This window comes from Nodosilinea sp. E11 (assembly GCF_032813545.1).
Taxonomy (GTDB): Bacteria; Cyanobacteriota; Cyanobacteriia; order Phormidesmidales; family Phormidesmidaceae; genus Nodosilinea.
In genome coordinates this window covers 4373254-5295999 of sequence record NZ_CP136520.1, presented here as the reverse complement: position 1 = coordinate 5295999, position 922746 = coordinate 4373254, and the positions used below count along the sequence as shown (strand labels likewise).

General features: G+C 56.7%; 784 protein-coding genes, 7 tRNA genes, 4 pseudogenes, 7 riboswitches and 1 other annotated feature (2 of these 803 cut by a window edge). Of the genes and pseudogenes, 374 read left to right on the top strand and 421 right to left on the bottom strand.

From position 1 onward, the window contains the following. Positions 1–1374, top strand: partial view of a tetratricopeptide repeat protein gene (locus tag RRF56_RS25650; RefSeq protein WP_317035992.1) — the 3' portion only. It extends 957 nt beyond the left edge of the window; the window shows 1374 of its 2331 coding nt (coding positions 958–2331); its start codon lies off the left edge, out of view; its stop codon occupies positions 1372–1374. Positions 1375–1379: 5 nt separating this feature from the next. On the opposite strand, the gene RRF56_RS25645 is transcribed toward RRF56_RS25650, so the two are convergent. Further along, positions 1380–2042 carry a DUF2834 domain-containing protein gene (locus RRF56_RS25645; RefSeq protein WP_317035991.1) on the bottom strand — a complete coding sequence of 221 codons (663 nt, stop codon included), beginning with the start codon at positions 2040–2042 and terminating at the stop codon, positions 1380–1382. A 263-nt stretch (positions 2043–2305) separates the two neighbouring features. Here RRF56_RS25645 and RRF56_RS25640 point away from each other — a divergent pair, with 263 nt between their 5' ends. After that, on the top strand, positions 2306–3298 hold the full coding sequence (locus tag RRF56_RS25640; protein ID WP_317035990.1) for a pentapeptide repeat-containing protein: 993 nt from the start codon (positions 2306–2308) through the stop codon (positions 3296–3298). Further along, positions 3298–3651 carry a divalent-cation tolerance protein CutA gene (gene cutA / locus RRF56_RS25635; protein WP_317035989.1) on the top strand — a complete coding sequence of 118 codons (354 nt, stop codon included), beginning with the start codon at positions 3298–3300 and terminating at the stop codon, positions 3649–3651. Before RRF56_RS25640 ends, cutA begins: the two co-directional genes overlap by 1 nt. Positions 3652–3680: 29 nt before the next feature. Here the strand turns inward: cutA and RRF56_RS25630 are convergent, their stop codons facing one another. From RRF56_RS25630 to ptsP, 13 genes are all read right to left on the bottom strand, one after another. Continuing rightward, positions 3681–4346: a Na(+)/H(+) antiporter subunit B gene (locus tag RRF56_RS25630; protein WP_317035988.1), complete on the bottom strand. Its 666-nt coding sequence runs from the start codon at positions 4344–4346 to the stop codon at positions 3681–3683. Further along, the gene (locus RRF56_RS25625) at positions 4343–4987 is read right to left on the bottom strand and encodes a DUF4040 domain-containing protein (protein ID WP_317035987.1); all 645 of its coding nucleotides are present in this window, start codon (positions 4985–4987) and stop codon (positions 4343–4345) included. Before RRF56_RS25625 ends, RRF56_RS25630 begins: the two co-directional genes overlap by 4 nt. Beyond that, positions 4977–5258, bottom strand: coding sequence for a monovalent cation/H(+) antiporter subunit G (locus RRF56_RS25620; RefSeq protein WP_317035986.1), 282 nt, complete (start codon positions 5256–5258; stop codon positions 4977–4979). Before RRF56_RS25620 ends, RRF56_RS25625 begins: the two co-directional genes overlap by 11 nt. 3 nt (positions 5259–5261) lie before the next feature. Then, a complete protein-coding gene (locus RRF56_RS25615; RefSeq protein WP_317035985.1) occupies positions 5262–5522 on the bottom strand; it encodes a hypothetical protein in 261 nt (86 codons plus the stop codon). Beyond that, positions 5519–5908 carry a cation:proton antiporter gene (locus tag RRF56_RS25610; RefSeq protein ID WP_317035984.1) on the bottom strand — a complete coding sequence of 130 codons (390 nt, stop codon included), beginning with the start codon at positions 5906–5908 and terminating at the stop codon, positions 5519–5521. The genes RRF56_RS25615 and RRF56_RS25610 overlap by 4 nt, the downstream gene beginning before the upstream one ends. Further along, entirely contained in the window at positions 5893–7338 is a 1446-nt protein-coding gene (locus RRF56_RS25605; RefSeq protein WP_410510698.1) for a cation:proton antiporter, read from the bottom strand. Before RRF56_RS25605 ends, RRF56_RS25610 begins: the two co-directional genes overlap by 16 nt. Before the next feature lie 217 nt (positions 7339–7555). Continuing rightward, a complete protein-coding gene (locus tag RRF56_RS25600) occupies positions 7556–9013 on the bottom strand; it encodes a cation:proton antiporter (protein WP_317035982.1) in 1458 nt (485 codons plus the stop codon). Continuing rightward, on the bottom strand, positions 9010–9345 hold the full coding sequence (locus RRF56_RS25595; RefSeq protein WP_317035981.1) for a cation:proton antiporter subunit C: 336 nt from the start codon (positions 9343–9345) through the stop codon (positions 9010–9012). The genes RRF56_RS25600 and RRF56_RS25595 overlap by 4 nt, the downstream gene beginning before the upstream one ends. Before the next feature lie 389 nt (positions 9346–9734). Further along, positions 9735–11162 carry a cation:proton antiporter gene (locus RRF56_RS25590; RefSeq protein WP_317035980.1) on the bottom strand — a complete coding sequence of 476 codons (1428 nt, stop codon included), beginning with the start codon at positions 11160–11162 and terminating at the stop codon, positions 9735–9737. Positions 11163–11516: 354 nt separating this feature from the next. Continuing rightward, positions 11517–13217 carry a SulP family inorganic anion transporter gene (locus RRF56_RS25585; RefSeq protein WP_317035979.1) on the bottom strand — a complete coding sequence of 567 codons (1701 nt, stop codon included), beginning with the start codon at positions 13215–13217 and terminating at the stop codon, positions 11517–11519. A 248-nt stretch (positions 13218–13465) separates the two neighbouring features. Continuing rightward, entirely contained in the window at positions 13466–15274 is a 1809-nt protein-coding gene (locus RRF56_RS25580) for a PTS fructose-like transporter subunit IIB (protein ID WP_317035978.1), read from the bottom strand. Between the two features lie 220 nt (positions 15275–15494). After that, on the bottom strand, positions 15495–16451 hold the full coding sequence (gene pfkB, locus RRF56_RS25575; RefSeq protein ID WP_317035977.1) for a 1-phosphofructokinase: 957 nt from the start codon (positions 16449–16451) through the stop codon (positions 15495–15497). Beyond that, the gene (gene ptsP, locus RRF56_RS25570; RefSeq protein WP_317035976.1) at positions 16448–18895 is read right to left on the bottom strand and encodes a phosphoenolpyruvate--protein phosphotransferase; all 2448 of its coding nucleotides are present in this window, start codon (positions 18893–18895) and stop codon (positions 16448–16450) included. Before ptsP ends, pfkB begins: the two co-directional genes overlap by 4 nt. Before the next feature lie 591 nt (positions 18896–19486). On the opposite strand from ptsP, the gene RRF56_RS25565 reads away from it, so the two are divergent. The 3 genes from RRF56_RS25565 (at position 19487) to RRF56_RS25555 (ending at position 23341) form a co-directional block, all read left to right on the top strand. Continuing rightward, positions 19487–20662 (top strand): ABC transporter ATP-binding protein, encoded by a 1176-nt coding sequence (locus tag RRF56_RS25565; RefSeq protein ID WP_317035975.1) that lies wholly within the window; start codon positions 19487–19489, stop codon positions 20660–20662. A 111-nt stretch (positions 20663–20773) separates the two neighbouring features. Next, entirely contained in the window at positions 20774–22078 is a 1305-nt protein-coding gene (locus tag RRF56_RS25560; RefSeq protein ID WP_317035974.1) for a PotD/PotF family extracellular solute-binding protein, read from the top strand. A 408-nt stretch (positions 22079–22486) separates the two neighbouring features. After that, complete coding sequence (locus RRF56_RS25555) at positions 22487–23341, top strand: ABC transporter permease (protein ID WP_317035973.1); 855 nt, start codon at positions 22487–22489, stop codon at positions 23339–23341. A 225-nt stretch (positions 23342–23566) separates the two neighbouring features. On the opposite strand, the gene RRF56_RS25550 is transcribed toward RRF56_RS25555, so the two are convergent. Then, positions 23567–24541 (bottom strand): IS110 family transposase, encoded by a 975-nt coding sequence (locus tag RRF56_RS25550; RefSeq protein ID WP_317033747.1) that lies wholly within the window; start codon positions 24539–24541, stop codon positions 23567–23569. Positions 24542–24756: 215 nt separating this feature from the next. On the opposite strand from RRF56_RS25550, the gene RRF56_RS25545 reads away from it, so the two are divergent. Next, entirely contained in the window at positions 24757–25572 is an 816-nt protein-coding gene (locus tag RRF56_RS25545) for an ABC transporter permease (RefSeq protein WP_317035972.1), read from the top strand. A 62-nt stretch (positions 25573–25634) separates the two neighbouring features. Further along, positions 25635–26285: a bifunctional 4-hydroxy-2-oxoglutarate aldolase/2-dehydro-3-deoxy-phosphogluconate aldolase gene (locus tag RRF56_RS25540; protein ID WP_317035971.1), complete on the top strand. Its 651-nt coding sequence runs from the start codon at positions 25635–25637 to the stop codon at positions 26283–26285. On the opposite strand, the gene RRF56_RS25535 is transcribed toward RRF56_RS25540, so the two are convergent. Beyond that, the gene (locus RRF56_RS25535) at positions 26282–26635 is read right to left on the bottom strand and encodes a DUF565 domain-containing protein (RefSeq protein WP_317035970.1); all 354 of its coding nucleotides are present in this window, start codon (positions 26633–26635) and stop codon (positions 26282–26284) included. The two genes, RRF56_RS25540 and RRF56_RS25535, sit on opposite strands and share 4 nt — an antisense overlap. An 81-nt stretch (positions 26636–26716) precedes the next feature. Continuing rightward, positions 26717–28897 carry a pentapeptide repeat-containing protein gene (locus RRF56_RS25530; protein ID WP_317035969.1) on the bottom strand — a complete coding sequence of 727 codons (2181 nt, stop codon included), beginning with the start codon at positions 28895–28897 and terminating at the stop codon, positions 26717–26719. Positions 28898–29200: 303 nt separating this feature from the next. Between RRF56_RS25530 and RRF56_RS25525 the strand changes: the two genes are divergently transcribed. Next, on the top strand, positions 29201–29602 hold the full coding sequence (locus RRF56_RS25525; protein ID WP_317035968.1) for a hypothetical protein: 402 nt from the start codon (positions 29201–29203) through the stop codon (positions 29600–29602). A 178-nt stretch (positions 29603–29780) separates the two neighbouring features. Here RRF56_RS25525 and RRF56_RS25520 read toward each other — a convergent pair whose 3' ends face one another. The 5 genes from RRF56_RS25520 to RRF56_RS25500 form a co-directional block, all read right to left on the bottom strand. Beyond that, entirely contained in the window at positions 29781–31685 is a 1905-nt protein-coding gene (locus tag RRF56_RS25520) for a GUN4 domain-containing protein (protein WP_317035967.1), read from the bottom strand. After that, positions 31682–32329 carry a hypothetical protein gene (locus RRF56_RS25515; RefSeq protein WP_317035966.1) on the bottom strand — a complete coding sequence of 216 codons (648 nt, stop codon included), beginning with the start codon at positions 32327–32329 and terminating at the stop codon, positions 31682–31684. The genes RRF56_RS25520 and RRF56_RS25515 overlap by 4 nt, the downstream gene beginning before the upstream one ends. A gap of 445 nt (positions 32330–32774) precedes the next feature. Further along, a complete protein-coding gene (locus RRF56_RS25510; RefSeq protein ID WP_317035965.1) occupies positions 32775–33422 on the bottom strand; it encodes a hypothetical protein in 648 nt (215 codons plus the stop codon). After that, positions 33419–33772, bottom strand: a complete 354-nt coding sequence (locus RRF56_RS25505; RefSeq protein ID WP_317035964.1) for an STAS-like domain-containing protein — start codon at positions 33770–33772, stop codon at positions 33419–33421. Before RRF56_RS25505 ends, RRF56_RS25510 begins: the two co-directional genes overlap by 4 nt. Positions 33773–34016: 244 nt before the next feature. Further along, a tRNA-Gly gene (locus RRF56_RS25500) sits at positions 34017–34087 on the bottom strand. 309 nt (positions 34088–34396) lie between these two features. Between RRF56_RS25500 and RRF56_RS25495 the strand changes: the two genes are divergently transcribed. Both RRF56_RS25495 and cobA (RRF56_RS25490) read left to right on the top strand, forming a co-directional pair. Beyond that, positions 34397–35407, top strand: coding sequence for a sirohydrochlorin chelatase (locus tag RRF56_RS25495; protein WP_317035963.1), 1011 nt, complete (start codon positions 34397–34399; stop codon positions 35405–35407). A 125-nt stretch (positions 35408–35532) separates the two neighbouring features. Beyond that, positions 35533–36333 (top strand): uroporphyrinogen-III C-methyltransferase, encoded by an 801-nt coding sequence (gene cobA, locus RRF56_RS25490; RefSeq protein ID WP_317035962.1) that lies wholly within the window; start codon positions 35533–35535, stop codon positions 36331–36333. Positions 36334–36393: 60 nt separating this feature from the next. Here the strand turns inward: cobA (RRF56_RS25490) and RRF56_RS25485 are convergent, their stop codons facing one another. Next, on the bottom strand, positions 36394–36933 hold the full coding sequence (locus RRF56_RS25485) for a PadR family transcriptional regulator (RefSeq protein WP_317035961.1): 540 nt from the start codon (positions 36931–36933) through the stop codon (positions 36394–36396). A gap of 376 nt (positions 36934–37309) precedes the next feature. On the opposite strand from RRF56_RS25485, the gene RRF56_RS25480 reads away from it, so the two are divergent. The 5 genes from RRF56_RS25480 to RRF56_RS25460 all read left to right on the top strand — a co-directional run bounded on the left by RRF56_RS25480 (position 37310) and on the right by RRF56_RS25460 (position 45846). Further along, the gene (locus RRF56_RS25480; protein ID WP_317035960.1) at positions 37310–38677 is read left to right on the top strand and encodes an efflux RND transporter periplasmic adaptor subunit; all 1368 of its coding nucleotides are present in this window, start codon (positions 37310–37312) and stop codon (positions 38675–38677) included. Positions 38678–38713: 36 nt separating this feature from the next. Next, complete coding sequence (locus tag RRF56_RS25475; protein ID WP_317035959.1) at positions 38714–40246, top strand: peptidoglycan-binding protein; 1533 nt, start codon at positions 38714–38716, stop codon at positions 40244–40246. A gap of 51 nt (positions 40247–40297) precedes the next feature. Further along, entirely contained in the window at positions 40298–43384 is a 3087-nt protein-coding gene (locus RRF56_RS25470; protein WP_317035958.1) for an efflux RND transporter permease subunit, read from the top strand. 326 nt (positions 43385–43710) lie between these two features. Further along, positions 43711–44502, top strand: coding sequence for a bacteriorhodopsin (locus tag RRF56_RS25465; RefSeq protein ID WP_317035957.1), 792 nt, complete (start codon positions 43711–43713; stop codon positions 44500–44502). Positions 44503–44568: 66 nt separating this feature from the next. After that, positions 44569–45846 carry a lipid-A-disaccharide synthase-related protein gene (locus RRF56_RS25460; protein ID WP_317035956.1) on the top strand — a complete coding sequence of 426 codons (1278 nt, stop codon included), beginning with the start codon at positions 44569–44571 and terminating at the stop codon, positions 45844–45846. Here the strand turns inward: RRF56_RS25460 and RRF56_RS25455 are convergent. Then, positions 45816–47171, bottom strand: coding sequence for a D-alanyl-D-alanine carboxypeptidase (locus RRF56_RS25455; protein WP_317035955.1), 1356 nt, complete (start codon positions 47169–47171; stop codon positions 45816–45818). The genes RRF56_RS25460 and RRF56_RS25455 overlap by 31 nt on opposite strands. 215 nt (positions 47172–47386) lie before the next feature. Further along, on the bottom strand, positions 47387–48139 hold the full coding sequence (locus tag RRF56_RS25450; protein WP_317035954.1) for a hypothetical protein: 753 nt from the start codon (positions 48137–48139) through the stop codon (positions 47387–47389). 284 nt (positions 48140–48423) lie between these two features. Here RRF56_RS25450 and RRF56_RS25445 point away from each other — a divergent pair, with 284 nt between their 5' ends. Beyond that, on the top strand, positions 48424–49485 hold the full coding sequence (locus RRF56_RS25445; protein WP_317035953.1) for a Fe(3+) ABC transporter substrate-binding protein: 1062 nt from the start codon (positions 48424–48426) through the stop codon (positions 49483–49485). Between the two features lie 19 nt (positions 49486–49504). Here RRF56_RS25445 and RRF56_RS25440 read toward each other — a convergent pair whose 3' ends face one another. Next, positions 49505–50758 carry a transposase gene (locus tag RRF56_RS25440; RefSeq protein ID WP_317035952.1) on the bottom strand — a complete coding sequence of 418 codons (1254 nt, stop codon included), beginning with the start codon at positions 50756–50758 and terminating at the stop codon, positions 49505–49507. A gap of 394 nt (positions 50759–51152) precedes the next feature. Beyond that, on the bottom strand, positions 51153–52334 hold the full coding sequence (locus tag RRF56_RS25435; protein WP_317035951.1) for a YihY/virulence factor BrkB family protein: 1182 nt from the start codon (positions 52332–52334) through the stop codon (positions 51153–51155). Between the two features lie 719 nt (positions 52335–53053). On the opposite strand from RRF56_RS25435, the gene RRF56_RS25430 reads away from it, so the two are divergent. Next, positions 53054–53278, top strand: a complete 225-nt coding sequence (locus tag RRF56_RS25430) for a DUF4160 domain-containing protein (protein WP_275334078.1) — start codon at positions 53054–53056, stop codon at positions 53276–53278. 6 nt (positions 53279–53284) lie between these two features. Beyond that, positions 53285–53662 (top strand): hypothetical protein, encoded by a 378-nt coding sequence (locus tag RRF56_RS25425; RefSeq protein WP_317035950.1) that lies wholly within the window; start codon positions 53285–53287, stop codon positions 53660–53662. Between the two features lie 166 nt (positions 53663–53828). Here RRF56_RS25425 and RRF56_RS25420 read toward each other — a convergent pair whose 3' ends face one another. The 3 genes from RRF56_RS25420 to RRF56_RS25410 all read right to left on the bottom strand — a co-directional run bounded on the left by RRF56_RS25420 (position 53829) and on the right by RRF56_RS25410 (position 57820). Next, positions 53829–54440: a Uma2 family endonuclease gene (locus RRF56_RS25420; RefSeq protein WP_410510519.1), complete on the bottom strand. Its 612-nt coding sequence runs from the start codon at positions 54438–54440 to the stop codon at positions 53829–53831. Between the two features lie 57 nt (positions 54441–54497). After that, positions 54498–56147: an iron ABC transporter permease gene (locus tag RRF56_RS25415; protein ID WP_317035948.1), complete on the bottom strand. Its 1650-nt coding sequence runs from the start codon at positions 56145–56147 to the stop codon at positions 54498–54500. Between the two features lie 167 nt (positions 56148–56314). Beyond that, positions 56315–57820: an iron uptake porin gene (locus RRF56_RS25410; RefSeq protein WP_317035947.1), complete on the bottom strand. Its 1506-nt coding sequence runs from the start codon at positions 57818–57820 to the stop codon at positions 56315–56317. Between the two features lie 930 nt (positions 57821–58750). On the opposite strand from RRF56_RS25410, the gene RRF56_RS25405 reads away from it, so the two are divergent. The 6 genes from RRF56_RS25405 to RRF56_RS25380 all read left to right on the top strand — a co-directional run bounded on the left by RRF56_RS25405 (position 58751) and on the right by RRF56_RS25380 (position 66265). Further along, positions 58751–59875 carry a YdcF family protein gene (locus RRF56_RS25405; RefSeq protein ID WP_317035946.1) on the top strand — a complete coding sequence of 375 codons (1125 nt, stop codon included), beginning with the start codon at positions 58751–58753 and terminating at the stop codon, positions 59873–59875. An 85-nt stretch (positions 59876–59960) separates the two neighbouring features. Next, complete coding sequence (locus tag RRF56_RS25400) at positions 59961–61709, top strand: ABC transporter ATP-binding protein (RefSeq protein ID WP_317035945.1); 1749 nt, start codon at positions 59961–59963, stop codon at positions 61707–61709. A gap of 124 nt (positions 61710–61833) precedes the next feature. Continuing rightward, complete coding sequence (locus tag RRF56_RS25395) at positions 61834–62499, top strand: HAD family hydrolase (RefSeq protein WP_410510697.1); 666 nt, start codon at positions 61834–61836, stop codon at positions 62497–62499. 88 nt (positions 62500–62587) lie between these two features. Continuing rightward, positions 62588–63547: a class I SAM-dependent methyltransferase gene (locus tag RRF56_RS25390; protein ID WP_317035943.1), complete on the top strand. Its 960-nt coding sequence runs from the start codon at positions 62588–62590 to the stop codon at positions 63545–63547. A gap of 184 nt (positions 63548–63731) precedes the next feature. Continuing rightward, on the top strand, positions 63732–64181 hold the full coding sequence (locus RRF56_RS25385; RefSeq protein ID WP_317035942.1) for an SRPBCC family protein: 450 nt from the start codon (positions 63732–63734) through the stop codon (positions 64179–64181). 5 nt (positions 64182–64186) lie between these two features. Further along, positions 64187–66265, top strand: coding sequence for a DNA methyltransferase (locus RRF56_RS25380; RefSeq protein WP_317035941.1), 2079 nt, complete (start codon positions 64187–64189; stop codon positions 66263–66265). Here the strand turns inward: RRF56_RS25380 and coaE are convergent. Both coaE and cobA (RRF56_RS25370) read right to left on the bottom strand, forming a co-directional pair. Continuing rightward, positions 66224–66817 carry a dephospho-CoA kinase gene (coaE, locus tag RRF56_RS25375; protein WP_317035940.1) on the bottom strand — a complete coding sequence of 198 codons (594 nt, stop codon included), beginning with the start codon at positions 66815–66817 and terminating at the stop codon, positions 66224–66226. The genes RRF56_RS25380 and coaE overlap by 42 nt on opposite strands. Continuing rightward, positions 66793–68475 carry a uroporphyrinogen-III C-methyltransferase gene (cobA, locus tag RRF56_RS25370; RefSeq protein WP_317035939.1) on the bottom strand — a complete coding sequence of 561 codons (1683 nt, stop codon included), beginning with the start codon at positions 68473–68475 and terminating at the stop codon, positions 66793–66795. The genes coaE and cobA (RRF56_RS25370) overlap by 25 nt, the downstream gene beginning before the upstream one ends. Positions 68476–68635: 160 nt before the next feature. Here cobA (RRF56_RS25370) and RRF56_RS25365 point away from each other — a divergent pair, with 160 nt between their 5' ends. Continuing rightward, entirely contained in the window at positions 68636–69061 is a 426-nt protein-coding gene (locus tag RRF56_RS25365; RefSeq protein ID WP_317035938.1) for a hypothetical protein, read from the top strand. Positions 69062–69079: 18 nt separating this feature from the next. Further along, positions 69080–71143, top strand: coding sequence for a caspase, EACC1-associated type (locus RRF56_RS25360; RefSeq protein ID WP_317035937.1), 2064 nt, complete (start codon positions 69080–69082; stop codon positions 71141–71143). A gap of 12 nt (positions 71144–71155) precedes the next feature. On the opposite strand, the gene hisC is transcribed toward RRF56_RS25360, so the two are convergent. Beyond that, the gene (hisC, locus tag RRF56_RS25355) at positions 71156–72211 is read right to left on the bottom strand and encodes a histidinol-phosphate transaminase (RefSeq protein ID WP_317035936.1); all 1056 of its coding nucleotides are present in this window, start codon (positions 72209–72211) and stop codon (positions 71156–71158) included. Between the two features lie 85 nt (positions 72212–72296). Between hisC and RRF56_RS25350 the strand changes: the two genes are divergently transcribed. Continuing rightward, positions 72297–72959 carry a glutathione S-transferase family protein gene (locus RRF56_RS25350; protein ID WP_317035935.1) on the top strand — a complete coding sequence of 221 codons (663 nt, stop codon included), beginning with the start codon at positions 72297–72299 and terminating at the stop codon, positions 72957–72959. A gap of 10 nt (positions 72960–72969) precedes the next feature. Further along, positions 72970–74427, top strand: a complete 1458-nt coding sequence (locus RRF56_RS25345) for a phospholipid carrier-dependent glycosyltransferase (protein ID WP_317035934.1) — start codon at positions 72970–72972, stop codon at positions 74425–74427. Here the strand turns inward: RRF56_RS25345 and ribE are convergent. Next, positions 74424–75086: a riboflavin synthase gene (gene ribE / locus RRF56_RS25340; RefSeq protein WP_317035933.1), complete on the bottom strand. Its 663-nt coding sequence runs from the start codon at positions 75084–75086 to the stop codon at positions 74424–74426. The genes RRF56_RS25345 and ribE overlap by 4 nt on opposite strands. Positions 75087–75385: 299 nt before the next feature. Between ribE and RRF56_RS25335 the strand changes: the two genes are divergently transcribed. The 3 genes from RRF56_RS25335 to map (RRF56_RS25325) all read left to right on the top strand — a co-directional run bounded on the left by RRF56_RS25335 (position 75386) and on the right by map (RRF56_RS25325) (position 78220). Beyond that, complete coding sequence (locus tag RRF56_RS25335; RefSeq protein ID WP_317035932.1) at positions 75386–75910, top strand: bifunctional nuclease family protein; 525 nt, start codon at positions 75386–75388, stop codon at positions 75908–75910. Positions 75911–76046: 136 nt separating this feature from the next. Beyond that, positions 76047–77174: an aldo/keto reductase gene (locus RRF56_RS25330; protein WP_317035931.1), complete on the top strand. Its 1128-nt coding sequence runs from the start codon at positions 76047–76049 to the stop codon at positions 77172–77174. 239 nt (positions 77175–77413) lie between these two features. Next, the gene (gene map, locus RRF56_RS25325; RefSeq protein ID WP_317035930.1) at positions 77414–78220 is read left to right on the top strand and encodes a type I methionyl aminopeptidase; all 807 of its coding nucleotides are present in this window, start codon (positions 77414–77416) and stop codon (positions 78218–78220) included. 123 nt (positions 78221–78343) lie between these two features. Here the strand turns inward: map (RRF56_RS25325) and RRF56_RS25320 are convergent, their stop codons facing one another. The 3 genes from RRF56_RS25320 to RRF56_RS25310 form a co-directional block, all read right to left on the bottom strand. Continuing rightward, the gene (locus tag RRF56_RS25320) at positions 78344–79924 is read right to left on the bottom strand and encodes a B12-binding domain-containing radical SAM protein (protein ID WP_410510696.1); all 1581 of its coding nucleotides are present in this window, start codon (positions 79922–79924) and stop codon (positions 78344–78346) included. A 1320-nt stretch (positions 79925–81244) separates the two neighbouring features. Then, positions 81245–82030: a transglutaminase domain-containing protein gene (locus RRF56_RS25315; protein WP_410510518.1), complete on the bottom strand. Its 786-nt coding sequence runs from the start codon at positions 82028–82030 to the stop codon at positions 81245–81247. 69 nt (positions 82031–82099) lie between these two features. Next, the gene (locus RRF56_RS25310; protein WP_317035927.1) at positions 82100–82378 is read right to left on the bottom strand and encodes a DUF1830 domain-containing protein; all 279 of its coding nucleotides are present in this window, start codon (positions 82376–82378) and stop codon (positions 82100–82102) included. A 360-nt stretch (positions 82379–82738) separates the two neighbouring features. Here RRF56_RS25310 and RRF56_RS25305 point away from each other — a divergent pair, with 360 nt between their 5' ends. Then, positions 82739–84118, top strand: coding sequence for a DUF2254 domain-containing protein (locus RRF56_RS25305; RefSeq protein ID WP_317035926.1), 1380 nt, complete (start codon positions 82739–82741; stop codon positions 84116–84118). Here RRF56_RS25305 and RRF56_RS25300 read toward each other — a convergent pair. The 4 genes from RRF56_RS25300 to RRF56_RS25285 form a co-directional block, all read right to left on the bottom strand. Continuing rightward, positions 84115–84891 carry a sterol desaturase family protein gene (locus RRF56_RS25300; RefSeq protein ID WP_317035925.1) on the bottom strand — a complete coding sequence of 259 codons (777 nt, stop codon included), beginning with the start codon at positions 84889–84891 and terminating at the stop codon, positions 84115–84117. The two genes, RRF56_RS25305 and RRF56_RS25300, sit on opposite strands and share 4 nt — an antisense overlap. Before the next feature lie 424 nt (positions 84892–85315). After that, positions 85316–87643 (bottom strand): amylo-alpha-1,6-glucosidase, encoded by a 2328-nt coding sequence (locus RRF56_RS25295; protein WP_317035924.1) that lies wholly within the window; start codon positions 87641–87643, stop codon positions 85316–85318. Positions 87644–87861: 218 nt separating this feature from the next. Beyond that, entirely contained in the window at positions 87862–88974 is a 1113-nt protein-coding gene (locus tag RRF56_RS25290; RefSeq protein WP_317035923.1) for a glycosyltransferase family 4 protein, read from the bottom strand. Positions 88975–89496: 522 nt separating this feature from the next. Next, the gene (locus RRF56_RS25285) at positions 89497–89976 is read right to left on the bottom strand and encodes a hypothetical protein (RefSeq protein WP_317035922.1); all 480 of its coding nucleotides are present in this window, start codon (positions 89974–89976) and stop codon (positions 89497–89499) included. A 379-nt stretch (positions 89977–90355) separates the two neighbouring features. Between RRF56_RS25285 and RRF56_RS25280 the strand changes: the two genes are divergently transcribed. Together RRF56_RS25280 and RRF56_RS25275 are read left to right on the top strand one after the other, a co-directional pair. Beyond that, positions 90356–90775 carry a hypothetical protein gene (locus RRF56_RS25280; RefSeq protein ID WP_317035921.1) on the top strand — a complete coding sequence of 140 codons (420 nt, stop codon included), beginning with the start codon at positions 90356–90358 and terminating at the stop codon, positions 90773–90775. A 156-nt stretch (positions 90776–90931) separates the two neighbouring features. Then, positions 90932–91393, top strand: a complete 462-nt coding sequence (locus RRF56_RS25275; RefSeq protein ID WP_317035920.1) for a hypothetical protein — start codon at positions 90932–90934, stop codon at positions 91391–91393. Positions 91394–91470: 77 nt separating this feature from the next. Here RRF56_RS25275 and RRF56_RS25270 read toward each other — a convergent pair whose 3' ends face one another. After that, positions 91471–92562: an ABC transporter substrate-binding protein gene (locus RRF56_RS25270; RefSeq protein WP_317035919.1), complete on the bottom strand. Its 1092-nt coding sequence runs from the start codon at positions 92560–92562 to the stop codon at positions 91471–91473. A 211-nt stretch (positions 92563–92773) separates the two neighbouring features. Between RRF56_RS25270 and RRF56_RS25265 the strand changes: the two genes are divergently transcribed. Continuing rightward, positions 92774–93535 (top strand): ABC transporter permease, encoded by a 762-nt coding sequence (locus tag RRF56_RS25265; protein ID WP_317035918.1) that lies wholly within the window; start codon positions 92774–92776, stop codon positions 93533–93535. A gap of 2 nt (positions 93536–93537) precedes the next feature. Here the strand turns inward: RRF56_RS25265 and RRF56_RS25260 are convergent, their stop codons facing one another. Next, on the bottom strand, positions 93538–94356 hold the full coding sequence (locus RRF56_RS25260) for an ABC transporter ATP-binding protein (protein ID WP_317035917.1): 819 nt from the start codon (positions 94354–94356) through the stop codon (positions 93538–93540). Between the two features lie 190 nt (positions 94357–94546). Here RRF56_RS25260 and RRF56_RS25255 point away from each other — a divergent pair, with 190 nt between their 5' ends. Then, entirely contained in the window at positions 94547–95155 is a 609-nt protein-coding gene (locus RRF56_RS25255) for a metal-binding protein (RefSeq protein ID WP_317035916.1), read from the top strand. A 23-nt stretch (positions 95156–95178) separates the two neighbouring features. Here RRF56_RS25255 and nadB read toward each other — a convergent pair whose 3' ends face one another. From nadB to RRF56_RS25240, 3 genes are all read right to left on the bottom strand, one after another. Further along, on the bottom strand, positions 95179–96885 hold the full coding sequence (gene nadB / locus RRF56_RS25250) for an L-aspartate oxidase (protein ID WP_317035915.1): 1707 nt from the start codon (positions 96883–96885) through the stop codon (positions 95179–95181). A gap of 151 nt (positions 96886–97036) precedes the next feature. Then, positions 97037–97468, bottom strand: a complete 432-nt coding sequence (psbU, locus tag RRF56_RS25245; RefSeq protein ID WP_317035914.1) for a photosystem II complex extrinsic protein PsbU — start codon at positions 97466–97468, stop codon at positions 97037–97039. A gap of 178 nt (positions 97469–97646) precedes the next feature. Beyond that, the gene (locus tag RRF56_RS25240) at positions 97647–98069 is read right to left on the bottom strand and encodes a hypothetical protein (RefSeq protein ID WP_317035913.1); all 423 of its coding nucleotides are present in this window, start codon (positions 98067–98069) and stop codon (positions 97647–97649) included. A gap of 152 nt (positions 98070–98221) precedes the next feature. On the opposite strand from RRF56_RS25240, the gene folD reads away from it, so the two are divergent. The 3 genes from folD to RRF56_RS25225 are packed head-to-tail and all read left to right on the top strand — an operon-like array spanning position 98222 to position 100541. Continuing rightward, a complete protein-coding gene (folD, locus tag RRF56_RS25235; RefSeq protein ID WP_317035912.1) occupies positions 98222–99088 on the top strand; it encodes a bifunctional methylenetetrahydrofolate dehydrogenase/methenyltetrahydrofolate cyclohydrolase FolD in 867 nt (288 codons plus the stop codon). Positions 99089–99140: 52 nt separating this feature from the next. Next, on the top strand, positions 99141–100070 hold the full coding sequence (crtE, locus tag RRF56_RS25230) for a geranylgeranyl diphosphate synthase CrtE (RefSeq protein WP_410510695.1): 930 nt from the start codon (positions 99141–99143) through the stop codon (positions 100068–100070). Between the two features lie 15 nt (positions 100071–100085). After that, complete coding sequence (locus RRF56_RS25225) at positions 100086–100541, top strand: divergent PAP2 family protein (RefSeq protein WP_317035910.1); 456 nt, start codon at positions 100086–100088, stop codon at positions 100539–100541. Between the two features lie 34 nt (positions 100542–100575). Here RRF56_RS25225 and RRF56_RS25220 read toward each other — a convergent pair whose 3' ends face one another. From RRF56_RS25220 to RRF56_RS25210, 3 genes are all read right to left on the bottom strand, one after another. Continuing rightward, positions 100576–101406 carry a hypothetical protein gene (locus tag RRF56_RS25220; RefSeq protein WP_317035909.1) on the bottom strand — a complete coding sequence of 277 codons (831 nt, stop codon included), beginning with the start codon at positions 101404–101406 and terminating at the stop codon, positions 100576–100578. Positions 101407–101659: 253 nt separating this feature from the next. Further along, the gene (locus RRF56_RS25215; RefSeq protein ID WP_317035908.1) at positions 101660–101992 is read right to left on the bottom strand and encodes an MgPME-cyclase complex family protein; all 333 of its coding nucleotides are present in this window, start codon (positions 101990–101992) and stop codon (positions 101660–101662) included. 118 nt (positions 101993–102110) lie between these two features. Beyond that, positions 102111–102827 carry a pyridoxine 5'-phosphate synthase gene (locus RRF56_RS25210; RefSeq protein ID WP_317035907.1) on the bottom strand — a complete coding sequence of 239 codons (717 nt, stop codon included), beginning with the start codon at positions 102825–102827 and terminating at the stop codon, positions 102111–102113. Between the two features lie 130 nt (positions 102828–102957). On the opposite strand from RRF56_RS25210, the gene RRF56_RS25205 reads away from it, so the two are divergent. Continuing rightward, positions 102958–103104: a hypothetical protein gene (locus RRF56_RS25205; RefSeq protein ID WP_317035906.1), complete on the top strand. Its 147-nt coding sequence runs from the start codon at positions 102958–102960 to the stop codon at positions 103102–103104. A 40-nt stretch (positions 103105–103144) separates the two neighbouring features. On the opposite strand, the gene clpB (RRF56_RS25200) is transcribed toward RRF56_RS25205, so the two are convergent. From clpB (RRF56_RS25200) to uvrC, 7 genes are all read right to left on the bottom strand, one after another. Next, positions 103145–105832, bottom strand: a complete 2688-nt coding sequence (gene clpB, locus RRF56_RS25200) for an ATP-dependent chaperone ClpB (RefSeq protein WP_317035905.1) — start codon at positions 105830–105832, stop codon at positions 103145–103147. Positions 105833–106075: 243 nt separating this feature from the next. Next, positions 106076–107695 carry a diguanylate cyclase domain-containing protein gene (locus tag RRF56_RS25195; RefSeq protein WP_317035904.1) on the bottom strand — a complete coding sequence of 540 codons (1620 nt, stop codon included), beginning with the start codon at positions 107693–107695 and terminating at the stop codon, positions 106076–106078. A gap of 27 nt (positions 107696–107722) precedes the next feature. Beyond that, the gene (locus tag RRF56_RS25190; protein WP_317035903.1) at positions 107723–108535 is read right to left on the bottom strand and encodes an alpha/beta hydrolase; all 813 of its coding nucleotides are present in this window, start codon (positions 108533–108535) and stop codon (positions 107723–107725) included. Positions 108536–108851: 316 nt separating this feature from the next. Beyond that, positions 108852–109880, bottom strand: a complete 1029-nt coding sequence (locus tag RRF56_RS25185) for an ABC transporter permease (protein WP_317035902.1) — start codon at positions 109878–109880, stop codon at positions 108852–108854. 4 nt (positions 109881–109884) lie between these two features. Beyond that, positions 109885–111552, bottom strand: a complete 1668-nt coding sequence (locus RRF56_RS25180) for an ABC transporter substrate-binding protein (RefSeq protein WP_317035901.1) — start codon at positions 111550–111552, stop codon at positions 109885–109887. Positions 111553–111807: 255 nt separating this feature from the next. Then, entirely contained in the window at positions 111808–112278 is a 471-nt protein-coding gene (locus RRF56_RS25175; protein WP_317035900.1) for an ABA4-like family protein, read from the bottom strand. Between the two features lie 420 nt (positions 112279–112698). Further along, positions 112699–114597 carry an excinuclease ABC subunit UvrC gene (gene uvrC / locus RRF56_RS25170; RefSeq protein WP_410510694.1) on the bottom strand — a complete coding sequence of 633 codons (1899 nt, stop codon included), beginning with the start codon at positions 114595–114597 and terminating at the stop codon, positions 112699–112701. 303 nt (positions 114598–114900) lie between these two features. Here uvrC and RRF56_RS25165 point away from each other — a divergent pair, with 303 nt between their 5' ends. Next, the gene (locus RRF56_RS25165; protein ID WP_317035898.1) at positions 114901–115101 is read left to right on the top strand and encodes a hypothetical protein; all 201 of its coding nucleotides are present in this window, start codon (positions 114901–114903) and stop codon (positions 115099–115101) included. A gap of 240 nt (positions 115102–115341) precedes the next feature. Here RRF56_RS25165 and RRF56_RS25160 read toward each other — a convergent pair whose 3' ends face one another. The 7 genes from RRF56_RS25160 to sufR all read right to left on the bottom strand — a co-directional run bounded on the left by RRF56_RS25160 (position 115342) and on the right by sufR (position 122010). Next, positions 115342–115755, bottom strand: coding sequence for a response regulator (locus RRF56_RS25160; protein ID WP_317035897.1), 414 nt, complete (start codon positions 115753–115755; stop codon positions 115342–115344). Between the two features lie 181 nt (positions 115756–115936). Further along, on the bottom strand, positions 115937–117112 hold the full coding sequence (locus RRF56_RS25155; RefSeq protein WP_317035896.1) for an LL-diaminopimelate aminotransferase: 1176 nt from the start codon (positions 117110–117112) through the stop codon (positions 115937–115939). Between the two features lie 94 nt (positions 117113–117206). Beyond that, positions 117207–117980 (bottom strand): PspA/IM30 family protein, encoded by a 774-nt coding sequence (locus RRF56_RS25150; protein WP_317035895.1) that lies wholly within the window; start codon positions 117978–117980, stop codon positions 117207–117209. 162 nt (positions 117981–118142) lie between these two features. Further along, the gene (locus RRF56_RS25145) at positions 118143–118409 is read right to left on the bottom strand and encodes a hypothetical protein (protein ID WP_317035894.1); all 267 of its coding nucleotides are present in this window, start codon (positions 118407–118409) and stop codon (positions 118143–118145) included. A 180-nt stretch (positions 118410–118589) separates the two neighbouring features. Continuing rightward, on the bottom strand, positions 118590–120029 hold the full coding sequence (locus RRF56_RS25140) for a Na+/proline symporter (protein WP_317035893.1): 1440 nt from the start codon (positions 120027–120029) through the stop codon (positions 118590–118592). A gap of 355 nt (positions 120030–120384) precedes the next feature. After that, on the bottom strand, positions 120385–121245 hold the full coding sequence (locus tag RRF56_RS25135) for a hypothetical protein (RefSeq protein WP_317035892.1): 861 nt from the start codon (positions 121243–121245) through the stop codon (positions 120385–120387). 105 nt (positions 121246–121350) lie between these two features. Next, the gene (sufR, locus tag RRF56_RS25130) at positions 121351–122010 is read right to left on the bottom strand and encodes an iron-sulfur cluster biosynthesis transcriptional regulator SufR (protein WP_317035891.1); all 660 of its coding nucleotides are present in this window, start codon (positions 122008–122010) and stop codon (positions 121351–121353) included. 207 nt (positions 122011–122217) lie between these two features. Here sufR and RRF56_RS25125 point away from each other — a divergent pair, with 207 nt between their 5' ends. The 6 genes from RRF56_RS25125 (at position 122218) to ppk2 (ending at position 129180) form a co-directional block, all read left to right on the top strand. Then, a complete protein-coding gene (locus RRF56_RS25125) occupies positions 122218–122577 on the top strand; it encodes a ferredoxin-thioredoxin reductase catalytic domain-containing protein (protein WP_317035890.1) in 360 nt (119 codons plus the stop codon). 68 nt (positions 122578–122645) lie between these two features. Then, on the top strand, positions 122646–124085 hold the full coding sequence (gene sufB / locus RRF56_RS25120; RefSeq protein WP_317035889.1) for a Fe-S cluster assembly protein SufB: 1440 nt from the start codon (positions 122646–122648) through the stop codon (positions 124083–124085). Positions 124086–124487: 402 nt separating this feature from the next. Continuing rightward, on the top strand, positions 124488–125276 hold the full coding sequence (sufC, locus tag RRF56_RS25115) for a Fe-S cluster assembly ATPase SufC (protein ID WP_317035888.1): 789 nt from the start codon (positions 124488–124490) through the stop codon (positions 125274–125276). Next, entirely contained in the window at positions 125276–126601 is a 1326-nt protein-coding gene (gene sufD / locus RRF56_RS25110; RefSeq protein WP_317035887.1) for a Fe-S cluster assembly protein SufD, read from the top strand. Before sufC ends, sufD begins: the two co-directional genes overlap by 1 nt. Positions 126602–126737: 136 nt before the next feature. After that, positions 126738–128009, top strand: coding sequence for a SufS family cysteine desulfurase (locus tag RRF56_RS25105; RefSeq protein WP_317035886.1), 1272 nt, complete (start codon positions 126738–126740; stop codon positions 128007–128009). 217 nt (positions 128010–128226) lie between these two features. Continuing rightward, a complete protein-coding gene (gene ppk2 / locus RRF56_RS25100) occupies positions 128227–129180 on the top strand; it encodes a polyphosphate kinase 2 (protein ID WP_317035885.1) in 954 nt (317 codons plus the stop codon). A 110-nt stretch (positions 129181–129290) separates the two neighbouring features. On the opposite strand, the gene RRF56_RS25095 is transcribed toward ppk2, so the two are convergent. Further along, complete coding sequence (locus RRF56_RS25095; protein ID WP_317035884.1) at positions 129291–130175, bottom strand: tetratricopeptide repeat protein; 885 nt, start codon at positions 130173–130175, stop codon at positions 129291–129293. Positions 130176–130254: 79 nt separating this feature from the next. Next, positions 130255–131226 carry a tRNA epoxyqueuosine(34) reductase QueG gene (gene queG / locus RRF56_RS25090; RefSeq protein ID WP_317035883.1) on the bottom strand — a complete coding sequence of 324 codons (972 nt, stop codon included), beginning with the start codon at positions 131224–131226 and terminating at the stop codon, positions 130255–130257. Positions 131227–131528: 302 nt separating this feature from the next. On the opposite strand from queG, the gene RRF56_RS25085 reads away from it, so the two are divergent. Together RRF56_RS25085 and RRF56_RS25080 are read left to right on the top strand one after the other, a co-directional pair. Further along, entirely contained in the window at positions 131529–132431 is a 903-nt protein-coding gene (locus RRF56_RS25085; protein WP_317035882.1) for an ABC transporter permease, read from the top strand. 92 nt (positions 132432–132523) lie between these two features. Continuing rightward, positions 132524–132886: a response regulator transcription factor gene (locus RRF56_RS25080; protein WP_275332542.1), complete on the top strand. Its 363-nt coding sequence runs from the start codon at positions 132524–132526 to the stop codon at positions 132884–132886. A gap of 154 nt (positions 132887–133040) precedes the next feature. Here the strand turns inward: RRF56_RS25080 and RRF56_RS25075 are convergent, their stop codons facing one another. Together RRF56_RS25075 and RRF56_RS25070 are read right to left on the bottom strand one after the other, a co-directional pair. Next, the gene (locus RRF56_RS25075) at positions 133041–133673 is read right to left on the bottom strand and encodes a DUF1003 domain-containing protein (protein ID WP_317035881.1); all 633 of its coding nucleotides are present in this window, start codon (positions 133671–133673) and stop codon (positions 133041–133043) included. Then, positions 133666–133821: a hypothetical protein gene (locus RRF56_RS25070; protein ID WP_317035880.1), complete on the bottom strand. Its 156-nt coding sequence runs from the start codon at positions 133819–133821 to the stop codon at positions 133666–133668. Before RRF56_RS25070 ends, RRF56_RS25075 begins: the two co-directional genes overlap by 8 nt. A 340-nt stretch (positions 133822–134161) precedes the next feature. On the opposite strand from RRF56_RS25070, the gene RRF56_RS25065 reads away from it, so the two are divergent. Continuing rightward, positions 134162–134803: a ParA family protein gene (locus RRF56_RS25065; protein WP_317035879.1), complete on the top strand. Its 642-nt coding sequence runs from the start codon at positions 134162–134164 to the stop codon at positions 134801–134803. Continuing rightward, complete coding sequence (locus RRF56_RS25060; RefSeq protein WP_317035878.1) at positions 134800–135555, top strand: hypothetical protein; 756 nt, start codon at positions 134800–134802, stop codon at positions 135553–135555. The genes RRF56_RS25065 and RRF56_RS25060 overlap by 4 nt, the downstream gene beginning before the upstream one ends. A 138-nt stretch (positions 135556–135693) precedes the next feature. On the opposite strand, the gene RRF56_RS25055 is transcribed toward RRF56_RS25060, so the two are convergent. Both RRF56_RS25055 and RRF56_RS25050 read right to left on the bottom strand, forming a co-directional pair. Continuing rightward, positions 135694–135909, bottom strand: coding sequence for a DUF2811 domain-containing protein (locus RRF56_RS25055; RefSeq protein ID WP_317035877.1), 216 nt, complete (start codon positions 135907–135909; stop codon positions 135694–135696). 659 nt (positions 135910–136568) lie between these two features. Further along, positions 136569–137168 (bottom strand): hypothetical protein, encoded by a 600-nt coding sequence (locus RRF56_RS25050; protein ID WP_317035876.1) that lies wholly within the window; start codon positions 137166–137168, stop codon positions 136569–136571. A 171-nt stretch (positions 137169–137339) separates the two neighbouring features. Here RRF56_RS25050 and RRF56_RS25045 point away from each other — a divergent pair, with 171 nt between their 5' ends. Both RRF56_RS25045 and RRF56_RS25040 read left to right on the top strand, forming a co-directional pair. Continuing rightward, complete coding sequence (locus tag RRF56_RS25045; protein ID WP_317035875.1) at positions 137340–138023, top strand: SDR family oxidoreductase; 684 nt, start codon at positions 137340–137342, stop codon at positions 138021–138023. Positions 138024–138073: 50 nt separating this feature from the next. After that, the gene (locus RRF56_RS25040; RefSeq protein ID WP_317035874.1) at positions 138074–138631 is read left to right on the top strand and encodes a cytochrome c oxidase assembly factor Coa1 family protein; all 558 of its coding nucleotides are present in this window, start codon (positions 138074–138076) and stop codon (positions 138629–138631) included. 451 nt (positions 138632–139082) lie between these two features. Here the strand turns inward: RRF56_RS25040 and RRF56_RS25035 are convergent, their stop codons facing one another. Continuing rightward, positions 139083–142559 carry a COR domain-containing protein gene (locus RRF56_RS25035; RefSeq protein ID WP_317035873.1) on the bottom strand — a complete coding sequence of 1159 codons (3477 nt, stop codon included), beginning with the start codon at positions 142557–142559 and terminating at the stop codon, positions 139083–139085. Positions 142560–142707: 148 nt separating this feature from the next. Between RRF56_RS25035 and RRF56_RS25030 the strand changes: the two genes are divergently transcribed. Further along, positions 142708–142965, top strand: coding sequence for a hypothetical protein (locus tag RRF56_RS25030; protein WP_317035872.1), 258 nt, complete (start codon positions 142708–142710; stop codon positions 142963–142965). A gap of 41 nt (positions 142966–143006) precedes the next feature. Here RRF56_RS25030 and RRF56_RS25025 read toward each other — a convergent pair whose 3' ends face one another. Further along, a complete protein-coding gene (locus RRF56_RS25025) occupies positions 143007–143483 on the bottom strand; it encodes a molybdenum cofactor biosynthesis protein MoaE (protein ID WP_317035871.1) in 477 nt (158 codons plus the stop codon). Positions 143484–143698: 215 nt separating this feature from the next. On the opposite strand from RRF56_RS25025, the gene RRF56_RS25020 reads away from it, so the two are divergent. Beyond that, positions 143699–144493 carry a YdcF family protein gene (locus tag RRF56_RS25020; RefSeq protein WP_317035870.1) on the top strand — a complete coding sequence of 265 codons (795 nt, stop codon included), beginning with the start codon at positions 143699–143701 and terminating at the stop codon, positions 144491–144493. Here the strand turns inward: RRF56_RS25020 and RRF56_RS25015 are convergent. Both RRF56_RS25015 and RRF56_RS25010 read right to left on the bottom strand, forming a co-directional pair. Further along, entirely contained in the window at positions 144490–145452 is a 963-nt protein-coding gene (locus tag RRF56_RS25015) for an RpoD/SigA family RNA polymerase sigma factor (RefSeq protein ID WP_317035869.1), read from the bottom strand. The genes RRF56_RS25020 and RRF56_RS25015 overlap by 4 nt on opposite strands. A gap of 95 nt (positions 145453–145547) precedes the next feature. Further along, on the bottom strand, positions 145548–146384 hold the full coding sequence (locus RRF56_RS25010) for a hypothetical protein (RefSeq protein WP_317035868.1): 837 nt from the start codon (positions 146382–146384) through the stop codon (positions 145548–145550). 195 nt (positions 146385–146579) lie between these two features. Between RRF56_RS25010 and RRF56_RS25005 the strand changes: the two genes are divergently transcribed. Beyond that, positions 146580–148448, top strand: coding sequence for a metallophosphoesterase family protein (locus RRF56_RS25005; protein ID WP_317035867.1), 1869 nt, complete (start codon positions 146580–146582; stop codon positions 148446–148448). A 111-nt stretch (positions 148449–148559) separates the two neighbouring features. On the opposite strand, the gene RRF56_RS25000 is transcribed toward RRF56_RS25005, so the two are convergent. Together RRF56_RS25000 and dinB are read right to left on the bottom strand one after the other, a co-directional pair. Further along, on the bottom strand, positions 148560–149903 hold the full coding sequence (locus RRF56_RS25000; protein ID WP_410510517.1) for a bifunctional folylpolyglutamate synthase/dihydrofolate synthase: 1344 nt from the start codon (positions 149901–149903) through the stop codon (positions 148560–148562). 209 nt (positions 149904–150112) lie between these two features. Next, positions 150113–151180 carry a DNA polymerase IV gene (gene dinB / locus RRF56_RS24995; RefSeq protein ID WP_317035865.1) on the bottom strand — a complete coding sequence of 356 codons (1068 nt, stop codon included), beginning with the start codon at positions 151178–151180 and terminating at the stop codon, positions 150113–150115. 119 nt (positions 151181–151299) lie between these two features. Here dinB and RRF56_RS24990 point away from each other — a divergent pair, with 119 nt between their 5' ends. Further along, complete coding sequence (locus RRF56_RS24990; RefSeq protein WP_317035864.1) at positions 151300–151803, top strand: Hsp20/alpha crystallin family protein; 504 nt, start codon at positions 151300–151302, stop codon at positions 151801–151803. Between the two features lie 90 nt (positions 151804–151893). Further along, complete coding sequence (locus tag RRF56_RS24985; protein ID WP_317035863.1) at positions 151894–152244, top strand: antibiotic biosynthesis monooxygenase; 351 nt, start codon at positions 151894–151896, stop codon at positions 152242–152244. A 73-nt stretch (positions 152245–152317) separates the two neighbouring features. On the opposite strand, the gene RRF56_RS24980 is transcribed toward RRF56_RS24985, so the two are convergent. The 5 genes from RRF56_RS24980 to RRF56_RS24960 all read right to left on the bottom strand — a co-directional run bounded on the left by RRF56_RS24980 (position 152318) and on the right by RRF56_RS24960 (position 159308). Further along, on the bottom strand, positions 152318–154489 hold the full coding sequence (locus RRF56_RS24980; RefSeq protein ID WP_317035862.1) for a glutamine synthetase III: 2172 nt from the start codon (positions 154487–154489) through the stop codon (positions 152318–152320). 713 nt (positions 154490–155202) lie between these two features. Continuing rightward, the gene (locus tag RRF56_RS24975; protein WP_317035861.1) at positions 155203–156303 is read right to left on the bottom strand and encodes a nitronate monooxygenase family protein; all 1101 of its coding nucleotides are present in this window, start codon (positions 156301–156303) and stop codon (positions 155203–155205) included. A gap of 49 nt (positions 156304–156352) precedes the next feature. Continuing rightward, complete coding sequence (locus RRF56_RS24970) at positions 156353–156973, bottom strand: 4Fe-4S single cluster domain-containing protein (protein WP_317035860.1); 621 nt, start codon at positions 156971–156973, stop codon at positions 156353–156355. A 57-nt stretch (positions 156974–157030) separates the two neighbouring features. Further along, the gene (hemN, locus tag RRF56_RS24965) at positions 157031–158428 is read right to left on the bottom strand and encodes an oxygen-independent coproporphyrinogen III oxidase (protein WP_317035859.1); all 1398 of its coding nucleotides are present in this window, start codon (positions 158426–158428) and stop codon (positions 157031–157033) included. 127 nt (positions 158429–158555) lie between these two features. Continuing rightward, positions 158556–159308, bottom strand: coding sequence for a heme oxygenase (biliverdin-producing) (locus RRF56_RS24960; protein ID WP_317035858.1), 753 nt, complete (start codon positions 159306–159308; stop codon positions 158556–158558). 371 nt (positions 159309–159679) lie between these two features. Here RRF56_RS24960 and acsF point away from each other — a divergent pair, with 371 nt between their 5' ends. Next, positions 159680–160756: a magnesium-protoporphyrin IX monomethyl ester (oxidative) cyclase gene (gene acsF, locus RRF56_RS24955; RefSeq protein WP_317035857.1), complete on the top strand. Its 1077-nt coding sequence runs from the start codon at positions 159680–159682 to the stop codon at positions 160754–160756. Between the two features lie 148 nt (positions 160757–160904). Here the strand turns inward: acsF and RRF56_RS24950 are convergent, their stop codons facing one another. Together RRF56_RS24950 and hetL are read right to left on the bottom strand one after the other, a co-directional pair. Next, the gene (locus tag RRF56_RS24950; protein WP_317035856.1) at positions 160905–161609 is read right to left on the bottom strand and encodes an acyltransferase; all 705 of its coding nucleotides are present in this window, start codon (positions 161607–161609) and stop codon (positions 160905–160907) included. Positions 161610–162406: 797 nt separating this feature from the next. Then, positions 162407–163120, bottom strand: coding sequence for a heterocyst differentiation pentapeptide repeat protein HetL (hetL, locus tag RRF56_RS24945; protein WP_317035855.1), 714 nt, complete (start codon positions 163118–163120; stop codon positions 162407–162409). Positions 163121–163751: 631 nt separating this feature from the next. Here hetL and RRF56_RS24940 point away from each other — a divergent pair. After that, positions 163752–165647, top strand: a complete 1896-nt coding sequence (locus RRF56_RS24940; RefSeq protein WP_317035854.1) for an alpha-amylase family glycosyl hydrolase — start codon at positions 163752–163754, stop codon at positions 165645–165647. A gap of 253 nt (positions 165648–165900) precedes the next feature. Here RRF56_RS24940 and RRF56_RS24935 read toward each other — a convergent pair whose 3' ends face one another. Next, positions 165901–166356, bottom strand: a complete 456-nt coding sequence (locus RRF56_RS24935; RefSeq protein ID WP_317035853.1) for a hypothetical protein — start codon at positions 166354–166356, stop codon at positions 165901–165903. Positions 166357–166597: 241 nt separating this feature from the next. Here RRF56_RS24935 and cobS point away from each other — a divergent pair, with 241 nt between their 5' ends. Both cobS and RRF56_RS24925 read left to right on the top strand, forming a co-directional pair. Next, entirely contained in the window at positions 166598–167383 is a 786-nt protein-coding gene (cobS, locus tag RRF56_RS24930) for an adenosylcobinamide-GDP ribazoletransferase (protein WP_317035852.1), read from the top strand. 234 nt (positions 167384–167617) lie between these two features. Beyond that, complete coding sequence (locus RRF56_RS24925) at positions 167618–168592, top strand: IS110 family transposase (RefSeq protein ID WP_317033747.1); 975 nt, start codon at positions 167618–167620, stop codon at positions 168590–168592. Between the two features lie 225 nt (positions 168593–168817). Here RRF56_RS24925 and RRF56_RS24920 read toward each other — a convergent pair whose 3' ends face one another. The 4 genes from RRF56_RS24920 to RRF56_RS24905 form a co-directional block, all read right to left on the bottom strand. Continuing rightward, on the bottom strand, positions 168818–169450 hold the full coding sequence (locus RRF56_RS24920) for a hypothetical protein (protein ID WP_317035851.1): 633 nt from the start codon (positions 169448–169450) through the stop codon (positions 168818–168820). 114 nt (positions 169451–169564) lie between these two features. Further along, positions 169565–170254, bottom strand: coding sequence for a GerMN domain-containing protein (locus RRF56_RS24915; RefSeq protein WP_317035850.1), 690 nt, complete (start codon positions 170252–170254; stop codon positions 169565–169567). A 53-nt stretch (positions 170255–170307) separates the two neighbouring features. Further along, positions 170308–171144: a DUF2993 domain-containing protein gene (locus tag RRF56_RS24910; RefSeq protein ID WP_317035849.1), complete on the bottom strand. Its 837-nt coding sequence runs from the start codon at positions 171142–171144 to the stop codon at positions 170308–170310. A 27-nt stretch (positions 171145–171171) separates the two neighbouring features. Then, positions 171172–172986: a proline--tRNA ligase gene (locus RRF56_RS24905; RefSeq protein ID WP_317035848.1), complete on the bottom strand. Its 1815-nt coding sequence runs from the start codon at positions 172984–172986 to the stop codon at positions 171172–171174. Between the two features lie 342 nt (positions 172987–173328). Between RRF56_RS24905 and RRF56_RS24900 the strand changes: the two genes are divergently transcribed. Further along, positions 173329–174654 carry a PhoH family protein gene (locus RRF56_RS24900; RefSeq protein WP_317035847.1) on the top strand — a complete coding sequence of 442 codons (1326 nt, stop codon included), beginning with the start codon at positions 173329–173331 and terminating at the stop codon, positions 174652–174654. Positions 174655–174994: 340 nt separating this feature from the next. Here RRF56_RS24900 and tkt read toward each other — a convergent pair whose 3' ends face one another. From tkt to RRF56_RS24865, 7 genes are all read right to left on the bottom strand, one after another. Further along, entirely contained in the window at positions 174995–177001 is a 2007-nt protein-coding gene (gene tkt, locus RRF56_RS24895; RefSeq protein WP_317035846.1) for a transketolase, read from the bottom strand. 235 nt (positions 177002–177236) lie between these two features. Then, positions 177237–178490 carry a beta-ketoacyl-ACP synthase II gene (gene fabF / locus RRF56_RS24890; RefSeq protein ID WP_317035845.1) on the bottom strand — a complete coding sequence of 418 codons (1254 nt, stop codon included), beginning with the start codon at positions 178488–178490 and terminating at the stop codon, positions 177237–177239. Between the two features lie 178 nt (positions 178491–178668). Further along, positions 178669–178911 (bottom strand): acyl carrier protein, encoded by a 243-nt coding sequence (gene acpP, locus RRF56_RS24885; RefSeq protein WP_317035844.1) that lies wholly within the window; start codon positions 178909–178911, stop codon positions 178669–178671. Positions 178912–179058: 147 nt separating this feature from the next. Continuing rightward, positions 179059–179655, bottom strand: a complete 597-nt coding sequence (locus tag RRF56_RS24880; RefSeq protein WP_317035843.1) for a nucleoside triphosphate pyrophosphatase — start codon at positions 179653–179655, stop codon at positions 179059–179061. A 111-nt stretch (positions 179656–179766) separates the two neighbouring features. Then, a complete protein-coding gene (gene psbP, locus RRF56_RS24875) occupies positions 179767–180309 on the bottom strand; it encodes a photosystem II reaction center PsbP (RefSeq protein WP_317035842.1) in 543 nt (180 codons plus the stop codon). 58 nt (positions 180310–180367) lie between these two features. Continuing rightward, positions 180368–181150: a class I SAM-dependent methyltransferase gene (locus RRF56_RS24870; protein WP_317035841.1), complete on the bottom strand. Its 783-nt coding sequence runs from the start codon at positions 181148–181150 to the stop codon at positions 180368–180370. A gap of 69 nt (positions 181151–181219) precedes the next feature. Further along, the gene (locus tag RRF56_RS24865) at positions 181220–181810 is read right to left on the bottom strand and encodes a DUF2854 domain-containing protein (protein WP_410510693.1); all 591 of its coding nucleotides are present in this window, start codon (positions 181808–181810) and stop codon (positions 181220–181222) included. A 285-nt stretch (positions 181811–182095) separates the two neighbouring features. Between RRF56_RS24865 and RRF56_RS24860 the strand changes: the two genes are divergently transcribed. From RRF56_RS24860 to purD, 7 genes are all read left to right on the top strand, one after another. After that, positions 182096–182269 (top strand): hypothetical protein, encoded by a 174-nt coding sequence (locus RRF56_RS24860; protein WP_317035839.1) that lies wholly within the window; start codon positions 182096–182098, stop codon positions 182267–182269. A 77-nt stretch (positions 182270–182346) separates the two neighbouring features. Further along, a complete protein-coding gene (locus RRF56_RS24855; RefSeq protein ID WP_317035838.1) occupies positions 182347–182664 on the top strand; it encodes a 2Fe-2S iron-sulfur cluster-binding protein in 318 nt (105 codons plus the stop codon). A 134-nt stretch (positions 182665–182798) separates the two neighbouring features. Beyond that, complete coding sequence (locus RRF56_RS24850) at positions 182799–182999, top strand: hypothetical protein (protein WP_317035837.1); 201 nt, start codon at positions 182799–182801, stop codon at positions 182997–182999. 5 nt (positions 183000–183004) lie between these two features. Then, complete coding sequence (locus RRF56_RS24845; RefSeq protein WP_317035836.1) at positions 183005–184105, top strand: DUF3326 domain-containing protein; 1101 nt, start codon at positions 183005–183007, stop codon at positions 184103–184105. A 240-nt stretch (positions 184106–184345) separates the two neighbouring features. Further along, positions 184346–184771 carry a response regulator gene (locus RRF56_RS24840; protein WP_317035835.1) on the top strand — a complete coding sequence of 142 codons (426 nt, stop codon included), beginning with the start codon at positions 184346–184348 and terminating at the stop codon, positions 184769–184771. A 49-nt stretch (positions 184772–184820) separates the two neighbouring features. Continuing rightward, positions 184821–186062, top strand: a complete 1242-nt coding sequence (locus RRF56_RS24835) for an ATP-binding protein (protein ID WP_317035834.1) — start codon at positions 184821–184823, stop codon at positions 186060–186062. A 107-nt stretch (positions 186063–186169) separates the two neighbouring features. Further along, on the top strand, positions 186170–187447 hold the full coding sequence (purD, locus tag RRF56_RS24830; RefSeq protein ID WP_317035833.1) for a phosphoribosylamine--glycine ligase: 1278 nt from the start codon (positions 186170–186172) through the stop codon (positions 187445–187447). Positions 187448–187486: 39 nt separating this feature from the next. Here purD and RRF56_RS24825 read toward each other — a convergent pair whose 3' ends face one another. The 3 genes from RRF56_RS24825 to RRF56_RS24815 form a co-directional block, all read right to left on the bottom strand. Then, positions 187487–189616 carry a hypothetical protein gene (locus RRF56_RS24825; protein WP_317035832.1) on the bottom strand — a complete coding sequence of 710 codons (2130 nt, stop codon included), beginning with the start codon at positions 189614–189616 and terminating at the stop codon, positions 187487–187489. A gap of 581 nt (positions 189617–190197) precedes the next feature. Beyond that, the gene (locus RRF56_RS24820; protein ID WP_317035831.1) at positions 190198–191817 is read right to left on the bottom strand and encodes a 2-isopropylmalate synthase; all 1620 of its coding nucleotides are present in this window, start codon (positions 191815–191817) and stop codon (positions 190198–190200) included. 310 nt (positions 191818–192127) lie between these two features. Further along, a complete protein-coding gene (locus tag RRF56_RS24815; RefSeq protein ID WP_317035830.1) occupies positions 192128–193006 on the bottom strand; it encodes a hypothetical protein in 879 nt (292 codons plus the stop codon). A gap of 471 nt (positions 193007–193477) precedes the next feature. Between RRF56_RS24815 and RRF56_RS24810 the strand changes: the two genes are divergently transcribed. From RRF56_RS24810 to RRF56_RS24795, 4 genes are all read left to right on the top strand, one after another. After that, entirely contained in the window at positions 193478–193675 is a 198-nt protein-coding gene (locus RRF56_RS24810) for a chlorophyll a/b-binding protein (RefSeq protein ID WP_317035829.1), read from the top strand. A gap of 75 nt (positions 193676–193750) precedes the next feature. Continuing rightward, a complete protein-coding gene (locus RRF56_RS24805) occupies positions 193751–194365 on the top strand; it encodes a DUF3318 domain-containing protein (protein ID WP_317038378.1) in 615 nt (204 codons plus the stop codon). Between the two features lie 6 nt (positions 194366–194371). Then, on the top strand, positions 194372–195220 hold the full coding sequence (locus RRF56_RS24800; RefSeq protein WP_317035828.1) for an urease accessory protein UreD: 849 nt from the start codon (positions 194372–194374) through the stop codon (positions 195218–195220). Between the two features lie 244 nt (positions 195221–195464). Next, positions 195465–196109, top strand: coding sequence for a helix-turn-helix domain-containing protein (locus RRF56_RS24795; RefSeq protein ID WP_317035827.1), 645 nt, complete (start codon positions 195465–195467; stop codon positions 196107–196109). On the opposite strand, the gene arsS is transcribed toward RRF56_RS24795, so the two are convergent. From arsS to RRF56_RS24780, 3 genes are all read right to left on the bottom strand, one after another. Next, positions 196106–197113 (bottom strand): arsenosugar biosynthesis radical SAM (seleno)protein ArsS, encoded by a 1008-nt coding sequence (arsS, locus tag RRF56_RS24790; RefSeq protein WP_317035826.1) that lies wholly within the window; start codon positions 197111–197113, stop codon positions 196106–196108. The genes RRF56_RS24795 and arsS overlap by 4 nt on opposite strands. A gap of 92 nt (positions 197114–197205) precedes the next feature. Then, a complete protein-coding gene (locus RRF56_RS24785; RefSeq protein WP_317035825.1) occupies positions 197206–197394 on the bottom strand; it encodes a hypothetical protein in 189 nt (62 codons plus the stop codon). Next, positions 197391–199286, bottom strand: coding sequence for a diguanylate cyclase domain-containing protein (locus RRF56_RS24780; protein WP_317035824.1), 1896 nt, complete (start codon positions 199284–199286; stop codon positions 197391–197393). Before RRF56_RS24780 ends, RRF56_RS24785 begins: the two co-directional genes overlap by 4 nt. Before the next feature lie 401 nt (positions 199287–199687). On the opposite strand from RRF56_RS24780, the gene RRF56_RS24775 reads away from it, so the two are divergent. The 3 genes from RRF56_RS24775 (at position 199688) to RRF56_RS24765 (ending at position 203789) form a co-directional block, all read left to right on the top strand. Further along, the gene (locus RRF56_RS24775) at positions 199688–202225 is read left to right on the top strand and encodes an endonuclease MutS2 (protein WP_317035823.1); all 2538 of its coding nucleotides are present in this window, start codon (positions 199688–199690) and stop codon (positions 202223–202225) included. 172 nt (positions 202226–202397) lie between these two features. After that, a complete protein-coding gene (locus RRF56_RS24770) occupies positions 202398–202730 on the top strand; it encodes a hypothetical protein (RefSeq protein ID WP_317035822.1) in 333 nt (110 codons plus the stop codon). A gap of 81 nt (positions 202731–202811) precedes the next feature. Further along, entirely contained in the window at positions 202812–203789 is a 978-nt protein-coding gene (locus RRF56_RS24765) for an SDR family NAD(P)-dependent oxidoreductase (protein WP_317035821.1), read from the top strand. A 45-nt stretch (positions 203790–203834) separates the two neighbouring features. Here RRF56_RS24765 and RRF56_RS24760 read toward each other — a convergent pair whose 3' ends face one another. From RRF56_RS24760 to cobN, 3 genes are all read right to left on the bottom strand, one after another. Continuing rightward, positions 203835–207941: a PAS domain S-box protein gene (locus RRF56_RS24760; RefSeq protein ID WP_317035820.1), complete on the bottom strand. Its 4107-nt coding sequence runs from the start codon at positions 207939–207941 to the stop codon at positions 203835–203837. A gap of 190 nt (positions 207942–208131) precedes the next feature. After that, positions 208132–211035, bottom strand: a complete 2904-nt coding sequence (locus RRF56_RS24755; protein WP_317035819.1) for a PAS domain-containing protein — start codon at positions 211033–211035, stop codon at positions 208132–208134. A 144-nt stretch (positions 211036–211179) separates the two neighbouring features. After that, complete coding sequence (gene cobN, locus RRF56_RS24750) at positions 211180–215163, bottom strand: cobaltochelatase subunit CobN (protein WP_317035818.1); 3984 nt, start codon at positions 215161–215163, stop codon at positions 211180–211182. 177 nt (positions 215164–215340) lie between these two features. Between cobN and RRF56_RS24745 the strand changes: the two genes are divergently transcribed. After that, positions 215341–217659: an ATP-binding protein gene (locus RRF56_RS24745; RefSeq protein WP_317035817.1), complete on the top strand. Its 2319-nt coding sequence runs from the start codon at positions 215341–215343 to the stop codon at positions 217657–217659. A 52-nt stretch (positions 217660–217711) separates the two neighbouring features. On the opposite strand, the gene RRF56_RS24740 is transcribed toward RRF56_RS24745, so the two are convergent. The 3 genes from RRF56_RS24740 to RRF56_RS24730 form a co-directional block, all read right to left on the bottom strand. Continuing rightward, positions 217712–218443, bottom strand: a complete 732-nt coding sequence (locus tag RRF56_RS24740) for a TPM domain-containing protein (RefSeq protein ID WP_410510692.1) — start codon at positions 218441–218443, stop codon at positions 217712–217714. A gap of 203 nt (positions 218444–218646) precedes the next feature. Continuing rightward, positions 218647–220110, bottom strand: a complete 1464-nt coding sequence (locus RRF56_RS24735; protein ID WP_317035815.1) for an ATP-binding protein — start codon at positions 220108–220110, stop codon at positions 218647–218649. After that, on the bottom strand, positions 220107–220790 hold the full coding sequence (locus tag RRF56_RS24730; RefSeq protein ID WP_317035814.1) for a response regulator transcription factor: 684 nt from the start codon (positions 220788–220790) through the stop codon (positions 220107–220109). The genes RRF56_RS24735 and RRF56_RS24730 overlap by 4 nt, the downstream gene beginning before the upstream one ends. A gap of 134 nt (positions 220791–220924) precedes the next feature. Here RRF56_RS24730 and RRF56_RS24725 point away from each other — a divergent pair, with 134 nt between their 5' ends. Further along, positions 220925–221488, top strand: coding sequence for a hypothetical protein (locus tag RRF56_RS24725; RefSeq protein ID WP_317035813.1), 564 nt, complete (start codon positions 220925–220927; stop codon positions 221486–221488). A 124-nt stretch (positions 221489–221612) separates the two neighbouring features. Here RRF56_RS24725 and RRF56_RS24720 read toward each other — a convergent pair. After that, positions 221613–221685: transfer RNA gene (locus RRF56_RS24720), tRNA-His, on the bottom strand. Positions 221686–221896: 211 nt separating this feature from the next. Here RRF56_RS24720 and RRF56_RS24715 point away from each other — a divergent pair. Further along, complete coding sequence (locus RRF56_RS24715) at positions 221897–222640, top strand: TIGR04283 family arsenosugar biosynthesis glycosyltransferase (protein WP_317035812.1); 744 nt, start codon at positions 221897–221899, stop codon at positions 222638–222640. A 62-nt stretch (positions 222641–222702) separates the two neighbouring features. Here the strand turns inward: RRF56_RS24715 and RRF56_RS24710 are convergent, their stop codons facing one another. Next, positions 222703–223410, bottom strand: a complete 708-nt coding sequence (locus RRF56_RS24710; protein WP_317035811.1) for a DUF547 domain-containing protein — start codon at positions 223408–223410, stop codon at positions 222703–222705. Here RRF56_RS24710 and RRF56_RS24705 point away from each other — a divergent pair. Next, complete coding sequence (locus tag RRF56_RS24705) at positions 223409–223924, top strand: rhodanese-like domain-containing protein (RefSeq protein WP_317035810.1); 516 nt, start codon at positions 223409–223411, stop codon at positions 223922–223924. The two genes, RRF56_RS24710 and RRF56_RS24705, sit on opposite strands and share 2 nt — an antisense overlap. 9 nt (positions 223925–223933) lie before the next feature. On the opposite strand, the gene RRF56_RS24700 is transcribed toward RRF56_RS24705, so the two are convergent. From RRF56_RS24700 to RRF56_RS24670, 7 genes are all read right to left on the bottom strand, one after another. Further along, positions 223934–224593 carry a TIGR04282 family arsenosugar biosynthesis glycosyltransferase gene (locus RRF56_RS24700; RefSeq protein WP_317035809.1) on the bottom strand — a complete coding sequence of 220 codons (660 nt, stop codon included), beginning with the start codon at positions 224591–224593 and terminating at the stop codon, positions 223934–223936. Between the two features lie 513 nt (positions 224594–225106). After that, complete coding sequence (locus RRF56_RS24695) at positions 225107–226417, bottom strand: HhoA/HhoB/HtrA family serine endopeptidase (RefSeq protein WP_410510516.1); 1311 nt, start codon at positions 226415–226417, stop codon at positions 225107–225109. Between the two features lie 129 nt (positions 226418–226546). Beyond that, on the bottom strand, positions 226547–227452 hold the full coding sequence (gene rimK, locus RRF56_RS24690; RefSeq protein WP_317035807.1) for a 30S ribosomal protein S6--L-glutamate ligase: 906 nt from the start codon (positions 227450–227452) through the stop codon (positions 226547–226549). Between the two features lie 48 nt (positions 227453–227500). After that, positions 227501–227956 carry an ATP-dependent zinc protease gene (locus RRF56_RS24685; RefSeq protein WP_317035806.1) on the bottom strand — a complete coding sequence of 152 codons (456 nt, stop codon included), beginning with the start codon at positions 227954–227956 and terminating at the stop codon, positions 227501–227503. A gap of 53 nt (positions 227957–228009) precedes the next feature. Next, complete coding sequence (locus tag RRF56_RS24680) at positions 228010–229758, bottom strand: alpha/beta hydrolase (RefSeq protein WP_317035805.1); 1749 nt, start codon at positions 229756–229758, stop codon at positions 228010–228012. 66 nt (positions 229759–229824) lie between these two features. Next, entirely contained in the window at positions 229825–230316 is a 492-nt protein-coding gene (locus RRF56_RS24675) for a low molecular weight protein-tyrosine-phosphatase (protein ID WP_317035804.1), read from the bottom strand. An 11-nt stretch (positions 230317–230327) separates the two neighbouring features. After that, complete coding sequence (locus RRF56_RS24670) at positions 230328–230672, bottom strand: YbaB/EbfC family nucleoid-associated protein (protein WP_317035803.1); 345 nt, start codon at positions 230670–230672, stop codon at positions 230328–230330. 216 nt (positions 230673–230888) lie between these two features. Here RRF56_RS24670 and RRF56_RS24665 point away from each other — a divergent pair, with 216 nt between their 5' ends. After that, complete coding sequence (locus RRF56_RS24665; RefSeq protein ID WP_317035802.1) at positions 230889–231215, top strand: DUF1825 family protein; 327 nt, start codon at positions 230889–230891, stop codon at positions 231213–231215. A gap of 217 nt (positions 231216–231432) precedes the next feature. Next, positions 231433–232737 carry an ATP-binding protein gene (locus RRF56_RS24660; RefSeq protein WP_410510691.1) on the top strand — a complete coding sequence of 435 codons (1305 nt, stop codon included), beginning with the start codon at positions 231433–231435 and terminating at the stop codon, positions 232735–232737. A gap of 18 nt (positions 232738–232755) precedes the next feature. Here RRF56_RS24660 and RRF56_RS24655 read toward each other — a convergent pair whose 3' ends face one another. Continuing rightward, complete coding sequence (locus RRF56_RS24655; RefSeq protein WP_317035800.1) at positions 232756–233574, bottom strand: helix-turn-helix transcriptional regulator; 819 nt, start codon at positions 233572–233574, stop codon at positions 232756–232758. A gap of 81 nt (positions 233575–233655) precedes the next feature. On the opposite strand from RRF56_RS24655, the gene RRF56_RS24650 reads away from it, so the two are divergent. From RRF56_RS24650 to RRF56_RS24620, 7 genes are all read left to right on the top strand, one after another. Further along, positions 233656–234024, top strand: coding sequence for a DUF2834 domain-containing protein (locus RRF56_RS24650; protein WP_317035799.1), 369 nt, complete (start codon positions 233656–233658; stop codon positions 234022–234024). Positions 234025–234083: 59 nt separating this feature from the next. Beyond that, positions 234084–234527, top strand: a complete 444-nt coding sequence (locus tag RRF56_RS24645; protein WP_317035798.1) for an MAPEG family protein — start codon at positions 234084–234086, stop codon at positions 234525–234527. 183 nt (positions 234528–234710) lie between these two features. Next, positions 234711–235316 (top strand): hypothetical protein, encoded by a 606-nt coding sequence (locus tag RRF56_RS24640; RefSeq protein ID WP_317035797.1) that lies wholly within the window; start codon positions 234711–234713, stop codon positions 235314–235316. Positions 235317–235645: 329 nt separating this feature from the next. Beyond that, positions 235646–236998 carry a flotillin family protein gene (locus tag RRF56_RS24635; RefSeq protein ID WP_410510690.1) on the top strand — a complete coding sequence of 451 codons (1353 nt, stop codon included), beginning with the start codon at positions 235646–235648 and terminating at the stop codon, positions 236996–236998. Further along, entirely contained in the window at positions 236995–238269 is a 1275-nt protein-coding gene (locus RRF56_RS24630; protein WP_317035795.1) for a flotillin family protein, read from the top strand. Before RRF56_RS24635 ends, RRF56_RS24630 begins: the two co-directional genes overlap by 4 nt. A gap of 176 nt (positions 238270–238445) precedes the next feature. Then, a complete protein-coding gene (locus RRF56_RS24625; RefSeq protein WP_317035794.1) occupies positions 238446–239753 on the top strand; it encodes an AAA family ATPase in 1308 nt (435 codons plus the stop codon). Then, entirely contained in the window at positions 239750–242473 is a 2724-nt protein-coding gene (locus RRF56_RS24620; RefSeq protein WP_317035793.1) for a hypothetical protein, read from the top strand. Before RRF56_RS24625 ends, RRF56_RS24620 begins: the two co-directional genes overlap by 4 nt. Before the next feature lie 16 nt (positions 242474–242489). On the opposite strand, the gene cysC is transcribed toward RRF56_RS24620, so the two are convergent. The 13 genes from cysC to RRF56_RS24555 form a co-directional block, all read right to left on the bottom strand. After that, a complete protein-coding gene (gene cysC / locus RRF56_RS24615) occupies positions 242490–243041 on the bottom strand; it encodes an adenylyl-sulfate kinase (protein WP_317035792.1) in 552 nt (183 codons plus the stop codon). Positions 243042–243097: 56 nt separating this feature from the next. Continuing rightward, complete coding sequence (locus RRF56_RS24610; RefSeq protein ID WP_317035791.1) at positions 243098–244120, bottom strand: YihY/virulence factor BrkB family protein; 1023 nt, start codon at positions 244118–244120, stop codon at positions 243098–243100. Between the two features lie 296 nt (positions 244121–244416). Beyond that, positions 244417–244644 (bottom strand): hypothetical protein, encoded by a 228-nt coding sequence (locus RRF56_RS24605; RefSeq protein WP_317035790.1) that lies wholly within the window; start codon positions 244642–244644, stop codon positions 244417–244419. A gap of 590 nt (positions 244645–245234) precedes the next feature. Further along, entirely contained in the window at positions 245235–247205 is a 1971-nt protein-coding gene (locus RRF56_RS24600; protein ID WP_317035789.1) for a hypothetical protein, read from the bottom strand. Positions 247206–247330: 125 nt separating this feature from the next. Beyond that, positions 247331–248167, bottom strand: coding sequence for a CHAT domain-containing protein (locus tag RRF56_RS24595; protein ID WP_317035788.1), 837 nt, complete (start codon positions 248165–248167; stop codon positions 247331–247333). Positions 248168–248359: 192 nt separating this feature from the next. Further along, positions 248360–249172 carry a Nif3-like dinuclear metal center hexameric protein gene (locus tag RRF56_RS24590; protein WP_317035787.1) on the bottom strand — a complete coding sequence of 271 codons (813 nt, stop codon included), beginning with the start codon at positions 249170–249172 and terminating at the stop codon, positions 248360–248362. Positions 249173–249313: 141 nt separating this feature from the next. Continuing rightward, on the bottom strand, positions 249314–249664 hold the full coding sequence (locus RRF56_RS24585) for a hypothetical protein (protein ID WP_317035786.1): 351 nt from the start codon (positions 249662–249664) through the stop codon (positions 249314–249316). A gap of 314 nt (positions 249665–249978) precedes the next feature. Next, a complete protein-coding gene (gene ftsH, locus RRF56_RS24580; protein WP_410510689.1) occupies positions 249979–251877 on the bottom strand; it encodes an ATP-dependent zinc metalloprotease FtsH in 1899 nt (632 codons plus the stop codon). A gap of 359 nt (positions 251878–252236) precedes the next feature. Further along, positions 252237–252310: transfer RNA gene (locus RRF56_RS24575), tRNA-Asp, on the bottom strand. Between the two features lie 86 nt (positions 252311–252396). Next, positions 252397–252684 carry an MSMEG_0570 family nitrogen starvation response protein gene (locus RRF56_RS24570; protein ID WP_317035784.1) on the bottom strand — a complete coding sequence of 96 codons (288 nt, stop codon included), beginning with the start codon at positions 252682–252684 and terminating at the stop codon, positions 252397–252399. 130 nt (positions 252685–252814) lie between these two features. Next, positions 252815–254542, bottom strand: a complete 1728-nt coding sequence (locus RRF56_RS24565) for a peptide ABC transporter substrate-binding protein (RefSeq protein WP_317035783.1) — start codon at positions 254540–254542, stop codon at positions 252815–252817. Positions 254543–254652: 110 nt separating this feature from the next. Next, positions 254653–255132: an AAA family ATPase gene (locus RRF56_RS24560; protein WP_317035782.1), complete on the bottom strand. Its 480-nt coding sequence runs from the start codon at positions 255130–255132 to the stop codon at positions 254653–254655. Between the two features lie 34 nt (positions 255133–255166). Further along, entirely contained in the window at positions 255167–256456 is a 1290-nt protein-coding gene (locus RRF56_RS24555) for a glucose-1-phosphate adenylyltransferase (RefSeq protein WP_317035781.1), read from the bottom strand. A 285-nt stretch (positions 256457–256741) separates the two neighbouring features. Between RRF56_RS24555 and bchI the strand changes: the two genes are divergently transcribed. Both bchI and ruvC read left to right on the top strand, forming a co-directional pair. Further along, positions 256742–257899, top strand: coding sequence for a magnesium chelatase ATPase subunit I (gene bchI / locus RRF56_RS24550; RefSeq protein WP_410510515.1), 1158 nt, complete (start codon positions 256742–256744; stop codon positions 257897–257899). An 8-nt stretch (positions 257900–257907) separates the two neighbouring features. After that, positions 257908–258408: a crossover junction endodeoxyribonuclease RuvC gene (ruvC, locus tag RRF56_RS24545; RefSeq protein ID WP_317035779.1), complete on the top strand. Its 501-nt coding sequence runs from the start codon at positions 257908–257910 to the stop codon at positions 258406–258408. Here ruvC and RRF56_RS24540 read toward each other — a convergent pair. Together RRF56_RS24540 and RRF56_RS24535 are read right to left on the bottom strand one after the other, a co-directional pair. Beyond that, the gene (locus RRF56_RS24540) at positions 258405–258929 is read right to left on the bottom strand and encodes a GNAT family N-acetyltransferase (RefSeq protein WP_317035778.1); all 525 of its coding nucleotides are present in this window, start codon (positions 258927–258929) and stop codon (positions 258405–258407) included. The genes ruvC and RRF56_RS24540 overlap by 4 nt on opposite strands. Before the next feature lies 1 nt (position 258930). Further along, complete coding sequence (locus tag RRF56_RS24535) at positions 258931–259509, bottom strand: Uma2 family endonuclease (RefSeq protein WP_317035777.1); 579 nt, start codon at positions 259507–259509, stop codon at positions 258931–258933. Positions 259510–259670: 161 nt separating this feature from the next. Here RRF56_RS24535 and RRF56_RS24530 point away from each other — a divergent pair, with 161 nt between their 5' ends. The 3 genes from RRF56_RS24530 to RRF56_RS24520 all read left to right on the top strand — a co-directional run bounded on the left by RRF56_RS24530 (position 259671) and on the right by RRF56_RS24520 (position 264292). Then, positions 259671–260540, top strand: a complete 870-nt coding sequence (locus RRF56_RS24530) for a class I SAM-dependent methyltransferase (RefSeq protein ID WP_317035776.1) — start codon at positions 259671–259673, stop codon at positions 260538–260540. Positions 260541–260741: 201 nt separating this feature from the next. After that, the gene (locus RRF56_RS24525) at positions 260742–262658 is read left to right on the top strand and encodes a GTPase family protein (RefSeq protein WP_317035775.1); all 1917 of its coding nucleotides are present in this window, start codon (positions 260742–260744) and stop codon (positions 262656–262658) included. A 77-nt stretch (positions 262659–262735) separates the two neighbouring features. Next, complete coding sequence (locus RRF56_RS24520) at positions 262736–264292, top strand: GTP-binding protein (protein WP_317035774.1); 1557 nt, start codon at positions 262736–262738, stop codon at positions 264290–264292. Positions 264293–264294: 2 nt separating this feature from the next. On the opposite strand, the gene RRF56_RS24515 is transcribed toward RRF56_RS24520, so the two are convergent. Together RRF56_RS24515 and RRF56_RS24510 are read right to left on the bottom strand one after the other, a co-directional pair. Next, positions 264295–265542 carry an MFS transporter gene (locus RRF56_RS24515; RefSeq protein ID WP_317035773.1) on the bottom strand — a complete coding sequence of 416 codons (1248 nt, stop codon included), beginning with the start codon at positions 265540–265542 and terminating at the stop codon, positions 264295–264297. After that, the gene (locus tag RRF56_RS24510; protein ID WP_317035772.1) at positions 265539–265724 is read right to left on the bottom strand and encodes a hypothetical protein; all 186 of its coding nucleotides are present in this window, start codon (positions 265722–265724) and stop codon (positions 265539–265541) included. Before RRF56_RS24510 ends, RRF56_RS24515 begins: the two co-directional genes overlap by 4 nt. Positions 265725–265870: 146 nt before the next feature. Between RRF56_RS24510 and RRF56_RS24505 the strand changes: the two genes are divergently transcribed. The 5 genes from RRF56_RS24505 (at position 265871) to RRF56_RS24485 (ending at position 270330) form a co-directional block, all read left to right on the top strand. Then, entirely contained in the window at positions 265871–266719 is an 849-nt protein-coding gene (locus RRF56_RS24505) for a PfkB family carbohydrate kinase (RefSeq protein WP_317035771.1), read from the top strand. A gap of 132 nt (positions 266720–266851) precedes the next feature. Next, on the top strand, positions 266852–267808 hold the full coding sequence (locus RRF56_RS24500; RefSeq protein WP_317035770.1) for a 3'(2'),5'-bisphosphate nucleotidase: 957 nt from the start codon (positions 266852–266854) through the stop codon (positions 267806–267808). 274 nt (positions 267809–268082) lie between these two features. Next, positions 268083–268763: a GAP family protein gene (locus tag RRF56_RS24495; protein ID WP_317035769.1), complete on the top strand. Its 681-nt coding sequence runs from the start codon at positions 268083–268085 to the stop codon at positions 268761–268763. A gap of 57 nt (positions 268764–268820) precedes the next feature. Next, a complete protein-coding gene (locus tag RRF56_RS24490; RefSeq protein ID WP_317035768.1) occupies positions 268821–269603 on the top strand; it encodes an SDR family NAD(P)-dependent oxidoreductase in 783 nt (260 codons plus the stop codon). A 112-nt stretch (positions 269604–269715) separates the two neighbouring features. Next, positions 269716–270330: a DUF4126 domain-containing protein gene (locus RRF56_RS24485; protein WP_317035767.1), complete on the top strand. Its 615-nt coding sequence runs from the start codon at positions 269716–269718 to the stop codon at positions 270328–270330. A gap of 37 nt (positions 270331–270367) precedes the next feature. Here the strand turns inward: RRF56_RS24485 and RRF56_RS24480 are convergent, their stop codons facing one another. Then, positions 270368–271897 carry an alpha-amylase family protein gene (locus tag RRF56_RS24480; protein ID WP_317035766.1) on the bottom strand — a complete coding sequence of 510 codons (1530 nt, stop codon included), beginning with the start codon at positions 271895–271897 and terminating at the stop codon, positions 270368–270370. A 411-nt stretch (positions 271898–272308) separates the two neighbouring features. Here RRF56_RS24480 and RRF56_RS24475 point away from each other — a divergent pair, with 411 nt between their 5' ends. Together RRF56_RS24475 and RRF56_RS24470 are read left to right on the top strand one after the other, a co-directional pair. After that, positions 272309–272482: a hypothetical protein gene (locus RRF56_RS24475; protein ID WP_317035765.1), complete on the top strand. Its 174-nt coding sequence runs from the start codon at positions 272309–272311 to the stop codon at positions 272480–272482. A 215-nt stretch (positions 272483–272697) separates the two neighbouring features. Beyond that, complete coding sequence (locus tag RRF56_RS24470) at positions 272698–274344, top strand: transglutaminase family protein (RefSeq protein ID WP_317035764.1); 1647 nt, start codon at positions 272698–272700, stop codon at positions 274342–274344. 21 nt (positions 274345–274365) lie between these two features. On the opposite strand, the gene RRF56_RS24465 is transcribed toward RRF56_RS24470, so the two are convergent. Continuing rightward, entirely contained in the window at positions 274366–275043 is a 678-nt protein-coding gene (locus RRF56_RS24465) for a Rho termination factor N-terminal domain-containing protein (protein WP_317035763.1), read from the bottom strand. Then, positions 275043–276383 (bottom strand): AAA family ATPase, encoded by a 1341-nt coding sequence (locus RRF56_RS24460; protein WP_317035762.1) that lies wholly within the window; start codon positions 276381–276383, stop codon positions 275043–275045. The genes RRF56_RS24465 and RRF56_RS24460 overlap by 1 nt, the downstream gene beginning before the upstream one ends. A gap of 637 nt (positions 276384–277020) precedes the next feature. Here RRF56_RS24460 and RRF56_RS24455 point away from each other — a divergent pair. Then, a complete protein-coding gene (locus RRF56_RS24455) occupies positions 277021–277242 on the top strand; it encodes a hypothetical protein (RefSeq protein ID WP_317035761.1) in 222 nt (73 codons plus the stop codon). Positions 277243–277298: 56 nt separating this feature from the next. Here the strand turns inward: RRF56_RS24455 and RRF56_RS24450 are convergent, their stop codons facing one another. The 7 genes from RRF56_RS24450 to RRF56_RS24420 all read right to left on the bottom strand — a co-directional run bounded on the left by RRF56_RS24450 (position 277299) and on the right by RRF56_RS24420 (position 288764). Continuing rightward, positions 277299–278648, bottom strand: coding sequence for a leucyl aminopeptidase family protein (locus RRF56_RS24450; protein ID WP_317035760.1), 1350 nt, complete (start codon positions 278646–278648; stop codon positions 277299–277301). 260 nt (positions 278649–278908) lie between these two features. Next, positions 278909–280090, bottom strand: coding sequence for a M20 family metallopeptidase (locus RRF56_RS24445; protein ID WP_317035759.1), 1182 nt, complete (start codon positions 280088–280090; stop codon positions 278909–278911). Between the two features lie 145 nt (positions 280091–280235). Then, positions 280236–281528 (bottom strand): FecR family protein, encoded by a 1293-nt coding sequence (locus tag RRF56_RS24440; protein WP_317035758.1) that lies wholly within the window; start codon positions 281526–281528, stop codon positions 280236–280238. 107 nt (positions 281529–281635) lie between these two features. Beyond that, positions 281636–283270: a FecR family protein gene (locus tag RRF56_RS24435; RefSeq protein WP_317035757.1), complete on the bottom strand. Its 1635-nt coding sequence runs from the start codon at positions 283268–283270 to the stop codon at positions 281636–281638. 258 nt (positions 283271–283528) lie between these two features. Then, on the bottom strand, positions 283529–287230 hold the full coding sequence (locus RRF56_RS24430) for a CAAX protease (RefSeq protein WP_317035756.1): 3702 nt from the start codon (positions 287228–287230) through the stop codon (positions 283529–283531). Continuing rightward, positions 287227–288069 carry a PHP domain-containing protein gene (locus RRF56_RS24425; protein ID WP_317035755.1) on the bottom strand — a complete coding sequence of 281 codons (843 nt, stop codon included), beginning with the start codon at positions 288067–288069 and terminating at the stop codon, positions 287227–287229. Before RRF56_RS24425 ends, RRF56_RS24430 begins: the two co-directional genes overlap by 4 nt. Positions 288070–288233: 164 nt before the next feature. Further along, positions 288234–288764, bottom strand: a complete 531-nt coding sequence (locus tag RRF56_RS24420) for a hypothetical protein (protein WP_317035754.1) — start codon at positions 288762–288764, stop codon at positions 288234–288236. A 43-nt stretch (positions 288765–288807) separates the two neighbouring features. On the opposite strand from RRF56_RS24420, the gene RRF56_RS24415 reads away from it, so the two are divergent. The 4 genes and pseudogenes from RRF56_RS24415 (at position 288808) to RRF56_RS24400 (ending at position 290932) form a co-directional block, all read left to right on the top strand. Beyond that, entirely contained in the window at positions 288808–289398 is a 591-nt protein-coding gene (locus RRF56_RS24415) for a hypothetical protein (protein WP_317035753.1), read from the top strand. 269 nt (positions 289399–289667) lie between these two features. Next, on the top strand, positions 289668–290117 hold the full coding sequence (gene ndk, locus RRF56_RS24410; RefSeq protein WP_317035752.1) for a nucleoside-diphosphate kinase: 450 nt from the start codon (positions 289668–289670) through the stop codon (positions 290115–290117). 272 nt (positions 290118–290389) lie between these two features. Then, positions 290390–290542: pseudogene (locus tag RRF56_RS24405) on the top strand (DUF4258 domain-containing protein); the annotation flags it as partial. Positions 290543–290614: 72 nt separating this feature from the next. Then, entirely contained in the window at positions 290615–290932 is a 318-nt protein-coding gene (locus RRF56_RS24400; protein ID WP_317038377.1) for a DUF2283 domain-containing protein, read from the top strand. Between the two features lie 86 nt (positions 290933–291018). Here the strand turns inward: RRF56_RS24400 and RRF56_RS24395 are convergent, their stop codons facing one another. Further along, positions 291019–291729 carry a hypothetical protein gene (locus RRF56_RS24395; protein ID WP_317035751.1) on the bottom strand — a complete coding sequence of 237 codons (711 nt, stop codon included), beginning with the start codon at positions 291727–291729 and terminating at the stop codon, positions 291019–291021. A 136-nt stretch (positions 291730–291865) separates the two neighbouring features. Between RRF56_RS24395 and RRF56_RS24390 the strand changes: the two genes are divergently transcribed. Next, a complete protein-coding gene (locus RRF56_RS24390; protein ID WP_317035750.1) occupies positions 291866–293818 on the top strand; it encodes a hypothetical protein in 1953 nt (650 codons plus the stop codon). 19 nt (positions 293819–293837) lie between these two features. Here RRF56_RS24390 and RRF56_RS24385 read toward each other — a convergent pair whose 3' ends face one another. The 3 genes from RRF56_RS24385 to RRF56_RS24375 all read right to left on the bottom strand — a co-directional run bounded on the left by RRF56_RS24385 (position 293838) and on the right by RRF56_RS24375 (position 295053). Continuing rightward, on the bottom strand, positions 293838–294191 hold the full coding sequence (locus tag RRF56_RS24385) for a DUF4870 domain-containing protein (RefSeq protein WP_410510514.1): 354 nt from the start codon (positions 294189–294191) through the stop codon (positions 293838–293840). Positions 294192–294403: 212 nt separating this feature from the next. Continuing rightward, positions 294404–294580: a 50S ribosomal protein L32 gene (rpmF, locus tag RRF56_RS24380; protein WP_317035749.1), complete on the bottom strand. Its 177-nt coding sequence runs from the start codon at positions 294578–294580 to the stop codon at positions 294404–294406. Between the two features lie 86 nt (positions 294581–294666). Next, on the bottom strand, positions 294667–295053 hold the full coding sequence (locus tag RRF56_RS24375) for a hypothetical protein (protein WP_317035748.1): 387 nt from the start codon (positions 295051–295053) through the stop codon (positions 294667–294669). A 252-nt stretch (positions 295054–295305) separates the two neighbouring features. Between RRF56_RS24375 and RRF56_RS24370 the strand changes: the two genes are divergently transcribed. Next, complete coding sequence (locus tag RRF56_RS24370) at positions 295306–297294, top strand: caspase domain-containing protein (protein ID WP_317035747.1); 1989 nt, start codon at positions 295306–295308, stop codon at positions 297292–297294. An 84-nt stretch (positions 297295–297378) separates the two neighbouring features. Here the strand turns inward: RRF56_RS24370 and RRF56_RS24365 are convergent, their stop codons facing one another. After that, positions 297379–299193 carry a M3 family oligoendopeptidase gene (locus RRF56_RS24365; protein ID WP_317035746.1) on the bottom strand — a complete coding sequence of 605 codons (1815 nt, stop codon included), beginning with the start codon at positions 299191–299193 and terminating at the stop codon, positions 297379–297381. Between the two features lie 235 nt (positions 299194–299428). On the opposite strand from RRF56_RS24365, the gene RRF56_RS24360 reads away from it, so the two are divergent. Then, positions 299429–299953, top strand: a complete 525-nt coding sequence (locus RRF56_RS24360) for a DUF427 domain-containing protein (RefSeq protein WP_317035745.1) — start codon at positions 299429–299431, stop codon at positions 299951–299953. 47 nt (positions 299954–300000) lie between these two features. Here the strand turns inward: RRF56_RS24360 and RRF56_RS24355 are convergent, their stop codons facing one another. Together RRF56_RS24355 and moaA are read right to left on the bottom strand one after the other, a co-directional pair. Then, the gene (locus RRF56_RS24355; protein WP_317035744.1) at positions 300001–300813 is read right to left on the bottom strand and encodes a hypothetical protein; all 813 of its coding nucleotides are present in this window, start codon (positions 300811–300813) and stop codon (positions 300001–300003) included. Positions 300814–301028: 215 nt separating this feature from the next. Beyond that, positions 301029–302015 (bottom strand): GTP 3',8-cyclase MoaA, encoded by a 987-nt coding sequence (gene moaA / locus RRF56_RS24350; protein ID WP_317035743.1) that lies wholly within the window; start codon positions 302013–302015, stop codon positions 301029–301031. Between the two features lie 163 nt (positions 302016–302178). On the opposite strand from moaA, the gene RRF56_RS24345 reads away from it, so the two are divergent. Beyond that, on the top strand, positions 302179–303261 hold the full coding sequence (locus RRF56_RS24345; protein ID WP_317035742.1) for a class I fructose-bisphosphate aldolase: 1083 nt from the start codon (positions 302179–302181) through the stop codon (positions 303259–303261). On the opposite strand, the gene RRF56_RS24340 is transcribed toward RRF56_RS24345, so the two are convergent. The 4 genes from RRF56_RS24340 to RRF56_RS24325 all read right to left on the bottom strand — a co-directional run bounded on the left by RRF56_RS24340 (position 303222) and on the right by RRF56_RS24325 (position 307395). Then, complete coding sequence (locus tag RRF56_RS24340; RefSeq protein WP_317035741.1) at positions 303222–304211, bottom strand: methyltransferase domain-containing protein; 990 nt, start codon at positions 304209–304211, stop codon at positions 303222–303224. The two genes, RRF56_RS24345 and RRF56_RS24340, sit on opposite strands and share 40 nt — an antisense overlap. Before the next feature lie 434 nt (positions 304212–304645). Beyond that, positions 304646–305068 carry a thioesterase family protein gene (locus RRF56_RS24335; protein ID WP_317035740.1) on the bottom strand — a complete coding sequence of 141 codons (423 nt, stop codon included), beginning with the start codon at positions 305066–305068 and terminating at the stop codon, positions 304646–304648. Positions 305069–305112: 44 nt separating this feature from the next. Next, complete coding sequence (locus RRF56_RS24330) at positions 305113–306255, bottom strand: M23 family metallopeptidase (protein ID WP_317035739.1); 1143 nt, start codon at positions 306253–306255, stop codon at positions 305113–305115. Between the two features lie 312 nt (positions 306256–306567). After that, entirely contained in the window at positions 306568–307395 is an 828-nt protein-coding gene (locus tag RRF56_RS24325) for a biotin--[acetyl-CoA-carboxylase] ligase (RefSeq protein ID WP_317035738.1), read from the bottom strand. A 232-nt stretch (positions 307396–307627) separates the two neighbouring features. Here RRF56_RS24325 and pgeF point away from each other — a divergent pair, with 232 nt between their 5' ends. Continuing rightward, positions 307628–308416: a peptidoglycan editing factor PgeF gene (pgeF, locus tag RRF56_RS24320; protein WP_317035737.1), complete on the top strand. Its 789-nt coding sequence runs from the start codon at positions 307628–307630 to the stop codon at positions 308414–308416. Between the two features lie 134 nt (positions 308417–308550). On the opposite strand, the gene RRF56_RS24315 is transcribed toward pgeF, so the two are convergent. From RRF56_RS24315 to RRF56_RS24295, 5 genes are all read right to left on the bottom strand, one after another. Further along, positions 308551–310209, bottom strand: a complete 1659-nt coding sequence (locus tag RRF56_RS24315) for an Ig-like domain-containing protein (RefSeq protein ID WP_317035736.1) — start codon at positions 310207–310209, stop codon at positions 308551–308553. A 2-nt stretch (positions 310210–310211) separates the two neighbouring features. After that, complete coding sequence (locus RRF56_RS24310; protein ID WP_317035735.1) at positions 310212–311009, bottom strand: TIGR03943 family putative permease subunit; 798 nt, start codon at positions 311007–311009, stop codon at positions 310212–310214. Between the two features lie 151 nt (positions 311010–311160). Next, complete coding sequence (locus RRF56_RS24305; protein WP_317035734.1) at positions 311161–312183, bottom strand: permease; 1023 nt, start codon at positions 312181–312183, stop codon at positions 311161–311163. 366 nt (positions 312184–312549) lie between these two features. Further along, positions 312550–313416 (bottom strand): aldose epimerase, encoded by an 867-nt coding sequence (locus RRF56_RS24300; protein WP_317035733.1) that lies wholly within the window; start codon positions 313414–313416, stop codon positions 312550–312552. Between the two features lie 113 nt (positions 313417–313529). Further along, positions 313530–315929, bottom strand: a complete 2400-nt coding sequence (locus RRF56_RS24295; RefSeq protein ID WP_317035732.1) for a CapA family protein — start codon at positions 315927–315929, stop codon at positions 313530–313532. Positions 315930–316210: 281 nt separating this feature from the next. Here RRF56_RS24295 and argF point away from each other — a divergent pair, with 281 nt between their 5' ends. Next, entirely contained in the window at positions 316211–317128 is a 918-nt protein-coding gene (argF, locus tag RRF56_RS24290; RefSeq protein ID WP_410510688.1) for an ornithine carbamoyltransferase, read from the top strand. A 67-nt stretch (positions 317129–317195) separates the two neighbouring features. On the opposite strand, the gene RRF56_RS24285 is transcribed toward argF, so the two are convergent. Next, entirely contained in the window at positions 317196–317354 is a 159-nt protein-coding gene (locus RRF56_RS24285; RefSeq protein ID WP_317035730.1) for a chlorophyll a/b-binding protein, read from the bottom strand. A 73-nt stretch (positions 317355–317427) separates the two neighbouring features. On the opposite strand from RRF56_RS24285, the gene RRF56_RS24280 reads away from it, so the two are divergent. The 3 genes from RRF56_RS24280 (at position 317428) to RRF56_RS24270 (ending at position 320132) form a co-directional block, all read left to right on the top strand. Next, a complete protein-coding gene (locus tag RRF56_RS24280) occupies positions 317428–318360 on the top strand; it encodes an LD-carboxypeptidase (RefSeq protein ID WP_317035729.1) in 933 nt (310 codons plus the stop codon). A 78-nt stretch (positions 318361–318438) separates the two neighbouring features. Further along, positions 318439–319143: a rhomboid family intramembrane serine protease gene (locus RRF56_RS24275; protein ID WP_317035728.1), complete on the top strand. Its 705-nt coding sequence runs from the start codon at positions 318439–318441 to the stop codon at positions 319141–319143. A gap of 272 nt (positions 319144–319415) precedes the next feature. Beyond that, a complete protein-coding gene (locus RRF56_RS24270; protein ID WP_317035727.1) occupies positions 319416–320132 on the top strand; it encodes a response regulator transcription factor in 717 nt (238 codons plus the stop codon). A gap of 10 nt (positions 320133–320142) precedes the next feature. Here the strand turns inward: RRF56_RS24270 and RRF56_RS24265 are convergent, their stop codons facing one another. Continuing rightward, on the bottom strand, positions 320143–321378 hold the full coding sequence (locus RRF56_RS24265; protein ID WP_317035726.1) for a hypothetical protein: 1236 nt from the start codon (positions 321376–321378) through the stop codon (positions 320143–320145). 385 nt (positions 321379–321763) lie between these two features. Then, complete coding sequence (locus tag RRF56_RS24260; protein ID WP_317035725.1) at positions 321764–322414, bottom strand: L-threonylcarbamoyladenylate synthase; 651 nt, start codon at positions 322412–322414, stop codon at positions 321764–321766. A 27-nt stretch (positions 322415–322441) separates the two neighbouring features. Between RRF56_RS24260 and larC the strand changes: the two genes are divergently transcribed. Continuing rightward, on the top strand, positions 322442–323986 hold the full coding sequence (gene larC, locus RRF56_RS24255; protein ID WP_317035724.1) for a nickel pincer cofactor biosynthesis protein LarC: 1545 nt from the start codon (positions 322442–322444) through the stop codon (positions 323984–323986). Between the two features lie 8 nt (positions 323987–323994). Here larC and RRF56_RS24250 read toward each other — a convergent pair whose 3' ends face one another. After that, entirely contained in the window at positions 323995–325395 is a 1401-nt protein-coding gene (locus tag RRF56_RS24250) for a hypothetical protein (RefSeq protein WP_317035723.1), read from the bottom strand. Positions 325396–326658: 1263 nt separating this feature from the next. Between RRF56_RS24250 and psbA the strand changes: the two genes are divergently transcribed. The 4 genes from psbA (at position 326659) to RRF56_RS24230 (ending at position 330964) form a co-directional block, all read left to right on the top strand. After that, the gene (gene psbA / locus RRF56_RS24245; protein WP_194022111.1) at positions 326659–327720 is read left to right on the top strand and encodes a photosystem II q(b) protein; all 1062 of its coding nucleotides are present in this window, start codon (positions 326659–326661) and stop codon (positions 327718–327720) included. A gap of 120 nt (positions 327721–327840) precedes the next feature. Next, entirely contained in the window at positions 327841–328899 is a 1059-nt protein-coding gene (locus RRF56_RS24240; protein WP_410510687.1) for a YgfZ/GcvT domain-containing protein, read from the top strand. Between the two features lie 232 nt (positions 328900–329131). Beyond that, on the top strand, positions 329132–330211 hold the full coding sequence (gmd, locus tag RRF56_RS24235) for a GDP-mannose 4,6-dehydratase (RefSeq protein WP_317035721.1): 1080 nt from the start codon (positions 329132–329134) through the stop codon (positions 330209–330211). A gap of 168 nt (positions 330212–330379) precedes the next feature. Further along, positions 330380–330964, top strand: a complete 585-nt coding sequence (locus RRF56_RS24230; protein ID WP_317035720.1) for a DUF2996 domain-containing protein — start codon at positions 330380–330382, stop codon at positions 330962–330964. A 43-nt stretch (positions 330965–331007) separates the two neighbouring features. On the opposite strand, the gene RRF56_RS24225 is transcribed toward RRF56_RS24230, so the two are convergent. Beyond that, complete coding sequence (locus RRF56_RS24225; protein ID WP_317035719.1) at positions 331008–331907, bottom strand: alpha/beta hydrolase; 900 nt, start codon at positions 331905–331907, stop codon at positions 331008–331010. 68 nt (positions 331908–331975) lie between these two features. Here RRF56_RS24225 and RRF56_RS24220 point away from each other — a divergent pair, with 68 nt between their 5' ends. Beyond that, positions 331976–333199 carry a DUF790 family protein gene (locus tag RRF56_RS24220; protein WP_317035718.1) on the top strand — a complete coding sequence of 408 codons (1224 nt, stop codon included), beginning with the start codon at positions 331976–331978 and terminating at the stop codon, positions 333197–333199. Here RRF56_RS24220 and RRF56_RS24215 read toward each other — a convergent pair. From RRF56_RS24215 to rpsB, 7 genes are all read right to left on the bottom strand, one after another. Beyond that, positions 333188–335371, bottom strand: a complete 2184-nt coding sequence (locus tag RRF56_RS24215; protein ID WP_317035717.1) for a hypothetical protein — start codon at positions 335369–335371, stop codon at positions 333188–333190. The two genes, RRF56_RS24220 and RRF56_RS24215, sit on opposite strands and share 12 nt — an antisense overlap. Positions 335372–335625: 254 nt before the next feature. After that, positions 335626–335841 carry a DUF2839 domain-containing protein gene (locus RRF56_RS24210; protein WP_317035716.1) on the bottom strand — a complete coding sequence of 72 codons (216 nt, stop codon included), beginning with the start codon at positions 335839–335841 and terminating at the stop codon, positions 335626–335628. A 71-nt stretch (positions 335842–335912) separates the two neighbouring features. Beyond that, a complete protein-coding gene (locus RRF56_RS24205) occupies positions 335913–337445 on the bottom strand; it encodes a helicase C-terminal domain-containing protein (RefSeq protein WP_410510686.1) in 1533 nt (510 codons plus the stop codon). Between the two features lie 319 nt (positions 337446–337764). Beyond that, entirely contained in the window at positions 337765–340302 is a 2538-nt protein-coding gene (recG, locus tag RRF56_RS24200; RefSeq protein WP_317035714.1) for an ATP-dependent DNA helicase RecG, read from the bottom strand. Positions 340303–340321: 19 nt separating this feature from the next. Next, positions 340322–341569 (bottom strand): hypothetical protein, encoded by a 1248-nt coding sequence (locus RRF56_RS24195; RefSeq protein ID WP_317035713.1) that lies wholly within the window; start codon positions 341567–341569, stop codon positions 340322–340324. Positions 341570–341824: 255 nt separating this feature from the next. After that, entirely contained in the window at positions 341825–342580 is a 756-nt protein-coding gene (tsf, locus tag RRF56_RS24190; RefSeq protein WP_317035712.1) for a translation elongation factor Ts, read from the bottom strand. A gap of 195 nt (positions 342581–342775) precedes the next feature. After that, the gene (rpsB, locus tag RRF56_RS24185) at positions 342776–343552 is read right to left on the bottom strand and encodes a 30S ribosomal protein S2 (protein WP_317035711.1); all 777 of its coding nucleotides are present in this window, start codon (positions 343550–343552) and stop codon (positions 342776–342778) included. A gap of 83 nt (positions 343553–343635) precedes the next feature. On the opposite strand from rpsB, the gene RRF56_RS24180 reads away from it, so the two are divergent. Then, positions 343636–344583: a hypothetical protein gene (locus RRF56_RS24180; RefSeq protein ID WP_317035710.1), complete on the top strand. Its 948-nt coding sequence runs from the start codon at positions 343636–343638 to the stop codon at positions 344581–344583. A 20-nt stretch (positions 344584–344603) separates the two neighbouring features. Here RRF56_RS24180 and RRF56_RS24175 read toward each other — a convergent pair whose 3' ends face one another. Both RRF56_RS24175 and RRF56_RS24170 read right to left on the bottom strand, forming a co-directional pair. Next, complete coding sequence (locus tag RRF56_RS24175) at positions 344604–345599, bottom strand: NAD-dependent epimerase (protein ID WP_317035709.1); 996 nt, start codon at positions 345597–345599, stop codon at positions 344604–344606. Between the two features lie 205 nt (positions 345600–345804). Next, positions 345805–347232, bottom strand: a complete 1428-nt coding sequence (locus RRF56_RS24170; protein ID WP_317035708.1) for an NADP-dependent isocitrate dehydrogenase — start codon at positions 347230–347232, stop codon at positions 345805–345807. A 266-nt stretch (positions 347233–347498) separates the two neighbouring features. On the opposite strand from RRF56_RS24170, the gene RRF56_RS24165 reads away from it, so the two are divergent. The 5 genes from RRF56_RS24165 to RRF56_RS24145 all read left to right on the top strand — a co-directional run bounded on the left by RRF56_RS24165 (position 347499) and on the right by RRF56_RS24145 (position 350272). After that, a complete protein-coding gene (locus RRF56_RS24165) occupies positions 347499–348140 on the top strand; it encodes a response regulator transcription factor (protein ID WP_317035707.1) in 642 nt (213 codons plus the stop codon). Between the two features lie 106 nt (positions 348141–348246). After that, complete coding sequence (locus RRF56_RS24160; RefSeq protein WP_317035706.1) at positions 348247–348951, top strand: GUN4 N-terminal ARM-like repeat domain-containing protein; 705 nt, start codon at positions 348247–348249, stop codon at positions 348949–348951. A gap of 2 nt (positions 348952–348953) precedes the next feature. Then, positions 348954–349094, top strand: a complete 141-nt coding sequence (locus tag RRF56_RS24155; RefSeq protein WP_317035705.1) for a DUF2256 domain-containing protein — start codon at positions 348954–348956, stop codon at positions 349092–349094. 78 nt (positions 349095–349172) lie between these two features. After that, positions 349173–350126, top strand: coding sequence for an isoaspartyl peptidase/L-asparaginase (locus RRF56_RS24150; protein WP_317035704.1), 954 nt, complete (start codon positions 349173–349175; stop codon positions 350124–350126). A 5-nt stretch (positions 350127–350131) separates the two neighbouring features. Beyond that, a complete protein-coding gene (locus RRF56_RS24145) occupies positions 350132–350272 on the top strand; it encodes a hypothetical protein (protein ID WP_317035703.1) in 141 nt (46 codons plus the stop codon). A 230-nt stretch (positions 350273–350502) separates the two neighbouring features. On the opposite strand, the gene RRF56_RS24140 is transcribed toward RRF56_RS24145, so the two are convergent. Continuing rightward, on the bottom strand, positions 350503–351486 hold the full coding sequence (locus RRF56_RS24140; protein WP_317035702.1) for a glutathione S-transferase family protein: 984 nt from the start codon (positions 351484–351486) through the stop codon (positions 350503–350505). A 427-nt stretch (positions 351487–351913) separates the two neighbouring features. Further along, complete coding sequence (gene gndA, locus RRF56_RS24135; RefSeq protein ID WP_317035701.1) at positions 351914–353338, bottom strand: NADP-dependent phosphogluconate dehydrogenase; 1425 nt, start codon at positions 353336–353338, stop codon at positions 351914–351916. Between the two features lie 1152 nt (positions 353339–354490). Between gndA and RRF56_RS24130 the strand changes: the two genes are divergently transcribed. Then, positions 354491–354751, top strand: a complete 261-nt coding sequence (locus RRF56_RS24130; protein ID WP_317035700.1) for a hypothetical protein — start codon at positions 354491–354493, stop codon at positions 354749–354751. Positions 354752–354795: 44 nt separating this feature from the next. Here the strand turns inward: RRF56_RS24130 and RRF56_RS24125 are convergent, their stop codons facing one another. After that, positions 354796–355425 carry an RraA family protein gene (locus RRF56_RS24125; protein ID WP_317035699.1) on the bottom strand — a complete coding sequence of 210 codons (630 nt, stop codon included), beginning with the start codon at positions 355423–355425 and terminating at the stop codon, positions 354796–354798. Between the two features lie 15 nt (positions 355426–355440). Continuing rightward, positions 355441–356364 (bottom strand): PRC-barrel domain-containing protein, encoded by a 924-nt coding sequence (locus RRF56_RS24120; protein ID WP_317035698.1) that lies wholly within the window; start codon positions 356362–356364, stop codon positions 355441–355443. A gap of 357 nt (positions 356365–356721) precedes the next feature. Here RRF56_RS24120 and RRF56_RS24115 point away from each other — a divergent pair, with 357 nt between their 5' ends. Then, positions 356722–356928, top strand: a complete 207-nt coding sequence (locus tag RRF56_RS24115) for a hypothetical protein (protein ID WP_317035697.1) — start codon at positions 356722–356724, stop codon at positions 356926–356928. Between the two features lie 46 nt (positions 356929–356974). Here the strand turns inward: RRF56_RS24115 and smc are convergent, their stop codons facing one another. Continuing rightward, positions 356975–360685 (bottom strand): chromosome segregation protein SMC, encoded by a 3711-nt coding sequence (smc, locus tag RRF56_RS24110; protein ID WP_317035696.1) that lies wholly within the window; start codon positions 360683–360685, stop codon positions 356975–356977. A gap of 380 nt (positions 360686–361065) precedes the next feature. Between smc and RRF56_RS24105 the strand changes: the two genes are divergently transcribed. Further along, a complete protein-coding gene (locus RRF56_RS24105) occupies positions 361066–361419 on the top strand; it encodes a resolvase (protein ID WP_410510685.1) in 354 nt (117 codons plus the stop codon). 18 nt (positions 361420–361437) lie between these two features. Here RRF56_RS24105 and RRF56_RS24100 read toward each other — a convergent pair whose 3' ends face one another. Beyond that, complete coding sequence (locus RRF56_RS24100) at positions 361438–361599, bottom strand: hypothetical protein (protein ID WP_317035694.1); 162 nt, start codon at positions 361597–361599, stop codon at positions 361438–361440. Between the two features lie 232 nt (positions 361600–361831). On the opposite strand from RRF56_RS24100, the gene RRF56_RS24095 reads away from it, so the two are divergent. Further along, positions 361832–362059, top strand: a complete 228-nt coding sequence (locus RRF56_RS24095; RefSeq protein ID WP_317035693.1) for a helix-turn-helix transcriptional regulator — start codon at positions 361832–361834, stop codon at positions 362057–362059. A 58-nt stretch (positions 362060–362117) separates the two neighbouring features. On the opposite strand, the gene RRF56_RS24090 is transcribed toward RRF56_RS24095, so the two are convergent. Next, a complete protein-coding gene (locus RRF56_RS24090; protein WP_317035692.1) occupies positions 362118–363023 on the bottom strand; it encodes a restriction endonuclease in 906 nt (301 codons plus the stop codon). A 143-nt stretch (positions 363024–363166) separates the two neighbouring features. Then, positions 363167–363451 (bottom strand): DUF3146 family protein, encoded by a 285-nt coding sequence (locus RRF56_RS24085; protein WP_410510513.1) that lies wholly within the window; start codon positions 363449–363451, stop codon positions 363167–363169. Between the two features lie 286 nt (positions 363452–363737). On the opposite strand from RRF56_RS24085, the gene RRF56_RS24080 reads away from it, so the two are divergent. Then, the gene (locus RRF56_RS24080) at positions 363738–364655 is read left to right on the top strand and encodes an NAD(+) kinase (protein ID WP_317035690.1); all 918 of its coding nucleotides are present in this window, start codon (positions 363738–363740) and stop codon (positions 364653–364655) included. Between the two features lie 364 nt (positions 364656–365019). Continuing rightward, on the top strand, positions 365020–368997 hold the full coding sequence (locus RRF56_RS24075) for a hypothetical protein (RefSeq protein WP_317035689.1): 3978 nt from the start codon (positions 365020–365022) through the stop codon (positions 368995–368997). A gap of 5 nt (positions 368998–369002) precedes the next feature. Here the strand turns inward: RRF56_RS24075 and RRF56_RS24070 are convergent, their stop codons facing one another. The 3 genes from RRF56_RS24070 to RRF56_RS24060 all read right to left on the bottom strand — a co-directional run bounded on the left by RRF56_RS24070 (position 369003) and on the right by RRF56_RS24060 (position 371536). Further along, positions 369003–369884 carry an inositol monophosphatase family protein gene (locus RRF56_RS24070; protein WP_317035688.1) on the bottom strand — a complete coding sequence of 294 codons (882 nt, stop codon included), beginning with the start codon at positions 369882–369884 and terminating at the stop codon, positions 369003–369005. A 129-nt stretch (positions 369885–370013) separates the two neighbouring features. Then, positions 370014–371093 (bottom strand): class II fructose-bisphosphate aldolase, encoded by a 1080-nt coding sequence (gene fba, locus RRF56_RS24065; RefSeq protein WP_317035687.1) that lies wholly within the window; start codon positions 371091–371093, stop codon positions 370014–370016. Between the two features lie 371 nt (positions 371094–371464). Then, a tRNA-Lys gene (locus RRF56_RS24060) sits at positions 371465–371536 on the bottom strand. Between the two features lie 477 nt (positions 371537–372013). Here RRF56_RS24060 and hemB point away from each other — a divergent pair. From hemB to RRF56_RS24035, 5 genes are all read left to right on the top strand, one after another. Next, positions 372014–372994 (top strand): porphobilinogen synthase, encoded by a 981-nt coding sequence (gene hemB, locus RRF56_RS24055; RefSeq protein ID WP_317035686.1) that lies wholly within the window; start codon positions 372014–372016, stop codon positions 372992–372994. Positions 372995–373301: 307 nt separating this feature from the next. Continuing rightward, the gene (gene clpS / locus RRF56_RS24050; protein ID WP_317035685.1) at positions 373302–373619 is read left to right on the top strand and encodes an ATP-dependent Clp protease adapter ClpS; all 318 of its coding nucleotides are present in this window, start codon (positions 373302–373304) and stop codon (positions 373617–373619) included. A gap of 37 nt (positions 373620–373656) precedes the next feature. Further along, positions 373657–373956: a DUF2103 domain-containing protein gene (locus RRF56_RS24045; RefSeq protein WP_317035684.1), complete on the top strand. Its 300-nt coding sequence runs from the start codon at positions 373657–373659 to the stop codon at positions 373954–373956. Then, a complete protein-coding gene (locus RRF56_RS24040) occupies positions 373953–375122 on the top strand; it encodes a tRNA (guanine-N1)-methyltransferase (protein ID WP_317035683.1) in 1170 nt (389 codons plus the stop codon). The genes RRF56_RS24045 and RRF56_RS24040 overlap by 4 nt, the downstream gene beginning before the upstream one ends. A gap of 53 nt (positions 375123–375175) precedes the next feature. Continuing rightward, positions 375176–376456, top strand: coding sequence for a serpin family protein (locus RRF56_RS24035; protein ID WP_317035682.1), 1281 nt, complete (start codon positions 375176–375178; stop codon positions 376454–376456). A 130-nt stretch (positions 376457–376586) separates the two neighbouring features. Here RRF56_RS24035 and RRF56_RS24030 read toward each other — a convergent pair whose 3' ends face one another. Together RRF56_RS24030 and RRF56_RS24025 are read right to left on the bottom strand one after the other, a co-directional pair. Further along, positions 376587–377909, bottom strand: a complete 1323-nt coding sequence (locus tag RRF56_RS24030; RefSeq protein ID WP_317035681.1) for a hypothetical protein — start codon at positions 377907–377909, stop codon at positions 376587–376589. A 150-nt stretch (positions 377910–378059) separates the two neighbouring features. Continuing rightward, on the bottom strand, positions 378060–378494 hold the full coding sequence (locus tag RRF56_RS24025; protein ID WP_317035680.1) for a CAAD domain-containing protein: 435 nt from the start codon (positions 378492–378494) through the stop codon (positions 378060–378062). A 772-nt stretch (positions 378495–379266) separates the two neighbouring features. Here RRF56_RS24025 and RRF56_RS26485 point away from each other — a divergent pair. From RRF56_RS26485 to RRF56_RS24010, 3 genes are all read left to right on the top strand, one after another. Beyond that, positions 379267–379467, top strand: coding sequence for a chlorophyll a/b-binding protein (locus RRF56_RS26485; protein ID WP_410510512.1), 201 nt, complete (start codon positions 379267–379269; stop codon positions 379465–379467). 423 nt (positions 379468–379890) lie between these two features. Further along, positions 379891–381390 carry a GTPase HflX gene (gene hflX, locus RRF56_RS24015; RefSeq protein WP_410510684.1) on the top strand — a complete coding sequence of 500 codons (1500 nt, stop codon included), beginning with the start codon at positions 379891–379893 and terminating at the stop codon, positions 381388–381390. Positions 381391–381563: 173 nt separating this feature from the next. Further along, positions 381564–382508: a bestrophin family protein gene (locus tag RRF56_RS24010; RefSeq protein WP_410510683.1), complete on the top strand. Its 945-nt coding sequence runs from the start codon at positions 381564–381566 to the stop codon at positions 382506–382508. Here the strand turns inward: RRF56_RS24010 and RRF56_RS24005 are convergent. Both RRF56_RS24005 and RRF56_RS24000 read right to left on the bottom strand, forming a co-directional pair. After that, on the bottom strand, positions 382502–383125 hold the full coding sequence (locus RRF56_RS24005; protein WP_410510682.1) for a sugar transferase: 624 nt from the start codon (positions 383123–383125) through the stop codon (positions 382502–382504). The genes RRF56_RS24010 and RRF56_RS24005 overlap by 7 nt on opposite strands. A gap of 847 nt (positions 383126–383972) precedes the next feature. Further along, positions 383973–385130 carry a polysaccharide biosynthesis/export family protein gene (locus RRF56_RS24000; protein WP_317035676.1) on the bottom strand — a complete coding sequence of 386 codons (1158 nt, stop codon included), beginning with the start codon at positions 385128–385130 and terminating at the stop codon, positions 383973–383975. An 898-nt stretch (positions 385131–386028) separates the two neighbouring features. Between RRF56_RS24000 and RRF56_RS23995 the strand changes: the two genes are divergently transcribed. The 29 genes from RRF56_RS23995 (at position 386029) to RRF56_RS23855 (ending at position 424281) form a co-directional block, all read left to right on the top strand. Further along, positions 386029–387156, top strand: a complete 1128-nt coding sequence (locus tag RRF56_RS23995) for a glycosyltransferase (protein ID WP_317035675.1) — start codon at positions 386029–386031, stop codon at positions 387154–387156. 57 nt (positions 387157–387213) lie between these two features. After that, positions 387214–389418 carry a polysaccharide biosynthesis tyrosine autokinase gene (locus RRF56_RS23990; RefSeq protein WP_317035674.1) on the top strand — a complete coding sequence of 735 codons (2205 nt, stop codon included), beginning with the start codon at positions 387214–387216 and terminating at the stop codon, positions 389416–389418. A 53-nt stretch (positions 389419–389471) separates the two neighbouring features. Further along, positions 389472–390377: a heterocyst development glycosyltransferase HepC gene (hepC, locus tag RRF56_RS23985; protein ID WP_317035673.1), complete on the top strand. Its 906-nt coding sequence runs from the start codon at positions 389472–389474 to the stop codon at positions 390375–390377. A 166-nt stretch (positions 390378–390543) separates the two neighbouring features. After that, positions 390544–392373, top strand: coding sequence for a heterocyst formation ABC transporter subunit HepA (gene hepA, locus RRF56_RS23980; RefSeq protein ID WP_317035672.1), 1830 nt, complete (start codon positions 390544–390546; stop codon positions 392371–392373). A gap of 253 nt (positions 392374–392626) precedes the next feature. Further along, positions 392627–393796, top strand: coding sequence for a glycosyltransferase family 2 protein (locus RRF56_RS23975; RefSeq protein WP_317035671.1), 1170 nt, complete (start codon positions 392627–392629; stop codon positions 393794–393796). 24 nt (positions 393797–393820) lie between these two features. Beyond that, the gene (locus tag RRF56_RS23970) at positions 393821–395134 is read left to right on the top strand and encodes a glycosyltransferase (RefSeq protein WP_317035670.1); all 1314 of its coding nucleotides are present in this window, start codon (positions 393821–393823) and stop codon (positions 395132–395134) included. Continuing rightward, positions 395131–396267 (top strand): glycosyltransferase family 4 protein, encoded by a 1137-nt coding sequence (locus RRF56_RS23965; RefSeq protein ID WP_317035669.1) that lies wholly within the window; start codon positions 395131–395133, stop codon positions 396265–396267. Before RRF56_RS23970 ends, RRF56_RS23965 begins: the two co-directional genes overlap by 4 nt. Further along, positions 396264–397229, top strand: coding sequence for a glycosyltransferase family 2 protein (locus RRF56_RS23960; protein WP_317035668.1), 966 nt, complete (start codon positions 396264–396266; stop codon positions 397227–397229). Before RRF56_RS23965 ends, RRF56_RS23960 begins: the two co-directional genes overlap by 4 nt. Positions 397230–397283: 54 nt before the next feature. Next, positions 397284–398729, top strand: coding sequence for a hypothetical protein (locus RRF56_RS23955; protein ID WP_317035667.1), 1446 nt, complete (start codon positions 397284–397286; stop codon positions 398727–398729). A gap of 12 nt (positions 398730–398741) precedes the next feature. Beyond that, positions 398742–399872 (top strand): glycosyltransferase, encoded by a 1131-nt coding sequence (locus tag RRF56_RS23950; RefSeq protein ID WP_317035666.1) that lies wholly within the window; start codon positions 398742–398744, stop codon positions 399870–399872. 392 nt (positions 399873–400264) lie between these two features. Then, entirely contained in the window at positions 400265–401308 is a 1044-nt protein-coding gene (locus tag RRF56_RS23945) for a glycosyltransferase family A protein (RefSeq protein WP_317035665.1), read from the top strand. A 16-nt stretch (positions 401309–401324) separates the two neighbouring features. Further along, positions 401325–402425: a glycosyltransferase family 4 protein gene (locus RRF56_RS23940; protein WP_317035664.1), complete on the top strand. Its 1101-nt coding sequence runs from the start codon at positions 401325–401327 to the stop codon at positions 402423–402425. Between the two features lies 1 nt (position 402426). After that, positions 402427–403320, top strand: coding sequence for a cyanoexosortase C (gene crtC, locus RRF56_RS23935; RefSeq protein ID WP_317035663.1), 894 nt, complete (start codon positions 402427–402429; stop codon positions 403318–403320). A 42-nt stretch (positions 403321–403362) separates the two neighbouring features. Beyond that, positions 403363–404502: a glycosyltransferase family 4 protein gene (locus RRF56_RS23930; protein ID WP_317035662.1), complete on the top strand. Its 1140-nt coding sequence runs from the start codon at positions 403363–403365 to the stop codon at positions 404500–404502. Between the two features lie 194 nt (positions 404503–404696). Then, positions 404697–405827, top strand: a complete 1131-nt coding sequence (locus RRF56_RS23925; protein WP_317035661.1) for a glycosyltransferase — start codon at positions 404697–404699, stop codon at positions 405825–405827. 303 nt (positions 405828–406130) lie between these two features. Further along, positions 406131–407381 (top strand): hypothetical protein, encoded by a 1251-nt coding sequence (locus RRF56_RS23920; protein WP_317035660.1) that lies wholly within the window; start codon positions 406131–406133, stop codon positions 407379–407381. A gap of 261 nt (positions 407382–407642) precedes the next feature. Next, positions 407643–408299, top strand: a complete 657-nt coding sequence (locus tag RRF56_RS23915; protein ID WP_317035659.1) for a PTPA-CTERM sorting domain-containing protein — start codon at positions 407643–407645, stop codon at positions 408297–408299. A gap of 508 nt (positions 408300–408807) precedes the next feature. Continuing rightward, the gene (locus RRF56_RS23910) at positions 408808–409416 is read left to right on the top strand and encodes a hypothetical protein (RefSeq protein WP_317035658.1); all 609 of its coding nucleotides are present in this window, start codon (positions 408808–408810) and stop codon (positions 409414–409416) included. 140 nt (positions 409417–409556) lie between these two features. After that, the gene (locus RRF56_RS23905; RefSeq protein ID WP_317035657.1) at positions 409557–410573 is read left to right on the top strand and encodes a glycosyltransferase; all 1017 of its coding nucleotides are present in this window, start codon (positions 409557–409559) and stop codon (positions 410571–410573) included. Between the two features lie 101 nt (positions 410574–410674). After that, positions 410675–412162 (top strand): NAD(P)/FAD-dependent oxidoreductase, encoded by a 1488-nt coding sequence (locus RRF56_RS23900; protein ID WP_317035656.1) that lies wholly within the window; start codon positions 410675–410677, stop codon positions 412160–412162. Positions 412163–412210: 48 nt separating this feature from the next. Beyond that, the gene (locus RRF56_RS23895) at positions 412211–413374 is read left to right on the top strand and encodes a glycosyltransferase family A protein (RefSeq protein ID WP_317035655.1); all 1164 of its coding nucleotides are present in this window, start codon (positions 412211–412213) and stop codon (positions 413372–413374) included. Next, a complete protein-coding gene (locus RRF56_RS23890) occupies positions 413371–415164 on the top strand; it encodes an ABC transporter ATP-binding protein (protein WP_317035654.1) in 1794 nt (597 codons plus the stop codon). The genes RRF56_RS23895 and RRF56_RS23890 overlap by 4 nt, the downstream gene beginning before the upstream one ends. A 44-nt stretch (positions 415165–415208) precedes the next feature. Then, positions 415209–416426, top strand: coding sequence for a glycosyltransferase family 2 protein (locus tag RRF56_RS23885; protein ID WP_317035653.1), 1218 nt, complete (start codon positions 415209–415211; stop codon positions 416424–416426). 202 nt (positions 416427–416628) lie between these two features. Then, positions 416629–417732, top strand: coding sequence for a glycosyltransferase family 2 protein (locus RRF56_RS23880; protein WP_317035652.1), 1104 nt, complete (start codon positions 416629–416631; stop codon positions 417730–417732). Further along, positions 417732–419066, top strand: coding sequence for a glycosyltransferase family 2 protein (locus RRF56_RS23875; protein ID WP_317035651.1), 1335 nt, complete (start codon positions 417732–417734; stop codon positions 419064–419066). Before RRF56_RS23880 ends, RRF56_RS23875 begins: the two co-directional genes overlap by 1 nt. 15 nt (positions 419067–419081) lie before the next feature. Continuing rightward, positions 419082–419873, top strand: a complete 792-nt coding sequence (locus tag RRF56_RS23870; RefSeq protein ID WP_317035650.1) for a class I SAM-dependent methyltransferase — start codon at positions 419082–419084, stop codon at positions 419871–419873. A gap of 115 nt (positions 419874–419988) precedes the next feature. Beyond that, the gene (locus tag RRF56_RS23865; RefSeq protein WP_317035649.1) at positions 419989–421539 is read left to right on the top strand and encodes an ArnT family glycosyltransferase; all 1551 of its coding nucleotides are present in this window, start codon (positions 419989–419991) and stop codon (positions 421537–421539) included. Positions 421540–422058: 519 nt separating this feature from the next. Next, a complete protein-coding gene (locus RRF56_RS23860; protein WP_317035648.1) occupies positions 422059–422880 on the top strand; it encodes a hypothetical protein in 822 nt (273 codons plus the stop codon). A gap of 60 nt (positions 422881–422940) precedes the next feature. Next, positions 422941–424281, top strand: coding sequence for a glycosyltransferase family 4 protein (locus tag RRF56_RS23855; protein ID WP_317035647.1), 1341 nt, complete (start codon positions 422941–422943; stop codon positions 424279–424281). 150 nt (positions 424282–424431) lie between these two features. Here RRF56_RS23855 and RRF56_RS23850 read toward each other — a convergent pair whose 3' ends face one another. The 3 genes from RRF56_RS23850 to RRF56_RS23840 form a co-directional block, all read right to left on the bottom strand. Then, positions 424432–427047 (bottom strand): chloride channel protein, encoded by a 2616-nt coding sequence (locus RRF56_RS23850; RefSeq protein ID WP_410510681.1) that lies wholly within the window; start codon positions 427045–427047, stop codon positions 424432–424434. 131 nt (positions 427048–427178) lie between these two features. After that, positions 427179–427400: a hypothetical protein gene (locus RRF56_RS23845; protein ID WP_317035645.1), complete on the bottom strand. Its 222-nt coding sequence runs from the start codon at positions 427398–427400 to the stop codon at positions 427179–427181. 118 nt (positions 427401–427518) lie between these two features. After that, complete coding sequence (locus tag RRF56_RS23840; RefSeq protein ID WP_317035644.1) at positions 427519–429804, bottom strand: hypothetical protein; 2286 nt, start codon at positions 429802–429804, stop codon at positions 427519–427521. Between the two features lie 497 nt (positions 429805–430301). On the opposite strand from RRF56_RS23840, the gene RRF56_RS23835 reads away from it, so the two are divergent. Both RRF56_RS23835 and ilvA read left to right on the top strand, forming a co-directional pair. Beyond that, a complete protein-coding gene (locus tag RRF56_RS23835) occupies positions 430302–431816 on the top strand; it encodes a methyl-accepting chemotaxis protein (RefSeq protein WP_317035643.1) in 1515 nt (504 codons plus the stop codon). A 175-nt stretch (positions 431817–431991) separates the two neighbouring features. Next, positions 431992–433503 (top strand): threonine ammonia-lyase, biosynthetic, encoded by a 1512-nt coding sequence (gene ilvA, locus RRF56_RS23830; protein WP_317035642.1) that lies wholly within the window; start codon positions 431992–431994, stop codon positions 433501–433503. Positions 433504–433687: 184 nt separating this feature from the next. Here ilvA and murD read toward each other — a convergent pair whose 3' ends face one another. The 3 genes from murD to RRF56_RS23815 form a co-directional block, all read right to left on the bottom strand. Further along, positions 433688–435034 carry a UDP-N-acetylmuramoyl-L-alanine--D-glutamate ligase gene (gene murD / locus RRF56_RS23825; protein WP_317035641.1) on the bottom strand — a complete coding sequence of 449 codons (1347 nt, stop codon included), beginning with the start codon at positions 435032–435034 and terminating at the stop codon, positions 433688–433690. A 7-nt stretch (positions 435035–435041) separates the two neighbouring features. Next, entirely contained in the window at positions 435042–437177 is a 2136-nt protein-coding gene (gene glyS / locus RRF56_RS23820; RefSeq protein ID WP_317035640.1) for a glycine--tRNA ligase subunit beta, read from the bottom strand. Between the two features lie 128 nt (positions 437178–437305). After that, positions 437306–438523: an adenylate/guanylate cyclase domain-containing protein gene (locus RRF56_RS23815; RefSeq protein WP_317035639.1), complete on the bottom strand. Its 1218-nt coding sequence runs from the start codon at positions 438521–438523 to the stop codon at positions 437306–437308. 300 nt (positions 438524–438823) lie between these two features. Here RRF56_RS23815 and RRF56_RS23810 point away from each other — a divergent pair, with 300 nt between their 5' ends. Together RRF56_RS23810 and RRF56_RS23805 are read left to right on the top strand one after the other, a co-directional pair. Continuing rightward, positions 438824–439714: a type II CAAX endopeptidase family protein gene (locus tag RRF56_RS23810; RefSeq protein ID WP_317035638.1), complete on the top strand. Its 891-nt coding sequence runs from the start codon at positions 438824–438826 to the stop codon at positions 439712–439714. 600 nt (positions 439715–440314) lie between these two features. Next, positions 440315–441727, top strand: a complete 1413-nt coding sequence (locus tag RRF56_RS23805; protein ID WP_317035637.1) for a 1-acyl-sn-glycerol-3-phosphate acyltransferase — start codon at positions 440315–440317, stop codon at positions 441725–441727. A gap of 53 nt (positions 441728–441780) precedes the next feature. On the opposite strand, the gene RRF56_RS23800 is transcribed toward RRF56_RS23805, so the two are convergent. Further along, positions 441781–444510, bottom strand: coding sequence for an MGH1-like glycoside hydrolase domain-containing protein (locus tag RRF56_RS23800; protein ID WP_317035636.1), 2730 nt, complete (start codon positions 444508–444510; stop codon positions 441781–441783). 316 nt (positions 444511–444826) lie between these two features. On the opposite strand from RRF56_RS23800, the gene RRF56_RS23795 reads away from it, so the two are divergent. Both RRF56_RS23795 and RRF56_RS23790 read left to right on the top strand, forming a co-directional pair. Beyond that, positions 444827–445426 carry a DUF3611 family protein gene (locus RRF56_RS23795; RefSeq protein WP_317035635.1) on the top strand — a complete coding sequence of 200 codons (600 nt, stop codon included), beginning with the start codon at positions 444827–444829 and terminating at the stop codon, positions 445424–445426. Between the two features lie 663 nt (positions 445427–446089). Beyond that, positions 446090–449686: a PAS domain S-box protein gene (locus RRF56_RS23790; protein WP_317035634.1), complete on the top strand. Its 3597-nt coding sequence runs from the start codon at positions 446090–446092 to the stop codon at positions 449684–449686. A 370-nt stretch (positions 449687–450056) separates the two neighbouring features. On the opposite strand, the gene RRF56_RS23785 is transcribed toward RRF56_RS23790, so the two are convergent. Together RRF56_RS23785 and RRF56_RS23780 are read right to left on the bottom strand one after the other, a co-directional pair. Further along, positions 450057–450443, bottom strand: a complete 387-nt coding sequence (locus tag RRF56_RS23785; RefSeq protein WP_317035633.1) for a VOC family protein — start codon at positions 450441–450443, stop codon at positions 450057–450059. Between the two features lie 183 nt (positions 450444–450626). Continuing rightward, a complete protein-coding gene (locus RRF56_RS23780; protein ID WP_317035632.1) occupies positions 450627–451682 on the bottom strand; it encodes an NAD(P)-dependent alcohol dehydrogenase in 1056 nt (351 codons plus the stop codon). Between the two features lie 300 nt (positions 451683–451982). Here RRF56_RS23780 and RRF56_RS23775 point away from each other — a divergent pair, with 300 nt between their 5' ends. The 5 genes from RRF56_RS23775 (at position 451983) to RRF56_RS23755 (ending at position 460742) form a co-directional block, all read left to right on the top strand. Beyond that, complete coding sequence (locus RRF56_RS23775) at positions 451983–457262, top strand: PAS domain S-box protein (protein ID WP_317035631.1); 5280 nt, start codon at positions 451983–451985, stop codon at positions 457260–457262. Positions 457263–457324: 62 nt separating this feature from the next. After that, positions 457325–458311 carry a YihY/virulence factor BrkB family protein gene (locus RRF56_RS23770; RefSeq protein ID WP_317035630.1) on the top strand — a complete coding sequence of 329 codons (987 nt, stop codon included), beginning with the start codon at positions 457325–457327 and terminating at the stop codon, positions 458309–458311. A 21-nt stretch (positions 458312–458332) separates the two neighbouring features. Beyond that, positions 458333–458887: a DUF3124 domain-containing protein gene (locus RRF56_RS23765; RefSeq protein ID WP_317035629.1), complete on the top strand. Its 555-nt coding sequence runs from the start codon at positions 458333–458335 to the stop codon at positions 458885–458887. Between the two features lie 54 nt (positions 458888–458941). Then, positions 458942–460000, top strand: a complete 1059-nt coding sequence (ltaE, locus tag RRF56_RS23760) for a low-specificity L-threonine aldolase (protein WP_317035628.1) — start codon at positions 458942–458944, stop codon at positions 459998–460000. 121 nt (positions 460001–460121) lie between these two features. Continuing rightward, positions 460122–460742, top strand: a complete 621-nt coding sequence (locus RRF56_RS23755) for a precorrin-8X methylmutase (protein ID WP_317035627.1) — start codon at positions 460122–460124, stop codon at positions 460740–460742. Between the two features lie 73 nt (positions 460743–460815). Here RRF56_RS23755 and RRF56_RS23750 read toward each other — a convergent pair whose 3' ends face one another. From RRF56_RS23750 to RRF56_RS23740, 3 genes are all read right to left on the bottom strand, one after another. Continuing rightward, the gene (locus RRF56_RS23750; RefSeq protein ID WP_317035626.1) at positions 460816–461370 is read right to left on the bottom strand and encodes a pentapeptide repeat-containing protein; all 555 of its coding nucleotides are present in this window, start codon (positions 461368–461370) and stop codon (positions 460816–460818) included. Between the two features lie 71 nt (positions 461371–461441). After that, the gene (locus RRF56_RS23745) at positions 461442–462137 is read right to left on the bottom strand and encodes a hypothetical protein (RefSeq protein ID WP_317035625.1); all 696 of its coding nucleotides are present in this window, start codon (positions 462135–462137) and stop codon (positions 461442–461444) included. After that, complete coding sequence (locus tag RRF56_RS23740; protein ID WP_317035624.1) at positions 462094–462315, bottom strand: hypothetical protein; 222 nt, start codon at positions 462313–462315, stop codon at positions 462094–462096. The genes RRF56_RS23745 and RRF56_RS23740 overlap by 44 nt, the downstream gene beginning before the upstream one ends. A gap of 175 nt (positions 462316–462490) precedes the next feature. Here RRF56_RS23740 and RRF56_RS23735 point away from each other — a divergent pair, with 175 nt between their 5' ends. Together RRF56_RS23735 and RRF56_RS23730 are read left to right on the top strand one after the other, a co-directional pair. Beyond that, on the top strand, positions 462491–463231 hold the full coding sequence (locus RRF56_RS23735) for a PHP domain-containing protein (protein ID WP_317035623.1): 741 nt from the start codon (positions 462491–462493) through the stop codon (positions 463229–463231). Positions 463232–463240: 9 nt separating this feature from the next. Beyond that, positions 463241–464341, top strand: a complete 1101-nt coding sequence (locus tag RRF56_RS23730; RefSeq protein WP_317035622.1) for an alpha/beta hydrolase — start codon at positions 463241–463243, stop codon at positions 464339–464341. On the opposite strand, the gene RRF56_RS23725 is transcribed toward RRF56_RS23730, so the two are convergent. Next, positions 464342–465007 (bottom strand): PAP/fibrillin family protein, encoded by a 666-nt coding sequence (locus tag RRF56_RS23725; RefSeq protein WP_317035621.1) that lies wholly within the window; start codon positions 465005–465007, stop codon positions 464342–464344. A 66-nt stretch (positions 465008–465073) separates the two neighbouring features. Then, positions 465074–466459 (bottom strand): (Fe-S)-binding protein, encoded by a 1386-nt coding sequence (locus RRF56_RS23720; protein WP_317035620.1) that lies wholly within the window; start codon positions 466457–466459, stop codon positions 465074–465076. 217 nt (positions 466460–466676) lie between these two features. Here RRF56_RS23720 and RRF56_RS23715 point away from each other — a divergent pair, with 217 nt between their 5' ends. The 3 genes from RRF56_RS23715 (at position 466677) to RRF56_RS23705 (ending at position 470671) form a co-directional block, all read left to right on the top strand. Next, positions 466677–467684 carry a Fic family protein gene (locus RRF56_RS23715; RefSeq protein ID WP_317035619.1) on the top strand — a complete coding sequence of 336 codons (1008 nt, stop codon included), beginning with the start codon at positions 466677–466679 and terminating at the stop codon, positions 467682–467684. Positions 467685–467951: 267 nt separating this feature from the next. Next, positions 467952–468938: a succinylglutamate desuccinylase/aspartoacylase family protein gene (locus tag RRF56_RS23710; RefSeq protein ID WP_410510680.1), complete on the top strand. Its 987-nt coding sequence runs from the start codon at positions 467952–467954 to the stop codon at positions 468936–468938. A 35-nt stretch (positions 468939–468973) separates the two neighbouring features. Further along, a complete protein-coding gene (locus RRF56_RS23705; protein ID WP_410510679.1) occupies positions 468974–470671 on the top strand; it encodes an ATP-dependent DNA ligase in 1698 nt (565 codons plus the stop codon). Between the two features lie 37 nt (positions 470672–470708). Here RRF56_RS23705 and uvrA read toward each other — a convergent pair whose 3' ends face one another. From uvrA to RRF56_RS23685, 4 genes are all read right to left on the bottom strand, one after another. Then, positions 470709–473852 carry an excinuclease ABC subunit UvrA gene (uvrA, locus tag RRF56_RS23700; protein WP_317035616.1) on the bottom strand — a complete coding sequence of 1048 codons (3144 nt, stop codon included), beginning with the start codon at positions 473850–473852 and terminating at the stop codon, positions 470709–470711. A gap of 392 nt (positions 473853–474244) precedes the next feature. Next, entirely contained in the window at positions 474245–475777 is a 1533-nt protein-coding gene (locus RRF56_RS23695; protein ID WP_317035615.1) for an AAA family ATPase, read from the bottom strand. Between the two features lie 83 nt (positions 475778–475860). Then, the gene (locus RRF56_RS23690; RefSeq protein WP_317035614.1) at positions 475861–476712 is read right to left on the bottom strand and encodes a DUF1361 domain-containing protein; all 852 of its coding nucleotides are present in this window, start codon (positions 476710–476712) and stop codon (positions 475861–475863) included. A 205-nt stretch (positions 476713–476917) separates the two neighbouring features. Continuing rightward, positions 476918–477310, bottom strand: a complete 393-nt coding sequence (locus tag RRF56_RS23685) for a WGxxGxxG family protein (protein ID WP_317035613.1) — start codon at positions 477308–477310, stop codon at positions 476918–476920. Positions 477311–477742: 432 nt separating this feature from the next. Here RRF56_RS23685 and RRF56_RS23680 point away from each other — a divergent pair, with 432 nt between their 5' ends. Then, on the top strand, positions 477743–478231 hold the full coding sequence (locus RRF56_RS23680; protein WP_317035612.1) for a hypothetical protein: 489 nt from the start codon (positions 477743–477745) through the stop codon (positions 478229–478231). A 194-nt stretch (positions 478232–478425) separates the two neighbouring features. Here the strand turns inward: RRF56_RS23680 and RRF56_RS23675 are convergent, their stop codons facing one another. Continuing rightward, the gene (locus RRF56_RS23675) at positions 478426–478716 is read right to left on the bottom strand and encodes a WGxxGxxG family protein (protein WP_317035611.1); all 291 of its coding nucleotides are present in this window, start codon (positions 478714–478716) and stop codon (positions 478426–478428) included. 471 nt (positions 478717–479187) lie between these two features. Between RRF56_RS23675 and RRF56_RS23670 the strand changes: the two genes are divergently transcribed. Both RRF56_RS23670 and RRF56_RS23665 read left to right on the top strand, forming a co-directional pair. Continuing rightward, on the top strand, positions 479188–479880 hold the full coding sequence (locus tag RRF56_RS23670) for a manganese catalase family protein (RefSeq protein WP_317035610.1): 693 nt from the start codon (positions 479188–479190) through the stop codon (positions 479878–479880). A 528-nt stretch (positions 479881–480408) separates the two neighbouring features. After that, the gene (locus RRF56_RS23665; protein ID WP_317035609.1) at positions 480409–482610 is read left to right on the top strand and encodes a VWD domain-containing protein; all 2202 of its coding nucleotides are present in this window, start codon (positions 480409–480411) and stop codon (positions 482608–482610) included. 8 nt (positions 482611–482618) lie between these two features. Here RRF56_RS23665 and RRF56_RS23660 read toward each other — a convergent pair whose 3' ends face one another. Further along, complete coding sequence (locus tag RRF56_RS23660; protein ID WP_317035608.1) at positions 482619–482774, bottom strand: PCP reductase family protein; 156 nt, start codon at positions 482772–482774, stop codon at positions 482619–482621. 218 nt (positions 482775–482992) lie between these two features. Here RRF56_RS23660 and RRF56_RS23655 point away from each other — a divergent pair, with 218 nt between their 5' ends. The 3 genes from RRF56_RS23655 (at position 482993) to RRF56_RS23645 (ending at position 485327) form a co-directional block, all read left to right on the top strand. Then, on the top strand, positions 482993–483778 hold the full coding sequence (locus RRF56_RS23655) for a dienelactone hydrolase family protein (RefSeq protein ID WP_317035607.1): 786 nt from the start codon (positions 482993–482995) through the stop codon (positions 483776–483778). A 157-nt stretch (positions 483779–483935) separates the two neighbouring features. Then, a complete protein-coding gene (locus RRF56_RS23650; RefSeq protein WP_317035606.1) occupies positions 483936–484616 on the top strand; it encodes an actin-binding WH2 domain-containing protein in 681 nt (226 codons plus the stop codon). A 12-nt stretch (positions 484617–484628) separates the two neighbouring features. After that, a complete protein-coding gene (locus tag RRF56_RS23645; RefSeq protein WP_317035605.1) occupies positions 484629–485327 on the top strand; it encodes a hypothetical protein in 699 nt (232 codons plus the stop codon). A 246-nt stretch (positions 485328–485573) separates the two neighbouring features. On the opposite strand, the gene RRF56_RS23640 is transcribed toward RRF56_RS23645, so the two are convergent. From RRF56_RS23640 to RRF56_RS23625, 4 genes are all read right to left on the bottom strand, one after another. Then, positions 485574–487505, bottom strand: coding sequence for an ABC-F family ATP-binding cassette domain-containing protein (locus tag RRF56_RS23640; RefSeq protein ID WP_317035604.1), 1932 nt, complete (start codon positions 487503–487505; stop codon positions 485574–485576). 63 nt (positions 487506–487568) lie between these two features. Beyond that, positions 487569–488231, bottom strand: coding sequence for a methyltransferase family protein (locus RRF56_RS23635; protein WP_317035603.1), 663 nt, complete (start codon positions 488229–488231; stop codon positions 487569–487571). 151 nt (positions 488232–488382) lie between these two features. After that, positions 488383–488455: transfer RNA gene (locus RRF56_RS23630), tRNA-Ala, on the bottom strand. A gap of 206 nt (positions 488456–488661) precedes the next feature. Further along, positions 488662–488937 (bottom strand): Precorrin-3B methylase, encoded by a 276-nt coding sequence (locus RRF56_RS23625; RefSeq protein WP_317035602.1) that lies wholly within the window; start codon positions 488935–488937, stop codon positions 488662–488664. Between the two features lie 90 nt (positions 488938–489027). Here RRF56_RS23625 and xth point away from each other — a divergent pair, with 90 nt between their 5' ends. The 19 genes from xth to crtI all read left to right on the top strand — a co-directional run bounded on the left by xth (position 489028) and on the right by crtI (position 506268). Further along, positions 489028–489816, top strand: coding sequence for an exodeoxyribonuclease III (xth, locus tag RRF56_RS23620; protein WP_317035601.1), 789 nt, complete (start codon positions 489028–489030; stop codon positions 489814–489816). A 231-nt stretch (positions 489817–490047) separates the two neighbouring features. Continuing rightward, positions 490048–493344 (top strand): DEAD/DEAH box helicase, encoded by a 3297-nt coding sequence (locus tag RRF56_RS23615; RefSeq protein ID WP_317035600.1) that lies wholly within the window; start codon positions 490048–490050, stop codon positions 493342–493344. Positions 493345–493625: 281 nt separating this feature from the next. Then, positions 493626–494201 carry a DUF2808 domain-containing protein gene (locus tag RRF56_RS23610; RefSeq protein WP_317035599.1) on the top strand — a complete coding sequence of 192 codons (576 nt, stop codon included), beginning with the start codon at positions 493626–493628 and terminating at the stop codon, positions 494199–494201. A 66-nt stretch (positions 494202–494267) separates the two neighbouring features. Further along, a complete protein-coding gene (gene rpmH / locus RRF56_RS23605; protein ID WP_190523372.1) occupies positions 494268–494405 on the top strand; it encodes a 50S ribosomal protein L34 in 138 nt (45 codons plus the stop codon). Between the two features lie 102 nt (positions 494406–494507). Continuing rightward, positions 494508–494876 (top strand): ribonuclease P protein component, encoded by a 369-nt coding sequence (gene rnpA / locus RRF56_RS23600; protein WP_317035598.1) that lies wholly within the window; start codon positions 494508–494510, stop codon positions 494874–494876. Beyond that, the gene (locus RRF56_RS23595; RefSeq protein ID WP_317035597.1) at positions 494863–495258 is read left to right on the top strand and encodes a PH domain-containing protein; all 396 of its coding nucleotides are present in this window, start codon (positions 494863–494865) and stop codon (positions 495256–495258) included. The genes rnpA and RRF56_RS23595 overlap by 14 nt, the downstream gene beginning before the upstream one ends. A 106-nt stretch (positions 495259–495364) precedes the next feature. Continuing rightward, positions 495365–496510, top strand: a complete 1146-nt coding sequence (gene yidC, locus RRF56_RS23590; RefSeq protein ID WP_317035596.1) for a membrane protein insertase YidC — start codon at positions 495365–495367, stop codon at positions 496508–496510. 4 nt (positions 496511–496514) lie between these two features. Next, on the top strand, positions 496515–497024 hold the full coding sequence (locus RRF56_RS23585; RefSeq protein ID WP_317035595.1) for a protein jag: 510 nt from the start codon (positions 496515–496517) through the stop codon (positions 497022–497024). A gap of 57 nt (positions 497025–497081) precedes the next feature. After that, complete coding sequence (locus RRF56_RS23580) at positions 497082–497603, top strand: YceD family protein (protein ID WP_410510511.1); 522 nt, start codon at positions 497082–497084, stop codon at positions 497601–497603. Positions 497604–497606: 3 nt separating this feature from the next. Continuing rightward, entirely contained in the window at positions 497607–499127 is a 1521-nt protein-coding gene (locus RRF56_RS23575) for an AAA family ATPase (RefSeq protein ID WP_317035593.1), read from the top strand. Between the two features lie 75 nt (positions 499128–499202). Continuing rightward, positions 499203–499664 carry an SH3 domain-containing protein gene (locus tag RRF56_RS23570; protein ID WP_317035592.1) on the top strand — a complete coding sequence of 154 codons (462 nt, stop codon included), beginning with the start codon at positions 499203–499205 and terminating at the stop codon, positions 499662–499664. A 248-nt stretch (positions 499665–499912) separates the two neighbouring features. Then, positions 499913–500077: a hypothetical protein gene (locus tag RRF56_RS23565; RefSeq protein ID WP_317035591.1), complete on the top strand. Its 165-nt coding sequence runs from the start codon at positions 499913–499915 to the stop codon at positions 500075–500077. Between the two features lie 211 nt (positions 500078–500288). Further along, positions 500289–501414, top strand: a protein-coding gene (prfB, locus tag RRF56_RS23560) for a peptide chain release factor 2 (RefSeq protein WP_410510510.1) whose coding sequence is annotated in 2 segments (ribosomal slippage) — positions 500289–500363 and positions 500365–501414 — 1125 coding nt in all. Because the reading frame shifts where the segments join, the coding sequence is not laid out codon by codon here. A 72-nt stretch (positions 501415–501486) separates the two neighbouring features. Next, positions 501487–502476 (top strand): isopenicillin N synthase family dioxygenase, encoded by a 990-nt coding sequence (locus RRF56_RS23555; RefSeq protein ID WP_317035590.1) that lies wholly within the window; start codon positions 501487–501489, stop codon positions 502474–502476. A gap of 159 nt (positions 502477–502635) precedes the next feature. Further along, the gene (locus tag RRF56_RS23550; RefSeq protein WP_317035589.1) at positions 502636–502833 is read left to right on the top strand and encodes a DUF3285 domain-containing protein; all 198 of its coding nucleotides are present in this window, start codon (positions 502636–502638) and stop codon (positions 502831–502833) included. A 4-nt stretch (positions 502834–502837) separates the two neighbouring features. After that, positions 502838–503350 carry an rRNA maturation RNase YbeY gene (gene ybeY, locus RRF56_RS23545; RefSeq protein WP_317035588.1) on the top strand — a complete coding sequence of 171 codons (513 nt, stop codon included), beginning with the start codon at positions 502838–502840 and terminating at the stop codon, positions 503348–503350. Positions 503351–503427: 77 nt separating this feature from the next. Continuing rightward, the gene (locus tag RRF56_RS23540) at positions 503428–503892 is read left to right on the top strand and encodes a diacylglycerol kinase family protein (protein ID WP_317035587.1); all 465 of its coding nucleotides are present in this window, start codon (positions 503428–503430) and stop codon (positions 503890–503892) included. Between the two features lie 33 nt (positions 503893–503925). After that, positions 503926–504531 (top strand): aminodeoxychorismate/anthranilate synthase component II, encoded by a 606-nt coding sequence (locus RRF56_RS23535; RefSeq protein WP_317035586.1) that lies wholly within the window; start codon positions 503926–503928, stop codon positions 504529–504531. 87 nt (positions 504532–504618) lie between these two features. Then, entirely contained in the window at positions 504619–506268 is a 1650-nt protein-coding gene (crtI, locus tag RRF56_RS23530) for a phytoene desaturase family protein (protein WP_317035585.1), read from the top strand. A 121-nt stretch (positions 506269–506389) separates the two neighbouring features. Here crtI and RRF56_RS23525 read toward each other — a convergent pair whose 3' ends face one another. Both RRF56_RS23525 and RRF56_RS23520 read right to left on the bottom strand, forming a co-directional pair. Next, on the bottom strand, positions 506390–506662 hold the full coding sequence (locus tag RRF56_RS23525) for a hypothetical protein (RefSeq protein WP_317035584.1): 273 nt from the start codon (positions 506660–506662) through the stop codon (positions 506390–506392). A 127-nt stretch (positions 506663–506789) separates the two neighbouring features. Beyond that, the gene (locus RRF56_RS23520) at positions 506790–507101 is read right to left on the bottom strand and encodes a hypothetical protein (RefSeq protein ID WP_317035583.1); all 312 of its coding nucleotides are present in this window, start codon (positions 507099–507101) and stop codon (positions 506790–506792) included. A gap of 288 nt (positions 507102–507389) precedes the next feature. Here RRF56_RS23520 and RRF56_RS23515 point away from each other — a divergent pair, with 288 nt between their 5' ends. After that, complete coding sequence (locus tag RRF56_RS23515; RefSeq protein ID WP_317035582.1) at positions 507390–509603, top strand: AAA family ATPase; 2214 nt, start codon at positions 507390–507392, stop codon at positions 509601–509603. 81 nt (positions 509604–509684) lie between these two features. Here RRF56_RS23515 and RRF56_RS23510 read toward each other — a convergent pair whose 3' ends face one another. From RRF56_RS23510 to RRF56_RS23495, 4 genes are all read right to left on the bottom strand, one after another. Continuing rightward, positions 509685–511391, bottom strand: a complete 1707-nt coding sequence (locus RRF56_RS23510; RefSeq protein WP_317035581.1) for an alpha/beta hydrolase — start codon at positions 511389–511391, stop codon at positions 509685–509687. A gap of 75 nt (positions 511392–511466) precedes the next feature. Beyond that, positions 511467–512582 carry a hypothetical protein gene (locus tag RRF56_RS23505; protein WP_317035580.1) on the bottom strand — a complete coding sequence of 372 codons (1116 nt, stop codon included), beginning with the start codon at positions 512580–512582 and terminating at the stop codon, positions 511467–511469. Positions 512583–512898: 316 nt separating this feature from the next. Continuing rightward, complete coding sequence (locus RRF56_RS23500; protein WP_317035579.1) at positions 512899–513249, bottom strand: VOC family protein; 351 nt, start codon at positions 513247–513249, stop codon at positions 512899–512901. A gap of 229 nt (positions 513250–513478) precedes the next feature. Further along, the gene (locus RRF56_RS23495) at positions 513479–515149 is read right to left on the bottom strand and encodes a DUF6930 domain-containing protein (RefSeq protein ID WP_317035578.1); all 1671 of its coding nucleotides are present in this window, start codon (positions 515147–515149) and stop codon (positions 513479–513481) included. Positions 515150–515538: 389 nt separating this feature from the next. Here RRF56_RS23495 and RRF56_RS23490 point away from each other — a divergent pair, with 389 nt between their 5' ends. Both RRF56_RS23490 and RRF56_RS23485 read left to right on the top strand, forming a co-directional pair. Further along, positions 515539–515895, top strand: coding sequence for an iron-sulfur cluster assembly accessory protein (locus RRF56_RS23490; RefSeq protein ID WP_317035577.1), 357 nt, complete (start codon positions 515539–515541; stop codon positions 515893–515895). Positions 515896–516004: 109 nt separating this feature from the next. Beyond that, positions 516005–516421: a hypothetical protein gene (locus RRF56_RS23485; protein WP_317035576.1), complete on the top strand. Its 417-nt coding sequence runs from the start codon at positions 516005–516007 to the stop codon at positions 516419–516421. 93 nt (positions 516422–516514) lie between these two features. Here RRF56_RS23485 and RRF56_RS23480 read toward each other — a convergent pair whose 3' ends face one another. Next, the gene (locus RRF56_RS23480) at positions 516515–517174 is read right to left on the bottom strand and encodes a DUF305 domain-containing protein (protein ID WP_317035575.1); all 660 of its coding nucleotides are present in this window, start codon (positions 517172–517174) and stop codon (positions 516515–516517) included. 513 nt (positions 517175–517687) lie between these two features. Between RRF56_RS23480 and RRF56_RS23475 the strand changes: the two genes are divergently transcribed. After that, positions 517688–521686 carry a magnesium chelatase subunit H gene (locus tag RRF56_RS23475; RefSeq protein WP_317035574.1) on the top strand — a complete coding sequence of 1333 codons (3999 nt, stop codon included), beginning with the start codon at positions 517688–517690 and terminating at the stop codon, positions 521684–521686. Between the two features lie 72 nt (positions 521687–521758). Here the strand turns inward: RRF56_RS23475 and RRF56_RS23470 are convergent, their stop codons facing one another. Both RRF56_RS23470 and RRF56_RS23465 read right to left on the bottom strand, forming a co-directional pair. Next, a complete protein-coding gene (locus RRF56_RS23470) occupies positions 521759–522427 on the bottom strand; it encodes a hypothetical protein (protein WP_317035573.1) in 669 nt (222 codons plus the stop codon). 97 nt (positions 522428–522524) lie between these two features. After that, positions 522525–523139: a class I SAM-dependent methyltransferase gene (locus RRF56_RS23465; protein ID WP_317035572.1), complete on the bottom strand. Its 615-nt coding sequence runs from the start codon at positions 523137–523139 to the stop codon at positions 522525–522527. A 70-nt stretch (positions 523140–523209) separates the two neighbouring features. On the opposite strand from RRF56_RS23465, the gene RRF56_RS23460 reads away from it, so the two are divergent. Further along, the gene (locus RRF56_RS23460; protein WP_317035571.1) at positions 523210–524763 is read left to right on the top strand and encodes a metallophosphoesterase; all 1554 of its coding nucleotides are present in this window, start codon (positions 523210–523212) and stop codon (positions 524761–524763) included. Positions 524764–524868: 105 nt separating this feature from the next. Here the strand turns inward: RRF56_RS23460 and cobU are convergent, their stop codons facing one another. Then, positions 524869–525411, bottom strand: a complete 543-nt coding sequence (gene cobU / locus RRF56_RS23455) for a bifunctional adenosylcobinamide kinase/adenosylcobinamide-phosphate guanylyltransferase (RefSeq protein ID WP_317035570.1) — start codon at positions 525409–525411, stop codon at positions 524869–524871. Positions 525412–525944: 533 nt separating this feature from the next. Between cobU and mgtE the strand changes: the two genes are divergently transcribed. The 7 genes from mgtE (at position 525945) to RRF56_RS23420 (ending at position 536525) form a co-directional block, all read left to right on the top strand. After that, positions 525945–527342 carry a magnesium transporter gene (mgtE, locus tag RRF56_RS23450; RefSeq protein ID WP_317035569.1) on the top strand — a complete coding sequence of 466 codons (1398 nt, stop codon included), beginning with the start codon at positions 525945–525947 and terminating at the stop codon, positions 527340–527342. Positions 527343–527618: 276 nt separating this feature from the next. Next, positions 527619–528419 (top strand): DUF502 domain-containing protein, encoded by an 801-nt coding sequence (locus RRF56_RS23445; RefSeq protein WP_317035568.1) that lies wholly within the window; start codon positions 527619–527621, stop codon positions 528417–528419. Positions 528420–528549: 130 nt separating this feature from the next. Then, positions 528550–529212, top strand: coding sequence for a transcription antitermination factor NusB (gene nusB, locus RRF56_RS23440; protein ID WP_317035567.1), 663 nt, complete (start codon positions 528550–528552; stop codon positions 529210–529212). Positions 529213–529396: 184 nt separating this feature from the next. Further along, positions 529397–531142: a signal recognition particle-docking protein FtsY gene (gene ftsY / locus RRF56_RS23435; RefSeq protein ID WP_317035566.1), complete on the top strand. Its 1746-nt coding sequence runs from the start codon at positions 529397–529399 to the stop codon at positions 531140–531142. Positions 531143–531247: 105 nt separating this feature from the next. Next, positions 531248–532483: a cysteine desulfurase-like protein gene (locus RRF56_RS23430; RefSeq protein WP_317035565.1), complete on the top strand. Its 1236-nt coding sequence runs from the start codon at positions 531248–531250 to the stop codon at positions 532481–532483. Between the two features lie 832 nt (positions 532484–533315). Beyond that, positions 533316–534659 carry an oligosaccharide flippase family protein gene (locus RRF56_RS23425; protein WP_317035564.1) on the top strand — a complete coding sequence of 448 codons (1344 nt, stop codon included), beginning with the start codon at positions 533316–533318 and terminating at the stop codon, positions 534657–534659. Positions 534660–535100: 441 nt separating this feature from the next. Then, positions 535101–536525, top strand: a complete 1425-nt coding sequence (locus RRF56_RS23420) for a hypothetical protein (protein WP_317035563.1) — start codon at positions 535101–535103, stop codon at positions 536523–536525. 581 nt (positions 536526–537106) lie between these two features. Here RRF56_RS23420 and RRF56_RS26480 read toward each other — a convergent pair. The 12 genes and pseudogenes from RRF56_RS26480 to RRF56_RS23360 all read right to left on the bottom strand — a co-directional run. Beyond that, a pseudogene (locus tag RRF56_RS26480) lies at positions 537107–537491 on the bottom strand (transposase); the annotation flags it as partial. Positions 537492–537884: 393 nt separating this feature from the next. Further along, entirely contained in the window at positions 537885–538967 is a 1083-nt protein-coding gene (locus RRF56_RS23410) for a glycosyltransferase (protein WP_317035562.1), read from the bottom strand. A gap of 770 nt (positions 538968–539737) precedes the next feature. Continuing rightward, complete coding sequence (locus RRF56_RS23405; protein ID WP_317035561.1) at positions 539738–540811, bottom strand: glycosyltransferase family 4 protein; 1074 nt, start codon at positions 540809–540811, stop codon at positions 539738–539740. Positions 540812–541568: 757 nt separating this feature from the next. Continuing rightward, on the bottom strand, positions 541569–542879 hold the full coding sequence (locus RRF56_RS23400) for an NAD(P)-dependent oxidoreductase (RefSeq protein WP_317035560.1): 1311 nt from the start codon (positions 542877–542879) through the stop codon (positions 541569–541571). Positions 542880–543156: 277 nt separating this feature from the next. Beyond that, a complete protein-coding gene (gene rfbC / locus RRF56_RS23395) occupies positions 543157–543681 on the bottom strand; it encodes a dTDP-4-dehydrorhamnose 3,5-epimerase (RefSeq protein WP_317035559.1) in 525 nt (174 codons plus the stop codon). A 24-nt stretch (positions 543682–543705) separates the two neighbouring features. Beyond that, positions 543706–544836, bottom strand: a complete 1131-nt coding sequence (gene rfbG, locus RRF56_RS23390; RefSeq protein WP_317035558.1) for a CDP-glucose 4,6-dehydratase — start codon at positions 544834–544836, stop codon at positions 543706–543708. A 94-nt stretch (positions 544837–544930) separates the two neighbouring features. Continuing rightward, positions 544931–545704, bottom strand: a complete 774-nt coding sequence (rfbF, locus tag RRF56_RS23385; protein ID WP_317035557.1) for a glucose-1-phosphate cytidylyltransferase — start codon at positions 545702–545704, stop codon at positions 544931–544933. Between the two features lie 1363 nt (positions 545705–547067). Continuing rightward, on the bottom strand, positions 547068–547538 hold the full coding sequence (locus RRF56_RS23380; protein WP_317035556.1) for a DUF4278 domain-containing protein: 471 nt from the start codon (positions 547536–547538) through the stop codon (positions 547068–547070). A 42-nt stretch (positions 547539–547580) separates the two neighbouring features. Continuing rightward, positions 547581–547656: riboswitch (Glutamine riboswitch) on the bottom strand. Positions 547657–547754: 98 nt separating this feature from the next. After that, entirely contained in the window at positions 547755–548342 is a 588-nt protein-coding gene (locus RRF56_RS23375) for a 2'-5' RNA ligase family protein (protein ID WP_317035555.1), read from the bottom strand. Positions 548343–548412: 70 nt separating this feature from the next. Further along, complete coding sequence (locus RRF56_RS23370) at positions 548413–549021, bottom strand: DUF2808 domain-containing protein (RefSeq protein ID WP_317035554.1); 609 nt, start codon at positions 549019–549021, stop codon at positions 548413–548415. A gap of 69 nt (positions 549022–549090) precedes the next feature. Next, positions 549091–550545: a PP2C family protein-serine/threonine phosphatase gene (locus RRF56_RS23365; protein WP_317035553.1), complete on the bottom strand. Its 1455-nt coding sequence runs from the start codon at positions 550543–550545 to the stop codon at positions 549091–549093. A gap of 334 nt (positions 550546–550879) precedes the next feature. Further along, positions 550880–551683: a cobalt-precorrin-6A reductase gene (locus RRF56_RS23360; protein WP_317035552.1), complete on the bottom strand. Its 804-nt coding sequence runs from the start codon at positions 551681–551683 to the stop codon at positions 550880–550882. Between the two features lie 201 nt (positions 551684–551884). Here RRF56_RS23360 and RRF56_RS23355 point away from each other — a divergent pair, with 201 nt between their 5' ends. The 10 genes from RRF56_RS23355 to RRF56_RS23310 all read left to right on the top strand — a co-directional run bounded on the left by RRF56_RS23355 (position 551885) and on the right by RRF56_RS23310 (position 562998). Next, a complete protein-coding gene (locus tag RRF56_RS23355; protein WP_317035551.1) occupies positions 551885–553201 on the top strand; it encodes a MurT ligase domain-containing protein in 1317 nt (438 codons plus the stop codon). Positions 553202–553387: 186 nt separating this feature from the next. After that, positions 553388–554179 (top strand): hypothetical protein, encoded by a 792-nt coding sequence (locus tag RRF56_RS23350; protein ID WP_317035550.1) that lies wholly within the window; start codon positions 553388–553390, stop codon positions 554177–554179. A 9-nt stretch (positions 554180–554188) separates the two neighbouring features. Then, complete coding sequence (gene lepB / locus RRF56_RS23345) at positions 554189–555259, top strand: signal peptidase I (protein WP_317035549.1); 1071 nt, start codon at positions 554189–554191, stop codon at positions 555257–555259. Between the two features lie 229 nt (positions 555260–555488). Then, positions 555489–556172, top strand: coding sequence for a M23 family metallopeptidase (locus tag RRF56_RS23340; protein ID WP_317035548.1), 684 nt, complete (start codon positions 555489–555491; stop codon positions 556170–556172). Between the two features lie 7 nt (positions 556173–556179). Next, a complete protein-coding gene (locus RRF56_RS23335; RefSeq protein WP_317035547.1) occupies positions 556180–558348 on the top strand; it encodes a pentapeptide repeat-containing protein in 2169 nt (722 codons plus the stop codon). Positions 558349–558387: 39 nt separating this feature from the next. Continuing rightward, positions 558388–558984, top strand: a complete 597-nt coding sequence (locus RRF56_RS23330; protein ID WP_317035546.1) for a 5-formyltetrahydrofolate cyclo-ligase — start codon at positions 558388–558390, stop codon at positions 558982–558984. A 205-nt stretch (positions 558985–559189) separates the two neighbouring features. Beyond that, a complete protein-coding gene (locus RRF56_RS23325) occupies positions 559190–559762 on the top strand; it encodes a hypothetical protein (protein WP_317035545.1) in 573 nt (190 codons plus the stop codon). A 120-nt stretch (positions 559763–559882) separates the two neighbouring features. Further along, positions 559883–560374 (top strand): hypothetical protein, encoded by a 492-nt coding sequence (locus RRF56_RS23320; RefSeq protein ID WP_317035544.1) that lies wholly within the window; start codon positions 559883–559885, stop codon positions 560372–560374. Positions 560375–560477: 103 nt separating this feature from the next. Continuing rightward, positions 560478–562505, top strand: a complete 2028-nt coding sequence (gene thiO / locus RRF56_RS23315; RefSeq protein ID WP_317035543.1) for a glycine oxidase ThiO — start codon at positions 560478–560480, stop codon at positions 562503–562505. Positions 562506–562635: 130 nt separating this feature from the next. Next, positions 562636–562998 carry a Lin0512 family protein gene (locus RRF56_RS23310; RefSeq protein WP_317035542.1) on the top strand — a complete coding sequence of 121 codons (363 nt, stop codon included), beginning with the start codon at positions 562636–562638 and terminating at the stop codon, positions 562996–562998. Here the strand turns inward: RRF56_RS23310 and RRF56_RS23305 are convergent. Beyond that, complete coding sequence (locus RRF56_RS23305; RefSeq protein WP_317035541.1) at positions 562991–564055, bottom strand: potassium channel family protein; 1065 nt, start codon at positions 564053–564055, stop codon at positions 562991–562993. The genes RRF56_RS23310 and RRF56_RS23305 overlap by 8 nt on opposite strands. A gap of 280 nt (positions 564056–564335) precedes the next feature. Here RRF56_RS23305 and RRF56_RS23300 point away from each other — a divergent pair, with 280 nt between their 5' ends. From RRF56_RS23300 to RRF56_RS23290, 3 genes are all read left to right on the top strand, one after another. Further along, the gene (locus RRF56_RS23300) at positions 564336–566426 is read left to right on the top strand and encodes a M3 family metallopeptidase (protein WP_410510678.1); all 2091 of its coding nucleotides are present in this window, start codon (positions 564336–564338) and stop codon (positions 566424–566426) included. 257 nt (positions 566427–566683) lie between these two features. Then, complete coding sequence (locus RRF56_RS23295; protein ID WP_317035539.1) at positions 566684–567613, top strand: DUF2382 domain-containing protein; 930 nt, start codon at positions 566684–566686, stop codon at positions 567611–567613. A gap of 135 nt (positions 567614–567748) precedes the next feature. Then, entirely contained in the window at positions 567749–568552 is an 804-nt protein-coding gene (locus tag RRF56_RS23290; protein WP_317035538.1) for a YsnF/AvaK domain-containing protein, read from the top strand. 96 nt (positions 568553–568648) lie between these two features. Here the strand turns inward: RRF56_RS23290 and pth are convergent, their stop codons facing one another. The 3 genes from pth to psbH form a co-directional block, all read right to left on the bottom strand. After that, positions 568649–569275, bottom strand: coding sequence for an aminoacyl-tRNA hydrolase (gene pth / locus RRF56_RS23285; RefSeq protein WP_317035537.1), 627 nt, complete (start codon positions 569273–569275; stop codon positions 568649–568651). A 21-nt stretch (positions 569276–569296) separates the two neighbouring features. Further along, positions 569297–569647: a TatA/E family twin arginine-targeting protein translocase gene (locus RRF56_RS23280; protein ID WP_317035536.1), complete on the bottom strand. Its 351-nt coding sequence runs from the start codon at positions 569645–569647 to the stop codon at positions 569297–569299. Positions 569648–569820: 173 nt separating this feature from the next. Continuing rightward, positions 569821–570024 (bottom strand): photosystem II reaction center phosphoprotein PsbH, encoded by a 204-nt coding sequence (gene psbH, locus RRF56_RS23275; protein ID WP_026073000.1) that lies wholly within the window; start codon positions 570022–570024, stop codon positions 569821–569823. Positions 570025–570098: 74 nt separating this feature from the next. On the opposite strand from psbH, the gene psbN reads away from it, so the two are divergent. The 5 genes from psbN (at position 570099) to RRF56_RS23250 (ending at position 575066) form a co-directional block, all read left to right on the top strand. Next, positions 570099–570230, top strand: coding sequence for a photosystem II reaction center protein PsbN (gene psbN, locus RRF56_RS23270; RefSeq protein ID WP_317035535.1), 132 nt, complete (start codon positions 570099–570101; stop codon positions 570228–570230). Positions 570231–570473: 243 nt separating this feature from the next. Next, positions 570474–570752: a 30S ribosomal protein S16 gene (rpsP, locus tag RRF56_RS23265; RefSeq protein ID WP_317035534.1), complete on the top strand. Its 279-nt coding sequence runs from the start codon at positions 570474–570476 to the stop codon at positions 570750–570752. A 32-nt stretch (positions 570753–570784) separates the two neighbouring features. Then, a complete protein-coding gene (locus tag RRF56_RS23260) occupies positions 570785–571138 on the top strand; it encodes a KH domain-containing protein (RefSeq protein WP_317035533.1) in 354 nt (117 codons plus the stop codon). A 69-nt stretch (positions 571139–571207) separates the two neighbouring features. After that, positions 571208–572185, top strand: coding sequence for a PhoH family protein (locus RRF56_RS23255; protein WP_317035532.1), 978 nt, complete (start codon positions 571208–571210; stop codon positions 572183–572185). Between the two features lie 169 nt (positions 572186–572354). Continuing rightward, positions 572355–575066, top strand: a complete 2712-nt coding sequence (locus RRF56_RS23250) for an MGH1-like glycoside hydrolase domain-containing protein (RefSeq protein ID WP_317035531.1) — start codon at positions 572355–572357, stop codon at positions 575064–575066. Positions 575067–575207: 141 nt separating this feature from the next. On the opposite strand, the gene RRF56_RS23245 is transcribed toward RRF56_RS23250, so the two are convergent. The 5 genes from RRF56_RS23245 to RRF56_RS23225 all read right to left on the bottom strand — a co-directional run bounded on the left by RRF56_RS23245 (position 575208) and on the right by RRF56_RS23225 (position 582403). Continuing rightward, positions 575208–575846: a hypothetical protein gene (locus RRF56_RS23245; protein ID WP_317035530.1), complete on the bottom strand. Its 639-nt coding sequence runs from the start codon at positions 575844–575846 to the stop codon at positions 575208–575210. A gap of 437 nt (positions 575847–576283) precedes the next feature. Then, positions 576284–577645: a tRNA (N6-isopentenyl adenosine(37)-C2)-methylthiotransferase MiaB gene (miaB, locus tag RRF56_RS23240; RefSeq protein ID WP_317035529.1), complete on the bottom strand. Its 1362-nt coding sequence runs from the start codon at positions 577643–577645 to the stop codon at positions 576284–576286. 113 nt (positions 577646–577758) lie between these two features. Next, positions 577759–579144 (bottom strand): efflux RND transporter periplasmic adaptor subunit, encoded by a 1386-nt coding sequence (locus RRF56_RS23235; protein ID WP_317035528.1) that lies wholly within the window; start codon positions 579142–579144, stop codon positions 577759–577761. 104 nt (positions 579145–579248) lie between these two features. After that, positions 579249–581618: an FtsX-like permease family protein gene (locus tag RRF56_RS23230; RefSeq protein WP_317035527.1), complete on the bottom strand. Its 2370-nt coding sequence runs from the start codon at positions 581616–581618 to the stop codon at positions 579249–579251. A gap of 50 nt (positions 581619–581668) precedes the next feature. Then, the gene (locus RRF56_RS23225; protein WP_317035526.1) at positions 581669–582403 is read right to left on the bottom strand and encodes an ABC transporter ATP-binding protein; all 735 of its coding nucleotides are present in this window, start codon (positions 582401–582403) and stop codon (positions 581669–581671) included. 136 nt (positions 582404–582539) lie between these two features. Here RRF56_RS23225 and RRF56_RS23220 point away from each other — a divergent pair, with 136 nt between their 5' ends. Next, on the top strand, positions 582540–583172 hold the full coding sequence (locus RRF56_RS23220) for a TetR/AcrR family transcriptional regulator (RefSeq protein ID WP_317035525.1): 633 nt from the start codon (positions 582540–582542) through the stop codon (positions 583170–583172). A gap of 17 nt (positions 583173–583189) precedes the next feature. On the opposite strand, the gene RRF56_RS23215 is transcribed toward RRF56_RS23220, so the two are convergent. After that, entirely contained in the window at positions 583190–584113 is a 924-nt protein-coding gene (locus RRF56_RS23215; protein WP_410510509.1) for a DMT family transporter, read from the bottom strand. Between the two features lie 197 nt (positions 584114–584310). Next, on the bottom strand, positions 584311–584979 hold the full coding sequence (locus RRF56_RS23210) for a HupE/UreJ family protein (protein WP_317035523.1): 669 nt from the start codon (positions 584977–584979) through the stop codon (positions 584311–584313). 32 nt (positions 584980–585011) lie between these two features. Continuing rightward, a riboswitch (cobalamin riboswitch) is annotated at positions 585012–585159 on the bottom strand. A 122-nt stretch (positions 585160–585281) separates the two neighbouring features. On the opposite strand from RRF56_RS23210, the gene RRF56_RS23205 reads away from it, so the two are divergent. After that, the gene (locus tag RRF56_RS23205; RefSeq protein WP_317035522.1) at positions 585282–586928 is read left to right on the top strand and encodes an AarF/ABC1/UbiB kinase family protein; all 1647 of its coding nucleotides are present in this window, start codon (positions 585282–585284) and stop codon (positions 586926–586928) included. A gap of 7 nt (positions 586929–586935) precedes the next feature. On the opposite strand, the gene RRF56_RS23200 is transcribed toward RRF56_RS23205, so the two are convergent. Further along, positions 586936–588366: an FAD-binding domain-containing protein gene (locus RRF56_RS23200; protein ID WP_317035521.1), complete on the bottom strand. Its 1431-nt coding sequence runs from the start codon at positions 588364–588366 to the stop codon at positions 586936–586938. Between the two features lie 116 nt (positions 588367–588482). Between RRF56_RS23200 and RRF56_RS23195 the strand changes: the two genes are divergently transcribed. Then, the gene (locus RRF56_RS23195) at positions 588483–588647 is read left to right on the top strand and encodes a hypothetical protein (protein ID WP_317035520.1); all 165 of its coding nucleotides are present in this window, start codon (positions 588483–588485) and stop codon (positions 588645–588647) included. Positions 588648–589090: 443 nt separating this feature from the next. Beyond that, positions 589091–589390 carry a ferredoxin gene (locus tag RRF56_RS23190; protein ID WP_317035519.1) on the top strand — a complete coding sequence of 100 codons (300 nt, stop codon included), beginning with the start codon at positions 589091–589093 and terminating at the stop codon, positions 589388–589390. Positions 589391–589723: 333 nt separating this feature from the next. Here RRF56_RS23190 and RRF56_RS23185 read toward each other — a convergent pair whose 3' ends face one another. Next, positions 589724–590233, bottom strand: coding sequence for an inorganic diphosphatase (locus RRF56_RS23185; protein WP_317035518.1), 510 nt, complete (start codon positions 590231–590233; stop codon positions 589724–589726). A gap of 237 nt (positions 590234–590470) precedes the next feature. After that, complete coding sequence (locus RRF56_RS23180; protein WP_317035517.1) at positions 590471–590656, bottom strand: hypothetical protein; 186 nt, start codon at positions 590654–590656, stop codon at positions 590471–590473. A gap of 542 nt (positions 590657–591198) precedes the next feature. On the opposite strand from RRF56_RS23180, the gene RRF56_RS23175 reads away from it, so the two are divergent. Next, on the top strand, positions 591199–593142 hold the full coding sequence (locus tag RRF56_RS23175) for an FAD-dependent oxidoreductase (protein WP_317035516.1): 1944 nt from the start codon (positions 591199–591201) through the stop codon (positions 593140–593142). Between the two features lie 264 nt (positions 593143–593406). Here the strand turns inward: RRF56_RS23175 and RRF56_RS23170 are convergent, their stop codons facing one another. Beyond that, complete coding sequence (locus RRF56_RS23170) at positions 593407–593871, bottom strand: hypothetical protein (RefSeq protein ID WP_317035515.1); 465 nt, start codon at positions 593869–593871, stop codon at positions 593407–593409. A 118-nt stretch (positions 593872–593989) separates the two neighbouring features. Next, a complete protein-coding gene (locus RRF56_RS23165; RefSeq protein WP_317035514.1) occupies positions 593990–594565 on the bottom strand; it encodes a hypothetical protein in 576 nt (191 codons plus the stop codon). Between the two features lie 441 nt (positions 594566–595006). Between RRF56_RS23165 and RRF56_RS23160 the strand changes: the two genes are divergently transcribed. Together RRF56_RS23160 and RRF56_RS23155 are read left to right on the top strand one after the other, a co-directional pair. Continuing rightward, positions 595007–596179 carry a histidine kinase gene (locus RRF56_RS23160; RefSeq protein WP_410510677.1) on the top strand — a complete coding sequence of 391 codons (1173 nt, stop codon included), beginning with the start codon at positions 595007–595009 and terminating at the stop codon, positions 596177–596179. Between the two features lie 80 nt (positions 596180–596259). Further along, complete coding sequence (locus RRF56_RS23155; protein WP_317035512.1) at positions 596260–597174, top strand: hypothetical protein; 915 nt, start codon at positions 596260–596262, stop codon at positions 597172–597174. Positions 597175–597211: 37 nt separating this feature from the next. Here RRF56_RS23155 and RRF56_RS23150 read toward each other — a convergent pair whose 3' ends face one another. Further along, positions 597212–597400: a hypothetical protein gene (locus tag RRF56_RS23150; protein ID WP_317035511.1), complete on the bottom strand. Its 189-nt coding sequence runs from the start codon at positions 597398–597400 to the stop codon at positions 597212–597214. A gap of 324 nt (positions 597401–597724) precedes the next feature. Here RRF56_RS23150 and RRF56_RS23145 point away from each other — a divergent pair, with 324 nt between their 5' ends. Then, entirely contained in the window at positions 597725–598315 is a 591-nt protein-coding gene (locus tag RRF56_RS23145) for an SRPBCC family protein (protein WP_317035510.1), read from the top strand. On the opposite strand, the gene RRF56_RS23140 is transcribed toward RRF56_RS23145, so the two are convergent. Further along, complete coding sequence (locus RRF56_RS23140; RefSeq protein WP_317035509.1) at positions 598316–598507, bottom strand: hypothetical protein; 192 nt, start codon at positions 598505–598507, stop codon at positions 598316–598318. It lies immediately after the preceding gene. Between the two features lie 190 nt (positions 598508–598697). Between RRF56_RS23140 and RRF56_RS23135 the strand changes: the two genes are divergently transcribed. Continuing rightward, positions 598698–599363: a class I SAM-dependent methyltransferase gene (locus RRF56_RS23135; RefSeq protein ID WP_317035508.1), complete on the top strand. Its 666-nt coding sequence runs from the start codon at positions 598698–598700 to the stop codon at positions 599361–599363. 92 nt (positions 599364–599455) lie between these two features. Here RRF56_RS23135 and RRF56_RS23130 read toward each other — a convergent pair whose 3' ends face one another. From RRF56_RS23130 to mnmE, 4 genes are all read right to left on the bottom strand, one after another. Continuing rightward, the gene (locus RRF56_RS23130; protein WP_317035507.1) at positions 599456–603052 is read right to left on the bottom strand and encodes a C1 family peptidase; all 3597 of its coding nucleotides are present in this window, start codon (positions 603050–603052) and stop codon (positions 599456–599458) included. Positions 603053–603085: 33 nt separating this feature from the next. Next, complete coding sequence (locus RRF56_RS23125) at positions 603086–606814, bottom strand: AAA family ATPase (RefSeq protein ID WP_317035506.1); 3729 nt, start codon at positions 606812–606814, stop codon at positions 603086–603088. Then, a complete protein-coding gene (locus RRF56_RS23120) occupies positions 606811–607323 on the bottom strand; it encodes a hypothetical protein (protein WP_317035505.1) in 513 nt (170 codons plus the stop codon). Before RRF56_RS23120 ends, RRF56_RS23125 begins: the two co-directional genes overlap by 4 nt. Before the next feature lie 132 nt (positions 607324–607455). Further along, on the bottom strand, positions 607456–608880 hold the full coding sequence (gene mnmE, locus RRF56_RS23115; RefSeq protein WP_410510676.1) for a tRNA uridine-5-carboxymethylaminomethyl(34) synthesis GTPase MnmE: 1425 nt from the start codon (positions 608878–608880) through the stop codon (positions 607456–607458). A gap of 301 nt (positions 608881–609181) precedes the next feature. Here mnmE and RRF56_RS23110 point away from each other — a divergent pair, with 301 nt between their 5' ends. After that, positions 609182–609679, top strand: a complete 498-nt coding sequence (locus RRF56_RS23110; protein ID WP_317035503.1) for a DUF2062 domain-containing protein — start codon at positions 609182–609184, stop codon at positions 609677–609679. Positions 609680–609701: 22 nt separating this feature from the next. On the opposite strand, the gene dapB is transcribed toward RRF56_RS23110, so the two are convergent. Continuing rightward, a complete protein-coding gene (gene dapB, locus RRF56_RS23105; RefSeq protein ID WP_317035502.1) occupies positions 609702–610526 on the bottom strand; it encodes a 4-hydroxy-tetrahydrodipicolinate reductase in 825 nt (274 codons plus the stop codon). Between the two features lie 15 nt (positions 610527–610541). Then, on the bottom strand, positions 610542–611063 hold the full coding sequence (gene ilvN, locus RRF56_RS23100) for an acetolactate synthase small subunit (RefSeq protein ID WP_317038374.1): 522 nt from the start codon (positions 611061–611063) through the stop codon (positions 610542–610544). 378 nt (positions 611064–611441) lie between these two features. On the opposite strand from ilvN, the gene RRF56_RS23095 reads away from it, so the two are divergent. From RRF56_RS23095 to map (RRF56_RS23075), 5 genes are all read left to right on the top strand, one after another. Beyond that, on the top strand, positions 611442–614444 hold the full coding sequence (locus tag RRF56_RS23095; protein ID WP_317035501.1) for an MFS transporter: 3003 nt from the start codon (positions 611442–611444) through the stop codon (positions 614442–614444). Positions 614445–614502: 58 nt separating this feature from the next. Then, positions 614503–615033 (top strand): Crp/Fnr family transcriptional regulator, encoded by a 531-nt coding sequence (locus tag RRF56_RS23090; protein WP_410510508.1) that lies wholly within the window; start codon positions 614503–614505, stop codon positions 615031–615033. A 183-nt stretch (positions 615034–615216) separates the two neighbouring features. Further along, positions 615217–615453, top strand: coding sequence for a 50S ribosomal protein L28 (rpmB, locus tag RRF56_RS23085; RefSeq protein ID WP_317035499.1), 237 nt, complete (start codon positions 615217–615219; stop codon positions 615451–615453). A gap of 155 nt (positions 615454–615608) precedes the next feature. Then, positions 615609–616517, top strand: a complete 909-nt coding sequence (locus tag RRF56_RS23080) for a cation diffusion facilitator family transporter (RefSeq protein ID WP_317035498.1) — start codon at positions 615609–615611, stop codon at positions 616515–616517. A gap of 67 nt (positions 616518–616584) precedes the next feature. After that, positions 616585–617439, top strand: coding sequence for a type I methionyl aminopeptidase (gene map / locus RRF56_RS23075; RefSeq protein ID WP_317035497.1), 855 nt, complete (start codon positions 616585–616587; stop codon positions 617437–617439). Here the strand turns inward: map (RRF56_RS23075) and RRF56_RS23070 are convergent. The 3 genes from RRF56_RS23070 to RRF56_RS23060 all read right to left on the bottom strand — a co-directional run bounded on the left by RRF56_RS23070 (position 617412) and on the right by RRF56_RS23060 (position 620451). Next, positions 617412–618347, bottom strand: coding sequence for a hypothetical protein (locus RRF56_RS23070; RefSeq protein ID WP_317035496.1), 936 nt, complete (start codon positions 618345–618347; stop codon positions 617412–617414). The genes map (RRF56_RS23075) and RRF56_RS23070 overlap by 28 nt on opposite strands. Before the next feature lie 162 nt (positions 618348–618509). Beyond that, entirely contained in the window at positions 618510–619412 is a 903-nt protein-coding gene (locus tag RRF56_RS23065) for a hypothetical protein (protein ID WP_317035495.1), read from the bottom strand. A 118-nt stretch (positions 619413–619530) separates the two neighbouring features. Then, positions 619531–620451, bottom strand: a complete 921-nt coding sequence (locus RRF56_RS23060; RefSeq protein WP_317035494.1) for a PstS family phosphate ABC transporter substrate-binding protein — start codon at positions 620449–620451, stop codon at positions 619531–619533. 492 nt (positions 620452–620943) lie between these two features. On the opposite strand from RRF56_RS23060, the gene pstC reads away from it, so the two are divergent. Both pstC and pstA read left to right on the top strand, forming a co-directional pair. After that, positions 620944–622089 carry a phosphate ABC transporter permease subunit PstC gene (gene pstC / locus RRF56_RS23055; protein WP_317035493.1) on the top strand — a complete coding sequence of 382 codons (1146 nt, stop codon included), beginning with the start codon at positions 620944–620946 and terminating at the stop codon, positions 622087–622089. Then, complete coding sequence (gene pstA, locus RRF56_RS23050; protein WP_317035492.1) at positions 622089–623069, top strand: phosphate ABC transporter permease PstA; 981 nt, start codon at positions 622089–622091, stop codon at positions 623067–623069. Before pstC ends, pstA begins: the two co-directional genes overlap by 1 nt. A gap of 319 nt (positions 623070–623388) precedes the next feature. On the opposite strand, the gene RRF56_RS23045 is transcribed toward pstA, so the two are convergent. Further along, positions 623389–623814 (bottom strand): biopolymer transporter ExbD, encoded by a 426-nt coding sequence (locus RRF56_RS23045; protein WP_317035491.1) that lies wholly within the window; start codon positions 623812–623814, stop codon positions 623389–623391. 130 nt (positions 623815–623944) lie between these two features. After that, complete coding sequence (locus RRF56_RS23040; RefSeq protein WP_317035490.1) at positions 623945–624355, bottom strand: tetratricopeptide repeat protein; 411 nt, start codon at positions 624353–624355, stop codon at positions 623945–623947. Positions 624356–624491: 136 nt separating this feature from the next. Here RRF56_RS23040 and RRF56_RS23035 point away from each other — a divergent pair, with 136 nt between their 5' ends. The 4 genes from RRF56_RS23035 (at position 624492) to RRF56_RS23020 (ending at position 632589) form a co-directional block, all read left to right on the top strand. Beyond that, positions 624492–625124 carry an L-threonylcarbamoyladenylate synthase gene (locus tag RRF56_RS23035; RefSeq protein WP_317035489.1) on the top strand — a complete coding sequence of 211 codons (633 nt, stop codon included), beginning with the start codon at positions 624492–624494 and terminating at the stop codon, positions 625122–625124. Between the two features lie 54 nt (positions 625125–625178). Beyond that, positions 625179–625898, top strand: coding sequence for a sensor histidine kinase (locus tag RRF56_RS23030; protein ID WP_317035488.1), 720 nt, complete (start codon positions 625179–625181; stop codon positions 625896–625898). A 171-nt stretch (positions 625899–626069) separates the two neighbouring features. Continuing rightward, positions 626070–626249 carry a hypothetical protein gene (locus tag RRF56_RS23025; RefSeq protein WP_317035487.1) on the top strand — a complete coding sequence of 60 codons (180 nt, stop codon included), beginning with the start codon at positions 626070–626072 and terminating at the stop codon, positions 626247–626249. 460 nt (positions 626250–626709) lie between these two features. Then, positions 626710–632589 carry an EAL domain-containing protein gene (locus tag RRF56_RS23020; protein ID WP_317035486.1) on the top strand — a complete coding sequence of 1960 codons (5880 nt, stop codon included), beginning with the start codon at positions 626710–626712 and terminating at the stop codon, positions 632587–632589. Between the two features lie 43 nt (positions 632590–632632). Here the strand turns inward: RRF56_RS23020 and RRF56_RS23015 are convergent, their stop codons facing one another. Together RRF56_RS23015 and RRF56_RS23010 are read right to left on the bottom strand one after the other, a co-directional pair. Then, positions 632633–635197 carry a ligase-associated DNA damage response DEXH box helicase gene (locus tag RRF56_RS23015; RefSeq protein WP_317035485.1) on the bottom strand — a complete coding sequence of 855 codons (2565 nt, stop codon included), beginning with the start codon at positions 635195–635197 and terminating at the stop codon, positions 632633–632635. 277 nt (positions 635198–635474) lie between these two features. Continuing rightward, on the bottom strand, positions 635475–635951 hold the full coding sequence (locus RRF56_RS23010) for a DUF4383 domain-containing protein (protein WP_317035484.1): 477 nt from the start codon (positions 635949–635951) through the stop codon (positions 635475–635477). A 656-nt stretch (positions 635952–636607) separates the two neighbouring features. On the opposite strand from RRF56_RS23010, the gene RRF56_RS23005 reads away from it, so the two are divergent. Next, on the top strand, positions 636608–638299 hold the full coding sequence (locus RRF56_RS23005) for an SUMF1/EgtB/PvdO family nonheme iron enzyme (protein ID WP_317035483.1): 1692 nt from the start codon (positions 636608–636610) through the stop codon (positions 638297–638299). A 57-nt stretch (positions 638300–638356) separates the two neighbouring features. Here the strand turns inward: RRF56_RS23005 and RRF56_RS23000 are convergent, their stop codons facing one another. After that, entirely contained in the window at positions 638357–639235 is an 879-nt protein-coding gene (locus RRF56_RS23000; protein WP_317035482.1) for an S-methyl-5'-thioadenosine phosphorylase, read from the bottom strand. Positions 639236–639398: 163 nt separating this feature from the next. Between RRF56_RS23000 and RRF56_RS22995 the strand changes: the two genes are divergently transcribed. Both RRF56_RS22995 and RRF56_RS26475 read left to right on the top strand, forming a co-directional pair. Continuing rightward, on the top strand, positions 639399–641900 hold the full coding sequence (locus RRF56_RS22995) for a GH116 family glycosyl hydrolase (RefSeq protein ID WP_317035481.1): 2502 nt from the start codon (positions 639399–639401) through the stop codon (positions 641898–641900). Between the two features lie 127 nt (positions 641901–642027). Further along, positions 642028–642311: pseudogene (locus tag RRF56_RS26475) on the top strand (DUF2283 domain-containing protein). Here RRF56_RS26475 and RRF56_RS22985 read toward each other — a convergent pair. The 6 genes from RRF56_RS22985 to RRF56_RS22960 form a co-directional block, all read right to left on the bottom strand. After that, positions 642280–642501 carry a type II toxin-antitoxin system HicA family toxin gene (locus tag RRF56_RS22985; RefSeq protein ID WP_193969621.1) on the bottom strand — a complete coding sequence of 74 codons (222 nt, stop codon included), beginning with the start codon at positions 642499–642501 and terminating at the stop codon, positions 642280–642282. The pseudogene RRF56_RS26475 and the gene RRF56_RS22985 overlap by 32 nt on opposite strands. After that, positions 642501–642746 carry a type II toxin-antitoxin system HicB family antitoxin gene (locus RRF56_RS22980; protein WP_317035479.1) on the bottom strand — a complete coding sequence of 82 codons (246 nt, stop codon included), beginning with the start codon at positions 642744–642746 and terminating at the stop codon, positions 642501–642503. The genes RRF56_RS22985 and RRF56_RS22980 overlap by 1 nt, the downstream gene beginning before the upstream one ends. 247 nt (positions 642747–642993) lie before the next feature. Next, the gene (locus RRF56_RS22975; RefSeq protein ID WP_317035478.1) at positions 642994–645774 is read right to left on the bottom strand and encodes a tetratricopeptide repeat protein; all 2781 of its coding nucleotides are present in this window, start codon (positions 645772–645774) and stop codon (positions 642994–642996) included. A gap of 10 nt (positions 645775–645784) precedes the next feature. Next, complete coding sequence (locus tag RRF56_RS22970; protein WP_317035477.1) at positions 645785–646189, bottom strand: hypothetical protein; 405 nt, start codon at positions 646187–646189, stop codon at positions 645785–645787. 43 nt (positions 646190–646232) lie between these two features. Then, positions 646233–646628, bottom strand: coding sequence for a type II toxin-antitoxin system death-on-curing family toxin (locus RRF56_RS22965; RefSeq protein ID WP_317035476.1), 396 nt, complete (start codon positions 646626–646628; stop codon positions 646233–646235). Continuing rightward, the gene (locus tag RRF56_RS22960) at positions 646615–646821 is read right to left on the bottom strand and encodes a DUF2281 domain-containing protein (protein ID WP_317035475.1); all 207 of its coding nucleotides are present in this window, start codon (positions 646819–646821) and stop codon (positions 646615–646617) included. The genes RRF56_RS22965 and RRF56_RS22960 overlap by 14 nt, the downstream gene beginning before the upstream one ends. A 320-nt stretch (positions 646822–647141) precedes the next feature. Here RRF56_RS22960 and RRF56_RS22955 point away from each other — a divergent pair, with 320 nt between their 5' ends. From RRF56_RS22955 to RRF56_RS22945, 3 genes are read left to right on the top strand one after another with little or no spacing between them, the layout of a single operon-like run. Further along, a complete protein-coding gene (locus tag RRF56_RS22955; protein WP_317035474.1) occupies positions 647142–648020 on the top strand; it encodes a DUF4230 domain-containing protein in 879 nt (292 codons plus the stop codon). Positions 648021–648028: 8 nt separating this feature from the next. Then, the gene (locus RRF56_RS22950; protein ID WP_317035473.1) at positions 648029–648826 is read left to right on the top strand and encodes a glutathione S-transferase family protein; all 798 of its coding nucleotides are present in this window, start codon (positions 648029–648031) and stop codon (positions 648824–648826) included. A 3-nt stretch (positions 648827–648829) separates the two neighbouring features. Next, the gene (locus RRF56_RS22945; RefSeq protein WP_317035472.1) at positions 648830–650113 is read left to right on the top strand and encodes an FAD-binding oxidoreductase; all 1284 of its coding nucleotides are present in this window, start codon (positions 648830–648832) and stop codon (positions 650111–650113) included. Positions 650114–650241: 128 nt separating this feature from the next. Here RRF56_RS22945 and RRF56_RS22940 read toward each other — a convergent pair whose 3' ends face one another. From RRF56_RS22940 to RRF56_RS22925, 4 genes are all read right to left on the bottom strand, one after another. Further along, positions 650242–650640 carry a hypothetical protein gene (locus RRF56_RS22940; protein WP_317035471.1) on the bottom strand — a complete coding sequence of 133 codons (399 nt, stop codon included), beginning with the start codon at positions 650638–650640 and terminating at the stop codon, positions 650242–650244. A gap of 212 nt (positions 650641–650852) precedes the next feature. Then, the gene (ggt, locus tag RRF56_RS22935) at positions 650853–652421 is read right to left on the bottom strand and encodes a gamma-glutamyltransferase (protein ID WP_317035470.1); all 1569 of its coding nucleotides are present in this window, start codon (positions 652419–652421) and stop codon (positions 650853–650855) included. Positions 652422–652637: 216 nt separating this feature from the next. Then, positions 652638–653621, bottom strand: a complete 984-nt coding sequence (locus RRF56_RS22930) for a PleD family two-component system response regulator (protein WP_317035469.1) — start codon at positions 653619–653621, stop codon at positions 652638–652640. Beyond that, positions 653615–656506: a response regulator gene (locus RRF56_RS22925; RefSeq protein ID WP_317035468.1), complete on the bottom strand. Its 2892-nt coding sequence runs from the start codon at positions 656504–656506 to the stop codon at positions 653615–653617. The genes RRF56_RS22930 and RRF56_RS22925 overlap by 7 nt, the downstream gene beginning before the upstream one ends. A 541-nt stretch (positions 656507–657047) precedes the next feature. Between RRF56_RS22925 and RRF56_RS22920 the strand changes: the two genes are divergently transcribed. Both RRF56_RS22920 and RRF56_RS22915 read left to right on the top strand, forming a co-directional pair. After that, complete coding sequence (locus tag RRF56_RS22920) at positions 657048–659690, top strand: PAS domain S-box protein (protein ID WP_317035467.1); 2643 nt, start codon at positions 657048–657050, stop codon at positions 659688–659690. Positions 659691–660143: 453 nt separating this feature from the next. Beyond that, positions 660144–661367 carry an EAL domain-containing response regulator gene (locus tag RRF56_RS22915; protein ID WP_317035466.1) on the top strand — a complete coding sequence of 408 codons (1224 nt, stop codon included), beginning with the start codon at positions 660144–660146 and terminating at the stop codon, positions 661365–661367. Between the two features lie 33 nt (positions 661368–661400). Here RRF56_RS22915 and leuS read toward each other — a convergent pair whose 3' ends face one another. Both leuS and RRF56_RS22905 read right to left on the bottom strand, forming a co-directional pair. Next, positions 661401–663989 (bottom strand): leucine--tRNA ligase, encoded by a 2589-nt coding sequence (gene leuS / locus RRF56_RS22910; RefSeq protein ID WP_317035465.1) that lies wholly within the window; start codon positions 663987–663989, stop codon positions 661401–661403. A gap of 102 nt (positions 663990–664091) precedes the next feature. After that, the gene (locus tag RRF56_RS22905) at positions 664092–664682 is read right to left on the bottom strand and encodes a chromophore lyase CpcT/CpeT (protein WP_317035464.1); all 591 of its coding nucleotides are present in this window, start codon (positions 664680–664682) and stop codon (positions 664092–664094) included. A 78-nt stretch (positions 664683–664760) separates the two neighbouring features. Between RRF56_RS22905 and RRF56_RS22900 the strand changes: the two genes are divergently transcribed. Together RRF56_RS22900 and RRF56_RS22895 are read left to right on the top strand one after the other, a co-directional pair. Further along, positions 664761–665099: a hypothetical protein gene (locus RRF56_RS22900; protein ID WP_317035463.1), complete on the top strand. Its 339-nt coding sequence runs from the start codon at positions 664761–664763 to the stop codon at positions 665097–665099. A gap of 123 nt (positions 665100–665222) precedes the next feature. Further along, positions 665223–665777, top strand: coding sequence for a plasmid pRiA4b ORF-3 family protein (locus RRF56_RS22895; protein ID WP_317035462.1), 555 nt, complete (start codon positions 665223–665225; stop codon positions 665775–665777). Between the two features lie 124 nt (positions 665778–665901). Here the strand turns inward: RRF56_RS22895 and RRF56_RS22890 are convergent, their stop codons facing one another. Together RRF56_RS22890 and RRF56_RS22885 are read right to left on the bottom strand one after the other, a co-directional pair. Continuing rightward, positions 665902–666906, bottom strand: a complete 1005-nt coding sequence (locus tag RRF56_RS22890; protein ID WP_317035461.1) for an NAD(P)-dependent alcohol dehydrogenase — start codon at positions 666904–666906, stop codon at positions 665902–665904. Between the two features lie 90 nt (positions 666907–666996). Continuing rightward, positions 666997–668046, bottom strand: a complete 1050-nt coding sequence (locus RRF56_RS22885; RefSeq protein WP_317035460.1) for a low specificity L-threonine aldolase — start codon at positions 668044–668046, stop codon at positions 666997–666999. A 228-nt stretch (positions 668047–668274) separates the two neighbouring features. Between RRF56_RS22885 and RRF56_RS22880 the strand changes: the two genes are divergently transcribed. From RRF56_RS22880 to RRF56_RS22860, 5 genes are all read left to right on the top strand, one after another. Further along, positions 668275–668799, top strand: a complete 525-nt coding sequence (locus tag RRF56_RS22880) for an LptA/OstA family protein (protein ID WP_317035459.1) — start codon at positions 668275–668277, stop codon at positions 668797–668799. Between the two features lie 833 nt (positions 668800–669632). Next, on the top strand, positions 669633–670463 hold the full coding sequence (locus RRF56_RS22875; protein ID WP_317035458.1) for a hypothetical protein: 831 nt from the start codon (positions 669633–669635) through the stop codon (positions 670461–670463). Positions 670464–670609: 146 nt separating this feature from the next. Further along, a complete protein-coding gene (locus RRF56_RS22870) occupies positions 670610–671857 on the top strand; it encodes a glycosyltransferase (protein ID WP_317035457.1) in 1248 nt (415 codons plus the stop codon). Positions 671858–671998: 141 nt separating this feature from the next. Beyond that, positions 671999–672727, top strand: coding sequence for an LPS export ABC transporter ATP-binding protein (lptB, locus tag RRF56_RS22865; RefSeq protein ID WP_317035456.1), 729 nt, complete (start codon positions 671999–672001; stop codon positions 672725–672727). A gap of 126 nt (positions 672728–672853) precedes the next feature. Then, a complete protein-coding gene (locus RRF56_RS22860; protein WP_410510675.1) occupies positions 672854–673960 on the top strand; it encodes an LptF/LptG family permease in 1107 nt (368 codons plus the stop codon). A 90-nt stretch (positions 673961–674050) separates the two neighbouring features. Here RRF56_RS22860 and RRF56_RS22855 read toward each other — a convergent pair whose 3' ends face one another. Beyond that, a complete protein-coding gene (locus tag RRF56_RS22855) occupies positions 674051–674806 on the bottom strand; it encodes a HEAT repeat domain-containing protein (RefSeq protein WP_317035454.1) in 756 nt (251 codons plus the stop codon). A gap of 519 nt (positions 674807–675325) precedes the next feature. Here RRF56_RS22855 and RRF56_RS22850 point away from each other — a divergent pair. Beyond that, a complete protein-coding gene (locus RRF56_RS22850; protein WP_317035453.1) occupies positions 675326–675769 on the top strand; it encodes a hypothetical protein in 444 nt (147 codons plus the stop codon). Positions 675770–675796: 27 nt separating this feature from the next. Here RRF56_RS22850 and RRF56_RS22845 read toward each other — a convergent pair whose 3' ends face one another. Beyond that, on the bottom strand, positions 675797–676759 hold the full coding sequence (locus RRF56_RS22845; RefSeq protein WP_317035452.1) for a ribonuclease Z: 963 nt from the start codon (positions 676757–676759) through the stop codon (positions 675797–675799). A gap of 203 nt (positions 676760–676962) precedes the next feature. Here RRF56_RS22845 and RRF56_RS22840 point away from each other — a divergent pair, with 203 nt between their 5' ends. Together RRF56_RS22840 and RRF56_RS22835 are read left to right on the top strand one after the other, a co-directional pair. Further along, complete coding sequence (locus tag RRF56_RS22840) at positions 676963–677304, top strand: hypothetical protein (RefSeq protein WP_317035451.1); 342 nt, start codon at positions 676963–676965, stop codon at positions 677302–677304. A gap of 3 nt (positions 677305–677307) precedes the next feature. Continuing rightward, on the top strand, positions 677308–678618 hold the full coding sequence (locus RRF56_RS22835; RefSeq protein WP_317035450.1) for a recombinase family protein: 1311 nt from the start codon (positions 677308–677310) through the stop codon (positions 678616–678618). Between the two features lie 6 nt (positions 678619–678624). Here RRF56_RS22835 and asnS read toward each other — a convergent pair whose 3' ends face one another. Beyond that, positions 678625–680010, bottom strand: coding sequence for an asparagine--tRNA ligase (asnS, locus tag RRF56_RS22830; RefSeq protein ID WP_317035449.1), 1386 nt, complete (start codon positions 680008–680010; stop codon positions 678625–678627). A gap of 139 nt (positions 680011–680149) precedes the next feature. On the opposite strand from asnS, the gene ybaK reads away from it, so the two are divergent. Next, entirely contained in the window at positions 680150–680629 is a 480-nt protein-coding gene (gene ybaK / locus RRF56_RS22825; RefSeq protein ID WP_317035448.1) for a Cys-tRNA(Pro) deacylase, read from the top strand. 163 nt (positions 680630–680792) lie between these two features. Here ybaK and RRF56_RS22820 read toward each other — a convergent pair whose 3' ends face one another. Then, entirely contained in the window at positions 680793–681209 is a 417-nt protein-coding gene (locus tag RRF56_RS22820; RefSeq protein WP_317035447.1) for a DUF4278 domain-containing protein, read from the bottom strand. Positions 681210–681254: 45 nt separating this feature from the next. After that, a riboswitch (Glutamine riboswitch) is annotated at positions 681255–681337 on the bottom strand. A gap of 269 nt (positions 681338–681606) precedes the next feature. Here RRF56_RS22820 and RRF56_RS22815 point away from each other — a divergent pair. Then, positions 681607–682473 (top strand): 6-carboxytetrahydropterin synthase, encoded by an 867-nt coding sequence (locus RRF56_RS22815; RefSeq protein WP_317035446.1) that lies wholly within the window; start codon positions 681607–681609, stop codon positions 682471–682473. 163 nt (positions 682474–682636) lie between these two features. Here RRF56_RS22815 and RRF56_RS22810 read toward each other — a convergent pair whose 3' ends face one another. From RRF56_RS22810 to RRF56_RS22800, 3 genes are all read right to left on the bottom strand, one after another. After that, entirely contained in the window at positions 682637–683383 is a 747-nt protein-coding gene (locus RRF56_RS22810) for a phosphonate ABC transporter ATP-binding protein (RefSeq protein WP_317035445.1), read from the bottom strand. Next, positions 683380–684318 carry a putative selenate ABC transporter substrate-binding protein gene (locus tag RRF56_RS22805; protein ID WP_317035444.1) on the bottom strand — a complete coding sequence of 313 codons (939 nt, stop codon included), beginning with the start codon at positions 684316–684318 and terminating at the stop codon, positions 683380–683382. Before RRF56_RS22805 ends, RRF56_RS22810 begins: the two co-directional genes overlap by 4 nt. Positions 684319–684410: 92 nt before the next feature. After that, on the bottom strand, positions 684411–684938 hold the full coding sequence (locus RRF56_RS22800; RefSeq protein ID WP_317035443.1) for a tetratricopeptide repeat protein: 528 nt from the start codon (positions 684936–684938) through the stop codon (positions 684411–684413). 305 nt (positions 684939–685243) lie between these two features. On the opposite strand from RRF56_RS22800, the gene pruA reads away from it, so the two are divergent. From pruA to RRF56_RS22775, 5 genes are all read left to right on the top strand, one after another. Continuing rightward, positions 685244–688246 (top strand): L-glutamate gamma-semialdehyde dehydrogenase, encoded by a 3003-nt coding sequence (gene pruA / locus RRF56_RS22795; protein ID WP_317035442.1) that lies wholly within the window; start codon positions 685244–685246, stop codon positions 688244–688246. 329 nt (positions 688247–688575) lie between these two features. Beyond that, positions 688576–691935 carry a tubulin-like doman-containing protein gene (locus RRF56_RS22790; RefSeq protein ID WP_317035441.1) on the top strand — a complete coding sequence of 1120 codons (3360 nt, stop codon included), beginning with the start codon at positions 688576–688578 and terminating at the stop codon, positions 691933–691935. Between the two features lie 182 nt (positions 691936–692117). Beyond that, the gene (locus RRF56_RS22785; protein ID WP_317035440.1) at positions 692118–692702 is read left to right on the top strand and encodes a hypothetical protein; all 585 of its coding nucleotides are present in this window, start codon (positions 692118–692120) and stop codon (positions 692700–692702) included. 69 nt (positions 692703–692771) lie between these two features. Next, positions 692772–694340, top strand: a complete 1569-nt coding sequence (locus RRF56_RS22780) for an ABC transporter substrate-binding protein (protein ID WP_317035439.1) — start codon at positions 692772–692774, stop codon at positions 694338–694340. 161 nt (positions 694341–694501) lie between these two features. Next, positions 694502–695026 (top strand): peptidylprolyl isomerase, encoded by a 525-nt coding sequence (locus RRF56_RS22775; protein ID WP_317035438.1) that lies wholly within the window; start codon positions 694502–694504, stop codon positions 695024–695026. A 177-nt stretch (positions 695027–695203) separates the two neighbouring features. Here the strand turns inward: RRF56_RS22775 and RRF56_RS22770 are convergent, their stop codons facing one another. The 5 genes from RRF56_RS22770 to RRF56_RS22750 form a co-directional block, all read right to left on the bottom strand. Further along, complete coding sequence (locus RRF56_RS22770; protein WP_317035437.1) at positions 695204–695947, bottom strand: hypothetical protein; 744 nt, start codon at positions 695945–695947, stop codon at positions 695204–695206. Between the two features lie 546 nt (positions 695948–696493). Further along, entirely contained in the window at positions 696494–697096 is a 603-nt protein-coding gene (locus RRF56_RS22765) for a type IV pilin-like G/H family protein (protein ID WP_317035436.1), read from the bottom strand. 166 nt (positions 697097–697262) lie between these two features. Further along, positions 697263–697886 carry a TMEM165/GDT1 family protein gene (locus tag RRF56_RS22760; RefSeq protein WP_317035435.1) on the bottom strand — a complete coding sequence of 208 codons (624 nt, stop codon included), beginning with the start codon at positions 697884–697886 and terminating at the stop codon, positions 697263–697265. Between the two features lie 693 nt (positions 697887–698579). Further along, positions 698580–699608 carry an isochorismatase gene (locus tag RRF56_RS22755; RefSeq protein WP_317035434.1) on the bottom strand — a complete coding sequence of 343 codons (1029 nt, stop codon included), beginning with the start codon at positions 699606–699608 and terminating at the stop codon, positions 698580–698582. An 80-nt stretch (positions 699609–699688) separates the two neighbouring features. Continuing rightward, positions 699689–699946 (bottom strand): chlororespiratory reduction protein 7, encoded by a 258-nt coding sequence (locus tag RRF56_RS22750; protein ID WP_317035433.1) that lies wholly within the window; start codon positions 699944–699946, stop codon positions 699689–699691. A gap of 356 nt (positions 699947–700302) precedes the next feature. Between RRF56_RS22750 and sir the strand changes: the two genes are divergently transcribed. Further along, on the top strand, positions 700303–702240 hold the full coding sequence (gene sir / locus RRF56_RS22745; RefSeq protein WP_317035432.1) for a sulfite reductase, ferredoxin dependent: 1938 nt from the start codon (positions 700303–700305) through the stop codon (positions 702238–702240). 273 nt (positions 702241–702513) lie between these two features. Further along, positions 702514–702618: riboswitch (Glutamine riboswitch) on the bottom strand. Positions 702619–702833: 215 nt separating this feature from the next. Beyond that, positions 702834–703013, top strand: coding sequence for a hypothetical protein (locus tag RRF56_RS22740; RefSeq protein WP_317035431.1), 180 nt, complete (start codon positions 702834–702836; stop codon positions 703011–703013). A gap of 102 nt (positions 703014–703115) precedes the next feature. Here the strand turns inward: RRF56_RS22740 and RRF56_RS22735 are convergent, their stop codons facing one another. The 4 genes from RRF56_RS22735 to RRF56_RS22720 form a co-directional block, all read right to left on the bottom strand. Then, a complete protein-coding gene (locus tag RRF56_RS22735) occupies positions 703116–704027 on the bottom strand; it encodes a LysR family transcriptional regulator (RefSeq protein ID WP_317035430.1) in 912 nt (303 codons plus the stop codon). A 165-nt stretch (positions 704028–704192) separates the two neighbouring features. Then, entirely contained in the window at positions 704193–705356 is a 1164-nt protein-coding gene (locus RRF56_RS22730) for a YeeE/YedE family protein (protein WP_317035429.1), read from the bottom strand. A 134-nt stretch (positions 705357–705490) separates the two neighbouring features. Then, entirely contained in the window at positions 705491–705694 is a 204-nt protein-coding gene (locus RRF56_RS22725; protein WP_317035428.1) for a hypothetical protein, read from the bottom strand. Positions 705695–705780: 86 nt separating this feature from the next. Continuing rightward, positions 705781–706734 (bottom strand): sulfurtransferase, encoded by a 954-nt coding sequence (locus tag RRF56_RS22720; RefSeq protein ID WP_317035427.1) that lies wholly within the window; start codon positions 706732–706734, stop codon positions 705781–705783. 396 nt (positions 706735–707130) lie between these two features. Between RRF56_RS22720 and RRF56_RS22715 the strand changes: the two genes are divergently transcribed. Continuing rightward, positions 707131–707658: an orange carotenoid protein N-terminal domain-containing protein gene (locus tag RRF56_RS22715; RefSeq protein ID WP_317035426.1), complete on the top strand. Its 528-nt coding sequence runs from the start codon at positions 707131–707133 to the stop codon at positions 707656–707658. Positions 707659–707763: 105 nt separating this feature from the next. Here RRF56_RS22715 and RRF56_RS22710 read toward each other — a convergent pair whose 3' ends face one another. The 11 genes from RRF56_RS22710 to RRF56_RS22660 form a co-directional block, all read right to left on the bottom strand. Then, positions 707764–708489: a lipase family protein gene (locus RRF56_RS22710; RefSeq protein WP_317035425.1), complete on the bottom strand. Its 726-nt coding sequence runs from the start codon at positions 708487–708489 to the stop codon at positions 707764–707766. A 31-nt stretch (positions 708490–708520) separates the two neighbouring features. After that, positions 708521–710167, bottom strand: a complete 1647-nt coding sequence (locus RRF56_RS22705; protein WP_317035424.1) for a S8 family serine peptidase — start codon at positions 710165–710167, stop codon at positions 708521–708523. Positions 710168–710317: 150 nt separating this feature from the next. Further along, complete coding sequence (locus tag RRF56_RS22700) at positions 710318–712381, bottom strand: potassium channel family protein (protein WP_317035423.1); 2064 nt, start codon at positions 712379–712381, stop codon at positions 710318–710320. Positions 712382–712510: 129 nt separating this feature from the next. After that, complete coding sequence (locus RRF56_RS22695) at positions 712511–714460, bottom strand: ABC transporter ATP-binding protein (protein ID WP_317035422.1); 1950 nt, start codon at positions 714458–714460, stop codon at positions 712511–712513. Positions 714461–714558: 98 nt separating this feature from the next. Next, complete coding sequence (locus RRF56_RS22690; protein WP_317035421.1) at positions 714559–714936, bottom strand: hypothetical protein; 378 nt, start codon at positions 714934–714936, stop codon at positions 714559–714561. A 75-nt stretch (positions 714937–715011) separates the two neighbouring features. Beyond that, on the bottom strand, positions 715012–716748 hold the full coding sequence (locus RRF56_RS22685; RefSeq protein ID WP_317035420.1) for a VWA domain-containing protein: 1737 nt from the start codon (positions 716746–716748) through the stop codon (positions 715012–715014). A gap of 35 nt (positions 716749–716783) precedes the next feature. Further along, positions 716784–717425: a hypothetical protein gene (locus tag RRF56_RS22680; protein ID WP_317035419.1), complete on the bottom strand. Its 642-nt coding sequence runs from the start codon at positions 717423–717425 to the stop codon at positions 716784–716786. A 48-nt stretch (positions 717426–717473) separates the two neighbouring features. Then, entirely contained in the window at positions 717474–718073 is a 600-nt protein-coding gene (locus RRF56_RS22675) for a hypothetical protein (RefSeq protein WP_317035418.1), read from the bottom strand. Positions 718074–718182: 109 nt separating this feature from the next. Then, a complete protein-coding gene (locus RRF56_RS22670; RefSeq protein WP_317035417.1) occupies positions 718183–721356 on the bottom strand; it encodes a PAS domain S-box protein in 3174 nt (1057 codons plus the stop codon). A gap of 140 nt (positions 721357–721496) precedes the next feature. Continuing rightward, the gene (locus RRF56_RS22665) at positions 721497–722714 is read right to left on the bottom strand and encodes a M20 family metallopeptidase (protein ID WP_317035416.1); all 1218 of its coding nucleotides are present in this window, start codon (positions 722712–722714) and stop codon (positions 721497–721499) included. Between the two features lie 220 nt (positions 722715–722934). Beyond that, positions 722935–723165, bottom strand: coding sequence for a hypothetical protein (locus tag RRF56_RS22660; protein ID WP_317035415.1), 231 nt, complete (start codon positions 723163–723165; stop codon positions 722935–722937). Between the two features lie 155 nt (positions 723166–723320). Between RRF56_RS22660 and recA the strand changes: the two genes are divergently transcribed. Next, the gene (recA, locus tag RRF56_RS22655; RefSeq protein ID WP_317035414.1) at positions 723321–724400 is read left to right on the top strand and encodes a recombinase RecA; all 1080 of its coding nucleotides are present in this window, start codon (positions 723321–723323) and stop codon (positions 724398–724400) included. Positions 724401–724676: 276 nt separating this feature from the next. Here recA and RRF56_RS22650 read toward each other — a convergent pair whose 3' ends face one another. Further along, positions 724677–726410, bottom strand: a complete 1734-nt coding sequence (locus RRF56_RS22650; protein ID WP_317035413.1) for a PhnE/PtxC family ABC transporter permease — start codon at positions 726408–726410, stop codon at positions 724677–724679. Positions 726411–726430: 20 nt separating this feature from the next. Between RRF56_RS22650 and RRF56_RS22645 the strand changes: the two genes are divergently transcribed. The 3 genes from RRF56_RS22645 to RRF56_RS22635 are packed head-to-tail and all read left to right on the top strand — an operon-like array spanning position 726431 to position 729436. Further along, positions 726431–726772, top strand: a complete 342-nt coding sequence (locus RRF56_RS22645) for a hypothetical protein (RefSeq protein ID WP_317035412.1) — start codon at positions 726431–726433, stop codon at positions 726770–726772. Positions 726773–726788: 16 nt separating this feature from the next. Continuing rightward, the gene (argH, locus tag RRF56_RS22640; protein WP_317035411.1) at positions 726789–728183 is read left to right on the top strand and encodes an argininosuccinate lyase; all 1395 of its coding nucleotides are present in this window, start codon (positions 726789–726791) and stop codon (positions 728181–728183) included. Next, on the top strand, positions 728183–729436 hold the full coding sequence (locus RRF56_RS22635; protein ID WP_317035410.1) for a tetratricopeptide repeat protein: 1254 nt from the start codon (positions 728183–728185) through the stop codon (positions 729434–729436). Before argH ends, RRF56_RS22635 begins: the two co-directional genes overlap by 1 nt. 16 nt (positions 729437–729452) lie before the next feature. Here the strand turns inward: RRF56_RS22635 and RRF56_RS22630 are convergent, their stop codons facing one another. Both RRF56_RS22630 and clpB (RRF56_RS22625) read right to left on the bottom strand, forming a co-directional pair. Further along, on the bottom strand, positions 729453–730085 hold the full coding sequence (locus tag RRF56_RS22630; protein WP_317035409.1) for a late competence development ComFB family protein: 633 nt from the start codon (positions 730083–730085) through the stop codon (positions 729453–729455). A gap of 374 nt (positions 730086–730459) precedes the next feature. Beyond that, on the bottom strand, positions 730460–733075 hold the full coding sequence (gene clpB / locus RRF56_RS22625; protein WP_317035408.1) for an ATP-dependent chaperone ClpB: 2616 nt from the start codon (positions 733073–733075) through the stop codon (positions 730460–730462). Positions 733076–733570: 495 nt separating this feature from the next. Between clpB (RRF56_RS22625) and RRF56_RS22620 the strand changes: the two genes are divergently transcribed. Beyond that, positions 733571–734359: an META domain-containing protein gene (locus RRF56_RS22620; protein WP_317035407.1), complete on the top strand. Its 789-nt coding sequence runs from the start codon at positions 733571–733573 to the stop codon at positions 734357–734359. Between the two features lie 165 nt (positions 734360–734524). Here RRF56_RS22620 and RRF56_RS22615 read toward each other — a convergent pair whose 3' ends face one another. Further along, entirely contained in the window at positions 734525–735238 is a 714-nt protein-coding gene (locus tag RRF56_RS22615; protein ID WP_317035406.1) for a response regulator transcription factor, read from the bottom strand. A gap of 302 nt (positions 735239–735540) precedes the next feature. Next, a tRNA-Asn gene (locus RRF56_RS22610) sits at positions 735541–735612 on the bottom strand. A gap of 183 nt (positions 735613–735795) precedes the next feature. Between RRF56_RS22610 and rpmI the strand changes: the two genes are divergently transcribed. The 8 genes from rpmI (at position 735796) to RRF56_RS22570 (ending at position 740798) form a co-directional block, all read left to right on the top strand. Further along, positions 735796–735993, top strand: coding sequence for a 50S ribosomal protein L35 (rpmI, locus tag RRF56_RS22605; RefSeq protein ID WP_317035405.1), 198 nt, complete (start codon positions 735796–735798; stop codon positions 735991–735993). Between the two features lie 55 nt (positions 735994–736048). Next, complete coding sequence (rplT, locus tag RRF56_RS22600; RefSeq protein ID WP_317035404.1) at positions 736049–736399, top strand: 50S ribosomal protein L20; 351 nt, start codon at positions 736049–736051, stop codon at positions 736397–736399. Between the two features lie 138 nt (positions 736400–736537). Next, positions 736538–737305, top strand: coding sequence for a transporter substrate-binding domain-containing protein (locus tag RRF56_RS22595; RefSeq protein ID WP_317035403.1), 768 nt, complete (start codon positions 736538–736540; stop codon positions 737303–737305). A 43-nt stretch (positions 737306–737348) separates the two neighbouring features. After that, a complete protein-coding gene (locus RRF56_RS22590; protein WP_317035402.1) occupies positions 737349–737885 on the top strand; it encodes a tetratricopeptide repeat protein in 537 nt (178 codons plus the stop codon). Positions 737886–738046: 161 nt separating this feature from the next. After that, on the top strand, positions 738047–738208 hold the full coding sequence (locus RRF56_RS22585; RefSeq protein ID WP_317035401.1) for a hypothetical protein: 162 nt from the start codon (positions 738047–738049) through the stop codon (positions 738206–738208). 82 nt (positions 738209–738290) lie between these two features. After that, complete coding sequence (locus tag RRF56_RS22580) at positions 738291–739376, top strand: thiamine phosphate synthase (RefSeq protein WP_317035400.1); 1086 nt, start codon at positions 738291–738293, stop codon at positions 739374–739376. 122 nt (positions 739377–739498) lie between these two features. Beyond that, positions 739499–739723 (top strand): sulfur carrier protein ThiS, encoded by a 225-nt coding sequence (thiS, locus tag RRF56_RS22575; RefSeq protein WP_317035399.1) that lies wholly within the window; start codon positions 739499–739501, stop codon positions 739721–739723. Between the two features lie 133 nt (positions 739724–739856). Beyond that, positions 739857–740798 carry a DUF1517 domain-containing protein gene (locus RRF56_RS22570; RefSeq protein WP_317035398.1) on the top strand — a complete coding sequence of 314 codons (942 nt, stop codon included), beginning with the start codon at positions 739857–739859 and terminating at the stop codon, positions 740796–740798. 155 nt (positions 740799–740953) lie between these two features. On the opposite strand, the gene RRF56_RS22565 is transcribed toward RRF56_RS22570, so the two are convergent. The 5 genes from RRF56_RS22565 to RRF56_RS22545 all read right to left on the bottom strand — a co-directional run bounded on the left by RRF56_RS22565 (position 740954) and on the right by RRF56_RS22545 (position 743353). Continuing rightward, positions 740954–741508 (bottom strand): hypothetical protein, encoded by a 555-nt coding sequence (locus RRF56_RS22565; protein ID WP_317035397.1) that lies wholly within the window; start codon positions 741506–741508, stop codon positions 740954–740956. Between the two features lie 72 nt (positions 741509–741580). Then, a complete protein-coding gene (locus tag RRF56_RS22560) occupies positions 741581–742036 on the bottom strand; it encodes a YeeE/YedE family protein (RefSeq protein ID WP_317035396.1) in 456 nt (151 codons plus the stop codon). Positions 742037–742056: 20 nt separating this feature from the next. Then, complete coding sequence (locus RRF56_RS22555) at positions 742057–742479, bottom strand: YeeE/YedE family protein (protein ID WP_317035395.1); 423 nt, start codon at positions 742477–742479, stop codon at positions 742057–742059. 234 nt (positions 742480–742713) lie between these two features. Beyond that, complete coding sequence (locus RRF56_RS22550) at positions 742714–743103, bottom strand: type II toxin-antitoxin system VapC family toxin (protein WP_317035394.1); 390 nt, start codon at positions 743101–743103, stop codon at positions 742714–742716. Further along, positions 743090–743353 (bottom strand): AbrB/MazE/SpoVT family DNA-binding domain-containing protein, encoded by a 264-nt coding sequence (locus tag RRF56_RS22545; RefSeq protein WP_317035393.1) that lies wholly within the window; start codon positions 743351–743353, stop codon positions 743090–743092. Before RRF56_RS22545 ends, RRF56_RS22550 begins: the two co-directional genes overlap by 14 nt. Before the next feature lie 162 nt (positions 743354–743515). Between RRF56_RS22545 and prfC the strand changes: the two genes are divergently transcribed. The 4 genes and pseudogenes from prfC (at position 743516) to RRF56_RS22525 (ending at position 746937) form a co-directional block, all read left to right on the top strand. Continuing rightward, on the top strand, positions 743516–745162 hold the full coding sequence (gene prfC / locus RRF56_RS22540) for a peptide chain release factor 3 (protein WP_317035392.1): 1647 nt from the start codon (positions 743516–743518) through the stop codon (positions 745160–745162). Positions 745163–745657: 495 nt separating this feature from the next. After that, a pseudogene (locus tag RRF56_RS22535) lies at positions 745658–745879 on the top strand (diflavin flavoprotein A); the annotation flags it as partial. Positions 745880–746025: 146 nt separating this feature from the next. Beyond that, positions 746026–746550 (top strand): phosphate-starvation-inducible PsiE family protein, encoded by a 525-nt coding sequence (locus tag RRF56_RS22530; protein ID WP_317035390.1) that lies wholly within the window; start codon positions 746026–746028, stop codon positions 746548–746550. 129 nt (positions 746551–746679) lie between these two features. Next, positions 746680–746937 carry a Calvin cycle protein CP12 gene (locus RRF56_RS22525; protein WP_317035389.1) on the top strand — a complete coding sequence of 86 codons (258 nt, stop codon included), beginning with the start codon at positions 746680–746682 and terminating at the stop codon, positions 746935–746937. A gap of 295 nt (positions 746938–747232) precedes the next feature. On the opposite strand, the gene RRF56_RS22520 is transcribed toward RRF56_RS22525, so the two are convergent. Further along, positions 747233–747916, bottom strand: a complete 684-nt coding sequence (locus RRF56_RS22520; RefSeq protein WP_317035388.1) for a Mo-dependent nitrogenase C-terminal domain-containing protein — start codon at positions 747914–747916, stop codon at positions 747233–747235. Positions 747917–748314: 398 nt separating this feature from the next. Here RRF56_RS22520 and RRF56_RS22515 point away from each other — a divergent pair, with 398 nt between their 5' ends. The 4 genes from RRF56_RS22515 (at position 748315) to RRF56_RS22500 (ending at position 752606) form a co-directional block, all read left to right on the top strand. Then, positions 748315–748791 (top strand): hypothetical protein, encoded by a 477-nt coding sequence (locus RRF56_RS22515; protein ID WP_317035387.1) that lies wholly within the window; start codon positions 748315–748317, stop codon positions 748789–748791. Between the two features lie 205 nt (positions 748792–748996). Further along, positions 748997–749650: a hypothetical protein gene (locus RRF56_RS22510; RefSeq protein ID WP_317035386.1), complete on the top strand. Its 654-nt coding sequence runs from the start codon at positions 748997–748999 to the stop codon at positions 749648–749650. Positions 749651–749816: 166 nt separating this feature from the next. Then, positions 749817–750701, top strand: coding sequence for a hypothetical protein (locus RRF56_RS22505; protein ID WP_317035385.1), 885 nt, complete (start codon positions 749817–749819; stop codon positions 750699–750701). A 669-nt stretch (positions 750702–751370) separates the two neighbouring features. Further along, on the top strand, positions 751371–752606 hold the full coding sequence (locus RRF56_RS22500) for an S-layer homology domain-containing protein (protein ID WP_317035384.1): 1236 nt from the start codon (positions 751371–751373) through the stop codon (positions 752604–752606). A 111-nt stretch (positions 752607–752717) separates the two neighbouring features. Here RRF56_RS22500 and RRF56_RS22495 read toward each other — a convergent pair whose 3' ends face one another. From RRF56_RS22495 to RRF56_RS22470, 6 genes are all read right to left on the bottom strand, one after another. Beyond that, positions 752718–754814 carry an FAD-dependent oxidoreductase gene (locus RRF56_RS22495; RefSeq protein WP_317035383.1) on the bottom strand — a complete coding sequence of 699 codons (2097 nt, stop codon included), beginning with the start codon at positions 754812–754814 and terminating at the stop codon, positions 752718–752720. Positions 754815–754987: 173 nt separating this feature from the next. Next, positions 754988–755374 carry a hypothetical protein gene (locus RRF56_RS22490; RefSeq protein WP_317035382.1) on the bottom strand — a complete coding sequence of 129 codons (387 nt, stop codon included), beginning with the start codon at positions 755372–755374 and terminating at the stop codon, positions 754988–754990. Positions 755375–755618: 244 nt separating this feature from the next. Continuing rightward, positions 755619–756689 (bottom strand): 3-deoxy-7-phosphoheptulonate synthase, encoded by a 1071-nt coding sequence (locus tag RRF56_RS22485; protein WP_317035381.1) that lies wholly within the window; start codon positions 756687–756689, stop codon positions 755619–755621. Between the two features lie 92 nt (positions 756690–756781). Then, positions 756782–757270 carry a GNAT family N-acetyltransferase gene (locus tag RRF56_RS22480; protein ID WP_317035380.1) on the bottom strand — a complete coding sequence of 163 codons (489 nt, stop codon included), beginning with the start codon at positions 757268–757270 and terminating at the stop codon, positions 756782–756784. Between the two features lie 299 nt (positions 757271–757569). Further along, positions 757570–758166, bottom strand: a complete 597-nt coding sequence (locus RRF56_RS22475) for a CPBP family intramembrane glutamic endopeptidase (RefSeq protein WP_317035379.1) — start codon at positions 758164–758166, stop codon at positions 757570–757572. 206 nt (positions 758167–758372) lie between these two features. Beyond that, complete coding sequence (locus RRF56_RS22470; protein ID WP_317035378.1) at positions 758373–760526, bottom strand: PAS domain S-box protein; 2154 nt, start codon at positions 760524–760526, stop codon at positions 758373–758375. Positions 760527–760809: 283 nt separating this feature from the next. Here RRF56_RS22470 and RRF56_RS22465 point away from each other — a divergent pair, with 283 nt between their 5' ends. Beyond that, the gene (locus RRF56_RS22465) at positions 760810–761526 is read left to right on the top strand and encodes a response regulator transcription factor (RefSeq protein WP_317035377.1); all 717 of its coding nucleotides are present in this window, start codon (positions 760810–760812) and stop codon (positions 761524–761526) included. A 164-nt stretch (positions 761527–761690) separates the two neighbouring features. After that, a complete protein-coding gene (locus tag RRF56_RS22460) occupies positions 761691–762065 on the top strand; it encodes a DUF2294 domain-containing protein (RefSeq protein WP_317035376.1) in 375 nt (124 codons plus the stop codon). 14 nt (positions 762066–762079) lie between these two features. Here RRF56_RS22460 and RRF56_RS22455 read toward each other — a convergent pair whose 3' ends face one another. Then, complete coding sequence (locus tag RRF56_RS22455; protein ID WP_317035375.1) at positions 762080–762514, bottom strand: response regulator; 435 nt, start codon at positions 762512–762514, stop codon at positions 762080–762082. 395 nt (positions 762515–762909) lie between these two features. Between RRF56_RS22455 and RRF56_RS22450 the strand changes: the two genes are divergently transcribed. Together RRF56_RS22450 and RRF56_RS22445 are read left to right on the top strand one after the other, a co-directional pair. Then, positions 762910–764394 carry a TldD/PmbA family protein gene (locus RRF56_RS22450; RefSeq protein ID WP_410510674.1) on the top strand — a complete coding sequence of 495 codons (1485 nt, stop codon included), beginning with the start codon at positions 762910–762912 and terminating at the stop codon, positions 764392–764394. 186 nt (positions 764395–764580) lie between these two features. Further along, a complete protein-coding gene (locus tag RRF56_RS22445) occupies positions 764581–765924 on the top strand; it encodes a TldD/PmbA family protein (RefSeq protein WP_317035373.1) in 1344 nt (447 codons plus the stop codon). A 128-nt stretch (positions 765925–766052) separates the two neighbouring features. On the opposite strand, the gene RRF56_RS22440 is transcribed toward RRF56_RS22445, so the two are convergent. After that, entirely contained in the window at positions 766053–766616 is a 564-nt protein-coding gene (locus RRF56_RS22440) for a hypothetical protein (protein WP_317035372.1), read from the bottom strand. Positions 766617–766666: 50 nt separating this feature from the next. Between RRF56_RS22440 and RRF56_RS22435 the strand changes: the two genes are divergently transcribed. The 3 genes from RRF56_RS22435 to guaA all read left to right on the top strand — a co-directional run bounded on the left by RRF56_RS22435 (position 766667) and on the right by guaA (position 770678). Next, complete coding sequence (locus tag RRF56_RS22435) at positions 766667–767659, top strand: hypothetical protein (RefSeq protein WP_317035371.1); 993 nt, start codon at positions 766667–766669, stop codon at positions 767657–767659. A gap of 17 nt (positions 767660–767676) precedes the next feature. After that, positions 767677–768804: a cobalt-precorrin-5B (C(1))-methyltransferase CbiD gene (cbiD, locus tag RRF56_RS22430; protein WP_317035370.1), complete on the top strand. Its 1128-nt coding sequence runs from the start codon at positions 767677–767679 to the stop codon at positions 768802–768804. A gap of 260 nt (positions 768805–769064) precedes the next feature. Further along, positions 769065–770678, top strand: coding sequence for a glutamine-hydrolyzing GMP synthase (gene guaA / locus RRF56_RS22425; protein WP_317035369.1), 1614 nt, complete (start codon positions 769065–769067; stop codon positions 770676–770678). A gap of 42 nt (positions 770679–770720) precedes the next feature. Here the strand turns inward: guaA and RRF56_RS22420 are convergent, their stop codons facing one another. After that, positions 770721–771257, bottom strand: a complete 537-nt coding sequence (locus RRF56_RS22420; protein ID WP_317035368.1) for a hypothetical protein — start codon at positions 771255–771257, stop codon at positions 770721–770723. A 43-nt stretch (positions 771258–771300) separates the two neighbouring features. On the opposite strand from RRF56_RS22420, the gene RRF56_RS22415 reads away from it, so the two are divergent. Further along, a complete protein-coding gene (locus RRF56_RS22415) occupies positions 771301–771654 on the top strand; it encodes a hypothetical protein (RefSeq protein ID WP_317035367.1) in 354 nt (117 codons plus the stop codon). Positions 771655–771777: 123 nt separating this feature from the next. Here RRF56_RS22415 and RRF56_RS22410 read toward each other — a convergent pair whose 3' ends face one another. Beyond that, a complete protein-coding gene (locus RRF56_RS22410) occupies positions 771778–774330 on the bottom strand; it encodes a glycogen/starch/alpha-glucan phosphorylase (protein ID WP_317035366.1) in 2553 nt (850 codons plus the stop codon). Positions 774331–774822: 492 nt separating this feature from the next. Here RRF56_RS22410 and RRF56_RS22405 point away from each other — a divergent pair, with 492 nt between their 5' ends. Continuing rightward, positions 774823–775383, top strand: a complete 561-nt coding sequence (locus RRF56_RS22405; protein WP_317035365.1) for a peroxiredoxin — start codon at positions 774823–774825, stop codon at positions 775381–775383. Positions 775384–775475: 92 nt separating this feature from the next. Further along, positions 775476–777803, top strand: a complete 2328-nt coding sequence (gene katG, locus RRF56_RS22400) for a catalase/peroxidase HPI (RefSeq protein WP_410510507.1) — start codon at positions 775476–775478, stop codon at positions 777801–777803. A 463-nt stretch (positions 777804–778266) separates the two neighbouring features. On the opposite strand, the gene RRF56_RS22395 is transcribed toward katG, so the two are convergent. From RRF56_RS22395 to RRF56_RS22375, 5 genes are all read right to left on the bottom strand, one after another. Further along, positions 778267–779880: an IS5 family transposase gene (locus RRF56_RS22395; protein WP_410510506.1), complete on the bottom strand. Its 1614-nt coding sequence runs from the start codon at positions 779878–779880 to the stop codon at positions 778267–778269. A 154-nt stretch (positions 779881–780034) separates the two neighbouring features. Then, positions 780035–780637: a glutathione S-transferase family protein gene (locus RRF56_RS22390; protein WP_317035363.1), complete on the bottom strand. Its 603-nt coding sequence runs from the start codon at positions 780635–780637 to the stop codon at positions 780035–780037. Between the two features lie 77 nt (positions 780638–780714). Further along, entirely contained in the window at positions 780715–780939 is a 225-nt protein-coding gene (gene nrtS, locus RRF56_RS22385) for a nitrate/nitrite transporter NrtS (protein ID WP_317035362.1), read from the bottom strand. 294 nt (positions 780940–781233) lie between these two features. Further along, a complete protein-coding gene (locus tag RRF56_RS22380; protein ID WP_317035361.1) occupies positions 781234–782241 on the bottom strand; it encodes an NAD(P)/FAD-dependent oxidoreductase in 1008 nt (335 codons plus the stop codon). A gap of 376 nt (positions 782242–782617) precedes the next feature. Then, complete coding sequence (locus RRF56_RS22375) at positions 782618–783199, bottom strand: peroxiredoxin (RefSeq protein WP_317035360.1); 582 nt, start codon at positions 783197–783199, stop codon at positions 782618–782620. Between the two features lie 259 nt (positions 783200–783458). Between RRF56_RS22375 and RRF56_RS22370 the strand changes: the two genes are divergently transcribed. Together RRF56_RS22370 and RRF56_RS22365 are read left to right on the top strand one after the other, a co-directional pair. After that, entirely contained in the window at positions 783459–783890 is a 432-nt protein-coding gene (locus tag RRF56_RS22370) for a Fur family transcriptional regulator (RefSeq protein WP_317035359.1), read from the top strand. Next, positions 783887–784132 (top strand): DUF6737 family protein, encoded by a 246-nt coding sequence (locus RRF56_RS22365; RefSeq protein ID WP_317035358.1) that lies wholly within the window; start codon positions 783887–783889, stop codon positions 784130–784132. The genes RRF56_RS22370 and RRF56_RS22365 overlap by 4 nt, the downstream gene beginning before the upstream one ends. Before the next feature lie 2 nt (positions 784133–784134). On the opposite strand, the gene RRF56_RS22360 is transcribed toward RRF56_RS22365, so the two are convergent. Together RRF56_RS22360 and RRF56_RS22355 are read right to left on the bottom strand one after the other, a co-directional pair. After that, complete coding sequence (locus RRF56_RS22360) at positions 784135–785091, bottom strand: SDR family oxidoreductase (RefSeq protein WP_317035357.1); 957 nt, start codon at positions 785089–785091, stop codon at positions 784135–784137. A gap of 77 nt (positions 785092–785168) precedes the next feature. Then, positions 785169–785273 carry a PetM family cytochrome b6-f complex subunit 7 gene (locus RRF56_RS22355; protein WP_275335546.1) on the bottom strand — a complete coding sequence of 35 codons (105 nt, stop codon included), beginning with the start codon at positions 785271–785273 and terminating at the stop codon, positions 785169–785171. Positions 785274–785387: 114 nt separating this feature from the next. Between RRF56_RS22355 and pdxA the strand changes: the two genes are divergently transcribed. Next, entirely contained in the window at positions 785388–786458 is a 1071-nt protein-coding gene (gene pdxA, locus RRF56_RS22350) for a 4-hydroxythreonine-4-phosphate dehydrogenase PdxA (RefSeq protein WP_317035355.1), read from the top strand. Between the two features lie 182 nt (positions 786459–786640). Beyond that, entirely contained in the window at positions 786641–788344 is a 1704-nt protein-coding gene (locus RRF56_RS22345) for an ABC-ATPase domain-containing protein (RefSeq protein ID WP_317035354.1), read from the top strand. Positions 788345–788529: 185 nt separating this feature from the next. Here the strand turns inward: RRF56_RS22345 and RRF56_RS22340 are convergent, their stop codons facing one another. Beyond that, positions 788530–790680, bottom strand: a complete 2151-nt coding sequence (locus RRF56_RS22340; RefSeq protein WP_317035353.1) for a Tex family protein — start codon at positions 790678–790680, stop codon at positions 788530–788532. A 268-nt stretch (positions 790681–790948) separates the two neighbouring features. Beyond that, the gene (locus RRF56_RS22335; protein WP_317035352.1) at positions 790949–794674 is read right to left on the bottom strand and encodes an NACHT domain-containing protein; all 3726 of its coding nucleotides are present in this window, start codon (positions 794672–794674) and stop codon (positions 790949–790951) included. A gap of 369 nt (positions 794675–795043) precedes the next feature. On the opposite strand from RRF56_RS22335, the gene RRF56_RS22330 reads away from it, so the two are divergent. Both RRF56_RS22330 and RRF56_RS22325 read left to right on the top strand, forming a co-directional pair. Continuing rightward, entirely contained in the window at positions 795044–795964 is a 921-nt protein-coding gene (locus RRF56_RS22330; protein ID WP_317035351.1) for an ATP-binding cassette domain-containing protein, read from the top strand. Then, the gene (locus RRF56_RS22325; RefSeq protein ID WP_317035350.1) at positions 795961–796740 is read left to right on the top strand and encodes an ABC transporter permease; all 780 of its coding nucleotides are present in this window, start codon (positions 795961–795963) and stop codon (positions 796738–796740) included. The genes RRF56_RS22330 and RRF56_RS22325 overlap by 4 nt, the downstream gene beginning before the upstream one ends. On the opposite strand, the gene RRF56_RS22320 is transcribed toward RRF56_RS22325, so the two are convergent. The 5 genes from RRF56_RS22320 to RRF56_RS22300 form a co-directional block, all read right to left on the bottom strand. Further along, positions 796729–798525, bottom strand: a complete 1797-nt coding sequence (locus tag RRF56_RS22320; RefSeq protein ID WP_317035349.1) for an NAD+ synthase — start codon at positions 798523–798525, stop codon at positions 796729–796731. The genes RRF56_RS22325 and RRF56_RS22320 overlap by 12 nt on opposite strands. A 100-nt stretch (positions 798526–798625) precedes the next feature. Next, a complete protein-coding gene (locus RRF56_RS22315; protein WP_317035348.1) occupies positions 798626–799594 on the bottom strand; it encodes a site-specific DNA-methyltransferase in 969 nt (322 codons plus the stop codon). 114 nt (positions 799595–799708) lie between these two features. Beyond that, the gene (locus tag RRF56_RS22310; protein WP_317035347.1) at positions 799709–800455 is read right to left on the bottom strand and encodes an NUDIX hydrolase; all 747 of its coding nucleotides are present in this window, start codon (positions 800453–800455) and stop codon (positions 799709–799711) included. After that, positions 800401–801078 carry a nicotinate-nucleotide adenylyltransferase gene (locus RRF56_RS22305; protein ID WP_317035346.1) on the bottom strand — a complete coding sequence of 226 codons (678 nt, stop codon included), beginning with the start codon at positions 801076–801078 and terminating at the stop codon, positions 800401–800403. Before RRF56_RS22305 ends, RRF56_RS22310 begins: the two co-directional genes overlap by 55 nt. A gap of 13 nt (positions 801079–801091) precedes the next feature. Next, positions 801092–802453, bottom strand: a complete 1362-nt coding sequence (locus RRF56_RS22300) for a nicotinate phosphoribosyltransferase (protein ID WP_317035345.1) — start codon at positions 802451–802453, stop codon at positions 801092–801094. A gap of 423 nt (positions 802454–802876) precedes the next feature. Here RRF56_RS22300 and RRF56_RS22295 point away from each other — a divergent pair, with 423 nt between their 5' ends. The 4 genes from RRF56_RS22295 (at position 802877) to RRF56_RS22280 (ending at position 807559) form a co-directional block, all read left to right on the top strand. Beyond that, positions 802877–803116 carry an NfeD family protein gene (locus RRF56_RS22295; protein WP_317035344.1) on the top strand — a complete coding sequence of 80 codons (240 nt, stop codon included), beginning with the start codon at positions 802877–802879 and terminating at the stop codon, positions 803114–803116. A gap of 128 nt (positions 803117–803244) precedes the next feature. Then, positions 803245–804369 (top strand): peptidoglycan-binding protein, encoded by a 1125-nt coding sequence (locus RRF56_RS22290; protein WP_317035343.1) that lies wholly within the window; start codon positions 803245–803247, stop codon positions 804367–804369. Between the two features lie 515 nt (positions 804370–804884). Then, positions 804885–805271, top strand: a complete 387-nt coding sequence (locus RRF56_RS22285) for a hypothetical protein (protein WP_317035342.1) — start codon at positions 804885–804887, stop codon at positions 805269–805271. Between the two features lie 176 nt (positions 805272–805447). Next, positions 805448–807559: a TIGR00300 family protein gene (locus tag RRF56_RS22280; RefSeq protein ID WP_317035341.1), complete on the top strand. Its 2112-nt coding sequence runs from the start codon at positions 805448–805450 to the stop codon at positions 807557–807559. Here RRF56_RS22280 and RRF56_RS22275 read toward each other — a convergent pair. Together RRF56_RS22275 and glgP are read right to left on the bottom strand one after the other, a co-directional pair. Further along, entirely contained in the window at positions 807556–808404 is an 849-nt protein-coding gene (locus tag RRF56_RS22275; RefSeq protein ID WP_317035340.1) for a Tab2/Atab2 family RNA-binding protein, read from the bottom strand. The two genes, RRF56_RS22280 and RRF56_RS22275, sit on opposite strands and share 4 nt — an antisense overlap. Beyond that, the gene (gene glgP / locus RRF56_RS22270; RefSeq protein WP_317035339.1) at positions 808401–810617 is read right to left on the bottom strand and encodes an alpha-glucan family phosphorylase; all 2217 of its coding nucleotides are present in this window, start codon (positions 810615–810617) and stop codon (positions 808401–808403) included. The genes RRF56_RS22275 and glgP overlap by 4 nt, the downstream gene beginning before the upstream one ends. 275 nt (positions 810618–810892) lie before the next feature. Here glgP and RRF56_RS22265 point away from each other — a divergent pair, with 275 nt between their 5' ends. Continuing rightward, positions 810893–812212: a YcbK family protein gene (locus tag RRF56_RS22265; RefSeq protein ID WP_317035338.1), complete on the top strand. Its 1320-nt coding sequence runs from the start codon at positions 810893–810895 to the stop codon at positions 812210–812212. 7 nt (positions 812213–812219) lie between these two features. Here RRF56_RS22265 and RRF56_RS22260 read toward each other — a convergent pair whose 3' ends face one another. Then, on the bottom strand, positions 812220–812597 hold the full coding sequence (locus tag RRF56_RS22260; protein WP_317035337.1) for a hypothetical protein: 378 nt from the start codon (positions 812595–812597) through the stop codon (positions 812220–812222). Between the two features lie 149 nt (positions 812598–812746). Here RRF56_RS22260 and RRF56_RS22255 point away from each other — a divergent pair, with 149 nt between their 5' ends. Further along, the gene (locus RRF56_RS22255) at positions 812747–812992 is read left to right on the top strand and encodes a hypothetical protein (protein ID WP_317035336.1); all 246 of its coding nucleotides are present in this window, start codon (positions 812747–812749) and stop codon (positions 812990–812992) included. Between the two features lie 15 nt (positions 812993–813007). Here the strand turns inward: RRF56_RS22255 and RRF56_RS22250 are convergent, their stop codons facing one another. The 4 genes from RRF56_RS22250 to RRF56_RS22235 all read right to left on the bottom strand — a co-directional run bounded on the left by RRF56_RS22250 (position 813008) and on the right by RRF56_RS22235 (position 815965). Beyond that, complete coding sequence (locus RRF56_RS22250; RefSeq protein ID WP_317035335.1) at positions 813008–814405, bottom strand: 16S rRNA (cytosine(967)-C(5))-methyltransferase; 1398 nt, start codon at positions 814403–814405, stop codon at positions 813008–813010. A 21-nt stretch (positions 814406–814426) separates the two neighbouring features. Further along, the gene (locus tag RRF56_RS22245; RefSeq protein WP_317035334.1) at positions 814427–814627 is read right to left on the bottom strand and encodes a hypothetical protein; all 201 of its coding nucleotides are present in this window, start codon (positions 814625–814627) and stop codon (positions 814427–814429) included. A 19-nt stretch (positions 814628–814646) separates the two neighbouring features. Further along, positions 814647–814736 carry a cytochrome b6-f complex subunit PetN gene (gene petN / locus RRF56_RS22240; RefSeq protein ID WP_190523072.1) on the bottom strand — a complete coding sequence of 30 codons (90 nt, stop codon included), beginning with the start codon at positions 814734–814736 and terminating at the stop codon, positions 814647–814649. A gap of 173 nt (positions 814737–814909) precedes the next feature. Beyond that, positions 814910–815965: an agmatinase family protein gene (locus RRF56_RS22235; RefSeq protein WP_317035333.1), complete on the bottom strand. Its 1056-nt coding sequence runs from the start codon at positions 815963–815965 to the stop codon at positions 814910–814912. Positions 815966–816022: 57 nt separating this feature from the next. Between RRF56_RS22235 and RRF56_RS22230 the strand changes: the two genes are divergently transcribed. Both RRF56_RS22230 and RRF56_RS22225 read left to right on the top strand, forming a co-directional pair. After that, on the top strand, positions 816023–816247 hold the full coding sequence (locus RRF56_RS22230) for a hypothetical protein (protein WP_317035332.1): 225 nt from the start codon (positions 816023–816025) through the stop codon (positions 816245–816247). Further along, positions 816237–816665: a PIN domain-containing protein gene (locus RRF56_RS22225; RefSeq protein ID WP_317035331.1), complete on the top strand. Its 429-nt coding sequence runs from the start codon at positions 816237–816239 to the stop codon at positions 816663–816665. Before RRF56_RS22230 ends, RRF56_RS22225 begins: the two co-directional genes overlap by 11 nt. A gap of 74 nt (positions 816666–816739) precedes the next feature. Here RRF56_RS22225 and speE read toward each other — a convergent pair whose 3' ends face one another. Further along, a complete protein-coding gene (gene speE, locus RRF56_RS22220; protein ID WP_317035330.1) occupies positions 816740–818023 on the bottom strand; it encodes a polyamine aminopropyltransferase in 1284 nt (427 codons plus the stop codon). Positions 818024–818215: 192 nt separating this feature from the next. Continuing rightward, positions 818216–818767 carry a peroxiredoxin gene (locus tag RRF56_RS22215; protein ID WP_317035329.1) on the bottom strand — a complete coding sequence of 184 codons (552 nt, stop codon included), beginning with the start codon at positions 818765–818767 and terminating at the stop codon, positions 818216–818218. A gap of 222 nt (positions 818768–818989) precedes the next feature. On the opposite strand from RRF56_RS22215, the gene RRF56_RS22210 reads away from it, so the two are divergent. Both RRF56_RS22210 and RRF56_RS22205 read left to right on the top strand, forming a co-directional pair. Then, entirely contained in the window at positions 818990–819967 is a 978-nt protein-coding gene (locus RRF56_RS22210; RefSeq protein ID WP_317035328.1) for an aldo/keto reductase, read from the top strand. Between the two features lie 221 nt (positions 819968–820188). Continuing rightward, positions 820189–820352: riboswitch (cyclic di-AMP (ydaO/yuaA leader) on the top strand. 191 nt (positions 820353–820543) lie between these two features. Continuing rightward, positions 820544–821032, top strand: a complete 489-nt coding sequence (locus RRF56_RS22205) for a universal stress protein (protein WP_317035327.1) — start codon at positions 820544–820546, stop codon at positions 821030–821032. Between the two features lie 482 nt (positions 821033–821514). Here RRF56_RS22205 and glnA read toward each other — a convergent pair whose 3' ends face one another. Next, positions 821515–822933 carry a type I glutamate--ammonia ligase gene (gene glnA / locus RRF56_RS22200; protein ID WP_317035326.1) on the bottom strand — a complete coding sequence of 473 codons (1419 nt, stop codon included), beginning with the start codon at positions 822931–822933 and terminating at the stop codon, positions 821515–821517. Positions 822934–823434: 501 nt separating this feature from the next. Between glnA and apcB the strand changes: the two genes are divergently transcribed. Continuing rightward, on the top strand, positions 823435–823944 hold the full coding sequence (gene apcB, locus RRF56_RS22195) for an allophycocyanin subunit beta (RefSeq protein ID WP_317035325.1): 510 nt from the start codon (positions 823435–823437) through the stop codon (positions 823942–823944). Between the two features lie 87 nt (positions 823945–824031). Next, positions 824032–825288, top strand: coding sequence for an FGGY-family carbohydrate kinase (locus RRF56_RS22190; RefSeq protein WP_317035324.1), 1257 nt, complete (start codon positions 824032–824034; stop codon positions 825286–825288). Positions 825289–825457: 169 nt separating this feature from the next. Here the strand turns inward: RRF56_RS22190 and petG are convergent, their stop codons facing one another. Then, a complete protein-coding gene (gene petG / locus RRF56_RS22185; RefSeq protein ID WP_193967815.1) occupies positions 825458–825571 on the bottom strand; it encodes a cytochrome b6-f complex subunit V in 114 nt (37 codons plus the stop codon). A 686-nt stretch (positions 825572–826257) separates the two neighbouring features. On the opposite strand from petG, the gene RRF56_RS22180 reads away from it, so the two are divergent. Both RRF56_RS22180 and RRF56_RS22175 read left to right on the top strand, forming a co-directional pair. After that, positions 826258–826914, top strand: coding sequence for a hypothetical protein (locus RRF56_RS22180; protein ID WP_317035323.1), 657 nt, complete (start codon positions 826258–826260; stop codon positions 826912–826914). A 167-nt stretch (positions 826915–827081) separates the two neighbouring features. After that, positions 827082–827255: a hypothetical protein gene (locus RRF56_RS22175; RefSeq protein ID WP_317035322.1), complete on the top strand. Its 174-nt coding sequence runs from the start codon at positions 827082–827084 to the stop codon at positions 827253–827255. Between the two features lie 97 nt (positions 827256–827352). Here the strand turns inward: RRF56_RS22175 and RRF56_RS22170 are convergent, their stop codons facing one another. After that, positions 827353–828783: a cobyrinate a,c-diamide synthase gene (locus RRF56_RS22170; protein WP_317035321.1), complete on the bottom strand. Its 1431-nt coding sequence runs from the start codon at positions 828781–828783 to the stop codon at positions 827353–827355. 93 nt (positions 828784–828876) lie between these two features. Then, positions 828877–829899: a diguanylate cyclase domain-containing protein gene (locus tag RRF56_RS22165; protein ID WP_317035320.1), complete on the bottom strand. Its 1023-nt coding sequence runs from the start codon at positions 829897–829899 to the stop codon at positions 828877–828879. Positions 829900–830351: 452 nt separating this feature from the next. On the opposite strand from RRF56_RS22165, the gene RRF56_RS22160 reads away from it, so the two are divergent. Beyond that, a complete protein-coding gene (locus RRF56_RS22160; protein WP_317035319.1) occupies positions 830352–831866 on the top strand; it encodes a hypothetical protein in 1515 nt (504 codons plus the stop codon). Here the strand turns inward: RRF56_RS22160 and cysS are convergent. Beyond that, positions 831863–833338 (bottom strand): cysteine--tRNA ligase, encoded by a 1476-nt coding sequence (gene cysS, locus RRF56_RS22155; protein ID WP_317035318.1) that lies wholly within the window; start codon positions 833336–833338, stop codon positions 831863–831865. The two genes, RRF56_RS22160 and cysS, sit on opposite strands and share 4 nt — an antisense overlap. Before the next feature lie 139 nt (positions 833339–833477). Here cysS and RRF56_RS22150 point away from each other — a divergent pair, with 139 nt between their 5' ends. Together RRF56_RS22150 and RRF56_RS22145 are read left to right on the top strand one after the other, a co-directional pair. Next, positions 833478–834299: an arylamine N-acetyltransferase gene (locus RRF56_RS22150; RefSeq protein WP_317035317.1), complete on the top strand. Its 822-nt coding sequence runs from the start codon at positions 833478–833480 to the stop codon at positions 834297–834299. 148 nt (positions 834300–834447) lie between these two features. After that, entirely contained in the window at positions 834448–834939 is a 492-nt protein-coding gene (locus tag RRF56_RS22145; RefSeq protein WP_317035316.1) for a pentapeptide repeat-containing protein, read from the top strand. 327 nt (positions 834940–835266) lie between these two features. Here the strand turns inward: RRF56_RS22145 and RRF56_RS22140 are convergent, their stop codons facing one another. The 6 genes from RRF56_RS22140 to RRF56_RS22115 form a co-directional block, all read right to left on the bottom strand. Beyond that, positions 835267–837510 carry a GumC family protein gene (locus RRF56_RS22140; RefSeq protein ID WP_317035315.1) on the bottom strand — a complete coding sequence of 748 codons (2244 nt, stop codon included), beginning with the start codon at positions 837508–837510 and terminating at the stop codon, positions 835267–835269. 723 nt (positions 837511–838233) lie between these two features. Next, positions 838234–839424: a polysaccharide biosynthesis/export family protein gene (locus RRF56_RS22135; RefSeq protein ID WP_317035314.1), complete on the bottom strand. Its 1191-nt coding sequence runs from the start codon at positions 839422–839424 to the stop codon at positions 838234–838236. Between the two features lie 55 nt (positions 839425–839479). Next, the gene (locus tag RRF56_RS22130) at positions 839480–840127 is read right to left on the bottom strand and encodes a serine O-acetyltransferase (RefSeq protein WP_317035313.1); all 648 of its coding nucleotides are present in this window, start codon (positions 840125–840127) and stop codon (positions 839480–839482) included. Between the two features lie 50 nt (positions 840128–840177). Continuing rightward, complete coding sequence (locus RRF56_RS22125) at positions 840178–841233, bottom strand: glycosyltransferase family 2 protein (protein ID WP_317035312.1); 1056 nt, start codon at positions 841231–841233, stop codon at positions 840178–840180. Positions 841234–841400: 167 nt separating this feature from the next. Continuing rightward, entirely contained in the window at positions 841401–842384 is a 984-nt protein-coding gene (locus tag RRF56_RS22120; protein WP_410510673.1) for a glycosyltransferase, read from the bottom strand. Between the two features lie 535 nt (positions 842385–842919). Then, positions 842920–844254, bottom strand: a complete 1335-nt coding sequence (locus RRF56_RS22115; RefSeq protein ID WP_410510672.1) for a TrkH family potassium uptake protein — start codon at positions 844252–844254, stop codon at positions 842920–842922. A gap of 140 nt (positions 844255–844394) precedes the next feature. Here RRF56_RS22115 and RRF56_RS22110 point away from each other — a divergent pair, with 140 nt between their 5' ends. Then, positions 844395–845255, top strand: coding sequence for a methyltransferase domain-containing protein (locus tag RRF56_RS22110; RefSeq protein ID WP_317035309.1), 861 nt, complete (start codon positions 844395–844397; stop codon positions 845253–845255). A 121-nt stretch (positions 845256–845376) separates the two neighbouring features. On the opposite strand, the gene RRF56_RS22105 is transcribed toward RRF56_RS22110, so the two are convergent. Both RRF56_RS22105 and RRF56_RS22100 read right to left on the bottom strand, forming a co-directional pair. Next, the gene (locus RRF56_RS22105) at positions 845377–846705 is read right to left on the bottom strand and encodes a DUF3747 domain-containing protein (RefSeq protein ID WP_317035308.1); all 1329 of its coding nucleotides are present in this window, start codon (positions 846703–846705) and stop codon (positions 845377–845379) included. A gap of 552 nt (positions 846706–847257) precedes the next feature. Beyond that, the gene (locus RRF56_RS22100) at positions 847258–849324 is read right to left on the bottom strand and encodes a hypothetical protein (protein ID WP_317035307.1); all 2067 of its coding nucleotides are present in this window, start codon (positions 849322–849324) and stop codon (positions 847258–847260) included. A gap of 234 nt (positions 849325–849558) precedes the next feature. Here RRF56_RS22100 and RRF56_RS22095 point away from each other — a divergent pair, with 234 nt between their 5' ends. Beyond that, positions 849559–849741, top strand: a complete 183-nt coding sequence (locus tag RRF56_RS22095; RefSeq protein ID WP_317035306.1) for a CsbD family protein — start codon at positions 849559–849561, stop codon at positions 849739–849741. A gap of 248 nt (positions 849742–849989) precedes the next feature. Here RRF56_RS22095 and RRF56_RS22090 read toward each other — a convergent pair whose 3' ends face one another. Further along, on the bottom strand, positions 849990–850346 hold the full coding sequence (locus tag RRF56_RS22090) for a Spx/MgsR family RNA polymerase-binding regulatory protein (protein ID WP_317035305.1): 357 nt from the start codon (positions 850344–850346) through the stop codon (positions 849990–849992). A 182-nt stretch (positions 850347–850528) separates the two neighbouring features. Further along, a complete protein-coding gene (locus RRF56_RS22085; protein ID WP_317035304.1) occupies positions 850529–850756 on the bottom strand; it encodes a Calvin cycle protein CP12 in 228 nt (75 codons plus the stop codon). Positions 850757–851110: 354 nt separating this feature from the next. On the opposite strand from RRF56_RS22085, the gene RRF56_RS22080 reads away from it, so the two are divergent. Further along, positions 851111–852361: an FIST N-terminal domain-containing protein gene (locus RRF56_RS22080; RefSeq protein ID WP_317035303.1), complete on the top strand. Its 1251-nt coding sequence runs from the start codon at positions 851111–851113 to the stop codon at positions 852359–852361. Here the strand turns inward: RRF56_RS22080 and RRF56_RS22075 are convergent. Further along, positions 852358–853296 carry a hypothetical protein gene (locus tag RRF56_RS22075; RefSeq protein WP_317035302.1) on the bottom strand — a complete coding sequence of 313 codons (939 nt, stop codon included), beginning with the start codon at positions 853294–853296 and terminating at the stop codon, positions 852358–852360. The two genes, RRF56_RS22080 and RRF56_RS22075, sit on opposite strands and share 4 nt — an antisense overlap. A 52-nt stretch (positions 853297–853348) precedes the next feature. Beyond that, the gene (locus RRF56_RS22070) at positions 853349–854074 is read right to left on the bottom strand and encodes a M15 family metallopeptidase (protein WP_317035301.1); all 726 of its coding nucleotides are present in this window, start codon (positions 854072–854074) and stop codon (positions 853349–853351) included. A 196-nt stretch (positions 854075–854270) separates the two neighbouring features. Between RRF56_RS22070 and RRF56_RS22065 the strand changes: the two genes are divergently transcribed. The 5 genes from RRF56_RS22065 to rfbB all read left to right on the top strand — a co-directional run bounded on the left by RRF56_RS22065 (position 854271) and on the right by rfbB (position 860543). Continuing rightward, complete coding sequence (locus RRF56_RS22065; protein ID WP_317035300.1) at positions 854271–854726, top strand: hypothetical protein; 456 nt, start codon at positions 854271–854273, stop codon at positions 854724–854726. Positions 854727–854776: 50 nt separating this feature from the next. Beyond that, positions 854777–855238 carry a hypothetical protein gene (locus tag RRF56_RS22060; protein WP_317035299.1) on the top strand — a complete coding sequence of 154 codons (462 nt, stop codon included), beginning with the start codon at positions 854777–854779 and terminating at the stop codon, positions 855236–855238. A 232-nt stretch (positions 855239–855470) separates the two neighbouring features. Continuing rightward, positions 855471–856745, top strand: a complete 1275-nt coding sequence (gene chrA, locus RRF56_RS22055) for a chromate efflux transporter (protein ID WP_317035298.1) — start codon at positions 855471–855473, stop codon at positions 856743–856745. 1565 nt (positions 856746–858310) lie between these two features. Next, positions 858311–859384, top strand: coding sequence for a glucose-1-phosphate thymidylyltransferase (locus tag RRF56_RS22050; RefSeq protein ID WP_317035297.1), 1074 nt, complete (start codon positions 858311–858313; stop codon positions 859382–859384). 52 nt (positions 859385–859436) lie between these two features. After that, positions 859437–860543, top strand: coding sequence for a dTDP-glucose 4,6-dehydratase (gene rfbB / locus RRF56_RS22045; RefSeq protein ID WP_317035296.1), 1107 nt, complete (start codon positions 859437–859439; stop codon positions 860541–860543). Positions 860544–861094: 551 nt separating this feature from the next. Here rfbB and rplL read toward each other — a convergent pair. From rplL to rplS, 8 genes are all read right to left on the bottom strand, one after another. Beyond that, the gene (gene rplL / locus RRF56_RS22040) at positions 861095–861502 is read right to left on the bottom strand and encodes a 50S ribosomal protein L7/L12 (RefSeq protein ID WP_317035295.1); all 408 of its coding nucleotides are present in this window, start codon (positions 861500–861502) and stop codon (positions 861095–861097) included. 62 nt (positions 861503–861564) lie between these two features. Next, positions 861565–862125 (bottom strand): 50S ribosomal protein L10, encoded by a 561-nt coding sequence (gene rplJ, locus RRF56_RS22035; protein WP_317035294.1) that lies wholly within the window; start codon positions 862123–862125, stop codon positions 861565–861567. Between the two features lie 82 nt (positions 862126–862207). Further along, positions 862208–862365 (bottom strand) — a sequence feature (ribosomal protein L10 leader region). A 66-nt stretch (positions 862366–862431) separates the two neighbouring features. Then, the gene (gene rplA / locus RRF56_RS22030; RefSeq protein ID WP_317035293.1) at positions 862432–863145 is read right to left on the bottom strand and encodes a 50S ribosomal protein L1; all 714 of its coding nucleotides are present in this window, start codon (positions 863143–863145) and stop codon (positions 862432–862434) included. 104 nt (positions 863146–863249) lie between these two features. Then, positions 863250–863675 carry a 50S ribosomal protein L11 gene (gene rplK / locus RRF56_RS22025; RefSeq protein WP_193965168.1) on the bottom strand — a complete coding sequence of 142 codons (426 nt, stop codon included), beginning with the start codon at positions 863673–863675 and terminating at the stop codon, positions 863250–863252. A gap of 3 nt (positions 863676–863678) precedes the next feature. Further along, entirely contained in the window at positions 863679–864389 is a 711-nt protein-coding gene (gene nusG, locus RRF56_RS22020) for a transcription termination/antitermination protein NusG (protein WP_317035292.1), read from the bottom strand. Then, the gene (gene secE / locus RRF56_RS22015; RefSeq protein WP_317035291.1) at positions 864389–864637 is read right to left on the bottom strand and encodes a preprotein translocase subunit SecE; all 249 of its coding nucleotides are present in this window, start codon (positions 864635–864637) and stop codon (positions 864389–864391) included. Before secE ends, nusG begins: the two co-directional genes overlap by 1 nt. A 223-nt stretch (positions 864638–864860) precedes the next feature. Beyond that, positions 864861–864933 (bottom strand) — tRNA-Trp (locus RRF56_RS22010). Positions 864934–864975: 42 nt separating this feature from the next. Beyond that, on the bottom strand, positions 864976–865341 hold the full coding sequence (gene rplS / locus RRF56_RS22005) for a 50S ribosomal protein L19 (protein ID WP_017297710.1): 366 nt from the start codon (positions 865339–865341) through the stop codon (positions 864976–864978). Positions 865342–865555: 214 nt separating this feature from the next. On the opposite strand from rplS, the gene RRF56_RS22000 reads away from it, so the two are divergent. The 4 genes from RRF56_RS22000 to RRF56_RS21985 all read left to right on the top strand — a co-directional run bounded on the left by RRF56_RS22000 (position 865556) and on the right by RRF56_RS21985 (position 870594). Next, positions 865556–867814 (top strand): GAF domain-containing protein, encoded by a 2259-nt coding sequence (locus RRF56_RS22000; RefSeq protein WP_317035290.1) that lies wholly within the window; start codon positions 865556–865558, stop codon positions 867812–867814. Positions 867815–867850: 36 nt separating this feature from the next. Then, on the top strand, positions 867851–868510 hold the full coding sequence (locus tag RRF56_RS21995; protein ID WP_317035289.1) for a DUF2301 domain-containing membrane protein: 660 nt from the start codon (positions 867851–867853) through the stop codon (positions 868508–868510). 161 nt (positions 868511–868671) lie between these two features. After that, on the top strand, positions 868672–869112 hold the full coding sequence (locus RRF56_RS21990; protein WP_317035288.1) for a hypothetical protein: 441 nt from the start codon (positions 868672–868674) through the stop codon (positions 869110–869112). A 78-nt stretch (positions 869113–869190) separates the two neighbouring features. Continuing rightward, positions 869191–870594: a cytochrome P450 gene (locus RRF56_RS21985; protein ID WP_317035287.1), complete on the top strand. Its 1404-nt coding sequence runs from the start codon at positions 869191–869193 to the stop codon at positions 870592–870594. Here RRF56_RS21985 and RRF56_RS21980 read toward each other — a convergent pair. Together RRF56_RS21980 and trpS are read right to left on the bottom strand one after the other, a co-directional pair. Next, the gene (locus tag RRF56_RS21980) at positions 870580–871503 is read right to left on the bottom strand and encodes a methylenetetrahydrofolate reductase (protein WP_317035286.1); all 924 of its coding nucleotides are present in this window, start codon (positions 871501–871503) and stop codon (positions 870580–870582) included. The two genes, RRF56_RS21985 and RRF56_RS21980, sit on opposite strands and share 15 nt — an antisense overlap. A 77-nt stretch (positions 871504–871580) precedes the next feature. Further along, the gene (gene trpS / locus RRF56_RS21975) at positions 871581–872591 is read right to left on the bottom strand and encodes a tryptophan--tRNA ligase (RefSeq protein WP_317035285.1); all 1011 of its coding nucleotides are present in this window, start codon (positions 872589–872591) and stop codon (positions 871581–871583) included. 186 nt (positions 872592–872777) lie between these two features. Between trpS and RRF56_RS21970 the strand changes: the two genes are divergently transcribed. Continuing rightward, positions 872778–873074, top strand: coding sequence for a hypothetical protein (locus RRF56_RS21970; protein ID WP_317035284.1), 297 nt, complete (start codon positions 872778–872780; stop codon positions 873072–873074). A 126-nt stretch (positions 873075–873200) separates the two neighbouring features. Here RRF56_RS21970 and RRF56_RS21965 read toward each other — a convergent pair whose 3' ends face one another. Next, a complete protein-coding gene (locus RRF56_RS21965; protein WP_317035283.1) occupies positions 873201–874148 on the bottom strand; it encodes an alpha/beta hydrolase in 948 nt (315 codons plus the stop codon). 244 nt (positions 874149–874392) lie between these two features. Between RRF56_RS21965 and RRF56_RS21960 the strand changes: the two genes are divergently transcribed. Then, on the top strand, positions 874393–874941 hold the full coding sequence (locus RRF56_RS21960) for an O-acetyl-ADP-ribose deacetylase (RefSeq protein WP_317035282.1): 549 nt from the start codon (positions 874393–874395) through the stop codon (positions 874939–874941). 140 nt (positions 874942–875081) lie between these two features. Here RRF56_RS21960 and RRF56_RS21955 read toward each other — a convergent pair whose 3' ends face one another. Continuing rightward, on the bottom strand, positions 875082–876293 hold the full coding sequence (locus RRF56_RS21955) for an acetate kinase (protein WP_317035281.1): 1212 nt from the start codon (positions 876291–876293) through the stop codon (positions 875082–875084). A 19-nt stretch (positions 876294–876312) separates the two neighbouring features. Continuing rightward, positions 876313–876951, bottom strand: coding sequence for a histidine phosphatase family protein (locus tag RRF56_RS21950; RefSeq protein WP_317035280.1), 639 nt, complete (start codon positions 876949–876951; stop codon positions 876313–876315). A 338-nt stretch (positions 876952–877289) separates the two neighbouring features. Here RRF56_RS21950 and RRF56_RS21945 point away from each other — a divergent pair, with 338 nt between their 5' ends. Continuing rightward, positions 877290–877883 carry a transposase gene (locus RRF56_RS21945; RefSeq protein WP_317035279.1) on the top strand — a complete coding sequence of 198 codons (594 nt, stop codon included), beginning with the start codon at positions 877290–877292 and terminating at the stop codon, positions 877881–877883. An 88-nt stretch (positions 877884–877971) separates the two neighbouring features. Here the strand turns inward: RRF56_RS21945 and RRF56_RS21940 are convergent, their stop codons facing one another. Both RRF56_RS21940 and RRF56_RS21935 read right to left on the bottom strand, forming a co-directional pair. Continuing rightward, positions 877972–880167: an NACHT domain-containing protein gene (locus tag RRF56_RS21940; protein ID WP_317035278.1), complete on the bottom strand. Its 2196-nt coding sequence runs from the start codon at positions 880165–880167 to the stop codon at positions 877972–877974. A gap of 51 nt (positions 880168–880218) precedes the next feature. Beyond that, entirely contained in the window at positions 880219–880725 is a 507-nt protein-coding gene (locus tag RRF56_RS21935; protein WP_317035277.1) for a hypothetical protein, read from the bottom strand. 647 nt (positions 880726–881372) lie between these two features. Here RRF56_RS21935 and RRF56_RS21930 point away from each other — a divergent pair. Beyond that, complete coding sequence (locus tag RRF56_RS21930) at positions 881373–881660, top strand: hypothetical protein (RefSeq protein WP_317035276.1); 288 nt, start codon at positions 881373–881375, stop codon at positions 881658–881660. 49 nt (positions 881661–881709) lie between these two features. On the opposite strand, the gene RRF56_RS21925 is transcribed toward RRF56_RS21930, so the two are convergent. Then, positions 881710–883344 (bottom strand): alpha-D-glucose phosphate-specific phosphoglucomutase, encoded by a 1635-nt coding sequence (locus RRF56_RS21925; RefSeq protein ID WP_317035275.1) that lies wholly within the window; start codon positions 883342–883344, stop codon positions 881710–881712. Positions 883345–883541: 197 nt separating this feature from the next. On the opposite strand from RRF56_RS21925, the gene RRF56_RS21920 reads away from it, so the two are divergent. Together RRF56_RS21920 and RRF56_RS21915 are read left to right on the top strand one after the other, a co-directional pair. Beyond that, entirely contained in the window at positions 883542–884549 is a 1008-nt protein-coding gene (locus tag RRF56_RS21920; protein ID WP_317035274.1) for a GNAT family N-acetyltransferase, read from the top strand. A 322-nt stretch (positions 884550–884871) separates the two neighbouring features. Next, on the top strand, positions 884872–885102 hold the full coding sequence (locus RRF56_RS21915; RefSeq protein WP_317035273.1) for a hypothetical protein: 231 nt from the start codon (positions 884872–884874) through the stop codon (positions 885100–885102). A 26-nt stretch (positions 885103–885128) separates the two neighbouring features. Here the strand turns inward: RRF56_RS21915 and RRF56_RS21910 are convergent, their stop codons facing one another. Then, positions 885129–885719 (bottom strand): DNA-3-methyladenine glycosylase, encoded by a 591-nt coding sequence (locus tag RRF56_RS21910; protein ID WP_410510671.1) that lies wholly within the window; start codon positions 885717–885719, stop codon positions 885129–885131. A 107-nt stretch (positions 885720–885826) separates the two neighbouring features. Between RRF56_RS21910 and RRF56_RS21905 the strand changes: the two genes are divergently transcribed. The 3 genes from RRF56_RS21905 (at position 885827) to RRF56_RS21895 (ending at position 888280) form a co-directional block, all read left to right on the top strand. Beyond that, positions 885827–885949, top strand: coding sequence for a hypothetical protein (locus RRF56_RS21905; protein WP_317035271.1), 123 nt, complete (start codon positions 885827–885829; stop codon positions 885947–885949). A 137-nt stretch (positions 885950–886086) separates the two neighbouring features. Continuing rightward, entirely contained in the window at positions 886087–887715 is a 1629-nt protein-coding gene (locus RRF56_RS21900) for an MBL fold metallo-hydrolase (RefSeq protein WP_410510670.1), read from the top strand. A 169-nt stretch (positions 887716–887884) separates the two neighbouring features. Beyond that, positions 887885–888280 carry a DNA-binding protein gene (locus RRF56_RS21895; RefSeq protein WP_317035269.1) on the top strand — a complete coding sequence of 132 codons (396 nt, stop codon included), beginning with the start codon at positions 887885–887887 and terminating at the stop codon, positions 888278–888280. Positions 888281–888299: 19 nt separating this feature from the next. Here the strand turns inward: RRF56_RS21895 and RRF56_RS21890 are convergent, their stop codons facing one another. The 7 genes from RRF56_RS21890 to RRF56_RS21860 form a co-directional block, all read right to left on the bottom strand. Further along, positions 888300–890783: a cation:proton antiporter gene (locus RRF56_RS21890; RefSeq protein WP_317035268.1), complete on the bottom strand. Its 2484-nt coding sequence runs from the start codon at positions 890781–890783 to the stop codon at positions 888300–888302. Positions 890784–890859: 76 nt separating this feature from the next. Beyond that, on the bottom strand, positions 890860–891375 hold the full coding sequence (locus tag RRF56_RS21885) for a universal stress protein (RefSeq protein ID WP_317035267.1): 516 nt from the start codon (positions 891373–891375) through the stop codon (positions 890860–890862). 150 nt (positions 891376–891525) lie between these two features. Continuing rightward, the gene (locus tag RRF56_RS21880) at positions 891526–892029 is read right to left on the bottom strand and encodes a universal stress protein (protein ID WP_317035266.1); all 504 of its coding nucleotides are present in this window, start codon (positions 892027–892029) and stop codon (positions 891526–891528) included. A gap of 191 nt (positions 892030–892220) precedes the next feature. Beyond that, positions 892221–892384, bottom strand: a riboswitch (cyclic di-AMP (ydaO/yuaA leader). 337 nt (positions 892385–892721) lie between these two features. Next, positions 892722–893567: an ABC transporter ATP-binding protein gene (locus RRF56_RS21875; RefSeq protein ID WP_317035265.1), complete on the bottom strand. Its 846-nt coding sequence runs from the start codon at positions 893565–893567 to the stop codon at positions 892722–892724. 160 nt (positions 893568–893727) lie between these two features. Continuing rightward, on the bottom strand, positions 893728–895134 hold the full coding sequence (locus tag RRF56_RS21870; protein WP_317035264.1) for an ABC transporter substrate-binding protein: 1407 nt from the start codon (positions 895132–895134) through the stop codon (positions 893728–893730). A gap of 270 nt (positions 895135–895404) precedes the next feature. Beyond that, on the bottom strand, positions 895405–896253 hold the full coding sequence (gene ntrB / locus RRF56_RS21865; RefSeq protein WP_317035263.1) for a nitrate ABC transporter permease: 849 nt from the start codon (positions 896251–896253) through the stop codon (positions 895405–895407). Positions 896254–896347: 94 nt separating this feature from the next. After that, positions 896348–896510: riboswitch (cyclic di-AMP (ydaO/yuaA leader) on the bottom strand. 355 nt (positions 896511–896865) lie between these two features. After that, positions 896866–897564: a response regulator transcription factor gene (locus RRF56_RS21860; protein ID WP_317035262.1), complete on the bottom strand. Its 699-nt coding sequence runs from the start codon at positions 897562–897564 to the stop codon at positions 896866–896868. A 277-nt stretch (positions 897565–897841) separates the two neighbouring features. On the opposite strand from RRF56_RS21860, the gene RRF56_RS21855 reads away from it, so the two are divergent. Further along, entirely contained in the window at positions 897842–898768 is a 927-nt protein-coding gene (locus RRF56_RS21855; protein ID WP_317035261.1) for a hypothetical protein, read from the top strand. Between the two features lie 14 nt (positions 898769–898782). Here the strand turns inward: RRF56_RS21855 and RRF56_RS21850 are convergent, their stop codons facing one another. The 8 genes from RRF56_RS21850 to RRF56_RS21815 all read right to left on the bottom strand — a co-directional run bounded on the left by RRF56_RS21850 (position 898783) and on the right by RRF56_RS21815 (position 904818). Beyond that, positions 898783–899091 (bottom strand): DUF3181 family protein, encoded by a 309-nt coding sequence (locus RRF56_RS21850; protein ID WP_317035260.1) that lies wholly within the window; start codon positions 899089–899091, stop codon positions 898783–898785. Positions 899092–899107: 16 nt separating this feature from the next. After that, complete coding sequence (locus tag RRF56_RS21845) at positions 899108–899392, bottom strand: 2TM domain-containing protein (RefSeq protein ID WP_317035259.1); 285 nt, start codon at positions 899390–899392, stop codon at positions 899108–899110. Positions 899393–899419: 27 nt separating this feature from the next. After that, positions 899420–899794 carry a TrmH family RNA methyltransferase gene (locus tag RRF56_RS21840; RefSeq protein WP_317035258.1) on the bottom strand — a complete coding sequence of 125 codons (375 nt, stop codon included), beginning with the start codon at positions 899792–899794 and terminating at the stop codon, positions 899420–899422. Positions 899795–899866: 72 nt separating this feature from the next. After that, entirely contained in the window at positions 899867–900514 is a 648-nt protein-coding gene (locus RRF56_RS21835) for a DUF3386 domain-containing protein (protein WP_317035257.1), read from the bottom strand. Positions 900515–901114: 600 nt separating this feature from the next. Next, the gene (locus tag RRF56_RS21830; protein WP_317035256.1) at positions 901115–902551 is read right to left on the bottom strand and encodes an aspartate aminotransferase family protein; all 1437 of its coding nucleotides are present in this window, start codon (positions 902549–902551) and stop codon (positions 901115–901117) included. Between the two features lie 102 nt (positions 902552–902653). Beyond that, positions 902654–903409: an anti-sigma factor gene (locus RRF56_RS21825; RefSeq protein WP_317035255.1), complete on the bottom strand. Its 756-nt coding sequence runs from the start codon at positions 903407–903409 to the stop codon at positions 902654–902656. Between the two features lie 3 nt (positions 903410–903412). Beyond that, positions 903413–904006 carry a sigma-70 family RNA polymerase sigma factor gene (locus RRF56_RS21820; protein ID WP_317035254.1) on the bottom strand — a complete coding sequence of 198 codons (594 nt, stop codon included), beginning with the start codon at positions 904004–904006 and terminating at the stop codon, positions 903413–903415. Between the two features lie 149 nt (positions 904007–904155). Continuing rightward, on the bottom strand, positions 904156–904818 hold the full coding sequence (locus RRF56_RS21815) for a CHRD domain-containing protein (protein WP_317035253.1): 663 nt from the start codon (positions 904816–904818) through the stop codon (positions 904156–904158). A 131-nt stretch (positions 904819–904949) separates the two neighbouring features. On the opposite strand from RRF56_RS21815, the gene RRF56_RS21810 reads away from it, so the two are divergent. Then, a complete protein-coding gene (locus RRF56_RS21810) occupies positions 904950–906005 on the top strand; it encodes a dipeptide epimerase (RefSeq protein ID WP_317035252.1) in 1056 nt (351 codons plus the stop codon). Next, entirely contained in the window at positions 905986–907029 is a 1044-nt protein-coding gene (locus RRF56_RS21805) for a DUF1611 domain-containing protein (RefSeq protein WP_317035251.1), read from the top strand. Before RRF56_RS21810 ends, RRF56_RS21805 begins: the two co-directional genes overlap by 20 nt. Positions 907030–907033: 4 nt before the next feature. Here RRF56_RS21805 and infA read toward each other — a convergent pair whose 3' ends face one another. The 21 genes from infA to rplC all read right to left on the bottom strand — a co-directional run bounded on the left by infA (position 907034) and on the right by rplC (position 918275). Then, a complete protein-coding gene (gene infA, locus RRF56_RS21800) occupies positions 907034–907258 on the bottom strand; it encodes a translation initiation factor IF-1 (RefSeq protein WP_017297627.1) in 225 nt (74 codons plus the stop codon). A gap of 57 nt (positions 907259–907315) precedes the next feature. Continuing rightward, a complete protein-coding gene (locus tag RRF56_RS21795) occupies positions 907316–907870 on the bottom strand; it encodes an adenylate kinase (RefSeq protein ID WP_317035250.1) in 555 nt (184 codons plus the stop codon). After that, on the bottom strand, positions 907870–909183 hold the full coding sequence (gene secY / locus RRF56_RS21790; RefSeq protein WP_410510505.1) for a preprotein translocase subunit SecY: 1314 nt from the start codon (positions 909181–909183) through the stop codon (positions 907870–907872). The genes RRF56_RS21795 and secY overlap by 1 nt, the downstream gene beginning before the upstream one ends. Before the next feature lie 110 nt (positions 909184–909293). Continuing rightward, the gene (rplO, locus tag RRF56_RS21785; RefSeq protein WP_317035248.1) at positions 909294–909740 is read right to left on the bottom strand and encodes a 50S ribosomal protein L15; all 447 of its coding nucleotides are present in this window, start codon (positions 909738–909740) and stop codon (positions 909294–909296) included. A gap of 36 nt (positions 909741–909776) precedes the next feature. Further along, complete coding sequence (rpsE, locus tag RRF56_RS21780) at positions 909777–910298, bottom strand: 30S ribosomal protein S5 (protein WP_317035247.1); 522 nt, start codon at positions 910296–910298, stop codon at positions 909777–909779. An 80-nt stretch (positions 910299–910378) separates the two neighbouring features. Then, positions 910379–910738, bottom strand: coding sequence for a 50S ribosomal protein L18 (gene rplR, locus RRF56_RS21775; protein WP_317035246.1), 360 nt, complete (start codon positions 910736–910738; stop codon positions 910379–910381). Between the two features lie 3 nt (positions 910739–910741). Further along, positions 910742–911281 (bottom strand): 50S ribosomal protein L6, encoded by a 540-nt coding sequence (gene rplF, locus RRF56_RS21770; RefSeq protein WP_317035245.1) that lies wholly within the window; start codon positions 911279–911281, stop codon positions 910742–910744. Between the two features lie 82 nt (positions 911282–911363). Further along, positions 911364–911765 carry a 30S ribosomal protein S8 gene (gene rpsH, locus RRF56_RS21765; RefSeq protein ID WP_317035244.1) on the bottom strand — a complete coding sequence of 134 codons (402 nt, stop codon included), beginning with the start codon at positions 911763–911765 and terminating at the stop codon, positions 911364–911366. A 26-nt stretch (positions 911766–911791) separates the two neighbouring features. After that, the gene (gene rplE / locus RRF56_RS21760; protein ID WP_317035243.1) at positions 911792–912337 is read right to left on the bottom strand and encodes a 50S ribosomal protein L5; all 546 of its coding nucleotides are present in this window, start codon (positions 912335–912337) and stop codon (positions 911792–911794) included. A 67-nt stretch (positions 912338–912404) separates the two neighbouring features. Continuing rightward, positions 912405–912752 (bottom strand): 50S ribosomal protein L24, encoded by a 348-nt coding sequence (gene rplX, locus RRF56_RS21755; RefSeq protein ID WP_317035242.1) that lies wholly within the window; start codon positions 912750–912752, stop codon positions 912405–912407. After that, the gene (rplN, locus tag RRF56_RS21750; RefSeq protein WP_035991903.1) at positions 912752–913117 is read right to left on the bottom strand and encodes a 50S ribosomal protein L14; all 366 of its coding nucleotides are present in this window, start codon (positions 913115–913117) and stop codon (positions 912752–912754) included. The genes rplX and rplN overlap by 1 nt, the downstream gene beginning before the upstream one ends. A 9-nt stretch (positions 913118–913126) precedes the next feature. Next, complete coding sequence (rpsQ, locus tag RRF56_RS21745) at positions 913127–913378, bottom strand: 30S ribosomal protein S17 (RefSeq protein WP_017297638.1); 252 nt, start codon at positions 913376–913378, stop codon at positions 913127–913129. Positions 913379–913394: 16 nt separating this feature from the next. Then, positions 913395–913667: a 50S ribosomal protein L29 gene (gene rpmC, locus RRF56_RS21740; RefSeq protein ID WP_317035241.1), complete on the bottom strand. Its 273-nt coding sequence runs from the start codon at positions 913665–913667 to the stop codon at positions 913395–913397. A 3-nt stretch (positions 913668–913670) separates the two neighbouring features. Beyond that, positions 913671–914090: a 50S ribosomal protein L16 gene (rplP, locus tag RRF56_RS21735; RefSeq protein WP_317035240.1), complete on the bottom strand. Its 420-nt coding sequence runs from the start codon at positions 914088–914090 to the stop codon at positions 913671–913673. A gap of 56 nt (positions 914091–914146) precedes the next feature. Further along, the gene (gene rpsC / locus RRF56_RS21730; RefSeq protein WP_317035239.1) at positions 914147–914881 is read right to left on the bottom strand and encodes a 30S ribosomal protein S3; all 735 of its coding nucleotides are present in this window, start codon (positions 914879–914881) and stop codon (positions 914147–914149) included. A 65-nt stretch (positions 914882–914946) separates the two neighbouring features. After that, positions 914947–915303: a 50S ribosomal protein L22 gene (gene rplV / locus RRF56_RS21725; protein ID WP_317035238.1), complete on the bottom strand. Its 357-nt coding sequence runs from the start codon at positions 915301–915303 to the stop codon at positions 914947–914949. 24 nt (positions 915304–915327) lie between these two features. Continuing rightward, a complete protein-coding gene (rpsS, locus tag RRF56_RS21720; protein ID WP_317035237.1) occupies positions 915328–915606 on the bottom strand; it encodes a 30S ribosomal protein S19 in 279 nt (92 codons plus the stop codon). Positions 915607–915668: 62 nt separating this feature from the next. Further along, the gene (rplB, locus tag RRF56_RS21715) at positions 915669–916532 is read right to left on the bottom strand and encodes a 50S ribosomal protein L2 (RefSeq protein WP_317035236.1); all 864 of its coding nucleotides are present in this window, start codon (positions 916530–916532) and stop codon (positions 915669–915671) included. An 86-nt stretch (positions 916533–916618) separates the two neighbouring features. Continuing rightward, on the bottom strand, positions 916619–916921 hold the full coding sequence (locus RRF56_RS21710) for a 50S ribosomal protein L23 (RefSeq protein ID WP_410510669.1): 303 nt from the start codon (positions 916919–916921) through the stop codon (positions 916619–916621). Continuing rightward, on the bottom strand, positions 916917–917549 hold the full coding sequence (rplD, locus tag RRF56_RS21705) for a 50S ribosomal protein L4 (RefSeq protein WP_317035234.1): 633 nt from the start codon (positions 917547–917549) through the stop codon (positions 916917–916919). The genes RRF56_RS21710 and rplD overlap by 5 nt, the downstream gene beginning before the upstream one ends. Before the next feature lie 90 nt (positions 917550–917639). Next, the gene (rplC, locus tag RRF56_RS21700; protein ID WP_317035233.1) at positions 917640–918275 is read right to left on the bottom strand and encodes a 50S ribosomal protein L3; all 636 of its coding nucleotides are present in this window, start codon (positions 918273–918275) and stop codon (positions 917640–917642) included. Positions 918276–918834: 559 nt separating this feature from the next. On the opposite strand from rplC, the gene ndhN reads away from it, so the two are divergent. The 4 genes from ndhN to psb27 form a co-directional block, all read left to right on the top strand. Continuing rightward, a complete protein-coding gene (ndhN, locus tag RRF56_RS21695) occupies positions 918835–919302 on the top strand; it encodes an NAD(P)H-quinone oxidoreductase subunit N (RefSeq protein ID WP_317035232.1) in 468 nt (155 codons plus the stop codon). Between the two features lie 75 nt (positions 919303–919377). Next, entirely contained in the window at positions 919378–920724 is a 1347-nt protein-coding gene (gene ldpA, locus RRF56_RS21690) for a circadian clock protein LdpA (protein WP_410510504.1), read from the top strand. Continuing rightward, positions 920717–922606: a R3H domain-containing nucleic acid-binding protein gene (locus tag RRF56_RS21685; RefSeq protein WP_410510503.1), complete on the top strand. Its 1890-nt coding sequence runs from the start codon at positions 920717–920719 to the stop codon at positions 922604–922606. Before ldpA ends, RRF56_RS21685 begins: the two co-directional genes overlap by 8 nt. Before the next feature lie 137 nt (positions 922607–922743). After that, positions 922744–922746, top strand: partial view of a photosystem II protein Psb27 gene (gene psb27 / locus RRF56_RS21680; protein WP_317035229.1) — the beginning only. Its footprint extends 399 nt past the window's final position; 3 of the gene's 402 nt are visible here — the first part of the coding sequence; the start codon lies at positions 922744–922746; the stop codon falls past the right edge of the window.

Below are 922746 nucleotides of genomic sequence, written 5' to 3'. Positions count from 1 at the left end.
TCGCAGTATTTGGGTCAGGTAAAGGCCCAGGTGGCCCAGCTAGAGGGGGTGACGCGATCGCTCTCAGACCGCCAGCAGCAGCTGACTAACCAGCTGGTGACCGCCCCCACCGACACCGCCAACCGCAAGGCCCTTCTACAGCTGGCGCGGCGGGTACAGCAAACCGAAACCAGTCTTCAAACCTCGCTCCAAGCCTCTCCCCAGCCCCAGGCCTTGCCCACCCTTCAGCCCGACTGGATTATTGACCTGCCGGTGGCGGCCGCCACCGAACCCCAAGCCCTGGCCAGTCGCCAGGCTCTGGAGGCGGCCCTAGCCACGGCTACCCGCCGGGTACTGCTGGTATGGCCCTGGGCCAGCTACGTCACCATTGACGACGGGCTGCTTCAGGGGTTTACCCAACTGCTCGAACGGGGCGGTCAGCTCGAAATTGGCTGGTGCCATCGGGGCGATCAGCACGATGGCCGTTTGGCCTGGCGGATCAGCCAGCGCTGGGGTACCGAGTCGAGCCAGCTCCAGCAGCTGCGAGTCGCGCTCAATCAGCTATTGCCCCTGCGGGAAAACTACCCCGATCGCTTCAAGTTTAGAATTATGGGCACTGCCGAGAGTTACCTGGTGTGCGACAGCGGCGTCGGTGCCCCCCCCGAGCACACCTACGCCATTGTCAGCCTCAAAGCTCTGGCTACCCAAAGCACCGCCATTCCCGATCTCGAAGCGAAACTACGCACCGCCGAGCCCGCCGTGGTGCAGGCGCTGATTCAACGCTTCCACGACCCGGCAATTCTCCCAGGTGATGCGGTCGCGTTCTTTAATCGGGGGACGACCCGCCACGACCTGCGCGACCAACCCGGTGCGATCGCCGACTACAGCCAATTGCTCAGCCTTCAGCCCAACCACGCTATTGCCTTTAATAACCGGGGGGTAGCGCAGCTAGAGCTCAACCAATTAGAAGCCGCCGAGGCCGACTTGAGCGAGGCGATTCTTCAAAACGGCAAACTGTTTGCGCCCTACTGCAACCGGGGCTGGCTACGCCTTGAGCAGCACCGCTATGCCGCCGCGATCGCCGACTTTACCCAGGCGATTACCCTCAAACCTCACTACCCTATGGCCTACGTGTATCGAGGTAGCGCCCTGCAAAAGCTGGGCGATCTAAAGGGGGCCGTGCGCGACTACAGCGATGCGATCGCCTGTGGCGACCCGATTGCCCTGCCCTACTGCTACCGCAGCGCCGCCTACCAAAGCCAGGGCGACCAACAGCGGGCGATCGCTGACCTGGAGCGGGCTAGCGCCTACCTAGAGGCCCAGGGCGATCGTCAGGGGCTGTCGTCGGTGCAGCGCACCCTGGGTCGGTTGCAGAGCATGGCGGCCAGGGCATAGGCTGTTTAGCCTACAGTCACTCCCTCAGCCTCCGAAACCTCCGCCAGCGGGGGTCGCAGGGTTAGATACAGGCACGCACCCACCAGCGGCAGCGCCAGCACCGCCGCCGTCACCCAGGGCTGACTCAGCCCCCGGCGAGCCATGTCATCCTTGAGCAGCACCGGAAACAGCAGCCACAGGGCACAAAAGTCGAGCGACATGACGTTAATGAAGCGGCTGGTCTGCCACTGCTGCCAAAAATCGGGCCAGTCTCCTTTAAGTAATGCAAAGCCAGCCAGAGCGATCGCCCCCGCCGTCAACAATGCTCCCAGCCAGCGAGCCTCCAGCAGCCGCAGCAGCGCATTTTTAGAACCGCTAAACTGAGGATTAGGCTGCCGTAGGGCGAGGTAGGGCAGCAGGGCAAAGGCCCCTACCGCAAAGGACATCACCACAAACGGCCAGGCCCGCAGCTTCTGCCCCTGGCCATCGACGAGAGCCACCGCAGCGTAGACTACTGGCCAAAGCCCCATAGCGTTGAACACCGCCACAACCACTGGGTTAATGCCATCCCACGCGCCCGTGGACAGCCGAAAAATCAAATCAACGGTATCGGGGCGATCGGGGGGAGCCAGTATAAATGCATACAGAACAAACCCTAGCCATAGGCCCCAAAAAATAAATCGTTTCATGCTCAGACAAGTGCTAAGTTTTTCACCAAATTATCAAACAAAAGCAATGAAGACTGTTAGCCTCAAAAAAAGCAAATAAGCTGTATTCAAGTTGCTCAGCCCCCAACAGCGGCAATTGTTAAAAAATAATTAATCACATTTTGAACCGTAAACTTATGTAGACAAGTCTTAGTTAAAGAAGCGTTAACCTTACTCATAAAACTCATTTTCAATGTTGTTTTTATACCGCCATTTAGACCGCTGACCCCCTTTGGGACCGTATCGTGCCATTAATAGCCCCCCGTGAGTCTGCCACTTCTCCGGCTCACCACCGTAGCATTATGCACATTAAATATTTTCTCGAACTGTACGAGGCCGGCTACCGCGACTTCACCGGTATTAGCCTGGCCGGTGCCGACTTTAGCCGTCACATTCTAGTCGAAGTCGATCTCAGCCGTGCCAATCTCAAAGGGGCCGATCTCAGCCGCTCCTTTCTCACCCAGGCCAACCTCGACCACGCCGACCTCAACTGGGCCAACCTCAGTTTCGCCAAAATGAGCGAAACTCGTCTAGCCCAGGCCGATCTCACCAAGGCCAACCTGCGAGGCGCGTTTTTGGTGCGGGCCGACCTACGCAACGCCCAGCTCAGCGGCTGTGACCTGTGCCATGCCAATCTGCGCCAGGCTGACTTGCGCGGAGCCAACCTCTGTGGGGCCAACCTGACCGGCGCTAATTTGCGGGGCGCTAACCTGAGCGGGGCCAACCTTTCCTGGGCCTACCTCACCGGGGCTCGGCTCAGCGGGGCCGACCTTGAGCGCACCCGCATGGAAGCGACCAACCTCGAAGGGGCATGGCTCAATGGGGTAGACCTGCACGGCATGAATCTGGCCGGGGTCAACCTCAAAGAAGCCAAGCTCAATGGGGCCAACCTCAACCACGCCAACCTCAGCTCCGCCAATCTTGCCCACACCACCATGCGCGGGGTAAGCCTGGTAGGGGCCAATCTCAGCGGTTCCGATCTAACTGGGGCGGTGCTGTGGAACGGCATTCTCGACGGGGTTGACCTATCGCGGGCCGACCTCACCCGAGCTCACCTAGGAGAAGCCTCGCTCAAGGCGGCGGTCGTGGTGGGCACTGAGTTTACTGAATCGGTGCTACCCGCCGAAGCCCGCGCCTACCTCTATGACGCCGTGCAGGGCGAAACCCGCTGGACCCACCGCTCCGCCCGCGAAACCCTCAACCAGTCACAGTTTGTCGATCGCATTCCCCTTCAGTAATGGCCGCTTTGGAGACTGCATTCCCCTCTAGCAATCCTTCGTTGGGAGTTGTATTGGTCACGGCGGGTTCAGAGGCCGAGGCCACTCACCTGGCACGCTATTTAGTAGAAGCACGGCTAGCCGCCTGCGTCAGCCTGTTTCCCATGCAGTCTATCTACCGGTGGGAGGACGAGGTGCAGACAGAACCAGAGTGGCAGCTGATCATCAAAACCGATCTCAGCCAGTTTGAGCAGCTTACCCAGGCCGTGACTCAACACCACAGCTACGATGTGCCTGAGATCATTGCGTTGCCCATCGTCAATGGGTTTCCCCCTTACCTGACCTGGCTTCAGGCCCAGAGTCAGCCGTCTTAAGCTTTGGCACAACGTTGCCGTGGCCTTGCCTACAACAGCCCCCGGTAGCGAATAAACAGCAGGGTGATGGCCCAAGACCCCAACGCCACCTTGAGAGCCACCAGCACATTCATCAACGGAATGACGCCGCCGCTAAGCAGGGTACCAAACTGGGCCGGCGGCAGGCTAAACCCCAACAGAGTGAACACTGCTAGCGCAATAAACACCAGCACCGACACTTTCTCCCAGGTAGCGGCGTGCCAGCGTTCATAGATCGCCTGCATCCACTCCGGCGAGGCAGCGGTGATGGCAATCAGCCCGATCGCCGTCCCCCCCGCGACCCCCGCCGCAAACCCGCCGCCAGGGCTGAGGTGACCGCGAATGGCCAGTTCGATCCCCACCAGGGCCGCGATGGTTGCCCCGAGGCGAGCCAGCACAATCGAAGGCTCATCGTCAAATCTGTAGAACGAGGCCGTGGGGGTTTCGTCGGCCAGTAGGTACTTGGCTCCCATAATGGCGATGGTAAACACCACCACCTCAAAAATGGTGTCGTAGAGGCGATTGCGAAAGATAATGCCCGACACCGCATTGGGCACGGCGCTCTCGCTGACGATCGCCTCGGCGATTTCCATCTCTAGCCCCTCAGCGACAGGGTCAGGAAACACCACCATTTTGATAAACAGCAGCACCCCGGCTACCAAATAAACCCACTTCATCCCTGTTCCTCCATCACTAGTGGGGGGGTTGCCAATTGATGGCGATCGCCTTTAAGCATCGTGATGTCTGCCATGACCGGCGGTAGCTCTAGAACAAATATCTCGTAGAGACGCGGCACTCGGGTGATGATCTGGTAGGGGGGCTGAGTCGGGGATGTGTCCGCATCGCTCTGCGCGGCCTCTGCCTCTACCTCATCACCGCCGTTGCCTCGGCCCAGCGCCCCCAGGCTCAAGCAGCTGCTGTGGATAGTCTTCTCAGCCAGAGCTTGCTGTAGGGCCTCTTTATCGGCGTAGGGCACCAGCTCCAGCCGCAGCTGGTAGCGCTTTAGCATGGCCCGCAGGTAGTCGAGCAGCGGCTGCCATTGCAGATTGTCTTTAACCCCGTCGCCCTCCAGCACCCCCAGGCGCATCACCAGAGACGATCGCACCGCTACCGCGTAGAGCGTAATCGCCAGCATCGTGCCCACCAGAGCCTCGGTCAGAGCCACATCGGCCCCGCCCAGCGTCGCGTAGACCAGCGCCGCCACCGCCCCTAAAATGCCCCGCATCACCAGCGCCTGGTAGGGGTTTTGCTGCACAATCACCATCGTCCCCGCCAGGGGCAGCAGCAGCACAATCGCGTAGACATAGTTAGCCATCATAGCTGCTGTCCCCCGTCGAGCAGTAGGCCAGCACGTAGCCCAGTACCGTATTCCAAATCGCCAGGGAGATCAGCGCCAGCACTAGCAGCGGCCATTCCTGGGGAATGCGCAGCAGCAGCCCAAATACGATCGCCATCGACCCCAGGGTGTCGGCCACCGACAGCCCATGGAGTTTGTATAGCACTGAGCGCCGCCCCAGCAGCGGCCAGGTGCCCCAGTACCAAAACACTAGGCCAATCACAATGCAGGTGTAGCTGAGAAAGTGAATCATCCCTCACCGCTCCATTACGTCGTTAACCCGTTTGATAATTTGGGCCAGCAGCATCAGGGCCGCATTGCCCACGCTGAGAATAATCACGCCCACCACGCCGATCATCCAGTCGTCTTGCAGCACCGCAATCACCAAGATCATCACCGAGGTTTTGGTGGCAATGCTGGCAAAGGCCAGCATCCGCTGCCAAATGTCTTCGTCTTGCAGCGCCTCAATCATCGGAATCAGCAGCGCGCCGATCATCGCAATCAGGATCAGGGTCATGGGTTGGGCCTCCGGCTAATACGGTGTACCTCGTACCAGCCCTGCTCGCGGTAGTGCTGCACGATGGTTTTGGGCGTAAAGGTGATCAAAAAGATATCGAGAAACAGCAGGCCTGGGCTGCGGCGAGGCTTGGCGCGATCGACGGTGACCACCTCGTGGCGGTGGGGCCGCACCATAATCTCAATGGCCTCGGCGTAGGCCTGGGGAATCGCCACTACCACCTCCCCCAGCGTACGCAACCAGTCTTTGAGCGTGCCGAGATTAGTCAGCCCCCGGGGCAACAGCAGCGATACCGTTACCCCAATTAAGATGTTTGCCCAGCTGAGATCAGCGGTGAGCAAAAACCAGATCGTCAACCGCAGCAGTAGGTTTAAATAGCCAGCCATGACCACACCATCCAGAACAACACCACTAAGGTCAAACTCATGCCGCCAATCAGATGCTCAAAGCTCTCTAGCCCCCCAGGCAGAGCAAACCTCACCCGCTTCACCAACAGCTGATGAATGGCTAAACCACCGCCGATGGTAGCCAGTGCCGTGAGCAGCTTTGGCCCGGTGTAGGCCTCTAGGTACACCACATTGGCCAGAATGAGTGCCCCCAGCAGCACCATCAGTGCCGTCCACAGCCCGGGCTTGGCGACTGGTTTCTCGTCGCGCTGGTGGGGCAACACCATAAACTTGGCGTAGATCACCGCTGTACCCAGGGCCGCCAGACCAAGGAGATTGCCCTGCCAGGGTAGGACGTACTCTAGGGTGAGCGCCTTGGCCCCAAAGCCGAGGAATAGGGGGCAGCCTGCGATCGCCAGACTGCCCGCCATCAGCGGCAGCCACAGACTGGTAGCCATAGGCCGCTGCTGCAGCACCGTCAGATCGCGGCTGGGCAGGTTGCCCACGGTCAAAAACAGCGCCGCTTTTACCAGCCCATGGGTTAGGGCGTAGACCCCCGCCACCGGGGGGGCCGCCATCACCCAGCCCACCTGAGACACCGTGCTCAGGGCCAGCACCCGCTTAGCGTCAGTTTCGACCAGGGCGTAGGCCACCCCCAGCAGCGCCGTGGCCACCCCAAAGGCCCGCACCAGCGGGTCGAGTTCCTCCACCAGCAGGGCAAAGCGCACCAGGGGAAACACCCCCGCCTTCACCACCACCCCCGACAGCAGGGCTGACACCGGGCTTTCGGCCTCGGCGTGGGTGAGGGGCAGCCACAGCCCCGAGACAAAAATGCCCCCCTTCACCAGCAGCCCCAGCACAATCAGCACCACCGCCTCAATCGGGGCACCGCGCAGCCCCGTAAAAGCAAAGGATTGGTGAGCCTGGTAAACCAGCGCCGCCCCCATCAGGTAAAACAGCATGGCCGTGTTGCTAATGAACAGGTAGCGCAGGGCTACCCACAGGGTGCGGTCTTGGCGCGGGTAGGCAATTAGCAAAAACGCCGCAATGCCAATCACCTCTAGAGCCACGTACAAGCTAATAAAGTCGGCGCAGATAAAGGTGGCATTGATGCTGCCGTGGAGAATGATCGCCTGGGTATAAAAAAAGGCAGTCTTGCCCGTATCCCAACAGTAGAGAATCACCGCCGCCGTCACCAAGGCATTGGTGAGAATGAAATAAGCGCTGAGCTGATCGGCCAGCAGGGTGACGCCAAAGCTATCCAGCAGATGCAGATCGAGGGGGGCAGGCTGACCAAGCAGGGCCACAGCATAGGCCAGCGAGGTCAGGGTGACAGCCAGGGTGAGCAGGCGCGCTGCCTGGGGCAGCAGGTAAACCGTAAACCCGACGAAAAAGGGCAGCGCCATCCAAACAATCGTCATGCCGGTCATTGTGTCGGTCATTGGCATCTCCTTTGGGGCACCGATTGCCCCCCTGGCCCCAACCCAACTAGCCCGAGGGCAACAGAGGTGTCTGAGTCCAGATCAAAGCCCACTACTCTGTCCAGTACTCTGCGGCATAGGGCAGCCAACGGTTCCTTGCACCCGACACCCGACACCCGACACCCGACACCCTTAACAAGGGTTGTCACATTTCTGCCAGCCAGTACTAGGTAATTGACCATGACCACACCATCCAAAACAGCACAATTAGCATGACCCCCATGCCCCCGAGCAAATGTTCAAACGCCTCAGGACCAGCGGGCAACTCCAGGGCAGCGGGCCGTCGAAGCAGGGCGTAGACGAGCCATCCAGCCCCGATCAACACCAGCGCCTTGATTAGCTTGGCCCCGCTGTAGGCGTCAAGGTAGGCGACATTGGCCGCGATCGCCCCCCCCAGCAGCAGCCCTAAGGCCAGCCCTAGGCCCAGCGGCACCTGGGGCCAGCTCGATGTCTGCGCGCCGCCCCGATGGGGCAAGCTGATCAGCTTGGCGTACACCGCCGCTGTACCAACCGCCGCGCCGTTCATCGCCATCCCCTGCCACGGCCCCAGCGCTTCTAGGGTCAGGGTCTTGGCCCCAAACCCCGCCAGCAGGGGCGCGCCCGAAATCGAAAGACCGCCCAGGGTCAGCGGCAGCCACAGGGCCGTGGGCATAGGCTGCTGCCGCAGGGTGGCCAGGTCGCGCTGGGGCAACTGCCCCACCGTGAGAAACAGTGCCGCCTTGGCCAGACCGTGGGCCAGGGCATAGAAACCGGCCACCGCCGGAGCTACCAATAGCCAACCCAGCTGCGAGAGAGTGCTACAAGCCAGCACCCGCTTGGCGTCGGTGGCAGCCAGGGCATAGGTCACCCCCAGCACCGCCGTAGCCACGCCAAAGGCCTGCACAATCGGCTCAAACTCCTCCAGCACCAGGGCAAAGCGCAGCAGCGGAAACACCCCGGCTTTTTCTACCGCCCCCGACATCATGGCTGAGATCTGGCTCTCGGCGGCAGTGTTGGTGGCAGGCAGCCACAGCCCCGAGACAAAAATGCCGCCCTTGGTCAATAACGCCATCAAAATCAGCGCCGGGGCCTCGGCAGGGGCACCACGCAACCCCTCAAAGGCAAAGGACTGGTGGGTGCGGTAGACCAGCACGGCCCCCACCAGGTAAAACAGCATGGCGACATTGCTAATGAACAGATAGCGCAGAGCCACCCACAGGGTGCGATCGGTGCGAGGGTAGGCAATCAGCAGGAAGGTCGTCATGCCCACTACCTCCAGAGCCACATAGAGGCTGATCAAATCAGCACAGATAAAGGTGGCATTGACGCTGCCGTGGAGCACGAGCAACTGGGTATAAAAAAACTTGGTCTTGGGACCGTCCCAGCTGTAGATCAGCACCGCCGCCGTCACCAGGGCATTGGTGAGAATGAACCAAGCGCTGAGCTGATCGGCCCACAACGCCACCCCAAAGCTGTCGAGCAGCCGCAGGTCGAGGGGAGCAGGCCGGGAAAATAGCGCTGTGGCGTAGGCCACCGAGAACAGGGGAATGCCCAGGGTCAGCAGCCGTGCCGCTGAAGGCAGCAGGGGAATGCTGAACCCAATAAACAGGGGGAGAGCGATCCAGAGAATCGTAAATTCAGTCATCGCCGATACTCCTCCTCAATGGCGCTAGTTTCCAAGGTCGGGTTATCGCGGGCCAGCTTCATCACCCCCACCAGCATCAACGCCTGAATCGAGAAGCCAATCACGATCGCCGTCAAAATCACCGCCTGGGGCACCGGGTCGGCATAGCCCTCCTCCACCAAGCCCGCCACAATTGGGGTCCGCACCCCCGTTCTCGCCGCCACCAGCACAAACAGGGCGATCACCCCAGTGCTCATGACATCCATAGCAATGATTTTCATCACCAGGTTTTCTTTAAAGATGATGCCGAAGAAACCCAGCAAAATCGTGGCGTAAACGCAGGCGTGGAGCATGGCGGGGAGGGGTGGATGGGTGGGGGGTGGATGGGTGGGGGGTGGATGGGTGGGGGGTGGGTAAAGAAGTAAAGGAGTGAAGAAGTAAAGAAGTAAAGGAGTGAGGAATGGCCCCTAGGCTGATTGCAGAGGGTGAAAGGCTAGTTTGCAGAACATAGATTTAAACCGATGATCGATCAGTCCTTTCCGTGAGGTCCAGGACGACGGAACGTCCTGGTCGATGGGGGTCTGGGGCCAGCGAAATGGCCCCAGCAGCAGATCTGGCTTTTACCCTTAACTGTGCGCCGCAAAACCCACTACAGAATCAACCTACCTGTGGTGGGCAGTGCCCACCCTACAGCGGCTGCGATCGCCAGCTTAAAAAGGGGATATCCTTTCTCAGAAACCGCTTAAGACGCCACATCAGCCGGTTCGGGAGCAGGCTCGGCTGCGATCGCAGCCGCCTCACTGCCCTTAAACGCAATCCGCAAAAACGGCGGGGCCAGAAATGTGGTAGCAATCACCATAATGATAATTGCCGCCTCCAGGGGCTTAGTCAGCACCCCGCTGGCTGAACCAATGCCCGCAAACACCAGGCCCACCTCACCGCGAGGCACCATGCCAATGCCGATCGCCAGTTTATTCAGCGGTTGACCAAAGGCCGTCCAGCCGGTGATCACCTTACCCACGATCGCTACCGCCAGCAAGAACACCGCAATCACCAGGCCTTCTCGGTTAGCCGCCACCGCCGGGTTCAGCACCCCCAGGTCGGCCTTAGCCCCCACCGTAACAAAGAAGATCGGCACCAAAATGTCGGCAATGGGCATAACCTGGCGATCGAGTTCCTTGCGCTTGTCGGTTTCATCGAGCACCAGGCCCGCCGCAAAGGCTCCCAAAATCGCCTCCAGGTGAATCACATTGGCTAAAAAGGCCATCAAAAACGCAAAGGTAATCGCGGGAATGACCAGATTGCCTCGGGTTTGCAGCTTGTCTGCGATCGCCTCAAAGGAGGTATTAAAAAACTTGCCCAGGAAAATTGCCCCCAGCAAAAACCCCGTGGCGCTGATGATCAGATACACCACATTGAGCACATCCACTTCACCGGTCTTGGCCAGACTGGCCACCACCGCCAGCACGATAATGCCCAGCACATCGTCAATTACCGCCGCACCAACAATAATCTGGCCCTCCGCCGACTTGAGCTGGCCAATCTCCGACAGCACCTTCGAGGTAATGCCAATGCTGGTCGCCGTCAGCGCCGCCCCGGCAAAAATCGCCGGAATCGTCGGCACGTGGAACAGCACCATCAGCCCCGCCGTACCCAGGGTAAAGGGCGCTACCACCCCAACTACCGCCACGATCGCCGCCTGATAACCGACCTTTTGCAGTTCTCGCAGGTCAGACTCCAGACCGATCTCAAACAGCAGAATGATCACCCCCAACTCCGCCAGCACCGAGATCACCTCGCTCTGGCTGCGGAAGACCTCAACCGCTGCTTCGGGGGTGAGACCACCCAGCCACTGCAACAGCCCCATCAGCTGAGAATCGGCGGCAGTAGCCCCGCTCTCTGGAAACATAATCAAATGCAGGGCCGACACCCCAACGATCACCCCGGCCACCAGTTCACCTAAAACCGGCGGCAAGTCAAGCAGCTTAGACAGCTCACCGCCCAGCTTGCTAGCCACATAGATGACGACCAGACTGAGCAACACCCCAGCCAACACCATCGGCCCAGTATCGGCCCCAATATCGGCCTCTGATGTGGCGGCCAACAGCGGCACCAGCCCCGACGAATCTGGCCAAGGCAGCCAGCAAAGAGCAGAAACAACGTCAGACATTAGCATCAATACCTCCTAATTCAATCCAGCAATTAAGAACTCAACCCAGTCCTGAAGCTGTTGGGTTACACTGCGGTTCACCCAACCTACAGTCGATTCAAAAAAATTAGCTTGGCAGCCACCGTAGGGTGGAATGGCACTGAATTAAGGCTGGTGGGCAGTGCCCACCACTAAGACAAGCGGCTCCCAGACATGCCCCTGGCTATCAGGCAAGACGGTTATGACCAGCGCCAGCGGCAGCGCCAAGCCACCCATCCTAGAGAGCAGACTCCGGTGCAGGTTAGCCCTGATGAGAGACAGGGCAGGCTCAGGCTTGACCCCTTACCCAGCGGTTTACACCGGACTCTAATCCCTCTACAGCGTCGCCGTTCCAGGTTCAACGACAATGCGCGGCGGTTCTACCCCATCCTGGGCAGCCAGCAACCGCAGGGAGGCTTTTAGAGCCTCGGTGCGAGTTTCCAGCAGATGCTCAGGCGGCACAAACCGGAGTGCACCCAGCTTCTCGAGCCGCTTCAGGGTTTCGCCCCTGGCCCCAGCCAAAAGCACGGGTCGACCGGCATCGCTAGCATCTTGAATGGCATTTTCCAGAGCCAGAGCAGCGGTCACCCCCAGGTGAGGCACATCCTGCAAATCCACAATCAGAATGTCGTGGGCATCCATAGCGGTGTGCTCTTGGGAAATCGCCCGCGCTACCCCAAAGATCATCGGGCCGCTGAGGTGAAACACGAGCACGCGACCATTGGCCTGATCCATCAACACCTTGTCTTCAGAGTTCATGGCCACATCGTCGTCAAAGTCGGCAATGGTGCGCACTTGGTCAGACTGAAGCTTGCTGAGCCGCTCAATGGTGAGCACGTTGGCAATAAACACACCCACACCCACCGCCACAATCAGGTCGACGAACACCGTCAAAAACATGACGCCGTACATGATGGCCGTGCCCTTCCACGAGACCTGGTGAGCCCGCTTCAAAAAGCTCCAGTCGAGAATGTCGAAACCGACCTTGACTGCAATGCCCGCCAGCACCGCGAGGGGAATCTCTCGGGTCAGGGGGGCGGCCCACAGCACCACCACCAGCAAAATGCCCGCCCGCACCAGACCCGACAGGGCTGTTTTGCCCCCAGCCTGAATGTTGACGACCGTACCCATGGTGGCCCCAGCGCCGGGCATACCGCCAAACAGACCCGACATCATGTTGCCAATGCCCTGGCCAATCAGTTCTTTGTTGGAGTCGTGCTGGGTGCGGGTGACGCTGTCGGCAATCATCGCTGTCAGCAGGGCGTCAATACAGCCGAGCATGCCCAACACCAGACCGTCCACCAGCATGACCCGCAGCTGATCAGCTTGGAACACCGGCAGCTGTAAATTTGGCAACCCCGTGGGAATCTCGCCAATCAGCCGCAGATCGGCCCCGGCAAACACGGTCAAAGACAACAGGGTACCGACCACCAGCACCAGCAGTTGGGGCGGCACCCAGCGGCTAAACTGCTTGGGCATGAGAAATAGCACCGCCAGAGCAAAGGCCCCCAGGGCGACCTCTGCCGGGTCGAGGGTGCTCACCATTTGGGGCAGGTTGGTGAGGGTGCCGACTACCCCACCTTTGGGAGTAGCGTGGCCTAAAAATGGCCCCAGCTGCAAGATGATCAGAATTACGCCGATGCCAGACATAAAGCCCGAAATCACCGGGTAGGGCATCAGGGTGACGTAGCGCCCCAGCTTGAGAAACCCAAAGATAATCTGAAAAAAGCCTGCCAGCATGACCACGGTAAACGCCATGGCCATGCCGTTTTCGGGGTCTGACGCGATCAGCTGGGCGATGACGGCGGTAAACACCACAGTCATAGGCCCAGTGGGTTCTGAAATCAGCGTCGGCGTGCCCCCAAACAGCGCCGCAAAGAAACCCACCAGCACGGCTCCGTAGAGGCCCGAGGCAGCCCCAGCCCCCGAAGCCACGCCAAAGGCCAAGGCCATTGGCAGGGCAATTACCGCAGCGGTAACGCCCCCAAACATGTCTCCGCGCACATTGCGGAAGTTAATTCGATTGGTGATGCCCATCGCCAGCACCTCAACTCCTAAATTGATTCAAGTAAATGAAAATTGATTTGGCATCGAAAAAAGTCTATGGATAAAACAATAGCATTTCTGTTTTAGAAAATAATCAGGAGAATAATTGGTTTTTCTAATCACGGTGAAAAGTTGGGCTATGGCTAGACCCCAGGGTTCTTCTGCGGCTAGCCAGCATTGGGGCTAGTAGCCTGGAAGAACCCTGGGGTCTTGGTTTGGAACCCTCGCCTTAGGGGAAGTTAGGCTTCGACGATCGCCTTTTTGCGCGGAAACCAGTGTTTGAGCTGCACAGTAGCCAGAGCGGTGACCAGGGTGCCGACTGCGATCGCCACAATATAGAGGCCCACATTCTCCACAGCGTTAGGTATCGCCAGCACAAACACGCCGCCGTGGGGAGCCCGCAGGGTGTTGCCAAAGGCCATCGACAGCGCCCCGGTCACAGCAGACCCGGCAATGCAGGCGGGGATTACCCGCAGAGGGTCATTGGCGGCAAAGGGAATTGCGCCTTCGGTAATAAAGGAGATGCCCAGCACCGAGGCCACCTTGCCCGCCTCCTGCTCTGCCTGGTTGAAGTGCTTTTTAGAGATAAAGGTGGCCAGGGCCAGGCCCAAGGGCGGAGTCATACCCGCCGCCATCACCGCCGCCATCGGTGCGTAGAGGTTGGTGGCGAGCAGACCCACGGCAAAGGTGTAGGCGGCTTTGTTCACCGGGCCACCCATATCCACCGCCATCATCGCGCCTAAGATTAAGCCCAGCAGAATGGCATTGGTACCGCTCAGCCCCTCCAGGTAGGTGGTCATGCCGTCCATAATGAATCGCACCGGGCCGCCAAATACATAGACCAGCAGCAGCCCCACCACCAGCGTCGCCAGCAGGGGAATCACCAGCACCGGCTTCAGGCCCTCAAAGTTGGTGGGCAGGTTGACCTTGTCACGCACAAACTTGGCCACGTAGCCCGCTAAAAAGCCCGAGAGAATGCCGCCCAAGAAGCCCATACCCAAGTTGGCCGCCAGCATGCCGCCGACTAAGCCGGGGGCCAAGCCGGGGCGATCGGCAATGGAAAAGGCGATAAAGCCCGACAGCACCGGCACAATCAGCGCAAAGGCCGCACCGCCGCCAATCTGCATCAGCGCGTCGCCAAAGGTACCTGGCTCGGGGTTAATGCCAAATACAAAGGAGAGGGCAATGATCAAGCCCCCCGCCACAATCACCGGCAGCATATAGCTCACCCCGGTGAGTAGGTGCTTATAGGGGCCAGAGCGACTTTCGGAGCGCTGGGCCTTAGCCCGGTTCACTTCGTCTACATAGCTGCCCGATGCGCCACCGCCGCCAGCCACGGGCGCATCCATCGCCGCTGTCACCACATTGGCCCCGCCGTGGATCGCCGCCTTGGTGGAGGTTTCGTACAGCCGCTTGCCGCCAAAGCGCGACAGATCCACGTGGGTGTCGGCGGCAATGATCACCGCATCGGCGCGGGCAATGTCTGCGTCGGTCAGCGTATTCTGCGACCCGACGGAACCCTGGGTTTCAACCTTGATGTCGTGCCCTAGCTTCGCAGCCCCCTGCTTTAGCGCCTCGGCGGCCATAAAGGTGTGGGCAATGCCCGTGGGGCAGGAGGTAATACCCACAAAAAATTTATTGGCGATCGCAGCTTCTGGGGCAGAATCCACGCTGGGGGCATCCTCCGGCAGTGGGTCGTGGGGGTGGGGCGTGGTCTTGATTACCCCTAGTCTGGGGCCGTGGCCTACTAGGGCGACGGCGCTTTGAATCACCATTTCGGTATTGCGAATGGCCTCGCTGGTGGAGACGGCGTAGACGGGTTTGTTGTGGAAGCGATCGCGCTCCACCGCGTCATCGGCCCCGACAATCACCACCTCGGCCTGTTCAATATCACTAGGGCTGAGGGCGGTAACCACCACGCCCAAACTCTGGGCCTCGGTCACAATCTCGTGGCCCATCGCCTGGGCGGTGCGTTTGAGGGCTTCCGCCGCCATCTGGGTATGGGCCTCGCCAGCAACGCTAGCGGTCACGGCAACAATTTTGGTCATGGGCTTGTTTGGGTAGAAGAGTTAAGAGTGGATGGGTGGATGGGTGAATGGATGGGTGGATGGGTGAGAGGTCGTAGGGTGCATTCGCGGCCAATCAACCCAGGCATCCGTTAGGCCAATTTCGAGCCGCAATGCACCAATTCACGCCACATTGGAATACTGACGGCTTGTGGCACGGTCTATAAACGGTGCATTGCTTCGCGAATGCACCCTACGGGGATCACGTCACCTCCCGCACTGTCACCAGCTTGCGCATGGCCTGGATCTTCTCCATGGTTGGCAATCTCGGCCCGATCTCCCCCAGCGCCCCCATCGAGAAAGCTGTGCCCAGGGTGGCGCAGTCGCGCAGCGACTCGCCGCTGACCAGTCCCGCCACCGTGCCCGCCACCATGGCATCCCCCGCGCCGACGGTGCTTTTGATCGCCACGGGGGGCGGCTGAGCGTGGAAGGCCTGGGTGCGATCGATAAACAGCGCCCCCTCGGCCCCCATCGACACCACCACATACCTGATGCCGGAACCAATTAGCTCACGGGCGGCGGCGACGATCTCGGCGTGGCCAGACAGACGAACATTCAGCACCTCCTCCAGTTCCGCCTGGTTGGGCTTGATCAAATCAGGCTTGGCGGGCAGGCCAAAGCGCAGGGCGTCGCCGCTGGTATCGAGCACCACGGTTTTGTCCTGGGCCTTGAGCGGGCCAATCAGCTCGTCGTAGATTTCGGTGGACATGCCCGCTGGCACGCTGCCCGAAAACACAAACCAGTCGCAGTGTTGGACTAGGGCGTGGATGGTCTGTTTGAGCGTCGCCACATCCTGGTGGGTGGGCGCTTGGCCGGGGTAGTTGATGTCGGTAACCTGGCCCTGGGCATCATCGACAATTTTGATGTTGATGCGGGTTTCGCCAGGCAGGTAGACAAAGTGGTCGTCAATCCTCTTTTGGTGAAAAAGCGACTTAAATAGGGCATGGTTTCCCCGGCCCAGAAAGCCACTAACGCTGACCTGGTGGCCTGCCTCGGCCAGAAAGGAGGCCACATTCACCCCCTTACCGCCCGCATCGTCCTGTTTCCAATCGACCCGGTTGACCGCATTGGCCTGGAAGTTGGCAATCGAGACGGTCTGGTCGATCGCCGGATTCAGCGTCACCGTAGCGATCCGGGAGTTACTGGGGGGGTAGCTCATAGCGCCCTCACCTCCTCGGCGGTGCGACAGGCTAGGGCCTTCTGCGCCAGCCGCTGCATCTGCTTCATCGATGCGCCCCGCAGCCGCGCCTTCACTTTAGGAATGCTGGGGATATCCATACTCAGCTCTTTGACCCCCAGCCCGGCGAGAATCATCGCCCCCTGGGCATCGCCCGCCAACCCGCCGCAGACGCCGACCCACTTGCCAGAGAGCTTGGCCCCCTGCACGGTTTGGGCGATCGCCCGCAAGACGGCGGGGTGCAACGCATCGGCCTGCTTCGCCAGGGTGGGATGACCCCGATCCATCGCCAGCAGGTACTGGGTGAGGTCGTTGGTGCCCACCGAGAAAAAGTCCACCTCCTGGGCAAACTCCGCCGCCATCAGCACGGCGCTGGGCACCTCCACCATCATGCCGATTTCCACCGGAGGGCCGCCCGTCGCCGATCGCACCGACTCCAGCACGGTCTTGGCGGCGCGAATGTCTTCGAGGGTGGCGATCATGGGGAACATGAGGCGGATATAGCCGCCGCCCGCTGCCCGCAATATCGCACGGAGCTGGGTTTCAAACAGGTCGGTGCGCTCTAGACAGAGGCGAATGCCGCGAATGCCCAGGAAGGGGTTGTCTTCGGCGGGCTGGTTGAGGTAGGGCACGTGCTTGTCGCCGCCGATATCGAGGGTGCGGACGATCAGCGGCAGGCCGTTGAGAGCCTGGGTCATGGTGCGTAGCGCCTCGTACTGCTCCTCTTCGCTGGGGGGCGCACTGCGGTTGAGAAACAGGAACTCTGTCCGCAACAGCCCCACCCCTTCGGCCCCAGCATTCATCGCCTGGGTGGCTTCCGCTGGCCCACCAATGTTGGCTACCACTTCTATGCGGTGGCCATCGGTGGTGATGGCGGGCTGGAACCGGGTTTGCTGTTCGACATCGCGCAGCTGGGCGCGATCGCCCATCGCCTGCCTCGCCTTCGCCAAATCTGCCTCGGTGGGGTTGGCGTAGAGCTGGCCCCCGTCGCCGTCGAGAATGGCGATCGCCCCCTCCGGCAGATCGAGAATTTTTGTCCCAGCTCCGGCCACGGCGGGAATGTTGAGCGATCGCGCAATGATCGCCGTGTGGCTGGTCGCCCCGCCCGCCGCCGTGCAGAACCCGTGGATTTTGGCTGGGTCTAAGCCTGCCGTATCCGAGGGGGCCAGTTCGTCGGCAATCAAAATCACCGGATGATCGGGCAGGCCCGCCCCGGCATCACCCCCACCCACCAGCCGCGCCAGCACCCGCTGGCCCACGTCGCGCACGTCCGCCGCCCGGCCCGAGAGAACGGGATCGGCCAGCGCTTCTAGTTCCTTCGCCTTGGCCTCGATCACCTGCTGCCAGGCCCAGGGGGCGCTGTGGTTGGGGGGAATGCGGTTGAGGGCCTCCTGCTGTAGCTCGGGGTCAGCGAGGAATTCGCGGTGGGCCTGGAAGATCGCCGCCTTGGCCTTACCGGATCGGTCTTTAATCGTGGTGTACAGCTCGGTGAGATCCATATCGGCGAGGGCGATCGCATCCCTCAACCGATCCTGCTCGGCGGCAGCATCGGCAGCGGTGTCGGCAAACTCGAGTTTGGTATGGCGAAAGCGGTGCAGGGGGGCGATCGCCAGCCCTGGGGAAGCCGCCACCCCAGCGATCGCATCACTCTCCAATTCCAAGGCAGGCAGTTCCAGCGCCGGACTAGCCGCCGCTTCCTCCTCTTCCTCCAGCCCGTCTTCTACGGCCTGCTGCAAGGCACTCAGCGCCTGGGAAGCGTCGCTGCCCTTGGCCAGCACCCGCACCACACTATCGCGCTCGACCCCCAGCTTCAGCAGCGACATCAGGCTTTTGCCGTTGGCCACCTGGTCGCCGTAGCGCACCCGCACCTCGGCACTAAAGGATTTCGCCAGATCAGCAAACACCGTGGCGGGGCGAGCGTGCAGCCCCGTGGGCGCGTCAATGGTGACATCGACAAACTGGTCGAAGCCCTCGGTATCCAGGGTTTTGTTGGGGGATGACTTGCCGGTGAGGCGATCGCAGATTACCTGGGCATCGTCTGTTTCCGCCAGGACTTGCACCGCTGCCGGGTCATCGAGCACGTGGGTGAGGTTGGTGAGAATTTGCAAATGCTCGTCGGACTTTGCCGCAATGCCCACCACTAGCCGCACCACCTCACCGGGGTTCCACTCCACCCCCGCCGGAATTTGTAGCACCGCAATGCCTGTGGTCACAATCAAGTCGCGCTTTGCGGGCTGCCCGTGGGGAATGGCAATGCTGTTGCCCAGGTAGGTGTTGGCCTGGGTCTCGCGGGCCAGCATGCTATCGACGTAACCGGGCTGAATGTGACCGCTGGCCACTAACAATTCTCCCACCTGACAAATCGCGTCTTCTTTACTGTGGACAGTGGCCTTGAGTCGCACATCTGCCGCCGTTAGATTAATCATTCAGCCGTCTCTCAATGGGGCAATTCAATGGGTAATTAATCCTAGGCAAACGCACAAAACTAACCCAGAATTTTGTCGCTTCCTGGCTAGGGATCACCCCCCTGCAAACATTTCACCGTATGACTTAATTGTTCAAGACTGGCGAGTATCTAGGCAGGGTTTGTCATATTTCCTTAGACATCGCATAAAGTTTTGTAGCGTGCGCTAGCCGATTGAGCAAACCGTGGGCGATCGCCGTCTCCGTCGCCAAGCTCCTCACCAACCAGCCATCAGGGCCAGCTTTACCCATCAAAAATTACCGCTAAGGCCAGTTCTGGCCAAGATACCTATGGATTTTGATTTCTCCCGAGGGCGCAGGCCCTGCGACCCTACAGGGGGTATCGTCTTATCCAATAAATCGCCATAACTACTCATTGATATTTACAGAATTTAACAGTGTCCCACCACAGGCTTTCCGAGAAAATGTATCGCTGCACACAGTGTGCCTAGGAAGAGAATTTTATAAGTGAGCTGATAAAAACCTAGACAAATCAGCCTTTACATCGAGCGGCTATCATCCCTACAATTCAGGATCTCAACTGTGGCCCCACCATGCAAGACACACAATTAGAGCCGGTGCTGACCCTTGAGGCCGTACCTAAAGATCTACAGGCCGAAGCCAAAGGTGTCTCTCTCAGGGATGTTACAAAAAAATACGGTTCCTTTGCTGCTGTTCAGAATATTACCCTCGATATTGCTGCCGGGTCTTACACCTGTTTGCTCGGGCCTAGCGGCTGCGGCAAAACCACAACCATGCGCATGATCGCAGGCCACGAAGAGATTTCTGAAGGCGATATTTACATTGGTGAAACGCGCATTAACAGCATTCCGGCTACCCAGCGCAACACCGCCATGATGTTTCAAAACTATGCGCTGTTTCCCCATAAAACCGTGTGGGATAACGTCGATTTTGGTCTCAAAATGCGCGGCATGACCAAGGCCGATCGCCAGCACCGCGTCGGCGAAATGCTAGAGGTAGTGGGGTTGAGCAGTTTTAGCGATCGCAAACCCGCCCAGCTCAGCGGTGGCCAGCAGCAGCGGGTCGCCCTCGCCCGTGCCCTGGTCACCCGCCCCCAGGTGCTCATGCTCGACGAACCCCTCAGCGCCCTCGATGAATCATTGCGGGTCAAAACCCGGGGCGAACTGCGCAAACTTCAGCGCCAGTTTGGCATGACCTTTATCCAGGTCACCCACAATCAAGACGAAGCCTACTCCCTCTCCGACCAGATCGTCGTGATGGATCACGGGCGGGTAGACCAGGTGGGCACCCCCAACGACATTTTCACCAGGCCCCTGTCGAAGTTTGTGGCCAAGTTCACAGGCGACAACAACATCTTCGAAGGCACCATTACCAGCGCCGTGCAAGACACCAGCGGCCAACTCATCCAGCTTGATGTGCCGGGCCTGGGCAATCTGCTCTGCCTGGGCGACTACGCCCAGGTAGGCAGCACCGCCGCCTGCTGTATCCGCGCCGACTTGATGCAGATCAAAACCCCCGACGAAGCAGAAAAGTCCGTCTGTGGCCCTGCCACTAACCGGGTCACCGCCCGCATCACCGCCGTCGAGTTCACCGGCTACGTCACCCGCGTCTCCCTGGTGCTAGAGCGCAACGGCATGGAGGTGCTCTACAAAGCCCGCACCCCCGACTGGCTCACCACCTCCTTCACCGAAGGCCAGGTGGTCGTGCTCGACTGGGCCGCCGCCGACTGCGTATTTTTGTCGCACTAGGGCGATAGCTGATCCAATATCACCCTTCAGCCGCTAAAACTACCCGGCGATCGCCCCTCTCCTCCCACCCCATTCCAAACCCGTCGTTGTTATTCACCTGAACCGCTAACTATGGCTAAGTTTTCTCGTCGCCACGTCATCCGCACTGGTCTTGCCGCTGGGGCCTTTCTCACCGCTACCCGCTGCGCTGCCCCCTCTGGCACCCCCAATAACCCAGCCCCCGGCCCCCAGGTCAACACCAACCAATCTAAAGACGTTACCCTGCGGCTGATTGGCACTGGGGTCTCGCAAATTAACGACATTCGCGACAAAGCCCAGGAAGACCTGGGCTTTAAGTTCGACATGCGGGCGCTGAGCACCGAAGAAAACAACCAGATCGCCATCACCCAGCCCGGCCAGTACGACATTTTCGACGGCGAATACTTCAGCCTGCCCCTGGTGGTGCCCTCCGGCAACCTGCAACCCATCGACATCAAGCGCGTCACCAACTACGACCAAATTGTCTCCTTCTTCAGAACCGGCGAGTTCAAGGGCCTGCCGGTCGAACAGTCCCAGGGTACGGCTCCCTACCGCGTGCAATATCTAACGGGTGCCGACTCTAGGGAGTTTTCAGCGACCCCCACCGACTTCGCCACCCTAATCCCCTTCCAGTACAACGCCGATACCCTGGGCTATCGCCCCGACCTGGTGGGGCGCGAAATTAAGAGCTGGGGTGAGCTGTTCAATCCAGAATTTAAGGGCAAGACCTCCATTCTCGACATTCCCCAAATCGGCATTATGGATGCGGCGATGGTGGCCGAGTCGCTGGGTCTGATGAGCTTTGGCGACAAGGGCAACATGACCCGAGCCGAAATCGACCAAATCATTGAAATTCTCAAAGAGCAAAAGCGCAACGGTCAGTTTCGCGCCTTTTGGAAGACCTTTGATGAGTCGGTTAACCTGATGACCTCGGGAGAAGTCGTGCTGCAATCGATGTGGTCTCCCGCTGTGACCGCTGTGCAGTCGCAGGGTCTCGACTGTGTCTATGCTCCCCTGGACGAGGGCTATCGGGGCTGGGGCGGCGGCATTGGCCTCTCTAAAAACCTAGAGGGCATTCAGCTGGATGCAGCCTACGAGTACATCAACTGGATGCTCGACGGGTGGGTGGGGGCCTTCCTCGGTCGCCAGGGCTACTACAGCGCCGCCCCCGAAGCAGCCCGCAAGTTTATGTCTGCCGCCGAGTGGGATTTTTGGTATGAAGGTAAGCCTGCCGCCGAAGATATGGTAGACCCCTTTGGTAAAACTCTAGCCAAATCGGGGACGGTACGCGACGGCGGCTCCTTCGACGAGCGCTTTGGCAACATTGTTTGCTGGAACTCCACTATGGAAGAAAACACCTACCTGGTGCAGAAGTGGAACGAGTTTATTGCCTCGTAGCCGGATAAATTTTGAGTTTTGATATCAGGTCCGCTTAAGTGCTCCTAATCTGTCATTCCTACGGAAGTGGGAATTCATTGGGGATGAGTTACTCCAGGATGGATTCCCGCCTCTGCGGGAATGACAGGCAAGCCGTTTTCTGTCGGTTAATGAATTGGACTTCATACAAGTTTCTCGATGAACCCACCCCTACCCCTCCCAAGAGGGGATGGCTAAGCTGTTATTTCCAAAAATTATTTTCTGTCAAACTCATGTTTTATAGCTGTAGCCAGTTCGGTTAAAACATGCCTCCTAAGAACGTTTGAACGTTCGAACGTTTCTAGGGTTTCTGGATGTCCTAACCCAAATGACTATGGCTATAATTCAAAACTCAAAATCAAAGATTCAAAACGTTATTACACCTTTTCTATGTCTGAAGTCTGGAAAACACTCAAGCCCTACGCGCTCATTACCCCCCAGACATTGGTGTTTCTCCTGTTTCTGGTATTCCCCATCATCATGATTGGGGTGGTGAGTTTTTGGGAATTCACCGGCTACTCGATGGTCCCGGCCTTTACCTTCGATAACTATCGCGGCATTTTTACCAACGCCACCCTCAACACCTACCTCAACACCTTTAAGTTTTTAGGGCTGGTATGGGTGGCTACGCTGCTGATTGGCTATCCGGTGGCGTATTTTTTGGCTTTCCACGTGCCCAAGCTAGAGTGGCAAATTCTGCTGTTTTTGGTCTGTACCATCCCCTTTTGGACCTCAAACATCATTCGGATGATCTCGTGGGTGCCGCTGCTGGGGCGGGGCGGATTAGTCAACCAAGGGTTGATGAGCATAGGCCTGATTCAACAGCCCCTAGACTGGTTGCTCTACTCCGATTTTGCGGTCGTGCTGGGGATGGTGCATCTCTACATCATTTTTATGATTGCGCCAATTTTTAACAGCCTGATGCGGATTGATCGTTCCCTGGTGACGGCGGCTGAAGACCTTGGGGCTTCTGGAGTTCAGGTTTTTAAGGAGGTGATTTTGCCCTTGTCTGCGCCTGGCATTGCGATCGGGTCAATTTTCATTGTCACCCTGATCATGGGCGAGTTTGTGACGGTGCGGCTAATGGGGGGCGGCCAGGCGGCGTCGGTGGGCAAGCTGATTCAGACCCAGATTGGCAGCTTGCAGTACCCCTTGGCGGCGGCCAATGCGATCGTGCTGCTAGCGGTGACGATGCTGATCATTATCTCCATTTTGCGGGTGCTAGATATTCGCAAAGAACTGTAAGCCTCCATCCCCTCCTAGGAGGGGTGCCCGATAGGGCGGGGTGGGTCTGCAAGATTTTGGGCTAACCCACCCCTACCCCTCCCAGGAGGGGATTTGCCAACCGTAGCCAACCGTAGCGATTATCTTCTTTGTCAAGCTCATCCTGCTATGCGATTAGCCTCGGCGGGATGGCAGCGGAAATCAAGCCAGGAGCCCTGCCTGCATCAGACAGAGTCTTGCTGTTCCTTATGTGGCGGCGGGCAGGGAGCAAGCCGGAGCCTGCCAGAGGGTGTCATGTTCTACCATGGCATTGAGAATAATCACCAGTTTGTGCATGCAGGCCACCAGGGCAACCTTTTTGAGTTTTCCCCGCTGCAGCAGGCGCTGGTAGTAATCGCGAATGACCGGATTATGGCGAGTGGCGACTAACGCGGCCATGTAGAGGCCTGTGCGCACGGTGGCTCGACCGCCGCTAATCATCCGCTTACCCCGCATCTGGCCGCTATCGCGGTTGAACGGGGCGAGGCCACACAAGCTGGCTAGGCGCTTCGCTGAGATCTGTCCTAACTCGGGGAGTGAGGCCAAGAGGAGCCCCGTCGTCACAGCCCCAATACCCGGCACACTGGTGAGGATCTCGCGGGTGCGCTGCCACTGATCGCTCTGGGCGATGAGCTGCTCAATCTGGGTATCGAGGTCTTGGATCTGTTGCTTGAGCCAGTCAATATGCTGCTCAATGCTCTGACCCGTCCTGGCTCGTGCTGAGCGTTGCCGGGCTTTTTCGGCACTCATCATCTCGACGAGTTGCTGCCGTCGCGTGACGAGGTCTTGAAGGTGTTGACTGGCCTCACTCGCCATCGCCCGTACCTCTGGACGGATGGCATCGGCAAAGTGAGCCAACACCTCGGCATCAATTTTGTCTGTTTTAGCCATGCGCCCCGTGGCCCGGGCAAAATCACGCACTTGACGTGGATTCACCACAACGGCGGGCCAGCCCTCCGCCATCAACGTTCGCGCCGCCAGGGCTTGATAGCCCCCGGTCGCTTCCAGCACAATCAGACTCGTCTCGCGACGAAACGCCGTTAACGCCTGTAGCAACTCTCTTAAACCAGAGTCACTGTTGGCCACCTGAACGCTTAATCCAAGTGGACGGACGTACACATCTAAGGTGCGCTTGGATACGTCAATGCCAACCCATTGATGCGCTTGTGATAGTTCAGTCATGGTTGTATCCACCCGTGTAGGAGGTTAATCTGACATCACTCGTCCTTGCTCGATACGGAGTCTAAGCTCCTGGCGATTTTGCGAGTTAACTTCAGAGGTGTGCAGCGACCCATGCTACGTTCGGTTTTGGACAACCTAGGGTGGGACGGTCTGCCACACACCTCTAAAGATACAAGGGTGGGCACTGCCCCCCATTCCACCCCTGAGCATTACCCATGCAAAAACGTTCTCTTTCCTTCTACCTGCTCCTCGCCTTCTTCTGCCTCTTCGTGCTGTTTCTCTACGGCCCGATGATCACCATTTTTATGCTGTCGCTCCAGGGGCCAGAGGGCGGGTTAACCTTCCCCATGCGAGGCTTTAGCGTTTACTGGCTGGGGCAAGTGTTTCAAGAGCAGCGGGTGGGCAACTTCATCGAGCCATTCTTTCGATCTTTGGTGCTGGGGGGCGCGGTGATGGCCATCACCATTGCCGCCTCGGTGCTAGCCAGTATGGGATTTCGCCAGCGCTTTAAGGGCTCCACGGTAATTTTTTACATGACCATTGCCAGTCTGATCGTGCCCAGCATTCTGGTGTCGTTGGGCATTGGCGTGGTGTTTCAGGTGATGGGTTGGCAGACCAACTGGTTTACCTCTGGCCTGGGGGCACACCTGACCTGGACACTGCCGATCGCATTTTTGATCATGCTGGGCATTTTCAACCGATTTAACCCCTCCTACGAAGAGGCAGCCCGCGACCTGGGGGCCACCGACTCAAAGACCTTCTGGGAGATTGTCATGCCCCTGATTGCGCCGAGTTTGCTGGGGGTGGGGCTGCTGACCTTTACCCTCTCCTACGACGAATTTACCCGCACCTCGCTGGTATCGGGGCAGCGCAATACGCTGCCGCTGGAGATCTTTGGCATGACGACCAATGTGACTTCTCCAGCCCTCTATGCCCTGGGCACCTTAACCACCCTATTTTCAGCCTCTATGATTTTGATTGCATTTTTTGCCTACTCTGCCGTGGTTAAACGCCAGCGAGGGCAAGTTTAAGCAGGATTAAAAAAACTAGGGCAGCCGCCCTCACCCACAGTAGGCCCGACTAGGATGGGCCAATGGAACGAGAAACTTTTTTGGCCCTGCTGCGGCAGCATCGGGCGATCGCCGTCATTCGTGCACCGGAGGTAGCCCTGGGCGTTCGCTTAGCCGAAGCTGCCGCTGCTGGCGGCATACGCCTGATCGAAATTACCTGGAACAGTGCCCACCCCGCCCAATTGGTTGAGCAGCTCAGCCAGCAATTGCCCCACTGCCACATCGGCATCGGTACAGCCCTGTCGATCGCCGATGTTAAAGATGCCGTGGGCGCGGGAGCGCAGTTTTGCTTTTGTCCCCACACCGACTCTGCTCTAATTGACTTGGCTCACAGCTTGCAAACCCCCATTGTGCCTGGGGCACTCACCCCCAACGAAATTGTCACCGCCTGGCAGGCCGGAGCCACCGCCGTCAAGATCTTTCCCATTGGGGCAATGGGTGGGGCGAGCTATATTCGCAGCCTTCAGGGGCCGCTGGCTCAGATTCCACTGATCCCCACGGGCGGCGTCACGGTGGCCAATGCAGGGGAAATGGTGCAGGCGGGGGCGATCGCCGTGGGGCTATCTACCAGCCTATTTCCTCCAGCCGCTGTAGAGAACGAGGAAGGATCTACGGTCACGCAGTTAGCAACGCAGCTGGTGAATCAACTCAGGGCGATCGCACCCCATCCCTAGCTGCCCAGCTTAAAGGCCTCCACACAGAAGGCATAGATCGCCCCAATCTTGGCGCTGTTAATGCAGTCGAGCCAGAGCGGCTTCGGCACCTTTTTGAGCAGCTCAGGATCGCGCCAGCGACGGCTGTACACCAGCCAGCTCACTAGTTCAATTCCAACTACCAAAAAGGCTGAGACTACCGTGTCTTGTACCGCCGCCTGACCGGCGATCGCCGCTAAAGACACCGCAAAGAAATAACCCAGCAGCAGGCTGAGCAACACCAGAGACACCCGCCGCCAGGGGTTGACTAGCCACAGGCTCAACTGATCGCCCAAATCATCGATCAGGGTGCTTAAACGGGTGCGCTGCATGGGTTATCCCCTCAGATGCCGACAGTGATACCTCAACCGAGCTGCAAACCCAACCTGGCTGCAAACCTCTAGAATCTCAGGCTAAAACTCACCCCGACAGCTGGGGTGCAGCCCACCTTGAAGACACACGTACTCTAGCTGGTCGCCCCGCAGATTTAAAGCCCGAGAAAAGTCTACGCCCACCAGCGACTCTGTTTTATCGGGTTCAGCCAGGGTCGCCACAAAGCCATTCCCCTGCGATCGCTCGGGCACAAAAAACTGAGCTCCCGCCAAGTTGACCCCCGCCAGATTGGCCCCCGTCAGCACCACATCTTCTAAGTTGGCCCCCTCTAGGCTGGCCCCCTCTAGATTGGCCTGACTGAGGTCAGCGCCGTTAAGCCAGCTATGGCTTAGATTGGCCTGACGCAGATTGGCCCCCGCCAGGTTAGCCCCCGCCAGATGGGCCTCAGCCAAATCGGCCTGAGTTAGATTCGCCGATGTCAGCCTTGTCCCCGCCAAATGGGCCTGACGCAGGCGAGCCTTCACCAGGCTGGCCTGGCTGAGGTTGGCATCGGTCAAGTCAGCACCGACCAGGCTAGTGCCATCAAACGTGCCGTGGCTGACATCGGCGGCAATAAACCAGGCGCTGCTGGCATTGGCACCCGAAAAATCAGCATAGGGCGCTAGAGAATTGCTCAGATTAGCCCGCAGCAAACTCGTGTTGCGAAATATAGTGTGGCGCAGGTGGGCGGCCACCAGGCTGGCCTCAGTCAAATCTGAGCCACTGAAATCGGTAATCCAGTCGTCAAAGGTATCGGTGCGACCATCGGCACCGGGATCAAAAAACTTGGCCTTGCGCATCCGGGCTCCCGACAGCACGGCGTTTCGCCAAACAATCCCGGCTAAATGCTGCTGCTCTAGCACCAGCGTAAACTCATCGGGGCTTTCAATCACATAGCCAAGATTGGTGCCGCTGAGATCGACTTGGTTTAAGTTGCCGTTGTGCAGCACCAAAATCTTGGCCAGGGTGCGCTTCACCGTCCGCTGTCGCAGTTGGGGAATAAGCTGCTGGTCGGGCGGCAGGGCCAATAGGTCGTTGGCCAGCGCCAAATTTAACCGTTGCAGGGGTGGAATCGCCGGTGGACCTAGGGTAACCAATGCCTGCTGTAGGGTATCGAGCAGGCCAGGGTCACCGGTTTGAGCCAGCATATCGACCAGCAGCGGAATAGCGCGAGGATCTTGACTGCTCGATAGCGCCAGCGCCGCCGCCTGGCGATCGCTAAAGGAGGCCGCATTGCGGCTGAGATTTTCGACCAGCGCTAAAAATAGAGCATCGCCAGCATCGCCCCCCACCGCAGGCAGTCGCCGATCTAGCCACAGTGCCCCCAGCCCACCCAGGGCAACGACCCCAGCCAAGGCTCCCATCAAGGGGATATGTCGCCGCCAGCCGCGCGGCCCCAACACCTCAGCCGAGTCTGCCGGAGACAGCACGATCGCCGTCAGGCCACCATATTCTTCAGTGGTCAACCCCACCAGCGGCACCGCCAGCGAGGTAGACCGAGGACCGTCAGCCCCACTGCTGTCTTGATCTTCAGCGGCGGGGACGTAGCGGCTGGGCACCTGTCCACCCCGCAGCAGCAGCACCCGAGTGCCCGCGATATCGTCATACCAGCTACGCCGCGATCGCCGCGTCTGCCCCGTCGCCCCAATGGCCAAACTGCTTGCCAAGGTTAGGCCGCCCAACCACGGCAAACTCGGGAAGGCACCGCTTCCCAACCACAGGCCATAGGCCACCGCCGCCGGTACTCCCCACCGTCCCAGCTCACGGACTAGGGCCGTTTTTGCCCCTAGCCCGGCGGGCTTGTCAGCGACCACTTGCAACCCCAACCAGGCTTTCGGCCAGGTTTTACCCTGGGCAGCTAGACCGTAGACTTGGCTGCCGGCAACGGCCACTGGCAGCACCAGCGCCGTAAACCACAGCAGATTGGTGAGCGGCGGCACCTCAGTGGCCAACCGCTGACGCGATAGCCCCAAGGGACGGGCGATCGCCCCCTGCACCATCGTGACAGCCGGATTCAACGGCACCGCCTCAGCCGCAGACTGGTGGCGTACGGCTTCGCCTAACCCCCAGGGCAGCACAGCACTACCGATCAATAGACCGGCCTCCAGACTCCAGGCCATCAGCCGCCGCAGGGCTAAACTGTGGGTCGCCGACAGCCGCCCCTTAACTCGGGCCGCAGACACCTGAGCAGAAATCGGCTGAGAATGAGAGGTCTGTGCCATAGCGAACCCGAAAAAATTCAACTGCTAAAACCACCGGACATAACCGAGCGATCGCCGCTGAGCATAGGGATCGAACCTTTCCAGCAGAATTGCCCCTCATGATAGCGAAGGCAGCTCATTTCGGCGGGTTTTGCCTCGCCCTATTTTGCTAGCGATTTAGAGCAATCCCAGACCAATCGGTCGTTTACGAATCGGGCAGAAGACAGGCACCTGAAAATCTGTCACATTAACTGTCACATCCGCCTGTATCTCTAGATACCATAGGGACATATCAAAAATGCTCCTAGCTTAGGAGGACACGCCATGACATCTCTGCTTAAATTTGTTGCTCTGCCCGCTGCGGCCCTGGCCTTGGGCGCTGGCGTAGCCTCCGCTCAACCGGTTGCCCAAACTCCCCTCAGCCAGCCTGTGCAGATCAGCGGCTCGGTTACTCCCAGCCGCCCTTCCAACTGCGGCGTTCTAGGCGATGGCGCAGTGCAAGTGTTGCAGGTCACCCAAGACTTCGCCGCCGTTGATGTTGCAGTCAATGGCACCAGTGGCCTCACCCTATTGATTCAGGGCAACAATGGCTTTAGCGAATGTCACACGGGTGGCGGCGGCACCATCAACGCACCGGGTCTGCTCAATCGGGGTACCTACTCTTTCTTTGTAGGCAATAGCGGCTCAGCCCCCACTAACTACAACCTCACCATCCGAGAAAACTAGGCTGACGTCTGGAATTTTTCTCTCTAATGGTGGGCAGTGCCCACCCTAAGGTGGTTTCAGTCCCTTAATCAAACGGGGTACTTCTTTTCTAGAAGTCTTCTAAACCACTGCCCCATAGCTAACAGCGGTCGATTCAAATTTATTGGGTCGACCGCTGTGCTGTGCCTATCAATCCAGGCTATAAGCCGCTGCGCACCAGACCACTATAGGGTTGCCAGATCTGCATCGTTTGCCCCTGAGCCAGCAAAAAATCTCCTCGGGGGCTGAACTGAAAGGGGCCAACCTCGTGCAGTTGTGCCAGCGGTTGCCCCGTCGCCACCGACCACAGGGTAATGCCCTGGCGGGGAATGGGCTCGCTGTCGGTCAGCGGCAGCAGCAGGGTATGGGTAGCCAAAGTCTGGCCATCGGCGCTAAAGGCGACCTGGCCCAAGTTGGTGGGCTGAATGTGGTGCCCTGCCGTCTGGTTGAGGGGAATAAAATGCACCGTCTCGCGGGTGGCTAGGTTCCACAGACGGGCGGTGGTGCCATCGCTGGTGGCCAGCCGCTCCCCGTTGGGGCTGTAGGCCAGGTGGCGCAGGGGTTCATGCACCGTCAGGGTGAGCTGGCGGGCTCCGGTGGCGGCGCTCCAAAACTTGAGGCTGTTGTCGGCATCGCCCGTGGCCAGGGTGGTGCCGTCGGGGCTAAAGGCCAGGGGCAGGGGCGCAATCCCGTTTCCGGCGCGATCTACCAGGGTGCGGATTAACCGACCGCTGGGCACCTCCCACAGCTGGAGAGTATTTTGGTCGGTAGCGGTGGCCAGGCGCTGCCCGTTGGGGCTAAAGCGCAGGGTGTGAACGATGCCGCTGGCGGCGGGGATGGAGATAGTCTGCAAGAGCCGCCCGGTTTGCAAGTCCCAGAGTTTAACCGTGTGGTCGGCGCTGGCGCTGGCCAGGGTTTGGCCCGTGGGGCTGAGAGCGATCGCCCGCACGGCATACCGATGCCCCTCGAAGGTTCGCACAGGCTCGCCGGTAGTGGCCGACCACAGCCGCACCACCCCGTAGGACATCCCTGCCGCTACCAACTGGCTGTCGGGGGTAAAGGCGATCGCATTGGCCACATCTCCCACGATGCGATCGCCCTGGCCGACGGGCTCTTGGGGTGGGTTGCCCTGGGCCGAGGCCGCCAGCGCTGGCCCCCGGTGCAGGGTAATGATGCGGTTACCCCGCTGGGCATTCCACAGGGCCAGGGTGCTTTCCCCTCGGGAGGGGCAGCCCGGCGCGTAGCTGTGACTGCCGATCGCCACCACCGCCCCATTCGGGCTAATGGCCGAAGACACCGGAGTGATCGGGCATTGGGCCTCGGGGTAGAGAGACTTGAGATCGATGGTGCGGGCCAGCTGGGGCCGCTGCCAAGAGCCCACATCGGGCACCGTCAGCGCCAGCGCCGTCTCGACCCAGCTGTAGAGGATGGGTATGTATTGGTTGAACCGCGCCCCCTGCACGTACATGGCATCGATGGTGCAGCTGCCGCAGCTCTCCACCTGGAAAAGGCGAGAAATTTGCGCCCAGCTCACCCCGGCCCAGGGCAGGTGGCCCACTGGGGCATTGAGGGAGGAGTTGAGTTCCATCTCGGTCAGCCAGTCCCCAGCGATGAAGGTGGGATCTTCTCGACCGGGGGGGCGCGTCCAGCCAACGCGATCGCCAAAAGCCTTAGCCGCCAATGAGGAATCGTTGGGGTGCTGCGCACTCACCTCAGCCCAGATGCGCTGCTGCACGCTAAAGCCAAACCGCCCGCCGCTAGCCTCAACCCAGAGCTGATCGAGGGTTTTCAGCACCTCGGGGGGAACATTGGTCACTAGGCCAGGCCCCAAAATATTGCCACCGGGATGAAGCCACGGGTCGAGCAGACGGCGGGTTTCAGCATCGGCAGCCTGCCAGTCTTGGGCCGCGAGGTGCGATCGCAGCGCACTCATATCCACAGCCTGGGCCTGCTGCACCGTAGGCGTGGGTACCTGGGCCTGGGCGACGGTTACGCCGAGAGGATGGGCCAGAGCCGCAACTAATGCTAAGCCCAGGCTGATGGCGCGAAACTTTAAAATCTTCATAGTTGCAGTCCTGCAATGAGGGTGGCCAGGTGAGGTTCAAAGGCAGCTAAATCAGCTTCGTTCCCAAACGATCCACTGGGGTCGCCGCCGATGACGCCCGTGACAAAAACGTAAATCTGCTCGCCATCGGTAGCTACATAGCCCACGGTGCGATCGAACACAGCGCCGTTGGGGTGGGTGATGGTGTAGCCGTAGCGCAGGCCCGGCAAACGGCCGACCCTGGCGGGGGCGGGGGGCACTGCCGAGAACTGGAGGTTGGGGTCGGCCCCGGCGCGATCGCTTTTTATGGCCGCATAGTGATCGGCCACCCAGATCTCGAGAAACTGCCGCTGGGCCACTGGGGTAGTGGGCACTGCCCCAGGCCAACTCTCCTCGCTGAAGGGATGGCTAAAGCGTTCGACGGTGCCGAGAATTTCGCCGTTGGCAGTGACACAGAGCAGCACCGGATTGTCGCAGGGTTCTACCTGCCAGTTTTCGGGGGCCGAGGTTGGCCCCAGCAGATCGGCCCAGTCAGTGGTCGCGGCATTGACCACAGCGGGCGATTCAGCGATCGGAGACGGCGGCGGTGCCCCAGTGCAGGCGGGCAACACCATACAAAACAGAACCATACCGGCCACAGCCGGGAGTTGTGGGAAAAGTTTCATCGTAGTGGGGGCAAAAAAGGCTTGGGCGGGGTGTGCTGTCATCGGATCCGAGCAACCCTGCCAAACCTGAGGATAAGGGGTTAGCCTGTCTTTCCTGGCCTGAGGCAGTGGTCAAAGACCAGCCCCAGGGGCGATCGCCCTGAAACGACAGGAAATACGGCTATTACGCTACTTCACCGACAGCAGAGATAATTCCTGACGCTGGCAGCTAATATCTAGTGTGCTGAGTGCCGAGTCGTTGGCCGCCGCTGTTTCCAGAATTGAAACTGCCGAGTTTTACAGCAGACACAACAGTGGCGGCGATCTTTGCCATTAGCGGCCCATGCCCCTCCTAGCAGTGGGGCATGGGCCTATTGCCCTTATGCGATCACTTTGGTTAACGAAAAGCTGGCCAAATTCGGCGATCGCATTAAACCATACCCATACAACAACCGTATCGCCTGGACTATCGCGAAGACAGTAGCCGGCCTTGGTCTCTGGCTTGTTTAATGACTAACCTATTGCTAGTAAACAGTTGAATGCCGGGGACAGAGGCATAATCCATGTCATCGGTGAGAACTTGGACGGGTTTTACGCCTGTGTTGCGGATGGCTTGGAGGAAAAACAGGTCATAACCATCCAAGGCTATCTCCTGGAAATGATCGGCGACGGTGTTGGCCAGCTTTTCGTCAATGGTGAGGTCTGCGGAGGAAGCGAGCATGGTGATTTGGTTCCAGGCATTCCAAACAATGCCGGCGACTAGAGCATGTACATGGGGGTAGTTATGGCGGTATTCCTTTGGCTTTAAGGCTTCGATTTTGTTGCTGCGCTTAAAAATCTCAAATTCCGATCTTTCAATAATGTGGGCGATTTCAGCCAAAATCAGGCCACAGTATTTGAGCCGCACCCCACAGACAAGGGCGGCGTTGAGATACCGGGTATAGACTCTGAGTTTTTGCTCGTCTCGCCTAGCTCTATTACGGTCTGGCTCAGGGGGAAGGCCATAGGTCTGCCAGAGCCAGACGTTGGTGTCGACGAGAAGAACGTCGCTAGGCCTGGGGGTGTCATTTTGAATATCGACAACGTCGGCACAGATGGTGAGATTGATAGTCATGCATCAAAGCTGTCGGCGTACTCTTCCATCACGGCATCGGCTGCTGCTTGGTACTGACTGTCAGAATAGTATCGCCTGGCGCTGGTGATGATGTGATGGAGGATGGAGGTTCCGCTGGAGTTGAGGTTGCTGATCTTCAGCAGTTGGTTAAGGTCATCGGTGGAGATGTCTTTAAGCAACTGCCCGATCGCAAAGTTGAAGAAGGCTGATGCGAACACCTTGACCTCAGCGAAGTTGAGCTCTATAGAACGCCCGTCGAGCAGGTCGCGGTGGATGTGGTCGTAAACCTGCTGCCCGTGGTCGGCGGAAATGGCGTACTCGCCTGTAATGTCATGAATGTTGAGGATCATGGGTGCTGCTCCCGCTAAAACCAGGGTCAGAGGTTTCGGACGCTAGACAGTAGTAGGACTCATCACATCGAAAGCCAGGTCTACCAGTGTTCCGGTGAAGTTAGTATATCCATTCGATTGTCCCAATAGCTAAGGCTCAGCACTGGCTTTTCGGCGGCCTAGGGTTCCTAGGCCGCCCGCAGAGCGACGATCCAGTATTCGGGTATCTCTAGTGCGGCCTATTCCGCCCGGTCATGACACTTTAAGCGGGTGGGGGGAATCGAACCCCCATCATTAGCTTGGAAGGCTAAGGTTTTACCACTAAACTACACCCGCAAAACCAGAAGCTATTCTACCACAGGGCCGCCGCACATAGGCTACCCGTGAGGCGCTTGTGCTCAGCCCTGGGGCGATCGCGATCTTCAGTCAAGCCACGGCCAACTTGCCCTTCTTTTGATGGATTCGATACCAGACGACTTAGTTAAGATCTTTATAATGAGTAACTTAGCAGCCGTTCTAAAAGCCGCAGACGTTGAGTTGCAACTATGACGCCATTAACGTCGCACGTTGCCGCAGCGTACTCGGGTGTTGAGACCTGTACCAGTTACCATTGTCCAATTCTGCTGATAAATCTTGGGTCTGCCTGTGTCTGCATCTGCATCGACAGCTTATTTGTTAGTCTCTCACGGCAGCCGTGACCCCAGGCCTGGCCAGGGCATGGAGCGTTTAGCTCAGTTTGTGCGATCGCCTGAAGCCGGTCTCTGGGGCGGATGTACTCATCCTAGCGATCGCCCTGATTTCCGCCTTGAAACCAAGCGGCGATCCGCTGGAGTGGGAGCCTCCCTGCGTCGAGCTACCGCCTCCGACGGGCTGCGCCCTGCCGCCAGTGGGTTGACCTTTACAGAAGCCGGTATTTTTCGCAACCGAGTGTCGCAGCCCGAAACCGTCAGCGGTCCCCTGGTGGGCACGGCTTGCCTAGAAGCTGAGGCTCTGCCCCTACACCAGCAGATCATCACCTTTAGCCGTCGTGCTCACGCCGCCGGAGCCCAGCGGGTGCGGTTAGTGCCGCTGTTTTTGCTGGCTGGAGTCCACGTGATGGAGGACATTCCCGCTGAGGTTGAACGGGCACAGCAGGCATTACCCGATTTCGCCCTAGAAGTATGTGCCCACCTGGGCAGCCACCCTGGCATGCCAGGGCTGTTGCACCACAAGCTGCGCACGACCACCACCGAAATGCTGATTTTGCTGGCCCACGGCAGCCGTCGGCCTGGGGGCAACGACTCGATTTGTAGCCTAGCCCAAGCCCTAGGTGGAACTGCCGCCTTTTGGGCCGTGGCCCCCAGTCTAGAAGCTCAAGTCATCCAGCAGATGCAGAGTGGGGTGCAGCGGGTGGCCATTTTGCCCTACTTTTTGTTCGCCGGTAGCACGACCGATGCCATTACCCACCTCACTGAAGAGCTAGCCGAACGCTTTCCCCCCATGGGCTTTCACCTGCTACCGCCCCTAGGGCCATCCCTCGACCTAGCCCGATTGGTGGTGGATCTAGCCCTAGATCAGGTGCCGCCTAAGGCGCAGCAGGCACTGGTTCCCATGCAGCGAGTGGCCTTTCGGCATGCTGTTTATCCGTCCTCTCATCCTTCGTCGCTGGTGTCTTAAGAAGCGCCAGGTAGAAAGTCGGTCGCTCCAGTCCTCCTATAGCAACCGGCGACAGGTAGGCTAAAGCATGGTAGTTTTTGTGGCTGCCTTAATGATGTTTTTAGAATTTGAGTTTAACAGCGCTTATGGTGTCGGCAGATTCTAGGCCCGCAGAGGGCTACTCCTACGGCAAAGTCTATTTAGTAGGCGCAGGCCCTGGTGACCCAGGGTTGTTTACGCTGCGGGGTAAGGGGTTACTAGAATGTGCCGATGTGGTGATTCACGATGCTTTGGTCAGCGCCCCAATTTTGGCGATGGTCAACCCCCAGGCAGTGGTGCTTGATGCGGGCAAGCGGCGGGGTCGTCACTCCCTCGGCCAAGATGAAATCAACCATCTGATTATTGACCAAGCCCAAGAGCATGCTGTGGTGGTGCGCCTGAAGGGGGGCGACCCCTTTGTATTTGGGCGCGGCGGCGAAGAAATGGCAGCCCTAGTGGCGGCTGGCATTGAAGTGGAAGTGGTGCCGGGGATTACCGCTGGGGTGGCGGTGCCAGCCTACGCAGGCATTCCGGTTACCCACCGGAGTCAGAGTTCTTCGGTAACCTTTGTGACGGGCCACGAGGCCGCAGGCAAGTATCGCCCCAGGGTCAACTGGCGGGCCTTGGCCCAGGGGTCTGAAACCATTGTGGTCTACATGGGCATTCACAACCTGGGCACGATTACTGCCGAACTGCTGGCCGCCGAGCTCAGCCCCGAAACCCCGGTGGCGCTAATTCGCTGGGGCACCTACCCTCAGCAAGAAACGCTGATCGGCACCCTGGCGACCATTGTGGTCCAGGTGGCCGAGACAGGGTTTGAGGCCCCTGCGATCGCGGTGATTGGCCAGGTGGTGAGTTGGCACGAGGTGTTTAGCCACTGCCGTCCCACGGGCACGATTTGGCCCTAAGAACCGGGGATAAAGGACGGTTACCTCTGTCCTGCTTAGGCTCCCAGGCATGAAGTCGAGCTAAGCCTTGGCCTGCTTTAAAAAATCCAACACTTCGTCGATCCAGTCGATCCAGTCTTGTTCGTAGCGCAGACCTCGGCGCAGGGTGAGGTAGCGAAACTGCTCCATTTTGGGTGGATCTGCGATCGCGCCGTAGAGCTCGGCCTTGGCCTGGTAATTGGCCCACTTTTCGCTGTGCAGCTGGCGGCGACGGTGGAGTTCTTGCACCAGCAGCCCATCAGATACAAAGGGGGCGGCCAGCACCTTAACCAGCAGATCTTCGCGGATGGGGGTGGGTTCGGTGGGGGCACTGTACCAGCGGACGAGTTCGCCCTTACCCGCCTCGGTGATGCTGTAAATCTTTTTGTCGGGCTTGCCCGCCTGGGGCACAGTCTCGTAGGTCACCCAGCCCTGGTGCTCCATTTTGCTCAGCTCGCGGTAGATCTGCTGCTGGCTAGCTTGCCAGTAGCAGCTAACGCTCTCTTCAAAACGCTTGCTGATGTCGTAGCCGCTGTAGGGCTGATGAGACAAGACCGCCAAAATCGTGTGGGACAGGGCCATATAGCAAAAGAGCGAGAAGTGAAGGGTGAAGAGTGAAGGGTGAAGGGTGAAGGGTGAAGGGTGGAAAACATGCCCATAGCCCTTGAATCCTAGGATTTTGGGGCTGTTCTAACTCAGGCTTTGAGGGCTATGAGTCGCGCAATTAGGTCGCTTGAGGGAGCGCTGTTGACATACTCAACTATTTGAGTATAGTCTTTGGGCATGGTACACAACAAATTGAATATCTACTTATTGAATACAGACTAGTTGTACATAGTGCCCTGTGGCCCAAGCGTAAAACTTTTATTCAACCGATTTTAGATGGGGCATTCTGCCCAAGCCGCCTCGGCGGTGTACTCACTGCACTCAAGTCACGTTCTATCTATATGGTGCCGTCATGACCGACGCTCCCGCTTCTCCCGCTGCTATCGATTCTCTGCCGACCAAAACGCTGCCCGCCAAACCCGAGATCAAGTCGGTTGGCAACCTCAAAAAGCCCCGACGTTGGCGACTGCGGCTGCGTCGCTGGTGGCTGGTACCCCTGGCCACTCTGCCGCTAGCGGTGGTCGTGGGCATGCGCCAGGTCACTCAGCCCGCCGCCCCCGCTCCCGCTGCTGCGCTACTTCCGGTGGAAGTGGTAGCGCTGACCCCGGTAGAGTCTTACACCGTCGAACGCCAGTACACGGGTGAGATTGTCGCCCAGCGCAGCAGTGCTCTGGGGTTTGAGCAGGGCGGCACGGTGGTGGCAGTGTTGGTCAAAGCGGGCGATCGCGTCGAGGCCGGGCAGCCCCTGGCGCGTCTCGACACCCGCAGTTTAGCCACCCAGCGCCAGCAGCTAGTGGCTCAGCGTGACCAGGCCGTCGCCACCCTGAGCGAGTTGCAGAATGGCCCGCGCCAGCAGTCGATTGCCGCTGCCCAAGCAGCGGTCGGCGATCTGGAGCAGCAGCTGGCCCTCTCAACCGCCCAGCGCGATCGCCGAGCCGACCTCTACCAGCGCGGCGCAATTTCCCGTGAAGAACTCGACCAGCAGACCTTTGGCACCGGGGCACTCACCAACCGTCTAGCCCAGGCCCAGAGCGAGCTAGACGAACTGCTAGCCGGTACTCGCCCCGAGCAGATCGCCGCCCAGGTAGCTCGCGTTAGTCAGCTAGAGGCGGCCATTCAAGCGGTGGATGTGGATCTGTCCAAGGCTGTGATCACGGCTCCCTTTGGGGGGCGAATTAGCGATCGCCCGGTCGATGAAGGCATGGTAGTCAGCGGTGGCCAGCCCGTGCTGCAACTCACCGAAGGCGGCGCGACCGAAGCCCGCATCGGCCTACCCGCAGAAGTCGCCGATCGCCTGCCCCTCGGCAGCACTCAAACCGTTGAAATGGGTAGCCGCCGATTTTCTGCCACCGTCACCGCCCTGCTGCCCGAGCTAGAGACCACCAGCCGCACCGTCACCGCCGTGCTAACGCTAGACACCGCCGCCGATCTCACCCTAGGCCAAACCGCTCGGCTCGTGCTCACAGACACCCAGCCCACCGCCGGATTCTGGCTGCCCTCCACCGCCCTGGTGCAGGGGGAGCAGGGGCTGTGGTCGGTGTATGTGGCGCGGGGTGAAGAGAGTGCCGCCACCTACACCGTGGCCCGCCAGCCGGTGGAACTGCTGCACACCGAAGGGGAGCGGGTGCTGGTGCAGGGGCTAGTAGAAACGGGCGATCGCGTCATTAGCAGTGGTACCCACCGAGTCGTGCCTGGCCAGGCTGTCAATGTTTCCCTGTAGGGGCGCAAGCGCCTGCGCTTTCACACTATTCCCGCCATGCCCCCTATCCCCATGCCAGTATTTGTCACCGCCAGAGCTGCGACCAGAATTGCGGCCACGGCCAGAGTCGATACACTTGCGTTAAGTTCTGACGACTTATTCAGCGAGGAAATCACTATGGCCGGGGTGCCCACACCAGGTCTCGACCTGATCAAAACCTTTGAGGGCTTGAGCCTGCAAGCCTACCCAGATCCCAAGACCGGGAATTTGCCCATTACCATTGGCTGGGGGTCAACCCGCGATAAAAATGGTCAGCCCTTTAAGCTGGGCGATCGCATCACCCGCCAAGAGGCCGACGACCTGCTGCTGGCCCAGGCCGCCAACTCCTACCTACCGCCCCAGCGCAACATCCCCGGCTGGAACACCCTGAACGAAAACCAGCAGGGGGCGATTCTCAGCTTTGCCTACAACCTGGGGGCGCGGTTCTACGGGGCCAGCGGCTTTGAGACCATCTCGCGGGTGCTGCGCAACCAGGAGTGGAACAACATTGAGGCAGCACTGATTCTTTACCGCAACCCCGGCACCAATGTGGAAGAGGGGTTACTGCGCCGCCGTCTCTCGGAGGCCAATGTGTTTCTGGCGGGCACCCCAGGGGTAGCTCTGAGCACAGCGGGCCAGCGCTACCTGGCGGGCGGGCGCACCCCCGTACCCGGCTCTAGACTCAGCCGTGAGGCCCAGACCTACCTGGCCAATCGCCCCACGGTCGGTAGCTCAACCGGCGGCTCGGGCGGCGGCTCAGGCGGGGGGGGGAGTGCAGCGCCACCGGCTCCAGGTTCGCGGTTGCTGGCCCTCACCAACCCCCTCACTAGCGGCGAAGATGTGCAACAGGTGCAAGAGGCGCTGCGGCGCTGGGGAGCTACGATCACCGCTGACGGCCTGTTTGGCCCCGACACCCGACAGGCCGTAGAGCAATTTCAGCGATCGCAGAATCTGGTCGCCGATGGCATTGTTGGCCCCCAAACTTGGGCCTTGCTCCAGCGGCAGCCCACCCCACCTACCCCACCCACTCCACCAACCCCGCCGCCCAATCGGCTGCTGCGCCTCACCAACCCCTTTACGACCGGCGAAGACGTGCGGACCGTTCAGCAAGGGTTGACGAGGGCGGGCATTGCCGTCACCGCCGACGGCATTTTTGGCCCCGCCACCGATCGCGCCGTGCGCCAGTTTCAGACCAACCGAGGCCTGATCGCCGACGGCATTGTGGGGCCGCAGACCTGGGCCAGACTGCAAAATCAGCCCTCTACCCCGCCACCGGCTCCCACACCACCGGCCCCTACACCACCGGCCCCCATGCCACCGGCCCCCAGCACCCCGACCCACATTCGCGTACTGCGCCTCGCCACCCCCTTCACCCGAGGCGACGATGTGCGGCTCGTGCAGCAGGCCCTGGCCCGCGCCGGGTTTCCGCTGATCCCCGACGGCGTGTTTGGCCCCGATACCGATCGCGCCGTGCGTCAGTTTCAGACCAACCGAAGGTTAACCGTCGATGGCATTGTCGGCAGTCAAACCCGCCGTGCCCTGGGGGTCTGAAGCCATTCCAGCCTCAATCCACCCCCCACCCATCCACCCCCCTCCTCTCCCATGAACCTCTTCTACCGCAACCGCCAGCTTCTCTTGCTCACTCTGGTGCTGATCGTCGTCTGGGGGCTGTCGGCGTTTATCACCCTGCCACGCCTCGAAGACCCGGAGATTGTGCAGCGGTTTGCCCGTGTCACCACATTCTTACCGGGGGCAACACCGGAGCGGGTCGAGACCCTGGTGACGGAGAAGATCGAGGATCAGCTGTTTGAGCTAGAGGAAATTGAGTCGCTGCGATCGACCTCGGGCAGTGGCATTTCGGTGATCACCATCGAGCTCAAAGACACGATCGCCGAGGTAGACTCGGTGTGGGCCAAGGTGCGCAGCAAGGTAGATGACGCGGTGCCAGAGCTACCCGCCGAGGCCACGGTGCCCGAGTACGCCGACAGCTCGACTAAGGCTAGCGCCCTGATCGTGGGCCTCACCTGGACGCGGGACGACGCACCCAACTACGCGATTTTGGGGCGGATGGCGGCGGTGCTGGAAGATCGCCTGCGGGCGATTCCCGGCACCGAGACAGTGGAGATCTTTGGCGAACCCGACGAAGAAATTCGGGTAGATATAGCGATGACGGAACTGTCGCGGCTGGGGCTGTCAGCGGCGGCCCTCTCCCAGCAAATTGCCGCCAGCGATGCCAAGGTGGCGGCGGGGCAGTTTCGCAGCGACAGTACGGAATTTCTGCTGGAGGTGAACAGCAGCCTCAGCACCCTAGAGCAGATTCGCGCTATCCCAATCGCAGCGGGGGGCGAAGGCCAGGTGGCGCGACTGGGAGACATCGCCACCGTTACCAAAGCGGTACAAGACCCGCCCAGCGATCTGGCCCTGGTGAATGGGCATGGAGCGATCGCCCTCTCGGCCAAAGTCGAGTCGGCTCAGCGGGTTGACCAGTGGGCCGTGCAGGCGAAGACAGTGCTGGATGCTTTTCGCGCCGAGCTGCCGGCAGGGCTGGATCTGCAAATCGTGCTCGACCAGAGCCAGTATGTGCAGCAGCGGCTGAATGGGGTGGTGAGCAACCTAATTTTGGGTTCGCTGCTGGTGATTGGCGTCTCGCTGCTAATTTTGGGCTGGAAGTCGGCCCTGCTGGTAGGGCTGGCCCTGCCGCTCACGACACTGATGGTGTTTGGCACCATGAAGGTGCTGGGGATACCGCTGCACCAAATGTCGGTGACGGGGGTGATTATCGCCCTGGGGCTGCTGATCGACAACGCCATCATTGTGGTAGACGAGGTGCAGGGGCGGCTGCGCCAGGGTATTTTGCCGGGCGAGGCGGTGGCCGAGACCGTGCGCCATTTGCTGGTGCCGCTGCTGGCTTCGACCCTAACGACAGTGCTGGCCTTTATTCCCATTGCCCTGTCGCCAGGGGGCGTGGGCGAGTTTATCGGCACCATTGGCCTGACGGTAATTTTGGCGCTGCTGAGTTCGCTGGCCCTGTCGCTGACGGTGATTGTGTCGCTGGTAGGGCGGCTGCACCAGTGGAACCCGCTGCCCTTGCGCTGGGGCTGGTGGCACTCCGGCTTTGCCAACGACGCCCTGGCCAATGGCTATCGGTGGACACTAGGGACAGCGTTTCGGCGGCCCTGGTTAGGGGTTGGCCTATCGCTCATGCTGCCAGTGATGGGCTTTGCGGTGTTTGCCACCCTGCCCCAGCAATTCTTTCCGCCGACCAACCGCAACCAGTTTCAAATTGAGTTTGAGTTGCCCACTCAGACGTCCCTTGCTGCTACCCAGACTCAGATTCGCCAGGCGAGAGAACTGGCGCTTCAGCATCCCGACGTTGAGGATATCCACTGGTTTATGGGCCGCAGCGCGCCACCCTTTTTCTACAACGTGCTCGACAACCGCCGCAATGCCCAGAACTACGCCCAGGGCATTGTGCAACTGGCGAGCACCGATCACTTGAGAGAAACGATCCAGGCACTGCAAGGGGAGCTAGATGCCGCCTTTCCCCAGGCCCAGGTGCTGGTGAAGCAGCTAGAGCAGGGGCCACCCTTCGACGCGCCGATTGAGCTGCGGGTCTACGGCGCAGATTTGGTGGGGCTACGAGACCTGGGCGATCGCCTGCGCGCTGAGCTGGCCCAAGTTACCGACGTGGTGCACACCCGCGCCACCCTAACGGAGGCTTTGCCCAAGCTGGCCCTCACGGTGGATGAAGCCCAGGCCCGCCGTCTGGGGCTCGACAACCAGGCGATCGCCAGCCAGCTGAATGCCGCTCTCGATGGGAGAACTGGCGGCTCAGTGCTAGACGGCAGCCGCGACATTCCGGTGCGGGTGCGAGTGCCGGGAGCACAGCAGGGCGATCTGGGGGCGATCGCCGCCCTCGATATGGTCACCGCCCAGGGACAGATGCCGCTCGATGCGATCGCCGCTCTAGCGTTGGTGCCCGACACCGCCAGCATCAGCCGCCGCAATGGCCAGCGGATCAATACAGTGCAGGCTTTCATCACCGCCGGAGCGCTGCCCAGCACGGTGCTGGCCGCTTTTCAGGCTCGGCTAGATGAACAGGGCTTTGAGTTGCCCCCCGGTTACCGGATTGAGTACGGCGGCGAGGCCGACGCCAGGGGAACGGCGGTAGGAAATTTGCTCTCCACCGTGGGTGTGTTGGGCATTTTGATGACCGCGACCCTGGTGCTGTCGTTTAACTCCTTTGGGCTGGCGGCGCTGATTGGGTCGGTGGCGGTGCTGGCGGTGGGCCTCGCCGCCCTGGCGCTCAAGCTGTTTGGTTCAATCTTTGGCTTCACCGCCATTCTTGGCACCCTGGGGCTGATTGGTCTGGCGATCAACGACTCGATTGTGGTGCTGGCGGCGCTACGGGAACACCCCGAGGCCAAGCTGGGTCACCCCCAAGCGGTAGAAGATGTGGTGTTTCACGCCACCCGCCATGTGATTGCCACCACGGTGACGACCATTATTGGCTTTGTGCCGCTAATGCTCGACCCCACTGGCTTTTGGCCACCGCTGGCGATCGCGATCGCAGGCGGCCTCGGCGGCGCAACGCTGCTGGCCCTCTACTACATTCCCTCGGCCTATCGGCTGATGAGCTACCGCCGCCCTAGAATCGTGGCCTCGGCAAAGTCAGCTCTGCCGATTTAGCAGGTAACCCGAGTTTCAGGTTTCAGGTTTCGGCATCCCCTCCTGGGAGGGGCAGGGGTGGGTTAATCGGGTTTCGGGCTTCGGCATCCCCTCCTGGGAGGGGCAGGGGTGGGTTAATCGGGTTTCCGGTAGGGGTGGGCACCGGCTGGTTCACTCAACCACGGGTTCGCCCCATCTCTATCTCTACCCCTAGGGGGGTCACGTATTTTTTAATTTGCTAGATGCTGTGCTCATAAACATACGTGATTAAGCTAAGCAGCGCTTTGTATTAAAAATTTTGATTTAAACAGTTTTTCTTAAAAACATAAGCCCCTAAAGGACTAATTATGACCTTTCAAGTTCTACTTCACTGGATTTATGTAGTCGGCATGATCGCTGGGGCCAGTTATTTTTTGATATTAAGTCGCAACCCCCAGGGGGTGCCGCGCTATGAATATGCGATCGCGACCTTTATCCCCATTTGGTCGGGTCTAGCCTATATGGCGATGGCCGTTGACCAGGGCAAGTTAGAAATTGCGGGGCAGTTGGCCCACTACGCCCGCTATATCGACTGGGTCGTCACCACGCCGTTACTGCTGCTCGCCCTGGGTCTAACCGCGATGCACCGCATGGCCAAAGACTGGGTGATGATTGGCTCATTGATGGGGACTCAGGTGGTAGTCGTGGTCACCGGGTTAGTTGCCGATCTGTCTACGACACCAGAAATTCGCTACCTTTGGTATTTCTGCGGGGTTGGCGCTTTCTTGGTGGTAATGTGGGGCATTTGGGGACCAATGCGGGCCAAAACCCGTGAACAGGGGCCAGAGTTATCGAATTTTTATGACAGCCTTTTAACCTACTTTACGGTGCTATGGATTGGCTATCCTGTTGTTTGGATTATTGGTCCTTCAGGGCTGGGATTAATTAATCAAGACATGGACACACTGCTGTTTTGTGTGCTGCCGTTTTTCTCTAAGGTGGGCTTTAGCTTTTTCGATCTTCACGGGTTGCGTAATCTTAAAGATGAGTCTTCTGCCTATCGACAAACCGGCGGCGATCGCGTTGTGGGCGATCTGCTAAAGCGCTTAGGCCGGGGCCAGCGGTTTAAAAAATATCGGCGCGGGCCGGTGAATCAGTGACCGTCTGCCCTTTAACTGGAAGGGGCTATTTCTGCTAGGGTTGGGAATGGTCTTGAGTTCCCCCCGATGAAGCTACTCTGCATCAGCAATGGCCATGGCGAAGACGGCATTGCGGTTCGCATTTTGAAACAACTGCGTCAGTTGCCCGGTGCGCCCAGTCTCGCCGCCCTACCCATTGTGGGCGAAGGCAGGGCCTACGAGAAGGCGGGCATTGCCATCCATGGCCCGACCCAGGCTATGCCCTCCGGCGGCTTTATCTATATGGATCGCGACCAGCTGTGGCGCGATGTTCGGGGGGGGTTGGTGGGGCTCACCCTAGCCCAGCTCAAAACCGCCCGCCAGTGGGCCAAAAGCGGCGGCAAAATTTTGGCGGTGGGCGACATTGTGCCCCTGGCGATCGCCTGGCAAAGTGGGGCTGAGTACAGCTTTATCGGCACGGCCAAATCAGAGTATTACCTGCGCGATGAAACCCAGCGCCTGCCCGGTCGCCCCCCGCTGGAGGGCTGGTCGGGCTCGGTCTACGTGCCCTGGGAGCGGTGGTTGATGGCCCACCCCCGCTGCCAAGGAGTCTTTGCCCGCGACCAGCTCACCACCGATTTTTTGCAAAGGAAAGGGGTGCCCGCCCTCTACCCCGGCAACCCGATGATGGATGATTTGGAAACCCGCGCCGACAAGCTGGCTCGGCTCACTGCGACCTTTGCCCCGGCCCCGGCGGTGCTCACCCTGGCGCTGCTACCCGGCTCCCGCGCCCCCGAGGCCTTTGACAACTGGCAGCGGATGATCGGTGCGATCGCCTCGGTGATGGAGACCTTTGGCAATCGGCAAATTCGCTTGCTGGCTGCTCTGTCTCCCTCCCTCAACCTGGCGGCCTTTAAAGATGGCTTGCTCGATGCGGGCTGGCAGCCTGTAGTGGGTGAGCTTCCAACCTTTCAGCGCCAGGGGAGTCAGGGCAACAGCGGCGTGCTGGTGCTCACCACCAATGCCTTTGCCGAATGCCTGCACCTGGCCGATGCCGCCCTGGCCACCGCTGGTACCGCCACCGAACAGGCGGTGGGCTTGGGCAAGCCCGTCGTCACCTTCCCTGGCCCTGGGCCCCAGTTTACCGACGCCTTTGCCGAAGCCCAGTCGCGGTTGCTCGGCCCGTCAGTGATATTGCTCAGCCAGCCCCACGAGGCCGGGGCGGCCCTGCAAACCTGTTTGGCCGATGGCCCCCGGCTCCAGCGCATTGTCGAGAATGGTCGCCGCCGCATGGGTCAGCCGGGAGCAGCCCGTGCGATCGCCACAGTACTCCACCAGCACTATGCCCAGCCGCCCTACTCCGACGCCACCTCTCGGGTCACCTGATTGCGGCTAGGGTCGCCGTAGCGAAACGGCCCGGTCTGCATACGGACCTTAGTGCGCATCTCGGGGGGCGCATCGGCGATTCCCCAGTGGGCCTGAATCGCCTGCAACAGCTGGTCTTGCTGCACCCGCAGATCGGGAAGAGCCCAGCCCTTATTAATAATGGCAAACCACACCGGCCCCCGCTCGGCAGTGGGCACCATCCCCGCCAGGGCGCTGACCTCGGCTAGGGTGCCCGTTTTGACGGCCGCTGTCGCCGGAATGCGACGATCGATTAAGGTGCCCGTGTCTTCTCCTGCCACCGGCAGCACATCGGCGATCGAGTAGCCCTGGGCGTTGAGTTGATTCTGTATGGCTACGGTCAGGGCCACCGCTACCCGCGCCGACATCTGGTTATTGGTGCCCAGGCCCGACCCATTGGCCAAACTAATTTCGCCAGCGGGCAGATCGGCGGCGGCAGTGGCCTTAGTCATCACCTGCCCCGGCCCGCCCGCCAGGTCGGCCACCAGCTCCGACATCACATTGTTGCTGTAGATATTCATTGCCTTGAGAATAGCCACCAGCGGTAGCGACTGGTGCCGCACCACCCAATTCACCGCTACATTGTTGAGGTCGGCGGGCGGTACCCACCGGGCACCACCATCAATTTGAAGAGCCGGTTGAGCCGTGCCAGGGGGCAGGGTGCCGTAGGCCTGGCGCGTTTGCCAGGTCCAGGTGCTAGCCGACATCACCTGCTTGAGCGCCCTGAGCGAACCGTTGAGATCTTCCTCAAAATTCATGGTGAACGGGCCTGTCACCAACACATCCCCCGTCACCCGTTGAATGCCCAGGGTTTGCAGACGGTTGGCCAGCACAATGCCCTCCTCCCAGACAAACAGCGGGTCACCGCCGCCCTGAATCACCAGATCGCCGTTGAGCACGCCATTTTCTACGGTGCCATTTAGGCCCACCAGGGTTTCAAAACGGTGGTCAAGGGGCCAGGTCTCTAGAGCCGCTAGCGTCGTCGCCAGCTTCGTCAACGAGGCGGCGGGCATCAGCACATCGCCCTGGTGCTGAGTAATCACGCGCTGCCCCACCTGAATCCAAATACCCTGGTCGGGCACCGACCACCCCTGCCGCCGCAGCCCTTCTACGTACTGAGCCACGATCGCATCGACCACCGGGTCGCGGGCCAACCCCTCTATCCACGGCGACTGCCACTGCACCTGTAGGGCAGCGGGGTTTAGCCCAGACACATGCAGGGGCAGGGGGTCTCTCACGCCCAACAGTACCGAAAGCACACCGAGGGGCATTGCCAGCCAAGACAACATAGCAGGGTGCACAGCCATTCCTCATCGCATCAACGGAACCAGGCCCCTAGGCCACAGTTTCACCGACCACGATACACCAGTTATGACTGTGGCCAGCCTGATTAAGACATCTCCTTTAAGAACGTTTGAACGTTCAAACGTTCGTCGGGCTTCTAGATGTCCTAACCCAGGTGATCATGGCTATATCTCAGAATCGAGAGCGATCGCCTTGGGGCCTGGAGCGGCGATCGCCATCACGATCGCTGCAACGCTAACACCTGCTCTGTCGTCATCGGTTCAGGGGTCATGGTGTAGAGCACCCCATCACTTACCGAAACCAGGTTCAAAAAATAGTCGGGTTCGCCCGCCTTGCTGACGGCGTAGACCCTTACCCCCGAGTCAATCGCTAACACTTCACCAGTGACATTGCTGAGTCGGTAGCCCTGGGCCTCTAGGCGATCTTGCAGGTCGCCAGCGGCGGTGCGCCAGCTGCTGCTCACCGGGCTACGCCAGCAGGTGGCCAACCCTGGGCAGGTGGCCTGGGCTCCAGCCAGGTGGGGAAAGTCGGCGAAGGGGGCCGGGGGTTCGGGCTCTAGCGTTGCCGGGGGAGGTGCGACGGCAGGGGCAAGGGCAGCGGGGGTCTCGGGCGGAACCACAGCTTCAGGTGGGGCCACGGCCGCAGGCGCAGCGGCGGTAGGTGCCACCGGGGCAGTAGGTGCCGGTGGGGCAACAGCGGGCGCAGGCGGAGCCTCGGACGGCGGGGCCACCGCCTCTGATCTCGGCAGCACCGTTACCGCTACATCGTTGGGCGGCGGCAAAGTCTCAGCCGGGGGCGCTGGGGGCTGAGGGGCTGACTCTTGGCCAGGCATGACCAGGGCCAGCAGCACCCCGTGAACTCCTAGCGAGGCCGCAACGCACAGCAGCCCAAGCCAGGATCGCGCCGATTTTCGCCGGGGCAACAGTAGACGGCGAAAGGGAAAAGGTGAGGGGGCTAATCTAGGAGTCATTGTCGAAAAGTTGCGATCGCGGTAGCTCAGGCCCTAACAGGACTGATTACTCTTTGCCCCCATTCTAAAGCCAATGCCCCATAGGCTCAAGCCCATTCCCTAGAGTCCTTTTCGGCTAGGTGTGTGTTAGAAAGTTGAAACGCCTCCCTAGCCCCCCTGGCCCCATGATCAAAGCCAGTGGCATCTTTATCAAGAGAAAATGTCAATAAGGGGGTAGAATACAATCTGATTTCATTTAGCCCTGGCCTTGCCCAGCGGGCTTAAAACTTTTGAGGTAACACCCGATGACATTGAAACGACGCGCATTTTTAGGGGCGGGTGCCGCCGCCACCGCCGTGGCCCTGGGCTCTCTTCGCCAGCGCCCCGCCAACGCTCAGTTTGGCTTTGGCCGACGGTCAGTCGTCAACCTGTACTCGTCGCGCCACTACGACACCGACGACCAGCTGTACGAAGGCTTTCGTGCCGCTACGGGCATTCGGGTCAATGTAGTTGAGGCCGAGGCCGACCAGCTCATCGAGCGGATCAAGAGTGAAGGGCAAAACAGCCCCGCCGACCTGCTGATGACCGTCGATGCCGGTCGCCTCTGGCGGGCAGAACAGGAAGATCTCTTCCAACCGGTTTCTTCGGCAGTGCTGAGCGCCGCTATCCCCGAAAATCTGCGCCATCCCGACGGGCTGTGGTTTGGCCTCACCCAGCGGGCGCGGGTGCTGATGTACAACAAGGCCACCGTTGACCCCGCCGACCTCTCCACCTACGAAGACCTGGTAGACCCCAAATGGCGTGGGCGCATTTTGACCCGCAGTTCCACCAACATCTACAGTCAGTCGCTGGTGGGTTCCATGATTGCTGCCCACGGCGAGGCCGACACCGAGGCCTGGGCTCGGGGCCTGGTAGCCAACTTTGCCCGCGACCCCCAGGGGGGCGACACCGACCAGATCAAAGCCGTTGCTGCCGGGCTGGGCGATGTTGCCATCTCCAATACCTACTACCTGGCCCGCCTGATCAAGTCTGACAAAGCCGAAGATCAGGCCGTTGCTGAAGCCATTGGGGTGTTTTTCCCTAACCAGGACGATCGCGGTACCCACGTCAATATCAGCGGGGCCGGGGTGCTCAAAACAGCCCCTAACGCCGCCGCTGCTGTGCGGTTCTTGGAGTATCTGTCTAGCCCCGAGGCCCAGCGCATCTTTGCCGAGAGCAACAACGAGTACCCGGTCGTAGAAGGCGTGGCGATCGACTCTGTGGTAGCAGGCTTTGGCGAGTTTAAAGCTGATACCCTCAATGCCTCTGTGTTTGGCCGCAACAACCCCGAGGCCCTGCGCATCACCGATCGCGCTGGCTGGAATTGACATCCTCACCACCCAATCGCTAGGCGATATGGGTGGTGATTCCTTGAGTCGCCCCAAAGATTTCCTGCTTCACAGCCAGCCAGCTAGACTGAGTGACCTCAGCCCCCGCCGCCTCGACTCCACAGGCAATTTCGACCACCCGTTGCCCACGGGCAGAAATAACTTGAGCCGCTGCCACATCACGGGGCTTAATTGACCCGCAGTTGTGGCAGTGATGAATCCGGGTTGAGAGGTCTTTGCGTACCTCTGCCCTGCAATCAGGACACTCTTGGCTAGTGCCCCGTGCCTCAACCTTGCCGTAAAACACATCGCGCTTAACGCACACCCAGGGCAGGACTTGGTTCGTAAATTGACCCAGCCCAGCGTCTAGCATGTGCTTACCCAGCATCCCTTTGGCCATGATGCGGAAGTCGAGATCTTCGACAAACACCATCCCTGCCTCGTCACAGAGGTGATAAGCCAGCTTAAAATGCCAGTCTTTGCGCGTGTCGGCAATGCGTTGATGGACTCTCCCAATCCTCTTCTGGAGCTTCAGCCAGTGAGCTGACCCCTTCTGCTTCCTCTTTAACCTGCGTTGCAGCAATTTCAGCTTGCGGTGCAGTTCATTGAAAAAGCGAGGTCGCTTGACCTGCTCTCCATCAGACGTTGAGAGAAAGTATTCCAGTCCAACATCAATCCCCACCGGATGTCCATGGGGCATCGTGGCGGGAATAGCAACATCAGCCTGGAGGCTAAGCATGACGAAATAGCCCGATGCCTTGCGGACGATCCGGGCCTGTTTCACCTCGAAGCGGTCCGGGATCTCCCGCGACCAGCGCACCTTCACCAACCCTAGTTGAGGCAGCTTAATCCCCGCTGGTGTGATGCAGTGCTTGAGCATCTGAGGGAAAGAAAAAGACCGCATCCGGTTTGGCTTTTTGAACCGAGGGAACCCCGACCGCTTCAACCGCCACGACTCCCAGGAGGCTTCCAGCTTTCTAATGACCTGCTGGAGGACCTGGGCGTTGACAGTCTTGAGCCGGGGGAATGCCGCTTTCGCTGCCGTCAGCGACTTGCACTGACGAGCATAGTTAGGAAATGGTGCATCGACTGGCAGAATAAACTCCTGCCGAATCGAACATGCATTTACCGGAGACTTGCGAGAATCCAGCCAGTCTTTACGTTCCCGCAGCGCAAAGTTCCAGACATTGCGACACACATCTAGGATGTCCTCAATCCCTGAAACCTGCTCGGCAGTTGGCTCTAGCTTGAATTCCCACGTCATATTCAGCATAGAGTCATTTTAACCTAAGAAATGATCGACTATTTCTTAGGGGTGACTGATTGCTCCCCCTGGTCGCCCGCCGCTTCACCACCCCCCAAGCCTTCGTCTATGGGCGGAGCACTGCGGCCGAACCTGGTAGATTTCGCGGTCGCTGCAAAGTGGACCGCCGGAAGGGCTATCCCACAAGAGTGTCTCATACCAAATCCGAGTCAGACAACCCCGATTCATAATCCAGGGACCCCGTAGGGGCGTAGCATGCTACGCCCCTACAAATCGGGGGTATTCGTTCAGGATTCAGTATCAGAGATCCTCAAGGGATCAACGGGCTACCCTCTTGTGGGATGGGCCTCTGGCCCGTCTTGACCTAATCAGGCATACTGCCATCCCCCGTTATAGAACAAGATTACCGGCGGCCCTTCTGGCGCTGGCCTTCTGGGTGCCGGTTCTCTGGGCGACGACTCTGCGATCGACGGTTGGGGTGGCGTAGGGCCTCCACGATAGTGGCCATAGCTCCTACCACTACCATTGCTAGGGGCGGCGATGGCCGCTGCGAGGCAGGCTCTGGGGCACGTTGTTGCGGGGTAGCCATTGCGGGCCGTGCCTCAGATTCCTCGAGGGCAAGAGGGCGGGCATCCTGGCCAGTACCCTCCCGATCGGCGATCGCCTCTACATACTCAGACCGGGGCACTCCCTGCTGTACCCGATCCTCGTCAGTCAGCGACACCGCAAAGGAGGCCGGGCGAATGTGGGAGCCGTAGCGTCGGGCATACACCTGGGTAAACTCTGCCCCAAACAGCAAAATCTGCGCCGAGTAAAAGATCCAAATCAAGAGCACCACCAGAGAACCAGCAGCACCGTAGGCCGACCCCACCGCCGCATTGCCCAGGTATAGGCCAATCAGCGTGCGCCCAATAGTAAAGAGAAACGCTGTAAATGCGGCCCCAATCCAAACATCTCCCCAGGCGATCTCGACATCGGGCAACACCCGATAGATCAGGGCAAACAACAGCGTAATCACCCCAAAAGAGACAATAAAGTTAATCCCTTCTGCCACCACCCCTAGGCTTGGCATCACCGTCGTCATGTAGCTGCTGACGCCAACGATCACTGCACTGAGCACCAAGGACACCAGCAGCAAAAAGGCAATCACCAGCACCATCCCGAAAGACAAAAACCTAGAGCGAAGAAAGGTAGCGATCCCCTGTCCGGGCTTGGGGGCGACTTCCCAAATGGTATTGAGGGCATCTTGCAGTTGCCCAAACACCCCCGAGGCCCCAAATAGCAGAATCACAATGCCGATGATACTGGCAATCACCCCGCCTTCCATCTGGTTGGCGTTGGCGATCATACTCTCGATGGCGTCGGCTCCCTCCTGGCCCATCAACCCCTGAATTTGCCCCACAATTTGCCCCTGAGCCGCCTCTTCGCCAAAAAAGATTGCCGCTACTGAAATTGCAATAATCAGCAGCGGCGCGATCGAAAAGATGGTGAAATAGGCCAGCGCTGCCGCCAGCCGAGAAACCTTGTCCTCCATCCACTCGGCAACGGTCTCTTTCAGCAGCGGTACGATCGAAGAAGCTTTCATGGTTGTTGGTTAGAATATCCGGCGATAAGAAGTCAAGTTAAAAGCAAGAAGATATCTGGAAAAGAAGATATCTTCACGTAGGGAGACAGGGCATGTGCTCTCAAGAGAAAGCAAAATCCTTGAGTTTTTTTTGTCAGAATTGTCTACGTCTGGCAAGCCGATTCAAGGTAGTAAGGGATCGCCAACGACAAGCTGAGCAAGTTTTCATCCTCTATAGATCTGCCGGTCAAACCAACCGATCTATCGATGCCAGTAGAAACCGGTGTGCTGAAGATAGCTGATTGGCTCGACGGTTTGCGTCTTTCTTCCGAGGGAACCTCGCCCGCCGCTGAGAAGATTTTGGGCAATCGGGCAGCAGGTGATGGTGCAAGGGTTGAGGGCAACCCTCCCAGGCATTGGACGCAGGTTTGCGCTTTTAGGAAGTTTCTGGGAAAGAAGATACTTGCATAACCCCGATTTCTAAAAGGCCAAACTGTAGGAGCGCATCGCATGCGCCCAGAGGTACCAGGGGTAACCAAGCAGGATTGGGTATAAGGCAGGTGTGAGCGGATGATTTCATGGCAGGTCTCAACAATTGAGATGCCAGACCCATTTCAGATTTTTGGCCCAGCTTCGCACCTTTTGGGCTTAGGGTAGCTAAACCTGTTGAATCAGACCCTTCCACCAAATCAATGCCACCCGTTTCCCATCCCTTCGATCGAGGCCTTCTGGTCGTCCTAATGAACTATAACGATCACGCTCCTCCCCATGTCCACATTAAGTATCAAAATGATTACAGGAGCTATCGTATTGAAATCAGCACACGACAATGGATGACTCCAGGCAAGCCGCTACCACCGAAACTAAAGCGACTGATTGAGGCCTGGGTAGAAGCCCATGAAGCCGCATTGCTAGAGCAGTGGCAAAACGCCATGAATAATCAACCCGTTGAAATTGTGGGGTAAATCGTCATGAAATGGGAAGCTTGGCAAGCGTTAGCTAAAGACGAAGCCTATTGGCAAAACTCAAACGAAAGAGGCCTCCTCAAAGCTGAATATCTCAATGGTTATTGGCTCAGGCTTTGGTTTGAGGAAGACCTGGACATCAGCATCTACGACCTCGACTTCTACCTCCTGTTAGTTGAAGAAAACCCAGGTCAAGCGCTGCTGCCCCTGAGAGACCAAGAGCGCTTTCAGTTTGTCAAAGGTGACTATGCCCTGATTTGGCCCAATCCCGAAACAGGTGCCTACGATGAAGCCGTCATCGATTTGGCCCCTGAATGTGTTCGTTTTTTCTGCGAACAGTATGGCCAACTAGTCAAAGCTCCTCAAGCACCCGTAGCGGCCTAAACACCCATTCGCTAGATAGCAGAATCAAGCCAGATCACCCAGAGACCTCATGACTCAGGCCGCCCTCACCACCGTCAGCTTTGAGCAATACCTGCACTACAGCGATCGCACCGACAGCCACCACGAACTCGTACGAGGGTACCTCCTTATAAATAGCCTCTTACCATTACCAAACTTTTGCCATCCTCAGCCCAAACCCCGGCATTTCAGGTTCGCAATTGACCACCTCAGGATTATCTAAAATCTCGGGTGCTTGCTCGGGCCGGTAGAGATGAACTTGACGATGCTTGCGATCGATTAACACCCCCAACCGCACCCCATTGGCCACATATTCAGCCAGTTTGTCTTGCAAACTCGCCAACGTATCACTACTCGACCGTAGCTCTATCACAAAGTCGGGCGCGATCGGTGCAAACGATGCCTGCTGCTCAGGTTCCAGCCTGTTCCAGCGATCAGACAAAATCCAGGCGGCATCAGGGGAGCGCATGGCACCATTCGGTAGCGTAAAGCCTGAGCTAGAGTCAAAGACTTCCCCAGTGCCATCGGCTTCTGCCCAGACATAAAGCTGTCCAAAAACCCTACCGTTGCGGTTTCCAGTATCAGCAAAGGCTGGCGGCATCACCACAATTTCTCCATCTGCGTTCCGCTCAATCCGCAAGTCAGGATTCGTTTGGCAAAAATCATAAAACTGATCATCACTCATCTGTGGCATGGCCAGGAGTGATGAAAGATTGATTGGTAATGGTGTTTTAACGGATTTAACCAGCAGGCTAGACATGGTTACCCTGGCTCCATCCACGGATATGTCTAATATCTTAGCGAACTGGCCTGTAGATTAAGCTTTACCCTCGTTAGCGATCTGCTTGCTCAGCCAGAGCACCGGCAGCAGCCCCACCAGAATGATCGCCAAGGCCGGGGCCGAGGCCTCGATCAGCCGCTCATCGGCGGCGTACTGGTAAACCCGCACCGCCAGAGTGTCGAAATTAAACGGGCGAATAATCAGCGTCGCGGGCAGTTCCTTCATCACATCGACAAACACCAGCATGGTGGCCGTGAGCAGACTGCTGCCCAGCAGCGGGCGGTGAACTTTGATCAGTGTTTGGCGCGGGCTCTGGCCCAGGCTGCGGGCGGCGTCATCCAGTGACGGCTTAATTTTGCTCAGCCCCGCCTCGGTGGCCCCAAAGCTGACGGCCAAAAACCGCACCAGGTAGGCAAACAGCAGCGCAATAATCGTGCCGCTGAGCAGCAGCCCGGTCGAAACGCCAAAGGTCTGCCGCATCCAGGCATCGATCGCATTGTCAAACCCGGCCAGCGGTATCAGCGTGCCCACCGCGATCACCGCGCCGGGCACTGCATAGCCCAGGTTAGCCCCCTGCACCGCGAGCTTCAGAAACGGGGTGCGATTCAGCCGCAGACCGTAGGCCATCACCAACGACAACACCACCGCCAGCACCGCCGCCAGCACCGCCAGCACCAGACTGTTGCGGCTCAGCACCCAAAAGCTGCGGTTCAAGGTCGCGTCGGCATTGCGCAGGGTCATGGCCAGCAGCAGCCCGATGGGCACAATTAGCCCCAGCAGCACCGGCACAAAGCAGGCCACCCAGGCCCCTACCGCCCGCAGCCCCGCCAATTCGTAGCGCGACTGCGACACCGATCGCCCCATGCCCTGGTAGTAGCGAGCCCGCCGCCGCGACTGCTGCTCTAGCAGCACCAGGGCAAAGATAAACAGCAGCAGCAGCGCCGAGAGCTGCACCGCCGCCGGGCGATCGCCCATGCCAAACCAGGTGCGGTAGATGCCTGTAGTAAAGGTCGGCACGCTGAAGTAGGCCACGGTGCCAAAGTCATTCAGGGTTTCCATCAGGGCCAGGGCGGTGCCAGCGGCGATCGCCGGTCGCGCCATAGGCAGCGCCACCGACCAAAAACTTTGCCACGGCCCCCGCCCCAAAGACCGGCTGGCCTCTAGGGTGGCGGTAGACTGCTCTAAAAACGCCACCCGCGCTAGCAAATAGACGTAGGGATAGAGCGTCAGGCTAAACAGCAAAATCGCCCCTTCGATCGAGCGAATGTTGGGGAACCAGTAGTCTGTCGCCCGCTGCCAGCCAAACAGGCCCCGTAGCGCCGTCTGCACCGGGCCAAAGTACTCCAGGGTGTCGGTGTAGACGTAGGCCAGAATGTAGGTGGGGGCCGCCAACGGCAGCAGCAGCAGCCACTCAAACCAGCGCCGCCCCCAAAATTGGCAGGTGCTCACCAGCCAGGCGGTGCTGACACCCAGGCCCAACACCCCCAGGCCCACGCCGACCATCAGCACCAGGGAGTTGCGCAGATAATCGGGCAGCACCGTCGCCGCCAAATGCTCCCAGGCTTCGCTAGAGTTGGTAAATAACCCCGTGAGAATGATTGCCACTGGCAATAACATCACCAGGGCAATCAGCCCCACCCCCACCGTCCAGCCATCTAGCCTAGGCAGCAAGGCTTTGCGGGGCATACCCAAGGCTTTCATAGATAGAAATTATTGCTACCCATTCCTTTTAACATAGAATGCAGCATCCACCCAAACCCGCCCCTGGGGGAGCGGTTCTGCCCGACAAAAAAAGCCCCACCTTGGCACGGTGGGGCTAAACGCGGAGAGAAAAAACCAAAGGCTAAGGCCGCCTAGAACCGGAAGGTCGCCCGCACAAAACCATAGAGGGCGGTGTTGTCGGTAACGGCACCGCCAGTGTTGGCGTATTTGGCGTCGCCGTAGACAAGCGCTGGGGTAATGGTCAGGTATCGGCTAAAGGGAATTTCGTAATAGCCTTCAATCAAGAACGGGTTGTCGCTGCGGCCTGCCAGCTGAGGGAGCTGGGTACCGTAAACAGCCAGTTCCGCCCCTTCCCGCAGGAAGTCATTGATGCCAGCCCCAGCACTCCAGCTAAAGTCGTTACCGCCGTTAAAGGTTTGGTAAGCTCCGTGACCAGCCACAAAGAAGCGGCCAAAGTTGAGGTTGACCAGTCCGGCAAAGGTATCTGTGGCCCCAGCCGCCGCCGCTGCCCCGGTGTTGTCGAGGGCAAAGATAGAAGAGCGATCGTTGTGTAGGTAGGTGACCCCAGCATTTAGAAAGCCTTGGCCCAGGTAGCTGAGCTGAGCGATGTAGCTCTGGTTAGCGGCGGCAAAGACCCCCACATTGGGCTGGGTGGCCCCAGGGTTGCCAGCGGTGTAGCCCGCGTCAAACACCAGGCTGTCGGTGAGGTTGATGTTGACTCCTACCCCAGCGCCGTTGCTGCTGCTACCGCCAGAGTTATAGAACTGAGGTTTGGCGGCGTCGGCAACTCCAGATCCGTGGTAAGGCACGATGGTGCTGGTCACCCAATCGTTACCCGATAGGCCGCGGGGAGACACGGTGAGATTGATACGGTTGCCCACTGGGAAGCGGTAGTAGAAATCGTCGATGGCAACGTTATAGCCACTGCCGCCAGCAGAATCGAGGCCACCAAAGGGCACTAGGGCGTTACCGTCACCCGATTGCAGACGAATCCGCAGGCGATCGCGACCGGTAAAGCTGGTGTCAAAGTTGAGCCGGGCGCGGGCCGCAACGCTGGCACTGGTCTCTTGCACCACGGGCGCATTGGCCGCGTTGACAATCACCAACGGATCAAAGGGCACCCCCAGGTGAAAATCGGCCTGACCCCGCAGTTTGGTTGTGGTCGAAAACTGCTGGGCGCGCAGGGTGGCGGTGTCGGCTTCTAGGGCATCGACGCGGCCCCGCAGGGTGGCTAGCTCAGCCTGAAACTCGTCTTGCAGGCGACGAATAGTAGCTAGATCCTCGGGGTTGAGGCCTGACTGGGCGATCAGGGTGGCGACGACATCTAGACAGGCATTGAGGCCGGCGGCAAACTCAAAGCGAGTCATGCTGCGCTGGCCGCGAAAGGTGCGATCGGGGTAGCCCTGAATGCAGCCGTAGTTCTCGACCAGGCTCTGTAGCGCCTGAAAAGCCCAATCTGAGGGCAGCACGTCGGTTAGCTCCGACACACTGGTGATTTGCGCTAGCTGCACCGCCTCGGGCGTTGTGCTAACGGGGGTCGGGCCAGACTCGGCGGCTAGGGCCGAGCCAGCGGTAGACAGTGCTGCAAAAATGACTGCTGGGACCAGACTCTGGCAGCTTAACCGTAAACTATTCATCGCGAAACACTCCTCAAAATCAATTAGCGCCCCCGCCCCTGGGGTCTAGCCAACTCCGCATCGCCTCCACTTGGCAAGGGGCAAGCAGGACGGGTGAAGGCCATTCGTCTTCACCCCATTTGTCCACCCACCCAATAACCCGCAGGGGATGATTGGACTCGCGATCCGCAGGGCAGCGGTGACGGTCTCATTAGTCTTGATCTAGTTGATGAGTATTGTCAATAAGATCGCTGAGAGCGTGGGCAGCTCTGATGAACTAAATCTGAAGAGCAGCAGTCAAAGACACGATTTATCCCTATCAACGGGCCTTGAATTGGGCTAAAAACTGATTTTTTCGAGTTGAAGCGTTTTCTGGAGAGATATCTTGTGCTTAGAGCCTTTGGCTTAAATATACTGGTTTAGCCAACCTCGCTACCAGGAGCTAAGGTCTCGCTTCAGCCACCCTACCAGGCCCGAACCGAGTGATTCATAAGCTATTCTTAATGCGAACAGAAGCTGATAGACTAAAAGCTGATGGCTGATTGCAAATCAAGTCTGCTTGGGATAGGCTGCTGGCAGCTAAAGCGCAACGACTGTAAGGCTTTGAGTCATAACTAGAGTCATAGCTAACTGCCAAGATTTTTGGCTGCTGTCAGCTCTGGGCCTCTCGGGGCTGGAGCGATCGCCCCTTGGGCTACCTAGCAGCATGAGTAGCGGCTACAGCCACAGCGTTTCCTTGCTTAGTGTCTTAGATGCGATCGCTGACCTCTCGGGTCAGCGATTTTTTTTGCCAATTGGGCCGACAACTAAACCGAGTTTTCGTTACTGAAGTATGCTTTGCAGGGAGTTCCTACGGCGTCGGGTCGGAGCCCCCATTGGCAACGTCCATGGGGCTGAGTCCGCGCTCCCTGTCTATTTCATCAGTGCCTCATTTTCCGTTGCAGACTGCCCATGGATATTCTCAATCTGCTTACCCGTCTGTTGCTGTGGCTCGGCATTGGCTACTTTCTGTGGTGGATCCTGAGAAAGTTTATTCCAGCCGTCTTTCTGACCTGGTTTGGCGGGGCCATCATTTTGGCGCTGATTGCTGCCGCGTTTTTATTCCCTGAAGACAATACGATTGGGGTATTTTGGCAGTTTTTAGCCTTTCCACTCACCCCCCTGGGCGGGGTGATCACCCTGCTGGCCCTGGCCCTGGGCAACGGCGTTCCCAAGGCGAATGGGCGAATGGTGCTGGTGGCGCTGCTGATTTTGATCTTTAGCAGCATGCCCCTGGTGGCGCGGGCCTTAGTCAACCAGTCTGAGAATGCGGTGCAGCTGGCCTACCTCAGCCAGCGGCGTCTGTGCAGCGACATTTGCCCGGCCATTGACGAAGTGCCCGTCGATCGAGCGGTGTCGATTGTGGTGGTGGGCGAAAACGCCGATGCCTACCGCCTGACCAACGCCATCAACAGCCGCATTGATACCGATAACCCCCTCGACCCGGTGCTAGTGGCCCGACTCAACAGCGCCGCCAATGTCTATAGCCGCATCAGTTTGGCGCGGCCCTACGTGACGGTCACCGCCGGGCCAAGGTTTGGCACAGCCGAAGAGCGAGAACCCCTCCGGCAGGCCATTCGCCAGCAGTTGGTCAGCCGAGGGGTGCCCTCCGAAAGCATTCGGGTGGAGGCCACCGGCACTGATATTCGAGCGACGACGGTAGATCAACGCAACTTTTTGACCGAGCAGCAACTGTACACCCCGCCTGCTCGTAGCGGCCCCTTTGACCGCAGCCGAGCCAACCGCGATGCCAACCGCGTCGTGCTGATGGCCCCCGCCTTGACCATGCGCCGCGCTGCCCTAGCCTTTGAAAATGAAGGCATTCAGGTGGTCGCAGCCCCTACCGAGTTGTATAGCACTCCGGCCCTCGAAAGCCGCGATACCCTGGCCCGTCTGGCCGACCTGGTGCCTAACGTCAACGCCCTGGTGCTGACCAGCCGCTACTGGAGCGAACTGCTCAGCTCGATCTATTACTATCTGCGAGGCTGGCTGCCTCCCTTCACCATGCAGTGGGATCAGGTCGTTGAAACGCTCTAGCGCTAGTCTGGTTGGGGTGGGCCACGGGCCACCCTGTACGCCCCCCAAATTCGTCTAGGATAAGGGGGCAATCAAGACAAATGTTATGGCGCGATCGCAGCTAAAAAAACTCGGCACCTACCTCAACCCCCACCGGCGAAACGTTGCCCTGGGGGTTGTTGCCCTTTTGATTGTCAACCTGCTCGGTGTGGGCATACCGCTGCTGATTCGCAACGGCATTGACGAGTTGCAGGTCACCTTTAGCTTCAACCGGGTGATGTACTACGCGCTGATCGTGCTGGTCTTGGCCTCAGTCATGTGGGTGATTCGCATGGTGTCGCGGATCACGCTGTTTGGGGTAGGTCGCCAGGTCGAGTTTGACCTCAAGCAGCGCATTTTTCAGCACCTGCTGCGCATGGAGCCCGCCTACTTTGGCCGCAACACTGCCGGAGAATTGATCAGCCGCGCCACCAGCGATGTCGACAACATTCGTCGGCTGCTGGGGTTTGCCATTCTCAGCTTGGCCAATACCCTGTTTGCCTACGCGCTGACGGTGCCGGTCATGCTCTCGATCAATGTGCGGCTGACGCTGATTTCGCTGATTGTCTACCCGCTGATGCTGGTACTGGTGCAGAGCTTTAGCCACCGGCTGCGCAACCAGCAGCTCAATGTGCAAGAGCGCATTTCTGACCTCAGCGACCTGATTCAAGAAGACATGAGCGGCATTGCGCTGATCAAAATCTACGCCCAGGAGGCCAACGAGCGCCGCGCCTTTAACCGCCTCAATACCAATCTGCTCGAGGCCAACCTCAGCCTGGCCCGCACCCGCAACACGCTGTTTCCGCTGCTGGGGGGGTTGGCCAGCATTAGCCTGCTGGTGATTTTGGCCGCTGGGGCCGGGGCGATCGCCGAGGGCCTGCTGACGGTGGGCGATTTTGTCGCGCTGCTGCTCTACGTTGAGCGGCTGGTGTTTCCCACGGCGCTGCTGGGCTTTACGATCACCGCCTACCAGCGGGGGGAGGTGAGCATCAATCGGGTCGAAGAAATTCTCGATGCCCAACCCATGGTCAAGACCGCTACCACCGCTGTTTCTCTGCCGCTGGAGGAGGTGAGGGGTAACCTAGAGGCCCGCCAACTCAACTACGCTTACCCCGACAGCAAGGTGCCAGCGCTAGATCAGGTGAGCTTTAAGATTATGCCGGGCGAACAGATTGCGATCGTCGGCCCGATTGGTTCGGGCAAATCGACGCTGGCCAACGCCCTGCCCCGCCTGCTCGATGTTGGCCCCGGCCAGCTGTTTCTCGATGGCTACGACATCACCGAGCTACCCCTGGCCGATCTCAGACGGGCGATCGCCTACGTGCCCCAAGACAGCTTTCTCTTCAGCACCAGCATCAACAACAACATCCGCTACGGCGAGCCGACGATGGAGTTTATGGAGGTGCAGCACGCCGCCAAACAGGCCCAAATGGATGAGGAAATTGCTAACTTTCCCCAGCACTACGACACCATTGTGGGTGAGCGGGGCATTACCCTCTCGGGTGGGCAGCGGCAGCGCACCGCCCTGGCCCGCGCCCTGGTGATTGACGCTCCCATTCTCGTGCTCGACGACGCCCTCTCCAGCGTCGACAACCGCACCGCCACCGCCATTCTCAATGCCCTCTCGGAGGGCACCCAGCAAAAAACCGTGCTGTTTATCTCCCACCAAATGTCGGCTGCCGCCACCGCCGATCGCATCTTTGTAATGGATAAAGGCCGCATTGTGCAGCAGGGCCGCCACGATGACCTGGTGCAGCAGCCTGGCCTCTACCGCAATTTGTGGGAGCAGCACCAGCTCGAATCGGCTCTGCGCTAGCGGCTTGCAGGCTCAGATAGCCCAAAGAAGCTGGGGCTTGACACCGCACACGCGCCTATCGGCAGATGCCGACTTGCAGCGTTGCTGCCAAGATGGGGAGACCTTCAGCGTGGCAGGCACCATCATGGCTCTCGACGGCATTATTTTAGACATTGACGGCACCCTGGTTTTGAGCAACGATGCCCACGCCGAGTCCTGGGTTGAGTCTTTTGCCAACCACGGCTATGAGGTAGATTTTGACCAGGTGCGACCGATGATGGGGATGGGTGGCGACCAACTGATGCCAAAGCTGATTCCCGAACTCAGTGAGGCAGAAGAACCCGGTAAGACGATTGCCAGCGATCGCAAAGACTTGGTGCTGAATGAGTATGTGCATCAGATCAAATCGGCCAAAGGCGCGCGGGCATTGGTGCAGAAAATGCTGGAAGCGGGCCTGCATGTCGTGATTGCGACCTCCGCCAGCCCTGAAGAATTAGAGGTCATGCTCAAAATCGCTGAGGTGGACGATCTGCTGCACGAAGCTACTACCTCCAGCGATGCCGACAATTCTAAACCTGCCCCCGACATTGTCGAAGCTGCCGTAAAAAAGGCGCAAATGGCCCCCGATCGCATGGTGATGATCGCCGACACCCCCTACGATATCGAAGCCGCCACCCAAGCCGGAGTAGAGGTGATCGCGGTGCGCTGCGGCGGCTTCAGCGATGAGGAATTAACTGGGGCGATCGCCATCTACGACCACCCTGCCGACTTGCTCCACCACTATGATCGCTCGCCCCTGGGGCAACGGTAGTCATCCCTGGGGCAGCAGCGGGGCGGGCCTCTACCACGGCACACCACCAATCCGTTACAGTAGGCAACGACACCGCACCTCCGCAACTATGACCACGACCAAACTCAAGCCTGACTGGGCGGGCGACGATCTGCTCTCCAAACTCGTCAACCGTGCCATTCAAACCCCGGCCCTCTATGCACTGATGAAGCGCCAGGCCCGCCAGGTGATGATCAAAACCGCCGAAAAAAACGGTGTTCCCTGGCGGCAGACCTGCATCGATTTAGATACGCCCGAGATGCGTCAGCGGCTAGAGGCGCTGACTAACCCAGCGGTGGTCTATCCCGACTATTACCAGGTGCCTTTTCACGCCTACAGCGAGGGCAATTTGTGTTGGCAGGCCGCCTTTGAGGCGGCCCCCGCTACCTACGCCATGGCCCTGCGCATTTGGCCCCAGGAAGACATGTCCTGGCAGGCCGCCCAAGACCGCCTACGACAGAGCTTTCTGGCGGTGCTCGACCAGCACGGCCCCGCCCAGGTGACTGACATTCTCGATATCGGCTGTTCGGTGGGCATTTCCACCCTCAGCGTCCACCGCCACTACGCCCAAACTACTGATCCAGAGCAGCCGGTGCGCACCGTGGGCCTAGACCTGTCACCCTACATGCTGGCCGTGGCCCAGGCCCAAGACCCCAACGGTGAGATCGCCCAGTGGGTGCATGGGGCAGCAGAGTCTACCGGCTTTGCCGATGCCTCCTTTGATGTGGTGACCATGCAGTTTGTCACCCACGAACTACCCCGTGCCGCTACCCAAGCGATTTTTGCCGAAGCCCTACGTGTGCTAAGGCCCGGCGGTGCCCTGGCGATCGTCGATAACAACCCCCAGTCGCCCGTGATTCAAGCGCTGCCGCCAGTGCTGTTTACGCTGATGAAAAGTACCGAACCCTGGAGCGACGACTACTACACCTTTGATCTGGAGGCGGCGCTGCAGGCTGCCGGATTTGAGTCACTGGTAATAGTACCGAGTGACCCTCGGCATCGGACGCTGGTGGCGCGGAAGAGGGGGTGACCGGGTGACGGGGATGGGTGGATTTTTCGGCCTCGGGCCGCGCCATCTGTGGCCTGGGAAATGCAAGTAGTATAGAGTGGGTGCTGAATAGGGGCGGTGGCGCGGCTTGAACCTATGCCCAATTGAGGCGGTCTGGGTTGCGAATTGGCCATCGGCACAGCGTTATTAACGGCAGGGGTAAAGTATGGGTGAATGGCTCGATCACAGTGTTTTAGTCGATGTCGATGTGCCGGTGGAAACCTCCTGGGATCTCTGGTCTGACCTGGAGCAAATGCCCCGCTGGATGAAGTGGATCGACTCGGTGAAAATTTCTGACGCTGACCCTGAAATTTCAGAATGGAAGCTGGCCTCGCGGGGGCTAGAGTTTACCTGGCGCTCTAAGATCACCAATCTGGTCACCCACCAAATTATTCAATGGGAAGCGATCGATGGTCTGCCCAACCGAGGCGCAATTCGCTTTTACGGCAAAGACGGCCAGTCTACCGTTAAGCTCACTGTGTCCTATTCGGTACCTGCCGTCATCAAATGGATGGATGGGCTGTTTCTGGGCCGCTTAGTCGAAGCCACCCTGCAAGATGACCTCAACCGCTTTCGCGACTACGCCACAGCGGCCAAGCAGTCACCCCCGGCCTAGGTGCTATGGGCCTGACGGCACAGACTCCTACCCCAGCCTTAGTGGCAGGCTTGCACCAGAGCTGGCAAAAGCTGATTGATGCGCTGGAGCCGTTGCCCGGTGGCCAGCGGCAGCACTATGCGATGGTGCTGCTTACCCGTCTGATTGCCGTGGTAGCGCTACAACAGCGGGGCTACCTGGGAGGCGATGAGTGGTATCTGCACAACCAGTTTGGTCAAAGCCAGCAGCGCGAGCTAGACGGTTTTTTTGCCCAGGTGCTGCAACCTCTGTGTCAGCAAGGCTTTACCCTGCCCTACGAAGAGCGCCCTCCGGCGCTAAACCAGCGATTTGGGCCGCTGCCCTTTGTACCTACAGGGCCGTTTCGGTTCACGGCCCTAGACCAGCGTTGGGGCCATGTGCCGTTACCCGATGCCGCCTTCGAACCGGCGCTTAACTGGCTGGCTGACCTGGCGGCATCGCCAGGGGGGCTAGATGCGGGCCTGGGGGTGCTGCTGGAGCAGATGGTCAATGCCCACGATGGGGTCGCGGTGGCCACGCCAGCCCCCCTGCTGGAGGCACTCTGCGATCGCACCCTCCACGCCACCTTGCTCGACCGGGCCGAGACGCTCACGGGGCATCGTCCTCGGTCTACCGATCGGCTGCTGCAAGCCCTCTCCCCCGCCGAGGCCGGAGCGCTGTTAACCGAGCTGGGGCAACTCACCCTGCTCGATCCCGCCTGTGGATCGGGGCGCTTTTTGGTGGCGGCGCTGCATCAGCTGATGGAGTTAGCCTTGCGGTTGCGGGCGATCGCCACCCGCGACGCTAGCAGCCCTATTCCGGCCTGGGCCAGGCCAGCCCCCAATGGGTCTACGCTGGGTCTTTATCAACACTTTGCCACCCATGCCCTCTACGGCCTTGACCTCTGGCCCCCGGCGGTGGAGCTAGCTCGGCTGTGGCTGTGGCTGGCGGGGGTGCAGCACATTAGTCGGTCGGTCGATCTGGCTACCCTGCCCGACCTCACCCTGACGGTGGTTCAGGGCAATGCCCTGGTGGGCCTGGTACGGGTCGATGACGAACGCTTTGACCAGGTGCCGCCCAAGCGGGGCGCTAAGGCCAAAGCCGCCGAGCCAGAGGCCTCGCTCCAGGGCAATCTGCTTCAGCCGTTGCTGGCCGACAGCTATCAATCGGTGCTGGCCGAGCGGCTGGTGCGGCTAGAGCACTACCGCAGCCAAACCCAGCTGCTAGCCGAGGTGGGCAGCGTGCCCACCTATGCCCAAGCCGACTTTTTGCGCGATCGCCTCGACGAGCTCAATGCCGTTGCCCAGAGCAAGCTCACCCACCTGCTGTGGAGTGAGGGTAGCCAGCAGCTCGGCCTGCGAGTGCCCGACCCAACCGGCGATCGCCCCACCCGACCCCTTAGCCCCGCCGATGTCGATGCCGCCCACCCCTTCCACTGGGGGTTTTACTTTCACCAGCTGCTGTGCGATCGCGGCGGTTTTGATATTGTGCTCAGCCACCTGCCACGCGGGGTGGTAGAGGCGACCCAGGCCGGGTTTGTCGAGCAATACGCCGCCCTGTTTGAGCAAAAAAACGTTGCCCCTTCCACCTTTTTGCACAACCGCCAATCGGTGCTCACCATCGACCCCGATCTCGCCCAGGCCTGGGCCGAGTATCGGGGTCAGTTTGCCTGGCTCAGTCAGTACGCCCGCCGCTGTGAGTCTTACCCTCATAGCAGCCAGGGGGCGGAGGGGGTAAGCCAGAGCCGCCTCTACTGGTCGCGCCTCATGCTTGAGCGCAGCCTTCAGTTGTTGCGGCCCGGCGGTCGCTGTGCAGTGGTGCTCGACCCCTTCTGGGCCCAAGCCAACAGCGCCCCCCTGCGCCACTGGCTGCAACGACACACCAATCTGACCACCGTGCTCGATCTGTCCAATCACCGAGGGTTGTGGCCCGATGCCCCTGCCCGCACCACCCTCTGCGCCCTGTGGCTTCACCACCAGGGGCCAACCCAGGGCAGCCCCTACACCGCCTACACCAAACCCGACTGTGCTCTAGATTCGCTGGCTCTAGAGGGGCTGCTGCAACGCCTGATCGACCTGGCGAAATAGGGTAGCAACATCGGCAGAATTCTCGATCGCCACGTCGGCCCGCTGCACCTTTTCGGCCAGAGGCATCTGGCTCTGAATGCGGGCGTTGGCCTGCTCTAGGCTCAGGCCATTGCGCGCCATCAGCCGCTGACGCTGGTGCTCTAGGGGGCAGGTAATCACCCAAATTTCGCTCACCTGGTCGGTCAGGTTGGCCTCAAACAGCAAGGGAATCACCTGCACGACGATCGCCGCCTCGGCCAGCTCAGCCATAGCCTGCCGAAAAGACTCGCGCACCACGGGGTGAATCTGCTGCTCTAGCCAGCGCCTTTCGGCGGGCTGGTTAAAGACAAGTTCCCCCAGTTCTTGGCGGTCAAGGGTGCCGTCGCCTTGCACCATCGCGCTGCCATAGCGGGCCGCGATCGCCGCCAGGGCCGGAGAACCCGGCTCTACCGCCTGGCGGGCATAGATATCGGCATCGAGCACCGGGATCTGGTGCGCCTGTGCCAGATAATTCGCCACGGTTGACTTGCCCGTGGCAATCCCCCCCGTTAGCCCAATGATCCGCTGGCCCATGACGCGATCGCCTCCGTTAGCCCATCTAGGGTGTATTCCGCTGGTTCAATGTCGACTCGGCCTACCATCTCCCGGCAGCTATCCGAGGTCTTAGGGCCAATAGAGGCGATCGCCACTCCTTTGAGCCGCTCACGCCAATCGTCGCCAAGCCCCTGTTCTAGTAACTGGGCCGTATGCACCACGGTTTTAGAACTGGCGAAGGTGATCACATCGACCTGGTGCTGTTCTAGCGCCCTCAGGGCCTCCGGCGCAGGCGCAGCTGGGCAGCCCGACTCGTAGGCCGCCACCTCTACCACCTCAGCCCCGGCGGCGGTAAACTCTTGCACCAGCACCTCACGCCCACCGCTCTCAACCCGAGGAAACAGCAGCCGCTGCCCCGCCACAGTTTCGGGGAAATGCTCAACCATAGAATCGGCCACAAAGTCAGGGGGCACAAAGTCGGGCACCAGCCCCCGCTGGCGCAGCACCGCCGCCGTCTTGCGACCCACGACAGCAATTTTGAGCCCCGCCAGCGATCGCAGATCTTGCCCCTGTTCCAGCAGGCGATCGCAGAAAAAATTCACGGCATTGGCAGAAGACAAAATCAGCCAGGAGAAGGTGGGGAGCGCTGCGATCGCCCCATCCAGCCCCGCCCAGCTCGACGGCGGACGTAGTTCTAGCGCGGGCAAATCTACCACCGTCGCCCCCTGGGCCGTGAGCAGGTCAGCGAAAGCGCTCGATTGTTCTGTGGCGCGGGTGATCAGGATGGTCTTGTTGGAGAGGGGGTGAATGGGTGGATGGGTGGATGGGTGGATGGGTGGATGGGTAGATGGGTGGATGGGCGCGTAGGGTGCATCCGCGAAGCGATGCACCGTCTGATCTGTGGTCAATAAATTCGCCGTTTGAATCCCCGAATCTAAGCCCACATTCTCCTTCTTCGCTCTTTGTTCTTCGTTCTTGCCCCCCAAATACCGCCGCAGCCGCACCACCTCGCCAAACACAATCACGCAGGGCGACAGCGCCTCTCCCCGCGTCACCTGGCAAATGGTCAGCAGCGTACCCTCCCACACCTGCTGCTGGGCATGCCCCCCCCAGCGAATAATCGCCACGGGCATATCGCCCCGGCAACCGTTGGCGCGCAGGCGCTGCACAATGTCTTCTAAATGGCGGCTGCCCATCAGCACCACCAGGGTTTGCAGGCGGGCCAGGGTATCCCAGTCGAGCCGGTCGGGGTCGTGGGCGGTGACCACCCCAAAGCCGTGGCTCCACACCGGGTCGGTGAGGGGAATGCCCGCTAGCAGGGGGGCAGCCAGGGCCGAAGAAATGCCGGGCACCACTTCCACTGGGCAGCCTGCTTCGTTGAGGGCCTGCACCTCGGCGGCGGTGCGGCCAAAGATAAACGGGTCACCGCTTTTGAGGCGCACCACCGAGCGACCCTCTAGAGAAAGCTTGACCAGCAGCTGGTTGATCTCGCTCTGGGCGGTGCTGGGCTGGCCACCGCGTTTGCCTACGTCAATGCGATCGCACTCCGACCGCAGCAGCTCCAACAACCCCTCATCCACCAACGCGTCGTACACCAAGCACTCTGCCCGCTGCAACAGGTCGCGCCCCCGCACGGTTAGGTAGTCGAGCCGCCCCGGCCCAGCCCCCACAATATAGACAGTCCCTGACTCAGTCATGATAAAAAGCTACACCGTCATGCACCTTAAATGCTGGTAGACAGCCGTTTAGATACGATTACCCCACTCAGTTTACGCACACAGTCACCTGCCAGCGTGGAATTCTTTTGATCGAATAACTATGATGGGCTGAGCGTCAAACGAATGATCATCCATGACTATGGCCGAACCCTGTTCTGTTTTAATTGACTTCAGCGACGCGGGTCTAGATCTAGATCGCGCTGAGCTAGAGAGCTTTTTGCTCACCATCGCCGATGAAATGGAGTCTGGCGATCTGGCGCAATCCGCCCGGTTGGCTAGGGAGGAGGACATCCCAGAGGCGGCTAAGTCTGGGGCGGCGGCGTTTTTCATCGGGTTGCTGACCGCTGAGATCAACCGCGAGAACATGGGCAAGGTGATGGACTACTTGGGAAACCTGCGCTATGGCAAAACCCTGACCCTGTCGTTTGAAGTGGACGGCATGATCTCTACCATTGAGTATCGCAACAAACAAGAGTTGGATCAGGCGCTGGACGCCACCGAGCGACTGGCAAATTTGCGGGTTAAGATACGGGAACAGCAGCCTACGCCTGAAACCCAGCCATAGCAGTCTAAATCCAGCCCTATGGGAAAGTATGCACTTTTAATCGGCGTTGATACCTATGGGGACGGGCTACAACCGCTACCCGCCGCCTCTAAAGATGTGGCAGCACTGCGGGAGGTGTTGCTGAACCCCCAAATGGGCGGCTTTGACGAAGCAAAACCCCTGATTAATCCCACACAACCAGAGATGGCAGAGGCCATTGAGCTGTGGTTTCAGGATCGGCACCCAGAGGATTTGGTGCTGCTGTTCTTTTCGGGGCACGGAGTCAAGGACGATCGTCGGGATTTATACTTTGCTGCTGCTAATACTAAAAAGCACCGAGATCGCCTACTCACGTCTACTGCCACTTCTGCCCGGTTCATCCACGACCGGATTCGAGCCTGCAAAGCCAAATACCAGGTGCTGATCCTCGACTGCTGCTTTGGCGGAGCCTTCGGCGAGTTGGTGGCGCGGGATAGTGGCGGAATTCCTTTGAAAGAACAATTGGGAGCCGAGGGGCGGGTAGTGCTGACTTCCACCAGCGCTGTGGATTATTCCTTTGAAGAAAAGGGCGCGGATCTATCCATCTACACCCGCTACCTGGTGGAAGGCATTGCCACAGGTGCAGCAGATGAAGATGGCGATGGGGTGATCACCATTGATGAACTGCACCGCTATGCCGGGCGCAAGGTGAAGGAAACCTCCCCGACCATGAGTCCAACCCTAATTACCCTCAAGGATGAGGGCTTTCGGATTCGGGTAGCGCGGTCGCCCCAGGATGACCCCAAGCTGAAATATCGCAAAGAGGCTGAACGCCGAGCTACCACAGCGGAGTTTACAATCCCGGCCAAGCGGCTACTAGTGGCGCTTCGTGCTGAACTAGGAGTTGCGGAGGCGGAGGCAGAGGAGATCGAAGCTGAGGTGCTGAAGCCCCATCGGGAATATCAGTTTAAGCAGCAAGAGTATCAGGAGACTCTACGCCAGTGCTTAGAAGAGGGGGCACCCTTAAATCAGCCCCTAATCAACGACCTGAGAGACTATCGAGAACACCTACGACTCAAACCAGAGGATGTAGCCACAATTGAGCGGGCGGCCTTGAATGGCTATGATTTAGAAGGATATGTCGCAGTAGAACGCCAGGCAGAAGCTCGACGCCAACAAGAAGAACAGGCCGAAGTCGAACGTCAAAGATTATATGCCGCTGTAAATCAGCAAAAACAACCCGAACATCCTAGCGACCAGCCCCAGGTCAATAACTTCCAGTTTTTCCAGCACGCTGATTACGATTACTCCCGAGATTATCAGCAAGCAGAGAGAAACTATGTGCAGGGTAACTATAAGGATGCCGCTGCTGTTATTGATCATTTAGCCGAACGATATCCTGAGGATCCTAGTGTTTTATTACTACGAGGTCATATCTATTGCTATGGTTTGCAACAGTACGATCTGGCTCGTCAGTCCTACAAAGCAGTGCTGAGTCTTACCTCTGACCCAGAATATGTTGACTATGCTACCAACGCGTTGAAGTATGTCAATCTTTTTGGCCCCGGTGATCAGATAACCGATTCCCATCAGTCATCCGATACCTCTACGGTTCAAAACGCTCTATTAACTTCAGAAACGTCAGACCGAGATGACCTGAATTCAGAAAAGGGGATTGACTACACTCGCCTGCGCGCCCTGCTGAAAGCCGGCAATTGGCGCGACGCTGACAAAGAAACCTATGAGGTGATGATTTGCGCCGTGGGCAAAAAATCGGGTGATTGGTTCACCAGCGAAGAATTGCTGAACTTTCCCTGCACAGATTTACGCACAATTGACGGGTTGTGGGTGAAATATAGCCAGGGTAAATTTGGCTTTAGTGTACAAAAGAAAATTTATGTGGAGTGCGGTGCCCAGCTGGATGGCAAAGACTCTGGTGATGAAATTTGGCATAAGTTTTGCGAACGCGTCGGCTGGCGCAAAGATGGCAAGTGGCTGAGCAGATTTGACCTCCAAGCCAACCCTTCTTTTTCTCCCGCAGGAGAGTTTATCTGGTTATTGGGGGGGCATTGGTTTGGGGTGGGTGGGGAGTTTTTCTCTCGTGCAGAGATTTGTGAACTGTAGTGTGGGCCAGTTCTAGCAGTTTTTTAAATGAGTTAGGGCGGCGATCAGCGCGTGGTTTTGCTCCTCCGTGCCCACCGAAATTCGCAGCTTGTCGTCTAGCCGAGGCTGTTTGAAGTAGCGCACCAAAATGCCCTGCTTTTTTAGGGCCAGATATAGCTGCTCCGCATTGCCCTGGGGCGGTGTGGCCAAGACAAAATTGCCGTGAGACTCTAGCACCTTAAAGCCCAGCTGCCGCAGCGACTGGGTCAACGTTGCCCGCGAGGCTTTGATCTGGCTTACACAGGCATTTTTGTAGGCCTGATCGCGGATGGCTGCGGTTCCGAGGGCGATCGCCAGGGCATCCACGTTATAGCTGTCTTTCACCTTAAACAGATCCGCTAGCAAAGCCGGATTGGCAATGCCAAACCCCAGCCGCAGCCCCGCCAGCCCATAGCCCTTAGACAGGGTCCGCAGCACCATCGCATTGTCAAACTCCTGCACCAGCGAGAGCGCCGAGCCCTCGGCAAAATCAACGTAGGCTTCATCTACCACCACCAGGCCTGAGGCTTGCTGGGCTAATGCTCGTAGGTCAGCCAGCGCCACCCCATGCCCCGAGGGGCTATTGGGCGAAGCAATGACCGTAATCGCTCCCTGGGCAGCCACCAGTTCCTTAAGGGGAAACTGGAAATCGTCAGGGTAAGGCACCTCCACCACAGTGGCTGGTTGCACCGCCGCCAGGGTGCGGTAGAGCACGTAGGTCGGGGTCGGGTACACAATTGACCGGGCCACATCATCGGCACAGGCGCGCACCAAAAGATTCAGCAGATCGTCGCTGCCGTTGCCCACAATAATCCAGTCTGCGGGTACGTCTAGCACCTCGGCGATCGCCTGGCAAAACTGCCGGGCAAAGGGGTCGGGGTAGCGTCTGAGCAGCTCAGGCTCGACCTGCCGCAGTGCCTCAATCACCTGGGGCGACGGCGGATAGGGGTTTTCGTTGGAGTTGAGCTTGAGAATGCCTGAACCGGGGCGGGGCTGTTCTCCAGGCACATAGCCAGCCATGGCGGCAATATTGGGGCGAACGTAACTCATGGCGGCAACATTTGGGGGGGAAGTGGCGTACCTGCTGTGAAATGCTAGATCACAGAATGTTGAAATCGTAAGCCAAGGATGAACGATGCTGACTTTTTACCATACCCCGCTATCGATTAACTCTCGTCGGGTCTGGGTGGCGTTGCTAGAGAAGAATTTGCCCTTTGAAGCCGTGGTGATGGGCTTGGGCGGTGACCAGTTTCAGCCCGAATTCTTGAGCCTCAACCCCTTTCACCACATTCCGGTGCTGGTCGATGATGGCCTATCGGTAATTGAATCCTTCGCCATTTTGGATTATCTAGAGGCCAAGCACCCCACCCCCTCCCTGCTGGCTACCACGCCCGAGGGCATCGCCACCATGCGCATGGTCGAAATGGTGACGGTGAATGAGCTGGTGCCCGCCATCAACCCGCTGGTCAAGCAGATGATGGGCTTTGGCCAAGACCCAGACGATGTACTAGAGCAGGCCAAGCAAAAGGCCGAGGTCGTGCTCAAGTTCTACGCCGACAAACTCGGCGACCAGTCCTTTTTCTGCGGCGACCAGCTCACTCTGGCCGATATTGTGGCGGGTACCTTTGCCCCCTGGTTTGAGTCGCTGGGTCTCCCCGTGGATAGCTACCCCACCCTGCAAACCTGGACAGAACGCCTGATGGATCGCCCCGCCTGGCAGACAACGCAACCGACAGCGAGGGATCTGGCGGCATTTCGCGATCGCATGAAACAGCGCATGGCCGCCCAAGGCCAGTAGCGAGTTGAGCATGAACCGCAGAATCTGGTGGAGTGCGCTGGCGATCGCGGCGCTGGACTTGGCCCTGCGCCTGACTGGCCTGGGGCAAATTGAGTCGCTGGTGTTTGACGAGGTCTACTACGTCCCCTTCGCCCTCGATTATCTCCAGGGCACCCCCAGCTTCGACGCCCACCCGCCCCTGGGGAAGTACTTCATTGCCTTGGGACTATGGCTGGGTCAGTGGCCCGCCCTCTGGCTGGGCTGGCCCAGCCTTGAAGTCAACGGCACTCTAGTCAGCCCTCTGGCGTTCCGCTGGCTTAACGCTCTGGTGGGGGCGACGATCCCCGTTTTGCTGGCGGCGATCGCCTGGGAGTTGGGGACTGTCAGCAAGGGCGATCAGGGTGATCGGTTCCCGCTCACAGAAGAAGATCCCCCTAAATCCCCCTTAAAAAGGGGGACTTTGAAACAACTCATTACCCCCCTTTTGAAAGGGGGCAGGGGGGATCTGCTCACGCTGCGCCAGTACCGGTTCGCCCTGCTGGCGGGTCTGCTCATGGCCATGGAAGGGCTGACCCTGGTGGAGTCGCGCCTGGCGCTGATCAACATCTACGGGCTGGCCTTGGGCCTACTGGGCCAGTGGGCCTGGCTGCGGGCCAGGCAGTCTCAGCACCCGGTTCGCTGGCGCTGTCTGGCGGGCATCGCCCTGGGGGCCGCCGTCAACGTCAAGTGGAACTGGGCCGGCCTCTGGCTGGGGCTGCTGCTGTGGGAAATCGGTTTCAACCGCAATCCAGGTTCGATCACACCTAAAACCACCCACCCCGCCTGGCGCGATCGCCTCGTATACCTGGGCATGCTTCCCCTGCTCACCTACCTGCTGCTGTGGCTACCCCATCTGGCCCTGACGAATGAAGCGTTGGTGACAGTTCACCAACGGCTCTGGTCGACCCATCAATCGATTGGGGCGAATGGCAGCCATACCTACTGTTCGCCGTGGCACAGCTGGCCGCTGATGGTGCGCCCGGTGGCCTACTTTTTTGAGCGATCGGGTCAGGGGGCCGAGGCTGTAGCCACGACCATTCACGCTATGGGCAACCCGGTGCTGTGGTGGCTTTCCACTGCCGCGATTTTGGTCATGGCCTTGGGCTGGTTGGGCCGCCAGGTTTCCGTAGGGGCACAGCCTGCTGCGCCCCTAGCCACCCGTGCCGTGGTGCCGTTTATTTTGCTCAACTACCTGGCCAACTGGCTGCCCTGGGCGCTGGTCAGCCGCTGCACATTTTTCTACCACGCTATGGGTCTGGGCACCTTTGGCACTTTAGGGCTGGCCTGGCTGATGGCCCAGTGGTTAGAAAACCGGCGCGATCGCACTCTGGCCCTGCTGCTGCTGGGTGCGATCGCCCTGAGTTTCTGGTTTTGGCTACCGCTCTATTTGGGCCTGCCCCTACCGGTCGACGCCCTCCAACGCCGCTGGCTACTACCGGGGTGGATTTAGCCGTAGCCATGTTCTGACAGAAAGTCTAAGGAGAGCCCATCGCCCGTCGGGGCGTTTTCTTTGCCGCCCATAAACTTCTCCACGTATTTGCCCAGCACATCGCCCTCCAGGTTTACCGCCTGGCCGGGGCGCAGGTGCCGCAGCGTAGTTTCGCCATAGGTGACGGGGATTACCGCCACCGCAAACCAGTGGCCGCTGGGGCTACAGTCGGCCACCGTCAGGCTGATGCCATTCACCGCAATGCTGCCCTTGGGCACGATGTAGCGGGCCACCCGGCTATCGCCCACGGTAAAGCTCAGTTTCCAGGCGTTGTCGGCTTCAGTCGCCGCCTCTAGGTGGCCCTGCCCGTCAATATGGCCGGTGACAAAGTGGCCGCCGATTTTGCTGCCCACCCGCAAGGATGACTCCAGGTTGACTGGGCTGCCGTCGGTGAGTTGGCCCAGACTGGTGCGATCGAGGGTTTCGGGCGACACCGCCGCCACAAAGCCATCGGGCAGAATGGTTTCTACCGTCAGACAAATGCCGTCTACGGCAATGCTGTCCCCCAATTCGACATCGGTGAGGGCGGGGGGACGTGGCCCCGAGTCCCAGCGGATATATACCTGGGTGTCGCCCTTGTGAAACAGGGTGCCCACCGTTTGAATCAGTCCGGTAAACATGGCCGTAACCTTAAGGAAAATCTCAGAGAACCTGCGGCCCACCGAGGGCGCGAACGGGGCATACTTAAAGCAATAATTTTTTCTTTTAGAGTATCCCGCATTCAAGTCGTCCATAGATAAGCTTAGGGAGACCTGGCAGGCAGATTCGGCTCACGATCCTTGAGATTTTTTCGGTTTGCCCTCGCCTCATCTATGAATCGCCCGGTATGGGAGCAGACCGCTACACTGGTGGTGTATAGCTTCCAGGCCGACGAAAACCGCTAGAGCACACCAATCAATGGATTCAAGAGGCCAAACCAATGATTGAAATGAGAGTCGCCGGGATTGCCCTCGATGCGATGTCGCGAACTCCAGTAATTTTGCTGCGAGACACTACCGATCGTCGCCAACTGCCGATCTACATCGGGCCTGACCAAGCCAAGTCGATTATTGCGGTGCTTGAGAACCAGCCCGCGCCCCGCCCCCTCACCCACGATCTGTTTGTCAACCTGCTCGACGAGTGGGATATGACCCTAGAGCGCGTGCTGATTCACTCGCTGCAAGACAGCACCTACTACGCCCTGCTGACCCTCAGCCGGGGTGAACTGCGCCGTGAGCTCGATGCTCGTCCCAGCGATGCGATCGCGATCGCCCTGCGTCTCGATGCCCCCATCTGGGTAATGGAAGAAGTCGTCGCCGAAGCCTCTATCCCCGTAGACCGCGACGCCGACGAAGCCGAAAAAGAAGCCTTTCAGGCGTTTTTGGCCAACATCAACCCCTCCGACTTCACCCAGCGGGGCCAGTCGTCTACCAGCAACGACACCTTCGAGAGTTCTGACTCCTAACTGACAAAACGGCTCTCCTCCACACCTTTGCTGTAACCAATCCCCCCTGCCCCCCTTCATAAGGGGGGCAGGGGGGATCCTCCTCGATCATTTCCTCAGCGAGGCGATCATCCAACTCTCTTGCCTTGCTTTTGCCATGCAATACCGCCGCTTTGGCCGCACAAATCTCAATCTCTCGGTGCTATCCCTCGGCACTATGCGCGCCCTGGCCTCAAAGTCGGTGTTTTTTGACACCCTTAGAGCCGGGCTGGCCCTCGGCATCAACCATATCGAAACCGCCCAGGGCTACGGCAGCAGTGAGCGCTGGCTGGGAGACTTTCTCCAGACTGCTGACCGGCCCCCCAACCTGGTGATCACCACCAAAATTACGCCCCAGCCCGATGCCGCTACCATGGCCCAGCGCTTAGCAGACTCCCTAGAGCGGCTGGGCCTCGATTGCATCCCCTGCCTCGCCATCCACGGGATAAATACCCCGGAGCAGTTGGCCCTAGTCAGCGATCCCCAGGGCTGTATGGCGGCGGTGCGGCGGTTTCAGTCCGAGGGAAAAATTGGCCACGTGGGGTTTTCGAGCCACGGTAGCCGAGAGGTGATCGAGGGGGCGATCGCCACCGACCAGTTTGATTTTGTCAACCTGCACTACTACTACTTTTTTCAGCGCCATGCCCCCCTGCTCGACCTCGCTACCGATCGAGACATGGGCATTTTCATCATTTCCCCCGGCGATAAGGGGGGGATGCTCTATAGCCCGCCCACCCAGCTTAAAGAACTCTGCGCCCCCTTTAGCCCCTTAGAACTCACCTACCGCTGGCTGCTGTCTGACCCACGCGTCACCACCCTCAGCACCGGCCCCGCTACCCCAGCAGAACTCGCGCCGCTGGAAACCTTGGGCGATCGCACCCAGCCTCTTGCCCCCGAAGAACTCACCACCCTCGAACGGCTCTCAGCCCACGAAACCAAGGTTCTAGGCGCTGACCGCTGCGCCCAGTGCTACGCTTGCCTGCCCTGCCCCGAAGCCATCCACATTCCCGAGGTGCTGCGGCTGAGAAATCTCGCCGTGGCCTACGACATGCAACCCTTTGGCACCTACCGCTACCGCATGTTTGAGAACGCGGGCCACTGGTTTCCCGGTCGCAAAGCCAGCCACTGCACCGACTGCGGCGACTGCCTACCCCGCTGCCCCGAACAGCTAGACATCCCTGCTCTGCTGCGCGACACCCACGATCGCCTGCAAGGCCCCGCCCGCCGACGCCTCTGGGGCGATTAATGGAAGGGCGGCGTTGTGTCTCAGATATACGGTCTACGTCAAACCTAGAACCTGAAACCTTAACCCCCATCCCCAGAGCGCTATACTAAGGATTAACATTTTCAGGCTGGCATTTTGGCCGCGCATTTCGGGAACAGCTGACGATTCTTAGCCTCTGGCGTTTCAAACTTCCCGCAACTGTGCACCCTAAAACCAGGCGGCCTGTCGCATCCGCCCCGTAACTCAGACCCAGGCACACCGTGGAAGAACAAAAGCAACCCTCTGAAGTCATCACCCTGCTGTCTAGCCGCGAGCTAGAGACTATGCGCAAAGCCTGCCAGCTTGCCGCTCAGCTGCTCGACTATCTCACCCCCTTCGTCAAGCCTGGGGTTACCACCCAAAAGCTCAACGACCTGGCCGAAGCCTGGACCCAAGAACGCGGTGCTAAGAGCGCTCCCCTGGGCTATGCCGGTACTGTGATGCCCTTCCCCCGCTCGATCTGCACCAGCATTAACGAGGTCATCTGCCACGGCATCCCCAACGGTGAAGACGTGCTGCGCGATGGCGACATTGTCAACATCGATGTCACTCCCATTCTCAATGGCTACCACGGCGATACCAGCCGCACCTTTTTGGTAGGCGATGTCGCCCCCGCCACTCGTCGCCTAGTCGAAGTCACCGAAGAAGCCATGTGGCGCGGCATTCGCGCCGTTAAGCCCGGTGCGCGGGTGGGCGATATCGGTGCAGCCATTCAAGAATATGCTGAGGGCGAAGGGTTCTCGGTGGTGCGCGACTTTGTGGGCCACGGCGTCCATCGCATTTTCCACGCTGCGCCGCAAATTCCCCACTATGGCGAAAAGGGCAAAGGCAAAAAGCTGCGCCCCGGCATGGTGTTTACCATTGAGCCGATGATCAACGTTGGCAGCTACGAGGCCGAAATTTTGGTCGATGGCTGGACGGCGATCACCGTCGATCGCTCCCTCTCGGCCCAGTTTGAGCACACGGTTGCAGTCACCAAAGACGGCGTTGATGTGCTGACGCTATCGCCTGCCAAGGTGTTGGCCTAGCAGTTTTAAGTTGGCGGTTGAGGGCAACCTTATGGTTGTATCCAGTCATTAGCTGGCGATCGCGCGATCGCCAGCTAGCCAAAACTCTACACTGAGCTAGATACGGTTTCGGCCATACCCCAGCTACCGGGTCAGCGCGGGTTCAAGCACCGGCGCTGCTGCCGGTTCCATGGGGTCATAGCCCAGTTGCTCACTGATGCGCTCGCGGGCTAAGGCGCGGTACTCCCAAAAATGCTCTCCGGCGGCGCATAGCCCTAGATACATGTTGAGCATCTGCGGCTTAGTGCGCCAGATCGTCCACAGCTGTTGCCAAAATTGACGCCGCAGCTCGGCCCGACGAATGCCCTGGTGCCAAACGAGCTGGGCAAACAGCCGTAGCCCCTTGTTGAGGGGAAACTGCATCGTTTGCTGGCGGCGGTTGGCCGGGCTAATGCTGAGGCACTGCCGCAGGCAGCGACTGAGGTAGGCCTGGGGATCGTAGAGTTGCCAAAACCCCTCCACGTAGTCTTTGGCCAATTCCGAAACCGGGCGGGTGGGAATAAAGTTCATCAGGGTATTTTGATCGCCGGCCGGTAGGCTATCGCCTGCGAGCAGGCGCTCCTCTCGCTTGAGTCGCTCCCATAGGGCAGTGTTGGGCAGGGCTTGCAGCAGCCCCAACATGGGCTGAGGAATGCTGGTTTGCTCGACAAAGGCTTGAATGCGATCGCCCGCTCCGGCCCGCTCCCCATCAAAGCCAAGAATAAACCCGGCATAGATCAGCATGCCCGCCTCGTTGATTTTGCGGCAGGCCTCTACTAGGGGGTTACGGGTATTTTGGACCTTGCGAGTCACCTGCAAACTGTCCTGGTCTGGGGTTTCAATGCCCAAAAAGACGGCGTAGAACCCGGCCTCCTTCATCAGCTGCAACAGTTCATCGTCTTCGGCCAGGTTGACCGAAGCCTCAGTAATGAAGGTAAAGGGGTACTGGTGGGCCTGCATCCAGGGGATCAGCTCGCGCAAAAAGCGCTTGACGTTGCGCTGGTTGCCAATGAAGTTGTCATCGACAATGAAGAGCGAGCCACGCCAGCCCAGGTCGTAGAGGGTTTGCAGCTCGCCTAGGGCCTGCTCGGGCTCCTTGGTGCGGGGCTTGCGACCGTAGAGCGAAATAATGTCGCAAAACTCGCAGTTAAACGGGCAGCCCCGCGAAAACTGCATGGCCATCATCAAGTAGGCATCGCGCTGGAGGAGATCAAACCGTGGCACGGGGCTGTGGGTGACATCAGGCTTTTCTAAGGAGCGAAACACCCCCTTGGTATCGCCCCGGTCTAGCGCCTCTAAAAACTGAGGCACCGTCATTTCGCCTTCATCCAAAACCAAAAACTCCGCCCCTGCCTCTAAAGCCGCTTCAGGTACGGAGGTGGGGTAGGGGCCACCGACGGCCACGCGCTTGCCCAGGCTGACTGCTTTGCGAATCAGGGCCTGAAAGTCGGGCTTTTGCACCAGCATGGCCGAGAGAATCACCAGGTCGCACCAGTCCCAGTCAGCATCGGTTTCAGGCTTGACGTTGCGATCGTAAAAGCGAATCTCCCAGTCGGCAGGCAACAGGGCTGCAACGGTGATAATGCCCAAGGGCGGAATGGTGGACTTTAGCCCAGCCAGCTCCATAAAGCGATCGTAGGACCAGAAAGACTGGGGAAACAGGGGGTATAGCAATAGCGCCTTCATCATATCCTTTGGGGTTGACTGCTTTGGGGGCAAACTGACTTGCGAACTGCGATCGCGTCTCAAAATGAAGTTTAAAAACGTTGGCTAGCCAAACACCGGGACACCGCGTTAAGCCATTGCACTATTCCTAAAAAGGACCGTGCCCGGGCTGATTAGGCTAAACTGATACTTCTCAATGAGCCGCACCAGAGACTGATGCACTAACTCGGCCTGCTAAATTTTGTCTAAAACTTGCCCTAAAGCTGGGTAGTAAGGGTGCATAGGGCCAACTTTTAAGCCGGCTTTCGGGCAATCAATCTATGCATTGACTAGCACTTTGTAAATACTTCTAGCCATGCTTTGTAGCGCTGGATAATTTGACTATTTAAATTTAGTTGATCCTGAGAATTTGCTGCTCATAGCATCTAAACCTTCATTTATTAGGTGATGTATACCTCAGCAGAGTAAGGAGCACTCTAGCTGTTCTCAACTACCGAAAGGTAGAGATGGCTGACGCACCTAAAATAATGGATAAAAGAAAAATAGCGCCCTGCCAAATCTCACGCTGAGAGCGCCTGAGATTTGGCAGGGCGTTAAATACGGTGCTAATGATGGGTGAGACGCCTGAATGAGGGGTGGGTTGCGATCGCGTAACTCACTGGCCTAGCAGGCTCACTGCGATCGCAAGCTACACCCCGCAGCAGCACTGAGTTAAGCCATCTTGGTGAAGAATGAGGCTAACCTGTGGATGCTAACGCCCCTAGAAACGGCAGTGGTGTCGGCGTTACGATCGCGAAGTTATGACTAAAAATTAGGGTGTGCTGTCATACCGCTTAGGATCTTTTTTTTTCTTCTTGCCATCGCTAGAGTCTGACTTGGGTTTTTTGGTTTCTTTGTTGCTTTTTCTCTCTTTGCCCATGATTTTCACCTACTAAAAACACAGCGGTTTCAGGCCTGGGGGCTTGGCTAGCTTCTCCGGGCATAGCATAATTGGAGCTGGCGGCTTACAAACGAGGCCATCTCCAGCCGCTCTACAGAATTCTGCACGATCAAGAAAGGGTTGGGAAAGCAAATCTCAAATTTGAGCTTGCAATGCCAGCGGCTGTAGGGTGAGTCATGCCTACCACCTAGAAAAAACGGCTCAGAAAATTACCTAAGCTGCACGATTATAAATTCGCTGCCCTGCTGAGCAGCACAACGCCAGAGGTTAGAAAACCAGGTCAAGAAAGGGGTTAAAAACGTATGGCATCCGCACAGGCTGCCTCGCAACGGGTAGCGTCGTCGCTGGTATAAGCCCCATTCTAGTCGATCTTGTCCAGCTTTGAGCGGATTGCAAGACAACTACAAGGTCGCGGCGTTTACCCACACCTTCATTTCGGTCAAATTTAGCGGACCAAACTGAGTCGCTAACGCAACATCGGCGGCATCTCGCCCGTAGGCGATCGCAATTCGATTGCCCCGGGGGGTGGGCTGAGTCGCGTCAAAGGTATACCAGCGATCGCCCACATAGGCTTCAAACCAGGCATGCAGATCCATCGGGTCGAGCTGGTAGAGATAGCCCACCACCATGCGTGCTGGAATGGTCAAACTGCGGCATAGAGCAAGGCCTAAATGCACAAAGTCGCGGCAGACCCCCACCCGGTTTTTTTCGGTTTCGAGGGCCGAGGTAGAGGCATTGCTAGTGTCGTAGCGGTATTCGATATGGGTGTGAATCCAGTGGCGAATGGCCTCAACTTGGTCGTAGGCCGACTCCAGATCTCCAACAATTTCGGTGGCCAGATCGCCGAGCAAGTCAGATTGGCAATAGCGACTGGGCAACAAAAACTGAAGCGCGTAATCGGGCAGGTCTTGCACCGGCACAAACTCGGCACCGGGCTGCACGTCAATGCCATCAGGCACATCAACAATGGCCGTCGCGCTTAACCGCAGCTGCCCGGATGGGGCCACCAATCGCTGGCACAGGTTACCGTAGCTATCGATGTACTCCACGACTGGACTATCGGGCTGCACCTGAAACTCGGCCTGCATCACCTGCTGCGCGGCCCCGGTGCGCGGCATTAACATCAGGATCAGAGGCGAAGGCTCCGTCGTCTCAAACACAAGTTGGCACCCTGCATCTAACCGCATACGCCCTCTCTGTAAGCACAAGTATCGTAGAGCCTCATACTACATGGGATAGGAGAAATCCTATAATCCTTAGGCCTCAGCCCACTCACTGACTTGCAGTAGTCGGCAGGCGATTTGGCTGGTTAGAGTTTCGCCGAGCAGAGATGACGAGATTTCTAGATAAGAATCTGGAAATGCTTCAAATAAAATGCGTTCTCCGGCGAAGATAATACGCTCAAAATGGCACACTGATGCCCGCATGACGCGAACAATTTGAGTAGTACAAGTATCATTAATGTGGTAGCAGAGCAAAGGCGGTGTCGACTTTGTCGGTGACTCAGTTGCTAGCAAAGATAGAATGTAGGCCATGGGGTTAAAGGCTATGAGTTCAAAACTATAGACCGCAAAAATGCGGTTGATCTGGCAGATTTAACTGGAATAAATACATCATGAAATCAGTCCATCTCTCATTCAGGAGGCTAGAGTGAGCCTTAGACAGCCAAATGCCGGACAAATCTACTAGTAACAAGCCCTTGGATATCGGCTTGAGTCAATTTGTTTAGAGTCATCTGCTTATTTAATTCTTTAAAAAATTACGATCGCATCCAAATAAAGCCTAAATTTTCTAAAAATACCGATAAATAGCAGCTTCGTTGCTTGTAGGTCAGAATAGACTATGAAGTTCTGGCTCGAGTCTTTCTAAGGATAGATTCCATCTAAATTCCGCCGATGAAATACGCCCAGTTAGACAAACTATGGGATTCGTTACGTTCAAGCTTTTGGTTTGTGCCCACGCTGATGGTGGGGCTGTCGATCGCACTGTCGTTTTTTACCATTGGCATTGACCACCGGCTAGAGGCTGACGCCATCAACCATGTGAGCTGGGCCTATGCGCTCGGGCCGAGCGGGTCGCGGGCGGTGCTATCGGCGATCGCCGGTTCCATGGTGAGTGTGGCCACCACGGCTTTTTCGATCACCATTGTGGCGCTTCAGCTAGCGTCATCTCAGTTTGGCCCCCGCCTGCTGCGAAACTTTATGCAAGACACCGGCAACCAGGTGGTGTTGGGCACCTTCATTTCAACCTTTGTCTATAGCCTGATGGTGCTGCGCACGGTCAACGAAGTTGAGGGGCGCGAGTTTGTGCCCCACGTAGCGGTGACCTGTGCGCTGGGGCTAGCGATCGCCAGTATTGGCGTCTTGATCTATTTTCTGCACCACGCGGCCTCATCCATTCAGGTCGACCACATCATTACCGCCGTGGGCCACGATCTAGAAGAAGCTATAGACCGGCTGTTTCCTACCCCCTTCGGCCAGGGGCAACCCGACCTAACCCCCGCCACTGCTGTCGTTGAGCGGTTGGCCGACTTTGAGCACTCGGCGCACCGGGTCAAGGCCAAGACCAGCGGCTACATTCAAGTCATCGATGAACACCAGCTGATGGCGATCGCCACCGAGCACGATCTGATCATTCAGGTGCGGCAACAGCCGGGGCGGTTTGTGGTGCAGGGCTGCGACCTCATGCGAATTTTGCCTGCTGAATCAATAGATTCGAGCCTAGAAGCCCAGATCGATCAAACCTTGGTGATTGGCTCTAAGCGCACCAATCAGCAAGAGTTAGAGTTTTCGATTACTCAGCTGGTCGAAATTGCCGTACGGGCACTGTCACCCGGCATCAACGACCCGTTTACAGCCATCCGCTGTATCGATCAGCTCAGCGCTACTCTAGCCCAACTGGCCCAGCAGCAGATGCCATGGCCCTACCGGTACGATGAGCAAAATCAGCTGCGAGTGTTGACGCCTCCCATCGCCTTTGGCGATATCACCGATGCGGCCTTCAACCAGATTCGGCAAAACGGGCGATCGAGCGTGGCGGTTACCCTCCGATTGCTAGAGGCGATCGCGGTGATTGCCCCCTTCACTCAGCAAGAGGCCGACCGGGCCGCTCTGCGTCGTCACGCCCAGATGATTGAACGGGGCAGCCAGGAGGCCATCTACGAACCCCTAGACCGACAGGATATTCAAACTCAATACGTGGCGACTATGGCGGCGATCGAGCCGGTTGAAGCCAAACTCAACCCTAAACCGGGTCTGGCGGTCAGCTCACCCTAATCGACCTCGCTTGTTTCTGGCCCAGCACCGCTCAAAACCTGCCGATAGCTGACATCTTGGGTGCCAACCAGCCGATCCCAAAAGGTGAAATAGAGGCCGTAATGGACCGTGTACTTGAGGTGGTGAATGGAATGGTGGGCCGGGCCAATCACCCACTGCCCAAGCCAGTGGTGGGGAAACAGGGCCGGTAGGCGATCGGGTCCGAGGTGGTTTAAAACCGCCCACACGGTCATCGTGGTCAGCACCGCAATCATGGTGATGAAGTGCAGCGGCAGCACAAACACCAGCCCAACCAAAAATAGGGCCTGAACAACAGCTTCTAGGGGGTCAAAGGCGAAGGAGGTCCAGGGGGTGGGGTAGCGCGATCGGTGGTGGCCCTGGTGTAGCCAGCGAAACAGCCGGGGATGATGAAACAACCGATGGGTGAAGTAAAAGTAGGCGTCTTGTAAAATCAGCACCGCTCCATAGCTTGCCCCTAGGTACCACAGCCCGTAGGTGTGGGGGTCGGTGTAGAGGCGAGTTACCCCTTGGTGGTAAACCGAAAGCACAAACGCCGCCGCTACGGCAAACACCGCCGCCGACAGCACAGACAGCTTAATATCGTGACGAATCATCGGCCAGGAGGGAGACCGATGCCGCAGCCGTTGGTTGATTAGTTTTGGGCTAAAGGATGAATAAAAGAACCAGTAGACCGCCCCCGCCACCACAAAATAGCGGGCCAGAATGACGGCAAACAGAGCCGCATTATAAAACTCGAAGGATTGTTCTCTCAAACCGATCTACGGCCTCACCGTGCCCTGATACTGTGGCGGTCCTATGGGAGCTAACCACCGATTGTCCACTGCAAGCCGAGACTTGCGGTATGAACCGAGTTTAGCAGCCGCTCAGCGGCTAAAACTTGGCGCTGAAATCCAGATCAGCCCTGGCTCCATTCCCTATAGGAATACAACTCTAGGGTCCACTCTGTCGTCTTTACTCAGACAGGTATTTGATCTTTGCACCGTCCTTCGCGCCGTTACCGGTACCAGAATCGATCAGGGCTTAAGGACTTCCATTGGCAGCCGCGATCGCTGCCCTAGCATTGCTCCAGCCCTTCTACAAGCGATGCTGCACCCGCTAGAGTTAAGCAGGGCGCATGCTATGCGCCCCTACGATTTGGCCTTCTGGAAATCGGGGTTTTGTCAGTCGGCTTTGGTATTACACCTCAATTACCACCCGAAGGTTGCCCCGCTTGCGCACTACCCGGCAGGCGGTGGCTTCGAGGGAGCGCTCAAACTCAAGGTCTAATAGGGTTTGCCCCACCTTAAAGTTGTTGACCGACATATAGCTGACCGAGGGGGGCAGGGTGGGCTGCAAAATATACAGGCGGTTGTTGGCCACGTCGGGTACCAGGTTGACCATAATTTGCAGCAGCTGAAACACTGTGCCCGTAGCCCAGGCCTGGGGCGAACAAGCCACCGGGTAACGCACCGGTCGGTTGGTGGGAGTGCGCTCAAAGCCGCAGAATAGCTCCGGCGGGCACTGGTAGGGTTGCACAGTGGTCATGTCAAAAATGCCCTGGGCAATTTCGAGGGCCTGATCTATGTGCCCCAGCGACCGCAGACCGGCGGCGATCATGCCGTTGTCGTGGGGCCACACCGAGCCCACGTGGTAGCCCATGGGGTTGTAGGCAGGCGAACTGCTGCTCAGGGTGCGAATGCCCCAGCCGCTAAACATATCGGGAGCCTGCAACCGCTCGGCCACGCTGCGGGCCTTGTCGGGCGAGAGAATGCCCAGCCCTAGACAGTGGCCTGGGTTAGAGGTAATGCTGTCGACCGGCTTGCCTTGGCCATCGAGGGCGAGGGCCACATAGCCCTGGTCGGGCAACCAAAAGTCGCGCTCAAAGCGAGCTTTGAGATCCTGGGCCTCTGCCTGCCAGCGATCGCGCAGATCGGGCCGCTGCATCAACTCGGCTAAGGAGGCCAGCCGCACCTTGGCGGCGTAGACGTAACCCTGCACCTCCGAAAGGGCGATCGGCCCCTCCGCCAGTTTGCCCGCCGCATCTACCATGCAGTCGCCCGAGTCTTTCCAGCCCTGGTTGCCTAGCCCCCCCGACGACTTGCAGTAGTAGGTCACATAGCCAGTGGCTTCGCTGCTGCGATCAATCCAGTCCATGGCGGCTAGGGCGTTGGGCCAGAGTTCCTCCAGCAGAGCGCGATCGCCCTTCCAAGCGTAGTAGTCGGCGTAGAGCATCAGCCATAGGGGAGTAGCATCTACCGTGCCGTAGTAGGGGGTGTGGGGCACCTCGCCACTGCGCGACATCTCGCCAAACCGCAGCTCATGCAAAATTTTGCCCGGCTCCTCTTCGCGCCAGTCATCCTGCTTTTGACCCTGGTATTCGGCCAGCACCGCCAGGGTTTGACGGGCCAGGGCGGGGTTAAACATTAGAGTTTGCATGGCGGCGATAATCGAGTCGCGACCAAACAGCGTGGCAAACCACGGTACCCCCGCCGAGAGTATTCTGCCGTCGCCGAAGGTTTGCCCCAGCAGGTAAATGTCTTGCTCAGCCCGCTCAATGATCTGGTTGAGGGCACGGTTATCGGTGCGAATGCAGGTCACATCCTCGCGCCAGAGCTGCTCTTCCATGGTTTCTGCCGCCAGCGCCTGGCTCAGCGTCGCCGGCAGGCCCACCGACGATGTGGGATGCCCGTCTAAAAAAGGCTGGAGGCGATAGCCCAACACCTCGGTGGCATGGGGCTGTAGCGCCACCCGCCAGATTGCCGTATAGCCCTTAAACCGGTCGGGTGGCCGTTGGTAAAACTGAATTCTCGACTCCATTAACAGCTGGTCGACCCCCTGGTAGGCCAGGGTGAGTTCGCCCCGCTCGCCAGCCACGAGGCTACCAGCAGAAGCCACCAACGGTTCAGCGGTTTCTGCTGACACCTGAACAGAGCGCAGCAGCGTGCCGGTTTGCTGCCGCACGCGCCCCCGAATCTCAAACAAATCGGCAAAATCGGCGTCAAAGCTCAAACTCAGCTCAAATTCCACCGGTTCGGTGCTGTAGTTGGTCAGGGCCAGTTCTTCAAACAGCCCCCCTTGCAACACCAGATCGCGCTGGATGCCAATGGTTTCAGCCCGAATTTCGCGCCGCCCGTCGGCACCCTCAACGTAAGGGTTGGCGCAGAGGGCCGACAGAGCAAACCCCCGCTGGGACGTGCTGCTGAGCAAAATGGGTGGCTGCCCCTCAATCTGGAGTTCTAGCCGACTGAGAAATCGAGAATCTCGACAAAACAGTCCCAGACTTGACAGCACCTGATCATCGTCACAGCCAGAGATATTGCCCAGGGTGTCGGTGATTAAGAATAGGTCGTTGTCCTTGAGGGTCAGGGTAGGCTGCTGCCGCGGAATAGTTGTGCAGGGCCACTCGGGAATCGGTACCTGCTGAGCCGGGGCAAAGGTGCGACCATCGAGTTCGACCAGGTTGAGGGGAGACTCGGCTGGGTCAAACTCCAGATCACTCACATTGGACTTAGACGATTCAGTCATTGGTAATGATGCTCCACAACTATGGCTGGTGACTGCGCTCGGCAAAGGCCCCTAGTTTCAGTAGCGGGGTCGAGCCATTGAGCGTCAAGCGTTGCCAGCGTTTCTTTATAAGGATTTAAGGAGAGTTACAATAGGGAACCTCTAAACCTCCCAGGATTAGGCCAACGGGTTGCCCCCGCTGCCGAGGACAAGCCGTTGTTTCGTTAGATCAGACCACCCTAGGCATCGATGCGGGCCAACGTTGGGCGGGCTGGGCGCAGATCGACAACGCGACGTTGGGGGCCAAAGCTGGGTTTGGTGCGATCGCGCAGCAACTGGCGGTAGACCGCCTCATAACCGTCAACCATCTTTGCCACGCTAAAGTTAAGCGCCACATGGTCGCGGCAAGCCTGGCGGCTGAGGCGATGAATTTGCGCCACGGCCTCAATGCAATCGTCAACGCTTTGGCAAAGAAACCCAGTCTTGCCATCGGCCACAACCTCAGGGGCGGAGCCAATGGCCATCGCCACTACCGGAGTACCGCTCACCATCGACTCGGTCATCACCAGGCCAAACGGTTCGGGCCAGGTAATCGGAAACAGCGTAGCCGTGGCCTGGCCGATGAGGGTTTTCTTCTCAGCCTGGCTGACTTCCCCTAAAAATTCAATTTGCTGCCCGTCGATGTGCGGAGCAACTTGGCTGTCAAAAAAGGCTTGATCTTCAGCATCGACTTTGCCAGCCATTTTCAGCGGCCAGCCGCTGCGTTTAGCAATTTCGATCGCCAGGTGCGGCCCTTTTTCTGACGACATCCGCCCCAAAAAGGCTAAGTAGGGAGGGTCTTGGGGCTGGGGATAAAATTCAAATTCGTCAATGGCGATCGCGTTGTAGACCGTCGCCACATAGTTGAGTTCTAGATCAGCGCGCTGCTGAGACTTTGACACACTGATTAGATTTTGTTGCCGGTACTGGCTCAAGGCTTTCTCACAGTCGGCAGTAAATGGCCCATGGAGGGTATGCACAACCGGCGGCCAATTGGCCTGGGTCGAGGGCCAGGCAGCGACGTCCATATGGGAGTGAATAATGTCAAATTCCTCAGCCCGACCCAAGACTTTGCTTAGCTGCCGCTGCTGGTAGGGCCCATAGTCCCCAAGCGGTATCCCTAGCTTACGCAGAGCGCGATCGCAACCAGGGTCTAGCTGGGCCAAAGTTTGCGAATCTCCCGACGCAAATAGCGTGACTTGGTGCCCTCGCTGCACCAATTCCTCAGTCAGTAAACTCACGACTAATTCCGTACCGCCATAGGCCAGCGGGGGAACTTGTTCCCATAGGGGTGTAACTTGTGCAATTCGCATAAAGGCCTCTTCCTCTTAATTAAGGTGAAGCTAATCGGTTCTAACGCCAACTCAAAAACTATTATCTGTGGTGTTGCCCGCTTAGCCTAGGACATAAATGATTGGAAATGTGAATCAAAGCGAAAAATGGTAGGTGCGAAAACATTAATTATCCAACACGCCATCATCGTAAGTTTAATCGCCAACTATGCCCTGTACCTTTATGGCGATTGCCAGCTAAAAACAATCTCCGTCTTTAGACCCACTTAGGCCAAATTCTTCATAAGAATAGATGGTAAAGCCTGGCATTTCCATTTCACGGGAATAACCGACCTTTTGGTTTATCTATAACCTAAACTATTTTTCTAGGAACCCAACGAGCTATAGCCACAGCCGATATCATGAAGCCTATACCCAGGCGAATTTTAGACAAGCAAAAAAATGCGGCGCTTCCACCGGATCGGTAGATAGCGCCGCTTCAGCAAGCAATAGGTTGGTCGTCTAACCGGAACTACCGATTTACCGCCCCATGGCCCTTGTCCATTAGCGACGGCTGAAAGGAGTGCTGTTTGAAGGGCTAGGGACGGGAGTATTGGGATTATTGGCATTTTGGCCTACGCCCTCATCTCCAGACATACCAGGTATGATGTCTTGCACCGCATCTTTTACGTTTTCTAGCACGCTCTTGGCCTGGTCTTCGGGGGCTTCAGAAAGCCCACTAGGAGCCACTTGGCTAGCCCCATTGTCACGGCTAACAGGGTTGCGAGACTGGCGCACAGCCTCAGCTTCGTAGGGTCTAGCATCAAGGTTGTCACCCGCTTGGGCTGGCTGACTGTAGGCACCAACCGAGGTTACCCACAGCGCTACCGCTAGCAAACCCACAGTGACGGTCTGAGTAGCAAGGCGAGGGATAAACTGGTCAGACTCTCTAATATTGAAGTTAAAGATTGATCCGGTTAAAACGTTAGTAAACTGACGATAACCATTAATCAACCAAAGGCGAAAACGGGAAAGTATAAACATAATCCTACTCACAAATTTCAAAAATTGAGACTATGCGCTAGATAACGCTGGATCTAGATCGCGCTAGGTCACCAAATAGACTGCTGCCAATAGCATGACCTTCCTACAGCGAACCTGTAGCGATCTTGAGCTAATCCAAACGCCACGGTTTTTAGCGTAGTCATAGCCTAGGAGGAGTAACCCGCGTTCTCCTTCGCCCGTAAGGCAGAAACCCGTTCCAAATCAGCCCCTCATCTGAGAGAGATACTGACGAGTAGGTAGGTATCGCTCAATCAACGTAGTTCTGCCATGGCATTGGCAAGGCAACTCCAACGGAGTCACGGAATTGCTATATACTGGCCTGGCAGCTCCATAATTTGCGCAGAAAGAGACATGTAAAATGTCTATATCTATGACCATTGCCTTTGCCTGTCATCTGGTGGGTGTCCTGATTGGCGGGGCCTTCGGTTTAGTCTATTTAAGCCGAAAACGCTTTATGCCCTACCATGCCATTGCTCTAGGCAAAGAATGGGATGCCGTATCTAGCGCAGTGCAAGTGCTGATTTTGGTGCTAATGCGTGCCACTGGCGGTGGGCTAATCGCGGTAGCATTTTTGAACCTGGTCTTATTATTGATCCCATTTAGGGCTGGTGAAGTTTGGGCGGTGTGGGCCATTCCCTTGAGCAATCTAATGGTTTCGGCGGGGGCACTCTACGCCATGCACATAGTTAGCTCTAACACGCCAGCTCGGCCACCTAAGCTCTTTGCGATCGCTAGCATCTTGCTCACCTTGACAGGCCTAGAGCTCTCCATTCTTTAGCCCTCAGGCTTAAATCGGTCGATCAGCTTCACGGTAGTATGCCTAGATATAGCCGCAAGCATTAAAGCCTACGCCACCTTAGCTACGCTGAGTTCACCCTGCCGCTGTAGCCATTCCCATAGAGTCACACGGGTGATGTATTTGGAAACTGTTTAAATGAGCAAGACCGATTGGCAACGCGTTAGCGGCATTGTAGAACGTGGGCATCGGGTAGCTTCTGGGACTGCCTTAAATAGCCCCTACCAGCGCGGTACCATTGAGATGCAGCTGCCTTACTTTAAAGCGTTGGGTCTAGACCTAACGGGCTATTTTCAGGGCACTTTGAATGTCTCCATTCGCCCCAAAACCTTTCAGCTGCTCCAGCCCGAATTTACGTTTCGCTCGGTCGAATGGACTGATCAACATCCCCCGGAAGATTTTTCGTTCTCTCGATGCCAGATTTTGTTTCAAGCCAAAAAATTTGATGGCTTGATCTATTTTCCCCATCCAGAAACCAAAGAACGGCACTTTCAAGATCCATCGGTCATCGAAATTATTGCAACGCCCATTGCTGAGCTGGCCTACGGCGATCGCGTCGATATTCTGTACAACCCTTCAGAAGTTGTCATACAGGGTTAGACCGAAGGGTGATGGGTAGGCTGGCTCTGGCGACCGCCAACCTACCCAGGCGATCATGGCCCTGTGTTAGCGTGGCGCTAAAGCATGCGCTCGTCTTGGGGGGGCAGGGCCCGATCGTCAAACACATCGCTGACATCGGGGGTGCTACTGAGGCCAAACCCTTCTACTACCTGGTCAATCGTAGCGGCCAGGCGCACCGGGTCTACGCCGCCAATGCCCATGGTGTCAACTTCAGGGCTGGTGTAGAGGCGATCGAGGGCAATGTTGATGCGCTCTGACTCAATGGCTACATCAAATAGCTCATCGTCGGCCACTTCAGTCACCAACGCTAGCGCGGCCTCGGGGTCGGCCAGAGCTTCTTTTAGCCCTCGAAGGTAAGCCGTCACAAAGCCCTGCACCACCTCAGGGTTAGCCTCTAAAAAGTCTCGGCGCACAATCAGGGCGTTGCCATACAGATCTAGCCCGTAGTCGTTGTAGTAAAACACATTGAGATCTTCGGGGGGCAGGCCCAGCTTTTGGTGCAGCACCGGTAGGCAAGAGATCGAAAAACAAGAAATGCCGTCGGCATTGCCCTGGGCCAGCAGACTTTCCCTGAGCTGGGGTTCTACGTTGGTCCACTCGACGCTGTCGGGGTCGGCTCCCACCTCTTGGGCTAGTACGGGCCACAGTCGGCGGGGGCCGTCGCCAGCTGGGGCAGCCAGGTTAGCCCCAGCTAGGTCGGCGGGGGTGTCAAACTCAGAGTCGGCTTTGGTGACGATCGCAAAGGGCGATCGATTAAATTTGATCGCGACTGCAACGAGCTGATCGTTGGGGTTTTGCTCGTTGAACTCGATCATGGAGTACATGTCGCCTTCGCCGATGTCGTACTGCCCGGCAGCAATTTTAGTGATTGAGTCAGCCGAGCCAAAGCCGCGTTCAAAGCTAACATCTAGCCCTGCTTCAGCAAAATAGCCATTTTCTAGAGCAATGGCCAACGGGGCATCAACCGCCTGAAACAGCCAGGACAGGGTAAATTTTACCGGAGTCAGCTCGGCGGCATCGGGGGCAGCAGCGGTTTCTCCGGCGGTGGTAGGTTCAGGGGTGGCTACGTCGTTAGCGCCACCGCAGGCCACTAAACCCAGGGTGGCGGCCAACAGTAAAGAACCGGCGATGGAACGAATCGGCATCATAATTCGGAACACTCCGTGACCAATTTAACCAAATCTAAATCGTGTTCTACATATAGTGTCTGTACCCAGACAAGATGGTAGTCTGCACTACCTGATCGATTGATTTTCGTCTTGCCTGCCATTGTCCTAGCCGGAGCGTTGGGCTGGTCGGGGTTGGGCTGGGTCTGCCGTCGTCAGTCGTTACCCCCCGTAAAGCAATACGGTAAAAGCCTTGAACAAATTCCTTAAAACAAAATTAGCGGCTTACCTTTTGCCCTCGGTGGCCTTGGTGCTACTGCTGATTATTTGGGAGGGCGTCACGCGGGTGCTAGAGGTGCCCACGTTTATTTTGCCGGCCCCTAGCGATATTTGGTTAGCCGCCCAAGCCTACGGCACTACCGTATGGCGCAACGGTTTGCATACCCTCAACACAACCCTGATTGGGTTTTTGATGGGGCTGGTACTAGGCGTATTTTTAGGATTTTTAATTGGCTATTCTCGCCTGGCCTACATTGTGTTGTATCCACTGCTGGTGGGGTTTAACACCATTCCTAAGGTGGCGCTGGTACCGCTGCTGGCGATCTGGTTTGGCATTGGGGCCATGCCGGCAATTATTACCGCCTTCACCCTGGCGTTTTTTCCAATTGTGGTCAATGTGGCGGCGGGGCTGGCCACGGTTGAACCCGAAATGCAGGACGTGCTGCGATCGCTGGGGGCATCGCCCTGGGAGGTGTTTCAAAAGGTGGGGTTTCCTCACTCGCTGCCCTACCTGTTTGCCTCGCTCAAGGTGGCGATTTCCCAGGCCTTTATTGGCTCCGTAATTTCAGAAACGGTGGCCTCAAACCGAGGCATTGGCTACGTGATCGTCACCGCTAGTTCTAGCTTTAACGTGCCCCTAGCATTTTTGGCCATTTTGGCGCTGGCGGCCATGGGCATTTTGCTCTACGGCTGTTTTGCTCTGATCGAGCAGCGCACCATTCACTGGGCGCGGTAGCCCTAGCTTCGCTGAATGTGGCGGCGCAGCTCGGTGTACATCTGGTGAAACTCGTCGGTAAAGCACATATCGAGGGTGCGGGGCCGGGGCAGGTTGACCGAAAGCTCGTAGACCAGGGTGCTGGGGCGGGGGCCAAGCACGTAGATCGTATCGGAGAGAAATAGAGCCTCGCGCAGGTCGTGGGTGACCAGCAGGGCGGTGCAGCCGGTCTGCTGCCAGAGGTTTTGGGTCAGCCCCCACATTTCTTCGCGGGTGAAGGCGTCGAGGGCGGCAAAGGGTTCGTCGAGCAGCAAAATTTCGGGCTGGTGAATCAGGGCTCGGCACAGGGAGGCCCGCTGCCGCATACCGCCAGACAGTTGCCAGGGGTAATGGTGATGAAAGTTGCTCAGCCCCACCGTGGCTAACAACTGCTCAGCGGCTTCAATGTATTTGGCTTTGTTTTGGCGAAACCGGCGCTTGTGGGGTTGCACCACCTCTAGGGGCAACAACACATTGTTGAGAGTGTTGCGCCAGGGCAGCAGCACCGGATTTTGAAAGGCAATGCCAATATTTTTGAGCGGCCCCGTGATCGGCTGACCGTGAAAGCAAACGGTCCCTTCTTCGGTGGGGTTGAGGCCCGACACCATGCGCAACAGGGTGGTTTTGCCGCAGCCGCTAGGGCCGACCAGCGAGACAAACTCGCCCTGGGCCACCCGAAAGGAGATGTGATCGATCACCGTCAGCGAGGTGCCCTTGCCACGGTAGGTGAGGCGAATATCGCGGAAGTCTAGGGCCGGAGCCCCCTGGGCCGTGGTAGATGCGATCGCATGGGTTTCGACCATAGCCGTGCCAGCTCAATACACTCTTCTAGACGCTAATCGTCTGGCAGTCTTGGTGGTGTAACGTTGAACACATTTCTAGGTTTCTCAGGGCTTGCTCTGGCCTTGCTTTGGGCTATCTCTGGCCTTGCTCCGGGGGGGTACAGCCGCGCTACCCCTTGCCAACCGGCCCAAACCCTGGTAAATCTGGGCCATGTCTTCAGGTCGTACCCACGATCGCATTACGCTCTGGGCCTTGCCACTCGTGGTTTTGGCCGCATTTCGTGTCACCCTCAGCGGCTGGCTGACGGTGGTGGTCTGTCTGGGCTTTTTGCTGGGCGGCTGGATGCTCGGCCCCGACCTCGATATTCACTCGGTGCAATACAAACGCTGGGGCTGGCTGCGGTGGATCTGGCTGCCCTACCGAGGCAGCATCCGCCACCGATCGCGGTGGTCTCACGGACCCATCATTGGCACGGTGGTGCGGGTGCTCTATCTGTCGCTATGGCTGGGGCTAGGCGGCCTGCTGATCGTCGAGCTGCTCAACGGGTCCCAGCGCACCGCCCTGAGCTGGGGCGATCTGATTGACGGGCTGGGCTGGGCCTTGATTACCTATTGGCCCTGGTGGCTGGCCCTGGTGGTGGGGCTAGAGCTCGGTGCCCTGAGCCACTACGTCGCCGACTGGCTGTCATCGGCGCTCAAGCGCAAACGAAGTAAATCGAAAAAAACGGCGAAGCCTAAGGCAAAACCCAAGGCGAAGCTTAAGGCGAAACCCAAGGCCCAGACCAAACGGCGATCGCCGAGCCAGGGAAAACGCCGTTAACTGCACCGCCAATCTCTTTAGGATCACGGAGCCTGAAGGGGAGAAGATTTTTGCCAGCGATCGCCCTCAACCACCGTATGCACCTGCCACTCGGACCGGGTTTCGGCATAGTCTTGGCGAAAGTGCCCCCCCCGGCTTTCGGTGCGAAAGGCGGCGCTGTGCAGAATTAGCCAGGCAATAGCATGGAGATTACAGAGTTCACCCCAGGCGCGCACCAACGGCCAGCTCAATGCCTCAGGGAGCTGGTACGTTTGCCCAGGGCTAAGCCGGTGTAAGGCCTGGAGGGGATGCTGCTGCCACTGGGTGCGCTGCGGCTGAAGGGCAGCGATCGCCGCCTCTAACCCGCTTTGGGTGCGGCTGATGGCGGCGGCCTCCCACATCAGCTGGTTCAGCTGCGATCGCTGCTGATGAATGGCCGCCAGGGCCTGTTCGCCATTCTGCTGCACCCAGGTTAGGGTGGCGTCGTCTACGGCTAAAACGGCGCGATCGCCCACCGTCTGAGCCACATAGCGTTTTTTCGTGAGGGGTAGGTTGGCCAGTTCAGCACCGTAGACCAGGCACTCCAGCAAGGAGTTGCTGGCCAGGCGATTGGCCCCATGCACCCCCGTGCTGGCATTTTCGCCCACGGCGTAGAGGCCTGCCAGGGTCGTTTGGCTATGCAGATCGGTGGTGATGCCACCCATCCAGTAGTGGGCGGCAGGAGAAACAGGCACCGGTTCCTGCAGCGGATCGCACCCCCAGGTGCGGCAGACCCGCAGAATATTGGGGAAACGATACTGGATGCGATCGGGCGGAATTGAACGCAGATCGAGCCAGACATGGGCATCGCCGGTCTTTTGCAGATGGTGAAAGATCGCCCGGCTCACCACGTCTCGCGGAGCCAGCTCCCCATCGGGGTGATAGTCAAAGGCAAAGCGATAGCCCCGATCATCGACCAGGTGCGCCCCCTCTCCCCGCACCGCCTCACTGATCAAAAAGGGCGGAGCACCGGTTTTAGCCAGCGACGTGGGGTGAAACTGGACAAATTCTAGATCGCGCAGCTGCGCTCCGGCTCGCCAGGCCATCGCCACGCCATCGCCGGTGCTGGCCGCAGGGTTAGTGGTTTGGGCGTAGACCTGGCCCCCGCCACCGGTCGCCAGCACCGTCGCCTGGGCCGAGAGCCACTGTAGCTGTTGGCGATAGGCGACCAGGGCACCCTGGCAGCGCCCCTCCACCATCCATAGCTCTAAGGCAAAGGCGCTTTCAAACACCGTAATGTTGGGCCGTTTCAGCACCGCCTCCGCCAAGATCGAGACGATCGCCCGACCGGTGGTGTCGGCGGCGTGGAGCACACGGCGGCGCGAGTGAGCGGCCTCTAGGGTCATCGCCAGTTGGCCCTCGGTGCGGTCAAAGGCCACCCCCAAATCTACCAAGCGCTCAATGCAAGGGGCCGCCCGGCTAGCCAGGTGTTCTACCGCCGCTGGGTCGCACAGCCCAGCCCCAGCCACCAACGTGTCGGCTACGTGCAGCGACACGCGATCGTCAGCGCCGATCGCCGCCGCAATACCCCCCTGGGCCCAGTCACTGGCAGAAATCGACAACGTATCTTTGGTCACGAGCCCAATACGCCACTGGGCCGGAATCGATAGCGCCGCGTACAGTCCGGCGGCCCCGCCCCCAATCACTAGCACGTCAAAACCCTGGTCATTGCCGCTGGGGGGCTGGGGTGAAGCTAAGTCAGGCTTGGTCAAGGGCAGCTCCCAAAGATGCTCCAACAATTAAAGGCTCAGGCAGGGGTCGTTAAGGCCTTAACTACTAAAAGCCCTGGCCAGTCGGGGTTGACCAATAGGGTCAACTCGACCAGCCAGGGCCACTAGGGGTAAGCGCAGGTAAAAACCCGGCCTACTTATAGACACCGTTGTTAAAGCGGTCAGCCCCTTCTACCAGGGCAGGGTCAGTTACGGTAACGGTGAAGTTGTCTAGATTGGTCCGCAGAATGTTGAGCTGCTGCTCACTGAGACCGGGCAGATCGAGCACATCTTCAACGTCGTCGTAGGGGGCATTCAGCAGAATTTTGCGGGCCAGGGTGGGATATAGCCCCGGAAACTTTCTAAAGCTCTGCACGTTGGCATTGTTCAAGTCAAGCTTATTCCCGTATTCCGTTTCTAGCTTAGCGTCTACCGCATTTTTAGGTGAGGTCTCTGCCAGCCAGACCATGGCCTCAAGGGGGGCGTTTAGCAGATCTGCCCCGGAGATGGGCTGCGCTACAGCAGGGCTGCTTACCCAACCAAATAGCACCGCCAGCGCAACAAGTAGGCCAACCAGTTGTTTCATTTACCCTAATCCTCTCCTACCAGTGTGAATGTCTTATACACAGCATTTCTAAGAGACTACCATTTTCCATGCCCCTGCAACGGAGAAAGAAGGCCGTTGGGTAGGTAGGGCCATGCTCGGGGCGATGCTTTCCCCAACGGTGACTTACCGGTGCGGTTCGCCCAACGCACCCAAGCAGCTATTCCAGAGGCAGGCGCTCTAGCTCTTCGGCGTAGTATGCGCCAATGTCTTGCCCCTGAAGCAAAATTTGCTCGTACTGAATGGTGGCCCTCAGGGTGGTTTGGCTACCTAGGGCGGGGGGCGGGGTCGCGCTTAGCACCCAGATCGAACCCGACTCGTCGACCAGTTCATAGAGGCCCTGGCCCACCAGGGGAATCTGGCGCTCGACGGTGCCGGTCAAAAACACCGTTGCATGGCGGCTTTGGCTAGCCTCGCCAATGGGGGTCACCGGGTCGAGCCAGGCAAGGCCGGGCCAGGTGCTGAGGCGATCGCGCAACCCGTAACCCACCGTCGCATCCACGCTGGCCCCGCAGCTGGTCACAGCCACCAGGGCCAACCCCACTACCCCGTAGTATGTACAACGACGTTTTAAGCAGTTCATAAAGGCTTAATTCGGCAGTTACTGGCGATCGCTAGCTCCCAGAGGTTCAAAATCTGAGACACTGGGAAGACGTCGAATTTTTCCCTGGGCCGAGCTTGCCCTGGGGGTTCGACCACGATCGGTTCCGAGATACAGGTTAGCGCACCCCGGCCATGACCCTACTGCTCGACGGCAAAGCCCTAGCAAATCAAATTCAAACCACCCTAGCCACCGAGGTGGAGGCCCTCATTGCCCAAGGGCATCGCCCCCCTGGGCTGGCGGTCATTATGGTGGGCGACAACCCGGCCAGCGCCGCCTATGTCCGCAATAAAGAGCGGGCCTGTGGCCGAGTCGGCATTGCCTCCTACGGCAAACACCTGCCCGCCACGGTGTCTCAGCAAGCGGTCGCCGATCTGATTCAGCAGCTCAACGCCGACCCCAACGTCGACGGCATTTTGGTGCAACTGCCCCTGCCCGACCACCTCGACGCGGTGGCGCTGCTGCACACCATCGACCCCGACAAAGATGTCGATGGGCTGCACCCGATCAACCTAGGGCGGCTGGTGCGGGGCGAACCGGGCCTGCGTAGCTGCACCCCCTACGGCGTGATGCGGCTGCTTGAGGCCGCCAACATTAACCTGGTGTCGGCCAACGTGGTGGTGGTGGGGCGCAGCATTTTAGTCGGCAAGCCCATGGCCCTGATGCTGGTAGAAGCCAATGCCACTGTTACCCTGGCCCATTCTCACACCGCCGATTTGCCCGCGCTGATGCAGCAAGCTGATATTCTAGTGGCGGCAGTGGGTCGCCCCGGCATGATTACCGCAGTCGATGTCAAACCCGGTAGCGTGGTGATCGACGTGGGCATCAATCGGGTAGAACAGCCCGATGGCTCAGCCCGCCTGGTCGGGGATGTGGATTTTGCCTCGGTGCAACCGGTGGCCGGAGCTATTACCCCGGTGCCCGGCGGGGTGGGGCCAATGACGGTGGCCATGCTGCTCGAAAATACCGTCACTAGCTATCGCCAACGCCTCGCTGCGTAGGGGCTCCCGTTACCCCTTATGCTTGTCTACGTTCACTCTGCCAGATGCCGCTATGGTGCCCACCAACTCCCTCGATTCTAGGCCATCACCTCCTGGCCAGTTTGACCTAAATGCCTACCTGGCCGAGCAGCGCCAGCGGGTAGAAACGGCCCTCGACCAGGCTTTGGCCCTGCGTTATCCCGAGACGCTCTATGAGGCCATGCGCTACTCGCTGCTGGCGGGAGGCAAGCGCCTGCGCCCCATTCTTTGCCTGGCCAGTAGCGAGCTGGTGGGGGGCAGTGTTGAGGTGGCGATGCCCACCGCCTGCGCCCTAGAAATGATCCACACCATGTCGCTGATCCACGACGATTTGCCCGCCATGGATAACGACGACTACCGCCGGGGTCGCCCGACCAACCACAAGGTCTATGGCGATGACGTCGCAATTTTGGCCGGTGATGCCCTACTCACCTATGCCTTTGAACATGTGGCTACCCAGACCCAGGGAGCTGCGCCCGAGCGCGTGCTGCGGGTGATTGCTGGGTTGGGTAAGGCCGTGGGCGGCGAAGGCCTGGTGGGCGGCCAAATCGTCGATCTAGCCAGCGAAGGCAACCCTGATGTGACCCTCGAAACCCTAACCTACATCCACAACCACAAGACGGCGGCACTGCTCGAAATCTCAGTCACGGCTGGAGCGATGCTGGCCGGAGCCAGTGACGAGGAGATCGAAAACCTGCGCCAGTATGCCCAGCGCATTGGCCTGGCGTTTCAAATTGTGGACGACATTCTCGATATCACCTCGACCCCCGAGACCCTAGGTAAGTCGGTGGGCAAGGATGTAGCGGCCCAGAAGGTAACCTATCCCAGCCTCTGGGGACTAGACGAATCGCGTCGCCAGGCTGACCAGCTGATTGAGGCGGCCAAGGAAAGCTTGGCTGGTTTCGGAGACCTGCGCCAGCCGTTGGTTGCGATCGCCGACTACATTGTTGCCCGTACCTACTAGGGTTTGTCTGAGCCGATGGAAAGTTTTACCGAGATTTTTGACAACCACGTGCTGATCGTGGCGCTAATTGCCTGCTTTACCGCCCAGGGGCTAAAAGCCATTATTGAACTGGTGCGCCATCGCAAGCTCAACCTGCGAGTGATGGTGGGTACTGGCGGCATGCCCAGCGCCCACTCGGCCCTGGTTACGGCTCTGGCCTGCGGGGTGGGTCAAACGATGGGGTGGGCTAGCCCGCTGTTTGCCGCCACCTCAGTCTTTTCGATCATTGTTATGTACGACGCGGCGGGGGTGCGTCAGGCGGCGGGCAAGCAGGCCAAGGTGCTCAACCAAATCATTGACGAGCTGTTTCAAGAAAAGCCCGAACTGCGAGAAGACCGCCTAAAAGAACTGCTCGGCCATACCCCGTTTCAGGTGATTGCTGGGTCAATTTTGGGGGTGATGGTGTCTTGCCTGGCGGCTCCGGCCTATTGATGGCTATACCCTAAACGTTAAGCTTGACGCTGCCCTAGGGGCGATCGCCGCTTCGAGCCGGTAGAGCCACTGCCGGGGTGAGCATCACCACCTCCTGGCTATCGACAATAAAGCCCGGAATGTTGAGACTGCTGAGCACCGACAGGGTAGAGGCAGCCCCCTCAACGTTGGGGCTATGGGCAATGAGGAGATAGGAGCGCTGGCGATGGACAGCCAGCCCAACCGCTTGACCGATCTGACGCTGAATGGCGATCGCAGACTCAGGCTCAAATTGGTAATCGACCAGCACCGCAAAACCGCTGCCCAGGGGTTGCGGGGCGTAGGCCGTAAGCGCTGGCGTTGTGGCAGGTCTGGTGCCGTTGGTTGCAGTACCGTTGGCCGGAGTGCCGTTGGCCGAAGTACCGTTGGTCGAAGTGCCATTACCGGCGGGTGTTGGGCTAGTCGTGGGGGGGGCGGGCTGGGCAGCGGTAGTTGCCGGACGAGCCACAAAGGCTTGCAACCCCTCCACCTCAGTCATATATTGAGCCCAGGCGTTGGCGTTCTCGAGGTTGCTAAACCCCCCCGCCCGCACCACAGTATCGTTGAGGTATTCGCAGACAAGGACGGTGCTGTTCGACGGCAGCAGGTTTTGCACCCGATTGCGCTCGGCCTCGGTGTTGCTGCGCACCAGTAGCAAATATTCGTTGGCCGCCGGGGGTGGACAGGGCGGGAACTGGGCCTGGGCCGACTGCCAGAACCCTACCAGCGGCGCGAGCAACAACCCCAGGGCGATCGCCCCAGGTTTGAAAAGATGCTGCCAAGAAGACTGTATCCGTGCGCCGCTGCTCCGTTTCAAACCCGTTACCATCACTTTTGCTAACGCCATAATCTGCCAGCGATTCTAGCCTAAACCACCAATCTCGGGGCAAAGATTCTAGGTTTTGATCTTATTTATACGCCAATCTTACTGATTGACCGCCTCCCCTGGGAGTGGGAATGGGGTTTGAGAGCGCCTTGAGGTTTGGACAGCAGGTTTAGAGATCAGGTGCTAGAAAGCACCTTAAACCTGGCACCTCAAACCTGACACCTTAAACCCCAATCCCCCATGGCAACACCCAGGGCTATTTTCGGGGCCGGTGCTATGAGGCGATCGCCTCTAGAGAGGCCAAGGGGTCGGGAATGCTGGCGGAGGGAGCTTCAAATTCGCCAGTGCCAACGTACTCAAACCGCAGCTTGACCCAGACAATAAATTGCTTGCTGGTGGAAACCAGGGCCACGGCGGGCTGAGGGCAGCTAGCTTTAACGCTAGCCATTTCTGGGGCGTCTAGAAAGGCTGGCGATTTGACCAACCAAAAATTGACAGACTGCTCCTGCTCTTGGTAGTGGCGGCGGCGCTCTTTTAACACTTCTTCGAGGGGTTCTTCTTCTAGCAAAAATTTTTGACTGGCAATGGCGTAGTAGTAGGTGGTCATGGGGTTCTCCTTTAAGGTTTCGGGTTTCAGGTCTGGGGTGTCCGGTTTCAGGTCTGAGGTGTCCGGTTTCAGGTTCGGCTTAATCCTTAAACCTGACACCTGAAGCCTGACACCTCACTCATCCCTGAATGAGCGTTTTCATCTCGCGGACGGCGCGCTCCAGGCCCACTAGGGCGGCGCGGCTGATGATGCTGTGGCCGATGTTGAGCTCTTCTATGCCGGGAATCCGCGCCACCGGCACGGTGTTCCAGTAGGTGAGGCCGTGGCCAGCGTTGACTCGCAGCCCCAGTTCTAGGGCCTGGGCGGTGCCCTGGGCGAGAATGTCGAGCTCACGGGCGCGATCGCCCTCCTGGCTGGCTTCGGCGTAGGGGCCGGTGTGCAGCTCAATGAACTGCGCCTGGGTGTGAGCTGCCGCGTCAATCTGGTCGGCGGTAGCGTCGATGAACAGACTGACCGGAATCTCTGCACCCTGGAGGGTAGTGACCACAGCCTTAATCCGCTCCAGCTGGCCGGCAATATCTAACCCGCCTTCGGTGGTCACCTCCTCGCGCCGCTCGGGCACGAGAGTGACATAGTCGGGCTTGAGATTGAGGGCAATGCCAACCATTTCATCGGTGGCGGCCATCTCCAGGTTTAGGTGGGTGCGCACGGTCTGCCGCAGCAGGCGCACATCACGGTCTTGGATGTGGCGACGGTCTTCGCGCAGGTGCACGGTGATGCCGTCGGCCCCCGCCAACTCGGCTAACACCGCCGCCGCCACGGGGTCTGGCTCGACGGTGCGCCGCGCTTGGCGCAGGGTGGCAATGTGGTCAATGTTGACTCCCAGGGTAGGCAAGCGATCGCTCCCAAACAGCTACAGAATCTACAATCTATGATCCTATCCTAACGACCTCCCCAATGGACTTTAAAGCTGACGCAGCACATCAGCCAACCAAAACTGCGCCCAAAGCCGAATCAGCCCAGAGGTGGTAGGCTGCACCTGGCACGACAAGAGCGATCGCACCCATATCTGCTTTTTCTCGGTGCAGACCTTCCAGTGGCTGGCCCTGCGCTGGCAGGCCCCACTCACCATCCTTGGGCAGGACGTTATTTTGCTAAACAAACCAGGTTAGGCAAGTCCCTCTGGATCGGCGGTCTTGGGAACCTAAGCGGCTAGCTACCCACCACCGATTCCACCTTGGCCGCCGTTTCCTCCACGGCAGGGGCCGGTTCTGGAGCAGCGGGTTCTTGGTGGCTAAACACCAGTTGGCCCTCCTGCAAGTCGACCACGATGGTTGAACCTTGGGCAAAGGTCGTCTCTAGAATTTTGGTGGCAATGGAGTTTTCGAGCAGTCGCTGAATCGCCCGCTTGAGGGGGCGCGCGCCGTAGACCGGATCGTAACCGCTCTCGGCAATGAAATCGATCGCCGGATCGGCAATCTCTAGCCCGATGGCTTGGTCGGCCAGGCGGCGCTGCACCCGCCGAATTTGCAGAGCCACAATCTTGCGCAACTCGCTCTTCCGCAGGGAGTGGAACAAAATTAAATCATCGACTCGGTTGAGAAACTCAGGGCGAAACTGTTTTTGCAGTGCCTTGAGCACCTGGGTACGCATCTCGTCGTAGCGATCGTCGTCGCCCGCCAGCTCTAAAATGTGGTCGCTGCCCAGGTTGCTGGTCATGATCACCACGGTGTTGCGGAAATCGACCCGGTGGCCCTGGGAGTCGGTGATGCGGCCATCGTCGAGTACCTGCAAGAGAATGTTGAACACGTCGGGGTGGGCTTTTTCCACCTCATCGAGCAGCACCACCGAGTAGGGATGGCGACGCACCGCTTCAGACAGCTGGCCGCCGTCTTCGTAGCCCACATAGCCCGGAGGTGCCCCCACCAACCGCGACACGGCGTTTTTCTCCATGTACTCCGACATGTCGATGCGGATTAGGGCGTCTTCGGTGTCGAACAGAAACTCGGCCAGGGCGCGAGCTAGCTCGGTTTTACCCACCCCGGTCGGCCCCATAAACAGAAATGAGCCCAGGGGTCGACCCTGGTCGTTCATACCCGCACGGGCGCGACGAATGGCAGCAGACACGGCCTCTACGGCTTCGTCCTGGCCGATCACCCGCTCGTGCAGGTGGCCTTCGAGCTGGAGCAGTTTTTGCCGCTCCGACTCCATCAGCCGGTTGACTGGGATGCCCGTCCACTTAGCGACGATTTCGGCGATGTCGGACTCGGTGACTTGCTCGCGCAGGAAGGTGGTGCCCTGGGCCTGCACTTCAACCAGCTGAGCTTCTAGGGTTTCGCGATCGCGCTGAAGGGCTTCTAGACGGCCATACTTGAGCTGGGCGGCTTTATTGAGATCGTAGGCCCGCTCAGCCTGTTCAATTTGCAGACGAATTTGATCCTCTTCTTCTTTGAGGGCGTTGAGGGCGTCGAGGGCCTGCTTTTCGCTCTGCCACTGACCGCTAAACTCGGTCTGCTTGGCCTGGAGTTCGGCGATTTCTGCCTCAATACGGCTGAGGCGGGTGCGGGCTGCCTTGGTAGCTGTCCCATTTTCGGCTTCTAGGGAGAGCTTTTCCATCTCTAGCTGCATCAGGCGGCGCTCGATGCCCTCTAGCTCTTCGGGTTTGGAGGTAATCTCCATCTTCAACTTGGCGGCGGCTTCATCGACTAGATCGATGGCTTTGTCGGGCAAAAAGCGATCGGCAATGTAGCGATCGGAGAGCACCGCCGCTGCCACCAGGGCGCTGTCGGCGATGTCTACGCCGTGGTAAGACTCGTAGCGCTTCTTTAGCCCCCGCAGAATGGAGATCGTGTCTTCGGCACTGGGCTGGCCCACGTACACCTGCTGAAAGCGGCGCTCTAGGGCGGCATCTTTTTCAATGTGCTTGCGGTATTCGTCTAAGGTGGTGGCCCCAATGCAGCGCAGTTCGCCCCGCGCCAGCATGGGCTTGAGCAGGTTGCTGGCATCCATGGTGCCCTGGCCCGCTCCGGCTCCCACCACCGTGTGCAGTTCGTCGATGAACAGCACCACCTGTCCGGCAGAGTCAGTGACTTCTTTGAGCACCAGCCGCAACCGTTCTTCAAACTCGCCGCGAAACTTGGCCCCGGCAATCAGCCCGCCAATATCTAAGGAAATCAGGGTGCGGCCTTTGAGCGACTCGGGTACTTCGCCATTGATAATGCGCTGGGCCAGGGCTTCGGCGATCGCGGTTTTGCCCACCCCCGGTTCGCCAATCACCACCGGGTTATTTTTGGTGCGGCGAGAGAGCACCTGAATGACGCGGCGAATTTCGTCGTCGCGGCCAATCACCGGGTCAAGCTTGCCGTCCCGGGCTAGCTGAGTGAGGTCAATGCCAAATTTTTCTAAGGCATCGTACTGCTGCTCAGGATTTTGATCGGTGACTTTCTGGCTACCGCGCACAGCCTGCACCGCCGCCATCAGTTCTGGGCCTTCGACGTTAAAGCCCCGCAGCAGACGACGGCCAATCCGCTCGTCTTCTTGAAAGCCCAACAACAGGTGCTCGACGGAGATGAACTTGTCCTTGAGCGTTTGCCGCGCCGCCTCGGCCTGATCGAGCATACGATCGAGGCTTTGACCCAGATAGAGATTGCTGTCGAGGCCGGGGCGCACTCGGGCCTGGCGCTTAGCAAAGGTTTCTAGCTCGTCGAGAATCAGGTCGCAGTCGAGGGTGGCCTTGGTCAAAATCTTGTGGGCCAGCCCGTCTTCTTCTTGGTCGAGCATGGCGATAATGACATGCTCAACCTCCATGTACTGATGTTTGCAGCGGCGGGCCACATCCTGGGCTTCCACAATGGCGTCCCAGGCTTTGGCGGTAAATTTATCCGGATCGGTTGGCTGCATAATCTCCGTGGCGGGCCGGCGTACTTTGCTTTTTGTAACGGTTGGACGTTCAGTATATCAGTTGGGCGCTGGCCCTGGCCTGACCCCACTGACAGATGGCAGGTTAGGTACAGCATAGGGCGATCGCCCCCAGCAAACTGTTCCCCACCCACCCGCTGGCCCTAGGGCTGTGGGCATCGCTGCCCAGGGCTGGCCGCACCAGTTTGCGCTAGCTAGGCGACACTCTGCTCAAAAGATTGGGACTCACTCTAGATTTGACCGCGTGTAGAACACTGTTGCCGCGTCGCCATCGTCTGCCAGGTCAGGCGCAAAGACCACTGTGCAATGGCGACCCCGATGTTTGGCCCGGTAGAGTGCCTGGTCGGCTTGCTGAATCAGTTCGCTAGAGGTGAGGTCTGGAGTAGGTAGCAGAGTACTGATTCCTAGGCTAATGGTGAGGCGATCGCTGACTGCTGAGGCCTGGTGGGGCAGGTTCAGAGCGGCCACGGCCTGATGAATCCGTTGGGCTACGGTGATTGCTCCCTGGGAGCCGGTGTTGGGCAAAATCACCGCAAATTCTTCGCCACCGTAACGGGCTAGCAGGTCGGTAGACCGACCGACGGCGCTCTGGGCCGCCTGGGCGATCGCGTAGAGGCAGTCATCTCCCTGCTGGTGGCCGTAGGTATCGTTGTAAGACTTGAAATAGTCGACATCAAACAGGAGCAGCGACAGGGGGAGCCGATCACGGCTGAGTCGGCTCCATTCGGAGGCCAGTCGTTCGCCGAACCGACGGCGATTGGCAATCTGGGTCAGTGGGTCAGTGTGGGCTAGACGTTCGAGCTGGCTGGTGGCCTGCTGAAGCTCGGTATTGATGCGGGTTAGCCGGGCTTCGGCCCGCTGGCGATCGTGCAGCTCTTGCTGTAGCTGGTTAACCAGATCGCCCTGGTGAATCGCGATCGCCAATTGACCAGCGATCGCTTCTACCAACTCAATTTCCACCGTTTGCCAATAGCGTGGCCCGCTGCACTGGTGAATGCAGATCAGCCCCCATAGATCTGATCCCTTGAGCAGGGGCACCAGCAGGCAGGCTCGCACCTGAAACTGCTCCAGCAGGGCGTGGTGCTCGGCCTGCAAATTCACCTCACGCAGATCTCGAATTGCCAGGGTGCCGCCGTAGTGGCGAATACCCAGGTAGTGGTCGCCCAGGCCCCGGTGCTCGACCCCAGCAACCACGATCGCAGCCTGTCCGGGGGCTACGGCCTCTGAGACAAAGCAGCCCCCGCCGATCTCGGGGTTGCCCGCAAATTTAAAGATGCCCACCCGGTCAGCGTCCAGGCACTGGCGCACGTCCTGAGCGGCCACAGCAAAAATTTGGGTCAGCTCTAGAGATTGCCGAATGTGCTGGGTAATTTGCCCGAGCATCACCGCCCGCTGATACTGCTGCTCAACGGTGGCCTCGGCCTGCTTTTGGGCACTGATCGCCGCCTCGGCTTTTTTCTTCGACCGCAGCATCTCGTCTTCATACTGAATGCGCTGGTTAATCGGGATCAGCACACAGTCGTTGATGGCCTGATCCTCCTGCTGCCGCCGGACTCCATTGGCCAAAATGGGAACGGCTTGGCCCGATCGCGTATGCAGGGAAAAGTAAACTTCTGCCACTGTTCCCTGCATACGCAGCAGCGGGAAAACGTGGGTCTGGTAAAAAATACGGCTGGCGACGGGCAAAATCGTCTCTATCGGTTTTCCCTGGAGTTCGTGGCGCTGCCAACCCAGCAGGTCTAACAGGGTGCTGTTGACATAGGCGATAATCCCGTTATCGTCTACCGAGATAAAACCGCAAGGGGCTCTATCGATCAGCGAGTTCATCCCCGAGGGCATCGACATAGGCGTAGAACCAGGGTTGACCATAGCCTAGTTCAGCGTCGCTGCCTCCAAATAAGTCTTGATCAGACGAATGGTTTCCTCAGGGTGGCTGAGCTGGGGACAGTGGCCGGTGGCGGTCATCAGCGCTAGGGTGCTGTGGGGCAGATGCTGGTGCAGGTAATGGCCAACCGCCGCCGGGGCGATCGCATCCTCCGCGCACTGTAAAATGAGCGAGGGCACCGTCATCTGAGCCAGATCGTCGCGGTTGTCACCGTAAAAGGTGGTCTTGGCAAACTGCATAGCCATGGTGGGGTCCGTAGAGCAAAAGCTTGCCTCTAGCTCTTGGCTCAGTTCGGGGCGATCGCTGTTTTGCATCACCACCGGGGCGAGAAACTGAGCCCAACCCAGATAGTTTTTTTCCATAATGTCGAGCAGTTGATCGATATCTTCCTGCTCAAATCCACCGACATAGTCTTGGTCATTGATGTAGCAGGGCGATGGGCCAATCATCACCAGCCGCTCAAAGCGATCGGGAGCCGCGATCGCCGCGAGTAGCCCAATCATGCTGCTGACCGAGTGACCGACAAAAATAGCCTTCTCCAGCGACAGAGCGGCACAAATCTCGAGTATATCTTCAGCATAGCCCTGGAGCTGGCTATATCGCTGAGGGTCGTAGGCCTGCGGGTCTGACTGGCCAGACCCCACGTAGTCAAACAAAATTAGCCGATAATCTTGCTCAAAAGCAGGAACAATAAATCGCCACATATTTTGGTCACAACCAAAGCCATGGGCCAGCACTATCGACCGCCGCCCCTGCCCAAAGACCCTGACATGGTTACGACTGAGAATATCTGTTGCCATAGTTGCTAACCCTAAGCCGGTGATTAAACGCTACAGCAGATCACCTTTCCATTCCCCGCTTAGAGTTCCCACTTCCTTCGAGGGTAAAAAGCTAAACCTAGGCACCCTAACTTATATTTAAAGGTCGTTAGCCGTCTTAAATTTTCTAAACAAATAGTTACAGATTTGTTCAACTCCGCTCTACTCAACCGATCGTCGCAAGGGCCACAGTTAAGGCCTCAAGCAATCCCAGCGATAATTAAACGGCTGAACCTAGGCCGTTAAAGCCAAAAACCTCATCTAAAATCCGGCAGTTGCTAAATTCTGGCCAAGCTAACTAATAGCGAATGCGGGGGTCAATGTAGGCGTTCAAAATATCGATCGCAATGCTGATCACCGCGACAATCATGGCAAAAAATACCATCAGCCCCTGTACCACCGGGTAATCGCGCTGGGAAATCGCTTCGTACAGGCGGTTGGCCAGCCCTGGCCACGAAAACGTCACCTCCGTCAGCACTGCGCCCCCCAGCATGGCGGCAAAGGTCAGCCCTAAAATCGTAATCACCGGAATCATGGCATTTTTGAGGGCATGTACCAAAACAATGCGCCGCTCAGGAATGCCCCGCGCCCGCGCCGCTTCAACATAGTCTGCCGCCAGGGTTTGCTTCAAATTGACTCGCACCATGCGCTCAAACACGCCGCTAATCAAAATGCCCAGGGTAAGGCTGGGCAACGCCAGGTAGTAGAGAGTGGTGAAAAAAGCGCCAAAATCTAGTGTCAACAGGCTATCGAGCAGGTACAACCCGGTTAGTCCTGCCGGGGGCGTACCCCGCAGCGGGTAGCGGGTGCCAATGGGAAACCACCGCAGCTGCACCGCAAAAATTAGCTGCAAAATCATGCCAAACCAATACATTGGGATGGCGTAGGTAATAATGCCAAACAGCCGCCCTCCTGCATCTAGGGGTGAGTTGGGGCGCGAGGCCGCCAGGGCACCCACGCTCACGCCTACCACCGTAGCCACAATCATGCCGCACACGGTTAGCTCGACCGTAGCCGGAAAGTGAGCCCGAATAATTTGCCACACCGTCTGCCCCTGGGTGGCCAGGGAAGACCCCAGATCAAACCGCAGCAGATCGCCCAGGTAGTTCAAATACTGAATAAACAGGGGCTGGTCGAGGCCGAGTTGAACCCGTAGCGCGTCTTTTGCCGCCGCCGGAGCCCGCGCCCCCAGAAGGGCATCCACGGGGTCGCCTGGCGTGGCCCGCAGCAGCAAAAACACCACCGTGGTGATGGTCAAAACCATCAACGGAGCCAGCAGCAGCCGGGTGAAAACGTAGTAGCGCAGGGCGGCAGAGCGGGAAGACATGGGGTTAGCCTCGGCTAATCTGCCAGAGCAAAAACTGCTGGGTCGGTTCAACCGCGACGCCATTCACAGCTTCCTGGGCAAAGACGTAGTCTTTGTTTTGCCACAGGGGCACGTAGGGCACATCGTCAACCATCATTTGCTGGAGGTCTTCAATGATTCCCTGACGGGTGGCGGGATCTTGTTCGGCCCGCTGCTGGGCGATCAGCTCATTGGCCTCGGGGCTGTAGTAAAACGAGCCGTTGGCCTGGGACGGGCCTTCTTGGCAAATACTACCGCTGCCGTTCTCGCACCCCAAAAAGGGCTGAATAAAGGTATCAGGGTCGTAGTAGTCGGGATACCAGTTAGAGAGAATGATCGGGTAAACGCCTTTGCCGACGTTTTCCCAGAGGGTTGCCCCTTCGGTATTCTGCACATCGACGGTGACTAGGCCAGGTAGGCCCGCTTCGATCGACTCTTTCAGGGTGTTGGCCACAATGCTGCGAATGGTGGAAGCCGATGGGTACCAAATTTCGACGGTGAGGGGGTTGCTTTCAGAAAACCCGGCCTCGGTGAGTAGGTCGCGAGCCTGGTCAAAATTACCGTCGCCGTAGGCCTCTTGAAACACCGGCTCTGCCACGTCAAAGCTGGCAGGAATCAGACTGTAGAGGGGTTCGGCCTGGCCCTGGAAGACGCGATCGTTGAGCAGCGGGCGATCGACCATAGCGGCGATCGCCTGGCGTACCCGTACATCATCTAGGGGCTCAATGGTTTGGTTGAGCGACATGTAGTTGATCACATTGGTGCCCGCCTCAATCACCTGCCAGCCGCCGGAGCTTTCTTCGCGCTCCAGCGCCGCTACCTGTTCAGGGTCGAGGGTTTGGTAGGCCACATCTAACCCACCGGTTCTAAAGGTGTTGTAGAGGTTGGCGGGGCTAGTGAAAATTTGAATGTCGATGCCGCTGTTGGCGGGGGCATCGCCCCAGTAGTCGGGGTTGACGTCAAGCTTGATCGAGTCGCTGGTGAAGGCAGCCAGTTTGTAGGGGCCGGTGCCCACAAAGCTGTCGGGGTTAAAACTGCCGGTGCCAATCTCATAACTCTCGGGCGACACGGGGGTGACGCCCGAAAAGCTCAACAGGGCCGGAAACGCCGCAAAGGGAGCACTGAGGGTGAGGGTGAGTTCGTAGTCGCCTGTGGCCTCGACATTGGCAATTTTTTCAGACAGCAGGTAGGCGGGCCGACCGCCATTTTCCATAAACCGCTGAATCGAGAAGGCCATTACTTCAGCGTTGAAGGGGTTGCCATCGTGGAGAGTGACATCCTGCCGCAGGGGAATGGTGTAGGTGAGGCTGTCATCGCTGATGGTAGGTAGCTCGGTGGCTAGCTGGGGCACCAGGTTGGTGGTGCCAGGCTCATAGGTGTAGAGGCGATCGCCCAGGTTGTGGAGCAAAATGCCAGGGAAGGTCTCGTAGGCGTCGGCGGGGTCGAGGGTGCGAGCGGTGAGGGTGGTACCAATCGTAATCCGGCCATCGCCACCGCCAGCCGGAGCATTGGCGGCGGGTTGGTCGTTGCCGGCGCAGCCTAGGGCGATCGCAAACACCAGCCCAAACAGCCCCACAAACTGCACCCATCGCCGCCACGGACGACGCGCCCAAATCCCGTTGCCTTTACCCATCCATGACACCGAAGAATTCATCACGTTTTGTCTAACTAACTAGCCAACATTGGGATAGTTGTATCACCCTTTGGGGACGAGTGGGGGTGGGGTGGATGGGTGGGGAGTGAAGGGGTGGGGAGTGAGGGGGTGAAGGGTAGATGAGTGGATGGGTGAAGGGTAGATGAGTGGATGGGTGGATGGGTAGGCGGGTGGATGCAGTCAGCTATGACCTTCACGCCTTCATCCTTTACCCCTCACGCCTTCACCCCCTCACCCCCTCACCCCTTCACCCCTTCACCCCACCACCTCCTCCACCCTCCCCTTCGCAAACCGCTGCCACAGGGCATCGGTCACCAGGTGCGAGAGCAACCCTAGAGGGCCGGCAAACAGGCATAGAGCGAGGGAATGGCGGGTGAAGACGCCCCGCTCCTGGCCCTGCCAGTAGATCCAGCGCCCCACAAACAGGTCAAACGCCAAAAAGTGTACCCAGCCGGTGGCGGTGACATGGGGCTGGGCAAAGATCGCCGCCAGGTCGCCCAGGCTGAGATTGGGGTCAGAGAGGGCTTCGATGCCGTCGACATTGCCGAAGCTGGTAACGAAGAGAAACAGGTACAGCCCAGCCAGGGCAGCAAAGGGCAGCAGCGAGCCCATGACGGTGCGGGTAAGTTTGGTGTTGGGCACCAGCACCATCAGCGTCCAAAAGGGCAACACGAAGAGGTTGGCACCGCTAAACAGCAGCTCTAGCAGGTTGGCATCGACGGTCATAGGGGGAGTATTGATTTAGGGGACTTTACCAAGTGTAAACAGTTCTCGTAAGGTACATTAGCGCAGCAATGCACCAACCCCTTGAGCTACTGCTCACCAGCTCAAGCTCAGGGCAGCTATGGGTAGGGTGGGCAATGCCCACCAGGCTCGGGCTCAGGGCATTGGACCCTGGGACAAAGCCAGATCCGCCGCTGGGGATATTTCGATTGTCCCCAGGCCCCCTCGACCAGGGCCGTGCCGCCGCCCTGGACCCAACGGAAAGAAGTAGCTGACCATCGGTTTAAACCCTTGTTCTGCAAATGGGGCTGTGGGCAACATTCGACCCTGCGGTTACAGCCACCTTTACCATCACCCACCTACCCGCCTACCCGCCTACCCATCCACCCACCTACCCATCCACCCATCCACCCATCCACCCACCTACCCATCCAGCACCTCCTCCGCCTGGGGGTGGAAGTACTCGTAAATCTGCTGGGCCAGCTGGGGGCCAATGCCGGGCACAGTAGCGAGCTGCTCGGGGCTGGCTTCGCGGATATAGTCGATGGAGCGAAACGCCGCTAGCAATTCTTTCTGGCGGTGCTGGCCCAGTCCGGGGATTTCGGAAAGGCGCGATCGCCGCATCCGGTCCGTTCGCTTCTTTCGGTGGAAGCTGATGGCGAAGCGGTGGGCCTCGTCGCGCAGGCGGCGCAGCAGCTGCACGCCGGGCTGGTCGGCTTCGGTGGGCAGCGGGATCGATTCGCCGGGGAGAAAGATTTCCTCGCGCTTTTTGGCCAAACTAACGACGTTGATCTCTTGGAGCAGGTTGAGTTCTCTCAGCACTTCGACCACCGCCGAGAGCTGGCCTTTGCCGCCGTCGATCATCACCAGGTCGGGCCAGTCGGGATTGCCTAGGCGCGGCTTGGTGGGGTCGGTAGCGTAGCGACGAAAGCGGCGGCGAATCACCTCGGCCATGCTGGCAAAGTCGTCGGAGTGGCCGGGCTTCACCTCAGGATTTTTAATCTTGTAGTGGCGGTAGTGCTGCTTGGCGGGCATACCGTCAACAAACACCACCTGAGAGGCAACGGCATCGGAGCCCTGGATGTGGGAGATGTCGTAGCCCTCGATGCGCTTGGGCAAATCGGGCAGGTCAAGGACCACCGCCAGGTCTTGCAGGGCCTGAATGTTGCGATCGGCGGCAGCTTGGGTGCGGGCCAGCTCGTACTGGGCGTTGCGCTCCACCATGTCGATCAGGTCGGCCTTGGTCTGGCGCTGGGGCACCTCGATGGAGACCTTGCGACTGCGGCGCTGCCCCAAATACTGCGCCAGGATGTCGCCTTCAGGCAGCTCATGCTGGGCCAAAATTACCGAGGGAATTTCGACGGAATCGACGGTTTGGTAGTGGTCTTCGAGCACCCGCTGCAAAATTTCGCCGGGCGTGCCCGACTCGGCATCGGCGGTGAAGCCCAGACGGCCCACCAGACGACCCGCCCGCACCTGAAAGATCTGCACACAGGCATGTTTCTCGTCGGCGGCTAGGGCGATCGCATCCCGAGACACGGTATCGTCGGGCAGCGCTACCTTTTGGTCGGCGCACAGTCGCTCTAACCCGCGAATCTGATCACGCAGACGGGCGGCCAGCTCAAACTTGAGGTCTTCGGCGGCCCGTTCCATTTGGGCAGTGAGAATATCCACCAGCTCGGTGGTACGGCCCTGAAACACCATGACGACGCGCTGAAGGGTCTTGTGGTAGTCCTCTGGGGAGATCAGCTGCTGGCAGACGCCAGGGCAGCGGCCAATGTCGTAGTTGAGACAGGGGCGATCGCGGTGCACGGGCTGGGGCCGCTGGCGCAGGGGAAAGATGCGCTTGACTAAATGCAGAGTGCTGCGCAGCAGACCCACATCAACGTAGGGGCCGTAGTAGCGATCTTTGAGGCTCTTGCGCCGCTTGCGAGTGATAAAAATGCGGGGGTAGTCTTCTGACCAGGTGACACAGAGGTAGGGGTATTTCTTGTCATCCTTCAACAACACGTTGAAGTGGGGCTGATTTTGTTTAATTAAATTGGCCTCTAGGGCCAGGGCCTCAGCTTCGGTGTCGGTGACGATAAACTCGATTTCGACAATTTGCATCACCATCATGGCAATGCGCGGCATGTGGCCGTGGAAGTCGCGAAAGTAGGACCGCACCCGCGTGCGTAGACATTTTGACTTGCCAATGTAGAGAATCTGGTCGCGGCTGTCTCGCATAAAGTAGACCCCCGGCTCTCTGGGGATCTCTTTGAGCCGAGCCTCTAGGCGATCGGGGTCATTGACCAGGGTGGGGGGCTGAACCGTAGAACTCACAGGCAGCGCGTCTAAACCTTTGTACTGATCAGGATAACGGTAAATCCATCGCGGTAGATTCGGTTCGCCCACCGGGTTTCCCGAGCCAATTGAAGCATGCTCGGCTGGGATAACCCCAGACACTCTTGCAGATCACCGTGATTGCCCCTAATTCACAACATCAATTGATACCTTGCACCGTCGGATAAAGTTACGACTTAAGCCTTAAAGTTCCGTATTTTTTTGATTTTCTTCTGAAATTGCAGCGACTGACATGTATTTATAGTTACATCCTGATTATTGTCATCACAAGATTTTCCTTATATGGATCCTGAAGAGTTTGAAGTGCGCTATCGAGAGCAAGTTAGAGAGATTCTGAACCGGCTACAGTCGGCAATGGCGGTATCGTCGCAGCTTGAGCACACCATTGCTGATATTGGCGATGCCATCCAAAGCCTGAGTCGAGAGGTTGAGCAGTTTTTAGTAGAACAGCGATCTGATTCTGGCGGAGGCAGCCTGCCCTAGCCTAGATTGTTCACGCAGCCGTCTATCAGCGGCTGTCTAAATCCGAACCATCTGCCCCCGATGCCTAACCGGCTCAACCGTAGAGGCGTCGGCATAGCCCAGCCGCAGGCTCGATCGCATTGGTCCTTTTGGGTCGAGACATTTCCCTCTAAGAACGTTTGAACGTTCTTAGGTTTCTGGATGTCCTAACCATAGGTGACTATGGCTATAGAATCGGGGTCATGGGATTTCGGTTTGGGATTAGTCACCGCGGGCGGGGTGGGGCAGAAGGCTATAGATCGCCTGGGTGAGCTGGTGCAGAGGCACTGGCTTGACCAGGTATTTTTGTGCTCCAAGGGCCATGGCACGGTGCTGGTCGTCGGCAAAGGCGTAGCCCGACACAATGATTACAGGCAGGTCTTGCCAGCGGGCCGACGATCGCAGCCGTTTGAGTAAGGTATAGCCATCAATTTCGGGCAGGCCCAAATCGAGCAGCAGCAGATGGGGCTGAAATTCTTTGAGATGTTGCTCAAGATCGAGGCCGTGGGGAATGGCCAGCACCCAAAACCCAGAGTAGCTGAGATAGTCGGCAAAAAATAAACGGTTAGCCGTATCGTCTTCTACAACGACAATACGAAACCGTCCATCAGCAGTGCTAGACGGAGATGTCACCATTTCCCTTAGATCCTGATCTGAGGACGGGAACAGCCAGGGCCTTAGATGGCTCTGGCAACTCAATACGTTGCACCCCGGATCCTAAATGGATGACGTAACCTAGCCTAAACCAGCGGCCAGAAAAACTTATCCAATCCCTAAGTTCGATTACCCCTATCTTAGTGGGTGCTTTACACGTTGCTTAGAGACCGCTTGGCAAGAATTCAGCAATGCTGGCGATCGCTTGTTCTAGCACCGCTGGTGGGTGCACCAGCGCTATCCGCACGTAGCCTTCTCCCGCTTTGCCAAAGCCAATGCCGGGGGCCAGGGCGACTCCGGTCTGCTCTACCAGGCTCAGACAAAATTCTTTAGAGCGATCGCCCCAAGGCTCGGGCAGCTTAGCCCAGATATACATGGTGGCGGCAGGCATAGGCACCGCCCAGCCAATGCGCTCTAGCGCCTGTACCGCCGCATCGCGCCGCTGGCGAAAGGTGTCAATCATGTGATGGACAGTATCTTGGGGGCCGGTGAGTGCTGCGATCGCCCCCCGCTGAATGCCGGGATACTGGTTGAAGTCAACATTGGCCTTGACCTGGCGCAGGGCGGCAACTAGCTCGGCGTTGCCGATCGCATAGCCCACCCGAAAGCCGCCCATGTTGTACGACTTCGACATGGTAAAAAACTCGATGGTGCAGGTTTTCTTAGGGTCAGCCTGCAAAGCCGATACCGCCGGCTGACCGGTGAAGGTCAGATCAACGTAGGGAAAGTCGTGGGCCAGCACCAGGTTGTGCTGCTGACAAAAGGCCACAGCTGTTTGCCAAAAGTCTAGCGAGGCGGTGGCGGTGGTGGGGTTGTGGGGGTAGCTCAGCACCATCAGCCGCGACTGCTCTAGCACCGCCGCCGGAATATCTTCAAAGCGCGGCAAAAAGCCGTCTTCGGCGTGCAGGGGCATAGGGTAGATTTGCCCGTTGGCCAGGTAGACCCCTCCGGCATGGGAGGGGTAGCCAGGGTCCATCAGCAGGGCAAAATCGCCGGGGTTGAGCACCGCCAGGGGCAGGTGGGCGGTGCCTTCCTGGGAGCCAATCAGCAGCAGCACCTCGGTTTCGGGGTCAACGGCTACGCCAAACTTATCGGTGTACCACTGGGCAGCGGCAACCCGAAAATCGTGGGTGCCAGAAAACAGGCAGTAACCGTGGGTAGTCGGGTCAGGCAGAGCGGCGGCGATCGCATCCAAGACATGGGGCGGTGTCGGCAAATCGGAGGACCCCAGCGAGAGATCGACAATGGACTTACCGGCGGCCCGAGCAGCGGCCTTAGCTCGATCCATGTCGGCAAACACATTGGCCTGGAGTGGCCTCATTCGCTGGGCAATTTGCATAGGGCTGGAGGGATAGGTCGGTTTGCCGCTGGGGTAAGGTTTGAGGTACAAGGTCTAGGGCTACACCCTGCCCTCAACCTTCGCTTTGTTGTGCCTAGTCGAGCTGGTCGATCTGCGATCGCAGCGCTTCCAGTTCGGCGTCTACTTCTGTCGACTCGGTGGCGGGAATAGGACTCTCAGCAGCGGGTAGCTGGCCCTGGTTGGCGCTGCCGCCCAGCATTTGCGCCTTCATCGCTTCCAGTTCCAGATCGACATCACCTCCGGCTTCTAGCGAGGCAAACTGGCTCTCCAGATCGGCCCCGGCCAGCTCTGCCGCCGCCTGGGAGGTGGCCTCCATTTGCAGCACTTTTTCTTCCATGCGCTCAAAGGCGGCCATGGCGCTGCTGGTGTTGAGGCTGCTGGTGGTGCTTTGCAGTTGCTCGTTGGCCTTAGCGGCACTGGCCCGCGCCTTGAGCATGTCTTTTTTGGTCTTGGCCTCAGACAGCTTGCTCTCTAAGCCAATCAGGTTGCGCTTGAGCTGCTCTACAGTGGTGCTTTGGCCATCGAGCTGGGTCTTGAGCGCCACGGCGGTTTCGGCCTGGGTTTTCTTGCGCAGCAGCGCCTGCTTGGCCAGCTCTTCGTCACCTTTTTGTAGGGCTAGCTGAGCCCGCTGCTGCCAGGTATTGGCCTCGCTGCTAGCCTTTTCGTACTGCTGCTGCACCCGCTTCTGACTGGCGATCGCCCCCGCCACTGCCTGACGCATCTGCACCAGGTCTTCCTGCATGTCAATAATGGCCTGATCCAGAATCTTCTCTGGATTCTCTGCCGAACTCACCGCTGCATTTAGGTTAGAGCGAACCACTCGGCTAACGCGATCAAATAACCCCATGACGTGCTGCTTCCTTAAATCTGTGGTGTGCGATGGTCTTTCCTAGTTTACAGAATGTCAGCAGCGATCGGGCGAAAGGGAAGGGTTTCGGGTTCCGGGTTCCGGGTACCTGACACCCGACACCTGGCACCTGACACCCGCCCCCCGACACTTACCCCCCTATCACCCCAACTCCTCCGCATCCCACTTCAGCACCGACGCATTCACCCCCTGCTCGCGCTTGAGCTTGGCGTCGCGCTCAAACCACTGGGTGATCTGCACGGCGGTCAGCTGATCTACAGGCGTATCGGTATCGGCGGCGATCACCTTCAGCAGCTTGGCGGTGGAGATGGTCAGCCGGGCGAGAAACTTCTCCGGGGACGACAGCAGCGCCTTGTCGACCTCCGCCGACTCGTCGGGGGTGAGAAACTGAAGCGATTGGTCAAGCATGGTGGAGCGAGATACTCAGAGGGCAACTGTCTTTATACTGTCATACCAAATCCGCCTCCTCAAACCTCCGCTGTATCGCCGATACCCGCGTAGGGACATTGCAGTGCAATGTCCCTACAAACCGGGGGGTGTACAGACAGAATGTGACGTCAACCGCTGTAGGATGGGCACTGCCCACCCTTAGGAAAACTCTTTTTCAGAGGTCTGCTTAGCCCCCAAGCTGCCCAGCCAGGCCCCAAGTAGATAGCCCGCCGTACAGAGCAGCAGGCCGTAGATATTCACCCCCAAATCCACCGCGTAGCGGCCCGTGCCCAGACTCATCCAGGCGGGAAAGATCGGGGCACCCATCACGTTTTCGGCCACCCGCAGCACACCGAAAATCATGCCTGGCCAAAAGGCAAGGTGAAAGCTGAGCGCCCCAGCCCTGGGCAAAAACGCCAGCAAAAAGATCGGGGCCAACCCCATCACCATGGTGCCACTGATGGTGGTGGCCAAAATGATCGCGGGGCCAACGCGATCGCCCATGTAGATGCTCAGCAGGGGTACATTGCCGAGCAATGCGATCGCAATGATCCACCAGCGGCCCAGGCGGGCCTGGCCCTCAGTCGGGGCACCCTTGCGGTGAAACCAGTCGCGCGCGCCCACCTTGGCGGTGCTCGAAAAGGTCGAGTCTAGGGTTGACCCGGCGCTGGTCAGCATAATCGCGTTAAACACCAGCAGCATCGGCAGGCCAAACAGGGCGGGCACCGACAGGCTGGGCGACCCCTCGGCCCCCACAGCGCGAGCGTAAAGCCCCACGCTGCTAAACAGAAAAATAAACCCGCCGCTGAGCAACCCCGCCCAGATAAAGCCCTTAAACATGGTGCGCGGCCCGGTGATAAAGGCGCGATCGGTCATCACCGGGTCGTGGAAGGGGTAGCTAAAAATTTGCACAAAAGCCAGGGCGCAGAAGGTGAGCGCTCCACTGCGGGTGTCGGCATCTACCACCGGCAGCCCCTCGCGGACCAGGCCAGGGCCAACGGTGGCCAAAATCACCACCAGCAGCACAGAGGCCAGCACCATCTGCGCCCCATCGGTGAGCAGGCTGCTGCGCAGACCTCCCAGCAGGGTGTAGTAGACCGTAAACGCCGTCACCACCGCCGCTGCAATCCAGTAGCCAGGGCTGCCCTCGGGGCCAAAGTAGAGCGAAAACACCTTGGTATTTGACCACACTTCGTTGAGCAGGCGAATGGCGATCGCCAGCAAAAACAGCCGTGAACAGACCCGCCCGTACTTGCTGACCAAAAACTCTGGAATCGAGCGAAAGCCGCCCCGAGTGCGGATGAAATAGAGTGCGATCGCCGCCGTCACAAAGCTCAGGTAATAGATCGCGTAGCCAATGCCCCCCAGCACCCCAAAGGTCTGCCCTAGGCTAGCCGCATTGTCGATCGACTTGGCAAAAATCCAAGAAATGGCCGCACTGGCCACCAGCAGCCACAGCCCCGGTGCCTGCCCGGTGCTCGACTGGCCCTCAAAAAACTCCGGCGGCGTCACTTTATCGGGCGTAGTCTGGCGCACCAGGTAAAACAACAAACCGCCATAACCCGCCAGCAGCGCCCAGGTGAGCGTATTTTCAACCATAGATAACCCCTTGGGTGGTGTTTTGAAACTTTACAGGTAAAGCGAATGGGTGAATGGGGTGGTGTTTTGGTCACGCGACGGCTTCTTAAAAAGGGTGAATACCCTGAAAAGAGGCGTTGTTAGGGAGCAGAACCCGAAGGACGCGCGAAGCAGGGGGTCTGGGGCCAGCAAAATGGCCCTAGCAACAGATCTAGCCCACCACCCATCTTCGGCAGTAACACAAATCTGCCAACCATAAAACAGCCCAGGTGATTTCTAGGAAAGCTTTTAGTGGGTGGTGAGCAGTGCCCCACCCTACGGCTACGGCTACCGCTGCTTGCTGCACAACAGCCTTTCCCCCTAACTCTGTGATTTATCACCGATACCCCGTCGGGGCATTGCAGTGCAATGCCCCGACTTGACGAGGCTTTACCACCTGCTCCACCTCCGGCAGCACCGCCGCACAGGTCGTCCACACCCCACTCAGCAGCGAGTCCTGAAACTCTTGGGGCAAACCCGCCTCAGCCATAGCGGTCACCACCGGTTTAGGGTCGTAGACTAACGGCATAATGCGCGGCACTGGCCTAGTCGATCCAGGCAAGAATTCTAGCTCAGCGAAGTATACATGGGGTTGCCCCTCGTGGGCGGGCCGACCCAGCACCCCCACATTGCACCAAAACCCACTCGCCACCTGCCGCACCCAGGGAATGCCCGTGTGGGTGGCACAAATGCCGTCTACGTCGTAGCGTTTCAGACAGTTTTCAATCCAAGCGTCATCGGTGGTCGATTCCCACACAAACTCGTTCATCTGGTCGGGGCTACCGTGGCACAGCAAAATGGCGCTGTCCCGCCAGCGCAACCGCATCAGGCGGGGCAATGTTTTCATCCATTCCCGATGGACGGCGGCAGTGTGGGCATAGGTGTAGTCGTAGCTGATCTGGGCAAAGCGCTGATCGCGCGGGTCGGTGTAGCCGCAGCCGCAGTCGCGCTCCCCGTGGCCGATCGCGTAGTCGTAGTTGCCCTGGAGGCAGATCACCTCGGCGTCCCTCAGCAGGCCTAAGGTGCGGTTGGGCAGGGGGCCAAAACCGCCAATATCGCCCAGGCAAAAGCGGTAGGGCAGCGTGGCCGTTTGACTCAGGAAGGCTTCTACGGCACCAAAGTTGCTGTAGGGGCCGCCGCCCAGGGCAATACGACTTTGTTCGGCAGGAATTTCAATCTCTAAAGGGTTTACGGTCATGGCGATCGCACGCAAGCGTTAACAGAGGGTTACCAGCAGTCTCCCACCGGAGAATTTGCTTGGATAACACCCTACCAGCGTCGCCTGATTTTTTTCTGAGAGCAGCTATCCCGCCTGCACCAAATAGCCACAGCGGTGCTCACCTTTCACTAGCCAGTGGGTGCGCTGCACCGTACAGCCAGCCAGCGCCACCTGAAACATCTCCAGTTCGTGACCGCAGATGCTGGGAAACGATTCGGCAATGTGGGAAATCGCGCAGTTATATTCAGTAATCACGTAGCCAGGGCCGGCCTGACGCACGTCCCCATCGTTGACCTCGTGCCACTCAGACATATAGCCCTCGACCTGGCGGATCTGCACCAGTCGCGCCACCCGCTCCGCCAAGCTGCCCGCACCCACCCGATCGCGATACTCTAGCGCCTTGCGCTCCCACTGTTTACGCAACACGGTGCCCACCTGGTCTTGCCCCACGGTTTCGGCCAGGGTATCGAGCAGCGAAAGGGCAAACTCATCGTATTTGGTAGGAAAGCGATCGCGCCCCTTGGCACTGATTTGATATAGATGGTTGGGTCGTCCCATCCCCTCCTGCACCGCTCGATGCTCAATCAGTCCCTCTGCCTCCAAATCTTTCAGGTGGCGGCGAATGGCCTGGGTGCTCACCTCAAACTGATCGGCTAGGTCGTGGGCTGTCGCCTCTCCCTGCTTGAGCAGGTACATCAAAATATCGTCTTTAGTAGAGGTAGAGGGTTGCTGCACAGAGGTCATGGCGTTGGCCCGCAAAACGTATAGAGAACATGGCCAGAGGTTGCTCTGTAGACTATATCCACCCAGAGAAGGAGACCCCCGAGCTGCGGGGCAGAAATCTACTTTGACAACCTTTATGTTGTTAAACTAGTCTAAGATCAGTTAGACAACTTAAATGTTGCTTTAATTGTATAAAATTATTTGGCTGTGTAGCGTACCACTCTTGTAATGACTGACACCAAAACCACCCAGGCCACCGATAAAAACCTAGAGCTCATGCGCAACTTTGCCCAGAGCTATGCTAAACGTACGGGCACCTACTTCTGCTCAGACCCCGGCGTGACGGCGGTGGTGCTGGAGGGCCTAGCCAAGCACAAAGACGATTTTGGCTCGCCCCTATGTCCCTGTCGCCACTACGAAGACAAAGAGGCTGAAGTCAAAACCATCTACTGGAACTGCCCCTGCATCCCCATGCAAGAGCGCAAAGAGTGCCACTGCATGCTGTTTCTCACCCCTGACAACCCCTTCGCGGGCGAGCAGCAAGACATCACCTTCGACACCATTCGGGCCGAAACCAATAAATTCTAGGTTTCTATCGCCCCGCCACTTCTCCCCTTGCTTCGATTGACTGTGCAGCCCGTTCTACGAGTCACGCCATGACTGCTTCTGTTCAAACCCTGGTTAGCCAGCCCTATAAATACGGCTTCACCACCGACATTGAGGCCGATGTCATTCCTCGCGGCCTCAGCGAGGATGTGGTGCGCATGATCTCAGCCAAAAAGAACGAACCAGCTTTCATGCTGGAGTTTCGGCTGCGGGCCTACCGCAAGTGGCTGACCATGAAAGAACCCGTTTGGCCCAACGTCAAGTACCCGCCCATTGACTACCAAAACATCGTTTACTACTCGGCCCCCAAAACTCAGCCCAAAAAGCTGGGTAGCCTGGACGAGGTAGATCCTACGCTTTTGGACACGTTCGAGAAGCTGGGCATTCCTCTGTCTGAGCAAAAGCGGTTGGCCAACGTAGCAGTAGACGCGATTTTCGACAGCGTGTCGGTGGCCACCACCTTTAAAGAAAAGCTGGCGGAGTCGGGCGTGATCTTCTGCTCGATTTCTGAGGCGCTGCAAGAGCACCCCGACCTGGTCGAGAAGTACCTGGGCACCGTCATTCCCATTGGCGACAACTACTTCGCAGCGCTTAACTCAGCGGTGTTTAGCGACGGGTCGTTCGTGTACATTCCCAAAGACACCCAGTGTCCGATGGATTTGTCCACCTACTTCCGCATCAACAATGGCGACTCTGGCCAGTTTGAGCGCACGCTAATCGTAGCGGAATCGGGTAGTTCGGTCACTTACCTGGAGGGCTGCACTGCCCCCATGTACGACAGCAACCAGCTCCATGCGGCCATTGTGGAACTGGTCGCTATGGATGACGCCAGCATCAACTACTCCACCGTGCAGAACTGGTATGCGGGCGACGAAAATGGCAAGGGCGGCATCTACAATTTCGTCACCAAGCGCGGTCTCTGCGCCGGCAAAAACTCCAAGATTTCTTGGACCCAGGTAGAAACCGGCTCGGCGATCACCTGGAAGTACCCCAGCTGCGTGCTGGTGGGCGACAACTCGGTGGGCGAGTTCTACTCGGTGGCACTGACCAATAACCATCAGCAGGCCGACACCGGCACCAAGATGGTGCACGTGGGCAAAAATACCCGCAGCACCATCATCTCTAAGGGCATTTCGGCGGCTAAATCTAAAAACAGCTACCGGGGCCTGGTGAAGATTGGGCCAAAGGCGACCGGAGCGCGCAACTATTCCCAGTGCGACTCGATGCTGATCGGTGACACCTCCAGCGCCAACACGTTCCCCTACATTCAGGTGCAGAATAGCACCGCCCAGGTGGAGCACGAGGCCTCGACCTCGAAAATTGGCGAAGACCAGCTGTTTTACTTTGCCCAGCGGGGGATTTCGCCCGAGGATGCGGTGTCGATGATCATCAGCGGCTTTTGCCGTGATGTGTTTAACAAGCTGCCGATGGAGTTTGCCGCCGAGGCGGACAAGCTGCTGGCCCTGAAGCTCGAAAACACCGTCGGTTAATGCCGTAGGGTGCATTCATGCCAGCAATGCACCGCGTGAGCTTGGCGGGGACAGTGCATTGCTTCGCGTTGGCGGAGCCTCGCCTTAGCGTTATGCACCCTACGAATCCTCTGCTTGGCAAATAGAAACAGCAAAATAGACAGAACCCTCAAGTGCGAAAGGAGCCGGAATTCCTGGTAGGGTGGGCACTGCCCACCAACTGAGAATCTTTAAAGTGAGAGAAATTTCTCAACAGACGAGGTTGGGCAAGCAGCGAATTCTGGAAGTACAAGATATTCGCAAACAGAAGACTATTTGAACAGGCAGAGATGGGTGGTGGGCAGTGCCCACCCTACAGAGAAGAAAACAAGATTTAATCGCAGTTAGGAGCATGGTGGGCGGTGCTCACCCTACGAAAGAACCATGATTAACGACAACAGCGAAATCATTCTCTCGGTGCGCGACCTCCGCGCTACCGTAGACGGCACCGAAATTCTCAAGGGCCTCAATCTAGAGGTGCGGGCTGGGGAAATTCACGCCATTATGGGCCTCAACGGCTCGGGCAAGAGCACCTTTTCGAAGGTGCTGGCGGGCCATCCCGACTACGAAGTCACTGCTGGAGAGATTCACTTCAAGGGGCAGGACATTCTAGAGCTGGAACCCCATGAAAGAGCGACTTCCGGCATTTTTCTCGCCTTCCAGTACCCACTAGAAATTCCTGGCGTCAGCAACCGCGACTTTTTGCGGGTAGCCTTCAACGCCCACCGCAAGGCACGGGGCGACGACGAAATCGACGTATTCGACTTCGATGACCTGATTGAAGAAAAGCTGGACGTCGTAAAAATGGACGCCTCTTTCCTCGATCGCAGCGTCAATGAGGGCTTTTCGGGCGGCGAGAAAAAGCGCAACGAGATCTTGCAGATGGCCCTGCTAGAGCCGGTGCTGAGCATTTTGGATGAAACGGACTCGGGCCTAGATATTGACGCGCTGAAAACAGTGGCGGGCGGGGTCAACCAGCTTAGCAACGCCGACAATGCGGTGGTGTTAATTACCCACTACCAGCGGCTGCTCGACTATATCGTGCCTGACTATGTGCATGTGATGGCCGACGGCCGGATCATCACGACCGGTGGCAAAGACCTGGCTAAGCAGCTAGAGTCGCGTGGCTACGAGTGGGTGCTGGAGGAATTTCGCACAGGGGTGACGGCGTAATGGCGAGTTCTGTGTCTGATGTGAGCGTGCTTAAAGTGGCTGACCAGCAAGATGCCTACCTGAAGGGTCTGGTGCAGCGGGTGTCGGCGGCGGTACCGGAGAATCTGGGGTTAGGGGAAATCCGCGATCGCGCCCTTTCCTTCCTCAACGAGCAGACCTTCCCCTCCACCCGGCAAGAAGATTGGCGCTTCACCGACCTGTCGCCCATGCTGGCACTAGCCTTTGAGTCGGCGCTAGAGTCAACCGTCGCTGAATCTGATCTGGCCAATCTGCGCCTGCCTGAAACCGCTGGGGCGCAGATTGTTGTCGTCAATGGTCGAGTCCACACCGAGCTATCCCAGCTCGAGAAACTGCCGGCGGATGCTAAGGTTGGCTCTCTCCGTGCCCATCCCCAGCTTCAGGCTCAGTTGGCAGACCGCTTGGCCCAGGCCAGCGGCAACCACGAAGTCTTTACCGCCTTGAACACGGTCGGATTTCAGGATGCCGTGGTGGTCTGGCTGCCTCGCAATGTAGTGATTGAGACGCCGATTCAGGTGATCTATGTCTCCCAGGCTGGGGAAAATCGGCTCATTGCCCAGCCCCGTTGCCTGGTGGTAGCAGAGTCGGGCAGCGCCGTCACCCTGATCGAAGATTTCTGGGGCGATTCTACCGCCGACCACTTCACCAATGCCGTCACCGAGCTATGGCTTGACGCCAACGCTCAGGTTACCCACAGCCGCATTCAGCGGGAGGGTGCAGGCACCTTCCACATTGGCAAGACCGTCGTCACCCAGGCCCGCGACAGCCAGTACGTAGGCACCGCCGTAGACTTTGGCGCTAAGCTGGCCCGCCACAACTGGGAAATCTATCAAACCGGCGAACAGACCACTACCAGGCTCTATAGCATAGCGGCTATTACCGCCACCCAGCAGGCCGACACCCACAGCCTGGTGGCCCTCAGCCATCCCTACGGCACTGTCGAGCAAGAGCACAAAACCATTGTCGACGGCCAGGCCCACAGCGTGTTTAACGGGCGCATGGCCGTGGCCCAAAAGGCCCAGAGCACTAGCGCCAGTCAGCTCAACCGTAATTTGCTGCTGTCCGACAAGGCACGGGTTGACACCAAACCCCAGCTCGAAATTGTCGCCGACAACGTCAAGTGCGCCCACGGGGCGACGGTTAGCCAGCTCCAAGCCGACGAGATTTTTTACCTGCAAAGTCGAGGCATTAGCGCCGACGCCGCCCAGCGATTGTTGATCTATGGCTTTGCCATGGAGATTTTAGAGAGAATAGAGGTGGAGACGCTGCGATCGCGCCTTGCCGAAACCATTACCCAATGGACATAATTGTCCACCTCCCCTCCTCGGAGGGGTAGGGGTGGGTTCTCCCAGTCCCCGCAAACCCACCCCGCCCTACGGGCACCCCTCCTAGGAGAGGAAGTGGTGTACCCCCCTCATCCACCCATCCACCCCCCACCCCACCATGACCGTCGCCCAGGAACTCTCCCTCGCCGCCAAGGTTCGCGCCGACTTCCCGATTCTGCATCAGGAAGTTAATGGCTACCCGCTGGTCTACCTCGACAATGCCGCCACTTCCCAAAAGCCCAGGGCGGTGTTAGAGGCACTACAGCACTACTACCAACGCGACAATGCCAACGTGCACCGAGGGGTGCATAACCTGAGCGCTCGGGCCACCGACGCCTACGAACAGGCTAGAGATAAGGTCGCAGCGTTTGTCAAAGCCAGCAGCCGTGACGAAATTGTCTTTACCCGTAACGCCAGCGAGGCGATCAACCTGGTGGCCTACGCCTGGGGCATGACCAGCCTTCAGCCTGGCGACGAAATTATTCTCTCGGTAATGGAGCACCACAGTAACCTGGTGCCCTGGCAGTTTGTGGCCCAGCGCACTGGGGCTGTGCTCAAATTTGTCGAGCTCACCGCCGATCAGGGGTTTAACCTTGAGCAGTACCGGGGGCTGGTGAACGACAAAACTCGCCTGGTGGCGGTCAACCATGTCTCTAATACCCTGGGCTGCATTAACCCGGTAGAGGACATCATCGCGATCGCCCACCGCCATGGGGCCAAAGTGCTGATCGACGGCTGCCAGAGCGCTCCGCACATGGCCCTAGACCTGCCTGCGATGGGCTGCGACTGGTTTGTGGCGTCGGGCCACAAGATGTGTGCGCCGACGGGTATTGGCTTTCTCTACGGCAAGCTAGAGGTGCTGCAAGCTATGCCTCCCTTCATGGGCGGCGGCGAAATGATTGCCGACGTGTTCTTAGACCACTCCACCTATGCAGAACTGCCCCACAAGTTTGAGGCAGGAACACCTGCGATCGCAGAGGCGATCGCCCTGGGGGCCGCAGTAGACTACCTCTCGGCGATCGGAATGGACACCATCGCCGCCTACGAGCACGAGCTGACGGCCTACCTATACCAGCAAATGCAGACCATCCCCGACGTGATCCTCTACGGCCCTGCGCCCCAGGCCGACGGCAGTGGCCGGGCGGCCCTGGCCACCTTCACCGTCGACGGCGTCCACGCCCAGGATTTGTCTACGCTGCTCGATCAGTCGGGTATTGCCATTCGCTCGGGGCACCACTGCACCCAGCCGCTGCACCGCATGTTGGGAACTGATTCGACGGCGCGGGCCAGCCTCTATTTCTACAATACCAAGGCCGAAATCGACAGCTTCATCGTGGCCCTTAAAGACACCATCGAGTTCTTTAAAGGTGTCTTTGAAGACGACGACTAAGACTACCTGGCCTTAAGATCGACAATAGAACCGTGAGTACAGCCCCCTTGGGTTAGAGTATTTACGACATGTCTAGGAGAGAAGATCCCCGCTTTATCTAGCGACCGTAGCCACCTAAGGGTGGGCCGTGCCCACCCTTAGGGAAAAAGTCTTCTAGAAGTTGCCTTAACGATTAGCTCCAGTTGGGGCTATGGAGCGGTCAATTTAGGACATCAACATGAGTGAACATCAGGTTGAGGGAGAGGCTGGGGCTGAGCAACCCCCTAGCATTGACAAGAAAAAAGATAAAAAGAAGAGTAAGAAGAAAGCCAAAAATAAAGCGGCCAAAAAAAAGAAGCATCAGCCTCAAGACGAACCCGCTTTTTATCACCTCTCTGAGTCTGAAGGTAGCTCTAAGCTACCTAGCAAGGTCTACGACAAGGAAATGGCTCACCTACAGGTAGAGCTGGTCAAAATGCAGTACTGGGTAAAGCATACCGGTACTCGGATTGTGATTTTGTTTGAAGGGCGAGATGCCGCTGGCAAAGGGGGCACCATTAAGCGCCTGACCGAGCCGCTGAACCCTCGGGGCTGTCGGGTCGTTGCTCTAGGGACACCCAGCGATCGCGAAAAGACCGAGTGGTACTTTCAGCGCTATGTGGCCCATCTGCCCGCCGCCGGAGAAATTGTCTGCTTTGACCGCAGCTGGTATAACCGGGCTGGCGTCGAAAAGGTGATGGGCTTTTGTACAGAAGCACAGTATCAAGAATTTATGCAGACCTGCCCCGAATTTGAGCGCATGCTGGTGCGATCGGGGATTATTTTGCTGAAATATTGGTTTTCGGTCAGTGACGATGAGCAGGAGCGGCGGTTTCAATCGCGGCTCACCGACCCCGCCCGCCGCTGGAAACTGAGCCCGATGGATCTAGAATCGCGCGATCGCTGGGTAGAATATTCTCACGCCAAAGACACCATGTTTGCCCACACCAATATTCCTGAAGCACCCTGGTTTACGGTAGAAGCCGACGACAAAAAACGAGCCCGCCTCAACTGCATCAGCCACATTCTCAGCAAAATCGACTACGTGGATATGACGCCTGAGCCGCTCAAATTGTCTCCGCGTAAAAGCGCCCCGGTTGACTATGTGCGCCCTCCAATCAATGAGCAGTTTTTTGTGCCTGAACGCTATTGAGCCGCTATTGATCGAGGGACTTATACCACATCCAACTTGACTACCCCCGAAATAATGTAGGGAGCAAATGGCATTTGCCCCTACGAATTGACCCGTTTGTAAACGCTGGGTTACAGTTCGCTCAGCAGCGTTTTGATATCAGGGGCCGCAAAGAACTGGTTGGTGGAATCAATCAACCGATCGCCCCAGAGATTGAGACGTAAAAAGTCTAGATCCGCGTAGCGGCTGTCTTGCTCTAGCGCCTCTACACCGAGACGCAGGGCTTCTTGGCAGGCGGCGGTGCTGGCTCTTACGAGGGGTACGCCGCAGTTTTCTTGGGCATGGAGGGCAACGGCGATCGCCAGTTTCGGCTCTGGCTCGTTGGCCGCTAGCTCAAGACTGGCCCGCCAATATTCCACGGCCTTTTGGGCGTCGCCCTGTTCGTAGAACACCAGGCCAATGTTGTTGACCGAGGGCCAGAAACTTGGCTCCGCCGCTACAGACCGCTCAAAACTAGCGATCGCCTCTGGATACTGCCCCAGCTTAAAGTAGGCATTGCCCAAATCAAACAGAGCATTGGGGTTAGTGGGTTCGAGCTTTAGCCCCTGTTCTAGGTAGCTTGAGGCCAGCCGGGGATTGTCTTGCTGGAGGTGGGCCGACCCTAGGGCAAACAATACCCGAGCGTTGCCAGGCAGCAGGTTGCGGGCGCGGTTGAGCAGCGGCAGCGCTTTGTCAAGATCGTTGCTCTGTAGGTAAAGCCCTCCCAGTAGCGCCAGCACTTGACCATCGTTGGGGGCGAGCTGGGCGGCGAGCTGGGCTAGGGCCAAGGCCCGACCAAACTGCTGAAATTCTGCCAGTTGCTGGGCTTCATTGGCGAGAAATAGCCCCTGCTCAGTCATCAAGTCGTAGTCGAGGGGCAACACGTAGGGGGTCAGAGCCTGGGCCTGAACCGGGAGAGTAGGGCCAAGCAAGCCGCAGAGGGTGAATAGCGACAAGAGAGAGAGACGTTTTAGCACAGCAGCAGGTTTAAAGTTGGGTAGTAGTAAAGATATGAATCAGAACGATATAAGCGCGTGTACGTTGGTTGCGGGCAGGCTAAGGCCAGTCAGGGTGGTTTTGCTGGACAGCCTGGGCGTTACGCCGCCACATGGACGGTTTTATCCGCCGCAGAGCCGAAGCCCGAAATCGATTATCCCATTCATCTTCTGTCAGGGTAGCTAAGTCGGCCAATTTTGGGGCCAAATTTTGGGGGTAAGGTTCAAATTCTTCCAAAGTCGTCGGTTGGGCAAAGCGCTGGTTCCAAGGACAGACATCCTGACAAATATCACAGCCCGCTACCCAGTTTTGCAGCTGAGGCACCACCGCTGGAGGTAGCATATCGGCCCGATTTTCAATGGTGTGGTAGGCAATACAGCGGTTGGCATCGACCACGTAGGGCTGGGTAATAGCTCCGGTAGGGCAAGCCTCCAGGCAGCGGGTACAGGTGCCGCAGTGGGCCGTGTGGGGCGGGTCAGGGGCCAGTTCAAGGGTGGTGACGAGCTCGCCTAAAAACACCCAGGAGCCATACTGGCGAGTAATGAGATTGCCGTTTTTGGCCACCCAGCCCAGCCCGGCCTGCTGGGCCCAGGCCTTGTCTTGCAGGGGGCCGGTGTCAGCGTAGTAGCGCACCTGAATGGCCGCATCTCCAGCGGTGGTGAGCCAGTCAGCCAGAGCCTTAAGGCGTTTGTGTAAGACCCGGTGATAGTCGCGGCCCCAGGCGTAGCGCGAGATTTTGCCGTCGCTGGGGTCGCTGGAGTGAGCGTGGGGGGTGTAGTAGTTGAGGGCCACGCAAATCAGCGATCGCGCCCCCGGCAGCACCTGGCGAATATCCTGCCGCCGCGGATTGTCCATCCAGCCCATATCGGCCTGATAGCCCTGCTTGAGCCAGGTTTGCAAATGGCCCACCGCTGCCCCTTCTGCAGCGGTAGGCACCGCCGCTACCGCCGCAATGCCCACCAGATGAAACCCCAGCGCTTGAGCTTGGGCAATCACCGCCTGGCGAGTCGGTTGAGCCCCTAATGTAGCCATAGCAAACCCTTCTAGATCTTTCGGTTACAACGCCTGCAATCACAGCCCTAGATTAGCTCACCCCTTGCTGTCCTAGAATGAGCGGGGATGGTTTCAGAATTCGGCCTCAGGCAAAGTTGGCTGCCCTGGCCCCTAGTTAGCGGCCCAGGGCAGGCATGGCTCATCTAGAACGTCCCTTGACACGCACCTAAACAGCGAATAGCTTGTACCATGCTGTAGTTAGCGCCATAGTTAGCGTTTGGGTCCGGCGCTAGCCCCCACATTTGCTACTATCGGCCCAACATATCCAGGCAAGGGCGCTTATGTTTAAGCTTTTGACTAAGTTCGACTACCTGCTGCGCGAGACCCTGCTGGGGCTACGGCGCGGCGGCTGGATGAACTGGGCAGCCATTAGCACCATTACCGTACTGCTGTTTTTGTTTGGCATCAGCCTACAATCGACCTGGCAACTCGAGCGGTTGCTCAATCAATTTGGCAGCCAGCTAGAGGTGTCAGCCTACCTAGAAAGCGGCTTTCAAGCCAGCGATCTAAAACCTGTAGTAGAAGCCTTTCCCGATGTGGTCGGGGTAACGCCGGTCACCAAAGAGGCGGCCTGGGCTTCGCTGGTGACCGATCTGGGCCTGTCTGAGATTGAGGGGGCGACTACTCAGCTCAAGGGCAACCCGCTGGTGGATGAACTCAAGGTCAAAGCCAAAGATTCTGAGGCGGTACCGGCGATCGCCGCGCAGCTCCAAGCCCTAGAAGGCATCGACGAGGTGCGCTATATCGACGAAGCGGTCACCCGCCTGGCCCAACTCAACGAAGGGCTAAAGTGGACGAGTCTGTTTGTGATCACCATTCTGACTCTCACCGCCACCGCCGTCATTACCACCACCATCCGCCTGATTGTGCTGGCCCGTAAACGCGAGATCGAGGTGATGCAGTTGGTGGGAGCCACGCGCATCTGGATCTATCTGCCGTTTATTTTGCAGGGCGCGGCCTTTGGTTTAGCCGGAGCGATCGTGGCCTGGGGTCTGCTGCTGACGATTCAACGCTTTTTAACCGAGTTGGCGACCCAGCAAGCCGACTTTATTCAGTTTGTAGTGCAGGGGCTACGGCTCACCCCGCAGCAGCTAATCTTGCTGCCTGCGGCTTTATTGGGTTTGGGCACCCTAGTAGGGCTGATCGGCAGCCTGCTGGCAGTACGCAAATTCTCATTGCGATAGCAGAGGGGTGAAAAAGTGTTAGAGTCTCCCCAAATTGTCCATAATAGCTACGGAGCAACGGGCGGTCTGCTTACCGTCAGCGAGGCATCAGTATGAGTACAGTGCTAATTGTCGATGACAGCTCAACCCTGCGAGAAATGATTGCGGGGCTGCTGCTCAAGGCGGGTTTAACCGTGGTAGAAGCCAAAGATGGCGTCGAGGCCCAAGACATGATTCAGGCAACGCCCCCGGATCTGGTGGTGCTTGATATTGTCATGCCGAATATGAACGGCTACGAACTCTGTCGGTGGATTAAAAACACCGCTGCCACCCAAAATATCCCCGTCATTATTTGTTCTAGCAAGGCGGAAGAATTTGATCGTTATTGGGGTATGAAACAGGGAGCCGATGCCTACATCACTAAGCCTTTTCGCCCGGCAGACATGATCAGCACCGTGAAGCAGCTGCTGCGTTAGCCGTCTTCACCCCAATACCGATCGTCTACTGGTGGGCTGTAACCGCCGTAGGGTGGGCACTGCCCACCAGCTAACGGTCTTATTATAGTAGCCGGGACCACGGACTGTCCCAATCCTAGCTCTCGGCTACCAACCGGCTTCCTCTCCCTGCTTCCTAAACCGTTACTGAGTTCGGCGGATCCTCCTCTCCCTCGGCTAAGATCTCCTCTTCGAGGTTTTCTTTGAGGGCCTCCAGCACCGCTAGGGGATCGGTAGAGATCTGCATGATGGCAGCTTCGTGGTCATAGCGCTGTTCGATGTCGGGCAGATCTTGGCGCAGTTCCTCGAGCAGGGCGATGATCTTGGCAATTTTTTTCTCAGACAGCAGATTGAGCTGAAGCATGAGCTGGGTACGCTGTTCGGCAAAACCCTCCTGGCGATTTTGGCGAATCAGTACGCCGGTTGAAATTAGCAGCGCCGCCGCATCTAGCCCCTGCTCTCTCCAGCTAAAAGTAGGTAGGGTAAAAGGCAGCCATCCGGTTTCGTTGAGCCCGTCGCCCCCCAACCACAGCCCCAGACCAATCAGCAACAGGTACAAAAAGGTGGGGCGGCTAAACCATGAGGCCACCGTTTCTAAAATGCGCTCGGCGGCGGTGGCAGCCTTGGCTTCTTGGCGGTGAATGGCAATAATTGCCTCAATATTTTCGGCGATCGGGTCGGGTAGAGGAGCGGTTAAAATGCGCTGCCGAGAACGACGTCTAAACCAAACCGCTTGAGAAGACGACTCTGACGGAGTAGAGCTAGCCATGGACATGGGGGTTAAGGACGTGAGTAGCCGTCACCTGGGCTGTTTCTATCTCAGTGGGACGATTTTGCAGCCAGGCAAAAAAAGCCGCTGCGCTAGTTAATACCAGAGTAGTGGCGACGACCAGTTGCAGCATGATGCTGTAGCGCATGGACAATGGGGTTTGATAGGTCGCTTGTATTTTACCAGGGGAAACTGAGTGAAGGGAGATGCAGAGGGACGCTGCCCTTGGGGGCCAAGGGTGGGGGTTGCCTACAAGGGGGTTTAAGGAATTGGGCAAATCTGGATACGCTGTTCGAGTCACCTTGCAGTACTATTCCGTAGGTTGGGGTTCCGTAGGTGGAACGTTGCTATAGCTGCTGAACGCAAGCACCCTGTCTGGAGCTCTCCCTCAGCACGACGCAGACGGGGCAAGTAAAGCTCTAGGATATTGCGTGTCATCACTATGGGCTCATCCCGCCTATTCCCTCATCCCCCAAGGAGGAGATTGATTGGCTAATCCGATTGTGTTAGCGGTGTTTAACGGCAAAGGAGGTGTGGGTAAGACCACTACCGCCGTGAACCTGGCGGCGGTATTTGCCCAGACCCGGTCGGTGCTGTTGGTCGATGCCGACCCCCAGGGGTCTGCCCTGTGGTGGACAGGCCGCAGCCCGGTCGATCTAGGGTTTGAAGTCAGGCCAGAAATCAACCCGGCTCGGTTGGGGCGACTTAAGCAGGAGCATGCCCATGACCTGATTGTGGTAGACACTCCACCTGCCCTTGGGTCCGCCACCCTGGCTGCCGTAATTCCAGCGGCAGACTATCTGCTGTTGCCCACCCCCCCAGCCCCGATGGATCTAGCGGTGCTGATTACTACAGTGAATGAAGCGGTATCGCCCAGCGGGGTATCCCATCGAGTATTGTTGACGAAGGTGGATTCCCGCAGCGTCGGCGAAGCCATTGAAGCCCAGAACACTCTGCTGGAGCTGAAAATTCCCGCCTGCAATGCCTTTATTCGCACCTATAAAGCCCACGAGCGGGCTGCATTAGAGGGGCTGCCGGTGCTCAGGTGGCGGGGCAAAAACAGCCAAGAGGCCCGTTCTGACTACTGCCGAGTTGCCGAAGAACTACAGCGAGACTGGACCCAGCCATGACTAAGAAAAGCCTCTCCGACCTGCTTAAAGAAGAAGTAAACAAGGCTGACGCCCCAGACCCGGCAGAGGCGCCTAAGGCCGAAGCTGAGGAGGCTGCCCCTGCGGCCAAAGCGACCGCTAGCCGCCGGGCCTCGCGATCGTCAACGAGTCGCCGCACCGCATCGAGTCGCCCGGCGGCTAAACAAGCGAGCAAATCGACCAAGGCCACTAAGACCAAAGCAGCGGCTCAGCCTAAAGCGGAGCCAGCCGCTCAGGCCGAAGCAGAGCCAGCCGCTCAGCCCGAGGCAGCGGCAGCAGCCAAAGCCACCCCTGACGCCGATTTGGCCCAGCGGATGAGCGCCCTCGAAAAGTACCTAGCCGCTGCGCAAAAAGACAAGGCTCAGCTTGAAAAAACTGTCGCGGGTTTGCAAAAAGACTTAGAAACCCAGCAGGGGAGGCTGTTTGAGCTGAAGGACAGCCTAGATGAGGCTAAGGCGGCTACTCAAGCCAAGGCTGAGGCGCTGACGAAAACCCAGGCCGAGTTAGAGGAAGCGAAGCAGACCATTTTGAAGCTAGCGGAAGCCCCGGCCCCGGCTCCGGCTATAGCCCCGGCTCAAACCGCTCGCCGCATTTCTGGGGTAGACATTACGCCTCGCCGCCCGGTAGAGACGACCGCTAAGCCCACCTATCACCGGGGTGTACCTGAGTATGCCATTCAAAAGGGACAGCCCAACCCCATGCTGACCGATGCCGATATTGGCTGGGTTGACTGAGCAGCCAAGTTGATTGAGCGGCTGGAGAAATGTAGCGATCGCATGCTCAGCAGGCCTAGATGCCGGGGTTTAGGGTTGAATCAACCCTAAACCCCGATTTGTTTTAAGCCTATTTCGTTAGCAAAGCCCTGGGACGGACTAGGGGGTGTAGTCAAAGAGAGCATCGAGGTAGATGCGGTTGACATCGCGATCGCAGGTTCTGTCCTGCATCAAGAATAGGGATAGGGCAGCGCAAAAGACGCGGTGCTGGTTCCAGGCGGGGTTGCCCTCTAGATAAGTCTGAAGCGCGTCGTAGAGTTCTTCGGGAACTTCGGCCATGAGGCTGACACGGGGCGTGGTCGTATTTAGGGTCATGGGCGTTGCCTTCGTAGTAAGGGAGTGTGGTGCTGTAGATCGCCAGAATGACGGTGCTTAAAGGGGATGAGAGTGATGGGAATGGGTACCCGCAGCCCTAGGGCGGGAGTACGATGCCTCTCGTAGACCTCAAAGCCATGTTGGATAGTTGGATTTAATAAAAGCTTTAGGTAAAACTACCTGAGCTAGGGCAGCCCAGAAAAAAGGTCAAGGGGCTATGATTTACCGCCGACAATGTCCTGAGGACAGGCTTTGGGGGCAATGAACCAAAAGGGTTCGCTGTGCCAGTCGCATCATTTTGCCGAACTCCTCTGACCCTGTCAATCTTGCTTTAACGGCACGCTTGAGCTAATGAAGTCCGGTGGTCTACGAAAGAATAGGGGTTTTGCTGCTTTCCCCAAGCAGGTGAAGGGGTTAGACAAAGAAAGGTCGATCGCGGGGATAAAAGTTCAGGTTTTCCCCAAGGCTGCTAAATCCCTTGCCCCACCGTTAAAACCTGGGGAAAACCTGGGGAAAACCTGGATTAGCCTGGGGAAAAGCTGGGGAAATTTAGTTTTAATATTTTTTTTTGTAAAATTTTTGCCCTTGACCACTTGACATGCATAGGATAATTTGCTCTAGCCTGGGGCTTTAAGCCATCAACGAAATTAAGGCAGTCTTTAAGGATTGTGATCGATCGCCTGACTGGAACGGTCTAGGCCATCTAGGGCCTGGGGCAAGGGCCGTAGGGGCGGCCAGCGAATATCCCATAGAGCCCAGGTCGCGATCGCCAGCAGCAGGGTAATGGCCAGGGTTCGCCAGGGCAGTCCCAGGGAGGAGCTTGACCAGATCAGCTGGGGACTGCCCTCACCAGCTATATACCGGTGCAGCTGATCGCGCAGCGCCGCCGCCGACAGGGGGGTACGCACTTCGGAGAGGGTGACTTGGTGCTCGGCCCCCCGCAGGGTGAGGCGGTGACAAAAGCGCACGCCACCACGGGGAGTGTTGTCGCAGAGCTCGGAGGTGAGGGCGACATCTTCTAGGGCAAAGGCCCGCTGGCTCTGGGGCCACCAGGCCCAAGGACGGGGCAGGCTGGCCTGGCAGTAGACCTGGCCGGGAGCAGCGCGATCGCATACCACTCCCTGGGGGGCAGGCGCGCTCAGCCCCCACAGACCCACCAGGAGAGCCCCAAGGATTACCACTACCGGTATTCGCCGCAGGCGCGGGCCCCAGTTCTCGATGGCTGACTTTGGCGCTGATTCTGGCGCTGATTTTGGCATGGTGCTCAAGAATTGCCGCTAACCGTGTGATCTCATCGTGCCACAGGGGTCGCCGACCGTTGATCTGCCCTTGCACCGCTGACCAGTTTAGGGCATGCTCAGCCATAGCCTGACGACGCTCTCAGGGTCGCACAGGTTCTGACCGATCGCGTTAATTCAACCAATTGCACTATGGGTAAGCACATTGTCATCACTGGGGTGAGCCAAGGGCTAGGTCGCGCTATGGTCGAGGGCTTTGTGGCCGCAGGCCATCGGGTGTCGGGCTGTGCCCGCAGTGCCGAGGCGATCGCCCAGCTCGCCGCCCAATATCCTGCACCCCACCAGTTCACTGCCGTCGATATCCGCGATGACGCAGCGGTGGCAGCCTGGGCCAAAGCGGCGATCGCCACCAACGGCCTGCCCGACCTGGTGATCAACAATGCCGGTCTAGTCAACCACCCGGCCCCGCTGTGGACGGTGCCCGCCGCAGAATTTGATGCGGTGGTTGCGGTCAACCTCAACGGCACTGTCAATGTGATTCGCCACTTTGCGCCACCGATGGTCGAGCAGCGATCGGGCATTTTCGTCAATTTCAGCTCGGGCTGGGGCCGCTCGACCTCGCCAGAGTTTGCCCCCTACTGTGCCACCAAGTGGGGCGTTGAGGGCCTCACCCAGGCCTTTGCCCAAGAGCTACCTCCGGGTATGGCAGCGGTGGCTCTCAACCCCGGCATCATCCATACCGCCATGCTCGAAACCTGCTATGGCGACGCGGCGGCGGCCTATACGCCCATCTCGGCCTGGGTAAAATCGGCGGTGCCCTACCTCCTCAACCTTCAGCCCTCAGACAATGGCAGGGCGCTGACGGTGCCAAGTTAAGAACCAAACATCATCGATATCCTAGCCGTAGCCCTCCTAGAGCAGCACCCATGACATCTCCCCCAGAGAATCCCTTCTCCGCTTCCGACCCGTTACCACCGCCCCGCCGCACGCCCTGGGTGTTAATTGGCCTGGGGTTGGGCTGCGGGTGTTTATTGGTGCCGCTGGTGATAATCGGGCTGGGGCTGACGGGCATAGCGTTTACCAGCTGGCGCTGGTTTCAAGCCTCGGGGACCAATCAAACCTATGAACTGGCGGTAGACCGCTTGGCCAACGATCCCCAAGCGGCTGAAATCTTGGGAGACTCGGTCACCTCGGGCTGGATGAGCAAGGTCATCAGCCGAGCCGGGACGGAGGGAACTGTGGCCTGTTTGCAGTTTCCGGTGTCGGGGCCGCAGGGCAGCGGCCAGGCCTATGCGGAGGGCACGCCTCAGGGATCGACCTGGGAACTGCACTATTTGACGGTGGTGGTAGACGGGGGCGATCGCAGTTTTACTGTGGTAGAGCCGGCCCCCGATAAACCGGCGCGACTCTGCCCTGACTTTGATCAAGAAGAATCTGATCCCCTAGAGCCAGAGATGGACGTGGAGATGGAACCAGAGGTGTAATGGTGCTCGGCTTTAAACTTTAAAACTGCCAATGTTCACGCAGTTGTGGAGCCACACCATGATTTAGATCGGGAAAAAGTGGGCGAGAGCTTTTCTACCTCAACCTCTTTGGCAATGGCAACGGCTCACTTGCCAGCAATTCCCTAGGCTTACCTCAAAGTCCTCGATCCGGTTAGACGACCGCAAAACTCTTGAAGTTTAATCCTCCAAACCGGATTTTAACGTCGGCTTTTGATTGATCAAAACTACTATCCATGAAACACCGTGGATCTCAAGAATATTTCAAGCTAGTCAACAATTTTCTGGAGTCTGTTTACAGCTACTAATGCTCACCCAGCTGGTCGATCCATCTTCCCGGTGCTCCTTCTTCCAAATGGGAGTGGTATTACGTGCATCGATCTGTTGATGGTGAGTTGAGTTTCGTCTTTAGGTTGTTGTACAACAGCTCAATTCAATATTCGCCAACAAAATCTGCGTGAACCCACAGAAACTCTCGTCGCTTGTTCTGGACTCGCACTAGTCCACCAAAACCGGGGTCTTTGTCTTGGAGCAGGGTGTGGAGTTCTCGGAGCATTGCCCCTTGGGCGCGAATGGCTTCTCCCTGTTCAAGCTCAGCACTATCGCGTTTGGTCTGCCAATCGACGGCTATATTGCTGCCTTTGATGCCAAACTCTAGGCTTTTTTGGCCGAGATCTAACTCTTCTTGAATGCCTTTGTAGGTGGCGTCATCGAGCATGAACTGTGTGGTTGAGGCGGCGACGGGTAAAACCAGGCTCAGGGTGCCGGTGACGAGTTTGAAGTAGGGCACCGCTTTGGTAAACCATTCGCGGTTGAGTTCGAGTTCATAAACGCCCTGCTGACTACCTTCATTAAGCACGGGCAAGGGTTTGCGGGCATGTTCGCACCAGAGGGTGAGCTGAAATTTTTCGCTGATCCATTTGGGGCGATCGAAGAACCCAGGGTCAACAGGCTTGAAGCTGAACAGTCGGGGACCGTCTTTGGCTTCATCGATGAGCATTTGCATGAGGTAGGCAAACTGCTGATCGATTTGGCTCATGATGGCTTGCTGATCTTTTGACAACGATTGATGCCTTTGCTGCTCTCGATGATCGAGCGTTACCAAATCTCTACGAATTACTTTTAGCTCATCTTTAACAACCGTACGAAATTTTTCTAGGCCAAGATCTTGAGACGGGGCAGGCGTAGTCGCAGCATTATTTAGCAGCTGATCGATGTTTTGCCACTCGTCGCAACCCGAAACCGTGCAGGGAAACTCTGGGCGATTCTTCTTTTTGCTTTCGATCAGTTTTTGCACTTCGAATAGTCCATGTCCGGGGGCTTCCATGCCGCAGGGAGCGATGCAAGGCACCATAATGTTGCAGTTCAGCCCTTCCCAAAAACTCTCCACCAGCCATTTGACTTCTTCGGTGAGGTAGGAGAGAAACCGTTCTGGATAGGCGGCGCGGACGGTGATTTTGACATCGTTGCCAATGTGCTCTAGCAGGGCGCGACCGTTGTAGTCGTTGTCGAGCATGAGGCCCCGCTGCCAGTGGATGCTGTCGTTGTAGTTGTTTCGGCCCAGGGAGTATTTATGCAGGCGCACGATGAGCTGGTAGAACAAGCCTTCGGCGTTGGCGCTCTGACCGCGATCGTCCACAATGCGGCAGATTTGCACCTGTTGTCGGTCTCCCCCTTCTGGCTGTTCGCCCCAGTTGGGTAGCTGGTCGGGGCGTTGGTCGGGCACGAGTTGGGCAATTAGGCTGGTGGTGTTAGCTGCTGGATTTGCAGGGTCGAGGACGACTTTGTAGGAGAGATCAAAGCGCTCCATCAGACGCAGAAAGATGGGGTGGAGTTCTTTGGGATAGCCGGTTTCGCCAGCAAAGGGGGGATAGCTCCACAGGCGACTGAGATGGTCAAACTCGACTAGCCCATTGCGCTGGCGGGTGGTTTCATCATCGAGAACGTAGCTGATAGCTTTGGCCAACCAGTCGGGCTGGAGGATGACGATGTCTTTCAGAATTTCGTCGTGATCGTAGTGGATGAAATAGCCGAGGGTATGGGATACGCGCACAAACAGCTCGGCGGCAAAGCCCTCTAGCCCGTGCTCTTCGCAGAGGGTAAGCACGTCTGCATAGGGCATATGGGTTTTGCCAGATACTTCGAGCAGTTCGCGGAGTTGCTGCCATTTTGTAGGCACAAGGCGACCCATGCCGGGTAAAGTGGCGGCAACATTGGCAATGGCCTCTCGCAAGTCGGCAATACCACTGCAAACCTGAGTCTCGGAATGGGGTTTGCTGTCAACATGAAAGAATCCGACAACGGTATCGCTGCCAAATAGATCAATTAATTCCTGCCGGTCAATATCTGGTTGGCGCTGGCCGGGACCACCGTGGGTGGCGACCACCAGCACCTTGGCATCGGGTTCGCGATGTTTGATCAGCGTAATCCACTCTTTGACAAACCCCTGTTGTGGCCCCTCTCGTGGCTTCCAAACGACTAGATAGACAGCAGTGGAACTAAAAAAGAGCTGATGGGTGGGACGATAGACCCGCTGCCCCCCGAAGTCCCAACCGTTGAGGGTAACTTCTATTTCATTACAGGGAGTAGTGAGAATTACAGGCTTGATTTCAATCCCGTGAGTTGTGGGCCGATCATCAACCCATTCATCTCCTCGCAATGCTCCTAACAAACAACTCTTACCGACTTCACCCTCGCCCACCAAAATTAGCTTGGCTTCATTCAGCGCCAGCTCTCCTTCTGCTCTCGCTCGCAGATATTGCATGACTGATTTAGCACCTTGTTTATATGCAGCAGCCAAGTCTTGGTTAAGAGGATTTCGGTCAAGATTAAAGCTTAGACTCTTCAATTTCTTTAGCTTACTGATTGATGCAGGAAGGTCTGTCAGCTTGTTATCACTAACACTAAGATCTTGCAGATTCTCAAGTTCAACTATCCAGCCCGGCAATGAATTCAACTGACAATTAAGAGCCCAAATTAGCTCTAGGCTCTTTAAACTACGAACACTTTCAGGAAGCTCATGCAAGGGAATTCCACTATAAGAGTCGCCGACATAAAGCCGCTTTATTCTTTGTAGCTTATTGAGCCAATCAGGTAAACCATTCAGATTGTTGCCTGTAAGTCCAAATGCTTCTAGCCGGGCAAGCCTGCAAAGCCAGTCTGGGAGAAAAGTTAGCCCATTATCAAAGACGAAAAGCTCTTTCAATAAGACCAGACTGCTTAATATCTTAGGTAGTTTTATTAACTGATTATGGGAAAGGTCGAGAACCCTTAATTGAGTAAGGCTTCCCATTGATTCTGGTAATTCTGTCAATTGATTGTGGGAAAGGTCGAGGACTCTTAATTGAGTAAGGCTTCCTATTGACTCTGGTAATTCTGTTAATTGATTGTGGGAAATATCCCCACTCTCGCTTCCAATACTAAGGTTTTTGAGAGTGGCGAGATTCCCAATAGACTCAGATAATTTTTTTAATTGATTGCATGAGAGATCAAGTCGTTGCAATTGTGTGAGGTCACCGATTTCCTCTGGCAGTTCCATCAGTTGGTTGTCAGAAAGATTGAGCGATCGCAATTGAGTAAGAGCAGCAAACGCCTCTGGCAACTCCATCAGTCGATTATTGAAGAGGTTAAACGTTCGCAACTGAGTTAGAGCAGCAATTATCTCTGACAGTTCTGTTAGTTGGTTACTGGAGAGGTTAAGCGATCGCAACTGGGTGAGAGATGCGATCGCCTCCGGCAATTTCGTCAATTCGTTGCTAGAGAGGTCAAGATTTTGTAGCTGAGCGAGAGCCGCGATCGCCTCCGGTAATTCCGTTAACTCCAGTCCGCTAAGGTCAAGCTCTGTCGCGCTCTCTTGGCGGGCCACTTCAATCCGCCGTTCTGCTTCCTGGTAGGCTTCATCGCGCGCCATATTCTCTCACTCGCATTTTTTGCTGCCTCTGTTATAGCCCCTTACTCTGGCAAATCTAGCGAAAGGCATAAAATCAAGGCAGACTCCTATTGCTCGCTCTCACAAGCCCTGACATAGACAGCCCTTAGCCGCTTGAGGATCCTCTGCCATGAGTCACATCACCATTTCTCTGCCCGACAGCCTCAAAGCTTATGTGGATGAGCAGGTTTCCCAAAGCGGCTACGCCTCTACCGATGACTACTTTCTGGCCCTGGTGCAGCTTGACCAGCGCCGGCAGCAGGCCAAAGAGTCCCTAGACATCCTACTCATCGACGGACTCGACAGCCTGGATCGAGGCGAAGGTAGCGAAGCCACCGATGACTGGTGGGAGCAAGAGCAGTTTGACCTGATCAAGAACCATCATTGAGACATATAGGGGTATTCCTACTTACTGCCTCAGGTGGTGCATTACTCCCCAACTTCACAGGCCCCAATGCTCACCCAGCTGGTCGATCCATCTTCCCAGTGTTCCTTCTTCCAAATCGGGGCGTTGTGCTTGAGGGTGTCGATCGCATACTGACAGGCCGCAAAGGCCTCAGCCCGGTGGGGGCAGCCCACCGCCACCAGCACGCTAATCTCGCCCACCGTCAGCTTGCCCGTGCGATGGTGAATCGCCACTCGGGTAGTCTCGGGCCAGCGATCGCGAATTTGAGCCGCGATTTGCTTAAACACCTCCAGCGCCATCGGTTCGTAGGCCTGATACTCTAATGCCACCACCGCCTTGCCCTCGCTGTTGTTGCGTACCATGCCGCTCATCACCACCACCGCTCCATTGGCAGCGCTATCGGCAGCAGCGTAGACCTCATCTAATGACAAGGGCACAAAGGTGACCCGCAGACTATCGGGTAGGGTAGACAGAGCAGGGCTAGACGGAGCAACTTGCATAAAGAAACAGCGAGATGTCGTAGAGATAGCACTAGTTTAAAAAAACTTCGTTTACCGTAATAAACGGTTGCGGCCTTACTGCCCAGGGCAACGGGCAACAAACGACACGAGAGCGAACCCCGTGCGTAAACACCTCAGCCTAAAACTGACCCCATTGCAGCCTTGCTCTGCATTATAGGGCCTGAGCTGAAACCCTTACTGAATGGAGGTATACCGTGGTTGACCTATCGGCTTGTCAAGCCACTGTTGCCAGCCACTGGGCTGGTTTTAGCTGGCGTCTCTACAGTCTGCTGGTGCAGCCGCATTTAGTCATGCCCGTCTTGGCAATTTTAATTGCGGCTCCCTGGGCCTTTCGGTCCTGGCGGTGGAAGCGTCAGGCCAGCTTAGTAGGAGTTGGATTGCTGCTGCTGTACGGATTAGGGCTCTCCCCGTTGGGTGGGCAAGCAGGCGCTGCCGGATTGACCCTACTCATCCCGCCCGATAATGGGCAGCCTGCTGACGCCATTGTGGTTTTGGGGCGAGGAGGAGAGCTTCGCGCCAGTCGGGCGCAGGTGGCGGCAGACCTGTGGCGGCAGCAGCGGGCACCTCTGGTGTTTGCTAGCGGACGTGGCGACGCCATTGAAATTGGCCAAATGCTGGCTACAGCTGGGTTGCCAGCCCCAGCCATTGACGGCGAACCCTGCTCGGCCACGACCAACGAAAACGCTCTGTTTACAGCAGCGCAACTTCAACCCCAGGGCGTTAAACGGCTGATTTTGGTCACCGACCCACCCCATATGGCGCGATCGCTGTTGACCTTCCGCAGCTTAGGATTTGAGGTCACACCCCACCCCAGCCCTTTGCCCAAGCATGTTAATTCACAGCAACAGCACTTTATTGTGGTGCGCGAGTGGGTTGGGCTCATTAGCTACGGGATGATGGGCCGCTACTTTTCGCGTTCAGTTGAGGCCCAAACTCCGAGGGCCCAAGCTATAGAGGCTGGCGCTGCTCAGAGAGCAACGGGCACCTAGCCTGCCAGATAGGCTCTCAGGTCTTGACGGGCGTAGCGCAGTTTTTTGATCGCATCGCGCTCGATCTGGCGCACCCGTTCACGGCTGACGTTGAGCTGCTGGCCCACTTTAGAGAGCGACAGCCCTTCGCCAGTGCCCAAGCCAAAACGCAAGACCAACACCTCGCGCTGCTGGGGCGTCAGCCGGTCAAGAATTCTAAAGATGTCTTGCTTGAGGCTGTTTTGGGTAGCGTACTCTTCAGGCGATCGCCCCTGCTCATCTTCAAGCATGTCAGCTAGCTCAGTATCCCCCTTGTCGCCCACCAAGGCATTGAGAGACATCGGCTGCTGCGACTGTGACAAAAACTGCCGCACCTGTACTAGGGGCATATCGAGGTGGTTGGCAACTTCCTCTAGGTTGGCGGTGCGGCCAAGCTCTTGGGCTAAATGTCGCTGGGCTCGCTTGATCTTGGTCAGCTTTTCAAAAATGTGAATGGGCAGACGAATGGAGCGGCTTTTTTCTGCGATCGCGCGGGTTACAGCCTGGCGAATCCACCAGTAGGCGTAGGTTGAAAATCGGAAGCCCTTAGTGGGGTCAAACTTATCGACCCCTCGCTGCAAGCCTAGGGTGCCTTCCTGCACCAGATCCATTAAATCTAAGTTGCGCTTAGTATATTTTTTAGCAATAGAAACGACCAGTCGCAGGTTGGCTTCTACCATGCGGCGACGAGCCGCTTCGCCAGCGGTAATGTGCTGCTGTAGAGTTTCTACCGGCAGATTGACGGCGGCAGCCCACTCGTCTAGAGAGGGCTCTCGCCCTAAAGATTTGGCTAACGTCTCAGCTTGCTCAGTCAGGTGAACCAACTGCTGTACTTGCTTGCCCAGAGAGATTTCCTCATCACGGGTCAGGCGAGAGATGCGGCCAATTTCTTTCAGGTAAGACTGAACGGAATTGCTAGATGCAGAGGTGATTTGAGCCATGGAGCGAGGTTTAGTAGTGGCGATCAACTTAAGAGCCACTATGACAAGCATTACCCCCCCAGTCCTCTACCCAAGGGAGGGAAGCTAACGTTTTCTTAAGAAGTACAATTGGCGGCGTCATACTGCACTTGGATAGGTAACCAGTAGCCGCGAGGGTTAGGCAAAGGATTACCGGCAGGCTGGGCAGGAAATGCCCGATTTAACACCATTTCCATCGCTTTTTGATCAAATACTGTATAACCTGTGCTATCTAGCAAGACTGGATCTTGAAGGCGCTGTCCGGTAGAGCTCACAATTACTCCCACCACGCCTTCGGCGGGCGCTGGAGTCAGGCAGGTGCTGAGCGGGTAGGCCACCTGTAGGGGGGGCAGTTTCTCGCCGGGTATCGGCAGCAGATTGTCGTCGGTAATGCCCTGGCCCTCGGTTTCGAGCCAGTCTGAGACCACCAGGGTGTGAAAGGCGATGTCGTTAGCGATCAGCGACTTAGCCTGGGCATTGAAAGCATAGGCCGCCGGATCGAGCAGGCGATCGTCTATGGTTTGGGGCGGCGGCTCTGGCGGGAGTGGCTCTAGATCTACAGGCGCAGGGGCCACGGCGATCGGTGCAGGGGTAGCCGCTGGGGGCTGGGCAGTGGGGGCTACAGGGCGTTGCGGTTGAGCGACCGTCGCCGAGGGCACTGGAGTCTCTGGGGCGATCGGCACCACCTCTGCCTTCAGAGGTGCATCCGGCGCTTGACTAGCGGGCAGGCGTACGACATCCATCACCGCTGTGGCATCAGCCAAGTCGGGGGGCGCTGGGGGCGCTGAGTCAGATGCAGGCAGTGGCAACCCTAACAGCACGCCGTGAAGCCCCAGGGACATTAGAGCGAGCAGACCACCCCCTGACCAGCGCAGGGAGCGTTTTCCAGCTCTAAATTGAATGGGAAATGTCATGGTCATGCTTGTGATGGTCAGCCAGAGAATGTCAGGATTTTCTGCCCCCAAGATGGCACAGGTTTTAAACCTTGTTTCCGATGAACAGACAGTTTTTGCATTGTCGTAATTTGCCGTTACCCTAGGCCCAAGACCACTAGCGGACCACTACCGGGATGCTCTCTCAAAAGGCACGACTCAAAAAGGGCCAAAACCATGCGGCGAGAAGATGTGACCTTGTTAACAGCGGGCCTGCTGCTGGTCTTAACGGCCCTCCTTCTGATTGGTCTAGAGCCGCGCCTATCATCCGTTGCCCCCTCTACCCCGATTCCTGCCGTGTCCAGCCAGTTACTGAGTGATCCGTTTTTGCAGTACCCCACCACTGGCGCGGTGCGGGTGGTGTGGTTTACCGAGTTTGAGGGCCAAGGTCACCAGGTGCGATGGGCCGCGCCGGGGCAGACGGCCTTTGCTAATTTACCCAACCAAGCAGCGGCAATCACGACTCAACTATCCCGCACCCGTGAAGATGGTCAATCTCGCTGGCAACCTCCTGACGGCAAGGACTTACAACAAACGGTGCCACGGCTCATCTGGCGACATGAAGCGCTGGTTACGGGGCTACCAGAGGGGCAGCGAGTGCCCTATCAGGTGGTTAGCCTGACCGCTGACGGCACTGAGATCGTCAGTCGAGTGTTTACCCTGGCGGGGGCACCTTCCCCAGGGCAGGGCCTAACAATTTTGCTCACCTCTGACCACCAAAATATGCCGATGACGGCAGCCAACCTGCAAAAGGTCAGCGAAACCGTCGGGCAGGTTGACGCCGTCTTTTTGGCGGGTGACTTGGTCAACGTTCCCGATCGCGCTTCAGAGTGGTTTGATGACAGCCGGGGCAATGGCTTCTTCCCCTGTTTGCAGGGCAACGGCAGCTATGACCTAGAGCGCAATGGCCGCACCGTGACCTACCGAGGTGGCGAAATTATTCAGCACGCGCCGTTGTTTCCCGCCTTGGGCAACCACGAGGTGATGGGGCAGTTTGCGGCCACCGCCCCGCTCAACGATCAGTTTGCTCAACCCGTGCCGCGATCGGTGGCCCTAGGGCAATACGAGGCCCAGGCTGAGCTATTCAACCCCACGGATGACCCCGAGGTGCGCCGCCAGTGGATTATCGAGCAGTCTTTCAACACCGACACCTACGAGGCCATCTTTAGCCTACCGGTGAGCCAGGTGCCCAACCCCGATCGCCCCGAAACTACCAGCCGCTACTACGCCTTGAGCTTTGGCGATGTGCGCCTGGTGTCGCTGTATGTTACTCAAATCTGGCGACCCTACGACCTGGGTGATACTGTCCGGGGTCGCTACCAAGAGCGGGAGGCCGACCTGGGCACACCCCAGAATTGGGGCCATGGCCAGCACATTTTTGAGCCAATCGAGGCGGACAGTTTGCAGTACCAGTGGCTAGAACAGGAGCTGGCGAGCGAGGCCTTTCGCCAGGCAAAGTACAAAGTGGTAATGTTTCACCACCCACCTCACACCCTGGGCGACAACATTGTGCCCCCGTTTACGCCCCCGGTGCCCCGATACGATCGCGACGCAGCGGGCCGATTGACCGCCGTGCGCTACGAGTACCCCCGCGCTGAAGACCACATTATGCGCGATTTGGTGCCGCTGCTAGAAAACGCCGGGGTTGACCTGGTGTTCTACGGTCACTCTCACCTGTGGAACCGGTTTGTGTCGCCCCAGGGCACCCACTACCTGGAAAGCTCTAACGTAGGCAACAGCTACGGGGCCTTCTGGCAGGATAAATTGCGCCCGGTGCCGCCAGAGACCATTGCCGGGTCGGCGGTGACCTATGCCCCCACTGACTACGTTGCCCAGGGCGACCCCAACGGCCTAGAGCCGGTGGTGCCCACCCTAGCTCCCCTGCACGATGACCAGGGCAACCCGCTGCCCTATCTGGCCAGCAACGACATCACGGCCTTTAGCATTTTTGAAACCGGCAGCGGCACCATCAGCAGCTATTACTTCGATACTCGCCTGCCGGGGTCGGCGGTGGTGAAGTTTGATGAGTTTACCCTGGGGCAATAAACCATACCCAGTCCAAACCGTGGAGAAAAGTCAATCTATAGCCATAGTCACTTGGGTTAGGACATCCAGATACCTTAGAAACGTTCGAACATTCAAACGCGCCCCGTGCTATCAAACCCTGGATGGGTTGCCATCTCGGTAGGTTTCGGTGGCGAGAAAGTGGCCGATCAAATACAGCGACCCACACAGCACCCGCAGGGGATAGGGGGCCGATCCGATCGCCGCCAAACCCTCCTTGAGGGTCGAGTGGGTCTCACAGTGGGCTAAGGTCGGGCAGGCCGATCGGGCGATCGCCGCTAGTGCTGCCGTCTCTGCGGTTTCATGACCTGGCACGGGCACCAGGTGCAGGGCATCCCTCGGGCGCAGCAGTTCGGCAAAAATATCGCTGTGGTCTTTGGTGGCGAGCATGCCCATCAGCCACAGGGTCTGGGGGGCCTGCTGGGGCTGACTGGCCCACCAGCGATCGACGTAGTGGCGCAGCACCTGGGCGGCGGCGGGGTTGTGGGCACCGTCGATCAGCAAGGGATAGCCCTGGGCAGCGTTGCCCCACTGCACCCACTGCAAGCGACCGGGCCAGCGGGCCTGGCCCATGCCCTGGGCGATCGCGGCATCAGCAATCTGCCACCCTTGGGTTTGTAGGGTGCGCAGGGTGGCGATCGCGATCGCCGAATTGACCAACTGATGATCGCCCAGCAAGGGCAGCGGGTAGACAATCGCCTGATCACCGTCGCCGTAGCGGGCCAGGCCATGCTCTAGCCGTACCGCCGGCTGGGGCCACACCGCCGGACAGTTGAGGGCAGCCAGGCGGGTCTGCACCACGGTCTGCGCCTCGGGAGGCAAGGGGCCAATAACGGCGGGGTGCCCTGGCTTGAGTACCCCGGCTTTTTCGCGGGCAATGTCGGCTAGGGTAGGGCCGAGGCGCTGCCAGTGCTCCCGGCTGAGGGAGGTAATCACGCTCACCAGGGGTGCATCAACCACGTTGGTGGCGTCGAGGCGGCCCCCCAGGCCCACCTCCATCACCACTAGGTCAGCCCCCGCCTCGGCAAAGTGCAGCCAGGCGGCGGCAGTAAACACCTCAAACTGGGTAGGCGAAGGCTGGGCCGGGTCAATGGCGGCAATCACCTGGTGCAACCGTTGCATTAAGTCTGCGATCGCAATCGGCTGCCCATTCACGGTAATGCGTTCGCGCCAGCTCACCAGGTGAGGCGAGGTGTAGCGCCCTACCCGGTAGTCCGCCGCCGTCAGCACCGCCGCCAGGTAGGCACAGACCGACCCTTTGCCGTTCGTGCCCGCCACATGCACCAGGGGCACGCGGGTTTGAGGGTTGCCCAAAGCCTTGAGCAACCGCTGAATGCGCTCCAGCCCCAGCTCGACGCCGAAGCGTCCGAAGGGAGCCAGTAGGCTCTCGATTTGCTGCTCACTCTGCTCAAAATCGGCGGTCTGAAACACAGGCAATCTTCTCTGGGGTAGGGCTGGGGCGCACAAGCGACAATACCGGATCTTATCTGAGGGCGATCGCCTACCGGTATAGTTCTGCTCAAAAAGAACCGTCAGAGCCTCCTTCCTCAGGGTTTTTTATAGGAGGGGGAATTTAGCGGGGCCCATGCTATGGGTTCCTACGGGTTGCCGTTTGGGCGTCAGGGGTATGGAATTCGGACTCGGTATTACACCTCTAAAGAGAGCTGTAGGTAGCCTGGATCGCCCGTAGATTCTAGGTTTGACAGAGTAAGGCCCAGCAGGCGCACCGGCTGATGGCGATCTAGGTGGGCGATGAGCATCTCTTGCGCCCAGCTCCCCAGGGGCGACTCGGCTCCGATCGCATGGGCAAAGGTGCGGCTGCGAGTAATTTGCCGGTAGTTGGCGTATTTCACCTTCAGGGTGAGGGTGTGGCCCCGGCGGTGCAGATCTTGCAAACGGCGCACCACTTCCTGGGTGACGCGCTCTAGGGCAGCGGTCATCTGGGCCAGCGTGGTGAGGTCGGGCGCAAACGATCGCTCTGCCCCGATCGATTTGCGCAGGCGGTTGGGGTTGACTGGGCGATCGTCTTGGCCCTGGGCCACTCGATAGTAGAAGCGGCCCGCTTTGCCAAAGTGCTGCACCAGGTCGGCCTCGGTCCAGGAGCGCAGGTCGGCCCCGGTGGCCACGCCCAGAGCGTGCATTTTGCGGGCGGTAACCTGGCCAATGCCGTGAAATTTTTCGATCGGCAGGGCCGCCACAAAGGCCTCGGCCTGCTCAGGCAAAATGAGCGTGAGTCCGTTGGGCTTGTTTTGCCCAGAGGCCATTTTGGCTAAGAATTTGTTCACCGATACCCCAGCCGAGGCCGTGAGCTGGGTGGCGGTTTGAATGTCAGCCTTGATGCGGCGGGCCAGCACCAGGGCCGAGGGTTCGCCCAGGGCATTCACCGTCACATCTAGGTAAGCTTCATCGAGCGACAGCGGCTCGACGAGGTCGGTATAGCGGTGAAAGATCTCGCGAATCTGGCCCGAAACCTGTTTGTACACCTCGAAGCGGGGTGGGGCAAAAATTAGCTCGGGGCAGCGCTGCTGAGCTACACGAGCGGGCATAGCCGAGTGAATGCCGTACTGACGGGCCTCGTAGCTGGCGGCGGCCACGGCTCCCCGCTGCTCGGGCCGACCACCGACCACCACTGGCTTGCCCCGGTACTCAAGAAAATCTCGCTGCTCGACGGAAGCGTAGAACGCATCCATATCGATGTGCAGAATTTTGCGCATGGATGGCCTGACAGAAACAGGATGGCGGTTATACCCCCTCGGGCTGGGGGCTTCTCCCACCTGTGAAATTGGGGACTTACCGCGATGATTTAAGTATAGAAAGAACAGGAGCCAGGGCTATGGCCGTAGGACAATCGTCTCAACATTCCTATTTTGCTTCGCCGTGGAGCTTGGAAGCAGCCCAGGCGCAGATGGATGCGATCGCCGCTGCGCTCATGCCCTTGGGCCGATCGGCCTCGGGCCGCGTGCAGGTGCCCTCTGTCGAAATCGAAGACACCGCTGCGGCGCTAATTGTCACCGCCTTTTTGCCGGGGGTCGACCCCCAGGCTGTGCGGGTGCGGGCTACCCCAACATCGTTGACTTTCTCAGGTCACCGGCAGTCGAGCTATGGCAACGCCTTGATGCAGAGCCTGGGCATTAACTATTTTCAACAGACGGTGCCACTGCCCGCGCGGGTGATCGATCGCCAGGTGCAGGTGGCCTATCGCCAAGGGGCGCTGGTGGTTACGCTGCCCAAGCATCGAGGCTGGCGGCAGCGCCTTCTTCAGGGCTGGCAGCAGGCCAAAGTCGGTCTGGGGCGATCGCTGCAAGGGTGGGGGCAACGCCTGTTAGACGCTCGGTAACAGAATCTAAAGCCTAGGTGAGAAAATGCGCCAGTATCAGTTATCTGATCGACACTGGACGTACCACAAGACCTAGGATTTCTTCCATTTATGACTGACTTCGACGATTTTCTCCGCCATAAGTATGCCTATGTGGCCATTGGCGAATTTAAACCCGGCTGCTTTAGTGAAGCCCGCCAGCTCTACGAAAAAGCCGTATCGACCTACACCAAAGGCTTTCAAGGGGCGTATCTGTTGCAAGAGCCCGGTAGCGATCGCGGCATCGCCATCATTCTCTGGGACAGCATTGAAGACATGGACGACAACCAGAGCGAGGTATACCAACGCACCCTGGGCAAAATTGCCCATTTGTTTGAAACCCCACCCGTCACCTCGTTTTATGAGGTGTGCAGCGAAATCGGCCTGCCCCAAGTTTTGGCCCAGGCAAAAGCCTTGGACTAACCCAAAAACCAGGCCAGGGAAAGCTCTCCCTGACCTGGTTTTTGTTTTTTAGGGGCCACTTAGCCCAGCGATGCTATTTGATAAACAGCATTTCCTGGTAAGTGGGCAGAGGCCACAGATCGTCGGCCACCTCTCCCTCTAGGGCATCAGCATACTCGCGCACCTGATCCATCAGAGGACGCACGGTTTGGGCACAAAACTGCATGTGCTCTTCCACCGACATGAAGTGCTTGGTCATCAGGTCACTGAGTTCGGCCACCTTGGCCATCATCGCCTTGGTGAGGTCGGCCACCTTGACCACGCTGTCCTTGTCAAACTCAATGCCAATCCCATTCAGGCTGTCGATGGTCTTGGCCAGTTCGCCCATGTAGCGAACGGCGGCGGGGTAGATGATGGTCTTGACCATGCTGATCACCAGCTTGGCTTCTACCTCAATGTGCTGGATGTACTGCTCAGAGTAGGCCTCAAAGCGGCTGCCCAGTTCCACCGGGGTGAGCACCTTTTCTTTAGCAAACAGGTCTTCGATGTACTGTTCGCGCAGCACGGGCAGAGCGTCGGCGGTGGTGCGCAGGTTGAGCAGCCCCCGCTCGTTGACGGCCATTTCGTGCCACTCGCTCGAGTAGCCGTTGCCGTTAAACACTACGGCCCCGTGGTCGCGGATGATGTCGCGCAGAATGTCGTGGATGGCGACATTGAGTTCAACCCCGCTCCCCAACTTGGCTTCGAGCTGGTCGGCTACCCAGTCTAATGAGTCGGCCAGAATGGTGTTCATGGCCACCAGGGGTCCCGAGACCGACTGGCCAGAGCCCACGGCGCGGAACTCGAAGCGGTTGCCGGTAAAGGCAAAGGGGGAGGTGCGGTTGCGATCGCCCGCATCTTTGGGAAACACGGGCAGGGTGGGCACACCCAGATCCATATCGCCCTTGGATTGGGAACCAGTGACCTCACCTGAGGCGATCTGATCAAATACATCTTGCAGCTGGCTGCCCAGGTAGATCGAGATAATCGCAGGCGGGGCTTCGTTGGCCCCCAAGCGGTGATCATTGCTGGCACTGGCGATCACCGCCCGCAACAGCGGCCCGTATTTGTGCACCCCGCGAATCACCGCGCCACAGAACACCAGAAACTGGGCGTTGGAGTGGGGCGTATCGCCCGGATCGAGCAGGTTGCCCTGGGTAGCATTGCCCACCGACCAGTTGACGTGCTTGCCCGAGCCATTAATGCCGGCAAAGGGTTTTTCGTGCAGCAGACAGAGGAAGCCGTGCTTTTTGGCGGTGTTGCGCAGCACAGTCATGATCAGCTGCTGGTGGTCGCTGGCGACGTTGGCCGCCTCAAAGAAAGGAGCGATTTCAAACTGGCCGGGGGCCACCTCGTTGTGGCGGGTTTTAGCCGGAATGCCCAGGCGGTAGAGCTTTTCCTCCACATCCTGCATAAAGATTTGGACGCGCTCGGGGATGGCCCCAAAGTAGTGGTCGTCAAACTGTTGGCCCTTGGCGGGGGCTTTGCCAAACAGGGTGCGGCCCGCCAGCAGCAAGTCGGGGCGCACGGTGGCGAAGTTGGCATCGACCAAGAAATATTCTTGCTCAGCACCGCAGCTGGAGTTGACCGGGGCCACTTCGCTGTGACCCAACAGCTTGAGCACGCGGGTAGCGGCCTTACTCATCGCCGCATTAGAGCGCAGCAGCGGGGTTTTCTTGTCAAGGGCTTCCCCCGTCCAGGAGACAAACACCGTGGGAATGCAGAGGGTGACGCCGTTTTCGGTCTCCATGACGAAGGCGGGGCTGGTCACATCCCAGGCGGTGTAGCCTCGGGCCTCAAAGGTGGAGCGAATACCGCCGTTCGGGAAGCTAGAGCCGTCGGGCTCGCCTTGCACCAGCACTTTGCCAGAAAATTCTGAAATGACTGAGCCATCGCTCTGTACCGAGATAAAGCCGTCGTGCTTTTCGGCGGTGGCGTTGGTCAGCGGGTAGAACATGTGGGAGTAGTAGAGCGCCCCCTTGGAAATCGCCCAGTCTTTCATAGCCACGGCTACCACATCGGCCACCGACATATCGATGGGTGCGCCAGTGGTAATGGTTTTTTGCAGCGACTTGAACACCGACTTGGGCAGGCATTCCTGCATTTTGCTGAGGCTAAAGACGTCCTTGGCCCAGAGATCTTCGAGCCGCCCTGGAGTACTCACCGGTACTTTGGGGCGACAGGCAATACTGGCAATGGCCTGGGCGCGCAGTTCGTTTCCACTCATAGCAGTCTCCTAAACATTAGACGCATCAACATTGATCGGGCTGAATCGGTCTAGCTGAGGTGATACCAACGTAGTCTCAGCAGCCTGGACCAGTCTCAGCCTTAAACTGGAAGGGCAACGTTCAAACTGATTCACTGCCCTCAAAGCGACTCTCTTGCCTGATGTAGAAAAGCCTGAGCGGTATACTACCAGTCACCCTTGAGCAACCACATTACAGAGTGAGGAACTGGCAACCCCTGAATGGGAAATTCCTGCCTGCAATACTATGCTCCAAGGGGTTTTAACAGCACCCCCCAGGCAAACATGAATGTCTTAAAAATCAGCAAGCCAAACGTTTTGCTAGGTCGACACCCCGAGTCTACAGTCGGACTCGCTAGCTTTACTCCACATATCACAATAGAGTCAACGGGCAAATCCTCAGGCTCTGCATATCAGTAAAAATCATAAATTTTTGCCAACGACCATTCGCCATTTAGGTCAGACCCTGAACCGTTTTTAGCGGCAGATAGACACCCGCTGCAAACCTGCTTAGACACCTCAGGGTGTCACTCAGGGGATAGTAAAGGCAAAATTAACTGAATTTTGTATTCTTAAATACCGTTTAGGGCAAGGACTCCAAATGGTTGGCGTTCTCGTCAGGCCCAGGGGCGATATATCAACTGCCCCTGGGCATAAAAACCAACCGATGGAGGACCGCCCCCTGTCACTTTCGCCTACTGGGCAACTAGCTCGGCCATCACTGCGGCGACGGGGGTAATCTGCTGGGCTTGACCGACGCCACTACCGGCAAACACCAGGCCGTTCTCCACATCGCCTCGGCAGGCCCGATCGAGGGCGCGGAGAATGCAGAAGGTCTCACGGCGATCGCGAAATTTACACACCTGTAAGCAGTTGGCAAAGCACTGATCTTTTGCCCCAGGCACCTCTCCGGCATTGACGCGATTAACAAAGGGATTTTGCAAGGCGCGACCGGGCAGGCCTACCGGGCTGGGCACGAGCACAATATCTTCGGGCTTGGCGTTGAGGTGAAAGTCTTTGTAGCGCTGATCGGCGTCGCACTCGTCGGTGGGAATAAAGCGGGTGCCAATTTGGACACCGCTGGCCCCGAGGGCAAGGGCTTGGCGCAGGGTAGCGCGATCGCACACGCCCCCCGCCGCAATCACCGGAATCGGGGCCTCAACATTTTCGGCCAGGTACTGCACCAGCGCTGGAATCACCGCCTCAGAGCCAATCGCCGGATCGTTTAGGTCTTCGACTTTGGCTCCCAAATGGCCACCCGCCGCCTGAGGATTTTCGACCACAAAGGCATCGGGCAGACGGTTAAACTGGCGCTGCCACTTTTTGCAGATCACCTGGGCCGCGCGAACGCTGGAGATAATCGGCACCAGGGCCACCTCGGGCCGGTGGGCGGTGAGGGCCGGTAGGGTTAGGGGCAACCCGGCACCTGAAAAAATCAGGTTAACCCCATGGTCAACGGCGGTTTTAACCAGACGTTCGTAGTCGCGGGCTGCCACCATGATGTTGACGCCAAGAACACCCTCGGGGCTAAGGTCGCGGGCTTTTTTCAACTCGTCGATCAAGGCGAGACGATTGGCCTCAAAAAATCGAGTTTGGCGGGTTTTCGGGTTTTTCTCCTCAATGTCAAAGTAGGGAGAATTCATCCCTAGACCAACAGCGGAGATAATGCCGATGCCGCCAGCATTGGCGACCGCCGCCGCCAGGCCAGCCCCAGAGACACGAATGCCCATGCCACCCTGAACTACGGGATGGGGGACGGTGTATTGGCCGATGGTTAGGGTGGGAAGGGATTGCATAGGTGAATAGATAAAAGACAAGTGAGACAGGATGACCGGAAGAGTGGGGCTAGGCAGTCAGGTTGAGATCACCGTGGTAGCCAGTGACAAGGCGGCTGCCGTCTTTGAAGATGTGCACTTCGAGCTGATCGCTGGCCCAGAGAATGCGATCGCGCAGGTCAGGGTTAAACACCCGCACTTGCTGGTTACGCGATGACACAGGCGACGATGGGTCGTGGATGGCCAGGGATTCTAGGTAGGGGCCATCGACTAAAATATCGAGCTGGGCCAGCAGGTCTGCCGCCCCCGGCGGCGCGTCAGACGATTGCAGCTGAGCCAGGGTAAACCCAGAAAATGACATAGTGTTGAGCCCAGCCAGCTTGACCTGCTTGGCGATCTGAGCCAGGGCCGGAGCCTGCCAGAAAGGTTCCCCCCCGGAGAAGGTGACCCCTTCGTTTTTGGGGTCGGCCACAATGCGATCGACCAACTCGTCGACCGACACGATTTGGTTGGGTTCAAAAGACCAGGAGGCGGGGTTAAAACAGCCCGGACAGGCCCGCAGACAGCCCTGCACCCAAACCACGGCGCGACAGCCGGGGCCATTGACCTCAGAGCGATTGACGTAGCCCAGAAGATTGAGCTGGTGGGGAAGAAGATCGGTGGGCATGGGGTAAGCACCGGGGGTGAGCATGGGAGGATGGCCGGGTGGAGGGGCGGCAATGAGCCCACCCCCTCCACCCGGCCATCCTTAAACTGACTGGGAAAACTGCCGCAGGGTGCGATTTCTCAAGTAGGTGTCAAACACCGCTGCGATGTTGCGAATCAGCAGCCGTCCGGCGGGGAGTACCTCAATGTGGTTGGGGGTCAGCCGTACCAGGCCATCGGCGGCTAACGCTTGCAGGTCTTGCCGTTCGCGGGCGAAGTAATCGTCAAAGCTCTGGTCAAAGCTGAGGTGATATTTTTCTTCGATCGCTGCCTTAGACAGTTCAAATTGACACATCAGCTCCATAATGACGGCGCGGCGGAGAATGTCGTCTTGGCTCAGCACCACCGCCCGCTCCAGGGGCAGGGTCCCGGCATCAACGGCGGTGTAAAAGTCGCGCAACCCTTTGTGGTTTTGGGCGTACACATCGTGGAGCATGGTGATCGAGGTCATGCCAAAGCCCAGCAGGTCTGACTCGGGCTGGGTCGTGTAGCCCTGAAAGTTGCGGTGCAGCTGCCCCTGGGCCTGGGCGATCGCCAGCTCATCGCCGGCCTTGGCAAAATGATCCATGCCAATGAACTGATACCCCGCCGCCGTCAGGCGATCGATGGTCATGTGGAAGATATTGAGCTTGGCTTCCGGCCCCGGTAGGGTGGCGGGGTCGATGTGTTTTTTCTGAATCGGCTTTAGCCAGGGCACGTAGGCAAAGTTGAAGACGGCGATGCGATCGGGGTCAAGACGAAGCGTTTTCTCAATGGTGTCGCGAAAGGTTTCCAGGGTTTGGTAGGGCAAGCCGTAGATTAAGTCGACATTCACACTCTCAAAACCCGCCTCCCGCAGCCAGCCCATGGCGTCAAACAGCATCGCCTCGGGCTGAATACGGTTCACTGCCGCCTGCACCTTGAGGTTAAAGTCTTGCAGACCAAAGCTGACCCGCTTAAACCCCAGCTCTTTGAGAAAGGTCACATAGTCGCGATCGAGATCGCGAGGGTTGACCTCAATCGAAATTTCGGCCCCAGGCTCAAACTCAAAGTGCTGGTGGAGCACATTCCACAGGCGCTCGACCTGGGCTATGGTCAGATAGCTCGGGGTGCCGCCGCCCCAGTGAAGCTGGTTGACCCGGCGGTGCTGCACCCGCTGCGCCACCTGGGCAATGTTGCGCTCTAGATAGTCTAAATAGGGATCGGCGACTTGCTTCTGGCGGGTAATCACCGTGTTGCAGCCGCAAAAGTAGCAGGCCGACTCGCAAAAGGGAATGTGGCAGTAGAGGGAGAGCGGCGTTTGCTTGTAGTTGCCTACGGCGATCGCCGCCTCAACCTCTCTCAAACCCAAGTCTTCTCGCATCTCCGTAGCCGGAGGGTAGCTGGTGTAGCGGGGCAGCGGCTGGTTGTATTTGTGCAGCAGTGCCGAATCAAAAACAACGGGGTTAGTAACAGAGAGCATGGTAATTAGAGGGTTGCAAAAGGTGGATAGAGTTGTAGGATGCCGTGGAGCGGGTGCATTGCGGCTCTAGACCCACTTTGGGGTAGCTGGCGTCGGGTGATGAGCCGCGAATGCCCCTACGGTTTGGTTACTCCGTTACCGCCAGGGCCACCATGCCGTGGTGGTGGGGGTGCTGCTCAGTGCTACCGGGGCGATCTTGGCGCGTGATCAGGTCAAATACGTGGTCGCCCACCGCCGCCCGCACATCCGGCTCTAGCTCGTGGAACACATCCCGGTTCAGGGCAAAGGCTAAATTGGCCTCATCCACCAGCTGCTGCATCAGGGTTTGATCGATTGGTAGAGCATTGAGCACCTCGCGGTACTGAAGCTTAAAGGCTCGCTTGGCCTCTACCGTCGGCAACTGGTCAAACTCGTGCAGCCCGGTGCCCTGGTCTGGCGGCAGATTGAGAGCCGATCGCACAATGTGCCGTAGCCCCTGCCCGCCCGACAGATCGCCCATATAGCGCACGTAGGCATGGGCCACCAGCAGCGCCGGGTTGCTCGCAGACACCTCTAAAATTCGGTTCACGTAGCGCATACCGGCGGGGGTAGCCGTGATTTCGTGCTGCCAGCGATCGCCGTAGTAGTAGGCCAGATCGCCCTCTAGTTTCTGAGTCCGCAGCAGGTCTGCAAACACCATTGGCCCCACGACGGGATGATCGCGGTGGCGGGCCATTTCGGTTTCTAGGGTGCTGTAGAGAAAGTAGAGATCGGCGGTGAGTTTACGGAAGGGCTCTAGCTCGACAACGCCCTTGAGAAAGCACTTCATAAACGCTGTATTTTCCGACAGGGTGTGGGAAACCTGGGTGCCTTCCCTCAGCTGCTGGGCTAAATCGGTCATGGGTCAAACCTCATAGCTAAAAATCTTTTAATCACTATACAGCGATTAAGTGTTTAGGCAAGCGTCTAAACTTAAGTTTTGTATCAGCCATCACCTCAGGCGCAAAGGGCGATCGCTCCCTGGATCTGCCCTGGATCTGATTTAAGCAACCTTTCTAGCCCAGGTCTTTAATCAGCAAAAGTATTCACCCAGACACACCCGCTGATGGCTTTAAAACATCTCAATGGTTGTTAGACCCAGAGAACATCATGCTATGGTTTATAGCCATGAAGTGATTAAGCGATAATTAGTAGGGTCAAGGTCCCGTACTGACCCGATCTCCTCTCGCTCGCTTAACATCACCACCCCTGTTGTCTATCCACAAAATTCCTATGGTGACTGCTCTCCCTCAGCCTGCGCCTCAGCCCAGCTCTAACCAGGTCAAGACCGCCATCGAAGAAAACCTGCTGTCGCCTCGGTTTTACATCACCGACTTTGACAAAGCCGCCACGATGGATCTGTCCTTAGAAGAAGAAGGGATCCAGGCCATGCTCAACGAAATGCGGGCCGACTACAACCGCTACCACTTCAACCGCGACGACTCCTTTCACCAAAGCTGGGACCACATTCAGGGCGACGAACGCAAGGCCTTTGTCGATTATCTGGAGCGATCATGCGTCTCAGAATTTTCGGGCTTTTTGCTGTTTAAAGAGCTGTCGCGACGGATCAAAGACCGCAGCCCAGTACTGGCCGAAATCTTTAGCCTGATGGCCCGCGACGAGGCGCGCCACGCCGGGTTTCTCAACAAGTGCATGCAAGACTTCCACATTTCTCTCGATCTGGCCAAGCTGACCAAAAACCGTACCTACACTTTCTTTCCGGTAGAGTGGATTGTCTATGCCGTCTACCTCTCTGAAAAAATTGGCTACTGGCGCTACATCCTGATCTACCGCCACCTAGAGCAGCACCCCGAGCACAGCTTCTACCCGCTGTTTAACTACTTCGAGAGCTGGTGCCAAGATGAAAACCGCCACGGCGATATCTTTAAAGCCCTGGTGCGATCGCAGCCCCAGATGTGGCAAACCTGGAAAGGCCGCCTTTGGAGCCGATTCTTCTTGCTGTCGGTGTTTGCCACCCACAGCCTCACTGTCCATGAGCGGGCCAAATTTTACGAAATGCTGGGCCTCGACGCCACCAATTTTGACAAAGAAGTAGTGCGCAAAACCAACGACACCGCCGCCCGCGCCTTCCCCGTCTATCTCAATGTCGATCATCCCGAATTTTTCCCCCGCCTAGAACGGTCTGCCGCCCGCAATCTAAAGATTAAGCAGCTAACCGAAAGCGCTGCTCCTCAATGGCTAAAACAACTGCGTAAGCTACCCCTGGTGTTAGGAATTGTGGGCGACCTGCTGCGGCTTTACCTAATTAAACCGCTAAACGCAGAATCCCTGCGCGGTACGATTCGATAATTGGCTAGACCGTAGGTTGGCTGGGGCGATCGCAGAATCTGGTAGCCGTTAGATTACACTTCGCTCTGACCAACCTACATGGCTAAATTTTCGGATTTCAAAATGTCTGATTTAGGAATGCCTGATTTAGAGATGCCTAATTGAAAAACTAATCATCAGGGCTAGTTCTTCGATTTTTTAGCACCTTAGCCGGTACGCCTATGGCTACCGAATAGGGTGGAATATCTCTTGTTACTACCGCCCCTGCACCAATAGCACTGCCGTAACCAATCGTCACACCATCTAGAATTTTGGCCCCTGTACCAATCCAACACTTGTCTTCAATCGTGATGCCCTTTTCGCTAGAACCCACGTGGTGGTGCTGGTTAGCGTATATACCGACCATAGAAGCAATCATACATTCACGACCAATTTCAACGTTGCCAGGCCCAGACAGGCAAGAATATGGACCGATATAAGTATTATCACCAATATCAATAGTGCAGTCGTTTCCCAGCCGAATACTAACGCCTCGATCGAGAGAAATATTTTCGCCTAATCTAAGCTGGCTATTCTCAAAATTGCAGTTCAAAATAGAATATCTGAGGATACTGACATTATCACCAACAGTAATGTTTTCAGCACCAAGAATCTCGACCCATGCCTGAATATAAGGGGCTTTTCCCCACCGTTTAGATAGAAAAGGATAGAGAAACTTTCTTATTGCTGTTCCCAAAGGGCGGGGAATTGGCTCAATCAAGGAAAATATTAATTTTCCAAGCATGTCTTTTCTTGAACTACTGGAGCCAGAAACTTCTATTTTATGCGGTTTAATTTCGTCAACTTCAAGCTTTTCATGAACTTCGATTTTCATTATAGAAACTCCGTTTTCTTTATAGATTTAGTGAGTCTTGATGTGAACAAAAAATGAGCAAGAATCTATCCTAACGGGATAGCGACTTTGCAAAGCCTTGATGTCATAGTTTTTGGCGCTTAGCTGATTAGCGGACCAAAGCAATGACTTAATGCTCAGGAGAGAGGTGCGATTGGCAAACAGCAACTCTAATTTGAACCCATAATTTGAACCAGAAGTAAATTTTTGGTTCAAGCAAAAGTTTTCCCGAAAGATTAATCAAACACGACTAAGCCGCTAGAATATTTGGCCATATACTGCTGCACTCCCAAGAAAATACGGCAGTATAGGTCGAACTGACTGTAAAAACTAAAGCAATTGTGGCCCTAGTCAGTTTGGCTAGGGCAAAACTAATGTCAACATGACAAAAAGCTGGATATTATTTGACTGAGCAAACCTGAGCCCTAGACAGAATCTGAGGCAGAATATCCTGCGATGCTGAAGGAATTGCGTCCAGTCAACCAGCACCAACGCATTTTTTCTAAAAAATTGCTTGTTTAAGGGGGAGTCAAACCACCTGGAATTCTCACCGCCATGACCGGCAGGCAGCCTCGACTTAAACGAGCTAACCGCAACCCCTTTAACAAAGGCTGATAAATATCGGTATAAACGTATGACTGGTTAAAAATTGACATAAACATACATCAACTTCATACACTCTGTGCGCAATTGCTGAGCTCTCAATGAGACGTAGAGCAGAAGTCTCGGCCTTGGTTTTAGTCTACTGCCAAACCCCTTAAGCGACAACGAATGTTCGATTAGTCTTGACTTAATCCATCTGGCAGAGTTGCCCCAGTTAGATCAGCTTGGTCCAAAATAGCTCCGGTCAGATCGGCCCCCTGAAGATTGGCCCCCTGCAACATGGCTCCGGTTAGGTTAGCGTAGCTAAGATCGGCCCCTTGCAAATTGGCCCCGCTTAAGTCTGTCCTGGGGGCATCAACGCGAAAGCTTTGGCCCAGTTGGGCGCGGCAAAGCTTGGCTCCACTCAAATTAACCCGGGCCATCTGGGCTCCGCTGAGCTGGGCATAGCTAAGATTGGCCCCCTGCAAATTGGCCCCAATGAGGTTGGTCTGCTGATCTGAACTAGGGCGCAGGTCAGCGTCGATCAGCAGCGCCTGAGACAGGTTGGCATCTTGAAAATTGACGCCGCAGAGAATCGCCTTAATCAGGTTGGCATCGGTTAGGTCAGCCCGCACAAACACCGCACCGCTGAGGTCAGCATCGCGCAGTTGCACTTGGGCGCACTGGGTATCGGTAAAGTCGGCCCCCCACAGCAGCGCTTCGCTCAGATCAGCCCGGGTAAAGTTACCTTGGGTAAAGTGGGTGCGGCCTAGCCGCGACTGGCGTAGATCGCTGTGGCTAAAGTCAGCACCGCTAACGTTAGCTTGCAGCAGCTCAATTTCTACCAGTTTGAGGCCCGAGAAGGCGCGATCGCCCTGCCGGTAGCGCTCCAAAATCTCCCCCGCATCCATGGGTTACCCTCAGCACAGCACTTCAGCAGTGTACTGTACGGGGCTTACTCTACGACCCTGTGCTTAGCCTTTGTAAAGACTCCCGAGAAATACCTAAAAAGCGATGAACTTCATGGCCCAGGGCCGGTGCGATCGCATTTCCTGTGCCACCATCAAAAGTATCGCAGGGGAGGAAAAGCCAGAAGGATAACCACCGACCTTCACGCTGAGATCTAATTACATCTATCTACTAACAACTATCTGAAATCGTTCACTCGCTATCTATTACTGCTTTATTGCTAATGGCCCATTGCCGTCACCCAGCGCCTGCTCAGACGCTAGGCAGCGGCTAAGATCAGCCCTCGCTACAGCATTGCTACATGCTGCCTGCCCAGAGCGATCGGGGCAGAGCGAGGCGGCACCTGTCAGCGACACCCCTCACCCCTTGCTTTACGACAGGGTGACGTAGCCGCCAGAGCAGTTGTCGCCAAACCTTGAGCCAATCGTTACTAAACCTCTAGCCCCTCGGTTTAACTAAGCCGGGTGGCTACAACCCTACCAGCAAGCGCTGTTCGCGGAAAATTTTCCTGAGCAGCGACTGTTTTTTGATGCCAAGACTACCGTAAACAACCCATGGAGATTGTAGGTTGATATGACCGTTGCTAAAAATCGCTCTACACAATCTGCCCCTGGCCACCCCCAAGCCGGCCTAGCCCAGACGATTCCACAAAATTACTCTATAAATAAGTCAGAAAACCAGTCAGAAATTCCTGTAGACAGCCCACCCTTAAACCGCGTGACCAACAATATCAAGCCCCTACTTCAGAAAGTCTATCCTGAGGACACCGCCGAATGGTTGACCACAGAAATCTTCGCGCTGATCAAAGACACCCTGTGCCCCTCAGGACGTGAAGATCTCAAAAAGTGGAACCACAACAACGTTCTGCTGATCACCTACGGTGACACCATCGGCGACGGCCAGCGGGCACCGCTGACGGTACTGGCCGAGTTTCTTGAAACCCACCTGCACGACACCATTACCGGCGTTCACATTCTGCCTTTCTTTCCCTACAGTTCCGACGATGGCTTTGCCATTATCGACTACCTCAAGGTCAACCCCGAGCTAGGCAGCTGGGACGATATCAAGCGGATTGCCACCAACTTCAACCTGATGGCCGACCTGGTGATTAACCACATCTCCAGTCAGCACGAGTGGTTTGAGCAGTTTAAGCAAAATCAACTGCCTGGCCGCAACTATTTCATCACCGCCGACCCCAGCGACGATCTGTCTCAGGTAGTGCGTCCCCGCAGTTCGCCGCTGCTCACCCCCGTCGAAACCGCCGACGGCGAAAAACACGTTTGGAGCACCTTTAGTGCCGACCAAATTGACGTCAACTTTGAGAATCCCGACGTGCTGATCGAGTACGTCAAAATTATTCTGGCCTACGTCGAGGCCGGAGCGCGCTACATTCGCCTTGATGCGGTGGGTTTTTTGTGGAAGAAGCACGGCACCAACTGTATGCATTTGCCCGAAACCCACGCCGTAGTGCGCCTGTTTCGCGAGGTCTTGCAGCTAGTTGACCCCGGCATCTCGCTGATTACCGAAACCAACGTGCCCAACCGCGAGAACTTGAGCTACTTCGGCAACCGTAACGAAGCCCACATGATCTACAACTTCAGCCTGCCGCCGCTGCTGCTGAATGCGCTCATGCAGGGCCGCTCAGACCACCTCAAAACCTGGATGATGAGTATGCCGCCGGCCCCCATCGGCTGCGCCTACTTCAACTTCACCGCCTCCCACGACGGCATTGGCATGCGCCCCGCCGAGGGGTTGCTGGCGACGGATGAGTACGAGCAACTACTCACCGCCATGCGCAATTTTGGCGGCAGAATTAGCATGCGCAGCCGCCCTGACGGCACCGAGTCGCCCTACGAGATCAACATTTCGCTGTTTGACGCGCTCAAGGGCACCGTCAAGGGTGAAGACCAGTGGCAGGTAGAGCGCTTTCTCTGCTCTCAGACCATCATGCTGGCCCTAGAAGGCATTCCGGCTTTCTACATCCACAGCCTGCTGGCCACCCACAACTACACCGCAGGGGTAGACGAGACGGGCCACAACCGCACCATCAACCGCTATAAATGGGATCTTGAAACGTTGGAGACAGCTCTAGCCGACCCCACCACTCCCCACTCCCGAGTCCTGAATGAGCTGAAGCGGTTGATCAAGATTCGTCGTCAGCAGACGGCGTTTCACCCCAACGCCACCCAGTACACGCTGCACCCAATGAATTCAGCTCTGTTTGCGTTCTGGCGGCAGAGCCTGACCCGCGACCAGAGCATTTTCTCGGTGCACAATCTGAGCGACCAGCCCCAAGAACTGAGCCTCAGCGACCTCAACTTAGTCAGCACCGACGACTGGTACGACCTGATCAGTGACGACAAATTCCCCGATCTAGATATGGCCTACATGCTAAAGCCCTACCAGTCGGTGTGGATTACCAACAAACCCAACTCGGCCCACGACGACAGCATGCCCACGCTGCTCTAAAAGGGTTGTAGGAAGGGGACATTGCCTGTTGGTCATCCCACAAGGCAATGTCTCCCGTAGGGCAAACAACCGTTTACCCTTACCCAGGTTCATGCGTTATAGCCATAGTCAATGGCCCAATACCGCCAGTGGTGCATTGCCGCCCAAGCAAAGGCTGTGGGGCGATCGCAAGTTCCTAAGCCGCGAATGCAACCACCCGATCGCTGCCCCTGGCATCCTGAGATAGGCTAAGTCAGTGTTACAGGTATTGATATTAATCTAAAAAATTGCGATCGTCGTCGAGGCAGGCATCCCAGCTGGCGGAGAGGGCATCGGCGACCATGGCCTCTAGGGTGGCGGTGTTGACCGATCGCGTAATGTGCTCGTGCATGGGGTCTGACAGCGGAATCAGTCGCAGCCGTCGATTGTCTTGTACCAAATCAAAATGGCTATTGTCTGTGTCAGTTTTGCCCATTTCCAGGAAATCAAAACTGTAAACGTTGATATATAGGGTATGATTAGCCACCAACGTAGCCTGCTGGCTGTCGGCAAAAACCTCCATGATCAGACCCTGGCCCTCGGAGACAAAGACATTGTCTTGAAAGTGGCAGTATTTGACCTGCCCGAGGTCTTGCAAGAGTCTGAGCATGTCAGTTTTGTTGACAACGACCCCGCTATCGATTAAACAAGGAGCGGGGACGCTTAAATTTCTGGCACGCTCGTGATTCATAGGTTTTTAACCACGCTACGTTGGCTGGTGGAGCAAGACCTGTGGCGCTCGCTCCTGTGAATCTATATCCACGATACTCGATATTGCTGGGAATGATCTGCCCAGCAATGTCACGGTTTTGGGGAAGATTTTGCGGTAATTCGCCTAAAAGCCCCAGGGCTAAGCATTCCGCAACCATGCCGGCGTCTCCGCAATAATGCTGAAGTGTTTTTCCTACTGTAGAGGTGGATCCGTGACTCCGTTGCCCCCCACGCAGCCCGGCGAGATCACGGCCCGTCCTGGTTGGTTTGCCCGCCTAGGAGGATCCATACTGTTCTATACGAAACTGCCTTTGCCGCCGGGGTGGCAACCCCGCTTCGAAGGCATTGCCCCCCTAGCTCCGGTGGTGGGCTTGGGCTTGGGGATAGCTCTAGTCACCGTCGATTGGGCCTTGGACCAGCTGGGTATGCCTGCATTAACCCGCAGTGCTCTGGTCGTTGGGCTGGGGGTGTGGCTGACCGGGGGGCTGCACCTGGATGGAGCGATGGATACCGCCGATGGACTAGCGGTGATGGATCCGCAGCGCCGTCTAGCGGTCATGGGCGACAGCTACAGTGGGGCGTTTGGGGTGATGGCGGCGATCGCCATTCTGGGCCTCAAAACTCTAGCCCTGGCCGAACTAGGCGCTGGGCGCGGCTGGGTACTGGTGGCGGCAATGGTGTGGGGGCGCTGGGGCCAGGTAGTGGCGATCGCCCGCTATCCTTACCTGCGCGCTGAGGGCAAAGGGGCTTTGCACCGAGAACATCGGCGATCGCCCCAAGACTGGCTGCTAGGCCTGGGGCTGGCCCTGGGGCTCCACGGCCTCTGGGCCTGGCTCCAGCTCGGTCAGCTGCCGTTGGTTGGCCTAATTGGGCTGGGGGGATTAGGGGGCGCTCTGGCCATCCCAGCTTGGCTGCATAGCCGCCTGGGTGGCCATACTGGCGATACCTATGGCGCTACGGTGGAATGGACTGAAACCCTGCTCCTCTGCCTGGCCACGCTGGCATAGCCCTGGCTCTCAGGCAAGTTCTGGAAAACGTTCTCCTCAAGGGTGGGCAGTGCCCACCCTTGTATCTTTAGAGGTGTGTGGCAGACCGTCCCACCCTAGGTTGTCCAAAACCGAACGTAGCATGGGTCGCTGCACACCTCTGAAGTTAACTCGCAAAATCGCCAGGAGCTTAGACTCCGTATCGAGCAAGGACGAGTGATGTCAGATTAACCTCCTACACGGGTGGATACAACCATGACTGAACTATCACAAGCGCATCAATGGGTTGGCATTGACGTATCCAAGCGCACCTTAGATGTGTACGTCCGTCCACTTGGATTAAGCGTTCAGGTGGCCAACAGTGACTCTGGTTTAAGAGAGTTGCTACAGGCGTTAACGGCGTTTCGTCGCGAGACGAGTCTGATTGTGCTGGAAGCGACCGGGGGCTATCAAGCCCTGGCGGCGCGAACGTTGATGGCGGAGGGCTGGCCCGCCGTTGTGGTGAATCCACGTCAAGTGCGTGATTTTGCCCGGGCCACGGGGCGCATGGCTAAAACAGACAAAATTGATGCCGAGGTGTTGGCTCACTTTGCCGATGCCATCCGTCCAGAGGTACGGGCGATGGCGAGTGAGGCCAGTCAACACCTTCAAGACCTCGTCACGCGACGGCAGCAACTCGTCGAGATGATGAGTGCCGAAAAAGCCCGGCAACGCTCAGCACGAGCCAGGACGGGTCAGAGCATTGAGCAGCATATTGACTGGCTCAAGCAACAGATCCAAGACCTCGATACCCAGATTGAGCAGCTCATCGCCCAGAGCGATCAGTGGCAGCGCACCCGCGAGATCCTCACCAGTGTGCCGGGTATTGGGGCTGTGACGACGGGGCTCCTCTTGGCCTCACTCCCCGAGTTAGGACAGATCTCAGCGAAGCGCCTAGCCAGCTTGTGTGGCCTCGCCCCGTTCAACCGCGATAGCGGCCAGATGCGGGGTAAGCGGATGATTAGCGGCGGTCGAGCCACCGTGCGCACAGGCCTCTACATGGCCGCGTTAGTCGCCACTCGCCATAATCCGGTCATTCGCGATTACTACCAGCGCCTGCTGCAGCGGGGAAAACTCAAAAAGGTTGCCCTGGTGGCCTGCATGCACAAACTGGTGATTATTCTCAATGCCATGGTAGAACATGACACCCTCTGGCAGGCTCCGGCTTGCTCCCTGCCCGCCGCCACATAAGGAACAGCAAGACTCTGTCTGATGCAGGCAGGGCTCCTGGCTTGATTTCCGCTGCCATCCCGCCGAGGCTAATCGCATAGCAGGATGAGCTTGACAAAGAAGATAATCGCTACGGTGGCTTCTGGAGAAGGTTCTCTTCAGAAAACGTTCTTTTCAATGGTGGGCATTGCCCACCCTACGGTGGCTACTCCCTGGTGATTGTGGCTAGAGTCCCTGCCGCTATACCTACCGAATGGCCCCTAGAGTATTTTTCCAGCTCAGTTCTTTGCCCAGCACCATCAGCGCCTTTTGGTCAGCTCCGGTGAATAGACCACTCTCCACCAGTTCAGCCAGCACCTGCTGGGCTAGCTGGGCGGCAAACATGCCTCCCGACCTGAGCAGATGGCTGTAGTAGCTAAACTGGGTCTGCCCAGTTTCGTTGCAGTGGAAGCAATGTACCTGCTCTGGCGTCAGCCCATACACGGGCGTGTTGGCCGGTACTACCACCCGAGGAATGCCGTGTTTGCCATAGCGCTGATTGCCCTCGCCCTCTAGGGTGCCCACCAGCACCACGCCCAACAGGGTGCGAGTCTCTTGCACCAAATCGGGCGTAAACAGGGGGTCGGGCTCGCTGGAGAGCCGAGGGCCACTGTTAAAAAAGAGAGGGTTGAATAGCTGGGAATTGTACACCAGCCCCACGGCCCAGTGGCGGCTGTCATTGTCAAAGCTGACAAACTGGCCAAAGCCACAGTCTTCGGGCGATGGCGGTGAGCAGACATCCTGGGCATCGTCGACCTGCACCACGTAGTCGCAGTGGGAGTTAGACTTCACTACTTTGCCCAGACGGCAGGGGGGAAGGGCCGAAGTAAACAAATCCATAGTGCGCTCTGGGTGGAACATGGGTACTTATTGTAGACCGTTCCGTCTGAGGTGAGCACTCTGGCGGTGAATGAGCGCTGCGATCGCCTAGAACTCTGGCACTGGGCAACGGCTCTATAGCCCAAAGCCTTCGTCGAAATCGCTGCGGGTCATAGGCTGGCTAACCTCAAGCCCCTCGCCGCCCAACAGCGTCAAGGGTTTGCCATCCACCGAAATCCATACGGGGGCAGCGGGGTCGAAGGAGGTTGCGGTGTAGACCACCTGGCCAAGACGACCGACCATAGCGGCGCTGCCACCACCGGTTTGAAACTCGCCCGACAGATCGACATGGACCCCGTCATCGGCCACCTTGGCGTCGAGCAGCTGAGTTTGTTCTGGAATGGTGGTAAACGCCTGCTGGCTGGGGTCACCCGGTTTAGACAGCAGGTTGCTAAAGGCCGCCGCCACCTGGTCTGAGGGAGAGGCATCGGCGGCGACTGTAATCGACTGGGGCACTAGGCTAAAGCTGGTGCCATCATCCTTGAGCCAGTAGATTTGGCCAGTCACCTCGGCTGGGGCGGGTTGAACGACAGGGTCTTGGGCGATCGGCTGATTCGTCTCAGGGGTGACGGGGGCGGCTACCTCAGGTAGCGACAGCAGGGGGTCGGTCTCTAGATCAATGCTAGGAAACTCGACCACCGGGGGAGTGGGGTTGAGGGCCCGCCAGGTAAACCAGGCCACAGAACCGCCCGAGGCCAACACCAGGGTAGCTAACCCAGCCACAATGCCGAGGGGAATTTGCCGTAGCTTATCTCTGTAGTCCATGGTCGGTTACCAAACGGGGGTCACAGTCTTAGCCTAAAACCTCCTAGGCCAGCCTAGGGCCCAGGGGGGACAGCTTCTACAGCTGGCTGTCGGGTTAGAAAAGCAGAGCCTGGCTCTATTCTGGCAAAGATGGCGATATCCAGCTCATTGTCACGCACTTTAAAGTTAATGATGCGGGCAGTCAGGCCCAGGGCCTCAAGGCGTCGCAGGGTCAGCTGCGCTTGAGCACCCTGCACCAATGCCTCCAAGAGCTGGGGTGGGGTTTCTTCACCATCGACAGTAATTTTAGGATCGACAAGGGCAAAGCGGTGGCCGTTGAGAACAGTCAACCCCAGATCGACTGCGATCGCCGTATTTTCTTGGGTGACCCGGTCTTGGAGATCAACCACAATCCGAAAGCGATCGCCCTCTAAGAACTCCAGCGATGGATTGGCCAGGCCGTAGCGGTTTTGCTCTCGTTCACCCACGGCCCCCGGCAAATTAAATTGCAGCGTATCGAGCCAACCCTGCATCAGCGGCGACTGAAAAAATGCATTCAAGTCGTCGTCGCGCAGGCGCAAGCGCAGGGCGGCTTGGGCCGGGGCGTTGAGCACCAGTTCGCCCTGCTGCAAGCGCCCCAGATCGACAGCTACGGCATCGGTTTCGATATCTATAGCGTCAATGCGCAGGCCGGGCAGTTGCCGGGGCTCTAGACCACGGGCGGCAATGCGGGTGTGATCAATGCGGCCATTGATCAACTGGTAGTTGGGCACATTGTCGATGCGGACCTGGAGCTGCTCAACCGCCGCCACCTGGTCGCGCAGAGCGGCCTCGGCCAGGGTGTCGACCACGATGCCCCCCGAGCCCACCACACCCAACAGGGTCGAGAGCAGAATGGTAATCAGTTCCATAGCCTGTCCTTCAGTGCGGGGCTAACTCTAGCGGCTGGCCAGCAGTTCATCGACAATCCAGCCTTTGACCAAACTGACCACTTCAGCCAGGGCCACCTCCTGCACAATGCCCGTGGCCCGATCCACAACTTCAACTTTGCCGTCGCCCAGAGCGCGCCCGGTGACAATTCGGTAGGGAATGCCAATCAGGTCGGCGTCTTTGAACTTGACCCCGGCCCGCTCGTCGCGATCGTCGAGCAGCGCCTCAACCCCCACCGCCAGCAGCTCTTTATAGATCGCCTTGGCGGCTTCAACCTGCAAATCGTCGCCCATGTTGGGAATCACCACGATCGCCTGGTAGGGCGCGATCGCCACCGGCCAGACAATGCCGTTTTTGTCGTAGGACTGCTCCACCGCCGCCTGGGCCAGGCGCGACACACCCACCCCGTAGCAGCCCATCACCAGGGGCAGCTCGGCTCCGGTTTCGCTGGTGTAGGTGGCCCCCAGCGCTTGAGAATATTTAGTACCCAGCTGAAAGATGTGGCCAATCTCGATGCCTCGCGCGGTTTGCAGGGTTTGGCTAGGGTCGTGCAGGGCGCGATCGCCCGCCGCTGCCTTGCGCACATCCACCACAATTTTCGGCAGGGTGAACTCTTTACCCCAGTTGCCGCCTACGGTGTGGTAGCCCGATTCGTTAGAGCCAGTGACAAAGTTTTTTAGGTCGCTGGCGGTGCGATCGACCAGCCGCAAAAATTTGGCCTCTACCGCTTTACCAGCCTGAATGTAGTCATCGCCAAGGTCGGGGGCCATATAGCCCAGGGGTAGGGGTTTGGCGGCCCACGTTTGCTGGGCGGCTTCGTCGGGCACGGCCAGGGCGATCACGGCGGTGGCCCCATAGTTGGCGGCTAGCTTGGTGAGCTCGTTGGTGAGTTTGACCTCATTGACATCCTGGTCCCCACGAATGCTGACCACGACCAGCACCGTTTTACCGTTGTCAAATTCCGCCTGGTACAGCACGTTCTTGACGATCTGGGTGGGCGAACATTTGAGAAATTTTGCCAGCGACTCGATCGTGGGGGTGTTGGGGGTATCGAGTTTTTCAAATTGAGTAAAGGTCGAAGGCTCAGCATCTACCGGGCGCGACACGGCCTTCTCGACGTTGGCAGCGTACTTGCCGTCTTCGGTGTAGAGCACCTCGTCTTCGCCCGCCTCAGCCAGCACCATAAACTCGGTCGAGCCCGACCCGCCGATCGCCCCCGAGTCGGCATCTACCGCCCGAAACTCTAGGCCGCAGCGGCGCAGAATGGTGCTGTAGGCGGTGTACATCTCCTGGTAAGTGGCTTTCAGGCTGCTCTCGTCGGTGTGGAACGAGTAGCCGTCCTTCATAATGAACTCACGACCGCGCATCAGCCCAAAGCGAGGCCGAATCTCATCGCGAAACTTGGTCTGAATCTGGTAGAGGTGCAGGGGCAGCTGCCGGTAAGAACGAACCATATCGCGGGCGACAGCAGTGATCACCTCCTCGTGGGTGGGGCCAAGGCTGACCTCCTGCTGACGGCGATCGACTAGGGAGAACATGATGCCCTCGGCCTTGGTGTAGGTGTCCCACCGGCCCGACTCGCGCCACAGTTCGGCGGGCTGAAGCTGCGGCAGCAAACATTCTTGAGCGCCCGTGGCGTTCATCTCCTCGCGCACAATGTTAGAAATTTTGTTGAGTACCCGCCACAGCAGCGGCAGATAGGCGTAGACCCCGCTGGCCACGCGACGCATGTAGCCCGCCCGCAGCAGCAACTTGTGGCTAGGAATTTCGGCCTCAGCCGGCTCTTCCCGCAGGGTGACAAACAGCATTTGAGATAGACGCATGGGGGCTCCAGAAGTGACGGGGAGGGCTCATTGGGAACGACTCATAGGCCATAGTAAACGAGGACGGCCAGCCTTGACTCAGCGATCGCCCCAGGGCTGCTTTCAGGAATAGACAAGAAATCCGCTACAGTGTCTAAACAGCCATTCTAGAACCGGTGCTGGCCTTGGTCTTCGCCTGTTCTTCGACTATCGCCCCTAAGGCACGCAGAATTGTTGTATCGCCAGGGAAACGGCATCTACCCACCGTTCCTGAAATTAGCTTTGCCAAGAGATCAGGCCTGCGATCGCAGGCCTTGTCAACGGTCTCTAGGCTAGGTTCATCGTCCCCAATGTGACCCATCCATGAAAAAAGTATTTGTCCTCGACACCAATGTATTGCTGCACGATCCGCTGGCGATATTTAGGTTCGAAGACAACGATGTGGTATTGCCGATCACCATCATTGAAGAGCTAGACCGCTTTAAGAAGGGCACCGCCGACACCGGTCGCAATGCCCGCTACGTGTCGCGCACCCTAGATGATCTGCGCCAGCAGGGGTCACTGGTACAGGGCATTCCCCTCGAAAAGGGCGGCACCCTCAAGGTGGCCCTGTGCCACCGCGATACCCTACGCCAGCTGCCCGCCGAGCTGGAGGGCGACCAGGGCGACAACGCCATTTTAGCGGTGGCGATGGAGTACAAGCACCACCACGACCTGCCCGTAGTGCTGGTCAGCAAAGACACCAACCTGCGCATCAAGGCCGATGCCGTGGGGCTGGTGGCCGAAGACTACGAAACCGACAAAGTCGACTACGACGACCTCTACACCGGCACCCTAGAGGTAATGACCACCGCCGAGGCAATCAGCCAGCTGTTTGGCGATGGCCACCTCAAGCTCGACATCCCCCTCTACTCCAACCAGGCGATTACCCTGGTCGATGAAACCAACCCCAACCACACTGCCCTGGCTCTGGTGCAGGGTAGCACCGGCAAGCTGGTGCCCCTCGGTAAGCTGCCCCACGCCGGGGTGTCGCGGGTGCAACCCCGCAACCGCGAACAGCGCTTTGCCTTTGAGCTGCTGCTGCAAGACTCTATTTCGATGGTGACCCTGGTGGGCAAAGCGGGCACCGGCAAAACCCTGCTGGCGATCGCCGCCGGGGTGCAAAAAGTGGCCGACGAGCGCCTCTACTCGCGTCTGCTAATTGCCCGCCCGATCGTGCCCCTGGGCCGCGATATTGGCTACCTGCCTGGCGATATGCGCGAAAAGCTCAACCCCTGGATGCAGCCCCTCTACGACAACTTTGACCTGATCTTTGGCACCCAGGATATGCGAGGTAAGCCCGAGCACTGGCGGCGCGGTCACGAAGAAATGATCGACCAGGGGCTATTGCAGATCGAACCGTTAACCTACATTCGCGGGCGATCGATTCCGAAGCAATTTTTAATTGTGGATGAAGCCCAAAACCTCACCCCCCATGAGGTCAAAACCATTCTGACCCGCGCCGGGGAGGGTACCAAAATTATTCTCACGGGCGACCCTGACCAGATCGACAATCCCTACGTTGACGCTTCGAGTAACGGTCTTACCTACGTGGTTGAGCGCTTTAAGCAGGAAAGCCTGGCGGGGCACATTACCCTCTGCAAAGGGGAGCGATCGAGCCTGGCAGAGCGGGCCGCTGTGTTGCTTTAGCCTCGGTTATTCATATTTCTAAGTTGACCTGGCAGGAGAGGCTAGAGAATCGGCGTTGCTGAATTGAGCCATGAATTGGGGTCGGGGCAAACGGTCGTTTGCCCCGACAAGAAGCGTTGTGTTTTGGGTTCATACCAAATCCGGAGCGTATACCCCCAATTCCCAACAGGTCAACCCGTAGGGGCGCACAGCATGCGCCCTGCTGAATCGGGAGTAGACAGATAAATTTTGGTGTTATACCCGTGTTCCGTAACCCCGATAACAGCCTAGAAAGCCGAAAAGGAGGAGCCTATCTTAGGCTCCTCCTTTTCAGAATCACGGGTTAGACAATCAATAAAACCTAGCCCAGCAGAGCCTTCGCTTTGCTTACCACGTTCTCAACGGTGAAGCCAAACTTTTGCATCACCAGATTACCAGGAGCAGAGGCCCCGAAGCGGTCAACGCCGATCACGTCGCCTTCAGCCCCTACGTAACGGCACCAGCCCATGGTAATGCCCGCTTCCACGGCTAGGCGCTTGGTTACAGCCTTGGGCAGCACCGACTCCTGGTAGGCAGCGTCTTGGGCATCAAACAGTTCCCAGGAGGGCATGGAGACTACCCGTACCTTGGTACCGGCTGCCCGCAGTTCCTGAGCGGCATCGACGCAGAGGCTAACCTCGCTGCCGGTGCCGATGAGAATCAGCTCGGGGGTGCCGTCGCAATCGTCAACGGTATAGGCCCCTTTGGCGACACCTTCAATAGAAGAACCGGGCAGGTTGGGCAGGTTTTGACGGCTAAAGGCCATCAGCGTCGGGGTCTTGCGGTGTTCTACCGCCACCTTGTAGGCCCCAGAGGTTTCGGTGCCATCGGCGGGGCGAATCACAATCAGGTTGGGAATAGCCCGCAGGGAGGCGATGGTTTCGACCGGCTGGTGGGTGGGACCATCTTCGCCCAGACCAATGGAGTCGTGGGTCATGACGTAAATCACGCCCGCCTGGGAGAGGGCCGAGAGGCGAATGGCCGCCCGCATGTAGTCGGCAAACACCAGGAAGGTGGCGCAGTAGGGAATGAGACCCGAGTTGTGCAGGGCAATGCCGTTGCAAATGGCACCCATGCCGTGTTCGCGGACGCCGAAGCGCAGGTTGCGGTTTTCGTAGGCCCCTTTTTGGAAGCTGCCCGAGATTTTTAGCTCGGTCAGGTTCGAGTGGGTGAGGTCGGCAGAACCGCCAATCAGCTCAGGGATGGCGGGGGCCAGGGCGTTGAGGGTAACCTCGGAGTTTTTGCGGGTGGCCAGGGCCTTGTCTTCGGGGGTGTAGGTGGGCAGAGCGTCGGCCCAGCCTTCGGGCAGCCGACCCGAGAGCATGCGCTCGAACTCGGCGGCTTCAGCGGCGTACTTCGAGCGGTAGGTCGCCATGATGTCGTTCCACTCGGCCTCGTGGCTGGCACCGCGCTCGATCGCTTTGCGCATGTGGTTGAGAGCGTCTTCAGGGGTCTCAAAGTCACCGTGGCTCCAGCCCAGGTTTTCGCGGGTGGCTTTGATTTCGTCCCCGCCTAGAGCCGCGCCGTGAACGCCAGCGGTGTTTTGTCGGTTGGGCGAGCCATAACCAATCGTGGTGGTGACTTTGATCATCGAGGGGCGATCGGTGACCGCTTTGGCGGCTTCGATCGCCTGAGCGATCGCATCTAAATCTGTGTTGCCGTTTTCAACATGCTGCACATGCCAGCCGTAGGCTTCAAACCGCTTAGACACATCTTCGGTGAAGGAAATATCGGTGGAACCGTCGATGGAGATGTGGTTGTCGTCGTAGAGGGCAATGAGTTTGCCCAGGCCCAGGTGGCCCGCTAGCGAGCAGGCTTCGCCCGAAACCCCTTCCATGTTGCAGCCGTCGCCCAAAATCACGTAGGTGTGGTGATCGACAATGGTGGCATCGGGCTTGTTGAACTTGGCGGCCAGGTGCGCCTCAGCCATAGCCAGGCCAACGGCGTTAGCAATGCCCTGCCCCAGGGGGCCGGTGGTCACTTCTACCCCAGCGGTCTCAAAATTTTCGGGGTGGCCGGGGGTGCGAGCGCCCCACTGGCGGAACTCCTTGATGTCGTCAAGCGTCACGCTGTCATAGCCGGTCAGGTATAGCAGGGCGTATTGCAGCATGCAGCCGTGGCCCGCCGACAGCACAAAGCGATCGCGATTGAACCACTGGGGGTTCTTGGGGTTAAACCGCATGAACTTATCCCACAGCACATAGGCCATGGGGGCCGCGCCCATCGGCAGACCGGGGTGGCCAGACTTGGCCTTTTCCACGGCGTCAATCGCCAAAAAGCGAATGGAATTGATACAGAGTTCTTCTAAAGATTGGGTTGCAACAGCCATAGGTTCAACAGCTTAACGACGGGTTTTCGGAGCAGCAGCGCACAGGGAGCCTGGAGGCCAACATAGTCACCGACCTTGATTTCTCAAAGCCACACACAAATTGCCTTTGCCTTTCAGCAGACCCCGCAACCAGACGATTGTCAATCCCCCCTGGCTAAGCAAAGCGTAAGGGGGAAGGCCTAGGGGCACCGTTTAAGGGCAAGTTTTAGGTCATTATACCTAGCAATCTGTAGCTCTAGCTACGGTATTTCTTAAACACCAGGGTCACATTGTGACCGCCAAAGCCAAAGGAGTTAGAGATGGCCACTTCAATGGGCATCGGACGACTTTGGTTAGGGATGTAGTCAAGATCACAGTCGGGGTCTGGGTCATGCAGGTTGATGGTGGGCGGGGCCACATCGTTAGCGATCGCTAAGCAGGTTGCCACCCCCTCAATGCCCCCAGAGCCCCCCAGCAGGTGCCCAGTCATCGATTTAGTCGAGCTTACCGCGACTCGATAGGCGGCTTCCCCTAGAGCCGTCTTGATCGCCTGGGTTTCTGTGGGGTCGTTGGCTCCGGTGCTGGTGCCGTGGGCGTTGACATAGCTAATGTCGGTGGGCGAGACCCCCGCATCTTTCAGAGCCAGCTGAATGCAGCGGGCAGCCCCTGCCCCACCGGGCACTGGCGCGGTCATGTGGTAGGCATCGCAGGTCATACCGTAGCCCACGATCTCGCTATAGATAGTGGCCCCCCGGCTGATGGCATGGTTGAGCTCTTCGAGAACGAGAATGCCACAACCTTCACCAATTACAAAGCCGTCGCGGCTGCGGTCGAAGGGACGGCTGGCGGTAGTGGGGTCATCATTGCGGGTCGAAAGGGCACGAGCCGAGGAAAATCCCGCTACGGATAGGGGAGTCACCGCCGCTTCGGTACCGCCGCAGATCATGGCCTGGGCATAGCCGTTTTGAATCAGGCGAAAGGCATCACCAATGGCGTTAGACCCGGCGGCACAGGCCGTGACTGGGCAGGTGCTCGGCCCCTTGGCCCCAGTGTGAATGGCTGTCAACCCCGCCGCCATATTGGCGATCATCATCGGAATCATGAAGGGGCTACAGCGGCTGGGGCCTCGGTTCAGGTAGATTTCTTGTTGGTCTTCTAGCACCTTAAGACCGCCAATGCCAGAGCCAATGCAGGTGCCAATTTGCTCGGCGTTGAGATCGGTAATGGTCAGACCAGAATGGGCCAGGGCTCGCTGACCGGCAATCACCGCAAACTGAGAGAAGCGATCCATGCGCTTGACTTCTTTGCGATCGAGAAACTCGCCTGGATCAAACCCCTTGACTTCTGCCGCAATTTGAGACGCATGCTGAGAAGGGTCAAAGTGGGTAATGCGGGCAGTGCCGCTGCGCCCGGCCACCAGCCCAGCCCAGTACTCCTCCAGGCTATTGCCAATGGGGGTAATGGCATCCATGCCGGTAACCACAACGCGCTTTGAGTCAGAATTTGCCATAGCCAAATTTCGGGTAAACCAGGGGGGTTATGCAGGAAGGTGAGCAGGGGCCATAGGGAAGGAAACTTAGGAGGAGTTATGAGGTAGAAGCTGCAAGCGTCAAGGCTGACAAAACTGCCTTAAACCCTCACCCCTCGACCTCATACCCCACAGCTTTCAGGCGGCCTATGACAGCAGCCTAGGCCGGCGCTTTCTCTTCAATGAAGTTCACAGCGTCTTGTACGGTGGCAATGCCTTCAGCGGCTTCGTCAGGAATTTCAATGCCAAATTCTTCTTCTAGAGCCATGACTAGCTCCACAGTATCGAGAGAATCAGCGCCCAGGTCATTGGCAAAGCTAGCTTCGGGTTTAACGTCGGCTTCTTCGACCCCTAGCTGCTCGCTGACAATCTTTTTGACCTTTTCAAATGTCTCTGCGCTCATGGTTCTCCAACGCCTCTTTAGTACGGATTAATCGACAACACAAAACCTTATCACTCTGCGACCCCATCGAGACTAAATTCGACGACAAGTCCAGCACTAAGGCCGCTCATTTTTGAGCATTCCTCCATAGTATCGGAAAAAGAACCTTCACCAAAAATCCGTCGCTCGGTAGCCCAGTTCTTCTAGCATGGTGCGCAATAGCGGCAGGCTGAGACCGATGACGTTGCTGTGACAACCCTCAATTTTCTCAATCATTAGCGCCCCCTTGCCATCGCTGGAAAAGGCCCCGGCACAGGCTAGGGGTTCACCCGTGTTGACGTAGGCGGCGATGGTAGCGTCGTCAATATTGGCAAAGTAGACGCGGGTGACGGCGCTGTGCACCAGGGTGCGGCCGTCGGGGGCAATCAGCGCATGACCGGTATGAATTTCACCCATCTGGCCGCGCATTTTCTGCCAGCGGGCGATCGCATCCTCTTTGTCGTCGGGTTTGCCGTAGATCCGACCGTTAAACGCCATTACCGAGTCACACCCCATCACCAGCGCGCTAGGGAACTGGGGCGCGACCAACTCGGCCTTACAGCGGGCCAGGGTGGCCACGTAGGTGGGTGGGTCAGTGACCTTGACCTGGTCTTCGTCAAAGTTACTGGGGTAGACAAAGGGGTGAATGCCTGCTCCCACCAGCAGGACGCGACGGGCCTTGGAAGCTGAAGCAAGTACGAATTGGGGGCGGGGAGAGGTGAACATAGCTGACATCAGCGGGGGGTGAGAGTAGCGAAGGCAATAGCGAAGCAGAGACTTCCACGTTAAACGAAATCTATCGCCGAAGGACTCTGGCCACAACCACCAGCAAGTAATCTAAGACACCTTAAACGACGCCACCGACTGCTTCATCATGTCTTTCACCTTCTCCCAGCGGCTCTCGTCGGTGGAGGCGTTAAAGGTGTAGAGCTTGCCCCGGCGTACGATGGCGCTAGCCAGGTTGTGACGCGGCCCGGCGGGGAGATCGGCCAGGTATTCGAGGATGTAGTAGGTCTTATCATCGACGGTGGCGATGCGCTGGGCGCTAAGCAGATCAACGCTGCTGTCATCTCCCGCTAGGGCGCTAAAACTCTTGGAGAGCTTGTAGCCGACCTCAGTGGGGGTGCCAAGGGCATCGAGATCTTTGCCCTCGGGCACTTCGCTAATCACCACGCTGACGTTTTCGGTTTCGTGAATAAAGTCGTGAAACACCACGTCGGCGGCACCGGGCACGTTGACCTCAACCCAGCCAGTGGGGTACATGAACTCATAGCCCGAGTACGGGTTGGCATAGGCCTGAAGACCACCACCGCCGCCTACACAGCCCTGTAGGGTAACGGCAAAAATAATCAAAAGCACTGTGGCCAGCCGCTTTAGCATGGGTCGACGTCCTTGGATCACGATTATCAATAATGGTTAATTGTCTCATACCGACTGCTCAGGCTGGCCCTTGAGCTGACCTTTGAAAAAACAGCAGGTGCTGCTCGGGCAGGCGATCGTCGGTTTTTATCCACTCTAGGCCCACCGCCGCCATTTCGCGCCGCACCTGGGCCACAGTCATCTTGTGCAGCCGCTTGATCATCACCATAGGGTTTTCGGCCCGATATTCAGCCAGCACCACCCGCCCACCGGGTTTGAGGGCCGCAACAACGCCCTGCATCATCTCGCGGGGGTAATCAAACTCGTGGTAGGCATCGACCATCAGGGCCAGGTCGATGGAGTTGGGCGGCAGGTTGGGGCTGTCGGGTTGGCCGAGCACGAGCTCTACGTTATCGATGCCCCTGGCCTCAAGTTCGGTCTGGAGCAGGGCGAGCATTTCAGGCTGAATGTCAACCGCCAATACTTTGCCCTGGGGTACTAGTGGGGCGATGCGCCGGGCAAAATAGCCGGTGCCAGCGCCGATGTCGGCAACGGTATCGGAGGGAGCCAGATCAAGGGCAGCGATCGCAATTTGAGGCCGTTCTTGCAGCACTCGACTGGGGCGATCGAGCCAACCAGCCCCCTCGTGGCCCATGGTTTGGGCAATTTCTCGGCCTAGGTAAACTCGGCCAATGCCGTCTGAGCTAGGGGAAACCGTTTGATACTCAGTACTAGCCTGAAGAGTAGTCGTTCCGCAGGCGGTGAGGCCCCACAGCAGGGCCACCATAAGGATGCCCTGTAGGGTAGACACCAATAGCCCTCGACCAGTTTTTGCCTGGGCTAAAACCGGGTGACAGGTCATAACGATCAATACGCTAGGTAATAGGGAAACTCAAACCAGCTTCTAGTCTCGCACTCCGAAGACTAGAGACTAAGCTTTTACCACAGCGGCAGCAGCAGGCTCTAGCTGCGTAACCAGGGCTAAATTTACCTGGTCCTCGGCGGGCTGGCTGAGTTGAGCCCGCACGCTGGGGCCAAAGAAGGTCTCGATCTTGGCTTGCTTGTCTACCCAGGTAGAGAACGGCACAGTGGAGGACTCAAACTCCAGCACCAGGGCATAGTTGCCGTCGATCTCGGTTTCGTGCAAGCCGCTGAGTTCGGGGCACTCTTGCCCAGAGGGGCTCAGCCCTAGCTTTTGTAGCGCTACGTCGAGATGAGCTTCTTGACCGTAGCGATAGCGGGTGACATCGAGGCGCACCTGGTTTTGGGTAGGAGTGGCCTGCTCTTCGCGCAGTTTGAGCACCTCTGGTGGGGTGGGCTGGGTGTAGGGGGCGGGCTCTAGCTCAGCCGCCCGCAGTGCCAAGCCGCCCAACAACACTGGAATGCCGTAGAAAAAGCCGACCAGATTGAGGGTGGAGTTGTCTTGAAAATAGGCAATGAAGCCAATGATGGTGAGCACACCGCCCACGGCCAGCAGCACCAAACTCAGGTTGATACGCCCCAACTTAATTCGCCCCAGCATACGGCCCTCGGTGGAAAGATTACTTCTGACTATCATGCCGTTTTGTGGCGGAGAAGGGTAGGGAGGGGCAGGGGGCAGGTAGGTTTAGGGGGTTCGGTGTCAGGTGTCAGGTGCCAGGCGTCAGGTGCCAGGTGTCAGGTGCCAGGTGCCAGGTGTCTGTTGAAACCTTGAACCTTGAACCTTAAACCTTGAACCTTGACCTTGAACCCCAATCCCCTGACTTTCCTAGCGGCTCATCTTCAAAGTTGTTTATGCTGTCGAAGGAAACTCTATGGGGGAGACATTATGGAACTGCAAATGATTCGCGATCGCATCGTCACCATTCGCTCTAAGCGCGAGGCCCTGATTCAACTGCTAGAGCAGCCTGATCTGGGCACCCTGCGGATTGATGTCAATCAGGCGATCGAAGAAATGGACGATTTGCTAGAAGAATTTGACCGTACCTTTCCAGTGGGATGATAGGTTGAGGTTTGGACTGCACAAGTCCTGACTATTACTGACCACCCTTTACTCACCTCAACTTCAGTCAACTCGCTATGGCTACCAGCTACACCGTCGAAGTTCATCACCGGGGCACCACTCACACCATCACCGTTCCAGACGATCAAACCATTCTGGCGGCGGCTCACGCCGTGGGGTTAGATCTGCCCACCTCCTGTGGAGCGGGGGTCTGCACCACCTGCGCGGCTCTGGTGCTAGAGGGCGACGTAGATCAAAGCGATGGCATGGGGGTGAGCACCGAACTTCAGGCGGAAGGATATGCGCTGCTGTGCGTGGCCTACCCTCGCTCTGATATCAAGCTAGAGACGGAAAAAGAAGACATCGTCTACCAAAAGCAGTTTGGCCAGGGCTAATACGTGTCGGCAGAAGTAGGCAACCCTGCGGAAGGGTTTCAGGTCCTGGGTTCTAGGTATCAGGAGCGGTTGGCCGACTATGCCGTAGAGTAGTAGCTCGTATTTTGCGTCTTTGATCTTTAAAGGACAGGGGTATGGCGCTAGCCACGCACTTCATCACGATGGAGATTGATCTAACCAAGGTTGAAGGCGATTTGGTGAATGCGATCGAGCTGGGGCTGGCTGAGCGGGGTGAACCGCTGCGCTGGGCCATTACCCAGGTCAGCCCCGTCACCCAAATCGCTACCGTAGAAGCGGTAGTCACCACGCGTTCTGAGTCACACCCTAAGCCCTAACTGCCATGCATGCTGTCTCTGGTCGTCGTCCCTACACTGCGGTGCTGGTGGTGCCTACGGGCATTGGGGCCGCCGTGGGCGGCTACGCGGGCGATGCCCTGCCGGTGGCGCGGGCAATGGCAGCGGTAGTCGATACGCTGATCACTCACCCCAACGTGATGAATGGGGCGCAGTTGTACTGGCCCCTGCCCAATGCCTACTATGTGGAGGGCTATGGGCTAGACCAATTTGCGGCGGGTACTTGGGGACTGCGCCCCGTGCACCGCAATCGCATTGGGCTGGTGCTCGATGCTGCGATCGAAGACGATCTGCGCTGGCGACACCTACAGGCAGCAGATGCAGCCCGGGCAACGCTGGGGCTAGATTTGATTGACTATGTGGTTACCGATGCACCCCTGGAAGTAAGCCTACGCACGGCGACGTCTGGGGCCACTTGGGGGACCATTGGGCGGCCCGACAGTCTGCTGCGGGCGGCAGAGCGGGCGATCGCCGCTGGAGCCGAGGCGATCGCCGTAGTGGCCCGCTTTCCTGAAGACACCGATAGTGACGTGCTGCAAGACTACCGCCAGGGCCAGGGGGTTGACCCCTTGGCTGGGGCTGAAGCGGTGATCAGCCATCTGGTGGTGCGCACCCTGAGGGTGCCCTGCGCCCACGCTCCAGCCCTGAGCCCGCTGCCGTTAGATCCCTCGGTTGCGGCAAAGTCGGCAGCGGAAGAAATTGGCTATACCTTTTTGCCCTGCGTGCTGGCAGGATTGAGCCGCGCCCCCCAGTTTGTGGTTAGCCCCACCCCACTGGGGCAGGCCAAAGATACGCTGTGGGCCAACCAGGTAGACGCCATCGTGGTACCGGCCAGTGCCTGCGGCGGCAGTGCGCTGCTGAGTCTAGGCCGGCGATCGCTGGCGATCGCCGTCGAAGCCAACGCTACGGCCCTGGCCGTCAGTCCCGAATCGGTCGGTGTCCCAGCGGTGCGGGTGGCCTCGTACCTAGAAGCGGTGGGGTTGTTAGCGGCCCATCGCGCGGGCATTCATCCCCAGGCCCTAACGGCCCAAATGCCCCACCTGAGAGAACTTCGTCCTGATCCCCAGATTCTTCCTTTGGGCAGATAGAAAGCTGGTTTAGGCTCTTTACAATCAGGGCTGGAGGAGGCTGAAGGGCATTACCCTACAGTTAACAGATTGTAGATGGACGAGACAGGAGTTTGTTCGTGACTGCATTGGAGTGTAGAGGCGGCCCACAGACGCTATCACTAATGCCTTCAATCACAAGCCCTGGTCAGAGCTTGTGATTGCCAGCGGTCCGTCAAGCAGGGTTTAATCTAGCCTCCCCTGTTGTCCCAGGAGCACGATATGGAAAAGCGCACTGTTAATGTTCTGCTCGTCGAAGACGACGAAGTGGACGTCATGAACGTTCAGCGAGCCTTTAAGCGCGAGCGCATTGACAATCCACTGTACATTGCCCAAAATGGCGTAGATGCCCTCAACATGCTACGTGGCGAAGATTCTACCGCTGTGCCAGGCCACCGTCGACTCGTGCTGCTAGACATCAACATGCCCAAAATGAACGGGCTAGAGTTTTTACAAGAACTGCGCCAAGACGAGCAGTTAAAATCGACCCCGGTCGTCGTACTGACGACCTCCGATGCCGACCAAGATCGCCTAGAGGCGTACCGGTTAAATGTGGCAGGCTATATCCTGAAGCCAGTGACCTTTTCCATTTTTGCAGAGGTAATGGCGGCCCTTAATGAATACTGGTCGCTGTGTGAAATTCCATAGACAGACTCAGTGGCAGCCTCTGTGGGCTGTGGGAACCGGGGCAAACCAGATGGGTAAAGCGCTAGAGTTGTTGCTAGTCGATGACGATGCGGTTGATCGCATGGCCATTTGCCGAGCTCTCGATCGCGCTGATTTGGCTGTGCAGGTCACCGAAGTTACCAGCGCTGCTCAGGCGATCGCCCACTTGGGTAGCTACCGCTACGATTGTGTTTTTCTAGACTATCGACTGCCCGAGCAGGATGGGCTTTCGCTGATTCGGCAATGGCGCGCCGAAGGGGTAACGATTCCGCTGGTGGTGTTAACTGGCCAGGGCGATGAGCAAATTGCCGTCGACCTCATGAAAGCCGGTGCCAGCGATTATTTAGTCAAAACGCGGGTGTCTCCCGATCGCTTAGCTCTGTTGCTACGCAACGCCCTGCGGGTCTATGCTGCCGAACAGCGCGAGGCCAAAGCCCAAGCTCAGCTTCAGCAGACCAACCTGCTGCTAACCCAACAAAACGAGGCGTTAGAGAACCAGCGGCGCTACATCGAAGATCAAAACCTTAAGCTGCTGGAGGCCTACCGGGTCAAGTCTGAGTTTTTGGCAACGATGTCCCACGAGTTAAGAACGCCCCTCAACGCGATTTTAGGGTTTTCGCAAATTCTCGACAGTCAGTCTAAGGGACCGCTGACCTCGCACCAGGGCGAAATGGTGAAGCGAATTTTTACTAACGGCAAAAATCTGTTAAACCTGGTCAACGATATTCTCGACCTTTCTAAACTAGAGGCCCAGCGGCTCTCGCTCATTCCTATCACCGTCGATGTGCATCAGCTGGTGCAGGCAACGCTCTCTGATCTGCGATCGCTGGCCGAGGGCAAAACGATTACCTTAGAGAGCACCCTTGCCCTCGAAAACCCTCTGGTGATCAATGACGAACATCGCCTACGCCAGGTGCTGACCAACCTAGTGTCTAACGCCATCAAGTTTACCGATTGCGGTCGGGTTCACATCACTGTCGCCGACGCCAAAGTCGATCACATTACTCTGACCGTTACCGACACCGGCATTGGCATTGTGCCTGAGCAACTGCCCCATATTTTTGAAGCCTTTCGCCAGGTTGATCAAACCATTCGTCGGCAGCGTCCCGGCACGGGGCTGGGGTTAGCGATCGTGCATTCCCTAGTGACCATTATGGGGGGCACCATCGCCGTCACTAGCCAAATTGGCCAAGGCACTACCTTTGTCGTTACCCTGCCCCGGCAGCTACCAGCGATGCCGGCTCTAGACGATCGCAAAGCAGCCGCCCCGTGACTTAACCTTAGCCGCTCTTGGTTCGGCGTTGACAGCTTAGCTACTGAGGCGCCTGTTTTGGGTAGCAACGTGGGAAAATAAAAAGCGCATTTTTTTAGGAATTGCCTGTGAAAGCTCTTGTGGTTGGCAGCGGTGGTCGTGAACATACCCTAGCCTGGTCGCTGTTGCGATCGCCCAAAATTACCGAGGTGGTCTGTGTGCCCGGCAACGGCGGCACCGCCAGTCTGCCCCACTGCCGCAACTTGGCTATGAACGCTAATGACTTTGAAGGCATTGCTCGCTTTGCGCTGGTCAACAACCTGGAGCTAGTCGTGGTGGGGCCAGAACAACCCCTGGCCGAAGGTATCACCGACTACCTACAAGGCCAGGGCCTAAAAGTGTTTGGCCCTTGTCAGGCTGGGGCACAGATCGAGGCCAGTAAGGCCTGGGCCAAGGCACTAATGGTTGAGGCAGGTATTCCCACCGCTCGGGCGGCTGTCTTTGAAGATGAAGCGGCGGCCCTGGCTTATCTAGAGCAGCAGGGGGCACCCATTGTTGTCAAGGCCGACGGCCTGGCGGCGGGCAAAGGTGTCACCGTAGCCCATACTTTAGAGGAGGCTACCCAGGCCGTGACCGAGGCCTTTAGCGGCAAGTTTGGCGCGGCGGGCAATCAAGTGGTGATCGAAGAATTTATGACTGGTCAAGAGGCCTCGGTGCTGGCGGTGACCGACGGGCAAACCATTCGCCCCCTGGTGCCTGCCCAAGACCACAAGGCGATTGGCGAAGGCGACACGGGGCCAAATACGGGTGGCATGGGAGCCTATGCCCCCACTCCGGTGCTCAGTGCTGCCCTGATGGAACGGGTGCAGCAGCAGGTGCTAGAGCCTGCGATCGCCACTCTGCGCCGCCGGGGTATTGACTATCGTGGTGTGCTCTACGCTGGGCTGATGATTACCCCCGCTGGAGAGCCCAAGGTCGTAGAGTTTAACTGTCGCTTTGGCGACCCGGAGACCCAAGCAGTGCTGCCTCTGCTAGAGACCCCTCTAGATGAGGTGATTTTAGCCTGCATTGAAGGACGGCTAGAGTCACTCGATCTCCAGTGGCAGGCTGGTGCTGCCGCCTGTGTAGTGGTAGCCGCTGAGGGCTATCCCGACAAATTTCCCAAGGGCATGGCCATTGAAGGCCTCGACGACGCGGCAGCCACCGGAGCGTTGGTGTTCCATAGCGGGACGCGCCGCAAAGGCGACAGTGTGGTGGCCGACGGCGGCCGGGTGCTGGGGGTGACGGGCCTGGGCGATACCTTTGAAGGGGCGATTGCCAATGCCTACACAGCGATCGACAAAATCTGCTTTGAAGGCATGTATTATCGCCGCGACATTGGCTACCGGGTCAAGGGGCTTTCGTAGAGCGAAGGGCGGGGGCGACAGAGTGTGCCCCCCGTCTGCTTATTTGATCGGTATCACCTCAATGGGCTGCAGAGAAAAGGGTAACGTTAGGCCATTGAAAATCAAAGCTGAGTCTCGTTCATTGGCTGCAAGGATTCGAGGTAAACCGGCATCAAATACTCCGATCACAAAACTCAACCCATTGGGGAAACTATCGGCAAAGGTAAAGTTTTGCTCGCCTGTCTCTCTGGCAAATCCAGAGCCAACAGAGAGCACTGTTGTACTATTAAAAACGTTCGCCAGACGGCTAATCGACGTGTTTTCATTGCCCGTGATAAACGCATAATCATTGCGACGAAAATTGAGCCCAGCTGTAACTTCGTTAGTCAGGAAATTCCAGTCAAAGGAAGCACTGTCTTCAACCGGTGCCGTAACGCGTATCTTGAGCACTGAACCCCGGAATGGGATTTGAGAGTTGATTGCAGCGATTTGGAGGAATGTCAACGGTGCTAATAGCTCAATGTTGCTGACAGCGGCAGTAACGTTAGTGTTGAAGAGCACATTGAGATTGCCCAGGTCATTGCTAGAGGCGGGAACCTGATTGAGAAAAGCAGCAAAATTAGGGCTATTAACGTCACCAACATACTGAACACCGTTAAACAGAACATTGCCGCGGGCAATCATTTCAATAAAGCCAGATACCTGAGAACCAGTCCCAGGGGTTAGTTCGCCTAAGACAACCGGTAAGACACCAGTACCCGAACCAGGCAACATAACCTGTCCCATTTGGGTATTTACAGTCTGGGCTAACCCTGTAGACCATAGCCGCACATTGTCTGGAACAAAGGGCAAGGTGGTCGCGGTATTCAGATCTCCAATGTAAGCTGTATTGCCTAGACCGACATAAATAATGTGGTTGCGGTCTGGTTGGGCTAGGGCGATCGCATCCGCTAAGCGGCTAAAAGGGCTTTCGATGGTGCCATTGCTGTTGCCATTACTAGCTACATGAATAAAGACCCAAGGTTCCCCGGTATCGGGGTTGATCGCCAGAATGGGTTGCCCTTCCACAAACTGATTGACCAACAATTCATTCTGGACGTCTACTTTAACAGTAGATGCCCGTTCCATCGATGAGCCCAGACGTGCGACCAATTGTTCTTCTGGCGTGCGAGCACTGCGCCCCGGCCCACCAGGCCAGCTGAGCTGTACACTGCCAAAGATATTGCTGCCAAATACTTCGTCATACTGTACCCCCACCCCTAGGTTTATGCCGGGTCGGGGTTGAGTTGCTAAACGACCTCGAATACCAAAGGTACCCTGGATACCAGGGCCATTGAGATAGTAGGGGCTAATATAAGCCCGCAAATCACCCCCATTGGCAAATTGCAATAACCGTCCTCCAGCTTCTATATCAAAGCCCCCTAAAGCTGATTGGTAGGTATTGGCAACCTGGTTTTGCAGAACAGGATCAAAAAAGAGCGAATTCCCGCCAAATCTCGGGACGCTGCCAATCATTTCAGGGGTGCTACCCTGACTATTAATTAGCTGACGAGCATTACCAACTGGTACATAACCATTAAGCCTAATATCCCAGGTCTCGCTGAGACTTTCGACACCAAAACCCAGCTGATTGAAAGAGGCCTTTCCGGTATTACGGTTGTCAAAAGCGACATAGCCCCCGAGGGTGCGATCTTGCTCGGCTAGGTACTGGCGATATCCCACCACAGCAGTTCCGCCCAACTGGCCGCCATTATCTAAAAGCAAGCCACCTTCTAGAAAGACAATATTTTGCCCTGGTGTTTGCCAAAGAGGAACGAACCCACCCAAGTTGGTCACCCCATCGGCCCCAGAACTTGAACTACGATGCCCCAGGTTAAAGCGCCCGCCAACCCTGAGGGCATCTGCCGCTGTTTCGGTAGTAGGAATAATTGCTTGGCTGATCTCTGGGTCTGGCGTTGCCGTTGCTTCAACCTCATCAACCACAGTAGCGTCATCGATCCCGACAACTAGGTCACTTGACTCTAGGTTTTCATCAAAGAGGCTCTCGTCAGTACTATCAGATAAAATATTACCGCTATCTATTGAACCAGCCGACGACTCATCTTCAACAGCATGAGCGACGGTACCCAAGCCTAAGCTCAACCAAAGTACAGGCGACGCAACTAATGTAAACAAAACAGCAACATTCATAGCCCACATTCTCACAGGAATCGGAGATCACCCTATTATTCCCATGAAAAAAATGCGGCTAACTTAGGCTTAAATAACTCGTAATTAAAAATACTAAACTCTGCTTAGTCAAACCCCAGATTTAGAGAGGCAAATGCAACTTGCCCCTACAATTTGACCTCTGACTAATGGGGCCTCCTGCCCTCACTGTTGCCTGGCCAAAAGGCTGTGTATTTTCAGTAACCTAGGCTGCTTGAAGCAGGGGTTTAACAGCAATAGACATTAATGGCGGCTTTGTGCAGTCAGTGACTGGCCACGTCACTGTTCGTCTTGAGCCTATTCTCTAACGATAAGGAAAGTTAAGCGACCAGTGGGCGAGGTCTTATACTGAATCCTGTTTAGGTCTCCCCGGTTTAGCAGGGCGCATGCGATGCACCCCTGCAGTTTGGCCTTTTGGGAATCGGGGTTATACCATTCGGATTTGTATTACTTCGCTGCGTTCATCTAGCGCGGCCACTAGCCACAGTCATGCCATTAGATGGGTTCGATGGAGCCTAGCGCGCCATTGAGCCAACCAAGCGTTCAAAGCATTGCGTAGTGTTTTACAGCGAAGCGGCCACCGCATCCCGCTGGGGATGAACGCTTTGGCCATTTTGCAGCGCCGTGTACAACCGGTTAAGGGCGTGCAGGTAGGCGTGGGCCGAGGCCACCACAATGTCGGTATTCGCCGCATGGCCCGAAAACACTCGGTCTTCATGACGCACGCGAATGGTGACTTCGCCTAGAGCATCAATGCCCGCCGTCACCGACTGCACCGAAAACTCAATTAGCTCATTGGGAATATCCACCACTCGGTTGATCGCCCTGTAGACCGCATCCACAGGCCCAGTGCCGATCGCCGCATCCATCAGCTCTTGGCCATCGGGGGTGCGAATAGTGACGGTGGCGGTGGGCTTGGCGCTGTCACCGCAGGAGACCTGCACCAGGTCGAGGTGGAAATGCTCCGGCGACTGCTGGGTTTCGTCATTGACGATCGATTCAATATCCCAGTCGGTGATTTCTTTTTTCTTGTCGGCCAGCTCTTTAAACCGCAAAAAGGCACGGTTAAGGGCCTGATCGTCGAGATCGTAGCCCAGTTCTTGCAGGCGGGTGCGAAAAGCGTTGCGGCCTGAATGCTTGCCCAGCACGATCTGGTTGTCGGTGAGACCGATGGAGGTGGCATCCATGATCTCGTAGGTGAGCTTGTTTTTGAGTACGCCGTCTTGGTGGATGCCCGACTCGTGGGCAAAGGCATTGGCTCCCACGATCGCCTTGTTGGGCTGCACAAACATGCCGGTCAGGTTCGACACCAGCCGCGAGGTCTTGTAGATCTGGCGGGTGTCGATGTTGGTCAGGGGCGCTTCCGAGTCGGCGGGGCGACCGAGGAAGGGGTTGTAGAAGGCGCGGCGCACATGCATGGCCATAACCAGTTCTTCGAGGGCTGCATTACCTGCCCGTTCGCCAATGCCGTTGATAGTGCATTCGAGCTGGCGCGCCCCAGCCTTTACCGCTTCGAGAAAGTTGGCTACCGCCAGGCCCAGGTCATTGTGGCCGTGGACGGAGATCACCGCCTGGTCAATGTTGGGCACGTTGGCTTTAATGCCGCGAATCAGGCCGCCAAACTCGCTCGGGGTCAGATAGCCCACGGTGTCGGGAATGTTGACGGTGGTGGCTCCAGCCGCGATCGCCGCCTCCAGCACCTGATAGAGAAACTCGGGGTCAGAGCGGCCCGCATCTTCGGGCGAAAACTCGACATCGTCAGTGAAGGTCTTGGCGTAGGCCACCATCTCCGGGGCGATCGCTAGCACTTCCTCCCGGCTCTTGCGCAGTTTGTACTGCATGTGAATATCGGAGGTGGCCAAAAAGGTATGAATTCGGCCCTTGGCAGCGGGCTTGATCGCCTCACCCGCCCGCTCGATGTCGCCCTTGGTGGCACGGGCCAGGCCGCAGATGGTAGGGCCAGTGTCGGTGCCCACCTCCCGCGCAATTTTTTGCACCGCTTCAAAGTCACCGGGGCTAGCAAAGGGGAACCCAGCTTCGATGATGTCAACCCCTAGTCGCGCCAGCTGCTTGGCGATCACCAACTTCTCTTCGACATTGAGGGTAGCCCCCGGCGACTGCTCACCGTCGCGCAGGGTAGTATCGAAGATCAAAATGCGATCGGGGCTGGGCGGATTGCTCATAATAATCTTCCACGGAGTAGACGGTAAAGGGTGCTGAATCGACGGTAGAGCCGTTTCTAGAGAATGACCACCAGAAAACTGTCCGGCCCTGGCGCAGATCAGATAAATGTATCGGGTCTAACTATTCTACCGGCACAAAGTCGGATTCGCTATGACTTAGCCCATAATATTCTGATCGTTCGGTGACACAGCCACGCGCTCGAATACAAAACAGTTAATCCCCCGCTCATACCTCGATCAACATCGACTACAAGCAGGGGATTAGATTCATCAACGATTGACGTTGGTATCAACCATCGCTACAAAGAGCTTAGTTGCTTCTGAAGTCGCGGGTTCTCATCCGCAAGACTTGGTTGACTTGGTTGACATAACCGCTGTCTTCGATCTTGGTACTATTGATAAGGCCCTGGTTGGCAGCGGCCTCAACAATATCTTGACCCCGCGCATTACCCCGGCGCAAGTCCTGAAGCATGTGGTTAGGACCATTCATGCCTTGGCCATCTAGGTCGCCTCGAATAGCCATGTAGGCTAGTTGAAACGGGCTAACGTTTTCAGTAGTCATACCTGCTGCACCGGTGCCCATGCCCCGAAACTCAGTACTAGGAGTCTGCTGCATTTGGCCAGGAGTTTGGTTCTGGCTAGGGGGAAACTGACCAGGGCCTTGCCCAGGGGTTTGGCCGGGAAGAGTTAAGCCAGAACCCTGACCGGAAGGTTGCTGCTGGGGCACTTGAGGCTGACCAGGATTCTGCTGCATCTGACCAGGGGTCTGTTGCATCTGACCAGGGGTTTGGTTCTGGCTAGGGGGAAACTGACCAGGGCCTTGCCCAGGGGTTTGGCCGGGAAGAGTTAAGCCGGAACCCTGACCGGAAGGTTGCTGCTGGGGAACCTGAACCTGGCCTGGTGTTTGGGGTTGGTTAGGCGTTTGCATTTGACCAGGAGTTTGCCCTGGCGCTTGGTTTTGGCTAGGGGGAAACTGTCCCGGACCTTGTCCCGGCGTTTGCCCAGGCAAGGTTTGCCCCGACCCCTGACCAGGCGTCGGAGTCTGGGCTGGGGTACGAGGTTGGCCCGGCACCTGGCTAACGGTTTGGCTCTGAGACTGGACGCTCTCACCTACATTGGCAAATGCAGCAGGCGAAACGGCACCAGCCAGAAAAAGCGCTGAAATTGTTCCTATAGATAGTCGGTTCATACGTTACCTCCAAATTGAGTAGCTATTTAAGACTCGTGAATGTCTGTCGGTCGACAGAAAAGCCTTGGATTGTGAGTTAGCTTGTTTTTGTCCACCTCTAAACTTCTGCCAGACTTTTCTTAAAGCTAAAAAGTTGGGTTAAGAAAATAGCAGTTGCCTAGGATCAATGGAAAACAGGACAAAAGGCTAGACTTCACACGTCCTGAACTCAAGTTAAGGGATCGCTCCTCAAAGTGAAGTCGCTCAAAAGTAAGAGATGATCCCCCAATTTAGGAGAGTCATACCTGAGCACAAACTGATGCCAAACTCATTCAAACGTTTGAGAGTTTCTTAGAGAAACGGCTCAAATAGACTGGTTACAGCCATCGTTTTCTAACTGCCAGGCACGCTCCCGTTGTCTAGGGCGATTTTTTCGCCTGGGTAACTTGGGATAGAATCCTCCTGCACAGTACTCAAGGAGCCTCCGTTCCCATGGTCCAAGATTCTGCCAATTCAGCTCCCCCCAACCCCGAGGGCTCTGGGGTACCGCCAGAGCCTACCCCCGGCTTTGGCTGGACTCGCTACGCCGAGCGCATCAACGGGCGGTTTGCTATGGTCGGCTTTGTGGCGCTGCTGCTGCTAGAGCTAGTCACAGGCCAGACGTTTTTTAGCTGGCTCGGTCTGCGTTGAGCGGGGGCTATGCCCCATCATCTCTACCGTCTAGCGGTTAGAAGTGGTAGGCTTAGGGGTGATTTTTGGGACGACATGGCCGTGGTTAACCCCAACGCAGAAATAGGTCGCCTGCGCGAGCTGATGCCCGCTACAGCCCGGATGAAGACTAAGCTCATGCTCAACGAGCGCCAGCTAGACGTGATCAAGGCTGAGTTTCCGCGCCCGTGGCAACAAACCCACGCCGTGTCAATTAACCTCGATCGCTGGCATCAGCTATCGGTTGCCGAACGCGACCTGCTGTTTTTGCGCACCGTGTGCTGGGTTACCCTGGCCAATGTGCTTAAGCCCAACTGGTATCAGGCGCTGGCTGGGGCCGGGCTGGCCGGAGGTGTGGTGGAACTGGCCCAAGGAGATGCCGTTGGGGTGCTTGCCGCTGCCGGGGTTGCGGCGCTGGCCGGTTGGCAAATTTGGCGCGGAGTGACTGGCCCCCAAATTGATATTGCCGCCGACGATAAGGCGGTGCAGGTAGCCCAGCGGCGGGGCTACGACCAGGCACAGGCAGCCGAGGCCCTGATTCGTGCCATTGAGGCGGTGCCCCCCCTCGAAGGCCGGCAGGTGCTCACGGTAAATGAGTTAATTCGCTGCCAAAACCTGCGGGTGCAAACGGGGCGATCAGAATTTTCGGTCCCCGAGAGCTACCTACGCTAGGCCACTATGGTGCAGTCACGTTCTGAACCCCGGGGTTGGCAGGGGGTTGCCCACCTTGGCTACGCCGTAGAGGCCGGCCGATGCATTCCGACTCAAACTTATACCCGTGCGCCCCTGCGAGTGCAGCGGGCGCTTTATCCCGAAGGAGATGCGCTCTGCCACAGCGTGTTAGTGCACACCGCTGGTGGCTTGGTGGGGGGCGACAGCCTGGCGATCGCGCTTCAGGCCGAGGCGGGGAGTCAGGTGCTCGTGACCACTGCCGCCGCCAGCAAGGTCTACGGTAGCGAGACTGAAGCTCAGTCGAGCCAGCGGGTAGAGATTACCCTGGCCCCCGGCAGTTGCTTAGAGTGGATGCCCCAGGAAACCATTGTGTTTAACCACGCCCACTACCACCAAGATTTGCGGGTCAACCTGGCCCCCGGGGCGATCTGGAGCGGTTGGGAGATCACCCGATTTGGCCGCAGTGCTCGCGGTGAAACCTTTGACCAGGGCCACTGGCGATCGCACCTCGAAGTCTGGCAAGCTGACCAGCCCCTATGGCTCGATCGCCAGCACCTGATTGGGGGCAGCCCATCGCTTCACAGCCCCAACGCGCTGGCGGGGCAGCCGGTCGTGGGCAGCTTTGCCGTGGTAGGCTACCGACCCACCCCCGACCAGATTACGGCTCTGCGACAGCTCTGGCCGAGATCTCAGCCTGGCGATGTTGGCGTCACCCGCTTAACCGAAGGGCTGCTCTGTCGCTATCGGGGGCCGTCGAGCCAGGCGGCGCAACGGTGGTTTGTGGCGGCCTGGCAATATTTGCGCCCCCTTTACCTGGGGCGAGAAGCTGCTGTCTCGCGGGTGTGGCCCCGGTAAGCCGATGGGCGGTTGGTGGTACCTGGCTAGGTCACCCCTAGAGAGACTGCTCGGGGGCGATCGCTGGCTGGGGGAACCGGGTCGGAGAAAACTAGGTCTACTACTGCAACCAACCACAGCGCCAGTAGCGGCCTGAGTAAAAGACTTGATTAAACACTCGAGCGGAGCATTTTAAAGTCGCTCCTTCCGGATGGGTAGCTACCAGCAGTGAAAAGGTAATTTATGAGACTTATTTAAAGGTGCTATGAAAACTTCTCAATTTTCTGGCTCTAAGCTGACCCCTGCGTCAGAATATGCGCTGATTGTAGGGGCAGGGGCAACGGCGGCAATGTCGATGGCGGCTCAACAGGTGGCGGTGGCAACTCTGCCAGTCACCACCCTGGTAGCCCTTGGCCTGCTCAATCGGTACCGCCTTGATCAACGCCTGCAAGCCAGCGAAACCGAAGGCACCACCGTCGAAGAGACCAACGCCCGCACGACCGCACCCCCTCCCCAGCGCATTACTGCTCAACCTCGCCCCGACACCATTTCGGCCCGCCCCCAAACCGTGGCTACCCCAGCCACCTCAGCCCGGTTTTCTGAGCAGCGTGACTATATTCATGACACGTTGGCCAGCAAGCTTCAGGCCAAGGCCGATTTTGCGGCAGTGCAGCAGGCCTGGCTGAAAAAAGTTGGCACCCGTCTACAGCAGCTCCGTCTAGAAAAAGCGCTTTCCCTAGACGATATGTACCAGCAGACGTTTATTCAGCCCTACACCCTCAAGGCGATCGAGACCGGTAACCTGAAACAGTTGCCAGAGCCGTTTTACATTCGCGCCTTTATTCAAAAATATGCCTCTGCCCTGGGCCTAGAGGGTAAAGCTGTGGCCGCCGATTTTCCGATGCCCTAGTCTGTCAGTGCCCCCCCGCAGCTAGAGCCGCTACCGGCCGTGCAGCCGTAGCAGTAGGTTCGAGTCTGAACCTGCTGCGCCACATCTAAGGAGTTAGCCGCTAGCAGATCGGCAACGGTGAGGGGCTGTCCGCCGGGCGATCGACTGGGGAGCGCCTCCATTTGATTAAAGTCGCAGTCGTAGAGGTTGCCTTCGTAGTCAACAGAGAGTTGGTGGCGGCACATTAGGTTGTCGACGGTGGCGGGGTTGTGGTGGTCGGCCAAAAAGCGCAGGTAGGGCCAGTAGAGCGCTTTGCCTTTGAGGTATTGTTTGACCCGGCCTATGGGCAGGTTGGTAATGGTGTAGAGCTGGTTAAAGGCAATGTCAAAGTGCGATCGCAGATAGGCAGCGTAGTCACGCTGTAGTGCCGCCTGACTGGGGGTAAGCGAAAAATCAGCATTGCGGGGCACTGGCGGGTTGTAGACCAGATCAAGGCACAGGGCCGGGTCGTGGCCATAGCCCAGCTGGTTGAGCCGCTGCAAGGCTCGAATCGAGTCGCTGTAGACCCCGGCCCCCCGCTGCTGATCGACATTGTCTTCTAAATAGCAGGGCAGCGAGGCAACTACATGCAGCTGGTGGCGGGCAAAGTACTCGGGCAAATCGTCATAGCCAGGGGCAAAGAAAATAGTTAGGTTAGAGCGCACGATCACAGTTTTGCCCAAGGCTCGGGCAGTTTCGGCCAGGGGACGAAATCCGTAGTTCATCTCAGGGGCACCGCCGGTCAAATCTACCGTGGTAATTTGCGGAAACCGGTGCATCAGCTCTATTAGCTGATCGGTAATGGCGGGCGATAACTCCTCGGTACGCTTAGGGCCAGCCTCGACATGGCAGTGGGTACAGGCCAAGTTACACTTGCGCCCCAAGTTAATTTGCAGCACGGTAACCGGCAGTTTACTGAGGGGCTGATCGAGCCGTTGCTCAAACGGAGTGACGGCGGTAGCAGAATGCGGGGGAGACTGAACCATGAACCCTACGGTGATAAAACAGCAATGGTAATGCGATCGCCAAGGCGATGGGGCTGAGGCCAAGTGCCAGCCGATAGCAACCGCGATCGGTATTAAACGCCATCGACCTGAAAATGTCCTGAGAATAGTGATTGTAGCGAGGCTCCCCACTGACTCGTGAGACCCGGTAGGTACAGTTTAGCGACGGTGGCCACTGCGACAGAGACCGCGACAGAGACTGCGACGGCGGCGGCAGCTGGGTTCACGCGGAGACTATCGCCAGCGGTGAGGCGAGAGGTCACAGGTCAGGGGCCACGCTGACCTGATCACGACCGTTATGTTTAGCCTTGTACAGCGCGGTGTCAGCCTGCTTGATCAGGTTGTCAGAGCTAGTATCAGGGCCAGGGAGAATGCTGGCCACCCCCAGGCTGAGGGTGACCACCTGGTCTACGGTCGAGGCTTCGTGGGGAATCTGCTGGTTGCGTACCAGCAGGCGCACGTCTTCGGCTACGGTTTCGGCTCCCTTGGCGTCGGTGTTAGGCAGCACGATCACAAACTCTTCCCCGCCATAGCGGGCCACCAGGTCGCCAGGCCGCCGAGCGGCCCGATGGAGGATGCGCGCTACCAGCCGCAAACAGTTGTCGCCCGCCTGATGGCCATAGTGGTCATTGAAGTGCTTAAAGCAGTCAATATCGGCCATAATCACCGCTAGCGGCCCCTGCTCACGGCTCATTCGCCGCCATTCTTGGTCGAGATATTGCTCAAACCGGCGACGGTTGGCTACTTGGGTGAGGCCGTCGAGATAGGCCATGTGCTTAAGCCGCTGGTTGGCTACGGTCAGTTTGCGGTGAAGCCGAGCCTGGTGAATGGCAATGCCCACCTGGGTAGCCAGACTTTGCAGCAGGCGCACATCAGAGGTTTGCCAGGCCCGCGTCGATCGGCATTGATGGGCAACCAAAAGCCCCCATAGAGATTGTTCGTGAAGCAACGGCACGACCACCTCGGCCTGAATCTGAAAATATTTGAGAAACGCCAACTGGTGAGGGGGCAAATTTTGCGTGTAAATGTTCTCTACTGCCAGGCCTCGACCCACTCGATAGTGGTTGAGAAAGGCCTCGCCCACAGACCAGGGGTCGCGCAGGGTCCAGCCCAGCATGGAGGAGTAGGCTGACGCGCAGGATTCTTGGATCACCTCGCCACTCATGGCGGCTCCCCGCCGGATCACAATCACCCGGTCGGCCTCAATGAATTCTCGTACCGATGTGACGGTTTGCTCCAAAATGCTGTCTAGGTCGAGCAAGTTGCGAATGCGCTGGGCAATTTCGCCCACTAGGCGCTCTCGCTGCGACTGGAGCTTAATTTCGGCTTCAACCCGTTTTTGCTCAGAGACGTCGAGGGTGACGCCAGCGAGCCGGGGGGACTGGCTACTAGCTTGAAAGACTTTTCCTCGGGCCGATAGCCAACGGGTGCGGCCATCGGTGTGGCACACCCTAAACTCGATGGCGTAGCGCTGCCCCAACCGAATCGCCTGCTGGAGAGCCTGGTGTACCCGGTCTTGGTCGTCGGGGTGAAGGTGGGTAAAGAGGGTATTGTAGCTGCCGTCAAATTCGCCGATGGCCAACCCTAACAATTGCTGCTGCTGATCGGAAATGACAATGGTGCCCTGGGCTAAGTCCCAGTCCCAGGTACCCATTTGGGCTCCTTGAAGCGCCAGGCTTAGCTGTTCTTGCTGCTGCTTAAATAAAGTCTCTGAGTAGTGGCAAGCGGTGAGTTCGGCCCTGGTGGCTAGGTGGGTCTCGAGCGAGGGAGGCAGCGCATAAAACCGCTCGGCGTCGATCAGCCCCAGCCAGTTGTGGGCCTGATCAACCACAGGCAGCAGCTGATCGAGCGATGCTAGGGGAGCTATAGATGCAGGAAGGGGCGATCGCAGGGGATGCAGACCGGTTAAAGGAGTCATCCACCGATGAGCAGGTACCTGGCTAAAGTCGGTCTGGTGGGCCGCAGCATCGGCGGCATTGGCGTAGCTAAAGACGCCGACCAGGCTGGCATTTTGGTAGACCAGGGCGTAGGTTTTAGCGGCTTGAACCAATGCCTGTAAAACCCGCTGCAAACTATCCTCAGCCTGGACGATGAGGGGAGATGGATCAATCGCTGCTATTGGTGTAGGCGGATTAGCCAGGTCATTCTCAAGCACAGCTCGGCGTCAGAAGGGGTATAGATAGCCACTTAGAGGATTGGGGTAAACTGCCCTGGGCCAAAGTACCCGTGGGTCCTAAGCATCACGGCCAGTTTACCCAGGGAAAATCGGGTCAAAACGTCCATAGTCGATGGTGATGGTAGTTTTTAGAATGCCCGCTGACGGCTGGCGATGGCCATATATTGAGCAGGGCTTAACAACTGTTGGGAGCAGTGGGTTGAGTAGCTTCACCGAAACCGCGCCCCAGATCGAACCGGTCTTTATACCGAGATAACTGGCCAAGACCACTGGGTTAACTTGCGGAAATCGGTAACAGGTTTCTCCGAGTTTCGGTCAAGGGAGTTCTTTATACTTAAGACAGTACGTTACGAGAGCTTAATCCCCTGTCTGACCTGTCATTGATTCAGCACGAAACCCTGAACCTGCTGGAGTGGCCCCGGCTGTGCCAACACCTCTCAACCTTTGCGGCCACCAAGATGGGCACCCTGGCCGCCCAATCTCTAGCGACCCCAGCGACCCAGGCGGCCAGCGCCAATCTGCTGGCTCAAACCCAGGAGGCATGCTGGCTAGAGCAAAACAACAATGGGCTAAATTTTGGCGGCATTCGCGATATTGGCACGGCGTTAGAGCGGGCTCACCGCCAGGGACTGCTGAACGGTGAAGAGCTGTTGGCGATCGCCACCACCCTCCACGGGGCTCGCCAACTGCGCCGCACCATTGATGCTCAGCCGCCAGAAGACCTGCCGGTGCTGCAAACTCTGGTGGCCGACCTGAGCACCCACCCCGACCTAGAGCAGCAGATTTACCACTGCATCGACGATCGCGGCGATGTGACCGACCGGGCCAGCCCTAAGCTGGGGGACATTCGCGATCGCATGAAGGCCACCCGCCAAGACATACAGCAGCGGTTGCAGCGCATTTTGCAGCGCCAGGCGGGGGCCATGCAAGAGCCACTCATTACCCAGCGGGGCGATCGCTTTGTGCTGCCGGTGAAAGCCCCCCAAAAAGACGCGGTGCCCGGCATCGTTCACGATGCTTCCGCCAGCGGGGCTACCCTTTACATCGAGCCCCAGGCGGTGGTTGAACTAGGCAACCGTCTGCGCCAGCTGCTGCGCCAAGAAAAAACCGAAGAAGAGATCATTCTGCGGCAGCTCAGTGAGGCCGTGGCCGAGGTCTACGACGACCTGGCCCACCTGCTGGCGGTGGTGACCGAGCTTGACCTGGCCCACGCCCGCGCCCGCTACTCGTTGTGGCTGGGAGCCAACCCGCCCCGGTTCATTGACCCCGACGAGCAAACCACCCTGCGCCAGCTGCGCCACCCCCTGCTGGTGTGGCAACAGCGCCACGAGCAGGGGCCAGAGGTGGTGCCCATCAACCTGCTGATTCGCCCCGAGCTGCGGGTAATCGCCATTACTGGCCCCAACACTGGCGGCAAAACCGTCACCCTCAAAACCCTCGGGCTGGCGGCGCTAATGGCCCGTGCCGGCCTCTACGTACCCGCCCGCGAACCGGTAGAATTGCCCTGGTTTGAGCAGGTGCTGGCCGATATTGGCGATGAGCAGTCGATCGAGCAGAGCCTCTCTACCTTTTCGGGCCACATTCGCCGCATCGGTCGCATTCTCGCTGCCCTGGATGGTGAGAGTGAAGTGGGTGGTGAGAGTAATGTAAGAGACGTAAGCGATGGGAGTGATGTAAGCGATGGGGAGGCTATAGAAACCTACCGCCTGCCCGAATCGAGTTCCATCCCCTCACCCCTTCACCCCCTCACCCCTTCACCCCCTCACCCCCTCACCCCCGCCAACGCCCTCATCCTGCTCGACGAAGTCGGCGCGGGCACTGACCCCACCGAGGGCACCGCCCTGGCCATTGCCCTGCTCAAGCACCTGGCCCACCGGGCGCGGCTGACCATGGCCACCACCCACTACGGCGAACTCAAGGCGCTGAAATACCAGGATGAACGGTTTGAAAACGCCTCGGTAGAGTTTGACGAAGTGACGCTGTCACCCACCTACCGGCTGCTGTGGGGCATTCCAGGCCGCTCAAACGCCCTGGCAATCGCCCGGCGGTTGGGGTTGACCACTACGGTGGTCGATGCGGCGACGGCGCTGATGGCCCTCGGTGCCCAAGACGACGTCAACCAGGTGATTGCGGGCCTAGAGGCCCAGCGTCGCCAGCAGGAGGAACGGTCTCAGGCGGCGGCAGACTTGCTGGCGGCTACCGAAAAGCTCCATAACGAGGTGCAGCACAAGGCCAATCTGCTGCGCGATCGCGAGCAAGACCTCAAGCGTCAGCAGCAGGCGGCGGTGCAGCAGGCGATCGCCGATGCCAAGCGCGATATTGCCAAAGTGATTCGCCGCTTGCAGCAGGGCGAAGCCACGGCGCAAGATGCCCAGCGGGCGACGGCGGCGGTCGATGCGATCGGGTCGGCCCACCTGCCCGCCGCCGCTCCGGTGCCGACAAAACCCGGCTACCGGCCAGCGGTGGGCGATCGCATCCGCATTCCCAGCCTGGGTCAGACCGCCGAGGTGCTCACGGCCCCCGACGATGACCACCGCATCACCGTGCGCTTTGGGCTGATGAAAACCACCGTCAGCCTGGCGGAGATAGAATCGCTGCGGGGCGAGAAAGCCGAGGTGCCCGTCAAGACCAAACCGATCGACACAGTGCCCGCTGCCCAGGCGGCTCCCCCAGCCCCAGCCATTCGTACCAGCCGCAACACGATCGATCTGCGCGGCATGCGGGTGGCCGAAGCCGAGGGCGTGCTAGAAGAGGCGATCGCCAAGGGTAGCGGGGCCCTGTGGATTATCCATGGCCACGGCACCGGCAAACTCAAGGCCGGTGTGCACGACTACCTCAAGCGCCATCCGCAAGTGCAACGGCTTGAGCCCGCCGCCCAAGCCGACGGTGGCACTGGCGTCACCGTGGCTTATCTTTAAGGTCTGGGCCTGTAGGAGATCAGACCTCCCTTCTGAAAGGGTGTTTGAAGAGTAGGGCAAATGCCATTTGCCCCTACAATTTGACCTCTTGGGAACCGGGTTTGTACGATCCGGATATGGCATCAGGTCTAGGTTTCAGATCAAACTCTCAACTATGAACCGGAAAACGGCCTTGATGCTTCTGGTAATTGCCACGGTTATTTTGATCGCAGGGGCTGTGATCGGCGCGCTGCCAGCGATGATGACGCCGATGATGTTTGACGACCCCAAAGCGCTGGAAAGCCCAGCGACCGTTACCCTGGCCCTCAGCATCGCCACCTTTCCGCTGGTTTGCCTAGGGGCGGTGCTGCTGAGCTGGTTAGTCTTTGCTCTACCCGCCTTGGCAGCCATTCCCCACCGCTACCTCTGGGCCTGCGGGCTGACCACCCTGCCCCTGATCAACGTCGTCATCGCTGGGTTAGCCCTCGCCTGGATTTCTTACGTTAACGATGGCTTTTTCTCTTGAGCCCGAATTGACGACTCGGGCCGCAGCTGCCGCAGAAACGGCGGCAACTCTTTACCATCGAAGGGTAGCAAGAGCTAATTTATGACATCACTGAATGGACAAGTTGCCCTAGTCACCGGGGCTACCCGAGGTCTGGGCAAAGGTATTGCCACCGGCCTGGCCGAGGCTGGGGCCACGGTTTATCTGACGGGCCGCACGTTGACAGCCACCGCCGACTCGGTCGGTTCCCTAGAGGAAACCGCCGCCGCTGTCACCCAGGCGGGCGGTGTGGCACGACCCGTGCAGGTAGACCATGGCGATGATCAGCAGGTGCGATCGCTGTTTGAGCGCATTGCCACCGAGCAGCAGGGACGGCTCGATCTGCTGGTGAACAATGCCTACGCTGGGGTGTCGGCCCTCAAAGCCGCCTACGGCAAACCCTTCTGGGAATCGGAACCCGACTTTTGGGATGCCTGCAACCATGTTGGTCTGCGCAGTCACTACCTGGCCAGCGTCTACGCCGCCCGCCTGATGGTGCCGCGCCGGCGGGGGCTAATTTGCACACTCTCCTCCTGGGGTGGGCTGTCCTATATTTTTGGGGTGCCCTACGGGGTCGGCAAAGCCGCCTGCGATCGCATGGCCGCCGATATGGCCGTCGAGCTCAAACCCCACCAGGTGACGTCGCTCTCGATCTGGCCAGGCATTGTCGGCACCGAGCTGATGACCAAGTTTGCCGCCGACCTGGGCCTAGACGGGATTACGGTGGGCGGTGCCCCAACCGACTCGATTAAAGCCCGCTACAACTGGGAAACTCCTCTGCTGACTGGGCGGGCCATTGCGGCTCTGGCCGCCGATGCCCAGGTGCTGCGCCGCGCGGGGCAGGTGCAAATTGTAGCCGAACTGGCCAAAACCTACGGACTGGTCGATGCCGACGGCAACCGGCCTGCCTCGCTGCGATCGCTGCGGTTTGTGTTGCCCTCGGTGGTGCCGGGGCTGCAATCCTACGCCGGCTGGGTGCCCGATGTCGAGCTGCCCTGGCCCGTCTTGCTGCTTGGGCCACTGGGGTCACCCAAGGCTTAACAGGGTGAACCATCTGGGCCGGGCGCAAGGGTGGGTGCAGCGAGGCTAAGGCTCCTGGGGTGGAGCCATGCAGTAGCGATCGCGCCCCTGGTGCTTAGCCGCATAGAGCGCAGCATCGGCCTGGTCCACGAGGGTCTGGGGCGATCGCTCCGGGATGGGAATGGCGGTGGCGATTCCCAAGCTCAGGGTAATGCGCTGCCCGAGGGGCGAAGCCCCGTGAAATAGGGCTAGCTGCTTAAGGGTGCGCTGGATGGCGCGGGCGATCGCCTCGGCCCCGGCGGCATCGGTGGCGGGCAGCACCAGGGCAAATTCTTCGCCGCCGTAGCGGGCTACCAAGTCGGCAGGGCGCTTGGTAGCCTGCTCTAGGGCCTGGGCCACCTGCTGAAGACAGACATCCCCGGCAGGATGCCCGTAGGTATCGTTATAGAGCTTAAAGTGGTCAATATCGCACAGAATCAGGCTCAGGGGGGCTTGCTCCCGCCCCAAGCGAGTCCACTCCTGCTGGAGTTGCGTATCAAAGCTGCGGCGGTTGGCTACCTGAGTGAGCCCGTCGTGGGTGGCCAGGTGCTCAAGCTGGCGGTTGGCCGCTTGAATGTGCTGGTACAGCTGAGACTGCTGAATGGCGATCGCCAGCTGAATCGCCAGCCGCTTCAACACATCGAGTTCAGAGGTTTCCCAGGGGCGTGGCTCCGAGTTGTGGTAGGCCATCAGCATGCCCCACAGGCGATTGCTCTGGACAATGGGCACCGCCACCTTGGCTCTGGCCAAGGCAAGGCGATCGATCGGGCAGTCGCGATCGGGCTGGGCCTGGAGATCGGCGATCGCCTTCAGGTTACCTGCCTCGAAATACTCCCACCGCTCCACAGACAGAGGGTTGTGCACCTGTCGTCCCAGCAGCGAGGGGTGGTCTGGGGTGGTAGCCTCAGCAATCACGGTACCCTGGCCCTTAGCCTCTAAGCGATAGATCATCACCCGGTCGGTCTGCAAAAACTGCTGTACCTCCGTCACCGTCGTGGTGAGAATAATGTCTAGATCTAGGGTTTGGCGAATGCGTTGGGCAATCTCGCTTAGCAACCGCTCTTGCTCGGCCCGCCGCCGCAGGGCCGCCACCTCAGAGCGCCGCAGCTCGGTAATATCGGTAAACGACACCACCACGGCATCGGGCAGGTCGTCGGGCTGGGTAGTGTTAGGGTGCAGCAGGGGCTGAGTATTCACCGAAATCCAGGTGGTGGTGCGGGGTCTACGCAAGCCCAACACTTGCTTGGTGATGGGCAGCCCCGTGCGTAGGGTGATCAAGGGCGGAAAATCGTCTAGCGGGCAGGGGGTGCCATCGGCCCGAATCACCCGTCCCGCCAGCTTGGTAATCGATCGCCCCACCATGCGATCGCTCGGCAGCCCCACTATCTGGGCAGCGCTAGCGTTACAGGTCAAGACCGTACCATCGGCTTGGATCACAGCAATACCTTCTGAGAGGGCCGACACCACCGAGCGGTAGCGGGCTTCACTCGCTTGCAGGTTTTGCAGCAGCAGGGTCTTGGCCTTAAATTCCCCAGCCACATGCAGGCTGGCCGCCAGCAGTCCGGCGATCAGCTTGAGGGTCTGTCGATCTGAATTGGTAAACGCCGCTGGCTGGGCCGAGCACACCTTGAGAATCCCCACCGGTTCAGCCTGATAGGTTAAGGGAATCACCGCCATCGATCGCAGACCCATAGCGCGAAAGCTCTCCAGATCAACCCATGCGTCACTATTGATATCGGGGCAGTAGAGCTCGCGAGCCTGGGTTAAGGCCTGCCCCATAAAGCTACGCTCCACCGGCAGTCGCCAGCCCAAATGCTTAGCCGATTGACCGCAGGCATAGCGACAGACCAAATCGGTGTCTTCGACCATCTCCACCGCTGCACCATCGGCCCGAGTCAACTGCTGAGCCTGTTGGGTCACCACCGCGATCACCTGATCGAGATTGGGGTTGGCTAGGGCCACCTCCTGCTGGGTGGCAATCACCTCAGACAGGCGCTGAAGTTCTTGCTGTAGGGCAATTTCAGCTTGCCTGCGCTCGGCCTCTAGCCGGGCTCGTTCGCTGATATCCTTCATAAAGCAGTAGTGGCCATGGCGCTGCTGCCCATCGTAGGCTGCCACCATAAACAGCTGTTTGTAGAAGATCGAGCCATCTTTGCGCAGGCCCCGAGCCTCGACGTTGACCTTGCCCTGGCTGAGCATCTGCTCGTAGGCAGTCTCCACACGATTTAGATCGTCAGGGTGCAGGGTGACTTGCCAGGTTTTGCCCACTAGCTCATCGGGGCTGTAGCCCACCATCGCCCCATAGGCCTGATTGACGCTGATATAGCGCCCGGCGTTGTCTAAGCGCGCAATGCCTTCGACGGTCAGAGCCAGGGCGGTGCTCATGTCTTGCCGTTCTTGCTCGGCCTGCACTCGCTCGGTAATGTCTTGGCTAATGCCGTAAAGCCGCACAATCTCGCCCTGGGCGTTGCGCTCGGCCTGGCCGCGGGTGTCAAGATCGCGTTGCCCCCCGTCGCCACGGGTGCACTTGAGCCGCAGGCTGAAGGGCTCGCCCGTCGCTAGGGTGTGGTCGATGGCCTGGCGCAACTGATCGCCGTCGTTCGGATAGTAGAGGCGCAGCAGCTCGTCAAGACTCGGCGATCCCAGGCTGGGGTCACGGCCGAAAATACGAAATTTTTCGGCAGACCAGGTGACTTTTTGAGTACGAACATCGTATTCCCAACTGCCAATATGGCCGATTTTCTGGGCTTCTAGCAGCTTAGTTTGGCTTTGGTGCAGAGCCAGGGTGGCCTGCTTATGCTCGTGAACATCCTGCACCTGGGAGACAAAATAAAGGGGCTCCTGCCGCTCGTCACGGACCATTGACACGCTGAGCATGATCCAGATCCAGTGCCCCTGCCGGTGGCGATAGCGCTTCTCCAGATGATATTGACGAATCTTTTGATTCAGCAGTTGATCCATCAAATCGAGGTCGGCATCGAGATCGTCAGGGTGGGTGATGGCTTGAAAGGTAATGGCCAGCAGCTCGGCTTCGCTATAGCCGGTAATGTCGCACAGCGATCGATTCACCTCTAGCCACTGCCCCTCTAGACTGACCAAGGCCATGCCAATACCGGCGTAGTCAAAGGCGTTGCGAAAGCGCTTGTTGCTCAGGTGTAGAGCCTGGTTGCTAGCTTCGAGGTCGGCATTGCGGTCGGCCAGTTCGGCGGTGCGCTCGGCCACTTTTACTTCTAGAGCTTGGTTGAGCTGGCGCAGGGTGAGCTCGGTATGTTTGCGATCGCTGATGTTGTAGACTGTCGAGCGACCTTTGGCAAACTGGCCCTGGGCGTCGTATTCGGCGATGGCATTAAACACAACCCATAGAGTAGAGCCATCGGCCCGCCCTAGCTCCAACTCAAGATCGTGGAGGTGCCCCTGGCGCTTTAGCTGAGCAAAGGCCTCGGCAAAGGGGGTGGCGCTGGTGGGGGTGAGCAGGTCTGAAAAGCGCATGGTGCCAACCACCGCCGTGCGACTATAGCCCAGCCAATCCAGGGCGGTGTCGTTGATTTCAACGACTAGCCCATCGCCATTGAGGCCGCAATAGCCACCGGGGGTACGGTAATAGAGATCGTCGAGGTTGACCAGTGGGGCGGCGGGGGCAACCGGCGGTAGCGACGACAGCCGCAGAGTCAGCTCATCCATGACCAGGGCGGCCAGATCAGCCAGGGTTTGGGCGTCATCGGCGGCGAGCGAGCGGGGGTGGTGGTCGAGAATGCTCAAGGTGCCAAGGGTGTAGCCCTCCGGGCTGATCAGGGGCGCAGCGGCATAAAATCGGAGACCAAACTCACCCTGCACCAGGGGATGGGACTGATCGAGGGGAACTTGGCAGGCATCGGGGATAACGTAGACGGCGCTGGGCAAAATCGCCGGGGTGTCCAGGGTAGGATCGCGGCCAGTATGTTCTAGAGCTAAGCCATGGCGTGACTTAAACCAGATGCGATCGCCATCGACGACCGAGACCAAAGCAATGGGCACCTGAAACAGCCGCGCGGCGATCGCCGTAATCCGGTCAAAGGACTCTTCAGGAGGCGTGTCTAAAATCTGGTAGCGCCGCACCACAGCAAGCCGTTTAGCCTCGTCCTCAGGGTTATGCATCAGCGTGGTTGATAAAGTTTTGGCTGCACCGAGCGGTTTGTGATGCCCTTACTTTATGATTCCCTCACACAACATCTCTGTCATCTTGCTTTACGCAGACCTTCACGGCCTCGTAGCCCTCGTTCCCCGCTAAGGTGGCCTTGATCTGAGAGCAAGGCCACCTTAGCCGGAGGGGAACTGGGGGCTGTTGCTAGCGCTGATCTAACACCTCCCTCACCTTGCGGGCCAGGCTGGAGGGGGTAAATGGCTTTTGCAAGAAGGCATCGGTGGCCTCGATCACCCCGAGCCGGATGCCCACATCATCGGTATAGCCGCTGATGTACATGACTTTCACGGGACTATGGTGCCGACGCAGGTGCTCAACCAGCTCTCGACCGCTCATTTCCGGCATTACTACGTCGGTGATCACGAGATCAATGGAGCCTGGATAGCGGGCGATCACCTGGAGGGCCGCCTGCCCATTGGCCGCCGTTAAAATCTGGTAGCCCAGCCGTTCGAGGGCCAGCTTGGCAATCTGGCGCACCCCCGCCTCATCTTCGACCAGCAAAATAGTTTCGCTGCCCTGCTGCACGGGCAAAGCCGGAGTCAAGCTGGGCTGTGGCCTCGGCCCCACCGCTGGAAACAACAGCTTAAATCGGGTGCCCAGGCCCGGTTCACTATACACATCAATGAAGCCACCACTCTGTTTGACAATGCCAAACACGGTGGCCAACCCCAGCCCCGTGCCCGTGCCCGGAGGCTTAGTGGTAAAGAAGGGCTCAAAAATGCGGGCTTTGACCGCTGCGGTCATGCCGTGGCCTGTATCAGAAATGGTCAGAGCGGCGTAGGTGCCAGGCTTACAGTTGAGCTGGCCCAGCGACTCATCCGGTCCTAGATCGAGCTGAGCGGTGGCCAGGGTGAGATCGCCGCCGTTGGGCATGGCGTCGCGGGCGTTGACCACCAGATTGAGAATGACCTGCTCTAGCTGGCTCGGATCGACTTCAATGGCGGGCAGATGGGGGGCCAACTGACTAATCAGGCGAATGTCGGCGCTAATCAGGCGTCTGAGCATAGCTTCCAGATCGCTGATCACCGCGTTGAGATTGAGCACCTGGGGGGCGAGCATCTGTTTGCGGCTAAAGGCCAACAGGTGGCGGGTCAGGTTGGCCGCCCGATCCCCAGCGGTGTGGATGTCAGTGGCGATCGCCCGCAGCGGGTCGGGGCCGGGCAAGGCCGACAGCAGCATATCGCTACAGCCCAAAATAATCGTCAGCAGGTTGTTGAAGTCGTGGGCAATGCCCCCCGCTAATTGGCCCACTGCCTCCATCTTCTGACTTTGCAGCAGCTGGGCCTCTAGGTTCTTTTTCTCAGTCAGGTTGAGCATACCGCCAATCATGCGCACCGCCTGGCCCTGGTCATTGCGAATGATATAGCCTCGATCCATCACATAGGCATAGCGACCGTCCTGGCAGCGAAACCGATACTCGTCAGTCCAGAGGGCGGCGGTGCTGGCTAGGGCCGTCTGCATAGACTCAAGCAGCCGCTGGCGATCGTCGGGGTGCAGACGGCTGCGCCACCAGTCGTTGGCGGTGATCAAGTCAGCGTCGCTGTAGCCAAACAGGGTTTTATAGCCCTCCCCGCGCCAGGTGGTGTCAGTGAGAATATCCCAGTCCCAAATGGCATCGTTGGTCGCCTTAGACACCAGCCGAAACCGTTCTTCACTGTCGCGCAGCTGTTGTTCCGCCGCTTTCTGAGCAGTGATATCTTGAAATGCGCCCTGCACCCGCACAATAGCTCCGCTGGCATCGCGCACCGCCTCGCCAATCGACCGCGCCCAGATGGGGCGACCCCGAGCAGTAACCACCTGTAGCTGTAGATCAAAGTTTAATCCCGACTGCATACAGGCCTCAAAGGCCGCCTGAATTTTGGCCTGATCGGCGGGCGCATAGTACTGATTGGCCTCAGCCATGTGGGGCACATGGTCAAGGGGTTGTTCCAAGATGTGGTACATGTCGTCCGACCAAGTCATGGTCATCTCCGGCAAATCTACCCACCAGGCCCCTAGCTGACTGACATGGGAGGCCACCCGCAGCAGGGCCTGACTGCGCTGCAGCGCGGCTTCGGCCTGGCGCTGCTGGGTAATGTCTTCGGCGACGCCAATGATGCTGATGGGGGTGCCGTCGCTGTGGCGCTGCACCGATACGCTCAGGCGACACCAAACAACAGGCCCTGCCTTGGTGAAGTAGCGTTTTTCAATCACAAAGCTGTGACGCTGACCCTGCAATAGCTCGTGCAGTAACTCTAGATTGCGGGGGCGATCGTCGGGATAGGTCAAAGTGGCAAAATCGACCTGGCGCAGCTCGGCTTCGGTATAGCCCAGCATTTGGCAGTAGGCGGCGTTGGCTTCTAAAAAACGACCGTCGGGCGTAGTCATGGCAATGCCGATGGCAGCATCTTGAAACAATTGACGAAACCGGTTCTCGCTCGTTGTTAAGGTTGCCTTAGCGGCCTTTGGAGCAGTGATATCAATAACCTCGGGGTGGTAGGTGGCCCAATCAGTGATTCCTTGGGGTTGCAGCTTGTTCACCAGGGCTCTGACCGCCGACCAATCTTCTTTCCACAGCGAAACCGGCACCTCCCCAAAGATGGTTGGGTAGCGTTGGTCTTGGTCGGTCAACTGGGTCGCAACGGGGGAGTCGTCGGTCGTTGCGAGTGTGGGTGGCGGTGAGACCTGCGTCTGTCGGCGGTGGCGCTCAAGGGCACAGCCCACAGCCCGGATCATTTCCGCCGGAGGGGTTTGCCCTTTGATCAAATAGTCTTGGGCTCCGGCTCGAACGGCCTCTAGCCCCAGCGGGGTCTGGGTGGGGCTCACCAGCACAACCACGGGCAGATCAGCCGCCTGGGCTTGCAGGGTTGCTAGGGCCTCTAGCCCCCCAGCGGCTTCTAGCTCTAGCACCATGCCATCTACAGGATGGCCCGAACTCAGGTAGGCCAGGGCGGCCTCGACCGGGTCTATGACGATCGTCACAAAGTCGGGTGCGGTGAGATTGCTCAACGATACCGCATCGGCTCTTGCACCAATCCAGAGAATGTGACTAGTCTGTTGTCCAGTCATAGGACGCCTCCCGCTAGCCCCCGTCGCTATCGTTTACTGCAATGGGCATGCCCCTAAGGATGGCGATCTAACCCCTCTTCCCTACCATCGTAATCTAGGGCCTAGGTCGCGATCGCCATGGCGAGATCGCCTGATCCCCACCGTCTAAAATGCCCCCGAGGTCAGCTGCTGGGTTTCGATCACCCCTTCAGCCTGATGGGCGATCTGTCGCAGGGCATCGAGCAGGCCCGGGTCAGCTGAGGCCCATAACCCCCGCTGGCTGGCCTCTAACAGCCGCTCGGCCATATCGCGCAGCGCCCAGGGGTTAGATTGCTGCACAAAGGCCTGCACTTGAGGATCCAACACATAGGCCTGAGCCACCCCTTCGTACATGTGGTCGGCAACGCAGTGGGCGGTGGCGTCGTAGGCAAATAGATAGTCTACTGTGGCGGCCATTTCAAAGGCCCCTTTGTAGCCGTGGCGCATCACTCCCTCGATCCACTTGGGGTTGACCACGCGGGAGCGGTAGACCTTGGCGATTTCGGCGGCCAGCGATCGCACTTTGAGCTTGGCCGTCACCGCATTGTCGCCAAAGTAGGTGGCGGGCGATCGCCCCTGGAGGCTGCGGGCGGCCACAGTCATACCCCCTTGAAACTGGTAGTAGTCGTCAGAGTCGAGCAGGTCGTGCTCACGGTTGTCCTGGTTGTGCAGCACCACCTGCATCTGCTGCAGCCGCTGGGCAAAGGCTTCGGGGGCGGCGCGGCCCTGGGCATTGCGTCCGTAGGCGTAGCCGCTCCAGTTGAGGTAAGCGCGGGCCAGATCTGCGTCGGTGCTCCAGTTTTGCGATTCGATCAGCCCCTGCAAGCCTGCGCCGTAGGCCCCCGGTTTAGAGCCAAAGATCCGGTAGCGCGATCGCACCGCCGCCTGCTCTGCTGTCAGCCCCTGGGCCTGCCACTCAGCCAACTCTTGCTGCACCCTGGCTGCAAGAGGATTCTGGTCGGCGGGTTCTGCCAGATCGGCCACTGCCGCCACCGCCTGGTCAAACAGGTCGATCAAATTGGGGAAGGCGTCGCGAAAGAAGCCCGAAATCCGCAGGGTGACATCTACCCTAGGCCGCCCCAGGGCCGACAGGGGCAGCACCTCAAAATCGACCACCCGCCGCGAGGGGCCATCCCACACCGGGCGCACTCCCATCAGCGCCAGGGCTTCGGCGATGTCGTCACCGCCGGTACGCATGGTCGAAGTACCCCACACCGACAGGCCCAGGGTCTGGGGGTAGTCGCCGTGGTCTTGGGTGTACTGCTCGATCAGCACCTCAGCCGCCCGCCGCCCCACATCCCAGGCGCTCTCAGTGGGAATGGCGCGAATATCGACCGAGAAGAAATTGCGCCCGGTGGGCAACACATCGGGCCGGTTGCGGCTGGGGGCACCCGCTGGGCCGCTGGGCACGTAGCGCCCGTCCAGACCCGCCAGCAGGTTTGTGATTTCGTCAGTGGTGCGAAGGAGAGCGGGCAACAGAGTGTGCTCAATCCACTGAAGTTCGGTAGCCACAGCCTCCCCTCCTGGGAGGGGTGCCCCCAGGGCGGGGTGGGTCTCGGGGTCTGGGCGAACCCACCCCTGCCCCACCCAGGAGGGGAGTAGCCCTTCCACTAACCTGGCCGCTTCTTCCTCCAGCCGCGCGATCGCATCCCCCACAATCCGGCAGTTCTCTAACCCGGTGAAGGACTCCCCCGGTTCGGCGGTGAGGGGGTCGAGGTCGAGTCCCCAGGCTTCGGCGATCGCGCGGGTTAGCCCCTGGCGACCGGGGCCGGGGTGGCGGGCGATCGCCACCACCAGATCCCTGAGCTGGCGACCGTTGGGGCACTGGCCAAAGATATGCAGCCCGTCGCGAATCTGGGCCTCTTTGAGGTCACAGAGATAGGTATCGAGGGTGGGGAGGAGGGTGGGGAGGGGGGGAGCGGGTGGATGGGTGGATGGGTGGGTGGGTGGATGGGTGGGGGAGATTTCGGTGAGGAGGTGGGTGTCGGTGAGGAGGGTGAGGATGCGATCGCCGATGAGTTGTAAACGGGTGGGATCAAGGCTCTGGGCTTCGTAGTATTCGTCTACTAGGCCTTCTAGCTTTTCTAGGGGGCCGTAGAGTTCGGCGCGGGTGAGGGGCGGTGTCAGGTGGTCGAGAATCACCGCCTGGGCACGGCGCTTGGCTTGGGAGCCTTCGCCGGGGTCGTTGACGATAAACGGGTACAGGTGGGGCATGGGGCCAAACATGGCCTCGGGGTAGCAGTTTTGCGACAGGCCGACGCCTTTGCCCGGCAGCCATTCTAGGTTGCCGTGCTTGCCCAGGTGTACGATCGCCTGAGCCCCAAACCCCTGCCGCAGCCACTGGTAAAAGGCCAAGTACTCGGGGGTCGGCTCTAGATCTGGCGAGTGGTAGTTGAGGCTGGGGTCAAGGTCGTAGCCCCGGCTGGGCTGAATGCCGATGAAGATGTTGCCGAACTGGAGACCGGGGATGGGGAAGGTGGGTGGGTGGATGGGTGGGTGAGTGGATGAGTGGATGGATGGGTGGGTGGATGGGTGGATGGGTGGGTGGGTGGATGGGTGGATGGGTGGGTGGGTGGATGGGTGGATGGGTGGGTGGGTGTTATCGCCCTCACTCCTCCACTCCCCGCTCCCCCACCGGGCCATCATGCCAGCTCGAACTGTGTCCGGGAGGCTCTCGAAGTGCTGGAGATAATCCTCAATGGGCAGGGACTGATGGACTTGGCGAAAGTCTTGGCCTTCGGGGTCGTTGGTGACGCCAGCGGTGAGGCGATGGATTAGCGCATCGCCATCGGTGGGGATGTCGCCGAGGGTGTAGCCAGCAGCTTTGAGGGCGTGGAGAACAGCGATCGCACTCTGGGGCGTGTCGAGGCCAACACCGTTGGCGAGGCGACCGTCGCGGTTGGGATAGTTGGCGAGAATCAGGGCGATGCGGCGATCGCCCACGGGGGTGCGCCGCAGCTTGGCCCAATGGGCGGCTAGGTCAGCGACAAACTCTACCCGGTCTAGCACAGGCTCGTAGGTGACCACATCGGTTTCCAGCGCCTCGCTGCGCTGATTAGCGGCCTTAAACGACACCGCGCGGGTGATGATCCGCCCGTCCACCTCCGGCAGGGCCACATTCATGGCGATGTCGCGGGGCGATAGGCCCAGGCTCTGGCTCTCCCAAGCCTCCCGCGTGCCGCCGCTGAGAATGACTTGCAGCACGGGCACATCCAGCGCCTCCCACAGGGCCAAATTTGGCCTAGCTCCGTCCAGCTTCGCCACCGAAAAGCTGGTGGTAGTCAGCAGTACATCAATGCCCGGGCCATCCTTGGGCTTGAGCAGAGCGACCAAATCTGCCTGCACCTCGGGGTCTTGCAACGACGACATAAACACCGGCACCGGCTCCAATCCCCGCTGCTCTAAGGCATGGCAGAGGGCATCAATCGGCGCAGTGTTGCTCGCCAGATAGTGGGCACGGTAGAAGATCAGCCCAATTTTTGATGTTTGATTTTGCGGTTCAGATCGCTCTGCCTCCGGTTCCTCTCTCCCAGAGGGAGAGGGGCCAGGGGTGAGGGCCAAGCTGGCATAGGGATACACCCCCACCTTAGGAATCTCCTGGGGCTCCGGCGGGTTGTACTGGGTATGCAGAATGCGATCGCATATCCACAGCAGCCCGTGGGTCATATTTTCAACCCCGCCCTCGTTGAGGTAACGCCACAGCTGGTTGGCCACCGTTAAGGGCACGGTAGAGTGGCTGATTAGGTCGGGGGCAGGGCGATCGTCACCGGGCAGCACCACCAGGGCGGCTCCGGTTACAGCGACGACATCTCTCACCACTTCTAAGCCGTAGGGCCAGTAGGCACGGCCCCCCAACAACCGCACAATGATGATCTGAGCCTGGCGCAGCACAGCGTCGGCGTAGGTGTCGATCGCCAACTGCTGTTGCAGCTGGAGCAGGTTGGCCACCCGCAGCGCTGGAGCATCGGCGGGAAACCGGGCCTGGGCCAGACTTTGAATCTCGGTATCGGCGGCGGTGAGAAACACCAGCGGGGCCGGGGTTTGCTCGACAAAAATTACCCCCTCAGTATCCGGCGTCCAGCCGCCGGGGGTAGCGGCTAAGCGATGCATGGGCGAAATTTAAAACAACTACGAAATCTGAAGGAACTCTAGCGTAAGTCAGACAAAACTGAAACGAGGGCTACCATGGGTACTGCCGAATCATTCAAACCAATTTAGTTACAACCATTTTAATTAACCCCTTTACAGCCAACCTGCAATGGGCGCGCTCGGCCTCAAAATCTAAGGATGCCTGACTCTCAAAACCGTGGCACCGAACAGGTGATGCCCAGGGCTGCCCTGGCGAAACTGGGGCAATTTTTGTGTCAGTACGCTGATCAGCACCAGCTTACTTTGCTCACTGAGGCCGATGGACCTGCTAGCTCAGCGGGCCTGACTTTTTGGTGCTTGCTGGGCTCATCGCTGTCTCTGGTGGTAAGCGCGCACCCCTACACTACCGACCCAATGGGGCAGGGTCAAGCGGCTAACCAGCATGACTCCCAGGTAGTCATCGACCTAATCGCCGACGCTCAAAGCGTTGGTGAATTTATGCGCCAGCAGGGGCTAGACATACCGGCCCAGGGGCTGGCGACCAGTGCTCTGCCCGATCTCAGCCAGTTTATGCTGGCCTGGTTGCAGTCCTGGGCCGAACGGTTGGCTGAGCTAGAGCCCGGCGAGCCAGAACCCAGCGAGCTAGAATCTGGCCAGCCTACGGCAGTTGAGCCTTACCCCCCTGCCAATGCAGCGGTGGCAATTAACCGCCAGCACGAGCGTCGCTTGCTGCTGAACCAGGTGATTACTAAAATTCAGGGCAGTCTCAAGCTAACCGAGATTCTAGAAACCACCGTCGCTGAGGTGCGTCAGTTTCTCCAGGCCGATCGCCTACTGATTTACCAGTTTGACCTCAGCCCCGCCGCCCCCGTAAAGCGGATGGATGCCCCTGATGCCGATTCGCCACCGACACCTCAGCCCCAGAGCGGAGAGCATTCCATCGGCTACATTACCTATGAGTCGCGATCGAGCGATCGCCTGGCCTCGGTGCTCAACTACACTGAAGGGCTCTGTTTTCAGCAGCATCCCGACGCCCCCGATCTGGGCTTACCCTACCGCCAGGGGCACACCTTAGCGATCGACGACGTGGTCGAACACTATCGGCAGTCTCCCTGCCTGCTGTCGTTTTTAACCCAAATGCAGGTTAAATCTAAGGTTGTCGCCCCCATTTTGGTTGGCCAGCAGCTCTGGGGACTGCTGATTGTGCACCAGTGCGCCTATCAGCGCCCCTGGCAGCCGTGGGAAACCGAGTTTTTGCAGCACATTGCCGAGCACCTGGCGATCGCCATCAACCAGGCCCAGCTCTACGAACAGCTCCAACAGCAGACCCAAAACCTTGAAGTGTGCGTAGTCGAGCGCACCCAAGATCTACGCGATGCTCTGGTTGCCGCCGAGGCCGCCAACCGCGCCAAGAGTGAGTTTTTGGCCACCATGAGCCACGAGCTGCGCACCCCCCTGACCTACATCATTGGCATGTCGGCCACGCTACTGCGCTGGTCGCTGGGCGACCTCAACCCCCGCCAGCGCGACTACCTCACCACGATTCAGTCCAGTGGCGAGCACCTGTTGCGGGTAATCAACGACATTCTCGATGTCTCTAAAATTGAGGCGGGGCGCACCGTGCTAGAAGTGCGGCAGTTTGCCTTAGCCTCCCTGTGTCGCCAAAGCGTTGATGCTTTTCGCCGCGAAGCCACCCAAAACGGCATCGAGATTTCCCTCGACCTCAAACTGGCGGCTGGGCAAGAAACCTTCGTGGCCGATCCTCGACGGATTCGGCAAATTTTGGCCAATCTGCTCAGCAATGCGATCAAATTTACCCCCGCTGAGGGCAAGGTCGTGCTGCGGGTGCGGCGAGAGCAAAACGATGTGGTCTTTCAGATCGAAGATACCGGCATTGGCATCTCGGCGGAGGCTCAATCGCTGCTGTTTGAGAAATTTCAGCAGTTGGAGAACGTCCGCCAGCGGGAACACCAGGGCACCGGCTTAGGGCTGGCCCTCACCAAGCAGCTGATCCAACTGCACGGCGGCTCGATTAAAGTCAGCTCTAAGGTTGGGGTCGGCTCGGTCTTTACCGTGCGTATTCCCTTCCAGCGACCGGTACACCCCCTGCCCGTAGAGCTTACCCCCACCGCCGAACCGATTGTCGGGCGCGTGGTGCTGGTCGAAGACAACGAAGAAACCGCCAGTTTGATCTGCGACATGCTTACCGCCGCCGCCTACCAGGTGATCTGGATCGTAGACGGCTCGCGGGTGTTAGACCAGGTCGAACTGTTGCAGCCCGCCGCTGTCATCACGAGCTTGACGTTGGCCAGCGCCGATGGTCACGATATTATTGCCGCCCTGCACCGGTCCTCAGCCTCGGCCAAACCGAGCATTCTGGCCCTACTCGATGTAGATGACCAGGCCCAGGTCGAGCAGGCTCTTAAGTCGGGGGCTAGCGCCTGTATCCATAAACCCATTGATCCCCGCCAGCTATTGGCCACGGTCAATGCCGTGATGGCCAGCCACCCGCTGTAGCTCTTAAAAAAAATGCTGGCGGGATAGCTGAGCCTCTACTTTCCGGTCTCGTTTAGGTTTCAGAATTGGGGGCTGGTCCGCCAAAATTTGGCGTCAGGTAAGCCACCAGCGCGCCAATCAAAAAGCCCGTTATGTTGCGGGTTAGGGGTAACCAGTCGCTGGTGCGGCTAATCACTGGCCCCAGGCCAAAGGCAAAGAACAAAATTCCCCACAGGGGCGAAAAAATCAGTACCCACTGCCAGGCCAACACCTGCCCCGGCTTGCGCGGGTGAGCGGCAAATCCGCAGATCACCCCTCCTAAAATCGAGGTGATCAAGGTCAGCACCCACTGCTCTTGGGGTAGGCCGGGCACCACATTGCAGCCCCCCTGGCGCAAACAGCCCTGAATCGACTCTAGAGCGCTCAAAATAGAGTTGTCTTCGCCGTTCTCGCGCACAAAGAACTGGTTACCATAACGGGTTTGTAGCTCAATCCAAAAGGTGCGGGGCAGCAGGTCATAGACGGCATCACCCACGCTGAAGTTGAGCAGATTGCCGCCGCGCGGGTCAGCCACCAGCATGATGCTGCGATCGTCGAGCCCCCAGAAGTCTTTGACGGCGCGACCTGGGGTTTGGTCGTACTGGGTTAGCACCCGTAGCTTCCAGCCGGTCTCGGTTTCAAACTGGTTAAGTTCAGAATCCAGGCTTTCTTCTTGACGAGCGCTGAGAGACTTGGCCAGGTCGATAATTGCCGTTTCTTTGTCGGGCAAGAGTTCAGGGTTATCGTAGGCCCAGGCGGGGGCCATAGGCAGCCAAACGCAGAGGCCAATGACACAAATGACTAAAATTTTCAGTGCGTTTCTCATACTGACTTGCCGTAACAACCTAGAACTGACAACGACGGAGGCCACCCCACGATCTGCCAAGGTAAGGCAATAGTGAGGCATAGTCCTTAATTTAGTCTATACCTTTGTTAACAGTTGTTTACATTGCTCTAATATTAATTCGCCTAGGGACAGGGGTAGCGCCGGGTGGTCTCGACGGCAGGTAGGTGCAGGCTAAACCGGGCTTGGTTGGGCTGGCTGGGGGTAAACACCAAATCACCTCCGTGGGCGCGGGCGATTTCGCGGGCGAGGCTCAGGCCCAGGCCTAGACCCTCGGTTTGGCCCGTGCGGGCTGGGTCGCCCCGGTAGAAGCGATCGAATAGACGGTCTGCCTCGGCTGGGGTGATGGCCAGGGTAGCATTGGTCAGAGTCAGCCTGACCCACTGTTGGTCGAGGTCGGTGCTCACCCGCACCCAGCCCTGGGGCCGGTTGTATTTAGCGGCGTTGGTGATTAAGTTTTGAATGACCTGGGTGAGCAGATCGCGATCGCCTGCCACCGTCAGCCCCGGCTCGATTTCGGCGGTGAGGGTGAGGTCGGGGGCCAGCAGGGCAAAATCTTCGAGTTGTTCTTGCACCAGGGCGCTAAACTCTACCGGCTGCCGCTGAATGCTCATTTGCCCTGCATCGGCGAGGGACAACAGCAGCAGCTTGCGCACGATGCTGCTGAGTTGACGCACCTGGTCAAGCAGCTGGCTTAGGGCTTGTTGGGTGGCCGAGCCGGTGTCTACCTGTTGAATGGCCTGTTCTAACTCACCCTGGAGAATGGTCAGCGGGGTTTTGAGCTCATGGGCGGCGTCGCCACTAAAGCGAGAAGCCTGCTGAAAGCTGCGTTCTAGCCGTTCTAGCATGGCATTGAAAGCCACAATCAGCGGCTCAAACTCTGGCTCGGTGGCGGGGGGCACTCGCTGGTGCAACCCCTGGGCAGTCACCTGATTAATGCTTTGGCTGAGCTGGCGCACGGGCCGCAGAGCCTGGCCAGCCAAGGCCCAGGCTCCGCCGCCAATGGCCAGCAGCAGCCCTGGAATAGTGAGGAGATAGATGCGCTGGAGGGCGGTCATTTCCTGTTGCAGGGCGTCGAGATTGGCCGCGATCGCCAGCTGCCCCAGAGACGACGCCCGTACCGATACCCGCCAGGAACCAGCGTCAGTCTGTACGGTGAGCAACCGACGATGACCCCGCCGAGGCCCACCCGCCGATGGCAGGGGCAGGGCGGGCAGTTGGGCCGGGGCGATCGACCATTGGGGAGATTGGTAGACTATTTGCCCAGCCCGGTTGATTAATAAAAGGCCCACCTCTGAGTCGGTGGGCAGGCCCAAGTCTTTGGCTAAATCGGCCTCTAGGCGTGGGCCTAGGCTCAACCCTAAAATCGGCCCCAGCCCGGTATCTGGGCTAGGGCCACTGCCCAGGCGGCCATCAGGACCGTTGCCGGGACGAGCCAGGGGCACAGCGCGCTCTAGACGGGCATCGAGGCGATCGAGCTTGGCCTGGTAGATTAGCCAGCTCGACAGCAGGGCAAACCCCAGCAGCGCCCCACCTGCCAGGGCGGCAGCCCAGAGCGCCAGCCGCAGCCGCAGGGAGGGTCGGTTCACCCCTCGGCCTCCGGGACGCGAAAGCGGTAGCCGACCCCCCGCACGCTTTCAATCCACCGGGCGGCGTCTAGGGGGTCGAGCTTTTTACGCAACCGCTGAATGGCGACATCGACAACATTGGTGGTGGGGTTGAAGTCGTAGCCCCAGACATGCTCCAAAATTTGGGTGCGGGTGAGCACACGACCGGGCGATCGCATCAAATATTCCAGTAGGTTAAACTCACGGGCCGTCAGCTCAACCCGCCGGTCGGTGCAGGTAACGTCACGGGTGATGCGATCGAGGCGCAGGGGGCCAGCGGTGAGAAAATTTTGGCGATCGCCGCTGCTGCGCCGCACTACCGCATGGATGCGGGCTACCAATTCTTCGACATAGAAGGGTTTAGCGATGTAGTCATCAGCTCCTAAATTGAGCCCAGCCAGCCGATCGTCGAGTTCGTTACGGGCGGTGATTAAAATGATCGGCACCGTCTGCCCTGCCCCCCGCAGCGCTTTGAGAATGGCCAGACCATCCATGCCCGGGACCATAATATCGAGCAGTACCACGTCGTAAGTGCGATCGCAGGCCAGGGCATAGCCCTCACTGCCGTGGTGGCAGGTGTCAACCACGAACCCCTGCTCCTGCAGCCCCTGGGCCACGAACCCGGCAATCCTAGCCTCGTCTTCTACCAGTAATACGTTCATATCGCTGCTTAGCCTAGCACCGCCCCACCGCCTAGAGCATGACAAAGGTGTAATTTAGCCGCCATGGTTTTGTCATGGTGTCTAGACTTAATAGATCTTGTCAACCTTAAATCACCCCTTAGTTGAGTATGGTTATGCACCGTTCTCTGATCACCGCCGCCCTCACCCTGGGACTAGTCGGCAGCCTGGGCCTAGCCGCCTTTAGTCAAACTCACCAGCGCCCCCAGCGCACCGAGCAGACTCAAGGCTATCGCCAGGGTCGGGGGCCAAGTCAGGCCCTGGCCACCGCTGCTGCTCAGCTTGGCGTCAGCGAAGCTAACCTGCGGGCAGCCCTGGGCATTCCCACCGAGATGCCGCCGCGCCCTGACTTGGCGGCGGCGGCTACCCAGCTCGGCGTCAGCGAAACTGACCTGCGCGAGGTTCTGCGCAACACCATGCGCCAGGCCAGGCAAAACCGGCCAGCGACAGGCGAACGGCCCGACCCCCGCGCGGCCCTAGCTGCTGCCGCCGCCCAGCTCGGCGTCAGCTCAGCCCAGCTTCAGAGCGCCCTGGGCCTGCCCGCTGAACTGCCACCACGCCCTGACTTAGCAGTGGTCGCCACCCAGCTCGGCGTCAGCGAAGCCGACCTGCGCGAGGCCCTCCGCAGCGCCATGGGGGCAAGGCACCGCCGCGCCAACCCCGAAGCCCAAGGGCAGTAAGCCCGCCAAATACCTTTACGTGTCCTGAATTTGACCCACCGCTTGCCTTCGGGCTGATGGGTCACATTCAGGCGTTTTAACCCCTGCTGGGGTCTGGCCACATTAACGTTGATTTAGAAACCAGGGCGGATGAAGGGGATCGAACCCTCGAATGGTGGAATCACAATCCACTGCCTTAACCACTTGGCTACACCCGCCATATTTGCGTTTTTTACTATAGCACCGATGGAGAGTTATTCACTATGGCTGGCAAAATTTTTCTGAGGAGGGGCTATTTCTAGGCAGGGAGGGCGGTAGTTCGTAGAATCTAATCAATCCCCCAGGGGTGATCGCCCCTAGCCGTTCTGGCCTCGCTCCAGCCCATGTCGGGGGTGCCGTCGAATTGCGCCTTGCTCGATCGCTGTGTCTATGTCGGTTTCTATCATCATCCCCACCTGGAATGAGGCCAGCTGTCTAGGCCGCACCCTGAGCAGCCTGCAAACCCTCAACCCACCCCCGCAAGAGGTGGTGGTGGTCGATGGCGGCAGCACCGACGACACGGTGGCGATCGCCCGCACCTACAGCGATCGCCTGCCCCTGACCGTGATGCAAGCCCCCACCCCAGGGCGATCGGTGCAAATGAATCTGGGGGCCAGGGCGGCCCAGGGCGATGTGCTCTGTTTTCTCCATGCCGATACGCTGGTGCCCGACGACCTGGTAGACCTGTTGCAGGGCACCCTGCTCAATCCTGCGATCGCCTGCGGTGGGTTTATCTCACTGATGACGGGTCCAGTCTCGATTCGCTGGGGCATTTCGCTACACAACGCCCTCAAGACTTACTACGCACCCTTGTTGTTTCGACCCCACCTGTTTTTTGCCCGGGGTTTGCGGCTACTGTTTGGGGACCAGGTGATGTTTTGCCGCCGGGCCGATTTCTTCGCCTGTGGTGGCTTTGACCCAGCCCTGCCGATTATGGAGGAGGCCGACCTCTGCCTCAAACTATGTCGCCGGGGCCGCATTCGCCAGATTAACCGCGTGGTGCAATCCTCCGATCGCCGGGTCGCTGCCTGGGGAGCCCTCAAGGCCAACGCCATTTACTTAATGATTGGGTTGCTCTGGGGGCTAGGGGTATCGGCCACCACACTCAAGCGGTTTTATGAGGAGGTGCGGTGAGGGGCCAGAAAAAATTCAGGTTGCAGGTCTACATTGAACCCGAAACCTTAAACCTGCAACCCTCAATTCTTACTCCCAGGCGTTTGCCGATTCACCCCCCAGTCGTAGGGCAAATACTCCACTTTAGTCAGGGCCGACAGGGGCGGGTTAGGGGCCAGGTAAGCGCCAATGTAGTCGGGTACCGAGGGGGCAACTTGCAAAAAGTCTTTGCCATACCACTTCAAGATTTTGCTGCAATAGAGCACTCCAGCTTCGGCGTCGTAGCGCACCTTGTCGGGATTGTGAATGAAGCGGTGGGCATCGGTTTCCAGTTGGGCTTCGACAATGTCGGGCAGGTAGGCCTCATTGCGCAGAATGGGGCACCCCACCGCCCCACAGACCAACGCGAAGTGAATGCGTGGCTCCTTGAACTGGGGGCGCAGGGTATCGTGTTCCAGGCCGTTGAGGCTGAGGGGTTTGCCGTCGAGGTGGTAAACCGAACGGCTAAAGAAGCGGCTAAAGCTTAGCCAGTTGGGAATGCCCAACAGCTTAGGCAGAATTGAGTCGATAGGGTACTTTTGCAGCACCTGGCGAATGGTCAGAGCGTTGTAAAGATTGATCAGCAGCGCTAGAGCTTCCTCTGAGTTCAGCCCGTCGAGGCTGTTGGGTAAGGTGTCTAACCAGGCTTCTAGGGTGGGGAGGTCGGCCTGCTGCCAGCGGGCGTAGTCGACTCGGCCCTGGTCGTTCACGTAGGTCTGAAGCAGAGAATTCCAGGGGGTAAAATCTAGCATGGCCGATCTCCTGCGCCAAGGGTCGCTGTCTCTGATGCTAACGCCGATGAATCTAGTTCGAGTCGTGGCCTGGTCGCTGGTGAACCGTTGGGTGCAACGAACATTTCCTGATGTCCCCACGGTGCCCCCCGCAGGCCTAGCAGACTGGTTGAGTCAAAATTCAGGGCCTGCCCCCATTCTGCTCGATGGGCGGCGCGACGATGAGTTTGCGGTGAGCCATTTGCCGGGGGCCTATTCTGCACCCAATATAGAAACCGCCCTGGCACTAGATCTAGAGCGCGATCGGCCCATTGTGGTCTACTGCTCGGTGGGCTATCGTTCGGCTCGCCTGGCGGCTCAGCTGCAGGCAGCAGGGTACAGCCAGGTGTATAACCTGCTTGGGTCGGCGTTTCAGTGGGCCAATCAGGGGCGATCGCTGGTCAGTCAAGCCCAACCCGTAGCGACCGTGCACCCTTTTAACCCGGTCTGGGGTCTACTGCTCAAACCGGGACGAGCCCACCGGCTAGACGACTAAACCGACGGCTCACCCCGCTACCGGGTTAGACTGGGCCAAAATTTGCTCCCACTGGGCCAGGTCTTCGGGGCGATCGATGTCGGTGAGCGGATCGAGCAATGCTACGGCTAGCCCCTGGGCCGTAGCCGCCGCCAGGGTTTGGGCCAGTACCCGATCGGTGCCCCAGTCGATGGCTCGAAACAAGCTGGGCTGGGGTTGCCGCAGCCCAATGAGGTAATAGCCGCCATCGGTAGCAGGGCCAAGCACCACGTCGGCCTGGGGCAGAGCGGCTAGGGCTGCCGCCAGATGCTCAGTCTTGAGGGCGGGGCAGTCGCTGCCAATGGCGATCGCTCCTGCTCTACCCAACTCAAACGCTTGCCTAAAAGCGGCCTCCAATCGCTCCCCCAAGGATCCATCAGATTGGGGAATGTAGACGACCTGATCGCCTAGCCAGCCCTGCATTTGGCCTTGGCTACCTCCAGCGAAGTGCACCGCTACCGCCAGGGGAAGCTGCTGGGCTGCCGCTGTCACCTCAGCCAGCACATACTCACTCAGCCGTCGCTGAAGGCTGGCGGCCCCCTCCGCCCCCAGGTGGGGAATCAATCGGGTTTTGGTGCGCCCCGGCTCTGGGTAGCGGGTAAACATCAGCAGCCCATAGGTTGCAGACTCGTCTATTGGAAATAAAGACATGGCATTGATGCGGCAGATTGCCTTTCATCGTAGTTTTTTGTGGGGCGTTGAGCCGCCTGTTGCAGCAGCTGATTTAGATAGGACACGTTGCCAGGCGACATCCTCTGGTAGGGGCATTGCAGAGTGTCGTCCGACGTCGAACCTTCTGAACCCAATAGACGTTTGCAATATCCTGGATTATTGTTCACAGAACGGATACCAAATCCGATCTACCACCTTCGCCCTTTTGAATCGGGTGTAACCAAGCAGGATTGAGTGCAATATCAATCGTCCATGCTGCTGACGCGGCACCCCCAACGATGAAAAGCTAGGCTATTTTCAGAGCAAATCCGAGTCACATAACCCCGATTACAAAAAGGCCAATTCGTAGGGGCAAATGGCATTCGCCCTACACTATTTCGGGGGTAGCCAAGTCGGATTTAGCTAACCCCAAGAAAATAGGCGCGGCAAGACTGCCACGCCTACTGCATCAGCTCTTCCATCCGCAGAAGAGCCGGGTAGATGCATAACTCATTACTGACTCGGCAGGTTGCCAGGGCGCACCGTAACGGTTTGCTCACGGCCATCGCGCCGCAGGGTGAGGGACAGATTTTGCCCCACCGTAGACCGCTCTACCGCCTGCTGCACCGTGCTGCTGTCTCTCACCGGCTGTCCCTCAATCGCTACAATGATGTCGCCTTCGCGCAGACCGCCCTGGGCCGCTGGGGAGTTGGGCATGACCCGGCCAATCAGCACGCCGGACTCGGCTTCGACCGAGAAGGGGCGGTTGGGGTTGCTGTTGATGTTTTGCTTTAGCTCCGGCGTCAGGTTTACCATTTGAATGCCCAGGTAAGCGTGCTCAACCCGGCCATTTTGAATCAGCTGGCTGCTAATCCGCTGCACGGTGTTGATCGGGATGGCGAAGCCAATGCCCTGTGCTCCCTGAATAATGGCGGTGTTGACGCCAATGACTTCGCCATTGAGGTTAAGCAGCGGCCCACCAGAGTTGCCGGGGTTGATAGCGGCATCGGTTTGGATGAAGTCAACCCGCTTGTCGGGGACGCCCACATCGCGGCTAGAGCGACCGGTGGCGCTAACAATACCAGCGGTGACCGTGCTGTCTAGGCCAAGGGGGTTGCCAATGGCGATCGCCCATTCACCGGGCTGAATTTCGTCGGAGTTGCTGAGCGCGACCGTGGGCAGGTCGCTGGCCTCAATCTTGATTACCGCGATATCGGTGACTGAATCAGCACCCATGACCCGGCCAGTGTAGCTGCGGCCATCTTTGAGAGTGACATCAACCTGGTCGGCTCCAGCCACCACGTGAGCATTGGTGATGATTTGGCCATCGGCGGAGGTGATAAACCCTGAGCCAACGCCCCGCCGCACCTGCTCACCGCGAGGAGTTGGCATGCTGTCGCCAAAGAATTGGCGCAGGCGCGGGTCTTGAAAAATGGGGGGAACGTTGTTTTGCACTGTGCGGGCGGCATCAATGCGCACTACCGAAGGACCAACTTCGCGCACGATATCGGCAATGACGTTGGGGCTAGAGACCGAGGGGGCAATGGCCAGGGGGGTGCCTTGGCCAGGAACCTGGGCGGTTTGGGCACCAGCCTCGGGGGCAGGGGCTTCAGAATTGTTGTTCCAAAAGCCATTATCCCAAAAGACCTCTGTAGTCGCGGGGGCGTTGGTCGATGGCTGCCCCCCGGCGTTAAAGACTTGGCCCCCGGCAGTGACGATACCGGCTCCTAAGAGCATGAGCGCCAGTGACTTAGCCACGGGGCTGTACCCAGAAGCCCGCCCAGAAGCGCGTTCAGGGGCACGTCCAGATTCATCTTTCTCCATAGTTGTATCCTCGCTTGTCTCTCTTATGATATCTATGACTATAAAGTCATGCTATGGCGGGCCAGTGGCGGGGCCGTGGCGAAGCTGTGACACTTTGGGGTGTCGCATTGGCGGCATGGACAATTGGCATTAGTACTTAATGCGATCGCGGTCTTTGTGGGGCGCGGCGTTCTTGACCACAAAATCGATGATTTTGCCTGCCACATCGATATCGGTAGCCTTTTCAATGCCCTCTAGCCCCGGCGATGAGTTGACCTCCATAACCACCGGGCCGTGGTTAGAGCGCAGTAGGTCAACCCCGGCTACCCGCAGGCCCATGGCTTTGGCAGCGCGAATGGCGGTGCTGCGTTCTTCGGGGGTGAGGCGAACTTTAGTCGCTGACCCGCCCCGGTGCAGGTTAGAGCGAAATTCGCCGGGGGCTCCCTGGCGCTTCATGGCGGCCACCACTTTGTCGCCCACCACAAAGCAGCGGATGTCCATACCGCCCGCCTCTTTGATAAACTCTTGCACCAGAATGTTGGCATCTAGCCCGCGAAAGGCTTCGATCACGGATTTGGCGGCCTGCTGGGTTTCGGCCAGCACCACGCCAATGCCCTGGGTGCCTTCGAGCAGCTTGATCACCAGGGGGGCACCGCCGACAATATCGACTAGGCCGTCGATGTCTTTGGTGGAGTGGGCAAAGCCTGTCACCGGCAGGCCAATGCCCCGGCGGGCCATGATCTGAAGCGACCTGAGTTTGTCGCGCGACCTGGAAATGGCCATAGAAGTATTGGCCGTAAACACCCCCATAATCTCAAACTGACGTACTACCGCCGTGCCATAGAAGGTATTTGACGCCCCAATCCGGGGAATTACCGCTTCTATATCGATCAGGGGCTGGCTTTGGTACATCACCTTGGGCTGGTGGGAGGTGATATTCATGTAGCAGCGCAGGTGATCGATCACCTCCATTGCATGGCCCCGCTCCTCCCCTGCTTCCTTGAGCCGTCGAGTCGAGTAGAGGTTTGCATCCCTCGATAAAATCGCGATTTTCATAGTACCTTCGGAAAATTCTCTAGGGGTAGCACTTGGGATCGTCTCAGGCTATTGGGGACTGTTGGGAAGCGGCTGGAGGTACGATCGCCCGGGGTCTACCAGGTAACGCCGCCGCACCGCCTGCCGGCCCAGCAGCATTCTAAAGCCCATCTCATCGCGATTGGTTAAGGTTAGCTCAATGGCCCACACCACACCGCCCACCTGCACCGGCGTCTCAATTACCGGGCGCAGTTCTGCCTGGCCGCCAGAGTTGCGCACCAGGCGATGGTCTAGCAGCACGGCCTCGGCGGTAACGCTATCGTCGTCGTTGCGCTGGAGAGGATGGGCCTGAAACCGCACCATCGCTCTACCACCGCGCTCAAACCGTTCGACTCCAAAGGCGTGGAGGCTGGACGAACGAGCCCCCGTGTCGATCTTAGCCTTGATGGCATCAACCCCTAGGGCGGGCAAGGCCACCCATTCGCGCCAGCCAATTATTGCAGCCGTTGCAGCACCAGAACTCATACCACCTCTGAGAGCATAACAGGGAACATAGCCAGACAAGGGATGGGTTGTCCCTAGGGGAAAACGGGGGCGCTGAGGACCTCGGTTGGCCTGGTTTCGAGCCCAGCGGCAGGTGTTTCTGGCAGTGTTTCTGGGGGCGGTGATTCTGCCGGAGGGGCAGGGTTGAGGGTGGTGATGAGGCTGAGGGGGTAGGTGTCGTTGCCCAGGGCGGCAGCAAAGGCGGCGGCTAGGGCGGGTTCAAACCGCTGATCATTTTCTAGGGTGAGCTTGAAGTAGGCTAGCCCCAGCACCTGCATATAGCCCCATACCAGATCGGGGCGAAGGCCGATTAGTTCTGGCGGAATGGGCAAGGGCTGGTTGCCAATGGCTATATCGCCAATGGTTGAGAAGTGGGTGGCCCGACTGATCAGCAGCAGGTATTGCTGGGGGGCGGCCAGCCAGCCAAAGGGCTGAATCTGCTCTGGATAGGCTGGCGCTACGGTGTCAGCCGTACCGGCGACCACCAGAGTTGGCACACCGATTTGGCCGTAGCCCAGTTCGCCAAACAGGGCGCTGCCGATAGGGTTCATGACAAAAATCGCCTTCACCCGAGGATCGCCCAGGCTGTTGCCGGGATCAGTTAGGCGCACCATCTGGCACTGCAACAGCAGCGATGGGTTGAAGGAGAGGGTGCCGGGAGGACACACCTGGGCTAACCCATCGGGATCAAAGGTGGCCCCTGCCAGAGCCAGGGCCGTATAGCCCCCAAACGACTGACCAATGACCCCAACCCGGTTGAGATCGAGCTGATTTTGAATGGGCGAGGGGCTGGTGTTGAGACTGGTGAGGGTATTTAGGGTGAGCGAGACATCTCGCGGTCGCCGGAGAAATTCTTCATCTTGCACGATCGCACCCGATTGCCCAGCCAGTAGCGCATAGAGCTGCTGGTCATTGCTGCCGGGATGCTCGATCGCCGCTACTGCGATGCCGCCCTGGGCGAGGTACTCGGCGAGGTAGGTGTAGCTACTGCCGGTGCCCCCTAGCCCGTGGGAGATCACCACTAGGGGAAAGCCCTGGGGAGGCTTGGCCCGCTGCCCTGGCAAGACTTCGGGCAGGTAGAGTTGAACGGGGGTCGACAGACCAGGCACCACCACCTGAATAGGATCTACACCGTACTGCCGCTCGCTCGCGATTAGATCTAGCACTGCCCCCACATCGACCGGGTTGGCGGCGGCCTCTTGCTGGGCGATCGCCTGCACCTGGGTAAAGGCGACATTTGACTGCAAAATAGCCTGGTTGATCTCCTGGGCGATCCCCAGGCCTTCTGCCAGGTCAATGTGCATAGCCTGAGTAGGGTACAGCCTGAGCACATTGATCAGAGTAAAGTTGTCGGTGGGGTCGGCGGCGGCCAAAATTAACGCCCCGCGCAGGGCTTGCACGTTGGCCTGGCGCACTGGCGTTTGCACCACACGCCCAATTTGCTCTAGCAGCAGCACCCCCTGCTCGGTGTAGAGGAACTGAGCCACCGCCACCGGGCTAATATTGGCCGGAGTGCTAAGCACACCGCGAATTTGCTCTAGCTGGTCTGGAGACAGCTGAAATTGTCGGCTGTAAATTTTGAGCTGAGGGGTAAGCTCGCCCGTAGCGGCAAAGCGCTCTAGATCGGCGATCGGAATGACGCGCTGCAAAATACCGAAGGAGACAACCAAATCTTCGGCGGCGTAGCCCGGTGCGATCGCCGCTAGGGTACTCAGCATGCCCAAACCTACCGCAGTAGCACTGCGCCCCAGCCACAGCCGGGCATTCTGCATCAAAGCGAGCATTGGAGCGGGGCCATTACGCATTAGAGCTGGGGGTGGGGTGGCTACTAAGTTGGGCGACGGAGGCGACTACTGGGGAGCGGTGACAGGATGGTGTTCTAGAACGTGGTCGAGCAGCCCCTCACAGGCATCGTGGAGCAGGCTGATCACGTAGGTAAACCCTTCGGGGCCACCGTAGTAGGGGTCGGGCACCTCTTGGTCGGGGTGGCTGCGGCAAAAGTCGCACATCAGCCGCACCCGATCGCGGTGCTGACCGGCAGAGTCGAGGGCTAGAATATCTCGATAATTGTCTCGGTCCATAGCCAAGATATAGTCGAAGCGCTCAAAGTCGCTCGCCTCGAACTGACGGGCTCGGCCCACTAGCTCAATACCTTTGGCTCTAGCCGCTTGGGCCATGCGCCGATCGGGGGCACTGCCAACGTGGTAGCTAGCGGTGCCCGCTGAGTCGCACACCACCTGATTGCTCAGCTGCCGCTGCTGAATCAGGTGGTTCATGATGTTTTCAGCCGAGGGCGAACGACAGATGTTGCCCAGGCACACAAATAACAGCCGAATGGTCATAGCGCTGTCGCCTACAGACCGGGCAGGTTTAGCCCACCGGTAAGTAGCTCCATGCGATCGCGCATGGTGGCCGTCGATTTTTCGTAGGCATCTTTCATCGCGGCGGTGACCAGGTCAGAGAGCACCTCAGCGCCTTCGTTGAGCGCATCGGGGGAAATGGTGACGCCCTTGGGTTCCTGGTTACCGCTCATGATAACTGTCACCAGGCCACCGCCCGACTCGCCTGCGATCTCCATCTGCTCTAGCTCTTCTTGCAGCTGCTTGGCCCCTTCTTGAATCTGCTGGGCTTTTTTGAAGGCCTCGGTTAGCTCCTTCATTTTGCCTAACCCAAACCCAAATCCTTGACCTTGTGACATGGAGTATCTCTCAAACGTACAGCGCACTGTTAGCATCCAGCGGGTGGTGCCAATCAGCTATACGATTCTAGCGCCCAAGGGCGAAATCAAACGCTTAAGTAGGGTTATCTACCCTTGGCCAGGGGTTAATCTAAACCTTACGCTTTTTAATATCGACAACTTCGAGTCACCCATCGGGTGAGCGAGGTTACTCACGGGAGGTCTAGGCGTAGAACTATGGGATTTTTTGATTCAGACATCGTTCAGCAAGAGGCCCAGCAGCTATTTCAGGATTACCAATCGCTGATGCAGTTGGGGGGTAACTACGGCAAGTTCGACCGGGAGGGCAAAAAAATGTACATTGCCCAGATGGAAACGATGATGGAGCGGTACCACATTTTTATGAAGCGCTTTGAGTTGTCGGAAGACTTTATGGCCAAGATGACCGTTGAGCAGTTAAAGACTCAGCTGGGCCAGTTTGGCATGACCCCAGATATGATGTTTCAGCAAATGCAGCAGACCCTAGAGCGGATGAAGGCGGAAATTGAAGCCACGGGCGGCTGAGCCACTGCCTAACCTCTCGACAGTTGGGTGCAAGTCTAGAGCAGCGTCAACCAGCTGAAGGATTGGTGCTGAAGTAAGATACCGGTTCCGGGAGCCCAGCTATAAATCAGACGATCAGATCGATTTTGCCTACGCGGGCATGGCACCGGAATGTATTGGTGTGCAGATACCTGATCTCCCACCTACGTTTACCCCTTCCTTTAAAATTCGCGATCGCATGCCAGATTTAGCTGTCGTTCAGACCGAGGTACAGGGCTATCGTCAGCGCCTAGACAGCCTACTGCTTTACCAAGACCTCTTTACGACCCCCGTGGGTGAGGCCTTTGTCGCCCTGCTGCAAGCGCTTGAGTTAGGCGATGCCTCGCTGAGCCTCAGCGCCTATGGGGCTTGGTTTAGGGCGATCGCCGCCAGCGGTGAGAGCTGGAGTAGCTACCTACAGCGCCAGATTGCCTACGCCGAAAACCCCTTCACCAGCCAGGCCCAACGGCACCCCTGGTCGGCCTTGCCTACGGCCCTCGGTCAGGCAGCCCGCCACGACCTAGAGCAGCTCCAGGCGATTGCTCACCTCACGGGCGACCAGATCGCAGCCTGGGTGCAGGCGATCGTCCAGACCCCAGCGCCTCCCGCGGTCTGGACGGTTGAGGCCCCCTTGGCCCTGTCCCAGAGGGCTACGCCGAGCCCCCTAGACCTACCCCAGGCAGCGACGTGGGCCGACCGGGTAGCCTACTTAGCCGAGCACTACCGCCGCCACGGGGCCGGGGTATTTGCCGAATATCATGCCTTTACCTGGCACCAGGGTGAACTGAGGGGCATTGCCACCCCCGACCCCATCCGTCTCGATCACCTCACTGCCTACGACTACCCCCGTCAGCAGCTGGTGCACAACACCCTGGCCCTGCTCAAGGGCTACCCGGCTCTAAATGTGCTGCTATACGGCAGTCGTGGGGCAGGAAAGTCGTCGCTGGTGAAGGCGTTGGTGAATGAGTATGCTCCCCAGGGGCTGCGGCTGATTGAGGTGGCCAAGGCCGAGCTGCAAGCCCTGCCCCAGATTGTCGGCGAGCTCAGCACCCGCGCTCAAAAGTTCATTATTTTTGTTGATGACCTCTCTTTTGAAGACGACGATGACAGCTTTAAGGCGCTCAAGGTGGTGCTAGAAGGTAGCAGCACGGCCCGCCCGGCCAACGTAGTGGTCTACGCCACCAGCAACCGCCGCCACTTAGTGCGCGAATATTTCAGCGATCGCCCCCGACCCAGCGACCAAGACGAGGTGCAATCGTGGGATACCCTGCAAGAAAAGCTGTCGTTTAGCGATCGCTTTGGCCTCACCCTCACCTTTGAGCCCGCTGACCAGGCCACCTATCTGGCGATCGTCAAGCACCTGGCCCAGCAGGCCAACCTAGCCCTGGCCGAAGCCGATTTAGTGGCCCGCGCCCTGCAATGGGCTACCCGCCACAACGGGCGATCGGGCCGCACGGCACGACAGTTTATTGACTGGCTGATCGCCGAGAGCCAGCTGGGCTAGGGCTTACCGACCAAGGACCTACAGACCAAGGTTCTGTAGAGTAGCCGTGGTGGCAGCATCGGCGGGAAATAAGCTCTCGACTCGCAGCTCTTGCAGCGTGATATCTCGCGGTGTGCCCAGGGTAGAAATGATGGTGAAAAAGCTGAGTCGCTGGTCAGTTTTGACAAAGGTGATAGGCAGCACCGGCCACTGCCCCCCCGTCGCCACGGTGGCTGAAGCCATAGCGCCATCCGGCAAGTCGCCCTTGAGCTCGTGGAGCAATTTGGCCGGGGGGCTGTGGGGGCCTTCACTCTGGGCTTCCTGCTGGAAGCGCTGCATCAGCGAGACCGCCATCGACGGCCAATTCTCCACGTAGGGTCGTAGCCCCTGGGGATGGATCATCAGCTGCATCATATTTAGCGGTTGCCCTAGGGTCCTGAGGCGATCGCCCAGCAGCCATTCCATCAGCCGCAGAGCCCCCTGATTCGCTTTCAGTAAGTTCCAGTAGCGATCGAGCACCAGGGCGGGGTAGGGCTCTTGCTGGTGCAGCATAAAATCGATGGCCCGCTGCATGGGCGCTAACTCGGGAGCCGACAGGTCATGCTCTGAATAGAGGGGGGCAAACCCCGCCGCAGTCAGCATGACATTTTGCTGCCGCAGGGGCACGGCTAGCTGGGTCGCTAGGTGCAGCACCATGTCGCGGCTGGGCTGCGATCGCCCCGATTCTAAAAAACTGATGTGGCGCTGAGATACCTCACTCTGGCAGGCGAGCTCTAGCTGGCTCCAGCCCCGCTGGCTGCGCCAGTGTTTGAGCAGAGCCCCAAAGGATTGAGTGAGTAGTTCCGCAGGCAGAGTCACGGCTTCAATAACCTCTCAGGTAATTGATGTAATTATCTCAATTGACCACAATCGAAGGTGTTCTACAACTGAGGTTAGGCTATGTCCAACTCCGTCGCCCCGTCCTTCAATCGCCCTTCGCATCCCTGGTTGCAGTGGGTCTATCTCGGCTGTTTAATGGTCGGTGCGGTCTTGCCCTGGTGGTTTTTAGCGCCCTTTTTTCAGCAGTATGGGTTTGCCCCAGCCGAATTTTTGCACCAGGCGTTGGCCAATCCGGTGGCGATCGATCTGGCGATCGATCTGCTGATCTCGACCCTGGTGTTTTTTATTTGGGTCTGGATAGAGTTGCCTCGCCTGGGGCTAGGGCGCGGGTGGTGGGGCCTGTGCGTCGTCGCCACCCTAGGTATTGGGCTGTCCTGTGGGCTGCCGCTGTTTTTGTTGTTGCGCCACCGCCAACTGACGGTTGCATAGCCGACAGATTCAAAAGCAGCCCTCGCTCCGTCACCTGTTCTCCCCCTCTCCCCCTTCCCATGGACACCCTTCAGCTCTGGCTACTCTGTACCGTCTTTCTCGCCGCCAAAATGTGGGCCAATTCTCTGGTGCAGGGGTACTGTCGCCTGCACTACCGACAGTTTGTCAATCCTGAAGATGCCTGCTGGGCTGGGCAGGTGGTGGGCCACTCGTTACCCCCAGTGTCCCAAGATCATCCGCTGGTGGAGCGAGCGGCCCGCTGCTGGCGCAACGATTTAGAAAATATCCCGATGTTTCTCTTGGTGGCCCTGGGCTACGGGCTAGTAGGGGGAGATCGGAGCTGGGGAGCCGTGTATTTGGGAACCTTTGCGATCGCCCGGGTCTTGCATACCCTCTGCTATCTAGCCGCCCTACAGCCCTGGCGGTTTCTGGCCTACCTGCTGGGGGTTGGCGTCATGGGGATGATGGCCGCCCACAGCATTCACCTGGCCCTGGCCCTTTGACTGGTTAGGGGCCAGGGCCAGCGGTGGCTCTGGTTGGGGAAAGTGGTGTGCTGCCTATGGTTTTAACCAACGGGGCTCTAACTAATTAAGGAGAGTAAAGAACACGGGCGTCGGCCAGTTGGCGCGAGTACCCTGGCAACGGGGATTAACGTTAAGGCCAACCCCGAGAGGTATCGCCAAGTCATGCTGATCTATGGTGTTTGTCTAATTGTGGGGGGCGTGTTTGTGGTGCTGGCCGCTGTGGGCGGGTTCGATGGTGCCGACATTGATGCCGATTTTGACGTTGAAGCCCCCGGCGAGCTTGATGATATTGACCTGGGCACCCACCTCGACCAAACCCTGACGGCCTTGCGCAACCGCTGGTGGCTACCGTTTTTGAGCCTGCGGTTTTGGACCTTTGCCCTCTGCTTTTTTGGGTTGACGGGGATGCTACTCACCGGGTTGCAGCCGGGCCTGGCGGGCGGACTGGTGGCGCTGATTGCCTTACTCATGGGCCTCTTTTGCGGGCTGGGGGCAGCGCTGGTGCTGCGATCGCTCAGTCGCCAGTCGGTCAGCAGCCTGATTCGCCCCGAAGCGCTCACCGGCCAGCTTGGCACGGTCGAAATTCCCTTTAACGCCCACAGTCGCGGCAAAGTCAGCCTCAGCATCGGTGGCTCGACCGTCAGCTTTTTCGCCATCACCCAGGAGGAGCGCGAGTTTCACCAGGGGGAGCGGGTGCTGGTGGTGGGGATGGAGCGGGATAAGTTGTGGGTGGCGGCGGTGGAGGGGGTGGAGGGGATGGAGGGGTGAAGGGGTGAAGGGGTGGATGGGTGGAGGGGTGAAGGGGTGAAGGGGTGAAGGGGTGAAGGGGTGAAGGGGTGAAGGGGTGAAGGGGTGAAGGGGTGAAGGGGTGAAGGGGTGAAGGGGTGGATGGGTGGATGGGTGGATGGGTGGATGGGTGGATGGGTGGATGGGTGGATGCGTAGGGGCAGACCTATGTGTCTGCCCTGCCCCCAAATGGCGATTGTGTCTGCCCTGCCCCCAAATGGCGATGACAACGGGGAATTTGGCACACAAAGGAGCGCGCAGGTATGACAAAAAACATTAACCAGACCGAAACGATCGCCCTGGCAGAGGCAATGCCGATCGCCCAGACGGGCGGACGAACCCTAGGCGGTGGGGCGATCGCCGTCTTGATCTTCGCCCTGCTAATCGTGATCTGGGGGGTCAACGCCCTGGTGCAGATCTGTGACCCCAACAAAATTTTGATTATCTCGGGCCGTCAGTACCGTCGCGCTGACGGGCAGACCATGGGCTACCGGGTGATCTACGGTGGGCGCACCTTTCGCATTCCCATTCTCGAAACGGTCAAAACCATGGATTTGACCACCATGCCGGTGCCGATCGAGGTCACCAACGCCTACTCGAAAGGAGGCACGCCGCTGGATATTCAGGCGATCGCCAATGTGAAAATTGCCCGCGATGAAACCCTAGTTGGCAATGCGATCGAGCGCTTTTTGGGCCGGGGCCGCGACGAAATTGCCCGCGTAGCGCGAGAAACCCTAGAGGGCAATCTGCGCGGCGTGGTGGCCACCCTCACCCCCGAGCAACTCAACGAAGACCGGCTCCAGTTCGCTGAACGCATCGCCAGCGACGTACGCAACGACCTGGTGAAGCTGGGCCTTCAGCTCGACACCCTCAAAATTCAGAGCGTGGCCGACCGGGTTGACTACCTCAACTCCATCGGGCGGCGGCAGATCGCCAACGTGGTGCGCGACGCCGAAATCGCCGAATCTAACGCCGTGGCGGAGGCCGAGCAGATCGAGGCCGACAGCACCCGCCAATCGGAAGTGGCCCAAACCCAGGCCCGCACCGTGATTCAAGAAAAAGAAAACGAGCTGCGCCGGATCACCGCCGAAGTCGAAAAGCAGGCCCGCATCGAAGAAGAGCGCACCCAAGCCGCCGCCGAAGAGGCCCGCGCGCGCGCCCAGCGAGAGCTGCAAGCCATTCGCGCCCACCTAGAGCAGGCCCGCCTAGAGGTGGAGCAGGTGCTGCCCGCCCGCGCCCAGCAGCGCGCCCAAGAATTCCACGCCCGAGGGGCCGCCGCCACCCTGGAAGAAAACGCCAAAGCCTCGGCCCAGGCCAGCCAAATGCTGGTCCAGGTCTGGCAAGACACGGGGGTGAATGCGTCAGAACTCTTTTTGGTGCAGCAGCTAGAAATGGTGCTCAAAGAAGCGGGGCGGATTCCCGGTCGGCTGCACCTGGGCCAGGTGAATGTGATCGACAACGGCGATGGCAAGGCGATCGCCTCGCTACTCAACGCCTACCCCGAAATGGTGAAGCAGTTTCTGCGTCAGTCTGAAGACATTCTCGGCATTCCCCTGGCGGCCCGCCCGCCATCGCCCCCGCCGCTGGTGCTGACTGCCAAAGCCGATCTGGCTGAATCTACCATTCCCGCCGTCAACAACGGCCTCACCTCGGAGGAGCTATGAGTCTGATTTTTACCCTGCTGGTGGTGATGTTTGGGGCTACTGGCAGCCTATTGCTAATTATCAAAAATCTCTACTACATTTGTCAGCCCAGCGAGGTGCTGATCTTTGCGGGCGATCGCCGCACGGTTAGCGACGGTAGCCGAGTGGGCTACCGGTTGGTCAAGGGCGGCAGCAGCATTCGCAAACCCCTGCTGGAAAAAACCTTCCGCATGGAGTTGACCAACATGATCATCGAGCTGAAGGTGGCCAGCGCCTACTCCAAGGGCGGCATTCCCCTCAACGTCGATGGCGTGGCGAATATCAAGATCGCAGGCGAAGAACCGGCAATTCACAATGCGATCGAGCGGCTGTTGGGCAAAAGCCGCGAAGAGATCGAAAAAATTGCTCGCGAAACCCTGGAGGGCAACCTGCGCGGCGTACTGGCCACCCTCACCCCCGAACAGGTGAACGAAGACAAAATGGCCTTTGTGCGCAACCTGCTCGACGAAGCCGACGACGACCTGGCCCAGCTCGGTCTGATTCTCGACAACCTGCAAATTCAAAACATCTCCGACGACGTTGGCTACCTCAACTCGATCGGGCGCAAACAGCGGGCAGATCTGCTGCGCGACGCCCGGATCGCTGAAGCCGAAGCTAAGGCCCAGTCGGCCCTGCAAGCCGCCGAAAACCTGAAGCGCACCTCTCTCCGCCAGATCGAGGCCAAAATTGCCACTACCCGCGCCGACGCCGATCGCCGACTGCAAAACGCCCTCAGCCAGCGCCAGGCCGCGATTTCTGAAGCCGAGTCTGAAATTGCCGCCGAAGTCGCCCGCACTGAAGCCGAGTTGGCCGTCCAGCGCGAGCGCCGCAAACAAGTCGAGCAGCAACTCCAGGCCGATGTGATTGCCCCCGCCGTGGCCGCCTGTCAGCAGGCTCAGGCCCGCGCCAAGGGCGACGCCGCTAGCATCGTTGAAGACGGTCGCGCCCGCGCCGAGGGCATTCGTGAACTGGCCACCACCTGGCAGGCCGCCGGTGACCACGCCCGCGAAATCTTTCTGTTTCAAAAGCTGGAGGGGCTGCTAGAGAATTTGGTAGCCACCGTACCCGATGTGGCGGTGGACAGCATCACGGTAATCGATGCGGGCGGCGGCGGCAACGCCACCAAGCTGGCCTCGTTTATGGAGCAGATGAAACAGGCCACCGGGGTTGATCTGGCCCAGACTTTGCAGGGGCTAGGCCAGATCAACCCAACGCCAGAGACCCTTGCGGCTAACCCCTGGACTGAAGACTAGGACCAAATCCGACTGGGCTACCCCCGAGTCCCCTGGGCGAACGGCAGTTCACCCCCACAGGTTGATGGGTTGGGTATCGGGGGTATGGAACTCAGCGGGCTGGGGCAATACCCAAATGTTTACCGTCGGGGCTCGGGCCTTGCGCTACCCTGGGGGCACCTCTATTGCCGTCGCCCATGCTGGATCTACAGCAGTTCTATGATGCTTGTGACCCCACTCAGCCGCTGCGGGGCAAGCGCTACTACATCGATTTTTCTACAGTGCGCGGTGGCGACATTGTGCATGAGCTAGAGCGCAAGATCGCGCGGCTGGCCCGCAACCGACCCACCACCCAGTTGTTCACGGGGCACATTGGCTGTGGCAAATCGACGGAGCTGTTTCGGCTCAAAGACAGCCTGACGCGGCGCAGTTATGAGGTGATCTATTTTGAGTCAGACCGCGACTTAGAAATGGCCGATGTCGAAATTTCTGACATTCTGCTCAGCATCGCCCACAACATCAGCCAGCACCTCGACACCCTGGGCATTGTCACCAAGCCCACCTACCTGCAAAGTCTGTTTCAAAACCTGGGGGCAACCCTGCGCACCCCGATGGAGCTGACCGATGTGAGTTTTTCGGCGGGAATTGCCAGTATTACCGCCTCGGCGAAGCAAAGCCCCGACATGCGCAGCCAGCTCAGGCAGTATCTAGAGCCGCGCACCCGCAGCATTATCACCGCCATCAACGACGAACTGCTGACCCCGGCCAACGATCGCCTACAAGCCCAGGGCAAAAATCGCCTGGTGGTGATTATGGACAACCTCGATCGCATCGATAGCGCCCTGCGCTCCCAGGGGCGGCTCCAGTCAGAATATATCTTTGTCGATCGCGGCGAACAGCTCAAGCAACTCGACTGCCACCTGGTCTATACCATTCCCCTGGAGCTGATGTTTTCGAATGATCTGGTGCGGCTGGCCAACCGGTTTGGCACTAACCCGATGGTGCTACCCATGGTGCCGGTGCAAAATCGCCAGGGCGATCGCGACGAGCCGGGCATGGCGCTGCTGCGGCAGATGGTGTTGATTCGGGCTTTTCCAGAGCTTAATGTCAACCAGCGGATTGACGCGGTGGGCCATGTGTTTGACGAGATGGCCACCCTCGATCGCCTCTGCCAGGTGAGCGGTGGCCATATGCGCAACCTGATTCGCCTGCTGGATGGCTGTCTGCGGAAGCAAGACCCACCCTTTTTGCGCGACACCCTAGAGGCAGTGATTCGCAATGAGCGCGATAGCCTGATGGGGCTGGTCAGCGATCGCGAATGGGATCTGCTGCTGCAAGCGGTCTCGCGCCAAGAGGTGCAGGGCGACGAAGACTACAACATTTTGGTGCGCAGCCTGTTTTTGTATGAGTACCGCGATGCGCGGGGGCGCTGGTTTGGGCTCAACCCCCTGCTGGCCGAAACCGATCGCTACCGCAGCTGGCTGGCCCAGCAGCCTCGACCATGAGCACCGCCTACACTACTGCTGACATTCTGGCCCACAACCAGACGGCCCTAGCCGAGCTACGGCGGGCCATTACCCTGCGGCCCCACCGGTTTTCGCTGGTGTTGGCCCGGTGCAACTACTCGCGGCTGCAACGCCTGGTGGTCGATCATTTGCAGGCGACTACGCCCCTGGTAGAGCGATCGCTGCCCGACTCGATTGCCACCCTGCTGCAAGCGCTCAAACCCGATCAGAACGCGCCTGCCCCGCCCGCCCTGATGGTGACCGGCCTCGATCAGGTGCACAACATTGAGGCGGTGTTGAGAGCTGCCAACCTGGGGCGCGATGCCTTTCCCAAAGCCTTTCCCTGCCCGCTGGTGCTGTGGATGAGCGATCGCACCCTGGCCCTGCTCAACCGCCACGCCCCCGATTTCAAAAGCTTTGCCGCGGCCCCCATTCCCTTCGAGTATCCGCCCGGTGAGCTGATTCACTCGCTGCACCGCAACGCCAACGATCTGTTTGCCACCATGCTGTCGCTGGGCGACGCCAGCCCCCACTACACCGAGGCCGCCGCCTACCACCAGGGGTCGGCCCTGCGCACCGAGCTAGAGTTTGCCCTAGTCGATATCGCCCAAACCCACACTAGCCTCGACGGCGAACTCAAAGCCAGCCTCGATTTTCTCAAGGGCCGCGATGCCTTTAGCCGCAGTGACCTCGATGTTGCCCGCTACCACTTCGACCAAAGCCTCGGGCACTGGCAAAAAGCGGCCCACGCCCCGCCCGCCCGCCCTACCACCGAGCCGAGCCCTGCTCCCCCACTCCACCCCTTCACGCCGCTGCCTCCCACCCCCCGGCAAAAACAGGCTGTCCTGCTCTTTTATCTGGGGGCCACCTGCCGCAGCCAGGCCGCGCTTCAGCGGGTCGTGTACGATCGCCTGCTGCACAAAGCCGAGGGGCATTTCTCTGCCTGTCTGCGCATCTTTCGCCACTTGCAGCAGCCTGAGGTGGTGGGCAAGTTTATCCACGCCCTGGCGGAGGTGCAGCAAAAGTTAGGAGCCTGGCCCGCCCTGGCCCGCACCGCCACCGAGGGGCTGACCCTGCATCGCCAAGATCCAATTCGGCTAGCCCGTAACCACGGCTATCTGGCCGAGGTGGCCCTGGCCCAGGGCGATGCTGCTACAGCCCAGCAGCAGGCCGAACGAGCCCTAGAAATTTTGGCGATCGCCGGTGCGATCGACGCCAACCCCGAGACCCTACCCACCGCTGAACTGATGGTGGCCAACCAGTTTCAGCGGGGCTGGTACCTCTACCTGCTGGGACGAGTGCACATTGCTCAAGACCAGGCCGAGGCCGCCATTAGTTTGCTCGAACAGGCCCGCCACTACACCGACCCCAAAACCGATCTCTCCCTCTACCGCAGCATTTTGCAAACCCTGCAACGGCAGCATTACCGCCAAAAAAATTACCGCGCCGCCTACGGGGTCAAGCTTAAACAGCGCCAGGTCGAAACCCGCTTTAAGCTGCGCGCCTTCATTGGCGCGGGCGAAATTCAGCCCTTAGACTTGCCCCGAGCCGCCGCCAGTTTGGCTCCCGAGATTCAAGCCTCGGGCCGCCAAGTCGATGTTGAAGCCCTCACCTACCGCCTAGAGCAGGCCCGCTACCCGCTGGTCATCATCCACGGGCCGTCGGGGGTGGGCAAAAGCTCAATTCTCTACGCTGGGCTAGTGCCCGCCCTAGCCCGATCGTTTCCCGAGGGGCGATCGACGTTGCCGGTGCTGGTGAGGGGCTACCGCGACTGGCCCGACGAGGTCAACCAGGCCCTGGCCCACGCCCTCCAGCAGCAAAATACCGACGATGGCGACGGCATTCCGCCCGCAGCCCCCATCGATCAAAGCGCTCTGGTTGACCGGCTGACCACCATGACCGAGCAGAGCTATCGGCAAATTGTGCTGATCTTTGACCAATTTGAAGAATTTTTTGTCGAAGCGGGCGAAATTCGCCAGCGGCGCGACTTCTATACCTTTTTGATCGACTGCCTCAACATTCCTTACCTTAAGGTGGTGCTGGCCCTGCGAGAAGACTACCTGCACTACCTGCTCGAACTTGAGCGCGGGTTTGACCTCGACATCATCAACAACGACATTCTCAGCCGCGACTACCGCTACTATCTGGGCAACTTGAGGGCCGACGATGCCCGATCGCTGATTCGTCGCCTCACCGACGATGCCCACTTCTACCTCGAAACCGAGCTGATCGATCGCCTGGTAGCCGACCTGGCAACGGCCATTGGCGAGGTGCGCCCGATTGAGCTACAGGTGGTAGGTGCTCAACTGCAACGCCAAGACATTACCACCCTGAGCGAATATTTGGCCCTGGGCGACCACCCCAAAGCAACCCTGGTGCAGAATTTTTTAGGCAGTGTTGTACACGACTGCGGCGTTGAAAATGCCGACCTGGCGCGGCTGGTGCTCTACCTACTCACCGACCTTGACCGAGAAAACCGGGCCTATCGCCCCCAAAAAAGCCGCGAAGATCTGATCGAAGAACTCGACCTGCGAGGAGCCAAATATCACATTGAGCAGCTGGAGCTGGTGCTCGATATTTTGGCCGGGTCGGGCCTGGTGTTTTTGCTGCCCGATATTCCCAGCGATCGCTACCAACTCGTCCACGACTACCTGGTCAGCTATGCCCGCCGAGAGCTCCCCGATGAGTTACTGAAATCACTGCATCGGGGGCATAGCTAGGGTGCGGCAATGCTGCCTAAACCACCGCTGCTGCGGCTAAATAGCCCAGAGCTTCGAGCTTGGCGATGATCTGGGCGGCGCTTTCTTCGACGGTTTGCTGGTCAGTATGGCAGTGCACCTCGGGGTTGAGGGGGGGCTCGTAGGGGTCATCGATGCCGGTAAACTGCTTAATTTCACCCGCCCGCGCTTTTTTGTAAAGGCCTTTAACATCGCGGTCTTCGCAGACGTTGAGGGGGGCATCGACAAAAACTTCAACAAAATCGCCAATGCGATCGCGCACCGTATCCCGCGCTTCGCGGTAGGGCGAAATCGCCGACACCAGCACCACCACCCCATTGCGGGTCAGCAGGTGAGAAACAAAGCCAATGCGGCGAATGTTTTCGTCGCGGTCTTCTTTGCTAAACCCTAGGCCCTTAGTCAAGTTGGTGCGCACAATGTCGCCGTCGAGCACCTCAAGTTGGCAATTCCGCTGGCGCAGCTCAGCTTCTAAAACACGGGCGATCGTCGACTTGCCCGACCCGCTTAACCCCGTCAACCAAATCGTTACTCCGCGCTGTGCTGCTGCCATCAAACTGACTCCTTCGCTAATCGATTGTCTTTAGCCGTTCTACAAAATTAAACCACTTACTGGTAACCCACCTTAGCCGTCAGCTTTTTCTGCCCCCTGCGGCTGCCAAATAGGTGAGCATACACGTAGGTCAGCTCGCCGCCCAAAAAGAAAATTTGGCTGGTGAGATAAATCCACAGCATCAGCACCATCACTCCACCCACGACCCCGTAAGATCTAAACTGGCTGCCCAGGCTAATCACACTGTTGCTGATCAGCTGCTGCAAAAACAGCCACAGCACCGCCGTAAACAATGCCCCCAACCACACATCGCGCCAGGCCACCCGGGTGCTGGGCAGCGTTTTGTAAAGCACCATCACTACCAGGGTTAGCGTTACAAACGACACCCCCAACCGCAGCCAAGACAGCAATTGCACCTGGTCAATCGCCAAAACGGTGACCCACTGATGGACGCCCTCTAGCAGCTGAGTGATGGTGTCGATGGCAATATTTGACAGCAGCGAGACAAAGATCAAACTGGTGGCCCCCATCACCAGCAAAAATGCCAGAAACCGCCGCCACAAGAAGATAAACGCCACCTCGCTAAAACCGTCAAAGCGATGATGCCGGGGCTTGGTGTGCCAAATTTTGTCAAACGACCGACTGAGGGCACCAAAAAAGCCGCTCGACGTAAACAACAAAATGCCAAAACCGACAATGCTGGCACTCGTGCGCCCCGTGTGAAACTCGGTTAGCGTGGCCCGCACCAGCGGAAAAGCATCGGGAGGCAGGGTTTCTTGGGCAAAGTTGAGCACGGCATTGTAGGCTACGGTGTTGGGGCCAATTAGAAAACCCACTATGCTCAACGACACCAAAATCATCGGGAACATGGAAAACAAGGCGTAGTAAGCTAAAGCCGCCCCCATTTCCAGGCAGTCGTCCTGCTGCCATTTGAGCAGGGTGCGACCAATCAGCTTCGTCCATGCTGATTGCCCGACTTTATATTTAAAGAAATCGAGCATAGCAGCGCTATTGATCCAGTGGTGTGCCATCGCCCACGCCCGTCGCCAATGCTCAAACCGCGCCAGTCGTCTTCCCATTCTATCGACCCTGTTTACTCGCTGGAGTGCTGTGCCAGCTACTTACAGTGGCACAAAACAAAAAAAGTAGCGCACTAGAGGAAAAAATTAGCCGATTTCAAGGCCAAGGTCGCTCTGCCGCTAGCCTTGGCCCGCCGGTATAACTCACCTAGGGGTGCTAGCTGCCTCGGGGCCGGGGCGCTAAATAACCGCATTTAAATTGTGCACAGCAGCTCAGGGCCGTTGTGCATGCGAGGGTCACTTTCTCTACCTACACCGCTCTGGCGCAGTATCCGGATCTGGGAAGCCCGGCGGCGCTAGTCGCCTACCGAGACCTTGACGCTGACATCTTTGCGCTTTGTGGCCGGGGTCACCAGGTGGGGCGGAATGGCCTGCATGGGGGCAACCGCTGAGCCTGTAGTGCTTTTCTGGCGGGCATCAGCGGCATCCATTTGATCGCAGAGGGCTTTGGAGAGTGCGATCGCACCATACATACCTGCCAAATAGAGCACAATATCAAACGCCCCAAAATATAGATGGAACATTAGCTCTAGCCCTCCTGGTTGCTCAAGTTCTTTGCCGATATTACCGCATCGTTTGCGAGGGTTCCAAGGAGCGCAGGGAATAAATGGGTTCAGTCTCGTAGGGTGCATTCGCGAAGCAATGCACCGTGGAAAGACCAGGCCAAGAGTCATTTTGCGAAGTGGTGCATTGCGGCTCCAAGAGCAAAGTGTTGGGGTGGTTGGCCTAGGCTGATGAGCCGCGAATGCTGGCGTGTTTCCCTTTATACTCTAAACAGCGATCGATGGTTTCAGCCTCGTAGGGTGCATTCGCGAAGCAATGCACTGTGGAAAGACCAGGCCAAGAGTCATTTTGCGAAGTGGTGCATTGCGGCTCCAAGGGCAATGTGTTGGGGTGGTTGGCCTAGGTTGATGAGCCGCGAATGCACCCTACTTCCCCTACTCCAACGACATGGCGGCGAAGCCTCGTAGGGTGCATTCGCGAAGCAATGCACCGTGAAAAGACCAGGCCAAGAGTCATTTTGCGAAGTGGTGCATTGCGGCTCCAAGAGCAAAGTGTTGGGGTGGTTGGCCTAGGCTGATGAGCCGCGAATGCACCCTACCCATCCACCCATCTACCCATCTACCCCACGCCCCCGCTCCAGCGGCATGGCGGCAAAGTGCTCTTGCACCAGCCGATGAATGAACCGATAGCGACCACCTACACGCTGCAACAGCAGGCGATCGGTGCAGTGATTGAGAAAGCGAGCATAGTCCCAAGGGATAACTCCTTCTTGGAAAAGAGTTATTCTTAAAGATAAGTGCTTGACACAAGCATTAAGACCACCAAAGAGGCATCCAATTGGTGCAAAGAGCAAAAAACCAAGAAGAGAAAACGAGAAAACATAAGTTAACCCACCCGAAAAACACTTATCCCAAAATCCAGAAGACAAAAGCATTCCGATTTCACGATAGCAACCAGTCTGATGCCAATGGATTAAAGCTATAAAAAACCCAATGATACATAGGATCAATTGAATTAGAGCAAATAAGACAAGAGAAGTATTAAGAGATCCACGCACCCCCTGATTTGGTGTAACTTTATATTCTTCGTTATTTACCCGCACAATGCCGAAATAAGGAACCAAAATAAGGCAACCTGCGATTATGGAGCCTAATAAGCTAACCACTGCATAGAAATCATCTAAGCTCCACAGCTTGACAGCGAGCAGCACCATCAGAAAAGTATAGATAAATAAACAAATCAAAAACAAAACCTTTTCCTTTGCTCTGTAATGATTCCAAAACTTCTGAAGAGAAATAATAAAATTGGAAAGCCGAATCAAGATTGGTCTGACATACACAGTCTCTACTTGCTTGTTAGCTTCCGAGAAGGAATATATTATTTTTTCGGCCACTAATATGTGTTCATCAAAATCAGGAATCCTATTTATTATGCTCAAGACAAAAAGCGCTGGAATGCCAATTACAATAGCAGAAAACAAGATTCGGACAAGCTGAATTGAAGGCATTGCTTCTACTATTAGTAAGAAGATCCATGGCAATATAAATAAAAGTGAGCCTAATAGGCTCGCTTGGTTTAAATATTTATCTCTTTTTTGATCTGTGGTCAGCAGGCTTGGCTGCATTTTTTCGATCAAGAACTCATCTTTTGACTGCGCTTGGAGCTGCTGGGCTAGCCACACCAACCAGTACCGAGTTTGTTGAGCGGTGGGCTGCCTATGCGGCAGATATGCTCTGCTGTTAACCATGTCGTGTAGCCGCCGCCTAACATAGACATCGAGCAAGTAGTCGAGCCGTTCCTGGGTGGTTTGCAGTCGGCTCCACTGTGCTGCATCCAGGTCATCATTCGCCAAAATCGACACGCTCAGCAGTAGCGGGGTACGCACCAGCGCTAGCAGGTCGTCGTCATGCTGTAGGGTCTCCCACAGGTGCGCCATCTTCAGCGAGGCCAGGTAGTCTCTTAGTTGCTCGTCGGTCAGCGGGCTGAGACAAATGGCCCCATTCAGGTCGAGCTTGCTAGCATAGAGTTCGTATTCTTCCAATCGGCTGCACACCAGCAGGCGGGGTGCTCCGGTGTCGCTTTGCAGCCAGGTGTTGATGCCCTGCACGGCGGGTTCCTGGCGGGCGGGGGGCAGTTCATCCAGGCCATCCAGCAAGGGCAACAGTTTTTTTTCGCTCAGCCAGGTTTGGCCCAGCTTTTGCGAGACCCCATACTTCAGCTTTAGCTCGCTTACAAACCAGTTGGCAAAGGGCTGCTTAGGGTTTTGCCACGACGATAGGTTGACCATCACGGGGATGGGTTCATCGGGGTCGGTATTGGCCCGCTGCACCAGGCTGGCGGCCAGATCTAGCATGGTGGTGGTTTTGCCTGCGCCGGGGTGGCCCAGCACCAGCAGCTTGCCGCCCACCTCACGGCGGTCAAACACCTCGGCAATGGGGGTGTTGGGGGGCAACGGTTTGGGTTTTTGATCAGCCGTTCGCAGTTCACTATCCCAGGGACGACTCACCTGGCTGCGCTGCTCGGCCATATCCAGGCGAATCAAAATCGCATTGTGCAGCGACTGGCGCAGGCGATCCTCCACCTCCGTCCACACCGCGTTAACCAGCGTTTTTTCATTGCGGTCTTGCCGCCCAGAGGGGGGCTGGGTCGCGGGCAGTGCGCCATCCCTGGAGTGCCCCTCCGACGATGGGGTGCGTGTCGGAGGGGCTAACGAGGGTTTAAGACATGGGCCAAAACCGTTTTGAGAGCGTCTAGGCCTGGGCCAATGGGGCTTTCTAACCAGGCAAACAGCTCAGGCACTCGCTGGCCCTGGGGGGCGCTGGGCGGCGAGATGTTGCCCCTGGGCGGGTTGAGCGCAAAGATCACTTGATCAAACTGGGGGCCAGGAAGATTGAGGAGGAACTGGTAGAGTTCGGTGCGGCCTGAGGGAATGGACTTGGAAGGTGAGGGAGATGGGGAGGATGGGGGAGCTTTTTTGTTAATCAGAATGGGGGTGGCGCTTTCCGGCTTGCCCGCCAGGTCGATCGCCGCGCAGCCCAGCCTGTAGGCAAACTCGACAGTGCGCCCAGCCCCCAGGGCGTCATAAAAACCCACGGCAAACTCGATCGCAGCTCTGTCGCCGATCGCCTGGGTCATGCCCACCACGTAGGGCACCTGCTCGGCGATCGCTTCGGCCTGCACTGCTGAATAGCAACCGTTGAGCACCACGCAGTGGATCGGGTCGGGGAACTCTGCCGGATCGCTAAACAGGGCAAACAAACCAGCTAGGGCGCTGCCAGAGACCAGCTGGGCCTGCCCCGTCTCATCCTCAAACACCAGCCCCTCAGCCCCCTCACCGTGGCCCGAAAAGTGAACAATCTGCGGCGTTTCTTCGAGCATGGCCCGCTGAATATCGCGCGATCGCACCGCTAGCCGCTGGGTCAGCGTAAAGCGATCGCGGTGCTGCGATCGCCTTAACCCAGCTTCAATCTCGCGCAGTTCTTCGTCCAGGCGCAGGCGGCTGGTGTTTTTGGGGTTGGCCGCCAAAATGAGAATTTTTTGCATGGAGGGCTGAGAAATTTCTCCAACTATAGTCTCAGCCTCCAAAATAGCCAAAAAAGACCGTTCTTTCCCCTCCTAGGAGGGGCAGGGGTGGGTGGGTCTTGGCGACAGAGACTTATCTAGAGCCATCTTTCTCTATGTCGCGAATGGACCCACCCCGCCCTGCGGGCACCCCTCCGAGGAGGGGACGGCGGACTAATTTCCCCAAAACTGGCGAAAATCTTCATCCTGGTCGCTGAGCTGCGCCCAGGGGGCACCCCACTGCTGCACAATCTCGGTCAGGCGATCGCAGGCCGGGCGTTCGGTGGCGTAGTGGCCCGCATCGATCAGCACGAGGTTGCGATCGCGCCCTTCTTGAAACTGGTGAAACTTGCAGTCTGAGGTTAAGTAGGCCTGGGCACCGGTCTTGGCCACTGCCCCTAGATAGCTGGCCCCGCTACCCCCCAGCACCGCCACCCGGCTAATGCTCTGGCTCAGATCGGCGGCGGGGGAATAGATCAATCGCGGCGGCGAGAGCTTGACCTGAATTAGATCAAGCAGGTCTTGCAGACTGAGGGCGGGGCTGAGATCGCCCACACGCCCATAGCCCAGGCCCTGCTGGGTGGGCACCACAGGTTCAGAATTTTGCAGGTGCAGCAATTGGGCCAGCAGGTCGGCGGTGCCATCGGCCACCTGGTCAAAGTTGGTGTGGGCGGTATAAATGCCAATATTGTGAGCGATCGCAGTTTGCACCATCTCCCCCACCGGGTCGCCCTGGATAACGCGCTTAAGCGGGCTAAAGATCAGCGGGTGGTGGGCCAAAATCAGGTTGACGGGGGTGCCCTGCTCTCGCAGCGCCAGGGCTTCGGCCATGACCGTCAGAGTGGGAGTGAGGCACACCAGCACATGGGCCGGTTCGTCGAGAATGCCGGGCTGCACCTGCCAGCCGCAGTTGTCCCAGTCTTCTTGCCAGGCGGGGTTGGCCCAGGCTTCGAGTTTAGAGATCAAATCTGCGATCGCAAGGGGCATAGGGCAAAAAACGAAAAGTAGAGACTTAAAAAACCGCTGGTCGAGGTAGCCAGCACCGAGAGAAATCTCCCTCAGTTTACCGTGCTACCTCCCGACCAACGGCACAGGAAAGTAGGGTGAACTGTCAGACCATCAACTCAATTAGTTGACGATGTTGCTCAGGGCATCTTTAATTTTGTCCATCGGTGCGGTGGCTTGATCAGAGTTGGCGGGGTGGCTCATTTGGTCGGTGTCAGCATTCTTCTGGACTTCGTTTAGCCCCTTGTTGGCCCGGTCAATCATCTTGTCGCCATCGAGCGCATTTTCAGGGCGCACAGACTTCTCAGCTTCGTTGTAGATGCCATTCAGTGGGGCGGTGCCCTGGTCGGGGCGGCTGGGGGTGCTGCTGTTGGCAAGTGCCGCAGGGGTAGCGCTCAACAGCACCAGAACACAGGCCACTGCGATCGCGGCCCGGCGCGCCCAGGTCATCACCGAAGCAAAAACGGTATTCATAGTCGGTCTCCAAAATCGGACGAAAGATTGTGCCCTGGCAATTTGGGAATCGCGCAGAGCGCCCGTTGGCCAAGACCTCACCTTTTTACCGGTTTTACCCCCGCGACCGAATCGATCCCCAGGTAGAGGAGCAAGGCAGAGATGATCACCCCCACTGCTCTGCCGTTGGGAAGACAGCCGTTGCAGAGTAGGCCTGGAGACGGGCTGGCCGTGCAGATTAAAACACCACCCATATAAACTGCTGGCACGTTTTAACGTTTCAACGGTCTAACATGCTAACGCCGGACTCGGCCTGCCTAAGAACAGCCAAAGCCCTAGCCCGCTTTGACCAAAAACTTCTCAGGAATCTGGGTGTATTGACCGACAATCTGACGAAATTCTTCGCCATCGACGGTTTCGCGCTCTAGCAGCACGTCGACTAAATGATCCATCAGGGTGCGGTGCTCACGCAGCAACGTACGGGCGCGATCGAGGCACGACAGGGCAATGCCGCGTACCTGGGCATCGATCTTGCTGGCCATTTCTTCCGACACTTCGTTGCGGGGCATCAGGTTGCGGCCCAAAAACACCTGGTTATCCATGCTTTCGAGCGCCACAGGACCAAGCTCAGACATACCGTAGAGAGTGACCATCTGACGGGCCAGGTTGCTCACCTGCTGGATGTCACCGCTGGCTCCGGTAGAGGTTTCGTCGTCCCCAAATACCTCGGCTTCGGCGGCAAAGCCCCCTAGGGCCACGGTGATGCGATCGATTAGCCAATTGCGGGTGTAGAGGCCGCTATCGATGATGTCTTCATTGGGCAGAGACTGGGTAAACCCTTCAATACCGCCCGATCGCGGAATAATCGTCACCTTATTCAGCTCGTCGGAGTGGGTGAGCAGAGTGGTGAGCAGGGCGTGGCCGATCTCGTGGTAGGCGGTCATCCGCTTGCGGCTGCTGTCGAGCAGAGGGGTGAGGCTGAGGCCAATGGTAATGCGATCGATCGCATCCTCAATCTCGGTCATGCCCATGGCCTCCTTGCGGCGGCGGGCGGTGAGAATGGCGGCTTCGTTGAGCAGGTTGGCCAACTCAGCTCCCGAAAACCCAGGGGTGCGACGGGCGACGGCCTCTAACGAAACATCGGGCTCAATTTTTTTGTTGCGGGCATGCACGTCTAAAATTGACAGTCGCCCTTTGTAGGTGGGCAGGTCAACCACCACCTGGCGGTCAAACCGACCTGGCCGCAGCAGAGCCAGATCCAGCACATCGACCCGGTTGGTGGCCGCGATCACAATAATGCCGCTGTTTCCCTCAAAGCCATCCATCTCGGTGAGCAGCTGGTTGAGGGTTTGCTCCCGCTCGTCGTTGCCGCCGCCAATACCTGCGCCCCGCTGACGGCCTACGGCATCGATCTCGTCGATAAACACAATACAGGGAGCATTTTCTTTGGCCTTGCGAAACAGATCGCGCACCCGCGACGCCCCCACGCCCACAAACATCTCGACGAACTCAGATCCCGAAATGCTGAAGAAGGGCACACCCGCCTCGCCTGAGATGGCCTTCGCCAACAGGGTTTTACCAGTACCGGGTTGGCCAATCAGCAGCACCCCTTTGGGAATGCGCGCGCCAATTGCAGTAAACTTCTCCGGGCTCTTGAGGAAAGTCACCACCTCTTGCAGTTCTTCCTTGGCCTCTTCGATGCCTGCGACATCGTCAAACACCACGCCGGTTTTAGCTTCCATTTGAAAGCGGGCCTTCGATTTGCCGAAGTTCATGGCGTTGCCCGCCCCCGATGCCGAGCGCCGCAGCAGCATCAGTAGACCAAAAATCAAAATTAGCGCCAGCAGCGAGTTGGTCGCCAGCCAGGCTAAAGCTCCACTTCCCGACGAGTCGCGAATCTCCACATCGACATCGTTAGCCCGCAAACGGCGAATCAGCTCAGCGTTGCGCTCCCCGGCAAATAGCACCACCTGCTGGGGCTGAGCATCTTCGGCTGCGCCCTCCAGGGTGACGTAGGCAATGCCTCGGCCTTCGTCTAGTTCTACCTGCTCTACCTGACCCTGCTCAATGCGCTGCAAAAACTGGCCATAGGTCAGCTCTTCAGACTCGGCCTGGGCTAGGGCCGGGGGCAGGGGCATCAGACTTTGCAGCAAGACCCAGCCCACGGTCATCAGGCCTGTGGCAGTAGCGCCAGTACGATGACGCAGGGAGGCTTGCTTACCAGGAGAACGCATGGTCATAGATGGTTTAAACTCAGCGAGACTATGCCCGAGGCTAGTATCCCCAGATACCGGATGGGCTGTTGTCTAGTCTAACCCCCTCACCCTGAAATGACCGCCTAGACTAGATACCTTTTGCCCCACGAATGAAACATCCGTGGGGCAAAAGAAAGTTTTAACTTAAAACGGGCCTGACGGGATTCGTAGGCGAAGCCTGGGCAATGCCCATACCTGCAACAGCCGACGGAACGGCGGAAGGTGTGGGGCTATATAACTAAAACGGGCCTGACGGGATTCGTAGGCGAAGCCTGGGCAATGCCCATACCTGCAACAGCCGACGGAACGGCGGAAGATGCGGGGCTATATAACTAAAACGGGCCTGACGGGATTCGAACCCGCAACTTCCGCCGTGACAGGGCGGTGCTCTAACCAGTTGAACTACAGGCCCTTGCGTCGGGCAATATCTATAGTGCGGCTTTGCGGGGCTTTTGTCAAACAACTTTTGGGAATTTCTAAAATTTTTCTTGGAACCGACTATTCCAGGAACCGGATCACCGTCACGGTGGGGGTGGGAAGGTGGTCGTAACCGCTAGCGGTGGCTTCGATCTGGCGGAGCTGTCCTAGGGCCAGACCGCAGGGCATGCCGTATTTGGCCTGCACGCGATCGCTGGCAATGGTCAGGGCGGTGCGCGATCGCGCCACAAAGTCGTTTAGAGGATAGGTGGTAGCCGGAGCGAAGTAATCTTTCACCACCAGAGAGGGAGAGTAGCAGGTGTCTTGGCTGCCGTCGGGCCATTGAATTTGAAAGCGAATCTCGGGCATGGGAGGGTAGGGGAGTGGATGGGTAGGGAGTGGGAGGGTGGATGGGTAGGAGGGTGGATTGGTTAAAGTGAACGTCTTGGGTAAGGGCGAATGGTTGTTCACCCTTACAGAAAATCCAGCCATCACTCCATCACGGTCGCTGCCATTCGGCAATGTTCCAGGTGCTGAGATCCCAGGGGGTGAGGCTGATGCCGGTGAGGCGGTTGCTGACGCCCGACACATCGGCACGGTGCACGATGGGCATTACCGCCGCCTCGTTGATCAGCAAATCGTTCATTTGAATGAACAGGTCTCGACGGGCTTCGGGATCTAGGGTGGCAGCCGACTGCTCCCAAAGGGCATCGAACTCAGGGTTGCAGTAGCGGGCGTAGTTGCTCTTAGACCAGTTATTGGCCTTTTGGGTAATTTCGTCGCAGGTGTAGGTTTTTAGGTAGGCACCGGGGTCGGGGTTGGTGTTGCCGGTGGCAAACATTTGCAGATCCGCCGAAAAGCGATCGAGCGTTTCGCGGTTGGCCGGGTCGCTAGAGAAATACACGCTGGCGTCGATGCTTTTGAGCTGCACCCCAATGCCAATCTGCTCTAGGGTTTGTTTGACAATTTCCTGGGTCTTTTGACGCACCGGGTTCACTGACGTTTGAAAGACCACCTGCATTTCTCGACCATCTTTGTCGCGGGTGCCGTTGTTATTGCTATCAACCCAGCCGGCCTCATCAAGTAATGCCTCTGCGGCTTCAGGGTCGTAGGCAAAACTGGTGTTTTCAGAGTTAAAAGGGCCTGGGGCAACTAAAAAGTTGGTAGTGGCCTGCCCGGTTGGCCCATAGAGTTGGGTGGCAATGGTGTCGCGATCGATCGCTAAATTGATCGCCTGACGCACCTGAGGGTCATTAAACATAGGGTGCGGAAACTCAACACTGGAGGTTTCACCGTCGGCGGTGGCCTGGTTGGGATCAGTAAAGTTAAAAATAATCCGTTCGACTAGAGAGCCAAAGTTGGCCACCACCTGCCCCTGCCCCGCCGCTTCTAGCTGGTTGAGAATCGCCGCCTCGACCTGGAGGTTATTGGCGTAGTCAACATCGCCAGTTTGCAGCACCGCTCGGGCCGCTGAGGTGGCGTCGCCGCCCCCCTTGAGCTCGACTCGGCTAAAGGCGACCTGGTCGGCCTCGCGGTAGTTGGGGTTGGCCTCATAGACAATCACATCGCCAGGGGTAAAGCTGGTGACCCGATAGGGGCCGGTGCCCACAGGCATGGTGTTGCCGGGGGCCTCGCGGCCATTGGGGCCGTTGTAGTCGGCAAAAATATGTCTGGGCAGCACCATGCCTTCGGTGCCCGTAAACACCAGGTACCAGGCAGGGTTGGGTTCGCTAAAGGTAATCCGCACGGTGGTGTCGTCCACCGCTTCGACGCTGTCGATAATCTCGTAGGAGCCAGCGGTGGTGGTGGCCACCTCGGGGTTGACAATAAACTCGTAGGTAAAGGCAACGTCCTCGGCGGTAACTGGTGTGCCGTCAGACCACAACAGACCTTCTTTTAGCCTCCAGGTGACTGACCTGCCGTCGGCGGCCACGCCACCGTTGTCAAGGGTGGGTTCTTCGGCGGCTAAAAACAGCACCATATTGCCCTCAGCGTCGAAGCTGGCGAGGGGTTCTAGGGTAATGCGGCTGGCTTCAGAGTCTTTAAAGCCGCTGGAGAGGTGGGGGTTAAGAATGGTGGGAGCCTGCCAGTAGAGCAGCCGTAGGGTGTCGTCGGGGGCTGAGGCCGTCTCGGCTCCAGTCTCGCTCTGGGTAGGGCTTTGGGCCGCCTGGCAGCCGGTAAACAGCAGTAAACACAACCCGGCGGTAGCGACGGCACGCACGTTCATTAGTCACCTTGAATCGACTAGGCAATAGCCTACAAGGTCGGGGGATCAAAATAGTAAGCGCCGCTACCATCGGACTGCTTTGTCTCTGGAGTGGAGTGAAGGCGTTGGCATTATTGACTGAACCTTTGGTGGATCACGCGATCGGCCCCTTCGGCCACCGAGGGTGGTGCGCCCTGCAACTGGCGGTGCATCGCGGCAATCACATCCATGGGTACTGGTTGCGATCGCCCTCGGTTGCGCTCTAACGCGACGCTCAAAGGCAGATCAAACCAGGTCAGGGTGATGTGGGTAAAGCCCGTTTGGCGAGCCGCTGCGATCGCAGCTCTTCGGTACCGCCGCCGCGCATTGGTCGCATCGTAAATTACCCCATCCAGCTCGCCTCGCCGGATAGCAACAATTCCCTGATGCCATAGGGTAACCACCTGCTGCCAAATCTGCGGCCAGTCCCCCTGAATAGCGGCATCGCCATAGAGTTCGGCCCGAATGGCATCGGTAGACACAATTTGATAACAGGGATGATCTAACACAAAGTCCCTAGCCCAAGTCGACTTACCACTGCCAGGAATACCCACCAGCATCAACAAGGGCACAGGGACGTCATGTACAGTCACCAACGGCCTGAGGCTAGATGATCATGCCGTCAGGAATAACCGCATTCTTCAGCACGACAACAATGCCGCTGCGAATGTAAAAGCCCAGATCTTCGCGCTCGGCCTCTTGCACATTGTCTTTATTGACGATCTGCACATTGCGGCCAATGCGGGCATTTTTATCAATGATGGCGCGGCGAATCACCGACCCTTCGCCGATGCCAATGGGAATCTTGCCTTGGGTCAGGTGCTGGCTACTTTCCGACAGGGGCTCGTAGTAGTCGGCTCCCATCAGTAGCGAGTCTTCGATTACGCAGTCGGCGTTGATGCGCTGGCGTAGACCCACTACCGAGTGGTGAATGCGGCAGTTTTTGAGAATGCAACCCTCAGTAATACTCGACTCGGTGATCGTGCAGTTTTGCAGCTTGTTGGGCGGCAGGTAACGCGCGCGGGTGTAGATGGGCGCGTCTTCGTGATAAAAGCTAAAGTCGGGGTGGGGCTGCTGGGTGAGCGCCAGGTTGGCATCGTAGAAGGCTTCAATCGTACCGATATCTTCCCAGTAGCCGTCAAACAGGTAGGCCTGCACATTATAGTCGCGCGACGAGGCCGGAATAATTTCTTTGCCGAAGTCGGTTTGGTCAAGGTTTTTGCGCAGCAGGTCAATGAGCACCTGCTTTTTGAACACATAGATGCCCATTGACGCAATGAAGGGCTTCTCCTCGGCCTGCTCCGGGCTCAGCCCCAGGGAGGTGGTGTCAACCCGCATTTCCTCTAGGGCTTCGCCCTTGGGCTTTTCGCTAAAGTCCACTACCCGGCCACTGCCATCGACCTTCATCAAACCAAAGTCTGAGGCTTGTTTGTAGCCGATGGGCACCACCGACAGCGTAATGTCGGCGTTTGTAGCCCGGTGGCGCTGCACAAACAGGCTGTAGTCCATGCGGTAGAGGTGATCCCCCGAGAGAATCACAAAATCTTCTACGTTCCAGGAGTCGAACAGCCACAGGTACTTGCGCACAGCGTCGGCGGTGCCCTGGAACCAGCTGGGGCTTTCGGGGGTCTGCTGGGCCGCCAGCACTTCTACAAAGCCTTCGGTAAATTGCGAAAACTGGTAGGCGCGGCCAATGTGCCGGTTCAACGAGGCGGAGTTGAACTGAGTCAGCACATAAATCTTGTGGATTTCAGAGTTGATGCAGTTACTAACAGGAATGTCGATTAAGCGGTATTTACCGGCTAAGGAAACCGCTGGCTTAGCTCGAAATTTGGTTAATGGATAGAGGCGGGTGCCGGCACCGCCACCTAAGATTATGGCCAGAACTGATTTCACAAGATTCCCTCGGTAAGCCCCACAAAATGGCTCGTTTTACGCCACTTATTTCACTTTTACAGTGTGGGCCTGCGGGTACCGCTTGACAAGGGGGATCAGGAAAGATTGTGACGGAATGTGACCTGCAACACGATAGCGGTTTTTGATGGTCCCCATAAGTCGCGATTAACTCTGAGCTGGGGGCGGGTTTGAGGCTGATGGCTGTGCTTTAACCCCCCGGATCGATGACATTGGCCCTATGCACCGAGGTTTGCGATCGCAGAGGGCCGAAGGGGCGCAGGTACTATGGCACAATGGAAGACAGTCTTAAATTTTGCCGTCACCTCTAAAACGCCTGTGAATTCTACTGTTGCGACCCCACCCGCTACCTTTGCCCCTGCCCGCCGCGCGGTATTTCCCTTCACCGCCGTGATTGGCCAAGACGACATGAAGCTGGCCCTGCTGCTCAACGTCATTGACCCCAAAATTGGCGGGGTGATGATCATGGGCGATCGCGGCACCGGCAAATCCACCACCATTCGCGCGTTGGCCGACCTGCTGCCCGAAATCGAGGTGGTGGCCGACGACCCCTTCAGCCGTTCGCCTCAAGACCGCGACGTGTGGTCTGAGCGCGGCACCGATGACCTGCCCGTAGCCCTCAAGAAAGTGCCCATGGTTGACTTGCCCCTGGGGGCCACCGAAGACCGGGTCTGCGGCACCATCGACATCGAAAAAGCTCTGTCTGAGGGGGTTAAAGCCTTTGAGCCAGGCCTGTTGGCCAAGGCCAATCGCGGCATTCTTTACGTCGATGAGGTCAACCTACTCGACGATCACCTCGTCGACGTGCTGCTCGACTCTGCGGCTTCGGGCTGGAACACCGTAGAGCGCGAAGGCATCTCCATTCGCCACCCGGCCCAGTTTGTGCTGGTGGGCTCGGGCAACCCCGAGGAAGGCGAACTGCGGCCCCAGCTCCTCGACCGCTTTGGTATGCACGCCGAAATTCGCACCGTGCGCGACCCCGAGCTGCGGGTGCAAATTGTCGAGCAGCGCTCTGAGTTTGACCAAGACCCCGCCGCCTACTTGGCCCAGCACCAGGCCGAGCAGGAAGCACTCCAGGTGAAGCTGGTCGAAGCCCAGCAGCGGCTAGCTTCGGTCAACCTCGACTACGACGACCGGGTGCGAATTTCTGAGGTGTGCTCAGAGCTAGATGTAGACGGGCTGCGGGGCGATATTGTCACCAACCGGGCTGCCAAGGCGATCGCCGCCTACGAGGGCCGCACCGAAGTCACCCTCGATGACATCAAGCGGGTGATTGTGCTCTGCCTGCGCCACCGCCTGCGCAAAGACCCCTTAGAAAGCATCGACTCGGGCTATAAGGTCGAGAAGGTGTTCTGCAAGGTGTTTGGCTTGGCCGACCCCGACGAAGCAGCTATGAATGGTCGCCAGCCCGTGGGGGCACGGTAGGAGTTTCTGTGGGTCAACGCATTCTCGGGCTTGACCCAGGGCTAGCCATTCTGGGATTTGGGGTGATCGACGGCGATGACCCCACTTCACTACCCGCTCTTGAAGGCCATGCCGAGGCCACGGTCGTCGATTTTGGCGTGATCGAGACGCCCGCCAAAACTCCGGTGGGCGATCGCCTCTGCACCATCTACACCGATCTGCACAGCCTGTTTGATCAGTACAAACCCGACCAGGTGGTGATTGAGAAATTTTTCTTTTACCGCATGGCCAACACGATCTTGGTGGCCCAGGCGCGGGGGGTAGTGATGCTGGTGCTGGCCCAGCACAGTCTGCCCTATATCGAATTCACCCCAGCCCAGGTGAAGCAGGCACTGACAGGCTACGGCAATGCCGACAAGTCAGATGTGCAGCAGGCAGTGGCCCGCGAACTGGGCCTCGATCGCATACCCCGGCCCGACGATGCGGCAGACGCTCTGGCTCTGGCTTTGGCAGGTTGGTATCAGCGCTAGAAAGGTTTTGGATTGGCGATTTTGGACTGGGGTTGCTGTGAATCCCACGTTTTTTTGAGCAAAATAGCCTCTGAGTAATAGCCGAGGGACTTATACAGCGCCTGGGCCGCCTGGTTGTCGCTAAATACCTGAAGGCTAATCTGCTTGTGCCCCTGCTGCTGCGCCCACTGGTGGGCAACCGCTAGTAGGGCCGTGGCCAGACCACGCCGCCGATGGGCGGGAACCACATAGAGCAGCAAAGCATAGGGATGGAGCATGCCGGTGCGCTGGTCAGTGGCCTGCCCCAACCAGAGGCCCGCCACCGGGCCAGCAGCAGGATCAGCACCGGCCTCGTCGATCCACCAGAGGGGGGTGTCGCGGCTGAGGAAGCGATCGACGGTGTCAGCAAGGTGGCCGACTGGCTGCTGGGGGTTCAGCTCGCGGTAGGTGCGCTCCATAAATTTGACCACGGTGGCGCGATCGCGACTAGAGCCTACCCTCAATCGGTAGCCCGGTAGTGCAAAGCCATTATTTTGCTCCATGCTAGCCCTGCAAGATAGTCTCAGCGGCTAACGCCAATTCCGGAAAAATAGACGATTGGACTACAGTCTGGTCCTGGTATTCTGTAGCCTCGTACCATCCTTCTACAAGCATGCAGATGGTTACTTTACCTACCAGCGGGTCTACAATCCAATATTCTGGAATATCCAGCACGCTATATTCTGCCCGTTTCGCCCGGTAGTCGGTGCTTTTAGTCGATTCGCTTACCACTTCTACGACTAGCAGCGGTGGCGGCTCATTGAGACGAATAACGGCCTCTCGCTCTTGCAACACCTCCCACTGCTCTAAGGTCAGCACCGATACATCAGGAATTCTAACCGTGTCCCAACGGTCGCTGCGGGGGCTTTGTAGGCCAACCGTTCCGGCTAAAGCAGTCCAAGCATTCTGAACTCGCTCAGCTTCAGCGTCAAATATCTTCTCCAAGCGCTTGATAATGGCTCCATGCCTACCCGTGCCCAGACTCAGTGGTAGCAGCTCTCCATTGACCAACTCGTAGCGGCGATCGCTGCCGTCATAGGCTAGATACTCATCTAGGGTCAGGCGCTGGGTGGTAGTGGTCATGGCATATCAGTACCGCTAATGACTAGAATTATGACATTTTTACAGTCATAGAAGCCGCTTACTCAAAGCCTGTGGTGTCCTAACTGGCCCCTTATTTCCTAGCCAGAGAGAAATGAACTTGTTAGGCTGAGGGAAGTTTGCGCGGCGTTGGTACTTACCCTATGGCAACCCAGTCTAAAACCCTGTTTGAGCAGTTTCTAGCGCCGATCTTTTCGCACTTAGTCGATCGCGACGCCCTGCTGCGGCTGCGCGACAGTATCGATTGGGAAGCCGGGGTGGCCCAGTTCACCAACCCCCAAGTGGTCTACCCCAACTACTACAAAATCAGCAACTTCCACGGCATTAAGAACGGCTACCTGACTGTCGATGCCGCCCTCACCTACGACCCCATTACCCAGTACGTGCTGCCCCCCGGTGAAACCTGGGTACGCGAGAGCCTGGTCAAGGCGATCAACGGCGAGCCTCGGCGGATTTTAGACCTGGGCTGTGGCACCGGTACCGCCACGCTAATGCTGAAGCGGCGCTTCCCTGAGGCCGAGGTGATGGGCCTCGACCTGTCGCCTCAAATGCTGGTGATGGCCAATTACAAGGCTCAAGCGGCAGCGGTCGATGTGGCGTTTCGCCACGGCAACGCCATGGCTACGGGCTTGCCTGCGGCATCCTTTGATGTGGTGTGCGCCACGCTGCTGTTCCACGAAACGCCCCCCGCCGTGGCTAAAACTATTCTCGCAGAGGCGTTTCGGCTGTTGACCCCCGGTGGACAAATGCTGCTGCTCGACGGCAACCAGCGTACTCTGCGGGCCGCCGACTGGCTCAGCACCATTTTTGAGGAACCCTTTATTCGCGAGTATGGCCAGGGCAATGTAGATGCGTGGCTGGGCTATGCCGGGTTTGAAGCAGTGCGCACCGAAGATGTGTTTTGGCTCAACCAGCTTAGCTCTGCCCGCAAGCCGCTGCCGGTGACCGAGCCGGGGGCAACGCGTGAGGGGGCGGGGGCTGAGAGTGATCTGCCGCTGGCGCAGCCTGCTTAGGAAGTGGGTGGATGGGTGGATGGGCGGATGGGTGGAAGTTCTTGTCAGGGATGCCCGCAAAACGGCAATGACAGCCGCTGATCGACGGCTGCGTGAACATCTAGGCTAGGGGTTATTGGCTCGGACGTTCGGTTATCTGCGCCCTGGCTTTTGGCGTGCTCTGCGTACACTAGAGGCATTGGGACAATGGGAGTCGGAGCCATGGTGCGATTTAAACCCTGGCAGTGGGGGGCGTTGGCGTTACCGCTAGTGGCGATCGTCGGATTCATCGTGACGGCAGCGGCAGTGCAGATTCACACCTGGGGCCTGAACTGGATCTGGGCGATCATTGTGCTGATGTTGGTGTTGTGGCGCTGGCTGCTGGTCAACTGGACGCGGCCTGTGCTCAAACAAATGGAGGCGGCTCTGGAGCAGGCCCAGCAGGAGCTAGACGCGGCGGCTGAGGTCGAGATACCGGCTGGTGGAGCGGTGCCGACCTCAGCCGCGATCGCCCTAGAAGACATTCTCACCGCTGCCCAGCAAGACGCCCCGGTGTGGGAAGACTGGAACCCGCTGCTGAATCGCTGTCGCGAAGTGGTAACGGTGGTGGCCCAGGCCTATCACCCCGATGTCAAATATCCGCTACTGAATATCTACCTGCCCGATGCCTACGGCCTGCTGCGGGGAACCGTTGACGACGTCGATCGCTGGATCGAAACCCTCACTCCGGTACTGGGGCAGGTGACCGTGGGTCAAGCGGTGCAGGGCTATGAAGTCTATCGCCAGGTCGAGCCCTCGGCCCGTAAGCTCTGGCAGGCTTGGACCTGGGCCCAGTGGCTGCTCAACCCAGCGGTGGCGGCGGCCCGTACCCTCAGCCAGCCGACCAACATCCAGGCCAACCAGCAGCTGCTAGGAAACCTCAACGCCCTGCTGCGGGAGGCCACCCTGCGCAACCTCTACCGTCAGGCGGTGGCGCTCTACAGCGGCGAACTCCCCGATCTGCCTGGCCCGGCTAAGCCCCTACCCGCAGCCCAAACCCAAACCCTACGGGAGATTTTGGAGCAGGCCGAACCCGTGGAGCAGGTCGCGACTAAGCCGGTCCGCATTTTGCTAGTGGGGCGCACCGGGGCGGGCAAGAGCAGCGTTATCAACACCCTATTTGATGCCGACCGGGCGGCGGTAGATGTGCTGCCCAGCACCGACAGCATTAGTACCTATCGCTGGTCGGGTGAAACCGGTGAAACCCTCACCCTCTGGGATTCACCAGGTTATGAGCAGGTCGATCGGGCTGACTACCGCGATCAACTCTTGGACTGTGCGCGCCAGGCCGATCTGCTGCTGCTGGTCACCCCGGCCCTCGACCCGGCCCTGCAAATGGATGCCGATTTGCTCAGCGATATGCGCCAAGAAGTGCCCGACTTACCGACCATTGTGGTGGTTACCCAGGTCGATCGGCTGCGCCCCCTGCGCGAGTGGCAGCCTCCCTACGACTGGCAGGGGGGCGATCGCCCTAAAGAGATCGCCATGCGCGAGGCCATTCAGTACCGGCAAGACCAGTTGGGTAAGCTGGCCAGTAACCCAGGGGTGACCGGCGGCGGCCTGAGCATTCTGCCCCTGGTTACCCGCGACAGTGAGACCCAGCGCCCTGGGTGGAACGGGCAGGCCCTGGCCGAGGCTCTAGGGGAGCTGATCGACCCGGCTAAGGAGCTGCGGTTGGCTCGGTTTTTGCGCGATCGCGAGGCCAAGGTCAACGCCGCTGCCCGCCTGATCGATCGCTACCGCCTCCAGATGAGCACCACCCAGGGGCTAGCCGCTTTTCTCAAAAGCCCGGTGCTGCAATTTCTCGCCACCCTCACCACGGGTACCCCCACCCTGGCCTACCTGCTAGCCGAGCAAATTCCGGTTGAGCAACTGCCTGTGGTGATCGGTAAGCTTCAGCTGGCCTACGATTTATTTAAGGTGGTCGATGCTGACAATGCTCAGCTCGACTTGCTGACCCTCTGGCCCCTGCTGCTTGAGCACAACCATCCCCCCGATCGCGCGGCCTGGGCCTTTGGCCACGCCCTGTGGGAGTTTTGGAGCCAGGGCCTAACGATCGATGCGACCCGCCAGCGGGTAGAGCATTACTTGGCCCAGTAGCCCTTGGCCCAGAGACTATGGGGTGACAGCTGCCCTCGGCCCGTTGTCATCCCGAATACCTTAACCCCCGTTCACCCATGCCCGACCCAGAGTCTATTGTCCCTTTACCCTCGTCAACGTCTCCCTCCTGGGAAGAGGTGGAGGCAGAATTAGGCCAGCTCGTCGATCATTTGCACGGTGCCCCCCTGGCGCTGCCTGCCGCCGACCCCGCCACCTGGGACGCGGTCGAGCAAGAGCTGGGCGACCTGGTGATCGGGTTTCAAGACCTGCAAGACGACTACAATTACCGCCGCGCCCAGGAGGCCCTGGGCAGCCTGGTACAGCGGCTCAACCTAACCACCCGCGAGCAGGCCGGGGTTGAAGAAGCGCTGCAAAACCTCAGGGGCCTGATCGACAAGCTAGAGAATACGGTGGTGCATATTGCCGCCTTTGGCCTGGTGGGACGGGGCAAGTCGTCGCTGCTCAACGCGCTGATGGGGCAGGAGGTGTTTATCACTGGCCCTACCCACGGGGTAACCCAGGTAGTCGAAGGCAGCGCCTGGGAGGTGAGCCGAGAATCTCTCACGGGGGACATCCCCGACCTGCTGCGGGCCTCGATCAAGGGCCTGGGGCAGTCGCGCATTGAGCTGATCGACACCCCCGGCCTTGACGAGGTGGCCGGAGAAGACCGGGCCGCCCTGGCCCGCCGCATTGCTGAGCAGGTAGATTTAATCTTGTTTGTGGTGGCGGGCGACATTACCCGAGTGGAGTATGAGGCCCTGCAAGCCCTGCGCCAGGCCAGCAAGCCGATGCTACTGGTGTTTAACAAAGTTGACCAGTATCCCGAGGCCGATCGCCAGGTGATCTATGAAACCCTGCGCGATCGCCGCCTGCAAGATCTGATCTCCCCCGACGAAATTGTCATGGCGGCGGCTTCTCCCCTGGCGGTAGAGGCGGTGCCCCAGAGCGAGGGGCAAGTGACCTACAAAACCGTGCGCGGCCAGCCCCAGGTGGATGACTTAAAGCTCAAAATTCTCGACATTCTGCACCGGGAGGGCAAGGCCCTGGTGGCCCTCAACACCCTGATGTATGCCGAGGGGGTAAGCGCCGAAATTTTAGAGCGCAAGCGGCAGATCTGCGATCGCATCGCCGACGACACAATCTGGAATGCCACCCAGATCAAAGCCGTGGCGGTGGCCCTCAACCCGATCATCGTCGCCGACCTGGTGGGTGGCACCATCATCGACGTGATGCTGATTCTCAATCTGTCGCGGCTCTACGGCCTGCCCATGACCCGCCCTGCTGCCCTCAAACTACTCAAGCAGATCGCCCTAGGCCTGGGGGGCATCACCGTCAGCGAACTGGCGATTACCCTGGGCCTTAGCTCGCTGAAGGGCATGCTGGGGGTGTCGGCGGTAGCGACGGGCGGGCTGGCGATCGCCCCCTACATTCCGGTAGCGATCGCCCAGGGGGGAGTAGCGGGTCTGGCCACCTACGGCATTGGCCAAATCGCCAAAACCTACCTGACCAATGGGGCGACCTGGGGGCCAGATGGGCCGAGGGCGGTGGTCAGCAGCATTCTTGACAGCCTCGACGAGGCTTCGATTTTAAACCGCATCAAGACTGAACTGCGGGCAAAGATTACCTCTCCCTAGACCTAAAGACCCCGCCGCTGGAGCCGGCGGTCGAGCCAGGCCAGCACCCCCAGGGCGGGCACCACCGTGGCCGCCAACCCTAGCCAAAAGCTATGGGCCGTGGCCGCCCCTTGGTCTAAGGCCCAGCCCCCCACCGGCGGGCCGATCAAATAACCCACAGCCCAGCACATCGAATTCACCGACAGGTAAACCCCTCGCAGCGCCTCGGGGGCCAGGGCCGCCACTAGGGCCGAGCCAATGGGCGTATAGGCCACCATGGCTAGGGCCATGATCCCCAGGGCCAGACCACCCCAGACCACGGGGTACTCCCCCAGTCCCGCCTGCCAGACCAGGGCAAAGCTCAGCCCCCACAGCAGGGCCGACACCATTAGTCCCTGGACCTGGCTATAGCGGTTGAGCCAGCGGGCGACGGGCAATTGGGCGATCGCCGCCAGCACCACGTGACCCGTAAACAGCAGGCTCAGGGTGCCCTCGCTGACTGCTTGCTCGCCCCCGGCAAAGCGATTGAGATAGAGGGGCAGAGTGCTTTGAATTTGAGCCAGATAGCCGGTAAACAGCACGTTGACGGCGGCATAGACCATCAGGTTGGTGTCCCGTAGGGCGCGGCCCCAGCCTTGCAGCAGCGATCGCGCCCCATTGCCCGCCGGGCGCGTCTCGGCGATGGCGAAGTAGATAATTGCAAAGAACAGCAGAAACGTAACGCCGTCGATGGCAAACAGCGCCCGGTAGGCCCCGGTGAGCGAAATCAGTGCCCCCCCGGCCACCACCCCCACCCCGAGGCCCAGATTGTCGGCCAGGCGCACCAGGGCATAGGCTTCGTTGCGCTGCTCGGAGGTGGTAATGTCGGCGGCCACCGACTCGGCGGCGGGCCAGTAGAGCCCTACCCCAAAGCCCATCAGCAGGTTGCCGACCAAAAAAATCGAGAAATCGTTGGCCAGCAGCAGCACCCCGTCGGCCCCCGCCGACACCAGAGCCGAGGCCAGCAGCGTTGGTCGCCGGCCCCAGTTGGGCGAGTCGGCCAACGACCCGCCCAAAAACCGCCCCCCCATACCCGCCAGCGACCCCAGGCCAATGCCCAGGCCCACCTGGGTAGCGCTCAGCCCCACCTGGGTGGTAAAAAAAATTGGCGCGTAGAACAGCGTAAAGCCAATGCCAACCTGAGATAGCAGCCGCCCCGCCGCTAAAATCCACACCCGGTGGTCGAAGTTGGGCAGCCACTGCTTAACGCGCTGTCGCCAGAATGAGATCATAGGGGCGGCAACTGGGGCGATCGCCGGAGGGCATCGACTAACGCCACCGTGCCACCCAAGGTTCCCCAAAGCAGCCACAGGCCCAGGTCGTAGCCCTTGCCGTAGGCCACCCGAGCGGCCACCAGCCCGATTGTGCAGTGTAAAAACAGGGGCAAGTAGGCTAGAGGTAGGGTGTCAGCCATGGCAAATCGGTAGGGAATTGATGGGAGTAAGCGCATTATTCACCTTACACCCAGGGTTAAGTCCAGAGTTAGGCCCAAGATTAAACCCAGTCTGCTGACAGTAACCCGTCCTTCGTCGTTTAGTATCTGCCGAGAGAATTATTGCCGTGGCCACCGGACTGTTTATTGGGCTCATGACCCTAGACTGCATCTACCGGGTCAGCCAGGTACCCGGCAGCAACGAGAAAATCGTTGCAGAAGATAGTTTGCTGGTGGCCGGAGGGCCAGCGACCAACGCTGCGATCGCCTTCGCAGCCCTGGGCAACCGGGCGATAGTCATGGGTGCCCTAGGCCAGCACCCCCTAGCCACCATGATTCGCACAGAACTGGCGGGCTACGGAGTTGAGGTGGTCGATCTGACCCCTGACCTAGCGGTACCACCGCCGCTATCGACCATTTTGGTGACCGCCGCTACGGGCGATCGCGCCGTTGTCTCCCGCAACGCAGTGGGCCGCCAGGTTCAGCCACCCGACGGTTTAGAGCCATACTTAAGCAACGTAGACATCATGCTGATCGACGGGCACCAAATGGCCCTGGGGCAAGCGCTGGCAGCCCAGGCCCAATCCCAAGGCATCCCAGTGGTGATCGATGCCGGGAGTTGGAAACCGGGGTTTGACAGGGTGTTGTCCCTGGCTACTAGCGCGATCGCCGCCGCCAAATTTTCGCTGCCGGGTCACCCCAACACTCTGACGACCCTCGCCGCCCTGGGGATTGCTGAGGTGGCCATTACCCACGGAGCCGAGCCCCTTCAGATCTGCGATCGCGGGCAGTACGCTACCCTGCCCGTACCTCAGGTCACCGTGCAAGACACCCTGGGGGCAGGAGACATCTTCCACGGCGCATTTTGCCACTACCGCCTGCAATCCCCCTTTACCGCTGCCCTTAGCAAAGCCGCCCAAATAGCCGCCCAAAGCTGCCAACACTTCGGCCCCCGCGCCTGGATTAAAGCGGTGTAGTTCACTCCGCTCGGTTTTAAGGGCACAACTCCAACCGCTATAGTGCTCTCTGGGAACCATCCCCCACCTACCCATCCACCCTTCACCCTTCACCCTTCACCCTTTACCCTTTACCCTTCACCCCCTCCCCCCATGCCCTACGACCAGGAAAAACAAACCGCGATCGCCGCCGTTACCCAGGCCGCCCAGCTGTGCGAAGCCGTACGCCAGGGCCTGGTGCCCGCCGCCATCGAAAAGAACGACAAAAGCCCCGTCACCATTGCCGACTACGGGGCCCAGGCCCTGATCTGCAAGGCGCTGGCCGAGGCCTTCCCCAGCGACCCGGTAGTGGGCGAAGAAGACACCACAGACCTACGCCAGGCCGCCCCGGTGCTGGCCGCCGTCACGGCCCAGGTGCAGCAGGCTCTGCCCAGCGCCACCGATAGCGATGTGCTCAGCTACATTGACCACGGCAACGGCGATGTCGCCCCCCGCTACTGGACCCTCGACCCGATTGATGGCACCAAGGGCTTTTTGCGCGGTGACCAGTATGCGATCGCCCTGGCCCTGATCGAAGACGGCGAGATCAAAGTGGGCGTCCTCGGCTGCCCCTTTCTCAGCTTTGGCAACGAAACTGGCCTGCTGTTGGTGGCGGTGCGCGGCGAAGGCACCGTGATGATGCCCCTGGCGGGTGGCCAGCCCCAGCGATTAACAGTGGCCGACACCAGCGACAGCGACCACTACCGCCTGGTCGAAAGCATGGAGTCGGGCCACGGCGACCACGGCCAGCAGCATGCCGTTGCCCACGCCGTCGGCATCACCGCTCCCTCTCTACGGATGGATAGCCAGGCCAAGTACGCTGCTGTCGCCGCCGGGCAGGCGGTGCTCTACCTGCGCCTGCCCTCCCCCAAAACCCCCGACTACCGCGAGAAAATCTGGGATCACGCCGCCGGGGTGATCGTGGTGGAAGAGGCCGGGGGCCGCGTCACCGACATGCACGGCAAACCGCTCGATTTTGCCAGCGCCGCCCGTTTCCCCAATAACAAAGGGGTAGTGGTCAGCAACGGCGCAATCCACGACGCGGTGCTGGCGGCGCTGAGGGGGGCTTAAGGGGTCGGGTGTCTGGGCTTAAGACTCAAAGACTGGGGTCGTGTCTCCGAATAGGCACCCGACCCCTAGCTGAGGGGTACACCGTACAGTCCGGTTGCTACATTCTCTACACAGATCTTGTACCTTCAAGCCCCCTCCCCTAGGATTGTATAGCTCAACCCTTGGAACAATCAGGCCGCTAGACGCAGCCTGCAACCGTGCCGGAGCGGCATCCGGTGATTCACCGCAGCTGACTGTTAAACGTCCCAATTCTCCCAGCACAGTGCCTTTGTCTATGGGAAGTGTTGTTGTCTCACTGCTGCCCTACATCGTCGGTAGTGCCCTGGTACCGGTACAAATCATCATTGGCCTACTGTTGTTGCAAAGCCCCAATCGGGGGCTGCTCAAAGGCTCAGCCTACGTCGTCGGCATGACCCTAACTCGCCTGCTTCAGGGAGCGGCCTTCGGGCTGTTTTTGGGGGAATCGGTAGCCGCCACCGGGGGCGGTCAGAAGGGGCCAGTGGTGGCCACCCTGCTGCTGGTGCTCGGCATTATTTTGCTCATTACCGCCTACAAAAAATGGCGCAAACAGCCCGACCCCGACGATCCACCGCCCCAGTGGCTGGCCGCCATGGACAGCATCACCGCCCTACAGGCGCTGGGCCTTGGGCTAGCGCTGCCCCTCGTCGCCGTCAAGCTGTGGGTGTTTACTCTGAGCGCCTTAGCCACGATTGCCGCCGCTCAGCTGGGGTTGCAGGCCGGAGCGATCGCCTATTTGATGTTCATTTTGCTGGCCCAGGCTTTGCTGCTGGTCCCCTTGCTGCTGCGCCTGGTGCTGCCCCGGCAGTCTAAACTCTGGCTGGCCAGCGCGGCGGCAGCGCTAACCGCCTACAACCGCCCCATTGTCATCGGCGTCTCCCTGGTGTTTGGGCTGCTGTTTTTACAGTCGGGCATCAGCGGGCTGCGGGCGATCTAAGCGCCCTGCCTGAGACAACAGAAATGGCTATGATTCAGGGTAGCTACCCCTGGAACTATGGCCGTTGAACGTTCTTTGTTTTCTCAAACCACCCCTCCGCAAACCGCCCTGGTGGTGGGGGCCAGCCGGGGCATTGGCCTCGGGGTTGTGCAGCAGTTGCTCCAGGATGACCGTTTTGGGACCGTCTACGGCACCTATCGCCGCCCCGAGTCGGCCCAGGGGTTGCTGAGCCTGACCGCTCAATACCCGCAGCTCACCTGCCTACCCATGGATGTGACCGACGAAGCGTCGATCGCCGAGGCGATCGCCCAACTCCAGGCCCAGTCTCCCCATCTGCACCGGGCGGTGTACTGCGTCGGCCTGCTCCACGACGGCGACTTGCAGCCCGAGAAAAGCCTGCGGCAGATCACGGGGGAGAATTTGATGCGATCGCTTCAGACCAATGCCTTTGGGGCGGTGCTGCTGGCCAAGCATCTCATGCCGCTGTTCAAGCACGACCAGCCCAGCCTGTTTGCCGCTCTGTCGGCCAAGGTGGGCAGCATTGGCGACAACCGCCTGGGGGGCTGGTACGGTTACCGGGCCTCTAAGGCGGCGCTGAACATGCTGATCAAAACCGCTTCGTTAGAGTACGCCCGCCGCAGCCCCAATACCATTCTGGCGCTGCTGCACCCCGGCACCACCGACACCCAGCTGTCGGAGCCCTTTCAGCGGGGAGTGCCGCCGGAAAAACTCTTTTCGGTAGAGCGCACCGTCACCCAGCTAATGGCGGTGATGGATGGCCTCACCCCCGCCGACAGCGGTGAGTTTTTTAGTTGGGATGGCACTCGCCTGCCCTGGTAAGCGGGTCGGCCCTGGCGGTCGGGGTTGTTGCAGGGCAGAGCTGGGGCTATTCTTAGGCCAATGGCTGACTCAGATGAGCGGCTGTTTGAGAATCACCTGGGATCAAATCGCTATGGATCTACGCGCTATGGATCTACAACTGCTAGAGAGCATTGGCTTGGGCCTAGGGCTGGGAGTGGCCGCCGGATTTCGGGTGGTGGTGCCCTTTTGGGTGCTGAGCGCCGCTGCCCTGTTCGCCCATGTCGAACTGGTAGATAGCCTGGCCTGGCTGGGGGGCACCCCTGCCTTTGTCAGTCTTTCTATTGCTCTGGTGATCGAGATTTTGGCCTACAGCGTGCCCTGGCTCGACAATGTGATCGATACGGTGGCGCTGCCCGTAGCGGCGGTGGCCGGTACGCTGCTGATGGCGATCGCGGCCAACCAGCTTGACCCCTTTGCTCAATGGACTGTGGCGATCGTAGCCGGAGGCGGTGTGGCCGCTACGGTCAAGGGGTTAAACGGGCTGACTCGGCTAGTCTCTACAGCTACCACGGGCGGAGCCACCAACCTGGTAATTGCCGGTATAGAACTGGTAGGGGCAGTGGTGATCTCAGTCTTGGCGCTGCTGGCCCCGGTGGTGATGTTTGTGCTGGTGCTGGCGTTCTTTATCTTGCTGGTGCGCTTTGCCATCAAAGCCTTTTACCGCACCCAAAAACCCGCCCCAGACAGCGAGTCCCCTCCCCGCTAAGGTCGATAGGATGTCCACGGCATGGGTTAAGCGGTGATTAGGGAGCTAGCTTAGCCTCGATATGGATGGCCAGGGCGGTCATCTCGGGCAGGGTAGCAGTAAATTGGCCCGCCCGGTTGACCAACACCACCTGGGCCTCGTTGGTGCAGGCAGTGCCATCGGCGGTGAGGCCACCCTGCACCACGTTGCAATAGCGCCCCTGGGGCAGCTGAGTTTGAAACCGGTGAGTCAAGGGCGCAGCCTCGCGGTTAATGGCGACAAAGCCTAGACTGCCCCGGCCAAAGGCAATTTGGTTGGCCTGGTTACTCCACCAGTCGGTAACGGTGGGGTCTGCCTGGGTAGCATTGCGAAAACCCACCATGCCTGAAATAGCTGGCCAGCGGTGTTCACACACCCACTCGCCAAAGCAGGTGGCCTCGCCGTTTTGATAGACGGGGCGAGTGGTGCCGTCGGCATCGGCGGGTGGCCCTTGCTCAGAGTTTTCAAAGGCAAAGCTCGACATCACCTGGGCCTTGCCGTAGGGAAAGGCCAGCATAAACACGTTGGCCAGGCTATAGAGATCGCCGCTGTGGTAGGTGAGGTAGTTGCCACCGCCGCCGTGGCCCCGCTGCTTGTCGTGGTTGTCGATGAAGATCACCGCCTGGTCAGAAGGGGCCAACCCCCAGCCCTCGCCCAGGGTTTGCAGATTGGCCAGGGTTTGGCCCTCTAGCCCTAAAAAGGCCTCGCCAATAAAGCGACCATACTTAAAGTCGATCACGTTACCGTTGTCGTAGTAGTCTTGCTTGCGAATGGCTTCGGTGCCGGGGTCAATGACTTCCTGGTAGATGTAGAGGTCGGTCTCGGGGTAGCGATCGCGTAATTGTTCCAAAATCTGCCCCAGCTCTTCGTTGCGAATGTGCTTGGCGGCATCAATACGAAAGCCTGCGACCCCCATGTCAACTAGCTCCCCCAGGTAGTTGACCAGAGTAGCTTGCACCGTCTCAGAGTTGGTGTCGAGATCGGCCAAGCCCACCAGCTCACACTGGGTGACATTGTCGGCATCGCTATAGTCGGTCACCTGCTGGTCACAATCGTTAAAGTCATTGGGACCGTAGAGGTCAGGGTATTCATACTTAGTGAATTCAGTGCCCGCACTGCCAATGCCCGCCTCAAAGCCGGCCATGTGGTTGATCACGGCATCGGCATAGATGGCGACGCCAACGGCCCGACAGCGATCGATCATCTCCTGTAGCTCGGCACGGCTGCCGCTGCGGCTTTCAAGCTGGTAGCTGACCGGCTGGTAGCGCTGCCACCAGGGGTAGCCGTAGTCGGGCCGCAGCACATGCTCTTGAGGCGGTGAAATTTGCACCGCTCGGTAGCCATGGGGGCCAAGGTAGGTTTCGCACTCCGTGGCAATGTCGGTCCAGGTCCATTCAAACAGGTGTACAAGGGTGGTGGGCGATGGAGCCTCGTTGGGGGCCTGGGCCACGTCTGCCGAGAGCGCGGGTAGCAGCACTGCAGGGTTAAACAAAACCACTAGACCCACCAGCCCACTCGCAGAGAAGGCACCCAAAACAAATTTCCACATAGATCTAAACGGAGGCTAAAAGTGAACGATTTTTAGGAATAGCTGTAACCTTATCCATCGCTATCATGCACGGCTGATCTACAAAAATAACCTCTCTCACCGCCATCCCGTTATCTCCCTGTGCATCCCTAAAGCACTGAGCCGATCGCGATCATTGAGGGTTGATTCTAGTGTTCTGGGCCGGGCGGCTGGTGCTGGGCCAGGTATTTGCCCCCCGGCTAGACAGCGTGTTTACAGTAGGAACACCCCGGACAATGCCGGAGAAGCGGTTCGAACCGATCGCATTCTAGGCGATCGCCTGGGCTTTACTGGGGGCCGTCCCGGGGCGGCGAACAGAGTTGAGTTGAGCTAAATTGCAAGAAGAGTGTGTGGTGCCGTTCCCCTAATCCGATCCCTTACCCCTGGAATCCCATGTCTTTTCCCTTTTGTATGCCTCCCAGTGCCGAGTCTCGCCGCCAACACCAGCGCTACAAGCTAGAAATGATGAAATCCTGGCGCGATTCTCTCGAAGCCCACTTGGCTGCCGTCAACGCCGCCATTAGCACCGTCGAAAGACAGATCAGTCAAGAGGGCGACCAGTTGTGAACAGTAGAGGGCTAGGCCCTTGTCCTCTACTTGGGATCCTAACCTCTCCCTCCGGCGCGTAAAGTTCTAGGTTTCTGGTAATGGGGTAAGAAAACTACACTTTTTACCGCCCCAGTCTTTTAGGATATGACCTTAGCGGTAGGGCCTTTGGGCTACACCGCTAATCATCTTCGCGCTGGGTGGCCCCGCTGGTTATGCCTGAATCTTTTTCGCCCATGTCTTCGGCTCTGCCCCTGGCGGGAGCCGTGCCCCTGATTCAGCCGATTGGGGTCAAGGCCATCTATGGTCTGGCCCTAGACGGCGACAGCCTGGTGGCAGTAGATCCTTTTCGCGGCTACCTGCTGCGCCTCGATCCTAAAACCGAGCAGGTCAAAATTCTCAATTCTCGTCAGGCCGAAGCCTTTTATGGAGCGACGGGCATTGCCTGCTGGCAAGATCACCTGTGGTTTTGCTGCGACCACACCGTCTATACCACTTCTCTGGCCGATATTCAGCCGGTGCCGGTGCTGACCCTGCCCTACCCCGCTGATGGGGTGGCCGTTTGGGAAAAAACCCTCTACGTCAGCTGCAAAAAAGGCGGCTGTATCTATGTCTGCGATCGCAACTCTGGTCAACGCATCACCCAATTTTCGGCCCCCGGCATTGGCATCGAGAATCTCTCGGTGTGGGGTGACTACCTCTGGGCCTGCGACCAGACCGAGCAAACCGTCTACTGTCTCGATCGCGCCACTGGTGAGCTAATCGTCAAAATGCTCACCCCCTTCGCCACCCCAACCGGGCTGGCGGTGCCGCCCCACACCACCCCCGAGAGCGGCACCCTTTGGGTGGCCTACGCCAACGAAGAGGCCTACGTGCGCGACGACCCCAACAGTGAGGTGCCCTTCGAACTCACCTTTCGCGATCGCACCCTGATTCACCCCCTCACCTATCGCTGGTACAAAGAGGCCAACTACTGCCGCTCCACCGGCTACCTGGTCGAAATGACCTACGTTGAAGAGATCGACACCCTCGAAGATGCCGCCCCCCTCGAAAATGTCGAGTGGCGCATTGCCTTTCCCACCAGTACCGATCGCCAGCGGGTGAAATCGGTAGAGTCAGTGGGCCTACCCTTTGACGAAGTACAGCAGGGCGGCGAACGGGTGGCCAGCTTTAAGTTCGATCACCTCGACCCCAACCAGCGTCACCTCTTCGGCTGGAAAGCCCTCGTCGAGGTCTATGGCATTAAATACCAACTCACCCCCCGTCAGGTTGAAGCGGCTCCACCCCTGCCCCCCGAGTATGGCCCCCGCTACCTGATCGACGACGACGACCTGGCTATGGATAATGCCTTGATCCAGGCCGCCGCCCGCGATAGCGTTGGCAGTGAAACCAACCTGCTGCGCCAGGTGCTCAGCATTCGCAACTACGTCTACGACAAACTCTCCTACGCCGTCACCCCGGCTATTGAAACCCCTGACGTGGTGCTGCTGCGCGGGCGCGGTTCCTGCGGCGAATACGTCGGGCTGCTGCTGGCCCTGATGCGTCTCAATGGCATTGCCTGCCGCACCGTGGGGCGCTATAAGTGCCCCGCCCAGGCCGACCAGACCGGCATTTATTTAGAGCCCGAATTCAACCACGTCTGGATTGAGTTTTATATTCCTGGCTTTGGCTGGGTACCCATGGAGTCTAACCCCGATGATGTGCAGGAGGGCGGCCCCTACCCCACCCGGTTCTTCATGGGCTTGCCCTGGTGGCACGTAGAAATGGGCAAAGACATTTCTTTTGAGAAGCTGATTTTGCCGGAGGGTAGCCCCGTCGCCCGCCTGGGTGACCTGGCCGTTAACCATATGCGATTCAAGATTTTAGGTGAGCTAGCTCCCTAAAGTGTTGTTTCTCAACGCCGGTTAAGCCACCAGCAGGTTGACTAAATCTGCTTTCTTCAGCTTTGACAGCCCTTTGATGTCGCGTTTTTGCGCCATGGCCTTGAGCTGCTGAGTACTGAGCGACTCTAACAGTTGGCGATCGGTGATCACCTCGGGCATGGGCTCTGGGGTCAGGTAGAAAATTTGCTCCAGGGCCTTGAGCTTCTTGCCAGCAGTAATGCGACAGCCCAGCTTGGTGATGGGTTGCAAATTTTTCCAATACTGCCGGGGAGCCGCATCTAGCCGAGCCACGAGCGAGGCATGGCTTACCCCCTTGAGCGGGCTGCTAGGCTGGCTGAGCAAATAGTCTAGGGCCGCCGAAATTTCGCTCCTGCTGGCGGTGGAGAGATTGGTTTTGGGGGCTGTTTCCTGGGCTAAGGCCTGGGTAATGGCTACGGTTTCAGGGGCATCGTCGGCAATAATGCACCACACTTCTGCTAAGTCAGCCTCAGCCGCGACGGCGTAGATAAAGGTATTGCCAATCACCTGATACTGGTCGGGGGCAATTTCTTTGACGACTAGAGGAATCCAGTTGCGGCCCTGAGGCCCAAGCTGATTGGCCGCCGCTTGAATCAAATATTCGTGAACCTCAGTGGGTTCGCCTGGCTCAATTTCATCGAAGGGTAGGCACATTAGGTTGCCAACGTCTGAAAGGCTCATTAGAGAAAATACTCCTTCACAAGGTTTAGGTACTGCTCACGGGCAGGTTTGAAGGCAAATGCAGCAGGCATATGCATAAAATCGGCTCTAGAAATGTAGGCCATATAGGGAATGGAAATCATTTTGAGATTTTCATGGCCTTTTCGAGATTTGGGATAAAAATAGGGTTTTAGATCAAAGCCTCCAGTTTTTTTCCTGGTTTCTTTGATGATTGTGGCAATTGCCTGATGCATTAGCTGAATGGCAGGACCGGTTGGGCGAAAGGCATTGTTCATAAAAATAGGGAGTGCGATCGGGCCAGAATCTCCAACCTCCCGTCGTTTCGCCTGCGCTTCTGGGATGAACTGCGTGATTGCAGTGCCTGCATTTTGCAAGGAATGTAGATTGTCATGTCGAGCGGGAATCAGTACTACATCGGCAGCACAAACAGCCTTTTGGGCAAAAATTCGCCAGTTGGGAGGTGCATCAATCAGGATATAATCATAATCATTTTGAACTGATTCCAAAGCTCTTCGCAAAGCATTAAATTTAACCTGCTGCTTGACTTTAATTTCACTCAATTCAGTGACTAAGTCTTCATCTGCAAGAATAATATCAAAGCCCCAGGGCTGTTTTAGCCTAGGGTGCTCAAATTTATAGGTTGTGATGATTTCACGAATAGTAGATTCTTTACTTTTAAGAACATCTAAAATTCTCCCTTTAAGGGGTTGCAAATTGAGCGCATCGCTTAAATCACTTTGGTTGGGATCAAAGTCTATAATCAAAACGCGCTTTTTGAGCAAAGCAAGGGTAGCCGCTAAATTCAATGTTGTTGTGGTTTTACCTACCCCACCTTTGTTGTTATAAACAGCTATCATCAACGCTCGTTGAGGGGTTTCAATGCGCTGCTTGATCTCTTTAGCGATACGATTTACATCTTTGCCTAGCGGCAGGCATGGGGTTACAGGATGGACCACTTTGCCGTGCTTACGGAATAGCTGAACGTGGAGCGAGTTCGTTAAAATACCCCACTGAACCGATGCAGAGGACGGATCTAGGAGGTAACGCTTTAGCTGTAAAGCAGCCTTGCGATAATCAGGATGGTGTTCATCCCCTAAATTCTCCGATCGCCCTTTTACCTCCATGTAAAGATAGGGTTTTGTTTGAGTATGCAAGAAAATATCGTTCTCAGTGTTCTTTCGAACAGCATGGTCAACGGCTAGCTTGCCGACTTTAAAGCCGGGCACCATTTCCAGGTCTCCAAACCCCAAAGCTTTTAGAAAAGCCCTGGAGAAGTTTCCTTCAACAACAACTTCAGCCGCATCCAGGGGTAGATCTTGTAGGATTTGCTCTAAATTCATGGGGGTTTTGTGTGGCTTTACTTTAGTCGTACTGGAGAAATCATCTGTAGCGGGAAACTCTGAGTTAATTTTATGAAAGCTTTATCTATAAAAGGGGGTATTGCCGATGCGTTACGGTTGCCAAATCTATTTCTTCAATGCACCCAAAATACCGGGTTAACTATCATCTGGGTTTCTAACAGCCTGGGCAGCTAAAATAGTGGTTTATTTTTATTACAAAGATGCTTCATAAACTATGAGGTTATAAACAGCTTGGCTGAACAAACCAGTGAAATGCCTACTGCTGCGGGGGTTAGGTGGCGCGATCGCAGAACCCAGTTGCTTGCAACGATCCCTGGCTGTCATTCCCGTGGAAACGGGAATCCCTTCGAGAGCAATTACGGGCTAGTGGATTCCCGCCTGCGCTGGAATGACGGCGCTGTCCTAACCTGATTGGCTATAGCTGAATGGCACTGAATTAAGGCTGGTGGGCAGTGCCCACCCTACAGTAAATCAAGGCTTTCGGCGATCGCGAAACGCTTATTTCAGTGACATTCGGCTATAGCTATACTATCCATCGGGGCGATCGCACCCTCTACCCCACCACAGCCACCCTGCGCGATAAGATGGGCCAGGTCAGTTATTTCCCAGAACGTCCATGTCTATTTCTAAAGACGAAGCCAAGCAACTGCTTGAGCGCATGATTTTTGACACCACCGACCCCGAAGACTGGGTCCAAGACGTGTGGGGTCTCAGCCCGCTAATGGGCGACAGTGCCGCTAAGTTGCTAGAGGCCTTCTACATTCTCATCGACTGCTGCCCCGACGAGCAGCTCGACAACCTGGTCAAAGGCCTCTACCGCGACAAACTAGAGTTTTAAGGTCGCTCTCGGCTCAGCCCCTGGGCTGCAACAGGCACTGCTTAACGACTTACTGTCTAGGCCGCGATCGTCTGACGGATCAGCTCAAACACCGCCCTCATTCCCATTGCCTCGCCGCCTTCGGGACGACCGGGCAAGGTCCGAATATTCCAGGCCATCAGATCAAGGTGTACCCACGGAATCTCAGGACGGGTAAATTCTTGCAAAAACAGCGCGGCGGTAATCGCTCCCCCATAGGAGTTGTTAGAGATATTTGAAAGGTCGGCCACGGAGCTGTCGAGCATAGAGCGGTAGGGCTTATGCAGAGGCAATTGCCACAGCGGGTCATCGACTGCCAGGCCGCAGGTGAGCAGGGCGTTGGCCATCTCAGGTTGGTTGCTAAAGCAGGCGGGCAGCTCGGTACCGAGGGCAATGCGGGCCGCTCCGGTGAGGGTAGAAAAGTCAACCACTAGCTCAGGGGCCGGCTCTTCGCAGACGGCTTCCCAGAGAGCATCGGCTAGCACCAGGCGACCCTCGGCATCGGTATTGCCGATTTCGACCGTGAGCCCTCGGCGGGAGGGCACTACGTCTAGGGGGTGCAGAGAGTTACTGGCAATGCTGTTTTCGACGGCGGCAATGAGTACGCGCAGCCGCACCGGCAGCTGTAGGGCCATAATCATTTCGGCCAGGCCCAGAGCATTGGCGGCTCCGCCCATATCTTTTTTCATTAGCTTCATGCTGGCGGCAGGCTTAATGTCGAGACCGCCAGTGTCAAAGCAAACGCCTTTGCCCACTAGGGTGACTTTGGGAGCATCGGGGTTACCCCAGGTGATGTCGAGCAGGCGGGGTGCTTGGCTATAGGCCCGTCCCACGGCGTGAATCAGAGGATAGTTTTGGTTGATCAGCTCATCGCCGATGAGGGCGGTGAGGTTGGCGGAGTGGCGATCGCATAGCCCCTGGGCTGCGGCCTGTAGCTGCTCTGGCCCCATATCACCCGCTGGGGTGGTGATTAGGTTTCGCACCAAGGTAGTAGCCGCTGTCGTCGCGGTGACGTAGGTGGCGTCGGCCCCGGCGGGGGGCACCAGCTCGGCCATGGGGGGCGCAGCCTGACGCTTGTAGGGGGTGAAGCTATAGCGGCCCAACTGCCAGCCCAGCCAGAGCTTAGTGGCCAGAGCGGCAGGCCAATCGTCGGCCAGAGCATAGGTCTGGGGTGGCAGAGTTTTGGGCAGATTTCCCAGAGTCCAGGTATCGACCGGGTCGGGTTTGCCAACCAGAACTTTGGCGATGCTACCCTCGGAACCAGGCACCAGGCAAACGGTACTGGGGTCTGCCTTAAATCCAGTAGACTGCGCCCAGGCTTGGCTGTCGGCGTGGTCTTTAGCAAGGTCGGTCTGATTGACCAGGTAAATGGGAATCGGCGTTGACAACGTAAAATCCTCCAGGGGTAGCACGCAAATCAATCAGTCTATCGAAGTTTTGGGCTCTGGGGTGAAACCGTGGAGGTGTTCTGGCCCAGGGCAGGCTAAGTCTCTTGCCCCTCCACACTTAAACAACTACCGTTTGGTAGACCGTCAAGCCAAAGATGACGGGTAAGTGAGGATTCAGGGTTTCAGATTTAGGACCAGCCTGGCATCTTGCACCACCAACCTTGAACCCCAAGCCGTTGAGCCGGTCAAAATCAGCTTGGTCAAGTGGGGAGCTGCCAGTAGCGATAGCTGGCGTAGGCCATGGTGAGCACCCCGGCGGCGATCGCAGACTCATCGACTTCAAATTTAGGGTGGTGCAGGGGGTAGTTCACGGGGCGATCGGTAAAGCCTACCCCCAAGCGAAACATTGTGCCCGGCGCATGCTCTAGGTAGAGCGAAAAATCTTCGGCTCCTAGGGAGGGCTCATGAATGATTTGTAGGTATTCGTTACCCAACGCTTCGCTGACACAGCGAGCCGTTAGCTCAGTCAGGGTGGGGTCATTGAGCACCGAGGGCACTCCCCGCCGATAGTTAATTTCATACTTGGCTCCGTAGGGCTGGCACACCCCGGCAACAATCGACTCAATCCACTGGGGCAGGTGGTTACGGGTGTCGGGATGGAGCGATCGCACTGTGCCCAGCAATTTCACCGTGTCGGCAATCACGTTGGGGGCACGACCGCCCTGAATTTGACCAATGGTCAGCACAATCGGGTGCAGCGGGTTTTGGGTGCGGCTAATCGCCTGCTGCAAGGTCGTAATCACTTGGGACGCAATCCAAATCGCGTCAATAGCCTCGTGGGGGCGCGCTCCGTGGCCCGACTCGCCCACAATCACCAGTTCTAAGTCATCGGCGGCAGCGGTGAGGGCTCCATAGCGCACCCCAATCGCCCGCGCTGGTACAGAAGGGTAGGCATGCAGTCCCAAAATTGCCGATACCCCTGCCATCACCCCGTCTTCAATCATCCAGCGGGCACCCTGGGCCGTTTCTTCAGCGGGCTGAAACAAAAACCGAGTGGTACCCGGCATGGGCACACCGAGCTGCGCCAGCACCATGGCCGTCCCGAGCCCCACGGTGGTGTGCACATCGTGGCCACAGGCATGCATAATGCCGGTCTGGGTAGAGGCAAAGGGCAGCTCTACCCGCTCAGCAATGGGCAGGCCGTCCATATCGGCTCGAATGGCCAAGATTCTAGAGTCAAGGTCGCCCGGCAACTCCGCCACCACCCCTGTTTTGCCCACCAGCTCCTGCACCCTCAGCCCGCAGGAGGAAAGCACCCCAGCCACATAGGCCGCTGTTTTATACTCTTGGCCGCTGAGTTCGGGGTGGCTGTGGAGGTGACGGCGAATCTCAACTAAACGCGGTGCAATGGTCTCAACAATAGATTTGATCTGGCTCAGCATGGAATAGCACTGTCGGTAATGGCCACGTTTAGCCTAAAGCAGGGAGGCCTTGATGTGTCACAGCACACCGGCCCTTCAGACCCACTGTTAACTAACAGATAACTAACAGCAAAAAGCCTTGCGCCAGCTAGCTTCTACCGATCTTCTACAGCTCAGTAGAAACAAACGGCGTTTGTTCCAGCAAAGGTTCAACCTGGTCTAGCAAAGGTTCAGCCTGCTCCTCCAGGCCCAAGCCGTTGCCATTGCCAGTACCGCCCACACCAATACCGATGCCATTACCAATACCGCCGTTGCCGTTGCCGTTGCCAGTACCGCCCACACCAATACCAATGCCATTGCTGGTGCCGCCCACACCAATACCGATGCCATTGCTGGTGCCGCCCACACCAATGCCGATGCCATTGCTGCCGCCTATACCAATACCGGTATTCCCGATGGGAGTAAGAATGTCTCCTCTATTCCCTTCCATAGGGGGAATATTACCGATTACGCCCTGTCCTTGCCCACTGAAGGGAAGCAAAGCGTCACCGGGGGCGATCGCACTACCAATCGGCGACAGCGAGGCTTCCCCAGCCTCGGTGGGGGCCAGTAGCCAGGGCTGCTCACTGGCGATCGCGCTAGAGGTATCCATGCCAATGAAGGCAGGATTCAGGGTGATGCCTTCCGAAAAAGGCGCTTGCTCTGCCAAGGCTTCGAGGGTTTCTTCGCGCACTCGCTCTAGGGCAGGCCCCAGGGGCGACTCAGCATTGGGGTTGTCTAGCTCTAACCCATCGACCAAAGGACTGGTCTGGTAAAACTGCGGTAAGTCAAACTCGACCACCTGCACCTGATTATTTTGAATCAGGGCCATTTGCCCGCCATAGAGGGAGTATTCTCTGCTAGTGCAGGTTTCGTCACCACCTGCGCCACAGCCACTCGCGGTAATGGTCATCGGCCCAGTAGGGTTGTTGGTCAGAGCCATCACCAAGGTGAGGTCGCGCTCAGGAATGTAGCGCACCACCACCGCTGACCCCTGAATACCGGTAACCGCACTGGGAGTTTGAATATTGGTGCGTCCCTGCCCTGGCGGAATCAGCAGCAAGACGGTGCCGTTGGTCAACCGAAAGTTGCGGGTGTTGGGCACAAACCGAAAGGTCGCCCGCTCACCCACCCGAGCCAAAGAACCGTCGTTAAACCGCAAGTCGGCTTGGGACGCTGGGGCCGTGCGGAGAGCATCGCCGGCGGCTAAAAGGTCTGCCATGCGAGCCGGTCGAGCGGTTCGACCGCGGGGCAATAGCTCAACCCGATTCCGCAGTGCAGCTACCTCAGCTCGGGTGAGGGGCACGCTGGCTTGGGCTGGCAAGCCCAGCAGGGCAGTGGCAATGAGCGAAACTAGCCCCACGGCTCCAGAGACAACGCGCCCTTGGCTTCGACGGGCAAATTTGCTGACATTGACCATGACACAACCGCAATAACAGAGTTTCAGTTTGAAGTAGCTAGCCTCACATTGCCTAGCCATAGCCATCGGCTTACCAACTCAACTATAGCCTTAGCGTTAGCCAACGCCTACTTATCGGGGGCTGGTTCAGCGGGCGGGAAAAATGGCGGTGGTTCAGCAGGCGGATTCGCGGGCACACCGCCGTTAAACGGCGGCGGGTTGGCATTGCCAGGTCCGCCTGGATTGGGGTTGGGATTGGGATTAGGATTTGCCCCAGGATTAGGGTTGGGATTGGGGTTAGGATTCGCCCCAGGATTGGGGTTGGGGTTGGGATTCGCCCCAGGGTTGGGGTTGGGGTTGGGATTCGCCCCAGGGTTGGGATTGGGATTAGGGTTGGGATTGGGATTAGGATTCGCCCCAGGGTTGGGATTGGGATTAGGGTTAGGGTTCGCCCCAGGGTTGGGACTGGGACTGGGGTTGGGGTTAGGGTTCGCCCCAGGGTTGGGACTGGGATTGGGATTAGGATTAGGATTCGCCCCAGGGTTGGGATTGGGATTAGGATTCGCCCCAGGGTTGGGGTTGGGACTGGGACTGGGACTGGGGTTGGGCCTGGGGTTGGGGTTCGCCCCAGGATTGGGATTGGGGTTAGGATTCGCCCCAGGATTGGGGTTGGGGTTGGGATTAGGGTTAGGGTTCGCCCCAGGATTGGGGTTGGGGTTGGGATTAGGGTTAGGATTCGCCCCAGGATTGGGGTTCACTCCAGGGTTTCTACCTGGATTGGGGGTATCGCCACCTATGATCGCCGGCGCTTCAACACCTTGGGGGGGAGTAATGGTGGTGACTAGAGAATTGCTGGGCGTAAGCACAACACTAATCGGCGACAGCGGTGACACCCCAACCTCAGCGGGAGACAGCAGCCAGGGCTGCTCACTGGCGATCGCGCTAGAGGCATCCATGCCAATGAAAGCAGGATTCAGGGTGATGCCCTCCGAAAAAGGCGCTTGCTCTGCTAAGGCTTCGAGGGTTTCTTCGCGCACTCGCTCTAGGGCAGGCCCCAGGGGCGACTCAGCATTGGGGTTGTCTAGCTCTAACCCATCGACCAAAGGACTGGTCTGGTAAAACTGCGGTAAGTCAAACTCGACCACCTGCACCTGATTATTTTGAATCAGGGCCATTTGCCCGCCATAGAGGGAGTATTCTCTGCTAGTGCAGGTTTCGTCACCACCTGCGCCACAGCCACTCGCGGTAATGGTCATCGGCCCAGTAGGGTTGTTGGTCAGAGCCATCACCAAGGTGAGGTCGCGTTCAGGAATGTAGCGCACCACCACCGCTGACCCCTGAATACCGGTAACCGCACTGGGGGTTTGTATATTGGTGCGTCCCTGCCCTGGCGGAATCAGCAGCAAGACGGTGCCGTTGGTCAACCGAAAGTTGCGGGTGTTGGGCACAAACCGAAAGGTCGCCCGCTCACCCACCCGAGCCAAAGAACCGTCGTTAAACCGCAAGTCGGCTTGGGACGCTGGGGCCGTGCGGAGAGCATCGCCGGCGGCTAAAAGGTCTGCCATGCGAGCCGGTCGAGCGGTTCGACCGCGGGGCAATAGCTCAACCCGATTCCGCAGTGCAGCTACCTCAGCTCGGGTGAGGGGCACGCTGGCTTGGGCTGGCAAGCCCAGCAGGGCAGTGGCAATGAGCGAAACTAGCCCCACGGCTCCAGAGACAACGCGCCCTTGGTTTCGACGGGCAAATTTGCTGACGTTCAGCATGGCATAACCGCAGTAACAGCTCGTTGGTCTCTAGGTCTTGATAACGTGATAGTGGTAGATAGACGGGTCAACTGGCATTCTTGCAAGATGACTACCGAAGTCAGGTACAGAATCCGTACCGCAGCAGCCTATATATAATCTACGTATATTTACTAGTCCTGTAATAACAGATCCATAAGGAAGGTATAAAGTTCCTGAAACAGGATTTACTGTACCTTTACGTTTACATTACTTAACGAAATGATGACGTGGGTTTGTTTACAGGGTTAGGGGGGCAAGCGGCTCGATAGCGGGATCGTGACCGCCGATTTGGTTGGTGCGCAGTACCCATAGGGCCGCGCCATGGCGCAGACAGAGTTGAGTTATGGTGTCACTAGCTTTACGCGGCAGCATGGTGCGCCAGCTCAGCAAACCCCGCCCCAGGGTTTTAAGCGGGTAGTCGGAGAGATTACTGCCAAGGGATTCATGTTCGTGAGCCCAATCAGCGCGGGCACTGCCTAAGGGCAATAGCTGGCGCTGAATGTCTCGGCGCAGTTTTAGCAACTGCTGAAACTGCTGGGCTTGGTGGGGATTGTCGGCTTCCCAGGCTTTGAGAGTGGCTCGATGGGCTAGGACTGAGGCCTCTAGATGAGCGGCACTGGCATACATGGCTTGGTTTGAGTCTTGGGCGCAGTTGTTGGCTGGGCCGACGTAGGTAACGCCAGTGCCATCACCGGTACGGTAGCGGGCCGTCATCAGTTCTAGCTCTATGCGGAGGTCGTCAAGGGCGGCCCAGGGAACACCCTTGAAGTCGAAGGGTTCGGTATAGGCAGGGAGTTTAATTAGGATGTCGGATACGGGCCGAGTGCCCATAAACCCCCACTGGCGATCGCCCATATACAGCGACCAATCGAGGGTGCCTGCAATCAGCCCGCGCCGGTTGTGGGTATAGACCTGGTGGTAATGAATGTCAAACTGAAGCTCTTGGGTGAGAGGTTCACGCACCACAGTGGCGATGCCGTAGGCAAAGTGGCCAAAGTAAATCGGCCCTTTGGCGGCGGGCTCGCGCTGTTCGCCACCAATGCCGCCATAGACATGCACCAGCAGAGCCTGGTCGCCTAGCTGCCACTGAGCGATCGCCGCCTGGGCATCCTTCGCTTTGGGGTCAATCAGCACTGACTCAGTGGTGCCTTTTTTGGCCACTAAATTGGCCCACGACTCACGGCGCAGGTATTGTCGTCCTTGACGGGCGCTAGTCACAATGTGATCGGGCCGCAGCTGAAACAGACAGCGGGGCCGCAGGGCCTGCACTACAAACTCGCCGTCATGGGCCTGAGCGCCGTGGATATACCAGCCAGCGGTATTGAGGAGCGATCGCTCCAGATCGCGATTAGTCGAGGGGGCAATGCCATCTCCGTCGGGTATCACCAGCGGCAGCCGCACGGTTTCTTGAAAGCCATCAAAGGCTTTCGTCGCCGGGTTGTAGTGCACCACTCGATAGCGTTCCAGACCTTCCTCTACAGGACCGAGAAACTGCACCAGGGCGTAGTAAAGTCCTGCAATTTGGATCGGTTCGTGGGCGATCGTGAGGGTGAGTGGGTGACGCTGGTTGGGGCCTCGGTCGAAGCCCCCCCCAACGCTGACTGGGTCGGGCAGTTTAACGATGACATCGTCGACGGGGCGGGCTCCGGCCAGCGATTCAAGGGGAGTGACCAGTCGCCAGTGGTTGAGGCGGGTAGGCAAAATTAGCCCCTGGCGGTGCGAGTCTTCGGCCTCGGCACTGAAGTGAATGTCGCGGCTAACGGTCTGCAAGCGTTGGTTGAGGTCCTTAGGATATTGCCAGCGCAGCAGCACCCGCTGCCCCAGCCAGTCTCGGTAGGCGGGCGGTGTATGCAGCAGTTCTAGCCACACGCCATCGAGGTCGGCGCGCTGGTCTAGCTCAGGTAGCACCAGTCGCCCTAGCCATTGGCCCACGGGGCGATACTCCGGTGCGGCCAAGGTTTGCTGCACCAGGTAGTAGCTGGGGTGGTTAAAGGGAGCAGCTTGAAAATGGTAGTAGTTACCGAGGTTAACCACCTGAATTTTTTGTAAGTCGAGGTGTTGGCGCAGGTCACCGACCAAAATATCGAGGGTTAGGTCTAGGGTCTGTTGCAGATGACTACGACCATCAGGTAAAAAGGCTTGGTCGTCGAGCACACCACCGGGCACCTGGTGACGCACTGGGCCTAGGGAAACCAGGCTGATTTTGCCTTTACGCTTGGCTCGGTTCCAGTAAGACAGGGGCGCGATCGCCCAGCGGCGAGGAAACATAATTGGCCCCAACCGTTCGACTCGGTCTTGGGTACCTACCAAGTGGTAAAGCTGCTCGGCCTCTAGGGCGCGACTGTTGCCGCTGATCACTCCGGCCAACGAGATTACCTCTATGGGTGCCCCTAGCGCCTGTTTAAGAAAGGGCAAAATGCCCATAGCAATCTGCCCGCCGCCGCTGTAGCCAATTAGGGTGAGGGGAATGCCGCCGGTCGGAGGGTAGCCCTGACGGATGAGGCTTTCGTACACCCGCTGGGCAACACCCTGATTATAAATGGGCCCAAAGCGCTGGTCGGCGGAAACCGCCACGATCAAAATATTACGCAGGTTGATAATCATTCCCACCCAGGGGCCAAGCCGCTGGGTCAGGGCTTCTATGCCGCGCCAGAAGAAGGCCAGGGGCCGGTCTTGGGTGAGCGATCGGTTGAGTACCGAGTAAGGAATCAGCCCCTTGACCAGAGCAATATCGGCGGGCAACTGGTCGCTCAGATGATCGAGGTAACGGGCCACGGTGGGCTGGTAGTCGGCGGTGGCCTGGTTAATGCCGTCGAGGTAAACAATAAACCGCCGCCGGGGCGAGGGGGTGGCGACGGGGTCGTTCAGCCGCTCGGGGTGGCGGGTATCGACACCGTCGCCATACCAGCCAGCCCACCAGCCCAGGGCCTCTAGGGGAGCGAGCATGGCCGCCACCACCAGGGCGATCGCCCCAATCCAGAGCAAGTCAGCCAGCCAGCGGGCCGTGCGGCTCTGACCATGCCCGGTGGTGATCATGGCCCGCAGGGGCTCTAGGCTGAGGGCGACCACCAGCGCCAATCCTGCCAACCCTACATAGATGCCCAGTAAGGTCAGCTGCCGCGATGCCAAGATCGATCGCCGCGAGAAGCGACGGGGGGCAATATCTGCCAAGGTCGATGGCGACAGATCAGAGGACGGCGGCGGGGTTAAACCAGGCTTAGGGGGCGAGGGCAGGGGAGGGAGGCTCGTGGCCGCCGATGAGGATCGCTTGGCGATCGATTCCGCTGGGTTTGGCCCCAGGGGATTGGCGGCAATCAGGGTCTTGAGCTGACCCCGGTTAATCACCAGCTTGACTCCGGCTGTATGGTTAGCTAGCCAGCGGCCCAGGTTAACAATTGGCTGTCCCACGGTCTGTTGAAGCACTAGCAGCACTACCCAGCCCAACCCGACGTGGCCCATTGCCTGAGGGGCGCTGAGGTTAGCCAACACCGCAAACCCCACCACCACCGCCAGCAAGTTCCAGACCCAGAGCAGCCGCAGAACGGGCACTCCTAGGTAGGGCATAGCACCCAAAAAACTAAACACCAGCGGTAAATAACTAAAAGCGAGGGCGTCGGTCACCGCCTGCCAGCTAATCGACTGTTCTAGAAACCAGCGGCTAGCCAGCCAGATACTCAGCGCCCAAAACAGATAGCCTGCCACGAACAGCAGCGCCGCCAGCACCAGACTGAGCACAAACCGCAGAGGCTTGACCTGGTTAACAAACAAAATAATGCTTTGGGCCACCGCCTGGGAAAACCCTGCCACGAACACCACCACCAGGGCCAGGGCGTCTACGGTATCGTCTGGAAACTGGCGCAGGGCTAGAAAGGCCTCAGGGCTGAAGCTCAAAATACCTGCTAGGGCCTGCCAGAGGGTTTCAAAGGTCGGTTCAATCATGGGTGAGAGAGGGTCGCCGCCGCCTGTTTTAAGGGGACTAGCAGGTCTAGGGGCAGGTGCAGTTGGTTGAGAGTAGCCGGGGCCGGGGCTTTGCGATCGCGCTTGCTGTTTTCTGCTGGCCCATGGTAATCGCTGCCGCCGGTCATCACCAGATTGTGGCTGCGGCAATAGTCTTCTAGCCGCCGCACATCGCTAGGGCTGTGGTGAGGATGGTAGACTTCGACCCCCATCAGCCCGGCATCGACTAGCTGGGGCAGCAGGGCCGTCACCGTTGATCCCTTAAACAGGTGCGGGTGCGCCCACACCGGTACTGCACCACAGTCGCGCAAGAGCTGAATGCCCTCAGCCGCCGAAAACTTTTCGTACTGCACAAAGACGGGGCCGTGATCGCCCAGCCAGCGATCAAAGGCCTCTCGTTTTGACTCGGCGTGGCCCGCCTTAACCAGTGCCGCCGCCAAGTGGGGCCGACCAGGGGCCATATTGCCCCCCATGGGCGGCAGTTCGATGGGATAACCCAATTCGCCAAGCTTATCGACCATGTGTTGGGCACGGCGGCGGCGACCCGCCAGGCGCTGGCTGAGGGGTGGCTCAAGGGCCGTGCGGTTGGGATAAAAGCCCAAAATATGGAGCGATCGGCCCCCTTCCACCGTGCTCAGCTCTACCCCCGGCACCACCTCCAGGCGATCGCCAGCCGCCAGCTCTGCCTCATCCCACCCAGCTAGGGTGTCATGGTCGGTGATAGCCAGCGCCCGAAGTCCCGACTCTAGGGCGGCAGCGACTAACTCCGTCGGCGTCAGGGAGCCGTCTGAGAAGGTGGTGTGACTGTGCAGATCGAGCATGATTTATGGCTAAAACAGACTAAAAGCAAGCTTGTGACTCGGTTCTCCCCGGTGGTGGGCAACGCCACAGCGGTTGGTCTTGGCAGGTAAACCCTGGCATCTGCTGGCCATCGCCTCAGGTCGGGGTGGGAGTTAGGCCTAGAGAGAACCCTCTAGAGAGAACACTACTGCTCTATTGTGCCGTATGGCCCTGGTGAAACCGCCGCTGTGGCCTGGTCAATGGCCCGTTCTACCCGAGCTTTCGCCTTTTCGTCGAGCACCAACCAGTTGATTTCGCCGTCCTCAAACAAAAGCGCGGTATCGACCGCAACCGGCTGTTGGGGGTGGTAGTGGTCAAAACAGACCTCAAAGCACAGTTCCCACAGATCAAGGGTAGCGGTGCGAGTGGGTGCAGCGGCGTCGCCCTGGGTCAGGCGCAGTTCGTAGGCCGGGGTAGGGGTGGGCAGCTGACTCAACTGCTGACGAATCACTTCGACCTGCTGGGGGGATGCTCCTTCGAGCTGAGCGGCCAAATCGCGCACCTGCTGGCGCTGCTCAGCGGTGGCAGTGCCCGGCCAGCGCACCTGCTCTAGGTATTCGCTGCGCCAGTCGAGGGTTTCAGTGTGCTTGCGAATGTTGTCAACGACGCGAATCAGGCAGGGCTGCATGAGCTGGGCGGCCTGGGTCTCGTCGGCGGGGGTGGCAAAGGTTAGCATGGCGGCTGTGGCAGCATAGAAAGCAATTCACTCTTGAGGATATATGCCCCTGCGGCCTTTCCATAACCCCGGTGCCGGGTTTGAATATCGTTTGAGGGTAGCGCTGGCCTTGGCCGCCGTGGCGCTGTTGGGTGTGTTAGTAATTCGGCTGCTGCTGCCCTGGCTGGTGCTAGGGGGTATCGTCGGCGGCGCGGTGTGGGGTTGGCGGCGACAGCGGGCGCGGCAGCGGGCTCTCCACCAGCTGTTCTATGACCAAATTGCAGCGCACCAGGGCCGCATTAGTGTGCTCGATTTTGCGATCGCGGCCCAGCTAACCGGCAGCGAGGCCCGCCAATTTCTCGACCAGCGGGCCAAAGACTTTTGGGGCGACTTTGAACCCACTCCAGGCGGGGATGTGCTCTACACCTTTCGCTCCTGGAGCCAGACCACAGCAGACCCCGCCCCCACCACGACCCCAGCGATCGCCCTTTCGCTCACCGCCGCCGCCCTCGCCCAGCGCCTGGGCTGTACCGAAGCCGATCTGGCGATCTACCGTGCTACCCCTGATTTGTCTGCCTGGAGCCGCGATCGCGACCCCGATGGCTGTGGCTGGCGATATGACCAAGGGAGCGATCGGTATTGGCCGGTGGGTTAGGGTGGGGTGTTGGGTAAACGGTGGAAGGGGCAAGGTGCAGTGGAAGGTGGAAGGTGCCAGGTGGCAGGTGTAAGCGGTGAATGGCGCCAGGTGCAGGTGCAAGGTAGAGCCGCAGACCGTAAACCGCAGACCGTAAACCACAAACCGAAACCATAAATCTTTGGCCAAATCCTTTACAAAGTGGCCACCGTTTCTGACCATAGTGTAGGTCTTTTACCGCAGACCCTTTCGCAATCAACTCTTTTACCAGGCATTAGGAACAGGTATCTATGGAACGCACTTTTTTGATGATCAAGCCCGACGGCGTGCAGCGCGGCCTGGTCAGCAACATCATTGGTCGGTTTGAAACCAAGGGTTTTAAGCTGGTGGGCATGAAGTTCATGGCCGTCTCCCGTGAGCTAGCGGAGAAGCACTACGACGTGCACCGCGAGCGCCCCTTCTTCGCCGGACTGGTCGATTTCATTACCTCTGGCCCCGTGGTGGCCATGGTATGGGAAGGCGAGGGTGTGATCGCCTCGGCCCGCAAAATTATTGGTGCCACCAAGCCCCTAGAAGCTGACCCCGGCACCATTCGCGGCGACCTGGGGGTCACCGTAGGCCGCAACATTATCCACGGCTCCGACGCGCCCGAGACGGCCCAGTCCGAGATCGCCCTGTGGTTTGGCGACAGCGAACTGGTTAGCTGGGAACCCGCTGCTCAAGGCTGGCTCTACGAATAGACCCGAGCCTAGAAACCGGGCTTCTCGGCCCAGCCCTTGGGCCTAGGCAAACGCCCCGCTAGAAACCGGTTTCTGGTCTTCTCACATCCTCGTTCCCACCCTCTATGGGGGAAGGCTACCCTGGCGCTCCTGCGTCCCAATCTCAAAGACGCTGGAGCGTCTGATGGCACGTTCCGACGCTCTAGCCTTGGGAAGATGAGGTGCCTTTAACTGTTGGTTTAGCCACCCGATGAATGAGCAATTAGCCATTCCCCTACGCTCTCAGTGACCATGCCAAGAACCGGCTGACTGAGCGAAAAATTGATTTGCAATGGGTTGCGCTAACCCTAATGGAACCGTCTCTACTCGAACCTCATCCAGACGATGCCGATTGTCAATGCGCCTATCGAGAGTTTCCAGAAGCAGAAGGGCGAGTCTTGAAGGTTGTCTATAAATGCGGTTACCAAGCCTTAGCGCGTGGTGACGGTTCACTTCGATCGGCGGATGCGAGGCAGACTATGAAGATCCAGTTCGACTCAGAGGCGGATGCCCTGTATCTGCGGTTCCTAGAAGAGGAGGTGACGGACTCGGAATCGATTGAAGCTGATGTGGTGTATGACTATGATGCTAAGAATCAGGTCGTTGGAGTTGAACTGCTACGAGTTAGGGCAAATTTGCCCAACTTGGCCACCAAGGCACTTCCCTTTAGAAACCCTGGGCAGCAAGTTGAATTTTTGAGCTTTTTAGAAACTTTGGCAGATGCAGACCTGCGGTCAAAGCTTTCGTTTGCCAAACAGATTTTGCAGAATCAGCACATTTTTCTACAGAGCGCATGACCCTTGCGATCGCCGCCGTCCAGACCCCGCCCAGAACCGAGCCCTCTAACTAACTCCGAACCTTTCACCACCCCAATGACGAGCCGTTATTGGGTCACGCCCCGCAATACCGCTTCGCCGTTGATAAACTCTAGCCCGTCGAGGGTGAGGCCCGCGTGGGGCAGGGCTACGTTAATGCGCTCATTCAGCTGGGCGGGGCTGATGCCCGTAAGCCGAGAGACATCCTCTAGGGATAGATTAACCCGGCCAATCTGCACGCGGGTGTCGTTGCTCAGCACCAAGCGGCCATTGTCGATCTGGGGACTGCCCTCAATGCCAACGTAGAGGGGGCGATCGCCCAGCATGGGGATAGTATTAAAGGCAGTTTCGAGAGCCTGGCGGGCCTGGGGAGGCAGCGCCTGGGTGGGGATATCGGCAGGGTTGACAACCATGCCTCCGGCGACGCGATCGCCGCTAATCGTCGCGTTAAGGCTCCTAGTGGCAGGCAAAAACGGAGCGGCCTGGGGAGTCTGGGCGATGCCCTCGGCCAGCAGCTGAGTGAGTTCGGCCTCGGTGAGCGAAATCTCGACCCGGTTGTTGTCGCCATAGCGCACTCCCTGGCCACTGGCTAGCTTGGCTCGGAGCAGGTTGCTGTTACCAGTGCTGACATCGGCCACAGCGGTATCGGCCCCGCTGGTGCTGTACCAGGTGGGCAACGCCGTGGCCCGGTTCCAGTAGAACGCAGTGGCTGCAACGGCCCCCGCCGAGAGGCCGACCACCAGCGATAGGGTGAGTACCACAATCTGTTTTGCCCGCATCTCAGATAGCCCTCTCTACTCCTGTCGAGCCAGTGTAGCTCAGCAATTCTACGCTAGCAAAAACCTGTGTGGCGATTGCGGTAAACGCCCTAAAGTGGCCTATCGTTATAGGTGCAAAGACGGAGAGAATACCGGCATGGGCACGATACATGGGGGAATCCGCAGGGTGACAGCCCTCGGACGGCGGCTTGTCGCTCTAGTTGCGATCGCACTACTCACCTTCACCACCGCCAGCTGCGCCAAGCCCACTCAGCCCACCGAGCTGATCTCAGAGCCGACCCCCCAGCCCAATCGCCTCACGGGGCAAATGGCCGAGGTCTCGCCCCCCGCCGCCCTAGAGACCCTCAAGCAAATTATTGACGCCTACACCCCCCAGGTGCGCATTCTCAGCCCTCGTCCCGGCGAGGTGCTCAACGACACCACCGCCGCCGTGCGGCTCCAGGTGCGCGGTCTACCGCTGTTTAGAAACGATGACTGGCAGCTCGGCCCCCACCTGCATCTCTTCATTGATAATGAACCCTACCAGGCTATCTACGACCTGAGCGAACCGATCACCTTTGAGGGGCTGTCGCCCGGCACCCACACCCTGCGCGTGTTTGCCTCACGGCCCTGGCACGAAAGCTTCAAAAACCAGGGAGCCTTCGACCAGCGCACCTTTCACGTAATTGCCCCCACTCCCCAGAACGAGCTAGATGCTAGCGCTCCGCTGCTCACCTACAGCCGCCCCCAGAGCAGCTATGGGGCCGAGCCGATCATGCTCGACTTTTACCTCACCAACGCGCCCCTGCACATGAGCGCCCAGGCCGATGCCAACGACGACCTCCACGACTGGCGCATTCGCTGCACCGTCAACGACCAGAGCTTTGTGTTTGACCAGTGGCAGCCGATCTGGCTGAAGGGCTTTAAGCCAGGCCGCAATTGGGTGCAGCTCGAACTGATCGATGATGCTGGCAACCCCATCGACAACCGCTTCAACAACACCGTGCGCATCATCGACTACCAGCCCGGTGGCACCGATACCCTCTCTCGTTTGGTGCGCGGCGAATTGACGCTCCAAGAGGTAGCGGGCATTATTGACCCCACCTACGTACCGCCACTACCAGAGCCTGCCCCCGTCAGCGAGCCGGAAGGTACAGCCACTGAAAGTGCTGAAGCGCCTGTGCCAGAAGTAGACGAACCACAACCAGAGGTAGCGCCACTCTCGCCAGCCGCCCCAGACAAAGCGCCAGCTCAGCCAAGCCTTGCCCCTGAAGAATTGCCAGATAAACTCACTGAGCCAGAGCCCACCGAGTCTGAGCCTGCCGAACCTGATACCGCTGAGAAAAGACAGCCGCCGGTTGATCTTGACGGTGAGCTTCAGCCCAACCCAGTGTTGCAGCCCGAACTACCCGTAGAGGAAGCACCCCCGGCGGCGATCGCCCCTGAAGCAGACGGCGCTGTCTCAGAAGATGACGTCGCTGAACCGACCGACCCCGCGCTGGAGGACGTGCAATCAGACCTTGAAGACTTGCAGGCAGATCTAGAGAACTTGCAATCAGACCTTGAAGAGGTGCAATTAGATCTGGAGAACTCACCAGAGGGCGCTACGGGCGTTCAAGACTCCCAGGGAAGTCCAGCAATTCCCCCTGCTTTAAATGCCCCGGAGGTCTTACCCGAGCCCATACCCCTGCGCCCTCAAAGCCCTAAAGACGCTGAACGATCTGCTAGCCCAGCGCCTGCCTCCAAGGGATTGATTGATCGCTTCAAGCAGTGGCGCAGTCAGCCAAGCCAGCCAGGCCCAATTTCCCCGGCCCCAACTTCACCGGCCCCCAACACACAACCTGACACTTTCGGGCGCGTTCCAGACAACAACCCCAGAGTGTTAGTTAACCCTGAGGCCGGTGAAGCGCTCGACAATGCCCCTGAAGCTATCGCCCCCGATTCGCCAGAGCCAGAACCTGACGTGGATGAACCATCGCCATCCCCTCTGCCCGGTCCAGACACCGATGTAGAGCCCTCGGAGGAACCATCCGTTGAGCCTCTCCCCACTGAATCGCCTCGGGTCGCCCCGCGATCGCCCCTGATGCGCGAGGTGCGCCCCTTTATCTAAGTTGTTGCTGACTCAAGGCCTACTTCACCAGTCTGAGGGTGAGAGGATAACGGTAAGCTATGCCTTCGTTGGCTTTGACCGCCGCCAAAATCACCAAAACTAGCCAGGCTAGGCCCACAACAATTGTGAGCAGAATCCCAACCACCACAAAAATCAACACCAACGACACCAGCATATAGATGGTCATGGAGATGTTGAAGTTAAGCGCCTCTTTGGCCTGGTCGTTAACAAACGACATTTCATCGCGCTTAACCAGCCAAATAATCAGGGGGCCGACAATATTGCCAAAGGGAATAACAAAGCCAGACAAAGCACTAAGGTGAGCTAACATGGCCCACATCCGCGATTCTGGGTTTGAGTCAAGCTGATTCATAGTTAGGTGACAAAAACGAGTGAATGTGCCGCCAACCTAACTCAAGAAGCAGGATAGAGTCTCTAGCCTGCTTACAAAATGTAGTATTCACCAGTGAAGGCCCCAGGACTCAGGCAGGTACTCAAGACTAAACCCCCACGCCCTGCGAGTTTGCGCAGAGCGTGGGGGTTAGAAAGAGTATGAGGGTGAGACCCTTAAGGCAACGTACGACCTTACTCTTCGTCGTCGTCCTCATCATCGCCGGGATAGACAAAGCTGGTAGACCGCCCGGTGAGCACAGACTTGCCTAGGGACAGCGCCTTTTGAGCTTGCAGTGCGCCAGTGCGCTTCCAAGTAGCGCGACGCTGGTCACGCTTTTGTTTGGAGGTTTTCTTCTTGGGAACCGCCATGACAGAAATAGTTAGTACTTCACAACCTTTCAACTATAGGGCAAGATGGCTGTTCTGCGCAATCTTGCCGTCACCCTCAGGTGGGATTAATCAATGACTAGATATCGGGAGGCCTCAAAGTACTTGGCCCACTGGGTAACATCGGGGCTGAGTCGCCACTCGCCGCGACTAACCGGCACCGTGAGAATGGGCACAGAGATACCCTGGTTGTCGCCAATGATGGTGACGATCACGTCGGTCATCAGCACATCGGCATCAAAACTGCGCTGAATGGCGGCGCGGGCAATAATCTCCGATCGCTGCACGAGGGTGTCAAAGCTTTCGCCCTGCTCGCGCACCAGGTAGAGGTTGACTCGCGATGTGTAGGCTTGGGCCACAGGCGGCATCACCAAGGTTGGTAGGGCCACGCTACCTAGGCCCATCAGCACGGCCAAGGTCAACCGTAGGCCCAGGGATGCTCTGCGGGGTAGCATGGTGCGTCCCTCAACGCTCGTCCCAGGGTGTCCGCTCAGAAAAGACATAGATTTCATAGCCGATCGCTCCAAGCATCCCTACAGGATGCCCCAAAAGTGCCTTAACCATAGCGACAGAGCCAACAATCGTCAATAAAGAATTGTCCTAGACCTAATCTCCTGGTTAAGCTTCCGTTTAGCTGTGCAGGCGCTACTATTGCAGGTGAATTTTTCATCTCTTTAGCTCAGCTCCTCCGGAGGCATTCGCAAGGCATGGCAAGCCACTGGCCCGTAATCGTCGGTATCAATCAGTATCAATCGCTTCAGCCGCTCATGTACGCCCAGTTCGACGCCCTCGAACTGCGGGATTTTTTGGTGAATGAGGTCGGCTTGCCTCCCCAGTATTGTTCACTGCTGAGCGACGTGTCGCCCATGGTGTACCAGGGGGCTGCGGCCCCGACCCAGGCAGTACTCTTGCAGCGGTTGGCTCAGAGCTGCGATCGCGCTGGCCCTGAAGATACGGTGTGGTTTTTCTTTAGCGGCTATGGGGTGCAGTGGCAGGGGCAAGATTACCTGCTGCCCATCGATGCCGACCCCAACCGCATTGAGCAGACCGGTATTTTAGTCGAGACTATGCTCCAGCGGCTGGCAGAGGGCAACCAGCGTCAGTCCATTGTCATGCTCGACATCAACCGGCCCCAGAGCGCCCTCAACCCGGCTCCCGGCAGCCAGGGGCTAGGGGCTCAGTCGCTCACCCTGGCCCAAGCCCTCAACATTCCCCTGGTGCTCTCCTGTCAGCCCGACCAGTTTTCTCAAGAGACGCTGGCGGTGCGCCACGGGCTGTTCACAGAAGCGCTGATCGAGGGCATGCGGTTCCACGGCTGCCTGACCTTGGCACAGGTGCTCGACTACCTAGGCGATCGCCTGCCCGAACTGTGTCAGCACCACTGGCGACCCGTGCAAAACCCTGTAGCCGTAGTGCCTCCGGGGCAGCAGCACGCCATGCTAGTGCCCTCTAGCCTGGTGGGGCAAATGCCCGTGGGGGTGCCGCCCGAGGCAGAGCCTTTACCTGACGCTCCCCCGGCCTCAGAGCTGCTTTTCCCAGAGGTAGGCGGGCCTTTACCGGGTGAGGCCCACGAAACGGATGTCTCCCCAGAACCTCTACGCCAAGCCCCCGACAATGGTGCACCCTCTCAGCCGTTGCCCTCTGCCGTTGCCCCTTTTCCCGATCTAGCGCCCGGCACCTTGCTTACAGTCACCGACCCGTCCACCGTGGCCAAGGTAGACCCCGAACCCAGTTCAATTCCCTGGCTGCGCTGGGGATTAGTGGCGGCTGGGTTGTTATTGCTGGGGGTGCTGTGGCGCAATCAAGATAGTTTTCTGGGGCAGAGCCCGGCTCCAGAGACGACTATTCCTCCGGTTACGGCCCCAGTAGAGCCAGATCCGGCAGAGCCAGACCCGGCCACCGATGCTCCCGAGCCTGGGGCTACCCCGGCAGGCGAATCATTGTTTCCAGGCGCAGTCAGCGGGGCCGAGGCCCTAGCCCGGGCTAGAACCGCCCTCGACCAGCGTCAGTTTGGTGAAGCCCTGAGCTGGTTGAACCAAATTCCTGAGGTAGAGCGCCCCGTTGACTATGATGCCCTGGTCACCCAGGCCGAAACCGGCTACGCCAATGCTGAATTGTCGGGCGATGCGGCCCTCAACCAGGCCCGCCGACTGATCGAGCCTGTGTCGGCCTCGCTGTTTAACGATGCCATTGAGCAGGCCCGCCAGGTGCCCGTGGGTGACCCGGCCTACGACCAGGCCCAGGTGAATATTGCCCGCTGGAGTCAGGTGATTTTAGATCTGGCCCTGGGCCGGGCAGCCTCCGGTGACCTGGAGGGAGCGATTAGCGCCGCTCGCCTCGTGCCTGAAGATCAGGGCGAAACCTGGGGCCAGGCCCAAAGCCAAATTCAACAGTGGGAGCAGCGCCAGGCCAACCGACGGCTGTTGCGAGAGGCCCAAAGCCTGCTACAGCCTGACCAGGCGACGTCGTTTCAGGCGGCGATCGACCTGGCCCAGCAAATTCCCCCCAACTACCCCGAGTCGCCGATCGCCCAAGATCGCATCGACCAGTGGAGCCGAGACATTTTGGCGATCGCCCGTGCCCGTGCCGCCGCAGGCGAATTTTCCAGCGCGATTTCTGCCGCTGGTTTAGTGCCAGCGGGCACCAGTGCCTACGATCAGGCTCAGGAGGAGATTCGGGGGTGGCAGGGGCAGTAGGGGAGTGGATGGGTGGATGGGTGGATGGGTGGATGGGTGGATGGGTGGATGGGTAGGGGCAAACGGTGTTTGCCCTGCTGTAAATTACGCCACCAGGCTCTCTAACCGGCTGACGGCGCGATCGACAATCTCTAGGCTGGCCTGCCAAAACTGTGGCTGGCGAATGTCTTGTTGAAGGTGGCGCTGCACGACCTTTTCCGCTGTCATGGTGCCGGTATCTCGCAGTAGCTGGGTATAGAGGTCATTGAACCCATCGCCATAGTGGTCTTTTTGGGCATAGATGCCCAGACTAAACAAATAGCCAAACAGGTAGGGATAGTTGTAAAAACTCAGTTCTGCGATCGAAAAGTGGAGCTTGCTAGCCCAAAACATGTCGTCATAGCTGGCCAGGCTGTCTTCATACCAGTGCTGCCAACTGTCACGCATCATGGTTTTGAGGTTGTCTGCAATCACAAAGCCCTGCTTGCGGGCCTCAACCAATGTTTGCTCAAAGCGAAACCGCGCGGGAATATTCAGTAAAAAGGTGGCGGCGGCGGTTCCTTCTTCCCAGGCAATGGCGAGCTTTTGTTCAGGGGTGCTGGCCTGCTCAAAGAGAGCGTCACGCACCAGCGTTTCGCCAAAAATGCTGGCGGTTTCGGCCAGAGTCATCGGGTAGAAGGTTTTGTAGCGGGGCAAATCGGCCATTACCCAGTTGTGCCAGGCATGGCCCAGTTCATGGGCTAGGGTCAGCACGTTATTCATACTGCCTTCAAAGGTCATAAAAATGCGGGGCTCTTTTGGCTCTGCAAAGCTGGTGCAGTAGGCCCCTGTGGCTCGGTTGGGGGTGGGGGTGGCATCAATCCAGCCCTTTTCGGCCATCATCACCGCAAAGTCACCCATGGCCGGGTTGAACTGGCGAAAGGCGTTTGCTACTAAATCAATCGCCTCGCTAAAGGAGAACCCAGCATCTTGGCTTGCTGACGGGGGTGGGGCAAATAAATCCCAGGGTTCCATCGTTTGGAGATCGAGCACCTTACCCATGGCCTTTAAGGCGCGTTGGCCAACCGATCGCCGCTGATAGGTGGTCTGCATCATGGCGTCGAGGGTGGCGCGATCGATGCGGCTTTGGTGGCAGCTTTTGTCGAGGTAGTGTAGCGGTCGGTGGTGCGATCGCTGCTTGGTTTCTTCTAGCCGCCAGCCGTTGATCGCGTTGAGAATGGCGGCCACCGTATCGGCACGGCTCTCCCAGGCGGCGTTGACACCGTGCCACGCCTCAGAACGCAGAGTGCGATCGGGGGAACTCAGCAGATTGAAGGCTTTGGCCAGCCCTACCGAGCTGCCGTCAACGGTGCACTGTAGCGTGCCCGATAGCTCGGTGTAGAGGTTACCCCAGCCCTGGAGCCCATTCACCGCCAGACCGGTGATCAGCTTTTCTTCTGCCAGACTGAGTAGCTGGTCGTTGAGCTGGCGCTGGTGCAGCAGCGAGAAGCTGATCTCTTCGAGCACCGGATCGGCAACTAGGGCCTGGATAAAAGCGTCGTTGACCCGCAATAGAAAAATATCCAGAGCTTTGGTAGCCTGGCTGATTTCGGCCCCTAGCTGTTGGAGGGTAGGTTTCCACTCGCTGGCTCTGGCATCGCGGGAGTCAACACTGAGCACCGACGAGATAAACGTGCGCAGATTGCCCAAGCGCTTAGACGTAGCGGTGCGCTGCTGGTGGGCAGCTCTAACCTGGGCCAGTAAAGGCTCAACCTGATCGGCGGGGAGAGAGGCCTGCTCGATGTGCTCGGCGAACGGGGCACAGAGGGTTGAAAGCGTGACAATTTCAGTCTTGAGGCTATCTACTGCGATCGCGATCTGAGGGTCGTCACTGCCGGTGTAAAAAGCGCTGTTATCCCAGGTGGATTGGAGATGAGGCATAGGGGCAATAGAGCGAAGAGGGTGCCCTTAGCTTAGCCAATCACCGACGAGCGATTGGCTAAATTTTGACGTTAGCGGCGTGCTTGACCCTACAGCTGGCTACCGTCTCTGTAGCCGTAGCCCCACCAGCAACATGCGATCGCAAACCGGCCGCAAAACGCTCGTATCGCCACAGTTAAGCCGCTGATCCTTTAGATTTAAGACATTATTTTGTCCATTATTTCTGTTTAGAGCCATGTTCACGCCCCCCCGCCACACCTCCCCCGGCCCTGGCCAAGAATCGGTGTGGGACTATCCCCGTCCGCCGCGCCTGGAAGATTCGACCCGGCGCATTCGCATTGTGTTCAACGGCGTGACCCTAGCCGACTCGCGCCAGGCCAAGCGGGTGTTAGAGACCAGCCACCCGCCCACCTACTACCTGCCGCCCGAGGATGTGCAGATGCAGTATTTTCAGCCGGTACCCCGCACCACCCTGTGCGAGTGGAAGGGCGCAGCCACCTACTTCACCATTGCCGTAGGCGAGGGGCAAAGCCCCACCGGAGGCCAACGCATAGCAGAACAGGCTGCCTGGAGCTATCCTCAGCCCACAGAAGCGTTTCAGGCGATCGCCAATTACATTGCCGTCTATCCCAGCCGGATGGATGCCTGCTATGTGGATGATGAACTGGTGCAGTCCCAACCGGGCGATTTCTACGGCGGCTGGATCACATCAGACATTGTCGGCCCCTTCAAAGGCGATCCTGGTACCTGGGGTTGGTGATTGTAGCCATCGGTCAAGATACAGCCGTTGGGGTTGCCTCCAGCGGCCTACTCACCCGTTGCTTCTGGTTCAGAACTACAGGTGGGGGCAATGCCCAGGGTGTCGCGGCTGCTGGTCATAACCTCTACCGTACGCTTGAGCTTGGCTTCTAGAAACCGCTTGTGGTCGAGCATCTGCCGTAGCTTCTGATGACGGGCGATCGCCAAACTGATCGTAGACAGCTGCTCGGGCGGGCAGGGGAAGTGCTGCACCCGACCGTCAGAATCTAAACTGCACAGGCGGTAACCAGCCCGACCCAGATCGACCCCGGGGGCCGCAGATGGGGCAGGAGAATCTAGAGATTGGCACAGTCGTTCTACATAACCCGATAGGGCCTGGGGGTCGCCGTGGCGCAGCAGAGCGGTGTCGAGAGCATGACTCTCGACGGGTGCGCCGTCTTCAACAGTTTCGAGCCAGCCATCGACAATCGGGCCTTCCATGTAAAGGGTCTGGATGCGCTGCAGGGTTTCCCTCAGATCTTGGTGCCAGGCTTCCACGGCCATCTGAATGTCTTGAAGCACCTTAGTTGCCAGGGCGGGGTTGGCGTCGTGGCGGTGGCGGCTAAAGGTGGGGCGTTTGCGCCGGGGCAACAACGGCAAATGGGAGGCCGGAGCCCGTACCGGAAAGGGAGACAGATGAGCCTGGGCCTTAGCTGGCTGGGGCGCGGCAGCTGGACTAGGGGTTGGGGCGCTACTAGCGTCGGGGGGCTTACTGCTCCCAATGGTGAAGGAAACCGGTCGCTGGGGAGACCGCCCGTCCCCATGGCCTAAGGGAGGGGCAGGTGCGGCAGGCGATTCGATAAAATCAGAGGAGTGATCCATAGGGCATGAGAAGCGGCTGGGCCAGACGGCTGAAGGCTAGCTAACAATCGATATCGGGAACGGCTACATCGGGGACAGCTACCCTGAATCGGATAGAGCAAAGGTAGACGTTAGGCACACCTGCCTCACTTTATACCCGAATAGTTAAGCTTTAGAGTAGTCAATCTACTGACCAGTACATTTTATGCCGTTCTTTGAGCGATTGAAGGTTAAGCTCAACCGCCAATTTGGGACATGGTGCGCTGGTAGGCACCCGAAGTGCCCGACTGGCGCATTTTGTAGTTAATCTCGGGTTTTTCGGCTAGCAGCATGGCGACCTGGTGTTTGATCTCAGCGGTAGAAATGCCCTGGCGTAGAGCAGTTTTTAGATCAAGCTGTCCAGTTTCGTTGAGCAGACAGGGGCGCAGCCAGCCATCAGCCGACAGCCGCATCCGGTTACAGCGATCGCAGAAGCACTCCGACATCTGGCTGATAAAGCCGACGGTGCCCTTGGCCCCAGGAATTTGAAACACATCGGCTGGACCATTGCCGCGAACGGTGCCAGCGTTGAGGCCCCAGCGCTGACGAATGCGATCGCGCAGGGTGGCTGAATCTACCCAGCCCTTTTGCTCAAATAAACTGTCGTTGCCAATCGGCATAAATTCAATAAATCGCACATGCCAGGTGCGATCGAGGGTCAGCGCCGCCAGGTCTAGCACCTCGTGGTCGTTGACGCCGGGAATTACCACCACGTTGAGTTTTAAGGGCGAAAACCCCACCCGGTGGGCGGCCTGAATGCCCTCCCACACCTGGGGCCACCGCGATTTTCCTCGACCGCCTACAATGCGATCGAAAATCGCTGGGTCAAGAGAATCGAGACTGATGTTGAGCCGTCGCAGCCCGGCATCCCACAGATTTTGGGCTAGGCCGCTGAGTAGAAAAGCGTTGGTGGTCAGGGCCAAGTCTGTGACTCCCGGCAGGGTAGCAATGTCGCGCACAATATCGACCACCTCTGAACGCACCAGCGGTTCGCCCCCGGTCAACCGAAAATTCGAGAACCCCAGCGGCATAAACACCTCCTGCAAGAGCTGCCGCAGCTCAGCGCGGGTCAGCCATTCTGCCTGAGGCAGGTACTGCAAGTCGGCCCCCTCGGGCATGCAGTACTGACACTGAAAATTGCAGCGATCGATCAGGCTAATACGGAGGTAGTCAATGGCAGGCATAGGCGGTGACCGGGCAGCTCAAGGGTACGTTCTCCCGATTATGGCACCCTGGTCAAAATTCCATGGGGCACCAACAGCTAACCCTTGCCCTTTGGTAGGTTCACGGTTCTCTATCCTTGGGCTAACGTTTAGACAGTTTGTGCCGTGACTCAACTCACTCTTTATGGTTACTACCCTGTCATCTCCAGAGACAATTGCCGACTGGCTTGGCCCCGATGCCGAATCGCTGCTGAGCTATAGCGCCAAAGTGTCGAAGTCGATGCTGCACCTACCAGGGCCAGACTGGGTCGATCGCATTTTTGCCCAGAGCGATCGCAACCCCCAAGTATTGCGCAGTCTGCAACAGCTCTACGGCCATGGTCGCCTAGCCAACACTGGCTACCTGTCGATTTTGCCCGTAGACCAGGGCATTGAGCATTCCGCTGGAGCCTCCTTTGCCCCCAACCCAATTTATTTTGACCCGCAAAATATTGTCGAACTGGCGATCGCAGGGGGCTGCAACGCCGTCGCCACCACCCTGGGCGTACTGGGCAGCGTGGCCCGTCGCTATGCCCACAAAATTCCCTTCATCGTCAAGCTCAACCACAATGAGCTGCTCACTAGCCCCAACCGCTTCGACCAGATCATGTTTGCCGATGTCGACCAGGCCTGGAATTTGGGAGCTGTAGCCGTAGGGGCCACTATCTACTTCGGCTCTGAAGAATCGACCCGGCAAATTCAAGAGGTCAGCGCTGCCTTTCAGCGGGCCCACGAGCTGGGTATGGCCACCATTCTCTGGTGCTATCTGCGCAGCAGCGACTTTAAGCAAGACAAAGACTACCACGTCGCCGCCGACCTCACCGGCCAGGCTAACCACCTAGGCGTCACCATCGAGGCCGACATCATCAAGCAAAAGCTGCCCGAGGTCAACAACGGCTATGGGGCAGTGGCCAAAGCCATTGGCGGCACCTACGGCAAAACCCACGACTTAATCTATAGCGACCTCACCACCGACCACCCCATTGATCTCACCCGCTACCAGGTACTCAACTGCTACGCCGGGCGCATGGGGCTGATCAACTCCGGCGGTGGCTCCGGCAAAACCGACTTTGCTGAGGCCATCCGCACCGCCGTGATCAACAAGCGGGCCGGGGGCATGGGGCTAATTTCGGGCCGCAAAACCTTCCAGCGCGACTTCAAAGAAGGGGTGAAACTCTTTCACCTAATTCAAGATGTGTACCTATCTGACGACATCACCATCGCCTGAGGGTGTTCTGCCGGGTTGGCCCGCACCGCTCGAAACATGCCAAACCGACACAGCCCGGCCCCAAAGGCCAGCCGCATGAGCAGCAAAGTCGGCACCTCCCGCACCGACTTGATAATTCCGGCTGGCCCAAAACGCACCATGCCCTGAGGCCGAATCACCCCCTGCCAGATCGAGTCGAGCCAGGAGGGTAGGGTTTCTTTAGACCAGTCGGCGGTTGTTACCTGGCCAGCCACAAATCCGGTGGCCTCTAGCTGTTCGGCAAAGCCTTCAATGCTAGCAAAGGCGGGGTGCGACCACTGGTCAAGTAGCTGACGCATTACTGGTCTTTCCCAGGCGTTGAGGGGTTTTTTGCGGTCATCCCGCTGGTTCCAGTCGGCAACGACTAGCACCCCACCGGGCTTGAGCACCCGTAGTAGTTCGCGGGCAAAAATAGCTTTGTCAGGCATGTGAGGGCCGGCCTCCACCGACCACACCACATCAAAGCTGGCATCGGGAAACGACAGCGCCATGGCGTCATCTACCTGAAAGCGAGCAGACACCCCCTCGGGGGTGAGTTGCTGAGCCCGCTTTACCTGGTTGGGGCTAATGGTGACACCGGTTACCTCAAAGCCATAGTCGCGGGCCAGCATTCGGCTGCTGCCGCCAATACCGCAGCCCACATCTAGCACCGTGGTGCCCGCTGGCAGGCGGTCTAGACCGCCCCAGCGCACCATTTCATGGACGAAGTCAGCTTTGGCGGCGAGAAAATCTTTACGGCGGGGTGGCGATCCGTAGTGGCCCAGGTGAATGTGTTCACCCCAGTAAAACTCTAAAATACCGTCGTTGGTCCATTGATCGTAGGAGTTGGCGACGGAGTTGGCCGACTCGTAGCGGCGAGGGGTAAATAGGTAAAGCGCCGCCCCCCCGGACAAGAGGGCAAGTAGTAGGCCAAGACTGGTGAATGCGTTCATGCAAGAGGAAGCTGCTGGGGTAGGGTTTGAATCACAATTGTGATTCTATTGTGACAAGGTTCAGCGCCCCCATCAAGCTAATGCACGCTGTCCCTGCCGTCCGCTGGGCTGCCGCTGCTGAGCAAACCCTGCCAATAAAAACCCCCGACCGAAGCCGGGGGAAACCCCATCAGGAGACGCCTATCTGACGTTTAAGTGAAAAATTAAGCCGCCCTTTAAGCGCTTGTTCCTAAGATTAGCCAATTACGCGCTGTCTGGGGTAGGGTACTACCGAGAATTTACGGAAACAACACGGCAACCTTTAAAAACTAATCACGACACGCTCATCTATTGGGTGGGGCCGTGAGCACAAGGGCCGCGATCGCCACCAAAAATCCCACATAGCCAGCGACAAACAGCCACTCCTGCCAGCTCCCCTCCATCATTTCCGACTCCTAATTCAATGGGGCAGCACTATTACCCCAGCGCTCTAGCCACTGCTCCATGGCGGCAGGGAGGGGATAACGCCGACGAGTCGCCACCTCAATGCAGACGTGCTGAGTTAGCGCCTGGGCCGCCACGGCATCGTCTAGCTTGACCAGATACTGAATTTCAAAGCAGTTGTCATCTAGACGGGTAGGGGTCAGGTCAATGGTGATGCGATCGCCACAGCCCAGGGGTCGGCAATAGTCTATGCTGGCATGCACAACTGGATAGGCCACGACTTCAGCTTTAAAGAAGGTCCCTAGGTCTAGCCCTGCCGCCGCCAACGAGGCTTCATAGGCGGCGTGGCACATCGTTAGTTCGTTGGCGAAGTACACCACCCCCGCCCCATCGGTTTCGTGAAACCGAACCTGATGCTCAAAGCAGTAGCCCATAACGGCTTTCCCCAGCCTCAACGTAATGGCTAACCCCAGAGACCTTAGCTAGCATTGGGCTGGGCCGGACGGAAGGGGTAGTCGCCAGGAAGGGTCTCTTCGGGTTCAGCCGCCGTGGCCGCGCCCCGCCCAAGGGCCACTAATGGATTTCCTACCAGCTCCAGGAGATTGGCCAAGCCATATTCCAAAACCTCGATCGGATCTTTAGCGACCCAACCATCTCCGGTAAGCTGGCGCAGCTCAAAGTGTAGGTGAGGCCCAGTAGAGTTACCGGTACTGCCGACTAAACCAATCACTTCGCCCTGTTCAACCCATTCTCCAGCTTTTACCGCCAGCTGAGACAGGTGGGCGTAGCGAGACTCTAAACTGCCCTCATCGTGGCGCAAAATCACGGTGAGGCCGTAGCCGCCCAAAAAGTCTGACACCGCGACGCGCCCGGACCGGGTAGCCAGCACTGGGGTACCCGTAGGAGCCGCCAAGTCAGTACCGGCGTGAAACCGCCAGCTCTGATGAATCGGGTGCATCCGCCAGCCAAACAGCGACGATATCGAGGCCGGAATAGACAGCGGGAAGACGTATTCTTCATTGCCGCGTCGCAAAATATTGAGGGGCCGTAGCCGTTCGTTCAGAGCCTCTCGGCTAATAATTGTAGTGCTACCCAGGCGTACCCCCTGGGCTCCGACGGCGATTGGCCCCACCCGAATCTCTCCCTGATCGCCGCCCGCTACAGCGGTTGCCTGGGCAGTCGAGGCACTGGCGGCGCAGGATGAACTGGGGCCGGGTTGACCGGGAGCGACCGTAATTTGGCAGCCCGTGGAGCGCTCTGAAAAGACGACATTGGGAGCATTGGTCGCCGGGGCTTGGGTCGCGCCCAAGTTGTAGTCAGTGGAGTCGATAAAGACACTGTTGTAGCCTGCGGGCACCGACTCATCGGCTGCAATGCTGGGAGGCACAGCAGGGGTGGGCTCGACAGCGGGGGCGACAGGGCTACTGTTAGCGGCGGGGGCCTCCGAGGGGCTTCCTTCACTAGCTGCTTCATTGGCCAGGGAGGTGACAGCAGGCTTGAGCAATGTTTCGGCCATAGTGGGGGCCGAAGGGGCAGTCGGAATAGTAATGGTGATAGCCGCGGGCGGTGGAGGGGGAACCGGAGAAAACATCGGCTGGCTCGCTGGAGGGGGAGAGGTCACAACGGCTGATGGTGACGGGCGCGGGGGGGAAAACTCTGGTTTTGCCGCAGATTGAGACGGTAGGCTTAGAGTAGCCGTAGACCCTGAACGATGGGTATTGGTATGACCCGGTGCCAGATAGTCTGCGGAGGTTTTGACTGTATCCTGCTGGTCAGCAGGATTGCCGGTTTCTGCCATGGCCCAACCACTGTAGGTCAAGCCGGTACCTCCGATGACCATTAGCATCTGTAGCCAAGCCACGGAGGTATACATCCTAGAAGGCTTGGCCGTTTGGATGGACTCTAAGTTATAAGTTTCTGTCATAATCAGCCGCTACGCATTGTAGCCCAAAGTTACTTTACCTGGTTCAATCTCCAGCGTCTTGACCGCTGGTGCAGTTTCATGCAATTGCGCTATTTGTACCCGCAGGTTACCCGAGGGGGCCACCCCAATTACCTGTGCCGGGTTCCCCTCCAGGGTCAATGTTTGGCCGAGATTGGCCATACGAGCCTGATAGGTCTTAAGAAAAGTCTCATCCCCCTGGTTTTGCCAGTGGAGATAGCCCTGCATCAGACCATAGAGAACTACGGCGGCCAGACCCTCCAAGGTCTTCAGGGGACCAGGGGCCAATTCCGGTTGAATCAGCTGCTGAATCGAAATTCCGGTGGTGGGCACCGGGTTGAATCCATTCAGCCCCAGCCCAATCACCACATCCTGGACCTGGCCTGCTTCGATGCGGGTTTCGGCCAGCACCCCGCCCAGTTTTTTGCCCTGGGCCACAAGATCGTTGGGCCATTTGACCTGCACGGGCAGACCTAAATGGGCCAGGCTGGTGACGACCCCCCAGGCACTAGCCAAGGTGAGGTAGGGGCTGCGGTGAGCCGGTAGCTCAGGCTTGAGCCCTAGGGATAGGTACAGGCCACCAGGAGGAGACTGCCACTGTCGTCCCCACTGGCCCCGACCCGACTGCTGGCTAACCGCAATCAGGACGCTACCAGCAGGAGCTCCAGCGGCCATCATGGTTGCTAAGGCCCGGTTGGTAGAATCGATTTGTTCGACTACCTGAAGCTGAAAACGAGGCCGTAATGCCTGGTATTCACGCATAACTCCCAGGGCTTTAGGAGGCTGGAGGAGGGCTTGATGGAGGTGGTTTAAGTTCACCCGGCAGGGATCCTAGGCAGTAACTATAGAGGTACAAATAGAGGTTTATGCATAATGATTACGCTACCACCCCAGCCAATCTAAAAATTGTGGCGGCCCAGCACCTCGGTAGAACTTGATAAAACTTCTAGATAGCTTGACCTCTGCTCTACACTCTCGGGATTCACAGGCCAAGAACGGACATTGGCGCTGTAGCATCGTACAGACAATTGCAAAGGAATGGGAGCGCACCATGGCAGATTGGCACTGGCAAACCTGGCAGGGGCAAGAGTTTTTGACCTGCGAGCTACTGCGCCCATGGCCCCATGGCTTTTTTACGCGGCAGTTTTGGCCCCAGCCTCCAGCTGATTTAGTAGCGGCCCTGAGGGAAGAGGCGACGGTACAGCGGGTAAAGCAGGTTCATGGCAACCGGGTATTGACCCCAGCCGCTCTGCCCCAGGACAACCGCCCAGTGGCCATGGCCGAGGCCGATGGGTTAGTGAGCGATCGCCCCGGTCAAGCCCTCTGGGTGTGCTCGGCAGACTGTAGCCCGGTGCTAATTGGCGATCGCGCCACTGGGCAAGTTTCGGCGATCCACGCAGGCTGGCGGGGCACGGCTCAGGCCATTGTGCCGGTGGCCGTGGGCCAACTCCAGGCCCACGGCAGTCGCCTAGAGGATTTGGTGGTGGCCATTGGCCCGGCGATCGCCGGAGCCGTGTACCAGGTGTCGGTGGAGGTTGCTGCCACCGTGGGGCGTACTCTCATCGCTGAGGCTCCCGATGACGATGCTGCGCTGATCGCACAACTCCAGACCTGGGAAAATTCCCCCGTGCTCAGCGATCAGACCCCGGGCAAAGCCCGTCTGGACGTGCGCCTGGCCAATGTTTGGCAGCTAGTGCAGCTAGGCCTGAGCCCCAACCAGGTGGCCGTGGCTCCCCACTGCACCTTTCAGGAACCAGGGCGGTTCTTTTCCTATCGCCGCACGGGAGAAAAGCAGGTGCAGTGGTCGGGCATTGTCAGCGACCACTCAGGTAGCTGCTGAGGCTAGGCCCTAGGGCGTGTCATCAATTGTGGCTAAAATCTTGATCCCACCAGCATTGCCACGCCCGACCCCAGAACAGCCTAGGGGCTGCAACCCCTAATTCTTGGTCATCAGCGGTGAATTGATGACAGCCCCTAGGGCAGCCAGGTAGCCTGAATACCGCTGAAGGGAAACGCCTCTGGAACGACGACTGTGGGAACATCCGCCAGCGGGCTGACAGACGCCTCGGGGTCGCTGGCCTCAGAGGCTTGTAGATCTTCTAAATCAGTGATCTCGGCAGTTTCGGGGTCGGCGACTACGGGCTGGTAAACGATGGGCAAATGCCAGATTTTTGCCGCCTCTGCTGCGTCTAGGGCGACCGATTGACCGGCAAGATCGAGCAGGAGCGATCGCCCATCAGGGGCCACGCTCAGGTGGCTGCGCTGCTGTTGAGGCAGCCGTAGCAAGGGGTTGACCGCTCCATCGCTCAGGGTAATAGCCAACAGCAGGGGCTGCTCAATATAGGCATCGGCGGATTGGAGGGTATTCTCGTCGGCCAGGGTTTCGGCATCGACGAGTTCACTGGCCAACACGTAGAGCACCTGGCCAGTGGGGTCAAACTGGGCGTCTAAGATCGAGCCGCTGACCTGTAGAAGTTCTGCTTCACGACCCTGGTTGGTGACTAAAAACAGCGATTCGGTAAACCGCTTCTCAGGATCGTCTTGGTTGAAATTAACCATGGCGGCAGCGGATCCGTCGGTGGCCATATCGAGCACGCGGCCATAGTTGGGCAAAAAGTCGAGGGGCTGCCGGGGACCACTGTGGGTGCCGTCATTGAGATCGATGATGGCGGTGCCCTGGCCCTGGAGCAGCAGCAGCGATTGACTGTCGGGAGCAATTAAGAAATCTCCCCCAGGCTCTGTTTCAATGGGTTGGGGGGCAGATCCGGCTCGTATTAGCCAGGGGCCAAAGTCGGCGGGGTTTTGCTGGTTGACCCGCTGCACCACAATAGTTTGGCCATCGGCAGACAGATCAAACTTGAGATTCTGATAATTTTGGTTGTTGAGCACCAGTTCGAGTTCGCCCGAGGCCGATGCCCGGGGCTGAGGCAGCAGCCGTCGCCACAGGGGCGGGCGATCGCCGATGAAATCGACGGGTGGACGGGGGGTAATGCCCGTGGTGACGGTGTAGATCTGCTGGTTTAGCAAGCTGCCATCCTGGCTGGTGTCGGTGGCTGAAAACAACACGCGATCGCCCAGGGGATAGGGCTTAAAGGCCAGGACCGATAGGCTCTTGGGGGTAAGAATGGTGCGCTCTTGACGCACCAGATCGGCTAACACCAGGCGGTTGGCCTCGTCGCCCTCTGTACCGATGTACAAAAAGGCCCGGCGGCGAGTCTCAAACTGGCTGACAAAGGGCTCAAAACGGCTGGTGCCAGCGGTGAGGGCAGCGTAGCGATCGCGCGCACCCTCAAGGCTGACTTTAAACGATTCCCCGTAGGGCAGGGGCTCGGTGAGGGTATAGGCCATCCGCCGCCCGGCCCAGCTCACCTTACCCGGCAGGGGGGGCTCTAAGATGAGGTTTTTTTCTACGCTGGCCACATCCATCGGCCGACTAAAGGTGATTAAAAACGCCCGATCTTCGGCCCCGACCTGGCGGTCTTGCCAGGTAAAGTCACGCACCCGTGCCGTAGCGTGGTCGCCCGAGAGCACCAGCAGCCCTAGGGCCAGCGCCAGGCCAACCATAACGGCTATGGCAACTCGGTCGAGGGGGTGATGGGTGCGAGAACGACGGCGAGAACGGCGACGGGCCATAGTTAGTATTCGTAAGGAGTCCGGGGTTCAGGAATTTCGGTCAGGGTGGGGGAGCCAATGGTGAGCTGGCGCTTACCGTCAAGAGTATTCGTTTGTACCGTACCCGCAATCTCAAGCCAGGTGTCAGGGGCAGGGCGAGGGGTGCCCTCGGGTAACACTACCGGCAGGCCCACGGGGTAGGCATCGGCAGCACAACAGGTCAGCACAAACCGAGAAATCATAAAGTAGTTGTCGGGCCAACCGGGAATGTGGGTGACAAACCCACTCACTCTAACCGCCTGCCCCGCGTAGGCGTCAGGTTCAGGATACACATTGAGCGTGCGCACCCAGTCCACAATGGTGCGTTCTTCTGAGTCGCCCCCGAGAGAAAACCGCTGGGGCCGCGATCGCGTCTGGCCCAGCACATCGGTAATGCCCCGCTGAAAGGCGGTTTCGCTGGCAAAGGGGCGAGGGGTGTAAATCAGCCCAAACACCGCGATCGCAATTAGCAAGCCCACGCTCAACTGCCGGGGCAGTAGAGCAATGTGCTCTTGACTGCGTAGGGTTTGCCCGCGTCCCTGGCGGTAGCTCGACCATATCTGCACCGAGCGAGCGGTGCCCATGGCCAGCAGCAGCACCATAGCTAGGTGGGCCAGCCACATATAGTCGGGGTGCAGCAGCAGGTAAAGCTTACCTGTCACCGTAAAGCGCAGCAGCATCAGACCCCAAAGGATCAGCATGACCGCGTCTACCAGGGCCTGCCAGGGGATGGGTCGCCTCGCCGAGGCCCGAGAACCGTTAGAGCTAGAACGTGAGGTCATGGGCGTAGGTCGATGTTACACATCAGCAAAAACAATGTCGTTAGACCAGACTGGCAGCAAGGCCGCCTAGATCGTGAACTACTCAGCTTAAACGCCAGTTTTGCGCCGCTATACAACCAATCTTGAAAGCCAATCTCCAACAATCTAGGGGCTAGCCCGTATAAAAATTCATCACTAGGGTCAGCAAAAATGTGAGTTGGGCCGCCAGCACAAACATGTAAATGATCGCTCTCCCCTTAAACACCGTCAGCAACAGGCTAATGTTTTTGAGATCGATCATCGGGCCAAATACCAGAAATGCCAGCAGAGCACCACTGGTAAACGTCGAGGCAAATGATAGCGCAAAGAAAGAGTCAACCGTAGAACAGATCGACACTACCCAGGCCAAGGTCATCATCGCCAAAATCGAGGTCACAGGTCCCTGACCCAAGCCCAAAATCACCTCACGGGGCACAGCCACTTGGACAAAGGCGGCGATCGCACTGCCGATCACCAATACGGCCCCCAGTTCGCGCAGCTCAAGCACCATATTGTCGACCATCATGCGCAGACGAGCAGCCAGGGGTGGTGGGGCCGTAGCCACCTGGGCGAGCACCTGGGCCGGGGGCGCATCGAGCTGTAGCACCTGCCCCGGCGACTGCATTAAGAACGTACCTGACTTGAGCAGCGGCGACACCTCTTGCGCCTTGGCCTCGCCTGCCACCGGTTCTGGCTCCGCCATTAGGCGAGTGAGATTGTCCTGCAAGAAAGGACGGATATCGGCCTGGGTGCTAAAAATCAAGGCGATCGTAGTGGCAATCAGCAGGCTGAAGCCCACCCGCAAAAACACAATTTCGGGCTGGTCACGAAAGGCAATCCAGGTGGCCCAAAACACAATGGGGTTCACTGTTGGGGCCGCCAGCAAATATCCGATCGCCACCGCTGTCGGCGCTCCCTTCGTCAGCAGCCGCCGAGCCACGGGGATATTGCCACACTCGCACACCGGAAACATAAATCCGATTAGACTCCCCGCCAGCGCCGCCAAGACGACGTTTTTAGGCATCATCTTCAGCAGCTTTTGTTCATCGACAAACAGCAGCAGCACGCTCGAAAACACCACGCCCAGCAGCAAAAAGGGCATAGCCTCGACCAGCAAGCTAAAAAATAGCGTAATGCCGTTGTTAAGTTGGGTCATAAAAGCAACTATGGGGCGGGGAACCAATCCCGGTAGGTGGTCACCCCCAGGCAGAAGCACATTTTAGCGGATCTTGTTGCCTGCTGCCTGTAGCGGGGATCGCCTTGCCAGCCGTGATCCCACGCTGGGGCACCGGGCAAACGGAAGTTAGCTCAGGCGTATCCTCAACCCCGGACAACCAGACTCTGAGCCTGAGGGATACCACATCCGAATTGCATAACCCCGATTTCCAAAAGACCAAACCGTAGGGGCCCATGGCATGCGCCCTGCTGAACCGGGGGTAACCAAACAAGATTTAGTATTAGGCGGTTACTGGGCAGCGGGCTGACGACTTCGACGACATCTGGAGGCGACAGAAAGACGGGACTATAAAAACGAAACCGCCATACCGACTGTGGTTTCTAGAGTCTCTTGGGGTGCCAACATCAACAGATCTTCACCTGTATTTAGGGCATTGCGTGGGGCAGTCCAGGGCTCTAGACAGTAATAGTCTTTTCCCTTCACCGTCCAAAATACCAGTTTGGTATAGTCGGCGCTCCAGGTAAGGGTCAGTTGCCGCCCCAGATGACGGTCGATGACCGTAGCGGTTGAGGCCGTTAACCCCTGGAATGCCAGATCAATTTCGGCTTGCTCAAAATCAAAGCTGCCCCCGAAGGTTTCCACGCTGCCACTCAGGTGGTCGCGATACTCAATCGCAGGAATGTCAAAGTCTAGCTGAGACTTGTCTTCGACTAAAAAGTAGGGGTGTAGCCCAGTCGCAAAGGGCATGGCCTGGTCGGCAAGATTAGTAAACCGCTGCTGAATCTCTAGAGAATGGCCTTTTAGCTTAAAGGTAAAGGCCAGCTTGAAGGCAAAGGGGTACTGCCCTAGGGTTGCCTCGGTGCTGGTCAATTCGAGGGTGAGGCTAGCGGCTTCAGAGACATCTTGCTGGGTAACCTGCCAGGGTAGATCGCGGGCAAAGCCGTGCTGCTTAAGGCTGAAGCTCTGATCACCGAGATGATATTGGTTATCGGGCAAATTACCGCAGATCGGAAACAGAATTGGAATGCCACCCCGTACCGACAGTTCGGGGTGGGCAAAGCGATCGCGGTCAAAGTAAAAGATGTCTTGGCCTTCGACCTGCCAGCGGGTCACCAACCCACCGCGATCGGGCACGATCTCTAGCCGAGCGGTATCGGTGTCAGACAGAACGTAAGTTGCAGCGGGGTCTGCTTTTAGAGCAACGGCAAACACAGAACACCTCAGGGCACTACGCCTAGACGTTACCACAGTACACCCCTGGTGGAGAGCGGCTTACCCCTCCGAGCTCCCGCCCTAGCCTCGGTCTAGGGCAGGAACCTAAGGCTTTAGTCCTCTGCCGGTAGCACTGGGCTATCGGGAACGGTATCAGTCCAGGTCGTTGCTTCCACAGGTGCTAAAGGAACCGTGGGTTCTAGAGAATCCGCAGAGGGCACGATCGCTGCAGAAGACTTTAACTCAGAGGCATCGAGCGGGGGAGCTTCCTGCTGGAGGGTCTCTAGGGGGGCTAGTTGAGCCACGGGTTCTTCACCCCACAGGTGGGGCTGGGGTTGGGGTTTGGGAGCAGCGGCCTCGGCGCTGGGCTTGTTACCCGCGGGGGCACTGGGCGCGTCGCCGCCCGAACGCTGGGGCGGCACCGGCTGAAACTCACGCTGTTCGGGCGATACTTTGGGTCCCCACTCCTTCAGGTCGCCATCGAACTCCACTTCTAGCTCGGGCAATACCGCAGGCTCCTCCGCCTCAGACGACGGTGTGGGAGCTGAGGGATCGACGGGAATATCATCACCTGAGCTATCTGGTTCAACCAAGCTCTCGGGTTGAAGGTTTTGCTTAGGTTCTAGCTCCACCGGCAGTACCTCTTCAGCCTCAGGCGACACAAAGGGGCTATTGGGGTCGCTGACGGTTTCAGGAGGCAGTTCTGGCGTTTTGAGATCCAGCAGCACTGGTGACTTAAGCGGCTGGTCAAACTGTGAAGAGGCCTGCTCAATGCGCTGTAGCACCGACTCACTAGCGGGGCCGGTTAAGGTTTTAGGGCGAGAGTCACGCACCCGCACAGGCACCAACTCGATCTGCATTTGGTCGTCTTTGAGCGAGACCTTCAGCACGGCAGAGTCTTGATTTTCGATGGGGTCATCGGGGCGAAAGACAAAGTCGCCTAGGGAGTAGGCAATGGGTCGCCCTTTATAAATTTCGCCCCCTTGAATGACTGTGGGGTGATAGCCCACCACCACGTCGGCTCCTTGATCAATGGCCAAACGAGCCAGGTTAGTCTGCATAAAATTGGGAGTTTCACTGAGATGATCGACCCAGCGAAAGTTCACGACAATCCAGTCTACGTCGTTGCGCAGGGCCTGAATGTCGGCCACAATTTCGGGCATGTCTTGGGCATTGAACCCAGCCCGGTTTTTGAAGGCGGTGGCGGCTTTGAAGTTTTCGACCTCTTTGGCTACGGCCTGGTTGTCGGCTCCGGCCCGCTCTTTAAGAATGGCGTCGTCGTGGGCGGCGTTGTTGCCGCCCATGGCGTAGCTCAAGTAGGCAATTCGCTTACCTTTGACATCTAGCACTTCAGGACGGCGAGCTTCCATGGCGTTGCGCCCAGCCCCAATGCGGTAGAGCCCTTTGCTATCGAGGGTGGTAATCGTTTCGTCGAGACCCGCAGCCCCATAGTCCATCAGGCGACTGTGGGTGAGGTTAACAATGTCTACCCCACTGTTGACCAGGAGGTCGACGGCATCGGCGCGGGTTTTTTGGCGAAATTCTTCTTCGAGGTTGGTGGCGGCGGTAGCTAAGGGGGTGGCCAGGTTGACCAAGGCCAGGTCAGCCTGGCTGTATTCAGCCACGTCGGCAAAAAAGCCGCCCGGAGCGTCCAGTGTGTCTGGAGCAATGTCATCGAGAGAAATGTCGCCGCCAAATAGCAGGGTGACATCGTTAGAGGGAATGGGCGTTGACTTCTGGTGAGTAATCACGCCTACGGGCTCTAGGACCGTATCCACTACGGTAGGGCGGTTAGCCAAGGGTGCTGCTGAAGTTGAGGCCTCTAGGGCGATCGCCGGTACCGACTCCCGTGCCCCCACCTCAAAGGACGGCTGGGTAGCGGGGGTACCTTCCCCTCGGTTGGCGCGCTCCTGCGATCGCACCTCAGACTGAGCCGAAAACTGAGGCAGCGATGGCGATGGCGATGAAATAATGATCTCTAGCAGGCAACCCATCACAAAGGCGGCGACCGCCGAGCCCGACAGCACAAAAGCCCTCAGAGTTTGCAAATGCTGGCGCGACAATCCCTTAGCCGATGGCCGGGGCGGGCGAATTTTGGGCGGCATCGTTGACGACTGACTGCGCTGGAGCTTCACCACTGGGCGCTGCTGGCTCTGTTTGAGCGCCGGGGTAACAATTTTGATCCGCTGCTCCCACAACACCCGGCGGTGGCCGAGGGGACGTGCCACCACATAGATGCCCTCAATCAGTTCTGAATTCAGCAACCACAAGCGATGGCATAAAAATCGCAGTAGGTGATCTTTAATCGGCTGCTGCTGAAATTCAACCACCAGCCGTAAACAGCCAGGTCGTTCGGCCTGCACCTGCACAAAAATACCGTGGGGGGCCAGGGGCTGGTTGAGCCACAGCGCAATATCCCGAAAATATCCTGCCGCTGCCCGCTCCCGTACCGTAGGAGGCTGAGGTAGTGGCCCTGAAGGCAACGCCTGGGGAGGAACAACCGCACTAATCATAAACGTATAAAAGTAAACAAGACAGCAAGGAAAGGATGGCTGTAAACCCCCCTGAGTGCACTGCTCTGAGGGCTTGATGCCAGAGGCAACAATAGCCACGGCAGGTGCAATGCCCCCAATCATAGTTCAGACTTGAAAGGGCGACACACCTTAGCGCTAACCATCGCTCCAACTCCATAGCTGCATCCTAGATTACGGTTCTGCCCCTGCCGATACAGACCCATCAGAGCCTTCCCCATAATCTGCTAATGTCTTATTTTTACTGAAGCTTGCCCATGTCCATGCCACCCCTAAGCGGGCGCGACCTGCTGAGCCTAAGCGACCTGACAGCCACCGAACTGAGCGACCTGCTCACCTTTGCCGCCGAGCTTAAAGCAGGCAAGCACAACCCCCAGTTTCCGCATAAAGTGCTGGGGCTGCTGTTTCGCAAAGCCTCAACCCGCACCCGCGTCAGCTTTTCGGTGGCTATGTACCAACTGGGGGGTCAGGTGCTCGACTTACACTCGGGGGTGACCCAGGTGAGCCGGGGTGAGCCAACTAGCGACACCGCCCGAGTGCTCGATCGCTATCTCGATGTGGTCGCGATTCGCACCTTTGATCAAGCCGAGATTCAAGAATTTGCCGACTACGCGTCGATTCCGGTCATCAATGCACTGACCGATCTAGAGCATCCCTGCCAAATTTTGGCCGACCTGCTGACCATACAAGAAGCCTTTAAATCTCTGGAGGGGCTAACTCTGACGTACCTAGGCGATGGCAACAACGTCGCCCACTCACTCTTGATTGGCTGCGCCCTAGTGGGTATGAACGTCCATATCGCTTGTCCTGAGGGCTATGCCCCCAGCCCTGCCATAGTCGAACAGGCCCAGCGGTTGATGCAGGGACAGGGCAAAGTGATGATCACCACCGACCCAGAGCTAGCCGTGAAAGAGGCCCAGGTGCTCTATACCGATGTCTGGGCTAGCATGGGCCAGGAATCAGAAGCCGACCAGCGCCTGCCGGTGTTTCAGCCTTACCAAGTCAACGATGCGCTGCTGGCTCAGGCCAGTGCCGATGCGATTGTGCTCCACTGCCTGCCTGCTCATCGCGGCGAAGAAATCACCCACGATGTCATTGAGGGTACCGCCTCCCGAGTATGGGATCAGGCGGAGAATCGGATGCATGCTCAAAAGGCTTTGCTAGCAAGCGTTTTAGGGTAATTGGGAAAGCTGTAGATCCCGGGCTCTCAGACAGCGTATTGAGTGGTGTCATTTCCCCGACCTGCGTTTACACCAGGTTTAGAAAGTGCAGTACTCCTTCACCGCTCAACAGCTCGATCACAACGGCAAAGAAAAATCCCAGCATCGCTAGTCGACCGTTGAGACTTTCGGCGGCACGGGTAAAGCCCCATTCGCGAGATTCAGCAGAGGTAGGGGAGTTGGACATAGTTTTCTTTTGTAACGCTTTGTAAAGCATTATAGCGAGTTTGTTCATAAGTTACGGGCCAGGAGCTAGGGGATTGAGTCAGTACAGTGTTACCAGCGGTGGGGCAGGAGACTTTCGCTATCCACCACCTCTACAGCCGGGCGATCGCCTGCGGGTGATCGCCCCTAGCGGTGCCCTGCGAGAGCTAGAAAGTTTTAACCAGGGGCTAGAGGTCTGGCGCAGTTGGGGTTTTGGGGTTGACGTTAGCCCTGGGGTTAGAGAGCAGTGGGGCTATCTGGCTGGGGCCGACGACAACCGCCGCCATCAGCTGGGCTCTGCCCTGGCCGATCCCACCTACAAAGGCATTCTCTGTGCCCGAGGCGGCTATGGGGGCACTCGTCTGCTCGAAGGATGGCAATGGCCCGAGGTCCTGGCTCCCAAGTGGCTCATTGGCTTTTCCGATATCACCAGTCTGCTGTGGAGTTTGGGGTGCCGGGGCATGGTGGGGGTGCACGGACCATTGCTCACGACCCTGGCCACCGAGCCCGACTGGTCGCAGCAGCGGTTGAAATCGCTGGTGACGGGGCACGGTCTACTGCCCCTCCACGGCGAAGGCTGGGGTGGAGGGACGGTGACTGGCCGGCTGTGGCCCGCCAATCTGACCGTAGCCACCCATTTGCTGGGCACGGCCCACGCACCCGACCTAACTGGGGCGATCGTGGCCTTTGAGGACGTCACTGAGGCCCCGTACCGAATCGATCGCATGCTGACCCACTGGCGGATGGCGGGCAAGTTGGTAGGGGTTAAAGGCATTGCCCTGGGGCGGTTTAGCCGCTGCGAGCCGCCCGACGGGGTGCCCAGCTTGACGGTGGCAGAGGTGCTGCGCGATCGCCTGGGCGACCTGGGCATACCGGTGGTATCTGGTTTACCGTTTGGTCATGATGGTGACAATGCGGCCCTGCCGGTAGGATCCCTGGCCCGGCTAAATGGTGATACCGGGAGCCTCGAAATTTTGTCGGCCGCCTAGATCGTTGCGGCTGGGAATCTTGGCCTGGGTGTTTTATCTGAGTATTTCTACAATTAAAGTCACACATTAGGTACAGCCGTGGTTCCGCTCCGTGACGACAACCCCGTCAGCATTACCCCTGGGGTGACCTACGGGCTGATTGGACTTAACATTGCCGTGTTTGTGTTTCAGCTCAGCCTGTCGAGGGAGGGGCTAGATCGCTTTTTTGACACCTGGGCATTAGTGCCAGCCCAGCTAACCGAGAGTTTTCAAGGGGCCATGCAGGCCCCTGCCTACGAGTGGTTCACCCTGATATCGTCTCAGTTTCTCCACGGGGGCTTTTTTCACATAGGAGGGAACTTATTGTACCTATGGGTCTTTGGCAACAACATTGAAGATCGGTTAGGCCATTTGAGGTTTTTGATTTTCTATCTGGGCTGCGGTGTGCTGGCGGGCCTCACTCAGTGGGTTTTTGACCCATCCTCGACGGTGCCCACCATCGGAGCCAGCGGGGCGATCGCCGGGGTGATGGGGGCCTACATTCTGCGGTTCCCTAGGGCTCGCATTGTGACGCTGATCCCGCTGATTATTTTCTTTACCACGGTTCGTATTCCGGCGATTTTTTTCCTGGGGTTTTGGTTTGTACAGCAGGCGCTGTTCAGCCTGGCCAGCCTCAGCAGCGACGTCAACCTGGGGTCGAGTGGAGTCGCCTACTGGGCCCACTCGGGCGGGTTTGTGTTTGGCCTGATCTTAGGACCGCTGCTGGGGCTGATGGCTCCTAAACCGCGATCGCCCCGCCGCTGACCCCTAGCCTTCGCCCCTGCTGTGGTCTCCCAATACCGTTTGGGTCATCGGTGAATTCACAGAAGTCATCAAGGCTTTGCGGTCTTGAGACTCACCACGGGTGGTAACTTCATAAAGTTCTCGAGTAAGCTAGAGAATTATTTGTGGTTTTATTGCTGATGCCGTTAAAAGTGCTTGAAAAGCACTAAGGGAGCGTAAAGTTACGCTGTCGCCAGCACCCCGCAAGTTCCTGAATCTTAGCTAGACCAGTCAACTTACAGATAGGTACGACTATGGCGGAAGCCAAGATCCTCGTTGTCGATGACGACCCCGCAATTCGCAACTTGATTCATCGGTTCCTGGCCAAGCAGGACTATGAAATGGAGTCGGCCGAGGACGGCAAAAAGGCCCTAGCGGTATTTGAGCAATTTACCCCGGACTTGGTCATTCTCGACCTCAACTTGCCCGATACCAACGGCTATGACCTGTGTAAAGAGATGCAGTCACGCACGGGTGTCTTTGTGCTCATGTTGACCAGCCGCACCGACGAGTCAGACAAAATTCGGGGCTTTAACGAAGGGGCCGACGACTACCTGACTAAGCCCTTTAGCCTAGGCGAGCTAGAGGTGCGGGTAGGGGCCATTCTCAAACGCCAACGCCCGGTGACTGCTGCCGAGCAGCAGTGTCTTATGTTCAATAGCCTGGCCATCGACCCAGTCCGTCGAGAGGTCATGCTCAACGAAGAAATGGTGCCCCTGACGGCCCTAGAGTTTGATCTTTTGCACTTCTTAGCGAGTCACCCAGGCCGGGTGTGGCGGCGGGCCGAGCTAATTCAAAAGGTGTGGGACTACGACTACGTGGGCGATCAACGGGTGGTCGATGTGCACGTCGGCCAAATTCGCAAAAAAATTGAGAAAGATACCACTCAACCAGCGCTCATTCAGACGGTGCGCGGGGTAGGCTACAAGTTTGAGCCGCCCGGCATTGGAGAAGAAGCGATCGCAGGCTAGCCACCTGGGCTCAGCTAGCCTCCGACCCGTGAGACTGGTTGCGGTAGTGCCAGGCTAGCTTGAGCAATTTGGTCCAGTTGCGCTGGACCTTTTTGGGTGTCCAGCCGAGGGCTTGGGCGATCGCCTCGTTACTCAAGCTAGGCTGAGTTTGTTTGAGGGTCAAAAAGTTTCGATAGTCGGTGGGTAGGGTGGCTAAAAAGCCGCCCCACTCCCTGGGAGTCATGCCCAGACGAGACTCCAGGTTGGCCCCTAACCACTGGTGTACCAACTCCCACTCGTGCTGCTGGGAAAATTTCTCGACGTGGTACTTGAAGCGCTGCTGAAGATAGTCGCGTTCCCGAGACGACAGCCCCAAAATATCGTCAATTTCTGCCGCTGAGCAATCTTGCAGTTTGAGCACCAGGTAATCGACGCAGTCAGGCTGGTTTTGCTCTTTTAGGTACTGCATCAGGGCGTTAACGACGCGATCGCGCATCACCCCATCGCCAGGATCATCGGCATCGGCCATCATTTTTTCGCGCACCTGCTGCACCACGGAGCTGCGAGCGTGGCCTTCGGCAGCCTCGGTTTTGGCCCCCTCGGTGACCAACGCCATATCGACCGAGGTTTCGCTGGGCTGGCGGCGGCTAAAGGCCTGAGCTCGCAGCACAATGAGCTGCTGGCTGTGCCCTCCCCGCAGGGAAATTCGGCGCTTGGCGTACTGTTCACTAAAGGCCATATACTCCGCCAGCTCAATGCGAGTGCGAGGGGTATAGGTCTCCGCTAACCCGTGCTCTCGCCGAAAGGCATTGAGCACCTCAATGTAAAAGTTTTGCATGAAATCTTCGAGCAGGGCATAGCGGCCCTGAAACCCCAGATTGCTGCCCCGAGGAGCCACGTGGCGGTAGACAATGGCGCTAAGGCTGCTGTGTAGCTCTACCCGGCCCTGGTGGTTAGACCCCATATCGTAGTAGGCCAGACACTTGCTCACCCGGTGGCGCACTAAGGCGGTTTGCCAGTGGCCCACCTCCCCTGAGGTCTGGATGCGATCGCTCATCGCGCAAATGCGGTCCACTTCTGCCGTCATTCGACCCATCACCCCCACCAGCCCGGCCGGCCGCCGTTGTAGATGGGCCATAAAGAGATCGTTGACTAGAGGGGCAACGGTAGGGGCTCCGTCACCAGATGCGGGCGAATGATCTAGGGGTTGTGGTGTAAACCCAGGGGACGATGGGGGCATAGCACAGCAGGTAGATGCGGTCTTCATAGTTACCCAATCCTAACAACGACACTGAGATAGCGAATAACCAACCTGGCCAATCCATCGGCTGGTCTAACTTTGTGGGGTTGTTATGTAATTCCAATTGAGCTACAGCAATTTCCTAGGAAATGTGCCAGTGGTAAAAGCTACCTCGGACGCCCCCGCCGCCAACCGCCGTGCCAAAAATGGAACCAGCGAGGCAAAACTGCACCGACCACCACGTCATCACAATCGCTCAATCCCTTGGCCTACCTTAGGATTCTCCGTAGCCATCCCCTCGTAGGGGAAGCCGCTGCTGGGTCGTCACACTTAGATTTCAAAACCGGCCCCTGGCCCTCGCTCCCTTAGCCCAGCAGTGCCAATTGCCCAGTTGCCCTGCCGAACGGTACCGCTAGACCAACTGTGCACCCCAGTCCAGCGCTTTTTGCCAACCCAAGCCCTGGCGTATCATCAGCGGCTCTTCCCCTTCCATATCGAGAATGGTCGACACGTCATGGGCTAAAGGTTGATCATCATCAACAATGATGTCGACAAACTGCTCTAAGGCGTCAAACATCACCATTTTGTCAGCGATCTGGCCCGTTTCAGAGTCAGGCAGTAGCGTCAGGGCCGAGGTCGAAATCACTGGGTTTTGAAGCGTCTCTACTAGGGCCAGACAGATAGCAGAATTGGGTACTCGAATCCCCGTGGTGCGCCGTTTGGGGCTCATGACCAGACGCGGCACCTGGCGGGTTGCGGGCAACAAAAACGTGAACGGCCCTGGAATCAACCGCCGGATCAGGCGGTAGGCCCCATCGCTGACGATCGCATAGTCGGCAATATTGGAGAGCGAGGCACACAAAAACGTCAGGGGCTTGTCGTTTGCCAGCTGCTTGATCTGCCGCACCCGTTGCACCGCACCCTTGTGGTTGAGGTCACAACCGATGGCGTAAACTGTGTCTGTGGGGTAAAGTGCCACTGCACCTTGGCGTAGCGCCGCTGCAATGGTCTCTACCTTTCGCCCCTGCGGGTTTTCAGGATGTAGCTTGTAAACCGTCGCCATTGCCCTGTCCCCGATGCGTTTGATCTGTTGAAAACCATAGTTTACCTCGACTGCCCCACCGGCATCGCAGGCGATATGTGCCTGGCCGCCCTAGTCGATGCGGGGGTCCCCCTCGATTACCTGCAACAGCAGCTCACTAACCTGGGGCTAAACCACGAATTTACCCTCTCTGTCACCTCCACCCATCGCCAAGGGTTGCGGGCCTGCTACGCCCAAGTGCAGGTCACTGCGGTCACCGAGACAAGTGCTACTACAGAAATCAGGGGTGAGGCCGTTAGCCTTCAATCAAACCATAGTCAGGCAAACCATAGTCAGGCAAACCATAGTCAGGCAAACCATAGTCAGGCAAACCATAGTCAGGCAAACCATGGTCAGGCAGCTCCTATGGAAAGCACTGCGCCTGGGGGCGATCGCCCCTCTGCCCCGGCCCATGACCATGACCATCGCCACCCTGGCTCAGACCATAGCCATAGCCATCCTCTATTAGCCCCTGCGGCTGATCCCACGCGTAACTTGTCTGCCATTGAGCGGCTCATTACCCAGGCAACGTTGCCCGATCGCGCCCGTCAGTGGAGCCTAAAGGTATTTCGTTGTCTCGCTGAAGCCGAAGCTGCCGTCCACGGCATCGCCCTCGACCAGGTGCACTTTCACGAGGTTGGGGCCACCGATGCCATTGTCGATATTGTGGGCACCTGTTTAGGGCTCGACTATTTAGGGGTAGATATGCTGGTGTGCTCACCGCTGCCCACGGGTCGAGGTCGGGTACGCGCTGCCCACGGCTGGCTACCAGTGCCAGCGCCAGCGGTGCTGAAACTGATGGAAAGCCGTCCAGTGCCACTCTACAGCAACGGACTAGAGGGGGAACTGGTGACCCCTACAGGAGCGGCGATCGCGATCGCCCTGGCCGATCACTTTGGCGATCCCCCAGCCATGACGCTGCACCGCGTCGGTCTAGGGGCAGGGGGCAAAGATCTGCCAGTAGCCAATATTCTGCGGCTTTGGTTAGGGCAGACTACGGCCAACCCCAACCCAACTTCACTGTCGAGCCCAGTGCCAGGCCAAACACCACAGTCAGCCCCTAAATCCATTCCCTACGATCACGAGACCATCATTCTGCTTGAAACCCAGATCGACGACATGGTGCCCCAGGTTGTAGGCTATCTCCACGAACGGCTCTATGCGGCTGGTGCCCTGGAGGTCTTTACCCAGCCTATCGCCATGAAAAAGTCGCGCCCTGGGCTGTTAATTACCGTTATCTGCACCCCAGAGCACGAGCCGCCCTGCACCGATATTCTGTTTGCCGAAACGCCGACCCTCGGCATTCGCCGCCAATCTCAGCAGCGTTGGCTCTTATCCCGGCAGCTTCAGACCCTCCAGACCACCTACGGGCCGGTGACGGTCAAACTTGCCTACCACCCCCAGACCCAGGCCATTCTCAATATCCATCCAGAGTACGAAGATTGCGCTCTTTTGGCCCGCCACCACCACTTGCCATGGCAGGTGATCTATCACAGTGCCATTACCGCTTGGTACAGCCAGCCATCACTGCCGGGACAAGCCCAGGAGTCTTAAAGGGTCTCTCAGTCTGGATCGACCCTAGGCAACTCTTCATTGCCATCGAGCAAACCGGCCAGATGCTGATCTATGGTCTGCGAGAAAATGCGAAAGGTCTCTAAATTGTGGTTATCCAAAAGAACTGTGGCACTCCCCGTACTAGTGTTTGGGTTGATCTGAACCAGATTGTACTCAATGTTCTCGCCATAAATAGCAAAGGTGATTTGAAACACCTCCAAAAAGTTAATTACCCACTGACATTCGCTACGGGGAAACTGCTCATAGTAGCGAATGAGACTAGCTACCCTAGCCTCTAAATAGGGTAGAGAACGGCGCGACACCAAAATCAATTTCAGCAAAATAATGACTAGAGTCAAAGCATTTCCCTGGGATAATACCAGTGAAAATAGAGATGACGGATGCTCCAAATCTTCAGTCATCAAATAATCAATGGTTCGATTACTCGTCCGCAACAGGAGTGACGGATTCAACCGCTCGTATTCAAATTCGCTGTAGAGATTGGCTAAGCGATCCTCCAAATGCTCATGAATTTGCTGGGTTATGGAATTACCACTGATGCTATACAGCAAGTAGCGTGGCAAACTCCGTTTAAATTCACCGTAGGTACTGTCTTTAATTTGCTCTAAAAATAGCCGCGATAAATTTTTATAGCTAAACTCCCCCCGTTTAGCCACAATTGTTTTTACTAAGCGTAAAGTACTATCTCCCAAGGCCGTTGGGTTTTGCACCGGGCGGCCATGGCTCTGCCCCGACTGACCGTAAGCTGTGTACATAGCCAGATCAAACTTGAACTTTTCCTTGAGACGACGAGACAGCATGCGGGCCGCGTGCCGCTGCTCAACGGGGTTAGATTCGTTGACATACTGAGAAACTAACAAGTATGACGTGTAGCGACTAGCCCATTCGTCAGGACGATTTAACGTACGATCTTCGCTATAGCGGGCTGCGAACAATCGCAGTTCCTCAAAGTCATCGCTCTGAGTAAAATCAATTAGCCAATGACGTAACCGTTTTAAGGTTGGCGACAGTGTGCGGCGCTGAAGCAAAGGATCTGAAAAGATACTTACCAGAGACTGAATTGCATCATACTGCCGGGATACTTCCCAATTGTTAACCAGGATGTAACAACATCGCTTAATGGTATGGCGAAATTCTTGCTCGTTATTGGCAAACAGAATGATATGCAGAGCCGGCAGGGTTTGCGAACTGACCGAGTCCGTATGGTGAATAAAGAGGTGACGAAATTCCTCTAAAACATCCTCAGGGTGCCAGATTTTAACAATCTCCAGCAAAAAGTCATAGATGACCTGTTGAGCCTGGGCTAAGGTTAATCCAGGTCCAGACCTAAACTCACTCGACTCCATTGCAGGATATGTATCCACAGTTGTTTGAGACATCGGTCCCATGCCTTACTCCAGAACGACCGGAGCTGACCTGAGTTAACTACCCGACCCGAAATTAACTTGGCAGCTTAATGTCTTGATTGACTAGCGGTATCTATTTACCGCAGCCGCTGGCAAAAATGTGGGGGCAACCGGCTACAGCGGCCTTACCCCGAAACAAATTGCTTGAGACCTCTCAAGTCAGCCAATACAAGACCGATCACCCTGATGAATATTCACCCAATAGCGGCTGAAGATGCTTTAAAGCCACCATCGCATTGACCACTTCAGACCAAACCCAGATCTCAGTAGACAGGTAAATTATCCGTATAAATTAGCACAAATCATGCCAACCCTGCGCTAGATCGGCCATTATGCTTAGTGAACAACTGCAACCCTGTTATTAACAAAAATATACTTAACCTAGCGGTGCGTTGACACCATCTGTCTCTGTCTAAGTAGTTATATTTATGTCAATCAACCTAAATTCAGTTGATCATCAGACAATTAACGCAGTCCTTTTCACTGTCAAGCTCAACGGCTTGGCCATCTAAAGCAAGGCTTGTAATAGTTCTACAAAGAAACTGATAAGCTTCTAACAAGTAATACAGTTTGTTAGCTCAAATCCTAAGTCCAGCACGAAAACTCGGCAAGAACTACATCGCGATCGCCCTAGGCTTGCCCACGCTGATGGTACTCACCCAGTTGTCATTGGTATGGGGGCGGAGGGGCTCGAACCCTCACGACCGTTTAAGGTCAACGGATTTTCATCCTCCCGCAGCTTTCGCTGCTGCCTGGGGCTTCGCTTTAGCTAAGACCAGGCTTTGAGAATTGGACCCTCCCTTTACCCTCGACTGCACGTTAGGGTAGCTCCCGTCGGGCCTCTGCACCTTCCGGCATAGAATCTTATGCCGGCTTGGCTCAGGATTGCCATGTCTGGCCGGAGGTCACAGCGTTGCCATAACCCTGCCAAAGGTAGGTTTCCCTGAGTTTGAGAGCTTCCACTTAACAGATTTCTCCGTTAAGGCTCAGTTTTCTAAGTCCGTAGCGTCTACCATTCCGCCACGCCCCCACAGTTGTCTCTAGCCCTAAGGCCGAGCAATGCAGACTCCTATTCCAGCACCAACCGGGCTCGAATGCAACTCCATTAAAGCGTAATACAGCCTAAAGCCAGTCATAACCCTATTTTTTGCCAAACTCTATTTAGGAATCCGTGCTAATGTAACGATAGCTGAAGTAATTCTCAGCTAAATAATTACACAAGTACATTACCTGGACTAATACATCATGACCACTACTCTACAGCGGCGCGAAAGCGCTTCCCTGTGGGAGCAGTTTTGCCAGTGGGTCACCAGCACCGAGAACCGCCTGTATGTGGGCTGGTTCGGCGTACTGATGATTCCCACCCTGCTGGCTGCTACCGCCTGCTTCGTGGTTGCGTTCATCGCAGCCCCTCCCGTCGACATCGACGGCATCCGTGAGCCCGTCGCTGGCTCTTTGATGTACGGCAACAACATCATCTCTGGTGCGGTTGTGCCTTCTTCTAACGCCATCGGCCTGCACTTCTACCCCATCTGGGAAGCTGCTTCCCTCGATGAGTGGCTGTACAACGGTGGCCCTTACCAGTTGGTAATCTTCCACTTCCTCATTGGCGTCTTCTGCTACATGGGTCGTGAGTGGGAACTGAGCTACCGCCTGGGCATGCGCCCCTGGATCTGCGTTGCCTATAGCGCACCTGTGGCCGCTGCCTCTGCTGTGTTCTTGATCTACCCCCTGGGTCAAGGCTCCTTCTCTGACGGCATGCCCTTGGGTATCTCGGGTACCTTCAACTTCATGCTAGTGTTCCAGGCTGAGCACAATATTCTGATGCACCCCTTCCACATGCTGGGTGTAGCCGGTGTGTTTGGTGGTTCTTTGTTCTCGGCTATGCACGGTTCACTGGTGACCAGTTCACTGGTGCGTGAGACCACCGAGACTGAGTCTCAGAACTACGGTTACAAGTTTGGCCAAGAAGAAGAGACCTACAACATCGTTGCAGCCCACGGCTACTTCGGTCGGTTGATCTTCCAATACGCCAGCTTCAACAACAGCCGTTCTCTGCACTTCTTCCTGGGTGCGTGGCCGGTAATTGGCATCTGGTTCACCGCGCTGGGCATCAGCACCATGGCGTTCAACCTGAACGGGTTCAACTTCAACCAGTCCATCCTTGACTCTCAGGGTCGTGTGATTGGCACCTGGGCTGACGTGATCAACCGGGCGAACCTGGGTATGGAAGTGATGCACGAGCGCAATGCTCACAACTTCCCCCTCGACCTCGCTACCGCTGAGGCGCCTGAAATCATCGGCTAGTCTTAGCTGACTACCCCATTGATTAACTAGAACGGGTGCTCCCAATTGGGGGCACCCGTTCTAGTTAATTCCGTCTACCGCTTTAGAATGGGGCTTGGTAAACAAGATTTTGACGGGCCAATAATGCAAGCACTTCGGGATTTACAGCAGAGCCAGGGGGCGACCTTAACCAATGAGAGCTTCCCAACCTCTTTTGGGCAAGATGCAGATGCTTTCAAGGCAGTATCTACGGGCGCTGTTGTGGTCGATCGCAGCCACTGGGGTTTGCTTGAGCTGAAAGGGCGCGATCGCCTTCGCTTTCTTCACAACCAAACCACCAATACCTTTACCGAACGTCAGCCTGGAGAGGGCTGCGACACCGTATTTGTGACGTCTACCGCTCGTACCATTGACTTAGCCACCGTCTATGTCACCGACGATGCCCTGCTGATACTTACTTCCCCTGGCCAAGACCAACGCCTGATGGACTGGATGGATCGCTACATTTTTCCAGCAGATCAGGTTTCTTTATCAAATTTAACGGGATCGATGGCGGTATTTTCGCTGATTGGGCCAGGCAGCACCGCCTGCCTTGAAACCTTAGGCATTTCCCTAGAAGCTGAAATGCCCTATGCCCATCACCGCACTGTCAACATTGGCAGTCTCTCTATGCGCCTAGCGGTGGGCAGTGGTCTGACCCTAGCTGGGTATACCCTACTTGTGCCTGCTGATGCCGCTGCTCCAGTGTGGCAACACCTGATCAATGCAGGGGGAATCCCGGCTGGAGAAGATCTATGGCAACAACTCAGGGTTCAGCAGGGGCGTCCTGCTCCAGCCTGTGAACTTACTGACGACTACAATCCTTTAGAAGCAGGATTGTGGCAGGCGATTTCCTTTGACAAAGGATGCTATATCGGCCAAGAAACCATTGCCCGGCTAAATACCTACAAAGGTGTCAAGCAGAAACTTTGGGGGATTCAGCTGAGCGCCTTAGTAGAAGCCGGCACTCCCATTACGGCCAATGGCGACACCATTGGCATGCTGACTAGCTCAATTCCTATGGATCCGGGGGCTTTGGGGTTAGGTTACATTCGCACCAAAGCCGGTGGGGCAGGCTTAGAAGTTACGGTAGGTGAAGTTAGGGGAATAGTGATAGAGGTGCCCTTTCTCTCCCATGACTACCCTGTGGCTCAGCGTTAGATTCGTGTGCAGCCATTGGAGACAGGAAACGTTTTGACCAGTGATTGCCTAGGACGAGTTAAGAAAGCTATATGCAGAATTCCCCTCCAGGGTCTAGGTTGAGTTGCCCTTTAAGCTGCTTAGAACTCTAACTTTTGGGTCTAGCTGTTAGGACAGGTATGGGCTGGTCTTGTGCTGTCGGGACGAGTTGAAATTGATTAAGTTGATTGTCAATTTAAGAGACTAAACCCCTATGAGTCAATCTAAGCGAGCCTTAATTACTGGTATTACTGGTCAGGACGGATCTTACCTAGCGGAGTTACTTCTAGATAAAGGGTATGAAGTTCACGGTATTATTCGCCGCACTTCTACGTTTAATACCGATCGCATTGACCACGTCTATGTTGACCCCCATAGTGCCGACGCCCGGTTGTTTTTGCACTATGGTGACCTGACCGATGGCACCATGCTGCGGCGCATTCTAGAGCAGGTACAGCCCCAGGAAGTTTATAACCTAGGGGCACAGTCTCACGTGCGGGTTAGCTTTGATTCGCCTGAGTACACCGTTGATGCGGTGGGCATGGGGACACTGCGGTTGCTGGAGGCGATTCGTGACTACCAGCAGCGCACCAGCTTAGAAGTGCGGTTTTATCAGGCCGGGTCTTCTGAAATGTTTGGCAAAGTGCAAGAAATTCCCCAGAAGGAGACAACCCCCTTCTACCCCCGCAGCCCCTATGCCTGCGCCAAGGTATTTGCCCACTGGCAAACCATCAACTACCGTGAGTCTTACGATCTGTTTGCCTGTAACGGCATCTTGTTTAACCATGAGTCACCTCGGCGCGGCGAAACCTTTGTGACCCGCAAAATTACCCGAGCGATCGCGCGTATTGTGGCCGGTCAGCAAAAGAAACTTTATCTGGGTAACCTCGAATCTAAGCGTGACTGGGGCTATGCCAAAGACTATGTGCGGGCTATGTGGCTTATGCTCCAGCAAGACCAGCCCGACGATTACGTGGTTGCCACTAACGAAACCCATGCCATCAGCGAATTTTTAGATATTGCTTTTAATCATGTCAACCTCGACTGGCATGACTATGTTGAGTTTGACCCGCGCTATCTACGACCTGCCGAAGTCGATCTCCTGATTGGCGATGCCACGAGGGCCAAACAAAAATTGGGCTGGGAGCCCAGCGTGACGTTTGAGCAGCTAGTGCACCTGATGGTAGAAAGCGACCTAGAAGCTCTAGGTATTGCCCACGGTAACGGGAATGGGGACAAGCGCGATATCGCGACTGTGCGCAAGGACCTGATGAACCTAGCCCCTCAGGGTTAAGAGACCGGGTCCTTCCTAGAAAAAGCGGTGCCTAGCCTGGGTAAGCACCGCTTTTTCTGAGATAGGCCATGCGTTTTAGAAGGCTTTCCTCTAGTATGAGAGAGAACAACTGGGTGAGTGACTCAACCCCCTGAGTTTGCCCCTATTGCTGTTGTAGGTTTTCCTTGTATGGCTGACGAAAAGACCCCCCCGGTAGATTCTGCATCCGCTGCCGACGCAGCGGCCCCCAAGACTGAAACTGGAGCGACAGAGGCAGCCCCTCAGGCTGCTGAAGCCAAGGCAGCCCCCAAGGGAACTGCTGGAGCTGAAGCCAAATCGGCTCCTAAAGCGGCGGCGAAGAAAGAAAAGCCCCCGGCCCTAGAAGATAAACCCTTTACTGAGTTCATTGAGCAGCACTTTATCCCTTCGTTGACCTCTGCCCTGAAGGAAAAAGGCCTTGACGACATTCAGCTCACCCTTGATCAGCGGCCTCTAGGCGTGTTTGGCATCAACGATCAAGAAAACTATTGGCACGTGAAGGGCCAATGGCAAAAGGGCGTTGGTGAAACCTCCCTTGCGGGGAATCGCCAATTTAATATCGCGTTTACGAAAGACAGTATTACTAGTCCAAAGCTGTTCTATTTTGCCGATCAGGGGTCTCAGCCCAGCACGATTGAACAATTTATGGGTGACGAGCGAAAAATTACTCTAGATCTTCTGGTCTTATTTACGCTACGCCGCCTAAATGGTCAAAAGTGGCTAGCCCGCAACTGAGCAGGTAGGTGGGTGGATGAGTGGGTGAATTCTCAGCGGTCATTTAACTGCTGTGGGTAGCGAGAAACTGACGTAGCAGCCCTGTGACGACGGCGGGGTGTTCGACATGGGGTAATACCCCAGAGTTAGGGACTTCAATCACCTGCTGGATTGACTGGGGGTTGAGGCTGGCCAGCCGTTTAACCATGGCCGGGGCGCTAAACCGCGATCCAGACCCCAGTACCACGGTGGTTGGGGTCTGCAACTGGTTGATATAGCGCGATAGATCAAAGCTAACCGCTCCGTTGAGGGAGGCCAGGGCTGAGTATTCAGCGTTGGGCTGCTGAGTGCAGGTGAGGTAAGCCTGCACAGTGTTAGTCGTGATGCGACGAGGATCAGCAAACAGAAAGGTCGAAAGGAACGATCGCACCGCCAGTTCATTGGCCGCCCCCACCTGGTAGAGCACCTTGTCAACGCCGGGGGTGCTGGCTAGCAGGGCCGGCAGACTGGCTCTATAGTCGCGGCCAAAGTCGCTATTGCCGGAGGGCGACACCAAAAACAACCCCTTGAATAAATCGGGCCGCAGCCCTGCTAAACGGATGACCACGCCAGCCGTGAGCGAGGTGGCCGCGACTAGGGCGGGGGGCTGGGCCACCGACTCTAGCAGATGGGTAATCATATAGAAGTAGTCTTCTGTGGAGTAGGCGCGGGCGGGATGGGTAGACTGGCCCCAGCCAATCAGGTCAGGGGCAATCACCCGGTGGGTAGCGCCAAAGGCGGCATAGACCTGGGACCACTCATAGGCAGAGGAGCCGCCCCCTAGGCTGTGAAGAAATACCAGGGGCGGAGAGGATTCTGCTGTACCGTCTTGCCAGGGCCAGCCGCCGGGAGTGTAGTAAGCCATGACCCCTAGATCGGTCGGGAGCGCCTGCTGGATAAAGCCGAGGGGCTGAAAGTTGAGCATGGGAAGTCCGATAAGATTTAGGCCCTGGGGTTCAATCCAATGGGCGGCTGTTCCAACTATTTTAGGAGGTGAGGCCTACGTTACCTAGCGAACTTTTAATCTACCGGTATCAGGGAGAGGCGATTCAGCCGAAGCGGCTAGCGTTGGATGCGGCCAATCGGGCGATCGCAGCCGACTTAATCCAGCTTTTTCAGCAGCAGGTGAGCCGCACCCAGGGCGAGCTCAACCGCCAACTGCAAGATTTAGAAGGCGAAGATACCAACTACCGCATCAAGCGGGGGCTGGCTCACATTTTGCGCAATAGCTTTTCCACCTTCGAGGCGATTAGCCCGTTGGAACCGATCGAGCTGCGGCGGCGGGTGTTTGCCCTGGCGGCCCTGGCGGTGCCCTCCCCCACGGCTGCCGAGCAACACCTGTCGCTTCTCGGCCAGCAACTGTCTGAAGAACTGGATCGCGAAGTGACGGTAGCTGACATTCGTCAGGGGCTCTATGCCGATCGCCAGGACAACCACATTCTGACCGAGTTTGAGCCGCCTACTCCTGACGCACTGATTCATCGCTACAACCTGTCTCAGACCCAGGGGGTGTTTTATAAGGCCAGCGATCTGGTCATGCACCTCTACCGCAACGACCCCGGCGAGTATAAGCTGATGTTTCGCTACCTAAAGTTGTTTCGGCTGATGACCTACATTGAGGGTGATGCAGACCAGGGGTTTACTATCACCATTGATGGCCCGGCCAGTTTGTTTAAGCCGAGTACTCGCTATGGGGTGGATATCGCTAAGCTAATCCCGGCTATTCTGCATGTGAGCAAGTGGCGGCTGACGGCAACTTTACAAATGAAGGATAACTTCACCCAGCAGGTGAAGTCCCGCCAATTTACCCTCGACAGCGACTGTGGGCTAATCACCCACTACCCCCCCGGCAAAACCTATGACAGCATGGTCGAAGAATCGTTCGTCAGCCGCTGGCCCGCCAAGACGCCCTGGCGGCTAGAGCGAGAGGTTGATCTGGTGCCGATTCCTGGCAGCGTGATGATTCCTGACTTCCGCCTGGTGCACCCCGATGGGCGCGAGTATCTGCTAGAAATTGTCGGCTACTGGCGGCCTGAATACTTGCGTAAGAAGTTTGCCCAGGTGCGCCAGTCGGGGCGCGACAACCTAATTTTAGCGGTGTCAGAACGGCTCAACCTGGAGAATGCTGGAGTAGATATTGCGAACGTCCCTGCCCAGGTGGTGTGGTTCAAGACCAAGCTTCAGCCCAAGGTGGTGCTAGCGGTACTAGGGGAGTGAGCCAATTGTTCGCAGGCTGCCCCCAATGCTGTCTTCGGGCTGGGGTTGAACAGATACCCGAGGCACTACTGGTTGCGCGGCCTGAGGTTCTCTAAGGGGGGAAGCGCCTGAATCGGGGGCCATCTCAAGGGGTTGAGGCGCGACGACTGGTGGCACGATTAGCAGCGGGCTAGGTGCGGCAGCGGGGGCTGGCAAGGGCGCTGGCGGGGCCTGGAACGGGACCACCTCTGTTGGCACTGTATCTGGCGTAGGATAGGCGGCGGGCTGGGATGACGGTGGGGACGGGGGCACGGCTTCGATGGCCGCTGGGGCAGGGTCGCCAGGGATGGTTTCAATGCGAGCTGGCAGGGGCGCACGCCGCAACCGCTGATCGGGCATCGCCGGGGCTGGGGCTATGGGCAAGGCCTCTTCTGGCGGCATGCTCGGATCGTTGGAGGAGGCGTCTACCTCCAGTTCTAGGGGGGCTGGGGCTGGGTCGATACTGGGGGCGGCAGCGCGCTGAAGCGCACGGAGGCGAGCCTGTTCGGCGGCAGCGATCTGACGCTGCCAGCCTGCGATCGCCGCTTGGGCTTCCCCATACAGCGCCCGACCTGGTCGAATACTGGAGGCTTGCACTATGGCTTGAGAGAGGTTGCCCTGGGCAGCCAGCGATCGCGCTCGGTTGAGCTGGGGTTGGTCTTCCATCACCTGCAGCTCGCTAGTCCAGATGTAAATCCAGCTCTGGGCCTCGTTGCGCAAGGCGCGATGCAGCGCCACTCCATTGGCGGTTTGAATTGCCGCTTGCAGACCTTCAACGGTTTTGGCACTAGCCAGGGTGTGGGCCTGGATGAGCTGGGGACGGTCTTCAATCCGCTCGATTTCTTGCCGCCAGTGGGCCACCATGGTTTGGGCCTGCACCCGGCGAGGGTGACCCAGGGGAACCTGGGCAGCTTGGTCAATGGCTGCGTTGAAAGCATCGCGATGGCGCACCTGCCCAATGGCCTGGGCCGTTTGTAACCGAGCCAGATCGCCCAGATGGCCCCGCCAGGTGGCTACACTAGACTGGGCCTGAGCGTAGTAGGGGCTGTCGGTCGAGACTCGGTTGGCCAGCAGCATAGCTTGGTAAAGCTTGACCATTTGGTCGGGAGAGGTGCGCCAGGCAGTCAGACTTTGCTGAGCCAGTTGTCGAGACTGACTCAGCCAGATCAGGTCTTGGGCGACTTTGGCGCGGCTGGGGTTGAGGGCGGCACTGCGGCCCAGGGCAAGAGCAGCATCTAACTCTGAGCTGTACCACTTGTCTAAGCCCAGATCGAGCAGTAGGTCGCTCCAGCGATTGAGGTAAGGCTGGGCATGCTGGCGGGCGTAGGTGCCCTCATCGATCTGGCTGGCGGTGTCCAGAGCGGCGGCGAGGCGATCGCTGCCCCCAGGGGCCGCTGTGGCTACAGCCCGATCGAGCAGTTCCTGGGCCTGGCGCTCCTGGCGAATCTGGCGAGATAGAGCCTGGACCTGATTCACCCGCCAGTGAGAGTTGTTCAGTTCTGCTAGGGCCTGCACTTGCAGCGTAGCGGTAGGCCAATCTTTCTGCTTTAGGGCTTCCTGGGCGATGGCCAAGAGAGCCTCCCCCTGCTCCCACTCGCTCTGCCAGGTAGCGATGGTGTTTTGCGCCGTAGCAAAGACTGCGCTGTCGGCTGGAATATACCCGACTAAAGCCTGGGCTTCGGCCATACTGCCATTGCTGCGCAGTTCTTGCTCGGCGGCTTTCAGGGCCACCCACGACCATTGCTCTACCAGAGGCTGTACCTCGTAGTAGAGGGGATGGTCGGCGGTCCAACTGCCGACTAAGGCTAGGGCCGCCAAGACATCGCTCAACTCGCCCGATTCGGCAGCCGTTTGGGCACAGAATAACTGAGCGCGATCGGTGGTAACGGTAGCCGTAGTCTCGCAGTTGGCGGTAGGCGGTAAGTTGATCAGCCAAAGAAAAGCTCCTACCGCTGCGCCGCTGGCGACGAAGCAGCCCAGCAGAGAAATCACCAGCAAGCGCCACGACTGGCTGCCTACCGGAGCAGGGGTCAGGATCTGGGGCAATGCCAGAGCTGGGTCATCGCTATCGTCAATTAAGTGAAAATTGGTGGATAATCCGTCTGCTAACGGCTCTCCCGGCTGTGGCCCAGACTGCCGTTGTTGGCTCAGCATATACCCCTAAACTCCAGCGTAACCACCTCCCCTAACTCTACCTAGAATCTACGGGAGACGGAAAGCCTAGATTACGATTTCTTAGCTATGGCTGTAGCCAGTTCGGTTAAGACATGTCTCCTAAGAACGTTTGAACGTTCGAACGTTTCTAGGGTTTCTGGATGTCCTAACCCAAGTGACTATGGCTATATCATCGCCAATTAGGCGACCGATTGTGTTGAAACCCTGAGGTTGTTATCTCAGCGCACCATCGCTCAGTCTGCCAGGGTCCACCAGCCCAGCCCAGGCCCAACAAACCGCAGGGTAATCCAAAACGCAATAATCACAATAATGGATCCCCAGGTGCCCCGAGTGGTCCACTTCATAAACTGCTGCGATTGGTCTTTGGTAATAGGGAGCCAAGGCAAAATCGGCTCGGCCTGCCCGTACTGATCTCCTAACTGTTCTTTGCGTCGCTTTGATTCGCCCATGGGTATACGCCGCTACGTTCTACGTTCGTTCTACCATTAACGGTAGCGAATTGGGAAGCCAATCACTCTGGCTACGGCCTCCACTCATCGGGCAGCGATCGCACACAGGCAGCTGGGCTCAGCGCCTCTAAAATTTGCGCTCCGTAGCTGCGATAGTGCACGCGGGTATCGAGCAGGGCCACCATGCCCTGGTGCTGCCGCGAAGGGGCGATCGCCCGCTGGAGCTCGGTCACCGCCGTGGGCAACAGGTATAGGCGAAACCAATCTTGCCGCCGCCGCTTGTGAAAGGCTACCCGACTCGCCACCATCGGGTTTTCTAGGGAAGGCAATGGCAGAGTCGCGACGATCAACAGGGCCGGCGGCGGCACCAGGGCGCGGTGCTGCCGCCAAAACTCCCAGCCGCTTACCAGAATGCTGTTGGGGCCAATGTCGGCCTGCTCTACCTGTACTCGCGAGCCAAACTCTCCTGCTAGGGCGGCCCCCAGTTGTCCTTTGAGAGGGAGATCGTCCAGCAAAATCACCGTGGGGCCAGGGCGATCGGGGCGAACCGCCATCAGCAGACGACGAATCTCCTGGTGCAGTCCTCCCTGGAATTCGGGCGTATTCGGCAACGGTAGGTGGCTGGGCAGGTATAACTGAATGGCGTCGTTGTGGCGGTTAGGGGCAAACTGAAGGCAGGTGAGGTCGTCTAGCCCCAGCCGCTGGCGAAAATTATCGGCTGCCGCATCGAGGTCGAGGGCAGCGCCGATCAGCACCACGGGCTGCTGAGCCCAGATGGGGGCTAACGCTGTGGCTAGCTCGACCGGAGCGCAGTGGAGGCTCATTTGGCCGCGATCGCGCTCGACTGCAAACCACAGCAGGTGATTGGGCGGGTTGAACTGCCGCCAAAACTCAGCCCATCGGGGCGGCATCGGCCCCTCGACATGGGAGGACTCCACCCGACTGGCGGTGAGGATCTGGTGTAGTCGCTGGAGCTGTTGGCTGTCCCCTTCTTCTAAAAGATAGCGATGGTAGGGGTTGGTCGGGCGCTGAAAGGCGGCGTGGGTAAGGGCTACATGGGTATCTTGAATCAGCCTCTGATGATCGGGATAGGCCAAGGCTAGCTGATTCCAGTCGAGGGGGCCGAGGTCGGCGGTGAGTTGCTGACGCAGCCACCGCTCCAGGTTATCGGCATCGTCAATCAGGGTTGGAATGCCTTCAGGAAAGCGGTTTTCACCCCCTAGGCGATCGCTCAGCCAGTCCTCAGGCGTGGTCATTAGCAGACCTGAGAAGGTGTCACCGGGCCAATGACTACCCCGCTGCACCGACTTACGCAGCCGCAGCTTTTCCTGTAGGCGCGGCAACTCGACCATCAGCACCCGCTGGATAGTGGACTCAGGAGCCACAATGATGGCCGGACCAGGCCACATCATCAAGGCAATGAGGTAGCTGAGGCGGTATTCTCCCTGGTAAGCCGACAGGCCGCCTACCTGTAATAGAGCACTGCGCCCCAGCCGCAACGCCCGCGCCACCAGCCGTGCCAGCGTCAAATGATGGGGCCAGCTTGGCTCTCCCCATTCCCGCAGCAGGGCGCGCAGTTGTTGGTGTACTTGGGCCTCAATCACGGGCAGGGTGAAGTAGGGGGTGGGGCGATGGTTTACAGAGCGTGCAGAGATTGACGACTTGAGCAGCCAGAGAGTTGCCAAGCGCCAAGGCGATGGGGAAGATTGAGTGCGCTTCGCTCAAGCCATAGGTGTTTATTGTCGCATAGATAATTCGCCACCACCGCTGGAGGGTCTAGAGAGGCCTCGGTCCATTAGAGAGGGCAGCTAGAAGGGCTGCAAAAGGTTCAAATGTTAGGTATTTACGGGGAGATATTGATGGGGGAGATGACTCACCTGCTTGGCCACAGCTATAGCTCTTACGCTTAAATCGAACGCTAGCTTAGGTCATAATTGCGCCGCCCATCAGTTTTTCGTAGCGGCGCTGGAGCTCTTTGGACAGTTTGGGCCAGCGAGCTAGGGCTGGATCTTCTTTAAGCAGCGCTTCTGCCGCCTGACGAGCGACCATCAGCACATCTTGATCCTCAATCAAACTCGCCAGCGCAAAGTCAGGCAGGCCCGACTGACGGGTACCCAGCACCTCTCCAGGACCGCGAAAGCGCAGATCCATCTCGGCGATAAAGAAGCCATCTTGAGATTGCTCTAATACTTTGAGCCGCTGCAAGGCATTTTCGCTGCGGCTGCCGCTGAGCAAGAGGCAAAACGACTGTGCTGCCCCGCGCCCCACCCGGCCCCGCAGCTGGTGCAGTTGAGACAGGCCAAACCGTTCGGCATGCTCGATCAGCATTACCGAGGCATTGGGCACATCTACCCCAACTTCCACCACGGTAGTCGATACCAGAATGTGGCTCTCCTGATTACGAAAGGCGGTAATGGCGGCATCTTTCTCGGCGGAAGACATGCGCCCGTGGAGCAGACCAACAGTGAACTCCGGAAAAATCACCTCTGCTAACCGCTGGTGCTCTTCCACCGCCGATTTTAGATCGAGCTTTTCTGACTCGTCTACCAGGGGTAGCACGACGTAGACCTGGCGACCCTGGGCGATCTCGCGGCGCATGAGGTCGTAGGCATGGGTGCGTTCTTTATTGGTCAGCAGGGTGGTTTGAATCGTTTTGCGCCCCGGCGGCAGTTCGTCGATCTGGCTTACGTCTAAATCGCCGTGCATGGTCAGCGTTAGCGTGCGGGGAATGGGGGTAGCCGTGAGGGTAAGTACGTGGGGGTTAGCCCCTTTTTGGGTCAGCCTGGCCCGCTGCTGCACACCAAAGCGGTGCTGCTCATCGATCACGACCAGACCCAGGTCGCGAAATTGAACGGGATCTTCGATCAGGGCATGGGTGCCAACCAGAATGGGAAGCTCTCCGGTGGCGAGTTCTCCCAGCATTTGACGCCGTTTGGCGGCTCGGGTAGACCCCGTCAGCAGTTCTACAGTGAGGTGCAGCTGGTTGAACCACTCCACTAGCTTGCGGTAGTGCTGCTCGGCTAGTACTTCGGTGGGGGCCATAATGGCGGCCTGGTAGCCCGACTGAATGGCAGCGAGGGTCGCGACCACCGCTACTACGGTTTTCCCAGACCCCACATCGCCCTGCACTAAGCGGTTCATGGGGACGGGCTTTTGCAGGTCGGAGAGAATGTCGTTGACGACACGCTGTTGAGCCCCGGTGAGGCTAAAGGGAATGATGTTGTAAAAGTCGTCGATCAGGGCTCCGGTGGGAGCCAGGGTAATGGCGGTTTGCTGAGCCTGCTGCTGCTGGCGACGGCGCAGTAAACCAAGCTGAAGGTAAAGAAATTCGTCGAAGATTAGGCGGCGGCGGGCTTGGGCTAGGTGCGCTTCGTCGTCGGGAAAGTGGATTTGCCCGATCGCATCCCCCACCCCAATCAACTCGTACCGCTGTCGCAGATCTACCGGTAGCGGATCCTGTAGGTCTGGAAGGGCGGGCAGGGCGGCGGCCACTGCTTTGCGTACCAGATCGGCAGGAACGCCCTCGGTGAGCGCATACACCGGCACCATACGGCCAATGGTGAGCGACTCGATGCGATCGCTCAGGCTATCCAACACCTCTAGGTGTGGATCTTCCAGCGTCACCCCAAACTTGCCCGCCTTCACCAGGCCCGAGGCGGCGACGATCGCCCCCTGAGGATACTGGCGTTTTTGCTGCTGCTGCCAGCTGGGGGTAGCGTAACGATTGCCGGGGTAAAAGCGGTTGAGCTTGAGGGTGCCACTGCCGTCGGAGAGTTGCAACTCAAAAATGGTCAGCTTTTTATTGCGGGGGCTGGTGAAGCAGTTGACCCGCTTGACGGTGCCGACAATCGTGACGGTTTCGCCCGGTTCTAAGTCGCGAATTTTGACCTGCTGGGCGTAGTTGATGTGATCGCGGGGGTAGTAATAGAGGACATCTTGAACCGTAAAGAGGCCCAACTTGGCAAGGCGATCGCTGTTTTTAGGCCCAATACCCTTCAAGTAAGTGATTGGCTGTTCGAGGCCAACGCGCAAGCTACCCGTCCCGGAGGTCTCCGCTAGTTGGGTGGTTTTGGGGGTGGTTTTGGGCCGTCGAGAGGTTTTAGCGGGGGTAGATTCACCCGGTTCTACCGGGCTACCCTCCTTGGTGCGGAGGGTTTTGGTTTCCGCCACTTTCTCCAGCAGGCGCTGGGTACCGTAGAGAAAACGACGGGTCTCGGCTACTAAATGCTGACGCTGGGCAAAGCTCAGGTCGATATAACCCGCATACTTGTGGGCCAGGGTCTGCCAAGCACCCTGCTGATCTCCAGGCAAACTAGCGGGCGGCTGGTGTAAGCTATCGCGCAAAAACTCGCTGAAGCGTTGCTGTTTACCCACTAGGTCGTTAAAGCCGGTTTCGGCCTCCACGGAGAGAGCCCGCTGCAGCCGCACCCAATCGGGCGGGGAAGGTTGTGCTTCCGCCATAGGTCCAATTCCCAGAATTTTACCGGGATGAGTCGTCGTACCAGACTGCTCGCCAGGCTTGCTCGGCCTGGGCGATCGCCAGCTCACGCTCGGCCTGCTGGTACTGTTTGCCCAACTTGCGCAACCGCCCTACCGCCGTACGCAGTTTACTGCGCCACAGGGCCGACTGCACATCGCCAAATTCAAGATCGCTCAGCCTGAGCTGAATGGCGGCTAGGTGGGTCATCGTGCCTTCTAGGGCCTCATCGTCATCGCCATCGCCATCATCAGAGTCGGCGATTGTGTCGTCATCACCATCGGGTTCTGGGTCACCAAACTCCTCGGGGATATCGCCTGTGATGGCCACCAGCACATTGAGCACGTTGGGAGCAGAGCGCCCCTTGGCAGTAGCTATGTCGGCATCGGCTGCCGCCTCCAGCACCGCCTCGGGCAGGTCGGGAATCAGTTTGGCCTGTCTTAGCAGCTGGTTGGCTTTTCTCGATACCCGCTGCAACACCTCGCGAATCCTCTGCTCCAGGATGAGATGGTGCTTAGCCACCAAAGTGGGAGTCAGCGGGTCGCCAGTAAAGGGGCGATCGCTCAAGGAAGCTTCAGGGTCGCTAGCCATGGCAGCCATGATCACTGACTGCACCAGAGTTTTGGGATCGAGCCGGGAAGTGACCTCTGAATCCTTTAGAGATTCACCATCGTCTGAAGCATCAGCGGCGATCTGTGATGCCTCTACAGCAGACTCGGCTCCATCTGGCTCGGCTCTGTCTGACTCGGCGGCATTGGGGATATCCACGTCCCCATAACTTTCCTCAGGGGTTTTGGCCAAGTCTTGATCGCCAAAATCTTGGTTTTCGGAATCTCGATTTTCGGAATCATGACTCTCAGAGTCGTGATTCTCAGCAGAGTCAATCCCTGAAGTCAGGGCCGCTAGGGCACTCCCTAAGCGGTTGAGCTCATCGGGGTCGAGCCGCTGGTCTAGGTCAACGGGCGTTTGGTTGGGCTCTAGCAGGTCCAGAAGCCATTGCCGGGAGTTTCGCCCCAAGGTCTGAATATTTTGCTGTAGTCGGGAGCGATCGCTCACCGTCAGAGCCAAAAATTCTTCGGGATAAACCTGGGTACAGAGATGATAGGTGGCCATAATCACCTGACGGTGAAGGGCCTGGCCTAGCACCGTTAGGTAGGTGGCATAATTTTGGCTAAACTCTTCGGCCAGAGTGGCTGTAACCCCCTCAAGCGCCTTGAGATCTTTGCGAATGCTTTCAACCGGCCTTACCATGCCTCTCTGTCCATGCCATACCTGATTATAAAGAATATCGAAAACGGGGGACCCATTAGAGTACCCCCGTTCTGGGTGATTAGCGGGCCAACCTGCCCTTTAAGGTAGCTAGTCCTTAACCAAGCTGATTGTGACAGGCTCTGAACGTTGAGGAGATCAGATGTCAGGTTCATGACAGATCTAGAACCTGACACCTGACACCTTGAACCCACTCACCTGTCACCTCTAGCTTGGCAGACTACTAGCCCCAGGAGACTACTTCTTTTTCTTAGCCTTCTTTGCAGTAGGCTCGGGAGCAGGTTCGGGCGTGGGTTCGGGGGCAGCCTCGGCCACTGTTGCTTCAGGCTGAGCTTTCTTCTGCCCCGTCTGGGCCGCTACTTCGTCGGCGAAGTTGGTTTCTTCTTTTTCAATGCCCTCACCCAGCACAAACCGGGAAAAGCGGCGGACCTGAATGTTTTCACCCAGTTTGGAAATAGCCTGTTTGATTAGCTCTTCTACCGAAATATTTTGGTCTTTGATGAAGGGCTGATCCATCAGAGAAAGCTCTTTCAGGCGCTTCTGAATGCGTCCCTCAACAATTTTCTCCTGCATGGCGGCGGGCTTATTGGCGATGTCATCGCGGCCCATCTCGATAGATTTTTCCTTCTCGGCCACTTCGGCAGGGATATCGCTGACCCGCACATATTCCACGTTGGGGCAGGCCACGATCTGCATGGCTACATCGCGCACCAAGGCCTTAAATTCGTCGCGGCGGGCGACGAAGTCGGTTTCACAGTTGACCTCTACCAGCACACCGACGCGATCGCCAGTGTGAATGTAGCTGCCAATAATACCCTCAGCAGCCACCCGGCCTTCTTTCTTAGAAGCCGAAGCAATGCCTTTTTGGCGAAGCCACTCAATGGCTTTTTCAACGCTGCCCTCGTTCTCTTTCAGGGCTTTTTTGCAGTCCATCATGCCTGCGCCGGTTTTGTCGCGCAGGTCTTTGACAAGCTTTGCAGAAATATCTGCCATGGTAATTTACGTCCTAACGCGCTGTCGTCGAACTCAATACAAACAATTCAATCTAAATCCAATCCAAGGGCCAAATCCAACCCAAGGGCCAAGTCAAACCCAGGGGTAATGCCTTAGTTCAGCTTAAACCCCGTTGGCCACCTTCATAACGGCACCCCCCTCCTCTGCCTGAAGCAGAGGAGGGAGCACTAAACCCTAGTCGTCGCTGTCAGCGGCGGGGGCGTCGTAGCCGTACTCGTCATCTTCGCCGCCGTCGTAGTCATCGTAGTCGTCATCGCCGGAGGCTTGGCCACCGTGAGACCCTTCGTAGATGGCGTCGGCTAGCTTGCCAAGAATTAGCTTAATGGAGCGAATGGCGTCGTCGTTACCCGGAATAGGCACATCGACAACATCGGGGTCGCAGTTGGTGTCTAGCAGAGAAATAATTGGAATGCCGAGCTTTTGGCACTCAGACACGGCGTTGTATTCCCGCTTGATGTCAACGATGATGGCGACGTCAGGCACCTTGCGCATGGTCTTGATGCCGCCCAGGTATTTTTGCAGCTTCTCTAGCTCGCGGCGCAGCACAGCGGCTTCTTTTTTGGGGCGTAGGTCAATGGCCCCTAGCTCTTCCATCCGCTCTAGCTCTTTGAGACGGTTAGCCCGCGACTTGATCGTCTCCCAGTTGGTGAGCATGCCGCCCAGCCAGCGCTGGTTGACATAGTGAGAGCCGCAGCGGCTAGACTCTTGGGCCACAATGCCAGCAGCCTGGCGCTTGGTACCAATAAACAGAAACTTTTGCCCCTGTTCGGCGGCGGTGCGGACAAATTTGTAAGCTTCTTCCATCAACTGGGCGGTTTGCACCAGGTCAATGATGTGAACGCCGTTGCGAGAGGTGAAGATGTATTGATCCATCTTCGGGTTCCAGCGACGGGTCTGGTGGCCGAAGTGAACCCCAGACTCAAGTAGCTCGGGTAGAGTAATAACGGGCATTTGGTTTTGACTCCTTTCGGGTTAATCCTCCATTCGAACGTGCTCTCCTAAAGGGAGAGACCCGAAAATTCGAATGTGCGATTTTGACAACTTTACTAGGATATCACAATGGCAACCAGGTCAGAGTTTTGCTAAAGCGATATTTGCGCTGGGTGATTGTTGCCGCCGCGATCGCATTCTTGCTACACACCCTAGCGGGCCACTGGGCTGAAGTCACCGCCATCCGCCTGCGCCCGCAGGGCGTTGCTCTGCTGGCCCTGGCCACGGGCGTGAGTCTGCTGGCCCACGGCTGGGCAGGCTGGGTGTGGAGTTGGATTTTGCAAGCTCTGCAACAGCCGGTAGCCGGGGTCTGGAGCATGCCTGTCTACCTCAAGACCAATCTGCTGAAATATCTACCCGGTAACGTTTGGCATTTTTACGGTCGGGTAAGGGCCTTAAAGGATTTGGGGATTGCTAGGGGCGCGGCCATAGTCGGGGTGGTGCTAGAACCATTGCTAATGGCGAATGCGGCTCTCATGTTGGGACTGGCTAGCCCCACCCCCTATTGGCCAGGGCAAATTTTGGTGTTGGCGCTAGCGCTAGGCGCGGTTCACCCCCGCTGGCTCAACCCGATAATGAACCGCCTTGGGCAGGCTAAGGTTGGGGCCGATGACAGCGAACCCCTACCCGAGGCGGCACTACACCACTATCCGCTAAAGCCGCTGCTGGGGGAAATGGGCTTTGTGCTCTTGAAGGGCCTGGGCTTTGCCCTGGTGATCAGTGCTATTGGCCCTCTGCCCAGAGAGCTTTTGCTGCCGGTGGTAAGTCTGTTTAGCTTGGCCTGGCTGGCGGGGTTAGTAATTCCCGGGGCACCGGGAGGGCTGGGGGTATTTGAGGCGATCGCGGTTACTCTATTACAAGATCTGCTCACCGTTGGGGTGGTGCTCAGTGCGGTGGCCCTATATCGGTTAGTAGGTACCCTGGCAGAAGCGATGGGGGCTGGCTTAGCGGTACTGAGCCAGCGGCTGGCTCCGCCCCCGTCAGCTACCTGACCCCGGTGATCTAGCCTCGATTATGCGTTGAGGTAATAGTCTTTATACCAAGCCACAAACTTGGCAATACCCACCTCCAAGGGGGTATCGGGAGAAAAGCCCACATCCTTGGCTAGATCGGTGGTGTCAGCGTAGGTTTCTAGCACATCGCCGGGCTGCATGGGCTTGAGCTCTAGAACGGCCTTCTGCCCCAAGGCTGCCTCGATCACCTCGATGAACCGCAACAACGCTACCGGTTGATGATTACCCAGGTTATAGATTTTGTAGCGGGCCTGGCTGGCGGTAGTTTCGGGCTGATCGCAGCCGTTGGGGGGCCGGTGCATCACTCGCACGATGCCTTCTACTACATCGTCAATGTAGGTGAAGTCGCGCTTCATTTGACCGTGGTTATAGACATCAATGGGGCGATTTTCGCAGATCGCTTGCACAAACTTGAAATAGGCCATATCGGGCCTGCCCCAGGGGCCGTAGACCGTAAAAAAGCGCAGCCCTGTGGTGGGAATCTGATAGAGGTGGCTGTAAGCATGGGCCATGAGTTCATTGGCTTTTTTGGTCGCGGCATAGAGGGAAACCGGATAATCTACCGAGTCACGGGTAGAGAAGGGCACTTTGCGGTTAGAGCCATAGACCGAGCTAGAGGAGGCAAACACCAGGTGCTGAACCGGGTAGTGGCGACAGGCTTCTAAAATGTTGAGGAATCCTGACAGGTTGCTGTCCCCATAGGTATGAGGATTTTCTAGGGAATAGCGCACTCCTGCCTGGGCAGCCAGATGAATTACGTAGTCGAAGGCACAACGTTGAAAGAGTGTGTCGATGCTAGGTCGGTCGTAGATATCTAATTTTTCAAAGGTGAAGGTGGGATAGGCTGTCAGTAAGCGGAGGCGATCGTGTTTGAGGGTGATGTCGTAGTAGGCATTGAGGTTGTCAATGCCGTAAACCGGATAGCCTTCGCTCAAAAGTCGAGAGGCCAGAGAAAAGCCGATGAACCCGGCTACGCCTGTAATCAAGATTGCCATAGGTTTCTATATATCTAAATATTGAGGGTGAACGAACTGGGGTAATGGTGAAGTGCTTATTGATAGAGGTTTTACGGCTTTTACCTTATATTGCAGTCCAGTCTTGTAGCGGCGGCCAGCGCAGGCCTGACTGCATAGAAAAGCCGACCCAGGGTGTCACCTGCGATCGGCTTTAGCCTGTTTCAGTAGGGGCGACCGGCTGAGCTTATGCGCCGAAATGCTTGACGATCGCCTCGGCAAACTCTGAGCACTTCAGCGGCGGGCTGACCGGGGGCTCCATCAGGCGGGCCAGGTCGTAGGTGACTTCGCGGGCGGCGATCGCTGCCCCCATGCCCTTTTTGATCAAATCTGCCGCCTCCTGCCAGCCCATGTACTCCAGCATCATCACGCCGGAGAGAATCACCGAGCCAGGGTTGATGCGATCGAGGCCGGCGTGCTTGGGGGCGGTGCCGTGGGTGGCCTCAAAGATGGCACAGGTATCGCCGATGTTGGCCCCTGGCCCCATGCCCAGGCCACCGACGATCGCGGCTGCCGCATCTGACAAATAGTCGCCATTCAGGTTCATGGTGGCGAGAATGGAGTACTCGTCGGGCCGGGTCTGGATCTGCTGGAAGATACTGTCGGCGATGCGATCGTTCACCATCACCTTGTCCTTCCACTGACCGTTACCGTGGGTATCCCAGATAGCGGCGAGAATGCCCTCGACTTCGGCACAAATGGCGGCTTTTTTCTCCGGCGTCAGGGCGTCGTAGCCTGGCTCGATCTGGCGGGCGTTGTCTTCGGTAGACAGATCGGGGTTGGCTTCTTTGTTGCCCAAAATCCACGACTCACGCTCGGTGACGCAGTCGGCCCGAAATTCGCTGGTGGCCAGTTCGTAACCCCAGTCGCGGAAGGCCCCCTCGGTGTATTTCATGATGTTGCCCTTGTGCACCAGGGTGACCTGCTGCTTCTCTTTGGGCAGACGTAGGGCATGCTTCATGGCCCGGCGCACCAGGCGCTGGCTGCCAGTTTTGCTGATCGGCTTAATGCCAATGCCCGCGTCGAGGGGAATCTGCTTTTTGCCGTGCTCGGGGGTAGCCGGGATCAGCTCGGTGTTGAGGTATTTGATCAGCTGGTCGCAGATGGGGTCACCCTGCTTCCACTCGATGCCCAGGTAGATGTCTTCGGTGTTTTCTCTATAGATAATGACGTCAAGCTTTTCGGGGCTGCGGTGGGGCGACGGGGTGCCCGCGTAGTACTTACAAGGGCGCACGCAGGCGTAGAGGTCGTTGATCTGCCGCAGGGCCACATTGAGGGAGCGAATGCCGCCGCCCACGGGGGTCGTGAGCGGCCCCTTGATCGCCACACCAAATTCTTCGATCGCCTTGAGGGTGTCGTCGGGCAGATACTGGTAGGTGCCGTACTGCTCACAGGCTTCGTCGCCCGCATAGACCCGAAACCAGACAATCTCACGCTTGCCGCCGTAGGCGGCGGCTACTGCCGCATCGAACACCCGCTGGGCCGCAGGCCAAATGTCTACCCCCGTTCCATCACCTCGGATGTAGGGAATGATAGGCGTGTCTGGTACGACAGGTTCGCCATCTTTAAAGGTGATACGTTCGCCTACCGTCGGGGGAGTGATCCGTTCATACATCGCAAATTGCCCGCAAACGACAAAACAACCCATAGTCTAATGCGCTTTAACCCACATTTTTGCTCGTTTAATGACGATTTAGATCTGGGGCTCAAATCCTTAATGGCAATGGCTCCTTGACTCAACAAAAGCGGAGCGATGACCGGAGTGCTCTACAAGCCCCCATGTCTGCGATCGCACTAGCCCAGCTATGTTTCCTTAGGTCCCCGTTCTATCTGCCGCTGTCCCCGCTGGCTCCCCTTACTGTCCCTTAAGATTTTGGATCCATGAAAACTGTTCTAATCGTCGACGATGACCCGGTTATGCAACTGGCCCTGACCCGGCGGCTACAAGATCAGGGCTTTGAGGTGCTCAATGCCACCTCGGGTGAGGAAGCACTGTCACTGTTGACGACCCAGCCTGCCGATGTGGTGGTGTCAGACGTCATGATGCCAGGCATGAGTGGGTTTGAATTTTGCCACCAGCTGCGCTCTAGCCCTGAGGGTGAAATGGTGCCCTTCATCTTTCTCTCTAGCCTAGGAGAGCTGACCAACCGAGTACAGGGGCACCTGATGGGTGCTGACGACTACCTGGTTAAGCCCTTCTCGGCCCAAGAGCTAATTGCCAAAGTGAAAGGGGCGATCGCGCGATCGCAGCGGCTCCACAGCGTCCTAGAGCGCATGGCCGAACAAACTGCTGCCCAGCCGGCCCCCCTACCCCTCACCCCAGCGGAAGAGCGCGTCTTTTGGGAGGTTGTCCAAGGGTTTACCAACAAACAAATTGGTGAACACCTCTTTCTCAGCCCTCGCACGGTGCAAACCCATCTCAGCAATATGTTGACCAAGCTCAATCTAGAGAACCGCTCTCAGATTGTGCGCTTTGCCTTTGAGCATGGGTATCGAATACCAGAAGAGTCGGGGAAAGGGTAGGTGAGTGAATGCATCAACCCACCCACCCTTTCCCACTCACTCACCGACTTCACCGCCCTACCCAACACGTTCTATCATTGAGAGCGGGCACTCTCATGCGGTATCTATGGTTTCGGACGGCGACACATTGGTGGATTTGCGCAATCGATTGCAGGGCGATTCGCTGAAGAAGCAGCTCTCGGCGGTGCACGAGCTGTTGGCCCTGGGGCAAGAGGGGATTGATCTGTTGACCACAACTCTGGTGGAGCGAAAAGATCAGCCACCGACCGTTCTGGACGGCAAGATTTTTCAGGTGCTCTACGCCACGGAGCAGGAAGATTTGCGGGGCATGCTGACGGAGCACTGGCCCCAGGGGCGGCTGGAGATGCCCTCTGAACAGGCGATTGACTATACTCTGCTGCAAGACTTATTGGTTCGGCAAGAGTTTGAAGAGGCCGATCGGGTAACACTAGCCAAGTTGTGTGAGCTGGCAGGGCCAACGGCGACAAAGCGGAAGTGGGTGTACTTCACCGAAGTGGAGCAGTTTCCCGTTGTCGATTTACAGACCATCGATCGGCTGTGGCTGGTCTACTCTGAGGGCAAGTTTGGCTTTTCGGTGCAGCGGCGAGTCTGGCTCAGCCTGAGCCAAAACTGGGACAAGTTCTGGCCTCGCATCGGCTGGAAAGATGACAACATTTGGACGCGCTACCCCGGTGGCTTTATCTGGGATTTGAGCGCCCCCGATGGCCATCTGCCCCTGTCGAACCAGCTGCGCGGCGTGCGGATGATGTCGTCGCTGCTGACCCACCCAGCGTGGCACGACGAGGTATAGCGGTGGCAAAGCAGCGGGCGAAAGCCGATTTGCCCACTAAGGTGTGCCCGGTGTGCCAACGCCCGTTTACCTGGCGCAAAAAGTGGGCCGGCTGCTGGGATGAGGTGAAATATTGCAGCGATCGCTGCCGCCGCCGTCGCTAGGGCCAACCCATCACCCACGCTACAGTTCTACGGCGATCGACCCCTTAAGCTGAGAAAGCATTCTCAGGGACAACCACCATGACGCAGGCGTTACCCAAAGTCATTATCCACGGCGGAGCCGGTAGTGCCCATGGCCACAAAGAGCGGTTGGTGGCGCTGCGAGAAGACTTGCACAGCATTGTCAAGCAGGTCTACAGCAAAGCCGAAGCCGGGGCCAGCGCCCGCGATTGCGTGGTGATGGGTTGCCGACTGATGGAAGATTCGCCCCATTTCAATGCGGGCTATGGGTCGGTGCTGCAATCGGATGGCCAGGTGCGCATGAGTGCGGGCCTGATGGATGGCAGCGCCCAACGGTTTAGCGGCATTATCAACGTGTCGCGGGTGCGGCACCCGATCGATCTGGCGGCCTACCTGCAACCCGCTCCCGATCGCGTGCTGTCTGATTTTGGCGCAGCTGAGCTAGCCCGAGAGATGGCCCTAGTCCCCTTTGACCCGATCACCGATCTGCGTCTGCAAGAGTGGATACGGGCGCGGGCCAACAACTTTCAAAGCCCGATGGCGGGGGTGGTGGCAGAAACCGTAGATGCCCCCGAGGACGTTGAAAGTCGGCGCGGCACCATTGGGGTCGTGGTGCTAGATATGGATGGTCATTTGGCGGCGGGCACCTCGACCGGGGGCAAGGGGCTAGAGCGCCTGGGCCGGGTGAGCGACTCGGCTACCGTGGCGGGCAACTATGCCAATGCCTTTGCGGCGGTGAGCTGTACGGGCATTGGCGAAGACATTATGGACGAATGTTTGGCGGCCCGCATTGTGGTGCGGGTAAGCGACGGCATGGATATTTTGGCGGCCTTTGAAAAGTCTTTTGGGGAGGCGACTGAGCATGGACGAGATTTTGGTGCGATCGCCCTCAGCTACCAGGGCCAAATTGCCTGGGGCAAAACCAGCGATGTGCTGCTAGCGGCCTACCATACGGGCGATGTGGTGGGTGATACCCTAGAGCTAGACTCAGGCACGTTAACCGGAGTGGTGTAACTGTTATGACTGACCCCAACTCGCCCAAGCGCAACCCCTCAGCCTCCGAGAAAAACGTGCTCAAAATCGACGTGCCAACGCTGATGGTAATTTTGACCGCGCTGATTTTGCTGCCCCTGCTGGTAACCGGGTTTATCTCGCAGTAAGCAGAGGAATCGTTGATGGAGATCCATGTCCGTGATGGCTTTTATCTGACCCTTGTATAGCTATAGCCCCTCAGGTGAGGACAAATCCGTCATTGCCGCGCAGAGCCTGCCCCCGCAAAGGCGTGGGAATAGACGTCCAACAGCTAAAGCATCGGCCTACAGTTTGCTGAAAAGTGATTAATTTCTCCTTAACTAGGCCTACCGAATCCCGTTGTAACGATGGGCGATCGCTACCGATCGACCACCACCTCAACCGGAGCTTTTAGATACTCTAAATCTGGTCCTGAGGGAATGATGCCACCTGGATTGAGCGGAAACAGGTTGCCGTAGTAGTCGCGCTTGACCGCCTCAATATCGCAGGTCGCCGCCACCCCCGGCAGTTGGTACAGCCGTCGCAGGTAGGGGCCGAGGTGGGTATAGTCTTGAATGCGGCGGCGGTTGCACTTAAACAAGCTGTAGTAGACCACATCAAAGCGAAACAGCGTGGTAAACAGCCGCACATCGGCCAGCGTCACCCGATCGCCACAGAGATAAGCGTTCTGGGCCAACGACTGGTCAATCGCATCTAGGGCATCAAATAGCTCGGTGACGGCGCGATCGTAGGCCGCCTGGCTCTGGGCAAAGCCGCAGCGGTAGACACCATTGTTCACGGCCTGGTAGGTGCGATCGTTCCAGGTATCAATCTCAGATCTCAGAGAGTCTGGATAAAGGTCAACCTCTGGCTGACCTGCCCATTCGTTAAAAGCTTCGTTCAAGATCACGATGATCTCAGCGCTCTCATTGTTGACGATGGTAGCCGTCTGCCTGTCCCACAGCACTGGCACCGTGGCTCGCCCCTTATACCCTGGCTGGGTCTGGCGATACAGTTCTGGCAGCGTGCGGCAGCCACGAAAGGGCATTTCAAACACCCAGCAGCCCTCGTCGGGCGAAGGGACTACAGGGAGAACTGAAATGGCTTCTTCCAATCCCTTCAAAGCCCGCGTCACCAAAGTCCGGTGCGCCCACGGACAGCCCATGCCTACAATCAGCTGGTAGCGATTTGCCTCTGGCGGATACGCCCCTTCCGGCTCAACCCGCTGTCGAAACTCACTCTCGGGTCGCTGGTAGTCGCCGCCCTTGCTGCTGGGGGCCATCTGACCCATCATGGTTTGCCACAGCGTCGTCCAAACGTGCTTAGCGGTGCGAATCAGCAAACCCGGCGGCAGACCAGCCATAGAATCCTTGCGTGAGAAGATGTCTCTACTATAAAGAATGTTTGGCGGTGCATCGCTGCGCGGATGCACCCTACGAGCCGCTAAAGCCCACCGAAGTCGCCCACAGGTCAATGGGCAGAACCAAGGTTTAAACCGATGATCAACCCATCCTTTCCGTGAGGTCAAGGACGACGGAACGTCCTTGTCGAAGGGGTCTGGGGGCTGCGAAATGCCCCCAGCAGTAGATCTGGCTTATAACCTCAATTGTGCGCCGCGATCGCTAACCTACACCCCCTAATCACAGTAGGCGTGCTGTGTTGTAGGGCCGTAACCCTGACGGTGGGCAATGCCCACCCTACGTGGACTGATACTACAGGCAAAAAAAAGCCGCCGACCCCACGGGATCGACGGCAATGTTGTGTAGTGAGGTTTTTAACTCAGGGAACGTTTACACCCGCGCCGGAGCCTTTTGCCACTCGGTGTGGAACGTGCCCTCCTTATCGACCCGCACATAGGTGTGGGCTCCAAAGTAGTCACGCTGAGCCTGGGTCAGATTTTGCGGCAGGCGATCGCGCCGGTAGCTGTCAAAGTAATCGAGCGAGGCGCTAAACGCCGGTACCGGAATGCCAAAGGTCGCCGCCATCGCGATCACTTCGCGCCAGGCAGTCTGGCGATCGAGAATCGTCTGCTTAAACTCAGGAGCCAGCAGCAGGTTGGGCAGACTAGGGTTTTCGTCGTAGGCGTGCTTAATCTTGTTCAAGAAGCCAGCACGAATAATGCAGCCCCCCTTCCAAATCCGGGCGGTTTCACCCAGGTTGACGTCATACTCGTAGTGCTTCGAGGCCGCGCCAATCAACGCCATACCCTGGGCATAGGAGCAAATCTTTGAGCAGTACAGCGCGTCGCGAATCTTGTTCACCATCGCTTTGACATCGCCGTCAAAGTTAACCACTGGGCCATCGAGTTCCTTAGACGCCGCTACCCGCTCCTCTTTGATGGATGACATAATCCGCGCATTCACCGCCGCCGTAATGGTGGGAATGCCCACGCCCAGTTCCAGAGCGCTCATCACCGTCCAGCGTCCGGTGCCCTTCTGGCCCGCCGCATCCATGATCAACTCAACCAAAGGCGTGTTGGTGTCACTGTCAATATTGGTGAAAATATCGGCGGTGATTTCAATCAAAAATGAATTCAGCTCGTCGGTGAGATTCCATTCGCTAAATACATCAAACAGCTGGTTGTGGTTGAGGCCGAGCACGCTCTTCATCAGATCGTAGGCCTCGGCGATTAGCTGCATATCGCCGTACTCAATGCCGTTGTGCACCATTTTGACGTAGTGGCCTGCACCGCGCGGGCCAATGTAGGTGACACAGGGGCCGTCATCCACCTGGGCGGCGATTTTTTTGACAATGGGCTCGATCGAGTCGTAGGCGGCACGAGTGCCACCGGGCATTAGGCTGGGGCCGAGCAGCGCGCCCTCTTCGCCGCCGCTTACCCCCATGCCGATAAACCGCAGGCCAGTAGATTCTAGGTCTTTGGTGCGGCGCTCAGTATCTTCGTAGAGGGAGTTGCCGCCGTCCATGATCATGTCGCCGTCATCCAGCAGCGGGCGCAGCTGGTCGATCACCGCATCCACAGGGCCACCCGCCTTTACCATGACCAAAATGCGTCGGGGTCGCTCCAGGGATTGAACAAATTCTTCAAGGCTATAGGCGGCTTTTACGTTTTTGCCCTGGGCGCGAGTAGCCATAAATTTCTCAGTCACGGCGGCGGTGCGGTTGTACACGGCCACCGGAAAGCCTTTGCTCTCAACGTTGAGGGCCAGATTCTCGCCCATAACAGCGAGGCCAATTACACCAAAACTCTGTGCCATATCAATTTCTCGGTAACGGTTCAGTCGAAAGTCAGCTGCGAAATTCTAGGAAAAACTATGGGGTGGGCAAGTCAATGCGACGTGATTAGTAAGACCACTGACATCAAAACTGTCAACAGCCTAAACAACTTTTTCAATCTGGCCATGCTCCCAAAGGTTTTCTTTAGGTGAGCGGTCGAAAACCTAAGATTCTCTGACCTTACTAGAACAGGAATCCACCCCAGGTAAGGAATTTTAGGCAGCGTAGTCGTTGCTGATGATGGGGCGGTGGGCTGGCTCATCTCCGCGACCCTACTGACTTACTCGTCAGGGGAGAGAAACAGGAATAACGATTGCTTGCACCCGCGAGTTGAAGGTCGATGTCGGCTCTAGGCGCTTGCCCCAGCCCCCGCGCCTTAACCAATGCCTTACATTAGAGGCCAGCGATCGCCAGATACCCCGACTGGGCAATCTCAGGTTTGAGCCGTTGCTAATTTCGTAGTATTTCTGCAATTCTGTAGCCTTTGAAGCTGTGGCATTGAGCCAGTACCGTGACAATGGTGCAACGTTGTGACGTTATCTCCCCGTTTGGATAGAAACGCCGCTCTCGTTTTGATCTGTATAAATTGCCTTGTTTGGTTGAAAATCTCCTTGAGTAGCTGAAAGTGGAGCTGACTACCGGTCGGCTCTTTTTTTTGATCTGATCCTTGGCCCCCCTAGGAGCAGCAACGTGGGCTGCGTCAGCCAGGAAATAGTAAGCCAGATACCCTCAGCCAAACTCTTATCTAGCCGTTGCAGGCCTACCTAGGGGCGATCGCACCGCCCGATTAATATCAAATCCGAATTGCATAACCCCGATTCCAGAAGGCCAAACCGTAGGTAGGGGCGCATAGCAGCGCCCTGTGCATCGGGGGTTAACCAAACAGGATTCAGCATGAGTTACCCTACCGACGCCAGCCACGCGCGGGGGTTAATTGGCCTGCCATCTGGCGGCCATTGATTAAGGGATACCACAAGGGCTTCATACGGGCTGCTTCGACTCTTTAAAAGAAGTGGCCCCCTCGAAGTGCAAAAAACTGCGACTGAGGGCATGATAGATTGACATCCATCTAAAGACATAATTTCTATAGACTGCTTTAGGTAGATGCTAAGTTGCTCGATAGAGTTATATCTATGAATGACACTTGGCTTTCGGATTATCTCATTTACTCTGAACGAGCAGGGCAGGGCTTTGCCCGCCGCGCTTGCCGCCCTGTCGAGTCCCACATCAAGAAAATGCTGGGGCTGCCCATTAGCGAAATCTCTATTCAGGCAGAAATCAAATATCTCACGCTGGTGGATGGCGGTGCAACCTGTGAGTGCCCCGCCTGCAAGCTGCGAGCCCCAGGTCAAGCGGGTATTTTCTGGGCCGTTAAGCGCAAAGACGCGGTCTAAGATGTCTTGAATTTGGATTATTTGTGATCGAGGCAGGACGGCATTTAGCGCTCGTCTATAAAGCCCAAAGACTGCAAGGCTTGCTCAACTTTGGCGCGATGGTTGACGGCCCAATCGGCCAGTGACTGGGCCTCATCTTGGGCCGTACGCTGCTGAGCGGCCCGCCAGGTCGCTTCTTGCTGGGCCGATGGAATCACGATAATGCCCTCTTCATCGGCCACGACAATATCCCCAGGGTTGACCTGTACACCGCCACAGACAATAGGCTGGTTTAGGGTGCCTAGCTGCTTTTTCTGACCGGGCACCGGCATTACCCCACGGGCAAACACTGGAAACTGGGCTTCCCTAACTTCGGCCAGATCGCGAATCACGCCATCGACAACCAGGCCAGCGATGCCGCGCTGTTGGGCGATCGCACAGACATTGCCCCCCGCCATGGCATAGTTGACATCGCCGGCTTTCACCACGATCACATCCCCCGGTGCAGCTCGGTAAATGGCGGCATGGAGCATTAGGTTGTCTGCGGCTGGGCAACAGACGGTATAGGCTGGGCCAGCCAACCGGGGCGGGCGGGGCCAAAGGGTTCGCAAGCCGATATCCATACAGTACTGCGGCCCCAGAACATCGGCGTAGGCAGTAGGAGAGCAGGCCGCAAATTTGGAGGGGGTGTTCACCGCAGTAGTGTGTCTCTAGTAGTCCAGCTCTTCTTCGTATTCGGTGACTTTTTTCTTTTGAGGAATGTTGAGCGGTTTGGCTTCGTAGGGATCCCCTTCGTCTTCCTCTGTCCAAACGTCTTCGGTGACATCTTGGAAGTCGGCGTCGTAGGCTTTGTAGCTGCTGGGCTCATCCATGGTGGCGGCCTGGTAGCGCTCGGCGGGTTGCTGCGCTTGGAGAGGTTCTTCAATGCGCTCGGGTTCACCCCAGTCGTCGTCGCTCCAGCGCTCTTCAGCAGCGGCGGGGCGGGCCTTAGAAAACTCGGCGGGCACCTGCACCCCTGAGGGCAACTGGTTGGCCGTCGACACCGGCATGATGTATTCGCTATCGTCGTTGCGATCCCACGGGGCGCTGCCAATGCCCAAACGTTCGAGCAGGCCAACGCTGAGCTGTACCATTTTTTCTTCAGCGCCTTCAAACACAATTAGGCGATCGGGGCCACTGCTGACCACTTCATCGATGGAGAGCTCGTAGGTACTAATCACCTGGTCAGGAATTTGTGGCAAACCAAAAGAGGCGATCACAATGGTTTCGATGCGGCCATTGGTAACGTCAAACTTAAACCCGCGCACTCGACCGAGGGGTTCTCCGGTTTCGGTAATGACTTCGCAGTTGACCAGGGTGCTGTAGGCGGCGACGCTCATTTCGTCGTCGAGGGCGGCTTCGTCATCGACTAAAATGACGTCGCCAATTTGACGAATGTTGGTGAGGGCCATCACCTGTTGAGTGCTTGAAACCAGCCCAGACATAATATTTTCTCGTAGGCCAATGGCCACAACTTCTCGTTGGTCTACGTCAACCCAAACCTGACTGACAACTCCTAGCCGTTGGCCAGAGTTGCGAGTAATTACCTGGGTGCCTAAGAAGTCTGAACGGAGACGATATTTGTCTAAGGTCATGTTTAATCTATCTCGTGGACCGAGACAACAGAGTGCTGGTGCAGCCCAGGCGTTTAGCAAACCGCGTTACCCACGGTAAACCGGTACCTTAACCTGAATAGCTATCTTAACTAGAATCGTCTAATTCTACAGGAGGGAAGACCGAACTGCCAGACAAAGACCGCGAGTCTAGGGGCTCGATGTTTTTGCTGGGCAGGGTGATGCTAAACGTGATGATTAAACAGGGATAAAGCAGAGCTGACAGACGGAGGAACATGGATATCTGCCGGCGATCGCAATGGGTTTGATCCGTAAATGGGCTGAGCGCCACTGATGTATTCGTTAGTGATGCTTTCCTTAGCGGAGTGATCTAGCAGCATGGACGTTCGTATTTATGCTTGCCCGTTTCGGACAGGATGGATTTATTGTGATGTTGGGGTTCAGGGGGAGCGAGTACGTTCGGTACACTCCAGCGCTGCTGAGGCTTACCAGCAGTTTCAGCACCTCGATCAACCGGGAGCAACTATTCAAGTTGATGTGGCCGGAACCAGCCTCAAGGCTTTACGGGAGAAGTATCGCCCCTAAGACAGTCGGTGGGCTGATCTAGCTAGGCTTGCCGCCGGGTGAGGGGCTAAAGCGTGGCGCTCTGGGTCTCTAGGTCAATGCCCAACACCTGGGTATAGGCTCCACGGGCCTGGGTGACGCCAATGGTACGCTGGGCCGATTCGATCATGGGTCGGCGCAGGCTGACGACGATAAATTGAGCTGACTCAGCCTGACGCTTGATCATGCGAGATAGCCGTTCGACATTGGCCCCGTCGAGGAACATATCAACCTCGTCAAAGGCATAGAAGGGGGAGGGCCGGTAGCGTTGCAGAGCAAAGATAAAGCTCAAGGCGGTAAGCGATTTTTCGCCCCCCGACATTGAGGCGAGCCGCCGCACGGGCTTGCCCTTGGGGTGGGCTACCAGGTTGAGGCCCCCGTTGAAAGGGTCTGCGGGGTCTTCGAGCTGAAGGTGACCGTCGCCGTCGGAGAGTTCGGCGAAGATGGTTTTGAAGTTCTCGTTGACCGCGTCGTAGGCTTCGGTGAAGGCCTGCCGCCGCAGGGTGGTGAAGGTTTCGATGCGGAGCAGCAGCTCGGTGCGCTCTTCTTCGAGGGTGGTGAGCTTTTGGGTGAGTTCGCCCAGGCGTTCTTCGGTGCGGTTATATTCTTCGAGGGCCAGCATGTTGACGGGCTCCATGGCCTCCATGCGGCGCTGGAGCGATCGCAGCTCTTTGCGCAGGTCTTCTAGATCGGTTTCGGCAGGAATCTCGGGCAGAGGATCGGGTAGTTCAGCGGCCTGGACCGCCAACAGTTCCTGGGCTTCGGCCAGTTGCTGGCGGCGCTCCTGCTGGGTTTCGATCAGCTTTTGTCGCTCCCACTCCTGCTGCTGGGTTTGGGTGCGCTGGGCGCGCAGGCGCTGCTCTAGGTCGTCACGACCCGCCTTTTCGGTAGCCAGGGTTTGGTCGAGCACCGCCATGGCCTGACGGATCTGGTCAATTTCATGGGCTAAGGTGGTTTGCTGCTGCTGAAGCTGAGTGAGCTGCTGGTCGCGATCGCCCTGTTGCTGGGCTAGCGTAACCAAGGTTTGCTGACCCTGGGTCAGGGCGAGGTCGAGCTGCTGGCGCTGGTTTTGCAGATCTTGCAGGCGACGCTCGGCGGCTTGGAGGGCCTGCTGGCGATCGCTGAGCTGAGCTTCTAGCTGCCCCACGGCGGCCTGGGCGGTCTGCCACTCGCTGTGGGCCTGAGACTGCTCTAGGTCGCTGAGAGCCTGCTGCTGCCGAGCAATCTCGGCTTCCTGCACAGGAAGCAATTGGGCCAATGCTTGAAGGCGGGCTTGGGTGGCGACCAACTCTTGCTGGTGTTGGCTGAGTTGGGCTTCGAGCTGGGCGCGCTGCTGGGCCTGCTGCTGCTGCTGGCTCTGCCGCTGCTCGCTGGCGAGCTGTAGTTCGCGATACTGCTGCCGCTGGGCAATCAGTCGTTGGGTGAGGTCTTGAACAGTGGCGGAGGTGGTTTTGAGGTCGCGATCGCAGCGTTCCAGCATCACCTCAATGTCGCCAAGTCGCTGGCGTAGCGCCTGGGCCTCGGTAGACTCGGCGGGTTCTACGGTGCCAAAGTGCAGGCTGCCCGATCGCGACGACACATTACCCCCGGTCATCGCCCCACTGGTTTCGAGAATCTCACCCTCTAGGGTGACAATCCGGTAGTCGCCCAGATACTGCCGGGCCGAGACCAGACTATCAAACACCACGGTGCTGCCGAAGGTGTAAGCAAAAATGTCGCGGTAGCGAGCATCGCAGTCGATCAAATTGACGGCGTAGTCGAGAAAGCCATCGGGCCGCTTCCAGTCGGGCACGGGGGTAAAGCGGGGGGCACGAATTTTGTTGAGGGGCAGGAAGGTGGCCCGCCCAGCCCGTCGCTGCTTAAGAAACTCAATTCCTTTGGCTGCCACCTGATCGGTTTCAACCACCAGATACCCCAACCTGGCCCCGGCAGCGATCTCTAGAGCCAGCTGAAACTTAGGGTCGACCTTGCCCAGTTGAGCTACCAGCCCGCTGATGCCGCTGATACCGCTCTCCAGCAGTAGCTTGGTGGCGTGGGTGCCCTGGCTCTCTTGTAAAGCCTGGGTCTGAGCTTCGAGCTTGTCGAGTTCGCGCTGTTTGTCGCGTTGCTCTTTTAATAGACGAGTTTGAGTGTCGCGCTGCACCGACAGTTCGGCCTCAGCCGCCGCAATTTTACTGGCGATCGCTTGAATTGCGCTCTCAGCGGCCGCCAACTGCGGGGCCGAGGCCGACTCTTTGGCCTCGGCGGGGGTAGTTTCAAAGGTGGCCCGCTGCTCACCCAGAGATTCGATCTGCTGCTCTAGCTGACGCAAACGCTCTTGCAACCGAATTTGCTCGGCCCGCTGGGGGTCGATGTCGCGGCGCAGGGTTTCGATCGCCTGACGCAGCTGGGTCTGCTGCTGAATGCTGGTTTGCGACTCAGAGGCAATGGCCAGAGTGGCCTGGCGACGTTCTTCGAGGGCCTGCTGCACCTGGTTTTTGGCCTCGGTGAGCGCCACCAGATCGCCGGTCGTCACAGACTCAATCGTCTGGCTCACCTCAGCTAAATCGCGCTGCTGCTGCTGGCGGCCCAGCTCCAGATCACGGCGCTGGGCGGCGGCCTGGTGGGTGGCGGCGCGGTTTTCTTGCTCCTGACGCTGGAGCTGGCGCAGCTCAGCCTCGTGGGTAGCCACCTGAGCTTGCAAAGCCAGGTGTTCGTCTTCGCCCAGGGCGCGAATGTGAGCGTTGAGAGTGGCTAGCTCGGCCTCTAGGGTGGCGATCGCCCCCTGGCCCTGGGTAATAGTTTGGGCCAGCTGGGCCGACTTGGCCTCGCCCTGCTCTAAGGTTTGGTGCAAGGCCGCGATCGCCCGCTGCTGACTCTGCCACAGCAGCACCGCCTCCCACTGGCTCTTGGCCTGAAAGGTTTCCTTGAGGCGTTTGTACTTCTCGGCCTTTTGTCGATCTTGGGCCAGACGTTCTAGCTGAGCTTGCAGCTCACGCTCCACAATACGAAAGCGATCTTCATGATCGCGCACGGCCTCTAGCTTGCCTCGGGCCTGGTTAATTTTTCGGTCAAAGGCCGCTACTCCAGCCAACTCATCAATAATCTCTCGCCGTTCGCGGGAGTTCATCGAGATAATGCTGGTGACATCCCCCTGGAGCACCACGTTGTAGCCCTCAGGGTAGACGTGGAACTTCTGCAACTGCTCGTGGAGCTGGTTGAGGGTGCAGGGCTCACCGTTGATGTAGTAATTAGAGGTGTAAGTGCCCTGGCTAGTCACCCGCAGCCGCCGAGTTACACTCCACTCGCGACCCACCGGCAGCAGCACAACCGATGCAGACCCTGTCGCCGAAGTAGCCGGAGAAGTACTGCCATTGGCGCTATGGCCATTGGCGCTAGCAGCCTGACCATTGAGAGGTTGGCCCACAGCCCGGTTGTGCCCCCCATTCGCCTGAGCCCCGTCATCATCGCCGTCAATCAAAAGATCGGCGGGTACATCGCTGAGGTCAAAGGTAACAGTGACGCTAGCTTCTGAAGTGGTGCGACGGCTCATCTGGCTTTGGTTGACCAGATCGGGCAAGCGATCGGCCCGCATGCCTTTAGAGCTGGCCAGCCCCAGGCCAAACAGCAGCGCATCTAAAATATTTGACTTGCCCGAGCCGTTAGGGCCAGACACAACCGTAAACCCAGGCAACAATGGAACCTGGGTCGTGCCACCGAATGATTTGAAGTGGGACAACTCGACGCGCTTAATGTGCACTGGCCAGCGTTAACCTCGGGCTTAGAACAAGTGTATTATAGGGCTAAGGTTTTGACCACCCGCCTCTACTCGACCTCTAATCATCGTCTACAAACTAGGATCCACAGCGCCCCAATAGCGCTGCTGCCGACTAAGTTTAGTGCAAAGTGAGAAATTTGCACGCTAAATAGCGAGACTGCTACCCCAGGTCTTCACATATGTTGAGGGGGTTTCCCGCAAGCTCACCAGAGCCGCAAATTTCAGAGAAAACCAAACTAGGGTGGCACAATGAAGGGGAAACACTACCACCTGCCCCCGTGAGCCAGCCTACTCCACCACCCCTGTCTCAGCCGGTGATTTTGGGCTTTGACCCCGGACGACAAAAATGTGGCCTAGCCATCATGGGGCTAGACCGAGCGTTGCGCTATCAGCAGGTTATCGCTGCCGATGCGGTCATCGATGAGATCGTTGCCCTACGCCAGCAGTTTCCAATTTCAATGATTGTGCTAGGCGACCAAACTGCCTCCCAGGGATGGAAAGATACCCTCAGCCAGCTCCCCGACCCGCCGCGCATCATGCTGGTCGATGAGCGCTATACAACGCTGGAAGCCCGCGATCGCTACTGGCAGATGTATCCGTCTTCTGGGTTGGCGGGGTTGATTCCTCAGTCACTACGCAAAATCTCTCGCCCCATTGACGACATTGTGGCGATCTTGCTGATCGAACGCTATTTGAACCGCCTGACGGGCGAGTAATGGACAGACTCCATGAGTCTAGGGCTGGCTTTGCACCCACCGGGTGAGTACGCGCATGAGTTTGCCGGAGCTATGGGGCATGGCGCGGCTCCACTCGTTGATATGGGCGAAGCCGCGCAGGTGCAGGTTTTGAATGATCGACTCAATGTCCTGGGCGCTGCCAACCACCATAAGATGCATGGGCTCTCGGCTCTCGGCGACGGGTTAGATGGGCTGTGATGCTGGTACAGCGGGGAGAAAAGCAGAATGGCGAAGGTGGATGGCGGGGTGAACTTGTGAACGGTCAAAAGACTCAAAAGGGTTAAGAGTGGAAGACATAACAATGTTCCCGATTAGGCTACGTCGAGAATATCACGAACGTAGTCCAATCGGTGCCATTTACCCGGTCATGACCTTCTGACAGGATCAGGGGATGGGACAGGCAGGTAAAGCACTACGGCAGGTATTGGAGACCTACGGCATTAGCCAAAACCAGGTGGCCGTAAAAATGGGCATCGGACGATCGAACGTTTATCGCTGGGTCAATGAGGTGCGCGATCCCGGAGCTGAGATGGTTTTGCAGCTCCGGGATGCTTTGCAGGAGATTAACCCAGATGCGTCAGCCGAGTTTGTGAGACTATATCTGAATAAAATTCAATAAGCAAAGCAATTTTTATGAATAAAAATGATAACGAAAATCATTTTTAAACCTATTGTTATTACTCCGTAAAGTAATCAAAGTCTATCTTCTTAAGCTCATAGGTTTTTCGAGTATTTACCCCTATGTCAAACTCAATCATGTATTGGGCTAGAGCTTGCCCATCAATGAGAATAATTTTGTTTTCAATTCGAGAAACAAAATCCTTGGCTTCAGCCGTGAAGGAGGAGGATGTTATAAAAATGCCTTTTCTAGCTCTAAAGCCTTGTAGCGCACCTGCAAATTTCTGAATTTCAGGACGTCCAACTGGATTTTCCCACCGCTTTGCCTGCACGTAGATAACATCTAGACCCAAACGATCTTCATTAATGATTCCATCAATTCCACCGTCGCCGCTTCGGCCTACGGTTCTACCAGCATCTTGACGAGTCCCCCCATAGCCCATACCTACCAAAACATCGACTACAAGAGTCTCAAAAAAACTAGGAGAGCAGTTTTTAATATTATCTAATAACTCAGATGCTAAATCCTGAACTAAATCTTGGATAATTGACTCTAGATTCTCCTCTGGGGTCTTTTCTTGAACTGATACAGTTGAATCCTCTACTTCAGATTGCTCCCTCTTAGATTTTCTGAACTCAGTAAATTCAGGAAATTGATCTAGAAATTTAACGTCAATTTTAGATAGTTTCTTTTGAAGAACGGCCTGACCTTTGGGAGTGATTTGAAAATATCCTCGACGAGTTGACTTCAGAAGGACAGCTTTCTTTAAATATGTTCTTGCCCATCCAACACGATTGTCAAACGTAGCCTGACGGCCACTGGGCAACATTTCCTGCCGCTCTTCATCGTCGAGATTGAAATATTGAGCAAGCTTCTCGATGGCTTCTCTGAGCGAATACTCCTGCCCGTCAGCAGCCATCCGCATAAGCGGAAGCATGATGGATTGGTAATCAGGTATAGCCACAGGCACTATTGGGATGAGCGGTGGTCTCTATTCGCTTTCTATCGTACCCACTCAATAGTTGTCGGTGACGTCATTAAGACCTGGTTAGTAAAAGCCAACTGCAATCTTCGTGATTACGATCGCGATTATCTTGGGCTGTTTCTCTACAGCTTGGCTCGAATCGTAAACGAGTAGTCGCCGCCGGGTTCGAGCTGGTAATCAAAGCGTTCGAGAAAGCGGCTGAGGGGTTCGCAGATGAGCGCCCGGCCCAGCGACGGCTCTACCCGCAGGTTGCCCTGGCGAAAGCGCCACTGAAACTGCCACTCGTAGGTACTGGCCCGCACTTCGCCCTCAATGCGGCCCTGGCTCCACGACTGGTGAGTGATGCGAACGTAGGCGGTAGTCTCAGAGTGGCGGCGGGTCACAGCAGTAAAAGCAACGCAATACATAAACAATCGTGAGCGAGGTCAAGGCTCAGGCAAAACCCCCACAGGTAAGATAACCGTAGCGTAGGCTGTGGTCTACCCCGATGTTGTCGGCAACGATACGACTTAGCGCCCTAGCGATCGGGCAATTCGGCGACGGGCTGTTTTACCCTAGACGAAAAAACGGTAGCCTAGGGAGAAGCTAAATTTTGATCCCCCGGCGTGTTCGGCATCTTAGCGGGTGTAGGGCACGTTTTGTTTACCCCCGTGTTGATCCCGTTACTACCGATTGTAAGGTTGGACCCTGCCTGTGCCCAAGGTTGGCATTATCTACAACGACGTTAAGCCCGTAGCCCGCCAGATCGCCCTCGAATGGGAGGAAAAGCTGACTGGCCGAGGCTACACCGTGATCCTGGCCACGGGGATGGGCGGCATTTTGGGCTATTCTCACCCCGATCGCCCGGTTTGTCATACTCCCCTCGACAGTTTGGTGCCGCCCAACTTCGACGCCGACATGGAGTTTGCGGTGGTGCTGGGGGGCGATGGTACCGTGCTGTCAGCCTTTCGGCAGATTGCCCCCATTGGGGTACCGCTGCTGACGGTCAACACAGGCCATATGGGCTTTTTGACCGAGGCCTACCTCAACCAGCTGCCCCAGGCGATGGAGCAGGTGCTAGCAGGCGACTACGAAATTGAAGATCGCGGCATGCTGGCGGTGCGGCTGCTCCACGGCGGCGAACTGGTGTGGGAGGCGCTCTGCCTGAATGAAATGGTGCTGCACCGCGAGCCCTTAACCAGCATGTGCCACTTTGAGGTGGCGATCGGCTGCCACTCTCCGGTCGATATCGCCGCCGATGGCATTATTGTGTCAACCCCCACCGGCTCAACGGCTTATTCGCTCTCGGCGGGGGGGCCGGTGATCGCCCCTGGGGTGTCGGTGACACAGCTGATCCCAATTTGTCCCCACTCGCTGGCATCGCGGGGGTTGGTGTTTCCCGACCGGGAGCAAATGGTGATTCGCTCGGCTAACCCGGACCCCCTAGTGCTAATTGTGGACGGCAACGCGGGCTGCTACGTGATGACCAAGGATGAAGTCAGCGCCTGCCGCGCGCCCTACCCGGCTAAGTTCATTCGCCTCAAGCCGCCGGAGTTCTTTACGGTGCTACGGGAAAAGCTGGGCTGGGGATTGCCGCATATTGCTAAGCCGACGTCGGTGGAGCTGCCGTAGGGGCAGGTGGATGGGTGGATTTACCGTAGGGTGGGCAATGCCCACCAGCCTTAATTCAGCGCCATTCACTGTGGGGTGGGCAATGCTAGCCCTGCCAAGGTGGGGCCGATTTTGGGGTCGATCCCTCAGATTGGCCTTAAGCCTAGAACTTCTAGTCCAAGGCTCAAGGCTCTCAATCCTCTGAAGAGGATTGAGAGCCAAGTTCCATAGTCTGCTTTAGCAGACTTTTGCGATGAGCCAGGAGTTTACTCCCTAGTGGTTGTGGCCGGAGTCCCTTAAATATCCCAAAGTTAAGAATCCTAGGGGGCGGTGTCTTCCCACCGTACCAGCACCCATAATTCTATAACCGTTTTCAAGGCAGACCATGGCTGATGATCGAGACCCCTTGATTCGATTACAGCTTGACCTGTCGCCCGACCAGCCAGGGTTGCTGGAGGGGTTAGACAGCTGGCTGCGGCTGGGGCTAATGTCTGACCAGCAGGTGCGGCAGCTATGCCAGGCTCAGCTGAGTTGTGAACTGCTGCCAGAGGTGGCTGGGGCGATCGCCCCGGTCTTAGACAATAGAGCAAATCCCTTCGCTGAGCCTGGGGTCTCAGTGACCCCAGGCCCAGATCCGCTCACCGACGCTGTGCCTCCGGAATCGGTTTCTGCCGGGGCGAAGACTCGGGCTACATCAACCCGCCGCCCGCCTCGCACCCGATCCTCAGCCACTCCCCGGCCCCCGTCGCCCACTCACCTGTGGCTGAACCGCCTGATGAGTGAACTCAGCGTGGTGTGGCTGCTGGGGCTAGGGGTGTTTTTGGTGGTGCTGTCGTCGGCGGTGCTGGCGGCGACCCAGTGGGCGAACTTCAATGCGGCAGGACAGTATGTGGTGCTGCTGACCTACACCCTGGTGTTTTGGGGGGCAGGGCTGTGGTGTCGGCGGAGTGCAAACTTGCAGTTGACCGCTAAAACGCTTCAAATGATTACGCTGCTGCTGGTGCCACTAAATTTTTGGGCTCTCGACGGGCTGCGGCTGTGGCAGGGGAGTGGGGTACTGGTGGGGGCGATCGCAGCTGTTCTGCTCACCCTGGCGGCCCTACAGGTGCTGCGCCAGCAGCAGAGCACGTCCTTAGAGCAGGCAAATGTGCTGGGGCTGGCCTACCTGCACACGGGCTGGGGGTGGGGGGCAATGCCGCTGCTGGCAGTCTACGCTGGGGTGGTGGGCAGTGCCGCCGCCACCCTCTTTGGCCAACAGCGACAGGCGCTATCACCGGCTTTTCGCTGGCCGACGGTGGCGACCATCGGCGCTATGGGGCTGCTGCTGGTGCGGGGGCTAGCCATTACCGAACCCCAGACCTTAGGGCTCTACGGTCTGGCCTTTGGGCTTTACGGAGCTACCTGGGTATGGCTAGGGCAGCGGCGGTTGAGCCTCCACCCCAATGGACTGCTGCCTGCCGCTGGTTCGCCACCGGCGGCGGTGCTAGAGGCGACCTCCCATCCAACCGACCCCAGATCCCAAGGGCGCACCGAGCGGTGGGGCATTGCGGTGGGGCGAGGGCTGCTGCTACTGGGCTGGCTGCTGGCGATCGCCGATTGGCTGGCCCAGGCCTTTGGCGTCAGCTGGCTGGGGCTGGGGCTACGGCTCCAGGCGCTGGGTAAGTTTGGCAAACGGCGAGATTTACTGATCGCGTTTGCGATCGCTGTGCAGCTTAGCTTTGTGGGCTGGGAACTGCTGCCGATCGCACTGCGCCAGGTCATTCTGGCCCCCTTCATTAGGTGGGACAACTATGAAATTGGCTATTGGCCGCTGCTGGGGGCCTCGCTCTTCCCCTACGTGGTGGCTATGGTGGCCTTGGCCGACCGCCACCGACGGCGGGGCCAGACCAAGTTGGCCAACTTTGGCGACAGTGTTGCCCTGGGCAGCAACCTCCTGCTGACGCTGATCAGCCTGGCCAGTACGCCGGTGCTGGTGGTCAATTTAATCGCCTCGACCGTGACTAGTCTGGTGGTGGCGCTGCGGCGATCGCCTTTGGCCCGGTGGCGCACTTGGGTGACCTATGGTCTGGGTCTCGCCAGTGTGATGGCCGCCATTGGCCACCGCTGGCCCGCCTTGCCCCTCGATCGCTGGATGATCGTGGGCGTTGGGCTGGCAGTGGTGTCAATCGGGCTGAGTAAAGGGCTTCGAGGAGTGTGGGGCAACACCGCCTGGCTCTACGGCATGGGGCTGTCGGCGCTCACCTACGCCCTGCTCTGGGGCCACCTGGTGACTCACCATTACCGCTCGGGGCTGAGCTGGGTAGGGTTGATCATCCCCGCCGTGCTGACGCTGACGGGTCGCTACCCTGCCAGTGTGCTGACCACGGCCATTGCCCTACCGTTGACCCTGGGCCTGCCCTGGACTCGGCTGGTGGGCCTGGGCTCGGCGACGCTACTGACCGGGGCCAATAGCACCGTTTACCGGCGGCCTGGCGTGGCGTTTTTGGCGGTGAGCTTTGTTCTGGGCTGGGTCTACAGCAGTTTAAACGATTGGCTGCCGGGTTTTCCGCGCCACTTAGCCGACTGGGGGCTGGTGACCGTGGGGCTGATGGCGGTGCTGTGGGGAGCCTGGCGATCGCTGGCGAGACAGGATCTGGCATCATCGCCACCCGCCGCCTCGTCTGATCTCACGGTGGATTCAAATACAGCAATGCCCTCGCTGTCAGCCCTGTATCGAGCAGCCTGCGATCGCTGGGGTCACATTTTGGCCCTGGGCCTGCTCAGCCTAGCTACCCTGGCGATCGTCCTCTACTACCTCGATCTGCGCGAGCCTCGACCGCTGCTCGTTGTCGTTTTAATCGCCTTCTGGCTGGCTCTGGGGCTGCGCTACTGGGGGCAAGTACGACCAATCACCCTCTATCTGGCGGGCTGGGGGGGAGAGCTGTTAGTCGCAGGCCTGCTGGTGCAGCGCTATTCTGCGCCTGTGGCTCTGGCGGTGCCAACCCTAGGGCTGGGAGCGATCGCGCTGGGTCTGGCCGCCACGGCAGGCCGCGATCGCCCCACGTTAGTCGGCCCCTTACAAACCCTGGCCCTACTCTATGCCGGGTTGGCCCTGGCCCTACGCGCCTACACCGCTACCGCATGGACGGGCGGGCTGGTAGTCGTCGCGGCTCTGTTAGTTTTAGAGGTTGGGCGACGCACCCAGACAGCCCTGGCCCGCTGGCTGGCCCTGGGGTTGCTGTCGGTGGGCTGGTACGAATTGGTGATTTACCAGATGCTGCAAGGCACAGGGGGGCCAGCAGCCGATGCCCTGCTGGTGCTGGCCGGGGTGGCAACGCTAATTATGGCACTGTACCGCCTGATGGCTGGGCAGCTCGATCGCCGCCTGGGCTTACCCCAGGTAGAGCTAGTCTGGGCGGCTCACCTCCACTGGTTGGTGGGCAGCTTGCTGATGCTGGGGGGCGGCATTGGGGTTAGCTTTGCCCAGGCTACCTTGGGCTGGCTAGGGCTGGCGATCGCCGCTGCCCTGATCGTTTACGCGCTTAGCCAGGGACGAGTAGGCCCGGCCACCTCAGCCCAGGAGACCTGGGTTTACGCCGGGTTGATCGAACTAATGGGCTGGTTTGCCCTGGGGCGATCGCTCTTTACTGCCCTGAGTTTTCTAGACAACTGGTGGGGGGTTGTGGCCTGTGCGGTGGCGGTGCCCGTGTACTGGCTGCCCTGGGCCATCTGGGGCTGGCCCCAGCGCCCCTGGCGGGTGATGGCGGTGGCGGTCCCCCTGCTCATCACCCTAATTACCGGCGGCGGCGCTCACATTCCCACCCTGTGGGTGCTAGTGGGGTTCTACGGCTGGTTTGCCTGGCACAGCGGCAAAATCCGCCTGTCTTATCTGGCGGTGGGTTGCGCCGTCTGGGCGATTCTGATCTGGCTCGAAACTCAGGCCATTCGCGATGATCTGGCCTGGATACTGCCCCTGGGTCTGGCTCTGCTCTACATCGCCCAGGTCGACCCGACCCTGCGGCAGCCCGAGGGCAAAGAACAGCGGCACTGGCTGCGGGTAATTGCCCTCGGGCTGGTATTGCTCACAGCCCTAGTCACCGAGCGGTGGGCGGGCCTGCCCGTGGGCGCTATGGCCATGGGAGCGATCGCTGCCGGTCTGTTCTTTCGTCTGCGCGCCCCGCTCTACGTGGGCACCGGGGTCTTTGTACTCAACGCCCTCAACCAGCTGGTGCTGCTAAATGCGGCCTTTCCCTTTTTCAAATGGGTGGCGGGTATTGTGGTGGGCATTGCCCTGATCTGGATTGCCGCCGACGTCGAGCGCCGCCGCGACCAGTGGCTCCAGCTCACCCAGAGCTGGGGCCAAGATTTGGATCAGTGGCAGTAAACAAATCAAGCCCTCGCCACCCGAGCGGCGGTAACAGCCGCCAGCAGATCGCCATGCACCACCTTTGAGCAACCAATGACCATGCCGGGGCGGAGGTAGTGGCTACAGGTGTGTAGCGGTGGCGGCGGATCGCCGGTGAAGGTGGTGACAATGTAGCCCATTTCCTGGGCCATAAAAGCCAGCGCGGCCCCGTCGATAAACTGCCCTTTGGCCAACACCGCCCCGGCCAGATCGCCGCTGAGCAACCCGTTAAAGTTGGGAATCTGAGTTTCTTTAGAGTAGTCGGCTTTGGTGTGGTAGACCTGGTAGCGATCGCTCAGCTGCGGTACCAAGGCCCCCATCTGCCAACCTAGGCAAATAGCCGGATGGTTGTCCTTGACCGCGATCGGGGTACATTCCTCCAGCGATTGGTCGAGAGTGCCTTTGAAGGTGCCTTGGCCCCGCAGGCTGTAGTAGTAGATGCCCTGGCTGGGGGTGATGGCGATCGCCGCCTCATACTCATCGGCATTGAGAATGCCCAAAATAATCTGGTAGTTGGAGTGACCATCGAGGTAAAACTGAGTGCCGTCGATCGGGTCAAGGGTAATCAGGTAGTCACCCGCTGGCCCCAAGTCAATGGCCCGAAAATACTTCGTGTTATAGGTTTGCTCGTGCTCTTCACCATAGAAGCGCATCTGGGGAAACAGCCCCAGCAGCACTACCTCCATCATGGTTTGGATCGACAGATCGGCGTCGCTGAGGGCCGAGGCAAAAAAGTTGTCGCCCTTGCCGCCTTTGTCGGGCTGGGCTGCGATCTGGGCTTGGATCTGCTGAGCGTAGGCCCCGGCGGTTTTGAGATAGGGCAGCAGCGCCGCAAGAATGTCTTTGGGGGTAGAGGTTGGCAGCATGGATGACGTCGTCTGTGGCAGAGCACCCCTAATGTACGGCAAGCCAAACAAAAAGGCAGGGTTTTCTTAATGAAAAACCCTGCCTTTTTAGATCAAATCAAACTCCCTGAAGAATTTGATCGTCAGTCACTAGACCGCAGCGGCGGTGGAGACTTTAGCGTCAAGTTCGCCCTTGGCGTACTTGATCGCGTAAACGTCCACGGGCTCTTGCTTGATCTTGCTAGCTTGGCCGGCGGTACCGAAGGCGGTGTAGCGATCGCTGCACACCTCGGTCATGTACTTCATCGAGGGCTTCATGAAGTGGCGAGGATCGAAGTTAGAGGGATCCTTAGCAGCCGCTTCACGAATAGCAGCGGTGATCGCCAGGCGGTTATCGGTGTCGATGTTGACCTTGCGCACGCCGCTCTTGATCCCTTTCTGAATCTCTTCCACGGGCACGCCGTAGGTCTCAGGGATGTTGCCGCCGTACTCGTTGATCATGTCGAGCCACTTCTGGGGTACAGAAGACGAGCCGTGCATCACCAGGTGAGTGTTGGGCAGGCGGCGGTGAATTTCTTCGATCCGGCTGATGGCCAGAATTTCACCGGTCGGCTTGCGGGTGAACTTGTACGCGCCGTGGCTGGTGCCGATGGCAACGGCCAGAGCGTCTACCTGAGTCGCTTCCACAAACTGCACCGCTTCGTCGGGGTCGGTGAGCAGTTGGTCGTGGCTGAGGGTGCCCTCAAAGCCGTGGCCGTCTTCTGCTTCGCCAGCGCCGGTTTCGAGAGAACCGAGGCAGCCCAGCTCGCCCTCAACGCTGCACCCAATGGAGTGAGCAACTTTCACTACTTCGCCGGTAACAGCGGCGTTGTATTCAAAGCTAGCGGGGGTTTTGGCGTCGGCTTCCAAAGAGCCGTCCATCATTACGCTGGTGAAACCGTTGCGCAGCGCCGAGTAGCAGGTGGCGGGAGAGTTGCCGTGGTCTTGGTGCATGACCACGGGAATGTGAGGATAGGTTTCAACGGCGGCCAGCACCAGGTGACGCAGGAAGTTTTCGCCAGCGTAGGAGCGAGCACCGCGAGAGGCCTGTAAAATCACGGGGCTGTCGGTTTCATCCGCCGCCTTCATGATGGCCAGGATTTGCTCCAGGTTGTTTACGTTATAAGCCGGAATACCGTAACCGTTTTCAGCTGCGTGATCCAGCAGTAGCCTCAGTGAGACAAGCGCCATAAAAATCCTCCTAGTGTGTTCTCGCCGTTAGGCCTTCGAGACGTTTAGAGCATTCCATCTAACAATTATCCGAGTCCAGGTCGGCAGACATAGCCAGATGTACTGGTCTAGCCAACATCCTGAATGGAGCATTAGCCGAAACACTCTGAGTAGGTAGCCTTACTCATCAATCTTAGAATAGATCGATGGATATATAACGAAATGTTTGGACAAGCTAAAACTAAGCTTAAAAGAACTCCCCACTCGACCGGGATGTGTACACCCCAGCACTCTGCCCCATCATAGATCACTGCGGGACATAGTTCGTGGGTTGTGCTACCAGAATTCGATCTAGAGCAAAGCCGAGGCAGGGTGGGCGAGGAAAATAAAAATGGGTCGCCTGGGATTCGAACCCAGGACCAATCGGTTAAAAGCCGAGTGCTCTACCGCTGAGCTAGCGACCCCCGTGAGGGGAAGTGGTGTTTGGTTATGAACCAGACACGGCTTATAAACATAGCACACCACCCTGGCCATTTTGCAACCCCAGGCGAAAAAACTTTTTTAGATTGTTCTGAATGCTAGGAAAAGTCAGGCTTTACAGACCTAGTACTGACTGACTGTCGGAACTCGGGCAACCCTGGCTGGGGTGTCAGGTGCTGGGTGTCAGGTTTTAGGAATGGTTGACCGACTTAGGAGACTTCCAGAAAAGCAGATCCCCGCTTTGCTCGGCGACTGTAGCTGGGCACTGCCCACAACGAGGAGAAAGTTTTCCAGCAGGTGCCTTGTGCCGCAGAGTACTACTGCCACCCCAGACCTCTAAGCCCTGAGGCATTTGGAGCCATCGACTTGGTTACGGAACGTAACTAAGCGCTTGTTTTCGTTCCAAAATGAAGCTTTAGTTTAATGAAGCTTCATGCTTAGACACTCTCCCACCCCACGCTATGTTCCCCACCCATCGCCCTCGCCGTCTGCGCCAGCACCCGCAACTTCGCCGCATGGTGCAAGAGACCCTGGTGACCCAGGCCGATTTGATCTATCCCCTGTTTGCCGTGCCCGGTAGCCAGGTGGCGAAGGAGGTTTCGTCGATGCCGGGGGTGTATCAACTTTCGGTGGATAAAATTGTTGAGGAAGCTAAGGAAGTCTACGACCTGGGCATTCCAGCGATCATTCTGTTTGGCATTCCAGCGGACAAAGATACCGATGCTACCGGGGCCTGGCACGACTGCGGCATTGTGCAGCAGGCCACCACAGCGGTCAAAGAGGCGGTGCCCGACCTGCTGGTGATTGTGGATACCTGTCTGTGCGAGTACACCTCCCACGGCCACTGCGGCTACTTAGAAACTGGCGATTTAACTGGGCGGGTGCTCAACGATCCCACCCTAGAACTGCTGAAGAAAACCGCTGTCGCCCAGGTCAAGGCCGGAGCTGACATTATTGCCCCTTCGGGCATGATGGATGGGTTTGTGCAGGCGATTCGCGCTGGGCTAGATGAGCACGGCTTTGAAGACACCCCGATTCTCTCCTACGCGGCTAAGTATGCCTCGGCCTACTACGGGCCGTTTCGGGATGCGGCGGAAAGCGCGCCTCAGTTTGGCGATCGCCGCACCTACCAGATGGACCCAGCTAACGGCACCGAAGCGCTCAAGGAGATCGAGCTAGACATTGCCGAAGGGGCCGACATGCTGATGGTGAAGCCCGCCCTGGCCTACATGGATATTATCTGGCGGGTGAAGCAGGCCACTAACCTGCCCGTGGCGGCCTACAACGTGTCGGGCGAGTACTCGATGGTCAAAGCCGCCGCCCTCAACGGCTGGGTCGATGAGCAAAAACTGGTGATGGAAACCATGACTAGCTTTAAGCGCTCCGGGGCCGATATGATTTTGACCTACCACGCCAAAGACGTAGCCCGCTGGATTGGTTAGCGTCTCTGGCTCGTAGCTCGTAGGATGGGCCAAGGGCAAAGCCCGTGCCCATCTCCCTAGTCATGGCACGGGGCATCTTTAGCTTGGCGGCGGTCTATTAGGGTCTAAGGTGGCCACCCCTGTCTGATACCTGAAACCTAGTACTTAAACCCACAACCTGCCCCGTTCTGCCCCAGCTCTGCTATGTCTCTAGGGGCAGAATTCGATACACTGAGACTCAGAATCGATCAGCCCCGTTTCAAGCGGCTCTGTTACAAAAATATTTACAGAGCAGCATTTCAAGAAATCAGCCAGGAAATCAGCTCCCATGACTTCGGTTTTGCCTCAAGCGGCTTCCTCAGCACCCACCATAGCGCCTGAAAAAACCCGCCAAACCACCCGCGAGCCGTATCCCAACTACAAGATTATCGTCCTCAACGACGATTTCAATACCTTTCAGCACGTGGCGGAATGTCTGATGAAATACATTCCAGGGCTGAGCGGCGATCGCGCCTGGGAGTTAACTAACCAGGTGCACCACGATGGTCAGGCGGTGGTCTGGACCGGGCCTCTGGAGCAGGCAGAGCTATATCACACCCAGCTCACGCGGGCTGGCTTGACGATGGCCCCCCTTGAGAAAGCATAATTAATCTATATTTCTTAAAAATTTCTTAAACAACCCCATGACACAAGCCTCGGACGGTCGCCTTGTCTGGAACCACTCCACCCACTTGCCCGGGCTGATTCCCATCCTTGAACGTCTTTTAGAACAACCCGGTATTGGCACCGTGACTCCTGGGGTAATTGCAAACGTTAGAGCCCACTCTCCCGAGTTGCGGGTGAAGGTATCGGTACCCATTCGCGGCGGGTTTAAGCTGATTGCCCGCAAAGGCAAAACCGTGCAAGAGGTATTTGTGCTCACCGAGCTAGACAAGCCGGTGCTAGAAAATGCGATCGCCCTAGCGATCGAGGCCGCCCGGTGACCCCAGGGTCGCCCTCTCCCGCTCAGGTAGATCAGCCCGAGTTGGCGTTGCACCGCGAAGGACAGGCAACCTTTGCTCTGGGGTCAGCCTTTTACCGACCCAAAAGTGCGATCGCGCGCGACCTGGCTGTGCTGGCGGCAGCGGTCTACCGCCAGCGCCACGGTCATCTGCGGGTGCTCGATGCCATGACGGGTTGTGGTGTGCGCCCCCTGCGCTACGTGTTAGAGGCCCAAGCCGACTGGGTCTGGGCCAACGAAGGGAACCCTGACCTGGCCCCGGTGCTGAGCCAAAATCTGGCGCGCTTGCCCGCCCAGACCTACGGCCTTACCCACCAGGATGCCAATCAGGTTTTTTTTACCTGCTATCAACAGCGCGACTTTTACGACATAGTCGATATCGACAACTTTGGCAGCCCCGCCCCCTACGTCAGCAACGGGCTATGGGCCACCAAGCTGGGGGGGATGCTCTACCTCACCAGCACCGATGGCCGCACCACCAGCGGCCACGACCCAGAGCGCAGTTTAAAGGTCTATGGGGCCTGGGCGCGATCGCACCCCGCTGTCCATGAGCAGGGTCTGCGGCTGATGATTGGCCACGCGGCCCAAACGGCGGCAGCACGGGGGCTGGGCATTGAGCCGGTGTTCTCGTTGTTTACGGGCCAGGTGCACCGGGTCATGGTGCGGCTCGTGAGCAAACCGACGCTGACGGCGGCGACCTACGGCTTTGTGGCCTACTGTCACCACTGTGGCCACTTTCAACCAGTCGGCTGGCGGCACCTGGGCCGGGTGAGCTGTCTTTGCCCATCGGGCGAACCTCCAGCGGCTCCGGTAGTGAGTGGGCCAATGTGGCTGGGGCCGCTGCACGACGGAGCCACCCTGGCGGCGATGCAAACGCTGGCTGAGAGCTGGGGTTGGCCAAAGCCTGCCCAACTGCTGACGACTATGGCCCAAGAAAACGACCTGCCGCCCTACTACTATCCCCTCGGTGAGATTGGCCGCCGAGGCCAGATCGATATTCCCAATCGCGACTGGCTGATTGCGGCACTCCAGGCCCAGGGCTACCGGGCGGCAATACCGTCGATGGATTGGCAGGGGGTGAAGACCGATGCGACCTTGACAGCCTGTGTGGCGATCGCCCAGCAGTTTCCATTCTTGCAACCAGACTGAGCCTGCGGGGCTGTCGTGGCAAGGTGAGAACAGCGTTAATCAATTCCCTTGCAATGAACCATCCATGGATAGGCTGGGCGGCCCTTGCGGGCGGTTTGGCGGCCCTGACCTTGGGCTGTGCCCAGATCCAGGCGCAGACTCGAACCTCGGCCTCCAGCCCCTACGAGAATCAGGCCGAGTCCTTTGACCGTTTAGCCCAGGCCCCCACCGTGACGAGAGAACTGACCCAGGCCCAGATTGAGTTTGGCTTTGCCCTGTTTGAGCAGCTGCGCCAAGCAACCCCCCAGGAGAATGTGCTGGTGTCGCCCACCAGCGTTGCCCTGGCGCTGGCCATGGCCTACAACGGCGCGGGCGGCGAAACCCAGCAGGCGATCGCCGATGCCCTTAGCCTCCAAGGCCTCGACCTTGACGCGATCAACGCGGGCAATCAGGCACTGACCCAGTACTTGACCCAGCTAGACCCCGAGGTGGCCCTGGAAATCGCCAATTCTCTTTGGGTCAATGAGACGCTGCCGGTGCGGGCCGACTACATCGATCGCATGCAGACCACCTACGCCGCCGAGGTCGCCGCCCTAGACTTTGGCCAGCCCAGCGCCGTCGATCGCATCAATGACTGGGTCAAAACCCACACCCGCGATCGCATTCCTACCATTGTTGAGCAGTTGCCCGCCGATCAACTGCTGGTGCTGGTCAATGCCGTCTACTTTAAGGGCGCGTGGAGTGAAGCCTTTGAGCCGGCCCAGACTCGCGATCGCCCCTTTACCCTGGCCAGCGGCGAAACCATCGAGCATCCTCTGATGGCCCAGACCGGCGAATATCAGTACCTAGAAACCGACCAGTTTCAGGCGGTGAGCCTGCCCTACGGCAATGGCTCCCTCAGCTTTGAGGTGATCTTGCCCGCCCCCGGCCTTGATCTGGCAGAGTTTTCTAGCTTGCTCACCGCAGAGAACTGGGAGAACTGGATGGGACAACTGCGATCGCGCCCTGGCCGGGTCCAGATCCCTCGGTTCCAGTTTGAGTACGAAGCCAACCTGATCCCCGCCCTTGGGGCGCTTGGCATGGGGGTGGCCTTTGAGGCGGGTAAAGCCGACTTTTCGGGCCTGACTGACCTCGATGCCTTTATCAACCAGGTGCGCCACAAAACCTTTATTGAGGTCAATGAAGCGGGAACCGAAGCCGCCGCCAGTACCGCCATTGGCATCATGCCCACCTCGATGCCGATGCCACCGGAGGATCCGTTTGAGTTAGTGGTTGACCGGCCCTTTGTAGCCGCAATTCGCGATCGCAGCACTGGCACGTTGCTGTTCGTTGGGGCGATCGTCGATCCCCGCTAGTGAAACCAAATCCTATCTGTATACCCCCAACTTGTAGGGGCATTGCACTGCAATGCCCCTACGAGGTACCAGTTTTGAACCGGGGTTTGACAAGTCGGATTCGGTATGACAACAATCCCCATCCACCCATCTACCCGCCCCCTCCCTTGCCGCCGCGCTGCTCTAGTAACCGCTGCCACTCGGCGTCAATCTTGTCTTTCTGCGCCACTTCTTGCTCGGTTAAGTCAGTTTCGGTGGTGTAGGCCAGGTTGTCGGTGCCTAGCACCGTTTGGGTGGTGAGGGTCTGGGCAAAGGCTAGCTTTTCGCGCTGGTCAGCGGTGAGTTGATTCAGTTCCTCAGCCCGCTGTTCGCGTTCGGCGTTGCGGGTAGCGATGCGGCTATTTTGCTGCTGCACCCAGAAGTAGCGCACTAGGGGCACGGCCAAAAAGGCGGCTCCATAGCCCAACAGTACCCAATACAACGAGTTAGCTAGGGCGACAATGCCGCCTAACTCTGCCACTAAGGCAGCCTGGTCTCGCAGCATGCTGCCCAGGGCGAGAGCACCAATCAGGTTGGCTCCACCCAGGCCAATGGCCCCCATGATTTGCCCAGAACTGGCCTGGCTAAATTTGCGGGGTAGCTCCTGTAAAAAGCGAGGCGGGGTAAGCTGGCGCTGCGTTTTAGCGGTCACCTGTAGCTCAGGAAACTGGTACACAATCCCCCCTTGAGGGCTGACCTGGGGCAACCCGTTGAAGCGGCTCAGCACTGGCACCATAAAGTCTTCGAGGTCTTTGTCCCAGCCTTTGCCCAAGTCGCCCAGGAAGGGGGTAATTTGCTCAGCTACTACCACACCCTCGTTGGACTGAATCACCTGGGCAATAGTTTGCCAGCGGCGATCGTCTAGATCGGCGTTGGGATTGCCATCGCCAAACAAGAACGAGAACACCGCCTCTAAAAAGTTCATCTCGGCTGGAGTGCGGTTCTGAGGCAGAGGGTGCCGCCGCCCCGGTGGCCGAAACATGCGGAAGGGGCTAGGGCCGATCCACAGGCGGGGCATGAAGATCATGCCGCCACCACCACTCCGGCGACGATTGTCGCCCTGCTGGCCGGCGCTGCTAGCCGCGATCGCCAGTAGCGTAATGGCCACCACAATCAGCACCAGCGACAAAATCAGCAGAACGCCGAAGGAAATCCGGATCAGATAAAACAAGACCCGCCACACTTTTTCCCAAGTGGCCTGCCATCGCAGTCGCCAAGACTTGCTCCACAGGATCGCCTGAAGATTTTTCGGGAAAACGTAGGCGATCTCGCCCGATTCTGCCACTTGCAAGTGGGCCTGGGTCTCCGTGGCAAGGGCCAATATGCCTTGCTGAGCTTCCAATAGAGGCAGGCCTGCTTCGGCGGCCACGTCACCCACCGTTACTCGGTAGCCCAGGCGCTCTACCGCCTGGGTAATTGTCTTTGTTTGCGCCATAAAAGAAGTGAACCCCTGGGCTCTAACAATCACGCTAGCTGCTTTTACCAGCTGTAGTTACAACCAGTATAGAAAGCGTGATCTTGAACCACAGGGGGCAGTTACCGTATTGCGAGGATGGGTAGCGCCGTCAGTACGGCTGATCCATCTCTATCCTTTACCCAAAACTTGGTCGCGGATGGCCCCAATGTCGTTGAGCAACTCTTGGCGGTTTGAGGCCTTGAGTAGGTAACGGTAGAGAAACCAGCCACTGTAAATTAGGCCGATTAGCTCAAAAGTAGGAGCTAGCAGCGGCACATCATTGACCGCTCCTAACAGGGCTAACACCAGTTTGACGGCAATAAACGCCGCGATGATCAGGCCAACGGTCACAATGGGCCGTCGGTAGCGTTGGACGAACTCCGAGACATAGTCGGGCAGGTCACCCAGCAGTGCCGAGACTTTGTCCCACACTTGCTTGACTTGCCGAGCCGCTTCGTCGCCTAAGTCACTGGCGGTGGAATCAGTGGTGTCAACTGTGACCGTGGGGACTTCTGGCTCTGTAAACTCTGTGTAGGTTGTGTCTGATTGAAACTCTGTACTCATGGCTGATGATCCCAGGGGCTTAGTTAACGTAGCAGTGAAAAATTACGAAATCAAGAATACACTAATCTATTCTTTTTGTTCTTAACCTTAGGAAAGTTATAAACCGAACCTCGCTAATTTTCATGCTCCTTAGGAAGTAAATACCCCAATGACTCACCCCCAGCCTCTAGGGCTATAGCTATTATTCGCCAGACAGGCTTTCCAACGAGTCTAAATAGTTGTACAGCCGCCGTCGATCAACTTTTAGATCTGAATCGAGCGCCAGCCTAGGACGACACCCCCTAGAGGACGATGCAGAGGACCACCGAATAAAACTCTGATCACCGCTGCGATCTGCCCGATATTGTCTGGCCATGGGTGCTCTCAAAATCAGCCCTAGTACTATAGCGAATCTTGTATACCCAAAACGTTGGGGCATATACGTAGTACAGAGATTGAGCAGATCTCAATAAAATGATCGGTTGAGCAGCGCTAGGGTAAAGCCGAACGCATCCCTGAGGTTGTTTTTAGTAGGCGATGGCCAGCGATCGCCATTCCACGGCTATTGTGGGCCGTCACCTATAACCGACGATAGAACAGCGCCCCATTAGTCTTCTACCTATTTACAGATAGCTCCCTGCGATCGCACTGTTAAGTTAAATGACAACACAGCCGCAAGCTCTTAGCTCAGTACGACCTGTGCCCTTGAGAACTGGTTCGACCGGGGAGCATCTTCCTCAATCGTTCTGGCTGTAGTTACTTCTCTGCTCCAACACTAAAAGGCGTTTTTGCTATGGCTAATCCCCAAGACGATATGAACTACGGCGATCAATTCGGTCGCAAGTACGGTGAGTACGGCACCAAATTTGAGTTTGGCTCTAACCCCAGTGCTGAACTTTGGAATGGTCGCCTAGCGATGATTGGCTTTCTCGGTGCCCTGCTAGTTGAGCTCACCACCGGTCAAGGATTCTTCCACTGGTTGGGTCTGTTTTAATTGAAGCTGTTCTTCCACAAACCACTCAAAGGTTTATGTCTAAGAGGATGTCGCTAGCGGCATCCTCTTTATTGTTTGGCCCCAGCCTGAAGCCAAAGTTATATAATCTATAGCCTGAGCCCCGGTTTGACGGTGGAGGTCTTTGGGCTATAGGCCGTCTTAAACGATCCGCTGTACTGAACTGGGTAAGAGGCTCAGGCGATTGAGACCACACTGGTTTAGGAGCAGGTCGGCGTTATCGAAACCATCTATGGCAATTTAAAGGGGCTGAAGCCAAGCCAACTAAAGCAGTTACGCAACTTATACCACCAGCGGCTACCGGGAGACTGCGTGGTGACACCCGAGTTTGCCCAGCGGCTGGCGGCGGTCAGCACTGACATTGGCAACCCGGTCTGTGCTTACATCAACCGGCGTGGTCAGGTCATGCGAGTGGGGGTCGGCACCCTGCGGCAGACCCAGATTCCGCTGGCGGAGTTGCCGCGCTATGGGGCTGAACGACTCAGCGGCATTCGCTGCATTGCCACGCAGTTTGAAACCGACCCGCCCTCCGAGGCAATTCTCACGACTATGGCGTTGCAGCGCCTCGATGTGCTGGCGGTGCTGGCGTTGACGGGCAGCGGCTTTACCCGGAGAGGCGGCGGTGCAACGGGATACATTCAAACCACCTATTTGGCTCACCTGGTGCCCCACCCCGAACAGCGCTGGCTGGTGTCGGCCACTACTGATCTAGAAGCGCTGAGCCAGCAAGACTTTTTGGCCTTAGTCGAGGGGGTAGAGGCTGAGTTTAGCCGGGCCTTTACCGCTTTGCAGGTGGAGGTCGATCGCGATCGCGTGTTAGTGGTGGGGCTATTTACCAATAACCAGAGCCCCGATCATTTTCAAACTCGCCTAGAAGAACTGGAGCGCCTAGTCGATAGTGCCGGGGGCGAAGTGCTAGACACCATGACCCAAAAGCGCCCCCGACCCCACCCTCAGACGGTGCTGGGAGCCGGGAAGGTGCAGGAGGTGGCTTTGGCAGCCCAAACGGTGGGAGCCAATTTGGTGGTGTTCGATCGCGATCTGTCTCCGGTGCAGGTGCGCAACCTAGAGAACCTAGTGGGCATTCGCGTAGTCGATCGCACTGAGTTAATTCTCGATATCTTTGCCCAGCGGGCCAAGAGTGGGGCCGGCAAGCTGCAAGTCGAGCTGGCTCAGCTAGAGTATCAGATGCCTCGCCTGACCGGGCGCGGACGGACCATGTCGCGGTTGGGGGGCGGCATTGGCACCCGTGGCCCCGGTGAAACCAAGCTTGAGACCGAGCGCCGCACCATTCAGCGGCGCATTGTCAAACTTCAGCAAGAGGTCAACCAGTTGCAGGCGCACCGGGCGCGGTTGCGTCACCGTCGCCAAGACGACAACCTACCGTCGATCGCCGTGGTGGGCTACACCAACGCGGGCAAGTCAACTCTGGTCAACACCTTGACGAACTCAGCGGTTTACGCGGCAGACCAGCTGTTTGCCACCCTTGACCCCACCACCCGCCGCCTGGCGATTACCGATCCTGAGACCAACCAGACTACTCAGCTGGTGGTCACCGATACCGTAGGCTTTATCGAAGAATTACCCGCCTCGCTGATGGACGCCTTTCGGGCCACCCTCGAAGAAGTCACCGAGGCCGATGCCCTACTCCATGTCGTCGATGTGTCGCATCCAGCCTGGCAAGACCAAATTCACTGGGTGATGCAAATTCTCAAAGACATGCCAATTGTGCCGGGGCCAATGCTGTTGGTGTTTAACAAGGCCGACCGGGTAAGTAGCGAAGTGCTGGCGATCGCCCAAGATGAGTATCCCCAGGCCCTGTTTATCTCAGCGACCGAACGCATGGGGCTAGAAACACTGCGATCGCGCCTTCTCCAGCTGATCGACTACGCGGTCACCCTATAGGCGAACCACTGGGAAGATTCGGTCTCATCGTTAGCGCGAGGAGGGTAGCGGGCAACGCGCTAGAATCGGGCTGGTTGAGGTGGCTACAAGGCGATCGCCTATGATCGCAATTGTTCTCTAGGCCCCACAGATCCCCTAGCCATCCAGACAAGGAGTCGTCGGTGCCCGATCAGATGGTCAAGCGCAGCATTCGCCGCTACGAGCAAGACTGGTTTCGGCTGCTATTTAGCGTCCGAGGGTCGGTGATTCCGGCGGTGATGCCTCGGGTGCTACTCTGCGCTGTATTTGCCTGGGGCATTTTGCTGCTGTATGGCCGGGGCTGGCCGCTGTCGTCGCCGATTTTAGGTTCGCTAGTGCCCAGTCTGGTGCTGGGTCTGCTGCTGGTGTTTCGCACCAACACCTCCTACGAGCGGTTTTGGGAGGGGCGCAAGCTGTGGGGCAATGTAGTCAACCTGACGCGCAACCTGGCCCGGCAGTTGTGGGTGGCGATTGAGATTCCTGAGCCTGCCGACCACGAGGCCAAAATTGCTGCCGTGCGACTGCTCCCGGCCTTTGCGATCGCCACAAAGCTGCACCTGCGCGGCGAACCGCCCGATACAGAACTGGCCAATTTGCTGACCGCTGACCAGTTTGCCAAACTGCGAGCGATGAATAATCCACCCCTAGAGATTGCCTTTTGGGTGGCCGACTATTTGCAAACCCAGCAGACCCGAGGCACCCTCAATCCTTATCAGCTCACTTACTGTCTAGAAACGTTAGATGACCTGGTCGATGCCTTGGGCGGGTGTGAACGCATTCTGAAGACGCCGATGCCGGTAGCCTACTCGATTCACCTAAAGCAGTTGTTGATGCTCTATTGTCTGGCCCTGCCGTTTCAAATGGTGGCTTCGGTGGGGTGGGGTACGCCGCTTTTGGTCGCGCTGATTAGCTTTGCGGTATTTGGCATTGAAGAAATTGGTATTGAAATCGAAAACCCCTTCGGCCACGACCCCAACGATCTGCCGCTAGATGCCATCTGTCATACCATGCAGCAAAACATTGAGGACTTGATCTCGCTGGTGCCGGGGGCGGGGCGATCGCCCCAGGGCCCCCCATCGCCGGTTGAGATCGTTCAGTAGGCTCCCCGGCTGAGCACGACGGCGCGAATGGTGTCTAAAATGAGCTGGGTATCGTGGCCTATCGACCACTGGGCCTGATACTCGACATCCATTTTGACGATAGTTTCAAAATCTTTGACGGCGGAGCGGCCGTTGGCTTGCCACTTACCGGTAAGGCCGGGTTTAACGTTTAGCCGCTGCCAGTGGTGGGGCTGGTATTGACTCACTTCATCAAGGGTGGGGGGACGGGTGCCCACTAGGCTCATATGTCCCTTCAGAACATTCCAGAACTGCGGAAACTCGTCTAGACTAGTGCGGCGCAAAAAGCGACCGACACAGGTGATGCGGGGATCGTTTTCATTTTTAAAAATGAGACCCTGGGCTTCATTTTCAACCAAATGCTTGAGGTCATCGGCATTGGTGACCATAGAGCGAAACTTCCAAATGCGAAAGGGTTGACCTCGGTAGCCACAGCGAACCTGGCTATAAAAAACGGGGCCTGGGTTGTCGAGCTGAATAGCGATCGCAATGGGCAGCAGTAACAGTAGCAAAAGGCCCATACCCACTAGCCCACCGGCAATGTCTAAACACCGCTTCAAAAACGAGGTGACTGAGGGATGAATCGGCAATGAGCCCATACTATCGGGCACGGTTAGGCTCTCTTGCAGCGCAGATAGCTCTACCTTCAAGGGAGAATGCAAGGAAGAAAACATAGGTCTACCAGAGCTTACAATTAGACTTACACCAAATCCTGTAAAAATTGCGTGGCTCCAATTGTTCAATCAGCAAGATAATGGCTTGCTGATACTGTCGATCGAGAATCTAGCTTCGGTCTAGGGCGATCGCGCCTTAAAAAGGCCTAGATATAGCTGTAGCCAGTCTGGTTAAGACATTTTCCCTAAGAACGCTTGGGCGTTCGAACGTTTCTAAGGTTTCTGGATGTCCTAACCCAGGTGACTACGGCTATCTCAAGCGATCGTTGTCGTCCGCTATCGAAAACATCGACCTTAGCGGATTGTTTTCCTTTACAGACCTAAAATTTTTAACCCGGATGATTGATCACATTAATCTTGAGTTTTTGAAATTTAGGTCTGGACAAAATAGGGTAGAACACCGCTAGCTCAGCCCAGGAGATCAGGGCTCAATTGAGCCCATGACGGCCGATAATTCAGGAAAAGCTTGAGCGAAATGAGCGTTTCTAGTTGGCTGGGCCGCCCCTAGAGAGTAACGACAACACAACAGATCCTTGCTGCCTCTCTCCGAGGAAAAGGCTTTAGGCTCGATTGATTGTGAACTGACTTCCTAGATATATAGACGAAAAAGTTAGCAAATCGTTTCCCGATTTCTGCTTTTTTGCTTGCCCATAGAAATTGGCATCAAAAATTGGTGTAGATAAGCTAATCCGCTTGTCCCCGAGTTCACCTGCTGGCGATCGGTGTTTCTCCGCAAGGTTGCCTTAATTAAGCTCCTTCATCAAAGTGAAGCTTAATCGAAAATGCGCCGGAAGCCAAAAATGCTGTTGAGAATCTGAGTGAACGGGCTGAGTAATGTAGAGGTCGTATCGCCAAAGGTTGTTAACCCTGAGCGATCAACTACGATAACGTCGCGCTCTTGCAGAATGGGATTGTTGGTGTCGTTAACGTTTTGGCTGAAATCAACGGCAATTTGCTGCTGCTGGGCGGTACCGTCGGCGGCTAGTCGAACTAAAGTAACGGTATTGACATTGGCCCTGCGGCGGTTAAAGCCTCCTGCATTGAGCAGCACTTCGTTGAGGGAGGTATTGAGCGGCACCTGGAGTTGACCAGGACGCTCTACTTCACCCGCGACATAGACGTTGATACTTTCTGGAGCAAAGTTAGCACTGGCTAAGGCCGCCGCTTCACTGGCGGTTAGGGTCGTAGCGGTAGGAACGACAATTTCATCCCCGCCCTGAAGCACAATGTCTTTACCCAGGTCGCCAGACTGAAGTAGATCCCACAGGTTATAGCGGCTAGTTTGCACCTGGTTGTAGCCTACGGGTCGCCGCAGGATGACCTCGCTAATATTGGCTCGAGCGGTAATGCCCCCGGCTTGGGAAATAGCTTCGGTCAAGGTCGGAAAGCGGGAATCGGTTGTGTTGAAGTTATTGTTCTCGTTGGTACGGCGCACTGTATAAGAACCAGGGCGCTTGACTTCGCCTGAGATAGCGACACGCACGGGGCGTAGATTGACCGGAGAGATAGAAACCATCGGCTGTCGCATAAAAACGCTGTAGCGGGCGGCAATAGCCGCTTCAGTTTCTCGCAAGGTCAGCCCCTGCACCTGCACCTGACCAACCCGAGGCAAATTAATAGTGCCATCTTGCAAAACAATGCCCTCAACACTGTATTCTTCAGCACCAAACACCACAATCGCAATCACATCGCCAGTACCTAGGCGATAGGTCAAGTCTAAGGATTGGGCTGCCTCGACAGTCTGCAAAGGCAAGGGGTTACCCATAGGCAATCCGGCAGGGGAGGCGGGCACAGCCTGGGTGACCTGCTGCATTGACTGTGCCAAGACTGGTGCGATTGGGGCGATCGCACCTACCCCTACGACTAGACCTAGCCCAATAGATTTAATAGATTTAAGACAATAGTTTTGCAAAACCATAAAACTAGCCATGGAACGAATCATAAAACAGTAGCTGTTCATCTTTTCTGCACGCTGTGCGCGACCTATCCACCAATGACCCAACGAAGGATCCGGACAGTTCACCCAAACGTCATTGGCAGATCATGGACTACGGAACAGGGCACTACCTTAAGGAACCGATCGATCCTCAATAAGTTCCTCCGTATTTTTTCGGTGACCGGCGGCCAAAAGTTTAGTAATTTTACCGACGATATCCACAAATTTACCGAAAAGAGTCCTGATCAGCAGGTGTTCTCTCGGTATGTTTCTACACGATAGATCATCTACGCACTCACCTATAGAGGTTTACCCCAAAGCTGTGGAGTGGTGGTCTCCGCAGCTACCCTCGATCATCTACTGTACGCATCTACCCTATAATCCCTAGGTTGTACTCTGGATCCGCACAACGGATTCTACAGCCTAGGGAGGTTTAGTATCTATCGTGGATTACTTCAACCCGTGACTCAGGAGCTGAATGGTTTCGCTGCTTTCTTATCGATCGATCTCTTATACCCTACGACTGGCCCTGATTAATTTTCGGGCTGGGCCAAGTAATTTTGGATACGTCAACTGAATTGGCCTCCGTCAATCTACCGAGAGGTATATGCGCTGTACCGCAATCAGATGATATAGTCCACTCAAACTCTTATTCGTATATTATATGTAGGAACATTTTACGAATCGTAATTGTCTTAAGTTCTAGTTATCATTCGTCACTAGTGATTTCCGATACTTGTCGGAACACTGTATTTTTATAAGTTCCGGAATCTATCTATTTAGCCCGTAACATTTGCCTTAGTTGCTGTTGATAACTTGTCCGTCCAGGCAAACTGGCGCTCCACCCGCACGTATTTCAAGCCCCCGAGCCTCCATAGGAGAAAATACTGCAATGAAAATTGCGCTGGTCCACGACTATCTCACCCAGCGAGGTGGGGCCGAACGAGTGTTTGAATTGTTGTGCAAACGGTTTCCCCATGCCGACATTTTTACGTCGCTCTACGATCCTGAACGCACAATTGATCTGCGCGATCGCGTGGTCAATACCACCGCACTACAGTCAATACCTGGTGCTTCTCGTCACTTTCGTTTGTTTGCGCCCCTTTACTTTCCGGCGTTTCGATTGCTTGAGCTAGAAGAATATGATCTGGTGTTTAGCAGCACCACTAGCTTCGCCAAGGCCGTACGCACTCGCGACGATGCCATGCACATCTGTTTTTGCCACAACATCACTCGCTTTCTATGGGATACCCAAACCTACTTGCGAGGCTACAAAGAGTATCAGATGCTCTCACCGCTGCTGGAGCCAATCTTTCACCAAATGCGCAAACTCGATTTGCACTATGCCAGCGAACCCAACATTTATGTAGCCAACTCCAGCACCGTAGCCGAGCGGATTCAGCGCATCTACGATCGCCCCGCTTCGTTCATCAACTACCCCATTGATGGCAGCCAGTTTGAGTTTTCTGCCCAAAAAGAGGATTTTTATCTGGTTTCTTGCCGGTTACTCAGCTACAAACGCGTAGACATCATTGTCGAAGCCTTCAATTGGCTGGGTTGGCCTCTAGTGATTATGGGCGACGGCCCCGAACGAGAACGACTAGAGTCAATTGCTTTGGAGAACATTACCTTCATTGGCCACGTCAGTGACGAAGAGCGGACTCGCCTATTTGCTAAAGCCCGTATGGTCATTGTCGCTGCCCTTGAAGACTATGGTTTGGTGCCCATTGAAGCCAACTTTAGCGGTACACCCGTTGTTTCGTTTGGTGCTGGGGGGGTGCTGGATACCCAGGTGCCGGGAGTCACTGGAGTATTTTTCAATCGGCAGTCCCCTGAAGCTCTCCATGCTGCACTCATCGAAGCGTCTCAATGTGACTGGGACTACCACCAAATCCGCAAACATGCTCTATCTAATTTTACTGAGTCCGCATTTTTCCAAAAGTTAGATCAGTTTCTGATCCAAACGCTAGATTCATCTACTGCTGATCAGCTTGGCCTGAATACCCCGAGTTTGGCATAGAGCCAATCACTTATTCAGAGTCGATTATGTATTTAGGGTTGATTTTCAGGGTTAATTATGGTCTCTACCTCCGCTACACCTCCCCATCAAGACACAGAGTTTGGCTACGGCCAGCTGTTTGCAACCCTGTTGCGACGTTGGCCTTGGATTGCTGGGACTCTAGCGATCGCCATGGCAGGGGCGGTCTATGTGTCATTACAAGAGAGACCGATCTACCGCAGTACCATGCAGCTGATTGTTGAACCCAACTTCGATCAAGACCTAAAGCTGCAAGATTTTGCTGGTGTTGCCGACGGACGTGCTAACCAAATTGACTATGCTACTCAGCTTAACCTCATGCGAAGTAGTCAGTTTATTGACGATGCAGTTGCATTATTGCAAGAAGAGTATCCCGACCTCACATCAGAGCAAGTCGAAAATCAATTTTTTCTATTTCAAGTAGAAGAAGGAGACGATAGTACCCGTATTTTTCAAGCAACTTACACCGATGAAGATCCGCTCAGGACTCAGCGAGTCTTAGCTGCCTTGGAGTCAGTGTATCTGCAATACAACCAAGAGCAACAGGCAAACCGTTTAACCCGAGGGCTAGAGCACATCAATAACCAACTAGCCAATACTCAAGCTAATTTGGCGCAGTCTCAGGCTGATCTAGAGCAATTTCGGCAAAGCCAAAATATTCTAGATCCCTATCTCCAGGGGCAGGCTGCTGTAGAGTCTTTAGGGCGGGTCTTAGACGAACAACGCAAGTTAGCGGCAGACCTGAATCAAATGGAGCGAAAATATGCAACCCTTGAAAGTCGCCTTGCTCTATCGCCCCAAGCAGCCTTAGTCGCCTCACGGCTGAGTCAATCGGGCCGAATTCAAACCTTGCTCAACACCCTGCAAGAAACCTCATTAGCCTTGGCTGACCGCCAAATTTTGTTTACCGACCAAGACCCTACCGTACAGGTGCTGGCTAGCCAACGTGAGAACCAGCTGGCTCAACTGCGCCAAGAAATTAGCACCGTAGTGCGACAGCCTGGTGCCAACCTTGATGCCACGATGCAGTCTTATCTACAGCTTGGCCAGGTCGATCTCAGCTTAGTCAGCGAACTGATTGAAGCCGATATCTCCCTCCAGGAGCTAACGGCTCGCCTCAACGCCCTCGCTGAGACAGAAAATTTGCTACGCCAAGAGATTGACCGGTTTCCGGGGTTAATCGCCCAATATGACCGGCTACAACCCTCTGTAGAAATTAACCGCACTACCTTTGAGCAGTTGCTTACCCAGCGCGAGCAACTCAGCTCAGAACTGGCCCGAGGTGGGTTTCTCTGGCAAATTATCGAGCCGCCCCGAGCAGGCAAGCGCATTGGCCCCGACCCGGTCAGGCCCATTGCGTTAGGCCTAGTCCTGGGACTTTTCGCGGGGGGTGCTTTGGCCTTTGCCATAGACAGTATGGACAAGCGAGTACGCACCTCAGAAGAACTCAGAAAGCAGGTGCCTTTACCACTACTCGGCATTTTGCCCCTGCAAACTATCCGTCGAGGCAGAGTGATGCCTACCTTGCGGCGCGAAGACGGCGGAGTGATCATGCATCCTGAACTAGCGGATTCAGCCCTCATGCAAACCGTGATGGGGCCTCAATTTCGTGACTCGCTCGATTTAATTGCCAACAACCTCCAGATCCTTCCCGGAGCACAGGTGCCGAAAGCGGTTGCCGTTACCTCTGGGCTAGCGGGAGAAGGTAAAACTACCCTCACCTTAGGTTTGGCATTTAGTCTGGCCCGCATGAATCAGCGAGTCCTCGTCATTGACGCTGACCTTCGCCGGTCCGGCATTCAGGCCGAGCTAGGTCTCACGATGGAAACGGGTCTGGCTACCCTGTTAGCGGGTCGGCAAAAAAAAGGGCAGCCTCACCGCCTAGATTTTGGCATGGCTCATGTCGATGTGCTCCCCGCGGGGCCGGCCCCCACCGACCCGATCGCATTACTCAGTTCGCCCCGGTTTAGCTCGTTGATTGCCCAGTGCAAGACTCGTTACGACGTAGTCTTGGTTGATACCCCACCCGTGCTGGGCATGGCCGATTCTCTCAAGGTGGGGGCCGTTTGCGACAGCACAGTCTTGGTTACTCGGCTCGATCGGATCACTCAGCCCGAGCTGACTGAGGTATTAGATTTGCTAGCCCCCATCAACGTATTGGGGATCATTGCCAATGGGGCCAAAGGGGCATCTACAACTCGCTATTCCAACCAGGCCTACGGGGCCATAACGCTCGAAGCCTGATACGTCACTCATTTTGTTCCTGCGTGTTTGCCTCATTTTCGGAGATATTGACAATGCTTGATGTACACTCCTCCTCTAGCTCAGATGCTCCGGTGCTACCTAAGGTACCTAACACTGTTGACAACTCGGTTAAAGACAAAACAGAATGTTCGCTGCGGTGGCGGCAAAACATGCTATGGGTAAGTTCGATGATACGCGGCCAAGATGTGCCCTTACCTGCTTTAGCTGACCGAGGTTGGTTTTTAGCATGTTTAACTAAGTCGCGAGCCAAGGCCGTTTGCATAGACCCATCTTTAGGTGTAGAAGCAATTGGCCTTTGGGCTCAGGCTTGCCAAGTCGCTCAAAAGCCATTGTTTTTAAGAATTCCAGCTAACCCCTACCGACCGGCCAATCAAAAGCCCCGAGCCTGGGCCATTAAGCGAGGGTGTGATCTCGCTATTGCCCTACTGCTCTTAGTTATACTTAGCCCGTTGATGCTAGTGCTGGCTGGGCTAATTAAAGCTCAAGACAAGGGGCCAATACTGCAAGGTGAATGGCGTGTCGGCAAGCGGGGACGGATGTTTCAGATGCTCAAGTTTCGCACTACGGTCAGCAGCGATCGCCAAGCTGTCCAAGATATGGGCATCCTACCGACTAACTTGACGATGACCGCCCTGGGTTCATGGCTCAAGCGTAGCCATCTTGATAAGCTACCTCTGCTGTTGAATGTGCTGCGCGGTGACATTAGTCTGGTTGGCCCCCATACCTTTGCTATTTATGAAACGTTGACTTTGCCCAGTGAGCTCAGGGCTCGGCTGCATACTCTACCTGGCATTACCGGTAGTCTGCGGCAGTTCGCTCATTTTCCGGCAACCCATCCACACATTGTGGCGCGAAAGGACCTACATGAGCTGCGGCACTGGTCCTTGTGGAAAGATTTGAAGAAGCTAACGGTAGCTACGCTACAGGTATTGGACTAAAGCAACAGCGCTTACTCGCAACAGTTTTACCTAAAGATAGCTTGGAGCATTTAAGGCCCGTTCTACAAGACAGGATGGATGGACCTGATTTTCCATGGAATCAGTTGTAGAACGAATTCATTTTCGGTCTCAGACCTCATAGCCTAGAAAAAGATGGAGGAACATTTTGGTCTTAAAAAGCTGGTCGCGGAGTTTAGTTAAATCTACTAGCCTTTGGAAAAGTAATTCCCTAATTCTGCAGGAGCTCAAACATTTCCCAAAAATTCTAACCTTAGCAATTTTGTTTCCGCTAATTGCTGCTCTATTCGAAGGTTTAGGAATTGGGTTTTTGTTAGGGTTTTTACAAAACCTAGTTAGCTCAGGCGGGCAACCTTTCCAAACCGGTTTTAGCTGGTTTGACACTCACATTTTAGGCATTCAAAATTCTGAGTTAAATCAACTCTATCGAATTTCCGCCCTGATTTTAATATCTACTTGGATACGGGCAATATTCAACTATTTGTCTGGAGTGTATATTCGCAAGGCAGAAGTTAGTTTAACTACCCGACTATACAAAAAAATATTTGAGCAGCTACAGGCTGTCAGCCTCAGCTTCTTTAGCCATGTCAAGGGGGGTGATTTGATCAACACCCTAACGTCTGAAGTTAACCAGCTACAAATTGCAATTGTTCAAATTGGTTTTGTTCTGTCTAAGGGATCAGTTGTAATTGTCTATGCAATAGTTGCGCTCTGGATTTCTTGGCCGCTTACTTTAACAGCGCTGCTGCTATTTAGTCTCACAGCTACTGGCTTATCTACACTAAATAAACGCATTCGGGAAGCTAGCTTTCCAGTTTCAAAGGCCAGAAGTCATCTGACATCTGCGATCAGCGAATTCATTAGTGGTATCCGTACTGTTCAAGCTTTTGCCACACAAGACTTTGAGCGGCAACGGTTTTACCAAGCCTGTGACACCTATGCTGAGGCTTCTGTAGAAGTAGTCAAACGAACCAATGTTGTCAGACCCCTAGCAGAGGCCCTTGGCTCTACCATTCTCATTGGTATGATCATTGCAGGTATGGCTATTTTTGTCTCAAACGGATTTTTAGAGGTGGCATCTCTACTAACATTCTTATTTATTTTGTTTCGAATGGTACCCGCGATTCAGGAACTGAATGGGGTGGCAGCTAATCTAAGCTCTATTCAAGGTTCCATTCAAAATATTCAAAATCTACTCCGGTCAGACAACAAGCCTTTTATAAAAAATGGCTACAAATCATTTCCTGGCCTACAAAAAACAATTGAATTAATTGCAGTAAGTTTTGGCTATGACTCAAATACTCCGGTTCTAAGAGATATAACTCTGACCATTGAGAAAGGTCAGACAGTGGCTTTAGTTGGCTCTTCGGGCGCAGGAAAAAGCACATTAGCCGACGTTATCGCACGCTTTTACGATCCAACCGAAGGTCAGATCATTCTAGACGGTACTGATTTGAAAGTATTTGATATTAACTCTGTCAGGAGGCGAATGGCTATCGTTAGCCAAGAAACCTTCATCTTTAATGCATCTGTACGTGACAATGTTGCCTATGGTTCAGAAAATGCAACTGAAGAAGAAATAATGCAGGCTGTTAAGTTAGCCAATGCTGAAGAATTTATTTTAGCTATGCCAGAAGGATTTAATACCATTTTGGGCGATCGCGGAGTCAGGCTTTCTGGCGGTCAGAGGCAGAGAATTGCGATCGCCAGAGCCCTACTGAGAGACCCAGAAATTCTAATTTTAGACGAGGCGACTAGTGCTCTAGATTCAGTCTCTGAAAAACTGATCCAGGAATCGCTGGAAAAGCTATCAGTGGGGCGTACAGTAATTGCGATCGCTCATCGACTTTCCACCATTTCAAAGGCGCATAAAGTTGTCGTGATGGAGAAAGGCCAAGTTCTAGAACAAGGAACTTACAATAACCTACTTGAAAAGCGAGGTAAACTATGGGATTTTCACCAAATACAAAAAGCTTAGGTTTGAATCTGCCCCACCTTTGCCGTACATTGGCCTGACAACCTTCAATTTCATCCTAAAACGATAATGATTGGCTTAGGCTGTTAGTTTAAAATCCCTGGATTCTTTTCAGCCTAAATCAATTCAAAAAGGCCAATAGCTGATTGCATTGTGCTGAGCAAGCCCCAAAAAAGTAGCAATGGCAGCAATTCAAGAATAGCGAAATACCCATAGGTCACTTGAGCAGCTTCCCTTTTAGCTTTCTAAAATTTTTATGATTGGCCCAAAAGTTAGCGTAGTCATGACAACCTATAACAGCTCAAGCTATCTAGCTGAAGCTGTTGAAAGCATATTAAATCAAACCGTATCAGACATAGAGTTCATTATTGTGGATGATGGCTCAACCGATAATACGTGGGATATCTTGACACAATATGCAGATTGCAATCAACGGATTTCACTGATCAAGAATGAGGAGAATCTCGGCACCGCTAAATCTTCCAACAAAGGTCTTTCTCTAGCAACTGGAGAATACATTGCCCGCTTTGATTCAGATGATATCTCCCTACCCAATCGCCTTCAAGAGCAGATAAGGTATATGGAAGAAAATCCTTCAGTAGATTTACTTACAACCTCTGTTGAATACATTGACACCACAGGCAGTCATATTGGGTATTATTCTCCTCCGTTAGATCCAGTTCTATTAGCTTGGAAGCATATTTTTAGTAGTCCATTACGTCACCCTACTGCTTTCTGGCGGCGAGAACAAGTTGAATCGTTTGTAGGAAATTATAATCCTGAATTTAGATATGCATTAGATTATGAGTTTTTTGCCCGTACATCTAGAGCTTTAAAGGTAGAGATGTTGCCCATAGTCTTGGTAAAAATGAGGCAAAACCCAAAATCAATCTCATTCTCAAAAGGAAATTTGCAGGATGATTTTGCTGCCAAAGTGACCTATCAACAGTTCAACCACTATTTGCAGCAATCACCACTAGATGAACAAGAGAAAGCTGACTTAAGAGCGCTCCTACGTCGACATTCGCCGCTCCAGTCAGACCAGTTCAAAGCTCTAGATCAAGCACGGATGAGTAGAGCCTTGAACAACTATCTTATGCTGGTCAGTGAATTTTATTCCAGCCATTCTAAAGGCGAGGAGCCCACTAATTTTGGAGCCTTTTTCGAAAATATTGAAAGTGAAATTCCGAATCTAATGCATTACTGCTCAAGCAAAAATTGGAATAGTCTGCCACCAAAATTTACAAGAAAATACTTATCTAAAAACCCATCACGCACTGTTCCTTTAACGGCAAAGCTATTTTTGTATTTTACATATTACAAGCTAGGCGAAATTACCTTTATCAAGGGCAAAATCAACAAATTTCGAACCTTCATACAGAAAAGCGATCAACACAAGATAGCTAAAAGCAATGGAAATATTTAGGTTACCATAGCGACTTATAACGTCATGAAAATTGCATTTATTGTTGAAATCTTTCCATCTCTCTCGCAGACATTTGTGTTGAATCAAATCACGGGATTAATTGACCAAGGTCATGAGGTAGATGTATATGCTGAAATTGAAAATGACAGTCATAAACTGCATCCTGATGTGGAGCAGTATCAATTACTAGATCGGGCTCACTACCAGCCACAAGTACCTCAAGATCAACTCAAACGACTACTGGGCGGCGTCATTATCTTTTGTCGTTACTTCTTTAAAGATCCCGCACTGATTTTGAGATCAATTAATATTTGGCGCTACGGCAAAGCCGCCAAATCTCTCAGGCTGCTCTATGGGGTGGTGCCCTTTTTAGGCGATCGCCCCCACTACGACATCATCCACTGCCACTTCGGTCTGCTGGGTCTCAAGGGCATGGTGCTGCGAGATGTGGGCGCCATCTCTGGCCAACTGGTTACTACCTTTCATGGGGTAGACATGAGCCAAAATCTCAAAATGCTCGGTGATGACCTTTACAAGCCCCTGTTTGAGGCGGGCGATCGCTGTTTGCCGATCAGCCAACACTGGCAAAACCGCCTGATTGAGTTGGGCTGCGACCCTGACAAAATCACGATCCACCGCATGGGCATTGACCCTGACAAATTTGTCTTTCGACCCCGATCGCCCGATTCTGGGCAGCCCACTCAACTCATCTCAGTATCGCGGCTCGCCGAAAAGAAAGGTATAGAGTACGGCATTCGAGCCGTAGCCGCTCTGGTTGAGGCTGGGTTTGCCGTGAACTATTCCATCATTGGCGATGGCGATCTTAAGGCACCGCTAGCCGCGCTCATCGAGCAGCTTAACGTTGGCCACGCCATTCACCTGCTTGGCCCCAAAAACCATGCCGAAGTGCTCGATGCCCTAAACCAGTCACACATCTTGTTGGCTCCCAGCATTACCGCCAGCGACGGCAACCAGGAGGGCATCCCCGTCGCCTTAATGGAGGCCATGGCCATGGGTTTACCGGTAGTGAGCACTTACCACAGCGGTATTCCAGAACTGGTGGAAGACGGCCAGTGCGGCTACCTTGTGCCGGAGCAAGACGTCGATAGCCTCACCGAGAAACTCAAGCAACTGGTGCAGCAGCCTGAACTTTGGCTGGCCATGGGCACTGCCGGACGCCAAAAAGTTGAGCGTGAGTACAACATCCACCGGTTAAATGCTCAGCTAGCTGACCTCTTTGAACAACAGCGACCCCAACCTGCGATAGAGGTAGCCACGCGATCGCCCCTAGCATCGCCCGGCGGGGCATCCCCCTACTCACCGCCCGCCCAGCCATGAAAATTTTACTGACCATCCACCACTATCTCGACCCCGATTCTGGGGCACCGGGTTCGGTGCTCAAGCTGGGGCAAGCTTACGAAAGCTTGGGACATGAGGTGAGCTACTACGCCTTTGACCACCTGCCTAAGTGGGCTCAGAAACTTTCTGAGGAAGTGGTTTTTCCGGCCTGCTTGGCTAGTCATTTACTCAAACATGCCGATCGCTACGACGTGGTAGACGCCTCCACGGGCGATGCCTGGCTATGGGGTCAGCTGCGAAGTCAGCGATCGCCGCTGCTGGTAACCCGCAGCCATGGCCTAGAGCACATTGTTCATCTGCAATATTTAGAAGAAGTAAACCGGGGCAAGCAGCGTCGCAGCTGGAAATATCCCCTTTACCGGGGGGGCTTTCACCTGTGGGAGGTAGCTCAGTCGTTGCGCTGCGCCGACCTAGCGTTTTTGCTCAATCAGCTCGATCTCAAATATGCGGTTGACACCCTTAGGCTCGACCCCGACCATGCTTTTGTCACCCACAACGGTATCCCTGACAACTTTTTAAATCGCCCCCTCGACCCATTAGAGGACACAGCGACTACTCCCGTGAAAATTGCTCAGATCGGCACCTATATTGCCCGTAAAGGCATTCAGTACAGTGTGCCAGCGCTAAATGCTATCTTAGCCCGCCACCCTCAGGTCAAGCTCACCCTGCTTGGCACCGACTGCCCAGTCGAGCAAGTCTTAGCCGATTTTGCTCCCGACCTGGGCGATCGCATTCAGGTTATACCCCGCTTTGACCACCAGCAGTTGCCCAATCTACTTAGCGATCACCACATCAAATTATTTACTCCCTTGGCAGAAGGGTTTGGCAAAGTTTTGGTTGAAGCCATGGCCCTTGGGTTAGCCCCCGTTACCACCGCTGCGTCCGGTCCTTTAGAGATCGTGACGGCTGACCACGATGCGCTAGTAGTGCCCATCGGCAACAGTCAGGCTATTGAGCAAGCGCTGGAGCGACTGATCTGCGATCGCTCGCTCTTAAACACGATTCGCCGCCAAGCCTACAACACAGCCCAGGGGTTTGGCTGGTCTACTCTAGCCCAGCAACGGCTCAACCTTTACCAAATGGCACTGAATCAAAGGAGTCGCCCTCAATGAAAACCACTGTTGTTGTCCCTACCTTTAAGCGGCATAAAGACCTGGTTCGCTGCCTAACGGCTCTACAGCAGCAGAACGTTCCTCCCTGCGAAGTTATTGTGGTGGTCCGAGAGGATGATGTCGAAACCTGGGCTGCCCTTGAGCAATTCTCAACCGATGGATTACCCCTAACGACGCGGACTGTAAAGGTGCCTGGAGTTGTAGCCGCCATGAACCTGGGCTTAGAAGCCGCTCAGGGTGACATCGTCGCCTTTACCGATGACGATGCTGCGCCTCACCCAGACTGGATTCAAAGAATAGAAGCGCAGTTTGTGGCCCAGCCCGAAGTCGGTGGTGTGGGAGGACGAGATATTATTCAAAACCCACAACCCTGGTTTTTGGGAAGTAGTGAAGTGGTTGGCCGACTCCAATGGCACGGTCGACTGATTGGCAATCACCATAAAGGCATTGGTGCGGCCCGAGAAGTTGACATTCTCAAAGGCGTCAACATGAGTTTTAGACGCAGTGCTATTGGCAGTCTGCGGTTTGACCGACGCATGCTAGGCAGCGGTGCCCAAGTACATTTTGAAGTTGCCTTTTGCCTCGCCCTCAAACGCCAGGGCTGGACGTTGATCTACGACCCTCACATTTTAGTTGACCACTATCTGGCCCATCGTTTCGATGAAGATCAGCGCTACCAGTTCAATCAGGTGGCCTACTTTAACCTGGTTCATAACGAAACCGTAGCTGTCGTCGAGCACCTGTCGCTACCGAGACAAATAGTTTTTATACTATGGAGTATTTTCATTGGTACCCGAGATGCTTACGGGTTAGCCCAAAGTCTTAGATTTCTTAAGCGTGATGGCTTCATCGCTCCAAAAAAGATGTGGATCTGCCTGCGCGGACGTTGGCAAGGGTGGCAAACTATCCTTCGCGATCGTCAACCCCTCTCACACGCTCATTCCATAGCTCCTAATCCATGAACGAAGAACAAAAGACTTAGTTAGATCGTCATACTATCTGTGCAGCAACCTCCCATGACTCAGGCTATAGATTTCATGTCTCCAACTCTTGGGTCAGGTAAGCAAAGCGCTGGCGAAAAGCAGGGGAAAGCGCTAATGACCGCCTGGGGTCTTCTCATAGCGCTGTGTCTCTTAGCAAGGGCCGGCAAACTATTAATTTTGGTTTTCCCGGCCGGTTCCGTAGCGGTAGGGTTATTTCTCTATTTTCGTGCCCCATTTTTGTACGTTAGCTTTGCCTGGTGGATGTTGTTCTTTGGTTCATTAGTCCGCAAGGTTATTGATTATCAGAGCGGCTATGTGACTCCAGGACGGTGGGGGCTGGCAGCGCTTCTGGTAGCAGCCATCTCGTTGATCACTTTATTCAAATATTTACCAAAATGCCATCGAGAAGGGGGGATGCCATTCATCATCTCTTTTTTAGGTCTGACCTATGCGCTGATGATGGGCATCGCCTATGGCCGTCTTAGTCCCCAGTTTATTGTGGGGGCCATAGAGTGGTTAGCACCGATGGCCTTTGGCTTTCATATTTTTATTAACTGGCGTAGTTATCTCGACTATCGCAGGCATCTCTTAACTACGTTTATTTGGGGCACGTTAGTGATGGGTGCCTACGGCATTTTTCAGTACTGCGTTGCTCCAGCCTGGGATAAATTCTATTTAGACCAGCTCGGAGTAAACTCTTTTGGCAAGGCAGTACCTTTCGACCTCCGGGTTTGGGGGACATCAACCTCTCCCCAAGAGTTCGCGGCCATTATGCTGGCCGGTATAATTCTAATTTTTAGCGGTCAAGGCGCCATCAAGTTTGCAGCAGCTGGAACGGGCTACCTAGGATTCTTACTCACCATGGCCCGATCGGGGTGGATAGGCTGGCTAGCTTCTATTGTGATGTTTTTACCATCTATCAATCTCAAACTACAAATGCGCTTGTTAGTGACTATTTTAGTCATGGCTTTAGTAGTAGTCCCTCTTACTCAAATAGAACCCTTTGCTGAAGTAATTTCCGATAGGATTGAGTCGTTCACTAATGGTAGAGATGACACCAGTTTAGAAGATAGAACGGCAGGTTATCAGCAGCTTTCCAGCGAGGCACTCTCTGAGTTTGTAGGATTAGGCCTAGGTGGTGGCTCGGGTTCTAAAACAGCCTTAGGAGGTTCCGACACATCCATTTTTCCACTGCTATTTCAATTTGGATGGTTTGGCACCATCCCCTATATTGGTGGAATTTTGTTGATATTAGTTAAATCATTTAGCATAAAGCAGCTTAGATCAGACGCCTTTGGCAGTGCAGCCAGGGCAGTAGCTTTAGGTATCTTTGCACAACTTGCCTTCAATCAAATTTTCACCAATGTTTTCGGTTTTGTGCTTTGGGGATTTTTGGGCCTCAGCTTAGCCGCAGTAAACTATCACCAATTTTCACCCTACCGCTCTCCCCAAAAAGAAAAATTGATTTCACAATCCTAAGGAGACATCGCCATGAAATTTGACGGAAGAATTAGCTTCTTTCTTCCCCCCTTAATTGGAGCGGGAGGTGAGCGAGTTGTTTTAAACTTGGCCAAAGTTTTTGTCGATTGGGGGATTCAAGTCGATGTAGTCGTCCCAGATACGAGCGGTAGACATCAAAAATTCATGTCAACAGTGCCTAAGGGCGTAAGAGTTATTGATCTCGAAACGCCGTTGAGTCGAACTGTTTACCTCAAAAAGCTATACAAGCTCAAAGCTTATCTAGAACGCGACAACCCCGAGGTAATGGTAGCGAACGTGGATTATGTAGGTATTGCTAATGCAGCACGCGCCTTATCGCGCTGTTCTACTAAGATTATTCAGGTCGTTCACTCTAACCTCTCCAACGAATTTGGTAAAATTTCAGGCCTCGGCAAACATATAAAGCCTGTATTTGTGCGTCGTCTCTATCCATGGTCTGACGGCATCATTGCGGTATCGAAGGGGGTAGCCGAAGATGTCTCAACGATGGCTCAGGTCCCTCTTGAAACTATTAAGGTGATCTACAATCCTGTGGTTACTGACGACCTAAATCTTAAAGCTCAAGAACCTGTCGATCACCTCTGGTTTCAAGCGTCAGAAGCTCCAGTCATTTTAGGGGCGGGACGATTAATGTACCAAAAAGATTTTTCAACCTTAATCCGAGCTTTTGCAGTGGTCAGACAACAGCGGCCCTGTCGCCTAGTTATTATTGGAGGTGAGGGATATGAACGTTCTGATCTAGAAAAACTAATTCGAGAGTTGCAGCTTGAAGATGATGCTTCACTACCGGGTTTTGCTGAAAATCCCTACGCCTATATGGCTAAGGCTAAGGTTTTTGTTTTGTCATCTCGGTATGAAGGGTTTGGCAATGTCTTAGTCGAAGCAATGGCTACAGGTACACCGGTAGTATCTACAAACTGCCCGGATGGTCCTGCTGAGATTCTGGAAAATGGTCGTTATGGTCAGTTAGTCCCCGTAGAATCACCAAATGCTTTAGCGGAGGCTATCGTAGAAACTCTTGACAATCCACTTGACTCTGAGTTGCTACAAAAAAAAGCTCAAGAGTTTAGCTGTGAGAAAATTGCTTTGGAATACCTGGATTATATCAAATCTCTAACTTAGCAAAAATAGTTGCCAAAAAGTTATTCATAAGTAGAAATTTGAGCAGTCAATTAAGTTGTAGTTAAACCTGTGTAAATTCAACCATTTTTCCCGAATAAGCTTGTTGTCCTTTATCTAGGGTGATGGCGCAGATTAAGGTCTCCCACCCCTCACGAAATTCTCTTTTCCCATCGTTCAGAATGACATCACTTAATCAAGTGTCGCCACCCAAAACCTTCTCAAATCAAGTAGGCCTATGGCTACATAGTTTTGAATCAATTCACACAGGAAATATGCGAAATAGACCCTTTTCATAAATACGAAATACCTACCCTAAGGATGGTTAAGTTTATACAGATTTTCCGTATCCTGTAATCTTATAGTCAAGAACTGATTTTTGGAGAAGAATTTTGATGACTTCATCAAACCTGAGCTTTGGAGTTGTAGTTTGCACCTACAACCGCAAATCTATTCTCGAACAGTCTTTGGCTCATTGGCAAAGATCTAACCGAAAACCAGATCAATTCTTGGTAATAGATGCCACAGCAAACGCTGAGACCTATAGAGACACCTTAGTGGAGTCTTATCAATCTTTGTTTTCGGACTCAAGCAGCAACTATGTGGTTACGTCTTCACCCGGATTAACATTACAAAGGAATTTGGGTCTAGCACGAATCAAAACAGATATCGTATGTTTTGTTGATGATGACGCCTTTGTCACCCCAACTTATGTTGACAAAATCATTGATGTTTTCGAGAAGGATGCTAACGGCTTGATCGGAGGCGTTAATGGCGTTTCTATGGGGCAATTTGATAATCCGAAGCAGCGTTACAGCCGCGTACTACGAAATTTTTTGCGGCACCGTTTTGGTCATCTAGCTCAGAGAATCCACGTACCCAAGTCAAAAACTCAGCTGTTTAAGCCTTTATCCACCGAGCTAAAGTCTTTACCACTAATTCCAATTGATCGACTTTGGGGCGCAAATATGAATTATCGCAAGTCAGCGATCGGCGATCAGTATTTCGATGAAAATTTCAAAAATTACGGTCTATATGAAGATGTTGACATGTCAGTCAGAATCGGTCAAAACCATAAATTAGTTTGCCGTATTGATGCTGAACTTAATCATGATGACGATTTGGGTAAAACGACTCGACCTAGCGATGTTCGCTACTTTTTGGCATCTTGGTTAAATTCGGCTTATATCATTGAGAAATTATTTCCTTGCCGCGAAAGTCGTGATTCCTATCAAAGGCTTTTTCGCATTACTCGAGAACTATCCAAAAAACTATCCACTGAACAGCGTAGTCAAAAGATCAGAACCTTGGGGAATGAAGAGCTTTTCACTGTAGTTGAGCGGTACGTAGCTTTGCTTCAAAACAGTTCTCAAGAGGGGCATCTAGAGACAGCTTTTACTGAGTTACAAGACAAAGCCTTTTCCCAATTGCTCTCTTAGGATTAAAGGAGCAGACATGAAAATTTTACATTTAGTTGAGCATGTGCGAGAGGCAGGTAATGGCGGCGTGAATGTTGCTGTTGACTTGGCTTGTCTACAGGCAGATTTGGGTCATAGGGTGGGTGTCGTCTCAAAGGGAGGCGATTATGAGAAGTTATTGCGGCAACATGGCGTTCAACACTTCAAGGCAGATCAGTCTTCTAAGTTAGGGAAATACATTCAATATCTTAAACAGTATATTGCCGCTATGCGGGATTTTCAACCTGATATTGTCCATTCTCATACTATGGTGAGTGTTACCGCTGCATGGCTTCTAAAAAACCTCGGTAGATACCGCTTAGTAGCTACAGTTCATAATGAATTTCAAAAAAGTGCTGTTTTGATGGGGCTTGCCGACAAAGTAATTGTTGTCAGCAAAGCGGGGGCTCGATTGATGCACCAGCGAGGCATTTCAAAACAAAAACTTTGTGTAGTTCTAAATGCAAATATTGGTAGTCCTCGGTTTCGGCCTTTAGCTAGCTGTCGCCCCTTGCTCATTCATAGTCCAGCGATTGTTACTGTAGCCGGTCTTCATATTCGTAAAGGACACATTGAACTGATCAAAGCCTTTGAAAAGATTGCCGCTCGATTTCCAAAAGCGCATCTTTATCTGGTTGGTGATGGTTCCGGGCGAGCACAAATAGAGGCCGCTGCCAATCAAACATCGGTTACCCACCGTATTCACTTTGAAGGTTTTCAACCAGAGCCTCAGAAATATTTACTTTCCTCTGACATATTTGTGCTGGCTTCTCATCGTGAGCCTTTTGGTTTAGCGATCGCTGAGGCACGCGAGGCAGGTTGCGCTGTAATTGCCAGTAATGTAGATGGTATCCCTGAGGTCGTAGAGCGGGGCAAGGCAGGCATTCTATTTGAAGCTCAGAACGTAGATGCGCTGGCAACGGTCATTGCTGATTTGTTAGGTGATCAAAAAAAGCTAGAGTTTTGGCAGCAACAGGCTAAAAAGAATTTGGGGTGGCTGAAAGTTGACCGCCTTGTTCAGGAAACCTTGGCTGTTTATCAGCAGCTGACACCTGATAACACGTCAGCGATAACAAGAAAGCCGTTAAATACTATATGAAATGAATTTACTATTATTTCCCTTTAGATCTTGGCATAATAGCGTTATTTTTATTGGCCTCATTCCAGGCATGGCCTATATCCCTTTGTGGATATATTTAATAACCGAACGAGTAATCATGGGTTCGTCTAGTGTTTTTTTAAATGTATGCTTTATTGCTTTAGGACTTTATCAATTTTTTACTCAAAAAAATGAGCTGTTAATGCTCAAATCTGACAGTGAAGATCAAATCGTCGGCTATGCTCTAATTATTGGAGCAGTTGTCATGTATTTTATTTTTTTTGAATCCTATTCACTACAGGCAATTACCTGGAGCACTGCCCTGATTGGGGTTTCATTGGCAACTTTCGGCAATCAATTTATTCGCAACTATTGGGTTTCTATACTGCTCATCTTCTTTGGACTTTTACCCAAGTATCTTGACTTGGGATATACCCTTGGCAAGGTGTTAATTCCCAACTATGCCCTTGAGCGGCTGATGGCTAGCATTAGTGGTTTAGTGCTAAGCCTGATGGGACAGCCTGCTATTGTAGCAGGCAATGTTATCCAGATCGGTTCTAAGGGGGTTGATATTGCCGATGGCTGTAGTGGATTTAGTATGGCGATGATTCTAGCCGGGGTAAGTCTCGTAATGGGGATTTTTTACAGGCTTAGACCCCGAAAGTTAGGGCTACTTATCCTGCTAGGTGTAGTCATTGCTCTAGTCATCAACGTTCCCAGAATTATTCTTTTGACGTACTCAGTGGTTTACTGGGGTGATGATGCTTTTCGATTTTGGCATACTGGCCTAGGCAGCCAACTTATTTCTGGAGCTATGTTCACAGTTTTTTATTATGTGAGCATGGCAATCTGCAAAAGAGAAAATGGGAGTAAGTCTAGTTTATGCAAGCTTTAGCTATACTTTAGATCTGGGTTTTATTTTTAAACTAAAAACTATATGGAAAATTTTCCTTTGATTTCTATTGTTGGCAATAATTGGTTTCCTAGCGCACCAGGCGGCTTAGATCGCTATATTTACGAACTTATCTATACGCTCAGTCGGTTAGATACCAAAATTTCTCTTTTTGGTTTAGGCCTGCCCAAAGACAGCGGGGATAAAGCCATTGAGTTCAACAATTTAGCGGATCCAGCACAATCGCTACATCACCGTCTTCTATCTGGTTATCAGGCTTCTAAGGGCCTAGCTTTGTCTAAGCCTGACGCGGTCAATATTCACTTTGCCTTAAATGGCCTGGCGACACTGCCTCATCTACCCAAAGATGTGCCGGTAACCTGCAGCTTTCACGGACCGTGGGCCATTGAAAGTCAAGCAGAAGGAGCTGGTAAAGCGAGTGTCTGGTTTAAGCAACAGATAGAGGGCGTGGTTTATCGTCGGTGCGATCGCTTTATTGTGCTCAGCAAAGCCTTCGGTGAAATCTTGCATCGCGAGTTCAGCATCCCTTGGGAAAAGATTCACATCATCCCTGGTGGGGTAGACACTCAACAGTTTCAAAATACGCTTTCTCGCCAACAGGCTCGTGAAATCCTCGGCTGGCCCCAAGACCGGTTTATTTTGTTTACCCCTCGTCGTCTGGTGCATCGTATGGGGCTAGACAAGTTACTCAACGCGATCGCTGGTCTTAAAACTCAAAAATCAGATCTATGGCTGGCGATCGCAGGGAAAGGTCCTCTCCGGGAAAGTCTAGAACGTCAGGCCACCGAATTGGGCCTTAGCGACCAAGTTAAGTTTCTTGGGTTTTTACCCGACAAGCAGCTTCCCATTGCCTACCAGGCCGCTGACCTAACGGTCATGCCGAGTCAAACGCTCGAAGGCTTTGGGCTAGTTTTGCTAGAGTCGTTGTCGAGCGGCACTCCGGCCCTCTGTACGCCCGTCGGCGGCATGCCAGACGTCATTTCCGGCTTTTCCCCTGAGTTAATCACTCAGTCTCCTAGTAGTGAAGCCTTAACCATTGCTTTAGAGTCAATTTTGAACCAAACCATTCCATTGCCCAGTCGTGCAGATTGTCGCCGCTATGCCGCAACTCAGTTTAACTGGCCCGATATTGCCCAGCAGGTTAAGCAGGTTTTGCTGTCGTAGACCAGCAATCAGAGGGTTGGGCTGGGCTGGTACACCAAAAGGCCCTGGAAAGCGGCCTGTACTCAACCGTGGCCTGCTCCTTGGCCCACCGCGACTGGTGACAGCCCCTGTGGTCAACAGCCCCTGTGGTCAAAAGAGTATCAAACTACGACCAGACGGGTATGCCTAATGCGACACCCCTGGGGAGATCGACTATGAACGTATTCTTTTTAGATCAAAGCGGTCAGCCGGGCGGGGCTGAACTCTGTCTCGCCGATATTGTCCTGGCTTTTCCCACGGGAGCAGTTGGCCTATTGCAAGACGGACCGTTTAGGACGCTGCTGGAAGCCCAGGCTACGCCCGTAACGGTATTGGCGACTGAGGGCCTAGGCGTGCGCAAAGACAGTGGCCTGCTGGCAGGGGTAAGCAGCCTAGGGCAGCTGCTGCCCTTGATCTACAGAACAGCCCAGGCCGCCGCTGCCTACGATGTAATCTACGCTAACACCCCCAAAGCGTTAATCGTCGGTGCACTGGCCAGCGTCTTGAGCCGTCGCCCGCTGGTTTACCATCTCCACGACATTATTTCGACTGAGCACTTTAGCCCCATCAACTGTCGCCTGCTGGTGGGGCTGGCCAACCGGTTCGCTCAGCTGGTGATTGCCAACTCTCAGGCCAGCGAAGCGGCCTTTGTTGCCGCCGGGGGAGATCCCCAAAAAGTGAGCGTGGTCTACAACGGCTTTCGCCCCGATCGCTACCGCCTGGCCCCCGACCCCACCCTACGCCAGGCGCTGGGGCTGGGCGATCGCTTTGTGGTCGGCCACTTTAGTCGCCTGTCGCCCTGGAAGGGGCAGCACGTGCTGATTGAGGCCCTGGCCCATTGCCCCGACGACGTGGTGGCGGTGCTGGTGGGCGACGCCCTGTTTGGAGAAGACGACTACGTCGCTCAGCTGAAGCAGCAGGTCCAACGGCTCAACCTGGGCGATCGCGTCCATTTTCTTGGGTTCCGCGCTGACATTCCGGCGCTGATGCAGAGTTGCGATCTCGTCGCCCACACCTCGACGGCTCCCGAACCCTTTGGCCGGGTGATTGTTGAAGCCATGCTCTGTCAACGGGTGGCGATCGCCGCCGCTGCTGGCGGTGCTACGGAGCTGATCGACCATGGCAAGACCGGCTGGCTATGCCCACCCAACGATCCCCAAAAGCTGGCAGAGCTAATTTTAGCTACTTACCACGGGCCTGAGCAGGCTGCGGCCATGGCGATCGCTGCCCAAGCCCAAGCCTGCTCCACCTTTAACCTAGAGCACACCAACCAGCGCATTTGCACATTGCTGGCTCAGGTGGTCTAGGGGCACAGCAGACTCTGCCCCTCAAGGGATCAGGCTTGGTTTTCGCTAAACCCCAGCCCCAAACCCTATCGGGAGCCTAGCTGCAATTTATGTCTTACCAGGGGCAATGCTCGATGCTGGTGCTAACGCTGTATCCGTGTCATTCGGTTATTCCCCTAAGTACCTTTGTAAAGAACCGATGAAGTTGTCAGAGGCCATTTAAGTAGTTAGTAAACTAAGTAGATAGAGAAAGGATATAGTCCTGTAACCAGTCCTTTCCCTAAAATTCCAGGGTCATCATCGTATTCGTATCGCAAGCTAGCAATGCGTATTCAACTCAAAAATAGCTACCTTTTCATATTTTTAGTGGCATTGGTCTATTCAATGGTATTTGTAGCCAGTGACTGGTTGCAGGGGCCTCTTTGGGATGACGAAATAGGCTTTTGGCGGACATCATTGACCTTTAGCCAACAGTTGATTCCCTCCTTTGCTCAGATTCAGGACTACGACCAGTTCAGTACACCAGTGCCATTTATCCTATTTGGCATGTTGGAGTACCTGTTTAATCTCGGCCCTTTTGCGGCCCGAATGGTTAGTTTTTTGTCGTCTCTAGGCATCGCCTGGCTAATTGGCTGGCCGGGTAAGCAGGGCACGACTAAGCCAATATTTTCGCTCCTAGGGTTGTTTCTATTTCCCTTTTTCTTGCTGCTTAGCGGACGGCTCTACACCGATGTGATTGCGGCCTTTCTAGGGCTTGTGGGCGTGGTGCTCTATCTGCGCGATCGCCACATCAGCAGCGGGGTAATGTTTGTGCTGGCGATCGCCTGCCGCCAGTTTATGCTGGCCTTTCCGGTCGCGATCGCAGCCCATGAACTGGCGCGCGCTATTAGTGGCCGTAGGTGGCCTAGCCTGAGCTTTTTTTTACCCGCCGGAGCGGCCCTAACTATTATGGCTTGGGTGGTGTTGTTTGGTGGTTTAGCACCTGCAACGGCCACCGCCGATCGCTGGATGCCGAGTTTTCAAAGCTCTCTCTTTAGTTTTTCCATTGAGAACGGCTTATTCTTTTTATCGACCCTGGGCTGGGCCTACGTTATTCCGGAGTTTCTGTACAAAACGTTTTTATTGAAAGATTTTAAGCCTAATTTGAGTCGATCAAATCTAATTAAGCTGTTGATTATAGCGGTAGCTGTAGGGATTTTATTTTTATTATTTCCACCCTCAGTATCTTACCTGAGTGTTTTTTATCGGGTGGTCATCCGCTTACCCTCAGAGGGGTGGGCGTTAGCCATATTCGCCAGCCTAGGCATCTTGACCTGCTGGCGATTTGCTCGTCTAGACTTAGCATTTTCATTGATCTTATTTAATTTTTTGATCATGACCAAGGCGATCGCCTGGGATAAATATGCTCTGCCGATTATAGTCATTTTCTGGTATTTTCAAGCAAGAGATATTTACAATCGCCATGACTTTAACAGCTTCAACATCTACAAAGGAGATTCAAACATTCATGAACACCATGTCTCAGAAAGTCAAGTAAAGCTTCGAATTCAGGACAGCCCTCGCAAATCAATATAAACTTGTCATAAACTTGAGCTTGAGTCGGATCAAATTCATTTAAAATTTTATAGAATTGTAGATGCAAAGCAATCCTCATGTTGTGACCATTGTGATCACAGCATGGTTGCTTTCTACCGGTGTTTCTACTTATGTGCTTCTACCTGTTAGCGAGTCACCTTTAAGCGGTTGGGTGCTCTAAACCACTTAAAAAATTACAGACAGAGTAGACGTCTGATTTTTGTGGATCGAGGTACACATTACATCACTAGGTAGATTGCAATGAATCTAAAAACCTATGCGCCCCTAGCTGCAATTGTTGGGGTTATCGCGGCTGAAGTCGTAGTTGTTAGCCCTGTGCAAGCGGCAAGCTTAACTCCAGGAGCTTTTCAGCTGTCAGCCACTAGCCCCCAGGCTACCAATCTTACTGGCTTAACGCCTAACAGCTTTACGTTGCAGTTTAATGAGGCCTTCTTTAATCTCAATACGGGGACTAGTGCTCCAACCGGAGGATTTATAGGTCTCACAGAAGGTACGCTTTCAATTACTGATTTAACCTTTGACCGCAGCAGTTTAACCATCACTAACCCGTCAGGGGCTGGCGGGTATATCAATTTCATTAGTGGCCTATTTCTTAGCGGTGAGGAGGTCTTTGTTGATATCTTGGCCTCTAGTGAATTTATTGGGACTATGGTTTCACCCACCAATTACACGTTAGCTGGCCTGTTAGAGGGTCGGGTTAGAAGTGCCAGCAGTACAATCATCGCGACTGGGTCTTTATTCTCTCTAGAAATCGGTCGCTCTAGTACTGATTCTATTGGCATAGTAACTGTGCCAACTCCGGCGCTGCTACCAGGCTTGCTGGCCATGGGCGTAGCGGCCCTACGCCAGCGCAAACAGGAGACTGAGTCAACACAAGAGACAGAGGTAGAAGTCTAAGCGATCGGTAGTGATTGGGTATTTTACTGAATCAGCGGGCAGGCCATAGCCTGCCTGCTGTTTTCCAAGCTGGGTTTGACAACACCCAAGCAAACCTCTGGCCTATATAGCTATAGCCGACATCATTAGGACGTTTTGCTCACAACGAGCCCAGTCCGTCTATCCCATGAAAACGGGAATCCATTCGAGAGCAGTTACGGACTAGTAGATTCTCGTCCTACGCCTTCGCGGGGGCAGGCTCTCTGGGGGAATGACAGCGCTGTCCTAACCTGAGTGGCTATAGCTATACCTACAGCTTACAGAAGACGATTAGGCAAAGACCTTGGCCTAGCTAAGCTAACACTTTAGGCTTTTTACCCTGAAACATCAGCCAACATCAAGCAGGATAGGTCCCAGGCATATCAAGGAATCTGGGTTAGCTCAGTCTCAATCATCCTGATTTTCTGAAATTAACCTGAAAAGGATAGGCAGACCGTTGTAATTTGCACCTCTATTGAGCGTATTGATTATGGCTAATATACCGGTCCGCAAAGGCGGTTCTCAGGCTCTATATTCTTCCGGTCAAAGTCTCAGCATTATCGTTGGGTTGGCCTGTCTAACAGGCTTTTTAGTAGATGTGGCTATTCTGGCGGTTCCGCTCGACCCGCTTGACCTGCAATGGCGCATTAGCCTCTTGCAACAGGTGGGCGATCGCGGCATTGTGCTGCTATTCGGTCTCAGCCTGCTCACCTATGGGCTGCTAAATAACCGTTCTTGGCGTAAACAGCTGGCCCTCCTGTGCCTATTGCTGGGGGTAGGGTTTAGCCTGTCAGGGATTTTAGTCGTGCGGGACACACTGAAATTTCAGACCATGACGTTAACGACTATCACCCACCAACAGGCCCAAGTGCGCACTCAAATCGAAACCGCTCGCGCTAATCCGGCGGCGGTCTCGCCGGATCTAACGCCAGAGGCATTACAGCAAGCTGCTCAATTGCTAGATGAGCGGGTTAACATGGCCAAGCAAAACACGCGAACTGGGATGCTGAAGGTGGGAGCAGGCAGCATTGGCAACTTAGTGGTATTAGGTATTGCTCTCATTGCAGTCGGTAGATTTGGCAGTCAAGTGGGTCGATAACCTATCGCCCAACTTTTCTTTAGCTACACGGATCCTCAGATTTTATAAGTTGACCATAAAGACCTAAACTATTTTTCGGCTTTGGGAAACTTAATCGGAAGAGATAAGTGAAACTACGGATATATCCTACAGTTGCGCCGATGCTGCCTCCGAACTTCCCCTTAATCTCAATTATTATTCCGGTCTATAACGGCGGTCTGCCGTTCAAGATCTGTCTGCAAAGCTTAGATCGTTACCGCCCTAGCCACTGTTCTACCGAAGTGATTGTAGTGGCCGACGGTTGCACTGACGGCTCTGATACCTTAGCCAAAACTTTTGGCGCAACGGTACTTAGCACAACGGCCCCCGGTGGACCAGCCCGCGCCAGAAATATTGGTGCTCGCCAGGCCACTGGAGACATTTTGTTTTTTGTCGATGCCGATGTCGCCATCCAGGCTGACACCCTTGACCAAGTAGCAACCCTGTTTGCCCAAGCCCCCGATCTGGCAGCAGCCATTGGCTCCTACGACGACGCCCCAGGAGAAACCAACTTTTTATCTCAATATAAAAACCTCTTTCACCATTACACCCACCAAACCGCCCAAGAAGAGGCATCAACGTTTTGGGGGGCCTGTGGTGCTATCCGCCGCGATGTTTTCTGGACAGTCGGCGGCTTTGACGAGAACTACAAAAAGCCTTCTATTGAAGATATTGAACTGGGCTATCGGCTTAAGCAACAGGGTTACCACATTCGTCTCTGCAAAACACTACAGGTTAAGCATCTCAAGCGCTGGCAACCACTATCGCTATTGCGAGCTGAGTTTTTTTACCGCGCTCTACCCTGGACCCAATTACTGCTAAGTCGGCAGCAAATGACGAACGATCTTAACCTTAAGATAGTTACTCGCCTCAGCATTGCGCTTATCTTCGTATTATTTGGTACCCTATTTTCGGCGCTTTGGTTGCGTTTTAGCCTAGGCTTGGCTTTTGGGATAGCAGGGTTATTACTTGGGCTTAACTGGCCAGTCTATCATTTCTTTTATCGCCACCGTGGGCTGTGGTTCGCCCTACGCGCAGTACCCTGGCACTGGCTTTACTTTTTCTACAGCGGCACAGCCTACGCCCTTGGCCTAGTTCACTTTTATTTTGGCTTGAAGAGGCCTATTTTTAGTAAGTGAGTTAATTCAAGTTTAAATCAAGTCCAGGGTTAGCTTCAAACAGATTTGTGTTTCCTGATTTTCCAGTTTCATTCTCAAACTCTTAACACTTTAAAATTTTTATGTCTCAACCATCTCCTGTCGTTGTAATTGGTGCTGGCCCTGCTGGCCTCACGGCTGCCTACGAACTAGCTAAGCAAAATATTCAGTCGGTAGTTTTAGAGCAAGCCGATAAGGTGGGAGGCATCTCTCGCACTGAAACCTATAAAGACTACCGCTTTGATATTGGTGGACACCGCTTTTTTACTAAAGTAGGCGAGGTGCAAGCTTTTTGGCATGAGATCTTAGGCGATGATTTCATTCAGGTGCCTAGGCTATCGCGCATTTATTATGAAAACAAGTTCTACGACTATCCTCTTTCTCTCACCAAAACTCTCAAGAATTTAGGTCTGGGCCGCAGCTTTCTCATTTTGATCAGTTATCTAAAAGCCAAGCTGAGCAAATACCTAAACCCTTCTAAATTGCCGGAAACCTTTGAAGAGTGGGTGACCGATTGCTTTGGGGAACGCCTCTATCAGATTTTTTTTAAGACTTATACCGAAAAGGTTTGGGGCATTCCCTGCAATCAAATTCGGGCTGACTGGGCAGCCCAACGAATTAAGGATATGTCGCTCAAACGGGCGGTAATCAATGCCGTTTTTGGTAGCCAAAATGCCAAAAGTTTAATCAAAGAGTTTGACTACCCCAGATTAGGCCCAGGCATGATGTGGGAACGCTGTCAGGAAAAGGTTGAGCAGCAAGGGTCTACGGTACATCTCAACACTACGGTGACCCGCCTTGAACGAGAGGGTAGTCGAATTACGGCGGTAGTGGCCCAACAGGGTGGGGAAACGCTGCGGTTTGTAGGCGATCGCTTTATTAACTCAATGCCAGTCTCGGCCCTGGTACATCGGCTCGACCCCCCACCGCCGCAGGCAGTTTTAGACGCCGCTCGTGGGCTGAAATACCGAGATTTTTTGATTGTTGCTTTGATTATTGATCAAGATCAGTTATTTCCCGATAACTGGCTCTATATCCACAGTCCAGAGTTTAAGGTGGGGCGCATCCAAAACTTCAAAAACTGGAGCCCTGAAATGGTGCCCGACTCTAGTAAAACCTGTCTAGGCATGGAGTATTTTTGCAGCGAAGGGGATGCAATCTGGGACATGAGCGACGCCGACCTGATTCAGCTAGCTACCCAAGAGATTGCCACCCTAGACCTGGGCGTTGCCCGTAAGGATGTGGAAGACGGGGTCGTGATTCGGCAACGCAAAGCCTACCCAGTTTATGATGGCGACTACAAGCGGCACCTCAAAGTGTTGCAGGAGTATATAGAAGGATTTGACAACCTGCAAACGGTAGGACGTAACGGTATGCACCGATACAATAACCAAGATCACTCTATGCTGACAGCGATGCTAGCAGTGCGGAACATTCTGGGGGAAACCCACGACCTTTGGAATATCAACACTGAGCGTTCGTACCAGGAAGATTTTACGACCGAGGAGTGGAACCAGCGACAAAACAAACAGGTCTCAGTCAACACAGTTTTAGCCTCTGACCTCCAATAGTCAATGCTTTTAACCCCAATTTAGCCCTTTCGATAGCTTGTTGCCTCCATGCAAAATCCATTAGGCAATCGATTGCCGACTGACCACTGCTGCTGTCATCCGCTCGTTTCGGTGATCATTCCGGCCTACAACGCCGAACACTTTATTGCTCAAACCCTTGACTCTGTATTGACTCAGACCTATCAATCACTAGAAGTGTTGGTGGTTGATGATGGCTCTCAGGACGGGACAGCAGCCATTGTAAACAACTATATGGCAGCAGATTCACGAGTCAAGCTTTTGCAACAAAACAATGCTGGAGTTGCGGCGGCTCGAAACCTCGGTATTGAACGGTCGACCGGGGAGTTAATTGCTCCCATTGATGCCGATGATATTTTTTATCCTGAGCACATTGAAAAACAGGTCGAGATCTTTGCCACCTCGCCTCCATCGGTTGGATTGGTATATGCCTGGTCAGTCGATATCGATGAGGTCTCAACTCCTACGGGGGGCCTAAGAGCAGCCACCATTGAGGGCAATGTGTATAAAACGCTGATTTGCCACAATTTTATTGGCAATGCCAGCGCCTCTATGATTCGCCGTAGCTGCCTCAATGCGGTAGGAGGTTATAGCAGCAATCTCCGTGCTCAAAATGCCCAGGGCTGCGAAGATTGGGACCTATTTTTGCGTATTGCTGAGCAGTTTGAGTTTCGCGCTGTGCCCACCTTTTCGGTAGGCTACCGCAAACTGTTGAACAGTATGTCTAAGGACTATCGGCAGATGGCGCGATCGCACAGTCTGGTAATGGCCAACGTGCGTCAACGCTACCCCACGCTGCCGAACTTCTTGTTTCGCCTTTCAGCCAGCAACCTATATTTTTACTTCGCCCACCAAAGCAACGGGGGACACAACTACTCGACGACGTTGACCTGGCTGCGGCAGGCGATCCAAGCCGATCCGCTCACCTGCTGGATACGGCTAGGGCTTTACCAGCTGACCTTAAAAAGTCTTTGGGGTTGGGGGATGGCCCAATGGTCAGAGAGGCCCCGCCACGATCGCTCTACTCAGCCCCTACCCCTAGAGTTACCTAAGGCTCCGCATACTGTCCTTTGGGAAGTGAGATTACTATTGGCAGTAGGCAACGGCTTTCATTGGCTGATTTCTGCCCTAGCTCGCCAAACGCTAGCTCAACCTCAGCCCCTCAACTTTGGTACCAGGGAAAATGCTCTATGAAAGACGTGACCGTGGTCAAGCGCTTACTTCCCTTACTCAGGCTTTATCCCTGGGCGATCCCCGCCATTGTCCTGTTAGGAATGCTGGCCTCAATCTTTGAAGGGCTGAGCATCAGCCTGTTTATTCCAGTGCTGCAAAGCCTGATGCAAGACACCGTCCAGCCGGCAGAAGGCAGCATCCTGATGCAAACCCTGTTTCGGCTGATGGATAGAATTGCGGCGCGCGATCGCATCTGGGTCTTGCCAGCGCTGATCATGGGCTGCATTTTGCTCAAAAATTTGCTCAGCTACAGCAACTACCTGCTGTCAGCCTGGTTGCAGTCACACATCAGCCATCGGCTGCGGTCGCGGGTCTTTCAGCAACTGCTGCGGGTAGGCTACGACTACCTCGAAACCCAGGATTCTGGCAAGCTGATGAACACCCTGGCCGGAGAAACCTGGCGAACGGGAGAAGCCCTGTCTAAGCTGATTGGCTTGATCACCACGATCTGCACCACCGTGGTCTATGCCACGCTGCTACTGCTGATTTCGTGGCGGCTCACCCTGCTGATCGCGGTGGTGATGGCGGCCATTTCGATCGTGGTGCAGTGGGTGACGCGCTACACCACCCGGCTTGGCCAGCAAGCTGTACAAGCCAATGCGGACTTGGGCATTCGCATGTATGAAGGGCTGGTGGGTATGCGCACCATTCGCGCCTTTGGTCGAGAAGATCACGAACAGCAAACCTTTGACCACAAGTCACAACAAGTGCAGCAGGCCTTTTTGCGGCTCAATGCCCTCTCAAGCACGGTGCACCCCCTCTATGAGGTGCTGTCAGCGCTACTGGTGCTAGCGATTTTGGTGCTGTCGGTACAGTACGATCGCACTTTCTTGCCGGCCCTGCTCACCTTTTTGTTTATGCTGTACCGCTTACAGCCCCAGATGCAGCTAATTGATAGCTATCGCAATGGTCTTCAGTCTCTTTCTGGGTCAATCGACGATGTATTCACGTTTTTAGACACCCAAGACAAGCCCTATCTACAAACTGGCGTCATGCCGTTTCATGGCCTTCAGCAAGGTCTGCGCCTAGAAGCCGTGAGTTTTGCCTACCCCACCCAACCCAATCCGGCAGTCGACCGGGTTTCGTTAACCATTCCAGCGGGCAAGACAACGGCCTTAGTGGGGCCATCGGGGGCGGGCAAATCGACCCTAATTCACTTAATCTGCCGCTTTTACGACCCATCGGCGGGGACGATCTGGGTCGATGGGCAATCGCTCTCCAGCCTCAGCCTGTTAGACTGGCGCGCCCGAATGGCCATCGTCAGCCAGGATATTCATATTTTTAACGCCACCGTGGCCGACAACATTGCCTACGGACGGCTTGATGCAACCCGCGACGAGGTTATAGCCGCCGCGCAGCAGGCCCACGCCCACGAATTTATTCAGCAGATGCCCCAGGGCTATGACACCCCGGTGGGCGATCGCGGTATGCGGCTATCAGGGGGCCAGCGTCAGCGCCTCGCCCTGGCTCGGGCGATCGTGCGCAACCCCGATCTGTTGATTTTAGATGAAGCGACCAATGCCCTCGACAGCATCTCTGAGCAGCTGATTCAGGAGGCCCTAGAGCTATTTAGCCGCGATCGCACCGTGATTGTGATTGCCCATCGGTTAGACACCATTGAGCAGGCCGATCACATTGCCGTTATGCAGCAGGGTCGGGTGGTCGAGCAGGGCAACCTCGATAGCCTGTTGCGCCAGGGTGGGCTCTTTAGTCAAATGCACGGTCGGCAAAACTCCCTGCTCACCTCTTGAGCCATCGCCCCTAGGCCCGTTTTTATCTATTCAGCGTGATTCTTATGTCCTACCCTGTCGTCCAGCTAGACATTACCCAATCCTTACCCACCCTGACGCTATCGGCAGAGCAAACCGGCGTGGCGCTCGTGCTGCGCCGCCGCGATCGGCTGGTGGGGCGCATTTTGAAGGCCGTACCCACCCCCTGCACCCTGAGTCCCACCCAGCTAGAGACTTGGATTGCCGCCGAGCTTGGCCCTAAGCTGTTGCAAGAAAGCCTGCGGGAAGACCTGCAACCGCCTGTGGCCCTGACCGCTAGCCCCAGCCTCACGGTCGCCATCTGCACCAAAGATCGGCCCGATAATGTGGCACGGCTGCTGGCAACCCTAGTGCCTTTGCAGAGTGCAGACGACCGTACCCAATTTGAAATTTTAGTGGTCGATAACGCCCCTAGCGACGATCGCACCCAGTCTGTGGTGGCTACCTTTTCCACCGTGAGCTACGTTTGCGAGCCCAAGGCTGGCCTAGACTTTGCTCGCAACTGTGCCCTACACACCGCCACCACCGACTGGCTCGCCTTTTTAGATGATGATGTCACGGTTGATTCTCAGTGGTGGCGAGGCTGGCAAGAAGCCTGGGCCGAAAACCCCGATGCCGGAGCGATTACCGGCCTGGTGCTGCCCTACGAGCTAGAGACCCCAGCCCAAATTTTATTTGAGCAGCGGGGTGGCTTTGGCCGTGGCTTTGAGAAAATTCGCTATGGCCAGCAGCTGTCGCATAACCCCCTGTACCCCTGCGGGGCCGGTATTTTTGGGGCAGGGTGCAATATGGCCTTTCGGCGGCAGGTGCTGCTAGACCTAGGCGGCTTTGATGAAGCGCTAGATACGGGCAAGCCCTTGCCTGGCGGTGGCGATCTCGATATTTTTTATCGAGTTGTCCGAGCGGGGCATCCGCTGGTCTATGAACCGCAGTATGCGGTCTACCATCAGCATCGCCGCGAAATCAGTCAGTTGCGCCACCAGTATTGGACCTGGGGGCTGGGCTTTATGGCCTTTGTCGTGAAGTCAATGCAAACTGACCCAGCGATGCGATCGCGCCTGCGCCGCTTGATTGGCTGGTGGGTTCAAGATCAGCTCTGGCAGTTGCAGCAAAGCCTGTCTGGCCAGCATCTGCTGTCGCCCAAAATGATTTTGGCGGAGCTATGGGGCGGGGTAGTCGGTCTCTGCGGAGAATATGGGCGATCGCAGCAACGCAGTGAAGCCATCCGGAGGCAATACTCGTGAGCTACCAGCCGGTTTTGGAAACTGCTTTAAAGGGTCAATCAACGGCTTACAGCATGATTACGTTGTCTTTTTGGTGGGGCTATTGGGTAGGCCTTGGGCGGTTTATGCGTCTGGGTAATCAGAATTGTGGTCAGATGCTTGGCTGCGCCAAACCGACTACTTTTAGTCTCGCCACTGTATCTCAAGAAGAAGAATTAGTGCCATGACGACGTCCTCTCCCTATCGTCTAGTCATTCCAGCGGTGGTCGAAGGCAGCGAACGACCACTATGGTCAGTCATGATTCCTACCTACAACTGTGCAGGATTCCTACGAGAATCCCTAGCTAGTGTGCTGAGCCAGGCCCCTGGCCCCGATCTTATGCAGATTGAAGTTGTTGATGACGGATCTACCCAAGACGATCCTGAAGCCATTGTGCAAGAGCTGGGCCAGGGGCGAGTGAGCTTCTACCGGCAGCCGCAAAATGTCGGTTACATTCGCAACTTTGAGACCTGTTTGCTGCGATCGCGCGGTCACCTGGTTCACATTCTCCACGGTGACGATAGTGTCCTACCGGGATTTTATCAAAAGCTGCAAACCCTGTTTGCCCGCCATCCTGATATGGGTTTGGTCTACTGCCGTCACATTTTCATGGATGACCGTAGCCAGTGGCAACGAATTTCGGTTTTAGAGCAGAATCATAGTGGCCTACTCAATCAGGCACTAGAGCGCATCGTCACCCGCCATCCCATTCAAACTCCAGCTGTTGTTGTCCGACGTGCGGTTTACGAACAGTTGGGTGGCTTTGACCGGCGTATTCAACACAGTGGCGAAGATTGGGAGATGTGGTGTCGTATTGCCGCCCAATATTCCGTCGGTTACGAGATTGAACCCTTGGCCCTATATCGTACCCATGACAAATCGCTAAGTGGGCAGTCAGTACGCACCGGACAAGATCTAGAAAACGTCCGCAAAGCCTATCAAATGGTGATGACTTACTTACTCCCCCACCAAGTTGCCACCTTGGGCCACAGGGCAGCTAAATTTTGGGCATTGTGTGGCCTCAACAACGCCCTTCGTTTTGTCGAAAACAGAGACTGGCGGGCCGTATGGGCTCAGGTTCAAGCCGCGCTCAAATTTGATCACTCCCTCCATATGCTGGCGACATTCAGCGTTTACCTGGGGGTCGCTGTGCTCAAACAGCTACTCTTCCGTCAGGAGGACCGCCATATTTTGCCCGATGATGACCAGAGCAGTTCGAACCTATCAGCGCGGCCAGCAGCGACCCTATCCCCCGTGCTGCAATCCCAAGGGGAGGAACACCAATAATGCCAAACTTTCTTCCTTGGAAAATTCTGCATTTAGACTTGAGCAATCCCTTGGTCGCCTTACCAGCAGACAACCATTTACAGGGGTACTATATCGTGTTCTGGCAAAACACTATTCCTCTGGGCAAATGCCAGGTGCCTGCTGATGAACTGCCCCTCTCTGCAGCACAGGTCATGCAGCGGGCTATTGGGGCAATCACTCCTATGGTCAATCATTATTTAGCAGAGAATATTGAGGTTTCCTCCTCCCCCTTGATTATAGAAAAGGCGCTAGCCTCCCTAGTTCAAAAAATTGAAGGCAGCGATCGCACTCCCCAGATTCAGGATGCTGTAGCTCAAACATCGGTGGTAATTTGCACTCGCGATCGCCCAACACAGTTGCTTGAATGTCTTAAATCACTACAAAACCTATCACCAGCTCCTAAAGAGATTTTAGTAATTGACAACGCGCCCACCAGCACAGCTACCCAGACCCTAGTGCAGCAATTTCCCGACGTTCACTACGTGCTTGAGCCGCAGCCAGGACTCAGCGTAGCCCGTAACACCGGTATTCAAAACAGTACAGGCCAGTTTATTGCGTTTACCGACGACGATGTCAACGTTCACCCTCAATGGTTAATCCGACTGCATCGAGCGTTTGTTGACCCCGAAACTTTAGCAGTCACTGGCCTTATTATACCTGCCGCCTTAGAGACAGAGGCCCAGGTCATTTTTGAACTAGGTCAGGGTTGTCTCAGTGGAGAGTATCAACCTCAAGTTTTTGGTTCAGCCTTTTTTACGACCTACCGCCGACACGGAATGCCAGTTTGGAAAATTGGAGCTGGTGCTAATATGATATTTCGCCGTAAAGCTTTTGAGCACCTGGGACTATTTGATACCCGTTTAGGTGCTGGAGCCTCGGGTTGTAGTGAAGATTCAGAATTTTGGTACCGAGTCGTAGCAGCAGGAGGCAACTGCCGCTACGAGCCCACTGCAGTTGTCTATCATCACCATCGACAAGACCTCGCTCGACTACATCACCAGATGCATCAATATATGCGGGGGCACATCACTGCCCTTATTGTGCAGTTCTTCAAATACTATCACTGGGGAAATCTCTATCGCTTACTATTTGATCTTCCCAAACATTATTTAGGGCTGGGCCTGGGAATAGTTTTAAAGGGAAAATCTCCCAAACATCGCACCTATTGGGCTGAAGTCAGTGGTTGCCTTTCAGGCATTAACTATTACCTTCGCCATAAGAATTTAGAAGCGTTTGACTTCAACTTGGTTAATCAATCATTCCGGCCTAATGACAACATCGCCAGCCATAAACAAAGTACAGAAATTATTTGAAAGGACTCTTTAGATATGAATTCGCCTATTCAAACGACCGAAGACATAATTTCAGGAAAAAATACTCTGCCTGGCAAAAAGCCACTGGGTAAATTCCTGGCCTGCAACCCCTTTCCTAATCCCTTAACATTAGGCTTTTTCTATCGAGAAAAAATGCGGGCAATCTACACCATATCTCCCAATATCTCGTTTGAATCTATTCTAGAAGTTGGCGGTGGTCAGGGTGGTCTTACGGCACTCCTATATCCCAATGCCAATATCACCAACTTAGATCTCGACCCTAAATTTGCCCAGGCAGCTTGTAATCAAGCGCCCAACGTCAAATTTGTCTGTGGAGACGCCACTCAGCTGCCTTTTGCAGATGAATCTTTTGATGCGGTCACCATGTTTGATGTGCTAGAGCATATTCCTAACGATGGTGAAGCCATTGCAGAAGCATTTCGAGTTTTGAAACCAGGCGGGTATCTATTGGTTAGCACTCCCGATCAGTCAACCTGGCGCTTTCCCTACTATAGTATCTTCAAACCTATCTGCCCATTAGAAGCAGAGGTAATGGCTGAATGGGGACATGTTCGTAGAGGCTATACCTTGGAAAACCTGAAAATGTTAATGCCAGTGCCTTGCCAACAGTATGCCACGTTTATCAATGCTATTACTGTAATCAATCACGATATTGCCTTCTCAAAACTTCCTTTTACCCTTCGCTTCGTCCTTTTACTTGCCATTAGTCCCATTACTTGGATAGCTTATTGGCTGCATCGCCCCACAAAATCGGGCACTGAAACAGCCTCCTGCTGGCAAAAATGAGGGTTTGATTCATCAGTTTTTGAGCAATAGATATCGAATCATAGAGTGAAACCAAACCTATTCCTTGTTCTTCTATATGGCTCTAAAAAGTATTACTAATACCAAAGTCTTACTTATGGCTATTCTTGCAGTAGCTGCAGTTTTGCGGTTAATCCATATTAGCCAGCCATTCACAGATTATGCTAGCTGGAGAGAAGCAAGTACTGCCATGATGGCAGATAACTACTTCCGACGAAATTGGAATATTTTCTTCCCAGAAGTAAGTTGGAATGGTCCTGGAGAAAGCTATCAGGGCCGAGAGTTCCAGACTATTACCTATATTTCGGCCTTGCTATATATCTTCTTGGGCCAACATGATTGGGTTGGACGAGGCGTTGCAGTAGTTTTTGGCCTATGGGGAATATTTGCACTTTATCAACTAGTGCGTCAAGTTTGGGATGAAGAACATGCAATTGCTGCTGCTGCTATGATGGCACTGCTTCCAGGCAGTATTTTTGTTGATCGCTCCTTCCTTCCTGATCCAGCCATGGTTTCTTTAGTAGTGACCAGTTTTTGGATTCTAGTCACTTATCTAAATACTGAGAAATGGAAATATTTATTATTGGCCAGCATTATTGCTGCTTGGGGATTTTTAACTAAGATAACGGGCCTGATTGTTGGCATTCCTATGCTACATGCCATTTGGGTCATATCACGCCAAAAACAAGAGCAGATGCTTCTACCGAAGCGAGTTACTGCTATCATCTGTGCTTCTATTGCTATCCTGATTTCAGTAATTTCTTATTACCTTTGGGCTCGATACTTGGCCCAAACCTATCCTCCATACCATTTTGCTGGTAGTCACAACTGGCTTTGGGACTCGGGATTAAAAAGTTGGCTAGAGCAAAAATACTTTTTGAACAGCCTATACTGGAATTATGATCGCTATATTTGGACAAAGCCTTTAGCAATCTTGGTCATACTGGGATTTGTGCTAAAACCTCCACAGAGACAGCCAAACTCTCACCCTAGAGATACTAAAAATACTACAGTTCCACTGCCATGGATATTCCATTGGTGGGCGTTAGCTGGCTTAATCTACTATCTAGTTGGAGCAAAAGAGTTAGTCATAAATTCATGGAATTTCCATATTCTTAATCCTGCTGCTGCTGCTTTCGCCGGCCACGCTTTATTAAAGATTACCTCCTGGGCTCGACGCTTTGGTCAATTTCCTGCCATGTTGGCAGTTATTACTACAATAATGCTGGTAATAGGTGGAGTCGGGCACAAGCAGTTGCAAAAAATGTACTTCCCGCCAGAACCGCACTGGAACGCGACAGAAGGCTATCTTATGGGAATGGCTCTTCGAAAAATTAGTCAACCTGACGATTTAGTCGTAACTGTTCCCAACGATATTGGTGAACCTGTCGCTATCTATTATAGCCTTCGAAGAGGTTGGGTATTCCCTCCCCCTTGGCCAGGTATTAATTGGACAAAAATGTCGGAAGATGAAGATGCAGTTAACCAATTTGAGGAGCTGCGGCAATTAGGAGCAGATTGGTTTGGTATTGTTAATGAACATAGGGAATGGCTTTGGCAAAACAATCCTAAATTTATGAAGCATATTGAAAATACATGCGAAATTTATCAATCCAGCTCCGATTGGATAATTTATAGAATTCTTTAAAGCAACTAATTGAAGCAATCAATCTAGTTCTAAGAGCTAAAAGCGCTATACCTTTTCTTCTACAAATCATGAAATTCAATTATCTTGTAGAGACTTAATTGATGGTCTTTAGACACAGCTAATCCATCTCTCAAAACCTTTTTTAATGAACTGAAAGGTTGGCTGTCATTGAGTCATACTGGAGCTTTTAAGCCAAAAGATCAGATCTGCCGATGCTTTGGGATCACTACAATACATCCACCCCTAAAACCGATCTGACCACAATTTATTGAGGGGTATGCCACTCTGACGCCAGATCGGCCACAAGGGAATGATAACTGGCTGTAGCAAGACTAGTTTGTCGGAGTAAATCCTATATTTGACGTTGGCAAATTTCACTTGGCTTGAAATACACCATAACGATTTATTCTGTCCACTGTTCAAAGACAAACAATGAGGAATTTAAACATCTAAAAACTGGAGAAAGCTAGAGGACGAGGATAGACAAGAAATATTCCATGATGTAAATAGGCAAAAATTATGATCTGTACAGAAACCTTTGTCTATATTCATGAGCCCAAAACAGGAGGTACGTTTATATCGACTGTTCTGGATAAAATTCATCAACTCAAGATTAGTCAGTATGGTTTTCCAGGAAAAATAATTCCCTTACAGTTTTGCAAATCTAAGTATGGGAAATTTAAACACTACAGCAAGACGCTTAAGCATGTGACATGCACCTGTATTCCTAAAAATCATAAACATAAAATCATTTTAGCTTCTATTCGAAATCCGCTTGATTTATATGTTTCTGAGTATCATTTTGGCTGGTGGAAAAACAAAAGATATTGGAGCTGCTATCAAGAATTACCAGGATTTAACCCCCTGAAAGATTACTTTCCAGAAATTTCATTTGAAGAGTACGTACGTTTATTTAACCCATGCAAGCAATCTATAAAAACTTTAAGCGAAAAAGAGGTTAGATTTGGTATCGGCCCTTTCACAAAGCGTTTTGCAAGCTACTACTGCCAAGATCCTGAAATCCTCTTAAATAAATTAAATCAAAGCTATACTACTGGCATACATTACCAGGATGTAGTTACTGATATTCAAAGGAACCTATTCGATATTCGATTTATTACTACAGACAACCTAAATTGTCAGTTATATAACTTTTTAATTAATCAGGGCTATGAAAAAGCTGATATCGAATTTATCCTTGACTTAGACAAGATAAGGCCTAAAAAATCAAAGCAGCGTAAAGAGGCATGGCAAGACTATTATAATCCAGACTTGAAGAGTTTTGTGCTCGAGCAAGAAGCGGTTTTGTTTGACCTTTTTCCTCAATTTAGTGGCTGGTGATTTAATTTGAATTAATTAAACATCTCTATGTAGATTTTTAACGCTCAAAGGTTTGTTGACATGGTTTCTCCTAAGCATAAAAAACCTGCTTCTACAATTGCCATTTTTCCCTGGGGAAATGTCATCGAAGATTTCCTTCAGAGCATTGACCTCACCCTAGATAAGTTTTGCGATGAAATGACTGGCGGGTGGCTTTTTGGCTACGTTGAAGCTCTTAAAAAAGTTGGCATTTCATCAGTTTTAATATGCGTTTCAGCTAATTTAGTTCAACCTGTTCGTCGTATACATGTGCCAACGGGTGCAATCATCTGGTTATTGCCAGCACCGAAGAGTTATTTGTCAATTCACCAGAATATGATTAACCCCTATGGGCATAACGTCAATGCTACCTTTGGGGAAGTGCATAAGCTGAATTATTTTGGGTTAAGCATATTGAGGGAAATAGCTCCTTATCTTTCCACACCGCTTAGAGAAATCGCAAAAGTTCTGAAAGACGAAGATTGTCAAGCTATTCTATGCCAAGAGTATGAGTATGCTCGGTTTGACACCTGTGTGCTACTGGGTAAGTTTTTGCGTCTTCCGGTTTATGCATCTTTTCAAGGGGGAGATTTTCAGCTAACTAAACTAGAAAATCTATGGCGTCGTTGGTTAATTCATGCCTGTGACGGATTGATTGTGGCCACGCACAGCGAAATTAGCCGTCTGCAAAGACAATATGATTTGCCCCAAACGAAAACTACGCAAATATTTAATCCGCTAGATTTTAGTCTATGGCAAGAAAACCAGATCGGCGTGGCAGAGCGCTGCGCCCAAGTGCGTAGTCAGCTCAATCTTCCATTAGATGCCGTGGTGGTCGTCTACCACGGGCGGATGGAACTACACCGAAAGGGGCTGGATATCTTGCTAGAGGCTTGGGCACAGCTTTCTAACCAATATCCAAACCAGAACTGGTGGCTGCTGCTAGTGGGTACAGGTAGCGATGCGGCTGAGTTGAGCGATCGCATTGCCGCTCTACCCAAGCAAACCGTGTGCTGGGTCAACGAATACATTCTCGATCGCAGGTTGTTGCAGCAGTATCTCTCGGCCTCTGATCTCTATGTCTTACCGTCGCGCCACGAGGGCTTTCCCGTCGCGCCCTTAGAAGCGATGGCCTGTGGTTTGCCGGTCGTCGCCACTGAGGTTCCGGGCATACCGGATATCTTAAAGGACCATGAAAACTCAGGCGGCATCCGTGTACCCCGGGAAGACCCTACCCAGCTAGCCCTGGCCCTAGAGCGCCTATTGAACGATGCCGACCTGCGCCACCGTTTGGGTGAAAATGCCAGACAACGGGTAGAACACCATTTTTCGCTGGTTTCGGTAGGGCAGCAGCTTAAAAATCTGATGTTTCCCCATTGCTGATCGGGTCGAGGCGACAAGAAACAGCGGCAGGTACCGATAATCAGCCTGATACCACATCCGAATCCCATACCCCGATTCCCAAAAGGTCAAACTGTAGGGGCGCAGGGCTTGCGCCCGGTTAAATCGGGGGTAGCCAAGTAAGGTTTGATGTTAGAAGCCTTTTAGAGTGGCCTCATCCACCTGGCGCAGCAAAATCACGGTGATATCAGTCTGCTGGGCAATTTCTAGGGGCACATTACCTTTGATCACCTGGCTGAGTAGATTCTCTCGGGAAGCGCCGAGCAGAATGGCGTCGCTGCGGCAGATGGCGGCTAGATCGACGATCGCTTGGGACACCGAGGGGTGAGTCAGCACCTGGGTATAGACCGGGTGCTGCAAACTAGCTTCTAACCCATCGGCCATTTCTGAAATGTGCTGGGGAGTGAGACACTCGCCCTTTTCGGGGTGGCAGATGGTGCAGAGCTGAATTTCGGGGGAGTGCCCCAGGGTGAGCAGGCCGGGCAGCAGTGCCTGGGCGCTCTGGGCGTTGGGGCCGCCCGCCGTGGGGATCAGCCAGTGGTTAAAGGTGAGATTGCGGCCAGGGCGCACCACGACCACTTGGCAGGGGGCCTGGCGAATTAAGGTGTCGACGACGCCGCTGATCACACGACCAGGGGTGAGGCTAGGGTGATGCCAGCCCATCAGCACCAGGTCGATGTGGCGCTCTTTGATCACTTCGAGCAGGGTACGGCCAATTTCGTGGGCAGCTCGCACCTGAAAATGTACTGACAGGCCGCTGTTTTCGGCGTAGGAGAGGGCGAGCTGGCGCAGGGGTTCTACCCTCTGTAAATCGACTTTGGCCTCGGCGGGGGCAACACTACGAGAAACCGGTACTACGTGGACGCACTCTAGCTCGTAATGCAGTCCGTGGGCGATCGCCGCCGCTATTTTGATCAAATCGGGGGCGGTGCGGGGGTCGGCCAGGGGCACCAGCAACCTGCCCCGCCCTGTAGCTGGCCCGCGCTGCTGAAACACCACGTAGGAGGGTTCGGCCTGGGGGCCAAGCTCAGCCAGCTCACCGCTGACCTGGTCAGACTCGGCCCGAATAATATCGGCTCGGGTGATGATGCCCACCAGCTTGTTGCCCTCGGTGACGGGCAGACGACTGAGCTTGAGGCGGTTGAGCAGGTGCAAAACCCGAGGTAACGTGGCTTGGGGAGTGACGGTGACCGGGTGGGGAGTCATCACCTCCGCCAGGGTGAGATAGTTGTCTAGCCCCTGGGCGGTCGCCTCGCCCAGGTCGCTCTGGGTGACAATGCCCACCAAGCGGCCACCTTCGAGCACCGGAAAGCCTCGGTGGTGCGATCGCGAAAAGGCCTGAGCCACTTCGGGCAAGCTCATCTGGCTAGAAAGGGTTTCGACTCGGCGCTGCATCAGGTCGGCGGCCTTGAGGTTGGCCCAGGGGTTGTTGGCCTGGGCCACCGGTTCGAGGTGAATGCCCTGGAGGGCCAGCAGCCGGTTGTAGATAGAGCCGTTGTTAGCGCGATCGGCGACCAGGTAGGCAATGCCCGAGCCAATCATCAGGGGCAGCACCAGGTTAAAGTTGGCGGTCATCTCAAACACGATGACGATGGCGGTGATCGGCACCCCAGTCACCGCACTAAAAAATGCGCCCATGCCCGTCAGGGCGTAGGTGGTGGTAGTCGCCAATTCTGCCGGTAGCGGCCAAGCCCCAAACCCGGTGTAGACGCCCTGGGCCAAAAAACTCACCAGACAGCCCAGCGCTGCCCCCAACACCAGCGAAGGGGCAAAGATGCCCCCAGCAGCCCCCGAGCCGTAGGCCAGCAAGGTGAGCAAAAACTTGACTACGAAGGCGATCGCAATAAGCTGCCAGCCCGCCGAGCCAGTGACCAAAAATTCTTGCAGGCCGGTGTTATCAATGGCGGCTACCGGCACAAAGACCCCCACCAGCCCAGTAATCAACCCCGCCAGGCCAATGCGCCCCGGCAGCCCCAGCCCCTTAAACTGCCGAAAAAAGGCCAAACTGCCAAAAATGCCGCTGCGAAACAGCGATCCCAGCAGCCCCGCCAGCAGCCCCAAAATAATCAAAAACGGCAGATCCTGCACCGACAGGCTAATCGGTCGCGCATCCATAACCAGATTGAGCCCCTGCCCCCCCAGCAGCCGCGACACCACCGCCCCAATAAATGAGGCCAAAATGGCGCTGCCCAGAGTCAAGTCCGAAAAATCTTGGAGCAGCTCTTCAACTACAAACAGCACCCCGGCAATGGGCGCGTTAAATCCCGCCGCCAGACCCGCCGCCGCCCCGGCTGAGATTAACTGCCGTCGATACTCTGGTGAGGTGGGTACCCAGCGGCTGAGCTGTGCCGCCAGCGCCGCTCCAATCTGCACCGTTGGCCCCTGTCGCCCCAGGGAAAGCCCCGACCCCAGCGCCAGTAGGGTGCTGCCCAGCTTCACTAGGGCCACTCGCAGGTTCAACGGAATTTTGGCAAAGCCCAGGGCCGCCTTCACCTGGGGAATGCCGCTGCCCGAGGCTTCGGGAGCCAGCCGCTCGACTAGCCACCCTGAGAGCCACCCACCCCCTAGCCCAATGGCGGGCAAAGCAAACCACAACGGCAACGTGCTAGAGGTACGCCACAGGGTGAGCAGCTCTACCCCCTGCTTCAGCAGCACCGCCGCTAACCCCGACACCAGCCCAATGACACACGCCTCGACAATAGCCACCCGTTTGCGGCTCAGCAACGGTTCCAGGCGCTTCTGCAACATCACAATGGTGGCAGTCTTATAGGGCAACAAAAATCAGCAGCAGCCGGGGAAAGCGCTGGGTATGCGTTAGCCTTCTAAGCCGCCCCAAACTAACCCCAAACTAACCCAAAGTGTAGCCCGTAATTAAAACGCTAGGGATGTAGTTCGCAATCGGGAAAGCGGCCCAGCCCGTTGGCTTCCACAATGGCGTTTCGGCACCTCAGGGGCGATTTGCCAGTCATCTCCGATAACCGCTGAAGGCTGATGGCGGGCGTACCGCCGCGAGGGGCCTTCATGTACAGTCTGTAGGCGACTTCCAGCACCTGGTCATCCAACAGCAGGGGCTTAACTGTGGCACTAATTACATCTAACATGGCGGCAGGAGAACTCGATATATCCGTATGTTCACGGATGTTGCCGCCTGGGCTGTCTACCTAGAGAGAGGTTTGCCGGGTATAGATTGGCCAGGCAACGCCGCGACCCGACTGCCTTTCACTCAAATCGCTGCTCTAGGGCCTGCCAAGCCAACAACTCATACCCCCCGGCCCGATAGACCAGTAGCCCCACCGGGCCACCGATCGCAGGATTGGTCAGGGCCACCACGGTCTGCGGCCCAAACAGATCGTTGTACAGTACTCGGTTGTCTTGGCCCAAAATAATTGTCTTAGGCGCAGTGGGCTCGACCTGCAATCGCCAGTTTTTGAGCTGGGTTAGGGCCGCCTCGTCCCAGGTGAGCACGCGCTCGGGTTGACCGTCGCCGGTCAGGTCAAGGCTGTGCTGGGGCACATTGGCCAGGGCTGCAGCAAAGTCTGGCGGTGGCGGCTGGTTGCCAAAGAGAGCACGGGCGATCGCCGTGCCCAAGGCCCCGACCTCGGGCTGCTGTCGCTGGCTGGCATCGAGCCACATCAGCGCTCCCTGGGAAAAGACCAGCGGCGGCAGCGGCCCCTCCCGCATGGCCGGGCCAGTAGCCAGTAGGGTGGGGGTGCCCTGGGTCAGCGTTAGCCCCCGCACGGTCAACGGCCCTGGCAATCCTGTGGTGGGGCCAGTCCAATGCAGCAGTTGGGGAGAGGCCTGGGCCGCTGGCTGCACCGCTGGCCACGCCGCCGCTGGGGTTGTCCCGGTGGGCAGGGTCAAGGAGCCTGACTGCCAGCCTAACCCCTGGCGCACCGCCCGCAGATTGATGGCATACCACTGACCCAGGGAGGCATCCAACGATTGCCCCGGAGCGGCATAACCCTCGACCGGTGCCGCAATCGGCTGGGCCTGACCGATCAGCGCCTCTACCGAGGGCAGTGCCACTACCGGCAGACTCGACGGCTCAGCGGCGGCTGTAACCTGGGTGCGGCTGGCATTGTTTGCCCTGGCCACGGGCTGGGTCTGGGCCGTAGCTAGAGCTGCGATCACCTTTGCCAGGCGCTGTTGGGCCGCTGCAGGTACCGGCTGCCGGGCTAACCAGTCCTGGGTGGCTCCATCGCGGTTGGCCGGCTGGTTTTGCTGGGCTTTGAGCACCAGGCCACCCCATACATAGACTGCCGGGTCGGGGTCGGGCAACGCGGCAGCGGCGCTAATCCGGTTCCACAGTCGGCCCCGGTCAGTCCCGAGGCGGTTGAGCACCGCAGGCACCAAGTCCGGGTGCGCCTCTAGCCGAGCCAGCGCCGGTTCCCAGCGCCCGTCAATTACCAAAGCCAGAATGTGTTGCGCCGGGGTAGACCAGTCTTGGTCGGCCTGCTGTCGGGTGATAGCGGCGTGACGCTCCATCAGCCTAAGCTGGGCCTCTGCCTCTGGGTTCCAGGCTTGGCCCAAAGCAGGTTTAAGCTCGCTGAGGTGAGCCTGGGCCTGGCTCCACAGCCCGGCTCGGGCCAAGCGTAGGGCCTGCTGGTAGCTGCCGGCTTTTCCCCCTGCATCCACCGGCAGTCGTAGCCACGATACCGACTGCAAGCGCGGCGGTGTGCTGGCGATCGCCTGCAATCCGCGCAGGGCTGGCTCTAGCCCCACGGTTTCGTCCACCAGCAAGTCTGTGGGGCCATCGCCATCGAGGTCGGCCCACTCGGGCAGGCGATTGGTGGGGCTGCTCCAGGGGGTGAGCAGGGTGAGTTGCTGGGCCTGGTGAGCCACATGGAGCAGATGGCCGTAGCGCAGGGTTAACCCCTGCTGTTGCCAGGTGCCCTCTAGGGTAAGCCAGGTGTCGGTCGTCGTCTGGTCTGGCGGCTTGGGCAGCACCACCAGCCGGGTAAAAGCAAAGGTGGGCGGGGCAGCGGTTGGGGACTGGGGATTGTTGAGCCAGGGGGCCAGCACTGTCTCTCGCTCCAGGGGAGCAATGGTCGCGGTGGCGATCGCCCGCCACTCCCCGTCACTCCCGTCAGTCTGAAATAAGACCAACGAGGCGATCGCCCCTGTACTCGCCTCCAGCACCGGCACAATCATCAAGCCAGGCTCAGTATCGCCAACGTTGCCCAGGCGCAGGGGGTCACCCAGACGCTGGTTAGCGGCCTCCGCCTGGTGGCGCAGGTCCTCTAGAGTAGCGGCGGGGGGCAGATCGACCTGGGGCGATCGCTGCCAGGCCAGCACCCGAGGCGCTGCCTCAGGATCGAGCATGAGCTGCAACCCCAGGCGAAAGCTAGCGACCAGCAGCACCAGCGCCCCGCCCAGACTCGCGATCGCCAGCAGCAGCCATAGCCAGCGCCAAGACCGCCGCGATCGCCCCCCTACCCATATTTGAACTAAACCAGGAGCGCTGGGGGTGGGGGCCTTAGGGCGAAGCGAAGAACGAAGAGACATGGGCAACGGCACCGCGCCAAGTTTACCTGCAACTCTATCCTAGGATGCGAACTTGCGATCCCCGCCTCGCGGCTCATCTGCCGATCGTTTTTTGGCTCTAATACCGAATCTTGGTTGATTGCCCCCGATTCAGCAGGGCACATGCCATGCGCCCCTAGGGGTTGACCGTTTGGGATTCGGGGTTTTGCAAGTTTGTCGTCGGATTTGGGATTATCCCAAATCCTATTTGCCTACCCCTGATTTGTAGGGGCATTGCAGTGTGTCACGCGCTGTAAGGTTGTGCCCCTATAGGCGACACAAGGTTATGCCCCTACGAGATACCGGTTTCGAATCGGGGTTTTGTGGGTCGGGTTTGGTATAAGACTTGATCATAGAGGCGTTCAGCGACCTGAAAGTGGCCTGGCTTCTCTAGGGCAGACGTTGTGTCGTGGTTGGCAGCGGGAAAGCTGGAATGGTGAATTCGGCGATCCGGTCAGGCCCCATTACCAACCCTGCTGATGTTTATCTTTAAGCAATTAGCCTCTAGCAAAATTCGGACGCGAATTTTCGTCGGTTACCTCTGTGGAGCCCTGACGCTGACCGCCGTGGGCACAGTCATGTATTACGCCGTCGGGCAAATTCGCCACCGGTTGGTTGCGGTGAGTGCGTCCCAACAGCAGCTCTCCCGCGCCCAGCAAATCGTCTGGCTAGACGAAGTGCTCACCCAGTCAATGCGCAACTACGTGTTTACCCAAGACAGCCGCTGGCAAGACCGCTACAACCGTGTAGAACCCCAGCTCGATGCCCTGCTTACTGCCGCCCAGGCCAACGCCACCAATACCGAAATGCAGTCGTTGTTTGCCCAGCAAGACACAATCAATAGGCAGCTAGTGCAGCTAGAGACCGCCGCCTTCGACCTGGTCACCGCCGGGCAGTCGGCCCAAGCGGTGGCTCTGCTCGACGGCCCAGAGTACCAGCGATTGAAAGAGGCCTATACCGACACCATCGAGGGTCTCCTCAACAACTCGCAAAACGGCCTAGCCGCCTTTGAACGTGACTTAGAAGGTACGCTTACCTTTTCTTCCCGGCTGGCGCTCTACATTTTGTGGGGCAGCATTTTGGTTGGCGTCGTGGTCGTTGGCCTCGCCTACTATTTGGCAGACCGCATTACCCAACCCATTCTGGTCACCGCTGCGATCGCCCAGCGAGTCGCCGACGGCGATCTTCAGGTTCCCATTCCAGCCGGTGGCGAAGATGAAATTGGCCGCATGCTCAGCGCACTTCAGACGATGACCACCCGCCTCTCCACCATCATCCAAGCTGAGCAGGCGGCCACTAAGCGCATGCTAGACATTTCGGCTCACCTCAACGAGGCCGCCCAGGGGCTTTCTCTCGGCAATGCCAAGCAGGCCGCTGGGGTGGCGCAGACCACCGTAGCGATTGAGCAAATGAAGGCCATTATCAATGGTCACGTAGACCAGGCTAAGTACACCTATACGTCGGCCATTCAATCGGCCACCATGGTCGATGAAGGCCAGCAGGCCGTCACCGAAACTGTACAGGCCATTCGAGACATTATCGCCAAAATCAGCGTGATTGAAGACATCGCTGAGCAAACCCACCTGCTCGCCCTCAATGCCACCATGGAGGCCGCCCGCGCCGGTGAACACGGCAAAGGCTTTGCCGTCGTGGCCAAAGAAGTGCGTAAGCTCGCCGAGCACAGCCGCCTGGCCGCCGAAGCAATCACCACCCTGGCCGATCGCAGTATGGTGGTGAGCAACCGTACCGGCGACCTGTTTAAGCAAATTGTGCCTAGCATTCAGCAAACCTCGGGGCTCATGGCTAAAATCACCCGCTCCAGTCTGGAACAAAACCACGGCATTGCTCAAATCAACGAGGCTATGGTGCATCTAGACGAAGTCACCCAGCACAATGCCGCCGCCGCTGAGCAGCTAGCCACCTCTAGCCACACCATGGCCGTCCAAGCCGCCCAACTACAGCAGACCATGGCCTACTTCAACCTTGAAGACTAAGAGTGGTTTTAAATAGGAGTGGTTTTGAGGTCGATCAGACCAGTGCGAAAGGGATTGGAGAGAGGATAAAGCGGTCAGGCTGTTCCCAAGCCATCGCCTCCCCACAATTGTTGCTGACGATTGAGACCATTGCCGCCCTAAAATTAGGGTTTACCCTTTCGCCTCCTCCTCTGCAATGCCCACCGACTATCTCGAACGCATTCTCACCGCCCGAGTTTATGACGTAGCACAAGAAACCCCCCTAGAGGAGGCCTCCAGCCTGTCGGCGCGGCTGCACAACCGGCTGCTGCTGAAGCGAGAAGACATGCAGTCGGTGTTTTCTTTTAAGCTGCGGGGGGCTTATAACAAAATGGCTCACCTGTCTCAAGAGCAACTGGCCCAGGGGGTAGTGGCCTCGTCAGCGGGCAACCACGCCCAGGGGGTAGCGCTGGGGGCCAAGCACCTGGGCACCCGCGCCATCATTGTCATGCCTACCACCACTCCGGCGGTCAAGGTCAACGCGGTCAGGGCGCGGGGGGGTGAGGTGGTGCTCTACGGCGAAACCTACGATGACGCCTACGCCCATGCCCGCCAGCTAGCCGCAGAAAAAGGCATGGCCTTTGTGCACCCCTTCGACGACCCCGATGTGATCGCAGGCCAGGGCACCATTGGCATGGAAATGCTGCGCCAGCATCCCCGGCCCATCCACGCGATCTTTGTAGCGATCGGTGGCGGCGGCCTGATTTCGGGGATCGCGGCCTATGTCAAGCGGCTGCGGCCCGAGATCAAGATTATCGGTGTAGAGCCCATTGAGGCCGATGCCATGTCTCAGTCGCTGAAAGCTGGGGAGCGGGTGCGGCTCAGCCAGGTGGGGCTATTTGCCGACGGTGTAGCCGTGCGCCAGGTCGGGGAAGAAACCTTTCGCCTCTGCCAGCAGTATGTAGACGACATTATTTTGGTGGGCACTGACGATATTTGCGCCGCGATCAAAGATGTGTTTGAAGATACGCGATCGATCTTAGAACCCGCCGGAGCGCTGGCGATCGCCGGAGCCAAAGCCTACGTTGAGCGCGAGGGCATCACCGACCAAACCCTGGTGGCTGTGGCCTGCGGAGCCAATATGAACTTCGATCGCCTGCGGTTTGTGGCCGAGCGCGCCGCCATTGGCGAGCACCGGGAGGCCATCTTTGCCGTCACCATCCCCGAAACGCCGGGCAGCCTCAAAGCCTTCTGCGAATGCCTCGGCACCCGCAACCTGACCGAGTTCAACTACCGCATCGCCGACAACCACGAAGCCCACATTTTCGTCGGCCTAGAGGTGCAGGGCCGGGCCGATGCCCAAAAAATGGCCCAACTGTTTGAATCGGAAGGGCTCAAGACTCTAGATTTAACCGATGATGAACTCTCAAAAATGCACCTGCGCCATATGGTCGGCGGCAAGTCGCCCCTGGCCCATAACGAACTGCTCTACCGGTTTGAGTTTCCTGAGCGCCCCGGTGCGCTGATGAAGTTTGTCAACGCCATGAGCCCCGACTGGAATATCAGCCTGTTTCACTACCGCAACAACGGCTCCGACTATGGCCGCATTGTTACCGGCATTCAGGTGCCGCCCCAGGAAATGGCCCAGTGGCAGGCGTTTTTAGATGGCCTCGGCTACCAGTACTGGGACGAAAACCAAAACCCCGCCTACAAGCTGTTTTTGGGTTAGTATCCGGCGATGCAAGGCAGCCAACTGTTCCTGATAGCAAATCCGAATGGCATAACCCCGATGCCCAAAAGGCCCAATCGTAGGGGCGCATGGCATGCGCCCTGCTAAACCGGGGGGTAACCAAACAGGATTCAGTGTGATAGTGCAAACATCTATTGGGTGAGGAGTACTGCCCCCATCAACTCTATAGAAATCGCTCCTGGCAGAGCTGGCGGAAGTGCTCGCCCCGCTGCTCGAAGTTAGGGTACTGATCGAAGCTGGCGCAAGCGGGGGAGAGCAGCACCACGGCAGCTCCCAGGGCGGGGGCGAGTTCGGCCCCCCGCTCTACCGCTCGATCCATCGTTTCGACGATTTCATAGGTGCTATACCCAGCGGTATCTAACCGCTGGGCAAACTGGGGGGCGGCGTCGCCAATCAGCAGCACGGTGGCAGCCTGGGCTTGAATGCGCTCTACCCAGGCGGTGTCGTCGCCTTCTTTGGCTTCGCCGCCTGCGATCAATACTGTCGGGGCGGCCACCGATCGCAGCCCCACCTCAGCAGCGTCATAGTTAGTGGCCTTCGAGTCATTGATAAAGTCGATGCCCTGCCAGGTGCAGATATGCTCTAGCCGGTGGGGCACCCCCGGAAACGATTCAACACCAGCGGCGATCGCCTCACCATCCAATTCTGCTAAACAAGCCGCCGTTACGGCCAGCAGCAGGTTTTGCCGGTTATGGTCGCCCACCATCCGCAGGGCATCGGCCCGGACGATGTCAATGCCCTCAAACTTGATCCAGTCGCCTTCGATGTAGGCGCAGGGGCGCAGGGGTGCGATCGCCCCTCGGCCTGCGGCGCTGGTCCAGTGGGCCGAGACAAAATCTGGGCTCAGGTGCTGCCGTAGGTAGGGGTCGTCGCCATTAAACACCGTTAGTTCTGAACGATGCATCAGGGCAGCCTTGATCTGAGCGTAGTTTTGAACGGTGCCGTGCCGTTGGAGGTGGTCGGGGGTGAGAGTGGTCCACAGACCAATTTTGGGAGCCAGGGTTGGCGAGGCCTCAATCTGGTAGCTGCTGAGCTCGGCGATCACCCAGTCGGGCACGGTGGGTTCTAGGGCCAGTTCACAGGCGGCATAGCCAATATTGCCGCAGGCGGGGGCATTCAGCCCTGCCGCCTGAAAAATAGCGGCGGTGAGGGCCGTAGTGGTGGTTTTGCCGTTGGTGCCGGTAATGCCCACCCAGGGGCGGTCTTGTAAAAAGCGCCAGGCCAGCTCTGTCTCGCCAATTACCTCCAGGCCATTGTCGCGGGCGGCGGCCAGCGGCGGGCTATCCCAAGGAACCCCGGGGCTGACCACTAGGAGGTTTGTCCGGCTGTCGGGCACGAAACTGTAGTCGAGCAATACGGTGATGTCGTCTTGGCGCAGAGACTCTTGCTGGGCTACGAGGGCCGGGCTAGAGCCGCGATCGCTCAGCACCACCGACCAGCCTTCGCGACGCAGCAGACGGGCTGCCGCTACTCCAGATTTACCTAAACCGATAACGTGGGCATTTTTCATGGCATTGCTACCCCTTCACGATCGCCCCAAAGTCGCCCAGCACCAGGGCGTGGTTACGCAGTAGGCCCAGCAGGTTGAGCCGGTTTTGCCGTACCGCCGGGTCTTCGGCCATCACCAGCACGCTGTCGGGGCCATCAAAGAAACCACTGACTACCGGCGCAACCTGCTCCAGACCCGCCACCAGCTGATCGTAGTTGCGGCTGGCCTGAGCGGCCTGGGTCTGGGGCAGTAGAGTCTGGAGGGCGGCAAAAAACGCCAGCTCTGCCTTGGCCTCTAGGGCGGCAGGGTCGATCACCCCCTCAGGGTCGAGCACCTGGGTCTCTAGGGTGCCCTGGGCGGCCAGCCGGGTGGCCCGGTTTACGGTTTCGTAGACTTTCTCCATGCGGCCACTGCGACGCATCGCTTGCAAAAACAGGGCGCGGTCTTTGACGTCTAAGGGGTCGGCCAGAGCCCGCTCGCCAATCACCGCGTTGACCAAGTCGTAGTCAATGCCCAGCTCATCTTGCAGGAGGGTTTGCACCCGCTGCAAAAAGAAGTCGTAGAGCTGATTGCGTAGGCTATCCGGCGCGTCCACGGTTAGAGCCGGGTCTTGGGCAAAGTCTTGGACGACGGTATCGAGCAGGCGAGCCAGGTTGAGGGGCAGCGCCGCCGCCCAGATAATATTCAGCACGGCATTGGCGGCGCGTCTGAGAGCAAAGGGGTCAGAGGAGCCGGTTGGCAGCTGCCCGGTGCTAAAAATGCCCACCAGGGTGTCGAGGCGATCGGCAATGCCCACCACCTGGCCCACCAGGGTTTGGGGCAGGCTATCCTGCGCGCCCTTGGGGAGATAGTGCTCGGCCAGGGCGGTCGCCACAGCCTCAGGCTCGCCGCTGTGGAGGGCGTACTTTTGGCCCATGATCCCTTGCAGCTCAGGAAACTCGCCCACCATCTGCGTCACCAGGTCAGCTTTGCAGAGGTAGGCGGCCCGGCGAATGTGCTGGCGGGGCTGGGCGGCCAGATTGAGCTGATCGCAGAGGTGGTCGGCGATCGCCCCAATCCGCTGCACCTTCGCCGTCATCGACCCCAACCGTTCCTCAAAGGTAACGGTTTCGAGCTTAGCGACAAAGGCATCTAAGGGCTGGGCGCGATCGGCATCGTAGAAAAATTTGCCATCGGACAACCGCGCCCGAATTACCCGGGCGTTACCCTCGGCAATAATGGCGTCTTTGCTGGGGTCGCCGTTAGAAATAGTGATAAACATCGGCATCAGCGCTAGCCCGTCGGCACTCTGCTTCAGCGGAAAATAGCGCTGGTGGCTTTCCATTTCAATGATGGCGACCTCGGGCGGCAGCTCCAGAAATTCTGGGTCAAACTTGCCGACGACGGCGTTGGGCCATTCCACCAGGTTGGTAACCTCATCGAGCAGAGAAGCCGAAATCATCGGCACCCCCCCTAGCTGTTTGGCCGTCTCTTCTACCTGACGCTGAATCAGCAGACGACGGGCCGTAGGGTCGATCTCAACGTAGGCCTGGCGCAGGGCTTCTACGTAGTCTTGGGCACGGCGCAGGGTAACCGGGGCAGGATGCAGCACCCGATGGCCCTGGGAGATGCGATCGCTGACGCACACCAGCGACCCGTTCTCGATGGTCAGGGGCAGCACCTCGCCATCCATCAGCGTCACCAGCCAGCGAATCGGTCGCGGAAAGCGCAGGTCGCCATCGCCCCAGCGCATAAACCGCTTGCCCTCCAGGCCCCCAATCCATTGGGGAATTAGCTCGGTCAAAATATCGGTGGCGGCCCGCCCCGGAATCGTTTGGGTGACAAAGACAAAGGAACCCTTGTCGGTGTCGCGCACCTCTAGGGCAGATACGTCTACGCCCCTAGATTTGGCAAACCCCTGGGCAGCTTTAGTGGGCTGACCATCTTTGAAGGCCGCCTGGGCCGGGGGGCCTTTGACGTCTTCAGTGCGGTCAATCTGGCGCAGGGGCAGGCCGTCAAGCATCACCGCCAGGCGGCGAGGGGTACCGTAGAATCGCACTGCCTCAGGGGCCAAAGCCAGCTCAGCTAACTCCGCCGGAATGCGGGCCTGCCACTGGTGAAGGGCATCGCTTACAAAACTGGCGGGCAGTTCTTCGGTGCCAACTTCCAGCAAAAATGTCGCCATAGAAAGAGATATGAGTTAACCGTGCGAAAACCCCTAGGGGCCGTTCTTTTGACTGCCGCATGGAGGCGATCGATTGCGTACCCACAGGATACCGAACTCCGCCGCCCAAATTTGGCCTTATCAGTCTATCAAGCTTTTTGCCCAGGGCCGACGTATTGGTAGGTGGTCAAATAGCCGTGGCCCTTGACCATCACCTGGCCCACCTCAGCAAAGGCGTAGCGGTGTTTGAGACACTGGTACGTGGCCTCGGTGATCTGAATTTTGCCCGGCACCCCCTGGGACTCCATACGGCTGGCGATGTTGACCGCATCGCCCCAGAGGTCGTAGCTAAATTTTTTAATGCCGATTACCCCGGCCACCACCGGCCCGGTGTTGATACCAATGCGCAACTGAAACTCTTGGCTGTCGCTACGGGTGATGTGGGCAGCGGTCTGCTGCATGGCCAGGGCCATCTCCATAACGCTTTCAGCATGGTCGGGACGAGGTAAAGGCAGCCCCCCCACCACCATGTAGGCGTCGCCAATGGTTTTAATTTTTTCGAGCTGATGCTGCTCGGCCAGGCGGTCAAAGGCTGAGAAAATTTGGTTGAGCCAGTCTACCAGCTCCAGCGGGCTAGTCTGGGCCGCCAGCGGACTAAAGTTGACAATGTCGGCAAATAAGATGGTGACATTGTCAAAGCGCTCGGCCAGCGATCCCTCCAGTCGCTTGAGCTTATCAACCACCGCCTGGGGCAAAATATTCAGCAGCAGTTGTTCAGATTTTTGCTGCTCTAGGCGCAGGGCCTGCTGGGCCTGTTCGCGCTCCTGCATTTCTTGCTGGAGCTGCTGGTTTTGGGCCTGTAAAAGCTGGGCTTGGCGGCGCAGGGCCTTTTGTAGATCGGCCAGCAAATTGGTGGCGCTGCCCGCTGATACCGCTCGCTGGGCCTGCTGTCGCAGATGGTGTTGCAGGCGATGGCTGCCCACGTGGGCTTTGATGCGGGCAGCAGCCTCTTCGACCCAGAGCGATTGATCAATATAGTCGACTACGCCAAACTCAAAGGCCCGCAGTCGCCGGGCCAGGGACTGATCGCAGCCCACGGCTACCACCGCTATCTGGCGCGTCAAAGGACGCTTTTTCAGCCGGTGACACAACCGCATGGCCGCTGTGTCAAACTGATCAATAGCCAGCAAAATTAGGTCGGGGCGGACGGTTTCGGCGGCGGCGATGATCTCGTCTTCGCCGCTGGCCTGGTGCACCTCGTAGCCTACCGATCGCAGCAAATCTAGCAACTCCACCAATGGCCCTAGGGGGCTGTCGGTCACCGGTGCCACTAAAATGACGCCTAGATCTGGCGAAGCGTTGGTCATGAAGCCCTGGAGCAAGTAGTGATGGCCCCCGTTATCGTAAGCGCTGGCTCGGAGGCTTAGAACAGCCGCTAATAGACACCCTAGGATGGGAGCAAAGCCCTTGGCCTAGGTCAACCTGGGCTTGCTCAATCGTCTTCCCTGCCCGGTAAGACGCTCAATGACGTCTTAACCTAAGGCAGTGTGCCTCAGTTATAGCGCTCTCTGGGCAATTCATGGTTGAATCGAGAAAAACCGGGCCGATCGCGCTAGACGAGCGAAATTTTAGAGCGGCAGGCGGCACGGGGAGCAGGGCTTTAGTGTATGGCAACCTGTAAAAACCCGTTTCTGGCCCTCAAGGCGCGGCTTGTGATGCTGGTCTTTTTTACGATCTCTATGGGCTTGGCGCTGGTGTTCGGCACCCTGGGGGCGCTAGAGCTGATGCCGCTTCAGGGAGATGACCCGATTTTGGCCCCAATTCTCTACAGCCTGATTTTTTCGGGGCTGTGCGCGTCGATTTTAATGGTCGCCCGGCGATCGCCCCTGAATTTGGCCGCGCTGCTGGGGCCATGGCCCCGTCACCTGGCCTGGGTTCAGCTGTTGTGGCTGGTCGCAGGGTTATTTTTATTTTCCCTGGGCACGTTTCATGTGTCTTATCTGGGGCTGTCGCTGGTGGCCCCAGGCTGGGTCGAAAACACATTGCAACAGTCAATCGGGCTATCGGCCAATGGGGCTACGGCCCCCGGCCTCTACAATGCCCTGATGCTGTTTTCGGTAGTGGTGGTGGCCCCGATCACCGAAGAGTTTATCTTTCGCGGCATTTTGCTGCACCGCTGGGGAGTGAAGTGGGGCATTCGCCCGGCGATTGTACTGACATCAGTGCTGTTTGGGGTACTGCACTCTAACCTGATTGGGCTGTTTGTGTTTGGGGTGGTGATGTCACTGCTGTACCTGAGCACGCGATCGCTGCTGGTGCCTATGGCGGCCCACGCCATCAACAATGCGATCGCCTCGGCCATAGACCTGCTGTCGAGCCAGCCCACCTCTACCACCATCGATACCCTGGGTGAATTTCGCGCCAGCTGGTGGCTGGGAGTGCTTTGCCTACTGGTTTCGGCCCCCTGGGTGCTGCGCTATGTGGCCTATCACTGGCCCGACCGCCGAGCCCCATTGCCCTACTTTGTCAATCTGGGCTGTCGCCCGTCGCTTGAGTAATACCACCGAACCTGCCTACGGGCAGCGGCAAGAAAGTCTGACAGGTTACGTAATTCCATCGAAGTCGTCAGCCTCCAGACCAACGACAATGAATTCAATTCTGAAGAACGCATGCAGGCCTGGCCCTGACGGCTCACTTGGGGGCATTTGAACCTTAGGACTAGTCTGCTTGAAAAGCGTTTTTACAGGTAAATGTGTCTGACTCCAGGGGGCTTTCAGGGGTCAGACATTTTTATTTTTGGGGCTGCTGCCTTGAATCATGACGTTGGGTAGGGGCAGACGACGGTTTATCCTTACGGGAAACGTTGCAGTTTTGATTGATCTAGCTATAGCCAATCCGGTTAAGACATTTTCCCTAAGAACGTTCGAACGTTCAAACGTTCTTAGGGTTCTAGAGGTCCTAACTCAGGTGACTATGGCTATCCTGTATCCAGCAACGCCTCATGCTTAAATCTCAGGGGTCAGGGATTGAAGTCGGATCGCAACTGCCCTCACCCTCGCCACCTAACCCTCAGTCTTTCGTCATCCCAGCGATCGCATCGCGGCAATCTCTTCTAAAGTGGGCTATGGTAACCCTCGCCCACCGCTCTGGAGCCAGCCTTGCCTAAGTCAACCCACGTCCAGCCGCCGCTGGGGTTTATTCCGCCGCGCTACAAGTCTTGGGTGGTGCAGGGGTGCTACATTGTGCTGCCGTTGATGCTGCGGCTGCGGCTGCGGCCCTGGCTGCCGGCGGGCATTTGGCCGGTCACCTGCCCCAACCCCGAGGTGCTGGCCGAGGGCTTTCGCCAGTTTCAAGCGGGCAAAATTCGGTTGATGATGGCCTTTCGCCACAGCCAGGTCGATGACCCCCTCTGTCTGTCGTACCTGTTTTCACGGCTGGTGCCTCGGGCGGCCCGCCAGCGGGGCTTTAGCCTCCAGCGCCCCCTGCACAGCTTTTTTATGTATGACCGGGGCATGCCCCTGTGGGCCGGACGGTGGCTGGGCTGGTTCTTTGCGGCGATCGGCGGCATTCCGGTGCACCGGGGCCGCAGGCTCGATCTCAAAGCCCTCAAGGCGGTGCGCGAGCAAATGATGCATGCCCCACTGCCGGTGACCATTGCCCCCGAGGGGGCCACCAACGGCCACGGCGAAATTATTAGCGACCTAGAGCCGGGGACGGCCCAGCTGGCCTTTTGGGCCGTAGAAGATTTGCAGAAAGCGGGCCGCCCTGAGCAGGTGCTGCTGCTGCCTGTGGGTCTACAGTACTTCTACCCCCGCCCCAACTGGGCGGCCCTCAACCGGCTGATGGCTCAGCTAGAGGCCGACTGCGGCCTGCCCGTGCAGTCTTTTAGCGACCCGGCAGCGATGGAGACCGCCGCCTACTATCCCCGGCTGTTGGCCCTGGGGCAGCACCTGCTCACCCGTATGGAGCAGTTCTATCAGCGGTTCTACGGCTTCACGCCCGCTGCCGGTAGCCCCGAGGAGCCAGCCACCCTGGCCCAGCGGCTCGGCCCTGTGCTTGACCACTCGCTCAAGGTAGGAGAAGAGTTTTTTGGGGTGCCCAGCACCGGCACCCTGGTCACCCGCTGCCGTCGCCTTGAAGAGGCGGGCTGGAGCTACATCCACCGCGAAGACATTGCTGATCTACAACAGCTCTCGCCGGTTGACCGGGGCATGGCCAACTGGATGGCGGAGGCCGCCACCCTGCACATGCGCCACATGCGGCTGGCCGAGAGCTTTGTCGCAGTCACAGGTCACTACGTCAAAGACAATCCTAGCTTTGAGCGCTTTGCCGAAACCACCCTAATTCTGTTTGACCTGGTGGAGCGGTTGAAGGGCACTCGGGTACCGAAGCGACCGCAGTTGGGCATTCGGCAGGCGGTAATTAGCTTGGGGGAGCCGATCAACATCAGCGATCGCTGGCCCGACTATGCTCAATCACGGCGATCGGCGAAGGCCGCAGTGGAGACCCTAACCGCTGAGATTCAAACCGCGCTAGAGGGGCTGATCGCTCGTAGCGATCAGCCCCTCTAGCGCGGGATGTCCTGACGGTTGACCTAGACTGCCTTTAACGTCACCTGGGTAACCTAATCAACGCTGTACTTGGTCAGATCTCCCGGCGAGATCGTCTCGAGCACGGTTTCGGGGGTGAAGTAGCCCAGCGCCTGAATGATCCGGGCAATGCAGCCCGTCCAGCCGGTCTGGTGGCTGGCCCCAATGCCCGAACCATCGTCGCCGTGGAAGTATTCGTAGAACAGAATTAGATCCTGCCAGTGGGGGTCACTCTGAAACTTCTCGGCCCCACCGTAGACCGGGCGACGACCGTTTTCATCTTTGGTAAAGATGCTGACCAGGCGTTCACTGATACCCTGGGTAATTTCAAACAGCGTCATCTGCTGGCCTGAGCCGGTGGGATACTCCATCGTAAAGTTGTCGCCGTAGTAGCTGTAGAGCTGCAACAGCGCCCGAATCAGCAGCAGGTTGACGGGCATCCAGATCGGGCCGCGCCAGTTAGAGTTGCCGCCAAACATGCCCGAGGTCGAGTCGCCGGGCACGTAGCCGACTTTGTACTCAACCCCCTCGTGGTAGAAGACGTAGGGATTGTCTTGGTGATAGCGGGATAGGGAGCGAATGCCGTAGTCGCTGAGGAACTCGCCCTCGTCAAGCATGCGGCTGAGCACCTGGCGCAGCTTGGTCTCATTGAGAATGGACAGCATCAGGCGATCGCGCACGCCGTACTGGTTGGGCAAATGCACGTTGCCGCACAGCTCAGGGTGGCGCTGAATGAACTTAGTGGCCCGCTCCTTGAACCGAGGCAGCTGTTCAAAGGCCTCGCGGGGAAAGACGGCCACAGCCATCAGCGAGAGCAGCCCGACGAGCGATCGCACCTTCAGCCGGGTCGAGTTGCCGTCGGGTAACCGCAGCACATCGTAGAAAAAGCCGTCTTCTTCATCCCACAGCTCGTCCTGGTGAATGCCAATCCGGTCCATCGCCCCGGCAATCCACATGGTGTGCTCAAAGAACTTGATCGCCAGATCTTCGTAGAGGGGGTCGTGTAGGGCCAGCTCTACGGCAATTTGGAACATCCGCTGGCTAAAGAACACCATCCAGGCGGTGCCGTCGGCCTGCTCTAGCCTGCCCCCGGTGGGCAGCGGCGAACTGCGGTCAAACACGCCGATGTTGTCAAGGCCCAAAAAGCCGCCTTCGAACAGGTTGTTGCCGCCCTCGTCTTTGCGGTTGACCCACCAGGTGAAGTTAATCAGCAGCTTCGAGAAGGCGTATTTGAGAAACTCCAGGTCGCCCTGGCCGTTGTTGCGCTCGCGATCGCGCACGTAGATTTCCCAGGTGGCAAAGGCATGGACCGGCGGGTTGACATCGCCAAAGTTCCACTCGTAGGCCGGAATCTGGCCGTTGGGGTGCAGGTAGTCTTCGCGCAGCATCAGCATCAGCTGCGATTTGGCAAAGTCGGGGTCAATCAGGCTGATGGGAATAACGTGAAAGGCCAGATCCCAGGCCGCATACCAGGGGTATTCCCACTTGTCGGGCATCGACACGATGTCGTCGTTCATCATGTGGAACCACTCGCTGTTGCGTACGTGGCTCTTATCGATGGTCGGCGTCCAGGGGGTGACGCCCCGCTCCCGCAGCCAGAGGTCGAGATCGTAGTAGAAGTACTGCTTGGTCCACATCATGCCCGCCAAGGCCTGGCGCATGATATTGGCGCGATCGCCGTCGGCCATCACCGCCGGGGGTATCACCGTGGCATAAAACTCATCGGCCTCGCGCAGTCGGGCCGCAAACTGGTCGTCAAAGTAAGCCCCAAAGGGGTCGCCCACCTGATCGGGACTGTTCTTGCTCAGGCGCAGCTTCACCACCACCGTTTCGCCTGCCCCCACGGTGAGCTGGTAGTGGGGCGAGACTTTGGTGCCCACTCCATCGGGGTTGACCCAATCGGGTTTGCCGTCTACCACATAGTTGTTGATGCCGTCTTTGACGTAGGGGCTGGGGTTGGGGGTGCCAAACACCCGCTCGGCGTTGGTTTCGTTTTCGGTAAACAGCAGCGGCACCCCGGCATCGCAGTAGAAGTAGTAGTCGGTCATGAGCGGGGTCAGCACTGGATTAGTGATGCTGGCCTGCACCGCCCCATGGCCCAGGGCTTTGAGCACGGGCTTTTCGCCGGTTTCTCGCCACGACCAGGTGTTGCGAAACCACAGGGTGGGCAGCAGGTGCAGCGGCGCTGCCTCTGGCCCCCGGTTGGCAACGCTGATTTGAATCAGCACGTCTTCGGCGTCGGCCTTGGCGTACTCCACAAACACGTCAAAGTAGCGATCGTCGTCAAAAATGCCTGTATCCAGCAGTTCGTACTCCAGCTCGTAGCGGTTGCGCTGGGCGTTGGTCTCGACTAGATCCTGGTAGGGAAACTCGGCCTGGGGATACTTATACAAGTACTTCATGTAGGAGTGGGTGGGAGTACTATCCAGGTAGAAGTAGTACTCCTTCACGTCTTCGCCGTGGTTGCCCTGGCTGTTGGTGAGGCCAAACAGCCGCTCTTTGAGAATTGGGTCGTTACCGTTCCACAGAGCGATCGCAAAGCACAGCAGGTTATGGTCGTCGGTAATGCCGCCGAGGCCGTCTTCACCCCAGCGGTAGGCCCGCGATCGCGCCTGGTCGTGGGGGAAATAATCCCAAGCGTTGCCGTCGCTGCTGTAGTCTTCGCGCACAGTGCCCCACTGGCGCTCACTCAGGTAGGGTCCCCATTTTTGCCAGGGGGCAAGTTTAGATCGGGTCTCTGCTAGGCGGTTGACTTCTGCGCTCACGGTGCTGTCCTGCTGGCGAAAGTAGCTCAATTCTTGCTTGAACTCCCAGGGCGACCCCCTAAATCTCAAATAAATTTAAGCCCCAGGGAGGATGTTAGGCACCATCATCGCCAAACTTCCTATGAAATTCCTATGAGTTAGGTCTTAGATAGAAAGGGCGGTCGAGGAGGATGAGAATTCTTTCGCCTCGCTATTCAAAACGAAGGCGCTGTTGCATTACGGCCTGTGCATTACAGCCTGAATCAGTCAGTGCGATCTCCTCAACCTAGGCCGAATCTCTTCAGAATTTGCTAATTCTCCCCTGGCCGCCTTCCCCATGTTTGACTTCCTCCGCGCTAAACCCTCTAGCCCCAGCCCGGCCCAGATTGCCCGCCACTGCCGCACGCTGGGCTGGGCTGGGTTAATACTTCAGTCGCTTTTGGGGGTGATGCCGCTGCTGGTGGTGATCGCCCGCCTAATGCTCAACCCCCAGTGGCGCAATGTGCGATCGTCCTGGGGATTGTGGCTGGCGGTGCTGGGGTTAGCCATTTTGCTGTTCAGCATCTACTGGTGTTTTCGCTACATTCGCATGGCGCGGCGGCTCGAAAACCCCGATCTGCGTCCGGCTAAGTCAGCAGTGAAGCGCTACCTCAAGCTGGGATTGCTGAGCAACCTGGCGCTGATGGCGATCGGCGTGCTGCTGGCCCTGTGGCGGGTGACGATGCTGAGCATTACCATGCTGACCATTCCCCAGGGCACTACAGTAGTCACCCCTGGCGCGGCGGCGGTGCCCGGCGGGCTGATTACTCCTTCTAGCATGATTGCGATTCAGGCGATGGTGAGTGCGATCGCGGCAGGTCTAGTCGGCGTGGTGATTGCCCTACTGCTGATCTACCAGGTAGGCCGCCACCGCAACTCCCCCGACTTGTTTGTGTGACTGGTTCAGGGGTGTAATTCAGACGTTGAGCGTGCAGATCGCTATATTGTGGGCTTTCGCCTTATCCACCTATAGGGATCCCAACGAATTTGTAGAGGTACAACGGGTGTCTCAGCCGCGCAGGCCTCTCGCCGGTACGGCGAATTTTTACATCTCATGTGGGACTGCTACGTCAACTCAGTCCAATGTTCATCGTTGGTATCCCCAAAATTTAGATGAGCACACTATAGCGGTTCTTAATAGAGGGAGGTACACAGTTGCCGAGTTCTAGATCCCCCCAGTACCTAGCTGTCTAAGTTTCACGCTTTATCCCCCTTGATCAGGGGGGCAGGGGGGCGCATCGCGGTGTACTTTACCCGAGTGAAATCCGCTATTAGTTGGTGAGCACAATTATTCGTAGGGTGTGTCACCGCCATGCGTGACGCACCGAAGCTAATCCGGGCGGTGCGTTGGGCTGTCGCCACAACAACCCCTACAGCATCGTTTAATTGAGGCTACCTACTTACTAGCTAACTGAGGTTTTCCATAAATCTTATCAACTCACTGCAATGGGCTAAATATCAGAACGCTATAATAGTTAGCTATATCAAAAACTTTTATTAAAAATTCAATTCTATTCTGCGGCTTCAATCGCTTTGCCTTAGCCATTGGGTAGGTTTCACGATGCCAACTTGTCGAACAATCCTTGTCATTGCTGATTCAGAAGAGCGCGATGAGGACTACCGGCGGCAACTCCAGCAAGAAAGCAGCTATGACTACAGGATTTGGCCAGGTCGACATCCCAACCCACCGCTAGCGCTGTTTGAAACGCAGCAGTTTGACGGCATTCTTTTAGGATCTGAGCGGCCTCACTCCAACAGCATTGCCCTGCTCTGTCAGCTAAAGACGCAGATGGGCGATCGCTGCCCGCCCGTCGTGGTGATTGACGACGACGATGCCGTTCTCGCCGCTAGGGTCTTTAAGAGCGGGGCCGCCGATTATTTGGTCAAAAACCGCATGACCCCCGACGACCTGCGTCTGGCCATGCGCAGTGCGATCGCCAATGCCGAACTGCGCCAAGAACTCACCCTCAGCCAGGCGCAGTTGCGCCGCCATGAGACATCGATTCAGGCGCTCAACCGCGATCTGACCAACCGAGTGGCGGAGCTGCAAAGCCTGTTGGAGCTGCTGCCGGTGGGAATTGCGATCGCCACCGATGCGACCTGCACCCAGATGCAGAACAACGCCTACCTGCGTCAGCTGCTTGGCGTGGACCCGGGCAAAAACATCTCCCAGAGCGCCCCCGCCCACGAAAAGCCCGCCTACCGCGTCTTACAAAACGGACGGGAAATAGCGGTGGAGGATTTGCCCATGCAGATGGCGGGCCGATTGGGTATTGACGTGCGCGACGCCGAGTTTGACATTGTGCTGCCCGATGGCACCCTGCACCAGCTGCTCTGCTACGCCACCCCGCTACAAGATGACCAGAACTGCATTCGAGGGGTGGTGGGCGCGTTTTTAGACATTACCGAACGCAATCGCGATGCCAGCGCGCTCAAGGCCAGCCAGCAGCGCTACCGAGAGCTGGCCGAAGCGATGCCCCAGATGATCTGGACCGCCGACGCTGCTGGCACGATCAACTATCGAAATCAGCGGTGGTACGACTACACCGGGCTGAGCGAAACCGAGTCGATCGGGGCGGCCAGGGCCAGCGCCGTGCACCCGGAGGATCGCGATCGCGCCCTGGCGGACTGGCAGAGTGCGATCGCCACGGGAGCACCCTTCGAAACCGAGTGCCGCTTTCGGCGGTGGGATGGGCTGTACCAGTGGTTTATCTGTCGAGCCGTTCCCACCCGCGACGGAGACCACCCTATCACTAGCTGGATTGGCACCATTACTAACATCGACGACATCAAGCGTAGTGAGGCCCTGGTGCAGCGGCAGCTGGCAGAAATCGAAGCCATCTATCAATCTGCCCCCATCGGCCTCAACGTGCTCGATACCGATCTCCGCTTTGTGCGCATCAACCAGCACCTGGCCGCCATCAACGGACTGCCCATCGAGGCCCACCTGGGGCACAGGGTGCAGGAGCTGTTTCCTGTCCTGGGCGATGCGGTTGAAACCCTGCTGCGCCCGATTTTGCAAACGGGAGAACCGCTGCTCAACGTCAAAATTGAGGGAGAAACCCCAGCCCAGCCCGGCGTGCAGCGCACCTGGCTAGAACACTTTTTGCCCCTCAAGGCGGGTGGCCAGGTAGTGGGCATCAGCACCGTGTGCGAAGAAATTACGGAACGAATTCAGGTAGAAGCGGCCCTGCGCCAGAGCGAAGAACGCTTCCGCGATATGGCCGATAACGCACCCGCCATGATCTGGGTGACCGACCCAACCGGCCACTGCACCTATCTCAACCGGGGCTGGTATGACTTTACGGGGCAAACCCAGGCAACAGCATTGGGGTTTGGCTGGCTCGATGCGGTGCATCCCGAAGATAGCGAGGCGTCTAAAACCGTTTTTTTGCGGGCTAACGAACGCCGCGAAGGGTTTCGGCTGGAATATCGGCTGCGGCACCGGGATGGTAGCTATCACTGGGCGATCGATGCGGCCAATCCCTGGTTTGACAGCGAGGGGCAGTTTAAAGGGTTTATCGGCTCTGTCATCGACATTAGCGATCGCAAGTGGGCCGAGGAAGCGCTGCAGGGCAGTGAAGACCGTCTGCGGCTGACCCTGGAGTCGGCCGAGCTAGGCACCTGGGACTTCAACCCGCTCACGAAGACGTTGACCTGGGACGACCAGTGCAAGGCGATGTTTGGGCTGCCCCCCAGTGCCGAGGTGACCTGGGAGGTTTTTCTGGCAGGGCTGCACCCCGACGATCGCGATCGCACCGACCAGGTGGTGCTGCAATCCCTAGACCCCACCGGCAGCGGCGACTATGACATGGAGTACCGCACGGTGGGCCTCGAAGACGGCATCGAGCGCTGGATTGCCGCCAAGGGAAAAGCCTTCTTCAACCCGGCAGGGGTGGCCATCCGCTTCATTGGCACCGTTCTCAATATCACCGAGAAGAAACGGGCCGAGGCCGAGCGAGATCTGCTGCTGCAGCGGGAGCAGACCGCCAGGGCCGAGGCCGAACGCGCCAACCGCATCAAAGACGAGTTTTTGGCCGTCCTGTCCCACGAGCTCAGATCGCCGCTCAACCCGATTTTGGGCTGGGCCAAGCTGCTGCAAACCCGTAAGCTAGACGACACCAAGACCGCTGCCGCCCTGGCCACCATTGAGCGCAATGCCATCTTGCAGACCCAGCTAATCGACGACCTGCTCGACATTGCCAAGATTTTGCGCGGCAAACTCAGCCTGAATGTCACCTCCGTCAACCTCGCCTTTGTGATCGAAGCGGCGATCGAAACCGTCGCCACCGCCGCCGCTGCCAAGTCAATTTCCCTGTGCCCAGAGCTGCCCAACATTGGCCAGGTCTCGGGCGATGCGGCCCGTCTCCAGCAGATCGTCTGGAACCTGCTATCTAACGCCGTCAAGTTTACGCCCCGGGGGGGCCGAGTTGACATCGTGCTGGAGCGAGTCGGCGAGCAGGCCAACATTACGGTTAAAGACACCGGCAGAGGCATTAACCCAGACTTTTTGCCCCACATCTTTGAAACCTTTCGTCAGGAAGATGCCTCGATCACGCGCCAGTATGGGGGGTTGGGGCTGGGGCTGGCGATCGTGCGACAGCTGGTCGAGTCCCACGGGGGCACCATTGCGGTAGACAGCCCAGGCGAAGAGCTAGGCGCATGGTTTACGGTGCAGTTGCCCCTGCTCACCGCTGAGCCAGACGGTCTGTCACCCCAGGCGCTGCCCCAATCCGCCCTTGACCTCACCGGCCTGCGCATTCTGACTGTCGACGACGATCCCGATGCCCGCGAACTGCTCTCGACCATCCTTACCCAGTACGGAGCAGAGGTGTTATCGGTCGATACGGCCTCGGCGGTGCTGGCCAATCTCGCCTCGTTTCAGCCCGATCTGTTGATTAGCGATATCGGCATGCCCGAGGTAGATGGCTGCTCGCTGATCCAGCAGGTGCGATCGCTCCCGCCTGAGCAGGGGGGCCAGATTCCCGCGATCGCCCTTACCGCCTACGCGCGGGAGGAAGACTATGAGCAGTCGATCTGCAGCGGGTTTCAGGCCCATGTGACCAAACCCCTTGAGCCCGAGCGTCTGGTGCAGGCGCTAGTAGCGCTGATCGGTAGCCCGCAAAACCAAGCCCCAGAACTCGCCCACCTGATCTAGTACTTGATCTGGCTGATTGTGACAGGCTCCGTTGAGAGGTTTCAGGTTCAAGGGCAGCCTTTGAACCTGAAACCTTGAACTCTCTAACCTGTCACCTTTGGCTTGATACACTAATATAGCCATAGTCACTTGGGTTAGGAAATCCAGAAACCCTAGAAACGTTCAAACGTTCTTAGGAGACATGTCTTAACCGGACTGGCTACAGCTATAGTTCTCAATCATTAGAACGCAGGCTTTATAGCCATTGCCAGAACCGTTAGGACATGACCGATACCCTTGGAGCGATGGCTATACGCTTACGCTATTGTGCTGTCCCAGTTATCGCAAAGGCCAGGGGCTGATATCCTAAGCGCAATGGCCATCGCTATATCTAGCTGCGCTGGGCATATTCAATCGCGCAAAACGTTGCCCCTTGCGGGTCTCGAATCAGCGTAAACTTGCCCGTGCCCTCAATCAACAGGGGCGGCAGCAGCACCTGGCCGCCCAGGGCTGTGGCTTGTGCTGCGATCGCATCCACATCCTCCACCGTAATGTAGACCCCCCAAGTGGGCGGCATATTCGCCTGGTTTGGCGGCGGTGGGGCCATACCGCCAATCTCCTTGCCCTCCACTTCAATAACGGTGTAAGGAGTATCGCCGAGGGGGCCTTCTTTGAGCGTCCAGCCAAATAGCGGACCGTAAAACGCTTTGGCGGCGGCGACATCGGGGGTAACTAACTCGCACCAGCTAAACGCACCAGGTTGCTGAAACGGATTCATAGCTTGCTCCATAGAGGACAACAGCTGAGATATAGCCATGATCACCTGGGTTAGGACATCCAGAAGCTCTTGAGAATGTTTGAACGTTCAAACGGGAGATGTCTTAACCAGGCTGGCCACAGCTATATCAAGCAGGGGGGTGGGGCTACCTGCTGTAGATAGCATAGGAGTGAATTTGACTCATCAGGCCGTTAGCGAAGCCATGTCGATCACAAAGCGATATTTCACATCGCTTTTCAGCATCCGTTCATAGGCTTCATTGATGTTCTGAATGTCGATGACTTCGACATCGGCGGTAATGCCCTGTTCGCCACAAAAATCGAGCATGGCCTGGGTTTCGGCAATGCCGCCGATCAGCGACCCGGCCACTGATTTGCGCCCCATGATCAGCGGCACCGTATTTAGGGTTGGCACCAGATTGCCGAGCAGCCCCACCAGCACCAGCGTGCCGTCAAGGGCTAGCGTCGACAGGTAGGGGTTGAGATCGTGCTCCGTCGGTACGGTGTCGATGATCAGGTCAAACTGGTTTTTGGCAGCGGCCATTTGCCCTTCGTCGGTGGAAATCACAATGTGATCGGCCCCCAGTCGGCGGGCATCCTCTTCTTTGCCGGGGGAACGGGTCAACAGCGTCACCTCTGCCCCCAGCCCCTTCGCCAGTTTCAGCGCCATGTGCCCCAACCCGCCGAGGCCCACCACCGCCACCCGGCTACCCTCGCCTACCTGCCAGTGATACAGGGGCGACCAGGTGGTGATCCCGGCGCACAGGAGCGGTGCGGCCCCTTTGGGGTCTAGCCCCTCAGGAATCTTCAGCACAAACTGATCTGACACGACGATGTTTTGGGAGTAACCGCCGTAGGTGGGGGTTTGATCCTGGCGATCGCTGCCGTCATAGGTAAAGGTGGGAGACTCCTCGCAGTATTGCTCTAACCCCTGGCCGCAGGGCGCACAGCGCTGGCAAGAATCGACCATACAGCCGACGCCGACCCGATCGCCCGGCTTAAACCGCGTCACCGCGTCACCCACGCCGACCACGCGACCGATAATCTCATGGCCGGGCACGACGGGGTAGGTCGTACCGCCCCAGTCATTGCGGGCCGTGTGCAAATCGGAGTGACAGACACCACAGTAGAGAATTTCGATCGCCACATCGTTAGCGCGCGGATCGCGACGCGTAAAGCGATAGGGGGCCAGATCATCTGTAGCAGACTTGGCGGCGTAGCCGAGTACAGTCGTGGTCATAGGTTCTGCCCTAGGGAGGTGATAGTTGCTTTACTGTTCTTAAGGTATTGGTAGGCTTTAGGCATGCCCCTAAAGAACCATTTTTGCCATTTTGTGTCGGTTCCTTGGCCTGAGCTTTGCGGCCTACCGCTCGCTCGGCGGCATCGAAACCCGGTTTCTGCGTCGCTGCTTTAACGGCATGATTGGCATAGCCCTGTCTAAGTCTTGCTTACGCTAAAACGTCAGTCTTAGGGATGATTTATAGTCATGCCACAGTCGAGTTGAATGGATTTACCGTTTATGCATACGGCTCCATCCTCCATGAAACGCGACGCGAGCGGCAAGTTTGTGAACAACTGGGAGCGAGAGACCAAACATCGAGTCAGCCTATCTCTAACTCCTACAGCTTGGCGATCGCTCGATCAGGCAGCCAAACACCAGGGGATTTCCCGCTCTGAAATCGTTGAACAGTTTGCCCGCAGTTTAGAAGAGGCAGATGCCGCCTCCGACGGAGAAACTACTCAAATCGGACGGCTGCAAACCCAGTTGCTTGAGCTACAGCAGCAGAACCAGTTGCTGGAAGAGCAATTAGCGAATGCCCCAGGTCAAGTCGAGCGGGCAACGGAGCACACAGTCGTCGCTATTTTAGAAAGCATCACCGATGCGTTTGTAGCCTTTGATCGCGACTGGCGCTACACCTATGTCAACCAGGCGGCAGCTCAGATCTTGCACAAAGCCCCTGAAGACCTGCTCGGCAAGCAGGTTTGGAACGAGGTTTTTCCTCAGCTGGTGGGTGGGGTAGCCTACGAGGCCATGCATCGTGCGATCGCGGAACAAGTTCCGGTGGCTTGGGAAGAGTTTGGCGATCCCCTTTATCGATGGTTGGAGGTCAACGCCTACCCCTCAGCGGCGGGCATCACGGTTTATTTTCGCGATGTCACCGAACGTAAGCAGGTCGAGCGAGAGCGAGAGCAATTACTCCGCGATCTAGAGACAGAACACGCCCAGTTTGAAGCGGTGCTCCGACAGATGCCGGCAGGCGTATTGATTGCCGAGGCAGCGTCTAACAAATTAGTGCTAGCCAATGAGCAGGCGAAACAAATTTTGGACTATAGCTACGAGCAGTCCTATGAGCTGGATAACTATACCCCCATCGCTCCCTTTCAAGCGTTTCGCCCCGATGGACAAAAGTATGACCCCCATGAGTTTCCGCTACTGCGATCGCTGAGAGACGGCGAGGTCGTGACCCACGAGGAGATGGAGCTCCGCTGGAAGAATGGTCAGCGCACTGTAATTAGCACCAATTCGGCCCCCATTTTAGATAAACAGGGGCAAATTTTGGCCGCCGTAGTGGTGTTTCAAGACATGACCGAACGCCAGCACACCGAACGGCTTCTCAGACAGCAAACAGAAGATCTCGAAAACCAACAGAAATGGTTAGAAGCCGTCCTCGACTTAATGCCAACACCCACGGTTTTCATTGAGCCAGAAACGGCAAAAGTCACGTTTTCTAACCGGATTGCGAATGAATTAGCGGGGAGTGATTTACCCAAACATAAATTCTTAGAAGACTATACCAACACCTATTACTGCACCGATGCCCAGGGCGATCGCATTGCCACCGACCAAATACCAGGTGTGCTGATTGCCCGTGGAGAGCAGGTGCAGAACTATGAGCTGAACTGGCATACCCCCAGCGGCATTCGGGCCACCCTGTGCTGGGGAGAAACCCTACCCGCCATGTATGGGCATCCCGCGATCAGCATTGGCATGTTTCACGATGTGACCCGCCTCAAGCAGATTGAGGGAAACCTACGGCAGGCCGAAGAACGACTACAGCTAGCCCTCTCCTCGGCCCAAATGGTGGCCTGGGATGCGGATCTAGAAACGCAGCAGGTGGTCTGTTCTCCCAATGCCAAAGACATTTGGGGCCAGGAGGTAGGTACCACCGAGGCGTTTCGAGCGTTGATTCATCCTGACGATCGACCGCTGTTACAACAAGCAGTCGATCAGGCGGTCGTGGGAGACCAATCCTTTGCCCAAGAGTATCGAGTGGTCACCCCCGACGGTGGAGAGTGCTGGCTGAAGAGCCGGGGCCAAGTTTATCTTAACGAAGCGGGCCAAGCCGTACGCATGACTGGGGTTTCCATCGACATTACCGATCGCAAGCAAATTGAAGCCAACCGAGAAACCTTGCTGACAGAACTCCAGCAAAAAGAACGACAACAGCAGTTTTTGATTGAGCTGAATGATGCCGCCCGCACCCTGCAAGACTCCGAAGAAATTATTTGGCAGATGGTCACCACCACCGGCCAGCATTTCAACGTCACCCGCTGTGCCTACGGTGAAATCGATGCCGCCCAAGCCCAGGTGATCGTCAATTGCGATTACTGCGATGGCGTCAGCAGTGTGGTGGGCCAACATCCCTTAGATGCGCTTGGAGCCGACATCATTGCCGAGCTCAAGCAGGGCAAAACCATTGTGGTCGACGATATTAATTGCGATCCTCGCACCGTTGGAGCCAGTGCGGCAACCTTTGCCAGCATTCAAACCCAGGCTCTGCTCTGCGTACCCTTGGTGAAGCGGGGGCGGTTTGTCGCCCTCCTGGTGCTCCTTCACACCAGGCCACGCCGTTGGACAACGGACGATGTGGCCCTAATGGAACGCATCGCTGAAAAAACCTGGCTGGCCGTCGAGCGATCGCGGGCCGAAGCCGAACTGCGCGACAGTGAGGCTTACCTACAGCTCGCCCTCAACATTGGCCGGATGGGCACCTGGGAATGGGATATGCAGACCGATGCCATGCGCTGGTCGGCGGGGCATTTCACTATTTTGGGTTATCAACCCGACGAATGTGAACCAAGCTACGAGATGTGGGCCAGCCGTGTTCATCCCGATGACATGGCAACCATCAACGCCAAGTCTCAGCAGGCGATTCAGGAGCGCACCGAGTACCATCACGAATATCGTCTGCGCTGGCCCGATGGCTCTATTCGCTGGGTCGAAGCCAGAGGGCAGTTTTCCTACGATGTGCAAGGCCGTCCTAAGCAGTCGATCGGGGCGGTGATCGATATTACCGAACGCAAGCAAGCGGAAGAAGCCCTGCATCAGGCGCTGCAAAAGCTCAACTTCCATGTTGAAAACACGCCCATGGCCGTCGTCGAGTGGGATCGAGACTTTCGGGTAATTCGGTGGTCTGCGGGGGCCGAGCGCATCTTGGGTTGGCAAGCGGAAGAAATGCTGGGCAAAACCTTGACCGAGATCCCGTTTGTCTATGAGGAGGATCAGGAGCCTGTGGCCGAGGTCTGCCGTCGGCTGGTCTGTGGTGAAGAGCCCCACATCCTGTCATACAACCGCAACTACACCAAAGATCGTGCCGTAGTTCATTGCGAGTGGTACAACTCCAGTCTGAAAGACGAATCGGGGCAGATGAGTTCAGTCTTATCCTTGGTGCTGGATATCACCGAGCGCAAGCAAGCCGAGCAGGAACGCGAACAACTGCTAGAGCGCGAACGTCTGGCCCGAGCCCAGGCCGAAGCCGCCCAACAACAATTGGCTACTCTAGTGGACACCTCCCCGGTAGGGCTGGCGCTATTGGACAGTGAGCAGCGATTTGTCGCCATCAACGATGCCCTGGCTGAGATCAACGGGCTACCCCGTGACTATCACCTGGGGAAGGCTGTGCCGGAGCTCTTTAGTCAAACCGATCCGGCCATCGTCGAGGTTGTTGGCCAGATCTATGCCACCGGTGAGCCGTTTATTTCGCCCAACCTGGCCATCAATGCCCCTGGACGTGACGATCGCCATCCCGGCTACTACAACGTTTACTACCTGCCAACGGTGGACTCAAATCAGCGAGTAGAAGGGCTGTTAGCCTATGTGGTCGATATCACCGATCGCGTCAAACTAGAGCACGCCCAGCAGTATCTTTCGGAGTCGAGCGCCGTATTGGCCTCTTCCCTCGACTACCAAACCACCCTGGAGCAAGTTGCCCAACTCACGGTCCCGAAACTGGCCGACTGGTGTACCGTCCACATTGTGGAAGAGAATGGCACCATTGGCCAAATTGCCGTCGCCCACGTTGACCCCGCCAAGCTGGAATGGGCTTACCAGCTTCGAGACCAGTACCCTCTAGATATCAATGCAGAGCGCGGTGCCGCCCTGACCCTGCGTACCGGACAGTCAGACTTTGTGCCTGAAATTCCGGATGAACTGTTGGTCCACGCCGCCCAAGACCCTGAGCATTTAGAGATTTTGCGGCAGGTGGGCTTTAGCTCAGTGATGACGGTGCCGCTGTGCAGCCAAGACCGTGTTATCGGCGTGATCTCATTCATCTCGGCGGAGTCGGGCCGCCGCTACACCCCCACCGATTTACAGCTGGCCGAAGAATTGGCCCACCGGGCTTCCTTGGCGATCGAAAATGCTCAGCTCTACCAGGCTGCTCAGCGCGATCGCGCCAAAGCCGAAGCCGCCAACCGCATTAAAGACGAATTCTTAGCCGTCTTGTCCCATGAGTTGCGATCGCCCCTCAACCCGATCTTGGGCTGGGCCAAACTACTGCGCAGCAAGCCCCTAGATGCGGCCAAAACCGACCAGGCCCTAGAGACGATTGAGCGCAATGCCAAACTCCAGGCCCAGCTGATCGAAGACTTGCTTGATGTCTCCCGCATTTTGCAGGGCAAGCTGACCCTGACCATTGCCCCGGTAAATTTGGTCACCACCCTTGAAGCGGCGGCGGAAACCGTGCGCCTGGCGGCGGAAGCCAAACAAATTCACCTTCAAATCACGCTGAATGCGATCGCAGGCCAGGTTTTAGGCGATACCAATCGGCTGCAGCAGGTGATTTGGAACCTGCTCTCCAACGCGGTCAAGTTCACCCCGGCGGGGGGCCAGGTGACCATCACCCTAGAGCAGGTTGATGCCTACGCCCAAATCCAGGTGAGAGACACCGGCAAGGGCATTCATCCCGACTTCTTGCCCCACGTGTTTGACTATTTTCGGCAAGAAGATGGCACCACCACCCGCCAGTTTGGCGGCCTCGGCCTCGGCTTGGCGATCGTGCGTCAGCTCACCGAACTGCACGGCGGGCTGGTTGCAGCCAAAAGCCCAGGCCAAAACCTCGGTGCGACCTTTACCGTGCGGCTCCCTCTCACCCTAGCCAACCCGGATCAACCCTCTTCTGCTGAACCCTTGACCCAAGCGACCGACCTAACCGGGCTACGGGTCTTGGTGGTAGACGATGAGGCCGACATGCGAGAACTGGCTTCCTTCATTCTCATCCAGGCAGGAGCGCAGGTGGCCACGGCGGCCTCAGCCCTACAGGCCCTCAGCCTGCTCAATCAGTCGGTGCCCGACCTGCTGCTATGCGATATTGGCATGCCTGAGATGAATGGCTACGCGCTAATTCAGCAAATCCGCAACAGGCTGCCCGACCAGGGCGGTAATATCCCCGCGATCGCCCTGACCGCCTATGCGGGAGAGGTTAACCAGCAGCAGGCGCTGGCCGCTGGCTTTCAACTGCATCTGGCCAAACCCATCGAACCCGACGTACTGGTGAGAACGATCGCCACCCTAGTGCAGTCCCGAACACAAGCAGGCTAGGGTCGCGTCGGCACCGGTTGCGGAGGTGGGCGATAATAGCCTCGGTTTCTCTGCACCCACCTATGCTCAACTCCGTGCGATCGCGCCTCATCCCCTACCTGCGCACCCAGGTGCTCCCCTCTAAACCGGCTCAGCTACTGATTCAAACCTGGCTCAAGTGGGATCGCGACAATGTGCCTGGCATGGCGGCGGCCCTATCTTACTACGCGCTGTTTTCGCTGTTTCCACTATTGCTGGTGGTGCTCAGCGTCATTGGGGCGCTGGTCGGCCCCAACACCGAAGTTTTTAGCGCTATTCAAGATGTGATTGTGCGCTACCTGCCCCCCGAGGTACATGACCTGATTCGAGACACCATCATTTCTCTCTACGAAAACAGCGTTGGGGCTGGGCTGATTGGGTTTGGCATTTTGCTGTTTGCCGCCAGCACCATCTTTGGCATGCTCAAGCGATCGGTCAACAAGATTTGGGAGTCGCCCAGCCAGGTCAGCGAAGCGGGGTCGCCGGTCAAAATGGCCACCTTTTTCCTGCTCAATAAACTGTCGGCGTTTTTGCTGGTGCTGGCCACGGCACTACTGCTGCTGGCCTCCCTGGTGTCGAATATCGTGATTAGGGCGATTCTCACCCTGATTACCACCTTTCAAGAAACCTTTGCCGTTTGGGAGATTGACGAAGTCTTACTGGCCCAGGGGTTGCAGGCGGGCTGGTCATTTTTGGGCCTGGGCTTGGCGATCGCGGGCCTGTTTCGCATTCTACCTACCATCCGGCTCTCCTGGCGCGACATCTGGCCGGGTGCGCTGCTCACCACCGTCCTGCTGGCCCTGCTGCAATGGCTGGTCAGCAACAGCATCATCAGCCTGGGCAGTCGCTTTGTCAGCTATGGCGTCATCGGCAGCGTGATGATCTTAATGCTGTGGATTTTTCTGGCCTGCCAGATCTTCTTTGCGGGGTGCGAATTTTCGTTTGTCTACGCCCATCTGTTTGGCAGCAGGCGACGGGTCGCTAGATTTGGGCCAGGAGTGGGCGAAGGAGGAAGCGCTCCTCTACAGTAGGGTTCTAGGAGGCAGTATTCGATGGCGAAGTTTAAGGGTTTTCTGGTCACGCTAGGGCTGAGTGTGCTGTCGGCCTGCGCACCTCAGGCTCCGGCTAATAGCCCAGCTCCTAGCCCCTCAACCCAGCAGCGGTTTGGCGATCGCCCCGGCCTTACCGTCTTAGCCACCGCCCTTACAGACCCTGTACAGGGCCAAACCCTCTACGTGCCAGTGTATTCAGAAATTTTCGACTCTGATAGCAACCGCGCCTTTCAGCTCACGGTTACCCTCAGTTTGCGCAACAGCGATCGCAGTCAGCCCATTGTCATTACCACCCTCGACTACTACAACTCAGGGGGCGATCGCATCAGCACCTACCTCGATCAGCCAATTCAGCTTGGTCCTCTGGCGTCTACAGAAATCGTGGTTGACCGCACCAACACCACTGGCGGGGCGGGCGCTAACTTTATTGTCGAGTGGCAGGCGATCGCCCCCGTCAGCAATCCTGTGATCGAAGCCGTAATGATCAGCACCACCTCCCAACAGGGCATGTCCTTCGTCAGCCCCGGCCACATCATCGCCGAACTCCACCCCTAGCCGCCCCCATCCACCCCTCACCCATCCACTCTTCACCCTTCACTCTCCCCCCCCATGGCCACCATTCACCCCTCCACCGACTTCCGCTCCGACACCGTCACCTGGCCCACCCCCACCATGATCGAGGCCATGGCCACCGCCGAACTGGGCGATGACGTCTACGGCGAAGACCCCACCGTCAATCAACTAGAAACCTTGGCGGCCAACCTGCTGGGCAAAGAGGCAGGACTGTTTGTCACCAGCGGCACCCAGGGCAACTTGATCGCGGCCCTCACCCATGCCCAGCGCGGCGACGAAGCCATTCTGGGTGCAGACGCCCACACCTTCTGCTGGGAGGCCGGGGGCATTGCGGTGCTAGGGGGGATTACGCCCCGCCCGCTGCCCACCGATAGCCGGGGCCGCATGGCGTTGGATCAGATTAAAGCGGCGATTCGGAGCGACAACCCCCACCTGCCCCACAGCCGCCTGATCTTGCTAGAAAACAGCTCTGGCGGCAACCACGGCGCGGCCATTGAACTCGACTATTTTGCGGCGATCTATACCCTGGCCCAGACCCACGATCTCAAAGTTCACCTCGATGGGGCTCGCCTATTCAACGCCACCACCGCCCTAGGCCTCGATCCAGCGGCCATGGCTGCCCAGGTCGATTCGGTCAGCATCTGCCTGAGCAAGGGGCTGTGTGCCCCGGTGGGGTCGCTGCTGGTCGGCAGCAAGGCGTTTATTCACCAGGCCCGCCGCCACCGTAAGCTACTGGGCGGCGGCATGCGCCAGGCAGGGGGGCTGGCAGCGGCGGGCATTATTGCCCTCAAGACCATGACCCAGCGGTTGCAGAGCGACCATGATCAGGCCCAAACCCTAGCCCAGGGGCTGGCCACCATCCCTGGCATCGACATTGACCCAGCGGTGGTCGAAACCAACATGGTGTTTTTTGATCTGGCGGCAGAAGTACCTGTAACGCCAGCGGAGCTGATCAAGACCCTCCAGCTAGAGTATGGGCTGTACCTGGGCGGCTACGGCGATCGCACCCTACGAGCCGTCACCCACTACTGGATCGAGCCCGCCCAGGTAGAACGCCTCGTCAACGCCATTCGCGCCATTGTTGCCACCCAATAAGGAGTAGAAGGAGATGGGTGATGGTGAAGCTTGACCATCACCCATCTCCCTCTACCCATTGCGCTGCACCCCAGACCTGGCTACACTTAGCCCAGCAATCTGACCCCCACTTCCCCTGTTTATGGAATGGCATGTGACTGATGCCCAGAGCTTGAGAGTCATTGACTCCGAAATTGGCGACCACAGCTTCTCGCCCTCGGAGTACGAAATTGTGCGCCGAGTCATCTACGCTACCGCCGATTTTGACTTTAAAGACCACATCCACTTTTCTGACCAAGCGCTGCAATCGGGGGCCGCTGCCCTCGCGGCGCGCACAACCCTGATTGTGGATGTGCCCATGGTGCAGGTGGGCATTACCCCCGGCATTCAGCACACCTTTGCCAACCCCGTCTATTGCAGCATGGATGCCCTCACCCGACCCCAAAAGGGCAAAAGTCAGGCCTCTTGGGGGGTAGAAACCCTGGCCCAGCGCTATCCCGAAGGCATTTTTGTGATTGGGGCGTCTGAGGCGGCTCTGGCCACCCTGGTCGATTTAATCGATGCCGAAAAAGTGCGTCCGGCCCTGGTGGTGGCCACGCCCGCCGGGTTTATTGACACTGCGGTGATTAAAGCTCGTCTACAAGATACGATGGTGCCCCACGTCACCACCAAGGGGCCGAAGGGCAGCGCTGTCGTGGCCGCAGCCATTATCAATGGGCTGGTAGATTTATCGTGGCAGGCCTACGGCCAAGACAGTCCTTAACCGTTTTGAGGGGCGATCGCAGAGACAAACGCGCCTTGCCCCTGCGATCGCCCCAACTCACGCCAGAGCCAGATTAACAATCGCGATTTTCGATCGCACCGTCGGGCATTGTGGTGTTACAAAACAGCACCATGCTGCGGTTGGTGCCGCGCAGATTCGCCCCTTTCAGGTTGGCTCCCTTGAGGTTAGCGGAGCCCAGGGTGACGCTTAACATCACCGCGCCGCTGAGGTCGGCATCAGACAGGTCGGCATCGCTGAGGTTGGCCTGGGTCATTTCGACATTGGTGAGGTCGGCCCCCGAGAGATTGGCTCCGGGCAAGTTGGCACCGTTCATCTGGGCATTGGCCAGGGTGGCCCCGCTCAGATTTGCGCCTTCCATATCGCTGAGCATGAGGTTGGTAGCGCTGAGATCGGCCCCCGAGAGGTTGGCCCCAGTGAGTACCGCAATTTTGAGGTTGGCACCGTGCAGGTCGGTGTTGCTTAGGTCAGCATCGTTAAGAATGCACACCTGGCACTTTTTGGTGTCGAGCAGCTTCTGCACATCGTCGGGAATAGCGGCTTCGGCAGGGGCAAAGCCCATACCCCACAGCACCAGAGCGAGGGCCAGCATGGCCAGTAGGCGTTTCATAATCTGCAAACATCCTGTCTTAAGAAGGTCGGTCTTGGCTATTCTCCCATTCAATGGGGTAACCCGCTCGGTCACCCCCCTGGGGCCGATTGCCCAGGCAGATCAAGGTTACCTAGGCCCAGCCAAAACTGCTCGGGCTGGGGGTTGCGCCGACAGGGGGGCCAGTAGCGCAGGGCGGCGGCTTCGAGCTGGGGGGCAGGCAGGGGCAGGTCTTGGGCCAGGCACAGGTGGGCAATCGCTCGCCTGAAGGGTTCACTGTGGCCCTCACGGTCAGACTCGCTGGCACCATCACGGCGGCCCTGGGCGATCGCGTGGGCCAGCTCGTGGGCCACTAGCCCCGGCCAGTCGGCAGGCACAATGCGACCTGGGTCAACCATCAGGGTGATGGGTTGGGTGCGATCGTTGCAAAACCCGTCAACCTTGGCCTGGGGGGCAAGGGGGGCCGCCAAAATCTGCACGTTGGGCTGCTGGGCGGGGGCAAAGCAGTCGAGCAAATCAGCCAAAATTTCGTTGAGCCGCTGGTTGACCCGGTAAAGGTGCTGCCCCATCCACAGCAGAACTTCTCCCGGCGGGTCAGCAATGTGGGCCAGGCTAATCCAGCTGGGCTGCACGGCCAGATCGCGCAGCACGCCCAGATACTGGGTGGCCCACAGCTGCGGGTCTAGATCGGTGGCGACCGGTTGTTGCCAAACCTCGGCCCGGTGCAGGGGTTGAAGGGCAGACTCAGGGGCAGGGGTGGGGCGATCGCGATCCATAGTCCAGACCATCAAAGGCCCGCTCTAGCAAGTGCAATAGCCAAAATTTTCCCATATTTATTAGCGATCGGTCAGCAACGAACACTTTAACTTCGTTAGTTTCGATACCCTCATGGTCATCATAAAAAGATAGGTGAGATCGCATTTTTCTCGTCTGGCTGCGATCGCCAACCGCGTTGGTAAACTTCACAACCAGGCCTCTCATGGGTCTCAAGACCGACGCGCACTTACCTAACGACAGAGTTCGACGGTAAGATTTAGCGCTAAAAAGACCAGCAATTGCACATTTCTTCCTCAGCCCCCGGATCAAAGTTATATATTTAATAAAGTAGTTAGGTATAGCGCAGAACTTTCCACCCAGATTCATGGTTGCCACTCCCCGCCTTAGCTTCGTGAGCCAGCGCCCCCGCACCGGGGATGCCGAAACGCTGAGGAAAATTTTTACCGCCGTAGATGCAACCAGCTGTCCCTATACCTACAACTTTCACATGCACACCGCTTGCTCTGACGGCAAGCTCTCCCCTGGGGCTTTAATGGAGCAGGTGGTCGATATCGGCCTCCACGCCTTTGCCATTACCGACCACCACACGGTCCGGGGCTACCAGCAGGCCAAAGCCTGGCTCGAAGACTGGCAGTGGCGCAACCCTACCTCCCTCCGCAGTCGCCAGCGCGGCCAGCGTGGTGGCGCTGTTCCCCGGCTGTTTACCGGCGTAGAAATCACAACTCTTTTAGCTGAAACCGAGGTGCACATTTTAGGCTACGGCTTTTCGCCCAGTCATGATGCGATCGAGCCCTACCTGCGGGGCTATGCACCCCGAGGTGACGACAAATTGGCCACCGCTGTGATTCCCGCCATTCAGGCAGCAGGGGGGATTGCGGTTTTGGCCCACCCAGCCCGCTACCGGGTGTCGGCCAAAACCCTGATTCCGGCGGCGGCAGCCCTAGGCATTGATGGCCTAGAAACCTACTATGCCTACGCCAATCCCGAGAACTGGGCACCCTGCCCCCGCCACACCCCAACTGTGGAGCAGTTCGCCCAAGACTATGGGCTGCTGACCACCTGCGGCACCGACACCCATGGGCCTAGCTTGCTACGGCGGTTATAGCCTTCTACTATGGTCGACTACCTCACGCTTAAATCGGTCCTTGAGCACGGTCTTCAACAGCAAGAAACCCGCTACGGCCTCATAGATGAGGCGCTGCACAGTCGCGTTTGGCTGCATTCTCAGCCGACGAATCGGGTTTGTTTATTTTTCCATGGGTTTACCGCTGGCCCTTACCAGATGGAGCCCATCGGCCAGCACTTTTACCGGGCTGGATACAATGTGCTGGCCCCGCTGTTGCCCGGCCACGGGCGGGCGGGCAAGTGGGACCAAGACACACCGCCCCCCCTGCCCACCGACCCTAAGGTGTATCAAACCTTTGGCATTCAGTGGCTCAATTTGGCTGGTCGGCTGGGTAAGCATGTGGTCGTAGGAGGGCTATCGGGCGGTGGCACCCTGGCCGGGTGGCTAGCCCTAGAGAAAGCTGCCCAGATCGATCGCGCCGTGCTCTGTGCCCCCTATCTGAGCGGCAGCAACAGGGTAATTGACCTATTTGTCAAAAAAATAGACACCTACTTTGCCTGGGCCTCGGCCCCAGGCACCGATGGGGTGGGCACCCCCACCAAGGCAATGCCGCCTCTAGGCTACGGCGGGTTTGCGACGCCAGCCTTGCGAGCGGTGCTAGAGATGGGTCAGTTTTGCCAACAGCGGGTCAAGCAAACCCCGCCCCCAGGACAGGCCGTTGCGCCCATTGCCCCCACGTTTACGATCTCCAGCGAGAGCGATCGCGCTGTGAGCAACCTAGACCACCAGCATTTCTTTGAAGCCGCCCTAAAGCAGCAGCCCCAGAGCTGGTACACCTGCTTTAACAAGGTGCTCGACATTCCCCACACGATGATGACTACAGCTGAGGGCAACCGCTATCAGCATCTGCTCAACGTGATGATTCAGGCCTTTGTCGAGAGTGACTTGACCTGGACTGAGGTAGAAGAAATTGCCTATCGGATGACGCAGAATCGCCCCTTTAATACGGTGGTGGCCGATCTGGGCTGGCAGGCTAAATGCTCCAAAGACCTGCCCGCCATGCTGACGATGGTGGATAAATGGCCGATCGCGGTGAAGCGGAGCCGGGGAGACTTGCGCTCGGGGGTGCGATCGCCGCGCGATCGCTAGCTACCGCCGAAACACAAACAAATTACCCGTGGCCCCGCGCCCAAACCGCAGGTCTTCATCCAGGTAGGAGGTGATCCACAGCGCCTCTTGGCGAAGAAATTCGAGCACGGGCACGGTGATTTGGGGCAGGTGCAGGCCCGCGATGCCGAGCAGGCGGGTTGCCTGCACACTAAAAGCGCCAAAGCTGACGCGGGCACTTTCGCCTTCTTCGTAGGGCTGCCAAATGCCCTGCACGGTGGCTGTCAGCTCGCCCAGGAAGGGCAAAGAGAGCACCGCGCCATTTTCGGTGGCGATCGCCCCTGAGGGCAGGTCTTTGACGATGGCCCCTAGGGGGCGATCGCTGACTAGAGCAGGGCTAGAGCCCTCGGGGCCAGTCAGGCGTTGCCACACCTGGCGAATACCCACCGGCAGCGGCAACTGACGGCTAAGGCGGCGAGTGACCACAGTGCCCCGTGACGCATAGACTAAGGCCCAAGACCCCAGCAGCATGGGCCAATGCTCTGGCCGGAGGGGTTGGTCGATGGGGTTAAGGGTTTCTAGTTCACAGATGATCTGATCGATGGCAGGGTGCTCGACGGGCAGAATAGCCGTCTCAGGTTCTAGGGCGTCAATCTGCTGGAGTAACTGAGTCTTAAGCTGGGTGCGGCGATGGTGAACAGGAGTCATTGCAGGCTGCGGTTGAAGTGGGTGGGCCTGAAGTTAGGCCTAGAGTCTTAGAATACCCGCGCCGGGTCAAACAGATTGCCCTAGGGGCAGCGGCACACCGCGAATTGAGCAATCGAGCAGCTCGATTGGGTGAAACAGCGGCAACGCTTGGCCTTGCTGCGCCATATGCTGCTGAATCTGTAGCGAACAGCCGGGGTTGGGCGAGGCCACCAGGGCCGCACCGGTATTGAGCAAATTCTTCACCTTCATCTGGCCCAGCTCGGTGGCCACCTCAGGGTGCAGCATGTTGTAAACCCCGGCACTGCCGCAGCAGAGAGCGGCATCGAGGGGTTCTCGCAGGCTGACGCCCGGAATTTGCTTGAGCAGCTGTCGGGGCTGAAGGCTGATTTTTTGACCGTGGAGCAGGTGGCAGGCGTCTTGATAGACGATGGGTAAACTGCCCTCGGCGATCGGGTGCAGAGGGGTGGTTAGGCCCACCTGGGCGAGAAATTCTTGCACATCGCGAACTTTGGCGACAAAGGCTTTGGCTCGTTCAACATAGTCGGGGTCATCCTGCAGAATATGGTGGTATTCCTTCAGGGTGTGGCCACAGCCCGCCGCGTTAATCACCACAAAATCGACCTCGGTGGCTTCGAAGCAGTCGATCATGCGGCGAGCCAGGTCTTGGGCCTGGGCTGCTTGCCCCTGGTGGGCGGGCAGGGCCGAGCAGCACCCCTGCGCGTGGGGAATCACCACTTCGCAGCCGTTGGCGCTGAGCACTCGGGCCGTCGCGGCATTGACATCAGAGAAAAACACCCGCTGCACGCAGCCCAGCACCATGCCCACCCGGTAGCGCTTTTGGCCTACGGCGGGGACGAGTTCGGGCAGATCGTCTTGAAAACTCTCAGCAGTGATCGGCGGCAGCAGCGACTCCATGGCGGCCAGGCTGGGGGAAAGTTTGGCCAGCAAACCAGTTTTTTGCACCAGCTTAGACAGGCCCAGCTTTTGGTACAGGTACAGCGGCCCGGCCACGGCCCGCAGCCGCGTGGGGTAGGGAAACAGGCTAAAGATTAGCGATCGCACCGCCCGTTCGACCAAAGGCCGCTCGTGGTTGCGCTCTACCTGGGGCCGTACCGCTGCAATCAGCTGGTCGTACTGCACCCCTGAGGGGCAGGCGGTGGTGCAGGCCAGACAGCCCAAGCAAGAGTCAAAATGCTTCGCCGAAGTGGCCGACAGCGGCGCTTCCCCATTGTTGATCGCATCCATTAAATAGATGCGGCCTCGGGGGGAGTCCATTTCGGTACCGAGCACCCGGTAGCTGGGGCAGGTGGTGAGGCAAAAGCCGCAGTGCACACAGGCGTCGATCAGCTTGGGATCGGGGGGGTGCTGGGCATCGAAACCGTTGGCAATACTGTCAGGCGTGGGCCAAGCGGCGGGAGCTAAAGACTCTGCTGAAGACTCTGAGGTCGGCATGGAAACGCGGGTAAGGGCTATGTTTAGGCTAGCGCGATTGTTCGCCCCTTTCCGCTCTTGCAAGTGCAGATCCTGCAATAGTCAGTATAGGGATCGGCGGGGGTGGGCATAGTCTATCGAGTCTTACGAGGCTGTCCTAACCGGTAACGATGCGCCATACTCACGACTCAGCGCCTATCCGCTGGTACTGCGCCTGCGCCTCGGCAATAATGCTGTCATGAGCTATCAGCCGCCCTTTGAGATCACCTCAACCATCGTTAACCAGGTCAGTGCGATCGCTGGGCTGGTTGAGCGGCTCGACGGTTCGCCGCTGACCACCTCACCTCAACTCCGCAAACAAAACCGCATTCGCACTATTCAAGGCACCCTGGCGATCGAAGGCAACAGCCTCACCCTCGATCAAGTCACCGCCATTCTCAACGGCCAGCGGGTACTCGGCCACCCCCGCGAAATTAGCGAAGTCCAAGGTGCAATCCGCGCCTACGAAGCCCTCCCCACCTGGGCTCCCACCTCACGCCAAGACCTGCTCCAGGCCCACCGCCTGCTCATGGCCGACATTCTCACCAACCCTGGCAAACTCCGCCCAGGCGGTGTTGGCATCTATAAAGGTACCCAGGTCTCCCACGTTGCCCCCCCGGCCAAACTCGTTCCTCAGCTGATCGGCGACCTGCTCGACTGGTTAGCCGCCACCGACCACCATCCGCTGATCACCAGCAGTGTCTTTCACTACGAACTTGAGTTCATTCATCCTTTTGTCGATGGCAATGGCCGCATGGGTCGCCTCTGGCAAACCCTGATTCTTGGCCAGTGGCACAACCTTTTTTACCTGTTGCCGATCGAAAGCCTGATTAAAGACCAGCAAGACCGCTACTACCAAGCTCTAGAAGAGGCCGATCGCGCCGCTGCCAGTACCGGCTTTATCGAGTTCATGCTGGATATTATTCGGACAGCGCTCAGCCAGCCCAGTGCCCCGATCGATACCCTGGATAGTTTCTTGGGCGATCAAGTAGGCGATCAAGTCAGCGATCAAGTTAGACAACTGCTCACCCTCATGGATGACCGCTATTGGAGCACCCGAGAGCTGATGGCAGGGCTATCGCTCAGCCACAAACCCACCTTTCGTAAGAACTACCTCAACCCCGCCCTCCAAGCAGGTTTCGTGGTGATGAAATATCCAGACAGACCCCGGAGCCCCAAGCAAAAATATAAAAGGCGGGGGCATTAGCTAAACCGATTTAGTCTACCCCGCGCAGTTTGCAGGTGTTGTCGTAGAGACTCTGGGCCAGGCCGTCGAGGCGTTTGTCAAGCTGAGTTGGCGGCTGGTCATGGGTGAGAGGGTACCTAGGCCGGCTTGCTGGCCCACGGTCAATCGGCCCATTCTGGTGCAAATTGGCTATAGTGGCGGCAAAGCAGCCCTCCCCAGTTGGAGGCCACCGTGGTGAAACCTACACCAGATTCTCTGCGTCGGGTCGGGTCAGCCAGTCCGCTCCTGATGCACACCGATGTTGTGCCCCCCCACCCGCTGGTGATTGGGGGCGAAACGATCCCTCGGGGCAAGCGGGTGCGGCTTGACTTGCCCGTAGCCCGCATGCCGACCGGCACCATAATGTCGCTACCGGTGACCGTGATCAGCGGCAAAAAGCCAGGGCCGCGCCTGTGGCTCAGCGCCGCTATCCATGGCGACGAGCTCAACGGGGTCGATATTGTGCGCCGGGTAGCCAGGGCCATTCAGCCCCACCGGCTCAACGGGGCGGTGATTGCCGTACCGGTGGTGAATATCTTTGGGCTGCTAGAACAGTCGCGCTACCTGCCCGATCGCCGCGATCTCAACCGCTCCTTTCCCGGTTCGGTGCGGGGGTCGATGGCCAGTCGCCTCGCGGCCCTGTTTATGAAAGAGGTGGTCAGCCAATGCACCCACGGCATTGACCTGCACACGGCAGCCATTCACCGCATTAATCTGCCCCAGGTGCGGGCCGACCTAAACGACCCGGCTACCTACGACTTTGCCAAAGCCTTTGGTGCCCCGGTGATGATCCATTCCTCCCATCGCGACGGGTCGCTGCGCCAGGCGGCGGCAAAGCGTAACATTCCCACTCTGCTCTACGAAGCCGGAGAAGCACTGCGATTTGATGAAGTTGCCATTCAAACCGGGGTAGATGGCATCTACCGCGTGATGGCCTACCTGGGCATGTATACCCCGCCGGTCACGGTTCCGCCGGTCACCCTCGAAGTGCGGGAGACCCGCTGGGTGCGCGCCTCTCGAGGCGGGATTTGGCACCGGACGATCGCCCTAGGTGACCAGGTCAAGCAGCGTCAGCCCCTGGGCTTTATTAGCGACACCTTTGGCGATAAACCGGTGCAGGTCCGCAGCCCCAAAGCCGGCATTGTAATTGGCCACGGCCAAAATCCACTAGTTAATCAAGGGGATGCGCTAGTACACATCGCCAGTGGGACGGCAGAGACTGGGCCAGAACAGTAGGATGAGCAGAGCGACGCTTGCCCATTCTGCCCACCATGCAGCGATTTACCCAGCTTTTTTTAGCCATAGACGCCACCACCTATACTAACGAGAAGGTGCGATCGCTACAGGCCTATTTCCACGAGGCTGAACCCGCCGATAAGGTCTGGGCGCTCTACCTTCTGCTGGGCAAAACCCGCCGCCGCACGGTGACCTCGCGGGTGCTGCGGGATGTGTTCTTGCAGATTTCTGCCATTCCTGAGTGGCTATTTAAAGACTGCTACGCCCAGGTGGGCGACTCGGCAGAGGTGATCGCCCTGCTGCTGCGCGATGTGGATTTGGCGGGGAATTCCCCTAAGAATAGCGCTGTTCCCTGTAGGGGCAAACGGCCGTTTGCCCCTACCGAAGTTGCTGGCGATTCCCAATCCCATTCCTCCAGGTCCATCCCCCTGCACCAGTGGATGGAGGAGATTATTCCGATGTACAAGGCGATGGAAACCGACGAGGAACGGCGCGATCTGATCGTCTCCTGGTGGGCGGCGCTGAATAACACCGAAATCTTTGTGCTCAACAAAATTCTCACCGGGGCGTTTCGGGTTGGCGCATCGGCAAAGCTGGTAATTAAAGGGCTGGCTGCCGCCACGGGCATCTCAGAAGCCGTACTAACCCACCGACTGATGGGCGAATTTACTCCCACCGTTGAGTTCTATGCCAGCCTGACCAGTGAAGCAGCTACGCAGAATGCCCCCAGCCAGCCCTACCCATTTTTCCTCGCCACCTCCCTAGACGAAGCCAAGTTTCAGGCCGAAGCCTGCGATCGCTGGCAGGCCGAGTGGAAGTGGGATGGCATTCGCGCCCAGGTGATCAAGCGGGCTGACCAGGTGTTTGTCTGGTCGCGGGGCGAAGACTTGGTCACCAGCCAGTTTCCTGAAATCGAAGCGATGATGGCCACGTTTCCCAACGGCATCGTCATGGATGGGGAAATTCTCTGCTGGCAAGACGGCAGGCCGCTGTCGTTTAACCACCTGCAAAAGCGCCTGGGCCGCAAGCAAGTCAGCAAAAAGGTGATGGAAGCCAACCCAGTGCACTTCATCGCCTACGACCTGCTGGAGTACGGCGGGGTCGATATTCGGCAGAAGCGCTGGGGCGATCGCACCCACCACCTCAGCACCCTGCTCGCCGTCCACACCGCCCCCAACCTGCACCAGTCTACTCCGCTGACCTTTAGCTCCTTTGCCGAACTGGTGGAGCTGCGCGCCAACGCCCGCCAGCAGGGGGCCGAGGGCCTAGTGGTGAAGGCGATCGATAGCCCCTACCTGGTGGGCCGCAAGCGCGGCTACTGGTGGAAGTACAAGGTTGACCCCATGAGCCTCGATGCGGTGCTGATCTACGCCCAGGCAGGCAGCGGCAAGCGGGCCAACCTGTTTACCGACTACACCTTTGCCCTCTGGCAGGGCGATACTCTGGTGCCCTTCACCAAAGCCTACAGTGGCCTAGACAACGCCGAAATTGACGCCCTAGACAAATGGATTCGTCGCCACACCACCGAGCGGTTTGGGCCGGTGCGATCGGTAGAACCGATCCAGGTTTTCGAAATCGGGTTTGAGGGCATCGTCGCATCCACCCGTCACAAGTCGGGAATTTCGGTGCGCTTTCCCCGCATTCTGCGCTGGCGTAACGACAAACCCGCCGCCGAGGCCGATACCTTAGAGTCAGCCAAAGCGCTACTGGCGGCCTTTGAAACCGTGCCTTAATCCACGATTGGCCTTTTGACCATCGGGGTTAAAGGGTTCAGATCTGAGCTGATTTTTCGCTGGGGGGATGCTGCTCTAGCACCTTAGCCAGGTATTTGCCGGTGTAGGAACCGGGCACCTGGGCCACCTGCTCGGGAGTGCCCACGGCGATCAGCTCGCCGCCGCGATCGCCCCCCTCCGGGCCTAGATCCACGAGCCAGTCAGAGCAGCGAATCACGTCGAGGTTGTGCTCGATCATCAGCACCGAGTTGCCCTTGTCCACCAGGCGCTGCACCACGTCGAGCAGCTTGTGCACGTCGTAGAACGACAGCCCCGTAGTCGGCTCGTCGATCAGGTAGAGGGTTTTGCCCGTAGAGCGGCGGGCGAGTTCGGTGGCTAGCTTCATGCGTTGGGCCTCGCCGCCAGAGAGGGTAGGGGCGGTCTGCCCCAGGCGAATGTAGCCCAGCCCCACATCTACCATGGTTTGCAAGCGGCTGGCGGCCTGGGGAATATTCTCAAAAAACGTCAGGGCCTCTTCGGCGGTCATGTTGAGCACGTCGGAGATGTTTTTGCCCTTGTAGGTGACCTGGAGGGTGTCGCGGTTGTAGCGCGCCCCCTTGCACACCTCGCACTGTACGTAGACATCGGGTAAGAAGTTCATCTCGATCACGTTGACCCCCTGGCCACCGCAGGCTTCACAGCGCCCGCCTTTGACGTTAAAAGAGAACTGCCCCGCCTTGTAGCCCCGCGCCTTGGCCTCAATGGTCTCGGTAAACAGGTTGCGGATCACGTCGAAGACGCCGGTATAGGTAGCCGGGTTGGAGCGGGGGGTGCGGCCAATCGGCGACTGGTCGATCACAATCACCTTGTCCAGCGCCTTCAGCCCGTCGAGCTTGTCCATGTGCTTGGGAAAGGGCACTTTGCTGCCAAAGTGGTGCTGGAGAGCCGGGTAGAGCAGCTCATTGATCAAAGTCGATTTGCCCGAGCCAGAGACGCCGGTAATGCAGACCAGCGCCCCCAGGGGCAGCTCGACGTCGAGGTGTTTGAGGTTGTTGCGGTGGGCATTTTTGATCGTCAGCGATCGCCCATTGCCCGGTCGACGCTCGGCAGGGGTTGGAATCGACTGCCGCCCCGACAGGTAGGCCCCGGTGAGAGAGTCTTGAGCGGTCATTAGAGTGTTGAGGTCGCCCTCAGCCACGATCGCCCCCCCATGAATACCGGCCCCTGGGCCAATATCTACCAGGTGGTCGGCGGCGCGGATGGTGTCTTCATCGTGCTCGACCACGATCAGGGTGTTGCCCAGGTCGCGCAGGCGGTAGAGGGTGTTGAGCAGGCGATCATTGTCGCGTTGGTGCAGGCCAATGCTGGGTTCATCTAGCACGTAGAGTACGCCCGTGAGGCCCGAGCCAATCTGGGTGGCCAGACGAATGCGCTGGGCCTCGCCGCCGGAGAGGGTCATCGCCGTGCGGTGCAGGGTGAGATAGTCGAGCCCTACATCCATCATGAACTGGAGCCGAGCCCGAATTTCGCGCAGCACCAGCGCCCCAATTTGCAGCTGTCGGGCCGAGAGCTTGGGGGCGTCGCCCTCTTCGCCCACCAGGGTGCGAATGCGCTTGAGGCACTCGCGAATGGAGACGTTGGTGAGGTCGCTGATCGAGTGGGGGCCAATGCGTACGGCGTTAGATTCTGGCTTGAGGCGGGTGCCGTGGCAGACTTCGCAGGTCTGGTCAATTAAGTACTTTTCAAGCTTTTGCTTGTGCAGCTCGGAGGTGCTGTCTTTGTACTGGCGTTCGAGAATGGGCAGCACCCCTTCGTACTGCCGCTGATAGCCCTTGCGATCGCGGTAGCGCGAGTCAGACTCAATGTAGATTTTTTCCTCACTGCCGTGGAGTACGATGTGCTGCTGCTCGGGGGTGAGCTGGTCCCAGCGGCTTTGAATTTCAAACCCAAAGGCCTGGCCGACGCTATAGAGCAACGAGAAGTAGTAGGTGTTGTCTTTTTCAGACCAGGGGGCGATCGCGGCATAGACCGGCAGCGTGGGGTCCGGCACTACCAACTCTGCCGAAAACGTCCGCAGGCTGCCCAGGCCGTGGCAGTGGGGGCAGGCCCCGTAGGGCGAGTTGAATGAGAATAGCCGGGGCGATAGTTCCTCCATCACCGCGCCGTGCTCCGGGCAGGCAAAGTTCTCGGAAAACACTAGCTCCTTGGGCAGACCGTAGCTGCCTTCCCCCTCGGCGGCCTGGGGTAGGCGATCAGAAATAGATATGACATTACTCCCCTGCTCCTGCCCTCCTGGCTCCTGACTCCTAGATTCCTGAGGCTTCTCCGCCAAAATCTCAATCACCGCGATCCCCTCCGATCGCTTCAGGCAGGTGCGCAGCGAGTCCGCCAGCCGGTCCTCCAGCCCCGCCTTCTTCACCAGGCGATCGACCACCACTTCGACGTTGTGGCTGTAGTTTTTGTCGAGTTCAATGTTGTCGGTCAGCTCCCGCAGTTCGCCGTTTACCCGCACCCGCACAAAGCCCTCAGAGGCCAGGCTAGAGAGCAGCTTTTTGTGGGTGCCCTTTTTGCCCCGCACCACCGGGGCCAGAATTTGGAAACGGGTGCGATCGGGCAGGGCCATCACCCGGTCGATCATCTGGTCGATGCTCTGGGGCGAAATGCTGCGATCGCAGATCGGACAGTGGGGATCGCCCGCCCGCCCGTAGAGCAAGCGTAGGTAATCGTAGATTTCGGTCACCGTACCCACGGTAGAACGCGGGTTGTGGGAAGTCGATTTTTGGTCGATGGAGATCGCCGGACTCAGCCCCTCGATCGCATCGACATCGGGTTTATCGACCTGGCCGAGGAACTGGCGGGCATAGGCGCTGAGCGACTCCACGTAGCGACGCTGGCCCTCAGCAAAAATCGTGTCAAAGGCCAGGGAAGACTTACCTGAGCCCGACACCCCCGTAAATACGATCAGCTGGTTGCGGGGAATCTCCAGGTCTAAATTTTTGAGGTTGTGCTGGCGGGCTCCGCGAATGCGAATCACATTGTCGTCAATGGCGGCATGGTGGTGAGCCAACCCTGGAGTGCTATCACTGGGGCGGGCACCATTGCGGGCACCCTTGCCATTTTGAGACTGATCACTACCTTTGCTGGACGCTCGGCCCTTTTTAGAGGCGGCGGTTTTCTTAGCAGAAGCGTCCGGTTTGGGCATGTCTGGGGGCTTAGTGACAACGCATGTACCAATTTAACATTTTTAAATACTTGTCAAGGAAACCCACCAGCTCAGGAGTTGTAGGGTGATTTAAATGCGATCGCCCGGACAGAGCCTTGTATAGCTATGGCCAATTAGGTTAGGACAGGGCCGTCATTCCTGCGCAGAGCTTGCCCTCGCGAAGGCGTGGGGCGGGAATTCACTAGCCCATCATTGCTCGCGAATAGATTCCCGTTTTTACAAGAATGACAGGCGGGGATTGTTATCAGCAAAACGTCCTAACGGTGCTATAGCTATAAATTGCAGCGAAAGTGATTGACTTCCGCGCAGTGTAGCCATCCTCCTGGCGGGCTAGGATGCCTCTACCGGAGCGACTCTCACGTAAGGCAACCCTACCGTGCCGCCACAAACCGCTCTCGGGCCATGGCCCGCAGCCGCTGAATGTCTTCTCGCCGAGTCACCGATAGAGGCACCGTGCGCTTAATTTCGGTTAGCAGCAGGGCGGTGTCGGCGGGGCTGTTTTCGTAAAGGGCGCGATAGTGGGCCGTGATGACCGCCTGCTCAATCTCAGCGCCGCTAAAGCCTTCGGTAGCGACCACCAATTCGTCGATGTCAAAGGCGTCGAGGCCCTGGCGACGGCGACTGAGGTGAATAGCCAGAATATCGCGGCGCTCATCGGTTTCGGGCAGATCGACAAAAAAAATTTCGTCGAAACGACCCTTGCGCAGCAGCTCTGGCGGAATCGCCGACAGATCATTGGCGGTGGCGACCACAAAGATCTCCTGGGATTTTTCTTGCAGCCAGGTGAGAAAGTAGCCAAACAGCCGTCGGCTCAGCCCACCGTCGGCATCGCCGCTGGTCTGGCCCATACTCTTCTCAATTTCATCCATCCAGAGAATGCAGGGGGCCATGGTTTCGGCCATAGTGACAGCGCGGCGAAAGTTTTTGTCAGACTCGCCCACGTACTTGTCGTAGAGGCGACCGGCATCGAGCTTGAGCAGAGGCAGATTCCACTGGCGGGCAATGGTTTTGGCCGCCAGCGACTTGCCACAGCCCTGAATGCCGACAATCAAAATGCCTTTGGGGGCGGGCAGGTTGTACTGGCGGGCCTGGGGGGTAAAGCCCACCTTGGCGTAGCTTAGCCAGCGCTTCAGTCCCTCAAAACCACCTAGCTCAGCCAGATTGGTCTCGGGCGGGAAGTAGTCGAGCAGGCCCTCTTCGTGGATGACGCGGGCCTTGCGCTCTAGCACCTGTTTGACATCGTCGGCGTCGAGGCGGCCATCGTGAAGGGCGGCGTAGGAGACTACCTTGCGGGTCTGGCTCAGGGTCATGCCCTGAAGGGCACTGACTAGGGTGCGAATATCTTCAGGGGTGAGGTCAACTTTGACTCGGCCTTTGAGGTCTCTCACCACCCCAGACAGGGCGTTGTAGAGTTCTTCGGGGCCGGGTAGTTTGATGTCAAAATGCACGGCGTCGTGGGCAATTTCGGCGGGCAAATCGTTGTCGCTGCCGCTGATCACTAAGGTAGAGCGGTTATGAGAAAACTGCTCGGTCACCTCACGAAACTGCCGTGCCACCACCGCGTCTTTGAGGTGAGGGGCAAAGTCCTTTAGCCAGTAGATCGCCTTGAAGTTGAGATCTTGGAGATGACGCAGCATATCGAGCGGCTCTGTGGTTTTGGGCAGCGCCTGGCCACGCTTGCCGCCGGGGGGTGCGTATTCGTTTTGCCAGCGGTTTTCGGGGCTGTCAGGCGATCGCATCAGCCCCTGGGCAATGCTCCATTCAAACACCGCCATTTGCATGTCGGTACAGGCGGTTCTAATCAACCCCTGCACTCGCTCTTCTTCAACGGTGTCAATCACCACTACCGGATGAAACGAGGTCACCAGGGTTTGAAAGTGCTGCACACTGGTTTTAAAGGACATGGTTGCCGGGAGTAAGGTTAGGGCTAATGTGCCCCTTTCTCCTACACTTACCGCACCGGACATTCCGGACTGGCCCAGAAAATTTAATCTAATGCATCTAGCCCCTGGCGGGCGTAGCGAATACGCAGCTTTAGACCGAGGGTGATTTGTTTCATCAACCAGTAAAGGCTGGCCAAAATCAAAAAGGTCACCACCATCACGGCTACTGGACGCCGCGAGGTCAGCACGTCTAGGGTGTCGGTGATGACATCGGTGGGAGCAACCACTAAATCCCAGCTGTTAAACCGCAAAAAGCGGCCCAGGTAGATACCCACCGCACACAGGGCATGAATGGTCAGCTCGATAGGCAAAATCAGAGCCTTAGCACCTTGCTGCTTAAGATAGATGGCCAGGTTGAGAATAGAGATGACATAGGCCTGAAACCCCAGCAAAATGGCTACGGCATGGATAGGAATAAAGACTAAAGCCACCACCCAAATTGGCGTTTGCCCGGCGCTGGTGCCCCGAATCAGGTGAATGATGTCGGTCAACACGTAGGGGGCGTTGGGCAAAAAGGCCAGAAACATCGCCAGCCCCACCCACCATAGCCAGCCTTGGGATGTCTGTTTTTTGTGAAAGATGGCGATGCTCATGGCGGCGGCGATCGCGATAACCACCAGCAGCCACAGCAGCTGTAACAGAGTGACCGCACCACCGTCACCCACAATATTCGACCAGCCCCACATCAGGCGAGGTATTCGCGGCCACAACCCCACTACCCCGGTTGCCACCACCACCACCCAGGCGGCAAAAAACCAAACCCTGGGAATGACTTGGTTGCGAAATAGGCCATAACTCAGCAACAGGGGCACAAAGGCTAGAAACAAGTTCCACCAGATCCAGCCGCTATAGACATTGTTGAAGGCACTGGCTATATCGAGTAGAAGCGATCGCATTGGTTCTCAACCCTATATCTAGGCTTAACCTAATCTAAAGCTTGACTAGGCTATTTGCCCTTTGCCCCAGGGTAAACCAGACTATTTCCGCCATGGGCCGATTCTCTTAAAAGCCGAAGGCGGCCAATGGTGCGCAACACAAAAGAGGGGACACGCTTGGGTGTCCCCTCTTTAATTGCGATGATTGCGACTGGATTCGCCTGTTCTAAAGGCGAGGATCGGTAGTGCTGGTGGGAGTTGTGGTCACACGATCGTTAGTGCGATAGGTCGTTGTGGGGGTGGTATCGCGATTGCGGCCAGCCAAACCAGCTAAACCAATCAGACCGAGCAGACCCAACCAACCCCAGCTCATGCCGTCATCGGTATCGGCTGTGGTTGTGGTGGTTGTGGTAGGAGACAGGGTATCAGGAGAAGTGGCACCGGGGGAAGTCGGAGACCCTGGCGCTACGGGATCAGGGGAGGTAGGCGAGGTCGGAGTGGTAGGCGTAGTCGGCGAAGTAGTGGTCTGGGCAGAGGCCGACAGCGCCGAGGGCAATAAGGCTAGGCTGAGAGCCAGAGCGCCAGTCCCCATCCATTTCGAGAGAGTGTTATTTTTCATCGGTTAAATTCCTGGGAATAAACAGTATCTGGTTTTCCTACAGCAGCCGAACCAAGGCATGGCTTATGCCACTAAAACAAACCGTATGCTTTCAAGGTAGAAAGATTTAGCTGTTCTGTTATTTATCGATAGTTAGACGTTTGCACGAATAGACCTCTTACTTTCGGTTTCATATAACCGGTTAGATGTCTCCGAATTAATGGCTGAGCTAGATACGAGGGGGCGATCGCGAGACCATACTCTACCTATCGGTCAGTGAACCTTCAGAAAAGGGTGCTGGTTTAACACTTTTTAGCGATTCTTTAGCCCCGATAAGTCTATCCATCTACAGAACCGACCTAGCGGCGGAATGGTCACTATACAAGATGAAACCCTAGGTCAAATCAATTGGACCCAGGCTAATTTCAATTACCTTTTTAAGGAGTTTATCCAATGACAGCTCAGATGACGCGAAATAAAGCAGTAGTTGCGGTATTTGACACCCGCCGCGAAGCTGATCAAGCTAAACAGACCGTTCAAGCATCTGGCCTAGAAGGACAGCGAATCTCTATCGATGACCATGTCTCGCCATCTATTCAGGTGGCAGCCCAAGGGACAACTGTGGGCGGACAGGCTGGTTTGCTCATGGGAGCCGCTTTGGGGGGTGTAGTGGGCTTAATCGCTACCATTATTGTCGCTTTCTGGGTCACTGGCGGCTATCCTGACAGCTCTATTAGCCGGTTGGCTATACTTGGCAGTACGATCGCTGGGGCCTTCTTCGGCGCACCGTTGGGCAAGACACTGCAAGCCAAGCAACCTGCCGACCAAAAAAGCAAAGGCAATCCCGATGTACCTCGCCAGTTTCGACTCGTGGTTGAAGGTAGCCAAGAGGATGTGCGGCAGGCGAAGCAAGCCCTGGGTCATCCTTCTGTAGCCAACTAGTCTCAGTTTCTGCAAAGGTTTTTCCGTGCCCGTTACTCTGCTCCCATGGGGATTAGTCAAGTGACGGGCAAAAAACATATCTGTAAAGTAAACAACGCATAAAAAAGCACGTAGAAGGGGTTGCTAAACGGCAACCCTTTCTACGTGCTTGTATAGGCTTAGCTAATTAATTAGCTAACTAAATCACAATCGCCTTAGTAGCGAGGATTAGAGGTAGGCGGTGCGGTGGTTACTCGCTCAGTGTAGCGATCGCTGGTGTCGCGCTTGCTGCCTTTTAGCCCAGCCAGACCAATTAGACCCAGCAGACCCAGCCAGCCCCAGTCAAACCCGTCGTCATCGGCGGTAGTAGTGGTCACAGTACCGCCAGGGGTAGTTGCGTCACCGGGGGTGGTTTGAGCTGCCGCCGGTAGGGCTGAAGGCAAAATAGCTAGGCTGACGGCAAGGGCACTGGCCCCAACCCATTTTGACAAGACGTTCGTTTTCATGGTTTAGAATCCTGGTAACAACATTTGATCGATGGAAACGACCTAGGTCGCAAAAATCAAAATAATAGAGGCGCAATCGTCGTCTACTTATTCACCAGGTTAAGCCGCTGACGAGAGCATGGTATTCATCGCTGGTTATAAGCTTAAATATCTCAACCTCTAGCGGAAGACTCACCCCAGGCCGACCAATTGAATAGGAGCAACTAAAAATATGGATATTTTGTTCTAGTATTTTGTGCAATGGAGAGTCCTATCTGAAAAGAAGGCAAGCGTATAGATGTTTAGATCTAGCCGAACAACTTAAATCGCTAATTTCTATTTAAATGACTAACCTAACTAACCTCTATATTTAGAAAGCGACATTCTCTATAGATGTATAGAGGAAGATGCAGAATTTTAATTTTAGAGTGAGGCTATAACGCAGTAGAGCTAATGCAGACTTAGTTCATTACTAGTACTAAAAGGGCGATTATGTTTTTCCACAAAAAAGATCCAGTTCACACCGTTGAAGTCAATGAGGCTAATCCGGTCTTTGCTCAGCTGCTGCTAGAGCAGTTTGGAGGTGCTACTGGAGAACTCTCGGCGGCGCTTCAATATTGGGTGCAGTCTTTTCACGTCGAAGATGCTGGCATTAAGGACATGCTCCAGGATATCGCCGTTGAAGAGTTTGGCCACCTGGAAATGGTGGGCAAGCTGATCGAAATTCACACCAAAAATACTGACCAAACCGAAGCCTACAACAGCACGCTGTTTGCGGTGCGTGGTATGGGGCCTCACTTCCTCGATAGCCAGGGGAATAACTGGACGGCTAGCTACCTCAACGAAGGCGGCGATGTTGTTCGAGATCTGAGGGCCAACATCGCGGCAGAAGCAGGTGCCCGCCAGACCTACGAATCCTTGATTAAGCTGGCTACCGATGAGGGCACCAAAAAAACCCTGACCCACCTGCTAACTCGGGAAATTTCTCACACCAAAATGTTCATGAATGCCCTAGATGCTATGGGCAAGCTGACGGACCCAATGTTTGGCAACATTCAGCCCGACGAAACCGTAGAGCTTTACTACAATCTCTCCACCAACGGCAATGGCCAAGATGAGCGTGGCCCCTGGAACTCTGAGCCCGACTTTAAGTACATTGCTGACCCAGTGAACTCTCGCCAATAGAGCGATCGCAATGGCAGTTGAGCTAGCCCAAATCTGGTGCTAACTCAACGCCTCCTACCCAAACTGAAAGTCGGTAGGCATAGGTAGCAACCTAACACTCAAACTGATCACAGCCTCCATCGCCTTGGCCCTGGGGGCTGTTTTTGTTCAAATATGAGGTTCAAATATGGGTTAAACCCATGCTGTTTGAACAATCCTTCTGTTAAACTCAGCGCCGTGGAAGATCCTAAGCCGACGCAGCGGAATTTTTGGCTCTGCATCAGAGTTTTTGGCTCAGGCCCTCTTAGCAGGCTGCTAGCCCAGTAGAACGTTAGGTTTAGTAAACCCCATCCGGAATCGGCCCTGCCCAAGCTGAAAACTCAGGCATCTAGTGCTTGACCAAGCTAATTATGACAGGCTCTAAAGGTTGAGGGTGTTCGGTTCATGGTAGACCTAGAACCTGACACCTTGAACCCCCTAACCGGTCATCTTTGGCTTGGCCAGACTACTCGTGCACTAGAACGATGTTAGAGAGGCTTGGGTTTGGCTATGGTTTCGCGGTTGCCCCGGTTCACCTGGCTGCGGTTAGGTGTGTTGTTTTCTCTGGCGCTAGCGCTGGTGCTGACTAGCCTAGGGCGATCGGCCCCGGCTGATGCCGAGCTCGATCGCCTAGGGGCGGAGGCCCAGACCTACATTCAAGCCCAAACGGGCCATCGGTTTACCCACCCCATTGTGGTTACCCGAGACCCGGCCTATCAGCGTCAATACATTCGCACTGATGACCCCAGCGGGCACCACTTGGCCACCAGTCGAGCCGCCGTGCGAGATCCAGCTGATCCCGGCCAATGGGTAGATATCCGGGTGCTGGAAGGCCGCGCAGGCCATGAGTCAACCGGCGAGTGGCAGGCCTGCCTGATTGTGGTATCTGACGCCGGGTCTGGCTTGCCAGACCCGGCCAAACGCAGCAACATCGCCCATGAGATCTATCACTGCTACCAGCGCGAAAAGCTGGGGGCGCTCTACACCCCGCCCCCCTGGGTGCTAGAGGGCTCGGCCACCTGGGCCGGAGAAACCTATGCGGGCGGTTCGCCGTTGGGCGAAAGCCGCTGGCGACAGTATTTGACCACCCACAACCAAATTGAAGATCGCAGCTACGAGGCCTTGGGGGTGTTTGCCCATATGGCCCACAGCGGCGAGTCGGTGTGGGCCCTGCTCGATCGCGCCTTTACCCCCCCGCTGCCTGCCCCCGCCGCCGAGACCGCCTGGATTGATCGGTTTTTGGGCTTGATGGCCAACCGAGAGAGGTTTTTGCAAACCTGGGCCATGGGCCTAGAGCGCAATCCCCGCCTCAGCGATTGGAACACCAGCGGGCCGGGCATTACCGGCGATCGCAGAGAAATCCAAACCTTAGCTATTCCCCAGGGGCGACGCATTACCCGCACCCTTCAGCGCCTCTACCGGCTCACCTTGCCTGAGGCCCAGGTGGTTTCAGTGGAGGTAATCAGCAACGGCCACGGCGCAATTCGCTGGGGCGACAGCGAGACGACGCGCATCAGCGGTAGCTTTAGCCGCCAGTATTGCCTGGGCGAAACCTGCCGCTGCCCTGATGGCTCGATGCCTGCCGGAGTCACCTCGGTGCGATCGCCCCAGGCGATCATTGCCCTCACCGGCTACCCCAACGATGCCGAACTGGGCATTGACCCAGTCGAAAACCCCTGTGAACCCGAAGAAGCGCCAGTGGAGCCGCCGGTCGATGGCCCCGGTAGCCCCTGGGGCGGCGACGGCGATCGCGCCCGAGGCACCAGCTACGGCGACCCCCACCTGATCACCTACGACGGCTACCGCTACAGCTTTCAAACCGTTGGCGAATTTTGGCTGACAGCGGCCACCGATGGCCACTTCCAGGTACAGGCACGGCAGGGGCAGATTCCTGGCCGACCCCTATCAATGAATACGGCGGTAGCCATGCAGGTTGGTGGCCATCGTCTGGCGATCTATGCCCAAGCGGCACCCGATGGCCGCTCCCCAGTGTGGTTAGACGGCAGCCCCACCGCTTTGGCTGAAGGCACGACACCCCTGCCCGGCGGGGGGATTGTCGTGCGAGTTGGTAGCCGCTACCAGATCACCTGGCCCACTGGCGAAAGCTTGCAGGTATCGCAAACCCCCATGGGCGGCGCAGCCTTTTTGACCCTGTCGCCGGAGGTGCCCCGGCGGGCGGGGGTCTACCAGGGCCTGTTGGGCAACGTCAACCGCAACCCCAACGACGATTTGCAAATTCGCGGCGGCGCGGTGCTGCCCCCCCAAGATGTCTACGCGCCAGTCGCCCGCCTGGTGCAGGGGCTGATTCCGGCCCCGGTGCCGTTAAACCAGGTACAAAATGCCTTTTACCAACAGCTCTACCGCCAGTTTGGCGACAGCTGGCGGGTGTCGCCGGGCGAGTCGCTGTTTGACTACGCCCCCGGCCAGTCCACCGACAGCTTTACTCAGCGCAACTTCCCCAGCCAGTTTCCATCGCTGCTGGGGGTGGCCCCGGCCCAGATTCAGCAGGCCACCCGCCTCTGCCGTGAGGCTGGAGTCAACGAGTGGATGATGGAGGGCTGCGTGTTTGATGTCGCCGCTACCGGGCAACCGGGCTTTGTGCAGGGGGCGGTAAATGCGATCGCCACTACCCTAATCGACCAGGTACAAAACCGGGTCGAGGACGAAATTCGTCGTCGCCTACCCTTTCCTCTGCCGCGACTGCCGTTTTAGGCTCCGTTTTAGCCGAACTGCTTTTTCGCCGCTTCGTACACCTCAACGGTGATTTGGCTCGTGCCCTGTTCTTGGGCAAACTTCTCAATTTTCTTGCGGGCAGCAGGGCGCACAAAGAAGGGAATTTCTTTGAGGCGGGCTTCAGCGTCGGGAGTCCAGTCCATAGATAGAGGCGCAGCTTTACGATCGGCTTCAAACTTCTTTACGATATCAGGGGGCAGGCCCTTTTCGTCTAGAGCTTAAGTCTGAGCCAGGATGCGTCACCCCAGCATCGCGTTGTCCGGGGGTCTCCCTGGCCTAGAGACCCTGTATCAAATTTTTCTCTCTACAGAGAATTTGGGTATCGCCCCGGCATGACTAGATATATCAACAGGAGATCGCAGTGGTAAGAAAATTCTTGCTGGTTACGTTGGCCGCCGTGGTGACTACGCTGGTGGTTATGGGTCTCGCCCCAGCCGCAAAGGCCAATATTGTGGCTGAGCCAGTGGTGTACACCATTGACGGGCAACCCTTTGAGGGATACTTTGCCGTTAACCAAAACTTTGGCGAGAGCCAACCCCTGGTGCTGGTGGTCCATGACTGGAATGGTCTAGATGACTACGAGCAGCGCCGGACACAAATGCTGGCCGAGCAGGGCTACGCCGCCTTTGCGGTAGACCTCTACGGGCAGGGGGTGCGCCCCAGCAACCCTGCTGAGTCGCGGGAGCAAAGTGGGGCACTGCGCAGCGATCGCGCCACCATGCGCGCTCGCCTTAGGGCAGGCCTTGCCCAGGCCCAGGCTCAGTCGGGGGTAGACAGTAGCCAGGTGGTGGCCATGGGCTACTGCTTTGGCGGTGCCGCCGTGCTTGAAATGGCCCGCGCTGGTATGGATTTAGATGGGTTTGTGTCGTTTCACGGCAGCTTTGAAACCCCTGAGGGACAAGACTACAGCCAAACTCAGGGCCGGATTCTGGTGCTGCATGGTTCTGATGACCCCGCTGCCCCGATGGCCGATGTGGCCCAACTCGCCGCCGAGCTAGACGAGGCTGACGTCGATTTTGCCATGGAGATCTACGGCGGGGTAGACCACGCCTTTACGGTGTGGAGCGATGCCGATCGCTATGACGGTATGGCCGATCGCAAATCGTGGCGTGCCCTGATGACCTTTTTGGGCGAAGTGCTAGGCTAGGGCCATCACGTTTCAAGCAGTGAGCCCATAAGGGTTTGCCCTTGTCAAACGGGTCGGCGATCGGGTGCTGCGATCGCCGACTTTATCCGCCTTAATCTGACCCGAGAGATGGCTAGACTCCAGATAAGCCTTAACCGCTGTCTCTCTGGGCTAGATTATGGAACACTTTTCAACCCTGATTTTGCTGCTGCGCGATCGCACCATCTTTCTAGAAGAAGTCCGCCAGGGCAAAAAGATTGAGTCTAAAATTTTGTCGCTACTGGTGGTTAGCTCCCTATTTTTTGCGATTTATGGGGCCATCATTGGCTCGTCGAGTGGCTGGCAGCAAATGCTGGTGTCGATGGCTAAGCTACCCGCCCTCTACCTGCTGACTCTGCTAATTTGCCTACCGACACTTTATTTTTTTGATATTTTGTTTGGCTCTAAGGCTGACTTTAGACAGTATGCGGTGCTTAGCCTCACTACCGTTTCGGTGATTAGCGTGCTGCTGTTCAGCTTTGCTCCAGTGACGCTGTTCTTTTTGATCTCGATTCGCAGCTATCACTTCTTTTTGCTGCTCAATGTCGCCATCTTTGGCCTCACCGGGTTTATCGGGGTAAGGCTGTTTTATTCGGGCATTCGCTCAGTGATGAATTTTACTGAAGACACGCCTCAAATTCGCAACCGCCTGCTGCTATTTTGGCTAACGCTCTACGGCCTAGTGGGCAGCCAGTTGGGATGGACGCTGAGACCTTTTTTCGGCTCCCCTGGTCAACCCTTCCAGCTGTTTCGTGAGGTAGAAGGCAACTTTTACTCCCAAGTGCTTCACAGCATCTTCTCGCTGCTATTTGGCAATTGATGAGCTGCTGCTATGACTAATTTGCAGGCGCTACGCATCACTCGGTCTGAACTCGATCAGCTCACAGGTTTAGATATTGACTCGGTTTTCATGGACAAGATGATTCGCCCCTCTGTCTGGCGATCGCGGCGGCAGCTGCTCTCCCTTTTGATTACAGAATGCCTGATGCTGGGGACGATATTTGTGGTTTGTCTGGGGTTAGGGCTGGTGCTGGTGAGTCAGCAGCAGGGCTTTGACCAATTTCGGGCACTGCTGCTGGGGATTGCCGGGGCGATCGCGATCGGCGCTGTAGCTTGGCACCTCTACCAGTGGCAGCGCTCTAAACGCTTCATGACCCTGGCGCGCCTGTTAGATGAGTGCGATCGCCACAACGATATTATTCGGGCGCTGCAAGTGCTGGAGGAGTTGGATGCGGCGCAGGGAATAGGCGCAGGGTTCCAGAACAGTGAGATTCTAGTTGCCCTCCAGGCCACCCGAGACAGTCTAACGTCAGCCCTCGTGACCGAAAAGATTTTGCGTCGCCACCGGGCCCTGCTGGCGCGACGGCAGGATTTGTTTACCACCCTTGAGGCCAACCTGGTGACGCTGCAAACTCTCCAGGTCAACCATCAGGCCAGCGAGTACCGACAATTCTTGCAGGAAGCGCTAGCCATTGGTCTCGCAGTACAGCAAGAGATGAACGCTAATCCTGATCTATCTCTTAATTTGTAAGGGTAGCCTTCAAAGAATTGATATCAATCGGTTATTCTCAGCGCAAATCCAAATCGGATAACCCCAATTTATAAAGGCCAATCTGTAGGGGCAAATGGCATTTGCTCTCCTGAATAAGGGTACTGGGCATCCTCTTAATTTCTGAGGCTTGACCTAGGCCTATTGCAACCCTACAGATATTGCATTGGGCGCAAAACCTTGCGCCCCCTACCAGTCGCGATTGATGGCCTGATTTGATGTGGAAGTCTACTCCATCCGCTCGGCTAGCTCCATCCAGCGTTCGGTGGAGGAATCGATGGTGGCGGTAAGTTCGCCCAGGCGTTCAGATAACTTCGTCACCTCGCTATAGTCGCTGGGCGGGTTGTTGTAGAGCTGTTTTTCTAGGGCTGCTTTTTCAGCTTCCATAGCCGGAATTTGAGTTTCTAGCTGCTCGTATTCCCGCTTTTCTTTGTAGGAAAGTTTTTTGGCCTTGGCATCGGAGGTTGGCTCTGCCTTAGCTACCGCCTGAGGAGATACAGCCTGGGATTTGCTGGCGATCGCCTGTTTGCTACTCGCTTTCTCAGTATCCGCAGCCGCCTTTTTATAGTCTAAATAGACCGAGTAGTTGCCCGGATAGTTGCGCAGTACGCCGTCGCCCTCAAAGGCAAAAATGGTGTTGACGGTGCGATCGAGAAAATAGCGATCGTGGGAAACCACAATCACGCAGCCGTTGAACTCCTCCAGGTATTCTTCGAGCACGCCCAGGGTTTGCACGTCGAGGTCGTTGGTGGGCTCGTCAAGAATCAGCAGATTTGGAGCCGACAGTAGCACCCGCAGCAGAAACAGCCGCCGCCGCTCGCCGCCGGAAAGTTTTTCGAGCGGGGCGTACTGCTGGTTAGAGGTAAACAAAAAGCGCTCCAGCATTTGCGACGCGGTGATCACGCTGCCGTCGTTGGTGGTGACCAGTTCGGCGGTTTCTTTCAGGTACTCGATCACCCGCTGGCTGGGGTTGGCAAACAGATCTTCGGAATGCTGGTCAAAGTAGCCCACGTGGATGGTGGTGCCGATATCGACGGTGCCGGTGTCAGGCTCCAGCCGCCCGGTGATCACGTTCATCAGGGTCGATTTGCCGACGCCGTTGGGGCCGATGATGCCGATGCGATCGTCCGGGGCGAAAGCGTAGGTAAAATCCTTGAATAAAAGGCGATCTTCGTAGCTCTTGGAGACATTCTCCAGCTCGATCACCTTCTTGCCAATGCGGCGACCGACAGTGGAAATATCCACCTTGCCGAGGGATTCTTTAAACTCGCGGTTTTGCATGTCGCCGATGCGATCGATGCGGGCCTTTTGCTTGGTGCTGCGGGCCTTGGGGCCGCGCTTGAGCCATTCCAGCTCGCGACGCAGTACTCCGGCGTGCTTCTTCTGGGTGCTCTGGTCGGCGGCTTCAGCCAGGGCCTTTTTCTCCAGGTAGTAGGCGTAGTTGCCCGCATAGCTGTAGAGATCGCCGCGATCGATTTCAAGAATGCGGTTGGTGACCTGGTCGAGAAAGTAGCGATCGTGGGTGATCAGCAACAGCGCACCGCGAAAGCCGCCCAGGTAGCTTTGCAGCCACTCCACCGATTCAGCATCGAGGTGGTTGGTGGGCTCGTCCATCAGCAAGGCATCAGGGTCGGCCAGCAGAGCCGCGGCGATCGCCACCCGTTTTCTATACCCCCCCGACAAATCGCCCACCTTGGCATCAAAGTCGTCAATGCCTAGGCGGCTGAGAATGGCCTTGGCGTTGGTTTCCAAATCCCAGGCATCGGCGGCGGCAATTTTTTCGGATACCGTCGAGAGCTTGGCCATCAGCGCGTCGGCGTCGCCGGTACCCTGGGCCATGTGGTGGGAGATATCTTCGTACTCACGAATCAGCGCCATCTGTTCGCCCGCGTCGGCAAACACCTGCTCTAGCACCGTGCGATCGGCCTCAAAGTCGGGCTGCTGGGGCAGGTAGACAATCTTGGCCCCAGGGTTGACCCAAAACTCACCGCCGTCGAAGGGCTCTAGCCCCGCAATCATTTTCAGCAGGGTCGATTTGCCGGAGCCGTTGGTGCCAATCAGGCCCACCTTGTCGCCCTCATCCAGGCTAAAGCTGGCATCGCGAAGAATTTCTTTGATACCAAAGTCTTTGGTGGCAGAGCGCAGAGTAAACAGAGTCATGGGCAGCCGGGTCGTGAACCCTTAGATCATAGACCCTAGGGTATGCTGGCGGGGCGAAGTCGATTAGTTAGGCGTTTCACCAGCGGTGGGCTGAGAACCAGCCCTATAAGTCTTAAAAAGCCGGGGCAACAGCAACCCCGATCGCAACCTGTAGTCGGCAAATTCTGGATAGCGCGATAGCGACTGGTCTTTTTTTCGCATGTTGGGCACAAACACCACGGCGGCAAACAGCCCCATGATGGCAAAGGGCAGCCAGTGCATCGCCAGCAGGGCAAAGGAAAAATAGATTAAAATCTCGCCCAAATAGTTGGTATTGCGGCAGCGGGCAAAGAATCCTTCGGTAATCAGCCCCGGTTGGTACTTGAGGGTAAAGTACTTTTGGGCATCGCTAGCATAGTGGAGAAATATGCCCAGAATATTGAGGGCGATCGCCCCGGCGACCAGCGGCAACGGTGGCTCTACCCCGCGGCTAATCAACAAAAAGGGAGCCACCCAGTACAGGCCAATCATGCCAAAGGTCAACAGTCCGGTAGCGGCAGGAAGAGTTTGCTCCCACTGCTTGTCAGGATAAAGGCGATCTTTGAGTAGCCACACTAGGCCGTAGGTGCCATGGAGGGCCAGGTAGACCCACGGCCCTACGCCAAAGTTTTGGTAAGCCACCATCAAAGCCACGACGAAAAAAGCCGTAGTGCCCTTATGGAGATTGATCACGTGCTTTATTTTCATCGCATTGTCCTGAGCGGTTTCACTATCCTAACGACGAATCCACTGTAGGGCCAAACTGGCGTAACCACTCCTAGCGCCAGGCAAGCGACACTGATCTAAATCACCTTATTGATAAGCGATATAACCCTTGACCTATATGGGTTTAAGAGAATGGAGAATAGGAGATTCGAACTCCTGACCTCTGCGGTGCGATCGCAGCGCTCTACCAACTGAGCTAATTCCCCGTGTTGTGCGATGCACCGTTACGGTGCGATTGGCCTTCGGCCACCCTGCGGGAACGCAGCGCTCTACCAACTGAGCTAATTCCCCGTGTTGTGCGATGCACCGTTACGATGCGATTGGCCTTCGGCCACCCTGCGGGAACGCAGCGCTCTACCAACTGAGCTAAGTCCCCTAGAACTGACAGCATCTTACCAAAAACAGAATCCCGTTATCGCTTTCGTCCCTTGGCCGATCGCTTTTTATTCCCGGGTTGGGTTTGGTGGGCACCAAAATACTTCTCGCTGCGGTAGCGTAGCCACACCCGCAGAGTCTGGGGAACTTGGTCTTTTTGCTCCTTGGTCAAGGTGTTGTAGAGAGTAAGGGCTTTTTCTCGTTCACCCCGGCAGGCGGCATTGTTGTGGGCATCCCAGTAACTGCGGGCCAGGCGAATGCGGCGGCAGACTTCCTTCACTAAGGCGTTGCCTTCCAGGGGTTGTTCAGGCATGGGGAGCAATTGGCAATTGGCCATCCTGCGGAAACACAGGGGCGGTACACTCTTTAAGCTAAACCATTGTGACTGCCTTAGCCGCCGCCGATGAAAATTGCCACTTGGAACGTTAACTCCGTGCGATCGCGCCTCGACCATGCCACCCAGTGGCTACAAACTAACCCTGTGGACGTGCTGTGCCTGCAAGAAACCAAGGTCGTCAATGAGACGTTTCCGACCGCAGCTTTTTCAGAACTAGGTTACACCGCCTACATCCACGGGCAAAAGTCTTACAACGGGGTGGCGCTGTTGAGTCGGCAACCCCTAGAGAACGTACAGTACGGCTTTGCCCCGGTGCTAGGGGCAGACCGCGTCGGTGATCTAGATGACCAAAAGCGGGTGATCGCCGGGCTGTGGGGCGACATCTATATAGTGAACCTCTACGTGCCCAACGGCAGTTCTATTGGTAGCGAGAAGTATGAGTACAAACTGCGCTGGCTAGCCTGCCTTAAAGAGTATCTGACAGCACTGCTGGCGGAGTATCCCAACCTCAACGTCTGCGGTGACTTCAATATCGCCTTGGAAGATACAGACATCTACAACCCCGAGGGCAAAGAGAAACACATCATGTCTTCCCCAACCGAGCGGGAGGCACTGAAGGATGTGATGGCCGTAGGTCTAAAAGACGGGTTTCGGCTATTCAACGACGAAGGGGGTCACTTTAGCTGGTGGGACTATCGAGCCGCCTCCTTTCAGCGCAACATGGGCTGGCGTATCGACCACCACTACCTGTCGGCGGGGCTGGGCGATCGCGCCCTCAGCTGCACCATCGACCTCGAACCCCGCCAATGGGAGAAACCCAGCGATCACACTCCAGTGATTATGGAATATGCCTAAGGGTTGAGCAGAATGCCCGGTCAGGGCTGACTTGACAGAGTAAGATAAGCAAGTTAAGCAGGTTTTCTGCACACCAGGAGTAACCGAGGTTGGGGCTTCGGGGATAGGCTTACCCGCCGCCGTACTGCTTGCGTTTACCCTTGATCAGGGTGTGACCCGGTCCGATCTGCCTGCTCCCTATTCCCCCAATTGTCGAGCCCCATTCTTTGAGCGAGCCGTAGATACAGGTCAATGGCAATACTACACGTCAGTTGGGTTCCCCAGGCACAGCAGTTCTTTCTCTGGGCAGAAGCCTGGCAGCCCCTCCCTCCCGAGGGTCTGGCCCCGTGGGAGGGGCTGCACCTCCACCCCTATGCCCTGGGCCAGGCCGAGCTAGCCCAGGTGCTGACCGGCATGCAAAAGCAGCTGCTGGGACGTTCTGCGGCTGGCAGCGAGGGGCTATTTCCATCGGTGCTGACCGAGGCAGCGGTAGCCTCGGGCAAGGGAACGGCGAAGGCAACCGGCGGCAATCGGCGATCGCGCGCTTCAAAATCAGGCGATCGGGGGGCAACTGGCCCTATCTGGGGTGAAATCACGCTTCCGTTACCGGCGCGTCTACTCGCCACGGCTTTAGCGCCCGTGCATTCTGCCAAGCTAGAGGCCCAGCCCGACGCTAAAGCCGATGCCGACACCGTGCTGCACCCTTGGCGGATCCAGGGCTGGCAGCTTGGCATCGCCGATTTTCTGCCGATTTTGCTGGCCCTTCCCCTGGGGCAGCACACCCTTACCGGCCCTGGCGAGATTGGGGCCGACCTGCGCTACTGGGGCCACATCGCCCGTTGGGGCCTCAATTTGCTGGCGCGGGGCAAGTTTTTGCCCGATTTAGAACTCACCAGCCAAACCCTGGCAGCCCCATGGCAACCCCTGCTCGACAGCGCCCCCGACCAGCAGCGGCTGCGTAATTTTGCCCTAGCCATGCCCTTGCTCTGTCGCACCCACCTACCAGCAGCGGCCAAAGGGGCACTCCCCCTAGCCTGTGGATCGCCTTTGCTCGACCCCCAGCCGCTACTGCTGCTGTTTTTGGCAACCCTAGTCGATCACCAGGTGCGCCAGGTAGCCCAGGCCCAACCCGTCAATGGTCTGGCCAACTTAGGCAAGGAGCTCCCCCTTCAACCCTGGCTTCAGGCTCTCAGTCAGCCCAGCAAAACGCTAGACGCCGCCGCTGCCGCCGCCGCTCGTCTGCAAGAAGCCTTGGCCACCTGGAAAACACCCCTACAAACCTTAGCCGAAGATCCGGCCAGTCAGTTTCGCCTGCGGCTGGTGCTCCAGCCACCCTCCCAGCTAGACCTTCCCTGGCAGCTGCATTACCAGCTTCAGTCAGCCGCCAACCCAGATTGGCAGATAGGGGCAGACTTGATCTGGCAGCATCCGGTCGATGAGTTGCAGCACCAGGGGGCCATCCTTAAGTCGCCCCAAGAGACCCTGTTGGGCAGTCTGGGCCGGGCCGCGCGGCTCTACGACCCTATCCGCGAGAGCCTGCGCCAGCAGCACCCCACCCACTGCGACCTCGACCCGATTCAGGCCTACCAGTTCATCAAAGCCTCAGCCTGGCAATTGCAAGACAATGGCGTTGACATTGTGTTTCCTCCGGGCCTGGCCCAAACCACCGACGATGGGGCCGGGCGACTAGGGCTCAAAGTCCATGCCGAGGTGCCGCCCCAAAAACAGCGGCAGCGGCTGGGCCTCAAAAGCCTGCTAAATTTCCGCTGGGAGTTGTCAATCGCCGGAGAGACCCTTTCCGCCGCTGAGTTTGAGCAGTTGATCAACCAGGGGTCGCCGCTGGTCGAAATCAATGGCCGCTGGGTCGAGCTCAAGCCCCAGGATGTGAAGGCGGCGCGACAGTTTTTGGCCGGGCAAAAAACCGCCACCCCTCTGTCAGTAGAAGACGCCCTGCGGATTAGCACGGGCGACACCCAGCTAATCGACAAGCTGCCGGTAGTCAGCTTTGAGGCCACCGGAGCGCTGCAAACCCTGATCGAAACCCTGACCACCGGCAACCAAACCCTGGCAGAGATGGAAGCCCCCAGCGGGTTTAAAGGAACCCTGCGGCCCTACCAGGCGCGGGGGGTGTCGTGGCTGGCCTTTTTAGAACAGTGGGGCCTAGGGGCCTGCCTGGCCGACGACATGGGCCTGGGCAAAACCATTCAGCTGATTGCCTTCTTGCTCTACCTGCAAGACAATGGCTGGCTCGAAACCCCCGTGCTGCTGGTCTGCCCCACCTCGGTGCTGGGCAACTGGGAGAAAGAAGTCAAGCGATTTGCGCCGCAGCTTAAAACTCTGGTGCACCACGGCGATCGCCGCCCCAAGGGAGCCAATTTTGCCAAAGCCGTGCAGGATAAGCACCTGGTGATTACCAGCTATGCGTTGATCTACCGCGACCTCAAGCCTATCCAGTCGGTGAGTTGGCAGTGCCTGGTGCTCGACGAAGCCCAGAACGTCAAAAACTCTGACGCCAAACAGTCGAAAGCCGTTCGCCAGATCGAAGCTCAGTTTCGCGTTGCCCTCACCGGCACCCCGGTAGAAAACCGCCTGGGCGAGCTGTGGTCAATTATGGACTTCCTCAACCCCGGCTACCTGGGGCCAAAGAATTTCTTTCAGCGGCGCTTTGCCACCCCGATCGAGCGCTACGGCGATACCGCCTCGCTGCGGGCGCTGAAAGGGCTGGTGCAGCCGTTTATTTTACGCCGCCTCAAAACCGATCGCACCATCATTCAAGACCTGCCCGAAAAGCAGGAAATGAGCGTCTACTGCGGGCTTTCGGCTGAACAGGCCAACCTCTACCAGCAGACCGTCGATGCGGCCCTCGAAACCCTTGACGACGCCACCGGGGTGCAGCGCAAGGGGCAAATTCTCGCCCTACTGACCAAGCTCAAGCAGATCTGCAACCACCCGGCCCAGTTTTTGCAGGAGCCCAGCCTGGGGTTAAAGGGGCGATCGGGCAAGCTCCAGCGACTCGACGAAATGCTGGAAGAGGTGATTGCCGAGGGCGATCGCGCTTTGATCTTCACTCAATTTGCCGAGTGGGGCAAACTGCTCCAGCGGCACCTGCAATCTTACCTGGGGCAAGAAGCCCTCTTCCTCTACGGCAGCAGCACCAAAAACCAGCGGGAAGCCATGGTCGATCGCTTTCAGAACGACCCCGCCGCGCCGCGCCTGTTCATTCTCTCGCTGAAGGCGGGGGGCGTGGGCCTCAACCTCACCCGTGCCAATCACGTCTTCCACTACGATCGCTGGTGGAACCCGGCGATCGAAAATCAGGCCACCGACCGTGCCTTCCGCATTGGCCAGACCCGCAACGTGCAGGTGCACAAGTTTGTCACTACCGGCACCTTAGAGGAGCGCATTCACGAGATGATCGAGAGCAAAAAGGCGCTCTCAGAGCAGGTGGTCAGTGCCGGCGAAGGCTGGCTGACCGAGTTCGACACCGACCAGCTGCGCAATTTGCTGCTGCTCGATCGCAACGCCATTATTGACGACGATGGCGATTGACATGCTCTCGATACAGACCTAGTCCTAAGGGCCAGGTCCTAGGGGCAAGTAACCATGACAAGCCGCTTTAGCCCTAAGCACCAAAGCCTGAGTGGTAGGATCACAAACGGCAACGGTGGATAAAGTGGCTGGCTCATGGGCATCGTCCCACCCTCAGCAGCCCGGTTAGACCACTGGCACAGATCACAGTGCTGCTCTGGCACGCTAACGCTATTGTGATGGGTGGCCTAGATTGGTTGCCCCAAGCTACCCGGCCAGATAGTTTTCATTGGAGGTACACCATGACATCCCTTAAGCAATCCCTGAAGCTGGCCGCCCTGGGGCTGGCTGCTGTAGCCGCTGCGGTGGGCCTCAGCACCGCTCTACCCCTGCCTTCCCAAGCCCAAACGGGGCTAACCATCTTTGGCGGCGTCGAGACTGAGTATCGCCTGGGGTATCTAATCGACTTCAACTACCCCTTCAGCACCAACGCCCGCTACTACCTCAACATCATGCGGACCAAGCTGCCCCGCGACGTGATTTCTCTAGAAATTGACTACCCCGACACCTTTACTGAAATTGGCGGTCGCTTTGACCCCAACGCCATCGAACTGCGCAGTGGCGACTGGCGCGGTCGCGACGTCATTCCGGTCAAGGCCATCGACTGGATTGAAGCTGAAAACCGGATCGAAATCATTCCCGAAGCGCCCATTCCCGCCAACACCAACCTTGTGGTGGTAATGTCTAACGTACGCAACCCCCGCCGCTACGGCTATCACTACTTCAACCTGCGGATGATGTTCCAGGGTGATGTGGTCAATCAGTATGCGGGCACCTGGCCGATGGAAATTGCCGCCGATCGAAATCAGCGTCGCTAGTGGCCCAGCTAGTGGTACTATATGAGACCGTGACTTTTTAGCAGAAACAGGCAAAGAGGCTAAGCCATGAGCAAGCGAACCCTAGAGGGCACCAACCGAAAGCAAAAACGAACCTCCGGGTTCCGCGCTCGTATGCGCTCTCACACCGGCCAGGAAGTGATTAAAGCCCGCCGCCGCAAGGGGCGCGCTAAGCTGGCGGTTTAGGCCCAGCGGGGTTGAGTAGCCCCTAGCTTGAGCGTAGATCAAAAATGGCCCTGGGGCTAAGTTCAGCTCCAGGGCAATTGTTGTGGGTATAGGACGTGGGTTGTGCTGCCCAAACAAAATCGGCTACGGCGATCGCGCGATTTTTCTCAAGTTTATCGTCGGGGCAGAAAAGCGGTTTCTGCTCACTTAATAGTGCGCGGATGGGCGATCGGGGCGACACCCGAAAAGACCGTTCCGATGCTGCGGGTAGGCGTTGTCGTCAGTCTCAAGGTGCACAAGCGGGCTGTGGTGCGAAACCGCCTCAAGCGCCAAGTACGGGCTGCCCTTCGCACCCTGTTACCGCGCCTAAACCCTGGATTTTGGATTGTCATCAGCCTGAAGCCCGAGGCCGTTGAGTGCGAATACGCCGAATTTTTGCGAGAATTAGAGCAGTTGTTCACCAAGCTAGAGGTATTCCATGGGCATTCGTGAGGATGTGTACTACGAGGGTGGCCCCCACATCGGCGATTTGATTATCAATATCTTGCTGGGTTTCACCGTTATTTGCCTTCCCCTCACGGTAGGGGCGATTACCCGTGCCCTGTGGCTGCGCTACCGCATTACTAGCCGCCGCATTTCGGTGACAGGGGGCTGGCAGGGGCGCGAGCGCACCGACCTGATTTACAACGAAATTAGTAAAATTGTCACCGTCCCCCGAGGGCTGGGCCTGTGGGGCGACATGGTGGTCACCCTCAAAGACGGCAGCCGTCTAGAATTGCGCTCTATGCCCCGATTTAGGGAGGTGTATGACTACATCAACGAGCGCATTTCACCGGCTGCCCAGGCCGTTAGCGGTGCCATCGGCAAAAACTAACTACGGCAATCCCAACCGCCTAGGGCGGCTTGCTTCCCCAGCAATGGGGTAGATTAGGTAACTGAGCAGTTAACGTCGTATCCCCTGTAGCAGGGTTCTAGTGCCCATGGATTTTGGAATTGGATTTCTGACCAACAACATCATGTTGCCGATCCTAGATTTTTTCTACGGGATCGTGCCCAGCTATGGGTTGGCCATTGTGGCCCTCACCCTGGTGATTCGGTTTGCCCTGTATCCCCTGAATGCTGGCTCCATTCGCAACATGCGACGCATGAAGGTGGCCCAGCCCCTCATGCAAAAGCGCGTCAAAGAGATCCAAGAGCGCTACAAAGATAACCCCACCAAGCTCCAGGAAGAGATGAGTGGGGTCTACAAAGAATTTGGCAATCCCCTGGCAGGCTGTTTCCCAGTACTGCTGCAAATGCCCATTCTGTTTGCGCTGTTTGCCACCCTTCGGGGGTCGCCCTTCGCTGACATCAATTACGACGTTAACGTTCAGGTCTTTCCCCAAGAAAAGATTGAACAGATCCAGCCCCAGGTGTTTAGCACCGCCCCCAAGGCCATCTATGTGTCTGACGGGTCTCACTTTCCCATTTCGGCGGTGGTGCCTGGGGGCAATAAGCTGGTGGTGGGTGAAAAGACCGACATTCGGCTACAAACCGCTGAGGGGCAGTCCATTTCGTCTTTGGCCGCCGAGTACAACGAAGACCCCAGCAGCTTTCAACCCAAGTGGGAAGTGATCAAAGGCGACAATGTTGTGGCCATTGACGAGGCGGGCAACATTACGGCCCTGGCCCCTGGCGACGCCACCGTGCGGGCTCAGGCTCCTGGCCTAGCCGCCAATAAGGGCTTTCTCTTCATTAAGGCCCTGGGTCGCATCGGGGTCACCGGTGACGACGGCGCTATCCACTGGGATATTTTGATCATGATTTTGGGCTTTGGAGCCAGCCTGTACCTCAACCAGGTGCTCTCGGGTCAGGGCTCTGCCGCCAGCGACAACTCGCAGCAGGCGGCGGTCAACAAGTTCACGCCGATTATCTTCTCCGGCATGTTCTTGTTCTTCCCCCTGCCTGCCGGGGTGCTGATGTACATGCTGATTGCCAACATCTTCCAAACCGTTCAGACCTTCTTTCTCTCGCGAGAACCGCTGCCCGAGAACCTGCAAAAGATCGTCGATGCCGAAGCTAAGGCTGAAGACAATCGCCAAACCCTGCCCTTTGAACCGGGGCGTAGCAAAAAGAAAAAGGCATAAGCCCATGGCCACCGATGCTGCCACCGCTGGCGTGAACTGGTTAACCACCCTGCTAACCATGCAGGGGTTAACCTCCACCGTAAGTGCTCACCAGGTTGAAGATGAGTCTGGGCAAAGCTGCTGGCTGACCATTGCCGAAGCACCCCTATCAACCGAGCAGATACAGGCCTTAATTGGCGACGGGGGTGCAGTCCTCGACTCTATTCAATATCTGGCCAACACCACCCTTAACCTGGGTAAAGAGCAAGATGAGCAGCAGGCCTTTACCATTGAACTGGCGGGCTATCGCGCCAAGCGCTTGGAAGAACTGAAAGCGATGGCTGCCGATGCTGCTGAGCGAGTACTGGCCAGCGGGGAAGAGTACGAGATGCAAGGGCTATCTTCTGCTGAACGGCGACAGATGCACCACTTTGTTGGAGCCCATGCTGGTCTTGCCACCTTTAGTCGGGGGCGTGAACCCGATCGCCGCCTAGTGGTGTGCAAGACAGACCAGGCCCCTGAGGCGGAGAGTTAGGGGCACTGGCAACTCACCTAAAACGGCTCACTAAACTTGAGAACAGCCCTGGGAGGTATGACCGTGGATAAAGTGTATATACCCCACCTACTACAGCGGCCCGAAAAAACCCTCGCCGTTGATTTAGATTCGCACCTGGCTGACCTAGACACCCTCACCCCCGTGCGGGGTGAGCTAACGGTAACCCACCAGGGCACCTATCTGGAGGTCAAAGCCAGGGCCGAGACCATTGTGACGCTAACCTGCGATCGCTGCCTGCAAGCCTACAATCACCGGGTGGCAATTGTCCCCAAGGAGCTGATCTGGCTAGAGCATGAGCCCGACCCCAACACCCTGCCCCTAGAGCGTGAGGTCAGCGTTGACGATCTGTTTGAAACTCTGCCCCCCAATGGCCATTTCTCGCCTGAAACCTGGATCTACGAGCAGATCTGCCTAGCCCTGCCCCAGCCGCAGATCTGCGACGAAGACTGCCCCGGCATTGAACTGCGCCACCCAGAAACAGTTGCCAGTGACCCTATAGACCATCGCTGGGCTGCCTTGACTCAGCTTCAGCAGCAGTTTCAGCCACCGGAGGGCTAAGCGGTGGGCTTTACAGAAGAACTGGGTCTACTGATTCGGGCTCGCTACCCGGTTATCTACATTGCCACGGGCGAAGAGGAACGGGCGGAAGCCACGATCGCCACCTGTGCCACAGCCCAGGGCAATCGCGCCATCTACACCTGGGATTTTGTCGATGGCTACCAGGGCAATCTCAACGACGCTGGGTTTGGCAAGCGCAACCCCCTGCAAGCGCTAGAGCTAGTAGAAAAGTTGCCCGCCACGGCTCCAGCGGTGTTTGTGCTGCGAGATTTTCACCGATTTTTAGACGACATCGCGATCTCGCGCAAGTTGCGCAATCTGGCCCGCCGGCTCAAAGCCCAGCCTAAAACCTTAATTATTTTGTCGGCTCAGCTCACCATTCCCGACGAACTGAGCGAGGTGGTGACGGTGCTCGAATTTACCCTGCCCGATGCCGCCGCCATTCGGCAGGACGTGCGCCAACTGCTGGCCGCGACCAATGCCGACCTACCGTCAGCGATGGTAGAAGAGGTGGTGCGTACCTGTCAGGGGCTGTCGCTAGAGCGGATTCGGCGGGTGCTGGCCCGAGCGATCGCCGATCACGGTGCCTTTGCCCCGGCTGACCTCGACCTAATTCTCGACGAAAAGCGCCAGAGCATTCGCCAGACCCAAATTCTCGACTACTACCCTGCCAAAGAGCAAATCTCTGATATTGGCGGACTAGATAACCTAAAAGACTGGCTGCTTAAGCGGGGGGCGGCCTTCTCAGAGAAAGCTCGCCAGTACGGGCTGCCTCACCCCCGGGGATTGTTGCTCATCGGCATTCAGGGCACCGGCAAATCGCTGACCGCCAAGGCGATCGCACACCACTGGCACTTGCCTCTGCTGCGGTTAGACGTAGGGCGGTTATTTGGTGGCCTGGTGGGCGAGTCGGAGGCCCGCACCCGCCAGATGATTCAGCTAGCGGAGGCCCTGGCTCCCTGCGTGCTGTGGATTGACGAAATTGACAAAGCCTTTGGGGGCATGGATGGCCGGGGCGATGCGGGCACCGCCAGCCGTGTGTTTGGCACCTTTATTACCTGGATGGCCGAAAAAACCTCGCCCGTGTTTGTGGTGGCCACCGCTAACAATATTCAGTCGCTGCCCCCCGAGATGCTACGCCGGGGTCGGTTTGACGAAATATTTTTTGTCGGGTTGCCCAGCCAGAGCGATCGCCAGGCAATTTTTGAGGTGCACCTCTCGCGCCTGCGGCCCCACACCCTCAAAACCTTTGACACGGCTCGACTGGCCTACGAAACCCCTGACTTTTCAGGGGCTGAGATCGAGCAAGTAATTGTCGAAGCCATGCACCTGGGCTTTAGCCAGAACCGCGACTTTACTACCGACGACATTCTCACCGCCGCCAGCGAGATGGTGCCCCTAGCCCGCACGGCCCAGGAGCAGATCGAAGCTCTGCAAGCCTGGGCAGCAGCAGGCAAAGCCCGGATGGCCTCCCGGAGCGGCATTGACTCACGGTTGCGCCCCCCACTGCCTGAGGTAGATTAGCAAGAGCATGCCGATTGGCCGGGGGTGCTGTACCATTAGCAAGCTGTCATCGAGGCTTATGGGCTCGCTGCATCCATGAAAGGATTTTTTATTGGCCTGTCAAAGTTGATTTTGGGCGTTGCGATCGCCCTGATTTTGCTATCGATGGCCGGTGTGGCCACTGCCCGCTACTTTATGGGGCGACTGTCGGTGCTGCCCCCCAAACCCTTCTATGGAGATGAAGTGCCCGCTGAGCCCGCAGCCCTGGCCGAGGTCGACCCAACCACCCCAGCAGCGGCGGCCCCGGTAGTCGAGCCACCACCCCCGGCAGAACCAGCCCTCGAACCCGGTGCCTATGAAGCCGTGGTCGTGCAACCCATCGGCTTAGTGATGCGCGAAGGCCCTGGGGTGGAGTTCCCCCAGGTGGGGGGCGTTGATGTCAATGAAGCGGTGGTCGTGCTTGAAGAGCCTGCCGACCAAACCTGGGTCAAGGTGCGCGTAGTGGCCAATGGCCAGGAGGGCTGGGTCAAAGCGGGCAACACCCGCCGGGCAGAGTGACCCAAACCGCTTAGTCGTCGCCAGCTTTACCCTGGCCCTGTCCCTTGCCCAGGGAAAATGTTAATTAATCTAACCAAGCCTTAAGCTTGGTATCAGTTCCCTGGGGTGGTCTCTTTTGACCCTGGCTGGGGTGATAGCGTGAGGTCTGAAAAGCAACCCACCTTTAGGGTTAAGTCAGTAGTTCTACAGGATGATTCTGTCCGATCTACTGCCGCGTTCCCTGCGTCATCACCACTTTAAAACACCCCATGCATAACCTACAGAAAGACTGGATTGGCTCTGTTGCGATCGCGGCTCTAGGGGCTGGCGTTATCACTTCTTTTGCGGTAGCCCAGGGGCAAAACCCACTGACTGGCCTAGCAATTACTGCATTTGCGGCGGTCTCTGCGGTGGCAATCGACCATTTTTTGTAAGGTCTAGTTGAGCTTATAGCGGTAGCCAACCTGGTTAAGACATTTCCCCCTTAAAAACGTTTGAGCGTTTGAACGTTCGAACGTTTTTAAGGTTTCTAGATGTTCTAAACCAGGTGGCTATGGCGATATCAGGCGGGGGTTAGCCAAGTTAAATCGCAAATCCGCATCCTACATTCGCTATAGTGATTTTTCGAGCTAACTACCGCAAATCATGATCGACACCACTGACCTCAAGCGCGACCTAGACGAACTCACTAACCGCCTGGGTAAAACCCAGGAGTATCTTTGACATTCCTGCCCTTGAAGCCCGCATTCAAGACCTAGAACAGGTGGCGGCACAGCCTGAATTTTGGGATGACCAGAGCAAAGCCCAAGACACGCTGCAAGAGTTAAGCGACTATAAAACCAACCTCAGCCAACTCACCGACTGGCAGACCAGTCTCGAGGATACGACGGCCATCCTCGAATTGCTGCAAGAGGACCAAGACGAATCGTTGTTTCAAGAAGCCCAGGCCACCGTCACTCGCCTGACACAAGAACTCGATCAGTGGGAGCTACAGCAGTTGCTCTCTGGCCCCTACGACAAAAAAGGCGCAGTGCTCACGCTCAACGCTGGGGCCGGGGGCACCGATGCCCAAGACTGGGCCGAGATGCTGCTGCGCATGTACACCCGCTGGGCTGAGCGCCAAGGCTACCAGGTGCACCTCGTAGAAATGTCTGATGGAGAAGAGGCAGGGCTAAAGTCAGCCACCCTAGAAATCACTGGGCGTTATGCCTACGGCTACTTGAAGTCTGAAAAGGGTACCCACCGACTGGTGCGAATTTCGCCCTTTAACGCCAACGGCAAGCGCCAGACCAGCTTTGCTGGAGTCGAAATCATGCCCATTCTCGATCAGAATATCGAGCTGGAGATTCCCGAAAAAGATTTAGAGATCAAGACCTCGCGATCGGGCGGGGCGGGCGGGCAAAACGTCAACAAGGTGGAAACGGCAGTACGCATTACCCACCTGCCCACAGGGATTTCTGTGCGCTGCACCCAGGAGCGATCGCAGCTGCAAAACCGCGAAAAGGCGATGATTATTCTCAAGGCCAAGCTGTTGATCATTGCCCAAGAGCAGCAGGCCCAGGCGATCGCCGAAATTCGCGGCGATATGGTCGAAGCCAGCTGGGGCGCACAGATTCGCAACTATGTGTTTCACCCCTACCAATTGGTCAAAGACCTGCGCACTGGGGTAGAAACCACAGCCATTGATGACGTGATGGCAGGCGAGCTCGAAGCCTTTATTCAGGCCTACCTGCGCCTAGAAAACCAGGTTCTCCAGGAACAGACGGTCTAGGGACCAGAGAGGTTTAATTGTGGGTGGTAGGAAAACCTACCACCCACAACATTTGATGTCGGGAGGATTGCCATGGCGATCGCGCCAAAGCTAGACATTCCGCTAATTGATTTTTCCCCCTTTCTGACCGAAGACCCCATGGGCCAGCAGCAGGTGGTAGCCGATATCTACCGCGCCTGCCACGAGGTCGGGTTTTTCTATATCAGCCACCACGGTATTCCTCAAGCGGCAATTGATGGCGCTTTTGCGCGATCGCAGCAGTTTTTTGCTCTGCCCCTGGCCGAAAAAACGGCGCTGGCCTGGTCGAGCGAAGTCAGCAACCGAGGTTACATTGGCCTTGAGCGCGAGCGTCTAGACGAAACCCAGCCCGGCGATCTCAAGGAGGCCTTCAACCTAGGCCCAGACGTGAGCCCAGAGGAGGCTACGACCCGGGGCCTGCCCCTAGTGCAAAACCGTTGGCCCGCTGACCAAGCCGACTTTCGTGCCACCCTAACCGAGTTCTTTGACCACTGTGCGGTAGCGGCGGGCCGTCTATTTCGCGCCTTCGCCTTGGCGCTTGGCATGCCAGCAGACTTTATGCTTACCCGGCACGTCACCCACAACTTCACCCTGCGACTGCTGCACTATCCGCCCCTGGCTACGGCCCCCCAGCCGGGCCAAATTCGGGCGGGGGCACATTCTGACTACGGCACCCTCACCCTGCTGTTTCAGGATCAGGTTGGAGGGCTTGAGGTGCTCAGTGCCCAGGGCGATTGGATCTCGGCTCCGGCGATCCCTGGAGCCGTGCTGATCAATACTGGCGACTTGACCGAGCGCTGGAGCAATGGGGTATTTCGCTCGACTAAGCACCGGGTGGGCCTCCCCCAAGACAGCCAGGCGGGGCGCGCTGAGCTGCCGAGACCAGTCTCAAACCATCGCTACTCGATCGCATTCTTCTGTGAGCCCGATGCCGAGGCCGTCATTGACTGCCTGCCTACCTGCCAGGGGCCTGGCCATCCGCCTCAGTACCCGCCTATTACCGCTGGCGACTATCTACTCAGTCGATTGCAAGCTACGTATTAATAGGGCAACGGGGTGGGGTTACGTGACGGCGCAAACGTCATGGCTTCGGCAGGTTCTAGGCGGTGGATGGGGCACCGAGGTGGGGTTACGACCGAGCCTTTTACCATACCTATCGGTAAAAACCGGTACATTGAATCTATTAGCACTGGATCGTTCTCTATGAGTCAAAACCAACCTTCCCTAGATACACCTGCCGCCCCACCGCCCACCGCCCCCCAGCCAGAAGCACCCCCCAGCTTTGTCAAACTGGCCATGCGCAACATGGTCAAAAAAGGCGGCAAGTCGCTGTTTCACTTCTTGCTGACGGTGACGGCGCTGCTGACCCTGCTGGTAGGTCTGGCCTACCTAACCCGTTAGCGCTATGGTCACAACTTTGTCTTCCCTACCGACCCTTGAGGTAGCCCTCGAGCTTGACCACCCCGCCGCCGCGGTGGTAACGGCTGACGAATGGGCGACGTGGTTTGCCCAGTGGGGCCAGCAGATGGCCCTAGAGGGGTCGCCCATTGCGGCCTACGAGCTGTCGCTAAAGCTGACGACCGATGATGCGATCGCATCCCTCAATCAGCAGTTTCGCCAGCTTGACCAGCCCACCGACGTGCTGTCCTTTGCGGCCCTAGAGACCGACTTTCCCCTCACCGACGACCAGCTAGCGACCGAACCGCTATACCTGGGGGACATCATTATTTCCCTCGATACGGCCGCCCGCCAGGCTCAGGAGGCTGACCACTCACTGCGCTGGGAAACAGTCTGGCTGGCTACCCACGGGTTTCTGCACCTGCTCGGTTGGGATCACCCCGACGATCAGACGCTAGCCGCTATGCTGGCTCAACAGAGTACGCTGCTGGAGGCGATTGGGCTCACGCCCGACAAGTAGGCTGAATTAGCCCTGACGCATTCTCCACGCTACGGTATAAAGCACTATTGCCCAATCGCCTATCGCAACGTTTATTTATGAGTCTCTATAGCGAAAAATCTGAGTCAGCCGTACCCGCTCCCAAGGGTAGCCTGAACCCTATCAACCGATCGCTCTCTTTGCAGGTGGCGACCAATCTATTTACCAGCTTTCAATACGCCTGGCAGGGAGTAGCCTACGCCTTTCGCACCCAGCGCAACTTTCGTATTCATGTGGTGGTTGGTAGTTTTGCGGTGAGTTTAGCAATCGCCCTGGGCCTCGCTCCGGTAGAGCTAGCGGTGATTATTCTTACCTGCGGTATCGTTCTCACCCTAGAGCTGATCAACACGGCCCTAGAGTCGGTGGTTGACCTCACTGTCGAGCAGACCTACCACGAACTCGCTAAGATTGCTAAAGACTGCGCCGCCGCCGCCGTGCTGATTTCGGCGCTGATTGCGCTATTGGTGGCTGCTTGTCTCCTGCTGCCGCCCCTCTGGCAACTGCTACAACCTCAGTTGTTTTAGCCCGATTCTTTAGACCTCATTCTGCCTGCGCCCATGATTTTAGTCATCGACAACTACGACAGCTTCACTTACAACCTGGTGCAGTACCTGGGCGAACTGGGGGCTGAGTTGCCGGTGGCCAACGACCTGCGCATCTTTCGCAACGACGAAATCACGCTGGACGACATTACCGCCCTTCAGCCCGACGGCATTGTGATCTCTCCTGGCCCTGGCACCCCTAACGACTCCGGGGTTTCTTTAGCAATTATTGAAAAGCTTGGCCCCACGCTCCCCATTCTGGGGGTGTGTCTGGGCCACCAGAGCATGGGTCAGGTGTTTGGCGGCAATGTGGTGCGGGCGGCCGAGCTCATGCACGGCAAGACTTCTCCTGTCTTTCACACGGGTAAGGGTGTATTTGCCGGGTTAGAAAACCCGTTCCAGGCCACCCGCTACCACAGCCTGGTGATCGATCGCCCCACCTGCCCCGAGGTGCTTGAAATTACCGCTTGGGTGGAAGACGGCACGATCATGGGGGTACAGCACCGCGACTATCCCCACCTGCAAGGGGTGCAGTTCCACCCCGAGAGCATTCTCACCGATGCGGGCATGCAGATTCTGCGGAATTTCTTGCTGTCGCTGCCGGTACCTGTTACCGCCTAGGGTGGGCATTTGCGGCGCGAGATTAACCAGCAGTAGTAGAATACGGAGACGTATTAACGTTTGTAACAGTTCTCTCAGGAGTCAACCATGGGCCGGAAGCAGGCGATCGTGATTGGGGCAGGTGTCGGTGGGCTAGCCATGGGCATTCGCCTACAAAGCCTGGGGTTTGACACCACCATCGTCGAGGCACTAGATGCCCCCGGCGGGCGAGCCTACGTGCGCCGTGAGCAGGGCTTTACCTTCGACATGGGGCCGACGGTGATCACAGTTCCCCACTTTATTGAAGAACTATTTTCCCTAGAGCGCGATCGCGCCGATCTGACCACCGACGACTTTCCCTCCACCATCGTCGATGAGAACAAGCGCATCAAAGAAGGCATTTCGGGCGGCCCCAACACCAACCGCTACGTGCAGATCGTCCCGATTCTGCCCTTCTACCGCATCTACTTCGACGACGGCACCTACTTCGACTACGACGGCGACGAAGCCCACACCTACGAGCAAATTTTGGCCCTAGGCGAACCAGGGGATTTAGAGGGCTACAAACGTTTCCACGAGCAATCTCGCGCCATCTTTGAGCGGGGCTTCTTAGAGCTGGGCTACACCCACTTTGGCGATGTGGGCACCATGCTCAAGGTGGCCCCCGACCTGCTCAAGCTCGATGCCGTGCGCAACCTGTTCCGCTTTAGCAGCCGCTACTTTAAGAGCGACAAGCTGCGCCAGGTCTTCACCTTTGAGCCACTGCTGGTGGGCGGCAATCCCCTATCAGTGCCCGCCATCTACGCCATGATCCACTTCGTCGAAAAGACCTGGGGCATTCACTTTGCCATGGGCGGCACCGGAGCGCTGGTGCAGGGCTTTGTGAAAAAGTTTGAGGAACTGGGCGGCAAAATCAGGTACAACGCTCCAGTGACCAAAATCAACGTCACCCGCCGGGACGGCAAGAAGGTTGCCACGGGCGTCACCTTAGGGGATGGCCTGACGATGACCGCCGATGCCGTGGTGTCAAACGCCGACTGGGCCACTACCTACGGCAAACTGATTGAACCTCAGTACCGCTTCTGGAACAGCGACCTGCGGGTGAAGCTGTCCCAGCAGTCGATGTCAGTATTCGTGATGTATTTTGGCTTTAAAGCCGACGGCAACGAAAGCGAGAAGCTGTGCCACCACACCATCATTCTCGGCCCTCGCTACGAAGAGCTGCTGAAAGATATCTTTGGCCGCAAAATCTTGCCCAAAGACTTCTCCCAGTACGTGCACCTGCCGACGCTTACCGACCCCTCTCTGGCCCCGCCAGGGCACCACGCCGCCTACACCTTAGTACCCATACCCAACAATAAGTCGGGCATTGACTGGAACGAGATGGGCGATCGCCTGCGCGACATTGTCATTGACTTCCTGGACGAGCGCGGCTACCTGCCTAACCTGAGAGAACGGCTGGTGTGCCACAGCTACATCACCCCCGACTACTTTGAGGGCACCCTTGACGCCTACGCGGGCAACGCCTTTGGCCTCGAACCGCTGCTGGTGCAGTCGGCCTTCTTCCGCCCCCACAACCGTAGTGAAGACATCAAGGGTCTGTACCTGGTTGGGGCTGGCACTCAGCCCGGCGCGGGCACTCCTAGCGTGATGATGTCGGCCAAGATGACCGCCCGCCTGGTGGCCGAAGACTACGGAGTTGACGCTGCGATCGTCGGTGGCAAGGCTAGCCCGGAACTCGCGCCTCAGACAGTGTAGGGATCGATCGCGATCGCTCTAGTCCGGCAACGGTGCATGGCGGTGTTACCGCTGGAGCACCGTTGCCCATCCTCCAAAAACATTGGGCGGGCAATGCCCACCCAAATCACAATTTTCTAAGCTAAGCCTGCCCGTTAGCCACCAGCCAAACGTAGGCCAATACCCCTAGCGCCGCCACTCCAGCTAAGGCATCCCCTTGTTGACGCACAAAGGTCTGAAAAATAGCCCAGGCATCGCTCAGCAACTGCCGACGCGTTTGGCCGAGTTCTACCATTAGCGCTTTAACCTTAAGGTCGACTTCGTCGATGGTTAGCTCTTGGCGACGGTAGGCAGCTTCAACCTCGTCCAACTTGCGCCAGTAATCTCGGGTAGCCCCAATTAGGTCAGGAAGCATTTATAACATTTTGTAACTGCGTTATTGACATCCTAACGCTTCCAATAGTTAGGGGTGGTCAACTCCAGGGTCTCCCGAGTAAAATCTCTCCCTTGCCCTATGCCTGACGAAAGGGAACTGGAGGTGATCAGTCCCGGTCAACCTCCCTGCCATCCACCACCCGTTCCTCCCGCCAATCAGCACAAGCTCCCGTCCCCTGCCACCCCTGGGGGTGGATCGCACAGACCAAAGTACTGCGCCGAGCCCGGCTAGTTCCGTAGGCAATGCCGTGATAGTTTGCACAGCCCTGGCACGGAGATGGACGATTAGAGGGCCGATCGCGAAAGCCGACCTGCGATCGCAAAATCTGCTGCTTGCTTTGTCGCCGTTGCCATTGCTCATAGGCCCGCCGTCGGCACAAGTCATTGGCTCGGTGAAAGAGTCCGTCGGTTATGCTCACGACCTGTTCTCTCCATCGGGTTGCAGTGCTAGCCAGGCCAAAGGTAGCCGTCGATCGAGCTAGCATTAGACTGTTTATCGGCCCAACGGCTGGCCTAGCTCTAGCCTACCCAACAGAACCAGGCAATTTTTGAAAACTTATAAGGCTGCAATGTGAGCGGCAACGGGCAAGGTAGCCCTTGAACCGGAACCATCCCCTTTGCTCCAGTCTTCCCCGCCAATGCTGCTGAAGGGCAGCGGTACCATAGGAAGGCAGCCTAACTCTCCCCACCGCCGCCCGTGACCCCGCATGGATCTGTTTGACCATAGCCGCCAGGTACAAATTGCCCAAGATGCCCCCTTGGCGGCCAGGCTGCGGCCCCGCAGCCTGGATGAGTTTATTGGTCAAGATGCGGTGGTCGGGCCGGGCCGACTCCTGCGACGAGCCATTCAGGCTGATCAGCTGTCGTCGCTGATCTTTTTTGGCCCACCCGGTACTGGCAAAACCACCCTGGCCCAAATTATTGCCAATACCACCAGCGCTCACTTCATTGCCCTCAACGCTGTTCTGGCCGGGGTAAAAGATATTCGCGAGGCGATCGCCGCCGCCCAAGACCTGCGCGGTCAGTACGGTAGACGCACGATTCTGTTCATTGACGAAGTCCACCGGTTCAACAAGGCCCAGCAAGACGCCCTGCTGCCCTGGGTAGAAAACGGCACCGTGATTTTGATTGGGGCCACCACCGAGAACCCTTACTTTGAGGTCAACAAGGCCCTGGTCAGCCGATCGCGCATTTTTCAGCTTAAGCCCCTAGAGCCAGCGGATCTGTACCGGGTGGTCGAGCAGGCGCTGGCGGATAGCGACCGGGGCTATGGCGATCGCCCCATACAGCTCGAACCCGCCGCCCTCGACCATCTGGTCAACGTGGCCAACGGCGATGCCCGCGCCCTGCTCAACGCCCTAGAGTTGGCAGTAGAAACCACCCCCCCCATTGATGGCCAAATTTCTATCACCCTAGCGGTGGCCGAAGACTCGATCCAGCAGCGGGCCGTACTCTACGACAAAGAAGGCGACGCCCATTTTGACACCATCAGCGCCTTTATTAAAAGCGTGCGCGGCTCTGACCCCGATGCCGCACTGTACTGGCTCGCCCGCATGGTCTATGCCGGCGAAGACCCTCGGTTTATCTTCCGCCGCCTGGTGATTTTGGCCAGTGAAGACATTGGCCTAGGCGATCCCCAGGCGGTGACCGTGGTGACCAGCTGCGCTGCCGCCTTCGACCGAGTCGGCATGCCCGAGGGTCGCTATCCCCTGGCCCAGGCCACGCTATATCTGGCCACTGCGCCAAAATCCAACAGCACCATGGGCTTTTTTGATGCCCTCGCCGCCATTGAGCAAGAGCGTGAGCAAGATGTGCCCAACCCCCTGCGGGATGGCAACCGCGATAGCAAAGGGTTTGGCCACGGTCAGGGCTACCTATATCCCCACTCCTACCGCGAACACTGGATAGCCCAGCAGTACTTACCCAGTGGCTTGCAGGGGCAGGTATTTTACCAACCCTCAGACCAGGGCTACGAAGCCAAGATTCAAACCCAGGTAGCCCAGCGACGGGAGGCCCAGCTGGCGGCCATGGTCGATGGCGGCGGCGCGCTGCCCGAAGCCCTCACCTATAGCCCCGACGACCCCGCCCGCGATCGCTGGCTACAGCGCACCCTTAGCCAGGCAGGCGAGCAATTGGGAACTGTGCGCGATCGCCTGTTTGCCCTAGCCCCACCCCAGCGCCATCACCGCATTCTCGACCTCAACGCTCGCACTGGCCTACTCACCTGGGAAGCCCTGCGCCGGGTCCCCGAGGGTGGGGTCTATGCCCGTGTCCATAGCAGCCAAGACCACGGTGCCCTTGAAGAACAAGCCGCCCAGTTGCCTGAGCTCCACCGGCCCGTGCTGGTGCACGCTGATTTCGAGGCTCTAGCGGCCTACCTAGCCGCCCATACCCCCGGCATTCACTTTGAGCGCATCATCGGGCGCAATGCCTTTGGCTCAGTCGTCAATCGAGACCGATTCATTGAAATTGTGCAGCAACTCCTGGCCCCGGCGGGCGTCGTACTGCTGGCAGAAACCATTCCCCGCCACAGCCAACGAATCTCAGCCCTGGTCGATCACACCGCCTTGAGCAAGGCATTGGTCAAACGCTGGCACCAGGCCGAAGCTGCGATCGCCCAGTCCTCCACCGATCCTCGCTTTAACTGGCAAGCCCAAACCTTAGAAGCCCGCTTCTGCAAAGCAGGCTTCACCGTCCAACTCACCGAAGACCTGCTCCACAGCCGGATTTATATTTCTCCGGCTTTACTGCAACGGTGGTTTGCGATCGGCAGCAGCACTCCCAGTTACCGCGACCAACTGGCTCAGCACCTCCCTGAGAAAGACATCACCGTCATTCAGCAAACATGCCAGCGACAATTGCAGGGGCAGACCGTCCAGTGGCGATCGCCCTTGGTATATGTAGTGGCCCAAGTCACCTAGCTCTAGACCCCATGAGGCCAAACCGTAGGAGCGCATCGCATGCGCCCTTAAAATCGGGGGTTAGCTAAGCAGGATTTAGGATTAGTCGGATAGCGGGCTAGTGGGCAGCTCTAAAGAATCTAGGCGATCGCCCAGGGGCACAAGCAGCTCTTGGTCGATCTCAACACCCGCATTGACCATAAAAAGCCGAAAAGATTCGTTTTGGCTGAGGTAGCTAGCATAGCCAGGCCTCAGATAGAGGCTGTACTCAGGGCGACGAGCAACGTAGCGGCCCACAAAGGCCAGCCCAACAGCATTCATATAGCGATCGACTACCTCCGGCTCGGCTAAGGTTAGCCCTGGCAGGGTAGTCAGCAGGTGAGATAGACCGGCATCAAGGGCAGAGAAATCAATGTGGGCTTGTCCTTCGATCAAGGCCAGCGATCGCTGTTCGGTGGCGTACCACGGAAAAGTGCGAAATTGCTCGAACACAGCCGGAGTCGCCGGATCGTGGCTGCCTGCCATCACCATGACGGGGACAGTCACGGCAGCTAAGCCCTCGGGGCCAAAGATGCTGCTGTTCACCGGATTGATGAGCAGCACGGACGTCACCCGAGGGTCACGGAAGCGGTAGGGCTGTGGGGGCAGGTGTAGCGCCTGGCACTGAAGCAGCAGGGAAATGTTGAGGTGAAGAAAGCGACGGTTACAGACTTGTTCTAGGTGGGGAAAGTTGAGCTCTGCTCCAGCGACGGCCAGGGCCGTATAGCCACCGAGAGAATGCCCCCCCACGCCGACCTGGGCAAGATTGAGACGCCCCTCGAATTCACTGGGGTTGAGGCGTTCTAGCTCGTTAAGCACAAAGGTGATGTCAAGGGGACGGTCGATAAACTCCTGGACATCAAACACATCGCGGCTCAAACCCGCTCGAAACTGAACGACCTGCTGAGCATCGCTGCCCGGATGTTGGGGCAGCACTACTACAATGCCGTGGGAGGCTAGATGGCTTGCCCAGCGATGGCGAGCTTCGGGGCTAGAAGACAGCCCATGGGAAAACACGAGAACCGGAGCCTGACCGCGCCACTGGCGAGGATGCACCACATCGATATAGAGCTGACGTTCTCGCTCACCATCGGTCAAATGGAATCGCTGGATATTGACCCGATTTGGCCCCGGCATGGCTAGGTCACTCAAGCCGCCGTAGTCGAGGGGAGCGACGACGGCAGCTTGGGCGGTGGTGAGAGACGCCAGTTGCACAATAGAGTCGTTGGTGGCGCTAACCACCTGGTCAATGGCCTGGGCAACAGCCAGGGCATCGGTAACGTTGATCTGCATGTCGACGGGCAGGGCGCGTATAGCGCTAATGGCCGATAGCCCCTCCGGCGAAGTCGCCGCCTGAATCAGCGCGGCGCGCAGGGCTAGTTTACCGTTATCGCCCGTGCGAGTTCGAACAATGGAGCCGACTTGGGCGAGCAGATCTTCGCCTAGGGTGGTGTAGAGAAAGCGAGACAACAGTGGCCCATCTATGGCTAGAGGCGTAGTGAGGTTCTGTCGGAGTTGTTCGATCTGACCGTCGTTGAGTTTGGCTAGGTTGAGATAAAACGCCAGATCGTCTTCCAGCTGGCCTAACTCGATGAGAGTCTCTAAGGAACTGGTGCGCACGGAGCGCTCGAGGAGACCGTACCGAAAGAAAATGGCGTCTGCAGCCCGCACCGGTAAACTACCGAGCAAAGTCATTCCCAGGGTAACGCTGCTCAAACCGAGGGCAACCCAGTTAGGCCGCCGCCATATTTTGACCCTACGCCAGACCATGGGGTTACTCCAAGGGTAAATAAGCAGGTGAGGAGAGGGTTAGCCACCATCAGGCTCCACCCCGGGGTAGTTAGCCTAGGGCCAACGCAGTCGGCGCAAAATAATCATATTTGCCCCTACCACTGGGTTGCGAGCGACAACAATACCCTCAGGATCGCGCAGTTGCAGGGTGCCGAACTGGAGGCCCTGGGCCTGGGTGTAGATGTCTTGAGCCACGTCGTCTTGCTGAGTAGACAGCAGGCCGTACCAAGTCTCAGCCAGATTAATGTCTAACGTATTTTTCGGCAGGTTTACCTCTACTGATTGGATGAGACCCGCCCCGTAGGAACGGCTGATGCGACTGACTCGGGTTTGAATGTCGGCAATCAGACTTTGTTCGGGCGTAGGTTCAGCGATGGTAGCGGGTTCGGAAGCCTCTGGGGCTTCTGTCTCACCCGAGAGCGTCGCCCCTGGTTCTGCCAACCAATCTGACGGTGGAGCCGTAGCAGAGGGTTGCGGTTCTGAGGTCATGGTGGATTCGCCCCGGCCTGCCCCGAGGGGGTTCCACAACGCCAATACCAACATCAGCAGCCCCAGGGCGATCGCCGTCAGTATTTCGTCAGACAGCTTGCGCTGAAGATCGGCGGGGAGCTGCGATCGCACCCAACGCAACCCCTGCTTCCAGACCGTAGCCGCCTCCGCCAGCAGCAATAGCAGTTGATCTACCACGCCTAGTTCCTTCGGCTGGTAGGGCAGATCGGTGTCAGCCCATACATCTTCTGCGGGCGCAATTGAACGGGGCGATTGGGCGGACATAGCTGCCGTAGAGGGAGGCTGAGATCTAGACGTGTAGACAGTTTCACCTGGACCTGAGGGGGGCGGCTGAGGCACTTCCGGGGCTTGAAGATCGCTGTCTGTCCAGACCTCTGGCTCAGGGGTGAGAGGTCGCCCCTGAGTCAGGGCTGGGTCGGCGGCGGCAGCGTTGGCCTCAGCAGCCCTGGCATCGCGGTGATCGCCCCGCAGCGATTGGCCACGATCGCGGCTGAAGCCTGGCTCCTGGGAGGCAAGATAGGTGGGGTTATTCTCTTCAGGAGTGGAGGCTGAGCTTCGATCTACCGGCTCCAGCCCCGCTTCGCCATCGGCAGGGTCGTAACGGCGAGGCGGCGGAACGGGGGGAATTTCTTCTGGAAAGTTGGGGTCTTGAGGTGTCATGGGTTAACCCACCTAGCCACGGTAACCGGCATCTGCTGCGGGGCGACCCCAAAGGAGCCGATCCCTTTCAATAGTGCCACGTTTCCCAGAAATCCTGGGGCAGAAATCTTGGATCAAAACTCTCTGGGTTAAAAATCCTTGGATCAAGATTTTGGGTCGTTGGTTGCTGCCCGAAGACTTGACCAAGCTGATGGTAACAGGCTCTCAACGTTGAGGGGATCAGGTTCAAGGGTTCAGGTTCATGGCGGACCTGACACCCGAAACCTTGAATCTGAAACCTTGCCCCCTCACCTGTCACCTTTGACTTGGCAGACTACTAGATGAATGCCGCCGCACTCTGGTGCAGAATCAGCCGGTTGCCCGCCGGATCATAGACATAGACCTCACGCCCGTGGGAGGCGACCATCACCGGACCAGGAGGAGGTTGGCCGAGGTCAATCAGATGGGCGATCGCCGTGTCTAAATCGGCCACCTCTAAGCACAGGCTCATGGCCCCGCTGGTGGGTGCTTCAAACTGAGTCGCATGCTCAGCACTAGGTTTAAAAATGGCTAACCTGAGCCCTGGCAGCTGAAACTCAGCATAGCGATCGGGCTGGTAGGGGTGGGCCGATTGGCTAAACAGAGCGCTGTAAAACGAAACCAACCCGTCAAAATGCGTGCTAGCCAAAGCAATAAAACTACTGGTACAACCTAAAGGCGTTTGTGTCACAGGGTTCTTTACAGGCTGTTTAGAGACAGGCTAGAGGATGCATGGCGGCATCTCTCGATCTAGGCCCCATCACCTCATATAGCTATAGTCACCTGGGTTAGGATATCCAGAACCCTAAAAACGTTCGAACGTTCAAACGGTCTTAGAGGAAATGTCTTAACCGGCCTGGCTACAGCTATACCTTGCCCTAATCTAGCTCCCATTCAGTGGCGTATTGCAGCATCAGCGGGGGCAGGTGCAGATCTTTGGGGGTTTTGCAGCGGGCCTCAAAAATGCCCAAAATATCCTTCACGCTGGGTTTGCCCTTACTGCTGCCGGTAATGCCGCTGGCAATGATGACGGCGCAGGCCCCATTGCAGTCGCTTTGCCAATGGTGCCAGCGCTCTAGCAGATGGCGATCGGCACTGCCGTTGGTTTCATACTCTGCAAACAGGTGGAGTTCGCCATCGCCAGTTTGCAGCAGGCCAAGTTCAAAGGCATCGCCACTGAAGGGATCACTGCCAGGGTTAAAACAGACCGCCTCTACCCCCTGGGCCTGCTGTAGCTGCTGAATCAGCGTCTTGGCCTTGGGTCGAGAGGTTTGAATCAGCACCACCGGCAGGCTCGGAGCATCGGCGGCATCCTGGGCAGAATGGCCATTGCATTGAAATGCAATGGTGGGGTTGTGGTGTAGCTCGTTGATCAGCTGCCGCTGAAATTGGGTCAGAATGATGATTGCCCCTTCGGGCACATAGTCATCGCGCAGCACTGGAAAATTGGGTAGGTCCCGAGGGCCATCTTCAAAGGCGCTATCGGTTTGATCGGCTAACTCTGCGGTCACCTCGGGCAGGGTCTTGACAGTAACTTTCAGCGGCGATGCTCCCCCATTCTTTTCAGGATTAGGGATTTTATAAGTGCTCTGGAGCGCCTTAAGGGGTGGTTTTTCGAGCTGGGCGCGATAGCGGGTGACGAAGCGATGAATGGCCTCCATGGCGACTAAAAAGGTAGCGCCTTCTTCGTCGGCGAGCTGACTGCGCATGCCCTCTAGGGGATGAATGCTACCGAAATCGGGTTGTACTGCTTCAGGAGCCGAGGCCAACCAACTCGCGGGCTGAGGAGCCAGCGCAAAGGGCTCGTCATCGAACAGTTCAAAATTTAGAAACAGACAGTCTTGTTCTAAAAAGGCCTCCTGCATTTGCTTGGGCGACTGCTGCCCCAGCAACACCCGCTGACGAAACTGCTTGAGCGAGTCAAGGGAGCGATACATCAGCAGCCCGTATTCCACACCGCCCATGCCCAGCATCGACACGTAGAGGGTTTCAAGATCCCAGGTGTTGAGTTCGACCGCCAGTACCTGCTGCTCGTTGAGGGTGTTCCAGGGGGCCAGTTCCCAGATCTCCATGGCTTTGTCGAGCATGGCCTCAGCGTAGCGGGCGGGCAGCTCTGCCTCGGTCATTTCGGCTGACTGTTGCAGGGCGTTGAAGAGTTCGTCAATCAGGGGAAGCTCGGGGGCATAGTCAATGCCAATGTCGAGGCCCTGAAGAGCGCCGCGCAGGTAAAACTGAATTTCGCGATCGCTGACCACAATCTTCTGCGGACGAGCCGGAGGCAGGTTGCCCTGAGGGGTTTCGATCGCCTGAATTAAAGTGCGCACAATGGGTTCGTAGCCGCTGGTGGCAGGCACAATGGTGAGACCCCGAACCGCGCCGTGGCTGCTGTCAACCCAGAGAATACAGTCGCTCGTTTCGGTGTGGCGCTGGCGCAGTCCGGCATCCTCATCCATCAAGCTGCCCACCGAGCGGCGATCGCCCTCCCACACGCTGGCTACGCGGGGCAGCCGCTTTAGGCGATCTAGGGTAATGCGGTTCAATCGGGTCATGGGCTAAGGGTAACGATGTGGGGAAGACGAAATTATGGGAACAGAACTTTAGGCTACCGCTGGCTGGCTCTGAGCATAGCGGCCTCTCGGGAACGGCTGAAGTCAGCATAGCCAAGTTTAATCGCCAACTGTCGGCTCTAGCGCGACGATATGCCTTGATCGATTAAACCGAACTGCTAGGCCAATCCCCAGCTACGGCGGCCTAGAGGGCAGCGACACAGCTAGCAATGGCCCAAAATGACTGCTATAAACTATAGAAATTCCTGAGGGTAACGACTGAGGAAAGGGCGCGAAAGTGTTAGATTTCAAAACATTTTTCTTCTGCTTAGGCTAGGTAGAGGAGACTCTGTTTATGATTAGGAGAGTTGTACTTACATCGAAAGGTTGCCATGGCTCAAGCCACCGAACAGACCCGAGGCATTTTAATGTCGGAAACGGCCCTTCGGCACGTTAAGGCACTCCAAGCATCTCAAGGCAATAAAGAACTCTGCTTGCGCGTCGGGGTTCGCCAGGGCGGCTGCTCTGGCATGTCCTACACCATGGATTTTGAAGATCCGGCCAACATCAACGAACACGACGAAGTCTACGACTACGAAGGCTTTCGGGTGATCTGCGACAAAAAGAGCTTGCTCTATCTCTACGGCCTTATGCTCGACTACAGCGACGCGCTGATCGGCGGCGGCTTTCAGTTCACTAACCCCAACGCGGTACAGACCTGCGGCTGCGGTAAATCCTTCGGGGCGTAGGCGCGATCGCCCCTTTTACCACCGTCGGATGGGCACGCCGGGTTTGCCCATCCGACGGTGGGCGTCAATTTGTGCTTTGCTAGATACCGGCTTAGATATCTTATAGATCATGACTCAAACCGTTGAAGCCCTGTTTGACGAGGGCATCGAGCGTTACAAAAAGGGGGAAGACCCCGCCGAGCTAATACCGGTATTTAAAGAAGTGTGCGATCGCGCCCCCAAGAGCAGCGCCGCCTGGGCCTGCCTGGCCTGGCTCTACCTGCTCACCGACAAGCCCAGCGCTGGCCTCAAAGCCGCCCAAAAATCTGTCAAGCTCAATCCCCAAGATCCCCAAGGGCGGGTAAACCTAGCGGTGGCTATGCTCGATGCTGGTAAACCCGGCGTGCGCGATCACATCGAAATTGCCAGTCAGGTGATGACCGTGGCCGACGACCTACGCACCGAAGTAATGCAGAGCATCGACGATGGTCTTGCCCGCAAGCCCGACTGGAAGAGTCTGGCCCGTGTCAAGCAGTGGCTGGAGTAGAGGGTTTGCCCCAAAAACCGGGTTTCTTCCTTGCGATCGCCAACTAACTGGCCTAGATCACAGGAGAAACCCGGCTTCTCTTGAGAACCTCGTCTACTGGCCGTACCACTCCTGCCGCCACTGCATCATCTGATCGATCTCGGCCTGCTGCGAGCTGATAATATCTTCGGCCAGGGTGAGCAGTTCAGGCCGTTCGCTTTTGCCCTGCAAATCCTCCGCCATCGCCACGGCCCCCTCATGGTGAGGAATCATCGCGTTAATAAAGCGCAGGTCAAACTCCTCATCGGCCCCGCCCAGATCCATATCCATGCGCATGGCAGCAATCATGTCTTTACTCATGGGCATGTCGTGGTTCATTTCAGCGTGGTACATCACTGGCTCGGCGGGGGCGTTGGGGTACCACTCGGCCCGCCACTCCTGCATCTGAGCAATTTCCACGGCCTGGGCGGCAATAATCTCCTCCGCTAGTTGGCGAATTTCGGGTCGCTGAGAATTTTCTAGCGCTGCCTCGGCCATCACCACGGCTCCTTCATGGTGGGGAATCATGCCGTCGATAAAGCGTAGGTCGTAGGTGGCATCAGCGGGGCCGAGATTCATGGCGTGGCCCTGATCACCGTGACCACCATGCATCATGGCGTCACTGTGGCCTTCGTGCATACCGCTATGCCCCTGGTGCATCGAGTTGCCGCAAGCGGCTAGGGGGATCAGAGTACCTAGGGCCAGCATCGTAGCCAGGGGGCGATTCAATCGCATGTTCAGTCTCCTAAATGCTTGTTCAATTTAGCCTACACATTCCAGCCTGCTAGAGAGTCAAGGTCGTAGACCATAGTCTCGCCAATATCGCGACGGTATCGGGCAAGATGTATCACATCAGTGCTTAGCCCCTCGTCCTGAGACTGCTACCCCTTGAAGTTTTCAAGAGGCCAGTCCCTTGGATCCGCTAATGACCGATGTTTTGCCTTGAGCAGAGTTTATTTAATCTTTTGTTACTTAAATGAGAGACAAGGTCGCAAACTGCGGTAAGTTTTGTAAACAAATTCGAGCGTTGTTTATTTCAAATTGTGTCGCATGAACTCCCTCAAGCCTTATCAGGCAAGGATTTCTGGTACAAACAGGAAAGATACATTCGTTTTTGCTTTCGTTACGAAATATTTCCTGTAAAGTCTGAAATAACGCGTAACTACCGATTGTGTCAGTCGCCATGACTCAAGTCGGTGTTCTAGTTTCCTCACTGCCCCAGCCTAGCCGCGAAAGGAGTTTTACTGCATGTTCACCCACGTCAAGCCCACTGTGCGCCACATTGCCCCCGACGATCTCAACGGGCGCCGTCTGGTTAAGGTGGTCTATGTGGTTTTGGAGCCTCAATACCAGAGCTCTCTGTCGTCGGCCATCCGGTCGATCAACGCTAGCAATTCTCAGGTGGCCTTCGAAGTCAACGGCTACCTGATTGAAGAACTGCGCGACGCCAACAACTACGCGGCGTTTAAACAAGATGTGGCCGAGGCCAACGTATTTATCGCCTCGCTGATCTTCATTGAAGACCTGGCCGACAAGGTGGTCGAGGCTGTCGCCCCAGTGCGCGACCAGCTCGATGTAGCCGTGTGCTTCCCCTCCATGCCCCAGGTAATGCGCCTCAACAAGATGGGCAGCTTCTCCATGGCCCAATTGGGTCAGTCGAAGAGCATGATCGCCTCCTTCATGAAAAAGCGGAAGGAGAAGTCGGGGGCAGGTTTCCAGGACGCCATGCTGAAGCTGCTGCGCACCCTGCCCACGGTGCTGAAGTACCTGCCGGTGGAAAAGGCCCAGGATGCCCGCAACTTCATGCTCAGCTTCCAGTACTGGCTGGGCGGTTCCCCTGAGAACCTAGAGAATTTCTTCCTGATGCTGGCCGATCGCTACGTGATCACCGACAGCCCAATTGAGGGCGCGCCCCAGGCCGAGAGCCTAGAGTACGAAGAGCCCGTCACCTACCCCGACATGGGCATTTGGCACCCCATGGCCCCGCACATGTTTGAGGATATTAAGGAGTACCTCAACTGGCACAGCTCCCGCCGCGATATCTCTGAAGACCTCAAAGACCCCCTGGCCCCCACCATTGGCCTGGTGCTGCAACGCACCCACCTGGTCACCGGCGACGAGGCCCACTATGTGGCCATGGTGCAGGAGTTTGAATACCTGGGCGCGAAGGTGATCCCCGTGTTTGCGGGCGGGCTCGATTTCTCCAAGCCCGTGGATGCCTACTTCTTTGACCCGGTTGACAACAGCAAAACCATTGTCGATGCCGTGGTTTCCCTCACCGGCTTTGCTCTGGTGGGTGGCCCCGCCCGTCAAGACCACCCCAAGGCGATCGAGACCCTGAAACGGCTCAACCGCCCCTACATGGTGGCGCTGCCCCTGGTGTTCCAAACCACCGAAGAGTGGGAAGACAGCGATCTGGGCCTGCACCCGATTCAGGTGGCGCTGCAGATGGCGATTCCTGAGCTGGATGGGGCGATCGAACCGATCGTGCTTTCGGGCCGTGATGGATTAACTGGTCGGGCGATTTCTCTACAAGACCGGATCGAATCGATCACCCAGCGGGCGATGAAGTGGGCCAACCTACGCCGCAAGCCCAAGCTCGACAAAAAGCTGGCGATCACCGTGTTCAGCTTTCCCCCCGACAAGGGCAACGTCGGCACCGCTGCCTACCTGGATGTGTTCGGCTCCATCTATAAAGTGCTGGAGGCGATGAAGCAAAACGGCTACGACGTGCAGGATCTGCCCGAGTCGCCCGAAGCCCTGCTGCAAGAAGTGATCCACGACGCCCAGGCCCAGTACGCCAGCCCCGAGCTAAATATCGCCTACCGCATGCCGGTGCGCGAGTACCAGGCGCTGACCCCCTACGCCGAGCGGCTGGAAGAAAACTGGGGGCCACCGCCGGGCAACCTGAATACCGACGGCGAAAACATGCTGGTCTACGGTAAGGCCTTTGGCAATGTGTTCATCGGCGTGCAGCCCACCTTCGGCTACGAAGGCGACCCGATGCGGCTGCTGTTCTCCCGCTCTGCCAGCCCCCACCACGGCTTCGCGGCCTACTACACCTTCCTGAACAAAATCTGGGGCGCGGATGCGGTGCTGCACTTTGGCACCCACGGGTCTTTGGAATTCATGCCCGGCAAGCAAATGGGTATGTCGGGCACCTGCTACCCCGACAACCTGATCGGCAGCATCCCCAACCTCTACTACTACGCGGCCAACAACCCCTCCGAGGCGACCATCGCCAAGCGCCGAGGCTATGCCGAGACCATCAGCTACCTGACCCCTCCTGCTGAGAATGCGGGTCTCTATAAGGGGCTAAAAGAGCTAAGCGAGCTGATCGGCTCCTACCAGGGCAACAAGGAGAGCGGTCGGGCGGTGCAGATCGTCAACGCCATTATTGAAACGGCGCGGATCTGTAACCTCGATCGAGACGTGGCACTGCCCGAAGGCGACTCCGGGGAGCTTTCCAATGACGAGCGCGACAACCTGGTGGGCAAGATCTACATCAAGCTGATGGAGATCGAGTCGCGGCTGCTGCCCTGCGGTCTGCACGTGGTGGGCAAGCCGCCCACAGCTGAAGAGGCGATCGCCACCCTAGTCAACATCGGCAGCCTCGATCGCGAAGAGGACGGCATCAAGAGCCTCCAGCGGATCATCGCTGAGAGCCTGGGCCGCGATATTGACGATATCTACGGAAACAGCGATCGCGGCCACCTGGCCGACGTCCAACTCCTGTATGACATCAACCAGGGGGTACGGGCCGCCGTTGCCGCCCTCGTCCAGGAGCAAATCGATGCTGAAGGGCGGGTGTCTAAGGTGTCGCGGCTCAACTTCTTCAACATTGGCCGCAAAGAACCCTGGGTCAAAGCTCTCCATGAGGCGGGCTACACCAAGGTGGACAGCGAAGCCCTCAAGCCCCTAATGGAGTACCTGGAGTTTTGCCTGGAGCAGGTCTGCGCCGACAACGAACTGGGTGCCCTACTCCAAGCCCTCGAAGGCGAGTACATTCTCCCCGGTCCCGGCGGCGACCCGATCCGCAACCCCGATGTGCTGCCCACCGGCAAAAACATCCACGCCCTCGACCCCCAGTCGATCCCCACAACGGCGGCGGTGCAGTCCGCCAAGATTGTGGTGGATAGATTACTGGAGCGGCAACGCCAGGAAAACGGCGGGGCCTACCCCGAAACCATCGCCACCGTGCTCTGGGGCACCGACAACATCAAAACCTACGGCGAATCCCTGGCTCAGATTATGTGGTTTGTGGGTGTCAAGCCCGTGCCCGACTCCTTGGGCCGGGTGAACAAACTGGAGCTGCTGTCCCTTGAAGAGCTGGGTCGCCCCCGCGTTGACATCGTGGTCAACTGCTCTGGAGTTTTCCGCGACCTGTTCATCAACCAGATGGCCTTGTTGGATCGCGCCGTGAAAATGGCCGCCGAAGCCGACGAGCCCCTGGAGATGAATTTCGTTCGCAAACACGCCCTGGAGCAGGCCGCAGAGATGGGCATTGGCCTACGCGAAGCCGCCACCCGCATCTTCTCCAATGCCTCAGGTTCCTACTCCTCCAACATCAACCTGGCGGTAGAGAACAGCACCTGGGAGAACGAGGCCGAACTCCAGGAGATGTACCTGAAGCGCAAGTCCTTTGCCTTCAACTCCGACAACCCCGGCGTGATGGACAGCAACCGGGGCCTGTTTGAGTCGGCCCTGAAGACCGCCGAGGCCACCTTCCAAAACCTGGATTCCTCGGAGATCTCCCTCACCGACGTGTCGCACTACTTCGACTCTGACCCCACCAAGCTGGTGGCGTCTCTGCGCGAAGACGGTAAGGCTCCGGCTGCCTACATCGCCGACACCACCACCGCCAACGCCCAGGTGCGCACCCTGTCGGAAACGGTGAGACTGGATGCCCGCACCAAAATGCTCAACCCCAAGTGGTACGAGGGCATGCTCTCCCACGGCTACGAAGGGGTGCGGGAACTCTCTAAGCGCCTGGTGAATACCATGGGCTGGTCGGCCACCGCTGGCGCGGTCGATAACTGGGTCTACGAAGATGTCAACACCACCTTCATTCAAGACCCGGAGATGTGCAAGCGCCTGATGGATCTCAACCCCAACTCGTTCCGCCGTATGGTCTCGACCCTGCTGGAGGTAAACGGGCGCGGCTATTGGGAAACCAGCGACGAAAACCTGGAGAAGCTACAAGAGCTGTACCAGGAAGTAGAAGACCGCATTGAGGGAGTGGAGTAAACCCCAGTGATCGGTTGACTGATGGGGTGGGCTGGTGTCCATCCCATCAGTTCGTTAAGCGGGCTAAGCCGATTAGCCCTGGCAGGGGAAGGTGGGGATGGCCAAGGCTGCGATCGCACCTTCCACGCGTTTATTTGTTGCCTTAGCCACAGCTCCAGCAATTCGATTTGCCTGTTCGGAGGATGCCCCTAGCTGTACCAACCGAGCATTTAAAGCATCGTTAAATAAAACCGCCAGGGACGATTGGTGAAAGTGCAGCGCCGCCAATTGGGCATCTTCATCGGTGAGTTCAACGCTGCCTAAAGCTTTGACCTGAAGGGTAATAGTTTTGGCCTGGGGGCTGTTGTCTTTAGTCGAAAGCCACTGCTCGACTTTAGGATGTCTTTTGACAAAGTCTCGAAAGCTGTCTAAGTAGGCCGCCTGGCTAATCAGCGCCACCGACTGAGCTAGGCTGGGCTCTGTTTGGGTTGCGTCTCCATAGACCTTTAACAGCCCAGTGCCAATCGACCAAAAGGGCAGGGGTGCCCCCAAGAGCTTGCCCAGGGGCGCATTTATCGCATCAAGCAGCGAGTCAAGCTGAGTTAATAGGGGAGCTAACTGTTGCAGGGTAGGTTTTTCTGCTGCCAGCAACTCCGCCAGAGCCAGGACGACATCGGCGGCATCGGCAGCGCGGCCTGGAATATTGAGAGCAGCCAAATCGCAAATGTCGGTGGTAAGAAAATTCCAAAGGCGGGTGGCCATGGCGGGCAGGTCTCTATGGGGGCTGTCGGGGCGTTACGGTTGGTTTAGAACCGGGGGAAGTATGAGCAATACCTGGGTTGTCAATCGCAGGGAACCGTTAGAGTTTAGTGGCAACTCCTTGATAAAAATATCCCGCAACCTTGGGCAGGTTGGGAGCGTAGGCCGCACCAATCACCACGTGATCAAACTGTTGCTCGACCAAACGGCGAATATTGCGGTTTAGGTGACACCCCCCAGCAATGCGCTTTTGAATCGGGGTGAGGCGATTTTGCCAGGTTTGAATAGCGGGCTCATCACTCAGGCCATGTTCAACAAAAAAGAATCGACCACCCGGTTTCAGCACCCGATAGATTTCAGCCAGGGCTGGCTCGATTTGGGCAATGCTGCATAGAGTAAAGGTACTCACCACACTGTCAAAGGTGCGATCGCCCATGGGCAGCGCCTCCCCCCCTAACATGCGATGATCCACCGCGATTGGTGAAGCAGCAATGCGCTTTTGGGCCAAGCGGTGCACCCCTGGGCTGGGGTCTACGGTCACCAGCTGACGCACATGGTCGGGGTAATGGGGTAAATTGAGCCCGGTGCCAAAACCGATTTCAAGCACTGCGCCGCTAACTTCGGCCAGCGCAGTCTGGCGATAGTCACCCAAAATAGAATCGGCCATGGCAATATCCATCAGATAGGGCAAAATTCTCTCGTTGTAAACGCCCATGATGGTGGTTGCTCCTCAGGTCTACTGAGACCATGCTACGGGGTTATTTTACACACCGCACCTAAGCGCTATGTCTTCAAAACTGGTCACAGAGCCTTCCATTGATGTCAAAATCCGCAAAATGCAGCAGCGGGTGCGATGGCAACACCCCAAATTAGCAGAGCGTGGCATCGACCAAACCCGCCTGGTTATTGCCGACGGCAGCAGCCAGAATGAACCGTTCTCGTTCTTGGTGGTTGGCGACAGTGGCACTGGGCGGCACCGCACCAGCAGCCCCCAGCGCCAGGTAGCCGAATTGCTCCTTCCCCACCTCGACTCGGCTCGGTTTACGCTGCACACTGGCGATGTGGTGTACCTAGTCGGCTCGCGAGAACAGTATCCGTCAAACTTTATTAAGCCCTACCGCGAATGGCTAGTGGGAGGTGAGCACTACCGCCGCATTCGCTACGATCGCATGACGCTCCAGCACCCCATTTTGCCGGTACTGGGCAACCACGACTACTACGACCTTCCCATGCTGATTGGTTTGGCCTCAGGCATTACCGCACCGTTGCGCTACGCCCTGCGCTCTTACCTAGACTTAGACGTGAGCTGGCACGGTTCTGACCAGGGCGATACTTTCGCCAGGGCGTTTTTAGACTACCTGTGTGCGGTGCCCGAGGCTCAGCTGGATCAGCATCTCGATAGCTATTACACCAGCCAGGTGGGCAAAACCCGCGCCCTTACCTACCGGCCAGGCCAGTTTACTCGGCTGCCTAACCGTTACTACACCTTTCGCTACGGCGGCATCGATTTTTTTGCCCTCGACTCCAACACCTTTAACCAGCCTCTGCCCATGGCCAACGACCAGGCCGGTCGTCAAGCTTTGCAGGAACAGTGTCAGCAGCTTGAGATGGCGAAGGCTGACCTAGTGCGACAGGCCGGTATGAGCCTCTTTAGTCCAGAGGATGAAGACCACCAAGAAGACCTCACTGAACGGATTGAATCGATCGACGAGCAGCTCAATGACATCGGCAAGCAGCTCCAGAGTTCTCGCCAGTCAATCGTGGATACCGAGCAGCTTCAGTGGTTACGCGATCGCCTGATCGACTCCTGGCAAGACCCGGCAGTCCGGGGGCGCATTCTGTTCTTTCACCACCCGCCCTACGTGACTGAAGCCACTAAATGGGGTCAGGGGCAAACCCTAGCCGTGCGCTACCACCTGCGCCAGGTGCTTGATGCCGTGGCCGCCGAAGTGGCCGAGATAGCTCAAGATCGTCCCCTAGTCGATCTCGTGCTCAACGGCCATGCCCACTGCCTCGATTATGTGCGTACGGGCGACACCGGCCACGGCGATGCCCACATTCCCTGGGTAATCTGCGGCGGCAGCGGCTACAGCCTACGGCGACAGCGCCCAGAAGGGCCAGAGCTGACCGAAGGGTTGGATGGCAGCACTCGCTCTGTGGCCACGTCGCACCTGTTCCTGGGCCGCACCCGAAATGACGGTAAGCTCAATCGCCCCTACTCGGGCCTACGGGTGGAGATATCTGGCGGCAACCCTCCCCAGGTGACGATCGTGCCTCTGGTGGCGGAAAAGTTTGACGGGAGTTGGCAGGGCTATGAGATGGAGGGGTTGGTGGTGTGAAGGGGTGAAGGGGTGAAGGGGTGAAGGGGTGAAGGGGTGAAGGGGTGAAGGGGTGAAGGGGTGAAGGGGTGAAGGGGTGAAGGGGTGAAGGGGTGAAGCAAACCCTTAAACCCTTTGCCCCAGCTTTTTAACATCTATGGCATATCCGGCAACCACCAGGTACACGGCCCCAGCGACGGTGCCTACCTGGCGAGTAAGGGTGCCAAGGCGATCGCGAAATAGCCGCCCCAGCGGGTAGGCGGGCACCACACCCCAGCCAGTTTCTTCGGAGACCAGAATGACGCTGGCGGGGGTCTGTTCCAGGCTCTCGATCAGGGCGTCAACGGTGGCCTGCCAGGTGTCGTCATCCTGCTCTAGCAGATTGGCCAGCCAGGTGCCGAGGGAGTCGATCAGCAGGCAGTCGTGTTCGGTGGCGGTGAGAATGGCTTTGGGCAGGGCGATGGGTACTTCTTGCAGGTGCCAGTGGGCGGGGCGGCGATCGCGGTGCAGTGCCACTCGCGTTTGCCACTCCAAATCGGCTGGATCTAGGGCAGAGGTAGCGATGTAGATCACCGATTGACCCGACTGTGTGGCCAAAGCCTCAGCCCACTCGCTCTTGCCCGATCGCGCCGGGCCGGTCACCAAGCAAATATGAGAATTAGGTGCCACGGGAAATGCCTTCTTCAAGTCGATGATTTGATTTAGCCCTCAGACTGACTCATATAGCTATAGCCCATCAGGTTAGGACAAAGCCGTCATTCCCGCGCAGAGCCTGCCCCCGCGAAGGCGTAGGGCCGGAATCCACTAGCCCGTAATGGCTCTCAAATGGATTCCCGTTGCCACGGGAATGACAGGCAGGGATCGTTGCAAGCAGAATGTCCTAATGATGTTGGCTATGGCTATATCTGACCGATAAACGCATTAATTTCGGCCACTAGCCAGGCTTTTTCGACCAATAATCTCATTGGCGGCCCGCACAAATGTCATAACAGGTCATAGCAGGAATGAGACTCTGCCCTAAAATAGCCAATGACCCCATTATGCCGCTGGGTCAAAACTGGCCAGAAACAAGCCCCATTGAAGTAGTGACGGCGTTAGTTTAGTCTTTTACCAAAGCTCGGGGAATAATCCCTACAATTTGGCTTCTCTGGAAGGCCAGAGGCCACTAGACTAGTGGCAGTTGTATAGCCGGAACGCAGCCGTTGATCGAGGCCCAGAACACACCGACTACCCTGACCGTAGACCGGAGGGAGCTGCAAGAGCTAGTGCGATCGCAGCTCCAGGTACTGCTTGAGCAGGGCAATTTGCCAGGAGCCAAAGCGCTACTGGTGCCGGTGCAACCTGCGGATATTGCTGAGGCGATCGAGGGCCTGCCCGAGGCTATGCAGGCCCTCGCCTTTCGGCTACTGAGCAAGGGCGAGGCGATCGAGGTCTACGAAAACCTCGACACCAGCGTGCAGCAGGCGTTAATCGAAGACTTTAAGCGCCAGGACGTTCTCAACATCGTCGACAAAATGTCGCCCGACGACCGGGCCAGACTATTCGACGAGCTGCCCGCCAAGTTTGTGCGCAGCCTGCTGTCTCAGCTCAGCCCCCAAGAGCGCGAGGCCACTGCCCTACTGCTGGGCTACGCACCGGGCACCGCTGGGCGAATTATGACGCCTGAGTACGTTGCCCTCAAAGAAAGCTGGACTGTGCTGCGTGCCCTCGACTACATTCGCAGCCGCGCCTTTGTCAGCGAAACCATTTATTACCTGTTTGTTACCGATGCGGCCCGTCGTATGACCGGCATTATCTCTCTGCGCCACCTGGTCACCGGCCAGCCTGAGCAGACCATCGGCGACCTAATGACCCGCGAGGTGATCTCGGTACGCACCGATACTGACCAAGAAGAAGTGGCTCGACTGGTGCAGCGCTACGACTTTTTGGCCGTACCCGTGGTCGACACTGAAGACCGACTGGTGGGCATCATCACCGTCGATGACCTGATCGACGTGATCGAGGCCGAAACCACCGAAGACATCTATGCCCTGGGCGGTGTGCAGAGCGGCGGCGACAGCTACTTTCAATCCAACCTGTTTGATGTGGCCCGCAAGCGGGTAGTCTGGCTCTCGATTCTGCTGATTACCAACACCGTCACCACCGCTGTGATTCGCAGCCAAGAAGATATTTTGCAGCAGGTGGTGGCCCTGGCCGCCTTTATTCCCCTGCTGATTGGCAGCGGCGGCAATGTCGGAGCGCAGTCGTCTACGGTGGTCATTCGGGGTCTCAATACCCAAGAGATTAGCTCGAAACAGGCTCTCTCGGTCATTCGGCGCGAGGCGATCGCCGGTACCGTGCTCGGCCTGATGCTTGGGGTTGTCGTCACCGTATGGGCCTACTTACTCCAGGGCGATCTACCCGTGGCCATGACTGTGGGCATTAGCCTGGTGGCAATCTCGATTTTGGCCTCTACCGCCGGGGGTGCCTTACCCATTTTATTTGACAGCCTTGGGTTCGACCCAGCCCTGATGTCAGCCCCCTTCATCACCACCGTTGTCGACGTATTGGGGGTGCTGCTCTACCTCACCCTGGCCCGCCACATGCTGGGGCTGGCCTAGGAGCAGCGTGGCTTGGGTCTAAAATGTTAGCTACACTACCCATTTGTTTTAGGATGGGAGTACAAAAGCCAAATTTTACCGATCAAGGCTGTACATTTAGCCCGCTTGTCGATACAAATGTTTACAATGTTCTTGTAAGGTCGTTGTAGTTTAGGTTGTCCCACTGCCAATACTTTAATCACCCCCTAGCCCCTTGCTTTCGTCGCCTGATTTATCTCTAGACAGCATTTTGGGATTATGGACTTAAACGGTTCGCCTACCCTCGACACTTCCTCTATGCCAGGCCCAGATCACCCCAAGCTACCTGTGCTGCAAAAGATCAAGCAAGACCTTAAGAACGATCTAATCGCCGGGCTGCTGGTGATCATTCCGCTGGCCACTACCATCTGGTTGACCATCACCATTTCGGCCTGGGTAGTGCGTTTGCTGACTCGGTTCCCACGGCAGTTGGCCCCCTTTGACGGCCTCAATCCGGTATTGGTCAACATCATCAACCTGATGATTGGCCTGTCAGTACCGCTACTGGCCATTTTGATCATCGGCCTGATGGCCCGCAACATTGCCGGACGCTGGCTGCTCGATGTGGGCGAAAAAGTAGTGCAGTCGATTCCGCTGGCGGGGTCGGTGTACAAAACCCTGCAACAACTGCTGCAAACCGTTTTCCAAGATTCCAACACGCGCTTTCGCCGGGTGGTCTTGGTAGAGTATCCGCGCAAGGGCATTTGGGCGATCGCCTTTGTCACCGGAGCCATGACCGCTGCCGCCGCTGGCACCCCCAAAATGCTGAGCATTTTTGTGCCTACCACTCCCAACCCCACCAGCGGTTGGTATGCGATCGTACCCGAAACCGATGTGGTCAACCTGGCGATTTCCATTGAAGATGCGTTTAAGGTGCTGCTCTCAGGGGGCATTGTTGGCCCTAACCTGGCCTCGGCGGTGCCCCCCGACCGCATCGTAGCCGTCGTCAACGAAGCCCAAGCCGCTATTACCCTGAGCCAGGGTAGTGCCGAGCTGGCTGCTGACGTAGCCGAGTATCCTCAGCAACTTTCTGTCTTGCCGGTAGACGAAGATTGCTAAGATATAGCCTGGTTCTAGCCCAGAACCAAAGCTGCCCGTTGCTGTGCGTCTGCCCTCGTAGATACAGCCTGCACCGAGTTGCTTTGATCTGAGAAGAATCAAGAACCGCCGCTTCTGGGAGACATTGACTATGCAAGCTCGCCGTATGGCCCGCGAGTTGGCCCTACTGGGCCTCAGCCAGCTTTCTGATAAGCCCGGAAGACTAGCATCCCAAGACTTTGAAAAGCTGCTGCTAGCTGCTATTCAAACCCTAACCGCCGAAGCCAAAGATGCGCTCGAAACCGCCTCTGATGAGCTCAAGCAGGGTAACCAACACCTGGTTGACAGTGGCACCCGCGCCAGTGATGTAGAAAAAGGACGGGCCATGGTCGAAGCAGCGATCGCCCTGACCCAGACCGCTATCAATCGTTTGGCCCACGCGGTTGAGCTGCCCGAATTCATTCGCCTCAGCAACCAGTCTGAGATCGAAGCCTTTGCCCTAGAGCTAATCAGCCACACTGTTAAACATAAAACCCAGGTAGACACTCTACTCGATGAAGCCATGGTCGCCTGGAACCTGAAGCGACTGCCCCGCATCGATCGCGACATTCTTCGCCTTGCCGTAGTTGAGATGCACTACCTGGGTACTCCCGACCGGGTGGCGATCAACGAAGCTGTAGAACTGGCCAAACGCTACAGCGACGAAGATAGCTTTCGCTTTATCAATGGCGTGCTGCGCCGGGTGGTCAACCGCGATGCCGAAGGCGATGCCACCGAGAGCAGTGAAGCGGCAGCAGATAGCCCGGTGGCCTAGGGCAGTAGGTAAGCGAGTAACGGGGAATGACGGTCGCCGACCAGGCAGACCCACGCAAACGAAACTCATGCAACTAGCTGGTGCGATCTACAGCACTTTATGGTGCAGATGGCCACACTCGATAGCTCGTTACCGAGAACGATACGATTAATCACAGTAACAACGTCCGCAAGGTAGTTCTGATATGGCTGGGTTCAACTGGTTTCAGCGCAGTTTTAACAAGTCTGACAGCGCCGAAGCTGAAGCAAAAAGCGCTGAGGCCAAAAGCGCTGAGACCAAACCCCCTGAAACGGCAAACGCTCCTGAGCCGGCTACGCCGCAGCTGTCACCAGAAGACTACCTAAAGTGGGCCAAGGCCGCTTACCAAAATATTCAGAAGCAGCAGGCCGAAGCTAAAGCTGACCAGCCTGAAACAGCAACTCCGGCCCTAGAGGTTGCCGAGCCAGTAGATGAGACTGAGCCCAAACCCGAGGCCGCCGTTGCAGAACCAGCTGAACTGGCAGAGGCAGAGCCAGCAGCAGAGCCAGCGGCAGAGGTAGAGCTGCAACTAGAGCCAGAGCCAGAGCCAGAGCCAGAGCCAGAGCCAGAGCCAGAGCCAGAGCCAGAGGCGTCTCAAGCAGCCGCAATTGACGAGACGGCAGTAGCGCCTGCCGAACCCGATGTGGCCGGGGATACCACTCCTGAAGCGGATGTTTCTGACGCTGCGATCGCTGAAACCACCCCAGACCCCGTTGCACCGGCAGAGCCAGAGCCAGAGCCAGAACCACAGCCCGCCGCCCCTCGCCCCTTCTGGGCCCAGGCCGAAGCAGAGCGCCAGCAGCGCCTGGCTCAGCTTGAAGCCACTGCCATTGTGGAGCCCGAGCCCGAGCCCGTACCTACTACCGCTGTGGCCGCTCCGCCAGCACCTGTGCTGCTCGATATCGATCTCGACGAAGCCTTTCTCTGGTCGGCGGAGGTGCTGGCCGCCCAAGGCCGCCGCCCCGACGATATTTCGGCTGAAGAGATCACCTGGCTCAACAAACTGCGCCAGGGGCTTAACAAAACCCGTCTCAGCCTGGTCAACCAGCTCAAGGCGATCGTCGGCCAGGGGCCACTCAACGACGATGCGGTAATGGAGATCGAGGCGCTGCTGCTACAAGCCGACGTGGGTGTGGCCGCTACCGACAAAGTGATCGAAGCGCTACAAGCCCGCATGCGCGAAGAGGTGTTGCCGCCCGATCAGGCGATCGCCTACCTTAAAACCATTCTGCGCGACATGCTCGACGCCCCCCTAGGCAATGCCCATAACCTCACTTTTACCCCCGAAAAGGGCAGTTTCAACATCTGGCTAATGACCGGAGTGAATGGCGCAGGCAAAACCACCACCATCGGCAAGCTGGCCCACATTGCCAAAAAGTCGGGCTATAACACCCTGATTGCCGCCGCCGATACCTTTCGCGCCGCCGCCGTCGAGCAGGTCAAAGCCTGGGGTGCCCGCAGCGATGTAGAGGTAATCGCCAACCCAGGGCAGAACACCGACCCGGCAGCGGTGGTTTACGATGCGATCGCCGCCTCTAAGTCCCGCAATATCGAGCTGCTGCTAGTTGATACCGCCGGTCGCCTGCAAAACAAAAAGAACTTGATGGACGAGCTGGCTAAAATTCGCCGCATTGTCGACAAAAAAGCCCCTGATGCCCACATTGAAGCGCTGCTAGTGCTCGACGCCACCCTGGGTCAAAACGGCCTGCGCCAGGCCGAGGTGTTTGCCGAAGCCGCCAACCTCAGCGGTGTAGTGCTGACCAAACTCGACGGCACCGCCAAAGGCGGCGTCGCCCTAGCCGTAGTCGAGCAGCTCGGCCTCCCCATCCGCTTTATCGGTGCCGGAGAAGGCATTGAAGACCTGCGACCCTTCTCTAGCTATGAGTTTGTCGAGGCGCTACTGAGCGGCTGAAACCTGCGCAATTCAAAGAGGGCATCCCATGTTTGCGTGTATTACTGCATTGCTCAGCTCTGCGGTTTTAACTTATATATTTCTTTGAATTAATGACCTCCCGCCATGCCCCCCTCTCCCGTCAGTCTGGATCTGCCCTTCGTCCGCCAGCACTTCCCTGCGTTGGCGAGCAACTGGACGTTTTTTGACAATGCGGGCGGTTCGCAGATTCTTAAACCCGTGGTCGATCGCATCACCGAGTTTCTCTACGAGTCTAACGTGCAGCTAGGGGCCAGCTATGCGGTGTCGCAGTTGGCCACTGAGCGGGTAGCAGCGGGCAGCAAGGCAATGGCCAAGTTCATCAATGCCGCCGACCCAGCGGAGGTCATTCTTGGCCCCAGCACCTCGGCCCTGCTGCGGATGCTGGCCCAGTGCTTTCGGCCCACGCTGCAACCGGGCGATGAGATTGTAGTTACCAATGTCGACCACGAGGCCAACATTAGCCCCTGGGCGGAGCTAGAGCGCGAGGGTATGGTGATCAAAACCTGGCGGGTCCACCACACCACCTTTGAACTAGATCTATCCGACCTGGAGGCGCTGCTGACGCCGCGCACGCGGCTGGTGGCGGTGACTCACAGCTCCAATGTGCTGGGGAGTATTAACCCGGTGGGTGCGATCGCCGATCTGGTCCACGCCCACGGGGCGTTGCTGTGCGTCGATGGCGTTGCCTTCGCCCCCCACCGCCGCGTCGATGTACAGGCGCTGGATGTCGACTTTTACACCTTTAGCCTGTACAAAGTCTACGGCCCTCACCAGGCACTGCTCTACGGCAAAAAAGAGCTGCTGCTGGGGCTACCGGGCTACAACCACTACTTTATTGAAAATACGGCGATCCCCTACAAGTTTCAGCCGGGGGGCAGCAGCTATGAGCTGAGCTACAGCCTCACCGCCATCCCAGACTATTTTGAGGCGCTGGCCCAGCACCACGGCCATTCCAGTGATGCAGACCCAATTGATCAAGCCTTTGACCTGATTCAAGCCCACGAGGGGGAATTGAACCAGCGGCTGCTGTCATTTTTGCACAGTCGGCCTAAGGTGAAGGTTATTGGTCGAGAGACAGCTGGCCCAACTCAGCGGGTTCCAACGATTTCGTTTGTGGTGGAAGGGTTGAGCAGCGACCAAATTCCGCCCCATCTGGATACTCAAAAGATCGGCATTCGCTACGGACATTTCTACGCGCTGCGGCTGATCAAAGACTTGGGGCTGTTGCCAAACCAGGGAGTGGTGCGAGTCAGCATGGTGCACTACAACACGGTCGAGGAGTGCGATCGCCTCATCAAAAAGCTAGAAGAGTTGCTGTAAAGGCCAGAGACTCGGTTTTTTAACAAGACCGGGTTTCTCTTGGCGGGAAAATTAAAGGCAGATTTCTAACGATAGGTGAGCAATATTGCAACGCAGCGTCACATTTTCACTCGTGGCTGACACTAGTCCAGGATTTCGCCTTAGATAATATCATATCAAACCAGTTCATGCAGAGGAACACGCAAAGTAGTTCACACATCCTTTGCAACAATTCCAACATCCATACGAAATGTGTAAAGTTCGCGAAGGAAGACTCCTCCAGCCTTGAAAAGTTAATACTATGAACATTGCTAGAATAAAATGTCAACGTTATAGTTTTTCTGTATTAATAGTCGCATAAATGAGTGATGATAGCTGTATGGAGAAGAGTAACATCAGGCGTAGAAGCGCATTTTTCCTGCGGCAAACGGCATAAATATATAGCAGCTCCCAAATGCATATATACATCTTTATTAAAAGAAGATTGCGGTTTATGGGCCTAGAGAATTGAAATGTACTTTATCCGAATCAGAACAGCTATAGTACTCTCGATCAGAAATTTAGGCTCACCTTTCTTACTCGCGTATTGCCTTGTATACTAGTTCGGCCTGGTTGCCTAAAACCGTAGCGATCCAAATCAATTCATGCAGTCAGGACGAACATCTAGCCTGCACGGGCAAGATGTTCGTCCTACAAATTTTTGCAATCACGTAGAATTGCTGTAGCCGTTAATCTTCATTTTTCGAGATTTTACGTAGATAGGTCAATCTTTTAGTCCAGCTAGAGTATTGCCGAAAGACATCTACCCAAGGATATTCCTAAAACCTAAGTAAATAATCAGGAAATCGATTCCATGGCATCAATTAGAGAGCTTGCTGTTCGGGGGACTTTATGGACAATTTTAGGCTACGGTGGCTCTCAGATATTACGATTTGGCAGCAATCTACTTCTAACTCGCTTACTATACCCAGAATTCTTCGGATTGATGGGAATTGTAAACATCTTTATTATTGGTCTAGCTCTATTTTCGGATGTAGGGATTGGCTACAACATTATTCAAAACAAAAGAGGTGACGAGCCAGACTTTTATAACACAGCATGGACCATTCAGGTCATTCGCGGCTTTGGGCTTTGGATAATATGCTTGGCAATTTCACTTCCAGTTTCTCAGCTATATGACCAGCCCTCATTGACTTGGTTGATTCCAGTTGTAGGCCTCACAACAATATTCTCAGGCTTTAGTTCAACTGCCCTTTTTTCACTAGAACGCCATGTCAACTTAAAAAAGCAGGTAATCATTGAAATGGGAAGCCAAGTTATTGGCCTTCTATCCATGCTTATATGGGCATTAATTAGCCCAACTGTCTGGTCATTAGCTGTAGGAGGCTTGATATCTGGCATCACTAAAATGATTTGGAGTCATCACATCCTGCCAGACATCAAAAATAGGTTCCTATGGGAAAAAGAGTCTGTAAAGGAAATTCTTTCAGTTGGTCGTTGGGTATTTATTTCTACAGCAACGATGTTTGTCGCTGAACAATCTGATCGCATAATGCTAGGGGCGATGTTTCCGCTAGCATTATTCGGAATATATCAAATCACTCTAACGCTAAGTGATGTGCCTAGACAGGTATTACAATCACTAAGCGGCAGGGTTATGTTTCCAGTTGTCTCAAAAATGGTTGATCAGCCTCGTAATGTGGTGATAAAAAAAGTTTTGAATGGTCGCCGTTTACTGCTGATAGCATCTTCGTTAATGCTTGCTTTTCTAGTAGGCTTTGGAGATATTTTAATGGAGGTGCTATATGATGAGCGCTATTCTTCAGAGGCTTGGATGCTGCCAGTTTTGGCATTGGGCTTATGGCCTCGCATGCTAGCAAATACGAGTGAGCCATATTTGCTGGCTATTGGGCAGTTCCAATACGCAGCGTATGGCAATTTTCTTCGGTTATTGAGCACAGTGGTTGGCATTTTAATTGGCTTTCGTTTTTTTCAGGTTCCAGGTGCCATTTTTGCTGTTGCTTTAAACGATTTATTTTATTACCTTGTAATAACTTATGGATTGATAAAGGAAAAATTCAATAGCATACCTCAAGACATATTTTTTACTGTCGTCCTATTAACTATAGTAACCCTACTGATTATGATTCGATCTTTCTTCGGGCTAGGAATGCCAATCCAACTCTTGAGCCTATAAGACAGTTCTAGTAGCTCGCAAAACCGTATATTTTACAATGTAGTGTATGAGATTAATCTGCATGACTTTAAGACTCTAGAGTATTTAATCATAGCAGCTCTCGATTCAACAAAGTACACAATTACTATTTCTCAGGCGTCCCCAACTTCTAACTGTCTAAGTTATACTCTGCCTCCCCAAATACCGCTGCCGGATGCATACAAGTCCTAAAATCTTTATAATTATGGTTTTCCTTTCTTATTTTCTAGACTCTTTTTTAGGACGTTGGTAGGGCGGTAGAAGAAAGAAAAGGTGAGGTAGATCACCTAGAATATACTTTGCCTAAGCGAGCTTATTGCAAAGCACTAAATCCTTAATATAACTATATAGTTGTATCTCTTGAATTTTGTTTTGCTTCTAATCATTCGCAGTTAGTTGTCGTATCAAAGTAAAGGTAGCAACGTGAGCTTTCAGTTCTTTCACCCAATCGGTAGCCCAAATATCGTTGCAACTCTAGTAATGGTATTGTGGATTCCTTTAGTTATTTGGATATTCCAGCGATATCCAGCCCGACGAGCAATTGTAATCAGCTTTATTGCTGCTTGGCTGTTCTTACCGGTTGTGATATTGGAACTACCTGGGATTCCGAATTATTCTAAAATATCAGCGACATCCTATGGCGTTTTGTTAGCCACCTTCATATTTGATGTTGGTAGATTTAAACAGTTCAAGTTTGGCTTGCTTGATATCCCGATAGCCCTATGGTGTATTTGTCCTCTATTCTCTTCCTTTTCAAACGAATTAGGCATTTATGATGGAATTTCAGCAGTTACTAATCAAACAATGACATGGGGTATACCCTACTTTTTAGGTAGAATTTATTTAAGTGATTTAGAAGGTCTACGTCAGCTAGCAATTGGAATTTTTGCTGGTGGCTTAGTATATGTTCCTCTATGTCTTTTTGAGATTCGAATGAGTCCTCAATTGCATAATATTTTGTATGGGGGGCATCCTCACGGAGATTTTGGTCAAACAATTAGGATTGGTGGATTTAGGCCTACGGTTTTTATGCAGCATGGACTAGCTGTAGGTGCATGGATGATGGCAGCCTTACTTATCGGAATCTGGCTTTGGAGAACTGGCACAAAACTGAATTTTTTAAATTTTCCGTTTAACATAACGGTTCCATTATTATTTCTTACTTTCTTGGCACTCCGGTCTACAGGAGCTTACGGCCTCTTAGCTCTTGGTATAGCTATTTTGTATATTGGAGCTGTTTTTAGAACAGCACTGCCAGTTTATTTAACTATTGCAGGACTTATCATATATCTATATTTGAGTACTATGACAGAATCCTATATCACTGACCAAATTATTGGAACTCTGTCTCAGTATTTACCTGAAGATCGAGTTCAATCATTAGAGTTTAGATTTAATAACGAAGAAGTCTTGGTTGACAGAGCAAGAGAGAGATTGTGGCTGGGCTGGGCTGGATGGGGTCGAGCTTTAGTTTACGATGCTCAAGGCAAGGCATTAACAATTCAGGATAGCTTGTGGATTATTGCGTTCGGTCACCATGGATTTTTAGGCTTGGTAAGTCTTTACACTACGTTGCTATTGCCTATCGTTAGTGTGTTTACAACAAAGTGCCCACCTCGACTATGGCAAAAGAAAGAGCATGCCCCAGTTGCAGTTTTAACTGTAACCTTGTTGCTCTATTCCATCGATTGTTTGCTCAATGCGATGATTAATCCCCTTTATATTCTGATTTGCGGTGGGCTCACTGGGTACGTTATGCGATCGTCTCGATCAGCCGCAACTATGCAGACATCACCAAAATCATTTTCTAGGTCTATTCTTACTTCTGCAGAGCTGACTAAGCACTAAGGAGTTTTCCAAAAAAAGAGCTCACCCTGAAGGTGAGCGAATGAGGATACCCTACCTTAAGGTTTACTGAAAAAATCAGCGCAGGCTGGATAGCGCCTTTTCGCCGCCCGCCAGCGAGCACTTCTAAGAGACCTGAGTCGAGCAATTCGTTGGGTGAGATAGCAGTATGTGCAGTGGAGAAAATATAAAACAAGCGGTCGGAGCCTCCGGTTCAGATTCATCAGCAGAACCGTAATGGCCATGGTGGTAGCCGCCATGGGGGAAGTTTGGCCATCATCCAGTTCAGGCTAAAGCGACGTTTGCCCTGCCCAAACTTGCCCTCAATGACATTCGCTGCCCCGGTTGGCGAATCGTGTCCCAGAGTTTATCCAAGATTCGTTCACTGCTAGCTCTCGATTGGTTGAGCAGATGCAAGTCCGTAGGATAGTGGATATCCGCTGGTGCTACCGTCGCATCTAACAGCAGTTGCCCCTGGTTGGGTGAGTCGTTGCCAGAGTTATCGTCGCCGCTGTCGCTCGGATCTACCGGTTCATTCAGGGTTGGGGGAGCGGCCTCAGCCTCCATAGACTCTGAGGCCGATGTCTCTGGGACTAAGACGGCCTGCACCACCGCTTCGTTCACCTGGTTCACAAGCTCTAGGCTCAACCGCTAGTGACCGAGCGCCATCATCAACGCGTCAAACGGCGCTCGGTCACTGTATTCGGACAACCCCAAAAAGTAGAGCAGATACGGGAGAACCCGTATCTGCTCTACGGTCTCTCCATCACTGACCCTTAGCTGCTCTTTGATAAGCAACGCCCCCAGTGCCATCCGAAACGGTTTAACTGGTGCCCCTCGGTCCTCGCTGAACTGCGCCGCATAGTTCGACTCAAACGCCTCCCATAGAATCATTGCCGCCAGCTTCACCCAACGATTCTCCCCTGATAGCTTGCCTCCAAACGGCAAATAGAAGTTCTCAAAACTCAGTTGACCTGGGCTCGATTAGCGATACATTAGTCTTTGCGTCCAAGGATTTCTCTACACTTTAGCGGCTCTTAACCACGCTGAATCGCCATGTTTGCTTAGCTTTGGATACTTTCTCAGCAAGCCCTAACCTAAGCCATGTCAGACTGCGAAATGTCGGTTAGTAGGCTCGTTTCAGGTTTGCCGCAATATCGACACAGGTAGCGTTGCAAAGCGATTTGCTCTTTTAAAGGTGATCTACCGTTCTTTACAGGGTGATCACTCTGGCAATAGAGACATCGCATTGGCTAGAAGTCAATCATTGTAAACATTCTAGCCAACACCCGTTAGGGAAGCAGTACCCATGAGCAGGCTTCGATCCATCTCCTCCATAAGGAAATTAAGGGCCAGATCTTCTTATATTGCAAGCAATTCTCCTATTCTGGCAACAAACTTTTTAGATATGAAATATTCCTTAAATTTTGTGTAGGCATTTTCTACAATCTGATTGGCTTCTCTTGGATTATTCAAATAGTACCTGCATTTCTCTTCTAAATCCCTATAGTCCCACTCCACAGGAATGTAAGTTTCATAAGGAATAAAAATATTTGGTTCGACAATTACATGATCCACATTAGGTTGAATAAGCAAACATTTATTGAGGACGGCCTCATAGCTACGCATTGTAATCTCCCCCCATCCAAGTGGGCTAAATGCGATTTTACTGCGCCTTAGAAAGGCTTGATATTGCAGTCTAGATATTCGAGGTTCACCTATGTAGTCAGCATTGATTGATAAATTGTAGTCATGCTTCAAATTATTTAGCACATCAATAGCTGCTTGGCGGTATAAACCATACCACTCCGTCTCTATTCTATTTCCACATGAAACGTGACTAAAAACATCAATATCTTTTCTTCTCGCTCTAAGAAAACGGGGGGGAAAGGGGGTCAAAATCTGCTTTTTAAGCTTAGGGCATAAAGCATACCAGCCAGGCACTATATGATTTTCGTACCCATCTGGCACTTGGGAACCGACATGCCAGCCATTTAAGTTATAGCCCATTTCATTGACAAGTTTATCGGTACAAAAGTTGCCACCAATAAAGTCTTCTATGTAAAGGCTTTTATCTTTTAGGCAAATGTATTTTATAAGACGTGTGACATATGGCAAAACCGAAAAGAAACGACTGCTAGTTTGATCGAATGGGTCAATCAAAAAAATTTGACTATTTGGATACACATCTCTCATTTTCTTCATGATGCGCTCTAAGTCTTTTGGCTTTTCGCTCCACTGCGGCCTAACAAAGAAGGTATCTGCTTCGAATCTTTGATCAATGACATTTTCAATTTCCGAAATAGAAACGGCATGAAAGTGTTCAAAAGAGAGGCCTAATTCTTTTTTTAAAGAGGAACGAAATTGATAAAATGGATTAATTTGAGCGATCGAAATTGGGTCTGATTTTTTTGATTTTGGACCGATAATGATAGCTTTTTTCATGATATAGCTTTAAAAGCGTTTGGTTAGATTTTAGCTGACTCTCGCCCGAAGAATTTCCATTATTTTTCAAAACAATAATAATTCATCAAAGTTTTAACTTTCAACATATATTTGAATAACATTCTGGAGAGAGCTTTCCGCTTTAACTACAGGTCAGAGAATATTTCCTCCAAGCACTCAAACTAGTTTAGTCAACAAGCTAGCTTTGGTTTGAGCAAAAAGTTTACAGAACTAATTATCGTAGAAGCTTTAGGCTTTAGCCACCTTTTCAAAACTCAAATTGAGAGCACTGAGTCGTCAGCAAGCCATAACTCTTGTAGAACGTTTTTCAGTTTTATAGTTTAGGTAAACTATCCCAGCGATCTTAGGAGGTCAGAGCGACGACAGAGGCCAAGCACGATAGTTTAATTACTAAAACTGTTCGGGCTGCTAATTTGAGAAGAAATACTTGATGATTTCTTAATACCTTATTGATTTTCCGTATTCCTCCTTGCAAGATTTTTCAGAGAGCATTATATTCTTCCCTTATAACAGTTCTCTGTGTGTGAGCACAGGCAAAGTGAACAAGTGCCATGTACTTTAAGAGCAATATTAACTTACTTTCTTAAGTTAATATTGGAGCTGTGCTTAGGCCATCTAAAGCGATTCAATAGTTTCCTTTGAACTGCGACGAGAAAAGGTATCTAGGGATAGCACATAACCGTTATCAGATATAGCATATCTCGTTATTGTGTTGACGTATTTTGACACCTTTCTGGCCATCCCATTTCTCATGACTGGTGATATAGCTGGGCTATAAATTGGATTTCTTCAAATAAAGAATCTACATATCGTTCACTGGAATGGTGCTGAAAGAAATAAGAGCGGGCACGCTCAGCCATAGCCTTAGCCTCTTCAGGGTTAGACAATAGCTGATCAATAGCAGATTGTAAGCCCTGAGCGTCACCTGGTTCAAAGCCAAGGGCAAGTCCCTTAGCAACTATTTCTGAGGCTAGACCTTCATTATTGGTAATAATAATAGGCCGTTGGCAGGCCATTCCTTCCATTAGTACCGTTAGGCCAGCATAGTTATTTTTTAGCAAGCTGATCACCACAATATCGGCACTGCGATAGAGTTCTCGGAGTTCTGAAAACTCGAAATATCGAATTTCCATATTTTCCGGCATAGTTTCAGGCATGCGAACTTTAGTTTTATTAGAGGCATTGGGTGAAAAAGCACACACTTTAACCTCTATTGGCCTTTTTGCAACTGCTTCGGCCAAAGTGGCATAGTCACGCTGCTCTAATCCTGCACTTGCTAAGAGAGGAATATCTCCTCTCAGTGAAGCAGGCCCAGGCGTGAAGAATTTCTCATCGGCTTGCACAATAAATTGAAAAACTTTTTCGTCAGGAAGGTTGAATAATCTTTTTAAAGCGGCTTCTTTGTTGGGCTCATGAACGGTAAATAGATCGATAATCTTAGCCAGAGAAAAAAGCTTAATGAATGTTCTTGTCCTGGGGCGATCGGGAACCATGCAATAGGTAATCAATTTTGGCCGATCACGCTTAAATTTTAGTAAAAATGCCAGAGGCAAGCCTATATCTTCTCCTGTTGAATAAACTGTATCTTCGGAAGAAAAAGATGAAGCTAAGCTTTTTGCCATCGCCCAATGTTCGGGAGTGCTATGAAGCTTCGACAAAAGTTTGTCGACCAAGGTAATTGTATAATCACCGGGCTGATGAATCTTTGCCTGTAATCGCTCGGCTAGCTGGTAGAGTGTATGGCGAGGACCTCGATCCTCCTCTGCACGCCGAATAAACATATCAAAATCAAAAAATGTACCGGCAACAATGTGGTAGACCATAGCTAAGATTCATAGATGAAACAACTATTTGATCCTGACTGAAGCGAATAGACAATTAATCTAAGCTGCGCTCAGGCCATCTAAAGTGAGCAATAGTTGGCTTCAAACTGCACTGAGGACAGACATTCAAGGTCTTTTATAACCGCCGTTGTTTCTAAAAAATCACAATCCATTCGAAAATAACCGTGTGAGCAAGGGCACAAGTCGATTCACTTATTTTTCATCAAAAACAGAAAAAGCAATTCAGGTTTTTCATAAATTTTTCTCAAAAAGGCTTTGACATACCCTTTATTTCCAGATCAAATAGTTTTGACAAAAATAAGTACGATACAATCATAAGAAATGCAAGGATTTGCGACTACCCAATGCCAGCAATAATGTTGATAGTCAATTCAAAAGCTCTTTACCATATTTTTCTCGACAAAAAATAACATCAGAAAAGTCATTCAGCGCATCTTTTTCAATCCTATAAAACAATCTATTTTTTTGTTCGCATAAATAAAAAACTTAACATCAGCATCATTCAGTATAAAAACAAGGCATCTCAGCTAGTCAAGCTTTTTGTGCGTCAAGACAAAATGACAAATGTTCAGAATCAGCTTTCTAAAAAATATTTTGGGAGAAAGGAAGAAAACCTAAGGACAGAATTGGGTTTTTATCTTTTATATAGGAACAACAGGTTTGAGTGTGACTGGGTAGAAACAAATACTATCCACATTTGCTCAGAAGAACCAGGGATAACCAAACAGATTTAGTATTAGGCTATGGCTCGAGGAAGAGCAGAGGCAAAGTAAACTTCTTGCTCAGCCCGCAAACGATCGCACAGACGACCTACAGGTAGCTCAATATCATCGTAGGTCAGCGCCTTGTCTTTAGGAATGTCTCGCTTTAGTCGACACCCTTCTGCTAGCCCCATCGGCAAAAGCCGCTGAGCCTTTACAACATCAGCATTTTCGCATTGGCCGTAGGTCATATAGTAGCCAATGCCGTCAAGGGTTTCACCCGCTTTTAAGTCCATCTTAGCCAAGGTAATAACATCAACTACAGGCCCTGAGATTGGGGCCAGCACTACATCGTTAAACAGCACTACCCTAGCCACTGAAAGAGGTACCTCTAGGTGACAGAGATGGTAAGGCGTATAGAATGAATAGAGAGGCCCGTTTCCCTTTTTGTAGTAGCGCAAGTAGTGCTGCTGCTTAGGGTCTTCCATCAGACCAATAACATAAACACCAGGAGATGGCTGGGCACCGACTACATAATCCACAATGCCTCCCCATGCCTTGAGTTGATCGACATCATAGACCTCGGTCAATTCATCGATATGTCCCAGAAAGTTGCGGCCAATCATGCCCCGCTGGGAAACCTTCATGCCCGTGGCATTTGCAACAATGGCTTGTTCAAAGGAAATTTTGCTGCCATCAGCAAAGCTAGTCACCATGTGAGGTGCTTGACCCCATTGTTGGGCAAAGCTAGCTTGAGTAGTAGGGTTGCGATAGGGGTCTTGCAACCCTTTTATGTTGCCGCATACTAGAGGTTTAAGGCCGATACTTTGAACATAGCGAAATAAATTCATCTCGACACCGGGCTGGTCACCATCGCAGCCGGAGAGAATGACGCCTGCCTGATCGGCGTAAGTTTTAAGAATAGGCCCAATGGTGCCGTCTAGCTCAGCGTTCATGAGGACGACGTGCTTACCGTTAGCAATCGCCTCTAAAACTACACCAGTGGCAAATTCGATGGTCCCTGTCACTTCAATTAAAGCATCAATCCCTTCGGCTTGGCAAAGCAGCATTGCGTCGTCAGTTATAGTTGGCTTGCCCAGCTGAATCGCATCTTCTAGCGCCGATTGGGTAGTCACTTCCAAGGGATCTAAAATCCCAGCTTCAGCATAGGCTTTCTTTGCACTAGCCAGACTACGGCTTGACACCGCAACCAACTCCATACCAGGCAAGTAATTTATAATTTGGTTGGCGATACCCCAACCCATAAATCCAGCACCAATCATCCCAACCCTCACAGGATTGCCTAGTTCTTGGCGACTCTTCAAAGCAGTATCAATTATGAACATAAATATTTTTCCGCCTTAAATAAAGGTACTAAGAAGCAAATTAAAACATAAACTTGGCAGGTTACTTAAATTCCAACCCTAAGCATATGACGTTTACAGAAAAAAGTACTGGATTTAGATAGTTAAAAACAAGATGTCTTCAAGATTGCATTAATCATAAAGCACTAAATTAGGATTGACTAAAAACAAGCAAAGCCTAGATAGTATCTTTGCTGCTAGGCCAATATCCAATCGACGATCGCCGTCCACCAGGGTGTAGACTTACAGCACTGGCCCACTACAGAAAATCCCAGCTGTTGTCTTTGTCAGAGATGAGGCTCACCGGTAGAGGCCATTGAATATTTAAAACCGGGTCGTTATATCGCAATCCTCGCTCGCAGCCGGGGGTATAAAACTCACTGACTACATAGATTATCTCAGCCTCGGGAGTTAGGGTTTGGTAGCCATGACCAAACATCTCAGGCACGTATAGGGCTCGAAAGTTGTCAGCAGTCAACTCAACCCCGAAATGCTTGAGGTAGGTCGGCGAGTTAGGCCGCAAATCGACAATGACATCATAAATTGCGCCCCGAGTACAACGAATGAGTTTAGTTTCAGAGGCCGGTGGCACTTGATAGTGCATACCTCGCACAGTCCCCTTGGTGCCGTTGTAGCAGAGGTTGATTTGAGCAACTTCTGGTTTAATCCCAATTTCAGCAAATTCCTGAGCGCAAAAGGACCGGGCAAAAAAACCTCGATTGTCAGCTTTTTTGTCTACGTCAACGGTATAAGCCCCTGCAAGGGGGGTTTCATTAAAAATCATAGAAAATGTGCTTTGTTAGAGGGCTTAAACTGACGGTACGGGCATAGGAGCCTCTACTACTGGAGAATTCAGGGAAACCGACTCTAGGGAACAAGCTTGGTAGCGGCAAATTTGGGCTTCAGCAATCTCCCGAGCCGACTGGCCACCATAGTAGCCCTGGTAAAATTCCACCACCCATTCCAGGGTATCGGCTAGGGTTAGGCAGGGTTCCCACCCTAGCCTAGCCTTAGCTTTAGAGCAATCTAGCTTGAGGTAATTAGCTTCGTGGGGATGCAGTCCTCCATCAAGTTGCCAGGTGGCTCCACCACCCCAGAGAGCCGTCAGGCGCTCAGCAATCCATGAAACGGGCTTGGCATCTTCATCTTGAGGGCCAAAGTTCCAGCCTCCCACAAACTCAGGGCCACTGTGCCAGAGATTTTGAGCCAGTAGTAGGTACCCCCCTAGAGGCTCTAGTACATGCTGCCAAGGGCGAATAGCATGGGGGTTGCGAATTAGAACTGGCTTGCCCAAGTGGAAGGCTTTAATCATGTCAGGAATGAGCCGGTCTAAAGCCCAGTCACCACCACCGATAACGTTGCCAGCTCGAACCGAAGCTACAGCAACCCCATGATCACTATAGGTTTCTGGCGAGAAGAAAGACGACCGATAAGCGGCGGTCACCAATTCCGCACAGCCTTTGCTATTGGAATAAGGATCATGTCCGCCCATCGCCTCATTCTCACGATAGCCCCAAACCCATTCACGATTTTCGTAGCACTTATCACTGGTGATCATAACTACAGCACGTACGCTAGGGACATGGCGTACGGCTTCTAAAACGTGAACTGTGCCCATTACGTTGGTGGAATAGGTTTCCACTGGGTTTTGGTAGGAGTAACGCACGAGGGGTTGGGCGGCCAAATGCATCACAATGTCGGGCTGCGCCTCAGCCATGGCGCCCTGCAAACTGGCTAAGTCTCGGATGTCGCCAACCTGAGACACCATACCCTGAGCTACCTGAGCGGCCTCAAACAAACTAGGCTGGGTAGGCGCCTCTAGGGAAAAGCCAGCGACATGAGCTCCAAGCTGTTGTAGCCAAAGGGCTAGCCAACTACCTTTGAAGCCAGTGTGGCCTGTCAAAAATACACGCTTACCTTGCCAAAAAGTCAAGTCCATAGTAGTACGCAAGAAAAGGATATACGATCAAGATAAATATTGGGCATTTAGCCGCCATGCCTAAATTCATGGCGTGCGAGCGTAGGCCATGATGCTACCAAACCTTCCAAGGAGCCTGATTTGATGTCCAAAGCTCTTCCAATTTGTTCTTGTCGCGCAGGGTATCCATGGGTTGCCAGAAGCCAGCATGCTTAAAGGCAGAAAGCTGCCCCATCTGGGCCAGCTTACTTAACGGCTCTTCCTCCCATACCGTGTCATCGCCGTCGATGAAGTCAATAACTTGAGGTTCTAAAACAAAGTAGCCGCCATTGATCCAGGCACCATCGCCCTCAGGTTTTTCTTGAAATGATTCGATCTTAGTCTGTCCCTCGTGTAGAGCAATCGCCCCGAAACGCCCTGGAGGCTGAACTGCCGTCAAGGTAGCCATCCCACCCTGGTTTTGATGAAACTCGATTAACTTAGTGACATTGATGTCGCTGACGCCATCCCCATAAGTTAGACAGAAGGTTTCGGGACCAATATGCTCACGAACTCGCTTAAGTCTTCCAGCCGTCATCGTTGACGCGCCCGTGTCTACCAAAGTTACCTTCCACGGTTCAGCATTGCCCGTGTGCACATTCATCTGGTTGTAACGCAGATCAAAAGTTACATCAGACATGTGCAAAAAGTAGTTAGCAAAATACTCTTTTATGACATAGCCCTTATAGCCGCAGCAAACAATGAAGTCATTAATGCCGTGAGCTGAATAAATTTTCATGATGTGCCAGAGGATTGGATATCCTCCCACCTCAACCATGGGCTTAGGCTTAATACTAGTTTCTTCGCTCAGGCGAGTACCTAGACCACCAGCCAATATAACTGCCTTCATAAAATCTCAATCCATGCTAATACATCAATATTCAGCCAGTTCTTGAGCGCTTTTCTTGCTATTTATAGCTGATTAAAGACACTCAAACCTTTTTCTCGAAGTGTTTTAAGTTTGTCTTTAGCGTCGATCAGTTAACCAAAAAAATAAATCCTTACAGATAAAAAGTTGACTTTCGCAGCATTATATTGGTTATCCAGCCAGAAAGCAAGAGTGTCGTAGAGTCATGCTTTTTACGAAAACTTGAGGCAAAGATCTAGCTGTAATCAACCACAAAGCCTACTCAAGGAATGGGCATAAGCATATTTATGCAAGGATGAAAATTATCCACTGTGAATGCATAGAGAAAAGTCAGGAGTAAATCGTAGCAAAAAGTAGGATTATCTAGCTTGAGAATTTGGCGGCCAGATGGGCTTCAAGGGGTTTTTCAAACAAAAAATCCCTACACCAAAGTCAATGAATTTATTTAAATAGCTTGCCAATGTCAACACCCTATAAACTACACAAGTTAGGTATTACAAATTAAGGATTGGTTGTTGGTTTTAGCTTTAGGCATATAGGTGACTTTTCGTTTTCAAGCTTAGTCTAATTCACGGAGTGGAATTGTAATTCACGGGTGAAGTGGGCGGTGTGTCTTATGAAGACCCGATAAACATGGCCATCTCTTGGGAGAAAACTATTTCAGAGCTTAGAAGGTATGGGGATGGGGGTAGAAGTGATGGTGATTTAGAGGGTGTTTGAAAAGTCCTCTTGGGTAGCTTGAACTACCTAGACTACTGAGGAACTGCTACGAAGGAATAAGGGTTTCAAGGAACGGGGTTGATCCGTACAGGTAGCTTTTGATTCTCAAGCCGACCCTTTTAAAACATCCTCTTAGGTAGGGCTGCACCTAGTGGTCAGGGTCAGGAGATTTCGCAGGTGCTACCTACTACACTTAGTGGTGCAGAACTGCCGTAGAGTTCTCTGCACCACTAAGACACAGGGCTGGATTAGCCGCAGAAAGCGGAGAAGGTGCTCCTACACAACTGGGATAGCCAGGGATCGTTAGCCTTGGGAGGGAGCTATAGCCAGCCATCGCCAGAACGGTTAGAACGTCTCCTATCGGCATGAAACGATGACTATAGACTGTTGCGCTGCCTTAGTTTTTAACCGAGGCCAGAGTCGGTGTTCTAAGTGGAGTAGCAATCGCTATATGTCAACGCCCATGGCTCGGATTGTTTGAGCACTGGCTATCGCACTAATGGCACTATGGCTACCCAGGGTTTAACGCCTTGATTTTTCACAGTTTTAGGCATCTACTCACGACAAAAAACCGCCTCCGCCAGCATCGTCTGGCAGAGGCGGCTTGATTTAACTGAGTGGACGCTTAGCTAGCGGCGGCACCGCTGCGGCTGTAGGTGGCCCAAAAGCTAGGATGCACTTTGCCCTGGATGTGATTCCAGTACTTGGCAGCATCTTCAGGAAGACCAGCTTCGGTTGCTAGCCGGGTGAGCATCGACTGCTGCCGCTGCTTCACCGAACGATGACGGCCCATCATGCTCATGCGAGCACGATCTTCGGTGCTCAGGGGAGTAATAGTGGTTGCAGGAGCCACCGGAGCGGGGGCTGCGATCGCTACTATAGGAGCCGGGGCAACCACAGGAGCTGCTTCAGGAGTGCCAGTTTGGTACGCCACACCGCGATAGACCAAGTCTAAAGTGGGCTGTTGCACCGGCGCTTTTTTGCCAGTGCGGAATCGAATATCTACACCGCGGAATTTGCCAACATCATCGGTTACGTTGGATTCCACAACGGGGGGGGTGTAGTCGTAACTTACGCCGCGATAGGTGAGTTTCATGGGGTCGCCTCCAAAAGATCAAGGGTTTGATCAGAACATTGGGGCGCGTTCCTTCGGGGGCTATTAACCCCTACTTCCGTCTCGCTCTAGTCGACGTGAGAAAAGCGAGATGAACGAATTTCTGATTACTTCTGTATCATAAGCTACGGTTTTGAGGCATGTCAAGGAAATTGCTATTCTGTATACGCTTCTACATAATCTTGTATCCCTTGTGATTTAAGGGGTTGAGCGGTTGAGCAGAAAGTCGGAAAAGATCTGCCACCTTTGCCCGTCATGGCGCAACAGGGTGAGGGCTGAGACCACAAACTCGGCACTGAAGGGGCGCTGCTTGAACTCAGGCCAAGCCTGGCGAAAGGCCGCAGGTGTGAGATCGCGAAAGGCCACCGTAACGTGAGGACAAAAGGGTCTGGGTTGAGTGCTGGCGTTGCCAAGGCCGCAGTGTTTGTGCAGGTGGGTGATTAGAGCGGGCTGAATGGCCATCAATTCGGGAGTCTGGACCACGTCGATATAAATTACCCGAGGTGCAAAGGCGCTGAAACGTTCTAAAGCAATGGGAATAGGGGGCTGATGGCAGACCCAGGAATGCAGCGATCGCTCTAGTTCTGCCGTCCTGTCTAACGGCCATTGAAAGGGAGGTTGAAGGGTGATGTGGGGCGGTGATCTAAGGGCGGCTTTGCTACCAAACCGCTGCCCGATGTCGTGCTGAATCGCGGTAATGGTTTCCTGCAAATTTTTAGGTGGCAGCAGGGCCACAAAGAATCGCCCTACGGCAGCACTAGCATCGACCATCGGTTGTTCGGGCATTGTTTAGCTCTCTCCTTGCATTGGATTGGCTCACCTGTGCTCTCAGGTCAGGGCAGCGCCCCTGACCCATTTACCGACTTCCCGAGGGCCAGCGATCGCGGCCGCGATCGCGCTCATAAAAGGTGAGGCGGGCATAGCCCAAAAAGGTCGGTTGAGTCATCTCCCCCACCGGATAGGCTCTAGCTCCAAACAAGTAAACGCCGCCAAACCGAGGATTTCGCACTGGCCGCAGGGCTAGGGTAATGGGTACGCCCGGTGCTGCGGGTGGGTCAAAGGGGATGATCAGATTGCGGTTGTCGCGATCGTCGGTGAGCTGGCCCAGGGACAAGGGCATCCGCCCCTCGGGGGTTTCGGCAAAGGCTTGGGTGGCCTCTAGCCGATAGCGAAAGGTGGGGTCGTAGCCTTGTTCTAGAGTGATTTCGACTCGATCGAGGGGTTCGACGGCGGCGGTTGGAAAATCAAAGGTGAGGTAGTAGGTTGCGTTACTGTCGCTAACGGAGTTGCGGGTGGCATAGCTTTCAGTCAGACGCAGCGGGTAGGAAAAACCCACGGTGCCGTCAGCATATTGAATAGCCGGCGCTGACGATCGCCAGCCCCAGGCAAACCCAAAGGCCAACAGGGTGGCCCCAGCGATTGCAGCGCCCTGGCAAACAGGTTGCCAACCTCGAACACGGGCCATAGCTAGACCATTCCCTCCTGTGCCTCGCAACGTTCTTCCCAAGCTCCGAGCCCTCTAGCCCCAAGCCCTCTAACCGTCAAACAAGTTGAGCTGTAGCTCTGGTTTGACCCGCATCACCACCAGGGTCATGTCGTCGTCGTTGCTGCGATCGCCTCCAATGAAGCGATCGAGCAGGTCAAAGGTATAGTCTAAAATGGCCTCGGCAGACGTGCAGTTGCGACAGGCCCACTGGAGGGCGCGCTCCAGATTTTCTTCCTCAAAGCGCTCACCCCGAGGGTTGGCGGCTTCGGTAAAGCCATCGGTATAAAATACTACGGTGTCCCCAGGGTGAAGCTCTACCTCTGCCTCACAATATTGGGTATTCATGTCGAGCCCTAACAGCATGCCGGGAGTATCGAGCCGAGTAATGGTGTTAGTGGCCGCCTGCCACAGTAGAGGTGGGTTGTGAGCCGCATTTCCGTAGGCTAAACGCCGCGTTTTGGGGTTGTATTCAGCGTAAAACAGCGTCACGAAGCGATTAGAGCTTTCGAGGTCGCTATGCATGACGAAGTTGAGGTCTTGCAGAATGCGGGCTGGCGAGTGGCCGTTGAGCACCTCTGTACGCAACATGCCCCGCATCATGGTCATGATTAACCCCGCCGGTACCCCCTTGCCCATGACATCACCAATGGCAAAGCTCCAAGGAGCCGATGCCGTCTGCTGGGAGTCGGTGTGGCGGAGCTGCTCAAAGGTGGTGGGAATAAAGTCATAGTAGTCGCCCCCCACCCGGTGGGCGGTCTGACACTTGGCCGCTAAATCCATCCCCTGAATCGCCGGGCACTCGCGGGGCAATAGCTGTAACTGAATCTCGGCCCCAATCTCAAGCTCGCGATCGAGCCGTTCTTTTTTGCGGAGGGCTGCTGTTAGCTCATTGTTTTCGATCGCAACTGAAGTCTGATCGGCCACCAGCCGCACCAGCTTTTGTCGGGTCTCTGTCCAGGCGTAGTCGGGGTCGCGGCTAAAGACATAGAGCCGTCCTCGCTCTACGTTTTGCACAATGATGGCGGTGCCGAACAGTTGAAACTCATCGCCTAGGTAGCGATTCACCTGGCGATCGAGGGCTAGCATGGCATTGCGCGCCATCGACATCATGCTGCTTTCTGGAGCAGTCTGAAAACTAGCCGTCACCTGGCGAGTTGCCGCCTCTAGGGCCGATCGCACATCCTGGCACTGATCTTCGCTTTGGCAGTGCAGCCGCTCTAGACGTACCTGGCCATCAGCTCGAAACAGCACCAAGGCCCCGCCGCTGGCATCGGTCACCCGGCTGGCGATCATCGGAATCAGCTCGAGGAATTGATTGAGGTTATTGAGGCTGCGCAGAGCAAACCCCAACGAACTCAGTAAATCTTGAATTTTGTACTGCTCACGCTGGAGCCGAGCCACCAGTTCCTTCAGGGCAAACACTGGTGGGGTGTCGGGAAGAGCGCTACTGCTAACGCCCTCAAAAGATGGTGGCGACCCGGATGGCATAGGAAAAGCTGTCATGGACGACCTGGGCAAAATGCTCTGATGAAACTCAGTCAACGGAACGACCAACTAAATATAGGGGCTAAATAAAAATCTGGCGCACGTCTTTAAGCCTGAGTCTTAAAAATCCCTATCTTTGGCGGTATACAGAGACTTTTGCGAAGGCACTCTCGGCGGCAGCAACTGAGGATAGCCCATAGTAGCGTACAAATTGAAGGCTCAGGATAGCATTCCTGGAAGGAGTTGAGGATATCAAAAGGAGGACATTGAAGGGACTAGTAGGGCAGAGACGATGGGTAGATACGATCCGCCGTGGTTCCCCATTTAAATTGATATAGCCTGAATGCGGATTTTAAGTCAGGCGGGGGGAGTTGTGCCACCAGGCTTGGCAGGTTGCTAGGGCGTCTGCCGAGCTTTGACATATCGCTGGGTAATCCAGCTTGGGACGCGCCAAAATATAGAGAGGAATTTTGAGCTGCTCAGCGACGGCTCGTTTGGTGGTTTCACCGCCTGGAGCACCGGAAGCTTTGGTGATCACTCGGGTGATCTGCCACTGCTGCCAGAGAGCCTGCTCTAGCGCCATCGAGATCGGGGGGCGCAGCGCAATCAGCCGGTCTGGTGTAAACCCTGCCCCCAAAGCTGCTGTCAGAGCTGCCGGAGATGGCAGAATGCGGGCAAATAGAGTGGCCTGGGCCTGCCAGGGGGCGAAGTGGTGCAGCCAACGATAGCCCAGGGTGAGTAAAACCCGCTCGCCAGCCAGCAGATCAGGGGTGAGTACGGCATTGAGGTCGGCAGCCTCATGAATTAGCCCGTGGGTGGCAGGTTGTTCTATAGATGGCCGTTCGTAGCGCCAGTAGGGGAGCTGTAGTGCTTGGATAGCCGCGATCGCCCCTTGCGAAATCTCCACCGCAAACGGATGGGATACATCTAACACCGCCCCGATCCTCTGGTTTTGGATAAACTCCTCCAGGGCAGTTACCGCTAAGCCCCCGACCAGCACTCTCAGATAGGGATTTTCTCGATAGGCTTGCCGGGCGGCGGCTGTCGTCACCGTCACCAGACAAGGAATTTCTGCAGCTGCCAGCGCCGTGGCCAACTCTACGGCCTCCCCGGTACCGCCAATCACCCACAGCACCCGTTCTGCCTTGGTCACCATGCTCTCTCCTAATGATTTAGGCCAATGCTGCCAACAAAAATACCGAAGTAGTTTGCACCCTCGGGAGGGCGCAAACTGCGCCCCTACATCGGGGTATCTTCATTTTCCAGAGATCTGCTTAGTGCTCTCCCGCCATCCCTTTCCCACCCATCCATTCCCACACTCTGCTACCCTTTCCCTCATGATCTGCCTCTCCTGGCTATGAACCAACTGCTGCTGATTCCGATTGTTGCCTTTGCCAAACTGCTCACCCTGGCTCTGCGGGTATCGGGGCGTGGTTCAGGCACAGCCCTGCCCGGCTACTTAATTGGTCGCTACTTTCCCTTTGTGCTAGAAGCACTGGTCAGCCAAATTCCGGTGGTGGTGGCAATTACCGGCACCAACGGTAAAACCACCAGCCAAACCATGCTCAGCGCTGTTCTCGATCAAATGCCAGGGGCAAGGGTGCTGCGCAACAAAGCTGGGGCCAATCTCAGCCAGGGTATTTTGTCAGAACTGCTCAAGCAGAGCAATGGTTTTGGCCGCCTAGACTTTACCCACGCCGTTCTCGAAGTTGAAGAGGCTACTCTGCCCCGAATTGCGACCCTACTCAAACCCAATATTATTGCCGTTACTAACCTCTACCGCGACCAGCTTGATGCCTACGGCGAAATCGATCGCACCGAAAAGCTGATTCGCGACGGAATTGCCCAGTGCCCCACCGCTGCTGTGGTGGTCAATGGCGATGACCCCCGCACTGCCCGCCTCACCCAGGGCTTGGGAAATGCGACCTATTACATGTCCCTGGCGCCAGAGTACGCCCGGTTTTTGCCCTATGAGGGTAAGCTCAATCGCCGTCTTCCCGATAGCCAGGGTCTAGAGGCCACCAACATTCGCATTAACGAAGACCTGACCACCGATTTTTCGGTGCAGGGTCGGATGAATGACCAAGGGGTGCATTTGCCCCAGGCTAAAACCGTGTCGCCGGGGTTCTTTCACGTCTACAACGGGCTGATGGCGATCGCGATCGCTAACCTGCTCGGCATTGACGGAGCGACTGCGATCGCAGGCCTGCAAACCTTCAGACCTGCCTTTGGTCGGGGCGAAATTCTCACCCGTGCTCAGGGCGAAAAACAGGTCAACTACCGGCTACTACTGGTCAAAAACCCCGCCAGCTTTAGCCTCAGCCTAGAGCTGCTGCGCAATATTCCAGCCTTGAAGCTGATGCTGGCCATCAACGACAACACCGCCGACAGCAAAGATGTCTCTTGGCTGTGGGATAGCGAGGTAGAACGGCTCACCCAAGCCGATATTGACTGGATTCTCTGCACTGGCATCCGCGCCAAGGATATGGTCGTGCGGCTGAAGTACGCCCTAGATACACCTCCCAGCCCCAGCCCAACCGTAGAATCAATCCGCCAGGCGATTGATTTATCGTTTGAAAAAGCCAACCCTGGCGACACGGTATTTGTGCTGCCTACCTACACCGCCATGCTCGAATTCCGCAAGCTCATGGGCAAAACCCTCGATATTGTCTAGGGTTCACTCTACAGAAGCCGTAGACAATGGTGGGCATTGCCTCGATATTGTCTAGGGTTCACCCTGCAGAAGCCGTAGACAATGGTGGGCATTGCCCACCCTACAGGACTACCCTAGGTGCATTGTTTCGGGAATGCACCCTACCTACCTACCTCTTACCCATCCACCCATCCACCCATCTACCCCATGCCCTACGCCCTCACCATCACTCACCTCTACCCCGACTACCTCAATCTCTACGGCGACACCGGCAATCTGATTGTGCTGCGCCGCCGCTGCCAGTGGATGGGCATTGACTGCACGGTAAAATCGCTGTCTATGGGTGAAACCGCCCAGGCAGGCCAGACCGACCTCTACTTTATGGGGGGTGGCCAAGACACGGACCAGGTGGCCGTCGTCGAAGACTTTCACCAGCTCAAATACGACGCCATTCGTGCCGATACTGAGGCAGGGGTGCCTTTTTTGGGGGTGTGCGGCGGCTACCAGTTGATGGGCCATACCTTTCTGATGGGCAATGGTGAAGAGACGCGCGGTTTGGGCATTATCAACGTCAGCACCCGCGCACCGGGCACCGAGGTCAAACAGCGGTGCATCGGCAACCTGATTGGGGAAATTGCTGCCGCCACCTACGCCGATATGCAGACCCTCTACGCCTCTCCCCGCGCCATTCCTCGCACCCTGGTGGGGTTTGAGAACCATTCGGGCCAAACCTATTTGGGCGACGGCGTCGAGCCCTTGGCCCAAACCATCGCTGGGTTTGGCAACAACGCTACCGCCGAGCACGAGGGGGCGCGCTATAAAAATGTGTTTGGCAGCTACATGCACGGGTCGCTGCTGCCTAAGAACCCCCACTTTGCCGACTATTTAATTGGCCTGGCCCTGCGCCGTCGGTATGCCGATGCCACCCTCACTCTGCCCGCCCTGGCCGATACGGAAGAATTTGCTGCCCACGACTATGCTGTGCAGCGCTATGGCTAACCCTGAGCTATGAAGGCGACCCCAACGGTACTGGTGGGCCGAAGGCCGCCCAAAAGCCCCTGGCTAGCGGTCAATTTGTCGGCGGCGCTGCCCGGCGTGGGGCAGATGTATGATGGCGCGATCGCCCGTGGTCTGGTACTTTTCGCCTTGCACCTGGGTCTGATTGGTTTTGTTCTCTGGTCAATTTTTGCTCCGGGGGGCAACACTCTGCGCGGACTGCTTAGCCTGGTGCCGCTGCTGGGTCTATACCTATTCAACCTGTGGGATAGCCACCACGCGGCTAAGCGGGGCATTACCCTCGATCAGTTCAGCCCCCTGCGCTACCAATCTAAAGATCCCTGGTATCCGGTGTTTCTCTCCCAGGTGTTGCCAGGGCTGGGACATCTGTTTTTGCAGAAGGCTGCGATCGGGGCTACCTTGCTCATTTTGGGGATCTTGACGGCCTATCTAGCCAATTTCAACCCAGCGCTGCTACCGCTGACCACAGTGATTTGGGCCGTAGGTTGCGGGCTAGTCTACCGGGCGGCTCCGGTGCGCCAACGGCAGTGGGGCTGGCTGGGCTTACTGCTAGTCGCCATTGTGGTGACACGCTTGGCGATTAGCTCTATCCCCTTCGTGGTGCCACAGATGGTAGTGCAGTGCATTGTGCCTAGCGAATCGATGCTGCCCACACTGGAAGTCCGCGATCGCATCTTTGTGCGCCCTCAGCCCGCCGACTACACCCCGGCGATTGGCGATATTGTCGTCTTCTCTAACCCCGAGCGCACTCCCCCCAGCCAAGCCGGAGAGCTCTATAACCTGATGGTTAAGCGCGTCGTCGCCCTGCCGGGCCAGCAGGTCGACATTCGGCTGGGGCAGGTGTGGATTGACGGCAGCCCCCTGGTCGAACCCTTCCTGGCTGAGCCCATTCGCTATGAGTGGGGGCCTGCAATGGTACCTGAGGGGCATTTGTTTGTGCTGGGCGACAACCGCAACCAGAGCCGCGACTCCCACGTATGGGGGTTTTTGCCTCGGCCCCATCTAGTAGGCAATGCCTACAAAATCTATTGGCCACCCCAACGGGTGCAGCCCCTAACCTAATACCCAGACCCCATCGCCAACCCCCAGTGCCGCAAAGGTGAATCTGTAGGGGTATTGGTGCAGCAGCCAAGCCGAAGGCATTGTGGTCTTTGCTCCACCAACTTCTGGGGTAATCAAGCGGTTTCTATCCGCAAAGGGCATCAGTATCTTAAAAAAAGCATCCCACTTCTTAAAACTGGGATAAGCTAATTGGCGATGTTAGCTGCTCCCACATCACGCGATCGCAACCATGACTTGGCGACCCCACACCGTGCTTCGACTGGCTTCTCCCCTCCAGTTTAGACCCAGTTCAATCAGAGCGTTTACCCAGGTTTTAGCTAGCCGTTCTAAACCATTGCTTCGTCCCATCGCTCTGCTAGGGCTGGCTATAGCTGCCGCATTGACTATCTCTCTGCCCCGGTCGGTGCCCCCGGCTGCAGCCCAAGACCTCACCGCTGCCCTGTGGACTAGAGCGTCCTTCCCCGTCGAAAATTTTCAGACCTATACCTCCCCCTTTGGCTATCGCAGCGACCCCTATAGCGGTAATTCTCGGTTTCACTACGGTCTAGATTTGGCAGCCCCCAACGGCAGCTACATTCGCAACTGGTGGGCTGGGGAAGTGCTTTGGGTTGAAGGGGCCGGGGCCTGTGGCACCTCTGTGGCAATTAAATCGGGCGAATGGACTCATATTTATTGCCACATGCATGGCCATGTTGAAGGCAGTGGCCCAAACAAAACTATGGTCGATCGCACGGGTGGCATTCAGCTCCGGGCCGGTCAGGTCGTGCCAGCGGGTGCCCGGATTGGCCGCGTCGGCATGACGGGCCGCACCACTGGCCCCCACCTGCACTGGGGCCTTAAGTATCAAGACAACTGGGTGGATCCGGCCCTAGTGTTACGGGCCATGTACGTTGGTCAGCAGGCCGCGCTGTAGGGTTGCGGTGAGTCACCTTGGTCGCCCCCTGGGGCGATGGATAGTCTGGTTAGGTAGTATTCTGCTGATCGGGGGGATAGCGTTGGCCCACCCGGCGGCAGCCTGGGCGACTGAGAGCCACCCGCCTCTCACGGTCGAGATTCTGCGACAGCAGTTAGCCAACCTGGTGCAGCGGGAGGGAAGGCCGACGGTCGATCTGCGCAATTACACCATTGATCTGCGCGCCGATAGCCCTCTCACCGACGGGTTTTACCGACTGCTCAGTAGCGGGCTGCAAAAACCCGCCACGGCCCCCACCCTAGACCTCAGCTATGCCATTGTGCAGGGCGATTTAGATCTGCAGCGCCTGGGCCAGCGAGAACCCCTCTACGGCGACAATCTTTCGCCGCTGCTAAGTGAGGCGGGGCAGGTTCAGCTCAGGCGCGATCGCCAGCGGTTACTTCAGCTCAATCGGCTGTCCCAGTCGCTGCTGATTCAGGGCCAGAGTGGTAGCCAGCAAATTTATTTATTTAAAGCGCCGCTGGTGGCGGTGCAGACTCGCTTTAGTGGCCAGGTGCTGGGGGGCGATACCTTTTTCTTAGGGCGAGTGCTGGCTTCAGGGGCTGTGTTTGAGCAGGGGCTATCGGTGGCGGGGGCGCGGTTTAATCGGGCGGTGAGTTTTTCTGCCGCTGATTTTCGCCAGGCGGTGCAGGCTAAGGGCAGCCTGTTTTTTGAGGCCACTCGGTTCGATCAAAGCCAGTTTCGCCGTGGAGCTAACTTTCAGGGGGCCGAGTTTAAGGCCGACGCCAACTTCAGCCGAGCGGTGCTGGCTGGCGACCTCAACTTTAGCCGGGTGCAGTGGCGGGGCGTGGCCGACTTTGCACGCACCCTGTGGCAGGGCAGTGCTTTTTTTGTCCGTAGCTACTTTGCCAAGGCCCTATTTTTTACTGAAGCCCGCTTTGACGCGCCGCTGGTGCTCCGCCAGACTCGCTTTGGCGAACCGGTGAATTTGCGCAACGCTATGGTCGGTAGCGAAGTCGATCTGGGGGATGCTCTGTTTCCGCCTTCGGTCTATTTAAATGTGGCGGGTCTGGAGTTTAGCCTGGAGCAAACTCAGATTTTGGGCACCCCTGGCAAACTTGGCCGAGTGTTTTCGGTGCCTCAGCTAGCGGGCAACGAAACCCTGCTGCGCAACCTGGAGCGCAACTTTCGCAATTTAGAGCAGATCAGCGATGCCAACTATATTGCCTACACCGCCGAACGACTGCGGCTAAAGGCTTGGCAGCAGCGGCTGCTCGGCACCAACATCAACACGGCTTCGGTAATGGCGCTGGTGCGGGTAGGTTTTAGTGAAGTCCAGGCCCAGGCCGTGGTTGACCAGCGGCAAAACCAAACATTTATTGGCACCGAGGGCGTGCTGAGTGTGCCTGAGGTTGACCTAGCGGCGTATTTGAAAGTGCGCGATCGCATTTTTGCCCGCGACTCTTTCCCCATTACCCAGCGCTTTACCCTGGCCCTGCGCTGGCTGTGGCTGGGCGGCTTAGTGGTGCTGAGTCGCTACGGCACCAGCTTTGGGCTTACCTTTGGCCTGGGGCTGATAGCTATTCCCATCTTTGCCCTGATGTTTTGGTTTGTCGATCGCTACCGACGACGGCGCGGGCCTACCCCAATTTTGCCGCCGCTCACAGAAGGGCTGTGGCTAGTGAGCGGGTGTAGCCTGCTGCTGGGGTTAGGGTTCAATAGCCTGCTGCGGGCCGCCGACTACCCGTGGCTCACGCTCAGCTTTTTGTTTGTGCTGCTGGTGCCCATACCGGCGCTGCTGATTGGGCTAGTCGTTAAGCAGGGGCGCTACCACGATTTGATGGAGGAGAGCTATTTTGTAGAAGACGGCAGCCTGCGTCAGCTTAGGCTATTGATTGCTCGCCTGCCCGTGATTCCCAAGTTTCCGTTTTTTCGCGATCGCTATACAGCCCTACTGCTCGATCGCCGCTGGAACTGGCTCAACTACCTCGACTTTAGCCTCAACAACTGGCTAAAGTTTGGCTTTAATGACATTCGATTACGAGACCAGCATGTGCCAGGGCTGATTACAGCTCTCGTGTGGTATCAATGGGGCCTGGGTCTGCTCTACACAGCGCTGCTCCTGTGGACGCTCTCGCGTACTATTCCAGGTTTAAATCTGTTGATTTATTTCTAGCGTCGCTGTTGGCTATCCTTTGCCCGTTTTCTACCCCCCGTGATTCAACCCTCTCCCTCAGACCTCAACCATCAGGCTAAATCCGATCTGCGCCGTCGTCTGATCAGCGCCCGCCAGAGCATTCCGACCCAGTTGTGGCGACAAAAGAGCGATCGCATCTGCGCTCACCTGCTCAACTGGAATTACTTTCGTCAATGCCGAGTGATCTTGGCTTACACCAGCTTTCGCCAAGAACCCGACCTCAGCCCCCTGACTGCCCATCATCCCCACTGGGGGCTGCCCCGCTGCCTCGACAAACACCGGCTCGAGTGGCATTACTGGTCGGCCACCAGCCGCTGGCCCCTACGCAAAGGCGCCTACGGCATTATCGAACCCCACCCCAGATCGCCCCAGATCGATCTCTCCTTGGTCGACTTGATCTTAGTGCCTGCCGTGGCCTGCGATGTGCGCGGCTACCGCCTGGGCTACGGCGGCGGCTACTACGATCGCCTGCTCAGCCAGCCCCCTTGGCTCAGCATTCCCACTGTAGGCATTGTGTTTGAGTACGCTCGCCTGCCCAGCCTACCCAGAGACGTGTGGGATAAGCCCCTGGCGGGGGTCTGCTCCGAGAGCGGCCTATTTTTGGGGGGAAAGTAGGTCTAAGGCGACTTCTGGGAAATAATTTCCTCAATGGTGAGCATTGCCCACCCTACGGCGAGCTATAGTCACCCGGATTAAAGCTGGTATGTTCTCGCTTAAACATCTCTTAAGGAGCCGTAGAATCGCTAGAAAGCCTGCCTAGCGTTCTTATCCGTCAAATCTGCGCTATTCTTTGGTCACAACCTTCCCAAGGGCTTAGAGCATGAAACGGCGCGGCATAGTCTATGGTTTTTTGGTGGCCCTAGGAGCAATAGTGCTCTTGGCCTTGCCTCTGGGGCGGCAAACGCTAGCCCAGCAGAGCACAGGGGGTAGCCCGCCCCTCGGCAGCCCGCTGCAAGAGTATGAGGTCGTCACCATGCCCAACGCCACGGCCTACTCGGTCTACACCACTAACACCACCGTGCCCCACCAGGTGTGGTACCGCATTTCTGGCGGCGACGCCCTCTTTCGTCAGCGCCTGCGGGTATATCAAGAAAATGCTGGCCCTCGCCCCATCAACCAGCTACCCCCCGAGACTGAACTGCGCCAAGAACTCACCACTAACTCCCCCACCCGCTGGTTTGTTCTGCCTCGGGAAGCTGACGTATTCACCTACTACTTTGACGGCGACAACCGCCTCACCGCCAACAGCCCCTGGCGTGATGCCTTTGGGGTTAGGGTAAAACGCACCCGCTTTGCCAACGGGAATCTCTACGCCATTGGCTTTGAAGATCAAGAAACCTTGGATGACTATAACGATCTAGAGATTCAAGTTGCGATCATCCAGCCCGCCTAGGCCAAGGAGAACGTCAGTAAAACCTTCCTCAGGGGAGAACAACGCGCAAAGGCCCCGGCCCCCTGCGCCAAAGCGGAAGAACTAAGCGATGATAAAACCAACGTATGGGGGAGTAAAGCGATGAATCGCTTTGTAATCGGCGGTATTTTGGCGGCTATGGTGATGATGGTGACGGGCAACTTCAATCGAATTTTTGGCGATCGCACCCAATCGCCTGAGCAGGCCAACGGGCAGCGCAACGCTACCGGTGACGTCAGTGACCTGGGCAGTGTGCCTGTTGAGCAGGCCGGGCAGCTAGTCCGCCGCCAGAGCGAGGTAGGCACCAACGGCAGCGTTGGTCAAACCTCTGACTTTGTGGATCAAGGGCCTGAGGGCATGCCCCCCGGTGGACGGGCCGATATTTCTCCCGGTACCCAGGGTACTCAGGGCACCCAAGGCACCCAGGGCACCCAGGGCACCCAGGGCAACGTCATTCCGCGTACGGGCGCAGCCACTACGTTTCCCGCCAACACAGGCGATCTTGCCCCCATTCAGCCCGGTCTGGTGCAGCCTGGCGTTGATCAGCGTCCAGTCACAGACCCTGACTTAGACTCTATTCCGGCTCTGTGGTAATCCGGCTCTAGGGTAGTCCGGCTCTAGGGTAGGGCTCAGCCCCTGGGGCCTCAGGTAGCCTAAACTAAAAGAGAGCACTTGAGCGCATTTGTAATCCATGGGCATGGCAAATCAGGCAAGCGACGTCCTGGTGGTGGGCAGCGGCGTTATTGGGTTGGCGATCGCGCTAGAGCTGCGCCAGCAAGGGGCTACCGTGACCCTGCTCAGCCGTGACTTTCAGCAGGCCGCTAGCCATGCTGCCGCCGGTATGCTGGCCCCCCAGGCCGAAGCGCTGCCTTCTGGCCCCATGCGCGACCTAGCGCTGACCAGCCTGGGCCAATACCCCACCTGGGTGAGCAAGCTAGAAGCGCTCACAGGCCAATCAGTGGGCTATTGGCCCTGCGGCATTTTGGCCCCCCGCCGTGCTACTCCAGAAAACCCTGCGCCCAACCTCACGGCGTCAGCCCAGTCCGCCGGAGTCTGGCTGGATGCTACGACCCTAGGCTATTACCAGCCTGGCTTAGGCCCCTGGGTACAAGGGGCCTACTGGTACCCCGACGAGGGTCAGGTCGACAATCGACTGCTTGTGCAAGCGCTGCGATCGGCGGTGATCGATCTGGGCGTGACCCTGCACGAGGGCGTTGGGGCGATCGCCCTGCGCCAGCACCAGGGCCGCATTGAGCGCCTTTGCACCGCTCAGGCAGGTGACTTTACGGCAGACCAGGTGGTTTTGGCCACCGGAGCCTGGGCCCACGAGCTTCTGCCGCTGCCGGTATTTCCCAAAAAAGGAGAAATGGCCAGTCTGCGGGTACCTACCGGCTACCCTATGCCTCAGCCCCTGCAACGGGTGTTGTTTGGCGAAGACATCTACATCGTGCCCCGTCAAGATGGCCGCATTGTGCTGGGGGCGACCAGTCAAGACGTGGGGTTTGCCCCCCACAATACCGCTGGGGGAGTCAATCAGCTGCTGACGAATGCGATCGCCCTGTTGCCCCAACTCGCCGACTTTACCCTCGAAGAAACCTGGTGGGGCTATCGCCCAGCGACCCCCGACGAGTGGCCCATTTTAGGCCCTGGCCCCGCCGCCAACCTCACCCTGGCTACGGGCCACCACCGCAACGGCATCTTGCTGGCCCCCATTACCGCCCAGCTTGTGGCCCAGGCGGTGATGGGCAACGTAGATGCCCAGCTAGACGCATTTTCCTGGCAGCGCTTCCACCGCTCTAGCTCCTATTCTTCCACTAACCCTGCTGCCGTTAATCCTGCTGTTTTTTCTACCCCTCAGACCATGCCCTTGACCGACACCGTTCCCGCCGTTGCGACTGCTCCCACCGACTCAGCGGCAACAACTGCCCTCACCGACTCTCCCCTCACCATTGCGGGGCGCACCTTTGCCTCCCGTCTGATGACCGGCACCGGCAAGTATGACGACTTCGAGGTGATGCGCCGCAGCATTGCCGCCAGTGGCTGTGAGATTGTCACGGTAGCGGTGCGTCGGGTGCAGACCAACGCCCCCGGTCACGAAGGGCTGGCTGAAGCCCTCGACTGGTCAAAAATTTGGATGTTGCCCAATACCGCAGGCTGCCAAACCGCCGAAGACGCCATTCGGGTAGCCCGTTTGGGCCGCGAAATGGCCAAGTTGTTGGGTCAAGAAGACAACAACTTCGTCAAGCTTGAGGTTATTCCCGACGCCAAATATTTGCTGCCCGACCCCATCGGCACCCTAGAGGCAGCGGAGCAATTGGTCAAAGAAGGCTTTGCGGTGCTGCCCTACATCAACGCCGATCCGCTGTTGGCCAAGCGGTTAGAAGAGGCAGGCTGCGCCACGGTCATGCCACTGGGGTCACCGATTGGTTCGGGGCAAGGCATTCGCAACGCCGCCAACATTCAAATCATTATTGAGAATGCCACCGTGCCCGTGGTGGTCGATGCCGGCATTGGCACCCCCAGCGAAGCCGCCGAAGCAATGGAAATGGGAGCCGATGCTCTGTTGATCAATACGGCGATCGCCAAAGCTGCCGACCCCATTGCCATGGGCCATGCCATGGGCCTTGCCACCTTGGCTGGCCGCCTGGCCTACCGGGCGGGTCGAATTCCCATCCAGGGGTTTGCGAGCGCCAGTTCACCACTCACCGGGCGAATTACAGAGTAGATCGGTAGAGCGGGGCTACTTTGTCGTTTAGCGACTCCTTAGCAAGGTTCAATCTACAATCTTCACGCACCTACTCTAATACTCTAAATCGCATCAAACAACCGATCACTATTTCATCAAAGGACGGACTGTGGCCCACAAGCGACTGATCATAGAAATGGGGATGGGGGTTGACCAGCACGGTCAAGACCCCACTGTGGCGGCGGCTCGGGCTGTGCGCAATGCGATCGCTCACAATGCGCTGCCCGGTGTCTGGGAAGTCGCTGGCCTCGGCCACCCCAACGAAATGATCGTTGAAGTCCAGGTGGCCGTTCCGTTCCCAGAGCAAGTGCGCGAGGCAGAGGTGCTAGCGGTGCTGCCCTTTGGCCAAAAGACCCTGGTGCTCAAGGAGGGCGGCATGGTGGTTGCCGGGCGCGCCATCCCCGAGTTCGACGACAAGAACGACGACATGTACGTGGCGATCGCCGCTGTCACCGTCTCTATCCCTACCTAACCCGTGCCCCTCGGTAGCGTATCTCTTTTCTGAGCGCAGTTTGCTGGGCAAAATTAGGCATGTCGCCCTGGTGTCCCATCAAAATAATGGAGTCTCCCAGAGCGAGGTAAGTGGCCCGGCTGGGGTGAATAATCACTTCTCCATCGGCTCGACGTAGAGCCACAGTGATAAACGTACCCTGGCCTTTGATCTCAATGTCGCCAATGGTGCCGCCGATTAGGGGTGAACTGGCCTCAACCACCAGCTCGTTAAGTTGAATGTCAAGCTCCGCCAAAAATTCGTTCAACCCGTGGTAGCCATCGGTTTGGGACAAAAAATCCACCGCAGAAGGGTGGCTAATCAAATGGGCCATCCGTAGGGCGCTGATGCTGGCGGGTAGCACCACATGGTTAGCCCCTGCCAGCCGCAGTTTTTTCTCCGTAGAAGGCATTTCTCCCCGAGCCAAAATCATCAGCTTAGGGTTCATCTCCCGCGCCGTCAGGGTAATAAATACGTTAATAGCATCATTGGGCAATACGGTCGCCAGTGATTTAGCCCGATAGATGCCCGCTGCCTCTAGAGCGGTTTCGTCGGTGGCATTACCCTGATACAACAGGTAGCCCTGTTCTTGGGCCATAGCAATGCGCTCAGAATCATTATCAATAATGATGAATAATTGACGATCGTGTTTTAGCTTGCGGGCAATCAGTTGTCCAATGCGCCCAAAGCCGCAGATGATCACGTGGTCTTCGAGGTTTTCAATGTCTTTAGTCATACGTTTGAGATTGAGGGCACGACGAATTTCCCCTTCGGTGATCAGTTGCACAAAGCCAGACACGGTGTAGGCCACCGATAGCGCCCCGGCGATGATCACAAAAATGGTAAATAGCTTTAAGACTGGTGAGGCCAGGGGTTTAACCTCGCCATAGCCCACCCCAAACACCGTAATCACCACCATATAGATGGCATCTAAAAACCCCCAGCCCGCGACCATGTAGCCGACTACCGCCGCCACCACGGTCAGCGAAAAGAAGACAATCCCCGCGACAATGCGTCGAAACGAACTGTTATTCCGCATTCATCCCTCAGCCCAGTGCGCCAACACCACAGAAAGCAGATCAGTTCTCAAATAAAGGCTATGGTAATTGACAGTTCACCCCATAAAAGGTGCGGCAAATAGCAAATTGCGATACAATATAAGTCAAACTCATAACGACTTCGCCTAAATTCACCTCTACTCAAACCATTACCCATCGCTTTTAACTGTTCATGCCATCGACTTCATGATCGCTACATGCGATCGAGACTTAGGCTCGGCTACGCTTTGATTCTTGTCCCCTCCTACTTCGATTAATTCTCTGACTATGACAGCTACCACCGTTCAAAACCCCCTCCTCATTGGTGCCGGTCTTCCCCCCTTCGACAGCATTAAACCCAGCCATATTGTGCCTGGCATTACCGAGCTGATTGCCGACCTTACCACTGCCCTAGAGCAGCTAGAGTCAACCGTTACTCCCACTTGGGATGGTTTAGTTGACCCGCTCACCCGCATTGAAGAGCGCCTGGGTTGGAGCTGGAGTATTGTCGGGCATTTGATGGGGGTAAAAAATAGCCCCGAGCTGCGGGCGGCGTTTGAGGAGGTGCAGCCTGCTCTAGTGCAGTTTGCCACCCGTTTAGGGCAGAGCAAGCCCCTCTACGAAGCCTTTAAGCAACTGCGCAGCAGCAACCAGTGGACCAGCTTCGATCCGGCCCAACAGCGCATTGTCGATTCCTCTATTCGTGAGGCTGAGCTGTCGGGAGTTGGGTTAGAGGGAGCCGAAAAAGAACGCTTCAACGAAATTCAGCAGGCGCTAGCGGAGCTCACCACCAAATTTGCCAACAACGTACTCGATGCAACCAAAGCCTTTAGTCTCACCCTAACCACCGCCGCCGAAACCGACGGCTTGCCCCCCAGTTTGCTGGCCCTCGCGGCCCAACTAGCCCGTGATGCTGGCGATGAAAACGCCACCCCTGAAGCTGGCCCCTGGCGCATCACCCTCGACTATCCCAGCTTTGGCCCCTTTATGCAGCACAGCCGTCGCCGCGACCTGCGCGAGCAATTGTATCGAGCCTTTGTCACTCGCGCCTCTGAGGGCGACCTCGATAACAGTCCCAATATTGAGAAAATTCTAGAGCTGCGCCACGAGATGGCCAACCTGCTAGGCTATGCCACCTATGCCGACCTCAGCCTGGCCCGCAAAATGGCGGCTTCGGTGGAGGCGATCGACAAGCTCATGGACGAACTGCGCGTGGCCAGCTACGACACCGCCGTGAAAGAGTTAGACGAACTCAATACCTTTGCCCAAGCCAAGGGGGCCGCCGAGGCCGACAGCCTCACCCACTGGGATACGGCCTTCTGGGCCGAGCGCATTCGTGAGGAAAAGTATGGCCTGAACGATGAAGAGCTGCGGCCTTACTTCCCTTTGCCCCAGGTGCTAGATGGCCTGTTTGCCCTGGCCCACCGCATCTTTGATATCACCATTGCCCCCGCCGATGGCAAAGCCCCGGTGTGGCACCCCGATGTGCGCTATTTCCAGGTGTTGAGCAACAGCGGTGATCCGATCGCCCACTTTTACCTCGACCCCTACAGTCGACCCGCCGAAAAACGCGGTGGGGCCTGGATGGATGACTGCATTAACCGGGGCAAGATCAACGGCCAGGTGAGGCTACCCGTGGCCTATCTGGTGTGCAACCAGGCTCCCCCGGTGGACGGCAAGCCCAGCCTCATGACTTTCCGCGACGTCGAAACGCTATTCCATGAGTTTGGCCACGGTCTTCAGCACATGCTCACCCAGGTCGACTTTACCGGAGCGGCGGGCATCAACAATGTGGAGTGGGATGCTGTGGAGTTGCCCAGCCAGTTTATGGAGAACTGGTGCTACCACCGCGACACCCTACTGACCTTGGCTCGCCACGTCGATACCGGCGCGCCCCTGCCCGAAGATCTGTACCAAAAGATTGTGGCTGCCCGTACGTTTATGACCGGCAGTGCTATTCTGCGCCAGGTGCGTTTTGGCTGGACGGATATTGAGCTGCACCATCGCTATCGCCCTGGTAGTGGTGAGACAGTGACGGCGGTTAGTCAGCGCATTGCAGAACAATCTTCCATTCTTAAGCCCCTACCCGAAGATGCCTTTCTCTGCGCCTTCACCCACATTTTTGCCGGAGGTTACGCAGCGGGTTACTACAGCTACTTCTGGGCTGAGGTACTGAGTGCCGATGCCTTTGCCGCCTTTGAGGAGGCTGGTTTAGACAATGAGGGAGCGATCGCTGCCACTGGCCGCCGCTTCCGCGATACGGTGCTAGCCCTAGGCGGTAGTCGGCACCCGATGGAGGTATTCAAAGCCTTTCGAGGGCGAGAGCCTAGCACCCAGGCGTTGCTGCGCCATCGGGGATTAGTCGCCGCCTAGCCAGCCATCTCTGCCCACCGGTTTCGAGCCGGGCTTCTGGATAGTCCCTTCGCCAAGTAAGAGGACTAATCTAGAAGCCCGGTTTTTGTTGTCCCAGGGTGCAGGGAGCAGCGGGTTAGTTCTGTCGGCTTTCAGCATTCAATCATGAGCAGCGATAAAGCTATGCCTATCGAGGCTACCACTGCCTTTCTATTGGACGATGAGGCTTCAGTACTTTCTTCTTACCTTATAGAAGGATGAATTAAAGGAGGCCTTTTATGCCTTTGCAACGACTTAAAGATTACTACCCTGATTATCGCGACACTCTCGCTGATGGTCAGATGAAGAGTATCGACTCTTACTCTGTTTATGCCCAGCGTGATGATCGAGTAGGTACTGCTAAAGATCTGCTTGTAGATGAGTCTGGCCGCTTTCGCTATCTAGTGATTGATACAGGCCCTTGGATTTTTGGCAAAAACGTTTTGCTGCCGATTGGCCTAGCCCGATTTGACTATAGTCAAGATCGGATCTATGTCAGCGGTCTTTCTAAAGAGCAGGTAGAAAATTTACCTGAATATAGAGAAGATACGATTGTAGACGATCGTTATGAGAACCAAGTGCGGGGTCATTATCAGCCCATCGCTCAAGGTCGCTCTAACCGTCAATTCTTGGGCACCAATTACGATGCGCCCAATGACGCCAATCGCATGAATCCGCTGGAAGCCAGCACCTTAGAAACCAGCAAGCAGCAAAAGGTAGTCAAAAGCGACGTTGCTGCAACGCCCTACGATCGCGAGCCTAGCTTCTACGGTCTGAGCGACGAAGACAACCATGGTCCTCTGCGTCTATACGAAGAGCGTTTGGTGTCTCACCGCGATCGCAAAAAGGTAGGCGAAGTCAGTGTTGGCAAGCGAGTCACTGCTGAAACAGCTGAGATTGTAGAACCGGTCACTAAAGAGCGGGTTGTAATCGAGCGGCACAACGTTGCCGACCAACCTGCTGCAACTGCAGGCCACAACTTCGAAGATCAAGAAGTTGCACGCATGGAAGTTTACGAAGACGAAGTCAGCGTTGAAAAGCAGGCTTTCGTTCGTGAAGAAGTAAACGTTCGCAAGGAAACCGATGAGGAAACCGTGCGAATGCGTGAAAAGGTTCGTCGTGAAGATATAGACATCCAAACCGACGGCAACCCTCGGCTTAACCGCTAGTCCACAATTAAATAAATCAGGTTAGATTTTCTGGCCTGATCTATTTGATTTAGACAAGATGGGGTGTAGCAGCAGCTATGCCCCATCTGTAGCAATTTCCCTCATTAATTAATTGTCTTTCCAATTTTTAATTTTATGTCTCAGCCTTCATTGATTGATGCTTCTGTGTTTGACTGTTCTGGCTATTTAATTGGCCGAGTTGCTCGAGTAGAGCCTTTGGAGTCAGGCAATTTTACTTTGGTTGTAACGCCGCTCGGCTCAAACGGGAGCGGCAATGAAATTAAAATTGATAATAGCCATATCCATGGGCTAGATTCTGAGCAGCGGGTGATTCATATTGATCTTGAGCATCAACAGTTCTTACCCGATCTTGGCACGGGCATTCAACTACTCGAAGAGCGGTTAGTGGTCAATCGCAAACGTGTCAAAGTAGGCGAAGTGAGCATCCGCAGAGTGATAGAAACCGAAATTATCGAAGTGCCGATTCACCGAGAAAAGTTAGTCATCGAAAAGATCGGCGGAGGTGAGCCTCCGATTGAGGTCAATCTAGGAGGAACTCGGCTAGAAGGCTATGAAGTTGCGACTCAGCTAGGTCATAGTATTGATGATCAAAAACCCAGCGTTAGCGGAAATTTTGGCACTATTCCCGAGGCAATCGAGTTCATTCGGGCTACTGGTCAGCGCTCAGACCAAAACACAGTGCAAAATTGTGAAAAAGTTAGAGTCGCTATTCTGCTAGACAGTAAGACTGGCCTCAAGGGAACAGTCTATGACTTTGAAAGCTTAGAAACAGCAGCAGACAAGCTCGCTCGACTAGATAAAGTCCTGCTAAATCAGTGCAGCAACGTTCGTTTAGAACTCTTCTTAAAAGACTATGCCATGCTACCGGCTTACCAAGACTGGTTTGCTCAGTATGCCTCTCCCCAGGCACAGCATTAGGGGTTAAGGACGGTAAAGATAACCAGTGAAGGTCAAGACCTCCCGCTAACGCATCTCGGCAATCAATGGGTTTTCAGCTTCGCCCTAGCAAGCGACTCAGCTATTGCTTAGGTCAACGTTGTTATATAGACTCATAGCCTTCTCAACTCCGTCGCCTAGAGCTTTTTCAAGCGCCCGCAGAGCGGTATCGACCACTGCATCCATCGTGGCGCGCTCAACCTTAGAAAAGTTACCCAGCACATGGGAAACCACTGCTTTATCACTGCCACCAGCGCGATCGCCCGCCCCAATGCCAATCCGCAGGCGTGAGAAATCTTGGGTACCCAAGTGAGAAATCGCTGATTTCATACCGTTGTGGCCCCCGGCAGAGCCCGACAGCCGTAATCTAAGCCGCCCCACCGGCAGGTCCATATCGTCGTAGACAACCAGCACTTGGCTAGGTTCTAGCTTCAGCCAGTCTAAGACTGCCCGCATTGATTGGCCGGAGCGATTCATATAGGTGAGAGGCTTCAGCAAATATACTTTCTGGCGAGCGACTGGCTCAAACCCAACCCCATACTCACCTTGAAATCGCCGCTCCTCTTTTAAGGGGATGGCCCAGCGCTTAGAGAGGCGATCGATCACCTCAAAGCCGACGTTGTGGCGGGTGCCAGCGTATTTATCCCCCGGATTGCCTAGCCCGACAATTAGGCAGGGCAACAGGGATGTCACGGCTTCAGCCATAGCTCAACTCTTCTGAAACAGCTAGGTGGAAGGCTCGGTTTCAGCTGCCTCAGCCACGGTTTCTGGGGTGCTGCCGCCTTCTACTGGTGCTTCGGCTCCAACTGCTTCAGGTTCAGCCACCGCGTCGGGCGGGGTGAGGACTTTGGGTGCATCGGGCTCTAGGGTGGCTTTCATCGGTGCTGTCACCGCTTTCTCAATCTGTTGGGCTTCCTTTTTAAACTCTTCCTCAAACTCGCGGGAAGCATCCTGAAAGCCCTTGATGGCTTTACCCATGCTGCGGCCAATTTCGGGCAGTTTTTTAGGGCCAAACACCAGCAAGGCCAGCACCAAAATCAGTGCCATCTCTGGCAAACCCACACCAAAAACGTTCATAGAACCCCCACAGTCGAAAACTGTTGTGCAAACTACTGCTGTGCATAAAACGGCAAAAGAGGCTGGGTAGTCAAGGGTCTACGCCAGCCTCAGGCAGATAGCTGTTGGACGTGAATCCAAATTGTGTTGCCAAGATTGAGGCCAAACCGTTGTGACCTGGCCTCTTCTAGTGCCTAGAGCCCTACACTGCGCCAGTCAACATCAAAGCTGTCTAGCACGATGGAAGAATTGTAAAGCTGCAAAATAATCAGCAAAAACACGAAGAACAGACCGATGAAAACCGCCATGAGAGGCGTAGTACCCCAACCAGGGGCCACTTTGCCGTACTCAGAATTGAGGGGCTTCAACACATCTCCTAACCAAGTCCGTTGTGCCATGGATCCTTCCACAATCAACACTTTATAGTTCGTAATATTATAGGATGGAGTGGTTTCTTATTCTCATAAACCCTATGGAACCTGCAACAGTTCTTATCATTTCCGTAGCTACCGTGTTGGTTGCGGTTACGGGCTACTCAGTGTACATGTCCTTTGGTCCTCCGTCCAAGCAGTTGGCCGATCCCTTCGACGAACACGAAGACTAAGCGACCAAGGGGAATGCTTCGGCCTGGTAACGGGCGCGTTAATCGGCAGGGTAGGGGCCTAAGGTGGCCCTGTGATCGGTTGGCGTCGCTGTTTTCCAGGCTTTGTCTTTAGGGCATTGCTGTCGAGGGTTTCTAATGATAGGATTAGAAACCTGTGGATTTAGCTTGGTCATCTCGCCAGAGTCCATTGCTGAAGACTAAAAGAACAGAACTTTCAACCTTACGAATGTTGCTCTAAACCCTATGATTAAGCTTCGACTCAAGCGTTTCGGCAAAAAGCGGGAAGTTAGCTACCGCATCGTCGCCATCAACAGCGATTCTCGTCGTGATGGTCGGCCCCTGGAAGAAGTCGGGTTTTATAACCCCCGCACCGACGAAACTCGGCTTGATGTGCCTGCGATTACGCGTCGCCTAGAGCAAGGGGCACAACCGACCAAGACTGTGCGCCACATTCTTGAAAAAGCCAACTTGATTGAGAAGGTTGCGCCTCGATTTAAGACCGAAGCTAAAGCTGAAGTCTAGCGTTACTGACTGTTTTTAGCCCCCTTCCCGACATGGATAGCCCTGATTTCCCAGGACTGGTTCGGTTTTTGGTAGAGCCTTTTTTAGACTCGCCCGATTCTCTCCGGATTGATTGCGAAAAAAACGTTGCTCAGGCTAAGGTCTGGATTCGGATCGCATTCAATGGTGAAGAGCGCGGTAAGGTGTTTGGGCGAGGTGGGCGAAATATTCAGGCCATTCGTACTATTGTGCGATCTACGGCTACCCTGTCAGGCTGGTCGGCCTATGTGGATGTCTACGGGGCCTCTGAGCAGGAGGCGGGTATTTCGGACCATAGGCCCCGTACTGGCCCATCGCGATCGCCTAGTAAGCCAAAACCCCAGCTGCGTCCTAAGACTCAGGGATGAGTTTTGCTTTGGTTACTGGCGAACATAGCGTGTTGCTTTTGCTAATGGGTGTTCTGCCAACAAGTTTTAATGTCTTCTCCCCTGCAGATTGAACTGCCTAGCCCAGAAGGCGCTGTTGCCCTGGCAGGCTACCGAAACGAAAATATTAAACTCCTGGCCAGCCAAACTGGAGCGACTCTAGTGCTGCGCGGCCAGGAGTTGCTAATTTCGGGTACAGAAAATGGTGCGGCCCTGGCCCAGCGCTTGGTGATGGCCTTAGAACCTCTGTGGAGTCAGGGGCAGCCGGTGACCACCGCCGATATTATGACGGCCCGCCACGCCCTTGATACCAATCGCACCGACGAGCTTCAGGCTATTCACCAAGACGTGGTGGCGCGTACCCGGCGGGGTGAAGTGGTGCGAGCCAAAACCTTTCGCCAAAAGCAGTATGTCAAAGCCCTGCGGAGCCAGGACATGGTGTTTTGTATTGGCCCAGCAGGCACCGGAAAAACGTTTTTGGCGACTCTAGTGGGCATTCAGGCCCTGCTCAACAATGAATTTGAGCGGCTGATTCTCACCCGTCCGGCGGTGGAAGCCGGTGAGCGGCTGGGGTTTTTACCCGGCGATCTTCAGCAAAAGGTCAATCCTTACCTGAGGCCTCTCTACGACGCGCTTCATGAATTGGTAGACCCCGAAAAAATTGCCAACTTGATGGAACGGGGGATTATCGAAGTGGCCCCCCTGGCCTATATGCGAGGGCGCACCCTCAACAATGCTTTCGTGATTATGGACGAGGCCCAAAACACCACCCCAGCCCAGATGAAGATGGTGTTAACTCGATTGGGCTTTAAATCGCGCATGGTGGTGACGGGAGACGTAACCCAAACAGACTTGCCCGCCGATCAGACCTCGGGTTTGGCGGTGGCCAAGAGCATTTTGCGAGAGGTGGATGGCATTGCCTTTTGCCAGCTCAACCAAGCAGATGTGGTGCGTCATCCGCTGGTGCAGCGGATTGTGGCGGCCTACGAAACCTATGAGGCCAAACCTCGCCGAGCCAGTAATCCATAGACCTGCTACCGTACAACCTCTCCTCAGACAGATATCGCTTTCCCTCAGCCTCGTTAGGATCACCCCGTCAGCGTGGACTAGTCTGGCGCGAATTGCGGTGGCCCGGTGTGGCAGCCTTTGGTAGCGCTAGGCAGCGCTAGGCTCTGATGGCATTAGCTGAGGTAACTCAATGACGGCAGAAGCGAACAGACTGGCCGCCGATCGCGATCGCACCGCCTACTGGCGACGCTGGGGGCCTTACCTGAGCGAGCGCCAGTGGGGCACGGTGCGCGAAGACTACAGCCCCGATGGCTCCGCCTGGGATTACTTTCCCCACGATCATGCGCGATCGCGGGCCTACCGTTGGGGTGAAGACGGCCTTGGCGGCATCTCCGACAACCATCAGCGGCTGTGTTTTGTGATCGCCCTCTGGAACGGAAACGATCCTATTCTCAAAGAGAGGGTGTTTGGTCTCACTGGCCCCCAGGGTAACCATGGCGAAGATCCTAAAGACTACTACTTCTATCTGGACAACACGCCGTCGCACTCCCACATGCGGTACCTCTACAAGTACCCGCAAAAGGCTTTCCCCTACGATCGACTGATCGAAGAAAACCAGCAGCGGGGCTACCACGACCCCGAGTTTGAGCTAATCGACACCGGTATTTTTGAGCAAAACGAATACTTTGACGTGTTCGTGGATTACGCTAAGGCCACCGACGAGGATATTTTGGTCCAAATTCGGGTGGTGAACCGGGCCGACCACGAGGCCGATCTGCACCTGCTGCCCACTCTGTGGTTCCGCAACACCTGGAGTTGGTTTGAGGACGCCGAAAAGCCCTACCTGAAGCGCATTGACGATGTCGATGGGGCTGCCACCGTGGAGGCCCACCACCCGGAGTTGGGTCAGCGCTGGCTCTACTGCCAGGGAGCCGAGACGCTGCTGTTTACCGAAAACGAGACTAACCGGCAGCGGCTGTTTGGGGCTGAGAACCCTAGCCCCTACGTTAAAGACAGCATCAATGATTACATCGTCCATAGTCGCCAGGATGCGGTAAACCAGGCCCAAGAGGGCACTAAAGTATCGCCCCACTACCACTGCCGCCTAGGGGCCGGAGAGCAGTGGGTGGTGAAGCTGCGGCTGACTGACCAGGGGCCCCAGGCCAACCCCCAACCCTTTAGAACCAACTTCGACGACACCCTGCACCAGCGCTACGCTGAGGCCAATGAGTTCTACGACCAACTGCTGCCGGGGCGCTGCTCGGAGGATGCCCGCAATGTGCAGCGCCAGGCCTTTGCCGGGCTGCTGTGGACCAAGCAGTTTTACCACTACGTGATCGAAGACTGGCTGAAAGGCGACCCCACCCAGCCTCAGCCCCAACGCTCCAACCCCCGCAATGAAGAGTGGGAGCACCTTTATAACGACGACATTATCTCGATGCCCGACAAGTGGGAGTTTCCCTGGTACGCGGTGTGGGATTCGGCTTTTCACGTAGTGCCATTGGCTTTAGTTGACCCCGACTTTGCCAAGCGCCAGATGGATGTGTTTACCCGGGAGTGGTATCTGCACCCCAACGGGCAGATGCCCGCCTACGAATGGCACTTTAGCGATGTTAATCCGCCAGTACACGCCTGGGGCACCTGGCAGGTGTACCAGATCGAGAAGGCGGTGCACGGTAAGGGCGATCGCCTGTTTCTAGAGCGGGTGTTTCAAAAGCTGTTGCTCAACTTCACCTGGTGGGTCAACCGCCGCGACAACAACGGCAACAACGTCTTCCAGGGCGGCTTTTTGGGCCTCGACAACATCGGTATTTTTGACCGCAGCTCTGAATTGCCTACGGGGGGCTACCTGGAGCAGTCAGACGGCACCAGCTGGATGGCCATGTACTGCCTGAACATGCTGGAGATGGCTCTGGAGTTAGCGGAAACCAACCCCGCCTACGAGGACATTGCCAGCAAGTTCTTTGAGCATTTTCTCCACATCGCCGATGCCATGAACCACATGGGCGGTGTCGATGTACACCTGTGGGATGACCAGGACCAGTTTTTCTACGATGTGCTGCACACCCCCGACGACCAGCGGCACCACATGCGGGTGCGATCGATGGTGGGGCTGATTCCGCTGTACGCTACGGCGGTGCTGAAGGCGGAGACCTTTGAGCGCTTCCCCGACTTTACTCGCCGGTTCAACTGGTTTGTCAAAAACCGCCCTGCTCTCCAGGAGAATATTGGCTCTCTCACCGCCAAGGGCAAGGAGGGCGCTACCCTGCTGGCCATTGTTAGCCCAGAACGGCTGCGACCGATTTTGCAGCGCATGCTGGATGAGGGGGAGTTTCTCAGCGACTACGGGGTGCGATCGCTTTCCCGTGCCCACGCCGAACAGCCCTACACCTTCCATGTCAACGGCGAAACCCACTCAGTCGGCTACGAAGCCGCCGAATCCACTAGCGGTATGTTTGGCGGCAACAGCAACTGGCGCGGCCCAGTGTGGTTCCCGGTCAACTACCTGCTGATCGACTCGCTGCGGATCTTCCACGACTTTTTGGGCGACAGCTTCACCGTGGAGTTTCCCACCGGTTCGGGCCAGCAGTGCGACCTCAATACCGTGGCTGATGAGCTGTCCCAGCGGCTGATCACGATGTTCCTGCGCAATGAGGCCGGTAATCGGGCGGTCCACGGTAGCTACGGCAAATTTCAGGACGATCCTCACTGGCGCGACCTGCTGCTGTTCTACGAATACTTCAACGGCGACAACGGTGCGGGTATTGGGTCCAACCACCAGACCGGCTGGACGGGCCTAGTGGCGGCCCTGATCTACAGCTGTACTCAGATGGCCGAGGTCAAGCGCAGCCAGGGTCAGACCTCTGTGGTGTCGCCGGAACGCGATCTGGTATCGAGGTGATGATGACCGGCTTAGGGCAGGGCCAACCAACTTGGGCAGAGTCCCATCATTGGTGAACCTATTTCCCAGAAGTCGCCTAAACCACAGTCTCCACGCTGCCCTGGCTGACATCGTGCCAGCCAGGGCCTCAACCTGGAGTCCTTATAGGGCTGACAGCACAGCTCCCAAGACCGCACCAGTCACTGGGTTGACGACCATAATGTGATTGCCTAGCATGACTAAGGCCGTATTTCTGGGCTGTCTGATCAAAGACGTGACCCTTTGAGGAAGGCGCAGTCGCCTGACTAGACTCGTGGGCAACCACCGTCTGCGGCCCACCTGCTGCTCAATACCCGGTAGGGCGTCGAGATGGGTCAAGACCTCGGTGGGCAAATTGGCCACCCGATCAGCGCTAGCCGACTGTTCTGCAGTCGCAATGATCCTCGCGATCGCTGTCAGCTGCGCCGGCGACAGGTTCGCTAAAACCTCTGGAGGCACTGCGGTGACCTCTGGGGCAGGGGCTTCGGCAACTACAGGGTTCATAACTTCCTGCCCGACAGCGTCTGAGGTCATGGGCACCACCTCGGTGAAAGACTCAGTCGTGGCCAAGCTATCTATAGAACTGTCAATCTGACCGTCCTCAATTTGCCCCTCGCCAATCTGAATCTCATCGTCAACTTGAATCAGAAAGGAATGATCTACAGCCTCTGCTTGAGCGGGATAAGCCTGGGCTACAGTCCATAGGCTGCTAGCCGCGACCAAACCTAAACCGACACCTATTGTCCGTCGCCAAAGGATCATGAACGTTCTCCAAAAATAGTTGTGTTGTGTTGTCTTACTGACCCTGGAGATTAATTTCTGGCAATGATCTAGGGAAGACAATGTATACCAGCTTCTCTAGAATGAGGTGCGCCAGGGACTGCCAGGAGCTAAGAGGCAATTACTAAAAACATTGTGAGACCAGAATTGTTCCTGGGTTTTTAGTCAAAACTAAGTCACTTACTGGCTCCGTAGCGACAAGATTTATGACTTAATTTTGTCGATAGTTTGTCAATCCTAACCAGGCTTAGTTTAGTACTCTTTATACATAACGAAGAGCACCATAAATTGATAGATAGCTGCTAGTTGAAAGGCCCTCCGAAACCGCTGTCCTTTCATTAAGCCAGATCTAAGTATGGCCTGGTCGGCTAAAGGTTCAGTTTTCAAACTGGCTTGGGGCTAAGGGGCGATCGCGGCTGTTAACCCACAGTAGCCAACGCCTGCACCGGTTCGCCCGTGAGGCTAAAAGGGCGGACTTCGGTAATGTTAACCTGAACGACTTTGCCTTTCAGCACGGCAAAATCGCCCCTGAAGAAGGTTAGACGGTTGCCTCGAGTGCGGCCCATCACCTGGGTTGGATCTTTGGGGTTGATGGCTTCGACTAGCACTTCTTCGGTGCGGCCTTGGTAGCGCTGCGATCGCTCGGCAGCCTTGGTATTCACCAAATGGTTGAGCCGCTGAAGGCGATCGGCCTTCACCTCCTCAGACAGCTGGTGATCCCACAGGGCGGCGGGGGTGCCGGGGCGGGGCGAATAGGCCGCCGTATTCAGTTGGTCAAAGGCAATGTCGCTGACCAATTCCATGGTGCGCTGAAACTGCTCCTCGGTTTCACCAGGGAAGCCCACGATCGCATCGGCACTGATGGCCGCATCGGGCATGTAGCGGCGCACGGTATCGATAATCCGGCGATATTTCTCGTGGGTGTAGCCCCGCGCCATCGCCTTCAGCACGTCGTTATCGCCCGACTGAAAGGGAATATGGAAGTGTTCGCACACCTTAGGCAGCTCGGCACAGGTGCGAATCAGCCGCTCGGTAAAGTAGCGGGGGTGGCTGGTAGCAAAGCGAATGCGCTCAATGCCAGGTACATCGTGGACGTAGGTGAGCAGGTCGGTAAAGGTGTGCTGGTGTCGCCCATCGGCAGTAGAGCCGGGTAGGTCGCGCCCGTAGGCGTCAATGTTTTGGCCCAGCAGGGTGACTTCTTTAAAGCCCTGGCGACCCAGCTCTTCCATCTCGGTGCGGATAGCCTCAGGAGTACGGGATTGCTCGACGCCGCGCACCCCCGGCACCACGCAGTAGGTGCAGCGCTCGTTGCAGCCGTAGATCACGTTTACCCAGGCGGTAATGGTGCTGTCACGGCGGGGCTTGGTGATGTCTTCCATGATGTCCACCTCTTCGGTGGCCACCACCTGGTTGCCGTCAAAGACTTGTTCGAGCAGATCTTGCAGACGGTTGGCGTGCTGCGGTCCCATAACCAAGTCGAGTTCGGGCACTCGGCGCAGCAGGGCTTCGCCTTCTTGCTGGGCCACGCACCCGGCCACAATCAGCGTCAGGTCGGGGTTTTCGTGCTTGCGTTTGGCCTGGCGGCCCAGGTAGGAGTAAACTTTTTGCTCAGCATTGTCGCGAATGGTGCAGGTGTTGTAGAGCACCACATCGGCATCGTAGGGGTCGTCGGTCCAGGTTAGACCCATGGTGTCGAGAATGCCAGCCATGCGCTCCGAATCGGCTTTATTCATCTGGCAGCCGAAGGTGGTGATGTGATATTGACGGGCAGAACCGACCATAGGTCTAGCTAGACGATAAATGAGCAACCATGCAGTTTCCCATTCTAGCGCTCTAGGCCCGATCGCTTTCAATCTCTCCTATGGAGCCGCAGCCCGAGTTAGCAAAGCCTGGGCTATCGCCCAGCAATGCGGGTGCCCGATTCGATCTGGTCGCTGGGGTAGAGAATCACCTGGTCACCCACCGCTAGCCCCGAGGCCACCACGGCGGCAAAGTCGCTGCGGTGGCCCAGCTCGACTTGGCGCTGCTGGGCGCGGCCATTGTCGGCCACAAAAGTGCACCAGGCGGTGTCGCAGCGAAACAGGGCGCTAACCGGCACCTGCACCGCGTCCACCGCTTGCCAGACAATGATTTCGGCATCGACCCGGTAGCCATCCCCGAGGCCCGGTGGCAGGGTACTAAAGTCGGCAATTACGTTGACCCGCTGCTCGTCTACCCCCAGGGCCGAGGTTTCGGTAAAGGCGGCGGGCTCGACCTGGCGCACGGTGGCGGTCAGGGTTTCATCGCCGCCCCAGCGGTTGACCTCGATGGGGTCGCCGGGGGCCACCCGCACCGCGTCGGCAGAGAGAATGTCAATCACCAGCTCTAGGCTGTTGGCGTTGCCCAGCTCTAGCAGGGGGGTACCAGCGGCCACGTGGCGGGCGCTTTCTTCCAAAATTTGCAGCACCTGGCCCGCTGCCGGGGCAGCGATGGTGGCACGGCCCGCGTCGGCGCTAAGGCTGGTCAGGTCGGCTTCTAGGCTGGCAATTTGGGCCTGGTACACATCGAGTAGATAGTCGGGGTCTTGCTGTTCTTGGGTGAGCACCGCCAGGTTGGCCTGGGCTGCCTGGATCTCGGCCTGGGCGACGCTGACCTGCTGACGGACGGTTTCTAGGGCCTGCCGCCGCTCGGTGACGGTGAGCTGCGCCGCTTCGAGATCTTGCTGGGAGATGGCTCCAGCGGCCTGGAGGGCGGCAAGGCGATCGCGATCGCGATCGGCCTGGGCCACCGCCGACTCGGCCTGGGCCACCTGAGCCTGAGCCTGCTGCTGAGTAGCCCGCGCCGCCTGAATCTGGGCCTGGGCCGCCCTAAGAGCAGCGGGCTTGGGCCGCTGGGTATCGACCCCGGCCATCTCCGCCCGCAGGGCACGAATTTGGGCCTGGGTGGCCGCCACCTGGCTATCGATGGGCAGGGAGTCAATCTGGGCGACGATCTCCCCCTCCTCCACCCGATCGCCCTGCCTGAGCGCAATTCGCCGCAGCTCCCCAGCCACCGGGGCAGCAACCACAAAGCGATCGCGCACCCGCGTCCGGCCCTCCGCCGCGATCGTCACCTGAAGCGCCCCCTGGGTGACCTCCCCCAGATCCACCGCCACCGGCTGAGGCCGCAGGCTGTAAACCACCAACCCCACCAACCCCAACCCACCCAGCCCATAGAGCCACCACCGAGGCAACCGCCACCGCCGCCCCCCCTCAGACCCCACCATCGCCCCACCACTAGACACCGAATTTGCACTCATCATCCCCATCTCCACCCACTACAACCCATCCCACCCTTCACCCTTCACCCTTCACCCATCCCACCCTTCACCCTTCACCCTTCACCCTCCACCCATCCCTCCCCTCCTCACTCCCTCGTCTTCAGCACCTCAATTAAATTCAACTGCCGCAGTTGGCGAGCAATCAGCAGCCCCGAGGCCAGGGCAGCAACCGCCGTCACCCCAAAGGCAAACAAATAGTTACCGGGGCTGACCACAAAAGGCACCCGAAACAGCTCCGTATTCTGGGCCGGTGACTGGTTCAGCAGCCACGAGAGGGCAAAGCCCAGCCCCCACCCCACGGGCACCGCCGCCAGGGTCAGCACCGCCTGCTCCCCCAGCAAAATCACCGCCACCTCGCGCTGGCTAAAGCCAATGATTCGCAGGGTAGCCAGCTCGCGGCTGCGCTCAGAGAGGGCAATGCGGGCGGCGTTGTAGATCACGCCGACGGCGATAATGCAGGCAAACAGCATCACCACCGCATTCATCGCCCCAGACGTAGCGGCGATGGTGTCTTCAAACTGGGCCAGGGCGGTTTCGCGCTGGGCCACCCCCGCTACTGCCGGGGTTTGCTTCAGCTGCTGGTAGAGAGGCTGAATCTGCGCCCGATCCACCTGCAAGTAGGCCCCTGAGAAGGTTGGCCCCTCTTGCATCAGCCGATTGAGAGCGTCGATATTCATGTAGGTGGCAATGCCCACTAGTTCATCGACTAGGGCCACCACCGGCACCTGGCGGGTGGGACGAGCGCCTTCAAGCACGTCTACCGTCAGGCGATCGCCCACGGTCAGGTGCAGGATTTCGGCCAGCTTTGAGTTCAGCAGCAGCCCGTCGGTTGGCAGGGGCACCGACCGGTAGTCGGCGTCAATCAGCTGGCGCAGGGTGCTGGGGTCTTGCAGCCCGGTCAGACTGCCCAAGTGACTGCGGTGGCCAAACCGCAGCCGCACCGGCACTACTCGAAACGGCTCAACTCGCTGCACCCCCGGCAGCTGCCCCAGGTCGTAGCGCACCCGACCGGGCAGGGGCCGGTTAAAGGTGAGGGTGATGTCTTCGCGCTGCACCGTTTCAAACTGCACCGTGATGATCTCGTCAATGCCGTCGCTGAGGTAGCGACCTACCACCAAAATCGCCACCGCCAGGGCAATACCAAAGATCGCCAGCCCCGCCTGCCAGGGCCGCCGCTCCAGATTGCGCAAAATGATCCGTCCAGCGGGGGAAAAGAACCGCTGTAGCCCCAGCCGTTCAGCCAGGGTGGGGCCAAAGCTGGCCGGGGGCTCGGGCCGCATGGCCTCGGCCGGGGGCAAGGCCACCACCACCGCCACTGACTTAAAGGCCCCCACCAGGGCGGCGGCGGCACTCACCCCCACCGCCCCCAGCAGCAGCCCCAGCCCTGCCTCGTACTGCACCGCAGGAAATTGGTAAAACTGCCGGTAAAACTGGGTAAAGCTCGACCCCAGCCACTGGCCCAGGCCAATGCCAACTATGGCCCCTAGCCCCACCACCACCATCACCAGCTGAAAAAAGTGCAGCCCCACTTCTAAGTTGGAGTAGCCAAAGGCCTTGAGCACCGCCACCTGGTCGCGCTGGGTGCTGACCAGCCGGGCCAGCACCATGTTCAGCAAAAAGGCAGCAATGCCCAAAAAAATCACCGGCAAAATTAGGGCCGTCACCTGCAACCCGGCCAGGTCATCGGCCAGAAACCGATTGGAAATCTGATTGTCGCGCCCGTAGGCCCCCAGTCCGCCGTAGCGCTCTAGCAGCTGATCGAGGCGAGCGATCACCTCCACCTCCCGCGCGCCGGGGGTGAGGGTGAGGGCCAGATCGTTAAACGCTCCATCAAGATCAAAGGCGGTGGCCAGGGCACTGCGCCCCATCCACAGCACCCCAAACCGGCGGTTGTCGGGCAGCAGATCGGTGCCGCTGATCTCGTAGACATACTCCGGCGACAAGGCGGTACCGACAATGCGCAGCGACTGCCAGCGACCGTTGATCACAGCGCTGATGGTGTCGCCTAGGGCCAGCTGGTTGGCGGCGACAAAGGCATCGCTGGCGATCACCTCATCCAGGCGACCGGGCTGAAGGTAGCGCCCCGATCGCAGAAACAGATCGTTTAACATTGGCTGCGGGGTCTCTGGAATCGATACCAGTCGCCCGGTGGCTGGGTCCTCTAGCCCCGGCACATCGAGGGTGACGGTTTCAACCACCCGCGATCGCACCTGCCCCACCCCCGGTATTTCTCTCACCTGATCGACTAGCCCGTTGGGGGCGCGGTTGAGCTGCACAAACACATCGGCAAATCGATACTCGCTGTAGTAGCTATCCCTGGAGAGCACCAGGGAGTTGTAGGTGCTCATCATCGTCACCAGGCTGGCAATACCGCAGGCCACAATCAGCACAATGGCGATCACCTGCCCCCGCAGGGTCAGCAGATCCCGAAATAGTTTGCGATTCAGCGATTGCATCACGCCCCCTTAGCCCGGCAGACTTCCCCAGAACCTTAAAGTTCGCCTTTCTACCACTCCAACTCCTCCGGTCTCGCCCGCCGCCCGTTTTGCTCAATGCTGTGAATCTGACCATCGCGCATGGTGATCACCCGGTCGCCCATCGCCCCAATGCCCGCATTGTGGGTGATGATCACCACCGTGGTGCCCAGCTCTTGGTTGACTCGGGCCAGCACCTCCAGCACCAGCTTGCCGGTGCTAAAGTCGAGCGCCCCGGTGGGCTCATCGCAGAATAAAACCTCGGGCCGCTTGGCGATCGCCCGGGCGATCGCCACCCGCTGCTGCTGCCCCCCCGACAGTTGGGAGGGAAAGTGGTCGAGGCGATCGGCCAACCCCACCATCGCCAGCGCCTCCTCCGGCTTCATTGGGCGGCGGGCAATGTCGGTGACTAGGGCCACGTTTTCCCGCGCCGTCAGACTGGGGATCAAGTTGTAGAACTGAAAAATAAAGCCAATCGACTCGCGCCGAAACCGGGTGAGCAGGCGATCGCCCCCCTGGCTCAAATTTTGTTGGCGAAACAGCACTTCGCCGCTAGAGGGCACATCCAGCCCGCCCAAAATGTTGAGCAGCGTTGACTTGCCGCTGCCCGACGGCCCCAGCAGCACCACAAACTCCCCCTCGTAGAGGTCGAGATCGACCGCCCGCAGGGCCTGCACCTCCACTTCGCCCATGCGGTAGGTCTTGGTGATCTGGTGGGCGTGAAAGATGGCTGGGGCGGTGGTTGTAACCGAGGCTGAGGAGGCCATGGGTTCTCCAGTAACATTAAGCCCTAGAACTAAGACCAGCTAGAATTCAAATACCGATCGGTATTTTCAAGTATACAAATACCGATCGGTATGTCAAATCCTTTAGTTACAATCCGTCAACACAGCCCCGCCGCCCATGCCCAAGCCACGCCTGTCTCGCGAAGAAAGCCGCCGTCAAACCCGCGATCGCCTGCTGGTCGCCGCCGCCCAGGTGTTTGCCGACCAGGGGTTTAACGGCGCGTCGGTGGAGGCGATCGCAGAAGCGGCGGGCTACTCCAAGGGGGCGGTCTACTCCAACTTCGACAGCAAAGAAGACCTGTTTCTCGCCCTGATCGACCAGCAGCTGGCGGCAGAGGTCGAGCACCTGGGCGATCGCATTGATCTCGCGGCCTGGCGGCGAGAATTTGAGAGCGAGCTCAGCCAGCAGCGCACCCTCAATTTGCTGACGGTCGAGTTTTTTCTCTACGCCATGCGCAACGAGTCGGCCCGCGAAAAACTGGCCCAGCGCTACCGGGCCGCCCGGCAGCTGCTGGCCACAATGCTCCAAAAGCACTACGCCGAGGCAGGCCTGTCGCTGCCCATGCCGCCCCTGCATCTGGCCTGGGCCATGACCGCCGTGGGTACCGGCTTGTTTATGGAAACCTGCATTGACCCCGAGGGGGTGCCCGATGATCTGTATATAAGCAGCCTCAAGCGCTTGCTCTACGCCGACTCAATGGCCGAGGGCGATGCCAGTCAGCCCCAACCCAACTCCAGCGGTTTGGTCTAGGGCAAGGGGGCAGGGCACTACTCAAGGATACGGGGCCGAAAGAAATCTAGGCTGGCCAACAGGGCTCCGCCGACAATCAGCAGGCAGGCAAGGCCCACCGACCAGGTGGCCTCCGCCAGACCAGCCGCGATCAGCAGCAGGGTTGAGAACAGCGGGGCTAGGTAGGAGAGCGCCCCCAGCACCTTGATATTGCCATGCTTAACGCCGTAGTCCCAGGTAAAAAAGGCCAGCCCCACTGGCCCCAGCCCCAGGGCAAAAATGGCCAGCCATTCGCTGTCCTGGGGCATGACTGTCGTTTCAAAACCGAGGTGACACACCCAGGCCAGCCCCGCCGTAGCCCCGCAAAAGCCCCCCACGGCATTGGTCGGAATCGCCCCAAACCGCCGAGACAGCAGCGAGTAGCTCGACCAAATGAGGGCACAGACCAGAGCGGCCAAATAACCAGGGATGTACTGCGGCTCAAAGCTCAGGGATTGGCCCTGGGTGATTAGTAGGCCAGCCCCGGTAAACCCCAGCAGCGCCCCCGCCCCATGGAACCACCGCAGGCGTTCGCCGGGCAGCAGGGCCGAGAAACAGACAATGAGCAGGGGCCACAGGTAGGCGACTAAACTGGCCTCTACCGCCGGGGCCTGGCTGAGGGCAATGAAGTAAAACAAGTGGTAGCCAAACAACCCCGTGATCCCTAGCGCCCAAACGGCGTAGGGCAGCTTGAGGTAGTGCAGCGGGTTGCCGCCCGATCGCACCCAGGTCGCTACCCCAATGGCAAAGGCCACGGTAAAGGCCATGGCCGTTAGCTGAAAGGGCGGCATCGGGCCGCTGAGTTTGGTCAAAAGAGCCAGGGTGGCCCACATTAAAACAGCCGTAAACCCAATTAGGGTTGGCTTGCGCTGGTTTGAGTTGGGGTTCACAATGCACCGTCTCAAGGGCAGGACAGCTTGCATTGTAGGTAACGGGGCTGGGGTCAATTGCGCCAACCTGCGGCGATCAGTTCGCCAAATTTTGGGCGATCGCCCGGTACTGGCTGGGCGACAGGCGATCGCGCTGCCGCAGCAGTCGCGTCAGAGAGGAGGCTTGCTCAAACCCCACCCGCTGGGCAAGGCGATGAATCGACCAGTCGGTCTCTCACAACCCGCTCAGCCTAGGCCGGGAGCAGCGTATTGAGCAGGTTGGTGGCGAGAAAAGCAGCGCCAATGCCACAGATCACCAGCCCGGCCTGCTGGACAAACAGCGGTTTAGCAGCCTGGGTGAGCTGTCGCCCGACGAAAAAGGCGGCGATCGCAATGCCCAGCTGCACCGCCGTAAACCCGGCCAGGTAGGCCACTAGGGGCATGGTTTGGGCACCAAAGATCGCCTCCCCGTAGGCAAAGCCGTGAAACAGCCCAGCCCCCGCTGCTAAACCCACCATCACGAGGCCCTGGGGGCGATCTTTAAGGGCTAGCAAAACGCCAAATCCTAACACCGATGCGGCAATGACCAGTTCAGCCGCTGGCAGGGTAATTTCTGCCAGATGCAGCCCCGTACCGACCATGGCCGCCAGCACAAACGCGACCGGCAGGGCGATGCCCCAGGTGCTCACCGCCGCCAATAGGCCCACGGCCACCACAAAAGTCAGGTGATCGAGACCAATCACCGGATGAGCCAGGCCCGACAAAAAGCCTTCGCCAAAGGTGGCTGGCACGCGGCCCTCAAGGGGGTGGTGGGCTAAGCCCGGCAGCGGCAGCAGCAGCAGGGTGGCGATCGCGCCGACTAGGCCCCGACCGAGGCCAACGGACTTAACCCGAGCGCCGATAGACTTTAAAGCAGTCAAAGAATCCTTCATCCGTACCTCGCAGACAAACACAGAACAATCGTGCAATCGGCGGGCATTCTGGCTTGGCAATTCACAACAATCGCCTCACAGCTGCGGGACAGCGGTAGCCTTGCACTACACTTTCCCCGTTGCCTCCGGTGGCTGATCCCCACCGGAACCGACAGCGCCCAAGCATCATAGCATCGGGGCAAGGCTGCCCCGCCGTGGCTTTATCAATAGTCATTGGGAGGGGCACGGCACCGAAATCAGGTCTTACTATGGGTGCGTTAGCATCGAGCAATTCGTACCCCACGCTCCCAATGGTTTCATCGTCTCGTTTGGTTCGGCAAAAAGAAATTGTTGAAGTGGTACTCGGCAACGGCTGGGACTACATGCGGCGACTGCTCATGGGCGGCAAAGCCGATGAGCCAGAGATTCCGCCCCCGGCGGTGCTGCGCAACATTTTGACCGATCTAGGGCCGGTATACGTCAAGCTAGGTCAGCTGCTCAGCACTCGCCCCGACCTCATGCCCCCGGCCTACATCGAAGAACTCAGCCGCCTCCAAAGTACGGTGCCTCCGGTAGACCCTACCGAGATCGAAGCCCACATTCGTCAGCACTTGGCCCGCCCTCCCGAAGAACTGTTTGAGCGACTCGACTATCAAGCGATCGCCGCCGGGTCCATCGCCCAAACCCACAAAGCCATTCTGAAGGACGGTCGCCCGGTGGCTCTCAAGGTGCAGCGCCCCGGCATTGAGCGCCAGGTCGATCGCGATATGACCCTCATTCGCGATGTGGCCCGGCTGGTGTCGGCGACCCAGTTTGGCCAGCGCTACAACGTCGTTGATCTGGCCGAAGAATTTGCCGAAGCGATCAACGCTGAACTCGACTTCACGACCGAAGCGGGCTACACCGACCAGCTGCGCCGCAACCTCTCTAAAAGCAATTGGTACGATGCCGACCAGCTGATCGTGCCGCAGATCTTCTGGGATCTGACCAACTCCAAAATTATGACCATGGAGTGGCTAGAGGGCACCCCGCTGCTCAAGGCCGATCTGATGGTCGAAGATGCCCACAGCGACACTATTGGGGTCCGGGCTACGGCCACCACCCTGCTCTTTCGGGCGTTCTTTAAGCAGTACTTTGTCGACGGCTTCTTTCACGCCGATCCCCACCCCGGCAATATTTTCTACCTTGAGGATGGCCGCTTGGCCCTGCTCGACTGCGGCATGATGGGCCATATGGATCCGCGCACCCGCAACACCATGACCGAGATGGTGCTGGCTATTGCCAACTGCGACGCCCAACGCTGTACCCAGCTCACCCTTCAGTTGGCTGAGCCGTTGCAGCCGGTCAACCTGGCCCGGCTAGAGAGCGACTACACTCGCCTACTGGGCCGCTACTATGGCCTCAGCCTGGAGCAGATCAACACCGCCGAAATCTTTGGCCAAATTTTGGCGGCGGGCATTCGCAATAACCTGCGCTGGCCCGCCAATGTGGGACTGTTTGCCAAATCGCTGGCCAACCTGGAGGGGGCCGCCCGTCTGTTCAACCCTGGCATCAACCTGCTCGACGAAGTTCGCCCCCTAATGCCCGACCTGTTTCGCCAACAGTTAATCGGCGACGATCCGTTACAGGCGCTGCTGCGTACTGGGCTAGAATTTCGGAATTTGTCGCTCAGTTCGCCGCGCCAGGTCGGCTTTTTGCTCGATCGCCTCAGTTCAGAGCAGCTCAAGTTTAGTCTCAGCATTCAGGGGCTCGACGACCTCCGCCGCAGCATGGATGACGCCTCCAGCCGCCAGTCCTTCAGCATTGTGGTAGCGGCTTTAATTATCGGTGCGGCGATCGTGGCTACCGGGCGACAGTCGCCCCAGGGGCAGATTCTCAGCATTGTGCTGTTTGCGGCGGCCAGCTTCTTTGGCCTGTGGCTGCTGTTTAGCATTGTGCGCCCCCGGCGGCGGCGGTAGCGGCTACCTACCCTTTTTGGGCTTTGTACTTCTCTTTAAACAGAGCCTGCTGAAGTTTGTGATCGACGATAGGGGCTGGGTAATCACCGCGATCGCCCTCAGCAATCTTCCCAGTCACCAGGGCTTCGGTATCTAGCGATCGCAGCTCGGGCACCCACTGGCGAATGTACTCGGCTTCGGCGTCAAACTTTTGGGCCTGGCTAGCGGGGTTAAAAATTCGCAGGGGTTTAGGATCCATCCCGCTGGAAGCACTCCATTGCCAACCGCCATTGTTGGCCGACAGATCGCCATCGACCAGATGCTGCATGAAGTATTTCTCGCCCCACTGCCAGTTGACGATCAAATCTTTGGTCAGAAAGCTGGCCACAATCATGCGGCAGCGGTTGTGCATCCAGCCGATTTCATTGAGCTGGCGCATGGCGGCATCGACAATAGGGTAACCGGTGCGGCCCTCGCACCAGGCGGCGAAGTGGTCTTCGTTATTCACCCAGGGAAAGTCTTTGAGCGGATCCCGGTAGGGACCATCGGCCAGCTCGGGGAAAAAGTACATTACATGCTGATAAAACTCGCGCCAGGCCAGCTCCTGCTGCCAGGTTTGAATGTTGTTGTGGGTTTCGTCGCTGCGCGATCGCCCGTAGGCAGCCTCGGCAGCGGCCCACACCGTACGAATGCCCACCGCCCCAAAGTTCAGCGCTGCACTCAGCCGTGAGGTGCCATCGACAAAGGGAAAGTTGCGCTGCTCATCGTAGGTAGTCAGGGCGCTATTGCCCGAGCAAAATTCCTCCAGCCGCTCCAGCGCTCCCGGCTCACCCGGCTCGACGGGGAAACCGTTCGTCCAGACAAATCCCAGATCTTCAGCTGTGGGCAGATCGATACAGCCCGCCGTTTGAGCCGCCGTCATCTGCTGGCGGCTCAGAGCCTTTAAGCCTTGGGGAGCCGGGAGGGGAGCCGCCTTTGAGCGCTTCACCCAGTTGCGCCAAAAGGGGGTGTAAACCGTGTAGGGGTCACCGGCTCCGGTGCGAATCTCCCCCGGTTCGTGAAGCAGCTGATCCCAAAAGGTGGTGCGAAACTCAAGGCCCGACTCCTTGAGAGCGTCGACAACCTCGGTGTCCCGCTGGCGCGAGTAGGGCTCGACATCGCGGTTCCAGTAGACGGCGTCGGCCTTAAGCGCCTTCGCTAAAGCCGGGATTTTCTCCTGGGGCTTGCCCTGGAGAATCAGCAGTTGCCCCCCCGCTTTGGCATAGCTCTGCTGCAGCGCCACCAGGCAACCCACCATATAGGCCACCCGCGCTGGGGCCACGGCATCGCCCCCAAGAATGCCGGGATCGAGGCAAAATACGCCAATGAGATGAGGGGTGCGATCGCGCGCCGCAGCCAAGCCCACATTATCTCCCAGGCGCAGATCGCGACGGTGCCAAAACAAAACTAACTCGGCCATACCACCCGTCCAGTGCCCTCAGCAAACCGATTTAGTATAACGACATTAGCTTTGGAGGTTGGGCAGCTTCTATCATGGGGCAAATTCTAGTCCCACTGAGTTTAAGGAAATCTCCCATGCTGCAAAGCAAACAAATTATCATGCGCACCTTCAATGGCTATCTCGACTTCTTAGCCGAGAGCCAGCCTACCCTTTCCCCCGATGCCGCTTGCCAAGTTGCGGCCCTTCTCACCCAGGCCGAGTTCAACCTCCAAATTGCCGAAAACAGCCGCAAGGCCTAGGAGGCCAAGCAATACCAATCCTGGCGGCGGCGCTTTTACCGCCAGAGTAGCCCCACCAATCGGCTGACATCACCCGCCGGGGCATCAAATGCACCTACGCGGTGTAAACGGGTTTTATGTATCGTCGCCGCTAGCAGGGCAGGCAATCAGGGCCTGCCCCATTTTGTCGGCCTTTGCTCTAGCCATACTTGACTATTCGCTCTCTGGCCACTGTCTGACGTTTAGGATCCTGGCAGGGTATAAGCAAACCAATCCATTACTAATCGGTTTGATTACGAATCCCGTTCAGCCAGGGGCGAAAAAGGCAAGACAGTCTTCAGGTTTTCCCGTAGTATCAAGATTGTGTTAGATCTGCTCAGAGCAAACCCTGGAAACGTTATCCCAAGGCTGTTCTGTAGTTTATAGATCGACGTAGAATCTGTATTTGACGAGAGGATAGCACCATGGCCACCTTTAAGGTTACGCTGATCAACGAAGCTGAAGGTCTTAACCAGACCATCGACGTTGACGACGATACCTATATTCTTGATGCCGCTGAAGAGCAAGGCCTAGATCTGCCTTACTCCTGCCGGGCTGGGGCCTGCTCCACCTGCGCTGGCAAAATCACCGCTGGCACCGTTGACCAGTCTGATCAGTCTTTCTTGGATGACGACCAAATTGGTGCTGGGTACGTGCTGACCTGCGTTGCCTACCCCACCTCTGACTGCACCATCCTCACCCACCAAGAAGAAGAACTCTACTAAGTTTGATCGATTGATTCTGATGCCTTGATGCAGTAAGTATCAATCTTCAACCCAGTGTTCTGACGATTAAAAAGGCGATACCTAGGTTTCTAGGTATCGCCTTTTTAGGTTATTGAGCGTTGTGCCACTGCGGGGGTTCACGCCGACTCGATCACACCCGTTGAGGGAAATGCCTAGCTAGCTAAACATCCCCCTCAAGGAGGGTCTGACACCAAATCCAAGTTATATAACCCCGATGACAAAAAGGCCCATTCGTAGGGGCGAATTGGCATTTGCCCGACACTATTTCGGGGGTAGCCAAGTCGGATGCGGTATGAGCCATTAAAACTATGGTTATTTAGCCGCCGCAACGCACTCTTCAACCAGAGCCGCCACTTTATCGACATTCTGCCAACCCAAAATTTCGGTTACTTTCTTCTCCAGATTTTTGTAGGAACGAAAGAACTCGGCAATTTCGTCGAGCCGGTGGGGGGCAACATCGTCCAGCGACTTAACGTGGGCATAGCGAGGATCTTCGTCGGGTACGCAGAGAATTTTCTCGTCGCGATCGCCGCCGTCAATCATTTCCAGCATGCCAATGGGGCGCGCTGCAATCACGCATCCCGGGAAAGTGGGCTCATCCATGAGTACCATGCCGTCGAGGGGATCGCCATCGTCGGCTAGGGTATTGGGCACAAAGCCATAGTCGTAGGGGTACTTCACTGACGAAAACAGCACCCGATCCAAGATAAAGGCGTTTAGATCTTTGTCGAATTCATACTTATTTTTGCTGCCGCCAGCAATTTCGACCAGCACGTTCAGCAGCCCAGGCTTGGGCTGGGCTGGAATACGAGATAGGTCCACAACGATACTCCACTGAATACTATATTGACGTTACAGAGATGGAAGCAAGCCCTAGACCCCTACGCTGTTTGTAGGGAATAATCGCCAGGCTGTGGCCACTGCCCTTCCGACATAGTATTCTACGGGGCAGCGACCCATTTTCCGCACAGTTGGGGCCATTGCCCCCAAAGTTTGGGCCATAGCCGCGATCACAGCTCCTCGTTACCAACGGGCGCTGTGACTACCGTGAGTAAGGCTCTAGCGTCCTGCCGCAGCAGGCACCGCAAAGGCCGGTGGCCGCTCAAGTTCTGCTGTAGCTGATGAGAAGTGGGCAACCATAAACAGCGGCAGCGTCAGCGTTAAGACCGCAATTAACACACCCAGTACTGAGGAAGGACTCGGAGGCTCCCCCGCAGGGGTATCAGGTTGACTGGCAGAATCCATACAGTGTAATAACTGAAATCAACAAGGGATAACTGTCTGAGGGTAAAGGGCAAAGCCCCGAGGCCCAGACCATCCCGCAACCTTGAAACCGTCATTGGTAGGGCTCGGTTGTGAAACCACCACCATCATGTGCTCACCATGGTCGAGATTATCGACGACATTGAGGTGCAAAACGGTTCCATTAAAACCATATGCCAGGTTATAGCAATCAATCCATGACATTAATCACCCCTAAGGCTTAACCTACCGGTTAGATTCATCCTCGAAGAATTGACCTATAGGGTTAAACCAGTTCTTTAATCTAACATTCCCGACGGGGTTGTGAAATTACGGATATCACTGCGTAACTAGGTCGCGGGGCAAAGGGCTAAAAACGGCTCAGAGACCAGGGTGCCAGAATGCCGTCCGTCTTGGTTGCACATCTGGGGCCGCTTTGTCAGGTTTAGTGTGGCTCAGTGTGCCCTGTAAAGGAGCGTACCAAAGGGCGATCGCACCGGGGTAAGGTGTGCTACAACCTTGGCAGTGTTACTTGGGGATAGGGCGTGAGGGGCGATCGCAAGCAGATTCAGCGGCGGATTCGATGGCGCAATCTATCGGGATTAACCGTGGTGATGTTTGGCGTCGGGGCGATCGCGGGGCTCAGTGCGTCGCGCTGGTCACCCACCCCATCGCCCGGCGCAGGCGGCGAGATTACTCCGGCCCTCACGCTGCGGCGGGTGCCCCAGCCCGTGGCCTTTAATGGTCGACCCCAGCTTGATCCACTGCCCAACGTTGAAGAAGTTTGGGAATGCCAGGTGGCGATCGTCGGTGGCTCCCTCGGCGGGATCGCCGCAGCGGCCCACGCCATGGCTACTGGGGCCACCACCTGCATGATCGAAGTGGCCCCGTGGCTGGGGGGGCAGGTTAGCTCCCAAGGGGTGTCTGCCCTCGATGAATCTCTGCGCATGCGCCAGGCCAATAACCTTGCGCCTAGTTGGCAGCGGTTTCGCCAACTGATTAAGCAACAGGTCGCCGAACTGCCTGCCTGGAGCCCCAATGGCTCGTCGCGATCGGTCGCCGACATCAACAGTTGCTGGGTTGGGTCGCTGTGTTTTCCACCCGAGGCCGGGGCCAAGGCCGCAGAGCAATTTTTAGTCGATACCAACCCCAGCGCTCCCAACAGCCGCTGGGCCACTATGACAGCCTTCAAAGGGGCCGAATTTGACGCAACGGGTCGTCGCATTACGGCAGTGTATGGGGTGCGGCGCATTCCTAAAGACCCGAACTATCAACCTGTGGGGCGGCTCTCAGCCGAACTAGCCAACTGGTATAGCTGGTCGCCCACCGCCGAGTACGATCGTGTGCCGGTAAAGCTGCAACCACCCCCCGGTGAACGCATGATTGTGATTGACGCTACCGATACAGGCGAACTGGTGGCCTGGGCCAAGGTACCCTACCGCTTGGGGTCTGAATCTAAAACCACCACAGGCGAACCCAACGCCGCCGCCTTCGACAACCCCGACTGCACCCAGGCGTTTACTTACCCCTTTGCCGTTGCCATTCATGACGACGGGGGTGACAGTCTCGCGGCCCTGTCCCGGCTATCGCCGACCTACGGCCTGCACGAGCACCAGTCGGTCTATGACCTGGAGGGGTTTCCCTTTTTTACGGGCAAAAGCGTGTTTAACTATCGCCGTATTGTCAGCCAGACACGCAACAATGCCTACACTAGCACCCCAGCCCAGGGGGATATCTCGATGATCAACTGGAACCGGGGCAACGACTGGAACTGGATGGATCCGCCCCTTGTGCTTAAACCTGATGACCTAGAAGCGTCGGGGCAGCACCAAAACTGGATGGGCGGCCTATCTCAATCGGCTCTCAAGTTTGGGGAAGAGCACGCTCTTATGTTTGCCCGTTGGCTGCTCGAAACCCAGACGGAGCAGACGCTTACCTACCTCTATGGGGCCAATAGCCCCATGGGGACCCGCTCAGGCCTGAGCATGGTGCCCTACTTCCGCGAAGGCCGCCGCATTTTGGGCCGCGCTGCCTACGGCCAAGATGAGTTTATGATCCGCGAGAATGATCTGCGCATCGGGTTTCCCAATCAGCGCAACTTTAGCGCCACCGCTGTCGGCGTAACTCACTACGCCATTGATATCCACGGCTGTCGCTATCGCAACTGGCACCCTTCTGGCGATGCGGTCAGTGCCCCTGCCCAAGAACCCAAAGTGAACCCAGTAGAACTTCCCTTAGAAAGCCTGATCCCTCAGGGGGTAGATAACCTGCTCATGGGTGGCAAGGCATTGGCCGCGACTCACATCGCCAATGCCTCAACCCGAATTCACTATGGCGAGTGGCAGGCCGGAGCCGCTGCTGGGGTCACCGCTGGCTGGTTGGTTTCACCCAATACACCGGTAAATGACCCAGCGGAGGTGATCCCCAGCGGCTCAATGGGGGCGCTGCAAGATGCCATGCGTCTTCAAGGACTCCGACCCCATTGGTAAGCAAGCCCTCAGCTAGGTAAAAGAGAGCTACACTTCATTGTTCCCGCTCCCCTGGCAAGCAGGCTAGGGTAAGGGGCAACTCTGGTGTATCCATACGCTCATTCAGCAATGCCAGAGGATGGGTTGACCCATTGAGAGTAAACCGTAACCCGGGGATTTATTAACCTTAAAACTCGGGCTCGTGGCTGCTTTGGACCCCGGCGCGGTGCATTGCTTCGCTAATGCACTCTACAGCAACTCCTCTCTTTGAAGCTTGACAAACCACTAGTCAGCGCTGAGGTTGCTGCCATTGAACAAGGAAAATACCTGGCGGCAGCACTGCCGCAGCCGTTCTCGGCAGGTTGGGTCGGGCATGACCTCTCCCGAGAAGGCCCAGTTATCGATGGTAGATAGGCTCCAGCGCTTACCGCGATGGTCAAAACCAGCTAGGTCAAGGCCAATAACTCGACGGGCTGAGGCCTGAGAACGCTGGGGATCGCTGTTTGACTCTGGGTCGGTGTAGAGGCGAATCTGCACGAGCAAACTACGACACTGAAATAACCGACTCACCCCCGGAAAATGAAATCCTAGATCAATAGAGTCAGGATCTACCAAGTCGCGGGTGTCAGGATCATTGGCCCAGGGCTTGAGGTCGGCCCGTAGGTCGGGCAACTCAGCCTTGAATAGACCCACCACGGCGGCAATTTTGCTGGCAAACTCAATGCTGTTAGCCTGTTCTGCTGCGTTCACGCGACCTGCAACAAATAGATAGGAGTCCTAAGCATAGAGCAGTAATTCCCCTCCAACAGTCAACTGGGTAACGCCTAATCGAACTTCCCAACGATCATGGCGATGCGCTAGCAAGCTTTTACAGGTTAGGTGCTACAACGCCTCGACAGACATCGAGCATGCGGTGATCGTTGTCGCTCAGAGTATCAATGGCGTGGAAGCCACTGAGATTGAAAGGATCTAAGCCATCCAACGTGTCAGTCGTAGCTACCACCGGGCCATCGGCTAGAGCCAAGCTGTAGGAATAAGCGTCTTGGTCATAGCTATTGATGACGGTCATAGCCATTTCACTGCCCTGCACCTGACCGTGAAAGCAGTCGAAGGAGGAGCTGGGATAATATAGCGCCCCGTAAACGCGATCGCCTGTTCGTTCTAGCACCACATACCCTTGACCAACTTGGTCGGGCTGGGGGTTTTGGCCAAACAGATAGCGACCCGCTTCAGAAATCCTGGGGGCGGCAGCGGTTTGAGCCACAGCCGAAGCTTCGCTTACTTGAGCCTGGGCAGGTGCTTGGGAAACGACCCCCAAAGTAGCTACCGCCGCAGTGGCCAGCATGAGGGGAGCTAGGGGAGCGCGATCGCTGCTCCTTCCCTGGCTCGAAAACGATTTTACCAGGGAGGAAAACAGCGTGGATTGAACTATTTTGGTACCCATTCTATTGACCCCCTTTAATTTAGTTTTTAGTCTTGCGCTAGTTACCCGAAGCACCAAACCGTGGCTAATGCTGATCGCTTCGGAGGGTTGCGCTACGGTCTTTTCAGACCCTTTACCCTGTTTTTAATGTAGTAGAGTCGGTGAACTAGACCTACGTTTCAGCCACGAACCGTAACAACTCTTTTTAGTGACAAAACCTAGTTTGAAATCGGTCTATCCGATCGCACAGCGTGATTGACTCAAGACTTAATCCAGCATCGTTCACTACTTGCTTTGCCACTAGACTTAGTTTTAGGCCTAGGCCGCGATCGTGCATCTCTCAATAGGCCAGCTTGGCAACTGGTCAAGGGGAATAGAGGGGCTCAGATTGGGCAGTAGAGAGCCGATAGTCAGGGTAAAATCATAGGTAGGAATCGGTTTTCAGAGGTCTATACGATGGCGATGGAGGGTTCCTCCACTTCCTTTGATGACGTGCGGGTGCCCCTCAAGCTGCTGCTATTCATTGACAAGCGGCCTAGCCTGGCCCGGCAGGTGCGGCAGATCAAGCAGTATCTAAAGACCTTAGAAACCCACTTTGAGTTCAATCTTGATGTCGTCGATATTGGTGAGCAACCCTATCTTGCCGAGCACTACAAGCTAGTTGCTAGCCCTGCCCTGATTAAAATTTCTCCCGCTCCCCAGCAAATGCTGGCCGGTAGCGATATCGTCAATCAGCTAGAGCGATGGTGGCCAAAGTGGCAGCAAGAACACCTCGATACCCTCAACACAGCCGAAACCGACGCCGATAACGCCACCAACCTGCCCCCAGATCTAGAGTCTCCCTTCACCTACTCAGCTGAGATCATGAAGCTGACGGACGAAATCTTTCGTCTCAATCAAACCCGCGAAGAGCTAGAGGCCCAGCTGCGCTTCAAAGACCGCATTATTGCCATGATGGCCCACGACCTGCGCAACCCCCTGACCGCTGCCTCGATTGCCGTGGAAACCCTGGAACTAGGCTATGCCCCCAACCAAACCCGCAACCTTACCCTCAGCCCAGAGCTGACTGGGCAGCTGCTGAAACATGCCAAAACCCAGATCCGGGCGATTAACCGCATGATTACCGATATTCTCAAGGCCGCCCGAGGAGCCTCAATGGAGCTCCAGATCGTTCCCCAGGAGCTAGATTTACCCTCCTTATGCCTAGAGGTTGTCGAGGCCTTTCAAAATCGACTGTACGAAAAACAGCAGCAACTCACCACCGAAATTCCTCAAGATTTACCCACGGTCTATGCCGACGGCACCCAGGTTAAACGGGTAGTCACCAACCTGCTTGACAACGCTATCAAGTACACCCCAGTGGGAGGCAACGTCTCGCTCATTGCCGTTCACCGCACCACCCAAAAAGTACAGGTTGCAGTGATCGATACCGGCCCTGGCATTCCCGCCGAAAATCGCGACAAAATTTTTGAAGAAAGCTACCGTCTCCAGCGCGATGTCACCCAAGAAGGCTACGGTCTGGGCTTGGCCCTCTGTCAACGCATTATTCGAGCCCACTACGGCCAAATTTGGGTCGATTCAGCACCAGGAGAAGGCAGCTCATTTTACTTTACCCTGCCGGTTTATCGAGCCTAGAGGCTGGGTGATACATTCGGCACTGTCTTACCACTGCTCTGCTGACGCTAAACCCTGCTACCTATGGCAATATAGGGGCCATGGCAAAGCGTTTTTTGTACTACCTCAGCCCCAGGGTCTGGGTCAATAGCTTAGCGGTCTACAGCAACGGTCGTCTCTGGCAGGATGTGAAGCGTCAGGCGGTGCGATCGCGCTGGGCCGAAGTCGCGGCGGCGATCGCCTTTCTTTGGCTGTTGGGGCTGTTGGGGCTTAGCGTTGTCCTGCTCGATCTCAATCAGCGCCAGCCTTTACCGCTAGGGGTGCTGGCCCCAGCTCGCAGTCTTCAAACCGCTTTGGCCATCGTTGAGGCCGACAGTACAAGCCCCTCACTCAACCTGTGGGGCCTGGGGATCATCAGCTTAGGCACCTGGTTTTGCCTGGTGATCGGCACTCAAAAACTAGTGCAGTTGGTCGTGACAGTCTACAGCAGCGAGCCAAGGCGAGATAGTAGCTGGCGGGCTGCTTTGCTGCCCTGGGCCATAACGTTACTGGGGCTAGCCATTACTGGGAGTGTGGTAGCCCTGGTCGATCGTCCGTGGCTTGGGTCTCAGGCGGGCTTAGCTCAATGGCTGGGGTTGTTGGGGCGCTGGGCCTTGGCCCTAGGTAATGTAGCCCTTGGGCTGGGGCTAGTCTACCGGCTAACCCCTCGGCGCTGGGTGCCGGGGCTGCCCCTAATCCCAGGGGTCAGAGTTACCCTAGGGCTAGGGTTAGGGCTGCTAGGATTGCGGTGGGTAATCATTCACTGGCTGAGGGGCCAAGCTTTAGCCTATGGATTGTTGTTAACCCTAGGGCTTAATTTGGTGGTGCTGTATGGGTTAATTCTGCTGGTGCCCATAGGAGCCCAGGCTAACCTCAGCTCTCTGCGCCACCGCAGCCCTAGCCGCCCCTGGGTCACCCCTGCGGTCGCACCGCCACCACCCTCTTTTGACTCATTTAAGATCAACCGTCGCCAGTGATACCAGCTTGGCAATCGCTCAAGGGTAGGCTAACCCCCTAGCGAATGCGCTGTAGGCTGCTGACAATGCCCAGTCCAAAGCACACCAAAATCAATAGCCAGATGACCAAACCTGGCAAAAACGCCAACACCGACATCCCCCGCAGCAGCCACACAACGGCAGTCAGCCCAAGTGCCCCTAAAAAAAGCTTAGTGAGAGGTTGCAATGGATAGCGACGACGGCCCATAGCGCAATAACTCCAATGTGTAAAGCTTTCACTGGGCTAGGAAGAAATCCTAAGAGACTTAGTAAAAACACCGTAATGATACTACAGCCGTCCCCACTCCCGGCGATGTCTGACGTTTAATGGTAAAGCCAGCGGTACAGCGGTAGTATGACCCCAATGACCGTAGCTCTACATTCAGAGTAACGGCATTACGGGGGTTGGGATAGCCGGCGGAGCGCAATTTAACTCCTGAAGAGCAGCTACTCCTATCTACTGTCGCGCCCGCTGGGCGAGTGACTACCCCCATGTCCAAGTCTAGGTCGCATTGTTAAGAGGAGTTGAGCCGTGGTTGTCAGCAATGTACAGGTAGCCCGCAATGATAGACCAGCAAACGATTTTTTAGCTCAGTTTTCTGCTGGCGATCAGGTGGCCCTGCTCAGGGGAGATGTGCTGCTACAAGCACTGCCAGGGCAGTCAGAAGGTTCGGTCACAGCCCATATGTATGTGCCCTTGGGGCGACCTCAGATTTGGCCCCAGGTCACCAATTACAGCTGTTGGACTCAATTTTTCCCCAACATCGTCCACAGCGAAGTCCTCGAAACTGTAAAAACGGCTTCCCAGCGCTACCGTCGCCTTTACCAAGTGGGGCGCAAGGGATTTATGATGATTTCTGCCCAGGTCGAGATTTACCTAAAGGTGGTTGAAACCGCCTGTGAAGCCATTCAGTTTCGCCTTGAGCGGGGCACGTTTTCCCATTTTGCGGCCGATTTACACCTGCAAGATTTTAACCAGGGGACGTTGCTAAGTTATTCTGTGCAGGCCGCCCCAACGATTCCGGTACCGGCGTTTTTAATTGAGCAGGCCATGAAGACCGACTTGCCAGGCAACATGCGGCAAATGCGGCGGGTATTGTGCGCCCGCTATGGTGTGGTTTAGCTAGCGATAGCGCTCTACAAAGGCCCGCCCCGCTGACATAGCCGCGCTGCTAGTGGTGTAAAACGTGCCGTCGCTGAGCACATCTAGCTCGGGGTTGACAATCCAGCATTGGTAACCCCGATCTTTATTGTGGCTGACACCAATAATCCAGCCGGTCATGCCTGAAATTTGCACTACTGAATCTGCGTCCATGGCCGTATGCTCCCGTGGGCCTGAGACTCGTGACCTTTCTAACCGTTGAGCGTTACCTGGCCTAGGTACGGTTTAACGGCAGAAGCTGCGGTGCTATGGTAAACCAGATTCTTTTTGGGATTGGCAAAAACGCCGACTTTCTTCTGATTTACCTAGCCGTCTAATCGCGCCAGCGCCTCGCTAACTTACCATGGCAAACCAAACCCTCAATCTCGACGATCGCCTCTACCGCTACCTACTCGACCATTCGGTGCACGAACCGGAGGTGCTGAGAGCCCTGCGCCACGAAACCGCACAGCACCCGATGGCCCAAATGCAAATCGCCCCTGAGCAAGGGCAATTTATGGCCCTACTGGTGCAGCTTTTGGGGGTGACTAAGGCGTTAGAGGTGGGTGTGTTTACGGGCTACAGCGCGCTGCGGGTGGCGTTGACCATGCCCCCAGAGGGCAAACTGGTGGCCTGCGATGTGAGTGAAGACTATACGGCGATCGCCCGCCGCTACTGGGAACAAGCCGGAGTAGCCCACAAAATTGATCTGCGTATTGCCCCGGCTACCGATACCCTAGCCCAGTTGATTGAAGCTGGCGAAACCAACAGCTTTGATTTTGCTTTCATTGATGCCGATAAGAGCGGCTACCCTACCTACTACGAGCAGGCGCTGCAACTGGTAAGGCCGGGGGGATTGATTGCCCTAGATAATGTGCTGTGGTCGGGCCGGGTAGCCGACCCCACCGTGCAAGACAGCCGTACCAATACCCTGCGCCGCCTCAATGAAGCTATCCATAGCGACGATCGCGTCGTCGCCAGCCTAGTGCCTATCGCCGATGGTCTCACCCTAGCCATGAAAAAGTTCTAAATGCACAGAGATATGTGCATTTGCGGAGTCTGAGATGCCTTCTTTTGTTCGGAATGACATCGTTTAGTTATGTTTACCTACTTACCCCTTAGTTAAGGCCTCCTTGGTGCTGGTTGAGTTGACACTGGTTGAGACCCCATCGGCTTATTACTACCAGGATCTACAGCCCCCAAACCAAATGCGCCGCCATCAAACCACTCTGCCTTTAGTAGCGACCACCAGTCTGCCGTTAGGCCATCCAATATATATTCGTAAGGCATCCATCCATAGCCACCATTGCCCCAGCTAGGCCCCCAAGAATTGCGGATTAAAATTGCTCCCGGCTTAGCGGGTGTGCCGTCGATGCGCTCGATACACTTATGATCGTTATAGCCAACAGCTACAGCCGTATGGCCTCCCATTATCTGGTCACGGCTGCTGGGGTAGGGAATATAGCCAAAACGGATATTCCTGTCCTTAAAAAATGAGCTGTAGATAGTAAATCCAAAAATACAGGGCAATCCCGCAGCCAGCACAGCTTTAATTTGAAATAGCAGCAGCTCACGGGCTGTTAATGAAGCATCTTTGGCCCCGCTACCTGCCGCATCTAGCCGAAAGTATTTAAGCGCCTGATAGCTTTGAGCATAGGCATAGCAAAAAGCAGGAGGTTCTTCATTAAAATCTTTGGCCCGCCAGGGCCATACTTCCTCAGGGGGAACTCCGAATAGTACCAGGGCTTTCATTGTTTGCCGCACCGAAGCGCCTGTATCATCAGAGCGGTTCATCAAGTTGCGTGCCGTTTTATATAGAAAACGGGCCGATAGGCTAGTGTATTTGCCGTAGCGCTTCTGGGCAAAGTACTCAAGCAGCGATACCCCAGCAAAAGCGGTGCAAGCATTGACATCCTCCTGATCTTCAATAGGAGGGCACCAGTAGCTAAGGTCGACTAAGCCTGGCAAAAAGAAATAAAACTTGGTAGAAGTTGCGGCTTTAGGCACTTGGGCATCATCTGAAGGGCGGGTCCTCAACTTAGTTTGACGATCCGCCTTTTCCATAAGATTGGTATTAATTGGCAATTGCACAACAGTAGGCTCAAAGAATAGAGCCCTACCATCTTTCCTATCCATTTGAACTGTATCTAAGCCCCAATCCTCAACATCTTGAATTTCAAATAGCTCTTTTTTGAAGGTTAAAAATGAAACCAGTTCAGCCTGTGTTGTACTTTGAACAACATCGTCATGAACCTCACCATCCTCATCCAATGAATCTACTAAGTCTACTTTATCTTTGACTGTCTCTTGCTCATGGGATTGATTTAAACCCTCTACATCAGCAGATCCTGCAGATGTAGAATCTGTATGAACAGTTACTTTCGAAGTTGAGATATCTATACTTACATTTTTAAGGCAAACTCCATACTTTTCGCTGATAATGTCACCAAGAAAATCAAAAAACCTAAAATAGGAATCAATATTTTTTTTGTCTTCAGCTAATTCATCTTCAACAAACTTATAGATCTCAGAATTTGGTGGAAGATCTGAGAGTTCATCAGCTAGTTTGCCAAGCCTTTCTCTAATAAACAGAACGGATAGAGCTCGGATGCGCTTTTTCTGTTCTTCTTCTTCTTTTTCTTTTTCTTTTCCTTTAAGTCTTGATAATTGATCTTTTATGGCGGGGAAAAATTCACTCCAAATACTGTCCAACCAAACCATAGGAACTTTTGATGAGCGATTTTTCCATTTTTTAGCCAAGACTTCTTTTTTGTCTTGATTCGCTTTTATATTAGACTTTAGGAAATTTTCCAATGAGCTTAATATATAGGGCCTATAATCTAGGTTTTCGCTGCGAATGCGATTAATTTTAGCTATAGTTTCTTGGAACAAGGAAGTTATAGTTTTTCTTAACTCCTGAAGCTCTGCAATCTGGTCAGAAGTTTGAGTCGGCGAATATTCAAACAGAAAGTTTTCATAGGATGTTGCTTTTGAAGCATGCTCAGATTGGTGGAACTGAAAGCAACCATCTAGCTTGGCGAAGCCAGTGTCAATTGCTTGCCGATAGTTGTCAAAATTAGCCAGGGGGGAAAGGATTTGAAAGATTGCTGATACAAAGGGTTCAATGATGTGGAACCAGTAATGGAATTGTTCAATAAAGTCTTCATCTGAATAGATGATAAAACTGTTTTCGAGTAAAGCCTCCTCAACCTTTTTCTCCTTCTCAGCCTTCTTTCCGCATAGAGAACTGTTTAACGTGTCTAAACTAGTTCTTAAAATTCCATTCAGCTCTTTAAAAATAGGACTCACAGGCTGAGGGGCAGAAAAACTCTCGGCTATTTCTGTCTGAGTGCCTTCCTGATCCTCACTTTTGTGAGGATAAGCCTGGAATTGACGATCTAGCTCTTGATAGGCGACAATTGTAAGATCAGAAGATTTGCAAACTAGTAGATCCTTTAGATCGGTTAATTTCTTCTTTAGATCCTCAATAGCTTTTTTATGAAAATCCAGACTTTCAATAGCTTCACGTAAATTCTTAATAGCTTGTTTGTGAAAATCTAGATTCTCAATAGATTTTTCACGCGCAACTAGATCCTTAATAGCTTTTTCATACAAATCATTAATAGCTTGTTTGTGAAAATCTAGATTCTCAATAGATTTTTGACGTGTAACTAGATCCTTAATAGCTTCTTCATACAAATCCTCAATAGATTTTTGACGTGTAACTAGATCCTCAATAGCTTCTTCAGGCGTAACTAGATCCGTAACCGCTTTTTCATGCAAAGCTAGATCTTTAATAGCTTTTTCATGTAAAAGTTTCGCCCGGCCTGATAATTTGCTTGGCAGGAGCTTAATTTTCTTCCTAAAAGCGGAGCTAATTTCCTTAAGCTTCTCTTGAACAGTAGACTGTAATTCAATTTTGATCTTGGTGGCGTATTCGCCTTGGTGCTGGGAAAGAGAGTATTGCCCAAAAAAGTATTCAAATGCCTGATCAATTGAAATACTAAACTTTGTGCGGAGCCATGTATAAGTGAGCTGCTGAAACACTTCTTCTAAAATGTCATGGGGTATAATAGAAGAGGGGCAAAGAAGCTCAACATTTTGCTCATTGCTTGGTTTGTTGGCTAGATTAGCTTTAAGAGCAGTGTAAGTTCTAAGCCCTACAATGCCATCATCAACTAGCTGATTTTGGCCTTGAAAGAGCTTGACAATCTCCTCAAGTTTGTCATCAAATCTTGGGGTTTGTAGCCATTCAAGGACTGCGTTAGGGGCTTCACTGAAAAAAACGGGCACAACGACAGGCTTAGTTGACTCTTGCTTTGTTCTCTGTGGAATTAACTCTCGATAATACCAGTAAAGTGCTTGTTTGAGTTGAATGATTTCCTTGGCTTGAGAATGCTGAATCTGCTCGGATTCTTCCGAGCAGGGCGCTTCTTGTTTTCGCAGAATTTTATAAACTCGGACATTGGGAAAACGGGTTTCTCCTAAAATTTGGTTGTAGATGTCTTCCAGTTTTTTAGATTCTTTTGGCCCTTTGTCTTTTAGTAAGATGGATAAGATTTTAGCAATACCCTCTAAATGATCGCTGCCTTCTTGGGACAAGAGGCGTGGTTTGTTATCTAAGGCGAGAGTTAAACTTGGGTCGGCAATATCAGGTAAGTCAGGAATCCAGCCAAATCCTTTTTTCTGCCAGGTGCTGCTTGAGTTTGACTGAGCCATAATGCTTGCTCCAATATAGATTGAGTAGAATACCTATGGGCAGAGCTGCTGGTTTGAGGATGAATTATTTTTTAGGTAATCACTCACCCACTGGCAGCCTTGCTCTACTAGACCATCTAACGTTAGGAAATCAGATTCCTGGTTCCAGAGAATGACGCGGCCATCTTGGCTGGAAGACGCTAGCAGGTTGTCTTTAACACTGAGACTATTGACACCACCGTCATGACCAACAAGCGTCATAATCAATCTGCCGCTCGGCTTCCAAATTTGAATTGTTCCGTCATTAATAGCCCCATAAAGCCTTTGGGAATCAGGACTAAATCGCACGCTGTTAACCGTATCAGGGTGCCCTGTCAGTGTACTAAGCCCTTGTCCTTGAGAATTCCATAGCCGTATCGTTTGATCAGCGCTGGCAGTGGCAATGAGATCCTGGTTGGGGCTAAATGTCGCACTCAAAACTGGTTCTGAGTGTTCTTTTAATGTAGTAATTAAAGTTTCAGTTTGAAGGTTCCACAGTTTAGCAGTATTGTCAGCACTAGCACTGAGTAGTTGGCTACCATCGGCGTTAAATTCAACCGAGTAAACGACCTGTTGGTGCCCTTCTAAGGCAAAAAGTGGTTCGCCATTAATATCCCAAAGTTTAATTAGACTGTCGTATCCGCCAGAGGCAATGCGATCGCCCTGGGGACTAAAGCTAATTCCGTAGACACCATCTACATGGGCATTGGGTACCAGGTCTATAAAGTCGTCGGCATCTGTCCAGCGCCGAATAGTGCCACTGCCATCCCCTTCCACAATCCGATCACCTTTTGGACTAAATCGAATACTACTGCCGAAGGAGCCATGGGTATTCTGCAACAGCTGAGCTTGAGAATTTTGTAGATCCTGAATGTTCCACACCACACCGTTGCCGTCTTCTCGAATAGCAACGATCTGAGGTTTTTGGGGATTAAAGTTAACTTCAAATACGGGTACTGGTTGGGTGTCTGGCAGGGGAGAAGCCAGTACCGCCACGCGTGAAGTTGCGTTAGGCTGCCAAAGAATTGCCTTTTTGTCATTACTGACGCTGGCTAGAATGGTGCCATCAGGGTTAAAGCTGACGCCGTTGACCCTTGAGGCATGACCGCGCAGGCGGGTGATTAAACGGCCCTGAAAATCCCATAGCTCTATTACTCCACTTTGGCGGCAAGCGACGATAGTCCGGCCATCGGGGCTAAAGGCGACCTGAAGCACCGCAGTACTATCGTCAGCTGTGAGCAAGCGTACGGGTTCGCCTGTGGCTTTCCAAAGCCGTATCTTGCCTTCAACATCTCCTGAAGCCAACCATCCAGGGTTGGTCGAAGGACTAAAGTCAACGCTCGTCACTAAGTCTTGGTGACCAAGGAGTGGAGGGCGCTTAGGGGTGCCATCGCGGTTCCATAACCTGATGGTGCGATCGCTACTGGCACTGGCTAAAGTTAGGCCATCGGGGCTAAAGGCAACATCCCACACTGGGGAGCTATGGGCGGAAATCGTTTCAAGGAGCTTGCCCTGCAAATCCCATAGTTTGATCGTGCCATCTTCACTGGCGCTAGCTAGGAACTGATTTTGAGGGTCAAAGCGAACGCTATAGACATAGCTGTTATGGGCTGAGATCGGTGCTCCTAATGACTCGCCTTGACTTGACCACAATTGAATGGTGCCATTTTCAGCGGCGCTGGCAATTTTCTGGCCATCGGGGCTGAAACTGACATCTAAGACAGGGGCATCGTGGGTTAAGTCTACGGAGTTTAACTGCCCATGCTTATCCCATAGTTTTACAGTGCGGTCGTAGCTGGCGGTAGCAATAGTTTGGCCGTCGGGGCTAAAGGCAACAGCCTGGATCACACCAGCATGGCCCTCTAATCGATTCTTCTCACGGACCCAATAAACACCCTGGGCCAGAGCGGTCATCACATCGGCTTGGAGGTCGGGTGGGCGGAGGAAAACAGGCATGCGCTGAAGTTGGGTGCCGGCTTCGAGGGCGTGCAGAAGAGGGTCTACCCTGTCGCGATTAACAGTAAATTCAGCATTTGTGGCTTGGGTGAGGGCTTTGATCTGGCCCTGCTCGGCGCGAATCCATTGGTTGAGGGCGAGAAACGCTAGGCCGCTGACGGCAGCTAAGGCCGCACCTACGCCAGCAATGGTGCGACGCAGGCGCTGCACTTCGCGGCGGTGCTCTTGGTCAGCCAATGCTTCACTAGCGTCGATAAAGGCGGTTTCTTCAGAGCAGAAATTGCCAAAGCGATCGCACAACTCCATCTTCTGAGCCATCAACCATTGCAGCTTGGTGCCCTGCCACAGCTCAGCTTCGGCCTGAGCAGATTTCTGTTGGCACAGGTCGTGCCAGCGGGTGGCGTCATCTTTAAGCTGGTTGCGCAGGCGAATCAGGGGTTTGCTTTCTTCGATCCAGCGTTTGAGGGTATCCCAGGAGTCGATCAGGGTTTCATGGGCCAATTCGACTACGGCACTGCTGTCGGGGCTGGGGCGATCGCTGACCAGCAAACTCGCATTAATTAACTGCTCTAGCACCTTTTGCTCCGCCGGGTCGCGAAATTCGGTGAGAGTGGCGCGGCGACTGACGGCCTTACCGACGGTGGTGGTACCCACATCGGCAGTGGTGGTATCGACCAGTTGCAAAAAGATGTGTTTCGCGGCCTGCTGTTCGTCAGCGGAGAGGCCATTGTAGATCTCGTCAACCCGCCGCTGGAGGGCTCCGCGCACGCCGCCAATCTGGCGATAGGTGCTGGTGCGGAGGATGCGATCGCCCAGATCGCCACTGCTTTCCCACAGCAGCTTGAGGGTGTACTGCAACAGCGGTAGCGAAATGCGATCGGCCTCGCCGGTTTCGTTACGGCCCTTCAACCCCTGGATGATCTCTGCTGCTAGGCCAGGTTCAAAGACAACGCCATGGCGGGCGGCGGGCTGCTCAATGACCAGGCGCAGTTCGTCATCCCCTAGATCGGTAATTAGCTCAGAGCGCTGCAAAATGCCGCTGAGGGAGGGGTAGGCACTGAGGCGATCGAGAAAATCGGCCCGCATGGCGACAACGAGATCTACCGACGGCAGATTGGCCCCAACCAAGGTCACTAGACTGTCGATAAAGTGCTGACGCATGACCCCGTCAGGGCAGAGGGTGAACAGTTCCTCAAACTGGTCGATAAAGATCAACCATTCGTCGTCTGCGAGCTTAATGGTTTGGGCAGCTTTCAGCAGACTATCGGGCTGAGCTGCCAACAAAAATTCGGTATCCGATTGGCGGTAGCCTGCGCTGGTTAGGCTGGCTCGAAAGGATTCAAAGGGATTGCGATCGGGGGTGCAGATTAGCTCTCGAAACCCTCCTCCTTGCTGTTGGGCCAGTTGGGGGATCAACCCGGCACGAATGAGTGAAGATTTGCCACTGCCCGAGGCCCCCAGCACCAGCAGAAAGTTCTCTTGTAGCCGCTCTTGCAGATGAGCGATCATGCGATCGCGGCCAAAGAACAAGTCGCGATCGCGCACCTCAAACTTGCGCAGGCCAATGTAGGGCGATCGCGGGTTTAGGGGTCGGGCTTTGACGTCATCAAAGGCCACCTGCAAAATGTGGGTGTAGGTAATTTGGGCGTGGGACTGATCGATGGTGGTTTGCGAGAAATCAACCCGATTGCCCTCGCCATCAACCTGAAAGTTTCCGCCAATCGCTACATCTTGAGCTTGAGACGAGGATGCCGGTTCACGACCCGGCTCGGCCTCGGAGGACTTCACAGAAGCACCATGGCTTTGGCCACTAGGCCCGCCACCCGCATCACTGGCTCAGCCAACGTTTCCACTCCGGCCAGCCCCTTACGCAAGGCCTCTACCGATTGATCGATTAAATCTTTATCAGGCTTTTCCTTCTCTAACTCAGCGGCCAATGTGGCCATGGGCACCTTGGCAGTCGCTTTTTCAATGGAGTTTAGGCTAGCGGAATTAAGCACCTGCTGTTGAAGGGTCGCCAGCGATTGCAGCAGGGCTTGAGTGACATCGGCATTGCCTGGGGGGGAGCTAACAGGGGCATGGCCAACGGTCTGCTGCTGGCTCATATCGACTGTGACGTCGCTGCCGCCAACCTGAAAATTGCCGCCCACGGTCATGGTGCGACTCTGCTGGGAAGCACTGGGCGCTGGGCTCGCCACCTCTAGTACAGTGCTCAGTTGGGCCTTGAGGGCGGCCTTTTCTTCAACGCTAAGACTGCCGATGATCTGGAGGATGTCGGCAACAGTGTATGTCGGCATGGTAGTCACCTTGATTTGGCAAAGTCTTGGGGCTGCTTTACCAATGGCAACAGCATATAGGCAGTTGCAGGAAACAGCGCTAAATCTCAGCAATGCTTTAACAAACGCCAGTTTTTGCCCAAGTACTGCGCCTTACTTACCGATACAGAAGCGGCTAAAGATCTCATCGAGCATAGATTCGGTGATTTCGTCGCCAGTAATGCTGCCCAACGCCGCGATCGCACTCCTCAAATCAATTGTCCAAAAATCGAGGGGCAGCTGATTTTCAATGGTTTGCTGCACCTGATTAAGCGCATTTCTCGCCTGGATCAGGGCGGCTTCCTGACGCTGGTTAACGGTGAACTCTAGGTTGCCGGAGGTGAGCTGATCGGCATGGATGGCCCGGAGAATCGCCTGTTCTAGGCTATCGATCCCCCGCTGCTGGGCGGCGGCGGTGTGAACGATCGGCAGGTTATCGGGCAGTCGGAGCTGATTCACAACATCAGCCGGGACCAGATCCACTTTGTTAACGACCAGAATCAGGCAAGTGGCTTGCACCGACTCGTAGAGCTGCTGGTCGGCGTCAGTCCACCCGGCGGTGGCGTCGAGGGTGAGCAACACCAGATCGGCGGCCTGGGCTACTTGGTGCGATCGCGCAATCCCCATCTGCTCCACCGGGTCGCTGGCGTCGCGAATGCCCGCCGTGTCGAGCACCTGAATGGGAATGCCGCCCACCACCAGCTGCGACTCCACCACGTCGCGGGTCGTGCCCGGCAGATCGGTGACAATGGCGCGATCGCAGCGGCTCCAGGCATTCAGCAGGCTTGACTTGCCCACATTGGGCCGACCCACGATTGCCACCTTTAGCCCAGTGCGCAGCAGTTCACCCGAGGCTGCCGTGGCCAAAATCTGCTCGACCTCGGCCAGCACCGCCGCCACCTGGGCCTGTACAGCCGGCTCATCTAGCGGCGGCAGGTCATCTTCAAAGTCAATGCGGGCCTCGACTTCGGCCAGCACATCCAGACAGGCCGAGCGGAGCTGACGAAGGGGAGTTCTCAACTTGCCCTGCACCCCGGCCAGAGCCGTTTTGGCCGCCAGGGCAGACTGGGCCGCCACCAGATCGGCCACCCCCTCGGCCTGGGTGAGATCGAGCCGCCCATTGAGAAAGGCCCGCAGGGTAAACTCTCCGGGTTCGGCCAGCCTGGCCCCCTGGGCAACGCAGAGCTGAAGCACCTGCTGCACGGCCATCAGCCCTCCGTGGCAATGGAACTCCACCACGTCTTCGCGGGTGTAGGAGCGCGGGGCCACCATGAGTAACAGCAGGGCTTCATCGACCAGCTGCTGGGTCTGCGGATCGCGCACATGGCCGTAGAGAATGCGGTGGCTCTCCCAGGGTTGCCGACCCGGTGCATAAAATAGGGCGCGGGCGATCGCCAGGGCCTCGGCTCCTGACAGCCGCACAATGCCTACGCTGCCCTGCTGGGGGGCAATGGCGGTAGCGATCGCCACAATGGTCTCTCCCTGGGCCACACCCAGGGGATGAGATTGTGAAACGGCTGAGGCGGCAGCACCATCCATTGCATTCATCCGTAATCATCCTGGCATAGTGAAGTGATCTTGAACCCTGGGATCAAGCCTGATAAAAGGCAGATCCACTGGGTAGAATAGAAAAGAATCTTTACGCACTTTTAAGGTTCTGCCGCCGGTTTTGGCTGCCGTCCTGCCCTGGTAGTCTATCAAGCCAAGGGGTAAAGGCCGCTGCACCGATAGCTTAGATGTGCGCTTCTCACCCTCGCTCCTGGCCGCCCAGGGGAGCCTAGCCTTTGGTTGACCCTCATCTATGACCACCGTCGATTTGCCTTCTAGTCCAAAGTCTTCAATGCCCAAAATGTCTCGGCCCCAGTGGCGGCGTCAGCTTCGCTACGTGTACCTGCGCTTTTTGCGGCTCCAGGGTAGCCCTGAGCAACTGGCTCGGGGCATGGCATCGGGGGTGTTTTCAGGCTGTTTTCCGCTGTTTGGGTTTCAGACGATCCTGGGGGTGGCGGTGGCCACGGTGTTGCGGGGCAACCGGCTGATGGCCGCCGCCGCCACCTGGGTTAGCAATCCCTTCACCTACGTGCCGATTTTCGCCTTCAATTACCAGGTGGGCCATTGGCTACTGGGGGGCGGCACTACCCAAACCTTTCAAGACCTCGATACCCTCACCAGCTGGATGGATATGGGCACCGAGGTTTCGGTGCGACTGATGCTGGGCAGCAGTGTGGTGGGGGCGATCGCAGGGGTAGTCAGCTACGTGGTCGGCCTGCCCTTAATTCGCCGGGTGCGATCGCGGCAGATTGCTCGGCAGCAGCGCCAGCTCGACTCCCCCAAGCTTTAGAACCCGGCCCCAGAGTCTAGCCCTAGAGCACTGTATCTAACCCGTAAATCAACGACTTCAGCGCCATCACCCGGCGAATGCACAGCAGCACACCGGGCATAAAACTGGCGCGATCGCTAGTATCGTGGCGCAGCGTGTAGAGCTGCCCCGGCGAGCCAAACAAAATCTCCTGGTGGGCAATTAACCCCGGTAGCCGCACGCTGTGAATGTTGATACCCTCCGCCGTAGCCCCGCCCCGCGCCCCTGGAATAGTTTCGGTTTCTTTGACCAGAGGCACATTAAAGGATTGCTGCACCTCTGCCAGCATTTGAGCGGTCTGCACAGCGGTGCCGCTAGGGGCATCGGCCTTTTGGTTGTGGTGCAGCTCAATAATTTCTACATGGTCGAAGTACTGGGCCGCCTGCTGGGCCGCCTGCTGCATCAACACCACCCCAATCGAGAAGTTGGGCACGATCAGACAGCCAATGCTGGCCTTGTCGGCAAACTCCGCCAGGTTGCGAATCTGCTGGTTGCTGAGCCCCGTGGTGCCCACTACCGGTCGCACACCGTAGGCGATCGCGGCCCGCACCGACTCGTAGACGCTATCGGGATGGGTAAAATCGACCATCACCGCCAGCCCATCACTCTGGGCCGCCACCAGGGTCGCCTCCAGATCGTTCATGATGGGCACTTCTAGGGGCTGAGTACCAATGGCTTCACCGATGTCTTGCCCCAGCAGCGCCGGAGCCTTATCGACGGCACCCACCAGGGTCATATCCTCAGCCTGGGCTACGGCCTTGATCACCTCACGGCCCATTTTGCCGCAGGCCCCATTGACCACGACAGGAATCTTGGTTTGAGCAGTCATAGCGAGCGGTAACCCCTACTGAAACTTGCGTTCTAAAGACTTGAGATATTCGGTGTTGACCCCCGACTCGCGGGGTAGGGCAATCTTGCCAGTGCGGGCAATTTCGCGAATGCCAAACCGGTTCAGCACCTGCACAATCGCCACCATTTTGCCGGGGTCACCCACCACTTCGAGGGTGAGCGAATCTTCCGACACATCGACCACCCTTGCCCTAAAAATTTGAGCAAACTCAATCACTTCTGAGCGATTGGTGGTGGTGGCATTCACCTTGAGCAGCATTAGCTCCCGCTCGACGCAGGGGGTATCGGTCAGGTCATTGACTTTGATCACGTTGATCAGCTTATACAGCTGCTTAGTGAGCTGTTCAATCACCGAATCGTCGCCGGGCACCACCATGGTGATGCGAGAAATGCCCGATGTTTCGGCTGGCCCGACCGCCAGGCTCTCAATATTAAAACCGCGCCGGGCGAAGAGGCCAGCAATGCGACTTAGCACCCCGGCTTCGTCTTCAACCAGCACCGACAGGGTGTGTTTTATCGCCTGCTGAGGAGCCACAGTCGAACTGGAGAGTGTAGAAGGATTAACCATAGAGCCTGGGAAGATAAAGGGCACCAGCGCCGAAGCTGGCCCGTGGTAACGGTGAGCTAGCAAACCTTTATGATATCTCGAAAGCCTCGCGTTACAAACCTCCTCTGTACCTTCTAAATTGTCGCCTTCTCATCTCATCTCATTGAAAAAGAGAATTACTCAGTGGAGAGTTCTGGAGGCTGTCAATCGCCAGGGCCAATCCCGACGTAATGGTCTAGGCAACCGCGCCTGAAATCTGCGACAGCCCTGCGGTCCCCTATCCCAAACGCCGCCCACATTCCTCAGATTGGGTATCCTTGAGGCACAGCTACCGTCACAGCATCCTGCATGAGCTTATCTGGCCCAGTTCAAGACGTTCAGACCCTGCGGGGGCGATTTCTCGATCTCATTAACCTACGCCCCGGTGAAGAAGAGCGCACCCTGCTCATGTTCGCCTTCTACACCGCCACTTCCATGGGCATTTTGTGGCTGGAGGTGAGTTCGGCTGCTCTATTTTTGGGCGAGTATGGGGCAGCTAGTTTACCGTGGATCTATATTTTCAGCGCTGGGGTGGGGCTGGGGCTGAGTGTGGTGTATTCCTGGTTACAGCGGCTATTTCCGCTGCGCCGGGTGATCGTGATTATCGCCATGCTGATGGCGGCACCAATTTTGGGGTTTCGCTGGGGGTTGGCCGTGCCCTGGCTGGCTGCTCCTATGGTGTTTTCGATGCGGCTGTGGATTGAGGCGATCTACGGACTCAACGACCTCAATCTATCGGTGACGGCCAACCAGCTGTTTAATATTCGCGAGATCAAGCGGGCCTATCCCATCATCAGCAGCGGCAACCTGGTAGCCGATGTAATCAGCGGCTTCTCGGTGTATCTGCTGCTCAGGCTGATTGGGCTGCAAAACGTCTTGCTGCTGTCCTTTGTGGTGATGGTGGTGGGAGCGGTGATTTTGTCCCACCTCAGCCGCAACTATGCCCATGCCTTCCCCGATTCGCCCCGCCGGCAGGCCGAAGATGCAGAGTCAGTCGAGAGCTTCAGGTCGCGCCAGCGGCTCCAGGGACCGATTCAGCAGTACGTGGTGCTGCTGTTTTCGTTCTTTGTGCTGGCTCAAATGCTGCTGTTCTCCATTGAGTTTCAGTTTTTTAACCAGCTTGAAACCAGCTTAGACGTTGAATCAATCGCGGCTTTTCTCGGATTTTTTAGCGGCCTGCTGGGGCTGATTGAGCTGTTTACCCAGTGGTTTACCTCCAGCCGCCTGATTGAGCGGGAGGGAGTATTTAAAGTAGCGCTGGTGCTGCCTACGGTAATCGTGCTGCTGGGGATCGCCACCTTAGCCGGTAGCTATTCTGGCTGGCTGGGGGCAACCGCGATTTTTGTGGGCCTGATTGTACTGAAGTTTTTTGATGAGTGGCTGCGCTACACCCTGGTGGCGACCACGCGACCGATTTTGTTTCAGCCCATTCCTGACCAGGTGCGTAGCACGGTGCAGTCTTGGGTAGGCGGCATTGCCGAGCCGCTGTCGATGGGGGGCACAGGGGTGGCCATTTTGCTCACTATCGCCGTTTGCAACCGCGTTGGTCTGACCGATGTATTGGTCCAGGCTCAGCTCTTTTTGCTGGGTACGGTGGTGGCGGCCCTGGTCTGGTTTGCCATTATGGTGATGCTGCGATCGCGCTACCTGAATCTGCTGGTGCGCGGGGCCGAGCGTGGCCTGCTGACGTTTTCTGATGCCAACCTGCGGGTGCTGAGAAAGGCGTTTATTGAGCAGCTAGAGCAGCCGGGCCTAGATGCCAACAAGCGATCGTGCATTGAGTTGCTCAGCCACATCGACCCTAAAAACGTCGGCGAGATTTTGGCCCCCCGCCTGGCTGATCTGCCCCCCAGCCTGCAGCGGCAGAGCCTAGAGGCCATGTTGCAGTACCCCAACCCGGCTCACACCGCCGAGGTGCAAGACCTCTTGCAGGTGCCCAACCAGTCGCCCGAAATCTTAGCCCTGGCTCTACGCTACGTGTGGCTGGCTGAAGACCGGTTCAACATCAACGATCTGCGCCCCTACCTGCATCCTGAGGTCGATGCAGTGGTGCGGGGCACGGCGGCATCGCTGATGCTGCGGCGGGGCAATCTGCAAGAGCGGGCCGAAGCTACCGCCACCCTGCGTAAAATGCTGGTGCACGACGAAGAGCGTGAGCGAGTGATGGGCTGCCGCGCCCTGGGCGAAGCCGACTATATGGAATCGCTCAGTATCTATATTGACGATCTGTTGCAAGACCCGTCGTTGCGGGTGCGGCGATCGCTGCTAGAGGCGATCGCCGCCACTCAGTACAAAAAATACTACCCCTCACTGCTGAGGGCGCTCCAGTACAAGTCTACCCGTGAGGCAGCCATGGGTGCCCTCACCCGCTTGGGCAATGAGGCCCTACCCATGCTGGAAGAACTCGCCCTCGATAGCTATCGACCCGAGAGCCTACGCAACCAGGCCTGGCAGGTGATCGGCAACATTGGCACCCTGCCGGCACTGGAGTTTTTAATTCAGAATTTGATTACCACCTGGGGCAGCACCCGCCGCCACATTCTGCGTATTTTGCTTAGCCTCTACCAAGAGTCGGGGGTGAAGCGCTCGGCACTGATCGACGGAGCCATCGATCGCATGCTGGGTCGTAGCGGCATTGAAGACCTGCTCAACACCGAGCTGGCCTTTGCCGGTCAAATGCTGGCGGCCAAGGTCGATCTTGCCCTCAACCGGGTATCGGGTACCGAGGCTGACCTGCTGCGCGAGGCCCTTAACGGTCTGCAAAACGACGCTACCGAGCGGCTGTTTATGCTGCTGCGGTTTGTGTCGCCAGCGACGGCCATTCAGGCAGCCCAGGTAAGCCTCAGCGGATCTGCCTCCCAGTGGGCGCGGGGCATTGAAATTCTCGATACGGTGGTCGACGTGGCCAACAAGCGATCGATTTTAATTTTGCTCGATCGCCGCTCCGATACCGACAAACTCAAGCGCCTGGCGCTGTCTACGCTGCTGATTCCCTACGATCCGCTGCCGGCCCGCGATCGCCTACGCCAGCTGCTCGATCTGCGCAATTTTTTGTCAGATTGGGCCATTGCCTGCTGCTTTCACCTGGCCCGCGTGCAGCGTTGGAACCTCACTGCCGAACACACCCTGGCTTTGCTCCAGCACCCTACCGGTTTTGTGCGAGAAGCGGTGTTGTCCTACTTGGCGGTGGCCTCCCCCCGGGCCCTACGCGAGCTCCTACCCCTGATGGGGAAAGACGCTGATCGCCTGGTGCTAGATCAGGTTAAACAGCTGATCAACACCTATAATTTGGAGCCGAGCCCCCCCGCATAGCCTGGGTTTGCTTCGATTAGTCGGCACCTCTGGCCCTGTGTTCCTGCCACTATTTTGTATGTTAAACAGCGTCCAACGTCTACTTTTTGTCCGCGATGTTCCGATGTTCAAAGAGCTAAGGGACGATTTTTTGGTGCGGCTGGCCTCGGTCATGGATGAGGTGTTTTACGACAGTAGCTACACCATCATTACCGAAGGTCAGGAGGGGCGATCGATGTATATCGTGGTGTCGGGGCGGGTCAGCGTTCACATCGGTGGCCAAGAGGTGGCCCAGCTCAAACCAGGGGAATGCTTTGGCGAAATGTCAGTGTTTGATGCTGAACCGCGATCGGCCTCAGTTACCACCCTAGACTCCTGCAACTGCCTGGTGCTTACCCAACAGCAGCTCTACGACGCCATCGACGAAACCCCCGGCATTGCCGTCAACGTCATCCGATTACTCTCACGGCGCATTCGCGAACTCAACCAAGACCTCAACCAAGTCAAGCAGCAGCTCGCTCAGACCCCACGGCCCCAGCCTATCCGACCCCAGTGGTATCGACCAACGCCCTTTCCGCCCACCGAACCCCTGGCCCGCCCCGGCAGCTAACCAGGCTGGTATTCAATGTCAGGGGTGAGGTCTATAACCTGACCTTTACCAACCAACCGAGCACCGGGCAACATGCTGACCAACCCGACAAATTGCCCCTTAAACACGCCTGGAGTCAAGCAGCATCTGCTACAATTTGGAACTGCGCTATTGTGCCGTTTGATTATCGCCGGAGAATAACCCATGGCCCGTCATTGTCAACTCACCGGAAAGAAGGCTAACAACGCCTTTTCCATCTCTCACTCCCACCGTCGCACCAAGCGCATGCAAGAGGCCAACCTGCAAGAAAAGCGGGTCTGGTGGCCTCAGGGCAAGCGTTGGGTCAAGCTACGTCTGTCGACCAAGGCAATTAAAACCCTTCAACACAAAGGTTTAGAAGCCATGGCCAAAGAAGCCGGTATCAACCTGAACAAGTGCTAGTTTAGGCCCGCGATCGGCTAGCTCCGGCGGCGCAGTAGCGCCAGCCCCGCCGCCACAACTCCTCAAACTAAGGCCGTGCCGGGTTCCGGTACGGCCTTAGTTTTGGCTTGACGTTGCACGTTTGTCACGAACTTAACGCTCACCGCTGGTTTGCTATGGTCGCCCGTCCTCCAAGCCCCTCGATCGATACCCGTCAACGGGTGCAGCGGGTGCTGCTGATTACCCTGGCCCTCAACCTAACGGTGGTGGTTCTCAAGGCCACGGTAGGCTGGATGACTGGATCACTGAGCCTGTTGGCCGATGCCCTGCACAGCGTCACCGATAGCGCCAACAATGTGCTGGGATTAGCCACCAATCGCCTGGCCGATCCCCAGCCCGATCGCGATCATCCCTATGGCCACCACAAATTTGAGGCAGTAGGCGCCTTGGGCATTGCCGCATTTTTGGGTATCGCCTGCTTTGAAATTCTCAAAAGTGCCGTGGAGCGCATTTTTTCTGGGGGCAGTCTTGTCACGATGGGCTCTGCCGCGCTGTGGATTATGCTCCTGGTGCTTGGCATCAACATGTTTGTGGCTTTCTACGAGCGCCGGGTAGGATTGGCCCTTAACAGCAAAATTCTGATCGCCGATGCCCACCACACCATGAGCGACATTTGGACCACCATTGTGGTGATCGCTGGCCTAATTGGGGTGTGGTATGGCCTGACTTGGCTAGATGTAGCCCTGGCGTTTCCGGTGGCGCTGCTGGTGTTTAAGAGCGGTTGGAAGGTGTTGCGAGAGAATCTGCCCTGGCTGGTGGATGAGATGGCGATCGCCCCAGAAGCCATTCACAGCCAAGTGATGCAGGTGCCCGGGGTGGTCAATTGCCACAGCATTGCGTCTCGGGGGCTGTTGGGACGGCAGGTCTTCATCGACATGCACCTAGTGGTCGAACCGCCAACGGTCAACCAGGCCCACCAGATCACCGAAGCCGTAGAAGATCACCTGGAGGCCATCTATGGCCCCGCCCGGATCACAATCCATGTGGAGCCGAGAGAGTATACCGAAGAGGAAATTACGTATTAAAAAGCGAACAGCTTACACTAGATAAGGGCCTGCATACCAGGGCCGACACTCTAGGCAGCACATAGCTATGAACTTTTTGGCAAAGTTAATTCCCGGTCGGGCCGATGGGGCCACCCTACCCAAGCGCAGCCGTCGAGTGCGGGGGGTAGAACTTAAGACCGAGGCTGAACTGGAGATCATGCGTCAGGCCGCTCGAATTGTGGCTACCGTGCTGAAAGAAATTGAGGCGATGGTCAAACCGGGCATGACTACCGCCGACCTCGATGCCCATGCGGAGAAGCGCATCCGCGACATGGGAGCGACGCCCAGCTTTAAGGGCTACCACGGCTTCCCCGCTTCGATCTGTGCCTGTATCAACGATCAGGTGGTGCACGGCATTCCCGGCAAGCGCCAGGTGATTCGTAACGGCGACCTGCTCAAGGTCGATACCGGGGCCTACTACGACGGATTCCACGGTGATTCCTGCATCACCATTGCGGTGGGGGAAGTGTCCCAGCAGGCTCAACAGCTGATGACGGCGGCAGAGGCGGCCCTCTACGCGGGTATTGCCCAGGTAAAGCCGGGGAATACGCTATTGGACATTGCCGGGGCGATCGAAGACTGCGTCGCCAGCTACGGGTTTACGGTGGTCGAAGACTTTACAGGGCACGGGGTGGGTCGCAATCTGCACGAAGCACCCTCGGTGTTTAACTTTCGTACCCGGCAGCTACCTAACATGAAGCTGCTGCCGGGCATGACTCTGGCGATCGAACCAATTCTCAATGCCGGGTCTAAGCAGACCCGCACCCTCAAGGATCAGTGGACGGTGGTGACGGTCGATCGCAGCCTATCGGCCCAGTTTGAGCACACGGTGCTGGTCAGCGAGACGGGCTATGAAATTCTGAGCGATCGCGCTCAAGTGCCGGTAGCGCTAGCTTCCTGAGCCACGGTATCAACAGTGAGGCAGTCGCTCTGCCCCACCAGCTCGGTCTCTACGGTCACGGTGTAAGCCTTGGCCCCGCTAGCGCTGGGAAATCGATGGCTGGCCACGGTCCGCAGGGCGTGATCATCCACGGCGCCGTAGCCGGAGCTGCGTAGCACGACGGGCTGGCTTCGGGTGCTGCCGCTGGGGCTGACCAGCACTCCCGCCTGCACAGGTCCAGGTGGCTCCGACAGGCAGGCGCGCTGGTAGTAAGTTACCGATAGTTCTTCAGGCGCTGGCGATGGTGTGAGGTCGCTCAGCCCAGTCTCGGTGCGAATGGCCTGCTGCCACTGGCTGAGGTTTTGCTCGTAGGCGATGGCGGTGGTGGCCTCAGGGGTGTAGGTGACCCGCTGGAGAATGGCGGCCCGCATCTGCTCAACCCGCTCTGGAGATAGGTTAAGCCCGGCAACGTAGGTGCGCAGGCGTTCTCCCAGGTCGCCCTCAAACAGGGGCTGACTGGCAGATGGCGTAGGTGATTGATCTGAGGGCCTGACAGGCTCAGCCGGGGGGGTGGCAGAATTTGTCGGGGGCGAGCTGGTCGCCGAAGCCCTGGGCGGAGCCGCACCGTTTGCCTGGGCCGTGGGCCGAGCCGCACCCGCTGCTCGGCGAGGGGGTGCCTGGGCTGGTCTTGCCGTCGGTGTGCTTGGTATCGTGGGTTGGGGCTGGGCTGGGGCGGCGGCGACCCCGACCGGTGCTATCGCTACGGCTGGAGCCTCAGAAGCCGCCGCCTCGGCCGTGCCGGCTGGTGGCACACGGGTGATCGCCACGCTGTCTTGCTCGGGGTCGGGGGGCGGAATGACCGCATCGCTATCGGCCCCTACCGGCAGCATCAGCACCAGGCCGTGCAGGCCCACAGAGGCCAACAGCATGGGGGCTAATAGAATCTGCCAGAGGGGCCTAGATGGTTTAGAAGACGCAAAGGGGGTGGTCATAGGGGGCGGAGTTTCGGCCTGTATCTAAGTTTTGGAGTTCAAGCTGTGCTATGGAGTAGCTTGGGGTAACATCCCTCACTAGGGTAATATTCCCAGAGCCTAGCCTGTTCTGGGGTCACTGGACCAGATGATAACCAGGCCGGTGGCCTGTTGCCCAGGAGCCCCGACGCCAATGCCCACCACTGACACAAACAGAAATGGTTGCCCATTGCGCAACACCTGAAACAGGGTGCGATCGCAAAAGCCCCCTGGCACATCGCTCACCTGGTACTGGGCGGCCTGGAAGGTGCGAGGGACATCTTCGTTTCTAATGTGCTGCTCGTTGCGTGTCAAATAGCGCAGCGAGACCGCATTGGGGCGCAGCCGGTAGTCGGCATCGCTGATCTGCTCAAAAAAGCAGCTCTGCTCAGCGGCTGACCAAGTGTTGATGCCGCCTCGGGTCAGGTAGGCGATCGCCGGAAACGAGGTCGCCGTCGAGTCAAAGTCGCTATCGCCAGCGCCCCGAGTCAGGCTGGTAAAAATTTCCGTGACTTCTGCTTCGACGATGACCGGCGGCGGCGGCGAGGGGTCAAAGGTGGGCTCTGCCGGTGGCAACGCACCCTCTGGGGCCGCCTCAGGAGGCGGCGTATCGGGAAATGCCTCTGGCACCATGGGCTGAGTTGGCACAGTGGGGGCAACGGCCTGGGCGGGGGGCGGCAGAATCACCTCAGAAGGCGCTGCGGGGGGCTGTTCAGACTCAGGCTCTAGGGGCGGTTCAGAGGCGGGCAGGCTGCTGATGCTGAGCAAATCGACAAATTCTTCCTCAGCAGCGGCGTCATCTGCGGGCGATCGCGTTGGCACCGGAGCTAACAGCAGCAGCGCGTGGGCCGCCAGCGATAGACCCAGCAGCGGGGCCAGCAGCAGCTTCAGCCAGGCTGCTCTCCGGAGACAGCGGGGTGGAGGCAATGGCGGGCTGGGCGGTTGGGCTATTACCGGTGGTTTGACAGATTCCCTCAGGGGCATGGGTGTAGTTGGCAGCTGAGATTTACAGATAAGATTTGGGATTAGGCACCACGAAGCCCCTAGGAATGAGCGGGCTTCCCAAGGGCTTGAGCGGTGGTGCGATCGCTAGGCGGGAGGCCTACAGACCGGCGCGAATGGCACTGTAGCGCTCAGGAGGCAGCGCCACGTAGCCAGTCTCGGGCACCAGCTCTCCAGCGTTCTCGAGCATGAATTCAACGAAGGCGCGCACCTGGGGCTTGTTCTCAAAGCTGCTCTTCTTCACGTAGAAGAAAATGGGCCGAGAGAGGGGCGCATAGGTGCCATCCAGCAAAGTTTCATCGCTGGGCAGCACGCCGTTGACCGCCGCGGCCTTGAGGGTGTCGCGGTTTTCTTCGTAGTAGGCGTAGCCAAAGTAGCCCAGGGCGTTGACATCGCGAGATACACCCAACACCAGAATGTTGTCGTCTTCGCTGGCGGTAAAGTCGGCACGGCTAGAAGCGGCTTCGCCCACGATCACTTCGGTGAAGTAGTCGAAGGTGCCAGAGTCGGTGCCGGGGCCAAACAGGTTGATAGGTTGGTTGGGCCAGCTGGGGTCAACCTGATTCCAGCGGGTGATGCGGCCCTCGGCGGCGGGTTCCCAGATCTTTTTGAGCTGCTCAACTGTCAGGTTTGCAGCCCAGGTGTTGCGGGGGTTGATCACCACGGTGAGGGCATCGAAGGCGATGGGCACTTCCATATACTCCACGCCAGCAGCCTTGCAAGCCTCTACTTCAGCAGACTTGATGGGGCGGGAGGCACCCGTTACATCTAGCTCATCGTTACAAAACTTGCGAAAGCCGCCCCCGGTACCGGATACACCCACGGTCACCTGGGTGCCACGGCTTTGGGCCATAAATTCTTCGGCCATCACTTCAGAGATGGGAAAAACGGTGCTAGACCCATCGACCACAATGGTCGAACCACTCTGGGAAAAGGCGCTGGGAGCGGCAATACCAGCAGCAACTACGGCGGTCATTACCCCGGCTAGCGCATAGCGATTAAATTTCTGTCGGCTCAACATACAACACTCTCCGTGGCGCTTTAAGGACATCAATATTCGCCATTCGTAAGCCTAGAGCCCCAAGCCTAAGGTCAATTGATGGCAATAATAAGCGTTGGCTTACTTCACTTTAAGAGAAGGTTAATTGACCCTAAATAATTCTATGACGTCATAGAAAAGCCGGTATTGACAAGAGCAAAAACCAAGCAATCAGTCCATCGAAATACTCAGCTTAATTTCCTATAAGAATTGTCCCCTATAAGCTATAGGAATTTTTTGTAGGATTAATTACTTTTCTGATCGCACTAGGAATAGTCCTAAGACTATTCCCTAGGGAGAACCCAGAGCTAGGATTAAGCTAAAGTTAATTTGAAGTTAAAGCTTGGAGATCGCTTTTTTAAGGGCTCACTAAAATCCACAAAAAAGTCAAATTTGGGTAAGCAGATTGGGCGATCGCGGTTTAGCGTACTAGATATATCTTTATTGCCCCCTGCTTTAGGGAAAGGTTTCCCAATGTCAGCCGAGTCTTTATCTCCGGTCGATGGGCCTCCATCTCGAAAAAATGACCTGTGGCGCCCCAACCGCGATCGCAGCCGTCGAGTCGAGGCGATCGTTCGTGCCGTTTGTTTTGTCTTTGCCGCCATCTCCATCGTCACCACGGTGGGCATTGTGCTGACGCTGATTGTTGAGACCTTTGCCTTTTTCACTGACCCCTTCTTTCGCCAAGACCTGTGGGTTGAGCAACTGCCCAGCCTGCTGCCCAATGCCTCCGAAGCTGAACTGCAAACCCTGGGCGATCAGATTCAGGCGACAGACCCCAGGGTAGTGTTTGACCAGGCCGAGGTCTTGGGCATTGCGCCCCCCAGTCAGGCGGCGGGGGTGTTCTACGCCTTGGGGCGGTTCTTTACCGACAACCGCTGGACGCCGCTATTTAATGACGGGGGATTCGGCATTTTTGTGTTGATCAGCGCCACCCTGCTGACCAGCACCATCGCCATGGCGGTGGCGGTGCCCCTGGGGCTGCTGATCGCAATTTTTTTGAGTGAATATGCGGCCCCTGGGGTGCGCCAGGTGCTCAAGCCGATTTTAGAACTGCTGTCGGGGGTGCCCTCGGTGGTGTTTGGCTACTTTGCTCTGCTGGCGGTGACGCCCTTTTTGCAGGGGTTGATTCCAACCTTGCAGGGGTTCAATGCCCTCAGTGCGGGCCTGGTGCTGGGGGTGAGCATTTTGCCCCTGGTGGCGTCGCTGAGCGAAGACGCCATCAGCGCCGTGCCTGAAGAACTGCGCCAGGGTGCCTTTGCCATGGGGGCGACCAAGCGCGAGACCATTCAGGCGGTGATCCTACCGGCGGCGTTGTCGGGCATTGTGGCGTCGATTATGTTGGCGGTGTCGCGGGCGGTGGGCGAAACCATGATCGTCAGTCTGGCGGCGGGGCAGAGTCCGCAGTTTATCGACGGCAATTTCAACTTCATCAACCCCTTTGTGCCGGTGATGACCATGACCGCCTTCATTGTGCAGGTCAGCCTGGGCGACACGCCCCACGGCACCCTGCCCTACAAGACCATTTTTGCCGTGGGCATGACGCTGTTTTGCATGACCCTGGCCCTAAATATTGTCAGCTACTGGTTTGTGCGCCGCTTTCGGGAGAAGTACGACTAATGGCCTCATCACCGTCTGAGTTTATTACCCCGCCCCCAGTGGTGGTGGAATCGAAAGGGTTTGCGGGCAACTTGCCCCAACGCCACACCACCGATCGCCTATTTCAGGTCGCCGCCTGGGTGGCCACGGCGATCGCGATCGCCGTCCTGGGCTGGCTTTTGTACGATGTTTTCAGCCAGGGCTGGGGTCGGCTCGACTGGCCGTTTCTCACCAGCTTTCCCTCCCGCAAACCCGAGAATGCGGGCATTGTCGGGGCGCTGGCGGGCACCTTTTGGGTAATGATCATCGTGGCTCTGGTAGCTTTCCCCGTGGGGGTGGGGGCAGGGCTGTATCTAGAAGAATTTGCCACCGATAGCGGGTTGACCCGCCTGATCGAGATCAACATCAGCAACCTGGCGGGGGTGCCGTCGATTATCTACGGGCTGCTGGGGCTAGCGGCCTTTGTACGGCTGCTAGAGCCGATTACCGGCGGGCGATCGGTGCTGGCGGGGGCACTGACTCTGGCCCTGCTGGTGCTGCCCATTATTATTGTCGCCACCCGCGAAGCGCTGCGAGCCGTGCCCGAGGGGGTGCGCCTGGCGGGACTGGCCATGGGCGGCAGCCGCTGGCAAGTGGTGTGGGATCACGTGTTGCCAGCCGCCCTGCCAGGCATACTCACCGGGGTGATTTTGGCCCTGTCGCGGGCGATCGGCGAGACCGCACCGCTGATTGCGATCGGGGCGCTTACTTTTGTGCCCTTTACCCCCGGCTGCACCGAGGGGTTCCCCTTCGTTAACCCCCTAGACCTGGTCCGCTGCCCGGTAAATGTGGTGCAGAGCCCGTTTACGGTGCTGCCAATTCAGATTTTCAACTGGGTCAGCCGCCCTCAGAAGGCCTTTCACGAAAACGCCGCCGCTGCCATCATTGTGCTGATGGCGGTGCTGGTGCTGATGAACAGCGTGGCGATTGTTTTACGACACCGTTTCAGGCAGAAAGGTTGAGTTTTAGTATAAACGCGAAGGCCGAAAGGCTGGAGAAGCCCGCACTCTACGCAAAGCGTGAATGTCGGGAGCATGTTATGGAAAAATGAATCTTATACTGAATCCTGAACGAATACCCCCGATTTGTAGTAGGGGCGTAGCATGCTACGCCCCTACGGGGTTCCTGGATTATGAATCGGGGTTGTCTGACTCGGATTTGGTATTAGCCTGGATTAGTCATGCTGATGGCAAGGCGGGCCAAAGGCCCATCCCACCCCAAAAATTGCTCCTAAAACCTAGAGGTCTTTGGGGAAAGCACCTAACCCATGGATTCTGACGATTACTCTACTGCTAGGGAGACGCGGTTGCCGCCGATCGCCCGCAGCTCGGTCAGCAGACCAGCGACTTCACTGTAGGCCAGCTCGCGATCGGCCTTGAGCACCAGCTTGCCGTTGGGGTTTTGGGCAAAGTAGGTGCGCACTTGCTGACTGAGCTGGCTAAAGGCAATGGGCTTGTTTTCTAGCACCAGATTGCCGTCTCGGTCGAGGCCGACCACCAGGGCGTCAACCTGTACCATTTGCGGTTCTTCTACAGCACCGTCACCGGGTACCGACTGGGGTAGGCGCACATTGAGCAACTGCTGCCCGGTCAGCCCCATCGAAATAATGATGAAAAAGGTCAATACCGTCATCAGCACGTCCATCATGGGGACGAGGTTAACTTCAGGAATCTGCGAGTCTAGGTGGCGGCGGCGGCGAGAGCGCATAAAAACCCAGGAGAGAAGACTGAGGTAGCTAGATAGCCTCAACGCTATCATTCTGCAATGTCATGGAACGCTTGAGGATGACACTACTATAGAACGGTTAAACCTGGGGAGAAAAGAGACCGTGCTAAGGCTATGCGGTGGCAATTAGCTGCTTTTTGATCCAAATATCGGCGCGCGAGTGGAGATAGACCGGATCGGCTTGGAGAGCGATCGCCCGATTATAGGACTCTACCGCGTTACCGTAGGCACCGATTTCGGCCAGCAGCTTGCCTCGGTTAAACCAGGCCTGGTGGTACTGGGGGTTGAGGGCCACGGCTTTGTCGTAGGCGGCTAGGGCTTCGGCCTGGCGGTTGAGGCCACAGAGGGCATTGGCGCGGTTGTTCCAGGCAGTACAGTAGGTGTCGTCTAGGGCGATCGCCTGGTCAAAAGCGGCCAGGGCAGGCTGAAACTGAGCCTGCTGGCAGAGGTCACAGCCCTGGGCCGTGAGGTCGGCGGCGCTCGGGGAGTTAGCGCCAAGGGGCGAGTCATCAATTGGAGGCATTGGGGCGATCGCTAGGGCAACAGTTTACATTGTGGCCACAGAGGGAGCCATCGCTGAGGGGGGGTGCTACCCGCAAAGGGTACGGATTTACAGCCCAATTTGAGAAGATGAAAGAGTTAGTTTTTTGGGGGGGGCTATGCCTCAGGTAGCTTGGGCAGAATGGGTGGCAGCGGTACAGAGAGGAGAACTGGTCAGCTTTCCGACCGATACGGTACCGGCCTTGGCGGCCCAGCCAGAGGCGGGCGATCGCATCTATGCCGCCAAAGAGCGCAGCTCCGACAAACCGCTCATTCTGATGGCTGCCAGCTTAGCCAGTCTGCGCCCTTACATCCAGGGTAGCGAGGCCGAGTGGGCCGAGTGGAGCGCGATCGCCACTCAGTACTGGCCCGGTGCCCTCACCCTGGTGCTGCCGGCCCGCGACGACTTGCCCCCGGCGATCAATCCGCAACATACAGGTACCGTAGGGGTGCGGGTCCCCAACCATCCCCTCGCCCTGCACCTGCTGCGCCACACTGGCCCCCTAGCCACCACCAGCGCCAACCGTTCTGGCACCCCCCCTTTAGAAACCATGGCCGCCATTGCCACCCACTTTCCCCAGGTGTTTACCCTCTCACCCGCTGCTGAGGCAGACTTCTATCGCTCGCGTGACCTTGAGCCGCCCGCCGCCGATCAGCCCCAGGGCTCCGGGCAACCCTCCACCGTTGCCCAGTGGCAAAACCCTGGCTGGACCCTACTGCGATCGGGTCCAATCTCCCTCCCTTCCCCCTAACGGCCTGCCCATCCTACTCTCCACCTACTCCCTCACCGACCCTTCCCTTCTGCTATGAACTACCCCCAGGGCAAAGACTTCACCGACCTCGCCACGTTGCAACTGGCCTACGATCGCCTATTGCATCAAGCCCAGCACCAGGCCGCCTTTCTCGGCACCGCCTCCCACGAGCTCAGATCGCCCATCAACCAAATCATTAGCCTGCACCAGCTGATTCTGGAAGACCTGTGCGAAAACCCTGCCGAAGAACGGGAGTTTGTTGCCCAGGCTAACCAGACCATTCAAACCGTCCTCAAATACCTCGATCTGCTGATCACTCTCTCCAAATTTGACATTGGTACCGCTCAGCCCCAGCTTCAGCCCACGTTGCTAGGCCCGCTGCTCACCCGCGTACAGCGCCAGGTCGAAATGCAGTGTGTTAACCGTCAGTGCCGCTTTAGCCTAGGCCCAGTCGATGCCGACCTGACCGTGTCTACCGATGCCGCCTGGCTCGAACAAAGTCTGGTCATGCTCATTGAAGCCGCTCTGGTTGAGGGCAGTCCTCACATTAGCCTGACCGTGGCCGACGATTCTACTCCAGAGTCGATTGCCCTGCACCTAGACACCAACCCCGCCGCCAACCCGCCCTCAGTGGTTGCCGCCCTCTCCCCAGAGTTTCGCTACCAGCTATCCGCCCGCCTGATTCCCCATTTAGGGGCTACCCTAGACACCCTAGAGGCCACCAGCGATCGCGGCCAATATCTATGCCTACAGCTACCACAATCAATAAAATAGCTGAATCATTTAACTCAACATCCAATTTCAGGATCTTTCGGTATAGTTTGGGCAACTTAACCTGGAATCCAGCGCTGCCCCCCTGTAGCTGGCTTTGTGTGTACCAGTAACCCTGTAGAGTTTCGGTGCAGCTGACTCAACCACAATCCCTGAAACTAGGTCACAAGCGCTATGGAATTTGCCATTATTCTTTTGCTGGTCTTTATTGTCTGGACCAACGAGAAGCTGTTCGGTAAGCCACTGTTTAAGGAAGTACCCAAGAAAACCGCTGAAGAGAAATTTGCCGAGGCTATTAAGGACTATCTAAAAGAGGGGGTAAACGTCAAAATTCAAGGCGGCAAAGATAAGTAGAGCCAGGCTCGACTTATCCGTTTTCCTCCAAAAACTCAAGCAGCCCGCAGCATTCCATCCTGAATTCTAAGATGCTAACCCCCATCTTCTAAGAGAATTAAATCGCAATTCTCCTAGAAGATGGGGTTTATCCTCCTGTTGTAAGTTTGGCCTCTCATTCTCTGATCCCTTTTCCCTAGGGAATCAGATTGAGGTATGGCTTTCTGCATGATGGGTTAGGCTACAAACCCGGAATACACCCAGAAGATACCTATTTCACTCAGGGTCGTTTATCAGCAAATCTCGTAGCAGATGAGAGTCTAGGGAGCTAGCTGCCATAACTTTTGAAACAGCCCTAATGAATTGATCGGGGCGAATGCACAGTCTATGCTAATAGTTGGGAAGACGACATCTAGCGGTTCTATCTTGCCAGGGCAGGGCAGTCTGGGAAGAATAGAGACAACCTTCAATCACCTATTCTATGATTGAGCTGCCGGGCTATTCCCTTTTAGAACAGCTTCATACAGGGGTTAAAAGCCTGGTTTACCGAGGGCATCGCGTGGCCGATGGTCGGGCGGTGGTCGTCAAGCTGTTGCGCAGTGAACGGCCAGCCCCCCATGAGCTCATGCAGTTTCGCCATCAGTTTACGATCGCCCGCGAGTTGCACTCTCCTGGCATCGTGCAGCCCTACGCTCTGATGCCCTACCACCAGAGCTATGCGCTAGTTTTAGAAGATTTTGGCGGCATTTCGCTGAAGCAGTGGCTGGAACAACGGTGGGCGACGGGCCAGACGGGGCTAGAACTGCTGGATTTTCTCGACATTGCCCAGCAGCTCACTACCATTCTCAAGTATCTCAACGACCACGGCATCATTCACAAAGACATCAAACCCAGCAACCTGCTGATTAACCCAGGCACCCGACAGGTCAAGCTGACCGACTTTTGCCTGGCCACGCGCCTGTCGCGAGAGGCACTGCCGGGCCAGCGCTACAAATGCTTAGCAGGTACCCTGCTCTATATATCGCCTGAGCAGACCGGTCGGATCAATCGCGGCGTCGACTACCGCACTGACTACTATTCTCTGGGTATCACCCTCTACGAACTGCTGACCGGGCAGGTGCCCTTTACCGCCGAGACCCTGATGGGTCTGATCTACTGTCACATTGCCAAGGAGCCGCCGCCAGTTCAGCAGTTGAACCCGAGCGTACCGGCGGCCGTAGCCGCCATCGTCAACAAGCTAATGGCCAAAAATCCGGAGGATCGCTACCAAAGTGCCGTGGGTCTAGACTACGACCTAGAGCGCTGCCGCACTCAGCTCGGCCAGACGGGGCGGGTAGTAGCTTTTACCCTCGGAGAGCGCGATCGCAGCAGTCGCTTTCTGATTCCCGAAAAGCTCTACGGGCGTGAGCAGGAGGTGGCGGCGGTGCTGGCCGCCTTTGAGCGGGTCAGTGGTGCCGGTGGCAGCGAAATTGTGCTGGTCACAGGCTACGCGGGGGTGGGTAAAACCGCAGTAGTGCAAGAGGTGCAAAGACCGATCGCCCGCCAGCAGGGCTACTTTATTCAGGGTAAGTTTGACCAGTTTAAGCGCAACACACCTTTTTCAGGCTTTTTGGCCGCCCTACAAACGCTAATTCAGCAGTTGCTGGGCCAGCCTGAGGCCCAGCTTCAGACCTGGCGCACCGACATTCTGGCGGCCCTAGGCAACAACGGCCAGCTGCTGCTCGATGTTTTACCTGAGCTAGAGCAGATCATTGGTTCTCAACCGCCCGTAATCCACCTTGTCGGCCAGGCGGCACAGCATCGGTTTAATCTGTTGTTTCAGAATTTTATTCGAGTGGTGGCCACGCCCCAGCACCCGCTGGTGGTGTTTTTAGACGATTTGCAATGGGCTGATCTGGCTTCGCTACAGCTAATGGATCTGCTCATGGGCGATTCGCCGTGCCAGCACCTGCTGCTGATCGGGGCCTACCGCGACCACGAGGTCAGCCCAGTTCACCCGCTGATGCTCACCCTTGATGCCCTTGGCCAGCGTGGAACGATCATTAACACCATTGCCCTCCAGTCGCTGTCGGTGGCCAGCCTGCACCAGCTAGTGGCCGATGCCCTAGTTTGCTCGGTGCCCCTAGCTGCGCCCCTGGCCAGTTTGGTCTACCAAAAAACCGGGGGCAACCCGTTTTTTGCCACTCAGTTTTTGCAGGCCCTGCACCAGGAGGGCACCATTGCCTTCGACTCCGATCGGGGAGCCTGGCAGTGCGATCTGGGCCAGGCCCAGCAGGCGGCCTTAGGCGACGATGTGGTTACTTTTGTGGTTCAACAGCTGCAAAAGCTACCGCCCCAGACCCAGGCCATCGTGAGGCTGGCGGCCTGCATCGGCAACTCGTTTAACTTGGGCCACCTAGCGCTGGTGGCAGAGCAAGCCGAAACCGACGTGGCGATCGCCCTATGGAGTGCCCTTGAGCTAGGGCTGGTGCTACCCCAAAGCGAGCTATGTACCCTGTTTCTAGAGCCAGCGGGCACCCTGCCCGCCCTCAATGGGCCTGAGATCAGCTACCGGTTTTTGCACGATCGCATTCAGCAGGCAGCCTACTCGCTGATTCCGCCAGAGCAGCGGGGCCAGACCCATCTCACCATCGGCCAGCTACTGTGGCACAAACTGGCTCCGACCCAGCGCGACGAACAGTTGTTTACCATCGTCAACCACCTCAACGAGGGTCAGGCGCTGCTGACAACCTCCCCCGATCGCACCCATCTGGCCCAGCTCAACTTGCAGGCGGGCCGCAAGGCCAAGGCCGCAACGGCCTACCCCGCCGCGGTTGACTACCTGCGCCAGGGCATTGCTCTACTGGCCACCGATGCCTGGCAGCACCAGTACGAGTTGGCCCTAGCTCTGCACCAGGAGATCACCGAATCGGCCTACTTGAGCACCGACTTCGAGCAAATGGAGCAGTGGGCCAACCTCACCATCCGCCATGCCCGCACCCTGCTCGACCAAGTACCGATCTACGAGGTGCGGCTGCTGGCCGATCGCGCCCAGGGCAACTACCGATCGGCCGTGCAGACGGGCCTAGAGGTGCTGCGTACCCTGGGAGTTGATCTGCCCATCGAGCCCGACCCGGCAGCGGTGCAGCAGGCTCTGACTGCCACCCGCCAGCTGTGGGCTGACCAAGCCCCGAGCCAGCTGCTGGCCCTGCCCCCGATGACCGATACCCAGCGGCTGGCAGCGATGCAGATTATGACGAAGCTCAGCGCCCCCACCTACCGCGCCCTGCCGGCCTTAATGCCGTTGTTGCTGACCAAACAGGTCGAATTTTCGATTCGCTACGGCAACAGTCCAATCTCGATTTTTGCCTACGCAGGCTACGGTATGGCGCTGTGTGGGATGGGTGACATTGAGGCGGGCTACGGGTTTGGCCAACTGGCCTTAGATTTGTTAGACCAGCTCCAGGCCCCCGCCTGCCAAAGCCGGGCCGGGTATTTGGTGCACAACTTCATTAGCCACTGGCGCGATCCACTGCGTCAAAGTTTGCCCGCCTTTGTGCAGGCTTACCAGAGCGGGCTGGCGACGGGAGATCTCGAATGTGTGGTGCTCAATGCCCAGGCCTATGGCCACTACGCTTACTTTGCCGGTCAGCCCCTGGCCGACCTGGCAGCAGAGATGGATGCCTACCGCCAAACCCTGCGCCAGCTCAAGCAGGTGTCGCTGAAATGTTTAGAAATTGTGCAGCAGACGGTGCTCAACCTGCTGGGGGAAGGAGAAACCCCCTGGTCTCTGAGCGGATCGGTGTATGAGGCCGAAGCATCGGTGCGATTTCATACCGAGCACGGCGATCGCACCGCGCTGTTCCACTACCACTTCAACCAGACCGTGCTCTACTACCTGTTTGGCCGGTTTGAACAGGCGGCCCAGCACGTCGACCAGGTAGAGGCTGTCTTAGATGGCGGTCGAGCCCAGTTTCCCATCGCCCTCTATGCCTTTTACGATGCCCTCATTCAGCTAGCCGGCTGCGCCCGGATCGCCGCCGACCAGACCACTACCGACCAAGCCGCCGCTGCCCGCTGGCAGCGAATTCGGCGGCAGCACGCAAAGCTGGCGCAGTGGGCTAGCTTTGCGCCCAGCAACCACCGCCACCGCTGGCAGCTAGTGGCCGCCGAGATCGCCCGGGTGGAGGGGCGCTACCTCGATGCTATGGCGGCCTACGACGATGCGATCGCTACGGCCCGTACCCACGGATTTCTGCAAGATGAGGGCCTAGCCAATGAGCTGGCAGCTCGGTTTTATTGGGCCTGGGGCCGTGACAAGCTCGCTCAGCCCTACCTGCACGCCGCCTACCACGCCTACGCCCACTGGGGGGCCAAAGCCAAAACCCAACAGCTTGAGACACTCTACCCTGAGGCCCTGAGGCCCATCCTCTCCGTCCTGCCGCCGCCGGGGATTCTCAGTACTGACGAGCAGATCAGCAGCCATGCCAGCGACACCGCCGCCCTCGATTTGGCCGCTGTCATTTGTGCCTCCCAGGCCATCTCCCAAGAGCTGCGACCCGATTACCTGATCCAGACCCTGATGCAGCTGGTGTTAGAAAATGCGGGGGGCGATCGCGGCGCGCTGATCTTACGCCAGGCCGATCAGCTGATGGTAGTAGCCCAGTGCCTACCGGGCGAAACCCTGCGGGTCGAACCGTTACCCCTATCAGCCAGTGGCACCCTGCCGGTCAGCCTGATTCACGTTGTCGATCGCACCGCCGCTCCTTTAGTCATTGACGACATGCGGGTTGAACCGCGCTTTGCCACCGACCCCTACCTAGGGCAGCACAGGCCCAAATCGGTGTTGGGCCTACCCTTGATCTACAAACAACAGACCATCGGTGTGCTCTACCTCGAAAACAACCTCACTACCGGGGCGTTTACCTGCGATCGCATTCAGGTACTCGACATTCTCTGTGCTCAAGCGGCAATCTCGTTTGAAAACGCCAACCTCTACCAGACCATCCAGCTCAGTAACCAAAACTTGCAGCAGTCCTTGAGCCATTTGCAAAACACCCAGGCGCAGTTACTCCAGGCCACTGACAAACTTCAGCACGACGCCCTCCACGACAGCCTCACCAACTTGCCCAACCGCGCCTACTTCTTAAGTTCGCTCAACCACGCTATCCAGATGGTCACGCGGCACCCCGAGCGCTTCTACGCGGTGCTATTTCTAGATCTCGACCGGTTTAAGAACATCAACGACAGCCTCGGTCACCTAATTGGCGACGAGTTCTTAAAATTGGCCAGCCAGCGACTGCAACGCTGTGTGCGGCCAGGCGACATCGTGGCCCGGTTTGGCGGTGACGAATTCGCGATTTTGCTCGAAGACTTGCCCCACCCCGACGATGCTCTGGCGATCGCCCAGCGCATTCAAGACCAGTTTTGCTTAGCCTTTCAAGTGAGCGATTACGAAGTCTTTGCCACCGCCAGCACCGGCATCACCGACAGCACCTTAAACTACACCGTCGCCACCCACATCCTGCGCGATGCCGACATTGCTCTCTACCAGGCCAAAGCTAAGGGTAAAAATCAGTACGTGGTGTTTGACCCAGCCATGCAGACCCAAATCACCCAGCGGCTTCAGATCGAAAGCGACCTGCGACGAGCCGTCGAAGCCGAAGAACTTTGTCTTTACTACCAGCCGATTGTGGCTTTGGCCACCGGCCAACTGCGCGGCTTTGAAGCCCTGGTCCGTTGGCAGCACCCTACCCAAGGGTTGATTTCCCCCCTAGAGTTTATCCCGGTGGCCGAAGAAACTGGCCTGATCGGCCCCATCGGCTGGTGGGTCTTAGAAGCGGCCTGCCAGCAACTCGTTCGCTGGCAAGCGGTCAACGCCCAAGCACTGTCGCTGACCATCAATGTCAATTTGTCCGCCATCCAGCTCAAGCAGCCCGATCTAATCGATCGCCTAGAGGCCATGCTAGAGGCCACCCAAATTCCCCGGCAGTCCCTCAAGCTCGAAATTACTGAAAGCTGCATCCTCGAAACCTTCACCTCCGAAGCCCACTCTCTCAAGCGGTTGAAGGCCCTGGGCGTGGGACTTTGTATCGACGACTTTGGCACAGGCTACTCGTCCCTCAGCCGGCTACACGAATTCCCCATCGACACGCTCAAAATAGACCGCTCCTTTGTGCAGCGGCTCAACCAAAGCTCCCTCGAAACGGTGCACATGATTCTCTTCCTGGCCCACAGCTTAGAGATGGATGTAGTGGCCGAGGGCATCGAAACTGCTACCGAACTCGACAGCCTCAAACGCCTCGGGTGTGAGTTGGGCCAGGGCTATTGGTTTGCACGCCCCTTGACTGTAGAGCAAGCGACCCAATGGCTCAAACCATAACGTGGTCGGTGAGCATGGCTTTAGTCCACTAGGTCGATTAGGTCTAGTTCGGGTCAACCCTGCCATTGTCCCACTGTTCCTTCATGCGCTGAATGCGATCGAGCAGGGTTTCGTTCGACAGGCGCGAGTTTAAGCGCTCCACCAGTAGAGGAAATGCCAGGGGTGAAGGGCGCTTAGTGTCCTTCCATACCACCGCACGCTGGTCTAGGCGGCTGAGGGTTTTGGCCAAGCGGTGGGTTTCGAGCTGGTCTTGCAGCACTTCTCGCTCAGCCTGCTTGAGCAGCAGGTTATCGGGCTCATACTTGGTGAATACGTCGTAGAGCAGCGATGTGCTCACCTGAAGCTGACTTGAGGTTTTGCGCGACCCAGGATAGCCCTTAAACACCAGCCCCGCCACTTGGGCAACACCGCGAAACTGGCGCTGGGTCAGCTCTGAGATATTGAGACTGGCGCGAATGTCGTGCTCTAGGTCGGTGATGCTAAAGAAATCGCTTGAGAATAGGTCTTGATAGGGATAACCCTTGGGGCCAAGAATTTCAAAGCCGTAGTCGTTGACTGAAATGGTGAAGGTGGCGGTCTTTTGTTTCGCAAAGCGGTAGCCCCAGAGAAACCCTAACCCCTCATGGACAAACCGCCCTTCAAAGGGAAACACGTAGAGATGCTGCCCCTCGCGGGTTTTACAGCTTTCAACCAGCAGTTCATCGGCCCTCGGCAGGGAAGACAGGCGCTGCTGGGCGGCGAGAATGGGCGCAATGGTCAGGAGTTCGGCGTTAGCGATCGCGGGAGATTCCCCCCTGTCTCCTGGCTGAGGCGCACCAGAGAGAGCGGCAGCAGTGGCGACGGAGGACGGTGCAGGCGAGAGACCTGCCGCCGGAGGAGATTCTGGAGTGGTGACGGTAGTGAGCAGCGATCGCGCCTCTTCCACTTCCCGCCGCAGGTGGTGGCTCAGGGTATCTGAAATAGCCAGTTGCCCGCCACCCCAGGTGGGCGTCACCGTAGACTTGCGCCGGGTGCCCTTGACGTAGAGCACCATATCTTTCAGTTGAAAATATTCGAGCTGTCGTCCGGCGAAGAAAAATACATCCCCCCGCTTGAGCCGCGACACAAACGACTCTTCCACAGTGCCAATTTGTTTGCGGTTGGTGTAGACAATCTTGACGGGGGTATTAGAGGTAATGGTGCCAATACCCATGCGATGGTTGCGGGCCAGCTTTGGGTCGCTCACTTGATAACGGCCCTCCTCCTTCACCACCTTTTTGTAGCGGGGATAGGCACCGAGGCACTGCCCGCCAGTTTCGATAAACTCTAGCACCCACTGATATTCTGGGTCGGTGAGGTCGGCGTAGGCAACGGTTTGGCGCAGGTCCTTGAGGGTGGTTTGGGGCTCAAACCCATCACCGCAGGCCAGGGTAACCAGGTGCTGTACTAGCACATCGTAGGGTTTCTGCTGGGGGCGGCGGGTTTCCATATCTCCCAAGGCTAGCCCCCGGCGAAAAGCAGAGATCTCTAACAGCTCTAGGGCATTGGTGGGCAAAAAAAACACCTCCGAGGTGCCCTCGGGTACGTGGGCACTGCGCCCCGCCCGCTGCAACAGCCGAGCCAGGTTTTTGGCACTGCCAATCTGCACCACCCGCTCCACCGGCTGAAAATCTACCCCCAAGTCTAAAGACGACGTGCACACCACCCACTTTAGATCCCCCGACTTTACCCCCGCCTCGATCGCCTCTCGCTCAGAGCGATCGATCGACCCGTGGTGCAGGGCAATTTTGTCGGCCTGCTCAGGCAACGCAAACTCAAGGGCCTGATACCAGCGCTCGGCCTGGTTACGGGTGTTGGTAAAAATTAGGGTCGATTTCTCAATATCTAGCGCCGCTACCAGGGTTTCAAACATCCGCAGTCCCAGGTGTCCTGCCCAAGGAAACGTATCGACTGACTCGGGACGGATGCTGGTAATTACCGTCTCGCGCTGTAGGTTTGAGCGCACGATGACAGGCTCTACACCCAACCCCACAGCGGTTTGAGCAGCTTCTTCAAGGTTGCCCAACGTAGCCGAAAGCGCCCAGGTGCGTAGGGCAGGCCGCAGACTGCGCAGGTAGCTTAAACACAGCTCGACCTGGGTGCCCCGCTTAGAGCTAATCAACTCGTGCCATTCGTCGAGAATGACAGCCTGCAACTGACCAAAGCGCTTAGCACCGTCTTTGTAAGACAACATCACCGCCAGCGACTCTGGCGTGGTGATTAAAATGTGCGGCATTGTTTTGAGTTGCTTAGTCCGTCGGGCAGAACTGGTGTCTCCAGTACGCGATTCGACGGTAATCTCCCAACCCATGGCCTCAATGGGAGCCTTGATCGCCTGCTCGATATCTCGCGATAAGGCCCGCAGAGGAGTGATGTAGAGCACCTGCAAGCCAGGGGCAGGATGAGCAACCAGCTCGGCGATCGGCCCCATTACCGCTGCGTAGGTTTTGCCCGACCCGGTGGGCACCTGCACCAGCCCGCTCAGGCCCGCTAGATAAGCCGCCCAGGTTTCGCGCTGAAAGGCCAAGGGCTGCCAGCCGCGAGTGGCAAAGTACGAGGCGATCGCAGCTAGGCGAGGGTCAACCGACACAGGCAGGCTCCAAAATGTGGGATAGCCTACCTATTGTAATGAGACTGATCATGGAGTTCTTTGGGGTGCTCTCGGAGGAGGTGGACCAGGGGAGCTAGCCCCACTTACCTTAGCGATCGCCCTGGTAGATATAGCCATAGTCACTATGGTTACGACCTTTAAAAACTTTAGAAACGTTTGAACGTTTGAACGTTCAAACGTTTCTAAAGGAAGTGTCTTTACCAGACTGGCTACAGCTACATCAGCCTCACCCAGGCGATCGCCCCTAGCGATTCCCCTATTCCATCACCTCGCCTGAGACAGCATCTTCCTTGAGTTCACGGCGAAACAGAGTACGCAGCGACGGGGTGGCAAAGAAGCCAAAATAGATCCCCAGTAGGCCGGTCAAACCGTGCAAAAGCACGTCAACCCCATAGATTGGGAACAGACCAAAAAAGGTATTGGCCACAGGAACCATACCCAGCACCGCCAGGGTCAGGTAGTAGATGCCAAGCTGACCAGAGAATAGACGAGAACTATCGAGTGCGATCGAGGTCAGTATGCCCAGCCCTCCCGTCACCAAGTGAATAATGTTGTGGGGCGTATTGACCGGGAACAACCCCAGCAAATAGCCATAGCCCGAGGTCACTCCCAGCTCTTCTACATAGCCAGGCAGGGTCTCAGGTTGCGAGACCAAGGCTGGAATAAAGCCCATAAGGCCAATTGCTAGATAAACTAAACCGATACCAAGCGCAAATTTCTGTGCAGCTTTCATAGTTGGTTGTCTCCCAAAATCAGAACGAAACGTTATTACGATTAGTCAAGCTACGTAGACGTTAACAAAATCGACACAAACCTAGCTCTCCTAAAAGGAGCAGGTTTATTTTGCATCCATAGGAATAGGTTGCCTTGACCAGTTTCTTGCAGGAGACAGATAGCAGAGACTAGATATCTATTTGGCACTCAATACAGATGCAAGAGGCCCACCCCGGCTCCCAACGGCTAAACGGCACAGGCAATAACCCTTGCTCAGTCACACAAAGAAGTAGCCCAGCCGGAATTAGCATAACTAGGTTGGTGTAAAGTCCTGCTCTACTGAGTAAAAGGTTGAAATTTCCTGAATCTCACCCTGGAAAGGGCAGCTTTGAGCCTGAACACCCCCTTTTAGGGGTAGAGAGAATTCCTAGGTGATTAAAGTTACAACCGATACGTCTTCAAGCACTCTCTAAACTGCACAAAAAATAGTGAGACGTAGAGTCTTTCATCGCTACTGTCGATAGGGGTGAGACCCCTTGAGCGCCCGTTAAAAATTCATGTTTTAGGGCTAATTATGTAAGGAATTGAATAATGCACGCCCGTAGAGAATCTTTTGCCTGAAATCAATCATCCTAGCTATCAGGTGTGCAATCTACATTTCGGTAGCTAACGTCTATGACCCGTGCTAAATCTATCTTTATTTCCTATCGCCGTAGCACCAGTATTGATATTACAGGGCGCATTTATGACCGCTTGGTAGCGCACTTCAGCGAAAATAGCGTTTTTAAGGACGTAGACTCAATTCCCTTTGGGGTCAACTTTCGCAATCATTTAGAGCAGGAGGTCAGTCACTGTCCAGTGCTGCTGGCCATTATCGACCCCCATTGGTTAGCGGTGTCCGACAATCGGGGCAGAGCAAAATTGGCCAACCCCGCCGACTGGGTCCGCATCGAAATTGAGACTGCCCTACAGCGCGATCGCCTCGTCATTCCAGTGCTCGTCGGTGGCGCAACCCTGCCCGAAGAGAGCGCTCTACCCGAGGGGCTCAAAGCCCTAGCCTATCGCCAGAGCGCCCAGGTGCGCTGCGATCCCGACTTTCACCGCGATCTAGATCGGCTGATTCACCGCATTGAAGGGGTTTTTAGCAGCCTAGGGGCAGGGTCGCCCGCGCCCTCCTTCGCCCCCCCAGCCCCGGTCAGCCTCATCGATGAACTCGCCGCCGCCCTGGCTACGGCCAAGCATCAAACCCAGCCGCCCCAGCCGCCCCAACCGCCCCAGCCCCAGGGCATGGGTCGACGGCGCTGGCTGCGCCTCATGGGCCTAGGTCTAGTGGGCGGTGGCTCGGCCCTAGCGGTACACCAACGCGTGCCAGCCCTGCAAACCCTCACCGCAGGCAGCATGCCCCCCATGCCCGATCTAGCCCCCCTCCCCGATCGCCTCCAAACCGCCCTAGGCCAGCCAGAGCAATCTACTGCTACCCCAGGCGATGAGGACCCTGAGCCAGCCGCTCCAGCCCCCCCGATTTACACCTACGAGTCCATCAGCATCGACGAGTTTGGGCTCGAAGTTTCTCACGTTAAATTTTCTACCCCGGCCTATCAAGAACTCCAACTGCCTGGCCCCAGCGGTCCAGTTCCTCTGCCCTTAGTTTCGATTGTGGGCGGCCAGTTTGTGCTGGGTGCTCCGGTAACCGAACTGGGCCACGACCCTGTTCACCCCGCCCAAACCATTGCGGCGGTAGAGTCATTTTGGATGAGCGTTTATCCCATCACCCAAGCGCAGTGGCGGGCCGTCGCCGGGTTGCCTGCGATCGCCCTCGATCTAGACCCCAACCCAGCCCACTTTACCGGCGACGATTTGCCGGTAGAGCAGGTGACCTGGCCCGAGGCGGTAGAATTCTGCGAGCGGCTGCGCCGTTTGGCCAATAGCCAACTCGCTCCCTGGCCAGCCTCCCAGCCCGAGCGGGCTCACCTGCGTCGCTTTCGGTTGCCCACCGAGACCGAGTGGGAATACGCCTGCCGCGCCAAAACCACCACCCCCTTTCACACCGGTCAAACCCTGACCACCGACCTGGCCAACTACAACGGCACCGAGCCCTACCGCCAAGAACCCGTGGGCCAGTTTCGTGGCGGCACCACCGCCGTGGGCAGCTTTGGCAAAGCTAATGACTTTGGCCTCTACGACATGCACGGCAACGTACTCGAATGGTGTGCGGCCACCGAGCCAGACCAGACCCCCTGGCGCGCGGTGCGTGGGGGCGCGTGGCAAAGCCCGCCCGAGCACTGTCGTTCGGCCTACCGGGCTGGGTTCAAAGCCGACACCCGCAGCAACCAGATCGGCTTCCGCATTGTGGCCGACGTGAGCTAAGTTCAGGGCAAAAGCAGCCGGGTTGTTGCAGCAACCCGGCTGCTCGCCCAAGCCTGCCTAAGGCAAGTATTTTTTAATCAGCAGATTGAGCTTCTCCAGGGTGGCTTTGGGGGCCTTGTCTAGGGGCGTAATGATGGCGTACTTAAGGGCCGAATGGGCTTCCGAGGCGGGCGGGTTAGCGGCAATGCAATTGACCACCTCACGAATGACCCGCTGGGCGTTGACGGCGTTCTTTTGCAGATTGCCGATCACCATTTCGACGGTGACACTGTCGTGGTCGGGGTGCCAGCAGTCGTAGTCGGTGACTAAGGCCAGGGTGGCGTAGGCGATTTCGGCTTCGCGGGCCAGTTTGGCCTCGGGCAGGTTGGTCATGCCAATAATTGTGGCTCCCCAGCTGCGGTACAGCTCGCTCTCGGCCTTAGTCGAGAATGCTGGCCCCTCCATGCAGACGTAGGTGCCGCCCCGGTGCAGGTCAACGTCGGGCAACTCCAGGCTTTCGACCGCGTCCGCCAGCACCTTCGCCAGGGCGTTGCACACTGGGTCACCAAAGGTAATGTGGCCCACCAGCCCCTCACCAAAAAAGGTAGAAACGCGGTTGCGGGTGCGATCGATAAATTGGTCGGGCACCACCATATCTAGGGGCTTGGCGGCTTCTTTGAGCGACCCCACTGCCGAGGCCGAGATCAAATACTCTACCCCTAGCGATTTCATCGCATAGATGTTGGCGCGAAAGGGCAACTCGGTGGGCATTAGGGTGTGGCCGCGACCGTGGCGAGCCAAAAAGGCTACGCGGGTACCGTCTAAGGTGCCGAGAATGATGGCGTCGGAGGGGCTACCAAAGGGGGTGTCAATGCGGATTTCTTCGATGTCGGTCAGGGCTTCCATTTGGTAGAGACCGCTGCCGCCGATGATGCCAATTTGTGCCTGTGCCGCCATGGTGGTGAATGTCTAGATGGACTGCATTATCATAGGCTCCCTACGCTCTAGGGGCCATGGCAAACACGCAATTGACTGGGAAAACCGGCCCCCGCTGCTGCATCCCACCCATTATCGGTCGTGCCTGATTCTATAAATCAACCCGCTCCGGTAAAATTCTGGGATGACTGAAACCCTATCCTTTCCCCAGATTCCTTCCCAGGCGTGGCAGCGACCGATTGGCCAGCCCTGGGAGCACCACTACATCGTGCGCTACGGCAGCAACCTCGACGATGGCCCCGACCACGGGGCACCGCTGGGCGGGCTGGGGGCAGGCTGTATAGGGCGATCGCCCAACGGCGACTTCAACCTTTGGCATATGGATGGTGGCGAGCACGTTTTCGGCAGCTTCCCCGCCTGCCAGTTCAGCCTGTGGGAGAGCACCGGGGCGGGCACCCAGGCCTACGCCCTCAGCACCGAGTCGCCCCAGGATGGGACTCTGTCCGCCTGGCAGTGGTATCCCGCCTCTACCCAGGCTCAGACCACGGGCAGCTACCACGCCCTATACCCCCGCAGCTGGTATCGCTACGAGAATGTGTTTCGCGCCCAGCTCACCTGCGAACAGATCACACCCGTCTGGCCCGACAACTACAAAGAGGCCAGCTACCCAGTGGTGGCCTTTGAGTGGACGGCCCATAACCCCACTCGCTTTCCCATTACCCTGAGCATCATGGTGAGCTGGCAGAATATGGTGGGCTGGTTCACTAATACGCAAAAATCCCCCGAGGTACTCCAGCGCGACGACGGCAGCCCCTACTACGACTACGTGCCTGCCCTGGGGCAGAGCACCGGCAACTTCAACCAGTTCATCAACGCTGACGGCGTCAAAGCCGTGGTGATGGACGGGGCATGGGAAGGAGAACCCAAAGAAGGCGACGGCCAGTGGTGCATCGCCACCCTGGATGACCCCGGTGTGGAAGTGTCCTACGACCTGCGCTGGAACCCCGTGGGCGATGGGCGCGACCTGTGGGATGCCTTCGCCAAACTGGGGCGGCTGATGAACTTGCTAGATACGACCCCGGCGGAAGAGGGAGAGCAGATCGGGGGGGCGATCGCCCTGCGCTTTACCCTGCAACCCGGCGAAACCCGCCAAATCCCCGTCGCCCTGTCGTGGGATCTGCCCGTGACCGAGTTCGCTGCTGGGGTAGTGAACTATCGCCGCTATACCGATTTCTTTGGGCGAACGGGGCGGAATGCGCGGGCGATCGCCTTCTCTGCCCTCAGCGACTACCAAACCTGGCAGCAGCAGATCATCGACTGGCAGCAACCCATTCTCAATCGCCCCGACCTGCCCGACGCCTTCAAAATGGCGCTGTTCAACGAACTCTACGATTTAGCTAGCGGCGGCACCCTGTGGAGCGCCGCCACCGAGGCCGACCCCGTGGGCCAATTTGCGGTGCTAGAGTGCATCGACTACCGCTGGTACGAAAGCCTCGATGTGCGCCTCTACGGCGGTTTCGCCACCCTGCTGCTGTGGCCGGAACTGGAGAAAGCCGTGCTGCGCGCCTTTGCCCGCGCCATCCCCACCCAGGATGAGCGGCGGCGGATCATCGGCTACTACGTCACCATGGGGCTAGAGCAGCCCCCCGCCCTCCGCAAGCTCAAGGGCGCGACGCCCCACGACCTCGGTGCCCCCAACGAGCATCCCTGGGCCGAGACCAACTACACCAGCTACCAAGACTGCAACCAGTGGAAAGACCTGGGCAGCGACTTTGTGCTCCAGGTCTACCGCGCCTACCAGTTCACCGGGGCGACGGATGTGGCCTTTCTCAAAGACTGCTGGCCCGCCGTGGTTGACACCTTGCAATACCTGAAGCAGTTTGACCGCGACGGCGACGGCATTCCCGAAAACGAAGGTGCCCCCGACCAAACCTTCGACGACTGGCAACTGAAAGGCATCAGCGCCTACTGCGGCGGGCTGTGGCTGGGGGCTATGGAGGCGGCGATCGCGATCGCCAACATCCTCACCGAAAACGGGCTGGCCCCCGGCAACACCCCAATTTTGCTCAGCCAGTACCGCCGCTGGCTCGACAATGGCCTCAAGGCCTACCACCCCAAGCTGTGGAATGGCCGCTACTACCGGCTAGATACGGGCAGCGGCTCGGACGTGGTGATGGCTGACCAGCTCTGTGGCCAGTTTATGGTGCGCCACCTGGGCCTGCCGGATCTGGTGGAGGACGAATTTACCCTGTCGGCCCTCGACGCCATCTACGACGCCTGCTTTGTGAACTTCAACCAGGTGGTGCAGAGCCAGGAACGCCCGCCCCAGCAAAAATTTGAGGGGGCGCAGTTGGGCAACTTTAGTGCGGCGACGCTGAAGCTAGCGATCGGTGCGGCCAATGGCGTATTGCCTGACGGTAGCCCCGAAGACCTCGACAGCACCCACCAGCAGGAGGTGTGGACAGGAATTAACTTTGGTCTGGCGGCGTTTTTGGCCCAGATGGGCAAGCGGGAAGAGGCGATGGCAATTACTGAAGCGGTGATCCGCCAGATCTACGCTTATGGTCTGCAATTTCGCACCCCTGAGGCGATCACCGCCCTGGGCACCTACCGCGCCTGCCACTACATGCGCCCGATGGCGATCTGGGGTCTGTACGAGGTGCTGACTGCTGGCACCGATCCGTAGGGTGCATTCGCGGCGCAATGGCACCTCGTTTCAACCCCTCTACCCCCATTCCGCCGCAATGCACCAATGGCAGGCATTGGATTATCACTGCCTACACCGCTCGTAAATTGACTGGAGGAGAGACCCGATGGCAGAAAAGCTAGTCTTCAAATACGACCAGACAGGCGATATCCTCTACATCAATACGTGTGCGCCCTACGCAGAGCAAGAGTCTGAGGAAATTGGCGATGAAATGATCGCCCGGCTTAACCCGGTGTCGGGCGAGGTGGAGAATTTAGAGATTCTGTTTTTCTCAAAACGGCTTCGCTGAAGCTGCCGATGATTGCTAATCTCCAGGCTGGTGTCTCTCTAACCCTAATGATGATCATGAGTCATCGATCTACCGTAAAGCCTCCCACTCTTCACGGCTGATCGCAGCTTGGCGAAGAATTTTTCCCAAAAGTGCTTTGCTAATCTCTCCCTGGTGAGGATTGGGGATGGTAAGACGGAGTGTTTCTTTAACCATAAACTGGTGTTTGCCGCCGGAGTATGGCCCTTCAAACCCAAGCATTCTCAGGTAGCGGATCAAGTCATTGCGCTTGATTGAGCCAAAGGTAGGCATTACGCTACCTCAACCGCTGTGGGGTTGATATCAATGCCGTCGAGAACGGGGAGGGTATGCCCAAGCCGCAAGCCGAGAATGAGCCATTCTTCTAGCACACTTTGTAGCTCTTCGCGGCAAGCTTCTAGGGTATTGGCATTGCTCAAAACACCTGGGCAGGCCGGAATTTCACCGTAGAAGGTATGGTCGTCTAGCAGCTCGTAGACCGCTTGGTGCATGGCTGTTTGAATGTAGCGGGTCAGCATGGGCTATCAACCGTGAGCTATAGGGCGATCATAGGACAAACAAATACCCCCGTAGGGTGCATTCGCGGCGCGTTCGCGAAGCGACTCCCGTGGAGTATGGCCCTCGGCTTGCACTCTCTCACCCCGCCCCGCCGCAATGCACCGATGGCGGGAAAGCCAAAGTCGGAAATTCTTACGATGGGTGAGCGGTGCATTGCGGGTGGGGATTGGTGGGTTGTAGGCATGGGTTTGGGGCCGCGAATGCACCCTACCGCAGGAGCCACCACAACAGGGCAGCGATACCGAGACCCAGCAAAAACCATGCGGTGATGGGCACCCGCTGAGAGTGAGATTTAGAGGCGGGGTTTCTTTCAGGGATGGCAGGGTTTTCTAGCTCGGCAGAGAAACCTGGCTGCTGCTCGGCAACAGGCGTATTGTCCGCAGGCTGTGCCAGTTCGCTCAGGGCTGTGTCGCACTGTTGCACGTAGTGTTGTTGCCCCATTGATTCAAACAAGGCTTTTGCTGTCTCGTAGTTCTCTTGTGCTGGCTGCCGCTGTCCCAGCTTGGCTAACACCAGTCCTGAATTAAGTAGGGAATGGGCCTCGCCTTGGCGATCGCCAATCTCCTGCGCGATCGCTAAGTGCTGCTGGTGGTAGTCAATGGCCTGTTGGTATTGGCCCAGCGACTGGTACGCATTGCCCAAATTGCCCAGGGCATTGGCCTCGCCCCGACGATCGCCGATCTCCCGCGCGATCGCTAACGTTTGCTGAAGGTAGTCAATGGCCTGTTGGTGTTGGCCCAGCGAATCGTACGCATTGCCCAAACCACCTAGGGCATTGGCTTCGCCCCGACGATCGCCAATCTCCCACGCGATCGCTAACGTTTGCTGAAGGTAGTCGATGGCCTGTGGGTATTGGCCCAGCGATTGGTACGCATTGCCCAAACCGCCGAGGGAATTGGCCTCGCCCTGACGGTTGCCGATCTCCCGCTCGATGACTAACGACTGCTGGTGGTAGTCAATGGCCTGTTGGTATTGGCCCAGTGACCAGTACACATTGCCCAAATTGCCGAGGGAATTGGCCTCGCCTTGACGATCGCCGATCTCCCGCGCGATCGCTAACCACTGCTGCTGGTAGTCAATGGCCTGTGGGTATTGGCCCAGTGACTGGTAAGCAAGGCCCAAACCGCCGAGGGAATTGGCTTCGCCCCGACGGTCGCCGATCTCCCGCGCGATCGCTAACCACTGCTGATGGTAGTCAATGGCCTGTGGGTATTGGCTCAGTGACCGGTACGCAAGGCCCAAACCGCCGAGGGAATTGGCTTCGCCCCGACGGTCGCCGATCTCCCGCGCGATGGCTAACCACTGCTGATGGTAGTCAATGGCCTGTGGGTATTGGCTCAGTGACCGGTACGCATTGCCCAAACCGCCGAGGGAAGTGGCTTCGCCCCGACGGTCGCCAATCTCCCGCGCGATCGCTAATTGCTGCTGGCGGTAGTCAATGGCCTGTGGGTATTGGCCCAGTGACCAGTACGCATTGCCCAAATTGCCGAGGGAATTGGCCTCAACTTGACGATCGCCGATCTCCTGCGCGATCGCTAACGTTTGCTGAAGGTAGTCGATGGCCTGTTGGTACTGGCCCAGTGACCAGTACGCATTACCCAAATTGCCGCAAATTGCCGCGAAGTTTTGTTTTTCTGCTTGGTTAGGCTGCCACTGGCGATAAAGCTGTCCATACAGGTCAACCAAAGCCGTGTAATAACCCCGTAAGTCAAAAAACTTGGTGCAGCCAATAGCGGTGCCTGCCGCGTCGTTAAAGCGGCCCAGCTGCACTTCGTGATAAAACGTCTCTAAATGCTCCTTGGCGGCCTCTTGGCTGTCTGTAGGGCCAAACTGTTGCCGACGATGGCTCCAAAAGTAGCCGATCGCCCGTTCGTGGGCAGTGGTCAAATCCCCCGCCTGCCGCTGCACAAACTCGCGAATGCGGGGCTGTAGGCGAAATTGCAGGTGCCCAGTGGCGCTGGGCTGGGCCAGCTCTTGCACCAGCGACCTCCGATCCAAATCCCGTAGGTCAGCATCCGTCACCGGTTGCTCGGGCACCAGGGCAGCGGCCATCTCCGCCGTAAACTCGTTTTGAAACACACTTACCTGGTTCAGCAGGTGCCGCAGCGGCTCAGGCAGCCGATCCAGGCTCCAGGTCAGCACATCTTCGGCGCTGATGTTGGTTTCGTAGGGGCGATCGCCCCTGATCTGAAACAGGTTGTCAAACGGGTCTAAATGGCTCACCCGACGGTTGCCTGGTCGATATTCCTGGCGCAACCACCCGGCCACTAGCGTGAGGGCCAAAGGGTTGCCCTGCACCCGCTGGGCCAAAGACACCAGGGCCGGGTCATCCTCTACCTCCAGCGCCACCAGCAGCGCCGCCCCTTCCTCAGGGCTTAGGCCTTCATCCAGCAGCAGCCACTCCGACTGTCGCCAGCCAAAGTACTGGGGCGGGTATTCTCGACTGGCCAGCAGCAGCACACTCTGGCTACCCAACTGCTGAAAATCTCTCAAAAAGTCGGCATAGCCCCCCTGCCACTCTCCCTCTGGCGTTAGCAGCGACTCCATGTTGTCGATCGCCAGCAGGTAGCGGCCCGTTTGTAGGTGGCGCAGCAGCCGCTGGGGCAGGTCTTTGTCGTCCATGGCTTGCACCTGGTCGAGGGGCACGTCTAGCTCTAGCAAAGCCCGCCGGGCCATGGCTGACAGCGTGGTGCCAGTGCGCACATCGGCCCAAAACTTGCTGGCAAAGCCAAGGCAGTCGGCAAAGACTTTGCCCACCAGGGTCGTTTTGCCAATGCCCCCCTCGCCCCGCACGCCAACGATGGCGGTGGTGCCATCTTTCAGCCAGGTGGTCATATCGCCAAGCTGTTCCTGCCGCCCCTGAAAGTAGCGCAGGTCGGGCAGGGGGTCGCTATAGATCAGTAGAGCCTTTTGACCCTCCTGGATGGTGATGATATTTTGCTGATTCTCAACCGTGCCCTGGTTGACGACCCCAATTTTTTCAACCACCGACTGGCCCCTACAGGTTGATGGTGTTTTGCTGGTTGACGATGGTGCCCTGGTTGACAACCCCGATTTTTTCTGCCAGCTGAGTCATATTCACGATCGCCCCCGGCTGGGCCTGCACCGCCGTTTGAATCCCCTGGGCCGCCGCTTGCAGCTCAGGGTTTTGGGCCGCCAGAGTCTCTACGGTTTTGACCAAGGTAGCGGTGCCGTAGGTGGCAGGCTGTTGCTCGGCCAATTCGGGCTGCTGGGCCACTTGCTCAATGGCCGCAGCGGTGGTGGGGTCTTTTTTGCGCAGGGCGGTGAGAAAGTTGCTCACCAAAGTCCACACGCTATCGGTCAGTTTTTCGCCGGTTTTCTCAAAGGCTTTGGTCGCTACTAGCGTAGCGATCGCAGCAGCAGTCAGGCTCACGGGTTCCATCGCAGCGGCTCCAAGGGGGCGATCGGGTTGGCACCATTGTAGGCTATGGCTTTGGGGCGATCGCCGCTGCCAACCGCTGAGCCAGCTCGATCTTGCCTAGTTGCCCCTGGGCCACCTGCATGACTACATCGTAGGCTTGATCAGGCGTCAGCCCTAAACGAGCACCGTTGAGCCGGATGAAGGTATCCATCACCGCAAACGCCGTGCGCTTGTTGCCGTCCACAAAAGGGTGGTTCTTGGCCAGGTGGTATAGGTATGCCGCTGCCTGGTCGGCCAGGGTAGGATGCAGCAGTTCACCGCCAAAGGTGGCCTGGGGCTGGGCCAGGGCAGACTCCATCAGCCCATGATCGCGCACCCCAGACGTACCGCCAAACCTCTCAATCTGGCGGCTGTGGAGCATTAAGACCGTTTCAGCATCGAGAAATTTAGGAGTCGGCAAGGCGGGTGTAGACCTCTTCGTACGCTTGCTCCGACGCCAGGTAGGCTTGCATCGCCTCTTCGGATGAGGCCATTGGAGGACTGCCATGGAGAGCCTTCACGTAGGCCAGCGTCTCCGTCAGGGCTTCTACAGAGAGCTGATCCAACTCGGCCAGAATCTGTTCTTTAAGAGTGGCGGCGATCGCAGTAGTCATGGTGCTGGCCTTAACTAAAGGACTTGTTTCACCATTTTAGTGCTGCGACGATAGCAGCCAATCGCCAGTAGCCCTCGGCCAGCTTACGTTGGCCAGACTCTGACAGCTTAAGGGTTCAAGGTATACGGCTCAAGAACTGCCGTACACCTTGAACCTTGAACCGTCCCCCCTTCCCACCTTCGGCTTAGCCAACAACTAGCGCACCTTCCCACCCTCGATCCAGGCCGCTCCAGAGCCTCCCTGAAAGGTGTGGAGTACAATTAAACTGGCTAAGTTAGGCCCACCCATCCGCCCATCCGCCCATCCACCCCTCCCTCCCCATGCGCCAAGCACCGCCCGATCGCACCCCACCCTCCCCGCCGCGCTACGCTGACCCCGTAGACCCCTGGCCGATTCCGGCAACCCAGTCCGTGCCGCCGCAGAAATCGCGATCGCGTAGCGATTCCCCAAGAGTTTCACCTTTTCGCCTGGTCCGCACGGCTGTCAACGCCTTTATCGGTGGCGCAGTGCTGATGGGCATTGTGGTGGGAGTAGGCTATTGGCGAGCGGGTGATCGCTTTCTCGAAGGGGCGCGCATTATGCTTACCCCGGCTCCGGCAGAGCCCCAGGTAGATGTGCGATCGGTGGTGGTGACTCAGCTGCGGGGGGCCAGCGAGCTGACCACGGCGATCTTTGCGATGGAGGCGGTGGTGCCCACTAAGAGCGATCGCACCCTGGCGGGCTATGTGATCGGCTCCACCAACCTGCTCTATATTGCTCACGGCGAAGTGCGGGCCGGGGTTGACCTCAGCCAAATTGCCGCCACCGATGTGCAGGTCACGGGTGAATCTGCCATTCAAATCACCCTGCCGCCGGCACAAATTCTCGACAGCAAGCTCGATCTGACCCGCTCTAATGTCTACGACTACAGCCGGGGCTTTTGGGGCCTGGGGCCAGATACCGCACCCGAGCTGCAAGAACTGGCCCAACGGGAAGCCCTGGCCAAGATCGAAGCCGCCGCCTGCACCGAGGGGTTATTGGCCGAGGCCAATCGCCGGGCAGAACTCACGGTCAGTCAGCTACTGGCCACCGCTGGCTTTGAAACGGTCACCGTCACCACCCAACCGCCGACCAATTCTGCCTGTGCAGAGCCGATAAATAACGATACAGTGTTACCGGGTTTACCAGTGCCCATGCCCCCCCAAGAATCTGGCCAATAAGGATTGTCATGCTAGAGCTTTACCAATTTGAAGCCTCCACCTTTGCCGAAAAGATTCGGCTGATGCTCGACTACAAGCAGGTGCCCTACCGCAAGGTCGAAGTCACCCCCGGCGTCGGCCAGGTCGAGATCTTTCAGATGTCGGGCCAGCGTCAGGTGCCGGTGCTCAAAGACGGTGAGCAGATCATTCCTGACTCCACGGCGATCGCCCTACATCTCGAAAAAGCCTACCCCGATCGCCCCCTGCTGCCCCCTGGCCCCAAGCAAAAGGGCCTGTGCCTGGCGCTAGAAGCTTGGGCCGATGAATCGATCGTACCCAAAGCTCGGGTAGTGATGGTGGGAGCCTTTAAGCAGCACCCCAACTTCCGCACCGCCCTGCTGCCCAGCTTTACCCCCGCCCCCCTGCGCAGCCTGGTGGGCGCGCTCCCCGGCGACCTGCTGAACCTGGTGGGCACTGGCGTTGGCTTTGGCCCCGACGATATCAAAGTAGCCACCGCTGGCCTCCGGCAAGATCTCGAAGCCCTGGTGCTGATGCTGCAAGACAGCCCCTACCTGCTGGGCGATCAACCCACCCTGGCCGATTTTGCCGTGGCTGCCGCCACCATGTATCTCAAGTTCCCGACGGCCCAGTACGTCGATTTACCCGAGGGCATTGGTGGCAAAGGGGTGCCCGGCATTGCCGATGTGCCAGAATTTCAGGCCTTTTTTGCGTGGCGCGATCGCCTCTACAGCGAGTTTCGCACCGTCCGCACCAACGTGCCTCCCGCCAGCTCTGCCAGCGGTCCTACTCCCATCAGCATTGATTAGGGTATGGCCAAACTTGCTGAAATTTTGGGAAAAGTTGTCGGCAGTGATAGCCTTCTTCCCCCAGATCCCCTGATGCTCGGGGGCTTACCTGTCCCCGAGGTGATCGTTTATCCTAATACTGAAGCCGAGCTTGCGGCGGTGATGGCCTGTGCCCACCAGCACCGCTGGCGGGTTTTGCCCTGTGGCAGCGGCAGCAAGCTGGCCTGGGGAGGGGTCGGGTCGGAGGTTGATCTAATGGTCAGCACCGCGCGGCTCAACCAAGTCATTGACCATGCTGTGGGCGACATGACCCTGACCGCCGAGGCTGGGGTCAAGCTGGCCGATCTAGCTCCCCAGTTAGCTCAGCACAACCAACTGCTGGCCGTTGACCCGGCTTACCCCGACCGGGCCACCCTGGGCGGCATTGTGGCCACGGCAGATACGGGGGCTCTGCGTCAGCGGTACGGGGGTCTGCGCGATCTGCTAATCGGGATTTCCTTTGTGCGCTACGACGGACAGCTGGCTAAAGCTGGCGGGCGCGTCGTCAAGAATGTGGCGGGCTACGACCTGATGAAGCTGATGACCGGCTCCTACGGCACCTTGGGGGTGATCTCTCAGCTCACTTTTCGCCTGCACCCAACCCAGGAAACCTCTAAAACGGTGGTAATCGTTGGCGAGGCACAGGCCCTCGCGGCGCTGATTTCTCCTCTGCGGCAGTCGTCCCTCACACCAGTTTCCTTAGATGTTTTGTCACCTGCCCTAGCTGCACAGCTGGACCTGGGCGAGGGGTTTACTCTCCTGGCTCGGTTTCAATCGATTACCCCTGGGGTAGATGAGCAAGTGGACGCACTCCTGGCGATGGTAGGAGCCAATCTCACCGCCCAGGTGCTAGAAGGGATGACCGATCAGCATCTCTGGGATGGAGTGGGCCGTGGGCTTTATCACTCCTCAGCAGCCCAAGATCAAGCCCAAACCCAGGCCATACTGGCTAAGGTTGGAGTACCCCCCGCTCAGGCCCTGGCTACCATCGAGCACCTGCCGTTGGGCAGCTGGGCTCGACTTCATATCAGCAGTGGAGTGGGCACCATACGCCTGCCAGCCGCCACGGTAGAAGCGGTACAAACGCTGCGATCGCGCTGTGAAGCCGCTGGTGGCTACCTCACCCTGCTTGAAGCTCCGCTAGCGCTGAAGCAGTCTATGGAGGTATGGGGCTACAGCGGCAACGCTCTGGGCGTGATGAAAGCGATTAAAGCCGAGTTTGACCCCTACAACGGCCTTAGCCCAGGACGCTTTGTAGGTGGTATCTAGGCTCACTGGTAAAGCGAATACAATTCATACAAATCTTATCTGTATACCCCGATTTGTAGGGGCATTGCAGTGCAATGCTCCCTACGAAGTATCGGTTTCGAATGGGGTTGTGGGCTTCGGATTTGGTATCACTCAGAGATGTTTTTTAGCACCCGTTTGTCGGTTTCTGACAGCACCGGATCTCCGGTTGCCTCGGCCTGTCGGGCACGGTCAGCTAAATCCTTCAGTTTGCCGCTGGCGGTCGATCGGCCTTGCTCAATGGCTTGATTGCGGGCCTCGGTTTTGCCGATGATTTCCTTTGTGGTATCTAGCCCGTGGTAGACATCCTCCGAAAAGTCTTCGGCCCGGTCGGCGGCTTGATCTAAGTCTAGCGGCTGATTTTGCTTGGGGTCGGGCCTAGCTTCCTGACTCAAAGGGGGAGGAGCGCTTTGGGAAACGTAGGTCAAACTCGTTCCCCAGAAAATCAGGGCCACAGCTAAGGCCAGCACGACAGCGCCCAGCGCCAATATCCGGTTGCGAACTTTCATATTGCGTCCCATGCGATGCCTTTAGCCTAGGCAAAACCCCGCCAATCACCATCCTTCTAAAGGAGGTATAGCCGTAGTCACCTGGGTTAGGATATTTCCCCAAGAACGTTTGAACGTTCAAACGTTCTTGGGGAAATGTCCTAACTGGACTAGCTACAGCTACAGCAAAGCCGGGTTGTCCTCGTCACGCCAGTGCGGGCATTGATATAGGCTTACAAACTGGCGATCGCCCCGTCACTCCGGCGATCGCACCCGCCCCGCAGGCCCTCTTGCCGGATCTCAATAGCGTGGGCATGGCCCATCTGGTCGGCCCAGGCCGGGGCCTCAGCTACCTGGTGCCCTCGCTGGGCCAAAGCCTGCTGTACCTCGGTGGCAATCCGACTTTCTAGGGCCAACTGGGTACTGGCCTCGCCCCAAGTGCGTCCCCACACCCAGCGGGGCAAATCGATCGCCGTTTGAGGGTCAAAGTCAAAGTCGATCATGCGCGTCAGAAGGGCCAACTGGGTTTGGGGCTGGCCTTCTCCTCCCATGGTGCCCAGCACCAGGTAGGGCTGCCCGGCAGCCGTCAACACCAGACCCGGCATTAACGTATGAAAGGGACGTTTGCCGGGTTCTAGAGCATTGGGGTGATCGGGATCGAGGGTAAACAGCGCACCTCGGTTTTGCAGTGGAAACCCCAGTTCGGCAGGAACCACCGCTGCGCCGAAGTCAAAGTAGAGACTCTGAATAATGGAGACAGCATTGCCCTCGCCATCGACAACGGCGGTGTAAGCGGTGTCGCCTCCCAGAGTGGGGGCCGAAGGGTTTTGGGCTACGGCCATACTCAACCGGGCGCGGCGGCGATCGCCGTAGGGTTTAGAAATCAGCTCGGCTAGGGGAATATCGGTAAAGTCAGGGTCGCTCAGCCAGCGATCGCGATCGGCAAAGGCCAGCTTAGTGGCCTCCACCAGCAGGTGGTAGTAGTCAGCGGTGCCGTGGCCCACGGTGTGCAGATTAAACCCCTCCAGCACATTGAGCATTTGCAGCACCGTAAAGCCCTGGGTATTGGGTGGCAGCTGACACACCCGATAACCTCGGTAGGTGGTGCTAATCGGCTCTACCCAAGTGGCGGTGTGGCGAGCAAAATCGGCTTTAGTGAGATACCCGCCCAGCTCGCTTAAGTAGGTGACGAGGGTGGCGGCAATCTCGCCCTGGTAAAAGTCTTGGGGGCCAGCCGCCGCCAGCCGCCGCAGGGTTGCTCCCAGGGGCTTGTTCGTGATCAAGGCTCCCGCTTTAGGGGGTGCGCCGCCGGGCAAGAAGGGATTAACCGCGCCACCATAGGCCCGCAGGTGATCGGCATTTACCCGCGTCCAGCGAGCCTGAGAGGCCGACACCGGGTAGCCCTGCTCGGCTAGGGCGATCGCCGGTTGCAAGAGGTCGGCCCAGGGCAGATGCCCCAACCGCTGGTGGGCTTCTCCCCAGGCCGAGACCCCGCCTGGCACCGTGATCACCGCCTGGGGACCGCGCTGGGGAATGGCGTCTAGCCCCAGCCGGGCAAACAGAGTGCGATCGCACCCCGCCCCGGCCCGCCCCGAACCATTCAAACCGTAGAGCTGCGCCGAGCGCGCGTGATACCCAAGCCAAAAACCGTCGCCCCCCAGGCCGGTCATGTGAGGGTAGACCACGCTGAGGGCAGCCTGAACGGCGATCGCCGCATCGATCGCATTGCCCCCCTGACTCAAAATGTTGAGCCCCGCTGTCGAGGCCAAAGAGTGGGGGCACACAACCATGGCAGTCGGCATCGCAGTTACCATCGTAAAAGACCGTGCAGAGGGCACTGGCGCTGGGGTTTGGGCAAACAAAGCAGCCATACCCAAGTCGAGAGAAATCTAGCCAAGGGCATAGAACCTTAGCATTTTTAAGCTCACCTGTGGGAGTCTCGCTCTGGTCGATTGTGCTCAATCAGGGACCAATTTGGTGAACCAAGTCGCTGAACCCAAAGCCAAAGATAGGTAAGCCTAAACCATCACATTGACGGACTGCCCGGTGTTGGGCGGCATGACATAGATCGCCCTAAACTGGTTGCGGCCTCGGTTTTTGGCTTGATAAAGAGCCTGGTCGGCAGTAAACACCAGGTCTGAGGGTAAGTAATCGGGCATGGGGATGAGACTCGCTACTCCGCAGCTGAGGGTTACCACAGCGCTGGTAGGCGACATTTGGTGCGGCAGGGCCAGAGCCTGCACGGATCTGACGAGGCGATCGCTGACCTGGGTTGCCCCCTCCAGGGTAGTGTTAGGCAAAACAATTGCGAACTCTTCTCCGCCGTAGCGCGTGACTAAGTCAGCTATGCGGTGAATCGACTGGCTGAGGGTTTTGGCTACTACTTGCAGACAGCGATCGCCCGCCTGGTGACCGTAGTGGTCGTTGTAGTGCTTAAAGTGGTCGATATCGCAGATCACCAGCGACAGGGGCTGATGTTCGCGTAGGGCTCGGCCCCACTCTTGCAGCAGATATTCATCAAAGCGGCGGCGGTTAGCTACCTGGGTCAGGCTATCGATCACAGTCAGCTGCTGGAGCTGGTAGTTGGCCTCTCGCAGCTGCTGTTCAAGGCGATGCTGCGCAATCAGGCGGCGTACCCGCTGCCGCAGCACCGCCCAGTTAATCGGTTTGGTAATGTAATCAGCTACCCCAATCTCAAAGGCCTGATCGACCGATTTTTCGTCCTCTAAACCCGTAATCATCAGGACTGGGGCCGGGCTGCCTGGGGCCATCGTATGCAGCCGCTTACACACTTCAAACCCGTCAATAACAGGCATGAGCGCATCAAGCAACACCAGGTCAGGTAGATCGCGCCAGTAGAGGTCAAGCGCCGCCTCGCCATTGGCCGCTTCTATCACCCTATACCCCTCGCGTACCAGGTAGCGCGTCAGCATATGGCGAGTAAACGGGTCATCGTCGACCACCAAAATTGTGGCTGACTCGGGTTCGGGTTGCACTAGCATAGGCCAGGGGCCTCCCAAGACTTTAGGGCATCGTGCAGTGCCGTTTTGACCTGATTTGCCGCTCGGCGAATGGCACTGATCTGAGCTGCCATCTCTGAGCTTTCGGGGGTAACGTCTGGGGCTTCGGTGATGGCCATCTCTAGCCTATGGCAGAGAGCGGCCAGAGCCGGGGCGCTAACGGTCGCGCTGCTCGACTTTAGGGTGTGGGCAGCCCGTTTGAGCGTTGACCAGTCGTGCTGATAGTAGGCTGTTGCCATTTCAGTTAGCAGTTGGTCAGTACTCTCCAGATAGCTGCCAATCAGATCGACCATAAAGTCGGGGCTGTCACCGCCAACGGTAGCCGCCAGCTCTTGCAGAGTTGTCAACTCGACCGGGTCGCCAGGGGAGACTGGCACCTCTAGCACCCGGGTGAGCTCCTCAATCCGAATGGGCTTACTAATGTAATCATCCATGCCCGCTTGCATGCACCGCTCGCGATCGCCCTGCATGGCGTTGGCCGTCATCGCGACAATCCGGGGGCGACGGCTATACTGCCGCTGAATAATCTGCCGAGTAGCCTCCAGACCGTCCATTTCCGGCATTTGCACATCCATCAGCACTAGGTCGTAGGGCTGTTGATCTAGGGCAGTGAGCACCTCTAGGCCGTTGGCCGCCACATCGGCCCGATAGCCCAGCCGACACAAAATTTGCAGCGCCACCTTCTGGTTGACAACGTTGTCTTCGGCCAGCAAAATGCGCTGGGGGTAGCGCTGGCCCAGGGTAGCGTCGTACCCACTGGGTTCGGGTCGGGGCAGCACCCGTACCGGCTGGGATTGCCCAACCAGAGCCGAGACCAAAGCCGCCATTAGCTGCGACTGCCTTACCGGCTTGGGCAGGTAGGCCGCAAAGAGGTTGTGCTCAACCACAGTTGGGGGACAGCCCATAGAGGTCAACATCACCAGGGGCAAGGATCGTTGCGAAAACTGCTGACGAATCATCTGAGCCAGGGTCAGACCATCCATCTGCGGCATCTGCATGTCGAGAATGGCTAGATCAAAGCTCTGACTAGCCAGCGTAGCCAGGGCCGCAGCGCCCGAATCTACGGCCACGCTGGTCATGCCCCATGACTCAAGCTGGAGTTCAAGAATTCGGCGGTTAGTGGCATTGTCATCTACCACCAACAGGTGGCAGCCCTGAAGCACGGCAGAGGAGGGGGCGACAACAGTCGTCGGCGAGCGGTCAATCTGGGCCTGGAGCGTAAAGTAAAAGGTAGATCCCTGACCCTCGGTGCTCTCTACCCAGACGGTGCCCCCCATCAGTTCGCATAGGCGCTTGCTAATTGCCAGGCCCAGGCCCGTGCCGCCGTAGTATCGGGTCGTTGACGTATCAACCTGACTAAAGGGCTGAAATAGCCGGTCTAAGCGATCGGCAGGAATGCCAATGCCCGTATCTTTAACCGCTACTTGTAGGGTGATCTGGTCATCGGCGCGAGTGCGCTGGCTGGTGACAGTAACAATCACTTCTCCCTGGGACGTAAATTTGATGGCGTTGCCGACCAGATTAACCAGTACCTGGCGTAGACGGCTGACATCTCCCAGCAGGTGCAAAGGCACCTCGGCGGGCAGTAGATAGGCCAGTTCTAGCCCCTTTTCAGAAGCCTTGGTAGATAACAAATCGAGCGCTTCTTCCAGGCAGGTGCGCAGGTTAAACGGCTGAGTTTCGAGATCGAGTTTGCCCGACTCTATTTTTGAAAAGTCGAGAATATCGTTGATGATCGTGAGCAGGGCATCGCCCGCATTACGAGTGGTTTCGACAAAGTCGCGCTGCTGGTCGGTGAGGGCGGTGTCGAGCAGCAGGCTAGTCATGCCGATCACAGCATTCATGGGGGTGCGAATTTCGTGGCTCATCATGGCTAAAAATTCGCTTTTAGCCTGGTTAGCAGCTTCGGCAGCGCAGCGGGCTTGCTCTAGCTCGTACAGGTGCCGGTGCAGCTGGGCCTCAGACCGCTTGCGATCGCAAATATCGGTCTGAATGCCAACAAAATGAGTGATCTGGCCCTCAGGGTCACAAATCGGTGAAATGCTGAGCTGGTTCCAAAACGACTCGTTGTTTTTGCGATAGTTAATCACCTCTACGGTGCAGTCTTTACCTTCAGCTAAAGACTGGCGCAAAATGTGCAGGCCCGCCTGCTCAGTATGACCATTTTGTAAAAAGCGGCTGTTGCGCCCCACGGCTTCGGCAGCACTATAGCCGGTGATGCGCTCAAAGCTGGGATTGACGTAGATAATTGGGTTGTCGGGCTGAGTGGCATCGGTGATCACAATGCCATTGTTGCTGGCAGCCATTGCCCGCTCTTGCAGCCGCAGGGTGGCTTGCAGCTGCTGACGGTCTAGATCGGCCTGGTGAAGCTGCTCAACCTGGCGGTGCAGCTCGAGCTGAGCCATCACCTGGACCGCCAACATCTCTAGGGTTTGGCGCTGCATAGGCGTTAAGATACGCGGCACGCGATCGATCACACAGAGGGTGCCGAGGCTATGTCCCTCGGCAGTCACCAGGGGCATGCCCCCATAGAAGCGAATGTGTGGTTCCCCAGTCACCAGGGGATGGTCGCGAAAACGAGGGTCGAGGTGGGTGTCAGGTACCTCAAACAGCTCGGCCTGTAAAATAGCATGGGCACAAAACGCCAGGTCTCGGTGCGTTTCAGCAAGAGCTAGACCCACCCGCGCCTTAAACCACTGCCGCTGCCGATCGACCAGGCTGACTAGGGCGATCGGCATTTGACACACCGTTGCCGCCATCTGGGCGATCGTGTCAAACCCATCAGTCGGGGGAGTGTCGAGAATGCCGTACTCATAGAGTGCCTGCAAACGACAGGCTTCATTGGCGGGCAGAGAAACAGAAGTCATAGGCCATTGCTCCTTAGAGCATAGAAGCCGGTGGACATGGACCGACAGGGGGCAGGGAACGTACCCTTGAGAGTACCCAGGTTAAATATGTTGGTTGCTACTTCAGGGGTGAAACCAGCGTTGTAGCAGAGGCGCTGTAGCTAGGGCAACGTGCCTCTAGCTAGGGTGACCCTTGAGCCACAGTCAACTGTGGCAAGGGTCAAGTTTCTAAGCACAGTGGCCGTTGCTACAGCTTAGGACACCGACCATCCCATCGTCCTCAGAGAATTCTCACCCTGGAGTCTCAGCGGTACTCAGTATTCCTGACCGGTGTCGAGCCATGGTTGGTGCAATGGTCAGAGTCTGTTGAGTTAGCCCTAGCCCGGCTGCCGAGGGCCAACGTTGGGGATTGATAAAGCTCTGAGAATTTGTAAAGCTCTAGCGATCGCCGAGATAAAATAACCACACCGGTTTGTGGCGATCAGCGATCAGCTTTAGCCTACTCAAAGTCTCCTTTGCAACCCCAGAGTGAGCTAATGCGATTTCTTGTTTCACCACGGCTATGACCCATTGGATACTTCGGATTGCGCCTCGCTTCGCCAAGATCGTCACCCTGGCTGGTCTGGTAGTTGTCTTTGCAACCGACGCCCTGACGCCTTTGGGTTTCGCCCACGGCACCCTCTACCCGTTGGTGGTGATGGTGGCCGCACTGTCGCGGCGAGAGCGGTGGGTCCTGGGCACAGTGGCGGCAGCGGTGGGGTTAGCAGGGTTGGGCTTTTGGATCTCGCCCCCCGCCCCCGTCGGGTTTCCGATCGCCTACGTCCTTGCCAATCGGCTGCTCTCAGTGGTGGCGATCGTCACCACTGGTGGCCTGACGCTAATGGTTTTGCGCTATCTGAAGCAGGTCAAAGCGGCTCAACGGGCGCTCAGCGAGACCTACGACACGCTGCGATCGCAGCAGACCCTGCTCGAAATTGCTAGCGAGGTGGGCCATATGGGGGGCTGGCTGGTGCGGTTGCCCGAAGCGATCTCCATTTGGTCCGATGAGGTCCGCCGCATCCATGAAGTTGGCCCCGACTTCTCGCCCACCGTGGAGCAAGGCCTAAACTTCTACGCCCCAGAGTACCGCGATCGCATTGCCGAAGTCTTCACCGCCTGTGCCCAACAGGGCATCCCGTTCAACGAAGAACTGCAAATTATCACCGCCCAAGGCAATCGGGTTTGGGTACGCGCCATTGGCCAGCCCATCCGCAATGCCCAGGGCCAGATCACCATTGTGCAGGGAGCATTTCAAGACATCACCGATCAAAAGCAGGCCGAGGCTTCCCTCGAGCGCAGCGAGCAGCGGTTTCGCCAGTTGGCCGACGCCATGCCCCTGATCGTCTGGACCGCTGACGCTACCGGCGTGCTCGATTACGCCAGTCAGGCCCTGCACCGTTATACCGGCATTTTAGACCCCGAACCTAACCCGAGTCAGATTTGGCTGACCCTGCTGCACCCCGACGATCGCGATGCCTGCCTAGCCGTATGGACCGAGGCGGTGCAGACCGGCAACCACTATACCTTTGAGTTTCGACTGCGCCGCTACGACGACACCTACCGCTGGCACCTAGTGCAGGCCATACCCATTCGCGATGAGGCCGGCCAGATTATTAAGTGGTATGGTGCCGCCACCGACATTCACGCACAGAAGGAGCTAGAGCAGGAGGCCCGTCACCTGGCTGATCACTTCAACACCATTTTAGAGAGCATCACCGATGCTTTCTTTACCCTCGATCGCCAGTGGAATTTTACCTTCCTTAACCGCAAGGGCGAACAGCTTTTGCGACGCCAGCGAACTGAGTTGCTGGGCAAATCGCTGTGGGATGAGTTTCCCGAGGCTGTTGGCACCACTTTTCAACAGCAGTTTGAGAACGCTATGAACCAGGGGCGATCGGTGGAATTCCGAGAATTTTATCTGCCCTTAAACTGCTGGTTTGAGGCGCGGGTCTATCCGTCCGAGCAAGGGTTAGCCGTATATTTTCAAGATATTAGCGATCGATTGGCTATCGAAGAGCATCTGCGCCAGGCCCAACGCCTTGAGTCGGTAGGCCAACTGACTGGCGGCATCGCCCACGACTTCAACAATCTGCTCACGGTCATTTTGGGCAACGCCGAGCTGCTCAGCGAAATGCTAGAGGCCGACTCCCGCTTACACCCTCTAGCAGAGATGATTGGCAGTGCTGCCAAACGAGGGGCCGACCTCACCCAGCGACTGCTGGCCTTTGCCCGCCGCCAGGCCCTTGAGCCCGAAGCAGTCAACGTCAACCAGTTAATTGCCCACATGGATGGGCTGCTGCGCCGCACCCTGGGCGAACACATTGAAATCGAGGTAGTGCAGGGGGCAGGCCTCTGGCCTGCTCTAGTCGACCCATCGCAGCTCGAAAGTGCCCTCCTCAATCTCTGCCTCAACGCCCGCGATGCCATGGTCCAAGGCGGTCGCCTGACGATCGAAACCGCCAATATGCACCTCAACCAAGACTACGCCAATCAGCATATGGAGGTGGTGCCTGGGCAGTACGTCATGGTGGCGGTGTCAGATACTGGCACCGGCATTGCCCCCGAGCATATGGAGCGGGTGTTTGAGCCCTTTTTCACCACCAAAGAAAAGGGCAAAGGCACCGGCCTAGGGTTGAGCATGGTCTATGGCTTCATTAAGCAGTCTGGGGGCCATATTAAGGTCTATTCAGAACTCGGCCAGGGCACCACTTTAAGAATGTATTTGCCTCGATTTTGGGGCGGAGATCAGGCAAAGCCCCAGCGACCCGGCGGGGCGGTGAGTGGTGGAGCAGAGCTAATTTTGCTAGTCGAAGACGATGATCTGGTGCGCCGTTACGCCCAAGACCAGCTAACGGAGCTTGGCTATCGGGTGCTGATCGCCGACAATGGCCTCGCCGCCCTCGCCATTCTGCGTCAGCGAGACGACATTGACCTCTTGTTTACTGATGTGGTTATGCCTGGCGGCATGAGCGGTCGCGAGCTAGCCGATCAGGCGCTACAACTGCGGCCCCAGTTGCGGGTGCTATACACCTCTGGCTATACCGAAAATGCCATCGTCCACCAGGGTCGCTTAGACCCCGGTGTGCACCTGTTGACTAAGCCCTACGGTCGAGCTGAACTCTCGCTGAAAATTCGGGCTGCCCTAGCCGCAGAGCGCCATTCATGATGCCATTCTTTTGCCGCGATCGCCTCACAGTAGCGGCAGTCGCGGCAGTAGCGGCAGTCGCGGCAGCGATCGCACCATCGCTTCAGGGCAATTTCCGCAGTAACTTAGAGGGTTGTAGCCAACGGTATGGGCAGCCTATCGTTGGGCGATGCCATCTAGAGACTGCGGCCTTAAATTTTCCATGCCCTAGGGTCAGTCAAAGAGCATTCAAAACAGTTCACTATACACTAAGGGCAAACTAAGGACGACTTGAGCATCTTAGGTAAAGCGGCTGAGCACACCCCCTGGGCTGGTGCTACCCGCCCCAAAAATTTGTGATGTGCTAGATGAGCAAGCAGAGTTGGGCAGAACCGAGCAGGCCGCAGCAGAATAGGGGCAGTGACCCCTTAGGCCGCAGATAGGGGAGCAGGGAGCGAAAAAGAATCATTGTGATGGGGAGGAGATAGAGCAGGGATGAGCGATCGCCGCCTACTAATTCTGGATGACGACCCCATGATCGGGGAAACCATTCAGCGGATTGCCGAATTTGCTGGGCTAGAGGTGCACTTTACCCCCGACCCCACCCGGTTCTTCAGCCTGCTGCACGAGTGGCAGCCCACCCACATTGCCCTCGATCTAGTCATGCCAGCCATGGATGGGTTGCAGGTGATGGCCAAGCTGGCTAAGCTGTCGTGCCGAGCCAGAATTATTATCACCAGCGGCGTAGGTAGTCGAGTACTCGACGCTGCCGGACGCTCAGCCGCCGAGCACGGCCTCGACATTGTTGGGGTGTTGGCCAAGCCCTTTTCACCGACCCAACTGCGAGACCTGTTGGTAGGTCATACCGCCAGTGCCCCTGAGCCACCCAGCGCAGCAGCAGCCCCTGATCCCCTTCAATGCCCCGAGCTCACCGTAGCCGACCTTGAGCAAGCCCTTGACCGACGGGAGTTTGTGCTGGCCTACCAACCCAAGGTACTATGCACCACTGGCGAACTGGCGGGGTTTGAGGCCCTAGTGCGGTGGGCGCATCCCACCTATGGCCTGCTGCTGCCGGGGCGCTTTATTCCGCTGGCCGAAAGCTGCGATCTGATTGATCCCCTCACAGACCAGGTGATTGATCAGGCGCTGGCCTGGTTTAGGTCATTCTGTGGCCAGACTAAGCCAAACGGGGCCAGGCTGGGGTCAGAAACCTGCGATCGCCTCGTGCTGTCGGTCAATATCTCGGCCCGTACTCTAGGTAATGGCACCCTGTTTGAACGGGTCTATGAGCAATGCCAGGCCCAAGCCCTCGACCCCACCCGGCTAATTTTTGAACTCACCGAAACCAGCGCTATGGATGACCCTGTAGCCTCCCTCGATCTACTGACTCGCCTGCGGATGATTGGCTTTCATCTGTCCATTGACGACTTCGGCACCGGCTTTTCGTCAATGTTGCAATTGGTGCGGCTACCGTTTTCAGAAATTAAGGTCGATAAATCCTTTGTCATGACGGCGATGAATTCTCAGGAGTCACGCACGGTGGTGAAATTTATTGTCGATCTGGGCCATAGTCTGGGGCTACGCTGCACCGCTGAGGGCGTCGAAGATGCTCAAACCCTAGACTACCTAACTGAAATTGGCTGCGATTTGGCCCAGGGCTACCACATCGCTCGCCCCATGGCGAGCGATGTGCTTTGGACCTGGCTCTCTTCACGCTAGGTCGGTCAATACTCAATCGAGCAGGTCGCTGGGTTACCCCGCCACTACAAAATTGACCAGCTTGCCCGGTACCACAATCACCTTTTTGATCTCTTTACCCGTCAGGTAGCGCTGGGCCGCCTCTGACTCGCGGGCATATTTTTCGAGGGCCGCTTTGTCCGAGTCGGCAGGGACCTCCAAGGTGCCGCGCGTTTTGCCCATAATCTGGATCACTAAAGTAATCTCATCCACGACCAGGGCAGTGGGGTCAAAGACGGGCCAGGGGGCACGGTGGATAGAGTCTTCGTTGCCCAGCTGGTGCCAGAGTTCATCGGCCAGATGGGGGGCAAAGGGAGCCAGCAGCAGCACCAAGGCTCGCACCCCCTCGGTATAAACTGGAGACTCTTTGGCCGCAGAATCGGTTAGCGCATTACTGAGCTTCATTAGCTCCGAGACGGCGGTGTTGAACTGGTAGTCGCCGTCGATGTCTTCGGTAATTGCCTGAATGGCAGTATGAATGGCGCGACGCAGGGTTTTCTCGTCCTTAGAGAGATCGGCGGAGTCGGGTAGGGGCGCACGGCTGTGCGCCCCTACGGTGTTGATGTATTCGGTGACCAGCCGCCACACCCGATTGAGAAAGCGGAACTGCCCCTCCACGTCAGCGTCGTCCCACTCCAGATCTTTCTCAGGGGGCGCTTTGAAGAGAATAAACATGCGGGCGGTGTCGGCCCCGTATTTGGTCAGCACCGCCTTGGGGTCAACGCCGTTGTACTTCGACTTCGACATTTTTTCGTAAAACACCTCCAGGGTATCGCCGGTGTCAGGGTCGACTGGATTCGTCGGATCAGCAACATCCTCAGGGGCGACGTATCTGCCGGTTTTTGGGTTTTTGTAGGCGGTGTTTTGCACCATGCCCTGGGTCAGCAGCCGCTGGAAGGGTTCGTCGCAGGACAGCAGACCGCGATCGCGCAGCACCTTGGTAATAAACCGCGAGTACAGCAGGTGCAAAATGGCGTGCTCAATGCCGCCCACATACTGGTCTACGGGCATCCAGCCGTTGGCCTTGATTGAGTCAAAGGCTTGCTCGGGATTCTTTGCATCGGTGTAGCGCAAAAAGTACCAGGACGAGTCAATAAACGTGTCCATGGTGTCGGTTTCGCGCCGGGCAGGGCGGTTACAAGCCGGGCAAGGCACATTTACCCAGTGCTCTAGCTGAGCCAAGGGCGACGCACCCCGCCCCGAAAACTCTACATCTTCGGGCAGGGTGACGGGTAGCTGCTCATCGGGCACGGGCACAATGCCGCACTCGGGGCAGTGCACCACCGGAATTGGCACTCCCCAGTAGCGCTGGCGGGAGATTAGCCAGTCGCGCAGGCGGTAGTTGGCCTCGCCCTGCCCCTTTTCGTTGGCTTCTAGCCAGGCGATCGCCGCTGCCACGCTCTGCCCCTCACCCTTGCCAGCCGGGGTTCCGTCCAGGGGCCCAGAGTTGACCATCACCCCTTCTCCCGCCCAGGCGGTAGTCATGGTGTCGCCATTGAGGGTGTCCCCCTCCGGCTGTACCACCACCGTCACCGGCAGATTAAACTTGCGGGCAAACTCAAAGTCGCGCTGGTCGTGGGCGGGCACCGCCATAATCGCCCCGGTGCCATAACCCATCAGCACGTAGTCGGCAATCCAGATCGGGATTTTGGCCCCGTTCACGGGGTTCACGGCGTAGCTACCGGTCCACACGCCGGTTTTTTCGCGGTCTTCGGCGGTGCGATCGATCTCGCTCTTGGCGGCGGCGGCTTTGCGGTAGTCATCTACGGCAGCGACGCGATCGGGGGCGGTCAGCTTTTCGACCAAAGGATGCTCGGGCGACAGCACCATAAAGGTAGCCCCCCACAGGGTGTCAGGCCGGGTAGTAAACACCGGCAGGGCATCGCCCGCCTCGGTGGTAAACACGACCTGAGCACCAGTCGATTTGCCAATCCAGTTGGCCTGCATGGTGCGTACCCGCTCGGGCCAGCCGGGCAGCTTGTCTAGGTCTTGCAGCAGCTCCTCAGCGTAGTCGGTAATTTTGAGGAACCACTGGCGCAGCAGTTTTTTCTCGACCAGGGCACCCGATCGCCAGGATTTACCCTCGCTATCCACCTGTTCGTTGGCCAGCACTGTCTGGTCGATAGGGTCCCAGTTGACTGCGGCCTCTTTCTGGTAGGCCAGGCCCATCGTCAACATTTGAATAAAGATCCACTGGGTCCAGCGGTAGTAGTCCGGCGCACAGGTGGCCACCTCCCGATCCCAGTCGTAGGAGAGGCCCAGCTCTTGCAGTTGCGCCCTCATCTGGTCAATGTTTTGGTAGGTCCACTGGGCGGGGTGAACACCGCGATCGATCGCCGCATTCTCGGCGGGCAACCCAAAGGCATCCCAGCCCATGGGGTGCAACACCCGGTAGCCCTGCATGCGCCGCACCCGCGCCACCACGTCGGTAATGGTGTAGTTGCGCACGTGGCCCATGTGCAGGTTTCCTGACGGGTACGGAAACATCGACAGGGCGTAGAACTTCGGCTGATCGGGGTTTTCTATGGCTTTGTCTAGCCCCTGCTCGGCCCAAACCTGCTGCCACTTCTGCTCGATCTCTGCGGGGTTGTATTTGGACTCCACCGTCCCTGGCTCCTACTGCTGCACTGCTGCGATGTTCCCCATGATAGACGGGAGTGGGAGGGGGATTGCAAAGATTAGTGGATGCTGCGATCGCAGCGTCCACTAATCTTTAATTTCATCGGCAAAGCTGGCCCGGCGCTTAAACATAAACGGCCCTGCCAGCGACCCCCACAGATGCTCATTGGTCTCCGGGTCGCGGCCCCGGTCCCAGCTGATGAACTGGTCGGCATCGATTTCAAACTCACTGTCTAAGTAGGTGAGCTTGCCATTGCGGGTGACCATACAGGCGTTGCCCGGTTCTACCGCGCCCTTAAAGCTGTGGCCGGTCCAATGAACGATCATGTTGCAGCCAGGAGTTTTCTCAAAGTGGTCGGGGGTGAGTTTGGCGAGCTGATCTAGGTCACGAGACGCACCGTAAAAGGCTTCGCCCTGGGGCAGGGTGTAGTTCTCAATTAAAATGTGGTCGCCCTGGGCGCTGAGCCGCATGCCGCGAGCCCGGTAGGGCTGGTTAATCTGAAAATCGTAGGCTTGCTCAATGTAGAAGCCTAGGCCATTTAAAGTCTCGGTGGGCAGGGGGCGCATGCAGACGCGAATGTGGGCAAACAGGGGCGGGTTGTCGAAGGCCTGTTGCTGATTACTAAAGTCTGCCGCCATCCAGCGGGCCAGGGTGTGAATATCGGTGGCGTGGGTCATGGATGGGTGTAGAAAGCGTCATGGTAAGGTTGACCCTAGTTTACAGGGTCGGCGGTGTCGCCCTGGGAGAATGCTGGCATGAAGAAGCTCCATATCGCTCTGTCTACTGAGGACATTGCCGCCTCTGTGGCCGATTATTCGGTCCGTTTGGGCTGCCATCCCGATCTGGTGGTCGAGGGAATTTATGCCCTTTGGCGGACGGACCAACTCAATCTTTCAATTCGTCAGGCGGCTGGAGTGCCACCGGGGCAGCTGCGCCACCTAGGCTGGGAGGATGACGAGGCTGAGTCATTTTCAATGGATAAAGATGTTAACGGCATTATCTGGGAGCGCTTTGCCGCCCACCACCAGGCTGATGAGATCAACGAGATCTGGCCAGAAACGAACTATCGGGTTGAAACTGGAGCGGGAGAATAACTCGCGGCGGGGCGATCGCGTTTCAACGGCGCTCTGCTCTGCAACTTTGCTTCACCCCGCGCTGATCAGCTTAGACAATGCCGAGATCTGGCTTCCACTCAATTACCCCACGGAATCTTTGCGATGACAACTAACCCCACAGCTGAGACCTTTGACCTGCGTATCGAACTGCTCGACAGCGATCCGCCGATCTGGCGACAGGTGTGCCTTCGGGGTGATGCCTCCTTGGAGGCGCTGCACCAGGTGTTGGCGGCAGCGATGGGGTGGTCTGGGGAGGCCGATCACGTCATTAAAGGGCAAGGGCAAAGTCTGAAAAATGGTGAGGAAAGAACCCTCTCTACCCTGCTTACCCAGCCCGGCGACAGCCTGATCTATACCTACGCCCCAGCCCAAGGCTGGCTGCATAAGGTTACTCTCGAATCTGTCACCCTTGAATCGATTGACTCTGCTCAAGGCGCGGTGCCCCGCTGCACCGCCGGAGAGCGCCAGTGCCCGCCCGAATTTTGCCAGGGCGTGTGGGACTATGTCGATCTGCTCGATCGCCTCAGCGATAGCGGCGATCCTGACGAAGTCGATGCCCTCTGGCAAAAAGTCGGCTACGACTTTGACCCTGAATACTTTGATCTGGCCGCCGCCAATCAGCGCTTGCAGGAGCGATCGCAGTTACCCACCAGCTAGTAGTTTGCCAAACGACGGGTCAGTGGGGGTCACGGTTCGCGGTTCGCGGTTGACCGTGAACCCACTATATAAACCACAGATTCCGTCAGCACCAGCTTGACTAACTGTTAACCCTCCTATCGGCTTATACCATCAGCACCGCCCGGTAGCGAACTTTGTTGTCTATCACCCGCTGAAGTACCTCATTCACCTGGTCTAACGGAAACGTTTCAACCAGGGGTTGAATGCCGAATTTCTCTACCACCTGGAGCATTTCCATAATCACGGCGGGGCTGCCGATTTCAGACCCCATGATGCGGCGCTGTTTTGAGGTCAGCGGTGTAATTGGAATGGTCAGCGGTTCATTGGGAATCCCCACAAACACGAAGGTGCCGTTGGAGTCGAGATAGTTCACGTAGCCCAGCCAGTCGAGGGCCTGGTTGGCCGTGTTGATGATGATATTCAGCTTGTTGGCTGGCAAAGGAGGAGAACCCCCAGGTGGCACCAAAATGGCCTCATGGGCACCCAACTGGGTGGCAAACTCTGCCTTGTCAGCGGAGGTGGTAAATACGGTCACTCGATTGCCTAGGCGGCTGGCAAACTGAACGGCCAAATGGCCTAGGCCGCCGATGCCAATCACGCCGATCTCTTGCCCCGAGGTCATCCCCGCATTGCGTAACCCGGCATAAACGGTGACCCCACCGCAAAGAATTGGCCCGGCGGCCTCATCTGAGACCCCCGACGGCAACGTAAACGCAAAGCGCGAATCGACCACCATGTAATCGGCAAAGCCACCATAGCCGCTGACAATTAGCCCTTCAGCCTGATCGCAGAGGTTGTGGTTGCCTCTCAAGCAATCTAGGCAGTGCATGCAGGCGGCTTGCTGCCACCCGACACCCACGCGATCGCCCCGCTGCAAGTGGGTGACTAGAGAGCCAGTCTCAACCACCTCGCCGATCACCTCATGGCCTGGCACCAGCGGGTAGCGCGACAGGCCCCAGTCGTTGTGGATCATGTGAATGTCAGAATGGCAAATGCCACAGGCCAGCACTTTAATGGCGCAATCGAAGGGCTTCAGCGGTGCCGCTGCAAAGCTAAAGGGTTGCAGCGTGGCACCGGGTTCGAGCGCGGCTAGGGCATTGATTTGCATAGTTTTTCTGAAGGCAATTTCTTTGGGGCGATTTCAGATATTGGCACTATCTCCCAGGTCGCTTGTGTAGCCTAGGCAGCGATCGCACCTCTAAACTGCATCTCGAATGTCGGCCACCAGCGCATCGATCGCCTCGGTAGTCGTGTTCCATGCGCACATTAGCCGCGCTCCATCGGTGCCAATAAAGGTATAAAACTTCCAGCCCCGGCGGTAGAGCTCGTCCGTTAAAGCCTGGGGCATTTGCACAAACACCCCATTGGCCTGGCGGGGAAACAGCATTTTCAGCTCAGGAATTCCCTGAAGCTGCTGCTCTAGATAGGCGGCCATCCGGTTGGCGTGGGCAGCGTTGCGCAGCCAGGCTCCGGTTTCTAGCAGCCCCAGCCAAGGGGCCGAGATAAACCGCATTTTGGAGCACAGCTGCCCTGCCTGCTTGCAGCGGTAGGCAAAATCTTCGGCCAGCGCTTTGTCAAAAAACAAAATGGCTTCGCCAATGCCCATGCCGTTTTTGGTGCCGCAGCAGCACAGCACATCAATGCCCGCCCGCCAGGTAAGTTCGGCTGGAGTTTTGCCCGAGGTCACCAATGCGTTGGCAAAGCGCGCCCCATCCATATGCACTTTGAGGCCATAGCGGCGAGCCAGGTCGCTGAGGGCCGCCAGTTCATCGACGGTATAGAGGGTGCCCACTTCGGTGGCCTGGGTGAGGCTAATCACCTTAGGTTTGGGGTAGTGAATGTCGGTACGCTTAGTGATTAGCTGCTCTACGTGGGTCGGGTCAAGCTTGCCATTGTCGCCCTGGGCCAGCAGCAGCTTCGAGCCGTTGCTGGCAAACTCGGGCGCACCGCACTCGTCGGTTTCCACATGGGCCAGCTCGTGGCAAATAACGCTGTGGTACGACTGGCATAGTGACGCCAGGGTGAGCGAGTTGGCCGCCGTGCCGTTGAAAACAAAAAACACGTCGCAGTCGGTTTCAAAAATATCCCGAAATTTGTCGGTGGCGCTTTGGGTCCACTCGTCATCGCCGTAGGCAGGCACATCCCCCTGATTCGCGGTTAGCAGGTAGTCTAGTGCCTCGGGGCAAATGCCAGAATAGTTGTCGCTGGCAAACTGAATGGGGCGCGGGGTCGGTGGGGCAGTGATCATAGCGTCAATGGGGTTAAGGGTGTTTTGAGGATAGCCTGGGGCGCGATCGCTGTCTGTCAGGCTTTGCCAACGCGCAGCGGCTCCAGAAAATCAACGGATTTAACAAGGTAAGGGGGCAAGGTGGACAGAATCTGGCAGTGGGCCAGGGCCGAGGGTGATGACGGGGGGATGGAGTAAGATTGGAGAGCTACAAAAGCGTTAGACCACAACGGGATTGGGGATCGGGCTATGGCGGATGGGTTGCGCTGGATTGGGTTGACGGCGGCAGCGGCGGGGGTGTTGGTAGCCCTCAACGGCGGTAGCTTGGCTCCGTTGGGGAGCGCACCTGCCCAGGCCCAAGATGGCGGTAGCATTACGCTGCGATCGGACATTCAAGAGGCTAATGCTGCCACGGGCATCATCACGGCTCGCGGCAATGTGCAGATTGACTACCCTAGCCGCAGCATTCAGGCCACCTCTGCCCAGGCCGACTATTTCAGCAATGAGCAGCGCATTGTGCTCAGCGGCAACGTTGTTGTCACCCAGGAGGGCAACACACTGCGGGCCGAGGTCGTGACCTATCTCATTGAAGAAGACCGTTTTGTGGCCACCCCCCGCCCCAATGCTCAGGTCGAGGCCGTTTATACGCTACCCGCCGCCCCTCCTAGACCCGCTCAGGACGGAGGAACTACCGATCGCCCACCTACCCCCCGTCCACCTACGGTGCTTGATGTCAGCCCGGTTGCCCCTGCGCCCCAACCGACTGCGCCCTAAGTACATGATCTAAATTGTCTTGACGCGCTAACCCTCTGCCCATAAGCGCTTGATTGAGCCCTAAAGCTGCCCTTCACAGGTGAATCGCGCCTGTGAAGGGCTAGCGTGCCCATAAACGCGTCTACGGGTGAGGGGTCTGAGCCACTTTAGCCCTGGCAACCACAGTGCTAGGCTGCATAGGTTGTTTGTGTAGGCTATTTTGTGTGTTGTCATCCCCCTAAAGGTAGGTTTCAGTTTATCTTGCCTTTATTCAGGCCTCGGAAATAAAGAATATTGTGAAAAGTGGTCTTTCTAGGTTGGCGATCGCAGTAACCAGCCCAGATATGATGAGGCCAACACATGTCGTAGCACAATAAAACCGCTTTAGGTTTTCTGTGCGTTGGGTGTTTCCCTGGCTAAGTTGAAATTTATCGCCTAGCTCATTGGCTGGATAATTGCTTCCAGAACTGCATCCCAACTAGGAGCATCTGCACCAAAAAACATTTTTTAGGACCTGCTTAGGTCTGTAAATTTTAACTGCCAAAACAAGGCTAAGCAGGCTCGGCGTTGTTTTGTGGTGAGTTTTTTCTGCGGCCTGAGTAACGCAGGATGAGTTTTAAATTGTGCAGATGTTACTGATATCTGCCCTATTGTTGTGCATCAAAAAATAAATTTCTTAGTTCCTGTTCATCATTTCTGAATAAAATTTCATCATTCAAGCCAACATGCTTACTCACTTTTTACGTCTCCCAAGCCCATCAAAATCGGTGCCTAGGGTTAGCATTTTAGCTAAATTAACTAGAAAGATTCAGTCAAGTCTGCGACTTCTGCGGGGCGATCCTCGATTTTTAGCGATGAGTTGGTTGGCCCGCTTCATTGTGGTACGGGAGTGGGTAGCCAATCGCGGCAGCTACCGGGCTCCAGCGGCAATTGATGCGGCGGCAATTCAAGCAGCCGAGGGTGGTGCCTTAGAAAGTCCTACCCAAGTAGCTGAAATTATGCAAAGCCAGGGGTATTACGTTGGGTTTGCGCTTCAAAATTGTATTCTGCAAGATTTACTCACCTTCGCGGAGACTATGCCTTGCTATACCAATCGCAATCCGGCTCTGCCCTTTTTTATTAAACATAGAGAGCAGTGTGAGCAAAAACTAGATGCTCCGCTGCTGGTAGCAAGTTATTTAGACAGCCACGAGGCGTGCAATGCCTATCAAAGACTCAAAACCGATCCTTACCTACTGGCTGTGGCCAGCCAGTACCTCAACCATCCAGCCGTTTACCTGCGTGGCGAATTGGCTTGGGGAATTCCGGCTCCCAATACACTGACTGAAAAGATCAATATGGCGCGAGTTTATCACTGCGACATAAATGACTTTAAAACGGTTAAATTTTTCTTTTACCTCACGGATGTGGGGGAGGGTGAAGGCCCCCATGCTTATATTAGAGGCACTCACCGCCATCGGCAGCTGGGCCACCAGTGGATCGGTCAGGGCTGTGCAGCTATTGATGATGAAGTTCTGCTAGAAACCTATGGACGCGATCGCGTCCATGTGGTGACCGGGCCAGCGGGGCTAGGCTTTGCTGGAGATCCTTACTGCCTACACAAAGGGAGCGTACCGTACCAAAAACCCCGGCTGCTGTTACAGCTTGAGTTTGGCATTTACCCTTACCGCATTTGGTACTTTTAGAGTTTGCTATGCTTGAGCTGCCTAACGCTGATACGAATGACGGGGTAGTCTGTCGTTTTTAAAACAACCGTTGCAGACCACGGGTTGTAGCACCCCGATGGCTTGGAGTTTCCAGCGTCAAACCATACCAGATCAGGATACAGATAATGGCGATCGCTCAACTCGATACTCCTGCACAGACATCCCCCAACGTTGCCTACTTGGTCAATCAGTACCCCAAGGTCAGTCATAGCTTTATTCGTCGTGAAATTGCGGCCCTTGAAGCTCAGGGGCTAACGATAGCCAGGTTTTCAATTCGCTCCTGTGCCGATGAACTGGTAGACCCCGACGACATCAAAGAGCTAGCCAAAACTCAGATTGTGCTAGACCATCCCCGGTCTAAGCTACTGCTTACCATCGCCCGGGTTGTGCTACAACGACCCATGGCGTTTGTGGCCGCCCTTAGCTTAGCCTTTCAGCTTGGTTTGAAGGATGAATCGGGGCCGTTGTATCACCTGGCCTATCTGGCCGAAGCCTGCGTGCTGCTGGCCTGGTTTGAGGCCGCCAACATTGACCATGTGCACGCCCACTTTGGCACCAACTCAACGACCGTAGCTATGCTGTGCCATGCCCTGGGTGGGCCACGCTACAGCTTTACGGTGCATGGGCCAGAGGAGTTTGACAAGGTGAGGGCGATCTCACTGGCCGAAAAAATCAGGCGTGCCAGTTTTGTGGTGGCGATTAGCTCCTTCGGCAAGAGCCAGTTGTATCGCTGGACGGCCCTGGAGGACTGGCCCAAGATTCAGGTTGTGCACTGCGGGCTTGACCAGGCATTTCTCGCCCAAGACTATACGCCCATTCCGGAGCAGCGCCACCTGGTCTGTGTGGGGCGGCTCAGCGCTCAGAAAGGCCATCTGCTGTTGCTGGAAGCCGTCAGGCAGCTGGTGGAGGCTGGCTATCGGTTTACGGTGACGCTGGTGGGCGATGGCGAAATGCGATCGCAGGTCGAAGAGCTACTGGTCACCTACGGTCTACAAGACTGCGTTTCGATTACGGGCTGGGCTGCCAGTCAGGAGGTTAAAGCTCAGCTCCTCAAGGCCCAAGCGCTGGTGCTGCCCAGTTTTGCCGAAGGCCTGCCCGTGGTGATTATGGAGGCTCTGGCCCTAGGACGACCCGTAATTACGACCTCGATTGCCGGCATTCCTGAACTGGTAGAGACGGGGGTAAATGGCTGGCTGGTTGTTCCCGGATCGGTTGAATCGCTGGTCGAGGCTATGGGCGCTGCCCTCAACACCTCGCCAGCAGAGCTAGAGCAGATGGGCCAGGCGGGTATCAAAAAAGTGGCCCAGCAGCACAACATTGACCAGGAGGCTGCCCATCTGGCGCGACTTTTTGTCAAAAGCGGTCTCAGCTAGATAGGTTTTGTGCGTTCATGGGGCCTGGTGCGTAGGACATCAATGTCCTGGCCTGACCCATTGGGGTGACCACTTAGAGTAGGGAATAGCTTTGATACAATTTACGAAGCTCAATCAAACCCTACCGGCCTAGGCTCGCCCTTGAAAATCGTACTCGACAATGTTCAAAAGACCTATGGCAAGCGTCAGGTGGTTAACCGCGTTAGCCTGTCGGTGGCCCAGGGCGAAATTGTCGGGCTGCTGGGGCCAAACGGGGCGGGCAAGACCACGACGTTTTATATGGCCACAGGGCTAGAGCGGCCCGACGGCGGCAAGGTTTGTCTAGACCAGATCGACATTACCGATTTGCCCATGCACCAGCGGGCACGCCTGGGCATCGGCTATCTGGCCCAGGAGCCGAGTATTTTTCGCAATTTGTCGGTAGCCGACAATATTTTGCTGGTGATGCAGCAGACGCGGGTGCCCCCAGACGAATACGGCGATCGCCTGCAAGACCTGCTCAAAGAATTTCGCCTTGAGAAAGTAGCCAACACCCTAGGTATTCAGGTGTCGGGGGGGGAGCGGCGGCGCACAGAGTTGGCCCGATCGCTGGCATCTGGCCCCGAAGGCCCCAGCTTTTTATTTCTCGATGAGCCCTTTGCGGGGGTAGACCCGATCGCCGTGGCCGAGATTCAGGAGATTGTCTCGAAGCTGCGCGATCGCGACATGGGCATTCTCATCACCGATCACAACGTGCGCGAAACCCTGCGGATTATTGATCGGGCTTACATTATGAGTGACGGGCAAATTCTGGCCTCTGGCAACGCCGATGACCTCTCAAACAACCCCCTGGTACGCGAACACTACCTCGGCAAAGACTTCGCCATTTAGCGACCCGCTATGCTGAAGTTGTTGGCCTGCGCCTTTTCGCCCTCCCGTCCTTACCCCTGACCTATGGCCTCAGCCCCCTCTACCCCCTACTCCCGCCCCCGCCTTGGCTTATCGATCCTGACAGTGATGGATCGCTACATTGCCAAAGAGCTGACCATGCCGTTTTTGTTTGGGGTAGGTGCGTTCTCGTCCATTGGTATTTCCATTGGGGCGCTGTTCGAGCTGATTCGCCGCATTACCGAGTCGGGGCTGGCGATTACCCTGGCGGTGCAGATTTTTGTGCTCAAACTGCCCGAATTCATTGTGCTGGCCTTCCCCATGTCAACACTGCTGGCCACCATGATGACCTACAGCCGCTTCTCCAGCGACAGTGAGCTGATTGCCCTGCGAGGGGTAGGGGTGAGCATTCGCCGCATTATTACCCCAGCGGTGGTGCTGAGCCTGCTGGTGACGGGGCTGACCTTTGTGTTTAACGAACTGATTACCCCCGCCGCTAACTATCGGGCTGCCATCACCCTGGAGCAAGCGCTCAAATCTGAGCGCCCCCCCTTTCAAGAGCGCAACATTTTCTACCAGGAGTTTCAGCCCGCCCAAGACAACCCCGAGGCTCAAGAACTCAAGCGCCAGTTCTACGCCCGCCGCTTTGACGGCACCACCATGCACGGGCTGACCATTCTCGACTTTTCCCAGGAGGGGCTGAACCAGGTGGTCAGTGCCGAGTCGGCCAACTGGGATGTGGAGAAAAACACCTGGACCTTCTACGACGGCACCATCTACGTTGTCGCCCCCGACGGGTCATTTCGCAACATCATTACCTTCGAAACCCAGGAATTGCAGCTACCGCGTACCCCTCTCGACCTGGCGGGCCGCACTAAAAACGACACCGAAATGAACATTGCTGAGGCTACCGAGCAGCTGGAGCTGGTACGCCAAAGCGGCGACGAAAAGCTGATCCGCCGCTGGCAGATTCGCATTATGCAGAAGTATGCTCTGCCCTTTGTGTGTGTGGTGTTTGGGCTAGTAGGAGCCTCGATTGGGGTGCTGCCCCAGCGCACTAGCCGTGCCACCAGCTTTGGCATCAGCATTGTGATTATTTTTGGCTACTACCTGCTGTCGTTTATCACCAACGCCATGGGTGAGGTGGGCGTGCTGTCGCCATTTCTGTCGGCCTGGTTACCTACACTGCTGGGGCTGGCGATCGGTATTTACCTGCTGCTGCGGGCGTCTAAATAGGGTGCAAGGTTTCAGGTCTTAGGTTTCAGGCAGACCCTGAAACCTAAGACATTGCACCCTATCTTCGATCCCAGATTTGAGCCAGCCACCTTAGAAGAAAAATCCGTCTTGCTCAATTTCTTCGATGGTTTGCAGGCCACGGGTATCGCCCACCTTCAGCAGAGCCGTACGGGCGTCTTCACGAACGCCCAGGTCATCTTCTTCGGCAAAACTTTCAATGAGTGCGTCGATCGCCGTGTGATAGACCACGTTGGAGGGAAGCTCTCGGCAGAGTTGACCTACAGCCCAGGCACAGTTGCTGCGCACCGCCGGTACTGGGTCGCGGCGCAACCCCTCTATCAGGGGAGGAATGGCAATAATCACCGACTCATAGCCCACCTGGGCCATTTGGGCTAGGGCGCTGGCTGCCCAGAGCCGCACCGCCGAAATGTCAGTCCTTAGAGCTTCGATCAGCGGCATCAGCGATCGCGCGTCGTGGGAGTTGCCCAAGGCCCAAACTAGCCCCTTGCGCACATAGCCATTCCAGTCAGTGGAGAGCTGGGTAATCAACGGGTCTACCGCCGACTCATGGGTATTACGGCCCAGGGCGTAGGCAGCGCTGACCCGCACCAGCGGGCAAAGATCGGTGAGCAGCGCCGTCAAAGGTGCCACTGCCCGCCCGTCTTCTACTTCGCAAAAAGCTCGCGCCGCCAGCATCCGCTGCTGCGGATCAGGAGCTGTCAGCAGGGGCAACATAGCGTCCGGATCGTACTGGGGAGTCTGCTCCTCGTCCACGGGGCCGAGGGCATCGAGGGGGTCGGCAAACTCCAGATCTGGGTTCAGGGTAGTGAGATCGTCGTCATACATAGGGCTACTTTATCTGGTTGTGCCGCACTTTTAGCGCCAGGGGGCAGCCTCTGCAAACTTTCGTTAAGCAAGGCCAAGCAGGCGGGCTTTTACGGCTGTTGAGAAACTGAGTAGGTGGGCTGCACTACACCACTGGTCAGCCGTCGGGGGTGGCGATCAAGCCAGCCAAATGAGTGGCACTGTAAAGAACAAGGTCGAGCATTGTGGGTAAGACAGAGCGGCAGTAGTTGGAGTATCAGCGATCGCCGTTATGATCTCGCCCTGCTTGGGAGAGATGCCCGTCACGGGTCTGAGTAGACCTGAAGACATTCCGAAGAATATCCGTAGTTCCCCTTGGTCTGCCAAGGTAGTCGTTAGGATGAGGGCATCAACGGGTCTGACACCTCTAACGGCGAGGACAATGCTCCATCGAGAGAGCAATGCTTCATCCCCACTGACCCGCTACGATCGCATTAGTGGATCAGAATTTTGCCAGACCCAAACAACAACTCCGGCGACGTAATCAAGAGTATGGCAGCTATGGCTTCTCAAACCCAGATTAGAAATTATTTGGCCCACTGGTTTCAGCTAGGTAAACCGGTGGTGCTAGCCGGGAACCGGGGAGAGTGTTTGCCCGAGCCCATCTTCCAAAATGGTCAATACAGTCAGTCCTTTGAAGATTGCTGGCACCAGATTATGGTGACCAGCGGTCAAGATTGTTATCTCAAGGGCACCTCTCAGAGCATTGCGGCCATGCTGTCGCCCACCTGGGAGATTACAGCCTGCGCCCGCTGCGAAATGCCGATTGCCGTTCCCACCGCAGGCACCATGACCGAACTCTGCCCCTGTAACGATCTGCCCACCTGGCCCAATGCCGACGTGCCCATGCCCCGCACCGCCGTCAATGACCAGCGCCAGTTGACCGATTTGCGCCAGCGATTAGACCGAGCCCAAGAACGTTCCGTTGCGCCATCCCGAGACTAACTCCCCGAGACCCATCCCCTAGAAGCGCTAAACCGAGGACGACGCCAGGATCTTTTCGTCTTGGCGAGGGATATCGTAGAGCATAAAGTCGTGGGCCATGGTGGTTTGGGGGAAAATGGCCCGCGCCTCGGCCAGCAGATCGGGCAGTTGAATGTCGTTGCCGGGGGCGTAGCGGGGGCTAAAGTGGGTCATGATCAGCTGCTTAGCCCGAGCGGCGAGAGCTACCTGGGCCGCCATCGTCGATGTAGAGTGGAGCCGCTGGTAGGCCAGGTCAGCATCTCGATGGGAAAAGGTAGCTTCGTGGATTAGCACGTCGGCGTTAGCGGCGAGATCGACAGCGCGATCGCAGTAGATGGTGTCGGTGCAGTACACTAGCTTGCGCCCCACCAGGTCTGGCCCACAGAGGTCGGCCCCATTGATGGTGCGGCCATCGGCGAGCGTGACCCGCTGCCCCTGCTTGAGCTGACCGTAGATTGGCCCTGAGGGAATTCCCAACGCCTGAGCCCGCTTGACATCAAAATGCCCTGGGCGATCGCGCTCCTCAATCCGGTAGCCGTAGGCCGGCACCCGGTGTTCTAACAGGTCGCAGGTCACCCGAAAATCATCATCCTCAAACACCAGCCCCGGCTCGACGGCGTGGATTTTAATCGGTAGCGAAAAGTGGGTTTGCGAGTAGCGGCGACTGGCTTGCAGATAGTCATTGAGGGGCTTGGGGCCATAGATATCGATGCGCTGCTGCCGGTTACCCGCCAAGCCGCAGCTGGCCAGCAGCCCCATCAGGCCAAAGATATGATCGCCGTGCATATGGGTAATAAAAATGCGGCGAATCTGGCTCGACTTAAACTCGCTGCGCAAAAACTGGTGCTGAGTACCCTCACCGCAGTCAAACAACCACACTTCAGCCCGCTGAGGCAGCCGCAGCGCTACGCTCGACACATTGCGCGCGCGGGTAGGCACGCCAGAACTGGTACCCAAAAATGTAATCTGCAACGGAATGGCCTCTAGAAGATAACGGTCTTCCCACCCACCTATCTTGCCACGCCCCTGAGTCAATGGCGGTAGTGGCGACGGAAACCTAGGGCAGAGGCTATGATCAACGCAGCACCGGCTTAGGAGAGGACAGTCTCCCAAGGCAACACCCAACCCGCCCCCCCCGCCCTGCCCCACCCCACCGTTGAGACAACCCTATACCCATGACACTGGCAACCTACTGGCTAACGTTCTTACTGTCTGGGCTGAGCCTAGGGGCCACTGATTTAGGGTTGAAAGCAGAACCGCCGGGGGTGCACTACGCCTACGCTTCCCTGGCGGTCAGTGTGCCTCAATGCCTGGCCTTGGCCGAGCAGGCTTTAATGAGCCAGGGGTTGACCCTAGAGAAAGCAGACCCCAGCAGTATTGGCGGGCGATCGGACAGCGTTACGGCAGTGCTGATCTGCATGGAGCAGCCCCAAGACACGACGGTGATCATCATTGCGGCAAGCGAAGACGATGAGCAAGCCCAGGCCCTGCGCAATGCCCTCATGCAGGGGTTTTAGACCGTGCGAATTGTGGTCTACTGCTACCGGGAGGCAGGCACTGAAATCGCTGTGTTAGCGGGCCTAGATCCAGCCCTGCTGACTTCAGTTCAACAGGTTTACACCGACATAGCCCTGCCGACCGAGCCGGGCTATCGGCCAGAGCGCGATCGCTTGCTCACCGACGTGCAGACTACCCCCACAGACCTGGTTTTAGTTGAAGCCCTAGGGGCTTTGGGCAATGACCCCGAAGAAGTAAGTACCTGGGTCGAGACCTTAGAAACTACAGGCGCTGAAGTCGTCTCGCTAAACGGTTGCCGTGTAGCCTTAGACAGCCTGCTTCAGGGGGCTGAATTGGCAAATCAGCATCGCCGCCGTCGCCTGCGAGCAGGCCATGCCCGAAACCGGCTACAGGCGTTACCTCCCCCTGGCAAGCCCCCCTACGGCTATCGCCGGGGCCAGGGCCGCTACCTGATCGATCGCGCCACCGCCCCGGTTGTTACCGCCTGTGTTAACGAATTTTTGCTCTACGGCTCCCTGCGGGGAGCGGTGCGCTTTATTGAAGGTAAATTTGGCAAGCGCATTTCAGCCTCCACGGGGCGGCGCTGGCTGACTCACCCGGTGTATCGAGGTGACCTGCAATATCAGGATGGCACCGTTCTGCGCGACACCCACGCCGCCATCATCAGCCGCGACGAGGCCGCTCAGATCGATCGCCTGCTGCGCCGCAACCGACCGTTGCCCCCCAGAACGGCAGGAGCCGCGCGATCGCTTGCCGGTCTGGTCACCTGCCAAGAGTGCAGCCAGCCCCTGACCATTTCGAAAACTACCCCACGCGGTCAAGCTAAAAGCTATCTATATTTGCGGCCCAGCGGCTGCTCACGCCGTCCGCGCTGCAAAGCCATTGCCTACGACACAGCATTACACCGCATCGTCGCCGAAATTTGCCAGGTGCTTCCCCAGGCGGTGGCCCAGTTCACCAGCCGTATCCCAGCGGGAGCCCCGGCCCCCTACACGCGGTTGCAGGCAGCGATCGACAGTAAAGAAGCGGCGATCGCTCAGCTGCCCGCCCTAGAAACCTCTGGCATTCTCGATGGCGAAACCGCCGCCCTGCGTCGCTACAAACTGCGTGGCGAAATCTCTGCCCTGCACCAGCAGTTGGCCCAGCTGCCCCCCGTCAACCTGCAAGAGCTATCGCAGTCGGTGTCGATTCCCCAGTTTTGGCTCGACCTGTCGGAGGCCGAGCGCAGGTTTTTCTTCCGCGAATTCATCCGCGACATTCAGCTTGTGCGAGATGGTGATGCTTGGCGAGTAGAGCTAGTGCTGGTATTTTGATCGTCGCTAAAACTCGATGCTGTCGGGGGTGCGAGGGAAGGGAATGACATCGCGAATGTTGCCCATGCCAGTCATAAACTGCACCAGGCGCTCGAAGCCGAGGCCAAAGCCTGCATGGGGCACGGTGCCAAAGCGGCGTAGGTCGAGATACCACCAGTAGTCTTCGATGGGCAAACCGGCCTCAGCGATGCGGCGCTCTAATACGTCGAGGCGCTCTTCCCGCTGGGAGCCGCCGATGATTTCGCCCACCTTGGGGGCCAGCACGTCCATGGCCGCCACGGTTTCGCCGCCGTCGTTGAGCCGCATGTAGAAGGCCTTAATGCCGGTGGGGTAGTCGGTAACGATGGTGGGCTTTTTGAACAGGTCTTCTGCCAGGTAGCGCTCGTGCTCCGATTGCAGGTCAATGCCCCACTCGACCGGGAACTCAAAGGTTTTATCGGCTTTTTCCAGCAGCTTCACCGCCTCGGTATAGGTGATGCGCTCGAAGGTGTTGTTGATAATGTTGTCGGCGGTGGCCAGCACCGAGTCGTCGATCCGCTGGTTAAAGAATTCCATATCCTCCGGGCACTGCTCCAGCACCGAGTGAAAGATGTACTTGAGGAACTCTTCCGCTAAGTCCATGTTGCCGGTCAGGTCACAGAAGGCCATCTCTGGCTCCACCATCCAAAATTCGGCCAGGTGGCGCGAAGTGTTGGAGTTTTCGGCCCGAAAGGTGGGGCCAAAGGTGTAGACATTGCTGAAGGCCATCGCCATGATCTCGGCTTCGAGCTGGCCGCTGACGGTGAGGTAGGCGGGCTTGCCGAAGAAGTCTTGGCTGTAGTCCACCGTACCGGCTTTAGTTTTTGGGGGGTTTGCTAAATCTAAACCGGTGACGGCAAACATTTCGCCCGCCCCTTCGCAGTCACTGGCGGTGATGATTGGCGTGTGCATCCACAGGAAGCCGCGCTCGTTGAAGAACTGATGGATCGCCTGGGCGCAGGCGTTGCGAACCCGGAACACAGCCCCGAGGGTATTGGTGCGCGACCTGAGATGCCCCAGCGTACGCAAATACTCAAAGGAGTGGCGTTTTTTTTGCAGTGGGTAGGTTTCGCCGTCGGCGGTGCCGTAGACGGTAATGCTCTCGCCTTGTAGTTCTACCCGCTGGCCCTTGCCGGGCGACTCGACCAGGGTGCCGCCAATCTCTACTGAAGAGCCGGTGGTCAGATCTTTAACCACGGTGTCATAACCCGCTAGATCGGCGTTGAGCACCACCTGCAACCCCGCCATTGACGAGCCGTCATTCACTTCCACAAAGGTGATGCCCTTGGCCTCGCGCTTGGTGCGCACCCAGCCCTGGATAGTGGTGTTTTGACCTGGTTCGCCAGCGTGCAGAATGTCTCGGATGCGGGGCATAGCAGTAGAGGTTTAAGGTAAAGGGTTCAAGGTGTAAGGTACAAGGTGAAACCCTGGGTCTTACACCTTAAACCTTAAACCTTTACCCAATCATCTGGCCGATCAAAATCTCAATCCCTGTCTACCCCTGTCTACCCCTGTGAGCAAAACCAACGCCGCCCGCCTGCTCGACCGCCTCAAGCTGCCCTATGAGATTCTAGAGTACGAGGTTGACCCCGATGACCTGGCGGCAGAAAGCACCGCCGAAAAATTGGGCCTGCCGCCGGAGCAGGTGTTTAAGACGCTGGTAACCAAGGGCGATCGCAAGGGTGTCTGTCTGGCGGTTATTCCTGGCAGCGCCCAGCTCGACCTAAAAGCGTTGGCGGTGCTAGCGGGCGATCGCAAAACCGACACCGTGCCGCTCAAAGACGTGCAGCCCCTGACTGGCTACATTCGCGGTGGCGTTACCGCGTTGGGCACCAAAAAGGTCTACCCAGTCTATGGGGATGACTCAATGCTCAGGTTTGACAGGATAGCCGTATCGGCGGGCAAGCGCGGTCTAATGCTATGGTTAGCCCCCCAAGACTATGTGACGGCCACCCAAGCAACCCTCGGCGCGATCGCTCGGTTTCAGCCATAGTCCTCCCTGCAACCAGCTCATCCAGTCATTCCCCTATCGCCTGCCCAACATCGGAGGCGTTGCCCAAACGCACGCGTTTCATACAAAAGGTCCAAAAAAAAGGACACCCGTTTCGGGTGTCCCTCACTGCTCCAGCTACAGCACAAAGCAAAATAGCGCAAGCCTACGCCAACTGATGCAGCTCTTCTTCAAGCTGCTGTAGCAGCTGGTCATTGCCCTGGGAGCGAGCCACTTCAATCCGATGCTGAATAGACTGCTGAATGTTGATGCGGTGGGCATAGGCAGCTTCTCTCAACAGATGCCGCCGAGCCTTTAGCCCCGTATCCATCGTCACGCGCCCAGGCTGAAACACCGGCTGGCGTTGGGCAACAGCCTCGGGAGACTGCACTTGCCCGTGGCAATTGGTGCTGTAGGCGACTCCACGATAGGTATAGTTGCCAATGGGTTGAGTTACGGGCAAATGGCTAACGTAGGAGAATTTCATGGGACGACCCCGGTAACGTCCGGTGATCTCACTCTCGCGCACTTCGAGAGAAGGCGGGTTGTAATCGTAATCTACGCCGCGATAGCAAAGTTTCATGTCACGCCTCCTGTTGACAAAGGATTTAACAAACTGCCTAAGCAGGGTGCGTTCCTTCGGGAGTGATCTCCTTACTTCCGTCTAGGGCGCTGCCGGGTGCTTGCCCCAGGTGGCCTCAGATGAACGTCAACGTACTTTCTGTATTCAATTTTACTAAATCTCCCTGATGTCAGCAAGCCATGTCATTTAATTTAAACAGATATCTATCGAAGGGAACAGCTAGCCTGGCAAGGGTTTGAGCCGTAAGGGATGCGATCGCATCACTGCAAATCTTTACTTTTTCAACCCAGCGATCGCCCGTACTTGGCCATCTCTCAAGGGCAAGCAATTTAAACTATGCTGGTTATGTAACGGTTGCTTAACGTGACCACCGTAGCCCTAGGGGGTTCTGGCTCCTATGAAATGCATTATCAATCGCCGAGCGCAGTTTTCAGCCAGCCATCGCTACTGGCTAAGTGACCTGAGCGACGCCGAAAACGCCCAGCGATTTGGCCCTTGCACCAATTTTCCTGGCCACGGCCACAACTACGTGCTCTACGTAGCGATGGCAGGCGACCTCGATGAATACGGTATGGTGCTCAACCTCTCCGACGTCAAGCACGTGATCAAAAAAGAAGTCACGGCCCAGCTCGATTTTTCCTACCTCAACGACGTCTGGCCAGAGTTTCAGCGCACCCTGCCCACCACCGAATTTATCGCCAAGGTGATTTGGGATCGCCTCGCCCCCTATCTTCCCATCGTCAACATTCAGCTCTTCGAACACCCCGAACTCTGGTCCGACTACTCAGGTAATGCCATGGAAGCTTTTCTCACCGTCAGCACTCACTTCAGCGCCGCCCACCGCCTGGCCTCGCCGCGCCTCAGCTATGAAGAGAACTGCGAGATCTATGGCAAGTGCGCTCGCCCCCATGGTCACGGCCACAATTATCATCTGGAGGTGACCGTCAAGGGTCAGATTGACGATCGCACCGGCATGCTGGTCGATTTAGTCGCCCTCCAGGCCGCCATCGACGAGCACGTCGTCGAGCCCTTCGACCACACCTTTCTCAACAAAGACATCCCCTACTTCGCTGAGGTGGTACCCACCGCCGAAAATATTGCTGTCCATATCCGCGACCTGCTGCAAAGCCCGATCGCAGACCTCGGAGCCAGCCTGCACAAGGTCAAGCTCATTGAAAGCCCAAACAATTCTGCCGAAGTCTATGCCGCCGTGCCCCTAGCCGGGGCAGAAACCCTGGTTACCCCTGAGTTTGCAACAGTTTAGCCACACTATAACGACACCAGACTGGCTACAGCCATAGTTGCTTGCTCAAACATCTCCCTATACCAAATCCGACTCACAAAACCCCGAGTCCTAAAAGGCCAACCCGCAGGAGCGCATGGCATGCGCCCGGCTGAACCGGGGCGTAGCTAACCAGGATTTGGTATTAGAGCTGGTAAAGGCTGGTCATCATCGCTTTAGTGATCGCCTGCGCTGGGGCATCAAACAAAATTTGTCCCTGGCGCAGGCCGATGATGCGATCGCAGTACTTAACCGCAAACTCCACCTCATGCAGGCTGATCACCAGGGTTTTGCCGGTGGTTTCACTGAGCTGACGCAGCAGATCCATTAGCGCACGCGATCGCTCGGGGTCAACGCTCGAAATCGGCTCATCCGCCAAAATCGCCGCCGGGTCTTGCAGCAGCACCCGCGCTAGGGCCACTCGCTGCTGCTGCCCGCCCGAGAGGCGATCGGTGCGGGCATAGAGCTTGTCGGCAATGCCCACCTGGGCTAAAGCATGGGCGGCGGCGTCTACATTTTGGGGCCACACGAGCGACCACAGGGCTTTGGGCAGCGGCCAGCGGCCTAGCTGCCCCGCATTGACGTTGTGAATCACCGCCAGATTGCCCACCAGGTGGTGCTGCTGGTAGACGGTACCCACCAGCTGCTGAATTCGCCGTCGTTTTCTAACATTTAGACGGCTGACATCCTGCCCCATGATCACCACCCGCCCCAGAGTCGGCACCTGGCTGCCGTTGAGCAGACTCAGCAGCGTGCTCTTGCCCGCCCCGCTAGGGCCAATCAGCGCCACCCGCTCGCCTGGCAAAATGCTCAGGCTGCAATCGGTCAAGGCCGTCACCGTCCCAAACCGACAACTCACCTGCTCTAGCTGAAACACTGGCGATGGGCTCACTGAATCTTGCCGATTTTGCGGCCCACAGCTTCAATTTCGGCGTAGTTTTCGTTATTGGTGACAATAAACCGCTCGGCCCCAAACAGGTCGAGAATTTCCTTGTGCTCGGGCACCGCCGGGTCGAGGGCCAGTAGCGCTGCCTGCACCCGCTCAGAAAACCCTTCGCCGTAGCGCTCATCCACCTCGGGGCTGATCACCCAGTGGTAGTTGTAGTAAGGCGGGGTGCGCCAGATCTGCACCACCTTCTCGGTGTCTACTTCACCAGCGGCCAGCCGGTCGATCCACACCTGCTCATTGAGCACACCCACCTCGTAGGTACCTGCCTCCACCAGCTTGAGAATGGCGTCGTGGTTGCTTGAAAAGCCCACCTCGCCGCGAAAATCGTTCTCCACATCGACTCCGGCCTGCTCTAGGTAGGCCTGGGGCATCAGCCGCCCCGAAGTCGACGACTCGCTGCCAAAGGTAAAGGTGCGGCCCTTGAGCTGGGCCAGGTCGCTGATCTCTTGAATTTCGGCAATGCCGCTGTCGGCGTTGGCGATGAAAATACTGTGGAACTGCTCGTCAATGTCGCGCTGGGCGATCGCCTCTGCCCCCGGCAGCTGAAGCCGCGCCTGCACCCCAGTCAGCGCGCCAAACCAGACCAAATCTAGATCGCCTACCCGAAAGGCGGTGACGGCGGCGGCATAGTCGGTCACAGGCCTATACTCCACCGGCACGCCCAGTTCGGCCTCCAGGTAGTCGGCCAGCTTGCTGTAGAGACGCTGAAGCAGCTCCGGGTCTTGGTCAGGAATCGCCCCGGCGGTGAGGGGAATGGTGCTGGTGGTTGCTTCCCCAGCGGTACCCTGCTCTGGCTCAGAGGTGCCACAGGCTCCCAAAGGCAATAGCAGCAAGAGGCTCGATACCCCCACAATCCATGAACGGCGAATGCTCACCATAGTTGTTAACTAACGTCTAAAACAGCAGCTCTAAATCATAGAGGGCGGATCCTACCTAACGCAATGCCCTTCCCCAGGGATTCTCTGGGGGGTCAGCTCAGCCACAGCAGCCCGCCCAGCACCAGGGCAATGCCCACCAGCGCCGCCCACAAAAAGCCGTTGTCGCCGCGATTGATCAAGCTGGGGTCGATGGGCGGCTCTTCGGGCTTGGGGCGCGATCGCGGCTTAGAGGTCGTGGTGCTATAGCCCGAGGACCCCAGATTTTTGCCGCCGCCCTCTGCGATCGCATCTAGATCGGGGATCTCGGTCATCCAGTTGGTGGGGCGCTGGAGTTGGGGCGCTTGCAAGATATAGAGCAAATTTTTGCCCTGCTTGCGGGTGTCGAGGTCGGGGTGTCGGGCCAGGGCCTGGCAGAGGGCAACGGCTTCTTGCTGCTTGCCCACGGCGCTGTAGGCATTCACCAGCCAGGTCTGAATCTCACCCCCCAGGGGGGTAGCGGCCTTGGCCAGCTGCACCGCTTCTTCAAAGCACTCCACCGCCTCGCGGTAGCTGCCTCGCTCAAAGGCGGCTTGGCCCTGGGCAAAGTGGGTTTTGGCGCGATCGCGGGTGTCGTCAGTCATGAATAAAATGTTGAATCTTACAAGGCGTCTTCAGCCTGTATACCAATGTAGACCGACTTTCATGGGGTTGATCAACCCAAACGGGCCTTAAACAACTAAGGAAATACTTGAATGGAAACCCTAGAATAATGGCGCAAGATTTCAGAAAAAACGCTCCAAGTATTAACCTTTCAAGCTCCCAAAGTGCGAGAACACCCTGGCTTTGGCGTAGCCTAGCTGAGCGATCTCCCATAGAATCTTGACACGGTGGCTTAACCCGGCTTTTTTCGCTCAAGATAGAGCTAAGGGAATAAGGAGAACTCACCGTGGTAGCCCCCGCAATCAAGCCTCAGACCGACCCGCTACAGTACGAAGCCAAGACCCTGGCGATCGCCACCGCCCTGCTGGCCGCCACCCGCGAGAAAAAAAATCTCTTCGCCCAGATGCGCGATCAGATGCGCTGGGACGACAAAATTATGGACTTCGCCATGGGCAACCCTGGCCTCAAAGTGCAGCTGTTTCGCTTCATCGACGCCCTGCCCGCCCTGCGCAGCAAGCCTGAGATCGCCCGTCACCTGCAAGAGTATCTGTCGGCAGACGAGGTCGAGCTGCCCAGTGCTTTGAAAGGACTGCTGAATTTCACCAACCCCGACTCGGTGCCCGGTCAGCTCGCTGCCACCACCGTTGCCCCCGCTGTTGAAACCCTGGCTTACCGCTACATCTCCGGCGAGACCATCGAGAAGGCGATCAAGGCGATCGAGCGCATGCGCAAGGACAAGCTCACCTTCACCATGGACTTGCTCGGCGAGGCGGTGATCACCGAGGCAGAGGCCCAGGCCTACCTCCAGCGCTACCTGGATTTAATGGAGCAGCTGTCGGCGGCGGCGAAGAACTGGAAGACCGTAGACGCTATTGATGTAGCTGACGGCAAGGAACTGGCCAAAGTTCAGGTCTCGGTCAAGCTCACCGCTTTTTACTCCCAGTTTGACCCGCTCGATGCCGAGGGCAGCCGGGCCAAGGTGAGTGAGCATATTCGCACCCTGCTGCGCCGCGCCAATGAACTCGGCGTCGCCGTTCACTTCGACATGGAGCAATACCGCTACAAGGCGCTAACCCTGTCGATTCTCAAAGACATTTTGATGGAGGCCGAGTTTCGCCAACGCGACGATCTGGGGGTCACCCTGCAAGCCTACCTGCAAGACAGCTACAACGACCTCAAGGATCTAGTGCTGTGGGCCAAGAACCGGGGCACCCCCGTCACCGTGCGCCTGGTCAAAGGAGCCTATTGGGATCAAGAGACGATCACCGCCCGGCAGAACGGCTGGCCCGCCCCGGTCTACAGCCAGAAAGTCTCCACCGACGCCAACTTTGAGCGCATGACCCGGCTGCTGCTAGAAAATCATCAGTATTTGTATGCAGCGATTGGTAGTCATAACGTCAGGTCGCAGGCCTACGCCATGGCGATCGCCGAAGAACTGGCCATTCCCCGCCGCAATATCGAGCTGCAAGTGCTCTACGGCATGGCCGACAAACTGGCCAAAACTCTGGCCGACAAAGGCTACCGCGTGCGGGTCTACTCCCCCTTTGGCGAACTCATCCCCGGCATGTCGTACCTGATTCGCCGCCTGCTGGAGAACACCGCCAACAGCTCCTTCCTGCGGCAAAACCAGGAAGACGTGGCCGTAGAAACCTTGCTGGCCGCCCCGGAGTTTGCCGCAGAAGATGCCCCTGGACACGCCCAGCACCCCCTACCCCCCACCCCCTACCCCAACGCCCCCGACCTCGACTTTGCCCTGGTCACCAAACGCGCCCAGGCCACCGAAGCGCTCAAGACCGTCCAAGCCCAGCTGGGCCAGCGCTACAACCCGATTATCAATGGCGAGGCGGTGGATACTGAGGCCACTGCTGACTCGGTGAACCCCTCGAAGCCAGCGGAGCTGGTCGGTAAGCTGGGTCTAGCGAGTCAGCAGCAGGCCGATGGGGCGATCGCAGCGGCCAAAGCCGCCTTCCCCGCCTGGGCTGCGACCCCAGCCACAGAGCGAGGTGCCATTCTCCGCCGCGCCGCCGACCTGATGGAAGCGCGCCGCCACGAACTCAATGCCTGGATGGTTTACGAGGTGGGTAAGCCCCTGGGCCAGGCCGACCCCGAAGTCTCGGAGGCGATCGACTTCTGCCGCTACTATGCCGACGAAATGGAGCGGCTCGACGCGGGCTACGCCTACGACTACCCCGGTGAAACCAACCGCTACCGCTACTTCCCCATGGGCATTGCGGTGGTGATCTCACCCTGGAACTTCCCGCTGGCGATCGCCACGGGTATGACCGTCGCCGCCCTGGCCACGGGCAACTGCACCATTCTCAAGCCCGCCGAAAACTCCGCCGTGATCGCCGCCAAGATCGCCGAAATTCTGATCGAAGCGGGCCTACCCCCCGGCGTGTTCCAGTACCTGCCCGCCCGAGGTTCTACCGTAGGGGCGCACCTGGTCAATCACCCCGATGTGCACCTGATTGCCTTTACCGGCTCCCGCGAGGTGGGCTGCCGCATCTACGCCGAAGCCGCCCAGTGGCGACCCGGCCAGCGCCACCTCAAGCGGGTGATCGCTGAGATGGGCGGCAAAAACGCCATCATCATCGACGAGAGCGCCGATTTAGATCAGGCCGTCCAGGGCGTGGTCTACTCCGCCTTTGGCTACAGCGGCCAGAAATGCTCGGCCTGCTCCCGCGCCATTGTTGTCGCTTCGGTCTACGACACCTTTGTCAATCGGCTGATCGAGGCCACCCGCTCCCTCAATGTGGGCGAAGCGGTCAAGGCCAGCACCAAAGTCGGCCCGGTGATCGACGCCAATGCCCAGGCCAAAATCAAGGAGTACATCGAAAAAGGCAAGGCCGAAGCCACCCTGGCCCTGGAGATGCCCACCCCCACCGACGGCTACTTTGTCGGGCCAACGGTGTTTACCGACGTGCCCCCCGATGCCGTCATTGCCCAAGAAGAAATCTTTGGCCCAGTTCTCGCGGTGATCAAAGCTCAAGACTTTGACGATGCTCTCCGCATCGCCAACGACACCGACTACGGGCTGACGGGCGGCCTCTACTCGCGCACGCCGTCGCACATCGAGCGGGTGCAAAACGAGCTGGCAGTAGGCAATATCTACATCAACCGAGGGATCACGGGGGCGATTGTCTCCCGCCAACCCTTCGGCGGCTTCAAGATGTCAGGCGTCGGCTCTAAAGCGGGCGGCCCCGACTACCTGCTGCAATTTCTAGAACCTCGCCACGTCAGCGAAAACGTCCAGCGTCAGGGCTTTGCGCCCATTGAGGGGGTCGATTGACGTTTGTAGCCTTAGAACAATGGAATTCTGCGCTGTTATCAGATCAGTTCCTGAGGTGTTTGACGACCCGAAGGAATACTTAACGCGCATCTTTACTTTGTTCTAAACAATGGCCAAGGGCTAGAGTGTAACCGTGTCATACTTCAGCCCTTGACCAACCTCATAGACTCCAGCCGCGAGGCTGCCTTTGCCCAAGCACTGACTCCGTAACTGAACCCCCACCAGTCGTCTATCGTTAAGTTTTGAAACGCCATTGCGGAATCCCTAGGACGCTATAGAAGTTACTGGGGAAACTTAAACGGCAATAGCCCTCCCTCGGTGCCCCACCCATGAGCGAATACACAGGCATGACCCCCACCGTCATCATCGGTCTGGGGGGAACCGGCAAAGAAATTCTGATCAAAATTCGCCGCATGATTGTGGAGCAGTACGGCTCCCTCGATGCCCTGCCGATTGTCTCGTTTTTGCACATCGACACTGAGCAAAATGCCCGCGTCTCCGAAGCCCAGACAGTGCTGAAGCAGGATATCTCCCTGCGACCGATCGAGCAGGTGTGGGCCAAGGTGGAAGACGCCAAGGCGATTCTCAACAAGCTGTCGGCCTACCAATACCTGGACGAATGGTTCCCTAACGAACTCAAGGGTACCGACTCGATTTTGGCTGGGGCGGGCCAGATCCGCGCCCTGGGCCGGTTTGCCTTCAGCTTGAATTATCCCCTGATCAAGGACTACTTCACCAAGGCCAAGGGGCGCATCGTCGGCCATGAGAAATTCATGCTCGATCGCTGGAAGGTGCAGCTCGATAAGGGCATCAACATCTTTGTGGTCTGCTCGCTCTCGGGGGGCACCGGCTCGGGCATGGTGCTGGACTTGGCCTACAACCTGCGCGACTGGGTGCCCGTCTCGGAACTGCCCCAGACCAGTTCTTTTCTGGTGCTGCCGGGGGCGTTTTCGGGCCTGGGCGATCGCGTCATTGCCAACGCCTACGCCGCCCTGATGGAGCTGAACCACTACAGCCGGGGCGATACCCGCTTTGACGTGCAGTACAGCGACAGCCAGAGCGATCGCATCACTTCCCAAAGCGGCCTCGACGTGCCCTTCAACTTCACCTACCTGGTGGGCAACAGCAACGACAAAGTCACCTTCCCCACCCTGGGCGACGTGCTGGAGATGGTGGCCCAGAACGTGTTTCTCGACTTTAGCTCTGGCTTTAGCCAGTACAAAAAGCTGGTGCGCGACAACGTGCGCAAGCACTGGGCCAGCCCCGACGCCCTGGGCTACCCGCAGAATTTCATGAGCTTTGGTCTCTCCAGCATTCAGTTCCCGGTGGAGCGGGTGCTGAATGCCTGCTCAGCCCGCCTCGCGGCCAAACTGGTGGACTGGTGGAGCAATCCCACCCCCGCCCCGTCGGCGATGTCGGATCTGATTCGCACCGAGATTCTGCCGGGGCTGTTTCTGGCTGAGTCGGAGCACGACCACCAGATCATCGACAGCATCAGCATGGGCGATAACAAAAAGCCCTACGCGAAGGAAGTGGCTGACTGGGCAGCGGGCATTCGCAAACGCCGCAACGACCTGAATATTCCCTTCGAGAACCTACAACGGTTCATCTCCAACGAGCAGGAAAAGTACGCCCCCCACTTCCACGACACCGGCACCGACCCCAAGCGCTGGAGCGACTACTTCCAAAAAATGTGGGACAACCTGAGCTGGCTAATCCCCGAAAAGCGCAAGGAACTGCGGGCGGCGGTGTACCAAATGGTGGAAGACCGTTTCCGAGGGCCAAAGTTTACCCGCCAGTTCCTAGAGGTGCTGATTGAGGTGTTTGCCGACTTCCGCAGCAAGTTTGACCAAGACCGGCAGAAATACTGGTTGCCCAGGGAGCGATCGGCCCAAAACGCCCTGCAAACCCTGCTGAAGCAGATCGACAACCACGCCAAGCAGATGATGATGCTCAACCGCAAAAAAGTCATTGAAGATGACTTTCAGGGCATTATGCAGGCGCTAGAGCAGGTCTATGTTTCTAAAGTCGAGGTCAAAGCCCGCACCCTGGGGGTGATGCTGCTGGACGGTCTGCGCGAAGAAATTGACCAGCTCTTGGTCGACCTCACCGCCTTTGAAACGGTGCTGGCCAATGTGCAAACCGAGCTGCGCGATAAAGAGCGCGTTTACACCCGCGAGACCGGCGGCCTTACCGTCAACGGCATTTTGCTCTACGACGAGAAAGAAATCGACGCCGCCTACCGCAACACCGTCGCCGACCAAGAAGAAGCCCTCTGCCAAACCCTCTCCCAGCAGGTGCTCGAAGACCTGCGGCTGCGCCTGTTTGACCTCTACCCCTACGACGCGCTGAAAACCAGGGATCTCTACGATCGCCTGCTGGGCCATTCTATGGAGGTATTTCGTCGCCGCAGCCAGCTCGACATCTCTACCGCCCGCAAATTCCTGGAGCAGTACCCCACGGTCGAGATGCAAGAGGCCCAGATCAAGACCACCTTCGAGAAATCCGAAGCCTTTTTGCGCCTCAGCCAGGAGCAGAAAAAACTCGGCTGGGACGACAAGCTAGAGAAGTACCAAAAGTTGGTGGGCATTCAGGGGGGCAGCAAACCCACTGACCCAGCCGTCTCGGCCCTGCTGCCGATGATTCGCAAGACCAGCACCGTCACCACCAACGAAATTCGCCCGCTCAACGACCCCTACCACATCTACTTTGTGCAGGAGACCGGGGCCTTCCCGCTGCGGCTGATTGAGGGCATGGAGCGGATGCGATCGCTCTACCGTGCCGTCAGCCAGGCCGACAACAACCCCCTGCACACCCACCAAGACTACCGCCAGTTTGGCGACGTGATGCCCGAAACCAGTAACGAGCGCCAGGCCCGCTACAACCTGATGCTGGCCAACGCTCTGGGCCTGGTGCGCCGGGAAGATAATCGCGTCAGCGGCTTTGCCGAGGTGAAGTTCACCTACCGTGACAAGCTCACCGGCTTCGACAAAACCGAGGTGATGGGGGCCACCTGGGCCGAAGCCGAAGACTTTCTCCTCACCGACCAAAACCGCCGATTAGCCGAAACCCTGGACAATGCTATTCGCGCCATCGGCGAACAGGCCGCCACCAAACCCCAAAAGCAGGCCCTCTACACCCAGGTGATGACCTACCTGCAACAGCAGCAGCAAACGATTCCGGGCGGCACCGACAGCGACGAGTACAAGCGCATTCAGGCGGCGATCGCCGATTTCGTCACCACCCATCGCCTCTTCATCCCTGGCGACCAACCCCCGGCCCCTGTAGCCATGCCAACCCCAGCGGCCCCAGTCGCCGCCCGCCCTACCACTAATCCCACCCCCGTCGTCCTCGACTCCGAAAACCTGGCCAAATACGCCAAGCTGGTGGAAAGCTGCTACCGACGCGGCACCCCCTCCGCCACGGAGCTAGAGCTGCTGGAGAAATTTCGGGTGAAGTATGGGGTGTCGGTGGGGGATGCCAATGCGATCGCCGCCCAATACCAACCCCAAGACACCCTCGAACAAGCCGCCGCCGAGTTCGCCCTGATGTTCCGCGCCTTCCTCGACAACGACGGTGAAATCGATCTAGAAGAACAAGCCCAACTACTTGATCTTCAAGAAGAGCTGGGTCTAACGAATGAGCAAGTGGCCATTATTGAGGAGAACGTGCGATCGGAGTTGGCCTAGGGGTACACCAAGATCCCAGGGTTCTTAAAGAACCCTGGGATCTGAATTAACGAAAATTTTCTTCTATAGCAATTTAGCTAAATTCAAGCCATCTATGGGTGCAAAAGCGTTAGGTTTCGTGCCTCAACCCACTGGCTTGCTACGATCAAGTAAACTCTCCCACCTACCCCAACGATCACCCCATGGCTACCACCGCTGATGATGTTTGGCGCTTGCTCGGCGAACTGACCGAGGCCCAAAAAGAAACCGAACGCCAATTGCAGGAGACGAAACAGATTCTGCAAGAAGAAACCACGGCAACGCGTCAACTCCTCAGGCAGCAAAACCGGCAATTCAACGAGCAAATGGGCAAACTGGGGAATCGGCTCGGCGAATTTGTGGAATGGCAGGTGCGCCCCGCTGTGGTGCGACTGTTCCAAGAGCGGGGTATTGATGTCCACGAGTTTTATCCCGAAGCTTCGGCGCGGCGCGGCGGAGAAGCCATCGAAATAGATCTGCTGGTGGTCAACACCACTGAGGCAGTGCTAGTCGAGGTAAAAAGTAAACTTACCCAAACCGACGTAGACGAACATTTAGAGCGGCTGAGCAAGTTCAAACGCCTGATGCCCCGCTATGGCGATGTACGGGCCATGGGAGCTGTGGCTGGCATGGTCGTACCCGAGGAGGTCGCCCGCTATGCCTATCATCAAGGGCTGTTTGTGCTGGCCCAATCCGGCGACAGCGTTGTGATTCTCAACGATGCCAAATTTACACCCCACAATTGGTAAGCCTCAGCCCATCCACTCTTTAACCCTTACTCCCCACCCCTCTACCTAATCCACCTTTCCCAAAACACCATGACAGACAGCTTCAACCACGTTACCTGCCCGAAATGCGGCTACGAAGAAAACCCCGTCAGCGCCAAAAAGTGCGAGATCTGCGGTCATGCCCTGAAAAAAGACAAGTCTCTGACCCCAGTGATCGCTGGGGTGGGGGCCTTGCTCTTTTTAGGGGCGCTGGGCTTTACGGGCTATAACGCCTTTTTCCGCGATCGCAGTGCCCAGCCCACCCCCCAGGCCACTAATCCCGCCAACCCGCCGGTAGATAACAACGCCAATCCGGGAGTGGATTCGACTGCTGCGGCTCCGACGACGACCCCAGGGCAGCCCGGCAACGTAGCCAACGCCCTGAGCTGGGGCGATCGCATTCTCTTCACCGATGCCCCCAATGCCGACATGCAGGCCGGGGCCGCCGCCTTTGCCACCGGCGACTACGCCACCGCCGCCACCCGATTTGAGGCTGCCCGTCAGGCCGTCCGCAACAACCCCGAGGCGCTGATCTATTTAAACAACGCCCGGCTGGGTGCTACCCCCGCCCTGGGTATTGCTGCTGTGGTGCCCATTGGCGACACCCCCAACACCGCCCGCGAACTGCTGCGCGGCGTGGCCCAGGCCCAGGATGAGGCGATCCAGGCGGGCACCCCCTTCAAAGTGCTGATCGCCGACGATCGCAACGATGCGGGCCAGGCGACAGCGATCGCCAATGCCCTGGTGCAAGACCCCAGCGTGGTCGGTGTGATTGGCCACGGTACCAGCACCACTACCCTGGCCGCTGCCCCCATCTACCAGCAGGGGGGGCTGCCGATGATTGCCCCTACCAGCACCACTACCGAGCTGGCTACCCTGCCCCGCCAAGGCAGCAATGTTGTGTTTCGAGTGATTCCTAGCGACCAGTTCACCGGCACCACCCTGGCCCGCCACATGCTAGCCCAGGGGCAAAATCGACCCATCGTCTTCTACAACTCTCAGAGTTCCTACAGCAACTCCCTTCAGGGGGCCTTTTCTACCACCCTGGGCCTCGAAGGGGGGCAGGTGGCCAAACTGGTAGACCTCTCTGAGGGCAACCCTGCCACCGAACTCCAGGGCAGCGGGGCTGATGCCGTGGTGCTGCTGCCCGACTCGGCCACCTTTGATGCGGCGATCGCGGTGGCCCAGCTCAACAATGGCCAGCTGCCGGTACTGGCGGGCGACGCTTTCTACCGCATTGATGCGCTGGAAAAGGGCGGAGCTAGCCTGACGGGCACGGTGGTCACTGTCCCCTGGCACCCCCTGAAATCGACCCCGCCCTTTGCCCAGACGGCCTCTAGCCTCTGGGGGGGCGATGTCAACTGGCGCACGGCTCTCAGCTACGATGCCTTTCAAGCGTTTAGCTCAGCGCAATCGGTGGGCAATATTACCCCGGCCAGCGGTCAGCAAGGACGAACTGCCGTGGGGCAGGCTCTGGCAGGACAAGGATTCTCGGCGACTGGTTCAACGGGGGCGATTAGCTTTTTGCCGTCGGGCGATCGCAACGCTACTGTGCTGCTGGTGGAGGTGCAACCAGGTAGCCGGTCGGGCACCGGCTATGATTTTGTACCGTTGCCCTAGGAGCGGCCCATTCCCTCAGCAGGCTGCGCCCGACCAAGGCTAGCTTGCTGAGAAAAATTTTGGATTCTGGAGCAATTTCTGTCTGTCTGGCTTTGAGGTATCTGTCAAACTGTGGGTTAATGGCAAGGTTAACCCCTGCGTCTTGAACCTGAGAGCTAGCTATGACTGAAGCAACTAATCCTAGAGTCTTTTTCGACATCACGATTGGCGGTACCCCAGCGGGCCGCATTGTGATGGAGCTGCGGGCCGATGTTGCCCCCAAAACCGCTGAGAACTTCCGCGCCCTATGCACTGGCGAGAAGGGAATGGGTACCTCCGGCGTGCCGCTGCACTTTAAAGGCTCTAGCTTCCACCGCATCATTCCCGAATTTATGTGCCAGGGTGGCGACTTTACCCGTGGCAATGGCACCGGCGGCGAGTCGATCTACGGCATGAAGTTTGCCGACGAAAACTTTACCCTCAAGCACACGACCCCTGGCCTGCTGAGCATGGCCAATGCTGGCCCCAATACTAACGGGTCGCAGTTCTTTCTCACGACCGTTGCTACGCCCTGGCTCGACGGCAAGCACGTCGTGTTTGGCAGCGTGGTTGAGGGCATGGATGTGGTGAGCACTATGGAGCAGGTGGGCAGCCGCAGTGGCCAAACCTCTGAACCGGTGATGATCGCCGATTGCGGTCAGCTGTAGGGCGATCCCCCCTTTTTAGGCTACTGCTTATCAGAGCTGGTTGTGCTTTGTGGTAGTCCATGGGGTTCCCCCTAGCCCCCTTAAAAAGTGGAGATCCCCCTAAATCCCTCTTAAAAAGGGGAATTTAGGGGGATCTCCACCTTTTACTACAATGAACAGAACTCTTCAAACATCTTCTTAATCATCTTGGGGAAACTGAATGCTAATCCCCCCTGTTTCGCTGATGAGCACACTGCCGCCCAGGGCATTGATGCGATCGATAGCACGCTGACGAGTGGCATCGTCAAAGGCGTTGGCCAGCACACTTGACCAGGCACTGACTTGGGCCTGCTTGCTGAGGGGGTTATTGGCTAAGAAGTCGGCAGTTTGCTGAGAGTTATCGGCCATAAATGGGGCATCGGGGTCAGACGACTGTCTGGCCCAGTCGGCAGCGGTTTGAAAAGACTTTTGAGCGGCTTCACCATCGCCTAGGTAGAGCAACTCGTCTACTCCGCGATATCGCCAGATGTAAAACCCATCGGGCGGTAGGGTAGGGCTAAGGTGATCTAGCCCCTCAGCCATAATGGCCACGCTTTGCTCAGGTTTACCCGCAAAGTTGCTGGTGCTGCCCGAGAGAAATAAATAAAAGTATCTATAGAACGGATCGTTAGGAATAATTACTCGAAAGAAGTCTGGGCTGAGGCTATAATTGGTAGACTGCCGTGCTGCATCGTCGCCAAAGTATTGCAGAAATTGTAAGAAAAACCAGTTGGCTACAAGGTTGTCAAACCCAAAGGCGGGTGCTTTTTGGGCTAGCGCTAGGGCAGAGGCTGTAGTCTGGGCCTGGCGCTGTAGATCTTGCTCACTGTAGCTTTTGTCTTCTAAAGTTCTAAGTCGCTGCGTTTGTAGCGGCAGCAGCCCCCCCAAAAAAGCGATGGGCATTAGCCAGAAAATAAGGTTCTTGGCACGATTGAACTGTTTCGGGTTAATGATTGATGCTGGCAACATCATATTTTTGGCGATAAGGACGCTGATCAAAAGCTAAGGCCCACTAGTTTATAGTTGGCCTTAGTGCGTTATGCAATGTAGTCATGTGTACACATAACTGGTACTAACCAAACTGGTAGGCAGTGCCCACCCACCCCTGTCAAGGTGGCCAAACTATTCCTGAAGTGTCCATAGGCCAGATATTCTGGCTATAACCACCAGGGAGTGAGTTCCCTGGCTTACGGCGAAAGTCTGCTTTAGCAGACTGGGGCAGCCAGCCCAAAATCCTCTAAAGAGGATTTTGGCTTTGAACCTTGGACTTTTAGTCCTAGGCCCAGCGGTGAATCCAGGGGATCGGCCCCTGAATCTGCCCCACCTTGACAGGGCTGGCAGTGCCCACCCTACAACACTGGTGTGAAAAAGAAAGAAAGGGCAAATCAAACTAGGTTGACTGCCCCTTTAGAGATTTACTAGCTCAGTCGGAGCTAATCAACTGAGAACTTAGCGGACAGCAATCATACCAGTGCCAGTCTGGACTTCGTTACAAGCGGGAACGTTCGCTCCAGAGCCAGGGATGATAACGGCCGTATTAACGTGCTCAAGGGTATAAGCTCCACCCTGAAGAGGACTCAGAGCACCTTCACACATAACCGCCAGCGTAGTTGCCTCGGTATTAGCTGGGGTTCCACCACCAGTCGTGCCAATCGTCACAGCACCGCCATAGGTTTTAAGCGCAGATTGTGCTGCTTCTATAGGAAGAGCATACTGACGAATGCCACCCGTTGGGCGTGCGGTGGATATGGAGTACTGATAATTGGCAGTAGTAGGATTTACACCCAGACCCAGCTGAGCGAAGTTCTCGTTAATAGCAAAGGTGTTGCGTTCTAGAAAGTAAGCCTGTTGGGCGCGGTTCATGGAGCCGATGTAGGTTTTGGCTTCAGATTGCTTGGCTTTGTTGGCCTGGTTCAAGAAAGAAGGTAGAGCGATCGCAGCTAGAATACCGATGATGATAATAACAACCAGCAGTTCAATTAGGGTGAAGCCGCCTTCTTCTTTTTTGGTGATGAAGTGCTTGAGCAGGTTGGCTTTAAGAGAAGTTTTCATGAGTAGGTGTCTCCTTGAGAAGCAGGTAAGGTGTTCTGCGCTTCTTTAGGTAGACTACCCACGGCGATCAGATTTCATATCATCACCCTCCAGATTTTTTTTGAGAGATTCAGATGGGGGCTGAGCATTGTTGTTCCTGAGCCAGTTCATGGCTTTAGTCAAGCACCTAAACCATCTCTAGGGCGGCGACAAGGCCAAAGACAATAAAAAGTAGACCGCCTACGGTGGTCAGCCAGCGCTCGGAGATGCGTCCGGCGATCAGTTTGCCGCAGGCGACGGCGATCGCCGCGCAGATCGCATGACCCAGGGTTGCCCCTAGCACCACGCCGACAGGGTGGTTAGCTGCCGCTAGGGCAATGGTGGCAAACTGGGTGCGATCGCCCCATTCGGCCACGAAGGTGAGGCTAAAGGCTTCGACCAACACCATTCTGACCGACCACTGGGTAACCCCGGCCTCGCGTTCTTCGACGGCTTCTAGCGCTTCGGCCTGTTCTTCGGCCAGATGCCCTTCGCCGGTCATACGGCTAGCATCGTAGAGCAGCTTAATGCCAAAGCCGAGAAAGAGCGCTACGGTGAGCCCCTGCACGTAGGGTTGAGGCAAGACGGTGGCTACTTGGCCAATGACCACCGAGAGCACCGTCATCACAAACAGTGCGGCGGTGACGCCCAAAAACACCCAGCGGCGCGGGTGGCGCGTTGCCAAAATCATGCCGATGAAAAAGGTTTTATCGCCCAGCTCAGACAGGGTGATGAGTAGTAAGCCAGCGGTAAATCCAGTCAGGGGGTGCATGCTCTCTCCGGGGTGGCGTAGGCTGAGCAGGCCTGATGGATACTTTAAAAGCCTCCACCAAGCCCACGTCAGTGGTGGACTTAGTGAAGGTCTCGCTTGTGAGTAGACCTGTGGTCTAATGCACTGTCTGAACCAGGCTCATCGCCAGTATGTTGATTCAGACAATTGGGCTAGGCTAGCCCAAAGCTACTCCCCTTCAATACTCAAAACCTTACCATTGTTTGGCAGCAAATTTTGTCTAAACCCCTAGCCTTTCTGGCAAGAATGCTCATGCCTATAGCGATGCTCTATAAAACGTAAAAATCTGTAGGACAGGCGTATCGCTTGTATGAGCAAGGGTGAATCCTACTTTTGCAGGTGCCTACGTCATTCCCACTTGCGTGGGAATCCATTTGGGAGCAAGCTGTCCGCTGTGGATTCCCGTCTGCACGGGAATGACGGACTAGCTAGCTGTCAAAATGATGAATTTGTAAGTAGGAAGGTGCAATTAAATATAAACCCCTCGTAGGATGGGCAAAGCCTTGCATGCCCATCATCAGAGCGATGGGCATGCAAGGCTTTGCCCATCCTACGTTTAATTACAACTATCTACTTAAACTCGGGATGCAGTCTATGAGCAAGAAGTCCGTCTTTCATTTACAACCTAATCTGAATGGCCATAATTCATTTTTTATTCATTATTGAAAAGTCTTTTTAAGCTAAACCTGGCCATTCGGCTAGGGGCGTGGTGGATTGAACTCGGTGCATGCCAGCGGCGGCAAATTGTTGATAGGTTGATTCGGCCCGATCGGTAAAATCGATCACGCCAGGGACGACGACGGGGGAAGTGCAGTCGTCGAGCAAATAGACCTTTTGTGCCAGGGCCGGGTCGGTGGCTTGAATATCGCTGAGCAGATCGGCCACCGTCCAGGCGACGCAGTGGCTTTTGGCCTGACCAGCAATAATTAGGCCGTCAAAATCGAGCAGAGTTTCGATCAGCGGGGTGTTTTTTTGGGCGATCGCCTGTCCCTGGGCGTCTTCCATCACCTCGGGGCTGAGCACTGAGTAGTTTTCGGTCAGTGGGTTGCTGCCTTTGAGTTCAAAGCGGGTCTGGCTCTGGCGGGCGATGGTGTGAAAAAAGCAGGCTTCTTCGATCGCAGGCACCAGGGCATGGCCAATGCCCCCCAGCATGGAGTGGTAGGGCCAGATGGTGAGGGGATATTTGCCTCGGTCATCAAGGGTTTTGGTGTAGTGCAGCGCGTACTCTGGTAAATCTCTAGGAACGGTTAGATTGGCGGCCACCGCTGGATTCACCCGCCACTTACCCTGCACGACATCGTCGTAGTGGATTAGGGTCATCGGCGGCGGATTTTCGCCCTCGGCGTTAACCCAAAACTCGGGGTGAAACACCTGCATGGCGCTGTGGGTGTCGAGGGTGGCGGTGATAGTGGTGATCTGCCCCAGATTGCGGTAGATAAACTCGCCCAGGCGGCGGCTGTCGTCTACGGCCCCTACCCCCGATCGCCCGCCTACAAACAGCTCAAACCCCGGCAAGCAAAAGGTGTTTTGCACATCAATCAGCAGCAGGCAGAGGCGACGACTATCGGTGGCGGCGGCGGTGATGCCGTGGGTGGTGGCCCAGGCTTTGGCCTCGGTGGCCCGCTGCTGGTAGGGCACAGGCCAGATCTCACCGACGGCGTCGGGCTTAAAGAATGTGGGAATGGGGAGAGGGGAATGGGTCATGGTGGTTGGGGTGCTTGCATTACTCAAACCGTGGCCAGCCGCGCAGCGTTGCAGCTAGCCAAAATCAAAAACCAGTCGCGTTATTTTTCGAGGCGGACGATATACCACTGCATGGCTTCGCCAGGGGCTAGCTCTAGCTCGCAGCCGGTGTCGCGCAGGTGTTGGGCCTGGGTGGCTAGATTACTAAACCGCTGGAGATCGCGGGGAAGGTTGTCTTGGCGATCGCCCAATAGGCCCATCAACCGGTCGAGCAGCTCTGCGGGGGTCAAAAATTCTTCTGCCAGGCCAGGCATCAGCACAACGAACATATCTTCCTGGTACATAATGGCATCGGGCATGGCGTGAGTCCTGCAAAGCCTAAGTGTGATCCTACTCAATTGATCGTAGATGGCCGAGGCTCGATTGATCTGACTCCATGGGCAACTCATTCCATTGAGGGCCGATGTAACGCTTTGCAGCGGTAACGTTTGCGCAAACTAGCCGGAATTACCTACAGTTGAAACTGTGAATTTCCGTGGGCAAGCCGCCCGATTCTTTGGATCCGATGGTAGGATGAAAGCAGGCATTCACCGAAATCCCGACCGGGTTACCGGAGAATCTTTGGAAATGCTGCTGTCCGACGTTCAGGGAATTGGCCGCTAGCGCGGTGCCATTGCCTGGATTTTTCTGTTTTAACGGTTATTTGCCTGCCGCTATGGTTCAGACTCCCATCAAATCGACCCCCAATACCGCCGCTCCTGGGCCAACGCCATCTAAGGTGGAGGTGATTAAAGAGAACAGCAACTTTTTGCGTGAGCCGGTGGCCAGCGAGTTGCTGCAAGATACCAATCACTTCTCTGAACCGGCGATTCAAATTCTCAAGTTTCACGGCTCTTACCAGCAAGACAACCGTGATCACCGCGCCAAGGGCCAGGAGAAGGACTACCAGATGATGCTGCGGACCCGCAATCCTGGCGGGTACATTTCTCCAGAGCTCTATTTGACCCTCGATCGCCTCTCCGATGAGTATGGCAACGGCACCCTGCGGGCCACCACTCGCCAGGGCATTCAGCTCCACGGCATTCTCAAGCAAAACCTCAAGGCCAGCATTGGCGCGATCGTGCGCAGCTTAGGGTCTACCCTAGGAGCCTGCGGCGACCTCAACCGCAACGTGATGGCCCCGCCTGCTCCGTTTAAGCATCGGCCTGAGTATCTGTTAGCCCAGGAATATGCCAACAACATCGCCGACCTGCTGCGGCCCCAGACCGAGGCCTACTACGAAATTTGGCTGGATGGCGAAAAGTTTCTCTCGGCAGAAGAGCACCCCGACGTGGTAGCGGCCCGCCAGCGCAACGGCAATGGCACCGTAGTGCACAACAATGCTGAGCCAATCTACGGTACCCACTACATGCCACGCAAGTTTAAGTGCGCGGTGACAGTGCCTGGAGACAACTCCATTGATGCCTATACCCACGATGTCACCCTGGTGGTGATCACCGATAAGGCTGGTCAGCTCAAGGGCTTTAACGTGCTGGCCGGAGGCGGTCTGGGCCGCACCCACAACAAGGAAGAAACCTTTGCCCGCACCGCCGATGAAATTGGCTACATCGATAAGGCCGATGTCTATGAGCTGATGAAAGCGATCGTGGCCACCCAGCGCGATTACGGCGATCGCCACAATCGCCGCCACGCCCGCATGAAGTACCTGATCAACGATTGGGGCGTTGAGCGCTTTCGTCAGCAGGTCGAAACCTACCTGGGCAAGCCCCTCAAGCCCTTTAAAAAACTGCCCAAGTGGACCTTCTACGACTATCTCGGCTGGCACGAGCAGGGCGACGGCAACTGGTTTGTGGGCGTCCCCGTTGAGAATGGTCGCATTCTCAACCGCGAGGGCCTTCAGCTTAAAACGGCCCTGAAGGAAATTGTGCAGCGCTTTAGCCTGCCCATGCTGGTGACCCCGAACCAAAGTGTGCTGTTCTACGAGATCAAGCCTGAAGACAAAGCTGAAATTCAGGCGATTCTCAACCGCTGTGGTGTGGTCAAAGAAACCGACCTCGACCCCCTGGTGCGCTATGCTATGGCCTGCCCGGCCCTGCCGCTGTGTGGCCTGGCGGTGACCGAGTCAGAGCGCATTATGCCCACGGTGCTGGGGCGGCTGCGTGCCCTGCTGACCAAGCTAGGCCTACAAGACGAGCACTTTGTCGTGCGGATGACGGGCTGCCCCAACGGCTGCGCCCGCCCCTATATGGCTGAGCTAGGCTTTGTGGGCAGTGCCCCTGAGTCTTATCAGGTGTGGCTGGGCGGGTCGCCTAACCAAACGCGTCTAGCCCGCACCTATATGGAACGGCTGCACGACGACGATCTTGAGATCACCTTAGAACCGTTGTTTGTGTTCTTTCGCGATGGGCGCAAAAAGGGCGAAAGCTTTGGGGATTTTTGCGATCGTGTCGGGTTTGAGGCTCTGCGGCAGTTTGCCGAAACCTACAATGCCGATCAATACGCTCCCCGCCACACGAAGGAAGGCCGCCACCGACTGAGCATTTCCCACGATCTGTTTATGACGTTACAGGCCACCGCCGAAAAAGAAGGGCGACCGATGGCCCAGGTGATGGCTGATGCCCTTGCCGTCTACCTGCAAAAGCCCATCCGCTAATTACACATCAAGGGGGGATGGATTCTATGTCCATCCCCCCTTGACCCGTTCGCTTTGTAAAGCGGCTAATTGTACAAAGGGTCAGGTGCAGCGGTAACTAACTGCCACACCTGACCCTTTCTTTAAATTGTGGGATTGCTGCGGTTAGGTAGCACCCATAGCAGCATGGGGCACACAATCACGGTCATGACCGTGACAGCAGCGATGATTTCAAGTCCGGCAACAAGAGCAGTGTCCATAGTTAGGTTCGCCTCCCAAGGCATAGGTGGTTGAGGCGCGTTCCTTCGAGAATTGTCTCTACTTCCGTCCTGCTAACTCTGGCAGTGATCTAGTGGCGCTTTATAGCAGTGCCCTAGAGGGAAAAACAGGATGAACGACATCTTTTTCTGTATCTATATTTACAGTTTAGCGCAGCTTTCTGGGTCGCATACCTTTTGTATTACTTTGCAATAGTTTGAATTTACTTTTATCTAAGCTACTCATGGCTAGATGAAAGCTACTTTTTGTAGCTATATCTAGAGCTATTTACTATTAACTCATGGCTCCAAAAGCTACTGCGAAATATCGAGCTTCTGCTCACTAGAGGCCCTACCATGACCCTGCTAAAGGTTTGGATAACTCAGAAACTTACTGGCATTAGCCGCTGGCTAGGCAATGTCTGGGGTGTCAACGCCCAGTCTACGCAGTCTGCCGCCTCAGGCAATACCTGGACTCCGGAAACACTGGCCCGCTTTGGCCTAGAGATGAGCAAAGGGTTTGGCTCAGGAGTCTAGTTAGCAACGTTTTAATTTAACCTTCGACCAGACATGACATGGCCTCTGTCTCCCTTAGGGTTGGCAGGGCTTTTTTTTGAGACAACGGCAGTGGGGGCAGATTTAGGGTACGGCGGTGGCCCTATAGGGCTCTGGCGCGATCGCATGGCCTAGGGTTTTGAGCACGTCTAAAAAGGCGTAGATCGCCGGGGTATGAAGGGCATCTCCCACCACAGCGGCCCCAATCATCCGCACTAGGGGAACCGGTAGGGCAAACACCTGCACTTGGGCTGGAATCGGCTCTGCGGCCAGGCGGGGCAGAATGGTGGCACCGAGGCCCTGGGCCACCAAGCTAACAATGGTGGTGTCGGTTTCGACCTCAGAAACCACGTTGAGTTGGTAGCCGTAGGCCTGAATATGCTCGTAAACGTCCCGCATCATGATGCGATCGGCGGGGGGCATAATTAGGGGATGCTGGGCCAGCTCTGCCCAGGTAATCTGCGCGCCGGCAGGTTTGAATGTAGGCGGAAATAGGGCAACGTAGGCGTTTTCAAACACTTCCCAGGTGTCAAACTCGTCGGTGGTGGGCAGTAGGGTAAAGCCAATGTCGGCTCGGCCCTCGCGGAGGGCTTTTTCGACCTGGCGATAGTCATCGTGCTCGCTGAGGTTGACGGCAATATCGGGGTAGTGGTGCTTAAACTGAGCGATCGCATCGGGCAGCAAATGAATGGCAATGCTGCGAAAGGAGGCGATTCGCACCTGCCCTCCCTGGAGCCCCCGCGCTAAATCGGCTTCTTTGGCGATCGCTTCGGCCTGCTGCAAAATAGTGCGAGCATAGCCAACAATGCGACTGCCGACGGGGGTTAGCCGCGCCCCGTGGCGACCCCGAGAAAACAGCACGACCCCCAGGTGATCTTCGAGGGCTGAAATACTGTGGCTAACCGCCGACTGCGACATATCAAGGTATAGGGCCGCGTCGCTAAAGGTGGTCTGCTCAGCTACGGCCACTAAAATCCGTAGCTGCGACAATTTCATCTGGTTTTGATGGTTATCTCGCATTCTCGCCCGCCGTCTGGCTCAGGTACACTGTATACAGCTTGTACGAGCCTACAGCAGGTCAGAGGCAAAAACCGCTCATGGACGACATCGGCCTAGGCGTTGCGGGGCCAATGCTGGGCCACAGATGACTAACTTTGCCGGTTAATTCTGCAACTTAAAGAAGGGTCTGAGCCTGACGCCAACCGCCGTACCCAATAGCGCAAAGGCAATCCACAGCCAGCCATGTAAGCTGGTGGAGGCAATGCCACTGAAATAAGCGCCAACATTGCACCCAAAGGCTAACCAGGCTCCGTAGCCCATCAGTAGGCCGCCGATGAGGGCGGCGACTATGGCCGATCGCGACGGCGGTTTGCGCACGGTCAGTTGCCCGGCGATCGCTGCCCCCAGGGCTGCCCCCAGCACAATGCCAAAATTCATCACCGACGTCACATCGGCAAACAGGCTAGCGTTGAGCACGTTGGCCACAGCCTCCTGCTGCCAAAACTCGCTAGAGGCCGGGTTCCAGCCCAAGAGAGTGGCCAGCTTAGCAGCCCACAGGGTAAAGCCCCAGGTCACCCCCCAGGGCCGCCCGGCTAGCACCAGGGTGAGGGTGTTGAGCAGGGCGAGGGCCACACCGCCAACGACCAGGGACCAAGGCCCGTAGAGTAGCGATCGCCAGGTCGGTTTCACCCAAAAATCGCCCGCTTCGGCAATGCGGGATTGCTGCCAACGCCCCAGCCCCAGCCCCAGGGCCGCCAGCACGGCAACTTGCACCATGACGCCGCCCCAGCCCCAAAGACCGATCAGCGACATCGCCTCGGCTTTGGGCAACCCCTGCCAAACCCCGTCGGTCAGGGTGCCTAAAAATGACCCGGTGCCAAAGGTGAGCAGGGTAAGCAGCATCATGGAGCTACCGCCGCCGATGGTGTAGAGGGTGCCGCAGGCGCAGCCGCTGCCCAGCTGCATACCAATGCCAAACAAAAATGCCCCCACCACGGCCTGAGCGGCTACCGGTGCCACGGCCCCCCGGCCAATACCGCTGATCAGCAGCGGCGCAAACAGCACCGTGGCCAACCCCAGCATCAGCACCTGGGCCAGCACCCCCCGACCGTCGCCCCGCACCAGCAGGTGACGGTAAGATGAGGCAAACCCAAAACTCGCCTGGTACAGGGTCAGCCCAAACAGAGTGCCCACCAGGGCCAAGGCACTCTGCTGCCAACCAAAGCCCGACACGCCCACTACGAGCACCACCACTAGGGCCAACAGTATGTAGAGAGCCGGTGACTGCGATCGCGGTTTTTGAATCAGTTCAGCAGCAGGGGTCATGGCGCAGTTAGTTTAATGGTCTCGTCAAAATCCAAATCATCCCGAATCCGAATCCCATACCCCGATTCCCAAATGGCCAACCTGTAGGGGCGCATGGCATGCGCCCGGCTGAACCGGGGGCAGCTCCCATCCCGCTACACCTCAAAGGCACGACCGTTGCGGCCAGGGCGGCGAGGCGGATCTTTCTTGTCGTCGTCATCGGTGGGCGTGGGAGCGCATACGGCCACCGGGTCGAGGGTGTCAGAGCCGGTAGAACGGCTAGCAGTAGTGACAAAGGCAGTGTTGACCAAGCTCACGGTGGTCAAAGCGCTGGTGATCAAAAGTAGGCGTAGCAACATGGGGTCTGGTCTCTAGTACAGAACATGATTTAGCTAAACTCTCCCAAAGACCGCTCATCTTTGGGAGAGTCAACTCGAGGGGCGACCTAGGCGCGAGGGTCGCGGCCAGTGGCCACAGGCAGATCAGGCTGAGCAGAATATTCTGTCCAAGAGCCTTCGTAGACCCGCACATGGGGATAGCCCAGCAGGTGCTTGAGTACTACGTATTGCAGCGTGGCTTCGCGGCCTGTGCTGCACGTAACGATGATGTCGTCGTCAGAAGTGATGCCCCGGCTAGCCATGAGCGCTTCAATATCATCGAGCGCCTTGAGCCGGTGGAAGTTGTCTTCGCCAATGGTAAAGGTGGGCCAGGGAATGTTGTTGGCCCCAGGGATATGACCGTTGCGAATAAAGACATCATCTTCGCCGGCAAACAGAGAGGCCGGTCGGGGGTCGATGAACACGACATCGGCATCGCCACTCAGGTACTCACGCACCTGGTCAAGACTGACGCGAATAGACTCATCATCTTGCAGGGTAAAATTGCCGGGCTCGTACTGGGGAAACTCGCGAGTGGTGGGTAACCCAGCATCGCGATAGCCCTTATAGCCGCCGTCGAGCACCGATACCTGGCCGTGGCCAGCGCGCTCTAGCAGGTAGGCCACCATGGTGGCACCCAGCAGGTTGCCGCCGTCGGAGTAGACCACGACATGGCTATTGGCCGAAACCCCAGACTCCGAAAACATCGACTCTAGCCGCTGTTGCTCCCAATACTGCACAGGCAGACGACCGTTGGGGCCGCGAAAGGCTGTATCGGCCAGGTGTACCGCCTCAGGAATGTGCCCCGAAATGTAGTCAAGGGGGTTGTTGCGTACATCTAAAATGCGCAGGTTGGGGTCGGCACTGTGGTCAGAAAGCCACTCGGGGCTGACAAAGTCAATCTCAGTGCCGTGGCTATCGGCCAGGCTGGGGGCGCTGAGCAGGGGTAGACTGGCCACCGCCACCAGGGCAACGGCAAAGGCTACTAGCCTGACTTGCCAGCGTTTAATGCGATCTAACATGGTTCAACTCCATCAACGTAATTAAATTTGGCTGCCGGGGACCGATTGATCGACAGATAGACTGATCGACGGTTGGGGGCCTGGCCATGACCTAGCCTGTGCTGTAGAGAGGAAATAGGCCAAAACCCAGGAAAAATCTGCCAAAAACAGCGATCGCAGCCCGTGATGGCTAACCATCCGCACTGCGCTTTTGCAGCATATCACAGAGTGATGGTAAAACCTCACAAACCCGATGGGGTTACCGGTGTATGCAAAGAAAGATTGCTGAATTGCGGTCTATCAGACCGTTCTAGGCTCAAGAATCTCTGTCGATCGACCGATCTAGGGCCTGTCGCCTAGACGATGTGAGGCGATCGCTCAGCGGTTTAAGGTGAAGCGTCGCAATTGGACGGCTATATGACTTCATCTGAACCTCGAACCACTGAAATCAATGAGCAACCTACTGATGCGCTCTTTAAGCGCTACGACGCTCTAGGTGTCGATGACAAGCTGGCATTGCTCTATTACGTTTACGAAGCAATGGGCAGCTCAATCACGCCAGCCGCTCCCGAGGCTGCCGACCCCGAACTGGCAGAACCGCTGATCAAAGCGCTATACGATATGTCTGAAGCCGATCAGCTAGAGGCTATGCGAGCGGTGGTGCGTGGCGACCAAAGCGATATATCCCAGCGTTATGGTGGGCTGAGCGCCAACAACCAGCTGCTGGTGTGGTACGGCTGGGCTGAGGCCATGGGCGATCGCATTGTTGACATGCCCAGCGACTACGAGGCCAAGGGCCCTCTGTCAGAAATTCTGTCTGACCTCAAGGGTATGGAGTTCCAGTCGCAGATTTCGCTATTGCGAGAAGCGGCCACCCAAATGGGCTTCAGTAATGTCACTGCGCCGCCTCCCCTGGCCGAAACCGGCGTTACCGATAGCTTGTAAAGCCCTTGCCTTCTGTCGGGTTGGAAGGAGCGGTGGGACACAGCACTTTGATCTGCCCAGAGCCCAGGGCAACTGACCGGGGCTCTGGACGAATTGAGCAATGCCCTAGGCTACAGCCTGAAGCTCAGCCTCGATCCCGCTGACGTAAGCATCGATTGCGTGGTCGCTGAAGCGGCGGCTAAGCACTTGCCACGTCCAGCGAGAGCCTAGCTGAATCGCGGTATCGACATGGTCAAACCCCTGCCAGGTGCGGGGAATGCGGGTGACAATGTCCCAGCCGTAGACAAAGCGGTAGCTCTTGGGCAAGCGGCCATTGTAAGACTCAACCATGGCACGGTTGCCTACCCGAGGTGCGCCAAAGGTGTAGACCTCAAAGCTGAGATCGCGCTTGCGGCCTAGGTTGTATTGCAGATCGAGGGCAGCGATGGTGGCTAAGGCCCCCCCTAGACTATGGCCTGTAACAATCACATGCTGGCCCTCAAACTTATCCATGGCGTCGAGCAGAGCCTGACGTACGGCAAAGTAGGCCGTCATGAATCCCTGGTGAAATTTGACCTCTGTGTTGCCGTCGCCGTAGGGATAGATCTGCTGGCGAAACTGAAAGTTGTTGATCCAGTCAACCGATTTGTCGGAGCCGCGAAAGATGACGTAGAGGCGATCGCTGTTGAGCTGGTTGAGAATAGCCACCTGGGTATCGGTAAACCCGTTGTCCTGGCTTTCGACAAACACCGGCTCAATGTCGGGGTAGGCCGAGAACCGCAGACCGCCAAAGTCACGGTAGATTTCCTGGCCCAGGCGGGCACATCTCAGGGCAACGGCATAGTCGACCATAGGGCATTCCTCTAAACGAGCCACAATATCTCTAGGGGGCAGGCACAGACCACCAGGCCAGGGCGTAGGGCTGAGTCGGTTCGTTGTGCACCTGCTGCTGATAGATAACTCTCAGTTTGTACCGCCCCGTTTCCGGAATTTGATAAAAAATATGTTCAACGCTGTCGACCTCGCTCACCGATGACCAGACACTCTGGGTAATGTCGTCGGTGTCGGCGGGCATGAGGTATAGGTTGAGGTTGTTGAGGCCGCGATCGCTAAAGCTTTCACCCCGATCGTAAATGCCATTGCCGTTGGTATCGGTCAGGGCAACAACCCGCTCCCAAGCCAGGGTCGCCGCTATGTAGCTACCGCCCTGCAAGGGATCGGCAAATTCGTAGTCGTGGGCCATAGCCGATGCTGTTGGTGGGGTTAGGGCCGCAAAGTTCCAGCCGATGGCAGGCACGGTTTGGTCGGGGCCAAAGGCACCGGGAGAGATCTGTTGATAGGCGCGGTAGGCGTTGAGGTGGCCCGTCCCTAGGTCTTTGTGCAGGGGAATTTTGCGATCGCGGTAGGCATCGGACTCTACCCAAGAGCGGCTGGCGTTGTCGAGCAGGGTGCGGGTCATGCCCAGCCGCAGGCCGTCACCGCTGTCTTTGAGCTTGTCAGCCGAGTTGAGCAGCACGGCTTTCATGACCATGGGGTGACGGCCCTCTAGGGGCATGTTGGCCATACCCGCGCGAAACTGGCGATCGACTAGCTGCTGCATCAGGGCGATGGTGCCCGCCACGTGGGGCGAAGCAAAGCTGCTGCCGCTGGAGGTACGCACCCGCCCATCGGGGTCGATCAGTTCAATGCTGCTACCGGGAGCCACTAGACTGATCGAGCGACGGGGACCCACGTTGGTTTCGACCGGTGCCCCCTGACGGACAGCGGCGGGTTCGCTGCCCAGGTTAGAGGCATCAAGGCGGTTAAACTCGCCGTTCCCCTGGCGCGAGTAGGCGACGTTAATGCCGTTAAAGTTGTCGGTGGGAATGGGAATGCCGCCTCGCCCCTGGTTGCCTGCAATCACGTACAGCGCGCCATGCACCCGAGAGGACCAGTCGATGCACTGGGTTAGCAGCGCATTGCCATCAAGCACTGGGTTAGAGCGCGGGTCGCGGGTGAGGGGTTCACCAAAACTAAAGTTGATGGCGCGGACATCGCCACCATTTTGCAAGGCCACTGCCTGGGCGGCCAGACATTCTTCTGGCTGAGCACTGGTGCTACCCAGGGGTCCGATCGCCCCAGAGTAGAGCAGCGCCTCGGGAGCAACCCCAGTGCGTTGTTTATCTTGGCTAATCATGACGCTAGCCACATTGCTGGCGTGGCCATCGACATATTCGTTGGCGTTGGCTAGGCCGTCAAGCAGCAGCACTCGCCGTACAGAGATGGGCAAGGTTTCGGTAGCGACTTTATCGATGCCAAATTGGCTGGGACGGCCAATTTCGACTTGCCCAATCGCAATTTTGTCGCCGGTTAGGTAGTAGGGAGCCACGTGCAGTCGCCGGGCATCGATGCCCTGAGGCCCCACCGATTCCGACAAGGCCAGCACTGGCAGGCTCAGCGGCAGCAGGCTACCCATGCCGCCCACCCAGAGCAATGCTTTTAGCCAGGGCTGTGGCCCTCGGTTTTGCGTCATGTCACCCTGCTTTGCCATTGCCCAGTCCTGTCTCAATTATCCCTGGGCAAACTCTATCGCAAAGGCCCTGGCCTCGGCATCAAAACCGTTGAAACTCTCTATTTCTTCAGAATCTCTGCGGGCCTAAAGAGGGCAGCGATGGATGCCTGTAACAGTTGGCCCTTGCCCCTAAACCGGTGGCGGTACAACCTCGGCCTTGACCTGAGCACGGGTTAACAGTCGGCAGAGACGAAGAGCCTGATGACGGTAGAGGGGCAGCGGCAAGGTGATCGGTATCTGGGCCATCAGCTGTCGGGCCTCGCCCAGGCGGTAGCCGGAAACGCGCGCAATTTCAGTAGCCCCGTCAAACAGGGCCTGGGGGGTGAAAGCTCTTTCGAGGTGCAGGTGCCAGGTACGGGGGGCCAGTTCTCGTTGCTCAATGCGGCGCAGACCACTGATGGTCGCCAACACCACCAGGCGATCGCCCCGTTTCAGCCGAATATCGTCGGTGGGCATAATTTTGCTGGGCTGGTCCCCATGCTGGTGCCACAGGGGAACAACGCCATAGCCATAGGCCACCTCTGCCAGCAGCATGCCAATCAGGGTATCGCCGGGTTCAACCTGGTACTGGGTGATTAATACCGTTTGGTCATAGAGCCGAAACAGGCCAATGACATGTTCGCCAAAGGCTGCCCCGGCAAACGCTTCGGCGGACAGCGCCGAGGCACAGAGCACCTGGGCAAAGGGAAAAATCTGGGCGACGCGATCGGTAAACTGCTGGTCGTAGGTGCGAATGATGGCCCGGCAATGGGGGTTGAGCCGGTGGGCCAACAGCCCCATCTCCAGGTTTTGAATTTCGTCCTCACTGACCGCCACGACGCTTTTGGCGGTGGCCAGGTTGGCCTTATCGAGGGCGGCGCTGACATCGCCAGTCAGCAGCGGAATTTTAGGCAGTACGTCAGCATCAAGACCGTGGGACGAAATGCCCACGACGGGCTGGTTGAGGTCTTGGAGCGCCGCCAGCACCTGTCGCCCGACCCGCCCCAGCCAGATCACTACCACATGGTCTTGTTCGGGTACCGGCGGGCGACGCTCCATAAACTCAAACCGCAGGGTGAGCAATTTCTCGGTGAGCAGCGCATAGAGTACCCCTACAAACGCAGCTCCGGCCACCGTCAGGAGCACGCCAAAGAGTTGCAGCAGTCGGGGATAATTGAAGTCTTCTAGGGCTTCGAACACATCGCCGTATCCCCCAAACAAGGTGATAAACGTGTACAAAAAGGCCTGAAATAGAGGGATGTCGTCAGGGGAATTGGCGTCTAACAACAGCGTGCCCACCAGGCATAGGGCTAGCACGGTGATACCGCAAATCAGCGCCACCCGGCGCAGCTGCTGCCCCGAACCAGAGCGCACCAAATGGATGAAATCTCGCTTTAAGGTGGGCCAATTGCGTAGGCGAGCGATCGCCTGGCCGATCCGCCTAAGGGGCTGCTGCCGCACCGGCCTAGGGGCTTCGCGGTTGAGGGTGTGCAGCTCGGCGTCGCTTTCAATCATCACCACTTCGTCGCCCGCTCCCAAAGGAGTATCGGGTATCCAGGTGTAGAACAGGCTAGAAGGGCTGTCGGCCATCACCCAAGAGGTTTCATCGACGGGGGTATGGCACAAAATGCGGCGGTGGCCGGTATCTAGTTCGTGCAGGTGGCGGCGATCGCACCACGGATGGGTCGGCTCTAGCACCTGCTTCACGACCTGAAAGCGATGGCCATCGAGATTAAAATAGCCCACTAATGCTTCGCCAAAGGCTCCCAGGGCAAAGGCCGGAGCCGCAAGCTGAGTGGGTTCAAAGGCAATGAAATTCTGCAACTGCTGCCCCATCAGCTCGTTCAGGTTCTGCTTATCCGATCGCATCACCAGCCGCACCTTCGGATTCAGCACCCTCGCGGTCAGCGCCGCCTCCAGATTGACTCGCTCATCTTGAGTCACCAGCAGCACCGCCCGGCACTGGCGAATGCCCGCTATCTCCAGCACCTCTGCCGAGCGACAGTCACCAATCTCTAAATGGTCAATGAGCTGCCGCAGGTGGGGCACTTCCCACTGGTCGGGCAGGGTGTCGTTAATGGCATGCACCGGCACCCCAAAGCTCTTCAGGTTAGCTACACAGTTTTGGCCCAGGCTACCCAACCCACACACCAGAAAACCATCATTTGCGGGCGGAGTTTCGCGTTTTTCAGATTGCGGGGCTGCGATTGCCATGCCGTTCAAAAAAGAACAATGTCTAGAGCGACGGGGCAACTGATAAGGCTGCCCTAGACCTCAAGCCTAGGGGCCATTGTAGGAGGGGGATCAGGTTTTGCAAACAGGCCGAACACTCGAACCTGAAGCCTAAACCCCCAGTCGCTGCAACCGATACAGGCTTGAATACAACCCTTCCTGCGCCAGCAGTTCGTCGTGGCTACCCTGCTCAACCAGTTCACCATGCTTGAGCACCAAAATGCGATCGACATTGCGAATTGTTGACAGGCGGTGGGCAATAATAATCGCCGTGCGATGCTCCAGCAGGCGCTCTAGGGCTTCTTGAATCATCGCTTCGGTGCCCACATCTAGGTTGGCGGTGGCCTCGTCGAGTACCAAAATGCCGGGGTTGCGAATGGCCGCCCGAGCAAAGGCCAGCAGTTGCTTTTGTCCCCCCGAGAGATTGGTGCCCCGCTCCCGCAGTTCGGTGTCGTAGCCCTGAGGCAAATCTTCAATCAGCCCGTGAATATTAGTCTGCTTTGCCGCCTCGATCACCGCCTCTAGGGGATATTCCTCGCCCAGGGTAATGTTGCTTTTGACGTCTCCGGCAAACAAAAAGCCATCCTGCAAAATCACCGCCATTCGCTGCCGCAGCTCCGCCTGGGGCAAATCACGAATATCGACGCCATCCAGCAAAATCGCCCCTTGATTGATGTCGTAGAGGCGGCACAGCAGGCGGATGATCGAGCTTTTGCCTGCTCCGGTTGGCCCCACCAGCGCCACTTTCTCCCCAGGGCGAAGGGTAAAGGTGAGATCTTTGATTACAGGCTCGTCGGCCTTGTAGCCAAAGGTGACCTGGTCGAAGCAGATTTCGGACGCCTTGGATGGGTAGGGGGTGGATGAGTGGATGGGTGAATGGGTGGTAGATGGGGCGGCGGCTTCTAGCGGGGTAAGGTAGGTGGTGGGAAAAGCACTATGGTCAATTTCCCCGCCCCCCGCGCCCTGACTCCCTACCCCCTCACTTCCCACTCCCTCACTCCACACCTTCTCCGGGTCACGAATTTCTACGGGCACGGTAAACAGGTCGGTAATCCGCTCTACGGCAGTTAGCCCGGCCTGAATGGCGGTGAACTTGTCAGCGAACTGGCGCAGGGGATCGAATAGGCGCTGGGCAAATAAAATAAACGTAGCCAGGGTACCGAAGGTGAGGGCGTCTTCCATGACCAGCAGGCCACCGAGCCAAAGCACGCCGCCGATCGCTACTAGCGAGATCCACTCCAGCGTCGATGACACGGCTGAGTCGTAGAAAATGGTTTTGTCAACGGCGGTGATGTACTTCTGGTTGGTGCCCCGAAACATCTCGGCGTTGTAGCGTTCGCGCCGAAACAGCTGCACCACGTTAATGCCCGCCACGTTTTCTTGCAGGGTGGCGTTAAGCTCAGAGAGGTATTCGCGAGCTTTGTAGTTAGCTTTGCGATACTGCTGCTGAAAGTAAATAATCAGCCAGGTGACCGGCAACAGCAGGGCCAGCAGCATGAGGGCTAGCTGCCACTGCATGGTAAACATCACTACCAGCAGCACCAGCATGGAGATCACGTCGGTGATGATGCCCACGGCTCCGGTCGAAAAGACGTCTCCCAGGGCATCGACATCGCTGGTGATGCGGGTAATCAGTTTGCCGACGGGGGTGCGATCGAAGAAGCGCACTGCCAGGGCGGTGACATGGGTAAAGAGGTCGGTGCGAATGTCGGCGGTAATTTTTTGTCCCACCGCCTGCACAAGATAGCTCTGCAGACCATCGAGCAGCAGCCGAGTAGCCACAGTGACCACCAGCAGCCCGACCAGTAAATTGAGCCCACCCTGCAGGGTGCGCCCCTCTAAAAAGCCCATCACGGGCTCTTGGCGAATCAGAGAAATCGCCTGGCCAATCAGTACCGGCTGAAAGGCATTCGACAGCGACAGGGGCACCAGCAAAATCAGCGGTATGACCAGGGCCGCGCGGTGGCGGTAGATATAGGGCCACATGCGCAAAAACAGCCGCCAGTCGCTGTCAGTCGGGCGGGCCGTGGTGTCGCTGGAAAAGTTGGGCGTAGCGGTCATGGGGCGATGCAAATGGTGACGCAGCTTTCAGTTTAGGCCCGAATTGAGGTCGATGGCGGGGCAAGCCCTCAACCCAGCTCTCGTCGGGCTGATCTACGCTAGTTGCCGCAGGTCAGCATGGTGGCTTCGGGATAGGCTTGGGATGCCTGCTGCATTTGGGTGGGGTTGGGCCGACCAAAGGTACTGAGGGTCTCGATCTCGTCTGGGGACGGAACGCTGGTAGCCACCTCCTGGCCCAGGTCGCTGACATAGATCACCTGGTCAATGATGAGCTGCCGCTGTTCCTGCTGGTCGTAGAGATCGGCGTAGCGATCGCTGACCCGTTGCTGCCACCGGGCCGGGTCGCAATAGCTGCGATCGATGACCACTGTAACCCTAGGGCTAGCCAGTAAGTGACGCAGCCCCAACCCCAGGGCCGCAAAGGCAATCCAGCCCAGGCCGAGGGTGTAGATCAGTCGTTGGTTGGGGTTGCGCATAGGGGCAGAGGAAACAGGTTTTAAGTTTTAGGTTTTAGGTAGCTGGGTTTGGGCCATGGCTGAAGCCCAAAACCCCTAAAGATTAACCTGGAACAGATCTTTAAATAGGCTTTGCACGTTGTCTGGAGTGCCCTGCTGAACGGTCGATTCGCGCAGTTGGGCGATCGCCTGAAGTTCGTTCTGGTTGACCTCTCCGTAGGCGATCGGATAAAACCGCACGTCGCTGTAGGTCAGAATGTCTTGAATGGCATCAAAGGTGTAGCCCCGGTTGACCTCGCCATCGGTGAGCAGCAGCAGGTAAAAGCGTCCGGTAGGATCCGCTGCTTTTTTGGCCAGTAGATCGGCTAGGCCCACCATGGTGCCGTCGTACATAGCCGTAGCCCCATCGGCCTGCAGTTGGTCAATGGTGGCCAAAAACTTCTGGTGCTGAAGCTGGTCAAAGGGAGCCAAAGGTAAGCGACGCACGGGCTTATCGGCAAAGGTGACAATGCTGACGTAATTGCCCGAGTTAATTTGCCCGGCAGCCACCCGCAGGCCATCTTTGAGCGCCTGCATACGCTGCCCTTCCATGGAGCCGCTGGTGTCGATCACCAGGCTCATGTAGACCGTGCGGCCCCCGTCTTTACGCAGCTTCCAGTTTGACTGGGCGGCCAATAGAGTTTCGCCGTCGGGGAAGGGGGGTACTTGCCCAGCGGTCAAATAGTCGGTTTCGACAAAGCCCTGCTGCTGGGCCAGGGCCTGCATTTCTGCCGATTGGGCGAACTGGGCAAACCGTTGCAGGGCCTGCTGCTGCTGGGGCGTGTTCCAGTCGAAGCCGACCAGGGGGTTGTTGTGGGGCACGCCAAAGGGCACAAACTCGGTGTCGCTAAAGCCGGGCACTTGGCGCAGAGCAAGGTAATTTTGGTACTCCAGCGGAAAGGCTTGCAGGTTGCTCTGGTCGCGCAGAAACAGCTCTTGCAGGTCGAGGGTGGTGGGAGTGGTGATCAACACCTGCTGTTGAAACTGGTCAAAGACGGAGTTGACCTGGGGGGTTTGCAGCTCAGCCACGGTGAGAGTACCACCGGTTTCCTGGTGCCCGGCGGCTCGCCAGTAGAGGGTGTAGAGCAGGTTGAGCGCGGTGGAGCTGCTGTAGGGGTTGGGATAGGCGACGGTGACCTGGCCTGAGGCGATCGCATTAAGCAGTCGATCAAAGCTAACGGTACCGTTTTCGGCCAGGCCATCGTAGACCGGCTTGGGCAGCACCCAGCCAGCCGTGTTAGGCACCAGGCGATCGGCCACGGTTACCGTATTTATCCCTTGGCTCTGCACCATCGCCACCCAGAGATCGTTGGAGGGGCTATAACCAGCGGGCTGGGCTGCCCTCGCCCCCAATATGCGAGCGGCGGTACCCGAAGCCACCTGACGCACCCCCACCTGAATCACTTCCCCCGAGGGCAGCGTCTCCTGGCGCTGGTTAAAGGTTTCGGCTACTTCCACTAGCCAGCGCTCATTTTGGCGGTTGACGTTGGCCTTTTCCGATGAGCTGTAGATTTCTAGATAAACCGTGTTGCCGCCGCTGGGCTGGGCAGCGTAGAGGGGTAAGGCATTGATATCAGGCAGCGGATCTTCTATCTGGTCGGTGGTGTAGCGGCTGGCCAACTCGTCTGAAATCAAGTCTTCGCCTACAGTGATACGGGGCATCACCGACTGCTCAAGCACTTGGCGCGCACTGTCTAGGGAGTCTACCCGAGGCACCTCGTTGCCAGGGGCGCAGTTCCACAACAGGACGGCGCAAAGACCAAGCAGGAAGGGGAAAAGAGGAAGACGGCGCATGGTGAGAGAGTGAAGAAGGTAGGGTGGGAAAGGGTCTAGGGGGCGTCTTGGTTGTTTTGCAGGATGATTTTGTTGGCGTCGACGAGGGTTTGCAGGCGCTGGGGCAGAGTGGTGTCGCTGGAGTTTTCTAGGGTGGAGAGGGCGATCTGATCTTGGAGCTGTTGCAGCTGGGAGTGGGTGGCCTGGAGGCGATCGCGGCTGGCCTCTAGGCGCTGCTGGGCCATCTGCTGGTAAGCAGGGGTTTCAATCTGGTCGAGAATTGCTAGGCCATCGGCCACCTGGCCCGACAGATCGAGCACCGTATGCATTGCCTCAAGAAGCTCAAGCTGAAGGAGAGAGTCGCGATCGTAAATGCGGCTGGCAAACCGCTGGGATTCAGTCGCCCAGACCTGCACCTGCTGCCAGGCTTTTTGCGATTTGGGCGGCACCCGCTGCCCCAAAATACCCAACTGGCGGGCAAAGATTTGCTCGTTGAGCAGATCGCCATCGTTAGCCGCTTGGGGCTGAGCGCGAAAGCCCATGGCCCAACTGCTGACCATGGCGACCGCCACCCCCGCACCCGCTAAACCGGCGATTGGCTTTGGCCCAGCCAGCCAAATCAGCAGCGCATAGCCCAGGGCGGTGCCGCCCAGGAGCAGGTAAGTCTGAGGTAACGTCCAAAGGGATGATCGGCGCATACTACTAGCATTCCCACGCCATCGCTATAGTGCTACCGCTACTGTAGCCTAAGGCACGGTTAGAGTACTGCCCAAAGCGGTGATGGCGTCCGAGAGCTGAGCTTCGGCCGCTTGAGTAGCGGCTACCAAGAGCAAAAACACCTCTGTGCCCCGCTGGCGGGCAAAGATTTTGCCGGTAATTGGCTGAGGTGGAGTTGCCCCCTGGCTTAGCCGCCCTGCCCAATTGATTCTTACCCCACCGCCGGGGATGGGCTGCACATCGCCCGCGACAAAGCCTTCGCCATTGCCAAAGGTGCTTTGGGCCGCCTGCATTAGAGCGGCATTGGGGGTATCGGCGGTGGGTAAAGGAGCGACTGCCACGGTGTAGGCCAAGCTGCCATCGGTCGACTGAAACAGGGGGCTACCCGCCGCCGAACTGACCGTAAAGCCTTCCAAAATGCCAATTTGAAAGCGTCCCTGGGGGTCGGAAAAACTGCCGCTGACCATGGGTAACGCCGGGGCCAGTTCGGGTGGGGGAGCATTGCCCTGGGCCTGGGCTAAAGGGGCGATCGCCCTCAGGTAGCCACTGCTAACGGCGATCGTTTGGGTGAGCAGCACGCCTACCACCAGGGCGATCGCCCCCATAACTAGCCTGTTCAACCGCCGCATACGTTGCCCCATTGCCTAGTCTAATTTGCTCATCGCCAAGCATAACAACTCTGATAGAGGTCAACCGGGCTACGCCATTGAAGTTAACCTTAGGCGGGAGATCGCAGGGCTACAGGGCGACAAGCACCTGGTTGCGACCGGCGGCTTTGGCCCTATAGAGAGCCGCATCGGCAGCTTTGATCAGCGTTTGAATAGTGCTGCCGTGCTGGGGAAAGCTGGCCACCCCAAAGGATGCCGTGAGGGAATCAAGGCGCTGACCTTGGTGATGGGGCCGTAACTGACTAATGGCCACTCGAATCACTTCGGCCCGGGCGATGGTTGCGGCGAGATCCGCCTCTGGCAAGATCAAGGTCATTTCTTCGCCCCCGTAGCGACAGGCAATGTCAGAACTGCGCACGTTCTCCTTGAGTAAGGTGCCGACCAGTTGCAGCACAAAATCGCCGATGTCGTGGCCAAAGGTATCGTTAAACTGCTTGAAATGGTCAATATCAAGCATGATCACGCCGATAGAATGCTGTTTTCGCTGGGCTCGTCCGATCTCTCGAGTGAACGATTCTTCTAGATAGCGGCGATTATAAAGGCCAGTCAGTGAGTCGCGGATGCTCTGGTTTTTGAGGGTTTCTTGCAGTTTGAGGTTGGCGATCGCCATGCCCAACTGCTCGGCTAAGGCGCGGGCGAGCTGCTGCTTGGGCTCAGATAGGGCCTCCGTAGTTTCGGTGCTGAGGTGCAATAATCCTAGGGTTTCTCCCTGGGCCAGCATGGGGATACATAGGGTAGCCTCAATCTCGACCTCGGCTGGCACGTGGGCACAGCGAAGACTGTGGCGATCTGGCCCGACGTGGTGCGTTCGACCCCGGCGCAGCGCCCAGCATTGATCGGGCTTAAAACGGGTGTCTGAATGGAGATGCCTACCCCAGCTATTGACAATTGCTAGGCGATTGTGGGAGGCATGGGTGATGAAAATACCGCCGGAGCATTTGGGAAAGAGGGTTTCAACCAGGTTGGTGATGGTATGACAAGCTTCTTCTATCGTTGAACAGGCCTGGAGATAATCGCTGATTTCGCTCAAGATCACCATTTCGTTGTGGCGCTGATCGAGGTCGGCTACCCGCGCTTCGAGCTGTTGATTGACTTGGTATAAGGTTTGTTCTGACTGTTTGAGGCTGGTGACATTGCGAAAGGTGACGGCAAAGCCATCTCCTAGCTTGACGGCTACCGTTTCAAACCAGGATTCAATGCCGTCGTGGTTATAGTAGAACTCCCGTCGGTAGGGCTCCCCGGTTTCGACGGTGTGAACGTAGCCATCAAACAAGCCTTCTTCAAGGTTGCCGGGCATTTCATCGAGCAGGCGTTTGCCGACTAGATAGGCTTCGGTGCGTCCCACCAGGTCGCAGGCGGTAGGATTGCTCAACAGCCACTCAAAGTCAACAATGGTGCCCTGCCCATCGCGCACCGAGCAAAAGGCCATAATGCCGTCAAGGGAGCTATTGAGCACGCTGCTGAGCTGCATTTTAGAGGTCTTTAGGGCCTCTTGAATGGTAATGATTGGGGTAACATCGGCAAGCAGGCCGATGCATCCGGCATAGGTGTCGTTTTCGTCAAGCATCGGAGTTGCCGACACCAAGGCCCACAGCACGGTCTGGTCTTGGCGGCGAAACTTGAAGGGGTGCTTTTCTTCAATCCCCTGCCGTCGGCATTCTAAATAGGTTTTGGCTTGGGCTTGGTCTTCGGGGGCAATAAAGTCCAGCAGGGCAGTGCTGGCCATGTCTTCGATGCTGTAGCCCAGCATGTCGGCCATCTGCTGGTTAATGAAGGTGGTTTTACCTTGGGCATCCAGCATCCACACCCCTTCTAGGGTGGTCTCAATAATGTTGCGGTATCGAGCCTCGCTGCGCTGAAGTGTTAATTCGACCTGTTTGCGATCGGTAATGTCTGTGGCCACATAGGAAAAACAAGGCCGTTTGCTCTCAGCAATGCCAATAAATGACACTACAACCGACAGCCAAAAGGTGGAGGTGCCAAAGGTATGGGCATAGTCAAACTGCACCGGTTGGCCGGTAGCCTGGCTCTGGCGATAGTGGGTAACCCAGACCTGAATGTAGTCTGGAGGCACACCTAGATTGCTGGCCCATTGCCCCTCTAGCGCCTCGACGGTGGTATTAAAAAAGGCGGCCGTTGCCTGGTTATCTGAGATGTGCAGAATGTCGTGCACCGACAGTTCCACTACCCCCATCATTAGCGGTGATGAATCGTAGAAGCTCCGTAAGATGGCGGTCTGCTCTTGCAGGGCTCGCTGGGCCTGGCGCTGGGCAGTAATGTCTCTGGCAATTTTAGAAGCCCCAACTACCGCACCGGTTTCATCCTGCACGGGAGACATGGTTAGCGCTACCTCCACCAGGCGACCATCTTTACACTGGCGCTGGGTTTCGTAGGTTGCAATCGGTTTGCCCTGATGCAGTTGCTGAAAGAGCAGGGCGGCGTCGGCCTGACGATCGGGCGGAATGATTAGGGTGATGGGCTGGCCAATCGCCTCGGCGGCACTGTAGCCAAAGAGCCGTTCGGCGGCCTGGTTCCAGCTGGTGATCAGGCCGTCAGATGTTTTGCTGATGATCGCATCTTGGGAGGTCTCGACAATGGCCGCCAACTGAAGCCGCTGATCGCGACTTTGGCGCAGCATGGTTTCGGTCTGGGCCTCTAAATTGGCTTTGGCCGCTTGCAGTTGCGCCTTCAGGTCGGCCTGGTAAAGAGCGATGCCCACCTGAACAGCCATCTGCTGTAGGTTGGCCACGTCCTCTGGTAGCCAGGGCCGGGGAGCAGTGCAGCTATGGGCAATCAACAGGCCCCATAGCTGAGTCTCACACAGCACCGGTACAATCAGGCTGGCCTTGACCTGAAACTGAGCCAGAAACTCGGCGTGGCAGGGGGTGAGGTGAGCAGCGGCAACATCGGCGATCGCCCACACCTGCCCCTCGTCGTCGGGGGGCAGTCGGTCAGCCTCAGACCAGGGATCATGGACGGTTTGCCCCGCCATTGACCACTGCGGATTCTGCACAGCTTCAACGACGACTTGACCGCTGTGGTCGGTGGCAAACTGATAAAGTAGAGCGCGATCGCAGTCTAACAGCCTCTGAACGGCTTCAACGCTGTTCGTCAAAATCGTGGTCAGATCGAGGGACTGGCGAATTTGCCGGGCGATCGCCGCGATCGCCTGATGCCAAGGGGCGATCGCAGTGGGAGTGGGGACGTCAGGGCCACTAGCCACCCGGTTGCTGATGCCTGCCATTTTGCCCACCCTTAACACCTGTCCTATTGTCGATTACCGCTGCATCACATCGGTAGTTTTGCAATATCTTCAGGTTTAAGGTTCCCTGACGAGGAAATTCTTGACCAAAACCGCTCGTTCAGCGAAGGATGGCTGCGGCCTCAACGCCTAGGGCAGTACGCTTCCACACAGCGCACAAACATCTCTACCCCCAGTCCGAGGGCCGTTTCGTCGAAGTCAAAGCGGGGGTGATGGTGGGGGTAGGCCAGGGCCTTTTCGGCATTGGCCGATCCTAGAAAGAAATAGCACCCCGGCACCTCTTGCAAAAAGAAAGCCATGTCTTCACCCCCCATCGTGTGGCAGTCGGGCACCACCCCGGCGGCGGTTTCTACCACCGAAAGGGCCACCGATCGCACCAGATCGGCCATGGCCGCATCGTTGATCACAGGCGGGTACAGCGCCCGGTAGTCGAAGTCGTAGCTGGCCCCGTGGGCCTGACATATGCCCCCGATGATCTGCTCCATCCGGGGGGCAAAGTAGTCGGCGTAGGCGGGGTCAAAGTAGCGCACGGTGCCGCCTAAGGTGGCACTGTCGGCGATCACGTTTTGGGCGCTGCCTGCATTAAACTTGCCCACGGTCACCACCGCCGCCTTGGTGGGCTCAATGTTGCGGGCCACGATGGTTTGCAGGGCACCGACAATTTGCGCGGCCACCACAATCGAGTCTACGGTCTGGTGGGGTAGTGCCCCATGGCCGCCCTTACCCTGCACGGTGCAGGTGAAAAATTCTGAGGCAGCCATCAGCGCCCCCGTGCGCACGCCCACTGTCCCCAGGGGCAAATTGTTCCACAGGTGGAGTCCAATCATGGCCTCCACGTCGGGGTTTTTCAATACTCCAGCCTCGATCATGGGTTTGGCCCCACCTGGCCCCTCTTCGGCAGGCTGAAAGATCAGCTTGACTGTGCCCGCAAAGCTGTCGCGGTGGGTGGCCAAGTAGTGGGCGGTACCCAGGGCGATCGCCACATGACCATCGTGGCCGCAGGCGTGCATCACACCGTCGTGCTGCGAGCAGTAGGGCACGGCATTTTCTTCCTGAATGGGCAGGGCATCCATGTCGGCCCGAATGCCCAGCACCGGTCCGGGGCGCGTCCCTGCAATGACGGCTACTACACCGGTTTTGGCAATGTGGCGCTGGTGGTCAATGCCCCACTCGGTAAGGTGATCGCAGATAAAGTCGGCGGTGAGCCATTCTTTAAACCCCAGTTCGGGCCGCTGGTGAATGCCGCGCCGCCAGGCCACCAGCCGATCTTGCAGCGATTGAATTGTCGGACGAATGCGATCGCGGTGGATGGGCAGCGGCGGCGCAGTGGTGGCAAACATGGCAGAGCATCTAGGGGGTGAAGGAAGTCAACGGGTTTCCCTGGCGAGAAAACCCTATCACCAGCATAAACCAGTCACCTAGCTCCTAGGATCCGGTCACAGCAGTCCAGAAACTCACCTCGGTATAGTCTGTACCCCGCCAACCACCTGGAGCTACCGCCAGAGGGCGAGCCGTGGGGTAGAACGCGATCGCCCTTCCCCCAGCCATGACTCGCAGTAATTACTCATACAGGCGGCAGTGACTAAAGTCGATCTGGGGGCCGATCGAATAGTGCACCAGGCTACGCCCTGCCGCTAGGGCCGCCTGACGGGTGGGGTAGGCCTCGCCGTCGGTCAAGGCCGCCAGTTCCGGTGTGATTACCCAGCAAAAGTACCCCACCGAGCGGCGACGGGTGACCGCCACCAGCCACTCCGGAAACGCGATTAACGTATTGACTCTGTCGATGGCCATGGGCTTAACCGCCTCAGCATGGAAGGATCTGGTGCAGTTAGACTGCCGAAACCCTATAAGCTACCTATTGCTATTGAGTGCAATTGTACTATACTGTGGTTCTGGAGACAACTGTTTTGGGGTACAGGGTCTTGTCCTACAGCACTGAGGCAACTATGGCGGTAAAAAAAGGCAAAGAACAAAGCGAAAAAGAAAAGGCCCTCACCCTGGTGCTGGGGCAAATTGAGCGCAACTTTGGCAAAGGGGCGATCATGCGCCTGGGCGATGCGGCTCGTATGAAGGTTGAAACGATTTCTACCGGGGCTTTGACCCTCGACTTGGCCCTGGGCGGCGGCCTGCCCAAGGGGCGTGTGATCGAAATCTACGGCCCAGAAAGCTCGGGTAAAACCACCGTGGCCCTGCACGTGCTGGCCGAGGTGCAGAAGATGGGCGGGGTAGCGGCCTTTGTCGATGCTGAGCACGCCCTTGACCCCATCTATGCCGCCGCCCTGGGGGTAAATGTAGAAGAACTGCTGGTCTCCCAGCCCGACACCGGTGAAATGGGGCTAGAGGTAGTCGATCAACTGGTGCGATCGTCCGCGATTGACGTGGTCGTCGTTGACTCGGTTGCGGCCCTTGTGCCCCGCGCCGAAATTGAAGGGGAAATGGGCGATGCCCACGTGGGCCTTCAGGCCCGATTGATGAGTCAGGCCCTGCGAAAAATTACCGGCAGCATTGGTAAATCGCAGTGCACCGTGATCTTTTTGAACCAGCTGCGGCAAAAAATTGGCATCTCCTACGGTAACCCCGAGGTCACCACTGGGGGTAACGCGCTGAAATTCTACGCCTCGGTGCGGCTCGACATTCGCCGCATTCAAACCCTGAAGAAGGGCACCGAGGAGTATGGCATCCGTGCCAAGGTCAAGGTCGCCAAGAACAAGGTCGCGCCTCCCTTCCGCATCGGCGAGTTTGACATTCTCTTTGGCCAGGGTATCTCTACCATGGGCTGCCTGGTAGATCTGGCAGAGCAAACCGGGGTGATTGTCCGCAAAGGGGCCTGGTATAGCTACGAGGGCGACAACATTGGTCAGGGCCGCGAAAATACCATCCAGCGATTGCAAGAAGACGCCGCCTTTGCCCAAAAGGTCGAAGCCCAGGTGCGAGAGAAACTGGAGATTGGCGGAACCGCCGTGGCGGTAGCTGAGGACATTGAAATCGAGGTTGAAGACGAAGCTTACCCGGATGAAGACGAATAAAAACTTTGGCCTAAAGTCTTATAGCCATAGTCACTTGGGTTAGGACATCCAGATACCTTAAAAACGTTCGAACGTTTTTAGGGAAAATGTCTTAACCAGACTGGCTACAGCTATAGTAGTCTGCCAAGCTAAAGCCTAAACAGCCCTGGCACAGCGATAAATACTGTGCCAGGGCTGTTTAGATAGTAGTCATGCATGATGGGCCGCTCTGAGGTTGGGAACGATTGGGTTAGGGCAGGTTTGAATCGGGGTTTGGTGGGTCAGATTGGGTATTCGTTACTCCCTCAGCACCGCTCGTAATTGCTGACTGATCGCATCTACTGCAAAGGTAAGCGCCACAAATACCGCCAAGGTGATGCCCACCCCACTGAAGTCGAAACTGCTGATTTGCTCGGTGAGTAGACGGCCTAGCCCACCCGCCCCGACCAGCCCCACGATCACAGTTTCACGCAGACACACTTCCCAACGGTAGAGAATATAGGCTAAAAATCGCCCTAGATTTTGGGGCAAAATGCCGTAGGCCACAACCTGACTGGGGCTAGCCCCCAACGTCGCCAGCGCCCGCACAGGGCGATCGTCTAGGTTCTCGTTCACCTCAGCCATCAGACGACCGAGGATGCCAAAGTTGTGGAGGGCTAGGGCCATGGCTCCCGGCAGCACGCCGGGAAACAGCATGTACAGCAGCACCAGCGCCCAGATCGGGGCGGGGATGGCGCGGCTGATTAGCAGCACCAGCCGACTCAGACCTAGCAGAGTGTAGGCCACCCAGGGAGCGCCTTCTCGCTGACCAAGGGGCCGCAGCAGCCCCCCCGGTAGCAAAAAGTTTTGGGCGGCGGGCAGCGAAATCAGAATGCCCCCCAGACCGGCCAGGGCGATCGCCACCATGGACATCGCCACCGTCAGCCAAGAGAGGCGGGCCAAATTAGCCACCTCTGCCCAGGTGGGCAGGGACGGCCAGCCACTGCCTAAAAGTTCACCCAGGAGGCGCTGGGTGCGAGCCGACCACAGCACCCCCAGATCTAGCTGCAACCACCACCAGCTCAGGGGCACCGCCAGCACCGCCCCGATCCACGACAGCTTGAGAAAGCCATCCTGCCGGGGGGCCTGGTGGGGCGATCGCGCAGTAGCACTCCCCGGTTTGCGGTTGATATCGAGGCGGCTGGTAAACCCCATGCGGCGGCGCACCAAGGCGCTCCAAGCATCGACCGCACCGTTGAGCACAATCAGGGCGTAAAAGCCGGTCCAAAGCTGCTCGTAGCGCAGCGATTGCAAACTCAAGAAAATCTCGTAGCCCAGCCCCCCAGCGCCAATAATGCCCAGCACCGCCGAGGCCCGCAGTGAACACTCAAAGCGGTAGAAGGTATAGGAGAGCAGGTTGGGCAAGGCCTGGGGCAGCAAACCGTAGATGAAGGCGACCAGCGGCGGCGTACCGGCATTGAGCAGGGCATGCAGGGGCTCGGGGGGGGTTTCATCTAAAATTTCGGAAAAGACTTTGGCGACGATCGCCCCAAAGGGAATAGCGATCGCCAGCACCCCGACCAATGGGTTTAGCCCCAGCACCAGCACCAACACCAGCCCCCAGATCAGCTCGTGAATAGCGCGGGGAAAGGCCAACACCCCCCGCACCGCCAACCAACCGGCCTGACCCAGCCCCCAGGAGGCCTGGGGAAACAGAGTTTGCCACCACACTGCCGAAGAGAACAGACCACCCACTAGGCCTAGGCCGACGCTGAGAGCAGTCCCCAGCACGGCGTAGGCCAGGGTAACCAGGGCGGCGCGGCCCATCAGGGCCACAAATTCAGCGCTGAGATCGGGGTGCAGACTGGCTACCAAAAACTCTTGCAACTGGGGCCAGCCGCCTAGGTTAATCAGATCGGCTCCCGGTCGGCCCAGGCCCGCCTGGTAAGCCGCCCCCGCCAAGGCGGTGACAACGGCTAGACCCCAGATGGTTTTTGGGTTCCAGAGGTTCGGTCTCGGCGGTATGGTGATAGTCTGTTGGGTGTTAACCATGCTCAGGTCGTTACAGCGCCATGGACGTCATTCCCCAGCTTTCCGATTCTTTGCTGCAAGGTTCGTTTCAACTGGCTTCCCCATCTCTTTCAGTAGATACTATTCTGCGCCCCGTCAGCCTGGACAATGGGGAGAGCTTCAGCGGCTATTTTACCGAAGTTACGATCGCCGATGCGTCTGGTGTAGCAGGTCTGGCAGTAGCCAACGATGCCCTTTCCCCGATGTTGGCCCAGCAGTTTGACCAAGATATTCTGGGGGATATGGTCAGCATTTGGAACAACTTTGTCGAGTCGGGCCAGATCTGGGCGCTACTGTTTGGCATTGTGCTTGGCTATATGATTCGCAATCTGACCGCGTACTAAACTCGACCCCCTTCCCATGGAAACGCCCCCTACCCAAACCTGGAGCCAGCGCTTTGAAACGGCGCTGCACCCAGCGATCGCGCTGTTCAACGCCAGCATTGGCTTTGACATTCAACTGATTGAGTACGACTTGACCGGCTCTGAGGCCCACGCCAAAATGCTGGTTAAAACCGGCATTATCAGCCCCGAAGAGGGTGAGCAGATTGTGACGGGGCTAGAAACCATTCGCCAAGACTTTCGCCGGGGAGACTTTAACCCAGGTGTGGAAGCCGAGGATGTCCACTTTGCCGTGGAGCGGCGACTGACAGAACTAATTGGCGATGTCGGCAAAAAGTTGCATACGGCGCGATCGCGCAACGACCAGGTCGGCACTGACCTCCGCCTTTACCTCCGGGCTCAGATCGAGGCTCTGCAAGGGCAGCTCCGCCAGTATCAGCAAACCCTGCTGGGCTTGGCCGAAGCCCATGTCGAAACCTTGATTCCCGGCTACACCCATCTGCAGCGGGCTCAGCCCCTGAGCCTGGCCCACCACCTGCTGGCCTATTTTGATATGGCTCAGCGCGACTGGGATCGGCTCCACGACCTGCAAAAGCGGGTGAATATTTCGCCCCTGGGCTGCGGGGCTCTGGCCGGCACAACGTTCCCTATCGATCGCCAGTATGCAGCCGAACTGCTGGGGTTTGAGCAGGTGTACGGCAACAGTCTCGACGGGGTGAGCGATCGCGACTTTGCGATCGAATTTGCCTGCGCCGCCAGCCTGATCATGGTGCACCTGTCGCGCCTGTCAGAGGAAATGATTCTCTGGGCCTCGGAGGAGTTTAGCTTTGTCACCCTCAACGATAGCTGCTCCACCGGCTCCAGCATCATGCCCCAAAAGAAAAACCCCGATGTGCCTGAGCTGGTGCGGGGCAAGACGGGGCGTGTGTTTGGCCACCTGCAAGGGCTGCTGGTGATGATGAAGGGCCTGCCTTTGGCCTACAACAAAGATCTGCAAGAAGACAAAGAGGCACTGTTCGACACCGTCAATACCGTGCGCGGTTGTGTTGAAGCTATGACCATTCTGCTGGCCGAGGGGGTCAATTTTCAGGTGCCACGGCTTGGTCAGGCGGTGAACGAAGACTATTCCAACGCCACCGATGTGGCCGACTACCTGGCCGCCAAGGGGGTGCCGTTTCGGGAGGCCTATAACCTGGTGGGCAAAGTGGTGAAGACCTCCTTGGCGGCAAACAAGCTGCTGCGGCAGCTCACCCTCGACGAATGGCAGGCCATCCACCCCGCCTTTGAAGACGACATCTACGCGGCGATCGCTCCTCAGCAGGTGGTCTCAGCCCGTAACAGCTACGGTGGCACCGGCTTTGAGCAGGTGCGTTTGGCGATCGCGCGGGCGCATCAAGCCCTAGGAGAGGGCTAGTGACCATCAGCCTGTGCATGATTGTCAAAAACGAGGCCGCCACCCTGGGCCGCACCTTGAAAAGCGTGCAGGGGGTGGTCAGCGAAGTCGTCGTGGTCGATACGGGGTCGGTGGATGACACCGTGGCGATCGCCCAAGCCCACGGTGCTACCGTCCACAGCTTTGCCTGGGAAAACGACTTTGCCGCCGCCCGCAACGAGTCACTGCGCCACGCCACTGGCGACTGGGTGCTGGTGCTCGATGCCGATGAAGTGTTGCTGAGCGAGACAGCCCAGGTGCTCCAGCGCCTCGACCAGGGGCACCCCCTAGGGGATGTGGCTGCTGCCGATGTGCTGGCCATTAACCTGTTGCGCCTAGAATTAGGGGCTTCCCAGGCCCCTTACACGCTGATTACCCGGTGTTTTCGCCGTCTGCCCGAGATTGCCTTTAAACGTCCCTACCACGAGACCGTGGACGATAGCGTAGTGGCCTTGCAGCAGCAAGATGCGCACTGGCAGGTGATTACCCTAGGCGAAGTAGCCCTCCACCATACGGGCTACGACCCGGTAGTGGTGATGCAGCGGGGCAAGTTTGATCGCGCCCGCACCACTATGGAGCGCTACCTGGCTGACCACCCCGACGACGCCTATTTGCTCAACAAGCTGGCCGCCCTCTATATCGAAGCAGACAAATCTGAGGCCGCGCTACCGTTGCTCGATCGCGCCCTGGAGCAGGCTGAGGCTTTAGACGCCCTCACCAGTTACGAGGTGCACTACCACCGCGCCTTGGCCCTGGCCCATCTGCCCCACCAGGCGGCCAACGATTATCAGGCGGCCCTAGCCCAAGACGTGCCGCCCCGCCTCAAGCTGGGGGCACTGATCAACTACGGCAGCCTCAAGAAGGCCCAGGGGGAGTTTGCCACTGCGGTTGAGCTATTTCAACAGGCGGTTGAGGCCGACCCCACTCTGGCGATCGCCCACTACAACCTGGGCACGGCCTACCGGGGGCAAGGCTACCTAGATGAGGCGATCGCCGCCTACCGCCAGGCGATCGCCCTCGAGCCCAGCTATCCCGAAGCTCACCAAAACCTAGCTGTAGCCCTGTTTAAACTGGGTCAGCTACCAGAAGCTCTAGATGCGTTTCAGCGGGCGATCGCCATCTACGAGACGATCGACCCTGCTGCCGCTGCCAGCCTGCGCCAGGGGGTGGCCAACCTGGGCATTCCCACCGGGCTGCTGACTCAGAAAGGGTTTAGCCAAACAGGGTTTGGCTAGACGGGGTTAATACGGCTTACTTTTGGTAGCGGGTATCGTTCCAGTCAAACCCACTACCGGAGGAGGTGTGGCTCTTTTGCCACGACACCTCCGATCCGTAGGTGCCAGGACGCCAGTAATGGCCATGGTTACCATCGGCCTGCTCAGCGCTAGACATCTCAGGTGGCTTACCTCGATAGCGAGTCCGGTGCGACCCTTCACCGGTTGTCTCAGTCGGCGATGTCTCACCCCGCATACCTAGCATAGAGCGCAGGCGGTTAATAGCCCCTTCCCAGCTCAGGTCAGGCTGCTTTAGCATCTCGCGCAGGGCATTGAGGGCCACAGTGGCCGCTTCTTGCTCCTTCAAATTGATCGGTTCAGACGACCGAATCGGATCAACTTGAACGGCGGCAAAAGCCTGGCGCACGGCTCCCTTAATCTGGTTGTGCAGTTCTCGCTTAGCTTTTTCGTACTGGTGTTGCCACCCTTTCTCACTCGAGGCGTAGAGAGAGGGCAGGCGGTTAAGCGCATAAGTTTCAACCTCTACCCGCTTGAGATACTTTAGAACGCGAGGTTGTAGGGTTTTGAGCTGTTTTTCTACTTCTTCGGCTACCAAGAGTTCCATCACATTGATGTAGCCGTGCTTCGGACCGTCGTGAACGATTTTCATAACCAACCCCATTACCGATTGAATAAACGGGTGCAATTCCGGCAGGACCCGGTTCACCCCTAAGATGCTCCTGATTGGTTGACATTGGCGCAAGCAAGCTACAAAAGTAGCTCCTATCAAGCCCAAAAGGGCACGCGCTGACCACAATCCTGCGGTATTAACACCAGTATGCCCAAAATGTGTTCCAGAAAACTACTGAAAAAGTTTGGAAGACAAGGACTGACTGTTCTAGTGAAAATGCCTATAAAGCCTATAGTGCCAAAACCAGTTCCATTAGTGCAACCGTAGTCGTTAAAAACGAAATGCCCCGTTTCAAAGGTTAATGTCCTAGGCAAAGGAGAAGGGCCTCCTTTGCCTAGAACTAGCCGGCTTGTCTATACACTCAACAGCCCTGCCGACAGTCGCTTAAACGAGAGACGTTCATTCTCTACATCGACAAAGATGGTGTCGCCTTCGGTGAACTCACTCCGTAGAATAGCCTTGGCAATTTGCGTTTCTAGCTCTCGCTGAATCGCTCGTTTCAGCGGGCGGGCTCCGTACACTGGGTCGTAGCCCACCTCAGCTAGAAAGTCTAGCGCAGCTTCGGTTAGCGTAATGGCCATTTTGCGGTCGGCTAGGCGTTCTTCTAGACGAACGATTTGCAGTTTGACGATGTTGCGTAGCTGCGACTTAAGCAGCCCGTGGAAGATGATCATTTCATCTACCCGGTTGAGAAACTCGGGCCGAAAGTTGCCCCGCAGGGCCTCCATCACCCGAGATTTCATCTCTTCGTACTGGCTATCGTCGCCAGCGACGTCAAGAATGAACTGGGAGCCAATGTTGCTGGTCATAATGATGATGGCGTTTTTGAAGTCCACCGTGCGGCCCTGGGCGTCGGTGACCCGACCGTCATCCAGAATTTGCAGCATGACGTTAAACACGTCGGGGTGGGCTTTCTCAATTTCGTCGAAGAGAATCACCGCGAAGGGGCGGCGGCGGATGGCCTCGGTCAGTTGGCCCCCCTCGTCGTAGCCGACATAGCCCGGAGGGGCACCGATCAGGCGAGAGACAGCGTGCTTCTCCATGTATTCCGACATGTCGATGCGTACCAGGGCCTCCTCGGTGTCAAACAGGTAGGCGGCTAGGGCCTTGGCCAGCTCGGTTTTGCCCACTCCGGTGGGGCCAAGAAAGATGAAGCTGGCGATCGGGCGGTTGGGATCGGCGAGTCCGGCGCGCGATCGCTGAATTGAGTCAGCTACCGCTGTCACCGCCTCCTCTTGGCCAATCACCCGCTCGTGCAGCTCGTCTTCAAGCAGCAGCAGCTTGGTCATTTCTGACTGCACCAGCTTACTGACCGGAATGCCCGTCCACTTGGAGATAATTTCGGCAATGTCAGATTCGGTGACTTCTTCCCGCAGCAGGGTTTTGCCGGTGGTTTGGGTTTCGGCCAGCTGGGTTTCAGCGGTTTCGAGCTGGCGTTGCAGTTCGGTGAGCTTGCCATACTTGAGTTCGGCAGCCCGGTTCAGGTCGTAGTCTCGCTCGGCCTGCTGAATTTCGATGTTGACCCGGTCGATGTCTTCTTTAATCGACTGCATGTGATCCATCACATCTTTTTCAGATTGCCACTGAGCGTTGAGGGCACTCTGTTGCTCTTTGAGGTCGGCCAGTTCTTTCTCAATGCGCTCTAGCCGCTCTAGGGAGGCGGGGTCGATTTCTTTTTTCAGCGACAGGCGTTCCATTTCGAGCTGAAGAATTTTGCGATCGACCTCGTCAAGCTCCTCGGGCTTAGAGGTAATTTCCATCTTCAGCTTGGCAGCGGCTTCGTCGACTAGGTCGATGGCCTTGTCGGGCAGGAAGCGATCGCTGATATACCGGGTCGAAAGCGTGGCTGCCGCCACCAAGGCGCTATCAGAAATGGTGACGCCGTGGTGCAGCTCGTAGCGTTCCTTCAGGCCCCGCAGAATCGAGATCGTATCTTCCACCGTGGGCTGACCAACGTAGACCTGCTGGAAGCGACGCTCTAGGGCGGCGTCTTTCTCAATGTATTTGCGGTATTCATCCAGGGTGGTGGCACCGATACAGCGTAGCTCGCCCCGAGCCAGCATGGGTTTGAGCAGGTTGCCCGCATCCATGGCTCCCTGGGTGGCCCCTGCCCCAACCACCGTATGAATTTCGTCAATAAACAGAATAATCTGCCCTTCGGAGTCGGTGACTTCTTTCAGCACCGCCTTGAGCCGTTCTTCAAACTCACCCCGATACTTGGCCCCGGCAATGAGTGAGCCCATGTCGAGGGCAATCAGCTGACGATCTTTGAGCGACTGGGGCACGTCGCCGCTGACAATGCGCTGGGCCAACCCTTCGGCGATCGCGGTTTTGCCAACCCCTGGCTCGCCAATCAGCACCGGGTTGTTTTTAGTGCGACGCGAGAGAATCTGGATGGTGCGACGAATTTCGTCGTCGCGACCAATCACTGGGTCGAGTTTGCCCCGACGGGCCGCATCAGTGAGGTCACGGCCATATTTCTCTAGAGACTGATACTTGCCTTCGGGGTTTTGGTCGGTCACTTTCTGGGTGCCTCGAATCTCTTGAATGACTTGCTTGAGCTTGGCTTCACCTAAGCCAAGGTCCTGAAACAGCGTTTTACCAAAGCGGGTATCGCCAGGGTAAGCCAAAATCAGGTGTTCGATGGAGATATATTCGTCACCGTAGTCTTTTTTGTGTTTGTCGGCCCGGTCTAGCAAGGTATCCAGCGATTTGCCCAGATACACAGACGAGCCGCTGCCCGAGACCTTGGGCTGGCTATTGATAAACGCTTCGGTGCGATCGCGCAGCTGCTGCCCGTTGGCTCCCAGTTTGGCAAAAATACTGCTGGCCAAACCCTCCTGGTCGAGCAGGGCCAGCATCAGGTGATCGCTCTCGATCTGCTGCTGTTGAGACTGTTTAGCTATATCCTGCGATCGCACAATGGCGTCCCAGGCTTTTTCAGTGAATTGGTTTTGGGTAGGTTGCATAGGGTTACCTGATCCGGCAGCTCATTACTCTACAAATTCGCGTATGGTTGCATTGTAAAAAAAGCAGCCCACTCAGCAGGATCGGTGTTCACGATTATTCTCAGGCGGGTTGCCGCCTATTGCCCTAAACCGCCACCGGGGAGGCCCTTAGAGAAATTCGCTATGGCTTCGCGGCATAGAGGTTAAACCGTTGCCTTTAAAATTATATTCTTTGACCCAACTAGCCGAAATGGTTGTGCCTGGTTATGCCTAGGCTATTAGTTAAATCCAGTTGTCGTCCAGCAGAGATAAAAATATGAAAACCATAGGAATTTACTGACAGAAATTTGAATATATCTTCTCAAGAATTAGATTAAAAAATATAATTTTGCGATTCTGGCTATTCGTTTTATTCTGTTGAAATGCGAGTCCTATCGGTGCCTAAAACCCATTAATATTAGGGCTCAATTAAGGTACATGTTTACTTGCGTATTTTTCTAATAGTGTGGTGATCCTATGGGTTTATCTCGTTCTGTTGTGACTCTTATGGCCGGTGCTATGGCTTTGGCTAGCGCTACGGCCTGTGTCGCTCCTACCCCTGACTCCGCAGTGCCACCCCTCACTGGCACTGTGTGGGAACTCCAGCAAATTCAAATGAGTGATGACACGCTGTTGACCGCTAACCCACCGCAAAACTACACCGCTGAATTTGCCGACGACGGCCAGGTGTTTGTGCGCGCCGACTGCAACCGCGCGATCGGGACCTTTACCGAAACTGGCGACAGTCAGATCAGCGTGCAGATGGGGCCAACCACCCTGGCAGCCTGCCCTGAGAGCAGTATTGGACCTCAGTTTTTGCAGGCGATGAATAACGCCAACCTCTATTTCTTTCAGGGAGACGACCTTTTTATTGACCTAGCCTTTGACAGCGGCACCATGCAGTTTTCGGGCACACCTACGCCTCCCCTGATTGGTACGGTCTGGCAGCTTCAGCAGATCCAGTTCAGCGACGATACGCTGCTGATTGCGGACCCGCCGGAGAACTACACCGCCGAGTTTTTAGAAGATGGCACTCTACTGGTGCAGGCTGACTGTAATCGGGGCCAGGGTCAGTTCTCGCTGGCTGACGATCGCCGCCTAGAGGTAGAGCCCATTGCGACCACCCGCGTCGCTTGCCCCGAGGGTTCAATTGGCAGTGAATTTGTCGAAGCGTTAGGCAATGCGGGCATTTACTTCTTCCAGGGGGGTGACCTGTTTGTAGATCTGGCCTCTGATAGCGGCACCATGCAGTTTTCTGCCGACTAAGCACTACTCCAGGACTTGAGCAAGCATAGCCTCAGGTCTTGCTGTCCCAAACAGCCCCAGATCTTCGTGAAGATCTGGGGCTGTTTGGATTTATTTCATCAACCTAGCCGTCGGTACAGGGTTGCTTAGACAACGACTGGGAAACCGTTTCCTGGGTGGTTATGGCTAGATGGCGGCAGCGGCAGGTAACTCCAGGCAATACCCAGCCCCGTAGACGGTTTTAATAAACTTGGGATGGCGAGGATCGGGTTCTAGCTTAGTTCTCAAATGCCGTACGTGTACGCGAATGGTTTCAATGTCGTCGTTAGGTTCGTAGCCCCACACCTCTTGCAAAATTTGGCTGGGTGACACTGTCTGTCCGTGGCGCTGTAGTAGGCAGTGCAGCAGCTCAAACTCTAGGTGGGTGAGCTTAACGGTGCCGTCAAACCAAATGGCCTCATAGCGCTCTGGTATCAAAGTCAGAGGGCCATAATTAAGAATTTCGCTGTGCTTAGCCGCCTGGGGAATGCGATCGGTGCGGCGCAAAAGGGCCCGCACTCGGGCCAACATTTCGTCGAGTTCGAAGGGCTTGGTCAGATAGTCATCGGCCCCAGCGTTAAAGCCGTCTACTTTGTCTTGGGTTTGCCCCAGAGCTGTAAGCATGAGCACCGGAATGTCGGCGGTGCGGCGATCGCGGCGAATCCGCTGGCAAACGGTAAGGCCGTCTACCTTAGGCAGCATGAGGTCAAGCATGATCAGATCTGGCAGCAGTTGCACCGCCAGGGCTTGACCCTTGATGCCATCTCCAGCCTGATTAACGTCGTAGCCTGCCATCTCCAGATTGACGGAAACAAGCTCGGCGATCGCCGGATCATCATCAATGACGAGAATACGAGGCATTACCAACTAAACTTGACAACCTAAAACGTCACCAGCCCAGAGACCAGAAAGCCACGAAGCTTTGAGTAGCCTAGCATTCTAATGTAAAGAGCGATGTCGGAATAATACAATTCCTGGATAAATTATAAGCAGGACCCCGATTTTCCCTCGAAGTAAATACGCAGCGCCCCGCAGAGTTTAAGGTTTCCTTTAGATTTCAGGGCGCTAGGATATTCGCCAGGCAATACCTCTCCAGCGCCTTAAGCAGCAGAAATTTGCTAAGGCCTTACTTCAGCCAAGATTTGGCATAGGTAACTTGAAAACTCCCCAGGTAGGATTCGAACCTACGACCAATCGGTTAACAGCCGACCGCTCTACCACTGAGCTACTGAGGATTACGTGCAGAACTAATAGTAGCGACAAGAGGGCAATCTTGACAAGCCTCTGGCAATTTTTTTTTTGAACTGGTCTTGGTGACCTAGGTTAGCGCCCCACGATGAGGACATTGCTGAGAGAAATTCTTTGGGATGCGGAGTAGGCGTGATACTATTAAAGACTGTGTCGAAATTGTGGTAACCATGCCCAAGCTTAAGTCTCGCAAAGCCGCCGCTAAGCGCTTTCGCCGCAGCGGCAGCGGCAAAATTATGCGTCGTAAGGCGTTTAAGAATCACATGTTGCAGCATAAGAATGCTGAACGACGCTCTCGGTTGTCTAAGATCGCCGTGGTGTCCGAAGAAGACGCTCCCAATGTGGAGCTCATGCTGCCCTACCTCTAGGTAAAGGCGCTCAGTCTGTTAGCAGTCACTTAAATAGTCCAAGGGTTAAACAGTCATGGCACGTGTCAAGCGCGGCAACGTAGCACGCAAGCGCCGCAACAAAATTCTCAAGCTTGCCAAAGGGTTTAGGGGGTCGCACTCTAAGCTATTTCGCACAGCCAATCAGCAGGTGATGAAGGCATTGCGATACGCCTATCGCGATCGCCGCAACCGGAAGCGCGATTTCCGTCGCCTGTGGATTACCCGCATCAATGCGGCCTCCCGCATGCACGGTTTGAGCTATAGCCAGCTGATTGGCCAGCTCAAAAAGGCCAATATCGATATCAACCGCAAAATGCTGGCTCAAATGGCGGTGCTAGACCCCAACGGGTTTGCCAAAGTGGTTGAAGTGGCCAACCGGGCTTAAGGTGTCGTCCCTAAATGCCTACTCAGAGCATTGCTGCGATCGGCCTCTAGGGTCGCATTCCCAGTTCGCTCCTAGGCGGTATTTAGTTCGAATTTGCCTAGAGGTACGGGCAGGTCATCGTCGAGACGCGGCGGTGTCATGCAATTAAATTGGCTTGGGTTTGGTTTAGTGCTGGGGGCGCAGTTAGCTGTGTTCCCAGTTTTTGCTGCGGATCTTGAAACCATTCGCGATCGCGGGCATTTGGTAGTGGCCGTGCGCGAAGGTTGGCGGCCCCTGAGTTTTCGCGACGCCAACGGTGAACTGGTCGGCTTTGAGATCGACATTGCCCGCGAGTTGGCAGCGGCAATTTTTGCCGATCCAGAGGCGATCGAGTTTACCGTGGTGCCCAACCGCGATCGCCTGCCTGCGGTGCTCGAAGACCGTGCCGATGTGGCGATCGCAGGGTTAACCCTCTCCAGTGCGCGGCAGCGCTTGGTTAGCTTTAGCCCCCCCTACTACCTAGACGGGGCCGGGGTATTGGTGCGCGATCCACAGTTTCACAGCCTTACTACTCTGCAACGGCGGCGACTGGGGGTATTGCAGGGGGCAAGCACCATAGCGGTGGTGCGCTATTTACTGCCCCAGGCGGTGCTCACCCCCCTCGCCAGCTACCAGGAGGCGTTCGATCGCCTGAGCACCGGCCAAATCGACGGCTTTGCTGGCGATGTAACGGTGCTGACGGGCTGGCAACAAGACCACAGCGGTTATTACCTAGTACCCACTGTGCTGTCGGCAGAGCCGCTGGCGATCGCCCTTCCTAAGGGCACCCAGTACACAGAACTGCGCCGCTTAATTGGCCACACGGTCACCCAATGGCACCAAAGCGGCTGGCTAGAAGATCGAGCAACCTTTTGGGGGTTGCCCTAGCCGTGGCAAGATAGGTTAGTCCTCAAGTGCGAACCAAGATCGGATGGAAAACAGCAACCTGCTCCTCATATACCTGGGTATTCTGCTGACGTTGCTGAGCGTTGCCGCTTTTTTCGTGGTGCGCCAGGTGATCAAAACTCGTCGCATTGAAAGCACCCTGGGGCGGCTGCAATCGCGGCTGACCAAAGAAAAGGGCACTGCCCAGGAATACTACGAGCTAGGCAGCCTGCTGCTCGACAAAAAGCTCTACACCCAGGCGGCCCTCTATCTCCAGCAGGCGATCAAACAGCTGAGTGATGACGAAACTGAAAACGCCGCCGTGGTCTACAACGCCCTAGGCTACTCCTACTTTGCCCAAGACCAGTACGACCTGGCGATTCGCAATTACAAGGAGGCGCTGAAGATTTCGCCTGAGTACGTCACCGCCCTCAACAACCTAGGTCATAGCTACGAGCGCAAACAGCTGATGACCCAGGCGATCGAGATGTACGAAACCGCCCTTAGCCTAGAACCCAACAACACCACTGCCCGCCGTCGCTCAGTGTCCTTGAAAAAGCGCATGGTGGCCTCTGAGAAGTAGCCTGGCTAGCTTGGGCAGGAATAGCGCGTTGACGTTTTGACAGAATGGATGCAACAAAAATCTGTACTTAGGGTATATAGAGCTTAGGGGCTGCTTTACGGGCAGTGCCTGCAACGGTGAATTTACCTCTTTCTGCTCTCATTAGTTCTTAGGAGTGGTTTATGCGCCTTGACTCTGGCAATCCGGTAACTCGATTTTTCTCGTCGCTGGTGGCGATTCTGGCCCTGGTCAGCTTTGGCTTTATTGCCTGGAAGACCTTTGATGTCTGGCAGTCTGATCCGGCAGTGAAAGGCATTCAGCAGATTTTGCAACAGCAAAAATAGGTTTCTGGGGTCCCCGACTGCCCGCTCCTTTGCCGGCCCGCTTCCCTGTTAGGATGTGGAAGTTCTTTGTGCCGCTGTTGCTATGTCGGAGTTGCCTGGGCTGCCAGCGCTGCCCACCCCTACTGATGCTGCCGTCTATCGCATTCTCGATGCCAACCTCGATCGAGCCCGGGAGGGGCTGCGCATTATTGAAGAATGGTGTCGGTTTGGGCTAAATAACTCGGGCCAAACTGAGCAGCTTAAGCATCTGCGCCAAACCCTGGCCCAGTGGCATGCCCCAGAACTGCGCCTGTGCCGTGACACCCCCGGTGACCCCGGCACCGCCCTCACCCACCCCCAGGAAGCTGAACGCACGAGCGTTATGGCGGTGCTACAAGCTAACTTCTGCCGTGTGCAGGAGGCCTTGCGGACCCTAGAAGAATACGGCAAGCTCTACCGCCAGGAGTTGGCAGCGGGTAGTAAGGCTATGCGCTACCAAATATATGCCCTAGAGAGCGACATTTTGGGGGGCCATCGGCAGCAGCGGCTGCGGCAGGCATTGACCTATCTGGTGACGTCGCCCAGCGATCGCCTCTTGCCGGTTGTAGAAGCGGCCCTACAAGGTGGTATAGCCTTGGTGCAGTATCGCGACAAGCTCACCGACGACCACCTGCGGCTGGAGTTGGCCCAGCAGCTCAACGATCTCTGCCACCGCTACGGGGCGCTGTTTTTGATCAACGATCGCGTCGATCTCGCCCTGGCGGTAGGGGCCGATGGCGTTCACCTGGGCCAAACCGATCTGCCCATTGCCACGGCCCGCCAGCTACTGGGTAGCCAGCGCATCATTGGTCGCTCGACGACCAACCCCGACGAAATGCAGCGGGCGATCGCCGAGGGAGCCGACTACATCGGCGTCGGCCCGGTATATAGCACCCCCACTAAGCCCGACAAAGCTGCCGCCGGTCTCGACTACGTCCGCTACGCCGCTGAACATGCCACTGTACCCTGGTATGCGATCGGCGGCATCAACACCGAAAATTTGGCCGAGGTGCTTCAGGCTGGTGCTGAGCGAGTGGCGGTAGTACGCGCCATTATTGAGGCCGAAAACCCCACCCTCATCGCCCAGTACTTTGCCGCCCAAACCAACCACCGCCATACCTTTCACCAGGTGGCCGCTCCGGTTACCTAGGGGAGAAGGTTCTTTGCTTCAAGGTGGTAGGCTCAAGGCGTAAGGGGTGAGCGAAACCGTCTAAACTCCGTACCCAGCCACCACACCCCAACTCTAGAACCGTCAGCTTTTATCCTCTGGCCATGCTTGATCCCACGACCGACACATTTTACATTTTGGTTAACGGAGCCTCGCAACCCTGCGTCTCTGGCACCCTGCTGCCCGATTTTTTAACGTCTCTCGGCTTAAATCCTCGGCTGGTGGCGGTAGAGTACAACGGTGAAATTCTCCATCGCCAACTGTGGGAGACGACCCATTTGCGCCCCGATGACCGTCTCGAAATTGTCACTATTGTGGGTGGCGGCTAGACGAAGGGCGGTGGTTTAGAAACGCTGGTACGGGTTTCCGCCATCAATTTGTTCCCTTTGGCTGCCGTCGCCAAAAGACTTCGCGTTAAATTAAAGACATCAGCACTCCACGTTAGCATTCCGTTTTTACCCAATGGTTAAACACTTATTTCGACGCCTCAAGCCGCTGCTTAAGCCTTTGATGGTGGTAGTACTAGCCTTGGTTTTGGTCTTCGGTTCTGCCGATGGGGCCTGGGCCGCAGCGGGGGGCCGCATGGGCGGCGGCAGCTTTCGGGCTCCGGCTCCGCGCATGAGCCCTACCCCACGCACCTATGCCCCTGGCGGCGGTGGCGGCTACTACCCTGGCGGTGGGTTTGGCTTCCCCTTCCTGTTTCCGTTTATCGGCATTGGGGGAGGATTTGGTGGGTTGTTTACCCTGCTAATTTTTATTGCCATTGCCAACGTGGTAGTGCGCGGCTTTAGAGGGGCAACCGCCGGAGATGACTATGCTGCCCCCGCTGGCAGCAACCCACCAGTGGCTGTGACCAAGCTTCAGGTGGGCCTGCTGGCCGAGGCCCGCGCTTTGCAAGACGACCTCAACCGGTTGGCGACCACCGCCGATACTGGCACTTCTCAAGGGTTGGCTAAACTGCTGCAAGAAACCACCCTGGCGTTGCTGCGCCACCCCGACTACTGGGCCTACGCCGCTAGCGAAGGCAAGCAAACTCGCCTGCTTAGCGCCGAGCAAGAGTTTAATCGCTATACCCTCTCGGCCCGCAGTCGGTTCAGCGAAGAAACCATTTCTAACGTCAACAATCAAATTACCCAGGCTGAGCCCAAGGCCCTGCTGACCGGTGACAGCGATCAGTTCCCTGGTGAGTACATTCTGGCGACGGTAGTGGTAGCGACCCAGGGCAAGCTGGATCTACCTGAGATCTACTCGTCTGATAACCTGCGCCAGGCCTTAAACCAGATTGGGGCCGTGTCGGGCGAAAATCTGCTGGCGGTAGAAGTGCTGTGGACTCCACAGAAGTCGGGAGACACGCTCAGCGCCGATGAGCTGGTGGCCCAGTATCCAGAGCTTAAGCTGATCTAGTATCGGTTTGCTCAAGCTTCCCTGGAAATCTAACTAAAAAGGCCCCCTGGTTATCAGGGGGCCTTTTTTGCTAGATGGTGACCTGCTCGGCCCGATCGCCCTCGCACTGTCGAGCGTTGATGGGGTGCTTTCTGGCTGGTTAACTGCCCGTTCGATCAGACTTGGCCGCCAGGGCACACCGTAGACCACTGATCGAGGTTGGCCCGAGCCTGGATAAACCCGGTGAGTTCGCCCCGGTAGGCAATTAGGCGAGAGCGATCGGCGGAATCAGGGGGAATCAATACCACCAGGCGATCGACTGAGGCGGCGGCACAGGCCCAGTCACTGGCGGCCACAGCGGCGGCCAGGGTTTCTTGCCGCTGAACGATTTCGGCTTGTTTGGCGGCCTCGGCTCGCTCCCGAGCAATGTAGGCTTCCATATTGCGAATGGCAGCGGTGGCGTAGCGATCGCCCGGTCGAGCCGCTAAGGCCCGCCGAAAATTGATGAGGGCGGTGTGGTAATCTTTGCGTTCTGTGGCAGAGTAACCTGCCAGCATGGCGTTTCTATAGGTTTGGGCTCGGTTTTGCTTCAGGCGAATGTCGCTGACGCTATCCGTTGAGATGCCCTCTAGACTCTTGGCCTGAGTGTTGGCTAAACCCATAGAGCCCGTTAGGGCTATCCCTAGCAGTAGGCCCATCCCAATGTTGCCGACATGTCTCATCGTCGCCATTTCGTTTGCTGCCCCGCACTACACGACTGTTTAGGGTAGCGAATTTTTGGCCCCGTGAGCACCAATCTGCGCTCAAGCTTGAGGCGGGGGGTTAAGGGCTTTGTAGGCCAGCGATCCGGCGAGCATAGCCGCCAGAAACAGCAGTGGGTTGGCTGAGCCTAGCCCTAAAGCTGCGATCGCCGGTCCAGGGCAGTATCCTCCCAGCCCCCAGCCGATGCCAAACAGGGCTGCGCCGAGCACCAGAGGGCGATCGATATCGTTGCGGGTGGGTACGAAGAAGTTGCGATCGAGCAGCGGGGCGGACCGTCGCAAAATGAACCGAAAGCTAATCAGCGTTACCAGCACCGCGCCGCCCATCACAAAGGCCAGGGTAGGGTCCCAGGTGCCAAATAGGTCTAGAAAACCGATCACCCGCTGGGGGTCGATCATCTGCGAACAGCCGAGGCCGAGGCCAAACAGTAGCCCGGCAGCCAGGGCGACCAGATTCTGCGCCAGGGTGTTGGGGGAGGATGCGCTACGGGTGGTCATGATGGTTCCTTGTAATGGCTCTAAGCCCAGCCCAGCAGGTGGCGGGTGATGAATACGGTGACAATACCGGTGGTCATGAAGGTGAGGACAGCGACCAGCGATCGCATCGACAGCCGCCCCAGCCCGCAAACCCCGTGGCCGCTGGTGCAGCCATTGCCCATGCGAGTGCCATAGCCCACCAGCAGCCCCGCCACAATCATGGTGACGGGGGCAACGGGATAGGTGGGAGTGGACTGGGGAGCCCAGGCATATTCGTAAACCAAGCCGCCTGCGACTAAGCCGACTAAAAACAGCCAGCGCCAGGCCTCGGCGGCGGCAAAGGTGATCGCCCCGTTGACCATGCCGCTGATGCCCGCGATCCGTCCGTTGAGAGCCAGCAGTAGGGTGGCGCTAAGGCCGATCAGAATGCCGCCAAACAGGCCGTAGAGCCATTCTGTGGGCATGGGAAATCCTGAATTCATTGCTTAACGATATAGTAATATATCTTGACCCTAATAAGCTGTTTTGTTCAATTTCCAAAATAGCCTCGTACTATGACGAGATGCTGCACTCCATCGGCTACCGCCAGGGCTGTACCCAGAGAGTGGTGCATTATGATGGGCATTAAATGTTCCTCCCTGAAACCGGGTTTCTCACCCCGCTACGCAGCTTACCTGCCTGAATATAGAGCTGTTGGTTTAGGGTCTTTGAACCCGCTGGTCGGTGAGCGTTTTGGCGCGTTTGATAAACGCCTTGTCAAAGGTATAGAGAGCAGAACAATGCTGGCTCGTGGCCAAATGCAAAGCATCGCCAAAATCCAGACCCTTTTCATACCACTGCAAGACCTGGGACATTAAATTTTCGTTGGCGAGATAAACATTGGACAGACCAAAGATCTTTCTAAAGGCGGCGCAAATCTCAGCAGCCTTAAAGCCGTAGGCAAAGCGCAACACCCACTCGGTCTCTAAAATCACCGTATCAGGAATAAAAATTTCAGGGTTTTGAAAGAGGTCTACGCTGGCCCGGTACTGCGATTCGTCATCTTGGGTGATGAGCCGCACAATGATGTTGGTGTCAACGGCGATCATGCCACTGCTCCAGTACCCCCTGGCGCAGAGCGCGATCCATATCTTCTAGGCTTTTGGGTGAGCCTTCATACCTTAGGCAGCCTGCTACCTCGGCTAGGGTAGTGGGCTCAAAGGGCTTTTTCGGCTTTAGTAAAATGCCGTCGCCCACATCCACGGCAATCAATTCTTGCCCCGCTTCCCAGTGGTGAGCGACCCGCAGCGCTTTGGGGATAATCACCTGACCTTTGCTCGACAGACGAGTGACTTCCATGGGATGCTCGATCACTTCGGGTAAGACGTTGGTAAGATTTTAGCATTTCCCCACTGAAGGGCAAAACCGTTAACAGGGGCAGCATCTGTGGCCCAGTTTCGCTTCGCTAGGGCCACCCTTTACAATAGGAGGACGTATCAATTTTACGAGTATCCCCGGTTCATGACTGACGCCGCTGTTTCTCCTGTCGCCACCTCCGCCTCGATCGCCGATGCGGTAGAGCAGCGGCGCAATTTTGCCATCATCTCCCACCCCGACGCCGGTAAAACGACGCTGACCGAAAAGCTACTGCTCTACGGAGGCGCTATTCAGGAGGCGGGGGCGGTCAAGGCCAAGCGTGCCCAGCGGAGCGCGACGTCGGACTGGATGGAACTGGAGCAGCAGCGGGGGATTTCGATCACCTCCACGGTGCTTCAGTTTGCCTACCGGGGCTACACCATGAACCTGCTGGATACCCCCGGCCACCAAGACTTTAGCGAAGACACCTACCGCACCCTGGCCGCCGCCGACAACGCGGTGATGCTCGAAGACGCGGCCAAGGGTCTAGAGCCGCAGACCCTGAAACTGTTTGAAGTGTGCCGAATGCGATCGCTGCCCATCTTCACCTTCTTCAACAAGATGGATCGCCCCGCCCGCGAACCGCTGGAACTGCTGGATGAGATCGAGCAGCGGCTGGGGCTGCAAACCTACGCGGTCAACTGGCCGATCGGCATGGGCGATCGCTTCAAGGGCGTGTTTGACCGCCGCCACCAGCAGATTCATCTGTTTGAGCGCAGCATCCACGGCAAAAAAGCCGCCAAGAACACGGTGCTAGATATTGGCGACCCCCGCATTGAAGAACTGCTCGATCAGGATCTCTACTACCAGTTCAAAGAAGAACTGGAGGTGATCGAAGAAGTGGGGCCAGAGCTGGATCTTGACGCCGTCCACGCCGGGCAGCAGACCCCGGTTTTCTTCGGCAGCGCCATGACAAATTTCGGCGTGCAGCTGTTTCTCGATGCGTTTTTAGACTACGGCCTCAAGCCCTCGGCCCATAGCAGCACCCTGGGCGAGATTGCGCCCACCCACGAAGATTTTTCGGGGTTTGTGTTCAAGCTGCAAGCGAATATGGACCCCAAACACAGAGACCGCATCGCCTTTGTGCGGGTGTGCTCGGGCAAGTTTGAGAAAGACATGGTGGTCAGCCACGCGCGATCGGGCAAGTCGGTACGGCTGTCTCACCCCCAAAAGCTGTTTGGCCAGGGCAGAGAATCGCTGGAAGAAGCCTACCCCGGCGATGTGATTGGTCTGAATAACCCTGGTGTGTTTGCGATCGGCGACACTATCTACCAGGGTAAGCGGCTGGAATACGACGGCATTCCCTGTTTTTCGCCAGAGATTTTTGCCTATCTGAAGAACCCCAACCCCTCTAAGTACAAGCAGTTTCAGAAAGGCGTGTCTGAACTGCGCGAGGAGGGGGCGGTGCAGATTATGTTCTCCGCTGACGAGTCGAAGCGCGACCCGATTTTGGCTGCTGTAGGTCAGCTCCAGCTAGAGGTGGTGCAGTACCGTCTGCAACATGAGTACGGCGTGGAAACCCGCCTAGAAGCCTTACCCTACGCCGTGGCCCGCTGGGTAGATGGTGGCTGGGAAGCCTTAGAAGCGGTGGGGCGGCTCTTTAACACGGTCACCGTCAAAGACAGCTGGGATCGTCCGGTGCTGTTGTTTAAAAACGAGTGGAACTGTCAGCAAGTAGTGTCTGACCACCCGAAGCTGAAGCTGAGTGCGATCGCCCCAGTGGTCTCTGGCAAAGAACCTGAGTCGTTATAGGTTGCGACCTAGACTGCGATCGTCAGTAGCACCCGCCAATCGGATAGCGGGCGGCTTTTGCCTGGGACAGAATGTGCACTAGTGGTTGCTAACGTGGTCGACAGGCAAAGCCCAGCGGCCACGCCAGGCATCTCCAACCTAAAAAGTATTCAATCCTTGGCTTATAGCTATAGCCAATCAAGTTAGAACAGGGCCGTGATTCTCGCGTGGAACCTGCCCCCGCGAAGGCATGGGGCGGGAACCCGCTAGCCCATCATGGCTCTCGAATGGATTTCCGTGGCTACGGGAATGACAGACAGGGATTGTTGCAAGCCAAACGTCCTAATGATGTCGGCTATGGCTATAGCTCAATATATTTGCAGCACAAATAGCAATGATTGCTTATTATATAAATTTCTAATCATTCGGTTTTGAGATTGACATTTTACAAATCATGGACAGCAGCTAATCATTGAGATATGTCAGGTGAAATCTCAATGAGGATAGACAAGTTTCATGGTTTATCAGATTGATTCCCCTCAAGCGGTCGCTCCTGCCGACCGCTTAACGCTTCAAGCCGCAGCAATAGCTGCCGATTCCACTGTTATTCGTTGCTTAGGCTGGGCCCGCGATCGCTGCGCCATTGAGTTTGAGTTGCGAAACGGCACCACCTACAACTCATTTCGGATTCAGGCTGAGAAGACAGCGCCGATCGCTACCTCCCACGGCAAGTTTAAGACCCAATGCACCCTACGCCTGGCTGATTACCCCTGGTTCAGCAGGGCCCATGCCATGCACCCCTACCTATAAAACACATTCACCCTCCCACTCATCCACACTCCCACTCATCCACCAAACCTCCCACCCACACCCCCGATACCCCTATGCAAAACCTCCCTACCTCCTCCCGCTGGGCCACCTGGCTCAATGGCAACTATGTGGTTCGTCTGCTTGAGCTAGTTCAAGATTTGATTGTAATTTCGCTCTGTATGGGGCTGTTCAGCTTCATGGTGATGCAGCTGCGGGAGATGTTTCTTTCGCTGCTGCCGCCGCTCAACTTTCCCGAGGTGACCGCCGACATTCTGTTTTTGCTGATTTTGGTGGAGCTGTTTCGGCTGCTGATTATCTATCTGCAAGAGCATCGCGTTTCGATTGGGGTGGCGGTCGAAGTGTCGATTGTGTCGGTGCTGCGAGAAATTATTGTGCGCGGCGTGCTCGATACTCCCTGGACCCAGGTGCTAGCCAGCTGCGCATTCTTGCTGGTGCTGGGCGGGCTGCTGCTGGTGCGAGCCTGGATTCCGCCCACCTTTGACGGTGTTGACCCAGAGCAAGAGGTTTCGCGTCGCCACCGCGTTCGCTTTGCCCAAGATCTGCTCGAACAACCGGCGGTCAAATCACCGCTCGATTGACCAGAAGCAATGACAGGTAAGAAAACCTGATGAATGATAACAAGGGTTTATATGTAAAGCCTCTAGTCATTCGCCTAAATTATCATTAGGCTAAAGACAGTTCAACCACAGTACAGGAGGCCAACTGCCATGAACTTGACGACAACTCTCTCTACCCCAACCACCGGTATTCAGCCCACCCTAGAGTCTCAGTTGCGGGTGGCCCTAGAGCATGCTCGCCGCCTGACCGCTCTATATGGCACCGACACGGTAGACGTTGCGATCGCCTGGGAAACCGTTGAAGAACTATCCACCGCTCACCGCCGCCAGGTGACTCAGCCCACCGCCTTTGAGCGCTATTGCAAGGCTCATCCCGACGCTCCGGAGTGCCGGATCTACGAAGACTAACGACGGGTTTGATAGGCCCGTTGCACAATTACCCTCAAACAGCTCAGGCGGGAACTCCGGTTCCCGCTTTTTTAGCGCAAATTCGCTGGGTTAGCTATAGCTATAGCCACTCAGATTAGGACAGTGCTGTCATTCCCGCGCAGGCGGGAATCCACTAGTCTGTACTGCTCTCGAATGGATTCCCGTTTTCACGGGAAAGACGGACAGGGATTGTTGCAAGCCAAACGGCCTAATGATTTCGGCTATAGCTACATAAGGGCTCGAACAGCAGAGTTGCTGAACGTCTGCCAGCACCCTACAGCAAAGGCGTTACATCCTCGCCGCAGTCATCGGCCAGGTACGACAGAGCGCGAAACCGCAGCCCTACGAGCTGTTCATACAGTGGATTAATTTTGCACATGGGGGGAATGTGCACCAGCTTTTTCTTAAACAGCACCACATCGCGCTCAAAGGGGCACTGGGACGGAATCAACTTGCAGACAAACCGAGCCAGGCGCGGGTCGTGTACCTCTAGTTGGTCGAGCCATTCGCGGGCGGGCTTGAGGGGGTCGAGTTTGCCCTGGGCCGGGGGGCGCAATCCGGCAGCCAGCTGGTCATTCTCGGGTTTGAGACTGTAGAGGGTCGATCGCACCGAGTTGAGCACGGTTTCTTGCAGCTTCAGCGCTGCGCACAGTGCTTGAATCTGGGTATCTTCTTCGACGGAGTAGACCCCGTCGGCCAAGGCCACCATCACCGCCATCCGCAGGAAATTTTCGCCCATGGCTGGATCATCGCCCAGCACTTGGGCGACCTCATCGGGGGTGACGGGCTCAAAGTGGTCAAAGTCTAAGCCAGGGGCCAGTTCGTCTTCAGTAATGCTGGCAATGAGGGATTTTTCGTCGTCGTCAAAATTGCCGTCGGCCCAGGCCAGGGTGAGCAGCCCCCGCAGCCAGACCTTGACTTGTTCTGGGGTATAGGGAGACTGGGTGACTGTGGGCATAGATCCTCCTCGGTAGGCATCCTCAGTAGGGAATATCAGGTGTGGCGAGGGGGGTAAGGTGGCCCAAATTTCCCTTTTTGGGAAAGCGTTCGATGGGGCAAATTAGGTCACCGCCTGGCCACAGCTAGTAAACTTGAACAATGAACCGTAGCGCTTTAATTTTAACGTTGCCAGTTTAAGGTTGCTTTAGAGAGAGAAAATTTCAGCCCAGCCGATACTGGCATTCGGTCTAGGCCTACCTAGGGTGCCCACAAAACTCTGCTGCTATGGGCTTCTGCTGGTTTTTGCTGGGCTAGTAGGGTTCTTGGAGCATGAGCAATCCCAGCGCAGCTATGCGTAACAAGGCATTTGGTAAAAAGAATTTCTGTTTGATCAATTTGTTTTTTGTGAGGTAAGCCATGGGCGACTACACTATCGCTGAGCTACAAACCCTGGTCAGAGCCCCGATGATGACTGGGCTTTCGGTGGCCATGATCGATATGGGCTTGGTTTCGACGGCCATTGAGGCGGCGGCAATGTCGAAGCAAATCGCCGGAGCGGCAGCTAAGTATCCTGCCAACTCGATCATTCAAGCGGCGTTTTCTGAAGCAACCCTCAAGAGTGGCGAGGTCAAACTCGACAAGCCCGAGGTGAAGCCGGAGGAGGTGAAGTCGGGGGCCATGATCGAAGAAGCGATCGCAGACATCAACGCGGCGATCGCCTTAGTTGACGGGAAGGCTAGCGCCCCAGAGGTGATGGAGTACAAGCAGTTTATCTATGACTGTGGTGTGGCCGTGGCCGAAGCCGCTGGCAGCGGTCTGTTTGGCACGGGCACTAAGGTCAGCGCTGCCGAGGCTGAGGCCCTCGATCGCTTTAAGCTGGTTTTGGGCCTCTAGCCTGCGGAACTGACCTGAGGAGAGATAGCCAAACCCTGGTGCGATCGAAGATGCTGTGAGGTCTGCTCAGCAGAATTCTTTTTGTAAAAGATAAATTTTCGCTTACGGAAGCTTTATGTTTCTGTGGCAGGGTTCAACCATAGGCTTTAGGGGCTCAGAGTTCTCTGCGGCCCCTTCCATTATTTGTCTGTTAAGGAGAGTGTTTATGAGTTTTACTCGCTGGTTGCGGCGACTAGCACCCCTGATGGTGTGCCTAGTATTGCTGGTCACGGCCTGTTCGTCGGCCCCTTCTAACTATGACCAGGTGCAAAAAGACACCACTGGTTTTCGCGCCCCGGCGGCGGTCGATAAAAAAGCCGAGAAGGGCGGCACGTTCAACCAATTTTTCCCTGGGGATCAGGATGGCTATAACGTCATTCCTTACCAAGAGAAAAAGGGCTTTGCCGAATATAAGCTTCAGCAGGGAAACACCACCCTGGCCATGCTCACCATTAGCGACACCACCAGCGTGCCAGGCTCAGCGGAAAAGTACAGCTCTGCTACTGAGTCGGTAGAGGGCTTTCCCGCCGTAGACCAGGGCACCACGGCCACTGGGGTGTTGGTGAACGATCGCTACCAGGTCAAGGTGCTCTCGCGCGACCCTTCCTTCACGAAAGCAGACCGGGTGACCTGGCTACAAAAGTTTGATCTTGAAGGGCTAGCCCAGCTTAAAAGGGCGCTCAACCCAGCCGCTAAGGCGGCGGCCCCCTCAGTGGCTCCAGACAACACCCAGGCCAGCCGTGGACCAAAGAACCCTGGATTCAAGCTGCCCAGGGTGCAATTGCCGCGATCGTCGCCTGAGCTTCAGCCTGCCACCTAGCGATTTAGGCCGCCAGGCAGTAGTGACGTTAGGCCTTAGAACTCTATTCACACCACGCTGGGTAGGTTAGGCATCTACCTAACGGTGGTTAGCCAGGCGTCTAGGCCACGGTCTTGAATCCTTGATCCTCATCATCAGCAACTAAGGCAGACATAAGGAGCCAATTGTGAGCAAAAAAATTTACGAAATTGTTGATAAGCTCCCCACGGGCGGGCTAACGGTGCGGGCGCTCAAAACCCTCGACAATGTTGTCCCTGGCCAGTGGAACAACTTAGTGGGCTTTGACAACACCATCAAAACGGTCACGGGCGAAACCGATGCCGCTATGGTGCAGGCCATTGGTGAACGGGCGATCGCTCTGTTTAACGACAAAAAGCAGGGCTACCAGAGTGCTCTATGGCTCTACCAAACCGTTGACTCGGCCTCTGGCCTGTTGGGGGCAGCGGCCTTGGCCAACCGCATTGGCCAAGACACCTTTTTGGGCTTTCTCAAAAACCTCTCCCCTAAGCCCGAAAAAGCCCAGACCATTGACCTAGCGGTGAAGCTGGTCACCGAGGTAGTCGCTTTTTGTAAAATCAGCGGCATCCCCGGCGATAGCCTGGGCGACTTTCTCGCCGCCCTTGGCGACTACAGCAGCGAGTCACTGATTCGCATGGCGGCGTTGGTCAGCTTCGACGGCATCATTCCCCTCGGGGCCGACTTCTCGACTAAGGCACTCAATGCCATCAAAGGTATGGGGCCGAGCGATCTCGACGGCAACCAAACCTTTAAGGGCATCAAAGACGAAATTCCTGGCAAAAACGACAGGGCCAAGCTTTCGTTTATGACCGAGAGCTTTGAGTCAACCAAGGGCTGGATGGATAAATTTGTGGGCGATCACAACATTACCCAGGGCGGCCTAGTCGATAATTTGGGCGGTTTTATCGAGGGCTCTAGGGGCAAGCTCGACTACCTGGGCGCGTTTTTAGATATGTCGGTGAAGTACTACGAGCACACGGGCACTCAGACCCTAGCTCGCCGTCTAATCGAACGGGCTGTGGCGGAGATTTAGCCTCTCCCGATCTTCCCTAGTTCTGGGTGATGGCGGTGGGGGCGATCGCGACAGCTGCCCCCAAGCACTTTCAGCGCTATTTTGTCCCGTCTACACGTTTCCCCTCCAAGCGGGAAGCCCAAACAGGATTTGGTATCAGCCTGGCTAGGATGACCTTAGCCAGGCTTTTAGTTGGGATTTTTTCATGGCAATGGGGTGATGCCCTTCAGCTTTGGCGTGAATTAGCAATAGCGAAAAAGCTGGAACTTTTAGACCTGAAATTGATCTTGTCCTGGTTATGCCGATAGCGACACTCCCCCAATGGGAGGAAGAATGAGGTAGACCTTGGGGAGAATTATGACTGTGACAGTTGAAATAGCGGAAAGCTCATCGGTAACTATGGCAATAGTAATCTTAGATTAAGGAGAGCGAGAGGTAATCATCTTTCAACACTGAAGGAAGGGTTGCTAAAGCTATGCAATTGTCCTGCTTCCAGTTTTAGGTGGTCTTTGGCAAACTTTTTTGGGTTCTTAAAGAAATAGAAATTCTGGTCAATCTTTCGGTTGCTTAGCTGTCATTGGCTACCCAAACGACTGCTCAATTGACCTCAAAAGAGCTGTGTAAAAGTGCCTTGAACCGAGTCTGATCAGGATGTGTTCCCCCTTTGCTTGTCTTTGGAGTTTTTCAACCATGCCTAGTTCTTTTCGCGCCAAATCTGGTGCTGCCCTAATGCTGGCCCTGGGGTTAACCGTTGGGGCCTTTGCCCCGGTGATCTCTGCTGCGCCAGTGATTGCTCAAACTCAGCCCCAGACCCAGTTTGCTGACGTACCCGCTGGCCATTGGGCCTATCAATTCATCAACAACTTGGCTGCTCGGGATGTGATCGCTGGTTTTCCCGATGGCACGTTTCGCCCCGATGAGCCCGTGACTCGCGCCCAGTACGCCGCTATGCTGCGCCGGGCCTTTAACCGGGCTTCGGTGCGGGGAGCCACGGCTTTTGTCGATGTGCCCCCTAACTACTGGGCCGCCGCCGCCATTCGGGAAGCCGATACGATGGGATTTTTGTCGGGCTACCCCGGCAATGTTTTCCAGCCAGACCAAAATATTCCCCGGGCTCAGGTGCTCGTTTCTCTAGCCAACGGGCTCAACTACACCGCCAGCAACCCAGACAGCATTCGTGTCTACCGCGACTCGGCTACAATTCCTGCCTATGCGGTGGCTAGCCTGGCGGCAGCCACAGAACAGCGCATGGTGGTCAACTACCCCGACGTGCAGGTGCTCAGACCTAACCAAACGGCGACTCGGGCCGAGGTGGCCGCCTTTATTTACCAGGCCTTGGCCAGCCAAAACCAGGTGGCTACGGTCAACTCTCCCTTTATTGTGGGGCAGCAAGTTGCCGTTCAGCCCAACCTGCCCGCCGGCACCAGCCTAACGATGGCCTACGACCAGGGTGACAAAGTGGTGGTGCTTCCCGGTGAGACGGCGGCTCTAACCCTGACGGTGACTCAGGCTGCGACCGATGGCACTGGGCGCGTCTTAGTACCGGCGGGCAGTCGGGTGGTGGGAGAACTACGCCCCAGCGGCAATGGCTCCCAGTTTGTGGCCCAACAACTGGTGCTACCCAACGGGCAGAGCCTGGCGATTAACGCCACATCGCAAACGGTGACGACCACCGAAACCATCCGCCAGGGGGCTAGCTTTGGCCAGACCTTGGCCGGAGCTGTGCTCGGTTCGGGGGCTGCCGCTGCGATCGCCCGCACGACCGGTGATCAAAGCGTTGGCACCCTAGAGGTCTTAGCCGGGGCCGCCACCGGGGCGACCGCTGCCAGAATCTTCGGGCGCGATCGCGTAGATGTAATTGCCATTAACCCCAGCCGCGATCTCACCTTGACGGTCAACGAAACCCTGCTGCTATCGGTTCAATAATCTAACCTCGATGAGCATCTGGCCTCGATAGTGACCGGTTATGACTAAAACGAGGACGGGGGGCGATCGCCCCCCGTCCTCATTTTGGTAGGTGAGTTAGCTCCAGTTCCCTTACCAGGGTCGCCAGTTGCCCCAGTCTTCGTTGAAGATCGAGGTGTTGGGGAACTTCGTCGGGTTGCCACTGGCCTCTAGCTCGGCCCGCAGCGCCTCTAGGTAGGGGCTTTCGGCTAAGGGGTTGACCACCATTTCGTAGGGCAGCACGCCGTTGCGCAACGAGAAGTCGATGGTGTGGGCAGCGGCGGCCCCCACCGACCACTCAAAGGAGTGCACCCGGTAGGCGGCGGCAGCAATGGTGCTAGCAGCAATGCTCTTACTAGCCACCAGCATATTGTCGACCCGCTGAGGAATCATCGCCCGCAGCGGGATCTGGGCCGGGTAGGCCTGGCCGTGGGCCTGACGCACGCCGGGCCGCTCAATGTTGCCGGGGGCCTCGGGCGGGTAGTCGCGCATGCAGGGGTGAAAATCGATCGCATACTGGGCAATGCCGACCGAGTCGGGGTAAATGCGCGATCGCCCCCGGATGGGGAACTCGTTGGGGTCGGCACCGGGCATAAACGTGTCGATGGTGTCGAGCCCCGCCAAAAAGCGTCGCATGGAGGTAAACGTGCTCTGATCTAGATTTTCTCGGTAAAACGCAGAGTTGAAATCATTCCACGAAAAGTCGATTTCGCTGATCATAAAGCCGCTCTCGTAGCCGGGCGAAGGCCGACCCACAATCCGCCGGGCCTCGCGAATGTAGGGGTACTTCGACAGGCCGTGGGCGGTATTCATGGGCGAGTCTAACCCTCGCAGATAACGGTTGTAGGGCTCGGGTTCTTTCCAAGAATCAGCGATCTGCGAATCGGTGGTGCCGGTGGTCAACCAGTAGAAGAAACCGATCGCATTTTCTTCGCCCCGCCGCAGGGTTTCGGTACGCAGCCCCCCCAACCAGCCCCCCGGCGCTAGCTGGCCGCTGGCCCGCAGCTGATCTTCGGTGAGAATTAAGTTATCGCGGCTGGTGCCAGGGCGGTAGTCGTTGCCCCAGGTCCAGTTCTGCATGGAGATATCGCCGGGCACCGGACGCGGTGCGCCAAAGATCCGCTCCCCGGTGCGGCGCGGCGCGGCGCTCCACAGACGACGGTAGGTAAAGACAAAGTCAAAGTGGTCTTGGGGGGTGAGCAGTTGCGGGCGCTCTTTTTCCCAACTGTAGTAGGGCTCGTAGATGCTGTAAAACTCTGGCACATCAAAGGTCTGAGCCTCGGCAGTGCGCTCCATGGCAAAGGTGTAGGTAAAGCCCTGGGTGCAGTAGGGGTCGCGCTCGGCCACGGGCGACGAGGGGTTGAGGGGCGATCGCGGGTCTAGCCCCAGCTCGTAGGGCACATCGGCCAGCACGATCAGCTCGCCGGTCTCGGTGGCTTCGACCACAAACCAGTCGACCCGACTGGGGGCTGCGCCCTGCCTAGCCCCAGTACCCGCTGGCACAAACCGAATAATCTCCTTCGAGAGCCGGGCCGAGTCTTGGTAGGTGTAGGCGTCTTCGATCACCTCCGAGAGAAAGTCGGTGTTGAGCGGTGCGGTGCCCGATGCCGGGCTGTGGCGAATGGCGATCACCTCGTCAATGTGAGTGCCGTCGGCATTCAGGCTCAGATCTTTGACCACGGTATTGGGGAACCACCGCAGTTCGCCGCCGCCCTCCCGCTCGGCCTCGGCCAGCATCTCCATCAAAATGGCGTTGGCATCGGCGGGCATAAAGCAGGTGACACTCACCCAGCACTGGCCGGGGTTGAGTTCGCCATACTTGGCTGCGACGCGATCGCGCAGTTCTTTATAGCCCCGCGAATAAAATAGCTGGTTGCGCTGCTCCCGCGACTCGTCGAGGGCGGTGGTGCCCTGGGATGAGATCTGCCCACCCACCCAGTCGGTCAGCTCGGTCATGCAGACGGTGTGGCCCATTTTTAGGCTCTCGTAGGCCGTTGCGGTGCCCGCTAGGCCGCCACCCACAATCAGCAGCTCGCACTCCACCACCTGGTCGGGGGTGCGGGGCAACTGGGCAACGCGGGGCGACACCGACTCTTGGGCGCGGGCGTTGCCGATGGGGAGAGGGATGGAACCCGCCAGCAGGGTGGTAGCCAGCAGCGGAGCCGTCAGGGCGCGAAAAATGCGGTTCATGGCAAATCAGAGAGGGCGAATCGATTGCACTCTCTAGCTTATCGGCTGGGTGTCAGGTTCTGCTAGGTGTGGTGACAGGTTGCAGGGCGGCGGGGGTGGGCGATCGCTGGTGTGGTCTAAAGCGATGGCCATCGCACTTCGAGGTGTCGCCTTGGCAGCATGAACGATTGGTATTACTCATCTTCAAAGGAATCATCCTCAAAATCGTCCTCATCGTCCTCATAGGTGGGGGTTGTGATCAGACTGCCAGCCTCGAAAATACCGCTGTGGCCTGGCGGAATGGTAATTATCACCAGTTCTTCGGCGGCGGTAAACAAGCGAATTTCATAATCCCCTGGCTTGAGGCCGCTGACCGTTATCCGCCCGGTGGCGTCGGTGGTAAACATGAGGGGTCGGGCAAGGGCTCCAGAGGTTGAGACCACAGCCCCATTGCGATCCGCAATCGGGGATTGATCAGGATAGAGCAGTTGGGCGTCTAGGGTGACAGGCAACACCGATTGCAAGCGCACCAGGGTGCCACTGCGATAGCTCGGGAAAACCCGAAATATAGCCGTGGTCATCTAGGTTAGGACAGAACCGTCATTCCCGTGGCAACGGGAATTCACTAACCTGTAATTGCTCTCGAATGGATTCCCGCCCACGCGGGAATGACAGGCAGGGGGGGCGTTGCAAGCAAAATGTCCTAATGATGTTGGCTCTGTCCTAACCTGATTGGCTATAGCTATAACAGCAAAAGACCCCAGGGTTCTTGAAAAACCCTGGGGTCTGCAAGCCTTAGCTTCCAGTATCGCAAGACCCTGAAGCTTAACCTAGCGGTGCCGTCTGCAATGAGGGCTCTACCGCACTAGCGAGCTTCCGCAGCATAGCAGCGGTAGTATCAAAATCGACGCAGGCATCGGTAATGCTCTGGCCGTAGGTAAGCTGCCGCAGGTCATCGGGAATCGACTGGTTGCCCGCCTTAATGTGGCTCTCAATCATCACACCGAGAATGTTGCGTGAGCCGCCGCGCACCTGAGCGGCAATGTCTTCGAGCACAGCTAGCTGGCGGTTGTGGTCTTTGTTGGCGTTGGCGTGGCTGCAATCGACCATCATTCGGTGGTTGAGCTTAAGCTTGGCCATCTCCTCGGCAGCTTTGGCTACGTGGTCGTCGCTAAAGTTGGGGCCGCCCTTGCCGCCGCGCAGCACCAGGTGGCCGTCGGGGTTACCCGTCGTAGTGACAATGCTGGCCAACCCGCTGTGGTTAATGCCCAAAAAGTGGTGGGGCTGGCTGGCGGCCACCATGGCATTCATGGCGGCTTGCAGGCTGCCGTCGGTGCTGTTTTTAAAGCCAATGGGCATCGAGAGTCCCGAGGCCATTTCGCGGTGGGTTTGGCTCTCGGTGGTGCGCGCCCCGATCGCCGTCCAGGCAATTAGATCGGCAATGTATTGGGGGGTAACTGGGTCGAGCAGCTCGGTGGCGGCGGGTAGCCCCAGTTGGGCCAGGTCGAGCAGCAGCTTGCGGGCCAGGCGCAGGCCGGTGTTGATGTCGTAGCTACCGTCGAGGTGGGGGTCGTTGATTAACCCCTTCCAGCCCACATTGGTGCGGGGTTTCTCAAAGTAGACCCGCATGATAATTTCGAGCTGGCCCGATAGCTCGTGACGCAGGTTGACCAGCTTTTGGCCATACTCGTAGGCGGCATCAATGTCGTGCACCGAGCAGGGGCCGACAATCACCAGCAGGCGACGGTCTTCGTTGTAGAGAATGTGGCGAATGCGATCGCGCGCTTCGGCCACCAGCGTTGCCGCCTCGGGCGACATGGGCAACTCGTGGTGCAGCAGGGCGGGGCTGACTAGGGGGCGAGTCTCAACAACGTGAAGATCCTGAGTTTGGTGCATTGAAATAGGGCCTATAACGTCGGCTCCGCAGCGGAGCCATGCCTTCAAAATGGTAACTTACCTCACCCCCCGGCAAAGCCGAGGGGCAGATTCTAGCCCGAAACTTTAGCGGGAGTTAAGATTTCTGTAGCCTGACCCAGGGGTGGCAGCATCTCAATCTCAGCACTGTTGTAGAGCACCATTGTGGTCGAGGGGTTTTCTTCAAAACCGATGCGGGCGTAAAATCCCTGCTGGTGGGTGGTCATCAGGTAGACCCGCTCTACCCGGCTCATGTGGGGATGGGCCACTAGGGTTTCAACCAGTCTGCGGCCCAGCCCGCCCCCCTGGTAGTCGGGCGAGATCACCACATCCCAAATGGTGGCGCGAAACACCCCATCAGAGGTGGCACGGGCAAAGCCAATCAGGCTGGTGCCATCCCAGGCGGTAACCACGGGGTAGCTATGGGCCACTGCGATCGCCATATCGGCACGGGTGCGATCTTTCGCCCAAAACGCCGCCGCCTGAAACAAACTCACCAGCTGATCTAAGTCAGCTTCAGAAAACTGGTCAGCATAGCGAAACTGAATAGTGCTGCAATCCATGGGCTACCTGTTCTCATCCCAAAGGGTTAAGGGGGGAGGGCACTGATGCCCTTCAGACAGAATAAACAGAATTTTTAGATAAGGGTGATACCAAACCCCGCATTCTATTGATATTGCCAAGAAGCTCTGACAACTGTATGCAGAGTTACGGTTTGAAGTGTTATGGCCATAGTCACCTAGGTTAGGACATCCAGAAACCTTAAGAACGTTCAAACGTTTGAACGTTTTCAAGAAAAATGTCTTAATCGGCCTGGCTACAGTGGCAGGGGCTAGGTAGAACCGCAGACCCAAACCTAAAATTACGCCGCCGGTTGCTGCTGGCGAAATTTCCACATCGCACTAGACACCAGATTGGTCACCGTATGGGCCACAATCGGCACCAGCAGGTTGCCGGTCAGCACTGTGCTGGTCGCTAAGACCAGGCCAATGGTAGTGGCCCACACCACATAGGTCCACTGCTGCAAGCTGCTCAGGTGCAGCACCCCAAAGCTCGCTGCCGATACGACAATGCCTAGTCCATTCATGCCAATGGCGGGCAGCATCACGCCGCGAAACAACAATTCTTCGCTGAGCCCCGGCAGCAGCCCGAGCCAAATTAAGTCGGGCCATTGCAACGGCTCTAGCACCAGCAACAGATAGGTATCGGCGCTGTGGCGATAGGCAGGCCACAGGCGGTATGTGACGCTACTGGCTGCGGTAATGGCCAACCCTAACCCCATGCCCAGCAGCCCATCCTCCAGCGACAGTTCAAGGGGCATCAGCTCCGCCGGGTCGAAATACAGCCAGGTTTTAGCAATTAACAACAGCACCACGGCGGTCAAGCCCATGGCCGCCAGCACCTGCATGCGGGTTAGAGGCTCAAGCTGGGGGTCTGGGCTGGGCGGCGGCTGGGTCACAGTAAATACAGTAAGGAGGGGCTAGGGGCTAAAGGGGGAGTTGCGACTGCGGGCAAATAGACTGCTATCTTAGCGGGTTTGGCTGTTGTCAAGGTCTACCGGCTTCTAGGTACAGCCGATTTTTGCCGTTTGGCTACCTAACGTCGCCATCGACACCTTAGTGAGAGCATCAATGGCTAGTCTGGCAACATCTAATTACATAGCGCCTAAGCTGGGTCGGGCTGGGGTGGGGTTTTGAGAAAGGGCCAGGTGAAATAAAAGGTGGTTCCTTCCCCCAGGGCAGAGGTTAGCCAGACGCGCCCCCCCTCGGCTTCAACAATTTTTTTCACCACGGCCAGGCCCACGCCCGTACTTTCAAAGTCATCGCGAGCTTTGAGGGTTTGAAAAATGGTGAAAATTTTGTCGTGGTACTGAGGAGCAATGCCAGGGCCGTCGTCGGCAACCGTAAATTCGAGCCATTCGTCTTTGGTTTGGCAGGCGACCCGCACGGTGCCGCAAATGTCCTCCGGGCAGTCTTCGTCAGCGCAGTGGTGGTGCTTGATGGCGTTGTTGATCAAATTGGCAAACACTTGGCCCAAAACAGTTTTATGGCTATATATCGTCGGTAAATCAGTCGGAATCTCCACCTGAAACGATTTTGGTGGAGCTAAAGAATCGATCACATTGGCCAGCAGTACATTGATGTCAACGGCAACAATGCTGCGCTGGCGACGGCCCACCCGCGAATATTCCAGCAGGCCGTTGATCAGTGCTTCCATCCGTTGTACTCGGCTGCGCAGTAGTTCTAGCTGGTGACAGTTTTCTGCCGGAATTTGCCCTGCTAAATCTTCGCCAATCCATTCGGCCAGGTTTGAGATCGCCCGCAGCGGAGCTTTTAAATCGTGGGAGGCCACATAGGCAAACTGATCGAGTTCAGCGTTGCGGCGCTCTAGCAGGGCCGTGGTGTGGGCTAGTACGAGGTTGGTCTGAGCCATTTCGTCGGCCCGCTGCCGCAGTTCTGCCTGGGCGGTTTGACGAGCTTCAATATCTTCAATGATCGCAATCAACGCCATCGGCCCATCGGCCTCGTCACTTTCGACCGAGACCGTTACCAAAACCCAAATCGGCGTTCCATCACGGCGGAGATAGCGCTTCTCAAACTGACAAGACGCCTCAGCCCCGGTGACGAGCTGTTGAAGATAGTGCTCATCTTGGGCGTGGTCAGCGGCAAAGGTAATCGCCTGAAAGGATTGGCCGATTAACTCTTGGGGTTGGTAGCCCAGCAGGTCGCAGAGTTTTTGGTTCACCTGTATCCACTGGCCTTGGAGGTTGAGACGAGCCATGCCTACCGCTGCCTGCTCAAACACAGCTCGAAAGCGAGTTTCGCTGGCCCGCAGCGCCAGCTCGGCCTGCTTGGCAGGAGTGATATCTTGCATGACGCCAACCATGCGCTGGCTGCGTTGGTCGTTAACCGCGACAACTCGACCATAGGCGCTGACCCAGTGCCAGCTCTCGTTGGGCCAGCGCACCCGATATTGCCCTGCAAACTCGCCCTGGGTTGCGATCGCCCGGTCAATCAGCGCCTCCATAGCGGGCAGATCGTTGGGATGCACCCGCTCGGCCCAGACCTCGGCAGTATGGCTGGCCGTCCCCGGCTCAAAGCCCAAGATGTGCTCGGTCTGGACCGACCAGATTTGGCTGCCCGTATCGAGCTGCCAGTCCCAGGTTCCCATCTGGGCGGCGCTGAGGGCGAGGTTGAGGCGCTCAGCAATATCTTGCAGCTTGTCTTTGGCGGCTTGCAGGGTGCCCCGAGCCTGGCGCTCTTGCCCCAGCAGGGTTTCAATCTGCTGTTTGGCTGCTTCGAGCTGGGCGGTACGGCGCTGTACCCGCTCTTCTAGGGTGGCATTGAGCTGGCGCACTTCGGCTTCGGCGGTCCGCAGGTTGGCTTCGGCCTGTTTGCGATCGCCAATTTCCTCCTGGAGCGCCTTATTCATATCCATCAGCTGGGTGGCGTTGGGCAGAGCTAGGGCCAGGGGTAGGCGGGGCACCAATTCTAGCGCCGTGGCCAGCGACACCAGCGCCGTGATCGCCTTCATCGTCCCCGACACCCAATAGGTCGGAAACCACAGCGTCCACACCGAAAACAGGTGGGTAGCACCACAGGCGGCAATAAAGGCTGCAAACAGCCAAAACAGCGGCTTAAACGGCACATCAGGCCGCCGCTGGACAAAATACACTAAAGCTCCGGCAATCAGCCAGTACGACAGAGCAATGATCGCATCTGAGAGCAGGTGCAGCCAGACCAGGCCCGGCTGCCACAAATAGCAATGTCCGTGGGGAATATACGGCCCCAACCACAACGCCTGTATAGAGTCAGCCATAATCTTCTTAAAACTGGGAGATCAAGGATTGAGCGGCCAGGACGAAAGCTATTGAGAGAGAGCCAGCAATGGAGATTAATAACGGAGCCAAATCTTCTACAGCTAAGTCTTTCGGCTGCACTATCTTTTTTGAAAGGTCAGGGTCTATCCTGAGACAGAGCCTCGATTCAGTCTGGCTCTGCCTGAAGATACGTGCTAGCCCCCTAGACTTGCTCCATAATCGGTGCACCTAGGCAAATGGCTTGCCCAGAACTTTTTCAATGCCTCTTTCAGAGGACTACCTATGACAGATATTCGTATTGTACTCATTGAAGACCACGACCTTACCCGCCTAGGCCTGAAGGCCGCTCTGCAGCGAGTTGAGGGCATGACAGTAGTGGGCGAAGCCGCCAACGGGTCCCGAGGGCTCAGCCTGCTCGAAACCGAGCATCCCGATGTCGCCATTATCGACATTGGCCTGCCTGACATTGATGGGATTGAGCTGGTAGAACGGCTGCGTCAGATCCAGAGCGGTAGCGATAGCGATCCGACCCGAGTCCTCATGCTCACAATGCACGACAGCGAAGCCGCCGTGATGGCTGCCTTTGCCGCCGGGGCCGACTCTTACTGCATGAAGCAGACCGAGCTCGACGAGCTGATTGTGGCCGTGCGCGAAACCTTTGAGGGCAACTCTTGGATTGACCCTGCTGTGGCTAGCGTAGTGCTGCGTCAGGTGCGCAAGACCCCCGCCGGAGCGATGGCGGCTAACAACCGCACCGTTTCAATCGAGGCGATCGAGCCTGAGTTTGAGCAAATCTTAGAATCCTATCCGCTGACCGAGCGAGAGCTAGAAATTTTAGAGCTGATCGTCGGTGGATGCAGCAACGCCGAAATTGCTGAGCGCTCCTACATTACCGTCGGTACGGTTAAAACCCACGTTCGCAGCATTCTCAATAAGCTCGGTGTTGACGATCGCACCAAAGCGGCTGTGCGCGCCCTGCGATCGGGTTTGGTAACCTAGCCCACGGCAACCTCATCCCCAACTTTTATAGCTGGGTGTGGCTATGGCTTTAGCAAGTCATGGTTAGCTATTCTTATAATTGCTTATAGCCTTGACCCTAAAGGCTATGGCTAGTTGTCCAATTTCCCCAAATCATCCCTATCACCTCCCCCTCCTCAACTCCAGTGCTGCCTACTCAAGGTCAACTTCAGCGTCATTTGTCTCAACAGTTTCAGCGCCTCTACCGCGATCAACTCGATCACGCGCCAGGCAAAATTACCTGTCAGATCATTGACGAAAAGCTGCTGCTGGTGATCGAAGACTCGGTCACCAAACCCGAACAGCTTTTGATTAAAAAAGGTGAATCAGAACTGGCCGAGCAGGTCAGAGGCGATCTTTCTACAGCTCTGCGCCCTCAAATAATTGAGTTAGTAGAGCAGGCGCTCAATCGTGAGGTCGTAGACATTCTGACCGACGCCACCTTGGCAACCGGGCGCACCAGCGTTGTGATTATTCTCTCTAGCCCACCGGAGCTGCGTCCGGCGGCTAAAGCTTCTTAAACTTCAATCGGTACCTAGGCATTGCAAGACGTTGACAGCTGAATAAAGCTGTTGATCAGCTGCTCTAAAGATTGAATTAAAAAAGGCTTACTGAGATAGTCGTCAAAGCCAGCGGTGAGAATTTTTTGGCGATCGGTGTGGCTAGCTAGAGCTGTCACAGCGATGACGGGTATGTTTTGGGTGTCGCCATCGGCCCGCAGCTGTTGAAGCAAGCTGTAACCATCAATCTCAGGCAAATGGATGTCTGACAAAATCAGTTGGGGACGGTACTGCTTGGCTGCAACCAGTGCCGCTAGACCGTCAGCCACAAAATAAGCCTGGCATGACAACTGCTCTAAAATGTAGGCCATCAAGGTGAGGCTGTCATCATCATCGTCAACGACAAGCACTAGAGGCAGTTGGGGGCAAGCTAGGTTGAGAGTTGGGAGTGATGAATGTCGCACTACCATAAGCAGATACTCCTGGGTGGGGCCAGCGAACACAGGTCTAATAGCTGAGAACCTGTTGAATAAGCATTCCGCCCGTGGTCAGAGGAGCACGTTTGTGGATTGGTCATCACTAACCTAGGTCTACGATGGGCCTTGAGTCGAGAAGACAGACAGAAGCCTTAGCAGAGCTTGACGAAAATAAACAAATTTTTAGATTTGCTTAAGATTTTGCTCCATAGTAGCACAGCCTTTAGAGAGGCGGAGCAGACAGGTTGTAGGAGTTAACCCAGGCGCACTGAATGCGCCCCGCTCCTAATCCTACGCCGCTCTTTTGCTACCCCAACGCCCCTTGGGCAGGTTTGTTAAACTAAGGAGTGCCCATGGTATCGCCCATCACCCACCAAGGATTCTCTCGCATGACGGTTGCACCCTTGCCAACTTTGCTGCTCAAAACCAACGACTTGCGACCCCAAGACTTTTCGACCCCGCGCGATCGCTTCGACAGCGCCTGGGAAAATACCCTTTCCACTCTGCTTGGCCTAGGGCGCACCGCTGGAGCCGACTTTGTCGAATTCTTTTTAGAGCGCAACAACTACATTAGCTGCCAGGCTGAAGACGACGAGATCACCAGCCTGTCTCCGCGCCTAGTGACTGGGGCCGGAGTGCGGGTGTTTCGCGACAAAGCCGACTGCTATGTCAGCACCAACGATCTCACCTTCAATGGTCTGAGGGCTGCCCTCGACAAAGCCCTCGCCATCATGGGGCTCACGCTACCCGGCCCCAACGCCAACCTGGCTGACATCAATTTAGAACTGCTGCGCGACTATGCCACCACCAAGGGCAAAGACGATTGGCTCGCCCAGTGCAGTTCCATGAAAGAAATGGGCGAGGTGTTGCTCGCCGCCAACAGCGCTCTGGATAAGGAAGCCAGCCACGTGCAGTCGCGTCGCGCCGTCTACTTTCGCGACTGGCAAGAGGTGCTAGTGGCCGCCAGCGATGGCACCTTCGCCCGCGATATTCGCCTTACCCAGTCGGTTGGCTACAACCTGCTGTGTGCCGATGGCGAGCACCGCTCCTCTATTGGCCAGCGGGCGGGCGACACCAGCGACCCCGCCTTTTTGCGCCAGTGGGACTATGCTTCTGCCGCTGCCAGTGTGGCCGAATCGGCGGGCAAAATGCTCTACGCCGACTACGTTGAGTCGGGCAGCTACCCAATCATTATGGCCAACAAGTTTGGCGGCGTGATTTTTCACGAAGCCTGCGGCCACCTGCTCGAAACCACCCAAATTGAGCGCGGCACCACCCCCTTCATCGACAAAAAGGGCCAAAAAATCGCCCACGAAAACCTCACCGCCTGGGATGAAGGCCTGTCGCCCGACGCCTTCGGCACCATCGACATGGATGACGAGGGTATGCCTGCTCAGCGCACCCTGCTGATCGAAAACGGCATTCTCAAGAACTTTATCTCCGATCGCGCTGGCTCCATGCGTACCGGTCATCCTCGCACCGGCAGTGGCCGTCGCCAGGGCTTTACCTACGCCGCCGCTTCGCGCATGCGCAACACCTACATCGCCCCTGGCGACTACTCGGTTGAAGAGCTGTTTGCTTCGGTCGAAAAAGGCATCTACTGCAAGCAGATGGGCGGCGGCAGCGTTGGCCCCACGGGCCAGTTCAACTTCTCGGTTTCTGAAGCCTACTTAATTGAGAACGGCCAGATCACTAAGCCCCTCAAGGGGGCCACCCTGATCGGCGAAGCCACCGAAATCATGGACAAAATTTCCATGTGCTCCAATGACCTCGATCTGGCGGCAGGCTTTTGCGGCTCGATCAGCGGCAGCATCTACGTCACCGTCGGACAGCCGCACCTCAAGGTCGACTCGATTACCGTCGGCGGCAGGTAGAGGAGGGGATGAGTGAGGGAGTGGATGGGTAGATGGGTTGGGCAAGCCGCCAAAGCTACTACCACTCCTAATTAAACAGTTGCCGCTTTCACTCATTCACCCTTCACTCCATCTACCTCTTCACCCATCCACCCCTACCCATACCCATCCACCCCCTACCCATCCACCCCTTCACCCTTTTCCCCTATGCCTTCCATTCAAGACATCGCCGCCTACGCGGAATCTAGCGCCAAGAAACTCGGCATTTCTAAATACGACGTCTACGGGTCTTCGGTTGACGAAACCAGCGTGCAAGTCGATAAGGGCGACCCCAAGCAGGTCAAGGCCTCAAACCGCTCCAGTGTGATCGTGCGGGTGTGGAACGCCGACGGTAAGGTAGGGGTGACCTCCACCAGTGATGTCGATCCGCTGGGGATGGATTTGGCACTGCAAACTGCCCAGGAGGCCAGTGAATTTGGGGTGAGCGACAACATTCCCGACTTTAGCCCTGAGTCGGTGGCCCCCACCGCCGATGTGCAGGTGGAGACGGTGCCGCCTGCGCCCGTGGGCGATCTGATCGCCACCCTGGTGGGTGTCGAGAAACAGCTGCTGGAGGCCCATCCGGCGATCGCCAGTGTGCCCTACAACGGGCTGGCCCAGCGGGCGATCGATCGCTTTTACCTCAATAGCGCCGGTGCCCTACGCCAGGAGGCGCGCTCCTACGCCTCGGTTTATCTCTACAGCAAGACCGAGCAAGAGGGCCGCAAGCCTCGCTCGGCTGGAGCGATGCGGGTGAACCGGGGTCTGCCGCTGCTCGATATTGAGGGCTGTCTGAAAGAAGCTACCGAAAAAACCATCAGCCACCTCGACTACGACAAAGTGGCTTCGGGCAAGTACCGGGTGGTGTTTTCTGGCGAGGCCTTTTTGAGCCTGCTGGGGGCATTCTCTAACATGTACAACGCCCAGAGCGTGCTCGACAACCGCAGTCTTTCGACGGTTGATTCGCTGGGCACCGTGGTGGCCTCACCCCTTCTGTCGGTGTACGACGATGCCCTGCACCCCGAAAACGTCAGCGCCGAAACCTTTGACGGCGAAGGCACCCCCACCCGCCGCGTGCCGATTATTGAAAAAGGGGTGCTTACCCAGTTTCTGCACAGTGCCGGAACAGCGAAGCGCATGGGGGCCTCTCCCACGGGTCACGCCAGCATTGGGGCCAAGGTGTCGGTCGGCCCCAGCTACTACCACGTGCTGCCGGGAGACGAGGCCAGCCGCGAGTTTACCCTCGACCAGGCCGAGAACGTGATTTTGATCGATGACGTCCAGGCACTCCACGCCGGGGTGAACGCGCTCCAGGGCTCTTTCTCTCTGCCCTTCGACGGCTGGCTGGTGAATGGGGGACATCGCACCAGCATTGAGTCGGCTACGGTCGCTGGCGATTTCTGCGATCTGCTCAAGGCGATCATCCATGTAGAACCCCAGGCCGAAATTACCCCCGGCGGTATCTGCCCCCGCGTGTGGGTCGATGCCCTGTCGATTACGGGCGAAGGCTAAACGAAGGAGCTAGTGGGTTTCTGTCGCAGCGGTTTTTAGGCAGAAATCCATGGGCGATCGCAGGCAAAAACCTGGTTTTAGCTGTCTTTTTTGGGCTGCCGGGTTTTTGCGGGCAAAACTACGATCGCCTAAGGTGACACCCAGCTTTGCACCCCCGATTGAACCAGGCCGATCGCAACTTGAACCAACGTAAAGCCAACCCCAGCGAGGAGCGTAGCCTTAGCCAGGTCAATATTGAGCCCGGCGCGGACGGCGGCGATCGCCCCCAAGAGCGTCCACCCGGCCAGGGCCAGGGTAATGGGCCGACCAAACAGCGGGATCACCGTCAGCAGGTTGAGAATTTGGGGAGTATAGGCAAAGCCAACGGGAATCAGTAATTCTCGGTAGGGTGGCACTGGCGGGTTGATGTAGGTATCGACCTTCCAGATAGCGTAGGTCCACAGGTAGTAGCCGCCGATGACGCTCAAGCTATTGATTAAAACCCCCAAACCCAATTGAAAGAGCGAGGGCTGGTAGAGGAGCAAAATCAGCCCGCTACCCAGCCCGTGGGAGATGGCCGCTACGGCCACAATGCCTTGGGCAAGACGCTTGGCGGCTGGATAGTGGTGGCTATGCTCGTAGAAGTCTCGGTTGAGGGTGAGAGCATCTAATAAAACTTGCCTTAGCCACCTGATAAAATGCCGCTTACCCATGTAATGTCGTCTTAATTACCAAGCTCAGTCTACTCCTGAGGCGGTCAACCATGAAATCGCTATTGTCAAACCTGGCGGGGCGAGCGGTAGGCGATACCAGCAAGCTGCTCACCGCCCTGGGGCTATTTTTTCTGGCCTGGGGTACGATCGCCCCGATTAGCACCCTGTCTTGGTGGTGGCAGGATGGCAACGGCTTGGCTGATCAGCGCCCCGATTTACCAGACGATGCCATCGCCACCGAGGGTGGCCCACCCTGCTACCTAGTGTTTTTAACCGGCGTCGGCGATGTTTCCGACGAGGCGCTGGCCGATGGTGAAGCGGCCTTTTTAGAGGCCATGGAGGCTGCTATTCCTAACTGTGTGGTGGTGGCAGATGTGTTTCCCTACTCTGCTGCCAGCGATGATGTCGGCGGGCAACCCTTCTTTCGCTGGCTGTGGGAGATCAGTGAAGAGGTTGGCACCAGCGACAACCCCGCCCGCATGGTCTTGCAGGCAAGAAACCTCTGGCGTATAGCGCTGTCAGCCGACAACCGCTACGGCCAGGCCTACAACCGGGGCGTAGCGGCCACGATCGCAGAGCGCATGGCGGCAGCAGCAGCCATCAATCTAGACGCCGATCCGCCGGTTCAGCTATTAATGGCCGGTACCAGTGGGGGTGCCCAGGTGGCGTTGGGGGCCGCCCCCTACCTCAGACAGTGGCTACCGGTAGAGATTACGGTGATCTCCATAGGGGGAGTATTTGATGGACAGGAGGGCTTTGAGGCCGCCGAGCAGGTCTACCACCTCCATGGCGATGGCGACTGGGTGGATAACGTTGGTTCAGCTATCTTTCCGTCGCGCTGGCGATGGACCTGGGGGTCACCCTTCAACCGGGCGCGGCGATCGGGGCAGTATTTGCCGATCGCTAGCGGCCCCCACGAGCACGACGGCGATCGCGGCTACTTTGGCCAAGACCCGGTCGAGGGCGAAGACGGTGAGCCTACAACCTATCTCGATCTCACCCTAGAGCGGGTTCAAGCGCTGCCAATCTGGGATGACTTGTAGCCTTACCTTATAACCCTATGCCCGATGTCCCTGATTCTCTACCGCGTTCTGGCTATACTCTGCCTGTCTTTGCCTGTGCTGGGGCGATCGCCGCGCTGCGCTACCTACTAGATACTAGCGATCGCGCCCCAACTGTCACCCTAGATTTGATCAACCCAGCCGAGTCTGCCGACATTGCGATCGCTCAGCTGGCTCCCCTGCCCGATGGCTCGGTGCTAGCTATCACCCACAGCGACCCCGGCGATAATCTCGACCTCACCCGCCACACCCCGATCTGGTCGGTAGTGGCCTGGGGCAGTGGCGATCAGCGCGATCGCCTTCAGATTGACGGGGGCGAGGGCATTGGTCGCCAGGTCAACCAGGGGAATGCCCCGGCAATCTATCGCTACGCCAGGGAGTTAATGGTTCACCACCTACCCCCCCTGGTGCCCGAGGGCAAAACCCTAAAGGTCACAATTATTTTGCCTGAGGGGCGGGCTTTGGGCGATCGCACCTCCAACGCCGCCTTTGGTGTGCTCGAAGGCCTATCGCTGTTGGGCACCGCTGGCATTTCAGCCCCCCTCAGCGCCCCCGGTCAGCTTGACCAATCGAGGGCAACCCTGCAAGCCAAGGCGGCCCAGTACCGCCACCTGGTATTTTGCCTGGGCGAAAACGGGCTAGACCTGGCGGTGAAACTGGGCATCAACCCCGATCGCCGGGTAAAGACCGCCAACTGGCTCGGGCCAATGCTGGTCGAAGCGGGTCAGCTGGGGGTTGAGGGGGTGCTGCTGCTGGGCTACCACGGCAAGCTCGTCAAACTGGCCGGCGGCATCTTTCACACCCATCACCATGTGGCCGATGGTCGTCAAGAAAGTCTTGCCGCCTGCTGTGTGGCCGTGGCGGTGCCCTTGCCCGTGATCCAATCTATCCTCCAGGCAGAGACCGTGGAGGCTGGGCTGGGCCTCTTGCAAACCCAGGGAGGTGATATGGCCCAACGGGTCTACCAGCAAATGGTCGAGCGCATCGACCAACGGGCCGCCGCCTACGTCCATGCCCACACGGGCGCGGCTCTCACGGTCGGCACCCTGGTGTTTGATCGTCAGCGACAGGTGATCGCCCGCAGTCATCTCGCCCAAGGTCTGTTTAATCAACTTTTGGTAGACTAGGAGGAATATCTTTTGATAAAACTTCCATAACAACTGTCTATAGCTTTGGCCCGCTTGCGTTTTAGAGCCAGCGGTTTTCCTCTCTATGCACCACTCTAATTTTGGTGCAAAATCTCTTCAGCCTTAGATTGCTTCAAGTTTGAAGTGAGCCAGAGGAAAGTCAGAGCCAAAGCCCGAGCTCTATAGCGTGTTATTTTTATTCCCTCCTCTCACCGTATTTTCCCCACCCCCGAGTACACCACCACCCGCAGGATTAACCCGTGACCCTTCAAACCGAACCGACTACTACCCTTGGGGAAGACTCCCTGTCAGAGGTCAATCGCCAGATGCTGGTTATCCTCGACTTTGGCTCTCAATACTCCGAACTAATTGCCCGCCGCATTCGCGAAACCGAAGTGTATTCGGAGGTGCTCTCCTACCGCACTACTGCCGAGCAACTCAAGCAGCTCAACCCTAAGGGCATCATTCTCTCTGGTGGCCCCAACTCGGTCTACGACAAGGGTGCGCCCCACTGCGACTCAGCCATTTGGGACCTGGGCATTCCGGTGCTAGGGGTGTGCTACGGCATGCAGCTGATGGTGCAGCAGCTGGGTGGCCAGGTTGACCGCGCCGAGCGCGGTGAGTATGGCAAAGCGGCTCTATTTATCGATGACCCCACTGACCTGCTCACCAACGTTGAAGATGGCACCACCATGTGGATGAGCCATGGCGACTCGGTCAGCAATCTGCCCGAGGGCTTTGCCCTGTTGGCCCACACCGACAACACCCCCTGCGCCGCTGTAGCCGACCACGCTCGCAAACTCTACGGGGTGCAGTTTCACCCTGAGGTGGTGCATTCTAAGGGGGGCATTGCCCTGATTCGCAATTTTGTTTACCACATCTGTGAATGCCAGCCCACCTGGACCACCGAAGCCTTTGTGGAAGAGGCGATTCGTGAGGTGCGGGCGCGGGTGGGTGACAAGCGGGTGCTGTTGGCTCTCTCCGGCGGGGTCGATTCCTCTACCCTGGCCTTTTTGCTGCACCAGGCGATCGGCGACCAGCTCACCTGCATGTTCATTGACCAGGGCTTTATGCGCAAAGACGAGCCCGAGCGGCTGGTGAAGTTGTTCAAAGAGCAGTTCCATATTCCGGTGATTCACGTTAAAGCGCGCGATCGCTTTTTGGCCCAAGTCGAAGGCGTCACCGACCCCGAAGTCAAACGCAAGCGCATCGGCCACGAGTTCATTCGCGTGTTTGAAGAAGAATCTAGGCGGCTCGGCCCCTTCGACTATTTGGCCCAAGGGACGCTCTACCCCGACGTGATCGAATCTGCCGACACCAACGTTGACCCCAAAACCGGCGAGCGGGTGGCGGTGAAGATCAAGAGCCACCACAATGTGGGCGGCCTGCCCAAAGACCTGCAATTCAAGCTGGTCGAGCCGCTGCGCAAGCTGTTCAAAGACGAAGTCCGCAAAGTGGGCCGCTCCATTGGCCTGCCCGAAGAAATCGTCCGCCGTCAGCCCTTCCCTGGCCCCGGCTTGGCCATTCGCATCATTGGCGAAATCACCGAAGAGCGGCTGGAGATTCTGCGCAATGCTGACTTTGTCGTGCGTGACGAGATCGCCAAACAGGGTATGTACCACGACTTTTGGCAAGCCTTTGCAGTGTTGTTGCCCGTCCGCAGTGTGGGCGTCATGGGCGATCAGCGCACCTACGCCTACCCCATTGTGCTGCGCCTGGTCAGCAGTGAAGACGGCATGACTGCCGACTGGTCGCGAGTGCCCTACGACCTGCTAGAGACGATCTCAAACCGCATCGTCAACGAGGTGGAGGGCGTCAACCGGGTGGTCTATGACATCACCTCGAAACCGCCTGGCACCATCGAGTGGGAGTAGGTTCTAGATTCGGTGTGAGCCGGGATAATACATTGACTCGGCTTACACCGAATGTTGCTTACAGGAGAGCAGCCATTTTTCGGCTGCTTTGGGCGATCGCAAATGCACAGTAGACAGATGGGCGTACTCCGGTTGCTGAAGCAGGGTCGGATACTGCCTACGATTTTTATAGTAGGTGCGCAACAGCCAGACCAAAATGGAATTGCGGCTGAAGAACGATTGGCGGAATGTTTCGCGATTGCCGTTCCACAGCTCTTCTTGGTGGAGCGATCGCTGCCACGTGCGCTGCAACAGTCGCCCCATCACCAGCCTGAACGGATAATCCAAAAACACGACCGTATCGGCTCTTCCCCAAACAATGTCGCGCACGGCGCTGTAATTGCCGTCTACGACCCAGCGATCGCCGCTCAACGCCAACCTCACGCGATCGCGAAAGACTTGAGGCTCCGCAGGGGTCCAGTATGGCTCCCACTGTAGGGCATCTAGCTCAACATGGGGGAGCAGGCAGCGCTGAGCCACCTGCCGCGCTAGAGTTGTCTTACCTGATCCGGTAGTTCCAACGATGGCTATTCGTCTCATACCACTATCCATCGTGCTGTAGTGCTCATACCTGTAACCTGCCGTGGCGCACATCACCATTGAAATCCCTGATGACCCAGCCCATCGGCTTGAGCAGTTTCAATCTCAACTGCCAGAGGTGCTAGAGCTTGGCTTACAAGAGTTTCAGTCTCAGCAGCGTCTCTCTAATTTTCTTGACGAGCAAGACATTATTGCCCTCCTGGCTAGTCAGCCAACCCCAGACCAAATTTTAGCTCTACGCCCCTCTCTGGAGTTCCAAGAGCGGGGCAGCAAGCTGTTGGCCGAGAGCAAAGCTGGGACACTTTCTACTAAAGGTGAAGCCGAACTAGAGCGCTATTTGACCCTAGAGCATCTGGTGCGCCTCGCTAAGACCCACGCTCTGGCACAGCTACAGTAGCGATGGGGACTTACATATCCGCAGCCCTGAGGAAACAGGTAACTGACTACTGATTGCGGCTGGTCGTTATCCTTAAATCACTGCTTTCCCTTAACGATAGTCAGTTTAGCGATCTTGGCAACGTTAGCTCAGCTTGCAGGTGAGCTTGCCGCCAGATTCACCGCCAATGTCGCCGTAGTCGACCAGACCGACGGGGAAGGGGGCGACTTTCCAGATGTCGCTGCAATATTCAGCGATGGAGCGATCGCTCGAAAAGCTTCCCATCCGCACCGAGTTGAGAATGGCCATCCGCGTCCAGCTGTCGCTGTCGCTGTAGGCATGCCCCACAGTTTTCTGGCAATCGATGTAGGCCTGGTAGTCGGCCAGCAGCATAAACGGGTCGTGGTGCAGCAATTTATCGAGTAGCGGCTTAAATAGATCGCCATCGCCGTGGGAAAAGTGGCCCGAGGCAATCAGATCGACGGCATCCTTGAGCATGGCGTTGCGCTGGTAGTAGCTATAGGGGTTGTAGCCCTGGGTTTTGAGGGCGACCACCTCAGGGGCGGTGAGGCCAAACAGGAAGAAGTTCTCGGCCCCCACCGCATCGCGGATCTCTACGTTGGCACCATCGAGAGTGCCAATGGTGAGCGCTCCGTTCATGGCAAATTTCATATTGCCAGTGCCCGAGGCCTCAAAGCCCGCAGTAGAAATTTGCTCAGACAGGTCGGAGGCCGGGTAAATGCGCTGGCTATTGGTGACGTTGTAGTTGGGTAAGAAAATGACCTTGATCTGGTTGCGCAGGTCGGGGTCTTTGTTGACCATGTCGCCTACGGCGGTGATCAGCTTGATCATCAGCTTGGCCATGTGATAGCCGGGGGCCGCCTTGCCGCTAAAGATAAACGTGCGGGGGGTGACCGTGAGGTTGGGGTTTTGCTTGAGCTGGCTGTAGAGGGTGACAATGTGCAGCACATTGAGGTGCTGACGCTTGTACTCGTGGATGCGCTTCACCTGCACGTCGAACAGCGAGGCGGGGTCGACCAAAACACCGTGCTGGCTGTGGATGCGGCTGGCCAGATCGCGCTTGACCGCCTGTTTAATCGCCCGCCACTCGTCGCGAAAGCCTGCGTCGGCAGCCAGGGGTTCGATCGCCTTCAGTTCGTCTAGCTGCTTAATCCAGCGATCGCCAATCCGGCTGGTGATCAGGGTGCTCAGGCGGGGGTTGCTGAGTACCATCCAGCGGCGGGGGGTGACGCCGTTGGTCTTGTTGCAAAACTTTTCGGGAAATAGCTCGTAGAAGTCGCGCAGGACAGTTTCTTTGAGCAGCTCGCTGTGCAGGGCGGCGACCCCGTTGATGGTGTGGCTGCTGACACAGGCTAGGTTGGCCATCCGCACGTAGCGATCGCCGCTCTCGTCAATCAACGACATGCGGGCCAGCCGGTCGGCATCCTTAGGAAACTTCATCCGCACTAAGTCAAGAAAGCGGCGGTTAATCTCGTAAATGATCTCGAGATGGCGGGGCAGCAGGGTGCCAAACAGGCTGACGGGCCACTTTTCCAGCGCTTCGGGCAAGAGGGTATGGTTGGTGTAGGCCAGGGTCTTTTGGGTAATTTCCCAAGCCAGAGTCCAGTCGAGGCCATACTCGTCGAGCAGCAGGCGCATCAGCTCAGGGGCCGCGATCGCCGGGTGAGTGTCATTGAGCTGAAGGGCAAACTTCTCGTGGAACTGCTCCACGGTCATACCCTGCCCCTTGAGAATGCGGCACATATCTTGCAGCGAGCAAGACACAAAGAAAAACTGCTGTTCTAGGCGTAGCTGCTTGCCCGCCTGGGTGTCGTCGTTGGGGTAGAGCACCTTAGAGATATTTTCTGAGGCAACTTTTTGCTCAACTGCACCGTAGTAGTTGCCTTGGTTAAACACCGCAAAGTCAAAGGATTCGATCGCCTCGGCCTTCCAGAGGCGCAGGGTATTGGCGGTGTGCACCTGGTAGCCCAAGATCGGCGTGTCGTAGGGCACCCCCAGCACTTCGCGATCGGGCACCCAGCGCACCCGGTAGCGGTTCTGGTCATCGATGTAGGTTTCGGTGTAGCCGCCAAACTTGACCTCGACCGACCACTCAGGGCGGGCCACCTCCCAAGGATTGCCGTAGCGCAGCCATTTGTCGGTGCGTTCCACCTGCCAGCCGTCGCGCAGGTCTTGCTCAAAAATGCCAAACTCGTAGCGAATGCCGTAGCCCACCGAGGGCACTTCAAGAGAGGCCAGGGAATCCAAATAGCAGGCGGCTAGGCGACCCAGGCCGCCGTTCCCCAGCCCCGGCTCCTCCTCCTGGGCCAGCAGGGTATCAAAGTCAAGCCCCAGTTCTTCCATGGCCTGCTTCACCGGCTCGTAGATGCCCATGTTGATCAAGTTGTTGCCCAGGTGTGGCCCCATCAAAAACTCCGCCGACAGGTAGCAGACCGTGCGGGCGCGGTGCTGGGTATAGCTCTCGGCGGTGCCATTCCAGCGGTGCAGCATGCGATCGCGCACCAGGTAGGCCAGGGCCATGTAATAGTCGTGCTGGGTGGCCAGCGACACCGGCTTGCCCTGCACATAAAACAGATTGTTGAGAAACGTCCGCTTAATGCTCTCGATGTCGGTGGCAGTGCGCTCTTTGGCCAGGGCAGTGGATACGGCCACGTCTACGGGGGAAGGAGTATCCATCGGTAATCGCTCCTGGGGCAGGGTAGGGCAAGTGTCCTACTGATCAGATCAAATTGAGCGATCGAAAAGTGTATCGCAAGATACGTTTTAACCTTAGTTAAAGAAGACTGACACCTAAAGAACTATGGCCCTCTAGCAAAGTCAAGGTGCGATCGGCGGTGGATTCAGCCGGGCATCCCATGCGATCGGTGGCTAAGAATGCAGAAAATACTGTTTTAAGCCTGCATCTAGCGACAGATTTCATTTTGTAGAGATATTACATGTTGCAAAACACTTTTATGGCTGGCGCACAGCAGCGGGTTTGATTGATTAAGCTTTCAACATATCAACTCGTAGTGAATACAACTTAATATCTGCTTGAGTTCCTGAGCTTTGACAACGCTTTGTAACCCCCGATTTATTGGGGCAAATCGAGTCGGGTTGTCCCTGGGTGCAACGCTATAAATAAGCCGAGAACTAACTGATGTTGAATGCGAGTAAGGAGCTGAGCCAATGTTGTTTAATCAAGAGGGCCAGCGTGTCCCTCAAGTGATCTTTCGAATGGTGGGAAAGGTGGGTGGGTATGACCTGTCTACCACCGATCTCTTTGATCATAAAACTGTGGTAGCGTTTGCAGTGCCGGGAGCATTTACCTGCCCCTACTCTCCCATTCAACTGTTAGGCTACAACGAGTATGCCGAAGCATTTCGAGCCAACGGTATCGATGATATTTTGTGCATTTCGGTCAACGATCCGTTTTCGCTGGCAACTTGGGCTCAAGACGAAGGAGCCGATCAGGTGCGTTTTATCCCTGATGTGACAGGTGAGTTTACCCGCAACCTGGGGATGCTAGTGAACCTGGCTGACAAAGGCATGGGATACCGCTCGCGGCGCTACTCCATGCTGGTCAAAGACGGCGTGGTTGAAAAAATGTTTGTAGAACCCGAGATTTTTGAGGCGATCCCCGTCGTTTCTAACGCCCAAACCATGTTGAACTATATCAACCCAGCAGCCCAGCAACCCAAGCAGACTACTGTACTCATGCAGATGTGGCAGACGATACTTTCTGCCTAAGAAAAATCCGTCACTCCGAGAAGAAATAAGCTTACCTAAACCATAGCAGGAAAGAAATTATGACGAGTAGCCCAATGAAATGCCCGTTCCCCATGAGTAGCAAGCTAATGGACATCTGGCGGGCCTTATCATCTGTCCTGAAATCTAGCAGCACAGAAAATGTTGAAACCGCTACGCCCCAATCTGCGACACCCAATGGGAGCAGTAGCACTGGCAAATGTCCGGTGATGAGTGGTCCTCTATCTCGGGTTGGGCCGTCGAACCGCGACTGGTGGCCGAGTTCTTTGAATCTCAATATGCTCCATCAGCACTCATCGATGGCGAACCCCATGGATGAGTCGTTTAACTATGGGGAGGCTTTCAAGAGTCTCGACTTAGCGGCCCTGAGGGCAGACATCTATGAGCTGATGACCACCTCCCAAGACTGGTGGCCCGCCGACTATGGCCACTATGGGCCGCTGTTTATTCGCATGGCCTGGCACAGCGCTGGCACTTACCGCATTGGCGACGGTCGCGGCGGGGCAGGCTCGGGCAGTCAGCGGTTTGAGCCGCTCAACAGCTGGCCCGACAACGCCAACCTCGACAAGGCCCGCATGTTGCTGTGGCCTGTCAAGCAAAAATATGGCAACAAAATCTCCTGGGCCGACCTGATGATCTTTGCGGGCAACTGCGCCCTGGAGTCGATGGGCTTTAAAACGCTGGGCTTTGCCGGTGGGCGCGTGGATGTGTGGGAGCCGGAGGTTGACATCTACTGGGGTTCTGAGAAAACCTGGCTCGGCAATGAGCGCTATGAGGGCGATCGCGTCCTGCTAAACCCCCTCGCCGCTGTGCAGATGGGCCTGATCTACGTCAACCCAGAGGGGCCAGATGGGGAGCCTGACCCGCTGGGCTCGGGGCGCGACATTCGCGAAACCTTTAAGCGGATGGCGATGAATGACGAAGAGACCGTTGCCCTCACTGCCGGGGGGCACACCTTCGGGAAATGCCACGGGGCGGCTGAGGCGACCCACGTTGGCGCAGAGCCAGGGGGATCCACCATCGTCGATCAGGGCCTGGGCTGGAAGAGCACCTTTAATACGGGGGTCGGCGTCGATGCGATCACCAGCGGCATTGAAGGAGCCTGGACCCCCACGCCCACCCAGTGGGACAACAGCTACCTCGAAACCCTGTTCAAGTACGACTGGGAGCTGACCAAGAGCCCCGCTGGCGCGTGGCAGTGGAAGCCCAAGGGCGACGCTGGGGCCGGGACGGTGCCCGACGCCCACGATCCGTCGAAGCGGCATGCCCCGATGATGACCACGGCGGATATGTCGATGAAGATGGACCCAATCTATAACCAAATCGCCCAGCGCTACCGTGACAACCCCGATGAGTTTGCCGAGCAGTTTGCCAAGGCCTGGTTTAAGCTCACCCACCGCGACATGGGGCCGCGATCGCGCTACCTCGGCCCCGAAGTTCCCCAGGAAGAGTTCCTGTGGCAAGATCCCATCCCCGCCCTCGATCACGACCTGGTTGATGAGCAGGATGTTACCGCACTCAAAGCCAAGATTCTCGAATCGGGCCTGCCGGTTTCCCAACTGGTGTCCACCGCCTGGGCCTCGGCCTCTACCTTCCGCTGCTCAGACATGCGCGGTGGGGCGAATGGGGCACGAATTCGCCTTGCGCCTCAGAAAGATTGGGAGGTCAACCAGCCCGAGCAACTGGCCACGGTGCTGCAAACTCTGGAGGGTATCCAGCAGGAGTTCAACGGTTCGCAGTCGGGCGGCAAGCGAGTTTCGATCGCTGATCTGATCGTGCTGGGCGGTTGTGCAGGCATTGAGCAAGCCGCGAAAAATGCAGGTCATGAGGTAACGGTGCCCTTCAAACCGGGCCGCATGGATGCCACCCAGGAGAAAACCGATGTGGAATCCTTTGAACCGCTGGAGCCGGTCGCCGACGGCTTCCGTAACTACACCAGCGGCAAACACAGCGAATCGCTGGAAGAACTGCTATTGGATCGGGCACAGTTACTGTCGCTGTCGGCCCCGCAGATGACGGCGCTGGTAGGAGGTCTGCGCGTTCTCGGTGCCAACGTTGGCGGCTCCAAGCACGGCGTCTTCACCGATCGCCCCGAAACCCTGACCAACGACTTCTTCGTCAACCTGCTCGACCTGGGCACCACCTGGAAAGCAATCTCAGACGATGAAGTTGAGTTTGAGGGCAGCGATCGCAAAACCGGTGCCCAAAAGTGGACTGCTACCCGCGTTGACCTGATCTTTGGCTCCAACTCCCAGCTCCGCGCCCTGGCAGAAGTCTATGGAGCGGCAGACTCGCAGCCAAAGTTTGTGCATGACTTTGTGGCGGCCTGGGACAAGGTGATGAACCTCGATCGCTATGACCTGCGCTCAGTGCAGGCGGAAAGCGCTGCGAGGAGTTTTTAGGCACAACGTCAACTGAGTTATAGCCATAGTCACTTGGGTTAGGACATCCAGAAACCCTAGAAACGTTCGAACGTTCAAACGTTCTTAGGAGGCATGTCTTAACTGGACTGACTACAGCTATACCAATGGCCACAGGTCGAAATTAGGTTAATCTGCGGAAAATCTGAAGCCTGCTAAACGTCAGGATTAATATCAAATGCGCTTAAGTGCTCCTAATACCGAATCCGCGTTTCATACCCCCGATATCCCACCGATCAACCTGTAGGGGCGTTGGCATAGCCTGGCCAGAGGCCTTACCGCCGTTCGCCCAGTGGAATCGGGGGTTGACAGGAAATGCGTTTTCCGGTGGTTAATGAATCGGACTTGACATAAACATGAGAGCGGCGTTTTATCTAAGCTTAAAACGTCGCTCTCGGCGTTTGGCCTTGATGCCAAACTTGTTAAGTAGGGCTTGCTGAAAAAATCAGCAATTTGGGTAACAGAGCTGCGATGGGGTTGCCTGAGCGAGAAGACTCAGCCACCCCCTGGTAGCTGAGTCAATCCAACGAGATCGCCCCCGGTTTCGACGTCCCCTTGGCGAGACAACGGCCGCCAAGATAGCGATAAAAAGGAGTCTCAACGCCTGGAGACGGCGCTCCAGGTTCATCACCAGAAAGGTAATGGCAATAGCGGTTTCAGCGCTAGGGGCCAACTTAGCCATGACCCGAGCCAAACTGAACCGCCGCTTGCCCTGGCCAAACTTGCCTTCGACGGCATTGCGAATCTTGGCATCGGCTTGAGCTTGCCGGTCCACCTCAGCTCTCGCCCCTGCCTTCGGTCGTCCTAAGGGTGGACCACTGAGGCGAATGCCGTGGGCCTTGCACCAACTGCGATTGACACGAGTGCGATAGATCGCGTCGGCATGGACTGATTCAGGATAATAGCCGTGGCGAGCCTTGTACTGCTCCACCTGGCGGGGTAAGTCAGCGGCTTCGTGATACGCCTCCCAATCGAGGCGGTCAAGGGAACAGTAGCCCGATACGCAGCTTATCGAAATTTTGGCCCCAAATTCGACCGGAGTTCCGGCTTTACCCCGGACAATAGGGCGCACATGGGGCTGAGCCAAACTGACAATGCGGTGCTCAATACGCCGTTGCCGGTGTTGATAGAGATGCCACTGTTGCCGATAGACCTCCTGAATCACCAGCAGACGTCGGTACCAAAAGCGAGGCAAGACACTTAAGGGTGCCCCACCTGACACCAACCGTCGGATATGGCCCAAGTTGCGGCGTAGGTAGCGCAGTTGTTGACCGATAGCCTTCCGGATGTGTCGTCGAGTGGCGCGGCGTTGTTTCGCCACCTTGAGATAGGCGCGACGCGCCTGCTGCCGGTAGGTCCGGGGTTTGCGCATCCTCGGTTGTGCTATCGCGTCATAGAGATAGTCGAGAATGCGTTCACTGCTGGCTCGGGCCGCATTGAGCAGATGCAGGTCAGTGGGATAGTGAATATCAGCCGGAGCCACACTGGCATCAAGTATCAGTTGGCCCTGATTCGGTGGTGGTGGCTCATCCTCATCATCTGACTCGTTTGATGAGGACGGCTCAGAGGCTGATGACGCCTTAACTGGGGTCTGCGAGGCACGGCTTTCGGCGGCCGTCTCGCCGGGCTGGACCGCAGGCGTAGCCCGCTCAGCCGCCAACGCGTCCTCGACGATTCGAGCATTCACTTGATTGACCAACTCCAGACTCAATCGCTGCCGAAAGTGGCTCAGCATTGAGGCCTCAAACGGGGCCTGGTCGCTGTACTCATGGAATCCCAGAAAGTATTGCAAATACGGGTTCTCGCGGATCTGCTCTACCGTCTCGGCGTCAGTCGTGCCCAGCCGTTCTTTGATAATCAGTGCGCCCAATGCTATGCGAAACGATTTGGCTGGGGCTCCTTGGCTCTCGCTGAACTGCTCGGCATAACTCGATTCAAAGGCCTCCCAGGGGATAAGTTCCGCCAGTTTCACCCAGCGGTTCTCACCGGAGAGTTTGCCCCCAAACGGCAAATAGAAGTCTTCAAAACTCAGTTGGCCTGGGCTAAGACGGCGGTACATCGGCAATCAGGTGCAAGGGTTTTGGCCCTATCGGGCGATTTTCCTTGCACTTTATCACCTCGGATCCACTCTGAACACTCCAACCTACAAGCCTCTTAGCCTTTTTCAGGAAGCCCTAAGTAGGCAACCATAGAGCAAGTCAAGTTTTTTTGCTTTACCTTGCCATTTTTATGTAACCAGAAATATGCTCAAAGTCTCTAAACCATCGCTGAATATTCACGTATTCAGACAGATCAAATCCACCCTCATCGGCTACATGGGTATAGGCGTATAAGCTGATATCAGCGATAGTTACCGTATCACCAACAAAAAATTTATTTTCAGCCAGGTGTTGCTCCATGACGGACAGTGCTTTATGGCCACCGGCCTGCTTGGCATGGTATTCTGCTGCTCGCTCTTTGGGTAATCCTAGGTATTTATTGATGTATCTGGCCGTTGCAATGTAAGGCTCATGGCTGTATTGTTCAAAAAACTGCCACTGCAAGACCTGAGATTTTCTATAGTTTTCTTGGGGCAGAAATAGAGTGTCTTCTGCCAAGTAATTCAAAATTGCATTAGATTCCCAAAGATATTTGCCGTCAGCTAGTTGAATGACGGGTATTCTCGCATTGGGATTTATTTGTTTGAATTCTTCAGTGTGAGTTTCACCAGCAAGAATGTCGATGTGAACCCATTCATGCTCAATACCAAGAAACTGCATTAACAGTTTGATTTTGTAGCAATTGCCTGACAGCATATCTCCAAAAACTTTGTACATACGATTTCTTTTCCCAATTTATGTAGTTTGTGCGCAGTCTCTTCAGCGAACCTGATCTGACGCAAGCTTAGGATGCTCTAATCCGATCGCCCCACAAACTGCCCATGAATGCTGACAGCATAGGGCACCAAATAAGTCAGCCCGGCAGAGATCCAGCGAGACGGGGTCATGGTGCCAGAACGCAAGGCCGGGCCGTGATTAATGGCAAAAAGTAGCGTACCAATAACACCGGCAACTCGTAGGGCACGACTGGCTAAATGCGGCGTTACCAATGCTTTTAGGTAGCCGTTTACTGCGTCCATACTTTAGTCCTTAACCTTTATCGTGCAGTCAAGATCGTTATACCATTGGCTGATTAAGATTCTGCAACCATTTATATAGCCATAGCCACCTGGGTTAGGACATTCAAAAACCTCAAGAACGTTTGAACATTCAAACGTTCTTGAGAAAATGTCTCAACCAGACTGGCTACAGCTATAGCTATAGCTGGTAGTTTGGGCTGTTTGCAGCCGCGATCGCATAGCAAAAGCCCATCAGTTCAACTACCGATGGGCTTTTGCCAGAGCTGACATTGAGCCAATTGACCCCAACAGGGCTTAGAAGGCGATCGCTTCTTTGACTCGGTTTTCTTCCCACTTGCGAGGGGGGCTAGCACGGCGAATGGTGCGCCAGATTTGGGTGGCAGCCAGGGTACCGTCGGCCACAGCCACCGACACCTGGTTGATGCCCTGCTTGAGGTCGCCGATCGCAAAGATGCGATCGTGGGTGGTCTGGCACATATTATTCGTGATCAGGTTTTCGCCATCCCACTCTAGGTTGGGGATGCCTTTGAGGTACTGGTTGTGATAGATCGAGCCCATGTTGATCAGGCCGGTGGTGGCTTCGACCACGGTGCCATCGGTCAGTTGTACCCCACTCAGTTTGTGGTTTGCGCCCAAAAGCTTGGCGATCGGCGCTTCGTAGAGGGGATAGCCGTAGTCGGCCAGTTTGGCCCGCATTTCGTCGCCGACGGTGCAGAGACCGTGGGTGAGCACTGAAATGTAGGGGGTGAACCAGTCGAGCACAAAGGCCGCGTTGATCTGTGACTCTTTGCCCGCGATCAGCACCGCTTTTTGATCCCACATGTCGAAGCCGTCGCAGATCATGCAGACATGCAGGGTATAGCCCGCATAATCGTAGACGTTTTGCATGTCGTCGAGTTGGGGCAGCACGTCAATCACGCCGGAGGCCGCAATTAAATACTTGGTGCGAAACACGGGGTAAATACTGTTGGTTTTACCCACCTTGACCTGCACCGCCAGATGGTCGCCCTCGTCAACCACGTCTTCAACAAAGCCGCGCAGGTAGTCGGCCCCCCACTCCACCGCCTGCTTAGCGCCGTGGACAAGCATGTCGCGACCGGGGGTATCGGGGTCTACGCCCACAACATTGCGGACTTCCTGCATCCACAGCGATCGCCCCTTACCTTTCTCTACCACCAGGCATTTGAGGCCATAGCGGGCTAAATAGATAGCCGCCGACAACCCCCCCATGCCGCCACCAACAACAATGGCGTCGTAGATCTGGTCGGTGCGTTCGTGAAGATTCTTGCTGGAGAGTTTCATGGCGGCGATGGATGGATAGAACTGCGATGGAGCCTAGGCAACAGGGAGAGCTAAAGCCATACCTCTAGGCTAGAAGGTTTTTGAAGATCGAGATGAGAATTGTCAGAGACTTTATGGATCAAGCCGCATCGCATCCCTCAGCTTTCCTAATGGTGCATTGCTGCGCGTTGGCGGAGCCTCGCCTTAGCGTTATGCACCCTGCAGCGATCAATGCTTTCGGTACTTTATGTACTTTATTTAGACGCATGTCCCTAAGACTAGGTGGGCAATGCCCACCCTACTACGGTTGCCTAGCCCGACCCCCGATCTAAAAAGGCAAAGGGGATTGCCAGAACCCCCTTTGCCTAACACTCACCGAAGGTGAGGCAGAGGGCAATTAGCCCACGAAGGCCAGACGAGGCTCAGAAACCCCAGCAGACTCAGTACCCTTCAGGTAAGCCAGCATGGTGTCGGCGTCAGAGACTTCAAAGGGGTCGATAGGGCAGTTGTCGCCGAAATCGGGCTCCACAAAGATTTTCTCGATGTTGCCGTCGTTAGCCAGCATGGAGTAACGCCAGGAGCGCATGCCAAAGCCCAGGTTAGACTTGTCCACCAGCATGCCCATCTTGCGGGTAAATTCACCATTGCCGTCGGGCAGCAAGAAGACGTTCTTAGCGCCGACCTTTTGGCCCCACTGGAACATCACAAAGGCATCGTTCACGGAGACACAGACGATGGCGTCAACGCCGTGGGCCTTAAACTCTTCGTACAGCTCTTCGTAGCGGGGCAGGTGGTTAGAGGAGCAGGTGGGGGTGAAGGCACCGGGCAGAGAGAACACCACAACTTTCTTGCCAGCGAAGATATCTTGGGTGGTCAGGTCTTGCCAACGGTAAGGGTTAGACCCACCGATTGACTCATCTCGCACACGAGTCTTAAACGTGACTTCAGGCACCTGTCCAGTAGCAACAAACGCAACCATAATTACCTCTTTGTTTGGTCTTACAACAACTTAACTGCGATCTCAGTCATTGCTGCTTAACTCAGAATAATTCCGAGTTAAGAAATCTTCAATAGGTATACTAGCCTAAAATCTAGAATTATTGCAAAGTCAGATTGATTCTTAGATAGGAATGCTAATCTGTTAAGGGTAGGTTATTGTGGTATGTCAAGCTATCGTCTGGACTGCCGTCTAGGTCGAGCAGGGCTGCTACTGTGCTAAAGTTCCGGAGCCAGGGAATATGTCGTCCCAAGCCGATCAAATCGTCGCTGTGCTGAAGTCGCGGGGGTTACGCGTTACCCCCCAGCGTTATGCTGTCTATGCCAATCTATTAGGCCGCTACGACCACCCCACTGCCGAAGACATTCTCAGCGACCTCAACCAGAGCGCGCCTACCTCTTCTCAGGCGACGGTTTACAGCTCGCTTCAGGCCCTGCGCGAGGTCAACCTAGTCCGCGAGGTGCTGCTCGAAGAGGGGGTCTGCCGCTACGATGCCAATGTGGGCCCTCACCACCACTTTCGCTGTCAATGTTGTGGCGCGATCGCCGATATTCCCTGGGAAACCCTATCTAGCCTCAACCTACAAACCCTCAGCCCCCGCTGGCAGATCGAGAGCTACGAGGTAACAGTGCGGGGCATGTGCGATCGCTGCCAACCCAAAGAGCCCCAATGACTGAACCAACGCCCCTGACTAGTGCTTGGCAATTAAAACCCTGGTGGTGCCAGCCCTGGAGCATTGTGCTGACCGGAGTTGCGATCGTCGGGGGCAGCTGGCTGCTGCTCCATCGCCTGTGGCTCACCGGCCTGGTGGCGCTGCCCATCGGCGTGTGGATGGGCTTTTTCTTGCTGGTGTGGCCCCGGCTGATGCGCGAAGCGGGCTATCTAGACCCAGAAAATGGGCCTGACCTGAGTTGAGCCTAGAAGGGCAGCTTTTTCTTGCTGGCTTTTTCGCTGTCGTAGTCGAGTTCTTTCAGCTTCTTCATGATGCGGCTGAAGTACTCTTGCATGTAGTCTTCGAGCGTGGTGATCTCCTCTTTAGGGATGCCAAACACCTCGTAGACTTCATCCATGGGAGCATCGAGGGGCTGACTGCCAGCGACCACCTCGACAAAGGCCAGGCGATCGGCAAAGTTCCACCCCCACTGAAAGAACTGGGCCACTTTACGAATGGCCCGCAGCAGGTCGAGGGAGATGCGCGAAACCCTGGCTTCTTGGCCACATTTGCGTTCGCACAGGCGCATGATTTCGTAGGCCCCCCAGGCGCGGGTACCGGCCAGCGGAAAGCTGCGCTGCTCGGTTTCGGGTACCGATAGGGCCTTGACGGCAAAGCGGGCAATATCTTGAGTATCCATGTAGGCGATCGGGGCGGCTTCGCCCATCACCCAGATCGGCTGCCGCTCTAGGATCGGAATGGCGTATTGGCCAATCAGCCCCTGCAGAAAGCCACAGGGCTGAAGGATGGTGTAGTTTAACCCCGACTCAGCCAAAAATTTCTCGGTGCAACGCTTGACGTTCATCAGCGGCACATGGGGAAATTTTTCAGAATTGAGAATTGAGAAAAAGATGAATCGCTGGATGCCAGCGTCGCGGGTGGCTTTGATCAAATTGATCTTACCCTTCCAGTCAACCTCCATCACCGACTCCGAGGGCCGAGCGGTAGACGCGTCAATGACGGCATCAATTCCCTCAAGGGCAGGGGGTAGAGTGTCTGGCTTGCACAGGTTGCCCCGCACCAGTTCTACCCCCCACTCTCGTAAAAAGGCGGCTCGCTGAGCGCTCCTCACCATGCACCGAACCTCGTGCCCCTCATCCAGGGCACGGCGGGCGATTTGCCTGCCAAGGGTGCCAGTAGCGCCAACAACCAATACTTTCATGAGGGAAATGATACAAAAGTTTAACTTCCTCTAAGAATATCAGATGGCTCCACCGGATACACCCCCTGAGGAGAAAACTACTCTTCGCCGCCCTGTACCCGCAGCAATAGAAACCCAATGCCCAGGCCCACCAGGGTCAGGGTAAAGATGATGATCGCCGTATTGAAAATTTCGCCGCCCATACGCTCTCCTGTCACAGCACTATAGTAATGAGGCTGGTCACCCAGCCCGCCAGAGATTGGCTCAACCCCTGGCCGCCCCCATTTTAGACCAGTTTGGTATCACCCCCTGCGCCTATGGCAACCCTTACAGACTCAGCTTTCGACCGATCTGCTCTCCGGCCTCGGCTGGCCGTCACCCTAGGCGACCCGGCGGGCATTGGCCCAGAGGTGGTGCTCAAGGCGCTAGCAATGCGAGATTGGACAGCGATCGCAGACATTACGCTCTTCGGCACGCGATCGCTGCTGCACCAAACCGCTGCTGTCCTCAAGGCTGAGGCTGGGTCAATCCCACCGCTAGACGTCTTGAATTTTGTCGAAATTCTGCCGCCGTTGCCCTTGGAGACAGTAGACTTTGGCCAACCCAGTCCGGCGACTGGGGCCGCCAGCTTTGCCTATCTGCAAGCTGCCATTCAGGGAGCCGTAGCAGGAAACTATGATGCGATCGTCACTGGGCCAATCGCCAAGTCGGTCTGGAAAGCCGCCGGGCACCACTACCCTGGCCAGACCGAACTGCTGGCGGAGGGAGCAGGCTGCGATCGCTTTGGGATGGCCTTTGTAGCGCGATCGCCCCACACCGGCTGGTGGCTGCGGGCATTGCTGGCCACCACCCACATTCCCCTGAGCCAGGTGCCCGAGGCCCTATCGCCCGATCTGCTCACTCAAAAGCTCGATTTATTAATTGACAGCCTGAAGCAAGACTTTGGCCTCAGTCAGCCCCGAATTGCCGTGGCAGGGCTCAACCCCCACAGCGGCGAAGGTGGGCAGCTAGGTCGAGAAGAAGTCGACTGGCTGATGCCCTGGCTAGAGCAGCAGCGCCAGCGCCACCCCCAAGTCCAGCTTGATGGCCCAATTCCTCCCGACACGATGTGGGTACGGCCTGGGCAAGCCTGGTTTGGCACGGGTGAGGGCGCAGTGGAGACAGCCCACGATGCCTACCTGGCTCTCTACCACGACCAGGGGTTGATTCCGGTGAAGCTAATGGCCTTCGATCGGGCGGTAAATACGACAGTGGGATTGCCCTTTGTGCGTACCTCCCCTGACCACGGCACGGCTTTTGATATTGCTGGGCAGGGGATCGCTGATGCCAACAGCATGGTGGCGGCGATGGATGTGGCGGTGGCAGTGGCGGTGGGGAGAGGTGGGTGAGTGGATGGGTGGATGAGTAGGAGAGTGGATGGGTAGGGGCGCAGGGCCTGCGCCCTTGCAAGGAGCAAAATTCTGGGGTGTTTCCGTTGCCTAGGGGGCGCGAAGTCGAAGGGATGGGAGCTTGCCCTGGGCGGAGTTGGGGGGTGCGATAGAGTAGTGGACGACTCTCTCTATAGTGCAGAATGATTGCCAAAAACGACCTCTACGACCAGCTTCAGCGCCTGGATGGCCAAAGCTATGGGGCCTATAAATCGCTGAAGGGGGAGTACGACTTTGGGGAGTTTGTGCTGCACATCGACCATGTGCAGGGCGACCCGTTTGCGGCTCCGAGTCGGGTACGGGTGGTGGTGCCGCAAAGCGTGGCGGGGTTTCCCAAAGGTCTGTGGGAGCTGCCCTGCCGGGCGATCGCACTGGCTGACTACCTCACCCGCGAGTTTTATCGGGCCACCCAGCGGCGGGAGCGGGGGTCGGGGTCGGGCAAGAGCGGGCTAGTGGGTATTGTGCGGCCCAGTCAGGCGGTTTTGAACCGCAGTGCAGCGCGGGTGACGGCGGACGCGGTGGAATTGCGGTTCACTGTGGGCCTACCGGCCTTTGGGCGGCGGATTGCGGGGCGGCAGGCGGCGGAGCTGCTGTGCCGAGCGGTGCCGGAGCTGGTGGAAACTACTCTGTTCTATGGGGCACTGGATGGCACGGCGATTCAGCGCCAGGTGGATGGGGCGGAGGATGCAGAGGTGCTGCGATCGCAGCTCCCCACCCACAACCTGGTCGCCTTTGTCGCCGACGGCGCAATGTTGCCCCGACGTAGCGGTGTCGACGAGCGGCCCCTGGCAGAACAGGCGATTCCTTTCAAATCCCCTGACTCGCTGCGGGTGACCCTGCATTGTCCCCACGCCGGGGCGGTAACGGGCATGGGCATTCCCCAGGGCATCACCCTGATTGTGGGGGGCGGCTACCACGGCAAATCGACCCTGTTGCGGGCGATCGAGGCGGGGGTCTACAACCACATCCCCGGCGACGGGCGGGAGCAGGTGGTGACGGATCGGGCCGCCGTTAAGGTGCGGGCCGAAGATGGCCGCAGCATCGCGGGGGTGGATATTTCGCCGTTTATTGGCAGTCTGCCCCAGGGTAAATCGACCCAGCACTTCTCGACGCCCAACGCCAGCGGCAGCACGTCTCAAGCCGCCAACATTATCGAGGCGATTGAAGCCGGGGCGACGGCGCTGCTGGTGGATGAAGACACCTCGGCGACCAATTTCATGATTCGCGATCGCCGCATGCAGGCGCTCATTGCCAAAGACCGCGAGCCAATCACCCCCTTCATCGATAAGGTGCGGCAGCTCTACACCGACCACGGCATCTCGACGGTGCTGGTGATGGGGGGCAGCGGCGACTATTTTGATGTAGCCGACACCGTGATCGCCATGGACGAATTTTGTCCCCAGAATGTGACCGCGCAGGCAAAGGCGATCGCGGCAGAATATAAAACCGAGCGCGACCCTGAGGGCGGCCCCCGCTTTGGCCGCCTCACCCCCCGCACCATTCAGCCCGGCAGCATCGACCCCAGCAAAGGCAAGCACAGCGTCAAGCTCAGGGCGCGAGATATAGACCAGCTTCAGATTGGTACAGAATCCATTGACCTGTCAGCGGTGGAGCAGCTGGTAGAGCCAGGCCAGGTGCGGGCGATCGCCGAGGCGATCGTCTACGCCCAGCGCTACCACATAACGGCCACCACCCCACTGCCTGAAGCGATCGCCGCCGTGATGGCCGATGTGGAGCAGTACGGGCTAGACTGCCTCACCGACTGGCCCATGGGCGATCTGGTCAGCTTTCGCGGCCTAGAGTTAGCCGCCGCGATCAATCGGCTAAGAACCCTGCGGACTGGGTAGGGAGATTGGTCTATTGCAAACGTCTGTTGGGTTAGGACAGGTTTGACGTAGGGGCATTGCATGCAATGCCCCTACCAGAGGATTGCGCCTCTAAAATGCCAAATCGTAGGTGCGTTGGCGTAGCCAAGCCAGAGGCTCTATTGCATTCGCTTGGCTGAATCGGGGGTAGCCAGGCAAAATTAGCTTTACGCCTGGCGCATCGACAGGCCGATGCGCTTGAGCTTCACATCCACCTCCATTACCCGTACCTTGACCACCTGGCCGACTTTCACAATCTCATTGGGGTCGCTGACAAAGCGATCGGCCAGCTGCGAAATGTGCACCAGCCCGTCCTGGTGCACGCCCACATCGACAAACGCGCCAAAGTTGGTGACGTTGGTGACGCTGCCCTCCAGGGTCATGCCCGGCTTCAGGTCGGTGATCTCGTTAATACCGTCTTGAAATCGGGCGTAGGTAAACTGCTCGCGGGGGTCGCGACCGGGCTTCTCTAGCTCTTGCAGAATGTCGCGCAGGGTGAGTTCTCCGGCCTCAGCGGTGGTGTATTTTTTGATGTCGAGGCGCTTCAGGCGGTCAGCAGCTTTAGAAATTTGTCCTGGGGGGAGGGAGAGATCGGCGGCGATCGCATCCACAATCCCATAGCTCTCTGGGTGCACCGCCGTGTTGTCGAGCGGGTTTTTGCCGTTGCGAATGCGCAGAAACCCCGCCGCCTGCTCAAAGGCTTTCGGCCCCAGCTTCTTCACCTTGAGCAATTCTTTGCGCGACTGAAACGCGCCGTTGGCATCGCGAAACTCGACAATGTTGTTGGCCACCGCCGGGGATAGCCCCGACACGTAGGTCAGCAGTTCGCGGGAGGCCATATTTAGATCTACCCCCACGTAGTTGACGCAGCTCTCAATGGTCTCATCTAGCTTTTGCTTGAGCCGCTTTTGATCGACATCGTGCTGGTACTGGCCCACGCCGATCGATTTGGGGTCGATCTTGACCAGCTCCGCCAGGGGGTCTTGCAGCCGTCGGGCAATGCTGATCGCCCCCCGCACCGTCACATCCAGGTCGGGGAATTCTGCCGCCGCTACCTCACTGGCAGAATAAATCGACGCGCCAGACTCATTCACCAGAACTTTCACCGGAGGATTGGTCAAGGTCTTGAGCACTTCCCCCACAAAGACATCGGTCTCGCGGCTGGCGGTGCCGTTGCCGATCGCAATCAGCTCGATCTGGTGCTTGCGAATCATACCCGCCAGGGTCTGGGCCGCCTGCTGTCGCTGGTTTTGGGACTGGTGGGGAAACACCGCCTGGTACTCCAAAAACTTGCCGGTGCCATCCACCGCCGCCACCTTGCAGCCGGTGCGAAAGCCAGGGTCTACGCCTAGGGTAGGCTTCATCCCCGCCGGGGGCGACAGCAAGAGGTTCTTGAGATTGGCCTCAAAATTTTGAATCGAGACCTCATCGGCCCAGGCCTTTTTCTCAGCCATTACCTCGCTGGTCAGCGACGGCTTCATCAACCGGCTGTAGGCATCTTGAACAACTCCTCGGTAGAACTGGCGAATGTCAGCAACCGGAGTCTTAACCACCCGTTTCTCTAGGGTTTGCAGAATCGCGTCTTGATCGACCTCTAGCCCCAGCTTGAGAATGCCTTCGCGATCGCCCCGCAAAATCGCCAGCAGATTGTGGGAGGCAATGGAGCGCACCGGGGCCTGGTAAGCCCGATACATCTCAAACTTGGTGCTGCCCTCGGGGTGGCCTTTTTTGATGCTAGCGGTGAACTGCCCCTGCTTCAGTAGCTGATCGCGGACATAGCGCCGCAGAACAGCCTGTTCTGCCACCTGCTCCGCCAAAATATCCGCTGCCCCCTGGAGAGCCTCGTCCGGGGTCTGAACGCCTTGGTCAGGATTTACAAACGCCTGGGCCTCCTGAAGCAGCACCGCCTTTTTCCCGGTTTGATTCAGCTCCTCAATTCTCTGAGCCAGAGGCTCTAGCCCCTTTTCTTTGGCCATGGTGGCGCGGGTGCGGCGCTTGGGTCGGTAGGGCAGGTAAAGGTCTTCTAGCTCCGTCTTTTGCTGACAGGCGAGAATGGCGGCTTTTAGCGCCTCGGTGAGCTTGCCCTGGGATTGAATCTCGCTGAGCACCGTCTGCCGTCGGTCTTCTAGCTCCGTCAGGTACTGGTGGCGCTCGGCAATTTGCCGCAGCTGCACTTCGTCTAGATCGCCAGTGCGCTCTTTGCGGTAGCGAGCCACAAAGGGCACCGTCGCCCCCTCGGCAAACAGTTCTAACGTAGCCTCTACCTGAGCGGGGCGAATGTCTAGCTCGGTGGCAATGGTCTTGGCGATGGTCGTCATACAAACACGCAAAGTATTGTCTGGTCAGCGGCTGGCCATTTAGCCTAGCTTCACCATACTACTGAGGTCTAATCACCATATCCCTGCACAAATAAGAGAAAGACTCCTAAGGCGACTTCTGAAAAACAGTTGCCCCAATGGTGGGCACTGCCAACCCTACAGCGGCTACAGTTGATCGGCTAAAGCTGGTATCTTCTTGCCTGGCAATCTCCTAAGACTGCTTGGGTTTGTGCGCTAGGGGCAAGTTGATGCCGTGTTTGGAGAGCAATTAGTAGCTGACGATCGCACCCAAGGACCTCAGCATTCGTTCTTCGGTGTCGGACAAGCCAGTGGCTCCACGGATGTTAACGCCTTCGTAGGGGCGATCGGGGCGTAGGGTCTGCTGGCAGATGCCAGACTCCAATGCCCAGACGCGAATTTCGTCGTCTTGGCTGGCGGTAATCAGGTGGGTGCAGCTAGAGCAAACAGAGACTTGCCAAATGTCTTGGCTATGGCCGCGCAGCCGGTGGCGGCGCTGGTTGGTTTTCACCTCCCACACCTCGACCTGGGCATCTTGGCTGGTGATCGCCAGCAGATCGCCAGTGGGGCTATAGATCACCCCTTGAAGCCACTGTTCATCGGGATGCTGCCACTGGCCCTGGGGGGACCTGGCGGCGGTCGGCTGAGGGGAGGGTGAGTTCTGCCCAGGGCTGCGATCGCTGGGCTCAAACTGCCACCAGCGCACAGTACCATCGTGGCTGGCGCTGGCCAGGGTGTGCTGGTAGATGGCCAGGCTGTGCACCTGGCTTTGATGAGCGTCGAGGGTGTGGTGGCTCAAGACTGGCCCTAAAGCGCGATCGGGGGCGCGATCGGGGCGCGGCTGGTGCCAATGCCACAGCCCAATGGTGCCGTCTCGGGTACCCACGGCCAGCCATCGTCCGTCAGGGCTAAACCCCAGGGCCGACGGGTTCTCTGGGGCATCGCCTAGATCGCCTACGGCTGTCCCGGTAGCAACATCCCAGAGCTGGATCGATCGATCGGCCCCAGCACTGGCCAACCATTGCCCGTCCGGGCTAAAGGCTAGGAGGGTGGCTGGGGTTGCGGTGGCCCATACCCCCTGACTGTGACCAGTAACGGCAGACCATAGCCGAATACAGTGGTCGTCGGCGCTGCTGGCCAACCACTGACCGTCGGCGCTTAGCGCTACGGTACGAATTACTCCGCCGTGCCCCGACAGGGTGCGGGGACCATCGGCGTAGGGGCTACCGGCATTTACCTGCCACAGGCGCAGGCGGGTATCGTCGTGACCGGTGAGAATGCTGCCGCTAGTGGAGCTAGCGCTAAAGGCCAAACACCGCACCGGGTGGGCCTGACTGAGAAAGCTGCGCCAGCACTGGCCCCGCTGGGTGTTCCACAGTTGAATGGTGTAGTTGCTGCCGGTGACAAAGTAGCGACTATCGGCGCTAAAGGCCAAGGCCCAGACCGGTGCCCTCAATGCCGGCAGGGTGTAGCAGAGGCGTCGGGCCGGAATATCCCACAGGGCGACGGCAAGATCTTGGCGACTGCACAATAGGTAGCGCCCGTTGGGGCTAATTGCCATCGCCAACAGGGCCTGAATGTCGGTGGGCAAAATCCAGCAGGGGAGACCGGTTTCTAGGCTCCACAGGGTGAGACAGTGTTCGTCGTAGCCCGCCGCAAAGGCCATGGGTGGGCAGGTGGGGTCGTGGGGGTCGAGTAAAAAACCGGCGGTGCACAGGGTAGCGGTCGATCGCGCCTGGAAGCTGTTGATGACTGTGCGATCGCCAACATGCCACAGACAGGCCCGCTGGTCGTCGCCACCGCTCACCAGGCGATCGGCAGAATGGTCGGCGTTAGGACTATAGGCCAGACTGTGGATAGCCCCCTGGTGGCCATCTAGCTGCCCTTGACTCATCCCGGAGGCTACCTCCCACAGACACAGTCGTCCCTGGTCATCGCCCGAGGCTAGCTGGCTACCATCGGGACTAAAGGCCAGGGCTTTCACGGCCGCCTGGTGTTCGTCTAGGACATCGGTTTGATAGGTGGCACCCACGGGCCACAGCCAAATTTTGCCGGTTTCAGTGCCTACTGCCAGCAGATCGCTGGTTGGGCTAAAGGCTAGGGCACCAATGCCCTGCCCCTGTCCTTGACCCTCGTCAAACATCCACACCAGCTTGCCTCGCTGTAGATTCCACAGCAGCAGCCGACCTTCATGGTCGCCAGTGGCCAGGTGCTGCCCATCGGGGCTAAAGGCAGCTACTGGGTTGCGGCCCAGAGCCGTGGCAAAGGCGGTATCCCTAAACTGAGCCTGGCTAAAATTGGCTCCCTGGAGGCTTACCCGGCGTAGGTCGCCCTGATAGATAGCCAGATTAGAGAAGTTAGCGCCGCTAATCGCCAATCCCAAATACTGAAAGAGATGAATCAGGTTGCTGGCCCCGTAGCCAGGCTGACCCGTAAGCGCTCCTAGGGCCGTGAGCAGGCGATCGCCCTTGGTCGCTAACGCCTCGTCGGTGGCATAGCGCTGTTTGAGGGCATCTACCAACGGCATGAGGACCGCTGCCCGCTGGCGCTCTTGCACCACCTCCCGCGCCGTCATGGTAATTAACGGTAGCCGGTGAAGCCACTGTAACGACTCAGACTCTAGCTCAGCGACTAACGCCTCGTGCAGACGGGCTAACACCAGGCTTTGCACCACAGCACTGAGGCTGAGCACCAAGCCATCGGCAGGGGTACCAAGGACCCAGCCGCGCCCGATCACAGACTGCACTACTCCATCGTCGGGCGGAGGGTGCATAGCCCCATTGAGATGTTCTAGGGAAACGGGCTCTTGGGCCAGGGCCAGCCAGTAGAGTAGCGCCCATTCTTCGGCTAGCAGCCGCTCTAGAGCGGCGGTAAAGTAACGCTGCACTACCGTGGGCACCGTCAGTTCGGGAGATTGCAAGAGCGCGATCGGCTGTCCCTGGTAGACCTCCCGCAGGGTGGAGCCCAACCCCCGCAGCACCAGCGGATGGCTGCCGTAGCGTTCGACTAGAGCGGCCCAGTCGTCTGGGTTGGCCGTGGGGGTACCGAGGGCCTTCAGCAGTCCTTGGGCGGCAGTGTTAGCCAGATCGCCCACCGCATATTCGCGCACCCGCAGGCCGGTGACCTGGGCTAGATCGGCGGGTTTTTCGCGGCTGACCCAGATTAGACAGCTCTGGTGCTGACGCTCGGCTCCGCCATGAAACAGCTGCTGCATGGCCTCGGTGCCCTCCCGGTAGTAGCCCGCCAACTGCTGGGGGGCAAACAGGTGCTCCATGCCGTCAATAATTAGCAAGATGCGGCGCTGTTCGAGCTGCTCTAGCACCTCGTCAATTGTGGCTCCTTGGATCACCGTTAACGGCGCTGGAGCTAACCATTGGGCGATCGCCTCTAGACCATCTGCCATTGCCCCATCGGGGGGAATAGCCAGGTAGCCACACTGGTCGTACTGAGAGGCTAAGACATCGGCGATCGCGGCGGCTAGCGCCGTCTTGCCCACCCCTGGTAGGCCCCACAGCACGACCGTGCGACAGCGATCGGCCACGACCCAGCGGGTCAGAGTCGCCAATTCATTCTCACGCCCGCTACAGTCCGCCAGATCGAGGCGCGGTGAGTCGCGTACCACTAGAGCGGGCGGACGCGGGGGAAGACCTACCGCGACTGGCTGCGCCCTCGCGATTGAAGGCGACGCTGCCCCCTGAGCCGCCCAGGTTTGCAAGACGTTTTGGATGTTGCGCTTAGTAACCCGAATACCCTGGCGATCGGTATTCACCAACTCGGTGAGCAGATGCCAGAGCTTAGGCCCAACGTCTTTTTTAAGATAGTCTTCGGTATACCCTACGGTAGGGGTGGCCATGGCCGCATAGGTTTTATTCTCCCAAGAGCCCTTCAGCACCAGCCGCTCTACATCTTTCAGGGGGCGGCCCTTGCGTTCTACCGCTGCCTGGTTAACGAGTACAGCAATTTCCTCAAATTCCATGGACCAAACCGATGCAGCGACCCCCAATCTAGGCCCCAGTTTAACCTGAATTTTCCAGAACTTTTGGGGTTCTGAGGAAGTCGTTGCTGGGCTAAAAAAAATTCCCCAGCCCGAGGGCCAGGGAATGATCAGGGTGCATCTACCACTTCTTATTTCTCGCTCAGGCGAGGGAATCAGGATGGTTTGGAAGGGATTTTGCTAGAGTGCCTGGAAGAGCGGGGAGTGGATGGGTGAGTGGGTAAGCAGGGTTGGCATTGCCCTTAGGAATGTGGATTTATATAGCCATCTGTTTGACATTCACCGGAGGGATGACTTACCCCACCAACCCTACTTACAAACTGTTCAGGGACATCACAGGGAGCCTGCGCTGTGTCAGACGAGCTGAGCTTAACGGCCTACGACCTTTGGAAAACCTACGGTGACGAGGCCGTGGTGCAGGGCATTAGCTTTACCCTGGCACCGGGCGAAATTGTTGGGCTGCTGGGGCCAAACGGGGCGGGCAAAACCACCACCGTGGGCATGCTGTTTGGCACGGTGATTCCTACCAAGGGGTTTGTGCAGTTTGGCCCCTGGCAGCTGCCGGGGCAGGGGCAGCTAGCCCGCGCCCAGATGGGCATTGTCACCCAAGAAGACAATCTCGACCCCGACTTTACGGTGTTCAACAACCTCACCCACTTTGCCCACCACTACCGGATTACTGGGGCGGCAGCACGGCAGCGGGCAGGGGAACTGCTGGCTTTGGTCAACCTGGAGCACCGGGCCGAGGCCCAGGTGGATGACCTCTCGGGCGGCATGAAGCGGCGGCTAGTGCTGGCCCGCGCCCTGCTGAATCAGCCCAAAATTGTGTTTTTGGACGAGCCCACCACCGGCCTCGACCCCGATGCCCGGCAAGACTTTTGGCGGCTGGTGCAGCACCTCAAGGCCAACGGCTGCGGCATTTTGCTCACCACCCACTATATGGATGAGGCCCAGCGGTTGTGCGATCGCCTCTTACTCCTCCAGCAGGGCAAAGTGATCGATGAGGGCACCCCCTCCGACCTGGTGGCCCGCGTGATTGGCCGCGAAGTCGCCGAAATTGAGGGGGTTGAGGCCCCCATTCTTCAAGATCTGGCTGCCCGCCACAGCACTTGGTACCGGGCCTTTGGCAGTGGCCACCTGGTCACCCTGCCCGATGCCGACCCCGACACCCTCTGGGCTCAGATCGAGGCCCACCACCCCAGCCGTCTCCTGCGGCGGCCCGCTAATTTAGAAGATGTATTCCTTCGCCTCACCGGGAGCGTGCTCGAATGAAGTGGATCACCGCTACTCCTTGGGGCGTGTATTCGGTTTGGTGGCGGCACTTTCAGGTGTACCGCAGCACCTGGCTGGTCAATTTTTTGCCGCCGATTTCAGAGCCGATTGTCTACCTGCTGGCCTTTGGCTACGGCCTTACCCCTCTGGTGGGCGATGTGGAATATCTGGGGCAAATGGTGCCCTACCCACAGTTTTTGGCTCCGGGCATGATTGCGATCGGGGTGCTGTTTCAGTCGTTCTTTGAGGGGGCCTACAGCAGTTTCATTCGGCTCAATTTTCAGAAGACCTGGCAGGCGCTGCTGACGGCCCCGCTGAGCTATACCGATGTGTTTTTGGGCGACTGGTTTTGGGCGGCCACTAAGGGGGCGATCGCCGGTACGCTCACTGGCCTAGTGGCGGTGCTGGCTGGCCTCTACGACTTCTCTAGCCTGGTGCTGTCGATGCCGTTGATACTGTTGGGCAGTCTGCTGTTTGGGGCCTTTGGTCTGTTGATCGCGGGGGCTGTGAACAAAGTTGACCAGGTGAATGTGCCGATTTTTCTGTTCATCATCCCCATGTTTACCCTCTGCGGCACCTACTTCCCCCGCGATACCCTGCCGCCGCTGCTGGCGCGGTTTGCCGGGTTGTTGCCCTTGGCTTCGCTTGTCGATCTGCTGCGCTGGCCCTTGGGGCTGCCCCCCTGGTGGCCGTTGCTGCTGCTGTGGTTAACGGTGTGGATGGTGGTGATGGCCCGGTTGGCGGCCCTGCGGATTTACCCCCGGTTATTTAGCTAACGGTAACAGCTTAGCCTCGCTGGTCCAGCGGTTGGCGATCGGCATGCGCCAGCCCATGCCAAAGGCGCGATCGGTCACCTTGAGCACCGGCGGGGCCTGCCGCCGCTTAAACTCAGCGCGAGATACCAGGCCAATCACCCGATCGACGATCGCCGCATCGTGGCCAGCGGCGACAATATCAGCCACCGACTCGTGGCGCTGCACCAGGCGATCGAGAATGTCGTCGAGCACGTCGTAGGGGGGCAAAGAATCTTGATCGACCTGGCCCAGTTTGAGTTCGGCACTGGGGGGCTTGGTGAGAATGTTGGCGGGAATCAGGGTCGGAGGGCTGGTGCCATGGCCGGCAACTGGCCCCTCAGAACCCTTGGCCAAGGCCCCTAGCGCCAGCGTTCCAGCACTATTTCTGCCTAGACCCACCTGCTGATTTAACCACTGGCAGAGGGCGTAGACCCGCGTTTTGGGCAGGTCGGCGATCACGGCCAGGCCACCATTCATGTCGCCGTAGAGGGTGCAGTAGCCCACCGCCATCTCCGACTTGTTGCCGGTTGAGAGCAGCAGGTGGCCAAACTTGTTCGACACCGCCATCAGCAAATTGCCGCGAATCCGCGATTGAATATTTTCTTCGGCCACCCCAGGGCTGGTGCCCGCAAAGAGAGGATCTAAGACCTGGTCGTAGTCGGCCATCAGTGGGCCAATCGCCAGGGTCTGGTGGGCAATGCCCAGGGCCTTAGCCAGGGCTAGGGCATCGGTGACGGAGTGGTCAGAGCTGTAGGGAGAGGGCATGAGAATGCCCAGCACGTTGGTTGGGCCAAGAGCCGCCGCCGCGATCGCCGCCACCAGCGCCGAGTCAATGCCGCCGCTGAGGCCAATCACTGCTCGTTTAAAGCCGCACTTGTGGGTGTAGTCGCGTACCCCCAGCACCAGGGCTGACCAGATTGCCTCATTTTCGTCGGTGGGCAGGGGGGCAATCTCGCCGCTGTGCAGGTCACGCGCAATGGGGTCATAGTCTACGACCGTGAGCCCCGCTTGGTAGGCAGGCAGGCGGGCCACCAGATCTCCCTGGCGGTTAAAGGCCATACTGGTGCCGTCGAAGATTAGATCGTCATTCGCCCCCACCTGGTTGACGTAGAGAATGGGGCAGCGAAATCGGGTGGCGCTGTGGGCCAACATTGAGGCCCGCAGCTGTGCTTTGTTGACCGAGTAGGGCGAAGCCGAGAGGTTGACCACCACATCTACCCCCTCGGCCACCAGGTCGGCGATCGGGTTGCGGGTGTAGCTGCGCCCGCCCCAAAATTCTTCGTCGTTCCACAGGTCTTCGCAGATGGTAACGCCGACGCGCAGGCCCCAGTCGCCCAGGGGTACGGTAAAGCTGCTTGGCCCCTGACCGGCAGCAAAGTAGCGGTGCTCGTCAAACACGTCGTAGGTGGGTAAGAGCTGCTTGTGGAACACCTGCTGCACCTGGCCCCCCTGAAGCAGGGCGGTGCTATTAAACAGTGGTTTTTCACCATCGTAGCGGGCCTTGGGGTTGGCGGCGGCAAACCCCACCAGCACCGCCAGGTGGTGGGGCAGGTCGGCGGCCAGACGATCTAGGGTTTGGGCCATAGCCTGAATGAACCCAGGCCGCAGCAGCAGGTCGCGGGGTGGGTAGCCGCACAGCACCAGCTCAGTGGTGACCAGCACCTGGGCACCTAGCTGGTCGGCCTGGCGGGCGGCATCGAGCACCTGCTGGGCGTTGTGGGCCAGGTCGCCAATGGTGGGGTTAAGCTGGGCGATCGCAAATTTCATAGGAGTTATTAGGACTTAGAAAACGTATTCGACCAAAACACCGGCTGATGTTAACTCCGCTCACCGCAGGCTGAGCCGAGCTGATATCAACGGTAAAAGCTTAGGCTCCCGAGGAGAGCGATTTTTTGGGGCGGCTGCGCTGGGCCGCCAGGGTATTGCGCTCCCAAAATACCCCGTCGGCGTAGCCTTGAATGGTGGGGTCTAACGCCGCTAGCGCCAGGCGTTTTTCGGCCAGACAACAGTAGTCAGGGTCTTGCTCAATGCCCACATACTGCCGCCCTAGTTTGTGGGCAACAACAGCGGTGGTACCACTCCCCAAGAACGGATCGAGCACCACAGCGCCAGGCTTTGAGCTGGCTAGCAGAAGTTTGGTCACCAGCTTCTCGGGTTTTTGGGTGGGATGATCGGTATTTTCGGGCATTGACCAAAAGGGAACTGTAATGTCCGTCCACAGGTTAGACGGATGGGTCAGCCGGTACTTTTCTGCTCCGCTATCATCCCAATCTTTGGGCTGCCCAGCAGCGGTTTTGTAGGGAGCCATCACCTGACGCTTGAGCTTAACGGCATTGACATCAAAGTAGTAGTCATCAGAAACGGTGCAAAACCAAATGTCTTCGCTAGCATTTTTCCAATTGGCTTGAGCACCGCGCCCTTTTTCGCGCTCCCAGGTAATTCTATTTCTGACAATGAAGTGTTTTTCTAGCACAGGATACATGGCAGTGGACGTAGCCCAGTCAGCACAAAAATAGGCAGAGGCTTGGGGTTTTAGTAGAGGTTTTAACTGCGTAATCCAGCTATCAAGCCAGGTGGCATAGTGATTGTTGTCACGGTGGTTAAACCGTTTGCCATTGAAAGCTTTAGTGAGATTGTACGGCGGGTCAACAATCAACAAATCGACCCATTTAAGAGGCAGGTAGGGCAGTACCTCAAACATATCTTGGCAAATGGTTTTATTGAGAATATCGGCCAGAGCGCAGGGGCTATTCAAATTAACCAGTCGCTGTAATAAGCTAGACCGCTCGTCAGCGGTAAGTTCAAGGGTGCGATTGTTAGGTGCCTTGGCTTTCATCGAGTAACCTGCCCATGCTCAAAAAAATCCGCTGGTCTGATGGCGTTGGCGTAGTAGCATCGGGTCGTTATCGTTAGGAATTCGCTTTAGCCTCTACCCGATACTTTTAAAAGTTTAGATAAACACCATAGGCTTTTCTTTTAGTGGCTCAAAGGCCGCTGCATCAAACCGATATAGACTGGCGGGTCGCCCGGCTCCGCGAGAGGTTTTGTGGCCCGTATCCTGCAAAAAACCCAGCTTGAGCAGCCGGGCACGAAAGTTGGAATAGTCCGAAAACCCCTCTCCCAAAACCGTGACGTAGAGTTGGTAGAGATCGCCTAGGGTAAACACCTCGGGCAGCACATCGAAGGCGATCGGGCTGTATTCGAGTTTGTTACGTAGACGGCGGTAGCCGTAGGCAAGAATTTCGTTGTGGTCGAAGGCTAACTGGGGCACCTGTGCCAGGGGATACCAGGCGATACCGCTGACACCGTCGGCGATTAGTTCGGCATCTTCAAACCGCACCAGGGCAAAGTGGCTGACCGACAAATAGCGCACATCAAAGGCTTGGGGTGCTTCGCGAGGGTCGCGATCGGGGCCACCAAAGGTGTAGAGCTGCTCTAGATATAGCGTGTTGACCCGGATCTTTTCGGCCAGCACTCGGTAGGCAGCGGCTTCGATCGATTCACCCTGGCGCACTAGCGTGCCCGGCAGGCTCCAGTAGCCAGCAAAGGGGTCGTCGGGGCGCATCACGACTAGCACCAGCAGCCGGTTTTGCTGGGTATCGACCGAAAAAATTACGTTGTCTACCCCCACCTTGAAGTCGGCTAGGGGCACGGGGCTGAGGGGGTGGTCAGGGGTGCGGTGGAGGTTTGTGGCCATGGGTAGAGGTGGTGTTGGTCAATGTAAGACTGGACTGCTGGAGTAAGGCCGGGGGCGGGGGTAGTCGTGTCGGCGGGGGCGGGCGGCCCTTCACCCTGGCGATAGCGGGAGGAGGAGACATCGATCGCAGGCATGGCGGCTACGGTGACTGTGGTGTATTGCCGCAGAGGAGCCAGCTTCGCCTCGTTGAGGGGGTAGCCGGGGCGAGGAATGACCAGCAGGTTAACCGCCGTCAAGATATCTTCAGCCCGGTGCCAGGTCGGCAGTTGCTCGACCAGATCGGCCCCCACCACCAGCGAAAATTGAGCCTGGGGCCAGAGCTGCCGCGCCCGCTCTAGGGTGACAACGGTGCGCCTGTGGCTGAGTTCACCATGCACCTGCACGCGCCCTGGGGGAACTTCTAGCTCGTCGATGAGCAGCTCTAGCATGCGAAAGCGATCGCCCAGGGCGGTCTGGTGAGCCTTAAAGGGGTTGTCGGCGGTCCATACCGCCACATGGTCAAACTGGGTGGCTAGCCAGGTGAGAATGGCCCCGTGCCCCTGGTGAGGTGGGTCGGCACTGGTGCCAAATAGGGCGATGTGATTGGTGTGGGAAGCCTCTAGGGAGGTTGCCATTGAGGTCATAGTGTCCTTGGAGCTAGCGCTGGGGCACCGGGCGTTGCCGGGTCTGGGCCGCCAGTTCGACCAGCGCCCCAGATAGGTCTACAGGATAGTCGGCGGGATGGGTGATTTGGCGCACGGCGGTGGGTAGGCTGGCGACGGCAGTGGTGGCGCGATCGCGGATGGTCTCCAGGGTATCTAAAGGCTGAGTTAGCTCACCCTGATGCATCACCTGGGTGAGCAGAGCGCACTCATCTGGGGCGGCGGGTTCGGTGGTGAGTCCCAGGCGATCGCCCACGGCCACCCCCTGCTGGTAGCGGCGAAAGATCTGCTTACGGCCAGGCAGCGTCGCTTTTTGCACCGACTCTTTCATCACCGCACAGCCGTCTAGATCGACCAGTTTGTAGACACCATTGACCGGTGCGCCCGTGACCAGCTTGGTGCCCAGGCCGTAGCCGTCGATCGCGGCCCCCGCTTGCTGGAGTCGAGCAATTTCAAATTCGTCCAAATCGCCGCTGGCAAAGATGGTGGCCTGGGGCAGGCGCGATCGCACCGCCTGCGACAACGCCACCAAATCGCCCGAGTCGAGCCGTACTGCTGTGACGGGGGGGTGGCCTTGGGCGACCCGGGCCGCCAGGCGATCGGCAGCCGCCACGGTGTCGTAGGTGTCGATCAACAGTGCCGCCCCTGGAAAATAGCGTTGAAAGGCCTCAAAGGCCTGATCTTCGCTGCCCTCTAGGGCAGTGAACGCCATCACCAAGGCATGGGCCATAGTGCCGGCGGGCCGACGGCCCAACTGCACCGCTGCCAGCACGTTAGAGGTTTCATCTAGCCCCGCCGCCAGGGCAGCCCGTGCCGCCCACAGCGCCGCCTGGGGGCTAAAAGCTCGCCGAGTGCCAAACTCTAACAGCGTTGCCGCTGGCCCTGCCACATCGCGCACCCGCGCCGCACGGGTGGCAATCAGCGTCTGGTAGTTGAGGGCGTTCAGCAGGTAGGTTTCGGCTAGCTGGGCCTGCCACAGGGGGGCCTCTACCCGCAGCAGCGGCTCGTTGGCAAACACCACCGTCCCTTCGGGCACTGCCCAGACATCGCCGCTAAACCCTGCTGACCTCAGCCGCTGCCAAAAACTGTCGGGAGCTCGATCAAACAGCCCCGTCTGGCGCAGGGCCTCTACGTGACGATCCGAAAACCGCAGGTTAGTCAAATAGTCGATGGCCTGGGCCAGACCCATCGATACCAGGTAGCCATAGCCCTGGGGCAAGCGCCGGGTAAATAACTCAAAACTAGCGCGGCGATCGCCGATGCCCTCCCCCAGGTAGCAACTCGCCATAGTGAGCTGATACAGGTCAGTGAGCAGGCTGTAGTCTTCGGGCGCGGCCAACAGTGCCGAGTGAGTCATTGAGGTGCAAACCAATTTTAGTTATTTATACCATAACTCTTTGACGGGTCTTCCATATCCCAGGGGGGCTCGCCCTATTTTTCCGTCTGGAATGCTGTGAACATTTGGTGAAAGTTACTGTATCAGGTGCTCGGGGCAGAGGAGGATAGCCGCTCTGGCCTGGGGTGATCTCCCTCGTGCTAACGCTTCAATATCTGTCACAGGACTGGCGTTGAGCCCCCGTCGAACCCTCTATCGTCCTTCATTACCGGTTGGAGGCAGTTCCCCTGCCCCAGCCCACGGGGCGCAACCAGGCCAATGTTTAGCCACCGCCCCGGCCCTGGAGCACCGCTACCTGCAGAGCAGGGCTGTCACAGATGGCCCTGCTACACCACTTGATAAGTAAGCTCACACTAAAACCGAGATATTACTGGGAGGATAGCGATGAATCTGACCCATACGTTGGAACTCTTTGACACCCCTAAACCGGCGCGGGTTGAATGCCCGATTACCGCTCAGCTCAAAGGCCGAGTCTTTTATGAGGGCACCTACTGGCCAGCCCGGCTTTATGAAGCCGCCGCCGATGCCAGCTCTGCCTTGGCGGTGTCAAGCTGGGTTACCGTCGTTGGCCGCCAGGGGCTAACGCTGCTCGTTTCGCCACCGGGCGTGACCATTTGTGCCTAGGATGCCCCCCTAGCCAGATTAGCAATTCCCAACAAACCCTCATTTTCTGTAAAAATCCCGAGGGATTTAGCGAAAACCTCTATGATTAAAGGAGTATTAGCGAATCCTTCCTTGACCACCGTTGACCTATGGATAGCCTGGCCCAATGCCATCTGTGGCTGACCTGGGAAACTAGCCCAGCCCCTGATGCTTTTTTAGCGGTGCCCACTGATGCAGCGCCGTGCCACTCCTGGCTAGCGGCGGCAGGGTCGCAGACGATTTGGAACCGGTCGTTGCCCATTGCCGCCGGGATCGCTGCCGGGGTGATTGTCTTCGGCAGCAGCTTAGGAGCGCCTGCCGAGGCTAACAGTCATCGCTTTGGCAGCACGGTCTACGTCAACACGCCCCAGGGGTACGCTCTTAACGTGCGTTGGGGGCCTAGCACTGGCACTGGTGTGTACCGACGAGTGCGCCGGGGCAGCGCCCTGCAAGTGTCTGGGGTGCGTCGCAGCGGTTGGGTGCAACTCGTCGATGCCACCTGGGTGGCGGGCAACCTGGTTAGCACCTACCCCGTGGGTACAGATCCGACTACGCCCCCCCCTGGCGACAACCGCAATTTGGCCACGGTGGTCACCCCGCAAAATTTGGCCCTTAACATTCGCAATGGCCCCGGCTTCAACTATCAAATTGTGGGGCAGTATCTCAACGGCAGCCGCATTCCGGTGACGGGGCGCTTTAGCAATGGTTGGGCCCAGCTGACCAATGGCAACTGGGTAGACAGTGGCCACATTCAGTACAGCGGCCCCATTCACGGGGGCAACCAACCCGATCCGACCCCCGATCCTGGACCGGTGCCCAGCGCCGATGTCATGGAGTTGCAGCGTCTGCTCCGTCAGGCTGGTTTTTTGCCCGCCAACTTCATTGTCAACGGCATCTACGACCAAACCACCCAGGCGGCGGTGCGCGAGTTTCAACGGGTCAATGGTTTGCCGGTCACCGGCATAGTCAATGCGGCCACCTGGCAGGCGCTTTACCAGGCCACGTCTCGGCCAAACCCCAATCCCGATCCGCAGCCAGAACCCGATGGTCGCCAGCGGCGAGTGGTGACCGACGGCGAAGCCACCTCCGTGTTTGATGGGCCTGGCACCGAGTTTGGCTTTGTCAGAAGCGTGCCTAACGGGTCGATTGTGACGATCACGGGGCGCACGTCGGGCAACTGGTCCGAGCTAGTTGAAGGCGGCTGGATCTTCTCGCTCTGGCTAGAGCCTATCTAGGCAAATGCAATAACCCCAGCATGCTGACGGCTCATATCCTGGGCTAGACAAAACAGTCATAGATAATTCTCTATCATTTACAAAAATTCATCAAAGCCACCGTAGGCAGGCTCAAGTCCTTATTTCATCTGGGTTTGACTGCTTGGCGACAGTCGGCAATGGTCCTGAGAAAGCCTTAACAACTTGTAACTTCATGTTGTTATGTGTATAACAAGACTTAAGCAGGACTATTGAGATGCCTCTGGGTGTTCTATAGGATGCCTTAGTGGTTGCGATGCAAGGGTCGTTGGGATCAGGTTGCTTTGAAGCCGCTGAATTAGAGCTGCTGGAGAAGATTGTCCTGATTGTCACCTGGTCTGACCGTGGTATAGCCATAGTCACCTGGGTTAGGACATCCAGAAACCTTAGAAACGTTCGAACGTTCTTAGGGGAAATGTCCTAACCAAACTGGCTACAGCTATACATCTCGGTGTCGGAATCGGTCAGCAGGGTGAGTAGATTTAAGGAGAGTTGCTTTGTTTAACCATAACGATACTGAATCATCCACTGCCTTTTGGGCCTCGGTGCAGGAGGCCGTCTTTCAAGCGCTGCAAATTATCGATATTCGCCTGGCCTTGGTGATCGGGTTTGCGGTCTTTATGCTGGCCGTAGGGGTTGACTCGGCGGGCAACCAGGCGGAGGCGGCTGATTTGGTAACTCGCGCATCGTTACTGCCGGTCAAGGTCTCTGGGAACGTGGCTAACTCGTCACCCAATGCGTCTTTTAGGCCCGAGCCGTTGATTGGCGAAGCCCAATTGGCCACCGCCCGTCGCCTGCGCCACGGTCACCTGACCAGCGCCATCATGACCAACAACCGGCTCACCGAGGCCCACTTCTTTACCGATTTGCCCTTAGGGCAGTAGTGGGGGTGGCTCTGCGATCGCAATCTCCAGAACTCATGACAACTGAATATCCTGACGGCGTTGAGGGCTTAAAATAGTATGTTGGCTCCCAGCGCTTTTTGTTGAAGCGTCTTGGGGAAAGGCCCCAGCCTGGCTCGTTCGATTGCTCTGATTTCCTTCACGTCGGCATCTTCACTATGACCTCCTCCATTCGTTTTCTTATGTGCGCCCCCCACCACTACGAGGTGGACTACGTCATTAACCCCTGGATGGAGGGCAACATTCACCGCTCGTCCCTAGAGGCGGCCCAGGAGCAGTGGCAAAACCTCTACCAAATCATTGCCGATCGCGCCGATGTCGATCTGGTCAAACCCCAGCAGGGCTGGCCCGATATGGTGTTTACTGCCAATGCGGGCCTGATTTTGGGCAATCAAGTGGTACTGAGTCGCTTTTTGCACCCCGAGCGTCAGGGCGAAGAACCGTTCTTTAAGGAGTGGTTCGAGGCCCAGGGCCACCAGGTGTTTACTCTGCCCCCCGACCTCCCCTTCGAGGGCGCGGGCGACGCCCTGCTCGATCGCGAGGGGCGCTGGCTCTGGGCGGGCTACGGCTTTCGCACCGAGCTTGACTCCCACGGTCTAGTGGCCCAGTGGCTCAACATTGAAGTGCTGTCGCTGCATCTCATGGATGAGCGCTTTTACCACCTCGATACCTGCTTTTGTCCGTTGACCGGCGGCTATCTGCTCTACTATCCTCCTGCCTTCGACGCCTACTCGAACCGCTTGATCGAAATGCGGGTTCCCCCCGAAAAGCGGATCGCCATTGACGAACCCGACGCCGTCAACTTTGCCTGCAACTCGGTCAATGTCGATCGCACCGTGATCATGAACCAGGCCAGCGACGGCCTGAAGGCGCGATTGGTCGAGGCAGGCTTTGAGGTGGTTGAAACGCCCCTGACTGAGTTTCTCAAGGCCGGGGGAGCCGCCAAATGCCTCACCCTGCGCGTCACCGAGCCCCTGCATCCGGAGCCGGCCCGAGAGCCAGGCCTTATTGCCCGCACCGTTACCATAACCGGCCACCTGCTCGACTCGGGCCTAGTCAGCCGGGCGCTAGATTTGATTATGGAAGGCGGCGGCAGCTTCCAGGTGATGAACTTTGACCTGGGCGAGCAGCGCCAGAGCACCTCTTCGGCAGAAATTCGAGTTTCGGCCCCCGACCGCGAGGTGATGGATGAGATCATGGCCCAGCTGATCGACCTGGGCGCGGTGGCTCTGCCCGAAGACCAGCAGGATGCCCACTTGGTGACCATTACCCAGGCTGGGGTCGCCCCCGACGATTTCTATAGCTCGACGATTTACCCCACCGAGGTGCGGGTGCGAGGCCAGTGGGTGCGGGTGCAGGGCCAGCGCATGGATGGTGTGATTGTGGTCTCGGAGACTGAGCCGGTAGCGACCTGCAAGCTGCTGCGCGATCTGGCGGTGGGCGATCAGGTGATCGTCGGCTACGACGGCATTCGCAGTGTGCGCAGCCCCAAAGACCGCAGCCGCGCAGCCGCCACCACTGAAGAGTTTAGCTTCATGGGTTCGGGCGTCTCTAGTGAGCGTCGGGTCGAGCTGATTGTCGAGCAGGTGGCGTGGGATCTGCGCCGACTGAGGGACCAGGGCGGCAAGGTGGCCGTAGTCGCTGGTCCGGTGGTAATTCACACGGGCGGCGGCGACCACCTGGGTCGGCTGATTCGCGAGGGCTATGTGCAGGCGCTGCTGGGGGGCAATGCGATCGCCGTTCACGATATCGAGCAGGCTATGCTCGGCACTTCTCTAGGCGTCGATATGAAGCAGGGCACCTCGGTGCGCGGCGGCCACCGCCACCACCTGCGGGCAATCAACAGCATTCGCCGCTGCGGCAGCATCGCCAACGCTGTTGACCAAAAGGTGCTGACTCGCGGCGTGCTCTACGAGTGCGTAAAGAACAACGTGCCCTTTTCTCTGGCCGGTTCGATTCGCGACGACGGCCCCCTGCCCGACACCAAAATGGATCTGCTCGAAGCCCAGGCCGACTACGCCCGCCTGATCGAAGGCTGCGATCTAATTCTGATGCTCTCGACCATGCTCCATGCGATCGGCGTCGGCAACATGACCCCGGCTGGCGTGAAAATGGTGTGCGTTGACATCAACCCCGCTGTGGTCACTAAACTGGCCGATCGCGGGTCGCTAGAGTCTACCGGTGTGGTTACCGACGTGGGTCTGTTCCTCAGCCTGTTGGTGAAGCAGCTCGACAAGCTGACCCAACGGCCCGCCATTGCCCAGTCCTAGCCGGGCAACGGCTGCTGCAAGAGCCAGAGGCCTGTGGTGGTCATCCCCGAGTCATCGGGGCGCACCAGCAGAAAGTGGAGGCCCTGGCTCTGGCGCTGGCGCTGCTCGAAACGCTGGCCAGCGCTGGCCACATCCGGGTCGCTGAAGGTGGTGAAGACCCAGCGATCGCACAGGCTAGCCGCCAAAATCAGCCCGTCCGGGGCTCCCCGTTCATAGGTCAGCCAGGCCGGATGGTTGGCCTGCACCCACTGGGCTAGGGCCATGGCCTGCCGCCCAGCATCGACTACGATGCCCGGAATGGGAGTGGTGCTGGCCAGACCGAGGCGGGAAGGCATCAGGGCGGTGGGCAGATGGCGCAGGGGAATTGGTTCGTGGGGCAGGGTTTGCTCAAAGTCGTAGGCTGCGATCGCCGTAAACCCCCAACGATCCCCCCACAAATTTTCTGGCAGGGGCACCGGCGGCGGCGACTCAATGTGCAAGGGGTTGTAGGGAATGGAAATGGCGTTAGGCTGGCTCGGATACCACCGGGCGCGCTGCTGCAGCCACTGGTGCAGGGTCGGGGTATGGCGGGTGGGTTCGACGGCGATCGCCAGGGGTTCACAGGCGATGGTGAGCAGCGACAGCGCCTGGGGTCGAAACACCTGAATTTTCTCTGGGGGAGCTGGAGCCTTGGCCAAGGCAATGCTCACCTGCTCCCTCACCCAGACTTTGTTGACCGCCGCCTGGGGGGCGGTGGCCCCGTAGCTAAAGCTAAAATCCTCGCTGCACAGCAAAATTTCCCACAGCGGTTCGCCGCTGTCGCTGACCAGGGGTGGACGGTGCAAATCGGCCTGCCAAATGGTCATAGCGTCGCACTGAACGCGGCGGGTGCAGCACTGGGCGCATACATCTGGGTGAAGTATTCAGCCACCATGCGATCGCTATTGTAGTAGGGCGCGCAGGAGCGGATAGAGGCCTTCATCATGGCAATCCACTGGCGAGGTAGACCACCGGCACCCTCGCCATCGCGCTGGTAATACAGCGGCGCAATCTGATGTTCCAGTAGGTCGTAGAGGGAGTCGGCATCTTGGTGGTTTTGGCTGTCGGGGTCTTCTGTCGGGTTGGCCTTGCCAATCACCCAGCCGTTGGCGGCCCGGCCTGCCCCCCCTGGTTGGTAGCCCTCGGTCCACCAACCGTCGAGGGTGCCGCAGTTGAGCCCGCCGTTGAGGGCCACCTTCTGACCGCTGGTGCCCGAGGCCTCGGGACGACGGGGATGGTTGAGCCACAGATCGACGCCGGCCACCAGCAGCTTGGCCACGGCCATATCGTAGTCTTCGATAAAGGCGACGCGATCGCGCAGGGCCGGGTGGCGGCACCATTCCATCAGCCGCTGAATGATGCGCTTGCCCTCCTCGTCAGCCGGGTTGGCTTTGCCCGCAAAAATAATCTGAATCGGTCGGCGGGAGTGGGCCAAAATTCGAATCGCCCGGTGGAGGTCGCTAAAGAGCAGCTCGCCCCGTTTGTAGGGGCTAAAGCGCCGACCAAAGCCTAACGTGAGCACCGCCGGGTCGAGCAGGCGATCGACGGCAGCAATTTCGTCGGTCGCTTCGCCCCGGCTATGACGGGCGGCCCGCACCCGTGAGCGGGTATAGGCGATCAGCCGTTCTTTGAGCAGCCGATGGCGCTGCCAGAGTTGCTCGTCAGGGATCTGCTCCACCCCGGCCCAGAGGTCGGGGTCGGCAATTTTGGTGGACCAGTCTTCGCCCAGGTGCTGACGGTAGAGATCCATCATCAGCGGCGCAGTCCAGGTGCGGGCGTGAACTCCGTTGGTAATCGAGCCAATGGGCACCTCCGATAGGGCGCAGTCGGGGTAGAGGGCCTGCCACATCTCGCGGCAAAGTTCGCCGTGGCGCTGGCTGACCCCGTTGGCCTTGCCGCTCAGACGCAGGGCCAACACCGTCATCGAAAACAGATCCCACGGGTCATCGGGGCGGCGGTTGCCCAGGGCCAAAAAATCTTCCCGCGAGAGGCCGAGCTGGGGCCAGTAGCCGCCCAAAAATGACTCGATCAGGTCAGCCGAGAACACGTTGCTGGCCGCCGACACGGGAGAATGGGTCGTAAACACGCTGTGCTGGCGCACCCGGTCGGCGATCGCATCAAAGTCGCCATCGCTGTGGCGCATTTCGCGGTGGGTCACCTCCAGCAGGGCAAAGGCCCCGTGGCTGGCGTTGAGGTGGTACACCATCGGCTCAATGTCGAGGGCGTGGAGCATGCGCACCCCCCCAATACCCAGCACCAGGGCCTGGGCCAATCGAGTTTCGGCATTGCCGCCATAGAGGTGGCTGGTGATGCGGCGATCGAGGGAGTCGTTGTCGCTGCGGTCGGTGTCGAGTAGGTAGAGCTGCGATCGCCCCACCTGCACTCGCCACACCTGCACCCTCACCGTGCGCTGGCGAATGTCAAGCTTAACCGTCACCGGCTGACCAAACTCGTCCCGCACCAGCTCCATAGGCAGGTGGTTGACCTCGCAGTGGGTGTAGTGCTCTTCTTGCCAGCCGCTGCGGTTGAGGTGTTGATGAAAATAGCCCTGGCGGTAGAGCAGCCCCACTCCCACCATCGGGACTCCCAGATCAGAGGCCGACTTCAGGCTGTCGCCCGCTAGCACCCCCAGCCCACCAGCGTAGACCGGTAGCGACTCGTGCAGGCCAAACTCAATGCAAAAGTAGGCCACCGGGCGATCAAGGCTGAGTTGGGAAGCCCCTGGGCTAGCCCAGGGTTTGCCGGGGTCTAGAGCCACGCCTTTCGATCCGTCGCGGCAGTAGGTCTCAAACTCGTGGGTGAGCTGGCGCAGCCGATTTAAGTAGTGGGGATCTTCGGCCACCTGCCATAGCCGCTCGTCGGAGACTGCCTCAAGCAGCGCAACGGGATTATAGTTACAGGCCTGCCACCGCACCGGGTCCAGCACGCTAAATAACGACACCCGTTCCTCTGTCCAAATCCACCAGTAGTTGTAGGCCAAGTCGGCCAGGGCCGTCAGAGGGGTCGGAAGTTTTGCCTTGAGGCGCAGTACAGAAGTCATAGGCACGGTGAGGAACGGCCAGCCAGAGCTAAAATCGGGCTTCTTTCCCAGCATAGGGGAGAAGCCTATCTATAAATTACTTAAATTAGTTTGAACAGGGATTAGTCCGCATGGTTCTGAACTATCTCTAGCAAGCCCGCCCGCTCCCAGGCCGGAACCCAAGCGTAACGCGCTTAGTCGGAAAGAGAGTGGGGCTGTACATCCCCTAGGAGGGATGACTTCGAGCCAAAAAATGGTGCTATATGATAGGCCGTGGCGAAATTGGGGAGCATAGGGTGAATCAAGTTTTGCGCGTTAACCAGGCCACAGTATTTGTACTTAGACCAGAGCCGCCGTCTCAACTAGCCGCCAACGAACAGGTGGCGATCGCCGCAGGCAGCACCTACCCGCTGCAATCCTACGCCTACGCCGATATTGACGGCGGCTTCAACGGTCATATCAGAGTAGCCCTGCGCGATCGCACCCTAGGGCCAGGCCTCAACACCTGGTTCGTTCCCAGTCGAGATGCCCAGGTCGAGGCCGATGGCGTTGTGGTCTATCCCCACGAAGACCAGGCGAGCATGCCCGTCCTCTGGATCAATATTGGCACGCTGCTGAAGCGCCGCCCCCTCGACTCCACCCTGCTCAACCCTGGTGAAACGGTAGCGGTGCCCCGAGGACAAACCTACCGCCTGCACTCCTACGCCTTTGCCGATAGCCAGGGCAACTTTAACAACCACATTAAGTTTGCCATTCGCGACACTGAAGATTTTGTCAACGGCCTCAGCACCTGGTTTGTATTTACCCCCCACGCCTTTGTCACCCTCGACAACGAGGTGGTGTTTCCCCGCCCCGACCCCAATGCCTTTATGCTGCGGGTAACCGCCAACACCCTGTTCAAGCGTCGCCCGGTTGATAGTAGCCAGCTAGCCGCCAACGAGCGAGTCGCCGCACCGCCCGGCACCCTGCTGGTGATCAGCGCCTACGCCTTTGCCAATGCCCAGGGCTCATTCAACGGGCATATCCGCTTTACGATTAAGTATGTCAAAGATGACATCAATGGGTTGAACACCTGGTACGTATTTCAAGGGCATGCCCGCGTCGAACGGGCCGGGGTAGTCGTATATCCGCAGCCAGGACCACCAACCCCGCCACCGCCACCGCCAACCCCGCCGCTGCCGCCCCAGTATGTGGGCCGGCCCTTTCGCCTCCCGGGCAACACCTCAACCTTTTATACCGATCAACCCATTATTCCCGGCGGCAATTTCACCTGGGGTGAAGCCACCCGCGACGCCACCCGCATTCCAGAAACCCAAGCCATCGTCAACAACATCATTGGCCTAGCCCGGGCGCTGCAAACAGCCCGAAATCGGCTCAACCGCCCCTTTGTAATTACCTCCTGGTATCGCCCGCCCGCAATCAATGCGGCGGTAGGGGGCGCATCCCAGAGTCAGCACTTGTTTGGTCGCGCCGCCGACATTCAGGTGCAAGGGCTCAGCGGTCGCCAGGTGGCTAACGCGCTGATGCTGAGCTGGCCGGGGGGCATGGGCATCTACAGCAATATCCCCAACATTATTCACCTTGATACTGGCCCCAAACGCACCTGGGGCTTTTAGCGCCGGGTCAGCGCGAGCGGATGCCGCTGCTGCGCTCTTGCCAGGGGAGGTGCCGCTCAAGACTGCAATAGCTGATCAGCCGAGCCACCAGCAGCCAACCGTTGATGGCCAGCAGCAGGGGCCTCAGCCCTAACCCCGCAGATATCGACAGCGGTCTGATGAACAGATGCAGCAGCAGCACGCCCAGCAGCACAATTGCGTTAAAGGCCAGGAGCGATCGCCAGCGGTTGACCGGCCAACCCGGCTGCCTATACCAGGGCTGCTGGGCGGCATAGGCCGCGTAGCAATGCCGGTGGATAGGCTGGAGGCTGCGACCGACAACGGCCAGCGTCTGGCGAGAGAGAATTGGCTTACCGCAGTGCTTACAGGTAATCTGATGGGGCATAGCTACTTCCAGGGTATCGAGTTGAAACGCCTGATCTGTTGTCCTATATTGCCCAGGGCTGAAGAGGGTTGTCCAACGGTCTACACTGCAACGGGTTGCGATCGCTAGGTATGATAAAAAACGATTCAATCGATTTTTGCTAGATCGCCATGCCCCAGCCCAAACACACCCAGGCCCATTTGTCGCGCACGGTGCCCAAAGATCAGTCTGAGTTTTTCAAAAAGCGCACCCGCGACTCGATGGAGTACTACATGGGGGCCAAGCTGTTAGAGGTGGGTGTAAACCCCAAAAACACCGTCTACCGTTGGCGGTCAGAGATTAAGGGCACCCAGGAAGTGATCACCGTCAGCGCCTACTGGGGCGAGTCTCGCGAAAACCTTGAGGCATCAGAATAACGGTCTCTGCGGATCCTAGGGGGCTTCTTGAAGCCTTACCATAAAAAACCCATCCATATTTTGGCGGTGGGGCCAGACGCGCACCCAGCCTGAGTCAGCAACCTCCAATCCGTCCCCAAAGCCGGAGGGTGGCGGCTGCACCTGCCAGGCAGGGTTGGCTTGGCAAAACGATTCGATCACCGCCTCATTCTCGGCAGGGTGCAGAGTGCAGGTGGCATAGACTAGGGTGCCGCCGGGTTTTACGCAGCGAGCAGCTTCGGCCAGCAAAGCCCTTTGCAGGTTGGCCAGAGTCGCGATGCTGTCTGGAGTTTGCCGCCAGCGAGCGTCGGCATGGCGATGGAGGGTGCCTAGACCTGAACAAGGGGCATCCACCAGTACCCGGTCGGCCTGGCGGTGAAACTGCGCCAGATTGGTGCTGTCGCCCGCGTGGGTCTGAAGGTTGGTGAGGCCGAGTCGGCGGGCGTTGGCCGTGGTTTTTTTCAGGCGGGAGGGGGCGCGATCGCAGGCCCAAACCTTACCCTCATGTCCTACCATTTCCGCCATTTGGGTGGCCTTGCCTCCCGGTGCCGCGCATACGTCCAGTACCGTCTCCCCCGGCTGAGGGTCGAGGAGTTGCCCCGCTAGCTGGGCGCTGGCATCCTGCACGCTCCACCAGCCATTGCTGTAGCCCGGCAGATCGGCGATCGCCCCCTGGTGACGTACTAGACGCAGCCCAAAAGGCAGGCCAGGCAACGGCTCTACGGCAATACCAGCGGCCTCAAAGGCCATAGTTACCGACTCCACCGTAGCGGCCTGGCGGTTCACCCTAAGATCGATCGTGGGGACTTGGTTGAACCACTGGCAAAGCTGATCAGTTTCTTCAAAGCTCAGCTGGTCAAGCCAGAGGGCTACCAGCCAGTCGGGGTAGCTGTGGCGTAGCCCCAAGGCCGCCACAGGACGCTCCGGCAGTTGAAGGGGATCGATGCCCTGCTCAGATTGACGGATGTACTGGCGCAGCAGGCCATTCACCACCCCAGACAGCTTACCTAAGCCATTGGCCTTAGCTAGGTCAACGCTGGTATTCACCGCCGCCGAAGCGGGCACAGCGGTAAGGTAGCGCAACTGATACAGCCCCAGGTGCAGCACAAGACGCAGCACCGGGGGCTGTTTGTCGGCGGGGCGGGTGCCCAGCTGATCGATCAGAGCATCTAGGGTGCGCTGACGACGAACGGTGCCGTAGACCAACTCGGTGGCCAGGGCACTCTCCGCGAAGCGTTCTCGGCTAGAATCACTCTCGCCCAGGGCACCCTGGGCGAGAGTGCGGTGTAGAGCCACATCGGCATAGGCCCCCGCCTGCACCTGAAGCAGCACATTCAGCGCCAGTTGCCGAGCTCCAGAAGAAGCCCTAGACGGTGCAGCAGCCCGAGAGGTCATGATGTTAGCCAGGCTACGAGATTACTTCTTTGCTATTCCCTTGGGGGAGCGCCTGGCGATCTGCGGATCGCGCTTGGCGGTCTGTTGGTCGTTTTTGCGGCGGCGGCGATCGCGCCAATCGGCGGCAGTGAGATACACCACACCGCCGGTCACAACCACCATGAGCACTAGAGCAACAGTGGCCAAAATGCTAAAGGCTTGAGCTTGTACAGTGGCTTCCATAACTACCTAGACGCTGGGTTTAGAACCCGTTGCGACCCCAAACTACCATCGACAGAGAGAAGGTGAAGACGACCAGTAGTGAAACCCAGCCGAAGGACAGAATATCCATAGGTGCTTTCTCAAGCTCTAAACAACACAGCTATTTTTATCATAATGCCACGGCGTTTCCGCCTTTTGCGAGGTTCCTTTGGCAAAGTTGCTGAGGGTGGCTGGCGTGGCTAACCTACCGGCTCCTCAATCCCTTTGCCTGAACCTAGCTTCCCCCGGTGCTGAACGGCCCGTTCAAAGAGCAGCCGAATTGAGTAGCCCCATTAAACAGCACAGCTTGTAGACCGCCCTGGCCCCCACGTTGCCATCCCACTCGCCATCGCCCACCTCACAGAGGTCAAAGCCAATAATCTGCCGCCCGCTGCGGATGACCTGGCGCAGCAGGCAAAACACCTCTTCTAGCTCCAGCCCGCCCGGTACCGGGGTGCCAGTGCTGGGGCAGAGTTTGGGGTCGAGGCCATCGGCGTCAAAGCTGATGTAGACCTTCTCCGGTAGCGCTGCCACCATCGCCTCGCACTGCTGCATCCAGGGAATGCCCCGGTAGGTGTTTTCTTTGACCACTGCGTCGTAGTGGGTGACAATGCGGCCACCCGAATGCTTAATCAACGCCACCTCGTCGTGGCAAATGTCGCGAATGCCCACCTGCACCAGTTTGCTCATCTGGGGCAACCCCAGCAGGTTATACATAATCGAGGCGTGGGAGTAGCGAAAGCCCTGGTAGGCCTGGCGCAGGTCGGCGTGGGCATCGATGTGCAGCACGCCAAAGTCGGCGTGGCGCTCGGCCAGGGCTTGCAGGTAGCCCAGCGGCACGCTGTGGTCGCCACCGATCACCCCCACCCGCTTGCCAGCGTCGAGGGCGGCGGCGGTTTGGGCGTAGAGCCAGCCGGTCATCTGCTCGCAGGCGTGGTTGACGTTGTCTAAATCGGCTTGAAGGAGGGGCTGAGATGCGATCGCCACTCCCTCCTCCGTCGCCTGAATCACCCGGTTGGCCGTCTCGCGCACCTGTTGGTTGAGCTCAAGCAAGTGCTCGGGTAGGGGTGGCATATAGATGCCCTGTCGCCAGCCCTCGGGATTGTCGCGATCGTACAGGTCGAGTTGGGGCGAGGCCTCTAGCACCCGCCTTGGCCCCTGGGCAGTGCCCTGGTGGTACGACACTGTCACTTCCCAGGGCACCCCAAAGACAATAATGCCTGCGGTGTCGTAGTCGCAGGGCAAGCCGTAGAGGTTGCCGTTGTCGAGGCCCACACCGCTGGGGTCAAAGTTGTGCAGATTGGCAGTTGAGGTGGTCATAGAGCAGATACTAGCGATAGCGTAGGGTTAGCAGTATTGAACTTGCGAGGGAATTGCATGCAGGCGGTGGAATTTGAGACCAAAATCGAAAATGGCGCGATCGCAATCCCTCCTCAATACCAGCAGACCTTTGGCAATAGCGCTCAGGTAAAAGTCATTCTGCTCATGCCAGAGCCCCTAGGCCCCGACGGGGAAGAAGACATGATTGCGAGCTTGCTCGATCATCCCCTCGATATCGACAACTTCATGCCCAAAACCCGTGAAGACCTCTATGACCAGTGATGTAGTAAAGCCAAACAGCTGCTTTGTCGATTCCAACATCTGGCTCTACGCTTTCAATCGTCGGCAAGATGAAGCCAAGCACCAAGTTTCAAAAGCTATTGTTGCGGATCCAGGCTTGTTAGTCAGCACCCAGGTAATCAACGAAGTCTGTAAAAATTTGCTCCAAAAAGCCAGCTTTAGCGAAACTCAAATTTCGAAGGTCGTTATAGCGTTCTACAAGCGTTGTCAGGTAACGCATCTATTTAAAGCAACTTTGCTCCAGGCCTCGGCTTTACGAGTCCGATACCAGCTTTCCTTTTGGGATAGCTTGATCTGCGCTGCTGCACTAGATGCTGAGGCAACTATTCTCTATAGCGAAGATATGCAGAATGGACTGAAGATCGAGAATCGCCTTACAGTCACCAATCCATTTAGCTAAAGTTAGCTGCCATGGGCAACGCAGAAGCCAAAAGATAGGAGAAGCATGGCCTCTCCTATCTCCCACAAGCTGCTCTACCCTTTCAGCATAGTCTGCACAAAGGTGGGCAGGGCAAAGGCCGCCTGGTGCATGCCCACGTTGTAGTACTGCAAACCGTGCTCAGCCGCAAACGCTTCCGATTTCGCTGCATTCATCCCCTCCAGTGGGTGAGCCGCACCCTTGGTGGCGTAGTTAAAGCTCCACATACCCGTGGGGTAGGTGGGAATAAACGCCAGGTAGCAGAACACATTATCGTCACCAAAGATACCCTTGAGGCAGTGGTGAATATCCACAAAGGCATGCTGGTTAAACCGGGGTGACTCGCTCTGGGCCGCGATCGCGCCGCCCGGCTTCAAGCAGCGATACACCTGCTCGTAAAAGGCGGTGCTAAACAGCCCCTCCGACGGCCCCACCGGGTCAGACGAATCGATCACAATTAGATCGTAGCTAGCGTCGGGAGCGTTGGCCACAAAGGCAATACCGTCTTCGATCCGCAGGTCGAGCTTGGGGTCTTCGAGCGCGCCGGATAGCGAGGGCAAAAACTCCTTTGAAGCCCGCACCACCGCTTCGTCAATTTCGACCATGGTGACGTTTTCGACTTGGGGGTGGCGCAAAATTTCGCGCACGCTGCCGCCGTCGCCGCCACCGATCACCAGCACGTCTTTGAAGCTGGGGTTGAGCAGCATGGGCACGTGGATGATCATCTCGTGGTAAGCATTTTCATCCTTTTCGCTGCACATCACCATGTTGTCGATGGTGAGCATTTTGCCGTAGGCAAAGGTGTCAAAAATTTCGACGGTTTGGTAGGGCGATTTTTCGCGGAAGACGCGATCGCCCTTGTGGCGAATCGACAGCGCAATGTCGTCGTTTTTGTCGGTAAACCAAACGCTGCGGCTCTGCTTAGGGGTGATCAGCTTGTTGGTGATCTCGTCTCGCAGTTCGCCTAGGTCGACATCAATGCGCTCTAGCAGTTCGAGCTGGCCTCGGTTCATCTCTAGGGCCGAGCCGTAGTCGGCTTTAAAGGCCACCTTGAGCTTGTCAAACGAAATCCAGGGGTTAACAGTGTCGCCGCAGGTAAACAGGTCTACGGCGGCGTAGCGATACTCAGGCCAGGTGTGAATCGCCAAGTGGCTCTCTTGAATGACCACCACCCCCGACACGCCAAAGGGCGAGAAGTGGTGAAACACTGAACTAATTACCGTCGCCCCAGCATCGGCAGCAGCCCCCACCATGCTGCTCTCAATCAGCGGCACATCGTTGAGAATATCGGCAGAACAGCCAAAAAACTCAACTAAAATATGTCGTCCCAACGAATTCATGCGCCCATTCCCCTAAAGTTGTCCCAAGTCAAAGATCGAATACTGTATCACCGTTTTAGATTCTATTTCCCTAGAACAAATTCAGCGGGGCGTTTTGGAATCTTGTAATAAAGCTGCGGCCAGCGATCAAATCGGGACTTCTAGCCACGGGCTAAGGTCAGCCTACCTATCTCGCCCTAAGCGTCCCCTCGCCTAGGCCCCTCGCTGCAACGCATCTAACTCGGCCAACACCTCCTGGCTGTGAATCACCGGCTGCACCCCTAAAAAGCGCGATCGCATTGTGCCATCGGGACCAATGATGTAGGTGTGTCGCAGCGACATCGCCCCTAACCAAGAGCCATAGGCCTTGCTCACCTTGCCCTTAGGATCAGACAGCAGCGGGAATTCGAGCCCCTCGGCATCGCAAAACTCGGCGTGAGACTCGACACTGTCGGCGCTGATGCCAATAATTTGGGCATGGCGGGCCTGGTACTCAGCGATATCGCGCTGAAACCGCTGAGCCTCAATGGTGCAGCCGGAGGTAAAGTCGCGGGGGTAAAAGTACAGCACCACCCACTGGTTGCGAAAATCGGCCAGGGCAATTTCGCCGTCGCCCGCATTGGTGGGCAGAGTAAACTCGGGGGCAGGCTCTCCTAAAGGAATTTGAGCACCGCCTAAGGCCAAGGCCGAAGCCGGATAGATAAACCAGCTAAGCCAGGCCAGGCAAAGGCCTAGGGCGACCCGGAGCAAAGAGCGGCGATTCATGGATGTTCTGATCCTGCTAGAGGGCGGTGATTGGACATGGGGCTAGGGAAAACATGGCAAAACTATGCCTCTGGGCGACTTCAGCTTGGCAAAAATCTGACCTGAGAGCATTCTGAAAGCCTTTTAACTAAAGTTTACAATATGGTTAGGAATCGCCCTAGAGGAAACCTTTAGGGATCATTTGTCCCCCGTCTTACCGTTGCCGCCCAGGAATTTTGACCTATGCCCCCCATTACTGACCTGCAAACCATCACGCTCGGACCGAATGGGCCAACCGTGCCCGCTCTAGGAGTCGGCACCTGGGCCTGGGGTGACTCTCTGTTTTGGGACTATGGCAAGGCCTACGGTGATAGTGACTTGCAAGCGGCCTTCGAGGCTGCCCTCGACGCGGGGCTAACCCTGTTCGACACCGCTGAAATCTATGGATTTGGGCAGTCGGAACGTCTGCTGGGGCGCTTTATGCAGCAGCGCCCCCAGCAGACAGGTTCGCAGGCCGTGATCGCGACCAAATATTTTCCGCTGCCCTGGCGCTTCTCCCAGCAATCGGTGGTGGAGGCCTTAACGGCTAGCCTCGATCGCCTTCAGGTGGCCTCGGTAGCCCTGTACCAAGTGCACTGGCCACTCGATTTTTTGCTCAGCCAAAAAGATTTGATGGCGGCCTTGGCGGCAGAGGTGCAGCGGGGTCGCATTGGCGCGGTAGGGGTAAGTAATTACTCGGCTACGCAAATGCGCGCAGCCCATCGCTACCTGGCTGACCAGGGCGTGCCGTTGGCCGTCAACCAGGTGCAATATTCTTTACTCCATCGCCAGATCGAAACCAACGGCGTCATGGCCACTGCGCGGGAGTTAGGAATCGCAATTTTGGCCTATAGTCCCCTCGCTCAAGGGCTACTCACCGGCAAATATACCCCCACAGCCGATCTGAAACCGACCGGGGCTCGTTGGCTAAATCCCCGCTTTAGTCAGAGTGGTTTGACCAAGCTAATGCCTGTGATCGAGGCGTTAAAAACGATTGGAGAAAAAAACGATCGCACTCCAGCCCAGGTAGCCCTGAACTGGTTAGTGGGCCAGGGGAATGTTATGCCCATTCCGGGCGCTAAAACCGCTCGCCAGGCTGCACAGAATGCCGGTGCCCTAGGCTGGGCGCTCAGCCCCGAAGACCAGGCCCAGCTGGCCGAACTCACCCAAGACTACAGCTAAAAAAGCAAAAATACTTCTTTAGATGGATGCTTAAATTAAGCCTAAAAAACCACAAAAACTTTAGTCTTCATCCTTATGAATGGGTGTATTTAAGTCGGTAAATCCACTGAGAAAATAAAAATAACTTGGCGATCGCCAGTCAGTATAGGGCGCAACAATTAGTCACATATTGCAAGCATTTTGTTGACGCTTTTAGATTTTCGCTTCTACAATTTAGGAGTCAAACAAGTCAGCCTAATCTAGTTTCATTTGATGTTTCTAGAGCGGGGGAACCAGTATAAGGGGCGTGTTTCCGAGTTCTTAACACCCACCAGAGGGTAATCGGAGAGGGGCGTCTCTCAGCCCTAGCCCGTCAGCTAACCTCGTCGGCATTGAGGGAGACTGAACCATCAGCATTCCCCATGCATTGATTGTTTCAGTGTCCTAAGTCGTGGAAACGCGGCTTGTTCGCTGTCCCTAAATAGACTCCAGGAGGGTCTTATGCAGCTCAAATCCCATGGTACTGCCTCCCAAAGGCGGTCTCTTTCGATTGACCATAACCTACCGGCTTTGGCAGGCTATACCTCGCTAAAACCCATGATCACGCGCCTTGAGGCTACCCTCGGGCGCTCTGATTTGGCCTCAAGTATGGTGCTCTTGGCTCGGCCTAAAAAGGTTAATTTAACCTCAAACCCAGATGAGCAAACCATCAGCTTTGTGGTGGGGTACAGCGGCTCTGCCCATAGCCAAGCGGCCCTAGATTTAGCCCTGTGCGTTGCCCACCAGACACGCCTAGCCAAGCCCAACCCGGTTATGGTGCATGTGGTTTATGTGGTCGATAAAAGTCGCCCTAGAACCATTGCTAACGCCGATCGCATTCTTTGGCAAGCCCGCTGTCTGGCCAGCGAGTGGCGAGGGTCCCTCGATGCCCACCTGAGAATTGGTGAAGTGGCCACTGAGTTGAGCACGGTGGCCCGAGAAATGGATGCCGAGGTGCTGATGCTGGGCTGTCACACCGCTAAGCACCAGCTAGTGCGGCGATTGGCCGATCACACGCCCTGTTCTGTACTAGGCCTGCCTCAGTAACTGGCCACCGATCGCCTAGCGATTGGTGCTAGCCGCGATCGCAGGGTCAAGCGCATGTAGTGCTTTGTAGTATAAATGGATGTCTAGAGCTGAGCGATCGCTCTGCCATCAAGTAATACCAAATCCGAGTTATATAGACCCCAATTACAAAAAGACCAATTCGTAGGGGCGAATGGCATTCGCCCTAAACTATTTCGGGGGTAACCAAGTCGGATTTGCCCTAGAAATAACCCTGAGACGGTGCATCGCTGCGCGGATGCACCCTACATTTTTCATCGTTGGGGGTGTCGTCTTGGCGACATAGACGATTGGTATAAACCTTCATCGTTCCGCAGGATCTCGACCGATGAAGACGAACCATTGACGAACCATTTTGGAGTTTAGACTAAGGCCATAGAAAAAGCGGTCTGGGGTGACCCCAGACCGCTTTTTCAGTTACGCCACCTGCGAGGCGGCTCAACCCGACTCGTCAAGCAATTCGCTTAGCAGTCGTAGTAGAGCGCCAGCTCGTAGGGGTGGGGCCGCAGGCGCATGGGGTTGACTTCGTTGTCGAGCTTGTACTCGATCCAGTTGCTGATGAAGTCTTCGGTGAACACGCCGGTGCTGGTCAAGAAGCTATGGTCAGCTTCCAGGGCCTTGAGGGCATCGAGCAGCGATCCGGGGGTAGAGGGAATCTTCGCCAGCTCTTCGGGGCTGAGATCATAGATGTCTACATCCAGCGGGTCGCCGGGGTCGATCTGGTTTTTGATGCCGTCGATACCGGCGCAGAGCATCGCTGCAAAGGCCAGGTAGGGGTTGGAGGTAGCATCGGGGCAGCGGAACTCTAGGCGCTTAGCCTTGGGGTTATCGCCGGAGAGAGGAATTCGCACCGAAGCCGAGCGGTTGCCCTGGGAGTAGGCCAGGTTCACCGGCGCTTCAAAGCCGGGCACCAGGCGCTTGTAGGAGTTGGTGGTGGGGTTGGTCAGCGCCAGCAGGGCAGGGGCGTGCTTGAGAATGCCACCGATGTACCACAGGGCCATTTGGCTCAGACCGGCGTACTGGTCGCCTGCAAACAGAGGCTCCCCATTGTTCCAGATCGACTGGTGGGTGTGCATGCCAGAGCCGTTGTCGTTAAACAGCGGTTTGGGCATGAAGGTGACAGTCTTGCCCCACTTCTTGGCGACGTTCTTAATGCAGTACTTGTAGATCATCAGCCAGTCGGCAGCTTCGATCAGCCGCCCAAAGCGGATGCCCAGTTCGCACTGGCCACCGGTAGCCACTTCGTGGTGGTGCTTCTCGATGGGTACGCCCAGCTTGGCCATGGTCAGCAGCATTTCGCTGCGCATGTCCTGGGAGGTGTCGGTAGGGGCGACGGGGAAGTAGCCCTCTTTGTAGCGGGGTTTGTAGCCCAGGTTGCCGCCCACTTCTTCGCGACCGGTGTTCCAACGCCCCTCAACGCTATCGACGTAGTAGTAGGCCGAGTGCTCGTTTTGGTCGAAGCGCACGTCGTCAAAGATGAAGAATTCTGCCTCAGGGCCAAAGAAGGCGGTATCGCCCAGACCAGTGGATTTGAGGTACTCAATTGCCTTGGTGGCGATCGCCCGAGGGCAGCGGGCGTACAGCTCGCCAGTGCGAGGCTCTTTAATGGTGCAGATCATGCTCAGAGTTGGCTCTGCCATGAAGGGGTCGAGCCAGGCGGTGTCGGGGTCGGGCACCATCATCATGTCAGACTCGTTGATCGCCTTCCAGCCGCGAATGCTGGAGCCGTCAAAGGCTACCCCATCGGTAAAGCTGCTCTCGTCAATCTGGCTCTTGTGCAGGGTGAGGTGCTGCCAGATACCGGGCATGTCAATAAATTTCAGATCGATTAACTCAATGCCGTCATCCTCAATCCATTTCAGGATGTCTGCGGGGGTTGCCATGAACTACTCCTTAGCCTCGTTTAGCGTTCAAACTTCGGAAAACCGACTCGACAAGTTGCTGATGATGCCCTGTCTCTAGCGCCGGACTCCACTCCTTAAACCAGGGGAATGCCGCCAGGGGGTTAAGGCACAGCCAAACATTCGATTTCCAGTAGCATTCTGTCGCCACAGGCTAACCGACTATGCTGCCTCATATGGGCATCAGCTCATCTGAATCATCCTAGGGAGAGGGGTTAGCCGGTTTTGTATCATCTACTACTTTTTGTCAGGGAAAGCCAACAAAAGCCCCGACACATCCCATGATGTTTTGTAACAATTCGCTCATAAAGCCCCGTCTGTCGAGGGACTGTGGGACCCAGGGGTTTAACCCCCGTGGTATCCTTCTCTGAGGATAAAACCTGGTTTTCGCAGGGGTTAGAGCTCCAGGCCAGGGGCAGACCCTTGGGACTGCCAACGTTTATGAAATGCTGTTTGCCAAGTGAGAGTTGGGAGAAACCATTTATGCGGGACGCTGTCACCACGCTCATTAGAACCTACGACAACACCGGGCGCTACTTCGATAACAACGCCCTTGACTCAATTAAGTCCTACTTTGATAGCGGCCTCGATCGCATTAAGGCAGCGGCGGTCATTAGCGCTAACGCCGCTGGCATTGTTAAAGAAGCAGGGGTCACCCTGTTTGCCCAAGTGCCCGAGCTAATTCGCCCCGGCGGCAACGCCTACACCACCCGCCGCTACGCCGCCTGCCTGCGCGATATGGACTACTACCTGCGCTACAGCAGCTACGCGCTAGTGGCGGGCAACCCCGATGTGCTCGACGAGCGGGTGCTGACGGGGCTACGGGAGACCTACAACTCCCTGGGTGTTCCCATTGCTCCGACGGTGATGGGCATTCAACTGATGAAGGATATTGTGAAGGCTAAGGTGCAAGAGGCTGGGGTTGCCGACCCTGCTGTCGTCGATTTTCCCTTCGACTATATGACCCGATCGCTGAGTGAAATCAGCATCTAGGTTGTCCTCTACCTGTCAGGCTAAGGGGGGCTGAGCCATTGCGATGGTCGTTCCTATAATCGCTGTCTCGCCCCGGCCCTTGCCCCTGTGAACATCCTCCCCCTGGCATTGGGTATCGACTTTGGCACCTCTGGGGTGCGTGCCGCTGTGGTCACTCCGCAGCGGCATCTTTGTTGGCAGTATCGGCAGGGCTATCCTGACTTACCAGCTCCAGACAACTGGCGACAGGCATTGTTTGCGCTGATGGAGGCTATCCCTCAGTCGGTGGCTCAGCAGCTGGGCCGCATTGCCATCGATGGCACCTCGGCTACGGTGTTGCTGTGCGATCGCGCCGGAGCCCCCCTAACGCCTCCACTGCTCTACAATCAAGCCTGTCAGGCCGCGCTAGCAACGGTCAAAGCCCTCGCCCCCGCTCACAGCCCCGCCGCCAGCGCCACCTCTAGCCTGGCCAAGCTGATAGGGTGGCATCAGACACTGCCGCCCCACCTCTGGCAGCAGGCCACCTACCTGCTGCATCAGGCCGATTGGCTAGGGGCTCAGCTCCACGGCCAGTGGGGGCTGAGTGACTACCACAACAGTCTCAAGCTGGGTTACGACGTGGGCCTCTTGCGCTATCCCGACTGGATGCTGAATCAGCCCTGGAGTCGGCTGCTGCCTCAGGTGGTTCCTCCAGGGGAGGTAGTGGGTCGGGTGACGGCTGCGATCGCCCAGCAGTTTGGGCTGTCGCCCCAGTGCCAAGTCGTGGCCGGCACCACCGACAGCATTGCCGCCTTTCTAGCGAGCGGAGCCAGTGCCCCAGGTGATGGCGTCACCTCCCTGGGGTCAACCCTGGTGATCAAGCTCCTGAGCACCCACCGCGTCGATGCAGCAGAATACGGCATTTATAGCCACCGCTTCGGGGAGCACTGGCTGGTGGGTGGGGCCTCTAACAGTGGCGGTGCCGTGCTTGAAGCTTTCTTTGAGCGAGCGGCCCTGGTCACCCTGAGCCAGCGTCTCGACCCGGCAACGCCCCCCGACCTGAATTACTATCCCCTGGTGCGGCCCGGTGAGCGCTTTCCTGTCAACGATCCTGATCTAGCTCCTCGCCTCAGCCCCCGCCCTACGAATGATGAGACCTTTTTGCACGGCCTGCTGCTGGGCATTTCCCGTATAGAGCAGCGAGGCTACGACCTACTGGCTCAGCGGGGGGCATCGCCGCTGCGGCAAATCTATACCGCCGGCGGTGGTGCGGCCAACGAAACCTGGCGACAGATTCGGGCTGGCCTGATGCCGGTACCCATTAAAAACGCCGCCTCAGTTGAGGCGGCGGTGGGTAGTGCTTACCTAGCACTGGGGCTGCTTTAGCTAGTTAGCCTGAGGCGACTTCTGGAAAACTTTCTCCCTAACGGTGGGCGGTGCCCACCCTACGGTGGCTACAGTCTTTGAATGTAGCAGGGAGCTTATTTTCTAGAAATCTGCTTAAAACTCAGGGCGATCGCCCCCTAGCCCCAGCCTAGTAAACTTCCATTAGCCGCTACAGGTCAAACTGGTTGCCACGACGATATTGCATATAGGCGGCCACAAACAGCCCAGCCAGGGTAACAGGAATAAGCCCTAGAACGATGCCACTCAGTAACGGCTCAACCACGGTTAGACTCCTTTCTCAGCACAAATCTATAGATCTAACCATAGCATTAATCGCGGTCGGGCAAGAAGGCTGAACCCCCACCCATCTCTGGGGTTTCCCTGCTGATAGACCCCTTGAGCATCTGGCCCTTCACAAGCGTCATTTTCTCAAAGGAGGACGGAAGCAGCGTTGGGTAAGGGCGGTGGTGATGGCTTGAATGCAATTATCTTGACTGAGGATAAGTATTTTGGAGTCAATTACTTGGGCCTCTAGGTAGCGAAATGCTAAAGATTAGCCCAACTCTTTAGAGAGTCTTTGAATTTTTGCGCAGTTGTTGAAAAAGACCGGCTGATTGTGTACAGTGCTTGTGGACTGTATACAGAGAAGATTGTTGGCCATTTCTGGGGCGATTATTGAAGTCAAAATTTGGCTTTGAGTCCTAAGAATATTTGCCTTGACTGGGGCGATCGCTCTAGTCGATATCCCTGATTTGCTGAGGGATGGGGTTGTTTAGGTGGCTCTAATGCTGTCTGATACCAAATCCGATCCACCAAACCCCGATTTGAAACCGATACCTCGTCGGGTTATTGCACTGCAATGCCCCGACGAATCGGGGGGATACAGACAGGATTTGGTATGAGGAGTGAGCGTTTAGAGACTGATTAGTGATTGCAGTTTTGTGATTCTTTAGAATTTGGAAAGGGTTTATGCTCACTTACCTTCATCAACTCACTGGTCGGGCTGTTAAGGCTCTAGCGGCGAGCCTTTTGGTAGCAGCTTTAGTTTTTCTGAGTCTGCCGGGGGCTTCAACCCCGGCGTTAGCTGCCCCTAAAGGCACTTTGAGCGAAACCATGGATCTCACCATGACCAAAGCGGCTCAAGACTTCGTTGAAACTGTTCTAGACGACTATGCTGACGCCCTAGAAGGCTCGTTTAGTGAAGCGCTCAAGCCGCTCAAGTCGGTCACCAAAGACTTGAGTAAACAGTTAAGCAAAGCGACCGCTGACCCCGCCTCGATCAGTGCTACCACCTTGACCCCTAAAATTGATACGGCTAAAGCTGCTCTCGATACTGCTGCTGCTGCCTTCGATAGTTTAATAGCCGACACCGACACGTTTAAATCAACCCTAGGGGCAACGCCGACCCAGCTTAAAGAGGCCATTGATACCCAGTTGGGTACTCAGTTCGACGACTTACAAGCTGCCTTTGACACCGTATCTGCGGCGATCGCCCAGTTATCCGCTGATACCGCCGCCCTAGATGCTGATCCGACAGCGGCTACAGCTGCCTTTACTGAGCATGCGACGTTGCTTTCTGAAGCTATTGAGTCGGCTAAGACCACGATTTCTAGCTTTGGTGAGTAGGTCACGCTAGGTATGGTGCCTGGGCAAATCCGTGGACTGGTTAGGCTACGGCCTCTCCCAGAGGAGAGATTATGTATCTAACCTTGTCATGAAAGGCATAAGCGTTGTATTTGGTATCCAGTTTTACAGTTTTGTTACTATGAATGTGTTCTCGAAAGGAGGCACTTATGAAAAACCAAACGTCTAAAACCTGGACTGCTGATCAACTGAAAAACTTTAGCGATGCCCTAGGCAACGGCTATGTGCCCGGTATGAACGGTGCCGATGAGCCTAACCGCGATCGCTGGACGACCCAGCGTCACCTACAAGCTTCTGCAATGCGCGCCCAGGCTTACCTCTAGGTCGGTCGATCTAGCTGGAGCGCTGCTCTAGCGCTCAGCCGCTAAGTATTCGCGTGAATTGCTGTTTCCTGAGTCTGGGAAGCAGCAATTTTTATGGCTATTGTTTGAGCGTTTTACTGTTGTTTTGGTCTTGCCTCTGGTGGTGCTGACGGCAGGCCGTAACCAAGGCGCGGGCTACGGCGGGGCAGCCGCCCCAATGTAGGTGCAGGTAAGAGGCATGGACCTGATGCAGGTGCCAGCCGTCTTGGGCGTGGGACGAGGTGGCACCGTAGCGACTGAGATGAAAAACCGGTTGCTCTGGCTTGGTTTCAGTCTGAGAACGGTGAAACTCGTGCCCCCACACCTGTTGATTAGCCGACATCAGGAAGCTGGTCTGTTGGGACGTAGCTTGACGGTAGCCCAGGGTAAGTTTGCTGGTCATGCGCACGGTGGTTGGCAGCACCCCCACCATCGGCCAGGCGGTGGCGTCGAGATCGACTAGGGTGGTGGCCAAATACATCAGCCCCCCGCACTCGGCGTAGGTGGGCAAACCCTGGTGCAGCAAAGTTTTGAGTCGGGTTCGCAGGGGCTGATTGGCGGCTAGCTCGGCGGCAAACATTTCTGGAAACCCGCCGCCAAAGTACAAACCGTCGATGCCTTCGGGTGGGGCTTCATCCTTCAAAGGGCTCCAGGGAATCAGATCGGCCCCCAGGGTGGTAAGCAGGTCAAGGTTGTCGGGGTAGTAAAAACTAAAGGCGGCATCTTGGGCGACGGCCAGGCGGGGGCGGGTGAGTGAGTGCGGCTGTGGTTGAAAGGGTAACGGGAGAGAGGGAGAAGGGGGAGAAACAGACGGGGTAGACAGCAGGGGCATTAGCGCCGCCCAGTCGAAGCTGCTGTGGCCGAGGTCGGCTAAGCGATCAAGAATGGCGGGCAGTTGGGGCAGTTCAGCGGTAGGTACGAGGCCCAGGTGGCGATCGGGGAGAGCGATCGCCTGGTGTCGCCGCAATACTCCCAGAATGGGCAGATCGATGGTGGAGAGGGCGTCGGTAAGCAGGTCTAGATGGCGATCGCTACCCACCCGGTTGAGCACTACCCCCGCCAGACGCACGTGAGGATCTAACGTGCGGTAGCCATGAATAATAGCTAACACCGATCGCGATAGGCGACTGCAATCGACGACCAGCAGTATCGGCAGATTGAGAAGGCGAGCCACGTGGGCGGTGCTGGCTACGTCAGATAGGCCCGATGCACCGTCAAATAGGCCCATCACCCCTTCCACCAAGGCAAACTCGGCATCGTGACAGCGCTGGGCAAAGCAATGCCGCACGTAGGCTTCAGAGGTGAGAACAGGATCGAGGTTGTAGCAGGGGCGGCCCGTAGCCCGTTGGTGAAACATCGGGTCGATGTAGTCTGGCCCCACCTTGAACGACTGTACACGGGCAGATTTTTGGGCTAGGGCGGCCAGCAGAGACAGGGTAACCGTGGTTTTGCCAACGCCGCTGCGTTCGCCTGCAATCACCAGCCCGCCAGGGGAAATAGTTGTCGTCACCAGGGCAGCCCTCCGCTGTATACAAGCTCAGGGCTGATTCTAAACCCGATTTGAGCGCTCCAAGGGAGATTGGATATTGTGACTACCGATGGCCTAGGCGATCACCTGGTTGCGGCCTTGTTTTTTAGCGGTATACAGAGCTGTATCTGCTTTGGCAATAATTGTTTCTGGAGTTTGCCCCCAGGCTGGCACTAGGCTCGCAACCCCTATACTCAGCGTAATGTCATCGCTTATATCGGAGTCGCCATGGGGAATTTCGAGCGCTGCGATCGCCCGCTGGATCGCGACTGCGACTCTTAACGCGCCTTCTCTAAAGGTATTGCTCAAAACTACAGCGAACTCTTCACCGCCATAACGAGCAACCAGATCGGTTGGTCGTTGCGGAACTTTAGCGATCGCCTGAGCCACTTGAATCAAACAGGTATCGCCGACTTGGTGGCCATGTCTGTCGTTGTAGCGCTTAAAATAGTCAATATCAATTAGCAATAAAGCGAGAGAATTTTGTTCTCGCTGGTGTCGTTGCCATTCCAAGGTTAAATAGTCATCAAAACGACGGCGGTTGGCAATCTGGGTTAAGCCATCCAAGTTTGCCAATAATTCCAACTTATAGTTTGCTTCCTGTAATTGCTGATTTTTCTCTTGCAGAGCAAGTTCAGTTTGCTGACGCTTGGCAATTTCAATTTGCAAAATTCTCTGTTGCTTCTGAATGGTCAAGTGAGTTTCTAGCCGGGCTACGACTTCTTCAATCTGAAAAGGCTTGGTGATATAGTCTACGCCACCCGACTGAAAAGCTTTCACTTTATCAAAAGCATCGTCTAAGGCACTGATGAATAGAATAGGAATATTGCGAAGATCGGGGTCAGATTTAAAGGATCGACAAACTTGGTATCCATCCATTTCTGGCATTTTGATATCTAGCAAGATGATGTCTGGACGCTTCAACTTTGCGGTCTTAATCGCTCTTCTGCCGCTGATAGCGCTACGCACCGTATAACCGAGCTCAGAGAGGAGTTCGGTCAGTATCTTTAAATTTTCTGGCAGATCATCTACCAGTAAAACGTTGACTTTTGCTGGTGAGTCAGGATTCACTAAAGATGCATTGCTCAAGTTGTGCATGCTTTTATATCAATGTACTGCACGCCTAGGTGTTTGATTAGAACGTATATGCTTAAGGCTCAAAATCGTATCCTCTCTGAAGATTTTTTGCAAAAATTCATTACAACTGGGTGTCTACCAAAAACACTAACGTTTTTTTCACTCTAGAATACCTGCTACCAGGGCAGTTGACTGGAGTTACCTGTCCTTAGTGACGGGTCTTCGCAAGGTTATCTAGTTAAATATGGTTCCCAATCTGTCGTCACCGCGATCATTGCTGTTCTATTCCTGGTTCTCGATCGCAAGGCGAACCAAGGCAAAATGAGCGCTGGGCAGCTGGGCCATAGATAGACCTTCTCTGTTACCAACCTGCTGCTTTAGCGCCTTAATTGAGCAAGATTGTTTAACTACCTTTTCTTGTACTTACTCTGCTGGGTACCCTAGGTACAGTCCTAGCTTAGGGATAGCCATCAATGACATCACCTTCGCTACTGGAGCAGGCCAAGGATGGGGATGCAGGGGCGATCGCTGCCCTGCTCAGCAATTCGCTTAGGTCCAAGGGCATTACCGTACGGGCCGAGCGGGAGAGCTACACCCTACACCTGTGGTTTACCGCTAGCCCTGCCCCGGCTCAGGCCCCCACCGTCGCCTACGCCCGCCGCGTTATTGAGCGGTTGCAAGTGTCCAGCCTGGGCATTCTCAGCTTCTACGGTGAACAGACTGGCTTTGCCCAACCCGCTTGGCACGAAGAAATTGCCCTCCTCTCCTTAGACACTACTTCCTGTTCCACCGATAGTTTCTCCCCTCCCCCTGGTCTTGCAGCTAAAGCCCCTGAACCAGAAACCCCTAGACCAGAAACCCCTGGGTCTTTTCCCCCTCCCCTCATCCCCTCCTGCACTGCCAACCCCGCCGTCGTTAGCCGGGCTTACCAAGAACTTGGCCTTGCCCCCGGTGAACCCATGGCCCAGGTTGAGGCAGTGTACTTTAAGCGCCGGGCAGAGCTGTTAAAACGGGGCGATCGCGCGGCGCTAGAACCGCTCAAGTGGGCCTTTACCACCCTCAAAACTCACCTAGAGCAGGCGGCAGCCCCGGCAGTTTTCTCGGACGGTTCGGCAATCAATGTTCCTACCCTTGAACAAGGGACGGTGGGGCGATCGCAGCCCACCCTCTACCAAGCTCGACCTCAAGCTCGCCCCCAGGCGGCCCCGCGAGACGACACCGATGTGCTGTCCTTTAGCAATCGCTATAGCAATGGGCTAATCTTCCCAGCACTGATGGTGCTGGGTATGCTGATGAACGCCATGCCAATTGTGAATGGGTTGCTCTACGGTATCAAGATCTGGATGCACGAGTTTGGTCATGCCACCATAGCCTGGCTAGCGGGCCGCCAGGCGTTGCCGCTGCCCATTGGCTGGACGACCATCAGCCTCCAGCGATCGCTGTTTGTCTACTTTGGCATTCTCACGCTGCTGGGTTTATTGTTTTGGGTAGGGCGGCGCGAAGCCAAGCACTGGCCGGTGATATTGGCCCTGGTGCTGATCGTGGTGCAGTTTTATATGACCTGGCTGATTCCACGCGATACCTTTGACATGCTGTTTTCCTTCGGTGGCATCGGCGGCGAAATTTATCTGTCGGCCCTGCTGATGGTCGGGTTTTTCTTCCCGCTGCCCGACTGTTTTCGGTGGGATTTTTACCGGTTTCCAGTGGTGCTAGGAGCGGCTTTTTGCTTTTGGGGTCAAGTGTGGCTGTGGGGCCAAATCCGCCAGGGTAAGGCCTCTATTCCCTTTGGCAGTATGTGGGGCGACGTTGACCATGGCGATATGAATCAGCTGGTCAACTACCACAACTGGACACCGGGAGACATTATTGGCACCTACAGTGCGATCGCTCACCTTTGCCTATTTGCCATCATTGCCGTCTATGGCTACACCCTCTTTCGCCAGCACCGCGAAACCTTTGTCGCCTTGGGTCGCCAGTGGCTGCCCTAGCGATGCCACTCGGTGACGCCGCCGGGTTTGTCGATCAGGGTAATACCTTCAGACTGGAGCAGGTCGCGAATGCGATCGCCCTCCGCAAAATTTTTCGTCGCCCGGGCTTCGCGCCGCTGGGTCAGCAGCGCTTCGATGGCGCTGTCCGACAGCCCGCCCTGGGTGGATGTCTCAGCTTTGGGCTGGGCTTCCAGTCCCAGTACCTGGGCTAGGCACACCAAGGTTTGCCACTGCTGACGCAGGGTATCGCTGGCGGTGTCAGCCTCACCCGTATGGGTGATCAGGTTGCCCGCGCGGCGCAGATCTTTGGCCAGGTCAAACAGCACCGCCAGCCCGCCAGCGGTGTTAAAGTCATCATCCATAGCAGTTTGAAAGGCTTGGACGGGGTCGCTTTCCCGGTCAATCCGCATGGCAGCCGGATCCCCAAAGGCAGAATCTGAAGTATCGGCCCAGCCCAGCTTAGCTCCAAACTCGTATCCAAACAGCAATCCATCCTTCACAGTACCCCAGCTGGTCTGGGCAGCGGCGATCGCCTCATCGGTAAAGTCAACCGGTTTGCGGTAGTTGCCTTGCAGCAAAAACAGCCGCACCGCCATCGGGTCAGGGGCGCTTGGCCCATCCAGCAAGTCGCGAATGGTGGTGAAATTGCCGAGTGATTTCGACATCTTCTCGCCACCCACATTCACCATGCCGTTGTGCATCCAGTAGCGGGAGAGGGGGTGGCCGGTCACCGCTTCAGACTGGGCGATCTCGTTTTCGTGGTGGGGAAACACCAGGTCGCTGCCACCCACATGGATATCGATGGTGTCGCCAAGGCGATCGCGAATCATGGCCGAGCACTCGATGTGCCAGCCCGGTCGGCCCGGCCCCCAGGGCGACTCCCAGAAGGGTTCCCCTTCCTTGGCTCCCTTCCACAGGGCAAAGTCGAAGGGGTCCTGCTTGATGGCCTCTTCTGCCGCCACCCGCCCACTGGCCCCGGCCTGCATGTCGTCGAGCTTGCGCCCCGACAGCTTGCCGTAACCGTCAAACTTCCGCACGGAGTAATACACATCGCCGTTAGCGGGGTAGGCATAGCCTTTACTTTCTAACTCGCCAATCAGCCGCTGAATGCCGTCCAGGGTTTTGGTGGCGTAGGTGTACTCGTCCGCCTCCATGACATTGAGGCGGGCGATATCTTCGAGATACGCCTGGGTATAGCGCTCCGCCACGGTCTGCATGGTGGAATTTTCGGCCTTGGCGCGGTTAAGAATTTTATCGTCGATATCGGTAAAGTTCTGCACGTAGCGCACATCGTAGCCCCGCCACAGCAGGTAGCGCCGCACCGTATCCCAGGCGATGGAACTGCGGGCGTGGCCCAGGTGCGAGTAGTCGTACACCGTGACGCCGCAGCAGTAGATCTTGACCCGCCCCGATTCCAGGGTTTTGAGGGGCTCTTTTTTGCGGGTCAGGGTGTTGTAGAGAACGACGCTCATGATAAAAGTGGGCAACAGCGCAGAATGCCCATTATACAAGGGCGCTAACAGAACGATTCAACACTGAAACTGGGTGCAGCGCAACGGCAGAACGCTGTGAAGTAGACTAAATGCCTAATTCTTTCCGCCTAAATCACCGATGTCCCTGGCTACTCCCCTTGCTGTCGCTGACCTTGAGGCCTATTTTCAACGCATTGGCCACGAGGGTTCCCACGATCCTAGTCTGGCCACTCTGCAAGGCATTCACCAGCGCCATCCCCAGGCAATCGCCTTTGAAAATCTCAGCTCGTTTCTGGGTCAGCCGGTAGAGCTAGACCTGCCCTCGCTGGTGCAAAAGCTGGTTTACGGCGATCGCGGCGGTTACTGCTTTGAGCACAATGGGCTGCTGCGATCGGTCTTAACCAGCCTGGGATTTCAGGTTACGGGCCTAGGGGCGCGAGTGCTGTGGAACTTGCCTCCCGATACGCTGACCCCTCGCAGCCACATGGTGCTGCTGGTAGATCTAGAGGGGGAGCCCTATATCGCCGATGTAGGGTTTGGGGGGCTAACGCTAACCGCCCCGCTGCGGCTGGTGCCAAATCTGGTGCAGGAGACCCCCCACGAGCGCTTTCGTCTGATTGAGAACCATGGCCTATTTACACTCCAGGCGCAGATCGGCCCAGACTGGAAATCTCTATACCAGTTCGATTTGCAAGCTCAGTACCCCTGCGACTATGGAGTGAGCAACTGGCATGTCTCTACCCACCCCAACTCAATCTTTGTCAATCACCTGATCGCGGCCCGGGTTGAGCGCGATCGCCGTTACGGCCTGCGCAATACCGAACTAGCCACCCATTTTCTGACCGGAGTGACTGAAAAGCGCCCGATCGCCTCGGCGAGTGAGCTAGAAACCGTGCTGAGTGATATTTTTCAGCTAAAGCTGCCCAAAAACCGAGATTTTAGTCACTTGTTTAGAGACTAGGGGCGATCGCCAACTGTCTTGGTGAGCGCTGCCCCTCTACTGCTGACAGCACAGATAATACCGGCTAAACGATACCAGCTAACTGGGGGATTGGTTTGGCCCAGGTCAACCTGTAGACTCAGAGATGTAGTCAAATGCCCTAGGAGCCATGGTTAGTCGATCCAGCCTGTGTCGGATGTTTGTAGCCACGCTGATGGTGCTCACCCTTTGCCTGGGATGGGGCAGCCCCGCCCAAGCCACCAGCTACGATCGCCAAAACCTAAGAATGAGCGACTGGTCAAACCAAGACCTGCGCGGCAACGACTATACCCGTGCCGATATGGCCGAAGCCGACATGAGTCACACCAACCTGCGCGGCGTGCGGCTATTTGATACCACCCTGGCCCGCGCCAACATGGAAGGGGCCGATATGACCGAGGCTACTCTCGATGGAGCCCGCTTCTATCAGGCTAATCTCACCAACGCCATTCTGGAAGGGGCCTACGCCTTTGGCACTGACTTTCGGGGGGCAATCATCGACGGGGCCGATTTTACCGACGTGCTGCTCGACCCCAAAGTCAACACCATGCTGTGCGAGGTTGCTCAGGGCACCAATCCGGTAACCGGACGCAACACCCGCGATACTCTGTACTGCCCCTAGCCCAGTGGATGCTTAGCCGACTGGCTTGCAGACCAATTTGCACTAGTGCTTGGCGGGGTACTAGGTAAGGTTGTCAACAGACTCGTCTGGATAGTGTAAAACTGGGGTGAGAGCTGGGTTTCGGTGTACCAAAGCTGGTCGACTGACAAAACTCCTGAAACCCTTGTCCTACCGTAGGTTAGGTTGATCTAGGGAAACCCAACAAAACCGTTACTGGTGTTGAGTTTCACTTCGCTCAACGCCAACCTACCTTAAAACTTTTGTCAGTCAATCAGGTACCAACGTGGGAATGGCCCCCTCTCGGTCTATAGGAAATGCCTGCAAAAGCTACACATAATTAGCAACAATCCCAAAACAAGGTAGATTAAATTCTCTAAATTCCTGCATCATGTGATTGACAACGCTCTTATCCGTCTTCCGAATTCCCACAACTATTAATGAGCTAGAGGCATAGGATGTTAAAAAGCTAACATCTGAGGATTCTTGAAAACTAGGTGTATCGTAAATCACTAGGTCAAATGAATTATGCAGCTTCTGAACAAGTTGATTCATCTGATTGGATGCTAGCAACTTACTCGATCGGGATAAAGACTGCCCTGCTGGTATAGCAAAGAGATTTTCTGTATGTGGCACAGGCTCAATCGCATCCTCAATAGATAGTTCGCCAAGCAAAACCTCACTGAGCCCGCTCGAATTAGTCAAAGAAAGAATCTGATGAAGTTGAGGAGATTGGAGATTGGCATCCACTAGCAAAACACGCTGATTAGCTAGGAGAGCAGCCTTAGCGAGGTTTAAAGCTAGAGTAGACTTCCCATCCTGAGGACAAGCTGAAGCAATTACTATAGATTTAATCGACTCCGCCGAAGGTGAAAGACGGATTTTTGCATAAGCAGAGTTAAACGAGTTAGTAAAGGAGTAAAAATTAGCGCCATTTTTTCTATCTGCCTTATCAAGAAGAACAGCAGTAGAAGCTTGCTGTAGGCGCACAGCTTCTTCACAGTAGGGGATAGTAGCCAGAATCGGTAAAGCTGTCTCTTCCTCAAGATCTGCTAGATCGAGAAACGCATTTTTACTCCTATCAGTCAAAACGGCCCCGCCAATTCCTGCCATCAGGCCTGCAAATAGACCCAAAGCCATATTTCGAGGCAGCTTACCCTCTTCAGGAACTGGATTTCCATCTACATCTCTAGGAACCTGAGAACTAGAAATTAAGTCCCAAGGAAATTCATTCTGAGCAGCCTCAACTTGAAGTGTTTCTCTTTGAGCTAAAAGGCGATCTAGAGTCTGAGTAGCCAGCAGTAACTCACGCTGCAATTCAGCATACCGCCGTGCTATAGCCGGAAACTGCTGTACCCTCTGGCCAGCCGAACTGTTAGCCTGCTCAAGGGCATTGGAACGGGCCTGAAGCACTTGAATCTCATTCGCTGAATTGACCATTTGCTGAATTAGGTCACTGCGAATAGAATTTTGATAGGCGAGCATCTGGGGCCCATTTAATTCACCGAATGCAGATCCTAAAACTTCTCTTGCTCGTCTTTCTTGTAAAGAAGACAACTCATTTTGCTGATCCCGCAAAGCCTGTATCACAGGGCTAGCTTCATTATAGAAAGCAGATTCAACAGCAATTTGACTTTCAACTTCCTCTCGCTGCCTGAGAAGATTTTGATAACCAGGGTCTTCGCTTAAAGTAGAAGATGCGAGCGCTTGATTCGGGCTTAGGCCTAATTGTGTCTGCAAATTTCGGTAGAGAGTAACTTGCTCTTGAAGTAGCGAATCCGTTTGCATTTTCTGATTTGAAAGATCCGCGAGCTGAGTAGAAAGTTGTGCCCCCTGGGCTTGGGGATCAGTCAGCAAATACTGTTCCTGGAGCGATTGAATTTGGGACTGTAGCAACGAAACCCGATTCTCTAAGGCAGGCAGTTGTTCGTCAATAAACCTAACCCCCTCACTAATGCTGCTCTTGCGCTCTTCAAGGCTGTAGCGAAGGAACCGATTCGAAATCAGCTCCAAAACCAGATCTGCTCGCTGAGGATCAGAGTCTTCATAGGTCACTTCAAGAATCCTCGTTTCCTGCCCACCTATTCCTCCAACACCATCCCCAGAGCAACATCTTTCTACAGTTAGGCCTTTTCTGAGATCCCTCTCTCGAAAATCAGGAAAACTTGCCTGAACCTGCTCTACGACGTCAGACAGCAGACCCGAGCTTTGGAGAATGACCAACTGAGTTGCATAGTCTAGAGGGCTAGACTGTTGTCTTGCTCGATCATCTCCCCGAGCGACAACTCCAGGGTCCGAAAGCCTTCTCTCAGGAGTAACAGGTTCAACTAGCAACCTAAGGTTACCCTGATAGAGTGGCGCTGCTGCAAGGCTAAGCCAGTAGGCTAAACCTGTTGTCAGGGCTGTAGCGCCAAGTATTAGCAAAGCATTGCGACGAACAATACGTAGCAAGGGACGAAAATTGATACCCTGCTGCTCGCTGGCTTCGCTACTTGAACTTTCTAATGGGGTTGATTGCAACTGAGCCGGCGTGTGGCTAGCCATCGACTCATAAGAACTTTGAACTATTTCCATCCCGCCCTCTTACCTATTATGAATAAAAACAATAAAAATACGTATTTACTTAAAGCCCTAAAAAAGCAAGTAGAGCACCCATTCCAAGCAGCAAAAAGTTCTTTGATGAATACTAGACAACCTTACTTGAAGATTCGCCATAAAAACAGGAATAGGCTCACCTCACCAATTACAGCTACCTAGGCGTTTCGATCATCCATATCATCGGTTTGATTTACATGAAAATTTCGTTGAAGAATCTTATATGCTTTGTACATTTTACAGCCACACCCGCCAAATTTTAAATTCTCAAGATAACTTCAGGCAATCTACGTCTGCACATGTTTTTCTTGAAAAGATATATCAATCAGCAAAGCGTCAGAAGAGAAGCTAATGTTTGGTCAGCAGTCTTGTCAGGTTAAAAATTATGACATCACGGGGAGGACAGGGGTTCGAGCAGAAATCTATTTGGCTAGGTTGGCCATGGCAACTGTCCTTTAAGCACCTCAAGTCGGCCAAAAAAACAATCAACTAAAAAGTCTACCTTTAAAGCCCGTTAAAGAGGGATTTCATCGTTTTTGTCAAGAAGATGTCTTTTCCTCCTTAAAAAAAGGAAGCGATGGGTTGCATCAGCAAGGAGTCATAGCGATTTCTTGGCTCAAAGAGGAGATATATACATACAGTGCCTAAGGATAAAGAACTTTGGGTTAAGGAAACACCGAGCCAAGAAAGCTTGCGAGCTTCTTAGTTATTGTTATTGTTGAGAATATTGAAGATTCCCAGGACTTGAAAGATTGGATTGATAACTGAGTTAATAGCCCCTCCAACTAAACTTAAGAAATCTGAGGTTCGTGCTAGATTACTAGTAGAGATTAAGACAATATCACCTTCGCGGAGTGCTGGATTAGTCTCTTCATTTAAAGGCTCTGAGTAATCGACCTGAATAATACGGTTTACTACTGTGCCATCAGGATTTAGACGAATCAGATTTGCTGATCCGGACTTTGCTCTAGGGTTGTCAAAACCACCTGCGGCCAAAATAGCCTGATTAAGAGATGAATTAGGTCTAAGATCGACCAGCCCAGGTGTCTTAACTTCGCCAGCAATATTTATAGCTATGCCGTCTGGAGAAAAGTTTGCGATCGCAATTCTTTGAGCTTCAGAGGGGTCAAGAACTGTAGCTGTTGGAACCAAAATGGTGTCACCATCACGCAAAGTAAAATCCTGAGGCGCATTTTCACCTTGCAATAGCGCCCATAAATCTACGTTCAGATTTCGTGTGGAACCATTCTGATCTAAGCGGCGCAGCTGAACGTTCCTAAGATCTGCCTGCTGCTGTAATCCACCCGCAGCTTGAATAGCTGTAATGACAGTGGGCCAGTCATTAGGATTACCTCCCACCTCAGCTAGACCACCCCCGACCCCCTGTTCACGAGGTGTAAGCGTATAGGAACCAGGACGTTGGATCTCTCCTGCGACAACAACTCGTAAAGAGCGAGGGCTAACTAAGGTAACCGTAACATTAGGGTTTTTGATAAAGGGAGCATAACTAGACTCAATTTGAGTTTCAGCCTCCCTAATGGTCAGGCCATCGACACGTACTTCACCTACCCAAGGCAAATTCAATCGTCCATCCACGGGAATGATATACCTTTCCCGTTCAAAAAAGTCTGGATCGACTCCAAAAAGCCTAATTCTAATTTCATCGCTTCTACCTAGCCTATAAGCATCTTCAATAGGAAATCTGGGTTCTCCCACCGAGGCTTCGTTAGCTCTTGGAGCGTCTAGTCTTATAGACTCTTGAGCCTGCGTGGGCACAGGAATAAAAATAGACGACAGAACCAGTAAGAGCACTATCCTAAAGGGAAGTTTCAAGCCATTCTTATGCAGTCCCAGAATTCGCTGAAAATTAGAATTTAAGTCACGGTGTTTCATATTCTTCAACTTTTAAGCCTTCCCAAGAAAGCAAATAAGATTTAATTAATGAACTCTAGAATTTTCTAGTCTTAACTATTTTACCCGGAATACCTACGACTGTGCATCCTGATGGAATGCTATCCAGGACAACTGCATTAGCGCCTACATTGACGTCATCACCAATATGAATGTTCCCAAAAAGCTTGGCTCCCGCACCGACATTAACACGGCATCCTAATGTAGGGGCTTCTAAAGGTTTGTCTAAATGTCTTAAACCTATAGTCACACCCTGCCGAATAATGCTGTCATCGCCAATAATACTGTTCCCATGTATAACAATACATCCCTGATGTTCAATAATTACTCGGCGACCCAGTTCAACAGTGTAAGGCAGTTCAATTCCGTAGGTGTTTCGAACCTTTCGATACATCATCCGATATAGCAAACTCAGAGGAGCTCTCAAGAGCTTTATTTTGATACCCATTCGCCAAACACCAAAGCGATGAGCAAAAACCGCACGAAACCCAGGTTTTGTCCAGTCACAACCATGTGCAACCCAATCTTCCTTAATCTGTTCCCATAAAGTACTTAACGATAAGTACTGATAATCTACCTTAGGACTAACCTGAGCCCTAGATAGGGTGGAGGAAGTATCAGGTAAGTGGGCCATACGTTGTTGAAGTAAGTTTGCCTGAAAAACCAAGTAAGATTGAGTTAACAAAGAGAAAAATTTTTAGAGCGATGAACTTCAGTCATGGCAATAAAATTTCGTTAAGAATTCAACCTCAAACCTCGGAATAAAAAACTATTGCGTAAAGAATCCCATAATAGGTAGGGAGGATCTTCATCTGGCTTTCGTTGTATAAACCGCCGCAATCGCCAGCTTGCAAAGCCTATGATCCATGCTATATCTGCAATTACTAAATAGAGTGAGCCGTAATTTTTCAAGAAGTAGCGATATCGAGAGTCAAAAACATACTTAGGCCTGCGTTTAGGTGGTTTTTTTGTATTAGTAACACCAGAACTTTGACCAACCAAATGTACAACATGACTCTCGGGCACATACCAACATGGCCATCCGGCACGATTAGCTTGAAGACAAAAATCCATCTCCTCGTAATACATAAAGTAATCTTCGTCCATTAAACCTACCTGTTCAATGACCTCCTGCCTAATCATCATGCTGGCTCCAGCAACCCAATCAGTGGTACAAGCAACCTCTGAAACAGGCGGGGCAACAATCCACTTAGAGAGAACTTTAGAAATTAGGCCTAGACGCAGCCCACCATCAAATTCGCTCCAGATTGTGTGAAAGCGAAAAGCTGAACATTGAGGAGTGCCATCCGGATCTTCCAGACGACTGCCGGCAATTCCAACTTTGGAGTTTTGCTCCATAAACTCTACCAAAGCTCGAATTGCACCAGGTCGAACTACTGTGTCGGGATTTAGTAGCAGCACATAAGGTGGTAAACTTCCCCCAGCTAAGGCTTGCCGGATCGGGAAATTACTGCCGTAGGCGAATCCTCCGTTGCGTTCTAAGGGCATAAACGTCGCCCATTCCCAGCCTTCTTTAGCGATTACCCCCGCAATTCTCTCATTTGAATCGTCGCCTGAGTTGTTATCTGTTACTGCAACTCGGAGGTTAGGTAAATCTTTAACCTCGTTCACCAAAGAGTGCAGACATTCAATCGTCAAATTGGGAGTTCGATAGTTGAGAATGACTACAAGCACAGCAGGAAGAGAGGCCGGATCAGAATAATCCGTCTTAGTAGATTCAGCTTGACCAGGCAGTTGCTTACTAAGCATAAAAACTAACTGTGATTCCAAAAAATTACGGTAACTAATAAGCGATAAAATTTTAGTGATTGCCCAATAAGACCAATGGCCTCAAAATATAAATTTTCGGCACCAATCTAAGGAAAAGCTTCTATGCACTAGGTTTTATCAAGATTTCAAGCTTCTCTTATATAAGGCCATCTTTAATTTAAATAGTATTACTTGTATTCAATAATCTGCTTACTTCTTCCCGTTAAGCGATTCCAATGAAATATAAGTTGCCCTTGCACACCTGGAAACTTTCCTAAAACACAGGATGTTGCATATAAAACAGCGTCCCTTCTTTTAAATCCATGCTGCTGTCCATATCGATAAATCTTATATATGCATAGCGGATACAAACTAAGCAACAGCAAACTTAGCCCTTGGGTATAAAATATCAGAGATAGAGAAACAATGGGTACAGCTAAGCCCCATATCCAAATACTATAGCTTTCCTTTACCCAGTGCCGTTCGGGTAGTTGACCATGTAGCCAAGCCCCTTCTGCATAGGCATGTCCTGCCCGCTGAAAACGTCTCCACCACTGACCGACATTATACATCTGAGCATCGTGAAGGGTCATATCAGCATCAATGCGGAAAATCCTCCAACCTTTTTGGCGAAGTCGGACACACAGCTCAGGCTCTTCACCTGCAATTAAAGTAGGATTAAACCCATTCACTTGATTGAATGCTGTTACTCGTACAAGGGCATCACCTCCGCAAGCATTCGTCTCTCCAATCGGAGTATCCCATTCCAAGTCACATAATTTGTTATAGACGGATTCATCGGGATATCTCTCTCGACGGCGACCACAGGCAACTGCAAGAGAAGGTTGTTCGTCTAGCACTCTCACCGCTTGCTCAATCCAACCTTGCACTAGCTCACAGTCTCCGTCGATGAACTGGATATAGTCTAGGTTAGGGACTGACTTTAGCAACTGCTCAAATCCGGCGTTCCGTGCACGAGCCGCAGTAAATGGAATTGATAAGTCAAGGCTAACAACGCTAACACCCAAGGACCGAGCAATATCAAGACTGTGATCGGTAGACCCTGAATCAACATATAAAACATGAGATGCTTGGGCGATCGCCGAAGTTAAGCACTGCCGCAGGCGTTCGCCTTCGTTTCGCCCGATTGCAATCAATCCTACCCTATCCACGATAATCACTCCTAGACACTGAGTTGTTGAGCTATCTTTAGAAGTCACAACTCCATCTAGTTATCAATGTTACAGAAGAAAACACTTAGCCAAGGAAGTCACTTGAGGAAGTCCATCAAAGCATTATATTTTAGTGAACTTTCTTGATCGACAAACTGATGCGTGTCTGGTTACGGGAACGAACCGGTTGCTGTCAACCCTGCCACAAGGTTTTCTGATGTCGCCTACCAAAGCTTGAATAGCGTTCAGACGGTAATCCGCTTGCGGTAGGATGTGGCTCAGCCAGACCATGACCCGATGGCCAAAATTCAGTCCTTGCCAGTTCCCATAGATCGGGAAGTCGTCGTCCAACAGGGGTTACACGTTCATCCGCTTCAGCTGGGCCAGCAGCAGAGGAATATCGTCAACTCTTTCCATGTTAATGGTTAGAGGGGTATCCATAGCCCAAATGCAACCAATTGGCTGACCTCATTCAAAAATGAGCGCACCGTAAGCCTTTACGGCACTACTGGCCTTGCGGGTACACCCAGCTCGATTACCCGATTAGCAGCTCCTCCTCTGGGTATTGAATAGCTGAGGGTTTGGGATCGCCCAACAGAGCACCCATAAACAACAAGATACCTACCCGGCCTAGGTACATGGTGACAATAATCACGTATTTGCCAAAGTCGGATAGTTCACCGGTAATGCCGGTGGAAAGCCCGACGGTGGCAAAGGCTGATACCGACTCAAACAGAACGGTGATAAAGCTTAGATTGGGGTTGCTAACGGCCAGCAGTGCGGTGGCACTAACCACGGCTAACCCCGACCCAACGACCACAGCAATAGCTTTAAGCACGCGACTAGTGGGAATTTGCCGCCGAAAGCAGAGCACTTGTTCTTTGCCTTGCAGAGCCATACGAGTGCAGGCGATCAAAATTCGAATGGTAGTTGTTTTAATACCGCCACCTGTACTGCCGGGGCTGGCTCCAATAAACATCAAGGCAATCATGATAAATAGCGAGGCATTGCCCATCGCTCCAATGTCAGTGGTGTTGAACCCAGCTGTGCGGGCAATAACTGACTGAAACCAAGCTAGCAGGAGCTTGAAGGGGACCGTAGTTGGGCCTAGGGTGGCTGGGTTGTTGAACTCAGTGATAAAGAAGGCGATGGTGCCAAGTGCCAACAGGACAGCGGTTGTGCTGGTAACGACTTTGAAATTGAGGGAAAATAGGCCCCGGCAGCGATTGCCCGCCAGGCGATTTCTTACCCAGTTGAGCAACTCCATAATTACCTGGTAGCCAATGCCGCCAAGAATCACTAGGGCGGTGATCACCGCGTTTACCCACGGGTTAAGGGCATAGCCGACAAGGCTGTCTTCAAAGAGGCTAAAGCCGGCATTGTTAAAGGCGCTGATGCTGTGGAACACCGATAGCCACAGCCCATAGCCGGAGTTGTAGTCTTGGCTAAACACGGGATAGAGGCAAAACAGGCCGGTGAGCTCAAACACCAGAGTCATGCCAATGATGGAAAGAATTAGGGACTTGCCGCCAGCTAGGGCGGTGTTGTCCATTGACTGCTGAATGGCTAAGCGCTCCTTGAGGCCTAGCCGTCGCCCCAGCAGCAGCACTAAGAACGTGTTAGCAGTCATGTAGCCCAACCCACCTACTTGAATGAGAGTGAGAATTACGGCTTCGCCGAAGGCTGAGAAGTAGCTACCGGTATCGACGACAATGAGGCCAGTGACGCAGACGGCGGAGGTTGCTGTAAACAAGGCCACCAGGGGATCGTTCCACTGGCCACTGGTGGTAGCAAAGGGCAGCAGCAGCAGCACAGTACCGACGGCAATCAGCACTAAAAAACCGAGGCATATGGTGCGTGGAACCGTCATCTTCATAGGCTGGGCATCCTGCCAAGGGTGGGGAGCGGGGCAACCCTATATTTCCACGAGTTGACGCTCTCGGCCACTATGACGCAAGATTTAACCGGCTAGCTCCGGTGTGGGGCAATGTTTTTTGTAGTTGAGGTGCTATGGCTAATGCCCTGTACGGAAAAATTCAGACCTTCTACGATGAAGCCTCTGGTCTGTGGGAGCAGATCTGGGGGGAGCACATGCACCACGGCTACTATGGTGCTGACGGTCGCCAGCGTAAGAACCGTCGTCAGGCTCAGATTGATCTGATCAATGAGTGTCTGAGTTGGGCGGGAGTAACTGAGGCAAAGGATATTTTGGACTGTGGCTGTGGTATTGGCGGTAGCTCGCTGGAGTTGGCCACTCGCTACCAGGCCAAGGTTACGGGGATTACCTTGAGCCCGGTGCAGGCTCAACGAGCGATGGAGCGGGCTCAGGCGGCTAATTTGGGGGAAGAAGTGCCCCCTTGCGCTGGGTTTCAGGTGGCTGATGCTTTGGATACTCCCTTTGCAGATCAGAGCTTTGATCTGGTGTGGTCGATGGAGAGCGGAGAGCACATGCCTGACAAGGTAGCTTTTTTGCAGGAGTGCTATCGGGTGTTGAAGCCGGGGGGCAAGTTGCTAATGGCGACCTGGTGTCATCGTCCGACGACTTCGCTGGCGGGGCCGTTGACTTGGCTAGAGCAGCAGCAGCTTAGCTGGATCTATCAGGTGTATGGTTTGCCTTATGTGATTGCGCTGCCTGACTATGAGGCGATCGCCCGCAATTGTGGCTTTACTAACCTGACCAGCGCCGATTGGTCTCTGGCAGTGGCCCCCTTTTGGGATGATGTGATTGCCTCGGCTCTCAGTCCGGAAGGTGTGGCAGGCTTACTTAAGGCTGGTCCCGGTACGTTGCAGGGGGCCCTGGCTTTGGGGCCTATGCGCCAGGGATTACAAAGCGGTCTGATTCGCTATGGTTTGCTCTGTGCAGTACGATAGCAACGCATCAGGAACGCACTAACGATGGGGGCAAGGCTTAAAAAAAGGAGGGTTCGCTGAACCCTCCTTTGAGCTTTGAGTTTAATTAGCTTTGGGGCAATTTTGCCCTCTAGCCAGTAGTCTACTGAGGCCGGGCAGCGGGGCAGTCGATGGCCCGCACAGCAGCGGCAGCGGTATAGTCGCGCAGGGCGTTGGTGTTGGGTGCAAAGTTAGTGCCTGTCTCGTTGAGGGGAGTGGCGATCGCACATACCGCCGCCATTTGCCGAATGGCGTTGGCCCCCCAGTGGCCACTGATGTCGGTAAAGTTAGGGGGATTAGCGATATTGGGCACCAGACCGCCAGTGGCAGGATCGAGACCGGGCACTGGCGCGGTGCTAGTGGTGTCTCCTGCACCAGCATTGGCGCGCACTAGCGCCACCCGGTACATCATGGCCATGAGCTCGGCCCGAGAGACATTGTCGGTGGGGCGGAAGTTGCCGGTGCCAGCATCGCCACTGACAAACCCTAACTGCTGTGCCTGACGGATCTTGAGGGCACTCCATCGGTTGGCTGCCACATCGGGGAAGGGCGCTCTAGACACCTGTTGATCGGCTTGGGCAATTACCGAGGTGGGCAAGATTCTGGCTGCGGTTTCAATGATCACCGAAACCGCTTGCTCCCGAGTCAGTGGCGTAGTGGGCCTGAAAGTATTGTCTTCAGCGAAGCCAGAGATCACACCGAGACCAGCAGCACGGGTGATATCAGCAGCGTAGCGATTCCCCTGAATATCTCGGAAGGCCGGTGCTGGAGGCGGGGTGACGGGAGGCTGACCAGTGCCAGGCCCAGGCCCAGGGCTGATAGCAATACCCTCGTTAGCCTGTAGCTGAGCTAGGGTGGCATCGTTGGTGAAGTAAACAAGGTGAGAGCTTACGATTTGCCCACCGAAGGTACGCTTAGCCAACGACCAGCCAGGGTTGAGGGTAATGCGGGCAAAGCCAGTCGAGCTAATACCGTTGGTGCGGCCAATCGTGATGCGGTTGCGCGAAACAGTGCTCGGCGCAAACTGTAGCAGCAAGTCGCCATCCCGCTGGTTAACCTCAAAGCGAGCCCCGGCAACATCTTGACCATTTAGGCGAATGGCATAGCCATTACTATCGCGTTGGAGGCGACAAACACCTGAGAAATCAAAGGTATTCCAGAGGGCATTGATTTCGGTACGCCCACCGACGGTGTTGGCCACACTCCAGCAGGGGGGATTCGGTTGAACTTGCTCAACGATATAAAGCCGGTGGGGCTGAGCTGCACTACCCGGTACAGAAACCACTAAAAAATTTGCTTCGTTAATAGCGATCGCATCGAAGGTCTGGGCTAGCAACGTGCCGGTTTGACCAACTGCAGACTGGATGGGGGTATGGTTGTGGGCAACGGCCTGCCCTGCCCCACCTAGTACCCCAAGGGTGGCTGCAGTCAAAGCAGCCGCTTTCAACATTGACATAAAATACATTGTCACCCGTCCTAGATAGCGATGTGTGATGGGGGGATAGAGTCTTTACCTTAACGCTGGCAATTGAGGGCAAACTTGGAACTTCAACCACTTATCAGACCGTCTGATAATCAGGATGGCGGCCTGACCTCTGGTGCTAAGCCTGATTTGTCCAAACCTAAAAACCAAGATTTACCAGGGTTTAAACAACCCTTGCTCCAAGGCAACGACTAGCCCTTTCATAACCTGAGCAGACCCCGTAACCAGAGGCTTATGGGGCTGCTCAGCCTAGAAAAGCCGCCATTATTGTAGGGGTATCCTTGGTATGGAACCCTACTTTTTGCAGTATTTACTTAGGATTCGTTGCAAAACCTCAAGTTTTTCTCGATTGATCCGGGTATGATCAGTGCCCCTAGACTAAGGGCAGGAGGGATAATCCTTAGGTTTCAGGTTTCAGGGATTGGTCAACGAGCTCCGTCACCTCCACCCTAGAACCTGGAACCCTTGCCCAGAGTAGTTATGATTTTTGCTGGCTGCTAGCTAAAGCTGAAAATCGTCTAAGGACGGAGAAGATAGCCCAGCAGGGGTAATAGCTCGGCTAACTGAGGTTTTGTAGCTCTCTTGCTGAGTCATCATGTCAATGGTAATGGCCTCAAACCAGGCCTCTAGGCAGCCTAAAGGTACTGTGAGCTGTAGGCTGCCTTCAAGCTGCCCCTGGCCGTTGGGCAGCAGGTTCATGAGTTGGCGCGGTTCGTCAGCTAGGGTGCGAGTTTGGGGATCAGTGATCCAAACTTTTAGGTACAAACGGTTTGGGTGAAAGGGCACCCGCAAGGTCACGACTATCGGGTCACCGGCAATGAGATCGCCCTCTGGCAAGTCCAGACTTGGCATCGGTGGTGTGACTGTCTCGGCTGCATCCCCTGATTCCTTAGCTAGATTAGGGGATAGGGCCGTTTTTAAGTCAATCAGAGTAGGATCTTCGTCCTCGTAAATCACCACTTCTCCCGCAAAGGGAACAAACTGTGGGGTGGCCTCCAGGGGCGCTTCAGAAGCGGGAGTGTCTCCAGGGTCAACATCGACGGTGGCCCGGTTGTCTACGGCCTCCTGCTGAAGATTGACCGCTAGCTCATTGAGTCGATTCCAGAAGCGGTCTTGCAGCTTCAGGTCTTTAAAGCCCATGGCCTCATGGGAGATGAGCTGAGGTGCCTGGTTTTGAGCTTTTGAGCGAACGGTAAGCGATTGCTCAGCTAAAACAGCCGCAGGGTCGTCGGTCTGTTGAGGGGAGGCTAGGGGAGGCAAACTTAGCCCCCGCTTGGGCGCTGGGTTAGTTAGGTGACCGGTTATCGGAGCAGTAGAGCCTTCCTCTGCCTGGACTGGCCGAGGAGAAAGCTTGGTGCGACCCACGAGGGGAAGAGAGGGCTGGTGGGCCGCAGCTTCGTAGGAAGAGGGATAGTAAATCTTTGGAGGTAGCCCTGGACTGCTGCGGGGCAAGGTGAGAATTGGCATTTTCCGAGGGGGCGCTCCCCGGCTCACAATATCCCAGGTTTTGAGGTCGGGGGCAGGGGGGCGTGGTGCAGTCTCATCGGCATCTAGGTCTAGATCGTCAGCCGGAAACACAACGTTCAGGTCGGCTTTGGTCTCAGCTTGGTTGGCGATCGCATCGAACAGCAACGCCACATCTACCGTGACCGTAAACCGCTGCACCGCCACTACCTCAGTACCTGCTAACAGTCCCACTTCGCCCAGCAGTAATCGGGTAGACAACCCAGTGGGCACCGTCACTGTAAGCATCAGGCGAGCGGGTAGACCGGGGGTGGCTACGGGAGCTGACTCTAAGGCTAGGGTCGCGGTTGTTTGGGGGTCTGACAGGCGCATAATCAGCGTGAGCAGATCGCGGGGAGCGCCTGCGGCCTGAGCGGTCACCGTGGCGGTTAGCTCCAGCAGCTCCCCCTCGCTACCCAGCAGGGCCGTGTGGGGTAGGGTCAGAGCATAGGGCAAGACCTGGTCTGAAGCATCAGCCGCCAGCTGAATCTGAAACGCATCCATAGCGGCGGCAACAGCCCGGAGATCGAGGGCAGGTGTAGCGTTTGACGGCGGATGGGCGGCTATAGTACCCCCAGGTAGCTGGTCGGCGCTCATGGCCCCTAGACCAGTACTACCGTCGTCGGCAAACCAGTCGTCATCATCGACAGAGTCTTGGGCAACCACCCGCAGCTGCACGGCATAGCGCCAGGGTTTAGGCGTTTCTTTAGTCCTTTCTTTGGCTGAGGCGGTGCTGCTCTGCTCCGCCTCGGCTGCGCTAGCACATTGAAGGTCCCAGATGCCTTCGCCCAGGCGAGTGAAGGGCATGACTACCATTAACCCGTTGTTGTTGATTTCTCCCTGGCGGCGCAAAGTGCGTCGTTTAGGGGTTGGCTTAGGGGCATTGGCGGTTAGTCTGTCTCCTTCGGGAGACAGCTGACTAATTTGAATGTGCACCGGAGTATTGGTCTGACTGGTATGGACCATCACCCGGTAGCGACCCTCTAAAATTTCTACCTGAGCGGTATCGAGGGGCAACCAGCTTTGGTCTCCCTCCTTTTGCAGCAGAAATTCCCAATACTCCATAGTTCAAACCCCAGTTCAAGTCCTGAGTTGAAAGCCTACTGAGAGACCCGCCACCCATGATGCTTCAGGATACTCCCTAGAAGCAAACCTGCACTGTTCACCTGGCAAACCTGCAGGAACTAATGGTAACAAGGCCTACATTTTGACAGAGATAGCTTTCTGCCTCCCTATAGAGGGTAATGGTATAGCTTCTTTCTAAGCTGTAGAAGTAACTCCTCAGGAGACGATTACGCTATGTCTATTGAAGATAGAGCCAAAGCAACTGCCAAAGATGTAGAAGGCAAAGTTCAAGAAGGTGCCGGTAAGGTAACTGGCGATCGCGAAGCCCAGGCTAAAGGCAAAGCCAAGCAGGCTGAGTCTGATGTTCGCCACGGTGTAGAAGACGCAAAAGACAACGTCAAGCGAGCCATTGACTAATTGATTAAGCCTTACTGCTGTTGAGGTTAAATAACCTCGCTTAAGGTTCCGATCCCCAGGGGGTTGGAACCTTTTTTGGTTGGCCAAATGGCAGTCCCTTACACCGAGGTTTGTCCTTGATGTTTCCAGGTTGTCTAACCCCAAGCTTAGAGGAAAAAGCGCCTAGAGCGACGAAAGCTGCCATCTTTGCGTTATAGATTGCTAGACCTTGCCCCCAGTTGAGGTTGTCGTATTTCCCCAGTCAGTAACTAACTGCCTAGGGTAGTTTGCAAGAGAGCCTCAGAGGCTCGAAAGCCAACCAAAACAGCTTGACCATCTTTCTCAAATAGAGGCCGTTTCAGCAGCATGGCGTCTTGGCTGAAGGCCTCAATCCAGTCAAGATCGCTCCAAGTTTGTTTTTCGTCTCCGAGGGCTCGGTACGACTGCCCTGACGTGTTACGCATGGGTTTGCTGCCCAGGGCCGCTACCCAGGCAGCAATGGTAGCCTGGCTGGGCGGATGCTCTTTGGTATTGACGAAGTCGTAGGCGATCGCATGGCTATCTAGCCATTGCAAGGCCTTCTTACAGGTGCTACAGGTGGGGATACCGTAAACGGTCAAAGCCATTGCAAGGCCTTCTTACAGGTGCTACAGGTGGGGATACCGTAAACGGTCAAGGCCATGGAAAAGTAAATCAGCGATGATTTAAGGAGTAAGCGCCAAAGAGGGTGATTAACGCTAGAAACGCCCTGGTAGGCCAGGACGCTTCTTAAGGGAGTCTTAATATCTGAGCAGATATTTGACGGGGTTTAGGTGTCGTACACCCGGCACTCGTCGGCCTCGGGATTGCTGTCACAGTAGGCTTCTAATGAAGTTTTGTCGGTGCCTTTCTCGCGCTGGTGTGAAGCCTCAGCTTGAAGCTCTTCTACAGCATCCCAAGCGGCGGCACACTCTTGGGAGCTGCTGCCGGAAGTATCACAGGCCGCACGGGCATCTTCGATTTCTTTCTCAATGCGCTCTTTGATGTTCTCGCTCATATCCGTCCTTTCTCGTGTGTAAACAACTACCGTGGGGACTGCGGCCTAGAGAATAATCTCAGCCCATCCGTTGATTTGGATAAGACTATTTCGACTTCAGGCCTAGTATACTTCACCCGTTTAGATGGCCTGGCGATGAAAACCGCACCCCTTGAGGGAGGGTATCGTCCTTGACGGTCGAGGCTAAGACCTCGGCTATCGCCTGCACTAACTTCAGTATAAGTACCTATCAATTATTTTACATGGCTTCACAATGGTGGGGGTAACTGCTGAACATTGTGCACCGGAGCCGATTTACTGGGGGAATGAGCAATCCGATCTAGACTGGAACCACGAGAAGAGGGGGCATACCCGATGAGCGACATTCCCCAAAAACCCAACCCCACCATGGAGTGGGCCAACGCTGTGTCTACCTGCCCGTCGTTGGAAGGGGCAGTGAAAGACGTAGTAGCCCAACTTAAGGGTCGTTTGACGGCACCCCCTACCCTGGGTTTGGTGTTTATTTCATCGTCGTTTACGAGTGAGTTTGCCCGTCTGCTGCCTCTGCTACAGGACTTGCTGCCTTTGCCGGTTTTGGTGGGGTGTAGTGGCGGCGGCATTGTGGGGATGGACGCCCACAGTCAGCCCCAGGAACTGGAAGACACACCGGCACTGAGTCTGACCCTAGCGGTGCTGCCGGGGGTGGCGGTGCGGAGCTTCCATCTGTCGGCAGACAATTTGCCCGACCTAGATAGCCCCCCAATGGCCTGGGCGGAGTTGATCGGGGTGGCCCCAGAGGACAACCCGCAGTTTATTTTGATGGCCGACCCCTTTTCGTCGAGCGTGACGGATCTGCTGCAGGGGCTAGATTTCGCCTATCCCAGTGGGGTAAAGATTGGTGGTCTGGCGAGTGTCGACGGGTTCAATCGCCACAGCGGTCTATTTTGCGATCGCACGTTGCACACCGAAGGGATTGTGGGGGTTGCTCTCTCGGGGCCGGTGGTCTTAGATGCCATTGTGGCTCAGGGGTGCCGCCCGATTGGTCCGGTCTACCAGGTTGAGAAAGCTGAGCGCAACATTTTGCTATCCCTGGGTCGTCCTGAGGAGGGAGAGGCGGTGCGTCCCCCTCTGGAGCTATTGCAGGATCTATTCGAAACCCTGTCTGAGGCCGAGCGCAAGCTGGCCCAGAGTTCTCTCTTTATTGGCATAGCCCAGGACAGCTTCAAGCTTAGCCTCGACCCTGGCGACTTTTTGATTCGCACGCTGCTGGGAGTAGACCCCAAAATGGGGGCGATCGCCGTGGGCGATCGCCTGCGCCCAGGGCAACGGGTGCAGTTTCACTTGCGCGACGCTCAAACCTCGGCCCTTGACCTCGAAAACTTGCTGCAACGCTACCAGCAGCAAACCCCGGTGGACACCTCGCCGGTGGGGGCGCTGATGTTTTCTTGTATGGGGCGCGGCGCTGGCCTTTATGACCGGGCCAACTTTGACTCGGGTCTATTTGCCCAATACCTGCCGGGGGTGCCCTTGGGCGGCTTTTTCTGCGGAGGGGAGATTGGCCCTTTAGGACAGACCACGTTTCTGCACGGGTTTACCTCGGTGTTTGGCATTTGCCGACAGCCCTAGGGCTGTGGATGGGTGAGCGCTCGGCTGCTTAGGCCTAGCTGCGGCGACGGTGTGAGCCCATGGATGGTCAGAGTATAGGTGACGGCGCTGGTGCCGATGCCTTGCCAACCCGTAATCAAACCAGCCTCGTCGAGGACGGGGCGGTGCTGGGGGGTGGTAACGGCAGCGTAGTACATGCCAGTGGCGGGCAGAGTGATGTTATCAAGCCGGGGTTGTCGGTCTGAGGTAGTACCAGCCTCGGTGATCAGGCGACCTTCAGCATCAAACAAAAAGAGAAGGGAGTTGTCGTCAGCGTAGAGAAGGCCTTGGCGTTGCTCGATCACATCGAGGGCGAGAGCGGCCACATCCCCCTGAGCCCCGAGAAAAGCGTAAACGTCGATCCAACGACCAACGGCTCCGGTGGAGACACCACTGCCGCTGCGGGTGTTAATGCGCCGGGCCGCCGCCAGGGGGCTTAGGGGGGTATCGGTGGTAACGCCTAACCCAGCTTGCCACAGAGCTTCTTCTTGGCGAATGGCTTGGTCAACCCTGGGGCTACCTAAACCCAGCCTGGAGGCCAGCGCGCGATCGATCTGGATGGGCCGCCCCGTATAGCCGGGGATGCCAAACCCCGCGAGCACTGGCTCACAACCGGCAATGTTTGGAACCGCGGTTTGGTTGAGGTGAAACCGCTGCATTTGGCGACGCCAGCCGACGAGCTCGGCGCGGGTTTTGACGGGCAGACCAGGCACCTGTTCGATTTGGCTAGCGCGGGCGATCGCCGTTGGCCAGTCGTTTAGACAAACCGCCAGCTGCAGCGACTCTTGCAGAATAGCGGTAGATTGCGATCGGGCTGGGGTGGCAGCAGCCAGGGTGGTCAGCAGGGCCATGGCCGAGAGGCGTAACCACGACCTAACTTGCATCCACTGCATCGCCGATTTCTTTTCCCCTGCCATCACCCCTGCCTCCCCTTACGTCTTGCCAGAACTGCCGCCAGAACTGCTGGTATCACTGTACCCACAAGTCTACCGAGGCGCGCCCATAGTGGGCCAAAAACTTGTCGCTACCGGTTTCCTGCCGCCGTTGCCAAGCCCAGAGCTGATCGCCCAGGGAAAAATGCCACCATTCGTTGGGGTGACGGCGAAATTCAGCTGATTCCATCACTTGGTTGAGCAGGGTGCGGTGGGCATGGCAGCCTTGCTCAGCCAGGTTAGAGCTGGCGACAAAGTGGTTGGGGTGCGATCGCGGTGATATCTCATCAATGGGCGACCCCATATCGACCACTGCTCCGGTTTCGGTCATCAGGGTAACGTCTAGGGCCGCTCCGGTGCTGTGGGGGGGTGGGGTGGTGGCATCGGCGCTGGGCACCGCCCAAAACTGCACCACCGCCGCCATGACTTCCTGGCGCTGCTCGGGGGTCAATGCTGCCGTTGTCCAGCCGCGGGCCTGCACCTGCTCTAGAAAGGCCTGTTCTACCATGAACTGCTGCACTGCCAGAGGGCGAAAGGCGTCAAAAATTTGAATACGCCAGCCGGGGCGCTGCCGTTGAAGCTGGGCTTGAGCTTCGACTAACGCAGTCAGCACCCCCACTCGCAAAAAGTAGGGCGATCGGTCGCCGTAGGGTGCCCCTAAGGCTTGGTAAGGATGGGGCTGCATTAGAGCAAAGCGATCGCCTGGAATGGCCACTAGGGGTTCGCCACAGTCGCAAATGGGAATCGCTTGATAGGGTTTCATCGCCAATGTGTTTAGCCTGGAGCATTTGTAAACTTTAAAGGTTGGTAAATAGTCTGTGCTGTTGGATCAACCGTCTAGTGGTCAACGGTAGAAAAGTTGATAGTCAGGGAAAAATTGATGACTCAAGGAACGTTGAATTCCCAGCCACGGCTAACCTCTGATCTGGGTTTTGTTGTTAGCAGTTTACCGAGAGACTATGGGTGCAGCACTATCGCTGACTTGGCGACTGGTAGTTCTAGGCTTGGGAATGGCGCTTTGGGGGTGGTGGTTGGCGGCTTTCTCTGCCCCAGCACCGATCGCCGGAGTCGCTGCCTTGCTGGTCATCTATGGACTGGCGGTTGGCTGGGGCAGTGTCGTACCCGCCAGTGCTGTGATTTCGATCGCGATCACGATCATTATTGCCCTCGATCTCTTCCCAGCGTTCTGGCCAGACAATAGCCCCTATAAATATTGGGCCTACACTGTGCTGTGTTTGTGGGCACTGAGCTTAGGTGTAATCTGTCTGCTGGCCTTAGTGGGTCATCGGCTGCAACGGGCTAAACGCGCCTATCGCTGGGGTGGGCGTTTGGCGCTGCTAGGCAGTCTGCTGTTGAGCCTTTGGGGCGGGGCTATGCTCTATCAATCTCAGTGGCCCATCTGGGTACCTTGGTAAAAACCTTAACATTGCCCCGTTCAGGCCAAGACCTGATTGATGACTTCCCGATGGATATAAAAACGTACTTACAAAAAATTCGCTGGTCAGGAATTTTAGCGAAATTGTCTTCGGCCAACGGACGACCTTTGCCTACCCCCGCCATCTACCTTGATCAACTGGACCCGGTAGTGCAGGCGAGCTTCACCGCTCAGCAACGGGCAGAGGTGGCTAGGGTGATTGACTTGGCCATTCCTAAACCGGCTCCTAAACTAGTAGATCTAAGGTTCACTGTTGATCTGCTCATCAGCCGCTACTTTATCGTCCTGATGGTGGGTAAAGATCGTCGCCGTGCCCACCGCAATCTTCCCACCTCCCGGTTAACCCAATTTGGTAACTGGGTCGCAGCAGTAGCACTGTTGCTAGGGTTTAACCTGGCCTTGAGTGTCAGCCTGCTAATGCTGGCCTACTTAATCAAATCGGCCCTAGGCATTAACCTACTGCCCGGCCACTTTCGAGGCTTTGGCAAGTGAGCATTGGCCCAATCCTTCTTATACCGAATCCGAGTTCCATATCCCCGATCCCCCACCGGTCAAGCTGTAGGGGCATTGGCATAGCCTAGCCGGAGGCCTTACCGCCGTTCGCCCAGCGGAATCGGGAGTAGCCAAGTAGAATTTGGTCTGATGACCGCTGAAAATGTAGTGCTCGATATAGGACAGTGAGCACAAATCTCAATATATTGGCTTCAACCCAATTGTGTGATCTATGAGTCAGCCGCCCGATCTAGAGCCTATTGCCGCAGACTCCTCCTCGATTGAATTGACGGCTCGCCTCAAAGAGTTGGCCCAGCTATTTCTCAAGCTCGGTGCGATTGGTTTTGGTGGCCCTCAAGCTCACATTGCCATGATCCACGAGGAGGCGGTGGAGCGGCGGGGCTGGTTTACCGAAGAGCAGTTTCTCGAAGGGGTGGCAATCTGCGAAATGCTGCCTGGCCCTGCCTCGACTCAAGCAGGCATCTACACCGGCTACTTGCGGGCCGGACAGCTCGGAGCGCTGGTGTCGGGGCTGTGTTTTATTGCCCCGGCGTTTTTAATTGTGCTGGTGCTGTCGTGGGCCTACTTTAAGTTTCAGGGGGTGCCCCAGATTGAACACCTGTTTTTGGGCATTTCGCCTGTGGTGATCGCCATTATCTTTGGCTTTTGCTACAGGTTGAGCAAAAAGGCCATTAAAGATTGGCAGGGAATAGCGATCGCCCTCACCGTCCTCCTGCTCTCCCTCATCTTCCGCGTCAACATTCTGCTGCTCTTTCTGCTAGCGGGTCTGGCCGGACTAGTTATCTATCCCCCCGCCGCCCCCCCTCCTGCCGGGCCGTCTCCCCGCGCCAGCGCCTGGCTTGCGCCGTTGCTACCCATCACCCAGAGCCTGCCCAATCTACTGGCCACCGTTACCGCCGACCCCCTGGCCGTAGCCAGCTTCTGGGGGCTAGACCGCATCCAAACCTACGTTCTGCCCCTGACAACGTTTTTTTTGCAGACCGGGGCCTTTATCTTCGGCGGCGGCCTGGTGATCATTCCCCTGCTCGAAACCGCCGTAGTCGATGACTTTGGCTGGATGACCCGCAGCCAGTTTATCGACGGCGTCGCCCTAGGTGAACTCACCCCTGGCCCAGTGGTGATTACGGCGGCCTTTGTGGGCTATAAGGTGGCAGGTGCCTTAGGTGCCTTGGTAGCGACTGTAGCAATTTTCACCCCATCATTTCTCTTCATCATGTTTGCCTCACCCTTTTTGCTGAAGCTAAGGCAAAACCCCTGGGCCAAAAGCTTTCTCAAGGGGGTGCTGCCTGCGGTGTTGGGGGCGATCGCAGCTGCCGCCATTCCCCTCGCCGCTGCGGCTCTGGTGCAAGACACTGTGCCCCGCACGGTTTTTGCCATCACCGTAGGCATCGTGGCCCTGGTGGCCCTAGTGCACTTTCGCCGCCCCACCTGGCAACTGGTACCGATTGGCGCGATCGCGGGGCTAGTTGCCGGAGCTGTAACCTAGACTCCGGTGAAAAAAGAATACTCGTAAGCCACACTAGCTTGGGGAGGCGGTGAGCTGGTTGACTGACAAAACTCATGAAACCCTTGTCCTGCCGTAGGTTAGGTTAGCGCTAGCGTAACCCAACAAAACCGTTACTGGTGTTAGGTTTCACTTCGATCAACGCCAACCTACCTTAAAACTTTTGTCAGCCAATCAGGGCGGTGAGATATAGCCAAGGTCGATTCAGTAGGATTTGTGGTGCGAATATGTTCCCAAAGCAGGGAAGTCGGAAAAAGGTCCGCAAGGCATCCCGGTCTTTGGCCAAACACTGAGTGGCTTCGTAATACTTGGACTGATAGGTCTGAATAGGGTGTTTAACGGTTTGGTTGCCTCTGCTTTGCTCTCAGCTCACAGGCCTCGAGAATAGCACAATCCCTCGCCAGCCTTCTTGCATTCACCTATTTGCAAATAGAAGAATTTTGGCAATTATAGCCATAGTCACTTGGGTTAGAACATCCAGATACCTCAGAAACGTTCGAACGTTCAAACGTTTTCAGGGAAAATGCCTTAACCAGACTGGCTACAGCTATATTAATTGTATTCACAAGTCTTGGATCAATGAAGTCAACACTCTTATTCGCCTTAACGAGTTGCAAACTTATTAGATAATATTTTCCAGACTAAAAACATGCAAGGAAAAACATCCTAGAACCAGCAATGTTTTTAGTAAGAGCAGCATCTTTTGCCGAGTGTCGCTAGAGGAATCTACTCCTACATTTAACATTCACCTTTATCCGCACAAGTCTATGCAGCATCAAAAAAGCCAATTAGCAAGGAAAATCGCATTAAAAAGGCCTAATTCAATCAGCATCCATATTGCCAACTTGTCATGCTTAGAGAAGCATTTCTCCAAATAAATTTATATACTTCACATGAATGTCGGAATCATTGCGAAGAGTGTGTGAACCGCTCTGCCCTGTTCGCGGACCAACCCATTTTAGTATGGTATCACTGAGTAGTCGTTCTAAATGAGAGGATCCCAAACAAACTAAAGCCTTTAGTGCATATAGTTTTAAAGTATTTCAAAAATGACTACATTTCTAGCAATTAGATAACATTTTTATTTTATTGAGGTACATTAAAACGTCTATAGATATTTTTGAAAAAGGTTTTTATAGCCATAGTCACCTAGATTAGGACATCCAGAAATCTTAGAAACGTTTGAACACTCAAACGTTCCTAGGGAAAAATGAATTAACCGGACTGGCTACAGCTATACTACGCTTTTTGATTGAGAATTACCATAAATACTAGTTAGATAATGCGCGTTTACAGGTTGTTATGCTTTTAGTTTTCAGGGTCGTCTTTTTGCAACCTTGACTCAGAGCTTTACTGGACAAGTTGCCATTTAGTTCATATACCTGACAACTTATGGGAGGCAGGGAAACCCTATGAAAACTATTCCCCGGCTAGCCGGCGATCGACAATGACTGCGGGCTGTTATTGACCAGGTTGCCTCCTAACTGGCGACAGGGACTCTGCCAAATGCTCAAATAGTTACAGTCCTCTAAACTTATTTAATTTCTATGAAAGCGATTATTCTCTCAGGTGGCAAAGGAACGCGCCTCCGCCCATTGACTTATACAGGAGCAAAGCAACTTGTCCCTGTAGCCAACAAGCCAATTCTATGGTACGGAATTGAAGATTTAGTGAAAGCCGGCATCACAGACATTGGTATTATTATCAGTCCTGAAACTGGGGCTGAGGTTCAGGCCAAAACAGGTGATGGGGAACGCTTTGGAGCTCACATTTCCTACATTCTCCAGGAGAAGCCGGCTGGCCTAGCTCACGCTGTTAAGGTAGCTCAACCATTCTTGGGAGATGCTCCATTTGTCATGTATCTTGGAGACAATTTAGTTCAGAGTGATTTAAATATATTTCTGGATGAATTCAAAACCAAACAGTTAGACGCGCTTACTTTGCTATGCAATGTACCAAATCCTACCGCCTTTGGGGTGGCTGAGGTTGATCAGAGTGGACGAGTGTTGAGACTTGTCGAAAAGCCAAAAATTCCACGATCAAATTTAGCGCTTGTCGGCATCTATTTATTTAACAATAGCATTCATGAGGCGATCGCCAATATTCAACCCTCTGCACGGGGAGAGCTAGAAATCACTGATGCTATTCAGTACTTAATCAACCATGGAAACCAAGTCGAGGCTCGACAGATCCAAGGCTGGTGGCTTGACACGGGGAAAAAAGATGACCTTCTAGAAGCTAACCGCGTGATCCTTGATACTTGTCTTGTCGCTGCAAACCATGGCGAGGTTGATAACCAAAGTCAGATCATTGGGCGAGTTCGGATTGGGGAACGTTCTAAAATTAAGAACTGCACGATTCGAGGCCCGGTCGTTATTGGCGAGGATTGCGATATTGAGAACTGCTTTATTGGCCCCTATAGCAGTATTGCAGACCAGGTTGTGATATTAAACGCTGACTTAGAACACAGTGTCTTACTTCAAGGTGCTAAAGTTCTCAATATTCAGCAACGAATCGTAGATAGCCTAATTGGTCAACGCGCACAAATTAAAGAAGCACCCCAGCGACCAAGGGCAGTCAGGCTCATGATTGGTGATGATAGTCAGGTGGAGCTGGCTTGAATTACCTTAAGGTGTTTAAACTTTTTTTGACCTATACCGAATAAATAACCGTATGATTACCTCAGGGCAGAAATCAAACCGATCTCAAGAACCTAGATCCCCTAGAAAAATATTGATTACAGGGGGTGCTGGGTTTATAGGTTCTAATTTCGTTCACCATTGGCATGAGACGTATCTGAGCGATCGTATCGTCGTACTCGATGCTTTAACCTATGCAGGAAATCTTAACAACCTCAAGGATTTAAACGGTTCTTCACAATTTCGGTTTGTACAGGGAGATATTTGCGATCGCCCTTTACTTGATCAGATTCTGGCAGAAGAATCAATTGATACTATTGCCCACTTCGCAGCAGAGTCTCATGTCGATCGCTCAATCTTAGGCCCAGATGCTTTTGTACGCACTAATGTTGTGGGTACGTTTACGTTGCTAGAGAGCTTTCGGCAACACTGGCTAGGCCGAGGAAAGCCTAAGGATGATCGTTTTCTACATGTATCGACTGATGAAGTTTACGGCAGTTTAAGCGAGAATGATTTGGCTTTTAGTGAGACAACTCCCTATGCTCCTAACAGCCCATATTCTGCATCAAAAGCGGGAAGTGACCATTTGGTGCGCTCATATTTTCATACCTATGGAATGCCTACACTGATCACAAACTGCTCCAATAATTACGGACCTTATCATTTTCCTGAAAAGCTAGTTCCACTCACATGCATTAATATTTTGATGGGTAAGCCTTTACCCATTTATGGAGATGGTCAAAATATCCGGGACTGGCTCTATGTTGGTGACCACTGCAAGGCTATTGATTGCGTTATACACTGCGCCCCGCCGGGAGAAACTTATAATATTGGAGGAAATAACGAAGTTAAAAATATTGATTTAGTCGCTATGCTCTGCGATCTTATGGATGAATTGGCGATAGATTTGCCGGTTCACCCAGCTCGCCAACTCATTACATTTGTTAAAGATCGACCTGGGCATGATCATCGCTATGCAATTGATGCGACTAAAATCCGTACAGAATTAGGATGGACGCCTTCCGTGACAGTTGATGAGGGCTTACGTCATACTGTTCAGTGGTATCTTACTCACCCTGAATGGTGGCAGCCACTACTCTCCCCTGCTTATCAGGATTACTACAAAACGGTCTATGCTTAAGGTGCATCCCTTATGGATTGAGTCCTAGTTCTAAAGATTAAAGTTTGCGAGCCAAGGGCTAAGTTTACGCCGTGAAGTACTGAACAAGTAGCAAGATGCGCCGATAGATGATCGCCTCTTGCTCGGCCTTGGTTGAAGGTCAACTACAACGGAACTATCAGTCGTTGCCGGAGAAGGCTCGTCGTCGCTATGAGGCTATTAAAGCAGCGACGGGGTACCCGAGAGTTAGTACCTAATACCAAATCCGATTTGGTTAACCCCGGTCCATAATCAGGAAACCCGTAGGGCATAGCATGCTATACCTCTACAAATCGGGGTGCTCATTCGGGGTTCAGTATAGCCATCGCCAGAACCGTTAGGACATGACCGATACCCCTAAAGCGATGGCTATACGCCATTGCGCCATCCCAGTTTTTAACCGGAGCAGAGGCCGATGTCCTAAGCGCAATGGCTATCGCTATATAAGGCAGGGAAAAGCAGCCCTAAAAAAGTAGCTCCCCGTAAATTACGGGGAGCTACAGTTTACTGTGCCCTAACGGGCAAGCGTTAAGTTACTTGACAGTAACTTTAGCCCCAGCTTCTTCAAGCTGTTTTTTAGCGTCTTCAGCATCGTCTTTGGTGACCGCTTCTTTGATCGCCTTGGGAGCAGCTTCAACCATTTCCTTGGCTTCTTTCAGACCCAAGCCGGTCAAACCACGCACCACTTTCAGAATGGCGATCTTCTTGTCGGCGGGCACATCTTCGAGCACGACGTCAAATTCGGTCTTTTCTTCTTCGGGCTCAGCAGCAGCGGCAGCACCGCCACCCATCATACCGGGGGCCATCATCATCATACCGCCGCCAGCAGAGGCAGAAGCATCGACGCCAAAGGCCTCTTCAATTTGCTTGACTAGCTCAGAAGCTTCTAGCAGGGACAGAGATTTTAACTGTTCGAGAATTTCATCAGTTTTAGCAGACATAGTTACCGGTTAACTCCTGGTAGAAAAACAATTAAACGTGAACAAACTGAGTAAAGACGTGCCTAAGCCGCATCTTTTTCGGACACTGCCTTGATGGCGCGGTTGAGCGAGGCAGGTACCTCTTTGATACCGACGGCCAGCTTGGTTGGCACCGCATTGACGCCCACAGCCACCCGAGTCGGCATCGCCTTCATCGCCCCGGCCAGACGAGCCATAAGCTCTTCTTTGGTAGGTAGTTCGGTGATGGCCTTGATCTGGTCTTCATTAAGGGCCTGACCTTCCATGACACCGCCCCGTAAAACGGTTTTTTTGGTGTCTTTTTGGAACGCCTGGTACTCCTTAATTGCCCCGCCAAAGTCTTCTTTAACCAGCACAAAGGCTGAAGAATCCTTGAGGAACTCGGTGATAGGCTGCCAGTCGTCGTTGCCATCGACAGCGATCCGCATCAGCGTGTTTTTGGCAATCTTGCACACAGCGCCCTTGGGACGCAGCCGATTTCGCAGGTTGCTAATTTCAGCCACGGTTAGCCCTTTGTAGTCAATCACAAAGGCTAGCTGAGCTTCTTCTAACAGAGCCTGAATTTCGGTTACCAGCTCTTTCTTATTTGCTAGGGTTCTCCCCATGTTGATCTCACCTCCTTTAAAGTTGGGGATAGGGAAACTTAATTACCCAATCCAGGTCTGGGCCAAGCTGTTGCCAGCTATGGCAACTAAAAACAAACCCCGACAACCATGCCGGGGCAGACCAACAACCGACTATGCTCAGCCCAAGGCAAAAGCACTTCAGTCATTACGTCAACCTCGGCAGGGTTTATGCAGCGCCTAGCTGGCACCTGCTGTCTACGGTCGTCTATGCGATTGTTGGGGATTAGTTCAGCTTGTCAGTCTCCTGGTTGGTTTGGGTAAAACTGAGGCCACCTGGTGACCAATCTAGGCGATATCGCCCAGTTTTAGGTCACGCAGAGAGTTAACGTCAAGGCGGATGGATGGGCCCATGGTAGAGGCAAGAGCCACCGTGCGCCAATAACGGCCTTTGGCACCGGAAGGACGATTACGATCAATGGTCTCTTGGAGAGCCTTGAGATTGACCAGTAAGTCTTCGGCAGTAAAACTTGTCTTGCCAAACATAACATGGACGATGCCTGTTTTGTCGGCGCGAAACTCAAGCTTACCTGCTTTGAATTCGCTAATGGCCTGAGGCAGATCGAATGTAACGGTGCCGCCCTTGGGAGAAGGCATTAGACCACGGGGGCCTAATTGACGACCCAGCTTAGCCACCTGCGGCATAACGTCAGGGGTGGCAATCAGCACGTCAAAATCCATCATGCCTTTTTGGATTTCGTCAATCAGCTCTTCAGAGCCAGCTAGGTCGGCACCCGCTGCTGTAGCCTCAGCCACTTTTTCACCTTTGGCAATGACCGCGACTCGAATTGTCTGCCCGGTACCTTTGGGCAAGATCACCGTGGTACGCAATTGCTGGTCGGTATACTTGGGATCAATGCCGAGGCGAATGTGTGCTTCGGCTGACTCAATAAACTTAGCCGTGGCCGTTTCTTTGAGCAGCTCTAAAGCTTCCATCGGTTCGTAGAGCCGATCTTCTATCTTGGCCTGGGCTTCGCGCAGGCGCTTGGATACTTTAGCCATAGTGTCTCCTTGGGGTCAAACGAAGCTAGGCTTCTTCCCCGTAGTATGAACAATTGAGATGTGAGCAATCGAAACGTTTCTGGTCTGTGACTAGGTACTAGCACCTAGTCAGCAACGGTAACACCCATGTTGCGGGCAGTACCTTCAACGATATTCATGGCAGCATCAATATCGTTGGCGTTGAGGTCAGGCATTTTGGTTTCGGCAATCTCTTTGAGCTGAGCTCGGGTAATAGAGCCAACCTTCTTAGTACGAGGTTCACCAGAACCACGTTCAATACCAGCCGCTTTCTTAATCAACACCGAAGCCGGCGGGGTCTTGAGGATAAAGGTAAAACTACGATCTTCAAAGACCGAAATTTCAACCGGTACTACTAGGCCAACCTTGTCTTGGGTGCGGGCGTTGTATTCTTTGCAAAACGCCATGATGTTGACCCCATGCTGACCCAGAGCGGGACCAATTGGGGGAGCTGGGTTTGCCTTTCCAGCAGGAATTGCCAGCTTAATTAACGCTACGACTTTCTTGGCCATTAATTAACTCTCTTTTTCCACTTGGTTAAATTCCAGTTCTACTGGGGTGTCACGCCCAAAAATAGACAGCAAAGCCTTGAGCTTACTGCGTTCAGGGCTGACTTCTACCACTTCGCCCTCAAAGTCTTTAAAAGGACCTGAGAGCACGGTGATTTTATCTCCAGGAGACATATCGACTTTGACGATGGGCTTTTGCTCTTCGGTGCGCTTAAAGATGCGCTTGACTTCACTCATCCCGAGCGGCATTGGCTTGACGTGGCCGCGACCACGACCGTAGGCGCGACGCTGCTCGGCCCCAACGAAGTTGATTACGTGGGGAGTATTTTTGACTACCGACCAGGCCTCATCATCCATGAACATGCGCACCAGCACATAGCCAGGGAAAACTTTTTCGTCAATATTTTGTCGACTGCCATCTTTGCGAAGCTTAACCGCTGGAGTTTGGGGAATCTCGACCTGAAAAATACGATTGACTACATCGAGTGTGCCAATGCGCTGTTCAAGATTGAGTTTGACGCGCTTTTCACAGCCAGAGGCTACCTGAACAGCATACCAACGAGCTTTACGTTGATAAAATTTGGCCGCCTCCGCGTCAGCCCCATCGGCTTCAGAGGTCGCCGATGATTCCGATGACTCGGTCTCTAGCTCGGCGTCTAAAGCATCATCAAGGGAAGCATCGTCGTCATAATTAAAGTCTTCTGATGTAAGCGCCATTAGAATACTTGCCCCGAAACCCACCCAAACAGACGGTCAACAAGATAGATCAGCGTTGCGGAAAGGCTAACCATAAGAATGACGGCGGCAGACTCACTGATGAGCTGCTGCCGACTCGGCCAAACCACTTTGCCTAGCTCCTCTTTGGTGCCCTGGAGAAAGGCAACGACGCTAAAGCCTTCCTCAGCGGTAGACTGAGCTGCTGCTGACTTACCTTTGGACTCTACTGCGGCGTCTTTTTTAACCACTGGTTTGGCTCCTGTTGGCGCTGGTCCGAACTGAACTAACTGGGAACAATGAATGAGCAAACCCGCTTGCCCTGACCTAATCGCTTCTGCTTAGAAGAACTAGACTTGGCAACTCGGTGCCCTGGCTTATTCTCGAGTAAAAGGCAGTGACAATATCTACGCCTCATATCGTCCTGATAGACAGGAACTAAGAGATTTGGATACTGCCGCTGCCACAACTCAGCGCGCCCTGGAGGACTCGAACCCCCGACATCGGGTTTTGGAGACCCGCGTTCTACCAACTGAACTAAGGACGCATGCAGCCAGGTGCTTAACACCAGAACCCAGCTTGATCAATTCTAGTTGATCGGGCGATCGAAACGCTGCTTTAAGCGAGTTGCTTTGCCCACGCGATCGCGAAGATAGTAGAGCTTGGCCCGGCGAGCCTTACCCCGACGCAGCACAGTAATGCTGGCCACTTTAGGCGCGTGGAGCAGGAACACCCGCTCTACCCCAACCCCTTGGAAAATCTTTCGTACCGTGATGGAACGATTGATACCGCCGTTGCGCATGGCAATGACGGTGCCCTCGTAAGGCTGGATCCGCTCTTTACCGCCCTCCTGAATGCGCACGCCAACACGGATGGTGTCGCCGACGTAAATGGTAGGGAGGTCAGTCTTTAACTGCTCCGCTTCAATCGAGCGGATGATTTCCTCTGCGTTCATAGGGCCTGCAAATGTGCACGGTCTACGATTATAGACTATCAAGTGCTTTAGTCAAAGCCCAAAATAATGTTTTTTGTTTTGGGATTGCGGTTGATCTTTTGCAAGGCCTAGCTGGGCATAATGCGGCCTCCCTGGGCATAGTGGTATTAAGCATGCGCCCCACAGCCTACCTGCTCCCAAATTCCCTCCATAGTAGCCCTAGCAGCCCCCGGTTATGTCTAATCTACCTATTACCCCCTCGTTTGGGGAAGGGTCGCCCCCCCTTGCGAAGGAAGCCACTGTGGCGCTAGAGGCGATCGCGATTCCCCTGTGGATTGTCGATCAGCACCAGCGTTGGTGCTTTCTCAATCGAGCCTGTAGCCCCTTGCTAGGACGTAATTTGGCGGCTCTAGTCGGTCAGCGGAGCACCGATGTGTTGCCCCCAACCACAGCCCAAGAGTTAACAGAGGCGGGGCAGCGGGCGATCGCCAGCGGCCAAGACCAGACCCAGGCGATCGCGATGGCTGACCAGACTGGGCAACTGCGCAGTCTAGTCACCACTACTCATATTTTTTTATCAGCTAGTAGCGAACCGTTGCTGCTTGTGACCTTGCAAGACTTGCTGCCCCTGCAACAGGTCGAACAAACGCTACAGCGCCAGTCAGAGCGGGAGCGGCTGCTAGGGGCGATCGCCCAGCACCTGTTACAGTCGCTTAACTCTGAGGACCTGCTGCAAACCACGGTCAACGAGGTGCGACGCTTCCTGCGGATTGATTGGGTTTTGTTTTACAGCTTTGACTCCGACGACAACGGCGTCGTGGCCGAGTCGGCTAGTAGCACCCTAATGGCAGGGAGGAAGTTAGTCGAAAGCGATTTGAGCTTTACCCCGTCTGACCTCACGCGTTATCGCCAGGGCGACATGGATGTAATTGACAACGTTGCGACAGCCAATCTACCCCCGGACTGCCGAGAAAAGTTTGCCCAGGCTCAGGTCAATGCCTGTCTGATTATGCCCATTGTCCAGGGAGAGGCTTTTTATGGCCTAGTGTGTGCCCTCAATTGCAGCGGCCCACGGCCCTGGGCATCTTGGGAAATTGAAACCCTGCGCGAGGTGTCGCTTCAGGTGGGCAGCGCGATTAAGCAGGCACGCCTCTACAACCAGGTGCAACAGCTCAACACTGACCTAGAGCAGCAAGTCGCTCAACGGACCGAACAGTTGCAAACGGCCCTGGAGTTTGAGGCCACCCTAAAGCGGATTACTGACCGGGTGCGTGACAGCCTGGATGTGAACCAGATTATGCTGACGGCAGTGAAAGAGCTGACCGAAGCCCTGGATGTAAAGGGCTCAAACACCTCCCTATACGATCTGGAGCAGGGCACCTCGACAATTTATTACGAGTACAACAGCTCAAGCCCGTCATACCAGGGGCGCGTGGCCCAGATGGAGGCCTTCCCGGAGGTGTACCACCAGCTGCTGGACGGGCAGTATTTTCAGTTCTGTTCGGTGGAGCCGAACCCGGTGCGGGGCTATGTGGCCATGCTGGCCTGTCCGGTGGTCGATGACCGGGGGGTGCTGGGCGATCTGTGGCTGATTAACGATCGCGACTACGGCTTTAACGACATTGAAATTCGCTTAGTACAGCAGGTGGCAAATCAGTGTGCGATCGCCATTCGCCAAGCCCGTCTCTACCAGGCAGCCCAGTCTCAAGTGGCTGAGTTAGAACGGCTCAACACGCTCAAAGACGACTTTCTCAGCACTGTCTCCCACGAGCTACGCACGCCCGTCACCAGCATGCGAGTGGCGCTGCAATTGCTGGGAGTGACACTCAACCAAGAGTTTGACCTCACCGCTGACCTGGGCAAACCCAAGGCCGAACGGACGCGCATTGGCCGTTACTACAGCATTTTGCAGGAGGAGTGCGAGCGCGAAATTAGCCTGATCAACGATCTGCTCGACTTGCAGCGGCTCGATGTGGGCAACCACCCCATGCAGCCCGAACCGATCTGGCTCGATACCTGGCTAACCGGGTGGATCGACAGCTTTGTCACCCGCGCCAAAAGCCGTGATCAAACCCTGAGCCTAGAGGCGGCACCGGCCCTGCCCGTGGTATACAGCGACCTAGCTAGCCTAGAGCGGGTGCTGGCAGAATTGCTCAACAACGCTTGTAAGTACACCCCGCCGGGAGAATCAATCACCCTCGCCGTGTCGGCCACCGCCACCACAGCCGGGGAGCAAGTGTGCCTAGCCATCACCAACACCGGGGTGACGATTCCTCCAGAGGAGAGAACCCGCATTTTTGATAAGTTTTACCGGGTGCCCAGCGCTGATCCCTGGAAGCAGGGGGGCACAGGCCTAGGCCTAGCTCTGGTGAAAAAGCTAGTGCTGCACCTGGGTGGCGATGTTGAAGTGACCAGCGACAGGAACCAAACCTGTTTTGCCGTTACCCTGCCAACCCAGCCGACCCAGCCGACCCTGCCGACCCTGACCCGATAGGATAAGAGTAGGTCTTCTAAATCCGAGGGTGAGGCTATGGACAGTGCGGCGAACCAAGCTCCAGCAGTTTACGCCGGACAGTTTGGCGATTACACCATCACCAAAGGCGATCGCCGAGGGGTGGTGCTCTACCGGGCTGGCCTCGGGGTAGCGGCGGTTGCTTTTGGTATAGGCAGTGCGATCGCGCTGTTCTTCAGCCAAAACCCCACTCTGGTGCAGGCTATCAGCCCGCTCTATACAGTGTTTTGGTTAGGGCTGGGGCTAAGCCTGGCTACTATTCACATCTATCTGGTGCCCCTGCACCGGCTGTTGCAGGTGTTTTGGCTGGGGGGAGGTGTGGCTACCCTAGTTCTCTCCCACGGTATCGATGGGCCATTAGCGCAGACGGTAATAGCACAACCCCAGGTGCTGTGGGGCATTGGCTTGACCTTCGTTGCCCTAACCGGCATTTTTTTCAAAGAAGCCTTTTGCTTCGATCGCCTGGAGACTAAATTGCTGACCCCGCTAGTGCCGTTACTGCTGCTAGGGCATCTGTTTGGCTGGCTCCCCCTAGCTATCAAACAAGGGCTGCTGGGGGCTTGGGCACTGTTGTTTCTGGTGTTTGCCCTACGCAAAGCGGTGCAGCCAATCGTGCCCGATATTGGTGATAAGTCGGTGTTTGAGTACCTAAAACAGCAACGTACTGCCCAGGGCTAGAGAACCGGGGTTCAGACTTAGGTTCATGGCGACTTTGTTGGAGGTGTAAGGGAACTCTTGAACCCTACGCATTTATACTGAGAAAATCTTGGTCCGCACATAAGATCAGCCCTTGGTAGCTGTCGCGGCACGATGTCTCTCAGATCACCGCGCAACATTGAATGACTACGACCCAACAGAGCACCATGAGCAATGCCCCCGGGCCGCTGACAGACCGGGTTCTCCCTGCTGCTGGTAGTCAGGCGGCAGTCGCTGAGGGTTTGAGCGCCGACCCGTGGGCCAAAGCATTATTTGCCTTTGGCCACCAGATTGAGACCACACCGCACCCCTGTCGTCCTCAGCGCCCGCCAAGTGCCCACGATACCAACCCATCGCCGATCTCTGAGACTGCACCTGTCGCCTACTCGTTCGCAGACGCAGCCCCGCAGTTGGCAAACCCCATGGAGCCGTTACGCGATCGCGATCGCGCCGCTCTGCAAGACTTCTTTGCCCACGATCAGATGGTCACCATTGAGGCCGATATTCTCCACCGCCTCAGCTATCTGATGCCCGAACCCGCCTGGGAGGTAGAACCCTACGAGTTTTTGCGGGAGTTTCTGTAGGCCAGCAGGCGGTGAGATGGTCTAGCATCAAGACAGATTTCGCCGTCTGGTTTTCTCCGTTCTGCGTGGCTTTCTCCAATGCCTGCTCTTCCCGGTTCTAAGACGCCCTTTTGGCGGCGCGCCCCCAAGCTGATTTTGCGCCCGCTGGAGTATTTTGAAGACAACTACCGCCGCTACGGCTCGGTGTTTAAGGTGGGCGAAGGACCACCGCCGTCCATCTATGTGGCCGACCCAGCGGTAATTCAAGGCATTTTTCAGGCTGACAGCAGCTATTTTCACATTCCTCCCCAAGGCATGGGCAGCGGGTTGACCTTTATGCTGGGCGACAATTCGCTGCTGCTGATCGATGGGGTGCGCCACCGTCGCCACCGAAAGCTGCTAATGCCGCCGTTTCACGGCGATCGCATGCGGGCCTACGGCGACACCATCTGCACTCTAAGCCAGCAGGTGATGGCCGACTGGCAGCCGGGTAGCGCTTTTGACCTGCGAGCGGCGATGCAGGAGATTACCCTGCGGGTGATTCTCAAGGCGGTGTTTGGGCTGGGAGAGGGCGATCGCTACGAGCGCCTGCGACAGCTGCTCAGCACCCTGCTAGAGGGCTTGGGCACACCCCTGAGCGCCTTTTTTATCTTCTTTCCGGGGCTGCAAAAAGACTGGGGGCCGCTCAGCCCCTGGGGTCGGTTTGTGCGGATCAAGGCTGAAATTGACGCGCTGATCTATGCCGAGATAGAAGAGCGGCGTGTCCCGGCGGGAGCGCTACGCGAATCGCAGCCCCAGGCGGGTCGCACCGACATTCTCTCGCTGATGATGGCCGCCCGCGACGACCAGGGTCAGCCCCTCAGCGACGGCGAACTCCACGATGAGCTGATGACCCTGCTGATTGCCGGCCACGAAACCACCGCCTCGGCTCTGACCTGGGCACTGTACTGGGTGCACTGGCTGCCTGAGGTGGGCAATCAAATCCGTCAAGCGCTCGATCACCTGGGTCCCGACCCCGACCCGCTGGCCGTTGCCAGCCAGCCCTACCTCAATGCCCTCTGCCAGGAGACCCTGCGAATATATCCGGTGGCACCCACCACCGGCATTCGCATTCTGAGTCAGCCGCTGACGGTGGCGGGCTACGAGTTCCCCGCCGGGGCAGCGCTGTTTCTGAATATTTACCTAGTGCACCACCGGGAGGATCTATACCCTGATCCCGATCGCTTTCGCCCCGAGCGGTTTTTAGAGCGGCAGTACTCGCCCTACGAGTATTTTCCCTTCGGCGGCGGGCACCGCAGCTGCATTGGCTCGGCCTTTGCCCTGATGGAAATGAAGCTGGTGTTGGCCACGGTGCTGCGCCAGTGGAGGTTGGAGCTGCCTGCGAGCCACCAAAAACCGCTGCGCCCGGTGCGGCGCGGGCTGACCCTGGCCCCGCCGGGTCACCTTCGCTTGGTGCCCCTGGCCCAGCGAGTGCCACAGCCCGAGGCGCTATTGCTGGGTTAGGGCCACATCCACTGGGGCCACGCCCCCCTGGTCGAGAATCTGGGGAATTAGATCTTCGCGGCGCACCGCCATCAGGTGTACGCCCTGGCAGATCTGGCGGGCCGCCTGCACCTGCTCAGCGGCAATCTGCACGCCCTCTTGCAGTGGGTCACTGGCGGCGGCCAGACGATCGACAATGGCCTGGGGAATGTGGGCACCGGGCACGTTGCGGTTGATGAAATTGGCGTTTTTGGCCGACTTGAGCAAGAAAATGCCGGCCAGGACGGGGCGGTTATAGTCTGCGGCGACTTGATCCATAAATTTGGCCAGACGGTCAAAGTCGGTGATCAGCTGGCTCTGGAAAAACTGTGCCCCGGCCTTGACCTTGGCTTCAAACCGCCGCTGTAACCCCGACCAGCTGGGCGACTGCGGGTCAATAGCCGCTCCGGCGAACAGATCGAGGGCACCGTCGTTGAGGGGCTTATCGTGGCTATCGACCCCACCGTTGAGCTGGCCCAACAGCTTGAGCAGCCGCACCGACTCTAGATCAAACACCGCCCGCGCCTCGGGGTGGTCGCCCGCTTTGACCGGGTCGCCAGTAAGGGCAAGAATATTGCGCAGACCTAGGGCATAGGCCCCCATCAGATCGGCCTGGAGGGCAATGCGGTTGCGATCGCGGCAGGCCACCTGACACACCGCCTCAATGCCCTGCTGTTGCAGCAGCACCGCCGCCGCCCACGACGACATCCGCATCACCGCACGGCTGCCGTCGGTAATGTTGACGGCGTGCACCCGGCCCTTCAGCCTCTGCCCCATGGCCAGCATGTGCTCGGGGTTGCCCCCCTTCGGTGGCATCACCTCGGCGGTGACCAAAAACTGGCCCGCACTGGCCGCCGTGCGCAGCCGATAACCCAACGGTGCAAAAGTCAAAAAATCCTCCTTAGGAACCCTGACCTTCAGGATTCATGCGTCAAAGACAGGGGTAGTTGCTCAGTATATCTCGCTGGCTACAGCGGCTTAGAGTAGCCCAGGGCTGTTTTCACCCGATCTAGGGTTTGATTGGCCCTAGCGCGAGCCTTTTCACCACCGGCTTTAAGAATGCTCTCTAGGTAGCCGCGATCGCCCATCAGCTCGGCATAACGAGCCTGAATCGGAGCCAGAGCCGCCACCGCCGTCTCGGCCAGCAGGGGCTTAAACTGACCCCAGCCCATCTCCTTACACTCTGCCGCCACTGCCGCTTTAGTCTGCCCCGACAGCACGGTATAGAGGGTCAGCAGGTTATTGCACTCGGGGCGGGCCGGGTCGTCAAACCACAGCCCCCGCTCGGGGTCAGTCTTAGCCCGCTTAACCTTTTTGAGAATCACCTCCGGCGGATCGGTGAGGTCGATGCGGCTTTGGTCAGAGGGGTCTGACTTCGACATTTTTTTAGTGCCGTCGGTCAGACTCATCACCCTGGCCCCTTCGGCGCGGATCATCGGCTCGGGAACTTTTAGCACCGGGTGCTCTTCGCTGCCAAACTGAAAGTTGAGTCGGGCAGCAATGTCGCGAGTTAGCTCCAGGTGCTGCTTTTGGTCTTCGCCCACGGGCACCAGATCGGGTTCGTAGAGCAAAATATCTGCCGATTGCAGCACCGGGTAATCGAGCAGGCCAATGCTGACGTTTTCTCCCTGCTTAATCGCCTTTTCTTTGAACTGAATCATCCGCTCTAACCAGTTGAGCGGCGTGATGCAGTTAAACAGCCAGGCCAACTCAGCATGGGCCGACACATGGGACTGCACAAAGATCGTCGCCTTCTCAGGGTCAATGCCACAGGCAATGTAGGTGGCCGCCACCTTATAGGTGTCTTCAGCTAGCCGAGTGGGATCATGGGGCACAGTAATCGCGTGCAGGTCGGCCATAAAGAGAAAGGCGTCATATTCTTCTTGTAGGTCAACCCAGTTGCGAATCGCCCCCAGATAGTTGCCTAGGTGCAGGTTGCCCGTTGGCTGAATGCCTGAAAGAATGCGCTGTTTGGCCATAGGTCGAAGGGAATATGCGGCTAATGGAATGGGGGTGGCGCAGAGCCAACAAGGCACAGCCCTTTACGAATCTACCCTAATCTCTGCCCGTCGCAGTAGCCAGAAATGGGCCAATGGTGAGGCTTTCCTTGCCGACAGCCATTAAATTGTTTAGGTTTGTAACATAGAAATCGCAAAATTATCGTCATGAGCCTTTCCCCCGACCTGTCAAACCGCTTGCAGACTGCCCTAACTCTAGCCAAAGAGGTGCAGCAGCATCCTGCCGCCCACCAAGAGTTTCAAGCAATGCTGGGGGAACTCGAAACCGAAAGCCCTGTGGCCGCTGACCTAATGGCGCAGCTCTGGAAGGCGTACATTGCCTCCCAGCGATCTTCTTTATTTTGGGAGCAGCTCTCTGAGGTTGAGAAGAATTTGTCGGATCGCATGAGCGAAAGCCACATTCAACTCAAGCAAAATTACCTACGCCTGATGCAGGAGCAATAGATCCAGAGTTTTAGGCGCTGGTCAACTGTGCAAGGCTGAGTAGGCGTTCTGGATGATCTATAGGATGTGTCATCGCTCCGCTTAACGTACCAAAGCTAACACCGACAGACTATTGGGCCTCGTCTATCAAGCAGGCAAGGCGGTTACCGCTGAATCTGGGGCTGTAGCACTGGTATCAAGCTGGGGCAAAAACTTGCGAATCAAACCAATAGTGACTCCAGGCAGCTCTAACTGAGGGGTAAAGCCCACATCGTCGAACTGATAGAAAATTCGAATTGCCTGGGGATTGATCGCCATTAATTGACGGCCAATTTCTGGGCCAGTAAACTCAGAGCCCTTGCCCCAAATTATCGCCGTCGGCACCGTAAGGTGACTGATATACTGCGACAGATCAAAACACAGGTCGCCTCGCACAAAGGCCAGGGCCGCATACTCAGCATTGTCTTGCTGGGCCGACTGCAAGTACGCTTCAACAATTTCTGGATAAATTCGCTCTGGCTGAGCAAACTGCCGCTGTTCTAAAAAGCTGCGAATGCCAACGTTATTGGCCACGCCAGTGTTGTAGAGCAGCTGACTCAGAATCGGCAAACTGACAAACTGAGCAAATTGGGCGAACCCACTGCGGCGATAGTCTTGGCCAAACTCTGCTAACCCAGCCAGGGTCGTGACGATCAATGATTTGAATAACTCAGGTCGGTTAATGGCTGCACGCACCGTAAAGGCAGCGGTCAGCGCCGAGGCAATGACCGTAGTCGGCCCGCTACAGGTCTGCTCCATAAATTCGGTGATGATGGCAATGTAGTCGTCTACCCGATAGTCTCGCACTGGGTGATCGGAGCGACCCCAGCCAATTAGATCGGGGGCTAAAACTCGATAGTCTGCGGCAAAGGCAGGATAAACCTTAGACCATTCATAGGCCGAAGAACCACCCCCGAAACCGTGGAGAAATACCAACGTTTCTTTCTCTTTTGGTTCACTTAGATTTTCCCAGGGTTCGCTGTGGGGGGTGTAGTAAACCATACGGCCATATTGGGTTGTAATGGAGCGACTGGCAAAACCGGGTGGAATAAACATAAACTGCTTTTTTATATCTGTATTGACAGCTAGATCTGGCGCTAGCCATCAGTAGGATATTAAGCAACTAATTCAGGAGTTGCTATCAATCAATGGTTATAGTTTTACTTCGAAAAGGAGATAAATCAGCTTGCTTTCAGAGTCGCGCAGCAAGCTGGTGAAGAATGTTCTAATTTAAAGGATAGCCTGGGTTTATCACTATTAAATTCAGGATTAAGCCTGTGCCAGTTAGGAGACTTCGCCTATGTCTATTCCTGATGTGTGGGGCCAGATGCTTGTGCTGCAGGGCGATATTACAAGTCAGGGGGTCGATGCGATCGCAAATGCGGCCAATGAGTCGTTGCTAGGTGGTGGCGGGGTCGATGGGGCCATCCATCAGGCTGCGGGGCCAGAACTGTTGGCCGAGTGCCGTCAGTTGGGCGGCTGCCAGACTGGGCAGGCCAAAATTACTCGTGGTTATAACCTAGCGGCCCAGTGGGTGATCCACACGGTGGGGCCAGTGTGGCACGGGGGGCACCACCACGAAGATGAGCTATTGGCCGACTGTTACCGCAACAGCCTAGCCCTAGCCCAGGAGTATGGCCTTCGCACCCTGGCGTTTCCGGCCATTAGTACTGGCGTCTATGGCTTTCCGCTAGAGCGGGCGGCTCAGATTGCGATCGCAACCGTCAAAGCCACTCTAGATCAGGCCTCGACCCTTGAGCAGGTCAGGTTTGTCTGCTTTAGCGATCGCGCTTACCAGGTCTATCAGTCGGTGCTAGCCAACAGTCGTAACCACAACTCCAACCCCTAACCACGTCACCTGTCCTTAGACGGCTTAGACACTGGCTTGTGCGTAGCTGTCGCTGGTCTGGTTGAGACATTTTTCCTAAAAACGTTCAAACGTTCGAACGTTCCTAAATGTTCTAACCCAGATGAATATGGCCATAACAGCTATTGCAAAAGCGCATGGCAGGCCTGGGCGATCGCCCCCTCCTCCTGGGTATGAATCACCAGCACCCGCACCCGCGAATCTGCCGCCGCAATATCTTGATCGTCCTTGGCTCTCTCCAGGTCATCCTTAAGTTTTAGCCCCAAAAAATCAAACCCCTCACAGGCCCGCTGCCACACCAGGGGGCTATTCTCACCAATGCCCGCCGTAAATACCACCGCATCCAGCCCACCTAAACTGGCGATCATACTGCCCATTTCCCGGCGCAGTCGGTGAATAAACACATCCACGGCTAGCTGCGCCTGGGTATTGCCTTGCTCCATCGCCTCTACCACGACCCGCAGATCGTTAGACAGCCCAGACAGACCCTTTAGACCAGAGGTTTTGTTCAACAGGTGGTCGAGGTGGTCAACCCCACAGCCCTCCTGGCGCATCAGATAGATCAAAATACCGGGGTCCACGCTGCCCGAGCGACTGCCCATCATCAGCCCATCCAGCGGCGTAAACCCCATCGTCGTATCAACGCTGATGCCACCCTTGACCGCCGCCAGCGAGCAGCCATTGCCCAGGTGGCAGGTAAGCATTTTTAGATCTTCTAGGTTTTGGCCTAGCATCTGTGCGGCTCGCTGGGCCACGTATTGATGGCTAATGCCGTGGAACCCATAGCGGCGAATACCCTGCTCAACCCAATCGTAGGGGCCGGGGTAGGTGGCCGCCGCCTCGGGCATGGACGCGTGAAAAGCGGTATCAAACACCGCCACCTGGGGCACCTCGCCCAAAAGGTGCTCCATCGCCTCAATGCCTTGCAGATTGGCCAGGTTATGGGCCGGTGCTAGGGAGATCAACTGGCGAATCGTCTCTTTTACCCCAGCATCTATCACCACCGGCTGTTGATAGTCGCGACCGCCGTGCACCACTCGATGCCCCACCGCCACAATCTCTGAAAGATCGTCGAGAACTTTGGTTGGCCCTTGCACCAGCGTCTGCACCAGCGCCTGTAGCCCCTCAGCCTTGTCAGTCAGAGGCAGCACCTGCGTGACCGCCTCTCCTCCAGATTTAGAGGCGGTCAGTTCTACGCTGCCCTCAGCGTGGGTCCAGTCTAAGGCCGCCTGCCAGAGGGGGCGGTTGATCTGGCCTATGGCATTCCCCTGGCTAAGGTCAAACAGGCAGCTTTTGTGGCTACTCGACCCAGCGTTGAGCACGAAGATCTTCATTAGCTACCTCAAAATTCTGCTAGGTTCCTGGCCTCGCGTCTAACTCCTCCGGCAGGTGGGAGCGATCGCCGTGTTTGACCAGCATGGGGCCATACTTGTCGAAGCGCACGATGCTGACCGAGGCTACGGGCAGATCGATGCGATCGCGGTACCGACCACCGTCAATGCCCAAAAGATTGCAGAGAATCAGCCGAGTCGTCGTCTTGTGGGACACAATCAGCACATTGCCCTCGGTATGGTTGGCCTCGATCTCAGCCACCACCAGTGCAGCGCGGCTGGCCACCTGCACTCCCGTCTCGCCACCCGTGGGCGGATTCCAGGCCGGCTCAGCTAGCCATCTCAGGTAGTCATCGCCGTACTGTTGATACACCTCGTCGTGGGTTTTACCCTCCCACTCACCGAAGTACATTTCCTTAAGGCCGTCCCGCAGCTGCATGGTGTGGCCCGTGGCCTCACAAAAGGGGGTGGCGGTGGCCATGGTGCGCTTCAGGGGGCTGGCATAGACCGCTTGCCAGGGGAGATGTTGATACTTGTCGGCAAAGGCTTGGGCCATGGCCTGACCTTCAGCAGTCAGGTTTACATCCGAAAAGCCGCAGTAGGTGCCGGTCTGGCTCGATTCAGTTTCGCCGTGGCGCAGCAGGTAAAGGTGGAGGGGCATGGGGGAGTAGAGGGGTAGACAGGTTGGATAGGTGGGTGGGGGGTGAGGTGGGTGCGGTCGGTAGGGTCGGTAGGATGGCTGTCTTGCTGACGCCCTTACCCACCGACTCATTTACTAGCCCTGCCTGGGACTGCACATAGGGATTTCCTGAACAGGGGCAGAAGGGGTCGATGTCCTACATCTGCGGTTTCTAGTTTCCACCACTGTAATGGTGCAAGGTTATGAAGCAGTTTAGGCTAGGAAAGGTTTAAGGTTCTCCCAGCCAGACCTCCGAGGTTTTGAAAACCTCGGAGGTCTGGCTGGGAACGCTAAGGGAATGGTGCATCCGGTCATGCTCTATGCCGCGTCGAGATCTCCCGTTCCAGCCAGGGCATTACTACCATCTTTACAATCGCGGCAACGATCGCAACCTCATCTTCTTTGAGCGAGAAAACTATCTGCACTTTTTGCGGTTGATCCGCCGCTATTTAATTGAGCAGGCGCTGGATGTGGTGGCCTATTGCCTGATGCCGAATCACTATCATTTGCTGGTGCAGTGTAAAACCAATGCCGTGTCTGGGGCGATGATGCGGTTATCGGTGGCCTACACCAAAGCGATGAACCGACGCTACAACCGGGTGGGGGTTGTGTTTCAGGGCCAGTTTCAGGCGATTGCGGTGGATAGTGACGAGTATCTGTATCATCTGACCCGATATATTCACCTGAATCCGGTGAAAGCTGGGCTGGTAGCCTATCCCCAGGATTGGGAGTTTTCTAGCTATCTGGACTATGCGGGGCTGCGATCGGGCACCTTACCGAAGCGGGAGGTTGTCCGGCAGCAGTTGACATCTGAAGCCGCATATCAAGCGTTTCTGAAGCCCGATGATCGGCATCTTCCGGCCATGACCCAAGATTTTGCCACGAACCTGAAAGCCCTCATGTTGGATGAGTAGCCTCTAGCCTAGACCTCCGAGGTTTTCAAAACCTCGGAGGTCTGTTTTTGCAAACGCTGTTTACCCCTACGGAGTGCCTTTACCCTGCCTACGCGGGGGGAGAGTTGGGTGGTTGGAGTTGGGCGAAGTGGTCTAGGATCTCGCGGTGCAAGAAGCGATGGCGACCGCCGACCCGTTGCAGCAGCCGACGCTCGACACAGTAGTTGAGGAACTGGGCCAGGTGCCAGGGGGCAACACCGCTCTGCCAGAACACAAACCGCAGGCACACATGCTGAACACAGGCTTTCCCACCACCCGATACAAATCCAAACAGTAGTGCGCCAAAGATACTTGGCACTAAAAACTTGGGAAACACCTCCCAAGCAGAGTTCACGATCGCTCCGATGATCTCTCCCTCAGTAATGCTCTGGGACACTATGACAAACGGTCCCAGGATGCCAAAGACTAGGACAACTACCAACGGGTAACTTAAAAGAGTTGTCCACAAAAAGCTTTGAAGCGAATTCCAAATGCCTTGGTTTGAACGCAATTGTAGTTGCAAATCTTGCTTCAGCCCGTAAATCAGTCCAACAATTAGTCCGCCAATCAGCCCAAAAAGCAGCCCATCAATCAGTCCAACAATTAGTCCGCCAATCAGTCCAAACATCAACCCGCCAATCAGTCCAAACATTAGTTCGAATACAAGCCCACTAATTAGCCCAACGATAAGCCCAAACATCAACCCACCAACTATTCCAAATATCAACGACCACCTCAAAAATTTAAAGACTTTTTGTTGTACTTCGTACGTCATCGAAACTTTAAAGGCTTCAACAGGTTTAATATCACTCAGCCCGGTAATTAGTCCTAAAACCATTCCACCAATCAGGTTACTAAATAACCCAATAACTAGCCCACCAATTAGCCCTGCAATTAACCCAATCATTGGCCCGCTAATTAACTTGCCAATTGGCCCAATAATTAATCCACTAAGCAGCCCGTTAATTAGCCCAACAATCAGCCAGACAACCAGCCGATATTGCCGTCGGGCTTCCTTTGACTCTAACCAACTTGGCTGAATCTGCTCAATCAGAATATCTACCGTATTGGTTTGTTGAAGCTGCCCTGCCAGCCAACTCAGCGTGCGCTCGATTTGTCGCCAGTTTGGCTCTAGCTCTGGCGTTGTGTAGGCCCAATCGCGTTTTTTGAGGTTGCTGCGGCGATCGCTCTCTCGCACTTCTGGTGATAACTGGCGATCAACGTATTGATTCAGCAAGTCTGCTTTGGTGCGAAACGGATGCTGGGGATTGTAGGCGCTGGCCGCCAGGGTGACAAACAGCGGAATTCGCAGCAGCCCCGGATCACCCTCAGCTGTAGGCTTCAAGAAGGTTTGCAGCGTAGGACTAGACTTAATCACCGACCACAGCGGCGACCGTCGTGTCTCCAGATAGGCCTGAATTTGCTCATCCGATAAGGGTTTCAAACAGACGGCCCCCCTTAGTTCTTTGAGCTTAATACTGGCCTGGGCAAATTCCTTCACCCGACAACAGACCACCAGCTTCGGGTACTGCCGCGCAAACTCGTTTAGCTTTTGAGTGCATTTTTGCTGGCGCTCAAACCCTAGCTCATCTAAACCATCCAGCAGGGGCAGCAACACCTGCTGATCGAGCCACTGCTCGTAGAGTTTGGCTCTGCGGTTGCCGTTGTGCTGTTCATACAGCTGCTCAATCAGCCAATCGCGAATGCTCTGATTGTCTTTGCGCCAGGTAGAGAGTTCAAACAGAACGGGGATCACCGTTTTTGGTTTGGCCAGTGCGCCACAGACCAGCTGCTCAGCCAAGCTCAGCAGGGCCGTGGTTTTGCCTGCCCCTGGGGTGCCCAAAATCAGCAGCTTGCCAGCAATGTCGTCTCGCCCAAAAGTTTCAATCAGCAGCTGGCCGGGGTCGAGACTGCCCTGGTCTTTTCCTTGTACCTGTAAAGTTCGTTCACTTTCTAACGGCGATCGCCCCACCCAGCCCAACTGCTCTTGCAGCGCCACTGCCATCAGCTGGCGCTCTCTGCCCAGAGTATCGGTCAACCGTTTGCGAATGTCTGGGAGCTGTTTTTGCTCCAACAGCCGCGTTGCCCAATCCCAATCCACCTCAGGGGCAACAGGCTGACCAAACAACCGCAAGATTGTGTTGTTGATCGTGACCCGATTATCGTGGCTATTTTGAAAGCTAACCGCATCCCCCTCAGCCTGAGTGAGCTGAACTTGGCTATCTTCAATTTGGCTGTCGCCGATGCTCTGCTCTTGCAATGTCATTATTAAGGTTTATCCGGCACGCCATCCCTGCATTTAACCCAAATCTTTGGGTCAAGCACCAAAAAATGCCGCCGCCACCCCAACCCAAGGCGCAACCGTTCTAAAGATTTCTGCGCTTGTTTGCCACAGGCTTTTCCCAGCTTCGGTAGTTTCTTCCAAGGTTTTGATGGTTTCGCTCACCTGTTTCAGGTTTTGCCCCACCAGCTCTTTACTAGGTTTTTCTTTTGCGGCTTCCCGCTTTGCCGGGCGCAAATAGTCGAGCAATTCTTCTTGTAGGGCTGGGCTAATGGCTGCCCCTTTAACCGCTGTTTCTAGCTGCTCTAGCAACGTCACCACTTCTGTGCCAGTAATACCCTGCTGCTGGGTTTGCAGGTCGCCTGTTTGGTTTTGCTGTTGGTCGCGCCCCGCCTGCCCCATCTGCACCATGCCCCCAGTTAGGGTCACGTTGCTGAGGCTTTGCGACTGGTCGGGTTGGCCAGATTTAGACGGCTCGGGCGGGGGCTGCTTTCTAAACATGATGTTGATGGCGACTTTATTTCGTCCATCATATTCGACCACTCTGGCACGGGCCAGAGAACATACGCAGCACCCCACCAACCAGGGACGTTTGGGCCAGCTTGCAAATGATTCCGCCAGGTACGAAGTCAGCCACCCTATTCGCGAACCCAGGTTCGTGAATAGCGAACCCAGCCTCGTCAGCGGCGAAGCCAACTTGGTAGGAGCGAGACCAGCTCCCTGACGAGCGAAGCTAAGTTCGTGAACAGTGAACCCAGCTTCGCCAGCCGTGAGGCTAGGTTCGCCGTCGAGGCACCCAGCGCCCTTCCCATCGTCCCTACGCTCTGCGTGGGAATGCTGCCTACGGTGCTCCTGTCGGCGCGCCATTCGTGAGTGATACCCATTCACTGAGTGATGTCATCACCCGATCAAATGCCCTCAAACCTGTAGCATTTTTAACTTGCGCTCGGCTAAAGGATGGGGTATTTTTGCTGGATGGCTGTGTGCGTGCAGCTGTGCTTCCCAAAAATTTAGTCAAACGCCACTGGAAGGTGCGTCCAACACCAACCAGCGGCTAACCCCTTCGACAGGTACGAGCTGTCTCGGAGGCTAGGGCTATTATTGCCCAGGCCGCCCCGAACTGCACCAGTCTGGGGCGGCTAAGTTTTTGGGATTCCTTACCCACCCTCAAAAAAAGGAATCCCTCAACCATGTTGTGTTTTACCCGCCAAGATCCCCGAGTTCTTGAAGAACTCGGGGATCTGAATCCCCTGCGCCTAGCAAATCCCAGCCCCCAGCCGGGGCGCGAGCGATTGCGCCATCTGGTAATTGGCTCACCCGAAGGGGTGCGGGCCACCATCAACCTGCTGCATGTGCTGCGCTACGCCGACCAGGCCACCTGGAGCCAGTTGATCACCATTCCAGAACCGGGGATTTTGATTACCCCAGAGCAGGGGGAGGTGTTTAGCCTGCTCCGGCGCGATCGGCCAGTAGACTAATCAGAAGCTTAGACCTCGGAGGTTTTGAAAACCTCCGAGGTCTGAATGCCTAGGTGATCACCGTGGGCCGATCGCGCCCGGTGAGGGTTTTGATCTGGGCGATCTCGTCGGCCAGGGAAATCAGGTCGGCCAGGGCTTCCTGGGTATCTTGGTTGTGCTTGGCGGGGTCAGGCTCATAGCGCTCCACATACAACCGCAGGGTGGCCCCAGAGGTGCCAGTGCCCGACAGGCGAAAGACAATGCGCGAGCCATCGGTAAAGCCAATCCGCACGCCCTGGTTTTTGGCCACGCTGCCGTCTACCGGGTCGGTGTAGGCAAAGTCGTCGGCGTAATCGACGGTAAAAGCGCCAAAGGTTTGGCCGGGCATGGTGCCCAGGGCACCGCGCAGGTTATCGATTAGCGTATTGGCGCGATCGCTCTCCACCCCCTCGTAGTCGTGGCGCGAGTAGTAGTTGCGCCCGTAGGTGCCCCAGTGCTCTTTGACGATTTCTTCAACCGACTGCCCCTTGACAGCGAGAATATTCAGCCAGAACAGCACCGCCCAGAGCCCGTCTTTCTCACGGATGTGGTTGGAGCCGGTGCCAAAGCTCTCCTCGCCGCAGAGGGTGGCCTTGCCCGCATCTAGCAGGTTGCCAAAGAACTTCCAGCCGGTGGGGGTCTCGTAGCAGTCAATGCCGAGCTTTTCGGCGACGCGATCGGGGGCCTGGCTGGTGGGCATTGAGCGGGCAATCCCCGCTAGGCCGTCGCGGTAGCCCGGTACCAGGGTGGCGTTGGCGGCCAGAATCGCTAGGCTGTCGCTGGGGGTGACAAAGAAATTATTGCCGAGGATCATGTTGCGATCGCCGTCTCCATCCGACGCCGCGCCAAAGTCGGGGGCATTGTCGCCAAACATCACCTCCACTAGGTCGTGGGCGTAGACCAGGTTGGGGTCGGGGTGGCCGCCGCCAAAGTCTTCTAGGGGTTCGCCATTCACCACGGTGCCCGCCGGAGCATTCAGCCGGCCCTCAAACAGAGCTTTAGCGTAGGGGCCGGTGACCGCGTGCAGCGAATCCATACAGACCCGAAAGTTGCCGCCCGAGAGCAGCTGCTTGATCTGGCCAAAGTCAAACAGGGTTTCCATCAGCGCCCCGTAGTCGCCCACCGAGTCGATCACCTCGACGGTGGTGGTGCCCAGACTGTGGGTGGCCACCTGATCAAGGTCAATATCGGCGGTTTCGAGAATTTTGTACTCGGTGATGGTCTGGCTGTGCTGATAAATGGCGTCGGTCACACTCTCCGGAGCGGGGCCGCCGTTGCCAGTGTTGTACTTGATGCCAAAGTCTTCGTCGGGGCCGCCGGGGTTGTGGCTGGCCGAGAGAATGATGCCGCCAAAGGCGTTGTTTTTGCGGATCACGCAGGAGGCCGCCGGGGTCGAGAGAATGCCCCCCTGACCTACCAGCACCCGACCAAAGCCGTTGGCCGCCGCCATTTTGAGAATGATCTGAATCGCCTCGCGGTTGTAGTAGCGACCATCGCCGCCCACCACCAAGGTCTGGTTTTGATAGCCCTCTAAGCTATCAAAAGTGGCCTGAATAAAATTTTGCAGATAGTTCGGCTGCTGAAAGGTTTTAACTTTTTTTCTCAAACCCGAGGTGCCGGGTTTTTGGTCGTTATAGGGCTGGGTGGAAATAGTTTGAATACTCATAGGGTCAAAATCTGTAGGTCAAATCTGCTTCAAGGTCAACCAGGCGCAACCCCAGGATAAATCTCTAGCTAACACAGCAGGATAAATCTCCCTATAACTTAGGGGGTAAATCGTAAGACTTGGTTAAGGAGAGCCGATATCCGGAATTGACCGTTCCCCAGATGTAGCCGTTCTCAGCCCCCACTTTTCTTGCAGTGATGACCGACCAACTGTTGACCTCAACGCAGTCGCGCCCCAGCATTGGCCACGCTGATTTACCCGCGATCGCCGCCTTTTACGACATCTGCGAGCAGGTTGACCAGTTCGGCCACACCACCACCCTGGCTAACTTGCAGCGCCGCCTTGACCACCCGCCCCCCGGCGGCACCCACCAGCGCCAGCTCTGGGAAACCCCCAAGGGTGAGCTAGTGGGCCTGGTAGCCCTGTGGCTAGACAACCTCACTGATGCACCCACCGATGTTTTAGAAAGCCGGGTGGGGATCTTGGTTCACCCCGACTGGCGCGGCGCTCATCTAGAAGCCGAACTGTTGAGCTGGGCCGAGCAGCAGGTGCGAGAGCAGGCCCAAGCTGCCCAGCGCCCCGCCCAACTCTGCGCCGGAGCCAGAGCCGACGCGCCCTACTACCGGGCCATCTACGAGACAGCGGGCTACGAAATGATTCGCCAATTTCACACGATGGCGCGATCGCTGGCCGACCCTATCCCTCAACCACGGTTACCAAGCGGGTTCACCTCGCGCCCTACCCATGCCAATGAGGCCGCCGCCTGGGTAGAAATGTTCAACGAAAGCTTTGTCGATCATTGGCACTTTACGCCGATGACTCTGGACCGTCGCCAGTTTCGCCTCACCTATCCCACCTACCAGCCCGAATTTGACTGGGTGGTTGTGGCCCCCGACTGCACCCTGGCCGGGTTCTGCGGCGGTGCCATTGACCATGAAGAAAACACCCTAACAAACCGCAAAGAAGGGTGGATTAACATTCTGGGTACCCGGCGGGGCTATCGCCGTCAGGGCCTGGCACGGGCCATGCTGCTGCAAGGACTGCACCAGCTGCATCGGGCGGGGATGGAGACAGCGCTGCTGGGAGTCGATAGCCAAAACCCCAACCAGGCCATGGGGCTGTACGAATCCGCAGGATTTAGCGTCAAAAAAACCCATCTGACCTACCAAAAGATCCTCGCTGAGGCCACAGGTCCTCAACCGTAGGCGACTGCTGGAAAACGTTCTTCTTAATGGTGGGCAGTGCCCACCCTACGGTGGCTGAAGCCCCTCCTGCCCTTAACCCCACCGCCTAAGCTGACCCTAGGCTAGGCCCCAGGTCAGGACTGCCCCCAGGATAGATTTCAGTTCGGCTTTGGCAACCCCAACCTAAAGAGGGGACTCGCCCCATTGGCCCAGAGTCTCTAGCGCCCAGATTGTCTAGCACACTGCCTGTAACTCTCGACTCAGCGCCAAATGCAGTGGTTTCTGGCTCTCCCATGGGCTTGACTAGGTGCCTTAGCCAAGTGATTTAAGGGGATTTAAACCGATGCGTATTTTGCTAACTTTGGCGTTGTTGTGCAGCCTGTTACTGTCAGGCTGCGAGTTTTTTACTCCCGACACCAGTAGAGCCCTGTCGCAAACTCGGCAGATAGAAGAGATGCATAAGCAAACCCAGCAGTTAGAGCGCCAGGCTGACGCCCTAGAGCGCCTAGTCGATCGCGCGGGTAGCGCGGGTAGCGCGGGTGGCGGGGTGATCACGATTCCCATATCGCCCTAGCTTGACGGTGTCTCCCAGGCCAGCGTCTAACGCTTTGATACCGCCTTTGACCCAGTGACATACCAGCGCCAGGGCAGATCAGCCCCCTGGGTGAGGCCAATGCGAGTGGTTTGGGTGAAGGCGACTTCCCCGGCGGTCACCCGCTGTTGCCAGGTAGAATCTCGAGGCTCTAGCCAGAGGCCAGCGTCGGGGTTGAGGGGTTGGTCGGTAAGGGTGCGATCAATGCCCATCAGTAAACAGAGTTTGCCGGGGCCAGCGCCCCAGCGAGTGGTTTTCTCCGCTCGGTAGCCCACCAGCCAGGGGGGAACGGTATCGAGTTCTACAGCACGGATGAGGACGGCGCTGGGGGTGCGATCGCGATCGGTCACCACGTTAAAACAGTGGTAAATGCCGTAGATCAGATACACGTAGCTATAGCCGGGGGGGCCAAACATTACCCGATTGCGCGGGGTTTCGCGCCGGTAGGCATGGCAGGCCGGGTCGCCCTCGGTATAGGCTTCGATTTCGACAATGGTGGCGCTGAGCTGACGGCCATCGGCCCAGCGCCGCACTAGACGACAGCCCAGCAAATCCGGGGCAACTTCTAAAGACGATCGCCCCAGCCAGGCCGGGCCAATAGGTGTTGGCTGATTACAAAGCTTTATAGTGTCCTCCGGGGCAGGCTTGCTAAGATGACTCACAGCTAACGCTCCGTTAACATTCTTTTATTATTCCGATTGCTCCTATGGATATCAAACTCGTACTGGCTGTGCTCACCGGATTGTTTGTGGTAGCCACCCTATTCTTTGGCACCAAGAACGGCTTTTACGACAGCGACGACTACCACGGCAACGGTTCGGCTCACTGAGGTTAGCTCAGCCTGTTGGCCCTGTTGATCGGCCTTAGACATTGCCGCTGCCGCTAGTTCGCCATCCCGTGAGTAATCTGGTCTGCTTTCCGTTTGGTGCCGGTCATGGCCAAGAAGGTCTGTGCCTTGAGTTGCGCATGGGGCCACGGCGCATTGTGCTCGACTGCGGCCTGCGCGATCTGGCGGCCTTAGAACGCGCCCGCGATCGCATTGCTACCGCCGACCTGCTGTTTTGCAGCCATGCCCATAGCGACCACGCCCGGGGAGTGTGGTCCTTTAGCCAAGCCTTTCCCCAGGTGCCGATCTACGGCAGCGAAGTCACAGCCCAGCTTTTGCCCCTCAACTGGCCAGGGGCAGAGGTGCCCCCCCACCTGTGCCAAGCCTTACCCTGGCAGACCCCAATTAGCCTGGCTGACGATCTAACGGTGCAGATTTGGCCCGCTGGGCACTTGCCGGGGGCCGCCTGTGCGCTCTTTACCTACCACGGCCCCCAACGGCCCTATACCGTGTTTTTCACGGGTGATTTTTTCATGTCGAACTCGCGCCTGGTAGACGGTCTCCCCCTAGAGGCACTACGGGGCTTGAAACCCGACGTATTGATCATTGAAGGCAGCGCTGGCACTGCCCGCCATCCCCATCGGCGGCAGCAGGAAAATTTGCTTGCCAGCACCCTCCACCATCTGGTGCAGCAGGGGCGATCGGTGCTGTTGCCTACTCCCACCCTGGGCATTGGTCAAGAACTAGTGATGTTGTTGCGCAGTCACTACCAGTTTACCGGCCAAGATCTGACCGTTCGGGTAGATGAAACCGTAGCGGCGGGCTGCGATTTGTATCTCGAACTCATGACTGAGTTTCCGAGCAGCGTCCAAAACTTTGCCCGGCATCAACCCCTCTTCTGGGACGAACGCATTCTGCCTCGGGTGCGGCGACTGGGGGACGGTGTCTCTGCCGAGGACGAGTCTTCGGCAGAGACCCATCGTGAACGCCCCTGCATTCTGATTGCCCATCGCGAAGCCGATCTCAGCGAGCACTGCCGCACCTCCTCTCTACCCTGGACGGTGCTACTCCCCGATTCTTTTGCAGGCAACCTGGCCGATACCGTATTGGGCACCCCCAGTACGAACGCGGACCCAACTCTGGGCTGGTTACAAAGCCTCGGCCCTGAGCTAGAGACCGAGCGAGTACAGCTTGACACCTACCAGCTCACGACCCACAGCGATCGCGTCGGCACCACCCAGCTAATTCACAACCTCAGACCCCAGCACGTGGCCTTTATCCACGGAAAGCCCGCCCACCTGGCCGACCTGGCCGGGTTAGAAGAATTGCAAACCCGTTACCAGCTGCACCTGCCCTCTGTCGGTAACGAGGTGGAGTTTCCGATCGGCGATCGCTTCATTCAGCCTGCTGCCCCTGACCCTGTCTTTGAGGGCGAAATTACCCAGGTTGACGACAGCGTACTGCTGCTGTTGCCCGAAGATCTCACTACCGACCCTCGCTGGACGGCCTTAGCCGATACCGGCCTGATCCAAGCCCGCTGGCAAGGCAATGATCTCGTGATCAAAGGTCTCACCCAACGCGACCTGCTGCGTACGGTTGCCAACAGCGATACCCCTTGGCAAACTCCCAGCTGTCAAACCTGCCGCTATCAGCGAGAGGGGCGCTGCCGTAGCACCGATTCCCCCCTCTACGGGCTTCAGGTCAGCCCCGAAGGCATGTGCCCAGCCTTTCAAGCTCAGCCAGCCCCTGGGGATGAAGCGTCGGCCTAGCTCGGGTTTAGTGTGTTGATGGCGTTACTCTCATACTGAATCCTGTTTGGGTATCCCCGGTTTAGCAGGGCGCATGGCATGCGCCCCTACGGTTTGGCCCTTTGGGAATCGGGGTTATACCATTCGGATTTGGTATCACTCATTCATCCCTTTAGTCATCCCCTCCCCCATGCAAACCTACTGCCTCCGCCTCACCCCTGGTGAAGACCTCAAGCAAGCCCTGCAAACCTTTGCCCAAGCTCAGGCGCTTGAAGCGGGGATCGTGCTAACAGGCCTAGGCAGCTTTACCCAGGCCTCCCTCCGCTTTGCGGCGGTGAGCGAAGCCACAGTAATCGACAGACCGCTGGAGTTGATTGCCCTCAGCGGTACGCTGTCGCGCCACGGCATGCACCTGCATGGGGCCGTAGCCGATGCCCAGGGGCGGGTTTACGGCGGTCATATTATGCCAGGGTGCCTGATTCGCACAACGGCGGAGATTGCGATCGCCGATCTACCCCACCTGCGCCTCGACCGCCAGAGCGATCCCCAAACCGGCTATCTAGAGCTAGTCGTGGAGTCTCTTTAGAAACCGGTCACCCCAGCCCCTAGATCACGGGCTCTAACCAACCCTGAAGCTGATCAACCGTGGAGCAGGCCATCAGCTTTTCTCGCACATCGCCCTGGCTAAAGTACTGGGCCACAGAAGCCAGCTGGGCCAGGTGGTCTTGGGTAGTGCCCTGGGCCGGGGTCAGCAACAGCACCACCACATGAATCGGCTGGTCAGCCCGCTGCATGCCCCGACGATGCACCCCCAGGCACAGGCGTGTGCCCTTCAGCTTGGGCACCCGAGCGTGGGAGATAATTACCCCCGGCAGCACCTCGCTGGCGTAGCCCACATCATCAAAGGCCAAGGCCTTGAGTACGTTGCGGTGGCGCGGGTCATCGCGATCAATCACGGTACTGAGCAGGGCATCGACGGTTTCTTCGTAGGAGGTAGTGGTGAGATCGAGCAACACCCGCTCCCGGGAGAGCAGATTACCCAGGGTTAACGGCTGAGCTGCGCCAAAGTACTGGGCATCTTTTTCGGAGGGGTAGAGCACCAAAAAGCTGAGCTGCAAGTCGGCTAACATCTGGGGCAGGTGCTCTAGGGCGCGCTCGTAGGCCACAGTACCCTCGCGGGCGCTCATCAGCACGATCAAATCTTGATCCTTGGCAGCCTCTTTTAGGGTAGAGCGGACATCATCCCAGTTGGCCACCTCCATAAACCCGGCAGTGACGTCAATGGGCACATCGTTAAAGTGCTGGCGGTAGGGTTCGGCCCCGTCCTGAACCACCAGTATTTGTAGCGAGGCCCCCAGTTGGTAGGCCAGGTGCTTGAGCGATCGCACCCCCTCGTAAAACCCCGGATTGTGGTCAATCACCGGCGGCAGCACCACCACCATTCGCTGAAAGGTGTTGACCGGGTGGTTGAGCCTGCACACCCACACCTGCTGAGGGGCCTGCTCTAGCGTCTGGTCAATCACTGAGCCAAAAATCCGCTGCTGGGCCGATCGGGTACCGTTCCAGCCGATCACAATGTCGCTAATGCGACGCTCCATGGCGGCTTCCACCACGCCCGAGGCGGGGTTGCGGGCCACCCGAGTTACCGGGTTCACAGGCAAATCTAGCTCGACAGCATGCACCACCGCGTGGGCCAGCAGACGCTCGGCGGCGGCGACGCTGCTCTCGGTGTCTTCCGCCTCGGTTTCCTCAGCAATTACCGTCAGAGGGTAGATGGTCTCTTCAGATTTGTTGTCGCGCAGCAGAGCGGCAATATTCACCAGAGCCTCGCTGGTGGAGGGGTTGGCCAGGGGCACCAGAATGCGCTGGGGGGCCTGGCGCGGTTCGTACTGCTGATCGTCTTGCTGGCGGGCCACCTGGCGACCAAAGCGATCGACCACCGAGGGGCCGAGAATGCAGGTGGCAAAGATCATCAGCACCACGCCATTGAGCACATCGTCGCCGATGATGCCCAGCTCGTAGCCCACCAGGGTGGCAGCCAGGGTGGCGGCGGCCTCACAGGTGGAGAGCCCAAACATCACCCAGCCCTCGGCGGGAGTGTAGTTGTAAATCCGCCGCGTCACCCCGGCGGCGATAAACTTGGTGATCACGTTGGTGGACAGCATTGAGATCATGACAATCCAGGCGGTGAGACTGCTAAACAGTACCGACACATCCACCAGCAGGCCAATGAAAATCAAAAAGAACGGAATGATAAACGCTTCGCCAAAGAACTGAATGCGGGTCATTAACCGACTGCGTTCAGGAATCAACCGGTTAAGGGTAAGCCCCACCAAGAACGCCCCTAAAATTGCTTCGGTGCCCACCGCACGGGCCAGGTAAGCGCCAATAAACACCACCGCCAGCACAAACACAAACTCGCTCTTGCCACCATCCTCCACATTGCGAAAAAACCAGCGGGCCAAGGGCGGCAGCAGATAGAGTACCGCAGCGACATAGATCGCCATGGCCAACGCCAACGAGACCCAAAACATGGTGGTCAGCTCGCCCTCAAAGGCACGGGCTACCACCACTAGCACCAGCAGGGCTACCGTGTCGGTGAGAATGGTACCGCCCACGGTGGTCACCACCGCGTCGTTTTTCATAATCCCCAGGCGGCTGATGATCGGGTAGGGCACCAGGGTATGGGAGGCAAACATACTGGCAATCAAAATTGCCGCAATCCAATCAAAACCCAGCAGGTAGTGAAAGATCAACATCCCGGCAAACTGGGGAATGGTGAAGGTAATGACGCCAAAAACAAAGCTGCGATCGCGGTTTTTACGAAACTGAGACATGTTGATCTCTAGCCCCGACAAAAACATGATGTAGAGCAATCCTACATTGCCCAATAGCTCAATGGCTTGGCCGCGCTCTAGGACATTGAGCACACTGCTACCTAGCACTACCCCAGCCACAATTGGGCCAATCAGACCCGGTAGTTTGAACCGCTCAAACATTAGCGGCGTGGCCAAAATTACCACCATACAAATGCCAAAGATCAAAATCGGATCTTCAACTGGCAGAGGCATTCCTAGAATCGATTCCATTGAGAGACTCCTTCGTCGCTGGGACTGATATCGAGCAGTGATGGATATAGCTCTACAGACTTGCCGTGATCACCTGTCAAGAAATGAGGTGTGTAGAAAACTCAACTTCTGAACTGTGGTCACTGGGCACCACTACAACTTTGCAGGGGGCGTGATTGGCCACATACTGACTAACACTACCCAAAATCAGTTTCTTCAACCCCTCTTTACCGCTATTGCCAACCACAACTAGATCGGCATTCCAGTCGTCAGCCACCTGGCAAATAAACCTACTGGGGTCAGCAGTTTCACAGATAAAATCAGCTTCAATACCGCAATCTAAAGCCGCAATTCGCAGTTGTTCTAACCACATGTGAGCCTCCTGAGCACGCTGTAGGTGAGCGGCCTCTTCCTTCTGCTGCACCTCAGTAGAACTGTGCAATCCAACCCCAGCATCAATCATTGCTCCTAGATTTTCATAGGGGTTTACTGTCAGACAGTAAACCAACCGGATTTGGCTCTGATTAGATTGAGCTAGCTTTAGAGCGTAGTCAAAGGCGAGATTAGACGCCGACGTTTGATCGAGAGCAACGAGAATTTTTTGATCAGCCATGGGAAAGCTCCTTGATAGACAGGTTTAGGACTTTTCTCAAGCCGAGGATAGATTTTCACCGATACGGAACTGTGAAACTCTATCTAGGCTTACAACAGCTACCCCTTAAGTGAATCGAGGGTTGGGTGAGTTTAATGCTATGGCTTTACCCTATTGGGGTAATCCCAAGACTGAGCAGGGTGTTTGATGGGCCAACTGTTTCACCAGCCTATGATTGGTCGTTTGACAGCCCACTAGCAGCACCTCGGCTTGCAGTTCTTCGGCTACCTGGCTGAGTTCGGTTGCGACTTCACCAACGCGCAGGTGAGCATTGAGCGACCCACGCCATTCGCTGGCCAAACAGCGGGCCTGCCAGAGAACGCGATCGGCATTGGCAATGGTTTTAGGTCGGGTTTTATCGACCACATACACTACATGTACTACCACCCTCTGGGGCCTAACCAATCGAGTTTGGTGAGCCATCCACAGGGCAATATCCAGTGCCCCCTGGCTGTTGGTAGAACCGCTGTAGCCCACCACAAAGTTGATGGTTTGAGCCTCTAATTCACAGACCTCAGCGTTAGGCTTTGCCGTGGTGGGCTTTGGCTTAGACAGCAGCAGCATTTTTTGCGTCGACCCCTCGCAGCCCAGAGCGGTTTCTAAGCGCATGAGCATGGGTTTAAGGGTCGATCTGCCATCACCGGATGGCGATCGCATAAGGTGCGCTCCTAGCCTGAGGGCAGGAGCATTTGACAGTGACTTAGGCTGCATGAGACCCCTCCTAGAGGCTATTCATGGACAGCGAACAAGCCGTGGTGACACGACTTAGGACACTGAAACAGCCGAGCATTAAAAATGCTGACGATTCAATCTCCTCTCAATGCCGACGAGGTTAGCTGACGGGCTAGGACTGAGAGATGTCCTTCTCCGATTACCCTCATTTGGGTATTTAGAACTCGGAGATTAGCCCCTTTACTGGTTCCCCCGCTCTATGGGTACTAAGTACCGATAGACTAGGCTGACTTGTTCGATTCTTTTCATTGTAAGCGCTAAGGCCAAAAAGTGTCAAACCAAAGGTTACATTTAACGACCAACTGATTGAGCTAGATCCACCCTCAGTTTAGGGTGACTTGAAGGTATTAATAGTTACAAGACTGAGCCAATCTATAGGCTAGTTTATGGGTCTAGCACAGTCTAGAAAAGTATATTGGAAGTCTCTTTTTGTAGTGAGCAACGTCCATATTTAGAAATACTTATAGCCGCCCAAGGCGATCGCATCGCGATCGCCCTCATCCCGCAGACTGTTTAGCAACTCAGCCCCTAGAATTTTGGGCCTTTCCCTACAGACCGAGGGGCTAAGCTCAAAACTAACCCGCCATTTGCTCAAAGTAGCTGTCGAGGAACCCCAGGGCGTGGTTGCGCAGGTCATAGTACTCCCGCGACTCGCGCAGGGCGGCCCGATCGCGCGGGTGAGCAAAGGGCACCGTTAAAATTTCGCCAATATGAGCGTTGGGGCCGTTGGTCATCATCACAATACGATCGGCCATATAGATAGCTTCGTCCACGTCGTGGGTGATCATCATCACCGCCTGGGGATTGCGCTCCCAGATGTCGAGCACCTGGCGCTGTAGGCGACTGCGGGTGAGGGCGTCAAGGGCTCCAAAGGGCTCGTCCATCAGCAGCATTTTGGGGCGAATGGCCAGGGCGCGGGCAATGCCCACCCGCTGTTTCATACCGCCCGAGAGTTCATCGGGGTATTTGGCGGCAGCGGCGGTGAGGTTGACCATAGCCAGATGTTCGTCTACCAGATCGCTGCGATCGCGGGGAGAGAGGCGATCGCACACCTCATCCACCGCCAGTCGCACGTTTTCGCGTACTGTCAGCCAGGGCAGCAGTGAATACTGCTGAAACACCATCATGCGATCGGCCCCCGGCTTTTTGATCGGTTTTCCTTCTAAAAATACCTCCCCTGAAGTAGCCTGCTCTAGCCCCCCCACGATCTTCAGCAGCGTTGATTTGCCGCAGCCCGAATGGCCAATGATGGCAATAAACTCGTTGGCCCCTACCGTAAGGTTGATCTCATCCAGCACGACAGTCTGGTTACTGCTGCCGCTGGGGTAAGCTTTTATCAAGTCTTGAATGACTAGAAAATCGGTTTCAAACTCAACCTGCCGTTGATCCGCATATTGGGAGTGTTGATTTGACTTAACCATGACTTTCTCCTGAGTAGTGTATTTAGGCAAGGGAAGAATGTTGGAAGGTGTGAACGTTTGAACGTTGAAAGGTTTGAGGGTTGGAAGGTTGGAAGGCCAGAACATTTCAACTTGTCAACGGTTCAACGTGCCAACGTGTTAACGTCCTAATGTTTCCGACTCACCCCAAAAAGATCTTCTGCGGCTTCTTCGCCCGAATCTCAAACCCATTCAAATAGCCCACCGGGTCGCTGGGGTCGTAGGCCACGCCATCGATAAACACCTCCCCTGGCTCCACCTTGTGGTCGTCTGCTGGGCAGGCAATGCCCAACTCAGCAGCAATTTCGCGGTAGAGATCGGTACGCCACCCCTGGCGGGCCTTGGCCTCGGCATCAGCCGGAAATTCAGGAATTTGCCCCCAGCGAGCAGCCTGGGTCATCAACCAGATCGACTGCGACTGCCACAAAAAGGTGGAATGGTCGCCAGCGGGCTGGGGCAGATCGTCGGGCAGGTCAAAGAAAATGGTGCTGTCGGGCATTTGCACCTTTCGACTCTGGCCGTCGAAGCCGCCGTAATCGTAGTTGCCGACTAGGGCTGGCTCGGTGAACTTGGGCGGTGCCCCGGTAAAGGCGCGATCGGAAATAATTGCCGCTACTTCGGGACGGTTAGCGGGGTCGTCGCAGTATTGGCAAGCTTCGAGCATGGCCTTAACCAGCGATCGGTAAGTATTAGGGTTCTCGTTAATAAAGTCTTCCATCACCGCCAGCACCCGGTCGGGGTGGCCGCGCCACACTTCTTTGCCGTGGGCAAAGGTAAAGCCCACCCCCTCGTTGCCGGTGATGGCGCGGGTGTTCCAGGGCTCGGCCACCATGTAGGCCTGCATTGCCCCAATCCGCACGTTGGTCACCATCTGCGGCGGCGGAATGATGATGACGCGGAATTCTTGGAGGGGATCTACCCCCGCCGCCGCCGACAGGTAACGAATGAAGTATTCGTAAATGGCCGAACTCAGCACCGTGGCCCAGACCCGGCGATCGGGAGACAGCCCGGCGAAGTAGCCGCGAAAGTCGCGGCCAAAGGCCTCTAGGTCACCACCATATTCGCGCCAGGGGCGCAGACCAGCTTCCCACATGGCGGAGTTCATAGTCATGGCATTGCCGTGACGGTGAATAGTCATGGCCGCGCACATGGGGGCACTGCGGGCACCCTCTGCGCCAATGCGGGCGTTGGTAACTGCCCCAGACACCACTGGAGAGGCATCGAGCCGCCCAAAAATCACGCCATCGCGGGAGGTGCCCCAACTGGCTTCGCGGTTGAGGGTGACATTGAGCCCGTACTTGTAGAAGAAGCCCTTGGCCTGAGCCACCGCAAAGGGAGCGCAGTCATTCACCGGCACGTAGCCCACGCGAATGTGCGATCGCTCTAAGCTGGCGGGGTTCACTACCTGCTCAATGTTGGCGGCCTGGGCGGCGGCTCCGCTGGGCAAGGAACTGCCCTGGCGCAGAGCTTGACCGCAGGCCGAGGCCGCCAGCCCTGCTGTAAACCCGACCGCCCCCTGGAGGAGCGATCGCCGATTGATCGTAGTCATGGCTCTAATCCTTGTGACGTGAGGCAGTTTGTGTTGGGAAGGCCAGAACGAGGGGGAGATTTCCGGGCAAAAAGACCCTGGCGTTAACCCATCAATCGTGTAGGGTGGGCACTGCCCACCACCCACCATGGGGCTGCCAAAAAATCCTTGGTTGGGCTATTTGGCAGAATTTACTAACTCGAAAGAGCCGGCGCAAACAGGCTTGTGAGTATTAAAGATGTTGGTGGGCAGTGCCCACCCTACGGGATTGATTGTGTCAGTCAGCCAGCACTAGATCGCTTTGACGGGGCGGTGGGTAGCCCAGCGCTGTAGCAGGGTGATGGCGTAGTCGAGCACCAGGCCGGTCAGCCCGATCACAATCACCGCTAAAAATACCGAGCTAAGGCTGAGTCGGTTCCATTCGTCCCAGATAAAGAAGCCAATGCCAATACCGCCCGTGAGCATTTCGACAGCAACAATCACCAGCCAGGCAATGCCTAAACTCAGTCGTAATCCGGTAAAAATGTAGGGCAAACTAGCGGGCCAGATAATTTTGTACATTTGTCGCCAGCGGGGCATTTCTAGCACCTGGGCCACATCTAAATAATCTTTGGGTACGCTGGCAACCCCCAGGGCGGTATTGATTACCGTGGGCCACAGTGAGGTGATAAAAATCACAAAAATAGCTGACGGGTTGGCCAGGTTAAATATCGCCAGGGCAATGGGCAACCAAGCTACCGGAGACACCGGACGAAACAGCTGCACCAGGGGGTTGATTGCCATCATGGCCTTGGGCGAGAGACCAATCCAAAAGCCGATGGGAATGGCCACCACAGTGCCCAGCAAAAACCCTAATAAGACCCGGCGCAGACTGGCTAAAAGTAGCCAGCCAATGCCCAAATTGCCCGGCCCGCGACGAAAGAAGGGATTGGCAATATAGTCGAGATTATCCTGCAATGCCTGCCAGGGGGTCGGCATCAAGGTAGTAAAGAAGGTGGCAATCACCCACCAAAGAACAACGACAGCAAGGAATGCGATCGCAGGCAATACAATCCTTTCCCAAGGAAAATGGAATAATTTTGTAGCAGAATTGGGCTGTCCCAAACGGGTCGCCGCACGGGTGCGTGACTTGGGCTGCATGATAGCCTCCTAGAGGTTGGTCATGGACAGCGAACAAGTCGTGGTGACACGACTCAGGACACTGAAACAGCCGAGCATTAAAAATGCTGACGATTCAATCTCCTCTCAATGCCGACGAGGTTAGCTGACGGGCTAGGACTGAGAGATGTCCTTCTCCGATTACCCTCTAGTGGGTATAAGAACTCGGAGATTAGCCCCTTTACTGGTTCCCCCGCTCTATGGGTACTGAGTACCGATAGACTAGGCTGACTTGTTCGATTAGATAGAGCGTAAACGTCAGGAACTGAGCCTGTCAAGATAGCAGCTTAAATCTATAACCAATGGTCAAGACTGGCGTTTGTGCAGCCATAGATGCCGCCCATTTAGTTGGCTAGTACTGCGGTTACCCCTTCGATAAAGCACCTACTGACAAAGTTCTAAACCTCCCAGATGCTGGCCAATTAAATATCCCTCCGCCCCCATAACCAGGAGCGAAGGAAACCTTAACGATGTACGTTATTCGAGTGAAATCTACTAAAATTTCACCAATTTGGCTGTTGGCGAATGATTCTGGCCACTGAGCGGAAGCACCCCTAATGGGTTGAGGGTGATGACTTTGGTCGGGTGCGCTATCTAAGTTGTGACCATGCCGTGCTCTAAGGCAAAGCGCACTAGCTCTGTGCGGCTGTTGGTGCCAGTTTTACTAAACAGACGGCTGACGTACTTCTCGACGTTGCGCACGCTGGTCTCTAGACGACTGGCAATTTCTTTGTTCATCAAGCCTTCGGCCACTAAGTCGAGCACGCTCTGCTCGCGGGGGGTAAGGTCGATGCGAATATCTGAAGTCACTTTGGCCATACCGCCTTTTTGGCTCAGCATGGCCTTAATCTCTTCGATTTGGCGGGCCATGACGGCAATGTCGGGAATGTCGCCTGCATCTACCGTTTGAGCCGCCCGGCGACCCATCAGGTTGGTGACCACTGCCACCAGTTCTTCGGGGTCAAAGGGCTTAGATAGGTAGGCATCGCAACCCGCGTTGTAGCCTTGGATGCGATCGCTGGTCATCCCCCGCGCGGTCAAAAATAGCACCGGCAGCCCCTTAAAGCGAATGTCTTCGCGCACCTGGGCCAAGAAGGCATAGCCGTCGACCTGGGGCATCATAATGTCGGAGATCAGCACGTCAGGGGTCTCCTGCTGCAAGAGATCCCAGCCTTCTTTGGCGTTGCTGGCCGATCGCACCGCAAAGCCACTGTCTTCCAGGTAGGCTTGCACTGCCTCGCGCAGACCTGGCTCATCGTCTACCAGTAAGATATTGCCAGCTTGCTCAGACATAACACCGCCCCAGATCACCTATATCAATGCTCACTTTAACCTGGAATTGTCAGGGCGGAAGCAGTTCAACCGGTTTATCGCGTCGACTCTAACTTTCGACAGGTCTAATCTACCGGTGCGCCACCCCAGTTTTACCCGTGGACAGGATCGGCGGCTAAAGAGCCTAGTCACCCCAATCAGGTTAATTCCCATTTTTTGATCGACTACCATTAAAGACAGCCCCCATCTCAGGCCAATCGTCGCTTGGCCTGGGGCTCGCGATCATAGGAGTGCTGATATGGAAGGGTCTTTTCCCCAGGGCATACTCAAGAGCGAACTGCTCAACCGCCTAGCCATCAACCTCGATACCGCCGAAGAATTTGGCCCGATTGCCGAAATTTGGGTAAATGGCCGCACCCACCAGGTCCAGGGCGTTGGCTGTAGCGTAGGTGGGCTGCTAACCCGCCAGCACCGACGGTTTTTGTGGCCTCAAATTGGCTCGATTGGGCGTGATGGGGTGGTCGTAAAAGCCGGAGCTAAAGTCGAGGCCATTGATGAGCACCTGCAAAATTGCCTGCCCCTGGGGGAAGTAGAGTTGTGGTCAGACCACGGCGATCGCATGGGTCAGCTGGTCGACTATCGTTTTGACCCCACCACCGGCAACATTCTTCAATACCTCTTTGTACCAGTAGAGGCCAGCGACCTGGCCCCTGGCCTCTACGGCCTCGATCCGGTAGCGGTGATTAGCACTGGTCGCCGCCGCATGATGGCCGAAGCTGCCGCCCTCAAGGCGGCACCCATGGTACGGGCGGGCATGCAACCCCCAGCCGCGCCGCCGCCATCATCGCCCTTTGATCGCATTCCCTTAGACAAAATGCCTGACCCTCGCCAGGGCTGGGAGGCCGCCGTCAAGGGCACCCAAACCATGCGCGATCAGTTCCAGGGGCAGTTTCAGGAAGGTCGCCAAAAACTGGGAGCCGAAGCCCAGGATCGCCGTCAAAGGCTTCAGGCTGAGGCCCAAGACAAACTGGGCGGGCTGCTGGGCAACGTCAAAAAGCGCACCCGGCATCTGCGCCACCAGCTGCGTGAAGCGGTCACCGACGCCACCGCCGGGTTACCCTCGGGGCCAAATCTGCGCGACGACAAAATTCCCACCATTGATGTGGATGCCATGGAGCCCTGGCCGGAGGACGATGTCTCCCAGGAGCGCCCCGAACGTCGTTAAACAAGGGGCGCTAGCTAGAGGTCGCGCTGATAGTCGGCGATCGCCTCTAGCAAATCTGCCTTGCCCGCAGACGGAATCAGATCGGCCAGAGGAACCGTTTTTTGCCCACCACCAAGGGAAACAGAGGTGCTAGCGAGAATATCGGCTACCGCCGCTTCGCTCACCTGGTCGCCTACCACCAGAGGGTAGAGTTTTTCGGCTAAGGGGGTGTGCAGCTTGGCATCGCCCAGGTATAGGTGCCACTTGGCGACATCGAGATATACTTTGTCGCCGATGGCCGCAGCTAGAGATTCAATCGCGCGGGCAGTAGAGGCATCAGACATAGCTCAGGTTCTCCATCTAGGGTTCGCCGTTGAGGTCAGGGTCGGGGGCTGGAGAGAGGGAAGTAGGCGAGTAATTGGCGATCGCAAAGATATAGACCGCGTTGCCCACCAAAATGGGCAACCAAACCAAGGTCACCTTACTCGCCCAGGGCACCCAGGCCGGATTCAGGGTATGAAAAAACCACAGCCCAGAATTAACGGCGGTAAAGGCCGCCACATGCACCGCAAAGTTGATCCGGTCTTCTAACTTGCGGTAGGCAGGGTCTTCACGGGTGGGTTTACGGGGCCAACGGGGCGGCATAGGCCAAATATCTATACGCTACACCCTTCATTCTAAAGGCGTAAGGGCTAAAGGCACAGCCACCATGCCCCATTGGCCAAGGTAGGCATAGCTGGCCAAAGCCGCCGCCGTTTGCACATTGAGCGACTGCACCAGGCCATATTGCGGAATCGCCACAGCCTGGTCACAGGCGGCGGCCACCGCTGGGGGAATGCCCGTCAACTCGCGCCCCAGCACCAGCACCGTCTGGCGAGGAAAACGAAACTCGGGCAGGGGAATCGCCTGGGGCTGACGATCGAGCGCGATCGGGCTGTAGCCCTGCTGCCGCCGGTCGGCCAACCACTGGGGTAACTGTTCCACGGGGCACGCTTGCAAGGGCTGCCACTGGTCGGTTGACACCGCCCCCTGGCGAAGCCCACGCATCCGAAATAATTAAAAACCCGCCCTGCCGAGGCAAGACGGGTTAGCACCAACCGTTACCAGCGGGCCTAGCCCCTAGGCTTCTAGCAGAGCAATATTAGAGAAGACAAACTCCTGGGAGTCTGTACCGCCCTCGGTAGCGGTTTCGATCGCGCGGCGAGAGAGAATGTAGTAGCCCCCCACCTCGGTGTACTCATCTTCAAAGTTGCTGAGGCCACCCTTTTGTTCACCCGTTTTGGGATCGTGGTAGACCGAGTCGTAGCGGTGCGATAGGTAACCAGCCCCAGTGTCGTGACTGCTGAAGGTGTGAATAGTAACAACCACACCGTGGATGTGGCGGTGCACCATCGACACTTCGTTATTTTTGATCTCGTAGCGATCGCCCTCAGCCTTGCCACCCATCAAAATTTCCACGGCACCATCCTCTAGGGTTTTGCCGTAACTAAAGGTGTTGTTGCCGTGGGAAGCTTCAAACTCGCGGCGAACGCGGTGAATAGACACCTCAAACAGCTGCCCATGCACCATTTTTTGGGCCGATTCATCGGCAATGCCAGTGACCTCAAGCTTAAGATCAGCCGTGATTTTGCTCTGGCCCTGATAAATTTGGCCATTGTGAGTAAACGTGACATCGGCAGTGTAGCCCGGGAAAGCGGCATCCCAGGTATAGCGGTTATCGTAGGCTGCCCGAAAAAAGTCCCGCGCCGCCAGTTGAGTTCCAACCATCTAAAAAATCTCTCAGTTAATGTTAGAGCGCAGCAGCACAAGGCCATTACGCTGGAGCTTCTCTAGCATACCGATTCTAGACTCCCCTGGCCGAAATCCCAGGGCGGTCACCGTCGCTCAGCCCTTAAAAATGTATCCCAACGAACAGTGCTATTGGAGCTACTTTTCTACGATGAAAAACCCAAGATTTTAGTCAGGCCAAGGTTGCCGCTGTCTTTGCTGGCAGCTTGATCTAAAACGCTCCTAAAATAGCTCTTAAACAGCCTGAGTTTTCCACAGGCAAATTTTTATTGTTTCTTTTTGTTTCAACTCTCAAGAGCTTACTGAGTGGGTGCTTTCACTCTTAATAACGATTTTATTTTGGAGCAGCAACAAGTTATCCACAGATTTTGGGACATCTGTGGATAACTTTATTTGTTGTTTCCCCGAACCTATTAATCTGCCCAATCCAGGCTGATAGGGGAGGGTTGAGCTTAGGTTTTATAGCCATAGTCACTTGGGTTAGAACATCCAGAAACCCTAGAAACGTTCGAACGTTCAAACGTTCTTAGGAGACATGTCTTAACCGGACTGGCTACAGCTATACAAGCTGACTACCCCTTAAGCTCCTGCTTCGGCAGCAAAGCGATCGATCGCCAAAAACAAATCGCTGAGCTGGGCAACCGTAGTAAATGGGTTGAGCAGCACTGCTTTTAACCACCGTTGTCCGCGCAACCTTGGCACCGATAAAAAGGTTTGGTGCCGCTGCAAAAGATACTCCTGTAGACGAATATTCCAACCATCCCAGTCAGCGGGTGGCAGCGTTGAGGGGCAGCCCCGAAAGCACAGCACATTCATCTCGGGGTCGGTGGCCAGTTCTAGGTAAGGCCGCTGGCGCACCTGGGCCAAACAGTGGTCGGCCAGAGCATAGCTGGCCTCAACCAACTCGGCGCAGCCCGCCTTGCCCAGGTGCTGGAGAGTAAGCCATAGCTTCAGCACGTCGGTGTGGCGAGTGCCCTGCACCGACAACTCTCCTAGGTTGACCCAGTCAGCTTCAACGTTCATGTAGGGGGCTGACACCCGAAAGTGGCTGTGCAACACCCCCATATCGCGAAACAGCACCGAGGCACAGGTCTTGGTGACGTAGAGCCACTTCTGAGGATTAAAGGTGATCGAATCGGCCTGCTCAATGCCCGCCAACTGATGACGATGGATGGGAGAAAATGCGATCGCCCCCCCGTAGGCCGCGTCTACATGGAACCACAGGTCGTAGGCCTGAGCAATTCGGGCAATCTCTGGCAGTGGGTCAATATTGCCCGTGACGGTAGTACCCGCCGTGGCCACCACGGCAATGGGCCGCTGCCCCCCGGCGATCGCGCTTTGAATCTGAGCCTCTAGGGCACCCACATCCATATGGCCACGGGCATCGGTAGGCACCAGCGCCACCCCGTTCAGCCCCAGCCCCAGCACCATTGCCGCCTTTTGAATTGAGGTGTGGGCCATTTCCGAAGCCAAAATCAACGGTGGCGGCCCGCCGGCCAACCCCGCTTGCAGACAGTCGAGCTTCACATTGCGGGCCACGGTTAACGCCTGCAAGTTAGCCAGACTGCCACCGCTGGTCAGCAGCCCGCCCGCCGTGGCCCCCAGACCAAATAGCTGAGCCATATCTGCCAGCAGCAGCGGTTCTAGCCGCGACAGCACCGGAGACATCTCCACACTCAGCATGTTGTTGTTGAGGGCTGCGGCCACCCAGTCGCCCAGCAGAGAGGCTGTAGCGGGCAGAGGGTCCATGTGCCCCAGATAGCCGGGGTGAGCCGGGTTCATCGACTGGGCCATCAGGCTGGGCAGCGATTCTAGCAGAGACGCGATCGCCGTCGGCTGCTCAGGAATTCCCTCAAAGGCAATGTCTTTCACCGTGGGCAGAGGGACCAGGCGGCTCGCCCCAGCCAGATAGTCAAGAATGTGTGCTGTCACCTGCTCAAACACTGCCTCAATGGCAGCTCGATTGTGCCCCTGGGGATGAATAAATGCGGTGGCAGGTAGAACCGATGGAGCCAACGTACACCTCTAGCGTTAGACCTAGCCCAATTATCCCGCCAATGGGGCCACCGTGGGCCAAGGCGGTACATTCTCTCAGGCACTGTCACCCCAGGCCGCTGCCTAGAGCGGTTGAATCAAAATCGGGGGCGATCGATGCTCTTGAGGAGCGGCAGCCCGCTCCTGAGTAATGGCCACGGCCCGCACCAGATCGCGATCGCGCCGGTATACCGGCGGCAGATCAATCGGCTGAGTCACCCGGCCATTCTCATCCACCGTAAACACGGTAGTGAGAATGGCATCTTTATCGTCTAGGGTCACCGGAGCGCTAGGGTCTACCACCGTCCACAGCACGTAGACCGTGCCCGGCTCTAGGGGGGGCAAATTTTCTACGGTGAGCGAACCCATCAGGGTAGAGGGGTCAATTACCACCTCAGCCTGCCCCGCCAGGGGAGCCTCGGGAGAGCCTAGGGCAATGGTTAGGGTCTCTTCCCCAGGTCGATTGGCCCGCTCTAGCTGAAGTGTGCGCCACAGCATTAGATTGCTCAGGCTGAGGGCCGCCACCAGGGCAGCGGCAGCCACCCACCCCAGGCGAGCCCAGCGCCGAGGCCGCCATCCTGGTGCAGGAGAACTCAGACTTGGGGGGGGTGACGCGATCGCACCCTGCAAAACCGCCTCTCTCAAGTGCGCAGGCGGGCTGACGGGTTCACCCTCGTAGGTCCACTCCAGGGTCTGCTGAAGCCGAGCGATCGCCTGGTACAACGTGGGGTCAGCGGCCAGCAGGGCCGTCAGGGTCGCCATCTCCTCGGGGCTAAGATCGTAAAGAACATAGCCCGCCAGTAAATGGTCTAGTTGTTCTGGTGAGATTGGCCCGGTCATAATTTACGAGTGACCCCAACGATCTTGGAGAAGTTGCCGCAGCTTGAGCAAGCCCCGCCGCGAGTGGGTCTTAACCGTACCCAGAGGCGTCTCGAGCTGCTCGGCAATAGTGGACTGGGATAGGCCTTCATAGTAGGCCAAACGCAAAACCTGCTGCTGCTGGTCAGAAAGCTGAGCCAGAGCAGCCTGAACTGCCTTAGAGCGCTCCGCCTGGGCCAAAACATCGGCGGGGGTAGACGAATAAGAAGGGGGGGCCACGTGACTAGTCTGAAGGCGTTCTACAGACGCTCGGGCTACCTGGCGCGATCGCAGGCGGTCAATGGCCCGCGATCGCGTCAAAATAGCTAGAAAAGTGCGAAACGAGCCGCGTTGGGGGTCGTAAGGGGTTGACTGAGCCAGCTTGACAAAAATATCTTGGGTCAAGTCTTCAGCCTCTTGGGCCTGGCCCAGCACCTTGAGCGCAATGCCGTAGACTAGCCCGCTGTGGCGATCGTACAAAATGCCCAAGGCATTGCTTTGTCCTGCCTTTAGGGCTGACCAGAGATCTGCATCCGTAGGTGTTGCGGCACCAGTCAGTGTCAATTGATCAAAATCCATATCCGCCGGCTTCTTAGACACCAGCCCCACCTTCGCTCAGGGGCGCAGTTATGCCACAACCAATTTCTATACAATGCCATGATTTTTGTCTATTGCCACCCCGTTGAGTCGCCCCGGATAGCGACTCAACGGGATCAGGGGAACCCCAACTAGGCAGGCATCAAAATACCGCGTAGCTCACCGCCCCGGTTGCGGGTTGTGTGCAGGTCAACGTACAGCCTGCCGTTCTGCAAGGCCTGAAGCTGATCAGGGGTGAGCGTATAGTCGCCCATGGCGCTGCCACCCAGACCGTTAGGGTTCATTGTCACCGTTAAAGCATACTGAAACGGCCCGTTTTCACTGGGGCCGCCCTGGTGAATGTGAAACCCAGAAGTAATGTTGGGATTGGGCGGATCGAGCGGATCAGTGGCATAGTCTCGCAGCGCACTAGTCAACTCTCGAAAACTGGCCCGTACCACCAGACGGTTGCCCGCTAGGGCCGCTCCGACTACACCCCGCGCCTGGGTCATGGGTGCGGTGGGAACAATGCTTTGGCTATTGAGCATCGTCACGTAGGTGACCACTGGGCCGCCTGCCATCCCCTGGGCCAGCAGCGGTGCGGTCGCCGCCGCCAGGTTGGCATCCATCTGTTCTCCCACAGTCAAGGTATGGCTAGTGGCCCCCAACCAAGGCGCTGCCGCCACGGCAGTAGGCGCTACCGGCGTGGTCTGAGCCAGCACCCGACCCATCAGCGGAGAATAGAGTACGGTCACACATAAGCAAGTGACCAGGGCAATTAAACTATGGCGTAGGTTAGCTCGTTGTCTGAACATAGTGCTTCTTTTCATCCCACAAATGGTTCAAGGTCTCCAACGCGAAGACTCGTTATCAGTACGCCAGTCGGGGTGATTTGGATGCAGACGTGTGCCAACTATGCCTGACTCGCCCCCTACCCACTTCCACCATGCAGCTTTCTTGCCAGCCCTTCACGGTTCACAAGCGCGTGCCGCTCACCATCAGTCGCGGCACCACCGCGCAATCGACCAATCTCTGGCTCAAACTCAGCGCCGAGGGCATCGAAGGCTGGGGCGAAGCTGCCCCCTTTTCCATTGGCACCCACCAGCAAACCCTAGCGATGCTGATGGCCGATGTGGCTGAGTTGCAGAGCGTTCTGGCCCCTTTCCATCCTCTCGAACGCCAGGCGATCGAGAAAGCGATCGCCGCATTCCCGCTCCAATCGGCTAGCCGCGCCGCCCTAGACGTCGCCCTGTGGGATTGGGCAGGCAAATATACAGGACAGCCGATTTGGCGGCTGCTAGGACTAGACCTAAACCAGATTCAGCCCACATCAGTCACCGTGGGAATTGCATCTCCCGAAGCCGCCCGCCAGCGATCGCAGGATTGGCTACAGCAAACCACCGCCCGGGCCCTTAAAATCAAACTCGGCAGCCCTAGCGGCATTAAGGCCGACCAAGCCATGTTTCAAGCCATCTACGACCAAACCCCCGCCACCGTTAGTCTCAGTATTGATGCCAACGGTGGCTGGAGCTTAGCGCAGGCCAAACAGATGGCCGACTGGCTCAGCGATCGCCGCGTCACTCACCTCGAACAACCCCTAGCCGTCAGTCAGGATAGTGATCTAGCCGAACTCAAGCAGCACTCGCCCCTGCCCGTGCTGGTCGATGAAAGCTGCTTCACTAGCGCAGATATTCCGCGCCTAATGCATGTCGTCGATGGCATTAATATTAAGCTCATGAAAGCTGGCGGACTGACAGAAGCGCTGAGAATGATTCATACCGCTCGGGCCTGCGGCCTGCAAGTCATGTTTGGCTGTTATTCCGACAGCAGTTTAGCCAATGGGGCAATGGCTCAGCTTTCGCCCCTAGCCGACTATCTCGACCTCGACAGCCATCTCAACCTCCGCGACGATCCCTTCACCGGACTCAGCTTGGTCAATGGCCGCTTACTCCCTACCCCCCACCCTGGACTTGGACTCACCTATGTACCTCCAGCCCGATAGCCGCCTCGTTCTGCTCATGCACGAAGGAACCCAGAGCACTATGGGCAAGACGGGGTTGGCCCTACTGCGCTTTAGTCAGTCGCCCATTGTAGCCGTGATTGATTACCAAGCTGCGGGGCGATCGCTCTACGACCTCACTGGCATTGACCAGCCCATTCCAGTAGTAAAGTCACTGACCGAGGCCCTCACCTTTACCCCCGACGTGCTGGCGATTGGCATTGCCCCCTCCGGCGGCAACCTACCCCCTGCCTGGTTTGAAGAAATTGAGCAGGCGGTCAAAGCTGGTCTCAGCATCGTCAACGGTCTTCACACCCCGATGGCCAATCACCCAGATCTCCAGCCCTGGCTCAGAGACTATCAGTGGATTTGGGACGTGCGCCAGGAGCCAGCAGACCTTACCGTTGGCTCTGGTCAAGCCAGCCAGCTAGCCTGCAAGCGCATTTTGACCGTGGGCACCGATATGTCCGTCGGCAAAATGTCGACCACCCTAGAGCTGCATCGGGCCTGTCTGCGGCAGGGGTTGCGCTCCAAGGTAATCGCCACTGGCCAAACTAACCTCATGCTCGGAGACGACGGAGTAGCCTTAGATGCCGTCCGGGTTGACTACGCATCAGGAGCCGTAGAACAGCAATTAATGCGTCATGGCCCTCACCACGACTTTGTGTTTGTAGAAGGACAAGGATCGCTACTCAACCCCGCCTCAACGGCCACACTACCGCTGTTGCGCGGCACTCAACCTACCCACCTAGTGCTGGTACATCGAGCCGGGCAAACCCACATTCAAAACTTCCCTCAGGTTAAAATCCCTGATCTCCCTGCCGTGGTAGAACTCTACGAACAGGTCACGGCAGCCGCAGGCGCGTTTCACCCCGCTAAGGTAGTGGCCATTGCCCTCAACACGGGCCACCTTACAGCCAGCGAGGCCGAGATCGCCATTGAAACTATACAGGTCCAAACAAAACTACCCTGTGCAGATATTTTCCGTACAGGGGCCGACAAATTATTGGAGCCGATTATAGCCTAGGCAGCTACTTCTTACGGAGACGATAGGTAATGCGCCCCTTGGTCAAATCGTAGGGAGTAAGCTCTACCTTGACGCGATCGCCCGGCAAAATCTTGATGTAATTACGACGAATTTTTCCAGAAATGTGGGCGAGCACATTGAACCCATTGTCCAAATCGACTCGAAACATAGCGTTCGGCAACGATTCAGTAATGGTGCCCTCCATTTCAATTAGGTCTTGCTTAGACAAGCTGAACTCTCCCTCAGTACACAATTAACAGGCTGAACTTTAGCATAACCTCAGCCGCTACTCCACTACCAAACGCTTTAGATCGCTATACACCGCGTCCATCGTCTGGTTACCCTCTACCGAAACTAGCTGTTGGCGGCTGCGGTAGTAATCAATCAGCGGCTCTGTTTGCTCACGATAAACTTCAAGTCGGTTGAGAATCACCGACTCCTCGTCATCTTGACGACCCCGCTGGAGCAGGCGGGCCACAATCACATCGTCCTCGACATCAAGGTTGACGACAAAATCAACCGGTTGACTGATTTGATCGAGCAGCTTCTGCAAGAACTCTGCCTGAGGCACATTGCGAGGAAACCCATCCAGAAGCCAACCCTTCTGGGCATCGTCCTGACCCAGACGCTCCTGAATCAAATCCAAGATCAAGTCATCGGGCACCAGCTCCCCAGCGCTCATATACTGATCGGCCTTCTGACCCAGTTCACTACCAGCCGCCACTGCTGAACGCAGAATATCTCCGGTAGAGATGTGAGGTACCTCACAATCTTTGGCTAAAAGCGCAGCCTGAGTGCCCTTGCCTGCTCCAGGTGGGCCTAAAAAGATTAATCGAGTCACTACTGCTTCACCATCCCTTCGTAGCGCTGGGAAATCACATAGGTCTGAATTTGCTTGGCCGTATCAATAGCCACACCGACCAGAATTAACAGAGATGTTGCCCCAAATCCTCGAAACGTTTGGACTCGGGTCAAACTTTCAACTGCGCTAGGCACGACCGCTACCATACCCAAGAAAACAGCCCCAAGGAAGGTCAAGCGGTTCAAAATCCGGCTGATGTACTCCGTTGTTGCCTTACCAGGACGAATACCCGGAATACTAGCTCCCATTTTCTTCAAGTTACGGGACACATCGTCTGGATTCATTACCAAAGACGAGTAGAAATAACTAAAGAAAAGAATGAGTACGAGGTACAGGGAAACGTAGAACAAAGAAGTTGGGTTCAGATAGTTATTCACAAACTGACTAAACCCAGGATTGGTAATGTACTGAGTCAATGAAATGGGTAACACCAACACTGCCGAAGCAAAAATAATCGGCATTACTCCGCCTTGGTTGAGGCGCAAAGGCAGGTAATTACTCTGTTCAAGATATAGCTTGCGGCCTACCTGACGACGGGCAGAAATAATCGGGATTCGCCGAGTTCCTTCCTGCACAAAGACAATGCCCACAATCATCGCCAAAAAGGCCAGCATCAAGATGATTACACCGCCCACCAGGCCGCGATCGCCACTCTGAGCCAGCTCAATGGTTTGCCCCAACGAACGAGGCAGGGTTGAGACAATGTTCAAGAAAATCAGCAGCGAAGCACCGTTCCCAATGCCACGTTCGGTGATTAACTCGCCTACCCACATCACAAACATTGAACCTGTGGTCAGAGCAATCACCGTCTGGGCTACAAAGGCTGGGCCAGGCACTTGCGCGAACTGGTAAAGCAGAAAAGAGGCTAGCAAAGTGCTCTGTAAAATTGCCCAGCCTAAAGCTACGTAGCGAGTAATTTGAGAAATCTTACGCCGACCCGCTTCCCCTTCGTTCTTCTGCAAATCCTCCAGTTGAGGTAGGGCTGCCGTCAGCAGCTGCATAATAATTGAGGCGTTAATGAAGGGCAGAATCCCTAAAGCAAAGATACCCAGGGCCGACAGACCGCCGCCCACAAAGATATCTAAAAAGCCCACAAAGCCCGCCAGGCTCCCCGACTGAATTGACGCAGCGAAAGCTTGACGATCAATCCCTGGCACCGGAATAAAAATTCCCAGCCTAACTAACACCAGCAAGCCCAGAGTCACCAGTAGACGACTCCGCAGGCCAGCGGCCTGAGCCATCTGCATGAATGTTTCCTGTGCGCTGGGATTTTTACCCCGACTTACGACCATGCAACAATACCTCAGCCCTACGTTTAGCAATACATGGATGACAGTTAGCAGCCATAGAATGTATGGATACCGCCCACCCCTCTAGTCTAAGGGATGGGTGAGTCATCTCGCTAGGCGACCACTTCCCAGGTGCCACCAGCCTGCTCAATTTTGTCCTTGGCCGACTGGGTGAAGGCAGCGGCTTTGACGGTAAGAGCAACGCTCACCTCGCCGTCTCCTAGCACTTTCAAAGGACCATCATTGGTGGTCAAAATGCCAGCTGCTAATAACGATTCAAGGGATACTTCGGTACCTGCAGCCAAATCGGCTAGACCCTTGACATTGATAATGGTGTATTCCTTCTGATTGACCAAAGGAAAGTGCTTGAGTTTAGGAATGCGCCGGTAAAGAGGCATTTGACCGCCTTCAAAACCCGGTCGAGTGCCGCTACCTGAACGAGATTTTTGGCCCCGCATACCGAAACCGCAGCTAGCACCCTGGCCAGCAGAAATGCCGCGACCAACGCGGCGACGGCGGCGTTTAGAGCCTGCTTGTGGTTGTGCGTCGTTGATTCTCATGGCTGAGGAAAATAAAAACAGCGATACCGAAATGACTTAAACGTACAGTTGCTCAACCGGGATATCCCGCTCTTCTGCAACATCAGCAAAGGTGCGCAAAGAGGCCAAAGCATCTGCAGCAGCCCGAGCATTGTTGAGAGGATTGTTAGAACCAAGTTGCTTGGCTAACACGTTCCGCACGCCCGCTAGTTCCAGCACGGTTCGCACCGCGCCACCAGCAATTACCCCAGTACCAGGAGCAGCCGGACGCATAAATACCTTGGCACCACCACCAATACCGTTAGAGGGATGGGGTATGGAAGCAGAGCGAGTCAATGGCACATCGACTAAATGCTTTTTGCCGTCGGCTACGCCCTTCTTAACAGCGCCAATCACGTCTCCCGCTTTGCCAACCCCAACCCCGACCTGGCCTTTTTCATTGCCAACAACCACAATGGCACGGAAGCTTAATTTCTTACCTCCCTTCACCACTTTGGTCACGCGACGGATTTGGACAACGCGCTCTTGCCAGTCTGTTTTCTTTTCTTTGGTCCGCGCTTCTTTACGACGGTTTGCCATACCTTTCCCCAGCCTTAGTTACATCAAGCAAAATCTAAATCAAGCAAAACCAGGTGTTTTCCAAAACAAATTACGGTGACCTACAGGCTTAAGCCAGCCTCTCGGGCCGCATCGGCTAGAGCTGCCACCCGACCGTGGTATAGCTTACCGCCCCGGTCAAAAACAACCTGAGTAATACCGGCTTTGAGAGCCCGCTCAGCTACAAGCTTGCCAATTACTACAGCTGCGCTTTGGGTTGAACTTGACTCATCGGTCAAGACATCAGGCTCTACAGTAGAAGCAGCTACTAAAGTGTGATGTGCCGTATCGTCAATAATCTGAGCATATATATGCTGATTTGAGCGAAATACAGCTAAACGGGGCCGCTCAGGGGTGCCAAACACACGACGGCGAATGCGGGCATGGCGGCGATGGGTTAATTCTTTACGACTTGCTTTCATGGCTTACTTCTTCCCTGACTTACCGGCCTTACGTCTGACCTGCTCACCGGCGTAGCGCACACCTTTGCCCTTATAAGGTTCGGGAGGACGACTCGCCCTAATGCTGGCGGCAATATTGCCAACTAATTCTTTGTCAATGCCGCTGACAACGACGTTTGTATTGTTTTCAACGACAAACTCAATGCCTGCGGGAGGCTCAAACACAACGGGGTGACTGTAGCCCAAGCTGAGGTTAAGGTTACGGCCTTGCACCTGGGCACGATAGCCAATCCCTTGAATTTCCAGGCGTTTTTGATACCCGTTGGAAACCCCTTCAACCATATTAGCTACTAAGGTTCGGCACAGGCCGTGACGCTCGCGGGCTAAGCGAGAATCATCCTTACGATTGACCAATACAGTATCGCCATCTTGAACTACTACAACCCCATTAGGCAGAGTGCGAGATAGCTCGCCCTTAGGTCCTTTAACCTGAATATCCTGACCGTCAATCGTGATTGACACCTTAGCCGGGACTGGGATTGGCCGTTTGCCAATACGTGACATGATGCAAAACTCCTAAATCCTTAGCATTCGATAACGCCCTTGATAATTGGCGATAAGCTGACGTTGACGTCACCTCGCCGCTTTACCAGACATAGCAAAGCACTTCGCCACCGATACCCTGACGACGGGCATCGCGATCGGTCATGATGCCGCTGGAGGTGGAAACGATAGCAATACCGATGCCCCCTAGCACCCTGGGTAACTCTTTCCGGTTGGAGTACACCCGCAGACCAGGCTTACTAACGCGGGTGAGGTTGCGAATGATGGGTTGGCGGGTTTTGCCTTTGTACTTGAGGGCGACCACCAGCTGAGGACGCTCTTCAACAGTGCTCTCAGAGTAATCTGTGATAAATCCTTCTTCCTTGAGCACCTTGGCAATGCTCCGGGTCATCCGGGTCGAAGGAATGCCCACGGTTTGGTGCCGCGCCAGATTCGCATTCCTGATGCGAGTCAACATATCCGCAATTGTGTCGTTAGCAGCCATAGTTCTAGTACGCGTATAAACCTGTGTTAGTTGTCACGGAACGGCATACCCAATTCCTTGAGTAGCGCTCGGCCTTCTTCATCGGTGCTGGCGGTAGTCACAATGGTGATGTCCATACCGCGAATCTGATCGATGGTGTCGTAGTCAATTTCAGGAAAAATCAGCTGCTCGCGCAGGCCTAGGGTGTAGTTACCGCGGCCGTCAAAACTCTTTGGGCTAATGCCACGAAAGTCACGAATGCGAGGCAGAGTCAGGTTGATAAGGCGATTTAGAAAGGCGTACATGCGATCGGAACGCAGGGTGACCATAACCCCTACAGGCATGCCTTGACGGATTTTGAAACCCGCGATCGCCTTCTTAGCACGGGTCACTACCGGACGCTGACCTGTAATCAGGGCCAGTTCACTCAGAGAGGATTCCAGAGCTTTGGCATTCTGGGAGGCTTCTCCGAGACCCCGGTTAACGGTTACTTTGACAACCTTCGGTACCTGATGGATGTTCTCGTACTTAAACTGCTCCATCAGTTTAGGTACGACCGTGTCTTTATATATAGTCTTGAGCTGGTCGGTCATGAGTTCTTTCTACCGCTTTCCTGGGCTTGGTCAGGACTAGATTTGTTCAGAGCAAGGCCAGTAGGCCTCAGTCAATAATTTCGCCGGTTTTCTTCAACATACGCACCTTGCGACCGTCGTCGGTAAAGGTAAAGCAAACTCGGCTCGCCACCTTCTCCTTCTCGGAGTACAGCATTACATTGGAGCTGTGAATAGGAGCCTCTTGGGTGATAATTTGCCCCGATTCCCCTTCCTGCTGAGGCTTGACATGCTTGGTGCGAATGTTCACGCCCTGCACAACCACCTGGCTGGTTTTGGGGATGACGGTCATGACTTCCCCGACCTTGCCGCGATCGCGCCCAGCAATCACCTGAACCGTATCTCCCTTACGCACATGAACCTTGTGGCGTACGGATGTCTTAGATGTTGTTGCCATTAGAGAACCTCCGGTGCTAGCGACACAATCTTGGTAAAGTTTTTGTCGCGCAGTTCACGAGCAACCGGGCCAAACACACGGGTACCTTTGGGGTTACCGTCCTGGTTGATGATCACAGCAGCGTTATCGTCGAAACGAATGCTCATACCGCTACTGCGGCGCAGGCCCTTCTTAGTACGCACGACTACGGCCCGCACCACGTCTGATTTTTTCACGCCCATATTGGGTAGGGCATCCTTGACCACGGCGATAATTACATCACCGACACCGGCATAGCGACGGTTGCCACCCAGAACCCGAATGCACATGAGCTTTCGCGCACCGCTATTATCTGCCACGTTCAAATACGATTCTTGCTGAATCACAATTTCCCCCTATGCGTCTGCCGCGCGATTAACAATGTCAGCCACCACCCAGCGCTTGGTTCGGCTCAGGGGACGGGTTTCAAGAATACGTACTTGGTCACCTTCCTGGCACGTATTCTCCTCGTCGTGGGCCTTGTAGCGCTTAGTTCGCACCACAATCTTGCCGTACTTAGGATGAGAGGTCCGACTCTCCACAGCAACAACGACGGTTTTATCCATCTTGTTACTGACCACCATCCCCACTCGTTCTTTAACCGCCATCTAATTCACCTATTCCCTACGCTGATACCGATTCTGTTGTGGACTCTGCCACAGCATTAGCCTGGGCCACTGCTTCTTCTTCCAATGCAATTAGCTGGCGCTCCCGCTGAACCGTCATAAGCTGAGACAGACGATGACGGAGATGCTTAAACTGATGCACCTGCTTATCTAACTGACGAGTGGCTTTCTGAAACCGCAGCTGAAATAGTTCGCGTTTAGTCTCAGCAATAGCGTTTAGCAGATCGTCATCACTCAGGTTCCGAGCCTCTTTAATCTTCGACAGTGCCATTACCTATGCCTCCTTGCTGTCTCGCGCGATGAACTTAGTCTTGAAAGGCAGCTTAAAGGCAGCTAGTCGCATTGCCTCGCGGGCAGTAGATTCAGGTACCCCAGCAATCTCAAAAACGATCCGGCCAGGCTTGACTACGGCTACCCAAAACTCTGGATTACCCTTACCGGAACCCATACGAGTTTCCGCTGGACGCATGGTCACAGGTTTATCAGGAAAGACACGAATCCAAATCTTGCCGCCTCGGCGTACATAGCGAGTCATCGCTCGACGGGCTGCCTCAATTTGGCGAGAAGTCAACCAGCAAGGTTCCGTAGCTTGAAGGGCAAAATCACCGAAGTTAATATCGCTACCCCGCTGAGCCATTCCGCGCATACGCCCGCGGTGCTGCTTGCGAAATTTAGTTCGTTTTGGACTAAGCATGGATCGGCACTCGTGAAGTCACAGGTCAAAAACAATCGAGAAAACGCAGGGGCCGACTAATCTTCGTTAGATCGGTCTTCAAACTGAGGACGCCTACGGGGCTGGCGGCGACGGGGCTGAGCATTGGGAGCAGCAGTCTGGGGTTCTTCCTGTCCGGGAATAATCTCACCCTTAAAAATCCACACTTTGACACCCAAAATTCCGTAAGTAGTTTGGGCAGTAGTGTAGGCATAATCAACGTCAGCCCGTAGGGTGTGAAGAGGCACACGACCTTCACGGGTCCACTCGGTACGAGCGATTTCAGCCCCGTTTAGTCGACCGCTCACCTGAATTTTGATGCCCTCGACCCCAGCCCGTTGAGCCCGCTGAATAGCTTGGCGCACCACTCGACGAAAAGAGACTCGGCGCTCTAGCTGTTGGATAATGTATTCAGCTACCAAAGCTGCGTCAGCATCTACTCGGTTGACTTCAACAACGTTGACGCGTATCTGACGACTAGGATCTTTGAGTAGCTTTTGCAAACCCATCCGCAGAGCTTCAATGCCAGCACCGCCTCGGCCCACGACCACACCAGGGCGAGCCGTACGGACCTCAAGATCAATCTGATCGGCCTTACGCTCAATCCGAATATCGGCAATACCCGCGTTGCTCAAGTTTTTCTGAACATACTCGCGAATGCGATAGTCTTCCTGAAGCAAGTCAGGGTAACGCATGCCCTCTGCAAACCAGCGAGAGCGGTGCTCTTGAACTACCCCAAGGCGAAACCCGGTTGGATGAATCTTGTGTCCCACGAACTAACCCTCTGGAATTGGTGCTTGAATAACTGGTGTAAACAACTGACTTAATACACGCCGAGCTATTCGGCGGCAGGAGCCACACCAATGGTGATATGGCAGGTAGGCTTACGAATTTGATAGGCTCGGCCTTGAGCCCGAGGACGAAATCGCTTTAGGGTAGGGCCAGCATCGGCAAAGGCCTCGCTCACCACTAGGCCAGCCGGATCAAGCCCATTATTGTGCTCAGCATTCGCAACAGCGGAGCGCAACACCTTAATAATAGGTTCACAGGCTTTGTAAGGCATGAACTCCAGGATGATTAGCGCATCCCGATAGCTCTTACCGCGAATCTGATCGAGCACTCGACGCACCTTGCGGGGCGACATGCGCACATAGCGAGCCACCGCTTTAACCTGCTCTGAGGTATCTACAGCCATTTCTCCAGTTCCTCTACCTAATACCTAACGACGAGCTTTTTTATCGGTCTTAGCATGGCCGCGAAAGGTTCGCGTGGGCGCAAATTCACCCAACTTGTGCCCAACCATTTGCTCAGTAACGTAAACCGGCACATGCTGGCGGCCGTTATGAACTGCAATGGTGTGGCCGATCATTTGGGGCAAAATCGTGGATGCCCGCGACCAGGTCTTAACCACCTGCTTATCGCCCTTGATGTTGAGGGCTTCAATTTTTGAGAGCAGGTGATCGGCCACAAAAGGCCCTTTTTTCAATGAGCGAGACATGATGCTTCAGCCCCAATAACAATCAAGAAACAGCCAACAAGACAGAATATGAGATGTAATGCCTAGGCATTACGGCCACCACGGCCCCGCTTAGACACACGACGACGACGACGCACCACGTACTTATCGCTGTCCTTGTTTTTCTTGCGGGTCTTGTAGCCCAGGGCTGGCTTGCCCCAAGGAGTAACAGGACCAGATCGGCCAATGGGTGCGCGCCCCTCACCTCCACCGTGGGGGTGATCCACAGGGTTCATAACGCTACCGCGCACCTCAGGACGGCGTCCTAACCAACGCTTGCGGCCTGCTTTACCAAGGCTGACGTTACGCACATCAGCATTACCCACTTGACCAATAGTGGCGTAGCACTCGCGACGCACCATGCGGACTTCGGTGGAGGGCAGCTTCAGAGTGACATAGTCACCTTCTTTAGCAACCACCTGAGCTCCAGTGCCAGCAGAGCGCACCATTTGCCCTCCTTTACCAGCCTGCATTTCAACGTTGTGTACCGTAGTACCCAGCGGAATTTTATACAGAGGTAGCGCGTTGCCAACTTCTAGAGGGGCATCAGGTCCGGATACTACCGTGGTACCTACGGTCAGACCTGCCGGGCAAAGAATATACCGCTTCTCACCGTCTTCGTAGTGAAGCAATGAAATACGAGCATTACGGTTGGGGTCGTACTCAATAGAAGCAACCTTGGCAGGCACTCCTAGCTTATTGCGGTGAAAATCAATGACCCGGTAGAGACGCTTATGGCCACCGCCACGGTGACGACAGGTAATCACCCCCCGATTATTCCGCCCCTTGGGACGATGGGTAGAGCGAGTAAGCGACTTTTCAGGCTCACTGCGGGTAATCTCGGCAAACTCGGAAACAGTTCGCTCACGAGTGCCAGGGGTATAAGGTCGATAGGAACGGATGCCCATGGGAGTACTTGTTGGCTACACGGCTAAAGGTTGGAACAGTGAAAATCTCAGACCGGCCAAGGAGTTCCGATCATCCGATCCATAGCTTAGAGATCGGGGAAGAGAGGAATAGAGCTTCCAGGGGCCAAGGTGACCACAGAACGCTTGTAATGAGGACGATGGCCCACAAAGCGTCCCATCCGACGCTTCTTTTGGGGTGGGTTATAGGTGTTGACCGATACAACCCTGACATCGAACAGCTCCTCGATCGCCGCCTTGATTTGCAGCTTATTGGCACGAGGATCAACCTCGAACACGTACTGATTGTTCTCTAATAAAAGAGTTGCCTTTTCGGTTACCAGGGGACGGCGAATTAGATCGGCCAAAGATGGGGTATTTGCGGCATTAATCACTGTAAACCTCCTGGATAGCCTCAAGGGCAGGGGACGTAATGACGAGATAGTCGGCATTGAGCAGGTCATGAATGTTGAGATTGACCGCTGTGATCAACTTCACATTTTCTAGGTTGCGCGCTGAGAGATAAACCAACTCTTGCCGTTCAGCAATGACCAACAGAATTTTGGCGTTGGGATCAAGGCCCCACCGGGCGATCGCATCGAGCAGATCACGGGTTTTGGGGCGCGAGAACTTGTCTTCAAAATTCTCAACGACTACTAGGTCATCGACCCGGCTTTGCAAGACGGTTCGCAGAGCCAATCGCCGCTCCTTGCGGTTCATCTTGACGCTGTAGTCACGGGGCTTAGGGCCGAAGATAACACCACCGCCACGCCACAACGGAGAACGGTTAGAACCTGCGCGGGCACGACCAGTACCCTTTTGTCGCCAAGGCTTGCGACCACCGCCACTAACTTCAGCGCGGGTTTTAGTGGAAGCCGTACCTTGCCGAGCATTGTTCATTTGCCGTACTAGGGCACGGTGAACAATGTGAGAAGCAGACTCTTCTTTAGCAACCTGAAGATCTAAGGAAGCCGTGCCCGCCTCTTGGCCCTCCCAGTTTTTTACGACACACTCAACCATTGTCTCAACCTATCTCTTTAAAAAGCTTTGAATCCCCAAAAGCCAGAAGCTTGGCTAACTGCCCTTGACTACTGGCTGTAGATCGATCGCCTAGGCTTTGACCCACTTAGCCGGGGCAATGCTCAGCAGTCCGCCGGGCTTGCCGGGGATAGCCCCTTTGATCAATAGCAGGTTGCGATCGCCATCTACCCTCACCACTTCAAGCTTGCAGATGGTTACTCGCTCGTTGCCCATCTGACCTGCCATCCGCTTGCCAGGATAAACCCGACCAGGAGTAGTACCAGCGCCAGTAGAACCTGGGGCCCGGTGGTTCTTAGAACCGTGGGCCATAGGTCCACGGCGAAAGTTGTGGCGCTTCTGATAACCGGCAAAGCCACGTCCCATGCTTTTGCCAGTGACGTCAACTAGCTGACCTTCGGAGAAAGTGCTAGCTGTCACAGCCTGCCCCAGTTCAAAGCCATCAGCAGCATCAACGCGATACTCCTTCAGATGACGCAGAGGAGCGCTACCCGATTTAACCAGATGACCTAATTCAGGCTTATTGAGCTTCTTCTCCGTTACCTCATCAAAACCGAGCTGGACAGCTGCATAGCCATCGGTATCTTTGGTCTTGACTTGAGTAACCACACAAGGGCCTGCCTGCACCACCGTTACGGGGATAGCATTGCCTGCCTCATCGAATATTTGGGTCATGCCCAGCTTTTTGCCGAGAATACCGACTGCCACAGCCCTGTCTCCCTATTAACACACTACGAAATGCGCAGGACTCTCAAGTGAGAGCTTTGCGCATCTACAACGACATCAACTTTTGAACACCCCACGCTGGAGAAACTCACCGGGGCGAGCGGTGCCGATACAATCGGCCACGATTCAAAAGAAAACTAGCTAGCTCTGACTATTGCAGACGCTTGGGTCAAAACCGCAATCACTGGTGGGAGAGCGGATTCAGAGCAGCCAAATGCCAGGACTTGAGAACTCACTGAGTCACTCAGTATCCTTTTTGTCGGCGATTTACTATGGTACATGCCTTGACTGGATATGTCTATCCTTTTCTCGAAAAAGTTTCTGGCAGTTCAAAATTGCTGCCTACCTACGCAGAGTTTGCTGCGCTAGTACTAGCTGGCCCAGGCAGGCAACGATGCCTACAACTTAGAACCCAGTAGGGGTCACCTCCAGCAAGGGTTGCCCTATTTCTGTCGGCCAGTACTAGATACCTTACTGTTCGGCTTTACTCTCTCCCTGAACACAGTACAATAACAGCTGTATTCACTGGCCGAGGGCAACTATGGCGCTGCTAACAACGGGCAAGCCTTTTATTAAGGATCTAGAAAGCCATGGCGCGATCGCCGTGCGCATGCCTCTAGAAGGAGGGTTTGAAGGTCGCTACGAGCGCCGCCTCAAAGCTAAAGGCTATGAGACTATGAACCTTACCGCCCGTGGTCTAGGAGATATTTCGGCTTACCTTACCGCTATTCACGGTGTACGCCCGCCCCACTTGGGAAAAAAGAGCACCAGCAGCGGTGCAGCGGTGGGTTATACCTACTTTATTCCGCCTATGCTGACCTACCGACTAGAGAGCATGGCACCAAAGGCAAAGGGTATGGTGCTGTGGCTGATTGAGGGACATATCCTGTCGCGCCAAGAGCTGGCTTACCTGGTCAGTCTGCCGACTGTTGAGCCTCGGGTAAAGGTAGTAGTAGAAATGGGTGGCGATCGCCAATTTAGTTGGGAACCGCTGGCGAATTTGGTATAGACGCGAAGGTCAGTCTAAAGTTTTGGGGACTGACCTGGCCCAGCTAGATAGTTCTCCTGGCAAAATCGACGCAGCATGAGTAGAGACATTACTCCTAAGGGGTTTGCTGGGAGCTTAATTGGAAACTGCCCAGGGCATTCTCCCCATCAATCGCTACAGATGGGGCAGTGGGTAAAGCTAATCTGCGGTGCCAGCTACCAGGACATGCCGACGGTGCAGCGTTTGGTTATGCTCTATGCCTTAGCAGGCGTAGATTGTATTGACGTGGCTGCTGACAGCGCGGTCGTAGCCGCAGCTCGTCGGGGTCTAGAGGATGCCGTGCACCTAGCAGGATATTTAGGCGATTGCCTCTTGGGCGATCGCGTCGCGTTTTCTGCCGCGAATCGTCATACCCTGCCCTGGTTGATGGTCAGCCTCAATGACAGCGAAGACCCCCACTTTCGTAAGGCGCACTTTGATGCCGCCCACTGCCCACCAGACTGCGATCGCCCCTGCGACCCCATCTGCCCCACAGCCGCGATTCAGTTTCAGGCGGCTAACAATGGCAGTGTGGAGACAAGTCTCTGTTACGGTTGTGGCCGCTGCATCGCCGTCTGCCCGGAAAATAATATTGAAGCTCGATCCTATCTAGCCAGCCCAGAAGCCTTTTCAAGGGAACAGTTGGCCCAGATTGATGCTGTTGAGATTCATACCCAAACCGGCCATCAAGCGGAGTTCGAACAGCTCTGGCAGCGGCTTCAGCCCTGGCGCTCTACCCTAAAACTGATCTCAATTAGCTGCCCCGACCACGATCAGGTCGTTCCTTACCTGTGGGATCTTTACAACTTGATGGCTCCCCTTGATCTGCCCTTGGTTTGGCAGACCGATGGCAGACCGATGAGCGGGGATCTGGGTAAAGGTACCACCCACGCCACCATTCGCCTTGCCCAAAAAATTCTCGATGCGAGGTTGCCAGGCTACGTGCAACCCGCTGGCGGAACCAATGGCTACACTATAGATAAGTTAGTTGCGCTCGATTTGGTAAACACCACGCGGTCCGATAGTCTCCTTTCCGATTTTTCGCCCAATTCATTGTCCTCGCCTCAAGAGGTTGCGGTTAACCATCATGGTGTAGTTTTAACCCGCAATCCTGTTCGCAAGACAATTTCTGGTATTGCCTATGGTAGTTATGGGCGATCGCAGGTGCTGCCGCTACTCGATGCCATTGACCAAGAACTTCAACCCTGGCTAGGGAATGGTTCCTTAGTACAGCGGACTACCGGTCACTCTGGCTCTCTTCAAGCCCCTACCCTTACTGCCGATGCCGACATCCCTCCTTGGCAACGGTTAGATAGTGCCTTTGGACAAGGTCTTACCCTCGTCCAACAGCTGGTAGGACAGCTCAAGGTAGATAGACCTCTTTTATCAACACGTTATGGTTAGCTATAGCGATAACAGCTCGATAAGTGACAGATCGAGCAACGCCTCTGCCGACACGATTTCTGCCACTAATAACCTTGCCGTGGAATTTTTACCCACTGACTCTGAAGGGACAGCCGAACATCAGCCTGTCCCTGCCCAAGATCTGCCTCCTGCCCAAGATTCTCCCATTGACGATCTAGATCAAATTTTGAGCATTTTGCCCCCGTCTATTCGGGCTAAGCTCATCCACCATGCCCAACGACAGACCCTCATTGAGGTCGTTTTAGACCTCGGTCGGCTGCCCGAGGCCCGCTTCTTTGAGAGCGTTGAGTATTTGTCAGCAGACCCTGTTACCCACGCTGATTTAGACCACTGCATCAAGCGAGTAGGCAGCTTCGGTGGCGACAACCGGGCTGGCATTGAGAAAACCCTGCACCGCATTAGCGCCATCCGCAATCGTTCTGGCGAAGTCATTGGCCTCACTTGCCGCGTCGGGCGGGCCATTTTTGGCACCATCGGCATGATTCGGGACCTGGTAGAAACGGGCCAATCCATTCTCATGCTGGGCCGTCCGGGGGTCGGCAAAACGACTGCTCTACGCGAAATTGCTCGGGTACTAGCCGATGACTTGCAAAAGCGAGTCGTCATTATCGATACGTCCAACGAAATTGCCGGGGATGGCGATATTCCCCATCCCGCGATCGGTCGAGCCCGACGCATGCAGGTAGCCCGCCCCGAAGAACAGCATCGGGTGATGATTGAGGCCGTGGAAAACCACATGCCCGAGGTCATCGTCATTGACGAAATTGGTACTGAGCTAGAGGCTTTGGCGGCCCGCACCATTGCCGAGCGAGGAGTCCAGCTCGTCGGTACGGCCCACGGCAACCGGCTGGAAAACCTGATCAAAAACCCCACCCTCTCTGACCTGATTGGCGGCATTCAATCGGTCACCCTGGGCGATGAAGAAGCCCGCCGCCGTGGCAGCCAGAAAAGCGTGTTAGAACGCAAGGCTCCTCCCACCTTTGACATTGCCGTAGAAATGTTAGAGCGCCAGCGCTGGGCTGTGCACGATGACGTCACCATGACCATCGATAACCTACTGAGGGGACGGCAGCCAGGTCTACAAATTCGCACTGTAGATGAGCACCAAAAGGTGATCATTACCCACGAACTACCCGGCTCTGGCCGAGAGGTCGCCAAACCATCGCGATCGGGGATGGGTTGGCGCGCCGCCGGGCAAATGGTGCCTCCGCCAGGAAATTCAACCATTGCCCAACGAGGCCTTGGCAACGGCACTATTCGTCCTCTGGGACAGGCCTTTAGCCCTGAACCCACCACCGACCCCATGTTCGCCCATCTGCTCGACACGACCAACAACACTGATATTGTTGGCCCTAACGGAGAAGATGCCCTACGCCTTTACCCCTACGGTCTGAGCCGCCACCAGCTCGAACGCGTGATTCAAACCCTGCACATGCCGGTGGTCATCACGAAAGATCTGGATCAGGCTGATGCCGTGATTGCCCTGCGATCGCATGCTAAAGCCCAGGCTAAGCTCAAGCAAATGGCCCAGGGGCGACACATTCCCGTCCACTTAGTGAAAGCCAACAGCATTCCCCAGATCACCCGCGCCCTGCAGCGGTTGCTCGACATGGACGATAATCCTGCCGCCGTTGACCTAGGCCTCTTCAGCCACAGTGGCGGCGACGACGAGCTAGAGGCCCTCGAAGAAGCTCGTCTAGCCGTAGAACAGATCGTCATTCCCAAGGGGCAACCCGTAGAGTTACTGCCCCGCTCCGCTCGCATTCGCAAAATGCAGCATGAGCTCGCCGAGCACTATCGCCTTAAGTCCCTGAGCTGTGGCGATGAACCTAACCGCCGGTTGCGTATTTATCCGGCCTGAGGCAGAGCGGCTTAGCAAAGCCGCAGAATACGATGGGCACGGTGCGCTATAAAATAAAAGCACCGTAATGACACCAGCGTGGCTCTAGCGCGGGACGCCTAGCCCGTTGTTCGGCCTGACCCCTTTCAAAGAAGCCTATG

Bases quoted from the DNA above. Each gene is read 5' to 3' on its own strand.
- lepB (WP_317035549.1), top strand. From the start codon at position 554,189: ATGAAGGCGACCCCAACGGTACTGGTGGGCCGAAGGCCGCCCAAAAGC.
- uvrA (WP_317035616.1), bottom strand. From the start codon at position 473,852: ATGCCCAAACCGGACGCTTCTGCTAAGAAAACCGCCGCCTCTAAAAAG.
- RRF56_RS22150 (WP_317035317.1), top strand. From the start codon at position 833,478: ATGTCCCTGGCTACTCCCCTTGCTGTCGCTGACCTTGAGGCCTATTTT.
- RRF56_RS22670 (WP_317035417.1), bottom strand. From the start codon at position 721,356: ATGGCAGGCATCAGCAACCGGGTGGCTAGTGGCCCTGACGTCCCCACT.
- glnA (WP_317035326.1), bottom strand. From the start codon at position 822,933: ATGGCAACCCCCGCAGACATCCTGAAATGGATTGAGGATGACGGCATT.
- RRF56_RS24870 (WP_317035841.1), bottom strand. From the start codon at position 181,150: ATGACCTGTCACCCGGTTTTAGCCCAGGCAAAAACTGGTCGAGGGCTA.
- RRF56_RS24295 (WP_317035732.1), bottom strand. From the start codon at position 315,929: ATGATTAGTGCGGTTGTTCCTCCCCAGGCGTTGCCTTCAGGGCCACTA.
- psbA (WP_194022111.1), top strand. From the start codon at position 326,659: ATGACCACTACTCTACAGCGGCGCGAAAGCGCTTCCCTGTGGGAGCAG.
- pgeF (WP_317035737.1), top strand. From the start codon at position 307,628: ATGGCAGATTGGCACTGGCAAACCTGGCAGGGGCAAGAGTTTTTGACC.
- RRF56_RS22660 (WP_317035415.1), bottom strand. From the start codon at position 723,165: ATGGCCATCGACAGAGTCAATACGTTAATCGCGTTTCCGGAGTGGCTG.
- RRF56_RS25145 (WP_317035894.1), bottom strand. From the start codon at position 118,409: ATGCTTGACCAATCGCTTCAGTTTCTCACCCCCGACGAGTCGGCGGAG.
- RRF56_RS21905 (WP_317035271.1), top strand. From the start codon at position 885,827: ATGGATATCAAACTCGTACTGGCTGTGCTCACCGGATTGTTTGTGGTA.
- RRF56_RS22770 (WP_317035437.1), bottom strand. From the start codon at position 695,947: ATGCCCATCGCTTTTTTGGGGGGGCTGCTGCCGCTACAAACGCAGCGA.
- RRF56_RS23060 (WP_317035494.1), bottom strand. From the start codon at position 620,451: ATGTTGAGCCGACAGAAATTTAATCGCTATGCGCTAGCCGGGGTAATG.
- RRF56_RS23705 (WP_410510679.1), top strand. From the start codon at position 468,974: ATGCAGCGATTTACCCAGCTTTTTTTAGCCATAGACGCCACCACCTAT.
- RRF56_RS23460 (WP_317035571.1), top strand. From the start codon at position 523,210: ATGTCTTCAAAACTGGTCACAGAGCCTTCCATTGATGTCAAAATCCGC.
- RRF56_RS25545 (WP_317035972.1), top strand. From the start codon at position 24,757: ATGCAAAAACGTTCTCTTTCCTTCTACCTGCTCCTCGCCTTCTTCTGC.
- gndA (WP_317035701.1), bottom strand. From the start codon at position 353,338: ATGGCACAGAGTTTTGGTGTAATTGGCCTCGCTGTTATGGGCGAGAAT.
- RRF56_RS24800 (WP_317035828.1), top strand. From the start codon at position 194,372: ATGGTGCAGTCACGTTCTGAACCCCGGGGTTGGCAGGGGGTTGCCCAC.
- RRF56_RS23260 (WP_317035533.1), top strand. From the start codon at position 570,785: ATGGATAGCCCTGATTTCCCAGGACTGGTTCGGTTTTTGGTAGAGCCT.
- RRF56_RS23215 (WP_410510509.1), bottom strand. From the start codon at position 584,113: ATGCAAGCTGTCCTGCCCTTGAGACGGTGCATTGTGAACCCCAACTCA.
- rplA (WP_317035293.1), bottom strand. From the start codon at position 863,145: ATGGCTAAAGTATCCAAGCGCCTGCGCGAAGCCCAGGCCAAGATAGAA.
- RRF56_RS23200 (WP_317035521.1), bottom strand. From the start codon at position 588,366: ATGGCCGAGTTAGTTTTGTTTTGGCACCGTCGCGATCTGCGCCTGGGA.
- RRF56_RS23430 (WP_317035565.1), top strand. From the start codon at position 531,248: ATGCCCCCCTCTCCCGTCAGTCTGGATCTGCCCTTCGTCCGCCAGCAC.
- RRF56_RS24840 (WP_317035835.1), top strand. From the start codon at position 184,346: ATGGAAAAGCGCACTGTTAATGTTCTGCTCGTCGAAGACGACGAAGTG.
- RRF56_RS23860 (WP_317035648.1), top strand. From the start codon at position 422,059: ATGATCTGTACAGAAACCTTTGTCTATATTCATGAGCCCAAAACAGGA.
- RRF56_RS24795 (WP_317035827.1), top strand. From the start codon at position 195,465: ATGAAAACTTCTCAATTTTCTGGCTCTAAGCTGACCCCTGCGTCAGAA.
- acpP (WP_317035844.1), bottom strand. From the start codon at position 178,911: ATGAGCGCAGAGACATTTGAAAAGGTCAAAAAGATTGTCAGCGAGCAG.
- RRF56_RS24510 (WP_317035772.1), bottom strand. From the start codon at position 265,724: ATGGCTGACACCCTACCTCTAGCCTACTTGCCCCTGTTTTTACACTGC.
- RRF56_RS23640 (WP_317035604.1), bottom strand. From the start codon at position 487,505: ATGACTCTGTTTACTCTGCGCTCTGCCACCAAAGACTTTGGTATCAAA.
- RRF56_RS24730 (WP_317035814.1), bottom strand. From the start codon at position 220,790: ATGAACGTATTACTGGTAGAAGACGAGGCTAGGATTGCCGGGTTCGTG.
- rplX (WP_317035242.1), bottom strand. From the start codon at position 912,752: ATGGCAACAACATCTAAGACATCCGTACGCCACAAGGTTCATGTGCGT.
- RRF56_RS21985 (WP_317035287.1), top strand. From the start codon at position 869,191: ATGCCTGCTCTTCCCGGTTCTAAGACGCCCTTTTGGCGGCGCGCCCCC.
- RRF56_RS22215 (WP_317035329.1), bottom strand. From the start codon at position 818,767: ATGAATCGCCGCTCTTTGCTCCGGGTCGCCCTAGGCCTTTGCCTGGCC.
- RRF56_RS25625 (WP_317035987.1), bottom strand. From the start codon at position 4,987: ATGATGGCTAACTATGTCTACGCGATTGTGCTGCTGCTGCCCCTGGCG.
- RRF56_RS24360 (WP_317035745.1), top strand. From the start codon at position 299,429: ATGTTCACGCCCCCCCGCCACACCTCCCCCGGCCCTGGCCAAGAATCG.
- RRF56_RS22980 (WP_317035479.1), bottom strand. From the start codon at position 642,746: ATGCTGACCCGCTACATTCAAACAGCCATGCACCAAGCGGTCTACGAG.
- RRF56_RS23930 (WP_317035662.1), top strand. From the start codon at position 403,363: ATGGAAAATTTTCCTTTGATTTCTATTGTTGGCAATAATTGGTTTCCT.
- RRF56_RS24415 (WP_317035753.1), top strand. From the start codon at position 288,808: ATGCCCCTGCGGCCTTTCCATAACCCCGGTGCCGGGTTTGAATATCGT.
- RRF56_RS25260 (WP_317035917.1), bottom strand. From the start codon at position 94,356: ATGGTCGAAACCCATGCGATCGCATCTACCACGGCCCAGGGGGCTCCG.
- trpS (WP_317035285.1), bottom strand. From the start codon at position 872,591: ATGGCCAAACAGCGCATTCTTTCAGGCATTCAGCCAACGGGCAACCTG.
- RRF56_RS23350 (WP_317035550.1), top strand. From the start codon at position 553,388: ATGCCCTACGCCCTCACCATCACTCACCTCTACCCCGACTACCTCAAT.
- RRF56_RS24030 (WP_317035681.1), bottom strand. From the start codon at position 377,909: ATGGCGCAAACAAAGACAATTACCCAGGCGGTAGAGCGCCTGGGCTAC.
- RRF56_RS25580 (WP_317035978.1), bottom strand. From the start codon at position 15,274: ATGACCAAAATTGTTGCCGTGACCGCTAGCGTTGCTGGCGAGGCCCAT.
- RRF56_RS23155 (WP_317035512.1), top strand. From the start codon at position 596,260: ATGGCAAAGCGTTTTTTGTACTACCTCAGCCCCAGGGTCTGGGTCAAT.
- RRF56_RS22315 (WP_317035348.1), bottom strand. From the start codon at position 799,594: ATGAAAGCCAAGGCACCTAACAATCGCACCCTTGAACTTACCGCTGAC.
- RRF56_RS24635 (WP_410510690.1), top strand. From the start codon at position 235,646: ATGCCGATCGCCCAGACGGGCGGACGAACCCTAGGCGGTGGGGCGATC.
- RRF56_RS22485 (WP_317035381.1), bottom strand. From the start codon at position 756,689: ATGCACCAAACTCAGGATCTTCACGTTGTTGAGACTCGCCCCCTAGTC.
- RRF56_RS23480 (WP_317035575.1), bottom strand. From the start codon at position 517,174: ATGCGATTGAATCGCCCCCTGGCTACGATGCTGGCCCTAGGTACTCTG.
- rplV (WP_317035238.1), bottom strand. From the start codon at position 915,303: ATGGCTGTAGATACCTCAGAGCAGGTTAAAGCGGTGGCTCGCTATGTG.
- RRF56_RS24445 (WP_317035759.1), bottom strand. From the start codon at position 280,090: ATGCTGAGCCAGATCAAATCTATTGTTGAGACCATTGCACCGCGTTTA.
- RRF56_RS22555 (WP_317035395.1), bottom strand. From the start codon at position 742,479: ATGCCCACAGAATGGCTCTACGGCCTGTTTGGCGGCATTCTGATCGGC.
- arsS (WP_317035826.1), bottom strand. From the start codon at position 197,113: ATGGTTCAGTCTCCCCCGCATTCTGCTACCGCCGTCACTCCGTTTGAG.
- RRF56_RS24680 (WP_317035805.1), bottom strand. From the start codon at position 229,758: ATGCTCGCTTTGATGCAGAATGCCCGGCTGTGGCTGGGGCGCAGTGCT.
- RRF56_RS22905 (WP_317035464.1), bottom strand. From the start codon at position 664,682: ATGACCCACGCCACCGATATTCACACCCTGGCCCGCTGGATGGCGGCA.
- RRF56_RS24465 (WP_317035763.1), bottom strand. From the start codon at position 275,043: ATGAGCCTTTCAGACGTTGGCAACCTAATGTGCCTACCCTTCGATGAA.
- RRF56_RS23685 (WP_317035613.1), bottom strand. From the start codon at position 477,310: ATGAAAAATAACACTCTCTCGAAATGGATGGGGACTGGCGCTCTGGCT.
- RRF56_RS23945 (WP_317035665.1), top strand. From the start codon at position 400,265: ATGACTTCATCAAACCTGAGCTTTGGAGTTGTAGTTTGCACCTACAAC.
- nusG (WP_317035292.1), bottom strand. From the start codon at position 864,389: ATGGCGCTTACATCAGAAGACTTTAATTATGACGACGATGCTTCCCTT.
- RRF56_RS22210 (WP_317035328.1), top strand. From the start codon at position 818,990: ATGCCCCCCATTACTGACCTGCAAACCATCACGCTCGGACCGAATGGG.
- RRF56_RS22075 (WP_317035302.1), bottom strand. From the start codon at position 853,296: ATGGCAGGGGAAAAGAAATCGGCGATGCAGTGGATGCAAGTTAGGTCG.
- RRF56_RS24650 (WP_317035799.1), top strand. From the start codon at position 233,656: ATGTCCAACTCCGTCGCCCCGTCCTTCAATCGCCCTTCGCATCCCTGG.
- RRF56_RS23925 (WP_317035661.1), top strand. From the start codon at position 404,697: ATGAACGTATTCTTTTTAGATCAAAGCGGTCAGCCGGGCGGGGCTGAA.
- RRF56_RS24685 (WP_317035806.1), bottom strand. From the start codon at position 227,956: ATGAGTTCTGGTGCTGCAACGGCTGCAATAATTGGCTGGCGCGAATGG.
- RRF56_RS23670 (WP_317035610.1), top strand. From the start codon at position 479,188: ATGTTTTTCCACAAAAAAGATCCAGTTCACACCGTTGAAGTCAATGAG.
- speE (WP_317035330.1), bottom strand. From the start codon at position 818,023: ATGAATTCGTTGGGACGACATATTTTAGTTGAGTTTTTTGGCTGTTCT.
- ftsY (WP_317035566.1), top strand. From the start codon at position 529,397: ATGGCTGGGTTCAACTGGTTTCAGCGCAGTTTTAACAAGTCTGACAGC.
- RRF56_RS24670 (WP_317035803.1), bottom strand. From the start codon at position 230,672: ATGTCACAAGGTCAAGGATTTGGGTTTGGGTTAGGCAAAATGAAGGAG.
- RRF56_RS23040 (WP_317035490.1), bottom strand. From the start codon at position 624,355: ATGCCTCCAATTGATGACTCGCCCCTTGGCGCTAACTCCCCGAGCGCC.
- gmd (WP_317035721.1), top strand. From the start codon at position 329,132: ATGAGTCAATCTAAGCGAGCCTTAATTACTGGTATTACTGGTCAGGAC.
- RRF56_RS23785 (WP_317035633.1), bottom strand. From the start codon at position 450,443: ATGAATCCGTTTCAGCAACCTGGTGCGTTTAGCTGGTGCGAGTTAGTT.
- RRF56_RS22065 (WP_317035300.1), top strand. From the start codon at position 854,271: ATGGGTGCAGCACTATCGCTGACTTGGCGACTGGTAGTTCTAGGCTTG.
- RRF56_RS25055 (WP_317035877.1), bottom strand. From the start codon at position 135,909: ATGACCCTAAATACGACCACGCCCCGTGTCAGCCTCATGGCCGAAGTT.
- RRF56_RS25025 (WP_317035871.1), bottom strand. From the start codon at position 143,483: ATGCAAGTTGCTCCGTCTAGCCCTGCTCTGTCTACCCTACCCGATAGT.
- RRF56_RS22570 (WP_317035398.1), top strand. From the start codon at position 739,857: ATGGTTAAACACTTATTTCGACGCCTCAAGCCGCTGCTTAAGCCTTTG.
- rplD (WP_317035234.1), bottom strand. From the start codon at position 917,549: ATGGTTGAGTGTGTCGTAAAAAACTGGGAGGGCCAAGAGGCGGGCACG.
- RRF56_RS22530 (WP_317035390.1), top strand. From the start codon at position 746,026: ATGCAAAACCTCCCTACCTCCTCCCGCTGGGCCACCTGGCTCAATGGC.
- RRF56_RS23090 (WP_410510508.1), top strand. From the start codon at position 614,503: ATGTTAAACAGCGTCCAACGTCTACTTTTTGTCCGCGATGTTCCGATG.
- RRF56_RS23910 (WP_317035658.1), top strand. From the start codon at position 408,808: ATGGCTAATATACCGGTCCGCAAAGGCGGTTCTCAGGCTCTATATTCT.
- RRF56_RS25175 (WP_317035900.1), bottom strand. From the start codon at position 112,278: ATGACCGTCGATGCCAACCTGCTAGAGCTGCTGTTTAGCGGTGCCAAC.
- RRF56_RS23380 (WP_317035556.1), bottom strand. From the start codon at position 547,538: ATGAAACTCACCTATCGCGGCGTAAGTTACGACTACACCCCCCCCGTT.
- RRF56_RS24970 (WP_317035860.1), bottom strand. From the start codon at position 156,973: ATGCTCACCCCCGGTGCTTACCCCATGCCCACCGATCTTCTTCCCCAC.
- RRF56_RS25225 (WP_317035910.1), top strand. From the start codon at position 100,086: ATGGAAAGTTTTACCGAGATTTTTGACAACCACGTGCTGATCGTGGCG.
- rplJ (WP_317035294.1), bottom strand. From the start codon at position 862,125: ATGGGGAGAACCCTAGCAAATAAGAAAGAGCTGGTAACCGAAATTCAG.
- RRF56_RS25605 (WP_410510698.1), bottom strand. From the start codon at position 7,338: ATGACCGGCATGACGATTGTTTGGATGGCGCTGCCCTTTTTCGTCGGG.
- RRF56_RS25135 (WP_317035892.1), bottom strand. From the start codon at position 121,245: ATGACCGTAAACCCTTTAGAGATTGAAATTCCTGCCGAACAAAGTCGT.
- RRF56_RS23780 (WP_317035632.1), bottom strand. From the start codon at position 451,682: ATGACCACGACTGTACTCGGCTACGCCGCCAAGTCTGCTACAGATGAT.
- RRF56_RS22395 (WP_410510506.1), bottom strand. From the start codon at position 779,880: ATGTACCGCCGTCTTAGCCCAGGCCAACTGAGTTTTGAAGACTTCTAT.
- RRF56_RS25360 (WP_317035937.1), top strand. From the start codon at position 69,080: ATGGGAAAGTATGCACTTTTAATCGGCGTTGATACCTATGGGGACGGG.
- RRF56_RS23505 (WP_317035580.1), bottom strand. From the start codon at position 512,582: ATGACACCTCAAGACCCCAACTTTCCAGAAGAAATTCCCCCCGTTCCG.
- RRF56_RS23895 (WP_317035655.1), top strand. From the start codon at position 412,211: ATGCAAAATCCATTAGGCAATCGATTGCCGACTGACCACTGCTGCTGT.
- cysS (WP_317035318.1), bottom strand. From the start codon at position 833,338: ATGAGCGTCGTTCTCTACAACACCCTGACCCGCAAAAAAGAGCCCCTC.
- RRF56_RS23025 (WP_317035487.1), top strand. From the start codon at position 626,070: ATGGAATTTGCCATTATTCTTTTGCTGGTCTTTATTGTCTGGACCAAC.
- RRF56_RS23030 (WP_317035488.1), top strand. From the start codon at position 625,179: ATGAACTACCCCCAGGGCAAAGACTTCACCGACCTCGCCACGTTGCAA.
- RRF56_RS23625 (WP_317035602.1), bottom strand. From the start codon at position 488,937: ATGCCTGAACAACCCCTGGAAGGCAACGCCTTAGTGAAGGAAGTCTGC.
- RRF56_RS22710 (WP_317035425.1), bottom strand. From the start codon at position 708,489: ATGGTCGACTATGCCGTTGCCCTGAGATGTGCCCGCCTGGGCCAGGAA.
- petN (WP_190523072.1), bottom strand. From the start codon at position 814,736: ATGGATATTCTGTCCTTCGGCTGGGTTTCACTACTGGTCGTCTTCACC.
- rplE (WP_317035243.1), bottom strand. From the start codon at position 912,337: ATGACCGACCAGCTCAAGACTATATATAAAGACACGGTCGTACCTAAA.
- RRF56_RS25270 (WP_317035919.1), bottom strand. From the start codon at position 92,562: ATGATGCCGATTCGTTCCATCGCCGGTTCTTTACTGTTGGCCGCCACC.
- RRF56_RS22235 (WP_317035333.1), bottom strand. From the start codon at position 815,965: ATGACCACCTCAACTGCCAATCTGCACAACTTTGACCCCAGCGGTGTG.
- RRF56_RS21915 (WP_317035273.1), top strand. From the start codon at position 884,872: ATGCGTATTTTGCTAACTTTGGCGTTGTTGTGCAGCCTGTTACTGTCA.
- rplL (WP_317035295.1), bottom strand. From the start codon at position 861,502: ATGTCTGCTAAAACTGATGAAATTCTCGAACAGTTAAAATCTCTGTCC.
- RRF56_RS24285 (WP_317035730.1), bottom strand. From the start codon at position 317,354: ATGTCCAACTCCCCTACCTCTGCTGAATCTCGCGAATGGGGCTTTACC.
- RRF56_RS23295 (WP_317035539.1), top strand. From the start codon at position 566,684: ATGCCTTTGCAACGACTTAAAGATTACTACCCTGATTATCGCGACACT.
- RRF56_RS24960 (WP_317035858.1), bottom strand. From the start codon at position 159,308: ATGACCGATTTAGCCCAGCAGCTGAGGGAAGGCACCCAGGTTTCCCAC.
- RRF56_RS25460 (WP_317035956.1), top strand. From the start codon at position 44,569: ATGAAGCTACTCTGCATCAGCAATGGCCATGGCGAAGACGGCATTGCG.
- RRF56_RS23130 (WP_317035507.1), bottom strand. From the start codon at position 603,052: ATGGCTCAGTCAAACTCAAGCAGCACCTGGCAGAAAAAAGGATTTGGC.
- RRF56_RS21885 (WP_317035267.1), bottom strand. From the start codon at position 891,375: ATGGCTGATCAAAAAATTCTCGTTGCTCTCGATCAAACGTCGGCGTCT.
- RRF56_RS22360 (WP_317035357.1), bottom strand. From the start codon at position 785,091: ATGAAAGTATTGGTTGTTGGCGCTACTGGCACCCTTGGCAGGCAAATC.
- RRF56_RS24715 (WP_317035812.1), top strand. From the start codon at position 221,897: ATGTCGGTTTCTATCATCATCCCCACCTGGAATGAGGCCAGCTGTCTA.
- RRF56_RS21965 (WP_317035283.1), bottom strand. From the start codon at position 874,148: ATGTTTATTCCACCCGGTTTTGCCAGTCGCTCCATTACAACCCAATAT.
- RRF56_RS22165 (WP_317035320.1), bottom strand. From the start codon at position 829,899: ATGCACAACTTGAGCAATGCATCTTTAGTGAATCCTGACTCACCAGCA.
- rplF (WP_317035245.1), bottom strand. From the start codon at position 911,281: ATGTCACGTATTGGCAAACGGCCAATCCCAGTCCCGGCTAAGGTGTCA.
- RRF56_RS24805 (WP_317038378.1), top strand. From the start codon at position 193,751: ATGGCCGTGGTTAACCCCAACGCAGAAATAGGTCGCCTGCGCGAGCTG.
- RRF56_RS25470 (WP_317035958.1), top strand. From the start codon at position 40,298: ATGAACCTCTTCTACCGCAACCGCCAGCTTCTCTTGCTCACTCTGGTG.
- RRF56_RS23795 (WP_317035635.1), top strand. From the start codon at position 444,827: ATGTTTGACTTCCTCCGCGCTAAACCCTCTAGCCCCAGCCCGGCCCAG.
- RRF56_RS22740 (WP_317035431.1), top strand. From the start codon at position 702,834: ATGACCCTGCTAAAGGTTTGGATAACTCAGAAACTTACTGGCATTAGC.
- RRF56_RS24400 (WP_317038377.1), top strand. From the start codon at position 290,615: ATGAAGATCCAGTTCGACTCAGAGGCGGATGCCCTGTATCTGCGGTTC.
- RRF56_RS23815 (WP_317035639.1), bottom strand. From the start codon at position 438,523: ATGACCAACGCTTCGCCAGATCTAGGCGTCATTTTAGTGGCACCGGTG.
- RRF56_RS24375 (WP_317035748.1), bottom strand. From the start codon at position 295,053: ATGCTACCCCGCAGAGCATCCCTGGGCCTACGGTTGACCTTGGCCGTG.
- RRF56_RS24610 (WP_317035791.1), bottom strand. From the start codon at position 244,120: ATGGGAAGACGACTGGCGCGGTTTGAGCATTGGCGACGGGCGTGGGCG.
- rplO (WP_317035248.1), bottom strand. From the start codon at position 909,740: ATGAGAATCAACGACGCACAACCACAAGCAGGCTCTAAACGCCGCCGT.
- RRF56_RS23870 (WP_317035650.1), top strand. From the start codon at position 419,082: ATGAATTCGCCTATTCAAACGACCGAAGACATAATTTCAGGAAAAAAT.
- RRF56_RS24980 (WP_317035862.1), bottom strand. From the start codon at position 154,489: ATGAGTGGAAACGAACTGCGCGCCCAGGCCATTGCCAGTATTGCCTGT.
- RRF56_RS22620 (WP_317035407.1), top strand. From the start codon at position 733,571: ATGGGTTTATCTCGTTCTGTTGTGACTCTTATGGCCGGTGCTATGGCT.
- RRF56_RS22495 (WP_317035383.1), bottom strand. From the start codon at position 754,814: ATGAACCGCATTTTTCGCGCCCTGACGGCTCCGCTGCTGGCTACCACC.
- RRF56_RS23855 (WP_317035647.1), top strand. From the start codon at position 422,941: ATGGTTTCTCCTAAGCATAAAAAACCTGCTTCTACAATTGCCATTTTT.
- RRF56_RS23535 (WP_317035586.1), top strand. From the start codon at position 503,926: ATGATTTTAGTCATCGACAACTACGACAGCTTCACTTACAACCTGGTG.
- RRF56_RS24860 (WP_317035839.1), top strand. From the start codon at position 182,096: ATGGAACTGCAAATGATTCGCGATCGCATCGTCACCATTCGCTCTAAG.
- dinB (WP_317035865.1), bottom strand. From the start codon at position 151,180: ATGCGCAAAATTCTGCACATCGATATGGATGCGTTCTACGCTTCCGTC.
- RRF56_RS23255 (WP_317035532.1), top strand. From the start codon at position 571,208: ATGTCTTCTCCCCTGCAGATTGAACTGCCTAGCCCAGAAGGCGCTGTT.
- RRF56_RS23490 (WP_317035577.1), top strand. From the start codon at position 515,539: ATGGCTCAAGCCACCGAACAGACCCGAGGCATTTTAATGTCGGAAACG.
- RRF56_RS21820 (WP_317035254.1), bottom strand. From the start codon at position 904,006: ATGGATTTTGATCAATTGACACTGACTGGTGCCGCAACACCTACGGAT.
- RRF56_RS22665 (WP_317035416.1), bottom strand. From the start codon at position 722,714: ATGTTTGCCACCACTGCGCCGCCGCTGCCCATCCACCGCGATCGCATT.
- RRF56_RS22450 (WP_410510674.1), top strand. From the start codon at position 762,910: ATGACGGTTGCACCCTTGCCAACTTTGCTGCTCAAAACCAACGACTTG.
- psbN (WP_317035535.1), top strand. From the start codon at position 570,099: ATGGAACCTGCAACAGTTCTTATCATTTCCGTAGCTACCGTGTTGGTT.
- cobA (WP_317035962.1), top strand. From the start codon at position 35,533: ATGGTGTCGGCAGATTCTAGGCCCGCAGAGGGCTACTCCTACGGCAAA.
- RRF56_RS24910 (WP_317035849.1), bottom strand. From the start codon at position 171,144: ATGGAACTGATTACCATTCTGCTCTCGACCCTGTTGGGTGTGGTGGGC.
- RRF56_RS24145 (WP_317035703.1), top strand. From the start codon at position 350,132: ATGACTGACCCCAACTCGCCCAAGCGCAACCCCTCAGCCTCCGAGAAA.
- RRF56_RS23410 (WP_317035562.1), bottom strand. From the start codon at position 538,967: ATGAAAAAAGCTATCATTATCGGTCCAAAATCAAAAAAATCAGACCCA.
- RRF56_RS22550 (WP_317035394.1), bottom strand. From the start codon at position 743,103: ATGATCGCCGTTGACACCAACATCATTGTGCGGCTCATCACCCAAGAT.
- rpsP (WP_317035534.1), top strand. From the start codon at position 570,474: ATGATTAAGCTTCGACTCAAGCGTTTCGGCAAAAAGCGGGAAGTTAGC.
- RRF56_RS22800 (WP_317035443.1), bottom strand. From the start codon at position 684,938: ATGACTGACGACACCCGCGATCGCGCCAAAACCCACTTTGCCCAGGGC.
- asnS (WP_317035449.1), bottom strand. From the start codon at position 680,010: ATGCCCCGCATCCGAGACATTCTGCACGCTGGCGAACCAGGTCAAAAC.
- RRF56_RS25420 (WP_410510519.1), bottom strand. From the start codon at position 54,440: ATGTCTAGCCTGCTGGTTAAATCCGTTAAAACACCATTACCAATCAAT.
- rpsE (WP_317035247.1), bottom strand. From the start codon at position 910,298: ATGGCAAACCGTCGTAAAGAAGCGCGGACCAAAGAAAAGAAAACAGAC.
- RRF56_RS22325 (WP_317035350.1), top strand. From the start codon at position 795,961: ATGAAGTGGATCACCGCTACTCCTTGGGGCGTGTATTCGGTTTGGTGG.
- miaB (WP_317035529.1), bottom strand. From the start codon at position 577,645: ATGGTCGGTTCTGCCCGTCAATATCACATCACCACCTTCGGCTGCCAG.
- ltaE (WP_317035628.1), top strand. From the start codon at position 458,942: ATGGCCACCATTCACCCCTCCACCGACTTCCGCTCCGACACCGTCACC.
- RRF56_RS22805 (WP_317035444.1), bottom strand. From the start codon at position 684,318: ATGGTGAGCATTCGCCGTTCATGGATTGTGGGGGTATCGAGCCTCTTG.
- RRF56_RS25180 (WP_317035901.1), bottom strand. From the start codon at position 111,552: ATGAATTCTTCGGTGTCATGGATGGGTAAAGGCAACGGGATTTGGGCG.
- RRF56_RS22855 (WP_317035454.1), bottom strand. From the start codon at position 674,806: ATGTATGACGACGATCTCACTACCCTGAACCCAGATCTGGAGTTTGCC.
- RRF56_RS23955 (WP_317035667.1), top strand. From the start codon at position 397,284: ATGACTCAGGCTATAGATTTCATGTCTCCAACTCTTGGGTCAGGTAAG.
- RRF56_RS22895 (WP_317035462.1), top strand. From the start codon at position 665,223: ATGACAACTAACCCCACAGCTGAGACCTTTGACCTGCGTATCGAACTG.
- RRF56_RS24740 (WP_410510692.1), bottom strand. From the start codon at position 218,443: ATGGCCCCCGCCTGGGCCTACGATAACCCTGAACTCTTGCCCGACAAA.
- RRF56_RS24705 (WP_317035810.1), top strand. From the start codon at position 223,409: ATGGCCGATCTCCTGCGCCAAGGGTCGCTGTCTCTGATGCTAACGCCG.
- rimK (WP_317035807.1), bottom strand. From the start codon at position 227,452: ATGAAAATCGCGATTTTATCGAGGGATGCAAACCTCTACTCGACTCGA.
- hflX (WP_410510684.1), top strand. From the start codon at position 379,891: ATGCGAGTGGGGGTCGGCACCCTGCGGCAGACCCAGATTCCGCTGGCG.
- queG (WP_317035883.1), bottom strand. From the start codon at position 131,226: ATGGCTACATTAGGGGCTCAACCGACTCGCCAGGCGGTGATTGCCCAA.
- RRF56_RS23000 (WP_317035482.1), bottom strand. From the start codon at position 639,235: ATGGCGGCACAGGCACAAATTGGCATCATCGGCGGCAGCGGTCTCTAC.
- RRF56_RS23005 (WP_317035483.1), top strand. From the start codon at position 636,608: ATGACCCGTGCTAAATCTATCTTTATTTCCTATCGCCGTAGCACCAGT.
- RRF56_RS25035 (WP_317035873.1), bottom strand. From the start codon at position 142,559: ATGGCGCGCGATGAAGCCTACCAGGAAGCAGAACGGCGGATTGAAGTG.
- sufD (WP_317035887.1), top strand. From the start codon at position 125,276: ATGGCGAGTTCTGTGTCTGATGTGAGCGTGCTTAAAGTGGCTGACCAG.
- RRF56_RS23465 (WP_317035572.1), bottom strand. From the start codon at position 523,139: ATGGGCGTTTACAACGAGAGAATTTTGCCCTATCTGATGGATATTGCC.
- RRF56_RS25275 (WP_317035920.1), top strand. From the start codon at position 90,932: ATGAGCAAGACCGATTGGCAACGCGTTAGCGGCATTGTAGAACGTGGG.
- RRF56_RS23370 (WP_317035554.1), bottom strand. From the start codon at position 549,021: ATGGCCCGTGTTCGAGGTTGGCAACCTGTTTGCCAGGGCGCTGCAATC.
- RRF56_RS25330 (WP_317035931.1), top strand. From the start codon at position 76,047: ATGCAATACCGCCGCTTTGGCCGCACAAATCTCAATCTCTCGGTGCTA.
- RRF56_RS23305 (WP_317035541.1), bottom strand. From the start codon at position 564,055: ATGCGGAATAACAGTTCGTTTCGACGCATTGTCGCGGGGATTGTCTTC.
- RRF56_RS23710 (WP_410510680.1), top strand. From the start codon at position 467,952: ATGCACACCGATGTTGTGCCCCCCCACCCGCTGGTGATTGGGGGCGAA.
- RRF56_RS22915 (WP_317035466.1), top strand. From the start codon at position 660,144: ATGAGCGATCGCCGCCTACTAATTCTGGATGACGACCCCATGATCGGG.
- rfbB (WP_317035296.1), top strand. From the start codon at position 859,437: ATGATTACCTCAGGGCAGAAATCAAACCGATCTCAAGAACCTAGATCC.
- RRF56_RS24810 (WP_317035829.1), top strand. From the start codon at position 193,478: ATGGTCCAAGATTCTGCCAATTCAGCTCCCCCCAACCCCGAGGGCTCT.
- RRF56_RS22290 (WP_317035343.1), top strand. From the start codon at position 803,245: ATGGATAGCCTGGCCCAATGCCATCTGTGGCTGACCTGGGAAACTAGC.
- crtE (WP_410510695.1), top strand. From the start codon at position 99,141: ATGGTGCCCACCAACTCCCTCGATTCTAGGCCATCACCTCCTGGCCAG.
- RRF56_RS25550 (WP_317033747.1), bottom strand. From the start codon at position 24,541: ATGACTGAACTATCACAAGCGCATCAATGGGTTGGCATTGACGTATCC.
- RRF56_RS21945 (WP_317035279.1), top strand. From the start codon at position 877,290: ATGCCGCGTCGAGATCTCCCGTTCCAGCCAGGGCATTACTACCATCTT.
- RRF56_RS25050 (WP_317035876.1), bottom strand. From the start codon at position 137,168: ATGCCAAAATCAGCGCCAGAATCAGCGCCAAAGTCAGCCATCGAGAAC.
- RRF56_RS22960 (WP_317035475.1), bottom strand. From the start codon at position 646,821: ATGACTACTGCGATCGCCGCCACTCTTAAAGAACAGATTCTGGCCGAG.
- RRF56_RS23790 (WP_317035634.1), top strand. From the start codon at position 446,090: ATGCCAACTTGTCGAACAATCCTTGTCATTGCTGATTCAGAAGAGCGC.
- rfbF (WP_317035557.1), bottom strand. From the start codon at position 545,704: ATGAAGGCAGTTATATTGGCTGGTGGTCTAGGTACTCGCCTGAGCGAA.
- RRF56_RS23695 (WP_317035615.1), bottom strand. From the start codon at position 475,777: ATGTCCTTTAAAACCAGTGTGCAGCACTTTCAAACCCTGGTGACCTCG.
- RRF56_RS24480 (WP_317035766.1), bottom strand. From the start codon at position 271,897: ATGTGGAAATTTGTTTTGGGTGCCTTCTCTGCGAGTGGGCTGGTGGGT.
- RRF56_RS23580 (WP_410510511.1), top strand. From the start codon at position 497,082: ATGACCGTGGATAAAGTGTATATACCCCACCTACTACAGCGGCCCGAA.
- RRF56_RS22465 (WP_317035377.1), top strand. From the start codon at position 760,810: ATGACAGATATTCGTATTGTACTCATTGAAGACCACGACCTTACCCGC.
- hepC (WP_317035673.1), top strand. From the start codon at position 389,472: ATGCTTGATGTACACTCCTCCTCTAGCTCAGATGCTCCGGTGCTACCT.
- RRF56_RS22225 (WP_317035331.1), top strand. From the start codon at position 816,237: ATGACCAGTGATGTAGTAAAGCCAAACAGCTGCTTTGTCGATTCCAAC.
- ptsP (WP_317035976.1), bottom strand. From the start codon at position 18,895: ATGATTAATCTAACGGCGGCAGATGTGCGACTCAAGGCCACTGTCCAC.
- RRF56_RS25525 (WP_317035968.1), top strand. From the start codon at position 29,201: ATGACATCTCTGCTTAAATTTGTTGCTCTGCCCGCTGCGGCCCTGGCC.
- RRF56_RS25150 (WP_317035895.1), bottom strand. From the start codon at position 117,980: ATGGGGTTATTTGATCGCGTTAGCCGAGTGGTTCGCTCTAACCTAAAT.
- katG (WP_410510507.1), top strand. From the start codon at position 775,476: ATGAGTAGCAAGCTAATGGACATCTGGCGGGCCTTATCATCTGTCCTG.
- RRF56_RS25395 (WP_410510697.1), top strand. From the start codon at position 61,834: ATGGCTCTCGACGGCATTATTTTAGACATTGACGGCACCCTGGTTTTG.
- RRF56_RS24920 (WP_317035851.1), bottom strand. From the start codon at position 169,450: ATGGATTTGTTTACTTCGGCCCTTCCCCCCTGCCGTCTGGGCAAAGTA.
- RRF56_RS22260 (WP_317035337.1), bottom strand. From the start codon at position 812,597: ATGCCCCATCAGATTACCTGTAAGCACTGCGGTAAGCCAATTCTCTCT.
- sufR (WP_317035891.1), bottom strand. From the start codon at position 122,010: ATGACCTCTGTGCAGCAACCCTCTACCTCTACTAAAGACGATATTTTG.
- sir (WP_317035432.1), top strand. From the start codon at position 700,303: ATGGTTCAGACTCCCATCAAATCGACCCCCAATACCGCCGCTCCTGGG.
- pstC (WP_317035493.1), top strand. From the start codon at position 620,944: ATGTCAGCCGAGTCTTTATCTCCGGTCGATGGGCCTCCATCTCGAAAA.
- RRF56_RS21835 (WP_317035257.1), bottom strand. From the start codon at position 900,514: ATGGTTGGAACTCAACTGGCGGCGCGGGACTTTTTTCGGGCAGCCTAC.
- RRF56_RS21880 (WP_317035266.1), bottom strand. From the start codon at position 892,029: ATGCTCATGCGCTTAGAAACCGCTCTGGGCTGCGAGGGGTCGACGCAA.
- RRF56_RS25165 (WP_317035898.1), top strand. From the start codon at position 114,901: ATGGATCCTGAAGAGTTTGAAGTGCGCTATCGAGAGCAAGTTAGAGAG.
- RRF56_RS22255 (WP_317035336.1), top strand. From the start codon at position 812,747: ATGCCCCAGCCCAAACACACCCAGGCCCATTTGTCGCGCACGGTGCCC.
- RRF56_RS24630 (WP_317035795.1), top strand. From the start codon at position 236,995: ATGAGTCTGATTTTTACCCTGCTGGTGGTGATGTTTGGGGCTACTGGC.
- RRF56_RS21900 (WP_410510670.1), top strand. From the start codon at position 886,087: ATGGGGCCACGGCGCATTGTGCTCGACTGCGGCCTGCGCGATCTGGCG.
- pth (WP_317035537.1), bottom strand. From the start codon at position 569,275: ATGGCTGAAGCCGTGACATCCCTGTTGCCCTGCCTAATTGTCGGGCTA.
- RRF56_RS23325 (WP_317035545.1), top strand. From the start codon at position 559,190: ATGAAACGGCGCGGCATAGTCTATGGTTTTTTGGTGGCCCTAGGAGCA.
- RRF56_RS23890 (WP_317035654.1), top strand. From the start codon at position 413,371: ATGAAAGACGTGACCGTGGTCAAGCGCTTACTTCCCTTACTCAGGCTT.
- RRF56_RS21920 (WP_317035274.1), top strand. From the start codon at position 883,542: ATGACCGACCAACTGTTGACCTCAACGCAGTCGCGCCCCAGCATTGGC.
- RRF56_RS22565 (WP_317035397.1), bottom strand. From the start codon at position 741,508: ATGGCGACGATGAGACATGTCGGCAACATTGGGATGGGCCTACTGCTA.
- RRF56_RS24710 (WP_317035811.1), bottom strand. From the start codon at position 223,410: ATGCTAGATTTTACCCCCTGGAATTCTCTGCTTCAGACCTACGTGAAC.
- RRF56_RS21855 (WP_317035261.1), top strand. From the start codon at position 897,842: ATGGAAGGGTCTTTTCCCCAGGGCATACTCAAGAGCGAACTGCTCAAC.
- RRF56_RS21930 (WP_317035276.1), top strand. From the start codon at position 881,373: ATGTTGTGTTTTACCCGCCAAGATCCCCGAGTTCTTGAAGAACTCGGG.
- RRF56_RS23555 (WP_317035590.1), top strand. From the start codon at position 501,487: ATGGCGATCGCGCCAAAGCTAGACATTCCGCTAATTGATTTTTCCCCC.
- RRF56_RS24355 (WP_317035744.1), bottom strand. From the start codon at position 300,813: ATGGATCACTCCTCTGATTTTATCGAATCGCCTGCCGCACCTGCCCCT.
- RRF56_RS24595 (WP_317035788.1), bottom strand. From the start codon at position 248,167: ATGCAAAAAATTCTCATTTTGGCGGCCAACCCCAAAAACACCAGCCGC.
- RRF56_RS24525 (WP_317035775.1), top strand. From the start codon at position 260,742: ATGGTGCGATTTAAACCCTGGCAGTGGGGGGCGTTGGCGTTACCGCTA.
- RRF56_RS25310 (WP_317035927.1), bottom strand. From the start codon at position 82,378: ATGGCCTACATTCTATCTTTGCTAGCAACTGAGTCACCGACAAAGTCG.
- RRF56_RS23220 (WP_317035525.1), top strand. From the start codon at position 582,540: ATGCCCAAGCCACGCCTGTCTCGCGAAGAAAGCCGCCGTCAAACCCGC.
- RRF56_RS23565 (WP_317035591.1), top strand. From the start codon at position 499,913: ATGCATAACCTACAGAAAGACTGGATTGGCTCTGTTGCGATCGCGGCT.
- RRF56_RS21890 (WP_317035268.1), bottom strand. From the start codon at position 890,783: ATGGAATCGATTCTAGGAATGCCTCTGCCAGTTGAAGATCCGATTTTG.
- psbU (WP_317035914.1), bottom strand. From the start codon at position 97,468: ATGAAACAACTGGTTGGCCTACTTGTTGCGCTGGCGGTGCTATTTGGT.
- RRF56_RS22500 (WP_317035384.1), top strand. From the start codon at position 751,371: ATGCCTAGTTCTTTTCGCGCCAAATCTGGTGCTGCCCTAATGCTGGCC.
- cbiD (WP_317035370.1), top strand. From the start codon at position 767,677: ATGCCCGATGTCCCTGATTCTCTACCGCGTTCTGGCTATACTCTGCCT.
- RRF56_RS23715 (WP_317035619.1), top strand. From the start codon at position 466,677: ATGAGCTATCAGCCGCCCTTTGAGATCACCTCAACCATCGTTAACCAG.
- acsF (WP_317035857.1), top strand. From the start codon at position 159,680: ATGGTGACTGCTCTCCCTCAGCCTGCGCCTCAGCCCAGCTCTAACCAG.
- RRF56_RS22815 (WP_317035446.1), top strand. From the start codon at position 681,607: ATGAAATGCATTATCAATCGCCGAGCGCAGTTTTCAGCCAGCCATCGC.
- RRF56_RS22955 (WP_317035474.1), top strand. From the start codon at position 647,142: ATGCGCCAAGCACCGCCCGATCGCACCCCACCCTCCCCGCCGCGCTAC.
- RRF56_RS23280 (WP_317035536.1), bottom strand. From the start codon at position 569,647: ATGAACGTTTTTGGTGTGGGTTTGCCAGAGATGGCACTGATTTTGGTG.
- RRF56_RS24000 (WP_317035676.1), bottom strand. From the start codon at position 385,130: ATGGCTAGTTTTATGGTTTTGCAAAACTATTGTCTTAAATCTATTAAA.
- RRF56_RS22085 (WP_317035304.1), bottom strand. From the start codon at position 850,756: ATGAGCGAGAACATCAAAGAGCGCATTGAGAAAGAAATCGAAGATGCC.
- RRF56_RS22950 (WP_317035473.1), top strand. From the start codon at position 648,029: ATGCTAGAGCTTTACCAATTTGAAGCCTCCACCTTTGCCGAAAAGATT.
- RRF56_RS25465 (WP_317035957.1), top strand. From the start codon at position 43,711: ATGACCTTTCAAGTTCTACTTCACTGGATTTATGTAGTCGGCATGATC.
- ldpA (WP_410510504.1), top strand. From the start codon at position 919,378: ATGAGTAGAGACATTACTCCTAAGGGGTTTGCTGGGAGCTTAATTGGA.
- RRF56_RS21925 (WP_317035275.1), bottom strand. From the start codon at position 883,344: ATGAGTATTCAAACTATTTCCACCCAGCCCTATAACGACCAAAAACCC.
- RRF56_RS25045 (WP_317035875.1), top strand. From the start codon at position 137,340: ATGGGTAAGCACATTGTCATCACTGGGGTGAGCCAAGGGCTAGGTCGC.
- RRF56_RS22930 (WP_317035469.1), bottom strand. From the start codon at position 653,621: ATGCTAGTGCAACCCGAACCCGAGTCAGCCACAATTTTGGTGGTCGAC.
- apcB (WP_317035325.1), top strand. From the start codon at position 823,435: ATGCGGGACGCTGTCACCACGCTCATTAGAACCTACGACAACACCGGG.
- RRF56_RS25285 (WP_317035922.1), bottom strand. From the start codon at position 89,976: ATGTTTATACTTTCCCGTTTTCGCCTTTGGTTGATTAATGGTTATCGT.
- RRF56_RS23675 (WP_317035611.1), bottom strand. From the start codon at position 478,716: ATGAAAACGAACGTCTTGTCAAAATGGGTTGGGGCCAGTGCCCTTGCC.
- RRF56_RS23120 (WP_317035505.1), bottom strand. From the start codon at position 607,323: ATGCCGACATACACTGTTGCCGACATCCTCCAGATCATCGGCAGTCTT.
- RRF56_RS25085 (WP_317035882.1), top strand. From the start codon at position 131,529: ATGTTTAAGCTTTTGACTAAGTTCGACTACCTGCTGCGCGAGACCCTG.
- RRF56_RS24195 (WP_317035713.1), bottom strand. From the start codon at position 341,569: ATGGTAAGGCCGGTTGAAAGCATTCGCAAAGATCTCAAGGCGCTTGAG.
- RRF56_RS22750 (WP_317035433.1), bottom strand. From the start codon at position 699,946: ATGCCCGATGCCATTATGTACCAGGAAGATATGTTCGTTGTGCTGATG.
- RRF56_RS22850 (WP_317035453.1), top strand. From the start codon at position 675,326: ATGGCTTCTCAAACCCAGATTAGAAATTATTTGGCCCACTGGTTTCAG.
- secY (WP_410510505.1), bottom strand. From the start codon at position 909,183: ATGGTCGTAAGTCGGGGTAAAAATCCCAGCGCACAGGAAACATTCATG.
- RRF56_RS25160 (WP_317035897.1), bottom strand. From the start codon at position 115,755: ATGGTGACATCTCCGTCTAGCACTGCTGATGGACGGTTTCGTATTGTC.
- RRF56_RS24820 (WP_317035831.1), bottom strand. From the start codon at position 191,817: ATGAGCAATCCGCCCAGCCCCGATCGCATTTTGATCTTCGATACTACC.
- RRF56_RS25415 (WP_317035948.1), bottom strand. From the start codon at position 56,147: ATGCCCCGCAAAGCCTTGCTGCCTAGGCTAGATGGCTGGACGGTGGGG.
- RRF56_RS22470 (WP_317035378.1), bottom strand. From the start codon at position 760,526: ATGGCTGACTCTATACAGGCGTTGTGGTTGGGGCCGTATATTCCCCAC.
- RRF56_RS23140 (WP_317035509.1), bottom strand. From the start codon at position 598,507: ATGGACGCAGATTCAGTAGTGCAAATTTCAGGCATGACCGGCTGGATT.
- RRF56_RS22345 (WP_317035354.1), top strand. From the start codon at position 786,641: ATGATTGCCAAAAACGACCTCTACGACCAGCTTCAGCGCCTGGATGGC.
- RRF56_RS25070 (WP_317035880.1), bottom strand. From the start codon at position 133,821: ATGCGCTACAGCATCATGCTGCAACTGGTCGTCGCCACTACTCTGGTA.
- RRF56_RS25305 (WP_317035926.1), top strand. From the start codon at position 82,739: ATGAAATACGCCCAGTTAGACAAACTATGGGATTCGTTACGTTCAAGC.
- RRF56_RS23660 (WP_317035608.1), bottom strand. From the start codon at position 482,774: ATGGACTGGACTCCCGACGCTGAAGCCCGCCTCAAAGAAATTCCCTTC.
- rpmI (WP_317035405.1), top strand. From the start codon at position 735,796: ATGCCCAAGCTTAAGTCTCGCAAAGCCGCCGCTAAGCGCTTTCGCCGC.
- RRF56_RS22305 (WP_317035346.1), bottom strand. From the start codon at position 801,078: ATGACCTCAATGGCAACCTCCCTAGAGGCTTCCCACACCAATCACATC.
- RRF56_RS25010 (WP_317035868.1), bottom strand. From the start codon at position 146,384: ATGACATTTCCCATTCAATTTAGAGCTGGAAAACGCTCCCTGCGCTGG.
- RRF56_RS23755 (WP_317035627.1), top strand. From the start codon at position 460,122: ATGGAATGGCATGTGACTGATGCCCAGAGCTTGAGAGTCATTGACTCC.
- RRF56_RS22175 (WP_317035322.1), top strand. From the start codon at position 827,082: ATGAAAAACCAAACGTCTAAAACCTGGACTGCTGATCAACTGAAAAAC.
- RRF56_RS22110 (WP_317035309.1), top strand. From the start codon at position 844,395: ATGGCTAATGCCCTGTACGGAAAAATTCAGACCTTCTACGATGAAGCC.
- RRF56_RS22715 (WP_317035426.1), top strand. From the start codon at position 707,131: ATGACTTCATCTGAACCTCGAACCACTGAAATCAATGAGCAACCTACT.
- RRF56_RS25555 (WP_317035973.1), top strand. From the start codon at position 22,487: ATGTCTGAAGTCTGGAAAACACTCAAGCCCTACGCGCTCATTACCCCC.
- RRF56_RS22875 (WP_317035458.1), top strand. From the start codon at position 669,633: ATGAGTTGGTTGGCCCGCTTCATTGTGGTACGGGAGTGGGTAGCCAAT.
- ndk (WP_317035752.1), top strand. From the start codon at position 289,668: ATGGAACGCACTTTTTTGATGATCAAGCCCGACGGCGTGCAGCGCGGC.
- RRF56_RS23190 (WP_317035519.1), top strand. From the start codon at position 589,091: ATGGCCACCTTTAAGGTTACGCTGATCAACGAAGCTGAAGGTCTTAAC.
- RRF56_RS23720 (WP_317035620.1), bottom strand. From the start codon at position 466,459: ATGCCGACCTCAGAGTCTTCAGCAGAGTCTTTAGCTCCCGCCGCTTGG.
- RRF56_RS24835 (WP_317035834.1), top strand. From the start codon at position 184,821: ATGGGTAAAGCGCTAGAGTTGTTGCTAGTCGATGACGATGCGGTTGAT.
- RRF56_RS24640 (WP_317035797.1), top strand. From the start codon at position 234,711: ATGCTGATCTATGGTGTTTGTCTAATTGTGGGGGGCGTGTTTGTGGTG.
- RRF56_RS23225 (WP_317035526.1), bottom strand. From the start codon at position 582,403: ATGGCCTCCTCAGCCTCGGTTACAACCACCGCCCCAGCCATCTTTCAC.
- RRF56_RS22970 (WP_317035477.1), bottom strand. From the start codon at position 646,189: ATGGAACCCGTGAGCCTGACTGCTGCTGCGATCGCTACGCTAGTAGCG.
- RRF56_RS23020 (WP_317035486.1), top strand. From the start codon at position 626,710: ATGATTGAGCTGCCGGGCTATTCCCTTTTAGAACAGCTTCATACAGGG.
- RRF56_RS22900 (WP_317035463.1), top strand. From the start codon at position 664,761: ATGAAGAAGCTCCATATCGCTCTGTCTACTGAGGACATTGCCGCCTCT.
- tsf (WP_317035712.1), bottom strand. From the start codon at position 342,580: ATGGCAGATATTTCTGCAAAGCTTGTCAAAGACCTGCGCGACAAAACC.
- RRF56_RS24500 (WP_317035770.1), top strand. From the start codon at position 266,852: ATGCCCTACGACCAGGAAAAACAAACCGCGATCGCCGCCGTTACCCAG.
- RRF56_RS23965 (WP_317035669.1), top strand. From the start codon at position 395,131: ATGAAAATTTTACTGACCATCCACCACTATCTCGACCCCGATTCTGGG.
- fba (WP_317035687.1), bottom strand. From the start codon at position 371,093: ATGGCGCTTGTCTCACTGAGGCTACTGCTGGATCACGCAGCTGAAAAC.
- RRF56_RS25005 (WP_317035867.1), top strand. From the start codon at position 146,580: ATGCGGCGAGAAGATGTGACCTTGTTAACAGCGGGCCTGCTGCTGGTC.
- RRF56_RS25410 (WP_317035947.1), bottom strand. From the start codon at position 57,820: ATGAATAGTTTACGGTTAAGCTGCCAGAGTCTGGTCCCAGCAGTCATT.
- RRF56_RS22070 (WP_317035301.1), bottom strand. From the start codon at position 854,074: ATGAAACCCTATCAAGCGATTCCCATTTGCGACTGTGGCGAACCCCTA.
- folD (WP_317035912.1), top strand. From the start codon at position 98,222: ATGACCCTACTGCTCGACGGCAAAGCCCTAGCAAATCAAATTCAAACC.
- RRF56_RS24825 (WP_317035832.1), bottom strand. From the start codon at position 189,616: ATGAATGTTGCTGTTTTGTTTACATTAGTTGCGTCGCCTGTACTTTGG.
- RRF56_RS23250 (WP_317035531.1), top strand. From the start codon at position 572,355: ATGACGGCAGAAGCGAACAGACTGGCCGCCGATCGCGATCGCACCGCC.
- RRF56_RS22490 (WP_317035382.1), bottom strand. From the start codon at position 755,374: ATGACCACGGCTATATTTCGGGTTTTCCCGAGCTATCGCAGTGGCACC.
- RRF56_RS25345 (WP_317035934.1), top strand. From the start codon at position 72,970: ATGAACCGCAGAATCTGGTGGAGTGCGCTGGCGATCGCGGCGCTGGAC.
- RRF56_RS22690 (WP_317035421.1), bottom strand. From the start codon at position 714,936: ATGCGCAACCCCAACCAACGACTGATCTACACCCTCGGCCTGGGCTGG.
- RRF56_RS23915 (WP_317035659.1), top strand. From the start codon at position 407,643: ATGAATCTAAAAACCTATGCGCCCCTAGCTGCAATTGTTGGGGTTATC.
- RRF56_RS25405 (WP_317035946.1), top strand. From the start codon at position 58,751: ATGGATATTCTCAATCTGCTTACCCGTCTGTTGCTGTGGCTCGGCATT.
- RRF56_RS25385 (WP_317035942.1), top strand. From the start codon at position 63,732: ATGGGTGAATGGCTCGATCACAGTGTTTTAGTCGATGTCGATGTGCCG.
- nusB (WP_317035567.1), top strand. From the start codon at position 528,550: ATGCAAGCTCGCCGTATGGCCCGCGAGTTGGCCCTACTGGGCCTCAGC.
- RRF56_RS23975 (WP_317035671.1), top strand. From the start codon at position 392,627: ATGATTGGCCCAAAAGTTAGCGTAGTCATGACAACCTATAACAGCTCA.
- RRF56_RS25290 (WP_317035923.1), bottom strand. From the start codon at position 88,974: ATGCGAATTGCACAAGTTACACCCCTATGGGAACAAGTTCCCCCGCTG.
- RRF56_RS24390 (WP_317035750.1), top strand. From the start codon at position 291,866: ATGGGCACGATACATGGGGGAATCCGCAGGGTGACAGCCCTCGGACGG.
- RRF56_RS24760 (WP_317035820.1), bottom strand. From the start codon at position 207,941: ATGCATAACCCTGAGGACGAGGCTAAACGGCTTGCTGTGGTGCGGCGC.
- RRF56_RS23990 (WP_317035674.1), top strand. From the start codon at position 387,214: ATGGTCTCTACCTCCGCTACACCTCCCCATCAAGACACAGAGTTTGGC.
- RRF56_RS25560 (WP_317035974.1), top strand. From the start codon at position 20,774: ATGGCTAAGTTTTCTCGTCGCCACGTCATCCGCACTGGTCTTGCCGCT.
- crtI (WP_317035585.1), top strand. From the start codon at position 504,619: ATGGGCCGGAAGCAGGCGATCGTGATTGGGGCAGGTGTCGGTGGGCTA.
- RRF56_RS24370 (WP_317035747.1), top strand. From the start codon at position 295,306: ATGGCAAGCCACTGGCCCGTAATCGTCGGTATCAATCAGTATCAATCG.
- RRF56_RS22615 (WP_317035406.1), bottom strand. From the start codon at position 735,238: ATGCCTCGTATTCTCGTCATTGATGATGATCCGGCGATCGCCGAGCTT.
- RRF56_RS25040 (WP_317035874.1), top strand. From the start codon at position 138,074: ATGACATCTCCCCCAGAGAATCCCTTCTCCGCTTCCGACCCGTTACCA.
- RRF56_RS23775 (WP_317035631.1), top strand. From the start codon at position 451,983: ATGAAACGCGACGCGAGCGGCAAGTTTGTGAACAACTGGGAGCGAGAG.
- rplS (WP_017297710.1), bottom strand. From the start codon at position 865,341: ATGAACGCAGAGGAAATCATCCGCTCGATTGAAGCGGAGCAGTTAAAG.
- rpsS (WP_317035237.1), bottom strand. From the start codon at position 915,606: ATGTCTCGCTCATTGAAAAAAGGGCCTTTTGTGGCCGATCACCTGCTC.
- RRF56_RS24665 (WP_317035802.1), top strand. From the start codon at position 230,889: ATGGGATTTTTTGATTCAGACATCGTTCAGCAAGAGGCCCAGCAGCTA.
- RRF56_RS24045 (WP_317035684.1), top strand. From the start codon at position 373,657: ATGACACAAGCCTCGGACGGTCGCCTTGTCTGGAACCACTCCACCCAC.
- RRF56_RS21875 (WP_317035265.1), bottom strand. From the start codon at position 893,567: ATGGTTAAGTCAAATCAACACTCCCAATATGCGGATCAACGGCAGGTT.
- RRF56_RS22180 (WP_317035323.1), top strand. From the start codon at position 826,258: ATGCTCACTTACCTTCATCAACTCACTGGTCGGGCTGTTAAGGCTCTA.
- RRF56_RS21870 (WP_317035264.1), bottom strand. From the start codon at position 895,134: ATGACTACGATCAATCGGCGATCGCTCCTCCAGGGGGCGGTCGGGTTT.
- RRF56_RS22510 (WP_317035386.1), top strand. From the start codon at position 748,997: ATGAGTTTTACTCGCTGGTTGCGGCGACTAGCACCCCTGATGGTGTGC.
- RRF56_RS23205 (WP_317035522.1), top strand. From the start codon at position 585,282: ATGGTTTCATCGTCTCGTTTGGTTCGGCAAAAAGAAATTGTTGAAGTG.
- RRF56_RS25505 (WP_317035964.1), bottom strand. From the start codon at position 33,772: ATGATCCTCAACATTCATGACATTACAGGCGAGTACGCCATTTCCGCC.
- RRF56_RS21960 (WP_317035282.1), top strand. From the start codon at position 874,393: ATGTCTATTCCTGATGTGTGGGGCCAGATGCTTGTGCTGCAGGGCGAT.
- RRF56_RS24340 (WP_317035741.1), bottom strand. From the start codon at position 304,211: ATGAACGCATTCACCAGTCTTGGCCTACTACTTGCCCTCTTGTCCGGG.
- RRF56_RS24305 (WP_317035734.1), bottom strand. From the start codon at position 312,183: ATGACCCAACTTAACAACGGCATTACGCTATTTTTTAGCTTGCTGGTC.
- RRF56_RS22095 (WP_317035306.1), top strand. From the start codon at position 849,559: ATGTCTATTGAAGATAGAGCCAAAGCAACTGCCAAAGATGTAGAAGGC.
- mnmE (WP_410510676.1), bottom strand. From the start codon at position 608,880: ATGGATGGTGCTGCCGCCTCAGCCGTTTCACAATCTCATCCCCTGGGT.
- RRF56_RS23035 (WP_317035489.1), top strand. From the start codon at position 624,492: ATGCCTCAGGTAGCTTGGGCAGAATGGGTGGCAGCGGTACAGAGAGGA.
- hemB (WP_317035686.1), top strand. From the start codon at position 372,014: ATGTTCCCCACCCATCGCCCTCGCCGTCTGCGCCAGCACCCGCAACTT.
- RRF56_RS24365 (WP_317035746.1), bottom strand. From the start codon at position 299,193: ATGCCTCATCTCCAATCCACCTGGGATAACAGCGCTTTTTACACCGGC.
- ppk2 (WP_317035885.1), top strand. From the start codon at position 128,227: ATGAGTGAACATCAGGTTGAGGGAGAGGCTGGGGCTGAGCAACCCCCT.
- RRF56_RS24660 (WP_410510691.1), top strand. From the start codon at position 231,433: ATGCCAGATTTAGCTGTCGTTCAGACCGAGGTACAGGGCTATCGTCAG.
- RRF56_RS22840 (WP_317035451.1), top strand. From the start codon at position 676,963: ATGACACTGGCAACCTACTGGCTAACGTTCTTACTGTCTGGGCTGAGC.
- RRF56_RS24250 (WP_317035723.1), bottom strand. From the start codon at position 325,395: ATGGGACCGATGTCTCAAACAACTGTGGATACATATCCTGCAATGGAG.
- RRF56_RS24270 (WP_317035727.1), top strand. From the start codon at position 319,416: ATGGCGGAAGCCAAGATCCTCGTTGTCGATGACGACCCCGCAATTCGC.
- RRF56_RS24260 (WP_317035725.1), bottom strand. From the start codon at position 322,414: ATGGCGACGGTTTACAAGCTACATCCTGAAAACCCGCAGGGGCGAAAG.
- psbP (WP_317035842.1), bottom strand. From the start codon at position 180,309: ATGCTAAAGCGGCTGGCCACAGTGCTTTTGATTATTTTTGCCGTTACC.
- RRF56_RS22680 (WP_317035419.1), bottom strand. From the start codon at position 717,425: ATGCGCCGATCATCCCTTTGGACGTTACCTCAGACTTACCTGCTCCTG.
- RRF56_RS23850 (WP_410510681.1), bottom strand. From the start codon at position 427,047: ATGTTGCAGAAGCGCCTGGAACCGTTGCTGAGCCGCAAACGGGTGGCT.
- RRF56_RS24700 (WP_317035809.1), bottom strand. From the start codon at position 224,593: ATGTCTTTATTTCCAATAGACGAGTCTGCAACCTATGGGCTGCTGATG.
- RRF56_RS25520 (WP_317035967.1), bottom strand. From the start codon at position 31,685: ATGAAGATTTTAAAGTTTCGCGCCATCAGCCTGGGCTTAGCATTAGTT.
- RRF56_RS24095 (WP_317035693.1), top strand. From the start codon at position 361,832: ATGGGACAGGCAGGTAAAGCACTACGGCAGGTATTGGAGACCTACGGC.
- sufC (WP_317035888.1), top strand. From the start codon at position 124,488: ATGATTAACGACAACAGCGAAATCATTCTCTCGGTGCGCGACCTCCGC.
- rpsQ (WP_017297638.1), bottom strand. From the start codon at position 913,378: ATGGCGGTTAAAGAACGAGTGGGGATGGTGGTCAGTAACAAGATGGAT.
- RRF56_RS22790 (WP_317035441.1), top strand. From the start codon at position 688,576: ATGAGCGAATACACAGGCATGACCCCCACCGTCATCATCGGTCTGGGG.
- RRF56_RS24265 (WP_317035726.1), bottom strand. From the start codon at position 321,378: ATGAAGACCGCATCTACCTGCTGTGCTATGCCCCCATCGTCCCCTGGG.
- RRF56_RS23445 (WP_317035568.1), top strand. From the start codon at position 527,619: ATGCCAGGCCCAGATCACCCCAAGCTACCTGTGCTGCAAAAGATCAAG.
- RRF56_RS22760 (WP_317035435.1), bottom strand. From the start codon at position 697,886: ATGCACCCCCTGACTGGATTTACCGCTGGCTTACTACTCATCACCCTG.
- RRF56_RS23645 (WP_317035605.1), top strand. From the start codon at position 484,629: ATGACTAATTTGCAGGCGCTACGCATCACTCGGTCTGAACTCGATCAG.
- RRF56_RS22525 (WP_317035389.1), top strand. From the start codon at position 746,680: ATGAACTTGACGACAACTCTCTCTACCCCAACCACCGGTATTCAGCCC.
- RRF56_RS25140 (WP_317035893.1), bottom strand. From the start codon at position 120,029: ATGGTTGAAAATACGCTCACCTGGGCGCTGCTGGCGGGTTATGGCGGT.
- RRF56_RS22440 (WP_317035372.1), bottom strand. From the start codon at position 766,616: ATGGGTAAGCGGCATTTTATCAGGTGGCTAAGGCAAGTTTTATTAGAT.
- RRF56_RS24085 (WP_410510513.1), bottom strand. From the start codon at position 363,451: ATGTATTGCGTTGCTTTTACTGCTGTGACCCGCCGCCACTCTGAGACT.
- RRF56_RS22700 (WP_317035423.1), bottom strand. From the start codon at position 712,381: ATGGCAATCGCAGCCCCGCAATCTGAAAAACGCGAAACTCCGCCCGCA.
- rpmF (WP_317035749.1), bottom strand. From the start codon at position 294,580: ATGGCGGTTCCCAAGAAGAAAACCTCCAAACAAAAGCGTGACCAGCGT.
- RRF56_RS22160 (WP_317035319.1), top strand. From the start codon at position 830,352: ATGACATCACCTTCGCTACTGGAGCAGGCCAAGGATGGGGATGCAGGG.
- RRF56_RS24215 (WP_317035717.1), bottom strand. From the start codon at position 335,371: ATGCTGAGCCAACAACGGCAGTCTGGGCCACAGCCGGGAGAGCCGTTA.
- RRF56_RS24025 (WP_317035680.1), bottom strand. From the start codon at position 378,494: ATGAGTACAGAGTTTCAATCAGACACAACCTACACAGAGTTTACAGAG.
- RRF56_RS25320 (WP_410510696.1), bottom strand. From the start codon at position 79,924: ATGAAGGCGCTATTGCTATACCCCCTGTTTCCCCAGTCTTTCTGGTCC.
- RRF56_RS22365 (WP_317035358.1), top strand. From the start codon at position 783,887: ATGACTGAACCAACGCCCCTGACTAGTGCTTGGCAATTAAAACCCTGG.
- RRF56_RS23950 (WP_317035666.1), top strand. From the start codon at position 398,742: ATGAAATTTGACGGAAGAATTAGCTTCTTTCTTCCCCCCTTAATTGGA.
- RRF56_RS24140 (WP_317035702.1), bottom strand. From the start codon at position 351,486: ATGGCTGGTCTGCCGCCGGGTTTGCTGATTCGCACCGCTAAGCACGTT.
- cutA (WP_317035989.1), top strand. From the start codon at position 3,298: ATGGCCGCTTTGGAGACTGCATTCCCCTCTAGCAATCCTTCGTTGGGA.
- RRF56_RS22785 (WP_317035440.1), top strand. From the start codon at position 692,118: ATGGCTACCACCGCTGATGATGTTTGGCGCTTGCTCGGCGAACTGACC.
- RRF56_RS24865 (WP_410510693.1), bottom strand. From the start codon at position 181,810: ATGCTGGGGCGAATTAAGTTGGGGCGTATCAACCTGAGTTTGGTGCTG.
- RRF56_RS25075 (WP_317035881.1), bottom strand. From the start codon at position 133,673: ATGGCTAGCTCTACTCCGTCAGAGTCGTCTTCTCAAGCGGTTTGGTTT.
- RRF56_RS22520 (WP_317035388.1), bottom strand. From the start codon at position 747,916: ATGCCCACAGTCACCCAGTCTCCCTATACCCCAGAACAAGTCAAGGTC.
- RRF56_RS24395 (WP_317035751.1), bottom strand. From the start codon at position 291,729: ATGCGGGCAAAACAGATTGTGGTACTCACCCTATCGCTGGTGGTCGGC.
- ggt (WP_317035470.1), bottom strand. From the start codon at position 652,421: ATGCCGACTGCCATGGTTGTGTGCCCCCACTCTTTGGCCTCGACAGCG.
- RRF56_RS24935 (WP_317035853.1), bottom strand. From the start codon at position 166,356: ATGAATCACGAGCGTGCCAGAAATTTAAGCGTCCCCGCTCCTTGTTTA.
- RRF56_RS23010 (WP_317035484.1), bottom strand. From the start codon at position 635,951: ATGAAAGCTGCACAGAAATTTGCGCTTGGTATCGGTTTAGTTTATCTA.
- RRF56_RS22585 (WP_317035401.1), top strand. From the start codon at position 738,047: ATGCGCCTTGACTCTGGCAATCCGGTAACTCGATTTTTCTCGTCGCTG.
- RRF56_RS22885 (WP_317035460.1), bottom strand. From the start codon at position 668,046: ATGATCACTGCCCCACCGACCCCGCGCCCCATTCAGTTTGCCAGCGAC.
- RRF56_RS22765 (WP_317035436.1), bottom strand. From the start codon at position 697,096: ATGAAAACTTCTCTTAAAGCCAACCTGCTCAAGCACTTCATCACCAAA.
- RRF56_RS21995 (WP_317035289.1), top strand. From the start codon at position 867,851: ATGGACAGTGCGGCGAACCAAGCTCCAGCAGTTTACGCCGGACAGTTT.
- RRF56_RS22250 (WP_317035335.1), bottom strand. From the start codon at position 814,405: ATGACCTCTCGGGCTGCTGCACCGTCTAGGGCTTCTTCTGGAGCTCGG.
- RRF56_RS22705 (WP_317035424.1), bottom strand. From the start codon at position 710,167: ATGGCAAAGCAGGGTGACATGACGCAAAACCGAGGGCCACAGCCCTGG.
- RRF56_RS22985 (WP_193969621.1), bottom strand. From the start codon at position 642,501: ATGCCTACCTTTGGCTCAATCAAGCGCAATGACTTGATCCGCTACCTG.
- RRF56_RS22135 (WP_317035314.1), bottom strand. From the start codon at position 839,424: ATGAAACACCGTGACTTAAATTCTAATTTTCAGCGAATTCTGGGACTG.
- RRF56_RS21805 (WP_317035251.1), top strand. From the start codon at position 905,986: ATGTACCTCCAGCCCGATAGCCGCCTCGTTCTGCTCATGCACGAAGGA.
- RRF56_RS21950 (WP_317035280.1), bottom strand. From the start codon at position 876,951: ATGCCCCTCCACCTTTACCTGCTGCGCCACGGCGAAACTGAATCGAGC.
- RRF56_RS23765 (WP_317035629.1), top strand. From the start codon at position 458,333: ATGGCGAAGTTTAAGGGTTTTCTGGTCACGCTAGGGCTGAGTGTGCTG.
- RRF56_RS22080 (WP_317035303.1), top strand. From the start codon at position 851,111: ATGAGCGACATTCCCCAAAAACCCAACCCCACCATGGAGTGGGCCAAC.
- RRF56_RS23360 (WP_317035552.1), bottom strand. From the start codon at position 551,683: ATGGTGACCAAGGCAGAACGGGTGCTGTGGGTGATTGGCGGTACCGGG.
- RRF56_RS23340 (WP_317035548.1), top strand. From the start codon at position 555,489: ATGACTTGGCGACCCCACACCGTGCTTCGACTGGCTTCTCCCCTCCAG.
- RRF56_RS24985 (WP_317035863.1), top strand. From the start codon at position 151,894: ATGACTGACTTCGACGATTTTCTCCGCCATAAGTATGCCTATGTGGCC.
- RRF56_RS23845 (WP_317035645.1), bottom strand. From the start codon at position 427,400: ATGTTAGATGTAATTAGTGCCACAGTTAAGCCCCTGCTGTTGGATGAC.
- RRF56_RS23635 (WP_317035603.1), bottom strand. From the start codon at position 488,231: ATGAAAATAAAGCACGTGATCAATCTCCATAAGGGCACTACGGCTTTT.
- RRF56_RS22775 (WP_317035438.1), top strand. From the start codon at position 694,502: ATGACTGAAGCAACTAATCCTAGAGTCTTTTTCGACATCACGATTGGC.
- RRF56_RS24855 (WP_317035838.1), top strand. From the start codon at position 182,347: ATGGCTACCAGCTACACCGTCGAAGTTCATCACCGGGGCACCACTCAC.
- RRF56_RS22245 (WP_317035334.1), bottom strand. From the start codon at position 814,627: ATGGAAGCCACTGTACAAGCTCAAGCCTTTAGCATTTTGGCCACTGTT.
- RRF56_RS23495 (WP_317035578.1), bottom strand. From the start codon at position 515,149: ATGACCCGATTGAACCGCATTACCCTAGATCGCCTAAAGCGGCTGCCC.
- rplP (WP_317035240.1), bottom strand. From the start codon at position 914,090: ATGCTTAGTCCAAAACGAACTAAATTTCGCAAGCAGCACCGCGGGCGT.
- RRF56_RS22455 (WP_317035375.1), bottom strand. From the start codon at position 762,514: ATGGTAGTGCGACATTCATCACTCCCAACTCTCAACCTAGCTTGCCCC.
- argH (WP_317035411.1), top strand. From the start codon at position 726,789: ATGGAAACGCCCCCTACCCAAACCTGGAGCCAGCGCTTTGAAACGGCG.
- RRF56_RS24075 (WP_317035689.1), top strand. From the start codon at position 365,020: ATGGCTGATGATCGAGACCCCTTGATTCGATTACAGCTTGACCTGTCG.
- pstA (WP_317035492.1), top strand. From the start codon at position 622,089: ATGGCCTCATCACCGTCTGAGTTTATTACCCCGCCCCCAGTGGTGGTG.
- RRF56_RS24440 (WP_317035758.1), bottom strand. From the start codon at position 281,528: ATGGTCAATGTCAGCAAATTTGCCCGTCGAAGCCAAGGGCGCGTTGTC.
- RRF56_RS23405 (WP_317035561.1), bottom strand. From the start codon at position 540,811: ATGGTCTACCACATTGTTGCCGGTACATTTTTTGATTTTGATATGTTT.
- RRF56_RS24915 (WP_317035850.1), bottom strand. From the start codon at position 170,254: ATGGACTACAGAGATAAGCTACGGCAAATTCCCCTCGGCATTGTGGCT.
- RRF56_RS23900 (WP_317035656.1), top strand. From the start codon at position 410,675: ATGTCTCAACCATCTCCTGTCGTTGTAATTGGTGCTGGCCCTGCTGGC.
- RRF56_RS23165 (WP_317035514.1), bottom strand. From the start codon at position 594,565: ATGGGTACCAAAATAGTTCAATCCACGCTGTTTTCCTCCCTGGTAAAA.
- dapB (WP_317035502.1), bottom strand. From the start codon at position 610,526: ATGACTGCTCAAACCAAGATTCCTGTCGTGGTCAATGGGGCCTGCGGC.
- RRF56_RS25030 (WP_317035872.1), top strand. From the start codon at position 142,708: ATGAGTCACATCACCATTTCTCTGCCCGACAGCCTCAAAGCTTATGTG.
- RRF56_RS25485 (WP_317035961.1), bottom strand. From the start codon at position 36,933: ATGGCCCTGTCCCACACGATTTTGGCGGTCTTGTCTCATCAGCCCTAC.
- RRF56_RS24645 (WP_317035798.1), top strand. From the start codon at position 234,084: ATGGACACCCTTCAGCTCTGGCTACTCTGTACCGTCTTTCTCGCCGCC.
- ntrB (WP_317035263.1), bottom strand. From the start codon at position 896,253: ATGCAGCCCAAGTCACGCACCCGTGCGGCGACCCGTTTGGGACAGCCC.
- RRF56_RS24005 (WP_410510682.1), bottom strand. From the start codon at position 383,125: ATGGGCTCATTGCCGATTCATCCCTCAGTCACCTCGTTTTTGAAGCGG.
- RRF56_RS23615 (WP_317035600.1), top strand. From the start codon at position 490,048: ATGGCAATACTACACGTCAGTTGGGTTCCCCAGGCACAGCAGTTCTTT.
- RRF56_RS22995 (WP_317035481.1), top strand. From the start codon at position 639,399: ATGACTGAAACCCTATCCTTTCCCCAGATTCCTTCCCAGGCGTGGCAG.
- RRF56_RS24100 (WP_317035694.1), bottom strand. From the start codon at position 361,599: ATGCATCTTATGGTGGTTGGCAGCGCCCAGGACATTGAGTCGATCATT.
- ftsH (WP_410510689.1), bottom strand. From the start codon at position 251,877: ATGCGTTCTCCTGGTAAGCAAGCCTCCCTGCGTCATCGTACTGGCGCT.
- RRF56_RS25060 (WP_317035878.1), top strand. From the start codon at position 134,800: ATGACTAAGAAAAGCCTCTCCGACCTGCTTAAAGAAGAAGTAAACAAG.
- rplR (WP_317035246.1), bottom strand. From the start codon at position 910,738: ATGAAAGCAAGTCGTAAAGAATTAACCCATCGCCGCCATGCCCGCATT.
- RRF56_RS25155 (WP_317035896.1), bottom strand. From the start codon at position 117,112: ATGCAAATTGCCCAGCGAATGAGGCCACTCCAGGCCAATGTGTTTGCC.
- RRF56_RS23525 (WP_317035584.1), bottom strand. From the start codon at position 506,662: ATGCTTCCTGACCTAATTGGGGCTACCCGAGATTACTGGCGCAAGTTG.
- RRF56_RS22945 (WP_317035472.1), top strand. From the start codon at position 648,830: ATGGCCAAACTTGCTGAAATTTTGGGAAAAGTTGTCGGCAGTGATAGC.
- RRF56_RS21850 (WP_317035260.1), bottom strand. From the start codon at position 899,091: ATGTCTGATGCCTCTACTGCCCGCGCGATTGAATCTCTAGCTGCGGCC.
- RRF56_RS23940 (WP_317035664.1), top strand. From the start codon at position 401,325: ATGAAAATTTTACATTTAGTTGAGCATGTGCGAGAGGCAGGTAATGGC.
- RRF56_RS25185 (WP_317035902.1), bottom strand. From the start codon at position 109,880: ATGTCTTCCCGCTCTGCCGCCCTGCGCTACTACGTTTTCACCCGGCTG.
- RRF56_RS23730 (WP_317035622.1), top strand. From the start codon at position 463,241: ATGGTCGACTACCTCACGCTTAAATCGGTCCTTGAGCACGGTCTTCAA.
- RRF56_RS23510 (WP_317035581.1), bottom strand. From the start codon at position 511,391: ATGGTCTGGCGTAGGGTCAAAATATGGCGGCGGCCTAACTGGGTTGCC.
- RRF56_RS24605 (WP_317035790.1), bottom strand. From the start codon at position 244,644: ATGTTCCATCTATATTTTGGGGCGTTTGATATTGTGCTCTATTTGGCA.
- RRF56_RS24940 (WP_317035854.1), top strand. From the start codon at position 163,752: ATGACCGTTGCTAAAAATCGCTCTACACAATCTGCCCCTGGCCACCCC.
- recG (WP_317035714.1), bottom strand. From the start codon at position 340,302: ATGGCGGAAGCACAACCTTCCCCGCCCGATTGGGTGCGGCTGCAGCGG.
- RRF56_RS24455 (WP_317035761.1), top strand. From the start codon at position 277,021: ATGTCTATTTCTAAAGACGAAGCCAAGCAACTGCTTGAGCGCATGATT.
- coaE (WP_317035940.1), bottom strand. From the start codon at position 66,817: ATGGGCCAGCGGATCATTGGGCTAACGGGGGGGATTGCCACGGGCAAG.
- RRF56_RS23355 (WP_317035551.1), top strand. From the start codon at position 551,885: ATGAACCAACTGCTGCTGATTCCGATTGTTGCCTTTGCCAAACTGCTC.
- RRF56_RS23515 (WP_317035582.1), top strand. From the start codon at position 507,390: ATGGATCTGTTTGACCATAGCCGCCAGGTACAAATTGCCCAAGATGCC.
- RRF56_RS23235 (WP_317035528.1), bottom strand. From the start codon at position 579,144: ATGATGAGTGCAAATTCGGTGTCTAGTGGTGGGGCGATGGTGGGGTCT.
- RRF56_RS23970 (WP_317035670.1), top strand. From the start codon at position 393,821: ATGAAAATTGCATTTATTGTTGAAATCTTTCCATCTCTCTCGCAGACA.
- RRF56_RS24565 (WP_317035783.1), bottom strand. From the start codon at position 254,542: ATGAACGTGCGTGCCGTCGCTACCGCCGGGTTGTGTTTACTGCTGTTT.
- argF (WP_410510688.1), top strand. From the start codon at position 316,211: ATGCCACCCCTAAGCGGGCGCGACCTGCTGAGCCTAAGCGACCTGACA.
- RRF56_RS25600 (WP_317035982.1), bottom strand. From the start codon at position 9,013: ATGACTGAATTTACGATTCTCTGGATCGCTCTCCCCCTGTTTATTGGG.
- RRF56_RS22630 (WP_317035409.1), bottom strand. From the start codon at position 730,085: ATGAAAATCGTTCACGACGGTCCGAAGCACGGCTACATCAATGTGATG.
- RRF56_RS24315 (WP_317035736.1), bottom strand. From the start codon at position 310,209: ATGGCCCGTCGCCGTTCTCGCCGTCGTTCTCGCACCCATCACCCCCTC.
- ndhN (WP_317035232.1), top strand. From the start codon at position 918,835: ATGGCGCTGCTAACAACGGGCAAGCCTTTTATTAAGGATCTAGAAAGC.
- hetL (WP_317035855.1), bottom strand. From the start codon at position 163,120: ATGGATGCGGGGGAGATTTTGGAGCGCTACCGGCAGGGCGATCGCGCC.
- RRF56_RS22145 (WP_317035316.1), top strand. From the start codon at position 834,448: ATGGTTAGTCGATCCAGCCTGTGTCGGATGTTTGTAGCCACGCTGATG.
- RRF56_RS25380 (WP_317035941.1), top strand. From the start codon at position 64,187: ATGGGCCTGACGGCACAGACTCCTACCCCAGCCTTAGTGGCAGGCTTG.
- RRF56_RS21845 (WP_317035259.1), bottom strand. From the start codon at position 899,392: ATGCCGCCCCGTTGGCCCCGTAAACCCACCCGTGAAGACCCTGCCTAC.
- RRF56_RS21815 (WP_317035253.1), bottom strand. From the start codon at position 904,818: ATGTTCAGACAACGAGCTAACCTACGCCATAGTTTAATTGCCCTGGTC.
- RRF56_RS25510 (WP_317035965.1), bottom strand. From the start codon at position 33,422: ATGACTATCAATCTCACCATCTGTGCCGACGTTGTCGATATTCAAAAT.
- rpsB (WP_317035711.1), bottom strand. From the start codon at position 343,552: ATGCCCGTTATTACTCTACCCGAGCTACTTGAGTCTGGGGTTCACTTC.
- rplT (WP_317035404.1), top strand. From the start codon at position 736,049: ATGGCACGTGTCAAGCGCGGCAACGTAGCACGCAAGCGCCGCAACAAA.
- prfC (WP_317035392.1), top strand. From the start codon at position 743,516: ATGACTGACGCCGCTGTTTCTCCTGTCGCCACCTCCGCCTCGATCGCC.
- RRF56_RS23585 (WP_317035595.1), top strand. From the start codon at position 496,515: ATGGCCACCGATGCTGCCACCGCTGGCGTGAACTGGTTAACCACCCTG.
- RRF56_RS22920 (WP_317035467.1), top strand. From the start codon at position 657,048: ATGACCCATTGGATACTTCGGATTGCGCCTCGCTTCGCCAAGATCGTC.
- RRF56_RS24625 (WP_317035794.1), top strand. From the start codon at position 238,446: ATGCTGGATCTACAGCAGTTCTATGATGCTTGTGACCCCACTCAGCCG.
- thiS (WP_317035399.1), top strand. From the start codon at position 739,499: ATGCTTGATCCCACGACCGACACATTTTACATTTTGGTTAACGGAGCC.
- RRF56_RS24990 (WP_317035864.1), top strand. From the start codon at position 151,300: ATGGCCGTAGGACAATCGTCTCAACATTCCTATTTTGCTTCGCCGTGG.
- RRF56_RS25125 (WP_317035890.1), top strand. From the start codon at position 122,218: ATGACTGACACCAAAACCACCCAGGCCACCGATAAAAACCTAGAGCTC.
- RRF56_RS24115 (WP_317035697.1), top strand. From the start codon at position 356,722: ATGGACGTTCGTATTTATGCTTGCCCGTTTCGGACAGGATGGATTTAT.
- cysC (WP_317035792.1), bottom strand. From the start codon at position 243,041: ATGGCAGCAGCACAGCGCGGAGTAACGATTTGGTTGACGGGGTTAAGC.
- RRF56_RS24620 (WP_317035793.1), top strand. From the start codon at position 239,750: ATGAGCACCGCCTACACTACTGCTGACATTCTGGCCCACAACCAGACG.
- RRF56_RS23425 (WP_317035564.1), top strand. From the start codon at position 533,316: ATGGCATCAATTAGAGAGCTTGCTGTTCGGGGGACTTTATGGACAATT.
- RRF56_RS23550 (WP_317035589.1), top strand. From the start codon at position 502,636: ATGAGTCAAAACCAACCTTCCCTAGATACACCTGCCGCCCCACCGCCC.
- RRF56_RS22355 (WP_275335546.1), bottom strand. From the start codon at position 785,273: ATGGGCGGCGAAATTTTCAATACGGCGATCATCATCTTTACCCTGACC.
- RRF56_RS22230 (WP_317035332.1), top strand. From the start codon at position 816,023: ATGCAGGCGGTGGAATTTGAGACCAAAATCGAAAATGGCGCGATCGCA.
- RRF56_RS23835 (WP_317035643.1), top strand. From the start codon at position 430,302: ATGTTTATCTTTAAGCAATTAGCCTCTAGCAAAATTCGGACGCGAATT.
- RRF56_RS22940 (WP_317035471.1), bottom strand. From the start codon at position 650,640: ATGAAAGTTCGCAACCGGATATTGGCGCTGGGCGCTGTCGTGCTGGCC.
- RRF56_RS22675 (WP_317035418.1), bottom strand. From the start codon at position 718,073: ATGCGGCGGTTGAACAGGCTAGTTATGGGGGCGATCGCCCTGGTGGTA.
- RRF56_RS22280 (WP_317035341.1), top strand. From the start codon at position 805,448: ATGACCTCCTCCATTCGTTTTCTTATGTGCGCCCCCCACCACTACGAG.
- RRF56_RS22445 (WP_317035373.1), top strand. From the start codon at position 764,581: ATGCCTTCCATTCAAGACATCGCCGCCTACGCGGAATCTAGCGCCAAG.
- RRF56_RS24160 (WP_317035706.1), top strand. From the start codon at position 348,247: ATGGTTTCGGACGGCGACACATTGGTGGATTTGCGCAATCGATTGCAG.
- RRF56_RS24765 (WP_317035821.1), top strand. From the start codon at position 202,812: ATGACATCACTGAATGGACAAGTTGCCCTAGTCACCGGGGCTACCCGA.
- RRF56_RS22100 (WP_317035307.1), bottom strand. From the start codon at position 849,324: ATGGAGTATTGGGAATTTCTGCTGCAAAAGGAGGGAGACCAAAGCTGG.
- RRF56_RS24950 (WP_317035856.1), bottom strand. From the start codon at position 161,609: ATGAAAATCGAAGTTCATGAAAAGCTTGAAGTTGACGAAATTAAACCG.
- RRF56_RS23160 (WP_410510677.1), top strand. From the start codon at position 595,007: ATGGAGGGTTCCTCCACTTCCTTTGATGACGTGCGGGTGCCCCTCAAG.
- RRF56_RS24540 (WP_317035778.1), bottom strand. From the start codon at position 258,929: ATGGAGCAAAATAATGGCTTTGCACTACCGGGCTACCGATTGAGGGTA.
- RRF56_RS24755 (WP_317035819.1), bottom strand. From the start codon at position 211,035: ATGACTGGACAACAGACTAGTCACATTCTCTGGATTGGTGCAAGAGCC.
- RRF56_RS22340 (WP_317035353.1), bottom strand. From the start codon at position 790,680: ATGACGACCATCGCCAAGACCATTGCCACCGAGCTAGACATTCGCCCC.
- thiO (WP_317035543.1), top strand. From the start codon at position 560,478: ATGGCAAATCAGGCAAGCGACGTCCTGGTGGTGGGCAGCGGCGTTATT.
- RRF56_RS25535 (WP_317035970.1), bottom strand. From the start codon at position 26,635: ATGCAGCGCACCCGTTTAAGCACCCTGATCGATGATTTGGGCGATCAG.
- RRF56_RS25350 (WP_317035935.1), top strand. From the start codon at position 72,297: ATGCTGACTTTTTACCATACCCCGCTATCGATTAACTCTCGTCGGGTC.
- RRF56_RS22295 (WP_317035344.1), top strand. From the start codon at position 802,877: ATGAATCTGACCCATACGTTGGAACTCTTTGACACCCCTAAACCGGCG.
- RRF56_RS23595 (WP_317035597.1), top strand. From the start codon at position 494,863: ATGGGCATTCGTGAGGATGTGTACTACGAGGGTGGCCCCCACATCGGC.
- recA (WP_317035414.1), top strand. From the start codon at position 723,321: ATGGCGGTAAAAAAAGGCAAAGAACAAAGCGAAAAAGAAAAGGCCCTC.
- RRF56_RS23905 (WP_317035657.1), top strand. From the start codon at position 409,557: ATGCTGCCTCCGAACTTCCCCTTAATCTCAATTATTATTCCGGTCTAT.
- RRF56_RS23920 (WP_317035660.1), top strand. From the start codon at position 406,131: ATGCGTATTCAACTCAAAAATAGCTACCTTTTCATATTTTTAGTGGCA.
- RRF56_RS25365 (WP_317035938.1), top strand. From the start codon at position 68,636: ATGGCCGAACCCTGTTCTGTTTTAATTGACTTCAGCGACGCGGGTCTA.
- RRF56_RS22780 (WP_317035439.1), top strand. From the start codon at position 692,772: ATGACAGACAGCTTCAACCACGTTACCTGCCCGAAATGCGGCTACGAA.
- RRF56_RS24535 (WP_317035777.1), bottom strand. From the start codon at position 259,509: ATGACCACTACCACCCAGCGCCTGACCCTAGATGAGTATCTAGCCTAT.
- RRF56_RS22300 (WP_317035345.1), bottom strand. From the start codon at position 802,453: ATGACTCACTCGGCACTGTTGGCCGCGCCCGAAGACTACAGCCTGCTC.
- RRF56_RS25445 (WP_317035953.1), top strand. From the start codon at position 48,424: ATGACATTGAAACGACGCGCATTTTTAGGGGCGGGTGCCGCCGCCACC.
- RRF56_RS23045 (WP_317035491.1), bottom strand. From the start codon at position 623,814: ATGCGCTCTCGCCGCCGCCGCCACCTAGACTCGCAGATTCCTGAAGTT.
- RRF56_RS23475 (WP_317035574.1), top strand. From the start codon at position 517,688: ATGTTCACCCACGTCAAGCCCACTGTGCGCCACATTGCCCCCGACGAT.
- RRF56_RS23485 (WP_317035576.1), top strand. From the start codon at position 516,005: ATGACTCAAACCGTTGAAGCCCTGTTTGACGAGGGCATCGAGCGTTAC.
- RRF56_RS23110 (WP_317035503.1), top strand. From the start codon at position 609,182: ATGCCCAAAATGTCTCGGCCCCAGTGGCGGCGTCAGCTTCGCTACGTG.
- RRF56_RS24230 (WP_317035720.1), top strand. From the start codon at position 330,380: ATGGCTGACGAAAAGACCCCCCCGGTAGATTCTGCATCCGCTGCCGAC.
- RRF56_RS23180 (WP_317035517.1), bottom strand. From the start codon at position 590,656: ATGGATTCTGCCAGTCAACCTGATACCCCTGCGGGGGAGCCTCCGAGT.
- RRF56_RS22580 (WP_317035400.1), top strand. From the start codon at position 738,291: ATGTCGGAGTTGCCTGGGCTGCCAGCGCTGCCCACCCCTACTGATGCT.
- RRF56_RS24475 (WP_317035765.1), top strand. From the start codon at position 272,309: ATGTCTTTTCCCTTTTGTATGCCTCCCAGTGCCGAGTCTCGCCGCCAA.
- sufB (WP_317035889.1), top strand. From the start codon at position 122,646: ATGACTGCTTCTGTTCAAACCCTGGTTAGCCAGCCCTATAAATACGGC.
- RRF56_RS22730 (WP_317035429.1), bottom strand. From the start codon at position 705,356: ATGACCCCTGCTGCTGAACTGATTCAAAAACCGCGATCGCAGTCACCG.
- RRF56_RS21840 (WP_317035258.1), bottom strand. From the start codon at position 899,794: ATGCGTGGGCTTCGCCAGGGGGCGGTGTCAACCGACCAGTGGCAGCCC.
- glgP (WP_317035339.1), bottom strand. From the start codon at position 810,617: ATGACTTCTGTACTGCGCCTCAAGGCAAAACTTCCGACCCCTCTGACG.
- RRF56_RS22515 (WP_317035387.1), top strand. From the start codon at position 748,315: ATGGGCGACTACACTATCGCTGAGCTACAAACCCTGGTCAGAGCCCCG.
- RRF56_RS23885 (WP_317035653.1), top strand. From the start codon at position 415,209: ATGTCCTACCCTGTCGTCCAGCTAGACATTACCCAATCCTTACCCACC.
- RRF56_RS21970 (WP_317035284.1), top strand. From the start codon at position 872,778: ATGAGCCTTTCCCCCGACCTGTCAAACCGCTTGCAGACTGCCCTAACT.
- psbH (WP_026073000.1), bottom strand. From the start codon at position 570,024: ATGGCACAACGGACTTGGTTAGGAGATGTGTTGAAGCCCCTCAATTCT.
- RRF56_RS23375 (WP_317035555.1), bottom strand. From the start codon at position 548,342: ATGCCCGAACAACCGATGGTCGATGCTAGTGCTGCCGTAGGGCGATTC.
- RRF56_RS23230 (WP_317035527.1), bottom strand. From the start codon at position 581,618: ATGCAATCGCTGAATCGCAAACTATTTCGGGATCTGCTGACCCTGCGG.
- RRF56_RS21990 (WP_317035288.1), top strand. From the start codon at position 868,672: ATGACTACGACCCAACAGAGCACCATGAGCAATGCCCCCGGGCCGCTG.
- RRF56_RS24430 (WP_317035756.1), bottom strand. From the start codon at position 287,230: ATGATTGAACCGACCTTTGAAACCCTCTGGCAGGCCCTAGCAGGTATT.
- RRF56_RS25435 (WP_317035951.1), bottom strand. From the start codon at position 52,334: ATGAAAGCTTCTTCGATCGTACCGCTGCTGAAAGAGACCGTTGCCGAG.
- RRF56_RS25455 (WP_317035955.1), bottom strand. From the start codon at position 47,171: ATGGCTGTGCACCCTGCTATGTTGTCTTGGCTGGCAATGCCCCTCGGT.
- RRF56_RS21895 (WP_317035269.1), top strand. From the start codon at position 887,885: ATGCAAACCTACTGCCTCCGCCTCACCCCTGGTGAAGACCTCAAGCAA.
- RRF56_RS23995 (WP_317035675.1), top strand. From the start codon at position 386,029: ATGAAAATTGCGCTGGTCCACGACTATCTCACCCAGCGAGGTGGGGCC.
- RRF56_RS24420 (WP_317035754.1), bottom strand. From the start codon at position 288,764: ATGCTAACCTTTGCCACCCCCGCCGACGAGACCCAGGCCGCCCAGCTC.
- crtC (WP_317035663.1), top strand. From the start codon at position 402,427: ATGAATTTACTATTATTTCCCTTTAGATCTTGGCATAATAGCGTTATT.
- RRF56_RS23770 (WP_317035630.1), top strand. From the start codon at position 457,325: ATGCTCAACTCCGTGCGATCGCGCCTCATCCCCTACCTGCGCACCCAG.
- RRF56_RS23665 (WP_317035609.1), top strand. From the start codon at position 480,409: ATGGTTTCGCGGTTGCCCCGGTTCACCTGGCTGCGGTTAGGTGTGTTG.
- RRF56_RS22645 (WP_317035412.1), top strand. From the start codon at position 726,431: ATGGACGTCATTCCCCAGCTTTCCGATTCTTTGCTGCAAGGTTCGTTT.
- RRF56_RS22410 (WP_317035366.1), bottom strand. From the start codon at position 774,330: ATGGATACTCCTTCCCCCGTAGACGTGGCCGTATCCACTGCCCTGGCC.
- RRF56_RS22880 (WP_317035459.1), top strand. From the start codon at position 668,275: ATGGCGGATGGGTTGCGCTGGATTGGGTTGACGGCGGCAGCGGCGGGG.
- RRF56_RS22925 (WP_317035468.1), bottom strand. From the start codon at position 656,506: ATGACTTCTGTTTCTCTGCCCGCCAATGAAGCCTGTCGTTTGCAGGCA.
- RRF56_RS22050 (WP_317035297.1), top strand. From the start codon at position 858,311: ATGAAAGCGATTATTCTCTCAGGTGGCAAAGGAACGCGCCTCCGCCCA.
- RRF56_RS24490 (WP_317035768.1), top strand. From the start codon at position 268,821: ATGGCCGTTGAACGTTCTTTGTTTTCTCAAACCACCCCTCCGCAAACC.
- RRF56_RS25540 (WP_317035971.1), top strand. From the start codon at position 25,635: ATGGAACGAGAAACTTTTTTGGCCCTGCTGCGGCAGCATCGGGCGATC.
- RRF56_RS25630 (WP_317035988.1), bottom strand. From the start codon at position 4,346: ATGAAGTGGGTTTATTTGGTAGCCGGGGTGCTGCTGTTTATCAAAATG.
- RRF56_RS23470 (WP_317035573.1), bottom strand. From the start codon at position 522,427: ATGGCCACCCGCCTTTGGAATTTTCTTACCACCGACATTTGCGATTTG.
- RRF56_RS24570 (WP_317035784.1), bottom strand. From the start codon at position 252,684: ATGCCCGAGATTCGCTTTCAAATTCAATGGCCCGACGGCAGCCAAGAC.
- RRF56_RS25620 (WP_317035986.1), bottom strand. From the start codon at position 5,258: ATGATTCACTTTCTCAGCTACACCTGCATTGTGATTGGCCTAGTGTTT.
- RRF56_RS24815 (WP_317035830.1), bottom strand. From the start codon at position 193,006: ATGAACCGACTATCTATAGGAACAATTTCAGCGCTTTTTCTGGCTGGT.
- RRF56_RS22380 (WP_317035361.1), bottom strand. From the start codon at position 782,241: ATGAAACTCTCCAGCAAGAATCTTCACGAACGCACCGACCAGATCTAC.
- RRF56_RS24175 (WP_317035709.1), bottom strand. From the start codon at position 345,599: ATGGCAATCTTGATTACAGGCGTAGCCGGGTTCATCGGCTTTTCTCTG.
- RRF56_RS24845 (WP_317035836.1), top strand. From the start codon at position 183,005: ATGCATGCTGTCTCTGGTCGTCGTCCCTACACTGCGGTGCTGGTGGTG.
- RRF56_RS22335 (WP_317035352.1), bottom strand. From the start codon at position 794,674: ATGGAATTTGAGGAAATTGCTGTACTCGTTAACCAGGCAGCGGTAGAA.
- RRF56_RS24470 (WP_317035764.1), top strand. From the start codon at position 272,698: ATGTCTTCGGCTCTGCCCCTGGCGGGAGCCGTGCCCCTGATTCAGCCG.
- RRF56_RS23540 (WP_317035587.1), top strand. From the start codon at position 503,428: ATGAGTCTCTATAGCGAAAAATCTGAGTCAGCCGTACCCGCTCCCAAG.
- RRF56_RS25400 (WP_317035945.1), top strand. From the start codon at position 59,961: ATGGCGCGATCGCAGCTAAAAAAACTCGGCACCTACCTCAACCCCCAC.
- RRF56_RS22890 (WP_317035461.1), bottom strand. From the start codon at position 666,906: ATGCAAATCAATGCCCTAGCCGCGCTCGAACCCGGTGCCACGCTGCAA.
- RRF56_RS24850 (WP_317035837.1), top strand. From the start codon at position 182,799: ATGGCGCTAGCCACGCACTTCATCACGATGGAGATTGATCTAACCAAG.
- RRF56_RS25590 (WP_317035980.1), bottom strand. From the start codon at position 11,162: ATGTCTGACGTTGTTTCTGCTCTTTGCTGGCTGCCTTGGCCAGATTCG.
- clpB (WP_317035905.1), bottom strand. From the start codon at position 105,832: ATGCAGCCAACCGATCCGGATAAATTTACCGCCAAAGCCTGGGACGCC.
- RRF56_RS22370 (WP_317035359.1), top strand. From the start codon at position 783,459: ATGTCGTCCCAAGCCGATCAAATCGTCGCTGTGCTGAAGTCGCGGGGG.
- RRF56_RS22090 (WP_317035305.1), bottom strand. From the start codon at position 850,346: ATGGCTTTGACCGTTTACGGTATCCCCACCTGTAGCACCTGTAAGAAG.
- RRF56_RS22420 (WP_317035368.1), bottom strand. From the start codon at position 771,257: ATGAGACGAATAGCCATCGTTGGAACTACCGGATCAGGTAAGACAACT.
- RRF56_RS24530 (WP_317035776.1), top strand. From the start codon at position 259,671: ATGGCAACCCAGTCTAAAACCCTGTTTGAGCAGTTTCTAGCGCCGATC.
- RRF56_RS24590 (WP_317035787.1), bottom strand. From the start codon at position 249,172: ATGCCCCTTGCGATCGCAGATTTGATCTCTAAACTCGAAGCCTGGGCC.
- RRF56_RS23725 (WP_317035621.1), bottom strand. From the start codon at position 465,007: ATGACTCCTGTTCACCATCGCCGCACCCAGCTTAAGACTCAGTTACTC.
- bchI (WP_410510515.1), top strand. From the start codon at position 256,742: ATGGCACAATGGAAGACAGTCTTAAATTTTGCCGTCACCTCTAAAACG.
- RRF56_RS24010 (WP_410510683.1), top strand. From the start codon at position 381,564: ATGGTCAAGCGCAGCATTCGCCGCTACGAGCAAGACTGGTTTCGGCTG.
- moaA (WP_317035743.1), bottom strand. From the start codon at position 302,015: ATGCCTGCCATTGACTACCTCCGTATTAGCCTGATCGATCGCTGCAAT.
- RRF56_RS21940 (WP_317035278.1), bottom strand. From the start codon at position 880,167: ATGACATTGCAAGAGCAGAGCATCGGCGACAGCCAAATTGAAGATAGC.
- map (WP_317035497.1), top strand. From the start codon at position 616,585: ATGAACTTTTTGGCAAAGTTAATTCCCGGTCGGGCCGATGGGGCCACC.
- RRF56_RS22735 (WP_317035430.1), bottom strand. From the start codon at position 704,027: ATGAAATTGTCGCAGCTACGGATTTTAGTGGCCGTAGCTGAGCAGACC.
- rfbC (WP_317035559.1), bottom strand. From the start codon at position 543,681: ATGATTTTTAATGAAACCCCCCTTGCAGGGGCTTATACCGTTGACGTA.
- RRF56_RS25450 (WP_317035954.1), bottom strand. From the start codon at position 48,139: ATGACTCCTAGATTAGCCCCCTCACCTTTTCCCTTTCGCCGTCTACTG.
- RRF56_RS22140 (WP_317035315.1), bottom strand. From the start codon at position 837,510: ATGGAAATAGTTCAAAGTTCTTATGAGTCGATGGCTAGCCACACGCCG.
- RRF56_RS23150 (WP_317035511.1), bottom strand. From the start codon at position 597,400: ATGGGCCGTCGTCGCTATCCATTGCAACCTCTCACTAAGCTTTTTTTA.
- RRF56_RS24975 (WP_317035861.1), bottom strand. From the start codon at position 156,303: ATGCAATCCCTTCCCACCCTAACCATCGGCCAATACACCGTCCCCCAT.
- RRF56_RS23960 (WP_317035668.1), top strand. From the start codon at position 396,264: ATGAAAACCACTGTTGTTGTCCCTACCTTTAAGCGGCATAAAGACCTG.
- RRF56_RS23570 (WP_317035592.1), top strand. From the start codon at position 499,203: ATGAAAGGATTTTTTATTGGCCTGTCAAAGTTGATTTTGGGCGTTGCG.
- ilvA (WP_317035642.1), top strand. From the start codon at position 431,992: ATGCCCACCGACTATCTCGAACGCATTCTCACCGCCCGAGTTTATGAC.
- RRF56_RS25215 (WP_317035908.1), bottom strand. From the start codon at position 101,992: ATGACCACCTACTACTACGCCATTGCCAGTCAAAAATTTTTGCTAGAA.
- RRF56_RS21955 (WP_317035281.1), bottom strand. From the start codon at position 876,293: ATGAAGATCTTCGTGCTCAACGCTGGGTCGAGTAGCCACAAAAGCTGC.
- RRF56_RS22820 (WP_317035447.1), bottom strand. From the start codon at position 681,209: ATGAAACTTTGCTATCGCGGCGTAGATTACGATTACAACCCGCCTTCT.
- RRF56_RS22320 (WP_317035349.1), bottom strand. From the start codon at position 798,525: ATGAAATTTGCGATCGCCCAGCTTAACCCCACCATTGGCGACCTGGCC.
- RRF56_RS24520 (WP_317035774.1), top strand. From the start codon at position 262,736: ATGCCCGACCCAGAGTCTATTGTCCCTTTACCCTCGTCAACGTCTCCC.
- RRF56_RS21685 (WP_410510503.1), top strand. From the start codon at position 920,717: ATGGTTAGCTATAGCGATAACAGCTCGATAAGTGACAGATCGAGCAAC.
- RRF56_RS25220 (WP_317035909.1), bottom strand. From the start codon at position 101,406: ATGGCGTTAGCAAAAGTGATGGTAACGGGTTTGAAACGGAGCAGCGGC.
- RRF56_RS25440 (WP_317035952.1), bottom strand. From the start codon at position 50,758: ATGCTGAATATGACGTGGGAATTCAAGCTAGAGCCAACTGCCGAGCAG.
- RRF56_RS23750 (WP_317035626.1), bottom strand. From the start codon at position 461,370: ATGAAACGCCTACTGGCCATGCTGGCCCTCGCTCTGGTGCTGTGGGGT.
- RRF56_RS23290 (WP_317035538.1), top strand. From the start codon at position 567,749: ATGTCTCAGCCTTCATTGATTGATGCTTCTGTGTTTGACTGTTCTGGC.
- clpB (WP_317035408.1), bottom strand. From the start codon at position 733,075: ATGCAACCTACCCAAAACCAATTCACTGAAAAAGCCTGGGACGCCATT.
- RRF56_RS25315 (WP_410510518.1), bottom strand. From the start codon at position 82,030: ATGCGGTTAGATGCAGGGTGCCAACTTGTGTTTGAGACGACGGAGCCT.
- cobN (WP_317035818.1), bottom strand. From the start codon at position 215,163: ATGCATCGCTTAGCCGCTACCCCCGGCGGCTGGACGCCGGATACTGAG.
- RRF56_RS26485 (WP_410510512.1), top strand. From the start codon at position 379,267: ATGGCTAATCCCCAAGACGATATGAACTACGGCGATCAATTCGGTCGC.
- RRF56_RS25480 (WP_317035960.1), top strand. From the start codon at position 37,310: ATGACCGACGCTCCCGCTTCTCCCGCTGCTATCGATTCTCTGCCGACC.
- RRF56_RS25105 (WP_317035886.1), top strand. From the start codon at position 126,738: ATGACCGTCGCCCAGGAACTCTCCCTCGCCGCCAAGGTTCGCGCCGAC.
- RRF56_RS24435 (WP_317035757.1), bottom strand. From the start codon at position 283,270: ATGCTGAACGTCAGCAAATTTGCCCGTCGAAACCAAGGGCGCGTTGTC.
- RRF56_RS25190 (WP_317035903.1), bottom strand. From the start codon at position 108,535: ATGGCAACAGATATTCTCAGTCGTAACCATGTCAGGGTCTTTGGGCAG.
- RRF56_RS24170 (WP_317035708.1), bottom strand. From the start codon at position 347,232: ATGTATGAACGGATCACTCCCCCGACGGTAGGCGAACGTATCACCTTT.
- hisC (WP_317035936.1), bottom strand. From the start codon at position 72,211: ATGAGTTACGTTCGCCCCAATATTGCCGCCATGGCTGGCTATGTGCCT.
- RRF56_RS22595 (WP_317035403.1), top strand. From the start codon at position 736,538: ATGCAATTAAATTGGCTTGGGTTTGGTTTAGTGCTGGGGGCGCAGTTA.
- RRF56_RS22545 (WP_317035393.1), bottom strand. From the start codon at position 743,353: ATGGAAGTCACTCGTCTGTCGAGCAAAGGTCAGGTGATTATCCCCAAA.
- RRF56_RS24070 (WP_317035688.1), bottom strand. From the start codon at position 369,884: ATGCTGCCAACCTCTACCCCCAAAGACATTCTTGCGGCGCTGCTGCCC.
- RRF56_RS21860 (WP_317035262.1), bottom strand. From the start codon at position 897,564: ATGTCTGAGCAAGCTGGCAATATCTTACTGGTAGACGATGAGCCAGGT.
- fabF (WP_317035845.1), bottom strand. From the start codon at position 178,490: ATGGCAAATTCTGACTCAAAGCGCGTTGTGGTTACCGGCATGGATGCC.
- RRF56_RS23865 (WP_317035649.1), top strand. From the start codon at position 419,989: ATGGCTATTCTTGCAGTAGCTGCAGTTTTGCGGTTAATCCATATTAGC.
- RRF56_RS23245 (WP_317035530.1), bottom strand. From the start codon at position 575,846: ATGATCCTTTGGCGACGGACAATAGGTGTCGGTTTAGGTTTGGTCGCG.
- nrtS (WP_317035362.1), bottom strand. From the start codon at position 780,939: ATGGACGCAGTAAACGGCTACCTAAAAGCATTGGTAACGCCGCATTTA.
- RRF56_RS25255 (WP_317035916.1), top strand. From the start codon at position 94,547: ATGTCTTCAGGTCGTACCCACGATCGCATTACGCTCTGGGCCTTGCCA.
- RRF56_RS24495 (WP_317035769.1), top strand. From the start codon at position 268,083: ATGGGAAGTGTTGTTGTCTCACTGCTGCCCTACATCGTCGGTAGTGCC.
- RRF56_RS22115 (WP_410510672.1), bottom strand. From the start codon at position 844,254: ATGACGGTTCCACGCACCATATGCCTCGGTTTTTTAGTGCTGATTGCC.
- RRF56_RS23320 (WP_317035544.1), top strand. From the start codon at position 559,883: ATGAATCGCTTTGTAATCGGCGGTATTTTGGCGGCTATGGTGATGATG.
- RRF56_RS23650 (WP_317035606.1), top strand. From the start codon at position 483,936: ATGGAACACTTTTCAACCCTGATTTTGCTGCTGCGCGATCGCACCATC.
- RRF56_RS22860 (WP_410510675.1), top strand. From the start codon at position 672,854: ATGGATCGCTACATTGCCAAAGAGCTGACCATGCCGTTTTTGTTTGGG.
- RRF56_RS24925 (WP_317033747.1), top strand. From the start codon at position 167,618: ATGACTGAACTATCACAAGCGCATCAATGGGTTGGCATTGACGTATCC.
- RRF56_RS22205 (WP_317035327.1), top strand. From the start codon at position 820,544: ATGATCACGCGCCTTGAGGCTACCCTCGGGCGCTCTGATTTGGCCTCA.
- RRF56_RS24105 (WP_410510685.1), top strand. From the start codon at position 361,066: ATGGGGCTAGACCGAGCGTTGCGCTATCAGCAGGTTATCGCTGCCGAT.
- RRF56_RS23880 (WP_317035652.1), top strand. From the start codon at position 416,629: ATGACGACGTCCTCTCCCTATCGTCTAGTCATTCCAGCGGTGGTCGAA.
- RRF56_RS25295 (WP_317035924.1), bottom strand. From the start codon at position 87,643: ATGACTGAATCGTCTAAGTCCAATGTGAGTGATCTGGAGTTTGACCCA.
- xth (WP_317035601.1), top strand. From the start codon at position 489,028: ATGAAAATTGCCACTTGGAACGTTAACTCCGTGCGATCGCGCCTCGAC.
- rpsH (WP_317035244.1), bottom strand. From the start codon at position 911,765: ATGGCTGCTAACGACACAATTGCGGATATGTTGACTCGCATCAGGAAT.
- RRF56_RS24130 (WP_317035700.1), top strand. From the start codon at position 354,491: ATGAATGACACTTGGCTTTCGGATTATCTCATTTACTCTGAACGAGCA.
- RRF56_RS22755 (WP_317035434.1), bottom strand. From the start codon at position 699,608: ATGACCCATTCCCCTCTCCCCATTCCCACATTCTTTAAGCCCGACGCC.
- RRF56_RS25430 (WP_275334078.1), top strand. From the start codon at position 53,054: ATGAACTATAACGATCACGCTCCTCCCCATGTCCACATTAAGTATCAA.
- RRF56_RS21825 (WP_317035255.1), bottom strand. From the start codon at position 903,409: ATGACCGGGCCAATCTCACCAGAACAACTAGACCATTTACTGGCGGGC.
- RRF56_RS23610 (WP_317035599.1), top strand. From the start codon at position 493,626: ATGACATCCCTTAAGCAATCCCTGAAGCTGGCCGCCCTGGGGCTGGCT.
- RRF56_RS23080 (WP_317035498.1), top strand. From the start codon at position 615,609: ATGGTCGCCCGTCCTCCAAGCCCCTCGATCGATACCCGTCAACGGGTG.
- RRF56_RS24900 (WP_317035847.1), top strand. From the start codon at position 173,329: ATGAAAAAAGTATTTGTCCTCGACACCAATGTATTGCTGCACGATCCG.
- RRF56_RS23365 (WP_317035553.1), bottom strand. From the start codon at position 550,545: ATGACAGCTTTTCCTATGCCATCCGGGTCGCCACCATCTTTTGAGGGC.
- RRF56_RS25645 (WP_317035991.1), bottom strand. From the start codon at position 2,042: ATGAAACGATTTATTTTTTGGGGCCTATGGCTAGGGTTTGTTCTGTAT.
- RRF56_RS24725 (WP_317035813.1), top strand. From the start codon at position 220,925: ATGCACCGTTCTCTGATCACCGCCGCCCTCACCCTGGGACTAGTCGGC.
- hemN (WP_317035859.1), bottom strand. From the start codon at position 158,428: ATGCTCTCTGTTACTAACCCCGTTGTTTTTGATTCGGCACTGCTGCAC.
- RRF56_RS22275 (WP_317035340.1), bottom strand. From the start codon at position 808,404: ATGACCATTTGGCAGGCCGATTTGCACCGTCCACCCCTGGTCAGCGAC.
- RRF56_RS22375 (WP_317035360.1), bottom strand. From the start codon at position 783,199: ATGGTTGCGTTTGTTGCTACTGGACAGGTGCCTGAAGTCACGTTTAAG.
- RRF56_RS24675 (WP_317035804.1), bottom strand. From the start codon at position 230,316: ATGACCATTCGGCTGTTATTTGTGTGCCTGGGCAACATCTGTCGTTCG.
- yidC (WP_317035596.1), top strand. From the start codon at position 495,365: ATGGATTTTGGAATTGGATTTCTGACCAACAACATCATGTTGCCGATC.
- rfbG (WP_317035558.1), bottom strand. From the start codon at position 544,836: ATGGACTTGACTTTTTGGCAAGGTAAGCGTGTATTTTTGACAGGCCAC.
- rpmH (WP_190523372.1), top strand. From the start codon at position 494,268: ATGAGCAAGCGAACCCTAGAGGGCACCAACCGAAAGCAAAAACGAACC.
- RRF56_RS23070 (WP_317035496.1), bottom strand. From the start codon at position 618,347: ATGCTGTTGGCCTCTGTGGGCCTGCACGGCCTGGTGCTGATGCTGCCG.
- RRF56_RS23680 (WP_317035612.1), top strand. From the start codon at position 477,743: ATGACAGCTCAGATGACGCGAAATAAAGCAGTAGTTGCGGTATTTGAC.
- RRF56_RS22560 (WP_317035396.1), bottom strand. From the start codon at position 742,036: ATGACCACCCGTAGCGCATCCTCCCCCAACACCCTGGCGCAGAATCTG.
- RRF56_RS24225 (WP_317035719.1), bottom strand. From the start codon at position 331,907: ATGCTCAACTTTCAGCCCCTCGGCTTTATCCAGCAGGCGCTCCCGACC.
- RRF56_RS23735 (WP_317035623.1), top strand. From the start codon at position 462,491: ATGGTTGCCACTCCCCGCCTTAGCTTCGTGAGCCAGCGCCCCCGCACC.
- RRF56_RS25595 (WP_317035981.1), bottom strand. From the start codon at position 9,345: ATGCTCCACGCCTGCGTTTACGCCACGATTTTGCTGGGTTTCTTCGGC.
- RRF56_RS24425 (WP_317035755.1), bottom strand. From the start codon at position 288,069: ATGCTCGATCTGCACAGTCACACCACCTTCTCAGACGGCTCCCTGACG.
- RRF56_RS24310 (WP_317035735.1), bottom strand. From the start codon at position 311,009: ATGACCTCACGTTCTAGCTCTAACGGTTCTCGGGCCTCGGCGAGGCGA.
- RRF56_RS24745 (WP_317035817.1), top strand. From the start codon at position 215,341: ATGCCTGACTCTCAAAACCGTGGCACCGAACAGGTGATGCCCAGGGCT.
- RRF56_RS22870 (WP_317035457.1), top strand. From the start codon at position 670,610: ATGGCGATCGCTCAACTCGATACTCCTGCACAGACATCCCCCAACGTT.
- RRF56_RS25585 (WP_317035979.1), bottom strand. From the start codon at position 13,217: ATGGGCATCACCAATCGAATTAACTTCCGCAATGTGCGCGGAGACATG.
- RRF56_RS22725 (WP_317035428.1), bottom strand. From the start codon at position 705,694: ATGTTGCTACGCCTACTTTTGATCACCAGCGCTTTGACCACCGTGAGC.
- RRF56_RS22000 (WP_317035290.1), top strand. From the start codon at position 865,556: ATGTCTAATCTACCTATTACCCCCTCGTTTGGGGAAGGGTCGCCCCCC.
- RRF56_RS24165 (WP_317035707.1), top strand. From the start codon at position 347,499: ATGAAAACTGTTCTAATCGTCGACGATGACCCGGTTATGCAACTGGCC.
- RRF56_RS25515 (WP_317035966.1), bottom strand. From the start codon at position 32,329: ATGAAACTTTTCCCACAACTCCCGGCTGTGGCCGGTATGGTTCTGTTT.
- RRF56_RS22590 (WP_317035402.1), top strand. From the start codon at position 737,349: ATGGAAAACAGCAACCTGCTCCTCATATACCTGGGTATTCTGCTGACG.
- RRF56_RS22435 (WP_317035371.1), top strand. From the start codon at position 766,667: ATGAAATCGCTATTGTCAAACCTGGCGGGGCGAGCGGTAGGCGATACC.
- RRF56_RS23400 (WP_317035560.1), bottom strand. From the start codon at position 542,879: ATGTTCATAATTGATACTGCTTTGAAGAGTCGCCAAGAACTAGGCAAT.
- RRF56_RS25615 (WP_317035985.1), bottom strand. From the start codon at position 5,522: ATGACCCTGATCCTGATTGCGATGATCGGCGCGCTGCTGATTCCGATG.
- RRF56_RS25390 (WP_317035943.1), top strand. From the start codon at position 62,588: ATGACCACGACCAAACTCAAGCCTGACTGGGCGGGCGACGATCTGCTC.
- RRF56_RS22695 (WP_317035422.1), bottom strand. From the start codon at position 714,460: ATGACCGCTACGCCCAACTTTTCCAGCGACACCACGGCCCGCCCGACT.
- RRF56_RS25475 (WP_317035959.1), top strand. From the start codon at position 38,714: ATGCCCCCTATCCCCATGCCAGTATTTGTCACCGCCAGAGCTGCGACC.
- rpmB (WP_317035499.1), top strand. From the start codon at position 615,217: ATGGCCCGTCATTGTCAACTCACCGGAAAGAAGGCTAACAACGCCTTT.
- RRF56_RS22405 (WP_317035365.1), top strand. From the start codon at position 774,823: ATGTTGTTTAATCAAGAGGGCCAGCGTGTCCCTCAAGTGATCTTTCGA.
- RRF56_RS23690 (WP_317035614.1), bottom strand. From the start codon at position 476,712: ATGCGATCGCTTCTACTCGATATAGCCAGTGCCTTCAACAATGTCTAT.
- tkt (WP_317035846.1), bottom strand. From the start codon at position 177,001: ATGGCTGTTGCAACCCAATCTTTAGAAGAACTCTGTATCAATTCCATT.
- RRF56_RS23810 (WP_317035638.1), top strand. From the start codon at position 438,824: ATGGCAACCTGTAAAAACCCGTTTCTGGCCCTCAAGGCGCGGCTTGTG.
- RRF56_RS25565 (WP_317035975.1), top strand. From the start codon at position 19,487: ATGCAAGACACACAATTAGAGCCGGTGCTGACCCTTGAGGCCGTACCT.
- RRF56_RS25195 (WP_317035904.1), bottom strand. From the start codon at position 107,695: ATGTCGATGCCCTCGGGGATGAACTCGCTGATCGATAGAGCCCCTTGC.
- RRF56_RS25015 (WP_317035869.1), bottom strand. From the start codon at position 145,452: ATGGCTCAAATCACCTCTGCATCTAGCAATTCCGTTCAGTCTTACCTG.
- RRF56_RS24335 (WP_317035740.1), bottom strand. From the start codon at position 305,068: ATGGGCTACTGCTTTGAGCATCAGGTTCGGTTTCACGAAACCGATGGG.
- RRF56_RS22650 (WP_317035413.1), bottom strand. From the start codon at position 726,410: ATGGTTAACACCCAACAGACTATCACCATACCGCCGAGACCGAACCTC.
- RRF56_RS24345 (WP_317035742.1), top strand. From the start codon at position 302,179: ATGGTTACTACCCTGTCATCTCCAGAGACAATTGCCGACTGGCTTGGC.
- RRF56_RS24515 (WP_317035773.1), bottom strand. From the start codon at position 265,542: ATGATCTCATTCTGGCGACAGCGCGTTAAGCAGTGGCTGCCCAACTTC.
- RRF56_RS24150 (WP_317035704.1), top strand. From the start codon at position 349,173: ATGACGCAGGCGTTACCCAAAGTCATTATCCACGGCGGAGCCGGTAGT.
- RRF56_RS25080 (WP_275332542.1), top strand. From the start codon at position 132,524: ATGAGTACAGTGCTAATTGTCGATGACAGCTCAACCCTGCGAGAAATG.
- RRF56_RS25335 (WP_317035932.1), top strand. From the start codon at position 75,386: ATGATTGAAATGAGAGTCGCCGGGATTGCCCTCGATGCGATGTCGCGA.
- RRF56_RS25610 (WP_317035984.1), bottom strand. From the start codon at position 5,908: ATGGCTGGCTATTTAAACCTACTGCTGCGGTTGACGATCTGGTTTTTG.
- RRF56_RS21810 (WP_317035252.1), top strand. From the start codon at position 904,950: ATGCAGCTTTCTTGCCAGCCCTTCACGGTTCACAAGCGCGTGCCGCTC.
- rpmC (WP_317035241.1), bottom strand. From the start codon at position 913,667: ATGGCACTGTCGAAGATTAAAGAGGCTCGGAACCTGAGTGATGACGAT.
- RRF56_RS23840 (WP_317035644.1), bottom strand. From the start codon at position 429,804: ATGTCTCTTCGTTCTTCGCTTCGCCCTAAGGCCCCCACCCCCAGCGCT.
- RRF56_RS24485 (WP_317035767.1), top strand. From the start codon at position 269,716: ATGGATCTACGCGCTATGGATCTACAACTGCTAGAGAGCATTGGCTTG.
- RRF56_RS22480 (WP_317035380.1), bottom strand. From the start codon at position 757,270: ATGGATTGCAGCACTATTCAGTTTCGCTATGCTGACCAGTTTTCTGAA.
- RRF56_RS25280 (WP_317035921.1), top strand. From the start codon at position 90,356: ATGTCTATATCTATGACCATTGCCTTTGCCTGTCATCTGGTGGGTGTC.
- RRF56_RS22310 (WP_317035347.1), bottom strand. From the start codon at position 800,455: ATGGCCACAAACCTCCACCGCACCCCTGACCACCCCCTCAGCCCCGTG.
- RRF56_RS24035 (WP_317035682.1), top strand. From the start codon at position 375,176: ATGAACCATCCATGGATAGGCTGGGCGGCCCTTGCGGGCGGTTTGGCG.
- RRF56_RS25425 (WP_317035950.1), top strand. From the start codon at position 53,285: ATGAAATGGGAAGCTTGGCAAGCGTTAGCTAAAGACGAAGCCTATTGG.
- RRF56_RS23135 (WP_317035508.1), top strand. From the start codon at position 598,698: ATGGCAAACCAAACCCTCAATCTCGACGATCGCCTCTACCGCTACCTA.
- RRF56_RS24120 (WP_317035698.1), bottom strand. From the start codon at position 356,364: ATGACCTTAGACAAATATCGTCTCCGTTCAGACTTCTTAGGCACCCAG.
- RRF56_RS24695 (WP_410510516.1), bottom strand. From the start codon at position 226,417: ATGGAGAAAGATGAATCTGGACGTGCCCCTGAACGCGCTTCTGGGCGG.
- RRF56_RS23095 (WP_317035501.1), top strand. From the start codon at position 611,442: ATGAGCTTATCTGGCCCAGTTCAAGACGTTCAGACCCTGCGGGGGCGA.
- RRF56_RS24210 (WP_317035716.1), bottom strand. From the start codon at position 335,841: ATGGGCGAATCAAAGCGACGCAAAGAACAGTTAGGAGATCAGTACGGG.
- pdxA (WP_317035355.1), top strand. From the start codon at position 785,388: ATGGCAACCCTTACAGACTCAGCTTTCGACCGATCTGCTCTCCGGCCT.
- RRF56_RS25530 (WP_317035969.1), bottom strand. From the start codon at position 28,897: ATGGCACAGACCTCTCATTCTCAGCCGATTTCTGCTCAGGTGTCTGCG.
- glyS (WP_317035640.1), bottom strand. From the start codon at position 437,177: ATGGCGACATTTTTGCTGGAAGTTGGCACCGAAGAACTGCCCGCCAGT.
- RRF56_RS23065 (WP_317035495.1), bottom strand. From the start codon at position 619,412: ATGCCCCTGAGGGAATCTGTCAAACCACCGGTAATAGCCCAACCGCCC.
- RRF56_RS24585 (WP_317035786.1), bottom strand. From the start codon at position 249,664: ATGAATACCGTTTTTGCTTCGGTGATGACCTGGGCGCGCCGGGCCGCG.
- RRF56_RS24905 (WP_317035848.1), bottom strand. From the start codon at position 172,986: ATGCGTCTATCTCAAATGCTGTTTGTCACCCTGCGGGAAGAGCCGGCT.
- RRF56_RS22390 (WP_317035363.1), bottom strand. From the start codon at position 780,637: ATGTACAAAGTTTTTGGAGATATGCTGTCAGGCAATTGCTACAAAATC.
- pfkB (WP_317035977.1), bottom strand. From the start codon at position 16,451: ATGAGCTACCCCCCCAGTAACTCCCGGATCGCTACGGTGACGCTGAAT.
- rplK (WP_193965168.1), bottom strand. From the start codon at position 863,675: ATGGCCAAGAAAGTCGTAGCGTTAATTAAGCTGGCAATTCCTGCTGGA.
- RRF56_RS22720 (WP_317035427.1), bottom strand. From the start codon at position 706,734: ATGTTAGATCGCATTAAACGCTGGCAAGTCAGGCTAGTAGCCTTTGCC.
- clpS (WP_317035685.1), top strand. From the start codon at position 373,302: ATGACTTCGGTTTTGCCTCAAGCGGCTTCCTCAGCACCCACCATAGCG.
- murD (WP_317035641.1), bottom strand. From the start codon at position 435,034: ATGAAAAATGCCCACGTTATCGGTTTAGGTAAATCTGGAGTAGCGGCA.
- RRF56_RS22685 (WP_317035420.1), bottom strand. From the start codon at position 716,748: ATGCGCCGTCTTCCTCTTTTCCCCTTCCTGCTTGGTCTTTGCGCCGTC.
- RRF56_RS24880 (WP_317035843.1), bottom strand. From the start codon at position 179,655: ATGTTCACCTCTCCCCGCCCCCAATTCGTACTTGCTTCAGCTTCCAAG.
- chrA (WP_317035298.1), top strand. From the start codon at position 855,471: ATGAGTCAGCCGCCCGATCTAGAGCCTATTGCCGCAGACTCCTCCTCG.
- RRF56_RS23745 (WP_317035625.1), bottom strand. From the start codon at position 462,137: ATGGTCTGGACTATGGATCGCGATCGCCCCACCCCTGCCCCTGAGTCT.
- RRF56_RS24385 (WP_410510514.1), bottom strand. From the start codon at position 294,191: ATGAATCAGCTTGACTCAAACCCAGAATCGCGGATGTGGGCCATGTTA.
- RRF56_RS24460 (WP_317035762.1), bottom strand. From the start codon at position 276,383: ATGAATTTAGAGCAAATCCTACAAGATCTACCCCTGGATGCGGCTGAA.
- rplB (WP_317035236.1), bottom strand. From the start codon at position 916,532: ATGGGCATCCGTTCCTATCGACCTTATACCCCTGGCACTCGTGAGCGA.
- RRF56_RS23195 (WP_317035520.1), top strand. From the start codon at position 588,483: ATGCTGCAAAGCAAACAAATTATCATGCGCACCTTCAATGGCTATCTC.
- ybeY (WP_317035588.1), top strand. From the start codon at position 502,838: ATGGTCACAACTTTGTCTTCCCTACCGACCCTTGAGGTAGCCCTCGAG.
- ribE (WP_317035933.1), bottom strand. From the start codon at position 75,086: ATGTTTACCGGACTGATTCAAACGGTGGGCACCCTGTTTCACAAGGGC.
- cobA (WP_317035939.1), bottom strand. From the start codon at position 68,475: ATGACTGAGTCAGGGACTGTCTATATTGTGGGGGCTGGGCCGGGGCGG.
- RRF56_RS25240 (WP_317035913.1), bottom strand. From the start codon at position 98,069: ATGAACTGCTTAAAACGTCGTTGTACATACTACGGGGTAGTGGGGTTG.
- RRF56_RS22060 (WP_317035299.1), top strand. From the start codon at position 854,777: ATGGATATAAAAACGTACTTACAAAAAATTCGCTGGTCAGGAATTTTA.
- RRF56_RS23875 (WP_317035651.1), top strand. From the start codon at position 417,732: ATGCCAAACTTTCTTCCTTGGAAAATTCTGCATTTAGACTTGAGCAAT.